The organism is Streptomyces sp. NBC_01429 (genome assembly GCF_036231945.1).
GTDB lineage: Bacteria > Actinomycetota > Actinomycetes > Streptomycetales > Streptomycetaceae > Streptomyces.
This window is the reverse complement of sequence record NZ_CP109599.1, coordinates 3,036,679-3,950,890: the sequence shown is the minus strand read 5'-3', so window position 1 is coordinate 3,950,890 and position 914,212 is coordinate 3,036,679. Positions and strand designations below refer to the sequence as shown.

The 914,212-nt window shown below is 70.7% G+C and carries 821 protein-coding genes, 12 tRNA genes, 1 other RNA gene, 27 pseudogenes and 1 riboswitch (2 of these 862 running past the window's edge); of the genes and pseudogenes, 442 read left to right on the top strand and 419 right to left on the bottom strand.

From position 1 onward, the window contains the following. The 5 genes from OG627_RS17135 to OG627_RS17115 all read right to left on the bottom strand — a co-directional run. Positions 1–585 carry the 5' portion of an ABC transporter permease gene (locus OG627_RS17135; protein WP_329066008.1) on the bottom strand. 2,256 nt of this gene lie to the left of the window's left edge, so only the first 585 of its 2,841 coding nucleotides appear in the window; its start codon is at positions 583–585; its stop codon lies beyond the left edge, outside the window. After that, on the bottom strand, positions 582–1,376 hold the full coding sequence (locus OG627_RS17130) for an ABC transporter ATP-binding protein (protein WP_329066007.1): 795 nt from the start codon (positions 1,374–1,376) through the stop codon (positions 582–584). The genes OG627_RS17135 and OG627_RS17130 overlap by 4 nt, the downstream gene beginning before the upstream one ends. Before the next feature lie 308 nt (positions 1,377–1,684). Continuing rightward, complete coding sequence (locus OG627_RS17125; RefSeq protein WP_329066005.1) at positions 1,685–2,284, bottom strand: PadR family transcriptional regulator; 600 nt, start codon at positions 2,282–2,284, stop codon at positions 1,685–1,687. A 199-nt stretch (positions 2,285–2,483) separates the two neighbouring features. Further along, positions 2,484–3,236 carry a hypothetical protein gene (locus tag OG627_RS17120; protein ID WP_329066003.1) on the bottom strand — a complete coding sequence of 251 codons (753 nt, stop codon included), beginning with the start codon at positions 3,234–3,236 and terminating at the stop codon, positions 2,484–2,486. 185 nt (positions 3,237–3,421) lie between these two features. Further along, positions 3,422–5,104 carry a protein kinase domain-containing protein gene (locus tag OG627_RS17115; protein WP_329066001.1) on the bottom strand — a complete coding sequence of 561 codons (1,683 nt, stop codon included), beginning with the start codon at positions 5,102–5,104 and terminating at the stop codon, positions 3,422–3,424. Positions 5,105–5,484: 380 nt separating this feature from the next. On the opposite strand from OG627_RS17115, the gene OG627_RS17110 reads away from it, so the two are divergent. Next, on the top strand, positions 5,485–7,122 hold the full coding sequence (locus OG627_RS17110; RefSeq protein WP_329065999.1) for a protein kinase domain-containing protein: 1,638 nt from the start codon (positions 5,485–5,487) through the stop codon (positions 7,120–7,122). Between the two features lie 179 nt (positions 7,123–7,301). On the opposite strand, the gene OG627_RS17105 is transcribed toward OG627_RS17110, so the two are convergent. The 3 genes from OG627_RS17105 to OG627_RS17095 all read right to left on the bottom strand — a co-directional run bounded on the left by OG627_RS17105 (position 7,302) and on the right by OG627_RS17095 (position 9,744). Continuing rightward, positions 7,302–8,291: a phosphotransferase gene (locus tag OG627_RS17105; RefSeq protein WP_329065997.1), complete on the bottom strand. Its 990-nt coding sequence runs from the start codon at positions 8,289–8,291 to the stop codon at positions 7,302–7,304. 177 nt (positions 8,292–8,468) lie between these two features. Then, entirely contained in the window at positions 8,469–8,885 is a 417-nt protein-coding gene (locus OG627_RS17100; protein WP_329065995.1) for a pyridoxamine 5'-phosphate oxidase family protein, read from the bottom strand. A gap of 199 nt (positions 8,886–9,084) precedes the next feature. After that, the gene (locus OG627_RS17095; protein WP_329072730.1) at positions 9,085–9,744 is read right to left on the bottom strand and encodes a response regulator transcription factor; all 660 of its coding nucleotides are present in this window, start codon (positions 9,742–9,744) and stop codon (positions 9,085–9,087) included. Positions 9,745–10,070: 326 nt separating this feature from the next. Between OG627_RS17095 and pdhA the strand changes: the two genes are divergently transcribed. Genes pdhA through OG627_RS17080 form a run of 3 tightly spaced genes read left to right on the top strand, consistent with a single transcriptional unit; the run spans position 10,071 to position 13,800 of the window. After that, positions 10,071–11,270, top strand: a complete 1,200-nt coding sequence (pdhA, locus tag OG627_RS17090; RefSeq protein ID WP_329065993.1) for a pyruvate dehydrogenase (acetyl-transferring) E1 component subunit alpha — start codon at positions 10,071–10,073, stop codon at positions 11,268–11,270. Between the two features lie 2 nt (positions 11,271–11,272). Then, positions 11,273–12,253 (top strand): alpha-ketoacid dehydrogenase subunit beta, encoded by a 981-nt coding sequence (locus OG627_RS17085; protein ID WP_329065991.1) that lies wholly within the window; start codon positions 11,273–11,275, stop codon positions 12,251–12,253. 14 nt (positions 12,254–12,267) lie between these two features. Then, positions 12,268–13,800, top strand: coding sequence for a dihydrolipoamide acetyltransferase family protein (locus OG627_RS17080; RefSeq protein ID WP_329065988.1), 1,533 nt, complete (start codon positions 12,268–12,270; stop codon positions 13,798–13,800). Positions 13,801–14,328: 528 nt separating this feature from the next. Here OG627_RS17080 and OG627_RS17075 read toward each other — a convergent pair. The 9 genes from OG627_RS17075 to OG627_RS17035 all read right to left on the bottom strand — a co-directional run bounded on the left by OG627_RS17075 (position 14,329) and on the right by OG627_RS17035 (position 20,856). Continuing rightward, complete coding sequence (locus OG627_RS17075; protein WP_329065986.1) at positions 14,329–14,862, bottom strand: hypothetical protein; 534 nt, start codon at positions 14,860–14,862, stop codon at positions 14,329–14,331. Positions 14,863–15,034: 172 nt separating this feature from the next. Continuing rightward, on the bottom strand, positions 15,035–15,541 hold the full coding sequence (locus tag OG627_RS17070) for a hypothetical protein (RefSeq protein ID WP_329065984.1): 507 nt from the start codon (positions 15,539–15,541) through the stop codon (positions 15,035–15,037). A gap of 32 nt (positions 15,542–15,573) precedes the next feature. Next, a complete protein-coding gene (locus OG627_RS17065; RefSeq protein WP_329065982.1) occupies positions 15,574–16,005 on the bottom strand; it encodes a hypothetical protein in 432 nt (143 codons plus the stop codon). A 40-nt stretch (positions 16,006–16,045) separates the two neighbouring features. Continuing rightward, on the bottom strand, positions 16,046–16,297 hold the full coding sequence (locus OG627_RS17060) for a hypothetical protein (protein ID WP_443073493.1): 252 nt from the start codon (positions 16,295–16,297) through the stop codon (positions 16,046–16,048). Between the two features lie 153 nt (positions 16,298–16,450). Beyond that, complete coding sequence (locus tag OG627_RS17055; protein ID WP_329065980.1) at positions 16,451–17,029, bottom strand: hypothetical protein; 579 nt, start codon at positions 17,027–17,029, stop codon at positions 16,451–16,453. Further along, positions 17,026–18,306 carry a DUF7224 domain-containing protein gene (locus tag OG627_RS17050; protein WP_329065978.1) on the bottom strand — a complete coding sequence of 427 codons (1,281 nt, stop codon included), beginning with the start codon at positions 18,304–18,306 and terminating at the stop codon, positions 17,026–17,028. Before OG627_RS17050 ends, OG627_RS17055 begins: the two co-directional genes overlap by 4 nt. Beyond that, positions 18,294–19,049, bottom strand: a complete 756-nt coding sequence (locus tag OG627_RS17045; protein ID WP_329065976.1) for an ATP-binding cassette domain-containing protein — start codon at positions 19,047–19,049, stop codon at positions 18,294–18,296. The genes OG627_RS17050 and OG627_RS17045 overlap by 13 nt, the downstream gene beginning before the upstream one ends. 99 nt (positions 19,050–19,148) lie before the next feature. After that, positions 19,149–19,670 (bottom strand): hypothetical protein, encoded by a 522-nt coding sequence (locus OG627_RS17040; protein WP_329065973.1) that lies wholly within the window; start codon positions 19,668–19,670, stop codon positions 19,149–19,151. 229 nt (positions 19,671–19,899) lie between these two features. Continuing rightward, entirely contained in the window at positions 19,900–20,856 is a 957-nt protein-coding gene (locus OG627_RS17035; RefSeq protein WP_329065970.1) for a D-alanyl-D-alanine carboxypeptidase family protein, read from the bottom strand. Between the two features lie 487 nt (positions 20,857–21,343). Between OG627_RS17035 and OG627_RS17030 the strand changes: the two genes are divergently transcribed. The 3 genes from OG627_RS17030 to OG627_RS17020 all read left to right on the top strand — a co-directional run bounded on the left by OG627_RS17030 (position 21,344) and on the right by OG627_RS17020 (position 24,346). After that, complete coding sequence (locus tag OG627_RS17030) at positions 21,344–21,661, top strand: hypothetical protein (RefSeq protein WP_329065968.1); 318 nt, start codon at positions 21,344–21,346, stop codon at positions 21,659–21,661. Positions 21,662–21,932: 271 nt separating this feature from the next. Then, positions 21,933–22,550, top strand: a complete 618-nt coding sequence (locus OG627_RS17025; RefSeq protein WP_329065966.1) for a SigE family RNA polymerase sigma factor — start codon at positions 21,933–21,935, stop codon at positions 22,548–22,550. 140 nt (positions 22,551–22,690) lie between these two features. Then, positions 22,691–24,346 carry a long-chain fatty acid--CoA ligase gene (locus OG627_RS17020; protein WP_329065964.1) on the top strand — a complete coding sequence of 552 codons (1,656 nt, stop codon included), beginning with the start codon at positions 22,691–22,693 and terminating at the stop codon, positions 24,344–24,346. 144 nt (positions 24,347–24,490) lie between these two features. On the opposite strand, the gene OG627_RS17015 is transcribed toward OG627_RS17020, so the two are convergent. Next, on the bottom strand, positions 24,491–24,898 hold the full coding sequence (locus OG627_RS17015) for a RidA family protein (protein WP_329065962.1): 408 nt from the start codon (positions 24,896–24,898) through the stop codon (positions 24,491–24,493). A 180-nt stretch (positions 24,899–25,078) separates the two neighbouring features. On the opposite strand from OG627_RS17015, the gene OG627_RS17010 reads away from it, so the two are divergent. Then, entirely contained in the window at positions 25,079–25,477 is a 399-nt protein-coding gene (locus OG627_RS17010; protein ID WP_329065961.1) for a winged helix-turn-helix transcriptional regulator, read from the top strand. A gap of 31 nt (positions 25,478–25,508) precedes the next feature. Here the strand turns inward: OG627_RS17010 and OG627_RS17005 are convergent, their stop codons facing one another. Further along, entirely contained in the window at positions 25,509–30,191 is a 4,683-nt protein-coding gene (locus tag OG627_RS17005; RefSeq protein ID WP_329065959.1) for a PAS domain-containing protein, read from the bottom strand. 227 nt (positions 30,192–30,418) lie between these two features. Then, complete coding sequence (locus OG627_RS17000) at positions 30,419–30,973, bottom strand: SSI family serine proteinase inhibitor (RefSeq protein ID WP_329065957.1); 555 nt, start codon at positions 30,971–30,973, stop codon at positions 30,419–30,421. Positions 30,974–31,180: 207 nt separating this feature from the next. On the opposite strand from OG627_RS17000, the gene OG627_RS16995 reads away from it, so the two are divergent. Both OG627_RS16995 and OG627_RS16990 read left to right on the top strand, forming a co-directional pair. Further along, positions 31,181–31,271: transfer RNA gene (locus tag OG627_RS16995), tRNA-Ser, on the top strand. 193 nt (positions 31,272–31,464) lie between these two features. Beyond that, positions 31,465–31,537 (top strand) — tRNA-Arg (locus OG627_RS16990). A 190-nt stretch (positions 31,538–31,727) separates the two neighbouring features. Here the strand turns inward: OG627_RS16990 and OG627_RS16985 are convergent. After that, positions 31,728–32,135, bottom strand: coding sequence for a hypothetical protein (locus OG627_RS16985; protein ID WP_329072728.1), 408 nt, complete (start codon positions 32,133–32,135; stop codon positions 31,728–31,730). A gap of 132 nt (positions 32,136–32,267) precedes the next feature. On the opposite strand from OG627_RS16985, the gene OG627_RS16980 reads away from it, so the two are divergent. From OG627_RS16980 to OG627_RS16950, 7 genes are all read left to right on the top strand, one after another. Then, positions 32,268–33,203 carry a DUF2797 domain-containing protein gene (locus tag OG627_RS16980; RefSeq protein WP_329065955.1) on the top strand — a complete coding sequence of 312 codons (936 nt, stop codon included), beginning with the start codon at positions 32,268–32,270 and terminating at the stop codon, positions 33,201–33,203. Between the two features lie 98 nt (positions 33,204–33,301). Beyond that, the gene (locus OG627_RS16975) at positions 33,302–34,060 is read left to right on the top strand and encodes a response regulator transcription factor (protein WP_329065954.1); all 759 of its coding nucleotides are present in this window, start codon (positions 33,302–33,304) and stop codon (positions 34,058–34,060) included. Continuing rightward, complete coding sequence (locus OG627_RS16970) at positions 34,057–35,931, top strand: sensor histidine kinase (protein WP_329065952.1); 1,875 nt, start codon at positions 34,057–34,059, stop codon at positions 35,929–35,931. Before OG627_RS16975 ends, OG627_RS16970 begins: the two co-directional genes overlap by 4 nt. Positions 35,932–36,085: 154 nt before the next feature. After that, positions 36,086–37,462 carry a bifunctional glycosyltransferase family 2/GtrA family protein gene (locus OG627_RS16965; RefSeq protein ID WP_329065950.1) on the top strand — a complete coding sequence of 459 codons (1,377 nt, stop codon included), beginning with the start codon at positions 36,086–36,088 and terminating at the stop codon, positions 37,460–37,462. Beyond that, entirely contained in the window at positions 37,459–39,738 is a 2,280-nt protein-coding gene (locus OG627_RS16960; protein ID WP_329065947.1) for an ArnT family glycosyltransferase, read from the top strand. The genes OG627_RS16965 and OG627_RS16960 overlap by 4 nt, the downstream gene beginning before the upstream one ends. A 159-nt stretch (positions 39,739–39,897) precedes the next feature. Next, positions 39,898–41,433, top strand: coding sequence for an MFS transporter (locus OG627_RS16955; RefSeq protein WP_329065946.1), 1,536 nt, complete (start codon positions 39,898–39,900; stop codon positions 41,431–41,433). Between the two features lie 129 nt (positions 41,434–41,562). Then, on the top strand, positions 41,563–42,534 hold the full coding sequence (locus OG627_RS16950) for a TetR/AcrR family transcriptional regulator (protein ID WP_329072726.1): 972 nt from the start codon (positions 41,563–41,565) through the stop codon (positions 42,532–42,534). A gap of 123 nt (positions 42,535–42,657) precedes the next feature. Here OG627_RS16950 and OG627_RS16945 read toward each other — a convergent pair whose 3' ends face one another. The 4 genes from OG627_RS16945 to OG627_RS16930 all read right to left on the bottom strand — a co-directional run bounded on the left by OG627_RS16945 (position 42,658) and on the right by OG627_RS16930 (position 47,287). Next, complete coding sequence (locus tag OG627_RS16945; RefSeq protein ID WP_114626809.1) at positions 42,658–43,122, bottom strand: PPOX class F420-dependent oxidoreductase; 465 nt, start codon at positions 43,120–43,122, stop codon at positions 42,658–42,660. 83 nt (positions 43,123–43,205) lie between these two features. Next, a complete protein-coding gene (locus OG627_RS16940; protein WP_329065944.1) occupies positions 43,206–44,033 on the bottom strand; it encodes a YceI family protein in 828 nt (275 codons plus the stop codon). Between the two features lie 141 nt (positions 44,034–44,174). Next, a complete protein-coding gene (locus OG627_RS16935) occupies positions 44,175–46,787 on the bottom strand; it encodes an MFS transporter (RefSeq protein WP_329065942.1) in 2,613 nt (870 codons plus the stop codon). A 14-nt stretch (positions 46,788–46,801) separates the two neighbouring features. Beyond that, positions 46,802–47,287, bottom strand: a complete 486-nt coding sequence (locus OG627_RS16930; RefSeq protein WP_329065940.1) for a MarR family winged helix-turn-helix transcriptional regulator — start codon at positions 47,285–47,287, stop codon at positions 46,802–46,804. 231 nt (positions 47,288–47,518) lie between these two features. Between OG627_RS16930 and OG627_RS16925 the strand changes: the two genes are divergently transcribed. After that, positions 47,519–47,725, top strand: a complete 207-nt coding sequence (locus OG627_RS16925) for a hypothetical protein (RefSeq protein WP_329065938.1) — start codon at positions 47,519–47,521, stop codon at positions 47,723–47,725. A gap of 205 nt (positions 47,726–47,930) precedes the next feature. Here the strand turns inward: OG627_RS16925 and OG627_RS16920 are convergent, their stop codons facing one another. From OG627_RS16920 to OG627_RS16900, 5 genes are all read right to left on the bottom strand, one after another. Next, positions 47,931–48,806, bottom strand: a complete 876-nt coding sequence (locus OG627_RS16920) for an RNA polymerase sigma factor SigF (RefSeq protein WP_329065936.1) — start codon at positions 48,804–48,806, stop codon at positions 47,931–47,933. Positions 48,807–49,038: 232 nt separating this feature from the next. Further along, positions 49,039–49,893 carry an RNA polymerase sigma factor SigF gene (locus tag OG627_RS16915; RefSeq protein ID WP_443073492.1) on the bottom strand — a complete coding sequence of 285 codons (855 nt, stop codon included), beginning with the start codon at positions 49,891–49,893 and terminating at the stop codon, positions 49,039–49,041. 176 nt (positions 49,894–50,069) lie between these two features. Beyond that, entirely contained in the window at positions 50,070–50,363 is a 294-nt protein-coding gene (locus OG627_RS16910; protein WP_329065934.1) for a Dabb family protein, read from the bottom strand. 70 nt (positions 50,364–50,433) lie between these two features. Continuing rightward, on the bottom strand, positions 50,434–50,598 hold the full coding sequence (locus tag OG627_RS16905; RefSeq protein ID WP_329065931.1) for a hypothetical protein: 165 nt from the start codon (positions 50,596–50,598) through the stop codon (positions 50,434–50,436). A gap of 219 nt (positions 50,599–50,817) precedes the next feature. Further along, positions 50,818–51,291 (bottom strand): ester cyclase, encoded by a 474-nt coding sequence (locus tag OG627_RS16900; protein ID WP_329065929.1) that lies wholly within the window; start codon positions 51,289–51,291, stop codon positions 50,818–50,820. A gap of 142 nt (positions 51,292–51,433) precedes the next feature. Between OG627_RS16900 and OG627_RS16895 the strand changes: the two genes are divergently transcribed. After that, on the top strand, positions 51,434–52,072 hold the full coding sequence (locus OG627_RS16895; RefSeq protein ID WP_329065927.1) for a TetR/AcrR family transcriptional regulator: 639 nt from the start codon (positions 51,434–51,436) through the stop codon (positions 52,070–52,072). A 37-nt stretch (positions 52,073–52,109) separates the two neighbouring features. On the opposite strand, the gene OG627_RS16890 is transcribed toward OG627_RS16895, so the two are convergent. The 6 genes from OG627_RS16890 to OG627_RS16865 all read right to left on the bottom strand — a co-directional run bounded on the left by OG627_RS16890 (position 52,110) and on the right by OG627_RS16865 (position 57,211). Then, positions 52,110–53,420, bottom strand: a complete 1,311-nt coding sequence (locus tag OG627_RS16890) for a PP2C family protein-serine/threonine phosphatase (protein ID WP_329065925.1) — start codon at positions 53,418–53,420, stop codon at positions 52,110–52,112. Next, positions 53,417–54,490, bottom strand: coding sequence for a SpoIIE family protein phosphatase (locus tag OG627_RS16885; RefSeq protein ID WP_329065923.1), 1,074 nt, complete (start codon positions 54,488–54,490; stop codon positions 53,417–53,419). Before OG627_RS16885 ends, OG627_RS16890 begins: the two co-directional genes overlap by 4 nt. Then, positions 54,475–55,005, bottom strand: coding sequence for an ATP-binding protein (locus OG627_RS16880; RefSeq protein WP_329065922.1), 531 nt, complete (start codon positions 55,003–55,005; stop codon positions 54,475–54,477). The genes OG627_RS16885 and OG627_RS16880 overlap by 16 nt, the downstream gene beginning before the upstream one ends. Continuing rightward, on the bottom strand, positions 55,002–55,400 hold the full coding sequence (locus OG627_RS16875) for an STAS domain-containing protein (protein WP_329065920.1): 399 nt from the start codon (positions 55,398–55,400) through the stop codon (positions 55,002–55,004). Before OG627_RS16875 ends, OG627_RS16880 begins: the two co-directional genes overlap by 4 nt. Next, positions 55,397–56,338: an STAS domain-containing protein gene (locus OG627_RS16870; RefSeq protein WP_443073491.1), complete on the bottom strand. Its 942-nt coding sequence runs from the start codon at positions 56,336–56,338 to the stop codon at positions 55,397–55,399. The genes OG627_RS16875 and OG627_RS16870 overlap by 4 nt, the downstream gene beginning before the upstream one ends. 366 nt (positions 56,339–56,704) lie before the next feature. After that, positions 56,705–57,211, bottom strand: a complete 507-nt coding sequence (locus tag OG627_RS16865) for a MarR family winged helix-turn-helix transcriptional regulator (RefSeq protein ID WP_329065918.1) — start codon at positions 57,209–57,211, stop codon at positions 56,705–56,707. A gap of 90 nt (positions 57,212–57,301) precedes the next feature. Here OG627_RS16865 and OG627_RS16860 point away from each other — a divergent pair, with 90 nt between their 5' ends. Then, positions 57,302–58,474: a PP2C family protein-serine/threonine phosphatase gene (locus OG627_RS16860; protein ID WP_329065915.1), complete on the top strand. Its 1,173-nt coding sequence runs from the start codon at positions 57,302–57,304 to the stop codon at positions 58,472–58,474. A gap of 156 nt (positions 58,475–58,630) precedes the next feature. Here OG627_RS16860 and OG627_RS16855 read toward each other — a convergent pair whose 3' ends face one another. Beyond that, the gene (locus tag OG627_RS16855; RefSeq protein ID WP_329065913.1) at positions 58,631–59,062 is read right to left on the bottom strand and encodes a hypothetical protein; all 432 of its coding nucleotides are present in this window, start codon (positions 59,060–59,062) and stop codon (positions 58,631–58,633) included. A 317-nt stretch (positions 59,063–59,379) separates the two neighbouring features. Between OG627_RS16855 and OG627_RS16850 the strand changes: the two genes are divergently transcribed. Then, entirely contained in the window at positions 59,380–59,811 is a 432-nt protein-coding gene (locus tag OG627_RS16850; RefSeq protein ID WP_329065911.1) for a hypothetical protein, read from the top strand. 21 nt (positions 59,812–59,832) lie between these two features. Here OG627_RS16850 and OG627_RS16845 read toward each other — a convergent pair whose 3' ends face one another. Next, positions 59,833–61,227: a PP2C family protein-serine/threonine phosphatase gene (locus tag OG627_RS16845; RefSeq protein ID WP_329065909.1), complete on the bottom strand. Its 1,395-nt coding sequence runs from the start codon at positions 61,225–61,227 to the stop codon at positions 59,833–59,835. A gap of 267 nt (positions 61,228–61,494) precedes the next feature. On the opposite strand from OG627_RS16845, the gene OG627_RS16840 reads away from it, so the two are divergent. Both OG627_RS16840 and OG627_RS16835 read left to right on the top strand, forming a co-directional pair. Continuing rightward, positions 61,495–61,830 (top strand): SCO0607 family lipoprotein, encoded by a 336-nt coding sequence (locus OG627_RS16840; RefSeq protein WP_329065907.1) that lies wholly within the window; start codon positions 61,495–61,497, stop codon positions 61,828–61,830. Positions 61,831–62,004: 174 nt separating this feature from the next. Beyond that, positions 62,005–62,280, top strand: coding sequence for a hypothetical protein (locus OG627_RS16835; RefSeq protein ID WP_329065905.1), 276 nt, complete (start codon positions 62,005–62,007; stop codon positions 62,278–62,280). A gap of 77 nt (positions 62,281–62,357) precedes the next feature. Here the strand turns inward: OG627_RS16835 and OG627_RS16830 are convergent. The 4 genes and pseudogenes from OG627_RS16830 to OG627_RS16820 all read right to left on the bottom strand — a co-directional run. Beyond that, positions 62,358–63,036, bottom strand: a pseudogene (locus OG627_RS16830) (LLM class flavin-dependent oxidoreductase); the annotation flags it as partial. A gap of 276 nt (positions 63,037–63,312) precedes the next feature. Next, the gene (locus tag OG627_RS16825; protein WP_329065903.1) at positions 63,313–63,780 is read right to left on the bottom strand and encodes a MarR family winged helix-turn-helix transcriptional regulator; all 468 of its coding nucleotides are present in this window, start codon (positions 63,778–63,780) and stop codon (positions 63,313–63,315) included. Between the two features lie 394 nt (positions 63,781–64,174). After that, positions 64,175–64,258, bottom strand: a pseudogene (locus OG627_RS35525) (gluconokinase); the annotation flags it as partial. Between the two features lie 14 nt (positions 64,259–64,272). Beyond that, positions 64,273–64,572 (bottom strand): annotated as a pseudogene (locus tag OG627_RS16820) (IS5/IS1182 family transposase); the annotation flags it as partial. 449 nt (positions 64,573–65,021) lie between these two features. Here OG627_RS16820 and OG627_RS16815 point away from each other — a divergent pair. From OG627_RS16815 to OG627_RS16795, 6 genes and pseudogenes are all read left to right on the top strand, one after another. After that, positions 65,022–65,678 (top strand): hydrolase, encoded by a 657-nt coding sequence (locus OG627_RS16815; protein ID WP_329065901.1) that lies wholly within the window; start codon positions 65,022–65,024, stop codon positions 65,676–65,678. Continuing rightward, complete coding sequence (locus tag OG627_RS16810; RefSeq protein WP_329065900.1) at positions 65,620–66,873, top strand: amino acid ABC transporter substrate-binding protein; 1,254 nt, start codon at positions 65,620–65,622, stop codon at positions 66,871–66,873. Before OG627_RS16815 ends, OG627_RS16810 begins: the two co-directional genes overlap by 59 nt. Positions 66,874–67,443: 570 nt before the next feature. Then, complete coding sequence (locus OG627_RS16805; protein WP_329065898.1) at positions 67,444–67,752, top strand: GNAT family N-acetyltransferase; 309 nt, start codon at positions 67,444–67,446, stop codon at positions 67,750–67,752. Between the two features lie 31 nt (positions 67,753–67,783). After that, complete coding sequence (locus tag OG627_RS16800; protein WP_329065896.1) at positions 67,784–68,065, top strand: (4Fe-4S)-binding protein; 282 nt, start codon at positions 67,784–67,786, stop codon at positions 68,063–68,065. Positions 68,066–68,389: 324 nt separating this feature from the next. Next, a pseudogene (locus OG627_RS35520) lies at positions 68,390–68,479 on the top strand (alpha/beta hydrolase); the annotation flags it as partial. 323 nt (positions 68,480–68,802) lie between these two features. Further along, positions 68,803–68,931 carry a hypothetical protein gene (locus tag OG627_RS16795; RefSeq protein WP_329065894.1) on the top strand — a complete coding sequence of 43 codons (129 nt, stop codon included), beginning with the start codon at positions 68,803–68,805 and terminating at the stop codon, positions 68,929–68,931. A gap of 338 nt (positions 68,932–69,269) precedes the next feature. On the opposite strand, the gene OG627_RS16790 is transcribed toward OG627_RS16795, so the two are convergent. From OG627_RS16790 to OG627_RS16775, 4 genes are all read right to left on the bottom strand, one after another. Continuing rightward, positions 69,270–69,354 (bottom strand) — tRNA-Ser (locus OG627_RS16790). 81 nt (positions 69,355–69,435) lie between these two features. Then, positions 69,436–69,864 carry a tRNA adenosine(34) deaminase TadA gene (tadA, locus tag OG627_RS16785; RefSeq protein ID WP_329065892.1) on the bottom strand — a complete coding sequence of 143 codons (429 nt, stop codon included), beginning with the start codon at positions 69,862–69,864 and terminating at the stop codon, positions 69,436–69,438. Positions 69,865–70,017: 153 nt separating this feature from the next. Beyond that, positions 70,018–70,581: a tRNA adenosine deaminase-associated protein gene (locus tag OG627_RS16780; RefSeq protein WP_329065890.1), complete on the bottom strand. Its 564-nt coding sequence runs from the start codon at positions 70,579–70,581 to the stop codon at positions 70,018–70,020. A 235-nt stretch (positions 70,582–70,816) separates the two neighbouring features. After that, the gene (locus OG627_RS16775) at positions 70,817–71,047 is read right to left on the bottom strand and encodes a hypothetical protein (protein WP_329065888.1); all 231 of its coding nucleotides are present in this window, start codon (positions 71,045–71,047) and stop codon (positions 70,817–70,819) included. A 125-nt stretch (positions 71,048–71,172) separates the two neighbouring features. Between OG627_RS16775 and upp the strand changes: the two genes are divergently transcribed. Continuing rightward, on the top strand, positions 71,173–71,808 hold the full coding sequence (gene upp / locus OG627_RS16770) for a uracil phosphoribosyltransferase (protein ID WP_329065886.1): 636 nt from the start codon (positions 71,173–71,175) through the stop codon (positions 71,806–71,808). 55 nt (positions 71,809–71,863) lie between these two features. Here the strand turns inward: upp and OG627_RS16765 are convergent, their stop codons facing one another. The 4 genes from OG627_RS16765 to OG627_RS16750 form a co-directional block, all read right to left on the bottom strand. After that, positions 71,864–72,526 (bottom strand): LytR C-terminal domain-containing protein, encoded by a 663-nt coding sequence (locus OG627_RS16765; protein ID WP_329065884.1) that lies wholly within the window; start codon positions 72,524–72,526, stop codon positions 71,864–71,866. Positions 72,527–72,675: 149 nt separating this feature from the next. Continuing rightward, a complete protein-coding gene (locus OG627_RS16760; protein WP_023540426.1) occupies positions 72,676–72,978 on the bottom strand; it encodes a type II toxin-antitoxin system VapB family antitoxin in 303 nt (100 codons plus the stop codon). A 259-nt stretch (positions 72,979–73,237) separates the two neighbouring features. Further along, on the bottom strand, positions 73,238–74,782 hold the full coding sequence (locus OG627_RS16755; RefSeq protein WP_329065881.1) for a M28 family metallopeptidase: 1,545 nt from the start codon (positions 74,780–74,782) through the stop codon (positions 73,238–73,240). Positions 74,783–74,944: 162 nt separating this feature from the next. Next, positions 74,945–75,538 carry an HhH-GPD-type base excision DNA repair protein gene (locus tag OG627_RS16750; protein WP_329065879.1) on the bottom strand — a complete coding sequence of 198 codons (594 nt, stop codon included), beginning with the start codon at positions 75,536–75,538 and terminating at the stop codon, positions 74,945–74,947. Positions 75,539–75,707: 169 nt separating this feature from the next. On the opposite strand from OG627_RS16750, the gene OG627_RS16745 reads away from it, so the two are divergent. The 8 genes from OG627_RS16745 to OG627_RS16710 all read left to right on the top strand — a co-directional run bounded on the left by OG627_RS16745 (position 75,708) and on the right by OG627_RS16710 (position 87,510). Beyond that, the gene (locus OG627_RS16745) at positions 75,708–77,984 is read left to right on the top strand and encodes a family 2 encapsulin nanocompartment cargo protein terpene cyclase (protein ID WP_329065877.1); all 2,277 of its coding nucleotides are present in this window, start codon (positions 75,708–75,710) and stop codon (positions 77,982–77,984) included. Positions 77,985–78,049: 65 nt separating this feature from the next. Continuing rightward, positions 78,050–78,694, top strand: a complete 645-nt coding sequence (locus OG627_RS16740; protein ID WP_329065875.1) for a 3-oxoacyl-[acyl-carrier-protein] synthase III C-terminal domain-containing protein — start codon at positions 78,050–78,052, stop codon at positions 78,692–78,694. Between the two features lie 176 nt (positions 78,695–78,870). Beyond that, positions 78,871–80,187, top strand: coding sequence for a beta-ketoacyl-[acyl-carrier-protein] synthase family protein (locus tag OG627_RS16735; protein ID WP_329065873.1), 1,317 nt, complete (start codon positions 78,871–78,873; stop codon positions 80,185–80,187). A gap of 193 nt (positions 80,188–80,380) precedes the next feature. Then, positions 80,381–82,411 carry an acyl-CoA dehydrogenase family protein gene (locus OG627_RS16730; RefSeq protein ID WP_329065871.1) on the top strand — a complete coding sequence of 677 codons (2,031 nt, stop codon included), beginning with the start codon at positions 80,381–80,383 and terminating at the stop codon, positions 82,409–82,411. Between the two features lie 256 nt (positions 82,412–82,667). Beyond that, positions 82,668–82,913 (top strand): acyl carrier protein, encoded by a 246-nt coding sequence (locus tag OG627_RS16725; protein WP_329065869.1) that lies wholly within the window; start codon positions 82,668–82,670, stop codon positions 82,911–82,913. Beyond that, positions 82,910–84,139 (top strand): beta-ketoacyl-[acyl-carrier-protein] synthase family protein, encoded by a 1,230-nt coding sequence (locus tag OG627_RS16720; protein ID WP_329065868.1) that lies wholly within the window; start codon positions 82,910–82,912, stop codon positions 84,137–84,139. The genes OG627_RS16725 and OG627_RS16720 overlap by 4 nt, the downstream gene beginning before the upstream one ends. Positions 84,140–84,320: 181 nt before the next feature. After that, entirely contained in the window at positions 84,321–85,238 is a 918-nt protein-coding gene (locus OG627_RS16715; protein ID WP_329065866.1) for an SDR family oxidoreductase, read from the top strand. Positions 85,239–85,371: 133 nt separating this feature from the next. Next, positions 85,372–87,510 carry a TerD family protein gene (locus OG627_RS16710; RefSeq protein WP_329065864.1) on the top strand — a complete coding sequence of 713 codons (2,139 nt, stop codon included), beginning with the start codon at positions 85,372–85,374 and terminating at the stop codon, positions 87,508–87,510. Here the strand turns inward: OG627_RS16710 and OG627_RS16705 are convergent. Both OG627_RS16705 and OG627_RS16700 read right to left on the bottom strand, forming a co-directional pair. Then, a complete protein-coding gene (locus OG627_RS16705) occupies positions 87,497–88,033 on the bottom strand; it encodes a hypothetical protein (RefSeq protein WP_329065862.1) in 537 nt (178 codons plus the stop codon). The two genes, OG627_RS16710 and OG627_RS16705, sit on opposite strands and share 14 nt — an antisense overlap. Before the next feature lie 122 nt (positions 88,034–88,155). Then, a pseudogene (locus OG627_RS16700) lies at positions 88,156–89,049 on the bottom strand (LysR family transcriptional regulator); the annotation flags it as partial. A 187-nt stretch (positions 89,050–89,236) separates the two neighbouring features. On the opposite strand from OG627_RS16700, the gene OG627_RS35515 reads away from it, so the two are divergent. The 9 genes from OG627_RS35515 to OG627_RS16660 all read left to right on the top strand — a co-directional run bounded on the left by OG627_RS35515 (position 89,237) and on the right by OG627_RS16660 (position 98,299). After that, on the top strand, positions 89,237–89,371 hold the full coding sequence (locus tag OG627_RS35515) for a putative leader peptide (protein WP_443073490.1): 135 nt from the start codon (positions 89,237–89,239) through the stop codon (positions 89,369–89,371). Between the two features lie 271 nt (positions 89,372–89,642). Then, positions 89,643–90,815 (top strand): dimethylsulfone monooxygenase SfnG, encoded by a 1,173-nt coding sequence (gene sfnG / locus OG627_RS16695; RefSeq protein ID WP_329065860.1) that lies wholly within the window; start codon positions 89,643–89,645, stop codon positions 90,813–90,815. Between the two features lie 129 nt (positions 90,816–90,944). Next, positions 90,945–92,162, top strand: coding sequence for an acyl-CoA dehydrogenase family protein (locus OG627_RS16690; RefSeq protein ID WP_329065858.1), 1,218 nt, complete (start codon positions 90,945–90,947; stop codon positions 92,160–92,162). Between the two features lie 209 nt (positions 92,163–92,371). Further along, positions 92,372–92,968, top strand: coding sequence for an NADPH-dependent FMN reductase (gene ssuE, locus OG627_RS16685; RefSeq protein ID WP_329065856.1), 597 nt, complete (start codon positions 92,372–92,374; stop codon positions 92,966–92,968). A gap of 19 nt (positions 92,969–92,987) precedes the next feature. Beyond that, on the top strand, positions 92,988–94,274 hold the full coding sequence (locus OG627_RS16680) for an acyl-CoA dehydrogenase family protein (RefSeq protein WP_443073632.1): 1,287 nt from the start codon (positions 92,988–92,990) through the stop codon (positions 94,272–94,274). 152 nt (positions 94,275–94,426) lie between these two features. After that, positions 94,427–95,599, top strand: a complete 1,173-nt coding sequence (locus OG627_RS16675) for an LLM class flavin-dependent oxidoreductase (RefSeq protein ID WP_329065852.1) — start codon at positions 94,427–94,429, stop codon at positions 95,597–95,599. Positions 95,600–95,619: 20 nt separating this feature from the next. After that, the gene (locus OG627_RS16670) at positions 95,620–96,099 is read left to right on the top strand and encodes an MFS transporter (RefSeq protein ID WP_443073489.1); all 480 of its coding nucleotides are present in this window, start codon (positions 95,620–95,622) and stop codon (positions 96,097–96,099) included. A gap of 135 nt (positions 96,100–96,234) precedes the next feature. Next, positions 96,235–97,080, top strand: coding sequence for a PP2C family protein-serine/threonine phosphatase (locus OG627_RS16665; RefSeq protein ID WP_329065850.1), 846 nt, complete (start codon positions 96,235–96,237; stop codon positions 97,078–97,080). A 250-nt stretch (positions 97,081–97,330) separates the two neighbouring features. Next, positions 97,331–98,299, top strand: coding sequence for an MASE1 domain-containing protein (locus tag OG627_RS16660; protein ID WP_329072719.1), 969 nt, complete (start codon positions 97,331–97,333; stop codon positions 98,297–98,299). A gap of 26 nt (positions 98,300–98,325) precedes the next feature. On the opposite strand, the gene OG627_RS16655 is transcribed toward OG627_RS16660, so the two are convergent. From OG627_RS16655 to OG627_RS16645, 3 genes are all read right to left on the bottom strand, one after another. Next, complete coding sequence (locus OG627_RS16655; protein WP_329065848.1) at positions 98,326–99,237, bottom strand: triphosphoribosyl-dephospho-CoA synthase; 912 nt, start codon at positions 99,235–99,237, stop codon at positions 98,326–98,328. A 73-nt stretch (positions 99,238–99,310) separates the two neighbouring features. After that, positions 99,311–100,264, bottom strand: a complete 954-nt coding sequence (locus tag OG627_RS16650) for an intradiol ring-cleavage dioxygenase (protein ID WP_329065846.1) — start codon at positions 100,262–100,264, stop codon at positions 99,311–99,313. A 176-nt stretch (positions 100,265–100,440) separates the two neighbouring features. Beyond that, positions 100,441–103,731, bottom strand: a complete 3,291-nt coding sequence (locus OG627_RS16645) for a glycoside hydrolase family 2 TIM barrel-domain containing protein (protein ID WP_329065843.1) — start codon at positions 103,729–103,731, stop codon at positions 100,441–100,443. Positions 103,732–104,059: 328 nt separating this feature from the next. Here OG627_RS16645 and OG627_RS16640 point away from each other — a divergent pair, with 328 nt between their 5' ends. Together OG627_RS16640 and OG627_RS16635 are read left to right on the top strand one after the other, a co-directional pair. Then, a complete protein-coding gene (locus tag OG627_RS16640) occupies positions 104,060–104,695 on the top strand; it encodes a restriction endonuclease (RefSeq protein ID WP_329065841.1) in 636 nt (211 codons plus the stop codon). Positions 104,696–104,841: 146 nt separating this feature from the next. Next, the gene (locus OG627_RS16635) at positions 104,842–105,075 is read left to right on the top strand and encodes a hypothetical protein (RefSeq protein ID WP_329065839.1); all 234 of its coding nucleotides are present in this window, start codon (positions 104,842–104,844) and stop codon (positions 105,073–105,075) included. Between the two features lie 25 nt (positions 105,076–105,100). Here the strand turns inward: OG627_RS16635 and OG627_RS16630 are convergent, their stop codons facing one another. Together OG627_RS16630 and OG627_RS35510 are read right to left on the bottom strand one after the other, a co-directional pair. After that, positions 105,101–108,226, bottom strand: coding sequence for an AfsR/SARP family transcriptional regulator (locus tag OG627_RS16630; RefSeq protein WP_329065837.1), 3,126 nt, complete (start codon positions 108,224–108,226; stop codon positions 105,101–105,103). A 135-nt stretch (positions 108,227–108,361) separates the two neighbouring features. Continuing rightward, complete coding sequence (locus OG627_RS35510) at positions 108,362–108,784, bottom strand: hypothetical protein (protein ID WP_443073488.1); 423 nt, start codon at positions 108,782–108,784, stop codon at positions 108,362–108,364. On the opposite strand from OG627_RS35510, the gene OG627_RS16625 reads away from it, so the two are divergent. After that, entirely contained in the window at positions 108,756–110,987 is a 2,232-nt protein-coding gene (locus tag OG627_RS16625) for a tetratricopeptide repeat protein (protein WP_443073487.1), read from the top strand. The genes OG627_RS35510 and OG627_RS16625 overlap by 29 nt on opposite strands. 288 nt (positions 110,988–111,275) lie before the next feature. On the opposite strand, the gene OG627_RS16620 is transcribed toward OG627_RS16625, so the two are convergent. After that, the gene (locus tag OG627_RS16620; protein WP_329065833.1) at positions 111,276–112,562 is read right to left on the bottom strand and encodes a hypothetical protein; all 1,287 of its coding nucleotides are present in this window, start codon (positions 112,560–112,562) and stop codon (positions 111,276–111,278) included. A gap of 152 nt (positions 112,563–112,714) precedes the next feature. Then, positions 112,715–113,032 (bottom strand): winged helix-turn-helix transcriptional regulator, encoded by a 318-nt coding sequence (locus tag OG627_RS16615; protein WP_329072717.1) that lies wholly within the window; start codon positions 113,030–113,032, stop codon positions 112,715–112,717. A 302-nt stretch (positions 113,033–113,334) separates the two neighbouring features. Between OG627_RS16615 and OG627_RS16610 the strand changes: the two genes are divergently transcribed. The 8 genes and pseudogenes from OG627_RS16610 to OG627_RS16580 all read left to right on the top strand — a co-directional run bounded on the left by OG627_RS16610 (position 113,335) and on the right by OG627_RS16580 (position 121,719). After that, positions 113,335–114,168, top strand: coding sequence for an enoyl-CoA hydratase/isomerase family protein (locus tag OG627_RS16610; protein ID WP_329065831.1), 834 nt, complete (start codon positions 113,335–113,337; stop codon positions 114,166–114,168). A 318-nt stretch (positions 114,169–114,486) separates the two neighbouring features. Beyond that, on the top strand, positions 114,487–115,686 hold the full coding sequence (locus tag OG627_RS16605) for an alpha/beta hydrolase (protein WP_329065830.1): 1,200 nt from the start codon (positions 114,487–114,489) through the stop codon (positions 115,684–115,686). 176 nt (positions 115,687–115,862) lie between these two features. Further along, positions 115,863–118,076 carry an NACHT domain-containing protein gene (locus OG627_RS16600; protein ID WP_329065828.1) on the top strand — a complete coding sequence of 738 codons (2,214 nt, stop codon included), beginning with the start codon at positions 115,863–115,865 and terminating at the stop codon, positions 118,074–118,076. A gap of 292 nt (positions 118,077–118,368) precedes the next feature. Then, a pseudogene (locus tag OG627_RS35505) lies at positions 118,369–118,539 on the top strand (glycoside hydrolase family 78 protein); the annotation flags it as partial. A gap of 19 nt (positions 118,540–118,558) precedes the next feature. Then, positions 118,559–119,083 carry a hypothetical protein gene (locus tag OG627_RS16595; RefSeq protein WP_329065826.1) on the top strand — a complete coding sequence of 175 codons (525 nt, stop codon included), beginning with the start codon at positions 118,559–118,561 and terminating at the stop codon, positions 119,081–119,083. Positions 119,084–119,087: 4 nt separating this feature from the next. Next, positions 119,088–120,230 (top strand): alpha/beta hydrolase, encoded by a 1,143-nt coding sequence (locus OG627_RS16590; RefSeq protein ID WP_329065824.1) that lies wholly within the window; start codon positions 119,088–119,090, stop codon positions 120,228–120,230. 83 nt (positions 120,231–120,313) lie between these two features. Further along, positions 120,314–120,580, top strand: a pseudogene (locus OG627_RS16585) (transposase); the annotation flags it as partial. 89 nt (positions 120,581–120,669) lie between these two features. Beyond that, positions 120,670–121,719 (top strand): tyrosine-type recombinase/integrase, encoded by a 1,050-nt coding sequence (locus OG627_RS16580; protein WP_329065822.1) that lies wholly within the window; start codon positions 120,670–120,672, stop codon positions 121,717–121,719. A gap of 1,091 nt (positions 121,720–122,810) precedes the next feature. Here the strand turns inward: OG627_RS16580 and OG627_RS16575 are convergent. From OG627_RS16575 to OG627_RS16565, 3 genes are all read right to left on the bottom strand, one after another. Further along, positions 122,811–123,428, bottom strand: a complete 618-nt coding sequence (locus OG627_RS16575) for a serine hydrolase (RefSeq protein ID WP_329065820.1) — start codon at positions 123,426–123,428, stop codon at positions 122,811–122,813. A 52-nt stretch (positions 123,429–123,480) separates the two neighbouring features. Next, positions 123,481–124,688 (bottom strand): IS3 family transposase gene (locus OG627_RS16570; RefSeq protein ID WP_329065818.1). Its coding sequence is split into 2 segments (ribosomal slippage): positions 123,481–124,442 and positions 124,442–124,688, totalling 1,209 coding nucleotides; the frame shifts between segments, so codons are not numbered across the junction. Between the two features lie 22 nt (positions 124,689–124,710). Then, complete coding sequence (locus OG627_RS16565) at positions 124,711–125,307, bottom strand: hypothetical protein (RefSeq protein ID WP_329065816.1); 597 nt, start codon at positions 125,305–125,307, stop codon at positions 124,711–124,713. Positions 125,308–126,429: 1,122 nt separating this feature from the next. Here OG627_RS16565 and OG627_RS16560 point away from each other — a divergent pair. Then, positions 126,430–129,144 carry an AfsR/SARP family transcriptional regulator gene (locus OG627_RS16560; protein WP_329065814.1) on the top strand — a complete coding sequence of 905 codons (2,715 nt, stop codon included), beginning with the start codon at positions 126,430–126,432 and terminating at the stop codon, positions 129,142–129,144. Positions 129,145–129,177: 33 nt separating this feature from the next. Here the strand turns inward: OG627_RS16560 and OG627_RS16555 are convergent, their stop codons facing one another. Beyond that, positions 129,178–130,068 carry a serine/threonine protein kinase gene (locus OG627_RS16555; RefSeq protein ID WP_266855379.1) on the bottom strand — a complete coding sequence of 297 codons (891 nt, stop codon included), beginning with the start codon at positions 130,066–130,068 and terminating at the stop codon, positions 129,178–129,180. 79 nt (positions 130,069–130,147) lie between these two features. On the opposite strand from OG627_RS16555, the gene OG627_RS16550 reads away from it, so the two are divergent. Genes OG627_RS16550 through OG627_RS16535 form a run of 4 tightly spaced genes read left to right on the top strand, consistent with a single transcriptional unit; the run spans position 130,148 to position 139,062 of the window. Next, entirely contained in the window at positions 130,148–131,737 is a 1,590-nt protein-coding gene (locus OG627_RS16550) for a PD-(D/E)XK nuclease family protein (RefSeq protein ID WP_329065811.1), read from the top strand. After that, complete coding sequence (locus OG627_RS16545; RefSeq protein WP_329065810.1) at positions 131,734–132,792, top strand: hypothetical protein; 1,059 nt, start codon at positions 131,734–131,736, stop codon at positions 132,790–132,792. The genes OG627_RS16550 and OG627_RS16545 overlap by 4 nt, the downstream gene beginning before the upstream one ends. Next, entirely contained in the window at positions 132,785–136,348 is a 3,564-nt protein-coding gene (locus OG627_RS16540) for a hypothetical protein (RefSeq protein WP_329065807.1), read from the top strand. Before OG627_RS16545 ends, OG627_RS16540 begins: the two co-directional genes overlap by 8 nt. Next, on the top strand, positions 136,336–139,062 hold the full coding sequence (locus tag OG627_RS16535) for a pPIWI_RE module domain-containing protein (RefSeq protein ID WP_329065806.1): 2,727 nt from the start codon (positions 136,336–136,338) through the stop codon (positions 139,060–139,062). The genes OG627_RS16540 and OG627_RS16535 overlap by 13 nt, the downstream gene beginning before the upstream one ends. Before the next feature lie 52 nt (positions 139,063–139,114). Here OG627_RS16535 and OG627_RS16530 read toward each other — a convergent pair whose 3' ends face one another. Both OG627_RS16530 and OG627_RS16525 read right to left on the bottom strand, forming a co-directional pair. Continuing rightward, positions 139,115–139,414 (bottom strand): hypothetical protein, encoded by a 300-nt coding sequence (locus OG627_RS16530; RefSeq protein WP_329065804.1) that lies wholly within the window; start codon positions 139,412–139,414, stop codon positions 139,115–139,117. A 50-nt stretch (positions 139,415–139,464) separates the two neighbouring features. Beyond that, positions 139,465–140,339, bottom strand: a protein-coding gene (locus tag OG627_RS16525) for an IS5 family transposase (protein WP_443073486.1) whose coding sequence is annotated in 2 segments (ribosomal slippage) — positions 139,465–139,946 and positions 139,946–140,339 — 876 coding nt in all. Because the reading frame shifts where the segments join, the coding sequence is not laid out codon by codon here. An 81-nt stretch (positions 140,340–140,420) separates the two neighbouring features. Between OG627_RS16525 and OG627_RS16520 the strand changes: the two genes are divergently transcribed. From OG627_RS16520 to OG627_RS16485, 8 genes are all read left to right on the top strand, one after another. Next, entirely contained in the window at positions 140,421–141,674 is a 1,254-nt protein-coding gene (locus OG627_RS16520) for a helix-turn-helix domain-containing protein (RefSeq protein WP_329065801.1), read from the top strand. Further along, positions 141,671–142,198, top strand: a complete 528-nt coding sequence (locus OG627_RS16515) for a GNAT family N-acetyltransferase (protein ID WP_329065798.1) — start codon at positions 141,671–141,673, stop codon at positions 142,196–142,198. The genes OG627_RS16520 and OG627_RS16515 overlap by 4 nt, the downstream gene beginning before the upstream one ends. 235 nt (positions 142,199–142,433) lie before the next feature. Then, positions 142,434–143,477 carry a hypothetical protein gene (locus OG627_RS16510; RefSeq protein WP_329065796.1) on the top strand — a complete coding sequence of 348 codons (1,044 nt, stop codon included), beginning with the start codon at positions 142,434–142,436 and terminating at the stop codon, positions 143,475–143,477. A gap of 486 nt (positions 143,478–143,963) precedes the next feature. Then, positions 143,964–144,686, top strand: a complete 723-nt coding sequence (locus tag OG627_RS16505) for an HAD hydrolase-like protein (RefSeq protein WP_329065794.1) — start codon at positions 143,964–143,966, stop codon at positions 144,684–144,686. A 121-nt stretch (positions 144,687–144,807) separates the two neighbouring features. Beyond that, positions 144,808–145,710, top strand: coding sequence for a radical SAM protein (locus tag OG627_RS16500; RefSeq protein WP_329065793.1), 903 nt, complete (start codon positions 144,808–144,810; stop codon positions 145,708–145,710). Beyond that, positions 145,703–146,326: an AAA family ATPase gene (locus OG627_RS16495; RefSeq protein ID WP_329065791.1), complete on the top strand. Its 624-nt coding sequence runs from the start codon at positions 145,703–145,705 to the stop codon at positions 146,324–146,326. Before OG627_RS16500 ends, OG627_RS16495 begins: the two co-directional genes overlap by 8 nt. After that, complete coding sequence (locus OG627_RS16490; protein WP_329065789.1) at positions 146,262–146,939, top strand: class I SAM-dependent methyltransferase; 678 nt, start codon at positions 146,262–146,264, stop codon at positions 146,937–146,939. Before OG627_RS16495 ends, OG627_RS16490 begins: the two co-directional genes overlap by 65 nt. Further along, on the top strand, positions 146,936–147,508 hold the full coding sequence (locus OG627_RS16485) for a class IV adenylate cyclase (protein ID WP_329065787.1): 573 nt from the start codon (positions 146,936–146,938) through the stop codon (positions 147,506–147,508). The genes OG627_RS16490 and OG627_RS16485 overlap by 4 nt, the downstream gene beginning before the upstream one ends. A 90-nt stretch (positions 147,509–147,598) precedes the next feature. Here the strand turns inward: OG627_RS16485 and OG627_RS16480 are convergent. After that, positions 147,599–147,686: transfer RNA gene (locus tag OG627_RS16480), tRNA-Ser, on the bottom strand. A 71-nt stretch (positions 147,687–147,757) separates the two neighbouring features. On the opposite strand from OG627_RS16480, the gene ffs reads away from it, so the two are divergent. The 6 genes from ffs (at position 147,758) to OG627_RS16450 (ending at position 156,920) form a co-directional block, all read left to right on the top strand. Next, positions 147,758–147,856, top strand: an RNA gene (ffs, locus tag OG627_RS16475) — signal recognition particle sRNA small type. Between the two features lie 62 nt (positions 147,857–147,918). Beyond that, positions 147,919–150,351 carry a DNA polymerase III subunit gamma and tau gene (locus tag OG627_RS16470; RefSeq protein ID WP_329065785.1) on the top strand — a complete coding sequence of 811 codons (2,433 nt, stop codon included), beginning with the start codon at positions 147,919–147,921 and terminating at the stop codon, positions 150,349–150,351. Between the two features lie 72 nt (positions 150,352–150,423). Continuing rightward, positions 150,424–151,683: a phosphoribosylamine--glycine ligase gene (gene purD / locus OG627_RS16465; RefSeq protein WP_329065783.1), complete on the top strand. Its 1,260-nt coding sequence runs from the start codon at positions 150,424–150,426 to the stop codon at positions 151,681–151,683. Between the two features lie 461 nt (positions 151,684–152,144). Continuing rightward, entirely contained in the window at positions 152,145–153,989 is a 1,845-nt protein-coding gene (locus OG627_RS16460) for a hypothetical protein (RefSeq protein WP_329065781.1), read from the top strand. Positions 153,990–154,323: 334 nt separating this feature from the next. Then, entirely contained in the window at positions 154,324–155,844 is a 1,521-nt protein-coding gene (locus OG627_RS16455; RefSeq protein WP_329065779.1) for a N,N-dimethylformamidase beta subunit family domain-containing protein, read from the top strand. Positions 155,845–156,005: 161 nt separating this feature from the next. Further along, positions 156,006–156,920 (top strand): phosphoribosylaminoimidazolesuccinocarboxamide synthase, encoded by a 915-nt coding sequence (locus tag OG627_RS16450; protein WP_329065777.1) that lies wholly within the window; start codon positions 156,006–156,008, stop codon positions 156,918–156,920. 70 nt (positions 156,921–156,990) lie between these two features. Here the strand turns inward: OG627_RS16450 and OG627_RS16445 are convergent. The 8 genes from OG627_RS16445 to OG627_RS16410 all read right to left on the bottom strand — a co-directional run bounded on the left by OG627_RS16445 (position 156,991) and on the right by OG627_RS16410 (position 161,790). Further along, positions 156,991–157,063: transfer RNA gene (locus OG627_RS16445), tRNA-Gly, on the bottom strand. 22 nt (positions 157,064–157,085) lie between these two features. Next, entirely contained in the window at positions 157,086–157,724 is a 639-nt protein-coding gene (locus OG627_RS16440) for a response regulator transcription factor (RefSeq protein WP_329065775.1), read from the bottom strand. Next, entirely contained in the window at positions 157,721–159,073 is a 1,353-nt protein-coding gene (locus OG627_RS16435; protein ID WP_329065773.1) for a sensor histidine kinase, read from the bottom strand. Before OG627_RS16435 ends, OG627_RS16440 begins: the two co-directional genes overlap by 4 nt. A 56-nt stretch (positions 159,074–159,129) precedes the next feature. After that, positions 159,130–159,945, bottom strand: a complete 816-nt coding sequence (locus OG627_RS16430) for an ABC transporter permease (protein ID WP_329065772.1) — start codon at positions 159,943–159,945, stop codon at positions 159,130–159,132. Continuing rightward, a complete protein-coding gene (locus tag OG627_RS16425) occupies positions 159,942–160,874 on the bottom strand; it encodes an ABC transporter ATP-binding protein (protein ID WP_329065770.1) in 933 nt (310 codons plus the stop codon). Before OG627_RS16425 ends, OG627_RS16430 begins: the two co-directional genes overlap by 4 nt. Before the next feature lie 185 nt (positions 160,875–161,059). Next, positions 161,060–161,132 (bottom strand) — tRNA-Gly (locus tag OG627_RS16420). Between the two features lie 64 nt (positions 161,133–161,196). Continuing rightward, positions 161,197–161,268 (bottom strand) — tRNA-Gly (locus tag OG627_RS16415). A gap of 186 nt (positions 161,269–161,454) precedes the next feature. Next, complete coding sequence (locus OG627_RS16410) at positions 161,455–161,790, bottom strand: histone-like nucleoid-structuring protein Lsr2 (RefSeq protein ID WP_329065769.1); 336 nt, start codon at positions 161,788–161,790, stop codon at positions 161,455–161,457. Positions 161,791–162,229: 439 nt separating this feature from the next. Between OG627_RS16410 and purS the strand changes: the two genes are divergently transcribed. From purS to purL, 3 genes are read left to right on the top strand one after another with little or no spacing between them, the layout of a single operon-like run. Next, positions 162,230–162,481 (top strand): phosphoribosylformylglycinamidine synthase subunit PurS, encoded by a 252-nt coding sequence (gene purS, locus OG627_RS16405; protein ID WP_329065767.1) that lies wholly within the window; start codon positions 162,230–162,232, stop codon positions 162,479–162,481. Beyond that, on the top strand, positions 162,478–163,161 hold the full coding sequence (gene purQ, locus OG627_RS16400; RefSeq protein ID WP_329065765.1) for a phosphoribosylformylglycinamidine synthase subunit PurQ: 684 nt from the start codon (positions 162,478–162,480) through the stop codon (positions 163,159–163,161). Before purS ends, purQ begins: the two co-directional genes overlap by 4 nt. Continuing rightward, a complete protein-coding gene (gene purL / locus OG627_RS16395; RefSeq protein WP_329065762.1) occupies positions 163,158–165,416 on the top strand; it encodes a phosphoribosylformylglycinamidine synthase subunit PurL in 2,259 nt (752 codons plus the stop codon). Before purQ ends, purL begins: the two co-directional genes overlap by 4 nt. Positions 165,417–165,636: 220 nt before the next feature. Here the strand turns inward: purL and OG627_RS16390 are convergent, their stop codons facing one another. Further along, positions 165,637–166,566, bottom strand: a complete 930-nt coding sequence (locus tag OG627_RS16390) for an NADP-dependent oxidoreductase (protein ID WP_329072715.1) — start codon at positions 166,564–166,566, stop codon at positions 165,637–165,639. A 187-nt stretch (positions 166,567–166,753) separates the two neighbouring features. On the opposite strand from OG627_RS16390, the gene OG627_RS16385 reads away from it, so the two are divergent. Further along, positions 166,754–167,935 carry a GlxA family transcriptional regulator gene (locus tag OG627_RS16385; RefSeq protein ID WP_329065760.1) on the top strand — a complete coding sequence of 394 codons (1,182 nt, stop codon included), beginning with the start codon at positions 166,754–166,756 and terminating at the stop codon, positions 167,933–167,935. Positions 167,936–168,078: 143 nt separating this feature from the next. On the opposite strand, the gene OG627_RS16380 is transcribed toward OG627_RS16385, so the two are convergent. Further along, positions 168,079–168,585: an ATP-binding protein gene (locus OG627_RS16380; protein ID WP_329065758.1), complete on the bottom strand. Its 507-nt coding sequence runs from the start codon at positions 168,583–168,585 to the stop codon at positions 168,079–168,081. 350 nt (positions 168,586–168,935) lie between these two features. On the opposite strand from OG627_RS16380, the gene OG627_RS16375 reads away from it, so the two are divergent. Together OG627_RS16375 and OG627_RS16370 are read left to right on the top strand one after the other, a co-directional pair. Then, a complete protein-coding gene (locus OG627_RS16375; RefSeq protein WP_329065756.1) occupies positions 168,936–169,778 on the top strand; it encodes a helix-turn-helix domain-containing protein in 843 nt (280 codons plus the stop codon). Continuing rightward, on the top strand, positions 169,778–169,960 hold the full coding sequence (locus OG627_RS16370) for a DUF397 domain-containing protein (RefSeq protein WP_443073485.1): 183 nt from the start codon (positions 169,778–169,780) through the stop codon (positions 169,958–169,960). Before OG627_RS16375 ends, OG627_RS16370 begins: the two co-directional genes overlap by 1 nt. 94 nt (positions 169,961–170,054) lie before the next feature. Here OG627_RS16370 and OG627_RS16365 read toward each other — a convergent pair whose 3' ends face one another. Then, a complete protein-coding gene (locus tag OG627_RS16365) occupies positions 170,055–170,420 on the bottom strand; it encodes a DoxX family protein (RefSeq protein ID WP_329065753.1) in 366 nt (121 codons plus the stop codon). Between the two features lie 107 nt (positions 170,421–170,527). Between OG627_RS16365 and OG627_RS16360 the strand changes: the two genes are divergently transcribed. After that, positions 170,528–170,917, top strand: coding sequence for a winged helix-turn-helix transcriptional regulator (locus tag OG627_RS16360; protein ID WP_329065752.1), 390 nt, complete (start codon positions 170,528–170,530; stop codon positions 170,915–170,917). A 43-nt stretch (positions 170,918–170,960) separates the two neighbouring features. Further along, entirely contained in the window at positions 170,961–171,593 is a 633-nt protein-coding gene (locus tag OG627_RS16355; protein ID WP_443073484.1) for a GyrI-like domain-containing protein, read from the top strand. 35 nt (positions 171,594–171,628) lie between these two features. Here OG627_RS16355 and OG627_RS16350 read toward each other — a convergent pair whose 3' ends face one another. After that, on the bottom strand, positions 171,629–172,021 hold the full coding sequence (locus OG627_RS16350) for a VOC family protein (protein WP_329065749.1): 393 nt from the start codon (positions 172,019–172,021) through the stop codon (positions 171,629–171,631). Further along, a complete protein-coding gene (locus OG627_RS16345; protein WP_329065747.1) occupies positions 172,018–172,320 on the bottom strand; it encodes an ArsR/SmtB family transcription factor in 303 nt (100 codons plus the stop codon). The genes OG627_RS16350 and OG627_RS16345 overlap by 4 nt, the downstream gene beginning before the upstream one ends. Before the next feature lie 154 nt (positions 172,321–172,474). On the opposite strand from OG627_RS16345, the gene OG627_RS16340 reads away from it, so the two are divergent. After that, the gene (locus OG627_RS16340; RefSeq protein WP_329065744.1) at positions 172,475–173,311 is read left to right on the top strand and encodes a M23 family metallopeptidase; all 837 of its coding nucleotides are present in this window, start codon (positions 172,475–172,477) and stop codon (positions 173,309–173,311) included. Positions 173,312–173,364: 53 nt separating this feature from the next. Here OG627_RS16340 and OG627_RS16335 read toward each other — a convergent pair whose 3' ends face one another. Both OG627_RS16335 and OG627_RS16330 read right to left on the bottom strand, forming a co-directional pair. Continuing rightward, the gene (locus OG627_RS16335) at positions 173,365–174,018 is read right to left on the bottom strand and encodes an ester cyclase (RefSeq protein WP_329065742.1); all 654 of its coding nucleotides are present in this window, start codon (positions 174,016–174,018) and stop codon (positions 173,365–173,367) included. A 110-nt stretch (positions 174,019–174,128) separates the two neighbouring features. Beyond that, entirely contained in the window at positions 174,129–175,160 is a 1,032-nt protein-coding gene (locus OG627_RS16330; protein ID WP_329065740.1) for a medium chain dehydrogenase/reductase family protein, read from the bottom strand. Positions 175,161–175,316: 156 nt separating this feature from the next. On the opposite strand from OG627_RS16330, the gene OG627_RS16325 reads away from it, so the two are divergent. Further along, on the top strand, positions 175,317–176,000 hold the full coding sequence (locus OG627_RS16325; RefSeq protein ID WP_329065738.1) for a TetR/AcrR family transcriptional regulator: 684 nt from the start codon (positions 175,317–175,319) through the stop codon (positions 175,998–176,000). 120 nt (positions 176,001–176,120) lie between these two features. On the opposite strand, the gene OG627_RS16320 is transcribed toward OG627_RS16325, so the two are convergent. Further along, positions 176,121–176,960: a glycosyltransferase family 2 protein gene (locus tag OG627_RS16320; protein WP_329072714.1), complete on the bottom strand. Its 840-nt coding sequence runs from the start codon at positions 176,958–176,960 to the stop codon at positions 176,121–176,123. Positions 176,961–177,376: 416 nt separating this feature from the next. Between OG627_RS16320 and OG627_RS16315 the strand changes: the two genes are divergently transcribed. Then, positions 177,377–178,237 carry a helix-turn-helix domain-containing protein gene (locus tag OG627_RS16315; protein WP_329065736.1) on the top strand — a complete coding sequence of 287 codons (861 nt, stop codon included), beginning with the start codon at positions 177,377–177,379 and terminating at the stop codon, positions 178,235–178,237. Between the two features lie 157 nt (positions 178,238–178,394). Next, positions 178,395–179,183, top strand: a complete 789-nt coding sequence (locus tag OG627_RS16310) for an SAM-dependent methyltransferase (RefSeq protein ID WP_329065733.1) — start codon at positions 178,395–178,397, stop codon at positions 179,181–179,183. 39 nt (positions 179,184–179,222) lie between these two features. Here the strand turns inward: OG627_RS16310 and OG627_RS16305 are convergent, their stop codons facing one another. Next, complete coding sequence (locus tag OG627_RS16305) at positions 179,223–179,414, bottom strand: hypothetical protein (RefSeq protein ID WP_329065731.1); 192 nt, start codon at positions 179,412–179,414, stop codon at positions 179,223–179,225. A 236-nt stretch (positions 179,415–179,650) separates the two neighbouring features. On the opposite strand from OG627_RS16305, the gene OG627_RS16300 reads away from it, so the two are divergent. Then, positions 179,651–179,830: a CsbD family protein gene (locus OG627_RS16300; protein ID WP_329065728.1), complete on the top strand. Its 180-nt coding sequence runs from the start codon at positions 179,651–179,653 to the stop codon at positions 179,828–179,830. A gap of 167 nt (positions 179,831–179,997) precedes the next feature. Here the strand turns inward: OG627_RS16300 and OG627_RS16295 are convergent, their stop codons facing one another. The 6 genes from OG627_RS16295 to OG627_RS16270 form a co-directional block, all read right to left on the bottom strand. Continuing rightward, positions 179,998–180,504: a molybdopterin-dependent oxidoreductase gene (locus tag OG627_RS16295; RefSeq protein ID WP_329065726.1), complete on the bottom strand. Its 507-nt coding sequence runs from the start codon at positions 180,502–180,504 to the stop codon at positions 179,998–180,000. 346 nt (positions 180,505–180,850) lie between these two features. After that, on the bottom strand, positions 180,851–182,341 hold the full coding sequence (locus OG627_RS16290) for a flotillin family protein (protein ID WP_329065724.1): 1,491 nt from the start codon (positions 182,339–182,341) through the stop codon (positions 180,851–180,853). 104 nt (positions 182,342–182,445) lie between these two features. Then, positions 182,446–182,961 carry a hypothetical protein gene (locus OG627_RS16285; protein WP_329065722.1) on the bottom strand — a complete coding sequence of 172 codons (516 nt, stop codon included), beginning with the start codon at positions 182,959–182,961 and terminating at the stop codon, positions 182,446–182,448. Between the two features lie 174 nt (positions 182,962–183,135). Continuing rightward, positions 183,136–184,137 carry a PucR family transcriptional regulator gene (locus OG627_RS16280; protein ID WP_329072712.1) on the bottom strand — a complete coding sequence of 334 codons (1,002 nt, stop codon included), beginning with the start codon at positions 184,135–184,137 and terminating at the stop codon, positions 183,136–183,138. 454 nt (positions 184,138–184,591) lie between these two features. Further along, complete coding sequence (locus OG627_RS16275) at positions 184,592–185,269, bottom strand: HAD family hydrolase (RefSeq protein ID WP_329065719.1); 678 nt, start codon at positions 185,267–185,269, stop codon at positions 184,592–184,594. Continuing rightward, positions 185,266–187,302 carry a transketolase family protein gene (locus tag OG627_RS16270; protein ID WP_443073631.1) on the bottom strand — a complete coding sequence of 679 codons (2,037 nt, stop codon included), beginning with the start codon at positions 187,300–187,302 and terminating at the stop codon, positions 185,266–185,268. The genes OG627_RS16275 and OG627_RS16270 overlap by 4 nt, the downstream gene beginning before the upstream one ends. 330 nt (positions 187,303–187,632) lie before the next feature. Here OG627_RS16270 and OG627_RS16265 point away from each other — a divergent pair, with 330 nt between their 5' ends. The 6 genes from OG627_RS16265 to OG627_RS16240 all read left to right on the top strand — a co-directional run bounded on the left by OG627_RS16265 (position 187,633) and on the right by OG627_RS16240 (position 195,012). Beyond that, on the top strand, positions 187,633–188,361 hold the full coding sequence (locus OG627_RS16265) for a GntR family transcriptional regulator (RefSeq protein ID WP_329065718.1): 729 nt from the start codon (positions 187,633–187,635) through the stop codon (positions 188,359–188,361). Between the two features lie 98 nt (positions 188,362–188,459). Then, positions 188,460–188,918 carry a PTS sugar transporter subunit IIA gene (locus OG627_RS16260; protein ID WP_329065716.1) on the top strand — a complete coding sequence of 153 codons (459 nt, stop codon included), beginning with the start codon at positions 188,460–188,462 and terminating at the stop codon, positions 188,916–188,918. Then, the gene (locus OG627_RS16255; RefSeq protein WP_329065714.1) at positions 188,915–189,196 is read left to right on the top strand and encodes a PTS sugar transporter subunit IIB; all 282 of its coding nucleotides are present in this window, start codon (positions 188,915–188,917) and stop codon (positions 189,194–189,196) included. The genes OG627_RS16260 and OG627_RS16255 overlap by 4 nt, the downstream gene beginning before the upstream one ends. A gap of 266 nt (positions 189,197–189,462) precedes the next feature. After that, positions 189,463–190,866: a PTS ascorbate transporter subunit IIC gene (locus OG627_RS16250; RefSeq protein ID WP_329065712.1), complete on the top strand. Its 1,404-nt coding sequence runs from the start codon at positions 189,463–189,465 to the stop codon at positions 190,864–190,866. A 379-nt stretch (positions 190,867–191,245) separates the two neighbouring features. Beyond that, entirely contained in the window at positions 191,246–194,194 is a 2,949-nt protein-coding gene (locus OG627_RS16245) for a scabin-related ADP-ribosyltransferase (protein ID WP_329065710.1), read from the top strand. 191 nt (positions 194,195–194,385) lie between these two features. Continuing rightward, positions 194,386–195,012 (top strand): class I SAM-dependent methyltransferase, encoded by a 627-nt coding sequence (locus tag OG627_RS16240; RefSeq protein WP_443073483.1) that lies wholly within the window; start codon positions 194,386–194,388, stop codon positions 195,010–195,012. 52 nt (positions 195,013–195,064) lie between these two features. On the opposite strand, the gene OG627_RS16235 is transcribed toward OG627_RS16240, so the two are convergent. Beyond that, a complete protein-coding gene (locus tag OG627_RS16235) occupies positions 195,065–195,607 on the bottom strand; it encodes a GNAT family N-acetyltransferase (RefSeq protein ID WP_329065706.1) in 543 nt (180 codons plus the stop codon). A 239-nt stretch (positions 195,608–195,846) separates the two neighbouring features. Between OG627_RS16235 and OG627_RS16230 the strand changes: the two genes are divergently transcribed. Next, a complete protein-coding gene (locus OG627_RS16230; protein ID WP_329065704.1) occupies positions 195,847–196,566 on the top strand; it encodes a DUF2238 domain-containing protein in 720 nt (239 codons plus the stop codon). 117 nt (positions 196,567–196,683) lie between these two features. Here OG627_RS16230 and OG627_RS16225 read toward each other — a convergent pair whose 3' ends face one another. From OG627_RS16225 to OG627_RS16210, 4 genes are all read right to left on the bottom strand, one after another. After that, positions 196,684–197,883 carry a Gfo/Idh/MocA family protein gene (locus OG627_RS16225; protein ID WP_329065702.1) on the bottom strand — a complete coding sequence of 400 codons (1,200 nt, stop codon included), beginning with the start codon at positions 197,881–197,883 and terminating at the stop codon, positions 196,684–196,686. Between the two features lie 78 nt (positions 197,884–197,961). After that, positions 197,962–199,326: an ABC transporter substrate-binding protein gene (locus OG627_RS16220; RefSeq protein WP_329065701.1), complete on the bottom strand. Its 1,365-nt coding sequence runs from the start codon at positions 199,324–199,326 to the stop codon at positions 197,962–197,964. A 32-nt stretch (positions 199,327–199,358) separates the two neighbouring features. Beyond that, positions 199,359–200,327 (bottom strand): carbohydrate ABC transporter permease, encoded by a 969-nt coding sequence (locus OG627_RS16215; RefSeq protein WP_329065699.1) that lies wholly within the window; start codon positions 200,325–200,327, stop codon positions 199,359–199,361. Between the two features lie 49 nt (positions 200,328–200,376). Then, positions 200,377–201,420, bottom strand: a complete 1,044-nt coding sequence (locus OG627_RS16210) for a carbohydrate ABC transporter permease (RefSeq protein WP_443073482.1) — start codon at positions 201,418–201,420, stop codon at positions 200,377–200,379. A 316-nt stretch (positions 201,421–201,736) separates the two neighbouring features. Between OG627_RS16210 and OG627_RS16205 the strand changes: the two genes are divergently transcribed. From OG627_RS16205 to OG627_RS16180, 6 genes are all read left to right on the top strand, one after another. Beyond that, the gene (locus tag OG627_RS16205) at positions 201,737–202,888 is read left to right on the top strand and encodes an ROK family transcriptional regulator (protein WP_329065695.1); all 1,152 of its coding nucleotides are present in this window, start codon (positions 201,737–201,739) and stop codon (positions 202,886–202,888) included. Positions 202,889–203,100: 212 nt separating this feature from the next. Beyond that, positions 203,101–204,936, top strand: a complete 1,836-nt coding sequence (locus OG627_RS16200; RefSeq protein ID WP_329065693.1) for a glycoside hydrolase family 9 protein — start codon at positions 203,101–203,103, stop codon at positions 204,934–204,936. Positions 204,937–205,357: 421 nt separating this feature from the next. Then, positions 205,358–205,915, top strand: coding sequence for a hypothetical protein (locus OG627_RS16195; RefSeq protein WP_329065691.1), 558 nt, complete (start codon positions 205,358–205,360; stop codon positions 205,913–205,915). Positions 205,916–205,998: 83 nt separating this feature from the next. Next, a complete protein-coding gene (locus OG627_RS16190; RefSeq protein ID WP_329065689.1) occupies positions 205,999–206,619 on the top strand; it encodes a toxin in 621 nt (206 codons plus the stop codon). A gap of 88 nt (positions 206,620–206,707) precedes the next feature. After that, positions 206,708–207,970 (top strand): MAB_1171c family putative transporter, encoded by a 1,263-nt coding sequence (locus tag OG627_RS16185; RefSeq protein ID WP_329065687.1) that lies wholly within the window; start codon positions 206,708–206,710, stop codon positions 207,968–207,970. Continuing rightward, entirely contained in the window at positions 207,967–208,635 is a 669-nt protein-coding gene (locus OG627_RS16180; RefSeq protein ID WP_329065686.1) for a hypothetical protein, read from the top strand. The genes OG627_RS16185 and OG627_RS16180 overlap by 4 nt, the downstream gene beginning before the upstream one ends. Positions 208,636–208,699: 64 nt before the next feature. Here the strand turns inward: OG627_RS16180 and OG627_RS16175 are convergent, their stop codons facing one another. Both OG627_RS16175 and OG627_RS16170 read right to left on the bottom strand, forming a co-directional pair. Further along, positions 208,700–210,316, bottom strand: a complete 1,617-nt coding sequence (locus tag OG627_RS16175) for an alginate lyase family protein (RefSeq protein WP_329065683.1) — start codon at positions 210,314–210,316, stop codon at positions 208,700–208,702. 142 nt (positions 210,317–210,458) lie between these two features. Further along, positions 210,459–212,435, bottom strand: a complete 1,977-nt coding sequence (locus OG627_RS16170) for an ABC transporter ATP-binding protein (RefSeq protein WP_329065681.1) — start codon at positions 212,433–212,435, stop codon at positions 210,459–210,461. A 200-nt stretch (positions 212,436–212,635) separates the two neighbouring features. On the opposite strand from OG627_RS16170, the gene OG627_RS16165 reads away from it, so the two are divergent. Next, positions 212,636–213,163 carry an SSI family serine proteinase inhibitor gene (locus OG627_RS16165; protein WP_329065679.1) on the top strand — a complete coding sequence of 176 codons (528 nt, stop codon included), beginning with the start codon at positions 212,636–212,638 and terminating at the stop codon, positions 213,161–213,163. On the opposite strand, the gene OG627_RS16160 is transcribed toward OG627_RS16165, so the two are convergent. Both OG627_RS16160 and OG627_RS16155 read right to left on the bottom strand, forming a co-directional pair. Next, a complete protein-coding gene (locus OG627_RS16160; RefSeq protein ID WP_329065677.1) occupies positions 213,083–214,177 on the bottom strand; it encodes an L-idonate 5-dehydrogenase in 1,095 nt (364 codons plus the stop codon). The genes OG627_RS16165 and OG627_RS16160 overlap by 81 nt on opposite strands. 125 nt (positions 214,178–214,302) lie before the next feature. Next, complete coding sequence (locus OG627_RS16155; protein ID WP_329065675.1) at positions 214,303–215,163, bottom strand: SDR family oxidoreductase; 861 nt, start codon at positions 215,161–215,163, stop codon at positions 214,303–214,305. A 106-nt stretch (positions 215,164–215,269) separates the two neighbouring features. Between OG627_RS16155 and OG627_RS16150 the strand changes: the two genes are divergently transcribed. After that, positions 215,270–216,055 (top strand): IclR family transcriptional regulator, encoded by a 786-nt coding sequence (locus OG627_RS16150; RefSeq protein WP_329065673.1) that lies wholly within the window; start codon positions 215,270–215,272, stop codon positions 216,053–216,055. Between the two features lie 60 nt (positions 216,056–216,115). Here OG627_RS16150 and OG627_RS16145 read toward each other — a convergent pair whose 3' ends face one another. Next, on the bottom strand, positions 216,116–217,516 hold the full coding sequence (locus tag OG627_RS16145; protein ID WP_329065671.1) for an AbfB domain-containing protein: 1,401 nt from the start codon (positions 217,514–217,516) through the stop codon (positions 216,116–216,118). 305 nt (positions 217,517–217,821) lie between these two features. Here OG627_RS16145 and OG627_RS16140 point away from each other — a divergent pair, with 305 nt between their 5' ends. After that, a complete protein-coding gene (locus OG627_RS16140) occupies positions 217,822–218,424 on the top strand; it encodes a flavoprotein (protein ID WP_329065668.1) in 603 nt (200 codons plus the stop codon). 99 nt (positions 218,425–218,523) lie between these two features. Then, on the top strand, positions 218,524–219,939 hold the full coding sequence (locus OG627_RS16135; protein ID WP_329065666.1) for a S1 family peptidase: 1,416 nt from the start codon (positions 218,524–218,526) through the stop codon (positions 219,937–219,939). Between the two features lie 45 nt (positions 219,940–219,984). On the opposite strand, the gene ribA (OG627_RS16130) is transcribed toward OG627_RS16135, so the two are convergent. Continuing rightward, a complete protein-coding gene (gene ribA, locus OG627_RS16130) occupies positions 219,985–220,650 on the bottom strand; it encodes a GTP cyclohydrolase II (protein WP_329065664.1) in 666 nt (221 codons plus the stop codon). Positions 220,651–220,845: 195 nt separating this feature from the next. On the opposite strand from ribA (OG627_RS16130), the gene OG627_RS16125 reads away from it, so the two are divergent. Then, complete coding sequence (locus tag OG627_RS16125; protein ID WP_329065662.1) at positions 220,846–221,601, top strand: creatininase family protein; 756 nt, start codon at positions 220,846–220,848, stop codon at positions 221,599–221,601. Continuing rightward, positions 221,598–222,653, top strand: a complete 1,056-nt coding sequence (locus tag OG627_RS16120) for a RibD family protein (RefSeq protein ID WP_329072707.1) — start codon at positions 221,598–221,600, stop codon at positions 222,651–222,653. The genes OG627_RS16125 and OG627_RS16120 overlap by 4 nt, the downstream gene beginning before the upstream one ends. Here OG627_RS16120 and OG627_RS16115 read toward each other — a convergent pair. From OG627_RS16115 to OG627_RS16095, 5 genes and pseudogenes are all read right to left on the bottom strand, one after another. Continuing rightward, a pseudogene (locus tag OG627_RS16115) lies at positions 222,585–223,430 on the bottom strand (lysylphosphatidylglycerol synthase transmembrane domain-containing protein); the annotation flags it as partial. The gene OG627_RS16120 and the pseudogene OG627_RS16115 sit on opposite strands and share 69 nt — an antisense overlap. A gap of 29 nt (positions 223,431–223,459) precedes the next feature. Continuing rightward, positions 223,460–224,341, bottom strand: a complete 882-nt coding sequence (locus OG627_RS16110) for an SAM-dependent methyltransferase (RefSeq protein ID WP_329072706.1) — start codon at positions 224,339–224,341, stop codon at positions 223,460–223,462. Positions 224,342–224,442: 101 nt separating this feature from the next. After that, positions 224,443–225,549, bottom strand: coding sequence for a glycosyltransferase family 4 protein (locus OG627_RS16105; protein ID WP_329072704.1), 1,107 nt, complete (start codon positions 225,547–225,549; stop codon positions 224,443–224,445). Between the two features lie 164 nt (positions 225,550–225,713). Further along, complete coding sequence (locus OG627_RS16100) at positions 225,714–226,112, bottom strand: 6-pyruvoyl trahydropterin synthase family protein (protein WP_329065660.1); 399 nt, start codon at positions 226,110–226,112, stop codon at positions 225,714–225,716. Between the two features lie 125 nt (positions 226,113–226,237). Then, the gene (locus OG627_RS16095; protein WP_329065658.1) at positions 226,238–227,227 is read right to left on the bottom strand and encodes a zinc-dependent alcohol dehydrogenase; all 990 of its coding nucleotides are present in this window, start codon (positions 227,225–227,227) and stop codon (positions 226,238–226,240) included. A gap of 108 nt (positions 227,228–227,335) precedes the next feature. Here OG627_RS16095 and OG627_RS16090 point away from each other — a divergent pair, with 108 nt between their 5' ends. Continuing rightward, on the top strand, positions 227,336–228,154 hold the full coding sequence (locus OG627_RS16090; RefSeq protein WP_329065656.1) for a CDP-alcohol phosphatidyltransferase family protein: 819 nt from the start codon (positions 227,336–227,338) through the stop codon (positions 228,152–228,154). Positions 228,155–228,212: 58 nt separating this feature from the next. On the opposite strand, the gene OG627_RS16085 is transcribed toward OG627_RS16090, so the two are convergent. Both OG627_RS16085 and OG627_RS16080 read right to left on the bottom strand, forming a co-directional pair. Beyond that, positions 228,213–229,160: a hypothetical protein gene (locus OG627_RS16085; RefSeq protein WP_329065654.1), complete on the bottom strand. Its 948-nt coding sequence runs from the start codon at positions 229,158–229,160 to the stop codon at positions 228,213–228,215. A 510-nt stretch (positions 229,161–229,670) separates the two neighbouring features. Beyond that, a complete protein-coding gene (locus OG627_RS16080; protein ID WP_329065652.1) occupies positions 229,671–231,485 on the bottom strand; it encodes a sulfatase in 1,815 nt (604 codons plus the stop codon). A 494-nt stretch (positions 231,486–231,979) separates the two neighbouring features. Here OG627_RS16080 and OG627_RS16075 point away from each other — a divergent pair, with 494 nt between their 5' ends. The 4 genes from OG627_RS16075 (at position 231,980) to OG627_RS16060 (ending at position 235,260) form a co-directional block, all read left to right on the top strand. After that, on the top strand, positions 231,980–232,552 hold the full coding sequence (locus tag OG627_RS16075) for a helix-turn-helix domain-containing protein (protein WP_329065650.1): 573 nt from the start codon (positions 231,980–231,982) through the stop codon (positions 232,550–232,552). Positions 232,553–232,620: 68 nt separating this feature from the next. Further along, complete coding sequence (locus OG627_RS16070) at positions 232,621–233,127, top strand: hypothetical protein (RefSeq protein WP_329065648.1); 507 nt, start codon at positions 232,621–232,623, stop codon at positions 233,125–233,127. Next, positions 233,120–234,379, top strand: a complete 1,260-nt coding sequence (locus tag OG627_RS16065; protein ID WP_329065646.1) for an MAB_1171c family putative transporter — start codon at positions 233,120–233,122, stop codon at positions 234,377–234,379. The genes OG627_RS16070 and OG627_RS16065 overlap by 8 nt, the downstream gene beginning before the upstream one ends. After that, positions 234,376–235,260 (top strand): oxygenase MpaB family protein, encoded by an 885-nt coding sequence (locus tag OG627_RS16060; protein WP_329065644.1) that lies wholly within the window; start codon positions 234,376–234,378, stop codon positions 235,258–235,260. The genes OG627_RS16065 and OG627_RS16060 overlap by 4 nt, the downstream gene beginning before the upstream one ends. Before the next feature lie 42 nt (positions 235,261–235,302). On the opposite strand, the gene OG627_RS16055 is transcribed toward OG627_RS16060, so the two are convergent. The 3 genes from OG627_RS16055 to OG627_RS16045 all read right to left on the bottom strand — a co-directional run bounded on the left by OG627_RS16055 (position 235,303) and on the right by OG627_RS16045 (position 237,942). Continuing rightward, positions 235,303–236,439, bottom strand: a complete 1,137-nt coding sequence (locus tag OG627_RS16055) for a polyprenyl synthetase family protein (protein ID WP_329065642.1) — start codon at positions 236,437–236,439, stop codon at positions 235,303–235,305. Next, positions 236,436–237,602 (bottom strand): tetratricopeptide repeat protein, encoded by a 1,167-nt coding sequence (locus OG627_RS16050; protein WP_329065641.1) that lies wholly within the window; start codon positions 237,600–237,602, stop codon positions 236,436–236,438. Before OG627_RS16050 ends, OG627_RS16055 begins: the two co-directional genes overlap by 4 nt. Before the next feature lie 172 nt (positions 237,603–237,774). After that, entirely contained in the window at positions 237,775–237,942 is a 168-nt protein-coding gene (locus tag OG627_RS16045) for a hypothetical protein (protein ID WP_443073481.1), read from the bottom strand. 154 nt (positions 237,943–238,096) lie between these two features. Between OG627_RS16045 and OG627_RS16040 the strand changes: the two genes are divergently transcribed. The 5 genes from OG627_RS16040 (at position 238,097) to OG627_RS16020 (ending at position 243,929) form a co-directional block, all read left to right on the top strand. After that, positions 238,097–238,924 (top strand): response regulator transcription factor, encoded by an 828-nt coding sequence (locus tag OG627_RS16040; protein WP_329072702.1) that lies wholly within the window; start codon positions 238,097–238,099, stop codon positions 238,922–238,924. Further along, on the top strand, positions 238,905–240,977 hold the full coding sequence (locus OG627_RS16035) for a sensor histidine kinase (protein ID WP_329065639.1): 2,073 nt from the start codon (positions 238,905–238,907) through the stop codon (positions 240,975–240,977). Before OG627_RS16040 ends, OG627_RS16035 begins: the two co-directional genes overlap by 20 nt. 271 nt (positions 240,978–241,248) lie before the next feature. Next, on the top strand, positions 241,249–241,668 hold the full coding sequence (locus OG627_RS16030) for a hypothetical protein (RefSeq protein ID WP_329065637.1): 420 nt from the start codon (positions 241,249–241,251) through the stop codon (positions 241,666–241,668). 126 nt (positions 241,669–241,794) lie between these two features. Continuing rightward, positions 241,795–242,505: a class F sortase gene (locus tag OG627_RS16025; RefSeq protein WP_443073480.1), complete on the top strand. Its 711-nt coding sequence runs from the start codon at positions 241,795–241,797 to the stop codon at positions 242,503–242,505. A gap of 71 nt (positions 242,506–242,576) precedes the next feature. Continuing rightward, positions 242,577–243,929, top strand: coding sequence for a serine hydrolase domain-containing protein (locus OG627_RS16020; protein WP_329065635.1), 1,353 nt, complete (start codon positions 242,577–242,579; stop codon positions 243,927–243,929). A 51-nt stretch (positions 243,930–243,980) separates the two neighbouring features. Here the strand turns inward: OG627_RS16020 and OG627_RS16015 are convergent, their stop codons facing one another. The 3 genes from OG627_RS16015 to OG627_RS16005 are packed head-to-tail and all read right to left on the bottom strand — an operon-like array spanning position 243,981 to position 247,113. Then, positions 243,981–244,721, bottom strand: coding sequence for a DAK2 domain-containing protein (locus OG627_RS16015; RefSeq protein ID WP_329065633.1), 741 nt, complete (start codon positions 244,719–244,721; stop codon positions 243,981–243,983). Continuing rightward, positions 244,718–245,770, bottom strand: a complete 1,053-nt coding sequence (locus OG627_RS16010) for a dihydroxyacetone kinase subunit DhaK (RefSeq protein ID WP_329065631.1) — start codon at positions 245,768–245,770, stop codon at positions 244,718–244,720. The genes OG627_RS16015 and OG627_RS16010 overlap by 4 nt, the downstream gene beginning before the upstream one ends. Next, positions 245,767–247,113: an MFS transporter gene (locus tag OG627_RS16005; protein ID WP_329065629.1), complete on the bottom strand. Its 1,347-nt coding sequence runs from the start codon at positions 247,111–247,113 to the stop codon at positions 245,767–245,769. The genes OG627_RS16010 and OG627_RS16005 overlap by 4 nt, the downstream gene beginning before the upstream one ends. A 312-nt stretch (positions 247,114–247,425) precedes the next feature. Here OG627_RS16005 and OG627_RS16000 point away from each other — a divergent pair, with 312 nt between their 5' ends. The 10 genes from OG627_RS16000 (at position 247,426) to OG627_RS15955 (ending at position 257,943) form a co-directional block, all read left to right on the top strand. Beyond that, entirely contained in the window at positions 247,426–248,313 is an 888-nt protein-coding gene (locus tag OG627_RS16000; protein ID WP_329065627.1) for a dihydrodipicolinate synthase family protein, read from the top strand. 113 nt (positions 248,314–248,426) lie between these two features. After that, positions 248,427–249,125 (top strand): GntR family transcriptional regulator, encoded by a 699-nt coding sequence (locus OG627_RS15995; RefSeq protein ID WP_329065624.1) that lies wholly within the window; start codon positions 248,427–248,429, stop codon positions 249,123–249,125. A 388-nt stretch (positions 249,126–249,513) separates the two neighbouring features. Beyond that, positions 249,514–249,999 (top strand): hypothetical protein, encoded by a 486-nt coding sequence (locus OG627_RS15990; RefSeq protein ID WP_329065622.1) that lies wholly within the window; start codon positions 249,514–249,516, stop codon positions 249,997–249,999. Positions 250,000–250,280: 281 nt separating this feature from the next. Continuing rightward, a complete protein-coding gene (locus OG627_RS15985; protein WP_329065620.1) occupies positions 250,281–252,272 on the top strand; it encodes a WD40 repeat domain-containing protein in 1,992 nt (663 codons plus the stop codon). Positions 252,273–252,282: 10 nt separating this feature from the next. Then, the gene (locus tag OG627_RS15980) at positions 252,283–254,259 is read left to right on the top strand and encodes a WD40 repeat domain-containing protein (RefSeq protein WP_329065618.1); all 1,977 of its coding nucleotides are present in this window, start codon (positions 252,283–252,285) and stop codon (positions 254,257–254,259) included. A gap of 47 nt (positions 254,260–254,306) precedes the next feature. Beyond that, complete coding sequence (gene ribA, locus OG627_RS15975; RefSeq protein ID WP_443073630.1) at positions 254,307–255,011, top strand: GTP cyclohydrolase II RibA; 705 nt, start codon at positions 254,307–254,309, stop codon at positions 255,009–255,011. Next, positions 255,008–256,045, top strand: coding sequence for a formylglycine-generating enzyme family protein (locus tag OG627_RS15970; protein WP_329065616.1), 1,038 nt, complete (start codon positions 255,008–255,010; stop codon positions 256,043–256,045). Before ribA (OG627_RS15975) ends, OG627_RS15970 begins: the two co-directional genes overlap by 4 nt. A 70-nt stretch (positions 256,046–256,115) precedes the next feature. Next, on the top strand, positions 256,116–257,036 hold the full coding sequence (locus OG627_RS15965; RefSeq protein WP_329065614.1) for a flavin reductase family protein: 921 nt from the start codon (positions 256,116–256,118) through the stop codon (positions 257,034–257,036). Beyond that, positions 257,033–257,479, top strand: coding sequence for a nitrilase-related carbon-nitrogen hydrolase (locus OG627_RS15960; protein ID WP_329065612.1), 447 nt, complete (start codon positions 257,033–257,035; stop codon positions 257,477–257,479). Before OG627_RS15965 ends, OG627_RS15960 begins: the two co-directional genes overlap by 4 nt. Beyond that, on the top strand, positions 257,452–257,943 hold the full coding sequence (locus OG627_RS15955; protein WP_329065611.1) for a carbon-nitrogen hydrolase family protein: 492 nt from the start codon (positions 257,452–257,454) through the stop codon (positions 257,941–257,943). Before OG627_RS15960 ends, OG627_RS15955 begins: the two co-directional genes overlap by 28 nt. A gap of 51 nt (positions 257,944–257,994) precedes the next feature. Here the strand turns inward: OG627_RS15955 and OG627_RS15950 are convergent, their stop codons facing one another. Continuing rightward, positions 257,995–258,756: a response regulator transcription factor gene (locus OG627_RS15950; RefSeq protein WP_329065609.1), complete on the bottom strand. Its 762-nt coding sequence runs from the start codon at positions 258,754–258,756 to the stop codon at positions 257,995–257,997. A 532-nt stretch (positions 258,757–259,288) separates the two neighbouring features. Here OG627_RS15950 and OG627_RS15945 point away from each other — a divergent pair. The 5 genes from OG627_RS15945 to OG627_RS15925 all read left to right on the top strand — a co-directional run bounded on the left by OG627_RS15945 (position 259,289) and on the right by OG627_RS15925 (position 262,767). After that, positions 259,289–259,888 carry a hypothetical protein gene (locus OG627_RS15945; RefSeq protein ID WP_329065607.1) on the top strand — a complete coding sequence of 200 codons (600 nt, stop codon included), beginning with the start codon at positions 259,289–259,291 and terminating at the stop codon, positions 259,886–259,888. Between the two features lie 329 nt (positions 259,889–260,217). Continuing rightward, a complete protein-coding gene (locus OG627_RS15940; protein WP_329065606.1) occupies positions 260,218–260,997 on the top strand; it encodes a polysaccharide deacetylase family protein in 780 nt (259 codons plus the stop codon). 236 nt (positions 260,998–261,233) lie between these two features. Then, the gene (locus OG627_RS15935) at positions 261,234–261,869 is read left to right on the top strand and encodes a hypothetical protein (protein WP_329065603.1); all 636 of its coding nucleotides are present in this window, start codon (positions 261,234–261,236) and stop codon (positions 261,867–261,869) included. A 38-nt stretch (positions 261,870–261,907) separates the two neighbouring features. Beyond that, positions 261,908–262,447, top strand: coding sequence for a Shedu anti-phage system protein SduA domain-containing protein (locus OG627_RS15930; protein ID WP_329065601.1), 540 nt, complete (start codon positions 261,908–261,910; stop codon positions 262,445–262,447). Next, positions 262,444–262,767 carry a hypothetical protein gene (locus OG627_RS15925; protein WP_329065599.1) on the top strand — a complete coding sequence of 108 codons (324 nt, stop codon included), beginning with the start codon at positions 262,444–262,446 and terminating at the stop codon, positions 262,765–262,767. The genes OG627_RS15930 and OG627_RS15925 overlap by 4 nt, the downstream gene beginning before the upstream one ends. Positions 262,768–262,915: 148 nt before the next feature. Here the strand turns inward: OG627_RS15925 and OG627_RS15920 are convergent, their stop codons facing one another. From OG627_RS15920 to OG627_RS15905, 4 genes are all read right to left on the bottom strand, one after another. Further along, entirely contained in the window at positions 262,916–263,749 is an 834-nt protein-coding gene (locus tag OG627_RS15920) for a PIG-L family deacetylase (protein WP_329065597.1), read from the bottom strand. Between the two features lie 906 nt (positions 263,750–264,655). Beyond that, positions 264,656–264,907: a DUF6243 family protein gene (locus tag OG627_RS15915; RefSeq protein ID WP_329065595.1), complete on the bottom strand. Its 252-nt coding sequence runs from the start codon at positions 264,905–264,907 to the stop codon at positions 264,656–264,658. A gap of 213 nt (positions 264,908–265,120) precedes the next feature. Next, positions 265,121–265,522 carry a PIN domain-containing protein gene (locus tag OG627_RS15910; RefSeq protein WP_329065593.1) on the bottom strand — a complete coding sequence of 134 codons (402 nt, stop codon included), beginning with the start codon at positions 265,520–265,522 and terminating at the stop codon, positions 265,121–265,123. A 319-nt stretch (positions 265,523–265,841) separates the two neighbouring features. Further along, complete coding sequence (locus OG627_RS15905) at positions 265,842–266,639, bottom strand: DUF6193 family natural product biosynthesis protein (RefSeq protein WP_329065591.1); 798 nt, start codon at positions 266,637–266,639, stop codon at positions 265,842–265,844. 271 nt (positions 266,640–266,910) lie between these two features. Between OG627_RS15905 and OG627_RS15900 the strand changes: the two genes are divergently transcribed. From OG627_RS15900 to OG627_RS15890, 3 genes are all read left to right on the top strand, one after another. Continuing rightward, entirely contained in the window at positions 266,911–268,329 is a 1,419-nt protein-coding gene (locus OG627_RS15900) for a DEAD/DEAH box helicase (protein WP_329065589.1), read from the top strand. Between the two features lie 81 nt (positions 268,330–268,410). After that, on the top strand, positions 268,411–268,749 hold the full coding sequence (locus tag OG627_RS15895; RefSeq protein WP_329065587.1) for a thioredoxin family protein: 339 nt from the start codon (positions 268,411–268,413) through the stop codon (positions 268,747–268,749). Positions 268,750–268,758: 9 nt separating this feature from the next. Continuing rightward, the gene (locus tag OG627_RS15890; protein ID WP_329065585.1) at positions 268,759–269,142 is read left to right on the top strand and encodes a hypothetical protein; all 384 of its coding nucleotides are present in this window, start codon (positions 268,759–268,761) and stop codon (positions 269,140–269,142) included. Positions 269,143–269,613: 471 nt separating this feature from the next. Here the strand turns inward: OG627_RS15890 and OG627_RS15885 are convergent. The 5 genes and pseudogenes from OG627_RS15885 to pglX all read right to left on the bottom strand — a co-directional run bounded on the left by OG627_RS15885 (position 269,614) and on the right by pglX (position 275,669). Further along, positions 269,614–270,286 (bottom strand): annotated as a pseudogene (locus OG627_RS15885) (nucleotidyl transferase AbiEii/AbiGii toxin family protein). Then, positions 270,283–270,630, bottom strand: coding sequence for a transcriptional regulator (locus OG627_RS15880; RefSeq protein ID WP_329065583.1), 348 nt, complete (start codon positions 270,628–270,630; stop codon positions 270,283–270,285). The pseudogene OG627_RS15885 and the gene OG627_RS15880 overlap by 4 nt, the downstream one beginning before the upstream one ends. Positions 270,631–270,974: 344 nt before the next feature. Then, positions 270,975–271,381 (bottom strand): annotated as a pseudogene (locus tag OG627_RS15875) (DNA-binding protein). Beyond that, positions 271,378–271,626, bottom strand: coding sequence for a type II toxin-antitoxin system CcdA family antitoxin (locus OG627_RS15870; protein WP_319679026.1), 249 nt, complete (start codon positions 271,624–271,626; stop codon positions 271,378–271,380). Before OG627_RS15870 ends, OG627_RS15875 begins: the two are co-directional and overlap by 4 nt. A 461-nt stretch (positions 271,627–272,087) precedes the next feature. Next, positions 272,088–275,669 carry a BREX-2 system adenine-specific DNA-methyltransferase PglX gene (pglX, locus tag OG627_RS15865; protein WP_329065578.1) on the bottom strand — a complete coding sequence of 1,194 codons (3,582 nt, stop codon included), beginning with the start codon at positions 275,667–275,669 and terminating at the stop codon, positions 272,088–272,090. Between the two features lie 487 nt (positions 275,670–276,156). Between pglX and OG627_RS15860 the strand changes: the two genes are divergently transcribed. Continuing rightward, entirely contained in the window at positions 276,157–277,680 is a 1,524-nt protein-coding gene (locus OG627_RS15860; RefSeq protein WP_329065576.1) for an AAA family ATPase, read from the top strand. 301 nt (positions 277,681–277,981) lie between these two features. Here OG627_RS15860 and OG627_RS15855 read toward each other — a convergent pair whose 3' ends face one another. The 7 genes from OG627_RS15855 to OG627_RS15825 all read right to left on the bottom strand — a co-directional run bounded on the left by OG627_RS15855 (position 277,982) and on the right by OG627_RS15825 (position 282,295). Further along, positions 277,982–278,383 carry a DNA-binding protein gene (locus tag OG627_RS15855; protein ID WP_329065574.1) on the bottom strand — a complete coding sequence of 134 codons (402 nt, stop codon included), beginning with the start codon at positions 278,381–278,383 and terminating at the stop codon, positions 277,982–277,984. Further along, complete coding sequence (locus OG627_RS15850) at positions 278,380–278,628, bottom strand: type II toxin-antitoxin system CcdA family antitoxin (RefSeq protein WP_329065572.1); 249 nt, start codon at positions 278,626–278,628, stop codon at positions 278,380–278,382. The genes OG627_RS15855 and OG627_RS15850 overlap by 4 nt, the downstream gene beginning before the upstream one ends. Positions 278,629–278,760: 132 nt before the next feature. Next, positions 278,761–279,012, bottom strand: a complete 252-nt coding sequence (locus OG627_RS15845) for a hypothetical protein (RefSeq protein ID WP_329065570.1) — start codon at positions 279,010–279,012, stop codon at positions 278,761–278,763. Between the two features lie 82 nt (positions 279,013–279,094). Beyond that, positions 279,095–279,727 (bottom strand): hypothetical protein, encoded by a 633-nt coding sequence (locus OG627_RS15840; protein ID WP_329065568.1) that lies wholly within the window; start codon positions 279,725–279,727, stop codon positions 279,095–279,097. After that, positions 279,724–280,161 carry a hypothetical protein gene (locus OG627_RS15835; protein WP_329065566.1) on the bottom strand — a complete coding sequence of 146 codons (438 nt, stop codon included), beginning with the start codon at positions 280,159–280,161 and terminating at the stop codon, positions 279,724–279,726. The genes OG627_RS15840 and OG627_RS15835 overlap by 4 nt, the downstream gene beginning before the upstream one ends. Before the next feature lie 948 nt (positions 280,162–281,109). Continuing rightward, a complete protein-coding gene (locus tag OG627_RS15830) occupies positions 281,110–281,646 on the bottom strand; it encodes a hypothetical protein (RefSeq protein WP_329065564.1) in 537 nt (178 codons plus the stop codon). Further along, positions 281,633–282,295, bottom strand: coding sequence for a DUF5343 domain-containing protein (locus tag OG627_RS15825; protein ID WP_329065562.1), 663 nt, complete (start codon positions 282,293–282,295; stop codon positions 281,633–281,635). The genes OG627_RS15830 and OG627_RS15825 overlap by 14 nt, the downstream gene beginning before the upstream one ends. A gap of 233 nt (positions 282,296–282,528) precedes the next feature. Between OG627_RS15825 and OG627_RS15820 the strand changes: the two are divergent. Next, positions 282,529–282,861 (top strand): annotated as a pseudogene (locus OG627_RS15820) (hypothetical protein); the annotation flags it as partial. Between the two features lie 46 nt (positions 282,862–282,907). Continuing rightward, positions 282,908–284,298: pseudogene (locus tag OG627_RS15815) on the top strand (IS1380 family transposase). A 139-nt stretch (positions 284,299–284,437) separates the two neighbouring features. Here OG627_RS15815 and OG627_RS35500 read toward each other — a convergent pair. The 3 genes from OG627_RS35500 to OG627_RS15800 form a co-directional block, all read right to left on the bottom strand. Then, positions 284,438–284,623, bottom strand: coding sequence for a zinc finger domain-containing protein (locus tag OG627_RS35500; RefSeq protein WP_443073629.1), 186 nt, complete (start codon positions 284,621–284,623; stop codon positions 284,438–284,440). A 358-nt stretch (positions 284,624–284,981) separates the two neighbouring features. Further along, positions 284,982–285,722, bottom strand: coding sequence for a hypothetical protein (locus OG627_RS15805; protein ID WP_329065559.1), 741 nt, complete (start codon positions 285,720–285,722; stop codon positions 284,982–284,984). A 316-nt stretch (positions 285,723–286,038) separates the two neighbouring features. Beyond that, positions 286,039–286,109, bottom strand: a tRNA-Gly gene (locus tag OG627_RS15800). A gap of 234 nt (positions 286,110–286,343) precedes the next feature. Between OG627_RS15800 and OG627_RS15795 the strand changes: the two genes are divergently transcribed. The 3 genes from OG627_RS15795 (at position 286,344) to OG627_RS15785 (ending at position 287,728) form a co-directional block, all read left to right on the top strand. Continuing rightward, a complete protein-coding gene (locus OG627_RS15795) occupies positions 286,344–286,574 on the top strand; it encodes a hypothetical protein (protein ID WP_329065557.1) in 231 nt (76 codons plus the stop codon). Between the two features lie 73 nt (positions 286,575–286,647). Further along, positions 286,648–287,223, top strand: coding sequence for a dCTP deaminase (dcd, locus tag OG627_RS15790; protein WP_329065555.1), 576 nt, complete (start codon positions 286,648–286,650; stop codon positions 287,221–287,223). 7 nt (positions 287,224–287,230) lie between these two features. Further along, positions 287,231–287,728 (top strand): phosphoribosyltransferase, encoded by a 498-nt coding sequence (locus OG627_RS15785; protein WP_329065553.1) that lies wholly within the window; start codon positions 287,231–287,233, stop codon positions 287,726–287,728. 117 nt (positions 287,729–287,845) lie between these two features. Here the strand turns inward: OG627_RS15785 and OG627_RS15780 are convergent, their stop codons facing one another. The 4 genes from OG627_RS15780 to OG627_RS15765 form a co-directional block, all read right to left on the bottom strand. Continuing rightward, entirely contained in the window at positions 287,846–288,919 is a 1,074-nt protein-coding gene (locus tag OG627_RS15780; protein ID WP_329065551.1) for a Yip1 family protein, read from the bottom strand. Between the two features lie 114 nt (positions 288,920–289,033). Then, the gene (locus OG627_RS15775; RefSeq protein WP_443073628.1) at positions 289,034–290,224 is read right to left on the bottom strand and encodes an FG-GAP repeat domain-containing protein; all 1,191 of its coding nucleotides are present in this window, start codon (positions 290,222–290,224) and stop codon (positions 289,034–289,036) included. A 242-nt stretch (positions 290,225–290,466) separates the two neighbouring features. Then, positions 290,467–292,731 carry a (Fe-S)-binding protein gene (locus OG627_RS15770; RefSeq protein ID WP_329065548.1) on the bottom strand — a complete coding sequence of 755 codons (2,265 nt, stop codon included), beginning with the start codon at positions 292,729–292,731 and terminating at the stop codon, positions 290,467–290,469. A 107-nt stretch (positions 292,732–292,838) separates the two neighbouring features. Next, entirely contained in the window at positions 292,839–293,708 is an 870-nt protein-coding gene (locus tag OG627_RS15765) for a sugar transferase (RefSeq protein ID WP_329065546.1), read from the bottom strand. A 214-nt stretch (positions 293,709–293,922) separates the two neighbouring features. On the opposite strand from OG627_RS15765, the gene dnaK reads away from it, so the two are divergent. The 4 genes from dnaK to OG627_RS15745 are packed head-to-tail and all read left to right on the top strand — an operon-like array spanning position 293,923 to position 298,155. Beyond that, positions 293,923–295,791 (top strand): molecular chaperone DnaK, encoded by a 1,869-nt coding sequence (gene dnaK, locus OG627_RS15760; protein WP_329065544.1) that lies wholly within the window; start codon positions 293,923–293,925, stop codon positions 295,789–295,791. After that, the gene (gene grpE / locus OG627_RS15755) at positions 295,788–296,450 is read left to right on the top strand and encodes a nucleotide exchange factor GrpE (RefSeq protein ID WP_329065543.1); all 663 of its coding nucleotides are present in this window, start codon (positions 295,788–295,790) and stop codon (positions 296,448–296,450) included. The genes dnaK and grpE overlap by 4 nt, the downstream gene beginning before the upstream one ends. Before the next feature lie 42 nt (positions 296,451–296,492). Further along, positions 296,493–297,686, top strand: a complete 1,194-nt coding sequence (gene dnaJ / locus OG627_RS15750; protein WP_329065542.1) for a molecular chaperone DnaJ — start codon at positions 296,493–296,495, stop codon at positions 297,684–297,686. Between the two features lie 4 nt (positions 297,687–297,690). Then, a complete protein-coding gene (locus tag OG627_RS15745) occupies positions 297,691–298,155 on the top strand; it encodes a heat shock protein transcriptional repressor HspR (RefSeq protein ID WP_329065541.1) in 465 nt (154 codons plus the stop codon). A 139-nt stretch (positions 298,156–298,294) separates the two neighbouring features. Here the strand turns inward: OG627_RS15745 and OG627_RS15740 are convergent, their stop codons facing one another. Together OG627_RS15740 and OG627_RS15735 are read right to left on the bottom strand one after the other, a co-directional pair. Next, positions 298,295–299,287: a LuxR C-terminal-related transcriptional regulator gene (locus tag OG627_RS15740; RefSeq protein ID WP_329065540.1), complete on the bottom strand. Its 993-nt coding sequence runs from the start codon at positions 299,285–299,287 to the stop codon at positions 298,295–298,297. Positions 299,288–299,538: 251 nt separating this feature from the next. Continuing rightward, positions 299,539–300,483 (bottom strand): helix-turn-helix transcriptional regulator, encoded by a 945-nt coding sequence (locus OG627_RS15735; protein ID WP_329065539.1) that lies wholly within the window; start codon positions 300,481–300,483, stop codon positions 299,539–299,541. A gap of 375 nt (positions 300,484–300,858) precedes the next feature. Between OG627_RS15735 and OG627_RS15730 the strand changes: the two genes are divergently transcribed. After that, complete coding sequence (locus OG627_RS15730) at positions 300,859–301,179, top strand: (2Fe-2S)-binding protein (protein ID WP_329072696.1); 321 nt, start codon at positions 300,859–300,861, stop codon at positions 301,177–301,179. A gap of 205 nt (positions 301,180–301,384) precedes the next feature. Here OG627_RS15730 and OG627_RS15725 read toward each other — a convergent pair whose 3' ends face one another. After that, positions 301,385–301,789, bottom strand: a complete 405-nt coding sequence (locus tag OG627_RS15725; RefSeq protein WP_329065537.1) for a pyridoxamine 5'-phosphate oxidase family protein — start codon at positions 301,787–301,789, stop codon at positions 301,385–301,387. Positions 301,790–302,157: 368 nt separating this feature from the next. Between OG627_RS15725 and clpB the strand changes: the two genes are divergently transcribed. The 6 genes from clpB to OG627_RS15695 all read left to right on the top strand — a co-directional run bounded on the left by clpB (position 302,158) and on the right by OG627_RS15695 (position 309,566). Continuing rightward, the gene (gene clpB / locus OG627_RS15720) at positions 302,158–304,803 is read left to right on the top strand and encodes an ATP-dependent chaperone ClpB (RefSeq protein WP_329065536.1); all 2,646 of its coding nucleotides are present in this window, start codon (positions 302,158–302,160) and stop codon (positions 304,801–304,803) included. A 54-nt stretch (positions 304,804–304,857) separates the two neighbouring features. Beyond that, positions 304,858–305,598: an SDR family oxidoreductase gene (locus OG627_RS15715; protein ID WP_329065535.1), complete on the top strand. Its 741-nt coding sequence runs from the start codon at positions 304,858–304,860 to the stop codon at positions 305,596–305,598. 63 nt (positions 305,599–305,661) lie between these two features. Next, positions 305,662–306,981 carry an alpha/beta fold hydrolase gene (locus OG627_RS15710; RefSeq protein WP_329065534.1) on the top strand — a complete coding sequence of 440 codons (1,320 nt, stop codon included), beginning with the start codon at positions 305,662–305,664 and terminating at the stop codon, positions 306,979–306,981. Positions 306,982–307,102: 121 nt separating this feature from the next. After that, positions 307,103–308,389, top strand: coding sequence for an AAA family ATPase (locus tag OG627_RS15705; RefSeq protein WP_329065533.1), 1,287 nt, complete (start codon positions 307,103–307,105; stop codon positions 308,387–308,389). Continuing rightward, the gene (locus tag OG627_RS15700; RefSeq protein WP_329065531.1) at positions 308,367–308,954 is read left to right on the top strand and encodes an RloB family protein; all 588 of its coding nucleotides are present in this window, start codon (positions 308,367–308,369) and stop codon (positions 308,952–308,954) included. The genes OG627_RS15705 and OG627_RS15700 overlap by 23 nt, the downstream gene beginning before the upstream one ends. Before the next feature lie 81 nt (positions 308,955–309,035). Continuing rightward, positions 309,036–309,566 carry a YbjN domain-containing protein gene (locus tag OG627_RS15695; protein ID WP_329065530.1) on the top strand — a complete coding sequence of 177 codons (531 nt, stop codon included), beginning with the start codon at positions 309,036–309,038 and terminating at the stop codon, positions 309,564–309,566. Between the two features lie 201 nt (positions 309,567–309,767). Here OG627_RS15695 and OG627_RS15690 read toward each other — a convergent pair. From OG627_RS15690 to OG627_RS15680, 3 genes and pseudogenes are all read right to left on the bottom strand, one after another. Then, a pseudogene (locus tag OG627_RS15690) lies at positions 309,768–310,034 on the bottom strand (LysR family transcriptional regulator); the annotation flags it as partial. Between the two features lie 150 nt (positions 310,035–310,184). Then, positions 310,185–310,394 (bottom strand): DUF397 domain-containing protein, encoded by a 210-nt coding sequence (locus OG627_RS15685; RefSeq protein ID WP_329065529.1) that lies wholly within the window; start codon positions 310,392–310,394, stop codon positions 310,185–310,187. After that, entirely contained in the window at positions 310,391–311,227 is an 837-nt protein-coding gene (locus OG627_RS15680; RefSeq protein WP_329065528.1) for a helix-turn-helix domain-containing protein, read from the bottom strand. The genes OG627_RS15685 and OG627_RS15680 overlap by 4 nt, the downstream gene beginning before the upstream one ends. A gap of 984 nt (positions 311,228–312,211) precedes the next feature. On the opposite strand from OG627_RS15680, the gene OG627_RS15675 reads away from it, so the two are divergent. Then, positions 312,212–312,529, top strand: coding sequence for a hypothetical protein (locus OG627_RS15675; RefSeq protein ID WP_329065526.1), 318 nt, complete (start codon positions 312,212–312,214; stop codon positions 312,527–312,529). Positions 312,530–312,668: 139 nt separating this feature from the next. On the opposite strand, the gene tpx is transcribed toward OG627_RS15675, so the two are convergent. Both tpx and OG627_RS15665 read right to left on the bottom strand, forming a co-directional pair. Beyond that, the gene (gene tpx, locus OG627_RS15670; RefSeq protein WP_329065524.1) at positions 312,669–313,172 is read right to left on the bottom strand and encodes a thiol peroxidase; all 504 of its coding nucleotides are present in this window, start codon (positions 313,170–313,172) and stop codon (positions 312,669–312,671) included. A 56-nt stretch (positions 313,173–313,228) separates the two neighbouring features. Next, positions 313,229–314,383, bottom strand: coding sequence for a pyridoxal phosphate-dependent aminotransferase (locus OG627_RS15665; RefSeq protein WP_329065522.1), 1,155 nt, complete (start codon positions 314,381–314,383; stop codon positions 313,229–313,231). Positions 314,384–314,551: 168 nt separating this feature from the next. Here OG627_RS15665 and OG627_RS15660 point away from each other — a divergent pair, with 168 nt between their 5' ends. The 11 genes and pseudogenes from OG627_RS15660 (at position 314,552) to OG627_RS15610 (ending at position 324,631) form a co-directional block, all read left to right on the top strand. Next, positions 314,552–314,998, top strand: coding sequence for a hypothetical protein (locus OG627_RS15660; protein ID WP_329065521.1), 447 nt, complete (start codon positions 314,552–314,554; stop codon positions 314,996–314,998). 437 nt (positions 314,999–315,435) lie between these two features. Further along, the gene (locus tag OG627_RS15655; RefSeq protein WP_329065520.1) at positions 315,436–315,954 is read left to right on the top strand and encodes a DUF2617 family protein; all 519 of its coding nucleotides are present in this window, start codon (positions 315,436–315,438) and stop codon (positions 315,952–315,954) included. A gap of 54 nt (positions 315,955–316,008) precedes the next feature. Then, positions 316,009–317,658 carry a polyamine aminopropyltransferase gene (locus OG627_RS15650; protein ID WP_329065519.1) on the top strand — a complete coding sequence of 550 codons (1,650 nt, stop codon included), beginning with the start codon at positions 316,009–316,011 and terminating at the stop codon, positions 317,656–317,658. Between the two features lie 166 nt (positions 317,659–317,824). Continuing rightward, entirely contained in the window at positions 317,825–318,745 is a 921-nt protein-coding gene (locus tag OG627_RS15645) for an SRPBCC domain-containing protein (protein WP_329065518.1), read from the top strand. A 9-nt stretch (positions 318,746–318,754) separates the two neighbouring features. After that, on the top strand, positions 318,755–319,549 hold the full coding sequence (locus OG627_RS15640; RefSeq protein ID WP_329065517.1) for an aldose epimerase family protein: 795 nt from the start codon (positions 318,755–318,757) through the stop codon (positions 319,547–319,549). Between the two features lie 46 nt (positions 319,550–319,595). Beyond that, positions 319,596–320,135 carry an orotate phosphoribosyltransferase gene (gene pyrE, locus OG627_RS15635; RefSeq protein ID WP_329065515.1) on the top strand — a complete coding sequence of 180 codons (540 nt, stop codon included), beginning with the start codon at positions 319,596–319,598 and terminating at the stop codon, positions 320,133–320,135. A gap of 191 nt (positions 320,136–320,326) precedes the next feature. After that, complete coding sequence (gene fbaA / locus OG627_RS15630; RefSeq protein ID WP_329065512.1) at positions 320,327–321,358, top strand: class II fructose-bisphosphate aldolase; 1,032 nt, start codon at positions 320,327–320,329, stop codon at positions 321,356–321,358. A 346-nt stretch (positions 321,359–321,704) separates the two neighbouring features. Beyond that, positions 321,705–321,893 (top strand): annotated as a pseudogene (locus tag OG627_RS35495) (AAA family ATPase); the annotation flags it as partial. Between the two features lie 419 nt (positions 321,894–322,312). Then, positions 322,313–322,432, top strand: a pseudogene (locus tag OG627_RS15620) (hypothetical protein); the annotation flags it as partial. A gap of 419 nt (positions 322,433–322,851) precedes the next feature. Further along, on the top strand, positions 322,852–322,986 hold the full coding sequence (locus OG627_RS15615) for a hypothetical protein (RefSeq protein WP_329065510.1): 135 nt from the start codon (positions 322,852–322,854) through the stop codon (positions 322,984–322,986). A 76-nt stretch (positions 322,987–323,062) separates the two neighbouring features. Then, positions 323,063–324,631, top strand: a complete 1,569-nt coding sequence (locus OG627_RS15610) for an MFS transporter (protein WP_329065508.1) — start codon at positions 323,063–323,065, stop codon at positions 324,629–324,631. 113 nt (positions 324,632–324,744) lie between these two features. Here the strand turns inward: OG627_RS15610 and OG627_RS15605 are convergent, their stop codons facing one another. Further along, positions 324,745–325,164 carry a DUF3151 domain-containing protein gene (locus tag OG627_RS15605; RefSeq protein ID WP_329065507.1) on the bottom strand — a complete coding sequence of 140 codons (420 nt, stop codon included), beginning with the start codon at positions 325,162–325,164 and terminating at the stop codon, positions 324,745–324,747. Positions 325,165–325,351: 187 nt separating this feature from the next. Here OG627_RS15605 and OG627_RS15600 point away from each other — a divergent pair, with 187 nt between their 5' ends. Next, positions 325,352–326,695: a hypothetical protein gene (locus OG627_RS15600; RefSeq protein ID WP_329065505.1), complete on the top strand. Its 1,344-nt coding sequence runs from the start codon at positions 325,352–325,354 to the stop codon at positions 326,693–326,695. A 67-nt stretch (positions 326,696–326,762) separates the two neighbouring features. Here the strand turns inward: OG627_RS15600 and OG627_RS15595 are convergent, their stop codons facing one another. After that, entirely contained in the window at positions 326,763–328,181 is a 1,419-nt protein-coding gene (locus tag OG627_RS15595; RefSeq protein WP_329065503.1) for a DUF2252 domain-containing protein, read from the bottom strand. A gap of 55 nt (positions 328,182–328,236) precedes the next feature. Continuing rightward, a complete protein-coding gene (locus OG627_RS15590) occupies positions 328,237–328,644 on the bottom strand; it encodes an SHOCT domain-containing protein (RefSeq protein ID WP_329065501.1) in 408 nt (135 codons plus the stop codon). A 383-nt stretch (positions 328,645–329,027) separates the two neighbouring features. On the opposite strand from OG627_RS15590, the gene OG627_RS15585 reads away from it, so the two are divergent. The 6 genes from OG627_RS15585 to OG627_RS15560 all read left to right on the top strand — a co-directional run bounded on the left by OG627_RS15585 (position 329,028) and on the right by OG627_RS15560 (position 335,301). Beyond that, on the top strand, positions 329,028–329,900 hold the full coding sequence (locus tag OG627_RS15585; protein WP_329065499.1) for a DUF3152 domain-containing protein: 873 nt from the start codon (positions 329,028–329,030) through the stop codon (positions 329,898–329,900). 104 nt (positions 329,901–330,004) lie between these two features. After that, a complete protein-coding gene (locus OG627_RS15580) occupies positions 330,005–330,850 on the top strand; it encodes a tryptophan 2,3-dioxygenase family protein (RefSeq protein WP_329065497.1) in 846 nt (281 codons plus the stop codon). 121 nt (positions 330,851–330,971) lie between these two features. Beyond that, entirely contained in the window at positions 330,972–332,180 is a 1,209-nt protein-coding gene (gene kynU, locus OG627_RS15575; RefSeq protein ID WP_329072694.1) for a kynureninase, read from the top strand. A 155-nt stretch (positions 332,181–332,335) separates the two neighbouring features. Beyond that, a complete protein-coding gene (locus OG627_RS15570) occupies positions 332,336–333,235 on the top strand; it encodes an alpha/beta hydrolase family protein (RefSeq protein WP_329065495.1) in 900 nt (299 codons plus the stop codon). Positions 333,236–333,349: 114 nt separating this feature from the next. Further along, a complete protein-coding gene (locus tag OG627_RS15565; RefSeq protein WP_329065492.1) occupies positions 333,350–334,645 on the top strand; it encodes a sensor histidine kinase in 1,296 nt (431 codons plus the stop codon). Further along, positions 334,642–335,301 carry a response regulator transcription factor gene (locus OG627_RS15560; RefSeq protein WP_329065490.1) on the top strand — a complete coding sequence of 220 codons (660 nt, stop codon included), beginning with the start codon at positions 334,642–334,644 and terminating at the stop codon, positions 335,299–335,301. Before OG627_RS15565 ends, OG627_RS15560 begins: the two co-directional genes overlap by 4 nt. A gap of 252 nt (positions 335,302–335,553) precedes the next feature. On the opposite strand, the gene OG627_RS15555 is transcribed toward OG627_RS15560, so the two are convergent. Both OG627_RS15555 and OG627_RS15550 read right to left on the bottom strand, forming a co-directional pair. Further along, on the bottom strand, positions 335,554–336,543 hold the full coding sequence (locus OG627_RS15555; protein ID WP_329065488.1) for an AraC family transcriptional regulator: 990 nt from the start codon (positions 336,541–336,543) through the stop codon (positions 335,554–335,556). A gap of 147 nt (positions 336,544–336,690) precedes the next feature. Beyond that, entirely contained in the window at positions 336,691–337,644 is a 954-nt protein-coding gene (locus OG627_RS15550) for a diacylglycerol kinase (protein WP_329065487.1), read from the bottom strand. A 166-nt stretch (positions 337,645–337,810) separates the two neighbouring features. On the opposite strand from OG627_RS15550, the gene OG627_RS15545 reads away from it, so the two are divergent. After that, positions 337,811–339,094, top strand: coding sequence for an adenylosuccinate synthase (locus OG627_RS15545; protein ID WP_329065485.1), 1,284 nt, complete (start codon positions 337,811–337,813; stop codon positions 339,092–339,094). A gap of 182 nt (positions 339,095–339,276) precedes the next feature. Here OG627_RS15545 and OG627_RS15540 read toward each other — a convergent pair whose 3' ends face one another. The 4 genes from OG627_RS15540 to OG627_RS15525 form a co-directional block, all read right to left on the bottom strand. Then, entirely contained in the window at positions 339,277–339,615 is a 339-nt protein-coding gene (locus OG627_RS15540; RefSeq protein ID WP_329065483.1) for an SCO4225 family membrane protein, read from the bottom strand. 232 nt (positions 339,616–339,847) lie between these two features. Then, positions 339,848–341,023: an RNA-guided endonuclease InsQ/TnpB family protein gene (locus OG627_RS15535; RefSeq protein WP_329072692.1), complete on the bottom strand. Its 1,176-nt coding sequence runs from the start codon at positions 341,021–341,023 to the stop codon at positions 339,848–339,850. A 293-nt stretch (positions 341,024–341,316) separates the two neighbouring features. Beyond that, a complete protein-coding gene (locus tag OG627_RS15530; protein WP_329065482.1) occupies positions 341,317–341,493 on the bottom strand; it encodes a hypothetical protein in 177 nt (58 codons plus the stop codon). A 38-nt stretch (positions 341,494–341,531) separates the two neighbouring features. Then, complete coding sequence (locus tag OG627_RS15525) at positions 341,532–342,011, bottom strand: ATP-binding protein (RefSeq protein WP_329065480.1); 480 nt, start codon at positions 342,009–342,011, stop codon at positions 341,532–341,534. Between the two features lie 246 nt (positions 342,012–342,257). Between OG627_RS15525 and OG627_RS15520 the strand changes: the two genes are divergently transcribed. Together OG627_RS15520 and OG627_RS15515 are read left to right on the top strand one after the other, a co-directional pair. Beyond that, a complete protein-coding gene (locus tag OG627_RS15520; protein ID WP_329065478.1) occupies positions 342,258–343,109 on the top strand; it encodes a Scr1 family TA system antitoxin-like transcriptional regulator in 852 nt (283 codons plus the stop codon). Positions 343,110–343,122: 13 nt separating this feature from the next. After that, complete coding sequence (locus OG627_RS15515) at positions 343,123–343,317, top strand: DUF397 domain-containing protein (RefSeq protein WP_114623501.1); 195 nt, start codon at positions 343,123–343,125, stop codon at positions 343,315–343,317. Positions 343,318–343,605: 288 nt separating this feature from the next. Here OG627_RS15515 and OG627_RS15510 read toward each other — a convergent pair whose 3' ends face one another. Next, positions 343,606–344,016, bottom strand: a complete 411-nt coding sequence (locus tag OG627_RS15510; RefSeq protein ID WP_329065475.1) for a hypothetical protein — start codon at positions 344,014–344,016, stop codon at positions 343,606–343,608. Between the two features lie 400 nt (positions 344,017–344,416). Then, positions 344,417–344,614, bottom strand: a complete 198-nt coding sequence (locus tag OG627_RS15505) for a hypothetical protein (RefSeq protein ID WP_329065473.1) — start codon at positions 344,612–344,614, stop codon at positions 344,417–344,419. 384 nt (positions 344,615–344,998) lie between these two features. Between OG627_RS15505 and OG627_RS15500 the strand changes: the two genes are divergently transcribed. Beyond that, positions 344,999–345,193: a hypothetical protein gene (locus OG627_RS15500; protein WP_329065471.1), complete on the top strand. Its 195-nt coding sequence runs from the start codon at positions 344,999–345,001 to the stop codon at positions 345,191–345,193. Continuing rightward, complete coding sequence (locus OG627_RS15495; RefSeq protein WP_329065467.1) at positions 345,190–345,468, top strand: hypothetical protein; 279 nt, start codon at positions 345,190–345,192, stop codon at positions 345,466–345,468. The genes OG627_RS15500 and OG627_RS15495 overlap by 4 nt, the downstream gene beginning before the upstream one ends. Before the next feature lie 194 nt (positions 345,469–345,662). Here the strand turns inward: OG627_RS15495 and OG627_RS15485 are convergent, their stop codons facing one another. Continuing rightward, positions 345,663–348,464 carry an MMPL family transporter gene (locus tag OG627_RS15485; RefSeq protein WP_329065465.1) on the bottom strand — a complete coding sequence of 934 codons (2,802 nt, stop codon included), beginning with the start codon at positions 348,462–348,464 and terminating at the stop codon, positions 345,663–345,665. Positions 348,465–348,790: 326 nt separating this feature from the next. Between OG627_RS15485 and OG627_RS15480 the strand changes: the two genes are divergently transcribed. Then, positions 348,791–349,741: a phosphatidylinositol-specific phospholipase C gene (locus OG627_RS15480; protein WP_329065463.1), complete on the top strand. Its 951-nt coding sequence runs from the start codon at positions 348,791–348,793 to the stop codon at positions 349,739–349,741. A gap of 99 nt (positions 349,742–349,840) precedes the next feature. On the opposite strand, the gene OG627_RS15475 is transcribed toward OG627_RS15480, so the two are convergent. Beyond that, the gene (locus tag OG627_RS15475; RefSeq protein WP_329065461.1) at positions 349,841–350,128 is read right to left on the bottom strand and encodes a hypothetical protein; all 288 of its coding nucleotides are present in this window, start codon (positions 350,126–350,128) and stop codon (positions 349,841–349,843) included. Positions 350,129–350,349: 221 nt separating this feature from the next. Here OG627_RS15475 and OG627_RS15470 point away from each other — a divergent pair, with 221 nt between their 5' ends. Continuing rightward, on the top strand, positions 350,350–351,729 hold the full coding sequence (locus tag OG627_RS15470; protein ID WP_329065459.1) for an LmeA family phospholipid-binding protein: 1,380 nt from the start codon (positions 350,350–350,352) through the stop codon (positions 351,727–351,729). A 33-nt stretch (positions 351,730–351,762) separates the two neighbouring features. On the opposite strand, the gene OG627_RS15465 is transcribed toward OG627_RS15470, so the two are convergent. The 6 genes from OG627_RS15465 to OG627_RS15440 form a co-directional block, all read right to left on the bottom strand. Beyond that, a complete protein-coding gene (locus OG627_RS15465) occupies positions 351,763–353,169 on the bottom strand; it encodes a sensor histidine kinase (protein ID WP_329065457.1) in 1,407 nt (468 codons plus the stop codon). Next, the gene (locus tag OG627_RS15460) at positions 353,166–353,972 is read right to left on the bottom strand and encodes a response regulator transcription factor (RefSeq protein WP_329065455.1); all 807 of its coding nucleotides are present in this window, start codon (positions 353,970–353,972) and stop codon (positions 353,166–353,168) included. The genes OG627_RS15465 and OG627_RS15460 overlap by 4 nt, the downstream gene beginning before the upstream one ends. A 49-nt stretch (positions 353,973–354,021) precedes the next feature. Next, on the bottom strand, positions 354,022–354,246 hold the full coding sequence (locus tag OG627_RS15455; protein ID WP_329065453.1) for a hypothetical protein: 225 nt from the start codon (positions 354,244–354,246) through the stop codon (positions 354,022–354,024). 96 nt (positions 354,247–354,342) lie between these two features. Then, on the bottom strand, positions 354,343–355,410 hold the full coding sequence (locus OG627_RS15450) for a S1C family serine protease (RefSeq protein WP_329065451.1): 1,068 nt from the start codon (positions 355,408–355,410) through the stop codon (positions 354,343–354,345). Between the two features lie 385 nt (positions 355,411–355,795). Further along, entirely contained in the window at positions 355,796–356,698 is a 903-nt protein-coding gene (locus tag OG627_RS15445) for an amidohydrolase family protein (protein ID WP_329065449.1), read from the bottom strand. 45 nt (positions 356,699–356,743) lie between these two features. Then, positions 356,744–357,487 carry an SDR family oxidoreductase gene (locus OG627_RS15440; protein WP_329072689.1) on the bottom strand — a complete coding sequence of 248 codons (744 nt, stop codon included), beginning with the start codon at positions 357,485–357,487 and terminating at the stop codon, positions 356,744–356,746. 201 nt (positions 357,488–357,688) lie between these two features. On the opposite strand from OG627_RS15440, the gene OG627_RS15435 reads away from it, so the two are divergent. Then, the gene (locus OG627_RS15435; protein WP_329065447.1) at positions 357,689–358,633 is read left to right on the top strand and encodes a LysR family transcriptional regulator; all 945 of its coding nucleotides are present in this window, start codon (positions 357,689–357,691) and stop codon (positions 358,631–358,633) included. A gap of 33 nt (positions 358,634–358,666) precedes the next feature. Here OG627_RS15435 and OG627_RS15430 read toward each other — a convergent pair. From OG627_RS15430 to OG627_RS15420, 3 genes and pseudogenes are all read right to left on the bottom strand, one after another. Next, positions 358,667–358,915, bottom strand: a pseudogene (locus tag OG627_RS15430) (transposase); the annotation flags it as partial. 79 nt (positions 358,916–358,994) lie between these two features. Further along, positions 358,995–360,017 carry a LacI family DNA-binding transcriptional regulator gene (locus OG627_RS15425; RefSeq protein WP_329065445.1) on the bottom strand — a complete coding sequence of 341 codons (1,023 nt, stop codon included), beginning with the start codon at positions 360,015–360,017 and terminating at the stop codon, positions 358,995–358,997. Positions 360,018–360,041: 24 nt separating this feature from the next. Continuing rightward, the gene (locus OG627_RS15420) at positions 360,042–360,860 is read right to left on the bottom strand and encodes a response regulator transcription factor (RefSeq protein ID WP_329065443.1); all 819 of its coding nucleotides are present in this window, start codon (positions 360,858–360,860) and stop codon (positions 360,042–360,044) included. 621 nt (positions 360,861–361,481) lie between these two features. Between OG627_RS15420 and OG627_RS15415 the strand changes: the two genes are divergently transcribed. The 7 genes from OG627_RS15415 (at position 361,482) to OG627_RS15390 (ending at position 366,122) form a co-directional block, all read left to right on the top strand. After that, positions 361,482–361,736, top strand: coding sequence for a MoaD/ThiS family protein (locus tag OG627_RS15415; protein WP_329065441.1), 255 nt, complete (start codon positions 361,482–361,484; stop codon positions 361,734–361,736). A 10-nt stretch (positions 361,737–361,746) separates the two neighbouring features. Next, positions 361,747–363,006 (top strand): hypothetical protein, encoded by a 1,260-nt coding sequence (locus OG627_RS15410; RefSeq protein ID WP_329065439.1) that lies wholly within the window; start codon positions 361,747–361,749, stop codon positions 363,004–363,006. Between the two features lie 266 nt (positions 363,007–363,272). After that, positions 363,273–364,022: an LmeA family phospholipid-binding protein gene (locus OG627_RS15405; protein ID WP_329065437.1), complete on the top strand. Its 750-nt coding sequence runs from the start codon at positions 363,273–363,275 to the stop codon at positions 364,020–364,022. Positions 364,023–364,252: 230 nt separating this feature from the next. Further along, entirely contained in the window at positions 364,253–364,333 is an 81-nt protein-coding gene (locus tag OG627_RS35490) for a putative leader peptide (RefSeq protein ID WP_365390186.1), read from the top strand. 203 nt (positions 364,334–364,536) lie between these two features. Continuing rightward, the gene (locus OG627_RS15400; protein WP_329065435.1) at positions 364,537–365,376 is read left to right on the top strand and encodes a sulfurtransferase; all 840 of its coding nucleotides are present in this window, start codon (positions 364,537–364,539) and stop codon (positions 365,374–365,376) included. 34 nt (positions 365,377–365,410) lie between these two features. Beyond that, entirely contained in the window at positions 365,411–365,698 is a 288-nt protein-coding gene (locus tag OG627_RS15395) for a DUF1416 domain-containing protein (protein ID WP_030590573.1), read from the top strand. Between the two features lie 148 nt (positions 365,699–365,846). Then, the gene (locus OG627_RS15390) at positions 365,847–366,122 is read left to right on the top strand and encodes a DUF3099 domain-containing protein (protein WP_329065433.1); all 276 of its coding nucleotides are present in this window, start codon (positions 365,847–365,849) and stop codon (positions 366,120–366,122) included. A 78-nt stretch (positions 366,123–366,200) separates the two neighbouring features. Here OG627_RS15390 and OG627_RS15385 read toward each other — a convergent pair whose 3' ends face one another. Continuing rightward, complete coding sequence (locus tag OG627_RS15385; protein ID WP_329065431.1) at positions 366,201–366,569, bottom strand: DsrE family protein; 369 nt, start codon at positions 366,567–366,569, stop codon at positions 366,201–366,203. A gap of 133 nt (positions 366,570–366,702) precedes the next feature. Between OG627_RS15385 and OG627_RS15380 the strand changes: the two genes are divergently transcribed. The 6 genes from OG627_RS15380 (at position 366,703) to ygfZ (ending at position 371,679) form a co-directional block, all read left to right on the top strand. Beyond that, positions 366,703–367,440 (top strand): hypothetical protein, encoded by a 738-nt coding sequence (locus tag OG627_RS15380; protein WP_329065429.1) that lies wholly within the window; start codon positions 366,703–366,705, stop codon positions 367,438–367,440. Then, complete coding sequence (locus tag OG627_RS15375; protein ID WP_329065427.1) at positions 367,437–368,369, top strand: hypothetical protein; 933 nt, start codon at positions 367,437–367,439, stop codon at positions 368,367–368,369. Before OG627_RS15380 ends, OG627_RS15375 begins: the two co-directional genes overlap by 4 nt. Continuing rightward, positions 368,366–369,262, top strand: coding sequence for a hypothetical protein (locus tag OG627_RS15370; RefSeq protein ID WP_329065425.1), 897 nt, complete (start codon positions 368,366–368,368; stop codon positions 369,260–369,262). Before OG627_RS15375 ends, OG627_RS15370 begins: the two co-directional genes overlap by 4 nt. Before the next feature lie 309 nt (positions 369,263–369,571). Continuing rightward, positions 369,572–370,144: an FABP family protein gene (locus OG627_RS15365; protein WP_329065423.1), complete on the top strand. Its 573-nt coding sequence runs from the start codon at positions 369,572–369,574 to the stop codon at positions 370,142–370,144. Positions 370,145–370,209: 65 nt separating this feature from the next. After that, positions 370,210–370,647, top strand: a complete 438-nt coding sequence (locus tag OG627_RS15360; RefSeq protein ID WP_329065420.1) for a Fur family transcriptional regulator — start codon at positions 370,210–370,212, stop codon at positions 370,645–370,647. 57 nt (positions 370,648–370,704) lie between these two features. Next, positions 370,705–371,679, top strand: coding sequence for a CAF17-like 4Fe-4S cluster assembly/insertion protein YgfZ (gene ygfZ / locus OG627_RS15355; RefSeq protein ID WP_329065418.1), 975 nt, complete (start codon positions 370,705–370,707; stop codon positions 371,677–371,679). Between the two features lie 88 nt (positions 371,680–371,767). On the opposite strand, the gene dtd is transcribed toward ygfZ, so the two are convergent. Further along, positions 371,768–372,205, bottom strand: a complete 438-nt coding sequence (gene dtd, locus OG627_RS15350; protein ID WP_329065416.1) for a D-aminoacyl-tRNA deacylase — start codon at positions 372,203–372,205, stop codon at positions 371,768–371,770. A 199-nt stretch (positions 372,206–372,404) separates the two neighbouring features. On the opposite strand from dtd, the gene OG627_RS15345 reads away from it, so the two are divergent. From OG627_RS15345 to OG627_RS15335, 3 genes are all read left to right on the top strand, one after another. Further along, a complete protein-coding gene (locus OG627_RS15345) occupies positions 372,405–373,151 on the top strand; it encodes an RsiG family protein (protein WP_329065414.1) in 747 nt (248 codons plus the stop codon). Positions 373,152–373,282: 131 nt separating this feature from the next. Continuing rightward, the gene (locus OG627_RS15340) at positions 373,283–374,281 is read left to right on the top strand and encodes an asparaginase (protein WP_329065412.1); all 999 of its coding nucleotides are present in this window, start codon (positions 373,283–373,285) and stop codon (positions 374,279–374,281) included. Between the two features lie 162 nt (positions 374,282–374,443). Next, positions 374,444–375,685: a GNAT family N-acetyltransferase gene (locus OG627_RS15335; RefSeq protein ID WP_329065410.1), complete on the top strand. Its 1,242-nt coding sequence runs from the start codon at positions 374,444–374,446 to the stop codon at positions 375,683–375,685. Positions 375,686–375,727: 42 nt separating this feature from the next. On the opposite strand, the gene OG627_RS15330 is transcribed toward OG627_RS15335, so the two are convergent. Beyond that, positions 375,728–376,735: a zinc-binding dehydrogenase gene (locus tag OG627_RS15330; protein WP_329065408.1), complete on the bottom strand. Its 1,008-nt coding sequence runs from the start codon at positions 376,733–376,735 to the stop codon at positions 375,728–375,730. A gap of 111 nt (positions 376,736–376,846) precedes the next feature. Between OG627_RS15330 and OG627_RS15325 the strand changes: the two genes are divergently transcribed. The 5 genes from OG627_RS15325 to OG627_RS15305 all read left to right on the top strand — a co-directional run bounded on the left by OG627_RS15325 (position 376,847) and on the right by OG627_RS15305 (position 382,878). After that, entirely contained in the window at positions 376,847–377,518 is a 672-nt protein-coding gene (locus OG627_RS15325) for a TetR family transcriptional regulator (RefSeq protein WP_329065406.1), read from the top strand. A gap of 66 nt (positions 377,519–377,584) precedes the next feature. Beyond that, the gene (locus OG627_RS15320; RefSeq protein WP_329065404.1) at positions 377,585–379,849 is read left to right on the top strand and encodes a HelD family protein; all 2,265 of its coding nucleotides are present in this window, start codon (positions 377,585–377,587) and stop codon (positions 379,847–379,849) included. A gap of 330 nt (positions 379,850–380,179) precedes the next feature. Beyond that, a complete protein-coding gene (gene erm / locus OG627_RS15315; RefSeq protein WP_329065403.1) occupies positions 380,180–381,052 on the top strand; it encodes a 23S ribosomal RNA methyltransferase Erm in 873 nt (290 codons plus the stop codon). Between the two features lie 123 nt (positions 381,053–381,175). Continuing rightward, on the top strand, positions 381,176–381,778 hold the full coding sequence (locus tag OG627_RS15310; protein WP_329065401.1) for a dihydrofolate reductase family protein: 603 nt from the start codon (positions 381,176–381,178) through the stop codon (positions 381,776–381,778). A gap of 128 nt (positions 381,779–381,906) precedes the next feature. Beyond that, positions 381,907–382,878, top strand: coding sequence for a class I SAM-dependent methyltransferase (locus OG627_RS15305; RefSeq protein ID WP_329065399.1), 972 nt, complete (start codon positions 381,907–381,909; stop codon positions 382,876–382,878). A gap of 40 nt (positions 382,879–382,918) precedes the next feature. Here the strand turns inward: OG627_RS15305 and OG627_RS15300 are convergent, their stop codons facing one another. Next, positions 382,919–383,815, bottom strand: a complete 897-nt coding sequence (locus OG627_RS15300) for an NAD(P)-dependent oxidoreductase (RefSeq protein WP_329065397.1) — start codon at positions 383,813–383,815, stop codon at positions 382,919–382,921. 56 nt (positions 383,816–383,871) lie between these two features. Between OG627_RS15300 and OG627_RS15295 the strand changes: the two genes are divergently transcribed. Continuing rightward, positions 383,872–384,222, top strand: a complete 351-nt coding sequence (locus tag OG627_RS15295) for a winged helix-turn-helix transcriptional regulator (RefSeq protein ID WP_329065395.1) — start codon at positions 383,872–383,874, stop codon at positions 384,220–384,222. Between the two features lie 335 nt (positions 384,223–384,557). Here OG627_RS15295 and OG627_RS15290 read toward each other — a convergent pair whose 3' ends face one another. Continuing rightward, positions 384,558–385,964 (bottom strand): helix-turn-helix domain-containing protein, encoded by a 1,407-nt coding sequence (locus OG627_RS15290; RefSeq protein WP_329065394.1) that lies wholly within the window; start codon positions 385,962–385,964, stop codon positions 384,558–384,560. Positions 385,965–386,152: 188 nt separating this feature from the next. On the opposite strand from OG627_RS15290, the gene OG627_RS15285 reads away from it, so the two are divergent. Further along, positions 386,153–386,941, top strand: coding sequence for a DUF4232 domain-containing protein (locus tag OG627_RS15285; RefSeq protein ID WP_329065393.1), 789 nt, complete (start codon positions 386,153–386,155; stop codon positions 386,939–386,941). Between the two features lie 231 nt (positions 386,942–387,172). Here the strand turns inward: OG627_RS15285 and OG627_RS15280 are convergent, their stop codons facing one another. Then, entirely contained in the window at positions 387,173–388,063 is an 891-nt protein-coding gene (locus OG627_RS15280; protein ID WP_329065392.1) for a GNAT family N-acetyltransferase, read from the bottom strand. Between the two features lie 168 nt (positions 388,064–388,231). Here OG627_RS15280 and OG627_RS15275 point away from each other — a divergent pair, with 168 nt between their 5' ends. Next, positions 388,232–389,080: an oxidoreductase gene (locus tag OG627_RS15275; protein ID WP_329065390.1), complete on the top strand. Its 849-nt coding sequence runs from the start codon at positions 388,232–388,234 to the stop codon at positions 389,078–389,080. Continuing rightward, entirely contained in the window at positions 389,080–389,694 is a 615-nt protein-coding gene (locus tag OG627_RS15270; protein WP_329065388.1) for a TetR/AcrR family transcriptional regulator, read from the top strand. The genes OG627_RS15275 and OG627_RS15270 overlap by 1 nt, the downstream gene beginning before the upstream one ends. 74 nt (positions 389,695–389,768) lie before the next feature. On the opposite strand, the gene OG627_RS15265 is transcribed toward OG627_RS15270, so the two are convergent. Then, complete coding sequence (locus tag OG627_RS15265; protein WP_329065386.1) at positions 389,769–390,461, bottom strand: TetR/AcrR family transcriptional regulator; 693 nt, start codon at positions 390,459–390,461, stop codon at positions 389,769–389,771. 54 nt (positions 390,462–390,515) lie between these two features. On the opposite strand from OG627_RS15265, the gene OG627_RS15260 reads away from it, so the two are divergent. The 4 genes from OG627_RS15260 (at position 390,516) to OG627_RS15245 (ending at position 393,428) form a co-directional block, all read left to right on the top strand. After that, positions 390,516–391,655 (top strand): FAD-dependent oxidoreductase, encoded by a 1,140-nt coding sequence (locus tag OG627_RS15260; RefSeq protein WP_329065385.1) that lies wholly within the window; start codon positions 390,516–390,518, stop codon positions 391,653–391,655. Positions 391,656–391,810: 155 nt separating this feature from the next. After that, on the top strand, positions 391,811–392,272 hold the full coding sequence (locus tag OG627_RS15255; protein WP_329065383.1) for a helix-turn-helix domain-containing protein: 462 nt from the start codon (positions 391,811–391,813) through the stop codon (positions 392,270–392,272). A gap of 17 nt (positions 392,273–392,289) precedes the next feature. Beyond that, entirely contained in the window at positions 392,290–392,877 is a 588-nt protein-coding gene (locus OG627_RS15250; RefSeq protein WP_329065381.1) for a hypothetical protein, read from the top strand. A gap of 212 nt (positions 392,878–393,089) precedes the next feature. After that, positions 393,090–393,428 (top strand): DUF2516 family protein, encoded by a 339-nt coding sequence (locus OG627_RS15245; RefSeq protein ID WP_329065379.1) that lies wholly within the window; start codon positions 393,090–393,092, stop codon positions 393,426–393,428. 122 nt (positions 393,429–393,550) lie between these two features. Here the strand turns inward: OG627_RS15245 and OG627_RS15240 are convergent, their stop codons facing one another. The 3 genes from OG627_RS15240 to OG627_RS15230 form a co-directional block, all read right to left on the bottom strand. Then, positions 393,551–394,915: a PP2C family protein-serine/threonine phosphatase gene (locus OG627_RS15240; RefSeq protein ID WP_329065377.1), complete on the bottom strand. Its 1,365-nt coding sequence runs from the start codon at positions 394,913–394,915 to the stop codon at positions 393,551–393,553. Positions 394,916–395,236: 321 nt separating this feature from the next. Then, positions 395,237–396,406, bottom strand: a complete 1,170-nt coding sequence (locus OG627_RS15235; protein ID WP_329065375.1) for a C40 family peptidase — start codon at positions 396,404–396,406, stop codon at positions 395,237–395,239. Positions 396,407–396,726: 320 nt separating this feature from the next. Next, on the bottom strand, positions 396,727–397,509 hold the full coding sequence (locus tag OG627_RS15230; protein WP_443073627.1) for a class I SAM-dependent methyltransferase: 783 nt from the start codon (positions 397,507–397,509) through the stop codon (positions 396,727–396,729). 317 nt (positions 397,510–397,826) lie between these two features. Between OG627_RS15230 and mshA the strand changes: the two genes are divergently transcribed. The 3 genes from mshA (at position 397,827) to OG627_RS15215 (ending at position 401,428) form a co-directional block, all read left to right on the top strand. Then, complete coding sequence (gene mshA, locus OG627_RS15225) at positions 397,827–399,167, top strand: D-inositol-3-phosphate glycosyltransferase (RefSeq protein ID WP_329065373.1); 1,341 nt, start codon at positions 397,827–397,829, stop codon at positions 399,165–399,167. Positions 399,168–399,242: 75 nt separating this feature from the next. Next, on the top strand, positions 399,243–399,746 hold the full coding sequence (locus tag OG627_RS15220) for a YbjN domain-containing protein (RefSeq protein ID WP_329065371.1): 504 nt from the start codon (positions 399,243–399,245) through the stop codon (positions 399,744–399,746). Between the two features lie 71 nt (positions 399,747–399,817). Then, positions 399,818–401,428, top strand: coding sequence for a N,N-dimethylformamidase beta subunit family domain-containing protein (locus tag OG627_RS15215; RefSeq protein ID WP_329065369.1), 1,611 nt, complete (start codon positions 399,818–399,820; stop codon positions 401,426–401,428). Positions 401,429–401,437: 9 nt separating this feature from the next. Here OG627_RS15215 and OG627_RS15210 read toward each other — a convergent pair whose 3' ends face one another. Further along, on the bottom strand, positions 401,438–402,787 hold the full coding sequence (locus OG627_RS15210) for an MDR family MFS transporter (protein ID WP_329065368.1): 1,350 nt from the start codon (positions 402,785–402,787) through the stop codon (positions 401,438–401,440). Positions 402,788–402,984: 197 nt separating this feature from the next. Between OG627_RS15210 and OG627_RS15205 the strand changes: the two genes are divergently transcribed. Beyond that, positions 402,985–403,743 carry a phosphoglyceromutase gene (locus OG627_RS15205; protein WP_329065366.1) on the top strand — a complete coding sequence of 253 codons (759 nt, stop codon included), beginning with the start codon at positions 402,985–402,987 and terminating at the stop codon, positions 403,741–403,743. Between the two features lie 135 nt (positions 403,744–403,878). On the opposite strand, the gene OG627_RS15200 is transcribed toward OG627_RS15205, so the two are convergent. Both OG627_RS15200 and phoU read right to left on the bottom strand, forming a co-directional pair. Continuing rightward, positions 403,879–404,028, bottom strand: coding sequence for a hypothetical protein (locus OG627_RS15200; protein WP_329065364.1), 150 nt, complete (start codon positions 404,026–404,028; stop codon positions 403,879–403,881). 126 nt (positions 404,029–404,154) lie between these two features. Next, a complete protein-coding gene (gene phoU / locus OG627_RS15195; protein ID WP_329065362.1) occupies positions 404,155–404,835 on the bottom strand; it encodes a phosphate signaling complex protein PhoU in 681 nt (226 codons plus the stop codon). A gap of 195 nt (positions 404,836–405,030) precedes the next feature. Between phoU and OG627_RS15190 the strand changes: the two genes are divergently transcribed. Together OG627_RS15190 and OG627_RS15185 are read left to right on the top strand one after the other, a co-directional pair. Next, the gene (locus OG627_RS15190; RefSeq protein ID WP_329065360.1) at positions 405,031–406,314 is read left to right on the top strand and encodes a sensor histidine kinase; all 1,284 of its coding nucleotides are present in this window, start codon (positions 405,031–405,033) and stop codon (positions 406,312–406,314) included. Continuing rightward, entirely contained in the window at positions 406,311–406,991 is a 681-nt protein-coding gene (locus OG627_RS15185) for a response regulator transcription factor (RefSeq protein ID WP_030353388.1), read from the top strand. Before OG627_RS15190 ends, OG627_RS15185 begins: the two co-directional genes overlap by 4 nt. 142 nt (positions 406,992–407,133) lie before the next feature. Here the strand turns inward: OG627_RS15185 and OG627_RS15180 are convergent, their stop codons facing one another. After that, complete coding sequence (locus OG627_RS15180; RefSeq protein WP_329065358.1) at positions 407,134–407,775, bottom strand: DUF461 domain-containing protein; 642 nt, start codon at positions 407,773–407,775, stop codon at positions 407,134–407,136. Between the two features lie 646 nt (positions 407,776–408,421). Between OG627_RS15180 and OG627_RS15175 the strand changes: the two genes are divergently transcribed. The 7 genes from OG627_RS15175 (at position 408,422) to OG627_RS15145 (ending at position 415,808) form a co-directional block, all read left to right on the top strand. Beyond that, positions 408,422–408,904: a CarD family transcriptional regulator gene (locus OG627_RS15175; protein ID WP_003953493.1), complete on the top strand. Its 483-nt coding sequence runs from the start codon at positions 408,422–408,424 to the stop codon at positions 408,902–408,904. Positions 408,905–409,155: 251 nt separating this feature from the next. Beyond that, entirely contained in the window at positions 409,156–409,902 is a 747-nt protein-coding gene (gene ispD, locus OG627_RS15170) for a 2-C-methyl-D-erythritol 4-phosphate cytidylyltransferase (RefSeq protein WP_329065356.1), read from the top strand. Then, the gene (gene ispF / locus OG627_RS15165) at positions 409,892–410,431 is read left to right on the top strand and encodes a 2-C-methyl-D-erythritol 2,4-cyclodiphosphate synthase (RefSeq protein ID WP_329065354.1); all 540 of its coding nucleotides are present in this window, start codon (positions 409,892–409,894) and stop codon (positions 410,429–410,431) included. Before ispD ends, ispF begins: the two co-directional genes overlap by 11 nt. Positions 410,432–410,687: 256 nt before the next feature. Beyond that, on the top strand, positions 410,688–411,092 hold the full coding sequence (locus OG627_RS15160) for a PPOX class F420-dependent oxidoreductase (protein WP_329065352.1): 405 nt from the start codon (positions 410,688–410,690) through the stop codon (positions 411,090–411,092). A 165-nt stretch (positions 411,093–411,257) separates the two neighbouring features. Further along, complete coding sequence (cysS, locus tag OG627_RS15155; protein WP_329065350.1) at positions 411,258–412,658, top strand: cysteine--tRNA ligase; 1,401 nt, start codon at positions 411,258–411,260, stop codon at positions 412,656–412,658. A gap of 139 nt (positions 412,659–412,797) precedes the next feature. After that, positions 412,798–413,748 carry a 23S rRNA (guanosine(2251)-2'-O)-methyltransferase RlmB gene (gene rlmB, locus OG627_RS15150; RefSeq protein ID WP_329065348.1) on the top strand — a complete coding sequence of 317 codons (951 nt, stop codon included), beginning with the start codon at positions 412,798–412,800 and terminating at the stop codon, positions 413,746–413,748. Positions 413,749–414,014: 266 nt separating this feature from the next. Beyond that, complete coding sequence (locus OG627_RS15145) at positions 414,015–415,808, top strand: DoxX family membrane protein (RefSeq protein WP_329065346.1); 1,794 nt, start codon at positions 414,015–414,017, stop codon at positions 415,806–415,808. Between the two features lie 261 nt (positions 415,809–416,069). On the opposite strand, the gene OG627_RS15140 is transcribed toward OG627_RS15145, so the two are convergent. The 3 genes from OG627_RS15140 to OG627_RS15130 form a co-directional block, all read right to left on the bottom strand. Then, positions 416,070–416,789, bottom strand: a complete 720-nt coding sequence (locus tag OG627_RS15140; protein WP_329065344.1) for a nucleotidyltransferase family protein — start codon at positions 416,787–416,789, stop codon at positions 416,070–416,072. Positions 416,790–416,935: 146 nt separating this feature from the next. Then, positions 416,936–417,358 (bottom strand): hypothetical protein, encoded by a 423-nt coding sequence (locus OG627_RS15135; RefSeq protein ID WP_329065342.1) that lies wholly within the window; start codon positions 417,356–417,358, stop codon positions 416,936–416,938. 252 nt (positions 417,359–417,610) lie between these two features. Beyond that, positions 417,611–418,735 carry an ABC transporter ATP-binding protein gene (locus OG627_RS15130; RefSeq protein WP_329065340.1) on the bottom strand — a complete coding sequence of 375 codons (1,125 nt, stop codon included), beginning with the start codon at positions 418,733–418,735 and terminating at the stop codon, positions 417,611–417,613. A gap of 204 nt (positions 418,736–418,939) precedes the next feature. On the opposite strand from OG627_RS15130, the gene OG627_RS15125 reads away from it, so the two are divergent. Next, positions 418,940–419,013, top strand: a tRNA-Thr gene (locus OG627_RS15125). 439 nt (positions 419,014–419,452) lie between these two features. Here the strand turns inward: OG627_RS15125 and OG627_RS15120 are convergent. From OG627_RS15120 to OG627_RS15015, 22 genes are all read right to left on the bottom strand, one after another. Next, positions 419,453–419,695 carry a hypothetical protein gene (locus OG627_RS15120; protein WP_329065338.1) on the bottom strand — a complete coding sequence of 81 codons (243 nt, stop codon included), beginning with the start codon at positions 419,693–419,695 and terminating at the stop codon, positions 419,453–419,455. 51 nt (positions 419,696–419,746) lie between these two features. Continuing rightward, positions 419,747–419,911 (bottom strand): hypothetical protein, encoded by a 165-nt coding sequence (locus tag OG627_RS15115; protein WP_329065337.1) that lies wholly within the window; start codon positions 419,909–419,911, stop codon positions 419,747–419,749. 71 nt (positions 419,912–419,982) lie between these two features. Further along, positions 419,983–420,786: an ABC transporter ATP-binding protein gene (locus OG627_RS15110; RefSeq protein ID WP_329065335.1), complete on the bottom strand. Its 804-nt coding sequence runs from the start codon at positions 420,784–420,786 to the stop codon at positions 419,983–419,985. Continuing rightward, on the bottom strand, positions 420,783–421,751 hold the full coding sequence (locus tag OG627_RS15105; protein WP_329065333.1) for a FecCD family ABC transporter permease: 969 nt from the start codon (positions 421,749–421,751) through the stop codon (positions 420,783–420,785). Before OG627_RS15105 ends, OG627_RS15110 begins: the two co-directional genes overlap by 4 nt. A gap of 56 nt (positions 421,752–421,807) precedes the next feature. Beyond that, entirely contained in the window at positions 421,808–422,848 is a 1,041-nt protein-coding gene (locus OG627_RS15100) for an ABC transporter substrate-binding protein (protein ID WP_329065331.1), read from the bottom strand. A gap of 80 nt (positions 422,849–422,928) precedes the next feature. Beyond that, the gene (locus tag OG627_RS15095; RefSeq protein ID WP_329065329.1) at positions 422,929–427,248 is read right to left on the bottom strand and encodes an amino acid adenylation domain-containing protein; all 4,320 of its coding nucleotides are present in this window, start codon (positions 427,246–427,248) and stop codon (positions 422,929–422,931) included. Further along, positions 427,235–427,492 (bottom strand): phosphopantetheine-binding protein, encoded by a 258-nt coding sequence (locus OG627_RS15090; RefSeq protein ID WP_329065327.1) that lies wholly within the window; start codon positions 427,490–427,492, stop codon positions 427,235–427,237. Before OG627_RS15090 ends, OG627_RS15095 begins: the two co-directional genes overlap by 14 nt. A 35-nt stretch (positions 427,493–427,527) precedes the next feature. Continuing rightward, positions 427,528–429,144, bottom strand: coding sequence for a long-chain-fatty-acid--CoA ligase (locus tag OG627_RS15085; protein ID WP_329065325.1), 1,617 nt, complete (start codon positions 429,142–429,144; stop codon positions 427,528–427,530). Positions 429,145–429,182: 38 nt separating this feature from the next. Further along, complete coding sequence (gene scoD, locus OG627_RS15080) at positions 429,183–429,746, bottom strand: (2E)-enoyl-ACP glycyltransferase (RefSeq protein WP_329065323.1); 564 nt, start codon at positions 429,744–429,746, stop codon at positions 429,183–429,185. Beyond that, complete coding sequence (gene scoE / locus OG627_RS15075) at positions 429,743–430,633, bottom strand: (3R)-3-[(carboxymethyl)amino]fatty acid oxygenase/decarboxylase (protein WP_329065321.1); 891 nt, start codon at positions 430,631–430,633, stop codon at positions 429,743–429,745. The genes scoD and scoE overlap by 4 nt, the downstream gene beginning before the upstream one ends. 64 nt (positions 430,634–430,697) lie before the next feature. Beyond that, complete coding sequence (locus tag OG627_RS15070; RefSeq protein ID WP_329065319.1) at positions 430,698–430,934, bottom strand: acyl carrier protein; 237 nt, start codon at positions 430,932–430,934, stop codon at positions 430,698–430,700. After that, a complete protein-coding gene (locus OG627_RS15065; protein ID WP_329072685.1) occupies positions 430,931–431,965 on the bottom strand; it encodes a beta-ketoacyl-ACP synthase III in 1,035 nt (344 codons plus the stop codon). Before OG627_RS15065 ends, OG627_RS15070 begins: the two co-directional genes overlap by 4 nt. Positions 431,966–432,082: 117 nt before the next feature. Then, positions 432,083–433,489, bottom strand: a complete 1,407-nt coding sequence (locus OG627_RS15060) for an MFS transporter (protein WP_329065317.1) — start codon at positions 433,487–433,489, stop codon at positions 432,083–432,085. Between the two features lie 53 nt (positions 433,490–433,542). Then, the gene (locus tag OG627_RS15055) at positions 433,543–434,295 is read right to left on the bottom strand and encodes an aspartyl/asparaginyl beta-hydroxylase domain-containing protein (RefSeq protein WP_329065315.1); all 753 of its coding nucleotides are present in this window, start codon (positions 434,293–434,295) and stop codon (positions 433,543–433,545) included. Next, a complete protein-coding gene (locus OG627_RS15050; RefSeq protein WP_443073479.1) occupies positions 434,292–435,005 on the bottom strand; it encodes a sigma-70 family RNA polymerase sigma factor in 714 nt (237 codons plus the stop codon). The genes OG627_RS15055 and OG627_RS15050 overlap by 4 nt, the downstream gene beginning before the upstream one ends. Positions 435,006–435,140: 135 nt before the next feature. Beyond that, complete coding sequence (locus tag OG627_RS15045; RefSeq protein ID WP_329065311.1) at positions 435,141–435,791, bottom strand: hypothetical protein; 651 nt, start codon at positions 435,789–435,791, stop codon at positions 435,141–435,143. Between the two features lie 461 nt (positions 435,792–436,252). Further along, a complete protein-coding gene (locus OG627_RS15040) occupies positions 436,253–436,897 on the bottom strand; it encodes a sigma-70 family RNA polymerase sigma factor (protein WP_329065308.1) in 645 nt (214 codons plus the stop codon). Between the two features lie 138 nt (positions 436,898–437,035). Next, the gene (locus OG627_RS15035; RefSeq protein ID WP_329065306.1) at positions 437,036–437,818 is read right to left on the bottom strand and encodes a hypothetical protein; all 783 of its coding nucleotides are present in this window, start codon (positions 437,816–437,818) and stop codon (positions 437,036–437,038) included. A gap of 91 nt (positions 437,819–437,909) precedes the next feature. Then, the gene (locus OG627_RS15030; protein ID WP_329065305.1) at positions 437,910–438,113 is read right to left on the bottom strand and encodes a heavy-metal-associated domain-containing protein; all 204 of its coding nucleotides are present in this window, start codon (positions 438,111–438,113) and stop codon (positions 437,910–437,912) included. Between the two features lie 47 nt (positions 438,114–438,160). After that, positions 438,161–438,685: a copper chaperone PCu(A)C gene (locus OG627_RS15025; RefSeq protein WP_329065302.1), complete on the bottom strand. Its 525-nt coding sequence runs from the start codon at positions 438,683–438,685 to the stop codon at positions 438,161–438,163. Further along, positions 438,682–440,979 carry a heavy metal translocating P-type ATPase gene (locus OG627_RS15020; protein WP_329065300.1) on the bottom strand — a complete coding sequence of 766 codons (2,298 nt, stop codon included), beginning with the start codon at positions 440,977–440,979 and terminating at the stop codon, positions 438,682–438,684. Before OG627_RS15020 ends, OG627_RS15025 begins: the two co-directional genes overlap by 4 nt. Further along, entirely contained in the window at positions 440,976–441,221 is a 246-nt protein-coding gene (locus tag OG627_RS15015; RefSeq protein WP_329065298.1) for a hypothetical protein, read from the bottom strand. Before OG627_RS15015 ends, OG627_RS15020 begins: the two co-directional genes overlap by 4 nt. Before the next feature lie 495 nt (positions 441,222–441,716). Between OG627_RS15015 and OG627_RS15010 the strand changes: the two genes are divergently transcribed. From OG627_RS15010 to OG627_RS14990, 5 genes are all read left to right on the top strand, one after another. Next, complete coding sequence (locus OG627_RS15010) at positions 441,717–443,303, top strand: ABC transporter substrate-binding protein (RefSeq protein WP_329065296.1); 1,587 nt, start codon at positions 441,717–441,719, stop codon at positions 443,301–443,303. A 26-nt stretch (positions 443,304–443,329) separates the two neighbouring features. Beyond that, the gene (locus OG627_RS15005) at positions 443,330–444,298 is read left to right on the top strand and encodes an ABC transporter permease (RefSeq protein WP_329072683.1); all 969 of its coding nucleotides are present in this window, start codon (positions 443,330–443,332) and stop codon (positions 444,296–444,298) included. A 6-nt stretch (positions 444,299–444,304) separates the two neighbouring features. After that, positions 444,305–445,201 carry an ABC transporter permease gene (locus tag OG627_RS15000; protein ID WP_329065294.1) on the top strand — a complete coding sequence of 299 codons (897 nt, stop codon included), beginning with the start codon at positions 444,305–444,307 and terminating at the stop codon, positions 445,199–445,201. A 62-nt stretch (positions 445,202–445,263) separates the two neighbouring features. Further along, the gene (locus OG627_RS14995; protein ID WP_329072681.1) at positions 445,264–446,175 is read left to right on the top strand and encodes an ABC transporter ATP-binding protein; all 912 of its coding nucleotides are present in this window, start codon (positions 445,264–445,266) and stop codon (positions 446,173–446,175) included. Then, a complete protein-coding gene (locus tag OG627_RS14990) occupies positions 446,168–446,821 on the top strand; it encodes an ABC transporter ATP-binding protein (RefSeq protein ID WP_329065292.1) in 654 nt (217 codons plus the stop codon). The genes OG627_RS14995 and OG627_RS14990 overlap by 8 nt, the downstream gene beginning before the upstream one ends. Before the next feature lie 181 nt (positions 446,822–447,002). On the opposite strand, the pseudogene OG627_RS14985 reads toward OG627_RS14990, so the two are convergent. After that, positions 447,003–447,211: pseudogene (locus OG627_RS14985) on the bottom strand (short-chain fatty acyl-CoA regulator family protein); the annotation flags it as partial. Between the two features lie 254 nt (positions 447,212–447,465). Here OG627_RS14985 and OG627_RS14980 point away from each other — a divergent pair. Together OG627_RS14980 and OG627_RS14975 are read left to right on the top strand one after the other, a co-directional pair. Next, positions 447,466–448,194 (top strand): DJ-1/PfpI family protein, encoded by a 729-nt coding sequence (locus OG627_RS14980; protein ID WP_329065290.1) that lies wholly within the window; start codon positions 447,466–447,468, stop codon positions 448,192–448,194. A 205-nt stretch (positions 448,195–448,399) separates the two neighbouring features. Further along, a complete protein-coding gene (locus tag OG627_RS14975; protein WP_329065288.1) occupies positions 448,400–449,629 on the top strand; it encodes an alpha/beta hydrolase family protein in 1,230 nt (409 codons plus the stop codon). A 1,628-nt stretch (positions 449,630–451,257) separates the two neighbouring features. Here the strand turns inward: OG627_RS14975 and OG627_RS14970 are convergent. Both OG627_RS14970 and OG627_RS14965 read right to left on the bottom strand, forming a co-directional pair. Beyond that, positions 451,258–451,677: a PIN domain nuclease gene (locus OG627_RS14970; protein WP_329065286.1), complete on the bottom strand. Its 420-nt coding sequence runs from the start codon at positions 451,675–451,677 to the stop codon at positions 451,258–451,260. Further along, a complete protein-coding gene (locus OG627_RS14965) occupies positions 451,677–451,919 on the bottom strand; it encodes a type II toxin-antitoxin system VapB family antitoxin (protein WP_329065284.1) in 243 nt (80 codons plus the stop codon). Before OG627_RS14965 ends, OG627_RS14970 begins: the two co-directional genes overlap by 1 nt. A gap of 254 nt (positions 451,920–452,173) precedes the next feature. Here OG627_RS14965 and OG627_RS14960 point away from each other — a divergent pair, with 254 nt between their 5' ends. Together OG627_RS14960 and OG627_RS14955 are read left to right on the top strand one after the other, a co-directional pair. Next, positions 452,174–452,605, top strand: coding sequence for a hypothetical protein (locus OG627_RS14960; RefSeq protein WP_329065281.1), 432 nt, complete (start codon positions 452,174–452,176; stop codon positions 452,603–452,605). A gap of 211 nt (positions 452,606–452,816) precedes the next feature. Further along, a complete protein-coding gene (locus OG627_RS14955) occupies positions 452,817–453,179 on the top strand; it encodes a hypothetical protein (protein WP_443073478.1) in 363 nt (120 codons plus the stop codon). Positions 453,180–453,217: 38 nt separating this feature from the next. Here OG627_RS14955 and OG627_RS14950 read toward each other — a convergent pair whose 3' ends face one another. Beyond that, positions 453,218–453,940, bottom strand: a complete 723-nt coding sequence (locus OG627_RS14950; RefSeq protein WP_329065279.1) for a class I SAM-dependent methyltransferase — start codon at positions 453,938–453,940, stop codon at positions 453,218–453,220. Beyond that, positions 453,937–454,569 carry a TIGR04282 family arsenosugar biosynthesis glycosyltransferase gene (locus tag OG627_RS14945; protein ID WP_329065278.1) on the bottom strand — a complete coding sequence of 211 codons (633 nt, stop codon included), beginning with the start codon at positions 454,567–454,569 and terminating at the stop codon, positions 453,937–453,939. Before OG627_RS14945 ends, OG627_RS14950 begins: the two co-directional genes overlap by 4 nt. Positions 454,570–454,910: 341 nt before the next feature. On the opposite strand from OG627_RS14945, the gene OG627_RS14940 reads away from it, so the two are divergent. Then, positions 454,911–456,392 carry a hypothetical protein gene (locus OG627_RS14940; protein ID WP_443073477.1) on the top strand — a complete coding sequence of 494 codons (1,482 nt, stop codon included), beginning with the start codon at positions 454,911–454,913 and terminating at the stop codon, positions 456,390–456,392. Here OG627_RS14940 and eno read toward each other — a convergent pair. Further along, a complete protein-coding gene (gene eno, locus OG627_RS14935; protein WP_329065276.1) occupies positions 456,383–457,687 on the bottom strand; it encodes a phosphopyruvate hydratase in 1,305 nt (434 codons plus the stop codon). The two genes, OG627_RS14940 and eno, sit on opposite strands and share 10 nt — an antisense overlap. An 89-nt stretch (positions 457,688–457,776) precedes the next feature. Between eno and OG627_RS14930 the strand changes: the two genes are divergently transcribed. Continuing rightward, a complete protein-coding gene (locus tag OG627_RS14930; protein WP_329065274.1) occupies positions 457,777–458,649 on the top strand; it encodes a winged helix-turn-helix transcriptional regulator in 873 nt (290 codons plus the stop codon). Here OG627_RS14930 and OG627_RS14925 read toward each other — a convergent pair. Further along, positions 458,604–459,227 carry a nucleoside deaminase gene (locus OG627_RS14925; protein WP_329065273.1) on the bottom strand — a complete coding sequence of 208 codons (624 nt, stop codon included), beginning with the start codon at positions 459,225–459,227 and terminating at the stop codon, positions 458,604–458,606. The two genes, OG627_RS14930 and OG627_RS14925, sit on opposite strands and share 46 nt — an antisense overlap. A 134-nt stretch (positions 459,228–459,361) precedes the next feature. Continuing rightward, positions 459,362–460,522 (bottom strand): aromatic ring-hydroxylating dioxygenase subunit alpha, encoded by a 1,161-nt coding sequence (locus OG627_RS14920; RefSeq protein ID WP_329065271.1) that lies wholly within the window; start codon positions 460,520–460,522, stop codon positions 459,362–459,364. Between the two features lie 503 nt (positions 460,523–461,025). Between OG627_RS14920 and OG627_RS14915 the strand changes: the two genes are divergently transcribed. Beyond that, positions 461,026–461,679 carry a pyridoxal 5'-phosphate synthase gene (locus tag OG627_RS14915; RefSeq protein WP_329065269.1) on the top strand — a complete coding sequence of 218 codons (654 nt, stop codon included), beginning with the start codon at positions 461,026–461,028 and terminating at the stop codon, positions 461,677–461,679. On the opposite strand, the gene OG627_RS14910 is transcribed toward OG627_RS14915, so the two are convergent. Further along, positions 461,670–461,870 carry a hypothetical protein gene (locus OG627_RS14910; RefSeq protein ID WP_443073476.1) on the bottom strand — a complete coding sequence of 67 codons (201 nt, stop codon included), beginning with the start codon at positions 461,868–461,870 and terminating at the stop codon, positions 461,670–461,672. The genes OG627_RS14915 and OG627_RS14910 overlap by 10 nt on opposite strands. Positions 461,871–462,068: 198 nt before the next feature. Between OG627_RS14910 and OG627_RS14905 the strand changes: the two genes are divergently transcribed. From OG627_RS14905 to OG627_RS14890, 4 genes are all read left to right on the top strand, one after another. After that, positions 462,069–462,299: a hypothetical protein gene (locus tag OG627_RS14905; RefSeq protein WP_329065268.1), complete on the top strand. Its 231-nt coding sequence runs from the start codon at positions 462,069–462,071 to the stop codon at positions 462,297–462,299. Further along, on the top strand, positions 462,280–462,807 hold the full coding sequence (locus OG627_RS14900) for a DUF6879 family protein (RefSeq protein ID WP_329065266.1): 528 nt from the start codon (positions 462,280–462,282) through the stop codon (positions 462,805–462,807). Before OG627_RS14905 ends, OG627_RS14900 begins: the two co-directional genes overlap by 20 nt. A 19-nt stretch (positions 462,808–462,826) precedes the next feature. After that, on the top strand, positions 462,827–463,669 hold the full coding sequence (locus OG627_RS14895; protein ID WP_329065264.1) for a helix-turn-helix domain-containing protein: 843 nt from the start codon (positions 462,827–462,829) through the stop codon (positions 463,667–463,669). Between the two features lie 206 nt (positions 463,670–463,875). Further along, positions 463,876–464,982, top strand: coding sequence for a methyltransferase domain-containing protein (locus tag OG627_RS14890; RefSeq protein WP_329065262.1), 1,107 nt, complete (start codon positions 463,876–463,878; stop codon positions 464,980–464,982). A gap of 276 nt (positions 464,983–465,258) precedes the next feature. Here OG627_RS14890 and OG627_RS14885 read toward each other — a convergent pair whose 3' ends face one another. Together OG627_RS14885 and OG627_RS14880 are read right to left on the bottom strand one after the other, a co-directional pair. Then, positions 465,259–465,459: a hypothetical protein gene (locus OG627_RS14885; RefSeq protein WP_329065260.1), complete on the bottom strand. Its 201-nt coding sequence runs from the start codon at positions 465,457–465,459 to the stop codon at positions 465,259–465,261. Beyond that, a complete protein-coding gene (locus OG627_RS14880; RefSeq protein ID WP_329072675.1) occupies positions 465,456–465,659 on the bottom strand; it encodes a hypothetical protein in 204 nt (67 codons plus the stop codon). The genes OG627_RS14885 and OG627_RS14880 overlap by 4 nt, the downstream gene beginning before the upstream one ends. A 403-nt stretch (positions 465,660–466,062) precedes the next feature. On the opposite strand from OG627_RS14880, the gene OG627_RS14875 reads away from it, so the two are divergent. From OG627_RS14875 to OG627_RS14850, 6 genes are all read left to right on the top strand, one after another. Further along, positions 466,063–466,902 (top strand): helix-turn-helix domain-containing protein, encoded by an 840-nt coding sequence (locus OG627_RS14875; protein ID WP_329065259.1) that lies wholly within the window; start codon positions 466,063–466,065, stop codon positions 466,900–466,902. Then, on the top strand, positions 466,899–467,108 hold the full coding sequence (locus tag OG627_RS14870; protein WP_329065257.1) for a DUF397 domain-containing protein: 210 nt from the start codon (positions 466,899–466,901) through the stop codon (positions 467,106–467,108). Before OG627_RS14875 ends, OG627_RS14870 begins: the two co-directional genes overlap by 4 nt. 1,558 nt (positions 467,109–468,666) lie before the next feature. Next, positions 468,667–469,908 (top strand): cytochrome P450, encoded by a 1,242-nt coding sequence (locus OG627_RS14865; protein WP_329065255.1) that lies wholly within the window; start codon positions 468,667–468,669, stop codon positions 469,906–469,908. 36 nt (positions 469,909–469,944) lie between these two features. Then, on the top strand, positions 469,945–470,142 hold the full coding sequence (locus tag OG627_RS14860) for a ferredoxin (protein WP_329065254.1): 198 nt from the start codon (positions 469,945–469,947) through the stop codon (positions 470,140–470,142). Then, on the top strand, positions 470,139–471,335 hold the full coding sequence (locus OG627_RS14855) for an NAD(P)/FAD-dependent oxidoreductase (RefSeq protein WP_329065252.1): 1,197 nt from the start codon (positions 470,139–470,141) through the stop codon (positions 471,333–471,335). The genes OG627_RS14860 and OG627_RS14855 overlap by 4 nt, the downstream gene beginning before the upstream one ends. Positions 471,336–471,489: 154 nt before the next feature. After that, entirely contained in the window at positions 471,490–472,347 is an 858-nt protein-coding gene (locus OG627_RS14850; protein WP_329065250.1) for an SDR family oxidoreductase, read from the top strand. A gap of 156 nt (positions 472,348–472,503) precedes the next feature. Here OG627_RS14850 and OG627_RS14845 read toward each other — a convergent pair whose 3' ends face one another. Continuing rightward, positions 472,504–473,253, bottom strand: a complete 750-nt coding sequence (locus tag OG627_RS14845) for a response regulator transcription factor (RefSeq protein ID WP_329065248.1) — start codon at positions 473,251–473,253, stop codon at positions 472,504–472,506. A gap of 126 nt (positions 473,254–473,379) precedes the next feature. Between OG627_RS14845 and OG627_RS14840 the strand changes: the two genes are divergently transcribed. The 9 genes from OG627_RS14840 (at position 473,380) to OG627_RS14800 (ending at position 482,361) form a co-directional block, all read left to right on the top strand. After that, on the top strand, positions 473,380–474,870 hold the full coding sequence (locus OG627_RS14840) for an MFS transporter (RefSeq protein ID WP_329065246.1): 1,491 nt from the start codon (positions 473,380–473,382) through the stop codon (positions 474,868–474,870). A gap of 194 nt (positions 474,871–475,064) precedes the next feature. Next, entirely contained in the window at positions 475,065–476,294 is a 1,230-nt protein-coding gene (locus tag OG627_RS14835) for a cytochrome P450 (protein WP_329065243.1), read from the top strand. Between the two features lie 205 nt (positions 476,295–476,499). Then, positions 476,500–477,174, top strand: a complete 675-nt coding sequence (locus OG627_RS14830; protein WP_329065241.1) for a TetR/AcrR family transcriptional regulator — start codon at positions 476,500–476,502, stop codon at positions 477,172–477,174. Between the two features lie 138 nt (positions 477,175–477,312). After that, positions 477,313–477,864, top strand: a complete 552-nt coding sequence (locus OG627_RS14825) for a MarR family winged helix-turn-helix transcriptional regulator (protein WP_329065239.1) — start codon at positions 477,313–477,315, stop codon at positions 477,862–477,864. 53 nt (positions 477,865–477,917) lie between these two features. Beyond that, complete coding sequence (locus tag OG627_RS14820; RefSeq protein ID WP_329065237.1) at positions 477,918–478,655, top strand: response regulator transcription factor; 738 nt, start codon at positions 477,918–477,920, stop codon at positions 478,653–478,655. Between the two features lie 214 nt (positions 478,656–478,869). Further along, positions 478,870–479,067, top strand: a complete 198-nt coding sequence (locus OG627_RS14815; RefSeq protein WP_329072673.1) for a ferredoxin — start codon at positions 478,870–478,872, stop codon at positions 479,065–479,067. A 109-nt stretch (positions 479,068–479,176) separates the two neighbouring features. Then, positions 479,177–480,340, top strand: coding sequence for a sensor histidine kinase (locus OG627_RS14810; RefSeq protein ID WP_329065235.1), 1,164 nt, complete (start codon positions 479,177–479,179; stop codon positions 480,338–480,340). After that, positions 480,328–480,996 (top strand): response regulator transcription factor, encoded by a 669-nt coding sequence (locus tag OG627_RS14805; RefSeq protein ID WP_329065234.1) that lies wholly within the window; start codon positions 480,328–480,330, stop codon positions 480,994–480,996. The genes OG627_RS14810 and OG627_RS14805 overlap by 13 nt, the downstream gene beginning before the upstream one ends. A gap of 309 nt (positions 480,997–481,305) precedes the next feature. Beyond that, positions 481,306–482,361 carry a glycosyltransferase family 39 protein gene (locus OG627_RS14800; RefSeq protein WP_329065232.1) on the top strand — a complete coding sequence of 352 codons (1,056 nt, stop codon included), beginning with the start codon at positions 481,306–481,308 and terminating at the stop codon, positions 482,359–482,361. A 100-nt stretch (positions 482,362–482,461) separates the two neighbouring features. Here the strand turns inward: OG627_RS14800 and OG627_RS14795 are convergent, their stop codons facing one another. The 3 genes from OG627_RS14795 to OG627_RS14785 all read right to left on the bottom strand — a co-directional run bounded on the left by OG627_RS14795 (position 482,462) and on the right by OG627_RS14785 (position 485,441). Continuing rightward, positions 482,462–483,466, bottom strand: coding sequence for an NADP-dependent oxidoreductase (locus tag OG627_RS14795; protein WP_329065230.1), 1,005 nt, complete (start codon positions 483,464–483,466; stop codon positions 482,462–482,464). A gap of 146 nt (positions 483,467–483,612) precedes the next feature. After that, positions 483,613–484,668: an aldo/keto reductase gene (locus tag OG627_RS14790; RefSeq protein WP_329065229.1), complete on the bottom strand. Its 1,056-nt coding sequence runs from the start codon at positions 484,666–484,668 to the stop codon at positions 483,613–483,615. Positions 484,669–484,754: 86 nt separating this feature from the next. Further along, positions 484,755–485,441: an SDR family oxidoreductase gene (locus OG627_RS14785; protein ID WP_329065227.1), complete on the bottom strand. Its 687-nt coding sequence runs from the start codon at positions 485,439–485,441 to the stop codon at positions 484,755–484,757. 119 nt (positions 485,442–485,560) lie between these two features. Between OG627_RS14785 and OG627_RS14780 the strand changes: the two genes are divergently transcribed. Together OG627_RS14780 and OG627_RS14775 are read left to right on the top strand one after the other, a co-directional pair. Next, positions 485,561–486,151, top strand: coding sequence for a TetR/AcrR family transcriptional regulator (locus tag OG627_RS14780; RefSeq protein ID WP_329065225.1), 591 nt, complete (start codon positions 485,561–485,563; stop codon positions 486,149–486,151). Positions 486,152–486,318: 167 nt separating this feature from the next. Beyond that, positions 486,319–486,783, top strand: a complete 465-nt coding sequence (locus tag OG627_RS14775) for a hypothetical protein (RefSeq protein WP_329065223.1) — start codon at positions 486,319–486,321, stop codon at positions 486,781–486,783. A gap of 31 nt (positions 486,784–486,814) precedes the next feature. Here OG627_RS14775 and OG627_RS14770 read toward each other — a convergent pair whose 3' ends face one another. Further along, complete coding sequence (locus tag OG627_RS14770; RefSeq protein ID WP_329065221.1) at positions 486,815–487,534, bottom strand: rhomboid-like protein; 720 nt, start codon at positions 487,532–487,534, stop codon at positions 486,815–486,817. A gap of 25 nt (positions 487,535–487,559) precedes the next feature. Here OG627_RS14770 and OG627_RS14765 point away from each other — a divergent pair, with 25 nt between their 5' ends. Both OG627_RS14765 and OG627_RS14760 read left to right on the top strand, forming a co-directional pair. Beyond that, entirely contained in the window at positions 487,560–488,465 is a 906-nt protein-coding gene (locus tag OG627_RS14765; protein ID WP_443073626.1) for an aminoglycoside phosphotransferase family protein, read from the top strand. 25 nt (positions 488,466–488,490) lie between these two features. Beyond that, a complete protein-coding gene (locus OG627_RS14760) occupies positions 488,491–489,006 on the top strand; it encodes a GNAT family N-acetyltransferase (RefSeq protein ID WP_329065217.1) in 516 nt (171 codons plus the stop codon). 3 nt (positions 489,007–489,009) lie between these two features. On the opposite strand, the gene OG627_RS14755 is transcribed toward OG627_RS14760, so the two are convergent. Continuing rightward, positions 489,010–489,549 (bottom strand): TetR/AcrR family transcriptional regulator, encoded by a 540-nt coding sequence (locus OG627_RS14755; protein WP_329065215.1) that lies wholly within the window; start codon positions 489,547–489,549, stop codon positions 489,010–489,012. Between the two features lie 98 nt (positions 489,550–489,647). On the opposite strand from OG627_RS14755, the gene OG627_RS14750 reads away from it, so the two are divergent. After that, the gene (locus OG627_RS14750) at positions 489,648–490,397 is read left to right on the top strand and encodes an alpha/beta fold hydrolase (protein WP_329065213.1); all 750 of its coding nucleotides are present in this window, start codon (positions 489,648–489,650) and stop codon (positions 490,395–490,397) included. An 86-nt stretch (positions 490,398–490,483) separates the two neighbouring features. On the opposite strand, the gene OG627_RS14745 is transcribed toward OG627_RS14750, so the two are convergent. The 4 genes from OG627_RS14745 to OG627_RS14730 form a co-directional block, all read right to left on the bottom strand. Beyond that, on the bottom strand, positions 490,484–491,353 hold the full coding sequence (locus OG627_RS14745; protein WP_329065211.1) for a hypothetical protein: 870 nt from the start codon (positions 491,351–491,353) through the stop codon (positions 490,484–490,486). 120 nt (positions 491,354–491,473) lie between these two features. Next, positions 491,474–493,048 (bottom strand): MFS transporter, encoded by a 1,575-nt coding sequence (locus tag OG627_RS14740; RefSeq protein WP_443073475.1) that lies wholly within the window; start codon positions 493,046–493,048, stop codon positions 491,474–491,476. A 161-nt stretch (positions 493,049–493,209) separates the two neighbouring features. Next, positions 493,210–494,220: a zinc-binding dehydrogenase gene (locus OG627_RS14735; RefSeq protein WP_329065209.1), complete on the bottom strand. Its 1,011-nt coding sequence runs from the start codon at positions 494,218–494,220 to the stop codon at positions 493,210–493,212. Between the two features lie 149 nt (positions 494,221–494,369). Continuing rightward, the gene (locus OG627_RS14730) at positions 494,370–495,617 is read right to left on the bottom strand and encodes an FAD-dependent oxidoreductase (RefSeq protein WP_329065207.1); all 1,248 of its coding nucleotides are present in this window, start codon (positions 495,615–495,617) and stop codon (positions 494,370–494,372) included. A gap of 156 nt (positions 495,618–495,773) precedes the next feature. On the opposite strand from OG627_RS14730, the gene OG627_RS14725 reads away from it, so the two are divergent. Continuing rightward, entirely contained in the window at positions 495,774–496,445 is a 672-nt protein-coding gene (locus OG627_RS14725; protein ID WP_329065205.1) for a pentapeptide repeat-containing protein, read from the top strand. Between the two features lie 263 nt (positions 496,446–496,708). Here the strand turns inward: OG627_RS14725 and OG627_RS14720 are convergent, their stop codons facing one another. Next, complete coding sequence (locus OG627_RS14720) at positions 496,709–497,206, bottom strand: hypothetical protein (protein ID WP_329072669.1); 498 nt, start codon at positions 497,204–497,206, stop codon at positions 496,709–496,711. 321 nt (positions 497,207–497,527) lie between these two features. Between OG627_RS14720 and OG627_RS14715 the strand changes: the two genes are divergently transcribed. Together OG627_RS14715 and OG627_RS14710 are read left to right on the top strand one after the other, a co-directional pair. Further along, a complete protein-coding gene (locus OG627_RS14715; protein WP_329072667.1) occupies positions 497,528–498,067 on the top strand; it encodes a Uma2 family endonuclease in 540 nt (179 codons plus the stop codon). 45 nt (positions 498,068–498,112) lie between these two features. Continuing rightward, on the top strand, positions 498,113–499,579 hold the full coding sequence (locus OG627_RS14710) for a M1 family metallopeptidase (protein ID WP_329065204.1): 1,467 nt from the start codon (positions 498,113–498,115) through the stop codon (positions 499,577–499,579). A gap of 123 nt (positions 499,580–499,702) precedes the next feature. On the opposite strand, the gene OG627_RS14705 is transcribed toward OG627_RS14710, so the two are convergent. After that, on the bottom strand, positions 499,703–500,278 hold the full coding sequence (locus tag OG627_RS14705) for a TerD family protein (protein WP_329065203.1): 576 nt from the start codon (positions 500,276–500,278) through the stop codon (positions 499,703–499,705). Positions 500,279–500,539: 261 nt separating this feature from the next. Here OG627_RS14705 and arfB point away from each other — a divergent pair, with 261 nt between their 5' ends. Beyond that, positions 500,540–500,971, top strand: a complete 432-nt coding sequence (gene arfB, locus OG627_RS14700; protein ID WP_329065202.1) for an alternative ribosome rescue aminoacyl-tRNA hydrolase ArfB — start codon at positions 500,540–500,542, stop codon at positions 500,969–500,971. Positions 500,972–501,108: 137 nt separating this feature from the next. Here arfB and OG627_RS14695 read toward each other — a convergent pair whose 3' ends face one another. After that, positions 501,109–501,684: a flavin reductase family protein gene (locus tag OG627_RS14695; RefSeq protein WP_329072665.1), complete on the bottom strand. Its 576-nt coding sequence runs from the start codon at positions 501,682–501,684 to the stop codon at positions 501,109–501,111. A gap of 437 nt (positions 501,685–502,121) precedes the next feature. Between OG627_RS14695 and cdgB the strand changes: the two genes are divergently transcribed. Further along, a complete protein-coding gene (cdgB, locus tag OG627_RS14690) occupies positions 502,122–503,873 on the top strand; it encodes a diguanylate cyclase CdgB (RefSeq protein WP_329065200.1) in 1,752 nt (583 codons plus the stop codon). A 211-nt stretch (positions 503,874–504,084) separates the two neighbouring features. Further along, positions 504,085–505,071, top strand: a complete 987-nt coding sequence (locus OG627_RS14685; protein ID WP_329065198.1) for a carbohydrate-binding protein — start codon at positions 504,085–504,087, stop codon at positions 505,069–505,071. A 60-nt stretch (positions 505,072–505,131) separates the two neighbouring features. Here the strand turns inward: OG627_RS14685 and OG627_RS14680 are convergent, their stop codons facing one another. From OG627_RS14680 to OG627_RS14670, 3 genes and pseudogenes are all read right to left on the bottom strand, one after another. Further along, the gene (locus OG627_RS14680; RefSeq protein WP_329065197.1) at positions 505,132–506,112 is read right to left on the bottom strand and encodes a 1-phosphofructokinase family hexose kinase; all 981 of its coding nucleotides are present in this window, start codon (positions 506,110–506,112) and stop codon (positions 505,132–505,134) included. A gap of 300 nt (positions 506,113–506,412) precedes the next feature. Beyond that, positions 506,413–507,567, bottom strand: a complete 1,155-nt coding sequence (gene nagA / locus OG627_RS14675; RefSeq protein ID WP_329065195.1) for an N-acetylglucosamine-6-phosphate deacetylase — start codon at positions 507,565–507,567, stop codon at positions 506,413–506,415. A 173-nt stretch (positions 507,568–507,740) separates the two neighbouring features. Continuing rightward, positions 507,741–508,616 (bottom strand): annotated as a pseudogene (locus OG627_RS14670) (ROK family protein); the annotation flags it as partial. Positions 508,617–508,964: 348 nt separating this feature from the next. Here OG627_RS14670 and OG627_RS14665 point away from each other — a divergent pair. From OG627_RS14665 to otsB, 3 genes are all read left to right on the top strand, one after another. Continuing rightward, positions 508,965–510,212 carry an extracellular solute-binding protein gene (locus tag OG627_RS14665; RefSeq protein ID WP_329072661.1) on the top strand — a complete coding sequence of 416 codons (1,248 nt, stop codon included), beginning with the start codon at positions 508,965–508,967 and terminating at the stop codon, positions 510,210–510,212. Between the two features lie 12 nt (positions 510,213–510,224). Next, a complete protein-coding gene (locus OG627_RS14660; RefSeq protein WP_329065193.1) occupies positions 510,225–510,539 on the top strand; it encodes a DUF3263 domain-containing protein in 315 nt (104 codons plus the stop codon). 107 nt (positions 510,540–510,646) lie between these two features. After that, positions 510,647–511,492 (top strand): trehalose-phosphatase, encoded by an 846-nt coding sequence (gene otsB, locus OG627_RS14655; RefSeq protein WP_329065191.1) that lies wholly within the window; start codon positions 510,647–510,649, stop codon positions 511,490–511,492. A 58-nt stretch (positions 511,493–511,550) separates the two neighbouring features. On the opposite strand, the gene OG627_RS14650 is transcribed toward otsB, so the two are convergent. From OG627_RS14650 to OG627_RS14640, 3 genes are all read right to left on the bottom strand, one after another. Next, positions 511,551–512,987, bottom strand: a complete 1,437-nt coding sequence (locus OG627_RS14650; protein WP_329065189.1) for an alpha,alpha-trehalose-phosphate synthase (UDP-forming) — start codon at positions 512,985–512,987, stop codon at positions 511,551–511,553. 99 nt (positions 512,988–513,086) lie between these two features. Next, a complete protein-coding gene (locus tag OG627_RS14645) occupies positions 513,087–513,305 on the bottom strand; it encodes a hypothetical protein (protein WP_329065187.1) in 219 nt (72 codons plus the stop codon). Positions 513,306–513,343: 38 nt separating this feature from the next. Beyond that, a complete protein-coding gene (locus OG627_RS14640; RefSeq protein WP_329065185.1) occupies positions 513,344–514,354 on the bottom strand; it encodes a glucosyl-3-phosphoglycerate synthase in 1,011 nt (336 codons plus the stop codon). 204 nt (positions 514,355–514,558) lie between these two features. Beyond that, a riboswitch (SAM riboswitch) is annotated at positions 514,559–514,686 on the top strand. A gap of 17 nt (positions 514,687–514,703) precedes the next feature. Between OG627_RS14640 and thrC the strand changes: the two genes are divergently transcribed. From thrC to groL, 4 genes are all read left to right on the top strand, one after another. Further along, positions 514,704–515,993 (top strand): threonine synthase, encoded by a 1,290-nt coding sequence (gene thrC / locus OG627_RS14635; protein ID WP_329065183.1) that lies wholly within the window; start codon positions 514,704–514,706, stop codon positions 515,991–515,993. 74 nt (positions 515,994–516,067) lie between these two features. Further along, complete coding sequence (locus OG627_RS14630) at positions 516,068–516,343, top strand: ubiquitin-like small modifier protein 1 (protein WP_329065181.1); 276 nt, start codon at positions 516,068–516,070, stop codon at positions 516,341–516,343. A gap of 383 nt (positions 516,344–516,726) precedes the next feature. Next, complete coding sequence (locus tag OG627_RS14625; protein WP_005315736.1) at positions 516,727–516,930, top strand: cold-shock protein; 204 nt, start codon at positions 516,727–516,729, stop codon at positions 516,928–516,930. A 378-nt stretch (positions 516,931–517,308) separates the two neighbouring features. Next, positions 517,309–518,934: a chaperonin GroEL gene (groL, locus tag OG627_RS14620; RefSeq protein ID WP_114623076.1), complete on the top strand. Its 1,626-nt coding sequence runs from the start codon at positions 517,309–517,311 to the stop codon at positions 518,932–518,934. A gap of 27 nt (positions 518,935–518,961) precedes the next feature. Here the strand turns inward: groL and OG627_RS14615 are convergent, their stop codons facing one another. From OG627_RS14615 to OG627_RS14605, 3 genes are read right to left on the bottom strand one after another with little or no spacing between them, the layout of a single operon-like run. Beyond that, complete coding sequence (locus OG627_RS14615) at positions 518,962–519,834, bottom strand: 2OG-Fe(II) oxygenase (RefSeq protein WP_329065178.1); 873 nt, start codon at positions 519,832–519,834, stop codon at positions 518,962–518,964. Further along, positions 519,831–520,232 carry a tail fiber domain-containing protein gene (locus OG627_RS14610; RefSeq protein WP_329065176.1) on the bottom strand — a complete coding sequence of 134 codons (402 nt, stop codon included), beginning with the start codon at positions 520,230–520,232 and terminating at the stop codon, positions 519,831–519,833. Before OG627_RS14610 ends, OG627_RS14615 begins: the two co-directional genes overlap by 4 nt. Positions 520,233–520,234: 2 nt before the next feature. After that, on the bottom strand, positions 520,235–520,783 hold the full coding sequence (locus OG627_RS14605; RefSeq protein WP_329065174.1) for a hypothetical protein: 549 nt from the start codon (positions 520,781–520,783) through the stop codon (positions 520,235–520,237). A gap of 448 nt (positions 520,784–521,231) precedes the next feature. Here OG627_RS14605 and OG627_RS14600 point away from each other — a divergent pair, with 448 nt between their 5' ends. Beyond that, positions 521,232–522,305, top strand: a complete 1,074-nt coding sequence (locus OG627_RS14600) for an aldo/keto reductase (RefSeq protein ID WP_329065172.1) — start codon at positions 521,232–521,234, stop codon at positions 522,303–522,305. A 41-nt stretch (positions 522,306–522,346) separates the two neighbouring features. Here the strand turns inward: OG627_RS14600 and OG627_RS14595 are convergent, their stop codons facing one another. Further along, entirely contained in the window at positions 522,347–523,174 is an 828-nt protein-coding gene (locus OG627_RS14595; RefSeq protein ID WP_329065170.1) for a hypothetical protein, read from the bottom strand. Between the two features lie 233 nt (positions 523,175–523,407). On the opposite strand from OG627_RS14595, the gene OG627_RS14590 reads away from it, so the two are divergent. Genes OG627_RS14590 through OG627_RS14580 form a run of 3 tightly spaced genes read left to right on the top strand, consistent with a single transcriptional unit; the run spans position 523,408 to position 526,847 of the window. After that, positions 523,408–524,436 (top strand): polyphosphate polymerase domain-containing protein, encoded by a 1,029-nt coding sequence (locus OG627_RS14590; RefSeq protein ID WP_329065168.1) that lies wholly within the window; start codon positions 523,408–523,410, stop codon positions 524,434–524,436. Between the two features lie 6 nt (positions 524,437–524,442). Continuing rightward, the gene (locus tag OG627_RS14585) at positions 524,443–525,120 is read left to right on the top strand and encodes a DUF4956 domain-containing protein (RefSeq protein ID WP_329065166.1); all 678 of its coding nucleotides are present in this window, start codon (positions 524,443–524,445) and stop codon (positions 525,118–525,120) included. Further along, positions 525,120–526,847 carry a CotH kinase family protein gene (locus tag OG627_RS14580; RefSeq protein WP_329065164.1) on the top strand — a complete coding sequence of 576 codons (1,728 nt, stop codon included), beginning with the start codon at positions 525,120–525,122 and terminating at the stop codon, positions 526,845–526,847. Before OG627_RS14585 ends, OG627_RS14580 begins: the two co-directional genes overlap by 1 nt. Before the next feature lie 85 nt (positions 526,848–526,932). Here OG627_RS14580 and OG627_RS14575 read toward each other — a convergent pair whose 3' ends face one another. The 3 genes and pseudogenes from OG627_RS14575 to OG627_RS14565 form a co-directional block, all read right to left on the bottom strand. Continuing rightward, on the bottom strand, positions 526,933–527,373 hold the full coding sequence (locus OG627_RS14575) for a PH domain-containing protein (protein WP_329065162.1): 441 nt from the start codon (positions 527,371–527,373) through the stop codon (positions 526,933–526,935). 326 nt (positions 527,374–527,699) lie between these two features. After that, positions 527,700–527,921: a DUF397 domain-containing protein gene (locus OG627_RS14570; RefSeq protein ID WP_329065160.1), complete on the bottom strand. Its 222-nt coding sequence runs from the start codon at positions 527,919–527,921 to the stop codon at positions 527,700–527,702. Continuing rightward, positions 527,902–528,743: pseudogene (locus OG627_RS14565) on the bottom strand (helix-turn-helix domain-containing protein). Before OG627_RS14565 ends, OG627_RS14570 begins: the two are co-directional and overlap by 20 nt. 114 nt (positions 528,744–528,857) lie before the next feature. Here OG627_RS14565 and OG627_RS14560 point away from each other — a divergent pair. Next, on the top strand, positions 528,858–529,301 hold the full coding sequence (locus tag OG627_RS14560) for an amidase (RefSeq protein ID WP_329065158.1): 444 nt from the start codon (positions 528,858–528,860) through the stop codon (positions 529,299–529,301). A gap of 34 nt (positions 529,302–529,335) precedes the next feature. Here the strand turns inward: OG627_RS14560 and OG627_RS14555 are convergent, their stop codons facing one another. From OG627_RS14555 to OG627_RS14545, 3 genes are all read right to left on the bottom strand, one after another. Then, complete coding sequence (locus tag OG627_RS14555) at positions 529,336–530,958, bottom strand: PTS transporter subunit EIIC (RefSeq protein ID WP_329065156.1); 1,623 nt, start codon at positions 530,956–530,958, stop codon at positions 529,336–529,338. 32 nt (positions 530,959–530,990) lie between these two features. Then, complete coding sequence (gene murQ, locus OG627_RS14550) at positions 530,991–532,007, bottom strand: N-acetylmuramic acid 6-phosphate etherase (RefSeq protein ID WP_329065153.1); 1,017 nt, start codon at positions 532,005–532,007, stop codon at positions 530,991–530,993. A 154-nt stretch (positions 532,008–532,161) separates the two neighbouring features. Beyond that, positions 532,162–533,085, bottom strand: a complete 924-nt coding sequence (locus tag OG627_RS14545) for a MurR/RpiR family transcriptional regulator (protein ID WP_329065151.1) — start codon at positions 533,083–533,085, stop codon at positions 532,162–532,164. A 63-nt stretch (positions 533,086–533,148) separates the two neighbouring features. Here OG627_RS14545 and OG627_RS14540 point away from each other — a divergent pair, with 63 nt between their 5' ends. After that, a complete protein-coding gene (locus tag OG627_RS14540; RefSeq protein WP_329065149.1) occupies positions 533,149–533,565 on the top strand; it encodes a hypothetical protein in 417 nt (138 codons plus the stop codon). Between the two features lie 151 nt (positions 533,566–533,716). Further along, positions 533,717–534,307, top strand: a complete 591-nt coding sequence (locus OG627_RS14535) for a DUF3455 domain-containing protein (RefSeq protein ID WP_329065147.1) — start codon at positions 533,717–533,719, stop codon at positions 534,305–534,307. A 142-nt stretch (positions 534,308–534,449) separates the two neighbouring features. Here OG627_RS14535 and OG627_RS14530 read toward each other — a convergent pair whose 3' ends face one another. From OG627_RS14530 to OG627_RS14520, 3 genes are all read right to left on the bottom strand, one after another. Then, positions 534,450–535,679 (bottom strand): Cmx/CmrA family chloramphenicol efflux MFS transporter, encoded by a 1,230-nt coding sequence (locus tag OG627_RS14530; RefSeq protein WP_329072659.1) that lies wholly within the window; start codon positions 535,677–535,679, stop codon positions 534,450–534,452. A 237-nt stretch (positions 535,680–535,916) separates the two neighbouring features. Then, positions 535,917–536,618 carry an HD domain-containing protein gene (locus OG627_RS14525; RefSeq protein ID WP_329065145.1) on the bottom strand — a complete coding sequence of 234 codons (702 nt, stop codon included), beginning with the start codon at positions 536,616–536,618 and terminating at the stop codon, positions 535,917–535,919. A gap of 98 nt (positions 536,619–536,716) precedes the next feature. Further along, on the bottom strand, positions 536,717–539,002 hold the full coding sequence (locus OG627_RS14520) for a heavy metal translocating P-type ATPase (protein WP_443073625.1): 2,286 nt from the start codon (positions 539,000–539,002) through the stop codon (positions 536,717–536,719). Between the two features lie 336 nt (positions 539,003–539,338). On the opposite strand from OG627_RS14520, the gene OG627_RS14515 reads away from it, so the two are divergent. Then, positions 539,339–540,049, top strand: a complete 711-nt coding sequence (locus OG627_RS14515) for a copper homeostasis protein CutC (RefSeq protein ID WP_329065142.1) — start codon at positions 539,339–539,341, stop codon at positions 540,047–540,049. A gap of 419 nt (positions 540,050–540,468) precedes the next feature. On the opposite strand, the gene OG627_RS14510 is transcribed toward OG627_RS14515, so the two are convergent. Beyond that, on the bottom strand, positions 540,469–542,616 hold the full coding sequence (locus OG627_RS14510) for a HelD family protein (RefSeq protein ID WP_329065141.1): 2,148 nt from the start codon (positions 542,614–542,616) through the stop codon (positions 540,469–540,471). A 383-nt stretch (positions 542,617–542,999) separates the two neighbouring features. Here OG627_RS14510 and OG627_RS14505 point away from each other — a divergent pair, with 383 nt between their 5' ends. Both OG627_RS14505 and OG627_RS14500 read left to right on the top strand, forming a co-directional pair. Beyond that, a complete protein-coding gene (locus OG627_RS14505) occupies positions 543,000–543,185 on the top strand; it encodes a hypothetical protein (protein WP_329065139.1) in 186 nt (61 codons plus the stop codon). A 187-nt stretch (positions 543,186–543,372) separates the two neighbouring features. Next, positions 543,373–544,770: a glycosyltransferase 87 family protein gene (locus tag OG627_RS14500; RefSeq protein ID WP_329072656.1), complete on the top strand. Its 1,398-nt coding sequence runs from the start codon at positions 543,373–543,375 to the stop codon at positions 544,768–544,770. Positions 544,771–544,877: 107 nt separating this feature from the next. On the opposite strand, the gene OG627_RS14495 is transcribed toward OG627_RS14500, so the two are convergent. Beyond that, complete coding sequence (locus OG627_RS14495) at positions 544,878–546,539, bottom strand: DNA repair helicase XPB (protein WP_329065137.1); 1,662 nt, start codon at positions 546,537–546,539, stop codon at positions 544,878–544,880. A gap of 448 nt (positions 546,540–546,987) precedes the next feature. On the opposite strand from OG627_RS14495, the gene OG627_RS14490 reads away from it, so the two are divergent. Beyond that, the gene (locus tag OG627_RS14490) at positions 546,988–547,824 is read left to right on the top strand and encodes a VanZ family protein (protein WP_329065135.1); all 837 of its coding nucleotides are present in this window, start codon (positions 546,988–546,990) and stop codon (positions 547,822–547,824) included. 27 nt (positions 547,825–547,851) lie between these two features. On the opposite strand, the gene OG627_RS14485 is transcribed toward OG627_RS14490, so the two are convergent. Then, a complete protein-coding gene (locus OG627_RS14485) occupies positions 547,852–550,566 on the bottom strand; it encodes a helicase C-terminal domain-containing protein (protein WP_329065132.1) in 2,715 nt (904 codons plus the stop codon). Positions 550,567–550,850: 284 nt separating this feature from the next. On the opposite strand from OG627_RS14485, the gene OG627_RS14480 reads away from it, so the two are divergent. Further along, a complete protein-coding gene (locus OG627_RS14480) occupies positions 550,851–552,332 on the top strand; it encodes a hypothetical protein (RefSeq protein WP_329065130.1) in 1,482 nt (493 codons plus the stop codon). 182 nt (positions 552,333–552,514) lie between these two features. Here the strand turns inward: OG627_RS14480 and OG627_RS14475 are convergent, their stop codons facing one another. From OG627_RS14475 to OG627_RS14460, 4 genes are all read right to left on the bottom strand, one after another. Then, positions 552,515–552,919, bottom strand: coding sequence for a DUF4190 domain-containing protein (locus OG627_RS14475; RefSeq protein WP_329065128.1), 405 nt, complete (start codon positions 552,917–552,919; stop codon positions 552,515–552,517). Between the two features lie 76 nt (positions 552,920–552,995). Then, positions 552,996–553,856, bottom strand: a complete 861-nt coding sequence (locus OG627_RS14470) for an ABC transporter ATP-binding protein (protein ID WP_329065126.1) — start codon at positions 553,854–553,856, stop codon at positions 552,996–552,998. Further along, positions 553,853–554,977, bottom strand: coding sequence for a FecCD family ABC transporter permease (locus OG627_RS14465; RefSeq protein ID WP_329065124.1), 1,125 nt, complete (start codon positions 554,975–554,977; stop codon positions 553,853–553,855). Before OG627_RS14465 ends, OG627_RS14470 begins: the two co-directional genes overlap by 4 nt. Further along, complete coding sequence (locus tag OG627_RS14460) at positions 554,974–556,020, bottom strand: FecCD family ABC transporter permease (protein ID WP_329065122.1); 1,047 nt, start codon at positions 556,018–556,020, stop codon at positions 554,974–554,976. Before OG627_RS14460 ends, OG627_RS14465 begins: the two co-directional genes overlap by 4 nt. Positions 556,021–556,168: 148 nt before the next feature. Here OG627_RS14460 and OG627_RS14455 point away from each other — a divergent pair, with 148 nt between their 5' ends. Further along, a complete protein-coding gene (locus OG627_RS14455; protein WP_329065121.1) occupies positions 556,169–556,807 on the top strand; it encodes an HAD family hydrolase in 639 nt (212 codons plus the stop codon). 92 nt (positions 556,808–556,899) lie between these two features. Here OG627_RS14455 and OG627_RS14450 read toward each other — a convergent pair whose 3' ends face one another. From OG627_RS14450 to OG627_RS14440, 3 genes are read right to left on the bottom strand one after another with little or no spacing between them, the layout of a single operon-like run. After that, a complete protein-coding gene (locus tag OG627_RS14450) occupies positions 556,900–557,340 on the bottom strand; it encodes an NUDIX domain-containing protein (protein ID WP_329065119.1) in 441 nt (146 codons plus the stop codon). Beyond that, positions 557,337–558,590 carry a DegT/DnrJ/EryC1/StrS family aminotransferase gene (locus tag OG627_RS14445; RefSeq protein WP_329065118.1) on the bottom strand — a complete coding sequence of 418 codons (1,254 nt, stop codon included), beginning with the start codon at positions 558,588–558,590 and terminating at the stop codon, positions 557,337–557,339. The genes OG627_RS14450 and OG627_RS14445 overlap by 4 nt, the downstream gene beginning before the upstream one ends. Beyond that, positions 558,587–559,579: a Gfo/Idh/MocA family protein gene (locus OG627_RS14440; RefSeq protein ID WP_329065116.1), complete on the bottom strand. Its 993-nt coding sequence runs from the start codon at positions 559,577–559,579 to the stop codon at positions 558,587–558,589. Before OG627_RS14440 ends, OG627_RS14445 begins: the two co-directional genes overlap by 4 nt. A gap of 154 nt (positions 559,580–559,733) precedes the next feature. Here OG627_RS14440 and OG627_RS14435 point away from each other — a divergent pair, with 154 nt between their 5' ends. Next, the gene (locus tag OG627_RS14435) at positions 559,734–561,050 is read left to right on the top strand and encodes a helix-turn-helix transcriptional regulator (protein ID WP_329065115.1); all 1,317 of its coding nucleotides are present in this window, start codon (positions 559,734–559,736) and stop codon (positions 561,048–561,050) included. Positions 561,051–561,096: 46 nt separating this feature from the next. On the opposite strand, the gene OG627_RS14430 is transcribed toward OG627_RS14435, so the two are convergent. The 4 genes from OG627_RS14430 to OG627_RS14415 all read right to left on the bottom strand — a co-directional run bounded on the left by OG627_RS14430 (position 561,097) and on the right by OG627_RS14415 (position 566,382). Then, the gene (locus OG627_RS14430) at positions 561,097–562,578 is read right to left on the bottom strand and encodes a condensation domain-containing protein (RefSeq protein WP_329065113.1); all 1,482 of its coding nucleotides are present in this window, start codon (positions 562,576–562,578) and stop codon (positions 561,097–561,099) included. A gap of 8 nt (positions 562,579–562,586) precedes the next feature. Beyond that, complete coding sequence (locus OG627_RS14425; RefSeq protein WP_329065111.1) at positions 562,587–564,107, bottom strand: condensation domain-containing protein; 1,521 nt, start codon at positions 564,105–564,107, stop codon at positions 562,587–562,589. Continuing rightward, positions 564,101–565,645 (bottom strand): condensation domain-containing protein, encoded by a 1,545-nt coding sequence (locus OG627_RS14420; protein ID WP_329065109.1) that lies wholly within the window; start codon positions 565,643–565,645, stop codon positions 564,101–564,103. The genes OG627_RS14425 and OG627_RS14420 overlap by 7 nt, the downstream gene beginning before the upstream one ends. Before the next feature lie 470 nt (positions 565,646–566,115). Then, positions 566,116–566,382, bottom strand: a complete 267-nt coding sequence (locus OG627_RS14415) for a hypothetical protein (RefSeq protein WP_329065106.1) — start codon at positions 566,380–566,382, stop codon at positions 566,116–566,118. 176 nt (positions 566,383–566,558) lie between these two features. Between OG627_RS14415 and OG627_RS14410 the strand changes: the two genes are divergently transcribed. After that, a complete protein-coding gene (locus OG627_RS14410) occupies positions 566,559–566,942 on the top strand; it encodes a cold-shock protein (protein WP_114622617.1) in 384 nt (127 codons plus the stop codon). Between the two features lie 117 nt (positions 566,943–567,059). On the opposite strand, the gene OG627_RS14405 is transcribed toward OG627_RS14410, so the two are convergent. Beyond that, complete coding sequence (locus tag OG627_RS14405) at positions 567,060–567,695, bottom strand: TetR/AcrR family transcriptional regulator (protein WP_329065101.1); 636 nt, start codon at positions 567,693–567,695, stop codon at positions 567,060–567,062. Between the two features lie 91 nt (positions 567,696–567,786). On the opposite strand from OG627_RS14405, the gene OG627_RS14400 reads away from it, so the two are divergent. After that, positions 567,787–568,749, top strand: a complete 963-nt coding sequence (locus OG627_RS14400) for a zinc-dependent alcohol dehydrogenase family protein (protein WP_329065098.1) — start codon at positions 567,787–567,789, stop codon at positions 568,747–568,749. Positions 568,750–568,841: 92 nt separating this feature from the next. Here OG627_RS14400 and OG627_RS14395 read toward each other — a convergent pair whose 3' ends face one another. The 4 genes from OG627_RS14395 to OG627_RS14380 all read right to left on the bottom strand — a co-directional run bounded on the left by OG627_RS14395 (position 568,842) and on the right by OG627_RS14380 (position 572,569). Continuing rightward, a complete protein-coding gene (locus tag OG627_RS14395; protein ID WP_329065096.1) occupies positions 568,842–569,708 on the bottom strand; it encodes a 1,4-dihydroxy-6-naphthoate synthase in 867 nt (288 codons plus the stop codon). Then, a complete protein-coding gene (locus tag OG627_RS14390; RefSeq protein ID WP_329065094.1) occupies positions 569,705–570,457 on the bottom strand; it encodes a futalosine hydrolase in 753 nt (250 codons plus the stop codon). Before OG627_RS14390 ends, OG627_RS14395 begins: the two co-directional genes overlap by 4 nt. Positions 570,458–570,547: 90 nt before the next feature. Next, complete coding sequence (locus tag OG627_RS14385; RefSeq protein WP_329065093.1) at positions 570,548–571,042, bottom strand: DUF2771 domain-containing protein; 495 nt, start codon at positions 571,040–571,042, stop codon at positions 570,548–570,550. Positions 571,043–571,135: 93 nt separating this feature from the next. Then, complete coding sequence (locus OG627_RS14380; protein WP_329065091.1) at positions 571,136–572,569, bottom strand: MFS transporter; 1,434 nt, start codon at positions 572,567–572,569, stop codon at positions 571,136–571,138. 534 nt (positions 572,570–573,103) lie between these two features. On the opposite strand from OG627_RS14380, the gene OG627_RS14375 reads away from it, so the two are divergent. Both OG627_RS14375 and OG627_RS14370 read left to right on the top strand, forming a co-directional pair. Continuing rightward, entirely contained in the window at positions 573,104–574,120 is a 1,017-nt protein-coding gene (locus tag OG627_RS14375; protein WP_329065089.1) for a DUF3027 domain-containing protein, read from the top strand. A 38-nt stretch (positions 574,121–574,158) separates the two neighbouring features. Then, entirely contained in the window at positions 574,159–574,620 is a 462-nt protein-coding gene (locus tag OG627_RS14370; protein WP_329065087.1) for a hypothetical protein, read from the top strand. A gap of 32 nt (positions 574,621–574,652) precedes the next feature. Here OG627_RS14370 and OG627_RS14365 read toward each other — a convergent pair whose 3' ends face one another. Together OG627_RS14365 and OG627_RS14360 are read right to left on the bottom strand one after the other, a co-directional pair. Then, the gene (locus tag OG627_RS14365) at positions 574,653–575,150 is read right to left on the bottom strand and encodes a hypothetical protein (protein WP_329065085.1); all 498 of its coding nucleotides are present in this window, start codon (positions 575,148–575,150) and stop codon (positions 574,653–574,655) included. Then, positions 575,147–575,797, bottom strand: coding sequence for a hypothetical protein (locus tag OG627_RS14360; RefSeq protein ID WP_329065083.1), 651 nt, complete (start codon positions 575,795–575,797; stop codon positions 575,147–575,149). Before OG627_RS14360 ends, OG627_RS14365 begins: the two co-directional genes overlap by 4 nt. A gap of 500 nt (positions 575,798–576,297) precedes the next feature. Between OG627_RS14360 and OG627_RS14355 the strand changes: the two genes are divergently transcribed. After that, on the top strand, positions 576,298–579,534 hold the full coding sequence (locus OG627_RS14355) for a sacsin N-terminal ATP-binding-like domain-containing protein (protein ID WP_329072654.1): 3,237 nt from the start codon (positions 576,298–576,300) through the stop codon (positions 579,532–579,534). Between the two features lie 106 nt (positions 579,535–579,640). On the opposite strand, the gene OG627_RS14350 is transcribed toward OG627_RS14355, so the two are convergent. Continuing rightward, a complete protein-coding gene (locus OG627_RS14350; protein WP_329065081.1) occupies positions 579,641–582,535 on the bottom strand; it encodes an ADP-ribosyltransferase in 2,895 nt (964 codons plus the stop codon). A 311-nt stretch (positions 582,536–582,846) separates the two neighbouring features. Between OG627_RS14350 and OG627_RS14345 the strand changes: the two genes are divergently transcribed. Then, a complete protein-coding gene (locus OG627_RS14345; protein ID WP_329065079.1) occupies positions 582,847–583,731 on the top strand; it encodes a DUF5707 domain-containing protein in 885 nt (294 codons plus the stop codon). A gap of 141 nt (positions 583,732–583,872) precedes the next feature. Here the strand turns inward: OG627_RS14345 and OG627_RS14340 are convergent, their stop codons facing one another. After that, positions 583,873–586,359: a cation-translocating P-type ATPase gene (locus tag OG627_RS14340; protein WP_329065076.1), complete on the bottom strand. Its 2,487-nt coding sequence runs from the start codon at positions 586,357–586,359 to the stop codon at positions 583,873–583,875. Positions 586,360–586,552: 193 nt separating this feature from the next. Beyond that, positions 586,553–586,864 (bottom strand): DUF2530 domain-containing protein, encoded by a 312-nt coding sequence (locus OG627_RS14335; protein WP_329065074.1) that lies wholly within the window; start codon positions 586,862–586,864, stop codon positions 586,553–586,555. 308 nt (positions 586,865–587,172) lie between these two features. Here OG627_RS14335 and OG627_RS14330 point away from each other — a divergent pair, with 308 nt between their 5' ends. Then, positions 587,173–588,633, top strand: a complete 1,461-nt coding sequence (locus tag OG627_RS14330) for an NCS2 family permease (protein ID WP_329065072.1) — start codon at positions 587,173–587,175, stop codon at positions 588,631–588,633. Positions 588,634–588,688: 55 nt separating this feature from the next. Here OG627_RS14330 and OG627_RS14325 read toward each other — a convergent pair whose 3' ends face one another. Beyond that, entirely contained in the window at positions 588,689–588,871 is a 183-nt protein-coding gene (locus tag OG627_RS14325; RefSeq protein WP_329065070.1) for a ribbon-helix-helix protein, CopG family, read from the bottom strand. Between the two features lie 155 nt (positions 588,872–589,026). Between OG627_RS14325 and OG627_RS14320 the strand changes: the two genes are divergently transcribed. The 4 genes from OG627_RS14320 to OG627_RS14305 all read left to right on the top strand — a co-directional run bounded on the left by OG627_RS14320 (position 589,027) and on the right by OG627_RS14305 (position 592,382). Continuing rightward, positions 589,027–589,473, top strand: coding sequence for a MarR family winged helix-turn-helix transcriptional regulator (locus OG627_RS14320; RefSeq protein WP_329065068.1), 447 nt, complete (start codon positions 589,027–589,029; stop codon positions 589,471–589,473). 29 nt (positions 589,474–589,502) lie between these two features. Continuing rightward, positions 589,503–591,032, top strand: coding sequence for an MFS transporter (locus OG627_RS14315; RefSeq protein ID WP_329065066.1), 1,530 nt, complete (start codon positions 589,503–589,505; stop codon positions 591,030–591,032). A gap of 106 nt (positions 591,033–591,138) precedes the next feature. Further along, the gene (locus OG627_RS14310) at positions 591,139–591,297 is read left to right on the top strand and encodes a hypothetical protein (RefSeq protein WP_329065064.1); all 159 of its coding nucleotides are present in this window, start codon (positions 591,139–591,141) and stop codon (positions 591,295–591,297) included. A gap of 404 nt (positions 591,298–591,701) precedes the next feature. After that, a complete protein-coding gene (locus OG627_RS14305) occupies positions 591,702–592,382 on the top strand; it encodes a GntR family transcriptional regulator (protein WP_329065061.1) in 681 nt (226 codons plus the stop codon). Positions 592,383–592,741: 359 nt separating this feature from the next. Here OG627_RS14305 and OG627_RS14300 read toward each other — a convergent pair whose 3' ends face one another. Beyond that, positions 592,742–593,284: a VOC family protein gene (locus OG627_RS14300; protein ID WP_329065060.1), complete on the bottom strand. Its 543-nt coding sequence runs from the start codon at positions 593,282–593,284 to the stop codon at positions 592,742–592,744. A 379-nt stretch (positions 593,285–593,663) separates the two neighbouring features. After that, complete coding sequence (locus OG627_RS14295; RefSeq protein ID WP_329065058.1) at positions 593,664–594,650, bottom strand: aldo/keto reductase; 987 nt, start codon at positions 594,648–594,650, stop codon at positions 593,664–593,666. A 267-nt stretch (positions 594,651–594,917) separates the two neighbouring features. On the opposite strand from OG627_RS14295, the gene OG627_RS14290 reads away from it, so the two are divergent. Continuing rightward, complete coding sequence (locus OG627_RS14290) at positions 594,918–595,292, top strand: hypothetical protein (protein ID WP_329065056.1); 375 nt, start codon at positions 594,918–594,920, stop codon at positions 595,290–595,292. A gap of 130 nt (positions 595,293–595,422) precedes the next feature. Here the strand turns inward: OG627_RS14290 and pip are convergent, their stop codons facing one another. The 6 genes from pip to OG627_RS14260 form a co-directional block, all read right to left on the bottom strand. Continuing rightward, the gene (gene pip, locus OG627_RS14285; RefSeq protein WP_443073624.1) at positions 595,423–596,385 is read right to left on the bottom strand and encodes a prolyl aminopeptidase; all 963 of its coding nucleotides are present in this window, start codon (positions 596,383–596,385) and stop codon (positions 595,423–595,425) included. A 175-nt stretch (positions 596,386–596,560) separates the two neighbouring features. After that, positions 596,561–596,698, bottom strand: coding sequence for a hypothetical protein (locus OG627_RS14280; protein ID WP_329065052.1), 138 nt, complete (start codon positions 596,696–596,698; stop codon positions 596,561–596,563). Positions 596,699–597,995: 1,297 nt separating this feature from the next. Beyond that, on the bottom strand, positions 597,996–598,217 hold the full coding sequence (locus OG627_RS14275) for a DUF397 domain-containing protein (RefSeq protein ID WP_329065050.1): 222 nt from the start codon (positions 598,215–598,217) through the stop codon (positions 597,996–597,998). Between the two features lie 15 nt (positions 598,218–598,232). After that, positions 598,233–598,442, bottom strand: coding sequence for a DUF397 domain-containing protein (locus tag OG627_RS14270; RefSeq protein WP_329065048.1), 210 nt, complete (start codon positions 598,440–598,442; stop codon positions 598,233–598,235). A 15-nt stretch (positions 598,443–598,457) separates the two neighbouring features. After that, the gene (locus OG627_RS14265) at positions 598,458–598,667 is read right to left on the bottom strand and encodes a DUF397 domain-containing protein (RefSeq protein WP_329065046.1); all 210 of its coding nucleotides are present in this window, start codon (positions 598,665–598,667) and stop codon (positions 598,458–598,460) included. Further along, entirely contained in the window at positions 598,664–599,503 is an 840-nt protein-coding gene (locus OG627_RS14260) for a helix-turn-helix domain-containing protein (RefSeq protein WP_329065044.1), read from the bottom strand. The genes OG627_RS14265 and OG627_RS14260 overlap by 4 nt, the downstream gene beginning before the upstream one ends. 419 nt (positions 599,504–599,922) lie before the next feature. Here OG627_RS14260 and OG627_RS14255 point away from each other — a divergent pair, with 419 nt between their 5' ends. The 3 genes from OG627_RS14255 (at position 599,923) to OG627_RS14245 (ending at position 600,552) form a co-directional block, all read left to right on the top strand. Further along, a complete protein-coding gene (locus tag OG627_RS14255; protein ID WP_329072653.1) occupies positions 599,923–600,126 on the top strand; it encodes a hypothetical protein in 204 nt (67 codons plus the stop codon). Next, entirely contained in the window at positions 600,123–600,323 is a 201-nt protein-coding gene (locus OG627_RS14250) for a hypothetical protein (protein ID WP_329065043.1), read from the top strand. The genes OG627_RS14255 and OG627_RS14250 overlap by 4 nt, the downstream gene beginning before the upstream one ends. A gap of 103 nt (positions 600,324–600,426) precedes the next feature. Next, positions 600,427–600,552, top strand: coding sequence for a hypothetical protein (locus OG627_RS14245; protein ID WP_329065040.1), 126 nt, complete (start codon positions 600,427–600,429; stop codon positions 600,550–600,552). A 31-nt stretch (positions 600,553–600,583) separates the two neighbouring features. Here the strand turns inward: OG627_RS14245 and OG627_RS14240 are convergent, their stop codons facing one another. Next, the gene (locus tag OG627_RS14240; RefSeq protein WP_329065039.1) at positions 600,584–601,081 is read right to left on the bottom strand and encodes a winged helix-turn-helix transcriptional regulator; all 498 of its coding nucleotides are present in this window, start codon (positions 601,079–601,081) and stop codon (positions 600,584–600,586) included. A gap of 86 nt (positions 601,082–601,167) precedes the next feature. Here OG627_RS14240 and OG627_RS14235 point away from each other — a divergent pair, with 86 nt between their 5' ends. After that, positions 601,168–601,812, top strand: a complete 645-nt coding sequence (locus OG627_RS14235; protein WP_329065037.1) for a dihydrofolate reductase family protein — start codon at positions 601,168–601,170, stop codon at positions 601,810–601,812. A 24-nt stretch (positions 601,813–601,836) separates the two neighbouring features. On the opposite strand, the gene OG627_RS14230 is transcribed toward OG627_RS14235, so the two are convergent. Then, the gene (locus OG627_RS14230) at positions 601,837–602,709 is read right to left on the bottom strand and encodes a ketopantoate reductase family protein (protein ID WP_329065035.1); all 873 of its coding nucleotides are present in this window, start codon (positions 602,707–602,709) and stop codon (positions 601,837–601,839) included. Positions 602,710–602,778: 69 nt separating this feature from the next. Between OG627_RS14230 and OG627_RS14225 the strand changes: the two genes are divergently transcribed. Continuing rightward, complete coding sequence (locus OG627_RS14225; protein ID WP_329065033.1) at positions 602,779–603,408, top strand: TetR/AcrR family transcriptional regulator; 630 nt, start codon at positions 602,779–602,781, stop codon at positions 603,406–603,408. A 105-nt stretch (positions 603,409–603,513) separates the two neighbouring features. Here OG627_RS14225 and OG627_RS14220 read toward each other — a convergent pair whose 3' ends face one another. After that, a complete protein-coding gene (locus tag OG627_RS14220) occupies positions 603,514–604,422 on the bottom strand; it encodes a LysR family transcriptional regulator (protein ID WP_329065031.1) in 909 nt (302 codons plus the stop codon). Positions 604,423–604,553: 131 nt separating this feature from the next. On the opposite strand from OG627_RS14220, the gene OG627_RS14215 reads away from it, so the two are divergent. Further along, positions 604,554–605,303, top strand: a complete 750-nt coding sequence (locus OG627_RS14215) for an SDR family NAD(P)-dependent oxidoreductase (RefSeq protein ID WP_329065029.1) — start codon at positions 604,554–604,556, stop codon at positions 605,301–605,303. 72 nt (positions 605,304–605,375) lie between these two features. Here OG627_RS14215 and OG627_RS14210 read toward each other — a convergent pair whose 3' ends face one another. Further along, entirely contained in the window at positions 605,376–606,092 is a 717-nt protein-coding gene (locus OG627_RS14210; protein WP_329065027.1) for a GDSL-type esterase/lipase family protein, read from the bottom strand. Between the two features lie 51 nt (positions 606,093–606,143). On the opposite strand from OG627_RS14210, the gene OG627_RS14205 reads away from it, so the two are divergent. After that, a complete protein-coding gene (locus tag OG627_RS14205) occupies positions 606,144–607,184 on the top strand; it encodes a WD40 repeat domain-containing protein (RefSeq protein ID WP_329065025.1) in 1,041 nt (346 codons plus the stop codon). Between the two features lie 65 nt (positions 607,185–607,249). On the opposite strand, the gene serC is transcribed toward OG627_RS14205, so the two are convergent. The 7 genes from serC to OG627_RS14170 all read right to left on the bottom strand — a co-directional run bounded on the left by serC (position 607,250) and on the right by OG627_RS14170 (position 614,160). Further along, positions 607,250–608,368, bottom strand: a complete 1,119-nt coding sequence (gene serC, locus OG627_RS14200) for a phosphoserine transaminase (RefSeq protein ID WP_329065023.1) — start codon at positions 608,366–608,368, stop codon at positions 607,250–607,252. Between the two features lie 199 nt (positions 608,369–608,567). Further along, complete coding sequence (locus tag OG627_RS14195; protein ID WP_329065020.1) at positions 608,568–609,842, bottom strand: cytochrome P450 family protein; 1,275 nt, start codon at positions 609,840–609,842, stop codon at positions 608,568–608,570. A gap of 72 nt (positions 609,843–609,914) precedes the next feature. Next, positions 609,915–611,249, bottom strand: coding sequence for a cytochrome P450 (locus tag OG627_RS14190; RefSeq protein ID WP_443073474.1), 1,335 nt, complete (start codon positions 611,247–611,249; stop codon positions 609,915–609,917). Further along, a complete protein-coding gene (locus tag OG627_RS14185) occupies positions 611,246–611,914 on the bottom strand; it encodes a GTP-binding protein (protein WP_443073473.1) in 669 nt (222 codons plus the stop codon). Before OG627_RS14185 ends, OG627_RS14190 begins: the two co-directional genes overlap by 4 nt. After that, positions 611,895–612,251 (bottom strand): DUF742 domain-containing protein, encoded by a 357-nt coding sequence (locus tag OG627_RS14180; protein ID WP_329065018.1) that lies wholly within the window; start codon positions 612,249–612,251, stop codon positions 611,895–611,897. Before OG627_RS14180 ends, OG627_RS14185 begins: the two co-directional genes overlap by 20 nt. Beyond that, complete coding sequence (locus OG627_RS14175) at positions 612,248–612,694, bottom strand: roadblock/LC7 domain-containing protein (RefSeq protein WP_329065016.1); 447 nt, start codon at positions 612,692–612,694, stop codon at positions 612,248–612,250. Before OG627_RS14175 ends, OG627_RS14180 begins: the two co-directional genes overlap by 4 nt. After that, a complete protein-coding gene (locus OG627_RS14170; RefSeq protein ID WP_329065014.1) occupies positions 612,691–614,160 on the bottom strand; it encodes an ATP-binding protein in 1,470 nt (489 codons plus the stop codon). The genes OG627_RS14175 and OG627_RS14170 overlap by 4 nt, the downstream gene beginning before the upstream one ends. A gap of 277 nt (positions 614,161–614,437) precedes the next feature. Here OG627_RS14170 and OG627_RS14165 point away from each other — a divergent pair, with 277 nt between their 5' ends. From OG627_RS14165 to OG627_RS14150, 4 genes are all read left to right on the top strand, one after another. Further along, positions 614,438–617,383, top strand: a complete 2,946-nt coding sequence (locus tag OG627_RS14165; protein WP_329065013.1) for an FAD-binding and (Fe-S)-binding domain-containing protein — start codon at positions 614,438–614,440, stop codon at positions 617,381–617,383. A 470-nt stretch (positions 617,384–617,853) separates the two neighbouring features. Continuing rightward, positions 617,854–619,002: a type III polyketide synthase gene (locus OG627_RS14160; RefSeq protein ID WP_329065010.1), complete on the top strand. Its 1,149-nt coding sequence runs from the start codon at positions 617,854–617,856 to the stop codon at positions 619,000–619,002. A gap of 194 nt (positions 619,003–619,196) precedes the next feature. Next, positions 619,197–620,135 (top strand): helix-turn-helix domain-containing protein, encoded by a 939-nt coding sequence (locus tag OG627_RS14155; protein WP_329065008.1) that lies wholly within the window; start codon positions 619,197–619,199, stop codon positions 620,133–620,135. 158 nt (positions 620,136–620,293) lie between these two features. Next, positions 620,294–620,671, top strand: coding sequence for a nuclear transport factor 2 family protein (locus OG627_RS14150; RefSeq protein WP_329065006.1), 378 nt, complete (start codon positions 620,294–620,296; stop codon positions 620,669–620,671). Positions 620,672–620,814: 143 nt separating this feature from the next. Here the strand turns inward: OG627_RS14150 and OG627_RS14145 are convergent, their stop codons facing one another. Continuing rightward, positions 620,815–622,521, bottom strand: a complete 1,707-nt coding sequence (locus OG627_RS14145) for a hypothetical protein (protein WP_329065004.1) — start codon at positions 622,519–622,521, stop codon at positions 620,815–620,817. A 203-nt stretch (positions 622,522–622,724) separates the two neighbouring features. Between OG627_RS14145 and OG627_RS14140 the strand changes: the two genes are divergently transcribed. Continuing rightward, entirely contained in the window at positions 622,725–623,660 is a 936-nt protein-coding gene (locus OG627_RS14140; RefSeq protein WP_329065002.1) for a helix-turn-helix domain-containing protein, read from the top strand. A 376-nt stretch (positions 623,661–624,036) separates the two neighbouring features. Here OG627_RS14140 and OG627_RS14135 read toward each other — a convergent pair whose 3' ends face one another. Together OG627_RS14135 and OG627_RS35485 are read right to left on the bottom strand one after the other, a co-directional pair. Beyond that, a complete protein-coding gene (locus OG627_RS14135) occupies positions 624,037–624,891 on the bottom strand; it encodes an alpha/beta hydrolase (RefSeq protein WP_329064999.1) in 855 nt (284 codons plus the stop codon). Continuing rightward, positions 624,888–625,031 carry a hypothetical protein gene (locus OG627_RS35485; protein WP_443073472.1) on the bottom strand — a complete coding sequence of 48 codons (144 nt, stop codon included), beginning with the start codon at positions 625,029–625,031 and terminating at the stop codon, positions 624,888–624,890. The genes OG627_RS14135 and OG627_RS35485 overlap by 4 nt, the downstream gene beginning before the upstream one ends. A 504-nt stretch (positions 625,032–625,535) precedes the next feature. On the opposite strand from OG627_RS35485, the gene OG627_RS14130 reads away from it, so the two are divergent. Next, a complete protein-coding gene (locus OG627_RS14130) occupies positions 625,536–626,132 on the top strand; it encodes a TetR/AcrR family transcriptional regulator (protein WP_329064998.1) in 597 nt (198 codons plus the stop codon). Here the strand turns inward: OG627_RS14130 and OG627_RS14125 are convergent. The 9 genes from OG627_RS14125 to OG627_RS14085 form a co-directional block, all read right to left on the bottom strand. After that, complete coding sequence (locus OG627_RS14125; RefSeq protein ID WP_329064996.1) at positions 626,115–626,348, bottom strand: hypothetical protein; 234 nt, start codon at positions 626,346–626,348, stop codon at positions 626,115–626,117. The two genes, OG627_RS14130 and OG627_RS14125, sit on opposite strands and share 18 nt — an antisense overlap. Further along, complete coding sequence (locus tag OG627_RS14120) at positions 626,332–626,583, bottom strand: DUF6400 family protein (protein ID WP_329064994.1); 252 nt, start codon at positions 626,581–626,583, stop codon at positions 626,332–626,334. The genes OG627_RS14125 and OG627_RS14120 overlap by 17 nt, the downstream gene beginning before the upstream one ends. 72 nt (positions 626,584–626,655) lie before the next feature. After that, positions 626,656–627,237, bottom strand: coding sequence for a hypothetical protein (locus OG627_RS14115; RefSeq protein WP_329064992.1), 582 nt, complete (start codon positions 627,235–627,237; stop codon positions 626,656–626,658). Positions 627,238–627,301: 64 nt separating this feature from the next. After that, positions 627,302–627,874, bottom strand: a complete 573-nt coding sequence (locus OG627_RS14110) for a DUF1203 domain-containing protein (RefSeq protein WP_329064990.1) — start codon at positions 627,872–627,874, stop codon at positions 627,302–627,304. An 87-nt stretch (positions 627,875–627,961) separates the two neighbouring features. After that, complete coding sequence (locus tag OG627_RS14105; protein WP_329064988.1) at positions 627,962–628,165, bottom strand: hypothetical protein; 204 nt, start codon at positions 628,163–628,165, stop codon at positions 627,962–627,964. Continuing rightward, positions 628,162–628,344 (bottom strand): hypothetical protein, encoded by a 183-nt coding sequence (locus tag OG627_RS14100; RefSeq protein WP_329064986.1) that lies wholly within the window; start codon positions 628,342–628,344, stop codon positions 628,162–628,164. Before OG627_RS14100 ends, OG627_RS14105 begins: the two co-directional genes overlap by 4 nt. Before the next feature lie 310 nt (positions 628,345–628,654). Next, the gene (locus OG627_RS14095) at positions 628,655–628,852 is read right to left on the bottom strand and encodes a DUF397 domain-containing protein (RefSeq protein WP_329064984.1); all 198 of its coding nucleotides are present in this window, start codon (positions 628,850–628,852) and stop codon (positions 628,655–628,657) included. 28 nt (positions 628,853–628,880) lie between these two features. Continuing rightward, on the bottom strand, positions 628,881–629,078 hold the full coding sequence (locus OG627_RS14090; protein ID WP_329064982.1) for a DUF397 domain-containing protein: 198 nt from the start codon (positions 629,076–629,078) through the stop codon (positions 628,881–628,883). 11 nt (positions 629,079–629,089) lie between these two features. Beyond that, on the bottom strand, positions 629,090–629,911 hold the full coding sequence (locus tag OG627_RS14085) for a helix-turn-helix domain-containing protein (protein ID WP_329072647.1): 822 nt from the start codon (positions 629,909–629,911) through the stop codon (positions 629,090–629,092). A 285-nt stretch (positions 629,912–630,196) separates the two neighbouring features. Between OG627_RS14085 and OG627_RS14080 the strand changes: the two genes are divergently transcribed. The 3 genes from OG627_RS14080 (at position 630,197) to OG627_RS14070 (ending at position 631,846) form a co-directional block, all read left to right on the top strand. Continuing rightward, positions 630,197–630,679, top strand: coding sequence for an ATP-binding protein (locus tag OG627_RS14080; protein WP_329064981.1), 483 nt, complete (start codon positions 630,197–630,199; stop codon positions 630,677–630,679). After that, positions 630,676–630,852: a hypothetical protein gene (locus tag OG627_RS14075; protein ID WP_329064979.1), complete on the top strand. Its 177-nt coding sequence runs from the start codon at positions 630,676–630,678 to the stop codon at positions 630,850–630,852. The genes OG627_RS14080 and OG627_RS14075 overlap by 4 nt, the downstream gene beginning before the upstream one ends. A 103-nt stretch (positions 630,853–630,955) precedes the next feature. After that, positions 630,956–631,846 (top strand): AraC family transcriptional regulator, encoded by an 891-nt coding sequence (locus OG627_RS14070; RefSeq protein ID WP_329064977.1) that lies wholly within the window; start codon positions 630,956–630,958, stop codon positions 631,844–631,846. Positions 631,847–631,935: 89 nt separating this feature from the next. Here OG627_RS14070 and OG627_RS14065 read toward each other — a convergent pair. Beyond that, positions 631,936–632,265 (bottom strand): annotated as a pseudogene (locus OG627_RS14065) (hypothetical protein); the annotation flags it as partial. Between the two features lie 141 nt (positions 632,266–632,406). Here OG627_RS14065 and OG627_RS14060 point away from each other — a divergent pair. Both OG627_RS14060 and OG627_RS14055 read left to right on the top strand, forming a co-directional pair. Next, positions 632,407–633,006, top strand: a complete 600-nt coding sequence (locus OG627_RS14060; RefSeq protein WP_329064974.1) for an isochorismatase family protein — start codon at positions 632,407–632,409, stop codon at positions 633,004–633,006. Positions 633,007–633,078: 72 nt separating this feature from the next. After that, entirely contained in the window at positions 633,079–634,029 is a 951-nt protein-coding gene (locus OG627_RS14055) for a GlxA family transcriptional regulator (protein WP_329064973.1), read from the top strand. On the opposite strand, the gene OG627_RS14050 is transcribed toward OG627_RS14055, so the two are convergent. From OG627_RS14050 to OG627_RS14040, 3 genes are all read right to left on the bottom strand, one after another. Next, positions 634,017–634,889 carry a hypothetical protein gene (locus tag OG627_RS14050; RefSeq protein WP_329064971.1) on the bottom strand — a complete coding sequence of 291 codons (873 nt, stop codon included), beginning with the start codon at positions 634,887–634,889 and terminating at the stop codon, positions 634,017–634,019. The two genes, OG627_RS14055 and OG627_RS14050, sit on opposite strands and share 13 nt — an antisense overlap. Before the next feature lie 116 nt (positions 634,890–635,005). After that, positions 635,006–636,907 carry a murein biosynthesis integral membrane protein MurJ gene (murJ, locus tag OG627_RS14045; protein WP_329064970.1) on the bottom strand — a complete coding sequence of 634 codons (1,902 nt, stop codon included), beginning with the start codon at positions 636,905–636,907 and terminating at the stop codon, positions 635,006–635,008. A gap of 114 nt (positions 636,908–637,021) precedes the next feature. After that, a complete protein-coding gene (locus tag OG627_RS14040; RefSeq protein WP_329064968.1) occupies positions 637,022–637,879 on the bottom strand; it encodes a LysR family transcriptional regulator in 858 nt (285 codons plus the stop codon). Between the two features lie 197 nt (positions 637,880–638,076). Between OG627_RS14040 and OG627_RS14035 the strand changes: the two genes are divergently transcribed. Beyond that, on the top strand, positions 638,077–639,042 hold the full coding sequence (locus OG627_RS14035; protein ID WP_329064967.1) for an EamA family transporter: 966 nt from the start codon (positions 638,077–638,079) through the stop codon (positions 639,040–639,042). Positions 639,043–639,122: 80 nt separating this feature from the next. Here OG627_RS14035 and OG627_RS14030 read toward each other — a convergent pair whose 3' ends face one another. Next, a complete protein-coding gene (locus OG627_RS14030; RefSeq protein ID WP_329064966.1) occupies positions 639,123–640,223 on the bottom strand; it encodes a citrate synthase 2 in 1,101 nt (366 codons plus the stop codon). 278 nt (positions 640,224–640,501) lie between these two features. Between OG627_RS14030 and pdxH the strand changes: the two genes are divergently transcribed. Both pdxH and OG627_RS14020 read left to right on the top strand, forming a co-directional pair. Next, a complete protein-coding gene (gene pdxH / locus OG627_RS14025; RefSeq protein ID WP_329072645.1) occupies positions 640,502–641,140 on the top strand; it encodes a pyridoxamine 5'-phosphate oxidase in 639 nt (212 codons plus the stop codon). Positions 641,141–641,558: 418 nt separating this feature from the next. Then, positions 641,559–643,046, top strand: coding sequence for a PAS domain-containing protein (locus tag OG627_RS14020; protein ID WP_329064964.1), 1,488 nt, complete (start codon positions 641,559–641,561; stop codon positions 643,044–643,046). 56 nt (positions 643,047–643,102) lie between these two features. Here the strand turns inward: OG627_RS14020 and OG627_RS14015 are convergent, their stop codons facing one another. From OG627_RS14015 to OG627_RS14005, 3 genes are all read right to left on the bottom strand, one after another. Further along, positions 643,103–644,602 (bottom strand): SulP family inorganic anion transporter, encoded by a 1,500-nt coding sequence (locus tag OG627_RS14015; RefSeq protein WP_329064961.1) that lies wholly within the window; start codon positions 644,600–644,602, stop codon positions 643,103–643,105. Between the two features lie 75 nt (positions 644,603–644,677). Then, positions 644,678–645,265 (bottom strand): carbonic anhydrase, encoded by a 588-nt coding sequence (locus tag OG627_RS14010; protein ID WP_329064960.1) that lies wholly within the window; start codon positions 645,263–645,265, stop codon positions 644,678–644,680. Between the two features lie 604 nt (positions 645,266–645,869). Continuing rightward, positions 645,870–646,625 (bottom strand): SIS domain-containing protein, encoded by a 756-nt coding sequence (locus OG627_RS14005; protein ID WP_329064958.1) that lies wholly within the window; start codon positions 646,623–646,625, stop codon positions 645,870–645,872. Positions 646,626–646,832: 207 nt separating this feature from the next. On the opposite strand from OG627_RS14005, the gene OG627_RS14000 reads away from it, so the two are divergent. Then, the gene (locus OG627_RS14000) at positions 646,833–647,525 is read left to right on the top strand and encodes a metal-dependent transcriptional regulator (RefSeq protein ID WP_329064957.1); all 693 of its coding nucleotides are present in this window, start codon (positions 646,833–646,835) and stop codon (positions 647,523–647,525) included. Positions 647,526–647,911: 386 nt separating this feature from the next. Continuing rightward, positions 647,912–648,790: an alpha/beta fold hydrolase gene (locus OG627_RS13995; protein ID WP_329064956.1), complete on the top strand. Its 879-nt coding sequence runs from the start codon at positions 647,912–647,914 to the stop codon at positions 648,788–648,790. Between the two features lie 102 nt (positions 648,791–648,892). On the opposite strand, the gene OG627_RS13990 is transcribed toward OG627_RS13995, so the two are convergent. From OG627_RS13990 to OG627_RS13980, 3 genes are all read right to left on the bottom strand, one after another. After that, positions 648,893–650,569: a transporter gene (locus OG627_RS13990; RefSeq protein ID WP_329064954.1), complete on the bottom strand. Its 1,677-nt coding sequence runs from the start codon at positions 650,567–650,569 to the stop codon at positions 648,893–648,895. Continuing rightward, positions 650,566–651,441: an ABC transporter ATP-binding protein gene (locus OG627_RS13985; protein ID WP_443073623.1), complete on the bottom strand. Its 876-nt coding sequence runs from the start codon at positions 651,439–651,441 to the stop codon at positions 650,566–650,568. Before OG627_RS13985 ends, OG627_RS13990 begins: the two co-directional genes overlap by 4 nt. A gap of 82 nt (positions 651,442–651,523) precedes the next feature. Further along, complete coding sequence (locus tag OG627_RS13980; protein ID WP_329072643.1) at positions 651,524–652,216, bottom strand: bifunctional DNA primase/polymerase; 693 nt, start codon at positions 652,214–652,216, stop codon at positions 651,524–651,526. A 297-nt stretch (positions 652,217–652,513) separates the two neighbouring features. Between OG627_RS13980 and OG627_RS13975 the strand changes: the two genes are divergently transcribed. Beyond that, on the top strand, positions 652,514–653,896 hold the full coding sequence (locus OG627_RS13975; protein ID WP_329064950.1) for a transcriptional regulator: 1,383 nt from the start codon (positions 652,514–652,516) through the stop codon (positions 653,894–653,896). Between the two features lie 332 nt (positions 653,897–654,228). Beyond that, positions 654,229–655,902, top strand: a complete 1,674-nt coding sequence (locus tag OG627_RS13970; RefSeq protein ID WP_329064948.1) for a hypothetical protein — start codon at positions 654,229–654,231, stop codon at positions 655,900–655,902. 33 nt (positions 655,903–655,935) lie between these two features. Here OG627_RS13970 and OG627_RS13965 read toward each other — a convergent pair whose 3' ends face one another. Next, positions 655,936–657,237 carry an ABC transporter substrate-binding protein gene (locus tag OG627_RS13965; RefSeq protein WP_329064946.1) on the bottom strand — a complete coding sequence of 434 codons (1,302 nt, stop codon included), beginning with the start codon at positions 657,235–657,237 and terminating at the stop codon, positions 655,936–655,938. A gap of 174 nt (positions 657,238–657,411) precedes the next feature. Between OG627_RS13965 and OG627_RS13960 the strand changes: the two genes are divergently transcribed. Beyond that, positions 657,412–657,858, top strand: a complete 447-nt coding sequence (locus tag OG627_RS13960) for an SCO4402 family protein (protein ID WP_329072641.1) — start codon at positions 657,412–657,414, stop codon at positions 657,856–657,858. Between the two features lie 111 nt (positions 657,859–657,969). Further along, positions 657,970–658,863 carry a formyltetrahydrofolate deformylase gene (gene purU, locus OG627_RS13955; RefSeq protein ID WP_329064944.1) on the top strand — a complete coding sequence of 298 codons (894 nt, stop codon included), beginning with the start codon at positions 657,970–657,972 and terminating at the stop codon, positions 658,861–658,863. A gap of 101 nt (positions 658,864–658,964) precedes the next feature. On the opposite strand, the gene OG627_RS13950 is transcribed toward purU, so the two are convergent. Both OG627_RS13950 and OG627_RS13945 read right to left on the bottom strand, forming a co-directional pair. Continuing rightward, positions 658,965–660,407 (bottom strand): maleylpyruvate isomerase N-terminal domain-containing protein, encoded by a 1,443-nt coding sequence (locus OG627_RS13950; RefSeq protein WP_443073471.1) that lies wholly within the window; start codon positions 660,405–660,407, stop codon positions 658,965–658,967. Next, the gene (locus OG627_RS13945; protein ID WP_329064940.1) at positions 660,404–661,003 is read right to left on the bottom strand and encodes an RNA polymerase sigma factor; all 600 of its coding nucleotides are present in this window, start codon (positions 661,001–661,003) and stop codon (positions 660,404–660,406) included. Before OG627_RS13945 ends, OG627_RS13950 begins: the two co-directional genes overlap by 4 nt. A 408-nt stretch (positions 661,004–661,411) precedes the next feature. Here OG627_RS13945 and OG627_RS13940 point away from each other — a divergent pair, with 408 nt between their 5' ends. The 3 genes from OG627_RS13940 to OG627_RS13930 all read left to right on the top strand — a co-directional run bounded on the left by OG627_RS13940 (position 661,412) and on the right by OG627_RS13930 (position 663,411). Beyond that, positions 661,412–661,786, top strand: a complete 375-nt coding sequence (locus OG627_RS13940; RefSeq protein ID WP_329064938.1) for an STAS domain-containing protein — start codon at positions 661,412–661,414, stop codon at positions 661,784–661,786. A gap of 58 nt (positions 661,787–661,844) precedes the next feature. Next, entirely contained in the window at positions 661,845–662,357 is a 513-nt protein-coding gene (locus OG627_RS13935; RefSeq protein WP_329064936.1) for an EF-hand domain-containing protein, read from the top strand. 556 nt (positions 662,358–662,913) lie between these two features. Further along, positions 662,914–663,411 carry an ATP-binding protein gene (locus OG627_RS13930; protein WP_329064935.1) on the top strand — a complete coding sequence of 166 codons (498 nt, stop codon included), beginning with the start codon at positions 662,914–662,916 and terminating at the stop codon, positions 663,409–663,411. Positions 663,412–663,525: 114 nt separating this feature from the next. Here the strand turns inward: OG627_RS13930 and OG627_RS13925 are convergent, their stop codons facing one another. From OG627_RS13925 to OG627_RS13905, 5 genes and pseudogenes are all read right to left on the bottom strand, one after another. After that, positions 663,526–664,659, bottom strand: a complete 1,134-nt coding sequence (locus tag OG627_RS13925) for a hypothetical protein (protein ID WP_329064933.1) — start codon at positions 664,657–664,659, stop codon at positions 663,526–663,528. Between the two features lie 157 nt (positions 664,660–664,816). Next, positions 664,817–666,460: a M48 family metallopeptidase gene (locus tag OG627_RS13920; protein WP_329064931.1), complete on the bottom strand. Its 1,644-nt coding sequence runs from the start codon at positions 666,458–666,460 to the stop codon at positions 664,817–664,819. 42 nt (positions 666,461–666,502) lie between these two features. Beyond that, a pseudogene (locus tag OG627_RS13915) lies at positions 666,503–666,913 on the bottom strand (helix-turn-helix domain-containing protein); the annotation flags it as partial. A 55-nt stretch (positions 666,914–666,968) separates the two neighbouring features. Beyond that, positions 666,969–667,523, bottom strand: coding sequence for a TetR/AcrR family transcriptional regulator (locus OG627_RS13910; protein WP_329064929.1), 555 nt, complete (start codon positions 667,521–667,523; stop codon positions 666,969–666,971). Further along, a complete protein-coding gene (locus tag OG627_RS13905; RefSeq protein ID WP_329064926.1) occupies positions 667,516–668,376 on the bottom strand; it encodes an alpha/beta fold hydrolase in 861 nt (286 codons plus the stop codon). Before OG627_RS13905 ends, OG627_RS13910 begins: the two co-directional genes overlap by 8 nt. A 166-nt stretch (positions 668,377–668,542) precedes the next feature. Here OG627_RS13905 and OG627_RS13900 point away from each other — a divergent pair. Then, positions 668,543–668,883, top strand: a pseudogene (locus OG627_RS13900) (hypothetical protein); the annotation flags it as partial. A gap of 58 nt (positions 668,884–668,941) precedes the next feature. On the opposite strand, the gene OG627_RS13895 reads toward OG627_RS13900, so the two are convergent. The 3 genes from OG627_RS13895 to OG627_RS13885 form a co-directional block, all read right to left on the bottom strand. After that, positions 668,942–670,111, bottom strand: a complete 1,170-nt coding sequence (locus OG627_RS13895) for a flavin-containing monooxygenase (RefSeq protein ID WP_329064925.1) — start codon at positions 670,109–670,111, stop codon at positions 668,942–668,944. A gap of 151 nt (positions 670,112–670,262) precedes the next feature. After that, positions 670,263–670,976, bottom strand: a complete 714-nt coding sequence (locus OG627_RS13890; RefSeq protein ID WP_329064923.1) for a pyridoxine/pyridoxamine 5'-phosphate oxidase — start codon at positions 670,974–670,976, stop codon at positions 670,263–670,265. Between the two features lie 173 nt (positions 670,977–671,149). Then, on the bottom strand, positions 671,150–671,797 hold the full coding sequence (locus tag OG627_RS13885; RefSeq protein ID WP_329064921.1) for a TetR family transcriptional regulator: 648 nt from the start codon (positions 671,795–671,797) through the stop codon (positions 671,150–671,152). A 409-nt stretch (positions 671,798–672,206) separates the two neighbouring features. Between OG627_RS13885 and OG627_RS13880 the strand changes: the two genes are divergently transcribed. Both OG627_RS13880 and OG627_RS13875 read left to right on the top strand, forming a co-directional pair. Beyond that, positions 672,207–673,043 (top strand): VOC family protein, encoded by an 837-nt coding sequence (locus tag OG627_RS13880; protein ID WP_329064919.1) that lies wholly within the window; start codon positions 672,207–672,209, stop codon positions 673,041–673,043. Positions 673,044–673,168: 125 nt separating this feature from the next. Next, positions 673,169–675,628: an outer membrane protein assembly factor BamB family protein gene (locus tag OG627_RS13875; protein WP_329064917.1), complete on the top strand. Its 2,460-nt coding sequence runs from the start codon at positions 673,169–673,171 to the stop codon at positions 675,626–675,628. A 29-nt stretch (positions 675,629–675,657) separates the two neighbouring features. Here the strand turns inward: OG627_RS13875 and OG627_RS13870 are convergent, their stop codons facing one another. Further along, positions 675,658–676,392, bottom strand: a complete 735-nt coding sequence (locus tag OG627_RS13870) for a hypothetical protein (RefSeq protein WP_329064915.1) — start codon at positions 676,390–676,392, stop codon at positions 675,658–675,660. Between the two features lie 212 nt (positions 676,393–676,604). Between OG627_RS13870 and OG627_RS13865 the strand changes: the two genes are divergently transcribed. After that, the gene (locus OG627_RS13865; RefSeq protein ID WP_329064913.1) at positions 676,605–677,141 is read left to right on the top strand and encodes a hypothetical protein; all 537 of its coding nucleotides are present in this window, start codon (positions 676,605–676,607) and stop codon (positions 677,139–677,141) included. 84 nt (positions 677,142–677,225) lie between these two features. Here the strand turns inward: OG627_RS13865 and OG627_RS13860 are convergent, their stop codons facing one another. From OG627_RS13860 to OG627_RS13845, 4 genes are all read right to left on the bottom strand, one after another. Continuing rightward, a complete protein-coding gene (locus OG627_RS13860) occupies positions 677,226–677,405 on the bottom strand; it encodes a hypothetical protein (protein WP_329064911.1) in 180 nt (59 codons plus the stop codon). Positions 677,406–677,542: 137 nt separating this feature from the next. Then, the gene (locus tag OG627_RS13855) at positions 677,543–677,704 is read right to left on the bottom strand and encodes a hypothetical protein (protein WP_329064909.1); all 162 of its coding nucleotides are present in this window, start codon (positions 677,702–677,704) and stop codon (positions 677,543–677,545) included. Positions 677,705–677,928: 224 nt separating this feature from the next. Next, positions 677,929–680,883 (bottom strand): AfsR/SARP family transcriptional regulator, encoded by a 2,955-nt coding sequence (locus OG627_RS13850; RefSeq protein WP_329064907.1) that lies wholly within the window; start codon positions 680,881–680,883, stop codon positions 677,929–677,931. Positions 680,884–681,260: 377 nt separating this feature from the next. Beyond that, complete coding sequence (locus OG627_RS13845) at positions 681,261–682,856, bottom strand: CehA/McbA family metallohydrolase (protein WP_329064905.1); 1,596 nt, start codon at positions 682,854–682,856, stop codon at positions 681,261–681,263. A 232-nt stretch (positions 682,857–683,088) separates the two neighbouring features. Here OG627_RS13845 and OG627_RS13840 point away from each other — a divergent pair, with 232 nt between their 5' ends. From OG627_RS13840 to OG627_RS13820, 5 genes are all read left to right on the top strand, one after another. Further along, on the top strand, positions 683,089–683,916 hold the full coding sequence (locus OG627_RS13840; RefSeq protein WP_329064903.1) for an LLM class F420-dependent oxidoreductase: 828 nt from the start codon (positions 683,089–683,091) through the stop codon (positions 683,914–683,916). 125 nt (positions 683,917–684,041) lie between these two features. Continuing rightward, positions 684,042–684,941, top strand: a complete 900-nt coding sequence (locus OG627_RS13835; RefSeq protein ID WP_329064901.1) for an SGNH/GDSL hydrolase family protein — start codon at positions 684,042–684,044, stop codon at positions 684,939–684,941. Positions 684,942–685,049: 108 nt separating this feature from the next. Next, positions 685,050–687,662, top strand: coding sequence for a bifunctional FO biosynthesis protein CofGH (locus OG627_RS13830; protein WP_329064899.1), 2,613 nt, complete (start codon positions 685,050–685,052; stop codon positions 687,660–687,662). A gap of 129 nt (positions 687,663–687,791) precedes the next feature. Then, positions 687,792–689,051, top strand: a complete 1,260-nt coding sequence (locus OG627_RS13825) for a DUF418 domain-containing protein (RefSeq protein ID WP_329064897.1) — start codon at positions 687,792–687,794, stop codon at positions 689,049–689,051. A gap of 281 nt (positions 689,052–689,332) precedes the next feature. Continuing rightward, on the top strand, positions 689,333–690,448 hold the full coding sequence (locus OG627_RS13820) for an ADP-ribosylglycohydrolase family protein (RefSeq protein ID WP_329064894.1): 1,116 nt from the start codon (positions 689,333–689,335) through the stop codon (positions 690,446–690,448). A gap of 71 nt (positions 690,449–690,519) precedes the next feature. On the opposite strand, the gene OG627_RS13815 is transcribed toward OG627_RS13820, so the two are convergent. From OG627_RS13815 to OG627_RS13800, 4 genes are all read right to left on the bottom strand, one after another. Further along, positions 690,520–692,124 (bottom strand): sodium:solute symporter family protein, encoded by a 1,605-nt coding sequence (locus OG627_RS13815; protein ID WP_329064892.1) that lies wholly within the window; start codon positions 692,122–692,124, stop codon positions 690,520–690,522. Positions 692,125–692,412: 288 nt separating this feature from the next. Then, positions 692,413–692,622, bottom strand: a complete 210-nt coding sequence (locus tag OG627_RS13810; RefSeq protein WP_329064890.1) for a DUF397 domain-containing protein — start codon at positions 692,620–692,622, stop codon at positions 692,413–692,415. 273 nt (positions 692,623–692,895) lie between these two features. Continuing rightward, positions 692,896–693,753, bottom strand: coding sequence for a helix-turn-helix domain-containing protein (locus OG627_RS13805; protein ID WP_329072639.1), 858 nt, complete (start codon positions 693,751–693,753; stop codon positions 692,896–692,898). Between the two features lie 520 nt (positions 693,754–694,273). Beyond that, positions 694,274–695,017 (bottom strand): GOLPH3/VPS74 family protein, encoded by a 744-nt coding sequence (locus OG627_RS13800; protein WP_329064888.1) that lies wholly within the window; start codon positions 695,015–695,017, stop codon positions 694,274–694,276. A gap of 171 nt (positions 695,018–695,188) precedes the next feature. Between OG627_RS13800 and OG627_RS13795 the strand changes: the two genes are divergently transcribed. From OG627_RS13795 to OG627_RS13785, 3 genes are all read left to right on the top strand, one after another. Beyond that, positions 695,189–697,579: a D-alanyl-D-alanine carboxypeptidase gene (locus tag OG627_RS13795; protein ID WP_329064886.1), complete on the top strand. Its 2,391-nt coding sequence runs from the start codon at positions 695,189–695,191 to the stop codon at positions 697,577–697,579. Positions 697,580–697,835: 256 nt separating this feature from the next. Next, the gene (locus OG627_RS13790; protein ID WP_443073470.1) at positions 697,836–699,755 is read left to right on the top strand and encodes an MFS transporter; all 1,920 of its coding nucleotides are present in this window, start codon (positions 697,836–697,838) and stop codon (positions 699,753–699,755) included. A gap of 208 nt (positions 699,756–699,963) precedes the next feature. After that, a complete protein-coding gene (locus OG627_RS13785) occupies positions 699,964–701,367 on the top strand; it encodes a hypothetical protein (protein ID WP_329064884.1) in 1,404 nt (467 codons plus the stop codon). 85 nt (positions 701,368–701,452) lie between these two features. Here OG627_RS13785 and OG627_RS13780 read toward each other — a convergent pair whose 3' ends face one another. The 8 genes and pseudogenes from OG627_RS13780 to OG627_RS13745 form a co-directional block, all read right to left on the bottom strand. Further along, positions 701,453–702,454 carry a polysaccharide deacetylase family protein gene (locus OG627_RS13780; RefSeq protein ID WP_329064882.1) on the bottom strand — a complete coding sequence of 334 codons (1,002 nt, stop codon included), beginning with the start codon at positions 702,452–702,454 and terminating at the stop codon, positions 701,453–701,455. A 63-nt stretch (positions 702,455–702,517) separates the two neighbouring features. Continuing rightward, the gene (locus OG627_RS13775; RefSeq protein ID WP_443073622.1) at positions 702,518–703,468 is read right to left on the bottom strand and encodes a glycoside hydrolase family 11 protein; all 951 of its coding nucleotides are present in this window, start codon (positions 703,466–703,468) and stop codon (positions 702,518–702,520) included. 471 nt (positions 703,469–703,939) lie between these two features. Beyond that, a pseudogene (locus tag OG627_RS13770) lies at positions 703,940–705,033 on the bottom strand (hypothetical protein). Between the two features lie 276 nt (positions 705,034–705,309). Further along, positions 705,310–706,118 (bottom strand): IS5 family transposase gene (locus OG627_RS13765; RefSeq protein ID WP_329064881.1). Its coding sequence is split into 2 segments (ribosomal slippage): positions 705,310–705,770 and positions 705,770–706,118, totalling 810 coding nucleotides; the frame shifts between segments, so codons are not numbered across the junction. A gap of 179 nt (positions 706,119–706,297) precedes the next feature. After that, positions 706,298–707,392 (bottom strand): hypothetical protein, encoded by a 1,095-nt coding sequence (locus OG627_RS13760; RefSeq protein ID WP_329064877.1) that lies wholly within the window; start codon positions 707,390–707,392, stop codon positions 706,298–706,300. Between the two features lie 954 nt (positions 707,393–708,346). Continuing rightward, positions 708,347–708,419, bottom strand: a tRNA-Arg gene (locus tag OG627_RS13755). A 355-nt stretch (positions 708,420–708,774) separates the two neighbouring features. After that, positions 708,775–709,851: an alpha/beta hydrolase gene (locus OG627_RS13750; RefSeq protein WP_329064875.1), complete on the bottom strand. Its 1,077-nt coding sequence runs from the start codon at positions 709,849–709,851 to the stop codon at positions 708,775–708,777. Positions 709,852–710,186: 335 nt separating this feature from the next. Next, complete coding sequence (locus tag OG627_RS13745) at positions 710,187–711,512, bottom strand: M6 family metalloprotease domain-containing protein (protein WP_329064873.1); 1,326 nt, start codon at positions 711,510–711,512, stop codon at positions 710,187–710,189. 281 nt (positions 711,513–711,793) lie between these two features. On the opposite strand from OG627_RS13745, the gene OG627_RS13740 reads away from it, so the two are divergent. Beyond that, entirely contained in the window at positions 711,794–712,474 is a 681-nt protein-coding gene (locus tag OG627_RS13740) for a TetR/AcrR family transcriptional regulator (protein ID WP_329064871.1), read from the top strand. A gap of 116 nt (positions 712,475–712,590) precedes the next feature. Next, on the top strand, positions 712,591–714,132 hold the full coding sequence (locus OG627_RS13735) for an MFS transporter (RefSeq protein WP_329064869.1): 1,542 nt from the start codon (positions 712,591–712,593) through the stop codon (positions 714,130–714,132). Between the two features lie 191 nt (positions 714,133–714,323). Here OG627_RS13735 and OG627_RS13730 read toward each other — a convergent pair whose 3' ends face one another. Continuing rightward, positions 714,324–714,764 (bottom strand): MarR family winged helix-turn-helix transcriptional regulator, encoded by a 441-nt coding sequence (locus OG627_RS13730; RefSeq protein WP_329072633.1) that lies wholly within the window; start codon positions 714,762–714,764, stop codon positions 714,324–714,326. Positions 714,765–715,059: 295 nt separating this feature from the next. Here OG627_RS13730 and OG627_RS13725 point away from each other — a divergent pair, with 295 nt between their 5' ends. Beyond that, a complete protein-coding gene (locus tag OG627_RS13725) occupies positions 715,060–715,842 on the top strand; it encodes a dioxygenase family protein (protein WP_329064867.1) in 783 nt (260 codons plus the stop codon). 37 nt (positions 715,843–715,879) lie between these two features. Here OG627_RS13725 and OG627_RS13720 read toward each other — a convergent pair whose 3' ends face one another. Next, positions 715,880–716,473: a GNAT family N-acetyltransferase gene (locus tag OG627_RS13720; RefSeq protein ID WP_329064865.1), complete on the bottom strand. Its 594-nt coding sequence runs from the start codon at positions 716,471–716,473 to the stop codon at positions 715,880–715,882. Between the two features lie 148 nt (positions 716,474–716,621). Here OG627_RS13720 and OG627_RS13715 point away from each other — a divergent pair, with 148 nt between their 5' ends. Continuing rightward, complete coding sequence (locus OG627_RS13715; RefSeq protein WP_329064863.1) at positions 716,622–717,629, top strand: sigma-70 family RNA polymerase sigma factor; 1,008 nt, start codon at positions 716,622–716,624, stop codon at positions 717,627–717,629. A gap of 175 nt (positions 717,630–717,804) precedes the next feature. Here the strand turns inward: OG627_RS13715 and OG627_RS13710 are convergent, their stop codons facing one another. Further along, the gene (locus OG627_RS13710; protein WP_329064861.1) at positions 717,805–718,836 is read right to left on the bottom strand and encodes a helix-turn-helix transcriptional regulator; all 1,032 of its coding nucleotides are present in this window, start codon (positions 718,834–718,836) and stop codon (positions 717,805–717,807) included. Between the two features lie 298 nt (positions 718,837–719,134). Between OG627_RS13710 and OG627_RS13705 the strand changes: the two genes are divergently transcribed. Beyond that, on the top strand, positions 719,135–720,589 hold the full coding sequence (locus tag OG627_RS13705) for an MFS transporter (RefSeq protein ID WP_443073621.1): 1,455 nt from the start codon (positions 719,135–719,137) through the stop codon (positions 720,587–720,589). Positions 720,590–720,664: 75 nt separating this feature from the next. Here the strand turns inward: OG627_RS13705 and OG627_RS13700 are convergent, their stop codons facing one another. Then, on the bottom strand, positions 720,665–720,964 hold the full coding sequence (locus OG627_RS13700; protein ID WP_329064857.1) for a hypothetical protein: 300 nt from the start codon (positions 720,962–720,964) through the stop codon (positions 720,665–720,667). A gap of 222 nt (positions 720,965–721,186) precedes the next feature. On the opposite strand from OG627_RS13700, the gene OG627_RS13695 reads away from it, so the two are divergent. From OG627_RS13695 to OG627_RS13685, 3 genes are all read left to right on the top strand, one after another. Beyond that, positions 721,187–721,948: a DeoR/GlpR family DNA-binding transcription regulator gene (locus OG627_RS13695; RefSeq protein WP_329064855.1), complete on the top strand. Its 762-nt coding sequence runs from the start codon at positions 721,187–721,189 to the stop codon at positions 721,946–721,948. A 10-nt stretch (positions 721,949–721,958) separates the two neighbouring features. After that, positions 721,959–723,008, top strand: coding sequence for a 1-phosphofructokinase family hexose kinase (locus OG627_RS13690; RefSeq protein WP_329064853.1), 1,050 nt, complete (start codon positions 721,959–721,961; stop codon positions 723,006–723,008). Positions 723,009–723,144: 136 nt separating this feature from the next. After that, positions 723,145–725,271 carry a PTS fructose transporter subunit IIABC gene (locus OG627_RS13685; protein WP_329064852.1) on the top strand — a complete coding sequence of 709 codons (2,127 nt, stop codon included), beginning with the start codon at positions 723,145–723,147 and terminating at the stop codon, positions 725,269–725,271. Between the two features lie 94 nt (positions 725,272–725,365). Here the strand turns inward: OG627_RS13685 and OG627_RS13680 are convergent, their stop codons facing one another. Further along, positions 725,366–726,253 carry a DUF6227 family protein gene (locus tag OG627_RS13680; RefSeq protein WP_329064850.1) on the bottom strand — a complete coding sequence of 296 codons (888 nt, stop codon included), beginning with the start codon at positions 726,251–726,253 and terminating at the stop codon, positions 725,366–725,368. A 146-nt stretch (positions 726,254–726,399) separates the two neighbouring features. Continuing rightward, entirely contained in the window at positions 726,400–727,428 is a 1,029-nt protein-coding gene (locus OG627_RS13675) for a P1 family peptidase (protein WP_329064848.1), read from the bottom strand. A gap of 113 nt (positions 727,429–727,541) precedes the next feature. Here OG627_RS13675 and OG627_RS13670 point away from each other — a divergent pair, with 113 nt between their 5' ends. Further along, positions 727,542–727,724 (top strand): hypothetical protein, encoded by a 183-nt coding sequence (locus OG627_RS13670; RefSeq protein WP_329064846.1) that lies wholly within the window; start codon positions 727,542–727,544, stop codon positions 727,722–727,724. 52 nt (positions 727,725–727,776) lie between these two features. Here the strand turns inward: OG627_RS13670 and mscL are convergent, their stop codons facing one another. The 6 genes from mscL to OG627_RS13640 all read right to left on the bottom strand — a co-directional run bounded on the left by mscL (position 727,777) and on the right by OG627_RS13640 (position 733,855). Beyond that, positions 727,777–728,286 (bottom strand): large conductance mechanosensitive channel protein MscL, encoded by a 510-nt coding sequence (mscL, locus tag OG627_RS13665; protein ID WP_329064844.1) that lies wholly within the window; start codon positions 728,284–728,286, stop codon positions 727,777–727,779. A gap of 168 nt (positions 728,287–728,454) precedes the next feature. Beyond that, positions 728,455–729,090, bottom strand: coding sequence for a hypothetical protein (locus OG627_RS13660; protein ID WP_443073469.1), 636 nt, complete (start codon positions 729,088–729,090; stop codon positions 728,455–728,457). 194 nt (positions 729,091–729,284) lie between these two features. Further along, a complete protein-coding gene (locus tag OG627_RS13655) occupies positions 729,285–730,118 on the bottom strand; it encodes an S-methyl-5'-thioadenosine phosphorylase (protein ID WP_329064840.1) in 834 nt (277 codons plus the stop codon). A 127-nt stretch (positions 730,119–730,245) separates the two neighbouring features. Then, positions 730,246–730,620, bottom strand: coding sequence for an FmdB family zinc ribbon protein (locus OG627_RS13650; protein WP_329064838.1), 375 nt, complete (start codon positions 730,618–730,620; stop codon positions 730,246–730,248). 66 nt (positions 730,621–730,686) lie between these two features. Then, a complete protein-coding gene (locus tag OG627_RS13645) occupies positions 730,687–731,982 on the bottom strand; it encodes an MFS transporter (protein WP_329072632.1) in 1,296 nt (431 codons plus the stop codon). Positions 731,983–732,268: 286 nt separating this feature from the next. After that, positions 732,269–733,855, bottom strand: a complete 1,587-nt coding sequence (locus OG627_RS13640) for a potassium/proton antiporter (RefSeq protein WP_329072631.1) — start codon at positions 733,853–733,855, stop codon at positions 732,269–732,271. A gap of 331 nt (positions 733,856–734,186) precedes the next feature. Here OG627_RS13640 and OG627_RS13635 point away from each other — a divergent pair, with 331 nt between their 5' ends. Then, the gene (locus tag OG627_RS13635; protein WP_329064836.1) at positions 734,187–737,102 is read left to right on the top strand and encodes a penicillin acylase family protein; all 2,916 of its coding nucleotides are present in this window, start codon (positions 734,187–734,189) and stop codon (positions 737,100–737,102) included. 128 nt (positions 737,103–737,230) lie between these two features. Here OG627_RS13635 and OG627_RS13630 read toward each other — a convergent pair whose 3' ends face one another. Then, positions 737,231–737,794, bottom strand: coding sequence for a 5-formyltetrahydrofolate cyclo-ligase (locus OG627_RS13630; protein WP_329072629.1), 564 nt, complete (start codon positions 737,792–737,794; stop codon positions 737,231–737,233). A 147-nt stretch (positions 737,795–737,941) separates the two neighbouring features. Here OG627_RS13630 and galU point away from each other — a divergent pair, with 147 nt between their 5' ends. The 7 genes from galU (at position 737,942) to OG627_RS13595 (ending at position 743,420) form a co-directional block, all read left to right on the top strand. Beyond that, complete coding sequence (gene galU / locus OG627_RS13625) at positions 737,942–738,844, top strand: UTP--glucose-1-phosphate uridylyltransferase GalU (RefSeq protein WP_329064834.1); 903 nt, start codon at positions 737,942–737,944, stop codon at positions 738,842–738,844. Between the two features lie 3 nt (positions 738,845–738,847). After that, positions 738,848–740,182 (top strand): molybdotransferase-like divisome protein Glp, encoded by a 1,335-nt coding sequence (gene glp, locus OG627_RS13620; RefSeq protein WP_329064832.1) that lies wholly within the window; start codon positions 738,848–738,850, stop codon positions 740,180–740,182. 73 nt (positions 740,183–740,255) lie between these two features. Next, positions 740,256–740,816 carry a cyclic pyranopterin monophosphate synthase MoaC gene (gene moaC / locus OG627_RS13615; RefSeq protein WP_329064830.1) on the top strand — a complete coding sequence of 187 codons (561 nt, stop codon included), beginning with the start codon at positions 740,256–740,258 and terminating at the stop codon, positions 740,814–740,816. Beyond that, positions 740,813–741,334: a MogA/MoaB family molybdenum cofactor biosynthesis protein gene (locus OG627_RS13610; RefSeq protein ID WP_329064828.1), complete on the top strand. Its 522-nt coding sequence runs from the start codon at positions 740,813–740,815 to the stop codon at positions 741,332–741,334. Before moaC ends, OG627_RS13610 begins: the two co-directional genes overlap by 4 nt. After that, positions 741,331–741,960: a GNAT family N-acetyltransferase gene (locus tag OG627_RS13605; RefSeq protein WP_329064826.1), complete on the top strand. Its 630-nt coding sequence runs from the start codon at positions 741,331–741,333 to the stop codon at positions 741,958–741,960. The genes OG627_RS13610 and OG627_RS13605 overlap by 4 nt, the downstream gene beginning before the upstream one ends. A 137-nt stretch (positions 741,961–742,097) precedes the next feature. Next, a complete protein-coding gene (sepX, locus tag OG627_RS13600) occupies positions 742,098–743,243 on the top strand; it encodes a divisome protein SepX/GlpR (RefSeq protein ID WP_329064824.1) in 1,146 nt (381 codons plus the stop codon). Between the two features lie 103 nt (positions 743,244–743,346). Beyond that, positions 743,347–743,420, top strand: a tRNA-Ala gene (locus OG627_RS13595). A gap of 253 nt (positions 743,421–743,673) precedes the next feature. On the opposite strand, the gene OG627_RS13590 is transcribed toward OG627_RS13595, so the two are convergent. Together OG627_RS13590 and OG627_RS13585 are read right to left on the bottom strand one after the other, a co-directional pair. Continuing rightward, the gene (locus OG627_RS13590) at positions 743,674–745,437 is read right to left on the bottom strand and encodes a hypothetical protein (RefSeq protein ID WP_329064823.1); all 1,764 of its coding nucleotides are present in this window, start codon (positions 745,435–745,437) and stop codon (positions 743,674–743,676) included. Continuing rightward, complete coding sequence (locus OG627_RS13585) at positions 745,434–746,345, bottom strand: hypothetical protein (protein ID WP_189846351.1); 912 nt, start codon at positions 746,343–746,345, stop codon at positions 745,434–745,436. Before OG627_RS13585 ends, OG627_RS13590 begins: the two co-directional genes overlap by 4 nt. Before the next feature lie 51 nt (positions 746,346–746,396). Between OG627_RS13585 and OG627_RS13580 the strand changes: the two genes are divergently transcribed. Then, entirely contained in the window at positions 746,397–746,759 is a 363-nt protein-coding gene (locus OG627_RS13580; protein ID WP_229823724.1) for a helix-turn-helix domain-containing protein, read from the top strand. A gap of 212 nt (positions 746,760–746,971) precedes the next feature. Here the strand turns inward: OG627_RS13580 and OG627_RS13575 are convergent, their stop codons facing one another. From OG627_RS13575 to OG627_RS13545, 6 genes and pseudogenes are all read right to left on the bottom strand, one after another. Next, positions 746,972–747,550, bottom strand: a complete 579-nt coding sequence (locus tag OG627_RS13575; protein WP_189431689.1) for a hypothetical protein — start codon at positions 747,548–747,550, stop codon at positions 746,972–746,974. Positions 747,551–748,128: 578 nt separating this feature from the next. Next, positions 748,129–748,859: pseudogene (locus OG627_RS13565) on the bottom strand (transposase family protein). A 339-nt stretch (positions 748,860–749,198) separates the two neighbouring features. Continuing rightward, positions 749,199–750,035, bottom strand: coding sequence for a phosphoadenosine phosphosulfate reductase family protein (locus tag OG627_RS13560; RefSeq protein ID WP_031082430.1), 837 nt, complete (start codon positions 750,033–750,035; stop codon positions 749,199–749,201). Beyond that, positions 750,032–753,709, bottom strand: coding sequence for an ATP-binding protein (locus OG627_RS13555; RefSeq protein ID WP_329064808.1), 3,678 nt, complete (start codon positions 753,707–753,709; stop codon positions 750,032–750,034). The genes OG627_RS13560 and OG627_RS13555 overlap by 4 nt, the downstream gene beginning before the upstream one ends. After that, positions 753,706–754,830, bottom strand: a complete 1,125-nt coding sequence (locus tag OG627_RS13550; RefSeq protein WP_329064806.1) for a DUF4007 family protein — start codon at positions 754,828–754,830, stop codon at positions 753,706–753,708. The genes OG627_RS13555 and OG627_RS13550 overlap by 4 nt, the downstream gene beginning before the upstream one ends. Before the next feature lie 35 nt (positions 754,831–754,865). Then, a complete protein-coding gene (locus OG627_RS13545; RefSeq protein WP_329064804.1) occupies positions 754,866–756,041 on the bottom strand; it encodes a cysteine desulfurase family protein in 1,176 nt (391 codons plus the stop codon). 419 nt (positions 756,042–756,460) lie between these two features. On the opposite strand from OG627_RS13545, the gene OG627_RS13540 reads away from it, so the two are divergent. The 4 genes from OG627_RS13540 to OG627_RS13525 all read left to right on the top strand — a co-directional run bounded on the left by OG627_RS13540 (position 756,461) and on the right by OG627_RS13525 (position 761,952). Continuing rightward, positions 756,461–758,077: a DEAD/DEAH box helicase gene (locus OG627_RS13540; RefSeq protein WP_329064802.1), complete on the top strand. Its 1,617-nt coding sequence runs from the start codon at positions 756,461–756,463 to the stop codon at positions 758,075–758,077. After that, positions 758,062–759,945, top strand: a complete 1,884-nt coding sequence (locus tag OG627_RS13535) for an ATP-binding protein (protein WP_329064800.1) — start codon at positions 758,062–758,064, stop codon at positions 759,943–759,945. Before OG627_RS13540 ends, OG627_RS13535 begins: the two co-directional genes overlap by 16 nt. Next, complete coding sequence (locus OG627_RS13530; RefSeq protein WP_329064799.1) at positions 759,942–760,859, top strand: phospholipase D family protein; 918 nt, start codon at positions 759,942–759,944, stop codon at positions 760,857–760,859. Before OG627_RS13535 ends, OG627_RS13530 begins: the two co-directional genes overlap by 4 nt. Before the next feature lie 601 nt (positions 760,860–761,460). Further along, complete coding sequence (locus OG627_RS13525) at positions 761,461–761,952, top strand: IS3 family transposase (RefSeq protein WP_329064797.1); 492 nt, start codon at positions 761,461–761,463, stop codon at positions 761,950–761,952. On the opposite strand, the gene OG627_RS13520 is transcribed toward OG627_RS13525, so the two are convergent. Further along, the gene (locus tag OG627_RS13520; protein WP_329064795.1) at positions 761,949–762,398 is read right to left on the bottom strand and encodes a hypothetical protein; all 450 of its coding nucleotides are present in this window, start codon (positions 762,396–762,398) and stop codon (positions 761,949–761,951) included. The two genes, OG627_RS13525 and OG627_RS13520, sit on opposite strands and share 4 nt — an antisense overlap. A 430-nt stretch (positions 762,399–762,828) precedes the next feature. Next, positions 762,829–763,839, bottom strand: a complete 1,011-nt coding sequence (locus OG627_RS13515) for a ketopantoate reductase family protein (RefSeq protein ID WP_329064794.1) — start codon at positions 763,837–763,839, stop codon at positions 762,829–762,831. A 181-nt stretch (positions 763,840–764,020) separates the two neighbouring features. Between OG627_RS13515 and OG627_RS13510 the strand changes: the two genes are divergently transcribed. Next, complete coding sequence (locus tag OG627_RS13510; protein ID WP_329064793.1) at positions 764,021–764,527, top strand: DUF5949 family protein; 507 nt, start codon at positions 764,021–764,023, stop codon at positions 764,525–764,527. A gap of 87 nt (positions 764,528–764,614) precedes the next feature. Beyond that, positions 764,615–765,238, top strand: coding sequence for a vitamin K epoxide reductase family protein (locus tag OG627_RS13505; RefSeq protein ID WP_329072627.1), 624 nt, complete (start codon positions 764,615–764,617; stop codon positions 765,236–765,238). A 141-nt stretch (positions 765,239–765,379) separates the two neighbouring features. Here OG627_RS13505 and OG627_RS13500 read toward each other — a convergent pair whose 3' ends face one another. The 3 genes from OG627_RS13500 to OG627_RS13490 form a co-directional block, all read right to left on the bottom strand. Beyond that, on the bottom strand, positions 765,380–765,700 hold the full coding sequence (locus OG627_RS13500) for a hypothetical protein (protein WP_329064792.1): 321 nt from the start codon (positions 765,698–765,700) through the stop codon (positions 765,380–765,382). 395 nt (positions 765,701–766,095) lie between these two features. Next, positions 766,096–767,517, bottom strand: coding sequence for an IS1380 family transposase (locus OG627_RS13495; RefSeq protein WP_443073424.1), 1,422 nt, complete (start codon positions 767,515–767,517; stop codon positions 766,096–766,098). Between the two features lie 111 nt (positions 767,518–767,628). Then, on the bottom strand, positions 767,629–767,868 hold the full coding sequence (locus tag OG627_RS13490) for a chaplin (protein ID WP_329064790.1): 240 nt from the start codon (positions 767,866–767,868) through the stop codon (positions 767,629–767,631). Between the two features lie 394 nt (positions 767,869–768,262). Between OG627_RS13490 and OG627_RS13485 the strand changes: the two genes are divergently transcribed. The 9 genes from OG627_RS13485 to OG627_RS13445 all read left to right on the top strand — a co-directional run bounded on the left by OG627_RS13485 (position 768,263) and on the right by OG627_RS13445 (position 779,546). After that, positions 768,263–769,411: a DUF3344 domain-containing protein gene (locus OG627_RS13485; protein ID WP_443073468.1), complete on the top strand. Its 1,149-nt coding sequence runs from the start codon at positions 768,263–768,265 to the stop codon at positions 769,409–769,411. A gap of 78 nt (positions 769,412–769,489) precedes the next feature. After that, positions 769,490–770,710 carry a glycosyltransferase gene (locus tag OG627_RS13480; RefSeq protein ID WP_329064785.1) on the top strand — a complete coding sequence of 407 codons (1,221 nt, stop codon included), beginning with the start codon at positions 769,490–769,492 and terminating at the stop codon, positions 770,708–770,710. Continuing rightward, on the top strand, positions 770,707–772,407 hold the full coding sequence (locus OG627_RS13475; protein ID WP_329064783.1) for a sugar transferase: 1,701 nt from the start codon (positions 770,707–770,709) through the stop codon (positions 772,405–772,407). Before OG627_RS13480 ends, OG627_RS13475 begins: the two co-directional genes overlap by 4 nt. Next, positions 772,407–773,819 carry an O-antigen ligase family protein gene (locus tag OG627_RS13470; RefSeq protein ID WP_329064781.1) on the top strand — a complete coding sequence of 471 codons (1,413 nt, stop codon included), beginning with the start codon at positions 772,407–772,409 and terminating at the stop codon, positions 773,817–773,819. Before OG627_RS13475 ends, OG627_RS13470 begins: the two co-directional genes overlap by 1 nt. Next, complete coding sequence (gene murJ, locus OG627_RS13465) at positions 773,816–775,582, top strand: murein biosynthesis integral membrane protein MurJ (RefSeq protein WP_329064779.1); 1,767 nt, start codon at positions 773,816–773,818, stop codon at positions 775,580–775,582. The genes OG627_RS13470 and murJ (OG627_RS13465) overlap by 4 nt, the downstream gene beginning before the upstream one ends. Next, a complete protein-coding gene (locus OG627_RS13460; RefSeq protein WP_329064776.1) occupies positions 775,572–776,363 on the top strand; it encodes a polysaccharide deacetylase family protein in 792 nt (263 codons plus the stop codon). Before murJ (OG627_RS13465) ends, OG627_RS13460 begins: the two co-directional genes overlap by 11 nt. Beyond that, on the top strand, positions 776,360–777,598 hold the full coding sequence (locus OG627_RS13455) for a glycosyltransferase (RefSeq protein ID WP_329064774.1): 1,239 nt from the start codon (positions 776,360–776,362) through the stop codon (positions 777,596–777,598). The genes OG627_RS13460 and OG627_RS13455 overlap by 4 nt, the downstream gene beginning before the upstream one ends. Beyond that, a complete protein-coding gene (locus tag OG627_RS13450) occupies positions 777,595–778,290 on the top strand; it encodes a lipopolysaccharide biosynthesis protein (protein WP_329064772.1) in 696 nt (231 codons plus the stop codon). Before OG627_RS13455 ends, OG627_RS13450 begins: the two co-directional genes overlap by 4 nt. Continuing rightward, positions 778,290–779,546, top strand: a complete 1,257-nt coding sequence (locus OG627_RS13445; RefSeq protein WP_329064770.1) for a GNAT family N-acetyltransferase — start codon at positions 778,290–778,292, stop codon at positions 779,544–779,546. Before OG627_RS13450 ends, OG627_RS13445 begins: the two co-directional genes overlap by 1 nt. A gap of 48 nt (positions 779,547–779,594) precedes the next feature. Here the strand turns inward: OG627_RS13445 and OG627_RS13440 are convergent, their stop codons facing one another. After that, positions 779,595–780,923 carry a glycoside hydrolase family 26 protein gene (locus OG627_RS13440; protein WP_329064768.1) on the bottom strand — a complete coding sequence of 443 codons (1,329 nt, stop codon included), beginning with the start codon at positions 780,921–780,923 and terminating at the stop codon, positions 779,595–779,597. A gap of 165 nt (positions 780,924–781,088) precedes the next feature. On the opposite strand from OG627_RS13440, the gene OG627_RS13435 reads away from it, so the two are divergent. Continuing rightward, positions 781,089–782,531: a carboxylate--amine ligase gene (locus tag OG627_RS13435; RefSeq protein WP_329064766.1), complete on the top strand. Its 1,443-nt coding sequence runs from the start codon at positions 781,089–781,091 to the stop codon at positions 782,529–782,531. Positions 782,532–782,637: 106 nt separating this feature from the next. Further along, positions 782,638–783,900 (top strand): NAD(P)-binding domain-containing protein, encoded by a 1,263-nt coding sequence (locus OG627_RS13430; protein WP_329064764.1) that lies wholly within the window; start codon positions 782,638–782,640, stop codon positions 783,898–783,900. Between the two features lie 94 nt (positions 783,901–783,994). Here OG627_RS13430 and OG627_RS13425 read toward each other — a convergent pair whose 3' ends face one another. The 3 genes from OG627_RS13425 to OG627_RS13415 all read right to left on the bottom strand — a co-directional run bounded on the left by OG627_RS13425 (position 783,995) and on the right by OG627_RS13415 (position 785,839). After that, the gene (locus OG627_RS13425; protein ID WP_329064762.1) at positions 783,995–784,864 is read right to left on the bottom strand and encodes a chaplin; all 870 of its coding nucleotides are present in this window, start codon (positions 784,862–784,864) and stop codon (positions 783,995–783,997) included. A 106-nt stretch (positions 784,865–784,970) separates the two neighbouring features. Next, complete coding sequence (locus OG627_RS13420; RefSeq protein WP_329064760.1) at positions 784,971–785,204, bottom strand: chaplin; 234 nt, start codon at positions 785,202–785,204, stop codon at positions 784,971–784,973. A gap of 224 nt (positions 785,205–785,428) precedes the next feature. Next, on the bottom strand, positions 785,429–785,839 hold the full coding sequence (locus OG627_RS13415; protein ID WP_329072625.1) for a rodlin: 411 nt from the start codon (positions 785,837–785,839) through the stop codon (positions 785,429–785,431). A gap of 232 nt (positions 785,840–786,071) precedes the next feature. On the opposite strand from OG627_RS13415, the gene OG627_RS13410 reads away from it, so the two are divergent. From OG627_RS13410 to OG627_RS13365, 10 genes are all read left to right on the top strand, one after another. Beyond that, entirely contained in the window at positions 786,072–786,482 is a 411-nt protein-coding gene (locus tag OG627_RS13410) for a rodlin (protein WP_329064758.1), read from the top strand. Between the two features lie 167 nt (positions 786,483–786,649). After that, a complete protein-coding gene (locus tag OG627_RS13405) occupies positions 786,650–787,057 on the top strand; it encodes a rodlin (RefSeq protein ID WP_329064756.1) in 408 nt (135 codons plus the stop codon). A 203-nt stretch (positions 787,058–787,260) separates the two neighbouring features. Continuing rightward, positions 787,261–787,821, top strand: coding sequence for a hypothetical protein (locus OG627_RS13400; protein ID WP_329072623.1), 561 nt, complete (start codon positions 787,261–787,263; stop codon positions 787,819–787,821). Between the two features lie 70 nt (positions 787,822–787,891). Continuing rightward, positions 787,892–788,689 (top strand): exodeoxyribonuclease III, encoded by a 798-nt coding sequence (locus tag OG627_RS13395; RefSeq protein ID WP_329064754.1) that lies wholly within the window; start codon positions 787,892–787,894, stop codon positions 788,687–788,689. Between the two features lie 166 nt (positions 788,690–788,855). Beyond that, the gene (locus OG627_RS13390) at positions 788,856–789,599 is read left to right on the top strand and encodes a DUF1684 domain-containing protein (RefSeq protein WP_329064752.1); all 744 of its coding nucleotides are present in this window, start codon (positions 788,856–788,858) and stop codon (positions 789,597–789,599) included. 48 nt (positions 789,600–789,647) lie between these two features. Further along, positions 789,648–791,177, top strand: a complete 1,530-nt coding sequence (locus OG627_RS13385) for an ABC transporter substrate-binding protein (RefSeq protein WP_329064750.1) — start codon at positions 789,648–789,650, stop codon at positions 791,175–791,177. A gap of 128 nt (positions 791,178–791,305) precedes the next feature. Next, positions 791,306–792,271, top strand: coding sequence for an ABC transporter permease (locus OG627_RS13380; protein ID WP_329064748.1), 966 nt, complete (start codon positions 791,306–791,308; stop codon positions 792,269–792,271). Between the two features lie 12 nt (positions 792,272–792,283). Next, complete coding sequence (locus tag OG627_RS13375; protein ID WP_329064746.1) at positions 792,284–793,189, top strand: ABC transporter permease; 906 nt, start codon at positions 792,284–792,286, stop codon at positions 793,187–793,189. A 19-nt stretch (positions 793,190–793,208) separates the two neighbouring features. Further along, positions 793,209–794,027 carry an ABC transporter ATP-binding protein gene (locus tag OG627_RS13370; protein ID WP_329064744.1) on the top strand — a complete coding sequence of 273 codons (819 nt, stop codon included), beginning with the start codon at positions 793,209–793,211 and terminating at the stop codon, positions 794,025–794,027. Further along, positions 794,024–794,905, top strand: a complete 882-nt coding sequence (locus OG627_RS13365; RefSeq protein ID WP_329064742.1) for an ABC transporter ATP-binding protein — start codon at positions 794,024–794,026, stop codon at positions 794,903–794,905. Before OG627_RS13370 ends, OG627_RS13365 begins: the two co-directional genes overlap by 4 nt. A 64-nt stretch (positions 794,906–794,969) precedes the next feature. Here OG627_RS13365 and OG627_RS13360 read toward each other — a convergent pair whose 3' ends face one another. Further along, complete coding sequence (locus tag OG627_RS13360; RefSeq protein ID WP_329064740.1) at positions 794,970–795,641, bottom strand: MerR family transcriptional regulator; 672 nt, start codon at positions 795,639–795,641, stop codon at positions 794,970–794,972. Between the two features lie 134 nt (positions 795,642–795,775). On the opposite strand from OG627_RS13360, the gene OG627_RS13355 reads away from it, so the two are divergent. The 4 genes from OG627_RS13355 to OG627_RS13340 all read left to right on the top strand — a co-directional run bounded on the left by OG627_RS13355 (position 795,776) and on the right by OG627_RS13340 (position 799,522). Next, the gene (locus tag OG627_RS13355) at positions 795,776–797,350 is read left to right on the top strand and encodes a flavin-containing monooxygenase (RefSeq protein ID WP_329064739.1); all 1,575 of its coding nucleotides are present in this window, start codon (positions 795,776–795,778) and stop codon (positions 797,348–797,350) included. After that, positions 797,347–798,273, top strand: a complete 927-nt coding sequence (locus OG627_RS13350; protein ID WP_329064737.1) for an alpha/beta fold hydrolase — start codon at positions 797,347–797,349, stop codon at positions 798,271–798,273. Before OG627_RS13355 ends, OG627_RS13350 begins: the two co-directional genes overlap by 4 nt. Continuing rightward, the gene (locus OG627_RS13345) at positions 798,270–799,250 is read left to right on the top strand and encodes an SDR family oxidoreductase (RefSeq protein WP_329064735.1); all 981 of its coding nucleotides are present in this window, start codon (positions 798,270–798,272) and stop codon (positions 799,248–799,250) included. Before OG627_RS13350 ends, OG627_RS13345 begins: the two co-directional genes overlap by 4 nt. A gap of 92 nt (positions 799,251–799,342) precedes the next feature. Then, a complete protein-coding gene (locus tag OG627_RS13340) occupies positions 799,343–799,522 on the top strand; it encodes a hypothetical protein (protein WP_329064733.1) in 180 nt (59 codons plus the stop codon). A gap of 290 nt (positions 799,523–799,812) precedes the next feature. On the opposite strand, the gene OG627_RS13335 is transcribed toward OG627_RS13340, so the two are convergent. The 3 genes from OG627_RS13335 to OG627_RS13325 all read right to left on the bottom strand — a co-directional run bounded on the left by OG627_RS13335 (position 799,813) and on the right by OG627_RS13325 (position 806,468). Further along, the gene (locus OG627_RS13335; RefSeq protein WP_329064731.1) at positions 799,813–801,414 is read right to left on the bottom strand and encodes an eCIS core domain-containing protein; all 1,602 of its coding nucleotides are present in this window, start codon (positions 801,412–801,414) and stop codon (positions 799,813–799,815) included. Between the two features lie 523 nt (positions 801,415–801,937). Then, on the bottom strand, positions 801,938–805,324 hold the full coding sequence (locus tag OG627_RS13330; protein WP_329064729.1) for a S41 family peptidase: 3,387 nt from the start codon (positions 805,322–805,324) through the stop codon (positions 801,938–801,940). A gap of 136 nt (positions 805,325–805,460) precedes the next feature. Beyond that, on the bottom strand, positions 805,461–806,468 hold the full coding sequence (locus OG627_RS13325) for a helix-turn-helix transcriptional regulator (RefSeq protein ID WP_329064727.1): 1,008 nt from the start codon (positions 806,466–806,468) through the stop codon (positions 805,461–805,463). Between the two features lie 172 nt (positions 806,469–806,640). Here OG627_RS13325 and OG627_RS13320 point away from each other — a divergent pair, with 172 nt between their 5' ends. The 3 genes from OG627_RS13320 to OG627_RS13310 all read left to right on the top strand — a co-directional run bounded on the left by OG627_RS13320 (position 806,641) and on the right by OG627_RS13310 (position 809,351). Beyond that, on the top strand, positions 806,641–807,063 hold the full coding sequence (locus tag OG627_RS13320; RefSeq protein ID WP_329064725.1) for a VOC family protein: 423 nt from the start codon (positions 806,641–806,643) through the stop codon (positions 807,061–807,063). Between the two features lie 153 nt (positions 807,064–807,216). Next, a complete protein-coding gene (locus tag OG627_RS13315) occupies positions 807,217–808,248 on the top strand; it encodes an aldo/keto reductase (protein WP_329064723.1) in 1,032 nt (343 codons plus the stop codon). 8 nt (positions 808,249–808,256) lie between these two features. Next, positions 808,257–809,351: a winged helix DNA-binding domain-containing protein gene (locus OG627_RS13310; protein WP_329064721.1), complete on the top strand. Its 1,095-nt coding sequence runs from the start codon at positions 808,257–808,259 to the stop codon at positions 809,349–809,351. A 393-nt stretch (positions 809,352–809,744) separates the two neighbouring features. On the opposite strand, the gene OG627_RS13305 is transcribed toward OG627_RS13310, so the two are convergent. The 5 genes from OG627_RS13305 to OG627_RS13285 all read right to left on the bottom strand — a co-directional run bounded on the left by OG627_RS13305 (position 809,745) and on the right by OG627_RS13285 (position 813,873). After that, positions 809,745–810,551, bottom strand: coding sequence for an aminoglycoside phosphotransferase (locus OG627_RS13305; protein WP_329064719.1), 807 nt, complete (start codon positions 810,549–810,551; stop codon positions 809,745–809,747). Positions 810,552–810,627: 76 nt separating this feature from the next. Beyond that, positions 810,628–810,816: a hypothetical protein gene (locus OG627_RS13300; RefSeq protein ID WP_329064718.1), complete on the bottom strand. Its 189-nt coding sequence runs from the start codon at positions 810,814–810,816 to the stop codon at positions 810,628–810,630. A gap of 5 nt (positions 810,817–810,821) precedes the next feature. Next, positions 810,822–811,967, bottom strand: coding sequence for a radical SAM protein (locus tag OG627_RS13295; RefSeq protein ID WP_329064716.1), 1,146 nt, complete (start codon positions 811,965–811,967; stop codon positions 810,822–810,824). A 180-nt stretch (positions 811,968–812,147) separates the two neighbouring features. Continuing rightward, complete coding sequence (locus OG627_RS13290) at positions 812,148–812,588, bottom strand: hypothetical protein (RefSeq protein ID WP_329064714.1); 441 nt, start codon at positions 812,586–812,588, stop codon at positions 812,148–812,150. Between the two features lie 55 nt (positions 812,589–812,643). Beyond that, the gene (locus OG627_RS13285; protein ID WP_329064712.1) at positions 812,644–813,873 is read right to left on the bottom strand and encodes a helix-turn-helix domain-containing protein; all 1,230 of its coding nucleotides are present in this window, start codon (positions 813,871–813,873) and stop codon (positions 812,644–812,646) included. A 299-nt stretch (positions 813,874–814,172) separates the two neighbouring features. Between OG627_RS13285 and OG627_RS13280 the strand changes: the two genes are divergently transcribed. Beyond that, on the top strand, positions 814,173–814,745 hold the full coding sequence (locus OG627_RS13280) for a TetR/AcrR family transcriptional regulator (protein ID WP_329064710.1): 573 nt from the start codon (positions 814,173–814,175) through the stop codon (positions 814,743–814,745). A 124-nt stretch (positions 814,746–814,869) separates the two neighbouring features. Next, on the top strand, positions 814,870–817,128 hold the full coding sequence (locus OG627_RS13275; RefSeq protein WP_329064708.1) for an MMPL family transporter: 2,259 nt from the start codon (positions 814,870–814,872) through the stop codon (positions 817,126–817,128). A 236-nt stretch (positions 817,129–817,364) separates the two neighbouring features. Here OG627_RS13275 and OG627_RS13270 read toward each other — a convergent pair whose 3' ends face one another. Then, on the bottom strand, positions 817,365–817,784 hold the full coding sequence (locus tag OG627_RS13270) for an SsgA family sporulation/cell division regulator (protein ID WP_329064705.1): 420 nt from the start codon (positions 817,782–817,784) through the stop codon (positions 817,365–817,367). Between the two features lie 230 nt (positions 817,785–818,014). Between OG627_RS13270 and OG627_RS13265 the strand changes: the two genes are divergently transcribed. The 3 genes from OG627_RS13265 to OG627_RS13255 are packed head-to-tail and all read left to right on the top strand — an operon-like array spanning position 818,015 to position 820,636. After that, a complete protein-coding gene (locus OG627_RS13265) occupies positions 818,015–819,097 on the top strand; it encodes an energy-coupling factor ABC transporter permease (protein ID WP_329064703.1) in 1,083 nt (360 codons plus the stop codon). Between the two features lies 1 nt (position 819,098). Further along, a complete protein-coding gene (cbiQ, locus tag OG627_RS13260) occupies positions 819,099–819,860 on the top strand; it encodes a cobalt ECF transporter T component CbiQ (protein WP_329064701.1) in 762 nt (253 codons plus the stop codon). Beyond that, entirely contained in the window at positions 819,857–820,636 is a 780-nt protein-coding gene (locus tag OG627_RS13255) for an energy-coupling factor ABC transporter ATP-binding protein (RefSeq protein WP_329064699.1), read from the top strand. The genes cbiQ and OG627_RS13255 overlap by 4 nt, the downstream gene beginning before the upstream one ends. Positions 820,637–820,685: 49 nt before the next feature. Here OG627_RS13255 and OG627_RS13250 read toward each other — a convergent pair whose 3' ends face one another. Continuing rightward, positions 820,686–821,213 (bottom strand): hypothetical protein, encoded by a 528-nt coding sequence (locus tag OG627_RS13250; protein WP_329064697.1) that lies wholly within the window; start codon positions 821,211–821,213, stop codon positions 820,686–820,688. A 903-nt stretch (positions 821,214–822,116) separates the two neighbouring features. Here OG627_RS13250 and OG627_RS13245 point away from each other — a divergent pair. Beyond that, positions 822,117–822,863 (top strand): hypothetical protein, encoded by a 747-nt coding sequence (locus OG627_RS13245; protein ID WP_329064695.1) that lies wholly within the window; start codon positions 822,117–822,119, stop codon positions 822,861–822,863. 58 nt (positions 822,864–822,921) lie between these two features. Here the strand turns inward: OG627_RS13245 and OG627_RS13240 are convergent, their stop codons facing one another. After that, complete coding sequence (locus OG627_RS13240) at positions 822,922–824,286, bottom strand: M14 family metallopeptidase (RefSeq protein WP_329064694.1); 1,365 nt, start codon at positions 824,284–824,286, stop codon at positions 822,922–822,924. 180 nt (positions 824,287–824,466) lie between these two features. Here OG627_RS13240 and OG627_RS13235 point away from each other — a divergent pair, with 180 nt between their 5' ends. Beyond that, positions 824,467–825,687 carry a serine hydrolase domain-containing protein gene (locus tag OG627_RS13235; protein ID WP_329072621.1) on the top strand — a complete coding sequence of 407 codons (1,221 nt, stop codon included), beginning with the start codon at positions 824,467–824,469 and terminating at the stop codon, positions 825,685–825,687. After that, the gene (locus OG627_RS13230; RefSeq protein WP_329064692.1) at positions 825,674–826,486 is read left to right on the top strand and encodes an SDR family NAD(P)-dependent oxidoreductase; all 813 of its coding nucleotides are present in this window, start codon (positions 825,674–825,676) and stop codon (positions 826,484–826,486) included. The genes OG627_RS13235 and OG627_RS13230 overlap by 14 nt, the downstream gene beginning before the upstream one ends. Positions 826,487–826,539: 53 nt before the next feature. On the opposite strand, the gene OG627_RS13225 is transcribed toward OG627_RS13230, so the two are convergent. The 4 genes from OG627_RS13225 to OG627_RS13210 form a co-directional block, all read right to left on the bottom strand. After that, entirely contained in the window at positions 826,540–827,751 is a 1,212-nt protein-coding gene (locus OG627_RS13225) for a DUF1259 domain-containing protein (RefSeq protein ID WP_329064690.1), read from the bottom strand. Between the two features lie 76 nt (positions 827,752–827,827). Next, positions 827,828–828,679, bottom strand: a complete 852-nt coding sequence (locus tag OG627_RS13220; RefSeq protein ID WP_329064688.1) for an EamA family transporter — start codon at positions 828,677–828,679, stop codon at positions 827,828–827,830. Positions 828,680–828,888: 209 nt separating this feature from the next. Further along, a complete protein-coding gene (locus tag OG627_RS13215; protein WP_329064685.1) occupies positions 828,889–830,535 on the bottom strand; it encodes a penicillin-binding transpeptidase domain-containing protein in 1,647 nt (548 codons plus the stop codon). 193 nt (positions 830,536–830,728) lie between these two features. Next, entirely contained in the window at positions 830,729–832,450 is a 1,722-nt protein-coding gene (locus OG627_RS13210) for a dolichyl-phosphate-mannose--protein mannosyltransferase (protein ID WP_329064683.1), read from the bottom strand. Positions 832,451–832,515: 65 nt separating this feature from the next. Here OG627_RS13210 and rsmI point away from each other — a divergent pair, with 65 nt between their 5' ends. From rsmI to OG627_RS13175, 7 genes are all read left to right on the top strand, one after another. Beyond that, complete coding sequence (gene rsmI / locus OG627_RS13205) at positions 832,516–833,466, top strand: 16S rRNA (cytidine(1402)-2'-O)-methyltransferase (protein ID WP_329064681.1); 951 nt, start codon at positions 832,516–832,518, stop codon at positions 833,464–833,466. A gap of 139 nt (positions 833,467–833,605) precedes the next feature. Next, complete coding sequence (locus OG627_RS13200; protein WP_329064679.1) at positions 833,606–834,049, top strand: hypothetical protein; 444 nt, start codon at positions 833,606–833,608, stop codon at positions 834,047–834,049. A gap of 67 nt (positions 834,050–834,116) precedes the next feature. After that, positions 834,117–834,986, top strand: a complete 870-nt coding sequence (locus OG627_RS13195) for a TatD family hydrolase (RefSeq protein ID WP_329064677.1) — start codon at positions 834,117–834,119, stop codon at positions 834,984–834,986. Between the two features lie 274 nt (positions 834,987–835,260). After that, positions 835,261–836,106, top strand: coding sequence for a 16S rRNA (adenine(1518)-N(6)/adenine(1519)-N(6))-dimethyltransferase RsmA (rsmA, locus tag OG627_RS13190; RefSeq protein WP_329072619.1), 846 nt, complete (start codon positions 835,261–835,263; stop codon positions 836,104–836,106). Next, positions 836,103–837,020: a 4-(cytidine 5'-diphospho)-2-C-methyl-D-erythritol kinase gene (locus OG627_RS13185; protein WP_329064675.1), complete on the top strand. Its 918-nt coding sequence runs from the start codon at positions 836,103–836,105 to the stop codon at positions 837,018–837,020. Before rsmA ends, OG627_RS13185 begins: the two co-directional genes overlap by 4 nt. A gap of 171 nt (positions 837,021–837,191) precedes the next feature. After that, the gene (locus tag OG627_RS13180) at positions 837,192–838,010 is read left to right on the top strand and encodes a phytanoyl-CoA dioxygenase family protein (protein WP_329064672.1); all 819 of its coding nucleotides are present in this window, start codon (positions 837,192–837,194) and stop codon (positions 838,008–838,010) included. Further along, positions 838,007–838,642 (top strand): DUF6309 family protein, encoded by a 636-nt coding sequence (locus tag OG627_RS13175; RefSeq protein ID WP_329064670.1) that lies wholly within the window; start codon positions 838,007–838,009, stop codon positions 838,640–838,642. The genes OG627_RS13180 and OG627_RS13175 overlap by 4 nt, the downstream gene beginning before the upstream one ends. Here OG627_RS13175 and OG627_RS13170 read toward each other — a convergent pair. Next, positions 838,571–839,320: an SDR family oxidoreductase gene (locus OG627_RS13170; protein WP_329064668.1), complete on the bottom strand. Its 750-nt coding sequence runs from the start codon at positions 839,318–839,320 to the stop codon at positions 838,571–838,573. The genes OG627_RS13175 and OG627_RS13170 overlap by 72 nt on opposite strands. A 99-nt stretch (positions 839,321–839,419) precedes the next feature. Between OG627_RS13170 and OG627_RS13165 the strand changes: the two genes are divergently transcribed. From OG627_RS13165 to OG627_RS13125, 9 genes are all read left to right on the top strand, one after another. Then, positions 839,420–840,751: an aspartate aminotransferase family protein gene (locus tag OG627_RS13165; RefSeq protein WP_329064666.1), complete on the top strand. Its 1,332-nt coding sequence runs from the start codon at positions 839,420–839,422 to the stop codon at positions 840,749–840,751. Between the two features lie 76 nt (positions 840,752–840,827). Further along, positions 840,828–842,645 carry an ABC-F family ATP-binding cassette domain-containing protein gene (locus OG627_RS13160; protein WP_329064664.1) on the top strand — a complete coding sequence of 606 codons (1,818 nt, stop codon included), beginning with the start codon at positions 840,828–840,830 and terminating at the stop codon, positions 842,643–842,645. A 234-nt stretch (positions 842,646–842,879) separates the two neighbouring features. Beyond that, a complete protein-coding gene (locus OG627_RS13155) occupies positions 842,880–844,781 on the top strand; it encodes an outer membrane protein assembly factor BamB family protein (RefSeq protein WP_329064662.1) in 1,902 nt (633 codons plus the stop codon). Positions 844,782–844,797: 16 nt separating this feature from the next. After that, entirely contained in the window at positions 844,798–846,588 is a 1,791-nt protein-coding gene (locus tag OG627_RS13150) for an outer membrane protein assembly factor BamB family protein (protein ID WP_329064660.1), read from the top strand. Positions 846,589–846,848: 260 nt separating this feature from the next. Further along, positions 846,849–847,592, top strand: coding sequence for a response regulator transcription factor (locus tag OG627_RS13145; RefSeq protein WP_329064658.1), 744 nt, complete (start codon positions 846,849–846,851; stop codon positions 847,590–847,592). 200 nt (positions 847,593–847,792) lie between these two features. Next, positions 847,793–848,836 (top strand): galactose-1-phosphate uridylyltransferase, encoded by a 1,044-nt coding sequence (galT, locus tag OG627_RS13140; RefSeq protein ID WP_329064656.1) that lies wholly within the window; start codon positions 847,793–847,795, stop codon positions 848,834–848,836. Positions 848,837–848,847: 11 nt separating this feature from the next. Next, positions 848,848–849,816 carry a UDP-glucose 4-epimerase GalE gene (galE, locus tag OG627_RS13135; protein WP_329072617.1) on the top strand — a complete coding sequence of 323 codons (969 nt, stop codon included), beginning with the start codon at positions 848,848–848,850 and terminating at the stop codon, positions 849,814–849,816. Then, positions 849,813–851,024: a galactokinase gene (gene galK / locus OG627_RS13130; protein WP_329064654.1), complete on the top strand. Its 1,212-nt coding sequence runs from the start codon at positions 849,813–849,815 to the stop codon at positions 851,022–851,024. The genes galE and galK overlap by 4 nt, the downstream gene beginning before the upstream one ends. Before the next feature lie 315 nt (positions 851,025–851,339). Continuing rightward, a complete protein-coding gene (locus OG627_RS13125) occupies positions 851,340–852,122 on the top strand; it encodes a response regulator transcription factor (RefSeq protein WP_329064652.1) in 783 nt (260 codons plus the stop codon). Positions 852,123–852,174: 52 nt separating this feature from the next. Here the strand turns inward: OG627_RS13125 and OG627_RS13120 are convergent, their stop codons facing one another. Next, complete coding sequence (locus tag OG627_RS13120) at positions 852,175–852,672, bottom strand: MarR family winged helix-turn-helix transcriptional regulator (RefSeq protein ID WP_329064650.1); 498 nt, start codon at positions 852,670–852,672, stop codon at positions 852,175–852,177. A gap of 119 nt (positions 852,673–852,791) precedes the next feature. On the opposite strand from OG627_RS13120, the gene OG627_RS13115 reads away from it, so the two are divergent. Further along, positions 852,792–853,676: a trans-aconitate 2-methyltransferase gene (locus OG627_RS13115; protein ID WP_329064648.1), complete on the top strand. Its 885-nt coding sequence runs from the start codon at positions 852,792–852,794 to the stop codon at positions 853,674–853,676. A gap of 193 nt (positions 853,677–853,869) precedes the next feature. Here OG627_RS13115 and OG627_RS13110 read toward each other — a convergent pair whose 3' ends face one another. From OG627_RS13110 to OG627_RS13100, 4 genes are read right to left on the bottom strand one after another with little or no spacing between them, the layout of a single operon-like run. Continuing rightward, positions 853,870–854,262 (bottom strand): DUF6879 family protein, encoded by a 393-nt coding sequence (locus tag OG627_RS13110; RefSeq protein WP_443073467.1) that lies wholly within the window; start codon positions 854,260–854,262, stop codon positions 853,870–853,872. 24 nt (positions 854,263–854,286) lie between these two features. Continuing rightward, entirely contained in the window at positions 854,287–854,430 is a 144-nt protein-coding gene (locus tag OG627_RS35480) for a hypothetical protein (protein WP_443073466.1), read from the bottom strand. A gap of 1 nt (position 854,431) precedes the next feature. Further along, positions 854,432–855,271 (bottom strand): helix-turn-helix domain-containing protein, encoded by an 840-nt coding sequence (locus tag OG627_RS13105; RefSeq protein WP_329064646.1) that lies wholly within the window; start codon positions 855,269–855,271, stop codon positions 854,432–854,434. Between the two features lie 13 nt (positions 855,272–855,284). Continuing rightward, a complete protein-coding gene (locus tag OG627_RS13100; RefSeq protein ID WP_329064643.1) occupies positions 855,285–856,034 on the bottom strand; it encodes a DUF6879 family protein in 750 nt (249 codons plus the stop codon). Between the two features lie 175 nt (positions 856,035–856,209). On the opposite strand from OG627_RS13100, the gene OG627_RS13095 reads away from it, so the two are divergent. From OG627_RS13095 to fxlM, 5 genes are all read left to right on the top strand, one after another. After that, positions 856,210–856,362: a hypothetical protein gene (locus OG627_RS13095; RefSeq protein ID WP_329064641.1), complete on the top strand. Its 153-nt coding sequence runs from the start codon at positions 856,210–856,212 to the stop codon at positions 856,360–856,362. 176 nt (positions 856,363–856,538) lie between these two features. Beyond that, a complete protein-coding gene (gene fxlA / locus OG627_RS13090; protein ID WP_329064639.1) occupies positions 856,539–856,697 on the top strand; it encodes an FxLD family lanthipeptide in 159 nt (52 codons plus the stop codon). 98 nt (positions 856,698–856,795) lie between these two features. Further along, positions 856,796–859,864 carry a lantibiotic dehydratase gene (locus tag OG627_RS13085; RefSeq protein WP_329064637.1) on the top strand — a complete coding sequence of 1,023 codons (3,069 nt, stop codon included), beginning with the start codon at positions 856,796–856,798 and terminating at the stop codon, positions 859,862–859,864. Next, a complete protein-coding gene (locus OG627_RS13080; RefSeq protein WP_329064635.1) occupies positions 859,861–861,123 on the top strand; it encodes a lanthionine synthetase C family protein in 1,263 nt (420 codons plus the stop codon). Before OG627_RS13085 ends, OG627_RS13080 begins: the two co-directional genes overlap by 4 nt. 30 nt (positions 861,124–861,153) lie before the next feature. Further along, on the top strand, positions 861,154–863,232 hold the full coding sequence (gene fxlM / locus OG627_RS13075) for a methyltransferase, FxLD system (RefSeq protein WP_329064633.1): 2,079 nt from the start codon (positions 861,154–861,156) through the stop codon (positions 863,230–863,232). 111 nt (positions 863,233–863,343) lie between these two features. Here fxlM and OG627_RS13070 read toward each other — a convergent pair. The 6 genes and pseudogenes from OG627_RS13070 to OG627_RS13045 form a co-directional block, all read right to left on the bottom strand. Continuing rightward, positions 863,344–863,577: pseudogene (locus OG627_RS13070) on the bottom strand (Uma2 family endonuclease); the annotation flags it as partial. Positions 863,578–863,695: 118 nt separating this feature from the next. After that, positions 863,696–866,278, bottom strand: coding sequence for an ABC transporter permease (locus OG627_RS13065; protein ID WP_329064631.1), 2,583 nt, complete (start codon positions 866,276–866,278; stop codon positions 863,696–863,698). Further along, entirely contained in the window at positions 866,275–867,063 is a 789-nt protein-coding gene (locus OG627_RS13060) for an ABC transporter ATP-binding protein (protein WP_329064630.1), read from the bottom strand. Before OG627_RS13060 ends, OG627_RS13065 begins: the two co-directional genes overlap by 4 nt. A gap of 453 nt (positions 867,064–867,516) precedes the next feature. Further along, complete coding sequence (locus OG627_RS13055) at positions 867,517–868,407, bottom strand: cellulose-binding protein (RefSeq protein ID WP_329064628.1); 891 nt, start codon at positions 868,405–868,407, stop codon at positions 867,517–867,519. A gap of 279 nt (positions 868,408–868,686) precedes the next feature. After that, positions 868,687–871,326 (bottom strand): SUKH-4 family immunity protein, encoded by a 2,640-nt coding sequence (locus OG627_RS13050; RefSeq protein ID WP_443073620.1) that lies wholly within the window; start codon positions 871,324–871,326, stop codon positions 868,687–868,689. A gap of 5 nt (positions 871,327–871,331) precedes the next feature. Continuing rightward, positions 871,332–872,309, bottom strand: a complete 978-nt coding sequence (locus tag OG627_RS13045; RefSeq protein WP_329064623.1) for an SMI1/KNR4 family protein — start codon at positions 872,307–872,309, stop codon at positions 871,332–871,334. Between the two features lie 444 nt (positions 872,310–872,753). Between OG627_RS13045 and OG627_RS13040 the strand changes: the two genes are divergently transcribed. Next, the gene (locus tag OG627_RS13040) at positions 872,754–873,254 is read left to right on the top strand and encodes a YwqJ-related putative deaminase (RefSeq protein ID WP_329064621.1); all 501 of its coding nucleotides are present in this window, start codon (positions 872,754–872,756) and stop codon (positions 873,252–873,254) included. Positions 873,255–873,256: 2 nt separating this feature from the next. Further along, positions 873,257–873,745, top strand: coding sequence for an SUKH-3 domain-containing protein (locus OG627_RS13035; protein ID WP_329064619.1), 489 nt, complete (start codon positions 873,257–873,259; stop codon positions 873,743–873,745). A 71-nt stretch (positions 873,746–873,816) separates the two neighbouring features. Here OG627_RS13035 and OG627_RS13030 read toward each other — a convergent pair whose 3' ends face one another. Next, positions 873,817–875,157 (bottom strand): sensor histidine kinase, encoded by a 1,341-nt coding sequence (locus tag OG627_RS13030; RefSeq protein ID WP_329064617.1) that lies wholly within the window; start codon positions 875,155–875,157, stop codon positions 873,817–873,819. Positions 875,158–875,346: 189 nt separating this feature from the next. Here OG627_RS13030 and OG627_RS13025 point away from each other — a divergent pair, with 189 nt between their 5' ends. The 7 genes from OG627_RS13025 to OG627_RS12995 all read left to right on the top strand — a co-directional run bounded on the left by OG627_RS13025 (position 875,347) and on the right by OG627_RS12995 (position 881,228). After that, positions 875,347–876,204 carry a hypothetical protein gene (locus OG627_RS13025; RefSeq protein ID WP_329064615.1) on the top strand — a complete coding sequence of 286 codons (858 nt, stop codon included), beginning with the start codon at positions 875,347–875,349 and terminating at the stop codon, positions 876,202–876,204. A 27-nt stretch (positions 876,205–876,231) separates the two neighbouring features. After that, positions 876,232–876,303: transfer RNA gene (locus OG627_RS13020), tRNA-Gln, on the top strand. Between the two features lie 116 nt (positions 876,304–876,419). After that, complete coding sequence (glmU, locus tag OG627_RS13015) at positions 876,420–877,868, top strand: bifunctional UDP-N-acetylglucosamine diphosphorylase/glucosamine-1-phosphate N-acetyltransferase GlmU (RefSeq protein ID WP_329064613.1); 1,449 nt, start codon at positions 876,420–876,422, stop codon at positions 877,866–877,868. Positions 877,869–878,009: 141 nt separating this feature from the next. Continuing rightward, the gene (locus OG627_RS13010) at positions 878,010–878,993 is read left to right on the top strand and encodes a ribose-phosphate diphosphokinase (RefSeq protein WP_329064610.1); all 984 of its coding nucleotides are present in this window, start codon (positions 878,010–878,012) and stop codon (positions 878,991–878,993) included. A 289-nt stretch (positions 878,994–879,282) separates the two neighbouring features. Continuing rightward, a complete protein-coding gene (locus OG627_RS13005; protein ID WP_329064608.1) occupies positions 879,283–879,870 on the top strand; it encodes a 50S ribosomal protein L25/general stress protein Ctc in 588 nt (195 codons plus the stop codon). A gap of 94 nt (positions 879,871–879,964) precedes the next feature. Then, entirely contained in the window at positions 879,965–880,561 is a 597-nt protein-coding gene (gene pth / locus OG627_RS13000; RefSeq protein ID WP_329064607.1) for an aminoacyl-tRNA hydrolase, read from the top strand. 157 nt (positions 880,562–880,718) lie between these two features. After that, on the top strand, positions 880,719–881,228 hold the full coding sequence (locus OG627_RS12995; RefSeq protein ID WP_443073465.1) for a hypothetical protein: 510 nt from the start codon (positions 880,719–880,721) through the stop codon (positions 881,226–881,228). 140 nt (positions 881,229–881,368) lie between these two features. On the opposite strand, the gene ppc is transcribed toward OG627_RS12995, so the two are convergent. Then, positions 881,369–884,098, bottom strand: a complete 2,730-nt coding sequence (gene ppc / locus OG627_RS12990) for a phosphoenolpyruvate carboxylase (protein WP_329064606.1) — start codon at positions 884,096–884,098, stop codon at positions 881,369–881,371. 243 nt (positions 884,099–884,341) lie between these two features. Here ppc and OG627_RS12985 point away from each other — a divergent pair, with 243 nt between their 5' ends. The 3 genes from OG627_RS12985 (at position 884,342) to OG627_RS12975 (ending at position 886,745) form a co-directional block, all read left to right on the top strand. After that, positions 884,342–885,331, top strand: a complete 990-nt coding sequence (locus OG627_RS12985) for an acyl-CoA desaturase (RefSeq protein ID WP_329064604.1) — start codon at positions 884,342–884,344, stop codon at positions 885,329–885,331. Further along, the gene (locus tag OG627_RS12980) at positions 885,328–886,026 is read left to right on the top strand and encodes a TetR/AcrR family transcriptional regulator (RefSeq protein ID WP_329064602.1); all 699 of its coding nucleotides are present in this window, start codon (positions 885,328–885,330) and stop codon (positions 886,024–886,026) included. The genes OG627_RS12985 and OG627_RS12980 overlap by 4 nt, the downstream gene beginning before the upstream one ends. 119 nt (positions 886,027–886,145) lie before the next feature. Next, a complete protein-coding gene (locus OG627_RS12975) occupies positions 886,146–886,745 on the top strand; it encodes a TetR/AcrR family transcriptional regulator (protein ID WP_329064600.1) in 600 nt (199 codons plus the stop codon). A 34-nt stretch (positions 886,746–886,779) separates the two neighbouring features. Here OG627_RS12975 and OG627_RS12970 read toward each other — a convergent pair. Beyond that, positions 886,780–886,981, bottom strand: a pseudogene (locus tag OG627_RS12970) (helix-turn-helix domain-containing protein); the annotation flags it as partial. Between the two features lie 242 nt (positions 886,982–887,223). On the opposite strand from OG627_RS12970, the pseudogene OG627_RS12965 reads away from it, so the two are divergent. Then, positions 887,224–889,365 (top strand): annotated as a pseudogene (locus OG627_RS12965) (MMPL family transporter). A gap of 69 nt (positions 889,366–889,434) precedes the next feature. Here OG627_RS12965 and OG627_RS12960 read toward each other — a convergent pair. The 5 genes from OG627_RS12960 to OG627_RS12940 all read right to left on the bottom strand — a co-directional run bounded on the left by OG627_RS12960 (position 889,435) and on the right by OG627_RS12940 (position 892,741). Then, positions 889,435–890,106: a class I SAM-dependent methyltransferase gene (locus OG627_RS12960; RefSeq protein ID WP_329064597.1), complete on the bottom strand. Its 672-nt coding sequence runs from the start codon at positions 890,104–890,106 to the stop codon at positions 889,435–889,437. A 40-nt stretch (positions 890,107–890,146) separates the two neighbouring features. Continuing rightward, the gene (locus OG627_RS12955; RefSeq protein WP_329064595.1) at positions 890,147–891,298 is read right to left on the bottom strand and encodes a methyltransferase domain-containing protein; all 1,152 of its coding nucleotides are present in this window, start codon (positions 891,296–891,298) and stop codon (positions 890,147–890,149) included. Beyond that, the gene (locus OG627_RS12950; RefSeq protein WP_329064592.1) at positions 891,295–891,420 is read right to left on the bottom strand and encodes a hypothetical protein; all 126 of its coding nucleotides are present in this window, start codon (positions 891,418–891,420) and stop codon (positions 891,295–891,297) included. The genes OG627_RS12955 and OG627_RS12950 overlap by 4 nt, the downstream gene beginning before the upstream one ends. Positions 891,421–891,653: 233 nt before the next feature. Continuing rightward, positions 891,654–891,872 (bottom strand): DUF397 domain-containing protein, encoded by a 219-nt coding sequence (locus OG627_RS12945; RefSeq protein ID WP_329064590.1) that lies wholly within the window; start codon positions 891,870–891,872, stop codon positions 891,654–891,656. A gap of 14 nt (positions 891,873–891,886) precedes the next feature. Then, positions 891,887–892,741: a helix-turn-helix domain-containing protein gene (locus OG627_RS12940; RefSeq protein ID WP_329064587.1), complete on the bottom strand. Its 855-nt coding sequence runs from the start codon at positions 892,739–892,741 to the stop codon at positions 891,887–891,889. A 194-nt stretch (positions 892,742–892,935) separates the two neighbouring features. Here OG627_RS12940 and OG627_RS12935 point away from each other — a divergent pair, with 194 nt between their 5' ends. After that, positions 892,936–893,244, top strand: coding sequence for a hypothetical protein (locus OG627_RS12935; protein ID WP_329064585.1), 309 nt, complete (start codon positions 892,936–892,938; stop codon positions 893,242–893,244). Between the two features lie 104 nt (positions 893,245–893,348). Here the strand turns inward: OG627_RS12935 and OG627_RS12930 are convergent, their stop codons facing one another. The 4 genes from OG627_RS12930 to OG627_RS12915 all read right to left on the bottom strand — a co-directional run bounded on the left by OG627_RS12930 (position 893,349) and on the right by OG627_RS12915 (position 897,236). Continuing rightward, a complete protein-coding gene (locus OG627_RS12930; RefSeq protein ID WP_329064584.1) occupies positions 893,349–893,795 on the bottom strand; it encodes a nitroreductase family deazaflavin-dependent oxidoreductase in 447 nt (148 codons plus the stop codon). 98 nt (positions 893,796–893,893) lie between these two features. Beyond that, positions 893,894–896,116, bottom strand: a complete 2,223-nt coding sequence (locus tag OG627_RS12925; protein WP_329064582.1) for an ATP-binding protein — start codon at positions 896,114–896,116, stop codon at positions 893,894–893,896. Between the two features lie 195 nt (positions 896,117–896,311). Then, entirely contained in the window at positions 896,312–896,974 is a 663-nt protein-coding gene (locus tag OG627_RS12920; protein WP_329064580.1) for a DUF6879 family protein, read from the bottom strand. Further along, entirely contained in the window at positions 896,967–897,236 is a 270-nt protein-coding gene (locus tag OG627_RS12915) for a hypothetical protein (protein WP_329064578.1), read from the bottom strand. Before OG627_RS12915 ends, OG627_RS12920 begins: the two co-directional genes overlap by 8 nt. Positions 897,237–897,579: 343 nt before the next feature. Between OG627_RS12915 and mfd the strand changes: the two genes are divergently transcribed. Further along, positions 897,580–901,128, top strand: coding sequence for a transcription-repair coupling factor (gene mfd, locus OG627_RS12910; RefSeq protein WP_329064577.1), 3,549 nt, complete (start codon positions 897,580–897,582; stop codon positions 901,126–901,128). Positions 901,129–901,287: 159 nt separating this feature from the next. Here mfd and OG627_RS12905 read toward each other — a convergent pair whose 3' ends face one another. The 4 genes from OG627_RS12905 to OG627_RS12890 form a co-directional block, all read right to left on the bottom strand. Next, entirely contained in the window at positions 901,288–901,692 is a 405-nt protein-coding gene (locus tag OG627_RS12905; protein WP_329064575.1) for an XRE family transcriptional regulator, read from the bottom strand. A 399-nt stretch (positions 901,693–902,091) separates the two neighbouring features. Continuing rightward, positions 902,092–902,880, bottom strand: a complete 789-nt coding sequence (locus OG627_RS12900; protein ID WP_329064573.1) for an RES domain-containing protein — start codon at positions 902,878–902,880, stop codon at positions 902,092–902,094. Positions 902,881–903,154: 274 nt separating this feature from the next. Continuing rightward, positions 903,155–905,512, bottom strand: a complete 2,358-nt coding sequence (locus OG627_RS12895; protein ID WP_329064572.1) for a WD40 repeat domain-containing protein — start codon at positions 905,510–905,512, stop codon at positions 903,155–903,157. After that, positions 905,509–907,665, bottom strand: a complete 2,157-nt coding sequence (locus OG627_RS12890; protein WP_329064570.1) for a hypothetical protein — start codon at positions 907,663–907,665, stop codon at positions 905,509–905,511. Before OG627_RS12890 ends, OG627_RS12895 begins: the two co-directional genes overlap by 4 nt. Positions 907,666–907,765: 100 nt before the next feature. Here OG627_RS12890 and OG627_RS12885 point away from each other — a divergent pair, with 100 nt between their 5' ends. After that, positions 907,766–909,235, top strand: a complete 1,470-nt coding sequence (locus OG627_RS12885; protein ID WP_329064568.1) for a lipase/acyltransferase domain-containing protein — start codon at positions 907,766–907,768, stop codon at positions 909,233–909,235. A 106-nt stretch (positions 909,236–909,341) separates the two neighbouring features. After that, positions 909,342–910,163: an HNH endonuclease family protein gene (locus tag OG627_RS12880; protein WP_329064567.1), complete on the top strand. Its 822-nt coding sequence runs from the start codon at positions 909,342–909,344 to the stop codon at positions 910,161–910,163. A gap of 126 nt (positions 910,164–910,289) precedes the next feature. Here the strand turns inward: OG627_RS12880 and OG627_RS12875 are convergent, their stop codons facing one another. Continuing rightward, positions 910,290–911,078, bottom strand: a complete 789-nt coding sequence (locus OG627_RS12875) for a hypothetical protein (protein ID WP_329064565.1) — start codon at positions 911,076–911,078, stop codon at positions 910,290–910,292. A gap of 257 nt (positions 911,079–911,335) precedes the next feature. Here OG627_RS12875 and OG627_RS12870 point away from each other — a divergent pair, with 257 nt between their 5' ends. Further along, the gene (locus OG627_RS12870; RefSeq protein WP_329064563.1) at positions 911,336–913,405 is read left to right on the top strand and encodes an N-6 DNA methylase; all 2,070 of its coding nucleotides are present in this window, start codon (positions 911,336–911,338) and stop codon (positions 913,403–913,405) included. Positions 913,406–913,580: 175 nt separating this feature from the next. Further along, a protein-coding gene (locus tag OG627_RS12865; RefSeq protein ID WP_329064561.1) for a hypothetical protein crosses the window boundary here: on the top strand, positions 913,581–914,212 show its 5' portion. The gene runs 100 nt beyond the window's last position; the window shows 632 of its 732 coding nt (coding positions 1–632); it begins with the start codon at positions 913,581–913,583; its stop codon lies beyond the right edge, outside the window.

The following is a 914,212-nucleotide window of genomic DNA, read 5'->3' as shown; positions in this document are numbered from 1 at the left end:
GACGATCCGGTAGTCCGCGTCGAGGCCGCGCGCCGTGAGCTTCGAGCCCACCGAGAGACCGCTGCTCTTCAGGAAGTGCGTGGTCGCGGCGACCTCGCCGCCCTTCTCGGGGAAGCGCCCGCTCTTGAGCGTCATCATGCCCCGGGTCATGGGATCCGCGGCCTTCAGCTCGCGGACCTCGGTGTTCAGCAGCCCGTGCGTGGTGCGGAGCTTCGCGTTCGCCGTGGTGTCCTTCAGGACGCCCGCGCCCGTGGGGACGGCGCCGGCGAGGTCCGTGGGGCCGTCGGGCCACGGTTTGTCGTCGAAATTGCCCTTCGGCCGGTATTCGAGGCCGTCCGGCGCCTGGAAGATCGCCTCTCCGCCGTACGAGGGGTCGGTCAACCGGGCGTCCGCGGCGCCCATCGTCCGGTTGAGCTTCTCCTCTGTCGACAGCTCCGCGCTGCGCAGGGTCAGATCCATGGCGCTCACGCCGACGATGGGCAGGGCGATCATCGCGAGGACGAGGAAGCTGCGCCCCTTGAAGCGCCAGGCGTCGCGGCGGGCGATGCGTACGGCGGCGCGCCAGGCGTTGAACCAGGTCTTCACAGCTCGGCCGCCTGCCCGCTCAGCAGGGAGTCCGCGTCGCTGCGCAGCGTCTGGTCGACGACGGCGCCGTCACGCAGGAAGACCACCCGGTCCGCCCAGGCCGCGAAGCGCGGTTCGTGGGTGACCAGGATGCCGGCCGCGCCCGCGTCGCAGCGGTTGCGGAGCAGCGCGAGGACGGACTCACCCGTCTCGGAGTCCAGCGCGCCGGTCGGCTCGTCCGCGAGGACCAGCCGACGGTCACCGACGAGTGCGCGGCAGATGGCCACGCGCTGCTGCTGGCCGCCGGACATCTCGTCGGGGAACCGGTCGGCGAGCTGTTCGAGGCCCATCTCCGTCAGCGCGGCCACGGCCTCGACGCGCGCCTTGCGCGCGGAGGTCCCGTCGAGTTCGCGCGGCAGTGCGATGTTCTCGGCGGCGGTGAGGGCGGGGATCAGGTTGTAGTCCTGGAAGACGTAGCCGATGCTGCGGCGGCGCATGGCCGCGAGCTGCTTCGGGCTCGCGCTGGTGATGTCGGTGTCCTCGACCATCACGCGGCCCGAGGTCGGAGTGTCGAGGCCGCCCGCGATCGTGAGCAGCGTGGACTTGCCGGAGCCGGACGGGCCCATGACGGCGACGAGTTCGCCGGGAAACACGCTGAGGTTGATACCGCGCAGGGCGTGCACCTCGGTGGCCCCGCTGCCGTGCACGCGGGTCAGCTCCTGGAGCTGGAGGACGGGCGACTGCCCACCCGGCGGGCGAGGCGATGGGTGGGGCTGCTGAGACTGGTGGGGCTGCTGAGACTTGCCGGACATGAGGGTCCCCCTTGGGACGTACGCGCTGATACGTGCACATATGAGCTGACATGTGCGGAGAGAGTGGGATGCGACAAAGTGGTGCGAGGAGCGTGGTGCGAGAAGTGGGGTGCCGTGAGGCACGCCGAGCCGGCCCGTGTCCCTCTGGCCGCGTCTGGTCGCGTCGAGGGGCCGGATGTGCTGTGGCCTTGGCTGTGTCGGCGGGGGCCTGGTCCCGCGCCGTACGGGGCGCGTGAGTCGTGCGGTGGGTTACGGGCGGAGAGCCGGGCCGTGGGGCGCGCTACGGAGCGCCGCCCCGGCGGGCCCCGCTACGGGGCCTGCTCGGCGGTCTGCCGCGCGACCCGCTTGCCCGGGAGGTCGTCGGCCTGATTCTGGAGCAGCGAGAGCCGGATCAGCCGGGCCTCGCAGTGGTCGAGCCAGCGAGCCTCCGCCTCGGTCTGGAAGATGAGCTGTTCGAGGACCAGCAGCCAGGCGACCTCGTCACGGTCGGTCGGCACCGCTTCCAGGGCCTGCGCCTTGAGCCGCGTGTAGTCCTGCATCGCCTTGATCGTGTGGCGCCGCTGCGACTGGATGACCTCCCTGATGTCGACCCCGGACGCGCCCACGGCCATCGCGAGCTTGATCGCCAGCTCGTCGCGCGGCGGACTGGTCCGGTCCACGGGGGTGCGGTACCAGGACTGCAACTCCACGCGACCGGCGTGCGTGATCAGGTAGAGCGAGTGTCCCGCGTCGTCCTCGCCGTCCTGGGCGACCAGGCCGTCGCGCTCCAGCCGGTTGAGTGTCGTGTACACCTGACCGACGTTGAGCGGCCAGGTGGACCCCGTGCGGGACTCGAACTCCGTACGGAGCTGAGAGCCGTAGCGCGGGCCACGTTCCAGGAGGGCGAGAAGCCCGTGGCGAATCGACATACTCAGTATGTTGGCCGATGGGGGCGTCCCGGAGCAAGCGACCTGAGTCGGAGGTTGGTAAGTACGCCGTAAGGATGACGAGCGTCTGCGACGACCCCCGGAGGTGGCTCCCCCGGCCGTCCCTCAATGGTTCTCCAGTGGTTCTTCGGCCGTCCCTCAGCGCTCCTCAGCGGTTCTTCGGCCGGTCCTCGGCGGATCCTCAGCGGCGCCTGAGCCGCAGGCCGAGGAAGCCGAGCCCGAGGCCGATCAGCGTGAGTCCGGCCCCCAGGGTCAGTACGGGAACGGGCCGCGCCGCCGTCTGGGTCATCGCACGCGCGCGCTGCCGCGCGGCCGCTTCGGGCGGGCGGGTCCCGGTCGCGGCGTCCGCGTCCGCCGCCTCGGTCTCGGTGTCGTCCGCCGACTCCTCGTCGGCCCGCCCCTGTGTCCGCGTCGTACCCCGTTCCCGGTGCCGGCCCGCCGGGTCCGTACCGTCCGCCGCGTCCGTACCCCGGCTCCGCGAGGCGGAGGCGGCGGGGGAGGGCGCCTTGCGCGACGGCGCCGGAGCCGATGAGGAGGCCGGGGCGGAAGGGGCCGTGGTCGGAGCCGGTGGCCGGCCCGGACGCGATGCGGGCGGCGAGTCGTCGTCGCCGCCCGTACCCGTACCCGTGCCCGTAATCGACTCCGTTCCCGCCCCGTCCGCCGACTCCGCGTCCGAATCCACCGCCTCGGCCTCGGCCTCGCCGTCCTGCGGTCGCACGGTCTCGGGCCCCGTAGGCCGCCCCGGCCTGGGCCGCCCCTCGCCGGCCGGCCGCCCTGCCAGAGAGGGCGCCGGATCGGGCGGAGGTGCTGCGGCGCCCGGCTGTACGGAGGCCACCGAGAACGGCGCGGCGGATTCGTCGGCGCTCGCGACGGGCGCGGCCAGCAGCAGGGACGCGACCGCGATCGCGCAAGGAGTGCGGAGCCGTGGGGTCACCGGTCCAGCGTCACACGGGGCGACAACTCCGGCATCTCGGATGCCGGGCGGGGACGGGAGGCCCGCAACAACGAGGCCCGCAACAACGAGGCCCGCAACAACGAGAAGGGGGGTGTCCTACTGAAGTACTACAAGCAGGACCGCCCGCCCGTACAGGCCCGTCGCTCGCCCGTACCCGTCCCGTCCTACTCCGGGTTCCCCGTGGAGACCGTCAGCTCGAACTCCTGGTCCTTGGGCAGCACCGCGCTCCCCGGACTCGGGTACTGCTCGATGACCGTGTCCTCGGCCCACTGGCCGCTGTCCACTTCCTTGACCGGCGATTTCCACGTCCAGCCGGCCGCGCGCAGACAGTTCTTCACCGATATGAGGTCCTTGTAGCGCAGCTCGGGCGCCGTGACCTTGGCCGGGTCGAGCCCGTCGTTCGAGGGATCCGTGCACTTCGTCGTCTTGATGGTCCGGTTCCGCTCCGGATCGCGGTGGCCCGCCACCGCGGACGTCGAGGCGCCCGGATCCGCCTTGGCGTCGTCGCCCGTGTCGTCCTTCTGGGTCAGCACCGTGATCAGCCCGCCGATCGCCAGCAGCGCCACCACGATCGACCCCACGACGACCGGCATGTTCCGCCTGCGGCCGGGGCCGCCACCGCCGGGGCCGCCCTGGCCCTGACCGCCGCCGGGACCGGAACCCGACATGTTCGTCGAGGGCATGGAGGACATGGGAGACATGGGGGACATCGTGTACGGCTGCGGGGCCTGGTAGCCCTGGGCCGTCTGCGGATATCCGTAGCCCTGCGCGGGCATCTGCGGGGGCGGCGTCTGGTACGGGGTGGGTATCTGGCTCGGGGGGCCGTACGGGCCGGGCTGGTAAGGCGCCTGCACACCGCTCTGCGGCGGCGGCGTGCCCTGCTCCACCGGCGGGAAGACGGACGAGCCCACACCCGCGCCGCTGTTCTGCGGCGTCCCCGGCACGATCACGGGGGCGCTCGCCGACTGCCCGGCGGAGAGCACGCGCAGGCACTCGTCGCGCATGGCCTCCGCGCTCGGGAAGCGCTCGTTCGGGTTCTTCTTGAGGGCGCGCGTGATCAGCGCGTCCATCGCCGGGGTGATCGCGCGGTTGATGCTGGACGCCGCGACCGGCTCCTCCTGGACGTGCGCGTACGCGATCGCCAGCGCCGAGTCCGCGTCGAACGGCAGCCGGCCCGTCAGCAGCTGGAAGAGCATGATCCCGACCGAGTACAGGTCGGAACGGGCGTCGACCCCCCGCCCCAGCGCCTGTTCGGGCGAGAGGTACTGCGGTGTGCCGACGACCATGCCCGTCTGCGTCATCGAGGTGACGCCCGACTGCATCGCGCGCGCGATGCCGAAGTCCATCACCTTGACGACGCCGCGCTTGGTCATCATCACGTTGCCCGGCTTGATGTCCCGGTGGACCAGGCCCATCTCGTGGCTGGTCTCCAGCGCGGCCAGCACATCGGCCGTCACCTTGAGCGCCTTGTCGGCCGGCATCGCGCCCTGTCGCTCGACGTCGGCCCGGAGCACGGAGCCGAGCGGCTGCCCCTCGACGTACTCCATGACGATGTACGGCATCAGCGCGCCGTCGAGGGAGTCCTCGCCCGTGTCGAAGACGGAGACGATGTTCGTGTGCGACAGCTTCGCGACGGCCTGCGCCTCGCGCCGGAAGCGCTCGCGGAAGGACTGCTCGCGCCCCAGCTCCGTATGCAGGGTCTTGATCGCCACCTGCCGGTCGAGCGCCGCGTCGTACGCCAGATATACGGACGCCATTCCGCCTTCGCCGAGAAGGTCACGGAGCTGGTACCGGCCGCCCGCGACCGAACCTCCCGCGTAGCGGCCCTGTGCGCCGTTCTGGCTCATGACTTTCGCTTCCCCCTTGGCGCCATGACGTGGTTGTCCCGTCAATCCTGGCCAAGTCTGCCCCAGGGCACCGACACGTCAAGCTCGGTGCCCGTTCCGTGACCGTAACCACAGCAAGCGTCCCGGAAGCGTCACAGGAAAATCATCGAACTTGCACGGTGGCCCGCGCAGCGGGTTTCATGGCCGGTCCGTACTGCCTCGGCGCCCCTGGACCGGTAACTGGACCGGCGTGTCTCACAGAGGCTGTAGCGTGATGTGACACAGCCACCCCCTGATATATCCCCCCTGATTCATCCCCTGATTCATCCCCTGAGAATCACAGACCCAACCGCGGACCGCGCGCGCGGTCATCAAGCGGACAGAAACGACGGCGAGGACTGATGGCACCCGAACCCGAAGCAGGCGGCGGAGTGTCGGATGCTGCGGACTCCTGGGGCGACAACGGACTGGTCGGCGGGACCGTCGGCGACGGCCGTTACCGCATGACCCACCGCCTCGGCCGCGGCGGCATGGCCGAGGTGTTCGCGGCCGAGGACGTACGGCTGGGACGCATCGTCGCGGTGAAGCTGCTGCGCGGGGATCTCGCGGAAGACCCCATCTCCAAGGCGCGTTTCACGCGCGAGGCGCAGTCGGTCGCGGGGCTCAACCACCACGCGGTGGTGGCCGTGTACGACTCGGGCGAGGACACCCTCAACGGGCAGACCGTCCCGTACATCGTGATGGAGCTGGTCGAGGGCCGCACCATCCGCGATCTGCTGATCAGCGCGGAGCCGCCGCCGCCCGAGCAGGCGCTGATCATCGTCTCCGGTGTGCTGGAGGCGCTCGCCTACTCGCACCAGCACGGCATCGTGCACCGCGACATCAAGCCGGCGAACGTGATCATCACGGACACGGGCGCGGTCAAGGTGATGGACTTCGGCATCGCGCGCGCCCTGCACGGCGCGCAGTCGACGATGACCCAGACCGGCATGGTCATGGGCACGCCGCAGTACCTCTCCCCCGAGCAGGCGCTCGGCAAGGCCGTCGACCACCGCAGCGACCTGTACGCCACGGGGTGTCTGCTCTACGAACTCCTGGCGCTGCGGCCCCCGTTCACCGGTGAGACCCCGCTCTCCGTGGTCTACCAGCACGTTCAGGACATTCCGGTGCCGCCGTCCGAAGCCTCGGACGTGGCCCCGCCGGAGCTGGACGGCCTGGTCATGCGCTCGCTCGCGAAGGAACCGGACGACCGGTTCCAGAGCGCCGAGGAGATGCGCGGGCTCGTCCAGTACGGCATGCAGATGCTCCAGCAGCAGGGTGGTTACACCGGCACCTGGAACACCGGCCCGGTCGACGCGCACGCCGTCGGCAACACCCCGGCGATGGGCATGGCAGCGACGACCGCGATGGGTCACCACCCGTCGCACGGCGAGACGTCGCAGGGCCCGATACTGCCGCCGATGAACCCGAACGACGGCGGATACGACGGTGGCCACCAGGGCGGCGGTGGCGGCCGGGGCAAGATGATCCTCTTCGCCGCGCTCGCGCTGATCGCCATCGTGGCCGGCGTCGCGTTCGCGGTGAACGGCATGGGCAGTCCGGACACGGACAACAAGAAGCCCGACACGTCCACCAGCCCGTCGCCGACGAAGTCGAACGAGAGCCCGTCGCCCAGCGCGTCGGAGTCCTCGGAGGAGGCCGAGCCCGACACCTCCACCGGCGGCAACCAGAACGGCAACTGGACCCCCCGCTACACGCCTCCCATCACGCCGAACTACCCCGAGCAGCCGTCGGACACCCCGTCCACGCCGGAGGAGACGGACTCGGGGGACGACGGCGGCGGTACGACCGAGGGTACGGACGCGGGCACCTCGACCGGCAACACCAACGCCGGTACGGACGCGGGCGCCAACGCCGGTACGGACGCGGGCAACGCCAACGCGGGTACGGACGCGGGCAACGCCAACGCGGGTACGGACGCGGGCGCCAACGCCGGCACGGACGCGGGCGTCGGCGACCCCGCCGGTACGACCGGCTGACGCGCGCCCCACGGCGGTAAGAGCGCCGGGGGTGACGGGCAACGAGCCCGTCACCCCCGGCGCCGTCGTTCCGGGCCGGGCACCCCAGCCTCCCGGGCACACCTGTCGCCCGGTTGCCCCGGTGAGCCTGTGGTCCCCGGTGACCCCGTGGCCCCCGTGCCCCCGTGGTCCCGCGCTCCTCACCCCGCGAATGCCTCGCACACCGCGTCGTACTCCCGTGTCCACCACACGGCCAGGGCCGACACCGCCGCGAACAGCGGGTCGGCTCTGCGGTCGTTCAGCTGGTAGCGCCAGCGCAGTATCCAGAAGTCGTTGAGGCGCTCCCACCACACCCGGTGCACCGCCGCGACCAGTTCGGAGGCACAGGTCCCGGCAGCGGCCCGGTAGGCGCGCGCGTAGGCCCGTACCTTCGGTAACTCCAGCTCTCCGGTGGGCCGTACGAAGAAGATCGCCGCCGCCCGCACGGCCTCCTCCGCGCGCGGCTGCACGCCGAGCCGGTCCCAGTCGACGATCGCGGCCGGTTCCGCGCCCCGGTAGAGCAGATTCAGCGGGTGGAAGTCGCCGTGCACCCACCCCGTGGCGGGTTCGGCGCCGGGCGGCGGGCGGCGGTGGGCGTGACGTTCCAGCAGGCCGCGCCGTTCCACGAGGCGGTGTTCGGCCAGCCGGTCGAAGACGTCGGCGCGGGCGCGGCCCCGGGCCAGGGCGAGCAGTTCGTCGATGAGCGCGAAGGTGTCGGCGGGGTCGGGGCTGAGGTAGCCGAGGTACTGGAGCGGATCGGGATCCGGCTCCATCACCTGGTCGAGACAGGTGTGTACGAGTCCGAGGAGCCCGCCGAGCCGCCAGGAAGCGGCGGTCGTCAGCTGGGCGCCGTCGCGGTGGCGCCCCTCGATCCAGGGATGCAGGGCGTAGCACCGGCCGCCGATGACCGCGACGGTGTCGCCGTCGGCGCTCTCCACGGGCGGGGCGACGGGCACCCCGAGCGCCTGGAGGCGCTGGGTGGCGCGGTGCTGGCGGGTGATGGCCTCGTGGTCGCCGTCCAGATGGTGCTTGAGGAAGTAGGCGCCCCGGGTGGTGCGCAGCCGGTACCCCCGGTTGAGGAGCCCTTGGGCGACGGGTTCGCAGGAGACGGGGTCGCCCGCGTCGCGGTAGCGGCGGAGCAGCGTGCGCACGGGGGGAGCCGTACGGTCGGGTGGGGCCGAACCGTGGGGCGTGTGAGGTACGTGCGACGAGTGGGTCGCGTGGGAGATGTGTGAGGTCCGCTGGGTGGCGGAGGCGGGCGGAGGAATGACGGCTGTCGCGGCAGGCGCAGCGATTTCATATGAGCGCAGCACTTGCCAGATGTTAGATCACGCAGCGTGTTGGCTCTGTCGCTCGTCGGCGTATTCGATCATATGTACGGCGACAAATTGGGGCGCGAGCCGCATAAAGACGGGCTCGAAAGGTTCGCCGTCGACGAGAACTGGATCAGAATCAAACAGTTCGATTTCTTGTTCGGTTGGTTCAACCAATTCGGCGGTGCCGGTGAACTGTACCGACCAGAGGCTCTCGTCGCCGCTGCCGAAGTTGTCCGCGCCGTACGCCACCACACCGCCGCCGCACGCGCGGTGGTAGCCGAGCCCCGCGTGCATCCGCAGCAGCACCGAGCCGTCCGTCACCACGTGGCGGGCGGGCGCCATGATCGGCATGGCGCGCATGCTTGTCGCCACGTGTCCGTGCGACACGCGGTTGAGCAGCTCGATGGCACGGAGTTCCTCGGTGGACATGATGTCCACTCTCCGTCACCGGTGAGGGGTCCCACCAGGGGAGGCGGCCCCTCAACCGCGGGACGTTGGTCCCGATTGGGACGGGTACGGACGCGGTACTGATGCGGTTTGGACGCGGTACGGACGCGGTACGGACGGCTTCGGCTGCCCTCGGCTGCCCCCTCGGCTGCCTTCGGTCGTCTTCGGCCCTCCGCGACTCTCAGCGTTTCTCCGCCTGGATCCGCGCCACGAACGCGGCGGCCTGCGACCGCCGTTCCATCCCCAGCTTGGAGAGCAGGCTGGAGACGTAGTTCTTGATCGTCTTCTCCGCGAGGTGCAACTGCTCCCCGATCGCCCGGTTCGTCATGCCCTCGCCGATCAGATCCAGGATCCTGCGCTCCTGGTCGGTGAGGTCGGCCAGCCGCTCGTCGCCCTTGGGATCCTTGCCATTGCGCAGCCGCTCCAGCACCCGGGCCGTGGCCACCGGGTCCAGCAGCGAACGGCCCGCCGCCACGTCCCGTACCGCCGTCAGCAGCTCATTGCCGCGGATCGCCTTCAGCACGTATCCCGAGGCCCCGGCCATGATCGCGTCGAACAGCGCCTCGTCGTCCGCGAAGGAGGTGAGCATCAGACACTTGATGTTCTCGTCCCGCGAACGGATCTCCCGGCAGACCTCGACCCCGCTCCCGTCCGGCAGTCGTACGTCCAGGACGGCCACGTCGGGACGGGTCGCCGGGATCCTGACCATCGCGTCGGCCGCCGTGCCCGCCTCCCCGACCACCTCGATGTCGTCCTCGACCGAGAGCAGCTCGAAGACGCCCCTGCGGACGACTTCATGGTCATCAAGCAGAAATACCGTGATTTTTCCGTCTCCTCGCACGGAATTCAGTCTCACACACTCACCCCTTCCCTGCCGCAGATCAGCGGGATAACGTGCCGTTGTTCCGGCGGCCTGCAAGGCTGTGACCAGTGGTTGTTCCAGACTTTGCCGATTTACTTGGAAATCCAAGCAAAATTGCAGGTCAAGTGGGGTTTCGCAGTAATGCGGACTACTGGGTAACGTGCTTGTGACAGAGCGTCCGCCGGGGCAACCTGTCACGCCTGTCCCGGCCGGGTCGCACACACCCCGTGCACACGGACGGACCAGGCGGAGCCGCACTGGTTCCCGGCGGATCCCGGGGGCCGGACAGACGGAGGAGCACGCACGTGACCGTGGAGAGCACTGCCGCTCGCAAACCGCGACGCACCAGCGGTACCAAGCGCGCGAGCGCGAAGAAGGCGCCGCAGCCGAAGAGTTCCGAGCCCCCGCTCGTACAGCTGCTGACCCCGGAAGGCGAGCGGGTCGAGCACCCGGACTACGCGGTCGACCTGACGCCCGAGGAGCTGCGCGGGCTGTACCGGGACATGGTCCTCACCCGCCGCTTCGACGCCGAGGCCACCGCGCTCCAGCGCCAGGGCGAGCTGGGCCTGTGGGCCTCGCTGCTCGGCCAGGAGGCCGCCCAGATCGGCTCGGGCCGCGCGCTGCGCGACGACGACTACGTCTTCCCGACCTACCGCGAGCACGGCGTGGCCTGGTGCCGGGGGGTCGACCCGACCAATCTGCTGGGCATGTTCCGGGGGGTGAACCACGGCGGCTGGGACCCCAGCACCAACAACTTCCACCTCTACACCATCGTCATCGGCTCGCAGACCCTGCACGCGACGGGCTACGCGATGGGCGTGGCCAAGGACGGCGCGGACTCCGCCGTGATCGCGTACTTCGGGGACGGGGCCTCCAGCCAGGGCGATGTCGCCGAGTCGTTCACCTTCTCGGCCGTCTACAACGCCCCGGTCGTCTTCTTCTGCCAGAACAACCAGTGGGCGATCTCCGAGCCGACCGAGAAGCAGACCCGGGTGCCGCTCTACCAGCGCGCGCAGGGATACGGCTTCCCCGGTGTGCGGGTGGACGGCAACGACGTACTCGCCTGTCTGGCCGTGACCCGTTCCGCGCTGGAGCGGGCGCGCCGGGGCGAGGGCCCGACGCTGGTCGAGGCGTTCACGTACCGCATGGGCGCCCACACCACCTCAGACGACCCGACGAAGTACCGCGCCGACGAGGAGACGGAGTCCTGGCAGGCCAAGGACCCGATCCTGCGGCTGCGCAGATATCTGGAGCGGCAGGGCCTGGCCGACGACGCGTTCTTCGTCGCGCTGGAGGAGGAGAGCGAGACGCTCGGCAAGCGGGTACGGGAGGTGGTGCGCGCGATGCCGCAGCCGGACAGCCTGGCGATCTTCGACCATGTCTACGCCGACGGGCACGCGCTCGTCGACGAGGAGCGCGCGCAGTTCACCGCGTACCAGGCGTCGTTCGAGGACGCGGACGCCGCCGACGGCTCCGAGGGCAACGGCTCCGAGGGGGGCAACTGATCATGTCCGTACAGAAGCTGCCCATCGCGAAGGCGATCAACGAGTCGCTGCGCAAGGCTCTCGAAACCGACCCCAAGGTCCTGATCATGGGAGAGGACGTCGGCAAGCTCGGCGGCGTCTTCCGCGTCACGGACGGTCTCCAGAAGGACTTCGGCGAGGGCCGGGTCATCGACACCCCGCTCGCCGAGTCCGGCATCGTGGGCACGGCCATCGGGCTGGCGCTGCGCGGTTACCGGCCGGTGGTGGAGATCCAGTTCGACGGCTTCGTCTTCCCGGCGTACGACCAGATCGTCACGCAGCTCGCGAAGATGCACGCCCGCGCGCTGGGCAAGATCAAGATGCCGGTCGTCATCCGGATCCCGTACGGCGGCGGCATCGGCGCGGTCGAGCATCACAGCGAGTCGCCCGAGGCGCTGTTCGCGCACGTGGCGGGGTTGAAGGTCGTCTCGCCCTCGACGGCGTCGGACGCCTACTGGATGATGCAGCAGGCCATCCAGAGCGACGACCCGGTGATCTTCTTCGAGCCGAAGCGGCGCTACTGGGACAAGGGCGAGGTAAACACCGAGGCGATTCCGGGGCCGCTGCACCGCGCGCGGGTCGCGCGGGAGGGCACGGACCTCACGCTGGCTGCGTACGGACCGATGGTGAAGGTCTGTCTGGAGGCCGCCACCGCCGCCGAGGAGGAGGGCCGGTCGCTGGAGGTCCTCGATCTGCGGTCGATGTCCCCGATCGACTTCGACACCCTCCAGACCTCGGTCGAGAAGACGCGCCGGCTGGTGGTCGTGCACGAGGCGCCGGTCTTCTACGGCTCGGGCGCGGAGATCGCCGCCCGGATCACGGAGCGGTGCTTCTACCATCTGGAGGCGCCCGTGCTGCGGGTCGGCGGCTACCACGCGCCGTATCCGCCCGCCCGGCTGGAGGACGATTACCTCCCGGGCCTGGATCGGGTGCTCGACGCCGTCGACCGCTCGCTCGCGTACTGAGGAGTGCCGTGACCATGACTGCTGAGACTTCCACCGGCGCGGACACCGGCTCCTCGGCCCGCTACCGCGAGTTCAAGATGCCCGACGTGGGCGAGGGGCTCACCGAGGCCGAGATCCTCAAGTGGTACGTGAAGCCGGGCGACTCGGTGACGGACGGCCAGGTGGTGTGCGAGGTCGAGACGGCGAAGGCGGCCGTCGAACTGCCCATCCCGTACGACGGGGTGGTGCACGCGCTGCGCTTCGAGGAGGGCACGACGGTCGACGTCGGGGCGTCCATCATCACGGTGGACGTGGCGCCGGGGAGCGGTGAGGGGACGGCCGAGCCGGTCGCCCCGGCCGCTGGACCGGCCGCCGCGGCTTCTCCTCCGGCCGAGGCCAAGGCGCCGGCCCGTACGCCGGTCCTCGTCGGATACGGAGTGGCCGAGGCGTCCACGAAGCGCCGGCCGCGCAGGGGGGCCCCGGTCCCGGTCCCGGAGCAGCAGGCGCCGGCGCTGAACGGCCATACGGCGGCGGCCGCTGCCCCGGCGCCTGCCGCCCAGGCGTCCGCCTCGGCGGCCCCGGCGGCCCCTCCGGCCCCTCCGGCCCCTCCGGCTCCGGCGGCGACCGCGCCTTCGGCGAGCGGGCGCCCGCTCGCCAAGCCGCCCGTACGCAAACTCGCCAAGGACCTCGGCGTGGACCTGGCGACGGTCACCCCGACCGGCCCGAACGGGGTCATCACCCGCGAGGACGTCCACGCGGCGACGGCCCCGGCCCCGGCACCCGCGCCGGTGACCGAACCGGCCTCCGCCCCTGCCTCGGCCCCCGCCGCACCGGAACAGCCGCGGACGGTCGACGTCGCGGCCGCGGGTCGGGAGACCCGTACCCCCATCAAGGGCGTACGGAAGGCCACGGCGGCGGCCATGGTGGGCAGCGCCTTCACCGCGCCGCACGTCACGGAGTTCGTCACCGTCGACGTGACGCGCACGATGAAGCTGGTCGAGGAGTTGAAGTCCGACCGTGAGATGGAGGGGCTGAGGGTCAACCCGCTGCTCCTCATCGCCAAGGCGCTGCTGGTCGCGATCAGGCGCAACCCCGAGGTCAACGCCGCCTGGGACGAGGCCAATCAGGAGATCGTGGTCAAGCACTACGTCAACCTGGGCATCGCGGCGGCGACCCCGCGCGGTCTGATCGTCCCGAACATCAAGGACGCGCACGACAAGCCGCTCCCCCGACTCGCCGCCGAACTGGGCGAACTGGTCGCCACGGCCCGCGAGGGCCGCACGACCCCGGCGGCCATGCAGGGCGGCACGGTGACCATCACCAACGTCGGCGTCTTCGGCGTCGACACCGGCACGCCCATCCTCAACCCGGGCGAGTCCGCGATCCTCGCGGTCGGCGCGATCAAGCTCCAGCCCTGGGTCCACAAGGGCAAGGTCAAGCCCCGCCAGGTCACCACCCTGGCGCTCTCCTTCGACCACCGCCTGATCGACGGAGCCCTCGGCTCCAGGTTCCTGGCGGACATCGCCGCGATCCTGGAACAGCCGAAGCGCCTGATCACCTGGGCGTAGCCCGCCCCGGCCTCCGGTTGTCCCGTACGGACTCGCGTACGGGACGACCGGAGGCCGGTACGCGGCACAAAGCGATCCCGTTTGTTCCGGGACCAATGTTCTTTTGAATAGGTCACGAGGTAAGCGGCCGTGAGCAGGACGCCCAGGCCGCCGATCGCGAACAGCCCCAGAACGGACAGCGTCCCGGCCCCGTCCGCCACCCCACGCACCGCCCCCGCCAGCCCTCCGACCGCCGCGCAGATCCCGAGGACCAGGGTGCGGGCGCCGCGCGGCTTGAACCAGTGCCAGGGACGAAGGCGCCGGCGCCCCGGGTCGGGGGTCTCTCTCATGTGCGTCACCGGTACTTCACCGTCCCCGGCTCCTCGGGGGCCACCAAACGGGTGCCGTCCGGTTCTCTGTTCGTCCCGGGTGGCGTGCAGGAGAAGCCGACGAATGTGGCGACGATTCCAGAGATCATTTTAAGCCGGTCAGGGATTCCGGAAGAATTGTTGTGGCGGCTGCGGCGGTTGCGATTTCAGCAGAGTTGTTTTACTTGTCGAGGCATCCTATGTGTTTCATTCCGGTGGGGAGATACGATTTAGCGAAACTTTCAAGCTCCGTGCGCTGATCCTCTCCTGGTGTATCGATGCCCATGTCGAGTATGTATTTTTTGGTTGCACTTCGCGCCGGGCAGGCGTTCAAGGATATGAGTGACCGGTCTGATATAACCGCATTTTCGCTGATGTCCGACTTGTTTGGGTTGTGGAAATTTCTTGGATTATTCTTCGCGTATTCCATGGCGTTGAAGGATTTTTGATCACGATATTCGGTGATGCTGAAGGAGTTTTTTCCGTCGATGTACACCATGCACAATGATTGACCTTCTTCGGGGAAACTCTGTTCCGCCTCGAACTTCTCCCCCTTGGGGAGGAGCGGTCGTAGTAGGTCTTGCTCGATCTTTCGATCACATATTTTCTCCGGGACGGAGTACGCAAGAGATTCTCCGCATCCGGTGACCGTGATGAGCAGAAGTGCCGCAAGCGAAGCGTGCGCTGCGGCACTGACTGACTTTTCGAAGATCATGTACCGGGGGTATCCGTAAGGAGAGAAGGGTGTCTTTCTAGGGAGCGCACGAATACCTATTTTTGGCACTCTCCGTGAACTTGATGATGAATTTTTGGAGGTCTTGGTGACGTTCCGAAACGGGGAGATTCGAGCCGGAATTCCTGGACAGTTCTGCATGGCACAGTCGTGGTTAGCATTCCATGGCCTTCAGCCCCGTGGGTAGATAGGATGCTGCGAACCTGTCGAGGTTTTCGCGCTGCTCCTTGGATGACTTCGAGTCTGTTAGCGTGATGTCTAGAATGTAGTAGCTCTTCGCTCCGCGTCGTGGGCACGCGTTCATCGACAGCAATTTTCCATCTGCAATGACTGTGTCATCACCGGTCTTCGACTTCTCCAGGTGAATAAATCTATTGCGGCTTTCGGCAAAGCTCATGACGTCGAATTTTTTCTGATCGCGATATTCGTTGATATACAGGGTGACTGATTTGTCTATGGAGATGACGCATCTTGAATCCTCCTTCTCTGCCGACCTCTGGCTGGCTTCAAAGTTCTTCCCCGAGGGCAACAGTGGCTTCAAGGAATTTGGATCGATGAAGCGGTCGCAGATACCTGTGGGTATGGTGTAATCATCCGGACTGCCGCACCCGGAGACGGTCATCAACAAGATGACTGTGACGCATATTTTCTTAGATTTCATGCGCTTCCATTTCCAGGGATGCTCTGTCGGAGTCATTCGGGATCGCCAACTTTCCGGTTCGCGGTACTGTTTCCGTTGAATGCCGAGTTTCCGATTGAGTCCTGGCACAGGTAATGTGACTCTCCCTGAGAGAGTCGGTGCTCCGGGTTAACCGTCGACTGCATGGTGCCGTCGCCCTTGCCGAAGGGGTCGTCCTTGTCGTAGAAGTCGCGGTCGGTGAGGAGGTAGTCGGCCACGTCGCCGCGGTTGAACAGTTCCGTCGCGAAGTCGGGGTTGTGGGAGACGGCCTTGAGGTAGCCGGTCATCGGGTCGCTGCCGGACGCGCCGTCCTTGCCCGAGTAGTCGAGCTGGGCCGAGATGCCGGGGTTTCCCCAGAGCGCTGCCGGATCGAACGGCTTGTTGGTGGCATTCACACCGCTCCAGTTGGCGCTCCGCGCCTTCTTCGCCAGGCCAGCGGCGTTCACGTCCCCATCCGTACCGGAGGCGATCGAATGGATCAGTGGATCAATGGAAGTACTGGTTGAGACGAGAGACCGTCATCGGGTCGCCCCCGATTTTTTTCATGCTCGTCTCGACGTAGGCATTGTCCTTGGCGCGCTGAGCGCGCGTGTAGTCCAGATGGTTCGATATGTGGGCGCAGGCCTCTTTGAGTGCTCCGACCTGTGAGTTCCACGCGTCGTGCAGTTCGGTGAGCGCGGATCCCGTGTCCAGGCCGTCATTGAAGAGTTCAATGGATGCGTCTTCGTCCCATGCCATGGGCCGGCTCCTTCCCCCGTCCGACCGTCGCACTCCGACCGTCGTCAACCACCATTCGATCACGTTGACTTGTCGGATTTCCAGATGGGAACGCCGCAACCCACCCCGCACGCCGCCGGCCGCCTCGTCGGCCACCCCGCCGTTCGCCGTCCGCTAAGCCCGTCGCCGTCCCATCGCCACCACCCCCGCCACCAGCACCATCCCCGTCGCGCAGGCCGCCAGGGGGTCGGTCATCGGTTGGGGGACGACGGCCCACAGGCGGGGGGACTGGGCGTTGCGGAAGCCGGCCACGAGGACGAGGCCGACCCAGCCCGCCGCCGCCGCGCCCGCCGCCGTCGTGCCTCCCCAGGCGCGGACGAGGAGGGCGAGGCCGGTGAGGAAGAGGGCGTTGCGGCCCGCCGCCAGCGCCGAGGGGGCGTCGGACAGCTCCGCGATCAGGGCTCCCGCGCCGAGCGAGGCCACGGCCGTGGCCAGGACCAGGAGCCGGTCGGCGCTCACCACGGGCCGTACGCCGGTCAGTTCGGCCTTCGGGAGCCGCCGGTCGAGGCAGACCAGGAGCGCCACGCAGACCGTGAGCGGGGCGAACAGCATCAGCCGGATGCCCGCGGTGCCGTTCGGGGTCAGCGACGGCACATGGACCGTCGTCTCGCTGGCCAGGGCCATCGCACCCGCGAACGCCGCCAGTCCGGCCAGCGGGTACAGGGGGCGCCGTACCGTCGCCCAGGCGGTCACCGCCGGGCCGCCGATCCCGCGAGCAGCCCCTGGGTGTCGGGTTCACAGCTGTCGAGGAGCCGGGTGGCGTCGTGGAACCAGGTGTTCTGTTTCTCCCGGCTCCAGCCGCGTACGGTACGAGCCACCCGCAGGGATTCCTCGTCCGTCTGTTCGTCCACCTCGGTGGCGGGCAGCCCGGCCGCGAGTCTGAGCCACGCCGACACCGGTCCCTCGTCGCGCCACCCGTCCTCGGGCAGGCTCGGGCAGTCGTGCCACACGGGCAGCGGGCCGAGCGCCACCACGGTTCTGGCCTCGGCCGCGGAGAGACCGTCGGAGGGGGCGATCCGCCAGGTCCCGGGGGGCAGCGACGTGTCGTCGGAGACGTACGCGAGTGACGCCGGCCCCCGGATCCCGGCCGCCTCCATGCGCGGCAGCACCTCCCGCAGCGCCGCCCGCAGCCGGGGCACCTCGGGGCGCAGTTCCTCGGGTACGCAGATGCGGGGCGCCGCCGTGTCGCACACCGACGCGGCGGCCCCCGTACGCGGGACGGTCGGCACCCGGGTGTCGGCGTCGGCCACCAGCGCGTAGGCCGAGGCCGCCCCAGTGACCGCGCAGCACACGCCGAGCGCCGCGCGCAGGCTCCGCCGCCGCAGCGGGGAGCAGCAGACCAGCACCGCGAGGGCCAGTCCGCCGGCCAGCAGTACGGGGGCGATCAGGGCCGAGGGGGCGATGTCGTCGGTGACGGTGGCGCTGTCGACCAGCAGTCCGTTCAGATGCCGGACCCACATGGCCTCCATCGTGGCGGGCACGCCCATCCAGAGGAAGACACCCACCAGCATGAGCGGGCACGCGATGACCCGGGGGAGTACGGAGCCCACCGCGAAGCCCAGGACGATGTGCGCGGCGACGACGGAGAACAGCATGCCGAACGTGGGCAGATCGGCGAGCCGGGGCGCAGCGCCGACCACCAGGGCCGCCGTCACGCAGGCGGGCACCGTCGCGGCCACCGCAACCACCGCCACCGGGAGCAGCGCGTTCCCGGCGATCGCGCAGCGCCCCCGTACCGGAGCGAAGGACCAGATCCGCGCCGCCCGCAGCCGTCCGGCCTCCCAGGCGGCGAGGGCCGCGCAGCCCGCGGCGGTCGCGAAGACCGTATAGCCCGTCACATGCGTGGTGAAGCCGCCGTACGTGGTGGAGGCGGAGTGGGCGAAGGTGTACACGTACCAGCAGTTGAGGGCGGTGAGCGGCCCCGCGGCCCACAGCGCCGCGGGCCTGCCGGGGACGCTCAGGAGTCCCATCGGCCGGTCCTCTCGGTGAGCGCCTCGTACGCGGCCTCCGCCTGCCGGCCCGCCGCCGTGCCGGCGGGCGCGTGGTACAGGAACTCCCGTACGGGGCCGCCGAACACGATCTCTCCCGAGACCAGGACGAGGACGTTGTCGTAGGCCGTGTCGAGGTCCGCGGTGTCGTGCGTGGAGAGCACGACGTGTACGGAGGCGGGCAGGGTGCCGAGCACATCGTGGAAGACGCGCCGCTGGCGCGGGTCCATCCCCGCGGTGGGCTCGTCGAGCAGCAGCACCTCGGCGCCGTGGACGAGGGACTGCGCGACCCCGACCCTGCGTCGCTGGCCGCCGGACAACCGGTCGACCGGGGTGCGCGACTGCCGCCCGAGCTCCACCTTCTGGAGGGCGCGCAGGGATTCGTCCCACGCCGCCGCGCGCGACATACCCTTCAGCCACCCCACGTAGGCGACCTGCTGACGTGCCGTCAGGCCCGGTACGGATTCGACGTCCTGGGGCAGCCACGCGACGCGTTTGCGGTACTTCTTGAGCGACCGGGGGTCGGTGGAGTCGATCCCCCGGTACGAGACGGTCCCCGACCTGGGGCGTAACGCGGAGGCCGCGAGCCCGAGCACCGTGCTCTTGCCCGCTCCGTTGGGGCCGAGGAAGACCGTACGTCCTTTGGGCACAAGGCAGTCGAGGGCGTGCAGGATCCGCCGTCTCCTGTTGTATCCGAAGGAACATCCGGTGAATTGAAGAGGCATGGGATGCGGCTCTCCTGGCATGAGGGAGCGCGGTGGCGGGGAGAATGTGTCGTGGTGCGATGAGCCGTGGCCGCCACCGCGCTCGGCGATGGGGCTGTTCTAGTACGTGACCTTCACGGCGTTGACGTCCATCCGCAGATTCCCGCCGCCGCCATTGATCTTCTTGATGGTGAAGTAGTAGCGGGAATTGCGCTCCCTGGCTCCCCAGTTACCCTTCGACGTCCCGCCGTTCTTGCACGCGCTGAACGTCTTCTGTCCCTGGTTGATATCGGGAAGCATCGGACGCGCGCGGGTGAGTTCGACCGTGGTGTCCTTGAAGGTGGCGCCGGGCAGGGAGCAGCCCGTGAAGTGGATGACGGTGGAGGCTTTTCCGGTGTGTTCCCAACTGCTGGACTCGAATCCGACCATGACCTCCTTCAGATAGCTGTTGAGCGTCCCCGCCCACGCCTGGCTGGTGAGTGACAGGGCAAGCCCCGTGGCCGCGAGGACCGCTCCGGTGCGCCGCGCGATGCGGGAGGCCGGGTGTGCGGTGCGGGGGGCCGAGTCGTTGCGCAAGACATCTCCCTCGTTGACGCCGATGCAGACCGACCGGGCACCGAGGTGCCCGGTTTGCCAGATCATGGTGGGGATGTCCTGCCGCTTTCAGGGCTTAATGACCTTTGTAGCCTGATCGTGACTGACGAGGCATTTCATATTATTTTCGACGTTCAATTTCCCGGCTCAATTTCCCTTGGCATAGTCACGGGCAGGCGGGCAGGCAGGCGGATGGACGGGCGGACGGGCACGGAAGCGGGGGCCGCCCGGAGCTGTCGCGCTCCGGGGCGGCCCCCGTCCCTCTCTCGTCCCAGGATCAGTCGCGCTGGGCGTCCGTCGGCAGGGAGCGCAGCTGCATCGTCTTGGCCGTGGTCGAGCCGAAGCCGTAGTCGAGCATCTTCGCCGCGTCCTTGTAGCGGTCGGAACCGTTCAGGACGACGCCGACCAGGGTCTTGCTGCCCCGGGTCGCGGCGAAGACCAGGCAGGGGCCGGCGCTCGTGCCGGTGCCGGTCTTGATCCCGATGGCGCCCTTGTAGGAGCCGAGGAGCTTGTTCGTGTTGTACCAGGTGTACGTGCGCTTGCCGCCCGTGCTGGTCGGCGCCGTGCCCTTGTAGGACGTGGCCTTGACGACCGTGCGGAAGTTGGCGTTCTTCATGGCGTACTGGGCGATCTTCGCCAGGTCGCGCGGGGTCGTGTAGTTCTTCCCCGCGCTCGATATGCCGTCGAACGAGTCGAAGCTGGTGTTCTTGAGCTTCAGCTCCTTCGCCTTCGCGTTCATCTTCGCGATGAACGACTTGGTGCGGGCCGCGTTGGTGGAGCCGGTCCCGTACGTGTCCGCGAGCGCGTACGCCGCGTCGCAGCCGGAGGGCAGCATCGTGCCGTACAGCAGCTGGCGGACGGTGACCTTGTCGCCGGTGCGCAGATCGGCGGTGGAGCCGCCCTGCTTGGTGACGTAGTCACGGTAGGCCTTCTTGATCGTCACCTTGCGGTTGAGATCGACGCCCTTGGTGCTGAGCACCACGGCGGCCGTCATGATCTTCGTCGTGCTGGCCATCTGGCGGCGCGTGTCGGGGGTCTTGCTGAAGACGGTTGCGCTGGAGGCGTTGTTCAGCAGGAACGCGCCCTTGCCGCCGACCGACGGCTTGGTGGCCGCCTGGGCCGGTGCGGCCAGGGCGGAGACGGAGAGGAGCGCGCCGGAGGTGAGGGCGACCACGGCGGCTCTGCGCACGCCCGGGTGGCTGGATATCAAAGGAAACACTCCGAGTTCACACATGCATGGAAATGCGACGAAGTCGGACCGCAGACAGAAAAGGGTCCCGATACGAGACTCGTGAGCGCCTCGAAGGGATGTACGGAATTCCTGGCCGCGATTCCTGGTCGCGATTCCTGGTCGCGATCCCTGGTCGGGCTCGACTCCGTTCCAGGGGGCCGATGCGCGCTTCTTGGCTCGAACGTCTGAGCGATGAAGGGGGAGGGGGCTCGCGGTGTTCGGGGCCCGGGGCGGTGCGGGTCGCCACCCCGGAAGGGCTCGCGGCGGTGCGAGGAAGGGCTTGTCGGTGCGCGGCGGCCGAGCTGGGGTTTTGGGGGCGCATAAGGGGTTTATCTACTTGTCCTCACGCTTGCGAGGGAATAAGGGCCTCCCGACTGGTTCGAGCGGTATGCGGTGGGCAAGTCTGTGACCGCGACGTCGTCACCACGACCGAGGCGGTCGGCCAACTGCCCCGGATCAAGCCGTACTTCTGGTTCCTGGAGGAATTGACATGGCAAGCTTCCGTACCGCCCGTGCCATCGCTGTGGTCGCCGCCCTGCCTCTCGCCGCCGCGCTCTTCACCGGGGTCGCCCAGGCTGATGACCACGCCTTCGCCGACGACGGTGCGAACGCGTCGGCGGCCACCATTGCCGGCAGCGGGGTGCGGGGTGACAACTTCGGCAACTCGACCACCACCCAGCAGGTGGCGACCGGCGCCGGGGCGTCCAATCAGAACAACACCGCGAATGTGATCGGTTCGGGCCTGACGGCGATCGACCAGTCGAACCACAACATCTCCGTCGCCTACAACGTGCCTTTCTGGTGGTAGGACCTCGGCCCGACGGGGGGCGTGACTGAGGGGTGAGTGACAGAGGGCGTCCCGCGTGACGGCACTTCCGTGCCGGAACGCGGGACGCCTTCGCGCGGGTCCCCGCGGGGGGTACGGGGGAAGCCGCCGCCGCGCCCGACCCTGACGGTTCCGTCCGGCTGCCTCCACCTTCAGGAGGTGGAGGCAGCCCCACCCCTACACCCAGAGGCGGACATCGCTTCGGGACCTGGGGGCGATCCCCCGGAGTACGCATCGCTCCTAGCGTGGAGCCATGACCACGCCTGTCTGCACGAGCGCCTCACAAGCCGCCAAGCCGGCCGCGCACTCGTCGTACCCGACCTCCTCGCCGTACGCGCCACACGTGTCGCACATGTCCCACGTGTCCCACGTACCGCCCTACGCGTCGTTCTCCTCGTACGTACGGGCGCGGGGGCCCGTGCTGCTGCGAACGGCGCGCTCGCTGACCGCCAACCCGTGCGACGCCGAGGACCTGCTCCAGACGGCGCTCACCAAGACCTATGTCGCCTGGGAGCGGATCGAGGACCACCGCGCCCTGGACGGCTATGTCCGCCGGGCCCTGCTGAACACCCGTACCTCGCAGTGGCGCAAGCGCAAGGTCGACGAGTTCGCCTGCGACGAGCTGCCCGAGCCGGCGGGCGTCCCCGAGCCCGACCCCGCCGAGCGCCAGGTGCTGCACGACTCGATGTGGCGCGCGGTGATGAAGCTGCCCGACCGGCAGCGGGCCATGGTCGTCCTGCGGTACTACGAGGATCTCAGCGAGGTCCAGACGGCTGAGGTGCTCGGGGTCTCGGTCGGTACGGTCAAGAGCGCGGTGTCGCGCGCGCTCGGCAAACTCCGGGAGGACCCGGAACTTTCCCCGGTGCGGTGACCTTGGCCGACCCTGGTCCGACCCGCACTTCCGGTCCCGGGTAGTGACATACCGCACGGTACGTGAGAAGAATCTTCACAGCGCAGCACCTTCTGCGCCCTTCTCCGCCACGCAGCGCCAGCGCCCACCGGGAGGACGCCGTGCTCAGCACGATGCAGGACGTACCGCTGACCGTGACCCGCATCCTGCTCCACGGGATGACCATCCACGGGTCCTCCCAGGTCACGACCTGGACCGGCGAGAGCGAGCCGCGGCGCCGCTCCTTCGCCGAGATCGGCGAGCGCGCGACCCGGCTGGCCGCCGCCCTGCGCGACGGCCTCGGCGTCACCGGCGACGAGCGCGTCGCCACGCTGATGTGGAACAACTCGGAGCACGTCGAGGCGTATTTCGCGATCCCCTCGATGGGCGCCGTCCTCCACACCCTCAATCTGCGTCTGCCCGCCGAGCAGCTCGTCTGGATCGTCAAGCACGCCGCCGACCGCGTGCTCCTCGTGAACGGCTCCCTGCTGCCACTGCTCGTCCCGCTCCTGCCGCACCTGCCGACCGTCGAGCACGTCGTCGTTTCCGGTGTCGGCGACCGGGGCCCGCTGGACGAGGCGGCGGGTACGGCCGTACAGGTGCACGAGTACGAGGAGCTGATCGCGGACCGTCCGGCCGTCTTCGACTGGCCCGAGCTGGACGAGCGGGCCGCGGCGGCCATGTGCTACACCTCCGGGACCACCGGCGACCCCAAGGGCGTCGTCTACTCGCACCGCTCGATCTATCTGCACTCCATGCAGGTCAACATGGCCGAGTCGATGGGGCTGACGGACAAGGACACGTCGCTCGTCGTCGTCCCGCAGTTCCATGTGAACGCCTGGGGGCTGCCCCACGCCACGTTCATGACCGGCGTGAACATGCTGATGCCCGACCGCTTCCTCCAGGCCGCCCCGCTCGCCGAGATGATCGAGCGCGAGCGCCCCACCCACGCCGCCGCCGTCCCCACCATCTGGCAGGGACTGCTCGCCGAGGTCACGGCCCACCCGCGCGATCTGTCCTCGATGGCCCGCGTGACCATCGGCGGCGCCGCCTGCCCTCCGGCGCTCATGGAGGCGTACGACAAGCTCGGGGTGCGGCTCTGCGCCGCCTGGGGCATGACGGAGACCTCGCCGCTCGGCACGATGTCCAACCCGCCCGCCGGCCTCACCGCCGAGGAGGAGTGGCCGTACCGCGTCACCCAGGGCCGCTTCCCGGCCGGGGTCGAGGCGCGGCTCGCCGGGCCCGCGGGCGACATCCTGCCGTGGGACGGAGAGTCGGCCGGTGAGCTGGAGGTACGCGGCCCGTGGATAGCCGGGGCGTACTTCGGGGGCGTGGACGCCGAACCGGTCAGGCCGGCGGACAAGTTCAGCGACGACGGCTGGCTGCGGACCGGGGACGTCGGGGTCGTCAGCCCGGACGGCTATCTCACCCTCACCGACCGGGCGAAGGACGTGATCAAGTCCGGCGGCGAGTGGATCTCCAGCGTGGCCCTGGAGAACGCGCTGATGGCCCACCCGGAGGTGGCCGAGGCGGCGGTGGTGGCCGTGCCGGACGACCGGTGGGGCGAGCGGCCCCTCGCTACGGTCGTCCTCAAGGAGGGCGCCACGGCGGATTACGCGTCGCTCCGGGAGTTCCTCGCCGGGAAGATCGCGAAATGGCAGCTGCCGGAGCGGTGGGCGGTGGTGGAGGCGGTGCCGAAGACGAGCGTGGGGAAGTTCGACAAGAAGGTGATCCGGCGGTGGTACGCGGACGGCGAGCTGGACGTCACCGAGCTGTAGGAGCTGTAGGAGCTGTAGGAGCTGCGGGAGCTGCGGGAACCGACCCGGTGTTGGCGCGGAGGGGGCCCGGTGTCGGTGGTGTCGGTGGTGTCGGCGCGAAGGGGATCCTTCGCACCAACACCGCCGAGGAGTGGCAGCGGCTGCTCAGTCGATGACCGCGGTGGCCTCGATCTCCACCAGATGGTCGGGCACGTCCAGCGCCGCGACGACCAGCAGCGTGCCCGGCGGCACGGGGGTGACCCCCAGCTTCGCGGTAGCCCGCGCGACCCCCTCCAGGAACAGCGGCATCTTGTCGGGGGTCCAGTCGACGACGTAGACGGTCAGCTTCGCCACGTCGTCGAAGGAGGCGCCGACCCCCGCCAGGGCGGTGCCGATGTTGAGGTAGCACTGCTCGACCTGTGCGGCGAGGTCGCCCTCGCCGACCGTGACCCCCTCGGCGTCCCAGGCGACCTGCCCGGCGATGAAGACCAGCTTCGAGCCGGTCGCGACCGACACCTGCCGGTAGGCGTCGATCTCCGGCAGTCCTTCGGGGTTGACGAGGGTGATGGCCATGGCGCGCGTCTCCTTGCCGTACGGGGCCGGTGGTCGCCGGTACCCGTGAGCTGTGGTCCGAGGTCCGAGGTCCGAGGTCTGCGGTCTGCGGTCTGCGGTCTCTTGTGGTTACTGAGGAACCGTAGGAGAGTCTGCGTTGACATGGAAGAACGCACTTTTCAGTGACTGGGGAACCCGAAGGTGACCAAGCAGTTCAAGGGCCTGGCCGAGGACGCGGATCTGCGGCGCGCGGACTCCCTGGCGCGGGAGATCTTCTCGGACATCGCCAATAAATGGGCTCTCCTGATCATCGAGGCCCTGGGCGAACGCACCCTGCGCTTCAGCGAGGTCCGGCAAGGCGTCGAGGGCATCAGCCACAAGATGCTCACCCAGAATCTGCGCCTGCTGGAGCGCAACGGCATGGTCGAGCGGACCGTGTACCCCACCGTGCCGCCACGGGTCGAGTACACGCTCACCGAGGCGGGGCAGGCTCTGCGGGCGACCGTCGACGCCATGTGCGACTGGACTCAGCGGTACCTCGGCCATATCGAGGCGTCCCGCGACCGCTTCGAGGCCGGACGCCTGACGCCTGACGCCTGACGCCGGACGCCTGAAGCCGGACGCCGAGAGGTCAGTTCGTGCCGATCTTCGCGAGCAGATCGACGATCCGGTCCTGCACCTCGGACGTGGTCGACCGCTCGGCGAGGAACAGCACGGTCTCGCCCGAGGTGAGCAGGTGCAGCTCCTCCTCGTTGATGCCGGTCGAGGTGTATATCACCAGCGGAGTCCGGTTCAACTGGCCGTTCGCGCGCAGCCAGTCGATGATGCCGGCGCGTCGGCGCCGTACCTGCATCAGATCCATGACCACCAGGTTCGGCCGCATCTGGGCGGCGAGATTGACCGCCTCGTTGTCGGTGGCCGCCCGCGCGACCTGCATCGCGCGCCGCTCCAGCGTCGCCGTCAGGGCGAGCGCGATCTCGTCGTGCTGCTCTATCAACAGCACACGCGGCGGGTGCTGTTCGCTGTCGCGCGGTGCGAGGGCCTTGAGGAGTACGGCCGGATCGGCTCCGTACGCCTCCTCCCGCGTCGCCTGGCTGAGGCCGGCCGTCACCAGTACGGGGACCTCGGCGGCGACGGCCGCCTGGCGCAGCGACTGGAGCGCGGTACGGGTGATCGGCCCGGTGAGCGGGTCGACGAACAGCGCCGCGGGGAACGCGGCGATCTGGGCCGCGACCTCGTCGCGGGAGTGCACGACGACCGGGCGGTAGCCGCGGTCGCTCAGCGCCTGCTCGGTGGCGACGTCCGGCGCGGGCCAGACCAGCAGCCGACGCGGGTTGTCGAGTGGCTCCGGGGGGAGTTCGTCGTCGACGGGCTGCGGCTGGGGCCGGTTGGCGACCTCGACCGCGCCGCCGGGACCGTCCAGCGGCTCGGGGCCCTCGGCGCCCTCGTCAGGGGCTCCTATCGCGTACGAGCGGCCCTCCGGGCGCGCGGCGGGCAGGCGCAGGCCGCCGCCCTGGGTGGCGCCGGGAGGGGCGGCGGCGGGAGGTGCCTGGGGCGCTGCCTGGGGCTGCGTCGCGGCCGGTGCCTGGGCGGCGGCCGGATCGGGGCGGAGCGTGCCGTCGGGCGGGGTGCCCAGCTTGCGCCGTCGCCCGGAGCCGAGGGACTGCGGCTGGCCCTGGCCCTGGCCCTGAGGCTGGCCCTGGCCTTGAGGCTGGCCTTGGGGCTGTTGGCCCTGCGGCTGACCCTGCTGCGGGAGGTACTGCGTGAACGGCACGCCCTGGCCGAGCGTGCGCACGCTGAAAGCGCGCCCCTGGGTGGAGTCCGCCGGGATCGCGGCCTCCGGGATCTGAGCCTCCGGGGCCTGGGTCTCCTCCGGGAGCGGCTGGGCGGGAGGCATCGGCTGGTGAGCGCCGCGCCGGGGGTTCGGAACGGAGGACTCCACCGAGGACTCCGAGGTGGCCACCGACGCGAGGGACGCCGCCGCTGGAGCCGTGGGAACGGGCGGAACCGGCGCAATGGGCGGAACCGGCGGAACGGGCCCTTCCGGAACGGGATCCGGGGCGAGGGCGGGAACGTGGGTTGGAGCCTGGGCAGGGGCCGGCGCCTGGGGCGCGGGCGTCGGCGCCGGGTCGTCGGGCCAGCCGGGCGGTCCCGACATCATCCCGAAGGCCGAGGACGTCCCGGTCTCCTGGCCGCCGGTGCCCGGCTGCGGGGGCGGGCTTCCCCAGGCGTTCGGATCGTCCACGTACGGCCCGACGGGTACGGGCCCGGACGGCGCGGGTGCGGGCATGGACGGCACAGGCCCGGACGGTACGGGCCCGGACGGCACGGGTCCCGAGTGCGCCGTGTCCCCCGACACCCGGCGCCGTCCCTGGGGCAGCGGGTGCGGCTGCGGCGGGGTGTGGTCGGCGTCGGGATCCGTCCGTACGGCGTCGTGACGGCCCGGCAGCGACGCGTCCGAAGCGGCCCGCGCGTCCCGCACGGGCGCCGACGCCGGGGCCGGGGCCGCGGGGCGATCGGCGGCGGCGGGCGGCAGGGCGAACGGACTGCGGGCGGTCTCCGGCTCGGGCGGCACCGGGATGTGCCGCTCCTGCGCCGGAGCGAGCGCCCGCCGGGCCCGGCGCCCCCCGTGCTGGCCCGGGGCGGGCTGCGGTTGCGGCTGCGCGGCAGGCATCGCCGCGGCGTTGGCGGCCGGCGCCGGTTCGGGCATCGGAGCGGGTGCGGGTACGGGGGCGTGCTGTGCCGCAGCGGGCTGCCCCGGCGCCGAGGAACCCGGCGCGGAGGGATGGTGGGACGAGGGTCCCTGGGCCGGGGGAGCCTGAGCCGAAGGCCCCGCCGACAGCGCAGGAAGCGCCCGCTGCTCGGGCCGCCGTGCCCGGCGCCCGGTCCCGCCGGGACCGGCCTCCACCGGTACTCCCTGCGGCGGTACGGCCTGACCGAGCGCCGCGCGCCCGGTCGGATGCGCCCCTTCGGCGGCCGTGACGACCGCCCCCTCGGAGGGCGCGGGCTGCGCGGGAGCGGGCACGGCGAGGCCGGAACCGGGACCCGCGCCGGCCGCCGCGTCCTCCGCCGGGCTCGGCCGGCCGCGCCGGCGCCCGGTGCCGCCGTTCGCGCCGTTCGTACCTCCGGTGTCCTGCGCCGGGATCATCTCCGCCGCGCTCGCGGCCGGAGCCGGGGCGCCCGCGTCGGCGTTGCGGGCCCTGCGCCGTCCCGTGGGCGCGGACGCGGACTGCTCCGGCTGCGCCTGGACGGGCGCCGGCGCGTGAGACTGCATCTGAGCGTGAGACTGCATCTGGGGGTGGGACTGCGCCTGCTGGTGGGCCTGCGGCTGCGCCGGGGCCTGCTGTTCGGGCAGCTCCCGCTCGCCGGTGTCCTCCATCGGGGAGTCCAGGAACGCGTCCGTGGACGCCCGCCGCGCGCGGCGCCTGCCGCCGCCCGACGTGCCGGGACCGCGCTGCGCCCCCGGGCCCGTACGCGGCCCCGCGCCTCCGCCCGTATCCGTATCCGTACCCATACCCGGGTCGTCCGGGTGCGGCGACGGCGGCGCGGGCAGGGCGGGCTGGCCGCCGGGCGGCATCGCGGTGGGCGGCGGAACCGTCCCCGCGCCCTGGCCCAGCGGCAGTTCCAGCACATAGGCGCTGCCGCTCATGCCCGGCACCTCGTGCGTCTGGAGCACCCCGCCGTGCGCCCGTACGATCCCGCTCACGATCGGCTCGTGCACCGGATCGCCGCCGCCGAACGGGCCGCGCACCTCGATCCGTACGACATCACCGCGCTGCGCGGCGGCCACCACGATCGTCGAGTCGACATATCCGCCGCCTGGCATCAGCCGGGCCCGGCCCGTCGAGTCGACCCCGGCCACATCAGCGATCAGATGCGCGAGGGCCGTCGCCAGCCGTCCCGCGTCCACCTCGGCCTCGATCGGCGGCGCGTGGACGGCGAACTGAGCCCGACCGGGACCGATCAGCTCGACGGCGCCCTCGACCCCGGCGGCCACCACGCCGTCGAGCAGGACATTGGTCTTGGCGAGCTGTTCGGCGCCGACGTCGAGCCGCTGGTAGCCGAGCACGTTGTCGACGAGCGTCGTCATCCGCGCGTAACCGGCGGACAGGTGGTGCAGGATCTGGTTGGCCTCGGGCCACAGCTGCCCGGCCGGATCGGCGGCGAGCGTGGTCAGTTCGTCGCGCAGCTCGATCAGCGGGCCGCGCAGCGACTCGCCCAGCACGGCGGTCAGCTGGGAGTGGCGCCCGGCCACGTCCCCGTACCGCTCGGTGAGCTTCTCGATCTCGGCCGCGTACCGGTCGCTGCGGTCCGCCAGCTCCGCCGCGTGCGCCTCCGACGCCTCGGCCAGCTCGGAGTTGAGCCGCTGCGTCGTCTCCTTCAGCTCGCCGGCGAGGCGCTCGCCGGTCTCCTCCAGCTCGTTTTCGAGCCGCTCACGCGTCTCCTTCAGCTCCGCCGCGTGCCGCTCCTCGGCGCTGGCCAGCTCGGCGGCGTGCTGCTTGGTGAGATCGTCGTACGGACGCCGGTCGGTGAACGTCATCACGGCGCCGACGAGCTGGTCACCGTCCCGTACGGGCGAGGTCGTCAGATCGACCGGCACCTGCTTGCCGTTCTTCGCCCACAGCACCTGCCCGCGCACCCGGTGCTTGCGGCCCGACCTGAGCGTGTCGGCGAGCGGCGAGTCGGAGTACGGGAAGGTCTCCCCGTCGGCGCGCGAGTGCATGACAAGCGTATGCAGCTCACGGCCGCCCAGATCGCCGGCGCGGAAGCCCAGGATCTGCGCGGCGGCGGGGTTGACGAGGACGACCCGGCCGTCCGTGTCCGTGCCGACGACCCCCTCGGAGGCGGCGCGCAGGATCATCTCGGTCTGCCGCTGCGAACGCGCCAGCTCGGCCTCGGTGTCCATCGTCCCCGACAGATCCCGGACGACCAGCATCAGCAGCTCGTCGCCGGTGTAGCTGTGCGAGTCGTTGTACGCGTCGCGGCCGTCCTCCAGGCTCGCGCTGGTGACCTCGGCGGGGAACTCGCCGCCGTCCGTGCGCCGGGCGACCATCCGCGTCGGCTTCGTACGGCCGCGGGCGTCCGCCGACGCGGGCCGGCGCATCGAACCGGGGATCAGCTTGGAGTCGAACTCGGGGAGCAGGTCGAGCAGCCCGCGCCCGACGAGCGCCGTGCCGGGGGTCTCGAACATCTCCAGCGCGATGGTGTTCGCGTTGACGACCGTGCCGTTGGCGTTGACGAGCACCAGGCCGTCGGGGAGTGCGTCGAGTATCGCCGCGAGGCGAGCAGCGCCCCGGGATGGCCTGCTGCTCACGACGACGCTTCCTCCCTGACCTACTGCACCTTGCGGACGGCCCGAGCCATCTTGCCTCTCGGGTTCCGGCCTGTCACGGAAGGGAGTCTAAAGGCTGGGACGGTACCCGTGACGGCGGATGAGACGGAGTTCCCCCTCGGGAGCGGGCACGAGGGGGCGCGCGGCGGGCCACCGACCGCCCCCTCGCCGCCGATCCGCTTTTGATCTTTTGATCTTTTGACCGATGCTCAGGCGGTGGTGGCCGGAAGCACGGGTTCCAACGCCCGCCAGCGGGAGATCTCGCAGCCGTTGGCCTTGCTGAAGGACGCGTCGACCCTCCGGCCCTGCCAGGTCCCGGTGATCCGGGCGGTGGCCGGGCCGCCGTACATCATGGTGCACATCGTGTCCTTCGACACGGGCGCGAACGGGTCCTGCCCGCCGACGGCCACCTCCCCGCCGACCTTCTCCAGCCGGTCGCACGCGGCCCGCGCCCGCTGGTGCGTCCCCCCGGCCGGCCGGCAGCTCAACCGGAACGTCCCGTCGGCCCCGGCGACCCCGCTGTCGGCGACGGTGACGGTCAACACATCGGCGGCCGGGGTCTCCGCCTCCGCCCCGGCCTCGGCTCCGGCCCCGTTGATGGGCAGCAGCGGTACGGGGAAGCTCCCCGCCCCGGCGAAGGCGACGGGCGCCCCGGCCCCCAGGACGGCGAGGGAGGCGACGGCGGCGAGGACGAGACGACGCAGCGGCCTGGCGGGCATCGCAGGCAACGCAGGCATGACGGGCGTGACGGGCGTGACGGGCATGACGGCTCCTTGTGCTCCGTGACGGACGGGACGCGAACCGCCCCATGTGGTGTCACCCCTCTAACGCGCACCGGGCCCCGGCGTTGCGCACCGGCAATGTGCTTTGCCCTCGGGGCCACCCTCCTAGTACCGTGAGCAGCGATTGGTGGCACCCCACCCGGCTGTGTCATCATCTGCACGCACCATCCGCGCCCGCGCGGATGTGCTGGAGGCGTCGCCTAGTCCGGTCTATGGCGCCGCACTGCTAATGCGGTTTGGGTCTTAAAGCCCATCGAGGGTTCAAATCCCTCCGCCTCCGCGCACCACCCGAAGCCCCGGCCCACCAGCCGGGGCTTCGCCCGTTCTCCTGCTTTTCGGGCCGTTTCCGCAGCTCAGGGCGGGTGTGGCCAATGGATTTCACCTGGCGCCGCAGGTCATGTAATGTTGTTCTCGCAACGCGGACGGGGCAGAAAAGCCCGGGAAGCAACACTAACGGTCAACACCGCGAGTGAGCACTCGTAGCTTAACGGATAGAGCATCTGACTACGGATCAGAAGGTTGCAGGTTCGAATCCTGCCGAGTGCACAGCAGCTCAGAGGCCCGATCGGGAAACCGATCGGGCCTCTGGCGTTTCCCGTACGGCAGCGGAGTACGGCAACGTCCTTCGCGGCGTCGCGCGTCCGCCACGGCCCGGCGAGGGGGCGGCAGTTGTCCGGGTGGGTGCCGGTCGGCGTCCTCGCGATCCTCGCCGTGACGGCCCTGCGCGGCCCTGTCGTCAATGATCGTGCGTGCCGTGCGGGACCACGACGATCTGGTACTCGTCCTCGTAGACGATCCGGCCCGGGTCCGGTGAGCGCAGTGTGCGGCACTCGATGCCGTGGGCCGTGAGGATCTCCAGGTAGCCGTCCACCCGCTTGATCAGTTCCCCGGCCGAGGGCTTGAACCAGGCGACCGCGCCCGGGTTGAGGTCCTGGTCGTAGGCGGTCGGGTCGACCGTGGACGGGTTGGTGTAGTTGGCGTCGTACCAGTCGTTGTTGGCGCGCCAGAAGCGCCACTGTTCGTCGGTGAGGGCGCCTGTGCGCTCCAGGGTGTTGGTCAGGGCGAAGACGCCGGGGAAGTGGCCCCGGGGGCTGCGGACCGTACCTTGGAAGCGGACGTACGAGGCGTCGTCCTCCCCCTTGATCGGCTGCGGTGCGTGCGGTTGCGGGGGTGAGGGCTGGGTGGCTGAGTCGGTCACGGGGGTCATGGTGCCATCGGGGCCCCGGGCGCGTCCGGTCGATCGGGGAACGGGACACGAGGGAGCGGTGGTACGGCGGTGGGCTGGCGTTGCGGCGGGATCCGGTGGGCGGGCGGGGTGCCCGCGCTGGGGTGGCGGCGGGGCGTCGAGCGTCGGGAGAGCGCCCTGGTGTACGGGCGAGAGCTGGCGTTTCGCGCTGTCGGGGCCCGCGAGTGCGTCGGCGCGCGGGGCAACGTCTGTCCCGTACGCGCGGCGGTTCCCGGGCGTTCCACGGGCGGGCGGTGCGCCGAGTGCGCGCGGCTGGAGCGGGCGCACTCCGTGGCGGCGGACACCGTGGCCGATGATCCGCGTGTCTACCGCGTCTACCTCGCCTGGTTCGGGCCCGGGATGGTGAAGGTCGGCATCACCGCCGAGGAACGCGGCTCCGCGCGGCTGCTGGAGCAGGGCGCGGTGGCGTTCAGCTGGCTGGGCCGGGGGCCGCTGATGGCCGCGCGCCGTACCGAGGAGCTGCTGCGTACGGCGCTGGGCGTGCCGGACCGGGTCCCGTACGCCCGGAAGCGGGCCGTACGGTCCGCGCTGCCGGAGCCGGACCTGCGGGCGGCGGAGATCCTGCGGATGTACGAGTCGGCCGCGGCCCTGGAGGGGTGGCCGCCGTCGCTGGAGCGGATCGCGTTCGCGGCGGCGGACCACGCCGGGGCGTTCGGTCTCGCCGGGCTGCCGCCCGCCACGGGGGTGGTCGGCGAGCTGGTCGACGGCGGGTGCGTCGCCGGCCGGCTGATCGCCGCCGCCGGGCCCGATCTGCACCTCGCCACGGCCGGAGGCCCTTCTGCCGAAGGTTCCGCTGCCGATGGTTCCCCTTCCGGCGGCGGCGTGACCGTGCTGGACACCCGGCTCATGACCGGGTGGGAGCTGACCGGCTGCCCGGGGGGCGGTACGGGCAGCGCCGCCGTCACCGTGCCCGTCATCCCCGTCCACGACCCCCGGCGTGACGGCGTGCAGGACGGGCTCTTCTGACTGCTCCCGGGTACGGGACGGGACCGCTCACAGTTTTCTCAGGGAATTCACAGGAAGAGGAAAGCCCGCTCTCAGCCCGCTTGCCCAGGGTGAGCACCATGACCATCACCTCGCCCCGCGGGCGTTCCGAAATGCTCAGGCCGGACGGGAGCCCCGTCCGGGTGCTCGTCGTCGACGACGAGGCGTCACTCACGGAGTTGCTGTCCATGGCCCTGCGCTACGAGGGCTGGGAGGTGCGCAGCGCCGGGGACGGCGCCGGTGCCACCCGTACCGCGCGGGAGTTCCGGCCCGACGCCGTGGTGCTGGACGTGATGCTGCCCGACATGGACGGTCTGGCGGTGCTGGGCCGGCTGCGGCGCGATCTGCCGCAGGTGCCGGTGCTGTTCCTCACGGCGAAGGACTCGGTGGAGGACCGCATCGCCGGGCTGACGGCGGGCGGCGACGACTACGTCACCAAGCCGTTCAGCCTGGAGGAGGTCGTGGCCCGGCTGCGCGGGCTGATCCGGCGCTCCGGCGCGGCGGACGTACGGAGCGAGTCGCTGCTGGTCGTCGGGGATCTCACGCTCGACGAGGACAGCCACGACGTGACGCGCGCCGGGCAGTCCATCCATCTGACCGCGACCGAGTTCGAGCTGCTGCGCTACCTCATGCGCAATCCGCGCCGGGTGCTCAGCAAGGCGCAGATCCTGGACCGGGTGTGGTCGTACGACTTCGGCGGCCAGGCCAACGTCGTGGAGCTGTACATCTCCTATCTGCGCCGGAAGATCGACGCGGGACGCCCGCCGATGATCCACACCCGGCGGGGCGCGGGCTATCTGATCAAGCCGGGCGAGCAGCCGGGTGACGCCCCGCGATGAGTGGGACCAGAGGCACGGACACGGGCATCGGCGGGGCGGGCCGGCGGTGGTCGCTGCGGACCCGGCTGGTGGTCTCGGCGGTCCTGCTGATCGCCGTGGTGGCGTCCGTGATCGGGGCGGTCACCACGATCGCGTTCCGCTCGAAGCTGTACGACCAGCTCGACACCCAGGTGCACGCCGTCGCCAAGCGGGCGGCCGGTCCGCCGACCGGCGAGGCCACGCCCGGCAGGCCGTTCGGCGGGCCGCAGAACGGCGAGGACCCGCTGAGGATAGTGACGGGCGGTGGCGCGCCGGTCGGTACGGTCGGCGGCCAGGTCGGGACGGACAACACCGTCAGCCGCGGACTGCGCCTCGCGACGACCGAGAACGACAGCACGGGCCCGAAGATCACCGAGAAGGTGCTCACGACGGCCCAGAAGAACGCCCTCAACAGCGTCTCCCACGACGGGGACACCCACACCGTGACCCTGCCGGGTCTCGGCGATTACCGCGTCGAGTACATCAGCGCGTCCAACGGCTCCTTTCTCGTGGGCGTGCCCCTCACCGAGGTGCAGGACAATCTCAACACCCTGGTGATCGTGGAGATCTGTGTCACCGTGGCCGGGCTGATCGCCGCCGGGATCGCGGGCAGCGCCCTGGTCAGCGTCGCGCTGCGGCCGCTGCGGCGGGTGGCCAACACCGCCACCCGGGTCTCCGAACTCCCCCTGCACAGCGGGGAGGTGGCTCCGCTCGTACGGGTCCCGGACTCCGAGGCCGACCCCCGTACGGAGGTGGGCCAGGTCGGTGCCGCGCTCAACCGGATGCTGGGGCATGTCGGGTCCGCGCTCGCCGCCCGGCAGGAGAGCGAGACGCGGGTACGGCAGTTCGTCGCCGACGCCAGCCACGAGCTGCGCACGCCGCTCGCCTCGATCCGCGGGTACGCCGAACTCACCCGGCGCGGGCGCGAGGAGACCGGTCCCGACACCCGGCACGCGCTCGGGCGCATCGAGGCCGAGGCGGAGCGGATGACGGGTCTCGTCGAGAACCTGCTGCTGCTGGCACGGCTCGACGCCGGACGCCCGCTCTCGTACGAGAGCACCGACCTCTCCCCGCTGGTCGTGGACGCGGTCAGCGACGCGCACGCGGCGGGACAGAGCCATCACTGGCGCCTCGAACTGCCCGAACCCGACGAGCCCGAGGCCGCCGTACAGGGTGACGCGCCACGCCTCCAGCAGGTGCTCGTCAACCTCCTGGCCAACGCCCGTACGCACACCCCGCCCGGCACCACCGTGACCGCGCGCGTCCGCAGGGTCGGCGCCCCCGCCAGGGCCGCGGGCGCCGTGAACGGCTGGTCCCGCGCCGGGCGGCCCGCCGGGCAGCCCGCCCGGCAGCCCGCCGGGGCGTGGGTCGTGCTCGACATCGAGGACGACGGTCCCGGTATTCCTCCCGCGCTCCTTCCCCATGTCTTCGAACGCTTCGCGCGCGGCGACGCCTCGCGCTCCCGCGCGGCCGGCTCCACCGGTCTCGGTCTCGCGATCGTCCAGGCGGTCGTCACGGCCCACAGCGGCACCGTGAGCGTCGAGAGTGTGCCCGGCCGGACGGTCTTCTCCGTACGACTCCCGGCCGCCCCCGCACCGGGGACGACTGCACCGGGGACGACTGTCTGGGGGACGGCTCCCGCACTGGGGACGACTGCACTGGGGACGATTCCCGCACTGGGGACGACTGTCCCGGGGACGGCTCCCGTGCCCGGGACAGCTCCCCGTACGGGTTCCGGTGGCGGTGGACGTGCCGGTGGCGGTATGCCCATGGCTCCTCCTCCGCCCACAGGCCCGCCCATGGCCTCCCCTCCCTCTCCTCCCTCTCCTCCGTCCCCTCCCTCGTCCTCTTAGCCCTACCAGCGCCCGCGCTCCCAGCCGCTGCCCCCGGCCCAGCCGTACCCGCAGCCGTAACACCGGCCCCACCTGCCGGTATCCGGGCGCGACTCACAGACAGCGCACAGGCTCACCACACGGCCATGACAGCGCGGATCGCGAATCTCGAATCATGCGAACCGACACTTCATGGGGCACCCTCCCGGCCCGGGAGCATCTCCCGGTCGAGGTGACCGATGCCCCCGTGCTTGACGTGACGATCCCCGTCTACAACGAGGAGCAGGACCTCGAACCATGTGTGCGGCGCCTGCACGACCATCTCGCCCGCACCTTCCCCTACAGCTTCCGCATCACGATCGCCGACAACGCGAGCACCGACCGCACCGCCGACGTGGCGGCCTGGCTCGACTCGTCGATCCCCGAGGTGCGGTCGTACCGCCTGGAGGAGAAGGGCCGCGGCCGGGCGCTCCGCACGGTCTGGTCGCATTCCGACTCGCCCGTCCTTGCCTACATGGACGTGGACCTGTCCACCGACCTCAACGCGCTGCTGCCGCTGGTGGCCCCGCTGATCTCGGGCCACTCCGATCTGGCGATCGGCTCGCGGCTGGCCCGCTCGTCGCGGGTGGTGCGCGGTCCGAAGCGCGAGTTCATCTCGCGGGCCTACAACCTCATCCTCAAGTCCTCTCTGTCGGCTCGGTTCAGCGATGCCCAGTGCGGCTTCAAGGCCATACGGGGTGATGTGGCGCAGCGGCTGCTGCCGATGGTCGAGGACACCGGCTGGTTCTTCGACACGGAGATGCTCGTGCTCGCCGAGCGCGCCGGACTGCGGATCCATGAAGTGCCGGTGGACTGGGTCGACGACCCCGACAGCACGGTGCACATCGTGAAGACGGCGACGGAGGATCTCAAGGGCGTCTGGCGGGTGGGGCGGGCACTGGCGGTGGGCGCCCTGCCTCTGGACCGGCTGTCGAGGCCCTTCGGGGAGGACCCGAGGGACCGCCGGATCAATGGGGTGCCGGGCGGGCTCGCACGGCAACTGGTCGGCTTCTGCGTCGTGGGCGCCCTGTCCACGCTCTTCTATCTTCTGCTCTACTCCCTCTTCCGCACAATGGCGGGTCCACAACTCGCCAACGCCGGCGCGCTGCTCGTCTCCGCGATCGCCAACACCGCCGCCAACCGGAGGCTCACGTTCGGCGTACAGGGCCGGGCCGGGGCCGTACGCCACCAGGCGCAGGGCCTGGCCGTCTTCGCCGTCGGACTGGCGCTGACCAGCGGTTCCCTCGCGGCCCTCGACGCGGCGACGAGCACGCCCTCGCACTCCACCGAGCTGGCCGTGCTGATCGCCGCCAACCTCGCCTCGACCGTGCTGCGCTTCCTGCTGCTGCGCGCCTGGGTCTTCCCGGAGCGGCGTACGGACGGCTCGGGTACGCACGCGGCGGGCCCGGACGCGACGGGATCCGACTTCACCGCGGACGCTGCCGCCACCGCCACCGCCACCGCCACCGCCACCGACGACACCGCTGTCCTCTACTCAAGGAACGCCCGATGACCATGACCCTTCAGCCCGACGGGGCCCCGCCGGCGGCGGACAGCCAGGCCCGCCGCCCCGTCGGCCGCGCCGCGCGCTTCTGGCGGGGCAGGCCCGAGGACGAGCGCTGGGTGCGCCCGGCCCTCCTCGGTCTCCTGCTGGCCACCGCGCTGCTCCAGCTCTGGAACCTGAGCGCCTCCGGTTACGCCAACTCCTTCTACTCCGCCGCCGTACAGGCCGGCAGCGAGAGCTGGAAGGCGTTCTTCTTCGGCTCCTCCGACGCGGCGAACTCCATCACCGTCGACAAGCCCCCGGCCGCGCTCTGGCCGATGGCCCTGTCCGTACGCCTCTTCGGCCTCGGTTCCTGGCAGATCCTGGTGCCCGAGGTGCTGATGGGGCTCGGTACGGTGGCGGTGCTGTACGCGGCCGTACGCCGCCGGTTCAGCGCCGTCGCCGGGCTGACCGCCGGGCTGGTGCTGGCGCTCACGCCGGTCGCCGCGCTGATGTTCCGCTTCAACAACCCGGACGCGCTGCTCGCGCTGCTGATGACGGTCACCGTCTACTGCGTGCTCCGCGCGCTGGAGGCCGGCCGTACCAAGTGGCTGGTGTGGGCGGGGGTCGCGGTCGGCTTCGCCTTCCTGACGAAGACCCTCCAGGCGTTCCTGATCCTGCCGCCGCTGGCGCTGGTGTACGCGGTGTGCGCGCCGACCTCCGTACGGCGCAGGCTCGGCCAGCTCGCCCTGTCCGCCGTGGCGATGGTGGTCGCTGGCGGCTGGTGGGTCGCGATCGTGGAGCTGTGGCCCGCGTCCTCGCGCCCCTACATCGGCGGCTCGCAGAACAACTCCTTCCTTGAACTGACCTTCGGCTACAACGGCCTCGGCCGCATCAACGGCGACGAGACCGGCAGCGTCGGGGGCGGCGGAGGCGGCGGTGGCGGTGGTGGCGGTGGCGGTGGCACCGGCCAGTGGGGCGAGACCGGCATCGGCCGGATGTTCAACTCGGAGATCGGCGGCCAGATCTCCTGGCTGCTGCCCGCCGCGCTGATCCTGCTCGTCGCCGGGCTCGTCGTCACCCGCAGGGCCGCGCGCACGGACACGGCACGCTCGGCGTTCCTCGTGTGGGGCAGCGCGATGCTGATGACGCTGGGCGTCTTCAGCTTCATGGCCGGGATCTTCCACCAGTACTACACGGTGGCGCTGGCGCCGTACATCGCGGCCGTCGTCGGTATGGGCGTCGCGGTGCTGTGGGAGGAGCGCGCGCACCTCCTGGCCTCCGCCGCGCTGGCGGTGACGGCCGCGGGGACGGCGGTCTGGGCGTACGTCCTGCTCGGCCGTACCCCGGACTATCTGCCCTGGCTGCGCTGGGCGGTGCTGATCGGCGGCCTGGTCGCCGCCGCTGGGCTGCTGCTCGCGGGACGTCTCGGCCGCAGGCTCGCGCTCGCCGCCGCGGGACTGGGGGTCGCGGCCTCGCTGGCGGGACCGTTCGCGTACACGCTCTCCACGGTCAACAGCGCGCACACGGGCTCGATCGTGACGGCGGGACCCGCCTCCATGGGCGGCCCCGGCGGCGGCTTCGGCGGTGGCGGCGGTGGCCGCGGGGGCGGCGGCGGGATGCGTCCCCCGGGCCAGATGGGCACCGGGAACGGCACGGGTACGGGTACGGGCACAGGTACGGGCAACGGAACCGGCACCGGTACGGGCCAGGGCCAGGGCCAGGGCCAGGGCCAGGGCCAGGGCCAGGGCATGGGCCAGCCTCCCACCGGCGGCAACGGCAACGGTATGGGCCAGCCCCCGACCGGCGGCAACGGCCAGACCGGCCAGAACAACCAGACCGGCCAGAACAATCAGAACGGCCAGACCGGCACCACGCCCGGCGGCCAGAACGGCATGGGCGAGCGCGGCGGCATGGGCGGCGGCGGCATGGGCGGCCTCCTCAACGGCCAGACCGTCAGCTCCAAGGTCGGGACCGCCCTCAAGAAGAACGCCTCCGACTACACCTGGGTCATGGCCGCCATCGGCTCCCAGAACGCCGCCAGCTACCAGCTCGCCACGGAGAAGCCCGTCATGGCGATCGGCGGCTTCAACGGAAGCGACCCGTCACCGACCCTCGCGCAGTTCAAGCAGTACGTCACCGACGGGAAGATCCACTACTTCCTGTCGAGCAGCGGCGGCGGCCCCGGCGGCAGCTCCGGCACCAGCTCCACCATCACCACCTGGGTGGAGGCCACCTTCAAGAAGGTCACCGTGGACGGCACGACCCTCTACGACCTGACCCAGAAGGCGTCCACCACGAGCTGAGCACAGCCGGCCCCGTCCGAACCGCGGCGGGCAGAGCACCCGCCGCACGCGATAACCAGCCATCAGCCAGCAGCCGCCAGTTAACAGCTATACGGCGTAAGAGACTCCTTGTACGGTGTATGACGACGAACGTCCCATACACCGTACGAGGAGTCCGCCATGTCGGCGACTGCCGCCGAGAACACCGCCTCCCCCGCCCGGCACCCCCAACGCTGGCTGATCCTCGGCGTCATCGTTCTCGCCCAGCTCACCGTGATGCTCGACAACACCGTCCTCAGCGTCGCCATCCCCTCCCTCACCCGCGAACTGCACGCGTCGACCGCCGACATCCAGTGGATGATCAACGCGTACTCCCTGGTCCAGTCGGGTCTGCTGCTCACCGCCGGAAACGCCGCCGACCGCTACGGCCGCAAGAAGCTCCTCATCGCCGGGCTCGCGCTCTTCGGGATCGGCTCCCTGGTCGCCGGGCTCGCGCAGTCCAGCGGCCAGTTGATCGCCGCACGCGCCGGAATGGGCATCGGCGGGGCGCTGCTGATCACCACCACCCTCGCGGTCGTCGTCCAGATCTTCGACGACACCGAGCGCGTCAAGGCCATCGGCATCTGGTCGACCGTCAACTCCCTCGGCTTCGCCGCCGGACCGCTGATCGGCGGGGCCGTGCTCAACCACTTCTGGTGGGGCGCGATCTTCCTGATCAACATCCCGGTCGCGGTCATGGCGCTGATCGCGGTCGCCACGCTCGTACCGGAGTCGAAGAGCAAGCAGGGCGAACGCCCCGATCTGCTCGGCGCGTTGCTCTCCACCATCGGGATGACCGCCGTCGTCTACGCGATCATCTCCGGCCCCGACCACGGCTGGACCTCCGGCCAGGTCCTGCTGCCCGCCTCGGTCGGACTGATCGTCCTGGGGCTGTTCGTGGGCTGGGAGCTGCGGATCCCGTACCCCATGCTGGACATGCACTTCTTCCGCAACCAGCGCTTCGTCGGGGCGGTCGCGGGCGTCATCCTGGTCGCGTTCGGCATGAGCGGTTCGCTCTTCCTGCTGACCCAGCACCTTCAGTTCGTGCTCGGGTACGGGCCGCTGGACGCCGGGCTGCGGACGGCCCCGCTCGCCGTCGCTGTCGTCGTCCTCAACCTCTCGGGCGTCGGCCCCCGGCTGATCGGGAAGCTCGGCACGCCGGGCGCCATCGCCACCGGAATGACCCTGGTGGCCGCCGGGCTCGGCGCGATCGCGGTGCTCGGGGCGCACGGGTACGGCGGGATGCTGATCGGGCTGGTCGTGATGGGGTCGGGCATCGCGCTCTCCATGCCCGCCATGGCCAACGCCATCATGAGCGCGATCCCGCCGGAGAAGGCGGGGGTGGGCGCGGGCATCAACGGCACGCTCGCCGAGTTCGGCAACGGCCTCGGCGTCGCCGTCCTGGGCGCCGTGCTCAACTCCCGCTTCGCCGCGCTCGTCCCGGCCGCCGTGGGCGCGGCGTCGCTGCCCGCCGCCCTCGCGGCGGCGGAGAGCGAGGCGGAACGGCTGCGGATCTCCGACGCGTTCGCCTCCGGTCTGGAGACGAGCCAGCTGGTTGGCGCGGTGGCCGTCCTGGTGGGCGGGCTGCTGGCCGCGCTGCTGCTGCGCAGGGCGGACCGGTTGGGCCGGGTGGAGCGGCCGGACTCCCCGTCGGCGGCTCCGAGGGGAGCGGCATAGCATCGGGACCGGCCGGACCACCGGAATCCGGTGGATGCTCGAAGACATGCGCGGTGGCTCGGGGGCGCCACGCCGGGGCCGGGCGGCGCGCGGAAGCGGCGCCCGGCCGGACGGAACCGAGGAGGCTCACTGATGGCGTCGGACCCCGACAGCGGACGTGGCGGCGTGAGTGACGGCACGGGCCACGACGACCAGGCCGCCAACCACCCTGACGGCCAGGCCGCCAACCACCCTGACGGTCACGCCGCCGACCACGCCGCCGACCAGGCGTCGGAGGCCGCCGCCGAGCTGCCGGCGGCCCGAACCAGCGTGTGGCTGGACGGCAAGCCCCCCGCGCGTGGCCGCCGCGGCGACCGTACGGACCAACCCTCCGGGCTCGACCGCGACCGCATCACCACCGTCTCCGTACGGCTGCTCGACACGGAGGGCCCGGCGAAGTTCTCCATGCGCCGGCTCGCCGCCGAGCTGGGGGTGACGGCCATGTCCCTCTACTGGTACGTCGACACCAAGGACGACCTGCTCGAACTGGCCCTGGACTCCGTCTACGCGGAGATCACCGGGATCCGGGCGCCCGCCACCGATCGCACAGCGGCTCCCGACTGGCGCGAGCGGCTGCGCGAACTCGCCGCTCAGCACCGGGCCTTGCTGGTACGGCATCCCTGGGTCTCACCGCTCGTCGGCAAGTACCTGAACATCGGGCCGCGTTCGATGGAGTTCTCGGCGGCCGTCCAGGAGGCCATGCGCGGTACGGGCCTGTCGCCGCAGGGGCAGGCGGGCGCGATCGCGGCGGTCTTCCAGTTCGTGTACGGATTCGGCACGGTCGAGGGCCACTTCGTCCAGCGCTGCGCCGACGCCGGGCTGAGCCAGGACGCGTACTTCCGGCGGGCGATGGGCGCCATCCGCGAACAGCCCGGCCTGGAGTCGGCGTTCGCGAACGCCGAGGAGATGACGGCCTCGCGCGGCAGCGGCACGGTGGAGGAGCTGCGCGAACGGGACTTCGCCTTCGCGCTCGAACTCCTGGTGGCGGGCATCGAGACGATGCGCGGGCGGGAACGGGGGAGCGGGCGCCCCGCCCGGGACGCCCGCGAACAAAGCGCGTAACGCGTACGGATCACGCCGTATGGATCACGCCGCACGGATCACGCCGTACGGTACGGATCCGTACCGTACGGGTCTCCCCGTACGGAACCGCTCCTACGCTCCTACGCCCCCTACGCCCTTCCCCTACGGAGCCAGGTGCGCCGGGAAGCCCCCCGTGGCCAGCGGGCTCCAGCGCTCCGGGGTGACGCGGATGATCGACTTGCCCTGCTTCACCATCGCCGCGCGGTACTCGTCCCAGTCCGGGTGCTCGCCCGCGATGTTCCGGTAGTACTCCACCAGCGGTTCGACCGACTCGGGGGAGTCGATCACCTCGGCCGTGCCGTCGACCTGCACCCACGGGCCGTTCCAGTCGTCCGACAGGACGATCACGCTCACCCGCTCGTCCCGCTTCGCGTTGCGCGTCTTGGCGCGCTCGGGGTACGTGGAGACGACGATCCGGCCGGAGTCGTCCACCCCGCAGGAGAGCGGGGAGCCCTGGGGGCGGCCGTCGGCGCGGGTGGTGAGCAGGATGGCGCGGTGCCGGGGGCGTACGAACTCCAGCAGCCCGGCGAGGTCCACGGTCGTGTTTGTCGCGATGTTCGGTGCCATGGGCCGCAGCCTATGACGTCGGGGACGGCCGGCGGGTCACCGTGTGCGGGCGATCCACCGGCCGTTTTCGTTCCCCGGGCGCACTACGCCCCCGGCAGGTTCTCCCCCTGGACCGCCTGGATGTCCAGCTCCACCCGCAGCGTCGTCCCGATGGCGGCGATGCCCGCCTGCACCACCTGGTTGTAGTTGATGGCGAAGTCCTCGCGGGGCAGCTCGGCCGTCGCGTGGAAGGCCGCGCGCACGCCGCCCCACGGGTCGGGTCCCGTGCCCAGGTAGCTCAGGTCGAGGTCGATGTCCCGCACGATGCCGTGCAGCGACAGCCTGCCGTGCACCTTCCAGCGGTCCGGGCCCGCCGGGGTCACGCCCGTACTGCTGTACCTGATCTCCGGGAAGCGCTCGACGTCCAGGAAGTCCGGCGACTTGAGGTGCTTGTCGCGCAGCCCGTTGCCCGTGTCGATGGTCGCCGCGCTGATGACGGCGTCGACCCGGCCCTGCACGCTGTCCGACCCCGCTTCGCCGATCTCGATCCGGCCGCTGAACTCGGTGAACCGCCCGCGCACGCTGGAGATTCCCAGGTGCTGGGCCACCGCGCCCACCGTCGAGTGCGCCGGGTCGATGCTCCACACCCCCGGCGGTGGCAGCTCCACGCCGCCCTGTCTGGCCAGAGTCACCTTGCCCAGGTCCGCCCGGCCGGTTCTGGTGACCAGCGCGGTGGAGGCGACGGGCGCGTATCCGACGGCCGTCACCACGACGGTGTACGGGCCCGGCACCAGCGGCGAGTCGTCCTGTACGGCGCCCGTCTCGTCGGTGCCCGTACGCAGTACCTGACTGCCCGTCATATCGGTCATGGTCACGATCGCGTGCTGAACCGCCCAGCCGTCCCGGGTCCGTACCTGTCCGCGAAGTCCCATCCCACTCATCTCCTCGATCTCACCCAAGAATCCGGTCCCACGCAGGAGCCCGGGCCCCGGCCCGGGGACGGCGGACACACGCCCCGCTCGGGCGTCCGTCCACTCGTCCCCGTGATCGGGGCCCGGTCCGCGCGGACGGAACTACTCGCCGGGGTGGGCGAGTTCGATGTCGTGCCCGTCGACTCCACGGCCCGCGACCGTCAGCGCACCGGCCACCGGAGGGTATCCGGTCGCGATGACCGTGTACTCGCCAGAGTCCAGGTCGGTGAAGGCGTACGCCCCGTCCTCCCCGGTCGTCGCGGTGGCCACGACGTTGCCCGCCGCGTCGACCAGCGTCACCCGGGCGTCGGGCGCGGGGCGCCGGGCGGTGCCCGCCCTGACCGTGCCCTGGAGCAGCGCGCCGGCCCGGAGGGCGACCTCGATCCGGGTGGCGCCCTGGCCGCCGATGTCCACCGGCAGGGCCAGCGGACGGAAGCCGGTGGCGTTCACCGCGACGGTCACCGAGCCGGGGACCAGCTCGCCGAAGGCGAACTCGCCCTGCGGGGACGCCTTGCCGGTGGCCAGCACATCGCCCCGTACATCGGTCACGATCACCATCGCGCCCTCGACGGGCAGCCCGCCCTCGGCCGCGCGCACGGTCCCGGTGAGCCCGCTCGTACCGGCGAGCCGGATGTCGTACGGGAGCGGTTCGTCGCCGACGACCACCGTGGACGCCTGCGGCTGGAAGCCGTCGGCGGAGGCGATCAGGACGTACGAACCGGCGCCGGGGGCGTCCAGCGCGTAGCCGCCGTCGGGCCGGGCGACCGCGCGGGCCAGCTGGCGGCCCGCCAGCGAGATCAGGGTGACGGCGGCGCGGGGCACCGGGGCGCCCTCGACGCCGAGCACCGTGCCGTGCACGGAGGTGCCGGAGATGCCGGAGGCGCCTGCCGTGTCGGACGTGGCTGCGGTCATGAGTTCCACCGTTCCGGTCTGTGCCCCCCCGGTCTGGGTGATTCCGGTCTGCGCGGCCCCCGCGTACCGGTCCGAGTCGTACGGACCCGGGCCGAACGGAACCGATTCCCGCGACGCGAGCGCCTGGGCCGGTATCGGCGCCTGCGCCGCCCCGGCCGGAGCGAGCACCGCCGCTGTCGCCGCCGTCTCCACGGCTTCCGGCGACTCGTCGGCGGAGTCACCCGCCGTCTCATCGGCCGTCTCACCTGCTGACCGCGACCGCAGCGCGACCTCCTTGATGAACAGCGTCAGCAGGAAGGCGATGAACGCGGCCGGGGCCGAGAAGAGGAAGACGTCGCCGACACCGTGCCCGTACGCGCTCTCCACGATCTGCCGCATCGGGGCGGGCAGCGCCGCCAGGTCGGGGATGCCTCCGCCGCCGGTGCCCGCGTGGTGGGGGACCTGCTGCTCGACGTAGTGCGTGACCCGGTTGCCGAGCACCGCGCCCAGCGCCGAGACGCCCACCGCACCGCCCAGCGAGCGGAAGAAGGTGACGACGGAGCTGGCGGAGCCGAGGTCGGCGGGGGCGACCTGGTTCTGGGTGGCCAGCACCAGGTTCTGCATCATCATGCCCACGCCGAGACCGAGCAGCGCCATGAAGACCCCGACGTGCCAGTACGGGGTGTCGTACCGGATGGAGCCCAGCAGCCCGAGCCCGGCGGTCAGCAGCGCGCCACCGCTGACCAGCCAGATCTTCCACCGGCCGGTCTTGGTGATGATCATGCCGGAGACGGTGGACGAGATGAACAGGCCACCGATCATCGGGATGGTCATGACGCCCGACATCGTGGGCGACTTCCCGCGCGCCAGCTGGAAGTACTGGCTGAAGAAGACCGTGCCGGCGAACATCGCGATACCGACGAAGAGCGAGGCGAGCGAGGCCAGGGTGATCGTGCGGTTGCGGAAGAGGCGCAGCGGGATGATCGGCTCGCTGGCCTTGCTCTCGATGAGGACGAAGAGCGCGCCGAGCAGGATCGAGCCGCCGACCATGGCGCCCGACTGCCAGGAGACCCAGTCGTACTTGTCGCCCGCGAAGGTGACCCACAGGAGCAGCAGCGAGACGGCGGCACTGATGAAGAAGGCGCCGCCCCAGTCGACCTTGACCTCGCGCTTGACGACCGGCAGCTTCAGGGTCTTCTGGAGGACGATCAGCGCGATGATCGCGAACGGCACGCCGACGTAGAAGCACCAGCGCCAGCCGAGCCACGAGGTGTCGGTGATGACACCGCCGAGCAGCGGGCCCCCGACGGTGGCGACGGCGAAGGTCGCGCCGAGGTAGCCGCTGTACCGGCCGCGCTCGCGCGGGGAGATCATGGCGGCCATCACGATCTGGGCGAGGGCGGAGAGCCCGCCGACGCCGACGCCCTGGACGACGCGGCAGGCGATCAGCATCCCGGCGTTCTGGGAGAGACCGGCCACGACGGAGCCGAGGACGTAGATGGTCAGGGCTATCTGGACCAGGAGCTTCTTGCTGAAGAGGTCGGAGAGCTTGCCCCAGAGCGGGGTGGTCGCCGTCATCGACAGCAGCGCGGCGGTGACCACCCAGGTGTAGGCGCTCTGTCCGCCGCCGAGGTCGGAGATGATGTGGGGGAGTGCGTTGGAGACGATCGTCGAGGAGAGGATCGCGACGAACATGCCCAGGAGGAGCCCGGACAGCGCCTCCATGATCTGACGGTGTGTCATCGGCGCGCCGGCCGCGGAGGCGGGATCGCCGCCGTGCTTGGCGTGGCCGCCCCGCACACCCGTTGGTGTGGTCGTAGCCATTGAATTCCTTTGTCTCACGTCTCTTGCCGCACGGGTGTACGGGTGTGCGAATCCTGGTAGTGCCAGTCCCGGCAGTCGCCGAAGCTGCTGCGCAGCCGGGCCAGCAGGGTGTTGAGCTGCCCGACCTCGTCGTCGGTCCAGTCGTCGAGCGTGCGCGCGAACATGTCGGTCGTCCGCCGGGCCAGCTCGTCGAGGAGTTCCCGGCCCGCGGGGGTGAGCCGCAGGATGCGCGAGCGCTTGTCCGCCGGGTCGGGCATGCGCTCGATCCAGCCACGTTCCGCGGTGTGCGCGACGTGCCGGCTGGTGACCGACATGTCCACGGAGAGGAGTTCCGCGAGCCGGCTCATCCGCATCTCGCCGTGCCGTTCCAGCAGGGTCAGTACGGCGGCGGAGCCCGCCGGGCACTCGGCGGGCAGGATGCGGCCGAGGCCGCGTTTGACGGCTCCCACCGCACTGAGCTGTCGGGACAGTTCCGCGTACTGGCTCTGCGATGCGGACATGTCTTCTCCCCAGCCTTTCGTTGCTTAGGGCAACCATGGAACCATAGAAGAAGTTGGTTGCCGCAGGCAAACTAAATCGGGCCTACTGGAGTAAAGGAACCCAAAAAGCTTCGCATGGTCGAGGTCAATGCCCGGCGCGGGGAGTGCGCGACCTCATAAAGGGGACGAGAGGGGGCCGACGGCGGGCCCGGGGTTGGGTGGGGCGGTCCGGGTTCGCTAGGGTCCTGGCCCATGGCACACAACCCCCATGCCCCGCAGGGACCCGAGGGAAATCCCGACCCGGCGGGCAGCACCCAGATGTTCCGCGCGTTTGTCGACGACGGTGAGCCGGAGCGCCGGCAGGCACCTCAGCAGCAGGGCGGACCGAAGGTCGGCGTGATCGTCGGCGTGATCGTGGCCGTCGCCGTTCTGGCCGTGGTGGCCTGGATGGCCATCTGACGGCCGGACAGTCCTGATCTGACGGCCAGTCGGTACCGGTCGGTTGGAACCGGTCGGGTCGGAACCGGTCGGTCGGTCGGCAGGCCAACGGACTGGTCAACGGCGGTCGGCCCGCGTCCCGCGTCGGCCGACGGCTCGTCATGTCCGAACCCCGCCCGGGAGTTCGCCCGCAGACGCGCGGACGAAGGGGCGGGGTTCGCGTACCTCAGTCCGAGATCAGACCTTCCCGCAGCTGCGCGAGCGTACGGGTCAGCAGGCGCGAGACGTGCATCTGCGAGATGCCGACCTCCTCGCCGATCTGCGACTGGGTCATGTTCGCGAAGAACCGGAGCATGATGATCTGCCGCTCACGGGGCGGCAGTTTGGCCAGCAGCGGCTTGAGGGACTCGCGGTACTCCACGCCCTCCAGCGCCATGTCCTCGTAGCCCAGCCGGTCCGCGAGCGAGCCCTCGCCGCCGTCGTCCTCGGGGGAGGGCGAGTCCAGCGAGGACGCCGTGTACGCGTTGCCGACCGCGAGGCCGTCGACCACATCTTCCTCGGACACGCCCAGGACAGCGGCGAGTTCGGGAACGGTCGGGGACCGGTCGAGCTTCTGCGCCAGCTCGTCGCTGGCCTTGGTCAGCGCGAGGCGCAGCTCCTGGAGCCGGCGCGGCACCCGCACCGACCACGAGGTGTCGCGGAAGAAGCGCTTGATCTCCCCGACGACGGTCGGCATCGCGAACGTCGGGAATTCCACGCCGCGTTCGCAGTCGAACCGGTCGATCGCCTTGATCAGGCCGATGGTGCCGACCTGGACGATGTCCTCCATCGGCTCGTTGCGGCTGCGGAAGCGGGCCGCCGCGTACCGCACCAGCGGCAGATTCAGCTCGATGAGGGTGTCACGTACGTAGGCGCGCTCCGGGCTGTCCTGTTCCAGTACGGCGAGCCGCAGGAACAGGGAGCGGGACAGAGTGCGGGTGTCGATGGCTTCCGGCTGTGACGCGCGTGGCCGCACTGGCTGGACCACGTGGTCGAGCGCATTCGGCGCTGGCACGCTCTTTGTGAGCGTGAGCACCTTCGAGCTGCCCTGTTCTACGGACATGCCACCCCCTTGAGGTCGCGGACGGTCGCGGCGGCGCTCCCGTCGGAGGAACGCAGCCTCCACCTGAATACCGGCGGCGGGACTGCGGCAAACGCGGTTCCAGCAGAATGTCACATGTCGGCAACACGCTGTAGTGACTTGTCGACAAGTAGCGCTGCGCTACGCCCGGCTGTGTGGGGGTTTATGGCTTTTCGCGCGGTGGGCTGAGCTGACGGGTTTTTACCTGTGAGGATTACGCCTCGATCCGATTTGCGGATCGCAACCGCGCGAAACTGCGCGCCAGAAGTCTTGACACGTGCATCTGTGAAACGCCCAGTTCCTGACTGATCTGCGACTGCGTCAGGTTGTTGTAGTAGCGCAGCATCAGGATGCGCTGCTCGCGCTCGGGCAGTTGCACCAGCAGATGGCGAACCAGATCGCGGTGCTCCACACCGGCCAGCGCGGGGTCCTCGTAGCCCAGCCGGTCCAGCAGCCCCGGCAGCCCGTCGCCCTCCTGTGCGGCCTCCAGGGAGGTGGCGTGGTAGGAGCGCCCGGCCTCGATGCAGGCCAGTACCTCCTCCTCGGAGATCCGCAGCCGCTCGGCGATCTCGGCGGTGGTCGGCGAGCGGCCGTGGGCGGTCGTCAGGTCCTCGGTCGCCCCGGTCACCTGGACCCACAGCTCGTGCAGCCGGCGTGGTACGTGCACGGTCCGTACGTTGTCTCGAAAGTAACGTTTGATCTCCCCGACGACCGTGGGCATCGCGAACGTGGGGAACTGGACTCCCCGCTCGGGATCGAACCGGTCAATGGCGTTGATCAGACCGATCGTGCCGACCTGGACGACGTCCTCCATCGGCTCGTTGCGGCTGCGGAAGCGGGCGGCGGCGTAGCGCACGAGAGGCAGGTTGGCCTCGATGAGCGCTCCCCGTACCCGTGCGTGCGCGGCGCAGCCCGGCTCCAGCCCCTTCAGCTCGGCGAAGAGGACCTGGGTCAGTGCCCGGGTGTCGGCGCCGCGGCTCTGTGCGGTGGGGCGCGTGTCGGTCTCGACGAGGGTCGGGGCCGCGGGCTCCGCCTGGGGCAGCACTTGAGGTGTCGTACTGGCCGGCACGATTACGCCCACCCCTTTGCGGTCGACTACGTCAACTCATCCGTCAAAAGCGGTCATAGCATCACAAGACATGTCCACTGTGTGCAAGCACCCGAAAGAACCGTGTTGACGGCAGAATGGGGTAATAAACCCAAAAACCCCGCACCGAATGGGTGCGGGGTGGGGAGGGCGGCGGCTCAGAACTCGTAGTCGGCGATCACCCAGGTGGCGAATTCGCGCCACTGCGCGACGGCGGCCCGGTGGACCGGGTGGTCCAGGTAGCGCTGGAGCGCCGCGCGATCGGCGACGGCCGAGTTGATGGCGAAGTCGTACGCGATGGGCCGGTCGGAGATGTTCCAGGCGCACTCCCAGAACTCCACCTCGGGGACCTGGCCGCCCAGCTCCTCGAAGGCCTTGGCCCCGGCGATCACCCGGGCCTCTTCACGGGTGACGCCCTCGTTGAGTTTGAAAAGGACCAAGTGGCGGATCAACGGGTACTCCTTGGGGGCCGGGCCCGGCGGGCGCGACCGGCACCAGGCGTACCGCCGGTCACCGGTCGTACTAATTGACGAGCGACGACATGAACTGGCCGACGCCCTGAGCGGCGCTCGAAATGCCCTCGAACCCTACTCCCACGAGTTCGGCGGCCCGGTCGGGAGAGGTGATGATCGTGTAGAGCACGAACACGGCGAGCCCGTACAGCACGATCTTTTTTGCTTGCCCCATCTGCCGCGGCCTTCCCGTGCGCTCCCCTGTGCGGTCGCGAGAGTCTAACCGTATGAACGCCGATGGCCAGAGGTCGCGCGGGGAGTGACAGGGGAGGGCTTCTGTGAGGACCACTGTGCGAGCCGCCCTGCGAGCCGCCGCGACGACCTTCATGACGACCTCGGTGAGGGGTCGTCATGAAGGTTGGTCATGAGGGTTCGCCATCAGGGAACGAACGCGTTACGACGGGCTCGGCTGAGCCTCCGTCGAAGGGGCGACGATGCCGAGCTGCGTGGCGATGGTGGCGGTGTCGAAGTAGACCCGCTCGCAGACGATGCGTTCTCCCTTGTCCCCGTCGAAGAAGAAGAACGCGACCACGGGGCAGCGGAAGGTGCGGCCGGTGGCCGGAACGCCGTACAGCGGGCCGAGGTGGGTGCCCAGGAGGTCGAACTCGGCCACGACGGAGTCGTCGGTGTGGCGCAGCCGTACGTTGTCGTGCCGCTGGTCGGGGAACGCCTCGCGGGTGACGGTGTAGTACCCCATCACCTCGGCGGCGCCCTCGAAGACCTGGCCGGTGGCCATGATCTCGTAACGGGGGTGGTCGAAGGTGTCCAGCGTGACGTCGAAGTCCTGGCTGGCCTCGGACTCGAAGTGCTCACGGACCAGGGCTTCCCGGATCTGCCGCAGGTCGGACTGCTGGGCCGATATGTCCATGGGGGGAGGCTCCTTGCTCTGGGGGGTGGCGATGCGACCGGCGCGAAGCGGCGTGCGCGTACCGCGCCCCGTGCGTCGGCGCCGCGTAAACTCGATACAGCCGTGTATTGAGTACGCGTGAGTATCCAATTGGAGCAGTCCCATGTCAACGCCCGAGCCGCCCGTCGCCCGCACCCGCCGGCCTCCCCGCGCCGACACCCGGGCCGCCCTGCTGCGCGCCGCCGTCCGCACCTTCGGCGAGAAGGGCTTCGCGCAGAGTTCCCTGGAGGAGGTGGCGGCCGCCGCCGGGCTCTCGCGCGGAGCGATCTACTCCAACTTCACCGGCAAGGACGACCTGTTCCTGGCGCTCCTGCGCGAGACCGTGGACGAACGCCTGCGCCAGCTCCACGCCGCGGTCCGCCCCGCGCCGAGCGCCCACGAACAGACCCTGCACGCCGGCCGGGCGATGACCCGGGCGCTGCGCGAGAGCCCGGAACTGCACCTGCTGACAATGGAGTTCTGGCTCCGCGCGGCCCGCGACCCGGCGGTACGCGACCACTTCGTCACGCACCGCCGCGAGATCCGGGCCGCGCTCGTCGAACTCCTGGAGGAACACGCCACCGCGAGGGGCGCCGCCCTCCCCCTGCCGGCCGACCAACTGGCCCTCGGCATCATCGCCTTGTTCAACGGATTCGGCCTGGAGCACCTGATCGACCCGGCCGCCGCGTCCCCCGAGCTCTTCGCCCAACTGCTCGCCGGCCTGCTCCGGGCGCGGCCGGAGGGCGGGGCGGTGAGCCAGTAGCAGCTCTTGCTCCCGGTGGTCATGGACCGCCGGTCGGCTACCTCGACGGCGTGCGGCGGACGGCCAGGGCGAGGGTGTCGTCGGCGTGCAGGACGACGGTGAGCATGTCGGCCGCCAGGGCGCCGGGGATGTCGTGGAGGGCGCGGTGCCGGTGTCGGCGTGCGCTCTGGATGAGGCGCCGTTCGCCTTCCTGCGGATCTCTGCGGCTCTCGACCAGGCCGTCGGTGTAGAGGACGAGCAGGTCGCCTTCGTCCAGCCGCGCGTGCAGCAGCCGTTCGCTGCCCGGCAGCGGATAGCCGACGCCCCGGCCCCGCACCTCCAGGTAAGCGGCGGTGCCGTCGGCCCGTACGACCAGGGCGGGTGGATGGCTGCCGTTGGCCAGCCGCAGTTCGCCGGTGGCGGGGTCGAGCCGGGCCAGCAGGACGGTCGCCATGAGTTCGGGGTCGAAAGGGGCGAGGATTTCGTGGGTGCGCGCCACGATGGACTGGAGCGGGTGGCCTTCGAGGGCCAGGGTGCGCACCGCGTGGGTGACGTTCAGCGCGCTGCGGGTGCTGCGTACGCCGTGGCCCAGGGCGTCGACCACGGTGATGTGGATGGTGCCGTCGGGCAGGGTGAACCAGTCGTAGTGGTCGCCGCCGGTGGGCGCGTCGGTGCCCGCCGGGGCGTAGTGGACGGCGAGTTCCAGGCCGTCGACGGCGATGGGCACGGGACGCAGGGCGTCCTCCAGTTCGCGGAGCATCTGGCCGTGCGCCGTACGGAGCCGCTCGTCGCGCTCTTCGAGCTGGACGTAGAGGGCCAGAACACCGCTGTTGGTCTCGGCGAGTTCGTGCTTGAGACGGCGGTGTTCCGCGGTGAGGGCGTCCACATGCGCGAGAGCGGCACGCAACTCCTTCTCCAGCGAGGTCGTTTCGTCGGGTACGGAGGCGACGGCGCGCCCGTGCGGGGGAAGCGGGGTGGACGGGGCTTCGGCCGGCGGCGGTGGGGTGGGGATGTGCCAGACGGTGGCGCCGTCCGGCATCGTGCGCGCGGGCAGCGGCAGTTCGGTCGTACGGCTCGGGCGAGGCGTACGGAGGGTGACGGACAGCAGCGAGCCGTCCCGGGTGGAGTCGTGGTCCCGACCGGGGCCGTGGTCCAGGGCGGACTCCAGCACGACGGAGCCGCCGTCGCCGAAGTAGGGGGCGGCCAGGGCGGCGACGGACAGCACCAGCCGGGCCCTGGTCTCGGCGGGCAGCCGGTGCGCCTCGCCGATCCCGCGCACGGCTCGGCGCAGCTGCGGCAGCGAGTGGAGGGTATGGCGGGTGTGGCGAGCGGGGCGAGCAGGGCGGGCGGGGCGGTTGGACGCGGTCACGGGAGCCTCTGCGGAGGGGTGGTGGCGAGGACGGTCGCGTCGTCGCGGCTGAGGCGGTGGCCGTGGGCGAGGGCGGCCGGGAGCAGGGTGGGAGGCAGGCGCAGCAGGAAGGGCGAGGGGGCGTGGGCCCATCGCTGGTCGATGCCGTCGGTGTGCAGGACGGCCGTACTGCCCGGCTCCAGCGGAATCCGGTGGACCCGCGCGCTCCTTACGTTGAGTCCGGCGACGCCCGGCTGACCGGTCAGCCGGTGATGGACGCTGTCGTGGCCGAGGGCGAGCGCGCGTACGTTGCCGACGCCGCAGTACTCGGCCCGGCCGGGGTGCAGCCGCAGCAGACCGAGGGCCGTGCCCCGGGTGTGGCGCAGGGCGCGGTGAACGGCGGTCAGGATCTCGGGCAGCGGGCTGTCCGGCGTACGGCCGAAGGCGCGCAGGGCGGCGTGGGCGGGCTCGGCGGCCCCCGGTCCGTGGCCCAGACCGTCGACGACGATGGCGGTGCGGACGCCGTCGGTGTCGATGACGGCGTAGGCGTCGCCGCTGGTCCGTTCGCCCTCGGCCGCGAGGCAGACCGCGCCGACGTCCGGCCCGGCGGGCGGCTGGCCGGGCGGCGGGTCCCGCGGATCCGGCGGGACGAGCCGGGCGCAGGCGAGGGTGCCGACGCCCGTCCGGCTGCGGATGGTGAACGACGTGGAGATGCGCCGGACCGCCCCGAGGCCGGTACCGAGGGTGTTGGTCGTCGTGTAGCCGTCGGTGAGGGACCGGCTCAGGTCGGGGATGCCGGGTCCCCGGTCGGCGGCGAGGATCTCCACGCCCGCGCCGAGGGGCAGGGGGTGGAGGAAGAGGGCGCCGTTGGTGGCGTGTTTGGCGAGGTTGCTGGCCAGCTCCGAGGCGACGACCGCGGCCTGGTCGGGCATCGATCCGGGCAGTCGGCACGCGCGCGCGACCGACCGGGCCGTCTCGGCGGCGAGGTGGACCGCGCTGTAGTGGTCGATCCGGATGTGCGCGGTCTGTCGGGGGTCGCTCTGCCGGGGGTCGGACGGCCGGGGGACGGGCGCGGTCAACGGCCGGCCCATCGCGTGACGGTGACGGTGGTGCCCCGGCCCGCGGCCGTACGGATCTCGAACTCGTCCATGAGCCGCCGCGCGCCGCCGAGCCCGTGGCCCAGCCCCGCGCCCGTGGTGAAGCCGTCGGCGAGGGCCGCCTCGACATCGGCGATGCCGGGGCCCTCGTCCCGTATCGTCAGCCGGATTCCACCGCCGCCGGGGCGGGTCGGGCTCTCGATCGTGAGGGTGCCGCCCCCGCCGTGGATGTAGGCGTTGCGGGCGAGTTCGCTGGCCGCGGTGACCACGCGGGTCTGGTCGACGATGCTGAATCCCTCGCGGAGGGTGGCCGCCCGTACGGCGTGACGGATCGCCAGCAGATCCTCCTCGGTGCGCACGTCGTGCTGCTGCTGCGTAGTGGCGGCGGTTGCTTCTGCCGCTGTTGCCGCTGCTGCCGATGTCGCCGCCTGCGGCGCCGGGGCCGCCGCGGTGTCGCCGCGGCTGCCCGTATGGAGGAGGGTGGTGCCGGCTTCGCCGGTGCGTGTCACGCAAGTGCCCCTTCGGGAGGTGGTGAACTCTGCCGCCAGCCGAGCGCGGCCATGCCGCGTTCGGCGTTGAGCGCGGTTTCCACCCCGGTGAGTTGGAGCCCCAGTTCGACCAGGGTGATGGCGACAGGGGGGCGCATACCGGAAACGATCACGCGGGCTCCCAGCAGCCTCGCCATGGTGGTGAGTTCCATCAGGGTGCGGGCCACGAAGGAGTCGATGATCTCCAGCCGGGATATGTCGATCAGCACGCCGCGTGCTCCGTCGCTGGTGATGCGCGCGGTCAGCTCCTCGCTGAACGCGACGGCGGACTTGTCGTCGAGTTCGTTGAGCAGGCCCGTGACCAGGACGTCCCCCAGGCGCAGGATCGGCACGCCGGCCGAGGAAGGGCCGTTCACAGATCCGCCAGTGGGCCGGGCCGCGCGGAGACACCGGAGTAGCCAGAGGCACCCGAGGTACTGGACGCACCGGAGGAACCGGAAGTCAGCCTGACCGCCGCGGACAGCGCGTCGGCGAGCGTCGCCCGGGTGAGGATGGTCGACAGGTCGATCCCCAACTGGGCGATCGTCTGGGCGATCGGCGGCCGGATACCGCTGATGAGGCAGTCCGCGCCCATCAGCCGCACCGCGTTGACGGTCTGCATCAGATGCTGCGCGACCGCCGTGTCCACGGTCGGGACGCCCGTGATGTCGATGATCGCGACCTGCGCCTCGTGCTCCTGGATGGCCTGGAGCAGATTCTCCATCACGACCTGGGTGCGCGCCGTGTCCAGCGTGCCGATGAGCGGCACCGCCAGCACATGCCGCCACAGCCGGACCACGGGGGTGGACACCTCCAGCAGCTGCCGGCTCTGCCGGCGGATGATCTCCTCCCGGCCCTCCACATAGGTCTCGAAGGAGAGCGCGCCGGCGCTGTCCAGCAGCCGGTTGACCAGCAGGGCGGAGCCGAACAGCTCGCCGCTGTCGCCCGGTCTGCGCTGTACGGCCTCCAGCAGCGCCTCCTTCAGCGCCAGCACCGCGAGCGAGGTGGCCGTGGGGCTCACCCCCTCGCGGGCCCGGCGCAGGGACAGCTCGGTCACCGCCCGGTGCAGCTCGCGGTGTCCGCCGACCACGTGCTCCACCGGCATGCCGCTGTCCAGCGCGGTCGCCAGCGCGCCGATCAGGGCGTCGGCCTCCTCGCGCAGCTCGGTCTCGCTCACCCCGTTGCCCCAGGTGGGCTGCGCCAGCTGGAGCCGCACCCAGCGGTCCGCGATGGCGTCCGCGTCCGTACGCAGCGCGTCGGCGACGCGCTCGCGTGCCACGATCCCGGCCCCGGCCCCGGCTTCGGCAGTACTCAAGCCGCTGTCCTTCCGTCCGTACTCGGTGACGTGTGTGCGAGGAACGCGTCGGCGGGTGGATCGCGCCGGTCGGCGGCTCTCCGTCACACCCGCTTTGTTGTCGCTCGACAAATGTTATCGACCGCAGTCAAGCACGAGAAGCGCCGATATGGACAGGGCCCACCGGTCGTACGGACGCGGCGGAGCGGGAGCGGTCGGGCGGACGAGGGTGCCGAGCCGCCAAGTCCTCAGGCGGGCAATACGGTCAAAGCGGGCGAATCGGCCGAGCGATCGGGCGGTCAGGCGGTCGGGCGGTCGGGCGGTCGGGCGGTCGGGCGGTCGGGCGGTCACGCCGACTATGGCGGTGTCAAACACGCCACGACGACGTCAAGCAGGCCGCGCGGTGTCGTCCAGTCGCGTCGGGCCGGGCATCGGGGACACGGCGTCCACCGCTCCCCGGAATCCGGTCAGCCCTTCCGTCAGCGCCCTGCGCGTCGTCGGGGGCAGCGTCGCGATGGCCGACAGCAGGGCCTCCTCGCGGCGTACGCGCAGATCGAGCAGGTAGGACTCGCCCCGGCTGGTCAGCCGCAACTGCCGCTCCCTGCGGTTCACTTCACTCGGCGCCCGCTCGATGAAGCCCAGCGCCTGGAGCCGGTCGCACAGTCGGCTGGCCGAGGACGGCGCCGCGCCCAGCGCCTCGCCCAGCGTGCGCAGATTGATGCCGTCGCCGCGCTCCAGCACGTACAGAACGCGCAGCTGGGACGTCGAGACGGGGGCGGGGGAGACGGCGTCCCGGCCCCGCTCCCACAGTATCTCCAGCAACTCGATGACCTCACGCGCCGCCTGTGCGGCCTCGTGAGATTCTCTGTGCGAGGCAGAGAGATCCACACCCATACCGTGACACTCCGAACGGCCTTGGCGGCCCGGATGGTCCGGACGGCGCCCTGCTCCCTTATTCCAGTTCCCCGAGAAAGCGGTCGTGACATGGCGGACAGATTCACGGCCGTGGAACGCGCCATGCGCGGCGCGGCCCCCCACGAACTCCTCGACTCCGTCCGTACGGCACTGACGGGACATTTCGGCGCGAGCGCCGTCAACCTGCTGATGGCCGACTACGCCATGACCATACTCCAGCCGGTCGACGTCCTTCCATACACCGCACAGCCCCTCTCCGTGCACACCAGTCCCCCGGGGAGAGCCTTCGGCGCGCAGAGCCCCCACGTCGTGACCGGCGACGGGCCGCCCACCGTGACCGCGTACCTCCCCGTCACCGTACGCGGGGACCGGCTGGGCGTGCTGTCCGTCACGCTGCCCGCCGACCGGTACTCCCCACCGGTCCTGGACGAGCTGGCGGAGATCGCCGATGTCCTCGGCCGGGAGATCCTCGTCGCCGAACGCGACACCGACCTCTACCTCCAGGCGCGGCGCGCGGACCGCCTCACCCTCGCCGCCGAGATGCAGTGGCAGCTCCTCCCCGGGCGGGCCTGCTCCCGGTCCGAGTACTCCCTCGGCGGACAGCTGGAACCCGCCTACGCCATCCACGGCGACAACTTCGACTGGTCCGCCTCCGCCGACCACCTCACGCTCACCGTCACCAACGGCATGGGGGAGGGCATCGAGGCGGCCCTGCTCACCAACCTCGCCGTCAACGCCCTGCGCAACGCCCGCCGGGCCGGACTCGACCTGATCGGTCAGGCGAGCCTCGCCGACCAGGCGCTGTACGGGCACTACGAGGGCGCGGCGCACCTTTCGACGCTTCTGCTGCGCTTCCATCTGGCCACCGGCAGGGTGGACATCATCGACGCGGGCTCGCCCAAGATCTGGCGGCTGCGCGCGGGTACGGTCGAACCGATCGAGCCGGAGGCGCAGCTCCCGCTCGGCATGTTCGAGGACACCGCCTACACCGAGCAGCGCTTCGACGTCCTGCCCGGCGACCGCCTGCTGTTCATCAGCGACGGCGTCTACGACGTAGCCTCCCCGGGCGGCGAGCGCTACCGGGAGCGCTCGCTGGCCCGTGTCATGCGGGACACCCGGCTCCTTCCCCCCTCGCACGTACCGCGCACGATGCTCGAAGAACTCGCGGGCCACCGGGGTCCGTCGCAGGCCGACGACGACGCGATGATCGTCTGCCTGGACTGGTACGGCCGTACTTCCTGAGACGTCCTGAGACGTCCTGAGACGTCCTGAGACGTCCTGAGACGTCCTGAGACGTCCTGAGACGTCCTGAGACGTCCTGAGACGTCCTGAGACGTCCTGAGGCGTTCTGAGGCGTCCTGACTCGGCGGTGGCCGCCACGTACCGCCGTCCGCCGTGTCAGAGCCCGCGGCCGGCGGCGTGCCGCGGTGCGCGTCGGGTGCCGCGCAGGAGGAAGCAGGTCACCGACAGGATGAGCAGGGCGCCTTCGAAGGCGAGACTGACCAGTCCCAGCGGGTCGCTCCAGTTGCCCACGTCACCGTGGTCGTCGGGCAGCCCGGGGCCGCGCGTGAGGACGTAACCGACGAGGGGCCCGGCGGCCACGCCCATCGCGAGGAACCAGCCCGGCCCGATGACACCGGCCAGGAGCAGCAGCGCGGTGAGGACGGCGACGATCTCCAGCGCCCAGAACAGAGAGGCGATGTACGGGGGCGACTGGGAGCCGGGGATTCCGCCCTGGTCCCTGACGTGGATCGCGGCGACGCCGAGGCACAGCAGAGCCCCCACGACGCGGGTGACCAGGTGCGCGGCGATTCCTCGGCGCTCTCTCACCGGACCGACTCCTCTCTGGACCTTTCCCGTCCGCTCCACCCCGTGGAGCAGTCCACGCGGTCGGCGGGCGGACCGCACGTGGGCAGGGCCAAGTGGCAGAGCGCCGCGTCCGCCGGGCCCCTGCCCGGATACCCGGGGCGGGTTCGCGCGCGGGTATGGCAAGGTGTGCCGACGACTCACGCCGGCCGGGCCTCGCGAGGTGGTCCGGCCCGCGGCTGTGCGACGGGTGGCGGGCTGCCCGCGGCGATGCCCGGGAAGTCGAATGCCGTACGGGGGCGTGCCGTTCGGTTCAGCCCGATGTCTCAGGAGTATCAGCCGTGAACGGAAAGCGCCGCCGCCTGCTGTTGGCCGCCCTCGACCCCATGCTCGAACCGGAGGAGCGGGTGGAGGTGGCGACCATCGTGAACCTCAGCTCCGTCTCCGTACGCAGGACGGCGGCCTTCGCGGCGGCCTCGGCGGTGGTGAGCGGCGGGATGGCCGTGATCCCGGTGCCGGCCCCCATGTACCTGGCGATGACCGACCGTCGCGTCTTCGTCTTCCGCGCCAACCCGACGTTCGCGCGGCCGGAGGAGCACCTGATGACGATTCCGCGCGCGGGTCTGGTCCGTACGGAGATCAAGGAGCGCGTGCTCAACTCGTCCTTCGTCGTCTCGTCGCCGGACAACGAGCAGGGCCTGAAGATCGTCTTCCCGCTGGCCGCCCGCAAGGACCGCAACGCGATAGCCGCCGTCCTGCCGGTGGCCGGCTGACCGCTCCGCGCGGGCGGGGTGTCAGGGCAGCGCCGGGGTGACGCGCACGAGCATCAGGGCGGTGTCGTCGGCGGCCTGCCCGCCGGAGTGCTCGGACGCCCGCCGCCACAGCATGCTGAGCGTGGTGGCGGCGTCGGCGCCGTGGGTGGCGGCCAGCGCGTCGGCGAGGCGCTCCTCGCCGAAGAGCGGGCCGCGGCCGTCGCGGGCCTCGGTGATGCCGTCGGTGTAGAGGAGCAGCGCGTCCCCGGGGCGCAGGTGGAAGACGGTGTCCTCCAAGTGGTCGTGGGCGGGCGGCAGCAGGGGGCTGAGCAGCATCCCGGCGGCGTTGAGCTCCTCCACGGCGCCGTCCGCGCGGCGGATGAGCGCCGGGGGGTGGCCGGCGCTGGCGTAACGGCCGACGATTCCGTTCCCGTCCCCGTCTCCGTTCCCATGCCCGTCCCCGTCCCCGCTCCTGCTCCCGTCCTCCGCCCCGTCCGGGCCGAACGCGGCCAGGGCGACGGTCAGGAACCGCTCGCTGACCCGCTGCCCGGTGACCGCCTCGTGCAGCCGGTGCAGGACGGTGGCGGGCCGCGCGTGCTGGGTGGCCTCGGCGCGCAGCGTGTAGCGGGCCAGGGCGGTGACCTTGGCGGCGTCGATGCCCTTGCCGCAGACGTCGCCCATCACCGCGCACCAGCTTTCGCCCCGGGTGCGGAAGAGGTCGTAGAAGTCCCCGACGACCTCGGTCCCGGCCGCTTCGGTCGCGTCGGCGGGCAGATGTACGGCGGCCACGTCGAGCCCCGGCGCGTTCGGCAGCCGGGGCGGCAGCAGACTGTCCTGGAGGGTACGGGCCAGCGCCGCTGAGGCGTCCCCCGAGGCGCGGGCCTGGCGCAGGGCCTGCCGCAGGGCGATCTCGGAGGACACCGACCGGGCCAGTGTCCGCAGCGCGTGGGACTGCTCCCCGGTGAAGGGACGCGGGTCCTTGTCCACCACGCAGAACCCGCCGAGCACGTGCCCGTCGGGCGAGACCACCGGAAAGCCGGCCCATGCCCCGATGCCCAGGGCGTCGACCGCGGCCAGGTCCCTGACGCGTGGGTCGGTGGCCGCGTTCTCGGCGATCAGTTCTTTTCCGGTGCCGATCAGGACGTGGCAGGGGCTGTCGCGGATGTCGTTCTCACGCGCGCCGCCCGGCTCGATGCCGAGCGCGGCCTTCCAGAACGAGCGGCGCCCGTCGGCCACGGTGAAGAACGCCTTCTGCGCGCCCGTGATCACCAGCGCGAGCTGGGCGAGATCGTCGAAGGCTCCCTCCGGAGCGGTGTCCAGCAGCCCGGAGGCGGCCACCGCGGCCAGCCTGGCGGGATCGAACACGGCGTTCGGCAGCTCGCCAGCGGGCACTCCCGCGGGCACTGCGGTGGGCAGAACCGCTTTTCTCGTCGTCACGTCCGGTCTCCTGCCCTCGTCACGGTCCCTCTCACGCCCGGACCAATGCGCCCGGACGTCCAGTGCCGCGAATCGGAGCCTAGACGAGTGAGCGGAAATGAGCACCGGCCGCGATCCCGCCCCGGCCGGGCCCGTTTCCACCGCGCGTCGCGGCCTCCCGGCGGCCTCTGAGTCAAGTCACGTCCGAACATGAGTACTTGTACTCACGCCTGTCTTCGAGCCGTCTCGCAGGATGGCCCGCACAGACCCGATTTCGAGGAGCCGGCCATGCGTAACACCGACGGACCCCGTACCCCCGCCCGCCCGCGCGGCAGACGCACGATCCGGTCGGCCGCGGGCCTCGCCCTGGCCTGCGCGGCCGTCGCGGCACTGACCGGCTGCTCGATCGAGGACGCGAGCTGCGGTGGCGACGAATACGGGGTGATCGCGGTGGGCAGCACCGGCAGCGCGTGCGTCCCCAAGGACGAAGAGCCCCCGAAGGGATACGCCCGCTACCCGGAGGGCAAGGAGCCCAAGCGCGTCGGCGACAAGTGGGACGTCTACTGGGAGACCCACACCGTTGACGAGAAGGGCGCCATCATCAAGGCCCCCGACGACAAGTGACGACGCGACGACCGCCGGGCCAGGCCGGGGACCCGCGTTACGGTGTGTAACTGATATCTGGGCTGGCTTGGAGCCGGTGTTCGGAGTGGCCCATCTGGGTTCGCCGTGCCGAGTTCGACCAGACCTTGCGGAGCCGTGGCCCGATCGAGGTACTTAGGTTTCGAGGTGATGGTGATGACTACGGCTGCGAAGCCAGCTCGGCAGGCACCGCTCAAGGTGGACCTGGATACGGACAAGCTCATCAGTCAGGGCGCGCACTTCTTGGGACTGACCAAGAAGGATCTTGTCGCTGAGGCGGTACGTGTCTATCTGGCGCAGCGTCGTGAGGACCTGCGGGTCGGCATGGTCGAAGCGCTTCAGGTACTGGACGGATCGCTGAAGTCGGACGTGATGCTGCTGACCGGGCTGACCGCGGAGGAGATCGATGCGGTCGGCGGGATCGACGAGTGACGTGCCGCTGGCCCAGCTACTGCCCGCGGACCACCGCGCCTTCGCATTAGTCATGGGCGGGCGGGCCTTGATCGGTCACTGCCCGGTGAAAAGCGGTCAGATCGCTCACGATAGAGACTGATGAGCTTCTGGAAGTGTTCCATGGGCCAGAAGATGTGGTTGGCGAAGAATCCGTCGCCGTAGTAGGCGGCCTGCTCGGCGATCTCGGGCGAGCGGATGGAGCCGTGCCACACGAAGGGCGGTACGCCGTCCAGCGGCCGGGGCGTGGCGGTGAACGACTGTAGCGGTGTACGGAACTTGCCCTCCCGGTTCACGACGTCCTCGCGCCACACGCGGTGCAGGAGCGTCGTTCTCGATGGTGAGGTTGATGCCCTGGCGGATGTCCTTGCCGAACCAGGGATAGACGGGGCCTGTGTTGCCGCGGCCCGTCATCAGGTCCACCCGGCCGTTGGCCAGGTGCTGGAGCATCGCGTAGTCCTCGGCGATCTTCACCGGGTCGTTGGTGGTCATCAGTGTGGTGGACGTGGACAGGATGACGCGTTCGGTGCGTGCGGCGATCCAGCCCGGCATGGTGGTGGGAGAGGAGGGCACGAACGGCGGGTTGTGGTGCTCACCGGTCGCGAGCACATCGAGCCCGACCTCCTCGGCTTTCAGCGCGATGGCGACCATGGCCTTGATCCGCTCGCGCTCGGTCGGTGTCCGCCCGGTGATGGGGTCCTGTGTTACGTCGCCGACGGTGAAGATCCCGAACTGCACGGCACCCACCCCTGTATGGTTGATGTATCAACTCTCGGGGTACGTGATACTGGGCACGGGTATTCCTGCCGCGACGCCACCGTGAAGCCGGCGGTGGACGAGTCGGCGATATTGCCCTACGGTGTATGTTGATCAATCAACTAATTCTGCGCCCTCCCCGTGCGGGCGTGGGTAGCGTGAGGAAACTTGGCTGGCGGCTGGCACATCAGAACGCCCTCACCGAGCCGGCGTGAGACCGACTTCGCCCGGCCGTGAACTGGTCGAAATTCGGATCGGTCAGTCAGGCTGCTTCTTCATATGTTCGAGGACGCGGTTCGAGATCCGGGCGAGCGTATCGAGTTCTTCCTGCGTGAGGGCATCGATGAACAGTCGGCGGACGTGTGCAACGTGCACGGGCGCGGCGTCTTCGATCGCCTTGCAGCCGGCCGGGGTGGCGATGATGAACGCTCCGCGTCCGTCGTCGGGACATTCTTCCCTGGCCAAGAGCCCGCGCTTCGTCATCCGCCTGACCTGGTGGGACATGCGGCTCTTCTCCCACTCCACCAGATTGGCCAGGTCCAGGAAGCGCATCCGTCCGCCGCCCCTTTCGGTGAGACTCGCCAACACGATGTAGTCGGAGGCGGACATGCCGGAGTCGGCCTGGACCAGGCGGGAGAGTCGTCCGATGAGCGTCTCCTGCATGCGGATGAAACTGTCCCAGGCGGCCTTCTGCTCCGAGGTCAGCCAGCGAGGCGTTGCGTTCATTGAGGGAGTGTAACGAAAACGTTGACAGCTCATCTATCCCGTTGACGTGGCCGATTCCGTCAGATGCCCGGAATGTCCGGGGGTGCGGGCGTCGGCATTCTTGACGCCTCGCGGAAGGTGTACGTGGTCGGGGACTCGCCCTTCGGACGCCGGGGTAGAAGGACGTCTGGTTGTGAAACTTCTCGACCTTGGTCCGGCTGCTGGGGGCAGGCGGCTCCTTGATTGCAAGCCTCATCTGACGTGCCGGTGACGGCCAGGCTCCTCGCGGCCTGTCCCTGGTCGTTCGGGGGCTCAATTGGGGCCGTTGCGTGGTGGCTTGCACGGAACCGGCGGTGGAGTGGCGGACGACCGGTGTCGGTCTCGGTGCGACACGTTCGTACTGGTGTGGCCCGGTTTCTGGGCCGCCTGCCACGTCGACGGCCACGCCCGCCTCGTCGGTCTCCAGCGGTTGAAGCGTGGCTGACTGGGACTCCAGGCAGCGCGGTGGGTACTGGGGACACGGATCTTGGCCATGATCGCCTCGAACGCGGATGCGGGACCGGCCTGGCCCGCTGTGAAGTGGAGAGTCAGAGGTCGTGCCTGATTGTCGCTGACCGGGTGGACCTCTCGTGCTCAAGTCGCCGCGAGAGCGCCCGAGTGCGCGATCGCCGTGCTCGGATCGACCTGGATCACCCTATTCCGTGCCCGGCCACATGTGGTGAGCCCGGCCGATGGTGGAGTCGACTGAAACTGTCCAGCCCCCCAAATGCCGTCCATGGCCCATCTGGTGAGGCGTTTGTGGGCGGTCTGGAACTGACAAACCCATCAAGGAGGCACGCTCTGGCCGGGCGGCAGGCAGGGGGCCGATTGCGGTCCTGCCGGTCCCCGGCGCACCCATCGCGGCGACCAGTGATGTGCCGGTGCCTCGCATTCCTTGCGGGCGCCCGGACCTCGCAGCTGTGGATGTGTCTTCCAGGAGTAGATGATGCATCAACTTCTGGCTCCCACGTCACCCTCGCGGCTCGAACGCACGCGGGCTGGCGTTTAGTTGACGCATCAAGTGGTCAGCATTAATGTAGGTGATGCGTCATCTAGTTCGGAGGTTGCGCCCGGTAGTAGGGCTGCGTCGACCGATTTAGCGTGATGCTCGGCCGACTCGGTCTCAGGGGCGTCGGCGAGAACACGTGCGGCGGTATCGCCGGCGTCGAGATCGACGGTGTCCCGTCTGAACCCGCAGACACGAACACCCGGAGAGAGGTCCCATGAGCATGGAAGCCAAGACCGGACTTCAGGCACTGCTGACGCCCGAGGAGAGCGTTGTCGTACTGATCGACCACCAGCCGTTTCAGGTCGCCAACCTGCACAGCCACGAACCGACGATGGTTGTCAACAACGTCATCGGACTCGCCAAGGCCGCCAAGGCGTTCGACGTCCCGACCATTCTGACGACCGTTCTGGAGGAGCGCGGCGGCCTTCTCCTCCAGGGGGTGCAGGATGTGTTCCCGGAGCAGAAGCCGATCAACAGGACCTTCATCAACACCTGGGAGGACCAGCGCGTTGTGGACGCCGTCAAGGCGACCGGACGCAAGAAGCTGATCATCGCCGGTCTCTGGACGGAGATCTGTGTCGCGATGCCGGCTATACAGGCAGCGGGCGAGGGCTTCGAGGTCTTCGTCGTCACCGATGCCTCGGGCGGTGTCTCGAAGGAAGCCCACGACATGGCCGTGCGGCGCATGGTCCAGGCCGGCGTGGTTCCGATCACCTGGATGGCCGTGCTGGGCGAGTGGCAGCGCGACTGGGCCCGTGAGAAGACCGTGCCGGGCGCCGTCGAGGTCCAGGCGCAGCACGGCGGTGCCAGCGGTGTGGCCTTCGCCTGGGAGATGCAACTCCTGGCCACGCCCACCGGAAGCGAGGCCTGACATCGCTACCGCCCCGGCACCGATCCGTATCGGGTACTGCCTGTCGCTGACCGGTCCGCTCGCGGACAACAGCCGGTCGGCCCGTCTCGCTCATGAGATCTGGCGGGAAGGGATCAACAGCCGGGGCGGCCTGCTCGGCCGCCCGGTCGAACTCGTCTGCTACGACGATCAGGCGAACGCCGATCTCGTCCTCGGCCTCTACCAGCGGCTGATCGACGAAGACAAGGTGGATCTCGTCATTGGTGGATACGGCACCAACACCCTGCTGCCGGCCATGCCGTTGATCGTGGAGCGGGAGCGGTTCTTCGTCGGGCTGATGGGTCTCGGCGTCAACAACGCGCTGCTCTGTCCGCACTACTTCGCCATGACCCCCACCGGGCCGGACCCGAACGCCGCACTCACGGAAGGGTTCTTCGCTCTCGCTGCGGAGCAGAAGCCCCGTCTTGAGACCGTGGCGCTCGTGTCCGCCGATGCCGAGTTCTCGCGCAATCCCGTTCTCGGTGCCAAGGCGAATGCCGAGAAGTACGGCATCAAGGTCGTCCACGAAACCACCTATCCGCTGTCGACCGAGGATTTCACGCCTGTCATCGACGCCGTCGCCGAAAGTGGCAGCGACCTGCTGTTTCTGTGCTCCTACCTGGCCGACTCGATCGGCCTGGCGCGAACCATCCGGTCTCACCACTTCCAGCCGAAGATGGTCGGCGGCGCCATGATCGGTCCGCAGAACACAGCGGTGAAGACGAGGCTCGGCCCGTTGCTCAACGGCTTCGTGAACTACGAGTACTGGGCGCCGGTGCCAAAAATGATGTTCCCGGGTGTTCAGGAACTGTTGAACACCTACCAGGAACGGGCCGGCGAGGCCGGTGTCGACCTCCTGGGGCACTACATGGTGCCGCTCGCCTACGCCCAGATGCAGGTGGTCGCGCAGGCTGTCGAAGCGACCGGTGGTTTCGACGACGCGAGCCTCTCGGCGTACGCAAGGGAGGAGACCTTCCCGACCGTCATGGGCGATGTCAGGTTCGGCGTCAAGGGCGAGTGGTCGGAGCCGCATGTCCTGCAGGTCCAGTTCCAGGGAATTTCCGGCCATGAGGTCGGTCAGTTCCAGAACGGCTCGAGACAAGTCGTGGTGTCCCCGCCGGAATCCTCTTCTGGAGAGCTCGTCTTCTCCTACGCGGAAGCTCTCGCTGCCGAGTGACGGAGGCCAACCGTAGCTTTTCGGGACAGGCCGCCGGACATTCCGGCGACCCGTTTCGATTCGCTTGGGCCTTGACGACGGCCGTGACGGAGTCCGCGATCGGCATGCTCGGCCTGGCGATCAGCTGGACCATGTCGCTGGTGATGACCGCCGGTGGACGCGAAGAGGGCGACCCCGGCCGCTGCGGCTGTCGCCGAGGCCCTCATTGCCGGAGATGGGGAGCGCCTTGTCGCCGGCGGAGGAGACGTCGGCGAAGGTCCAGGGGATGGTGTAGTCGGCGAGAGCGGTGATCCGGTCGGCCGGAACCTTGTCCAGCAGACCCTCGATGACGAGGCGGCCGGTGGCTCCGGTGGCTCCGGTGGCAATGATGCGCAGGGGTGAGGTCTCCTTGTTGTTGATCTGTCATCAACCGTAGGGGTGCACCGGCTTTTCGTGAGTACCCACTTCAAGGTGGGGTGCTGAGGTTGCGGTAAGTGGACGTCGCCCCGTCTGGCGCATGAGCAAGTTGATGCATCAACCAAATGAGGCTAATGTGGAACGAGGCCCACGCAGAGGACGCATGGAGGACACATGGCAGTGGAAGTGAGTGACGTTCCCGAGGCCAGGCGGTACGAGGCCCGGGTCGACGGAGAGTCCAAGGTCGCGGGCGTCGCGGAGTACATCCGTACGGCGGAACTCGTCGCGTTCGTACACACCGAGGTCTCGCCGGAGTACGAGGGCCGGGGAGTCGGATCAGCGCTGGCCCGCATCGCCCTCGACGAGGCGCGTGCCGCGAACCTGCGGGTGCTCGCCACCTGCCCGTTCTTCGCGGGGTGGATCGCCCGGCACCCCGAGTACCAGGACCTGCTGTACCAGTCCCGCAGCAAGGTCAGCGACTGAACAGCCGGGCACAGAAGCGACGGAGGCCGGTATGAGCGGCGGAACCGAGAAGAAGGCGTACGAGGGCCGGTCGATCACCGTGACCTTCGAGGCCAGGCGCTGCTTGCACGCCGCCGAATGCGTCGACGGCCTGCCGGAGGTCTTCGACACGGCCAAGCGCCCGTGGATCCGGCCCGACGCTGCCGAGGCCGAGCGCCTGGCCGAAGTGGTGCGGCGCTGTCCTTCGGGTGCGCTGCGGTACGAACTCGTGGACGGCGGGTCGGAGACCCCGGACCGGCCCACGCAACTGCGCGCAACTCCACCGGACAGCTGATCGTGCGCGGCGAGTTGAGCGTGGACGCGCCGGAAGGCCCGCGTGCCGAGATCAGAGCCGTCTTCGGCCGTGCCGCGACCACGCAAGGGCCCTGCGCTCAGACACCGCCTGGCTGCCCGCCCCTCACACGTAAATGCCCCAGAAGAGCCAGGAGTCGAGCAGATGTCCCTCGCAGTGCAGTTCTCCGAGTACGGCACCACCGAGGCGCTGCGTGTCGTCGATCGATCGGCGCTAGGGCGCGAGGGAGTGTCTTGCCGATCATGGCCGAGCCAGATGAGTGTGCTGGCGAGATGCGCATGAGCTGTGCTGCTGGACCGCGATCTGGAGATGGTGGGTATTGAGGGCGCCCCACACGGGTTGCTCTGGACGCACGCAGATGAGGTTGATTCAGCCCTGCGCTCCTTCCTCGGCTAGATCCGCGACGAGACCGGAAAACATTCGTCATCGGCCGTTCGCTACTGAGGTGCGGTTCTTCCAGTAGTTCTGCCGCGCGGTCGGTGATGATCTCAGTTGCGGGGATGACGGTGAGTCGGGAGCGGAGCCGGCGCAGGTGGTTCGCGGCCTGTCCGGTGCGGCGGACTTCGGCGACCTTGAGTATCAGTGCCATTCTGCGGTCCTGGTCGGCCAGGAGGGACAGTGGCTGTGCGTCGACGACGAGGAGGGCGCGGGGGAACGACGGGGCTACGCGCCGTGCCATGTCCGGCGGGCCTCCTCGATCTCCTCGGGAGCGAGGAGCCGTGCTCGTCTTCGTACGCCTCGACGATCTCCCTGGTTTTGGTCAGGGCGAGGGCGTGTTCAACGGGGTCGGAGACGAAGCGCGAGAAACCCCGGGCGCCGGTGCGGGCTTCTACCTCGCGGGCAAGTGATCTGGGGACAGTGACGGACTTCTTGACGGTGGTCTCGTCCGGAGGTGCGTGATCGATAGCCATGACCACATATCCCACCAGGAGTAGGTTTTCCGTCCAGCCGGGTTCCTCGTGGGCGGCTCGGCCGCATCCGAGTGGGCTCATCGTGATGGCGGACTTGCTCGTCGGCGACGGTGCCGGCGGTGGGCATCACCTCGGAGGGACCGCAGGTGGCGGATCCCTCCGAGGGAAGGTGCAACGGGGCCAGGGCACAGGGCCAGTTGCGCTCCTGCCGGCTCCCGTTCCGCACGCAAAACACCCTCCCGATCGCGTTTCCGCGGTTCAGGAGGGTGTGAGAGCGGTAGCGGAGGGATTTGAACCCTCGGTGAGTTTCCCCACACTCGCTTTCGAGGCGAGCTCCTTCGGCCGCTCGGACACGCTACCGAGAGAGAGCTTAGCCCAAGGTGGGCCGTGGTTTGAAATCGGTATGCGGCGGTGGTCGCCGGGGTGGGGCGGGGGCGGTGGTCAGCGGTCGCGGAAGAAGGTCGTCAGGAGGGCGGCGCACTCCTCGGCGAGTACTCCGTGGATCACTTCGGGCCGGTGGTTGAGCCGGCGGTCGCGTACGACGTCCCAGAGCGAGCCGGCCGCGCCGGCCTTCTCGTCCAGGGCGCCGAAGACCACGCGGTCCACCCGGGACTGCACGAGGGCGCCGGCGCACATCGTGCAGGGTTCCAGGGTGACCACCAGGGTGCAGCCCGTGAGGCGCCATTCGCCGAGCTTTTCGGCGGCGCGGCGGAGGGCGAGGACCTCGGCGTGGGCGGTGGGGTCGCCGGTGGCCTCGCGTTCGTTGTGGGCCGAAGCGAGGACCGTGCCGTGCGGGGACAGCACGACGGCGCCGACCGGTACGTCGCCTGTCCGGGCCGCCCGCGCGGCCTGGTCCAGGGCAAGGCGCATCGACGCCCGCCATGGTTCACGTACCGGGTCGGGCGCGGGGTCGTGCCGGGGCGTCACTGGGGCCTCTCGTTCGGATCCGGCCGGACCGGGGAGCGCCCGCCGCGAGGCGTGGCACCTCGGCACGCGGGCCCGGCCCGGTCCGGACGCACGACCCTAACGGACCGTTTCCAGCACCTCGGCGGCGCCCAGGGCCTCCGCGATCTCGGCCATCGCGTCGGACCGCAGAGCCAGCAGGTCCGCCTCGGAGAGTCCGAGATCGGTGAGGATGCCACGGTCCCCGACGGGTCCCGCGGGCGCGGTCTCGCCGTCCGTCACGCCGTTGTCGTCGTCGTTGTCGTCGCTGTTGTCGTTGTCATAGGTCTCGTCTCGCTCGTCCGGTTCGCCGTCCTCCGTACCGTCGAGGTCCAGCGCGTCCAGGTCGTCGGCCGGGTCGTCCTCGTCCCCGCCGAGCAGTTCGTCAATGAGGATCTCCCCGTACGAGGAGCGGGCGGCCGAGGCCGCGTCGGAGACGTAGATCCGGGGGTCCTCCTCACCCTCCACACGGAGGATGCCGAACCAGGAGTCCTCCTGCTCGATGAAGACGAGAACCGTTTCCTCGTCCACCGAGGCTTCGCGGGCCAGGTCGGTCAGGTCCGACAAGGTCTCCACGTCGTCGAGATCTGTATCGCTCGCTTCCCATCCGTCTTCGGTGCGCGCGAGCAGTGCGGCGAAGTACACCGTGACTCTCCCACTGGTCTGAGGTGTGACGATTCAGAGATGCAGAGATGTGCTGTGACGATTCCGCGGGTACGGGACGGTGCTCCGCCCCGCCCAATCGGCATCGTGGCAGAAACGAGCGCTTCGCGAGAGGTCTTCCGCCGTTGCGTCGTCGGGGCATTTTATTAGGCCCCTGTTCGGCCCTCGTCGCAGGATGCCCGCGATGCCTCCGATACGCCCGTCACCGGCGGGCCGGTCACCAGCGGAAGGTGCGCATCCGCATCTGCTGGCGCATCCGCGCGGCGCGGGCGCGGCGCGGCTTCACCCGCTCGCGCAGCGCCTTGGCCTCGTGCAGCTCCCGCAGGAACTGCGCGCGCCGCCGACGGCGCGCGGCCTCGGCCTCCGGGGCCGCCTCGCCCTCCGGGGCGCCCTCGGCCTCAGGTGCGGGCTCGGCGGGGTCCCGCGTCCGCTTGTTCACGTCCTTCATCGACGCCTCATCACTCCAGGAGACTCCTCCACCACCTTCCCCCGCCATCCGGTCCTGATGCCGGCCGGCGATTGAACGGCTGGTGGCAGCGCGTACAGCCATGGCCCCCGGTTACTGTGGACGCCATGCGGATTCATGTCGTCGACCACCCGCTGGTGGCGCACAAACTCACCACGCTGCGCGATCGGCGCACCGACTCCCCGACCTTCCGGCGCCTCGCCGACGAGCTGGTCACCCTGCTCGCGTACGAGGCCACCCGGGACGTACGGACCGAACAGGTCGACATCCAGACCCCTGTGCAGGGTACGACGGGGGTGAAGCTCTCCCACCCGCGCCCGCTGGTCGTCCCGATCCTCCGGGCCGGCCTGGGCATGCTGGACGGCATGGTGCGGCTGCTGCCCACCGCCGAGGTGGGCTTCCTGGGGATGATCCGTAACGAGGAGACGCTCCAGGCGTCCACGTACGCCACCCGGATGCCCGAGGACCTCTCGGGACGCCAGGTGTACGTCCTCGACCCGATGCTGGCGACCGGCGGCACGCTGGTCGCGGCGATCCGCGAGCTGATCAAGCGCGGCGCGGACGATGTGACCGCCGTCGTGCTGCTCGCGGCGCCCGAGGGCGTCGAGGTGATGGAACGTGAGCTGGCGGGCACCCCGGTGACCGTCGTCACGGCCGCGGTGGACGAGCGGCTCAACGAGAGCGGCTACATCGTCCCGGGGCTGGGTGACGCCGGAGACCGTATGTACGGGACCGTCGACTAGGCCCTGTCCGACGGCGTTGCCGGTCAGGGCCTGGCCATCAGCAGGGCCTGACCGGTCAGCGCTGGGCCGTACGGTGCTGCTTGTCCCCGCACGTCGAGGACGGCTTCGCGGGCGCGCTGAGGGTGGCCAGCGCCTGATCGGCGTCCTTCTGTACGTTCAGCGCCTTGAAGGCCGTACCGATGATCAGATCGACATCCTTGGACTTGCGGGTGTCGGTCTTCGGCGTGGCCCCCTTCAGCTGGGTGCCGAGGACGGTCAGCGCGCTGTCCGACGCCGTCGGGGCGCCCAGCAGGATCCCGGAGCCGGGGACCTTCTTGTCGTAGGTCTCCGGCGCGTTGCCCACCTTGCCGATGACGAAGCCGCGCTTCTCCAGCTCGTCGGCCGTGGTCTTGGCCAGCCCGCCCCGCGTCGTCGCGTTGTAGACGTTGACGGTGATCTGGCCGGGCCTGGGCAGCGCCTTGACGGGTGTCGCCGGGGAGGCCGAGGCGGTCGGCTCGCAGCCGGGCTCGTGACCCGCGGTCGTCGTGCTCTTTCCGCCGTCGCCCGAGAAGACGTCGATGAGCTGCGCCGTTCCCCAGCCCGCCAGGCCGAGTGCGGCGACCGCGGTGACAGCCGCGAGCACGATCCTGCGGCGATTACGGGGGCGGCGCATCTTCGGGTACTTGGAACCCGTGATGCGGTACTTTCCGCCCATGCCGGGGGGAGTCAGCATGCTCATGGCCGCAGCGTAGTGCGCCCCGGTGATGATTCCTACTAAATGATCAACCGGTTGGGTGGTCCTGGACGGTATTGGGCCCGAAAGGCGTAGCCGTTCGAGTCGTCCGGTTGCCCGGGCCGACGATTGCCCCTATGGCGTCAGGGAGCGGCTCAGCCCAGGTCCAGTTCCAGCACGCGCGCGTGCAGCACCTGACGCTGCTGGAGCGCGGCGCGGACCGCGCGGTGCAGACCGTCCTCCAGATAGAGATCGCCCTGCCACTTCACGACGTGCGCGAAGAGGTCGCCGTAGAACGTGGAGTCCTCGGCGAGCAGCGTCTCCAGGTCCAGCTGACCCTTCGTCGTCACCAACTGATCGAGGCGGACCGGGCGGGGCGCGACATCCGCCCACTGTCGGGTGGATTCCCGGCCGTGGTCGGGATAGGGCCGCCCGTTACCGATGCGCTTGAAGATCACACGGAAAGCCTACCGGGCGAGCGGCTCCGGCCGCAGCAGTGGAGCCGGAGAGTGCGGGAGAGTACCGGCGGGTAGTGGGTGTATTCCGGAGGAAAAGGGGCGGACGGATCAAACGACTTCGCCACCTCGGCCGCCCGCTTCTCCGCCGAGCCCGCCCGCTCCTCCACCGTGACCGGCCGATCGCGGTGGAGGAGCGGGTGCCGGTGCGCCGGTGCCGGGGCCCTGGTGTCGGGGCCCCGGTGTCGGAGTACCGCAGCCGCTACGACGCCGGCGTGTGGCCCTCGGCGTGCGTGGCGGCGTCCGTCTTCGCGAGCGAGCGCACCGACGGCCGGGCGGCCGGGAGACTCAGCGGACGGAGGTCGTGTGCGTAGGTGCCCACGGCGTTCGCGATGACGCCGATGTTGATGTCGAACGCCTTCATGCTGATGTTGGACAGGTCGTCACAGGCCGAGTGGTAGCACTTGTCGTACGCCACCCCCGCCTCGCCGCCGTACCGCTTCGCCTGCTCCTCGGTCTTGACGCCCTCGGCCCCGGTGAAGGTGCCGCCCGCCGGGATGCCGATCTCGATGAAGGGGCCGTAGTCGGAGCGGCCGTCGAAGGCGGTGCCCTCGTGCGGGATCCTCTTGCCGCCGAGGAAGTCGCTGATGCCCTTCTCCAGTTGGGCCGAGCCCGCCGGACCCGGCTCCGCGTCCTCGCTGTCCGAACCGTCGCCGTCGTAGACGAACTGGGCGTAGTTGGGGGAGGCGATCATGTCGAAGTTCAAGTACAGCGCGATGTCGGAGCGCTGCTTGTCGGTCAGCCCGTTGACGTAGTCCTCGGCGCCGAGCAGGCCCAGCTCCTCCGCCGACCACCAGGCGAAGCGCACCTTGTTCGCCGGCTTCTCGTGCGTCCTGGCCAGCTTGAGGGCGACTTCGAGCAGTCCGGCCGAGCCCGAGCCGTTGTCGTTGATGCCGGGGCCCTCGGTGACCGAGTCGAGGTGGGCGCCGAGCATGACCGTACGGTCGGACCTGCCGCCCTTCGTCTCCGCCACCACGTTGCGTGTCGGGCGCTGCTCCTGGAACTGGCGGATCTCCAGGTCGACCGTGACCGGCCCCTCGGCGGCTTCGGCGGCGAGCGCCTGGCCGTCCTCCTGGCTGAGGGCGCCGGTCGGTACGACGCCGGCGGCCGGGTCGCCGAGGGTGCCGCCGAGCGGGCCGGGGACGTTGTTGTAGACGAGGGCGCCGACCGCGCCCGCCGCGCCGGCCTCCTTCTGCTTCTCGGCGAAGGTGCAGCCGCCGCGCTGGATGAGCGCGATCCGGCCCGTGTAGTCGCCGGATGCGTAGTCGGTCGCCTCGCATCCCGTGGTCGCGTCGACCGGGACGGTGGCGATATCGGCCGTGATGCCGCCCTCCGGGGTGGACGCGGTGTACGACATCGCGGAGATCCCGACCTCGCGCGGCGTCGGCGAGGTGACCGCGAGCTTCTCAGCGAGCGTCTCGATGTAGGTGATGTCGAAGGTCTCGTACGAGACCTTGTAACCGGCCTTCTTGAGGAGGCCGTAGACGTACGAGGCGCTCTGATCGTGGCCCGGCGTGCCCGCGGCGCGGTTGCCGTCGTTCGCCTCCGCGATGGCCTGGAACTTCTTCAGGTGCTGGTGGGCGCTCTTCGCGGACGAGTCGCGTACCAGCTCCTTCGCGAGCCTCGCCGCGTCCCTGGCCGGGTCGTGCGGGCGCGCGGAGGCCGGGGAGGAGGCGGAGAGCAGCAGGGGGGCGGCGAGCGCGGTCGCGGCGGCGACTGCCACGAATCCGCGGGACGTTGCGGTCACAAGGGTCCTCTCGATGCGAACGAATGTGAGCGAAGTTCCAGGAAAACTAGCTACCGAGGCGTTGCTTGTGAACACATGTGGCACAGCTCACGGAACGTTTCGGCGGATCAGGACGCGCATCGGTCACGGGCCGGGCCGGTACGGGTGCGCCCCGTCGCGTACTCAGTCCTTCCTCGGCTTCGCCGCCTTCGCCGCGCGCTTCGCCTCCTGCTTGAACGCCCGTACCTTGGCGAGCGATTCGGGCCCCGTGATGTCCGCCGCCGAGCGGTACGAGCCCTCGTCCCCGTACGGGCCCGCCGCCTTCCGCCAGCCCTCCGGGCGTACCCCGAACCGCTTGCCGAGCAGTGCCAGGAAGATCTGCGACTTCTGCCGGCCGAAGCCGGGCAGCTCGCCCAGCCGGTCGCGCACCTCGGTGCCGGTGGCGACATCACGCCAGATCGCGGTGGGGTCGCCGTCGTAGTGCTCGACCAGGTACTGGCAGAGCTGCTGCACGCGCTTGGCCATGGAGCCCGGATAGCGGTGTACGGCGGGCTTGCGCGTGAACAGTTCGGTGAAGGTGTCGGGGTCGTGGCCGGCGATCTCGTGGGCGTCCAGATCGTCGCGTCCCATGCGTACGGCCAGCGTCCAGGGGCCGCTGAAGGCCCATTCCATCGGGACCTGCTGGTCCAGCAGCATGCCGACGAGCGCGGCCAGTGGACTGCGGCCGAGCAGGGCGTCGGCCTCGGGCTGTTGTGCGAGATGGATGGTGGTGCTCATCGCACGATGATCACCCGGCCCCGGCCGCCGGGCGAGAAGCCACGCGCGCTCTGTCCTTTTATATGACTTATATGTGGTCCGGATGGGGGATGCCGGCGAGGGGTAGACCGGGGCCCAAAGGACAACTTCCGGAACGAACCCCGGGACCTTCGGGAAAGGCCGCTCGCCCGTGACGCAACCCTTCGAACTGCCGGATTTCTACCTGGCCTATCCGGCTCGGCTCAATCCCCACCTGGAGGAGGCCAGGGAGCATTCCAAGCAGTGGGCCAGGGACATGGGAATGCTGGAGGGATCGGGCGTCTGGGAGGAGTCCGACCTCGACTCCCACGACTACGCCCTGCTCTGCGCCTACACCCACCCCGACTGCGACGGACCGGCGTTGTCGCTGGTCACCGACTGGTACGTGTGGGTCTTCTTCTTCGACGACCACTTCCTTGAGGTCTACAAGCGGCCCCAGGACCGCGAGGGCGGCAAGGCGTACCTCGACCGGCTCGCCGCCTTCATGCCGATGGATCTGTCCGCCGGATTCCCCGAGCCGACCAACCCGGTCGAGGCCGGACTCGCCGACCTCTGGGCGCGTACGGTCCCGAGCATGTCGCTGGGGTGGCGCCGGCGGTTCGCCGAGTCGACCGAGAATCTGCTCAACGAGTCCGACTGGGAACTGGCCAACATCAACGCGGAGCGGGTGTCCAACCCCGTCGAGTACATCGAGATGCGCCGCAAGGTCGGCGGCGCGCCCTGGTCGGCCGGGCTCATCGAGTACGCGACGGGCGCCGAGATCCCGGCGGCCCTCGCCGACTCCAGGCCGCTGCGGGTGCTGAAGGACACGTTCTCGGACGGCGTCCACCTCCGCAACGACCTGTTCTCGTACCAGCGGGAGATCGAGGAGGAGGGCGAGCTGAGCAATGGCGTGCTCGTCCTGGAGACCTTCCTCGGCTGCACGACCCAGGAGGCGGCCGACGCCGTCAACGACCTGATCACCTCCCGTATCCACCAGTTCGAGAACACCGCGCTGACGGAGCTGGGCCCCCTCTTCGCGGAGAAGGGCGTCGACCCCCAGGGCGCCGCCGACACCCTCGCCTATGTGAAGGGGCTCCAGGACTGGCAGTCCGGCGGCCATGAGTGGCACATGCGTTCCAGCCGCTACATGAACGGCGCCGGGGACGGGACGGGCGGGGGCGGTGCGCTGTTCTCCATGACGCCCGTCGGGCTCGGCACGTCGGCCTCCGACCTGGTGCGCTCCATCGGCGTGGGCGCGCCGGCGCGGGCCCGCAGCCACAGCCACATCCCGTTCCAGCGGGTCGGGCCCTCGCGGCTGCCCGACTTCGAGATGCCGTTCGCGCTGAGCCTCAGCCCGCATCTGGAGCACTCACGGGACCATGTCGCCGAGTGGGCCCACCGCATGGGCATCCTGGAGGCGCAGCCGGGCATGCCCGGCTCCGACGTCTGGGACGAGGAGCGGCTGCGCCGGATCGATCTGCCGCTCTGCTCCGCCGGTATCCATCCGGACGCCACGGCGGAGGGGCTCGATCTGACCTCCGACTGGCTCGCCTGGGGGACGTACGGGGACGACTACTTCCCGGTCGTGTACGGAAACGCGCGCGACCTGGCGGGCGCCAAGGCGTGCAACGAGCGGCTGTCGCTGTTCATGCCGCTGGACGACGTCACCGCGACCCCGCCGCCGGCCACCGGTCTTGAGCGCGGGCTGGCCGACCTGTGGGCGCGTACGGCGGGTCCGATGGAGCCGGAAGGGCGGCGTACGTTCCGCAAGGCCGTCGAGGACATGACCGCCAGCTGGCTGTGGGAACTGGCCAACCAGGCGCAGAATCGTATCCCCGATCCCGTCGACTACATCGAGATGCGCCGCCAGACCTTCGGCTCCGACATGACGATGAGTCTGTCCCGGCTGAGCCACGGCAGGCAGGTGCCGCCCGAGATCTACCGGACGGGTCCGATGCGCTCCCTGGAGAACGCGGCGCAGGACTACGCCTGTCTGCTGAACGACGTCTTCTCGTACCAGAAGGAGATCGAGTTCGAGGGCGAGGTGCACAACGGGCTGCTCGTCGTGCAGAACTTCTTCAACTGCGACTATCCGACGGCCCTGCGGATCATCGACGATCTGATGAAGTCGCGCATGCGCCAGTTCCAGCATGTCGCTGCCAACGAACTTCCGGTGCTGTACGACGACTTCGACCTCGACCAGGACGCGCGCGCGGTGCTGGACGGCTATGTGAAGGAGCTGGAGAACTGGCTCTCCGGCATCCTCAACTGGCACCACGGCTGCAAGCGTTACAAGGAGCCCGAGCTGTTGGAGGACCGGGCGGGCATCACCCGCTGGCTGCCGCCCGTCCCCAGCGGCCTCGGCGTGTCGGCGACGCGGATCCAGCTGCCCGGGTGGGAGCCGACCCGGCTTTCGGCGGGGCCGGTGCCTCATATGGCGTCGTAACCCGGCGACCGTTCCCGGCGTTTGGCATCCGGTCGATGTGATGTTCACCGGACGGGGGCCGTGGGTTGGCGAGCGGAGACGCGCTGTACGGGCGGGTGGGGGCGGTGCCGTCCCCGCCCGCCCGGTCGGCTGTCCTGACGGCCGTCGCGGGACGGGTGCCGGGGGACCGCTCGACCGGCGTGGTGTCCGGCGACGGCGCCGGAGCCGCGCTCATCGGCGCGGGCGGCCCCGGGGACCCGGGCGGGCTGCCCGCCTTCGACCTGGGCAGCGACGGTACGGGCTACGGCCAGGTGACCGTGGAGGGCGGCGGGTCGCGGGCGCGGTCGCTGCCCGGTCCGGCGGCCGAGGGGGACCAGTACGTCCGGATGCGCGGCCAGACTGTTTATCAGCACGCGGTTGAGCGAATGACCGGTTCATGCCGCTCCCTGCCGCGCACGGTCGGCTGGAACGCCGACCAGGTCGACCACTTCGTACCGCACCAGGCCAACGGCCGGATCCCGCGCTCCGTCGCCGAGCGGCCGGGGATCGCCGAGGAGCGCTGCGTCGTCCCTCTCGACCGGGTGGGCAACACGGGCGCGGCCTCCCTCCCGCCGGCCCTGGCGGACGGGACGGCGCGCGAGCGGTTCCGCGCGGGTGACCGGATGCTGCTGACCGCCTTCGGCGGCGGCCTGACCTGGGGTACGGCGGCGCCGCGCCGGCCGCGGACGTGAGGCGGACGGACGTGCGGCGGACGTGCGGGCGGCGGACGTGCGGGCGGGCCGCGGGCCCGGGTGGACTCGACGGAAGGGAACGGAAGGGATGGGACGTCATGACGCGGACGGCTGAGCGGACGGTTGAACGGGGACACGGCCGACGCGGGTGGAGCGGTGGCGCGGCGGAGGTCGCGGTGACCGGGCTCGGGGTGGTCACGCCCGCCGGCGCCGACGAGCGGGCGTTCTGGGCGGGGCTGTGCGCCGGGCGCTCGGCGGCCAGGCGGCAGCCGGAACTGGCCGGTATGCCGGTCGACTTCGCCTGCGCGGTCGACGGTCCGGCGCCTGTGCCCGCGGGTGCGCCCGCGCCGGGTACGGACCGGGGCGGCACCGGGGATACGGATCGGGGCCCGGCCGGGGGCGCGGGCGACGGCGCGCCCCCCTGGCCGGGGCTCGACCTCGACGCCGTCGTGGGCGGGCGCTCGGTGTGGCGGATGGCGCGCTTCGTGAAGCTGGCGCTGATCGCGGCGCGGCAGGCGGTGGCGGACGCCGGGCTCGACCCGGCGACCTGGCAGGCGGGCCGGGTGGGCGTGGTGCTCGGGGTGGGGGTCGGCGGGGTCTCCGTACTCGCGGACAACGTGCTGCGGCTGCGGGACCGGGGGCCGGAGGCGGTCTCGCCGCTGCTGGTGCCGATGATGATGCCGAACGCGGCGGCCGGTGAGGTCGCGATCGCGCTGCGGGCCCAGGGCCCCAGCCTCTCCCCGGCGACGGCCTGCGCCTCGGGGGCCACCGCGATCTCCCTGGCGCGTGATCTGCTGCTCAGCGGGGAGTGCGACGTGGTGGTGGCGGGCGGCGCCGAGTCCGTACTGACGCCCCTGGTGGTGACGGCGTTCGCGCGGATGGGCGCGCTGTCGACCCGCACGGGCGCCCCCGCGGAGGCGTCACGGCCGTTCGCGGCGGACCGGGACGGGTTCGTCCTCGGCGAGGGCGCGGCCATGGTCGTGCTGGAGCGGGAGACGGACGCGCGGGCCAGGGGCCGGTCGCCGCGCGCGCTGCTGAGCGGCGCGGGCGCCAGCACGGACGCGCACCACCCGACGGCGCCCGAGCCGCAGGGGCGGGTGGCGCAGGCGGCGGTGGAGACGGCGTTGCGGCAGGCGGGCTGGAGCCCGTACGACGTCGAGCACGTCAACGCGCACGGCACCTCCACGCCGCTCAACGACGCCATGGAGGCCCGGCTGATCGAGCGGCTCTTCCCGCACCGCCCGCCGGTCACGGCGGTGAAGGGGGTGCTGGGGCACACGCTCGCTGCGGCCGGGGCGATCGAGGCGGTGGCGACGGTGCTGACCCTGGAGCACGGCATCATTCCGCCGATCGCCAACCTGGACGCGCCCGCGGTCGAGTTCGACCTGGACTGCGTGACGAAGGAGCCGCGGCGGCAGTGGGTGGAGACGGCGGTCAGTCACTCGTTCGGATTCGGCGGACACAATGTCGCGCTGGCGTTCAGGAAGGCGTGACGGCGTGACGGCGTGACGGAGGGCGAGGCGGTGGCCTGACCAAGTCCCCCGAATGGGCGGCGCGTTGGGGGCGCGTTCAGGGAGGCGCGCGAGTGGCGTCACTGTGCGCCCGTCGAATGGATGTTTTACGGTCCCGACGGGCCACAGAGTCGTTTCTTCGTGATCGCTTGATCGTTCTACTTCCGTGACCGTAATGATCAACAGCGTTGCCGTGTCCCCTGCCGTTCCGACGGAGGGGGCCGCGTCGGCGGATCCGGCCACGGATCGGCTGACGCGCGTGCTGTTCGGTACGGACTTCACCCGTGAGCACGGGCCATGGCGCGCGATCGCCGCGTCGGGGCCGTTCCGGCACAGGCAGGGCGGCACGGCCGGGGAGCGGCTCGCGTGGGCGTATGAGCGGTTGCGCACCGTCAACGACTCGCTCGCGGACCCGGCGGCCCTGGCCGCCGACCCGCGCGCGCTGGCGGCGCTGCACGAGTGGCTCGGCCCGATCGACCCCAGCTTCGTCACGGTCGCCGGGATTCACTACAACCTGTTTCTCGGCAGCCTGATCGACCACGACTCCACCGGCCCCGGCACCGGTCCCGACGCTGTCGCTGCTCCGGGCGGCGGGCGGGACCTGTCGGACTTTCTGGCGGCGCGCCGCGTGGGGACGTTCCTCTGCACGGAGGTGGCCCACGGCAACGACGCCGTCGCCGTGGAGACGACCGCGGCCTACGACCGCGACCGGGACGGCTTCGTCCTGCGCACGCCGCACGCCGGGGCGCAGAAGTTCATGCCCAACACCAGCCCGGTGGGCGGCCCCAAGAGCGGGGTCGTCGCGGCCCGGCTGCTGGTGGACGGCGAGGACCACGGCGTCTTCCTCTTCCTGACCCCGCTGACCGACGCCGTACGCCCGCTGCCCGGAGTGCGGGTGCGCCGGCTGCCCGAGCGGTTCGGCAGCTCGGTGGACCACTGCCTGACCTCGTTCGACGGTGTCTTCGTCGGCCGGGACGCGCTGCTGGCGGGCGCGCAGGGCCGGCTCGGCGCGGACGGTGTCTTCCGCAGCGAGAACGCCAACCGCCGGCGGCGCCTGCTGCTCTCCATCGGCCGGGTCACCCCGGGCAAGCTCTCGATGAGCGCGAGCGCCGTCGGCTCGGCGCGGTTCGCGCTGGCGCTCGCCGTACGGTACGGCGGCCACCGGCTGATCTCCGGCCCCCGGGGCACCGGTCAGGTGCCGGTCTTCGCCCACCGCAGCCACCACGGCCCGCTGGTCGCGGCGCTGGCCACGGTCTTCGCGATGAGCCTGCTGCACCGCACGGCGCTCGACGCCTGGCAGTCGCGCACGGACGCGAACACCGATGAGGCCGAACGGCTCGTCGCCGTCGCCAAGGGCTGGATCACCTGGCGGGCGCGCGAGGTGATCGTGGAGTGCCGGGAGCGGTGCGGGGCGCAGGGGCTGCTGGAGAACAACGGCATGGCCGAACTGCTGGCGGGCATCGAGGGCGTGATCACGGCGGAGGGCGACAACGTCGCGATCCACGCCAAGGCGGCGGCGGAGCTGATCTTCGCGCCCGACCCGGCGCCCGCACCTGCTTCGGCGGCCGCTTCGGGGGCTGCCCCGGGGGCCGCTGCGGAGGTTGCTCCCGAGGAGCGCGAGCTGTCCGACCCGGCCTTCCTCGACGAACTGATCGCGGACGTCGAACGACTGTGGCTCACCCGCGCCCGCCACCGGATGAGCCACGCCCCCCGGGGCGACGCCCTCGCCCGCTGGAACGCCGCGTCGGGCGCCGCGCTGCGCGCCGTGGAGGCGCACGCGTACCGGCGGGCGGCGCGGGAGTACGCCGTGGCGGTGGACGGCCTCGTCGCCGAAGAGGCCGACGAGGCCGTCCTCGGCGCGCTCTCCGCCGGGTCCACCGCGTCCGTCGTGTCCGCCGCGTCCGCCGCCGATCTGCTCCAGGCCCTGCGCAGCCTCTTCGCACTCCGGTGGATCGACCGCAACAGCGGTGAACTGCTGGCGTCCGGGCGGCTGGCGGCGAGACACGTCGGCGAACTGGCCGAGACGGTCGAGGCGCTGATCGGGCGCCTCGCCGCCCATGCCCCCACCCTGGTCGGCGCGTTCGCGCTGCCCGAGGAGGTGCTCGCGGACCGGCCGATCGCCGGGCCCGGGTACGCCGGGACGTACGACGACCCGAACGGCGCGTGGCATGGCGGGGCCGGGGACGGCGCGCCGGGCTCCGGCTGACGGGCGGACGCGGGGCCTCGGCGGGTCCGCTCCGCCGGTCACGGCTCCGGTCGCGGCGCGGGCTACGGCGCACGCCACGGCACGCGCCCCCCACCGGGACCGTCCCGGGCGCACCAACCCCGTACACCCCGCGTCCGACCGGCCACCGCCCACTCACCCGACCATGTACGACCCGCGCGTCCCACCGGGGCGCGCTTCGGCGCGTGTCCGGCGTTCGGACGCGCGGCCAACCACCCCCCTGGGAAAGGAACATGCCATGAACCGGATTCACCCGAAGATCACCGAAGTCCTCACCGAGACCTTCAAGGTGCCGGCGGCCGAGATCGTCCCCGAGGCGACGATGGACACCCTGGAGATGGACTCCCTCGCCGTCGCGGAACTCGCGGTCATCATCAAGGAGACGCTGGACGTCCGCGCCGACTCCGACACCCTGCTCAAGGGCGCCTCGCTGGCCGCGCTCACCGCGTACCTCGACGAGGCGACCGTGGGAGTCGGCCGATGAGCGGACCCACTGTCGCCATCACCGGCCTCGGCATGATCACCCCGGCCGGCCATGACACAGCCTCCACCTGGGACGGCGTGTGCGCGGGGGTCTCGCGCGCCCGTACCGTCCCCGAACTGCACGGCTGTGCGGTCGACTTCGCCTGCATGGTCGACGGTATCGATCTCGACGCGGCGATCGGCGGGCGTACGTCCTTCCGGATGGGCCGGTACGTGAAGCTCGCGCTCCTCGCCGCGCGCGAGGCGGTCGCCGACGCCGGGCTCGACCCCAGGACCTGGGACGGCACCCGGGTCGCCGTCGTGGTCGGGACCAGCAGCGGGGGTACGGCGGGCCTGACGGAGCAGGCCGTGGTGCTCGACCGGCGCGGCCACGAGGCGACCTCGCCCTCGGCGATCCTGCTGACGATCCCCAACATGCCGGCCGCCGAGATCGCCATCAGCATGCGGGCCACCGGCCCCAGCATGGCGCCGTGCACGGCCTGTTCCTCCGGAGTCACCGCGCTGCACGCGGCGCGCGACCTGCTCGCCACCGGCCAGTGCGACATCGCGGTGGCGGGGGCGACGGAGTCGGTCGTCTACCCGGTCGCGATGGCCGGGTTCGCCCGCTCGGGCGCGGCGGCACAGGCGGGGCCCGGGGACGATCCCTCGCTGCTCTCCCGGCCGTTCGCGGGGGACCGCTCGGGCCTGGTCGTCGGCGAGGGCGCCGCGATCATGGTGCTGGAGCGGGAGAGCGACGCGCGGGCGCGCGGAGCCGCGCCCCGGGCGCTGCTCGCGGGCGCCGGCGCCACCACCGACGCGTACCACCCCACGAGCCCGCACCCCTCGGGCGCCGTGGCCCAGCGCGCGGTGGAGGCGGCCCTGCGGGACGCGGGCTGGAGCCCGTACGACGTCGAACACGTCAACGCGCACGGCACCTCCACCCAGCTCAACGACGCGACCGAGGCCGCGCTGATCAGCCGGGTCTTTCCGCAGCGTCCCTCGGTCACGGCGCCCAAGGGCGTGCTGGGGCACTGCATGGGGGCGGCCGGAGCGATCGAGGCGGGGCTGACCGTGCTCACCCTTCAGCACGGAGTCGTACCGCCGATCGCCAATCTGGACGCGCCTGCCGTCGAGTTCGACATCGACTGCGTGACCAAGCAGCCGCTGCGCATGCGCACCGACCGCGCGGTCACCCACTCGTTCGGCTTCGGCGGGCACAACGCGGTCCTCGCCCTGGAGCGTGCCTGACGCCCATGCCCACCCGGCAGGCGCTCACGGACGCATCGCCGTCCCCTGCTCACGACCACAACTCGTGCGGGGGGACGGCCCCTTCGACCTCCACCGGCGTATCACCCCCCTCCACCCCCCTCCCCTCTCATTCCCCCTCATTCCCTCGACCCCGCACGCTTTCCCTCTTGGAGATCCACCCATGTACAGGCGTCTCTCACTCCGAGGACGTACCGTCGTCATCACCGGCGCCGCCCGGGGTGTCGGCGAACAGCTGGCCCGCACGCTCTCCGCACGCGGCGCCCGACTGGCGCTCGTCGGTCTGGAGCGGACCGAACTCGCCGCTGTGGCACGCTCGTTGGCCAGTGAAGCGGACTACTGGTACGCGGATGTCACGGACGCGTGCGCGATGTCCTTCACGGCGCGGTCCATCGCACGGCGCTTCGGCCGGGTCGACGTCGTCGTCGCCAACGCGGGCGTCGCGGCGGGCGGGCCCTTCCTCGGCTCGGACCCGGCCGCGTGGCGGCGGGTCATCGAGGTCAACCTCGTCGGCGGCGCCAACACCGCCCGCGCCTTTCTGCCCGCCCTGCTCAACTCCCGTGGCTACTACCTCCAGATCGCCTCCCTGGCGGCGCTCGCGCCGACCCCGATGATGACGGCGTACTGCGCCTCGAAGGCAGGCGTCGAGGCGTTCGCGCACGCCCTCCAGGCGGAGGTCGCGCACCACGGCGTACGGGTCGGCGTCGGCTATCTGAGCTGGACCGACACGGACATGGTGCGCGGTGCGGAGCGCGAGCCCGTGCTGCGCGAACTGCGCTCCCGGATGCCCTGGCCGGCTGCCCGTACGTATCCGCTGGCCCCGGCGGTCGACCGGATCGCGGACGGCATCGAGCGCCGCGCCCGGCACGTCTACGCCCAACGCTGGGTGCGGGCGGCCCAGTTCGTACGCGGCGCACTCCCGGCGGCGGCGGCCCACGGCGGCCCGAACCTCATGCCCGCGCTGGAGGCACTCGCCCTGCTGCCCTCCGCCGCCCCCGCCGCCTCACTGATGGGCGCGGGCGGAGCCGCCGACGTCGCGGCCCGCGCCGCCCACCAGCCGCCCGTTCGCTCCGGGAGCTGACGGAGGGGGGCGCGCCGGGGTTCGTTCCTCTAGGGTTCACTTCTGACACCGCTTGTGTGCGGTGTGTCACCAGATGTGTTGGTGCGGGCCGCCCGTGGGGACGCGCGGCCCGCGTGCTTGGGGGGTATTCAGCATGCGCGAGATGACCAAGGGTGCCAATGTCGGGCTCACGGCCCTGAGCGAGAACGCCGCTTCGGTGCGCGTGGGGCTGGGCTGGAGCAGCGAGACGGGCGACGGGGACGCCGATGTCTCCGTACTGCTCCTCGACGAGAACGGGAAGGTGCGCGGCGACGCCGACTTCTTCTTCTACAACAACCCGACCGCCGACGACGGCAGTGTGCAGCTCCTGGGCAAGACGCCGACGGACAGCGGCAGCGAGGACCGGATCAGCCTGGATCTGGCGGCGGTGGCCCCGGACGTGGCGCAGATCATCGTCGCGGCCAGCCGTGACGAGGGCGAGCGGTTCGGCGATCTCAACGGCCTGCGGCTGACCGTCTGCGACGGCGTGGGCGAGGACCTGCTCGGGTTCTCCATCGATGACGCGGGGGCCGAGAGCGCCTTCGTCTTCGGCGAGTTCTACCGGCGGAACAACGAGTGGAAGTTCCGGGCGATCGGACAGGGGTACGAGACCGGACTCGCCGGACTGGCCACGGACTTCGGCATCAATGTGGACGACGCGGCGGAGGAAGAGGACGAGGAGGCGGCGGCAGAGTCGGCGGCGGCGGGGACGGCAGAGTCGGCGGGGACTGCGGGGACGGCGGGGACGGCGGGGACGGCGACGGGTCCGGGAACGGGAACGGGCCCGGAGCCGGGAACCGGGCCCTCCGCCCCTGACTCCGCCCCCGTCGCGGCGGCGGTGGCCGCGACCATTCCCGCGCAGGCCACGCGGGAGCCGGTCGCGAAGGCGGGCGCCGCGCCGGAGCAGGCCCCGCCGACGGTGCGTCGCCCCCGTACCGTCAGGAAGAAGGTGACCCTGCCCAAGGTCGCCAAGAAGTCCCTCGCCGACAACGACACCTGGCGGCAGGCCAGGCTCTTCCCGGTGCCCTCGCTCAAGAGCGACCGCGAGCGCGAGACGCGGGCTACCTCCGTCCTGCTGTCGGTGATGGCGCAGGTCCCCGAGTTCGGGCGGCGGCTCATGGCCGGATTCGGGGCGCCGGCCGGCCGGATGGAGACGTTCACCGAGGTCTCGCTGCCGCACGGCGAGGTGCGCAAGCGCCCGGACGGCGTGATCCGGGTGGAGCGGGCGGGCAAGCTGTGGACCGCTCTCGTGGAGACGAAGACGAACGGCAACGCGTTCAAGGAGCAGCAGGTCCAGGACTACATGGACATAGCGGCCAGGCGCGGTTACGAAGCGGTCATCACCCTGGGCAACGACGTCGCCCTCGAAGGCACTCCGCTGGTCGACGTCAAGGTGGACGGACGGCGCAAGCACAAGGTGGTCCTGCGGCATCTGTCCTGGGCCGAGGTGGCGCACCAGGCGCAGTTGCTCATCCGCCACGAGGGCGTCGGGAACGCGGCGCACGCGTGGCTGCTCCAGGAGCTGCTGCACTACCTCCAGCACGAGAACTCCGGCTGCCACGGCTTCCAGAACATGGGCCCCGCCTGGGTTCCCGTCCGCAAGGGCATCGACGAGGAGACCCTCTGCCAGGGGGACGCCCGCGCCGTCGAGGTCGTGGAGAGCTGGGAGCGCCTCGTCCGGCAGGTGTGTCTGCGGCTGGGCGGTGAGCTGGGGCAGAAGGTGCTGCCCGTGCAGCGGGTCAGACGCAGCGCCGACTCCCGGGCCCGCCGCGAGGCGCAGGCCGACGTGCTCTGCCGCGAGGGGCGGCTCGACGCCGAGCTGCGCATCGAGGGCACGCCGGGCACGCAGGGCATTCTGGCGATCAGCGCCGACCTGCGGACCGGCAAGCTCCGTACGTCGGTGGAGATCCCGGCGCCCGAGCAGGGCTATCCCTTGTCCTGGGCGAAGCGGCTGATCAGGCAGCTCGCCGACGCCCCGGCCGATCTGCACGTCCAGACCCTGCTGGTGGGGGAGGGCGACGGGCCGCGCGGCACTCTGGAGCGGCTGCGCCCGGAGCCCGCGGATCTGCTGCCCAGGGGCGACGGCGAGATCAGCGGCTTCCGGCTGTCCCTCTTCAAGGGCATGGGCAGCACCCGGGGGAACGCGGAGACGGGCTTCATCCGCAGCGTGGACGATGTGGTGGACCGCTTCTACGCGGCGGTCGTCGTGCCGCTGGGCCGGTCGGCGCCGGGACGGGCCGTCAGCTCGCCGTGAGCTTGCGGCACATCCTCTCCACGTCGTCGAGCAGCGCGAGCGCGATGCCGTAGCCGGCCGGGAAGAACAGGGCGGAGCTGAAGATCCGGTCCGGCTTCACCGCCGGGAGCCGCCCGAAGATCCGCTGGGCCCGGAGCGAGGGCATGGCCTGGGTGGACGCGACCAGGACGTCGGCGCCGTCCAGCACGTCCGTCATCCGCTCGTACGAGTAGTCGACGAAGCCCTTGGACTGCCGGGCCCCGGCGTGGAGGCGGGCCCCGGCGTGGAGGCGGGCCCCGGCGTCGATGAGCACCTTGCCGTGGGACGAGGACGCCCCGTAGAGCTGCCAGTTCGTGTCGGCGCCGTCGACCGCTGTCGGGGCTGCCGCCCTGGCCTTGGTGTAGGCGGCGGAGTCGGGCATGTAACCGGGCCCGCCGACATAGGTCAGGCCGAGGTCGAGCAGCGCGCAGGCCCCGGGGAAGTTGAGGACGACGATGCGCTTGGGGTCGGCCGGGACCCGTACGGAGCCGTGGTTGGTGGACACTCGGTGGGCGGGTTGGTGGGCCGGTTGGCGGGCAGATCGGTGGGCCGGTCGGTGGGCCGGGCGGCTGACTCGCAGAGCCGGTCGGCCGACTGCGCCGCCGCGCGCGCGGCAGCCTCGCGTACGTAGGTCTCCGCGCTGCGGACGAACATCGCGTGGAGGTCCCGGGCGGCCTGGGTCATCGTGGTGGAGAGCGGGTGCTGGATCACCATCAGGACGGCCGGGGTGTCGCCCGCCAGCGGCCGGCTGGTGATCATGCCGGAGCGCTCCAGGGGGTCGCCGCTGACGCTGAAGTCGGGCAGGACCGTGGCGCCCAGCCCCTCCGCGACCATCAGCTTGCCCATCTCCGCGCCGTCCGTGGAGTACGAGAAGGTCGGGCTGCGGCCCTCCAGGAGGCGGTGCACATAGCGGTGCATGACGTATCCGGAGCGCATCACGATGAGCGGCTCGCCCAGCAGGTCGGCGACCGTGACCGTACGCAGCGCCGCGAGGCGGCTGTCGGAGCGTACGCACACCACCGGGCGGCCCCGCAGGAGTTCGGTGGTGTGGAAGCCGGGCGGCTTGTCGTCGCCCTGGAGATAGTTGACCAGCCCCAGATCGAGCCCGCCCTCCAGCAACGACCGGTGGATGTCGGCCTGTTGGGCGCCGGTCACCTCGACCTGGGTCTCCGGGTGGGCGGAGCGGAACGCCTGGATGGTCGGTACGAGCAGGGGCACCGTCGCCGCGTTGACCGTCCCCAGCCGGATCATGCGGGTGGTGCGGTGCTGGTCGTCGGCCGCCTTGCGCAGGGTGTCGACGGCGTCGAGTACGCCGATGATGTGCGGCAGCAGTTCGCGCCCGGCGGCGCTGATCCTGGCCCCGGAGCGGCGCCGGTCCAGGATGTCCACGCCGAGCTCGCGCTCCAGATTGCGGACGGTCTCGCTCAGCGCGGGCTGGGACACATGAAGCGCCTCGGCGGCGCGGCGCAGGGACCCGAGCCTGGTCACGGCCGCGATGTATTCGAGCTGCTCTATTCGCATGCGCGTGATCGCCTTTCCGCCTCGCCCTTTTCGGCCTCGCCCTTTGGGCTTTGGGCTTAGGGTCTCGGTCCCGCTCTTCGGGTTCGCCCTCGGGCCGTACCTGGTTTCCGGGTGAAAGGGAAACCCTATCACCGGGTCGTATATACCGAATCGACCGTGAGTGTGCCCGGGGGTACGCTCATGGTTCATGGAGCTGTCGAATAGCCGGAAAGGTGGTGGCGCGGCGATGCGGGATCCGATGAACGATCTTCGGGAACTCACCCGGCGGCGTCACGTCGACCTTGTCCGTGTCTCCAGCGCCCTGTGTCGGCGTACGGGCTGAGCAGCGCGCACGCTGTCGCACCGGCCTTCTCCGTCCGGGCCGTTCGCGGGGATCTTTCCCGCCTCCTTTCGCGTCCGGGGACTGCCGTAATGGATCTCCCGCTCCGCGACCGGTGCGCGCCGCCGATTTAACGAATTGTTCACGTTTCCCGATTGCCGCCCGTGGTCTTCCGCGGTCTTTCGCGGCCTTCCGTGGTCTTCCGCGGTCTTTGCCGTGCCCCGGACCGCCGGGTCCGTTTCCCCTGCCCGCTTTCGTACGCCGGGAGTTCCCGATGTCCCTTCCGCCCGCTGCCGCCGCAGCCGCCGAACCACTTCGCTTCGCCTATTGGGTGCCCAATGTCAGTGGCGGTCTTGTCACCAGCAAGATCGAACAGCGCACCGACTGGGGATACGACTACAACCGCGAGCTGGCCGTGCTCGCCGAGAACAACGGCTTCGACTACGCCCTGAGCCAGGTGCGCTACATGGCCAGTTACGGCGCCGAGTACCAGCACGAGTCGACCAGCTTCAGCCTCGCCCTGCTGCTCGCCACCGAGCGGCTCAAGGTCATCGCCGCCGTCCACCCCGGGCTCTGGCACCCGGGCGTGCTCGCCAAGCTGGGCGCCACCGCCGACCAGCTGTCCCACGGGCGGTTCGCGGTGAACGTGGTCAGCGGCTGGTTCAAGGACGAGTTCACCGCGCTCGGGGAACCCTGGCTGGAGCACGACGAGCGCTACCGGCGCTCGGAGGAGTTCATCCGCGCGCTGCGCGCGGTGTGGACCGAGGACCACGCCGAACTGGCCGGGGACTTCTACCGGATCAGGGACTTCTCGCTGAAGCCCAAGCCGCTCAACACCCCCGAGCGTCCGCACCCGGAGATCTTCCAGGGCGGCAACTCGACGGCCGCCCGCGCCATGGCCGGCCGGGTCTCCGACTGGTACTTCTCCAACGGCAAGGACTTCGACGGGGTCACCGAGCAGATCCGGGACGTACGGGCGTCGGCGGCCGAGGCGGGCCGCCGGGTGAAGTTCGGGCTCAACGGCTTCCTCATCGCCCGGGACACCGAGGCGGAGGCGCGCGAGGTGCTGCGGGAGATCGTCGCGAAGGCGGACACCGAGGCGGTGCACGGCTTCGGCGCTGCGGTGAAGCAGGCGGGGCGGTCGGCGGCCGACGGCAAGGGGATGTGGCAGGACTCGTCGTTCGAGGACCTCGTCCAGTACAACGACGGCTTCAGGACCGGCCTGATCGGTACGCCGGAACAGATCGCCGAGCGCATCGTCGCGTACAAGCGGCGCGGGGTGGATCTGCTGCTGCTCGGCTTCCTGCACTACCTGGAGGAGGTCGAGTACTTCGGCAAGCGGGTGCTGCCGCTGGTGCGCGAGCTGGAGGCTGAGCTGCCGGAGAGCGAACCGGAGTACGGCCCGGAGAGCGAACCGGAGGCCGGGCCGGTGGCTTTGAGCGCCTGACGCCGTACCCAACGTTCCCGCCGTACGTCATACGTCATACGTCACCCGTCACCCGTCACCCGTCACACGTCACACGTCACCCGTCACATGTCACCCGTCACCCGTCACACTTCGAGGAGACCCGCCCGCATGAGCACCCTCGCCACCGCCGACTGGACCACCCTCCCCACCCCCACCGACGCCCCCGGCTGGATCGCCCGCGCCACCGAGGTGGCCGCCGTCCTCGCCACCGACGCCGCCGCCCGCGACAAGGCGGGCGAAACCCCTTATGCCGAGGTCAGGTTGCTCAAGGACGCCGGCCTCGTCACCCTGCTCGGACCGGCCGCGCACGGGGGCGGCGGCCAGGACTGGACGACCGCGTACCGGGTCGTCCGCGAAGTGGCCAAGGCCGACGGATCGATCGGCCAGCTGCTGGGCTACCACTATCTGTGGAACTGGGCCGCCCGGCTCGTCGGCACCCGTGAGCAGTGGGAGGCCGTCGAGGCGGAAGCCGCCCGTCACCGCTGGTTCTTCGGCGGCGCGGTCAACCCCCGGGACAGCGACGTGGTCGTACGGGAGGACGGCGACACCCTCGTCTTCACCGGCCGCAAGACCTTCTCCACCGGGAGCAAGGTCTCCGACGTCACCGTCCTGGAAGGCGTCCTGGAGGGCACCGACCACCACGTCTTCGCCATCGTCCCCTCCGACAGCGAGGGCCTGGCCTTCCACGACGACTGGGACAACATCGGCCAGCGCCTGACCGAGAGCGGCGGGGTGACGATCGACGGGGTACGGGTGCCGTGGGCGTCGGCCGCCGGGTACGTGGACAAGGTGTTCCGGCCCCGGATCTACAACACCCTCAACGTCCCCACCATCCAGCTCGTCTTCATCAACTTCTATCTCGGGACAGCCGCGGGCGCGCTGGAGACCGCCGCCACCTACACCACCACCAAGACCCGTCCCTGGCTGCACGGCGGCCACGAGCGCGCGGTGGACGAGCCGTACGTCATCGACGTGTACGGCGATCTCACCGCCAAGCTCTGGGCGGCCGAGGCGCTGGCGGACCGGGTGGCCGAGGAGGGCCAGCGGCTGCACGGGGACCCCTACGCGGTCACGGCGGAGGACCGGGGCGCGTTCGAGGTACGGGTGGCGGCGGCGAAGGCCGTCGCGACGGAGGTGGCGCTGGAGGTCACCGGCCGGATCTTCGAGGTCACCGGCGCGCGGTCCACGGCGAGGGCGGAGGGCCTCGACCGGTTCTGGCGCAACGTCCGTACGCACACGCTGCACGATCCGGTGGCGTACAAGCGGCGCGAGGTGGGGCGCTCGGTGCTGACCGGGGAACTGCCCGAACCGACCTGGTACTCCTGACCGGTTCCGCGCTCGGGGCTCGGGGCTCGGGGCTCGGGGCTCGGTGGCGCCGCGCTCGGGGCTCGGGGCGCAGGGCTCCGGCTCCGGGCTCCGGCTCCCGGCCCGCGCTCGGGGCTCCGGCTCCCGGGCCGCGCTCGGGGCTCCGGTCGGCTCCGGTCCCCCCGGCCTTCCTTCCATCCGTATCTTCCGTCACCCGAGGTGATCTCCGTATGGCCACCATCCTTTCCGTCTCCGGCAGCCCGTCCCCCACCTCCCGTACGGCCCGGCTGCTCCGCCACCTGGACGGCCGGCTCACGGCCCAGGGCCACCGGGTGACCCCGCTCGACGTCCGTACGCTGCCCGCCGAGGCCCTGCTCGGGGCCGACTTCGGCCATCCCGCGATCGTCGGGGCGCGGCGGCTGTTCGAGGAGGCCGACGCGGTCGTCATCGGTACGCCGGTCTACAAGGCCGCCTACTCGGGGCTGTTGAAGTCCCTGCTGGACCTGCTGCCGCAGTACGCGCTGGAGGGCAAGACCGTGCTGCCGCTCGCCACCGGCGGGTCCACCGCGCACGTACTGGCCATCGACTACGCGCTGCGGCCGGTGCTCTCGTCGATGGGCGCGGCGCACGTGGTCCAGGGCTGGTTCGTGCTGGACCGGCACATCTCCGTACGGGAGGACGGCTCGGTCGCGGTCGATCCGGAGGCGCGGGAGGCGCTGGACCGGGTGGTCGACCAGTTCTCGCTGGCGCTCGCGCCGGAGCGGCTCGCGCCCGCGCGAGCGGCGGCGGCGCCGACCGCGGCCGGTGTGTCCGCCGTGGCGGCCTGACGTGGCCGACCAGGAGGCCGTGGGCGCGCATGTGATCGCCGACGACGCCGAGGCCCTCGCCGTCGCCGCCGGGCTGGCCGTCGCGTTCCGGGCCGGCGCTGCGGCGCGGGACGCGGAGCGTGCGCTGCCGCGTGCCGAGGTCGACCGGCTCTCGGCCTCCGGGCTGCTCGCGGTCTCGGTGCCGCGCGCGTACGGCGGCGCCGAGGTGTCCGCCCGTACCCTCGCGGAGATCTTCCGGCTGCTGGCGGCGGCGGATCCGAGCCTGGCGCAGATCCCGCAGAGCCACTTCGTCTATGTGAACGTGCTGCTCCGTCAGGGCACCGAGGAGCAGCGGAAGTTCTTCCTCGGAGAGGTGCTGGCGGGGCGGCGGTTCGGCAACGCGCAGTCGGAGAAGGGCACCAGGCACGTCCAGGACATCCGGACCCGGCTGACCCCGGGGCCGGCCGGTTCGTATGTGCTGACCGGCGAGAAGCACTACGCGACGGGCGCGCTGTTCGCCGACTGGATCCCGGTGCTGGCGCGCGTGGGTACGGGGGAGGGACCGGCGGTGGGCCCGGCGTCGGATTCGACGCCCGGTTCGACGCCCGGTTCGGCGTCGGGTTCGGTCGAGAGCGCGGGAGTGGACGGTCCGCTCCACGTCGCGTACGTACGGAGGGACGCGCCCGGTGTGACCGTCGTGGACGACTGGGACGGGATGGGGCAGCGCACCACGGCCAGCGGGACGGTGCGCCTCGCGGAGGTGGCGGTGGCCGCCGATCGGGTCGTACCGCACCATCTGACCTTCGAGGGCCCGCAACTGCACGGCGCCGTAGCGCAGTTGCTGCACGCGGCCATCGACGTGGGGATCGCGTCGGGGGCGCTGGAGGAGGCCGCCGCGTTCGTCCGCACCAGCAGCCGGCCGTGGTTCGAGGCGGTGGGCGAGGGCTACGGGACGGCGGCCGAGGACCCGCTGCTCGTCCAGCGCTTCGGCGAACTCGCCGTACAGGTACGGGCGTCGGCCGCGCTGCTCGCCGCGGCGGCGGACGCCGTGGACGCCGCCCGCGCCGACCTGACGGACGCGACGGCCGCCGAGGCGTCGATCGCCGTGGCGGCGGCCAAGGTCCACGCGGCCGGGACGGCGGTGGAGACGGGCAGCGCGCTGTTCGAGGTGGCGGGGACGCGGGCGGCCCAGGACGGGCTCAACCTGCACCGGTACTGGCGCGACGCCCGCACCCACACCCTGCACGACCCGGTGCGCTGGAAGGCGTGGCACATCGGCCGGTACGCGCTGACCGGGACGCGACCGCCGCGCCACGGCCTGCTCTGACCCGACGCCCTTGGCCGGAAACACCGTTCGACACGACGCCCATGACGACGCCCATGCCACCCGTACCACTCACGCCCCCGCACCACCCCCGCCCCCGTACCACTCACACCCCCGCACCACCCACGCCGTTCCACACGCCGACTGGAGAGACCATGAGCCTCACCTTCCACTGGTTCCTGCCCACCTACGGCGACAGCCGCCATGTCGTCGGCGGCGGCCACGGCGTGCCCACCGGCGTGCCGGGCGCGGCCGGGGGCCGCCGCCCCGCCGACCTCGGCTATCTGACCCAGATCGCGCGCGCGGCCGAACAGCTCGGCTTCGAGGGCGTGCTCACCCCCACCGGCGCCTGGTGCGAGGACGCCTGGCTGACCACCGCGATGCTGGCGCGCGAGACGGAGCGGCTGAAGTTCCTGGTCGCCTTCCGGCCCGGTTTCGTGGCGCCGACGCTCGCCGCCCAGATGGCGGCCACCTTCCAGCGGTACGCGCCCGGCCGGCTGCTGCTCAATGTGGTGACGGGCGGGGAGAGCCACGAGCAGCGCGCGTACGGCGACTTCCTCGGCAAGGAGGAGCGTTACGCGCGCACCGGCGAGTTCCTGGACATCGTCCGGTCGCTGTGGCGCGGCGAGACGGTGACCCGGCACGGCACGCACCTGCGGGTGGAGGAGGCCCGGCTGACCCGGCTGCCCGACCCGGTGCCCCCGGTCTACTTCGGCGGCTCCTCCGAGGCGGCGGGCGAGGTCGCGGCCCGGCACAGCGACGTCTATCTGACCTGGGGCGAACCGCCGGCCCAGGTCGCCGGGAAGATCGCCTGGATCCGCGCGCTCGCGGCGAAGGAGGGCAGGACCGTACGGTTCGGCATCCGGCTCCACGTGATCGCCCGCGACACCGCCGACGAGGCGTGGGCCGAGGCCCGCCGCCAGCTGGACGGCTTCTCCGAGGAGGCGATCAGCGCCGTACAGGCCGGGCTCTCCCGCAGCGAGTCCGAGGGCCAGCGCCGGATGCTGGCGCTGCACGGCGGTTCCACGGACGGCCTGGAGATCTCCCCGAACCTGTGGGCCGGCATCGGCCTCGTACGCGGTGGCGCGGGGACGGCGCTGGTGGGCTCGCACACGGAGGTGGCGGACCGGATCGCGGAGTACCACCGCCTGGGCATCGACGAGTTCATCATGTCCGGCCATCCGCACGTGGAGGAGGCGTACTGGTTCGGGGAGGGCGTCCTGCCCGTACTCGCGCACGCCGGACTGTGGACCCACCCGGCGGGCCCGGGGACCCCCGGGGAGACGGGGCTCGACGCGGTGCCGTTCGCGGCGGGGGCAGGGCGCTGAGGGGGACGACGGCCCATCGGGTGGCGCACCCGGCACCGCTGGTCGACCTGCGTAGCAGCGCCCGCCGACCCATCCTGATGACCAACCTCTCCTCCATCGCGATCGGCTTCGCGATGTACGCGATGTCGCCGGCCGCCCCGCAGCTGCTCCAGCTGCCCGAGGCCACCGGTTACGGTCCCGGCCAGTCGATGCTGTCGGCCGGTCTGTGGATGGCGCCCGCCGGGCTCGGCATGATGGCCGTCGCGCCGCTGGCCGCCAAGCTCTCCGCCGCGTACGGTCCCAAGATCTCCCTGCTCGTCGGCGCCCTGATCATCGCCTGCGGTTACGGGGTGGCGCTGGGCCTGATGGGCAGCGCCCTGGGCGTGCTCGGCTTCGCGCTGATCATCAGTGTGGGGATCGGCTTCGCCTTCGCGGCGATGCCCGCCCTGATCATGGAGATGGTGCCGACTCCTCGCTCAGCGGACTCCCCGCTCAGCGGAAACTCGCTCAGCGGAAAGTAAAAGTCGGAAATATGATGGGTGGGGGCCCCTTCCGGGCGCCCGCATCCATTCGCCGTCGCGGGCCGCACACCGTCGTGAGGCAGGCCGAGAGGCAGACCGCGCGGCGGTCCACGACCACGTACCCCGGAGCGGTGCATGACCCGGCGTCGCCCCCATCCGTCCGCGAGCGCCGACGACCTGCTGACCACCCTCGGGCAGCTCACCGCCCAGGCACGGCAGGGGGCCGAGCGGCAGCACGCCAGGGTGGAGCTGGCCGAGGCGTTGCAGCGGGAGATGCTTCCCGCCGTACTTCCCGCCCTGCCCGGACTGCACGCGGCGGCGCGATACGCGCCCGCGAGGGACGGCCTCGACATCGGCGGCGACTGGTACGACGGCTTCCGGCTGCCGGACGGCGCGCTCGCTTTCTGCGTCGGCGATGTGCAGGGCCACGACGTGGAGGCCGCCGCGATCATGGGCCAGGTACGGATCGGGCTGCGCGCCGTGGCCGCGACCGCCACCGACCCGGGCGAGGTGCTGAGCCGGGCCAACGACCTGCTGCTGTCGGTGAACTCCAGCCTCTTCGCGACCTGTAGTTTTCTCCGCTTCGACCCGGTCACCCGCGAACTGGAGAGCGCGCGGGCCGGGCACGTCCCCGGTGTCTGGGCCCAGTCCGACGGCCGGTGGGGCATCGCCGAGGACGCGGGCGGGCCGCCGCTGGGGGTGCAGCCGGGGGAGGTGTATCCGGTGACGCGGCGCCGCCTCACCGGTTCCGGGGTGGTCGTCCTGCTCACGGACGGGGTGATCGAGGGGCCGTCGTTCCCGCTCGACGAGGGGCTCGCGCGGGTGGCGGCCCTGGCCGCGGCGGCGGCCGCGGGCGTTCCCGGCGGCGCGGCAGGCCCCGGGGAGCTGGCCGCCCAGGTGATGAGGGTGGCCGAGCTGACGGGCCACTCGGACGACGCGGCCGTGCTTGCCCTGTGGCACGACGAGGCGTACGAGGCGTAGAGGACCGTGCGCGAGGACGTGTACGACGGGGCGTACGGGGAGCGGGCCGGGTAGCGGGGGCGCGGCGGGCGGGCAGCGTGTCACAGCCGAGTCGGGCGGCGCGCGTTGTCTCATGGCCGGTGTGGAGCGCACCGAGGAACCCCGAGATCCGTCGTCCCGACCGCCTCATGCCCGTGGTGACGGCAGAGACGGCAGAGACGGAAGCGACGGCAGTGGCGGCCGTGGCGGCAGGGACCGTCGCGTCCGCCGTATCCGCGCGGACGCGGTACGGATCCTCGCCGTCGCCGCCGCCTACTGGGCGGTCGGACAACTGGGACTGCTGAGACAGGTGGTCATCGAGGGGACGGTCATCACCCCGCTCTGGCCGCCCACGGGCGTCGCGCTGAGCAGTCTGCTCCTGCTGGGCATCCGCGTCTGGCCGGGGATCGCGCTCGGAGTGCTGCTCTCCATCGCGACGATCGGCCCGCTCCGCCTCACCGACCTCGGCATCATCGCTGGGAACACGCTCGCCCCCGTCTGCGCCTACCTCCTGCTCCGGATGGTCGGCTTCCGGATCGCCCTCGACCGGCTGCGGGACGGGGTGGCGCTGGTGTTCCTGGGGGCGCTGGCCGGGATGCTGATCAGCGCGACGATCGGTACGGCCGTGATGGTGCTCAGCGGCCGACTGCCGCCGAACGGGCTCTGGCCGACCTGGTCGGCGTGGTGGGCGGGCGACGCGATGGGCGTCCTGGTCGTCACCCCGCTGATCCTCGTCCTGCGCAGGGCCCGTCTCCCGCTGCCCCGCGAGCCGCGCCGCTGGGCCGAGGCGGCGGCCCTGACGGTCGCGGCCGCCGCCGTCATCCCGTGGGCCACCAGAACCCACCTCTGCCTGCTCTTCCTCGTCTTCCCGCTGCTCATCTGGGCCGCCCTGCGCTTCCAGCTGGCCGGCGCGGCGCCGTGCGCGCTGCTCGTCTCCGTCCTGGCCATCACGGCGGCGATCGACCGCGTCGGCCCCTTCGCGCACCACAGCCTCGTCGAAGTCATGATCAGCCTCCAGGCCCTGAACGGCTCCGCCGCCCTGACGGCCCTGCTCCTCGCGGCGATCGTCACCGAGCAGCGCAACATCCGGCGCAAGATCGAGCAGGCGTGCCTGGAGCTGGCGGAGGTGGTGGCGCACCTCTCCCCGTCCCCGCCCACGCCCCCGCCGGGCTCCGCCGACCCGCGCTCCGGGGGCGGCTGAGCCGTGGCGGGTCCCGGCGGTGGTGATCAGCGCGCGGGCTGGGCCACCGGCGTACGGGCGGACGGCCGGCTCACCCGCGTACGGCCGGACGTCACCCGCGTACGGCCGGACGTCACCTGCGTACGACCGGACGGCAGCGCGTCCACGAAGAGCGTCGCCGCCAGCAGATGGGCGCTGCCCCTCGGGCGCAGGCCGCGCTCGCGCAGCCGTACGTCCAGGTCGCGCAGGGCGGCGCCGCCCCGCGCGCTGCCCGCGCCGCCCGCGTCGAGCACCTCGCGGGCGCCGTTCTGCGCCTCGCGCAGCCCGTGCGGCCCGGCGGCGTGCAGCAGGCCGGTGTCCTGGAGGGTGCTCATGACGGTGAGCAGCGCGTCGAGGCGGGCCTCGGGTTCGCGGGCGCCCGCGGCTCTGGCCGTACGCAGCGCCGTCAACGCCCGTCGTACGTGCGGGAATCCGGCGCGCGCCTCGCCCCGCGCGCCGGCCGCTCCGTAACGGGACGCCGCCGCGGATCCGGGGGAAGGGATCCGCGGCGCCGCCCCGTCGGGGATGGCGGCGAGCCGCCTGGCTGTGGTGGTGAGCCGGTCGGGAGCGAGCGCGGGGTCGAGGGCGGGGGCGAGCGCGGCGGCGGACACCAGCAGGCCGAGCGGCCAGACGGCGCCGTGGTGCAGCGCGGCGCCGGCGTTCGCCCGCGCCATGGAGCGCTCGGTGCAGCGGCCGATCGCGCCGAGTTCCCCGCGCAGTCCGCGGCCGGGCTCGCCGCCCGCGCGGCGGGCCGCCGCCGCCATCGCCGTGAGGCCGGGTGCCAGCGAGAGCGCCGACCAGCGCAGGGCGCCGAAGTCCGCCTCGCGGGTGTCCGGGAGGCCGGGCTTGGGGGTCAGCTCGGCCTCGGCCAGCAGGGCGTCGACCGCCGTCTGCGCGAGCACGTCGTCCGCGCGGCTCATTCAAGTCCCCTTCCAGCGTGCGGAGTTACGAGCCAGGAATCGCGCGCCACCGCGCCGCGCGCCGCGTGCCGCGTTACGACGAGGCGGACGCCGACGGAGACGGCGCGTCGGTCGGCGGCTCCCCGGTGGGCGGCGTACCGGTCGGGGGCTCACCGCCCTCGCCGCCGCCACCGCCGCCCGCGCCGTCGTTCTCGGCGTCCGGGTCGATGCCGAGGACGATCGTGCCCTTGTACCCCTTCGACGGGTCCTTCTTGTGGACGGGCGTGAGCGTCAGCAGGCCGCCCGCCGCGCCGCCGCCCTCGTACACCATGTCGTCGTCGAGCTTGGTGTAGCTGCCGGAGTGCTTCGCGTACGGGTCCAGCGTGAAGATCTGCTCGGCGATGTCGTCGTCGAAGAAGAGCTGACCGGTGAAGTTGACCTTGCCGCCCTCGTACGTCCCGTCCGCCTTCTGGCCGCCGGTGTGCACCTTCACGTGGATGTGGCAGGTGCGCGGGGTGTACCAGCCGGGGATGATCGTCGTGAACTTGACGACGCCGTCGGCGTTGGCGACCTGGTAGCCGCGCAGATAGGTCTGGTCGTCGGCGGTGGAACCGTCCTCGTCCTCGGCGGGCGCGCTGCCGCCGGGGTTGGCGGTGGTGTAGCCGGAGTAGTAGCCCCAGGCGTCGCAGTGCCAGATCTCGACGGCGGCGCCGGCGACCGGGCCGCAGGACTCGGTGGTGTCCTGGACGGTGATCCGCAGGCTGAGCGGGACGCCCGACTTGCCCTCGGTGATGTCCTTGCGCACCAGCGCGCCGTCCAGGTAGTACGGCCCCTCGGTGACGCTCGACATCAGGACGCACTGCCCGGTCGAGGCGGTGGTGGAGCCCGAGGCGGTGGTGGCGGCGCCGGTGCCGGCGCTGTCCGTCTCCTCCGAGGCGAAGGCGTTGAAGCCGACCACGGCCACCGCGCCCGCACCGGCCACGGCGCCGCCGCCGAGGGCCAGGGCGCGCCTTCTGCTGACCGTCTTGTCCACGTGTTTCGCTGTCATGTACTGGACGGTAGGGGGCGAGCCTGGGAGGAACCCCGCCCTGGGCTGTGCGCTTCCTGTGAGGCCGGGCGGGGTTCCTCCGGGGCCGCGTGCTCCCGGCCTCACAGCCGACGCGCGGAGATCGCCGGGACGGCGGAGATCGCGGAGACGGTGGAGACCGTGGAGACTGCCGAGATCTACGCCGGCCGCAGCCGGTATCCGTACGTATAGGTGCGGCCCGCGTGCAGCAGGTACGCCTCCAGCGGAGCCGCGCCCCACGAGTTGATGCCCCCGACCCCCATCTGCCGGTGGTTGACGCCGAGTACGGTCTCGTCCCGGCGCTTCAGGTCGTGCGGATGCCGTGGCCCGTCGAGGTCGAAGGGCGAGTAGTGCAGAGCGCTGGTCTCCAACAGCTCCTCAGCAGCCGGGGGTTGGCCCTCCGCCGCCGGATCGGCCCACACGGCCAGCCCGTCACCGAGCCGGTCGGTGAGGGACAGCCGCCGTACGTCCGTCATATTGCCCGTCTGCTGCGGCTTGATGTACGGCGCGACCTGGGCGTCCACCGTGGAGCGGTAACGGCCCACGAGGGCACCGGTGTTGCGGTCCCAGTAGTTCTCGTGCGGCCCGCGTCCGTACCAGTCGATCCGTTCGAACCCCGCAGGTACGGTCAGCAGCGCCCCCACCACGGGCAGGTCCGGCAGACCGGCCGCCGCCTTGAGCGTGTGGCGTATCCGCACGTCACCGTCGCCGAGCACCCGGAAGACGGTGTGCCACTCGGAGGGAGCCGGTGCGGTGGGCAGGGTCGCGGTCACCTCGATCACGACCTCGCCCGGCCGGGGCCGCGTGGTCTTCACCGAGGTCACGGTCCGGTCGGCGCCCGCGTCCCGCCAGGTGCGGGCGGTCTTCTCGAAGCCCCGGCCGATGTCGTTGTCCGTCGGCGCGCGCCAGAAGTTGGGTACGGGGCCGCCCGCCAGCAGCACCCGCCCCCGGTAGCGGTACGAGTCGAGCGTGCCGGTCCGCTTGTCGAGGACCACCTCGACGTTCCGCCCGGTGACGCGTACCCGCGTACCGGACTCGGTGAGTGTGAGGGCGGGCGGCTCGGCGGGAGCGGCGGGAGCTGCGGCGGGTGCCCGGCCCGGTGCCGGGGCGTGCCAGTCCAGGGCGAACTGCTCGGCGGCGACGGTGTGTCCGGCGTCGGCCCAGCGCGTCTTCGCGCGCAGGACGAAGGCGACGCTCAGCCCGTACTCCGCGCCCGGCGTGAGCGTGCCGGGCCTGCGGCAGGGGATCCGTACGGTGGCCTCCCCGCCCGGCGCGGCCTTCGGCGGGGGCAGGGTGCCGTGCTGCACGGGGTCGCCGTCGCGGGTGAGCGTCCAGCGCAGTTCGTACGCCTCAAGACCGCTGAACAGGTGTTTGTTGCGTACGGTGAGGACCGGCTCCCCGGCGGTCGCCTCCCGCACGGCGACGGCCAGCGGTTCGTACACCTTCTTGAGTTCGAGGAGCCCGGGGTGCACGCGCCGGTCGGCGGCGACCAGGCCGTTGGCGCAGAAGTTGCCGTCCGAAGGCAGCCCGGGATGCCAGTCGCCGCCGTACGACAGATAGGTGCGCCGGGGATCGCCGGGCACCGGGAGGCGGACCGACTGGTCGGCCCAGTCCCACACGAAGGCGCCGTGCAGGTTCGGATAGCGCTCGAAGGCGTCCCAGTACTCGCGCAGATTGCCGCCGCTGTTGCCCATGGAGTGGGTGTACTCGCACAGCAGATACGGCTTCGGATTGCCGGACCTGCCGTACGCCTCGACGCCCGAAGGGCTGGTGTACATCTCGCTGTGGACGTCGGTGACGGCGTTCATGCCCTCGTAGTGGACGGGGCGTGAGTCGTCGCGCGCGTGCGTCCAGTCGGCCATGGCACGGAAGTTGTCGCCCTGGCCCGCCTCGTTGCCGAGCGACCAGGCGACGACGCACGGATGGTTCTTGTCGCGCTCGACGAGCGAGCGCATCCGGTCCACGCAGGCGTCGGTCCACTCGGGCAGCGAGGCGGGGACGCGGTCGCGCACCCCGTGGGTTTCGAGGTTGGCCTCGTCGATGACGTACAGGCCGTACTCGTCGCAGAGTTCCATCCAGCGGGGGTGGTTGGGGTAGTGGGAGGTGCGTACGGCGTTGATGTTGTGCCGCTTCATCAGCTGGATGTCCTCGACCATCCGCTCCTCGCGGACCGCCTGGCCGTGGTCGGGGTCGCTCTCGTGGCGGTTGGTGCCGCGCAGCATGATCGGCCGGCCGTTGATGGTGTACGTACCGGGGCCGTACGCGATCTCGCGGAAGCCGAACCGGGCCCGCTGGATGTCGACGGCCCGGCCGGAGCCGTCGGTGAGGGTGACGACGAGGGTGTAGAGGTTCGGGTCCTCGGCCGACCAGAGGGCCGGGGCGGGTACGTCGGCGGTGAGGGTGAGGCCGGCGTCGCCGGACGCCGGGAAGGTGACCTGGCCGGAGAGCGGACGCTTCAGGACGCGCCGCCCGTCCGCGTCGTACAGGACGGCCTCGATCCGGTGGCCGCGCGGTGCCGCACCACCCCGGTCGCGGACGTCGAGCGTGACGCTGAGCACGGCGTCGCGGTAGGCGGAGTCCAACTCCGTTCGTACGAAGAGGTCCTGGAGGTGCACCGGCGCGAGCGCGTACAGATACACGTCCCGGAAGATCCCCGCCAGGTCGATCAGGTCCTGGTCCTCCAGCCAGCTCCCGTCGGACCAGCGGAACACCTCGACGGCCAGGGTGTTGCGCCCCGGGCGGACATAGTCGGTGAGGTCGAACTCGGCCGGTGTGTAGCTGTCCTCGCTGTAGCCGACGCGCTCGCCGTTCACCCACACGAAGAACGCGGACTTCACGCCCTGGAACGAGATCAGCGTGCGCCGCCCCTGCCAGTCCCGGGGCAGGGTGAAGTCGCGGCGGTAGGAGCCGACGGGGTTGAACGTGTGCGGTACGTCCGGGGGTTCGGGCGTCTCGTAACCGACCCACGGGTACTTGATGTTGAGGTAGATCGGCTCCGGGTAGCCCAGCATCTCCCAGTTCGAGGGCACGGAGATCCGGTCCCAGCCGCTGTCGTCGTAGTCCTCCGCATGGAAACCGACGGGCCGCCGCTCCGGATTCTCCGACCAGTGGAAGCGCCAACTGCCATTGAGGGAAAGGTAGTACGGCGACTTCTCCAGCCGCCCGCGCAGCGCCTCGCCCGCGCTCGCGTACGGAACGAGCCGGGTCCGCGCCTCCTCCCGGTTGACCTGGAACACCTGGGGCCGGCCGTCCCACTCGGGGCGCTCGGCGGCGCTCCCGGGGTCCCCGGCCGGGGCGACGCCTTTGTCTGAGGCGGCGCCCGCGCCCGCGTCCGCCGCGAAGGCGTTCTTCTGCCCGACGAAGGCCGCCCATCCCGCGAGGGCGGCCCCGGAGACGAGAAGCGAACGACGGCGTGGCTGTGGGTTGTTGCTCGGACTTTCTCCACTCATGCGGCGACTCCGAACCGAAGGCAACAAGAACAACCAGCATCAGACGTAACCGCGCACCACACAAGACTCCCGACGCCCGTGCCGTGCTCGTGCGCCCCGGGAGAGGCCATGGCCAACGGGCGCTCTTTCGCGCCGCCGCCGGGCTGGACACACTGCTGTCAGGGGTGGCGGGGGAGAGGGCGGAGGGAGCCGGGTGCGCGGAGGACGCAAGGGAAACAAGGGGCGCAAGGGGCTCGGGAGGCCAGGGGGACACAAGGGGCTCAGGAGGAGCCGCGGACGTGGTGCGGCGGCGCGGAAGCGGCGGGCGGCGCGGATGAAGGCGGCCGTCATGGCCGGCGGCACGGCGCTGCTGCTGGTGGCCGCCTTCTGGTCGCTGATCTGGCCGTACCTGGCGGCAGCCGCGGCGCTGGGCCTGGTGGGCGGCGCGGGGTGGTGGCTGTGGCGCACCGACCGGCTCGTACGCACCCGGGACCGGGCGTGGCGCACCGCCGATGCCCTCGACGCCGGCCGCCGGACGCTGGCCGAGGTGGACGCGATGAGCGGAACGGAGTTCGAGGAACTGGTCGCCGACCTCTGCCGCCGCGACGGCTGCACGGAGGTCCGCCGCGTCGGCGGCTCCCACGACAACGGCGCGGACGTGGTCGGCCGGCTGCCGGACGGGCGCTCGATGGTGGTCCAGTGCAAGCGGTACGCGCCGACCAGGACCATCGCCAGCCGCGAACTGAGGGACCTGCTCGGCGCCCAGGTCCATTTCCGCGCCCAGGTCGCCATCTTCGTGGCCACCACCCGCTTCAGCCGCCCCTCGGAGACCTTCGCCGCCCAGCACGGCATCCTCGCCGTACACCGCGACCACTTCGGCCTCTGGAACAACGGCACCCCCCTGCACTCCCTCACCCCCCTCAACGGCCGGGGCCAGGGCGACACGGCCCACCGAGCGCGCTGGCGGGACACGTACGGGAAGTGAAGAGGGCCCGAACCGTTTCCGCGGTCCGGGCCCACTGATGGTGCTTTGCTTACGAGACGGAGTGGTCGTGGGGATTCAGCTGGTCAAGTAATGGTGACGCCTATATCAATGACGGCGTGCACTGTTCAATACGGGTGGGTACGGGTATGGACTTCGAAAATTCCGGAAGGGATGCCGGGCTTGCGTTGAAAGTCTCTGGGGTGGCCTCGGAGGCGATTTCCGTTTCCTCTGGTGCGACGACGGCCGACAGCGTAATCAGTTCCAGCAAGGAGCACTCCTGTGTGCTGCGATCCCGCATGGGGATCACTCGAACGAATATCTCATTCGATCATGAAGAGGCTGGTTCCGTCAAATCGCACGATCGTGCCGGAATGGTCTGAACCTTTAGCTTCACTTCGGGGTTGTCTATTCGCGTAGACCGGTCCCGCGGATTCTGCTCAGCTCGGCTTCGATGCGCTCCGACTCGAATTTATTGAGCCGCTGGAAGATGGCAAGCGCTTTCTCCAGGTGGGTCAGCGCCTCCGTGGTCCGTCCGGTCGTCGCGAGCCGCAGCTCGGCCAGGCTGGTGCGCGAACGGGCCTCCTCCTCGGCCGCGTTGATGCGCTGCGCGAGCGCCAGGGCCGCCGTCAGGTGTGCGGAGGCGGCCGACCGGTGACCGGACCGGAATTCGGCCATGCCCAGTCCTCGCAGTGCCTGGATTTGCTCCAGTGCCGTCCCGATTCCTTGGGCGAGGTTCAGGGCCGCTGTGTGATGGGCCGACGCCTCCATGTACTGCCCCGCCTTGTACAGGGCGGTTCCGATGGCATTCAGCGTGATGGTCTCGTTTCTTTTGTCGCTGATGCCGCGAAATGTGTGCAGGGCGGTCCGGTGCAGCGTGAGAGCTTGATTCAGCTTCTCCGGTATCGGGAGAGTGTTTCCCACGTTCAGCTGGGTAATGGCCTGCTCCGAGCGGCTGCCCACTTCCAGGAATATTTCGAGGGCGCGCACGAATGACCTGTGGGCCGAATCTGTCTCACCCATGTGGAGGTGCAGATCGCCCCGGTTGTTCAATGCCTGTGCTTTCCCTCTCTCGTCCTTCGCCGATGCGAATCCCGAAAAGGCGGCCTGGAACATCTTCATGGCGCCTTCGTGGTCGCCCACGTGCAGGAGTGAGATTCCCAGGTTGTTCTGGCCCCGGGCGATCTGCCAGAGATCGCCGTTCTTCATCCTGAGGCTCAAGGCCTCTTGCTGGAGAGTGAGGGATTCGTTGAGGCGCCCGTGATTCCAGCACAGCAGTCCCAGAGCCCTCAGTGATTCGGCTTCCGTCGCGGTGTCGCCCACGGCCCTGGCTATCGCCAGGGCGCGGCGTCCGATCTCTTCGGCCTGCTCGTACCGGCCCATCTGCGAGCGCACGACGGCCAGGTCGATCAGTGACCGGGCCTCCCGGGCCTGGTCACCTGCGGAGTGCCAGTGGCGAGCGGCGTGCGAGTGGATCTCCTCCGCCTCTTCCCAGTAGCCCTCCGAGTCGAGGAACCCGGCGAGCGCGTCGGCGAGATGGGCCGCGCGGCCGGGACGGGCCCGGCTCCGCAGGTGGCGCTCGGCGGCCGTGAGCGCGGCGTGTTCCGAGGTCAGCCATGCCCTGGCCGCTTGCGGGTCCGGCCATAGGGGCAGTGGCGGGGCCGGTGGCTCGGACACCTGCGAGGGCTGCGGGCGGCGTGGGTTGAGGAGGCGGTTGGCCTCGGTGGCGGCGTGCAGATAGAAGAGGGCGAGACGGCCGAGCGCGGCTTCACGGTCCGCCTCGGGATCCTGGGCGGTGGTCAGGCTGAGGGCGTACTCGGCTATCAGATCGTGGCACTTGTACCGTTCGGGAGTGATTTCCTGGAGCAGGTGGGAATCCAGGAGTGCTTCGAGGATCCGTTCGGCCGCCTCCAGCGGGAGATCGACGAGCGCGGCCGTGGCGTGTGGCCCGAATTCCGGCGCCAGATGAAGGCTGAGCAGGCGGAACGCTTTCTGCTGATCGCCGGGCAGTGTGTTGTACGAGAGCGCGAACGCGGACTGGATCTCCGCGTGCCCGTCACGGATCTCGGCGAGTCTGCCGGGGTCGCGGGACATCCGCTGAATGAGATGGGAGACGGTCCACGCCGGGCGGGAGATCAGCCGGCCCGCGGTGAGTTCGAGGGCCAGCGGGAGGTGGTCGCACATGCGGGCGAGCACAGCGACCTCCGCCGGATCCGCGGCGCGTTCGGGACCCACGAGTCCGGTGAACAGCGCGACCGCGTCGTGTGTCGACAGGACATCGAGAAAGAGATGCCGGATGCCGGGAAGCCCAGAGAGCCGTCGTCGGCTGGTGACGAGAATCAGCGACGGGGAACCACCGGGGAGGAGAGGTCCGATCTGCGCGGCGTCGACGGCGTCGTCGAGAACGATGATCGCCCGGCGGGTGCTGAGCGTGGTGCGCCAGAGCGCGGCGAGTTCTTCCGCGTCGTGTGGAATCGCGGCGGCGGGGATACCGAAGTGGCGCAGCAGGATGGTGAGGGCGGTGTGGGACGGGAGGGGGTGCTGGCCCGGGGCATGGGCGCGCAGGTTGAGATAGAACTGGCCGGCGGGATAGTGCCTGGCCAGGCGTCTGGCGGTGTGGAGGGCCAGCAGGCTCTTGCCCACGCCCGCCATGCCGGAGATCGCCTGAAGCGCGACGACTCCGGACAGCGGATACTGGAGAGCGCGCAACTCCTTTGTCCGGCCGACCAGTTCACCGTGGGCCGGGAGGTTGTTCGGGGCGACGGGCCTGGTGCCGGGCACCCGGTCGGTGAGCAGGTCGTCCAACGGGGCCCGGTCCAGGATGCGGCCGTGCGTACGGGACAGCGCCTCGCCCGGCTCCGTACCCTGGTCGCGCAGCAGGCGGCGGATGGATTCGTACGCGCGTAACGCGTCGGCCTGACGGCCGCAGCCGTAGGCGGCCGTCATGAAGTGACGGACGACGGTCTCGTCCGTCGGGTACTGCTCGACCAGCGAGGACAGCTCTCCCGCCAGCTCCGTGAACCGGCCCAGGCGCAGCTCGATACCGATGCGCAGGAGCGCCGCCGCGAGCCGTCGTTCGGCGAGGCCGCGGCGGATGCGTTCGGCCCACAGACTGGTGAAGCCGGTGAGCGGTTCCCCGCGCCAGAGCGCCTCCGCCCGGTGCAGGAGGGCCAGCGCCTGGGTGTCGTCGCCGCTGGAGACCAGCGAGCGGGCCTGGGCGATCAGCCGCTGGAAACGAAGGTAGTCCACCGTGTCCGGATCGATGTCCAGTACGTAGGCGTGCGCCTGCTGGGGCAGCCGGCCGGCGCCCAGTTTGCGGCGGATGCGCGCGGCGTAGGAATGGAGCGACGCGCGTGGTTTACCGGGGGGAGCGTCGTCCCACAGGCGTTGCGCGAGGGTGTCCAACGGCACGGCTTTACCGGCGTTGAGGGCGAGCACGGCCAGCATCTGGGAGTCCTTGGCGGAGCCGTACATCTCCCGGTGCCCGTTCACTCTCAGTTCCACGGGCCCCAGGATGAGAATGTCGAAGTTCACCAGCAGTCCCCCGTCACCGCCCGCCCCGCATCTTCCCAGGGTGACATGGGGACAATTGGTTCGGTAGAGCGCTCGCGCGCACGCCTTTTGGTTGGCTGAAACGCCGCTTACTTCGCCGGTGGCGGCCTTTCAAGGTCATGTAAGGAGCATGTGGTGCGAGGGGCGTGACACAGCGGGGGACCAGGTCCGCCGAGCCGGTGTGACTTTAGGTGTGAGTGCCCGTGCGAGTTCCCGTGTGGTTCCGGTGTGAGCGAGGTACAGGGAGGGCGACGGAATGGATCCGGTAACGGTCCCCGAATTGGCGGCCGCTCTCCATCGAGCGGACGAGGCCGCCTGGCGCGCACTCGCCGAGTTGTTTCCCGGGGAATTCCCCTCGGTCCGGGTGACCGGGGACGCCTCCGCGCTGACCGCGCTCGCCGAGCGACTGGCCGCCGATGCCGCCGCCCGGCCGGGACTCCTGGCGGCCCTCCGGCGGTGGCTGACGGCTGAGCCGGTCACTGAGCCGACGACTGAGCCGGTCACTGAACCGATGGCTGAGCCGACGACTGAGCCGGTCACTGAACCGATGGCTGAGCCGACGACTGAGCCGACGGTCAACACGATCGCGGGTGACACCAGGATCTCCGGGCCCGCGGTTCAGGCCCGCGACATCCACGGGGGCATCCACGTGCACGAACACGTCCAGCGGTCCGCACGGCCCACCGTCCCCCGGCAACTCATCACCGGCGCCGCCCACTTCACCGACCGTACCGCCGACCTGGCCGCCCTCGACGCGCTGCGTGCCGCGCGCTCCGGCGCCGGGCCGCTGACCGTCGTCGTCACCGGGACCGCGGGGGTCGGCAAGACCGCGCTGACGATCCGGTGGCTGCGCGGCTTGACCGGTGAGTACCCCGACGGGCAGCTGTACGCCGACCTGCGGGGGCACGCGAAGGACGGTCCGGTACAACCGGGCGCGGTACTCGGCCAGTTCCTGCGAGCGTTCGGCCTCGACCATGTGCCCGCCGACCTGGCCGAGCAGGCGGCCCTGTGGCGTACGGTCACCGCCGAGCTGCGGATCGCCGTCATGCTGGACAACGCCCTCAGCGCGGCACAGGTCCGGCCACTGCTGCCCGCCGCCCCCGCCGCCCTGGTCGCGGTGACCAGCAGAAGGAGACTGCCCGGCCTGGGCGTCGACGGGGCCGTCTTCCACCGGCTGCACGCTCTCGATCCCGGAGCGTCGGTCGAGCTGCTGAGCCGGCGGCTGGGCGGTGAACGGGTGGCCAGGGAACACGAGGCGGCGTCCTCCCTGGCGGACCTGTGCGCCGGGCTGCCGCTCGCCGTCTGCGTGGTCGCCGCACGCATGGCGGCCCGCCCCCTCCAGCCGCTGGCCGCGCTGGTCGGAGCGATGAACCGGGAGGGGGGCCGCCTCACCGCGCTGCACGTGGGTGGTGGCGAGGAGGCGGTGGAGACCGCGCTCGACGAGTCCTACGAGGCGCTGCCGCCGGCGTCGGTCGGCGGCTACAGACGGCTGGGGCTGCTGCCCGTCGCCGAGTTCGGGGCCGATGTCACCGCCGCCGCCTGCGCCTGCACCCCCGAGGCGGCCGAACGCCTCCTCGACGAACTGGTCGAAGCCAGCCTCCTGGAGGAACTGGGCGCTGACCGCTACCGCTTCCACGACCTCGTCTCCCTGCATGCCGCGCGGCGCGCCGACGAGGAGGAGCTGCCCGGTGTGCGTGAGGAGACCGTACGCCGCGTCCTGGACTGGTACTTGTCCACCGCCACCGCCGCCAGAGCGCTGTTGTCCCCCTCTCATCGCAGACTTCACCGCGACTACGTCCACGCGCCCCCAGGGCCACCGCCGTTCGGGGACAGCACCACCGCACTGGGCTGGCTGGACGCCGAGCGGCTGCGCCTCATGGGCGCCGTGCGCACGGCCGTCGAATGGGGCTGGGACGCCACCGCCTGGCAGCTGGTCGACAGCATGCAACCGCTCTTCCTGCGCCTGCGGCCCTACGACTTGTGGATCGAGGCCCACGCGACGGGCCTGGCCGCCGCGGACCGGGCCGGTGACGCGCGCGCGGTGAGCCGCATGCTCACCACCGGTGGCAGCGGGCTCTACAACGCGGGCCGCTACGACGAGGCCATCGACTGGTTCGGCCGTGCGCTGCGCGACGCCCGGACGGAGGGAGACCGCCGCGCCGAGGCCCAGGCGCTGCACGGCCTCGGCCAGTCCCATCGGCTGGCCGGACGACTGGAGCAGGCGACCTCCCTCTTCACCGAGGCGCTCACGCTGCGGGAGGAGATCGGCTACGACCGAGGTGTGGCCCTGACCCGGCTCTGTCTGGGCGACATCGCCCTCGCATCCGGTTCTCCGCATACGGCTGTCGCCCTGCTGAGCCGGGCCAGGGAGGGGCTGCTCGCCGTGCCGGACCCGTACGACGCCGCGCGGGCGCTCGCATTCCTCGGCCGGGCCCATGCCGCCGACGGAATCGGGGACTTCGCTACCGCCGAGCGGCAACTGCGCCAGGCGCACGACGAGTTCGTGGCGACGGGGTCGGTGCACTGGCAAGGGCGGGTGCTCGAAATGCTCGGCCGGACGGCGCAGGACCGTGGCGACCGCCGGAAGGCCAGGGACTGCTACGAACAGTCCCTGGCCCGCTATTCCCCCGTCAGCCCGGTGGACGCGGCACGCCTGAGGGAACGGCTGCGGGCCCTCGGGCACCGGGACCCTCTCGGGAATCCCCCCGAGAATCCTCCCGGGGACCCTCTCGGGGACTGCTGAGTTCCGCGAGGTACCGATGGAGTGCGGAGCAGAGCAGCGCGTGCTCCCGGCCGGTCCGTACCCGGCCGGCCGTGATCCGGGCACCGCCGCGCAGGACGGCGACGCAATTCCCGTCGACGGCGCTGCGTACGCTGACCAGCAGGCACCCGGGATAGCGGTGCAACAGCCCTACGGCCAGGTCCGGTTCACCGGTGCCGTAGAGCACATCGGCGCAGCTCCGCCAGGTCTCGTCGGCACCGCTGTCGAGGTCCACCCGGACGTGGTCCGGCCACACCGTCACCGCGGCGCTCACGCCGACACCTGGCCGTCGAACAGGGATGCGGGCAGGGGCACGGTTTCGGTGGCCGGCGGGAACGCGGGCTGTCCCAGCCCGAGCAGCCGGTACATCACCCGCCGCATGTTGGAGCCGAACCGGCCGGGTTCGGAGGAGATTCTGGCCGAGATCGCGGCGTACTCCAGCCTTGGGTACTCCGCCGCCGCGTAACGGAGCTGTTCGGCGAGCGAACGGGTGGGGCAGAGCGCCGGTGTGGCGAGCGCCATCGCGACGCCGGGCGAGGCGGGGTTGGCGTCGCCGTGCGGGTAGCGGGCCAGCAGGACCGCGGCGCCGGTCATGGTGGCGTAGAGCGTGACGGAACCATAGTCTCCGATGACCGAGTCGGCGGCGACGAGCGGCGCCCGCCAGTCCATGTCCGGCGGGAGCACGATGACGCCGGCCCGTCGGCAGTCCGCCAGCCAGGCCCGCACCTGCCAGTGGCCGTGCTGCGACCAGACGTTGGGGTGCACCAGGAGGGCCTTGCGGTAGCGCCGGGCCGGCAGTTCGGTCAACAGCCGGGGCAGCAGGGCGTCCAGCCGGTTGAACGACGACCGCCGGCCCCAGGTCGAGGTCACCAGTACCAGATGCTCGTCGAGGCGCAGCCCCAGCGCCGCGCGGTACCGCTCCCGTAACGGCAGGCTCGCCGCGATCCTGTCGTAGGAGGGATCGCCGACGACCTCGGCGACCGGCAGCGCCTCCGGGCACCAGCGTTTCAGGGCGCGCAGATCGTCGCTGTGCGGAAGCGCGACGGCTCGCGGAACCACCGCACCGTTCCATGTCAGATACCCAGGGCCGGTGATGCCCCCGGGCCCGCGCACACGGCCGACTGCTGTCCCACTGGCCCCTGTCGCGCCTGCCCAGCCGGTCCCGCCGGTCCCGTCGCCCGGCACCCGTTCCAGCGACATGTGGCCCGCCCCGTGGGAAATCCGGACGATCGGCGCCCGCACCTGCTCCATGCCCCGTGAGCCGGCGGTGAGCGCCAGGTCGAACTCCGTTCGCACCGCCTCCTGCCAGGGCAGCACCGTCGCCCCCAGGTCGCGCAGGAACCGGGCGGCGCCCTCGTTGAACGCGTGGGGCGCGATGGTGAACACCACCTCGACCCGCAGGTCGGACTCCAGCAGCGGCAGTACGTCTTGCAGGCGCTTGCCGTACACCTCGGTGTGGACCAGGACGAGCACCTTCTTGCGGCCGGACAGTGTGCTCCACTGTCCGTCGCCGGACTCTTCTGTTGTGCGCCTTCGCTCGATGTGCTTCACGGACATGCGTCGTTCCCCCGCAGACCTTGAGCTGTGGCGGATCCCCCTCGGATCGCCTGAGCGACGGAGTACCCGGGGGGCGGCGCGGAAGCCTTGGCCGACCCTTGACGAAACCTTGCTGTGCACGACAGGGGAGGGTGGCGGGGGAGGGCGTCCGCTCAGCTCCGTACGCGTAGGTCGTAGTCGTTCTGGCGCGCGCGGATCTCGTCCGCGTTGTCGACCGTCCAGTCGTACAGCCGGCCGAACGGTTCGCGCAGGGAATCGCCGAGGGGGGTGAGGGAGTACTCGACACCGACCGGCGAGGTGGGCAGCACACGGCGCACGATCATCCCGTTGCGCTCCAGACGGCGCAGGGTCTGGGTCAGGACCCGCTGGGTCACGCCCTCCAGGCGACGCTTGAGCTCGTTGAAGCGGCGGGGCTCGTCGAGGACCGCCATCACCATCATCGACCACTTGTCGGCGATCTGGTCGAGGATCGGGCGGCTGGGGCAGTCGGACCGGTAGACGACGACGGTGCCGGCGCTTGTCCCGGCGCTTGTCCCGGCGCTTGTCCCGACGTTTGCCTGGGCGTTTGCCTGGGCGTTTGTCCCGACGTTTGCCTGGGAGGTTGGCTCGACGCCGGTGTCAGCGCCGGCGCGGGTTTCAGAAGCGGTCATGTCGGTATCCTCCGCGATCCTTGCGATGCCCAAAGTGCGTTCTTGACGCCGGTCGCCCACCGTCGCACTGTAAGTATGCATCGGGAACCTAGGTGCGTATCGGGTACGGATCGGAGATCTTCATGAACCACGACGCCTACGCGACCCTGCGGGTGAGCCGCGAGTCCGGCATCGCCCGCGTCACCCTCGACAACCCGCCCGTCAACGTCCTGGACGTCGCGCTGATGGCCGACCTCCGGCACCTGCTGACCGCGCTGCGGGACGACGACTCGGTCCGGGTGATCGTGTTCGACAGCGCCGACCCGGAGTTCTTCATCGCCCACGTCGACATGTCGCTCGTCGACGCGCCGGACGCCTTCGACGCGTTCGCGGCCGACCTGCCGGACGGCGTCAACGTCTTCCAGGCCCTGGGGGAGCTGCTCCGGCACCAGCCCCAGGTGACCATCGTCAAGCTCGCCGGGACGGCGCGCGGCGGAGGGGCGGAGTTCGTGGCGGCCGCGGACATGACGTTCGCCGCGATCGGCCGCGCCGGGATCGGCCAGATCGAAGCGCTCATGGGCATCGTCCCCGGTGGAGGGGGCACGCAGTACCTCGCAGGGAGGATCGGCCGCCATCGCGCGCTGGAGGCGGTGCTGAGTGCCGACCTGTACGACGCCGAGACCGCGGAGCGCTACGGCTGGATCAACCGGGCCGTCCCCGCCGACGAACTCGACGACGTCGTCGACCGCCTCGCCCGCGACATCGCCGCCCTGCCCGAGGGCGTGATCGCGGCGGCCAAGCGCGCCATCGTCCCCGCGGACCTGGCCGAGGGCCTCCTGCGGGAGCACGACGCCTGGGCGGGCCAGATCGTCCGCCCCGCGGCCGAGCGCCTGATCCGCGGCGGACTGGCCCACGGAGCCCAGACCCGCGACGGCGAGCGCGACCTGGAGGGCCTGCTCCGGGGACTGGCAGAGTAGGCACCGCCGCCTTCATCGAGGCGTACGGGACGGAACTTCTCGTCGCTGATCTGCTGCTTGTGTCCCGCGCGGCTCGGGCGGAGGACCCGCCCCGCCGGCCAGCCGCACCACACCCTCACCATGCCTCAACTCCCTCCTTACATATACGTGTTGACAACACGAAACCGGTCGCTTCACCATCGGAGATCAGGACTGGCCGGCACCGCGGAACCGAGTGATGTCGCACCGCGCAACCGGTGTGGGCGCGCGGGGCCGTACTCGTTCGATCGGACCAATGCGGGTCGGAAGTCGAACACAAGCGACATCGGGGGAAGTTGCATGAAGATCCTTTCCAAGGCCGCGTTACGCGGCAGGGCCGCCGCGCTCGTCGGCCCTGCCGCCCTGCTCGGAACATTCGGACTGGCCGCGCCCGCCGCGCAAGCCGCTGATGCCGCGCCCACCGCGCAAGCCGCGCCCACCGCGCAAGCCGCACAAACCGCGCCCGCCGCTCCCGCTGCTCATGCCGGGCCAGCGCTCGCGTCTGCGCCCGCGCCCGAGCCGCCGCGTTTCGCGGACGGCTTCGGCCTCACCGTCGTCAGCCAGCCGAACTGGGCGGACGACAAAGGACGCACCTTCGTCTTCACCGTGAAGTCCGCCGAGGTCCCGGTCTACGACGCGATGCGGGACCAGGTCCCGGGCGAGCACGTCGTCATGGTCACCCTGCCGGCCGGGTACGACGGCGCCGCCGACTCCCGCTACCCGGTGCTCTACAACCTCCATGGTCGCGGGGACCTGCCGAACGCGACCTGGAACCAGACCATCCCCGAGCGGGCGACCGACGGCGTACCGCTGATCACCGTCACGCCGAACGGCGGCGGCCACGGCTGGTACACGAACTGGGTGAATCCCGGCTCGCGAGGCCGCCAGAACTGGGAGACCTTCCACCTCGACCAGGTGATCCCGTTCATCGACGCCAACCTGAAGACCGTCCCCGCCAAGGAGGGCCGGGCCATCGCCGGCCACTCGATGGGCGGCTTCGGCGCGTTCCGTTACGCCGAGGCCCGGCCGGACCTGTTCAGCTACGTGGGCAGCTTCTCCGGCGGCCTCGACCTCCAGGATCCGGCGCAGCGCGCCGCCGTGGTCGGCAGCGGGTTCCTGCCGGACTCCGGTACGCCGCTGGTCGAGCCCGACGCGATCTTCGGGCCGCCGGTATGGCCCCTCGACCAGGTCTGGAACGAGAGGAGCCCCGCCCAGAACGTCGGCGCGCTGCGCGGCATGGGCATCGCGATGTACAGCGGCGACGGGGGCGACCTGACGGACAATCCGATCCAGGCCGTGTTCGAGAAGGGAGCCAGGGGGACCGCCGTGACGACCGCGGCCAACCTGGCGAAGGCAGGCATCCCGTACCGCTTCGCCGACTACGGTGACGGCAGCACGTGGGCCGAGGGCTGCACGGGCAAACACGCCCAGGAGCCCTGCCTACAGGCCGACATGAACGACTTCGTGAAGCTGATCGCGAAGCGCCTCACCCGCTCGTGACCCTCGCGGCAGAGGAACCGGCGCCGCTCGACGGCCGTGGCCGTGGCCGTGGCCGTGGCTACGGGTACGGGTACGGCCGCGGCCATGGCTACGGCCATTGAGCCGGCAACGGCGGTTGTCGTCAGCGGAGTCCGCCGCACCATCACGAGGGTCTGATGCACAACGACCAGGGCCCCATGCCTGACCACCAGGGCCCCACGCCCGACCACCGAGGCCCCACGCCCGGCCACCACAGCCCGGCGCACAACCACCAGGGCCCCACGCGCAACACGGACAACGCGGTCAGCGAGACGCGCAACGCGGTCAGCGAGACCACCGTGCACGGCCCGCTGATCCAGGCCCACACCATCAACGGGCCAGTGACCATCGGCGACCCTCCGCGCGGGCGTGCCGAGCCCGAGAGACCGCTCGACCATGACGCGGACCTGCTCGCGAAGTCGCTCCGCACGCAGTGGCGGGCGGAGGAGGAGCAGCGGAAGATCCGGGACATCCCGCTGCCGGTCCGCTGGCGAGCGGCGCCCGACGACGTCATGGACCACTGGTCCAACATCTGCCGTTCGCCGGCCGGGGCCGTCCCCCGCGCACCGGCCCTGGCCGGTCAGCTGGACGAGATCGTGGAGGTCCATCGCCGGATCCCGTCCCGGCGGCTGGTGGTGCTGGGCCGGGCGGGATCGGGCAAGACGATCCTGACCATACGGTTCGCCCTGGATCTGCTGGCGGCCCGGACCGATCCCGCCGCCCCCGTACCGGTGATCTTCAGCCTCGTGTCGTGGAACCCCACCACCACGACACTGCGCCGATGGCTGACCGGCCAACTGGAGCGTGACTACCCCCGCTTGGCCGAGAGACGCGACCTCCCCGGCTGGGCCGAGAGCGGTCCCGGCGCGTCGACACGGGCTGCCGTGCTGGTCGACAACGACCGTATCCTCCCCGTCCTGGACGGCTTCGACGAGATCGCCCAGGGTCTGCACCGTCCCGCGCTGCAAGCGCTCAACGACACGGACATGCCGCTGCTGCTGACCAGCCGCCGCACCGAGTACGTCGCCGCCGTGCGGGACACCAAGGCCCTGACCTCCGCCGCGGCCGTCGAGCTGACCGACCTCTCCCTGACCGACCTGGACAACTACCTGCCGCGCACCACCCGCAAGGCGACACCCACCGCCACCGCGTGGGATCCCGTGCTGCGCCACCTGCGCGACCAGCCTCAGCACCCGGCCAGCGTCCGTCTCGCCGCGGTGCTGTCGACTCCGTTGATGGTCGGGCTCGCCCGCACCATCTACAGCGACACTCCGGACCGCGACCCGTCCGCGCTGCTCGACACCGATCGCTTCGGCACTCCCGAGGCGCTCGAAGAGCATCTCCTGGACGACTTCATCCCCACGGTCTACCGCGACCGGCCTCTCGCGCACCGCGAACGTGTCCCGCACTGGCTCGGCCACCTCGCCCGGCACCTGGACCGGCTCGGCACCCGCGACCTCGCCTGGTGGCAGCTGGGCGGCGCGATGCGCCGCTCGTCGCGCATGTGCGTGATCGGGCTCGTGGCCGGACTGGCCTTCGGGCTCGTGGACGTGCTGGTGATGTGGTTCGCCTTCTGGCAGCAGGGATACGGAGTCGCGACGGGACTCGGCAAGGCGCTCCTGAACGGGTTCTCGTTCGGGTCCGTGGCCGGTCTGGCCTTCGGCCTCGTGTACGGGCTCAGATACCGGAACGGGGCGCGGGAGCCGTCGCGCGTACGGGTGCGGCTCCGCGGCGGTACGAAGGAGACGCGCGGGGAGGTCGTGCCCAGGCTGGCGATCGGACTCGTGGGAGGGTTCGGCTTCGGATTCTCGGCCTGGCTGCTGGACACGCTCGTCCTCGGGCTGGCGGAATGGCCGACGTACGGACTCATGACCCTGCTCGCCCACGGAGCGGAAATAGGGCTCAGCGCCGGGCTCCCGTACGGTCTCGCCGTCGGCCTCGCGTTCGCGCTCACGGCCGCGGTCGAGACCCCCGTCGACCTCGACACCGCCGTCGGCCCCCATGACCTGTTGCGCACCAACCGTGTGACCGTGCTCTTCCAGCTCCTCGTGCTCGGGCTCTTCACCGGGATCGCGGGCGGAATCCTTTACTGGCTGGGGGAGTTCAGGATCATCGACTGGGCCCTGTTCGGGATGGTGGGAGGGCTGGGCGGCGCGCTCGCCTACGGACTCAGTCTGACGGCATGGGGCCAGTGGGTGACTCTGTCGCGCATCTGGCTGCCACTGACCGGGCGGCTGCCCTGGGCCGTGAGCGCCTTCCTGCGGGACGCCCACCGGCGAGGCGTGCTGCGCCAGACCGGCGCGGTCTACCAGTTCCGCCACGACCGGCTCCGGGACCGCCTGACCAACTCCGCCTCTCGGCCGCCCCGTTGAGGTGGGCCGTAGCCCTGTGGAGGCGACTCCGTGCCGGGCCGCTCGCGACCGGGCTCACCCCTGCCCGTACGCATCAGCTGCGCCCCTGGCTGAAGACGTCTTGGCGAAGCGGAGGAGACGCGGTGATCCTGCGCGTGATGACGGCGGCGCTGACTCTGCTGATGCTGGGGACAGCGCCCGCCGGAGCGGATAACGGAGCCAACGGGGCCGCCGGAGCCAATGGAGACGCCGGGGCCGCTCGGGCCGGCGGCGGTCAGGTGGACGGTCTGACGGTCGAGCATCAGGCGACCCGCTGGGCGTCGACGAGGCCAGGCCGCGGTTCGGCTGGTCCCTGAGCAGCCGCACGCGCGGCGGCAGGCAGTCGGCGTACGAGATCGAGGTGTCCACGGCGCGCAATGGACGGCCGGATGTGTGGGACAGCGGCAGGGTGCGCTCCTCGCGGTCCTTCGACATCGACTACGCGGGCCCCGGCCTGTGTTCGCGTGCGCGCTACTTCTGGCGGGTACGGGTACGGGTACGGGGACGGGTCTGGGTACGGGTCTGGGACGGCGCTCGGCGGGCCCGCGGACACGGCACCCGCCGGGACCCGTTACTTCCGGCGGGCGTTCGACCTGCCCGCCGACGAACCGTTCACCGCCGCCCAGTTCGAGCTGACCGCCGACGACAGCTTCACGCTCCACCTCAACGGGAAGGAGATCGCCCGCTCGCCGAACGTGAGCGACTCCTGGAGCACGGCGGCCCTCATCGACGTCTCGGCCGACCTGCGGCCCGGCCGCGACGTGATCGCGGTCGAGGCGACGAACGCCTTCGCGGGACCGGCCGGACTGATCGGCAGGCTGCGGGTCCGGGGCTCGTCCGGTGGCGACCCGTTCGACCTCGTCACCTACGACGGCTGGGGTGGGCAGCTACCTCAAGTACACCTCCGCAGCGTGCACTTCACCCTCCTTCGTCCCTCCAGCCGTGATACCACAGAAGGGGTTTGTCAGGTCGAGTGTCGAACGGGGTGATGTGGTGGCTGTGGGCTATCTGGTGACCGTGGTGTTGGCCGTACTGATCGTGGTGTTCTGTCTGGCTCGCATACGCGGGCCGAAACCGCTCTTCTACTTCAGCTACCGGCTCGGCCTGGTCTTCAACGAGATTCCGCACGTCGCTCTCTACGCGTTGGTGGCCTCGACGGCACTGGCCCTCTCTGAGGGCGACATCACCACGACCTCCGACTGGGTGAACGTCGGGGTGGCAGGGGCCGCGGCTGCCGGGCTTGTGGTGGTCACCCTGCGCGGAATGCGGGCGGCGTCCGTGGTGCGTGTCGCCTTGGACGACGCGCTCGGCGCCGGGACGGGGACGCACCGCCGGCCGCCGCTGGCACGCATCCTGCTCATGCCCGTCTTTCGCCGCCGCCGTGACGTCAAGCGGGTGAGCAACCTCAGCTACGGGGACGCGGGCCGTCGCAACCTCCTCGACGTCTACCACGGCCGCTCACGCCCCCAGGGCGGCTCCGTAATGATCCACTTCCATGGTGGCCACTACGACCAGGGTCGGAAGAGCACTCAGTCGCTGCCCCTGCTCTACCGGCTCGCCAGCCAGGGCTGGGTCTGCATCAGCGCCAATTACCGGCTGCGCCCCGACTTCCCGCATCCCGCCCATCTGATCGACGCGAAGAAGGTCATCTCGTGGGCGCGCGAACACGCAGCGGAGTACGGCGCGGCGCCTGCGGCGGCCGTGTTCGTGGCGGGGAGTTCCGCGGGTGGGCACATGGCGGCTCAGGCAGCACTCACCCCCAATGAACCGGCCTACCAGCCCGGGTTCGAGGAGGCGGACACCTCCGTGACCGCCGCCGTCGTGCTCAACGGTTTTCTCGCGGAGTACTTCGACGGCGACCCAGCGACCTCGCCGGTGAACCTCGTCCGGGCGGATGCACCACCATTCCTCATCGCGCACGGGGACCTGGACGAGCTGGTGGACACGGAGAACCCCAGGGCTCTTGTCACCGCTCTGGGATCGGTCTCCACCTCGCCGGTCGTGTACATCGAACTACCGGGTGCCCACCACGCTTTCGACCTCTTCCACTCCTTCCGGTTCGAGGGGCTCATCGGCGGCGTCGAGGACTTCGCCGCATGGGTGACGGCCCGGAAGAACCGGCCTAAGAGCTCGTAACACGATCTTGTTGAAGTGTGCTGGTTGGCCGTGACCAGTGTGAGGATTCGGCCGTTCGTGATGGCGTGAGCACTCGGCCGTGGATCGTGGACGACGACGTGTGGGCGCTGATCGAGCCGTTGCTGCCGCCTTGGCCGGACCGGTCTCCAGGGCCTCGGCCGGTGTCGGACCGGCTCTGTCTGCAGGGCATCCTGTTCGTCCTCTACAACGACATAGCCCGGCAACACCTGCCGCTGGAGCTGGGCTTCGGCTCGGGGCAGACGTGCTGGCGCCGACTGGACCGGTGGCAGGAGGCAGGAGTCTTCGACCAGCCGCACCGGATCCTGCTCGCCGAGCTGAACGCGGCCGGCGCGACACCGGCACCGTCGGCAAGGCCGGCCAGACCTGGACCGTCACAACCTGGCTGACCCATTGGGCCGAGAACATCGCCGCACCACACGTGGGCGAGAACACCATCGACGGCTACCGCGTCGCCGTCTACCACCACCTCATCCCCGGTCTCGGCGTGCACCGCCTGTCCAAGCTGGAGCCCGAGCACGTGGAGCGCTTCTACGCCAAGATGCAGAAGGCCGGCAGCGCAGCCGGCACCGCGCACCAGGTCCACCGGACCGTGCGCACGGCCCTCAACGAGGCGGTGCGCCGTGGCCACCTCGCCGTCAACCCCGCCTCCGTCGCCAAGGCGCCGCGACTGGAAGAGGAAGAGGTCGAGCCCTGCACGGTCGAGGAAGTGCACAAGCTCCTCGACCTGGCCAACAAGACCCGGCACCCGGCGCGCTGGGTCGTAGCCCTTGCCCTCGGGCTGCGTCAGGGTGAGGTCCTCGGTCTCAAGTGGACGGACGTCGACTTCGAACTGCGGGTCATGACGGTCCACCGCAACCGGCTACGGCCCCGGTACGACCACGGCTGCGGCAACCGCTGCGGGCGCAAGCCCGGTTACTGCCCTCAGAAGGTCAACATCCGCCATGAGACGAAGGACACCAAGTCCCGCGCCGGACGCCGTCCCATCGGCATCCCCGAACCTCTGGTGCGGCTGCTGCTCCAGCACCGGCGAGAGCAGGAGCGGGACCGCCGACTGGCCGGCGACCTCTGGACGGAGAAGGGGCCCGTCTTCGCTTCCCCGACCGGCGAGCCCCTCACCCCGAACACCGACCACCACGAGTGGAAGGACCTCCTCAAGGCGGCCGGTCTGCGCGCGGGCCGCCTCCACGACGCCCGCCACACGGCCGCGACCGTGCTGCTGATCCTTGGCGTTCCCGACACGGTCGTTGACGCGATCATGGGCTGGGCGCCCGGCAAGTCCGCCCGGATGCGCCGCCGCTACCAACACCTCACCAACCGGGTGCTCACGGACACCGCCGACAAGATCGGCGGGCTCCTTTGGCCGCTGCCTGAGGAGCCGCCTGTCGCTCGACCGGCCCTGGTCTCAGCCCGGCCAGGGGTCGGCCCGAACGCACCTGAGTTCGGGCCGGCCCCTTCGAGCTGGCTGTAGACACCCCCCGGAGTCCTACCCTTCGGCGGGCTGCTCTTCGCCTTGCTCGGTGGTGTAGGGCCGACCGGCCTGATCTGTGACGACGGCGACTGATGTGGGCAGAACCTCGACCCGGAACGCCAGACTCGCCTTGATCATGTTCCATAGAGGGTTGCCCCGCGTGATCAGCGCCAACGCCCTGGGCTGAGGGAAAGCCGGGTCGGGAACGAGCCTCACGCCGCCTGAGGCATTGTCGTCCAGTGAGCGCCTGACCCAAGCGGCATGCCGCTCCTTGATCCCCCGGAGTCGCTCAACCGTGAAATGGGTGGGTTGGTCATCTATCTGCTTGTGGTGCCTACTGCACAGCAGCAGATTGGTATGGCTGTCCCTGGAGACGTCGTCCAGGTCTTCCGCCTCGGGCCGCCTTTGGAACGAGCCACGATGTGTGCCTCGTCGCCGAAGACCGACGGATCATCACAGTCCGTCTCTGGGGTGATCACCTCCCCACGGCAGATTGCACACCTCCCGCCGGCTTCAGCCCACACGGTCTTGCGCGTCTTCTCGGAGACCCCCATGCGTGGCACCTTGGTCAGAAGAGCTCAGGTGTGCGCAGAAGAACCAGACCGGGCTCTTGCGCGTGCAGGGAGCCGTCGCGGCCTGATCGAAGCAACCGCAACCCCAAACTGCAACCCTCAACGTCGAAGGGCCCCACCGCAAGCGGTGGGGCCCTTCGACGTATTGCCCGGTGAGAGCAATGGCGGAGGATACGAGATTCGAACTCGTGAGGGGTTTCCCCCAACACGCTTTCCAAATGTTCGTGTGGAGGTTCGGCGGGAGCCATAGGTGTCCTGAACTGCGGAGGAGCTTTCGGCCCGATCTCGCCTGGACGGATCCGGACGGGGACGAATGAGACCAGAACTGAGACCGACCGGGGCGTTCGAGCGGTGCAACGTCGGCGGTACAGCCGTGATGATGCGCTTGCCGAGAGACTTCCCCCCGCCCTCGAACACCAGTCAGTTGCCCAGCCACGCCTTGGCCATGAGGTGCGAGGTCGCCCCGGCAGACTTCACTTGCGTACGTTGGCGACCTCGACAAGGTTCATGGATGGCTGCTCAGTGTTGCTCACCGGGGCGGTTCTGGGTTTGACTTTCTGCAGGGTGGTCGGGGGCGGTCTGCTGCAAGAGTTTGATGGCCAGTTCGTCGGTGGCGTCTGCTTGTCCGGTGAGGCGATGGACTAGTACCCATCTGCCCCCCGGCATAGCGCCGGCGAACACGGAGGCGTCACCAGTGGCGCCGTTGTGCCAGAGCACGGCGCCGGCTTTCTGCCAGGACATGGCAGGTTCTCCGAGTTTGCGGTCGACGAGGAGTGCGGTTACCAGGCGAGCGGTGGCCCGGGGGGTGGCCCAGAGGCCACCTGCGGGCTGGATGGCGCCGGTCATGGTCCAGGGACGGCGTGGGCGACCGAACAGACCGCGGCTGTGCAGGCATTTGTCCGGCGGGGGAGTGGTGGTTACCTCGTTGATGTCCAGAGGAGCAAGGACGTGATGATTCAGGAGGTCCTGGTAGGTCATCTCTGCCGCTGAGGTAAGCGCGGCGCCGAGGATGGCGTACCCGAGATTGGAGTACTCCTCGGTGTGGCCCGGCTCCGTGGTGGTGAGGGTGTCCAGTCGCTGGAGTACCGCGTGTAGGGCGGTGGTGTCGAAGGCAGCGTAGGGGTCGCGCCGTCTCAAGCCTGGGGGCAGCCGTGGAATGAGGTTGATCCCGGGGAGTGGACACCGGATTTCATGCGGCGAGTGAAAGCGTACGTGATGTGATCAGTTGCTGTTCGAACTCGGCTGGTGTGAGGTATCCGAGGGCGGAGTGCCGCCGGCGCCGGTTGTAGTACGACAGCCAGCGGAACACCTCAAGCCGTGTCTGTGCCTTCGAGGTCCAGCGTCTTCCGTGAAGCAGTTCTCGTTTGAGGCCCTGGAAGAACGACTCGGCCAGGGCATTGTCGTAGCTCGAGCCGATCCGGCCCATGCTGCGGCGGATGCCGTGCCGGCGGCAGACGTCGGCGAAGGAGGCCGCGTTGTACTGGGCACCCCTGTCGGTGTGGAAGACGACGCCGTCCACCCGGCCGCAGCGGGCAGCCACGGCCATCTCGATCGCGTCGGTGACCAGCGAGGTCCGCATGTGATCGGCGATTGACCAGCCCACCACGCGCCTCGAGCAGATGTCGATCACCGTGGCGAGATAGAGCCAGGTCGTGCCGACGGCTATGTAGGTGATGTCGCCGCACCACCTGGTGTTGAGGGTGTCGGCTGTGAAGTCGCGCATCACCAGGTCCGGCACGGGCGGCGCGGCCTTGTTCGCGATCGTCGTCCGCTTCTTCTTCCGCAGGTGCCGGCCGACGATGTGGTTGACCCGCATCAGCCGGGTCACGCGTTTGTGGTTGATCCGCCGTCCTCTCGCCCGCAGCTCGGCATGGACGCGCGGGGCACCATAGGCACCATCGTGCTCGGCGTGGATGGCGCGGATCTCGGCCACGGTCCGCTTCTCCTCTGCCTGGCGCTCGGCGCGGGCCTGCCCGGTGGCCAGATGGCGGTAGAAGCCGGCGCGGGACACCCCGAGCACCCGGCAGATCCGCTTGACGCCGAAGTCGGCGCGGTTGTCGGAGATGAAGTCCCAGCGGCGAGGGCTCACTTCACCTCCCGAGCGAAATACGCGGCCGCCCGGCGAAGGATCTCGCGCTCGAGGTGCCACTCTTTCTCGGCCTTCAGCAGCCGGGCGTTCTCCGCCCGCAGCCGGGCCAGCTCCTCCGCCTCGCCACCCGTGTCACGGCGTCCGGGCACGGCCTGGGCCTCGTCCTTGCGCACCCACGTCCGCAGCGACTCCGCGGTGATGCCGAGATCCGCGGCCACCGCCGCGTAGGTCCTCTTCCCGGCGGCGGCACGGTAGAGCGCGACCGCGTCCTTCCTGAACTCCTCCGGATACGGAGACCTGCGTCCCACCTGGACATCCCTCCCTGGACCATCAAGATCCATTGTCAGGGTGTCCACTCCAAAGGATCAGCCTCACCTCCGCAGTGGCCCTCCCGAAGAAACGGACTACCAGGTCAGGAAAGCCCCTTAGAATGTTCGATAGTTGCCCCTGGTCCCACAGTTCGATCTTCAGGTTGTGGTGGGATTTGCGAAGTTCCGCCAATGTCTCGACGACCTTTACGTCCGAGGCGTCCGCAGTCGTGATCACGACCAGGCGCTGGGCCGCGAAGGGGCGTGTACCTTCCATATAGCGCTTTACCGCGTCCCTCAGATCGGCTGCGGTAAAGCGCTCGTAGCGCTTGGCCTGATACACCGAAGTCGGCCCCGAATCAAGGAACGCGACGACGTCGATACCCTGCTGTGGCTGCCCACGGCGTCCGAACAGCCGGGCTTCGCGGGCTTGGTCGACCTTCAAGGCGAGAGCAGCCACCAGGTGCTCGACGGCTTCCCACGTGAGGTCGCCGGTGTTAAGCAGGAGTGGGGCCGTGTATGTCAGTGGCGGTGCGTGGGGGAACTCAGAGCACACCAACGGATGATCCGGCCCGAGGACCTCTCCGTGCGGCTCACTTCCGGTAGCGACTTCGCTCACGGCGCCCTCCCCGCCGGTGATTGTAGACGCACGAGCTACGGCCGCTGTCCTCGGTGAGTTGGTCGTCCAAGTGGCATCGCGCTCTCCTCTCCTTGTGCGGTTCTCTGCACGGCCTAGATGGCTAGCTGCTCCGCAGTATGGTCCCTCGCGATCAAGGATCGAACCATGGGATTTGCAACCCTCAACGTCGAAGGCCCCCGCAGCGAGCTGCGGGGGCCTTCGACATATTGCCCGGTGAGAGCAATGGCGGAGGATACGAGATTCGAACTCGTGAGGGGTTGCCCCCAACACGCTTTCTAACTGTTCGTCCGGGGGGTTCAGGCAGATCAGTCAGTGTCCTGACCAGCAGCGTAATCCTCAGGTGGAAGCAGGCTGATCGTACCGGCACAGGAGTGAATGCAACGCATACTGCAACCCGCGGGTGGGCTCACCGACGCGTGTTTCGCCCTCAGCTTTCCAAAGCTCTATACCCCTCTTACCAGCATGAATAGATCGGGATGCGGCTACTGATGGTTCTCCGGCCGGGAGGCAGGCCGGTTCTTCCGGGCCTGCCTCCCAAAGTGCCTCCGTGTCGGCCGTGTAGCTCGGCAAGGTCGCTGTGCCGCCTCGGGACCTACTCGAGGTCGGAGAACAGCTCGGCCTCGTAGATCCGTTGGGCCGTCGGACGGACCGGTCGGCGAAGAGCGGCGCGGTGTGCAGCTGAGGGCGGCTGCGGCGCGGGCGGGCGGGGCCTACGCCGACGCCTGGGGGGCACCGTGGCCTTGGGCCGTCGGTACCGTGCCGGTCGGCTTGCGTCACGCCGAAGGTTCTTACGTTGTACGGGTTTCATGAATCTCTCCCTGTTCAAGTGGCCTGTTTCCCACCATCCGAATTCGTACATTCGGTCTCTGTGGCGTGGTGTGCCCCCTTCGCCATGGCGGGGCATCCGTATGCCCTTCTCCGATGATCCGCTGGAGCGGTCGGGGTGGGATGTTCGAAGCGTTGCAGATCAGCATAGGAAGTTCAAAACTGCTTTCGTTAGGCGAACGTTAATGGGTGCCCCGCTCGCCATGCCATGCTTCTCCAGTGCCTGCCGGTAAAGCCAACGCGGTGCGAGGCCGCATGCGACTAGAGGTGATGATCATGGAATTTCGCGTCCTGGGCCCAGTGTTTGCTGTGGCAAATGAACAGTCGGCCCCGATGAAGCCGACGAAGACCCTCGAACTTCTCGCTGTTCTGCTAATGGCGCCTGGGTATCGTGCCTCGCACGCCACTATCGCCAACTTCTTATGGCCGGGCGAGGAGTCGAACGCGAATCGAATTCGCCAATATTCTCATCAGTTACGGATGGAAATCCCGGGCATCGTCCAGCCGAACGATCGGGGATTCTGCCGGATCCAGGTGGACCCACAGAGTGTCGACTACGTGCGCTTCCAAACCTTCCAGCGCCTCGCGAACGTCGCCGATGATCCCCGGCGCCGGCTCAGCGCGCTCCGGTCCGCACTCGGCGAGTGGCGGGGAACGGCTCTGGAGGGCATGGCTGGCGCGGGCTTCTCTCGGAAGAGAATCGAACTCACCACCGAATTACGGAACGTGACAATTGCCTGTGCACTGACCGAGCTCGAGTGCGGGGAAGCGCACGCCGCGTTGCAGCGGGCTGACTCGGCGATGGCCCATTGGCCGGACGACGAGACGTTGCTGGAAGCGCGGATGCGTGCCCTGCGCGCTCTCGGCAGGTCGGAACGAATCGAGCCGTTGCTTGCTCGCTGGGGGCGTCAATTCGCTCGGCCCACCATGCACCTGTTGCTGGCAGGAGAGACGGACACTTCTGCTCCTACCGCTGACAGTGCCGAACCTGTCCGAGTCCGCCAGATCCCCAGGCAGCTGCCCTCCCCACCCATCGGTTTGGTCGGCAGACAAGCTCAGCTCGACCGGATAGCGGAGACCCTTGCCGGCCGGACACCTGGCAGGAGCCGAGTCGCGGCGCTCACAGGCATGCCTGGTGTAGGAAAAACCTTCATCGCCATGGAGGCGGCCGCCCTGGCCGAACGGAGCTTCTCGGACGGAATTCTCTACGTCGACCTCGGTGGCTTTTCGTCAGGTGAACCGGAACGGCACGGCGCTGTCCTGGCCAGGTTCCTGAACGATCTCGGAGTACGTCCAGCGACTCCGACGATGGACGGCATGGTCTCCGCTTACCGAACTGCTCTCGCAGATCGCTCGCTGCTGCTGGTCCTGGACAACGCGCGCGACGAGGACCATGTCCGCCCGTTGCTTCCTGGCCCGGGGGCAAGCGCGGCGATCGTTACGAGCCGTCGTCAGTTGCACGGGCTGGCGATCCGTGAGGGTGCCGAGCTTGTCGACCTCGCTCCGCTGAACTCGCACGATGCCGTTGAGCTGCTGCGAATCCGGTTGGGCGAGGATCGGATGGGTGCGGCCGTCCCCTTCGTTGACGACTTGGTTGAACACTGTGGAGGCTTGCCCTTGGCGCTGGGGATCATGGCCGCGCGGATCAAAGAACGCCCGTCCCAGGCGCTGGCAGGCATGGTTCGCCAACTGCGGCAGGAGAGAACCCGGCTGCGTTCTCTCGACCTGGGCTCGGAGAGCCTGAGCGTCCGCCTGCAGCTGGAAACTTCCTACAAGTTGCTGCCGATACCGGCGGCGAACCTCCTCTGGCAGTTGACGGTCCATCCGGGGCCGACGATCAGCTGGGTGGCACTGCGCGCACTCGAAACTCACGGTATCGACAGCGTCAGCGACGCAGTCGACGAGCTGATGCGGATGAGCCTGGTGACTGAGCCGGTATTCGAGCGCTACTCCCTGCATGATCTCGTCCGCGTTTACACCGCTGAACTGTCGGACCGGCAGGACGAAGACGAGCGAGAGCGGGTCGTGGAGCGGGTGCTCCGCTTCCTGTTGCACAACGCCTGGGCGTGCGACCGGAGGCTGGATCCGGCCCGGCGACTGCCTATCGGCGAAGCCCCCGATGTCGAGGTGGTTACACCGACCCATGCGGCGGACGCGATGTCCTGGTTCGAGGCCGAGTACTCAACCCTCACGGCTGCCGTCGGTCTGGCGGAGAAGCGTGGGCTCGACCACTACACGTGGCTGCTCCCGATGGTCCTGGTGACTTTCCAATGGAGATCCGGGCGCCACCTGGACGCGCTCAAGTACCTGAACAGTGCGCTTGAGGCCGCAGGTCGGGAGGCCGGTCCGGCCGACGTGGCCATGGTGCACCGGATGCTTGCCGGCACCTACCGGAGCCTCGCGGACCTTCCGCGTGCCACGGGTGAACTACGACGCGCAGTGCGAGTGAGCGAGGACGACGGGGATGTCCTAGGCGCTGCCCTCGGGAGGCACATCCTGGGCGTTCTACTCCGTGAGAGCGGAGCCCCGGGTGAAGCGTTGGAGCATTTCATCGCTGCTCTGTCCGCCTTCGAGCAACTTGGTGACCTCCTCGGCCAAGGAGCCGCGCTGAACGGCATCGGAAGTGCCCGCTACGACCTCGGTGATTACGACGCGGCTCTGGAGTACTGCCGGCGTTCGCTGACGCTGTTGGAAAGAACGGACGATCTCAACGGCCTGGCGCATCTGCTGTTCAGCATGGGCCGAGTTCGGCTCGTATTGAGAGATCACGAGGCCGCCATTGCCGACTTCGAGCGCGCTCGTAATCTGTACCGCTCCTTGACCTACGGCAGTAGAGAGGCCCGGACGCTGGTCTGGATTGCGGCCGCCCTCCGCGGAGCCGGTCGGCCTCTGGAAGCCGAGGAGGCGATTCAGCAAGCCCAGGCACTATTACGAGAACTGGGTGAGAGCGACCTGGACGCGGCTGTCGAGCGTATGAGGTGCCTCCCGTGACGGCCGTTCGACAGGGTGCTGGCTCCGTCCCGGTTACGGCAACGATAAGCCAAGCCGGTAAGGGGTGGTCGGGTCCGGCCGGGTGGCCTTCGGGGAGGCGGGGCAGCGGGGGGTGGGCAGCATTGGCCGCAGGTAGTTCCGCAGCGCAGCCAGATCCGGGCGTTCCCCCGGGTCGATGGAGACCATGGCGAGCGCGAGGCTCTGAAGCGTATTGGACATATGGGCACGAAACCCGTTCGGGAAGGCTGGGGTGGTGGCATCTGGTGGGCCTTCCAGGCCGCTGTAAGGCAACTCGGCGCCGACCATGGCGAACAGCATGGTGCCGAGGGAGAAGACATCGACCTGCGGAGTCAGTAGTGCTTTATTGTCGTACTGCTCCGGAGGCGCATAACCCGGAGTGCCGCGAGGATCTGAGTTGATTTCCCCGATCGGCCCGGAAATGCCTACGTCTAGCAGTCTGACCTTCCCATTTGGCTGCATCATGGCATTCTTCGCGGAGACATCCCGATGTACGTAGCCCTCCTTATGTACGCCGTGCAGAATATCGCAGAGCTGCGCGACAACTGAGACCGCCGCAGCCGCTGGAACTGGATGGTGGTCGCTGATCCAGGACGCAATCGTATCGCCTTGGACCAGTTCCATCACAATGTACCGACCCCGGTGCCGCCCATAATAACCGTCTCCCAGTACCTCAGGAATTCCTGGTACATGCCGCATGAATGTGAGCCGTTCAAGCTCGTCTTCCAAAGCGAAGGCGGCAGAGGCATAGGTCTTCGTTGATTCGAAGGTGCGGGGGAATTGAGCTTTGACCGCCACTTCGCAACGGTCCAACTCGTCCCGGGCGACGAAGAGCTCACCCTCGCCGCCGTGGCCGAGCTTCCGCAGCACCCGGTAACGCCCATCGAGAAAAGTCCCGGGAAGCACTTCATTCGCTCCGTAGTCAAAAGAAGATCACCCAGCAGGTTCGACAACCTGTTCCGGGGCCTAGAGAAACGAGAGGATTATGACAGAGACCTGGCCACCCGACGGACTGATCGGGGGATCCACCACCGTCACCCTGCGGCTAAGCATGTTCGGCCCGGAGCGGTACCGGTGCCCGGCGTCCGACGTGCTGAAGGCACGCGGGATGCGGCCTCGCGTACGGCCCGCCTGGAAACCTGAGGTGCTGGATCCGTTCCCCAACGGCCCGTTCATGGCTGCGGCCGACGAGCTCGATCGGCCAGCGGACGAATCGTCGTCGAACCCGCCGAGCGGAGGTCGACAGCGTCCGCTGCACGATGGGGTGCGCCAATGGACCGAGCATGCGCTACTGATGTACCGGAAGGCTTTTCCCACCGACTCGGAACCGAATTCGGCCCTGCGCCTCGCTCCCAGCCCCTGGGTCTACAAGCATCAGCGAGCGGCCGGCGACGGTCAGGCCGCCGTGGAATACCGGATCACGGCTTGGGGTCGCTGCTTGGAATCCCCCGACGGTCGCCGGCGAGAGCTGCGCCTGCCGGTGGTCAAGCGCCTCCGTACGCGCAGCGACACAGAGCGCGCGCTAGCCGCCCTTGTCGCGGCCGAAGGGAACCCTGATCCACGACTGGAAGAAGTCAGGGTCGTTCAGTTCGCCTTGTCCGACGGTCACACGGCTCCGATCTTCGAAGGCAGCCGGGCCGAGGCACTGACCTTGTACCGGAAGGACGGGGCGCCCGCTGTCCGCGCTCTGCTCGGCAGCCAGGAATACCGCCCTGGTACCGCCTGCGTCTCGTGTGCTATCGCGCCAGTGTGCCCGACGCTTCCGAAGACCGCGGGCTTACTGGGGACGGCCGACCGAAGTCAGCCGCGGCGCAGTTGGTCCTCGACCACCGGGCGTGGCCACCAGAGTTGCCCGGCCCGCGGCTACCTGCGCGGTCTGCGGCTCCCGGCTGATGACACCGTGGAGCGGGGCGCCGCTGCCGAGCGTGGGCGGGCGTTGCACGCCTTCCTCGCCGAGCGGCACGACCGGCAGTCGCGCACGCCCTGCACACCTGAGATCCCGACGGACTGGGTGCCCGAGGGGTACCGGCTCCCCGATGAGGAGCGGCAGCTTGGTGCCGATCTGCTGCGGCACCATGCTGAGGTCTGCCCGCTGCACACGGCCGAACCGAAGTCGGAGATCCGGATCGAGCCCAGGATGGCCTTCGACGACACCGCAGCCGACCTGCTCGTCCTGGCGGAACCCGACCTGCTCTACAGAAGCGAGGGTTCGTGGGTCTGGCGGGAGACTAAAACTTCTGCCAGTGACCGGCCTCGCCGCGACCTCATGGCTGCCTACCCTCAGCTGGCCCTGGCCGTGAAGATCATTGGCAGCGGCGTACTTTCCGGCCCGCAGGCCCGGGGGCGGGTCGAACTGGAGCTGCTGCGCCCCGCCGGAGCCGATCTGCGCACCATCGATCCCTTCGCACCCGCGACCCTTGCCGTCGCCGAAGCGGTGCTGCGCGAACAGGTTGAAGGCTGGCATACGGAGACGCTGTTCGAGGCAGTGCCCGGCCCGGAGTGTGCCCACTGCGAGGTGGCGAGGTGGTGCTCGGTGCGGCAGTCGCAGCAAGTGGGCTCAGAGGAGGGCCAGTGACCGAGGACAGACAGGCCATTGCTCTGCTGGCCGCAGTGGCCCGTGGCGTGCTCGAACTGACCTCGATCAACCGGGCCGCGGCACTCCGGCTCCCTTACCCACCAGGAGTTCAACTTGTCTTGGATCAAATGGTGTTGTCGGGAATGACCCGCAGTCATCCGATTCCCGCCGGAGTACCGGACCTGATGCGTTGGTGTCGAGAACGAGGGCCGGAAGAATGGGTGCCAGGGTTACCGGACGAATTCCTGACCGTTGGCACCCGCCTGATTGACCCCGAGGCGGGTGAGCCTACGCGGACCTGCGTCGAGCTGGCCTCCCTCGGCCCGTACGGTGTGCCGGAGCGGGAAACCGAAACACTGCTCGCCGAACTCGCCGCTGCCTGCGGCACCGTGGAGCGATTCGTGGTGTGCCGAGACTTCCTCATCGACCGGCCGGTCATGCTCCGTCCTGATCCGATGCAGCTGATGCAGCCGGCCGTGGCTCAGGTCTGGAATCTGGTGAAGGGACTCTACGGTCCTGTGCCCGACCGCTTCTCGGACGCCGGGCTGGTGCACTGCTGTCGCGATTGTGGGCTGCTCGCCAAGTACGCCGCGGTCGGGCGCCCTTGGTGTGAGGGTGGCTGTTCATCCGGAGACCGTGAACTCGAAACGTCCCAGGATTCCCAGTCGGCCCTTGCTCTTCCCTTCGCGCTCCGGCTTTTCCTGGCACTTCCCGGGCGCACCGAGCAGACAGTCCGCTCCCGGCTCACAGATCAGGTCCAGCTGCTCCCACTGGGTCTGGGCGTCCATCGCGTCACCAGCCCGGACGGAACTCTCCGGGTCTTCCAGGTTTATGACCGAGAACAGCCGGGCCTGGCCGCTCTGCGGGCGGCGGAGGTCGCCACGCTGCTCGACGGACCCCTGGACATCGTGATGCCGGACGCCATGGCAGGGCGCCCCGGATGTCGCCGACGCTTCAACCTTGCCCTACCGGTGGGAGCTCAGGTGCGCCTTGTGGCCGCGAGCGATTTCACAACACCGGGACCAGCCCATCGATCGAGGGGGAACCGTGCGTAGTACTTCCCAGTCCCTGCGCGAGGTGGTCGTCCCACTGTCGGATGCCGCCCCGAAGATGAAGACTGCCCGGCTCGTCTCCTTGTGCGAGATCGAGGTGGGGCTCCTCCTCCAAGAGACATTCGCGGCAGAAGCGCCGGCAGAAGACGCCTGGACACTGTTCAGCGGGTACCCGTTCGCACGGGCTTGGCGAGCCGTCGATGCTGTTGGCGAGCGGACTCTCCGCACAGCCCGGCACACGGTGTGGACCTGGGGTCGGCGTAGGGCGTGGACCGAGGCACTCCAGGATTACCAACTGCTCGACCGGCAGCTCAGAGGCTATGAGGTCGCCGACCTGAGTCTTCCAGCCGTCCGTCGGCGTTCGCTATCGGTGGCGCCGGACCGCTGGGACGCCTACGAACGGTTGCTGCGCGAGGCACCTGCTTTCGCCGGACGGCCCATGGTGATCGCGGCGGCCGGGCGGCACACCTTCCCGATCGGACGGCATCAGGCCACCGTTCAGCTGCCCGAGTCAGCCCTTCCCTCACCGGTCGAACATGATTTCGCGACACTGCCGGCGAACGGCGGTAAGCCACTGTCCTTCCTGTGGGGCGACCTGCTGGAGACAGCGGCGTTCATGGATTCCGTGAAGTCCGAGAACTGGGCAGGGCGGCTTGGGGCGGTCCACCTCTTCACCCGCCAGGCGGACGAGTTCCGGTGCGCGGACCGCTTTGAGGTGCGACGGATCCAGCACCTGCTGGGCATCGTCGGCGCCGGTAAGAGCACCCTGCGAGACGTGCTGGCGGTGCACATGGCCCAGCAGGGCATGCGGGCGACCATCGTCGTCGGGGACGTCGCGGAACAGCTCAAGATGGTGGAGCGGTACAACACATACGTGCCCCGGTCTGCCGCGCCGGTTCTTGGTGCTTCGGGCCGCCAGCGGCACGCTGAGCGACTGCACCGGCGGTTGGCTGGCCGTGGCAGACGCAACCTGCTCGCGCACGACGATCCGGCGTTCGCATACCTGAGCACGTCCTGCGCTCTGAATGCACTCCGATACGCAGAGGGGCAGCTCGCCGACGATCTGCTGGGATTCGGGGAGGCGCCTTGCGCCCGATTGCAGAAGCCCAGCCGCCGCGATCCCGCCGGTGACCTCTGGGAACGGCGGCAGTTGGCCTGTCCTTTCTGGTCCGCCTGTCCCCGCCACCACGGAGCCCGAGAGCTGGTCGGCGCGGCCCTATGGGTTGCCACACCGTCCAGCCTGGTGGATTCCAAGGTGCCGCACCCGCAGAACCCGGAACGCGTCCGGTACCTCGAACTCGCCTGTCGGCGCAGTGACCTGGTGATCATCGATGAGGCGGACCGGGTCCAGATGCAGTTGGACCGGATGTTCGCGCCGGCCATCCCGCTGATCGGCGGTGGCTCCGACACACGGTCCTTCCTGCACGATGTCAACCAGCACCGTATCCGTGAGTTGGCCGGTGCCGGCGGGATCCAGTTGTCCGACCGCGACGTGGAGAACTGGTCGGCGGCCGTCAACACCACGCAGACCGCCGCCGACCGCCTGGTGGCCATGCTCGTCCGCGATGTGGAACTGCGGAACTGGGTCAGAACTGGGTACTTCAGCGCGTGGACGCTCCAACTCCGCTTGATGGAGGAGCGGTATCCGCTCCCGGAAGATCGTGAGGGGACGCCGGCCGAGGCATTGGGACCCGCGGTCGGACATCGGCACCGGGCTCCGCGGCTTCGACTCACCGAGATCCTCGACGCCTTCCGGGAGAATCCGTTCGGCGACCGGCAGCGATACACCGAGGATGGCGTGGAACTCACCGCCTTGCTGGGCGAACTCCTGCACACCAACCGGCGCGAAACAACCCGCGAGCGGCTGGAGGGGATGGTATGCCGCCTTTTCGCCCTCGATCCGCTGCTGGAGCCCACGGCCGAAGCCTCTGAGCAGTACGAGGAGCTGCGCCACCTCGCGGCCGCCGAGCGGCCCCGGCCGCCGCAGCCTCCTGGAAAGAGCCGCAAGAAGGCCAGGCGGCTGAAGAAGGAACCCCTTCCGGAGAACTCTGACGACTGGCTCAAGCTGCTCGTGACCCGCTTCGAGTTCACCATGCTCCTCAGCGCCCTGGAGCCCAGACTTGCCCTGATCAACGCCATGTGGCCGCGTGTCGCGTCAGCGCTCAACCTGGGTTTCAACGAGATGTACCGCAGGCCGCTCGACTACGGACCCATGGTGCCCGAGGCACCGATGGGCAATGTGATCGGCTTCCAGTTCCTGATGGACAGCCCGGATCACGGTGGAGTGCGCACCGGGGAACTGAGGTTCTTCCGGTGCAGCGGGGTCGGCCGGGAACTACTTCGGGAGATGCCCGACCTGCCGACGGTGGATGGTCGCCCCGGTACCAACGTCCTGTTGATGTCGGGTAGCAGTTGGGCAGGCAAGTCCAGCCGCTATCACATTCCGGTGGACATAGGCGTGATCATCGAGCCAGGCCCGGAGGACCTGGACCGGATCGCCGAACAGAGTCAGTTTCGCTTCGAGTTCATCCGCAGCGGCTGCGGATGCCGCGCGGGCTGTACCTGCGATGGACAGTACGAGGCGCAGCGACTCTCCGGCGAGCCACTAGATCAACGGCAGGAGATCCTGCGCCGGATGACCGTCGCCCTCGGCGACGAAGACGCCGGAATCAGCCGTCTCCGGGAGGAGTTACAGCGCCTTCCGGAGAGCCGCCGCCACATCCTGCTGCTCGTCGGCAGCTATGAGGAATCCAAAGTCGTGGCGGACACCCTGCACACCCTCAATAGGCGGTGGAAGGACAGGGTCCGCCGGCTGGTGTCGGACGACGATCTCGAGGCCGGCGTTTTGGGGGAGGGCGACGAGCACCACGCGCCCATCCTGCGCCGTGGCGACGTCGAGACGCTGGCCAGTACCCGCGCCGAGATCCTGGTGGCGCCGCTACTAGCTGTCGAGCGCGGACACAACATCCTCGACCTAGACCGCGAGCACGCCGCGATCGGGTCGATCTACTTCCTCGCCCGACCCAACCCGCGCCCCGACGACCTCGGCCTCGCGGTACACGCGATCAACGACTGGATTGTGCGGGCCATGAGGGGCGGGGCGTTCGACGAATGGGTACGAAGTGAGCCCAGCCTCGGTCTCGGTGCCCGCAAGGTCAGGGATCTCGCTCGATCTCAGTGGTACCGGGTGCTCGCCCGGAGCATGGCATGGAGTTCCCTCGGAGATGACCGGGAAGCGATCACCTGGGACCTGCTCGTACTGATCTGGCAGGTGATCGGCCGTTCCGTGCGTGGTGCGGTGCCTACCAGGGTCGCCTTTGTCGACGCCGCATTCTCCCCTCATCTGGCCGCTGGAGGGGCGTCCCAGGAACCGGACACTCCCAAGAGCAGCCTCCTGCACAGCATCCACTCCGTCCTTGAGCCCTACTTCACCCCCGGGGCCGACGTGCCTGCCGACGATCGTCACATCGTCCGGGCGCTCTACCGCCCGATGTGGACAGCCCTCGACCGCTGCCTCCATCCATCCCTCAATGAAAGGAACACCGCGTGTATCACCTGATCAGTACCACAGCCTATGAACCGGATGTGGACAGGGAACCCTGGGCTGAGCAGTACCGGGTCATCAGCTTCCCCGAAGAGTGGCGGGCCGAGTTCATGGATCTCTACCGGCGACGATGGCGCCGCCGGGAACAGCCGGCGGCCTTGCCGATCAGCAAGCTCAACGACCTACTCCGAGCCACCGCTCCGGGCCTGGTGGCCACGGGCAGGGGGGCCGGCAGCAACGCCGAGGTCCCGTGGTTCTATGCGTCCGAGGAGATGCCCGCGGAGCTGATCTCTCCGCTGCTGGCCTCCTGGGTGATGACCCTGCCGCCCGGCACCGATCCCGACCCTGAGCGCATGGCCGACCACCGGGCAGCCCTCGACCGGGCCCTTGCACTGATCGACGACCACACCCCGCAGTGGCGCACTGAGTCGGTGGACCTCACGGCTGCGGATCACTCTCCGGGCGGCACCGCCCAACCCGACCGCAGGCTCTATCAACTGCTGCCCGAGCGGATCGGTGCCAGGCTTGCCTCCTCCCCACTTCGCCTCAACGGCGTCGACCTGTCCTTCCGGCTGGTCACCCGCGACCAAGGAGTTGAGCTGGTCAGCTGGCCACCACGGTCGTACGCGAAGGGAAAACGCACATGGTTCTACTCAGGACTGGTGACCGTCACCGTTCAGACGGTGCCCTTCGCCCCACGGTTCCGCGTGCATGTCTCATACGGGACCCGTCGCTGGGCCACAGGATCGCCCGTATGGCTGCCGGAAGGGCATGGTGCGACCGTACTGCTCGACGCGCCGCTGCCGTGGCCAGGTGTCCACGGCCCGCGCCGACGGCTCACAGCCAATTCCCTTGCCTACGACCGCAGCCTCGGGATGCTCGCCTGGAGTCGGCAGAGTCTGGTCGGCCTGCTGCCCGAACTGGACGTGACGCGCGCCTACCCCAAGCCGTCTGATCTGGTTGCCGAACCGGTCGGGTGGATCGAAGGACAGAACGGGGTTGCGGCCGGCATCCTGCACAGCACCGCGATGGGGCGGCATGGTGTCGGCGCCGGGCTCATGCCGTTGGAACGCTCGCTGCTCGACCACTGGGTCGAGGAAGGCATCGGCCCCTTCCTGCGCCGGGTACCTGAGCTTGAACGCGTGCACCGGAAGTCCAAGCCCGTCCTGCTGCCCACCTCCCCGACTAAAGACCAGGCGGAGCAGGAGAAGCGGGCCCGGAACCGAATCCAAGCCCGCCGGGACGCGGTGCGCGCGACCCTCGACGGGCGTCCGCTGTTGGTGGACGTACTCTGGCAGACCGAGGAGACCCGGGACGCTTTGGTCGCGGCGCTTCGTGAGTGGCTGGGCCTCTCTGCCGGATCCTGCGGAGTGGATGGTGAACACGAGTGGCAGGACGGCGAACTGCGAGTCAGGTTGCGTACCCGTCCGCTCGGGACCCTGGGCGCCCCACTCGAGGTCATCCGGAAGTCCGGCCACAAACGAGCGCAGGCGCTCGCTCAGGCTGTACGGGAGCGCGCTGCACGGACGACTGGCCACTTCGTCCCCCCACCGGCCTCGGAAGGGCTGGTGATCGTGGAGACGCTCGGTCCCGAGCGCTTCCCAGTCCGGGACTCCGATCCCAAGTCTGCACTCCGGCTCGGTTGCGCCGTGGCCCGTCGAGTCAGCCAGTTCATCGTGGTTCCGGAAGACTCTGACGGGGCCGTGGCCCATCGTGCAAAGTCCGCCGTAGCCGACGGGATGCGCCAACTCGGTGCTGTGGTCCCGCCGGACCAACGGCTGGACGACAAGCTGGCGGATGGCCTTCAGTACCTGGCGCTCTGGTACGTCCGGTGCCAGGCAGACGGTCCGACCCGACAGGCGGGACAGCGCTTGGTTGCTCTCCGCATCCGGCCACGCGATCCTGTACATCCGGTGTGTGGCTGGGACGACACCCGCAAAAAGTGGCTCCCATACGCCCAACTATTGCTTGCCCTCGCTGCCGACGAGTTCACGTCGGACCACCCGACGCAGACCCGATCAGCCCGGGCCTTCTCCACCCAGGATGAGCGGCGTGACGAGGTCGAGCGCCAGGTCAGGTCACTGCTCTACCAAGTACGCGATCGGCCGACCCTGCTCCTGGTAAACAGCGGCAACCTACGCGGGGTATGGCCCGGCCTGAACAACGGACAACTGGTCAGGGACATGGTGACTTTGCACGGGGAACAGCTGACGCGGCTCGCGCTCTATGGGGGCGGCTTGCGTGCGGTGTTGATTCGGGACGCCAACAGTCGCGGCGAGACGCCCGAGTGGTATGCGCCCGGCGAGACCGACGAGGAGCCGCCAGGGTTCTCCGCTGGCCTCTGGGCCGCCCGCGAGGCGAGCCCGGACAACCGTGTGTTCGTCAGCACCGTCGGTAAACCGCCGACGGCAGGCACGGTGCGGCGCGACCTACGCAAACTGGTACCCGACAAGGACTGGCCCCACGGCCCTGCGGCTACGGCCTGGAATCCACAGGCATTGGAACTCACCGTGCTGGGATGTCTGTCGGAGGCAGCTCTGGCTGCGGAGGGAAGCCCCGGCGCGACGCCAGAACGACCCGCAGTAATTGCGGCAGCCGTCCACCAGCTGCGCTTCCACGACGAGTACCACCCGCTTGCCCGGCCGCTCCCGCTGCACCTGGCGAAACTCGCCGAGGAGTACTTCCTACCACTGGCTCCAGCCCCGGCAACCGAGCAGGTCGACGAATAGACGTTGCTGAGCCGGAGGTGCCGCGCTAGGGCCTGTTGCGAAAGTGGCGTCGTCAGTCGCCGTTGAAGACGAGATACCGGTGGGCCTTGCGGTTGACTTGAGCGGTCAGCGCAAGGATCTCGTGCACCGCCTCGACTTCTTCGGCGGCTGAGCCGTTCGCCAGGGCCCGGAGTTCCACGATGAGGACTCTGAGCTGCGATCGGTTGAACACGGTGTCGTCGCGGGGATCGACGTATCCGAGCATGGGCAGGTTCTGGCTCGCCGCTCGTCTGCACAGGTCAGCGATGGATGGATGTACGCACGTGGCTTCGACCGCGCCTGTGAATGTCCGAACCTGAACGCTGATCCCCATGAGGGCACGCTACTGCTCGACAGTTGGCGCCACAGAAGCATTTACGGAGGTCAGAGCCATTCGTTGATAGCTGCGACCAGCACCGTCGCTTCGTAGCGGACGGCGAGTTTGTCGTACCTCGTCGCGACGGCCCGGTGGCGCTTGAGGCGGTTGATCCCGCACTCGACCGCGTGCCGCTGTTTGTAGTCGTCCTTGTCGAACGTCGGCGGCCGTCCGCCGCGCGATCCGCGCTTGAGGCGGTTACGGACCCGGTCCGCCGGAACCGGGATGGTGGCCTTGATCCCGCGTCTGCGCAGGTAGGAGCGATTGCGACGGGAGTCGTACGCCTTGTCGGCGCGGACTCGGTCCGGGCGCTTGCGTGGCCTGCCCAGCCCCAGCCGGGGGACCCGGATGGCTTCCAGGACCGGCTCGAACTGCGGGGAGTCGCCCCGCTGCCCGGCCGTGATCACGACGGACAGGGGCTTCTGCCCCTGCTCGACCGCGAGATGGATCTTGCTGGTCAGTCCGCCGCGGGAGCGTCCGAGGCCGTGGTCGGCCGGCTCGACGAAGATCCCGCCGGGCGGTTCCTTCTGGAGAGCCCTTTTTTCGCCGCACCGGCGGCGTGCTGATGGGCCCGGCAGACGGTCGAGTCGACGTTTACGTCCCAGGTGATCAGACCCTTCGCGTCGGCCTCGGCCTGGAGCTGGGTCAGGATGCCGGCCCAGGTGCCGTCCCGTTGCCAGCGCCGGAACAGGTCATAGACCCGATCCCACGGCCCGTAGCGTTCGGGCACGTCCCGCCAGGGAGCACCGGTCCGGGTCCGCCACCGTATGCCGTCTATCAGCTGCCGTCGCGTCCATACTTGTGGCCGACCCGGCTTGATGCCCCTCGGCAGCAGAGGCTCCAGCCGGGCCCACTGGCCGTTCGTCAGATTCCCACGTCTCACAGGACGTGATCATCAACGAACAAGATCCACTTTCGCAACAGACCCGAGGTGCGAGCGTGACGGTGGTACTACGTTCGGTGCATGGGAGGTAATCTCGTTCTTCAGGCCCGACTTGATCAACTCGGTCTGACGCAGGAGGAGTTGGCGGCACGCCTGAACGCCGCGCTTCAGGAGATCACCGGTCGGCCTGGCGACATCTCCTCCCGGACGGTGCGCAACCTGCTCAACGGATCAAGCCGACGCCCAATCGGACGCACTTGCGCCGCACTTGAGCGTGTGTTCGGCTGCCCCGTGGCGGACTTAGGGTTCAGCGCACCCAGCTCCATGCAACACCCCCCGGAGGGCCCCGTGCGGCGTCGCGACTTCATCGCTTTCACCACCGGGACGGCAGCCGCAGTCGTTCCCGTGGTCAAGCAACGTCGGTCGGTCGGCATGACGGACGTGGCCCGAGCATCGGCCGGCATGAACCAGCTCGTGGAGGCCGATGACCGCCAAGGCGGGCACGCCTCCCTGGCGACCGCAGCCCTCGAAGCTCGCGCAAAGGTGCTGGAGCTTCAGCAGCGGAACGCCAGCGAACGTGTACGCCGTGCCCTGTACGCCCTCGCGGCCGAGTTCACTACCGTCGCCGCCTGGTCGTGCATCGACCTACGTGACCTGGACAAGGCCCGGACGTACCTGCACGAGTCGTCCACGTTCGCCGGCCTCTCCCAGGACCCGCCCACGGCCATGCGCGTGTGGGTCAACATGGCCATGCTTGCCTATCAGCGGAAGAACTGGCCGGAACAGCTCGCGGCAGCTCAGGCGGCCAACGCCTCCCCAGCCGCCCGCAGAGACCCGTTCTTCGGCTCCATGGGCCGCGTCCGTCTCGCGCTCGCCCACTCGTCGCTGGGAGACCTGCGGGCCGCTCGCCGGTCCCTGGGCGCAGCGCAGGAGAACTACCGGAAGGCGGCCGAGGACGAGCGTCCTCGATGGACCGCGTTCTACGGGCCGGCGGAACTCAACCACCTCGCGGCGATCATCCTCAACCACAACGGGGAGCCCGCCGAAGCCGAGGCGATGGCTCACCGGTCCCTGGCCAAGATCCCGGCGGAGTTCCAGCGCAACCGCGCGCTGGCCACCTGCCAGCTCGCCCTGGCGCAACTCCGCCAGGGCGAGCCCGAGCAGGCTACGGCGACCGCGGGCACCGTCTTCACGATCATGGAGGGAGCTCCGCTGCCGGGGCGCATGCGCACCCTGATCGGAGACTTCCACCGAGACCTGTTCCGGCTGGCGCCGTCCACGACGTACGCCCGCGACTGGGCAGACCGCATGCGAGATGAATGGAGCCGAACGTGACCAGGGTGATCGACCTGCGGCACTACGGAAAGGGAAGCCTCCCCGAGGGCTTCAAGCAGCTGCTGATCGATGTGCATGCCGACGCCTACGCGGATGCGATGGACTACGAGTTCAACCAGCGGTTCCCATGGTTCGTCGATCACTGGTCAGGAATGGACGGCTTCACCTGCGTCGTCGCCTTCGACGGTGACGAGCCGACCGGCTTCGCGTACGGCGCCCCGCTCCAGCCGGGCCGTGAGTGGTGGCGTTCCACGGCGTTCGCGCCGAGCAACGGCTACACCGCGACCTACGCAGTCTCCGAGGTCATGGTGCGCCCGCAGTGGCGGAGGCAAGGGATCTCGGAGCGGCTCCACGAAGCCCTGCTGAAGGAACGCGGCGAAGACCTTGCGGTGCTCTTGGTCGACGTGACGCACCCGAAGGTTCAGGACCTGTACGAGACGTGGGGCTACGAGAAGGCGGGTGAGCAGCAGCCCTTCGCTGACTCCCCGGTGTACGCGGTCATGGTGAAGAGGTTGCACCCGTGAGCAGCTTCGCTGCCGAGTCGCCCACGTATGACGTCATTTGCCTTACCAGCTCATGATTGCTGCGGGCAGGGGCAAGCATCGTCGGTGAGTTCGGATTAGCCAATGGAGAGGCGACCGTGTAATGGCCGTATACGTAAGCCGGAACCGGACGGATGCATCGCCAAAGCGAGCTGCGGAGCCGGACAGTGAGTTCTTCGAGAGAATTGCCGGGCCTTTTTGGGATCAGGTAAGGGATGTGATCAACGAGTGGTGGTCGCACTTTCCGGCCCAGTCTCGCCCCGGCATGCGTAGTAGGCTGCTGGACCGTAACTCTGGCACGAACGTCTTCTCGGCGTTGTGGGAGCTCTACCTGCACGAAATGCTGATCGGCTCCGGCTGCAAGGTGGCGATCGAGCATAGTGTCGGAACTACGGGTAAGAACCCCGATTTCCTTATTAGTCGAGAGGGTGAACGATTCGTCGTCGAGGCGATCTGGTCGGCCCAGCGCCTGGCTGACATGGGTGAACAAATCCCACCCCCGTTGATCGACGCCATCGATAATGTGCCCAGTCCCAACTTCTTCCTGTCGTACTCCATTCACGCGATGGGTGCGGCAGCGCCTTCGCAGAGGCGGTTGAAGAACGGCTTGGCGCAGTGGCTCAGCAGCCTGGACCCCGACCAAGTCATCGCAGACTGCGAGCGTAAAGTGCCACTGCCGAGGCATACCTGGCAGGAAGCCGGTTGGAGCCTGTCATTCGAGGCGATACCCCGAAGTCCTGGAAGACGAGACGACCCGGCAGCCAGGGCAATTGGGGTTTACCCCGCGATTAGCTGGCTCGATGCCGGGTCGGATCGGGTGCTCGACGCGGTCAAGAAGAAGGGGAGCAGGTATGGTGACTTGGGGATGCCATTCATCGTGGCGGTGGGCCACGCGGCTTTCTTTCCTGAGAACCGAGATGTCGAGACAGTGCTATATGGGGCCTCGGTCGAGTATGTCCACACCGGAACTCCGGTCGTCGGCCGTCTATCCAACGGCTATTGGAACTCCACCTATGATCACGCCCACGGAAAAGTCAGCGGCGTTCTCACCGTCGACAACCCAGCACCGTGGACCTGGGCAAAGAACACCCCCGTTCTCTGGCACAGCTCGGATCCAGCCTCGCTTCCGGCCCCCGTCCTGCCCTCCTGGGCTACTGCACAGCTCGACGACGCCCAGGTCGAAAGGCACATGCCAACCTGTCCCATCCAGGATGTGCTCGGCCTTCCCCAGCTTTGGCCAGTCGGTGATGCCTTTCCCTGACGGCTGCCGGGGCAGCACAGCAACCGATCTCGCCAGCTCCTTCGGCCGCCGGATCCCGAGCCCGTCCGGCTGACGAGTAGAAGGGCGCTCGTGAAGATCCGCCTCACGAGCGCCTTTCGTAGTTCGTGAAGGTTGAGAAGACGCTGTTCTGGGACGGGGAAGTGCACGTCAGTGACCTGGACGCAGGCGTTTCACGTCCGTCGGCTGGGGTTGAACGGCCGGAACGGAAGGTGCGCCCGTCTCCGTCGTCAGACGGTTGTTGCGAGCACTACGGGTTGCCGCGCTCCGAGCTCGCTGGCTGACTCGCTCGGCGGTGGCGGTCCGCAAGTGCCAGACCAGGACTTCTGCCGGTCGGTCCGCAGTGTCGAGTTCCCGTTGCCGGGACAGGTCGGCCAAGGTCTGGCGGGGCGGCGTGCCAGCAGACTCAGCCCGGGCGAGGGCGGTGGACAGCGCGGGCCAAGCCGGGTCAGCGAGGATACGGTACGCGTGCTCGGGGATCATGGCTCGGACGGCTGCGGCGAGCCGATCCCGTGCCTGGGGACTCGGGGCGCGTGCGGCGAGCTGGGCGAGGGCCGGCCGGGCGGCATGCTGTTGGGCGGCTCGAAGGTGGACGAGGGACTGCTGGGCGGCTGCCGCCTGCTGCTCGTGACCGCGCTGGGCGTGCCACTCGCTGAGGGCGATGAGCAGGAAGACGGCGGAGGCGAGCGCCGCGGCGACGAAGTCGCCGTCCCTGCCGGTGGGCGCGGTCAGCAGCGTCCTTCCGGCCTGACGCAGGGCGTCGGCGGCTCGGTGCTCGGCTCGGATGGCGGAGCGGTTGGCGCGGTTGAAGGCGATGGCTGCCGCTTGCAGTTCTGGAATATCGCGGCCAACGCCTGTGTGAAGGTGTCCGCCTTCGGCCTCGACCCCCTGCTGGATCTGTCTGTCGGCGCCTACGGTGCTGATGCTCTCCAGCGGCCGGACCTGGTGGCTGTCGCCCGCGAACGAGCCCACCGCCTGCGAGGCGTTCACCACGACGTTCCTGCCGTACTCGTCGGGGATACGCCGCGTGATGTCGAGGCGGCCCTGGCCGCGGGCTCTGGAATCATCGCGGTCGCTTCGGGCCTCCACAGCCCGGAAGAGCTGGCCTCCGCCGGCGCATCCGAAGTGCTGACGGATCTGACGGACACCACGAGTCTCCTCCGGATCCTGGAGTCCTTCGCAGCACGCTGAGAACGACCCAGGGAAAACGTCCCAGGACGTCCTGGACGCGTCCGCATACGCGGTGACGCGGTCCCCGTGAGCTCCGCCACCATCGGGTCTCCCACCAGGCAACTGGCCGAAGGAGGACCACGTGATCGGGGAAATCACCGGGATCCGCAGGATCCGGATGCTGTACCTGCAACTGCTCTACCGCTGCAACTTCGAGTGCCTGCACTGCTTCCACGGCAAGCGACTTCAGCACGCGGACGCGTTCACCGCCGATGAGGCGATCAACCTCATCACCCTCATGCGCGACCAGTACGGCGCTGGGGCCGTCACCCTGCTCGGCGGCGAACCGTTCGTGTACAGGGACCTCGCCCAGGTCGTCCGGCACGTCAAGCAGGAGCTCGGCCTGGGGGTCGAGATCTGCACCAACGGCTACCGGATCGAGCGCCGGCTGACGGAGATCGCGCCGTACCTCGATCTGCTGCGGGTCTCGCTGGAGGGCATCGGCTCGACCAACGACCACATCCGCAAGGCAGGTAGCTACCAGAGCGCGCTGAGCGCGCTCGACCTCGCCAGACGGCTCGGGGTCCGTACGGGCGCGACCATGACGGTCACATCCCGCAACGTCGACGAGGTGCTGCCGCTGGCACGCACCCTGGAGCACTTCGACGTACGGCAGCTGAAGCTCCACTGCCTCCGGCCCGTCGGCAACGCCGCCGCCCATCCGGACCTCCTGGTCACCGACGCCGCCGCCTACGCCCGCCTCCGCGAAGAGCTCCAGGCGGCCGAGCTGGTCGTCGAGGTGATCGTGGACGAGGATCTGTCCGAGCACGGTGCCCCCGAGATCTGTGCCCCCGCCGGTGGCCCGGTCGAGATCGAGCGGATCGAGGCCGACCCGCGCGGTGCGCTCACCATGTCCTGCAAGGCCGTCGGCAAGGACTCGCACGCCTTCTGGTACGACAAGGCCGCCGACCACATCGTCCACCGGCCGTCGGCCACCGACGAACTCACCCTCGCGGTGCCGAACGTGGTCTACAGCCGTGCCTGACGCTCCGCTGTTCGAGAGCCTCGAAGGGCTTCGTGGCACGGGAAAGTCGACCGTCGCACCGCTGCTGGCGGCATCCTGCGGCGCCCGCCTGGTCCCGACCGTGCCGCCCTTCTACGAACCCCTGCGACGAGAGATGGACGTACGGGCGAACTCGGAAGCCCGTATGTGCTTCTACCTCTCCGCGCTACTGACGGCGGTCGACGAGATACGAAGCAATCTCCTCGCGGGCAATCCGGTCGTCGTGGAAAGCTACTTCGCCCGCTGTCTCGCCAACCACCGAGCCTTCGGCGTCGACCTCGACGTCACGCTGCCCTCCGACCTGCCGCAGCCCGTCCAGTACCTCTTGGTCTGTACAGAGGACGAGCGTCGGCGTCGCCTCGCTCACCGGGACAAGCCGGTCTCCCGCTGGGACGTCCTCGCGGAGAACGCCGTAGACAGGATCACCCACGCCTACGACCGGTTCCCGACGCACCACGTCGACACCACGGGGCTCGTACCCGACGAAGTCTGTCGCGCGATCCTCGCCACCGACACGCAAGGAGCTCACCACCGTGCGGACGCAGAGCCTCTGGGAACACACCCTCACGTTCTTTCCCCAGTTCCTCGCGGCCGTTGAGGAACGAGCCGCTCCCGGAGCCACCATCGCGATCATCGGTGCGAGCGACGGCAGATTCGTCCTGCCGCTCGCAGCCGCCGGCTACCGCGTCATCGCCGTAGAACGCGACCCGCTCGCCCTGCACGGTGGTAGCGTCCACCTTCCGGGTGACGAGAACGCCCACACGACGGGACTCATCGACCGCCTCAAGCTCCAAGCGCTCCACGACCGTGTGCAGGTCGTGGAGGAGGACTTCCTCCAGGCCGAGCCCCTGGGCGTACTCTGCGACGCCGTCTGGACGAGCTGCTCCTGGCATTACAGTGCCAACCACCATAGTCCACTGGGGGAGTTCGTCAGCCGCATGCAGGCGATGGTGCGGCCGGGCGGCCTGTTCGGCGCGGAGTTCATGATGCCCGTCACGCAGCGCCACTACCTGATCGAGCACTACACGTCGCCGGAGAGGCTGAGACGCCACTTCATCGGCGACTGGGACGTTCTGCTGACCCTGCGGACCAACGAATTCACCGAGCGGGCACACGTCGGCCAGCTCCACGACCACACCCACCGTATGGGCCTGCTCCTCGCGGCTCACACAACCGACTCCGCCCATCGCCAGGAGAAGAAGGACTCATGAAGCACGAGTACGAGGCCAAGTTCCTTGCCGTCGACGTAGCCGACCTCCAGGCCCGGCTGACCGCGCTCGGTGCGGTTCAGGCATTCCCTCGCACCCTCCTCACCCGCAAGATCTTCGAGAACGACGCTCTCGACGGAGGTGCCTGGGTACGCCTGCGTGACGAGGGCACGCGCTCGACGCTCACGCTCAAGCAGGTCACCGATGCCACCACGATCGACGGCACCACGGAGATCGAGACCGAGGTCACGGACCTGCACGCCATGGCCGAGATTCTCCGGAACGTCGGCATGCGCGAGGTCCGCTACCAGGAGAACTACCGCGAGGAGTGGCGCCTGGGCGAGGTCGCCTTCGACTTCGACACCTGGCCGGACCTCCCGACGTTCGTCGAGATCGAGGGCCCCGACGAGGCATCCGTCCGGCAGGCCGCCGCGCTGGTCGGACTCGACTACTCCGAGGCACGGTTCGGCAGCGTCGACGAGATCTACAAGAGCGAGGCCGGCCGCGACATCCTGGCCGAACCCACCCTCCTCTTCGCCGACGGCGGAAAAGGTGGATTCGCCCCGGTTTGAGCCAAATCTGGAATTCTGTACCGTTCCAATACGTCGAAGGCCCCCGCAGCAAGCTGCGGGGGCCTTCGACGTATTGCCCGGTGAGAGCAATGGCGGAGGATACGAGATTCGAACTCGTGAGGGGTTGCCCCCAACACGCTTTCCAAGCGTGCGCCCTAGGCCACTAGGCGAATCCTCCGGGGCAAACAATACAAGACGTGGGGGAGTGCTCGCGAACTCGTTCCCCGGGTGGGGATCGGGTACTGTGTGCGGAGCCCCTCACGTGGCGCTATCTGACTGAACTCCCCCAGGGCCGGAAGGCAGCAAGGGTAGGTTGGCTCTGGCGGGTGCGTGGGGGGCGCTTGCGTTGTGGGGTGGTCCGGGGTGGTCTTACGGGCGCGATGTCCGAGGGGGCCGATATCGTCGTAGGTGTGTCGTCCCTTGCGCTGTACCGCCGTTATCGCCCCGAGTCATTCGCCGAGGTCATCGGGCAGGAGCATGTCACTGACCCGTTGCAGCAGGCCCTGCGGAACAACCGGGTCAATCACGCGTACCTGTTCAGCGGGCCGCGTGGCTGTGGGAAGACGACCAGCGCGCGCATCCTCGCGCGCTGTCTGAACTGCGAGCAGGGGCCCACGCCGACGCCGTGCGGGGAGTGCCAGTCCTGTCAGGACCTCGCCAGGAACGGGCCGGGGTCGATCGATGTCATCGAGATCGACGCGGCCTCGCACGGTGGCGTGGACGACGCCCGTGATCTGCGGGAGAAGGCGTTCTTCGGGCCGGCCAGCAGTCGTTACAAGATCTACATCATCGACGAGGCGCACATGGTCACCTCGGCGGGGTTCAACGCCCTGCTGAAGGTGGTCGAGGAGCCGCCGGAGCACCTCAAGTTCATCTTCGCGACGACCGAGCCGGAGAAGGTCATCGGCACGATCCGGTCGCGCACGCACCACTATCCTTTCCGGCTCGTTCCGCCGGGGACGCTGCGCGACTATCTCGCCGAGGTCTGCGAGAAGGAGGGCACGGCGATCGCGGAAGGGGTGCTGCCGCTGGTCGTCCGGGCCGGCGCGGGGTCCGTGCGTGACTCGATGTCCGTGATGGACCAGTTGCTCGCCAGTACGGCCGGTGACGGTGTGACGTACGCCATGGCGACGGCGCTGCTCGGTTATACGGACGGCTCGCTGCTGGACGCGGTCGTGGACGCGTTCGCGGCGGGGGACGGGGCCGCGGCGTTCGAGATCGTGGATCAGGTGATCGAGGGCGGGAACGATCCGCGGCGCTTCGTCGCCGATCTCCTGGAGCGGCTGCGCGACCTGGTCATCCTGGCCGCCGTGCCGGACGCGGGGGAGAAGGGGCTGATCGACGCCCCCGCCGACGTGGTCGAGCGGATGAGCGCCCAGGCCTCGGTGTTCGGCGCGGCCGAGCTGAGCCGGGCGGCCGATCTCGTCAACACCGGGCTGACGGAGATGCGCGGCGCCACCTCGCCCCGGCTTCAGCTGGAGCTGATCTGCGCGCGCGTGCTGCTGCCCGCCGCCTTCGACGACGAGCGCTCCGTCCAGGCGCGCCTCGATCGCCTGGAGCGGGGTGCGGCGGCGACCGCGGCGACCGCCGGGGCCGCGTTCTCGGCCGGGGCGCCCGCCCCCGCCATGGGATACGTACCGGAGCCCGGTGCGCACGCTTCCGCGGCGCCGCCCGCGCCCTCCATGGCGGGACCGGCCGAGGCGGCGCGGGCGGCTCAGGCCGCGCAGGCCGCCGCTCAGGCAGCACAGGCCCCCGTCGCAGCTCCTCCCGCTTCCGTTCCGCAGGCCCCCGCCCCCGCCCCCGCCCCCGAGCCCGCGCCCGCCTCCGCCCCCGCCCCGTCCGCCGAGCCCCAGCGGCCCGGCGCGTGGCCCGGTGCCACGGCGCCGGGGGAGGCCGGCCGGCGGCCCGGTGGCTGGCCCACCGCTTCGACCCCCGGGCAGGGACCGGCCCCGGCGCCCAGCGGGCCGCCCGCCGCCGCCCCGGCCCCCGGGCCGGCCACCCCGCCGCCGGGGGCAGCTCCCGGCCCCGCCGCCGCGAGTCCCGGAATGGCGCAGGGCGCGGGCCAGGTACGGAACATGTGGCCCGACATCCTGGAAGCCGTGAAGAACCGCCGCCGCTTCACCTGGATCCTGCTCAGCCAGAACGCGCAGGTCGCGGGGTTCGACGGGACGACGCTGCAAGTCGGCTTCATCAACGCCGGCGCCCGGGACAACTTCACGAGCAGCGGCAGCGAGGCGGTGCTCAAGCAGGCCCTCTCCGAGCAGTTCCACGTGCAGTGGAAGATCGAGGCCATCGTCGACCCGTCGGGCGGCACCGCACCGCCCCCGGGCGCCGGTGGCGGCGGCGCCCCCGGAGGCGGCGGTTACGGCGGCGGGTACGGAGCCCCTGCCGGCGCCGGAGGCGCAGGGGGCGGCAACGGCGGCTACGGCGGCGGCGCCCCCGGCGGAGCGGCCGGCAGCACCGGAGGCGGAGGCGGCGGCGGTGGCGGTTACGGCGGCGGCCGTCCTTCCGCCCCCCAGCCGGGCCAGGGACCGGGTGCGGGCTCCGGCCAGCATTTCGCGCCCTCCGGCGCCGCTTCCGGCCAGGGCTCCCCGGCCTCCGGGCCCGGCGGCTCCGGAGCGCCCGCCGGGGCCGGGGGCCACGGCCCGGCGGCGGGACGCTCGGAAGGGGCGCGGTCGGACCACGGATCGAATCCGTCCGGCCCGCAGCACCACTCGGTGGCGCCGGAGGACGACACCCCGGAAGAGGACGATCCGGACCTCGTGGACTCCGCGCTCTCCGGCCACGACCTCATCGTGCGCGAACTGGGAGCGACCGTGGTGGAGGAATATACGAACGAGTGACGGGGTGCGTTTCGGCGTCCCCTCCAAGGCCCGTAGCCGGAGCGCCGCCCCGTCCGGGCTAGGCTGCCTCCCGTGAAGGTCCTTGTCATCGGCGGCGGCGCCCGCGAACACGCCCTGTGCCGCTCTCTGTCCCTCGACCCCCAGGTCACCGCTCTGCACTGCGCCCCCGGCAACGCCGGGATCGCCGAGGTGGCCGAGCTGCACCCGGTGGACGCGCTGGACGGCGCGGCCGTGGCGCGCCTCGCCACCGAGCTGGCGGCCGGTCTCGTCATCGTCGGCCCGGAGGCGCCGTTGGTGGCCGGGGTCGCCGACGCCGTACGCGACGCGGGCATCCCCTGCTTCGGCCCGTCCCGGGAGGCGGCCGAGCTGGAGGGCTCCAAGGCGTTCGCCAAGGACGTGATGGCGGCGGCCAACGTCCCGACGGCCCGCAGCTACGTCTGCACCACCCCCGAGCAGATCGACGACGCCCTCGACGCCTTCGGCCCGCCCTACGTCGTCAAGGACGACGGGCTCGCCGCCGGCAAGGGCGTCGTCGTGACCCCCGACCTCGCCGCCGCCCGCGCGCACGCCCTCGCCTGCGGCCGCGTCGTCATCGAGGAGTTCCTCGACGGCCCCGAGGTCTCCCTCTTCGCCATCACCGACGGCGAGACCGTCGTCCCGCTCCAGCCCGCGCAGGACTTCAAGCGCGCGCTCGACGGCGACGAGGGCCCCAACACCGGCGGCATGGGCGCGTACTCCCCGCTCCCGTGGGCCGACCCCAAGCTGGTCGACGAGGTCATGGACAGCGTCCTCCAGCCCACCGTCGACGAACTGCGCCGCCGCGGCACGCCCTTCTCCGGGCTGCTGTACGCGGGCCTCGCGATCACCGGCCGGGGCGTACGGGTCATCGAGTTCAACGCCCGCTTCGGAGACCCGGAGACCCAGGTGGTCCTGGCCCGGCTCAGGACCCCGCTGGCCGGTGTCCTGCTGGCCGCCGCCCAGGGCGATCTCGCCGCCCTGCCCCCGCTGAACTGGCGCGACGACGCCGCGGTCACCGTGGTCGTCGCCTCGCACAACTACCCGGACACCCCCCGTACCGGCGACCCCATCGAGGGGCTGGCGGATGTCGCGGCGCAGGATGCCCCCGACGCGTACGTCCTGCACGCCGGCACCCGGCTGGACGGCGACACCGTCGTCAGCGCGGGCGGCCGGGTGCTGTCGGTGACGGCGACGGGTACGGACCTGACGCGGGCCCGCGAGCGCGCGTACGCGGCGCTGGGCCGGATCCGCCTGGCGGGCTCCCAGCACCGTACGGACATCGCCCGCGCGGCGGCGGAGGCCGCGCGCGACTGACCCCGGGCAGCGGCAGCGGCGACAGCGGCGGCAACCGCAACGGCAACGGCAACCGCAGCCGCAACCGCAACGAACCGGTCGAACACGGCTGTACCCCGGCCGAATCGACCCACCAAGAGGATCTGGCTCCGGGCCGGGCGGTCACCGCCCGGCCCGGATTCGTATGTCCGGCCCCTCCAGCGGCCGTCGCCGCAGTCCCCGCCGTCGCCGCCATCTCCGCGCGCCCCGGATACGGAGCCATCGAATTCGGATCGCCCGAGCGCCGTCGCGTCAGCAGCTTTGACCAGAGCCATTCCATCGAGTGACGGATAGGCCATCCGGATGACGGGTCTCCGGGGCCCAACTAGGGTGCGGCGCAGGCGTTCCGGCACTTGGCCCACCGGCATTGCGATGTCAGTGACGGGTGCCACAGTGGGGGAGTGAGCAAACGCAGCCGCACGGCAGAGGGGGTGAGGTCCACCATGTCCGATTCCGGAATGGGTGAGGGTATGGGCGCGCAGGGCGCCCGTGTCCGGGCGCTCGCTGTGCTGCGCGTGCGCAGCAGGGCGCTGGCTCTGGCGCTGCTGCCCACGGCCGCCGCCGTGGTGCTGCTCGTCGGCGGGGGTACGGGGCATCTGCGGGGCCCGGGGTGGGACGCGGCGCGCTGGGGCGTGACGGCCCTCGCGGTGGCCGTGCTGCTGCTGACCGCCGCCGTGGCCGCCGTGATCGCCCGGGCCCGGCCCGCGCTCAGTCCCACCGTCCCGGTGACCGAGAAGGCCGCCCCCGATCTCTACCGGCTGGTCCGCGATCTCGCGGAGCGGCTCGATGTGCCCGTGCCCTCCGCGATAGCCCTGACGCCGGACTGCGACAGCTGGCTGGAGGACCGTACGCATCCGGGGCACTCGAAGCCGCGCTCCGTATCGGCACCGGCCCGCGGCCGGGACGGGCGCCGGGGCAAGGGCCCTGGCCGGGGCAAGGGGGCGGGCCGGGGCGTCGCCGCCGCTCCCGTCCTCGTCATCGGTTCGCCGTTCCTGTGGTGGATGCGCGTCGCCGAGCTGCGCGCCGTGCTCGCCCCGGTCGTCGCCGGCACGGGGCCGGCCGCGCACCCGGACATAGCCGCGGCCCGTCGCTTCGTGCGCGGCCTCGACGCGGCGGTCGCGGTCACGGCACGTCCCGGCGCCGGGCCGATACGCCGCGCGGTGCTCGCCCTGCCCGAGCTTCTCGCCCGGGTCCTGCTGCGCGCGTGCGGCGAGCACGCCGCGCTGATGGAGCGCGGGGTCGCGACCGCCGCTTCCGAGCGCGCCCAGGAGGTGGACTACGGCCTGCGGATCGTCGCCCAGGAGCAGGTGGGCCTGGCCTACGCGGGATGGGACCGGCTGCTGACCCGGGTCGCGCTGCCCGCCTGGCGTATGGGCCGCTGGCCCTCCCGGCTGGACGCCGGCGTGGTCTCCGCTCTCACCGAGCTGTCGCGCCGCGACCGCCTGGCCGAGGGCTTCGCCTCCCGGCTCGGCGAGCGCCCCGCCTGCGATCTCCTCGAAGAACCCGGCGCGGTCGACGAGGCGGCCTCGCTGCTCGCCGCCCGCCTCTTCCACGGCGGCCCGGCCGAGGCCGGGCCCGACTGGTCCCCGGTGGACTGGCAGCAGTATCCGGAAGAGGTGGTCGACCGAAAGTGGCGTACGGAAGCGGCCAGGCTGCACCGCGTCCTGGACGGGATGGAGGTACGACCCTCCACCCGGTCCGCCAGGTCCGCCAGGTCCGCCAGGTCCGCCCGCTCCGGAGCGTCCGCCGACTCCGTCGGCCCCGCCGCACACGCCGGCTCCCTGGATTCCCTGGAGTTCCTGGAACCCGCCCCCGCCCCGGGCCCCAACCTGGCCCGCGTCATGGACCATCTCGCCCGACCCGGATCCGGGTCGGGACCCGGGGGCGGCGGCGGTGAGGTCGGCGACGCGCTGGCCGCCGGCATCAGCGCCGAGCTGGCCCGGGAGGAGGCGTCGGCCCCGCCGACCCCGGCCGAGGCCGCGGGCGACTCCCTCGCGCTCTGGGGCGCCGACCCGCTGCCCCTCTTCCCCCTCCAGCCGCCCCGTACCGGCCGCGAGCTGCTCGCCGACCATGTGACGGCCATGGTCTGCTGCTCCGCCGTCGACACGGCCGGGGCCGCCCCCGGCCTCGACTGGCTGGACGGCCCGGCCCTGCTGATCGACGGCGAACGCCGCGCGGAGCTGCCCGCCCGGGTCCTCAGCCTGGTCGAGGACGGCGACGCCGAGCCGCTGCGCGCCTGGCTGGCGTCGCTGGGAGTCCGGCCGGAGAAGCCCGTACGGCTCGTCTGACCCCGCCCCGCCCTCCCGCCTCGCCCTCCCGCCCCCCGCCCCCCCAAGATGTGAATCCCGCCACACCCAGCGGCACTTGCCCGCGCCTCCCGGCTGCCCCACCGCCCGAAATCCCACCCCGCATCCGGATCATCGCCTTCCATTTACTTCAATTCGCGACGAACGGTGACGGATCACGTGCGTTGTGTGATGTGCTGGAGTTCCGCGCAGCCATCAGGACGCGTCGGCGGTCGGCCAAACGATCGTCGGACCGGCGCACCCGCGCGCGGAACGACGCTTGTATCGAACCATCCGTGCCACCTGCGGGCGCGCGGGCTCGGAGGAGGGGCGCACCATGGGGGCGGACCAGATCCGGCGGTGGGAATCGGGCGCTCTCGCGCACGCGGTGAGCGACCCCTTCGGCCAGGGCCCGCTGCCCTGGCTGCGGGGCAGCGAGAACTACTTCGACGACACGGGCAAACTCGTGCCCTGGTACGCGGATCCGACCCTGAGCGCCGGACGCAGCGGTGGCCCCCGTACCGCCGATGACGTGCGCCGTCAGATCAAGGGCTTCTCCTCCAGCGGCGCCGTCGCGCCCGGCGAGGCGATCGACTTCCACATCACCGTCGATCCGCCCCAGGAGTTCTCCGTCGACATCTACCGGATCGGCCACTACGGCGGCGAGGGCGCCCGCAAGATCAGCACAGGCCCCCGGATCTCCGGCATCGTCCAGCCCCCGCCGCTCTCCGCCGACCGTACGGTCTCGTGCCACAACTGGTGGCAGTCCTGGCGCCTCCAGATCCCGGACCACTGGGCGCTCGGCGCGCACGTGGCCGTCCTCACCACGGCCGACGGCTACCGCTCCCACGTCCCCTTCACCATCCGCGACGGCCGCCCCGCCGATCTGCTTCTGCTGCTCCCCGACATCACCTGGCAGGCGTACAACCTCTACCCCGAGGACGGCCACACCGGCGCCAGCCTCTACCACGCCTGGGACGAGCAGGGCCGGCTCCTCGGCGAGCAGGACGCCGCGACGACGGTTTCCTTCGACCGTCCTTACGCGGGCGCGGGCCTGCCCCTCCACGTCGGCCACGCCTACGACTTCATCCGCTGGGCCGAGCGCTACGGGTACGACCTGGCCTACGCCGACGCCCGCGACCTGCACGCGGGCCGCGTCGACCCCACCCGCTACCGCGGCCTGATCTTCCCCGGCCACGACGAGTACTGGTCCGTCCCCATGCGCCGTACGGTCGAGCAGGCGCGCGACCACGGCACCTCCCTGGTCTTCCTCTCCGCCAACACCATGTACTGGCAAGTGGAGTTGGCGCCCTCGGCCTCCGGCGTCCCCGACCGGCTCCTCACCTGCCGCAAACACCGCGCTCCGGCCCGCGCGCCGGGGCGTACGGGAGGACGTGGCGCGGGGCGCGGCTCCGGTCGCGCCTCCTCGCGCCCCGCCCTCTGGCGCGAGGTGGACCGGCCCGAGCAGCAGCTCCTCGGCATCCAGTACGCGGGCCGGGTCCCCCAGCCGTACCCGATGGTCGTACGGAACGTGGACCACTGGCTCTGGGAGGCCGCCGGCGTCGCCGAGGGCGACGAGATCGAAGGGCTGGTCGCGGGGGAGGCGGACCGTTACTTCCCGCGTACCGCGCTGCCCGAGCACCAGGACCGGATCCTGCTCGCGCACTCCCCCTACCGCGACAGCGAGAACGTCCGGCGCCACCAGGAGACCTCCCTCTACCGCGCCCCCTCCGGCGCCCTCGTCTTCGCCTCGGGCACCTTCGCCTGGTCACCGGCGCTGGACCGCCCCGGCCACGTCGACCCCCGTATCCAGCGCGCGACCGCCAACCTGCTGGACCGGATCTGCAAACGCGACTGACCCAGCGCCCCCGCGCCTTAGGAGCCCCTGGCCCGAGCAGCCACCCAGCCCTCGGGGAGCCCCGCACAACGAGTCACGCCCCACCCCTGCGAGCTGGGACTTCCGGCATACGGGAGAATCGACGCGATCTCTCAGATCGGACAGAACCACGGGGAGGAACCGTGTCCGGATTCGTAGAAAAGCCCGAGCCCCTTCAGGTGCCGGGTCTGGTGCACATCCACACCGGCAAGGTGCGCGATCTGTACCGCAACGAGGCGGGCGACCTCGTGATGGTCGCCAGCGACCGCATGTCCGCGTACGACTGGGTGCTGCCCAGCGAAATCCCCGACAAGGGCCGGGTCCTCACCCAGCTCTCGCTCTGGTGGTTCGACCAGCTCACCGACCTCGTACCGCACCATGTCATCTCCACCGACGTCCCGGCCGGCGCTCCCGCCGACTGGGCGGGCCGCACCCTCGTCTGCCGCTCGCTGCGGATGGTCCCGGTCGAGTGCGTGGCCCGCGGCTACCTCACGGGCTCGGGGCTCGTGGAGTACGAGCAGTCCCGCACCGTCTGCGGTCTCGCGCTGCCCGAAGGGCTCACGGACGGCTCCGAGCTGCCCGCCCCGATCTTCACCCCCGCCACCAAGGCGGACGTCGGCGACCACGACGAGAACGTGTCGTACGAGGTGGTGGCCCACCAGGTCGGCACGGAGGAGGCCGCCCTGCTGCGCCGGACGACCCTCGACGTGTACGGCAGGGCCCGGGACATCGCGCGCGAGCGGGGGATCATCCTCGCCGACACGAAGTTCGAGTTCGGCTTCGACCGCGACGCCGATGGCAACGACCGGCTGGTGATCGCCGACGAGGTGCTGACCCCCGACTCGTCGCGCTTCTGGCCCGCCGCGAGCTGGGAGCCGGGTCACGCGCAGCCGTCGTACGACAAGCAGTACGTACGCGACTGGCTGACCTCGCCCGCCTCCGGCTGGGACCGCCGGAGCGAGCAGCCGCCGCCCCCGCTGCCGCGGGAGATCGTGGACGCGACGCGCGCGAAGTACGTGGAGGCGTACGAACTCCTCACCGGCACTCCCTGGCACTAGAGACACGAGGGTCACTGGAGACAGACACGAAGAAGCCCCCGGTCCACTGGACCGGGGGCTTCTTTCTCTGAGCGGACGACCAGGTTCGAACTGGCGACCTCAACCTTGGCAAGGTTGCGCTCTACCAACTGAGCTACGTCCGCATGCGCCGTGGCGCGACGCCAACTATACCCAACCCCGGCGCTGTGCGAGACGCACCGCCGTGTGCCGGTTCTCGGCGCCCAGCTTGGAGGCGGCGGACGACAAGTAGTTCCGTACGGTCCCCTGCGACAGCGAGGCGCGTTCCGCGATCTCCGCGATCGGCGCGCCGTCAGCCGCCAGCTCCAGCACCTCGGCCTCGCGCGCGGTCAGCGGCGAGTCCCCGGCGGAGATCGCGTCCGCCGCCAACTCCGGGTCGATGAAACGGCTTCCGGCGTGCACCGCGCGGATGATCTCGGCGAGCCGCCGCGCGCTGACCGTCTTGGGCACGAACCCCCGCACGCCCGCCGCCAGCGCCCGTTTCAGATGGCCGGGTCTGCCGTGGCTCGTCACGATCATCGTCCGGCAGCCGGGCAGTTCGGTACGGAGCGATGTGGCGACTTTCACACCGTCCGCCCCCGGCATCTGGAGATCCAGTACGGCCACATCGGGGCGGTGCGCCAGCGCCATCGCGAGCGCCTCGGGCCCGGAGGCCGCCTCGGCGACCACCAGAAGATCGTCTTCGAGGGCGAGCAGCGCGGCGAGCGCGCCCCGGATCAGGTGCTCGTCGTCGGCGAGGAGAACCCGTACAGGTGATGGCGACGATGGTGATGGTGATGTGGTCATGGCGTCATCTCGTCGTTGAGAGCGGATACGGACCGATGCGCCGTCGCTGATGCCTTCGCTGATGCCGTCGCCGTCGCCGACACGGACCGAGGCGTGGACGCAGTGCGGCCGGTCGTCGGTGCGGCCCGGGGCAGCGGCACCCGTGCCGTCAGCCGGAAGCAGCCGTCCTCCGCCACCCCCGCCTCCAGCGTCCCGTCCAGCGCCGCCAGCCGCTCCCGCAGCCCGGCGAGCCCGGAGCCGTGCCGGGAAGGTGCGCCGTCGGCCGGGTCCGGCACCCCGTCGTTCTCCACTGTCAGCACCGCCCCGCCGCCGCCCTCCGGCGCCGACAGCCGTACGGTGCAGCGCCGCGCGTCCCCGTGCCGCAGTACGTTCGTCGTCGCCTCCCGCACGACCCAGCCCAGGGCCGACTGCACCTCGGCGGGCAGGGGAGCGGCGGTCTCCTCCTCGATCCGGCAGTCGATGCCGGCCGCCGCCAGGACCCCGCGGGCGCCGTCCAGTTCGGTGTGGAGGTCCGCCTCCCGGTAGCCGCGCACGACGTCCCGCACCTCCCGCTGTGACTCCCGCGCGATCCGCTGCACCTCGGTCATCTGGGCGATGGCCTCCGGCCTGCCGCGCTCGGCGAGCTGGACCGCCAGTTCGCTCTTGAGCGCGATCACCGCGAGGTTCCTGCCCATGACGTCGTGCATGTCGCGGCCGAACCGGAGGCGTTCTTCGGCGACCGCGAGGCGGGTCTGTAGTTCACGCGCCGTGTCGAGGTCCCAGACGGCTTTGAGCAGCCAGACCGAGAAGCCGTACGCGAAGATGAAGAACGCTCCGGTGATGAGGATGCCCACCGCGTTGGCGATGATCTCGGGCGTCGCCAGCCCGAGCAGCAGCCCGGCCGCCGACACGACCGCCGTCACCCCGAGCAGGGCGTATCGCGTGTGCGCCGCTCTGGGCAGGACCAGGGAAGCCGTCGCGGTGCCGAACCCCGCGAGGCCGGTCACCAGGTAGATGGCGCCGCCGTCGAACAGGACGGTGCCGGTCGAGCGCAGCGCGAGGAAGGCGAAGAGACCCGCCAGGGTCAGCGCCGCCACGGCCACGACCAGCCGTACGGGCTGCTCGCCCCGGCCGAGCCGCCAGTCCAGGGCTCGCGACGACATGACACCGCAGAGTGCCGCGTGCGCGCAGACCAGCAGGAACAGGCAGAGGCCGGTCGGCCACTCGCCGTTCAGCACGGCCGAGCGGAGCATGGGAATGCCGGACAGCGCGATCTCCATGGCCACGAAGGAGTGGAACGACCAGCGGGTGTACAGCTCGACCTTCACCGGCTTGCTCTTCCGGTGCCACCAGTCCGTCAGTCCGGACATCTCACTCCTTCCTTCCACGCGCCGTTTGCCGTGCCGTTGCCGTGCCGCTCGCCTGCCTACCGCCTGGGCTCCCAGCGGAACCACTTCCGTACAGCAAACAGGGCGAGCGCGATCCAGACCAGGGCCGTCAGACCCGCCCGCAGCACCTCGAGCCCCTCGATCCCGCCCAGCCAGCCCGCCCTGATCAGGGTCATGACCCCGGTCATCGGCAGCAGCTCGCAGACCGCCGCCACCCGGTCGGGGAAGATGTCCAGCGGGACGAAGAGCCCCGATCCCATCACCGACAGCAGGAACAGCGGCATGGTGGTGAGCTGGGCGCTCTCCACGGTACGGGTGAAGGCCGAGGTCACCGCCCCCAGCATGGCCAGCAGCACCAGACCGGCCAGCAGCCCGGCGACCAGCAGCAGCGGCTGCCGGGGCGCCCGTACGTCGAGGAGCGCGACCCCGCCCGCGATCATCACGGCGGCCTGTACGAAGGCGAGCGCGACGGCGGGCAGCGCGGTACCGGCGAGGATCTCGTGGTCGGCGGCCTCGACCGTACGGAGCCGCTTGAGCACCAGGTCCTCGCGCCGGGACGTGTACGCGGAGGCGAGGTTGGCGTAGACGGCCATGACCAGCACCATGCCGATGCTGCCGACCATCGCCACCTCGATGGTGCTGAGCCCGGTCCCGCCGAGGTCGACCTGCCCGATCGACGTCTTGATGGCGCCGATCATCGCGACGGGCACGAGCAGCCCGGCGAACAGCGCCGTCCTGTTCCTGATGAGCAGCGTGTACTCGGCCTGCCCGAGCGCCTTCAGCCGGCCGAGCGGGGTGCTGGCTCCGCCGTCGGTCCTGGCGGTCCCGCCGACGCGGGCCTCTGTCGTACTCATCGGGCTCCCACCGTCTCTCCGCTCCGTGCCGCGATGTCGAGGAACGCCTCTTCGAGCGTCGCCGACCGCGCGTCCAGCGCCTCCAGTTCCACCCCGGACTCCGCGGCCCACCGCAGGAGTTCACCCAGATCCCGCTGGACCTGATGGGTACGGATCTCGACCCGCCTGCCGTCCGCCCCCGCCCGCAGCGAGAGCGGCAGCCGCCCGGCGGGGACATCCTCGGGAAGCGCGAAGCGGATGCGGCCCGGTCGGCTCGCGGTCACCTCCGACGGCGTCCCGGACGCCACGATCCGGCCCTGGTCCATGATCGCCAGCCGGTCGGCGAGCGACTCGGCCTCTTCCAGGTAGTGCGTGGTCAGCAGCACGGTGGTCCCCTCGTTCCGTAGTTCGCGCACCAACTCCCAGGTGTCGCGGCGGCCTTCGGCGTCCAGACCCGTCGTCGGCTCGTCGAGGAAGAGCACCTCGGGCCGGCCGAGGAGCGCGAGCGCCAGGTCGAGGCGCCGCCGTTCGCCCCCGGAGAGCTGCTTGACCCGTACTCCGGCCCGCTTGGTGAGCCCGACCAGGCCGAGCGCCTCGTCGGTCGGCCGGGCGCCGCTGGTGCACCCCGCGCACATCCGTACGGTCTCGGCGACCGTCAGATCGGAGGGGAAGCCGCCCTCCTGGAGCATCACGCCCACCCGGGGGCGTACGACGGCCCGCTCGCGGTACGGGTCGTGGCCCAGCACCCGTACCGCGCCGCCGTCGGGACTGGCGAGGCCCTCCAGCACTTCGACGGTGGAGGTCTTGCCCGCGCCGTTCGTGCCGAGGAGCGCGAACAGCTCGCCGCGCGCCACGGAGAACGAGATGCCGTCCACCGCCGTGTAGCCACCGGCGTAGCCGCGCCGCAGCCCGTCGACATCGATTACCTGGCCGCCCGTTGTCTGAGTCATGCCTCCAGCCTTCCGGCGGGAGGGGCGGTGAGGCAGTGCGGGCTGTCATCGCCCGCGATGACATTTGTCATCGGGAGTGTCGCGTCTTGGGAGTGATCTGCCTCGTAACACCGCACCGAGGACCGAGCACGAAGACCGAGCACGAAGAAGGCCCCGGTCCAGTGGACCGGGGCCTTCTCTCTCTGAGCGGACGACCAGGTTCGAACTGGCGACCTCAACCTTGGCAAGGTTGCGCTCTACCAACTGAGCTACGTCCGCACTGCATCGTCTGAACGATGCGGCACCACTCTACCTGATCCATTCGGACCGGAGAGCGATGTAGAGCGGGTGACAGGAATTGCACACTGCGCCTCCCCCTTGGAAAGGGGGCGTTCTACTACTGAACTACACCCGCACGCTGCCCGGGTTTTGGCTTTTCGGCCTTGCCCCTCGGCGTGTTCCAAACTCTAGCGGATCAATGGGGGTGGTTGGCAACTCGGCTGCGGACCGCGTCGCTCGACCACCCCCGACCGCCTCCGGCCGCCGTCCCGGCTGCCCGGCCCGACCGCCCCCCGACCGTCTCCCGGAGCCCTCCATCGGCTCAACTGGCCTCGCGGAACGCCTCGTAGACCCGCTTGGGGATCCGGCCCCTGGCCGGCACCTCCAGCTTGTGCGCCTGCGCCCAGGCGCGGACCGCCGCCGCGTCGGGGGCGAGGGCGGTGTGCCGGTAGGTTGTGCGGATCTTGCCGTGCTTGCTGGCATTTGTCTGCTTTCGGCCTGCCGCCATGAACGGGGCGAGGGCCTTCCGCAGTTTCTTCGCGTTGACGGGATTGAGGTCGATCTCGTACGAGTTCCCGTCCAGTCCGAAGGTGACCGTTTCCGACGCTTCTCCACCCTCGATGTCGTCGGAGAGTGTGACCACAACACGCTGCGCCACGGATATCGGTCCTTTCTTGCGGTACCGCCGTGCCCGACATGTGCCGGATCCGAGATGTACGAGGACGTACGGGATCCGCGCTGACGTGCGGCGATACCGGCCTTCCGGCTGTTATGGGGCAATACTGTTTTCCGCTGTATTCCTTTGTACAGCGGTGGACGTCATATTGTGAAGCCCAGCCAATTGCATCAGCGTGTCACGCGGCAATGGGGTGCGCGAGTTTTTTTCCTGGATTTTTCCTGGTGTCCGCCGGAACATATCTACTCGCGTAGATTTTTCGGGCGGGTACGCTGAGGTACCTCGGGGGGTCTGCGGGATTCCCCGCGGAACGCAGCAAGTACGCAGCAGCAAACGCAGCAAGCACGCCGCAGCAGCCGCACCTGCAACGCCGCAGAGCGCAGCAGCGAGAACCAGCCGCACCACACCACCGGGAGTGCCAGTGGCACGCGTCGTAGTCGACGTCATGCTCAAGCCGGAGATCCTCGACCCGCAGGGACAGGCCGTGCAGCGCGCACTGCCTCGCCTGGGCTTCGAGTCCATCGCCGACGTCCGTCAGGGGAAGCGCTTCGAGCTGGAGGTGGCGGGGCCGGTCGACGAGGCCGCTCTCGCCCGTATCCACGAGATGGCCGAAACCTTTCTCGCCAACACCGTGATCGAGGACTTCGTCGTGAAGGTCGAGGAGTCGAAGTGACTTCTCGTATCGGAGTCGTCACTTTCCCCGGCACCCTGGACGACCAGGACAGCCTGCGCGCCGCCCGGATCGCCGGGGCCGAGCCCGTACAGCTGTGGCACCGCGACAAGGATCTCAAGCAGGTCGACGCCGTGGTCCTGGCCGGCGGTTTCAGTTACGGCGATTATCTGCGGGCGGGCGCCATCTCCCGCTTCTCGCCGGTGATGGAAACGATCATCGAGCAGGCGAAGGCCGGTATGCCGGTCCTCGGGATCTGCAACGGTTTCCAGATCCTCACCGAGTCGCATCTCCTCCCCGGCGCGATGCTGCGGAACAACCATCTGCACTTCATCTGCCGCGATCAGAAACTTCGCGTGGAGAACGCGGACACCGCCTGGACCGCCGATTACGCGGCGGGCCAGGAAATCTCCGTACCCCTCAAGAACATCGACGGCCGGTACGTGGCCGACGCGCGCACCCTCGACGAGCTGGAGGCCGAGGGCCGCGTCGCCTTCCGCTACCTGGACGGCAACCCCAACGGCTCGCTGCGCGACATCGCCGGTGTCACCAACGCGGCGGGCAATGTCGTCGGCCTGATGCCGCACCCCGAACACGCCGTGGAGCCGCTGATCGGTACGGGCCGTACCGACGGCCTCGGATTCTTCACCTCGATCCTGAAGAAGCTGGTAAGCGCCTCATGACCATCAAGAACCTCGACACGGTCAAGCACGCGACCGGCACCCCGGACACCGAGCAGCCCTGGAAGGAACTCGGCCTCAAGGAGGACGAGTACGCGCGCGTCCGCGAGATCCTGGGCCGCCGTCCCACCGGCGCCGAGCTGGCCATGTACTCGGTCATGTGGTCCGAGCACTGCTCGTACAAGAGCAGCAAGGTGCATCTGCGGCAGTTCGGCGAGAAGGTGCCGGCCAACGACGCCATGCTCGTCGGCATCGGCGAGAACGCGGGCGTCGTGGACGTCGGCCAGGGGTACGCGGTGACCTTCAAGGTCGAGTCGCACAACCACCCCTCCTACATCGAGCCCTACCAGGGCGCGGCCACCGGCGTCGGCGGCATCGTCCGCGACATCCTCGCCATGGGCGCCCGCCCGGTCGCCGTCGTGGACCCGCTGCGCTTCGGCGCGGCCGACCACCCCGACACCCGGCGCGTGCTGCCGGGCGTCGTCGCGGGCGTCGGCGGCTACGGCAACTGCCTGGGCCTGCCGAACATCGGCGGCGAGGTCGTCTTCGACCCCTGTTACCAGGGCAACCCGCTGGTCAACGCGGGCTGTATCGGCGTCATGCGGCACGAGGACATCCACCTCGCGCAGGCGTCCGGCCCCGGCAACAAGGTGATCCTGTACGGCGCCCGCACGGGCGGCGACGGCATCGGCGGCGTCTCGGTCCTGGCGTCCGAGACCTTCGAGTCGACCGGTCCGGCCAAGCGCCCCGCCGTCCAGGTCGGCGACCCGTTCCAGGAGAAGCTCCTCATCGAGTGCACCCTGGAGATCTTCGCGGAGAAGCTCGTCGCGGGCATCCAGGACCTCGGCGGCGCCGGGCTGTCCTGCGCCACCAGCGAGCTGGCGAGCGCCGGTTCGGGCGGTATGCGGGTCGAGCTGGACACCGTACCGCTGCGCGACGCGACCCTCTCGCCCGAGGAAATCCTCATGAGCGAGTCGCAGGAGCGCATGTGCGCCGTCGTGGAGCCGGGGAACGTCGACCGCTTCATGGAGATCTGCGAGAAGTGGGACGTCATCGCCACCGTCATCGGTGAGGTGACCGAGGGCGAGCGGCTGGAGATCTTCTGGCACGGCGAGCAGATCGTGGACGTACCGCCGCGCTCGGTCGCCCACGACGGCCCGGTGTACGAGCGTCCCTACGCGCGCCCGGAGTGGCAGGACGCCCTCCAGGCCGATGACGCCAACAAGCTGCCCCGCCCGGCCACTTCGGCCGAGCTGCGGGAACAGGTGCTGGCGCTGGTGTCCTCCCCGAACCAGGCGTCGAAGGCGTGGATCACCGACCAGTACGACCGCTTCGTGCAGGGCAACACGGTGCTCGCGCAGCCCGAGGACGCCGGCATGGTCCGCATCGACGAGGAGACCAACCTCGGCGTGGCCATGGCGACCGACGGCAACGGCCGGTACGCGAAGCTCGACCCGTACACGGGCGCGCAGCTCGCGCTGGCCGAGGCGTACCGCAACGTCGCCGCCTCCGGCGCCAAGCCGCTCGCCATCTCCGACTGCCTCAACTTCGGCTCGCCCGAGGACCCGGCGGTCATGTGGCAGTTCGCCGAGGCGACGCGCGGCCTGGCCGACGGCTGCCTCCAGCTCGGCACCCCGGTGACCGGCGGCAACGTGTCCCTGTACAACCAGACCGGCGAGACGGCGATCCACCCGACGCCGGTCGTGGCCGTGCTCGGCGTGATCGACGACGTCAACCGCCGTACGCCGATCGCCTTCGCGGAGGAGGGCCAGCTGCTGTACCTGCTGGGCGAGACGCGCGAGGAGTTCGGCGGCTCGGCCTGGTCCCAGGTCGTCCACGACCACCTCGGCGGGCTGCCCCCGGCGGTGGACCTGGACCGCGAGAAGCTGCTCGCCGAGATCCTCATCTCCGCCTCCCGCGACGGCATGATCGACGCGGCGCACGACCTGAGCGACGGCGGCCTCGTCCAGGCGGTGACGGAGTCCTGCCTGCGCGGCGGGCACGGCGCGCGGCTGGTCGTCCCGGACGGGCTGGACGCGTTCACCTTCCTGCTGAGCGAGTCGGCGGGCCGCGCGGTCGTCGCGGTGCCGAGGAGCGAGGAGCTGCGCTTCACGGACATGTGCGGCGCGCGTGGTCTGCCGGTGGCGCGGATCGGTGTGGTGGACGGCGAAACGGTCGAGGTGCAGGGCGAGTTCTCGATCCCGCTGAGCGAGCTGAAGGACGCGCACGAGGGAACGATCCCGGCGCTGCTGGCGTAGCGGCTGGCTCAGCGGTCGCGGTCGCGAGAGCCGTCGATAGCGAGAGCTGTCGCTGTCGCGGTCGCGGCCGCGGGAGCCTGGCGGTTACGAGTGTGAAGGTGCGGGTCCCCGGTGGTTCGGGGGCCCGCACTTTCGCGTCTCTCAGGCGTTCGGACCGGGGCCGGGCCCCTGAGCCATCTCGTGAGTCACCCCGTGAGTCACCCCGCCTCAGCGCACGGACTCAGCGCACGGTGATGACCAGCTTGCCCGTGGTACGCCCCGTCTCCCCCTGGACGTGGGCCCGAGCGCCTTCGGCGAGGGGGAAGGTACCGGAGACGTGGGCGCGGAGCCTGCCCCGCTCGACGAGGTCGGCGATGGCGCGCATCCCGGCCTGGTCGTGCTCGACGAGCAGGCCGACCGCGCGGACCTGGGCCTTCTCCGCCGCGGCCGGGGTGTCCGCCGCGGCCGCCAGCAGGGAGACGACGATGCCGCCGGGGCGGAGCACGCTCACGGAACGGGTGGCGGTTTCCCCACCGAGGGCGTCGAGGACGACGTCGTAACGCTCGTCGGTGTCGGTGAAGTCCTCGGAGCGGTGGTCGACGCAGACATCGGCGCCCAGCTCGCGCAGGAAGTCGTGCTTGGGGGCGCTCGCCGTCCCGGTGACGTGCGCGCCTAGCTCCTTGGCGATCTGTACGGCGAGATGACCGACACCGCCGGCCGCGGCGTGGATCAGCACCCGCTGCCCGGACCGGAGGCCCGCGGTGTCGACGAGGGCCTGCCAGGCGGTGAGCGCGGCCAGCGGCAGGGCGGCCGCCTCGACGTGGTCGATCCCGGCGGGCTTGGCGGCGAAGGCGCGGGCGGGGCCGGTCACGTACTCGGCGTGGGAACCGGCCCCGTACGGGTAGGGCAGCATGCCGAACACCTCGTCACCGGGCTGGAAGAGGGTGACGCCCATGCCGGTCTCCACCACGGTGCCGGAGACGTCCCAGCCGAGGGTGAGCGGCGGGGGCGGCAGGAAGAGGCTCAGGGCGCGGTGCTTGAAGTCCGTGGGGTTGAGCCCGGCGGCGTGTACGGCGACGAGGATCTGGCCGGGGCCGGGCGCGGGCCGGGGAAGCTCGGTGAGCCGCAGGACCTCGGGGCCGCCGAGGGCCGTCTGGTGCAGGGCGAGCATGACGGGGGCTGCGGGACTCGGGGAGTTGCGGCTGTCGGGGGTGATGTCAGGGGTGGTGTCAGGAGTGGCGTCAGGGGTGGCGTCAGGGTCGGTGTCAGGGGTGTCCGTTGAAGTCATGCCTTGATCCTGGTCGTACGGTCCCGTCCGGAGCTATGGCAAGAAGGTCATCCTCCGATACATTCTTGCCATGCCCGTTGACCCTGTCACCCGCCGCGCGGCCGAACCGGACGACCACCTGCTGTGCCCGGCCCCGCGGCCCGGCGCCCACAAGGTCGTCGTCCTCGCCCTCGACGGCGTCTATGCCTTCGAACTCGGCATCCCCAACCGGGTCCTGGGGTCCGCGGACGGCCGCTACGAGGTGCTGTCCGCGAGCGTGGACGGGCAGCCCGTGCGTACCGACTCGGACCTGATCGTCACCCCCGGGCACGGTCCCGAGGTGCTGGCCGAGGCGGACACCGTGGTCATTCCGCCGTACGGGATCTCCCGGGCCTCGGCCGCCGCCCCGGACCCGCGGGTCCTCGCCGCTCTGGCGCGGGTCCGCCCCGGCACCCGTCTGGTGTCCATCTGCACCGGCGCCTTTCTGCTGGCCGCCGCCGGTCTCCTGGACGGGCGCCGGGCCACCACGCACTGGGCGCTCACCGACTACTTCCAGGAACTGTTCCCCCGGGTCGACCTCGACGCCGACGTGCTCTTCGTCGACCACGGCGACGTGCTGACGTCCGCGGGCGGGGCGAGCGGTGTCGACGTCTGCCTGCACCTGGTGCGCCGGGACCACGGCAGCGAGGTGGCCAATCAGGTCGCCCGCCGCTGCGTCGTGCCGCCGTACCGGGACGGCGGGCAGGCGCAGTACATCGAACGGCCGGTGCCACCGACGAGCGGCACCGGCACCGGCCCGACCCGCGACTGGGCGTTGCGGCGGCTGGAACTGCCGCTTTCGCTGGACGAGTTGGCCGCGCACGCGGCGATGAGCACCCGTACTTTCGCCCGGCGCTTCGGCGAGGAGACCGGTCTGAGCCCCGGCCGCTGGCTGACCCAGCAGCGGCTGCGGCGGGCGCGGCACCTGCTGGAGTCCAGCGACCTGCCGGTGGAACGGGTCGCCCACGAGGTCGGCTTCGCCACCGCCACCTCGCTGCGACGGCACCTGGCGGCGGAGGCGGGGGTCGCCCCGTCCGCGTACCGGCGCACGTTCCGTGCCTCGGGCCCGGCGACGGCGACTGTGACGGCGGCGACTGTGACGGCGGCGACGTCAGGGCAGCCACTTTCCGCGTCCGCATATACGGGGAATCCGGTGGGCCGGGACGGTGACGTGGACGGGGTTGCGGTGGCAGTGGCAGGTATAGGAGTACGTGACCTCCGGCGCCACGGGTAGCGGCGGCAGCGGGGCGGCGGACTCCTCCTCTCTCCGGTGTCCGGAGCGCCAGTTGGCGGCGTAGAGGATGCCGGTCACGAGGGCGGTGAAGCTGATGCTGAGCGCGACGATGCCCCAGAACCTCTCGTCGACCACGATGCCGGTCAACGTGGGGGACGGGTGGTGGGCTTGGGCTTGGGCTCCGGATGTTGCTGGGGCTGCGGACGGGGGTGGAGGTCGATCTCCGCGTAGACGGTCTTCCCGATGCTCCGTGGCTCGGCGCCCCACCGGTCGGTGACCTCCACGACCAGGGGCAGCCCCCGGCCGAAACACTCCGCGTCCTCGGCGGCCCGCAGGGTCGGCCACCGCTCGCCGCGCGGATCGCTGACCTCGATACGGAAGAGGGCCGGCCGCAGCACGATCGCGACCTGGAAGAGCCGGTCGCGCAGGCATCCGTGCAGCAGGGCGTTGGTGCCGAGTTCGCTGACGACGAGCGCGGTGGTCCAGGCGAGTTCGGGATGCCCCCACTCGGCGATGAGCCGCGCCGTCCGGTGCCGCGCCAGCGACACGCTGCCGCTGACGGGCGTGTAGTTGAACCGGTCCTCGCGCAGGGGCGGTTCCTGCGGCTGGGGGGGGAGGGGGTTTGCCGGGCTGAGGTCATGGACGCGCACCTCCGTGTGCGGTCGGGGAACGGCGGTCGGTCGGGACGGCGGTTGGGAACCGGTGCCGGTAGTGGCCTTGCCCGTACGGGGTGCGCGTGGCGGTGGCGATGCCGTGCGTACGACTGCGCTGGGCGCAGGGCAGGACGGTGCACTTCCACCAAGTGGCGCCGCTGTGCGAGCGGTTGCGTACTGAACGTAGCCGTCGATATGCTCGAAACTCAAGGATTCGGGGAATTTATTCCCCGTAAGGGTGATGGCGCCTCATGTCGGCCGAGGCGCTGACACACTGTGAGCGAGGCGAAGAGGAGGGTGACATGAGGGCAGCCCCTGGATGGACGGGCGGAAGCCGAGTTTCCACCGTGCTGGGCCGCAAGTTGGGCGGAGAGCTGTACAAGCTGCGCGTCGCGGCGGGCAAGAAGCAGCAGGAGGCTTCCGATGCTCTGAGCGCGACTCAGACGAAGGTCGTCAAGATGGAGAGCGGTTCGGTGCCCATGCGGGACCCGGACATCAAGGCGTTGTGCGAGCTGTACGACGCGGACGCCGAAACTGCCGGTCATCTGCTGGAGTTGGCAAGGAAAGACCGGGAGCGGCGCAAAGTGAAGGGGTGGTGGGACGGCACCCAAACCCTTGCCACACAGGTCGAATTCATTGCTACCGAGGACGCCGCGCTCAGTATCAGACAGTGGCAAATGGCCCTCATCCCGGGCCTGTTCCAGACACCCGAATACGTCAGAGCCATGGGAGTTGCCGACCTGTCCTGGGATGACATGGACCGGATCGAGGACGTCGTCGCAACGCGCTTGAAGCGTCAGGCCCGGCTGCACAGCGACGAACCGTTGCAGATCCATGCTGTGATCTGGGAGGCAGCGCTGCGGCAACTCATGGGTGGGCCAAAAGTGATGAGCCGCCAGCTCAACCATCTGTGTGAGCTGGCGCAACTCCCCAATGTGCAGATTCAGGTGCTGCCCTTCCGGGCGGGCGCGCACCCTTGCGTAGGTGGTCCGTTCAGCATCCTCTCTTTTGGAGAGGATGGTGCGGTGGACGTGGTGCACCAGGACACTGCGCGGTCTAGCATCTGGTACGAGGACGCGGCGGAAGGCGCCGACTACGCGGCTCTCTTCGCCCGGGTTGCCGGGTCGAGTCTCTCGCCCTACGACTCAGTCCATTTCATCGACAGCGTCAGCAAGGGATTGAGCGAGTGATGTCGTTCCAGTTCAACAAGTCCAGCTACAGCACAGGTACCAGCGACTGCGTCGAGGTCGCCCGGAACATACCCGGCACCGTCGCTGTCCGCGATTCCAAGAACCGGACCGGCGGCCCGGTCCTCCGCCTCACCCCCGCCGCGTGGCGCGCCTTCCGGGACGGCTTCGGCGTCAACCCGTAGCGCTCGTGACCGGTCAAGACGCTCGCGTGCGCCCCGGGACTGACCGCGCGGCCTGACGGGCTGAAGCGTCGGCGACCGGGGGGAGCCAACGCGGTCAGAGCCAGGCGGTGGCCAGCCACGCCGCCGCCACGGCGGCCACGAGAAGACCGATGTTCAGCCCGATCACCCCCGCCTCGCCCCGGGACAGGTGCAGGACCGTACCGCCGATCTGCACCAGGGCCAGGCCGATGGCCGCCGCGATGGCGAGCCCGACCGCGATCCCGGTGAGGGGCGGGAGGAGGAGGCCGAGCGCGCCGAGCACCTCCAGGCCACCGATGAGCCTGACCTGTGGCATGGGCACGCGATCCACCCAGCCCATCATGGGCTGGAGCTGCTCCTGGCTCTGGACGAGCTTCTTGCCTCCCGCGTAGACGTAGAACAGGGCGAGGAGCGAGGCGACGATCCAGTACGCGACATGCATGAAAGACCCCTCCGTCTCGGTTACGAAATGTAAGTGGCCACATCATGAGTCACTATCGGAACGCCTACAAAAGGCACACGGATGTGAGCAAGGCACAAGGAGCTGTCATGTCGCAGTACGAGCGCACCTGCATGATCCGGGGAGACGGCGGCCGGACGATCCGCGCGGTGCTGGACCGGATCTGCGACAAGTGGACGCTGCTGATCGTGGCCACGCTCGAAGAGGGCCGCATGCGCTTCACCGAGCTGCACCGGCACGTCCCCGGTATCTCACAGCGGATGCTGACGCTGACGTTGCGCAATCTGCAACGGGACGGGCTCGTCTCCCGTACCGCCTACGCGGAGGTCCCGCCGCGCGTCGAGTACGAGCTGACGCCCATGGGGCAGAGCCTCATCCCGCCCGCACTGGCCCTCGCGAGCTGGGCCATCGAACACAACGGGCAGATCCAGGCCAGCAGGGCGGCGTACGGCCCGCAGGGCGAGCCGGCTCAGGAGTGAGTGTGCTGCCGCGGCAGCCGTGCTCGGCTTCAGCCTTCAGCAGGTGCGGAGCATCCTGGACGAGCGGGTGGGTTCCGGGGAGCTGCGCGGGATGCCGAGGCTGCGGCGGACGGATCTCGCGGCGGCGATGGCGGCGGATGCCGTGCGGCTGGCGCAGGTCGAGGCGAGGCTCCGGACGATCGAGAGTGAGGGACTCATGTCTTCCAGCGACGTGGTGGTCAAGCGCATTGCGCCGGTACGGGTGGCGGAGCTGACGGGCACCGCGATGCCCTTCGCGCCGGAGGGGATCGGGCCGGTGATCGGGCCGCTGTACGACGAGTTGGACCGGAGGCTCTCGGCCGCGGGCGTCGCCGCGACGGGCCCGGGGGTCGCGTACTACGAGGTCTCACCGGACGCGGAGGACACGGCCATCGTGCACGCGGGGATGACGATCGCGGCGGAACCCCGGGCCGGCCTCGACTTCGCGGTCGTGGACCTGCCGGAGATCGAGAACGCCGCCACCATCGTGCACCGGGGGTCGGTGGACGAGATCATGTCGAGCCTCCAGGCCCTGGCCCGGTGGATCGAGGCCAACGGCTACCGCTCCACCGGGCATGCGCGGGAGCTGTACCTGGAGTGCCCGGACGACCGCGACCAGTGGGTGACGGAGCTCCAGGAGCCAGTGACGCGGGCCTGACCGCGCGGGGGTGGGGGCGGGTGCGCCCCCACCGGCTACTGCGGCTGTGTCGCGATCTGGATCAGGTTGCCGCAGGTGTCGTCGAAGACGGCGGTGGTGACGGGGCCCATCTCCAGGGGCTCCTGGGTGAAGCGGACGCCGAGGCCGCGCAGGCGCTCGTACTCCGCGTTCACGTCGTCGACGGCGAACTGGGCGAGCGGAATGCCGTCCTTGGTGAGCGCGTCGCGGTAGGGCTTGACGGCCGGGTGGCCGGCGGGCTCCAGGAGGAGTTCGGTGCCGCCGGGCCCGTCGGGCGAGACGACGGTCAGCCACCGGGCCTCCCCGCCCAGCGGGACGTCGTGCTTCTTCACGAAGCCGAGGATCTCGGTGTAGAAGTGCAGGGCCTTCGCCTGGTCCTCGACGAAAACACTGACCAGATGGATCTTCATGGGGTCCTCTCCTCCGGTTCGGATGTGTGGGGCGCGGGCCATCGCTCGGCTATCTGCCGCAGTGGGGCGGTGTTCAGGTCGTGGAACTTGTAGCGCCCCTCCCGCCTGGTCTCGACGAGCCCGGCGGCCTCCAGCACGGCGAGATGCTGGGAGACCGCCTGGCGTGACATGCCGAGCTGATGCTTCATGCTCAGCCGCGAGCAGATCTCGAACAGTGTCTGTCCTGACTTCTCCGCCAGCTCGTCGAGGATGGTGCGGCGGGTCGGGTCGGCCAGGGCTTTGAAAAGGTCGTCGGCCACCACCACAGCATAGGCAAGTGTACGCTTGCCTATCAAGTCGGGGGGCGGCACGTCCCGAGCCGGTTCGCCGTCGGCGGGCGCCGGCCCAGTCGTACCGTTGCCGGTGATGCTCAGCGCGGCACGTTCGTCACGACAACGGGGGAAGGCAGCGACGATGTCCGTTCGCAAACTGATGATGGTGGCTCTCCGGCTGACCTTGGTGGTCTACGCCGCTCTGATCGTCGGGCGGTTGGCCGGTCTGCCGATCGCCTGGTGGGTGGTCCTCGCTCCCCTGGGCGTTCTGCTCGCCCTGAGCCTCGGCCAGGGCGGCCTGGGCCGCAGGAGCCGGGCCGCGCGGGCGAATCCGCCTCCGGCGGTGGAGGTGGCCGTGCCGGTGGCCGGGCGCTGGTCGGTGCTCAACAGCCCGGCGGACAAGGTGCCCAGCCACGGCACCCACGGCTACGGCCAGACGTACGCCATCGACATCGTCGCCGAACCGGCCCCCGGCGCCCGCCCGCACTTCTCCCGGCTGTGGCCGGTCGCCCGCCGCAACGAGGACTTCCCCGCCTTCGGCGAACCGCTCCTCGCCGTGGCCGACGCCACCGTCGTCCACGCGACCGACCGCCGGCGCGACCACCTCAGCCGCAACTCCCTTCCCGCCGTGGCCTATCTGCTCCTCCTGGAGAGTGCCGCACGCGAGATGGGCGGGGCCGGTTTCATCGTCGGCAACCATCTCGTACTCGACCTCGGCGGCGGTACGTACGCGATGTACGCCCACCTCCAGCGCGGCTCCCTCCAGGTGCGGGCGGGGGACCGGGTGCGGGAGGGGCAGGTCCTGGCCCGCTGCGGGAACTCGGGCAACTCCTCCGAACCCCATCTCCACTTCCAGCTGATGGACCACCCCGACCTGGACGTGGCGCACGGCATCCCCTTCCGCTGGCGCGACATCGGTGTCCCGGCGAACGGCGAGGTCTTCCGGACCGATGAGCCCGCCGCGCGGGAGGCAACGTGACCCGCTGGGGAACGTGACCCGCTGAAGAACGTGCCCCGCCGCTGGTGTGCCGGTCAGCCCACCTGGAGCTGGCCGAGCAGCTCCAGGGTGTCGCTGTTGAGCCAGTACTCCACGAACTTGCCGTCCTTCATCCGCAGGGTGTCGGTGCCGGTGAAGGTCACCACGGTCCCGGGCTCGGCCTTGGCGCCGGGGAAGCCGCCCGCGTAGGTGCCGGTGACCGTCCACCGGACGGACGCGTACTTGCCGTCGACCAGCGGGCGCACCTCCTCACTGAAGTACAGGTCGGGGAAGGCCGCGCGGATCTGGCCGATCCACGCCACCACGCCTTCGGCGCCACGGATGGAGCCGCTGTCGCTGCCGTCCATGAGGGCGGCGTGGACCCGGAAGTCGGGGGAGATGATGCGCGGCGCCTGGGAGGAGTCGCCGTTCCAGAGCCGGATCCACGCGTCGAGCATCGCCTTCGGGTTCTTCGCGTCTCCGTGGTGCGCCTGCCCGACGGCCGTGTGCTGGATCGTGGTCGTCTGCGCGGCCTTCGGCGAGGTGTTCGCGGCGGCGACGGCCGAGACGGAGGCCGTGGCGGTCAGGGCCAGGACTGCGAGCGCGGCGGGGACCAGCAGCCGTGCCCGGCGGCGCCCGGTGGTGGTGCGGGCCGAGGTCGCGGCGGTCGAGGCAGTGGTGGCGGCGTTGGTCGTCGTGTGGTCGGTCATGGCGGTTCCTCGCGTTTCGGGCAGGTGAGATGAGGTGAGCGGGATGGAGCGGGTGGAGCGGCTGGAGAACCTGGAGCGAGCGGAGAGTTGGAGCGGGAGGAGCGACCGCGCTACGGGTGCAGGACGACCTTTCCGGCGACCGTGCCGGACTCGGCCAGCTTCATGGCCTCGGCTACGCGGCTGAGCGGCAGTTGGGCGGCTATCCGGGCGATGACGTCACCACGCTGGACGGCCGCGAAGACCTGGGTCAGGTCGGAGCGCAGCTGGGTCCTGAAGCGGTTCTTGCCCAGGGCGCGGCCGGCCCAGATGTTGTAGAAGTAGGCCCGCCGGCCGTTGGGCAGCGTGTTCCACAGCCACACCCGGCCGAGCAGCTTCATCACGGGCCACTGCTTCGAGCCCTCGTCGTCCCGGGTGGACGCGCTGCCGTACGAGACGAGCGTGCCGCCGGGCGCGAGGAGGTGCCAGGAGTCGATGAGGCCCCGGCCCCCCACGTGGTCGAAGACGGCGTCCACCCCTCCGGGCGCCAGTTCGCGGACCCGCGCGGCGACGTCCTCGGTGCGGTAGTCGACGGGGGCGACGCCTTGGTCGCGCAGGGCGTCGTGGTGGCGGGCGGACGCCGTGCCGATCACCTTGACGCCCGCGGCGCGGGCGAGCTGGACCAGGACCGAGCCGACACCGCCGTTGGCCCCGTGCACCAGGACCGTCTGCCCGGTGCGGATCCGTGCCTTGCGGTGCAGCATCTGCCAGGCGGTGATGCCGTTGACCACCATGGTCTCCGCCTCGGCCGCGCCGATCCCGTCCGGCACCCGCACCGCGTCCGCCGCGTCGACGAGCACGTGGCTGGCCCAGCCGCCGACCTTGACCATCGCGGCCACTCGGGTGCCGGTCAGGCCGGGCTCGACGCCCGCGCCGGTCGCCGCCACCCTGCCGACCAGGTCGTAGCCGGGCACGAAGGGGAACGCCGGCTGGTCGTAGTACCGGCCGCGGCGCATCTGCTGTTCCGCGAACGAGACCCCGGTCGCCTCCATCCGGATCACGATCTGCCCCGGACCCGGGGCAGGGACGGATCCGTGCCGGAGCTGAAGTCCTTCCGGCGCCACCTTGCCCGGCAGGACGACCTCGACGAGTCCCTCGGCGTTCATGACGACCTCCACAGCGTTCCGCGTTCGGTTCGGTTAGTTGCTCTCTCGTTCGTTATAAGTTGTAACGCACGGATCCGGAGAGTGTCAAGAAGCTTCGTGATAGCTTCTAACTATGCCTTGATGGTGTAGTCACGAAGATGTCGAAAGGAGCTGGTCATGGCGGCACCGAGTACGAAGACCCCGCGTGAGCGCTACCGCGCGCAGGTACGCGCTGAGGTCAAGGAACGCGCGTGGGAGCAGATCGCCACGGCGGGGGCGTCCGCGCTCTCGCTCAACGCGATCGCCAAACTGATGGGCATGAGCGGACCCGCGCTCTACCGGTACTTCGCCAGCCGGGACGAGCTGATCACCGAGCTGATCAGGGACGCGTACCGAAGCCTCGCCGACACCATCCGGGCGGCCTCGGAGCCCGACCCCGGTCTGGCCGCGCTGGCGCGCGCGCTGCGCGGATGGGCGCTGGCGGATCCGCAGCGGTACTTCCTCATGTACGGGACCCCGGTGCCCGGCTACCACGCGCCCGACGACACCACCGTGATCGCGTCCGAGATCATGGCGGGCCTGCTCGCCGCCTGCGAGGCGTCGGCCCAGGACGCCGCCCCCGCGACGCCGGTTTCCGACAGTCCCGGGACGGCGCTGGAGACGCACCTCGAAGAGCAGCTCGAAGGCCACCGGCCATGGGCGGCGGACCGGCAGGCCGCGCCCGAGGTTCTGCACCGGGCCCTGACCGTCTGGACCCGGCTGCACGGTGCGCTGTCCCTGGAACTCTCGGGGCACTTCAACGGGATGGGATTCGACCCGGAGCTGCTCTTCGAGGCCGAGCTGGCCGACCTGATTCCGTAGCCGCACATGCCGCTTACGCGAGCCGCACATGCCGCGCACGCGTTACGCGGCCGCGTAACGCGTCACCGGCCGGATGGGTCGGTCAGATGGATCGGTTGGATGGACTGGTCGGACGGTCGTTCAGATGACCGGCGGCCGGCCCAGCGCCGTCATCCGCCGTACCGTCCGCCAGCGCATCGGCCGCCGCGTTCCGCACGGTGTCCGCACGCCCTCGAAGAAGCCGCCGAACCACGCCTTCAGTCCGCTCACCGACCTCGTACGGGCCAGCGTGAGCAGGATCCACGTACCGAGGTAGGCCGGTACGAGGAGCGCGGGCAGATGCCTGCGGGCCAGCCACACCCGGTTGCGGGCGGTCATCCGGTAGTACTCGGCGTGCCGCGCCGGTGAGGTCCTCGGGTGCTGGAGGACCAGCTCCGGCGCGTAGAGGATCGTCCAGCCCGCGTCCAGCGCGCGCCACGCGAGGTCGGTCTCCTCGTGCGTGAAGAAGAACGCGTCGGGCCAGCCGCCCGTCCCCTCCAGCATCGGCATGGACAGCGCGTGCCCGCCGCCGAGGAACGTGGTCACCTCGCCGCCGCGCATCGGGTCGTCCACGCGCAGCCGCGGCACGTGCCGCCGCTGGGTGAGGCCGGTCTCGTCGGCGATACGGAAGCTGACGATGCCGAGCCGGGGGTCGGCCTCGTACAGATCGGCGACGCGGGTGATCACATCGGCCTCGATGAGCAGGCCGTCGTCGTCCAGATTGACGAGTACGTCCACGTCACCGGCCGCGCGGAGCTTCTCCATGGCGACGTTGCGCCCGCCGGAGACGCCGAGGTTCTCGGGCAGCTCCACCCCGGTGACGCCCTCGGGCAGCTCGGGCAGCGGCGCGCCGTTGCCGACCACCACGATCCGGGTGGCCGCCTCCTGCTGCTTGGCCACGGAATCCAGCAGGGCCCGCAGCTCGACGGGCCGGTTGCCCATGGTCAGCACGGCCACACCCACACGCGGTCGGGACACGTCCAGATCACTCCAGCATTCAGTAGGGCGTCGGGCTCCGGCCGAGGCACCGTACGGCAGAGGACCGATGCTAACCGGCAGCCGTCGTTCAGCGGTCATCGGAAGGTGCGCGGACCGACGCTCCCGGTTCATCTTCGTGGCGTAATGAGGGCGTCATGAGCGGCGTAATGAGCCGGCGTGAGCCTCCCGGACCTCGGTGGACATGGGCGCTGATAGCTGCGCTGATGTCGGCGCGGGCGTCGGCAAGTACGACCTTTCGGGCATCGGGGCCGGGCTTTGCCAACAGCTCACGATCCCGCAATCCGCCCGTGATCCAGCGTCGTGTCCCTGGTCACGCCGCTGTGGCAAACTGCCCGCATGGTGGTGCCCGGGGGTCTGGTGTGAGCGAGCCGCGGCCTGCCCCGACCATCGGCCAACTGGTCCTCGGCAAACAGCTTCAGACACTTCGCGAGCGGGCCGGCCTGGACCGGAGCCAGGCGGCGGGGCTGTTGCGCGTCGCCGCCGCCACCGTACGCCGGATGGAGACCGCCGAGGTCGGTTTCAAGATCCCGTACATAGAGATACTGCTCCGGGCGTACGGCCTTCCCGAGGACGAGGTGACCACCTTCCTCCGGCTCGCCGACGAGGCCAACAAGCCCGGCTGGTGGCAGCGGTTCCACGATGTCCTGCCGGACTGGTTCGGCGGCCACGTCAGCCTCGAAGAGGCCGCCAAGACCATCAGGGGATACGAGCCGCACTACGTGCCCGGACTGCTCCAGACCGAGGACTACGCCCGCGCGGTCCTGACGTACGGCGAGGTCGGCCGCAGCGACCGCGCGCGGATCGAGCGCCATGTCGCCCTGCGCATGCAGCGTCAGTCGCTGCTCACCCGGCCCGGTGCCCCGCATTTCTGGGCCGTGCTGGACGAAACGGTCCTGCACCGCCGGGTCGGCTCGGCGGACGTCATGCGGGCGCAGTACGACCGGCTGCTGGCGGCGGCCGAACTGCCGAACGTGACGCTCCAGATCGCCGAGTTCGCGGCCGGGCACCACCCGGGGACGTACAGCCCGTTCGTGCTGTTCCGTTTCGCCGTTCCCGAACTGCCCGACATGGTCTACGTCGAGTATCTGACGGGCGCGCTCTATCTCGACAACCCCGCCGAAGTCTCGGAGCACGTCGAGGCGATGGACCGCATGGTGGCCCACGCGGAATCCGCGCGCAGGACCCGGCAGATCCTCGCTGATTTCCGTAAGGAACTGTGATGGCGGACCCGGCGTGTTCCGAGGGTTCCCATCGCACCGCACCTCACGGCACCGCACCTCACGGCACCGCATCGCACCTCGCCCCACCACAGCGAACGAGCCACCGCACCAGGTACCTCGTCGAATTTCACGTCGGACATCGCAACGGAGTTTCCTCATGACGGCACGCACCCCGAAGCCCCAGGTCGACACCAGCAAGCCGCATCCGGCGCGTGTCTACGACTACCTGCTCGGCGGCAAGGACAACTACGTCGTCGACCAGGAGGTGGGCAAGCAACTGCCCGAGGCGTCGCGGCGCGACTCCCGGCTGAACCGGGAGTTCATGCACCGCGCCGTCGCGTGGGTGGCCCGTGAGGGGATCGACCAGTTCCTCGACATCGGTACGGGCATCCCCACCGAGCCGAATCTGCACCAGATCGTCCAGGGGATCGCCCCGAAGTCCAGGGTCGTGTACACCGACAACGACCCGATCGTCCTGCGCCACGCGGAAGCCCTGCTGATCAGCACGCCGGAGGGCGCCACCGACTACATCGAGGCCGATGTGCGCCGGCCGCAGGAGATCCTCGACCACGCGCGGGGGATCCTGGACTTCAGCCGCCCCGTCGCGCTGTCGCTCATCGCGCTGATGCACTTCGTCCCGGACGAGGACGACCCGTACGGGATCACCCGGACCCTGGTGGACGCGCTGCCGTCCGGCAGCGTCCTGGTCTTTTCGCAGGGCACCGCCGACTTCCAGCCGCAGAGCCTGGTGGGGCGGGTCACCAATACGTACGGGAAGGGCGGCATCTCCCTGCGGCTGCGTACGCACGCCGAGGTCCTGCGCTTCTTCGACGGGCTCGACCTGGTGGAACCGGGACTGGTGACGGCCCCGCACTGGTACCGGGACACCCCGGCCCCCGCGGACGAGCAGAGCTCCTTCTACGTGGGAGTCGCGCGCGTCCGCTGAGACCGTTTGGCGGGGTCCTGGGGTCCTGGGGCCGTCGGGTCAGAAGGAAGTGTGGTGGTGCGGCGCGCGCTGCGCCGGCGGCTTCTGGAGGCGGCGGCGGTGGCGGTTGTGCGAGCCGCCCCGTCGCCTGGGCAGGGCGTCGGTGTTGTTCGCCTTGACCGGTCGGGCGAGCAGCAGCGCGGTGATGATGGCCACCGCAACTCCCAGGATGGCGAGCGTGATCACAGACATGGGTCCCGCCTTTCGCATCGCGTGTCTCGTCTGTCGTCTGTTCTGTGTCTGTCGTCTGTCGTCGTTCGCTACAGCGTGTTACCTGTCCTCGATCATGTAAACGCGCTGTGTGACCGATTGAGGGTGAACTCACCCGTGCGGACGTATCGCCAAGGGGCGGTGTTTGCGTGCGGAGTTGCCGGGCACCTGGTCTGTCGTCAGGGATTGAGCCTCACTCAAGAAGGAGAGCGGCCGGCATGAGCGACAGCAACGAGAAGAAGACTTCCGCCAAGGTCGACCAGGTCAAGGGCGCCATCAAGGAGAACGTCGGCCGCGCGGTCGGTAACGAGCGCCTGACCGCCGAGGGCCGCGCCGAGCGCGCCAAGGGTGACGTTCGTCAGGCCGGCGAGAAGGTGAAGGACGCGTTCAAGCGATGAGCGCGGCGTACAGAGTCTTCGGCCGGGGAAGTCCGCGAGGTGACTGTACGTGCAGAGCGTGTGGGTGATGGCCCGGCGGATGAGCTTCCTGCCGGGCCATCGCCCTGTCCGGCGGCCCGCACCCGCACCGCACCGCAGCGCATTGCACCGCACCTGGCGTGCGCGTCTCAGTGCGGCGCGGCGTACGCGCCCACCCACACCCGCGTGATCGCGCTGACATAGCGCGCCCCGCAGCGGTCCGAGGGCACCACCAGCTGGCTGCCCGCGCACTCCAGACTCCGCCCGTCCATGGCCGTGGCCAGCAGGATCGGTACGTTGCCGAAGTCCGCGTCGATCTCCGCCCAGGACAGCACCGTATGGTGTCCGTCCCCGCCGGTGACGGCGAGCAGGAAGCGCGAGCGGTCCTTGCGGCGTCGGGCGTCGAAGACCGGCATCGCGTCGTCCACCACCTCCCGGAGCAGCGGCCCTTCGAAGGTGTGGTGGCGCGGCCCGCTGGTGGCGCAGTCGAAGACGACCTCGGCCCGCCGCTGGTCCCATCGCTCGCGCAGATCGGCGACGGTCAGCGCGGCCGGATGTCTCACCTCTCCCCGGAGGAGGAGCGGACCGGCGACGCGGGACGGTGGGCCGAGCCCTACGGGTTGGCCCTGAGGGCTCGGTCTGCTCGGTCTGCTCATCAGAATCCCCCTCGGGAGGTCCGCTGAGAGGTCCGCGTGGCGGCTGCGTCCAGGTGATGCCCAGTGGCCGGCCCGCGGAACCGCGGACGGCTCGGATACGAGCCAACGGTGCCTTCGGGCCTCGCTCTTGTGAGGCGAAACCGGTCGATCAGCTGGCATCTGAGCATGGGCCGGGATCTCGGCATCGGTCGGTATCCGAGCATCGGCCGGGATCCGAGCAAAGGGGCCCGGCCGGCTTTCCCGCCGACCGGGCCCCACCGTTCCGCTGTCGCGTAACGCCTACCGCTGACTGCCTACTGTTCTACTGCTGACTGATCACTGCTTACCGCCAACCGCGTGCGGCTGGTCAGTCCGTGACCTCGACCCGGCCGTTGTTGGCCGACTTGTCGCCGCCACCGGCGCCCGTGTCCGCGGCGCCGTTGGTCTCGCTCGCCGCCGGGGCGGACGCCGACGGGATCAGCGCCGTGCCCTTGCCCGCGGTGATGCCCTTCAGCAGCTCCGCGAGGTCGACTCCCGTGGTGGCGCTGAGCAGTTCGACGCCCTGCGCCACGTTGTCCGCGACCGTACGGGCCAGCTGGCCCGCGCCGTCCGTGGAGATCACCGTCATCTTGTCGACGGCGCTCAGCGGCTCGGACGCCTTCGCCACGACGGTCGGCAGCACCTCGACGAGCATCTGGAGGACAGCCGCGTCGCCGTACCGCGCGAACGCGTCCGCCTTCTTGTGCATGGCCTCGGCCTCGGCCGCGCCCTTGGCGCCGATCGCGGCGGCTTCCGCCTCACCCTCGATCTGCACGGCGGCGGCGAGCGCGGCGCGGTGCGCCTTCTCGCCCTCACCGGTGAGACGGGAGCGCTCGGCGTCGGCCTCGGCCTGCTTGACCAGGCCGACCCTGCGGGCCTCGGCCTCCTGCTCGGCCTGGTAGCGCGCGGCGTCGGCGGGCTTACGGACCTTCGTGTCCAGCTCGCGGTCGGTCAGCGCGGCCTGGCGCTCGGCGACCTTCTCGCGCTCCATGAGCACGTCCTGCTCACGGGCGGCCTGCGCCAGCGGACCCGCGGCGGCGGCACGCGCCGACGCCTCGTCCGTCTCGGCCTTGATCTCGGCCTGCTTCAGCTGGAAGGTCCGCTGGGCGATCGCGATCTCTTCCTCGGCCTTGAGCCGCGCCTGCTCGGCGGCGCGCCGGGAGACCGCCTCGGCGATGTCGGCTTCCTGCTTGGCCCGCGCGGCCTCGGGACGGCCGAGGTCCTCCAGGTAGGAACCCTCGGTGGTGATGTCCTGGATCTGGAAGGCGTCGAGCACCAGGCCCTGGCCGGAGAGGCTGGCCTCGGCCTCCTCCGCGACCTGTCCGGCGAACGCGGCCCGGTCACGGATGATGTCCTCGACCGACATGCGGCCGACGATGGAGCGCAGCGCGCCCGACAGGACTTCCTGGGTGAAGCCGACGATGCCGCCCTGCTGCTGGAGGAAGCGCTGGGCCGCGGCCCGGATCGAGTCGTCCGTGCCACCGACCTTGACGATCGCCACGCCTTCGAGGTTGGCCTTCACCCCGCGCAGGGTGACGGCGCCGCGTACGGAGATCGGGATGTGCCGGCTGGACAGGTCCAGCGTGAACTTCTGCTGGACGAACGGGACGACGAAGACGCCGCCGCCGACGACGACCTTCTGGCCGCTGTTGTCGACGGAGATCTGGCCGGTGTTCGGGTCGGTCGACTTCTTGCCGCGCCGGCCGGTGACGATGAACGCCTCGCTGGGCCCGGCGACCTTGTAGCGCGTGATGACGACAAGAGCCAGCAGGACGACGAGTACGACGACCCCCAGCACTGCGATGACGACTGGACTCATGTATCTCTCCCTTGCCTCCCGCGGGACGGCAGTTGTGAACGGTGCGCGCGGGACCTCCCGCGCGACATGCGGGCCGAGCGTGCGTGCGCTCGTGGGTGCTCCGGTCAGCGTTCGACAGGGCGTACCGAGACGGAACTGGCCGACAGGGTCTCCTCGACCCAGACCTCCGTGCCGTACGCCACCGGCTGTGCGCTCTTCGCGGAGAACTTCATCGGCTGACCGCCGAGCCGCAGCAGCACCTCTCCGTATCCCGTGGCCGGAATCGCCGTGACCACCGTCCCCGAGCTGCCCACCAGGTGGCTGCCGCTCGGTGTGACGGACGTCTGGTCACGCATGAGTGCTTTGCTGAACTTCCAGGTCAGCCACCCGGCACCGACACCTGCCGCCACCCCCGCGGCGGTGGCCGGTACGGTACCGAGATTCGTGGTGCCGAGGACTATCGCGCCGCCGAAGCCGAGCATCGATACGAAGCCGGCGATCACCGGCAGCGACAGAAGGCCGTCGAAGAGTCCGTCCAGCACGCCGACTCCGTCGAAGAGCCCTTCGAGCACCCCGTCGAAAATCAGTGACAGGACGAGCAGAACAATCCCCGCGATGCCGATTCCCAGAAACAAGGTCATCGGATCCACCTCCCCCTCTGCCGCAGTTTCCTCGGTCAGGACTCCATAGTCGCATCCCGCACTGACATTCGGCACTGCCGTATTCCGGCAGTCTTAACGCGTTCTTGATGCCGAGTGGTACCGACCGGAGCGGGACCGGGCCGAGGCCGGGGCGAGAACCGGGCGACGCAGGGGTCAGGGCGACGTTTCCGGCCAGCCCATCAGCCTGGCCCCGATCACGGCCGTCTGCAAGGTGTAGCGATGCGTGGGATCGGCCGGGTCGGCGCCGGTGAGCCTGTGGATCCTCTCCAGGCGGTACGTCAGGGCCCGTACGCTCAGTGACAGCCGCCGCGCCGCCTCCGCCGCCACACACCCCGCGTCGAAATAGGTCGTGAGCGTGTCGATCAGCGGCTGGGCCCCGCCCCGCGCCGCCTCCAGCGGGCCGAGCGTCCCCACGACCAGCTCGGTCATGGCGTGCCGGTCCCTGGTCAGCACCGGATAGACCAGCAGATCGGCCGCGCGCAGGAGGGGTTCGTCCATGCCGAGCCGCTCGGCCAGGTCAAGGACGTTCAGCGCCTCCTCGTACGACTGCACCACCCCGCCCACCCCCGGCTGCGGGCGGCCGACCGCGACCCGGCCGCCGTCCGTGGCCGCGAACGCCTGCTTGGCGAAGTAGGTGAGCATCTCTCCCTGGTCGCCGGGGGCTATGCACACCATCCGGCCCGCCTTGGTGGTCAGCAGCACACTGCGGTCACCGAACCGGCCGAGCAGCGCCTGCTCCACGGCGCGCGGTACGGCGTCCTCCTCGTCGTACGCGACGAACCCCTCGGCGACCGCCACGGCGTGCTCGTACGAGAGGCGCAGCCCGAACCGTTCGGCGCGCTCCGCCAGCCGGCCCAGGTCGCTGCGCCCGTACAGCAGGTCGTCGATGAACTCGCGGCGCGCCGCCGTCTCCTGCCGTACGGCCAGCCGCTGCGCCCGTTCGTACCCCTCGGCGAACGCGTCGACCGCCTGCTCGACGGCGGCGAGCACGCTCTCGGGCGACCCGGTGTCGGGCCAGTGGACGCGGGCGGCGGCGAGGTGCGCGCCGACCAGCGCCCGCAGCTGGAAACCGGCCTCGGCGGCCTGCTCGCCCAGCGCCCGCCGGGAGAGCAGCTCGGCGCGCGTGAGCCTGCGGCCGGTCAGCGAGGCCGCCATGAGGATCGGGGCGTACCCCTCCAGGAAGTCCTCGGGAACCCCTCGTCCGCCCGGCCCGCCCTGCCCGCTTCCGCCGGTCGCGCCACCCGGGTCACCCGCGCCGCTCCCGCCGTTGCCGCCGGTTTCGACTGTCACGCCTGCCCCCGGTCCTTTGATGAACGGTTTCTCTTGAACCGATCTTGTCAAACGGACTGCCGGTGCCCGACGGCCGCTGCCTCGGTGCCCGATGACGGATCGGGGATGACGCCTGCCCCCCATGGTGCGCCGATGCCGCTGAGGAGTGCGACACCTCGGGGGCAAACGGCGTCCCATGGGCCGCTCCATGGCCGGTTCCGCTCCCCGCGTACGGCCGACTCGGGGGAGTCGTGAACCGGAGTCGTGAACCGGAGTCGTGAACCGGAGTCGTGAACCGGAGGTGTGAACCGGGGGTGTGAACCGGGAGCGTGAACCCGCGTCAGGACGGCGGAAGACCGAGCCGGGCGTGGAGTTCGGCGAAGTCCTCGATCACGCCCTGACCGGCGTCGGCCAGGGCCGTCCGTGGGGTGGGGCCGCCCGCGTAGCCGATGACCGGCATGCCCGCCGCGAGCGCGGCGGCGACCCCGGCGGGGCTGTCCTCGATGACGAGGCAGCGGTCCGCGGGGACGCCCAGGGTGCGGGCGGCGTGCAGGAAGAGGTCCGGGGCGGGTTTGCCGTGTTCGACGTCGTCGGCGCTGAAGACGCGGCCGGCGAAGCGTGCCCAGAGGCCGGTGACGGTCAGGGAGTGCTCGATCCGTTCGTGCCCTCCACTGGAGGCGACGCAGTAGGGGACGCCGCCGCCGTCGAGCGCGTCCAGCAGTTCCCGTACCCCGGGCATGGTGTGGGGACGGGCGGTGAACGCGTCGCGCACGCGGACCCGGTAGGCGTCGAGCCAGTCGGGGCCGACCGGGGCCGTGGCGTGGGCCCTTATCTCCGTATGGAGGTACGACTCGGGGCGGCCGAGGAACCGTTCCCGCACCTCGTCCGCCGTCAGCGGCCAGCCCGCCTCGGTGGCCATCTCGGCGACGACGGCGGGGCCGATCCGTTCGGTGTCGACCAGCACGCCGTCGCAGTCGAAGACGACGAGATCCACGCTCCCGTCCACGGAAGTGCTCACCGGGATCCGGCGGCGTCGACCGACTCCAGCGCCGCCGCGACCACCGCGTCCCGGGTCATGCCCATGGCCGTCAGCGCGTCGGACGCCGAGGCCGAGAGACCGAAGCCGTCGATCGTCACGGCGCGGCCCGCGTCACCGATCAGGTCGTGCCAGCCGAAGACGGACGCCGCCTCGACCACCACGCGGGCGCGGACGGACGGCGGCAGCACCGCGTCGCGGTACGCCGCGTCCTGCTCGGCGAACCAGTCCTTGCACGGTACGGAGACGACCCGCGCCGCGATCCCGCGCTCGGCGAGCGCCGTGCGCCCGGCCAGCGCGAGCGCCACCTCGCTGCCGCTGGCCAGCAGGACGACATCGGCCGTCTCACCGGCCCCGGCCACCACGTATGCCCCGCGCGCCACACCCTCGCGTACGGCCTCGGTCGGGGTCGGCAGCACCGGCAGCGCCTGGCGCGCCAGCACCAGCCCGACCGGCCCGGGACGGCCCGCGCCCGGCCGGGCCAGCGCGCTCAGCCAGGCGGCGGCGGTCTCGGCCGCGTCGGCCGGGCGGACCACCGACAGCCCCGGCATCGCGCGCAGCGAAGCGAGGTGTTCGACCGGCTGGTGGGTCGGGCCGTCGGCGCCGAGCGCCACCGAGTCGTGCGACCAGACGTGCACGACGGGCAGCCCCATCAGGGACGCGAGCCGCAGCGAAGGACGCTCGTAGTCGCTGAAGACGAGGAACGTACCGGCGAAGGGGGAGTCGTAGCCGACGATGGCGATGCCGTTCAGCGCGGCGGCCATCGCGTGCTCCCGAACACCCCAGTGGATGTTGCGGCCAGCGAGCCCCGCCTCGTCCGCCGGGAGGAAGGAGCCGCCCGCCTTGATCGTCGTACGGTTGGAGTCGCCCAGGTCGGCGCTGCCGCCCCACAGTCGCGGCAGCCGCTCGGCCAGCGCCTGGATGACCTGGCCCGACGCGTCGCGCGGCGCGATCCCGGCGCCCGGCTCGAAGACCGGCAGCGCGTCGGCGGCCTCGGCCGCGTCGACCGGGCGGATCGCCCGCTCCCGCGCGGCGGCGCGCCCGGGGTGGGCGGCGGTCCACTCGGCCAGCGCCTTGTCCCAGGCCCGGTGCAGTTCGGCGCCCCGGCCCAGCGCGCGACGCGTGTGCTCCAGGACATCGGCCGGTACGGTGAACGGCTCGTCCGGCACGCCCAACAGCGCCTTGGTGGCGGCGACTTCGGCCGCGCCCAGCGGCGCGCCGTGCGAGGCGGGCGTGTTGACGGCGTTCGGCGCGGGCCAGGCGATCTGCGACTTCAGCACGATCAGGCTGGGCCGGCCCTCGTGCGCGCGGGCGGTGGACAGCGCGCCGTCGAGGGCGTCGGTGTCGATGTCGCCGTCGGCGCCCAGACCCACGGTCTGCACGAACCAGCCCTGCGCGGTGAAGCGCGCGGCCGTGTCCTCACGCGTCGTCAGATCGGTGGAGCCCTCGATCTGGATGCTGTTGTCGTCCCAGACGACGACGAGGTTGTCCAGGCGGTGCCGCCCGGCCAGCGCTCCGGCCTCGTAGGAGATGCCTTCCTGGAGGTCGCCGTCGGAGCAGACGACCCAGACGGTGCGGGCGGGGATGCCGGTGGTCGCGTTGTCGCCGCCGTCCGTGACGTCACCGCCGTTCGTGACACCGCCGCCCGTGAACCGCCCCTCGTCCCGCTTGAGCGCCATGGCCATGCCGACGGCGGTGGCGACGCCCTGGCCGAGCGGCCCGGTCGTCATCTCGACGCCGGTGGTGTGGCCGAGTTCGGGGTGACCCGGCGTCAGGGAGCCGAGCTGCCGGAAGCGGCGCAGGTCGTCCACCTCCAGCCCGTACCCGGTGAGGTGGAGCTGCGTGTACTGGAGGATGCTCGCGTGCCCGCAGGAGAGGACGAACCGGTCGCGCCCCTCCCACGCCGCGTCCGCCGGGTCGTGCCGGATGTGCCGCTGGAACAGCAGATGCGCGACGGGCGCGAGTGCCAGCGCCGTACCGGGGTGACCGGAGCCCGCCGACTCGACGGCGTCCATCGCGAGCGCGCGGGCCACGGCGATGGCGCGGTGGTCGGCCGCGCCCAGCACGGACCGGTCGCTCGAACTCGAAGAGGACGAGGACGAGGACGGCGACTGCGACGGCGGCTGTGTCGGTATGGCGGCGGTCACGGCAGCTCCTTGGGGATCATGTCGTCTTAGAGATCATGTCGTCATGATGACTTTGGACAACGTAACCCATCACCGAAAACCCGATCCGGGCCAGTTGAGGCGTCCGGAGTGTTACGCGGAAATTGCCTATTGACGTCTTCTGGGGTTCTGGTCATTATGACGTCTTGATGACGCAAGGACTCGATGAGGAGACCACGGATGGCCGAGCACAAGTACGCCAAGGTGCGCGACCATCTGCTGCGCCGGGTGAGCGGTCTTCCCGTGGGCGGACAACTCCCTCCGGAGGCGGCGCTCTGCGAGGAATACGCAGTGAGCCGCATCACACTGCGCCGCGCGGTGGAGGAGCTGGTCAATGACGGCCACCTCATCCGCGAGCACGGCCGCGGCACCTTCGTCACCCGGCCCCGCTACGCGCTGAAGCACCGTGAGCGGTTCGTCAGCGAGGTCACCGGCTTCTTCACCCAGATGAGCCGGCAGGGGCACAGCGTCACCTCCGAGGTGCTCACCCAGAAGCGGATGCGGGCGGGCGCGCGGCTCGGCGCCGCGCTCGACATCAGCCCGGCCGCCTCCGTCATACGGCTGGAGCGGCTGCGCCGGGTGAACGGCGCGGTGCACCACCTCGCCGAGTCGTACGTGGAGGAGGAGCGGTTCGAGGACGTCCTGACCGCGGACTTCTCCTCCACCTCCCTCTACGCCTACCTGCGGGCGCACCACGATGTGCTGCTCGCGCGGAACGAGATCGTCGTCGGGCTGCACGAGTGCGACCGGCGGGAAGCGGAGCTGCTGGGGGTGGAGGGCGGATCACCCCTGCTGCTGGCGACATCGCGGGTGTTCGACCTCAACCGAAAACCCGTGATCCACGGGACGTCGAAGTTCCTGCCGGCGACGGCCGAGCTGTCCTTCGACATCATCGCGGACGCCGAGTAGCGGGAGCACGGGTCCGCCCACGGCTCCCTCTCTCGCCCCTCCCACGCCCCCTCCACTCGACTCCCTCCCGGCACTCTTCTCATACGTACGGAGATCACATGCTCAGCGAACTGCTGACCGAGGAGAAGATACGTTTCTCCAGCGACAGCCTGACCTGGCGGCAGGCCGTGACCCAGGTCGCCGAACCGCTCCTCGCGGCCGGTGACATCACCCCCGGCTACGTGGACGCGATGATCGACTCGATCGCGGCCGGCGGTACGTACATCGACCTCGGTTACGGGATCGCGCTCGCCCACGCCCGCCCCGAGAGCGGCGCCGTCCGTACGGCCATCTCGATGCTGCGGCTCACCGACGGCCCCGCTCCGCTGCTCGACCAGCCGGAACACGCCGTCGACCTCTACTTCTGCTTCGCGGCGGTCGACGCCGCGGCGCACACCCAGGCGATGTCCTCACTCGCCCGCATTCTGTCGGACACGGAGACCCGCGACGCCCTGCGCGCCGCGGCCTCCGCGGCCGATGTCACCAAGTTGATCACTCGATTCGAGGAGGACCGATGAAGTTCCTGGCCATGTGCAGCACCGGACTCGGCAGCAGTTTCATGGTGCGGATGAACATCGAGGACATCGTGCGTGAGCTTCAGCTCGCTGATGTCACGGTGGAGCACTGCGACATCAGCTCGGCCGGTCCGGAGAGCGCGGACGTCTTCTTCGTCGCCAAGGACCTGGAGGAGGCGACGACCGGACTCGGTGACGTCGTCGTCCTCAACAGCATCATCGACAAGGACGAGCTGCGCGAAGCGGTCAAGGCCGCCGCCGTACGGCACGGAGCGCTCTGATCCGGTGCCAGGCGCGAGGAGCACTCGCGAGTCCCCGCTTATTACCACCCCTCACACCGCACCACCCTCAAGGAACGTCCTGACCCGCCCCAGCGTCCGACCCTCTCTCCAGCCCTGTTGCCCCTCCCGGCACCAGCTGTGCGAGGCCGACCGAGACGCCGGCGGGGGCCGCGGATCCCCCTGCCCGCCGACGTCCTGCCCGCAGTCGTGCCCGTAGACACACGCCCGCGCATTCGCGCCGTCGTGCCCGCAGAGAGGCGTATCCCGTGAACAGCGTTCTGAACACCTTCGTGGACATCTTCCGCGAGCCATCCGTGATCATCGGACTGATCGCGCTGCTGGGGCTCGTACTCCAGCGCAAGTCCCTCTCCGACACGCTCAAGGGGACGATCAAGGCGTTCGTCGGCTTCCTGGTGCTGGCCGCGGGCGCGGGGGTCGTGTCCGACGCGCTGACCCCGTTCGGCGACATGTTCCAGCACGCCTTCGGGGTGCAGGGCGTCGTACCGAACAACGAGGCGATCGTCGGCAAGGTGCTGACGGACTACGGTTCGCAGGCCGCGCTGATCTTCTTCTTCGGGATGGTCGTCAACGTCCTGCTGGCGCGCTTCACCCGCTTCAAGTTCATCTACATGTCCGGCCATGTGGCGCTCTACCTCTCCGCGATGATCGCCGTGATCCTCATCGCCAACGGCTTCAGCACCTGGCAGGCCATCCTCTGGGGCGCGCTCGCCCAGGGCCTCATCACCACGATCTCCCCGGCGCTGGTGCAGCCCTGGATGCGCAGGGTCACCAAGCAGGACAACGTGGCGCTCGGCCACACGGGCAACTTCGGCATCGCGACCAGTGGTCTGGTCGGCAAGCTCGTCGGTGACACCAAGAAGTCCACCGAGGACCTGAAGATCCCCAAGAACCTCGGCTTCCTGCGCGACACCACGGTCGTGATCGCCGTGTCGATGGGCATCATCTACCTGCTCGTGACGCTGGTGGCCGGTCCCGGTTACGTGGAGGACAAGCTCAGCGGCGGCCAGTGGTACCTGCTCTGGGCGGTCATGCAGGCCGGTAAGTTCTCCGCCGGTGTGTTCATCATCCTGGCCGGTGTGCGGGTCGTCCTCGCCGAGATCATCCCCGCCTTCAAGGGCATCTCCGAGAAGCTCGTCCCCAACGCCAAGCCCGCCCTCGACGTCCCGATCGTCTTCACCTTCGCCCCGAACGCGGTCCTGATCGGCTTCCTCGCCAGCTTCGTCGGCGGTCTGATCGGTATGGGCATCCTCGTCGCGGTCGGCGGCACGATCATCATCCCCGGCATCGTCGCCCACTTCATGACGGGCGCCGCCTCCGGCGTCATCGGCAACGCGACCGGCGGCCGGCGCGGCGCGGTCCTCGGCGCCATGACCAACGGCCTGATGATCACCTTCCTCCCGCTGCTGGTGCTCCCCTTCCTGGGTGACGTCGGCCTCGCCAACTCCACGTTCTCCGACGCCGACTTCGGTGTCTCCGGCTTCCTCCTGGGCAGCGCGGTCCGCTGGGGCCACGCCGCGGTGATCGTCCTGATCGTCGCCTCCCTGGTGGCCCTCTTCGCGGGCTCCGCGATCGCCACGCGCCGCGAGGCGGCCAAGGCGGCGGCAGAGCCGGCCGACGAGCCGGAGGCGACGCAGCAGCCGGTGGCCTGAGAACCGCTGCTGCCTCGGCTGTCGAGTGGTGATCCAGTAGTCCAGTAGTCCAGTAGTCGAGCAGGGGCCGGACGCGCACGCGTCCGGCCCCTGCTTCGTGTGTCGGGGCAGTCTCCGCGACCGGCGGTGACCGGACCCATGACCGGGGCGGCTCGGCTCGGCGATTGGGCCCACGCTTAGGCCCACGGGCCCTGTCTCCGGGGCCGGGGCGGACTCTAGGGTGCCGGAGTACGCGCGGGGGACACGCGAACGGCACGAGCGGTCGAGAGAGCGGTGCGGCGGTCTTGGCGACTGGAATCCCAGGACTGCCCCCTGAGACGTCTGTGTCGTGTGTGCGCTGATCAATTCAGTTGCAGACCAGCAACGTTGGGTGAGGCACTTGTCCGGACTCGATCTTCACGCGCACACGGGCGTCGCCGCGCACACCGGTGGCCACGCGCCGTACACGGGTGATCGGCGCGCGCTGCCGACGCCGCTCAAGGCTGCCCGCGTCCTGCTGCACGTGCTGTTCGCGCTCACCTGCGTGGGCGGCCTCGGGGCCATCGGCGCGGCCGTCTCCACCGGGGTGATGAATCCGGGCCTCCTCGGCATCGCGCTGTACGCCGCCGGGCCGGGTGTGCTGGCCTGGCTGCTCACGTGGCGCATCCCCCAGCGCGGCAGGCGGGTCTGGGGCGGTCTGGCCGCCCTCCAGATATGGCTGATCGTCAGCAGCCTGCTCAATCTCGCGGCCGGATCGTACCTGGGGCTCAGCCAACTGCTGTTGCCCGTAATGATCCTGACGTTCCTCAGCCGGCCCGAGAGCCGCCAGTGGTTCGGCGTGCCGGTGCGGCCGCAGAGCCCGCGTGAGGTGTTCTCCCGGCTCTCCCGCTCCTCGGTACGCCTCTGGCGACGCGAGCGGGGACAGGCGGCCGTGGAGTACGTGGGGCTGATCGTGCTCGTCGCGCTGATCATCGCGGCCCTGGTGACCGGTGGCGTGTCGAACCGCGTCGGCGACGGCCTCAAGACGGTGGTCTGCAACATCGTCGACTCCTCGTGCGGAACGGTCGGCGGCGGGGCAGGTGGCGGCGGCGGTACGGGCGGTGCGAGCGGTGGGGGCGACGGAGGCACCGGCGGTAACGGGGGTACGGGCGGTACCGGGGGTACGGGCGGTACCGGAGGTACGGGCGGTACGGGCGGCGGGGACGACGGCGGCAGTGACGGTGGCGCGGCCTCCGGAGGGACGAGCACTGGGGGGACGAACTCCGGTGGAGGAGACTCCGGCGGCGCGAACTCTGGTGGCGCGAACTCTGGTGGGGCTGCTTCGGGCGGCTCCGCTTCCGGCGGATCAAGTTCAGGCGGCTCCAGCTCCGGTGGGTCCAACTCCGGTGGCTCCAGTTCGGGCGGTTCCAGCTCCGGCGGTAGCAGCAGCGGCGGCGCATCCGGGGGCGCGTCGGGCGGTTCCAGCTCCGGTGGTAACTCCGGTGGCAACACGGGCGGAAGCAGCGGCGGCAGCACCGGCGGAAACGATGATGATGACGACGGCGGCGCGGCGGCGGTAGGCGGTGCCGCTTCGGGCGGCTCCAGCTCCGGTGGGTCGAACTCCGGTGGTTCGAACTCGGGTGGTTCCAGTTCAGGTGGCTCCAACTCCGGTGGCTCCAGCTCTGGTGGGAACAGCTCTGGTGGGAACAGCTCCAGCGGAGGCAGCTCCGGTGGAAACGATGACGACGACGGCGGTGCGGCGGCGGTAGGCGGCTCCAGCTCCGGTGGCTCCAGTTCGGGCGGCTCCAGCTCCGGCGGCAGCAGCAGCGGCGGCGCATCCGGAGGCGCGTCGGGCGGGTCCAGCTCCGGGGGTTCCTCCTCCGGCGGCAGCAGCGGAGGCGCGTCGGGCGGATCATCGGGCGGCTCGTCCGGTGGCTCCAGTTCTGGCGGTTCAAGCAGCGGCGGCTCCAGCTCCGGTGGGTCCAGCGGCGGCAGTAGCGGTGGCTCGTCCGGCGGTTCGAGTTCGGGCGGTTCGAGTTCCGGCGGCTCGTCCGGCGGATCCAGCTCGGGCGGCTCGTCGGGCGGCAGCAGTGGCGGTTCGTCGGGCGGTTCCAGCTCCGGGGGTTCCAGCTCGGGAGGCTCAAGCAGCAGCGGTGGTTCGTCCGGCGGTTCCTCGGGTGGTTCGGTGGGCGGCGCCGTGGGAGGCATAGGCGGTGTGATCGGGGGCGTGATCGGCGGCGCCTCGGGTGGCGCCTCGGGCGGCTCCAGTTCAGGCGGCTCCAGTTCGGGTGGCAGCAGCGGCGGTTCCTCGGGCGGTTCCTCCGGCGCGGCTTCCGGCGGTTCCAGCGCCAGTGGCAACACTGACGGGGATCCCGACCCGGACGACAACGACGACGATCCGGACGACCCGGACGACGAGAAGGACGACTGCGGCCGCAAAATCGGGAGCAACTCCGTCGGCCTCCCTTCGTCCGTGCCGGACTCCCACGGTCGGGTGACCCTGGCCGCCGGCCCCGGTGGGGGTGTCGGCTCCACCACGCAGGATATGGAGTCCGCGCTGAAGGCCGCCGCCGAGGCCGCCCTGGCCGCCAGCGGCGCCGCGGTCCCCGGCTACGACACGTACCAGGAGGCCGAACAGGCCGCCAGGGACGCCCTCTCGAAGGCCACGTCCGACGCGGACGCGGGCGGTAACTGCGACAAGGAAAAAGAGGGCCAGGAGCAGCTCGACAAGGCGACCAAGGACAAGGAAGCCAAGGAAAAAGAGGGCCAGGAGCAGCTCGACAAGGCGACCAAGGACAAGGAAGCCAAGGAAAAAGAGGCCCAGGAGCAGCTCGACAAGGCGACCAAGGACAAGGAAGCCAAGGAAAAGGACGAGAAGGACGACAAGGAGAAGGGGCCGAAGCCCAACCCGCACCCCGAGGTCGCGACCGATCCGGACGCGGATACGTCGGGCATCCCGGACGAGGTGGTGTGGCGCGACTCGAACGAGCCTCTGTACCGCTTCGATGACCGGCCCCCGGAGGAAATCTTCCTGGAAGGCTTCGAGCCCAGAAATCCGAACTACTCGAACCTGTACGACTACGTCGTGTCGAACACGCCCTCGACGTACGTCTCGACATCGATCCACCCCGAACCGGATCTGCTCTACGAACACGCTCAATACCGCTACGACATCGATGTGCCGGGTGGAATTGACATCAACGCGACCTTCGGGAACGACAGTCGCTGGGCCAGCGAGGGCGAGATCTCCTTTCCCGGTGGCATCGACTCGATGTACATCAAGGGCGTCTGGAAGCTCCAGCCGGACGGTACGTGGGGCGAGTACCAAGCGAACACGGAGTGGTACATAGAGCCCGGCGAGAGGGACTGACCGTAAGCGGGAGCGGGAGCGGGAGCGGGAGCCGGGGCGCGGAGCCCCGGCTCCCGCTCCCGTTTCCGCCTCGGCACGGAAACCTCCCCGCCGCCCTCAACGCTGGTCCGTACGGGCCGATCGCCTTCTGCCACCGGGTCGAGGAATTCCGCGACCCGGTGGGTGGCGCGGGTGTTAGTTTCCTTCCCGTGATGACGCACCAGGACGAGACCAGAGCGGCCTACGACGGGGTCGTCGAGCTGTACGCGTCGCTGTTCGCCGATCAGTTGGAGACGCAGCCGTTCTCGCGGAACATGATCGGCACCTTCGCCGAGCTGGTGCGTGGGACGGGTAACGCGCGGGCGGCCGATGTCGGGTGCGGGCCCGGACATCTGACGTCCATGCTGAACGACTTGGGGCTGGACGCCTTCGGGCTCGACCTCTCCCCGGCCATGGTCGACCACGCCCGGCGGACCCGTCCGGCGCTGCGCTTCGACGAAGCGCGGATGGAGGCCCTGCCGGTCGAGGACGGCGCGCTAGGCGGCGTGCTGGCGCACTACTCGATGATCCATACCCCGCCCGGGGAACTGCCCGCGCTGCTCGCCGAGCAGGTGCGTGTCCTGGCATCAGGGGGCCTGCTCCTGGCGTCGTTCTTCGGGACCGAGGGACCGGAGCCGGTCCGTTTCGATCACAAGGTGGCGCCCGCCTACAGCTGGCCGGTGGACCGGTTCGCAGAGTTGCTGGCCGGGGCCGGGCTCGTCACGGTCGCTCGGCTGCTCCACGACCCGGCCTCCGAACGGGGCTTCCTCGACGCCCACGTGCTGGCCCGCCGCCCGTAGCCGACGGAGTCCAGCCGCCGGGAGCGCCAACCCGGCTGACGCGCCACCTGGTTCACGGCCGCCAGGTGTCGCCCCACTCCTCCGCGAGCAGCCCGAGCACGACCTCATCGACGAACTCCCCGCTGACCCAGGCATTGCGCCGCAGCGTCCCCTCCCGGGTGAACCCCACGCGGCCGGCGGCCCGGATCATCGGGGTGTTGTCGGCGAGGGTTTCGAGCTGAAGCCGGTGCAGCCCTCGCACCACGAACCCGTACCCGCACAGGACCCGCACGGCGTCCACGCCCAGCCCGCGCCCCCGGAAGGCCGGGCGCAGGGACAGACCGAGATGGGCGCTCCGGTTGTGGGTGTCGATCCCCCACAGCACGGCCGCCCCCGCCAACTCTTCGCTCGCGAGCTCCACCACGGAGAAGCTGACGGCCCCGTCCCCGGGATCGCCCACCGAGAACGGCCCCTCCGCCGACGCTGCCGGAATCGGCAGCCACGGCCCGGAATCCACCCGCGCCCGCCCGGCGACATCCCCGTACAGCTCGGCGTGCAGGACAGGCACGTCCGCTTCCTGTCGAGCCCGCAGCCCGACCGACTCTCCTCGCAGCATGTCGCTGTTCCTATCCGACCTGTCCGCCGCGATCAACTCGGTTGTTCTGCGGCTTTGACCTCCACGGCTCTCGCTCCGGGGCGTCCTGCGCGCCGTTCAGGAGCCGGTTGCCGTGCCGCGTGGGGGCGATCTCGACGTCGTGGCCGGCCGGCGACAACAAGCTGAGTACAGGTACTCATGAGGGCGCCCGCCGGCAAGGTCGAGACTGGAGGCCCGACTTGGAACACGAGGAGCAGGCGATGACCGCCAACGACCCGTTCGCCGCCCCGTCGCCGGACGGGAGGCTGTCGCCGAGTCGCCTGCTGCCGACCGCCCTCGCCGTCGCGGTGACCGCAGCGCTCGTCGCGTCGAGGTTCGGCGCCGCCGATCCCACCACCTGGCTGCTGGAGACGGTGTGGGTGATGGTCGGCCTGCCCCTGGTAGTCCTGTCGCGCGGCCGCTTCCCACTGAGCGGCCTGCTGTGCGGGCTGCTGGCGGCGCATGCCCTGGTCCTCATCGTGGGCGGCCACTACACCTACGCCGAGGTTCCCGTCGGAGACTGGGTGCGCGACTGGCTTGGATGGGACCGCAACCCCTACGACCGCTTCGGCCACCTCATGCAGGGCTTCGTCCCGGCCATTCTGGTACGCGAACTGCTCGTCCGTACCTCCCCGCTGCGCGGCAGTCGCTGGCTCGCCGTGCTCACCGTCTGCGCCTGCCTGGCCTTCAGCGCTGTCTTCGAGATGCTGGAATGGCTGGCGGCCGTCACCGGCGGCGCGGCCGCGGACGCGTTCCTGGGCACTCAGGGAGACGTGTGGGACACCCAGTGGGACATGTTCTGCGCTCTGATCGGTGCCGTCTGCGCCGTGCTGTTCCTCAGCCGCGTCCACGACCGTGCCCTCACTCGCCCGGGTCTGGAGAGGCCGGTGCGCAGTTGCCGCGCTGGAGAGTGGACGTCGGCTGTGCGGGTCGGTCCTTGATGTCCATGAACACCTGATTCGCCTTCGGTGGTGAAGTCGTACGCAGGGTTGGTGGCGCCGTCGGCCTGATCGGGCCGACGGCGCCTTACGTGGTTGCGGTGGAAACGGACGGGGCGGTTACCGCGGTGCGTCTCCGAAGTCCGGGATCGGGAGGCGTTCGCCGTTCTTGAGGGCGGATTCGTGGGCGATGATGCCCGGGAGGGTGTAGCGGGCGGCGACCCAGGCGTTGACCGGGGGGAGCGTGCCCGTGTTGACGGCCGTGACGAAGTCGTCGGCGAGGAAGTGGTGGCTTCCCTCGTGGCCGTTGGAGACGTTCGCGAATTCGGCGGGCAGCCGGGACCGGTCGTGGACCGGGGCCGAGCCGGAGGTGAAGGCGTCGCGCAGGGCGGGGGCGACGTGCTCCAGGGAGGGGTCGTCGGCGGAGAGGGTGGGCTTGGGCTGGAGGTGGTCGGTGACGTCCTCGACGCCCTTCTTGTCCTGCCACAGGCTCACGGTGGCGAGCTGTTCGAGGCTCCCCTCCGTACCGAAGAACCGGAAGCGCGACTCACGGATGTGCGAGGGGTAGCCGACCCGGCGGAACTCGTTCGTACGGAACGATCCGCCGCCCGCGACCTCGAACAGCGCCGTCGCGTTCGAGAAGTCGTTGTCGAACTGGCTGACGTCCTTGTCGAAGACCCCGTCCCCGCGGTCGTCCTTCACGCCGATCGCCGACACGCTCACCGCGTGGGTCTGCCACGCGCCCAGCACCCCGCCCACCGAGTGCGTCGGGTAGAGGAGGGGCGGGTAGCTGGCGGTGGACTTCCACTGCTCGCCGCCGCTGTACTGGTACGCCTCGTAGAAGCCCAGGTCCATGTCGTGGACGTAGTCGCCCTCGGCGTGGAAGAGCCGGCCGAAGGAGCCCGCGGCGATCTGGTCGCGGGCGTAGACGGTGGCCGGGTTGTACTGGCTGGTCTCGCCCATCATGTACGTCAGCCCGGTCTCCCGTACGGCTTCGATGATGGCCGCGATCTCCTCCTCGGAGATCGCCATCGGCACCGCCGAGTACACGTGCTTTCCGGCGCGCAGGGCCTTGACGACGAGCGGACCGTGGGTCCAGCGCTGGGTGAAGATCGCGATCGCGTCGATGTCCGGTGACTCGATCGCCGCCTCGAAGGACGGGAGTGTGCCGGCCAGGTCGTAATCGGCGACGAGCCTCTCGGCGCGCTCGGGCAGGAGGTCGGTGGCGTAGATGTCACCGACGCCGGGGTGGAGCCGCCAGAGCTTGGCGAACTGGCCGGCGAACTGGCCGGCGCCGACGATGCCCAGGGTGAAGATCATGGTGTGTCTCTTCCTCAGTGGTAAGCGGTAGGGGTGGGTTCTGTGGGTCTTGGGGTGGTGATCCGGGCTCTCTCCGTCTCAATTGCCCTGCGACAGAATCAGGTTGATCTGACTGTTCGTCTTCGTGAGACTGCCCACCGGCACGCCGTTCGCGTACACGTCCTGCATCGCCGGTTTCATCAGCGCCGCCACATCCGCCGCGTAGTCCGTGATCGGGAACGAGAACGTCGTCCTGTCGGCGACCGGCTTCGTGAAGGCCGTGACGTCGATGCCCTTCTTCTCGTACGCGGCGATCGCCACGTCCGTCCCCGCCTTGGTGGCGGGGAAGACGATCCCGTACGTCCCGACCACCTTCTGGCACGCGTCGGAGCCGAGGTACGCCACCCACTTCTGGGCGGCCGGCTTGTTCCCGGCGCGTTTGGTGAGGGAGTCGGCGAGGCCGTTGAGCATGGTGGCGCGCTTGCCGGACGGGCCGACGGGGGTCAGGGCGGTGCCGGCCTCGATGCCCTTGAAGCCGTAGAACGCCTTGGTCATCCACGACCCGTGCAGTGCGATCGCCGCCCGGCCCGAGCCGAGCTGGATGTCGGGGCCGTTGGACGGGGAGAAGTCCGTGAAGGGGGCGAGATAGCCCTTCTCGGCCAGGCCGAAGTACCACTCGATCGTGGACTGGAAGGCCGGGTCGTCGTAGTTGTAGTGGGTCCCCCAGGCCTTCTTGTCGGTGTAGTTCCAGCCGGCGGAGCCCGCGAAGGCGCTCCACTGGGTCTGGCCGTCGGCGTCGCCCGCGTTGTTGGTGGCCAGCCCGTACGTCTTGACGTTGTGCTTGTCGAAGCCGGGCTCGTCGCCCCGCCGTCCCTTCTTGTCGACGGTGAGGTGGGCGATGGTCTTCTCGAAGGTGCCGCCGTCGGTCGGGTTCCAGGCGAGGCTGTTGAGAGTGCCGGCGGAGATCCCGGCGTCCTCGGTCAGCTTCTTGTTGTAGAACATCGCTATCGTGTCCCAGTCCTTCGGGGAGCCGTAGCGGTGACCGTCCTGGCCGACCCAGGCGGCGGCGAGGCCCGGCTGGTAGTCGGATTCCTTGATGGACCCGGTCGCGGGCAGCTCGTCCAGCGGCGCCAGCACGTCCAGGTCGATGAACTGCGCGAACTTGGTGATGTGGTCGGTGAAGACGTCCGGTTCCGTACCCGCGATCATGCTGGCCGTGAGTTTGGTCCAGTAGTCGTCCCAGCCGATCTGCGAGATGTCGACCTTGAGGCCGGGGTTCTGCTTCGCGAACCCCTTGGCGCACTCCTGGTAGCCGGGGAGCTGGTCGGCGTTCCAGAGCCAGTACGAGACGGTGTGCGACGACTCGGTGGACGTCGAACTCTGCGAGCCGCAGCCCACGGCGAGGAGGGAGAGCGAGGCGGCACCGGCGAGTGCGGTGAGACCACGGGAAGACCTGCGTAGCACTGAAGCCTCCTTGGCTTGAGTCCGGTGGAGCCTTACTTGAGTCCGGTGAAACCGATGGAGTTGACGATCCGCCGCGCGAACACACCGAACAGCACCAGCATCGGCAGCGCGGCGACCAGCGTCGCGGCCATCAGCCCGGCCCAGTCCGTGCCGGACTGCGGGGTCTGGGAGCGGAAGATGCTCAGGGCGACGGTGAGCACGCGTGAGCTGTCGCTGTACGACACCATCAGCGGCCAGAAGTAGTCGTTCCACGCCGTGATGTACGTGAGGACGCCGAGCGTCGTCATCGGCGCGGCGGCCGTGGGCAGCAGCAGCCGGAAGAAGATGCGGACCTTGCCCGCGCCGTCCAGCAGCGCGGCCTCCTCCAGTTCCTTGGGCAGGTTCATGAAGAACTGGCGGAGGAAGAAGACCGCGAACGGGGTCATGAACATGGTGGGCAGCGCGATCCCCGTCAGGGTGTCCACCAGCCCGAGTTCCTTGATGAGGATGAAGTTCGGCAGCAGGGTGAAGATGGCCGGCACCATCAGGCCGGCGAGGAAGAGTCCGAACACCCGGTCCCGGCCGCGCCAGCGCAGCCGCGCGAAGGCGTAGGCGGCCATGGCCGAGAACATGGTCTGACAGACCGTCACCATGGTCGCGACGATCGTGGAGTTGAGCAGATAGCGCCAGAAGTTGATCGAGCCGCCCGCGCCTCCCTGGGCGAGTGCCTCCTCCGTGCTCTGGAGTCCGAGGACCCGCTCGAATCCGCCCCAGCTGAAGTCGACGGGCAGCGGGGAGGCGGGGTCGGCGGTCAGCGCGGTGTTGGAGGAGAGGGCGGTACGTACGATCCAGTAGAACGGCAGCAGGGTCATGAGGACGACCAGGGCCATCAGCGCCCAGGCCGCCATCCGGCCGAAGGAGGGCCGGGGCCGCACGGCGGGTGCGGCGGTCGGCGCGGGTGCCGGTGCGGGGGAGGGCGCTGATGCGGAGGCCGGTGCCGATGGTGGGGTCAGTGCGGACATGACATCACTCCTTGCTCCTCTTCCTTCGTGCTCGTGGTCATGTCCGCGCTCAGCCGAGGTCGGTCTGGCCGGCCCGGGTGAGCCGGTACTGGACGATCGTGATCACGCTCAGCACGGCGAGCAGCGCGACGGACATCGCGGAGGCGTAGCCGAACTGGAAGCGCCCGAACGCCGTGCTGTAGATGTAGAGCTGGAGCACATTGCTCGCGTTCGCCGGACCGCCGGGGCCGGAAGTGGCCACCGCCACGGTGTCGAAGACCTGGAACGACCCGATGACCGTCATGATCAGTACGACGGCGAGCACCGGCCGCAGCAGCGGCAGCGAGATCTTCCAGAACGTCCGCACCTCGCCGGAGCCGTCGACCTTCGCCGCCTCGTACACGTCGGCGGGTATCGCCTGGAGCCCGGCGAAGAGGAGCAGCGCGGTGTAGCCGACGTGCCGCCACACGTTGATCAGCGCGATGCTGGGGATGACCCACTCGTTGCTGGCGAGGAACGCGACGTGGTCGAAGCCGAGCGCGCCCAGGATCTGGTTGCCGATGCCGAGCTGGGTGTCCAGGATCCACAGCCACACCACCCCCGCGACGACGTTCGAGACGAGGTACGGGGTGAGCACGACGCCGCGCAGCAGGGAGGACTTGGTGAGCCGCTGCATGAGTACCGCGATGCAGAGCGCGGCGACGGTCTGCACACCGATGTTGATGAAGACGTACTCGACGGTCACGCGCAACGAGCCCCAGAAGATGGGGTCCTGGACCATGCGCCGGTAGTTGTCGAGGCCGACCCACTCGGCGGGGGTGAGCAGGTTGTAGCGGGTGAAGCTGAGGTAGACGCCGCGCAGGGTGGGCCAGAGCAGGAACACCAGGAAGCCGAGCATGGCGGGGGCGATGAAGAGCGCCGCCAGGACGCCGTCTCCACGGGGGGTGTCGGCACGGTGCGGTGTGCCGCCGCCCGCTCCGGCGCCGGTGCCCGCGCCGCTGGTGCGGTGGCCGGTGCGGCGCCGGTCGTCGGCCTTCGTTCTTGTCATCACCTTGGTGCGGGCCGCCGCCGGAAGGCGTGGCGACCCGGGCGCACCGTTTGAGGCGACAGTCATCAGAGACTCCCTTGTCCATGACTCGTCCTCGGGAGGTTTACTTTTGACTTGAAAGAATCGTCGCGTCAAGGGGCGTGCGTGAACTGGTTCGCTGTCGAGCGATTATCGCTTTTGGTGCGGTTGATGGGCCTTTGTGGTGCGATCGGTTGCCGCCTGGTATGGCTGGATGCGGGATGGTATTAATTCCGTTCTGGAATAAAATCCGGGCCGGTGAGGCCGGGCCCTGGATACGATGAGCCGCAGGGCGCGGACACCGGGTGCGGACACCGGGTGCGGAACCGGGTACGGATACGTACGGGACTCAGGGGAATCGAGCATGCTTGCAGCCAGTTGGGCGCCACTGAGCCCCGCCGAACGCGCCGTGGCGATCGAGGTGCTGACCCACGGCCCGGTCTCGCGCACCGAGATCGCCAGAAAGCTGAGCCTGTCCGCCGGCAGTCTCACCCGGCTGACGAAGCCGCTGATCGAATCCGGTCTGCTGATCGAGGAGCCGGCGCCGGTGTCGGCCACCACGCGCCAGGGGCGCCCCTCGCAGCCGCTGGACATCGTGGCGGACTCCCGCTATTTCGCGGGGTTCAAGGTCACGGCCGATACGCTCTACGGGGTCGTCACCACGCTCAAGAGCGACATCGTGGCCGACCGCGCCGTACCCCTCCGTACCCGCGACCCGGAGCACGTCGCAAACCTCGTGCAGGCGATGACCACGGAGTTCGTCGCCGAGTTCCCCCGGCTCGCGGGGATCGGCGTGGGGATCGGCGGTCAGATCAAGGGCTTCTCGCGCGCGGTCGCCTCGGCCTTCCTGGACTGGCAGGACGTGCCCTTCGGGGACATGGTGGAGCAGCGCACCGGGCTGCCCGTCGTGGTCGAGAACGATGTCGCCGCCCTGATCGAGTCCGAGGCCTGGTTCGGCGCGGGACGCGGTCTCGACCGCTTCGCGGTCCTCACCATCGGGGCGGGGATCGGGTACGGCCTGATCCTCGGCGGCCAGTTGGTCCGCGCCGCCAACGACGGCCGGGGCATCGGCCGCCGCTGGATCATCAACCCCAACGGCCCGCTGACGCCCGACGGCGCCCGGGGCAGCGCCGTGTCGCTGCTGACCATCCCGAGCATCCGCTACCAGGTGCGGGCGGCGACGGGCCAGGACCACACGTACGAGGAGATCCTCGCGCTGGCCGCCGCGGGCGACCCGCCGGCCGCGCGGGTGGTGGACGAGGCGGCGCGGGCGCTCGGCACGGTGGTCGCGCAGATCGCCAACTTCGCGATGCCGCAGAAGATCCTTCTCGCGGGCGAGGGCGTCGGCCTGATGGACATCGCCGGCGCGGCGGTCCAGTCGGCCATCCTCGCCAACCGCGACCCGCTGGCCGATCCCTTCGTCCTGGAGACCAAGATCTCCGACTTCAACGACTGGGCCCGGGGTGCGGCGGTCCTGGCGATCCAGATCCTGGTCCTGGGCAGACCGAAGGACTGACCCTCCCCGGCGAGTCCCGGCGAGTCCCGGCGAATCCCATCGAATCCAGCGAGTTCGCACCGATTTCCCGCCGAGTCCCCACCGCGCGCGTTTCCCGTTGCCGGGTTCATTGACCATGTGACGTGTGCATGCAATTCTCCCCATTGATGGGAGCGCTCCCATTCGATGCGCTCCCCTACGTTGAGGCATCACGACCGCGAAAGGCACCCCACATGCCCGCACCCGCACTCGTCTCCGCCTTGTCGGCCGCCCTGCTGATCGCCGGGCTGGCCACCGCCCCCGCGGCCCCTGCGGCCTCCGCGGCCCCCACCGCGACGACCGCCACCGCGACGGCCGGGACCGTCGCCGCCGTCACCGCCGTACGGGCCAATCAGCTCGGCTATCTCCCCGACGGCCCCAAGCGCGCCACCGTCGTCAGCGCCGACACCGTGCCGCTGCCCTGGCAGCTGAAGAACGCGTCCGGCGCCGTGGTGGCCGCCGGGGCGACCGCCGTTCGCGGCGCCGACGCCGCGTCCGGGGACACGACGCACCAGGTCGACTTCTCCTCGTACAGCGGCTCCGGTTCCGGCTTCACGGTCGTCGTCGGCGGACGCGGCAGCCATCCCTTCTCGATAGGAGCCGGGCTGTACGCCGGGCTGCGGTCGGACACCATGTCGTTCTTCTACCAGCAGCGCAGCGGGATCCCGATCGAGGCGTCGCTCGCGGGCGCCGCCTACGCGCGGCCCGCCGGCCACCTCGGGGTGGCGCCGAACAAGGGCGACACGAGCGTGCCCTGCCAGAGCGGGGTCTGCGACTACAGCCGTGACGCACGGGGCGGTTGGTACGACGCGGGAGACCACGGCAAGTACGTCGTCAACGGCGGCGTCTCCACCTGGCTGCTGGTCAATTCGTTCGAGCGGGCCAAGGCGAAGGGCACGGACGCCGCGCTCGGCGACTCCACCCTGCGCGTCCCCGAGCGCGGCAACGGCGTGCCCGACGTGCTGGACGAGGCGCGCTGGGAGCTGGAGTTCCTGATGCGGATGCAGGTCCCGCAGGGCAGGCCGCTGGCCGGGACCGCCTTCCACAAGATGCACGACGCGAACTGGACCGCGCTGCCCACCCGCCCCGAGCAGGACGCCGAGCGGCGCGAACTGCACCGGCCCTCGACCGCCGCGACCCTCAACCTCGCCGCCGCCGCCGCCCAGTGCGCCCGCGTCTACGCCCGCTACGACGCCGCGTTCGCCGCCCGCTGCCTGGACTCCGCCCGGCGCGCCTGGACCGCCGCGAAGGCCAACCCCGGTCTGATCGCCCCGGATTCGGACGGCACCGGCGGCGGCGCCTACGGGGATCCCACGGTCAGCGACGAGTTCTACTGGGCGGCGGCCGAGCTGTACGCCACCACCGGCGAGAGCGCGTACCGCGAGGCCGTCACCGGCTCCCCCTGGCACACCTCCGCCGGCGCCTTCAACGCCTTCGGCTTCAACTGGGCCGAGACGGCCGCCCTCGGCCGGCTCACCCTCGCCACCGTCCCCACCGGCCTGCCCGCCGCCGACACCGCCCGGCTGCGGACCTCGGTGACCACGGCGGCGGACGGGTATCTGAACGCCATGTCCGGCCAGGGGTACGCCGTACCCCTCCCCGCCTCCGCGTACGTCTGGGGCTCCAACGGCCAGGTGGCCAACAACGCCGTCGTGATGGCCACGGCCTACCAGCTGACGAACCAACAGCGCTACCGGGCGGGGGCGGTCGAGTCCCTGGACTATCTGCTCGGCCGCAACACCCTGGGCCAGTCCTACATCAGCGGCTACGGCGTCCAGGCGTCCCACAACCAGCACCACCGCTTCTGGGCGCACCAGGCCGACGCCACGCTCCCCACCCCGCCGGCCGGCTCCCTCGCCGGCGGGCCCAACTCCGGTCTCCAGGACCCGGTGGCGGCGGAGAAGCTGGCCGGCTGCGCGCCCGCCGCCTGCTACATCGACGACATCGAGTCGTACTCGACCAACGAAGTGGCCATCAACTGGAACGCGCCACTCGCGTGGCTGGCCCAGTTCGCCGCCGAGCCGGCGTAGGGCAGCGGGCGCGAAGTCCCTTCTGCCCGGGGGTGTCCCGGCTGTCCCGCGCGCCGTCACCGCCCTGCGCGGGGGTCCTGTTGTTCGAACTTTTCTGGCCACCCGGGACGAGCAAATTCGACCGAAGAGGGAACTTGGCTTTCGAGCACCGCTGACAAGGTGTCATAATGCAGGGGTAGCCCTTCGTGCATCCCCCGTCGCGAAGGGCTACACCCCTTTGCCAAAGCCGCTTCCCGCGTCATTTCCGCGTGGCTCCGCCGCGGGCAAGGGACTCCCCTCGTGGCCCCTTGCCCGCGTTTTTTCGAGTTAACAGTGACGCAGAGTGCGGGCGCAAGTTCAGTAGTTCGACTGAGACCGTTCCAAGGCGGGTCCGTTACAGTACGGCGGACGTGAACGTGGTGGGGCGTGGTGGGGGCTTTGGATGGACAACGGTGAAGAGTGTGCGCCACAGCTGAAGACGTTGCGGCAGAAGGTCGAGTACATGGTCGAGAAGACCTTCCCCGGCCAGAAGGTGTCGGGGCGGTTCTTCTCCGACCTGGTCAAGGAGCGCGGCGGCTCCCTTTCCCACAGCTACTTCTCCAACATCCTCGCCGGGAAGGTCACCCAGCCCTCCGAGGACATCCTCCGAGCCCTCGGCCTGGGATTCGGCGTGGACTGGCGCTTCTTCAAGGACGAGTCGGAAGTCGTGGACGATGTCGTCGCCGGTCTCCAATTCCTCGCCAAGCGCCGCACCGGGGAAATCAGCGGGGTGGCGGGCCGCGGTATGGACGAGAGCGGGCTTCCGCCGGAGCTGCTCCGGTTCGCGCTCTCGCTGCTGGAGGACACCAAGACCAAAGCCGATACCCGAGCCGGCACCCCAACTGATACCCGGGCCGATACCCGAGCCGATACCGAGGCGGGTGCCCGGGGCGACAACAGCCGCGCCAACGGCGACTCCACCGCCACCACCACCGACGGCGCGCCGGAACCGCGGCCGTGACGTCTGCGTGTTCGTGACCGTTGGCCGGAAAACACCGACCGACGTCACCGCGCCCCGCGCACCCGACCAAGAGGCCCCCACCCATGTCCCTGCGCGAGCTGCGAAGAGAGTGCGAAGCCGGACTGGCCGATCTGCCCCTCCCCACGCCCTTCAGCATCGCCGGGCTGGTGGCGAACATGGAGAAGGCCGGCGGCCGTACGATCGCGCTGCACGAACTGCCCGACCAGCTCGCCCGCGTCAACGCCGCCTGCGGTCTGCGCCTGAAGTCCGGCGACACCAGCTTCGTGCTCTACCGCCGCCGCCCGACGGCCTACCAGACCCAGCACGTCATCCTGCACGAGCTGTGCCACGAGTGGTTCGACCACGGGACGACGCTCGACGCGGAGCAACTCGGGCGACTGCTGCCCGTCTTCGACACCTCGCTGATCGGCCGGGTGCTCGCGGCGGACGACCCGGCCGCGCCCCGAGCGGCGGAGCACGTACGGGAGAGCGTCCCGCCGGCCGTCACCGAGGCGCTGCGCTCCGGCGGGCCGATCCAGGCACGCGCGCAGTACGACACCCACGACGAACGGGTGGCCGAGTTCGGTGCCTCGCTCATCCCCCGTATGGCCAGGGACATGACGAGCGATGACATGGTGGGACGCCTGGCCAACTCGCTCTCCCGTCCCGTCGCCCGCAGGCGCGGCGGCTTCTTCCGCCCGTAGACCCGGCGGACCCGTGGGCGCGTAACCTCGTGGCCCGTGGATCCGCGACCCCGTGGACCGCCCCCCACCCCCCCCAAGGACTCCCCACGTGACCGCGCTCGACCTCGCCGGCTACCTCATAGCCGCCCTGATGACAGCCGTCGCCCTGTGGCGCATGCCGGCCGCCCTGTGGGGCGACGAAGAGGACCGACGGCGCCGGGCCCTGTGGGGCTGCTACGCCGGATTCGCCGTCGCCCTGTGGACCAAGACCAGCGCCGTGCGCACCGGGCTCAACAACAGCCCCGTCACCGATCTGGCCGTCCTGATCAAGCACTTCACGGCCACCATCGCGATCCTCGCCATCCTCAGCTACATCGTGGCGATCTACGGCCGGTACCCGGACAACGGGGACGTCCCGCGCCATGTCCGGTTCGCCCGGCTGGTCCAGCGGCTGGCGGCCAGGACCTCCGTCGCCACCCTGATCCTGCTGACGGTGCTGTTCTTCACCGTCGTCGACCGCTCCGTACCCTCGGACCGCTTCGTCTCCGACCACGCGGGCGAGTGGGGCGCGACCCTCTACATGAGCGTCTTCTACCTCTATCTGGGCGCAGCCTCCGCCGTGTGCGCGTACCAGTGGGCGCTGGCCACCGCCGGGGCCACGCGCCGCCATCTGCGGGTGGGGCTGGCCATGATGACCTTCGCGATGTTCATCGGGGTCGGATACACCGTCAGCCGGACCCTGTTCCTGTGGATCAGTGTCGTCGACACCCCGAGCGCCAGCTTCGCGCTGCGCTTCGACAAGGTCACCGAGGCCGCGCAGCTCGTGCTCTTCGCCTTCTTCGCCCTGGGCGCCTCCGTCCCCGCCTTCAGCACGGGCTGGCGCCACGCGAGGCTGCGCCGGGCCCTGGCGCGGCTGCACCCGCTGTGGCGCGAGCTGATGACGGCCTTCCCCGACCAGCCCTTCGAGCCGCCGTCCTCGCTGCCCCGCGAACTCGCCCGCTTCGACACCCCGGTGGACCTGCGGATCGACCGGTGGGCCGCCGATATCGCGGACGCGGTGGAGAAGCTGCGGCACTACGTACCGGACGGCCTGGTCGCCGCGGCCAAGGAGGCCGCGGCGGCCGACGGCCGCGAACCGGCGCGGACCGGGCCGCTCGCCGACGCGTACTGGATCAAGTCCGCCCTCGCCGCGAAGGCGGACGGCGCGCCGGCGGGCGGCGCCGCGGCCATCGAGCCGAACCACGCCACCGACCAGGACGGCGAGGTCGCCTGGCTGGTGCGGGTGGCCACCGCGTACAGGACCATCACCGATGACCGGATCCGGCGCGTTCTGGACGCCCTGGAGGCCGGGGACAGGGAGCGGACAGCATGAGCGGCACCACCACCGGCGCGCCGGAAGCGACGCCGGGTGCGACGCCGGAGACAACGCCGGAGGCAGCGACGGACGTGGACGCGGAGGCCGGGAGCCGCTATCTCGCCACCGCCCGTACGGTCACCAACGTCTTCCAGCCGCGCAATCTCCTGCTCGTGGGCATGGTCGCCATCGGCCTGGCGGCGGCGGGCGACTGGACCGGGCTTCCGTGGGGCCTGCTCGCCGCGCTGTGCGCCGGGATCGTCCCGGCCGGCTACATCGAGTGGGAGCGCAAGCGCGGCACGTGGGGCGACCGCCATGTCGTCGACCGGACGAAGCGCGCGCCGATCTTCTTCGTCATCCTCGGCTCCATCGGAGTCGGCTCCCTGGCCATGGTCCTCGGCGGCGCCCCGGCCGGCATCCTCGTCGCGATGCTCGGGCTGTGGGCGATGACCGTCGTCATCCTGGCCGTCAACACCGTGTGGAAGATCTCGGTGGACGCCGCCGTCGCCTCGGCGGTCGTGGCGCTGCTGGCCCCGGCGCACTCGCCGTGGTGGCTGCTGGGGTACGGGATGACGCTGGCCGTGTGCTGGTCGCGCGTGGCGCTGAGGTACCACACGGTCGCGCAGACGGTCGCGGGAACGGGCCTGGGGGCGGCGACGGCGCTGGCGTTCCTGCTGGTGTGACGCCGCGTTCCGGGGCTTGCTTCCCCGGTCCGCCCCCGCGGGACCGGGGAAGCACCGGCCGCTGTTACGCGCTGCCGCCACCCGTGCGGCGCCTGCGCATCAGCACGAAGCCGCCCGCGAGGGCCGCCACGGCGGTGCCGACCATCGCCGCGATGCCGCCGGCGCCGGTGGCGGCGAGGTCGCCCGCGCCGCCCTGGGGCTCGGCGCCGCCCTCGGCGGGCGCGTCGGCCGCGCCCGTCGCCGTACTCGTGCCGGGACTTGGTGACGTGGAGGCCGTACCCGTACCCGAGCCGGACCCCGATCCCACGCCCGCCGCTGCCGCTGCCGCCGCCGTCGGCTCGCTCTCCGCGCGCTGGGCCGGGGCGCTCTGCTTCGCCACCGGGGACGCGTCCCGGGTGAACGCCAGCGTGCCGAAGCCCAGGTGGTCGAAGCCGCCGCCGCTGCCGTAGTCCCCGCCGCCGCCCTCGGGCCGTACCTGCTTGGTGATGGCGGTGACGTACGGCGCGGCCAGGCCCCGGCGCTTCACGTAGTGGTTGTAGACGCTCTCCCAGATCGGCCGTATCTGCCCCCGGCCGCCCTCGGCCGCCTCGGTGAACGTCTCCGTACCCGACCAGGCGCCGGGCGCGCCCTTCTCCCAGGTGTACGGGGTGTACGGGACGTCCTCGCCCAGGTTCCACTTGGCGACGTACTCGGCGCCCTTGAGGAAGCGGTTGTCGTCGTACCCGTACAGGTCGATGCCCTGGTTCCAGGCCATCTCGCAGATGGTCGCCATCAGGCCGAGCGAGAGCAGCGCGTGCCCCTGGTCGCGGCCCACCTCGGTCCACTGGCCGAGGTTGCCGGGGTGGATCTCGGTGATGACGTGCCTGATGGAGCCGTTGCCCGCGCCGGTCTTGAAGTACGTGACGGCCTGGTCGACCTTGGCCCGGTCGTCGCACAGGACGCCGATGGCGAGGACGGACGCGACGGTCAGCAGGTCCCAGCTGGACCAGTAGTTGGTGATGAAGGCGCCGTTGTGGTCCTTCAGGAACGAGTCGTTCATCGGGTAGAAGACGGCGAGCATCATCTTCTGGAAGCGGGCGAGGTCGAAGCCCTCGTAACCGCGCATGATCTCGGCGGCGTTGGCGAACTGGTAGCCGTGGATGCCCGCCGCGATGAACCGGTCGGCGTTGCCGCCCAGCGTGGTGAACGTTTCCGACCAGGCGTTGAGGATGTCCCGGGCGGTGTCCCCGTGGGCCTTGTCGCCGGTGACCTTCCAGCGCAGGGCGTTCTGGTACGCGGCGTGGACGTCGTTGGCGAGGGTGCCGACGTTCTCGCCGTCGCCGCCGCGGATGACGGTCTCCAGCGGGTTGGGCTTGTAGGTGCTCCGGGCGTGGCCGTTGGCGGCCAGCTTGGCGTACCCCTCCTTGTAGAGCGCCTCGCCCGCCGCGACCTTGGCCGCCATCCGGTCGAAGTCGGCCTGGGTGTGCAGGAGTCCGGGGTGCGCGAAGGCACCCTCGGCGGGCGCGGCCGGGGCCGCCGGAGCCGCCTGGGCGGCGAACGCCGAGGTGGCCGTGGACCCGAGCACCACCACTCCCGCGCCCGCGACGCCCGCCGCACCGGCGACGCGCAGCACGGTGCGCCGGCTGATGGTCCCCGCGCTGTTCTTCTGACCCGCTTGACCCGCTTGACCCGCTTGACTCACTGAATCGCTCCTGTCGGAATCCGCCTGGACACGCAGGAGACGGAGCGGCGGGGCACCGATAACAGAAACCGGTGCCTATCTTTTTTCCAGCAGGGTTTCGCGGCTTCTCCTCAGCGGTGGTCCGTGGCAGTCGGCGCGGGCCTCACCCTCGCTGACCAGGGATGTCCATCGCGTACTGCGCCGCCTGGATCCCGTACAGGTCCCGGAAGACCTTCGGGCCCTCGCCCCCGTCAGCGAGCAGCTCCGTGAACGTGCCGCTCTCCACCACCCGCCCGCGGTCGAGGACATGGATCAGATCCGCCGCCCGTACGGAGCCGAGCCGGTGGGTGATGAGGATGACGGTCTGACCCGCGTCGGCGAGGCTGCGGATCTGCTCGAAGAGCCGCTGCTCGGCCTTGGCGTCGAGCGCGGACGTCGGCTCGTCGACGATGAGGATCTCGCCCGCCCGGTAGTGCGCGCGGGCGAGGCCCAGGCGCTGCCACTGGCCGCCGGAGAGCTGGTGCCCGCCCTTGTACCCCCGGGTCAGCAGCGTCCGCCAGCCGCGCGGCAGCTCCTTGATCAGCTCCTCGGCGCCCGCGTACCGTACGGCCTCGTCCAGCCGCTCCTGGCCCACCGGCACGTCCGAGCGGCCGATGCTCACGTTCACGGTGGCGGTGAACGGCCAGCGGTAGAAGTCCTGCCCGACCATCGCGACGCGCGAGACCAGAGCGCGGCGGTCGGCGTGGGCCGCGTCCACGCCGTCCCACAGGACACGTCCCGAGTCCGGCCGGTAGAGGCCGCACAGGAGCTTGACGAGGGTGGACTTGCCGCTGCCGTTCTCCCCGACCAGCGCGACGATCCTGCCGGTCGGGATGGTCAGGCTGACTCCGTCGAGGGCGCGCTTGCCGTCCTCGCCCCGGTAGGTGAAGACGACGTCCTCGAACGTGATCGCGGCGGGCTTCGCGGGCAGCGGCGCCCCGCCGACCGGGATGGCGCGCCCGGCCGCCTCCTCGCACAGCCGGTGCAGGTCCCCGACGAACAGGCTCTCCTCGTGCATGGAGTTCACCTGGAGGACCAGGTTTTCGAGGCTCGCGGAGCCGCTGCGCAGCGCGAGCACCGCCGTACCGCCCACGGACAGAGCCATCGCCCCCGTCCACAGCAGCCCGCCCAGCGTCGCGTACGCGGCGGCCGCGGCGAGCCCCGTCCAGCCGGCCGCGATCAGTCCCGTACGGGCGGCGAGGCGGGCGAGTCTGCGCTGCTCGCCCTCCTGGGACTCCGACATGGCGCGGAAGTGGTGCAGCAGGAACGGCCCGATGTCATGGGCCCGGATCTCGGCCGCCGCGTCGGTGGAGATCAGCAGGTTCTGGATGAGGTGCCCGGCCCGTGAGTGCTGCACCCAGGTCTGGAAGGAGAGGTACTGGCGGCGCGCGTTCGTCAGGGCCGCCCACGCGCTGGGCAGCGTCATCGCGACGAGCAGCGGCAGCAGCACCGGGTGCAGTACGGCGAGCACCCCGGCGGCGGCGACCAGCGACAGCAGGGCGGCCACGACGTTCTGGCAGTAGCGCATCATGCGGCGGGCGGATGCGGCGCCGTACTGCGCGCTGTCGAGGAGCTTGTGGAACTCGTCGTCCTCCACCGCCTCCAGCTCGACCCGCGCGGTGTGCGTCAGATACCGCTCGGTGGCGACGCGCTCGACCTTCGGCTCCAGCCGTCCCGTACCCGCCGTGGACAGCGCGCGCAGCACCGCGCCCAGCATGGCCGCCGCACCGGCGACGGCGAGCGCGGGGGCGGCCTCGGCGAGCCGCTCGGCGGTCGTGCCGTCGCCGAGGAGATGGCCGAGGACGCGGTTGACGGCGATCAGCCCGACGGCCTGGCCGATGCCCTGCCCCAGCTCGGCGAGGGTCACCAGCCGCAGGGCGTTCCTGTCGGCCTCCCAGGCGAGGCGCGCGGTGGTGCCGACGAGGGCGGGGAGCCTGGTGACCATGGAGCGCAGGCCGAGCTGGAGGAAGGCGTCGTCGTGCTTGTTCCAGCCCATGTCGTAGCGGAGGGGGCCGCCGAACATGAGCTGTTCGGAGTCGGAGACGGCGGCATCGGGGTCCGGGGGAGTGGTCTTCGCGGTACGGGGTTTCCGGAAGGGCATGGGTAGTTGGATGCCCGGAGTGGGGAGCGCTCACGGCTGCGCGGGCGGGGCGAACGGAGTACGCCCGGCGCCCGCCGGGCGGTGGTGTGCGCCCTCGTTCGGGTGAAGCGGGCGGTCGTGGGAGGCGAGGGGGCGGGGGTGGGGGTGGGATGGGCCGTACGCGTCGCCCACGGCACGTACCGCGTCATCCAGGAGGCACCATGCCCGTCCGAACAGCGCTCGTCGCCGCCCTGCTGCTGACCGTCACCGCACCGGTGACGGCGGCCTCGGCCACGTCCCCCGCCCCGGTGGACCACCTCACCGTGACCGTCGCCCACTCCGGCTCCGCCCGTACGGACGGGACCTTCGAGCTGTACTGCCATCCGGGCGGCGGCGACCACCGGGCCGTCCAGGACGCGTGCGACGCCCTGGACGGGATGACGAAGTGGGGGCAGGACACCTTCGCGCCCCCGCCGGGCCGCGCCAAGTGCACCGCCCAGGACGGCGGTCCGGCCACCGCGCGGGTGACGGGGGTCTGGGCGGCGCGCGCCGTGGACGCGCGCTTCCGGCGCACCAACGGCTGCGAGGTCTCCCGCTGGGACCGGTTCAAGCCCCTGCTGCCCACCCCGTTCTCCCGGCCGGGAGCCCCGGCGGGCAGCGGCTGGCGGCTACTCGGCGGGGCCACCTCCGGGGGCGCCGGTTCCGACGGGGCTGGTTCCGGCAGTGCCGCCTCCGGGGGCGTCGAGTAGGTCGAGCAGCACCTTGGAGGCGCGGGAGCGGTCGCCCGCCAGCTCGAACGCCTCGCCCGCCCGCGCCAGCGGGAAGGTGTGGGTGATGACGGGCTCGACGTCGATGCCGTCGGCCAGCAGCGCGAGGGCGTCGTCGAAGTCCGCGTCGAAGCGGAAGGAACCGCGCAGGGTGATCTCGCGGGTGACCACGACGTTCCCCAGGAACCCGGTCTCCCCGGGCGGCAGCAGCCCCAGCAGCACCACGGTGCCCGCGCGCCGTACCCGCTCCACGCAGGTACGGAGCCCGGCCGGGGCGCCGGACGCCTCGATGGCGACGTCGGCGTCCAGCGCCCGCGTCCCCTCCTCGGGGCGGTCGGCCCGTACGGTCGCGGTGGCGCCGACGCGGGTGGCCAGCGCCAGCGGCTCGTCCAGGAGATCGCTGACGATGATCTCGGCGGCGCCGAAGTGCCGCAGGACCGCCACGACCAGCAGCCCGATGGGCCCGGCGCCGGTGACCAGCGCCCGCTTGCCCGCGACGTCCCCGGCCCGGCGGACGGCGTGCAGGGCGACGGACAGCGGCTCGGCGAGGACGGCCCGGTGCTCGCTCAGCCCGTCCGGCAGCGCGCGCACCTGCCCGGCGGGCACGACGACGCGCTGGGCGAAGCCGCCCTGGACGTGCGGCATCCGGGCCGCGCTGCCCAGATAGCGCGCGTGGGCGCAGACGTTGCGGTGCCCCTCCGCGCACTCGCGGCAGCTGTCGCACGGGGTGGCGGGGTGGAGGGCGACGGGGGTGCCGACGGCGGGCCCGGCCGCCTCCGTACCGAGCGCGGCGACCCGGCCGACGACCTCGTGGCCGAGCACCATGGGCTCCTGGAGCCGGAAGTCCCCGACCGCGCCCCGGTGGTAGTAGTGCAGGTCGGAGCCGCACACCCCGCCGAGCGAGATGGCGACGGCGATCTCGCCGGGGCCGGGGGCGCCGGGGTCGCGGTCCTCGACCCGCAGGTCCTTGGGGCCGTGGGCGACGCATGCGCGCATGGGGGAAACCTCCTGGGCTGCGGGAGTGGGGGCGGGGGCTGAGACGGGGGTGCGGGTGGGGACGGGGGTGCGGGTGGAGACGGGGGTGCCGGTGGGGACGGTGGGGACGGGGGTGGCTCGGGCGGTCACAGGACCGACGTCATGCCGCCGTCGACGTACAGGATCTGTCCGTTGACGAAGTCCGACGCGGCCGAGGAGAGGAAGACCAGCGCCCCGACCAGATCCCCGACCTCGCCCCAGCGCCCGGCGGGGGTGCGGCCGCGTACCCAGGAGCTGAAGTCCTCGTCCGCGACGAGAGCGGAGGTCAACTCCGTACGGAAGTAGCCGGGACCGATGGCGTTGACCTGGATGCCGGACGGGCCGAGGTTCGCGCACATGCCCTTGGTGAGCATCTTCAGGCCGCCCTTGGTCGCGGCGTACGGGGCGATTCCCGGGCGCACGACCTCGCTCTGGAGCGAGCAGACGTTGATGATCTTGCCGTGGCCGCGCGGCGTCATCCGGCGGGCGACTTCGCGGCCGACCAGGAAGGCGCTGGTCAGGTTGGTGTCGAGCAGGCGGTACCAGTCGGCGTCGGCGAACTCGGTGAGCGGGGCGCGGTGCTGGGCGCCGGTGTTGTTGACCAGGATGTCGATGGGGCCGACGCGCTCCTCGATCCGCGCGATGCCCTCGGCCACGGCGGCGGGGGCCGTCACGTCGAAGGATTCCGCGAGGACGGTGCCCGCTGTGCCTCCGCTGCCGCCGTTCCCGCCGTTCCCGCCGTTCCCGCCGTTCCCGCTGTTCCCGCTGTTCTCGGCGTTCTCGGTGTTTTCGGTGGTGAGCGCGGCCAGTTCGCTCCGGGTGCGTTCGAGTGCCTCCGCGTCGCGGCCGTTGAGCACGACGGTGCACCCGGCTTCCAGCAGCCCCTGGGCCAGTGCGCGCCCGATGCCCCGGCTGGAGCCGGTGACGAGGGCGACGCGACCGCCGATGTCGAAGAGCGGGTGACTCATGCTCGGCCTTCCGATCTTTCCACTGAGTGGAAATGCAATCCATCCAACGGAAACCATCGTCCGCATCGAGGGCCATTGATGTCAACCACTGAGGTAATTTGTCGGTGTGCACACCAACGACGACGCCCCAGCCGATGCCGTCCCCGCGGACGTGGTCGGGCGGGCCATGCGGCTGCTGGTCCTGGTCGGCGAGCACCCGCACGGCATCACACTGTCCGAGCTGGCCCGCGAGAGCGGTGTCCCCGTCAGCACGTCACACCGGCTGGTCAACTCGCTCTGCCGCGAGGGCCTGGTCGAGTTCGAACCGTCCGGCAAGCGCTACCGCCCCGGTCTGCGCCTGTTCCAGCTCGGCCAACGGGCCGGCCAGGCATACGGGTTCACCGGAACCGCCCTCCCGGTCATGCGGCGGGTGACACGGCAGACCGAGGAAGCCACACTGATGTCCGTCCTCGACGGGACGCGCCATCTGTACGTGCATTACGTGGACGGTCCCCTGCCCGTGGGCGTACGCAGCGAACCCGGCCGGCACGGGCCCCTGCACTGCACGTCGATGGGCAAGGTCCTGATGGCGTTCGCGCCGCGCGACGTACGCGCCGACCTCCTGGACCGCGTCGACCTCACCCCGTACGGCCCGAACAGCATCACGGACCGCGCCGTGCTGCGCGAGGCCGTCGACCTGGCCCGCGAACGCGGCTATGCCACGGCCGACGAGGAACACCACGCGGGCCTGCGCGCCGTGGCCGTCCCGGTCCTCCGGCCCGACGGCACCCTTCACGCCGCCCTCTCCACCGCCGCCCCGGCCTTCCGCCGCAGCGTGGACGACCTCGTCGCCATGGTCCCCGTGCTCGGAGCGGCGGCGGCTGAGCTGGGCGCCCGGCTGCCCGCGCGGTAGCGCGCGGCGTCGGGCCTTCTCAGCCCTCGGCCATCAGTCCCCGGCCTCGGCCCTCGGCCCTCAGCCCTTGACCATGCGGAAGGTCGTGTCGGCCTGGTAGAGGGGCGAGTGCTGGTAGGGGTCCAGCCACAGCTGGAAGTCGCGGTGCCGGATGAACCGGCCCGGGTAGTTGTAGGACTCCAGCGCCAAGGTGTCGCCGCGCGGGGTCTTCCGGGGGCAGAAGGTGGCGTCCCGCTTGAAGGCGGTGCTGCCGTCGTTGGCGTCGGAGCGCAGCCGGAAGGAGGAGTGGCGCAGATAGCGCCCGCCGCCGAGGGCGAAGGAGTAGCAGTCGGACTTCGCGAGGCCGTCGACGATCGTGAGCGTCGCCGAGTCACGGCTGACGGTGTCGAGGAAGCCCAGGTTGCCGCGTATGTTCCAGTAGCGGTCCGGGTAGTTGACGGACTGCATGGCGCGCTTGCGGGAGGAGGCCGCCGGAGGGGTCGCGGAGGAGCCCCCGCCGGAACCGCTGCCGCCGGTGCCCGATCCGGTGCCCGGTCCCGAGGAGGCACCGGATCCGGACCCCGAGCCCGAGCCGGAGTCGCTCCCGCTCCCGCCGCCTTCCTTGCCGCTTCCCTTGGCGTCGTCGCTTCCGCCGGCCGCGCCGCCCGAGGATCCGCCCGTCGCCGCTGCCGCCGCGCTGGGGTGGAGGCGGGCCGGGGCGTCGGCCGGTGACAGCTCGGAGAAGGCGCCGTCGGTGCCGGACGGGGTGTCGTCGCTCGCGTCCGTCACATCGCCCGGTTCGGTGTCAGTGCCCTGGGCGGGGAAGGCCGGCAGGGGAGGCTGCGGCAGTGTGGACTTGGGCGCGGCGGCCTGGTCGGCGTTGTGCTGCGCCGGACCGGCGATCATGGCCAGGACGATCCCGAACGCGAGCGTGCCGACGCCGAGCAGCACCGTGTTCCGTATGAGACCCCCCTTCTTGGGGAGCGGGGGAGGCTCCTGGTCCCACGGCTCCTCGGCCCAGCTCGGCCCCCGTCCGCCCGGTCCCGAGCCGCCGGGGCCCCCGGGGCCGCCCGAGTTGCCCGGACCCGTGCCCGGACCCGTGCCCGGACCCGTGCCCGGACCCGTGCCCGGACCGGGGCCCGTGCCCGCAGCCGCGCCCGAACCGTTCTGCTGGCGCCAGGCCGCCGAGGCGGTCATGCCCGAGAACAGCAGCAGATCCGACGGGTTGGGGCTGCGGCGGTGCGCTCCGGTGGGCGGGACCGGTGTGAGTTCCTTCCGGCGGCTCGCCCCCGTGCTCGCCCCCATGCCCGCGCCCATTCTCGCTCCCGCGCCCTTGCGCGGGCGTTTCACCGGCACCGGCAGGTTGTCCGAGGGCGCGGCCGGGGGTGCGGCTGACGGTGCGGGCGGGGGCGCGGCCGGGGGTACGGGCGGGTGTTCGTGCTCCGTGGGCCGAGTGGGGTCGGCACCGCTCATCTCTGGCATGCGCAGTCTGCCTCCAGCGTCGCCGACAGGCGTACGCGGATCCGTGATCGGGACCGGGGATCTGTGAATGTCTTGAGCACAAAGGGAAGCTGGGGGCCGCGGGGGATCATGGGCGTGGACGGGCAACTGATGCCGTTACGCCGGGCGTTGCGACTGAGTAGAGAGTAGTGGACCACGTGGGCATGAAGTGAAGGTTTCAACGTTCAATCGGTGAGATTCGATCAAGCGAAGACCGGCATCACCTGCTGTTTTCCGGACGAAACCGGCGAACATCCATGCTGATGCCCGGCGGCGGGAGACTCCGTATGACTGACCAGACCGAGAACCGGACCGGAGACCAGGCCGGGAAACCGTTCCTTTACGTCGTCGTGTGCGCCTCCGGCATCGCCCCGGACGTCGGCACCCTCATCTCCGCCGCCCACGCGCAAGGCCGGGACGTCGGCGTCGTCGCCACCCCGCAGGCCCTCGGCTTCATCGACCGCGCCGCCGTCGAGTCGCTGACCGGCTACCCCGTCCGGTCGGCCTGGCGGCTGCCCGGCGAACCCCGCCCGCTGCCGCCGCCGGACGCGATCGCGGTCGCCCCGGCGACCTTCAACACCCTCAACAAATGGGCGGCCGGGATCTCGGACACCCTCGCGCTCGGTGTCCTCTGCGAGGCGTACGGGCTCGGCGTCCCCACCGCCGTACTGCCGTATCTGAACGCGGCCCAGGCCGCCCATCCCGCGTACCGCCAGAGCCTCGACAGGCTGCGCGGGATGGGGGTGCGGATCGGCTCGCGCGAACCTCATCCGGCCGGTACGAACGGCGGCGCGGACCGGTTCCGTTGGGAAGAGGCGCTGGAGCTGCTGCCGGTGGACGGTGCGATCGGCCGAGGAGGCCCGCCGGGATCCGCTCGGGGGGATCGCTGAACCGCACGGCCCGTCCGTACGTACTCAAGGGGGGTGCTCCACCGATCCAGGGGCCCCGCGGCTGGTGACGTCGTATCGGTACGACCTTGGGGGCCATGCATGAGGCACGCACGACGCACCTTCCGGCGGATCGCGCGACTCGCGGCCGTCGGCGGGCTGATCTGCGGTGGCCTGATGGTCTCGAACGCCGTCGCCGGTGAGCCGGACGGCCGGGAGGCGGGCGGGGCCGGCGGTGACGCCGTCTCCGCCGAGCTGGGCGCGAGCCTCGTCTCGCGGCTCGGTGTCTCCCGTACGGCGGGCACCTGGATCGCCGCCGACGGTGAGCCCGTTGTCGCGGTGACCGACGAGGAAGCGGCGGACGAGGTACGGCGGGCCGGGGCGCGGGCCGAGGTCATGCGCTACAGCATGGGCGACTTACGCGCGGCGACCGAGACACTGGGCGGGGCCCCCCGCGTGCCGGGCACCGCGTGGGCCGTGGACTACGCGACCAACCAGGTCGTGGTGCACGCCGACAGCTCCGTCTCCGCCGCCGACTGGTCCCGGCTGTCCGCGGTCGCCGAGGGCGTCGGCGGCTCGGTCCGGATGGAGCGCACCGAGGGCTCCTTCACCACGCGGCTGGACGGCGCGTCCCCGATCTTCAACGGCGGCGGCCGCTGCTCCGCCGGGTTCAACGTGACCGATGGCCGGGAGAACTTCATCCTCACCGCAGGACACTGCGGCCCCGTCGGCACCACCTGGTTCCAGGACGAGCAGCGCGGCGGCGAGGTCGGCACCACGGTCGAACGCAGCTTCCCCGGGAACGACTACTCCCTCGTGCGGTACGGGGCCACCGGCGGCGGGTCCGGCACGGGCGACGCCGGCCGCTCCGGCGTGGTGGACATCGGCGGCGGCCAGGGCGTGCGGATCACCGGGGTGGCCGACCCCGTCGTCGGGCAGCAGGTCTTCCGCAGCGGCAGTACGACGGGACTGCGCACCGGGCGCGTCACCGCGCTGAACGCGACCGTCAACTACCGCGAGGGCCCGGTCACCGGGCTGATCCAGACCACGGTCTGCGCCGAACCCGGCGACAGCGGCGGCCCGTTGCTCGCGCAGGGGATCGCGCTGGGGGTGACCTCGGGAGGGACCGGCGACTGCACGTCCGGCGGGGTCACGTTCTTCCAGCCGATGACCACGGCGCTCTCGGCGCTCGGGGTGAGCCTCGTCGTGGACGACGACGCCGCCGGCGGGGGCGGCGGCGGGGGCGACGGCTCCGAAGCCGCCAGCACCCCCGCCTCCAGCCCGGCCACCACGGATCCGGGCGACGCGCAGGCCGTACTCCCGCCCGCCGACGGGGCGGCCACCCCGGGCGGTCCCGGCGGGACGACGGTCACGGGGATCGTGGACTTCAAGTCCCTCGAACCCGGCCTGGGAATCATCGCCGCCAGCCTGCTCCTGCTGATGACCGCCCACTGGATCCTGTCCGAGCGGGCGGGCCGCAGCCGCTACCGCAGCCAGTACTCGCAGAGTTGGGGCTGAGGGACTTCGGCCGCCGTCGGCGCCGCCGTCCGCCGTCGGCCGTTGTCAGCTGCCGTCAGTCGTGTCGGGCGCGCGGTCCAGGTGCGGCAGGTGGTGGCCGAGGCGCTCGCGCTTGGTGCGCAGGTAGGAGATGTTCTCCTCGCGCGGCGGTATCAGCAGCGGCACCTGCGCGGTGATCTTGATGCCGTACCGCAGCAGCGCCTCACGCTTGAGCGGGTTGTTGGACAGCAGCCGTACGGAGCGCACCCCGAGATCGTGCAGCATCTCCGCCGCCACCCGGTAGTCGCGGGCGTCGGCCGGCAGCCCGAGCGCGAGATTGGCCTCCACCGTGTCCAGCCCCTCCGACTGGAGCCGCATCGCCCGGAGTTTGGCGAGCAGACCGATGCCCCGCCCCTCGTGGCCCTGGAGGTAGACCAGAACGCCGCGCCCCTCGCTCACGATGGCGCGCAGCGCGGCGGAGAGCTGGTCGCCGCATTCGCAGTGCCTGGAGCCGAACGCGTCGCCGGTCAGGCACTCGGAATGAACCCGGGTCAGTGCGCCGTCCCCCTCGACATCGCCGTACACCAGGGCTATTTGCTCATCCCCGCGATCGAGGTCCAAGTAGCCGACGGCTCGAAATTCCCCGTATTCGGTGGACAGCTGGACCTCCGCCGCCCTTTCGATCCCAGACGTATGTGCGCTGTCACGGTGTGCGCCATCACTATCTGTCATGTTCAGCATGATATCCGGTACCCCCGGCCCTTGCGGTAGAAATTGGTGAAGGAATGTCAACTGATGCCCCGGCCGATGCGCCGGACGAGGTGTCAACCGGCCTGTAAAGATTGATCACTTTCGGCTGCTGGGCATGCTTTTTCCACGTAACCTGCTCCGGTGGACGTGTACGGAGATGAGGAAGGGCCGGAAAACATGAGTGGTTCGCGGACGAGGGCGGCGGGATCCGGCCTGCTGCCGTACGAGACGACGGAGGACGTACGGGCCGGCCGCGCCGAGGTCGCCGTCCTGCCCATCGGCAGCTTCGAGCAGCACGGACCGTTTCTTCCGCTGGTCACCGACACGGTCATCGCCGCCGTCATAGCCAGGGAGGTGGCCGCCGCGCATCCGGTGCGGCTGCTTCCTCCGCTGACGGTCTCCTGCTCGCACGAACACGAGCACACCGACTGGCCGGGAACGGTCAGCATTTCCGCCGCCACGCTCCACGCCGTGGTGCGCGACATCGCCGCTTCGCTGCGCCGCACCGGAATCGACCGGCTTGTTCTGGTCAATGGCCACGGCGGTAACTATGTGCTGCGCAACGTGGTTCAGGAGTCCGCGGGAACCGGTACGCGCATGGCGCTCTTTCCCGGATCCGCGGACTGGGACGCGGCGCGTGAACGGGCCGGAGTGCTGACCTCTTCGCGCAGCGATATGCACGCGGGCGAAGTGGAGACATCCATTCTGCTGCACGATTCTCCGGACCTGGTGCGCCCCGGTTACGAGACCTCCGACTTCCTCGCCGACGACCGTGAGCATTTGCTGACGCTCGGCATGCGCGGCTATACGGAATCGGGCGTGATCGGCCGCCCCTCGCTGGCATCCGCCGCGAAAGGAAAAGAATTGCTGGCCGGTCTGGTGGATTCCTTCGCCGGGTATCTCTCGCTGCTGACGCGGCCGGGTGCGCGATGACCGGCCGCGCGGTGGAGCACCGTACCGGCCCGCTCGACGCGTCGACCGCCTGGGACCTGCTGCGCTCCGTCCGGTCGGCGGCCGACGCCGAAGCCGCCGGGCTGGCGCGCGGCGCGGACGGCCGGTGGCGGTGGCGGGACGCCTCGCCCGGCGCGGACGCGCTCGCCGACCGCTATCTGTCGCTGTGCCTGGCCGGTCCACTGTTCACCTTCGCGCAGTTGGGGCAGAGTCTGGACGGGTTCATCGCGAGCCGTACGGGGGACGCCGACTACGTCACCGGCGAGGAGGACCGCGAACACCTGCACCGGCTGCGCGCGCTCGCGGACGCGGTGGTCGTCGGAGCCGGCACCGCCGTGGCCGACGATCCCCGGCTGACGGTCCGTGCCTGTACGGGGGACCATCCGGTGCGGGTCGTCATCGATCCGTACCGTCGGGTGCCGCGAAGCCACCAGGTGTTCACGGACGGATCAGCGCCGACGCTGTGGGTGGTGGGCGCCGAGGGTGCCGGTGCCGCTGACGGTGCCCGTGCCGCCGACGAGCGCGAGCCGGGGCCTTTGGGGGACGGCGGCTGCGGTGTCGAGGTGCTGACTCTGCCGGACCGGGCCGCGTTCGCCCCCCGCCGGCTGGTGCGCGAGCTGGCGCGGCGCGGTCTCGGCCGGGTGCTGGTCGAGGGCGGCGGCGTGACCGTGTCCCGCTTCCTGCACGAGCGGGCACTGCACCGGCTGTACGTGACCGTGGCGCCGGTCCTGCTCGGGGACGGCGTCCCCGGGCTGCGCTTCACCGGACCCGAGCGGATGCGCGACGCCCTCCGGCCGCCGACGCGCCGCGTCGTCCTCGGCGAGGACACCCTCTTCGAACTCGACCTGCGGACGCCGGAGCCGGGCGAACCAGGGGGCGACGAGCACACCGGCGCCGGGCAGGGCGGCGGCGAGGGCGAGGACCCCGTACACCACGGCGACGCTCAGCCCCTGGGCGGCGCCGAGTCCGGCCGCCCCGAAGGCCCAGGCGGTGACGCCCTCCCGGGGGCCCCAGCCGCCGATGTTCAGCGGTAGCGCCATCGCCAGCAGCGCCAGCACCATCAGGGGCAGCAGGTCGGAGGCGGGGGCGGTCGATCCGGCCGCCCTGGCCGCGAGCAGGAACATGCCCAGATGACCGGCCAGCACGACGACGGACGACAGCGCCACCCCGGGCCAGCTCGCGCGCGCGAACAGCCCGAGACGCGCCTCCGCGCGTACGGTGCCGAGCGCGCGCCGCAGGCGTGCGGCGCCGGTGGTGGTTCCGCTGCCGGTTCCGGCGCCGGTACGGGGCCGTACGGCGGCGGTGATCGCCGACGCGCCCACTACGACGAGTAGGGCGGATACGGCGAGTACGGTCGCGGTGCCCGGCCCGGGTACGAGGCGACGGAGCAGCCCCCTCGCCTCCGCCAGGGCCGGTGCGGGGTGCGCGAACAGGAGCGTGACCCCGACCGCGATCAACACCGCCTGGCCCGCGACCCGTTCGAGGACCACGGCGCGGACGCCACGGCCGACGTCACCGGCGCTCTGCCCGTGCCGTACCGCGCGGTGCACATCACCGAGCACACCGCCGGGCAGCGCCGCGTTGAGGAAGAGCGCACGGTAGTAGTCGGAGACGGCCCGGCCCAGCGGCAGCCGGATGGACAGCCCCCGGGCCACCAGGCACCAGCGCCAGGCGCTGAACACGGTGGTCAGCAGCCCGATACCGAGGGCGGCGAGCAGCGTGGGGACGTCGATGCCGCGCAGCCCGTCCAGGAACGCGCCGGTGCCCAGGCGCCACACCACCACCGCGAGGATGGCCGCGCCCGCGAGCATGCCGACCCGCCCCCGCACCGCCCGCCGGATCACCACGCGCCGCCTGCCGGGCCCGCGTCCGTCCCGCTGGACAGGGCCGTTTCACCCGGCAGGGCCGTCCCACCGGGCAGAGCCGTTCCACCGGGCAGCGCGAGGAGGTCGCTGTGGTGGACGACGGCCGTCAAACCGCCGTCCGGACAGTCGGTCAGACGGCGCGTCAGATACGCCTCGGCCTGCGGCGCGAGGTCCGGGCGCTGCTCGACGGCGGCGCCGACCCAGCCCCGTAGCCACTGCGCCGTCAGCGCCGCGTCCCCCGGCCCGAGCCGCCACGGGCTCGCCCGCACCCGTACCTCCATGCCGTGCCGGGCGAAGGCGTCCGAGGCCGCCTCGACGGCGTCGGGGCCGAGGAGCCGGCGGCCGTGCTCGACCCGGCGCTGGTGCGCGTTGAACGCCTCGGCGAGTTCGGTGTCCAGCTGTTCCGCCGGGGTGAGTTCGACGCGGCCCGCCACGGAGAGCGCCAGCAGCGCCGGGCAGCCGGCGCCCGCGCAGGCGGCGGCGAGCGCGTCCAGTTCGTCCCGCGTGAGCAGGTCGAGCAGGGCGGAGGCGGTCACCAGCGACGTACCGGCGAGACCGGCCGAGGTCAGCTTCGCGATGTCGCCGCGCTCCGTCGTGGCGGTGACGTGGCTGCCGTCGTCCGCCGTGCGGGGCATCGACGCGGCGGCCCGCACGAGGAGATCCGGGTCGTGGTCGTGCAGGATCCAGTGCTGGGGGCCGGGCAGCCGGGGGGCGAGCCAGCGGCCCATCGAACCGGTGCCGCAGCCGAGGTCCCGGATCACCAACTCCGTTGTCCCGCCCGGCTGATCCGCCCAGTGGGCGCGCAGCGGGCCGAGCAGGCCGGGCGCGCGGGCGGCGGCGTCCGCGCCTTCCCGCAGGGCGAGCCACTCGGGGGCGTAACGCGGTGTGTCGGTGTCGGGGTCGGTGCCCGTGTCGGTGTCGGTGTCGGTGTTGGTGGCGGTGTGTGCGCCGGTGTTGCTCACGCTGTCCTCCTGGGTTCGGGCTGTGCGCGCCCCGCACGCTGTTCGTGCCGGAGCAGCTCCAGCGCCTCGGCCAGACTCCGTGAGGTCGTCTCCCAGCCGGCCAGCGCGGTGCGCCGGCCGAGGGCGGCCTCGCGCGTCCGGCCGCGTACACCGGGCTCGCGGAGCCAGTCCCGCAGCGCGCCGGTGAGCGCGACCGGGTCGGCCGGCGGTACGAGAATGCCCGGCACACCGCCCCCGGGCGCCTGCCCGACCGCCTCCGGGACACCGCCGACGGCCGTCGCCAGCACGGGGATCGCGCGGGCGAGCGCCTCGGTGACGGCCATGCCGTACGTCTCGGCGCAGGAGGGGAGCACCAGCAGATCGGCGTCCCGGTAGATCGCGTCCATCTCGTCGGCGCGGCGGGTTCCCGCGAGGCCGATCCGGTCACCGAGACCGTGGTGTGCGATCAACTCCCTTACCCGCGCCACATATGCGGGGTCCTGGACGAGTCCGCCGACGCACACACAGCTCCACGGCAGACCGGCGACGCCCGCGAGGGCCTCCACCAGCAGGTGCTGCGCCTTGCGCGGCGTCACCGAGGCGACGCACAGCAGCCGGGGACCCCGGTCTCCCTCGCCCGCTCCGGTGGCCAGGGCGGCGGGGTCGGCTCCCGGGGTGGCCACATGGACCCGCTCGGGAGCGAGCCCGTGGTGTTCCACGAGCCTGCGGGCGGCCCATCGGCTGGTCGCCACGACCGCCGGGACGGCCCGCAGGGTACGGCGTTCCCCGGCGTCCAGCTCCGCCGCCCGCTCCGGGGCGAGCCCGGTCTCGTCACCGAGCGGCAGATGGACGAGGACGGCCAGCCGCAGCCGTTCGGCCTCGCGCACGACGACGTCGGGGGCCGCGCAGGCGACCAGCCCGTCGAGGAGGACGACGCCGTCGTCCGGGAACGTGCCCAGCACCCGCGCCAGTTCCGCCCGCGCGGCGGGCTCCGGCCAGGGCCAGGCGCCCGCGACGGCGTACTCCGCGACCTGCCAGCCCGCGCCCGGCAGATCCCGGCACACCCGGCGGTCGTATGTGTTGCCACCGCTCGGCGCGGCCTGGTCGTCGACTCCGCCGGGCATCACGAACCGTACGACACGGGGCGAGCGGACGGCAGCGCGCGCGGGGCCGGTCTGGGACGCGGCGTCGTGCTGGGACGCGGCGTCGTGCTGGGGCTCGGACACGGCCTCGGACACCGGCACGGCTTCCGACACCGGCACGTATTCCGCGCGGGCCTGCGCCCGGTTCACAACGTTCGCTCGTAACTCGCCCACGCGATATGGGATTCGTGCAGTGTGACCGAGACACCGCTCAGGCCGCGCGCGCCCTCGCCCAGCGAACCGGCGTGCACCCGGTCCACGAGCCGGTCGGCGATGACCTTGGCCAGGAACTCCGTCGAGGTGTTGATCCCGGCGAACTCCGGCTCGTCGTCCAGGTTGCGGTAGGTGAGTTCACCCACCACGAGACCCAGCTCCTTGGTGGCCAGCCCGATGTCGACCACGATGTTGTCGTCGTCCAGCTCGGGACGCCGGAAGGTGGCGTCGACGAGGAACGTCGCCCCGTGCAGTCGCTGCGCGGGCCCGAAGACCTCGCCGTGAAAGCTGTGAGCGATCATGAGGTGCTCGCGAACGGTGACGCTGAACAACGGTTGACCTCCAGGTCCGGCTTCGGCTGGCCTCCGCCGGGCCACGTCATTCAGTACGGCGGTGGCGCGCCCGTTGTTCAAGAATCAGGAAAGATCCCCCCGTGGTGGGCGGAGCGGGGGGCCGGTCAGGCCGCCGTGTCCGCTCCGTACACCACGCGGTGGCACATCCCGGGCAGTGCGCCGCCCGCGATCCCGCTCAGCACCTCCGGCAGCTCCTCGAAGGCGCACTCGCCGGTGATCAGCGCGTCGAAGACCGGGTCGGCGAGCAGGTCGAGCGAGAGCGCGAGCCGGTCCGCGTACGTCCGGCTGGAGCGCCTGGCCGGGGACACCGACCCGACCTGGCTGCCGCGCAGCACCAGCCGGCCCGAGTGGAACGCCTCGCCCAGCGGCAGGCTGATCCGCCGGTCGCCGTACCAGCTCAGCTCCAGGACGGTGCCCTCCGGCCCGAGGAGTTCCAGCGAGCGCGCGAGCCCGGCCTCGGTGGCGCTGGCGTGCACGGCGAGATCGCAGCCGCCGAGGGCGTCCTCGGGGAGCGCGAAGCCGACGCCCAGCGCCTCGGCGACGGCCGCGCGGCGCGGGTCGGCGTCGACCAACTGCACGCGTACGGACGGATAGCGGGCGAGCAGCGCGGCCACCGAGCAGCCGATCATCCCGGCGCCGACGACGGCGATCCGGTCCCCGATCAGCGGCGCGGCGTCCCACAGGGCGTTCACCGCCGTCTCCACGGTCCCGGCCAGCACGGCCCGCCCGGCGGGCACCGAGTCCGGTACGGGCGTCACGGCGCTCGCCGGGACGACGTAGCGGCTCTGGTGCGGGTAGAGGCAGAAGACCGTACGGCCGAGGAGGTCCCGGGGGCCCTCCTCGACGACGCCGACGTTGAGATAGCCGTACTTGACCGGGCCGGGGAAGTCGCCGTCCTGGAACGGCGCCCGCATCAGCGCGTGCTGGCTCTGCGGCACACCGCCGCGGAACACCAGGCTCTCCGTGCCGCGGCTCACACCGGAACACAACGTCCGCACCACGACGTCGTCCGCGCCCGGTTCGGGGAGGGTGACATCGCGTATCTCGCCGTGGCCGGGGGAGCGGAGCCAGAAGGCGCGAGCGGGGCGCTTCATCGGCGTCCTCCTGAACGCTGGGGTGACGGTTCACGTTCTGATAATCACGAGGCCGCGCACACGGTACGCGGCCCTCATCGACTCTGTCACACACCCGGAGGGTGCACGGTGGCCGCCCTGAACGACACATACGACACGTACAACACCTACAGCTCAAGGGTGTTGCGCCAGGACACGGCCGTGGGGGCGGGCGCGCAGATCCTGCTGCTCGCCCTGCTCGGCACGGCGACCGGACTGGGGCCGCTGGGATGGCTCACGGGCCTGGCGTTCACGGTCGCGACCTGGGCCCTGCTCACCCGCGCGCTGGACCGGTCCTGGCCACGGACGAGGTCCTTCGGACCCGCCAACGGGGTCACACTGGCGCGGACCACACTGGTCGGTGGTGTGACCGCGCTGGTCGCCGACTCCTTCGTCAGGCCGCCCGCCGTCACGGCCCTGGTCGCGCTCACCACGGTGGCGCTGATCCTCGACGCGGTGGACGGCCAGGTGGCCCGGCGCACCGGCACGGTCTCCGCGCTGGGAGCGCGCTTCGACATGGAGGCCGACGCCTTCCTGATCATGGTGCTGAGCGTGTACGTCTCCCAGTCGCTGGGCGCGTGGGTGCTGCTGATCGGCGCGATGCGCTACGTCTTCGTCGCGGCGGCACGGGCCATGCCGTGGCTGAACGGGGCGCTCCCGCCGAGCATGGCGCGCAAGACGGTGGCCGCGCTCCAGGGCGTCGCCCTGCTCGTGGCCGCGTCGGGACTCCTGCCGCGCCCGGCCGCTCTTGTGCTCGTCCTCGGCGCGCTGGCGCTGCTGACCTGGTCCTTCGGCCGCGACATCGGGGGGCTGTGGCGGGGCCGGGCGCGGGTTCCCGTATCCGTACCCGTATCCCTGCCCGTATCCGTACCGGCCCCGGTATGGCGGGAACGCCGAGTGAGCCATTAGGGCCGTGCCACCTGCGTGTCGCCGACCGCGTGCCGTCTCCGCGCGCGCGTCTGCGGGGTCACCGCTTGCGCTTTCCCTTGCCCCTGCGGGACTTGAGACCGGCGGCGGCGCGGATCTCGGCGGCGCGGCGGGCCGTGTCGACGAGGGTGCGGGTGGCGTCGCCGGGGCCGGGCCCGGTGTCGGTACCGTCCTTCGTGTCCATGCCCGTGTCCATGCCGGATTCCTTGCGGCAGTCGACGCAGACGCCGCTGATGATCGTGGAGTTCGTCTCGTCGTTCTCGCAGGTGATGCACATGACGATGGTGCGGAGGACGCGGCCGGGCCGCGCGGCGGCTTCTGTGGCGGTCTGTGCGCTGACGGGCTCGGGCGGCATTTTGGTCTCCAGTCGTTTACGGGCGATCGCGGCCGGGCTGTGCAGGGGGTGCGGCAGTCCGGCGGTGAGGGAAACGGTCAGGTGGTCGGGGGTCGCGCCCCGGGCCAGCCACTCGGCGGCGAGGACCTCCAGGGCGGCGCAGTCGGCGGCGGAGAGGGTCATGCGGGGTTCGGTGCGGCCGAGTTGGGCGAGGGTGCGGTAGGCCAGGGAGCATGCGGGCTGGGCGGTTGCGGGGGGAACGGTCTCGCCGGCCTCCGGGTCTTCCCGGTCTGCCGGGTCTTCTCCGTCTTCCCGGTCCTCCCCGCCCGGGTCGTCCGGGGACCCCGGGGCGTCCGCTGCCTCCTGGCGCTGCCTGCGCTCCAGTTCGGTGAGGTCGACCCCGTGGAGGCCGGCCACGAAGGCTTTCCACCAGGCGTCGTCCCTGGCCGTACGCGAGAAGTGCGTCCGTGTCACCCAGCGGAAGCCGCCGCCCGTCAGCACCAGGTGTTCCTTGATCAGCCGCAGATGTCCGGTGTGGGAGAGGGAACGGAGCGACGTGGCGCATGCCTGCTGGCCGTACGCGGCGATGTGCGCGGCGAGGGCCTTGTATCCGATGGCGGAGCCTTCGGGCAGGCGGTCGATGTACGCGGCCACAGCCGCTTCCCTCGGGCACAGGTGTGCGAAATCAGCATCTCCGCGCGGGAGCTGACCGGGGGCGGAGCGCTTCCCGTACCCCGGATTGGCCAAGGGGTGTGCGGGTGCGGGCGGGGCGGAGTTAAAGTCGGTGACAGCCACGTTCATGTGCTTCCTGTTTGCTTTGGCAGCCGCACATGACCCGTAGGTCAGGCCCTGGTTCGGTGCGTCTAACACCGGCCGGGGCCGCTTCATGCGGCGGATGCCGCGAACGCTAGACCTTCACCACGTTATGTTGCAAGCTGATCACTGCTTGTCATATTGCCTGACTGTGGCGGTGTCCGGAGGGGCGTGGAGGAGGGCTGGAGGGTCTGGAAGAGGTGGGAGGTAGGGAGGTTCCCTCCCCCCAAAGACCCACCCAGGGTGGTGGGGCTCGAAGCCCGGGGCCTGGAGCCCGAGCCCCGGAACCCGGGGCCCAAGCTCCGGGACGACCTGCGACAACGGCCCGGAGAATCCCGCCACGTTGGTCGCCTAACGGGCGCCGCCGGTCGGACCGTACGCCGTCAGGAAGCGGTCGCGGAAGCGGTCCATCCGCCACACCGGCGCGTCCTTGCCCGGCATCAGGCCGTCGTCCCAGTTCCAGCCGTCGATCCGGTCCAGCACGGCCGGGTCGCGGGCGACGATCGAGATCGGTACGTCACGGCCCGCGTCGGTGCCGGTGACCGTGGTGTTGGGCTGGTGGTCGCCGAGGAAGACGAGCACCGTGTCGTCGTCGCCGTACTTCTCCAAGTACGACACCAGGCTGTGCACCGAGTACTCGATGGCATGCCGGTACTCGTTGCGCACCTTGGCGCTGTCCGTCCACACCTCCTTGGGGTCCTTGCCCGCCTTCTTGATGTCGTGGTAGATCGAGCCGTCGCCGATCTCGTCCCAGTCGACCATCTCGGGAAGGGGCGCCCACGGGTTGTGACTGGTCGCGAGGATGATCTCCGCCATCAGCGGCTCGTGGTCCGGCTTGCCGTGCTCCAGCCGCTGGAAGGCCTCCAAGCTGAACTGGTCGGGGACCGGTGACCAGCTGAACTTCGGTCCCTGGTAGCCCATTTGGCGCGAGTCGTAGATGTGGTCGAGGCCGAAGAACTTCCCCTCCGGCCAGGACCGGGTGACGCCCGGCATGATGCCGACCGTGCGCCAGTCGCCGGTGCGCCGGAACGCGTCGGTGAGGGTGAGCCGGTCGCTCGACGTCACACTGCGGTAGCGCTGCTGGTTCTTGACCCACATGCCCGACATGAAGGTGGTGTGCGCCAGCCAGCTCCCGGCGCCCGAGACGGGCGAGGTGAGGTAGCCGCTGCGCGCGGAGAAGCCCGCCCGGTCCAGCTGCCGCGTGCCGCGTTCGAGTACGGCCTCGATCTGCGGCGCCATCGTGGGGTCGTCGATCGCGCTGCGGCCGTAGCTCTCGATGAACGCGAAGATGACGTCCTTGCCGCGCAGCCCGGTGAGGAGTTGGCCGGGCGGCTTGCCGGAGAACGCGTCGACGCGCGCCTCCTCGGCGAAGACGCGCCGGTCCTTGATGCCGTCCGCCACCAGCGTGGCGCTGGTGTCGATGTGGTCCGCCGCACTGCTCGAAGCGAGCGGTACGCCGGCGACCTGCGCGCCGAGCGATGCGCAGACGAGCCAGACGGTGCCGAGTACGAGTGTGCTCCGCGTCGCCACCGCGCTGTGGCGCGCCGTGATCCGGCCCAGCCGGACGACGGCCAGCGTGAGGAGGGCGGGCAGGGCGAGGGCGAGCACGATGACCCCGATGGTCACGCCCATCGCGCCGACCCGGCCGATCGAGTCGTCCAGGAACGACTTGGCGTCGCCGAACAGAATCCAGTCGAGTACCGGGTCGAACGGCCGGTCGAGGAACGTATAGAACCCCATGTCGAGCAGGCTCATGAGCGTCAGCACCCCGAGCACCAGCCCGCCCGCCACCGAGGCGATCAGCCGGGGCCTCGGCGGCAGGACCAGCAGCAGCGCAGCGCCGAAGATCGCTTCCACGGGGATCCGCGCGAACGCGCCGGGCGTCAGCAGATCCGTCCGGTTGGGCAGGAGCAGCGCGCAGAGCACGAGCGCGGCGGCCAGCGCGGTGACGGTGTACGCCAGGATCTGTACGGCGCCGGGTCGGGCGGGGGCGCTGGTGTCGGATTCCGTGCCGGTGCCGGTGCCGGTGCCGGATTCCGTACCGGTGTCGTCCGGTGGCGGGTCCTGCTCCTGCTCCTGCTTCTGCTTCTGCTTCTGGAGGGGGGCCTCCGTATCCGTATCCGGATCTTTGTGCGGCAGTTGATGAGAACGCGTCCAGAGCGACAACCCGAAGGCCCTTCCGTGCGAAGCCCGGTGATGGCACGGCGCCCCAGGCCCGGGGGTCGGAGTCGCCGTACTCTCGTACGGGCGCCCGTCGGCTTCAGTTCAATGACCGTGGTCACGGGCGGGGGAGGGCCCGCAGGCGTGGAAAAACGGCGTGGGAAAGACCCGGTGCTGCCGGCCCTCGGCGAGGGCAGGGGCGGGCCCGGGTCTGTCGGGGGCCGACCCGGCCGATCGCCGCAGCCCCGTCGTACCCCGCCGACTCCTGGGCACCGTTGCCCACCCCCGTGGGGCAGCCGTGCCCAGCGTCCGCGCGGTCGATCCTGTACCTGGCGTTGGATGTAAGTCAACTACAGTGGATCGGCCATGAGATGAGGATCGGCGATTCCCTGCTTACTGTGGCTTTTGGGTGATTTATTCACAACGATCGTTCACATCAGTCCGGTTATGGGATCCATGCTGCCGACCGCAGTCGGCCGAAGAGTTCTATGATCCGGGCCATGGCCACCGATTCTCCCCGCGCAGAGGCGTCGGCTCCCCGACCCGACGACGACGGGGACTTCTCCGACTCCCCGGATTCCTTGGATTCCCCGGACTCCCCGGACTCCCCGGACTTCGCGGGACGCTTCCGGCGCGTGATCTCGGTGATCTACCCGAAGGACCTGGGCCGGCCCTGGCGGGACTCGGAGATCGCCGAGGGCACCGGCCTGAGCGGGACGTACATCGGGAACCTCCGCAAGGGCACCCAGAAGCCCAGCCTGGAGAACGCGGTGAAGATCGCGAAGTTCTTCGGCGTTCCGCTCGACTACTTCAGCGACTCCGCCACCGCGCAGGCGGTCGAGCGCGACCTGCGGAAGATCGAGGCGCTCCGGGACGCCCGGGTGGAGCGCATCGCGATGCGGGCTGCCGGGCTGCCCCCGGAGATGCAGGACGCCGCGCTGACCGTGGTGGAGCAGCTGCGCAAGGCGGTGGGGCTGCCGGAGGGGCAGGGCGACGACCGATTCGACGGCCGGTCCGACGGGCGAGCGGAGGGCCGGCCCGACGGGCAGGCGGAGGGCCGGTCCCGGGAGTGACCGGCCACTGTCCGGACCGGCTCACTCCGCTGGGACACTGGCGGTCCACCGACGCCGAGAGGGATGACGTGCGAGACCTGGGGCGTACCCGCCGCCGGATGCGGGCCATGGTCAGACAGCTCGATCTGCCGCGCGTGAGCACGGTGGAGGAGCTGTGCGCGGCGGTCGCGGAACGGCAGGGGCGCCCCGTGGAGCTGGTCCCCCGGCGGATGCGGGTGGGCGAGCCTTCGGGCTTCGTCGAACGCCGCGCCGACGTCGACGTCATCCACTTCGAGCAGGAGACCTCCGGACTGCACCGGGCCCACATCATCTGCCACGAACTCGCGCACCTGCTGTGCGGACACCTGGCCGAGCCGCCTGACCCGGACGAGGAGGCGGTCCAGGTCGAACTGCCCACCATCGACGCCGACATGCTCCGGCTGGTCCTCGGCCGCTCGCACTACGACGGCGCGGCGGAGGAGGAGGCGGAGATCCTGGGCGCCGAGCTGACGCGCGGCCTCGTGCTGGCTCCCGGGGCCGGGACCACGTCCCAGCTGGCGCCCGCGCTGGAACACCGTAAGGGACAGCATGTCTGACGTCGCGACCGCACCGCCCGAGGCGCTGTTCAACACCGTCTACCTCACCATCGGCACGATCGCCTGGCTCGTGGCGGCCCTGAAGTTCCGCGCCTGGCGCCGGGATCCGTCACCCGGTCTGCTCGTCGTCGCGCTGACCATCGCGGCGCCCGCCACCGCGTTCCTGGTGGCCGCGCCGGTGCTGTACCGGATGATCGACCGGGTCGCGCATCGGGGCAATCTGGCGACGCTGTTCGTCTATCTGGGCATCACCGGTTTCTCCGCCGCTGCCGTGGTGCTGGCGCGCATGTGGACCCCGCCGAAGGAGCGCTCCGGGGTGCGGGTGTGGGAAGTGGCCGGTGCGCAGACCTGGCGCCAGGTACGGCGGCGGCTCGCGGCGTTCGCCGTGCTGGTGCCCGTGATGATCGTCCTGTTCCTCGCGGGGGGAGCCGGCGGCCCGGAGACGCCCCTCACGTTCGACACCACCTTCGCGACGCGGCCGGGCATCGCGCTCTTCCTCGTCCTCTACCAGGGGCTGTTCGGCTTCGCGCTGATCGATATCAGCCGGGTGTGCCGCGGCCACGCCGCGCGGCTGCCCGCCGGGCCGCTGCGGCGGGGCATCCGGCTGATCGCGCTCGGCGGGCTGGTCGCGTGCGGCTACGTCCTGTGCAAACTCGTCGCGATCGGCGCGGCGTTCGCCGAGGTCACGGGTACGGAGTGGCTGAGCACGGCCGTCGGCCCCGTCTTCGCCGCGCTCGGCGCCGTCCTCATCACCGCCGGATTCGGCGGACCGGCCGTCGCCGCCTGGACCCGGCGGCGCCGCGACTACCAGGCGCTGCGCCCGCTCTGGGACCTGGCCTACCGCGCCGACGAGCGGCTGGCCCTGGAGGAGCCCGCGTCGGCCTGGACCGAGCGGCTCGCCTTCCAGGACCTGGAGTGGCGCACCGCCCGGCGCGGACTGGAGATACGGGACGGTCAGCTGACCCTGCGCCCATGGGTCGACCCCGCGGTGGTCGCCGCCGCCACGGAAGTCGCCGACCGGGCCGGTCTGGACGACGACGAACGGGTGGCGCTGACCGTGGCCGCCGCGCTGCGCGGCGCGGCGGCGGCCCTGCGGGCCGGAATCCCGCCCCGCCCGCGCGAGGACCAGGTTCCGCTGCCGGGCCTGGACACGGAACCGGCGCAGGAGCGTACGCACTTGGTCCGGGTCGCGCGCTGTCTGTACGCGCCCCTGACCGGGGAGGCGCTGGCCGTGGTGGAGGGGGCGCGATGAGCGACGGGACGCGGGGACCAGGGCCGGGGCCGGAGCTGCGGCCGGGGCCGGAGAGCGTGGTGGGTTCGGCCGGATCACCGCCCGAGAACGCCGAGAACGCCGAGAACACCGTGAACGCCGAGAGCACTGAGAACGCCGAGAGCACTGAGAACGCCGAGAACACGCCCAGCGCCTTCGCGCGGCTCGTTCTGGAGACGATGCCCGAGGAGTCCCGCGTCGGGCTCACCCTCGGCTTCGTCCGCACCTACGGCATCCCCGAGATCGCCCGCGTCCTGCACGGCACGGGCCGGATGCTCAACGAGCCGCGCGGCCGGGCCAAGGCGACCGGCGTGGCCATGTTCGGCCTGATCGGGCGCGGGCTGGACAGCGCCGAGGGGCGGCGGATCGTGGACGGGCTGCGCCGGGTGCACGACCGGCCGGACATCACACCGGAGCTGATGGCGTACGTGCTGGCCTGTTTCACCGTGTGCCCGCTGCGGTTCATCGACGCCCACGGACACCGCGCGGTCACCGGCGCGGAACGTGCCGACGCCGACGCCTTCCACCGAGGGCTCTCGGACGCCCTCGGGCTGCCCGAACCGCCGGGCGGCGGGCACGCGGGCGACGGGCTGGCGGGCGTCGAGGGCTGGATGCGCGACTTCGAGAGCCGCCGGTTCGCCCCGAGCGACGCGGGCCGCGCGCTCTGGCGGGCCACCAGCGACGGCCTGCTGGCCGCCAGGCTGCCCGCGCCGCTCGCCCCGCTGGCCCCGGCGGTGGCGGCGGCGCTGCTGGACCCGCCGCTGCGTACGGCGCTGGGGGTACGGCGTGCTCCCGCACCGGTCCGCGCCCTCGTGACGTACGCGCTGCGGCGGCGCGCCCGCTCCCGGCGCGGCGGTTCCTGACCGAGCGGGGAGCGGGCGGGGAGCGGGCGGCCCGCGCGGCGGTCAGACCGTACGGTGCGGCAGGAAGTCGAGCAGCGCGTGCAGGTCGCGTCGCGCGTACGGGGCGAGCGCCGCGCCGTCCAGGCAGGCGCGGGCGGCGTCGAGGTGGCGCCGGGCCTCGTGGAGCGTGGCGGCCCGGCCGCCGGCCTCCTCGACGAGCGCGGCGGCGCGAGCCGTGACGCCGTCGTCTCCGGTGCCGTCCTGTCCGGTGCTGTCCTGGCCGATGCCGTACGCCGTTCCGTGGCCGGTGTCGCCCGGCGGGCGGCCGGAGTCGAGCAGTACGGCCAGCTCACGGGCGGCCGGTCCGTCCCCGGCGAGGGCGGCGAGCACGGGGTAGGTCTTCTTCCGCTTCCGCAGATCGCCGTGCACGGGTTTTCCGGTCACCGCCGGGTCGCCCCAGATGCCGAGCAGGTCGTCCACGGCCTGGAAGGCCACGCCGAGATGGCGTCCGGCCCGGTCCAGCGCCGTGACGGTCGGTGCGGGCGCCCCGCCGAGCAGCCCGCCGAGCGCGGCGGCGCAGCCGAGGAGGGCGCCGGTCTTCTGCTCCGCCATGGACCGGTACTCGTCGGGCCGTACGGCCCGGGGCCCCGTCCACGGGCGCGCCTCGAAGAGCAGGTCCTCGGCCTGTCCCCGGACCAGCTCGGTCAGCGTCCCGCTCAGCCGCCGCACGGCGGCCGCCGTGTGCGCCCCCGGGGTCCCGGCGAGCGTCTCCACGGCGAGCGCGAAGAGCGCGTCACCGGCGAGTACGGCGGGCCCGGTGCCGTACGCCTTCCATACGGTCTCCCGCTTCCGGCGCATCGCGTCGCCGTCCATGATGTCGTCGTGCAGCAGCGAGAAGGCGTGGATCAGCTCGACGGCGACCGCCCCCGCGACCGCGTCCGCGCTGTCCGCCCCGACGGCCTCGGCGCTCAGTACGGCGAGGGCCTGGCGCAGCCCCTTGCCCTCGGACGCCCCGGAGGCAGGGGTGCCGCCGGTGTCGCGCCAGCCGAACGAGAAGGCGGCCATCTCCGCCGTCCACGGGTGCAGCCGCCCGATGGCGGCCGCCAGCCCGGGGCGTACCAACTCGCGGCAGCGGTGGAGGGTTTCGGGCGCGGTGAGGGCGGCGGGGGCAGCGGGAGCGGAGGTCACCGGAGAGGTCATCGCCGCGCCCCCTCGAAGCCGGAGCCCGATCCGGAGCCCGATCCGGCGCCCGAGCCCGAGCCCGACAGCGCGCCCCCGGCCCCCTCCCCGTCCGACGGCAGCGGCCCCACGCCCAGCTCCGCCACCGCCTTGTCCACCATGTCCCGCGCGTGCCGCAGCCCGATCCGGTCCAGGGTGTGCCGCAGTTCGGCCAGCTCGGCGGCGGTCTCCGCGCCGTCCCGGCCCAGCCGGGCGAGGGACTTGGCGAGCCCGAGCCGGGACAGGGCCGTACCGCGCGACTCGTTCATCTCGCGGAACTCATCCAGCGAGACAAGGTAGTTGTCCCGGGCCTCCGCGTAACGTCCGGCGCGGTAGAGCACGTTGCCGCGCATCTTGTGGTTGTACGCCAGCGCGCTCGACAACCGCATGGCACGGCAGGTGACTTCGGCCTCGGAGAGCAGCGCCAGCGCCCGCTCCACATCCCCGTCGCGTATCGACACCACATCGGCTATCCCGCGCAGCGCCCAGGCACGCCCGCGCTGGTCGTCGGCGCTGCCCGCCGTCTGCGCGGCCTCCTCGAAGAGGGCGAGCGCGGTGTCGTACGAACCGGTGTTGCGGTGCATCTGCGCGATGCCCTCCAGCGCCCACACCGTGTGCCGTGCCTCGCCGCGCCGCCGGGCCTCGGCGAGCAGCTGTTCGTGCAGTTTCCCGACGGCCTGGTAGTCGCCCTGGATCCGTCCCGTCTCCGCCAGTCCGGCGAGCGAATAGCCGCGTACCACCACATCGCCGCCGCGTTCCCCCAGCTCGGCCGCGAGCCGCAGCAGCCGGTACGCGAGCGGCAGCGACCCGCGCTGCCGGGCGAGTGTGCCCCCGCTCCACAACGCCCACGCCATCGCCCCCACGTCCCGCACGGTACGGGCCGATCGGTAACTGGCCTTCCACGCCGCGTCGGCCTCCGGCACCATCCCCAGCCGCCGGTACGCCTCCGCCACGGCGAGCCCGCACTTGGCCATCTCGCGCCGCTCCCCGGCGGCCTCCGCCGCCCGCAGCTCCTCGATGCCTCTGACCAGCACATCGGTCAGGGAGGAGTTCACCGACAGCGAGCCGAGGGCGCCCTGGTACTCCGGCGCGAACGCCTTGCCCCGTACCGCGTCGTCCCGCACCGGTTCCTGCTGCTGCGTCATCCGTGCCACCTGACCCACCGTTGTCGCTTCTCGGTCGTCCCCCCTGCTGGGCTAGACGCTACGAGTGGGTGGATGCCGGGCGAATCCCTCTGTCCGGTGATCACCCCGTCATCCCTGGGTGCCACGGAACACCGCGCCCTAGCCAGTGAGATGTACGACGGCCGGGCGGAACCTACTTGAGTCCGGAGGAGGAGACTCCCCGGACGAATCCGCGCCGCATGACCAGGAAGAGGAGCAGTACGGGCACGACGTACCTGACCGCGCCCGCCGCGACGAGGTTGTTGAGCGGCAGGCCCTGCGGGTTGGTGTACCCGTTGGTCGGCGCGGACGGCGGACGCACCCGCGATACCGGAGGTGGCGCCGAAGGGGAGAGAGCCCGCCGCCGGTGGCGGCCCGGCGGCCCGGCGGCGGTCGGCCGGGCCACCGGGCCACCGGGCCGCCGCCCCCGGCCCGGACCCGCGCTCGCTACGATCGTCCGCGTGTGCGCAGACATCATGGTCGCCGAAGACGACGCGAAGCAGGCCGAACTCGTGCGCCGCTATCTGGAGCACGAGGGACACACGGTCACCGTCGTCGCGGACGGCCGCGCCGCCCTCGACGGGGTGCGGCACCGGGAACCCGACCTGCTGGTGCTCGATGTGATGATGCCCCGGGCCGACGGCCTCGACGTGGTGCGGATCCTGCGCGCCGAGTCCCGGGAGGTGCCGGTGCTGATGCTCACGGCCCGCAGTACCGAGGACGATCTGCTGCTCGGTCTCGACCTCGGCGCCGACGACTACATGACCAAGCCGTTCAGTCCGCGTGAACTGATGGCCCGCGTAAGGACGTTACTGCGCCGCAACCGGCGTCCCACCGGACCGGCCGCCGCTCCCGGCCCCGTCGTGGTGGACGACGAGACGCTGTCGGTGGGCGCGCTCAGGGTCGATCCGGTACGGCACGAGGTGTCGGTCGGGGGAACGCCGGTCGTGTGCACGCCCGGTGAGTTCCGTATCCTCGCCGCGATGGCGACGGAGCCGGACCGGGTCTTCTCCCGGCAGCGGCTTCTGGAGGAGCTGCACGGCTTCGACAAGTACATCAGCAACCGCACCGTCGATGTGCACATCATGCATCTGCGCAAGAAGATCGAGCGCGCCCCGAGACGGCCGGCCCGGCTGATCACCGTGTTCGGCGTCGGCTACAAACTGACGGACCCGGCGAAGACGGACCCGGCGAAGGCAGACCCGGCGAAGGCAGACCCGGCGAAGACGGGCTCGGCGAAGACAGACCCCACGAGGACACACCCCACCAGAGAGAAGGCGCGCGATGCGTCGTCGTCGACCTGACGGGCCGCGCACCCGGCTGCCGCTCCGCAAGAGCCTGCTCGGCCGGCTGCTGACCGTGTCGGCGCTGGTGGCCTCGTGCTCGGTCGCCGCCACCGCCTGGATCGCCGTGCAGACGACCTCCGGCGCGATCCGCCAGGAGCAGGGGCAGAACCTCAGCGCCGATGCCAAGATCTACAACAGCCTGCTGGGGTACGCGGCCACCCATCCCGGCTGGGACGGCGTCGACGGCATGGCGCGCGAGCTGGCCCGGCGGTCCGAGCGCCGGATCGTGCTGACCACCCAGGACCGGCATCCGCTCTTCGACTCCGCCGTCAACTCCCCGTCCGGGAAGACCGATCCGTCCGCCGCGCCGCTGGCGCCACAGGCTTCGGCGGTCGTCGACCCGCTCTCCGTCGACACCGTACTGGTGCCCGACTCCGCCTCCGCCGACGCGGACCGCGTCGACCCGCGCGCGGTGGGCCCGTTCCTGCTGACCGAGGAGGAACGCACCCGGCTGCGGCGGACCGCCGCGGCGAATGTGGAGTGCCTCGGCAGCATGGGCATCGCCGCCGACGTCGTCGAGAGCCCGAGCGGGCGGCCCCGCATCCAGTTGGTGAGCAACGACACCGACCCCATGGAACGGAAGTGCCTGGACGATGTGCCGGCCGTTCCCACCGCGACCGAGAAGAAGGCCCTCCAGGAACTCAACCAGCTGTCCGACGCCTGCCTGGAGCGCCAGGACCGCAAGGGCGTCAGACTCAACCTCGACCTGTCCTGGGGCCGGGAGGCCGTGCCCTCACTCGTGGCGACCCGGCCCGATGAGGCCCCCAGCTCCATGCCCGCCACCGGCGCCGAGGAGGAGCTGGCGGCGCGGCAGGACCGCGCGCGGAAGGCCGAGGCGGCCCGCATGCCGCCCGTCGGCCGGCCGGGGCCCCTCAACAGCCGGTACGACCGGGCCGTCGCCGCCTGCGTCGCCAGCGCCCGCCGCGAACAGCTCACGTCCTATGTCGCCGCGCCCGCGCTGCTGTTCATCGACACCCCCGGTGGCGCGGTCAGTGTGCCGGGGCTCGACCTCTCCCCGGCCAACACCGCACGCATCGCCGGGGTCACGGCCCTCGTCCTCGCGCTCACCGTCGGCGCCTCGGTCATCGCCGGAACCCGCCTCGTACGCCCCCTGCACGCGCTCACCGGCGCCGCGCAGCGGATGCGGGACGGCCTGGACTCCGAGCCCGTGCCGGTCGGTCTCGACAACGAGATCGGACGGCTGGCCGCGGCGTTCAACGACATGGCGGCCCACCGCGCCCGGCTGGAGGAACAGCGCAAGGCGATGGTCAGCGACGTCGCCCACGAACTGCGCACCCCGCTGAGCAACATCCGCGGCTGGCTGGAGGCGGCGCAGGACGGTCTGGCCGAGCCGGACCCGGCGTTCGTCTCCTCGCTGCTGGAGGAGGCGGTGCAGCTCCAGCACATCATCGACGACCTCCAGGACCTCGGGGCGGCCGACGCGGGCGCGCTGCGGCTGCACCCGGAGCCGGTACGGGCCGACGAGCTGCTCGTCCAGGTCGCCGCGGCACACCAGGGTCTGGCCGAGACCGCGGACATCGCCCTGACGGTCTCCACGCCGCCGCCCGGCACCCCCCGGCCCCCGCTGCTGCACGCCGACCCGGTCCGGCTCCGGCAGGCCGTCAGCAACCTGGTCTCCAACGCGGTACGCCACACCCCGGCCGGCGGCCGGGTGAGCCTGCGCGCATACGTCAACGCCGCCGGGGACGAAGTGGCCCTGGAGGTGGCCGACACCGGCAGCGGTATCCCGCCGGCGGACGTCCCCCATGTGTTCGACCGCTTCTGGCGGGCGGAGAAGTCCCGCAACCGGAGCACCGGCGGCAGCGGTCTCGGCCTGGCGATCGTCCTCAAGCTGGCCGAGGCCCACGGCGGTACGGCGACGGTGATGAGCACCGAGGGACTGGGCTCGGTCTTCACCGTACGGCTGCCGGTCGCGCCGGGCGGTGCGGCGGATGACCTGCCCGGCGGCGGGGGAGCGGGGAAGGCCGAGGAGACCGCGGCGCGGCCCTGACGACGGCGAAGTGATGACGGTGACGACTGCGACGAGGCGACCGCGACGTGTCCGCCTCGGCGCGGCGACCGCGATGTGACCACCGCGACGTGACGACCGTGACCACCGCGACGTGACGACCGTGACGACCGCGACGCGATGACCATGACGCCCTGACAGCGTCTTCCTGACAGCTTCTTCATAAGTGCTCGCCATGGTGGAGCCATGCCCGGAACCTGGTGCGACTCGGCATCCAGGTACCACCAAGGCCGGGCTGGAACTGGAGCCCCACATGTCCCGTCACCTCGGCCTGCGTGCCGCCGTCCTGAGCGCCGTCGCGGCCGGTGCCCTGCTCGTCCCGACCTCCGCCGCCTTCGCCTCCTCCGACCCGACCCCGGTCCCGGCCGACCAGGCGCCCTCCACGGCCCCGGCCGGCAAGAGGGCCGAGGACGCGGCCGCCGCCGACAAGAAGGCCGAGGACGCGGCCGCCGCCAAGGCCGGGATCTCCCGGGAGGAATACAAGAAGATGCAGGACCTGAAGACCGGCCGGGCCGCCCAGCCCGCGCCGCGCGGCGGTGTCGCCGCCGGTGAAGCCCCGGCCGCGGACTCCGGCTTCGCCGCTCTCGCCGGTACGGCCGCCGGCGGGCTGCTGCTCGCGGGCGCAGGCACCTTCGTACTGCGCCGCCGCTCCGCCGAGCGCCACACCGCCTGACAAGGGACCACCCCGCCGGATCCGGCACACCCTCCGCTCCCGGCACCACAGTGGCGCCGCCCCCTCGCAGGGGCGGCGCCACCGCGTCTTCCCCGTCCTGCCCGCAGCCCTGCTCTGGAGCCCATCGTGTCCTCCGTACACCCGCCGGTACGGCGCCCCGGCGCCCGGCCGCCCCTCGTGCCCGCGCGCCGTGCCCGGCTCGCCCGCCTCGCTCCCGTCGTACCGCTGGTCCTCGCCGTGCTCACCGGCTGCTCGGCCACCGCCGCCCCGGCCGCCCGTACCGACTCGTCCGCCGCCGCCTCGGCCTCGGCCTCCGCTTCGGCGGATGTGCCGGGCCCGGGACCGGATTCGGATTCAGGGTCAGGGGCGGGGTCGGGGCAGGGGGCCGAGGGAGCGCTGCCGCCCACCAAGGTCGACATCCCCTCGGTCGGGATCACCAGTTCCCTGATGGTGCTCGGGCTCAACACGGACGGCACCGTCGAGGTACCGCCGGCCGAGAAGGGGATGACCGCGGGCTGGTACGCCGGTGGTCCCGTGCCCGGAGAGGCCGGTCCCGCCGTCATCATCGGCCACAACGACACCCGTTTCGGCAAGGCCGTCTTCCACGACCTCAAGAAGATCGCCAAGGGCGCGGCCATCACCGTCACCAACAACGCCGGAGAGTCCTCGCACTTCACCGTCACCGGCACCGAGAGCGTCGGCAAGGGCACCTTCCCCACCGAGAAGGTCTACGGCGCGACGAAGGACCGCGCCCTGCGTCTGATCACCTGCGACGGCGCCTTCGACGCCCAGGGCCACCCGGTGAACAACCTCATCGTCTACGCGACGCTGGACTGAGGCTCCCGCTCTCGCTCCCGCGCCCGAAGTTAGGGTGACGGGACCGACAGGACCGACAGGAAGGCGCCGCGATGCACGGACTGGAAGGTCTTGAAGGTCTGGAGGAGTTCTGCACGGGGGTGCTTCAGCGGCACGGCTGCGCCTCGGTCTCCGTGGCGGTGGCCGAGCGCGACGAGGTGATGCTGGCCGAGGCGTACGGTCTGGCGGACCGCGCAGCCGGGCGGGCCGCCACGGCGGACACCGTGTACGGACTGGCCTCGATCACCAAGCCGCTCACCGCCACCGCCGTCTGCGCCGCCGCCGACGAAGGCGAACTGGACCTGGACGCGCCGCTGCCCGGCGAGTACGGCGGGGCGACGCCGCCGTCGATCCGGCAGACCCTCCAGCACCGGGGCGGGTTCGGCGCCCACTACGACTGGCGCTACGGAGACGGCGACGGGGACGACGACAGCGCCCCCGCCCCGGCGATCCCGACGAGCTGGTACGCGGGACGTCTCTACCGCGAGCCCGGCACCGGCTTCGAATACGCCAACCTCGGCTACCGGGCGCTCGGTTCACTGCTGGGCGACCTCGACGAACAGATCGGCGCCCGGATCGCGCGCCCGCTCGGCCTGACCAGTCTCCGGGTCGGTCACACCCACCCGGGCCCCGGACCGACCGCCGTGCGCTACACCGCCGACGGCCGCGCGTACCCCGTCTGCCGCTCCGGCCACCCGGCTGCCGGAGCCGCCTGGGCGACCGCCTCGGACGTCGCGCTCTTCGCCCAGAACTGCGCCCGGCTGCTCACGCCCCGGACGGCGGCGGCCGTGTACGACGCCGTGCCGGTCGGCCCGGCCCAGGGGTACGGACTCGGCTGGAGCGTATCGAGCGGCGCCGGACCGCTCCTGTACAGCCACAGCGGCGGCATGGGCGGGGTCGGCAACATGGTCGTCCGGATACCCGAACACGACCGCGCCGTGGCCGTGCTCACCAACAGCACCGACAAGACGGCCCGCGACGCGATCCTGCGCCACGTCCTCGCCCGCGTCGCACCGGGCTTCGACCTCGCGGGACTGTCCGCCATCCCCGCCACCGGCCGCGCGGCGACCCTCCCGGAAGGGGGCTGGACCGGCCGGATCACGACCCGCGAGGGCGACCTCCCACTGACGGTCGACGTGCTGGCCGACCGACGCATCGAGGTACGCCTCGACGACGCGGGCACCGCCACCGTCCCCTTCGAGGCGTCGGCGGACTGGGACCTCCGGGCACTGCTGCCGCTCCAGATCCCCACCGCCGACGCCCGGATCGACAGCCCGCTGCTGGTCCTGGAACTCGCCCTCCGCCAGGACCGGCTGACCGGCGCGGCACGCGCGATGAAGAGCGGCGAGGGGACCGGCTGGCTCGGCAACTACCTCAGCCATCCGTGCGAGCTGACAAGAAACTGAGAGCCAACCCCGTCCACGACCGAGGCGCGCGCCACAGCGCCGCGCCGGAGTTCACCGTCCGCCGCCCGCCGGAGCCGCCGGCCCGCTCGTCACGGTGCCGAGCGCCGTCGTCAGGTGGTCGGTCAGTTCGCCGGCCGGCCGGTCCGCCGCCAGGGCGGCGGACCAGAACAGCAGCGCGATGCCCAGGGCGCCGGGGTCGGGTGAGCCGAGGGCGCGCTCGCCGACGTAGGAGGCGCGGCCGCGGCGGGCGCGCAGGGCGGCGGTCGACTGCGCGCCCTCCAGGGCGGCCAGGGCCACGTCCCGTACGTCCGCGCCCGCGTCCAGGGCGGTCAGGGCCGGGACCAGGGCGTCCACCAGGGTGCGGTCCCCGGGCTCCGCCTCGCCGACGCGCTGGATCGCGGCGAGGCCCTCGCGGACGCCGGAGCGCCAGGCCGCGCCGTTGTTGTCTCCGGCTTCGTGGTCTCCGGCGTCGTCATGCCCGGAGCCATGGTGTCCGGCGTCATGCTCTCCGGCTACCGGGGCGAAGGCGCGGGCGATCTCCTGGAACAGCAGTCCGATGAGCGGGCCGCTGGTCCCGCCCACCTCGTCCAGGAAGACCCGGGCGGCGACGGCGAAGGGCGGTTCGTCGGGGCACGCGTCCAGCGCCGTGGTGACGCGGTCGAGCCCCTCGCACAGGTTGTCGCCGAAGTCGCCGTCGCCGGAGAGCTGGTCGAGTGCGGTGAGGGTGTCCTGGGCGGTGTGCGCGGTCCGCGCGTAGAGGCGCAGGACGAGCCGCTGGTCGGTGGTCGTCATCGAACGGGCTCCTGTGCGGCGAGGGCAGGGAAGGCGGGGAGGTCGGGGAAGGCGGAGGGCGCGGGGAAGGCGGGGGTACGGGCCGGGGCGTGCCAGAAGGGCGCCCAGTCGTCGCGCAGCGCGGTGAGGGTGAGGGAGAAGCCGCTCATGTCCAGCGCGGGGACGAACGTCCCGACGAGCCGGCCGGCCACGGTCACCCCGCGTTCGTCCAGCAGCTCCGACACCCGCGCGTGGACCGCGTACAGCTCCAGCAGTGTGGTCGAGCCGAGGCCGTTGACCAGGAGGACGACCGAACGGGCCGCCTCCGAAAGCGAGTTGACCACCTGCTCGGTCATCCGGTCGATCAGCGCCTCGAATCCGGGGTGTTCCAGGGTCGAGGCGGCGCGCTCGCCGTGGATGCCGACGCCGTATTCGAGCGTCCCGTCCGGGAGTTCGAACGCCTCGCCGCCCCGAGACGGGGTCGTATGGGCGCGCGCGGCGACCGCGACGCTGCGCGAGGCGGCGGCGAAGTCCGCGCCCAAGGAGGCGAGTTCGTCCAGTCCGAGGCCGGAGTCGGCGGCCCCGCCGAGGAGTTTCTCCACGAGGACGGTGGCGCCGGTGCCGCGTCGGCCCGTCGCGGTCTCGGCGCTCTCGCTGGCGAGGTCGTCGTCGACGAGGACCCGGCGGACGGGCACGCCGTCGGCGCGCAGCCGTTCGGCCGCTATGCCGAAGTTGATGCGGTCGCCGGTGTAGTTCTTGACCACGTGCAGGACGCCGTCCGGGCCCGCGACGGCCCGGGACGCCTCGTACACCTGCCGGTTGTGCGGGGAGGCGAAGACGCGGCCGGGGACGGCGGCGTCCAGCATCCCCGGGCCGACGAATCCGGTGTGCAGGGGCTCGTGGCCGGATCCGCCGCCGGAGACGATGCCCACGCGCCGGGCGGGATGCCGCTGCCGTGCGGTGACGTACAGCGGGTCCTCGTGGAGTTCGAGCAGGCCGGGATGGGCCAGGGCCAGGCCGCGCAGAGCCTGCTCCACGGGGGTGTGGGCGGGCAGGAACAGACGGTTCACGGAACCTGGGTCCTTTCGGTGGGGTGCGGCGCCGCCGGGGCGGCCGTCGCGGTGGGGACCTCGCCCGCGCGCAGCCGGGTGGCGGCCAGACCGGAGACGACGGCCACACCGACGCAGTAGACGATCAGCCAGGACCAGTGGCCGCCGCCGACGGACAGCAGGGCCGTGCCGATGAGCGGGGAGAGGCCGCCGCCGAGCGTGGCGCCGATCTGCTGGGTGACGGACAGGCCGGTGTAACGGACGCTGACCGGATAGAGGTTGGAGAACAGGGCGCCCTGCGCGCCGTACATCGCGGCGTGCCCGACACCGAGGCCGAGGGTCATGCCCACGACGTACGCCCAGAACTGGCCGGTCTGGATCAGCAGGAAGAACGGTACGGCGAGGACGGCCTGGAACAGGGCCCCGGCCACGTACACCCGGCGTCTGCCGATGCGGTCGGAGAGGGCCCCGAAGAAGGGGAGCGTGCAGCACTCGACGGCACACGCGATCAGTACGGCGAGGAGCACCGGCCCCTTGGGCAGGTCGAGTTCGGTGGTGACGTACGTGATGGCCACCACGTAGTAGATGTTGAACAGGCCGCTCTCGGCGATCTTGGCGAGGACGGAGAGCACGACCGTGCCGGGCTGCCGGGTGAAGACCTCCCGTACGGGCAGGCTCTGCACCTCGCGCTTCTCGCGCATCCTGACGAACTCGGGGCTCTCGGTGATGTTCAGCCGCATCCAGATGCCGACTCCGACCAGCAGGATGCTGGCCAGGAAGGGCAGCCGCCAGGCCCAGGAGTCGTAGGCGCCCGAGGGCAGTACGCCGTCCAGGACGGAGACCAGACCCACCGGGATCAGGACGCCGGCGGGGGTGCCGATGTGCACGAGAGAGGTGAAGAAGCCCTGGCGGGAGGGGGGACTGTACTCCAGGGCCATGAGCACACCGCCCCCGTACTCGCCGCCCATGCCGAGTCCCTGGACGAGGCGGATGACGACGAGCAGGATCGGCGCGGCGATGCCGATGCTGTCGTACGAGGGCAGCAGGCCGATCGCGAAGGTGCCGAGGCCCATCATGAGCATCGTGATGACGAGGATGTTCTTGCGCCCGAGGCGGTCGCCGAAGTGGCCGAAAAGGACGCCGCCGAGCGGCCGGGCCGCGTAGCCGACGAAGTAGGTGGCGAACGCGGCGAGGGTGCCCACCAGGGGCGAGGCGTCGGGGAAGAAGACCTTGTCGAAGACCAGCGCCGCGGTGGTCGCGTAAAGGGTGAAGTCGTAGTACTCGACGGTGGTGCCCAGAGCGCTGGCGGTGACGACCTTGCGCAGGGAGGACCCTGAGTCGGAAGGCGGGGCCGGTACGGGCATGCTCGCTCCATTGCGATAGCGGCTCGAAGGACGCGGACGGTGGGTCGGAGATCGCGGACGGTGGGGTCGAAGGACGCAGTCGGTGGCTCGAAGGACGCGGACGGTGGTGCCCCGCGCGGTGTCGGTGTTCCGCCGCGCAGTCGGTGTGTTTCGTTGTGGCGTTCCCTCGCGGCCGGTGTGGTCCCTCCATGCTGCGGGGACGCCGACCGTGTCCGGAAAGTGGCGGTTCTCCTGACGAGGACGCCGTGCTAGCATCTGATGCATCAGACATTACATCCGCACTGTGCTTGCGGCAATACCCGGGAGATGCGCGTGAAGGACATCCAGCTCGGCGGGATGATTTCCACCGTCGTCACACCGTTCGACGCGAACGACGAGGTCGATCTCGATCTGCTGCGCGGCGAGGTCGCGTACCTCCTCGACCAGGGCGTGACGGCGATCTGCGCCTGTGGCAGCACGGGCGAGGGCCAGACCCTCTCCCTGGAGGAGAGCGCCGCGATCTGCGCCGTCGTCGTGGACGAGGTCGCCGGGCGCGTCCCGGTGATCGGCGGCGTCATCCAGAACTCCACGGCCCAGGCCAAGCGCTACTCGCTCGCGCTGAAGGAGGCCGGCGTCGACGCCCTCCAGGTCACCCCCGTGCACTACGTCTTCGCGCCCGCGCCGGAGGAGACCGTCGCGCACTACCGCGAGATCGGTGAGGCCACGGACCTGCCGATCGTGCTGTACAACGTGGTGCCGTGGGCACTGGTCCCGGTGGACACCATCGAGCTGCTGCGCGAGGTGCCCCAGGTCGTCGCGATCAAGCAGTCCGGCGGTGACATCCACCTGCTCGCCGACCTGCTGCACCGCATGCGCGACCGGTTCACCGTGCTCGCCGCCCTGGACGACCTGCACTACCCGGCCTTCGTCATGGGCGCGCACGGCGCGCTGGCCGCCATCCCCACCGTCACGCCGCAGCTCAGTGTCGAGCTGTGGGACGCCGTCCAGGCCGGCGACCACAAGAAGGCGCTCGAACTGCACGAGCGGATCCTCACGGTCTGGCGCGCCATCGACGCACCCAACCTGCCCGCCACGCTGAAGGCCGCGCTGGAGCTCCTGGGCCGCTCTCCCGGACTGCCGCGCCGCCCCTTCCGGCCCGCGAGCGAAGCCGAGCGGGAGCGCATCGCGACCGCCCTGCGAGCGGCTAATCTCATCGATTAGATGCTGTGTCCACGGCGCCGGTCCCGGTGCCGTGGACAGACGCCGGTCCCGGTGCCGGTGCCGGAAACGGTGCCGCAGCCGACCGTAGCGACCGTTGGAGAAGAAGGGCTCTCATGGCCACCCCGTCCGTCCGTAGCCGTCGCGGCACCACCTCCCTGGTCGTGGAGCCCATCTCCGAGCAGCTCTACTCGATCCTGTGCGAGCGGATCACCACCGGTGCGTACGCGCCCGGTTCCCGGCTCGATCCGCAGGCCATCGCCAACGAGTTCGGCGTGTCACGCACCCCGGTGCGCGACACGCTGGTGCGCCTGGAACACGACCGGCTCGTCGAGACGCGTCCGCGCTCCGGTACGTTCGTCACCCGGCCGACCCGGCAGGACGTCCACGAGGTGTGCCAGCTGCGCAAGGGCCTGGAGTGGCTCGCCACCGGGGTCGCGGCCGAGGTGATGCCGCTGGAGCAGATCGCCGACCTGCGGGACGAGGCCGTCACGGCGCTGCGCTCGGCCGAACAGGGCGACTACGAACCGTTCTTCGCGAGCGACACCCGTATCCACCACGAGATCACCACCAGCACCGGCAACAGCCGGCTGATCACGGCCCGCGAGTCGGTCGAGCCCTTCGTCTACTGGCTGCGCGTCCTCGGCGCCACCGGCCCGCACCGGCTCGCGGGCTCCACCCAGCGGCACCTCGAAATCCTGGACGCCATGGCGGCCCGCGACATCGCCGGCGCGCAGGAGGCCGCCGCCGTCCACCTCGCCGAGGTCGAGGAGTGGACGCTGGCAGACATGGCCTCCCACGACATCGTCACCTGAGCTTCCGCTTTTCCGTTTCCTCAGAGCCTCCGTTCCCCAGAGCCTCCGCTCCTCCGGGGCCCCGAGGGCCGGGCCCGCTGCCGCCCCGATGGGCCCCCGGCCCCGCTCCCGCCTCGATCGATCGCCGGGTACCGGCGCCGAGCCGCGTCACGAACTCCGAGGCCCGAACGGCCACCCCCGCACCTGCTCCGTACCCGTCCCCGTCCCGTTCCTGTGCCCGCCGTCGCGCTCCGTCCCGGCGGCAGGTTCAGGTAAGCCACGGGCGGACCAAGGTGAAGTCACGGACAGGAGTCGCACAGCAGCCGGACAAGGTTCGGACAATGCCCTGGTGACCCGCGTGCCGCGCCTCCTATACCGATCTGGAGCACTCGACCAACAGGAGGCACTCATGCGGAAATCCTTGCTGGCAGTCATCGCCGTCGGCGGCCTCGCGATCGGCGGAACGGGACTGGCCAAGGCGGGCGAGGGCACGGCCCCGGAGAGCGTGTCCGGAGCCAGTGTCCTGAGCGACGCGAACGGCGGAAGCGGACAGGCCGCCGCGCCTCAGGTGACCAACGCCGCGCAGGCCGCGGACCTGGTGCTGCGTCAGTCCGGCGGCGGCCGGGTCACCGGGGTGGGGCTGGCGGAGGAGGGCGGCCGCGCGGTCTGGAAGGTGGTGTTCGTCCTCGGCTCCGATCAGCGGGGGGCCACGGTGGACGCCCTCACCAAGGCCGTACAGAACACCGCCGCGGATCCTGCCGTCGCCGGGGCGGGCAGTGGCACCTTCGACGACGACTCGTCCTGCGACGACGACGATGACGACGACTTCGACGACGACGACGATGACGATGATGACGACGACGGTGACCGTCAGGGCGTCGAGGGCAGCAAGTAGCCACGGGACGGCAACCCGCCACGTCCACAGGCCCGTTACGCGGCCCGATACCCGGCCCGCTCCCCGGCCTGTTCCAGGGCCCCTCCTGCGGCCCGTCCCGTGGCGTGTCCCACGGTAAGCACCCGGCCGGCGATCTCCCCCACTGTTCGCCGGTCGGGGTCCGAAGCCGCTCGACGAAGCCGCCCCCGGCCCCGAACCAATCCGCCCCCCCAACCAGCCGCCCCCACCTCAATCCCGCCCCAACCCCACCCCACCCCACCCGAGGTCAGGACACCGTCATCGTGGAGCCGGCAGACCGCATCATCAGGATCGTGTACGCGGACGGCACGGGGCTCCTGGCCTCGGACGCCACCGGGCGCATCCACCTTCTCGACACCCGGCTCAGGGTCGTCAGGTCGTCCCCCTCCGTGCGGCAGGGCCGGCCGCTGTACGGTCTCGCCGTCGCGGCCGACGAGGGCTGGGTCATCGGCAAGGACCGGATGGGCGCCGTGTTCCGGTGGTCGCTGGACACACTGGAGCTGGTCGACCGGCTGGATCCCGCCACCGTGTGCGACCCCGCGATGCTCATCCCCAACGAGCATCCCTCTCCGGTGAGTTCACGCGGGATCGGCATCTGGGACGGCCGGGTGTATGTCACCAGCGGCTACCACCACCAGATGCTCGTACTCGACCTTCACACCTTCGAAGTCCTGGAGATACGGCCGAACATCTGCGGCGCGAGCCCCATGGAGTGGGCCTGCACCGAACACCCGACCCTGCACGCGGTCTCCGACAAGAAGGGCAACCTGCGGTTCGGTTCCTTCACCGACTGCGAGTTCCCCGATCTCGTGAAGCTGGACGACGGCAATATCCACCGGGTCAGATACGACGCCCGGCACGACCGTTTCTGGGCCACCCAGGACTTCGGCGCGGGCGAGAACGCCGACATCGCCAACGGGATCGTGATCGTCGGCGCGGACGGCGAGAAGCAGGACGAGTGCCTCTTCGCCCGCGACGACGTCGAGTTCGTCACCTTCTCCCCGGACCATCTGCGGGCCTACACGGGCGGGTTCGACGGCGAGCTGCACATCTTCGACAACACCGACCGCGCACTGCGGATCACCCGCACGGTGACCGGATTTCCGCACCAGCTCTCCGATCTGACCATCGGCGCCGACGCCGAGGTGTATGTGCTGTGCCAGGACGGCGAGATCGTCCAACTGGACGCGGACGGCGGCTTCGTACGCGCCATGGGCTTCCGGCGCCAGGCCGTGTGGGACATCCAGCCGTCGCCCGAGGACCCCACGACGCTGTACTGCGCCACCGACACCGGCGTGGCCGTCGTACAGGTACGGGACTCGGCCGCCGGGCCGATGCTGTGCGTCGAGGCGGAACACACCACCGGCTTCGGCTTCACCCGGCGGGTGGCGCCCGTACGCTCCGGCTGGCTGGGCATCACCCGTGACCACCGGGCCTTCCGCGCCGAGCGCGACGGCACCGTCCGGTGGAGCCGCGAACTGCCCGCCCTGCCGCACACGGTCGCGGTCAGCGAGGACGGCCGGCGCGCACTGGTCGCGACCAACGCGGGCGCGATCGAGCTGGACGCCTCGGACGGACGGCCGCTCGACGAGTTCGGCGTGGACGGACTGCCCATCTGGGCCGCCACCTACCTACCGGACGGCGACCGCCTGCTGATCACCAGAAACGGCGTGATCGTCGTGCTGGACCGCGCGGACGCGACCGTACGGTGGCGCTTCGACCAGGGCGAATACCCCAAGCGGCTGTGGATCCAGAGCGGCCGCGCCTATCTCACCGGAGACGGCGGGGTGAAGGAACTGGTCATCGGCCAGGGCGTGGTGGCCCGCTGGTCGAAGCTGTTGTCCAACACCATCGAGAACGCGGTGGTGAGCGACGGACTCGTCTGCGCGAGCTCGTACGGGATGCAGCTCGCCGGTTACGACTACACGACCGGGAAGTTCCTCGGCCTGGTCGAGGACCTGCCCGACTACCCCAAGGCCCTGTCGATGGTGCACGGCGCCGACGGCACGCCGTACCTCCTCGTCGGCTGCCGTACGGGAATGCTGTCGCTGCTCCGGCTCGAACGGACCCCGAAGAAGCTGCGGTTCGCCAAGCTGCGCGACCACTGGCTGTCCCGGCACCCGGCCGAGTTCACCCTGACCCACCACGACCACCCGCACACCGTTGATCAGGACCACGACCGCGACCACGGGCACACCGTCGACCCGGACCACAACTACTCCGCCGACCACGACCATGACCATGACCACGTGTGAGGGAAGCACCATGCGCACGATAGATCTGCGGCCCGACGAGACCGGCCATGCCGCCCCGATCACCCATGTCGCATTCCGGCCGGACGGCGAACGGCTCGCCAGCTGCTCGTACGACGGGACCGTGCTGGTGTGGGACACCACGGACCCGGCCCAGCCCCTGCCGCTGACCCGGCTGCGTCACCGCCGTCTCGTCAACGCCGCCGCGTGGAACCCCACCCGGCCGGCCCTGCTGGCCACGGCCTCGGCTGACAAGACCGTGGCGGTGTGGCGGATCCCCGACCACGGCCCGCACGAACTCGTGCAGGCGCTGGCCAGACACACCGACGACATCAACTCGGTGGCCTGGATGCCCGACGGCCGACGTCTGATCTGTGTCTCCGAGGACGGCCGGGCGACCCTGTGGGACACCGCTTCCGGCGCCTTTCTCGCCGAGATCAGCGCCCACGCGGCCCACTGCATGATGGTCTCGGTGAGCCGGGACGGACTGATCGCCACCGTGGGCGAGGACGGCATGGTCGCCGTGGGCGAACCGGGGCGTCCCGCCGAGGTGTTGACGCGTCACTACACCTCGTCCGTCGAAGGCTGCGCCTGGTCCCACTCCGGGAAGGTGCTGGCCGTCGCGCGCGACGACGGTGTGGTCATTCTGCTGACACCGGAGCTGGAGTGCCTGCGCACGGTGACGGTCTCCAGCTCGGCGGCCCGCTCGGTCGCGTGGGCGGACGACGACTCCTCCTTCGTCGTGGGCGCCTACGACGGCTCACTGCACTTCTTCGGTGTCGACGGGGAACGGATCCGGCGGGTGGACGACGCCCGGATGTGGCCCCGGTCGGTCGCCACGGCCCGGGGCCTGGTCGCTGCGGGCAGCTTCTGGAGCGGCCCTCATCTGCTGGACCTCGCCACCGGTACCCCACTCTCCGCCCCCGAACGGCCGGGGCACGGCGCGAACGCGCTGGCGGTCCTCGGGGACGAGCTGCTCATCGGGTGCGACTCGGGCAGCGTCCTCGCCATCGACATGGGTATGGAGGAAGCGGACGGTGAAGCGGACGGGACGGGCGGGACGGGCCACCCGCCGCCCTCGTCCCGGCCCCCGCGTCTGCTGGAGATCTCCGACAGCCCGGTCCTGTCGCTCGCCACCCGGGACGGCTCCGTCTACGCGGGTACGTACGCGGGGCACGTCGTCCGCCACGACGGCGAAGGCAACGACGGCGCACGACTCGACGGCGCACGCTATGACCGTCCCCACCACCGTGGCACACGCCTGGTCGGCGAGAGCCTCGGCGCCCCGGTGCCCTCCCTCTGCTTCGACGGCGGCCGGCTCGTCGCGGGCACCTACAACGGGGAGTTGATCGCCCTCGACCCGGCGACCCTCACCGAGACGGACCGGGGCGCGCCGCACGGCGGTTCGGTCAAGTCGCTGTCCGCGTTCGGCGGCGGCTTCCTCTCGGCGGCCACGGACCGTACGGTCGCGGCCGGGTCCCTGCACCACCGCGAAACGCTCTGGCAGCACGGGAATCTGGTCAACGCCGTGGCCGGGCTGAAGGGGCGCGTGGTCGCCTCCGCCTCCCGGGACCACACCGTCAAGGTCGGCCTGCTGACGGCGGGGGACGAGGGGCGGCGGGTGGAGCGTACGCAGACCCTGCTGGGGCCCGACGAATCCGTCAAGTGCGTTGCCCTGCTGGGTGATCCGAGCAGTCCGGTCGTGCTGGCCGGGTCGTACGACTTCGGCCTCTACGCCTGGCAGGTCGACTGGGACGACAGCGCGGGCACACTGGCCTCCGGCCGGCTGCTCGCCGAGTTCCGGCAGGGGCTGTCCTGCATGATCCGGCTGGACGACCGGCGCGTCGCGGTCGCGGGCTGGGACGGGCGGCTGCTGATCGTGGGGCAGGACCGGCGCGGCGGGGTCCGGGAACTGCGGTCGTGGGACATCGGCGAGCTGGTCGCGCTGGCCGATCTCTCCGCCGACGTCGGGGAGCGGGTGGCGAGTTGAGCACGAGCGAGGAAGTCCCCACCGACCGGGCACAGGCGGAGCCGCCGATACAGACGCAGCCGCAGACAAAGGTACGGGCACAGGTACGGGCACAGGTACGGGTACGCGCACGCGTCCCCGTCACCCTGGACCGCGCGCGCGGGCGGCGCGCCGAACTCGTCACCTTCCACGGGCTGCCCGACCCGGGGGAGCACCTGGCCTGCCTCGTACCACCACGCGATCCCGACGCCCCGCCCCTCACCCCGGACCTCGCCCCGCTCGGCCACCCGCCCGACGCCCCGCTCGTCCGGCTGCACAGCGAGTGCCTCACCGGGGACGTCCTCGGTTCCACCCGCTGCGACTGCGGTCCCCAGCTCGACGAGGCCCTGTGCCGGATCGCCGAGGACGGCGGGGCGGTGCTCTATCTGCGACAGGAGGGGCGCGGCATCGGCCTCTACAACAAGCTGGACACCTACCTGCTCCAGAACCGGCACACCGACACCTTCGAGGCCAACCGCCTGATCGGCCGGGGAGCCGACGAACGGGACTACGGTGTGGCCGCCGCCATGCTGCGCGCGCTGGACCTGAACCGGATCCGGCTGCTCACCAACAACCCTGAAAAGGTGCGTCAGTTGCGCGCCCATGGCATCGAGGTGACGGCCACCGTGGCGACCGGGCTGTATCTGACCGACGACAACGCCGGCTATCTGGCGGCCAAGGCGCACACGACGGGCCACACACTGGCTGTCGGCCCGCTCCGGGTACGGGCATGACGGCGCCCCGGGCCGCGACCGCGCCCCACTTCCGCGAGCAGGCCGCTCTGGCCGACCCGCGAGCACTGCGCCCCCGCCCCGAGGACGCGGCCAGGATCGCCGCGCTCACCCCGGCGGAACTGGCGGTCACCGTCGAGAATCCCGCCGAGCCCCTCGCCGTACGCCTCGCGGCGGGCGGCCTGCTGGCGCTGGTCGGGGACCCCCGTACCGAGGGCGCGCTGCCCGTCACCCGGGCGGTGCCCGGTGGCACCGTACGGATCGGGCTGGAGCCCGGGCACCTCGACGCCGTGACCGACGCGTGGGCCCGGGTGGGGGTGGAGCGGGAGTGGATCGAGAAGGAGACCCCGGCCCACACCGTGGAGCTGGCCGACTACTGGATCGGCGCCTATCCGGTCACCAACGCGGAGTACCGCGCCTTCCTGGCCGCCACGGACCGCCTCAGTTTCCGTGACCGGCTCGACCGCCACGACCGGCCCACGACCTGGTATTTGGGCGCCTATCCGTACGACCGTGCCAACCACCCCGTCGCGGGGGTACGCCCCGAGGACGCCGACGCCTACGTCTCCTGGCTGTCCGAGCGCACGGGGCACCCCTGGCGGCTGCCCGGCGAGGCGGAGTGGGAGTACGCGGCGGGCGGGCCGCTCGGGCTGGAGTTCCCGTGGGGCGACGCCTTCGACCCGGCCGCCGCCAACACCAGGGAGGCGGGTGTCCACACCACCACTCCGGTGGGTGCGTTCCCGGCGGGCCGGTCGCCGTTCGGCGTCTTCGACCTGGGCGGAAACGTGGAGGAGTTCGTGGCGGACACCTACCGCCCGTACCGGGGCGGCCGGTTCGTGGCGGACGATCTGGCCGTGGCCCCGCTGCCCGACGGCACGGCCCGGGAGTACCGGGTGGCGCGTGGCGGCAGCTTCTCCCGCTTCGGCGACCTGGCCCGTACCCGGCGCCGCCACGGCGCGTTCCCCAGCCCTCTCTACCCGGTCGGCTTCCGGCTCGCGACCGGCACGAGGCCGCCGCACCAACCGAAGGAACAGTGAACCCGTGCCCGTACCCGTGCCCGTACCCCTGCCCGTGCCCGCTACGCCCCCCGAACCGTCCACACCGCCCATGTCGGACACACCTCTGGCACCGACCGCGCCCCGTCTCCCGGAGAACCTCTGGAAGAAGCTCACGAGCACCGTGGGCCTGGTCTCCGTACGGCACGGCTCCGCCACGAACGTGATGGCGGCCGAGTGGTCGTACTTCGTCAACAAGGACCCGCTCTACGTCGCCGTCGTCCTCGGCCCACGGGCCGCCACCCGTGGACTGCTCACCGAGGCCGGGGAGTTCTCGCTGACCCTGTGCGCGGAGGACCAGGCCGAACTCGCCGATTTCGCGGGCAGTTTCTCCGTGGCCGACATCGACAAGAGCGCCAGCGAGCTGATCGGCTTCGGCGCCCCGGAAGCCACCGGCACCCCCTGGGTGACCGGGGGAGTGCTGGCCGTCGAGTGTGTGCTCCGCGAGACCGTCCGCTTTCCCGTGCACACTCTGTACGCGGGTGAGGTCGTCGCGGCACATCTGCCCCCGGGCACGCCCCGGCCGCTGGTCAAGCACGGCGCGATGCACACGCTCGGCGCCCCGGTCCGGCGCACGGCGATCGTCGCCACCGCGCAGTGGCTGCCCGGCGGTCTGCTGCGGGTCGCGGCGACGGGCCCGTCGGGTGCCCCCGCCGGCGCTCCCTGGCGGGTGAGCCTGCTGACACCGGACGGGGGGTCCGTACCGCTGGGTGAGTATCCGCCGTCCCGTTACGGGGACTTCCTCGCCGAACTGCCGGTCCCGGACCGTGCGGCGGGGGACCGGCGGCGGGGCTGCCGGGTGAGGGTGGAGCGGGGTGACGCGAAGCCGGGCTACGCGACGCTGGGACACGAGGAGCCGGGGCAAGAGGAGCCGGGGCAAGAGGAGCCGAGGTACGAGGAGCCGGGGTACGAGAAGCAGCGCCACGAGGACATCGCGCGCGGCACCGGCAACGGAGCCGGAACGCCCGGATGAGCCTCCCGGACGACCCCCACCTCCCCGACGACCCCCACCTCACGGACCTCCCCCACCTCCCGGACGACCCCCACCTCCCCCACCTCGCCCTCCCCTCGTCCCCACTGCGGGTGGCGGCGGCTCAGGCCACCGCCGTGCCCGGGGACATCGCGGCCAACGCACGCGGCGCCGCCGCGCTGGCGGCGCGTGCCGCCGGGGAGGGCGCCCGGGTGGTCGTACTCCCCGAACTACACCTCTGCGGTTATGACTTGACGACCCTGGCCACCCACCCCGACCGCTGCGAGGTGTCCGCCGACGAGCGCGGAACGGTGGCCGACCCCCGTCTCGACGCGCTGGCCGGGGCGGCGGTGAGCCATGGCGTGACCGTACTGGCCGGGGCCCCGGTACGCCGGGCCGACGGCACCCGTACTCCGTCGTGGCGTTCGACCCGACGGGCACGGTGACCGTGGTCTACGACAAGCGCCACCTGTGGCACGCCGACGAGCGCGGACTGTTCACCCCGGGCGGGCGCGACGCCGTCGTGCTGGCGGTCGGCGGGTGGAGACTCGGGCTCGGGATCTGTTACGACATCTCCTTCCCCGAACACGGCCGGGCCGCCGCGCTCGCCGGGGCCCATGTCTATGTGTGCCCGAGCGCGTTCGCGGCGGGCAACGAGCACCGGGCGGAGATCTACCTCGCGGCGCGGGCGCTGGAGAACACGGTGTACGCGTTGTTCGTCAACCCCGTGGGCGGCCCGCCGCACCGGCTGTGCGGCGGACGCACCGCTGTCCACGGCCCGGACGGCCGGGCGATCGGCCGGGCCGGCACCAGCCGTGAGGAGATCCTCCTCGCCGACCTCAGGCCGGGGGCTCTCGCGGAGGTACGCGGCTTCCTCCGCATGCTGGAGGAGCACCGGACCGGCACCTGACAGCCCCTGGCCGCACCGGCCCGGACCGCTCACCCCACCTACCCCCGCAGCTCACCGAGCGTGCCGGGCCCCGACCGAGAGCCGGAACCCCACACCGCGCAGTGTCTCGATCCGGCGGGGATCGCCCAGCTTGCGGCGCAGCGCGGCGATATGCACGTCCAGGGTCTTGGTCGGCCCGAAGAAGTGCGGATCCCACACCGCGCCGAGGATCCGCTGCCGCGAACACACCGCGCCCGGATCCTCGGCGAGCAGTGCGAGCAGGTCGAACTCCTTCGGCGCGAGCATCACCGGTTGCCCCGCCACCGTCACCTGCCGGGTCCGCCGGTCGATGGACAGATTCCCCACCCGCTGCACCGAGCCCGTGGCGACCACTGAGCCTGCGCCCACCACCGTGCCTGCGCCAACCACCGTGCCTGTGGCCACCACCGCGCCCCCGGCGGGCGCGAGCGGTTCAGGAGGCGCCATGCTCGTACGCCTGGTCACCGCGCGGATCCGCGCGACCAACTCCCGCATGCTGAAAGGCTTCGCCAGATAGTCGTCCGCCCCGATTTCGAGCCCGACCACCCGATCGGTCTCGGCTCCCCGGGCCGTGAGCATGATGATCGGCACCGCCGAACGCTGCCGCAGCTGCCGGCACACATCGATACCGTCCATGTCCGGCAGCCCCAGATCGAGCAGCACCATCTCACCGCACGGAGCGTCGAGCGCGTCCGCACCGGTACGCACCCACCGCATCGCGAACCCGTACCGCGCGAGGCCGTCCACCAACGGTTCGGCGATGGAGGCGTCGTCCTCGACGAGCAGCACCTGCATACGTGATCTCCCCTTACCCCGGCTCCACAACGTGAGCGCTTCTCCAGGAAGTACGTACGAGAGGCACTCAAGTGCGGGTCCCCGGCGGATTCGACTGGGGAACCCTGGCGACCAGGAGACCCTGGCGGACGGGGGGCAAGGGGATGAGGGGCTCCCGAGCCTCCCCCGGCCCTTGGGCTCGGCCGACGCGAACAGAAGGGCGGACCCGGAAGCAGTGCGTCACGTGTGTGCGGCACGTGTAAGCGCCGCGACTTGCGTGAGCCGCGACCCCTGACGCCGGAAATAATGTCGCCGTCGAACACCGAGATCGGCTGTCCGCCGCCGGGTTGCGATTCGAAATGACCGTTTATCTACGGGTGCTCCGTTTCACCGGCGATGCGAGATGATTCGTCTTCCATTCCGCTGGATAATTTAACCGGAGAGTTTGACGGACTGTCGCGAGCGCGCAGGAGCGCGTAAAGGGAACTGGCTGTTCGTCTTCGTGGTAGAGTCTTAATGAATTCACAGGACGCCACGAAAAAAGGGGAATGGCGTGAATACCGAGAAGGTTACGGCTCGACGTCTTACGGCCGGCGAGGTTTCGGAGTTGGGCCTCCAGGACGGCATCTTCGTCTCGGCAGGGATGGATGGCCTTCCTCTCGACTGCTACGCCCCGGCTTCCCTTACGGAGCCGGGTAAGAATTTCGAGGGAGGGTCCTTCACCGCGAGGACGGTCTTCGGTGAGGAAATCCACATTCTCCCGGACAATGCCGAAGAGGGCGGGATCTGGGTTGCCGACAAGACGGGAGAGGAAATCGAGGTTCTCCAGAGTGCCGGCGTCCTCCTGAACCTCGCCCTCTTCGTTCCCAATGGGAACAAGGAATCCCTGGATTCGCTCTACACCGCCGCCCGGGACGCCTTCGGCGCGGGGATTGTTCAGCGCTGGAGCGAGGAATCCGTCGCGGTGCCGGACGTCAAGGTCGACCTGTACGAGGAGCCGGCCCGGGGGCGGAAGAACACGAACAGCCAGAACCGCGACCGCCGCGCCCTGGACATCTACCCGACCCGAGTGCGGTTCCTGGAGCCCAGCGATGGCTGGAGGTTCGTTGTCGAGCCGCACAAAGAGATCGTTGACGAAACACCGACGATCTGACTGACCTGACAGCAGGTCAGCCTCGATCTTTCGCGGGAGCCCGTCAGCTTGCTGACGGGCTCTTCTTCGTTTGTGGTGGCGGGCATCGGGGCGCGTGGGCGGGCCCGGTGGCCCGGTGGCTGGGTGGCTGGGTGACGGAGCCGCGGACGGCGAGGCCGCGGAAGGCGTGTCCGTAGCGCCCCGCCCCCTCGTCTGTCGCGGAACTCCCGCGTTTGTCGCCGGCCCCCTGCGGATTCGTCCGTGATCGGTAACAGAGGGAGCTTGTAGGGGCGTTCGTATGTCTTCATGGGTGCACGGCATCGGCGGAGACAGCAAAGGGGCGGGCGGGCATGGCAAGGCACCAGGGAAGGGGATGGCACGGCAAGCTTCTCGCGGCGGCGCTCGGGGTGACGGTGGTGGCCGCCGCCACCTCGGTGTGGACCGCGCAGGCCGACCCCGCCGGAGGACGGCAGCCACAGGCGGGTATCTCGGCGCCGGACGCCAGGTCCCAGGACCGGACAGCCAAGGTGGCGGCGGACATCGCGCACGCCTCGGACCATGGCGACCGGGGCGTCAACATCACCATCGACGACGGACCGGACCCGGTCTGGACGCCGCAGGTGCTGCAACTGCTCAAGGACAACGGCGTGAAGGCCACGTTCTGCATGGTGGGCACGCAGGCCCAGGCGTACCCGGACCTGGTCAAGGCGGTCGTGGCGGCCGGGCACCGGCTGTGCGACCACACGATCTCGCACGACACCGCCATGGACACGAAGTCCGAGACCTACCAGTCCCAGCAGATCCTGGATGCCGAACGCATGATCACCAAGGCATCCGGAGGCGTCCGCCCGCAGTACTACCGTGCCCCGGGCGGCGCTTTCACCCCGTACAGCCGGAAGCTCGCCGCGTCCCGGGGGATGCGGCCGCTGGGCTGGAACGTCGACTCCAAAGACTTCGAGCGTCCCGGCGTGGACACCATGGTCGCCACCGTCAAGCGCGAGATCTCCAACGGGCCGACCGTCCTCTTCCACGACGCGGGAGGCGACCGCTCCCAGACCCTGGCCGCTCTGCGCGAGGTGCTGCCCTGGCTGAAGCAGCAGGGATACTCCTTCGGCTTCCCCGTGCGGTGAGCGACGCTCACCCACACCGACACCGACACCGACACCGACACCGACACCGACACCGACACCGACACCCAGCCCCGCCCAACCGGCCATCAGCGAGCGACAGTTCGCAAGCTGAGACATGCAGAGGGCACACCACACCACACCACACCTCGCCGGTCCGGATGACGGTGGCACCCGCCTTCCGCTGTCTCGGATCCTGCGAGCCGTGATTGTCCGTGCCCACTTCTAGGGTTACCCGCATGGCGATATTCCGATCCAGCCGCTCGCTCCGGCTCATGGTCGAAGAAGCACGAAAGCTCACCGAGCACGCGAGCGTGCGGGAGCGCGTTGACGTGGTGCTGCGCGTCATGGGGGGTGGCGCCCGCGGGACGTACGGCCAGGGCAAACCGCTGGTGGATGCCCTGGAGGATGTCGCTCAAGAGTCCCTTCTGCACGAGGACTTCGGGCTCGCCCAGCGCTTCCAGCGGTTCGCCGGCTATGCCGGCGGCAAGCTCTACCTCGACACCGTGGAGAACTACTACGACGAGCGGGCGCGGCAGCGAAGCGAGGAGTACATGCGGCGGCTGGCTGCCATGGGCGCCGAGCGAGCGGTGGCCGTCCTGGACGTCCTGTGTGCCGAGAACCCAGACGCAAGCGCCGCCGACGCCCATGCCCTCTTCCGCGGCATCGCCCGGTCCACGGACCACCTGGGCATCGGAAGCGGAGAGGGCGGAATCCAACTGCCCGCCAAGTACCTGAAGTACCTCCAGGAGTACGGACACATGGAGCTGGTCCTGCGGAACCTGCCCCGACCGGCCTCCGCCGAGGCCGCCCGGATGATGAGCGACGTCCTGGCGGACGCCGACGCGGGAATGCTGGCTCAACTGCCGAACTGAAGGCCAGGCGCGCCGGTCTCGCGTCCCTGCGCGCTGCGGTGGACCACCCCGACAGCTCCGAGGGTGCCCTCCACGCCTGTCTGAAGAACCAGGAGTGGATCTTCGGTGGCGCCTACGTGGCCGAGCTTGCCCGCCGCCAGTACACCCCGGACACTATTCTCGACATTCCGCTGCTGCGTGGTGATGGATCCCTGCACGTGGTGGAACTCAAGCGTGCCAACATCGAGAAATTGGTCATCCGGCCCAGCGGCCACCTGATGCTGGGCGCACCAGCCCACCACGCGGTCTCCCAGGCACAGAACTACCTCCGGACCATGGACGAGAGCCGCCGGACCATCCTCGCGCGGTACGGCATCGACACGCGCAGAGCCTCGGCGACGGTCGTGATCGGGCACCTGCAGTACGTGGGCGGGAGCATCACCCCTCAGGAGGTCGCGGAGACGCTGCGGACCTACAACACGCACATGGCACGCATAGAAGTGATCACGTACGAGACCCTGCTGGAGTCGGCGGCGCGGATGCTGGCGCTCTCGTCGGCGGGGGAGGACCCCGACCCGACGGAGGAATCCACGGCATGAACGACAACTCTCGTGCGATCGAACCGCTCCTGGCGCGGCTCTGCGGTGGTGCCATCACCGGCAAGGACTACGTCGGCTACTTCATGAACGAGCACGGCGAGGAACTCGTGTTCGCCCAGCGCCGGGGTGACAAGACCGCCCGGCTCTGGCACAGCGACGCGGACTGGGAGATGTTCCGTGTCGGTGATCACTCGATACGGGTCGACGGAGCTATGGACGGGATGATCACCGCCGGCGAACTGATCGTTGACCGATCGGAGGCGACATGGCTGTCCTCCTGCCTGGCGGCCTCCCGCCACCTGCGCCCGGGGCGGGACTGACCCTGACCGGGCCCACAACGTATATCGACCTATGACGTATGGCACTGATCCTCGCGCCGCCGGCAGATGCTGCGGTTCCTCGGAGTGCGGCGGGGAGGGCGGGGCCGTTGAGGCCGATGAGCTGTGGGGCCCGGACCGGGCGGGCGGATCAGCGCAGTCCGGCGAAGAGATCGTTCTCGGGTACGGCCGCGCCGGTGGCGTCCTTGACGCGTACGAAGGTCTCCATGCCCATCAGCTCGCCGAACCTCTCCTTGCCCATCTTGAGGAAGAAGATGTTCTCGCCCTGACTCGCGTGCGCGGCCAGAGCATCGAACTTCTGACCGCTGAACGCGGTGGTGTCCACCCACGTGGTGACCTCGTCGTCGGGGAGGCCGATCTCGGCCATCGCGGCGACCTCGGCAGGATCCGGCTCCGGCATGTCCTCCTGGAACTCGCGCATGGTCTCCCCGAACCGTTGCACCACCGAACGGGGCATCGTCGTCCAGTACACCTTCGGTGTCAGCGTGGTCATCTCCAGCGCGGCCATCGTGATGCGGTGGGCCTGGATGTGGTCGGGGTGGCCGTAGAAGCCGTTCTCGTCGTAGGTGACGACCACATCGGGCCGGTAGTGCCGCATGAGTTCCGCGAGCCGGGCGGCGCCTTCCTCCACGGGGGTCTGCCAGAAGGATCCGGGGGCGTCGTTGCTCGGCCAGCCCGTCATCCCGGAGTCGGCGTAGTCCAGCAGCTCCAGATCGCTGATCTTCAGGACGTCGCGGCTCGCCTCGAGTTCGTGACGGCGCATGGCGGCGACGGCCGCCGGATCGTGGCCGGGATCGCCCGGCTTGACACCCCCCGGTCCGTCACCGCAACCGCCGTCGGTACATGTCACGAGAACCGTGCGGATGCCTTCCGCCGCGTACCGCGCGAGGACCCCACCGGTTCCGGTGGCCTCGTCGTCGGGGTGGGCGTGTACTGCCATGAGCGTCAAAGGCCGGTCGGTCATGAAAAACAGTCCTCCTGCAAGAGTTACGTCTTGATCCGGGTGCGCGGCGGTCCTATCGCGACCCGGAGGCCCGGAACCTGGTGGGCCGGACGACCTTGTGGTCTCCGTGTTCCCCGCCCGCGCGGCGCCGGCCCCTCGGTTGCAACCGCGCCGGCCGGACCAACTGTTCCCGGCACGGCCGCTCGGCCTTCCGGGCGTCGGGGAGTTTCCACGCGAACCGGGGTACGGTCGCGCGCGACCCGCACGTCCCAGCGCCACGCCGGATCCGGCGTCCGTCCGGCACCAGCCGCTGAGATTCCGCCCCGAAAATCGAAACCCTACAGCGGTCCCGGAGCCCAGATCGCCGGGGGCGGACAGGAAAGACCCACGAAGAAACATCAGCACAGGCTCACCGACGCCGCCGCAGTGGTCGTCCGCCGCCGACGCATGTCAGTAGCACCGGGGATCCGGAATCGACCCGATCGTCGCCGCCCACCGGCTCGTGTCCCCGCTCCCGGCACCCGAGGCGCTGCCCGGTGGCCAACCCGGCGCGCCGTCAGGGCACTTGCGGCACGCGAATGTCACGCGGGCCATAAGAGGTCTGGACAACAAACAACCCCCGGCCGCTGGCCTGGGGCTTTCGTACGGAGCGGGTGACGAGAACCGGACTCGCGCGCTGAGCTTGGGAATCACCCGGTGTCGCGTAGGCTCGCCCGCCTCTGACCTGGTGAAACGCGCCCCTGGGGGGCGGTCAGCAGCGGCTCCGTCCGGGCCTCTGCTGACGCCGTTCACCGTCCTGACCGGCACGTAGTGGCACGCCCACTCCGGGTGGTCGGCTGAGACGCGGGTGGTCGGCCGAGAGCTGGGCCGGGACCGGCCGCGCCCTGCCCCGGTGATGCCTGCCTGCCGCCCTGCGGCTGCGGTGCGTCAGCTCTGTGCGGTGTCGTTGCCCGTCTGCTCGGCGCCCTCGGCTGTGTCCTCGGCTGTGTCCTCGGCTGCGCCCTCGGCCGAGCCTGTCTTCTCGCGCATCTTGCGTACCAGCTCTGCCTTCTGGTCGGCGGCGCCCTTGCGGTCGAGGTTGCGGTGCGGACCGTTGTTCTGCCGTTCGGCGCGGGACAGCCTCTTGCGCTGGCCGCCCCCCATGCCCACGGGGTTGTTGATGTTCTTGCTCACGGTCATGAGTTCTCCGGGATGTTCTGAAGTGATCTACGGATTCACCGGCGGGGACGGGTGGGGCGACGTGAGGGGCGTCAGCCGGGGCCCGTCACGCACTCACTCGCAAATCGGCGTCTGGAAGAATATGACAAAGACGTTACCGGGGTTTCCTTCCGGAAATCACACCGCCCGCCAGTGGCCGCCGTATGCCGCAGGTGTTCGAAGCGAGCGGGTGGTTCAGAGGGGAATGATGCGCACCTGGCTGCCGCAGAGCTTGCTCATGCCGTCGCTGTCGGCCGTCAGCAGGGCGACCGGTTTCGGCTGGCGCAGCGCTACCTCGGCCACCGTGGCGTCGATGGCGTACTTGTGCCCGTGCAGTCCGGCGCTTTTGAGGAGTTCCGCTGCCGCTTTGGCCGCTTGTTCGGTGACTGGCTCCACCTTGATGCGGGACAGTGCCCGGTTCAGGCGGGGGATGTTGGTACGGGAGTGGCCGACTTCCACGATGGTGTTCGCTCCGATCGCGAGGTCGGCCCCCATGCCGTGGAACACCTGCAACATCGCGAGGACTTTGCGGTCCTGCGCGATCCAGGCGGAGAGCCCTTCCGAGTCCAGGACGACGGTCTCGATGCGCGCGCTCACGCGGCGTTCGCGTCCTTGGAGGAGCCGGTGGCGCCGAAGATCTTCGAGTGGGCTTCGGCGCTCCAGGAAAGGTCGCGTGATCGGGAGGATGTGCGGCCTACGGCGCTCCGGCCGGGCTCTGTGCCGATGAGGGGGAGATCCTCAGTGATCTGCGAGATGGGAGCCGTCCTGCTGTGGTGGCGTGTCCGGGACCGACAGTTTCGTGCGGCCGTCGGCATCCAGTCCAGTTTCCTTTTTCACTGTTGCCGAGAGAATGAGGACTTTGCCGGGTACAGCAGCGGCGGTCCTCCTGGCCAGCCAGTGATCGAGGCCGTCTTCGTCAGCCGTCGGTGTCACCGATCTCTGCGGTCCTGATGGCCGGCGGTTGCGGCCAGCCTCCTTCGATGGCCGGGCCGCTACCCGCAGGAATGTTCGCGGCTATCAGCGCTGCGGCCTCGCGAGCGCCGAGGCGGGATCCGAGCACACGTGTCGGAATGTGCGGCGACCACAGCGAGCGACGGAGAACCACGTTCCACCGTCCGTCTCCGCTCGGCACTGCACGGGGAAGCTCTGCATAGAACGGATCAGCCGTACTGCTGAGGAGGCTGAACTCCCCGTGCGACGGAAACGGGAAGAACACGCGCAGGGCCGGCTGCGCGTACAGGGCCTCGGCCAGTTCGGCATCGCCCAGCCTGATCACCGGTGAGCGTTCCAGGGTCAGCCGCCATGCGGTCGAGACCACCCTCCCCGGCGGTGCCGCTTCCAGCGGGCTGGCCGCGAGCAATCCCCACTCGCGCCGCAGTTGACCGATCGACGCCCCTTCACGCCAGGCGTACAGGATGGCGTCGACCACCGCGAGGTCACCGGTACTGCCGAAGGCTCCCCATGGCCATCCGGAGTCCGTGGAGATCTCGATGCGGAACTCGCGTTCGTCAGCGTTGGTCGCGTATACGGCGAACCGTGCCTGGCCACGTGTGCAGCATGCGGCGACCGCGGGATCGTACCCCTCAACGGGATCCAGCGGTTCGGCACAGCGCCCGCGCCGAACCGCCTCGCGAGCCAGCGCTTCTCGCAGGCCGCCTGGCGCGGCCAGCTCTGGATAGAGCTCGGGCAATGCTTCGCTTGAGTGTTCGAACATGTGCACACTTTAGGCCGTGAGAGCGAGGCCAGGCGGGTCGATCGCACCGAACCGTGAACGGGTACGGGCGACATGTCAGCAGGGGCCCATCACGCTCCCACTCGTAAATCCCCGTGACGATCCCCCGGGGCGGGCGCCCGGCAGGGCCGCGCGGGACGGCTGGCGCGAGGCCCGCGCTGATAAGGTTGGGTCACGCTTGCAGAGAGCCTGGGCCCGTGCCGGACAAGGTACGGGCCCAGGTCCGTTCAGGGCGCCGAAACGAGGAACCCCCATGAAAGCGAAGCAGCCTGCCTCCGGCCGCTCCGGACCCGGCAGGTCCGACCAGGGGAGGGCCCCGCGGGGCGAGCTCTCGGTGCCGGAGACAGTGGCGCCCGGCCTCCCGCCGGCCAGGTCCTTCGCGGAGCTGGACATGCCGGTCGAGCTGATGGGGGTGCTTGCGGGGCTCGGGGTACGGGAGCCATTCCCGATTCAGGCGGCCACCCTGCCGAGCGCGCTGGCCGGCCGGGACGTTCTCGGCCGCGCGCGGACCGGCTCGGGGAAGACCCTCGCCTTCGGGCTTGCGCTCCTCGCACGTACGGCGGGCCGCCGCGCCGAACCGAAGCGCCCTCTCGCGCTGGTCCTGGTGCCGACAAGGGAACTCGCGCAGCAGGTGAGCGAGGCGCTGGTTCCCTACGCGGAGGCCCTCGGGCTGCGCTCGGTGACTGTGGTCGGCGGGCTGGCGATCAGCGGGCAGGTGGCGGCGCTCCGGGCGGGTGCCGAGGTCGTGGTGGCGACGCCGGGACGGCTGGCCGATCTCGTCGCCCGGCGGGACTGCCACCTGGACCGGGTGCGGATCGCGGTGCTGGACGAGGCGGACCAGATGTGCGACATGGGTTTCCTGCCGCAGGTCTCGGAGACCCTGGACCTGATGCCCCCCGGCGGGCAGCGGATGCTGTTCTCCGCGACGCTCGACCGCAACGTCGATCAACTGGTCAGGCAATATCTGAGTGAGCCGGTGTTCGCCACGGTCGACCGGGCGGAGGGCTCGGTAGCGACGATGGAGCACCACGTACTGAACGTCCATCCCGCCGACAAGTACGTGACAGCCACCGAGATCGCGGCCCGGGACGGGCGGGTGCTGATGTTCCTGGACACCAAGCACGGTGTGGACCAGTTCACCCGCCATCTGCGGAGCAGCGGCATACAGGCGGGTGCTCTGCACAGCGGGAAGTCGCAGCCGCAGCGCACGCACACGCTGGCCCAGTTCAGGGACGGCGAGATCACGGTGCTGGTGGCCACCAACGTCGCTGCCCGTGGCATCCACGTCGAGCACCTGGACCTCGTCGTCAACGTGGATCCCCCCTCCGACCCCAAGGACTACCTCCACCGCGGCGGGCGCACCGCGCGTGCCGGGGAGTCCGGCAGCGTGGTCACGCTGGTCACGCCAGGCCAGCGCCGGGACGTGAACCGGATGATGTCGGAAGCCGGGATCCGGCCCACGGTCGCTCAGGTTCGCTCCGGCGAGGAGAGGCTGACCAGCATCACAGGCGCGAAGCGTCCGCCGGTGCAGGACAGGGCGAAGACCGGCAACGCCGCGTTCCGGGGTCTGGGCACCCGCGCGGGCCGCCCGCCGAAGGAATCCCGCAAGGCCGCGGAGGCGCGCACGATGGCCGAGGCCCGCAAGGCCGCCCGAGCGCGCAAGGCCCACTGACGGGCGGTACGTGCCGCCGCGGTCGGGAGACACAAGGAGGCACCCGCTGCCTCGCATCGAGTGGAGCGTCAAGGAGTGCCGATGGCGAACAGGGTCCAACGACCGCAGGAGGACGCCGAGTTCGAGTTCATCCTGGCGAGGGCGGACGTGCCGGTGCTCGCGTACTTCCACGGGGTGTGGCCCAAGGCCGCGGCAGCGTGCAAGGAAATGGATCCCCTGGTGCGGGAGGTCGCCGACGCCTACCAGGGCCGACTGATCGTCGTGCGGGCCGACATCGCAAGGTGCCCCAGCCCCGTACAGCGGTACGGCGTCACCGGCGCGCCCTCCTTCGTGCTGATCGATCGGGGCGAGGCGATGGCGGCCGGGAGCGGTCCGATGTCCAGGGCCGCGCTCGGGGAGTTCCTGGACGCCCACCTGTGAGCGGGCCGCATGCCGGCCGGCGAGGTTGTGCCCGCGGCGACCGGCCCGGGCACCATCGTGGCCGCGGATGTACAACTCCTCACCGAAACCGGCGAGTGCCCTGGTGAGGACTTGGTGCTCGCGCACGGCGGCTACCCAAAGTGGCTGGAAGCCCGCTCGTCGAACGACGAGATCGAAGTGAACCCGGGTGCCGCGCGTCGTGGCTCAGCCACCGAGTTCAAGTTCAATAGCGGGGGCCTGAGTGACCGCAATTCCCGGATGCTGATTGTCGGCGCCGGTATTTGGCGCGGGGAGCATCCGCATCTGTACCCGCAGGGGAACGGCGATTTCAGGCGTCCGAGCCGCTGCGCGTTGAGGCTCAAGACCTCGTCACACAGTCGGGCGGCACGTTGAAGGACGCCATGGTCCGCGCCGGCCAGTCCTAGGAGAAGGCGGCCCTGACCTACCAGCAATCGACGCTGGAGCGGCAGAAGAAAGCCGCGGCCGGGCTGGCCGCCCGCGTGCGCGCGGAACGGCATGACGTGGCCGACGACGAGGCAAGTGGTGCGGAAGTGATGGGCGGTCCTTGAATTGGACCAGACAGTAAACAACCCCCAGGTCGCTGACCTGGAGGTTCTTGTGGAGCGGGTGACGAGAATCGAACTCGCGTTCTGAGCTTGGGAATCACCGGTGCTTGCGTGGTTGAAGGGTCTATGACCTGCATGTTTGGCCCGGCGGTACGAGGCTGGCGTGGTTTCTGGGAGCCGTGCATGACCGCTGTTGTCCGCTCCGAAGGGCACGGATGGGGCACGGCAGCCGAGGGCCGACGGCCTGCCGCGCTTCGCGTTCCTGTCGAGCGGTCGGCATCGTGAGGCAATCAACCATTCAGTCGTCGTGCGGCGCCGCAAGCTCCTGAAGTCGTTCCCCGATGTCGTCCGCCCATGTCTGCGCCCACCGGCGCAGCCCGGTGATCGTTTGCTCGTCGATTCCGTAGGCGGCGAACTCCGTGTCGTCGATCCAGTCGGCTCCGCCCAGCCGTGTCTGAAGCTCGCTGAGATCGAAGGAATCGCGGGCATGGCGTCGGCCGAGCTCTTCGAGTTCGACGTGGCTCCAGCGGTTCGCGGCGGCTTGTACGTCGATCAGGTCCCGGGCGAGTCCGCGGTCCGCCAGCGCGCGGACCTTGGTTCCGACGACATCCTCCAGAGACAGCACCAAGCCGTGCTCGGTGTGCACGGGCGGCTTCCAGAGCGCTTCCTTGAGGATGTCTACCTCGCACTCCTCACGGCTGGTGGGATCTGTGACGATCAGACGCGCGGACAAGGGGTCTGTCTCCAGAGCACGGACGTCCCATCCACGCTGCTCCAGGCCGGTGCGCACGGCAGTGGCGATGTCCTCCATGTGTTGTGGGTTCTCGGCCGCGACGTCGAGGTCCTGGCTGAGCCGGTCGACCAGGCCCGTGTGCCTGTACCGCGTAGCCGCCGGTAAGCGCCAGAGGGTAAGCGCCGCCCACGGCGAGTACATCCGCCAGTAGGCGGCGGTGCAGGTCGGTGAGGTTCACGCAGCAGCCTGGGCGCTGTGAGCCAGCTCGTCGAAGGAGTGTTCCCAGACTTCACGGACATCACGGCTGATCAATGTGCGCAGTGTGGGCCACAAACTGACGAGGAGGCCGCGATTGAGGAACCGGACCAGATCGTCGTGCTGGCCCTCGGCCAACACGATGCGGTAATAGCTCATCCGCAGCCGGGGCTGGTCGAGGTCGAACGTGGTCAGCCCCGACCACGCCAGGTGAAGTGGCAGGCGCACCGTGCCGTGCTCGGGGCCGACAAGCTCAGAGAGTGCTGCGGGCGTTCGCCGGGCGAACTTGGCACGGCGGAGATCAGAAAGACTGGGCTGTGATGCCATACGTCGATTATCCCGGAAGAGGGCGCGGCACGCCGCCAGGATCAGGCGTGCACAGGCGCTACAGAAACGATGGCTGAGCATGAGGAAGCCCCAGGTCGCTGACCTGGGGCTTAAGTATGGAGCGGGTGACGAGAATCGAACTCGCGCTCTGAGCTTGGGAATCAACGGCTTTTGGGCTGCCGGAGGGGCTATGACCTGCGCTTTCCCGTGAGGAAGCTTGGATTGCCATGGTCTCTGGAAGCTGTACCTGACCGCTGTTGTCCGCTCTGCTGGGCACGGATGGGACACGAGGGTAGTGGTGCGGCGGACCCTGCCAGGGGGTGTGCTCGGGGTGGGCCGGCGGGTCAGAGAGGGATGATGCGGACCTGGTTTCCGCAGAGTTTGGTCATGTCGTCGCTGTTGGAGGTCAGGAGAGCGACGGGTTTCGGCTGGCGCAGGGCGACTTCGGCGACCGTGGCGTCGATGGCGTACTTGTGTCCGTGCAGCCCGGCGCTTTTGAGGAGTTCCGCTGCTGCTTTCGCCGCTTGTTCGGTGACCGGTTCCACCTTGACGCGGGACAGAGCCCAGTTCAGGCGAGGCATGTTGGTACGGGAGTGGCTGACTTCCACGATGGTGTTCGCACCGATCACCAGGTCGGCTCCCATGTCGTGGAAGACCTGAAGCATCGCGAGAAGCTTGCGGTCCTGCGCGATCCAGGCGGAGAGCCCCCCCCCCCGGAGTCCAGGACGACGGTTTCGACGCGCTCGCTCACGCGGCGTCCGCGCCCTTGGAGGTGCCGGCGGAGCCGAAGATCTTCGCGCGGGCCTCGGCGAGCTCCTCGTCGCTGAAGGGTCCGTGCTCTTCCTCATGTCGGCGGAGGTCCTCGCCCAGAAGCTGGTGCCGGATCTGGCGGGCTACGGCCTCCGCCACATAGCCGGAGACGTTGTCCGTGAGCTTGCGAAGCTCCGCCACTTGGTCGCTGGGGAGCGTGACGGTGATACGAGTCGTTGAGGACATGCGGCAAGCATACTGGAGTATGCGGGTGCTGGCGTGTGCTTCTGGTGCGATCCTGCGGGCTCCGTGCGGTGAAACGGGGCGTCGTGGTCGGGCTGACCGTTCCTCGCCGTAGACGCAGCCGGTGAAGCGATGTCGTCCTCCACGACGGCGCGTTCACCGACAGCCAGGCCGACGCAGGGCGAGCTGCCGACTGCCCCGATACCTTTTCTGTGGCCCCGGAATGGGGCACCTGGCCCCCGGGTCCGGTATGGCTGTGTGCCCCCTGTCGAAGTGGATGACCTGGGGGTGTTGCCGCCGGGCTTCGGGGCACCTCAGGCCTGCCCATCAGCCACCCGACCCGCCGGGAACATCCCGCTTCGCGGGACGTTCCCGAAAACCAGGATCAACCCTCACGAACCACCCCCACCAAGGTTGGCAAAACAGATAGGGGCACCCCGTATGCCCGAAACGTGGCCTCGTCGTCACGATTCTCTTCGCGGTCGTCCCCTTCTTGGGGCGGGGGGCCTCCAGCCGGTGATCTCTGCTTGCGAGGTTCCGAGGCGTACCACGTGTCGACGGAAGGCTTCTTCGTACTCCTGGGAGGAGCCCGATGGCTCGGTGGGGCCGAGGTCTGGTTCGGTCCGCTGTACTCGGCGCAAGACATCTTGCAGAGCTGCGAGAAGCGGAAACACTTCGAATCCACCGGCATCGGCATGTGCGCCGGATTCGACCAGATCGAGCAGCACTCGGGCGGTTTCATGGGCGTCCCATCCCGCCCACCCCAGGACTGTGGTCGAGGACAGAGAGGAGGAGGTCGGTAGGTAGGACATGAAACGTTCATTGGGTACGTCGTACTTGCCGCGTTGTTGCCAGTAGGAGGGTTTGACGAAGTCCGCAGACGTGTAGCGAGGCGGTACGACGAGGGTGTCGTCGATCTGTTCCTGCCGGTCGGCTGTCCCGTCTTGTCCCTGTTCCGACGCCCATTGGCGCTCCCACGCAGCTTCCCAGCCGCTCCGCTTCACCAGGCCGGACTCCTTGTACCGCAGGGGAGGTGCCGCAGGCACGTGTGTGTCACTGAGCAGGCCCTGCAGTACGTCCAAAACCCGCGTGCCGGGTGAGAAACGTGCTGCGAGCCTGACGAACTCCGTATCGTCTGCTAGCAACTTGGCCAACTGATCCACGGTGCGGGCGACTGGGTGGCGCACTCCGTCCTTCGTCTCGAACCATAGGTCTGACTCCTCGCAACGATCGAGCATCCGGCTCCGCAGTCCGGCTTGGAGGAGTTGGTGCCAACCGGGAGTCCACCAACGGCGTTTGTGCTCCGGTTGTTCCAACAGCCGCAGGGAAGCGTGCTGTTCGATGGCTTCGATGCGGGCTTGTACGAGGTCCCGATACGCGGTCGGCCAATGCTGGGGGACTTCGGTGATAGGAATCGCTCCGTGACGGTCGAACCACGTCGTGGACACCAGGCCCTCCTGGGCCTTACGGGCCAGAACGATCTCGAACGCTCGCTCGCCCACCATGAGCGGCGGTGGTCCGTCCAGCGGAGAGACCAATTCGCAGTCATCGGGGAGCAATCTGTACGCCTTGTACACCTGCCAGTCGAGCTCCTCCTGTACGGCCACCATCCGAGAACGGGTCGAGGCCCAGCGGCATTCGGCGGAGTCGAGGAATTCTTGGTCGAGGGGTATGCGCGTATCGGCGATCGATGATGACAGCTCTGTGAGGCTGGTCGCCATCGCGTCGAGGGACGCGGCCCGTTCGAGGGGGAGGTGAGCGGGCAGAGGCAGGTCATGCAGACGCGTCGAGGTGAACTCAAAGATCTTTTCCCACGCCTCGCCGCCCCGGAGCTGGCCGATTCTCGACTCTCCCTTGCTTTGGCTCATTTGCTTGAGCCAAAAGCAAGCGGCCGAGCTGTTGAGCACACTGAGCAATCGGAGGTGGTCGACTTCCGAAGCTACGGGCGAAAGCTTCAGTACGGGCGCCGAGTTCAGCGGGACCAGAGGCTCTCTGAGCAGACTGAAATGAGGGTGGGTCGCTACCCAGGGGAAGGCGATCGACCAAGAATGTACGTTTCGGTTCGAGGCGACCTGGTGCCAGTCGTACCAGGGCGCGGTGGAGTCCTTGATGCCGGGGCGCTCGACCAGCACCGACCAATAGGGTCGCAAACGTCGGTGATGACCGGGGAAATGCGACAGATCAACGGCCTTGGGCCGGTCGGAGTTCTCATCCCACGCGCGGGGGAAGAACGCCGCGTATTCGCTGCGTACGGACCAGTCGCGAATGCCGGACCCGGTCAGGACCTGCACACAGGCTCCCTGCTCGGCCCGGGATCGTTGGAACGACTGGCGCGGAGCGCAGAAAATGTCATCGGAGCCCGTAGCGGCTTGATAGCCGATCCGGGCAACGCGTTCACCGAGCCGTTCCCCCTGCTCCATTCGACGTAGCAAATCTACACTGGTCGGGTCTGTCAGGCTCCAGGGAAAACGGGTCAGCTCGCTTCGCTGCTGGAAGAAGGACTGGGCCCAGCGATCTTCGGCGGCAACGGACCTGTCTGACATGGCGCGCAGAGATTGCCATACGAGGCCGTCGCGCGCCGCCGTCGGAACCGCGGGCTCTCCCTCCTTGCCGACCACCAAGTACACAGGCTGCTGCGGGTCCGGTTCGTGATTGCGCCCGGTGAGCACGACGGTCGGTGTGCCGTGCCCGGGGATATAGGCGCCAGAGGTGTCGATGATCCGGGAGACTTCGACTCTCGACAGCACCTGCTCGATGAGGGGGCGGCCGAACTCTCTTTTCATGAAGGAGTTGGCCGTCAGCAGACCCACGTACCCGCTGTTCCTGCCTTCCGCCGCGAGTCCGAACGCCCGCTCGATGAAGGGCGCGGTGAGCGCGTACTTGCCTCTGCAACTCACGTAGGCATCGTGGTACACAGTGGAGAGCGACTTGTCCTTGACCGTGAGGTACGAGGGATTCGACACCACAGCGTGATAGGAAGCGCGGCCGAGCAGGTCGTGCCGGCGCGAGTAGTCGGAGAACTCCCTCCTCGGGGGCATCGCGGAGGGTTCCTCCACTGCGAGTTCCCCCGCATGCGGAGCCCCCCGACCACGGAGCAGGGAGTCCCCCACCGCAACGACCACGGGTACGTCGGGGACCGCGCTCAGGCGTCGTTCACCGGTGGCGTTCATGGCCGCTACCAGCAGGCGGAAGCGCGCGATGCTCACCGCACACGGGTTGATGTCCACGCCGTGGACGGACCGTAGTGCTCGGGCAGCCCGCTGCCAGGGGCTCATGCCGGGCTCGGCGTCGGTCCACAGTCGGAAGAGACGGCTGAAGAGGCCCAGCAGGAAGGTGCCTGATCCGCAGGCGGGGTCGACGGCCCGGAACCCTGGCAGACCGGACTCCGCGACCGCCGGTTCGACTGTGAGATCAAGGATCATGTCGGCCACGAAGTCTGGCGTCGCGACCAGTCCGTACGACTTCGTCGCCTGCTCGTCGAGGGCGTAGTAAAGGTCCCGCAGGAATCGTGTGTCGCGCGCCGCATCCGTGAAGTCGTGCTCAAGGGAGCCTTCAGGGGACCTGCGGAGCCAGAACGTCCGGAGCGTTCGAAGAACCTGACCGCTGGGCGTGATCTTCCACATGGGGTTGCTGTGTGGGCTGAGCACCTGCCCCATGACGGGCAGAGAGCGAACCCGGGCGAGCACGTCGAACACAGCCTCCCGGGAACGTTCATCCGAGAGGGGCGAACCGTCCTGCGGTTCCTCAACGGCCAGAAGACCGGAAGCGTCGAGCATTCCGTTGTCCTCGCAGAACCTGGTCATCGTCAGGGCCAGGAGCCAGGAGGCAGCTGCTCGGCCGATCTGCTCGTCCCTCCATGAGCCCCAGGTCGCAGACGTCGTCCGTTCTTCCCTGGCATGTGCGTAGTCGCTCTCAAGGACAGCGGCGGCGGCGCTCTCCTGCGCGCGTTCCCGCAGATCACTCCTCAGGCCCACCATCAGCCCTCGCAGGTCTCGGCAGAGGAGCTCGCTGGAGATCACTGTCAGCTTCCCATTCAGTCGGCCCATGGCCGCTTCCCCTGGGGGCCGACCTGTTGCGGCGAGATTACCAGCGAGAGGTCACCCTAAATACTTGAGAGTGTTAGACGGAGCTTCTAGGCTCATGGTGCGGTGGTCGACCGGTTGCCGCGCTGGACTGAGTGATGCGTGGCGAGCGGGCGGGTGTGCCCGGGGCGGGCGGTGCGCCGACGGGCGCACCGCTTCCCCCTCCTGCCGGGTCGACTTTGAGGGAGAGATACTTCCATGAGTGGTGAGAGTTCGGGCATGAGGCGTCATTGGCTTGCGTTAGTCGGCCTGTGTGCCGCCCTCGGTGCCGTCGTCGCGTTCGCGGTCTTCCGGGAGCTGAAGGTGGGGGCGGCGGATTCACTGGCGGCCGGGGGTGGGGCCTTCGTCGGGGTCGGGACTCTGGGCCTGGCGGTGTGCATGTACCTCTCCGTGCGAGAAGACAAAACTTAGGAGTACAGTACATAGGAGTTAATTCCTAAGGAGCGCCTTCGTGTCCAGTCCCACGCGCCCGAACAAGCCGACCCATGTCTTCGACCGGAGCGTCGAGTGGGACGCTCTCGCCGCCTTTGTGAGCCGGCCGCTGCCACACGCCATGCTCGGGATCGTCAGCGGCAGGCGGCGGATGGGCAAGACCTACTTGCTGCGCGCTCTGGTCGAGCAGCAGGGGGGCTTCTATTTTGGAGCAACGGCGGCGACGGAGACGGAATCCCTGCGTCAGTTCGCTGCGGCTCTTGCCGATCATGTGGGGTCGCCGGTTCCCTTCTCCTTTGCCACCTGGGACGACGCGATCTCCTACCTGTTCGGGCTGGCCTCGCCGCGAAGTTCTCAGGCGCCACTACTTGTGGTCATTGATGAATTTCCGTACTTGGCGAAGACCGCTCCGGAGCTGCCGTCGATAATCCAGCGGGAGGTCGACCGGTTCCAGGTTGAGCAGAGCCGGATGCGGCTTCTCCTGTGCGGGTCGGCGATGTCCGTCATGGGCGGACTGTTGGCGAGTACTGCGCCCTTGCGGGGGCGGGCTCAACTGGAGCTTGTCGTAAGGCCCTTCGGGTACCGGGCGGCGGCTGAATTCTGGGGGGTCGCTGACGACTCCGCGCTCGCTGCCCGTCTCCATGCCGTGGTCGGAGGCACACCTGCGTACCGTCGGCAGTTCCTTGCGGACGACGTCCCCACCGGGCTGGAGGAGTTCGACGACTGGATCTGCCGTACGGTCCTCTCGCCCTTCAGTCCCCTCTTCCGGGAAGCCCGGTACCTGCTTGCCGAGGAAGCGGACATCCGGGACACGGCCTTGTACCACTCGGTCCTTGCCGCGGTGGCCCAGGGGAATTCCACCCGGGGAGGGATCGCGGGGTACATCGGCCGTAAGTCGGTGGACATCTCTCACCCCCTTCACGTCCTGGAGGACAGTCACCTCCTGGTGCGGGAAGCGGACGTCTTTCGGGCCGGGAAGTCCCAATACAGAATCACCGAGCCGCTGATCAATTTCTACGAGGCGGTCATGCGGCCCGCTTGGGCACGGCTGGAAAGCGGACAGGCGCGAGAGGTGTGGGCGCAGTCTGCGGAACGCTTCGCGGCGCAGGTGGCCGGACCGCACTTCGAGACGGTGTGCCGTGAGTACATCCTCGGGCCGGGCCGGGCCCTGCTCCGCTCCTCCCTGGGAGAGGTGGGCGGTGGCGTGGTGACGGACCCCGTGGCGCGGCGGCAGACGCAGATCGACGTAGCCGTGGTGGAACCCGGGTCCGGGGGCAGCAAGCAGGCGGTCCACCTGCTCGGAGAGGCGAAATGGGGCACCGTCATGGGGCTGAGCCACCTGGAGCGGCTGGCTCGGGCACGGGAAGTACTCACCGCACGAGGCATGGACACCAGCCGATGTCAGCTGGCCTGCTTCAGCGCAGCCGGCTTCAGTGACTCGTTGCGACGTGAGATGTCACGCGGAGCACAGGGTGAGGACGGCGTGCTGCTCCTTGGTCTCGACGAGCTTTACGGAGGGGCGTTCCGTGCACGGCTCCATTGACCGAGTGTCAGGCACAGAGTGGGCATGCGATGCCTGATCCGGTCCAGACAACAACGAAGCCCCAGGTCGCTGACCTGGGACTTTTGTGTGGAGCGGGTGACGAGAATCGAACTCGCGCTCTGAGCTTGGGAATCAACGGTTCTTACGCTGTTTGAGAGGCTCTGACCTGCGATTTCGGATTGGGCAGGTGGATGGCTCCCGGTCTCTGGGAGCCGTATCTGACCGCTGTTGTCCGCTCTGCTGGGCACGGATGGGGCACGAGAGCTGGCAGTGCGACGCGTGCTCCGGGCGGGCGGGCTGGTCAGAGGGGAATGATGCGGACTTCGTTGCCGCAGAGCTTGGCCATGTCATCGCTGTCGGACGTCAGCAGGGCGACGGGTCTCGGCTGGCGGAGCGCGACCTCGGCGACCGTGGCGTCAAGGGCGTACTTGTGCCCGTGCAGCCCGGCGCCTTTGAGGAGCTCAGCCGCCGCTTTCGCCGCCTGCTCGGTGACGGGCTCCACCTTGATGCGGGAGAGGGCCCAGTTCAGGCGAGGCATGCTGGTGCGGGAGTGGGTGGCTTCCACGATGGTGTTGGCCCCGATCACGAGGTCGGTTCCCATGTCGTGGAAGACCTGCAGCATCGCGAGGAGCTTGCGGTCCTGCGCGATCCAGGCGGAGAGCCCTTCCGAGTCCAGGACGACGGTTTCGATGCGCTCGCTCACGCGGCGTCCGCGCCCTTGGAAGAGCCGGCGGAACCGAAGATCTTCGCGTGGGCCTCGGCGAGTTCCTCGTCGGTGAAGCGTCCGTGCTCTTCTTCATGCCGACGAAGGTCGTCGCCCAGGAGTTGGTGCCGGATCTGGCGGGCTACGGCTTCCGCTACATAGCCGGAGACGTTGTCCGTGAGCTTGCGGAGCTCCGCCACCTGGTCGCTGGGGAGCGTGACGGTGATGCGAGTCGTTGAGGACATACGCCAAGCATACTGGAGTATGCGCGACGGGGCTTGGGTTTGCGGCACCGATCCTTCCGGTCAAGGTTTCGCGACCGAAGGGTGTGGTTTCCGGCACTGGGAGTACGAGCCCGCCGACCATGCGCGTATCGGTCAGAAGGGCGGTTCGAGATAGCTGCGGCCATCACTGTGTGGCCCCCAGGCCCAGGACTCCTCCAGCAAAGGCTCGGAGTCGGGGGCGTCGTGGCCCCACGCTTCGAGCGCCCTCCGGGCAACACGCCGGTTGGGGTCGTCGCCGCTGGTGTCCAGGATGGCGCGCGCGTGCACGGCGAGGTGATCGTGGTGTCCGGCGAGCGCGTGGTGCTCGGCAAGGATGAGCCCGGCGACAACGGCTGCTTCGCGCACGTCCAATGCGGTTGCTCTGATGGGCTGGCTGCAGACGCGGCATGCCGGCTCTCTGGGCGCCCTGGTGCGGTGTGGCCAGTCGCTACCACGTGGTCAAGTCGACTACGTGGACACAGTGGGGGTCGGATGTGTCTGTCGCCCAGCGTTCCTCTTCGCCGATGAGTGAGGGCAGGGCGGCCAGCAGGGCGGTCAACGCGCCGGTGAGCTGTACGTCGGCCGCGATCAGGCCGTCGGCTTTCTCGACTGCGAGGTAGAGACGCATGCTGTCCTGTCCGGTGATGAGGAACCCGCAGAGTGCTGGGCTGGGCGGGGTCTCGACGAACGGCCAGGCCAGCGTGCGCAGTACGCGCAGCGCTTGATCCGTACTGGTTGAGTCGGCGGGTTCGAGGACGGTGGTGTCCACCGGGACCAGGGGCATGCCCATCACGGTCGCGTCCGTGTGGGGGAGGGGGCCGGATGTGAGCGTGCGTGTCCAGCCAAGCACCTGGTGGGCGGTCACCGGCTCATCGTCCTCGTCCGACAACGGGACTTCATAGGAAACCAGTTCGTGTGGCGCCACCGTGTTGGCGGCTCCGGTCACGACCCGGACCACATCCCGCGCCGGCAGCACACCGCGCAGGAAGGTCCCCCCGGCAAGGGGCACCGCTGTGTAGTCGAGGAGGAAGCGCGTGATGTACGCCTGCTGCTCGACCGTTTCCCCGCCGGGGTCGTTCACTCGTTGATCCAGTCCGGGCACCTGTTCATGCCCTTGCAGTAGGCCGTGATGACACCGATCTTCTTGCCCCTGCCCGAGTCGTACTCACCATCGGCCGTACGGCGGGCGTACTGCACGATGACCACGATCTTGACCAGCTTGGTCTGGTTGCGGGCGACCCCGTAGTACTCGAGTCTGCCTCCGTTCTTCTTGTCGACCCTCCCGGCCAGGGCCGCGTCGACCACCCGGCACTTCTTGATGTTGTGCTTGCCGGAGAAGTGGCTCCAGCCGAGATCGGCGTTGCCGTAACGCGTAGGGATCACCCGTCCCTCGGGGTCGGTCTCCTCACACTTCACGCTCTTGTTCCAGTGCGGCGCCGCAGACGCCTCGCCCACAGGGGCTGCTGCGACGCAGGCGCTCGCGACAACTGCGGTCAGCATCTCGATCATCTTCATGACCGGACCGTGCCACCCCACCGCACGGTCTAGTCCTTCCCCGCGGCCAGAATCGTTTCTCTTGCCCTGGACGGATGAGGTCCGATGGGTAGCCGAGTGAACATATCCGGGCCTGTCTCAGTGTCGTCAGCTGCCTCGCGCTGCTGACGGACAGGTCACCAAGGACGGCAGTGGTTGGTACCTCCCGGACACCGAGACCCGGACGCGGGGCCACACCAGAGGCGTCCCGACTGTCCGACTGTCAGGTTCCGGCGCGGCGCGGCGCGGCACAGCGAGGAGAGCGACGTGCGTGAGAGGCATCTGTCCATCCCGGACAGTGGCTGAGCTCCTGGGTACGGCCGAGTGCTTCCCTCGGCGGCTTGTAAAGGTCTCTGAGCGGCCGAAAGAGGGTCAAGGTGGTGCGCAGGTGGTGGGTGATGCCTTAGACCGGTCTAGACAACAAGAAAGCCCCCGGCCGCTGGCCTGGGGCTTTTCATGGAGCGGGTGACGAGAATCGAACTCGCGCTCTGAGCTTGGGAATCGCAGGTACGTGGACAAACATCGGGCCACTGAGCTGCTTGTCCGTCCCGGGCGGGTGATACTGGCCCGGTCCATGGGCACCGCACTTGACCGCTGTTGTCCAGCCTAAAGGGGCATGGATAGGGCACGTGGAGATTTGATGGGCCGGAGAGCGGAGAGACGGGGATAGGAAGCGGCTGCACGGCCCCTGGAACTTGGCAGTTCTCTGCGGCAGCGTGGCGGCCACGCTACCGTTTCGTGTTGCCATGGAGATGGCCGACAGTAAACTCCGCGCCTGTGCTGTTCACGCTCTTCGGTTACTGCAGCACGAATCTCCGAACGTACCGGTAGTTGCGCTGCAGATCGAAGCAGTTTGGGAGCCAGGTCTGAGTCGACGTGGAGCTTAGCCGGGCGCTGAGGACACCTGCAGTGTGCTGGCACTAATCGCATCTACATCTTCTGGAGTACCCCAATTCGTTTCATGATCTCATCGAGGTACCCGAGGGTATCGTTGATGCCCGGCTCATAATCTTCAGGATGCGCACACTCGTTCCTTTTGGCGAGCAGCCCTTGTAGCGCCTTCATCGCTCCGTTGGTGATGAAGGACTGTTTCTTCATGACTTCGAAGAGTGTGTGATCTTTTTGCTCGCGAAAGTCCGCAGCTTGCTTAATATTCCAAACTGGATAGCTCGACTGGATTACCGAAAGGCGCGTCGGTTCGTTGGCTATCCACTCATGGATAAAGTCCATGAGTGCGGCGAACGATGTGACGTGCGCGGATCGGTATAGCCCGTGCTCGGCACATTGGAGTGATTCACGGAACAATCTGTCTTGCTTGATGTTGAGCTTCGCCAACTTGTCGTACGACTCGGTCACGGTCATCACGCGATGCGTCGAGGTCTCGCTTTTGGCGAGGATCCTGCGGAGGTCTCCTTGCGTGTTGGCCGCCCAGTCGGCGACTTCTCGCAGAGTCCTAGGCGTCGCCATCTACCAGACCCTTAAGGTGCTTCCCCATTGCAGCGAAAAAAGCATCGTATACTGCAGCGTCACTGGTCGCATCAACGGAGAGCGCGATATTCACGTTGATGACCACGGAGCTGGCCCCGTTGCTGCCATGCTGGCGCGAATGGCCGCTCTTGATCTGACTTGTCTGGTCGTTGGATTCCCCTTCGCTGCCCTGGTCAACACTGCCTACGCTGCCAGTTGCTGAGTTGAAGTCGCCGAATTTGCATACAGCTTTGAAGGTCTTGACCGCGAGGCTAACCTTCTTGTCATCCAAGTCCGAGTGGCTCTTGAAAAAGACTGCCAGATCGCTTTCAGGTCGATCTGGTGCGTCGCTGTAGACCTGGAATAGATTCTCATATCCAGCCCGAATGCCAGTCGCAACCAAGGTGCGACCTGCCTCTCCGCCTCGGAGACCTCTGGTGTAAAAATCGGTCGGCTTTCCGGATGGATCGATTAGCTGCGCTTTTTTCATGACCGGGATGAAGGGGCGACTGCTTGACGATGTAAACCCCACTGCACCAAGGTACTTCTGGTCGATCTTCGGCGGCACACCCACGCTTTGAAGCTTCTTGAGGAACTCCTCCAGCTTCCCGGGGGTCGGCGTGTACGGGAACGAGGTGTCAGATGCCATGTGGCACATGGTAAGTGAACTCGGTCAGTTGGGGTACTGAGATAGTGCAGATCTTGCGTTAGGTGGTGGCGAGCATCCCTCGTAACGGATCATGGAATGCGTGACCTTTGATCGAATGTAAATTCAATTAACTGTCAGTTGTCGTGCCGATCTGAATAGCGGAGCAGTGGTCGATTGCCTGAGTTCGAGGCAGCCCAGGTGCGGTCGTTTCTGCAGGTGGTTAGGCCCAAAGGCGCAGGGCTCGCGTGCTCGTCGAGATGCCGGACGGCTTCCGCTCCTACGATCTTCGTCACACCGGTCACACCCTGGCCACCCGGTCCGGGGCCACTCTCAAGGACACGATGGTCCGCGCCGGCCAGTCGTCGGAGAAGGCCGCCCTGATCTACCAGCACTCGGACCTTGAGCGACAGCAGGAAGTGGCCAGCGGTCTGGACGACCTCGTGCGGTCCGCACGCAAGAAGGCTGATCGGGGGCCTTCTGGTGCGGATCTAGCCTCGGGTTTTCACTTGGGGTCCGTCCGAATCATGGGCGGTAACGCGAAAGTGCCTTCTGCGCTGGGACGATGAACCTTGTCGAGGGGTTCTGTCGGTCCAGGTGGAAGGCACTTTCTGCGTGCAGGGTATCGGTTCTCGTCCCAGGCTTCATGTCTCGGCGGACGGCGCCGGGATGGTCGGGCATGCCGGGGCACGGTTGCTGGCTGATCTCGCCGATGTCACCGGACTGACCAGCGCGTACTCCACCGCGCTGAGACCGCTCCGGCCACGAGGCACCGGTCATGACCCGGGCCGGATCGCCACCGACCTCGCCGTGACAGTGGCTGACGGCGGTCAGACCATCACGGATCTGGCCGTGCTGCGCGACCAGGGCGAGGTGTTCGGCCCGGTCGCCTCGACACCGACTGCCTGGCGGCTGCTGGCCGCCGTCGACGAACACGTACTGGACCGCCTGCGCTCGGCACGCGCCCAGGCCCGGGAAGTGGCCTGGCTGCAAACATCCGAGACCCGCGGCGGCATACCGGCGGCGACAGCCGGCGGACGGGAACTGCCCGGCCTGGTCCTGGACATCGACGCCACGCTGATCACCTGCCACTCGGACAAGGACCAGGCCGCACCCACCTACAAAGGCGGCTTCGGGTTCCACCCTCTGCTGTGTTTCCTGGCCAACACCGGCGAGGCGATGTCCGGGCGCCTTCGGCCCGGGAACGCCGGAGCCAACACCGCCGCAGACCACATCGCGGTCCTGAACGACGCTCTCGCACAGATCCCCGACGCCCACCGGCACGGCACCGACATCCTCGTCCGCACCGACAGCGCCGGATCCGCAAAGTCCTTCCTCACTCACGTTCGCAACCTGCGAACACGCGGAATCCGCACCTTCTTCTCGGTCGGATACGCCGTTGCCGAGCCGGTCCGCCGCGCGATCCGATCCCTGCCCGACCATGTCTGGCACCCCGCTCTGAACCAGGACGGCACCCTCCGCGAGTCCGCCGAGGTCGCCGAACTGACCGGCATGACCGACCTGAACGGTTATCCGGCCGGCACCCGCATCATCGTCCGCCGCGAACGCCCCCACCCCGGAGCCCAGCTCTCACTCTTCGACCAGGACGAGGGCATGCGGCATCAGGTCTTCCTCACCGATACCCCATTCGCCTCCGGCTCGGCCCAGTTCCTGGAGGTCCGTCACCGAGGACACGCCACCGTCGAGGATCACATCCGGTGCGGCAAGACCACCGGTTTCGGCCGCTTCCCCTCCCGCCGCTTCGGCGTCAACGCCGCCTGGCTCGAACTCAGCCTCGCGGCGCCTGGACCCGCGTCCTCCTGCTGGACGGCGAACTCGCGACTGCCGAACCCAAGAAACTCCGCTACCGGATCCTGCACGTCGCCGCCCGGATCACCCGGGGCGGCCGCCGCCTCCGCCTACGGATATCGGCAACCTGGCCCTGGCGACATGAACTCGCGGCCGCATTCCACCGACTGGCCGCACTACCCCGCCCCGCCAGCTGACTCGCCGTCCCCGCCCACCCGCGACTCAAAGGACCTTGGAGAACCCGACCCCGCATCGGGCCCTCACCATGCCCACCGGCCGACACGGGCTCAAACAACCTCGCTCAGCAGCTCAGCAGCCCCAACTGAAACGGCGAGGCTAGCGCAGACCGTACGCGTGGTTGTAAGGCGCTTCGGCGTCGGTGGCCCGGAGGAAATGAGGCTGCTTCTTGGGCCTGCCGCCGCCCGTACGGCAAGCGACTCCAACCGGGGCACCGCAGTGGCGGCACTCCCAGCCAAGGGCCTCCTTCACCCCCTGCGCCTTGATCTCGTCGAGCACGGCCATGCGCTGCTTCCGCCAGGCTTCCCTCTCGGGCCCTGTTGCAGGCAGCTCCGAGTCTTGAAGCTGACGGAACGCTTGCTGGCGCTCGGAATCGGCGAGGGGGCCAGACAGCGGTTTGGTGACGACGGCGACCTGGGCGGCCTTCTCATCCGTCTCAAGTTCCGCCTCCAAGACGTCGACCTGCAGACGCAAGTGGTGCTCGAAGTCAGCCAGCGTCGCGTCAGGATGCATTGCGGAGAATTTCAAGGTCTCCAGGTGGAAAGCGCGCAGGATGCCGAGCGTGTGCTGCGCCTTATGGTTGGTGAACTTGCGCATCGCGGTACCGGTGGTCCTCTCGTTTGCCGGCCGGGTGGGTGAGAGCTCAGAGGTACCGGCCGAAGGCCGTCTCCAAGCGCTCGATGGCATCGTCGTGGGCGCTCAAATGCGGCTGTATAACCCACAGGTCCTCGCGAAAGGGCTCGAACCCCAAGGACTGCCAGGTGCGTTGGATTACCGCCTTCTCCCGCGCCTCCCGTGTCCTGTCGTCCCGTTCGTCGACAGGGATGTCGATCGGATACGGATGCGTCGCTACGAGCGCCGCCTGGCTGGTCACCCAGCGGAGCATGCGTCCGATCAACAGCCGGCCGACGCCGCCCAGGCCACGCCAGGCCGGCGCGATCCGTGCCCGATCGATGATGACGACGTGGGTGCCGTTAACCAGGCAGTCCTCCAGGTCGCCATGAAGGCCGAGATCGCCGGACTTGTCGAAGAGGGGGGCGAAGTGCTCGTAGTCGGCGTCGCGCGAGTCCAGCGACGCGTAGATGTGGCCGATGCGCCACAGGTCCAGCGTGAGCCCGGACATGGAGAGGATCGTCAACTCCTGTCGCTGGCCCTGAAACGCCTGGGCCAGCGACATGCCCTGGCCGAGAAGGCGGGCGTTGTCTGCCCGGGCCTCCTCGTCGTCCGGCTCCCACAGAGGCAGAACGGCACGGCAGCCCCATTCCAGTGTCGCGGGATCGTCGTGGGCGTCCGATGCGACAAGAGATGCGGCGGAATCGAAACGCAACTCCAGACGATTCAGGCACGTCTGAAGCTCCACCCCTGCGGGTGCGGCACCAGTCATGTGGTCAAACGCTAGCCACTGGTCCCGCTGCCTGTGGGGCGTTTCCTAATACCAGCGACGTCCCTCTGCCCAATGGGGAGAGCCTTGGCCTTTCCCGCAGCAATGAGCGGGCCGGGAGGCGGGCAAGTGGCCCGGATCACGGACCATGCGTCCCGCCGTCGGACCCGGGTGCCGCCCGAGGTGGTGCAGGGTGGTGCGCCGCGTGCGCTCCGGGCTGGGTATTTCCGGGAGATAGGGCACGTGGAGGGCACGGCAGGGCGTGAGAGGTCTAGACAACGACGAACCCCCAGGTTGATGACCTGGGGGTTCGTGAAAGAGCGGGTGACGAGAATCGAACTCGCGCTCTGAGCTTGGGAAGCTCATGTTCTACCATTAAACTACACCCGCGCCGCCGAGCCAGTCGTTGGCTCCGCGTCGTCGGACACTCTACCTCATGGCGGGCCCCGGGCGATTTGTGTCGCGGGGTCTGTTTGGTTTGCGGGGTGGGGGGATCGCGGGGGATGTGGGCCGTGGGGGGCCGGAGTTGGGGGCGTAGGGTCGCCGTGCGGAGTGCCGGTGAGTGGTGAGGGTGGGGCATCCCCTAGTGTGGCCTTTGTCCGCGTTTGTTGGGGAAAGGACCTGATGGACTTGATGGAGCGCACCGTCGTCCGCTGTGCCGAAGGGCATGTGTTCAGCACCGCCACGTTTCCTATGCAGCAGCTCGACGCGGCTCGGATCGGGCCCGGGCGGCTCATCCGGTGTCCGCGTTGTGCGCGATTGCGGCATGCCGTGATCGTGAAGCCTGCGGAGCACGAGGCGGGGGCAGGCGGGACGGCCGGCTCGGCGGTTGTGGCCGGGGCTGAGTCGGGCTGATCGGAAACGTCCGCGTGGGCGCGCGGGGCTGCCCGATTGGGGTGGGCTCGCGCGCTCTGCGTATCCTCGGGGCGTGCTTCTCTCAGACAAGGACATCCGGGCCGAGCTGGAATCCGGACGCGTACGCCTCGATCCGTACGACGAATCGATGGTGCAGCCCTCCAGTATCGACGTGCGGCTCGACCGGTACTTCCGGGTGTTCGAGAACCACCGCTATCCGCATATCGACCCCGCCGTCGAACAGGCCGATCTGACGCGCACGGTCGAGCCGGAGGGCGACGACCCGTTCATTCTGCATCCCGGTGAGTTCGTGCTCGCCTCGACGTACGAGGTCATCTCGCTCCCCGACAACATCGCCTCCCGCCTGGAGGGGAAGTCCAGCCTCGGCCGGCTCGGGCTGGTGACGCATTCGACCGCCGGGTTCATCGACCCCGGGTTCTCCGGGCACGTCACGCTCGAACTGTCGAACATGGCGACGCTGCCCATAAAGCTCTGGCCGGGGATGAAGATCGGGCAGCTGTGTCTGTTCCAGCTCAGTTCGGCGGCCGAGTTCCCTTACGGATCCGAGCGGTACGGTTCGCGCTATCAGGGGCAGCGGGGGCCGACGGCGTCCCGTTCCTATCTCAATTTCCACCGGACGCAGGTGTGACGCAGCCATGACCGAGACCCGAGAGAACCTCACGTACGAGAAGTTCGGGCGTGCCGTCCGGGAACTCGCGCAGATAGTCGCCGACGACGGTTACGAGCCCGACGTCGTGCTGAGCATCGCGCGCGGGGGCGTCTTCGTGGCCGGCGGGCTCGCCTACGCGCTGGACTGCAAGAACATCCACCTCGTGAACGTCGAGTTCTACACCGGGGTGGGCACGACGCTGGCCATGCCCGTCATGCTCGCGCCCGTTCCCAACGCCATCGACTTCTCCAACAAGAAGGTCCTGATCGCGGACGACGTCGCCGACACCGGCAAGACGCTCAAGCTCGTGCACGACTTCTGTGTCGACCACGTCGCCGAGGTCCGCAGCGCCGTCATCTACGAGAAGGCGCAGTCCCTCGTGAAGTGCGAGTACGTCTGGAAGCGCACCGACGACTGGATCAACTTCCCCTGGAGCGTGGAGCCGCCCGTGGTCCGGCGCCGCGGTCAGGTTCTCGACGCCTGACGCCTGACGCCTGACGCCCGACGCCTGACGCCCGCGCCCGACGCCTCAACGGAGAGGCCCCCGTGGCGCAGTCCTCGTAGGGACTGCGCCACGGGGGCCTCCCGCGTCCCGCGTCTCTCAGATCGTGCCCAGCTTCAGCAGCGACAGCAGCGCGATCAGCTGAATCGCCGACGCGCCCAGCGCCTTCGGCCACGGCAGGTCGTGCGACTTGCTCACCATCACCGTGAAGAGCGCGCCCGCGCCGACCCAGGTGATCCAGCCCAGCGTCTGCACGAGCGAGTTGTCGCCGCCCAGGAAGAGGGCGAAGAGCAGACGCGGCGCGTCCGTGATCGACATGATCAGCATGGAGAGGCCGACCGTCGGCTGCCAGGCACCGTTGCCGCCCAGCTGGCGGGCGAGGGTGTGGGTCACCGCGCCGAGCATCAGGCTGCCGATGACGAGGGCGACCGCCGTCGTCAGGACGTACGGGACGGCCGTGGAGAGCTTGGCGTTGATCACTTCTTCGCGGGCCGTGTCGAGCCCGAAGAGGGCCAGCAGACCGTAGATGAACGTCACGACCAGGGCCGGACCCCAGACCGGGTAGTCCCGCATCTGGTAGAACGTCGTCGCCGGGCGCATCACGAGCCCGCTCAGCAGTTCCTTCCAGTGCAGCCGGGGACCCGAGGGGCCCATCGGCGCGGCGGGCCCGGCGCCGGCGCCCGCCTGGTAGGCCGTGCCGTCGCCGTACGGGTCCTCGTTGATGCTGAACGCCTGGGTGTGGCCCGGGCTGTTGGCGTACGGGTCGCCCTGCGGAGCGCCGCGCCCGGCCTGACCGCCGTATCCACCCGGCCCGCCCTGACCGCCGTATCCGCCCGGACCGCCGGGGCCGTTCGGACCACCCGCGCCGCCAGGCCCGCGCTGCCCGCCGTATCCGCCCGGCTGTTGCTGCTGCGGTTGCTGCCGCTGGCCGTACGTGTCGCCGCCGAAGTACTCCGGTTCGCCGTGTCCGCCACCCGCTGGAGGCCAGTGCTGCTGCCCCTGCTGCTGCCCGTACGGAGGCGCGGCCTGCTGGCCGCCTCCGTAGTTCGGGGGCGGCGCCTGCCGTCCGTACGGCTGTTGCTGCTGCGGTTGTTGCCGCTGCTGCTGTTGCCGTTGCGGTTGTTGTTGCGGGGTGCGGTTGTCCCGGCCGCGTCCGATCCTGAATCCAGCCACGCGATCGAACGTACCCGCTCCGGAGGGACTCGGTGGCTGCGCGGGGGAACGGGCGGGCCATTGCTGCTGAGCTGTGACATCCCCTAGGGGAATACCGGAGGAACCCAGGGGGGATTACCCCAGGAAGATCGACGTACTGAAAGTGATCACCGGGCGGGCCGCCACGCCGCCGCCCCCGCCTTCGCCCACGCCCCCGCCGGAATCCTGCTTCGCGGCCTTCCCCGACCCGTACAGCGCGATCAGGTCCGCCTTCTCCCCCCTGTGCGTGCGCGTCACCAGGTCCGGGCGCCCGTCCCCGTCGAAGTCGGCCGTCCGGAGCACCTCGGTCGCGGTACGGCCCGCCCCCGGCGGCAGCTTCGGCGGCGGGGGCGGCGTGACGGTCTTGAAGCGGTACGCGCCCCCCGCCGCCCCCGGGCCCCGCGGGCCGCCCAGCAGCAGCGTGCCCGTACCCGCCGTGCCGGGCGCGTGGGCGCGGCGGGTGAGGACGAGGTCGTCGTAGCCGTCGCCGTTCGCGTCCGCCTTCGGCTCGGGCGCCGCCAGGGCGGCGCCACCGCCCGGGAGCGGTACGGAGGCGGAGCGCGGCGCGCCGGTACGGCTGAAGGGGCCGCGCAGATAGCTGACCTGGCCGGCGCTCGCGGTCACCGCCAGGTCCGTCGCGCCGTCGCCGTCGAAGTCGCCGCAGACGGGGTGGTCGGGCCACTCGTTGCCCGCCCGCGCCTTCGCGGGGATCTTGAGGACGACCGCGCGCCCGCTCAGCCCGTCGGGGCCGCCGAAGAGGATCTGGAGCGGTACGGGCGGCATGCCGATGCCGTTGTACGGCGGGTCCGTGGCGATGATCAGATCGCCGTACCCGTCCCCGTCCAGATCGCAGGCCGCCTCCGCGTCGAACCCCGCCGGGAGCACCCCGCCGACCTTGGCGGCCCGCGCGCGCGGCGTGAGCAGATGCCGTACGGCCGGATCGAGGCGGCGGCCGGCCGCCGAGCCGTACACGATGCCGATGCCCGCGTCGTCGCCGAACGTATCGCCCTCCGCCTTGACCAGGTCGTTCAGCACGAGGTCGCGGTAGCCGTCGCCGTTGAAGTCGTCCGGGAGGCCGCTGCCCCTGCCGCGCGGCACGGGGCGGCGCGCCGGGCCCGTATCGCCGTTCTTCGCCTGGAGGGAGCGCCGGCTCGCGGCCTCGCCCGACGAGTCGGAGCCCGCCGCCGTACAGCCCGTCAGCAGCAGCGCCGTACACAGGCCGAGAGCGAGAGCGAGGGCGCGGACGCGGGGGCGGGGGCGGGAACGGGCACAGGCGCGGGCGCGAATCGGCACGCCTCGTCGTCCCCCTCGCCCTCGTCCCCGTCCTTCGTCCGCGACTTCGACTCCGTCCGCGAACCCGGCTCCGTCCGCGCATCCGATCCCGGTACGCACGACTCACCCCCACCCCATCCGTACTCCTGGTCCCCGTGGCCACATCGTGCACCAGCGGGCCCCCACACAGAAGCGGTCGGATCCGTCCGTCCGGATCCGACCGCTCCCGCGAAAGAACTTCCCGCCGCTTTGCCCGCCTACTTCGCCGGCTCGGGCTCCTGCTCCGGCTCGCTCCGCGCCGGCGTGCGCACCGAATCCAGCAGCAGCTGCGCCACGTCCACCACCTGGAGCGACTCCTTCGCCTGCCCGTCGCCCTTCTTCCCGTTGACGGAGTCCGTGAGCATCACCAGGCAGAACGGGCACGCCGTCGACACGATGTCCGGATTCAGCGAAAGCGCCTCGTCCACGCGCTCGTTGTTGACGCGCTTGCCGATCCGCTCCTCCATCCACATCCGCGCCCCGCCCGCGCCACAGCAGAAGCCGCGCTCCTTGTGACGGTGCATCTCCTCGTTCCGCAGCCCCGGAACCTTCGCGATGATCTCGCGCGGCGGTGTGTAGACCTTGTTGTGCCGGCCCAGGTAGCACGGGTCGTGGTACGTGATCAGGCCCTCGACCGGGGTGACGGGGACGAGCTTGCCCTCGTCCACCAGGTGCTGGAGCAGCTGCGTGTGGTGGATGACCTCGTACTCGCCGCCGAGCTGCGGGTACTCGTTCGCGATCGTGTTGAAGCAGTGCGGGCAGGTCGCGACGATCTTCTTCGAGCCCTTCGGCTTCTTCGTCGAGGCGTCCGCGTTGCCCTCCTCGTCGAGGGACTCGCCGTACGCCATGTTCAGCATCGCGACGTTCTCCTGGCCGAGCTGCTGGAACAGCGGCTCGTTGCCGAGGCGCCGGGCCGAGTCACCCGTGCACTTCTCGTCGCCGCCCATGATCGCGAACTTCACGCCCGCGATGTGCAGCAGCTCGGCGAACGCCTTCGTGGTCTTCTTCGCCCGGTCCTCCAGGGCGCCCGCGCAGCCGACCCAGTACAGGTAGTCGACCTCGGTCAGGTCCTCGATGTCCTTGCCGACGACCGGGACCTCGAAGTCGACCTCCTTGGTCCACTCGACGCGCTGCTTCTTGGCCAGCCCCCAGGGGTTGCCCTTCTTCTCCAGGTTCTTGAGCATCGTGCCCGCCTCGGACGGGAACGCGGACTCGATCATCACCTGGTAGCGGCGCATGTCGACGATGTGGTCGATGTGCTCGATGTCGACCGGGCACTGCTCCACGCACGCGCCGCAGGTGGTGCAGGACCACAGCACGTCCGGATCGATGACGCCGTTCTCCTCCAGCGTCCCGATCAGCGGGCGCTCGGCCTCCGCCAGGGCCGCCGCGGGGACGTCCTTCAGCGCCTCGGCCGACGCCTGCTCCTCGCCCTCCATGTTCTTCCCGCCACCGGCGAGCAGGTAGGGCGCCTTGGCGTGCGCGTGGTCGCGCAGGGACATGATCAGCAGCTTGGGCGACAGCGGCTTGCCGGTGTTCCAGGCGGGGCACTGCGACTGGCAGCGACCGCACTCGGTGCAGGTGGAGAAGTCCAGCAGGCCCTTCCAGGAGAACTGCTCGACCTGGCTGACGCCGAACACCGCGTCCTCCGCCGGGTCCTCCCAGTCGATCTCCTGGCCGCCGCTGGTCATCGGCGGCAGCGCGCCGAGGGCCGTCCCGCCGTCCGCCTCGCGCTTGAACCAGATGTTGGGGAAGGCGAGGAAGCGGTGCCAGGCCACGCCCATGTCGGTCTTGAGCGCCACGGTGATCATCCAGATCAGCGAGGTGGCGATCTTGATCATGGCGACCAGGTAGACCAGGTTCTGGAGGGTGGCGAGGCTCAGCCCCTTGAAGGCCACGACCAGGGGGTACGAGACGACGTAGGCCGCCTGGTAGGAGTCCGCGTGGTGCAGCGCGCCCTCCAGCCCGCGCAGGATGAGGATCGCGATCCCGATGGTCAGGATGACGGCCTCGACGAAGTACGCCTGGCCGAAGTTGGAGCCCGCGAAGCGGGACTTGCGGCCGGCCCGGCTGGGCAGCGACAGCTGGCGGACGACGATCAGCGTCAGGATGCCGAGCGTGGTCAGCAGGCCGATCAGCTCGACGAAGACCTCGTACGGGACCCAGCCGCCGATCACCGGGAGCAGCCAGTCGGCCTTGAACAGCTGGCCGAAGGCGTTCACCAGGGTCAGGACGAGCGAGAAGAACCCGACCGCGACGAACCAGTGCGCGACGCCGACCACGCCCCAGGCGTTCATCCGGGTGTGGCCGAGGAACTCCTTGGCCACCGTCACGGTGCGTCGGACGGGTTCGTCGGTACGCGTCCCGGCGGGGACGGGCTGGCCGAGCCGTACGAAGCGGTAGATCTGCCCGATGGCTCGGGCGAACAGCGCGACACCTACGACGGCGAGTACCAGCGACACGATGATCGCGGCGAGTTGCATTTCGGGGGCTCCTCGGGCCTGCGAGGGTGGGAAATCCGCACTCAGGCCGAAATTCGGCCTGATCTTGCTGAGCGGTATCTATTAAGAGGTACTTACTAAGCGGTAACTTAATCAGCTCGTGCTGAGGGTACCCACTTATTCCGTCGCAATGTAGCCGGGCGCCCGGTGATCTGTGTCGCCCAGGGGGCCCTGCCCCGGAGGGCGGGTACGCGGCGGACCGGGATCCGGCGTGCGGGGACCCGGCGCGCGGGCGGGGCGAGCAGCGCGGCGGCGGGGGTGCGGGCGAGGATCGCCAGGTCGAGACCGATCCAGTGGTGTTCCACGTAGTGCTGGTCGAGCAGCGCGGCCTCGTCCCACGGCAGCGCCGACCCCCGCCGCACCTGCGCCAGGCCGGTCAGTCCGGGCCGTACGAGCTGACGCCAGGGCGCGGCGGCGGCCGGGGCGCCGAACTTCAGGGGCGCCGGGCCGACCAGTGACAGGTCGCCGCGTACGACATGCGGCAGCCGGGAGAGCAGGTCGAGCCGCAGTCGCCGGGTGCGCAGGGAACTCAGCAGGAAGGGGTGTCCGTTGAGTCCAGTGCGGTAGTCGCGCACGCGGACGCCGTCGGCCGGGCGGGAGAGCGCCAGGGCGAGCGCGGCGACGGCGAGGACGGGCGAGGCCAGCAGGAGCAGGGCCGAGCCGAGGGTCAGGTCCAGCAGGCGCTTGGGTTCGAGAAGCCCGCCGGGGCGCCGCTCGGAGATCCGCGCCAGGACCCGGGCGAAGGGCCGGGTGAGGGCTCGTCCGAGGGCTTGGCTGAGGGCTCGGGCGAAGGGTCGGCCGAAGGGCCGGGCGAGGATCCGGCCCGAGGCGCGTCGCGGTACGCCCGAACGTCCCCGGGGCCGGTTCGGGAGGCGGTTCGGGAGCCGGGTGAGGGGGCGGCCGGTCCGGTCGGGGGGCCGTCTGGGGTGCGGTGGCTTCCGGGGTGCGGGTCGCTGCATGGTCACATCTGACCGTTCTCTGAGCGATTTGTGGCATTTGCTCGGAAACGATCGCATGCTGGAGCGGTGTGCGTGCGGCAGGCGCCCCGGGGGAGCCGTCGGCTGCGAGACGGGCGCACCTTAGTTGAGTCTCATCGACTCAGGTCCTTTGACTCCCTGGGATCTGTGATGCATCCTTGAGTCTGTTCCACTCAAGTCAGCTGGAGGAATTGAAATGGCACGTGCGGTCGGCATCGACCTGGGCACGACTAACTCCGTCGTCAGCGTTCTCGAAGGCGGCGAGCCCACCGTCATCACCAACGCAGAGGGCGCCAGGACCACGCCGTCCGTCGTCGCCTTCGCCAAGAACGGCGAGGTGCTCGTCGGAGAGGTCGCCAAGCGCCAGGCGGTTACGAACGTCGACAGGACCATCCGGTCGGTCAAGCGCCACATGGGCACCGACTGGAAGATCAACCTCGACGGCAAGGACTTCAACCCGCAGCAGATGTCGGCCTTCGTGCTGCAGAAGCTGAAGCGGGACGCCGAGGCGTACCTGGGCGAGAAGGTCACCGACGCGGTGATCACCGTCCCGGCGTACTTCAACGACTCGGAGCGCCAGGCCACCAAGGAGGCCGGCGAGATCGCGGGCCTGAACGTCCTGCGTATCGTCAACGAGCCGACGGCCGCCGCGCTGGCGTACGGGCTCGACAAGGACGACCAGACGATCCTCGTCTTCGACCTCGGTGGCGGCACCTTCGACGTGTCGCTGCTGGAGATCGGTGACGGCGTCGTCGAGGTGAAGGCCACCAACGGTGACAACCACCTCGGTGGTGACGACTGGGACCAGCGTCTCGTCGACTACCTGGTGAAGCAGTTCGCCAACGGTCACGGCGTGGACCTGGCCAAGGACAAGATGGCTCTCCAGCGTCTCCGCGAGGCCGCGGAGAAGGCGAAGATCGAGCTGTCGTCGTCCACCGAGACCACGATCAACCTGCCGTACATCACGGCGTCCGCCGAGGGCCCGCTGCACCTGGACGAGAAGGTCACCCGCTCGCAGTTCCAGCAGCTGACCTCGGACCTCCTGGACCGCTGCAAGACCCCGTTCCACAACGTCATCAAGGACGCCGGCATCCAGCTGTCCGAGATCGACCACGTGGTCCTCGTCGGCGGTTCGACCCGTATGCCCGCCGTGGCGGAGCTGGTCAAGGAGCTGACCGGCGGCCGTGACGCCAACAAGGGCGTCAACCCGGACGAGGTCGTCGCCATCGGCGCCGTCCTCCAGGCCGGTGTCCTGAAGGGTGAGGTCAAGGACGTCCTGCTCCTCGACGTCACCCCGCTGTCCCTCGGTATCGAGACCAAGGGCGGCATCATGACCAAGCTGATCGAGCGCAACACGACGATCCCGACGAAGCGCTCCGAGATCTTCACGACGGCCGAGGACAACCAGCCGTCCGTGCAGATCCAGGTCTACCAGGGCGAGCGCGAGATCGCGGCGTACAACAAGAAGCTCGGTATGTTCGAGCTGACCGGTCTGCCGCCCGCGCCGCGCGGTGTGCCGCAGATCGAGGTCGCCTTCGACATCGACGCCAACGGCATCATGCACGTGGCCGCGAAGGACCTCGGCACCGGCAAGGAGCAGAAGATGACCGTCACCGGTGGCTCCTCGCTGCCGAAGGACGAGGTCAACCGGATGCGCGAAGAGGCCGAGCAGTACGCGGACGAGGACCACCGCCGCCGCGAGGCCGCCGAGACCCGCAACCAGGCCGAACAGCTCGTCTACCAGACGGAGAAGTTCCTCAAGGACAACGAGGACAAGGTCCCCGGCGACGTCAAGACCGAGGTCGAGACGGCGATCGGCGAGCTGAAGGAGAAGCTCAAGGGCGAGGACACCGCCGAGATCCGTACCGCCACGGAGAAGGTCGCGGCCGTCTCCCAGAAGCTCGGACAGGCGATGTACGCGGACGCCCAGGCGTCCGGTGCCGCCGCCGGCGGTCCCGAGGGCGCGGCCGGCGCCGGTCAGGCGCAGGGCGCCCAGGCCGACGACGATGTCGTGGACGCCGAGATCGTCGACGACGAGAAGCCCAAGAAGGACGGTGCGGCGTGACGGAGGAGACCCCGGGCTTCGAGGAGAAGCCCGACGTCCCCTCCGGCGCTCACCCCGAAGACGCCACGCCGAAGGCCGCCGAGCCGGACTCCGCCAAGGAGTCCGGGCCGGCGGCCCCGGCCGGGGACGTACAGGACGTAGCCCTGACCGCCCAGCTGGACCAGGTCCGTACCGCGCTCAACGAGCGCACGGCAGACCTCCAGCGGCTTCAGGCCGAGTACCAGAACTACCGCCGCAGGGTGGAGCGGGACCGCGTCACGGTCAAGGAGATCGCCGTCGCGAGCCTGCTGACCGAGCTGCTGCCCGTGCTCGACGACATCGGCCGGGCGCGCGACCACGAGGAGCTGGTCGGCGGGTTCAAGTCGGTCGCCGAGTCGCTGGAAGCGGTCACGGTCAAGCTGGGACTCCAGCAGTTCGGCGAGGAGGGCGAGCCCTTCGACCCGACGATCCACGAGGCCCTGATGCACTCGTACGCGCCGGACGTCACGGAAACGACGTGCGTCGCGATCCTCCAGCCGGGGTACCGGTTCGGCGAGCGCACCATCAGGCCCGCCCGGGTCGCGGTCGCCGAGCCCCAGCCCGGGGCCCAGCCCAAGTCCGCGGACGAGCAGGCCGGGTCCGCCAAGGACGAGGAGAGCGGTGGCCCCGAGGAGGGCTGACGCGGTGTCATGCAGTGAAGGCGGAGAGGAGGGACGTCGGGAATGAGCACCAAGGACTTCGTGGAGAAGGACTACTACAAGGTTCTCGGCGTCCCCAAGGACGCCACCGAGGCCGAGATCAAGAAGGCGTACCGGAAGCTCGCCCGCGAGTTCCACCCGGACGCCAACAAGGGCGACGCCAAGGCTGAGGAGCGCTTCAAGGAGATCTCCGAGGCGAACGACGTCCTCGGCGACCCCAAGCGGCGCAAGGAGTACGACGAGGCGCGCTCGCTCTTCGGCAACGGCGGATTCCGCCCGGGGCCCGGAGCGGGCGGCAACGGCAACTTCAACTTCGACCTGGGCGACCTCTTCGGCGGCGCCCAGGGCGGCGGCCCACAGGGCGCCCCCGGCGCCGGCGGCTTCGGTGGGGGGCTCGGGGACGTCTTCGGCGGGCTGTTCAACCGGGGCGGCGGTCCCGGCACCCGTACACAGCCGCGCCGTGGACAGGACATCGAGTCGGAGGTCACGCTCAGCTTCAGCGAGGCGGTCGACGGGGCCACGGTCCCGCTGCGGATGTCCAGCCAGGCGCCCTGCAAGGCGTGTTCGGGCACGGGCGACAAGAACGGCACCCCGAGGGTCTGCCCGACCTGCGTGGGCACCGGACAGGTCTCGCGCGGCTCGGGCGGCGGCTTCTCGCTGACCGACCCCTGTGTGGACTGCAAGGGCCGCGGGCTGATCGCCCAGGACCCGTGCGAGGTCTGCAAGGGCAGCGGGCGCGCCAGGTCCTCGCGGACCATGCAGGTCAGGATCCCGGCGGGCGTCAGCGACGGCCAGCGGATCCGGCTGCGCGGCAAGGGCGCGCCGGGCGAGCGCGGCGGTCCGGGCGGCGACCTGTATGTCGTCGTCCACGTCGACGCCCACCCGGTCTTCGGCCGCAGGGACGACAACCTCACCGTCACCGTGCCCGTCACCTTCACGGAGGCGGCGCTCGGCGGCGAGGTGAAGGTGCCGACGCTGGGCGGTCCGCCGGTCACGCTGAAGCTGCCTCCCGGGACGCCCAACGGCCGTACGATGCGGGCCCGTGGGAAGGGTGCCGTACGCAAGGACGGCAGCCGGGGCGACCTGCTGGTCACCGTCGAGGTCGTCGTGCCCAAGGACCTCGGCGCCCAGGCGCGCGACGCGCTGGAGGCGTACCGGAAGGCGACCGCGGACGAGGATCCGCGGGCGGAGCTGTTCCAGGCGGCGAAGGGAGCATGACCCGATGGACAGGGACGGGCGGGCGCGGTCCGGATTCGGCAGGGCGTACCAGCTGACCGAGGAGACGCCGGTGTACGTCATCTCGGTGGCGGCCCAGCTCTCCGGACTGCATCCGCAGACGCTCAGGCAGTACGACCGGCTCGGGCTGGTCTCCCCGGACCGTACGGCGGGGCGCGGGCGCCGCTACTCGGCCCGTGACATCGAGCTGCTCCGGCAGGTGCAGCAGCTGTCGCAGGACGAGGGCATCAACCTCGCCGGCATCAAGCGGATCATCGAGCTGGAGAACCAGGTCGCCGCGCTCCAGGCCCGTATCGCCGAGCTGTCCACGGCGGTCGACGGAGCGGCGGCGGCGATGCGCCAGCGCGAGGCACAGGTGCACGCCTCGTACCGCCGGGACCTGGTGCCGTACCAGGACGTGCAGCAGACGAGCGCCCTGGTGGTGTGGCGGCCGAAGCGGCCGACGGACTGAAGCGGGTAACGGGAGCGGGGTCCGGGAGACCGGGCCCCGCTTTCGTGTGCTCCGGGGGACCGGGTCCTGTTTTCGTGTGCTCCGGGCGACCGGCCCCGCTTTCGTGTGCTCCGGGAGCCCCCCGCTGTGCCGCCGCTCCTCAGCCCAGTTTCCGTTCCTTCGCCGCCGCCTCCGAACTCCACCACGCGCCGAGCGCGAACATCGTGTCGACGCCCACGGCCTCGTACAGCTTGTTCAGGTCGTTGTTGACGGTCCGCAGGCTGACCCCCAGCTCGCTGGCGATCTGCTTGAGCGTACGGCCCTCCCTGAGCTTGTTGAGGATGCGCCGTGACCTGCTCGTCGTGAGCGTCTCCTCGCGCCGCCTGAACCGGCCTCCCGTCCACGGCTCGGCGCGTTCCCACTGCTGGTCGTAGACGTGGTGGAGGAATGCCACCATGCCGGGGTGTGTGACGACGAAGGCGGTCCAGCTGTCCGACTCGTCGCGGTGGTCGGAGACCACGGCGAAGTTGTTGTCGACCAGGATCATCCGCTCGAAGCCGGTGGCGAGGGTCCGTATCTCCGCGCCGTGCTTGCTCATCTCCACGGCCAGCTCCTGCTCGGCGTACCGGGCGCGGGCGGTGTCCGGGTAGATGGTGCGCAGGGCGATGCCCCCCTGGAGCAGCTTCACTTGGGACGGGCTGACCGCCCGCAGCGTCTCGCGGTCCCTGTCCAGCGGCTGCGCCGTGAGGACCTGCGACCGCGCGGAGTTCACCGCCTGCATGATGGCGGCGTTGACACGTTCGTGCTGGCCGAGGAATTCGATGCCGTTGCCGGTCGGCGGCTCGGCGTCCCGCATCTCCCGGTGCAGCTCGGAGAAGTGCATCATGCGGTCGAGATGGTGGGCGATGGCGGCGCGCTCGGCGGCCAGCGCCGACTGCTCGGCGTGGTGCATGTCCGGCACGCTCCACAGATCGAACTGCGGGTTGTGCACGGCGAGACCGAGAGCGGCCAGCTCGGCGCGTCCGGGTTCGCCCGCCTCGACCTGTTCGCCCTGGACCAGCCGGCGCAGCAACGCGCGTGCCCCGTCCGACAGGACGGCGAGCGCGGTCGCCGCGGGCGCGCCGCCCCGCAGGCTTATGTCCCCTTCTTTCATTTGCTCCCTCTGCGCGATGCCGCAGCGCACATCAGTGCAGCAGCCCGATGCTTGATCCCCGAGCGCGGGACGCGCAGGCTGGAGAGCGCGACGGGGGGCAGGACCGCGGGCGAGGAGGGCGCATGACGGGGGGTGCGTGCCTCGCCCGCGGCAGCCGTCGGCTCCGCCGATTCCGTCTGCTGCGTGGTTCCCGTCTGCTCCGTGGTCCGCGTCGGCTCCGTCCGCCTCGGCTCCGTGGTCCGCATGTGCTCTCAGTTCTCCTGGTCGAGGATCCGCGAGTGTGCGATGAGGTAGCCGAGCTGGGCGCGGCTGCCGCTGCCGAGGGTGGTCGCCAGCCTGGCGATGTGCGCGCGGCAGGTCCGTACGTTCATCCCGAGCCGCCGTGCGATGGCCTCGTCCACATAGCCCTCGACGAGGAGCTTGGCGATGGTCCGCTGGACGCCCGTGACGCCGGCCGGGGTCGGCTCGTACGCGACCTGCTCGGTGAGCGGGGTCGCGCGTGCCCAGAGCTGTTCGAAGACCTTGACGAGGTAGGTGACCAGACCCGGGTGGCGCAGTTCCAGCGCGACCTGCCGGTCGTCGGTCGCGGGGATGAAGGCCACCGTGTTGTCACAGATGATGAGCCGCTCGATCAGCTCCTCCAGCGTCCGTATCTCCACCTTTCCGCTGGCCATGCGGTCCACATAGGCCATGGTGCCCTGGCTGTGCCTGACGGTGTGCTGGTAGAGCGTGCGCATGCTGACGCCGCGGTCGATCAGAGGTCTGTCCCGCTCCAGGGCCTGGCTGAGCGCGTCCTGCGGCCTGCCGCCTCCGGGCTGAACGGTCAGCATCTCGGTGTGGCACTCGGCGGTGGCGACGTTGAGGGCGGCGTTGATCCGGTTGGAGCCCTCCAGCACGGTGATGGCGTGAGTGGGGGCCGGATTCAGCGCGCTGATGGCCATGAACGGCTCAAAGGACTCTGTCAGATCGTTGGAGAGTCGTCTGCGGTCCAGGATCTCTCGTTCGATGGGATGGAGCATCTGAGCGAGAGCGACGGAAGGCGGAACGGGCCGTAGCCACTGCGGGTCGTCGGGATCGGGGTGCAGAAGAGCGAACTCCAGCAGGCACGGAGCGTCTTCGGCCTCCGCCCGGGAGATGCGTCCCGCGCTCAGCGCGCTGGCATAGAGCCGCGTGCCTTCCTCGCACAGCTCGGTCACTGCATGGGGATGTGTCGGGTCTGTTCTATTTTGCGGCAAATCTCCACCCCCCAGGGTCCTGAACCTACAGGAACATGATGCATCGTCCCTGTGGCATTGACGTGCCTGAATGAGCCATCGTCTTGTGACGCGGGGGAGAGGAATCCATCAAGTGAGGACGAAGCCGACTATGTACAAGAGATTGCTTCGCTCGGTGCTTGCCACTGCTTTCACCGCGGTCGTGGCTTTCGGAGTTCTCGGTGGTGGTGGGGACAGTGGCTGGAGCACCTCGGCGACAACCACCTCGGGGGACAGCGGGTGGACGAGCCCGGCATCGGATGTGACGGCTGCGCCGGTGGACAGTGGCTGGACCAGTTCGTCGGCCGACATCAGCGCATGACCGTCCCGCTGGACGACCGGGTCTTCCGGCGCGAGATGGCCACGGCCTACCGGTCGGGGTGGCACTTCATCGACTTGGTCACCGCCATTCCGCACCGGGGTGACTCGTTGATGGTCACCCTCTTCGGGGAGCCGGTCGTCGTCGTACGCGAAGAGGACGAGGATGTCCGCGCCTACCGTTGCCTTCGGCGGCCACGCGGGGCTCCGCGCCCCGTCAGATGCACCATCAGGTACGACATGATCTTCGTCAACCTCGACCAGCGTGACCATCAGCTGGTCGGACCACAAACCAACATCGCCACCCCCCGCAGCGCCTGAACGGTTCCCCCGTCGTTGTAAATCGTTCGGGCGCTTCCCCCACACAACGGCGCCATCGTGGACCTGAAACACGATGGCGCCGTTGTGCTGCCCGGGTACGGTGCGCGGCGCTCCCCCCTCGCGCCGCCCGCCGTACCCGGGCCTTTGCGTACCGGGCCCGGGTGCTTGCGGGCCGTACCGGGGTGCTCGCGTGCCGTGCCGGCTCTCAGTAGCGGCCCATCGCCCGCTCCAGCGCGATCTCGATCACCACGCGCTCCGGGTTGGGCCTCGGGGCGTGTCCGTACCGCTCCGCGTAGCGGTTCTCCGCGTCCGCGACGGCCTCGGGCTCCCTGCGGATCGTGGCGCGGCCCTCCAGCGTGGACCAGCGGCCCCTCTCGAACTGGCAGACGGCGACCCTGGCGCCCTCCGGGCCCGCCGCGAGCACATGGGCTACCTTCCGGCTGCCGCCGCTGCTGATGACGCGGGCCAGTCCGGCCGCCGGATCGTAGGTCACCCCCACCGGGACCACGTGCGGGCCGCCGTCCGGGCGCGGGGTCGTCAGGGTGCAGATGTGGCGCGCCCGCCAGAACGCGAGAAGATCGGCGCTGGGGTTCCGTACGTCTTCGGCCATGGAGGGAAGCCTATGGTCGGCGGTTTTCCGCCCGGCACCCCGGTCCACCCCGGTCGCGCCCCGTACCGCTTTCCCGCCCCCGTACCGTCCCGTTTCAAGCTTGAGTGGAATAGACTCAACTTTACGCATGCTGTGAGAGTCAGGTGTGGCGGCTGTGCGTCGGTGGAGAGGTGAGTCCCGGACCGGGAATCTCCGTAAGGAACCACGAGGAACCACAGAGGAACCACAAGAGCCGCACAGGGCCGCACAGGGATCCATGGGGCCCGTGGCGCCGGACGGGGCCGTTCGGCGCCGTGCGGGGCCGCACAAGGCCGTACGAGGCCGTACGGCGGGCACATTCGCATACGTGTACGTGAGGAGAGAGCGCAGTGGACGCCGAGCTGACGAACAAGAGCCGGGACGCGATCAACGCGGCCACCAGCCGCGCCGTGGCGGCCGGACACCCCGATCTGACCCCGGCGCACCTGCTGCTCGCGCTGCTGGAGGGCCAGGACAACGAGAACGTCACCGACCTGCTGGCTGCCGTCGAGGCAGACCAGGTGGCGGTACGGGCGGGCGCCGAGCGGCTGCTCGCCGCCGAGCCCAGCGTGACGGGATCCACCGTCGCGCCCCCGCAGCCCAACCGTGAGCTGCTCGCCGTCATCGGCGACGCGGCGCGGCGCGCCAAGGAGCTGGGCGACGAGTACGTGTCCACCGAGCATTTGCTCATCGGAATCGCCGCCAAGGGCGGCCAGGCGGGGGCGGTGCTCGCGGAGCGCGGCGCCGCCGCCGAGAAGCTGCTCGACGCGTTCGAGGCGGCCAGGGGAGGGCGCAGGGTGACCACAGCGGATCCGGAGGGCCAGTACAAGGCCCTGGAGAAGTTCGGCACCGATTTCACCGCCGCGGCCCGTGAGGGCAAGCTCGACCCGGTGATCGGCCGGGACCAGGAGATCCGGCGCGTCGTACAGGTGCTGTCGCGCCGTACGAAGAACAACCCGGTGCTGATCGGTGAGCCCGGCGTCGGCAAGACCGCCGTGGTCGAGGGGCTCGCACAGCGCATTGTCAAGGGCGACGTGCCGGAGTCGCTGCGGAACAAGCGGCTGGTTTCGCTGGACCTCGGCGCGATGGTCGCCGGCGCGAAGTACCGGGGCGAGTTCGAGGAGCGGCTGAAGACCGTCCTGTCCGAGATCAAGGGCAGCGACGGACAGATCATCACTTTCATCGACGAACTGCACACGGTCGTCGGCGCGGGCGCCGGCGGCGACTCCGCCATGGACGCGGGCAACATGCTCAAGCCGATGCTGGCCCGGGGCGAGCTGCGCATGGTCGGCGCGACCACCCTGGACGAGTACCGCGAGCGGATCGAGAAGGACGCCGCGCTGGAGCGCCGCTTCCAGCAGGTGCTGGTCGCCGAACCGTCCGTCGAGGACACCATCGCGATCCTGCGCGGGCTCAAGGGACGGTACGAGGCGCACCACAAAGTGCAGATCGCGGACGCGGCCCTGGTCGCCGCCGCCACCCTCTCCGACCGCTACATCACCTCGCGCTTCCTGCCCGACAAGGCCATCGACCTCGTCGACGAGGCCGCGTCCCGGCTCCGGATGGAGATCGACTCCTCGCCCGTCGAGATCGACGAACTCCAGCGCTCCGTCGACCGCCTCCGTATGGAGGAGCTGGCGCTGAAGAACGAGTCGGACCCCGCCTCCAAGCAGCGCCTGGAGAAGCTCCGCCGCGACCTCGCCGACCGGGACGAGGAACTGCGCGGCCTCAACGCGCGCTGGCAGAAGGAGAAGCAGGGGCTGAACAGGGTCGGTGAGCTGAAGGAGCGCCTGGACGAGCTGCGCGGCCAGGCCGAGCGCGCGCAGCGCGACGGCGACTTCGACACCGCCTCCAAGCTGCTGTACGGCGAGATCCCCGGCCTGGAACGCGAGCTGGAGGCCGCCTCCGAGGCCGAGCAGGAGGCCGCCAAGGACACGATGGTCAAGGAGGAGGTCGGCCCGGACGACATCGCCGACGTGGTCGGCTCCTGGACCGGTATCCCGGCGGGCCGGCTGCTGGAGGGCGAGACCCAGAAGCTGCTGCGCATGGAACAGGAGCTGGGCCGGCGCCTGATCGGCCAGCGCGAGGCCGTGGAGGCCGTCTCCGACGCCGTACGCCGCACCCGCGCGGGTATCGCGGACCCGGACCGCCCCACCGGCTCCTTCCTCTTCCTCGGCCCGACCGGAGTCGGCAAGACCGAGCTGGCCAAGGCCCTCGCGGACTTCCTCTTCGACGACGAGCGCGCCATGATCCGGATCGACATGAGCGAGTACGGCGAGAAGCACTCCGTCGCCCGCCTGGTCGGCGCCCCGCCCGGATACGTCGGTTACGAGGAGGGCGGCCAGCTGACGGAGGCGGTGCGCCGGCGCCCGTACAGCGTGGTGCTGCTGGACGAGGTGGAGAAGGCCCACCCGGAGGTCTTCGACGTCCTGCTCCAGGTGCTGGACGACGGCAGGCTCACGGACGGCCAGGGGCGGACGGTCGACTTCCGCAACACCATCCTGGTACTGACGTCCAACCTCGGCAGCCAGTACCTGGTGGATCCGCTGACGAGTCCCGAGCGGAAGAAGGAGCAGGTCCTCCAGACCGTACGGTCCTCCTTCAAGCCGGAGTTCCTCAACCGCCTGGACGACCTGGTGGTCTTCTCCGCCCTGTCGCGCGACGAACTCGCCCACATCGCCGGCCTCCAGATCGGCCGGCTGGCCAAGCGCCTCGCTGAGCGCCGCCTCACGCTGGACGTCACACCGGCGGCCCTGGAGTGGCTCGCTGACGAGGGCAACGACCCGGCGTACGGGGCGCGGCCGCTGCGGCGGCTGGTGCAGACGGCGATCGGGGACCAGCTGGCGAAGGAGATCCTGGCGGGGGAGGTCACGGACGGGGACACGGTACGGGTGGACCGGTTCGAGGACGGGCTGATCGTGGGGGCGGCGCCGGAGTCGACGGAGCCGCCTGAGCAGGGTGGGCCCGCGCCCACGTCGCTGGAGAAGAAGCCCTAGGGTTCTCGACCGAGAACCATTGTCGAGCCGTTCGAGCGAGGGTCAGGGGTCACCATGAGCGGGCAGCCGGTGCCGGTCACCGTCGTCACGGGCGGCAGCCGAGGCATCGGCGCCGCCGTCTGCGCGCGCCTCGCCGCGGACGGGCACCATGTCGCGCTCGCGTACCACTCCGACGAGGCGGCGGCCGTGGCCGTCGCCTCGTCCGTACGGGAGACGGGCCGGCGATGCGTGGCCGTACGGGCCGACACCTCCGACGAGGCCGACGTCGACCGTCTCTTCGAGACGGCGGCGGCCGAACTCGGCCCGGTCACAGGGCTGGTCAACAACGCCGGGGTCAGCGGCCCCGTCGGCCCGCTCGCCGAAGCGGACGCGGCCGGTATCCGGCGCGCGCTGGACGTGAACGTCGTCGGCTACCTGCTCTGCGCGCGCCGGGCGGTGCGCGACATGACCCGGACCGGGGGCGGCGCCATCGTGAACGTCTCCTCGGCCGCCGCCACCCTCGGCAGCCCGGGGGAGTACGTGCACTACGCGGCGGCCAAGGGCGCCGTGGACACGATGACCGTCGGGCTGTCGAAGGAGGTCGCGCGGCTGGGCATCCGGGTCAACGCGGTGGCCCCCGGCGTCATCAGGACCGAGTTCCACGAGGACCCCGCCCGCCCGGACAAGCTCGCGGACGGCATCCCCATGGGGCGGCCCGGAGAGCCGGAGGAGATCGCGGGCGCCGTCTCCTGGCTGCTCTCGGCGGACGCCTCGTACGCCACGGGAACGATTCTGCGGGTGGCGGGCGGGCGCTGAGCGGGCGCTGACAGCGGTCGACGGCAGCGGGGACTGTCAGTGGTGGGTGGCAGGCTGAACGTCATGACACCGAGGGACGACATCGACATCCCGAAGGCCACGGCGAGGGCCACGACGAAGGCCGCGACGAAGGTCACGGCGAAAGCCGCGACGCCGTGGGTTCTCACCGACATCGAGCAGGCGCTGCGGGCGAGCTGGGCGGCCGACACCTGCTCGCCCGACGACGTGGAGCGCGCCCCCTGGACCGGGGAGAACCCGGCGTGGGGGCAGTGCGACATCACGGCGCTGGTCGTGCACGACATATTCGGTGGAGACCTGCTCTTCGCGGAGGTCCGGCTCGGTGCGGAACAGCACGGCTACCACTGGTGGAACCGGCTGCCGGGCGGCGTCGAGATCGACCTCACCCACGACCAGTTCCGGCGCGGCCAGCAGGTCGGCGAGCCCCGGGCTGTCCGGCGCCCGCCGGGACGGCTGCCCCGCAGGGCGGAGGAGTACGAGCTGCTGAGGAGCCGGGTGGCGGAGCGCCTGGGGCCGCTGTCGCTGTCGCCGTCGCTGTCGCAGCCGGCGTACGGGACGGATACGGACCGGGCGCGCGAGCCGGAGCGGGGTTCCGACGCCGAAGCGGTCCGGGGAGCCTTCGAGATCGTCGGGCGGAGGCTGTCGTACCTGGACTTCGGCGGCCCGGGGCAGCCCCTGCTCGCCCTGCACGGCCACTTCGGCCAGGCCCGCACCTTCACGAGGCTGGCGCGCGACCTCGCCCCGAAGTGGCGGGTGATAGCGCTCGACCAGCGAGGACACGGCTACTCCGACCGCCCGGCCGACTTCTCGCGCGAGGGGTACATCGAGGACGCCGCCGGGCTCCTCGGCCACCTCGGACTGCGCGACGTGGTGGTGCTCGGCCACTCCCTCGGCGGCCTCAACGCGTACCAACTGGCGGCCCGGCGTCCGGACTTGGTCCGCGCCCTGATCATCGAGGACATGGGGACGGAGATCGCCGGTGACCTCTCGTTCTGCCTGTCCTGGCCCCACCGCGCACCCACCAGGGCCGCCCTGCTCGAAGGGCTCGGGGACGCCGGGCCGTATCTGACGGACGGGCTGAGCGAGTACGCCGACGGCTGGGGGCTCACCGTCCACCCGGAGGACATGGTGATGTCCAACGAGCAGCACAAGGGGGACCACTGGGCGGACTGGCTGGCCCGCGACTGCCCGGCCCTGCTGGTGCACGGAACGCGGAGCGACATCCTCGCCGCCGACCACGCGAAGGCCATGGCATCCCGCCGCCCCCACACCCGCCTCGTCCAGCTCCCCACCGGCCACATGGTCCACGAGAGCGCCCCGGCGGGCTTCGCGGCGGTGGTCGGGGCCTTCCTGGAGACGATCTGACGGCCCGGCGCCGCGTGGCGACGTTCGGTAGCCGTGTCCCCTGGAGAGAACTACCATCTATGTGAATCACGTAATGCGCGATTCACTTGTTCACAAGATGGTGTGGGGAGGGTGACAATCCATGCTGCTGAGCTTTCGTGTCGCCAACCACGGCTCCCTGCGCGAGCCACAGGAACTGAACCTCGTGCCCGCGTACGGGGACGACCGGCCGGCCGTGCCGGTGGTGGCGCTCTTCGGCGCGAACGCGTCGGGGAAGTCGACGGTCGTGGACGCCTACCGATTCTTCGCCGAGGCGGTACGCGAATCCCAGGCCCGATGGCTGCCGGGCGCTCCCCTGCCGCGCCGTCGCCCGTTCCTTCTCGATCACACGAGTCAGGGCGAACCGTCTTCGTATGGCGTCGACGTTCTGCTGGACGGCGTGCGGTACGTGTACGGGTTCAGCGTCACGGACACCGAGGTGGCCGAAGAGTGGCTGTACGCGTACCCCAAGGGCCGGAAGCGGGTCCTCTTCGAGCGCGACCGCATGCGGATGACGTACGGCGCGACGCTGACCGGGGAGCGGGTGGCGGCGGAGCGGCTGATGCGGCCGAACAGCCTGTATCTGTCGGCTGCCGCGCAGACATCGCACAAGCAGCTGAGTGAGCTCTGGCGTGATCTGCATTTGGTCACACTCGGTGATGGCTCGCGGCATCTCGCCTCTGCTATCGGCGCGTATCTCGTGCAGACGTATGAGGTCTTCGCCGCAGCGGGGCTGCCGATCGGAAGCGATGTCCTGGCGGTAGCTGATCTGGGCGTGCACGGCATCCGCGGCGGCGAGGCGAAGAACAAGGCATTCGAGATGCTTCTGCGGAATCCCGATGGCCGGGCACAGGGGATGCCGGACGACGTCAAAGCGGCCGCGTCGCAGGCATTGGAGTTCGTCCATCGGGTCGGTGGCGAGGAGTTCGTCCTTCCGGAGGAAGCCGAATCGGCCGGTACGAAGACCTGGCTGACCATGGCGACCACTGCCCTCCTCTCCCTTCTCAACGGGGATGTGATGTGGGTCGACGAGATCGACATCAGCCTCCACCCCCTCCTCACCGCCAAGCTCCTCACCCTCTTCCAGGACCCGGAGCTGAACCAGCGCAACGCCCAACTCATCTTCACCACCCACGACGCCTCCCTTCTCGGCACGATGCTCGGTGACCAGGTGCTGCGTCGCGACCAGGTCTGGTTCGTGGAGAAGGACGCGAAGACCGGGGCCTCCGAGCTGTATCCGCTCACAGACTTCAAGCCCCGCAAGGGCGAGAACTTCGAGCGGCGTTACCTCGCCGGCAGCTACGGAGCCGTACCGCTCCTGCCGGAAACGGCCTTTGAAGACATGCTCAAGAAGTACTGGGGGGCTCGTGGCCAGGTCGTTCCCACGTGAGGGCTCGGGCCGCAGGCGCGGCCCCGTGCGGCGGTCCGCGCGGACGATGCTGATCGTCTGCGGCAGCAAGGAGACCGAGCGGCAGTACCTCCAGGGCTTACGTGATCACTTACGCAACCCCGCCGTGTCCGTGGTCGTACGCGGCAAGGCATGCTCCCCGACGCAGCTGGTCGCGTACGCGCGCGGGCAGCGGGATCTCAATCCGGGCGGGTACGACGAGGTGTGGTGCGTCTTCGACGTGGACGACTACATAGACGTGGCCGACGCCGCGCTGGCCGCCCGGCGGCAGGGCATCAGGATCGCCGTCTCCAACCCCTGCTTCGAGCTGTGGCTGCTGCTCCACTTCACCGATCACCGCGCGCACATCGGCACGAAAAAGCTGCTGCCGCTCATGGAGAAGCACGTCCCGGGCTACGACAAGACGCGGATCGACTTCCGTAAATACCGGGACGAGATGGTCCGGGCGGCGGAGCGGGCCCAGGGGCTGGAGCCGACCGGGGAGGAGCACGGGCGGAATCCCTCGACCGGCGTATGGCGGCTCACGGACCGGATGGCGAATCCGTGACCCGTTGAGACGCGGATGGGGTTGCCACCCCCGGGCCGGGATGGGAGAGGATGGCAGGAACCGTACGAAGGGAAATACACGGTGAGCATCGACCCGTCCTCGATTCCGAATTTCGGGGGCAGCCAGCCCCAACCGCAGGGTGCGGGACCGGCGGGCCCCGTCGTCCCTGACCAGGATCTGGTCAAGCAGCTCCTCGAACAGATGGAGCTGAAGTACGTCGTCGACGACGAGGGCGACCTCGCGGCGCCGTGGGAGGAGTTCCGGACGTACTTCATGTTCCGCGGCGAGGACGACCAGCAGGTCTTCTCGGTGCGGACCTTCTACGACCGCCCGCACCCCGTGACGGACAAGTCCAAGATCCTGGACGCGATCGACGACTGGAACCGCCGGACGCTGTGGCCCAAGGTCTACACGCACGTCCACGAGGAGGGCGACGGTCCGCCGACCGTCCGGCTCATCGGTGAGGCCCAGATGCTGATCGGCATGGGCGTCAACCTTGAGCACTTCGTGTCGTCCACGGTCAGCTGGGTCCGTGCCTCGATCGAGTTCGACAAGTGGCTCGTCGAGCAGTTCGGCCTGGAGCCCGGGGACGAGAAGCCCGAGGACGCCTGAGTCCGGGCTGACTCCGAGGCCGCGGCCTCACCGTCCGGGCGCCCCGCCCCCGGCCCGGGATCGTGATCCACTCGATCGCGGTCCCGGGCCGGGGTCTTTCGCTGCCGCGCGCTCAGTCCCGGTCCCCGTCCCGGTTCCAGTCCTGGTCCTGGTCCCCGTCCCGGTAGGCAGCCGTCGCGATCTGCGCGAAGGAGCTGATCAGAGGGTTAGTGTCGCCCTCGTTCCCGCGGCGACGCGTACCCGGACCCGGTCGGCCTGGCCGAGCAGCGTACGCGCCTCGTCCAGCAGTGTGATCCCGGGCCGGGTGAGGGTGACGCCGGCGGGGGAGCGGTGCAGCAGAACGGCCCCGACGTCCGTCTCCAGCTGCTTGATCGCCCGGCTCAGCGGCGGCTGGCTCATGTGCAGCCGGGCGGCGGCCCGGCCGAAGCCGGAGGGGTGACCCCGTCTGGTGAGTGCTCGTGTGCGGATGGTCCCCCGGGACGCACCCGCTGACACATGACCCACTGTTGTCCGCTCCCCTCTGCGGGCCTCTCCCCCTCTGCCTGCTGTCCTCTCCCCCTCTGCGGGCCACGCATGTCGTGTGTCCCGCTTTGGTGTGCGCCCAATGAGCCTTCCGGCTCAGGGGTGTTGTGACTTGGCCAGGTCCAGGAGACCGGCCCAGGCGGTGGGGGTGAGCAGGAGTACGGAGCCGTGGGGGCGCTTGGAGTCGCGTACGGGGACGGTGCTGTGGGTGGTGGCGTGGGTGGGGGACCACTCGACGCAGTTGCCACCGTCCTGGTTGCTGTAGCTGGACCTGACCCAGCTGCGCAGGGGGACATCTTGGGTCACAGTGCCTCCATTTGCCCACGGATCACTTGGGCCGATGCGGTCGGCGGAAGAGCCGTAGCCGTGAGGACATCGTAGGCACGTGACATTGCTCGAACCGTAGCGGGATCATCGTTGATAACCGCCGCGTTGAGCGACTCCGTGTAGATAACGCGGGTGCCGTCGGGGGCGGTAAGGATGCTCATGGAGCCGTCCATGAGCAGGTGTGATCCGGTGCTGAACGGCAGCACCTGCACGATGGTGGTGTAACGAGTGCCTTGAGCCAGCAGGGATGCCAACTGGCCGCGCATCACCTCTGATCCGCCCACGGACCGTCTGATCACCGCCTCGCAGATCACGATCGACAGATCGGGTGGAGACCCCCTGTGCAGTACTTCCTGCCGTGCGATCCGCGCATCCGCTCGTGTTGTGATCTCGTGGTCGGTCGCCCGGGGGTTGCCCGCTCTGAACAGTGCGCGCGCGTACGCGGTTGTCTGGAGAAGCCCGGGGACCAGGTTCGGTGACCACTCCGCGATGGCGATGGCCCGCGCTTCCAGTTTCATGCGGCGCCGGTACCGCGACGGGAAGTCGTTCACACGTGTTTCGTCATACAGTCGCTTAAAAATGCCGTCGGTTTTGAAGATTTGGTCGAAGATGACGGGAAGATGGCTCGGAATGGGCGGGACCGCGTTTTCGATTCGGGAGATCGTGGACTTGGACGTGCGGGCGAGCTTGGCCAGGGCCGTCTGTGACAGCTTTCCGTCCTGCCGTAACTCCCTCGCATCCTTGAGGGCTTCCCCGAATTTCGCGCGCGGGCTGTTCGTGTCGTCGGCGAAGTCATGATGCTGATCGGTCATCGAATACCCCTTGACCAAGCGTCTGGGAATACGGCTCAGCGGTCGCGTTTATGCAGGTAGCAGCGGTTTCGCGCGCTGTGCATCGACCATTGCGCAGGTTGGGCCGCTGGCGCCTTCCCAATCTAGCGCCCGCCATTGCACTCTGAACACCCCCGCTCACAATCCGTAGTAAGGGTGCAGGCATTGGTGGATCGCGACGCAGGTGAAACAGTTATTCGAGAGCTGCGGGCATTGGTCGGGAACGGCGGCTTCTGGCGCTTGACGCCGTCTTGGGTCCCGCGTGAATTCGCCCCGCCCACACCGGAGTTGGTGAGGCGGGTCGAACGTGGACTCCGGGAGTTGAAGGTTGATGACGAACAGCGGGGCCCGCTGGGTGCTGTCCCGGCTGACCGAGGCTTTCGGGGCGAACGGAGCGCTGGTGGTGAGAAAGGTGCCGGAATCGAGCGGGCCGGAGGGGCAGGGCGGGCCGGACCGGTCGCGGGACCCGGACAGGCCGGGGGGTTCCGGGAACGCGGACGGGGGCGACGGGCCGGACGGGGCCGGTCGTGCGGACGGCGCGGATCTCGTGCCCGGGTCCGCCCTGCGCCGATCGCCGTGCGAGTGCGGTGGCCCCGAGTGTCCGGACAGCGCGCCCGCCGGGACGGTGAATCAGGCGGTCGCCGAGCGGAACGGACGCGGCCGAAGGGGCGGGCGGTGCCCCCTTCGCGCGCCGGGGCCCTGGACCGGCTCGGGCGGACGGCGTTCGGGCCGGTTATGTGGCGGGCGCGGTACGGGCAGTTCTCTTTGCCCGTAAGGCCGTTCAGCCCGCCTCGGCCGCGTGCCTATCATCACGCCCGTACACCCGCGCAGTTGGTTCTGTTCAGGGAGCGCATCTACGAGCGTCAGCGTGGGGAGACGTTACTTTTCACACTGATGAGGGCGGACGAAGGCGCCTTGCACGCAAGGGCTTTCGGATCCGCTCCGCAGGGAAAAGGACGTCAGAGGATGACAAGAACGGCTGTTCTGCTGTCGGCCACGGACTGCCGCTACTGCGAGTCGTGCTGGGTCAGCCCCGTCGCGCGGGCGCGGCTGGTCGGTGACGAGGCGCGGGACCTTCTGTGCGGAGGGTGCGCGGAGGAGAATTTCCCTCGGCGGGTGGATCTCTTTCCGCCGTTCGGGATCTACCGGCTCACGTGCCGGATGGTGCCGTTGTACGACGCCAAGCACGCGAAGCCCGGTCCGCCGAAGATGCCGCCGGATCAGGGGCCCGCGCTTCCGCCCGGCCCGAAGCCGCAGAGCCCGCCGGGCACGCCGCCCGTGTAGCCGCCGTGGGCCCTGGGCTCCCGTCGCCCCCGTACCCTCCCGTAGCCCCGGCGCCCTCGCCCCCTGCGTCCCGTACCCGCCGTACCCGCCGTACCCGCCGTACCCGCCGGGACCCCGGCGGGTACGGCGGCGCTCATGCCTACTTCAGGGCGGCGAGCGCGGCCTCGTAGTTGGGCTCCTGGGTGATCTCCTCGACCAGCTCGGTGTAGATCACCTTGTCGTTCTCGTCCAGGACGACCACGGCGCGGGCCGCGAGGCCGGCGAGGGGGCCGTCGGCGAGGTCTACGCCGTAGTTCTCCACGAACGCGCGGCTGCGGAAGGTGGAGAGGGTCTTGACGTTCTCCAGGCCCTCGGAACCGCAGAACCGGCCCTGCGCGAACGGCAGGTCCGCCGAGACGCAGAGCACCGCGGTGTTCGCCAGGCCGGCCGCCACCTCGTTGAACTTACGGACCGACGCGGCGCAGGTGCCGGTGTCGACGCTCGGGAAGATGTTGAGGACCTTCCGCTGCCCGGCGAAGGTCTTCAGCGTGGCCGTCGAGAGGTCGCCCGCCACCAGCTCGAAGGCGGGGGCCTCGGCGCCGACCTTGGGGAAGTCGCCGTTGACGTTGACGGGGTTGCTCTTGAAATTGACGGTGCTCGGCATGCGATCCTCCGGATTACGGGAAACAGACTCTCTCCCGACGCTACCGCCTCCGGATTTCACCCCGCGCCGAGGCTCCCGAGCCGTGCCGCCGCCTCGCGCAGCACCTCCTCCTTTTTGCAGAAGGCGAACCGTACGAACGGCGCGCCCTCCTTCTGGTGGTCGTAGAAGACCGCGTTCGGTACGGCCACCACCCCGCAGCGCTCCGGCAGGGCGCGGCAGAAGGCGAAGCCGTCCGTCTCGCCCAGCGGGCGGATGTCGGTGGTGATGAAGTACGTGCCCGCCGGGCGGTAGACGTCGAAGCCGGCCGCGCCGAGGCCGTCCGCGAGGATGTCGCGCTTGGCGCGCAGGTCGGCGCGCAGGGTGTCGAAGTAGCTGTCGGGGAGGCGCAGGGCCTCGGCGATGGCGTACTGGAACGGGCCCGAGGCCACGTACGTCAGGAACTGCTTCGCCGAGCGGACCGCCGTGACCAGCGCGGGGACGCCGGTGACCCAGCCGACCTTCCAGCCGGTGAACGAGAAGGTCTTGCCTCCGCTGCTGATCGTCAGCGTGCGCTCGCGCATGCCGGGGAAGGCCGCGAGGGGGAGGTGTTCGCCCTCGAAGACCAGGTGTTCGTAGACCTCGTCGGTGACGACGAGCAGGTCGCGTTCGACGGCGATTTCCGCGACGGCGGCGAGTTCGGCGCGGGTGAGGACCGTACCGGTGGGGTTGTGGGGGGTGTTGAGGAGGATGAGACGGGTGCGGTCGGTGACGGCGTCGCGCAGTTCGTCCAGGTCCAGGTGGTACGCGCCGTCGCGGGGGCGGAGCGTGACCGGTACGCGTACCCCGCCCGCCATGCCGATGCAGGCGGCGTACGAGTCGTAGTACGGCTCCAGGGCGATGACCTCGTCGCCGGGTTCGACCAGCGCGAGCAGCGTGGCGGCGATCGCCTCGGTGGCGCCCGCGGTGACGAGGACCTCGGTGTCGGGGTCGTACGTCAGGCCGTACCGCCGCAGCTGGTGGTCCACGACGGCGGAGCGCAGTTCGGGGACGCCGGGGCCCGGCGGGTACTGGTTGCCGCGGCCGTCGCGCAGGGCGCGTACCGCCGCCTCCCGTACGGACTCCGGGCCGTCGGTGTCGGGAAAGCCCTGGCCGAGGTTGATCGCGCCGGTGCGCAGGGCGAGGGCCGACATCTCCGCGAAGATCGTGGTGCCACCGAGCCATTCTTTGGTCATGGCCGCCATCCTGTGCCGAACCTCTGGGGTTGCTCAAGTCGGCTTTGGGCCGGGGGCGCCGGGGGGACAACTCCACTCACGCACGTGAAGAAGCGGGATTTCCCCCTCGGGGGGCGCTTCGGAGACGTTCGGGGGACGTTTCGGGGGACGGAAGGACGGGTGAGGACGATGGTGGGCACGAGTGCTGTGGTGGCCGTGCTGATCGGGGTCGCGTTCGCGGGAGTCGTCGCGAGTGTGGGCAGCCGGGACAGGCGCGGGGCGCGACGCCGTCGCGACGCGGCGAAGGGCGGTGCGGCGGACGCCACGCTCAACAGGCTCAACACGAGCGGCTCGAAGCGCGGTTTGAGGAGCGGGACGAAGAGCGGCTCGAAGAGCGGCTCGAAGAGCGGCCGTTCGAGCGAGCGCAGCTGGTGGGCCGGTGGGGGCGGCGCGGTGGCCGGGGGCGGTTCGTCCTGCGGGAGCGGCGGTTCGTCCTCGGGGGGCGGTCATTCCGGTGGTGGCCATCACTCCTGCGGGGGCGGCGGCCACTCCTCCTGTGGAGGGGGCGGATCCTCCTCCTGTGGAGGCGGCGGTTCGTCCTGCGGTGGCGGCGGGGGATGCGGCGGAGGCAGCTGACACGGGGCAGCTGATCCGTGCTGAGGAAGGCGGTGCCCGGCGGGAGTCATTTCCGCCGGGCACCGCTGCGTTGATGGCCCCGGCGGTGGCTGTGGAAATGGCTCCGGCTGCGGCTGCGGAAGTGGCTGCGACAACGGCTTCGCCCGTGACGTGCGCCCGACAAATGCGCCCCGCGTACGCCGGATTCTTGTGAACAGTTGAACTCTTGGGCCCCCGAGGGGATGGAAACCCCGTCAAGTTGGGTAAAAACACTGCGAGCGTCGCGTACCTCGTGATTCCCTCGTTGTTGAGAGCTTCCAGCCCTCGGACCCCCTAGGACCTCCTATGGCGCCGAGCCGGCGATCTCACCCTTCAAGTTCCCTCGCTCATGTGCCCATTCGCTCATTGTCCGGGACGTCCCCGGCCCACCCGTCAAGCGTGTTCTGCGGAGCCGATCCATGCTCACCACCCTCAATACCGCCTACTCCGACACCCGTGCCGCCGATCTGGCCTGGACGTTGGGCCGAGGCCCCGTCCCGGCTCTGGCCGTACTCGATCTCGATCTCGCCGGCGCCGGGCTTCAGCTGCGGCTGCTCGGCGCCTCCCATCAGGTGATTCTGGAGGAGGAGGGAGGCACCTGCTCCGAGACCGTCGCCTGTATCCCGGGCAGCAGCACACCGCTGCCGCTCGGGGTCTCCAAGCGGCTCGGTGAGTGGGAGTACGAATTCGCCGCGCGTGTCGAGACGCTCTCGCACAGCTCGTTCGCCGGGAGGGCGCAGGAGCTGCTCGCGCTGGTCGCGGACCACCCGAACGGATTAGCCGGTACCTTTCCCGGCTCGCCCAACGCGTTCACCGCGATGCTGGCGCAGCGCGACGAGGGCCAGGTCCGTTGGCGTACCTGGCATGCCTACCCGCAGGAGGGCCGCCTCGTCGCGACGCGGACCCGGGTCGGGGTACGTATGCCTGCCGTGGCCTGATTACACCCTTCCGGGTGACAAATGGAAATCAATCCGTGACGTAGCGTTACAGGTGTGATCGAGCAGCAGTCCGTGTCGTCTTCGCCCCCGGGTGGGGCGCGGCTGCCCGATCGCGCCGACGCCGCGCGCTATCTGATCCTCACCGTGGTCTTCATCTGCTCGGCGTGCGGACTGGTGTACGAGCTGGAGCTGGTCGCGCTCGCCTCGTATCTGATCGGGGACTCCGTCACCCAGGCGTCGGTCGTCCTCTCCGTGATGGTCTTCGCCATGGGACTCGGCTCGCTGGCCGCGAAGCGGCTGCGGTTGCGGGCGGCGTTCGGCTTCGGGCTGCTGGAGGCGGGGCTCGCCCTGCTGGGCGGCTGTTCGGCGCTGGTGCTGTACGCGGCCTTCGCGTGGATCGGCGAGGCGCGGTACGCGCTGGTGGGGTTCTCCCTGGCGATCGGCATGCTCATCGGCGCGGAGATCCCGCTGCTGATGACCCTCATCCAGCGGTTCTCCCGGCAGGAGGCCGACGGGACCGTCGCGGATCTCTTCGCCGCCGACTATGTGGGCGCGCTGATCGGCGGGCTGGCCTTCCCGTTCCTGCTGCTGCCCTGGCTGGGGCAGTTGACGGGAGCGCTGTTGACGGGAGCGGTCAACGCGGTGGCGGGTGGCGCCCTCGTCCTGACGCTGTTCGGGCGCGATCTGACGCCGCGTTCGCGGTGGGTGCTGCTGACCGTCAATGTCCTGGTGCTCAGTGTGCTGGCCACGGCCGCCGTGCTGGTGGACGACTTCGAGCGGGCGGCGCGGCGGGCGGTGTACGGGGACGGGGTGCGGGTCGCCGTCCATACCGACGTACAGGAAGTCGTGCTGACCGGCGGGCGCGACGGGCCGCTGGAGCTGTATCTGGACGGGCGGCTGCGGGTCAGCGGGCGCGACGAGTTCCGCTACCACGAGGCGCTGGTGCACCCGGCGATGCGCGGGCCGCACGCGCGCGTGCTGATTCTGGGCGGCGGCGACGGACTGGCCGCGCGCGAGGTCCTGCGGTACGGGGACGTGCGCGCGGTCACCCTGGTCGAGCTGGACCCGGGCGTGGTCCGGCTGGCCGGTACGGACCCCGCGCTGTCGGCGCTGAACGGGCACGCCTACGACGATCCCCGGCTGCGGGTGGTCCACGCGGACGCGTTCAGCTGGCTGCGGGGGCAGGGCGCGGGGGCCGGGCCGGGGGGCGCGGGCGGAGGCGTGGCCGGAGCCGAGGGCGGGCTCTACGACGTGGTGATCTCCGATCTGCCCAACCCCGGGATCACGCCCAGCACCAAGCTGTACTCCGAGGAGTTCTACGGGCTGACCGCGCGCGTGCTCGCGGCCGGCGGGCGGCTCGCCGTGCACGCGGGATCGCCCACGGCCCAGCCGCGTACGTACTGGACGGTCGACGCGACGCTGCGCGCGGCCGGGTTCGGCACCAGCCCGTACCGGGCGGCGGGCCGGCCGTCGGGCTTCACCGCCGGGCCGGACCGGTCGAAGAGCGGTGGCCCGGCCGCGAGCGACTGGGGCTTCGAGCTGGCCGGGATGGGCGCCCCTCCGCCGCTCTCCCTCCCGGCGGACGTACCGCCGCTGCGGTCGCTGGCGGAGCCGATACTGAGCGCGGGCGCGCGCGACACGGAGGAGACACGGCTGCCGGGGCTGCCGCCGTCGACGCTGCTGCATCCGCGATATGTGGAGTGAGGGCCGCCGAGGGGATCGGTGCGAGGGGGATCGGCGAAGGGAGGACCGGTGGAGGGAGGACCGGTGGAGGGAGGACCGGTGGAGTGAGGGCCGGTGGCCGGACGGGGCGAGGCAGCTGTGTCAAGAAGCCCCCTGCTTCCGCCCGACGGCACTACGCTCGGGTTCCATGGAGCATGAGGTGTTCGTTCCGGTTTCGGCAGAGGCTCTACGGCAGACGTTGCGGGACCCCGCCCGGGTCGCCCGCTGTGTGCCGGGGCTCCAACAGGACGCGGAGGAGACGGCGGGGCCGCTCGCCGGGCGCATGAAGGTGCGGATCGGCGGCCATACGATCACCTACCGGGGCGCGCTGACACTCGCCGAGCGGGACGGGGTCTTCGCGGCGGAGGGCGAGGGCGCGGAAGTCCGGGGTACGGGCTCCGCCAAGTTGACGCTCACGGTCCGGCTGACGGAAACACCCGCGCCTGGTGCGACCGGTGACGGCGGCGCGCACGGCGGCGCGGGCGTCGGCGGCGGTGCGGGGACGACGGTCGCCTTCACCGGCGGGACGCGCGCCGAAGGCCGGCTGGCGGAGCTTCCCCCCGAGGCGCTGACGGCCGCGGCGCGCCGGCTGCTGGAACGGTTCGCCGCGGCGCTGGCCGAGGAATCCGCGGAATCCGTGGAATCCGTACCGGACGAACGCGCGGCGGGCGGCGTTGTCTCCTCGACCTCCGAAGCCTCCGAAGCCTCCGAAGCCTCCGAGGCTTCCGACGGGTTCGAAGGACTTGAGGACATCGAGATCCCCGATGTCCCGGATGTCCCGGACATCCCCGAAGCCCCGGAGAGCGGAACCGTCTACAGCACCGGGGACTTCCACCTCCTCGGCGGCCCCCTCGACGAGCCGCCCGCCGAGGCCGCACACGCCCGGCGCACCATGATCGGGCGCAGCGCCGAGGAGGTCGACCACGCGCCGCCGCGCGGTCGCTACGCGCCGGTGCCCGCGCCCGACGCCGTCGGCGGCGGCGCCACGCTGCGCTGGATCGCGCCCGCCGCCGCACTCGCGCTCGCCTCTGCCGTGGTGGTCGGACGGGTCCTGCGACGGCGCAAGTAGTGTCGGGGTGTGAGTGACAGCGAAGAGAGCATCCGACTGGCGGCGGGCGACGCCGAGTTGACCATCACCCCCGGGAACGGCTGCCGGATCGGCAGTCTGCGCATCGGCGGGACCGAACTGCTGCGTCAGGGGGAGCGGTACGGCTGCTTCCCGATGGTGCCCTGGTGCGGACGGATCGAGGACGGGCAGTTCAGGAACGGCGCGGTGTCGCACCAGATGCCGCTCAACTCCCCGCCGCACGCCATCCACGGCACGGGCCGCGACACGGCCTGGCACACGGTGAGCGCGGGCGACAGCACGGCGTCGTTCTCCTACGAGCTGGTCGAGCCCTGGCCGTACAGCGGTCTGGTCACCCAGACCTTCGAGCTGACCGAGGACTCCCTGACGCTCGGGCTGGGCGTGGAGACGTACGAGACGTCCTTCCCCGCGCAGGCCGGCTGGCATCCGTGGTTCCTGCGCAACCTCGGCGGGAGCGACGCGGAGATCGACTTCACCGCCGAGTGGCAGGAGGCGCGCGGCGCCGATCATCTGCCGACCGGCCGGCGTATTCCGCCGCTCCCCGGACCGTGGGACGACTGTTTCGGGATGCCCGACGGGGTGGATGTGACCGTCACCTGGCCGGGGCAGCTGGAGCTGAGGGTCGCGAGCCGTGCCGAGTGGGTGGTGGTCTACGACGAGCAGGACGAGGCGGTCTGTGTGGAACCGCAGTCGGGGCCGCCGAACGGGCTCAACACCGCGCCCCGGCTGGTCACCCCGCTGGAGCCGCTGGAGATGGCCGCGACCTGGAGCTGGCGGCGGCTCTGAGGAGAGCCGGTCCGGGCCGGACGCACCGGGTCGTAAGCTCATGGCCATGACTGACGTACGGGCTGAGCTGCTCCAGCTGATCAAGGACAAGGCCGTGGTGCACGGCAAGGTGACCCTCTCCTCGGGGCTTGAGGCCGACTGGTACATCGACCTGCGCCGGATCACCCTGGACGGCCACGCCGCGCCGCTGGTCGGTCAGGTCATGCTCGACGCCACCGCCGACCTGGACTTCGACTGCGTCGGCGGTCTCACCCTCGGCGCCGACCCGGTCGCGACCTCGATGCTGCACGCCTCCGCCGCGCGCGGGAAGCGGCTCGACGCGTTCGTCGTCCGCAAGGCGCAGAAGGCGCACGGCCTCCAGCGCCGGATCGAGGGCACGGACGTCAAGGGCCGCCGCTGCCTGGTGGTCGAGGACACCTCGACCACGGGCGGCTCGCCGCTGACCGCCGTCGAGGCGGTACGGGAGGCGGGCGGCGAGGTCGTCGCCGTCGCGGTCATCGTCGAGCGGGGCGCCGCCCCGGCCATCGCCGAGGCGGGGCTGCCGTACCTCAACGTCTACGCGCTCGACGAGCTGGGCCTCGGCTGAACGCCCCCGTCGCGGCCTCTGAGCTGCGGCTACTTCCATGACGAGGGCCGTTTCACGTGAAACAGCCAGGACCACCGTGGGGCCCGCGGAGGAGTCTGGAAAGATGGGGGCGACGATGACGTCGCCCCCAGGGGACGCCCCCTAGGTCAGGGACAAGCACCTCACACCCGCACATCACAAGGAGCGGCTCGATGCCCATCGCAACCCCAGATGTCTACAACGAGATGCTTGACCGGGCCAAGGCGGGCAAGTTCGCCTACCCGGCCATCAATGTCACCTCGTCCCAGACCCTGCACGCCGCGCTGCGCGGCTTCGCGGAGGCCGAGAGCGACGGCATCATCCAGATGTCCACCGGTGGTGCGGAGTTCCTGGGCGGTCAGTACAGCAAGGACATGGTCACCGGCGCGGTCGCCCTGGCCGAGTTCGCGCACATCGTCGCGGCCAAGTACGACATCACCGTCGCGCTGCACACCGACCACTGTCCCAAGGACAAGCTCGACGGCTACGTCCGTCCGCTGCTCGACGTCTCCGCCGAGCGCGTGAAGGCCGGCCGCAACCCGCTCTTCCAGTCGCACATGTGGGACGGTTCCGCCGAGACCCTGGCCGACAACCTCGCCATCGGTGAGGAGCTGCTCGCCAAGGCCGCCGCCGCGAAGATCATCCTTGAGGTCGAGATCACCCCGACCGGCGGCGAGGAGGACGGCGTCACGCACGAGATCAACGACGAGCTGTACACCACCGTCGACGACGCGCTGCGTACCGCCGAGGCGCTCGGCCTGGGCGAGAAGGGCCGCTACCTGCTGGCCGCCTCCTTCGGCAACGTGCACGGCGTCTACAAGCCGGGCAACGTCGTGCTCCGCCCCGAGCTGCTCAAGGACCTCCAGGAGGGCGTCGGCTCGAAGTACGGCAAGCCCGCCGGCAGCCAGCCCTTCGACTTCGTCTTCCACGGCGGCTCGGGCTCGACGGCCGAGGAGATCGCCACCGCGCTGGAGAACGGCGTCGTGAAGATGAACCTCGACACCGACACCCAGTACGCCTTCACCCGGCCCGTCGTGGACCACGTGTTCCGCAACTACGACGGCGTCCTGAAGGTCGACGGCGAGGTCGGCTCGAAGAAGACGTACGACCCGCGCACCTGGGGCAAGCTGGCCGAGGCGGGCATGGCCAAGCGCGTCACCGAGGCGTGCGCCGCCCTGCGCTCCACCGGCACCAAGATCAAGTAATCCGTCGTCGGGCCTTTCGGGGGCCCGCTCGGCGTGTGCGCCGGTCCGCTGATGAGCGGACCGGCGCTTTTCTTTGGCGTGATAACCCTCGTATCCGGTTGTCAGCAGTCGATGTGCGCGATTCACATGCACAAAGGCGTGGAACATCCGTGAAGGGAGGGATCAGGTGCTGCTCAACTTCGGAGCGGCGAACCACCGCTCGCTCCGGGAAGAGCAGGCTCTCCAGCTCCAGCCGGTGTACGAGGCCGATCGGCCGGCCGGGACGCACTGGGAGGCCGTCCCCGTCGTGGGGATCTTCGGTGCGAACGCGGCGGGAAAGTCCAATCTGCTCGATGCGCTGGAATACATGGCTCGGATGGTCGTGCACTCGCACCGCGACGCGGAACCGGATGGCGGAGTCCTGAGGCACCCCTTTCGGCTGGACGAGGCCGCGCTGAGTGAGCCCTCGTGGTTCGTGGTCGATCTCCTGCTGGAGGGAGTCCGCTACACGTACGGCTTCAGCGTCGATGACGAGCAGGTGATCGACGAGTGGCTGCACAGCTATCCGCAGGGCAAGAAGCGGAAGATCTTCGAGCGGTCCGCAGCGGATGTGGAGCCGGGGGACTCGCAGTCCCGACGCGAACTGAAGCTGGTCGAGAGCATCACCGAGCCCAATGTGCTGTTCATGTCGATGGCGGCACGGTCCGGACAGCCGGACTTCCGGCCGGTCTATGACTGGTTCGCGCAGGGGCTGCGGTTTCGCAAGCTGTCATTTCCTGGCCGAGCGGGGCTGTTCGGGCCGGCTCTGATGCGCGTGCTGGACGCCCCCGCTCCGGAACTCATGTCCCTGCTGCGCGCGGCGGATCTCGGAATCGAGGACTGCGGCACGGAGCGGACCCTGCTGAACGAGGAAGAGCTGCGGGAGAGGGGCTTGAGCGGTTTGCACGGGAACGGCCCGTATGAGCTGAAGCGACCCTGGATCGGCCACCGAGGACGCTCTCCGTCCTCAGTGAGGGCGGCACCTTCGCCGTCGATGAACTCGACGCCAGCCCGCATCCCCTCCTCACCGCACAGCTCATCGGGCTCTTCCAGGACCCCGCCACCAATCCGCACGGCGCCCAGTTGCTCTTCACCACTCACGACGCGAGCCTGCTCGGCCGTATGGGCGGGGAGGACATTCTCAAGCGCGATCAGGTCTGGTTCGTGGACAAGAACCAGTACGGAGAGACAGAACTGTTCTCTCTCTCCGAGTTCAAGCCACGCCAGGAGGAGAACCGCGAGCGCCGCTACCTCGGCGGCAGTTACGGCGGCGTGCCGTTCATCGACGACAGCTTCGCCAAGGCTCTGGCGACGCGGGGCGATCACCAGGATGGCGAGAACACCGAAGGCGCGAAAGTGACCGAGCGGGACTACGTGCGGGGCCTGCGGTCCCGAGCCAAGAACGGGGCCGTTTCGGTCCAGGTGGTCGAGCACCCCAGGTCGCCGTCGCAGCTCGCCTCTCCTGCCGGCAGCTCGTGCGTCACCTCGACAGCCAGGTGCCCGGCGGCTACAGCAAGACGGACCTTGACTTCCGCCGTTACGAGGACACCTGGCAGGACGCCGTGCGCCGGGCGAAGCGGCTGGCTCTCGCCGTCGGGAAGCCTGCCTGAGCGAGAGCGCGAAAAAGGTGACGGCCGGCCGCTTTGCCCACTCGCCGCCTTGCCGTGCGGCGGGGATGATCCCCTTATGGACATCAGGCTGTCCTCGGCCAGGGGGCGGTGGGTCATTCTGACGACGGTTCTCGGTTCGAGCATGGCCTTGCTCGACTCCACCGTCGTCAATGTCGCGCTGCCCCATATCGGGGCGTCCCTCCACGCGGATCTGGCGGTCCTCCAGTGGACCGTCAACGCCTACATGCTCACGCTCGCCGGGCTGATCCTGCTCGGCGGTTCGCTCGGTGACCGGTACGGGCGGCGGCGGGTCTTCGTGCTCGGGGTGGTGTGGTTCGCGCTCGGTTCGCTGCTGTGCGGGATCGCGCCCGACGCGGGGGTGCTGATCATCGCCCGCGCGTTGCAGGGGGTGGGCGGGGCGCTGCTGGTGCCCGGCTCGCTCGCGATCATCCAGGCGAGCTTCCATCCGGAGGACCGGGCGCGGGCCGTCGGGGTCTGGTCGGGGCTCGGCGGGGTCGGGGCGGCGATCGGGCCGTTCCTGGGCGGCTGGCTGGTGGACGGGCCCGGCTGGCGCTGGGTCTTCCTGATCAACGTGCCGCTGGCGGCGGTGTGCGTGCCGGTGGCGCTGCGCCACGTACCGGAGACCAGGGACCCGGCGGCGCACGGCCGGTTCGACATCCTGGGGGCCGGGCTCGGCGCGGCGACGCTGGCGCTGGTCACGTACGCGCTGATCGGCAGGGTGATCTGGGCGGGTCCCGCGGGTGTGCTGGTCGCCGTGGCGTTCGTACAGGTGGAACGGCGGCGGTCCGATCCGATGCTGCCGCTGTCCATCTTCCGGTCCCGGCTGTTCACGGCGGTCAACGCGGTGACGCTGTGCGTGTACGCGGCGTTCGGCGGATTCTTCTTCCTCACCACGCTCCAACTCCAGGTGGTGACCGGATATTCGGCGCTGCGCGCGGGCGCCGCCCTGCTGCCGACCACGGTGCTGATGCTGCTGTTCTCCGCCCGCTCCGGCGCGCTGGCGGAGCGGATCGGGCCGCGTATCCCGCTGACCGTGGGGCCTCTGCTCTGCGCGGGCGGCATGCTGCTGATGCTGCGGGTGGGGGAGCACGCCGCGTACCTCACGGACGTGCTTCCCGCGCTGGTGGTGATGGGGACGGGCATGGTCTGCCTGGTCGCGCCGCTGACGGCGACGGTGCTGGGCTCCGTGGACACCGCGCGTGCCGGGCTGGCCAGTGGCATCAACAACGCCGCCGCCCGCGCGGCCGGTCTGCTCGCGGTGGCCGCGCTGCCGCTGCTGGCGGGCATGGGCCCGGAGGCGTACCGCTCGGCGACGGAGTTCGGCCACACCTTCCGGCGCGCGATGCCGATGTGTGCGGGGGTGCTGGTGCTGGGGGCGCTGATCGCCTGGTCGACGGTGCGTACGCCGAGGCCGACGAAGGTGGCCGAGGGGGCGGCGGAGGGGGTTGAGGGGGCGGACGGGCTGGTCGAGGGGGCTACGGAGACGCCGGCCGGGCGGCCCGAGTGCCGCGTCCACTGCGGGCTGACCGCGCCGCCACTGGAGCCGCGAACCGCCGGAGACGCGAGATCCGAGGAGGACCGGGGATCAGACGCGGGCGGAGGAGAAGGCTCCAGCGGTGGCTGAGCGGGCACGGAGCCGGGGCGGGGCGCACCGCGCACCCACCCGGCCGGCCCCGGTGGGGGTGCCGTGACCGGCGATGTTCGCCGTTACGGGGCAAAGCCTGGGTGTCAATACACCTAGCGCTTCAGCTTGGTGTACGCCTCGGCGCTGCTGTCCTGGAGGAACTGCCAGCAGCGCTCGGCCTCGTCCTTCTCCTCGATCGCGTCCGCGGCACGAGCGAGGGCCGCGAGGCAACGCAGGAAACCGCGGTTGGCCCGGTGGTCCCAAGGGATGGGGCCGTGCCCCTTCCATCCGGCCCGGCGCAACGAGTCCAGACCGCGGTGGTAGCCGGTACGCGCGTAGGCATAGGACTCGATCACTCGTCCCGCCTCGAACGCGTCGTCCGCGAGCATCGCCCACGCGAGCGAGAACGTCGGATGCTTCGCCGTGACCTCGGCCGGTGTCAGTGAATCCTCGCCCAGCATGCGGTACGCATCTTCGTTCTCCAGCAGGTACGTCGGCTCCGGACCGCCGAGCAGGTTTTTGTAGGTCGTCATGGAAGCAGTTTGCCACTCGCGGAAGGGCATTCGGGATGGCCGCGAGGAGATGGGCCGCGGCCCGGACGGAAGCGCCGTCCCTCGTTCCCCCTCGTACCACCGGCCTGGGCCTTTCGCACCTCGTCGCGTTCACCCGGCTGCTCCGCCCGGGTCGCGGTTCTTCCGTCGCGGCTATGCCCTTGAGGGTATGAGCGACAACAGCGATTCCCCGCCCTCCGAGGGGGAGCGCAGCGAGCCGGCCGCACCGCGACGCCGGGCGGGCGGCCTGGAGGAGGCCGGGCGGCCACGGGCGGCGGACCATCACTGGTTCCGCTCACTCGGCTCGGTTCTGCTGATCCTTTTCGCCGCTCTGCTGGCGCTGCTGTCCGTCGTCGCGGTGTGGGCGAACAGCATCGTGCGGGACACCGACCGCTACGTCGCCACCGTCGGGCCTCTTGCCGGTGACCCCGATGTGCAGAAGGCGGTCACCCATCGGGTCACCTCCGTGGTGCTGGCACAGATCGACGTGAAGGCGCTGGTCAAGGAGGTCAGCGACGCGGCTTCGCAGAAGGGCGTACCGCCGCGGGCGGCACAGCTGCTCAAAAGCCTGGACAAGCCGATCGAGAACGGTCTGAAGCAGCTGATCGGCAACACAGTGGAGCGGGTGGTCACCAGCAGTGCCTTCAAGACGGTCTGGGTGAAAGGCAACCGCAGGGCGCACAGTGCGCTCGACAAGGCCCTCACGGGGAAGGCCAACGGCGCGGTCTCGCTGAAGGACAACGAGGTCGCCATCGACGTGGCTCCGGTCGTCGCCCGAGTGAAGGACCGGTTGGTCGGCGTTGGCCTCGCTGCCGCTGCCAAGATCCCGGACGTCCATACGGACTTCGTGGTGTTCGCGTCGAAGGATGTCGGCAAGGTCAAGAACGCTCTGCGAGTCCTTCAGATCATGGGCGTCTGGCTGCCCCTCGTCGCCCTGCTGATCGCCGCCGCCGGGGTGTACGTGGCGTTCAACCGTCGGCACGCGCTGATCGGGGCCGCACTGGCGGTGTTCGTCGCCATGCTGGGCCTCGGTATCGCCCTCACCGTCGCGCGCGACGTCTACCTCGGCCATCTGCCTCCCGGAACGTCCCAGGCAGCCGCCGGAACCGTGTACGACGCGCTGGTCACGTTCCTCCGTGCCGGCGTGCGGGAACTCGCCGCAGTCGCCCTCTTCACCGCCGTCGCCGCGTTTCTCGCCGGCCCCAGCCGTATCGCTCTCCTCATCCGTGCGGGATGCCGACGGACCGTCGCCGCTCTGCGCGACGCGGCGGTGTCGGCCGGGCTTCGCCTGGGAGCGGCCGGACGGTTCGTGCACCGCTTCAAGCGCGGGATCGGGGCCGCCATCCTGGTGGTCGCCGCGATCGTCCTGTTCACCTGGACCTACCCGACCGTGATGGTCGTGGTGTGGATCGCGGTGCTCACGCTGGTCGGCTTCGCGATCCGCGAATTCCTGGACGCCGACGCCGACGCCGCGCCGCCTTCCGGCTCCCGTCCCCGTGTCGCCGCTCGCTGAAGCGCTGCCCGGCCGACGCGCGTCCGCGCCCCACGGGACGGTCTCGAACCCGCGCCTCCGGAGACCGTCAGGCGGCTTCGGCGGACAGCCGTCCGGCGTGGACGGCATCGACGAGTGCCTGATGGTCGCGCTCGTTCTGGTCGGCGTAGCTCTCGGCGAAGGTCACCAGCGCCCGGTCGAAGGAGTCGCCCGCGCCCAGATAGGCGGCGATGGCGATGCGGTCGCCGGACCTGGCGTGGGCCCGGGCCAGGGTCGCGCCGCACAGCGCGCCGAAGGCACGCATGCCGCGGGGCACCATGTCCTCGGCCACGGCGACCCCCTTCCAGTCCCGCAACTGTCGTACGTAGAAGTCCCGCGGTCGGCCGTCGAAGCCCTCGACCCGTTCCCAGCCGAGGAAGATGTCGCTGGTGGCCTGCATCAGCCGCTGTCCGGCGACCACCCTCTCGCCCTGCGTCCGGTACGCGCTGGCCCCTACGTGGGGCGCCAGTACCGACTCGGCGGCCTCCTTGGCCTGGAGGAACAGTGGATCCTTGTCGTCCTTGCCGAGCAGGAGCACGATCCAGCAGCGGGTGCCCACGCTGCCGACTCCGACGACCTTGCGCGCCATGTCGGCCACCCGGTACTGCTCCAGCAGGAACCGCCGGTCCGACTGGAGGGTTTGGCCGTAGCGCTCGATCAGCCGGCGGATCTCCTGTTCCACATCACCGTGCCGGTCCTCCGGCCGCAGATCCTCGAGAAGGGTGATGAACGGTGGATCGGGTGCGATGCGGCGCCTGCCGTCGATGACGTGGGTGAGCTTGTCGAAGGCCTGAAGGGTGTCGCGCGAGCGCGCCTTGGCCACGGTCCACGCCCACCGGTCGCGTCCTCGCGTGGACAGGTCTGCCGTGAACCGGTCACGTACCCGGTCGACATCGAACTGGGTGTACCAGACCGCCAGATTGCCGAGCCCGGCGAAGGACCGCATGTTCTCGCGGTAGGACCGCACGGTGGCCTCCACGATGGCGGCCCGTTCCTTGGCGCTGAAGCCGTTCGCGCGGCCCGCGATGGCGAGGCTGGCGGCTAGGCGCTTGACGTCCCATTCCCAGGGGCCCGGCAGGGTCTCGTCGAAGTCGTTGATGTCGAACATGAGCCGACGTTCGGGTGAGGCCAGCAGCCGGAAGTTCAACATGTGCGCGTCCCCGCACAGCTGAGTACGCAGCCCCGTCGTCGGAGTGTCCGCGAGATCCGACGCCATGACGGCGGCGGCCCCCCGGTAGAAGCGGAACGGTGACTCGGACATCCTGCCGTAGCGGATCGGCACGAGTTCGGGCAGCCGCGCCGCCGACTGCCTCGTGATGATCCCCAACGGGTCCGGCCGCTGGGGCCCCGGCGCGAACTCGGCGTGGCTGGAGCGGGGTACGGAGGCCCGCGCGGCCTTGCCGAGCGCGACCCGTTCGCGCGGGGTGTGGTGCCGTGTGGCGTATCCGTGCGGGTGGCTGTCGGTCATGGCGGCGGCTCCGCGAGGTGGTCTCTTTCGCGCCCCCGTGTACCGGGGCGCGCGCTCAGTGGAGGATCTTTTCCTTGGCCCGCTGGAACTCCTCGTCGGTGATGTCTCCCCTGGAGCGGATGTCGGAGAGTCTGGCGAGCTGCTCCGTTTCGTTCGGGGGCCCCGCGCCTTGACCCGCGGTGGTGCGGATGTAGTCGTCGAGGGCCTTCTGTTGCGCCCGTGCGTGCCGTGTCTCGCGCCGGCCCATGCCCCTGCCTCGGGCCACGACGTAGATGAACACGCCGAGGAAGGGGAGCACGATCACGAAGATCAGCCATCCGGTCTTGGCTATTCCACTGAGGGTGTCATCCCGGAACACGTCACCGATCACCCGGAAGAGCAGGACGAACCACAGGATCCAGAGGAAGATCCACATGGTGGTCCAGAAGGCTCCGAGGACCGGATAGTCGTAGGCCAGGTTCATATCGTCTCCACCTTCTTCCCGGCCTCCGTCGAGCGGAGGCCGCCAGAAGGCCTCACCGGTGCCGCCGACGGCGGACATCGAGTGAAGTCGTACGACACGGTCGCGGGGAACCCGCGAGTGCGTGGGGCTCTACGGTCTCAATTTTGACAGAAATGTCCGAAGAGTCGAATCGAGTGAGCGGTGCCGCGCCGCCGCCCCGGCGAGCGGCCGGGTCGACGGCCGGGCGAGCGGCCGTCCGTCGCTCTGGGACTGTCGGCGCTCAAGACCGGGTTGTCCACGGTCCGGCCCGCGAGGGAACCTTTCGAAGGCCCCGCCCGTCTTGACCAGGGCGCGGGCCTTCGTTTGTTCGATCGCACGCTTATTCGAGCAAGGAGATTTCCGCTGTGGGCAAGCGTGCCTTCGTCCGCCGAGTCCGTCGATCGCGTCGCGTACGGTCGCCCGCGCCCCTGGTCCTGGCCGGGCTCGTCCTGGCCGGTGCCATCGTCGGCGGCGGCGCGGCCATAGCCTCCTGGCGGGGCGGCGGCGCGGGCGCCGACACCGGCGGATCGGCGGTGGCCACCCCGGAGACATCCCCCGCGACGCCCGCCGCGTCCGCGTCAACGGACCCCAAGGCCCCGGACTCCGAGGACTCGGATCCCGAGGACTCGGCCCCCGCCAAGGCCCCGTCCCCCTCCGCGTCGCCCCGCGTCCCGGACTCGGGACCCGGCACCTTCACCACCGCGCAGGCCAACGGCAAGAAGACCGGCTCGGGACCGCTGCGCCGCTACAGCGTGCAGGTCGAGGACGGGATCGACCTGTCCGCCGCCGGTGCCGCCGCCGAGATCCAGGAGATCCTGGCCCACCCGCGCGGCTGGGCCGCCCACGGCCGGGGCTCCTTCCAGCTGGTCTCCGAGGGCAAGGGCGCGGACTTCGTCATCCGCATCGCCACCCCCACGACCGCCGACAAGCTCTGTCTGGCCCAGGGGCTCGACACCCACGGTGAGTTGAACTGCGAGACCACCGAAGGCGTCGTGGTCAATCTGCGCCGCTGGGTGCAGGGGTCGCCGACCTTCGACGGGCCGCCTTCCGAGTACCGGCACCTGATCATCAACCACGAGGTCGGGCACGAGATAGGCATCCGCCAACACATGGGCTGCGGCGGCCCCGGCCGGCTCGCGCCGGTGATGATGCAGCAGATCAAGGGTCTCGACGGATGCCGGTCCAACGCGTGGCCGTACGAAGAGGACGGCACGTACATCGAGGGCCCGCTGATCTGACCGTCCCCGTACGGTCGTCCTATGATGCGAGGAGGGGACCGGGGCTCCGTAGCCACACGGAAAGGGGCGGACCGCTACCCGGCAGCAATATCGAGGAGACAGAGATGTCGCACGCCCCCGATGTTCCCGGAGCCGGTTCGGACGCCCCGAACCTCGACTTCGCCGGAACCACCCCGTACGAGGATTACGTCCAGGCCGACGTCCTCACCCATTTGCAGCAGTTGCGCTCCGACGACCCCGGCGAGATGGTCTTCCTCGTCACCACCCAGGTCATGGAGCTGTGGTTCACGGTCATCGTCCACGAGTGGGAGACCGCGGCCCGCGCGCTGCGCGAGGACCGGATCCCCCGGGCGATGGACGCCCTCAAGCGCTCGGCGGGCGAGCTGGAGGCGCTCAACGCCTCCTGGAAGCCGCTGGGCCGGCTGACCCCAGGGCAGTTCAACGCGTACCGCGGTGCCCTCGGTGAGGGCTCGGGCTTCCAGTCCGCGATGTACCGGCGGATGGAGTTCCTGCTCGGCGACAAGTCCGCCTCGATGCTCGTACCGCACCGGGGCGCGCCGCGCGTCCACGCCGAGCTGGAGAAGGCGCTGCACGAGCCGAGCCTGTACGACGAGACGCTGCGGCTGCTCGCCCGGCGCGGGCTGCCGGTGCCGCGGGCGGTCCTCGACCGTGACCTGGGGCAGCGGTACGAGCCGTCGCCCGAGGTGGAGGAGGTCTGGGCCGGGATCTACGCCGACCCCGACCGGCACGCCGAACTCGTGCGTCTGGGCGAGGCGTTGACGGACGTCGGCGAGCTGGTGTGGCGATGGCGCAACGACCATCTGGTGGCGACCAGGCGCGCGATGGGCTCCAAGACCGGTACGGGCGGCTCCGCCGGAGTCGCGTGGCTGGAGAAGCGCGCCACGAAGAACGTGTTCCCCGAGCTGTGGACGGCGCGCAGCCATGTCTGAGCAGCCTGTGGAGACCGAGGCTGTAGGCACCGGCACCGCGACCGTGGAGACCGGGCCTGTGGATACCGCGACTGTGGATGTGGACACCGACAACGTGGAGGCCGGGACCGTGGACCGTGTGATGGCCGAGCGCGCCGCCGCCCTCGACGCCGCCGACGAACTGGCCGCGCTGCGCGGTCTGTTCGCCCTCGACGACGAAACCACCTATCTGGACGGCAATTCACTGGGCGCGCTGCCCCGCCATGTGCCGGACCGGGTCCGGGATGTGATCAGCCGTCAGTGGGGTGAACTCCGGATCCGCTCCTGGACGGAGAGCGGCTGGTGGACCGCGCCCGAGCGGATCGGCGACCGGATCGCGCCCGTCGTCGGCGCCGGGCCCGGCCGGATCGTGGTGGGCGACTCCACCAGCGTCAACATCTTCAAGGCGGTGGTGGGCGCCGTACGGCTGCTCGATCCGGCGGATCCGGCGCGGGACGAGATCCTGGTGGACGCCACCACCTTCCCCACGGACGGCTACATCGCCGCCTCGGCGGCCAGGATGACCGGGATGCCGGTCGTCCCCGTCGACCCGGAGCGCCTGCTCGGGTCGCTCGGGCCGCGTACCGCCGTGGTGCTCCTCAACCACGTCGACTTCCGTACGGGACGCCTCCACGACCTGCCCGCCATCACCGCGGCCGTGCACGAGGCCGGCGCGCTCGTCGTCTGGGACCTGTGCCACAGCGCGGGCGCCCTGCCGGTCGGTCTGGACGCGCACGGCGTGGACCTCGCGGTGGGCTGCACGTACAAGTACCTGAACGGCGGGCCGGGTTCGCCCGCCTTCCTCTACGTCGCCGAACGCCACCAGCCGCGCTTCGACTCCCCGCTGCCGGGCTGGAACTCGCACGCCGACCCGTTCGCGATGGACGGGGAGTACGCGGCGGCGGACGGCGCGGTACGCGGCCGGGTCGGCACCCCCGACATCCTCTCCATGCTGGCGCTGGAGGCGGCCCTCGACGTCTGGGACGGCGTACGGCTCGACGCGGTACGGGCGAAGAGCCTCGCCCTCACCGACTTCTTCCTGGAGTGCGTCGAGGCGTACGCGCCGAAGGGGCGCGTCGGCTCGCTGACGCCCGCCGCGCACGCCGAGCGCGGCAGCCAGGTCGCGCTGCGCTGCGCGGAGGCGCCGGCCGTGATGGAGGCGCTCATCGCGCGCGGCATCGTCGGGGACCTGCGCAGGCCGGATGTGCTGCGCTTCGGATTCACCCCCCTGTACACGGGGTTCGCCGACGCGGAACGGGCGGCGCGGGTGCTCGCGGAGGTACTGGAGGAGGTGCCCGCGGGGCGCGTGTGACGCGGGTGGCACGAGGTGCGGAGCGCGGGCGGCCGGGCCCCGGAGCGAGGGGCGGGGCCCGGCCCGGCCGCCGACGGGTGAGCGACCCCCGCCAGGGCTGATAGCGTCCCGCTGATCAGGTCAATTCGGCCCCCGCACCGAAAGGTTGGAGCAAGATGCCGGACCCCGCCGCGCACGATGCCGTTGCTCGTGACGCCGCAGAGACCGAATCGGTCTTCGCCCATCCGGCCGTCCGGCCCGACGCGACCGCCGCGTACGGCGAACACCCTGATCAGGTGATCGACTTCTACGCTCCCCGGGGCAACCAGGAGCGCGTACCGCTCGTGGTCGTCCTGCACGGCGGAGCCTGGCGCGCCCCGTACGACCGCGCGCACATCACGCCGTTCGCCGACTTCCTGGCGCGGCGCGGTTTCGCCGTCGCCAACGTCGAATACCGGCGGGGTCCGGCGATCCCGCAGCAGGGCGCCGGTGACGACGGGGCCCCGGCTCCGGTGGCGGGGCGCTGGCCCGAGACGTTCGACGACGTCGCCGCGGCGATGGACGCGCTCCCCGGGCTCGTCGCCGACGCGCTCCCGCAGGCCGACTCCCGGCGGACCGTCGTGACCGGCCACTCCGCCGGCGGCCACCTCGCCCTCTGGGCGGCGGCCCGCCATGTGCTGCCCCTGGGCTCGCCCTGGCGGCTGGACCGGCCGCCTGAGCTGCGCGGGGTCGTCGCGCTCGCGCCGATCGCGGATCTGGCGCGCGCCGTCGAGCTGGGGGTGTGCGGCGGGGCCGTCCTGGAGCTGCTGGGCGGCCAGGAGCGGTTCAAGGAGCGCAGGGAGAGCGCGGACCCGGCCGCGCTGCTGCCGACGGGAATCGCGACGGCCGTGGTCCAGGGCCGTACGGACCTCACCATGCCGTACGAGGTCGCCGACGCGTTCGTGGACGCGGCGGGCCGGGCCGGCGAGATGGTGGGGCTGACGCTGCTGGAGGAGGTCGGCCATTTCCCGCTGATCGACCCGGCGGCGGACGCGTGCGCGGTGGTGGCGGAGGAGATCGCCCAGCTGGCGTGGTGATCCGGCGGGGGGCTTGCGTCGTGCCTGGTGGGGCCGCGTAGTACCTGGGACGGACCCGGAACTATCCGCTTCCGTGCTGACGACCCCGCTCGGCCCTACCTCTACCTTGAGAGAGTGACCGAAACCGAAACCGGGGAGTCCCGGAACAATGAGTTCCGCCTGGCCACGGGCGCGCTCAGCGGCCTGCGCCAGGACCTCTTCCACGACGCCTTCGCCTACCGCCCGCTCCGGCCCGTGCGGACGGACGGTCGCTTCACCCGTCGGCTGCCCGGACAGATACGCCAGTTCGTGGCCTGGACGCCGCACGCCATGATCGTCGGCCTGGCGCTGATCATGTTCGTCTACAGCATCGGGAACCGTGATCTGCTCGACCTCTCGCCGATCATCCCGCTCCTGCTGACGCTGTTCAGGCCCGTCGCCGCCTGGTGGCTGGCGCTGTGGGTCTCCGGCTTCACCAACCTCTTCAGCTTCCACGACTGGCCGTGGACACCCACCTCCTTCGTCGGCTACTTCGCCGTGATGACGGTGGTGGCCATCCGGACGGGCCCGCGCACCGCCGCCTGGATGTGGGTGGTGACCGCCGGATACGCGATGTTCTCCGAGATCTTCCTCAACCGCGGCTACGGTTACGGCGTCTCCACCTCCCTCCCGATGCTCTTCGGCTCGGCGCTCGTCCTGCTGACCGTGAGCACCCTGCACGTCCGTCGCAGGGCGGACCAGGAGGTCGCCGCGCAGCAGAGCGTCACCGCCGTCGAACGCGGCCGGCGCACGCTGCTGGAGGAGCGCACGACCATCGCCCGCGAGCTGCACGACGTCGTCGCCCACCACATGTCCGTCGTCGCGATCCAGGCCGAGGCCGCGCCGTACCGGGTGGAGAATCCGCCGCCCGAGCTGGAGCAGGCGTTCGTCACGATCCGCGAGAACGCCGTCGCCGCGCTGACCGAGCTGCGCCGCATCCTCGGTGTCGTACGGGCGGACGACTACGAGGCCCCCGACGCCCCGCAGCCGACCCTCGCCGAACTCGACGGGCTGCTCGACAACGTCCGCGACGCCGGGCTGACCGTTCAGAAGACGATCACCGGCGCGGTCCGCGAGCTGCCGCAGGGCGTCGAGCTGTCGGCGTACCGCATCGTGCAGGAGGCGCTGAGCAACGCGATGCGGCACGCGCCGGGATCGACCGCGAGCGTCGAGATCGGCTACGTACTGGGCGGGCTGGGCCTGCGCATCGTCAATACGGCGCCGAGCCGCATGGCCAAGCCGTCGCCGGGCGCGGGGCACGGTGTCACCGGTATGCGGGAGCGTGTCACGATGCTGAACGGTGAGATGACCGCCGGTCCGACCGAGGACGGCGGCTACGAGATCGCGGCCTTCATTCCGGTGGCCGTGGTGAAGGACGGGGACGCTTCATGACCATCCGGGTACTGATCGTGGACGATCAGGTGATGGTCCGCGAGGGTTTCTCCGTGCTGCTGAACGCGATGCCGGACATCGAGGTGGTGGGCGAGGCGGTGAACGGCCGCGAGGCCGTGGGCCAGGTCGCGGCGCTCCACCCCGACGTGGTGCTGATGGACATCCGTATGCCGGAGCTGAACGGCATCGAGGCGACCCGGGAGATCGTCGCGGCGAACGCCGACGCGAAGGTGCTGGTCCTGACCACCTTCGACCTGGACGAGTACGTCTACCAGGCGCTGCGCGCCGGCGCCTCCGGCTTCCTGCTGAAGGACGCCTCGGCCCGGCAGCTGGCGGACGGGGTACGCGTGGTTGCCTCCGGCGAGGCGCTGCTCGCCCCGACTGTCACACGCCGCCTGATCACCGAGTTCTCCAAACTCGCGGACACTCCGCGCGCCCCCGCGATGGCCCGGATCGGCGATCTCACGGAGCGCGAGACGGAGGTCCTGGTGCTGATAGCGCAGGGCCTGTCGAACGCGGAGATCGCCGAGCACCTGGTCGTCGCGGAGTCCACGATCAAGACGCATGTGAGCCGCATCCTGGTGAAGCTGGGGCTGCGCGACCGGACACAGGCGGCGGTCTTCGCGTACGAGGCGCGGCTGGTGACGCCGGGCTGAGACGGCGGCCGGGGCCGGTCATGCGACAACCCGCGGCGGGCTGGAAGCCCGAACGGCCCGTCCGCGGAGCGACGGGCCGTTCGGGGAGTCGTTCGCCGCACCCCCGTGCCGGCGATTGACCGGTGAGCACAGATGGCGTGGGAGCACGCCATCACGATCGCCGTTGTTTCACCGCGACCGTTTTTGTCTCATGGGTTCACTTTAATTACCCAGAGCCCCCGCGTCGTTGACTCTGCGTGTACTCCGTGTTGATCAGGCGTCCACAGTTGTCGTGAGCGGTGTCGCGCCGCCGGACATGTGGCGGTAGTCCCGGGGCGCGACCCCGTACGCGGCGCGGAAGGCCCGGCAGAAGACGGTGTAGTGCGTGAAGCCCCACCGGGCGGCGATGTGGCTGATGGGGAGCGAGAGCAGCGAGGGGTCGGACAGGTCCTGGCGGATGTGGTCGAGCCGCAGCTGCCTGATCCAGGCCGAGACGGTCTTCTCCTCGCCGCGGAACATGCCGTGCAGATAGCTGTTCGAGATGTGGTGCGAAGCCGCCACCGCGCTCGCGGTGAGGTTCGGGTCGCCCAGGTTCTCGCGGATGAACGCCTTGACGGACAGGGCGAGCGACTGTCTGCGCGCCGCGGGCGACAGCTCCTCCTCGACGTCCAGGCTGTGCGCCAGCGTCGCGTTCAGCAGGTCGGTCAGGATGCCGCCCATCCGGACCGCGTCCGCCGGGCGGGGGCTCGGGCTCTCGGCGACCCGGGTGAGGAAGTCGGCGAGGTACGCCCCGATGCCCTCCCGCCCCGAGATCTGGTGCGCCAGCAGCCGGGAGACCGTGTCCGGGGGCAGCTCGATCAGATCCTTGGGTATCTCCAGGCCGACACCGAGGGTGGCGTTACCGGAATTCCGGCATTCGAAGGGCTGGTAGGTGTCGACGATGTACATCTGGCGCCGGTAGTGGACGGTGCGGTGATCATGCTGCGCGATATCCACCCGCCCGCTCAGGGGGAGCGTCAAATGGTAGTAATCCGGGTCAGTGCTCCGGATCATATGGGGCGATCTGGTCCATTTCAGTGCGGCGAGCGAGGTCGGCCACACCACCAGGCGGCCGAGCTGCACGATCCGCATCTCCGCCTGGAAATCGGCGGCGGCGGGGCTCTTGATCTCCATGGGGCACACGGTGTTGACCATCAGGTCGTGCCAGTATTCGAAGCGTTCCCCGGTAGGAATGTCGTCCGTGCGGAACACTGTTTCCGTCATCGCTCTCCACGCCCAGAATCGCTCGACTTGTTCTTCGCTCGACTGCGCCGTGCGTGAGATTATCTTGATATCGGCCTCAGGCGCCCGCATGAGTAGGGATACTCACGGCGCCCGAGGCGTACGGCCTCCACCGCTCACCGCTCACCGTTACCCGGCGAGCGGCCCCGTTCCCGCACCCGCACCCGCGCCCGACGGGAGCATCAGCCCCCACGCCCCCGGCCGCAGCGTCCAGGTCCTGGTCCGCACCGGGCCGGTGACCCGGGCGTCCGCGCGGTAGCGGAAGTCCGCGCCCGACACCGTCACGGACAGCGCGCTCGCCGTCACCGGCTCAGCCGAGGCGCACCTGCGGATCACGACCTCGGCGCGGCCGGCGCGCGAGCGCACCGTCACGCCCTCGACCGGCTCGTCCAGATCGCTCAGCAGCACCCCGTCCGCCTCCACCCGCAGCCGGTGCGTGTGCGCGGCGAGGGCCTGCGGGACGGGCCGTACCAACGTACGGACCAGGGAACGGCAGGTGTGCCACATGAGCGCGGCGGCGGGCACGACGCCCGCGCCGGTCTCCGTGCCGCCACTGCCACTGCCACTGCCACCGTCGGCGCGGTCCGTACGGTCAATCCGGTCCATCCGGTCCGTACCCCCGGAGCCCCGCGCGGGCAGGGCCGGGATACGGAGGTCGCCCAGCACCACGCCGTCGCTGTCGTCCACCAGCAGATCGAGCCGGCGCACCGCCCCGTCCAGCACGGCCCGCGCCGCCGCCACCGCGCCCGCCGGAACGCCCAGCGAGCACGCCAGCTCCACCGAGGCGCCGATCGGCACCAGCGAGAGCGCCCCGGAGGCCAGCTCCCGTTCCCGGTGGAGCAGGGCGACCATCCGCAGCAGCGCCCGGTCGTCGCCGACCAGCACCGGCCGCCGGTTTCCCCGCCGGGCCAGCGCCCGCGCCAGCTCCTCAGGGCCTTCGGGGAAACAGAGTTTCACCGAAGCGCTGCCGCTCAGCACATCTCTCGCGATCCGCACGGATTCGCCGTCGGTCCGGCCGGCGACCGGGTCGATGACCACCAGAAGCTGCTGCGCGCCGTTCTCGGCGGGCTCTGGAGCCGACACCTCGGTCCTTCCTCGGGTAGCATCTTTGTGCAAGAGCCCCTTGCGCTATTGCGCCAGGGGCTTCGTCTATTCCGGGGCATCCGGTCCGACGGTCAGAGCTGGTCTCGTACGACGTTTGTGCGCCCCCTGACCTTGGACATGCCCCGCCCGGAAGGGGTGTACGCCTGTGCCCGCACTTGTGCTGCTCGGTGCTCAGTGGGGTGACGAAGGCAAGGGAAAGGCCACCGACCTGCTCGGTGGGTCCGTGGACTATGTCGTGCGCTATCAGGGCGGCAACAACGCCGGCCACACGGTCGTCGTGGGCGACCAGAAGTACGCACTGCATCTTCTCCCTTCCGGAATCCTCTCCCCTGGGTGTACCCCGGTGATCGGTAATGGAGTGGTTGTCGACCCGGCCGTCCTGCTCTCCGAGCTGAGCGGGCTCAACGAGCGCGGTGTCGACACATCCAAGTTGCTGATCAGCGGAAACGCCCATTTGATCACGCCGTACAACGTCACGGTCGACAAGGTGACGGAACGCTTCCTCGGTAAGCGGAAGATCGGTACGACCGGCCGTGGCATCGGCCCGACCTACGCCGACAAGATCAACCGCACCGGCATCCGCGTCCAGGACCTCTACGACGAGTCGATCCTGGAGCAGAAGGTCGAAGCGGCGCTGGAGTCCAAGAACCAGCTCCTCGCCAAGGTCTTCAACCGGCGCGCCATAGAGGCCGACAAGATCGTCGAAGAGCTGCTGACCTTCGCGGACCAGCTCAAGCCGTACGTCTGTGACACGACGCTGATCCTGAACAACGCGATCGACGAGGGCAAGGTCGTCCTCTTCGAGGGCGGCCAGGGCACGCTGCTCGACGTGGATCACGGTACGTATCCCTTCGTCACCTCGTCCAACCCCACGGCGGGCGGCGCCTGCACGGGTGCGGGCGTCGGGCCGACGAAGATCAGTCGCGTCATCGGCATCCTCAAGGCCTATACGACGCGCGTCGGCGCCGGTCCGTTCCCGACCGAGCTGCTCGACGAGGACGGCGAGGCGCTGCGCCGCATCGGCGGCGAGCGCGGTGTCACGACGGGCCGCGACCGCCGCTGCGGCTGGTTCGACGCGGTGATCGCGCGGTACGCGACGCGGGTCAACGGCCTGACGGACTTCTTCCTCACCAAGCTGGACGTCCTCACCGGCTGGGAGCAGATCCCGGTGTGCGTGGCGTACGAGATCGACGGCAAGCGCGTCGAGGAACTCCCGTACAGCCAGACCGACTTCCACCACGCGAAGCCGATCTACGAGTACCTGCCCGGCTGGTCGGAGGACATCACGAAGGCGAAGACCTTCTCCGACCTGCCGAAGAACGCGCAGGCGTACGTGAAGGCGCTGGAGGAGATGTCGGGGGCGCCGATCTCGGCGATCGGTGTGGGCCCCGGCCGTACGGAGACGATCGAGATCAACTCGTTCCTGTAAGCGTGTACGCAGCGCGTATCCAGGTCGCGTAACTGAGCGCCTATGTAAGCACGTACAGACGTACGCACCGCGCCCCGGAGGCTGTTTTCCGCCTCCGGGGCGCGGTGCGTACGCCTTCGGGTGGTTCAGGGAGAGTGGTTCGGGGAGAGCGGTCCGGGAGAGCGGTCCGGGGAATGGCCCCGTCAGGCGGCGCTGGTGCCGGCGCGGTGCGCGGCGCGTCCGGTCAGGCCGCGGTAGACGGCGCCGAGGGCGAATGCCTGGACGAAGGCGCCGACGGGGATGCCGACGAGGGGCACCCACTCGGGCAGCCGGTCGGTGAAGCCGACGAACAGGAAGGAGGTCGGGGCGGTGACGAAGAAGGCCCACACTCCGGCGAAGCTGGCGTCGTCGTGCTCGACGAAGAGGGTGACCCCGGCGACCCAGGCGCAGACAGCGGCCACGACGGCCAGATAACCGAGGGCCGCGGGGTTCACCAGGTAGTGGCGGAGGTTCTGGGTCACGGAACGCGATGAGTCGGTCATGGCTGCTGCTCTCCTGGACGCTGTGGTCGTGCCGGGTCGTCCCGGTCTCTGCTGACCTCCACATTGCCCTCGTCGGGCGGCGGCCGCCTGAGTAGCCGTACTCACGTTCGTCTCCGCGAACGTACGCATGGATGAACGGTCCGGCCCGTATGGCCGGTTGGCCGGGGCGCGGCCCGTGGCGAACAGATCCGACTTGAATCCTCCCCTTCAGGGTTGATCGGGGATTTCTGGCTCACGCTGCCAGAGGGGGCTGCGCCCCGCCTGGTCTTCCGCGATCAGCACCAGCCGGGTTGAGACCTGCCCGGACCAGCATCACGTGTGCGGAGTTCTTGTCCCGGGGGGACACGGCTCCGCACGCGGTGCAGGTATAGGTACGTTCCGAGAGAGGGAGTGCGTGCTTGGTTCTCGCTCCGCACTGTGCGCAGTCCATGGTGGTGTGCGCGGGGTGGACCAGGTGCACGATCCGGCCGTGCTTGCGGCCCATCTCGATCAGGGCCCGCTTCGTGGCGCCGATCGCCGCGTCGGCGGCCTTGCGGGCCATCGTCGACCTTGCGAGGAACTTCGGGCGGAAGTCCTCCACCGCGAGGGCGCCGTGATCGCGGACCACGGACTTGGCCCACTTGCGGCCGGTGTCCTGACGCTGCCGGGCAACCTTCTTATGCAGCTTCGCCGTCTGCCGCCTCGCGGACCGGTAGCTCTTCGACCCGGCCTGCCCGCGCGCGGGCTTACGCCTCGCCATCATCCGCTGGTACCGGGCGAGCTTCGCAGCCGACTTCTTGCCATGCTCGGCGTGCGGGAGGTCGTGGGCGTCGCTGGTGGTGGTCGCGGTCTCTCTCACGCCCCAGTCGATACCGATCACGCGGCCGGTTTCGGGCAGCGGCTCGACTACGGCCGGCACGACGAAACTCGCGTACCAGTGCCCGACACTGTCCTGATGGACACGCACGCTGGACGGATCGGCGGGCAGGTCCCGCGACCACACCACCGTCACCACGATCCCGCCCGCCAGGTGCAGTTTTCCGTCCTTCAACCGGAAGCCGCGCCTGGTGTAGTTCAGGCTCGGCCGGGCCTCGCGCTTCTTCTTGTACGTCGGCATCCCGGCCCGCCGCCCCATCGGCAGCCCTTCTTTGATGTCCTTCTGGGCCTTGGTACGGGATTTTCCGAAGTCCCGGATGATCTGCTGCTGAGGGACGGTGGAGCCCTCGCGCAGCCACACGTTCGCAGCGCGGGCCCCGGTCAGCATCTTGTCGAGCCGCGCCGGACCACACGTGGCCTTGTCCGCGCCCTCGGGCCGGTGCCTGTTCCACAGGTGCGTCTGCCTCGACTTGGCACAGCACTCGTTCCACACCCACCGGCACCGGTCCCACTCACCCAGCAACCCCGCGAGCGCGGACGACGACACCCGCAGACGGAAAGCTCACCGGGCGAACCCGGCGCCCTCCACTACCCGCGATCTCGTCACGAACCAACATTTAGCAGCCCGTATCCATCTCGCTCTCACGTTCCCTGACAGACCACACGATCGACTGGACACCCAAACACACGAACGATCCCGTGGCCCCCCAACCCCGACACCCCACACCACCTGGAGGCCACCCTCGGCACTCCCCCGGCGGACGCCAATCATCCAGCGGCGATTCCGCTACCCCACTCTTTCCACGCGCACTTCACCGAGCGGCGCCGGGCGCGCTGAGGGCGTGCTTATGTGCCGGTGCCGGTGCCGGTGCCGGTGTCCGCCTTGGCATCGGCACGGGCATCCGCGTTGGCATCCGTGTTGACATCGGGTTTCGTTCCGGCCGGTGTGGAGGTGCCTCTCCCGGCCGGTATCGACGCGTAGAGCACCCCCACCGCCACGACGGCGACACTGATCGCCGTCACGACAAATCCCCACGGTGCGTGAGAGGTCGCGGCCTCCATCACCCGGGCGACTCCAGAGTGAACCAGATGGCTTTGCGCCCGGTGGGATCGGAGGCGTAGATGGTCGTCCCCCAGGCGTGCGCGAGGTTCGCCACGAGGGCGATACCCCGTCCATCCTCGAACTCGGCCTGGTCCGCGCCGCCTTCCGCGCCGCATTTCGTGCGGGCGGCGGCCGTCGGGACCGGCAGGAGCCAGGGCCTGTCGTCGGTCACGGCCACGGTCACCTGGCTGACACCGACGATCACGGCCACGCGGATCAGCGGCGTCCCGGTGTGGCGGTGGGCATTGGTGACGACTTCGGTCACGCAGATCCGTGCGTCGTCCACGAGGGCGCCGTGTTCGCTGATGGTCAGCAGTGAACTGACGAAACTACGTGCGATTCGCGGGGCGGTTGGCGTGTTCGGCAGTGCCAGCCGGTACGTCTCCCCGGGCTGAGGGGGCGGAGGTGCGGGGGGTGCGGCGGCGGTCACGGGGGTCATGTCGTTCTCCCAACGCTGCGGTCTGAGCTGGTGCGTTGTCCGCCCGCCGTGGCAATGGCCATGCCTGTGGCCCTGGTTCGGGGCGCACGGGAGTGGCTGCACTTCGGTCTCGTCGGCGGACGACGCGGTGCTGGGATGACCATAGCGCAACGTATAAAGCTTGTGACTCGATCGGCGCATGGAGGTGACGAGTGGAATACCATCAGGGCCTGAGTGATGTTGATACGTGATCACAAGGAGGGGTCGATGCCGCCGAGGAAATCGCCCACGGCACGGCAGCGCCGATTGGGTTCCGAGTTGCGCAAGATCCGGGAGCACGCCGGCCTGTCGCTGACCCATGCCGCGTCGTTGCTCGGCGCCGATCGCACCGCGTTGAGTAACACCGAGTCGGGCCGGTTCGGCGTGAGTGCCGATCGCGTACGCACCTGGGCAGGTCACTACGAGTGCCCGGATGCCGCGTACGTGGAGGCCCTTGCGGCGATGGCCGCGGAGCGCATAAACGGCTGGTGGGAGGATTACCGTCGTGACCTCACCAGTGATGCGCTCGATCTCGCGGAGTTGGAGCATCACGCCACGGGCATCCGGTCGGTCCAGATTATGTACATGCCTGGTTTGCTTCAGACGGAGGACTATGTCCGCGCCGTGTTCTCGGAGAGTGTTCCCCCGCCGAGCCCGGCACGTCAGCGGCGGCAGGTGTCGCACCGCCTGAAGCGTCGTGATGTGCTCGATCGGGCGCACGCGCCTGCCTGCACGTTCTTGATTCATGAGGCTGCGCTGCGGATGACGTATGGAGGTTCGGCGGTTGCCCGGGCGCAGCTCGGCAACTTGTTGGAGCAGTCGGATCGGGACAACGTCACCATCCGTGCCATCCCGTTCGCGGCAGGCGGTTTCCCGTATGCCAGCAGTTCGGCACACTACGTCTACGGCGCTGTCCCGCAGCTTGACACCGTCCAGACGGACACCGCGACCGGATCAGGTTTTCTGGATGCCGAGACCAGTCTTGAAAACTGGCGGGTCGCGCTGGATCGGACGGAAGAGAAGTCTCTTGATCCAACGAGTTCAAGGGACTTCATTCGCAAGATCGCAAAAATGGTATGAAGGCGTGATAATCATGGAAATTCAGTGGCGTAAGTCTTCGAAGTCCTCCAATGCTGAAGGCTCCGACTGTCTGGAACTTGCCGAGCAGGGAGGCGAGATCCTGATGCGCGAGAGCGACAACCCAGACGTCGTCATCCGCACCACTCGCGCCAAGCTTCGCGCGTTCCTGGGCGGCGCCAAGGAGGGCGAGTTCGACGACCTGGCGTGAGTTCGCCATGTCGCGGCTGCGGGCGGTTTCCCTTTGGCGCAGAGGGGAGGCCGTCCGTTTGCTGTCCGGGCTCACGAGGTGACGAGCCTGCGCCGTCCGAGTGCCGTCAGCACAGTGGCGCAGCGCGTCATCCAGCCGATGAACGTGCCGCTGCCGTACTGCACCGCACCAGCTGCCGGCGCCCCGGTATCAGGCGAAAATACCCCCGCCGCCAGCGCTACCAGCAGCGACGATACAAGGAGGGTCGCCCGTAAACGACTCTCAGTCGGGTGAGGGCGCGATCGGCGGTCAGGCGCCGACGATGGCGCGTGCCTGGGTGACGCGCCGTCGGGTGCGGGTGACGTCGGCGTCGGTGCAGCAGTGGCCGTGACGTACCAGTTCCTGGAAGGTGCGCACGGCTGCTTCGCCGATCCGTTCGACTGCTTCGGAGACGTCGGTGATCCCACCGAGCGCGCCGCCACCAATGTCCACGCGCAGTGCCTGAGACCCGAACTCCCTTACCAAGCCCGCGCTGAGCAGGACGTAGCGCGACCTGGCGTCGGCGCTCAGGGCGATCCGTTCCTCCGCCAGGGGCGTGCTTGCGCCCGTGAGGCAGGAGGCTACGGCGGTGGGCCGGGCGGCCGAGGGGTCCAGCGGGCCGTACACCTGGCAGGCTTGGAGCGCGGACAGCCAGCCCATCGAGACGTTGCCGGTCTTCACGTGGAGTTCGGCCAGGTTGTAGAAAACTGAGCCCAGTACCGCCTGGTCCTGGTCGCCTTGCCCGGCCTGGGCGACCCTGACCGCATGGCTGTTGGCCTTCTGGTACTGGCGCAGGGCAAAGGCCCACTGGCCGCAAGCGATTGCGTGATCACCGCGTTGGAGGGCGTTGGCGACTGCCCGCCGTTCGCCGTTGAGTGAATCGCCACCCCACCGCTCCTCCTTGAGGCGTACAGCTCGAATGGTGATCGCGGGGCCCGGGTCACACGGTGTGCGCCTGACGGTATCTCCCGCATCCGTGTGGCGGAAGGCTGCTGAGCAGGGTGAGCGCCTCGGCTGTCGGCTCCCCAGGACCGTAACCGGTTTTCTCGGGGAGCCGACACCGGCCCGGCCGAGCGGTCAGCTACTTGGAGCCGCCGCTGCCACCCTGGTCGCCGCCGGGCTCACGCGGCGCCTCCGGGGGCTTCGGGCCTCCGTCGTGCTTGCCGCCGTCGGCCTCGGCCATGTGGTCCGGAAGGTCGGGCAGCCGGAACGGCACGCCGCGCCACCCCTCCGGGGCGGATACCGGAGTCTCGTGCGTATCGGCCATCTGAACGCCCATCGTGTCCTCCTATTTTTCTCGCGCACAGGTGCGCTTCTTCCTGGTGGATGCCGCTGGTCGGCCTGTTCGTTCACAGGCCGTGTCCAACGGTTGATGGGACGCTAATCCGCGCGACGTTGTAGCACTAGCTAAAGAAGCCCGTATCACTCGTTAGGAGTCAAACTATTGATACGGAGTGGCGGCGAGCGCTAGCGTCGTGGGTGTCGCCGCTTCGGGCTGATCCCTCGGCAGGGCTATGCCCAGAGCTGCACAACTCCCTTCAACCCTGCGCCTGTTGGGGGAGTGTCCCGGCAGGGCTCGCCCCCGTGCCCGACGCTCGTCACGCCGGCCAAGGGCGCCGGGGGCGAGCCCTGTTCTTCCTGTCTCTCTGTCCGAGGGGATGGCATGACGCTCAATACGCTGTCTACGACACAACAACTCGCCCTCGATCAAGCGGATCTGCCGATGGCCGAGGGGCCCGAACGGCCGGCCGGTGACCGCTGGGGCCTGGTACCCGCCTCCGTGCCCCGCGAATTCGCCGCGCCGACGCCGGAGTTGCTCTGCCGGGTGGCGCGTGGGCTGCGGGGGTGGGCGGCGTGAAGGGGAGCTACGCGCGGCAGCGGCTGTCCTTGCTGATCGCCACGTTCGGGATGAACGGCTCGCTCCTCGTGCCCCGGGACATCCCGCCGACGCCCGCGCCCGCGTCCGCTGTGCCCGCGTCCGTACCCCCGGACCCGGACCCGGACCCGGACCCGGACCCGGACCCGGACCCGGAACCGGACGCCAGTACCCCCGAACCGTCGTCCCCCACCGCCGAGCAGTTGAGCACGCGCGTCGCCGAGCGCAACAAGCGCAGCAGCCGGGGCGGGGTCTGAGCGGCGTGACCGCCGGTCGTCCCGGGGGTTACCGCACGTACTCCTACTCCTGTGCGCGAGGCTGCCAGGTGTAGCGGACGTCCGGTCCGTACTCCTCGTTGTGCGAGCCGTCGATGTACTCGACCGCGACGAAGCCATGCCGCTTGGACAGGGCCCGGGTGTCTCGTCGCGAACCCGGGCCGCCGTCACCGCCGTCAGGCTTTCCGGCGGTCCAGGTTGGTCTTGCGGACCTGGCCCGGCAGTGTGAAGGGATCGACCAGCCAGCCGAGTCCCAGGAGGCCGGCCGTGCACAGGTAGAGCACGCCCCGGCCGGTCCTCCCCAGGTAGAAGTGGTGCGCGCCGAAGAGGCCGAGGGGGAACCACCACAGGTAGGCGATGGCGACCGACGCGCGCTTGCGGCGTACCGGCGTCTCCGCTGGTGCTTCGGTCTGTACGGCGGTGTCCGCCTGCTCCGCCGTCTCTGTTCGTACGGGCGTCTCCGCCTGTACCGCCGTCTCCGTGCGTACCGCCGTCTCCGTCCGTACCGCCGTCTCCGTCTCCACCTGCGGTTTGGTCAGGAGCTGGGTGGTCGAACGGCGCGGCGGCTCGGTCCGGACCGGCTCCGGACGCCGCACCGGCTCCGGACGCCGCACCGGCTCCGGACGCCGCACCGGCTCCGGCTGCCACTCCGGCTGCCGTACGGGTGCCGGAGCCGGTACGGCAGCCGGTACTGCGGCCGGAGCCGTCGCCGGGAGCACCGTCTCGTGCAGGCCGATGTGGCGGTGGAGCCGCTTGAGCGGGGCCGGGGCCCACCAGTTGGCGGGGCCCAGCAGGGTCATGACGGCGGGCACGAGCACACACCGTACGAGCGTGGCGTCGATGGCCACGGCCGTGGCCAGGCCGAGGCCGAGCTGCTGGATCGCGCCCATGCTGCCGGTGACGAAGCAGGCGAAGACGATGACCATCAGCAGCCCGGCCGAGGTGATGATCCGGCCCGAGTGCTGGAGGCCGCGCCGTACCGCGACGTCGGTTTCGAGGCCCTCGGCCACGTACTCCTTGATGCGGCCGAGCAGGAACACCTCGTAGTCCATCGACAGGCCGAACGCGAAGGCGAAGACGCACACCACGGTGAACGGGCTGAAGCCGTCGACGGTCAGCAGGTCGAGCGGGCCGGAGAGGAAGCCGTGCTGGAAGACCAGGCTCATCAGGCCGAACGTCGCCCCGAGCGAGAGGGTGTTCATGGCGACGGCGGTGAGGGGGACGACGACGGAGCCGGTCATCGCGAACAGCAGAAGCACCATCGCGAAGAGCGTGACCGCGATCGCGAGCGGGAGCCGGTCGACGATCTGCTGAAGTATGTCGTCGAGGACCGCGGCGTCGCCGGTGACCCACGACTCGCCGCCGCCGGGGCGGTCGGCGCGGATCTCGTGCACCAGGTCCCGTGCCGTGGCGCCCTCGGGGTCGCCCGTGGTGTCGATGCCGATGGTCGCCAGCCCCGGGCCGGACTCCTGCGCCGGGTAGACGCGGGTGACTTCTGGCTTGTCCGTCCAGCGCCGCGCCCAGTCGTCCAGGGCCGCGGCGTCGGTGCGGGCGACGACCGTGAGGGTCGGGACCGTCGGCAGGTCGAAGCGGTCGGCGAGCTGATCGGTGACCCGTACGGACTCCAGGGACCTGGGGCGCGCTCCGGGGTCGCTGAGATGCATCGACATCGACAGCACGGGAAGGCTCGCTGCGACCAGGGCCACGCCTGTGACCAGCATGGTGGTCAGCGGCCGGCGCTGGACACGGCGGGCGAGCCCGGCGAAGAAGCCGGTCTCGGCGGGGTCCACCGGCGCTGCCGGCACCGCGCCGTGCCGCTGTGAGGGCTGAGAGGACTGCGAGGGCTTCGGGAACTGCGAAGACTGCGAGAACGTCGGGGACTTCGAGGGCTTCGGGGACTTCGGGGGCCGCGCGGGCTTGATCCGGTGACGGGCGAAGCCGACCAGCGCCGCCGTCAGCGTCAGCGCCACCAGCATCGCCGCCAGCGCGATCGCGACACCGGCCGCGCCGAGCGCCGCCAGCTCGGGGATGTCGAACATGAGCAGTCCGGTCAGTGCCGCGGCCACCGTGAGGGCGCTGAAGGCGATGGTGCGCCCCGCCGTCGCCCACGCCCGGCCCAGCGCCTCCTCCGGCGCGTAACCGGCCCCCAGCTCCTCGCGGTAGCGGGCGACGAGCAGCAGCCCGTAGTCGATGGACAGGCCCATCCCGAGGAGTGTCACCACCGTCACCGCGTCCGAAGTGATCGACGTGAACTGGGTGATGAGCAGCAGAATCGCCATCGAGAACGCGATCGACACGACCGCGCCGAGCACCGGCAGCCCCGCCGCGATCACACCGCCGAAGATGAACACCAGCACCACCAGTGTGATCGGCAGCGACAGCGTCTCCGCGCCGGACAGGTCCGTGGACGCCTGCTCCGTGAACTGCTTCTCCATGACCGGTTCGCCGCCGACGGTCACCCGGGCGTCGCCCTGGCCGCTGTCCGCGAGGGTCGCGGCGAAACCGTGCAGGGTGTCGCCGAGTGCGTCGATCGCGGTGGCCTCCGCGTCGTCGTCCAGCTTGGACAGGGTGACCTGTACGAGCAGACCGCGCTTGTCCTCGGCCGTCAGCATCGCGGTATCGGCCGCAGCCAAGCCCGTGTCGTACGGGGTGACCACCGCGGCCACCCCGTCGACCCGCTTGAGCGTGCCCGCGAGGGACCGTACGTCTTCCCGTACCTCCGGCGCCGCCGTGTCGACGCCGTCGATGACACCGATGACGACCCCGCCGCGATCGCTTCCCTTGTCGAGTACGGCACCGGCCTGGATCGACTCCATGGACGACGGGCCGCTCCCGCTCGACAGCGACCCGAACACCGGCCCCGCGCTCAGGACGCCGACGGCGACCGCGGCCGCCCAGATCAGCAGCACCTGCCAGCGGTGCCGGAAACACCAGTGCCCTGTGCGGGCGATAAGTCCCTCAGCGAGTCCCTCAGACATGATGGTTTCGACCGTCTCTCATTCACTCTTCGCGGGGTGACCGGCGGTCTGCTGACCTTGAGTCGGGTGAGAGTTCGATCCTGCTCCGGGCCGGGGTGCCGGACCATGGGAGCACCAGCAGAAAGCGGGGTGGGGGTATCCCCCAGGCGGTTCCGGGGTCAGCCCCCGGGGCGGCTCCCGGTCGGGGCCCGCCATCTGCTCCTCAGGGGCCGCACCGCGTTGACTCGGCTTCCCGGAAGGGCTGTTCCTGCGTGATGTGCACCGGTCATACTCCGAGGGCTCACTCGATAAGACATCTCGATTCACGGCTTACGGAGGTCCCCCACATGGCCACGTACCACCGCGCCACCCCCACCCACACGCCCACCTACGCCTCAACGTCCGCTCTCGGCAGCGGACTTGCCCGGCGCGGCTTCCTCACCGGCGCGCTCGCCGCCTCCGCCGCCGCCCTCGTGGGCGTCGGGGCCGGCACCGCCGCCGCCGACGAGGCGCGGGTCTTCGCCACACAGGACTGGATGGGCGGCTTCGCCGACTCCACCCCCGTACAGCGGCTGACCATCCCCGGCACACACAACGCCGGGGCGCGCTCGGGCGGGCTCTATGTGGCGTGCCAGAGCACCACCATCGCCGAGCAACTCGACAGCGGTGTGCGGTTCCTGGACGTCCGGTGCCGGGCGTTCGAGAACGCGTTCACGATTCACCACGCCGCCTATTACCAGAACCTCAACTTCGACGACGTCCTCGGCGCCTGCCGCGGCTTCCTCCAGGCCCACCCCTCCGAGACCGTGCTGATGCGCGTCAAGCAGGAGTACTCGACCGAGAGCGATGCCGAGTTCCGGCGGATCTTCGACACGTACCTGGACGGCAAGGGCTGGCGCTCCCTCTTCCGGCTCGACGGCAATCTGCCGACGCTCGGCGAGGCGCGCGGCCGGGTCGTGCTGCTCGCGGACAACGGCGGACTGCCCGGGGTGCGGTACGGGGACGGCGGCCTGTTCGACATCCAGGACGACTACCAGGCGGAGCCCGGGGCCAAGTACCCCAAGATCGAGGCGCAGTTCCGCAAGGCGGTGCGGGAACCCGGCAAGATGTACATCAACTACGTCAGCACGGCTGCCCTGTTGCCGCCGCGCTGGAACTCGGACCGGCTCAACCCGCAGGTCCACACCCTCCTGGACGGGTCCGAGGGGAGCGGGTGGCGCGGGCTGGGAATCGTGCCGCTGGACTTCCCCGCGACCCGGGCCGGGCTGGTCGAGTCGCTGATCCGGCACAACGGCTGAGCTGTTCTCCCTGGTCCGACTTCGAACGATGCCGCGCACGTTGACGGACCGCGCGGCATCGTTCGGGGGCGACTGTTACCAGCTCGGTGTGACCGGCGGTCAGTCGGGGATGATGCACCAGATGCGGTAGCGGGCCGCGCCGAAGCCCTGGACGGAAACGGTGCCCGGAGCGCAGTCCTGATAGACCCACTCACCGCCGGGGACACAGGTGTCGAATCCCGTCCCGTTCACCCGCTGGGCTCCGACGAAGGGGCCGCATTCTTCGGATTCCTCGGCCGCGATGCGCTGGGAGGCCAGGTCGACGGGGGCGGCGGCCGAGGCCGTGCCGAGGTGGGCGAACGAGGCGGCGGCGAGCAGTGCCGAGACGGCAAGGGCGCGGAATCGCACGGGTACTCCTTCGTGTGGGCGGAACAGCGGAACAGCGGAACAGCGGAACAGCGGAATATGCGGCACCAGCATCCCGAGCGGCGTGGGGTGAGAGGGCCAGTCGGCCGTTCGTGGGCGCGGCGTGGGCCAGAAGCATCTGCGCGCCCGGTTCGCGAGTGAATAAGCCCACATGACGCCCTCGAACTTGCGTGCGTGCAGGGCGTGCGTGTTGGGATGAGTCGATGCGACCCCCCACACGCATGCCCGACCACGTACCTCCGTCCCCGCCGCCAGCCTCGCCCCTGTCCCCGCCGCCATCCGCACCGCGGGCCCCAGAACTGCCGCCCAACCCGTACGACGAACTCGGCCAACTCGCCACCCCCGAGGAAGAGTTCGCCTACGACCCGCGCGACCCGCGCGACCCGCTGGATCTGGGGCTCGCCCCGGACCCCGCCAGCCCTGCCGACCCTGCCGACCCCGCCGACTCCGACGACGAGTGGTCCCCGCCCAACCACCGGGCCGGCCGCCGGGGCCTCTTCGGCGGCCGTGACCGCCGTGACAGCCCCGGCCGCCGTGACCGCCGGGCCCGGCGGCGGTTCGGGTCCTTGCCCGCCGCGCTCAAGGCGACCGTCGCCGTCCTCGTCTGCGCGGCCTTCCTGCTGCTCGCGGACCGTACCGCCGTGCTGTACGCGCAGGACAGGGCCGAGTCGCAGCTTCAGCGGTCGCTCGGCCTGGTCACCCGCCCCGCGGTCGACATCCACGGCTTTCCGTTCCTCACCCAGGTCGTGAGCAAGCGGCTCGACCGCGTGGACGTCGCCGTCCCGCACGTCGCCGCCGACCGGGTCTCGCTCGCCGAGGTGCGGGCGGGCGCCGAGGACATCCGTATCGAAGGCGGGCTGCCCACCTCCCTCACCGGCGCGGTCATCGGCAAGCTGGACGGGCGGGTGCTGCTGACCTTCGACGACCTCGGCCGTGAACTGGGTGCATCCCAGGTCAAGTTCACCGACAACGGCGCCGGTTCCGTACGTATCGACGGATCGCTCCCGCTCGCCGGCACCGATCTGCGGCTGCGCGCGGTGGCCCACATCAGACGGGACGGCGACCGGGCCGTGTCCACCGTCGTGGACGGGATACGGCTCGACATCCCCGGCGTCGCCACCTACCGCCCCGGCAAGGACCGCGCGCACTCCGGACTGCGGCTGGCACCCGAGGCCGCCACCCGCATCGCCGAGGAGAAGGACCGGGCCCGCGCGCTGCTCGAAGTGCCCGCCGTCGTCGAGCGGCTCGGCGTGCCGCAGGCGCGGGTACGGGAGGCGCTGCGCGGCGAGGACGAGCTGGCGCGCCTCACCGGCACCCCGCACTTCGCGCGGAAACTGATGGGGCTCAACCTGATCGACGTGGTGGCGGACCACCCCGAGCTGCTCCGCGAGGCGGGACTCGAACCCGGTCTCGTCGAGGCGCTGCTCGACCTGCGGCCCCCGGAGCTGTCCGACAGCCTCTCGCTCTCCTTCACCCTCCCGAAGACCCCCGGTGACCTGCGGCTGCGCCACATCACGGTGGAACGGGACGGCATCCACGCGCGGCTGGTGGGCTCGGAGCTGCGCGTGGGGCGGACTCCGTAACCGCGCCGCCGTAACCGCGCTCCCGGGACTCGCTCAGTACGTCTCCGGCGGCGGCATCGGCGCCCCCGGGATACGGATCGCCGCGACCGTCCCGCCGCCCGCCGCCTGGCGCAGGGCGATCTCGCCGCCCGTCTGCTGCACCGTACGGGCCACGATGGACAGCCCGAGCCCGGAGCCCGGCAGCGCGCGGGCCGAGGACGAGCGCCAGAACCGCTCGAAGACGTGCGGCAGTTCCTCGGCCGGGATGCCGGGGCCGTGGTCCCGTACGGTCAGTTCGCCGCCGGTGCTCAGCGCGACCTCGATCACACCGCCGGACGGGCTGAACTTCACCGCGTTGTCCAGGACGTTGATCAACGCCCTTTCCAGCGCTGCCGGTTCGGCCCGGACGTACCAGGGGTTGAGGTCGGTCTCGATCGTCAGGTCGGGGCCGCGCAGCCGGGCCCGCTCCAGCGCGTTCGTCATGGCGGTGTGGAGCCCGACGATCTGGAGCGGGCCGGGATCGGCGGCGTCCGGGCGGGACAGCTCCTGAAGGTCCCCGATGAGCGAGGCGAGTTCGGTCATCTGCGCCTTGACGGACGCCATGAGCGCCTTGCGGTCGTCGGGCGGGATCGCGCGGCCGGTCTCCTCGCTGCGGGCGAGCAGCTCGATGTTGGTACGGAGCGAGGTGAGCGGGGTCCGCAGCTCGTGCCCGGCGTCGGCGATCAGCTGCGACTGGCGGTCGCGGGAGGAGGCGAGCGCGGCGGTCATCGAGTTGAAGGACCGGGAGAGCCGGGCGACCTCGTCCTCGCCCTCGACGGGGATCCGCACGGTGAGGTCCTCGGTACGGGCGACATGCTCGACCGCGCGCGTCAGCCCGTCGACCGGGCGCAGTCCCGCCCTGGCGATCCAGAGCCCGGCCGCGCCCGCCCCGAGGATGCCGACGCCGGTGACGGCCGCGAGCAGCAGGGCGAGCTGGTTGAGCGACGAGTCGATCTCGGCGAGGGGCCGCGACACCGAGACGGCGGCCTGCACGCCGGGCCGGTTGGAGAGCCGGACGGTGAAGACGCGGACCTTGGCACCGTTGGCGGTCGTGCTGTTGTGCAGCGAGCTGCTCTCGGAGCCGCGCGCGACGTCGACGTCCCGCTGCTCGACCTTCACCGGCTCGGAGTACGAGGTGACGCAGCGCGTACCGTCGGTCAGGACCACCTGGATGTAGGCGAACGCGGCCCGGTTGTCGGTGCCGCTGGTGGCACCGCAATTGTCGAGGGCGTCGCGTACGGCGTCCGGCGGTGCCGAGAGGTTCTGGAGAGAGGTGTCCAGCTCGCTCTCCAGCTGATTGCGCGTCAGGAGCCAGCAGGCGACGGCCGCCACCGCGACCGCGACCGCGACGGCGGAGGCGACCAGCAGGGCGAGGCGCGAGCGCAGCGGGAGCGTACGGAGCCGGCGTACGAGCGAGGTCACGCGGGGCCGCCGAATCCGCCGAATCCGCCGGTGCCCGCCGGGCCCGCCGGGGCCCCCGGGCCGCCCACGCCGCCCGGCCCGCTCGCGGCGTCCGCGCGCAGCGCGTACCCGACGCCGCGCACCGTGTGCACCAGACGCGGTTCGCCGCCGCTCTCCGTCTTGCGGCGCAGGTACATCACGTACACGTCCAGGGAGTTGCTGCTCGGCTCGAAGTCGAAGCCCCACACGGCCTTGAGGATCTGCTCCCTGGTCAGCACCTGCCGGGGATGCGCCATGAACATCTCCAACAGGGTGAACTCCGTACGGGTCAGCTCCACCCGCCGGTTGCCGCGCACGACCTCGCGCGTCGTCAGGTCCATCCGCAGATCGGCGAAGACGAGGATGTCGTCCGCCTGTACGTCCCCGGAGTCCGTCGCGTACGAGCTGCGCCGCAGCAGCGCGCGGATCCGGGCGAACAGCTCGTCCAGCTCGAAGGGCTTGACGAGGTAGTCGTCGGCGCCCGCGTCCAGGCCGGTGACCCGGTCGCCGACCGTGTCGCGGGCCGTCAGCATCAGGATCGGCACCTTCGAGCCGCCCGCCCGCAGCCGGCGGGCCGCCGTCAGCCCGTCCATCCGGGGCATCTGGATGTCCAGGACGATCAGGTCCGGCCCGTAGGCGGCGGCCTTGGTGAGGGCGTCGAGACCGTCGACGGCGACCTCGGTCCCGTAACCGTCGAAGGCGAGGCTGCGCTGAAGGGCCTCTCGTACGGCGGGCTCGTCGTCGACGATCAGGATTCTCTGGGGATCGCCTTCGGCGGGACTCATGTCGCTGCTACCTCGTCAGTCGGTCGGCGGAACGCTTACACGATGCCTCTCAGCCTCGCACGGCCGTCCGGCGGCGGCGGGCTCCGCGCGCCCTGGGGGCGGTACGGACCTCGTCCGCGCGGCGCGCCGGCGCGGCGGCCCGGGGCTGGGCCTTGGCCGGAGCCTTGGCGTGAGCCTGGGCCTCGGCCTGAGCGAGATCATGGACGAGGGCGAGCGGAAGCGCCAGGTCACTGGGGCCCGCCGGGCGGACAAGGCCGGTTTCGGTACTGGTCATGACGTATCTCCTCGGGGGTGTGTACGTGGCTGGGGGCGCGGGGCGCGGGGCGCGGGGCGCGTGGTCCGCCCGCCACCCGCTGCCCGCCACCTGCCGTCAGCTCGTACCGCCGGCGCGCAGGGTGGCGAGGTCCGCCTTGACGGTGTTGACGGGGATGGCGAAGCCGAGACCGACGCTGCCCGCGCTGGAGCCGGTGTCGGCGGACGACGAACTCGGGGCGTACATGGCCGAGTTGATGCCGACGATCTCGCCGTTCATGTTGATCAGCGCGCCACCGGAGTTGCCCGGGTTGAGCGAGGCGTCCGTCTGGAGCGCCTTGTACGTGGTCTTCGAGGACCCGGTGTCGCCGTTGAACTGCTGACCGCCGAACTCGAACGGCCAGTTCCCGTTGCCGCCCTGCTGTTGCTGTTGCTGCTGCTGGCTCTGGTCCTGGTCCTTGGCGACGGTGACGTCGCGGTTCAGGGCCGAGATGATGCCGCTGGTGACGGTGCCGGTCAGGCCCTCGGGGGAGCCGATCGCCACCACCTCGTCGCCCACCCGCACCTGGTCGGAGTCGCCGAGCGTGGCCGTCTTCAGACCGCCGGCGCCCTCCAGCTTGATCAGCGCGAGGTCCTTGTCGGCGTCGGTGCCCACGACCTTGGCCGTGTAGGTCTTGCCCGTGCTGAGCTGGACCTTCACCGTGGAGGCACCGGCGATGACGTGGTTGTTGGTGACGATCTCGCCGTCCGACGTGATGATCACGCCGGAGCCCGTCGCGTCACCGCTGGTGGAGGTCGCGTTGATCTCCACGATGGCCGGGGACAGCGCCTGCGCGACCCCGGCGACCGTTCCCTTGCTGCTCTGCGCGACGGGCGTACCGCTGATCACCGACGACGCGCCGGTCGTCCCGCTGTCCGTCCACCGCCCCACCAGCGCGGCCGACCCCCCGCCGACGATCGCCGCGGCCAGCGCGACAGCGGCGAGCAGCGCCACCGGCTTCTTGGCACGGTGCGTGGGAGCCGGTGCGGTGGCGGTGGTGCCGGGGGCGGTCGCCGTCGCCGGGTCGCCGTGAACCGTAGGACCGTACGAAGGCGGCGGCGGCCACGCCTGCCCACCCGGTGCCCCCATGGAGGGCTGCTGCTGCGTGCTGTCCGCGTCGCCGCTGCTGCGGTAGTTGTCGGTCATGGGAATGACTCTCGGCGCCGAACATGAGAGCCGGCTGAGGACCCGTTGAGAAGGGCAACAAAACCGCGTATGCCCTATATAAAGGCCCGCGGGACCGGCGCTCCGCGCCGAGGATCCGGGAGCGGGCGTCAGGCGGGTCGGCATGCCCGGCAGTGGCCGGGGCCGACAGCGGCGTCGGTGGGCCGGATCTCGTGGTGCGACTGGTGATAGTCCCAGATCAGTTCTGCTTCGCGGGTAGCCGTGCCGGAAACAGGATGTGACCGTGTGCCGTGTTCAGTCGCACACACAGCGGCCTGGGGGCGGTGCGCTGGAGATCTCGCCGCTGCGGTCGCACGGCGAGGACGTGACGCTCGCGGCGGACGAGTCGAGTGGACGCCGCGTTACGTCAGTTTGCCAGGCGACGGGATTCGGCAGCAGGAGACTGTGCGGGTGGCCATCCCATGATCCGGCGTGTGGTGCCGCCGAACAGCGCGGTCCTCTCCGACTTGGACAGCTCGGGCTGGTCGAGCAGGTAGTGCAGACCTTGGGCGTAGGAGTGGTAGCCCGGGTACCTCGGTACGGGATCGAAGCCGTGCAGCCGACCGAAGACCCGGTGCTGATCGGTCGCCCACATGCATCGGTCGGTGCCGAACGCGTCGAGGATCTGCAGCAGATGGGGCCAGACGTCCGGATACGGGTACGTCCGGGTGGACAGTGTCGGGGCGCCCGAGAGTTTGACGAAGACGTTCGGTAGTTCGGCGAGGGACAGTAGCTGGCCGAGGTCACGCCACGGTGGCTCGTCGGCCGGTGCGAAGGGCGGCTGGTTCAGCCCCATGTGGTCGATCACCAAAGGGAGTTCAGGGTGTGCGTGTGCCACTGGCGCAACGTCGGACAGAACACCCGAGGCCAGGAAGCAGACCGGCATCCGGTGCTGTTCGGCGGCGGTCAGCAGCTTCTCGTAGGCCCCGGCTCGCAGGCGCTCAACGGCAGCGGGGGGGAAAGCGATGTTGACCCGAAGTCCCAGAACGCCCGGTTCCTCTCGTGCGCGGGCCACCTGCCCGGCGATGTCGGGCGAGGTCTCGTCGAGCGTCAGCACGGTGGCGAGACGATCGGGGTGCCGGGCAACCGCGGCCTTGCACCACTCGACGGGAGCGACGTCCGGGTGGCTGACGAGGACGGCCGCGTCCACGCCTGCCGCGTCCATCTGTGCGAGGACGACCTCGGACAGCAGGTGCGGGTACGACTCGTCGCCGTGTGCCCACTGCGACCAGGGCCGTGGCAGATGCAATTGTGCGTCGATGATGTCCATGGGTGACTTTCTCCTGTGCTGCCGAACGGGTGGGTGGAGGGATGTTCAGGCCGCGATTCCGCTGCCTCCGCCGACGGTGATGTTCTGGCCAGTCACATAGCCGGAGGCGTCGGAGGCGAGAAATGCCACGGTTTCGGCGACCTCGCGGGCTGAACCCATACGTCCGAAGGGGATGCGGACGGCCATGTTTTCGGCGACCGCCGAGAGTTCCTCCGGAGAGAGGCCCGACTTCGACCAGATCGGGGTTTCGATGGCTCCCGGGCTCACCGCGTTGACGCGTATGCGCCGGGGAGCCAGTTCGATGGCCAATGAGGGGACCATCGTCAGCAGGGCCCCTCTGCTGGCGGCGGTGAGGCTCCCGCCGGGGATACCACGGATCGCGCCGATACCCACGGTGAAGATCACCGAGGCACCGTCACGGAGCAACGGCAGTGTCCGCTGGAGCGTGAAGAACTGCCCTTTCGTATTGATCGCGAACACGTCGTCGTAGGTTGCCTCGTCGACCGCCTCCAGCGGCGCGGCACGATTGATCCCGGCATTGAGGAAAAGGGCGTCGAGTGAGCCGAAGCGCGTGCGGACCTCGGACGCGAGGCGGTCGGTGTCGGACACTGAGCGCGAGTCCGCCCGGAGTACGACGACATCTTCGGGCAGCTCCTTCCTCGCGGCCGCGAGGGTGTCCGGGTTCTGTCCGGTGACCATCACCCGGTACCCCCGCTGATGCAGCAGTTCGGCCGTCGCCTTGCCGATTCCGCTGGTACCTCCGGTGATCAGGACGGCAGGTGAGGACATGGTGCGACTCCGATCGGACGGTGAGTCGAAAAAGGAAGCAGTGCGGTACCGGGGGCCGGCCGGGCCGCTGATCCTCAGTCTGCGTCCACCGCCTGCCCACCGGCCAATGAATGTTCCGCACCGAGCGATACTCGTCACGTATCGCCCCAGCTCACAGGCGTGCGCGGCATGCTTTCGCCCCGCCCGGAGGTAGGCTCAGGCATGCCCGACGTGCCACCGACATTCCCCGACCTGGATCTGAGACTGGTCCGCTGTTTCACCGTCGTCGCCGAGCACCGTCACTTCGGTCGCGCCGCCGACGCCCTGCACACCACTCAGCCCTCACTGAGCCGCCAGATCCGGCGTCTTGAGCGGCAGATGAGCGCCTGCTTGCTCGACCGTTCCCCGCGAGGCACCGAGCTGACCGAGGCCGGTGAGGCCTTCCTCCCGCTTGCCCGGACCCTGCTGGAATCCGCCGCCCGGGCTATGACACACGCCTGGGCCGCCGCCCAGCCCAAGCGCATCACCGTCGGCTACACCACCAACCTCATCGTCACTCCGGCCGTCGTCGAACTGCGTCGCCGCAACCCGGACACGGAGGTACGCGCCGTGCACCTGCCGTGGAACCAACCGCGCGAGGCACTGCTCGACGGCCGGGCGGACGTGGTGGTGACCCGGCTGCCACTGCGCACCGAGGGCCTCCAGGTCACTGTCCTGCGCGAGGAGTCCCGGATCCTCGTGGTTCCCCTCGGCCACCCCCTGGCCGACCGGGACTTCGTGACTCTCGACGACATAGCCGACGAACCCATGCCCCGGGTGCCCGACCCGGGCTGGAACGCCTTCTGGCGCATCGATCCTCGGCCCGGCGGACGTCCCGCACCTGACGGTCCGCTCGTCGAGGACGTCGAGGACAAGATCGAGCACATCGCCGCCGGGCAGGCCGTCGCGATCGTCCCCGCCGGCGAGTACCTCAACCGCCTGCGCCCCGGGCTCACCACTGTTCCCCTGAAGGGCGTCACGCCCAGTCACGTTGTCCTGGTTACCCGCGCCGGCGACCACAACCAGTTGGTGAGGGCATTTCGGGAACTCGCAGGACACCACCTGGCCCTACCACCAGGGGACCGGCCGACGGTGAGCGGATCGACCCCGACCAGATCTCCTTTGTGATGGTCCTCAAGCACGTCCGCCGCGGCGTGCTCACCAGGTCCTGGCCTTCGTCCACTCGGCGAAACGTCGGTGGGCCGTCGCCCCGGACGGCCCGAACGACGCCGCGGGCAGCCGCTGCCACGTGCAGCCCGACGTGGCCACGAACACGATCGCCGCCAGGACCTCCCGGTCACCGTGGCGACGCCGACCGCCACCCTGAGGCCGCGACGGCGCCTCCGCCACCACCCGCTGGAACAGCTCCCACAACTCGTCCGGCACCAGCCGCTCAACAGTCCCCGCCACGGCCAACAGCCCACCCAACCAAGCGAGATGACGTCTTCGGGCGTGGGACGGGGCGGGCCACAGCCGCTGAGCGCAGCGGTTACGCGCAGCCGCAGGAGCGGCGGAGGATCAGGGCCGAGGGGAACTGCTTCACGCGTTCCCTGCGGGAGCCCGCGATGCGCAGGCCCTCGTCCAGGACCAGGTCCACCGCGGCGCGGGCCATCGCGGGGCGGTCGGAGGAGATCGTCGTCAGTGGCGGGTCGGTGAGACCGGCCTCCTTGACGTCGTCGAAGCCGGCGACCGCCAGCTCGCCCGGCACGTCGATGCGCAGCTCGCGGGCGGCGCGCAGGACGCCGATGGCCTGGTCGTCGGTGGAGCAGAAGATGGCCGGGGGGCGGTCGGGGCCCGCGAGCAGTTCGAGCGCGATGAGGTAGGCGTCGTAACGGTTGTACGGGGCCTGGAAGAGGCGGCCCTCCACCGAACGCCCGGACTCCAGCATCGCCCGCCGCCAGCCCTCGACGTGGTCGGCCACCGGGTCGCCGACGGCCGGGGTCGACTCGACGCCGCCGAGGCAGGCCACATAGGGATGGCCGTGCTCCAGCAGATGGCGGGTGGCGAGCTGGGCGCCGCCGATGTCGTCCGTGATGACGGCGACGTCGTCGATGTTCTCCGGCCGCTCGTGCAGCAGCACCACCCGGGCGTCCCAGGCGTCGATCTCGGCGGCCGCGCGCTCGCTCGGACCCTGGCTGACCAGGATCAGCCCGGAGACCCGCATGCCGAGGAAGGCACGCAGATAGTGGACCTCGCGCTCGTCCCGGTAGTCGGAGTTCCCGACGAGGACCATTTTCCCGCGCTCGGCCGCGGCCTGCTCCACGGCGTGCGCCATCTCCGCGAAGAAGGGCTGCCGGGCGTCGGGCACGACCATCCCTATGAGGTCGGTCCGCCGCGAGGCCATCGCCTGGGCGACCCGGTCCGGGCGGTAGCCCAGCTCCTTGATCGCGGCGACCACCCGCTCGCGCGTGGCCGGGGCGACCGGCCGGGGTCCGTTGTTGATGACGTAGCTGACGACCGCAGTCGACGTACCCGCCAGTCGTGCCACATCATCCCGCGTCACCTTGGCCACGCGCGGCAGTCTACGCGGGGTGACCTACCTCTTGGCAGGGCGTACGGAAGCTTCTTCCACCGCTTCTTCCACGGCTGCCACCACCGCGTCATCGCGGTCCTCGGGCGAGGAGGCCCCGGCGCCGCTGCGCTGCTCGGGCTTCTCGGCGGCGGCGCGCTCGGCCTTCTCCGGCTTCTCCGGGGTGACGAAGCGGTATCCCACGTTCCGTACGGTGCCGATCAGCGACTCGTGCTCGACGCCGAGCTTGGCGCGCAGCCGCCGTACGTGGACGTCGACCGTTCGCGTACCGCCGAAGTAGTCGTAGCCCCAGACCTCTTGGAGCAGCTGGGCCCGGGTGAAGACCCGGCCGGGGTGCTGCGCGAGGTACTTGAGCAGCTCGAACTCCTTGAAGGTCAGGTCCAGGACCCGGCCCTTGAGCTTCGCGCTGTACGTCGCCTCGTCGACCGAGAGGTCGCCGTTGCGGATCTCCATCGGGGAGTCGTCGGTCGAGATCTGCTGGCGGCCCATCGCGAGCCGCAGCCGCGCCTCGACCTCGGCCGGGCCCGCCGTGTCCAGCAGGACGTCGTCGATGCCCCAGTCGGCGGTGACGGCCGCGAGGCCGCCCTCGGTGACGACGAGGATCAGCGGGCAGCCGGGTCCGGTGGACCGCAGCAGCTGGCAGAGCGAGCGCACCTGCGGAAGGTCGCGGCGGCCGTCGATCAGAATGACATCGGCACCAGGGGTGTCGACGAGGGCGGGCCCCTCGGCGGGGGCCACCCGCACATTGTGGAGCAGAAGTCCGAGAGCGGGCAGCACCTCCGTGGAGGGCTGGAGTGCGTTGGTCAGAAGCAGCAGAGAACTCATCGCCGCCCACCTGCCTCGGTCGGACTGTTGTCGTTCACGGTTCGCTTGCCCATTACGTCGGTTCCTCCTCGGTCCCTGCGAGGACGTATGCGGCACTGCTGGGTACTGCCGGTCCTGCGTGCGGGCCCCGCGCCCCGGGGGTCCGCGTTCTCGAACCTGTTCGTCCGAGCTGTTCCTTGTGTCTGCGAATTCCGTCTGTGTCATCTGTCTGTAACAACAGGCGGGAAACACAAAAGGACCCGGGGGCTACATTGCCCGGATCCTCTGCACAGGAGAATAACCCACTTGTGTTCCGGTGGAGAGGGGCAATCTCGCAGATCACGTGTTTGGCCGGGCGCGCGCGGCGTCGGGCGCGGGGTGTTCGGGGCCGCGTCCCGAGGGTCGAAAGAGCCACGTTTGCCCTGCGTGTGCCTGGTGTAAGCGCCGCATCGGGGCGGTGTACGAGCCATGTACGGAAGGTTTCGCGTGATGCGGGGCACAGGGGGCGCACAGAGGCGCGGAACTTCTCCGTCATCATGGGGAGGAGAGGGGTACGTACGGGCGTACGGGTGACACGGGCCGCCCACGTGTACGGGCCGGTGCCGGTGCCGGCGGCGGTGCGCGGGGAGGAGAGGAACGGACATGGCGTCGGGCACGATCCGCTACTGGGCTGCGGCCAAGGCCGCCGCGGGAGTCGCGGAGGAGCCGTACACGGCGGAGAATCTCGCCGAGGCGCTGGACGCCGCCCGGGTGAGGCACCCCGGCGAGCTGGTCCGGGTACTCCGCAGATCCTCGTTCCTTGTCGACGGCGACCCCGTGGGTACCCGTGGGCATGAGACCGTACGCCTTGCCGAGGGCGGCACGGTCGAGGTGCTCCCGCCGTTCGCAGGAGGGTGAACCGCAGCATATGAGCAACGATCAGCAGTATCCGTACGGCCAGGGGCAGGGCCAGGGCCAGGGTGCGCGTTCCGGGCCGCAGGGCTGGGCGGAGCCCCAGCAGCCGGGACAGGGGCAGGGGCCGGGACAGGGACAGCCGGAGGTCCCCGCCGCGCAGACGTGGGAGGGGCAGACCTGGGACACCCAGTACCAGCCGCAGATCCGGCCGCAGGCGTCGGGACCGGTGCCGGACCAGGGGGCCGGGCAGGCTCCGGGGCAGGCGTACCAGCAGGCTCAGCAGGCCCAGCAGGCCCAGCAGGCTCCGCGGGCCGCCGCGGCGGCTGACACCGCGTATCTGCCCCCGCAGGCCCCGGCTCCGGCTCCGGCCCATGCCCCGGCCCATGCCCCTGCTCCGGCTTCGGCTTCGGCTTCGGGGCAGGCTCCGACGACGCCGCCCCCGCCGCCCGGCGCGGGCGGGTCCGTCGACACCAGCGGGTACAGCACGCCCACCACCCTGGGCAGCGCCCGGATGACCGACGCCCAGCGCGCCCGTGCCGAGGGCCGCTCGCCGATCATTCCGCCCGGCATCCAGCCGGCCGGGCTGACCGCGCTGCTCGGGCTGCTGCTGGCCGGGGGCGCGGCCCTCGGGTCGTACGGCTTGCTCGTGCCCCTCGTACTGCTCCAGGCCGTCACGGCCGCCGGCTGGTTCCGGCTGAACGGCATGTGGCCGGCCCGGCAGGGCATCGCGCTCGCGTTCCTCGGCGGCGTCGTCGCCGATGTCGCGCTGCTCGCCGCGGGCCGGGAGAGCGGCGCCGCCGCGATCCTCGGCACGCTCGGGGTGTGGGTGCTGCTCGTCGTCGTCCTCCAGCTGCGCAGTCCCGCGACCGGCGACGAGCGGATGGCCGGCCTGATGGCCGCCGTCGCCTCCGCCGCGCTCGCCATCCTCGCCGCCGGGCACCTGGCGGCACCGCCGGCCGCCGTGGTCGTCGGGGCGATCGCCGTCGCGGTGGCCACCGTGGTCCGCGCGCTGCCGCTGCCGGGGCCCGTCTCCCTCGTGGCCGCTCCGCTGGCCGGCATGGTCGCGGGTCTCGTGGTCGGCGGGATGACGGACGACCTGACCAGCGGCCGGGGCGCGGTGCTGGGACTGGTCGCCGGGGTCTGCGCGCTGATCGGGCTGCGGGCGGCGAGCTACGACTACCCGTCGCGCTTCGTGCACATGACCGCCGGGGTGGCCCTGCCGCTCACGGCCGCCGCACCGGCCGTCTACCTGCTGGGTCGCGCACTGGTCTGACGGTGGAAGCCGGTGTGGGCCGGAAGCGGCCGGCGGGAACCGTTTGCCTCCGCCGGACGTCGATCACTGGGATCGACGGGACCGACGGGATCGATCACTCCGGCGGGCGGTATCCGAATCCGGGTACCGCCCGCCGGAGTTACGCTCACGGTCATGGTCGCGGGCGGGGCCGGCGCCAGGACCACGTACGTACGTGCACCCACACGTACGTGTACGCACATGACCGGCCGAGGTCATGACCGACCAGGGTGGGGGAACACCGAGCAATGCGCGCACTGCGAATACTGCTGATACTCGTCGTGATCTTCGGCGGGCTCTTCGTCGCCGCCGACCGGGCGGCCGTGTACTTCGCCGAGGGCCAGGTCGCCGAGAAGATCAAGTCGAGCCAGGGCCTCAGCTCCGACCCCGAGGTCTCCATCAAGGGCTTCCCCTTCCTCACCCAGGTCCTGAACTCCTCCCTGGACGAGATCGAGATCGGCCTCGGCGGCGTCAACGCCACCGTGGACGGCCGCACGATCCAGGTGACCGAGGTCAAGGCGGTCCTCAAGGACGTCAGGGTCGACAGCAGTTTCTCCTCCGCGACGGCGGGACAGGCCGACGGCTCGGCCCGGATCTCGTACGCGGACCTCCAGCAGTCGGCGCCGAAGGGCGTGAGCGTCGGGTACGCGGGCGCCGACCGGGCGGCCAAGAGCCAGGTCAAGCTGTCGGGCTCGCTGGCCGATGTGGCGGAGGGCGCGGGCGTCACCATCCCCGCCCCGTTCAAGTCGCTGCTGGACGGCGAGAAGCTCAGCGTCTACAGCACGGTCTCGCTGGTGAACGGCCACACCGTCCGGCTGAAGGCCGCCACCCTGCCCACGCTGCCGATTCCGGGCTTCGACAGCCAGCTGCGCGACCTGGTGGACTACGACATGAAGATCGACGGGCTGCCGTCGACGGTCAAGCTCGACAAGGTGGACGCGGCGGAGACCGGGCTGCGGTTCTCGGGCACGGGGACGAACGTCTCGCTGACGGGCTGACGGGCTGACCGGCTGACGGGCCCCGCCGGAACAGGCGGCCGGATCGTGAGACGAGGTGTCCGTTCCGCAGATGCGGGCAGGATGAGGGAGGCGGTACGGGCGGCGGCGGCCGTTCGGACCATCGTCCCGTACCGCGTTCGGTCCGTCTTCGTCTCGACATGTGGATGATCGCGTCTCAGAATGCGACACGGCGGTGACATGGCCCTCGTGACGTACCTACGATCGGTCATATGAAGCTTCAGGCGGACCTCACGAAGCGGCGGGCAGTAGACCTGTGCCGCGTCGCCGCCATGCTCTGTCGCACTCTCTGAGCGGGACGTTCGCGTTCCCCCCCCCGCCCCTTCCCCGGGCCCTTCGAGCCGCAGCTCAGGACCCCGCCCAGCCGCCCCAGGGCCGTCACCGGCCCGAACGCGCCGGGCCGGTGCCCGGAGAGCACGGGCCGCAACCGCGTCCGATCCCCGAAGCCACCGCACACAGCACCATCTCGCCGCACACTGCCCCGGAGGAGAACAGCATGAGCCGCAGTGACGTCCTGGTAGACGCCGACTGGGTCGAGGCCCACATCGACGACCCGAAGGTAGTCATCGTCGAGGTCGACGAGGACACCTCGGCCTACGACAAGAACCACATCAAGAACGCGGTCAGGATCGACTGGAAGAGCGACCTCCAGGACCCGGTCCGCCGCGACTTCGTCGACCAGGAGGGCTTCGAGAAGCTCCTGTCCGCCAAGGGCATCGGCAACGACGACACGGTCGTGCTCTACGGCGGCAACAACAACTGGTTCGCCTCCTACGCCTACTGGTACTTCAAGCTGTACGGCCACGACTCCGTCAAGCTCCTCGACGGCGGCCGCAAGAAGTGGGAGCTGGACTCCCGCGACCTGGTCGAAGCCGTCCCGACCCGCGCCACCACCGCGTACAAGGCCAAGGCGCAGGACACCTCGATCCGCGCCTTCCGTGACGACGCGGTCGCCGCGATCGGCACGCAGAACCTGGTCGACGTGCGCTCGCCCGACGAGTTCAGCGGCAAGCTGCTCGCCCCGGCGCACCTCCCGCAGGAGCAGTCGCAGCGTCCGGGCCACATCCCGTCCGCCCGCAACATCCCGTGGTCGAAGAACGCCAACGACGACGGCACGTTCAAGTCGGACGACGAGCTGAAGCAGCTCTACGTGGACGAGCGGATCGACCTGGCCAAGGACACCGTCGCGTACTGCCGCATCGGTGAGCGCTCGGCGCTCACCTGGTTCGTGCTGCACGAGCTGCTCGGCGTGGACAACGTCAAGAACTACGACGGCTCGTGGACCGAGTACGGCTCCCTCGTCGGCGTGCCGATCGAGCTCGGCGCCAACAAGTAATCCCGCCCGACCTGCGACAGAAGGACTGAACAGTATGTGTGGAGCACAGGCCGGCGGCCCGGACGCTTCGACGATCAAGCCCGGCGAGACCACCATCCAGGGCTCCGTGACGCGTGACGGCGAGCCCGTCACCGGCTACGTACGCCTGCTGGACTCGACCGGCGAGTTCACCGCCGAGGTCCCGACCTCGGCGACCGGCCAGTTCCGCTTCTACGCGGCCGAGGGCACGTGGACGGTACGCGCCCTCGTCCCGGGTGGCTCGGCGGACCGTACGGTCGTCGCGCAGACCGGTGGCCTCTCCGAGGTCGCGATCGCGGTCTGAGTTCCACGCCGCTGATTCACGTACTACCGGCCGGAGGGCCGTGCCCCAGGGGGTTGGACGCTTCCACTGACGGGGCACGGTCCTTCGCGCCGTTTTCCGTGCCGTTTTTTCCTGCCGTCCCGGCGGCCTCCGGTCGTACGCTGGAGGTATGTACACGCGGCGCCGTCGCGGCTACTTCCTGATCATGGGCGGATGCCTGGTCCTCTTCGTCTCCGCCTGGACCTTCGTGCGCATCTGGTCGGTCCCGGCCGCCATCGCGCTGTGCGTGGTGGCGCTGCTGCTCCCGCCGATCGCCGCCATCGTGGGCAATACGCGCGACAAGGACGACCGGTGGTGGGACGAGCCGCCGGAGGACCCGGAGACCCGCGAGACGCGGAAGTCTGAGCGCTGGCTGGACGAGCTGGAACGCAGGAAGCGCCGCTAGGGATCAGGGGTTCCGGGGCCCAGGAGCGCCGGGGCGCCGGGGCGCCCGTTGGGACGCCCCGCGCCCGCGCCCGCTGCCTCAGTAGACGAGCGCCTGGACGCCGTCCGCCATGATCTCGCTGACGAAGACCTGCGCCCCGGCGATCCGCACCCCCGCCAGCACGTCCTTCTCCTCGATCCCGCGCCGAGCCGCGCACTGTGTGCACAGGGTGATCCGCCCGCCTGCCTGGATGGACTCGATCAGCTCCGGCAGCGGCGCCGCGTGCGGCAGCTCGAACTCCGCCGCCCGCCCCGGCAGCGCGAACCACGCCGACTCGCCCGTCAGCCACAACGACACCTCGACCCCGCTGGCCACGGCGACCGCCGCCACCGTGAAGGCCTGGGAGCAGCGCTCGGGGGCGTCGGCTCCGGCGGTCACTTTGATCACGAGCTTCTTCGCGGATTGCATATGCGGAATCGTAATCCGCCGCCGCGCAACCCCCGCCCGTCGCCGTCGGTCTGCGCTGGGGCGCGCGGGTAACCCGCCCGCGCCGCAGAACCGATGACGGTCCGACGGCCGTTGCGTGGGGGGAACAGCGAACGTGCAATCCAAGAACCGAAGACGCGGCCGTACGGCCCTGCTGATCGCCACCGCCGCCGTACTCGGCCTCGTCGCCGGCACGGCCACCGGATACGCGATACAGGCCGACCGCGCGCCGACGCCCCTGCCGGCGCTGGGGCAGCCGGGGCTGGCCCATCCGGCGAAGCCGCTGCCCGCGGGGAAGGCGGCGAAGGCGCTGGGCGCGGCGCGGGACAGCCAGGTCAGAGTCGAAGGCGATCTGCGGAAGCTGCTGATCAGCGCGCCCCCGGGGAGCCGTGCGGGATTCGCGGACTGGGACAACGACGGCTGGTTGTCGCCCTCCGCGTACGCCGCCTACTTCGGTGTGGGTGAGCCGACATTCGACTGGCTGGTGGCGAGCGACGTGCGCCGGATCGCCGCCCGCTCCTGGGAGCGGGGGGAGGGGGAGGGCAATGTGGTCCTGATGCAGTTCCGGCCCGGTATGACGGACTTGGGCGCGGCCGCGTGGGTGGAGAGCACGACGTACTTCAACCAGGAAGAGGCCGGATACGCCGGTGACCCCGTCAAGGGCAGTGTCACGGGTCGCTACTTCACCTACGAGGCGGGGGACGACTCCGAGTTCGAGGCGCCGTACCCGTATCAGGCGGTCGGTGCCGCGCGGCGGGGGGACGTGGTGGCGATCGTCAACCTCTTCGATGCCGAGCCCATCCCCAAGAAGGACATCGCGACCCTGATCGAGCGGCAGTTGGAGCGCCTGTGAACGACGACGGCAAGCGCGCGGCCGACGCCGCGCCCGAGCAGGTGGCCGAGGACGGGCCAGTGGCCGAGCCCGTGACCGAGCCCGTGCCCGAGGACGTACCAGTGGCCGAGCACGTGGCCGGAGCCGGAGCCGGAGCCGGAGCCGCAGCCGAAGACGCAGCCGCGGCGGAGAACCCTGCCGAGCCCGTGCCCGCAACGCGCCTCCGGCGGTTCTTCGGGACCGTGCTGCCCGCCCTCCTCGTCGTGGGCGCCCTCGGCGGCGGCATCGCGTTCATCGGGATCACGGTGGACGGAGCCGACCGGACCGTACCCACGGTCGTCTGGGACAAGACCGACGCCGAGCCGGGCACGGACCCGGCCGACCCCGTGGGCAAGGGCCGTACGGACGGCGCCCTCACCCAAAAGCTGCTGCCGGTCCCGCGCGGCTACGTTCTCGGCCCGGACGCGGGGGAGTACGGCAATGACAGTGAACTGACCGCCAGGCAGGCGAAGGCCCAATTGAAGAAGATCTTCGGCGCATACCTCCCGTCCTCGCGCGGCGAGATCGACGAGGAGATCGACAAGGCGGGCATTCAGGGGCTCGCCTTCCGCACGTACCGCGCGCGGCAGTCGGGAACGATCGTGCAGATCACCCTCACCCGCATGACGGACCGGGCGACCGTACGCGACTGGTACTCGGCGCGGTCGCAGGCACTGTGGATGCGCAAGGGGCCCGTCGTCGGCGCAGGTGACAAGGCCAAGTGCTTTCTGCCGCCCAAGGATGTCGATGAGCTCATGGGCGGCATCAAGTCGATGAGCTGTGTGGCCTACGACGGTGAACTGGGCCTGACGGTCAATGCGGAGGGCACGAAGAAGTTCGACAAGCAGGCCGTCGCCGAACTGGTGAACAAGCAGCTCCGCCACATCGAATCCCCGGGGAACTACATATGAGCGAGCAGAAGACTTCCCCTTCTTCCTCTCCGGATTCCTCTCCGGAAGAGCCCGCGGCCTCCCCGGAGGGTTCGCCGGACGTTCCCTCCCCGGCGGAAGCCGACGCCGACGCCGGCCCCCGGCCGCCCGAGCCGCCCCGTCGCGTTCTGCGCGCGGTCACCCGCTGGGCCGTCGTCCTCGCCGTCTTCGCCGGTCTCGGCAGCGGCGTGGCGTACGGCATCAGCGGGATGGAGCGCGATGACGTGCCCGGGCTCGGAACCGTGAGCGACGGCCGCTGGGACTACCCCGAGCTGTCCCTGCCCGCGCTGCCCGCCGGCTCGCCGCGCCCCTTCAACGACGACAACCCCGCCTCTATCCACTACGCGGACCCCCGCGATCTGCTGCTTCCGGCCCCGGCCGGGGCCACCGCCGACAAGGAACTGTCCGGTGGCTGGGTGAGCACCGAGCGGTTCACGGCCGAATACGAGAAGGAACGGCGGACCGGCCTGCGCACGGCGCTGCGCGAGGCTTCCGTACGGAACATCGCGGCCCGCGGCTGGACCATGCCCGACGGCACCGAGGCGCGGATCTACCTGCTGCACTTCCAGGGGAACGCGCACACGTTCGATTTCTTCTACGAGCAGATCGACCCGGCGAACGACGCCGGAGTCCCGTTGACGGCTGCGCGGGAGACGGAGCTGGACGAGGACTGGCCCGAGGCGGCGGCGGACGCCGTTCAGGGCACCGACGCGTACGTGTTCCAGGAGCCGGAACCGTACGGCGCCACCCAGGTCAGGCAGGCGTACGTCGTCGCGGGGGACACCCTCGCGCTGATCGTGCACGAGAAGAAGGGCGGCACGCCCGCCGTCCCCTTCCATCAGACGGTGATCCTCCAGAACCAGCTGCTCGGCTGAGACCGCGGGGGCGGCCCGGCGCCGCGGTCTCGGCCGAGCAGCCCCGTACCACCTCGGAGTACCTCGACGAGAGGGCCGGGCGCCCACCCATTAGGCTGGGCCCCGGCCCCTACCGCTCGTACCGCTCGTCCGAGGAGCACCCGTGCTTGAGATCTTCTTCTCCACCCTGCTGGTCCTCGTCTGTGTCGGCGTGCTCGCCTTCACCGGACTGGCCGTGAAGAAGCTGTACCAGGGCCAGCGCTGATCTCCTGACCGCTGGTGACCGCTGGTCCGCCCACCTCACCCCTACAGATCGCCTGAGCTGCTCTCATGATCGAGATTCCGTCCGACCTGCACCCGGACCTCGTCCCCCTCGTCTTCCTCCTCGGTGACTGGGAGGGGGTCGGCGTCTTCGACTTCCCCGGTGACGAGAAGGCCAACTTCGGCCAGGAAGTCAGCTTCAGCCACGACGGCCGGGACTTCATCGAGTACGTCTCGCACACCTGGGCGCTGGACGGCGAGGGCAAGAAGATCAGGCCGATCGAGTCCGAGTCGGGCTACTGGCGCATCGACAAGGACCGCAAGGTCGAGGTCGTGATGGTCCGCGACCAGGGCGTCGTGGAGATCTGGTACGGCGAGCTGGCCGACCAGAAGCCGCAGATCGATCTGGTCACCGACGCGGTGGCGCGCACGGCGGCCTCCGGCCCGTACAGCGGGGGCAAGCGGCTGTACGGCTATGTGAACAGCGACCTGATGTGGGTCGGCGAGAAGGCGACCCCCGAGGTCCCGCTGCGCCCCTACATGTCGGCGCACCTGAAGAAGATCGTCACCCCGGACCAGGTCGCCGCGTGGGCCAAGGACCTCGGCGACCTCCCGGACGACGGCATCGCCTTCTTCAAGTAGTCCGGCTCCAGACAGTCCGGCTTCAGGCAGTCGGGACCGCCGCCGCGCCTGCCTACACTGGAGGCGTGGTGAGCACCGACTGGAAGACCGACCTGCGGCAGCGCGGCTACCGGCTGACCCCACAGCGCCAGCTTGTCCTGGAAGCCGTCGACGTCCTCGAACACGCGACGCCGGACGACATCCTCGGCGAGGTGCGCAGAACCGCCTCCGGGGTGAACATCTCCACCGTCTACCGGACGCTGGAGCTGCTGGAGGAGCTGGGGCTCGTCTCGCACGCCCATCTGGGCCACGGCGCTCCGACGTACCACCTGGCCGACCGGCACCACCACATCCATATGGTCTGCCGGGACTGTACGAGCGTGATCGAGGCGGACATCTCGGTCGCGGCCGAGTTCACCGCCAAGCTGCGCGAGGACTTCGGCTTCACGACGGACATGAAGCACTTCGCGATCTTCGGCAGCTGCCGGGAGTGCACCGCACGGGCGGCGGACGACGCGTCCTAGCCGACGGCACCACCGGGCGAGCCCGGTCGTGGGCCGCCGGGTCGTACGCTGAAGGACATGCAGCCTCATTCAAGCCCCTTGCTCGCTCTCCCCGGAGCCGTCGCCGCCGAAGGCCAGGACGAGGGTGTCGCCGCGCACTACGGCGACCTGTTCCGTGAACAACGCGCCCTCGCCGAAGGCGGCGGGCTGGTCGACCTCTCCCATCGCGGTGTCGTCACCGTCACCGGCGACGACCGGCTGAGCTGGCTGCATCTGCTGCTCACCCAGCACGTGAGCGAGCTGCCGACCGGACAGGCCACCGAGGCGCTGGTCCTCACCGCGAACGGCCACGTCGAGCACGCGCTGTACCTCGTGGACGACGGCACGACGACCTGGGCGCATGTGGAGCCGGGGACGGCGGAGGCGCTCGTCGGCTATCTGGAGTCGATGAAGTTCTTCTACCGGGTCGAGGCCGCGGACCGTACGGACGACTTCGCCGTCGTCCATCTGCCCGCCGGATCCATCGCCGAGGTCCCCGAGGGCGCGGCCGTGCGCGAGACCCCGTACGGCAGGGACGTCTTCCTGCCGCGCGCCGAGCTGGAGCCGTACGCCGCCGCGCACGGCCCGGTGGCCGGGATCCTCGCGTACGAGGCGCTGCGCATCGAGGGCCACCGGCCGCGCCTCGGCTTCGAGACCGACCACCGGACCATCCCGCACGAGGTGGGCTGGATCGGCGGCGCTGTCCACCTCCAGAAGGGCTGCTACCGGGGCCAGGAGACCGTGGCCCGCGTCCAGAACCTCGGAAAGCCGCCGCGCCGGCTGGTCTTCCTGCATCTGGACGGCAGCGATGTCCACCTGCCCGGCCACGGCACCCCGGTCCGGCTCGCGGCGGACGGCGCCGAGGGGCGGCAGCTGGGCTTCATCACGTCCTCGGGGCGCCACCACGAGCTGGGGCCGATCGCGCTGGCCCTGATCAAGCGCAATGTCCCGATGGACGCGCAGCTGCTGGCCGGGGACACGGCGGCGGCCCAGGAAGTGGTCGTGGAGGCGTAGCGGCCGACGCACGCCCGGTGGTGCCGGAGGGTGTCTGTCCGGCCGTTGACTGCTGTCCGCTGCCTGTCCGCCGGCCCCTCCGGTCGGCTCACATCTCCAGCACCACCGTGAACGGGCCGTGATTCGTGAGCGAGACGCGCATGTCCGCTCCGAACCGGCCCGTCTCCACCTTCGCGCCCAGCGCGCGCAGCCGCGCCACCACCTCGTCGACCAGTGGTTCGGCCACCGCGCCCGGCGCGGCGGCGTTCCAGGTGGGGCGGCGTCCCTTGCGGGCGTCCCCGTAGAGAGTGAACTGCGAAATCACCAGGAGCGGGGCGTTCACCTCCGAACAGGACTTCTCGCCCTCCAGTATCCGTATCGACCAGAGCTTGCGGGCGAGCCGCTCCGCCTGCTCCGGAGTGTCCTCGTGAGTTACTCCCACCAGCACACACAGGCCCTCGCCGACGATCTCACCGACGGTTTCCGTCCCCGACTCGGTCACGACGGCGACGCTCGCGCCGTCCACTCTCTGCACCACCGCACGCATACGAACCAACCTATCGGGGGCCGAACGGGTGCAGAGCGCCCGCATGGGCGGCGGCAGGAGTGGCACGATGCACGGGAGGCGGTGCGGGGCGTGGCGCGCACCGGTCGAGGGATGGGGTTCCCGCGGTTCCCGGCGGAGCGATGCCCCTTCCGGCACTGGGGGCGGGGAGCCCCCAGCGGAGCGAGGGGAAGTACGCGTGATGAGCACGAATGGTGCCGGGCAGCCGCTCGGTTCCGGTCCCGGTCCCGGTCCCGTACCTGTACCGGTACCGGCGACCCGTACGACCAGCGGGACGGGCATCGGCCCCGGCGCCGGGACCGGGGTCGGGGTCGGGGCCGATGGCCGCCCTGGTCCCGGTCCCGGTCCCGGTCCTGGTCCCGGTCCTGGTCCTGGTTCCGGTCCTGGGTCCGGTCATGAGGGGCCGCCCGTCCAGCGGGCCGCGGGCGGGGAGACCTGGCCCGCGCCGCTGCCGTACGACTTCACCGTGCTGCGGCTGGCCGAACTGCGCGCGCTGCGCCGGGAGTCGCAGCGCGACGAGGCCGATCTCAGCTATCTGCGCCGGCTGTTCCAGGGCCGTATCGACATCCTGCGGGCCGAGTTGGCGTGCCGTACCGCGCCCGAGACGCCGGTCGTCGACCGGCTCTCCGAGATCCTCACGGACACCCCGTCGCGGCACCGTTCGTCCGCACGCCACGTCACGCTCTCCACGCCGCGCGGCGAGGAGTTCCGGACGCTGGCCGCCGAGACGCTCGCCGAGGTGGAGCTGTCGGACCTGGAGGCGCGTACGGACGAGGAGTTGCACGCGGCGATGGGGCGACTGATCCGTAACGAGCAGCAGTTGTCGCGCCGCCGCCATCAGTTGCAGCGGACGGCGGACGATTGCAGCGCGGAGATCGCGCGCAGGTACCGTGAAGGTGAAGCACAGGTGGACGACCTGCTGACGTAGACGGGGAAGTGGCCGACTGCCGTCCGCTCGTTTGCTCGTCCGCCGCACGGTTCGTTTCGCCGCACGGCTGCGCTCCGCACGCCACCTGTCCTGCCCTGCCCTGCTCCGGAAGGCCGAGGATGACCTCCAGCATGTCCAGTACCTCCAGCAGCACCACCGTCTCCGCCGGCGCGCACGCCATCGCGCGCGTGGAACCGCCGGTGCTCGCTGAGGTCGTACGGTCCGGCTTCGTGGAGGGCCGCCACCGCGGCTCGCTGGTGCTGCTCGCGGCGGACGGCAGCGTGGAGCTGGAGCTGGGCGACTCCGAGGCGCCGGTCTTCCCGCGCTCCAGCAACAAGCCGATGCAGGCGGCGGCCGTACTGCGCGCGGGGCTCGACCTGGCGGACGAGCGGCTGGCGCTGGCGGCGGCGAGCCATTCGGGCGAGGCGTTCCACCTCGAACTCGTCCGCACGATGCTCGCGGAGCACGGACTGACGGCCGACGACCTTCGGACGCCGCCGGACCTGCCGCTCGACCAGGTGGAGGCGGAGGTGTATCTCGCTGCCGGTGGTGTGCGCGAGCGGATCACCATGAACTGCTCGGGCAAGCACACCGCGATGCTGGCGGCCTGCGACATCAACGGCTGGCCCAGGGACAGCTATCTGGACCCCGCGCATCCGATGCAGAAGCTCGTCAGGATGGTGGTCGAGGAGACGGCCGGGGAGCGCGTCCCGGTGGTCGGTACGGACGGCTGCGGTGCCCCGCTGATGGCGCTCAGCCTCACCGGCCTCGCCCGCGCCTTCCGGCACTTCGTACTCGCCGCGCCCGGGACGGCCGAGCGGCGGGTGGCGGACGCGATGCGCGCGCACCCCGAGTACGTCGCGGGCACCCGCCGTACCGACACCTGGCTGATGCGGGAGGTGCCGGGCACCCTCTCGAAGATGGGCGCGGAGGCCGTGCAGGCGGTGGCGCTCGCGGACGGCCGGGCGCTGGCCTTCAAGATCGAGGACGGCGGGATACGGGCGCTCGGCCCGGTGCTCGCCCGCGCGCTCCAACTGCTGGGCGTGGAGGCCGAGGTGCTGGCCCGGATCGGCCGGGCGCCGCTGCTGGGCGGCGCGGACGTGGTGGGCGCGGTGCGGGCCGCGTTCTGACCGTACGTAGGGGCCGTACGTAGGGGCTGCCGTGCGTACGGGCGCCGTGCGCGTATGGGCGCCGTGCGTACGGGGTGACGGCGCGGGCCCTGCCGGGGCGGCCCGCCACCGCGGTCGAAAACCGGATGCGGTCGCTCGTGACCCGCGCATACCGTGCGGACCATGAGTCTTGAGGTCCGTACCGTCGCCGAGTCCGAGTACCCCAACTGGGCGCGGGCCCTGGAAACCGGGTTTCTGCGCCCGCCGGTCGTCTCGGAAGAGGTGACGGCCCGGCGGCTGGCCAACAGTGACCCGGCACGGGTGCGCGGGGCGTTCGACGACGGGCGCTGCGTCGCCACGTTCCGCTCCTTCTCCCAGGAGCTGACGGTGGTCGGCGGGGCCGTGCTGTCCTCCGACGCGGTCACCAACGTCTCGGTGTCGCCGACCCACCGCAGGCGCGGCCTGCTCACCCGCATGATGGGCGCGGATCTCGCGGAGGCCAAGGAGCGCGGCGACGCCGTCGCCACGCTGATCGCCGCCGAGTACCCGATCTACGGCCGGTACGGCTTCGGCCCCGCCGCCTGGACCACCGAGTGGTCGGTCGACGTGGCCCGCACCGGGCTGGACCCGAGGTGGTCGGGGCCGCAGGACGGCGGCCGGGTCGATCTGGTCGACGGCGCCGACGTACGGGAGTTCGGCCCCGCGCTGCACGAGCGCGTCCGGGCCGCGCAGCCGGGCGCGGTCGGCCGCGACGCGCGCTGGTGGGAGGTCCACACCGGCGTCGTGGACAACGGCAACCCGTGGACGGAGCCGTTCTACGCGGTCTACCGCTCGGCCGCCGGCGAGATCGAGGGGCTGATGACGTACAGCTCCGACGACCACTGGGGCGACGCCAAGCAGCCGCTGAACACCGCGTCCGTACGCAAGCTGATCGCTGTGACCCCGGCGGCCGAGCGCGCGCTGTGGCGCTTCGTCTGCTCGATCGACTGGGTCTCGACGGTACGGACGGGGCTCCGCGCCCCGGACGACCTCCTGCCGTACTTCCTGCCCGACCCCCGCGCCGCCCGGATCGTCACGCAGGCCGACTTCCTGTGGCTGCGGATCCTCGACACCGTACGGGCCCTGGAGGCGCGTACGTACACCGCCACGGCCACGCTGGTGCTGGAGGTACGGGACAAGGCGGGCCTGGCGGGCGGCCGGTTCCGGCTGGACGCCGGTCCGTCGGGCGCGAGCTGCGCGCCGACCACGGAGTCCGCCGAACTCACCCTGGACGTAAGGGAGCTGGGCGCGCTGTATCTGGGCGACGAGTCGGCCCTGCGGCTCGCGGCGCTGGGCGCGCTGACCGAGGAAACGCCGGGCGCGGCGGCGGTCGCGGAGTCGCTGTTCCGCACGCCGGGGCGGCCCTGGTGCCCGGACGTCTTCTGATCCGTTCTCCCGTCCTCCGTTCTCCCGTTCTCTGTTCTCCGATCAGACCGTCAGCAGGACCTTTCCCACCAGGTCCCGCCCCTCGATCGCGCGGTGGGCGTCGGCCGCCCGCTCCAGGGGGTAGGTCGCGCCGATCACCGGGCGGAGCCGGCCCGCCGCCGCCTCCGCCAGGGCCCGCGCGGCCAGCCGTACCCGTACCTCCTCGGAGATCTGCGCGTCGGCGATGGTCAGCAGCCGGATCCCGCGATCGGCCGCCTCCTGCGGGGTGACGGCCGCGAAGCCGCCCGTCGGCGCGCCGTGGGCCGAGAAGCGGCCGCCGTCGGCCGTCAGGGGGAGGGCGGCGGCGCCCATGGCGCCGCCGACCCCGTCGAGGACTACCTCGGCGCCCGCCGCGCCTCCCTGCGGTCCGCCTGCCGGACCGCCCGCCGCTCCGAGTGCCTCGCGGGCACGGCCCGGCCAGCCGCTGTCCGTACCGTCGATGACGGCGTCCGCGCCCAGCTTCCGTACGAGAGCGGTCTTGCGGGCGCCGCGCGCGACTCCGGCCACATACGCGCCCTGGGCCTTCGCGAGCTGCGTCAGCAGGGTGCCCATGCCGCCCGAGGCGCCGAGGATCAGCACGCGCGTCCCCGCCGCGACCGCCGTGGCGTCCAGGAGGGCGAGGGCGGTGACGCCGTCCTGGAATACGGCGGCGGCGGTCGTGAGCGGCAGGCCGTCCGGTACGGGCGTCAGCGCCTCCACCGAGGCCACCGCACGCTGCACCGCGCCGCAGGTGATGCCCATGGAGGCCACGACGCGGCGGCCGGTCCAGCCGCCGTCCACGCCCGCGCCGACCGCACGGACCGTACCGGCGATGCCGCCGCCCAGGGTGTACGGGGGCCGCACCGGGAAGTACTCCAGGCCCCAGCCCGCCCTGACCTGCGTCTCCACGAACATCGTGTCCACGGCGGCGACCTCGACCACCACCTCGCCCGCGCCCGGCACCGGGTCGGGAGCCTCCTGCGTCCGCAGGACGTCTGGGCCGCCGAAGGCCGTCACCCTTACTACGCGCATGCCGATCGCACCCTTTCGGTCCGTCCGTTCGGTCCGTCTTCCGTCTGTCGCTCACGTCAACTCTCGAACGTGAAGTTCGGTTGAGGTCAAGCGCTGCGTAGGCTCGTCGTCATGAGCGGCGACGACGACAACCGCGGCAGCGACAGCGGCGATGGCAGCGACGGTCCCACCGGCAGCGATCCCGGTCTGCGGGAGCGCAAGAAGCGGCGGCGGTATCAGGAGATCTCCGACGCCGCCGTCGCCCTCTTCCTGGCCAAGGGCTTCGACGGTGTCTCGGTCGCGGAGGTCGCCGCGGCGGCCGAGATCTCCAAACCGACCCTCTTCCGGTACTTCCCGGCCAAGGAAGACCTGGCCCTGCACCGCTTCGCCGACCACGAGGACGAGGCCGCCCGGGTGGTCGCCGGGCGGCCCGACGGGGTGCGCCCGCTCGACGCGCTGCGCCACCACTTCCTGGACGGGCTGCGGCGGCGCGACCCGGTGACCGGGCTCAGCGACGACGAGACGGTGTTCGCGTTCCACCGGCTGCTGTACGGGACACCGAGCCTGGTCGCCCGCTTGCACGGGTACCAGCGCCGCTCGGAGGGGGCGCTCGCGACGGCGCTCGGCGGCGGGATCGCGGGGGCGCTCGGCGCCGGGCAGATCATCGCCGTCCAGCGCGTCCTCGCGGAGGAGAACTGGCGGCGGATCAGGGAGGGGGAGCGCGCCGAGGAGGTGTATCCCGGGGCGGTGGAGCAGGCGGAACTGGCCTTCGGGCAGCTGCGCACCGGGCTCGGTCTCTGGTGAGCGCAGCATGCGGGAAGATTTAGTTACTGGGTAATATTTGAGACTCGGTTACGTTATTCTGACGGGATGACGGCACCCGACTCGCGCCCGCCCGGCCCCGGCCCTTATCCCGACCGCGCTCCTGATCCCGGCCACGCCCTGGCGAGCGACCTCGGCCGTGAACGCGCCCACCACGAGCGCTGCCGCGCCGCCCTGGCCGGCATGGTCTCCGACGCCCACGAGCAGGTCGTCACCGGCGAGAACGCCTTCGCCTCCGGAGCCGACGCCGAGGTTCTCGGCCGCCATCTGCGCGGCCAAGCGCGGGAGTTGCGGCTCGAACCGGACGGTCCGCTCTTCTTCGGCCGCCTCGACTTCGGCCCGGCGGACGGCGAACACGGCGGTCAGAGCTACCACATCGGCCGCCGCCGGGTCGGCGAACACCCGGCCGCCCCGCCGCTGGTCGTCGACTGGCGCGCGCCCGTCTCGCGCGCCTTCTACCGCGCGAGCGTCCGCGACCCGCAGGGCGTCGCCGTCCGCCGCCGGTTCGGGTGGGCGGCCGGGAGCACGGGGGAGCCGCACGAGCTGACCGGCCTGGAGGACGAGCGCCTGGAGGACGAGCGCCTGACGGACGAGCACCTGGCGGACGGGCGCCTGGCGGACGAGCACCTGGCGGACGAGGAGCGTTCAACCGGGCCCGGGGAGCGGGGCGGTGCCATCCTCAACAGGGAGATCGAGCGCCCCCGCGTCGGCCCGATGCGCGACATCGCCGCCACCATCCAGCCGGAGCAGGACGAACTCGTACGGTCCGAACTCGGCCGTTCCCTCTGCGTCCAGGGCGCCCCCGGCACCGGCAAGACCGCCGTCGGGCTGCACCGGGCCGCGTATCTCCTCTACACCTACCCGCGCCGTATCCAGCGCGGCGGGCTGCTGATCCTCGGCCCCAACCGCGCCTTCCTCGGCTACATCGCCGAGGTGCTGCCGTCGCTCGGCGAGAACGGCGTCCGTCAGTCGACGGTCGGTGACGAGATCGCGTGCCACCCGGTCCGCGCGGTGGACGACGAGGCCGCCGCCGCCGTCAAGCACGACGCCCGCATGGCCGAGGTGCTGCGCCGCGCGCTGTACGGGCGGATCCGCCCGCCCGCCGAGCCGCTGACCGTGCCCGACGGCTCGTACCGCCTGCGGCTCGGGCTGGACGAACTGGCCGGGATCGTGGCCGCCGTACGGGCCGAGGCGCCCCCGTACGCCGTCGGCCGCGAGCGCGTCCGCGGCCGGACCGTACGGGCGCTCCAGCTCCGGGCGGAACGGCGGGCGGGGCCGAGGCCGGCGACATGGGCGCGGCGGGTGGAGCGGTCGCGGGCGGTCACCGCGTACCTGGATGCGGTCTGGCCGCGTACGGGGCCGGAGGAGGTGCTGGCGGAGCTGCTCGCCGACCCGGATCCCTGGGCCGAGGGGATTCTCACGGCGGAGGAGCGGCGCGCGATCCACCGCCCGTGGCGGGAGGGGGTCTCCGCTTCCCCCTCTGCCTCGGTGTCCGCGCGGGTGGCACGGAATCTGGCCTGGTCGGCGGCCGATCTGGTCCTCCTCGACGAACTGGCCGGGCTGATCGAACGCCCCCGGGGCTACGGCCACATCGTCATCGACGAGGCGCAGGACCTCTCCCCGATGGAGTGCCGCGCGATCGCCCGGCGCGCCGGGTCCGGTTCGCTGACGGTGCTCGGGGACCTCGCTCAGGGCACCACCGCGTGGGCCGCCCGGTCCTGGCCCGAACTCCTCGGCCACCTGGGCAGGCCGGACGCCGCCGTGATCCCGCTGACCGCCGGGTTCCGGGTGCCGGGCGCGGTGGTACGGATCGCCAACCGGCTGCTGGCCTCGCTGGACGTCGGCGTACCACCGGCCCGTTCGCTGCGCGGGGAGGGCGAGTTGACGACCCGTCGGACCGACGACCTGGCGGCGGCCGTGACCGGGGCGGTACGGGAGGCGCTGGCGCGCGAGGGCTCGGTCGGCGTCATCGCGGCGGGCCCGGCGGCCGGCCGGCTCCGGCACGCGCTCACCGCGGCGGGGATCGCCACGGCGGCGGCCGACGAGCCCGGCGCGGCGGCGGCGCGGGTGACGGTGCTGCCCGCGACGGCGGCGAAGGGCCTGGAGTACGACCATGTCGTCCTGGTGGAGCCCGCGGACATCGAGGCGGCGGAGGCCCGGGGCCGCCACCGGCTGTACGTGGCCCTCACCCGGGCCGTGTCGCGCCTGGACGTCGTGCACAGCCGGCCGCTTCCCGAGGAGTTCGCCGGGGCCACGGCAGCGACGCCGACGGCCGCCGATAATTCCGAGCGCCCACCCGGCCCCCGTCGATAGGGTGCCGGACATGAACTGCACGTGCTTCGTAAGGATGCGCCGCTCCTAGTGCCCCTCGGCAAGCTTTGCCCCGTCGCGCCGCCCAGCACGCACGCTCGCCGCGTTGGCCAAAAGCCCTGGTAGCTCCGCTACAAGGACTTCCGGCCGCCTTGCGATCGCACGCACCGGACGGCGCTCCTTCGGGGCAAACATTGCCGGTCGCGGCACTAGCGGCCGGCTCGTCCTTCTCGTTCTTCGCGTTCGACCAGCTCCGCCGCATATCGGGTCATCGCCGGTGTGGCGCTCTCCGCTGCCCGGCTCCGGACATCCCCTCGCGGAGCACGTACGCACATGTCGCATTCCTCTTCACGCCCCCGTCGCCATGCCCAGCCCGCCACCCAGGCCCACGCCCAGGCCCCTCAGGGCGGACGGCACGAACTCGGCCAGAACTTCCTGGTCGACCGCTCAGTGATCGACGACATCGACGGACTCGTCGCCCGGACCAGCGGCCCCATCGTGGAGATCGGCGCCGGGGAAGGCGCCCTCACGCTGCCGCTGAGCCGCCACGGCCGCCCGCTGACCGCCGTCGAGATCGACCCGAAACGGGCCCGGCGCCTGGACGGCCGTACGCCCGGCAACGTCACCGTCGTCTGCGCCGACATCCTCCGGCACCGGCTGCCCCAGCACCCGCACGTGGTCGTCGGGAACATCCCGTTCCACGTGACCACCCCCATCGTCAAGCGCCTGCTCGCCGCCGACCACTGGCACACCGCCGTACTGCTGGTGCAGTGGGAGGTGGCCCGGCGCCGGGCGGGTGTCGGGGGCGCCAGCATGCTGACCGCCGCCTGGTGGCCGTGGTACGAGTTCGAGCTGCGCTCGCGCGTCCCCGCCCGGTCGTTCCGCCCCGTCCCCTCGGTCGACGGCGGGCTGCTCACGATGCGGCGCAGAACGGACCCGCCGGCCGTCGAGCGCGGGCCGTACCAGGACTTCGTCAAGCAGGTCTTCACCGGCAGGGGCAACGGCCTGCGCCAGATCCTGGAGCGCACCGGCCGCTTCGACCGGGACGCCCTCCGGGCCTGGCTGCGCCACCACCCCGCCGCACACCGCGCTCTGCCCAAGGACCTCACCGCCCACCAGTGGGTTTCGCTGTGGCAGCACAGCGGGGGAAGGCACAGCGGGGGAAGGCACAGCGGGGGACGGCATGGCGGGGGAAGTCTGAGGTGACCTGCGGCCGGGCGGCCGGGCGGCCGGGCGGCCGGACGCGATGACTTTCGGGTGGCGCGCCGGTCTTCCTTGCCGTACACCCGAAATGCCGTACACCCGAACTGAGGAAGTGGAGCGAGTCCCATGCGCATCGTGGTCAGTGAGTTCATCAGCCTGGACGGCGTCGTGCAGGCACCGGGCGGACCGGACGAGGACACCGACGGCGGCTTCGTCCACGGCGGCTGGACGCACCCGTACTTCGACCCCGAGGCCGTGGGCAGCGCCGTCACCGACGCGCTCACCGGGGCCGGGGCCCTGCTGTTCGGCCGCCGTACCTGGCAGACCATGGCGGCGGCCTGGCCGGACCGCGCCGGTGACCCGTTCGCCGACCGGATGAACACCGTCAAGAAGTACGTCGTCTCCGCCACCCTGAACGACGACCCCGCCCCGACCTGGCACAACACCACCCTCATCCCCGGTCAGGACGCCGTCGCCCGCATCCGCGAACTCCACGCGGCCGACGGCGGCGACCTCCTGATCATGGGCAGCCCCACCCTCGTACGGACCCTCCTCCACGAGGGCCTGGTCGACGAGCTGCGCCTCATGCTCATGCCCGTCATCCTCGGCGGCGGCAAGAAGATCTTCCCCGAGGACGGCACCCTCCGCCCGCTGGAACTGGTCTCCACGGTCACCGGGACCACCGGCGTACAGGTGCTGACCTACCGCCCGGCCAGTGCGGGGCTCTGAGGCCGCGCCGACCCCGCGTCCACCGGCCGCGGGCGCGCCGGCCCGCCGCGCTCCGGCATGATCGGACTCTTCAGCCAGGAGTACCGGCGCGCGGGGCGGCGGTCCGCGCGGAGAGGTGGTCGGCGGGTATGCCCGAGGGGTGGGAGTGGGACGACACGCTGTTCCTGGGGGCGGCCCCCTATTACGCGCGCGGGAGGCTCCCGTACGCGGCCGGGCTCGCTGACGTGCTCGCCGAGGTACTGGCGCTGGACGGCCGGGGCCGGCTCCTCGACGTGGGGTGCGGGCCCGGCACGCTCGCGCTCGGCCTGGCGCACCTGTTCGGCGAGGTGGTCGGGGTCGACCCGGACAGCGGGATGATCGCCGAGGCCGGACGCCGGGCCGCCGAGGCGGGGGTGGCGGGCAAGGCGCGATGGGTACGGGCCCGCGCCGAGGAGCTGCCCGGGGGCCGGGCCGAGGAGCTGCCCGGGGGCCGGGCCGAGGAGCTGCCCGGGGACGAGCCCCAGGACCTGCCCGGGGATCTGTCCGGTGGCCTCGGCACGTTCACCGTCGCGGCCTTCGGGCAGTCCTTCCACTGGATGGACCGCGATCTGGTGGCGGCGACCGTCAAGGACATGCTCCGGCCGGGCGGCGTCCTGCTGCACATCGCGGACCTGAAGACGGAGACGCGCTCCGTCGCCGGGCTCCCGCACCCGCCGGTGCCCTATGCCGCCATCGACGAGCTGATCAGGCGGTACCTGGGCCCGGTCCGACGAGCCGGCCACGGGGTACTGCCGTACGGAACGCCCAGCGGCGAGAACGCCGTACTCGGCCGAGCGGGCTTCGCCGGCCCCGAGCGCCATGTCGTGCCCGGGGGACAGGCGCTGGAACGCGGCCGGGACGATGTCCGCGCGTGGGTCTTCTCGATGTCCTCCTCCGCCCCGCACCTCTTCGGCGCCCGGCAGGAGGACTTCGACGCGGACCTCGACCGGCTCCTGCGGACGGCCTCGCCCTCCTCGGGCCTCTTCTCCGAACGCCGGCCGAGCACCGATGTCCTCGTCTGGCGCAAGAGGCCCGGGAGGCCCGGGAGGACCGGGAGGCCCGGGAGGGCCGGGTCCGGCTGAGCGCCTTGCTCACTGAGGGAGCGACACCCGGAGTTTCGCCTCAGCGGCGGCCCAGGACCTCGGCGACCCGGATGAACCCGTCCGCGCCGTGCCCGAGTCCGACGGTGCGGCGGGCCACGCCCTCGGCCGCGCGCATGACGCCCGCGTCGATGCCATGGGCCTCGGACGCCTGGACGACATGGGCCATGGACGACACCGCCGAGGTGAGCGGGTTGCCCTCGCCGGAGAAGCCGCCGCTCTCCATGTCCGCCGCGCTCTGTGCGAAGACCGGCGGGAGGATCGCGGCGATCCCCTGGGCGAACGGCGCCAGTTCCCGCACGGTGACGCCCTCCGCCGCCGCCAGCGCCACGGCGTGCGCGTACCCCGCCATGGCGGTCCAGAAGATGTCGAGCAGCGCGACGTCGTACGCGGCGGCCCGGCCGATCTCCTCGCCGAGGTGGGTGTGGCTGCCGCCCAGCGCGTCCAGTACGGGCCGGTGCTCGCGGTAGAGGTCCTCCGGGCCGCTGTGGATGAACACGGCGTCCGGCGTTCCCACGGTCGTGTTCGGCGTCATGATCGCGCCGTCCAGGTACCGGATGCCGTGCCCGGCCGCCCAGGCCGCGCTGTCCCGGGCCCGGTCGGGGGTGTCGGCGGTCAGGTTCACCACCGTGCGCCCCTTGAGCGCGGCGGTGACCGCGTCCTGTCGCAGTACGGCGTCCGCCGCGTCGTAGTTGACCACGCAGACCACGGTCAGAGCGCTCGCGCCGACCGCCTCGGCGGCCGATCGTGCGCCTACCGCGCCCCGTTCGACCAGCTCGCGGTCCCTGCCCGGCGTCCGGTTCCAGACCGTGGTCCGCAGACCGGAGTCCAGGAACGTACCCGCCAGGGCCCGGCCCATCGGCCCGAGACCGAGCACGGTGACGGCGGTGGCGGCAGACTGTTCATGGGGATGAGACATACTCCAACTCCCTTTGAGAATCGGTAAATCGACACATGAAAACGAATGGGGCGAGGATGACGCGCAGCCGGGCCCGGGACACGGATGTCTGCGGAGTGACCGCCGCGATCGCCGTGATCGACGGCAAGTGGAAGACCGTCCTGCTCTGGCTGCTGGAGTCCGGTCCGCGCCGCCCCGGCGAACTGCGCCGCGAGGTGCCGGGCCTCAGCGAGAAGGTGCTGACTCAGGCGCTGCGCGAGATGGAGGCCGACGGACTGGTGCACCGGGAGGTGCACGAGGGGCTGCCGCTCAGGACGGTGTACTCCCTGACCGCGTTCGGCCGCGAACTCTCCGAGGCGCTGGCCCCCGTGTCCGACTGGGGCCACCGCCGCCTGGAGAAGCTCGCCGAGGCCGCACCGGCCTCCTGACCCGCGACCGCCTCGGCCACTCCGTAACCCCCGTCGCACCCGGATCCGGCGGCCGTCCGACCGCCCACCACCAGGCTCTCCCCGTCGGCACCCACCGACAAGTACCCACAAAAAAGTGGCCGGGGCCCCGGACCGGGGCCCCGGTCCCGTGTCACCTTCCCGATGTCACCCGCGCGGGCCCGGCGGTGTCTTCACGCCGAACAGGCGAACGTCCGAGGAGGACACCATGGCACTACGCGTTACGGGCTTAACGGGCTTATGGGCAGCCGTACAGCCCGAACGGGCCCGTACAGCCCGCACGGCCCGTACAGCCCGCACGGCCCGCGCGAGTCCGGTCAGTTCCCCGGTTTGATCCACTCGCTGCCGCCCAACGGGTAGACGTACTCCGGTCGGCCGACGCGGGCGCTCGTGCGGAACGGGGTGCCGGCGTTGTTGATCTGCACCGTGCCGTGGCGGCTGCCGCTGGTCCAGTCCAGGCTGAGATCCCAGCGGACGTCGTGCGCCTTGACGTGCGCGGTGACGTAGAAGACCTCCGGGTCGGACTCGCTGACCTTGTACGGGAAGTCGCGCTGGCCGTTCTTGACGGTGACCGTGGGGCTGCCGTTGTCGAGGTCGATGTCGAACGACTTGGTGTCGACGCCACCGCCGCAGCCGTTGCCCATCTCGTAGTCGTTCCAGGCGAGCGGCGCGCCCTTGGCGACGACGCGTACGTGCAGCGCCTGTAGGACGACCGTGTCCCGCCCGGCGCCCTGGACGGTCAGGGCGACCCGCTGCTCCCCCGAGGAGACCGCGCCGTAGGCGGCGGCCCAGCGCGGCGCGTCCTGCTCGTTCGCGGGCGGGCCGACCTGCTCGGGTTCGCTGTCGACGAGGAAGTGCTGGCTGCACGGGTTGTCGTAGACGTAGGGGCGGGTGGCGACGTTCAGCGGTACGGCCACGCCGCCGCTGCCGGGCTCGGCCCCGCTGCCGTCGGTGGGCCCGGCCGCGCTCCGCTTGCCGCCGCCCTGCGAGGCGCTGGGCTCGACCCTGCCGGATTCGACGGGGGAGACGGACGGGCCGGGGCTCTTTCCGCTCGGGGAGGGGGAAGGGGAAGGGGCGGCGGTGTCCTTCGCTGACGGCTCTCCGGCGTCCGCCGTGCCGGTGGCACCGGCCGCCCGGGGGTCCGTCGCGTCGCTCCCGCTCCCGCCCCCGCCTCCGCCGAAGGGCAGATTGACGGCGAGCACCACGGCACCCAGCACGGCGGCCACCGCGACGGAGGCGACCAGCGCGTTACGGCGACGCCGTGGCGGGGCGGGTTCGTGCGGTACGTCAACGACAATCGGCTCGTCGTTCCCGTCCGCCTCGTCCCCCTCGTCCTCCTCGTGTGTTGACGCTGCGACGGCCGAGTCGGGGGCAGGTGCTGCGTCCGTGACTGCGTCCGTGGCCGCGGCGGGGCTCGGTGCCGGCGCGGCCCCCTGCTCCGCCGCGGCCTGGTCCGGCCTGGTCCTTCGTGCCGCGTCTGCCAGGATCCAGCGCCGGTGCAGCTCCACCAGCTCCTGCGGCGTCGCCCGGCACACCCGCGCGAGGCGCTCCGCCGGTGCGTACTCGCCGGGCAGCGCGGTGCCGTTGCAGTAGCGGTGCAGCGTCGATGTGCTCATGTGGAGCCGCTTGGCCAGCGCCCCGTAGCTCAGCCCCGAGCGGTCCTTCAGCTCCCGCAGCAGCGCCGCGAACCCGTCCGTCGCCATGCCCCCTGTCGCCTCCGACACTCGTTCCACCGTCCTTCACGTCCCATCCACGCGTTCCAGGGGTGCCGCGGTTCCCCTGGTCAGAGCCCGTTCCAGCGTTCCAGCGTCCCGAACTCCCCGCTGCGCGTGGCGGCTGGGACAGATCACCCCACAAGCTTCGGTCATCCAAGCACCGCAACCACCCGAACACCGAAGGGGCCCACAGCCACATGTCCAGCATCCGGAACTCCCGCACCCGCCTTCTGACCGCCGCCGCGACCGTCGCGCTCGCCACGCTCTCCCTGACCGCCTGTGGTGACGGAATGGGCGTGGCCGACGCGGGAGCGTCGGTGGGCGCCTCTTCCGTCACGACGGAGTCAAAGGAGTCCAAGGAGTCCAAGGAGTCCACGGATTCCGCCAAGTCCGCGGAGTCCACCTCCGGATCCTCCGGCAGCGGCTCTTCCTCCGACGACGCGAAGCAGGCCGCCGTCACCTCGAAGCCGGCCGCGCACGCCGCCGCCTCGAATACCTCCGCCGCGCACGCCGCTGCCACGAAGGCCCCTGCCTCGAAGGCCCCCGCCTCCTCCGACAAGGTGGTCACCTGCGAGGGCTCCAACACCAAGACCGTCGCGGCCCCGCTGAACCGCCCGGTCAACCACATGCTCCTCACCGTCACCAACACGGGCAGCGACACCTGCTACCTGTACTACTACCCGGCCGTCCGCTTCGGCGAGGCCCAGGCGGTGCCGCCGGTCATCGAGGAGTCCCAGCCGCAGGCCGTCGTCACGCTGGAGCCGGGCGAGTCCGGCTACGCCTCCGTGAACCTGTCCGCCGCCGACGGCAGCGGCGCGCACGGTCGTACGGAGAAGGACCTGGCCGTCTACTTCTACGGTCGCTCCGGCTCGGAGAGCGTCGGCAAGGGCGCCCGCCCCTCGCTGCCCGCCAAGGGCGTCTACATCGACGACTCGCTCACGGTCACGTACTGGCAGCAGTCGATGGACGACGCCATCAGCTGGTGATCTTCCCAACCTGCCCGCCGTCAGGGGTGACCAGCGGCCGTCGCCCCGGCGGCGGCCCCGGGGTCGGCCCCGGGGTCGGCCCCGGGTGCGGCCCCAGGGGCGGCCCCGGGCGCGGCCGGCTCCCCGGGAGTTTTCCCCCCGGGGCGATTCACCCGAGCGGCTCCGGGCGCGGGCGGGGAGGGCCGCCGGTCCCCGCGACGCTCGCCGCGGCCGTCATGGGAGCCTCCGGAGCTACTGACCGACGTCCGGCGTGTCCGGCGTGGCGTACGAGAAGTTGTACGTGGCCCAGTCGGTCAGCAGGACGTATCCGATGCGCTGGTAGAGCGCGTTGCTGGTGGGGTTGTTCGGGTCCGCGTAGAGCACGACGTCCGTGGCGCCCGCGGCCAGCGCGGCCCTGGTCACCTCGACCGTCACGGCGCCCGCGTAGCCCCGGCCCCGGAGATGGGCCGGGGTGTAGACGGGGTCCACCCGGACCATGTCGGCGACCATCGTGGTGGCGGCCGCCATGGAGACGGGAGCGCCGTCCGGGGTCTCCCAGAACGTGAAGTGCCGGTCGGCGAAGCGCGAGCCGGCCCAGGATTCGGCGTCCACGGAGGGGACCTCCCCGACGGCGGCGCAGAACTCCCCGCACCAGCGCACGCGTTGCTCATGGTCCCGCTCGCCCACGAGCCGCCCCCGGCCCTCCGGGAGCGGCTCCGGTGGGGTGAGCGTGCCGAGACGGTACAGGTTGATCCGTACGCCGACTGCCGACGTCGCGCCGGTGTGCCGCTGCCAGGCCCCGGCGAAAGCGGCGGCGGTGCCGCGCTCCGCGCTGACGTACGGGAAGGAGTGCCCGAGGGCGGCCAAGTGGGCGGCGAGGGCGTCGGCCTGCTCGGCGGTGAGACGGGTGAGTCCGATGCCGCGGGACGGAAGGCGGTAGAAGACGGCGCGGACCTCGCCCTCCTCCTCCAGCCGGCCGAACACGGTGGCTCCGGCGCCGTAGGCGTCCGGCCCGAGTGTGCGCAGCCTCTCCATCACCGTCAGCGGCGTGTTGTGCAGGGCGGGGCGCGAGCGCAGGAAGTCTCCGGCCCGGGCGAGAAAGTCGTCGAGATCTTCGGTGAGGTGCCAGCCATCCGGGTGCATGCTTCATCGTTTCGCAAGGTGGTAGGCGCGTGCCACGGGTTTCCGGGAGGGGGTCGGCGCACGCCTCCGCGCTTGCCACTGTCTACATCATGATGAAAAAAATCGACGTGGTGTAGATTTTGAGACGAGGGAGCATCCGGCTCCATGCGAGTCCTCATTGGAGGAGCAATGCAGCAGCAGAACTGGCTCATCACCGGTGTCAGCACGGGCCTCGGGCGTGCCTTCGCCCAGGCCGCCCTGGCCGCCGGGCACACCGTCGTCGGCACGGTCCGCTCGGAGAAGGACCTGCGGGCCTTCGAGGAGATCGAACCCGGGTACGCGCACGGCCGCATCCTGGACGTGACCGACGACGACGCCGTCTCGCATGTGGTCGCGGAGGCAGAGCGGAGCGTCGGTCCTTTGGACGTCGTCGTCGCCAATGCCGGTTACGGCCTGGAGGGCACCTTCGAGGAGACTCCGCTGGCCGAGGTGCGGCGGCAGTTCGAGGTCAACGTATTCGGCGCGGTGGCCACCCTCCGGGCGGCCCTGCCCCACATGCGCGCACGCCGCCGCGGACACCTGATGGCCGTCACTTCCATGGGCGGGCTCATGGCCGTGCCCGGCCTGTCCGCCTACTGCGGCAGCAAGTTCGCCCTGGAAGGCATGCTTGAGGCACTGGGCAAGGAGGTCGCGCAGTTCGGGATCCACGTGACGGCGATCGAGCCCGGCTCCTTCCGTACCGACTGGTCCGGACGGTCCATGACGCGCGCCGCGCAGTCCATCGACGACTACGACGAGCTGTTCGTCCCCATCCGTGAAGCGCGGCAGAGGGCCAGCGGGAACCAGTTGGGCAATCCGGCCAAGGCCGGGGACGCACTCGTGCACATCACGTCGGTCGACCGGCCGCCGGCCCACCTCGTCCTGGGCTCGGACGCGCTGCGACTGGTCGCCGCCGCGCGCACGGCCGTGGACGAGGACATCCGCGCATGGGAGACGCTCTCCCGTACGACCGACTTCGCCGAGGGCGCACAGCTCTGATGCCCGGCCACGAACCCGCGCGGAGCCGACGCACCACCGAACGCAAGGGCGATGTCCGGGAGCGGGCCATTCTGGACACCTGCGAAGCCCTGCTGTCGCAAAAGGGCTACGACGCCATGACCGTCGGCGACATCGCCCAGGGCGCGGGCATCACCCGCGGCGCCCTGTACTTCTACTTCGGCTCCAAGCAAGAAGTGGTCACAGCACTCGTGGCCCGGACCGTCGAACACCTGTGGGAGCGGTCCCGGGTCACCGCGGAGACCGACGAGCCGCGCCGGGCCGTCGCGGCGGCCATGAGGCGCACGGTCGAGCTGTGGAACGAGCACGGCCTGGTCATGCGCACGGCGATCGACCTGTCGTTGACCGTGCCGGAGATCGGTGAACTGTGGAGCCGTACGGCCGACTTGTTCAGTACGGCCATCACCGCCGTCCTGGAACGAGCCGGCGTGCAGGCCGGCTCCGGACCGGAACAGGCGTCGGCGATGGCGCGCGCCCTGTGCTGGATGATCGAGCGGACCTTCTACCACGCCTCGCAGGAGTCCCGCGAGGAGTTGCGGAAGGCGTCTTCGACCTGCGAACACATCTGGCTGATCAGCGCCGGCCTGACCGCCTGACGCACATGTCCCGAAGCGCTGATCGCGCAACGGGTCGGGTCCTCGCGCGGCGGGGGACGCGGACGAGTTGAGCGTTACCCAGACGGCCGGGTGAGTTTGGCGGCCACGGCGTCGAGGACCCAGTCCAGGCCGGTCGCGAAGGACGCCTCGGCGTCCACGTCCGTACCGTCGTACACGGCCTTGGCCAGCGCCGGGAAACGGCCGGTGGCCAGCATGTTCGTCACATGCGGGCCGTGGGCGCGCTGCCAGTCGTGCTTGGACAGGCCCGTGGCGCGCTCGGCCCGCAGGTTCGCGATCTCGCGCCTGATCGCGCCGGTGAAGTAGGCGCTGACGGTCTCGACAGCGCGCATGACGGTGTCGACATCGGCGAGGCCGTCGAGGGCGGCCAGCGTGGCCTCGGTCACGGCGAGGCCGTTCGGGCCCAGGGCCGGGCGGCCGCCGAGCAGGTCGGCCAGCCATTCGTGGCGGAGAGCGGCCTGCCTGGTGCGGTGGGCGAGGACGCGCAGCGCCTCCCGCCAGTCACCGCGCTGCTCCACCGGGAGAATCTCGGCCTGGACCTCGTCCACCATGAGGTCGAACAGCTCCTGCTTGGTGGAGATGTATCCGTACAGCCGCATCGGTCCGGCGTTCAGCCGGGCGGCGACCTTGCGCAAGGACACGGCCTCCAGCCCGCCCTCGTCGGCCAGCGCGATGGCGGCGGCGACGATCCGCTCCCGGTCGAGCGGTACGGGTTGAGTCGGCGGCTCCGGCCGGTCCCACACAGTCATGGCCACAACCGTACCGTTGCGATACGCTGCATATTGGCAATACAGTGTATCGACATGAGACAACGCATCGCCGTGGTCGGGGGCGGTCCCGCCGGCCTTACGTTCGCCCGCGTCCTGCACCGCCATGGCTGCCCCGTCGCCGTCCTCGAACGCGATCGCGCCCCCGAAGCCCGCCCCCCGGGCGGCACGCTTGACCTGCACGAAGGGCTGGGCCAGCTCGCGCTGGACAAGGCGGGGCTGCTGGCGGAGTTCCAGGTGCTGTCCCGCCCCGAGGGGCAGGCCATGCGCATCCTGGACGCGGACGGGACCGTCCTGCGCGACTGGCGACCTCGTCCGGATGACCGGGCCAATCCCGAGATCGACCGCGGGCAACTCCGTGACCTGCTGCTCGGCCCTCTCGACGTCCAGTGGGGCCGGGGCGTGACGGAGGTGGTGCCGGGGACCCGGGATGGCGTACGGGTCCATTTCGCGGACGGGCGACAGGAGACGTTCGACCTCGTGGTCGGCGCGGACGGCGCCTGGTCCCGGATCCGCCCGGCGGTCTCGCCGGTGACGCCGCACTACACCGGCGTCACTCTGGTCGAGACCTCCCTCGACGACGTCGACATCCGCCACCCCGACCTCGCCCGCCTGGTCGGAGACGGTTCCGTGGCTGTGTACGGCGTGAACCGGGCTCTCGTCGCCCAGCGCAATGGCGGCGGCCACGTCAAGGTGTACGCCCAGTTCCGCGCGCCGCTGGAACGGCACACGAACGTGGACCTGGCCGACGTCGAGGCCGTGCGATCGAGCCTGTTGGCTCTGTTCGACGGCTGGGCCGCCCCCGTCCTCGACCTCCTCCGCCACGGCACCGCTTTCGTCCACCGCCCCCTCTACGTCCTACCCGTGTCCCACACCTGGACCCACGTCCCCGGGGTGACGCTACTGGGCGACGCCGCCCACCTGATGCCCCCCTTGGGGGCGGGCGCGAACCTCGCGATGCTGGAAGGCGCCGAACTCGCCGAGTCCATCGCCACCGGCCCCGGAGACATCGCCACCGGCCCCGGAGACCTGGACGAGGCCGTCCGCGCCTTCGAGGAACGGATGTGGGCACGGGCCGGCAGGTGGGCGAAGATCACGACGGCCGGTCTGGAACGCCTCGTGAGCCCGGACCCGGCCGAAGCCCTCGCCCTCTTCGACCAAGTCCAGCCATCCTGAACGCCGAGCGCGTGAGCACCCGTGCGATCCCCCCTGCGGGACGGTAAGGGCGGCTCGCTGTGTGACAGAGGCAGGCGGGGCGACGTGAGGTGGCATGGAACACTTTTGCAAGCGCGTGCTTGCAAAAGTTAGCAAGCGGGCGCAGGATGGTGGGCATGGCATCACTCAACGTCGGCAATCTCGGCGAGTACCTGCGCGAGCAGCGGCGCACCGCGCAGTTGTCGTTGCGCCAGCTCGCCGATGCCGCCGGGGTGTCGAATCCGTATCTGAGCCAGATCGAGCGCGGGCTGCGCAAGCCCAGCGCCGACATCCTCCAGCAGTTGGCCAAGGCGCTGCGGATCTCCGCGGAGACGCTGTATGTGCAGGCCGGGATGTTGGACGAGCGGGAGAGGGAGGAGCTGGAGACACGTGCGGTCATCCTGGCCGATCCCTCGATCAACGAGCGGCAGAAGCAGGTGCTCCTGCAGATCTACGACTCGTTCCGCAAGGAGAACGCGATCGATGCCGAACCGGCGCCGGCCGCCGACGGTGACGACGGCGGTGACGGCGGGGCCGTCGGCCGTACGGGTCCCGACGCGCCGCCCGCCGGACCAGCAGCCACACCACCCTCACAGTGATCCGGGAGGACACAGTCATGGCCATCACCGATGACCTGCGCAAGACCCTCACCGACCCGAGGCCCCTCTACTTCGCCGCCGGTACGGCCGAGCTGGCCGTCGAGCAGGCGAAGAAGGTGCCCGGGCTGATCGAGCAGTTGCGGGCCGAGGCGCCCGGACGGATCGAGGCGGTACGGAACTCCGACCCCAAGGCCGTGCAGGACAAGGTCAGCGGTCAGGCCAAGGAGGCCCAGGCGACCGTGCAGGCCAAGTTCACCGAGGTGATCGGCACGATCGACACCGACCTGAAGAAGCTCGGCGAGACCGCCCAGGATCTGGCGCTGCGCGGCGTGGGCGTGGCCGCCGAGTGCGCGGTCAGGGCCCGCGAGACGTACGAGAAGGTCGCCGAGCGCGGCGAGCAGACCGTACGGTCCTGGCGGGGCGAGGCGGCGGACGAGATCACCGAGATCGCCGTCGCCGTCGAGCCCGAGCCCGCCACGGCGCCCGCCCCCGCGCCGAAGGCCGACGCGGAGGTCAAGGCCGAGGCGGAGCCCAAGCCCGCCACCGCCAAGAAGGCCACCCCGCGCAAGCCCGCCGCGAAGAAGGCCGCCACCGAGACCGAGTAGGTCAGGTGGGCCGGGGTCGGTCCGGCAGGCCGAGCAAGGCCGAGCAAGGCCGAGCAACGCCGAACAGCGGTTCCCGGTCGCGGCTCTCCGTAGCCGTTCCTGCCCCGTGAGTGTTCGTAAGTGTTCACGCGGGCCGGGCACCTCCACGGTGTCCGGCCCGTTGTCCAGGTACCTTGGCTGTTCGGTCCGGACTATTCAGGAGGTGCTTCAGCATGTTGATGGCGGGATTCAGCTCGATCCTCGGCCTGCTCAGCCTGGCCATGGTCGTCCTGGCCATCGTCGCGCTCTTCTTCGCCGCGACGGCCCGGGAGGACGCGTACCGAGCGGCCGACAAGCAGACGAAGATGTTCTGGCTGATCATTCTCGGTCTCACGGTCGTCGTGGACCTGCTCATCCCGGGAATGATGTTCCTGCGGATCGCCGGCCTCGTCGCCACGATCGTCTTCATGGTCGACGTACGGCCCGCCATCAAGGCGGTCTCCGGCGGCGGACGTCCCAGCGGCGGCTCCAGCAGCGACGGCCCGTACGGCCCCTACAACGGCGGGCGCTGAGGCAGCGGACCGGTCCGCGGTCTTTTACGCGGCGCCGCAGCTCATGTGCCGCGGTCTCACGCCCCGCGGTCTCACGCCCCGCGCTCTCACGCCCCGCGGTTTTCTCACGCGCCGCCGCAGTGTCACGCGCCGCGGCCCAGCAGGAGCACCGCCACGTCGTCGGTCAGCTCCCCGCCGTTCAGCTCGCGCGCCCGTGCCACCGCCGCCTCCAGCAGGTCGTCGCCGCTCAGCCCGCTCGCCAGCTGGTCGTTGATCATCTCGACCATGCCCTCCTGGCCCAGCCGCTGCTTCGAGCCGACCCCGACCCTGCCCTCGATCAGCCCGTCCGTGTACATCATCAGGCTCCACACCCCGCCCAGCTCCACCTGCCTGCGCGGCCAGCGGGCGCGCGGCAGCAGCCCCAGGGCCGGGCCGCCCTCCTCGTACGGGAGCAGCTGCGCCGCCCGGCCCTTGCGCGTGACCAGCGGTGACGGGTGGCCCGCCAGGCAGAGGCCGGCCCGCCGCCCGTCGGGCGTGATGTCGACCGTGCAGAGCGTCGCGAAGATCTCCTCGCTCTCCCGCTCGTACTCCAGCACCTGCTGGAGCGTCGACAGGAGGCGGTCGCCGCACAGCCCCGCCAGCGTCAGCGCCCGCCACGCGATCCGCAGCTCCACGCCGAGCGCGGCCTCGTCCGGGCCGTGGCCGCAGACGTCGCCGATCATCGCGTGGACCGTACCGTCCGGCGTGCGGACCGTGTCGTAGAAGTCGCCGCCCAGCAGCGCCCTGGACCGCCCCGGCCGGTAGTGGGAAGCGAACCGCAGGTCCGAGCCCTGGAGCAGGGGAGTGGGCAGCAGGCCGCGCTCCAGCCGGGCGTTCTCCTGGGCGCGCAGCCGCGACTCGGTCAGCTGGCGCTGCGCGATGTCCGCGCGCTTGCGCTCGACGGCGTACCGGATGGCGCGGCTCAGCAGCCGCCCGTCCAGCTCGTCGCGGAAGAGATAGTCCTGCGCGCCGACCCGTACGGCCGCCGCCGCGCGCTCGGCGTCGCCCTCCGCCGCCAGCGCGAGTACGGCATGGCGGGGCGCGAGCCGCAGGACGTGCTTCAGCGGTGCCAGCCCGTCGCTCGCGTCCATCCCCGGAATGCCCGGCAGCGCCAGATCCACCAGGATGCAGTGGATGTCGTCCGTGAGCAGCCGTTCCGCCTCGATGAGGTTACGGGCGGTACGGATCCGCAGCCGCGTACCGCTGCCCTCCCGCTGGTCGGACTGGTCCGGCGGCTCGGGCGCGGTGAAGTCGCCCGCCGGGTCGTCCTCGATCACCAGGAGCGTGAGTTCGCCGCCCTTGGCGGGGGCCGCGGCGGTGCCCCTTTCGGGTGTCGGCCGGGTCCCGGATGACTGAGCCCCGGATGGCTGAGCCCCGGACGGCTGCGTCTCGGTCGGTCGCGTCTCGGCCGGTCGCCCGTCGGCCGCCGGTCCTGTGCGCTGCCGCGGTACGGGTACGGGTGCGGGCATCGGTCTGGGTTTCCTTCCCTCCCCCCGAGGGCACGGCGGGAGCGACGGTCGACGCCCCACCAGACGGGGACCATAGCGGTAGCCGCCGCCCCAGCGGAATGGTCTGCGGGCGAAGCGCCGCCGTCATATGCCGTATCCCGTCAGGCATCGCGCGCTATTCGGGCACCGGTGCCCATGACAAACATCACGTGCGTTGGTGCGGGTGCGGGTGCGGGTGCGGCACGGCGACGCGCCGTATGTCTGTGGCGTCGCTTCCATGTGCTTTTGGGTGGATTGCCGGCCGGTCGGAATGTCTGTCGTCCGGATCGCCTGCCGTCCCGGTTATCTGTCGGGGCGTACGACCCCGAGGATGACCATCGATCCCGCGCCCGCCAACGTCACATTCCGTCCCGGCCTCGGCGCGTGCACGATCTGGCCGTCACCGACGTACATACCGACATGGCTCGCGTCCGAGTGGTAAATGATCAGATCGCCCGGCCGCATGTTCTTGATGTCCACGCGCGGCAGCAGGCGCCACTGCTCCTGCGAGGTACGCGGTATGGGCCGGCCGGCCGCCAGCCACGCCTGCGAGGTCAGCCCGGAACAGTCGTACGAGTACGGTCCCGCCCCGCCCCAGACGTACGGCTTGCCTATCTGCGCCATCGCGAACTCGATGGCCTTCCCGCCCTGTTCGCTCGCGCCCCCGCCCACAGACCCGGCCGACCCGGCGGACCCGGCCGACCCGGACAGTGGGACGGCCCCCGAGTCCAGCCATGCCGTCTGGGCCCGCTGAGCCGCCGCGCGATCCAGCGCCGCGAGCCGCTTGCGGTCCTTCTCGGCGAGGCTCGCTTCGAGCTTCTTCGCGGCGGAGATCCGCTTCTTGATCTCCTTCTTCGCCTTCTCCTTCTTCGCCCTGGCGGCCTTGAGCTGCTGCCAGTGCGTGCTGGAGTCGGCGGCGTACGTCTTCAAGTCCTCCTGCTGCCGGGTCAGTTCGAGGAGGAGATCGCTGGTGGCCTTCTGGCCCTGCTTGATCCGTCCCATGCCGTCGAGGAACAGCTGGGGGTCGCCGGTGAGTATCAGCCGGGCGTCGGGCGGCAGTCCGGCGTCCCGGTACTGGGCGCGGGCGGCGGCGCCCGCGCTTGCCTTGAGGGCGTCGATGCGCCGCTGGATGCCGACCAGGTCCCCGGCCAGATCGACGACCTCGGCGGACTGCTTCTTCACCAGCTCGTCGGCGAGGTTGTAGGCGTCGGTCGCCGAGGCGGCCTTCTGGTACAGCTCCTCGATCTCCTCGCGTACGTCTTCGAGGGACTTCGTGCCGGACTTCGTACCGGAGGGTGACGGGGCAGACATCCCCGGCGGCAGCTCGACCGGCGGCGGGGCCACGGGCGAAGGGGAGCCGACGGGCGCGGGCGGGGGCGCGGCGTATGCCCGGAGCGTCAGGTCCGGCGATGCCAGTACGGCCAGCGCGCAGGCCAGGCTGGTCGCGGCAGCGGCACAGCGACGTCGGTTCACAGACTCCCCCTCCGGACCAAGCCCCGCCTCGCGCACCAGGGCTTCAACTGACTCACTGTCAGTAACGCGTTCCCCTGTGGTGATCGTGCCATGTTCCTGTTCAAAGAGACAGAGCCGAGGAGGCAGAGGCAACGAGGCGGGGTCGGCGGAGGCAACGAGACAGGGTCGGCGGAGGCAGGGGCGCGGAGTCAAAGGGGCAGCTTCGACAGGGCAGATGGGGAAAGAGCGGCGCGGGTTGCCTCTCATGGCACGTCGGGGTCGCGTCGGGGCTGCGTCCGGGGCTCCGCCGTCCGGGGCTGTGTCCGGGACTCCGCCCCGGGTCAGGAACCGGGCGCCAGCGCCGCCCAGTTCACCGTCACCTCGCCCTGCCGCCACCGCCGCGCGTCGTCCGTCAGCGGCCAGTCGGCGGACAGGTCCCGTACGGCCCGGATCCAGCGCTGCCGCGCGCCCAGCGACGCGTACGGAGCCGCAGCGGCCCACGCCCGGTCGAAGTCGCGCAGGAACGCGTGGACCGGTTCGCCCGGCACGTTGCGGTGGATCAGCGCCTTGGGCAGCCGTTCCGCCAGGTCGGAGGGGCGGCCGAGCGAGCCGAGCCGGGTCGCGAACGTGACCGTACGCGGCCCCTCCGGACCGAGCGCCACCCACACATGGCGCCGGCCGATCTCGTCGCAGGTGCCCTCCACCAGCAGCCCGCCCGGCGCGAGCCGCGCGCACAGCCGGGTCCAGACGGCGGCGACCTCGTCCTCGTCGTACTGCCGCAGCACGTTCGCCGCCCGGATCAGCACCGGGCGCCGGCCGTCGGGCAGCGGGACCTCGAAGCCGCCGTGCCGGAAACGGAGCCCGTCCCTCTCGTACGGCAGCGCGGCGGCGACCCTGGCGGGTTCGATCTCGACGCCGACGACCTCCGTACGCGGCTCGGCCGCCCGCAGCCGCCGCAGCAGTTCGACGGCGGTCCAGGGGGCGGCCCCGTACCCGAGATCCACCACCACGGGGTCGGCGGCGCGGCGCAGCGCGGGGCCGTGGACGGCGGCGATCCAGCGGTCCATGCGGCGCAGCCGGTTCTGGTGGGTGGTGCCACGGGTCACCGCGCCGACCGGACGCACCGCACGCGCCGCGCGCTCCGGGGCCCGCGCCGCGCGCTCCGGGGCAGCCGAGCGGGGAGGGCGGGACGGGGACACCATGGAAGCGAGCCTAGCGACCGGGCCCCGACGACCGGGCGGAGGGCGTCGGCACCGGAGGCGTCGGGTACCGGCTGCCCGGGGTGATGGTTGAGGCACCAAGGGTAACGATTTGGCAAAGCGGAAATGAAGGGGTGCGTTCCGCTGTTCACGCCCTTCGGAGAGGGCGTGACAACCCTCCCGTCGTCGTGCTCCCGGATCAGTCGGTCTGCTCCCGGGTCCCCAGCGAGAGGACAGCGGACGTGAGCCAGTACGTGTCCCGCATCGCCGGCACGTTCGTGGGGCCGCCCCGTCTCCGGCGCCCCGGCCAGCACCGCAAGCCGCGCCGCATCGCCATGCTCAGCGTCCACACCTCCCCGCTGCACCAGCCGGGGACGGGCGACGCGGGCGGCATGAACGTCTACATCGTCGAACTGGCGAAACGTCTCGCCGCCATCGACATCGAGGTGGAGATCTTCACCCGGGCCACCACCGGCGGCCTGGCCCCCGTGGTGGACCTGGCCCCCGGAGTGCTCGTACGGCATGTCGACGCCGGGCCCTACGAGGGCCTGAACAAGGAGGAGCTGCCCGCGCAGCTGTGCGCCTTCACCCACGGGGTGATGCAGGCGTGGGCCGGCCAGCGCCCCGACTACTACGACCTGGTCCACTCCCACTACTGGCTCTCCGGCCACGTCGGCTGGCTCGCCTCCGAGCGGTGGGGCGTCCCGCTCGTGCACGCCATGCACACGATGGCCAAGGTCAAGAACGCCGCGCTGGCGACGGACGACAAGCCCGAGCCCGCGGCCCGGGTCATCGGCGAGACCCAGATCGTGCGCGCCGCCGACCGGCTGATCGCCAACACGGCGGAGGAGGCCGACGAACTCGTCCGCTTCTACGACGCCGACCCCGCGAAGCCCGCCGTCGTCCACCCCGGGGTGAACCTGGAGTGTTTCCGGCCCGGTGACGGCCGGGCCGCCGCCCGCGCCCGGCTGGGGCTGCCGCAGGACGCCTTCGTCCCCCTCTTCGCGGGCCGGATCCAGCCGCTGAAGGCGCCCGACATCCTGCTGCGCGCCGTGGCCGTACTCCTCGAAGAGGACCCCTCGCTGCGGACGAAGCTGGTCGTGCCGGTCGTCGGCGGGCCGAGCGGCAGCGGTCTCGCGAAACCGGAGGGGCTCCAGAAGCTGGCGGCGCGCCTCGGGATCGCGGATGTCGTACGGTTCCGGCCGCCGGTCGGCCAGGAGCTGCTGGCCGACTGGTTCCGGGCGGCCTCCGTGCTGGTGATGCCGTCGTACAGCGAGTCCTTCGGGCTGGTCGCCATAGAGGCCCAGGCGGCGGGCACCCCGGTGGTCGCGGCGGCGGTGGGCGGGCTGCCGGTGGCGGTGCGGGACGGGGTGACGGGCTTCCTCGTACCCGGCCACGAACCGGCGGCGTACGCGCGGGCGCTGCGCGGCTTCATCGACAACCCGGAGCTGGTCGACCGGATGGGCGCGGCGGCCTCGCACCACGCGCACGGCTTCGGCTGGGCGACGGCGGCGGCGGCCACGGCGGACGTCTACCAGGCGGCGCTGTACGACCACCGGCGCCGCGGCCGTACGACGCGCTGAACGGGCGGGGGAGGCGGGACGGCGGCGGCACCCGCCCTGCCGTACGCTCGCGCCGCCCTGCCGTACGCTCGCACCATGGCTGACGTCGACGTCGTACAGCGGACCGCGCGGATCATCGAGGAGACGCTGAAGAGCGCCGAACTGGCGTGGGAGAGCCCCGAGCCCGGCGCGTACGTGGTCACCCTCCCCGGCATCCGCAAGCTCGCCACGACCTGCTCCCTGCGCGTCGGCCGGCACGCGCTCTCCCTCAACGCCTTCGTCATCCGCCACCCCGACGAGAACGCCGAGGGCGTGCACCGCTGGCTGCTGGAGCGCAACCTCAAGCTGTACGGGGTGGGTTACGCGGTCGACCGGCTCGGCGACATCTATCTCACCGGCAAGCTCCCGCTGACGGCCGTCACGGAGGACGAGATCGACCGGCTGCTGGGATCGGTGCTCGAAGCGGCGGACGGTTCCTTCAACACGCTGCTGGAGCTGGGGTTCGCGAGCGCGATCCGCAAGGAGTACGCGTGGCGGGTGTCGCGCGGCGAGTCCACCCGGAACCTGGACGCGTTCGCGCACCTGACGCGCCCGGCGTAGGGCGCCCCGGCCGAGGCGGCACCGGCCGCGCACGACATGCGCGCGCACCGGCCCCGGGCGAGGATGCGGGCATGAACAGCGCGGACCCGAGCGGCCGGCACGGCCGGCACGGACCGGGCGGCCTCGACCGGCGGCACTTCCTCGGAGTGGCCGCCGCCGGGGCCGCCGGTATCGCGGTGGGTACGGTGGCCGGCTGCGACACGGCGGGCGAGGACCCCGCCGCCGCGCACCCCGACCGTACGGACGCCACCGCCACAGCCCCCCGGTCGTCCGGCGCTTCCGACGCCGAGGAACGGGCCCGGCCCGGCAGCCCCGACTGGCGCATCCGCTCGAAGGGCCCGCCCGACGCGGTCCTCGGCTACACCGACCGGGTCAGCGTCCTGCCGGGCGAGGAGTTCGGGCTGTACGTGTCGACCACCGCGCCCGGCTTCCGCGTCTCGGCCTACCGCGTCGGCTGGTACGGCGGCGCGCAGGCCCGGCTGGTGTGGCGGTCGGGCCGGATACGGGGCCGGGCCCAGCGCGGCCCGAGCCTTGAGCGGGCCACCCGGACGGTTCGGGCCGGGTGGCGGCGCACCATGGCCGTGGACACCGACGGCTGGCCCGAGGGCGCGTATCTGCTCCGGCTGGACGCGGAGAACGGGCACCAGCGCTACGTCCCGCTCATCGTCCGCTCGGCGAGCGGCGCGGGCAGGACCGTGCTGACGCACGCGCCCGCGACCTGGCAGGCGTACAACCTGTGGGGCGGTCGCAGCCTCTACGAGGGCCGGGGCGGGGCGTACGCGACCCGTTCGCTGGCCGTCGGCTTCGACCGGCCCTACGACAAGAACGGCGCCGAGAAGTTCCTGGTCTACGAACGGGCGGCGGTGGTCCTCGCCGACCGGCTCGGTATCCCGCTCGCGTACACCACGGGCATCGACGTCCACCGCGGCCCCGAGGTGCTGCGCGGCGCGGCGGCGGCGGTGTCGCTCGGCCACGACGAGTACTGGACGCCGGAGCAGCGGCGGCACTTCACCGAGGCGCGCGACGCGGGTACGAATCTGGCGTTCCTCGGCGCCAACACCTGCTTCCGCCGGGTCAGACTGGAGGGCGGTGACGGGCCCGTCCGCACGGTGGTCTGCTACAAGACGGACTACGCGCTGGACCCGTACCTCGCCGGGCACAGCTCCACGGCGACCACTGACTTCCGCCAACCGCCCGCCGCCGACCCGGAGTCGTCCCTGACCGGCGTCCTCTACGAGGGCTTCCCGGTGGACGCCCCCTACGTCGTGCACCGACCCGACCACTGGGTCTTCGCCGGCGCCGGGGCGCGCCGGGGCGCGTCCTTCGCCCATCTGGTCGGAGTGGAGTACGACCGGGTCACCCCGGACGCGCCGACGCCGTCGCCGCTGGAGATCGTCGCCCATTCCCCGCTGGTGTGCGCCGGCCGCAGGAGCCATGCCGACTCCGCGTACTACACGACGCCCGGCGGAGCGGGGGTCTTCTCGTGCGGAACGATGCGCTGGGTGGAGGCGCTCATGGCGGGCACCCGCGACAACGGCCGCAACCACGGCCTGGACACCCGCACCGGCGCCTTCGTCACCCGGACCACCGAGAACGTCCTGCGCGCCTTCGCCCAGGGCCCGGCGGCACGGCACAGACCGGCACCGAGGGACAACGTGCGGGAGGTGTACGGGCGGAGCTGACGCCTCCGCTCACGCGGGCGGCGCCGTCCGCGCCGCACTAGGAACCTCCGCCGTCCCTGGAACCTCCCCCGGAACCGGAACCGGAACCTCCGCCGCCCCCGGAACCGGACTCCCCGCGAGCGGCGCCTCCTCCTCATCCTCCTCCGAAAGCCCCCGCATCAGCAGCCAGTACCCCAGCGCCGCCGCCGTCCCCAGCACCGCGCACGCGCCCCACAGCCAGTCCGCGCCGTAGTGGTCGATGACGAAGCCCGACATCAGCGGGGCGACCAGGGCCGCCACCGACCAGGACATCGTGTACATGCCCTGGTAGCGGCCCCGGCCGTGCACCGGGGAGAGACGTACGACCAGCCCTGTCTGGGTGGGGGCGTTGACGATCTCGGCCAGGGTCCAGACGCAGACGGTCAGCGCGTATACGGCGATCGACCCGGCGAAGATCGTCAGCCCGAAGCCGTACCCCGCGAACAGCGAGGAGACGATCAGCAGCCGGCGCGGGTCGCGGTGCTGGATGAGGCGGGTGACCGGGATCTGCATGACCACGATCAGTACGCCGTTGACGGCGATGGCCAGACCGTAGTCGGCGCTGGTGAACCCGTCCGCGCCCATCGCCACCGGCAGTCCCATGTACCCCTGCTGGAAGATCAGCGCGACGACGAAGGACAGCCCGACGACGCTCATGAAGCGGCCGTCGCGCACGACCGTGCCCATCCCGATCGCCGCCTCCGCCGGCTTGCCCGCCGTGACCGGCGCCCGCTCCGGCCGGGACTCCGGCAGCTTCAGGAAGACCAGGACCGCGCAGGCCAGCGTCATGACGGCCTCGCCGAGGAAGCCCGCCAGATAGCTGTACTGCGCGAGGAAACCCGCGCCCGCCGACGACACCGCGAAGCCCAGGTTGATCGCCCAGTAGTTGAGCGAGAAGGCCCGCACCCGGTCCTCCGGCTTCACGATGTCGGCCATCATCGCCTGCACGGCGGGCCGCGACGCGCTGGACGCCATCCCCACCAGGAACGCCACCGCCGCGATCGCCACCGGCTCCCGCATGAAGCCCAGCAGCGCGACCGAAGCGGCCGTCGAGGACTGCGCGATCAGCAGCGTGGGCCGCCGCCCGAGCCGGTCCGTCAGCACCCCCGCGCCCAGCGACGAGATCACCCCGCCGAGCCCGTGGAGCGAGGCCACCAGCCCGGCGTACGAGGCGGAGTAGCCCTGGTCGAGGGTGAGGTAGAGCGCCATGAAGGTGGCGACGAACGCCCCGAGCCGGTTGACGAGCGTGCTGACCCACAGCCACCAGAACGCCCGGGGCAGCCCCGACACGCTCTCCCGCACCGCACGCCTCGCGACGAGGACGGACGAGCCGACCGACATAGGCGAATCCCCCTGGAACGGACAGCGCGCGGCTGCGGTGAGTGGCCGGATGGCTGCTCGAAAGCTACGTACGGGCGACCGGCCGCCGCTACTCAATTGACGGCGGCGGTCAAGGGTCCGGGCGGGCGGAGAGCAGGCCGGACGGGAAGACGGACGGGCCCGCGGGCCCCTTGGGCGCTTCCATTAGGCTCGGGGCCATGGCCGACGCACCGTACAAGCTGATCCTCCTCCGCCACGGCGAGAGCGAATGGAACGCGAAGAACCTGTTCACCGGCTGGGTGGACGTCAACCTCACGGACAAGGGCGAGAAGGAGGCAGTACGCGGCGGTGAGCTGCTCAAGGACGCCGGTCTGCTGCCCGACGTCCTCCACACCTCCCTCCAGAAGCGCGCCATCCGCACGGCGCAGCTCGCGCTGGAGTCCGCCGACCGCCACTGGATCCCCGTCCAGCGCTCCTGGCGCCTGAACGAGCGTCACTACGGCGCGCTCCAGGGCAAGGACAAGGCCCAGACGCTCGCGGAGTTCGGCGAGGAGCAGTTCATGCTCTGGCGCCGTTCCTACGACACCCCGCCGCCCGCGCTGGAGGACGGCACCGAGTTCTCGCAGAGCGACGACCCGCGCTACGCCGCGATCCCGAGCGACATCCGCCCGAGGACCGAGTGCCTCAAGGACGTCGTCGACCGCATGCTGCCGTACTGGTACGACTCGATCGTCCCGGACCTGCTCGCCGGCCGTACGGTCCTGATCGCCGCCCACGGCAACAGCCTGCGCGCGCTGGTCAAGCACCTCGACGGGATCTCCGACGCGGACATCGCCGGTCTGAACATCCCGACCGGCATCCCGCTCGTCTACGAGCTCGACGCCGACTTCCGCCCGGTCACGCCCGGCGGCACCTACCTGGACGCGGACGCGGCGGCCGCCGCCATCGAGGCCGTGAAGAACCAGGGCAAGAAGTAGCCGATCGCCCAAGGGCCTCGTCCGCGGGAACACGAACGTTCCCGCGGACGAGGCCCTTCGCATACGCGTACGTCGCATCGACGTGCGTTCCTGACGCGCCGACGCCGGCGCCCGCCGCTCGCGCCCGGAGTGCGGCTAGCCGCAGCCGCCGCCGCACTGGCAGGAGCCGCCGGACTGGCAGCCGCAGCCGCAGCCCGAGCCGCAGCCGCAGGCGCCGAGGACGGGCAGGTGCACCGGGGAGCCGGGGGTGTCCTGCCGGGGGTCGGTCGTGGGGGAATCGGCCATGGGATGATCCTCCTCAAAGGCGTGCACGGATGTCGCCTCTGCCCATTGCATGCCCACCCGGCCGGGCGCATCAACGGCGCATACGCGCAGGCACCGCCGTACGCCCCCGGCGCCCGATCCCCGTCGCTACGCGCCCTCGACCGGCGTTTCCGCCTGCTGGATCTCGTCCGCGTGCTCGCCCGTCACCAGATAGACGACCCGCTTGGCGACCGACACCGCGTGGTCAGCGAACCGCTCGTAGTAGCGGCCCAGCAGCGTCACGTCCACGGCCGTCTCGATGCCGTGCTTCCAGCGGTCGTCCATCAGGTGCTGGAAGAGCGTGCGGTGCAGCAGGTCCATCTCGTCGTCGTCCTGCTCCAGCTGGAGCGCCAGCTCGACGTCCTTGGTGATGATGACCTCGGCGGCCTTCGCCATCAGACGCTGCGCCAGCTGGCCCATCTCCAGCAGCGTCGTGTGCAGGTCGTGCGGCACGGGCGAGTGCGGGAAGCGGAGCCTGGCCTGCTTGGCGACGTGCTGGGCGAGGTCGCCCGCGCGCTCCAGGTCGGCGCTCATCCGCAGCGACGTGACCACGATCCGCAGATCCGTCGCCACCGGCTGCTGGCGGGCCAGCAGGGCGATCGCCCTGGCCTCCAGGTCGTGCTGGAGGTCATCGACCTTCTGGTCACCGGCGATCACGGTCTCGGCCAGCTTCAGGTCGGCGTCGAGCATGGCCGTGGTGGCGCGGCCGATGGCGGAACCGACCAGCCGGGCCATCTCGACCAGGTCCTCGCCTATCGAGTCCAGTTCCTCGTGGTACGCGTCCCGCATGGGATTTACCCTCTCTTGTCACTTTCCTGCCAGGGGGCCGGGAGCCCCACGCTCTCACGTTGGGCCCGTCACAAGTCCGGATGCTCCACCCCAAGTGAACCGGCACTTTCTCCTCGGTGAACTCTGGGCGACGAGTGTTCGAGGAGGTACCCGGATGGCTGGGAGAGTGTCGGTGGACGCGCATAACCTGGACACATGGACGTGAACGCGGCGGTCGCCGCATTGGCAGCGATCGCCGGGGTGTGCACCGGCGTGATCGCCATGCTGGCGTTTCGCTGGAGCGAACGCGACCAGGCGAGGCCCACCCGCACCTCGCTGCACACGGATGCCGTACTGCCCCCCGGCGTGGACACCGTGCTGTCGGTGCTCCGCTCCTCCGCGGTCGTCCTCGACGAGAGCGACTCCGTGGTCAAGGCCAGCTCGGCGGCGTACGCCCTGGGCCTGGTCAGGGGCGGGAAGCTGGCCGTGGAGGCGATGCTCCACATGGCCCGCGACACCCGCAGGGACGGCGAGATACGGCAGGTGGAGCTGGATCTGCCCCGGCGCGGTACGGGCAGGGGCGAGGCCCTCGCCGTCTCGGCCCGGGTCGCCCCGCTCGGCTCCCGCCTGGTCCTGCTCCTGGTCGAGGACCTCACGGAGGCCCGCCGTATCGAAGCGGTACGGCGGGATTTCGTGGCCAATGTCAGCCATGAGCTGAAGACCCCCACCGGGGCGCTCTCCCTGCTCTCCGAGGCGGTCATGGACGCCTCGGACGACCCCGAGGCGGTCACCCGCTTCGCCGGCCGGATGCAGATCGAGGCGACCCGGCTGACCAACCTCGTACAGGAGCTGATCGACCTCTCCCGGGTGCAGAACGACGACCCGCTGGAGGACTCCGAGTCCGTCCGGGTGGACGAGCTGGTCGCCGAGGCCATCGACCGCTCCCGGCAGCCCGCGTCCACCAAACAGATCAACATGGCCTCCGGCGGCACCCCCGGCCTCCACGTATGGGGCAACCGCAGCCAGCTCGCCGGAGCCCTCGGCAATCTCGTCGAGAACGCCGTCAACTACTCCCCGGCCCGTACGCGCGTGGGTATCGCCGTACACCGTGTCTCCGCCTCCGGCGGGGACCTGATCGAGATAGCCGTGACCGACCAGGGCATAGGTATCTCGGAGAAGGACCGCGAGCGGATCTTCGAACGGTTCTACCGGGTGGACCCGGCCCGCTCCCGGGCCACCGGTGGTACGGGGCTGGGCCTCGCCATCGTCAAGCACGTGGCCGCCTCGCACGGCGGGGAGGTCACCGTATGGAGTTCTGAGGGCCAGGGCTCCACCTTCACCCTGCGGCTGCCCGAAGCGGGCGCCGCACGGGAGCGCACAGCCACCGGCCAGGACGAAGACGACCGCGGCCCCGACCCCGACGCCGATCCCGATCCGACAGACCCCAGCCTTCGGCTGGCTCCCCCGACTGTGATTCCTGCCCCGGAGGTCCTTCCGTGACCAGAGTGCTTGTCGTCGAGGATGAGGAATCCTTCAGCGACGCCCTGTCCTACATGCTCCGCAAGGAAGGCTTCGAGGTCGCCATCGCGACCACCGGGCCCGCGGGGCTCGACGAGTTCGAACGCAATGGCGCCGATCTCGTCCTGCTCGACCTGATGCTGCCCGGCCTGCCGGGCACCGAGGTCTGCCGCCAGCTGCGCGGCAAGTCCAATGTCCCGGTGATCATGGTGACCGCCAAGGACAGCGAGATCGACAAGGTCGTCGGCCTGGAGATAGGGGCCGACGACTATGTGACGAAGCCCTTCTCCTCGCGTGAGCTGGTCGCGCGGATCCGCGCGGTCCTGCGCCGCAGGGGCGAGCCGGAGGAGGTCACGCCCGCCGCCCTGGAGGCCGGTCCGGTCCGGATGGACGTGGACCGCCATGTCGTCACGGTCTCCGGCGGCAAGGTCGATCTGCCCCTGAAGGAGTTCGACCTGCTGGAGATGCTCCTGCGCAACGCGGGCCGGGTGCTGACCCGGATGCAGCTGATCGACCGCGTCTGGGGCGCGGACTACGTGGGGGACACCAAGACCCTCGACGTCCACGTCAAGCGCCTGCGCGCCAAGATCGAACCGGACCCGGGCGCGCCGAGGTATCTGGTGACGGTGCGGGGCCTGGGCTACAAGTTCGAGCCGTAAACCGCTGCTGGGACCCGGTCGCAAGCCGAGCCGTAGCCGTACGGACCGAGGAGCCGTACGGAGTGAGCCGCAGAGACGCAGCGCAGGGCGGGAACCGGTTTCGGGTTCCCGCCCCAGAAGCGTGCGTGCGTATGCGCGGGTGTCAGTGGGCCGTGTCGCCCGCGGTGTCGCCCGACTCGGACGGGCTGCCGACCGCGTCACCGGCCGCGGGGTCCGACGAGTTGTCCGCCGCGCCGGGCTTCGCCGAGGTGCTGGGGGAGGCGGACGGCAGGGTGCTCGGGCCGACGTCCTTGAAGTAGCTGTCCGACGGGAAGACCAGGGCCCGCAGGCCGACCTCGCCCGTCTCGCTGAACGAGAACACGACCTGCTGCGCGTCGCCGTCCTTCGCCGCCTCGCGGCCCTTGTCGATCACGGCGGAGGCGTTCCCCTGGCCGCCGAGCTGGACCGAGCCGAGCGACGGGATCTCGATGGGCCCCGATCCCTTGGCGGGCACGAGCTTCACCGTGGCGGTGGTGCCCGGCAGCTTGACCGAGTCGAGGGTCTGCGCGGTCTTGCCGTTGTTGAAGACGGTGCCGGTGAGGACGGCCGGACCCTGGGAAGCGGCCTGCGGCTGGGTGACCACCGTCGCGTTCTGGATGGTGATGTCGCCAACGGAAGTGGCGGCGCTGTCCGGCTTGACGCCGAGCGTCTGCGCGTTGTTGCCGGCGCCGCACGCGGTGAGCGAGGCAAGCGAGAACACGAGGGCAGAAGCGGCGAGGGCGCCGCGTCGAAGGCTGCGGCTCACGGCGGCGGCAACTCCTAGGACGTACGGACGGAGGGGCTCAGGACACGCTGCGAACCTCGGAACGGACTTAAAGGTGCCGTCAGCGGCCTTCAGGTTACCGAGCCGCCCCCGCCGTCCCGCACCCGACCCGCCCCCTGGCCCCGTTCACCCGCCGTTCCCGCGCGTGATCACATACGGCGGGCTCCCCTACCGGCTCCCGTACCGCCTCCGTCCTGCTCCGTTTCACAAGCCGGTTACATAAAGCCGGTGATCAATTCCGTCGGCCGTCGTGGATTCCTTACGAATACCGTGGCGGGTGCCCGTAGTGATCAAATTCGGAATCCCTCACACTTCTGCTGTACTTCCGTCACCCTGCCGTTCGTACGAGTGAGCTACATCCGAACGGAGTACGGGATCTTCGGGGCCCAGAAACCGGCAAATCGGGACGTTCACCCTCTCTGGAGGGGTTCTCGTGCTCCGTAACGCGCGCGTTTCTCTGCCCCCGCGTAGTGGCTCCGACCTGCGAATACCTCGTTCCGGAAGCCGCTCGAAGCACGTTCCCGGCTCTGTTGTCAAGCCCCGAGATGCGGCCTGACCTGCGAAAACGCCATTCAGAAGCGGTCATTCTCGTGTTATCCTGGATAGCCACGGAAGGGGTACCTGTCACATGACGTTCAAGGTTGGCGACACCGTGGTCTATCCCCATCACGGGGCCGCGCTGATCGAGGCCATCGAAACTCGCCAGATCAAAGGCGTGGACAAGACCTACTTGGTGCTCAAGGTCGCCCAGGGCGACTTGACGGTGCGTGTACCGGCGGACAATGCGGAGTTCGTCGGCGTGCGCGATGTGGTTGGTCAGGACGGACTCGACCGGGTCTTCGAGGTGCTCAGGGCGCCGTACGCCGAAGAGCCGACGAACTGGTCCCGTCGCTACAAGGCAAATCTCGAAAAGCTCGCCTCCGGCGACGTCATCAAGGTCGCTGAAGTGGTGCGTGACCTCTGGCGCCGGGAGCGCGAGCGCGGACTCTCCGCAGGTGAGAAGCGCATGCTCGCCAAGGCGCGGCAGATTCTTGTCAGCGAGCTGGCTCTCGCGGAGAACACGAATGAAGACAAGGCCGAGGCTCTGCTCGACGAGGTCCTCGCGTCCTGAATCATGACCGCTGCCCCTCCAGCAGCGCGTAGGTCGCAGTGCAGCAGCAAAGCGCAGTGCAGCAGTGAATGCCGCGGTGCCCGCTGACCAGCTACCAGGAAAGAGCTGCGTCGCCGGGCGCTGCGGCATGTCCGTATGCCCACACCCCGCCCTCGACCATCACGGAAGGGTCCGGTCAAGGCGTCGCGCCCGGCACGCTTGAGGCCATACCCACGTCGGCCGAGGAAACAAACCTGCCGGAGTACAAAGCGATGTCAGAGGAAGCCAGCCCCCACCGCACCGCCGCGGTGATCCCGGCCGCGGGCAGGGGCGTACGGCTCGGTCCAGGCGCTCCCAAAGCCCTCCGCGCCCTGGGTGGCACCCCGATACTGATCCACGCCGTCCGCGCCATGGCGGCCTCGCGCGCCGTCTCGCTGGTCGTCGTGGTCGCCCCGCCCGACGGAGCGCCGGGGGTGAAGAACCTCCTGGACGACCACGCGCTGCCCGAGCGCACCGACTATCTCGTCGTCCCGGGCGGCGACACCCGCCAGGAGTCCGTACGGCTCGGCGTCGAGGCCCTTCCCGAGGACATCACGGCCGTCCTCGTCCATGACGCGGCCCGCCCGCTGGTGCCCGTCGAGACCGTGGACGCGGTCGTCGAAGCCGTACACGCCGGCGCGCCCGCGGTCGTGCCGGCGCTGCCGCTCGCCGACACCGTCAAGCAGGTCGAGCCCCGGGAGAAGGGCGAGCCCGAGCCGGTCGTCGCCACCCCCGAGCGCGCCCTGCTGCGCGCCGTGCAGACGCCGCAGGGCTTCGACCGCGCGACGCTCCAGCGCGCGCACCGGACGGTCCCGGGCGTGGGCGAGGGCGCGACGGACTGCGCCGGGATGGTCGAGCGGCTCGGCGCGCCCGTCGTGATCGTGCCGGGCCACGAGGAGGCGTTCAAGGTGACCAGGCCGCTGGATCTGGTGCTGGCCGAGGCAGTGCTCGCCCGAAGGAGGGCCAACGATGGCTTCTGACGTAACCCCGCCCGTGACCCCGCCCGTGACTCCGGCCGCGACTCCGTTCGTGGTGCTGCCGCAGGTCGGTATCGGGACCGACATCCACGCCTTCGAGGAGGGCCGCGAGCTGTGGTGCGCGGGGCTGCTCTGGGAGGGCGAGGGATCCGGCCTCGCCGGGCACTCCGACGCCGACGTGGTCGCGCACGCGGCCTGCAACGCGCTGTTCTCCGCCGCCGGGCTCGGTGACCTCGGCGCCCACTTCGGCACCGGCCGCCCCCAGTGGTCCGGCGCCTCCGGCATCACCCTCCTTACGGAGGCGGCGCGGATCGTACGGGAGGCGGGCTTCACGATCGGGAATGTCGCCGTCCAGGTCGTCGGCGTCCGGCCCAAGATCGGCAAGCGCAGGGAAGAGGCGCAGAAGGTGCTCTCCGAGGCGGTCGGCGCGCCCGTAGCCGTCTCCGCCGCCACCTCCGACGGGCTCGGGTTCACCGGGCGCGGCGAGGGACTGGCGGCGACGGCTACGGCGCTGGTGGTACGGACGGGCTGAGCGGTGGTGGCGGTGGCACGGGACGGGCTGAGCGGTGGTGGCGGTCGCACGGACCGGCTGAGCGGCGGTACGGACCGGCTGAGCGCCCCTCGTACCCCCGGCGCGCCCCCGCGCGGAACGGAGTGAACCGGCGGCCGACCGGAGTGAAATACCGGCGGGAGCATCCGGGTTGAGAGACCATCGTCGGGTAGGCCCCACGGCAGTGATCCACCGGCTCGGCCGCCCCCGCCGGCCCAGGCACCAGGAAGGCACCCCCATGGCAGTCGCTCTCTCCGACGCACTCAAGAACGTGCTCGACCAGCCCGTCTTCGTCAGCATCGCCACCATCCAGCCCGACGGGAGCCCCCAGGTTTCACCCGTGTGGGTGAAGCGGGACGGAGACGATCTGCTGATCTCCACCACGGTCGACCGCCGCAAGGAGAAGAACCTGCGCCGCGACCCCCGGGTGACCGTCGTGGTGCAGCCCGCCGACAACCCGTACGCGTACGCGGAGATCCGCGGCACCGCGACCCTCACCACGGAGGGCGGCCAGGAGCTGATCGACGACCTGTCCCGCAAGTACACGGGCAAGGGGTACGCGGAGTTCAACCCGGACTCCGGCCAGGACGCCGAGCGCGTGGTCGTCCGGATCTCCGCCCGTAAGGTCGTCGGCCGCCTCTGACGGCCGGGTCGTACGCACCGGCCGTCGTACCGGCCGTCGCACCCGGCCGCCCGCCCCGGCGGACGACGCCGACGGCCGGTGCTTAGGTCACGCTTCGGTGTCCCCGCGGCCCCGGGCGACCGAAAGTCGCCCGGGGCACTGCCTCGGGCGCACTACCCTGGTTCCGTGACTATTCGGCTGTACGACACCGGCGCCCGGCAGATCCGTGACTTCACCCCGCTCGTCCCGGGCTGTGTCTCGATCTACCTGTGTGGCGCCACCGTGCAGGCCGCTCCGCACATCGGCCACATCAGGTCGGGGCTGAACTTCGACATCATGCGCCGCTGGTTCGCCTACCGCGGCTACGACGTGACGTTCATCCGCAACGTCACGGACATCGACGACAAGATCATCGCGAAGTCCGCCGACCAGGGCCGCCCGTGGTGGTCCATCGGTTACGAGAACGAGCGCGCCTTCCACTCCGGCTACGACGTGCTGGGCTGCCTGCCGCCCTCCTACGAGCCGCGCGCCACCGGCCACATCCCCGAGATGATCGAGATGATGCGCGTTCTGATCGAACGCGGTCACGCCTACGCGGCCGACGGCAACGTCTACTTCGACGTCCGCTCGTTCCCCGGCTACCTGGAGCTGTCCAACCAGGAGCTGGACGATCTGCGCCAGCCCTCGGGCGAGGGCGAGACCGGCAAGCGCGACCAGCGCGACTTCGCGATGTGGAAGACGGCCAAGCCCGGCGAGCCGTCGTGGGAGACGCCGTGGGGACGCGGCCGGCCCGGCTGGCACCTGGAGTGCTCGGCGATGGCCCACAAGTACCTGGGCTCCGCCTTCGACATCCACGGCGGCGGGCTCGACCTGATCTTCCCGCACCACGAGAACGAGATCGCGCAGGCCAAGGCGTACGGGGACGAGTTCGCGAAGTACTGGGTGCACAACGCCTGGGTCACCATGAGCGGCGAGAAGATGTCCAAGTCGCTGGGCAACTCGGTGCTGGTCTCCGAGATGGTCAAGCAGTGGCGGCCGGTCGTGCTGCGCTACTACCTGGGAACCCCGCACTACCGCTCGATGATCGAGTACAGCGAGGAGGCCCTGCGCGAGGCCGAGTCCGCGTTCGCGCGGATCGAGGGCTTCGTGCAGCGCGTGGTGGAGAAGGCCGGCGGTGTGGTCGAGCCGGCCGACGAGGTGCCGCCCGCCTTCGCCGAGGCGATGGACGACGACCTGGGCGTCCCGCACGCGCTCGCGATCGTGCACACCACCGTGCGCCAGGGGAATTCCGCGCTCGCCGCCGACGACAAGGAAGCGGCCGTCGCCCGGCTCGCCGAGGTACGCGCCATGCTCGGCGTCCTCGGCCTGGACCCGCTGGACCCGCAGTGGTCGGGCGACAGCGACCGCGGCGACGATCTGCACGGGGTGGTCGACACCCTCGTACGGCTCGTGCTCGAACAGCGCGAGGCGGCGCGCGGCCGCAAGGACTGGGCCACGGCGGACGCCATCAGGGATCAGCTCCAGCAGACCGGACTGGTCATCGAGGACGGTCCCGCCGGTCCCCGCTGGACGCTCGGACCCCGCTGAGCTGGGATGATGTGCCGCCCGGTGGACCGGGCGGCACACTTGCGTACGCTGACACATAAAACGTGACGTCACGTACGCACGTACGACTCATGTACGCACGACTGATGCACTTCTGAAGCAAACGAAACAGGTATAGGTCATGGCCGGGAACAGCCAGCGCAGGAACCGCCGCACGTCCAACAAGAAGGGCGCGCAGGTCGGCAGCGGTGGCAAGCGACGCCGCGCGCTGGAGGGCAAGGGCCCGACGCCGCCCGCCGCCGCGCGCAAGGGCCATGTCCAGAACCGCGTCGCCAACTCCAAGGCCAAGCAGACCGCGCGGCGCCAGGTCGCCCGGCGCGGCGGCAAGGGCACGAGCGAGATGGTCGTCGGCCGCAACCCCGTCTTCGAGGCGCTGCGCGACGGCGTGCCCGCCTCGACCCTCTACGTACAGCAGTTCATCGACAACGACGAGCGCGTGCGCGAGGCGCTCCAGCTCGCGGCCGACCGCGGCGGCATCCACCTGATGGAGGCCCCCAAGCCCGAGCTGGACCGGATGACGAACGGCCTGAACCACCAGGGCCTCGTCCTCCAGGTCCCGGCGTACGAGTACGCGCACCCCGACGACCTCGCCGCCGCGGCCTTCGACGAGGGCCAGGACCCGCTGATCGTCGCGCTGGACGGCGTCACCGACCCGCGCAACCTCGGCGCGGTCGTGCGCTCCGTCTCGGCCTTCGGCGGCCACGGCGTCGTCGTACCGGAGCGGCGCGCCGCCGGGATGACGGCCGGTGCCTGGAAGTCCTCGGCGGGCGCGGCGGCCCGCACCCCGGTCGCCCGCTGCACGAACCTCACGCGCATGCTGGAGGCGTACAAGAAGGCCGGTCTCACCGTGGTCGGCCTCGCGGCGGACGGCGAGAGCGAGGTCGGCGAGCTGGCGGAGCTCGGCGGCCCGGTCGTGATCGTGGTCGGCAGCGAGGGCAAGGGCCTGTCCCGGCTGGTCGGGGAGACCTGCGACTTCCGGGTGCGCATCCCGATGCCGGGCGGCGCGGAGTCGCTGAACGCCGGTGTCGCGGCGGGCGTGGTGCTGTACGAGGCGTCGCGCCGGCGCGTCTGAGTCGTACGGAGCAGGAGCCGGAGCCGGAGCCGGTTCCGGCGCGTCCGAGCCGTACGCGTACGCATCCCGACGCGTACGCATCCCGGGCGTACGCATACGCGTCCGATACGTGCGGGAACGAAGCCGGACCGTCCGAGAACGAAGCCGTCGCGCTGGGCCCCGGGGGCCCCGAAGGTTCCCCCGAACGGCCCTGCCCGACGATCTTGACGGGTCTCGGACATCCGCCCGCGTCAAGGCAGTGTCCTAAAGACAAGTCACTCGGTTAGATGAGTGTGGACACCAGAACGCCCCGGCCCGGGTTCGACGATCAGCCCCCGCTGAGCATGCTCAAGGTGGACTGCGATCCCGCGCAGGTCATCGTGAACCACGCCAGCTTCCGGGTGAAGCTCGCATCGCCCCAGCGCCTCAGCTCCGTACGCGGCGCGGTGGACCCCGCACGCATCCCCGCCATGAGCGGCGCCGGCGGCGGCAGGCCCGCGCGCCGCCGGGCGCCCGTCGTCTGGAGCGGCAGGTCCGAGCCGGGGGACCCCGGAGCGACCGGGCTCCTCCAGGCCGTACGGAACTCCGCCCTGGTACCGGCCGCCGGCGCGCTGCGCGGCCACTCCAGAGCGCCTGGCGCACTCGACGTATCCGGAAGGGGATACGAAACCGGCTCCACCCAGGTCATTCCCCAGGTCGGCCCGCAGGGCGGCCCCCGGCCCAACCCGCTGGCCGCCCCCGACGACGAGAGCACCCAGCCGACGCCCGTCGTCGGCGCGCAGGGCACGGGCCCCGACGGCCCGCGCACCACGGGCACCCCGCTGCTGCCGCCGATGCGCAAGGCCGTCGGCGCGTACGACGACCTGCCCGCGCACGAGCGGTACGACGACGAACTCGACGACGTCGAGATCGGCGAGGACGACCGGCCCCGGGCGCAGCGGCACGGCAACGACTCCGTGCGGCACGCCTACTACCCCGGCCGCCGGATGAACCTCGGCGTGGTGCTGCTGCCGCTCCGGATCTTCCTCGGCTTCATCTCGATCTACGCCGGCATGGGCAAGCTCTGCGACCCCGTCTACTTCGACGGTGGCGAGCGCGGCTCCATGGTCAAGTGGCTGACCTCGCTGCACCCTTGGGCGCTGGCGGAGCCGCTCAGGGAGTTCGCGCTCTCGCACCCGGTGGGCGCGGGGCTCAGCGTCGCGTTCCTCCAGATCGTCGTCGGCGTGCTGACCGTCTTCGGGCTCTGGCAGCGGCTCGCGGCCTCGTTCGGCGCGCTGCTGTCGGCGGCGCTGCTGCTCACCGTGAGCTGGCGGACCGTTCCGGTGTACGACGCGCCGGACATCATCTACCTCGCCGCCTGGTCCCCGCTGATCATCGCGGGCGCCCCCGTCTACTCGGTGGACGGCCGGCTCGCGGGCGAGGCGTGGCGCACGCTCGGACCGCGCTCCGAGATCTGGGACCTGCGGCGGCGGGTGCTGCGGCGCGGCGCGATCGTCGCGTCGGTCGTCATCGGGCTCACGCTGCTGATCGGCTCGGTCCTGGGCGGCGCCGTACGCTCCTCGGACATGGTGACGGTGCCGGGTCCGGGCGTCGACCCGGTCAACCAGCTGCCCGGTATGCCGCTGCCCCAGCGGCCCGGCAGCAGCGGCAGCGCCTCCGGCTCGCCCGCGAGCGGCGGCCCCACCGGGGGCACCCGCTCCGAGCCGTCAGCGACCCGCTCGGGCAGCCCTTCGACGCAGCAGTCGGCGCCGGGCGGCACGTCGTCCCCCGAGACCGGCGGCGCGAGCACGGGCGCCAGTACGGGCGCGAGCACGGGCCAGACGCAGCAGCAGCCCAGCCAGACGCAGGGCACGGTCCAGCAGCCCCCGCAGACGGCCGAGCAGGCCCCGCCGCCGGCCGGCGGCAGCCAGGGCCCGTCCTCGACGGGCGGCGGCGGTGGCAGCACGGGCGGCGGCGGTGCGGGCGACACCGGTGGCGGCGGCGCGGGCAGCGGCGCCGTCGACAACGGGGGCTCAGCGACCGGCGGTTCGTCCTCGGGCGGCGGCGGCAACCGGAACCCGATCGGCGGCCTGCTGGGCTGAGGCCCGTCCGCGGTAGGCGGAGAGAGGTGAGGGGCGGCCACCCGGGGTACGGGTGGCCGCCCCTCACGCGTCGGTACGCGGTACGCGGGGCGTGGGCGGTGGGCGGTGGGCCGTGAGGCCGCCCGGGGACGGGCCTCGGCGGCGTCCCGGCGGGGCGGTGGGCTGGGCGCGTCCCGGTGCGTCCTGGCGGCGGGCGGTGGCCTCGGCGCGTCCTGGCGTCGGCGGTGGACCGTCAGCCCGTCCCGGCGTCGGCGGTGGGCCTCAGCGCGCTCCGCCGCCGGACAGCTCCTTGGCCGCCTCCGTGAGGTCCTTCGCGGTGTCGATGGCCCGCCAGTACGCCCCGTGCGGCAGCGGGAAGCCCGCCAGGCGGCGCTCACGCGCCAGCCGGGGGAAAGTGGTCCGCTCATGGTCGCCCCGGTCCGGCAGCAGCCCCACGAAGTCGGGGGAGAACACGTACACCCCGGCGTTGATCAGATATGGCGAGGGGGGCGACTCGATGAAGTCGAGGACATGGCCGAACTCGTCCGTCTCGACCGCCCCCCACGGAATGCGCGGCCGGGCGAGGGCGAGCGTCGCGGTGGCGTCGCGCTCGAAGTGGAAGGCGGCCATCTCGCGCAGCGAGAAGCGCGTCCAGATGTCGCCGTTCGTGGCGTACCAGGGCTGTTCGGGATCCGGCAGCGCGGTGGCGGCGTGCTTGAGGCCCCCGCCGCGTCCCAGTGGCTCGGACTCCACCACGGTGGTGACGCGCAGCGGAAGATCCGCCGACTCCAGCCACTTCTGGAGGACTTCGGCGAGATGGCCGCACGAGACGACGGCGTCCGTCACGCCCTCGGCGGCGAGCCAGGCGAGCTGATGGCCGATGATCGGGGTTCCCGTGCCGGGAATCTCGACCATCGGCTTGGGACGGTCATCGGTGTACGGGCGCAGCCGCGACCCCTGGCCACCCGCGAGGACCACGGCCTGTGTCGGAAACGTATGCATGAAGGGAACGATAGGCGCGACGGCCGCGGGGCCGACGGCCGGGAAGCACGGCGCGGGCGCACCCGGCCCGCGGGAAGCACAGCGAGGGCGCACCCGGCCCGCGGGGAACCCGGCGCGGGCGCACCCGGCCCGCCGAGGAACGCCGGTCAGCTCCCCATGGCCTGCTGGGAGACGCCGTACGCGAACGAGGTGTCGCACACGGGACGCGAGAAGGACTGCGCCCGCGTCGGCCCGTACGTGGCGACGGCGGCACGGCCCAGGGCCCGCGCGATCGACATGCAGTGCTGGGCGAGCGAGGGGCGTTCCTCGATCTCGCGCTGGAGGTGGGTCAGGGCGATGCCCGGGTCCTTCTCCTGAAGCTCCACGAGGAGCTTGTCGCGCAGAACGTCCTGCGGGGCGCGGGACTTGGCCTGCACCGAGGCGGTGTCCGAGGAAGCGGTCAGGATCTGCGACTCCGCGTTGCTGGTCGCCCACGGAACACGGGCGACCGCGAGGGTCCCGGAGAGCACCAGGACGACGGGCAGGACGAAGGCGAGAGTTCGGCCGATACGGCGGGCTGTGTGGGTCACGCAGGCGAGCGTAGCGGCCGGTAATGATTTGGCGACATTTAGTCACCCGCGCGAGGGACGGGTTCGAGGTTTCTTTTCGAATAGGGCGTTGACGGCCGCCATGCGAAATGGCCTGCCCGCCGGGGTATTTGCCGGCACACGCGCACGGCCCCGCACCGGAGTGCGGGGCCGTGCGGAGGAATTCGGACCTGGACGCGCCACGGGCGCGTCAGTGGTGCGACGGTACGAACCTCCGGGTGTCGGGTCGGTCGGTCAGTCGGTGAGGCGCTCGCCGGTCGAGGTCGAGAAGACGTGCGTCTCGCCCGCGCGCGGCACGACGTGCAGCTTGGAGCCCTTGTCGGGAACGGCGCGGCCGTTGACGCGGACCACGATCTCCTTCTGCTCCTTGTCCAGCTCGGCGGTGCCGTAGACGTAACCGTCGGCACCCAGCTCCTCGACGACGTTCACGGTCACGGCGAGGCCGGCCGGCGCGTCCTTGGAGAGCGCACCGGCGGTGCCGCCCTCCTCCACGAGGTCGAAGTGCTCGGGGCGGACGCCGACCGTCACGGTCTTGTCGCCCTTCTCCGCGGCGGCGGCGAGCGCCTCACGGGAGACCGGCACGACGCTGTTGCCGAACTTCACACCGCCGTCCGTGATCGGCACCTCGACCAGGTTCATGGCCGGGGAGCCGATGAATCCGGCGACGAAGAGGTTCTTCGGGCGGTCGTACATGTTGCGCGGGGAGTCGACCTGCTGGAGGAGCCCGTCCTTGAGGACCGCCACCCGGTCGCCCATGGTCATGGCCTCGACCTGGTCGTGGGTCACGTACACCGTCGTGATGCCCAGCCGGCGCTGGAGCGAGGCGATCTGCGTACGGGTGGACACACGGAGCTTGGCGTCGAGGTTCGACAGCGGCTCGTCCATGAGGAACACCTGCGGCTCACGCACGATGGCGCGTCCCATCGCGACACGCTGCCGCTGACCACCGGAGAGGGCCTTCGGCTTGCGGTCCAGATACTCGGTGAGGTCGAGGATCTTCCCGGCCTCCTCGACCTTCTTGCGGATGTCCGCCTTGTTCACACCGGCGATCTTGAGCGCGAAGCCCATGTTGTCGGCGACGGTCATGTGCGGGTACAGCGCGTAGTTCTGGAACACCATCGCGATGTCGCGGTCCTTCGGCGGCAGGTGCGTGACATCCCGCTCACCGATACGGATGGCGCCACCATTGACGTCCTCGAGCCCCGCGAGCATGCGCAGGGAGGTCGACTTTCCACAGCCGGAGGGGCCGACGAGGACGAGGAACTCACCGTCCGCGACATCGAGCTCAAGCTGGTCGACAGCGGGCTTCGTGGAACCCGGGTAGACGCGGGTTGCCTTGTCGAACGAGACAGTTGCCATGGCGATGTGTCCCCTCACCGGCAGGAACGTGCCGGACGATCCGAGTAAAGGAATGGGTCTTCCGCCGTGGAGCGGAAGACGGGTCTAGTCCACCTGGGTGAACTGGAGGTGACGTTACCTCCCGTTCACAGATCTGTCAGTACTCCTGCCACCACGAAATTCCCGGTGGGACGCCGTCCGGAGCCGGTTACACTGCTCGGGCACGCCTCCTTAGCTCAGTTGGCCAGAGCAACGCACTTGTAATGCGTAGGTCGTCGGTTCGAATCCGACAGGGGGCTCCGTGAAAGCCCAGGCCAGACACCCTCTGACCTGGGCTTTTTTGCATTCTGTGACCTTTCTTCTGTTGTCGTGTCAGCTCCCAGGCTCCGCCACGCGGCTCCTGGTGGCCGACCGGTGGCCAAACGTGCAGGCGGCGTGCGACGGGGGTGGCCAAGAGTGCCGTTGGGTGCGTGCGGACAGCGGCTCGGTTGTTGTTCCATCCCTACAAGTCGTCGCTGGGTAGCGCCGCCTGGAAGGACTTGGGCCGGGCCGGTAGTCCTGAAGTTCCTTCGGCTGTGGCGAGAGCGTACGGAGCCCGAAGCGGCAGCTCCGTAACCAGGGCTCCATGCGCTGGGTGCTTTGGGCTGCCCGTTACGGAGGAGGGCAGCCACGCTGCGCGAACACTGCTGGTCCGCGATGTCTCGACTGGTGACGTTCACCACATGCTGGAGCCCCCGGTCAGATTCCCGCTGACCGGGGGTTCCTTCTCGCCTGAATCAGGCGGAGCGTACTTCCTTGGGAGAAGCCGGCCGCGATGCGGACCATCCGCGGGCGACGCCAGTCGATCGACTCGGCAGCCTCCGCGCCCAGCACCTTCCGCACGAGCGCCTCGAACTCGTGGTGAGCCGACTCCAGCCAGGACAGGTAGGAGACGGCCTGCGACAGCACCCCGCTGTCGGAGCCCTTTTTGAACTCGATCACGACCGGGGCGTTGTTCTCGTCGAGCCCCAGCGTGTCGATCCGGCCCCGGTGTCACGGCCCCGTCGGGTACTCCGACGCGAGGAAGCGGATACCGAGCATCGGCTCCGTCCCCGCCTCAATCCGACGCTCCACCTCCACCTCCAGCGCCACCGTCGAACCACGCAGCTCGACGTCCCGGCCATCCGCCTCCTGCCGGAACAGCATCAGGTCGGCCACCAGAATCCCCTCCCGCGATCACCACATGGGATGCAATCGAAGCCGACCTGCGGAAGTTCCGGCGGTCACAGTCAGCGATCGGCGGCCTCGGTTGCTCCGTGGAGGTCGAGGGGCTGGGCGGCGTAGGTGATGCGTATGACGCCGTCGGCGTGGCGCTCCGTACTGGCTCGCACGCCGAAGACGTCGCGCAGGGTGTCGGGGGTGAGGACGTCGAGGACCGGTCCTGCCGTGACGACGGTGCCTTCGTTGAGGACGACGAGGTGGTCGCAGAGGCGGGCGGCCAGGTCGAGGTCGTGCAGGACGGCGAGGGTGGTGATGCCGGTGGCGCGGATCAGGCCCAGGAGTTCGAAGCGGGCGCGGATGTCCAGGTGGTTGGTGAGTTCGTCGAGGACGAGGAGCTGGGGCTGTTGCGCGAGTGCGCGGGCGAGGAGGACGCGTTGGCGTTCGCCGCCGGAGAGGGAGGCGTAGTCCCGTTCGGCCAGGGGGCGTACGCCGCAGCGGTCGATCGCGTCGTCGACGGCCCGGCGGTCGTCGGTGCCGTCGCGGCCGAGGAGGCCGTGGTGTGGTGTGCGGCCCAGTGTGACGATCTCGGCGACGGACAGGCCGGTGGTGTTGCCGGTGGCGTCTTGGAGTACGGCGGCGGTGCGGCGGGCGGCGGTACGGGCGGAGAGCGTCCATACGTCGTCGTCGCCGACGCGGACGACTCCGTCGGCCGGGCGCAGTGAGCGGTAGACGGCGCGCAGCAGGGTTGATTTTCCGCTGCCGTTGGGGCCGATGAGCCCGACGATGTCGCCTTTGCGGGCCGCCAGGCTCACGTCGTGCAGGATCGGTGTGCGGTCCAGGGTGATGTGGAGCCGGTCCACGGTCAGTTTCATGCGGTGTCCAGGCCCTTGTTGCGGCGCAGCAGCCAGATGAAGAACGGTGCGCCGAGGAGGGCGGTGAGGATGCCCAGCGGCAGTTCGTTGGGACGGTTGAGCGTGCGGGAGAGCAGGTCGACGACGACGAGGTAGACGGCTCCCAACAGGGCGGTCAGCGGGAGGAGTCTGCGGTGGTCGGCGCCGATGGTGAGGCGGACGAGGTGGGGGATCATCAGGCCGACGAATCCGATGCCGCCGGCGACGGCGATCGTCGTTCCGGTGAGGAGCGAGGAGAGCACCAGCAGTACGGCACGGAGTCGGTTGACGTCCACACCGAGCGCGGTGGCGGATTCGTCGCCGGCCAGCAGGACGTTGAGCCGTCGGCCGAACAGGGCCAGCAGGACGGTGGTGGCGATGACCACGGCTGTGACGGTGGGCAGTTGGCTCCACTGGGCCCCGGCGACACTGCCCAGCATCCAGAACATGACCGTGCGCAGTTCGGTGGGTGTCGCTTGGAGTTGCAGGAAGCTCGTCGCGGAGAGGAAGACATAGCCGACCGCGACCCCGGCCAGGACCAGCCGGGTGGGTGCCATCCGTCCGCCCCGCCGCCCCAGGGCGAAGACCAGCAACCCGGCCGCGAGGGCGCCCACGAAGGCCGCCGCCGACACTCCGAGGCCGCCGAGTGTGGCGCCTCCGGCCAGGACGATGACCACGACGGCGCCGAGGGAGGCGCCGGAGGAGAAGCCCAGGACGGTGGGGTCCGCCAGTGGGTTGGAGACCAGGGCCTGGAGTACCGCGCCGGAGACCGCCAGACCCGCGCCGACCAGGGCGGCCAGCACCACTCGGGGAGCCCGGAAGCTCCACACGATCTGGTCCAGCACCGGATCACCGGTCGCCCCGCGACCGCTCACGTGGTGCAGGACGATCCGCCACACGTCGCCCAGCGGGATGGTGACTGCGCCGATGCTGACCGCCACCATCATGGTGCCGAGCAGTACGGCGAAGAGTCCGAGCAGGGCGAACGGGAGTCCCAGCCGCTTCAGAACGCGTCGGGGTGCAGCATCCTGGCGATCCTGTCGACGGCCAGGTCGTTGCTGGGGCCCAGGTAGATCGAGTCGGACAGCACTGTGTACGTGTTGTTCTTGGCGGCCGGCCACTGGGGGAACTCCTTGAGCAGTTGCTTGGCGTACGCCGTCGGGTCGTCCGCGTTGTAGCTGATGACGACGAGGACGTCGACGTCGGTGGCCGCCACTTCCTCCTTGCTCAGGTCGGCGAAGGACGTCTTGGAGGCGTTCTCGAAGGCGTTGACGCCGCCGGCCTTGTCGATGATGTCGTTGTAGATGCCCTTGGCGACGACCGAGCTGAATTCGTTGCCTCCCATGGCCATGTTGGCGAAGAGCAACATGACCTTGGGCTTCTTCTCGCCCTTCACCTTCGCGGATACCGCCGCGATCGACTTCTCGGAGTCGGCGATCAGCTTCTCGGCGCGGTCGCTCACGTTGAAGACCTTGCCCATGTCACGCAGGAAGGTGTAGCTGTCGGCGATGGTCATCCCGGAGTTTTCCTGGTCGCAGCCCTGCGGGGAGACGAAGCTGTTCGCCTTCACACCCTTGAGCTGCTCGCGGGTGGCGAAGCCGTTCTTCGCCTCGAACCCGTACGAGGTGGTGGACAGGACGAGGTCCGGACGCAGGCCGAACATCGCCTCACGGGGGATGTCGAAGGCGTCGTTGGGTGTGACGTCACCGGTCGGCAGGGCCTTGATGGCCTTGGCACGCCCCGGTACCTCGGACATGCCGTAGGACTGCTGGTTGGAGACGATGCGGTCGCCGAGGCCGAGCGCGAGCAGGGTGGAGACCTCCCCGACGGAGGCGCCGTTCATGACGACGACTCTGCTGGGGGCCTTGGTGAAGGTCTCGGTCTGCCCGCAGTTCTCGATGGTCACCGGGTAGCCGGACTCGGACGTTGATGTGGACGCGGATGCCTTGCTGCTCGCCGTTTCCGTCGAGGACTCGGCGCATCCCGCCGTGACCAGACACAGTGCTCCGGCCAGGACTATGGCGAGGGGCCGTTTCTTCGGCATACGTGCTCCTTGGCGCAAGGTGAACAGGCTTCGACTCAGTAGTCGGGGCGCGGTGCGGCCGAGTTCCACGGAATGGCCCACTACTTCGCCGAGGGCGACAGACGGGGCCGTCGGTCGGCCGGGGCGGGTAGTGAGCCGGCGGATACGCAGTGGTCGAGGTAGCGGAACATGAGGTCGCGGTCGAGCGGGGGACAGGAGATGCCGGTACCTCGCAGGCCGGTTCGGACGTTGTCCGCGCGTACGTGTCCCAGGCGCAGTTCGGGACCGTCCGAGTTGTCGGTGTCGTCGGTACTCCAGGAGTCGAAGAAGGCGAGAGTGGTCGCGGCGACATCGGCGGAGCGTGGCAGTTCGCTCCGCCAGCGGGCCAACGGCATGTGCTGGACGGCGTAGCCGTAAGCGCGCACCCAGGCGTAGACATCGGCCAGTCGCACCGGCGGCCGGGGGGCGTGGTTGAAGACGGTGCTGCCGGGGCGGCGCGGGCCCAGGCTGAGGCGTACGACGGCTTGGGCCACGTGGTCGACCGGTGTCCAGGTCTCGGCCTCGAAGAGGTCGTCGGGGAGGATGCCTGCCGGGATGCCCGCCCGGAGCACGCTCCACAGGAAGTCCTGTTCGTTCACGTAGCCGGTGCCGGCCGGGCCGACGACCCGGCCCAGCCGGTGCACGGTGACGGGCAGTCCGCGCTCGGCGGCCTGCTCCACCAGACGTTCGGAGGCCCATTTCGACTGCTGGTAGCCGGAGCGCAGTCCGGGGTGGGACGGCAGGAAGGTTTCGGGTACCTCGGTGTTGTGGCTGAGCGGTGGGGCGACCGACAGGGTGGAGACCAGATGCAGTGGCGTCGAACTTACGGCTGCCATGCGGAGCAGCTGCCGGGTGGATTCGGTGTTGGCGGCGCGGAGGCTGGCGTAGTCGCGCAGGATGCTGACGGTGGCGGCGTTGTGGAAGATCGCGTCGCAGGTTTCGGCGAGTTCGGTGAACAGGGCCGGTTCCAGGCCGAGACGGCGGTGGGTCAGGTCGGCGGGGACCGCGGTGACCCGTTTCCAGGCCGGTTCGCTGACTCGTATCCGCTGGGTGTCGAGAGCCTGTCGGACGCGGGTGGCGGCCTCGGCAGGGTCGGCCGCGCGGACGAGGCAGACGATTTCGGCGCTGGTGGTGGCCAGGAGTTCGGCCAGCAGATGTGTGCCGAGGAAGCCGGTGGCACCTGTGAGCAGGATCTTCCGCGGCTCGGTGGTCGCCCGGGGAGCGGTGCGGGGGCGGATGTTGTCGTCGAGAACGGTGTCGGTCAGGAGGGCTGTCGGGAGCCCGGGGGCGAGCGCCGACGTCTGTGACTGATGCTCAAGGAACTCCGCCAGTCCGGTCGCGGTCGGGTGCTGGAAGAGCCAGGCGACCCGGATCTCGCGTTCCAGTTCGATGCCGAGCCGGTTGGCGGCCTGGATGGCCTGGAGCGACCGGGCGCCCAGATCGAAGATGTCGTCGGACGCGGAGACCTGGTCGGCGCCGAGGATCTGCTGCCAGATGCCGGTGATGGTCCGTTCCACGGGGCCTGCGGCCGAGGGAGCCGCGACTGCCGGTGCCGCTGGCGCGGTCGGGGCGCTGAGCGCGGTTCGGTCGATCTTTCCGGAGCCCGTACGGGGCAGCCGTTCATGGAACTCGATGGCGGACGGGATCACCGCGGCGGGCAGCCTCTCGCGTGCGTGGTCCCTGATCTCCGCCGCGGACGGTGGCGGGTCCTCCGTGACGAGGTGGGCCACCAGGCGCCGGGTCCCGTCCGGCAGCAGTTGTCCCACGACGGCGGCTTCCCGGATCCGGGGGTGGGTGAGGAGTACGGTCTCGATCTCGGCGGGGTGGACACGGTGTCCGCTGATCTTGAATTCCGTGTCCGCCCGGCCGACGAAGCGCAGCTGTCCGTCGTTGCCGAACCGCACCAGATCGCCGGTGCGGTAGGCGCGCGGGCTTCCGGGCAGGCGGCCGAGCGGGGCGAAGCGGGACTGGTCGGGCGCCCGGCCGCCCCGGTAGCCGAGAGCCAGGTTCTCGCCCAGGAGGTACAGCTCCCCGTCGACGACAGCGGCACGGGTGCCGGGCAACGGCAGCCCGATCGGGACGTCCCCAGGTGCCAGAGCCGTGTCGTGGAGCGAGGCGACGGTGGCCACCACGGTGGCCTCGGTCGGTCCGTAGGTGTTGAAGAGGGCGACCGATGTGCCGACGGCCTCGCGCCAGCGGTCGGCTCGCTCGGGCAGGGCGGCCTCGCCGCCGATGATCACGGTCCGTACCCCCGGCGGAAGGACGACGGCATCGGTAGAGAGGGCGTAGGCCAGTTCGTGCCAGTAGGCGGTGGGCAGGTCGAGGACGCTGATACGCAGCCGGTCGCAGGCGTCCATGAGCCGGGGCACCGACTCGGTCATGTCGTCGGTGCGGACCACGAGGGTGGCGCCCGCGCACAGGGTGAGGAAGATTTCCTCGACGCTGGCGTCGAAGTGCGGGGGCGCGAATTGCAGGACACGGTCGTTCGCGCCCAGTCCGTAGCGGTGGGTGGCACCGCTGACGAAGCCGGCCAGCGCCGCGTGACTGATCTCCACTCCCTTGGGCCGTCCCGTGGAGCCGGAGGTGTAGATGACGTAGGCCGGGTCGGCGGGGGACGGTGCCGCGGGTTGTGGGCCGCGCGCCTCGGTTTCCGGCAGGTCGAGCCGGAGTACGGCGTGGTCGCCGAAGCCGCCCGTACTGGTTCCGGAGGTGAGGACGAGGGCGGGCTCGGCGTCGTCGAGCAGGGCGGCCGTACGGGAGGCCGGCGCGCCCGGGTCGAGGGGGCAGTAGGCGGCACCGGACAGCAGGATGCCGAGGATCGCGGTGACGACCTCGATCCCCCGTGGCAGCACCACGGCGACCAGAGCGCCAGGACCGATGTCCCGGGCGGCGAGCCTGCGGGCCAAGTCCCTTGCCGAGCAGAACAGCTCCGCGTAGGTGACCGCGCGCCCGTCGTGTTCGACGGCGACGGCCCGACCGCGCCGGGCCGCGTGGTCGGCGATCAGACTGAGTACGGGGCGGACGGGCCCGGGGAGCGGCCCTCCGTCGAGCACCGTGACGGGCGCCCGGCCGCCGGACTCGTACAGTGCCCGGTCGGGAGCCGCGACGGCCGCACGGAGCAGGGAGAGCAGCCCTTGCTGATGGGCGGCGAGTTCCGCTTGGTCGTAGAGGTCGGGGTTGGCGTCGAAGGCGATTCGCAGCCCCGCGCCTTCGGCACGGTCGTAGACGTTGACCGCCAGGTCGTCGACGGGGCCGGCGGAGACGTTGTGGACGCTGCTGCGGTGTCCGGCGAAGCGCAGGTCGTACTCGAAGGGCATGATGTTGACACCGGGCCCGGACAACCTGCGCTGCCCGCCGACCAGTTTGAGGTCGCGGCGCAACTGTTCGTAGCGGTAGCGCTGGTGCGGCAGCCCGGCCCGGAGTTCAGCGGAGACCCCCGTCACCAGTGTGCGCAGGCTGTCCTCTCCGGTGACGGCGATACGCAGCGGAATGATGTTGCGCACCATGGCCGGGACACGCAAGGAGACCGAACCGAGGCGGCCCATCACCGGCAGGCTGAGCACGGTCTCGGCAGCTCCGGTCGCCCGGCTCAGATACGCGGCGGTGACGGCCAGGACGACTTCGGACCAGGTAACCGACAGCTCGCGCGCCACGGCACGCATCGTTTCGGTCTCCTCGGCCCCGAGGTCCGTGACGCTCCGGAGGAAGGTGGCGGCGGGCAGGGCCGTCAGCCCGGCCGGGGAGGCGACGGGCGGACGGTCCGCGAAGCGCGTCGTCCAGTAGTCCCGGTCCTTGGCCCAGCGGGGCGACGCCCGGTAGGCGCGCTCCTCGGCCCGGACCGATTCCAGCGGGCCGAAGCCGGCGGCCTCGACGGGTACGCCGTCCATCAGGGCCGTGTAGACCTGGGCGACCCTGCGGGCCACCAGGGAGAGTCCGAATCCGTCGAGCGCGATGTGGTGGACGCGGTGGTACCAGAGGTGGGTGCCGGGCGCGGTCCGCAGCAGGGCGTGGCCGAAGACGGGGCCCTTCTTGAGGTCGACGGGGTGGGCCATGTCCCGCGCCATCCACGCCATGGCCGCCGCGTGCGGGTCCGGCTCGGCGCTGAGGTCCAGGATGTGCGGCTGCCAGTCGACGGCCGGGACGTCGATCTGCCAGGGCCGCCCCAGGTCGTCGGCGACGAAGGCCACGTTGAGGGCCTCCGTCTCGGCGACCACCTGGTGCAGGGCCCGGTCCAGGGCCCCGGCATCCACCGGGCCGTCTATCCGCACGTATTCAGCCGTGTTGTAGGCGGGGCTGCCCCGGTCGAGCTGCTGGCCGGTCCAGATTCCCTCCTGGGCGGCCAGCAGCGGGTGGCGCTCCCCGGTTCCCTCAGGTGTCGCCACGGGTGGCTCCCGTCGTGTGTCCGGACAGCAGCTGCCACCACTGGGCGAAGGAGGTGCACTCGGCGAGCTCGATGAAGCTCACCTCCACGCCGGTGGCCCGCCAGCGTTCGGCGAGGGTGACGATGCGCAAGGAGTCGAGGCCCGCGTAGAGGGGGTTCTCCTCAAGGTCGACTTCCTCGGGCCGCTGGTGCAGGAACTCCGCCAGGTCCGCGCGGAAGCCCGCCAGAGTGAGGGGATCAGACATGTTGCTCTCTCTTGGTGGTTCGACGGCGGGCGGCATCAGTTGACCTTGCGTTCGGTGCCGCTCCAGAAGCGGTCGCGCAGCTCCCGGCGCAGGATCTTCCCGCTGGGGTTGCGCGGCACCTGGTCGATGAACTCGTACCGGGCCGGCAGTTTGAAGCTCGCGAGGCGGCTGACGAGGAAGGTGTGCAGTTCGCGGGGGGTGGGCGGAGGTCCGGGTACGGCTACGACGAAGGCGTGGACGCTCTCGCCCCAGCGCTCGTCGGGGGCCCCGACGACCACCGCCTCGGCCACACCGGGGTGGGACTCCAGGGCGTTCTCGATCTCGGCGGGATAGACGTTCTCCCCCGCGACGAGGATGGCGTCCTTGATGCGGTCGCGGATGAAGACGTAGCCGTCCTCGTCGATGTATCCCGCGTCCCCGGTGTGGATCCAGCCGGCGACCAGCGTTTCGGCTGTCTTGTCGGGCAGCCCCCAGTACTCCACCATCCGGGCCGGGGTGGCCAGGCAGACTTCTCCGACGGCTCCCGGCGGTAGTTCACGGCCCCGGTCGTCGATGACCTTGCCGCGTACCCCGGGATACGGGCGGCCGGCGGCCTGCATGAGCGGGCTGCCGGGGACGTGATCGGCCGGCGGGAGGCAGACGGCGGTGTTGCCGGTCTCGGTCAGTCCGTAGATCTGCGCGAACTCGCAGTCCAGGACGGCCAGGCTCTCCTCCAGCAGCGCCTCGGAGATCGGCGACCCGCCGTACACCGTCTTGCGCAGGGTGACGAAGTCCTCGGTGCTCAGGCCGGGTTCGGCCAGCATCATGCGGAGCATGGCGGGCACCACACAGGCCGTGGTGACGCCGAGACCGCGGATGAGGTCGACGGCATCACGGGCGGCGAAGGCGCGCATCGCCACGACCGTGACGCCGGCGTTGAAGTTCTGGGTGGCCCACCACAGGCCGCCCACGTGGAAGCCGGGTATGCCGATCAGGGCGATGTCGCCCGCCCGCCAGTCGATCCAGTCCAGCTCCTCGCGCGCCAGAGCGTCGCGGATCGCGAAGAAACTGCGATGTGCGAGGACAACGCCCTTGGGAAGACCGGTGGTTCCGCTCGTGTAGAGCTGAGCGACCGGGGTGTCCGGGGTCGGCTGTGAGGGCAGGTCGGTGGCGGGTCGGCACGCTTTCCAGGAGGCGAACCCGTCCGGCGCCCCCAGCCGTACCACCGTCTTCGGCGGAGCGGTCGGCAGACGCTCGACGACCGGGGCGAAGTCCTCCTCCAGGAAAAGGAGTTCTGTGTCGGAGTCCTGGAGGATATGGCTCACCTCGGGTGCGGTGAGCCGCCAGTTGACCGGTACCAGAACGGTTTCGCTCTTCGCGCAGCCGAAGAGGATCTCGTAGTAGTGCTCGGACTCCTTTCCCAGGTACGCGACCCGCGCCCCCGGACCGAGCCCGGCGGCCCGAATGGCGTGGGCGATCCGATTGCTCTCCTGGTGCAGTTGCCCGTAGGTCAGGCCGCGTCCTTCGCAGAGCACCGCGGGCGTCTGCGGCCGGTGCTCCGCGTGGAATCGCGCGGTCTGGACGAGCGTCCGCAGCTGTGGATAGTGCAGTCTCTGCCGGGATGCCGCTGTCGGCGTCCCGCCCGACGTCTCCGGTGCCGAAGTCGCTTCCATGCAGAACCCTCCACTCTCTTTCGTGACGAGATCGTTTTTCAGGGGATATTGACGAAAGCGAGTGTTGACTGGCCGTCGCAGCGCCCGCCGTCGGTGTCCCAGTAGCGGAAGGACGTATCGGCGTGGAGAAAGGGAGCGCCGCTGCCCGGAGTGCGCCGGGTGACGGACCGGAATTCCATCTCCCCGGAGAAGGAACGGGGGGTGACGGGACGCCGGAAGTTGCTGCTGAAACGGGCTATGAGAATGTCGGGAAGCTGGTGCTTCCAGAAGTCGTCCAGCGTCCAGGATTCGAACCCGGCCAGAAGCCCTTCCTGCACCGACTTGGCAACCAGGTAATACATCATCTGGTTGTAACAGATGTTGACCTCGACGGAATTCAGATGGCCGGTGTCATCGATGTAGCACGACTCGGGAATGGAGAATTCGCACTGGGCGGAGGCTTTTCCGTCGCGTGAGGTGACGGCGGCGGCGCGCAGGTACAGGCAGTGCTTCTTGTAGGGCGCAAGCACGCGCGCCAGCAGGTCTTCGTCGGTGGCGTACGTCCGCTGAGGCCGCTGCCGCGACGGTTCGGCCAGGGTGGCCTGTGCGGCGTGTGCGGTCATGCGGCGGCATCCGCGTCGTAGAGCTTCTTCTCGTCGTGCACAGTCACTCGGTAGGAGACCGTCGGCTCGGGGGTGCTGGTGTGCCGGGCCCGGTGGATGAGGCTGCGGTTGTCCCAGACCAGCAGGTCGCCCTTCTCGAAGGTCTGCAGGTGGATGTTGTCGTGGGTGAACGTCTCGTCGAGCTGACCGGTGGCCTCGAAGAGCCGGCGCAGCAGGTCGTCGTCCAGCGGCTTGCCCTCCTCGTCCTCGATGCCGACCGTGAAGCCCTCGCTGAGGTACAGGACTCTTTCGCCGGTCATGGGGTGGAGGAAGGTGGTCGGCTGGACAACGGGCGGTGTCTTCTGCTCGACCTCGTCCAGGATTTCCGAGAGGGGGCGGTAGACATCGTGCGGTCGGACCTTGAAGTACTTGCGCACGGAGTGTCGGCAGTACATGCCGCCGATCTCGCTCTTCAGCTCCTCGGAGAGCTTCTCGTAGGCGCTGCCCATGTCGATGAAGTACGTGCCGCGGTTCTTCTCCGGGACGACCTGCGGGTAGATCAGGGTGAGACCGAAGGGGTCGGGCATGAACTGGTAGTCGGCGTGCCAGAACTTCCCCGTCTTCGGTACACCGATCTGCCGGCCGTCCTCGGGAACGTTGGAGGATACGAATATCTCCTCCACTTCGGGGTGCTTGTACATCGGCTCGTAGTAGACCTCCGGACGCCCCAGCCGCTTTCCGAGTTCGAGGAACTGGTGCGGTGACAGGTCCTGGTCCTTGAGGACGGCGATCTTCTTGGTGTAGACGGTCTGCTTGAGTGCCTCGATGTCCGCCACCGACGCGGTGGCGTAGTCGAATTCCTCGACCGTCGCGCCGATCGCCTGGCCGGGCCGCTCCGTGATCTTCATGTGTTCTGTCTTCCGTGTGGAGTGTGGTGATGGTGAAACCGGCCTGGTCGGCCCGGTGGGTGGATTAAGCGGCCTGTTTTGCGTCGATCAGCGCGGTGGCGGCGCCGAGAGTGAGGTCCGGCCGCAGCTCGTTGTCGTCGATGGCGACGCCGAGGTCGCGCTCGACGCGCATGCTGATCTCGACCATCGTCAGCGAGTCGATATCCAGCTCGGCGAAGGTCACGTGAGGAGTGATCCGTTCGGGCGGGGTGTCGTGCAGTTTCGCGAGGATCGCGGCCAACTGCTCGTACGTGGTGCTCATGACGCGGTTTCGTCTCCTTGGTCGTACGGATGGCTCGGGGCGGGAATCATGGGCCAGGTCAGGAGGCAGGACCCCCAGGTGAGGCCGCCCCCGAAGGCGGTGAGCAGGACACGGTCGCCGGGGGCGATCGCCTGCCGGGCGGCGGCGTCGGCCAGGGCGAGCGGGATGGACGCGGCGCCGGTGTTGCCGACCGACTCGACATGGGACAGACAGCGCTCCGGCGGGAGTCCGAGGTCTTCGGCCACGGACCGGAGGATCCGCAGGTTGGCCTGGTGGGGTACGAAGTGGTCGATGTCTTCGACTTTTCGGCCGGCCAGGGAGAGGGCGGAGCGGGCGGACTCGGCCATGCGGGTCACCGCGTGCCGGTAGACCTCCCTGCCGCGCATGGTGAAGTGCCGCTCCTCGCGGCTCACTTCACCCAGCGCTGAACGCTGCCGTGAGCCGCCGGCCGCGACCATGATCATGTCCTCGTGGTCGCCGTCGCTGCCGAGGTCGAAGTGGCCGACAGCGCCGGGTTCGCCGGGGTGCCCGGCTCGTAGCACGACGGCTCCGGCGCCGTCTCCGAAAATGATCGCGTTGGCCCGGTCCGTGGGATCGACGATCGTCGAGTAGGCGTCGGCGCCGATGAGCAGGACCCGTTCGGCCACTCCGGCCGCGATGAGGCCCGCCGCGGTCGCCAGCCCGTACACGAACCCGGTGCAGACAGCGCCGACATCGAACGCCGCGACTCCGCTCAGCCCCAGCCGGGCGGCGACGGCCGGTGCCGTCGCCGGGCAGGAGCGGTCCGGGGTCGTCGTGGCGACGACGACCGCGTCGGCGGTCCGGACGCCGGAGGAGCGCAGGGCGCGCCGGCCGGCTTCCACCGCCAGATCGGAGGTCGCCTGGCCGGGCTCGATGATGTGCCGGCGCCCGATTCCGGTCCGGGCGCGGATCCACGCGTCGTCCGTGTCGAGCCGCTGGGAGAGCTCGTCGTTGGTCACCACACGAGGCGGTACCCAGCCGGCCAGACCGCACAGGACAGCGGCGGGCATGGGCGCTGACGGCACAACACGGGACACGGCGGTTCTCCTTGTACGACGGGCTTCCGGGGGCAGTGGACGGCGGCCGGGCGCCGAGGGCTACGGACTCGAAGGACGAACGTCCACGGTTTAAGGGGTTGCTGACCTGCGGAGGCCCAGAGCCACCGGCACACCGCAACAGATGCCGCCCGCGATCACGAACAGGGCGGTACGGATTCCATCGAGAAGGCCGTCACCGGACAGGCCCGGACCGCCCACCCGCGTCACGGCGATCAGCGCGGCCAGCCCCACCGCGCCCCCCACCTGGAGTGTTGTCGACGCCATTCCGGAAGCGATGCCCTGATCGCCCGGAGCGATCCCGGAGGACGCGGCGATCCACATGCCCGTCCACGCTGCGCCCTGTCCCAGACCCAGCAGCACGATCCCCGGCAGCAGCATCGGATACGGACCGTCGTGGGTGAGCGCGAGGCCGAGTGCGGCGGCGCCGACGGCACCCAGCACCATCCCGCCGACCAGTATCCGGCGCGTTCCGAAAGACGAGACGGCTCGTCCCCCCACCTGGGTCCCAGCGGCGACCACCACGGCGGGCACCAGGAAGGCGAGGCCGGTGGCGAACGCGCTGTAGCCGTGCACCGACTGGAAGTAGAGGGTCAGGAAGTACGCCACCGAACTGAACGTGGCGCTGTAGAGGGCGGTCACTCCCATCGCCATGACGAGACCGCGGTGCGCGAACAGCCGGGCCGGTACCAGCGGATCACGGGAGCGTTTCTCGACAACGGCGAAGAGAGTCAGCAGCACCAGCGACAGCGCCGCACCCCCGAGGACGGACCCACTGCCCCAGCCCGCCTCGGGCCCACTCACCAGGACGAACACCATGAGGGTGATGCCACCCGTGGCGGTGAGCGCACCCGCCAGATCGACCTGCCGCTTCCCGGCCCGGGGACCGTCGGCCGGGAAGAGTACGCGTCCTGCCAGCGCGATGGCTCCCGCCAACGGGACGTTGACGAAGAACACCGACGGCCAGCCGAAGGCTTCCACCAGCACTCCGCCGAGCAGCGACCCGAAGCACAGTCCGCCCGCTCCCGCCGCTCCCCACACGGCGAGAGCCCGGTTCCGGCTGGGCCCCTCGGCGTACACCGTGTTGATCAGGGACAGCGTCGCGGGAAACAGCAGGGCTCCGCCGATGCCCTGTACCGCCCGGACCGTGACAAGGACCCCGGCCGACTCCGACAATCCGCCGATCAGTGAGGATCCCGCGTACAGCAGCGCTCCCAGCACGAACATCCGCCGCCGTCCGAACAGATCCGTGGCCCGCCCGCCCAGCAGCAGAAAACCTCCGTTGGCCACGACATAGGCGCTCACCACCCATTGCAGGTCCTGGCCGGAGAAACCCACCCCCGCCCCAATGCTGGGGAGAGCCACATACACGATGTTGTAGTCGAGGGAGATCACCAACTGGGCCATCGCCAGGATGAACAGGGCAAGCCCGAGAAATTGTCGGTGCGGAACGGGTGGCTTTTTTGTCGCGGTCAACATCGAGATCACTCCTGGGAATTCGCCTGCCGAATTACTCCGGATCCCGCCGGGGCTTACTCCTCACCCATCAGCGCGCGGATCTCGGTGATGAGAGCGACCAGTGCCTTCCGTTCGGGAAGGGTGGTCTCCGGATGCCAGAGGTCGACGAGCAGGCAGGTGCGGGGGCGGCTTCCTTCATTGCGGGCTGCGTGCTCGAAGGAGTAGTCGAAGAGCAGACACTTCCCTTCCTCCCATGAGCGTGTCTCTTCCGCGACCGTGATACTGCATCCCTCGGGTATGTCCACGGCGAGATGCAGGTTGATGCTGAAATTCCAGAGGTCGCAGTGGGGAGCGACAACGGCGCCCGGCAGCAGCGTCGAGAAGTGGCTTTCCAGGAGCGGGCAGATCTTCTCCGTGTCGACAGCATGCTCTTTGAGCACCCTGTACGCGGTCGGTGCGGTATCCGCCGAACTCTCGACGAGCGCTCCCTTGCGGAACAGGTAGAGGGCCTGCCAGTTCTCCTGCCGCGTCAAATAGTGCTCGTAGTCCGAGAATTCGTCCCGCCGCGCCGTCCACGCAGCCTCCAGCTCCGCCTTGATCGTCGCGTGATTGCTCTCCAGAGCCTTCACCACGGGACTCATCTCGGCGTACCCGTAAGGCTCGTGCCAGGGACGCTGGGAGAGTCCGGGCATAACCCACTTCGCGGCCTTCTGGAGTGGATGGCGATCAGCTCTTCCCGGCTTCAGCATCTGCTCGACGCGCGTGATCGATTCCGGGCCGGACTCGCTCCTGATCGCCGCGAATATTCTCTCTATCTCAGGTGTCACGCACATCTCCTGTTCTGGACGGAGGCCGTGGTCGGGGAGAGATCCGACACGGAGTCAGTGACGGTCCGAACAGTTAGTCGATCACTGGAGGCGATGAGTTCCCGCCAATCCGATCGCGTGGCCGGCGCGTCCGCCTCGGCGAGCAGGCCGAGGAGTGTGCTCCGGGCGCGGGCCACGCGGGAGCGGACCGTACCGATGGGGCAGCCGCCGATCTCGGCCGCCTCCTCGTAGGTCAGTCCCACCATCTGGGTGAGGACGAATGCTGCACGACGGTCGTCCGGCAGTGTCTCCAGCAGATCGAGGAGCGCGATGCCGTCGTCGAAGCCGGGCATGCTACGCGGCTGCGCCAGCTCGACCGCCGTCTGCCAGTCCGGGGTGTCGCTGGGCATCGGTCTGGTGGCGGCGTACCGGAAGCTGTCGATCACCGTGCGGCGTGCGATGGACAGCAGCCAGGTCCGGGCCGAGGACCGCCCCGCGAAGCGGTGCAGGCTGCCGAGCGCCCGCAGAAACGTCTCCTGGGCCAGGTCGTCGGCGGCCTGGGGGTCCGCGGACAGGTGGGTGACGTAGCGAACCACGTCACGGTGCAGAGCGCGGACGAAATGGTCGACGGCCTGCGGGTCACCACTGGCGGCGGCCAGCGCCCAGGCGGTTGCCGACTCATCGGCCGACATCGTGTCGTCACGCGAAACGGGCAGGGCAGAAGTCATCACAAGGCGTCCTTCTCCGGTTATCCGTGATCCGGACCCCGTGCGAGAGGCAGCGGTCCGGTAAGAGGTACAGCCGTACGGGGAGGTACGACCGATGCCCGAAGCACGCACAGAGGTGCTCCGGGAGAACAGCTGCCGTCAGACGGCAGCGGTCCCCTCCGGTGGTCCCCGGGAAGTGATCGCGTGAACGAGAAGGAGCAGTCGTGGCGCGCGGTCCGAGAGGTCACGCCCTACGCCGACGCGCGGACGGTGCGTGGGAGTCGGCAGGGCGAGCAGCAACCGCACCGGCGCGGTCAGCCGCCATGCGAGGGCCCGCAGGACGCGGAAAGCGGCGCGCTCGCCGTACGCGAGCCACACCCCGCACAACAGCGCTGCCAGCAGGTGGGCGACGAACATCCCGGACGACGATGTGCTGCCGCCCATCTCGTGTCCCGAATGCGTCAGATGGCCCGCGCTCATCCGCAACATGTCCGCGGAGTCCATGTGCATGGCTCCCGCGTCGTGCCCTGTCGAGCCCGGTGCCGACGGCCGAACGGCCGACTGCGCCAGCGAGAACGAGGAGTGGAGCGCGCCCTGGACGACGACCACCACGGACACGATCAGTGGCAGCCCCCGCTCGCGGCCGGCGAGGCACCAGCCCGCGCCGCCCGTCGCCAGGGCCGCGGCGGTCATCGCCCACCAGGGCACCGGGGAGCCGGACATGACCACATGGCCCAGGGCGGCGAGCAGCACACAGACGGCCGCGAACATCGCGGCCCGCACCGTGCGCAGACACCACCCAGCGGTCATCAGGGGCCTCATCCTCGTATGCGGGAACTTGAGCCTCATGATGAGTAACGCGCGGAGACCTGGTCCCTTACTCAACGCCCGGCGGGTGACCTGGAACACGGCAACCGCCGGGAACCAGACTGACACTCAAGACGACTTCTGGAAAGGCTTGTTAGGCGACTCCCGGGTCCGCGTCAGACCCGGCGCGTGGGCTGCCCCGGTCCTGGACGTCCTCCCCGGATTCCGCTGCTCGGCCTTCCGCCGACATCTCGTCACTCCTCGCGCTGCGGTGTTCCGGCGCTTTTCGGCCAGCGTTCCTCACAGTCGTCGGCCGGTCCGGGGAAGTAGTTCCCTTCTGGGTGCTGTGTGTCCTGTGACACACCGCGCGGGAGAGACCGATGGCCGTGGCGAATGTGACGGACCGGAGACCGCGGCCCGGACGGCAGGTCACGCCGTCCGGGCCGCGGTCTCGGGGCCCGTTGTCAGGCTGACGCCCCGCGGGCTTCGAGATCGCCGGTCCTGTCTTCGGCGGAGTCGAGCAGCTGCCACAAGGCGATACGGGCGCGTGCGACGCGGGAGCGCACCGTGCCCACGGGGCAGCGGCACAGCACCGCGGCCTCGGCATAGGGCATACCGAGCAGCTGGGTGAGTACGAATGCCTCGCGGCGCTCGCGCCGGAGCAGTGACAGCAGCTCGGTCAGCGCCACTCCCTCCTCGAACCCCGGCAGATCCCTCTCCTGGGTGCGTTCAACGGTCAGTTGCCAGTCCTCGCCGTCCGCCTGCCGGGGGCGGGCGGACGCGCTGCGGCGGCTGTCGATCACTGTTCTGCGGGCGATGGTCAGCAGCCAGGTGCGGGCGGAGGACCTGCCTTCGAATCCGTGCAGACTGCTCAGGGCCCGCAGAAAGGTGTCCTGGGTCAGGTCGTCGGCGGATTGCGGGTCCGCGCTCAAGTGGGCCACGAAGCGCCACACATCGAGGTGGAGTGCGCGGATGAACCGGTCGGCGGCCTGGCGGTCGCCCTCCCGGGCGGCAAGAGCCCAGAAAGTCGCCGCTTCATCACCGGTCCGGCTGTGGTGTTCGGACCGGGCACGGTCGTGCCCGGCAGGTGCGTACAGGGCAGGAGACATCGGCTGTCGTCCCTCTCGGAGAATCCGGAAAACCGGTGCGCCGTGGCGGACCGGTACGTCGTTCGGTCACGCGTCATGGCGCGACCGATGACCCGTACGGCGGGCCGAGTGCGGCCTGCGGTACGGGGATGCCGGCTGTCAGATGACAGCGGTGACGACGGGTGGACCCCGCGAGATGAGCGAGTAGGCCGGCAGGAACCGGCGCGGGCGGCGATGGGTCCTGGTCCCGCGGCGGCCGGTCCGGGGAGGCCCGAAGCGTGCTGGGCGAGCGAGCAGGATCCGCAGAGGGGCGAACATCCAGCCGGCGAACGCGCGCAGAAGGCGGAACGCCGCTCGCTCACCGTGAGCCAGCCACACGCCGCACAGCAGAGCCGCCACCAGGTGCGCCAGAATCATCCAGGACGGGGACATTCCGGCCATGTCGTGTGTCATGGAGGCGGTGCCGTCGGCGCCCGCGGACATCAGATGACCCGCGTGGCCCATGCCCTCCATCGCACCGTGCGACATGGCGGGCGGCGGGCCCTGGAGTCTGCTGCCCAGACCGGCCGCGTTGACGAGGCTTTCGGCGTCGCCGGACGACATTCCGGTCGGACCGGTCGCCCCGCAGGTCAGATAGCTCGCCCACTGCTGAGCGAAGGAGATGTCTCCGGAGCTGTCCGGTCCGGACACCGTCTGTGCCAGGGAGAAGCCGGTGTGGAGCGCGGCCTGTACCGCGACCACCGCCCCGGTGACTACGGCAGGCCCGCGCTCCCCGCGTGCGAAGGCCCAAGCGGCCGAGGCCGTCAGCATGAAAGCGGCAGACATGGCCCACCACGGGAGCGCCGAGCCCGACATCACGACGTGGCCGAGCGCGGCGAGCAGCACGCAGAGGGCCGCGAACATCGCAGCCCTCAGCATCCGCGTCACAGGCCCTGCCGTCATAGCGGCCTCATCCTTTCACCGAGGTCCAGTCCCTCTCGGGGCGGGTCCGGAACCCGGTGAAAAGGGGCCGGGGCGGCTGGGCGCCGGGGCGTCACACCGTGACGGTGTAGCCCGCCTCGGCGATCGCGGCGCGTACCTGGGCGTCGTCGAGTTCCGTACCGCTGACCGTTACTGAATTCGCTTCGAGGTCGACGTGTACGTGGCTCACTCCGGGGACCTGTGTGACCTCCTCGGTGATGTGGTTGACGCAGTGGCCGCAGGTCATGCCCGCGACGTGGTAGCGCTGCTCGGTCATGGAGACTCCTTGGTGCGTGGGTGCTGGGTGGGGCGGAGAACACGGCCTCAGTCGGTACTGGGGGTGATCACGACCGCGACGCTCTTCTGGGGTCCGCTGTGGCGGAAGTGCAGGGTGAAGGGGACGGTGTCGCCGAGCTGCCAGTGTGGTTTCGTTCTGGCTCGCACCATGACATTGAGGCCGTACGGGGACATGGTCAGCGCCGAGCCGCCCGGGACGGTGGCCTTGTCCACCATGGACATGATGGCGCCCCCCTTGCCGTTGTCCCGGTCGACGCTGAGCATGGCCTCGGCCATCTCCGGGGAGGTGACGGAGAGCAGCTCGTCGTCGGCGTCGCCGGTGTTGGCTATCCGGAAGTACGCCGAGGTGTACTGGCCGTCGCCGTACGGCAGGAAGATACGGGCGTTGCTGATGGCGAGTCGCGGCCGGCTGCCGGCGGCCCCGGAGTTGACCCAGGTCGTGAGGCCGCCGAGGGCCACCACGCAGGCGATCACCGGGGCTGCTGCGGCGATGAGTGTGTCGCGCAGACGGCCGCGTGTGGGCTGCCACCCGGTGGCGGTGGGATTCGTCATCGTCGGCTCCCTTTGCGTGATGTGCGGGACGTACGGGACGGGGTGGGCTGCCAGGCGCGCAGGCGCAGGCTGTTGCCGACGACCAGCAGGGAGCTGACCGACATCGCGGCGGCGGCCACCATCGGGTTGAGCCAGCCGACGGCGGCCAGTGGCACCGTGACGGCGTTGTAGCCGAAGGCCCATACGAGGTTGACGCGGATCGTGCCCAGGGTGCGCCGGGCGAGCCGGACCGCGTCGGCGACGGCCTCGATGTCACCGCGTACCAGCGTCACATCGGCGGCCCCGATGGCCACATCCGTACCACTGCCCATCGCGATCCCCAGATCGGCACCGGCCAGGGCCGCCGCGTCGTTCACCCCGTCACCGATCACCGCGACCCGCCGGCCCTCGTCCTTCAGCCGGCGCACCAGCCGCGCCTTGTCCTCGGGGGTGCAGCGGGCGTGGACGTCGGTGATACCGAGTTCGGCGGCGACCGCGTCGGCGGTGGCGGCGCGGTCACCGGTCGCGAGGAGCGGCTCCACGCCGAGGCGCCGCAGCCGCTCCACGGCCCGGTAACTGCCGGGCCGCAGGATGTCTCCCACGGCGATGAGCGCGGCGTCGGCTCCGTCCACCCGTACCAGGACCGGTGTCCGGACGGCGGCTTCCGCGTCGGCGAGCGCCTGGGCCAGCGGTCCGGGCAGACCGGCTCCGGGGGCGCACACCTCGACCCGGTGGCCCTCGACGCGACCGGCGACCCCGAAGCCCGGAGTGGCACGGAACTTGGTGACCTCGGGCAGGGGCGCTCCGGGCAGTGCCCGCTGCGCGTACGTGGTGATCGCGCGGCCCAGGGGGTGTTCGGAGCCCGTCTCCACGGCGCCCGCCAGCCGCAGCACCGTGTCGTGATCGAGGCCACCGGGCGACGGCGTGACCTTGGTGACGGTCATATGGCCGGTGGTCAGTGTGCCCGTCTTGTCCAGGACGATCGTGTCGACATGGCGGAGTGTCTCCAGCGCCTGGGGCCCGCTGACCAGGACGCCGAGCTGGGCGCCCCGGCCGGTGGCCGCCAGCAGGGCGGTGGGCGTGGCCAGACCGAGCGCGCAGGGGCAGGCGACGACCAGGATGGCGACACAGGCGGTCACGGCCGTCTGCGGGTCCGCGCCCGCGCCGAGCCAGAAACCGAGGACGGTGACGGCGAGGGCCAGCACCACCGGTACGAAGAAGCCCGCCACGGTGTCGGCCAGCCGCTGCGCCCTGGCCTTGCCCGCCTGGGCCTCGGTGACCAGGCGGGTGATCCGCGCGAGCTGGGTGTCCGCACCGATCGCGGTCGCCCGTACCCGCAGCAGACCGCCCACGTTCACGGCGGCGCCGATCACCGCCTTGCCGGGGGAGATCTCGACGGGCTCGCTCTCCCCGGTCACCAGCGACAGGTCCAGCGCCGAACTGCCGCTCATCACCAGCCCGTCGGTGCCGATCCGTTCCCCCGGGCGGACGATGAACTCCTGGCCGACCCGCAACTGCGCTACAGGGATACGGCGTTCCTTCCCGTTCTCCCTGATGGTCACTTCCTTGGCGGCCAGTTCGGCCAGCGAGCGCAGCGCCTCGCCGGTGCCGCGCTTGGCGCGGGCCTCCAGGTGACGACCCGTCAGGACGAAGAGCGGTACGGCGACCGCCGCCTCCAGATAGACATGCGCGACATCCCCGGCGGCGGACGGGAGCAGGCTGAACGGCATCTCCATCCCGGGTTCGCCGGCGCCGCCGAGGAAGAGAGCGTACGTGGACCAGGCGAACGACGCCGCGACGCCGAGGGAGACCAGGGTGTCCATGGTCGCCGCCGAGTGCCGCAGCCCGAGCAGCGCGCGCCGGTGGAACGGCCAGGCGCCCCATACGGCCACCGGTGCGGCGAGCATGAAGCACAGCCACTGCCAGTTGCGGAACTGGAGAGCGGGAACCATCGACAGCGCGATCACCGGCACCGACAGGAGTGCGGTGATCAGCAGCCGGTCGCGCTCCTCCTTCTTGGCCCGGCTGTCGGCCGTCCTGTCCGGCTCCGTCGGCCGCGGCGCGTCCTCCACCGGCTCGGGAGGCGGCGGGAGTTCGGCCGTGTATCCGGCGCGTTCGACCGCAGCGACCAGGTCCTCCCCGGCGATCCCGGCGGGGTGGGTCACCCTGGCCCGCCCGGTGGCGAGATTGACCGTGGCGGTCACCCCGTCGAGCTTCGCCAGCCGCTTCTCCACCCGGCTGACACACGCCGCGCAGGTCATGCCGCCGACGACCAGGTCGGTGGTCGCGAGAGTCCCCGCCGGGTCCGCCGTCATCGCCCACCGCCCGAGTGCATGTCGTCCATCCCGCCGCCGCCCTGCCGCTCTGTGCCCGGATCCGTGCCGGAAACCGAACCGGGGTGCATCCCGGGTGCGACCGGCCCGACGGACGATCCGATCCCGTACGAGAGGCCGAACACCGCGACGAGCAGCACCAGAAACCCGGTGAGCGCGGGCGGCGGCACCCACCGCACCAGCACATCGGAGAGTTGGGGAACTTGTTGCCGTTGATCTGCCATCACCACTCCAGAGGCGGAGGCCCGCGGTTACACGGGGAGAGTGTGGGGAGGAGTACGAAGGTCCGGCGGGTGCTGTTCAACGAGGCCCGCGCGGACCATGCTGGCACGGTCGGCATCCTTGAATGCCCTCCTGAGCGGTCTACCCACACGTGACGATTCTCCCGGCGCCGCACGGGAACCGGAGCGGTCAGCGATCCGACGTTCCGCATACGGGCGGCTTCAGTTCTGGCCCCCGGAACCATCAGGATCCTCGCCACCGGCAAAGGCAGGCTGCGGCGGCTGCTGGTCGAACACGGCATCCCGGTCCGGCCCGCCGGGCAGAACCCGCCGCGGGCCGAGGCCACCGGCCGCGGCGTCCCGTGGGTGGTGTCCCGGATGGGCGCGGCCCGGATAACCGGTGGCCGGGGAACGGACTGTTGCGCGACAGTCCTGGGTAACGCTGCTATCGCACATCAATAGCAACAGCAGGCTGTATGCAGTAAGGGCGTGAGGCTGATGAGGACCCGTCGGATACGAGGTGCCGCCGTCGCGGCGGCGGTGGTCACCGGGCTCACCGCCTGCTCCGCACCCGGCAGTGGCGATGACCAAGGCCGGTCCACCGACTCCGTCGTGATCGGGGTCGCGTCCGAACCGGACACCCTCAGCCCGCTGCTCGGCTACGGCAAGGACGGAAACTCCAAGATCTTCGACGGACTCCTCGCCCGCGACGCGGACCTGAAGCTGACTCCCGCGCTGGCCACGGCGCTGCCCAAGGTCGGCGACGGCGGCCTCACCTACACGTACACCCTGCGCGACGGCGTGACGTTCAGCGACGGCGAGCCGCTGACCGCCGACGACGTGGTCTTCACCTATCGGACCGTCCTGGACGCGAAGACCAACAACACCGCCCGGAGCGAGCTGGACGCCATCGAGAAGGTCCGGGCAAGCGGTGACGGCAAGGTCGTCTTCACCCTGAAGTACCCGTACGCGCCGTTCGCGGGGCGCACGGTGCTGCCCATCGTTCCCGAGCACATAGCGGGCGGGCAGGATCCCAACACGGGCTCGTTCAACACCCGGCCGGTCGGCACCGGCCCCTATGTCCTCTCCGCCTGGAGCAAGGGCGAGAAGCTCACCTTCAAGGCCAACCCGAACTACTGGGGCGGCCGGCCGAAGGTGAGTACGTTCACCATGGCGGTCATCCCGGACGACGACGTGCGCGCCACCCGGGTGCGCTCCGGTGATCTGGACGGCGCGATCCTCCCGCCCAATCTCGCCGCTACCTTCAAGAACACCGACGGGGTGAAGACCTATGACGCGAAGTCCTACGACTTCCGTACCGTCACCCTCCCCACCGCCAACAAGGTGACCGGAGACCGTGCCATCCGGCAGGCGCTGGACGCCGCCGTCGACCGCGACGCCATGGTGGACAAGATCCTCGACGGCGCGGGCCGGCCCGCGTACGGGCCACTGCCCGTCGACGACACCTGGTTCGCCAAGGGCATCGAGCGCACCCGGGACCTGGACAAGGCCGTACGGATCCTCGACGCAGCGGGCTGGAAGGCCGGCGACGGCGGCCTCCGTACCAAGGACGGCAGACGGGCCGCGTTCACCCTCCTCTACCGATCGGGCGACAAGGTCCGCCAGGACCACGCCCTCGCCTATGCCTCCGATGCCAAGAAGGCAGGCATCGATGTGACGGTGGAGAGCGCGACCTGGGAGGTCATCAAACCGCGCATGGGCGGCGACGCGGTCCTCGCGGGCGGCGGCAGCACCGGAGACCCCGACTTCGGTCTCTACACCCTGCTGCACTCCTCCCTCGCGGGCAACGGCTTCAACAACATGGCCCGCTACGACAACCCGGCCGTCGACCAGGCCCTCGTCACCGGCCGGCGCAGCCAGGACCCGGCCGTGCGCGGCGCCGCGTACGACACGCTCCAACGCGAACTCGTCAAGGACCCCGGCTACACCTTCCTCACCCACATCGACCACCTCTATGTACTCGCCGCCCGCTGGGACGGGCTGACCACCCAGCTCGAACCGCACGAACACGGCTTCTCCAGCGGCCCCTGGTGGAACATCGAGACCTGGCAGCCGAAGAAGTGACCCCCGCCTCCCTGCCCTGGGGGGAGATGGCGCGTCTGGCGGGACGGCGGACCGTGCTCGCCGTCCCCGTCCTCCTCGTGGTCACCTTCGGTATGTTCGCCATCGCCGCCGCCTCCCCCTTCGATCCCGTCGAGGCGTACATGGGTACGGCGGCCCTCGGCGCCGACCAGCAGACCCTGGACCGGCTGCGGGACAACCTCGGTGTGGACCAGCCCTTCACCACACGCTGGTGGCACTGGCTGACCTCGGCCTTCAGCGGCGACCTGGGCCATTCCAGCGTGCTGCGCCAGCCGGTGGCCCAAGTGATCGGCGAGCGCCTGGTGTGGTCCTCGCTGCTGTGCGCCGTGGCGTTCGTCGTCGCCGTGCTGGCCGGCACCGTGCTGGGGACGCTGGCCGCCCGCCGTCCCGGGTCGTGGCTCGACCGGATCGTGAGCTCCCTCGCCTACATCCTGGAGGCGGCTCCGGTCTTCTGGATCGCGCTGCTCGCCATCTGGCTGTTCGCCCTCCAATGGGGTGTGCTCCCGGCGGGCGGGCTGACGGACACCGCCAGCGAGCAGATCACCCCGGCACAGGTGACAAGCCACCTGGTCCTGCCCGCCGGAGTGCTCGCCGCCTCCCAACTGCCCTGGTTCACGCTCTACGTACGGCAAGGGGTCGGCGCGGCCCTGGCGGAGGACCCGGTGCGCGGGGCCCGCGCCCGGGGACTGGGCGAAGGCACCGTTCTGTTCGGTCACGCGCTGCGCTCCGGTCTCCTGCCGGTCCTCACCCTGATCGGCACGCGCGTTCCCGAACTCATCACGGGCGCCCTGCTGGTGGAGTCCGTCTTCAGCTGGCCGGGCATCGCGGCGGCCACCGTCGAGGCGGCCACCGCCGTCGACTTCCCCCTGCTCGCCGCGCTCGCGACGCTGGCAACCGGCGCCGTCCTCGCCGGGAACCTCCTCGCCGACCTCCTCTACGGACTCTTCGACCCGAGGGTGAAGCTCAGTGAAATGTGAACGCCGATGACGGAAACCGTGGTGGAGACCGAGGAGCGGACCGGGGCCGTATGGCGCTCCTCCCGGACCAACCGCCGTTCCACCCGCACGCTGCGGGTGCGCACCTCGGTGGTTCTGGTGACGGTGGCCGTGCTCGCCGTACTGCTCGTGCCGCCTTTCGCCCAGCTCGACCAGCAGGCGGTCGACCTGGCGGCCAAACTGCGACCGCCCTCCTGGTCACACCCCTTCGGCACCGACGATGTCGGCCGGGACCTGCTGCTGCGCTGCGTCTACGGGCTTCGGGTCTCGCTGCTCGTCGGTGTGACCGCCGCGTTCACCGCGACCCTGATCGGTACGGCCGTCGGAGCCACCGCCGGAGCCCTCGGCGGCTGGGCCGACCGCGGGCTCATGCGGATCATCGACACCGTCTCCGCCGTACCCCACCTGCTTCTGGGCATCTTCATCGTCGCGCTGTTCCGGCCGGGTATCTGGCCGGTAGTGGTCTCGGTCGCCCTCACCCACTGGCCGTCGACCGCGCGGATCGTCCGCGCCGAGATTCTCTCCCTGCGCTCGCGCACGTACATCGACGCCGCCGTCTCCGGCGGCGCGTCCCGGTGGCGGGTCGCCGTACGGCATCTGCTGCCCGCGGTGCTGCCCCAGGCCGCACTCGCCGCCACGCTGATGGTGCCGCACGCCATGTGGCACGAGTCGGCCCTGTCCTTCCTCGGACTCGGACTGCCCACCCACACAGCCAGCCTCGGCACCCTCATCCAGGGCGCACGGGGCACCCTGCTCGCCGGCCAGTGGTGGCCGACTCTCTTCCCCGGTCTCTTCCTCATCATCCCCACCCTCGCCATCGCCGGCCTCGCCGGAGCCTGGCGTGAGCGGATCAATCCCCGTCGCCGATCGGAGCTGATGCTGTGACCGAGGGACCGCCTCAGCGACCTCCCGTACTGTCGGTGCGTGGACTCTCGGTGCGCTTCCTGATGCCGGGCGGGCGGCGGATCGCCGCCGTCACCGAGGCCCGCTTCGACGTGGCACCCGGCGAGTGCCTCGCCCTGATCGGCGAGAGCGGCTGCGGCAAATCCGTCCTGGCCTCCGCTCTCCTGGGCCTGCTCCCCGCCAACGCCCAGACCACAGGGGAGGCCCGCCTCGGCGGCCTCGACCTGCTCGCCGCCGACGAACGTACCCTCGCCCGCACCGTACGGGGCCGCCGTATCGGCCTCGTACCGCAGAGCCCGGCCGCGCATCTGACCCCCGTCCGCACCATCCGCTCCCAGGTGCAGGAGACGGTCTCCGCCCTGACCGGAATACGGGGGCGTACGGCCGTGCGCGCAGCCGCCGAGACGGCCGTCGCACGCACGGCGTTCCCCGAGGACCACCTCGACCGCTACCCGCACGAGCTCTCCGGCGGCCTCGCCCAGCGCGCCGCGACCGCCCTGGCCCTGGTCGGCGACGCGCCTCTGCTGCTCGCCGACGAGCCGACCACCGGACTCGACCGCGATCTCGTGGAACACACCGTCGACGAACTACGGCGCCATATCGACGACGCCGACCGGGCCCTGCTGATGATCACCCACGACCTGTCGGCCGCCGAGCGCATCGCCGACCGTGTCGCCGTGATGTACGCGGGCCGCATCGTCGAGATCTCCGACGCGGCAGTCTTCTTCGGCACCCCGGGCCCCCGCCACCCCTACAGCCGCGGCCTCCTCCACGCCCTCCCGGACCGCGCCTTCACCGCCATCCCCGGCATGCCTCCGGAACTCGGCGACCTGCCCGACGGCTGCGCCTTCGCACCGCGCTGCGCCCGGGCCGACGACGCCTGCGTGACACTGCCGAACCTCACCGAGACGGCCGCCTGCCACCACCCGCACATACCGGAGAACTCCCGTGCTTGAACTGCGCGCCATTACCGCCGGATACGGCAGAAACACTCCTGTCGTACGGAACGCCTCCCTGTCCGTCGAGCCGGGCGAAGCCGTCGGCCTGCTCGGCCCCAGCGGCTGCGGCAAGTCGACGCTGGCCCGCGTCGCCGCTCTTCTGCACCGCCCCGATTCCGGCACCCTCACCCTCGACGGAACCCCCGTACGCCACTGGCGCCACCGTGCCCCACGTGAACTGCGCACGGCCTTCGGCGTCGTCTTCCAGCAGCCCAGACTCTCCGCGGATCCCCGACTGCGACTCACCGACCTGATCGCCGAGCCCCTGCGAGCCACCGGCCGCCGCGACGCCTCGACCGAGCGGGTGACCGAACTCGCCGCCACCATCGGCCTGACCCCGGACCTGCTCGGCAGACGCCCCCACGAAGTAAGCGACGGCCAACTCCAACGCGCCTGCCTCGCCCGCGCCCTCGTGCTGCGCCCGCGCTGGCTGATCTGTGACGAGATGACCGCCATGCTCGACGCCTCCACCACCGCCGCACTCGTCGCGGTCGTCGAGGACTACCGCCGCACCACCGGCGCCGGGCTGATCGCCGTCGGCCACGACCGCGCCCTCCTGAACCGCTGGTGCGACCGCACAGTCCACTGGGACGAACTCGGGTAGTCCACACTTCACGATGGCTCGGTCAGGCCCTGAACGACGGGGAGGACCCGACGCGGTTCCTCCTCGGGCGATTCGCACAGCGTCGGGGCGAGTCGACTCACCGTGCGGCGGCCGAGGCGGGGCTCTGGACGGTGATCCGAAGCCTGGATGACCTGTCACCGACGTTCGTCCCGGTGACGTATCACGGTGTGCGGGTCTCGACCGGACAGGGCACGTAGGCCCGCCGGTCGGGGGCGACGGCGAGCCGGCCGGAGACCGGGCGCGCTGGGCGCAGTCGCGGCGTTCGCGGATCCGGCAGCCGAACCCGCCCCGGGTGACGGTCCGCGCGATCCAGAAGTACCGCCAGCCGTAGGGCATTTCGGCGACCTGGGTGAGTATCCGGCCCGGCGCCCTGTGCTATCTGAGACACCGTCAAAACGCGCCCACACGGGTCGTGTCAGCTGCACCGGAAAAACTTCGTGGGAACTTGGTCGGCGCGGGAAGCGACTACTACTTCACCAGCATGAGCCGAACGTATGCGCAACAGGAGGTCGTCCACCGGCGGCCGGTCACTGTGAGCCCGGTCGGCCGTCCTGGTGCTGTTTTGAACGCACATGCCACGTCACTGCCCGGTCGGACGCTCGACAGACACAGGAGACACAGTCATGGAGCGCAGACGATTTCTTCACGGAACGACGGCGGCGGGCGCGGCAGTCGTGGCCGGTGGCGCGCTGACCGCCACAGCTGTCAGCGGCGCCCCGGCCTCGGCCGCACCACGGCGTACGGCGCCGCTGCGCGTCGACATCGTGATGTTCGACGGGGTCGAGGAGCTGGATTGCGTCGCTCCGCACTCGGTCTTCGTGAACGGCCAGGGCCGGGCGGAGGTCCGCTACGTCACCGTGGGACGCCCCGGACCGATCCGTTCCGCGCACGGCGTCGGTTTCCAGGTCGAGCATCGGTGGTCCCCGGAGAAGGCGGACGTGATCGTGGTGCCGGGAGGGGGGTACGTACGCCCGGAAGGGGCCGGCGTCTGGGCGGAGATCAAGCGCGGTGTCCTGCCGCGGGCGCTCGCCGCCGCGTCCCGGGAGGGGCTGACGATCAGTTCGGTCTGTACGGGGGCGATGCTGCTGTCGGCGGCGGGTCTGACCAAGGACCGTCCCTGTACTACTCATCAGCTGGCCAAGGCGGAACTCGAAGCGCAGGGCGGCCTCGTCAAGAACGCCCGCGTCGTCGACGACGGAGATCTCGTCACCGCCGGAGGCGTCTCCTCGGGGCTGGAGTTGGGCCTGTGGCTGTTCAAGCGCGAAATCGGCTCGGATGCCGTGCTGCAGGTGGAAGAAATACTGGAGTACGAGCCTCGCGGGACCGTCTGGACAGCGCATTCATCATCCTAGGCACCCTTCCCGGACCGCCGGCCTGGCGAGCGGTCCGGGAAGCTGCCCCAGTATGCGGACGGTCGGCCGGGAGCTCTCTGTGCAGCACCCGTCGTCGTGCACACCGCACCCAGCCGATAAGCGCGAAGAAAATGGAGAAATGCGAGAAATGCGAGCACGGGTGACCGGTCCCGGAATGAAGAAGAGCCACAGGACCGCGACCTCAATGCGGCGCGTCCTGGTACTTGTCGCCGCCCTGACGCTGTCAGGGACGTTGGCGGGTCCCGCCGCCGCGACGGTGGACGACTGCGACCGGCAGTGCGTGATCGACCGCGCGCGGGCGGTGGAGCAGGCCAACGCGCTGCCCAGGACGTCCTTCTACGATGTGCCGTCCAACCTGCCTCCGGCACCGGCCGGGACCCTTGTCCGGGCCGAGGCGGCCCAGGGTTACCAGCTCGATCCCGGCATACGCGCGACGCGCATCCTCTACCACTCACGGAGTTCGAAGGACCGGGACGTCGCAGCCTCGGGTGTGGTCCTGACCCCCGCGGGCGATCCGCCGCGCGGCGGCTGGCGGGTGGTTGCCTACGCGCACGGCGCGAGCGGGGCCGGGCGAGGCTGCGCGCCGTCGCTGATGAAGGATCTCCAGTACGGGGAGCACCTGCGGTCCATCGTCCGGGGCGGCTATGCCGTCGTCGCCATCGACTACGTCGGGCTCGGAACCGACGGCCGGCACGAGTTCCTCTCGAAGCGGGCCGCGGCCCACGACGTCGTCAACTCACTGCCCGCCGCCCGCGCGGCTGTGCGTGGGCTCGGGAGCGAATGGGTCGCGCTGGGCCATTCGCAGGGCGGGCACGCGGCATTGGCGGCCGGCGAGCTGATGACCGAACGCGCACGCCAGGGCAGGCCCGATCGCGGCTACCGGGGGCTCGTCGCCCTCGCGCCCGCCTCCGACCTCACCAAGCTCTTCGCCCGAACGGCACAGATGCCCGGTGCGTCGGGGGTCGTACCGCTGATCGTGGCCGGGGCGGCGGCGACAGACGCGCCGGGGTTCCACCCGTCGCAAGTACTGACCCCTGCGGCGACGGCCCGTCTGCACACGCTGAGAACTGACTGCATCAACGTGGTCCAGGCGAGCTACGGCGATCTGACCGGCGACGCGCTCATCCGCAGTGGCGCCGAGCACAGAATCGAGCCGTACCTGCGGCGGAACGAATCGGGAACTCTCCCCATCTCCGGACCGGTCCTCATTCAGCAGGGGACCGCTGACGCGCTCACCACACCAACGGATACGGCGGAACTCGTGGCCCGACTCTGCCGCAAGGGCGCGACTGTTGAGTACCGGACCTACGAGGGCCTCGACCACGACGTAGTCATGCCGGTGCAGCCCGACACGATGTCGTGGATCGGTGCCCGGTTCGCCGGCCATGCCGCCCCCCGTACGTGTGTCCGTTAGCTGTCTGGGCGAGCCTCCGAGGCTGAGGCGGCGGGGGCTGGAACAGGGCGTCCTTCTATCCCGGCTGGCCGTGCGGCGAAAGGTGGCGCGTAGCGCCCACACTGCCAAACGCACATTGATCTTGAGTCCGATTCGCGTTGTGGCCGTAGGGCGACGCCGGGCTCAAGTCGCTGCGGCCGTCCACCACGGCTTCAAGCTGCCAATCACACAGATGGCAGGGTTGTTGGAGGCCAACAACCCTGCCATCGATTGCGCTTCTTGTCGCCAGCGCTACCCATCCCGGTGGCCAGCCGGTGGCCGGACACCTTTGGACGACGTATTACGAGGTAGCACGGACCAACCAGACGCACGTGCTCTGATCGGGCACAACGTTACTCAGCGGCACGATCGGTCACGACGCAACACGAACGCTGACGTCCGACAGGGGGCTCGGCGAAACCCCAGGTCGGATGGGTTCTGACCTGGGGTTTCTCAGGTGTGGTCTATGCGTCGCAATGCGTAGGTCTGGGGTCTGCGGCCGTGGTGATTCTGCCCCGCGCGCCTGTGAACTGGTCTTTTGGCCCTGGCTGTCGATCTCCCTCGGGCTGTTCGGATTGGTGTGGTGGCCATGTGGTGGCCGAAGGCGCAGCCACCGTGCAGACCGGCTCCCAATCGACCGCGAAATCGGTGGTACACACAGGAGCGAGGGTTGTGGCTTCCCGACGATCCACTACTCGGAGGCGGGGAACAGACGGGAGGGTTCGTCGGCGTCCAGCACCCGCAGCCCGGCCGTGGCCCGCTCCAGAGCAACGTCGTCGCGTATCTCGATGCCCTGCGTCGCCTCGTCCACCGAAGCCCGATGCTTGGCGGCCCAGTCGTTGCCCTTGTCGTGGGGGAGATCCTCAACAGCGGATAGCTGTCGCCCGACTCGCCCTTGAGGACGACGCCGCGCCAGAAGGAGGTGATGCGGATCGTCCGCAGGCGTGGATCTTTCTGGTGAGTCAGCTTCTCCAAGTGCAGCCCGGAGTACGTGGCCGCCGCGAACTTCTCGAATCACTTCGAAAACCCGCTTCTGGACGGGTTTCTCCAGCGCCGCGAACTCCATCAGGAAGTCCCGGTGCATTCCCACGACGACGGAGCCCGGCCCTCCGGCGGAGAGGCTCTCGCGTATCAGGTCGATGACGTAGTCCCAGCCGGTGCCGCGGGTACCGATCCACCCATCCCTGGAACCGTCGGCTGGCCCCCATGGCGTCCTCAAGGGTGATGAGCGGCAGCGGAATCCGGAGGTGCGGTGAAGTCACGGGCGAGCAGGGCGCGTTCGTGGGTGCCCGACCGTCTGCCCGGGAAGACGCTGCCTACCCCGATGATCCTGCGCTGCTCATCGCGGGTGCGACGGTCCGTGAAGAAGGCGAGAACCAGACGCGCGGCTTTCTCCAGTCCTTGTACGGGTACGCGACGGTCCGCTCACCACGGGTCAGCCATGCCGGAGGTTTCTCGGGGAGCCGCTCCGTCATCAGCGCGGTGCTGTGGACCAGAGAGACGGCGACCATCTGTGACCGCCTGCATCTGGTGAAACTGGAGGCTCAATTATTGGCCAGATTCCAGCCGTCAGGGCGCAGTTCGGCGGGCAGGGGGCTGGGCCGGCGTGGTCACTGGTCGGCGCTGCCGGGTGGGGCGACCCATTGGGCGGGTTGGCCGGTGAGGGAGGCGATCATGTCGAAGTCGCCGTCGTAGTGGAGGATGGTGACCCGATTCTGCTCGGCCGTGGCGGCGATGAGGAGGTCGGGGAGCGACAAGGCCCGGTGGAAGCCTGCATTGAGGGCGTGCCGCTGGACCTCCATGGCGCGGGTGAAACTGTCGTCGTTGGTGCGCAGGTAGTCGAAGGCGTGTAGCCAGGTGCTGATGCGCGTCGCTTCCGCGCTGTCCCGTGCCGAGTGGATCATCTCGTACTCGGTGGGTTGACAGACGGCGAGCAGGTAGCGCTCGTGGAGTGGTTTCAGCACCTCTCGGACGCGCGGTTTCGTCCAGCGAGCGAGGGCGGACTTGTCGATCAGGTAGCGGTCTTGCATCAGGCGGCCTGGCCGCCGTGGCGCTTGAGGGTTCCGTCGGCGTTGCGCGGGCCGGTGTTCTCGATGATCTCGCTGAAGTCGAGCTCGCCGGCGTCCATGGCGTCGAAGCCCTCCTGCCGCAGGTGCCGTTTGACGGCGTCTTCCATGGCCAGGCGGACGGCTTTGGCCTTGGTCTTGGTGCCGAAGATGCGCATGGCCTCGGTGACCATGTCTTCGTCGAGGTCGATCACAGTACGAGCCACGAAGGCACCTCTCAGATAGTTGCAGCGACCTGCTAAACGATATCATTTCATCGAGCTTGATGATGTCGTTTCACTGCGGACTGTTCTCTGGCCCGGGTGCCCGGCTCGGCGGCGGTGGCCCGGATGTCCAGTGGGCGGGGGCTTTGTCTGAACCCGACAACCTCAATGATTCGGGCTCTTGCTTCGGCAGTAACAGAATCCGGTGGCCACCCGGTGGCCACCCGGTGGCCGGACGCCTTCGGATGGGGCGGCATGTGGTAGCAGGGGCAACCTGCCACAAGCGCTTCGATCAGGCACTGCATCACTCGACGGCATCACGCGGCATCCGGCAATATGATCGCGACGCTGCTGGCCTCGCTCCGGCGGACGCCCGTGCGCTGGAGGTACGGGCCCAGTACGAGGAGCTTGAGCGGCGCCTGCTGGGCTGGACGTGGACGCTGCCGGAGCCGGCCCTCGGATTCGCCAACGACGCCGCCTACGTAGGCCGGTTGGTGCTGGCCGCCGAGCGTACGTGGGACATCGAGGGCGATGTGGACGCCGAGCTGCGGCACAAGCTGGCCGAGCGCCTCTGGTGGGTCCTCGTGCTCGCCGACCAGCTCGGTGTCGACGCGCCGCGGGCCTACGCGGACACGATGGACCGCATCGACGCCGGCCTCACGCGGACGCTGCGCGGCGCCGGCGCCTGAGCCTGAGCATCCGGAAGGCGGCCGGCGCCCCCGTTCGGGCTCGGACCGGACACACCGGGGGCCACCGGCGCAGTGCCCCGATGGCGCCCGGTGTCCTCGGTGTCCTTCCGGTGTCCTCCCGGAACGGCCTCTCGGCGCGCTGGCCGGGTCCGGGATCCCGGATTAGCTTGGTCCTACTCGACCAGGTCGGTTCCGACGGGATGGTGGTCCCGTGCGCAGAGCAGGATTCCGCGGATCCGGCCGCCCCGCGGGTACGCGCGAGGGCCTGCCGGTCTCGCGCTCGGCCCTCTCGACTGGCACCTGGTGTTCGCCCGTCGGCGTGCTGTTCGCCGCGCTCCTGGGATACAACCCGGTGCGGACCCTGCTCGGCCCGGAGGCGCTGGCCCATCTGCCGAGCGGGCACGCCGACTACCTCACCGGACGGGCGTTCTTCCCCAAACTGATCTCCGAACCGTTCGCGGGGGGCCTCTCCATCGCCTTCGACTTCGCCATCGCTGCCTGCCTGGTCGCGGCTTTCGCCTCCCTGCTGCGCGGGGGCCGCTACGTCCACGGCGAGCGGACGGGGGAGGCATGAGGCGGGGGGTGCGGGCGGGGGAGGTGTGAGGCGGCGGCTCAGCCGGTCGTCGGCGCGGCGCTCCGGCGCAGGACGGCGAAGTGGCGCCCGGCCTCCGTCCAGTGTTCGGCGACCGTCCAGCCGGTGGTGGTGCCGTAGCGGGTCAGCGCGTGGCAGCTGAGTCGCGCCCAGGTGAACGCCGCGCCCGACGCGCCCCTGCCGTCGTCGACCCGCGCCTGGAACCGTTCGTCCAGCTCGATGTTCCCGGCCGCGAGGGCGGTTTCCACCATCAGTGAGCCCGACGGGCTGAGGATGCGGGCCGCACGGTCGAGCAGCGCGGAGGGATCGCCGCCGATGCCGATGTTGCCGTCGAGGAGAAGGCCGGTGTCCCAGCCGCCCTCGTCGGGGACCGGGTCGAAGACCGACTGCTCCCGCGCCCGGCCGCCCGCTCGTACCGTACGGGTGACGGCCGCGGGGCTGACGTCGATGCCCAGCGTCCGGTGTCCGGCGCGGGTGAGCGCCCGTACGAGGCGGCCGGGGCCGCAGCCGATGTCCAGTACGGTCCCCCGGCAGCGCGCCAGCACGGAGCGGTCCGCAGCGTCCGGCTCGGCGCACCAGCGCTCCACGTCCAGCGGGAGCAGCCCGCCGTCCGCGCGGCGCAGGAACAGCGGCCCGCGGCCGGTGCGCAGCGCGTCGCTGTAGGGGTCGGCGTGCCACGGAAGCGTCTGCCGCCCGCGCACCGGGGCACTGTTGCCCGCTGTCCGCTGCGGCGCTGAGGTCATGGCGCGGCCACCGTGGTCAGCCGGGCGAGGGCGGCGGCGAAGCGGCTGCGCGGGGCCTCGGCGGCGACCACCTGGGCGTCGTGCGCGGTGTCGACGTCCCGGAGAACCGGCAGGTTCCGTACGGTCAGACCGGCGTCGGTCAGCCGGGCACGCTGCACCGCCCCGGTCTCGGGCAGCGACATCGGTACGCCGAGGAGGAGCGCCGGATCGGGTACGGCGAGGCCGAGCGCCCAGAAGCCGCCGTCGACCGCCGGGCCGAACCACGCGTCGGCCGTCCGCCAGGCGGACGGCTCCAGAGCGGGCGCCAGTTCGGCGGCGGTGATCTGGGGCGTGTCCATGCCCACCAGTACGGTGGGGCCCTCGCACGCCCCGAAGGCGGCGGCGAGACGTTCGTCGAGCCGGCCGGCGGACTGCGGCAGCACCTCGAAGCCGGGCGGGAGCCACGCTCCCGGGCTGCCGTCGAGCACCAGCACGCGGCGGCTCGCGGGCAGGGTACGGACGGTGTCGAGCGTGTCGGCGAGCGCGGCCTCGGCCAGTTCGGCCGCTTCCCCGGGGCTGAAGGGCGGCGTGAGCCGGGTCTTCACCCGGCCGGGGAGCGGCTCCTTGGCGATCACGAGCAGCGTGGTCATCGCACCCCCACGGGATTCACGGGTCCGGCGCCCGCGTCCATCGGCCCGGCGCCCGCGTCAACCGGTGCGGCACCCGTGACGCGGTCCGACGAAGCGCGCGAAGGGGCGGAAAACGGCTGAATAACTACTTCTTTCGCTAATACGAACATTCTTGGACGATAGAGGGGCCGGACTCCCGCGCCACGGTCCCGCGCCGTGAACGCCACGGAGTTCCCCGGCTCGGTCGGCGGAACGTTCCACCGCGCCGCGCCGTGGAACTCGGTGGCGCCGCTGCGCCCCCTCCGGCGACGCGGGTCGTGGCCTTCCCCGGCCGACGGGGCCGCCGCGCATAACGTGACCGCGTGACCCTGCACTCGCCCCCGCGCCGCTCCCCTTCCCCCGAGGCCGGTCCGGCCACGACGTCCCCCCACCGCCTCGACCTGATCACCGCGGCCGGGGGAGTGCTGCTGTTCGCCGTCGCCGCCCTCGCCGGTACGGCCATCGAGAACACCACCGGCTCGCTGCGGGCCCCCTGGCCTCCGCTGCTGGCCCGCTGGATGCCCCATGCAGGTCCGGGCACGCCCACCGCGCTGCTCGTCGCGGCGCTGGTCGTGCTGTACGGCCCGGCGGTGGCGGCCCGTCTGCCGTGGCGCCGTCTGACCTGGGCGGCCTGGCTCTCGGCGATGGCCTGGACCTGGTCACTCGCCCTGGTGGACGGCTGGCGGACGGGGGTAGCCGACCGGCTGACCACCCGTTACGAGTACCTGCGCGGAGTGCCCCGGTTCACCGACATCCCGGCCACCATCCGCGAGTTCACCCAGCACATCCCGGGCGGTGTGCCGGGCAGCTGGCAGCCGCACATCGCCGGACATCCGCCCGGCGCCGTACTGACCTTCGTCGGCCTCGACCGGATCGGGCTCGGGGGCGGCGGCTGGGCGGGGGCCTTCTGCATCGTCACCGGCAGCTCCGTCGCGGCGGCGGTGCTGGTCACCCTGCGCGCCCTGGGCGCGGAGCGCACCGCCAGGACCGCCGCTCCGTTCCTGGTCCTCGCGCCCGCCGCCGTATGGGTGGGCACCTCGGCGGACGGCTACTTCGCTGCGGTCGCCGCCTGGGCCCTCGCGCTCCTCGCCGTGGCGGCGGGCCGGGGCGGCCGGGGCGCCGGGGCGTCGGCGGCCGCGCTGGGCAGCGGACTCCTCTTCGGGGCGACCCTGTACGTCTCCTACGGGCTCGCCCTGATGGCCCTTCCCGCCCTGGCGGTTCTGGTGTGCGCCCGTACGGCACGCCCCGTACCCCTGGCGGCGCTGGGCATCGCGGCGGTCGCCGCCACCTTCACCGCACTGGGCTTCCGCTGGTGGGAGGCGTACCCGCTGCTCGTGGAGCGCTACTACCAGGGGTCCGGCGGGCTGCGCTCCTACGGGTACTGGGTGTGGGGCAACCTCGCCTGCGTGGTGCTCTGTTCGGGCCTCGCGGCGGTGGCGGGAGCGCGCCGCGTCCTGGCCGCCGTCCCGTACGTCGTCCGGCAGCGGTGGCGGTGGCGGACGGAGTCCGGGACGGCGGCAGGGGACCGGAGCGAGCCGCCGTCCGGGCCGGTGAACTCCGTATCCCTCCTGCCCGTTACGGGCCTCACGCCGCTCGTCCTCATCACGTGCGCCGTCCTGGCGGCGCTGCTGGCGGCGGACCTCTCCGGCATGAGCAAGGCCGAGACCGAGCGGATCTGGCTGCCCTTCACCCTCTGGCTCCCGGCCGCCGCCGCGCTGCTGCCCTCCGCCGGCCGGCGCGGCTGGCTGGCCGCGCAGGCCGCCGCCGCGCTGCTCACCAACCACCTGCTGCTGACCTACTGGTGACGCTCCCCGCGCAGGCCGAGGGCGGCGCCGCCCGCGTACCTGGCCTGGGTGCCGAGTTCCTCCTCGATACGGATGAGCTGGTTGTACTTGGCCGTACGGTCCGAGCGCGAGAGCGAACCGGTCTTGATCTGGCCGCAGCCGGTGGCCACGGCGAGGTCGGCGATGGTGGTGTCCTCGGTCTCGCCCGAGCGGTGCGACATGACCACGGTGTACCCGGCGCGGTGGGCGGTGGCGACGGTGGCCAGGGTCTCGGTGAGGGTGCCGATCTGATTGACCTTGACCAGGATCGAGTTGGCGACGCCGTCGCGGATCCCGGCCCGGAGCAGGGTCTCGTTGGTGCAGAAGACGTCGTCGCCGGTGAGCTGGCAGCGGTCCCCGAGCCGGGCCGTGAGCAGCCGCCATCCCTCGTGGTCGTCCTCGGCCATCGGGTCCTCGACGGAGGCGACGGGATAGCGGTCCACGAGGGAGGCGAGGTAGTCGGCGTGCTCGCCGGGGGCGCGGCGCACGCCCTCGCCGGTGTAGTCGTAGACACCGTCGCGGAAGAACTCGGAGGACGCGGGGTCCATCACGACGGTGATGTCCGTACCGGGCTTGTAGCCGGTCCGCTCGACGGCGCGTACGACGAAGTCCAGCGCCTCCTCGGCGGTCCGCAGGTCCGGGGCGAAGCCGCCCTCGTCGCCCACGCCGGTGCTGTGTCCGGCGGCGACGAGGTCGCGGCGCAGGGTGTGGAAGACCTCGGAGCCCATCCGTACGGCCTCGGTGAAGGTGGCGGCGCCGATCGGCGCGATCATGAACTCCTGGTAGTCCAACGGGTTGTCGGCGTGCGCGCCCCCGTTGATGATGTTCATCATCGGCACCGGCAGCAGCCGCGCGTCCACCCCGCCGAGGTAGCGGTAGAGGGGCAGCCGGTGGGCCCTGGCGGCGGCCTTGGCGGTGGCGAGGGAGACGCCGAGGATCGCGTTCGCCCCCAGTCTCGCCTTGTCCGGGGTGCCGTCCAGCTCGATCATGGCCGCGTCCACAGCGGCCTGGTGGTCCGCGTCGAGACCCACCACGGTGTCAGCGATGGACTCGTTGACGGCGTCGACCGCGCGCCGGACGCCCTTGCCGTGGAAGCGGGCCGGGTCCTCGTCGCGCAGTTCCACGGCCTCCTTGGCGCCGGTGGAGGCTCCGGAGGGCACGGCCGCGCGCCCGGTGGAACCGTCCGCCAGCTCGACGTCCACCTCGACGGTCGGGTTGCCCCGGCTGTCGATGATCTCGCGAGCGGCGATACGGGTGATGGTGGTCGGCGTGGGCATGGTGCTGCTCCTCACGTACGGTCCGGCGATGGAGAGTATGTTCCCATCGAAAACAAAGTGAGTTCCGAAAGGGAACGTACTATGGGCGCATGAGGATGCACAACACCGACGAGAACTGCGGGATCGCTCGGGCCGCCGTCATCACGGGCGACTGGTGGAACGTGCTGGTCCTGCGGGAGATCGCGCGCGGCCACGTCCGCTTCGACGTGCTCGCCGCCGAACTCGGTCTGTCCCGAAAGGTCCTGACGGAACGTCTGGGCGGGCTCGTCGCCCGTGGCGTACTGCGCCGCAGCCTCTACCAGCGCCGCCCCGTCCGTTACGAGTACCTGCTCACCGACTCCGGGCTGGCCCTGCTCCCGCTGCTCGTGGCGATGCAGGACTGGGGCGACCGCTGGATGCTCGGCGACGGCAGTGCCACCGCGACGGCCGAGCCGGACGGCGCGGAGCACGCCCGCGTCCACGCCCTCGTCGGCACCCGGCTGCCGCCGGATCTCGAACTGCCCGCCACCGACGGCGCCGACCGTCCGGTCGTCGACCCGGACGCCGCCGCCACCGTCCTGTTCGTCTACCCCGGCACCGGACTGGACTGGGGGGACGAGCCGCCCAGGGGCGCCCCCGGATGCACCCTGGAGAACCGCCTCGTCCGCGACGCCTGGCCCGGATTCCGGGACGCCGGGGTGACGGTGTACGGGGTGAGCGCGCAACTCCCTTATGAGCAGGCGGAGTTCGCTCGCACGGAGGCCCTGCCCCACCCGCTGCTCTCCGACGCGGGGCACCGGCTGACCGCCGCCCTGCGGCTGCCGTCCTTCCGGGGCGCGGGGCGGCTGTGCCTCAGGCGCCTGGTGCTCGTCCTGGACCGGGAGCGGACCGTACGGGACGTGATCTTCCCGGTCGACGACATTCCCGGAGCGGTGGATCAGGCGCTGCGGCTGGCCTCCGCAGCGGCGCCACGGGCGTTGTAGACGACGGCGTCGTCGCGTTCGCCGTACGCGCGGAAGACCTCGACCGCCTCGTCGCGCAGCACACCGCGCACGATCTCGATGCCGCGCTCGTCGAACTGCTCGACCCAGTCCTCGCGCATGGGGCCCTCGTCGAAGCCGGTGAGGGCCTCGACCTCGGGGCCGTCCCCGGCGAGGAGCAGCCGCCGCACCCCCGACCACATGGCGGCGCCGTAACACATCACGCACGGACGCCAGTTGACGACCAGTTCGAGGTCGGGGCCGCCCGGGGCGCCGAGGTCCCAGGCGCCCAGCCGGGTCTGGGCGAGGCTGAGCGCGACGACCTCGGCGTGGGTGGAGGAGAGCCCGGAGAAAAGGACGAGGTTGACACCGGCGGAGAGAAGCCGTCCGGTCCCGCTCTCGACCACCAGGGCCGCGAACGGGCCGCCGGTGTTCTCGCGGTGGTTGCGTTCGGCGAGCCGGTTGACCAGCCGTATCCGGTCCTCGTCGGTGGGCAGGATCTCGGGTACGCCGACGAGTTCGGCCGGTACCCAGTCGGGCAGCCGGGCGCCGAAGGAGGTGGCGAGGGCGGACGTGTCCATGGGGATCTCCGGTCGGTTCGGTGAAGTGGTCCGGGCGGGGAGCGGCGGGGTGGGTGGGGCGGTGTGGTGTGGTGTTGCGTGGTGCTGTGCGGCGGGGTGCTGTGCTGTGCTGTTGTGTGCGCCACGGTGCCCGCCTACGCCGTGAAGAAGTGGCTCAGGCCCAGGTCGCGCAGGCCGCGCCGGTAGGCGATGGAGCTGCGGTCGGCCGGGATGTGGACTTCGAGCCGGGGGTCCAGGGGGAGGTTCTCGGGCTTCTGGACCTCGACGATGGCCCGGTCCTCCTCGAAGACGGTCCGGTTGAAGTCGTATACACCCTGGACGGGCTGGTCGGTGTCGAAGTCGCGCGCGATCGGGGCGAACATCCGGGTTGTCAGGGCCGACACGGGCGAGGCCGCGTTCATGATGTTCAGCCTTCCTCCGCCGGGGAAGTGCACGACCAGGGTCGCGGTGAAGGGCAGGTGCACGTCGAAGTGGCGCAGCCACTTGAAGCCGGGCGGGGCCACTTTGCCGCTGCCGTGCCCGTAGTTGGAGGCGGTGCTCCAGTAGTCGACGGAGAAGCCGCGCTCGTGGCGGACGGGCTGGTAGTCGGGGACCTCGGTGTTGTCGGGGTCGCCGAACGAGTCGAGGTGGACGAAGCCGAAGTGGGCGACGTCCAGGAAGCCTTCGAGCTGACGTCCGGCGAAGGCGGCGATGTCGATGCTGGGGCAGGTGATCTGCTGGAAGCCGTCGTCGTCCCAGTGCGCCATGGCCGGGATCGCGGGGGAGCCGAGTGCCTCCCGCGCCTCCTCCGACGGGCGCAGACAGGTCCACACCAGCCCGTACCGCTCGACCACCGGATAGTCGCGCAGGTTGAGCCGGGCGGGGATCTTCGCGGCGGGGTGCGCGGGCACGTCCGTGCAGAGCCCGCCCTCGCCGAAGCGCAGTCCGTGGTACGCGCACCGGATGCCGCCGCCGTCACCGGCGGAGAAGCCCCTGCTCAGCGGCACCCCGCGGTGCGGGCAGATGTCGTTGGCCACGACGACCCGGCCGTTCGCCCGGTAGACCACGAGCGGCTCGTCGAGGAGGCGTACGGAGACGGGGGAGTCGCCGATCTCGCGGGAGAGCGCGACCGGGTACCAGTGCTGGGCGAGGATCGCCCAGTCGCCGGGGTCGAAGGTGCACTCGCGGGCAGGGAATCGCGCGGCGGGGGAGGGGTGGATTGGGCGGCCTGGGCGGGCCGGGACACGGCAGTGGTCATGAGGGGTCCTTGTACGGAACGCGGCCGGGGCGGCCGGGCGCGGCCGGTGTCGGAACACGGGCCGGGCGCGGCCGGGCCTCGGGGCACGGCGGGAATACGCGGATACCGGCGGGAGGGCCGGCGCGGGACACGCTGGGTGGGGCGGCCTGACGGCGGCAGCGGTTGGAGTGACCGGAGTGACCGGAGCGGCCGGAGCGACGGAGCGGCTGGGCGCTCAGGCGCGTGCGCGGTGCACGCCGTGCGCCACCCGCCCGCGCGTCCACGCCGACCGGTGGACGCGGGCCCGGAGGTCGGCCAGATGTCCGCGTACGGAACGCATCGGGCCACCTCCTTCGTCGCCGAACCCTGGTACGTGTGTGCCTGCGGTGTGTTTCCGTTCCGGTGCGCGTTCCCCGCCGGGCGTTCCCGCTCCGCGAGCACTCCGCAAGTGCGCTGAAATCCGACAGTGACCCACCGGGGTGTCGCGGCCGTTCCGTGATCGTTAACTCTTGATGTCGCGTTCGGCCCCGCGTGGGTAAGGTCGGGCCCGTACGGATCCGGTCCGCAGACGGGAGATCCCGGATGGTCACGCATGAGCCCGAGACCCTGAGCGGCGACGCCTCGCTGGTCCTGCCCGAGTTCGATGCCCCGCCGCCCGATCCGCTGGTCCTGCTCCGGGAATGGCTGGACAGCGCGGTCCCGCGGGGGGTCCGCGAGCCGTACGCGGCGGTGCTGGCCACCGTCGGCGGTGACGGGAATCCGTCGACCAGAGTGCTGCTGACCAAGGAGTTCGACGGGCGCGGTCTTGTCTTCGGCAGCTCCCGGGACAGCCGTAAGGGTGTCGAACTCGCCGCCAGGCCCTGGGCGTCGATGACGTACTACTGGCGCGAGACGCTGCAACAGCTCACCGTCGCCGGACCGGTCGAGACCCTCGTGCCCGAGGAGTCCGACCGGCTGTTCGCCGCGCGCCCCGCCGCCGCCCGTGCCGCCTCCGCCGCCTCGGAGCAGAGCCGGCCGCTGACGGACGAGGCCGCGCTGAGGGACCGGGCGGCCGGTGCTCTCGCGGCGGACGCGCCCGCGATCCGGCGCCCGGAGGGCTGGACGGGTTACCGGCTGCTGCCGGAGACCGTGGAGTTCTGGTACGGCAGCCCCGACCGTCTGCACCGGCGCCTGCGCTACGACCGTACGGATGCCACGGAGCGGACGCGCTGGACCTGGCAGCGCCTTCAGCCCTGAAGCGCGAACCGCTCCCGTGCCATCGCCCCGAAGCCCCGAAGCCCCGAAGCCCCGAAGCCCCGCAGGCTCCAGCGCTCCGGCCGGGACCGGGGCACAGGACCGTAGTGGGAGACGGGCCGGCCCCGCACCAGATGCTGGCCCGGCGGGATACGGCGGGCGGTGGTGTGCGTACCGGACAGGTCGGCGGCCATGTCCCGGTCCCCGTTCGTCCATCGTCTGCCGTCATCAGCTGGGAAGAGGCGGACGACTCGCTGGAGCGCGATGTGCTCTGACTCCGGCCGACGGGGCAGCCCCCACTCGCCGCACCCTGCTCCCGTCCCCTTGACCGGGCCCTTCCGGCAGTGTGACGCTCTGCAACGCAGCGTGACACTCGCAGGAGGAGGCGCACTATGGGATACACCTTCATCGGTAAAGACCCCGAGTCCGATGTGAACGGGTGCCCGGCGGTCTGGGTGGATGACGACCGACGGTTACTCATCCAGGGGCGGCGGGCAGAGCATGGCGCCCAGGTTTGTACGCTGGCGGACTCTCCACGATCCGAGGATGAGACGCTGATCGTTCTGGAACCAAGGATGATCCCGCTTCTGAAGGAGGCTATTCGTGTCGCAGAGTCTGGCTGAATTCGCCGCCCTGCTCCGGCAGTGTGAGAGCTCAGCAGTGCACCTTGAGACCCGCGACGCATACGCCGTCCCAGGGGAGCACCCTGGCTTCGACGCCTGGCTGGCTGGAGAGCGGAAGACCTGGGAGAACCGTTCGTCGTGGTGGCGCGATGACTGGCACGGTCTCATTCAGGATGTGACAGCGCAGGGGGTCGCAATACGCCGTGCGCGGGTGGTCAGTGAGCCTGTCTCGGACTACATCAGGTGGGAGCACCACGTTACGTACGGCAACGTCACCTGTGGGGAACAAGTGCGGTGGCTCCCGCGCCGTCAGGCGTCCGACCTGGCGTTGCCCGGTAACGACATCTGGCTCTTCGACGACTGGCTCGTCCAGTTCAACGTCTTCGACGGTTACGGACGTTGGGTGCACACGGACTTCTCGGAAGACGCGGGTGTGGCGGCGCGGTGTGCCGACATGTTCGAGGCGGTCTGGGAGCGAGCCATTCCGCACGACAAGTACAGCGTCTGATCAGAACAGCGGCCAGTCCATGACCTCACCCCTGTCCACTGCCGAAGAGGCCCATAAGGCAGTTGCCGACCGGCTCATGCGCATGATGGAAGACGCCGGCCTTTCGGGGGCCCGGCTGGCCGCTCTGTGCGACTGGGACCGTTCCAAGACGCACCGGATCATCCATCGGAAGACCATCCCGAAGCCCGCTGACATCCGCGCTTGGTGCGCGGCATGCGGCCGGCCCGAAGAAGCCGAAGCGCTGATCGAGGCCACTCGTACGGCCAAGACCCTGTATGTCCAGTGGACGCAGTACCTCAAAGACGGGCTCGGCAAGGCCCAGCGCAGCAGCGTCTACCGGGAGACACGTTCCTTCCGCGTCTACAGCTGTGGTGTGCTCCCCGGGATGCTTCAGACAGAGCCGTACGCCCGTGGCATTCTCCGGACGATCCGCCGTTTCAGGAACCTGCCGGATGATGTCGAAGACGCCGTACAGGCCCGCATGGAGCGCTCCGACGACGTGGTCCGGGGCAATCATCAGGTCGCGATCCTCATGGAGGAGTCGGCCCTGTACATGCCGATGACCGAACTTCCGCAGCACGCGCAGCAACTGGAGCGCTTTCTGTCAGTCATCGGGCGCCCGAACCTTTCCTTCGGGATCATCCCTCACATGTCCCGCCGCCCGGTGTGGCCCATCGAGACCTTCTACGCGTTCGATGATCGCGAAGTTCAGGTGGAGACCCTGACCGCCATGGTCCGGGTGACGAACCGGTCCGAGGTCGACGCGTACCTGTGCGCTTTTGCCCAGATGGCACGCGCGGCTCTGTACGGCTCGCAGGCCAAAGCGCTGATCAGGAAGGCGCTCGACGCCTGCGAGGCATGAGGGCGTGCAACGTGGTGCAACATTTGCCCCGCTTGTGTGGGCGGCTGCTCAGACTGGTTTCACCACAACAGCGGGAGAGTGAGGACATCATGGGCAAGAAGGGCGGAGACCACTCCGGGAAGCCGGATACCTCCGACAGCGACGGCCACCGCGACAAGCCGCCGGGGCCGACCAAGCCGTACGAGCCGCCGAAGAAGTGAGGGCACATGACCGGCCGACAACAGCTCGTCGAGTCCCTGGTGAGCAAAGACGCCCTGCCCGGTGCATGGCGGCACACGGTGGCCTCGGTGGACCGGGCCCTGTTCATCCCCGACGTATTCGAGGGCGGCGACTTCACCGTCGACCCCGAAGCCTGGGCGCAGAGGGTCTACGGCGACCTGCCGGTCGTCACGCAGGTCAATGACGGACAGGACACCCCGGAGGGGGCGTTCCGGCTGTCCACGTCTTCCTCGTCCATGCCGTCGATCATGCTCGAAATGCTCAGCCTGCTCGAAGTGCGCGACGGCGACACCGTGCTGGAAGTCGGCACGGGAACCGGATACAACGCGGCCTGGCTCGCGCACCGGTTGGGTGAACGCAACGTGTTCAGCGTGGAAGTGGACGCGGCAGTGGCAGCACTCGCACGACAGAACCTGAAACACGCCGGGTTCGGCCCGACGGTCGTGATCGGCGACGGCCGCGACGGCCACCCCGGAGGCGCCCCGTACCAGCGGATCATCTGTACCTGCACCATGCGCGCGATCCCACGCACCTGGCTGGAGCAGTGCCCTGCGGGCCGGATCGTCACCCCGTGGGGCAGCAGCTTCTTCAGCGGCTCCTACGCCACGCTCGACGTGGTGGACGGGGAGGCGCGGGGCGGGTTCTCCGGCTCTCCCGCCTTCATGTGGGACCGCTCGCACCGGGCCGGATCGGGCCGGATCGCGGAGCTGTACCACCACGAGGAGGGGGAGAAGAGTACGACCGATATCGCTCCGCAGAACGTCATCCAAGACGATCCGGCGTTCTTCACCGGCCTGAACATCACTGATGCCTGGTACCGATGGTGCGAGGCGGACGACGACAGCGGGGAGGCCACCTTGTGGTTCTTCTCCGACGACCGGAAGTCGTGGGCGACCGTCGAATACGCCCCCGACGCGGAGACGTACGAGGTGGAGCAGTACGGCCCCCGCGCCCTCTGGGACGAAGTACGAACGGCGTTCCTCGCCTGGTACGAGCTGGGGAAGCCGGAGCGCTCCCGGTTCGGCCTGTCGGTCGATGGCGACGGGCAGCGGGTGTGGCTGGACGATCCGCGTCACGCCGTTGGTCGCAGGTAGCCCCTCATCGGCGATACGCCCCCCGCCAAGTCGGGGGCGTATCGGCTTGTTCTTGTCCGAAGAATTCCGAGCAGCGTCCGGAACGGGCTGACGGTGAGGCGTCCTGCCGTCCCGGACGCGGCCGGTTCCCGCCTCCCCCCACTCACACGGCCCGCAGCGCCAGCGCGACGACGAGGGCCGCCAGCGCGGCGGAGCACGCGAGGATCGTGAGCCCGGCGGTGAGCAGCGCGACCATGACGCGCTTCCGCATGTCGTATGGTCGCCTCGGCGCTCGGTTCACGAGGCTCGCCGTACGTGTTCGGGCGGAACCAGCCACTCCGTGCCGCCGCCCTCGGCGCGGATGAACGCCGTGGGCCGCTTGCAGCGCTCGCCGGGGGCCTCGGCCGGGTCCTCGTAGTCCCGGATCACGGCCCGCAGGATCCCGACGCGCCCTTCCGGGTCCTCCACCTGGCAGCCGATGTCCTCCGCCGTGATCACTGGTGCCCCTCGGGGTGCCGCCGCATATAGACGTTGCAGTCGGACACCGTGGTCATGTCGCCCACGACCCGTGCTCGCGCCCGTACGTTGGCGAGTTCGGCGCAGCCGAGGCACCCCTCGACCGGCGCCGGATCCGCCTGCGCGGGCGAGGGGAGCGGCAGCTCAACGGGCTCCGTCTGGTACCTGGTCGGCTCGGTCACTTCCTGCCTCCGTCCTCGGCCGGCGCCCACCGACCGGTCGTCCGTGTTGGCGGCTTCGGCCGCCGCCCTCCGCCGCAATCCGGCCTCGACGGCGGCCAGCACGTCGGCCGTCGGCCTGGCGTACGGCCCCCGCCGCACACCGGCCGGAAGCGGCGCCGACGTGGAGAACCACGTCTCGTCGGGGGTCGCCTCCCAACGCGCCCGCCGGCGGTCGGCGACTTCCTGCGGGGTGAGGGTGGACCGGCGGAACTCACGCGCCTGGATGGGCGTGTTGGGCTGGGGCGCGTGTCTGTGACTCACGTCCACTCCTCTCCGTAGCTATTCGACTACCGGGAGCGCTCAGCGTGGCGTAGGGTCGAGAAGCGTTCAACGTGTCAGCAGTGGAAGAAAGATCGGTGACGGCATGGTCAACCGCAAGGAGTTACAGCCGGACAGCAGCCCACAAGCAGCCTTCGGTGCACGCGTCCGCAGTTCACGGGAGGCGCACGGGTGGAAGCAACAGGATCTTGCCGAACGGACTGGCTACAGCAGTACGCATATCTCAGCCGTGGAAACTGGCCGCAAGATGCCAACTCTTCGCTTCTCGCGCAGTGCTGACCTCGCCTTCGGCACCGGCGACACGGCCGACACCTTCGAGCGTCAGTGGCGCGAGATCCGCAACGGCAGCTTGCTGGAGGGCTTTCCCGAGTTCGTCGGGCACGAGGGCCGGGCAGCGGAAATCAGGCTGTACGAAGTGGGAGTTATCCCGGGGCTGTTGCAGACCCCGGAGTACGCGTCGGTACTCGCCGAGAGTGCCGTCAAGCGGGGAGCGATCACACCTGAGCAGGCAAGCGAACGAGTCGCGCTCGTCGCCGAGCGACAAGCCGCGCTTGTACGGCCGCGCCCGCCGTTGGTTCTGGCCGTGTTGGACGAAAGCTGTGTCCGTCGGCCTGTCGGAAAAACAGCGGTAATGGAAGCGCAGCTGGCGCATCTGATCGAGTTCGCCGAGTTACCAACCACCGTATTTCAGGTCGCCCCGCACGACATGGGAGCACGCCGTCCGTTCGATCTGCCGATAACGATGCTGACGCTGACGGACCGATCGCTCATCGCGTACGCCGAGTCCGCACTACGCGGACATCTTGAACGGGAAAGCACTGCCGTCCTGCCGATGCTGACGGCCTACCATCAACTACAGGCAGAAGCGCTCTCCCAGGCAGCATCCGTGGCCATGGTCGAACAGTTACGAAAGGGCACCCCGTGACGACCGAATCCCCGCAGTGGTTCAAGTCCTCCTACAGCAACAACGGCGGTCAGTGCATCGAGGTCGCCGCCAACCTCGCCGCCACGCACGGCACCGTCCCCGTCCGTGACTCCAAGAACCCCCAAGGGCCGGCGCTCCTCTTCCCTACCCCGGCGTTCACCACGTTCATCGAGGCCGTTCAGGCGGACGGCCTCGCCGCCCGCTGAAGCCCGCCCGCACCCGGCAGTTTCTGGGGTGCGGGCCGGTGGGCCCTGCGGGGCGCACACTTTGTGTGGGGTGGCCCGGCTCCGGTTTGGCGGCTGACGGTTCGTTGTGTGCTGGGATTCATGCCCCGCTGGTCACTGTGCGCTGCGTTCTGCGGGTCAGTACCAAGAGGTAAGCGAGCTGAACGGGAGCAGATCATGGCGGGTGGGGGCCGCCCCTCCTCGGTTTGAGTTTCGCGCCTCCGGGCCGGGTGTAAAGGGCGCTCCTTCGTCGCGTCGGCTTCGCCGATTGCGCTGCGCTCCACCCTTGACACCCGTCCCTGCGGCGCAAGTGCAGGTTCTCGGGAGGGGCGGCCCGGGGGAAGGGTTCCCAGGGAAGGAAGGATCGTTGCCCGGCCCGGCCCCTGACCGCCGGGCCGGTTCGCCCTGCGGGGCACGCGGCAGTGGTGTGGGGTGGCCCGGCCCCGGCTCAGCGACTGACCGTCCGCTGCTGGTGGGGATTCATGCCCCGCTGGTCACTGTCCGCTGCTGAGTGCCACACGAGCACCGGGCAGTCGAAAGACAGGCGGGGGAAAGGCCCGTTGGGGCTCGGGATGGGGTTCATGTGTCGGGAAGTGCCTTTCGCGGAGCTACCGACACACAAGGACTCCAGGAGGTGCCCCATCCACCTCACATGTCACACCTGCCCCACCCGCAGGCACAGTTCCGACAGTCCGGCCGCTGGACCACTGCCCCCGGCCACTGCCCCTCACCCAGAGACAGCCATAGGGGGCTTTGGCCCTCTCCAAAGCCCCTCCTGTGCCAACCAGCCCCCTTATCGGTCCTCAGGACACAAGACCTCCCCCTGCATGCCCACAGAGCACCTCCCCCGTCACACCCGCCCCACCCCACCCACTCCGAGCGACCAGCGGGGCATGAATCCCAGCAAGCATCCGGTCGGCAGACGCTTGACGAAACACGCCACCACCCCATGCAGAGACCGCGCGCCCCGCAGGGCAAGCCGACCCGGCAGCCAGCAGCCGGACCGGGCAACGATCCTGGCTTCCCTGGGAACCCTTCCCCCGGGCCGCCCCTCCCGAGTACCTGCACTTGCGCCGCAGGGACGGGTGTCAAGGGTGACCGAAGGTCATCGCGCAGCGACGCGACGAAGGAGCGCCCTTTACACCCGGCCCGGAGGCGCGAAACTCAAAGCGAGAGGGGCGGCCCCCACCCGCCATGATCTGCTCCCGTTCAGCTCGCTTACCTCTTGGTACTGACCCGCAGAACGCAGCGAGTGGTGACCAGCGGGGCATGAATCCCCACCAGCAGCAGACCGTCAGCCGCCGAACCGGAGCCGGGCCACCCCACACAAAGTGTGCGCACCCACCCACACGTCGGTCCCACCGGTCCCCCCGGCCCCCCTCGGCGCCGAGAGGCCATAGCGCCCGATACCGCCATCCCTCTCTGTGGTGTGCGTCACGTCCGGGAGATGTCAGCGAACCGGCCGGAAGGCGTCAGCCCGCTCCGCTTCCCTGGTGCGCAGTCGAGTCCTTCGACCCCCCCACAGCATCGAGGAGACGCCATGACCGACACGCTGACCTGTCCCGCGGGCGGTACGGGCGGATCACTGCCCCCGTATCCGATGGAGCGGGCGGCGCAGTGCCCGCTGGCTCCGGCCCCGGCGGCGCAGCGGCTGCGCGCCGAGCAGCCGATCTCCCGGGTGCGGATCTGGAACGGCGCCACGCCCTGGCTGATCACCCGCCACGCCGACCAGCGGGCGCTGATGACCGACCCGAGGATCAGCGACGACGACCTCGACCCCGGTTTCCCGTACGTCAACGAGCACCGCGCGCAGATCGCGCCGGTGTCGCCGCGCATGATCACGAACACCGACGCGCCGGAGCACACGCGGCTGCGGCGCACGGTCAACGGGCCGTTCGTGGTCAAGCGGATCGAGAAGATGCGCGAGCCGATCCAGAAGATCGTCGACGGTCTGATCGACGACATGCTGGACGGACCGAACCCGGTGGACCTGCTGAAGGCGTTCGCGCTGCCGGTGCCGTCCCTGGTGATCGCGCAGCTGCTCGGTGTGCCGTACAAGGACCACGACTTCTTCCAGCGGAGCAGCAGCACCGTACTGGACAGCACCGTGCCGCCGGACGAGGCCCGGCGGGTCAGCGGCGCGCTCGCCGCGTACCTGGACGACCTGCTCGGGGAGAAGCTGGCCAACCCCGGCGACGACATCCTCTCCGAGATGGGCGGGCGCGTCACGGCCGGTGAGATGACCAGGACCGAGGCCGTCCACATGGGCGTGGCGATGCTGATCGCCGGGCACGAGACCACCGCCACCATGATCAGCCTGGGGACCCTGGCGCTGCTCCAGCACCCCGACCAGTTCGCGCTCGTGCGGGACACCGACGACCCGAAGCTGATCGCCAACGCGGTCGACGAGCTGCTGCGCTACCTGTCGATCGTGCAGACCGGCGTACGGCGGGTCGCCAAGGCGGACATCGAGATCGGCGGCGTCGTCATCAAGGCCGGCGACGGGATGATCTTCGACCTGCACGCCGCGAACTGGGACCCCGAGGCGTTCTCCGAGTCGCAGCGGCTCGACGTCACCCGCCCGGCGCGCCAGCACCAGGCGTTCGGGTACGGGCCGCACCAGTGCCTCGGCCAGAACCTGGCCCGGCTGGAACTCCAGGTCGTCTACAGCACCCTCTACCGCCGCATCCCCACGATGCGGCTGGCCGCGGACCTCGCGGACCTGGAGTTCGACCACGTCGGGACGACCTACGGCGTCCACAGCCTGCCGGTCTCCTGGTGACCCGGCCCGCACGGACGAAGTGAAGTGGAGACACCCATGCGTGTGGAACTGGACGAGCCGAAGTGCGTCGCCGCGGGGCAGTGTGTGATGGCCTCGCCCGAGGTGTTCGACCAGCGGGACGACGACGGCGTCGCGATCGTGCTGGAGGAGCACCCTGACGACAGCCTCCTCGACGGGGTGAGGGAAGCCGTGGCGATCTGCCCGGCCGCCGCCCTCAGGCTGGTGGAACAGTGAAGCGGATCGTCGTGGTGGGCGCCTCGGCGGCCGGGCTCGCCGCCGCCGAGACCCTGCGCCGGGAGGGGTACGGGGGGACGATCAGCCTCGTCGGCGACGAGCCGCACGCCCCGTACGACCGGCCCCCGCTGTCCAAGCAGATCCTGTCGGGCGAGTGGAGCCCCAAGCGGCTGCCGCTGCGCCCCTACGCCGACCTCGACGCCCTCGGCCTCGATCTGCGGCTGGGCGCGGCGGCGACCGGGCTGGACACGGCGGACCGTACGGTCCTGCTGGCGGACGGGTCGCGGCTGGCGTACGACGGTCTGATCGTCGCCACCGGGGTACGGCCGCGCCGGCTGCCGGGCGAGGGCGCGCAGCACGTGCTGCGCACCGTGGACGACGCGCTGGCGCTGCGGCTCCGGCTGGGCCCGGGGCGGCGGCTGGCCGTGGTGGGCGCCGGATTCCTCGGCGCTGAGGCCGCCGCCGTGGCGGCCGGCCTGGGCGCGCGGGTGACGCTGATCGAGCCCGCCCCCGTACCGCTGGCCCACGCGGTCGGCGCCGAGGTCGGGCAGGTGCTGTCCCGGGCCCATCTGGAGCACGGGGTGGACCTGCGCACCGGGGCCGCGGTGGCGGAGGTGACCGAGCACGGGGTGCGTCTCGCGGACGGCACTCTGATCGAGGCCGACGACGTCCTGGTCGCCGTCGGGTCGCACCCCAACACCGAGTGGCTGGCGGACAGCGGGCTCAGCGTGGGGGACGGCCTGGTCTGCGACGAGTACAGCGCCGCGGGACCGGGGGTGTACGGCGCGGGCGACGTGGCCCGCTGGTACAACCCGCTGTTCGGGGTGGAGATGCGGATCGAGCACCGCACGCACGCGGCGGAGCAGGGGATGGCCGCCGCCCGCAACCTCCTCAACCCGGCGGCGGGCAAGCCGTTCGCACCGGTGCCGTACTTCTGGTCGGACCAGTACGACATGAAGATCCAGGCGTACGGCTATCTGCGCGGCCACGACGAAGTGGCCGTTGTGGCGGGGGAGTTGGCGCAGCGCCGGTTCGTGGCCGTGTACCGCACGGGCGACCGGGTGACCGGAGTCCTGGCGGTCGGGATGCCGCCCAAGGAGATCCGGCGGTGGCGCCAGGCCATCGCGCTCCGCGCCCTGTGGGCCGACGCGGTACCGGCGGCGGAGCCGGTCGACGCGGCAGAGGTGGCCTGACGCCCTCGGGCTCGGCCGTCTCGCCCCTGACCGTCTCGCCCTTGCCCGTCTCGCCCTCGGTGGGAGCGGCCCCGGTGGGGACCCGGGCCGCTCCCACCGTTCGCCGGTCCGCTTCAGGGCCGGCGAACTCCACTGAACAACAAGGAGGTTGCTCATGCAGGACCGTACGGACCGTACGCAGGACGGTACGACCGACGCGCGTGACGTGGTGGTGGTCACCGGCGCCGGCGGTATGGGGACGTCCGTCGCCCGGCGGCTCGGCAGCGGGCGGACCCTGATCCTCGCCGACGCCTCCCAGCGGCAACTCGACCGCGCCGTCGAGGCGTTGGGCGTCGAGGGATATGCCGTACGGGGTGTGGTCACCGATGTGTCCGACCGCGCGTCCGTCGAGGCCCTCGCGGAGACGGCCGCCGCCGCCGGCCGGCTGACCGCCGTCGTCCACACCGCGGGTGTCGCGGCGGCCACGGCGTCGGCGCGCAAGATCTTCGATGTCGACCTGCTCGGCACGGTCCATGTCATCGAGGCGTTCGAGAAGGTCGCCGTCCGGGGCACGTCGCTGGTCTGCGTCGCCAGCATGGCGGGCCACTACGCGACGCTGAGCCGCCAGGACGAGGCGGCCCTCGCGACGGCCCCGGCCGCGGAGCTGCTCGCGCTGGACGCGGTCGCCGCCGTCGGGGACGACCCGACGTCCGCGTACATCCTGGCCAAGCGCGCCAACCACGTACGGGTGCAGGCGGCGGCGCTCGCGTGGAACCTGCGCGGCGCCCGGATCAACACCGTCAGCCCGGGAGTCGTCTCCACGGCGATGTCGAAGGCCGAGGCCGACTCGGACCCCGAGGGGCACATGATGAAGATGCTCGACGCGTGCGGCGCGGGCCGTACCGGAACGCCCGGCGAGATCGCCGACGCCGTGGCGTTCCTGGCCGGTCCGCGGTCGCTCTACATCACCGGGACCGATCTGCTCGTCGACGGCGGGCAGGCGGGCTGGATCCGCTGGCACCGGCAGGGCTGAGCGGGGAGCGGGTGAGGCGCCGAACCCGTGGTGCGCTCCGTGGTCCGGTCGCCGCGCCACGGGCTCGGCCTCACGTTCCCGGCGGTACGTTCCCGGCCGTACGTTCCCGGCGGTCGGCCGCGTCGGCCACGTCGCCCCTGCGGTCGGTCGTGTTCCTCAGCGGTCGGAGCCGCCGAGCCGGTATCCGAAGCCCCGGTGCGTGTGGATCAGCACGGGCTCGGCCCGGCCCGCGTCCGGGTCCACCTTGTGCCGCAGCCGGCCCACGAGCTTCTCGATCGAGTGCTGGGCCCGGAACTCGCCCCAGACATGCCTGCTGATCTGCTCCTTCGACAGCACGCGCCCCGCGTTGGCCATCAGATGGCGCAGCAGCCGGTACTCGGCCGGGGTGAGGCCGAGCGCCCTGTCCCCACGCCGCGCCCGGCAGGCGGCGTCGTCCAGCACCAGATCGCCGTAGCGCGGCACGCCCTCGTCCCGCTCCGGGGTCCGGTCGCGCAGCAGGACCCTGGTCCTGGCCAGGACTTCGGCGATCCGTACGGGCTTGGTGACGTAGTCCTCGGTGCCGGGGTGCAGCTCGGGGGCGAGGCGCTGGAGGCTGTCCCATTCGGCGAGGAACAGCAGCGGGGGCCGGTCGGCGGGGGCGCCGCGGCGGCCCCGGGCGAAGGCCGCCAGGTCCGGCAGGGTGGCGTCCCAGATCACCAGGTCGAAGTGGTTCTGGCTGAGCCGCAGCATCCCGTCGGCGCCGCTCCGCTCCGCGGTGACCCGGTAGCCCGACCACTCCAGCGTGCGGGCGAGCAGTTCGGTGATGCCGGGATCGGCGGTGACGGCCAGGATGCGCGGCCTGTCCCCGGTCGGCTCCGGGGGGCCGGACGACGCGGACGACGCTGCTGCGGCTGGCCGTGTGGGCATGCGGTCAGCCTAGAGCCGGCCGGGTCCGGGAGCGGGTTACGGGGAGGTAAAGTTGCTTAAGTCAATCAATCGGAATATGGTTGCGTGAGTCAAGCACGTCTGATGCCCCTCACGGAGGAATTTTCCATGTCCGACACTCTTGCCCGGCCCGTTCCGGGGGGATCCGCCCCGCCGAGGTCGAACGCCGTGGTGGCGGTCCTGGCCTTCGCCGGGATCGTCGTGTCGTTGATGCAGACCCTGGTGATCCCGATCGTCCCGGAGCTGCCCAAGTACCTCAACGCCTCTCCGTCGAACGCGATCTGGGCCGTCACCGCCACCCTGCTCGCCGCCGCCGTCGCCACCCCGGTCGCCGGGCGCCTCGGCGACATGTACGGCAAGCGCCGGGTGCTGCTGGTCAGCGTCGTCCTGCTGGTGACCGGCTCGATCGTGTGTGCGCTGAGCGAGTCCCTGGTCCCGATGATCGTCGGGCGGGTCCTCCAGGGCCTGGCCGCCGCCGTCGTCCCGCTCGGCATCAGCATCATGCGTGACGTGCTGCCCGCCGAGCGTCTCGCCGGGTCGACCGCGCTGATGAGCGCCTCGCTCGGAGTCGGCGGCGCCCTCGGCCTGCCCTCCGCCGCCTTCATCGCGGACAACTTCAACTGGCACGTACTGTTCTGGGTCTCGGCCGCCCTCGGCGCCGTCGCCGGCGTGCTCATCATGGTGCTCGTGCCCGAGTCCAAGGTCCGTACGGGTGGACGCTTCGACCTGGTCGGCTCCCTCGGCCTGGCCGTCGGGCTCGTCTCCCTGCTGCTGGCCATCTCCAAGGGCGGCGACTGGGGCTGGACGAGCGGCACCGTACTCGGCCTGCTCGTCGCGGCCGTCGTCGTCCTCGTCGCCTGGGGCTACTACGAACTGCGCACCGCCCAGCCGCTGGTGGACCTGCGCACCACCGCCCGACGGCAGGTGCTCTTCACCAACCTCGCCTCGATCGCGCTCGGCTTCTCGATGTTCGCCATGTCCCTGGTCCTCCCGCAGCTGCTCCAGCTGCCCGAGCTGACCGGCTACGGCCTGGGCAAGTCGATGATGACCGTCGGCCTGGTCCTCGCGCCGCAGGGCCTGGTGATGATGGCCATGGCCCCGATCTCGGCCGGTATCACCAAGACCAAGGGGCCGAAGACCACCCTGATGACCGGCGCCCTCATCGTCGCCGCCGGCTACAGCCTCAGCATCCTGCTGATGTCCCAGGTCTGGCACCTCGTCCTGGTCTCCTGCGTCATCGGCGCGGGCGTCGGCTTCGCCTACGGTGCCATGCCCGCGCTCATCATGGGCGCCGTGCCCGCGTCCGAGACGGCCGCCGCCAACAGCCTCAACGCGCTGATGCGGTCCATCGGTACGTCGTTCGCCAGCGCGATCGCCGGGGTCGTCCTCGCCCAGATGACCACCACCTTCGGCGCTGTCTCCATGCCCTCCGAGAACGGCTTCAAGACGGTCATGGCCATCGGCGCCGGTGCCGCCCTTCTCTCCTTCTTCCTCTGCACCTTCATCCCGCGCCACCGCCCGGCGGCGGCAGCGGGACAGGCCGCGCCGGCCGCCGCAGGCGAGGCCGAGGCGGCGGAGGTCTCCGGGGCCAGGCCGTAACACCCGCCCGGGTCCGCCCCCCGTACCGCGTCGTTCCGGCTCCGCCCGGCCTCCTCGGAGGCCGGGCGGAGCCTCCGGTTGGCTGGTTCGGGTCGGCCGCGTGGGCGAATTTAAATCACATGCTTGACTTAATTAATGGAATGGGATTGCCTGACCGCGCCGGAAGGACCGGCTCCGAGGAGAGCGAGGCATCCATGGCCAGCACGTTGAACCCGGCGGACGAACTCGGTTCCGCACTGCCCGAGTTCCCGATGGCCAGGGCGGCGAAATGCCCCTTCGACCCGCCGCCCGAGCTGCGCGACAAGCAGCGCGAGGGGCCGCTCGGGAAGGTGCGCCTGTGGGACGGCACCACGCCGTGGGTGGTGACCCGGCACGCCGATCAGCGGACCCTGCTGGGCGACCCGAGGGTCAGCGCCGATCTGCACCGGCCCGGCTACCCCAGCTCGGTGCCGATCGCCCCCGGCAGCGGATCCGTCAGCTTCATCCTCATGGACGATCCCGAGCACGGGCGGCTGCGGCGGATGGTGACGGCGCCATTCGCCTTCAAGCGGGTGGAGGCCATGCGTCCGGCCGTACAGAAGATCACGGACGATCTGATCGACGCCATGCTGGCCGGTCCCCAACAGGTCGACCTGGTCCAGGCGTTCGCCCTGCCGCTGCCCTCGCTGGTGATCTGCGAACTGCTCGGGGTGCCCTACGGCGACCACGACTTCTTCCAGGAGAACAGCAAGGTCCTCATCAACCGCGAGGTGACCCCCGAGGAGCGGCTGGCCGCCTCGCGGCGGCTGGCGGCCTATCTGGAGGACCTGGTGGGCCAGAAGATCGCCCACCCCGCCGACGACCTGCTGTCCGGTCTTGTCGGGCGGGTCGAGGCCGGTGAGCTGACCCGTAACGACGTCGCCCAGATGGGCGTGCTGCTGCTGATCGCCGGGCACGAGACGACCGCGAACATGATCGCGCTCGGCACTCTCGCCCTGCTGGAGAACCCCGACCAGCTCGCCCTGCTGCGCGACAGCGACGATCCGAAGCTGGTCGCCTCGGCGGTGGACGAGCTGCTGCGCTACCTCAACATCACGCACAGCGGGCGGCGCAGGGTGGCGCTGGAGGACATCGAGATCGCCGGGGAGGTCATCCGCGCGGGCGAGGGCATCATCGTGCCCAACGACATCGGCAACCGCGACCCCGACGTCTTCCCCGACCCGGACCGGCTCGACATCCGCCGCGACGCCCGCCGCCATGTGGCCTTCGGCTTCGGGGTGCACCAGTGCCTGGGGCAGACGCTGGCCCGGATGGAGCTCCAGGTCGCGTACAGCACCCTTTACCGGCGCGTACCCGGTCTGCGGCTGGCCGGGGAGCTGGCGGACATCCCGTTCAAGCACGACGGGTCGGTCTACGGGGTGTACGAGCTGCCCGTGGCCTGGTGACGACCGTGCTCCGCGGTGGAGGAGGTGCGGCGGCTCGACGCCGATCCGGGCCTGGGTATGCCGCGCGATAGATTTGGGGAGGGCGCCGAGGTCGCCGGAGTCGTGCCGCCGCACGGCACCACCGAGATGTGCGGCATGGGCTCGGCCGATCGGGACGAGAGGGCCGGACGAGAGGGCCTTCGACGGTCCCGGTGGGATGGTGGGCATGGCAGGCGGGACTGTACGGGCCGAACAGGTCAGCGCGACGCGGGAGCTGATCCTGACCGCGGCGGAGCGGCTGTTCGCTGAGCGCGGGGTGTACGCGGTGTCCAACCGCCAGGTCAGCGAGGCGGCCGGGCAGGGCAACAACGCGGCGGTCGGCTACCACTTCGGCACCAAGGCCGATCTGGTGCGGGCCATCGCCCGTAAGTACGCCGAGCAGATCGAACAGGCACGGGAACGGCGGCTGGCCGAGGCCGGCGACTCCACCGACGTGCGGGTCTGGGTGTCGTGTCTGGTGCACCCGATCACGGACCACTTGGAGGCGCTGGGCAGCCCCACCTGGTACGGCCGGTTCTGCGCGCAGGCGATGACCGATCCCGCGCTGCGCGACAGCATGGTCGAGGAGTCACTCACGTCCCCCGCGCTCCAGCGGATCGTGGACGGCTTCAACCGCGCCCTGCCGGAGCTGCCGGCCGAGGCGCAGGCCGAGCGCGGGATGATGTCGCGCCAGCTGATCCTGCACATGTGCGCCGAGCGGGAAGCCGCGCTGGCCGACGGTACGGGCACGGTCCGCCCTTCCTGGCGGCAGGCGGCCGACGGCCTGGTCGACGCGCTGGTCGGGCTCTGGCTGGCGCCCATCACCGGCGGCGCCGCGGCCGGGGCACGCCCCAGGTCCTGAGCGGTCCGGTCCCGGCCCGAGCGCCCGGCCTGAGCGGTCCGGTCCCGGCCGCCGAGCAGCCGTACGCCGACCCGACCGCGTGGCTTCGGCAAACACGTGACTTACTTGAGTCAAGCAAGTAGATGATAAAGTGGCCTCATGCCCACCTCGCCACACCCCACCGCCCCCGGCGTTCCCGGCGTTCCCGCGCCCGTCCCGGCCGACATCATCACGATCGAGCGCTCCCTCACCCATATCTCCTACCTCACCAACCGGGTCCGCCAGCACGAGCGCCTGATGGCCCTGGCCGGCGTCCCGCTGGACCGCGCGGCCGTGGCGCTCCTGCGGGCGGTCGCCGACTCCGACGCGCTGCGCCCCAGCGAACTGGCCGGCCGGCTGGGCGTGGAGGCGTCCCACATCACCCGGCAGGTGCAGCAGCTCCAGAAGGCCGGATACGTCACCCGCGTCCCCGACCCCGACGACCGCCGCGCCCAGCACATCCGGCTCACCCCCACCGGCCAGGACGCCGTCGACCGCGTCCGTGAAGCCGGCCGCCGGGGCATGCAGAGCGCCCTCGGTGACTGGTCGCCCGAAGAACTCCACCAACTCGCCACCCTCTTCCGCCGCATGGTCGACGACTTCCTCAGCGGCGCGGAGGACGACACCCCCAACGGCACGGGCGGCCACGCCGGGACACCGGACCCCGTCTGAGCACACGGGAACCCCCGATGGCGGAGTGCCAGCCCTATACGAACGGTCCTTCCATGTACGGGAAAATCAGCGAGAAACCCAGGTACGGGAACGCCGACGAGAAGCCCGCCCCGCCCCGTGGCGACGGGCGGCGCGTCCTGATCGTCGGCGACGACCCCCCCACCGTCGAACTCCTCTCCACCACCATGGAACTGGCCGGTTACCGCATCGCCACCGCCGGCTCCGGCCCCGAGGCGCTCACCCGCCTCGTCGAGCACCCGGCCGATCTCGTCGTCGTCGACATGGCGATGAGCGACCTCAGACACTTCTCCGGCTACCCCCGGCTCCCCGTCGCCGACCGGCCGCCCCTGCTCTTCCTCACCGCCTGCGAATCCCTCGACAGCCTCGTCCCGGGACTCGGCCCCGGCGCCGCCGACTACGTCGTCAAACCCTTTCGCGTCGCCGAGGTCCTCGCCCGGGCCCAGACGCTCCTGCGCGCCCGCCAGTACGAGGACCGGCGCACCTCGGCCCCCCGCTTCGGCGATCTCACCCTGGACGACCACACCTGCCGCGCGCGTCGCGGCGGCCGCACCCTCGACCTCACCCCCGCCGAGTACCGCCTCCTGCGCCATCTGCTGCTCAACGCCGAACAGGTCCTCTCCAAGGAGCAGATCTGCCGGCACGTCTGGGGCGAGGACCGTGCCGACAACGCGATCGAGAAGCTCGTCTCCCGCCTGCGCCGCAAGGTCAACCAGGAGGACCCGCCCCTGATCCACACCCGCAAGGGCTTCGGCTACTGGCTCGGACTCTGACCGCCGTCGACAGCGCCCCCGGGGTGTGGCCTCCGTCACGTCCGCTTCCTGTCAGGTAACCGGCCGGATGGCGTCAGCCCGGTCCGGTTGCATGGATCCGGGTCCTGTCCGGCCGCGAGGCCGCCGACGGCCCACGGCCCTGTCACCCTCACGGCTCCACCGCGGTCCGTCGCGGGAGCCACCCCCCACCGAGGAGAGCATCATGAGCGTGGACATGCGTGTGGAACTGGACGAGCCGAAATGCGTGGCGGCGGGACAGTGCGTCATGGCCGCCCCCGACGTCTTCGACCAGCGCGACGAGGACGGTGTCGCCATCGTGCTGAACGAGCACCCCGGCGCCGAACTGCACGAGGAAGTACGTGAGGCCGCGGCCATCTGTCCGGCGGCGGCGATCCGGCTGGTCGAGAAGTAGGACGGACCCGGGCGCGCGCCCCGTGACCCGCCACCGCGCCGGCCACGCCACCGGCCACCGCACCGGGCCGCCGCACCGAACCGGGCGAGACCTACCTAAAATGATCGGCATGGGGAAGACGGTGCGGCGGGCGGGGCGGGCCACGGCCCAGCTCGCCATGGCCGCGGCGCTGGCCTTCGGCTCGTACCTCTTCATCACCGTGCTGCTGTTCACGGCCGTCGCCACGCTCGCCGTGGTCGGCGCCGGGCTGCTGCCCGAGACGGTGCTGCTGATCCGGCGCATGGCCGGGGCCAAGCGGCGCCGCGTCGCCGGGTGGACGGGACGGGAGATCCCGGAGGCGTATCTGCCGGTCACGGGCTCGCTCCGGGCGCGGCTGCGCACGGTCACCCACGACCCCGGCACCTACGCCGACCTGCGCTGGATGGTCGCCCACTACGGCTACGGCGTCCTCGTCTGCCTGCCGCTCCTGCTGCTGTGGCCCCTGGGGCTGCTGGTCGACGGCGCGTGGTGCGGGCTGCTGCGCCGGCGGGCCGTCGTGCTCCCGCTGATCAGCCGGCTCGCCGACCTCGACGCCGCCTGGTCGACCGCCCTGCTCAAGCCCTCGCCCAAGGCCCGGCTCGTCGAGCGCGTCGAGGAGCTGACCGAGACCCGGGCGGGCGCGATCGCCGCGCACGGCGCCGAACTGCGCCGTATCGAACGGGACCTGCACGACGGTACGCAGGCCAGGCTGGTGTCGCTCTCCATGCGGATCGGGCTGGCGAAGCGCGCGTACGACCGCGACCCGGCCGCCGCGCGCCAACTGCTCGACGACGCGCAGGACCAGGCCGAGGAGGCGCTGACCGAGCTGCGGCACGTCGTGCGCGGCATCCATCCGCCGATCCTCACCGACCGGGGTCTCGCCGGAGCCGTACGGGCCCTCGCCGCGAGCAGCGGGCTCGACGTGACCGTGAGCGCGGAAGGGCTGAGCGACTCGGGGCACGGCCCGCGCGCCCCGGCGGCCGTCGAGGCCGCCGCGTACTTCGTCGTCGCCGAGACCCTCACGAACGCCGCGAAGCACAGCGGATCCGACCGCGCCGAGGTCCGGCTCGCGCGTACGGACACGGCGTTGCGCGTGCGGGTGCGCGACGAGGGCCGGGGCGGCGCCGACGAGACCGGCGGCACCGGTCTGGTGGGCCTGCGCCGCCGGGTCGCCGCGCTCGACGGCACCGTCGCCGTCACCAGCCCCGCCGGGGGACCTACCGTCATCGAAGTGGAGCTGCCGTGCGTGTGGTGATCGCCGAGGACCATGCCCTGCTGCGGGAAGGGCTCGTCCTGCTGCTCTCCTCCGCGGGACACGAGGTGGTGGCCGTCGTGAGCAGCGGCCCCGAGGTGCTGCCCGCGCTGCTCACCCACCGCCCGGACGTCGCCGTACTCGATGTCCGGATGCCGCCGGGCTTCCGTGACGAGGGGCTGCGCGCCGCGCTCGCCGCGCGCGCGGAGATCCCCGGGCTGCCGGTGCTCGTCCTCTCGCAGTACGTCGAGGAGTCGTACGCCGCCGAGCTGCTGGGCGGCGGCGCGCGGGGCGTCGGCTATCTGCTGAAGGACCGGGTGGGCCGCGTCGACGAGTTCCTCGACGCGCTGGACCGGGTCACGGCCGGCGGTACGGCGCTGGACCCGGAGGTGGTGACCGAACTCCTCACCCGGCGCGGGGACTCGCCCCTGGACTCACTGACCCCGCGTGAGGGCGAGGTGCTCAAGCTGATGGCCGAGGGGCATGACAACACCACGATCGCCAGGACCCTGGTCATCACGGAACGGGCCGTCAGCAAGCACATCGGCAATGTCTTCCTGAAGCTGGATCTGCCCCCGAGCGACAGCGGCCACCGGAGGGTCCAGGCGGTGCTGACGTATCTGAACAACGTCTGGGGCGGGTCCGGGCCGCCGAGGTAGGGTATTTCGGTCGGGGCCCCAAATCGGTACGCACAACCGGAACTTGGGGCCCCGTCACTGCGTCGCGCCAGGGACGCGGCGCGGTGGGGGTGCGGGGGGTGACGGCACAGCCGGCCTTGAGGAAATGAGGCTGGATCGGGTGCGCACGTGAACAGGGACACGCGGATCGCGCGCCTGCGCGGCCCACGCGCACGCCCAAGCGCACGCGCGCGCGGGAGCAGCAGCGTCCCTTTACCGCGAGGAGCCGCGCCACTGCGAAGAGCCGCGCCGGCCCTCGCGTGCTTCGTCGCCATCCGGCTGCTGGGCGTCGTGGTGCTGGCCCTGTGGTCCGACGCCCGCGGCAAAAGCGCGCACACGCTGCTGTCCGCCCGCTGGGACGCGCTCTGGTACGTACGGATCGTCGAACACGGTTACGGGTTCGAAGTCGCGGCGAACGACGGCCGCACACTGTCGAGCAAGGCGTTCTTCCCGCTGTTCCCCTGGCTGGAGCGCGCCGTGGCGGCCGTCCTCCCGGTGGACCACGCCGACGCCGGACTGATCATCAGCGCGGTCTGTTCGGTACTGGCCGCCGCCGGGATGTTCTTCCTGGTCGACGACGTGTACGGGCCGCGCGCCGCCCTTCTCACCGTGACCCTCTGGGCGGCCCTGCCCGTCGGCATCGTCCAGTCCATGGCGTACAGCGAGTCCCTCTTCACGGCGCTGGCCGTATGGGCGCTCCATCTCACCCGCGCGCGATGGTGGCCCGCCGCCGGTGCGCTGGCCCTGCTCGCCGGGCTCGCCCGGCCCGTCGGACTGGCCGTCGCCGTCGCCCTGTGGGTCGCGGTGGGATACGGGTGCTCCGTGGAGCGCAGGCGCCCGCGCGGCTCCGAGGTGGTGGGCGCGCTGCTGGCCCCGCTGGGATTTCTCTCCTTCTTCCTCTGGGTGGGCTTCACCACCGGAAGCCCGTGGGGCTATTTCCGTGTCCAAGGGGGCTGGGGCAACGGATTCGACGGTGGCATCGCCTTCGCGCGGTTCATCGGCGGCCTGCTGACGGGACCCGCCTTCGCCGCCGGGGTGCTGCTGCTGATCGGAATCGGGCTGCTCGGCCGCGTCTACTGGCAGGGGTTCAAGGAGTTCGACGGCCGGCCCGCCATTCCGCTGCCGGTTCAGGTCTACACCGGCGGCATCGTGCTGCTCGCGCTCTGCTCGTCCGGCTATTTCGGCTCGAAGCCCCGGCTTCTGCTGCCGGCCTTCGCCCTGCTCATCCCGGGCGCGGCCTGGCTCGCGAAACGCCCGCCCGCGCTGTCCGCCGCCGCCGTCACCCTCCTCGCGGTCTCCTCCGCGCTGTACGGCGCCTACTGGCTCAACGGCTCGGGGCCGCCGTGAGCGGGTAGGCCCGGCCGTATCCGGAGCGGCCCGGCCCGGTCTGCCCTGCCTGACTACCGTTCGAGGAATTCGAGCGCTTGTGGCACGTAAGCGGCCTTCCTCACGTCATCGCGATGACGACCTTGCCCGCCTTCGCGCGGCCCTCCTCAACGTACCGCAGGGCCTCCGGGGTCCGGTCGAAGGGGAAGACGCGGTCGACGACGGGACGGATCTTCCCGGCGTCGATGAGCGGGGCGAGCCGGCGCAGCTGGTCGCCGTCGGCCTTCATGAACAGGAACGAGTACGTCACGGCGCGGCGCCCGGCGCGGCGCCGGGTGGTGAAGCTCAGCGCGCTCATCGCCAGCCGGAGGATCGCGTGCGCGCCCAGCTCGCGGGCGAAGGCCGCGTCGGGCGGGCCCGCGATGCTGATGATCTTCCCGCCGGGCTTGAGCACCCGCGGGGACTTCTTGAGCGTCTCGCCGCCGACGGTGTCCAGGACGACGTCGTAGCCGTCGAGGACCGTCTCGAAATCCTGCCGCTTGTAGTCGATGACGACGTCAGCGCCGAGCCCCTTCACCAGGTCGGCCTTTGCGGTGCTCGCGGTGGCGGCCACGTACGCGCCCAGCTGCTTGGCCAGCTGGACGGCGATCGTGCCGACGCCGCCTGCGCCCGCGTGGACGAGGACCTTCTGCCCCGGCCGCACCTGTGCCCGTTCGACCAGCGCCTGCCACGCGGTCAGGGCGACCAGGGGGAGGGACGCGGCCTCCTCCATGGTGAGCGTGGCCGGTTTGACCGCCACGTCGTCCTGGTGGACGGCGATGAGTTCGGCGAAGGTGCCGATGCGGTCCTTGCCGGGCCGCGCGTAGACCTCGTCGCCCACCGCGAACCGGGTGACGGCCGGTCCCACCCGGATCACCACCCCGGCGAGGTCATTGCCGAGGACGAGCGGGAGACGGTACGGAAGGATCGCCTTGAAGTCCCCGTCGCGGAGCTTGAGGTCCAGCGGATTGACGCTCGCCGCGTGGATCCGGACCAGGACGTCGTCGGGGCCCACCCGCGGGTCGGGCACCTGGCCGGCGCGCACGCCGGCCTGGTCGCCGTACCGCTCGATCATGAAGGCCTTCATCGTCGTCGTCTCCGTTTCTTGTCCGTGAGGGGACTGGTTCCGCGTTCATCGAGGTGCGTCCACATTCATCGAGGAGCGTCCGCGTTCATCAAGGCGCATCAGGAGCGGCGCCGCCACCGGGACACCGGCCGCGCTGCCGCCGGGCGTCAGGCCACCGGTGCGGCCGGGGTGATGAAGCGGCTGGAGTCGCCGCCCTGGAGGCCGTCCAGGGAGCGGGCGATCGCCTCGTGGGGAACTCCGAGCGGCACCTCGCTGACTTCGGACAGGCGGGTGAACTGCTCGGGCGCCAGCCGGACGTCGAGAGCGCCCAGGTAGCTGTCGAGCTGGGTGAGGCTGCGCGGCCCGATGATCGGGACGAGCGAGGCCGCGGACCGGGCGGCCCGCTCCCGTACCCAGGCCACCGACACCTGGGCGGGCGTCACGCCGGTCTCCTCGGCGACGGCCAGAACGGTGTCGACGGCGGCGGTCTTCTGGTCGGTGCTCTCGGTGTGGATGACGGCGCCCAGGTCGGTCAGCCGGCCTTCGGCGCCGCGACGGTACTTTCCGGTGAGCAGTCCGCCGCCGAGCGGGGACCACAGGGCGGCGCCGAGTCCGAGGCTCTCGGCCATCGGCAGCAGCTCGCGGTCGGCGGTCCGCTCGACGAGGCTGTACTCGTTCTGGATGCCCACGACGGGAGCCCAGTTCCGCAGCTCCGCGACGGCCACGGCCCGGGAGACGCGCCAGGCGGGGAAGTTGGACAGGCCGGCGTGGTGGATCTTGCCGGAACTCACCAGGTCGTCGAGTCCGCGCAGGATCTCCTCGATGGGGGTGAGCTGGTCGGGGAAGTGCACCCAGAGCAGGTCGATGTAGTCGGTGCCCAGGCGCTTCAGGCTGGCCTCGACGGAGGCGACCAGGTTCTTGCGGCTGTTGCCCGTCCTGGAGACGCTCGGCTGCGGCGCGGCCCCGAGGGTGAACTTGGTGGCCAGGACGAAGTGGTCCCGGTCGGCGGAGACGAATTTCCCCGTCAGCTCCTCCGACTCGCCGAACTGGTAGGAGTCCGCGGTGTCGAGGAAGGTGCCGCCCGCTTCGGCGAACCGGTCGAAGATACGGCGGGCCTCGTCCGGCTCGGCGCCCGCGCCCCAGCCGGTACCGAAGTTGGCGGTGCCGAGCGCGTACTCGGACACGCGCAGCCCGGTGCGGTGTCCGAAGGTCGTGTAACGCATGAGGTGTCCTTGCTTTCACTGATCGACGGGACTCTTGATGAGGTGGGACGAGGTGACGGGGGAGGTGCCGGGGGAGGTGCTGCGCCTCACGTCGCGTTCGGCGAGGCGGCCAGGCTCTGCCTGACGTACCGGGTGGTCTCGTCGGCGAGGATCTCGGGCAGGCCCGTCTCGATGCCGTACAGGGCCTGTGCGGCGACATCGGCCGGGTCGGCCTTCTGGTCGGCGGGGACGCCCGCGGCCATGTCGGTGTCCATGTATCCGACGTGCAGCGCCGAGACGGTGATGCCGCGGGGCGCCAGCTCCTCCCGGGCCGCGTCGGTCAGCGCCCATGCCGCGGCCTTGGCCGCCGCGTAGGACCCGAGGCCGGCCGGGTGCAGCCAGGACAGGACGGACAGGACGTTGAGCACGGCGCCGCCGCCGTTGCCCTCGATGACGGGGGCGAAGGCCCGTGTCACGGCGAGCGGGCCGAAGAAGTTCGTCTCCATCTCCTGGCGCACGGCGGCTGTTTCGCCCGCGATCAGCGGCGTGGCGGTGGAGATGCCCGCGTTGTTCACCAGCAGCGTCGCGTCGGAGGCCGTGCGGACCGCGGCCCGGATCGACTCCTCGTCCGTTATGTCCAGCCGCAGCGGGGTGACGCCCGGCAGGTCCACCGTCTCGGGACGGCGGGCCGCCGCGTAGACCTTCGCCCCGCGCTCCACGAGCTGGGTGGCCAGATGCCGCCCGAGCCCCCGGTTGGCTCCGGTGACCACCGCTACCGCGTCCTTCAGTTCCATGACCACTCCCGGCGTCGTGGGCACCGTCCGTCCGGAGCCCGCGTGAATTAGATTATGACTACAATCTAAAACATGGTCTAGCATAGATGTCAAACGACATCCAATAGAGGAGGTGGCTGATGGGCCGCGTATCGCGGGCGCAGGCGGAGGAGAACCGCCAACGGGTCGTGGCAACCGCCTCCCGCCTCTTCCGGGAGCAGGGCACCCACGTCAGCGTCGCCGACCTGATGAAGGCGTCCGGTCTGACCCACGGCGGCTTCTACAAGCAGTTCGCCTCCAAAGAGGCGCTCGTCGACGAGGCCACCGCCCACGCGTTCGGCGAACTCGCCCAGCGCCACAAGGACGGACTGGAGCGGCATGCCGGACAGGGCCCCGCCGCCCAGCGGGCTGTGATCGACGCCTACCTCTCCGTCGAGCACCGCGACGGCGCGGCGGACGGCTGCCCCGTCGCCGCGCTCGTCACCGACATGGCGCGCGAACCGGGAGACCGCGAGGCCCGCCGCGTCTACACCGAGGGAGTGGGCGACTTCGCCGGGTGGCTCGCCACCGAGGGCGAGGGCGAGGGCGGGGACGGCATCACCCGGCTGTGCACCATGCTCGGCGCGCTCGTCCTGGCCCGCGCCACCACGGGCTCCCCGCTCTCCGAGGAGATCCTCGCCGCCGCGCGCGCGGCCCTGACGGCGGGGACCTCTCCGGAGGGGGACGCGTAGGCGTCTTCCCGTTCCCGAAGCTCCGCACCGGGGGCGAATCCCCGCGCTACTTTCCGTACCCGTCTACTCACGCTCGCGAAAACTCTCTACGGTGGAGCGGGCGACCGGGCGGCCGGGCGGCCGGAGCGTCCGGGCGGCCGGAGCGTCCGAGCGGCAAGGGGGGTTCAATGGAAGCCGAGTTGGCGGCATTGGCGGCGTCGGGGGCCACGACACTGGTCGGTCTCATGGTCTCGGACGCCTGGGCCCAGGGGCGGGAGCGGCTGGCGCGCTTCCTCGCCCGGGGCGGTGACGAGCGCGCGGAGAGCGCGGCCGACGAGGAACTCCGGATCTCCCGCCGGGAACTGACCACGGCCCGCGCGGAGGACGACGAGACGGCCGCCGCCGATGTGGAGGCCCTCTGGCGGACGAGGCTGCGCCGCGTACTCCGGGCGGACCCCGCCGCGGCGGCGGAGCTGCGGCTCCTGCTGGACGAGCTGGCGCCGCCGCCGGACGACCGGCCGGTCAGCGTCGTACACAACAGCGTCAGCGGCGGCGTGCAGCACGGATCCGTCATCCAGGGGCGGGACTTCTACGGGCTGACGCTCGGCGACCCGGCCGACCGCCGCGACCCGGCCGACCGCCGTACCGACTAGGGCCTTTCCGTCGCCTGTGAGGGCAGCATGGCTAGCCGGCAGGTCGTGTCCGCGAAGTCCCCCTCGGCCGGTCCCACGCCGCCCCACGCGCACGCTTCCGCGCCGACCCCCGGCCCGGGCCTCGCCCCCGCCCTCGTCCCCGTCCCCGGCCCCGGCCCCGGGCGATCGGGTAGCACGCGAGCCCGATGAGGACGGCGCTGAAGTGGCCGAGATCGGTGAAGGTGCGCCCGGCGATCAAGGGGATGCCGAAGAAGATGAGGACAGCGGCGAGATACGGCAGGTGCCAGGGCCGGGGCACCCGGTAGGCCAGGACGGCGATCACCCCCGCGAGCGCGTAACTGACCCCGATGTCCAGCGTGTTGACCGCCGACTGCGGGGCATGGCCGTGGTGCACGGCCCAGCTCAGCACCCCCTCGCTGACCAGTGTCGCGCCGATGTGCGCCAGCGCGGCGACCGCGAGCCAGCGCAGGGTGCCGAGCCAGTGCTCGGCCGGCGCGTGGAAGACCGTGTAGAGCACGGCGTACGGGAGCCAGCTGCCGCCGTCGATCCAGAAGGCGCTGGAGATGAGCACCCGCAGGGGGCTCGTCGACAGCTCGTGGATGTTGGTGGAGCGCTGACGCAGGAAGTCCTCCTCGAAATCCGGTGACATCCGGTGCAGGGCGACGGTGGTGACGAAGAGGGCCGCCAGCCAGAGATAGGTGCCGGGGGCGCTCGTGATCCAGACGCGGACCGTGTGGAGGAAGCGGCGCATGGGGTGATTCACCCATGGCTCTAGCATCGAATCCGTGATTGACATTCCGGTGGCGCTGGCGGAAACACAGTCGAAGTACAACGGCGAGGCGGGCCGCGCGTTCATCGCGGAGCTGCCGGGGCTGGCGGCGGACTTCCTGGACCGTTGGGAACTACGGCTCACCGGCCCCTCGATGTACGGCGTGTGCGCGCTGGTGCTCCCCGTGGAACGCCCGGACGGTACGGACGCCGTGCTGAAGCTCCAGCTCCTGGACGACGAGTCGGTCGGCGAGCCCGTGGCGCTGCGCGCGTGGGACGTGGCCGGCGGCGGTTCCGTACGGCTGCTCCGGCACGACGAGGCCACCGGCACGATGCTGCTGGAGCGCCTGAGCCCCCGCGACCTGGGGGAAGTGGAGGCGCGGGAGGCGGTCCGTGTCATCGCCGAACTGCTCGCCCGGCTCACGGCGGTACGGGCCCCCGCCGGGGTGCGCGGGCTCGGCTCCATCGCGGCCCGGATGCTGGACGACGTACCCCGGCTGTCCCGGCTCCTCCCGGACGAGGACGAACGCCGGCTGCTGCGCGACTGCGCGGCGGCGGTGCGCGAGGTCGCGGCCGAGCCGGGGGACCGGCTGCTGCACTGGGACCTGCACTACGCGAACGTCCTCGCGACCCCCGACGGCGACCCGCGCGGCCCCTGGCTCGCCATCGACCCGAAGCCGCTGGCCGGCGACCCCGGGTTCGAGCTGCTGCCCGCGCTCGGCAACCGCTTCGACGCGGCGGAGACCGACCGGCGCTTCGACCTGATGACGGAGGTGCTCGGGCTGGACCGGGAGCGCGCGGGCGCATGGACGCTGGGGCGCGTCCTCCAGAACAGCCTGTGGCACATCGAGGACGGCGAGCGCGCGCTCGATCCGGTACAGGTGTCCATCGGCCGGGCGCTGCTGGCGCGCTGACCGGAGAAAGAGAGAGGCTGGGCCCATGATTCGTACCGCGACCGCCGCCGACGTCCCCGTGATCCACGCGATGATCCGGGAGCTGGCGGAGTACGAGAGGGTTCCCGACGAGGCACGCGCGACCGAGTCCCAGCTCCACGAGGCGCTCTTCGGCGAACGCCCCGCCGCGTACGCGCACCTCGCGGAGACGGCGGACGGTGAGCCGGTCGGCTTCGCGCTCTGGTTCCTGAACTTCTCGACGTGGCGCGGGGTCCACGGCATCTACCTGGAAGACCTGTACGTACGCCCCGACCGCCGGGGCGGCGGCCACGGCAGGGCACTGCTGACCGAGCTGGCCCGCATCTGCGTGGAGCGCGGCTACGAGCGCCTGGAGTGGTCCGTACTGGACTGGAACGAACCGTCGATCGCCTTCTACCGCTCCCTGGGCGCGCTGCCGCAGGACGAGTGGACGGTCTTCCGCCTGACGGACGAGGCGCTGGGCGCACTGGGCGCGCCGGGGACATCGGGAACGTCGGTGACGTCGGGCGGTGGCGGGCGGTAGTCCTCAGCTGGGTGTGAGGCCGGCCCGGAGGATGTGGAGGTAGGCATCGGTCGCGGCGGGCTGCCGTTCCGCCGGGTGTTCGTTGACGGCGTGGATCAGTCCGCACAGTAGTTTCAGCAGGTTCTCGCCGGTGAGCACGGGGGCCGGACGGATGCGGTCGAGCAGGCGGGAGGCGGCTGCGGCCAGTTCGCCCTTTGCCTGGCGCAAGGAATCCGTCTCGTCGGTCGCGGTGATCAGGACGTCGATGAGGCCGGGCTGCGCGAGGGCGGCCGACAGTGCCGTGTGGAGGAACTCGACGAGGGCCTGGACGGGCTCCGGGCGGCGCTCCGCCTCGGCGGCCGCGCCGATGAGGTCGCGTACCGAGGTCTCCAGGACTGCTTCGAGCATGGCCCGTTGGGTCGGGAACAGGCGGTAGACCGTCCCGACCCCTACGTCGGACCGGCGGGCGAGTTCGTTGAGGGTGAGCGTGATCTCCCCGGCGGTGATGGCCCGGTGGGCTTCGTCGAAGATCCTCTGCCTGTTCCGTGCGGCGTCGGCCCGCATGCTCTTCCTCCCTCACGGTGCTAGGTGGATAGGTTATCAGCTTGATGCTACGGTGCGTGAAGTTGATAGCTCATCCACTTATCTGCTGGGGAGTAGCCATGACCGTCGTATTCGTGCACGGAGTGCCCGAAACGCCCACCATCTGGAACGACATCCGGGAACGGACCGAGCGGGCGACCGTGGCCCTGCGGCTGCCCGGCTTCGGCAGCCCTCGCCCGGCCCGCCTGCGGGACAAGGACGCGTACGCGGACTGGCTCGCCGACGAACTGCGCGCCATCGGCGGGCCGGTCGACGTCGTCGGCCACGACTGGGGCGGCCACCTCACGATGCGGGTCGTCTCCGCCTACGACGTGCCCGTACGCAGCTGGGTGTCCGACGTCGCCCACGGCTGGCACCCCGACTACCAGTGGCACGAAGCGGCCACCTTGTGGCAGAAGAGCCCGGAGGGCGAGGAGTCGCTCGCCGGACTGCGCGAGTCGCCCTCCGGCAGCGGCCACACCTTCGGCGACTTCCTCCAGCCCCGGGGCATGAGCCCCGAACTGGCGAAGGAGGTCGACGACACCCACGACGCGGAGATGAGCGCGGCCATCCTGGCGCTCTACCGCTCGGCCTGGCCCAACTTCCACGCCGACTGGGGCAAGGAATTCGACCGTCCCGCCGCTGCTCCGGGGCTGATCCTGGCCCCGACCGGCGACCCCATGGCGCAGCCCGCGCAGGACCGGGACATGGCCGAGCGGCTCGGGGCCCAGCTGACGGAGTTCGACGGCCTCACCCACTACTGGATGCTTCAGGACCCCGACCGGGGCGCGGACGTGTTGCGCCGCTTCTGGGCGTCACTCCCCAGCTGAGACCGCAGCGGCCCCGGGTGGCGACGCGCCTGCTTCCGTCGGTGCGAACTTCCCCGCCGCCCCGGCGCCCCGCCGCCCCGCTGGGCTCAGCCTCTCATCGGGTGGATCGTCGAGGCGGGCGGTTCGAGGTCCGTGCAGCCGCGCCGCTCGGCCTGGTCCTCGGCGAAGGCGTCCAGGAGCGGGCGCAGTTGACGTCCGGTGAGGTACCGGTCCTCGGCGTCGGTGCCGCGCGCGTTGCCGTAGGCGAGGTGGTTGACCGCCTCGGCGTCACAACGCGCGGTGGCCCGGCCGTAGTTCTCGCTCATCATCGGCCGACGGGAGTCGCGGCCGTCCGAGTAGGAGACGTTGTGCGGGAGCAGCCGCACGAAGGGCTGGTCCGTCCAGTCGCCGTACCAGCCGGAGGACTCCACCGCCGCCTCGCCGCTCGCCGTGTCCGTGAGCGAGCAGCCGGTGACCGGGGCGTCGGTGTCGGTGTGGGGCACGACGCCCCAAGGTGCGCCGGAGGGATTCTTCGGCAGGGTGATCCCGGCCAGCCAGCCGCACACCGTGTCCTTCGCCTCGGCCGGCGGCACCGCGCGCGGTGGCTCGTACGGGTCGCTCCCGGCGGATGGCGTCGGCAGCGGTTCGGCTCCGCAACCGAGGCGCTGGGAGGCGCCGTTGGCCATGGAGACGGCGATCCGTATCCGGCCCGGGGAGATGTCGTCGCCCTTGCTGAGCACGGTGGTGACCAGCCTGCGCTTCCGTCCCTGGGCATCCCGTTCCAGATCCGGGCAGTCCTGGATGATGACCGGGCCGAACGCGTTGGCGAGGCCCGGTATCCCGGCGGGGAGCGCGAATCGCGCCCCGAAGGGGCGGGTGAATCCGAGGTCGAGTTCCCGCCGTACATCCGCCGTGTTGGTGTAGGCGTCCACGGCCAGGACGGCGTGGCGGTCGTCGCGGTTGATGTGGCACCTCATCCGTCCCCGGCCGGGGTCGGCCTCGTCCGTACCGGCCTGGAGCCGCTCGTCCGGCAGGACGTCGGCGAGGTCGGCGGCGCGGGCCGGTCGTAGCCGCTCACACGTGATCGGGCCGGGCGGTCACGCCTCGCGCTGTTGCGGGGAGCGCGCCGTGACCATGACCATCGCCAGCACCGCCGCGAACAGCAGGATGCCCGCCGCCCAGGCGATGGCGACCGTGAAGCCGTGGACCGTGGCGGTGTTGGCGAGGGCGGTCTTCTGCGCGGAGGTCAGGCCGCCCCGTTGGGCCGCCTGTTCGGCCGCCTTCGCGAGGTGGCTCGTCGCGTACGCGGTCGCGCTGGTGATGGCGATGGTGTTGAGGAGCGACGTACCGATGGAGCCGCCGATCTGCTGCGCCGTGTTGACGGTCGCCGAGGTGACGCCGGCGTCCTTCGGGGCGACACCTGAGGTGGCGACGGACATCACGGGGAGGAAGGTGAGGCCCATGCCGAGGCCGAGCAGCAGGGTGCCGGGCATGATGTGGGAGACGTAGCTGGAGTGGGTGTCGATGAAGGTGAGGCTGAAGAGGCCGCCGGAGGCGATCAGCAGGCCGGGGCCCATCAGCAGGCGCGGCTGTACGTAGTGCATCAGGCGGGCCGCGATCTGGGTCGAGCCGATGATGATCATGGCGCTCATCGGCATGAAGGCGAGGCCGGTCCTGAGCGGTGAGTAGCCGAGGATGTTCTGCAGGAAGAACGTCATGAACAGGAACAGCCCGAACATGCCGATCGTCGTCAGGCACATGGTCAGCACCGAGCCCGCCCGGCTGCGGTCCTTGATGATGTGCGGCGGCAGCAGCGGGCTCGGCGCGCGCGTCTGCCACCACGCGAAGCAGGCGAGGAGCACCACGGAGCCGCACAGCAGCCCCAGGACCAGCGCGGACGACCAGCCGCGCGACTCGGCCTCGCTGAACCCGTAGACGAGGGCGACCAGACCGCCGCAGCCGAGGATGACGCCCGGGATGTCGAGGCGCGACTCCTTGTGGCCCTCCCGGTCGTGCAGCAGCCCGAACGCGCCGAAGACGGCGATCACGGCGATCGGCACGTTCACGTACAGGCACCACCGCCAGGACAGGAACTCGGTGAGTACGCCGCCGAGCAGCAGCCCGATCGCCGCGCCGCCGCCCGCGATGGCGCTGTAGATCCCGAACGCCTTCGCGCGCTCCCTGCCGTCCCGGAAGGTCGTGGTGAGCAGGGAGAGCGCGGAGGGGGCCAGGATCGCGGCGAACATGCCCTGGAGCGCGCGGGACGCGAAGAGCATCCCCGGGCTCTGGGCGGCCCCGCCGAGCGCGGAGGCTGCGGCGAAGCCGATGAGGCCGATGATGAAGGTGCGCTTGCGGCCGACGAGGTCGGCGATCCGGCCGCCGAGCAGCAGCAGTCCGCCGAACGCGAGGGTGTAGGCGGTGATGACCCACTGCCGGTTGCCGTTGGTGAGGCCCAGTTCGCGCTGGGCGGACGGCAGGGCGATGTTCACGATGGTGGCGTCGAGCACGACCATCAGCTGGGCCATCGCGATGACGGCCAGCCCCCACCACCGGTGGGTCTCGGGGTCGGTGTCCGAGGTGCCGGACGGGCCGGACGGGCCGGAGGCGGGTCCGTCAGCGCTGCCGAGGGCACCAGGGTTGTCGGGGTCGCCGGAATTCACCGAGTCGCTCATCGGGATCTTCCCTCACCGTGGATCTCTGCGGATCTGCGGAATCGCGCATACATCTGCACAGAACACCACGAATCGGCCACGCCCGCTTCCCGCGCCGCCCCGGCGTGACGGCTCCGGGTTCACGGCTTCACGGCTGCGGATCTGCGGCTGCGGCTCCGTGGCTACGGCTCCAGGACCACCTTGCCCATCGTGCCCCGCGTCTCCAGCGCGCGGTGGGCCTGTGCCGCCTGGGCGAGAGGGAAGCGCTGTACGGCGGGACGGAGGCGGCCGGACTCCGCCTCGGCCAGGGAACGTTCTTCGAGGGCGCGAAGGCTGCCGCCCGCCTTCTCGATCATGGCCGGGCCGAGGACGGACCCGGAGGTGATGCCGCGCTCCGCCAGTTCCTCGGCGGTGAAGGTCAGCGGCGCCCCGTCGTGCGGGCCCTTCCCCGACCAGCCGAAGACGAGGTGCTTGCCGCCCTTGGCGAGGAGGTCGACGGCCGCCAGCCCGGTCGCCCCGCCGACGGAGTCGAAGACGACGGTCGCGCCCCGGTCGCCGTGCCGGTCGCGCAGGAAGCGGCGTACGCGGTCGGGCCAGTCGGGGAGGGTGTAGTCCACGGCGAGGTCGGCGCCGTTCTCGGCCACCCGGGTGACCTTGGCCGGGCCGCCCGCGAGGCCGATGACGGTGGCGTCGACGTTCTTCCCGTACTGCACGAGGAGGGTGCCGATACCGCCGGCGGCGGCCGGTACGAGCGCGATGTCACCGGCGCCGAGGTCCGCGAACAGGAGGATGCCCATGGCCGTACGGCCCGTTCCGATCATGGCGACGGCCTCGGCCTCGTCGAGGTCGTCCGGGATCTCGTGGAGCCGGCCGGTATCGGTGACGGCGAGTTCGGCGTAACCGCCAGGGACCATCCCCAGGTGTGCCACGACGCGCTTGCCGAGCAGGTCGGCGGCCACGCCCTCGCCGAGCGACTCGACCGTACCGGCGACCTCGCGGCCGGGGACGGTGGGCAGCTCGGCGGGGGCGGGGTACGGGCCGGTCATGCCCTGGCGCAGCGCGGTGTCCAGGAGGTGGACCCCGGCGGCGGTGACGGCGATCCGCACCTGGCCGGGACCGGGGACGGGGTCGTCGGCGCGCTCGTACCGGAGGTTCTCGGCGGGACCGAAGGCGTGGAGGCGGACGGCATGCATGACGGGGCTCCCTGATGTGGGCCGACGGGCGGAGTGGGCCGACGGGCGGGTGCGGGTCGACGGACGGATGCGAGTCGGCGGACGGTGTGCGGCGGCGGGCGCGGGGCGTGGATACGGCGGTGTGCCGCCCGCCGGATCAGCCTCCGACCTCAAGCGCCCTTGAGGTCAAGCCCCTGCCGTTCCCGCCGTCCCAGCCGCCGCACCGCCAGCGTCGCCGCCTCGATGCCGCTGTTGAAGGACACCTCGCTGAGCACTCCCGGCGCCGCCACCTGGTCGCCCGCGAGATAGACGCCGTCGCCCCGGTCGATACGGGGCCGGTCCCGCCAAGTGGTGCCCGGCGGGTCGACCGCGCCCGTACGGCCGGTCGCGAGGGACTCGCACCGCCATACGACGCGCTCGCGCCAGCCGGGGAACCCCAGGTCGAGCAGGTGCTCGCCGCGCGCGACGCCGTCGGCGCGCGACTGGCCGGGGCCGATGGGGAACTGCCCCTGGAGCAGTTGCTCCCCGGCCGGGGCCAGGGTCGGATCGTGCGCGGTGAAGCGTTCGAGCCAGCCCGGGGCGTCGAGGTCCGAGACGAAGAGCGGACCGTGCTCGTCCGTACGCTCGCGCTTGCGGACCGTACGGTTCCGGCGACCCGCACGGTCCGCGCGCAGCGCCAGATCCAGCAGCGCCGTCCGGCCGCCGGTCCAGGACAGGCCGTCGTCCTTGAGGAGGCGGCGGGCCGCTTCCAGCGAGGTCGCGACGATCACCGGCGCGTCCTGGGCGCTGTGCCCGGGGAGGGCGTCGATCCGGGCGGCCGTCTCGATCCGTACGCCCAGCTCCGTGGCGCGCCCGGCCATCCGGTCGACCAGCCGGCCCCAGCCGCCGACCGGGAAACGCGCCTCGGGCGGGAACGCGGCGGCCCGGCGCAGCCGCTCCTGGACGAAGGCGGCGGACAGCGCGCCCGGATCGTGGTGGAAGAGCGCGACGGCGACGTAATGCGCGGCGGCGCGGGCGGTCTCGCGCCCCGCCGTCGCGGTCGCCCACGTCATGAAGTCGATGTCGGCCGGCGCCCGCCCCACCCCGCGACGGCTGAGGGCGATCAGCCCCGGGGGCGGGGTCCTGCGCAGGACCCCGCCCCGGTGGAAGCGGATCCGGGGCACCTCGCGCGGCGGCGAGCTTGCCATGGGGTCGAGCAGCCCGCGGTGCCGCAGCCAGGCCCAGTGCGGACCGTGGCGGTAGAGGGCGTGCGGCCCCTCGTTGGTGAGGTACGGGCCCTCGGACGTACGGGCCCGGCCGCCGAGGGTGCGGTGGCCCTCGTACAGGGTGACGGGTACGCCCGACTCGGCGGCGGTGATGGCGGCGGCGAGCCCCGCGAGGCCGCCTCCGACGACAGTGACGCGCTGACTGGAATCCATGGTCCGTGTCTCTCCTCCGTCGTGTGCACCGGCTCTGTGTATCTGCGTCGGCCCTGTGCGTGGGCCCTGTGCATCGGTCCGTCTCCGCTGTGACGTGAACCGGTCGTCCGCATGTGACATGGGCGTGTTGTCAGAGGTGTACGTCACCATGGGGACATGGCACGTAAGACGACCAAGAGCGGGGCTCCTGCGGCGAAGCGCGCGGAGGTGCGGCTGCCACCACTCAGCCCGTACGGCGGCGGACTGGAGCCGGACGGCGACTATGACGGACTGGAGTTCAAGGACCTCGACCTGGGAGGACAGGAGGGGCCGGGGGCGCGGTTCATCGACTGCGCGCTGCGCGACTGCGGGCTGGACGAGACGGCGCTCGGCCGGGCGCGCTTCGTCGATTCCGTGCTGAGCGGAGTCCGGGGCGTGGGCACGGACCTGTCGGGGGCGTCGCTGCGCGACGTCGAGGTGGTGGACGCGCGGCTGGGCGGCGTGCAGTTGCACGGCGCGGTGCTGGAGCGGGTGCTCATCAAGGGCGGGAAGATCGACTACCTGAATCTGCGCAAGTCCCGCCTCAGGGACGTGGTGTTCGAGGGCGTCGTCCTGTCGGAGCCGGACTTCGGGGGCGCGGAGCTGGAGCGGGTCGAGTTCCGCGACTGCGTGATCAGGCGCGCGGACCTGAGCGGGGTGCGGATGAAGGACGTCGATCTGCGGACGGTCGCCGAGCTGGACATCGCCCGTGGGCTCGACCGGCTGGCGGGCGCGGTGATCAGCTCGGCGCAACTGCTCCAGCTGGCCCCGGCGTTCGCGGCGCAGATCGGCGTGCGGGTGGAGGACTGAGGGCGGCGGGCCGCGGGGGCCTGCGTACGGCCCGGGGCCGGGAATGACCGGAGGCCCCGATCCGGGGGGAGAGATCGGGGCCTCGGCGGTGCTGTGGGGGTACGCCTTCTGTGGGGGGAGGAAGCGGTCGCCCGGTTCCCGGCGGTACCCCCGCAATCAAGCGTGTGCCCGGTGGTGCGGGATGTACGCGGGGCAACGCGGAAAACGATGAGTGGACTGTGTGTCCACTGTGTGTTCGCTGAGTGAGGGGGGCGGTGAGGGGGTCAGTTGCGAGGGAAGCGGGACTGAAGGTCCCAGATGATCGGGTTGTCGGCCAGACCCTCGTGCATGTCGGCCAGATCCGCGATCAGATCGTGCAGGAAGTCGCGCGCCTCGCGCCGCAGCAGCCGGTGGCCGAAGGTGAGCGGCGGCTCGTCGCCGTGCATCCAGTCGGCCTCGACATCGACCCAGCCGAAGCGCCGCTGGAAGAGCATCCGGTCCGCCGACTCGGTGAAGTCCAGCTCGGCGTACTGGGGTCTGGCGGCCCGGCTGCCGCGCGGGTCGCGGTCGAGCTGCTCGACGATGTCGCACAGCGCCCAGGCGAAGTCGAGCACCGGCACCCATCCCCAGGCCGTGGACACCTCGCGGTCCGCGACGGTGTCCGCGAGATAGACGTCCCCGCAGAACAGGTCGTGACGCAGCGCCCGTACGTCCGCCTGGCGGTAGTCGGTCTGCGGAGGGTCGGGGAAGCGGCGGGAGAGGGAGTAGCCGATGTCGAGCACGGGCTTGATGGTGTCATGGCCGAACGGGTGACCGGGCCACGGAGTCATTCGCGTGACCCGTACCGCGCTGGCCAGCAGAAACGTCACCGCTCGCACGTTCGAGTGAACGCTGACGGCTGGCTCCCCGGTGGTGCGGCCTAGGCTGGCAGTGTCGCTCTGTGTGCGAAGGAGTCCGCCGTGGCACTGCCTGTTCCGGAACACGAGCCGTACGAGTCGAACGAGCCGTACAAGTCGAACGAACCGTACGAGCGATACGAAGGCGAGGACGACGAACTCGCCTACAAGCGTCTGCTCGGAAAGCTCAAGGGAAGGGTCCCGGCCATGGCGGTAGAAGCAGCCTTCGACGTATTCAGTGCGGCTGCCCCTGAGGGGTGGCGCGTGGAATTGATCGAAGGGGAGATCCACGTGGTGCCTCCGGCCAACGGCGAACACGAAGAATTCGTTTCTGAGATGACGATTCAGGTCGCGCGACGCAGTAAAGATCTTCAGCTCCGGACATACACGGGCATCGGCCTCATCGTCCCAGGCGCCTCGGCCAGCGGCAGGGTCATCCCCGACCTCGTGATCGCATCGAAGGGGAGTTTCGCGGACGAGTTTGAATACCATGATCCGGCCCCCGCGCTGCTGGTCGCCGAGGTGACCTCGCGCTCGACGGGGGCGAACGACCGGGGCGTGAAGATCCGCGGCTACGCCCGCGCCGGGATCCCCGTCTACTTGCTCATCGACAGGGAAGCGGATCAGGCCGTCCTGTGCACCGTCCCCGTCGGTGATGCCTACCGGCGCAAGGAGTCGTACAAGCTGTCCGAGGCGGTTCCGCTGCCCGAGCCGTTCGGATTCGAGCTGGACACCGGCGCGTTCTGAGTCCGGCCGGGGCGTGACAGGGGCGGTCGCCTCTACGATCGCCGGGTGCTCCGACGCCCGACGACTCCTCTCCTACTCCTGCTCGTCCTCACGGGCTGCACCGGCGACGGCGCCCCCGTCAGCGGTGCTCCCGTCAGCGGTGCCCCGGCCGGTGCCGACGGTCTCGGCGATCCGTACTTTCCCCGGCTCGGCAACGGCGGCTACGACGTCCGGCACTACGGGCTGACCCTCGACTACACCCCCGCCACCGGCCGGCTCAGCGGCACCGCCGAGATCACCGCCCGCGCCACCCAGGACCTCGGCTCGTTCCGTCTCGACTTCGCCGGGATGACGGTCGACTCGGCGACCGTCGACGGCACGGAGGCCGCCGTCCACCGCGCCGGTACGGAGCTGACGCTGCGCCCCCGCGAGAGCCTCGGCCGGGGCGACACCTTCCGTACGGTCGTCCGCTACTCCGGCGTCCCGCGCCGGATCACCGACCCCGACGGGTCGGAGGAGGGCTGGCTCCGGTCGGACGGGAGAGCGGTCGCGCTGGGGGAGCCGACGGGGTCGATGGCCTGGTTCCCGGGCAATCACCACCCGAGCGACAAGGCGTCGTACGACATCCGGATCACTGTCCCGGCGGGTCTGAAGGCCATCTCCAACGGCGAGTTGAGGAGCGAGCGCACGAAGGCCGGGCGCACCGCCTTCGTCTGGCACGCGCCGGAGCCGATGGCGAGCTATCTCGCCACGGTGGCCATCGGCCCGTACAAGACCCGGGAGACGAAAGGAGCCGGGGGAGCCGAGGGAGCCGGGAGAGCCGAGGGAGCCGGGGGAGCAAGCGGCGCGAAGGGCGCGGTTCCCAGCTACACCGCCGTCGATCAGGCCGTCGCCGACGACCCGGCCACCGCCGACGACAGCGCGAAGCTGCTCGCCGCGATCCCCGGGATCATGAAGTGGGGCGAGAAGAACTTCGGCGCCTACCCCTTCTCCTCCACCGGCCTGATCATCGGGAGGCCCGGCCAGGCGGGATACGCCCTGGAGACCCAGACCAGGCCCTTCCTGCCGGGCCCGACCGACACCGGGACGCTGGTCCACGAGCTGGCCCACCAGTGGTTCGGCGACTCGGTGACGCCCAAGTCCTGGCGGGACATGTGGCTCAGCGAGGGCTTCGCCACCTACGCGGAGTGGCTCTGGCTGGCGGACACCGGGGACGTGCCGGTCCTGGACAGCTTCGCGCAGGCGTACGGCGACGAGGCGAACTGGGCCTTCCCGCCGGCCGTCCCGCCCTCGGCGGCGGACCTCTCGGAGCCGCCCGTGTACGGGCGGGGCGCCATGGTGCTCCAGCGGGTACGCGAGGCCGTCGGCGACGCCGCCTTCTTCCGCATCGTGCGCGGCTGGGCCCGGACGCACCGCCATGGCAACGCCGACACGGCCGACTTCACGGCGTACGTCGAGCGGCAGTCCGGCAAGGACCTCGGCGCCCTCTGGAAGGCGTGGCTGTACGGGCAGGACAAGCCGCCCCGCGACTGAGCACCGGTGCGGCGCGGACGAGAGTGGGGCCGGTGTACGGACGGGCGGGGGTACGGGCGGACAGCACCGGGCCTCCGCCGCCGGACGCGCGGCGGCGGAGGCCCGGTAGGGACTACGGGGACGTCAGAGGTTCACGCCGAAGTCCGTGGCGATGCCGACGAGGCCCGAGGCGTAGCCCTGGCCGACCGCGCGGAACTTCCACTCCGCGCCGTTGCGGTACAGCTCGCCGAAGACCATGGCGGTCTCGGTGGCGGCGTCCTCGCTCAGGTCGTAGCGGGCGATCTCCACGTCACCGGCCTGGTTGATGATGCGGATGAACGCGTTCCGGACCTGGCCGAAGTTCTGGCTGCGGGTCTCGGCGTCGTAGATGGAGACCGGGAAGACGATCTTGTCGACCTCGGCCGGCAGGCCCGCCAGGTTGACCTTGATCGACTCGTCGTCGCCCTCGCCCTCGCCGGTGGTGTTGTCACCGGTGTGGACGATCGTCTGGTCCGGCGTCGACTTGTTGTTGAAGAAGACGAAGTGGCCGTCGGAGACGACCTTCCCGGCCGCGTCCACCGCGATCGCCGAGGCGTCGAGGTCGAAGTCGGTGCCGGTGGTGGTGCGGACGTCCCAGCCGAGGCCGACCGTGACGGCCGTGAGGCCCGGCGCCTCCTTGGTGAGGGAGACGTTGCCACCCTTGGACAGGCTTACAGCCATGGGATGTCCCTTTCGTTGTCGTGTGCGGACTTCGAGCGGTCCCGAAGTTACCGTCACCCGCCATAACGCGGGCAGAGGACCAGGAGGTTCCAGCCTCTTTACTTTCTTTACCCGAGGCAGGCGATTGGCCCGAAGTCGGCTCTCCCCGGCCGGTCACCGCCGGTTACCGCCGGTCCCCGGGCGCGGGCGTGGCGAAGCCCCCGAACGGGTGCTCGGGAAAAGATGGTGACGGGAACGGCCCGGACACGGGACCATGGACACATGTCCGGGCCCACTCATGTCATCCGAGGTTCGGTCTCCCTGCCGGAGGCCGAGCTGACCTGGCGTTTCTCGCGCTCGTCGGGGCCCGGCGGCCAGCACGTCAACACCAGCGACTCGCAGGTGGAGCTGAGCTTCGACCTCGCGAAGACGCAGGCGCTGCCGCCGGTCTGGAAGGAGCGGGCCCTGGAGCGGCTCGCGAGCAGGCTGGTGGGCGGCGTGATCACCGTACGCGCGTCGGAGCACCGCTCCCAGTGGCGCAACCGCGAAGCGGCGTCCGTACGGCTCGCCGCCCTGCTGGCGGAGGCCACCGCGCCGCCGCCGCGAACGCGCCGGAAGACGAAGATCCCGCGCGGCATCAATGAGCGCAGGCTGCGGGAGAAGAAGCAGCGCGCCGACACGAAGCGGGGCAGGACCGGGCGCGACTGGTCGTAGGAGCCAGGAGCCAGAGGCGAGGAGCCAGCAGGCAGCGGCTACGGGCCGCCTGCCCGGCTCCTCGCCACTGCGTCCGGTGCCACTCCGTCCGGCCGTACACTCCGTCCGGCCGTACACCCCGTCCGGCCGTACACCCCCTACTGCCCCAACTGCCGGTAGCGCCCCTTGAAGTACATCAGCGGGTCCCCGTTGCCGCCCGGCAGCTCCGCCGCCAGCACCCTGCCGATCACCAGCGTGTGGTCACCCGCCTCGACGCGCTGCTCCGTACGGCACTCCAGCGTCGCCAGCGCGCCCTCGATCAGCGGCGCCCCGCTCAGCTCGCCCCTCCGGTAGGACGTGTCCGCGAAGAGCAGCCGGTCGCTGATCCGCCCCTTCATCGAGAACCGGCCCGCGATCTGCCGCTGGTTCTCGGTGAGCAAGGAGGCGGCCCACAGCGGCTGTTCGAGGAGCAGGTCGTCCATCCGGGAGCCGTTGCGCACGCTGACCAGCACCAGGGGCGGGTCCAGCGAGACCGACATGAAGGCGGTCGCCGTCATCCCGGCGTCCTCGCCGCGCGGTCCGTCCGCGCTCAGGGCGGGTTCGTGCGCCGTCACCAGCACCACACCCGCCGCCAGCCGGGCGAGGGCGGCGCGGAACTCGTCGTTGCTCACCCCCTCAGCATGGGGGATGGCTTCCCCGGCCTGGGGGACGGCCGGAGGAACGGCCCGGGAGATGGCCTGCGGCACCGCTTGCGGGGCGGCCTCCCCGGCGCGGGAAATACCCTCCTCGGCATGGGCGGTGGCTTCGGTACGGGGGGCGGGACTCGTCTGGGACACGCAGGAGACGCTAGTCTCGACGGTCCCCCGGCCGCATCGGGCCAGGGGACCAGCCTGGTCCTAGGACCAGGGCTCCGGAAGCCCGACCGGTGACCGGAAACAGCGCGGAACGCAAGCCCGCCACCACCCGAGTTTGCGTTCAAAAACACCATTGGCATGCTCCCACCTGGGGATCCACCCACGTGTGGCCGATGTGACTTGACTCACAGAGGCGGGTATTTGTTGACCCTGTGTACCGGGCGCACAGCACCCTGTGATTCAGTGGCGAAGACCCTGCAACACGAGAGCCGATGCGAATCCTGGAGTTGTTGTCGAGGTCTCGGGGAGAGCGAGCAATGGAGACCGAGTCGGAGCCTTACGTCCGCCTTGCGACCATGCGGCAGCTGCATGCGGCCATCGGCGAACTCAACACGGCGCGCAGCCTGGCGGACACCTTGCAGACCGTCGCCGACGGCGTCATCAGCGGACTCGGCTACCAACTCGCCTGCGTCAACGTCGTTCAGGCGGACGGTGATCTCGTCGTCGCCGCCTTCGCCGGCAGCGCCGCCGCCGAATCCCTGATCACCGGCCGTGTCGGCTCCCGGGGCTCCTGGGAGCGGCGGCTCACGATGGGCGAGCGCTGGGGCGATCTGCGGTTCATACCGCACACCGAGGGCTGGGTGCTGTCGGAGGACGACGTCCCCCAGTGGTTCACCGAGGGTCCCTACCCCCGCTTCGAGGACGAGTGGCATCCGCAGGACCGCCTGTACGCCCCCATGTACGCCGCCGCCCGCAAGGACCCCCCGGCGCACGCCATGGGCGGCGGGGGCGAGCTGCTCGGCGTCATATCCGTCGACCGGCCGCGCGGCGGCCGCCGGCCCGGGCCCTGGGGGCAGGAAGCGCTCCAGATGTACGCGTCCCAGGCGGCCATTGCGATCAGCAACGCCCGGCTCCGAGCAAACATGCAGCGCGCCCTCGTCCGGCTGGAGCGCGAGCAGCAGGCGCTGCGCGCCAGTGAGGAATCCTTCCGGCAGGCATTCGAGTACGCGCCCAGCGGCATGGCCATCGCCGAGATGGGCGGCGACCAGCACGGCCGGCTGCTCCGCACCAACGACGCGCTCTGCCGGCTGCTGGGCCGCCCGGCCTCCGCGATGCGCCGTTACTCCTTCGCCGACCTCGTCCACCCCGAGGACATCGGCACGCTGCTGCGCACCTCGGCCGAGGGCGGCCGCGCCGAGCTGCGCCTCGCCCGCCGCGACAACACGTACGTCTGGGTCTCGCTGCGCAACTCGGTCGTGGCGGACACCACGGACGGCCCCCGGCTGCTGCTCACCCACGTCGAGGACATCGAGGAGCGCAAGGGCCGCGAACTCCAGCTGGCCCACCGCGCCTCGCACGACTCGCTCACCGGCCTGCCGAACAGCGCCGAACTGCGCTCCCGCCTCAGCGCCCGGCTCTGTTCGCGCCCCCACGCCATGCGCGAGACCGCCGTCGAGGCCCTGGACGCCGCGTACGGGGGGTACGACGGCACGGTGCTCCACGAGCCCGGCTACGACCCGTACGACGGCTATGACGGGTACGGCGGCTACGAGAGTTACGACGGGTACGAGGAGAAGGCGGGCCCGCGCGGCGGAATGCGCGGCGGCCCCTTCGAGCACCATGTGCATCTGACCGCGCCCGGCGAGGGCGAGGGCGAGGGCGACGACGGCACGAAGGGCCTCGCGGTCCTCTTCTGCGACCTCGACGGCTTCAAGTCGATCAACGACCGGTTCGGCCACAACACCGGCGACGAGGTGCTGATCGAGGTCGCGCGCCGGCTCACCACGGGCGTACGGGACGGGGACACCGTCGCCCGGCTCGGCGGCGACGAGTTCGTCGTGCTCGCTGACGGTCTCGGCGCGGCGGACGCCGCCGATCTCGCCGTACGGCTGCGCAACGCGATCATCCCGCCGATCAGGGTCGACGGCCGGGCGGTGCGGGTCGGGGCGAGCTTCGGTATCAGCTGGGCGAGTTGTGGAATGTCGGTGGAGGAAGTGCTGCAATCGGCCGACCAGCGGATGTACGTGGAGAAACGCTCGCGGAGCAAGGTGCACCGGCGGGCGGGATAACGGAACGGCCGGGCCCTCGCGCCTGACGCGACGGCCTCGGCGGAAGCGGTTCCGCGAAGTTCGGGACAGGGCTGGGACATGTCCGCTATCCGTTCTTCACCCGGAGATCGCAGACTGGCTGCCACCCGTCAAGATCCGTCCGTAGTCTTACCCGCACGAGGTAGGCTCGGCCGGTCGGCGACGCTGGCGAGATGGTAAGGAGTGACCAGGGATGACGGCCGGGAACAACGGCGCGAGCAAGCCCGAGGACGACGATCCGTTCGGCTACCTGTACGAGGACGGCCAGGCCGCGGCGGCCGGTCAGCGGCGCCAGGGCGGTTACGGCTACCCGGGTCCCGCCGTGCAGCCCGGCGTGCCCAGGACTTCGTACAACCAGGTCAGGGCGGTAGGCGAGCGCCAGTACGGCCAGCAGCAGGCCGCCCCGCCGCAGCAGGCGGCGTACGGCCAGCAGCAGGCGTACGGCCAGAGCCCCTACGGGCAGCAGGCCCCCTCCGCCCAGCACTCCGGCGCGGCCCCCACCCAGCAGGTGCCGGGCCAGCGCGGCGGTGGCGGACGCGGCAGCGGCGGCGGCCCCAACACGAAGGGGCTGCTGATCGCGGCGGTCGCCGTGGTCGCGATCGTGGTGATCGGCATCACGGTCGCGCTGCTCTCCAAGACCGGCGACAGCGAGAAGAACAACGACGCCGCGCCCACGGACGGCCCCGCGCCCAGCGGCGACCCGTCGCAGGAGCCGAGCGCCGACGCGTCCGACGACAGCGGCGACGCGTCGGGCGAGCTGCCCAAGGGCGACGCGGCGGTCATGAAGCTGACCGCGCCCGCCGCGATGTCGTCCGACATCAAGGGCGCCAAGGGCACGAACGGCGCGTACGTCTCACTCAACGGCGTCGGCGCCTCGGCCAGTTGGACGTTCGACGCCCCCGAGGCCGGCGAGTACACCGTCTTCGTGACGTACGGCGTGCCCGGGAAGGACGCCGAGACGACGCTGAGCATCAACGGCAAGTCCCATGGCGGCGGGCTCAATATGGAGAACTTCGCGAAGGCGCCGGAGGGCGACTGGGAGAAGGGCTGGACGGTCACCTACGCCTGGATCAACCTCGAAAAGGGATCGAACACGATCAAGATCTCGTGCGAGGACGGCAACCAGTGCGAGACCGTGCTCGACCAGTTCACTCTCAAAGAGGGCCACGTGAAGCGCTGACCCGCCACCGAGAACTCCGTCCGCGCCCCGGCCTCGCCCAGCGAGCCGGGGCGCGGCCTTTCACGCCTCCGGATACTCCGTCACCGTGACGCGCGGCAGCAGGTCCTCGTACACCGACGCGTCGAACTCGCCCGCCACCGGGGCCAGTACGGTCGCCGTCGACAGCGCCACCGCGCGGCTCAGCCGGGCCGGCCACGGGAGGCGTTCGACCAGGCCGGAGAGCAGCCCGGCCACGGCGGAGTCGCCCGCGCCCGTCGGGTTGCCCTTCACCGGGGCGGGCGGGGCCGCGCGCCAGACGCCGTCCGGGGTGGCGGCCAGGATGCCGCCGGGACCGAGGGAGGCGACGACGGCGTGGGCGCCGCGGCGGCGGGCGTCGCGCGCGGCGACCAGCGGCTCGCGGGAGCCGGTGAGCAGGGCGAGTTCGTCGGCGTTCGGCTTCACCAGATCGGGGCGCGCGGCGATGCCCCTGCGCAGCGGCTCGCCGCTGGTGTCGAGCAGTACGGGCACCCCCGCGCCGCGCGCCCGCCGGATCAGCTCCGCGTACGCCCCGACGTGCACCCCGGGCGGCAGGCTGCCGCACAGGGCCACGGCGTCGGCGCCGGTGACCAGCCGGTCGTAACAGCTGAGGAAGGCGGTCCACTCGGCGGCCGAGACCGTCGGTCCCGGTTCGTTGAGCTGGGTCGTGTCGCCGGTGGCCGCGTCCACGACGGCTATGGTGCGGCGCGTCGACCCGGAGATCGGCAGGAGCGCGTCCACCGGCCGCGCGTACGGGGTGCCGGACGGCCGCCGCGCCCCGGCGCCCCGAGGGCCCATCGGCCCGCAGCCGCCCAGCAGTTCACGCAGCACATCGCCGGTACGTCCGCCCGCGAACCCCGTCACCACCGTCTCGTGCCCGAGCGCCGCCAGCACCCGCGCGACGTTCAGCCCCTTGCCGCCGGGCCGTTCGACGACCGCGTCGACGCGGTGGGTGGTGTGCGGGACCAGGGCGGGGGTCCGGTACGTGATGTCCAGGGCGGTGTTGAGCGTGACCGTCAGGATCATCCGTCGTCACGCCTCGTCATCCGTCACGCCTCCGGGAACGTACTCGCCCGGCCGGCGGCCTGCCGGCCATCGGTCGATCGGGCCATGGGAGCCGATCATTCCAAAAAGTCGGCGGTCGGCCCAGACCCCCGGCCGTACGAGCCGCGGACCGCGTCGGCCCGTCACCGAGCCGGATCTGCGGCCGTCCACCGAGACACCCCCGCGCCACGGGCACCTGCCGGACGCTGACCGCCGAGCCCCTCACCCGCACCGACTGCGTGGACCGTGCCGCCGCGCCGGGTACCACCCACCGTACGGGGCTCACCCCACGCGCGGGTCCAGCACCCAATCACCCTTGTGCAGCACGCCCTTGAGCCCGAAGTCCGCGTCGAGCACCACCGCGTCCGCGTCCTTGCCCGGCTCCAGGGAGCCGACACGGTCGTACACGCCCAGCAGCTTCGCCGGGTTGGCGGAGATGGCGCGGACGATGTCCTCCACCGGGAGGCGGTCCACGGTGGCGGCGCGCCGGAAGGCGGTGTCCAGGGTGAGGGTGGACCCGGCGATCGAGCCGCCCTCCGTCAGCCGCGCCACCCCGTCCTTGACGTCCACGGCGAGCGGGCCGAGTTGGTAGCGGCCGTCGCCGAACCCCGCCGCGTCCATCGCGTCGGTGATGAAGGCGACGCGGTCGGCGCCCGCGCGGTGGAAGGCGAGTTCCAGGGCGGCGGGGTGCAGATGCGTACCGTCGTTGATCAGCTCGACGGTGACCCGGTCGTCCTCCAGCAGCGCGGCGATCGGTCCCGGCGTCCGGTGGCCGAGCGGGGGCATCGCGTTGAACAGGTGCGTCGCGACGCTCGCACCGGCGTCGATGGCCTCGACGGTCTGCTCGTACGTCGCGTCCGTATGGCCGATCGCGGCGATCACGCCGTGCTCCACCAGCAGCCGTACGGAGTCGATGCCGCCGGGCAGTTCGGTGGCGAGCGTCATCATCCTGGCCGTACCGCGCGCCGCGTCGACCAGCTTGCGCACCTCGGCCGGGTCGGGGTCGCGCAGCAGGGCCTCGCTGTGCGCGCCCTTGCGGCAGGGGGAGATGAACGGGCCCTCGAAGTGGATCCCGGCCAGATCGCCCTGCTCGACGAGTTCGGAGAGGATCCCGGCGCGCTGGGCCAGGAAGTCCATCTCGCCGGTGACCGCCGAGGCGACGAGGGTGGTGGTGCCGTGCGCGCGGTGCGTACGGATGCCGTGGAGCACGTCGTCCACCGAGCCGGAGGTGAACGAGGCACCGCCTCCGCCGTGGTTGTGCAGGTCCACGAAGCCGGGGACGAGCCAGTGGCCCGTCAGATCGATCCTGACGGCGTCGTCCGGGGCGGCGCCGGCGATCCGGCCGCCCGCCACGATGACCCGGCCGCCGTCCACGGTCCCGGTGGGGAGCACCACGCGGGCGCCGGTGAGAACGGTGCTTTCGGCGCGTGCGGCCATCAGGCGGTTACCTCCGTGGCGAGTGGATCGGCCGGGTCGGCCGGGTCGGCCGATCCGGTGTCGTCTTCGGGCCGGTGTCCGGCACGGGCGGCGGCGGACTCGGCCTGGGAACCGGCGGATCCGGCGGACTCGGCGGACTCGGCGGACTCGGCGGACTCGGCCTGGGATCCGGCGGCCACCAGGTCCCAGGCCAGCAGCCCCGCGCCCAGGCAGCCGGCCGTGTCCCCGAGCGCCGCCGGGACGATCTCGGGCAGCGTCTGGAACGTGACGCGCGCCTCGACCGCCGCCCGCAGCGGGGTGAACAGGGTGTCGCCCGCCTCGGCGAGGCCGCCGCCGATGATCAGCGTGCGCGGGTCCAGCAGGGTGAGCGCGGTGACCAGCCCGGCGGCCAGCGCGTCGACCGCCGCCCGCCAGACCCGTACGGCCGCCGGGTCGCCGGACTCCACGGCCTTCGCGCAGTCGGCGGCGTCCGCCGTCGGGTCGCCGCTCGCCGCCGCCCAGGCGCGGGTCACGGCGGCGGCGGAGGCCAGCGTCTCCAGACAGCCCCGCTGTCCGCAGCCGCACTCGGGGCCGTCGGGCCGGACCACCACATGGCCGATCTCGCCCGCCGAGCCGTGGGCGCCCGCCTCGATGACGCCGTTGATGCCGATGGCCCCGGCGATCCCGGTGCCCAGCGGCACGAACAGGAAGCGGTCGGCCCCCCGCCCCGCGCCGAGCCGCCCCTCGGCCAGCCCGCCGGTGCGTACGTCGTGCCCCAGCGCCACCGGCACACCGCCGAGCCGGGCAGCGAGCAGGTCGCGCAGCGGTACGTCGCGCCAGCCGAGGTTCGCCGCGTAGAGCGCGATGCCGCGCTCGGCGTCGACGATTCCGGGCACGGCGACCCCGGCGGCGACGGCGCTCGCGCCGAAGTGCTCCGTACCGTAGGCGCGCAGCTCGGCGGCGAAGCCGAGGATGCCCTCCACGACGGCCTCGGGCCCGCGCTCCCTGCCGGTCGCCCGCCGCGCCTCGTGGAGCAGCGTGCCGTCCGCCCCTACCAGGGCGGCTTTCATGCCGGTGCCGCCCACATCGAGGGCGATGACGTGTCTCACGGGAACAGTCTCGCGCGTAGAACCATAAAAGGTCTAGTCCACTGCCCGGCGGAGATCACTGCTTTTCACCCGGTCGCCGGTCAGGCGCGGCCCCGCGCGGCCGAGTTGCCTCTGGGACAGGTGTTGCCGAAGCGAAACCACCCTTGGGTAGACCTCAAACCATCTGATAGGAGAAAATCATGTGCCTCATCACATTGCGTCACCTCGGCCGGTTCGGTTGAGCACGACGCGCGTGCCCCACGTACGTGCGTATCGAGACGCGAGAACCAAAAGGGCGGGAACACAGCTGTGCGACAGCGCTACTCCGGAATGACCGCGGCGATAGCCGCACTGGGCATGACCATGGCGCTGGCCGGTTGCGGCGGTACGGGAGGGGCCGGAGACGTCACCCTCAAACTCGTGGCGGCGGATTACGGCACCAACGCGCAGACCAGTTCGGAGAAGTACTGGAAAGCGCTGGCCTCGGAGTTCGAGACCAAGAACCCCGGTATCAAGATCGATGTCAATATCCGCCCCTGGAAGACCATCGACGCGGATGTCGCCGAGATGGTCGAGGGCGGCAAGGCGCCGGACATCGCGCAGATCGGCTCGTACTCCCACTACGCCAGGCAGGACAAGCTCTACACCGCCGACGAACTGCTCTCCGTCCCCACCCAGGCGAACTTCCTCACCCAGCTCTCCGAGGCCGGCAAGGTGCACCGCGTCCAGTACGGACTGCCGTTCGTCGCCTCCACCCGGCTGCTCTTCTACAACCAGGACCTCTTCACCGAGGCCGGTATCAGCGCCCCGAAGACCTGGGCGGACATCAAGTCCGACGCCGAGGCGCTCAAGGAGAAGGGCGTGACGACGCCGATCGCGGTGCCGCTCGGCTCGGAGGAGGCGCAGGGCGAGACCCTGATGTGGCTGCTGAGCGGTGGGGGCGGCTACACGGACACGGCCGACGGCTCGTACAACATCGACTCGCAGCAGAACATCGAGACCTTCCAGTGGCTCCAGAAGGACCTGGTGGGCGCCGGGCTGACCGGCCCGGTCGCCCCCGCGGAACTGGACCGCGCCACCGCCTTCAAGGCGTTCACCAGCGGCCAGGTCGGCATGCTCAACGGCCACCCCACGCTGATGCAGGACGCCAAGAAGAGCGGCATCAAGGTCGGCATGGTGCCGCTGCCCGGTATCGACGGCAAGGCCAAGTCGACCATGGGCGTCGCCGACTGGATGATGGCCTTCAAGCAGAACAACCACCGCCGCGAGGTCGGCCGCTTCCTGGATTACGCGTACGAGGACAAGAACGTCCTGAACTTCGCGGGCCAGTACGATCTGCTGCCCGTCACCTACAGCGCGAACGAAACCATGGTGGCGGACGACTCCCATGCCGACCTGCGCAAATTCCTGGAGGCGCTGCCGACGTCGGAGCTGCTTCCGTACGGCAAGAACTCCTGGGGCACGGTGAGCGACAGCCTGAAGAAGAACATCGGCAAGGCGGTCGAGCAGGGCGCGAGCCCGTCCAATGTCCTCGGGCAGATCGCGCGCGACGCGTCCGCCGCCGAGGCGGCCGAGTAGCGTGTAGGTCATATGACCGTCGCCGAAACCCCTGATACGCCGGAGCCGGAGAGCCCCGGGGAGCCCGGGGAGGCCGCAGAGCCCGCGGAGGCCGCGCGGCTCTCCGGGCTCTCCGACCGCGACCGCGCCGTTCTCGCCGTCGAGCGGCGCGGCTGGCCCGGTCCCGGTGCCAAGGAGCGGGCGATCAGGGAGCGGCTCGGGCTGTCCCCGACCCGCTACTACCAACTGCTCGGCGCGCTGCTGGACGACCCGCGCGCCGCCGAGCACGACCCGGTGACGGTGAACAGGCTGCGCCGGGTGCGCGACGCGAGGCGCGAGCGCCGGTAGACGGGACGAGCATCCCCTGGCCTCCACCTCTCCACCTCTCCCGCCGCTCTGCCACCGGACCGGCCGAAAACGCTGAAAGTGCTGATGGGCGCGGATAGGCTCGGGTCATGGGCAGCCATCCGCACCCCCTCCTGCCGGATCCGACGACCCCCGCCGGCGCCGACGGCCTGGCCGCGCTTCTCGCCCGGCCAGGGAAAGCCGTCGTCGCCCTCGACTTCGACGGCACCCTCGCCGATATCGTCCCCGACCCCGAACAGGCCCGCGCCCATCCGCGCGCCGTCCCCGCCCTGGCCGCCCTCGCGCCGCGCGTCGCCTCGGTCGCCGTCGTCACCGGCCGCCCGGCCGGGGTCGCGGTGCGGTACGGCGGCTTCGCCGGAGTGCCGGGCCTGGACCATCTCGTGGTCCTCGGCCACTACGGCGCCGAGCGCTGGGACGCGGTCTCCGGCACGGTCCACGCCCCCGCCCCGCACGAGGGCGTCGCTGCGGTCCGCGCCGAACTCCCCGGCTTCCTGGACCGGTTCGGTGCCTGGCACGGCACCTGGATCGAGGAGAAGGGCCAGGCCGTCGCCGTCCACACCCGCCGCGCCACCGACCCCACGGCCGCCTTCGAGGCCCTGCGCGACCCCCTGAACGAACTGGCCGCGCGCCACGGCCTCATCGTCGAACCCGGCCGCATGGTCCTGGAACTGCGCCCGCCCGGCATGGACAAGGGCGTCGCCCTGCTGGAGTACGTACGCGAGGTCGGCGCCGAGACCGTCCTCTACGCGGGCGACGACCTGGGCGACCTCCCGGCCTACGCGGCCGTGGAGAAACTGCGCTCCGACGGCCACCCCGGTCTGCTGGTGTGCAGCGGCCGCGAAGTGCCCGAACTGGCCGAACGCGCCGACCTCGTGCTCCCGGGCCCGGCGGCGGTCGCGGACTTCCTGGCTGCCGTCGCCGAGGCGACCGCCTGACGCGGGCCGTAGGTGTCGGCCGTACCTACGGCCGACACCTGCCGGTGCGCGCGTACGGTCAGCTGTCGCGCAGCGCGTCCAGCTGGTCCAGGAACCAGCGCTGCGGCGGCAGCGCGGTCGCAGCGGCCGCCAGGCGCTTGCCGCGTTCCGCGCGGTCGCCGTCCGGGAGGGAGAGCGCCTCGTGGAGGGCGGCCGAAGTGGCGCTGATGTCGTACGGGTTGATCACCAGCGCGTCCTCGCCCAGCTCCTCGTAGGCGCCCGCCTCCCGGGAGAGGACCAGCGCGCAGCCGCGCTCGGAGACGACGGGGATCTCCTTCGCGACCAGGTTCATCCCGTCGCGGATCGGGTTGACCAGCGCCACGTCGGCCAGCCGGTAGGCGGCCAGGGAGCGGGCGAAGTCGTCCTTGACGTGCAGCACGACCGGGGTCCAGCCGTCCGTGGAGAACTCGGCGTTGATCCCGTCGGCGACCCGCCGCACCTCGGCGGTGTAGTCGCGGTAGACCGCCAGGTCCTGCCGGGAGGGGTAGGCGAAGGCGACATGGACGACGCGCTCGCGCCATTCGGGGTGGTCCGTCAGGAGCTGCCGGTAGGCGAGCAGGCCGCGGACGATGTTCTTCGACAGCTCCGTACGGTCGACCCGGACGATGGTCTTCCGGTCCGTACCGTCCGGGGCGCTGCCGATCTGCCCGCGCAGGGTCACGATGCGCTCGTCCACGTCCGGCCGGTGCGCGCGCTCGCGCAGGAAGTCGGCGTCGGCGCCCAGCCCGTGCACGCCGACGCGCGTCTTGCCCGTACCGCCCAGCAGCTCCGCGCAGCACGCGGTGAAGGCGTCGGCCCAGCGCCGGGTCAGGAAGGCGGCGCGGTCGGCGCCCAGGATGCCGCGCAGGAGCTGGCGCGCGATGTCGTCGGGGAGCAGCCGGAAGTAGTCGACCGGCGCCCACGGGGTGTGCGAGAAGTGCCCGATCGACAGGTCGGGGCGCAGCGCGCGCAGCATTCCGGGGACCAGCGCCAGGTGGTAGTCCTGCACGAGGACGGCCGCGCCGTCGGCGGCCTCGTCGGCCAGGGCCTCGGCGAAGGCGCGGTTGTACGCCTCGTACGAAGCCCACTGGGCGCGGAACTCCGGGCCGAAGGACGGCTCCAGCGGGGTCTGGTAGAGCAGGTGGTGGACGAACCAGAGCGTCGAGTTCGCCACGCCGTTGTACGCGTCCGCGTACACCTCGGGCGGGATGCCGAGCATGCGGACGCGCTGCCCGCCGGTGTCCGCCGGGTCGAGCCTGCCGTCCAGCCGCCGCACGGCCTCGCGGTCGCCCTCGCCGAGCGCCGCGCACACCCACACCGCGTCCGTGTCCGGGCCGATGGCCGAGAGCCCCGACACCAGCCCGCCGCCGCCCCTCTTGGCCACCAGGGCGCCGTCGTCGCGCAGGGTGTACGAGACGGGGCCGCGGTTGGACGCGACGAGGACGCGGGCGGGCGGGGCGGGGTGCTCGGAGACCATGTGCCGAAACCTAGCCCGTACGGGAAACGCTCAAACGTACGGACGGTGGCGCACTGACGCCACCGGCCCTCGCCCCCGGCTGCCTCGCCGGCTCGTCGGTCAGTCGCGCCGGCCGCGCGTGGCGGCCACTGCCACCACCCCGGCTCCGGTCAGCGCGAGCGCCACTCCGCCCAGCAGCCACAGCCGCTCGGCGGAGGTCCCGGTCTGGGCCAGGGCGCTCACCGCCCACTGCTTCATGTCCATGAAGCGCGGGTCCATGAAGCGAGGGTCCAAGAGGTTCGGGGCGAAGAGGTTCGGGGTCAGGAGGTCGCTGCTCATGGAGCGAAAATCTAGACATTAGATATGAAAATCTACCGTTACGCCGCGCGTCCGGCCGGGTACTCCGCGATCTCCCGCACCGGCGGCCGCTCCTCCGTGTCCACCGCGTGCGTGCGCGGCGTGAACCCGTCCGAGCCCCGCTCGAACTGCGTCAGCCTCGGCCGCACCAGATGGCCCCGGGAGAGCCGCAGCTGCGCCGTACGGTAGATCGCGGCGGCCATCCGCCCCAGCGCCCGGTCGTCCTGGTGGCGGTGGCGCCGTACCCCGACGTCGACCTGGGCCAGCGCGTCGAGCCCCACCGTGTGCAGCGCGTCCACCAGGAGCCCCAGCTCCACCCCGTACCCCACCGGGAACGGCAGCCGCTCCAGCAGCGAGCGCCGCGCCGCGTACTCCCCGCCCAGCGGCTGTACGAAGCCGGCCAGCAGGGGCCAGTGCAGGTTGAGCAGCGGGCGCGCCACCAGCTCCGTCACCCGGCCGCCCTGACTGACCTGGCCCCCGGTCTGGGCGCCGGTCTGGCCGCCGGTCTGCCCGCCGAGTTGCCCGTCCTGCCCGGCGGGCAGCGCCAGCGGGCGGTCGTACATCGCCTTCACGAACTGCACATCGGGCTCGGTCAGCAGCGGGCCGACGATCCCGGAGACGAAATCCGCCGAGAAATCCCGCAGATCCGCGTCCACGAAGCACACGATGTCTCCGCGCGTCACCAGCAGCGACCGCCACAGGACCTCGCCCTTGCCGGGCAGGGCGGGCAGCCGCGGCAGTATCGCGTCCCGGTGCACCACCCGCGCCCCGGCCGCGGCTGCCACCTCGGACGTACGGTCGGTGGAGCCGGAGTCGATCACCACCAGCTCGTCGACCAGCCGGTTCTCCACCATCAGCTCGCGGCGGATCACGGAGACGATCTCCCCGACCGTCTCCTCCTCGTCCAGTGCCGGAAGCACCACACTCACGGTGGCGCCCCGGGCGGCTTTCGCCGCCAGCAACTGGTCGAGCGTACGGTCGGCGGCGGACCAGGAACGCCTGGTCAGCCAGCGTTCCACCTCTTCCAGCACGTTCGGTACTCCCTGCGCTGATCCATAAAACGTGATCCATCTCGCGGTGCGGACGACTATCTCAACCGTCCACTCCTTCGGTTACAGTCTTGAACAACACCGCTGACCACCGCATGCCGGGGTCAATAGGTGAAACACCTGATACATCCGAAACAGATGAAACAGGTGTCACAAACGCACCGGGCCCCGGGTCCGGCGCCATAGCGCTCATCCAGAGGGACTGAGGGAACGGCCCGTTGAAGTCCCGGCAACCCTCCCGCCGACCGCGAGGTCACGGTGGGGAAGGTGCCAATTCCGTCTTGTGGCGAAGTACGTCGCGAGGAAGATGAGGAGAAAGGGCCTCGCCATCATGGCTGTGCAGACCGTCCGGAGCACCAGCACCACCGTCGACCTCGGACCCGCCGCCGCACTCTCGTGCCGCGAATGCGGAGAGCGCTTCGACCTCGGCCCCATTTTCGCCTGTGCGAGCTGTTTCGGGCCGCTCGAAGTCGCCTACGACCTGCCGAGCGGCGGCCCCGACGAGCTGAAGAAGCGCATCGCCGAGGGACCCGACAACATCTGGCGTTACGCGCCGCTGCTGCCCGTCCCCGCCGACGTGGCCTCGAAGCCGAACATCAACCCCGGCTTCACCAAGCTCGTCAAGGCCGACAACCTCGCCCGTGAGCTGGGCATCACCGGCTCGCTGCACGTCAAGGACGACTCCGGCAACCCGACGCACTCCTTCAAGGACCGCGTCGTCGCCATCGCCGTCGAGGCCGCCCGCGTCTTCGGCTTCACCACGCTCTCCTGCTCCTCCACCGGCAACCTCGCCGGCGCCGTCGGCGCCGCCGCCGCCCGCGCCGGCTTCCGCTCCTGCGTGTTCATCCCGCACGACCTGGAGCAGGGCAAGGTCGTCATGGCCGCGGTGTACGGCGGCGACCTGGTCGGCATCGAGGGCAACTACGACGATGTGAACCGCTTCTGCTCCGAGCTGATCGGCGACCCGCTCGGCGAGGGCTGGGGCTTCGTCAACGTCAACCTCCGTCCGTACTACGGCGAGGGCTCCAAGACCCTCGCGTACGAGATCTGCGAGCAGCTCGGCTGGCGCCTGCCCGACCAGCTCGTCATCCCGATCGCCTCGGGATCTCAGCTCACGAAGATCGACAAGGGTCTTCAGGAGCTGATCAAGCTGGGCCTGGTCGAGGACAGGCCGTACAAGATCTTCGGCGCCCAGGCCGAGGGCTGCTCGCCGGTCTCCACCGCCTTCAAGGCGGGCCACGACGTCGTACGGCCGCAGAAGCCCGACACCATCGCCAAGTCCCTGGCGATCGGCAACCCGGCCGACGGACCGTACGTCCTGGACATCGCCCGCCGCACCGGCGGCGCCGTCGAGGACGTCAACGACGAGCAGATCGTCGACGCGATCAAGCTGCTGGCGCGTACCGAGGGGATCTTCGCCGAGACGGCGGGCGGGGTCACCGTGGGCGTCACGAAGAAGCTCATCGAGGCAGGGCTCCTCGACCCGACCCTCACCACCGTCGTCCTGAACACCGGCGACGGGCTGAAGACCCTCGACGCCGTGGCGCCGACGACCGGACCCACCGCGACCATCCGCCCGAGCCTCGACGCGTTCCGCGACGCGGGCCTCGCGGTCGGCTGACGCGACGCCCCGGGACCTGCGACCCGCAGGGACCCACGACTCCGAAACTTCCGCAGAAAGGCTGGGCATCCGTCATGAGCGTCAAGGTCCGCATCCCCACCATCCTCCGTACCTACACCGGCGGACAGGCCGAGGTCCCGGCGGAGGGCGCCACCCTCTCCGAGGTCATCCAGTCCCTGGAGAGCAGCCACCCGGGCATCGCCGCCCGCGTCCTGGACGACCAGGGCAAGCTGCGCCGCTTCGTGAACGTGTACGTGAACGACGACGACGTCCGTTTCGAGCAGGGCCTGGAGACCGCGACCCCCGCGGGCGCCGGCATCTCGATCATCCCGGCCGTCGCGGGAGGCTGACCCTCCGTACGCACGCCGTGCGCGACGCGTACTCCCCGTAACCGGCATGGCCCTCTCCGCACGAGAAGCGGAGGGGGCCATTCTGCATGGTTGAGCAGGATAGAGTGAGGGAAGGGCCCCCCGCCGATCGGAATCGGCGCACGCGAGAACGCGACAACATGGGGCCGAACTCCAGGTGGCCTTTGCGTGATAGGTGCGCTTTGCCCGGCCCGACTTGCCCTGGATCGCAGCGAATTCAACGCTATGCGAGTTCGGCCATGCCCAGATTTCCCCGCCGATTGCCCTGTTGCAGAGGGCAGTTGGGCAGATACATTCAGCCGCGGTCGACGCGTTCCGGCGCGAAGTGTGGCCCCGTGCAAGGGCCAGTAATAGGGGAGTTAGGCATGGCTCAGGGCACCGTCAAGTGGTTCAACGCGGAGAAGGGCTACGGCTTCATCGCGGTAGACGGTGGTGCGGATGTTTTCGTCCACTACAGCGCGATTCAGATGGACGGCTACCGCACCCTTGAAGAAGGTCAGCGAGTGGAGTTCGAGATCTCGCAGGGCCAGAAGGGTCCGCAGGCGGACATGGTCAAGCTCGCCGTCTGATCCCGGCGCGATCGGCCACCGACGCACTCACGACGTACTCACCACGCACCGCACGTCACTCACGCACGTGGGGCCCGCATCCAGAACATGGATGCGGGCCCCACGTGCGTGACCCGTGCGTGACCGCTCCGGAGGCGCTCGCGCCCTCCCGTCACCCGGCCGCCACCCTTCATCGATGCTCTGTGGGCGCTTGCACTCTCGGGGGTCGAGTGCTAATTATTGGCGTTAGCACTCTGCAAGTGAGAGTGACAACTTAGGACCGGGTCGGTGAGGCCCGCAGAGCCGGTGGGGCAAGGAACCACACGACTCTCAGGCCGTCCGTCGCGGGCGCCAGCGCGGTCCGGAGAAATCCACCCCAGTCCGGGAGGACCACTTCACATGGCCAAGATCATCGCGTTCGACGAGGAGGCACGGCGCGGTCTCGAGCGCGGGATGAACCAGCTCGCCGACGCCGTCAAGGTCACCCTTGGTCCCAAGGGTCGCAACGTCGTCCTCGAGAAGAAGTGGGGCGCCCCCACGATCACCAACGATGGTGTGTCCATCGCCAAGGAGATCGAGCTCGAGGACCCGTACGAGAAGATCGGCGCCGAGCTGGTCAAGGAAGTCGCCAAGAAGACGGACGACGTCGCCGGTGACGGAACGACCACCGCGACCGTCCTCGCCCAGGCGCTCGTCCGCGAGGGCCTGCGCAACGTGGCCGCCGGCGCCAACCCGATGGCCCTCAAGCGCGGTATCGAGAAGGCCGTCGAGGCCGTCTCCGGTGCCCTGCTGGAGCAGGCCAAGGACGTGGAGACCAAGGAGCAGATCGCTTCGACGGCCTCCATCTCCGCCGCCGACACCCAGATCGGCGAGCTGATCGCCGAGGCCATGGACAAGGTCGGCAAGGAAGGCGTCATCACCGTCGAGGAGTCGCAGACCTTCGGTCTGGAGCTCGAACTGACGGAGGGCATGCGCTTCGACAAGGGCTACATCTCGGCGTACTTCGCCACGGACATGGAGCGTATGGAGGCGTCGCTCGACGACCCGTACCTCCTGATCGTCAACTCCAAGATCGGCAACGTGAAGGACCTCCTTCCGCTGCTGGAGAAGGTCATGCAGTCGGGCAAGCCCCTGCTGATCATCGCGGAGGACGTCGAGGGCGAGGCGCTGTCGACCCTGGTCGTCAACAAGATCCGCGGCACCTTCAAGTCCGTCGCCGTCAAGGCCCCGGGCTTCGGTGACCGCCGCAAGGCCATGCTCAACGACATCGCCATCCTCACCGGCGGTACGGTCATCTCCGAGGAGGTCGGCCTCAAGCTGGAGAACGCCGGTCTCGACCTGCTGGGCCGTGCCCGCAAGGTCGTCATCACCAAGGACGAGACCACCATCGTCGACGGTGCCGGTGACAGCGACCAGGTCGCCGGCCGGGTCAACCAGATCCGCGCCGAGATCGAGAACAGCGACTCGGACTACGACCGCGAGAAGCTCCAGGAGCGCCTCGCGAAGCTGGCCGGCGGCGTGGCCGTCATCAAGGCCGGCGCCGCGACCGAGGTCGAGCTGAAGGAGCGCAAGCACCGCATCGAGGACGCGGTGCGCAACGCCAAGGCCGCCGTCGAGGAGGGCATCGTCGCCGGTGGTGGCGTGGCTCTGCTCCAGGCTTCCTCGGTCTTCGAGAAGCTTGAGCTGACGGGCGACGAGGCGACCGGCGCCAACGCCGTGAAGCTCGCGCTGGAGGCTCCCCTCAAGCAGATCGCCGTCAACGGTGGTCTTGAGGGCGGCGTCGTCGTCGAGAAGGTCCGCAACCTGACGGTCGGCCACGGCCTGAACGCCGCGACCGGCGAGTACGTCGACATGATCGCCGAGGGCATCATCGACCCGGCGAAGGTCACGCGCTCCGCTCTGCAGAACGCCGCGTCCATCGCCGCGCTGTTCCTGACGACCGAGGCCGTCATCGCCGACAAGCCCGAGAAGGCCGGCGCCGCCCCCGCGGGCGGCGGCATGCCGGGCGGTGACATGGACTTCTGATCCGACCGGGGCTCCGGCCCCAGTGGATCAAGCGTCCTGACCGAGGGCGGCATTCCTTCCAGCAGTCTGTGGAAGGGGTGCCGCCCTCGGCTTTTCCGTTGTACGGCCTTGCCGGGCCGGCTGGGGTGGCTCGTCGTCACCGCGCGGAACCTGCTCGGCAACCACTACCGCTCGGTGGCCCGCCTCGTGCCGCTTGCTGGGGCAACTGACCGGCCGTACCTCGTGCCAGGCGGTGGGGCGGAAGAAGACGATGCTGTCGTGCTCGGGCTCCCAGTCCCGCCAGGTGCGCTCCTGCCACTTTCCGGTGGTCCCGGTGTGCAGCGGAAGGGCCGCGTCGAACATCCGCAGCTCGCCCCCGTCGAAGGGCCGGGGCGTGCGGTGCAGGTAGTACACGAACGTGAGCAGACGCCGGGGGGAGAACTCGGCGGTGGAGTCCTGGTGCGCCCGGTAGAAGTCGCCGTCGTTGTGGACGTTGAGGGTGTAGTCGGGTTCGGTGTACTGGCAGGAGACGCCCAGGGTGTGCTCGACCGCCTCCACCACCTCGTCGATGGCCGAGATCAACTCGGGCGCGGCGAAGTCCTGGTGAGACCGGGACCGGCGGAAGTCGGGGACCACCTCGTGGTCCCGGATCATGGAGGGCCGCAACGTGTCGCCGGTGGAGGCGATGGCGCGCTCCAGCAAGGCGCCGGCCGTCCGGTCGCCCAGGAACTGGGTGATACGGCAGACCGTCACCGGAAGCCGCCAGATCGCGTCCGTGCACACCGGCGACGGCTGACCCGTCGCCTCGGACGGTCCGGTTGCTTCCGTTGCTTCCGTTGCCTCCGTCGCGTTCGTCAGTCCCGTCGGTCCCGTCATGGTGTCCTGCCTTGTCGTGGTGTCCAGCGTGTCCGGCGTCGTCACGCGGGTTCGGTCGTGCTCGCGCCCGCGCCCGCGTCCGCTGCCTCGCGGAGGCGTTCCACTTCGGCCGTGAGTTCCTCCACGCGGCGGTGCAGGGCCTGGATGCACACCAGGGAGACGCCGAGGCCGTCGACGACGGGGATGGTGGTGTCGTCCTGGTTGAAGCCGAAGGCGGCGTGCCAGTCCTGGGCCATCGGCCCGAGGTGGCGTACGTCCTCGGGCTCCCAGAGGTAGCGCCAGGTGCTGACGGGCAGCGCGACCACGGTCTCCAGGACCCTGTGTCCGTTGACCGCACCCGCCGAGGCGACGGGTGCGACAGGTGCGGCCGGTACGACCGGGGCGGCCGGGGTGGCCGGGGCGGCGCCGGCGGCCGCCCGGGACCGCCGGTGGAAGAACCGCATCCCTACCGGCTCCAGTCGACCGGGACCACGTCCCGCTTGAGCCCGCGGTCGCTACAGACGCTGCACGGCGCTCCCGGGACACCGGGGCCCTGGTCGATGCCGATGGTGATCGCTCCGTGCGCCCCGGCCGGAGCGTGGACGCCGTCGCCGACCATCGCGGCTTCGTAGCCGCCCAGCAGCTCCTGGACGGTTCCGACGCCCAGGTTCTCCGGGGCGGTGATCGCGGCCACGCCGTCGTAGTCGGTGTAGGCCGCCCCCAGGGTCCGGCCGCCGATGGTGGCGAACACGATCCGGGCGCCGCGGATGGGCTCCCCGGTCACCGCGTCGGCCGCCATCGCGTGGATGTTCTCCAGCTGCATCTGGGTGACGTTCAGGCTGGCCTGGCTGGCCGTGAGCCTGGTCGGCTTCAGGCTCGGGCATTCCGCCCCGCTGCACGGCGCGGCCGTCGGCGTGGCCGGGGCGGCCGCGGACGCGGCGGCACCGCTCCCCGCGCCCAGCGACGCCAGCGCCGCGGCCATCACCGCGATGGTCTTGCGACCCGCAAAACTCATGTCCACTCCCAGGAGAACAGGGAACTGCCCGAGCGTGCGTATCCGTACCGGCGCGCGGGACGGCCAGGACAGGCCGGAAGGCCGGAGCGAGCCGGAACGGCCGGAGCCAGCAGGAACGGCCAAGGGCGAGCCTGGACGGGACCGGGGCGCGTACGGCACACGACGGGTGCCGCCCCCTCGGACGGCGCACCGACCGTATCCACGCCCATCCGGCCCAACCAGCCGACCATCGCGAGTTAGCGCGATCTGATGAACGGTCGGCAGGACGGTGACGAACGCGAGCGACGCGGACAAACCAATGAGCGACCGCCGAAGGGCCGACCTCCTTATGCGGGCCGATCCCTTGCTAACCGGAACGTCGTTCCGTATGTTGGTAACGGAACAAGGTTCCGCTTGCGTGTCCGCCGCAACGGCGTCGCGGCGGACATCCCACCCCATGAGGAGCACCATGAAGTACCGCACGCTGGGCCGAACCGGCATCAAGGTCAGCCCCTACTGCCTGGGCGCGATGATGTTCGGCGCCGTCGGCAACCCCGACCACGACGACTCCGTCCGCATCATCCACAAGGCGCTCGACGCGGGCGTCAACTTCATCGACACCGCCGACGCCTATTCGCGCGGCGAGTCCGAGGAGATCGTCGGCAAGGCCCTCAAGGGCCGCCGGGACAACGTCGTACTCGCCACCAAGGCCCACCTCCCGATGGGGGACGACCCCAACCAGCAGGGCAACTCGCGGCGTTGGCTGGTACGCGCCCTGGACGACTCGCTGCGCCGGCTGGGCACCGATCACGTCGACCTGTTCCAACTGCACCGGCCCGCACCGGACACCGACGTCGAGGAGACCCTCTCGGCCCTCACCGACCTGATGCGCGCGGGCAAGATCCGGGCCATCGGCGCCTCGTCCTTCCCCGCGTCCGACATCGTCGAGGCACAGTGGGTCGCCGAGCGGCGCGGCCTGCAACGCTTCCGTACCGAGCAGCCGCCGTACTCGATCCTCACCCGTGGCATCGAGCGCGAGGTGCTGCCCGTCTGCGAGCGCTACGGCATGGGCACCCTGGTGTGGAGCCCCCTCGCGGGCGGCCTGCTCACCGGCCGTTACCGCAAGGGCGAGCAGGCCGAAACCCACCGCGCCCGCTACGGCTTCAAGCACCTGACCGACGAGCGCAGGCTCGACGTCGTCGAGCAGCTCATCCCCCTCGTCGAAGAGGCCGGAATGCCGCTGACGCACCTGGCGATGGCCTTCGCCATCACCCACCCCGGCGTGACCTCCGCGATCATCGGACCGCGCACCATGGAGCACCTCGACAACCTTCTCGCCGGTGCCGAGATCACGCTGAGCGACGAGATCCTGGACCGCATCGACGCCATCGTGCCGCCCGGCACCGACATCGGGACCCTCGACATGGCCTACGCCCCGCCCGCCATCCAGCGGACCGCGCTGCGCCGCCGGCCGGCCGAGGAGCGTTCGGCCGTGGACGCGGGCGCGGCGGCAGCGGCAGCGGCGGCAACCGCCGCCGCCTGACCGCGCCCGTCACTCCGTACCGGTTCTCAGGTTCCGGGCGCTCAGGCTCCGGTGGTGCCGTCCGTCAGGCGGACCGTGCTGAGGATCTTGCGGACCGTCGCGTCCGGGACCTCGTCCGCGACGCCCTTCGCGCCCCGGAAGGTCCAGGAGACGTAGTCGCCCTTGGAGTTCTCGAAGGCGAACGCGGTGGCCTTGCCGTCCGTGTCGCACTTGCCGGGCTGCTCGACGCCCGAGGACTCGGACGTCGCCAGGCTGCCCGTGACGCCGGACGCGGTGGTGTACGACTCGACCGGCCCGTTGGAGATCTTCGTCCTGTCGGGCTGGGCATACGCGCCGTACACCCACAGTTCGGCGTTCTTCCGGGCCGCGTCCGCCACGCTCTTGGAGCTGTTCTCGGTCCTGGAGCCGGCCTCGGCGAGCGCGGTGTCCTCGGCGGTGCCGTCCTTGTCCTCGTCGGACCGGCACCACTTCTCCTTGAGCGCCCCGGGTGCGGAGAAGCCGACGAGGATCTTTTCCTCCTCGGCGTCGTCGCTGTTCTCGGCGACGTAACTCACCCAGCTCGTCTCCTTGCGGTCCCACTCGCCGGGCACGTCGAAGACGATGCCGGTCTTCGGGTTGACCACGGTTTTCCAGCCCGCGATCACCGGCTGCGGTGCTCCCTCCGCTCCGGAGGAGGAGGACGAGGAGGACGAAGGCGACGGCGGGCCGGAGGGCGACACGTTGGCCTCGTCCTTCTTGGCGCCGTCCACGCCGTCCTTGCCGCCGTCACGGCCGAGGACCAGCCACCCGGTGACAGCGGCGGTCATCAGGACGGCGGCGACCGCGACCATGGCGACCACCGTGGTCTTCCGCTGTTGTCCTTGCGACATAAGGCTGTTCCTGATCCATCGGTCGGTCCATCGGTCGAACAGAGCAGCGACCAGGATAAGTGGCGGAGGGGAGGGAACGGAGGGGACGAGAGAAGACAGACCGGGACAGCGGATTCGTTCACCTGAAGTTCAGCTCAGAAATTCATCCCGTTCATATTCAACTCATAACTCACGCACAGGCTTGACCGATTCCTTACTCAGGGACGCACCAACGACCTTGAGTAAGGGGAGCCATGTTCCGCCTGCGGAAGACCCCCGCGCCCCGCGACGGCGACGCCGCGCGGGCCGACCCGCACGAAACACCACCGCACGAATCATCACCGGACGTAGCGGCCGCACAGGAGGCGCCCGCACAGGAGGCGGCGGCACAGGAAGCAGCCGCACAGGAAGCGCTGCACGTCGCCAGCCGCCTGCACTCCTTCAACCGGTACGAGTTGAAGTACCTCGTGCCGGTGGACCGGGCCGCCGCCATCCGTGACGAGCTGGCCGAGCGCATGGACAGCGATCCGCACAGCCCCGTCGGCGGTTACGGCGTGTGGAGCCTGTACTACGACACCCCTCAACTCCGTTTCTACTGGGAGAAGATCGAGGGGCTGAAGTTCCGCCGCAAGCTCCGCATCCGGCACTACGGAGACCTCGCCGGGGTCACCGACGAGTCGCCCGTCTGCGTGGAGATCAAGCAGCGCGTCAACCGCGTCACGCAGAAGCGCCGCATCACCCTCCCGTACGGCACCGCGCGCCAACTGTGCGACGGGCGGCAGCTGATCGACCACGCGGCGAAGGAACGCGCCTTCGTCGAGGAGGTGCTCGAACTGGCCGTACGGCTCGATCTGCGCCCCATGGTCATCACCGGCTATCAGCGCGAGGCGCTGGTCGGCCGCGACCAGGACACCGGGCTGCGGGTCACCTTCGACCGGCGGGTGCGCGGCCGGGACCGCGACTTCGACTTCACCGTGGAGGGCGCGGAGAACCGTTACACCCTGCCGCCGCACCTCACGGTGATGGAGGTCAAGGTCAACGAACGCACCCCGTACTGGATCACCGACCTGGCCGCCCGCCGCGATCTGAACCTCGTGCGGGTCTCCAAGTACGTGCAGTCCGTCGAGGCGTTCGGTATGGCGCCCCGGTCCGTCTTCCACGTACGCGAGGAGGACCACCCTCGCCCCGGCGCCTCTCCCGCACCGCTTTCCGCGTCTTTCCCCCCACCCACGCCGTCGACGCCCCACAGCCCGTCGCCGGCCGTTCTGCCCGTGGAGGCATGAGCAACCGTGAATTTCGACCTTCAGGACCTGAGCGGGACGTTCAGCGTCACCGACATCGTGATCGCGATGTCCCTCTCGTTCATCCTCAGCACGATGATCGGGTACGTCTACCGGGCCACGCACCGGAACGTCTCGTACAGCCAGTCGTACGTACAGACCCTGGTCATCGTCGGCATGATCGTCGCCCTGATCATGCTGGTCGTCGGATCCAACCTGGCCCGCGCCTTCTCGCTGGTGGGCGCCCTGTCCGTGGTCCGCTTCCGTAACGCGATCAAGGAAACCAGGGATGTCGGCTTCATCTTCCTGGTGATGGGCATCGGCATGGCGGCGGGCGCGCGCTTCTACACGCTGGCCAGCGTCGCGGGTGTGGCGATCTGCCTGATCATCTACGTGATGTACAAGTTCAACTGGTTCCACCTCGATGTCCAGCGCCAGGTGGTCAAGGTCCAGGTGCCGGCCGGGGAGGACTACAGCGAGGGCATCCGCGACGTTCTCATCCGCTACACCACCGAATTCGAGCTGGTCAGTACGGAGACGATCCGGGGCGGCGCGCTGACCGAGGTCTTCTACACCGTGCGGATGAAGAAGGGCACCGAGCCGGGCGAGCTGGTCGCGGCGCTCCAGGAACGCACGTCCGGGCAGCGCGTCACCGTGCTGACCGGATACGACCAGACCGACCTGTGATGAGCGCGCCGAGCGGGGACGGGGCCGTGGCCGCGTCCGGGGCTGGGTCCGGTGCCGGGCGTCGTCCCGGGCGCAGTCTCAAGCACCGCATTCCGGTACGTCTGCGGCACCACTGGAAGCCCGTCGTGGCGCTGGGTCTGGGGCTGACCGTACTGCTGGTCTTCTTCGGCGACGCGCGGGTCACGCCCTGGGTGACCAGCGCGTCGGCGGCGGACAGCGACGAGATCACGGAGAACGTGGCGGGGTCGGTCGACCTGTACGACGCGACGAAGTCGCACCGTATTCAACTCACTTACGACGAGCCCGAGTTCACCAAGATGATGAAGGACTTCAAGGACGACGGGACGAAGGACTACATCCGCGCCGACCTGACGATCGACGGGGTCTACCTCCAGGACGTCGGCATCCGCCTCAAGGGCAACTCGACGCTCCAGGGCCTGCGCGGCAACCGACGGGGAGGCGGCGCCGGACCGGGCGGCGCGCAAGGCGGCGGAGGCCAAGGCCAAGGCCAGGGGCAGGGGCAGGGGCAGGGACAGGGACAGGGACAGGGCAACGGGCAAGCGCAGCGTCCGGACCAGACCCAAGGCCGGCCCCAGGGGCAGGGCGCTGCCGCTGGGGCCGGTGGCGGCGCCGGTGGCGGGATGGCGAACTACGAGCTGTCCGCGTCCAAGCCCGAGGAGCTGCCCTGGCTCATCAGCATCGACGAGTACGTCGAGGGCCGCGCCTACCAGGGCCACCGCGAGATCTCCGTCCGTCCCGGAGCGGACGCCGAAGTGCCGTTCAACGAGGCGCTGTCGCTCTCGCTGATGGACGCGTCCGACCAGACGGCGGAGGGATTCGCCTTCTCCTCCGTGCAGGTCAACAACGGTCCTGCGGTCGCGCGGCTGCTGGTCGAGAACCCGAGCATGGACTACGCCGACGCCTCGTACGACACCGACGGTGTGATGTACAAGGCGCGGGCCAACGGCAGCTTCGCCTACAAGGGAGACGATCCGACCGACTACAAGACGTCCTTCAAGCAGCTCAACAAGAAGGGCAGCCAGGACCTCGCCCCGGTGATGAAGCTCATGAAGTGGGCGAACGAGGCGTCGGACAAGGAGTTCGCGGCAGAGCTGGCCGACCACGTCGATGTGAAGTCCTTCGCGGAGTACGTGGCCACACAGAACCTGCTGATGAACTTCGACGACATGGCGGGTCCCGGCAACAACTACGTGCTCTGGTACGACCTGGGCACCAAGAAGTTCTCCATCCTCGGCTGGGACTTCAACCTCACCTTCAGCGGCTCCACGGACACGGGCCCGGACGACGAGACGGGCATGGGCGGCATGGGCCGGGCAGCCATGCCCGCCGGGGACGCGGCCGGAGACGACAACACGGACGGCCCACCGGCCGACGGCTTCCCGGAGGGCGGTTTCCCCGAGGGCGGCTTCCCTGGCGGCGCTCCCGGCGGCGGTGGCCCCAGGGGTGGTCACATCCTCAAGGAACGCTTCCTGAAGCTCGACGCCTTCGACTCGGTCTACAAGACCGCCTACCGCGAGCTGTACGAGAAGTTCTTCAGCTCCGGCACCGCGTCCAAGACGCTGACCGCGCTGGCTGCGGGCGCGAAGGCGAACGGCGCCGACGCCGACGGCGTCGACAAGGCCGTCAAAACCCTCCGCGCCACGGTCACCGCCCGCACCAAGGCGCTGGCCAAGAACAAGGAGGTGGTGGTGCCGGAGGCATCCTGACTTCCGGGACCCAGGACGCACCCCGCACCCCCGTGTGGCTTATCGCCGTGCGCGGGTGCGGGGCGCAGCCCGTGCGCACCCCGGATCAGCCGGTTTGGCGGAGGGCGGTGCGCAGGAGCCGGATCTCTTGATCGACGTCCACGTGCCGGTCGTCCACGTACGGGAGCAGGACCCGACGGCCGTCGTGGGTATGGGCGTAGGTGACGGTGTTGGGGGCGTCGCTCTGGCCCGGGGCGCGGTTGCTGGGGGCGGAGCGGAAGTCCTGGACGTCCGACCAGGACAGGTGGCGCGTGCGGCTGAGGGTGCGGATGTGGATGCCGTCGGCGTCGATGACCGTAACGGAGCGGCCGGCGCGGACGGAGAGGATGAGGAAGAGGGCAAGCAGCACCACGGTGACCAGCCACTTGGTCGCTTCTGTGCTGCCGGTGGCGGACCACAACGGCAGCAGAGGGGCCATCGTCACGAACGCGATGACCACCACCAGCCCGAAGACGCGGCCGGACCGCACGCGGTAATCCCGGTTCATGATCCTCCTACGGCTTGGCCCCCAGTAGATCGTAGGACAGTTCGTACTGGTGGACCGTGGTGTGATTCTCCGGATTCGCGCTACCCGTGAGATCGGAGGTGGACATGTCCGAGCACGATGACATCAGGGCGGCATTCATCTTTCACCCGCCCGTTGACCACGCGACCGCCTGGCACATGACCGTCCCCGTCCAACGAGGCGGCCGAGGTCGAAGCCGCCTTTCTGGAGCACCTGGAGTCCGTCCAGTAGGCGCTGTGCCGGTGGACGCGGGATGGTTGGGCCCCGCGCCCACCTGATGGTTGCGAGTGCTGGCTGCTGCGCTGCGCCTACGGCTGGGGCTGGGGCTTGACCTCGTTGTCGATGAAGGTCGCCCACGTCCCGGCTTGGAAAACCAGGGCGGGGGCGGTCGGAGTCTTGGAGTCGCGTACGGGGACGATGCCGGTGAGGCCGGTGGCCACTTCGAGGCAGTCGCCGCCGTCCCCGCCGCTGTATGTGGACTTGTGCCACGTCGCCGTGCTCAGGTCGTACTCATGGCTTCTGCTCTTCATGCGCGTAATCCTCCGCCACTGACTCCAGCAGGGCCAAGGATGCTTCCGGTGAGAGTGCGGTGGCCCTGAGCAGATCGTAGGTCAGTTCGTGTCGGGTCACGGACGCTGGATCGTCCATCAAATGTCCCGCGCTGAGCGCTTCGAGATATGCGAGTGCTGGCGCGTCCTCGAACGCCATGAGTTTGAGCGCGCCATTCAGCGCCGCGTGTGCCCCCTCGCCGAACGGAATCACTTGCACGATGATTCGCCGTTTACGCACCAGCCGCGCCACATGACGCAGCGCCTCCGCCATCACCGCAGGTCCGCCCACCGGACGCCGCAGCACTGCCTCGTCAAGCACCGTCCAAACCATCGGCTTTGTTGGATGTTTGAGGAGGTCGGCTCGTTCCAGCCTCGCCGCGATCCGCTCCTCTATGGCGTCCTCCACCGCCGTCGGGTTGTACGCACGGAACACCGCCCGCGCGTACCCCTCCGTCTGCAACAACCCCGGGATCAGCAGCGGCGCGTACTGCCTGATCACCGTAGCGATCGCCTCGGCCTCCGCCGCCTCCGCGAAGTGGTCCGGGTACTTCGACTTCTTCAGCGCCTCGCAGTTGCGCGCGAAGAACCCGTTCGTCTTGAACGCTCGTCGAAGTACGTCGCGTACTCCGGCTGCATCCTGCGCGTCCCCGACTCCAGCTGGCCGATGAAGGACCCGCTCACGAAGAGCGGCCTCCCCAACTCGCCCTGCGTGAGTTGTGCTTGCACGCGCTGATGTCGTAGCTCCGCGCCGAGCATGGCGCGTGGGGAGGAGGACGGGTCGAGTGGTTTGGCTCCGGGCATGACGGTCTCCCTGTTCATCACCTGTCGGTGTTGGGGCGAACTGTCTATTCAGGCTAGCCACATTCGGCCACTCTGTGTGGTGCGAATCAATACACAGAGTGCTGGAGTGCGTTTATGGCAACGCAGGACACAAAAGAATGCGACGAGACAGTAGACGAGGCGGTAGAGGGGGTTAACCGTTACGAATTCAATCTTCTGCACTGCCTGGCCGAAGGGCTCCCGGATCTCGACGACCCCCGCTATGCCCCCGTCAAGGCCGCCCCTCCGCCCGGGTGTTCGGCGGGGCGGTACGGGGACTTCTTCTGCCTCCGCTGTGAGCGTCAGGGCCAGAACCTGCTCGACGCCGTCGCACCCGTCTGCGCCGAGGTCAGAGCCGCGTCCGGGGTGCTGATGACGGACCTGGGGGTCGAGGGGCTCTGGGAGTGGAAGGCCGACGGGCGCGACGGGCACGGGGCCACCGTCGTGGCGCAGTTGCTGCTCATGGCGGCCGAGCGGGCGTCGCTGATCGGGTACGGCGTGGACGACCTGGTGCGGTTCCTCCGTACGGCGGCGGGCTGAGGCGCCACCCGCCGCCGTGGCGGGAGGTCCTCGCTCAGAGGCGGGCCGGCTGCGTCGCCGCCTCCGGGGGCGGCTGGGTGTCCGGGGTGGCGGTCGGAGTGCCGGGGGCGCCTGTGGGTGCTGCACCAGCGGTCGTCCCGGTCGCTTCGGTATCTGCGTTCAGCTCGCGCAGCATCGTCTTCGTGAAGCCGAAGTAGTACGTGGCGACGAAGCCCACCGCATAGCCCACCAGCAGCCCGCCCGCGTACACGGCGATCATCTCGCCCAGGCCCCTGTTGCCCGCGAGCAGTGGGAAGAGGGCCCAGCCGGAGGGGCCGATCGCCGTCGAACCGACCGCCGCGCCGAGCTGGTTGAACAGGCCCACGAAGCCGCCGCCGAAGGCGCCGCCCACGCAGGCGGTGATGAAGGGGCGGCCCAGGGGGAGGGAGACGCCGTAGATGAGGGGCTCACCCACGCCGAGGAAACCGGCCGGGAGGGCGGACCTGATGGTGCGGCGGATCGAGGTGTTGTGCGGGAGCCGCAGGTACACCGCCGCCGCCGCGCCGACCTGGCCCGCGCCCGCCATGGCGAGGATGGGCAGCAGGACGGTATAGCCCTGCTGCTCGATGAGGGTGGTGTGGATGGGGATGAGCGCCTGGTGCAGCCCCAGCATCACCAGCGGCAGGAACAGGCCGCCCAGGACGAACCCGGCACCGGAACCGCCGTGCGAGAGAAGCCAGTTGGCGAAGGTGCCGGTGGCGGTCGAGATCTCACCGGCCACGTACATCAGGCCGAAGAGCGTGACCAGGCCCGAAATCAGGACTGTCAGGGTCGGGGTGACCAGGACGTCGAGCGCCTCCGGTACCCACCTCCTGCACCACTTCTCGACGTACACCGCCAGCACCGCCGCGCCCAGCGCGCCCAGCACGCCGCCCTGGCCCGGGGAGAGCTTCTGGCCGAACGCGTCGATGTTGGCGACGCCCGGGAAGACGATGATCGCGGCGACCGCCCCGCCCAGGATGGGCGTACCGCCGAACTCCTTCGCCGTGTTGTAGCCGACGAATACCGCGATCAGCGACATGAAGCCGGACGCCATGGCCGCCAGGGCCGGGACGATGGCGGGCAGCCAGTGCAGGTTTGTCAGCAGACCGTTGAGCCCCGCGATGATGCCGCAGCCGATCAGCGCGGGGATCAGCGGGACGAAGATGTTGGCGATCCGGCGCAGGAAGAGCTTGAAGGGCGTGGCGTTGCGCGCCTTCCGGGCCGCCCGGATCTCCTCACCCCGCGCCGCCAGCTCGTCCGCCGTGGCGGAGGCGGAGGCGGAGGCGGAGGAGAGGGAGGGGGCGGGGGCCGCGGCGGGCGCCTGGTCGGCCTCCGCCACCAGCCGCTCGAACTCCGGCGTCACCCGCGCCACCGTCCCCGGGCCCAGCACGATCTGGTACGTCTCGTCCTCGACCACCCCCAGCACCGCGGGCAGTGCCCTGAGCGCCTCGTCCCGCACGAGAGAACGGTCGTGCAGACCGAGCCGCAGCCGGGTCATGCAGTGGGCGACGGACGCGACGTTCCCCGCGCCCCCGACGAGCGGGAGAATCGCTTCGGCCGTGGCGCGGTTCTTGTCGGGCGTCTTGTCCGGTGTCCTGTCTGGTGTCTGGTCTGCTGCTGATCCTGTGGTTGCCATGGTGCTTCGTGCCTTGCTGTGCGAAGGGATGATCAGGGAGTACGGGGTGGTGTGGGGGCGGCCCGCAGCGCCGCGCGCAAATGGCCGTCGTTCGCGGCGAGGAGCGCGGCGGCGGTGGGGCCGTCCACCGAGCCGAGGATGGCGAGGACGGCGTTCTTCACCTCGCCGTCGGTGTCGTGCAGCGCCTTCTCGATCTCTTCGTCCGAGGCGCCGGTGGCGAGGGAGACGATCCGGCGCGAGCGGGCGCGCAGCTTCTCGTTGGAGGCGCGCACGTCGACCATCAGGTTTCCGTACGTCTTGCCGCGCCGGATCATGGTGATCGTCGAGAGCATGTTGAGGACGAGCTTCTGCGCTGTCCCCGCTTTGAGGCGGGTGGAGCCGGTGAGCAGCTCGGGGCCGACGACCACCTCGATGCCGTGCTCGGCCGCCGCCGCCAGCGCGCTGCCCGCGTTGCAGGAGAGGCCGACGGTGAGCGCGCCGAGGCTGCGGGCGTGCTCGACGGCTCCTATCGCGTACGGGGTGCGCCCGGAGGCGGAGATGCCGACGACGGTGTCGGCCGCGGTGAGCTTCACCGCCGTCAGATCGGCGGCGGCCAGCTCCTTGGAGTCCTCGGCGCCCTCGACGGACGTCACCAGGGCGCCGGGGCCGCCCGCGATGAGGCCGAGGACCTCTTCGGGGTCGGTGTTGAAGGTCGGCGGGCACTCGCTGGCGTCCAGCACACCGAGCCGCCCGGCCGTACCGGCGCCCGCGTAGATCAGCCGGCCGCCGTGGGCCGCGCGCTCGGCGATGGCGTCGATGGCGGCGGCGATTCGGGGGAGCTGGGCGGCGACGGCCGCGGGGACGGTCGCGTCCTCGCCGTTCATGATCCGGGCGATCTCCAGCGTGGGCAACTGATCGATCTCGGCCAGCTCGGGGCGGAACGCCTCGGTGGTGAGGGAGTCGAGCTGCGCGCGGAGTGCGCCGTATGAGGTGGACGGGGAAGGCGAGGAGGACGGGGTGGCTGACGAGGCCGATGAGGCTGATGAGGCTGATGAGGCCGGGGTGGTCATGGAGAAGCGGCTCTTTCTTCTGGGGGTGCGGCGGGTGCGGGTGCCGGTGCTGGTGGGACGTGGCTGCCGGTGTCGGCGCCTTGCCGGTGTCGGCGCGGCCACCGGTGCGGGTGCCCCGGATGCCGGGGGCCGGCACCGGGGATGCCCTATCGGGTCAGCGCGCGCCGCCGCGCGGGCTGTGGCGGTGCGCGAGCGCCTCGTACGAAGCGGACAGGGCCGGGGCCGCCGTCCCGTACGTGCGCTGGGCGACGCCTATGAACAGGCAGTCGACGACGAGGAGCTGGCTCGTCCGGCTCGACATGGCCGCCGGGCGCAGCTCGCTCTCGCGGGCGGTGGACGTGGTCAGCACATGGTCGGCGTACTGCGACACGGGGCCGTCGGGGCGGCCGGTGATCGCCACCGTCGTCGCGCCCCGGTCGAACGCGACGCGGAGCGGCTCGATGACGTCGCCGGTGGAGCCCGAATGCGTTATCGCGATGGCGACATCGCCCGTGCGCAGCTGCACGGCGTTGGTGACGGCGAGGTGCGGGTCGCTGTGGGCGTGTGCGATCAGACCGATGCGCAGCAGCTTCTGGGCGAGGTCCATGCCCACGAGGGACGAGGCGCCGACACCGTAGATGTCGATCCGCCGGGCCGCCACGGCGGCGGTGACCACCGCGCCGAGCTGCACGGTGTCGAGTCCGGCGGCGGTGTCGGCGAGCGTCTGCTGCTCGTCGTAGGCGAGCTTGGCGACGACATCGGCTATCGGATCGTCCACCGCGATGTCCGCGGTGACGGCGGGCGCGCGGCCCGACTGCTGCTGCGCCGCCAGCCCGGCGAGGGCGAGGCGCAGATCGCGGTAGCCCGGGTAGCCCAGGAGACGGGCCGTGCGGACGACGGTCGCCTCGCTCGTGCCCGTCAGCTCGGCGAGCCCGGTGACGGTGAGCGCGGCGCAGCCCGCCGGATCCCCGGCGACCGCTTCGGCGACGAGCTGCATGGATCGGGTCATGGTCGGCGCGAGGGTCCGCACCTTGGCGGCCAGGGCGGCGGGCGCGGGTGGGGCGGCTCCGCTGAAACTTTCCTTCACGACTTGGGTCACACCTGAAAGATATTTTCGAGTATCGGCGTCGGTCAACCCTTGGATCTCCCTGACAATGGCTGAATGGACGACGCGAACCCTGAGAAGCACACCCCCGGAACACCCTCGCTGGAACCGGCGCTGCACGCCGCCCGCGCCCTGGTCCTGGCCGATCTCGCGGCGGCCGACGTCGCGCGCGCCGATGTGGTGTCGCTGGTGGAGGACGCGGTGTCGCACCGCCGCTGGTGGGTCGAGCAGTGGCCCGAGGGGGTCGCGTACGTGACGGGCCTGGTCGCCCAGGACGTCCAGGACGCGCTGCTGGAACGGTACGGACGCTGGCCGCTCTGCCCGGTCTGTGCCGACGGCCACGACGCCGACCCGCACGCGCTGGAGGTGGAGCCCGAGCTGGGGTCCGACCCTTACTGGGTGTGTGCGAAGAAGGCCGTGATCGTCGCGCCGGTGGGCTCCCTCGCCCCCGGTGCGGGCCGGGACGCTCCGTGATCCGCCGCGTCCCGTAACCCGTCCCGTGGCCCTCCGCCGCGCGCGGCAAAACTCGAACAACAGTCCCGCGCGACGCCGTGAGCCAATAGGATCACCGTCGCGGACAGCTGGTGAAGTCCGCCTTGCAGCAAGCCAGTTGGAGACTTCTTCGATGAAAAGCGCCAAAGATGTCAGACGCCTCACCGCTGTTACCGGATGCCTCGTCGCCGCCGGTGTGACCCTGCTCGCCGGAGCGAGCGTGGGACCGGCCGCCGCGCAGCCCCGGCCGGTGAAGACGCCCGCGGCCACCGATCTCGTCATACCGGCGGAGCTGGCGGTTCCGGCCGGCAACGAGCGGGTCGCCGTGCTCGACGCGCAGGGCGTCCAGACCTATACGTGCACGGACGGCGCGTGGACCCTCCTGGAGCCCGCCGCCACGCTCTGGAAGAAGAGCGACAGCCGGCGGCGTGCCATCGCCCTGCACTCGCGGGGTCCCGTCTGGGTGTCGACGGTCGACGGCAGCGCCGTCAACGCCGCCGCGGTGGCCAACGCCCCGAAGGCGGAAACGATTCCGCAGCTGCTGCTGAAGGCCAACGCCCACCGGGGCACCGGCGTCTTCGCCGAGGTGTCCTACATCCAGCGCCTCGACACGAAGGGCGGGGTCGCCCCCGCCGGGTCGTGCGCGAGCGACGCGACGGAGCAGGTCAGCGTCCCGTACTCGGCGACGTACGTGTTCTACGAGGCCACGGCGGCGGCCTCGTAGACGCGCCACCGGGCCCGGAAACGGCCCGGTGGCGTGTCGGCGGGCGGGCGGCCTCGATCGCGCGCCCGCCGTTGTCCCCTGCGGCCGTCGTTGTCCCCTGCGCCCGCCGTTATCCGGCTGCTTTACCTGCTTTTGCTCGCTTTTATCCCGGCTGCTCCGCGCACTCGGCCTTCTCCGGCCGCAACGCCCGGACTGCCCCGGCAGAGCCCGCCACCACGCGGCTCGTGCCCGCGCGGTGGAACCGCAGTGCCAGCAGCGTCAGCCCGATCGCGACGACCGTCATGGCGGCGCCCGCCCAGGCCGTGGCCGCGTAGCCGAAGTCCGCGTCGATGACCGTACCGCCGAGCCAGGGCCCGCCGGTGTTGCCGAGGTTGAACGCGGCCGTCGCGGTGGCGCCCGCGAGAGTGGGGGCAGCGGCGGCGATGTTGAACATACGGGCGTTGAGAGCCGGAGCGGTGTAGAAGGCCGAGACGCCGAGGAGGAAGGTCAGGACGATGACCGCGACGGGGTTCGAGGCGGTCAGCGCCAGCAGGACGAGCAGCACCGTCGACGCCGTGACGCCGCTGATCAGGACGCCGAAAAGATGCGCGTCCGCGTACCGTCCGCCCAGCGCCGTACCGACCAGCGCGCCGACTCCGAACAGCGCCAGTACGGTCGGGACCCAGCCGCTGTCCAGGCCCGCCACGTCCGTGAGCAGCGGGGCGAGATACGAGAACGCGCAGAAGACGCCGCCCGCCGCGAGCGCGGTGACGGCGATGGCGATCCAGACCTGACGGTCGCGGTAGATGGCCAGCTCGCGCTTGAGCCGCGGCTTCTCGGCCGGTACGGGGATGGCCGGGATCAGCGTCGCGCACCCGATCAGCGCGACCGCCGAAGCGGCGCCGACCGCCCAGAACGCCGAGCGCCAGCCCAGGTGTTCGCCGAGGAAGGCGCCCACCGGGACGCCGAGCACGTTCGCGATGGACAGACCGCCGATCATCACCGCCATGGCGCGGGCGCGCGCGTTCAGGGGAGCCATCGCGATCGCGACGGCCGCGCCCACCGCCCAGAAGCCGGCGCACGCGAACGCGCTGACCACCCGGGACACGAACAGCACCTCGTACGTCGGCGCGAGCGCCCCCGCGACCTGGCCGAGGCCGAAGACCGAGATCAGGGCGATGAGGGTCGTACGGCGCGGCAGGCGCAGGGTGGCCACGGCGAGCAGCGGGGCGCCGACCACCATGCCTATCGCGAACGCGGAGATGAGCAGCCCGGCCGTCGGGATCGACACGTTCATGTCTTCAGCGAGCGGCGGCAGCAGCCCGGAGAGCATGAACTCGCTCGTACCGAGCGCGAAGACGGACAGCCCGAGCATGTAGACGGCGAGCGGCATCCGGGGGCGGGCGGTGCCCGATCCGGGTGCGGGGGAAGCTGGGGAAACGGGCGGTGCGGCGTGATCGGGGACGGTGGGGAGAGCGGGATCGGCGGAGTCTGGCATGACAGGTGCCAACGGCCGCGCGGGCCGTCGCATTCCGCGCGCGGTGCTACCTCCCAGTTACTGAGACGACAGTCACTGTGACGACAGTTACTGTGACGACAGCCGCTGTGACGGCGACTGCCGTGCCGACCGTCACCGTGACGGGCATCGCCCCGTCAGCGTCCGCAGCTCCTCCGTCACGTTCCCGCGCGCCCGCGCCTCCCACTCCCGTACTCCGTACTGGGTACGGAACAGACCCGGCAGCGCGAGCAGCCGCTCCAGCACGTCCGCGCGCCCCGCGCGGAAGGTCTCGTCCGGCAGGAAGCCGTACTCCGCCCGCACGGCTGCCGCGTAGGCGGCGTACGCGGCGGGCCCGGTGGCCAGGATCGCGAGGTCCGCGTCGCACAGGACGGCGCCGTCGCGGTCGTCGGGGGCGGTGCTGTGGCTGGCGGTGAGCCGGACGAGCCGGGCGACCTCGGCCGTACGGTCCTCGCTCAGCCCGGCCTCGGTCAGGGCGCGTTCGGCGAGCCGGGCCGAGCGCTCCTCGTTCTCCGAACGGTCGGGACGGTGGACGGCGTCGTGGAACCAGGCGGCGAGCCGTACGAGATCGGGGGCGTCCGCGTACCCGGCCAGGGTGTCGACGTGCTCCAGGACGGCGGTCAGATGGGCCGCGGTGTGGTAACGCCGCCAGGGCTCGGCCCAGCGGGCGAGCAGGGCGTCCGCGTACGGGGCCGGGTCGGGGCCCCCGGCCGGGCCGCGCGCGGCGTGGAGCGCGGCGGCGAAGCGGTGGCGGAGGCCGGCGTCGGAGGGCTGGGGCTGGGGCTGGGACTGCGGATCCGGTGTCTGGTCGGGCATGGCCTCGACGATAGGGCCGGGCCCTCGGCGCATCCGCCTCCGGCCCGGCCCGTGAGTGACGTACGTACTACGTACGTACGTCGGCTACGACGTACGCGTCACGACGCCTTGAAGCCCCTCAGCCGCTGGCTGTTCCCGACCACGAACACCGACGAGAAGGCCATCGCCGCGCCCGCGATCATCGGGTTGAGGAACCCCGCGGCCGCCAGGGGCAGCGCCGCGACGTTGTACGCGAACGCCCAGAACAGATTGGTGCGGATCGTGCCCAGCGTGCGGCGTGCCAGCCGGATGGCGTCGGCCGCGACGCGCAGATCACCCCGTACGAGCGTGAGGTCGCCCGCCTCTATGGCCGCGTCCGTGCCCGTCCCCATGGCCAGGCCCAGATCGGCCTGGGCGAGGGCGGCGGCGTCGTTCACCCCGTCGCCGACCATGGCGACGGACGCGCCCTCCGCCTGGAGCTTCTTGACGACGTCCACCTTGTCCTCGGGCATGACCTCAGCGATGACGTTCCCGCTGTCGATGCCGACCTCGGCGGCCACCGACCGGGCGACGGCGCTGTTGTCGCCGGTGAGCAGGATCGGCGTCAGGCCGAGGGCGCGCAGCCGGCTGACGGCCTCCGGGCTGGTCTCCTTCACCGCGTCGGCCACTTCGAGCACGCCCCGCGCCTCGCCGTCCCAGGCCACCGCGATCGCCGTACGGCCCGCCGTCTCGGCCTCCGTCCGCGCCCGCTCCAGCTCCTCCGGGAGGCGGATCTCCCACTCCGCGAGCAGCGCGGCCCGGCCGACGAGCACCGCATGGCCCTCGACCACGCCCCGCACCCCGAGGCCCGGGACGTTGGCGAAGTCCTCGGGGACCGGCAGCGTACCGACGCGCTCCGCCGCCCCCTCGGCGACGGCGCGCGCGATGGGGTGCTCGGAGGCGTGCTCCAGGGCGCCAGCCAGCCGCAGGAGGTCGCTCTCGTCCGTACCGGTGGCGGTACGGGCCTCCAGGAGCGTCATCTTCCCGGTGGTGACCGTGCCCGTCTTGTCCAGCACGATCGTGTCCACGCGACGGGTGGACTCCAGCACCTCGGGCCCCTTGATCAGAATGCCGAGCTGCGCGCCCCGCCCCGTACCGACCATCAGCGCGGTCGGAGTGGCCAGGCCGAGGGCGCACGGGCAGGCGATGATCAGTACGGCGACGGCGGCGGTGAACGCGGCGGTCGCGCCGGCGCCGATCGCCAGCCAGACGCCGAAGGTGCCGAGCGCGAGGAGGATCACCACCGGTACGAAGACGGCGGAGATCCGGTCGGCGAGGCGCTGGACCGCCGCCTTGCCGTTCTGCGCGTCCTCCACCAGGCGCGCCATGCGGGCCAGTTGCGTGTCGGCGCCGATCCGGGTCGCCCGTACGACGAGCCGGCCGCCCGCGTTGAGCGTGGCGCCGGCGACGGTGTCACCCACGGCGACCTCGGCGGGCACGGACTCGCCCGTCAGCATCGAGGCGTCGACGGCCGACGAGCCCTCCACGACCGTGCCGTCCGTGGCGATCTTCTCGCCGGGACGCACCAGGAACACGTCCCCGACCTGGAGTTCCGCCGTCGGGACGCGCTCCTCGCGCCCGTCCCGTACGACGGTGACCTCCTTCGCGCCCAGCTCCAGCAGCGCGCGCAGCGCCGCCCCCGCCCGGCGCTTGGCGCGCACCTCGAAGTAGCGGCCCGCCAGGATGAACATGGTCACCCCGGCCGCGGCTTCGAGGTAGATGTTCCCGGCGCCGTCGCCCCGGCTGATGGTCAGCTCGAAGGGGTGCGACATGCCCGGCATGCCCGCCGTACCGAAGAACAGCGCCCACAGCGACCACAGGAACGCGGCCGAGGTGCCGACGGAGATGAGGGTGTCCATCGTGGCCGCGCCGTGCCGGGCGTTGGTCCAGGCGGCGCGGTGGAAGGGCCAGCCCGCGTAGACGACCACGGGGGCGGCGAGGGTGAGGGAGAGCCACTGCCAGTTGTCGAACTGGAGGGCCGGGATCATGGCCATCGCGATGACGGGCACGGAGAGGACGACGGCGGTCAGCAGGCGCTCGCGCAGGGTCTTGAGTTCGCGCTCGCGGGCGACCTCGGCGTCTGTCGTACCGTCCGGTGCGCCGCCTGGTGTGTTGCCCGGTGTGCCGTCCGCTGTGCTGTCCGCTGTGCTGTGCGTCGCGCCCCGCGTGGGCGACGGGTGTACGGGGGCGGGCTCGGTGGCCGTGTAGCCGGTCGCCTCTACGGTGGCGATCAGGTCCTGGACGCCGACGTCCTCGCCCCTATAGCTGACCTTGGCCTTCTCGGTGGCGTAGTTGACGGTGGCCTCGACCCCGTCCATACGGTTGAGCTTCTTCTCGACGCGCGCCGCGCAGGAGGCGCAGGTCATGCCGCCGATGATCAGCTCGACGTCGGCGGTGGTGCCCGCGGCACCGTCCGTGCCCTGGCCGGGCGCGGCGCCGGAGGTCCGGGTGGTGCTCATGGCTGGCGCTCCTTCTCATCGAACGGATCCATCGTACCCCCGAGGGGTATCTCGCTCCTTCATGTATACCCCTCGGGGGTATGAAGGGCAAGGGTGGGGTGGGCGACGGGCGGGGGTGGGATGGAGTGGGGGAGCGAGAGGTGCCTGTGTCTCGATGCGCTGATGCGCACGGGCGGGGTTGACCTTTAGGCTGGGCATTGGACTAGACCTGTACCGGTCGGTGCCCCCTACGAATGAGGTCTCATGAGCAAGCGTGCAGTTCTGGAGGTGATCGCTCTCGACGCGGAGGACGCCGTCGCGGCCCAGGGCGGAGGCGCCGACCGCCTCGAACTCGTCACCGACATGGCGGCGGACGGGCTGACCCCGCCGCGCGAGACCTTCGCGAAGATCCGGGCCGCCGTGGACATCCCCCTACGGGTGATGCTGCGGCTCACGGACGGCTTCGCCGTCGACCGCCCCGCGCCGCTCGGCGCGGACAGCCTGGTGGAGGCCGCGCGCGGGCTGCGCGCGGAGGGCGCGGACGAATTCGTCTTCGGCTTCCTCGACGCGGACGGCTCCCCCGACCTCGTCACGGCGGAACGGCTGATCGCCGAACTGGACGGCTGCCGCTGGACGTTCCACCGGGCGATCGACCACGCGGCCGACCGCGACGCGCTGCGCAAGCGGCTCGCGGACCTGCCGGGGCTCGACACGTACCTCACGGCGGGGTCCCCGGCGGGCGTCGACAGCGGCCTGCCGGTGCTGCTGGCCGAGGCGGCGGACGGGGAGCGCGGCGAGCCCGGGTACGGGCAGCGCCTCATGGTGGGCGGCGGGCTCCGCCTCGAACACCTGCCGGTGCTGCGGGCGGCGGGGGTGACCGCGTTCCACATCGGCGGCGCGGCGCGCCCGGCGGGGTGGGAGGGGCCGGTGGACGCGGGGGCGGTACGGGGGTGGCGGGTGGCGCTGGACGGGTGAGGGGGCGCGCTTGTGGGGGCGGGGCCGCCTGGTGGCGGCGGGGTTCGGGGTGCGGCGGGGTGGGGGTGCGCGGTGCGGGGTGGTGCGGGGCTGTTCGTCGTGGTGCGGGGGCTGGCGCCTCCGGAGGCGCATGTCCGGACGGCATGATTTACGCCGCGTGCGGCCCGGTTCTTCAGGTGCGGGCCGCGAGCGGCACAAATCACGCTTTATTGTCCGGACACGCACCTCCTGCGGCCCCGGCCCCCTCCCGCCGGTGGGCCCGCCCCCGCACCGCTGGTGGGGGTGGGGGTGGGGTTGGGGTGGGGGCGGCTGGGCCCGCTCCCGCACCGCTGGTGGGTGGTGATGGGGGTGGGTGGGTGCCGGGTGGTGGGCCCGGCATCGCGCCGTCGGTGGTGATGGGGCGCATGTGCGGGTTGGTTTTATTCGTTCCCCAGCGCTTCCGGCAGCGCGTCCGCGTGCAGGACGATCAGGCCAGAGACCGCTCGGGTCAGGGCCACGTACAGCCTCCGCAGGCCCGTGCGTTCGTCCGGTTCGCCCGCCACTACCGCCGCCGGTTCGTCCAGGACGACGTAGTCGTACTCCAGGCCCTTCGCCAGCGAGGCCGGCACCAGCGTCAGGCGCGCCTCCGCCGTCGTCTCCTCGCCCGGGGAGAGGTACGGCAGACCCGCCGCCGTCAGGGCCTCCGCCAGTACCGGAATCCGGGCGTCCGCCGCGATCAGGCCGGTGGAGCCCTCGTGGGTGAGGGACTCCACGCAGGCCGCCACCAGCGCCGCGTCCAGAGCCTCGGGATCAGGGATCTCCCGTACGGAGAGGGAGCCGGGCGACTCACGTACGGATGCCACCTCCGCCAGCCCCGGCGAGATGACCGGCAGCAGCCGTGAGGCGTACGCGATGACCTCGCGCGGCACGCGGAAGCCCGCCGTCAGCTCCTCCACCACCGCCTCCGACTTGCCGAGATGCCGCAGCGCCTCCGCCCAGCTCCCGGTCGCCCAGGGGGTGGTGCCCTGCGCCAGGTCGCCCAGGACCGTCGCCGAACCGGTCGAGCAGCGGCGGCCCACCGCGCGGTACTGCATGGGGGACAGATCCTGCGCCTCGTCCAGGACGACGTGCCCCAACGAGTGCGTACGCGCGATCAGATCGCCCGCCTCGTCGATCAGGACCGCGTCCGCCGACGACCACTTCGCCGACTTCACGCTGCGCGCCGGCTTCGTCCACAGGATGCTGTGCTGCTCGTCGGCGGTCAGCAGACCGTCCGCGTGCGCGGCCAGGAACTCCGGGTCGGAGAGCAGCCGCAGCACCAGCTTCTCCGGGTCGACCGGCGGCCATACGGCCTTCACGGCCGCCTTCACGGCCGGGTTGCGGGCGACCGCGTCCTGCACCCGGTCGTCCGGCGACTCGCCCGCCTCCTCCATCCGTACGAGCACGGCGTGCGCGATGCGCCGGGGCAGCGCCTCGCGCGCGGCTCCGTACCGCATGTCGCGGGCCAGCAGCTGCTGGACGATCTCCTCGACCTCGTACGCCGGGACCCGCCACCGCCGCGAGCCGCGCACGACCACGACCGGCTCGGTGGGCGCGGTGACATGGGACCGTACGGCCCGCCGCAGCACCTCCGCCATCCGGGCGTCGCCCTTGACGACGGCTGCGGACGCGGGATCCGTGCCGCGCACCTCGACGGCGGCGGTCACCAGACCGTCCACCGTGGACTGCTTCACGTGCATCTCGCCGAGCGCGGGCAGCACTTGCTCGATGTAGTGCAGGAAGGACGCGTTCGGTCCGATGATCAGCGTTCCGGTGCGGGCCAGCCGCTCGCGGTACGCGTACAGCAGATACGCGACCCGGTGCAGGCCGACGGCGGTCTTCCCGGTGCCGGGACCGCCCTGGACGCAGATGGTGCCGCCCAGCTCGCCTCGTACGATCTCGTCCTGCTCGGGCTGGATCGTGGCGACGATGTCGCGCATGGGGCCGACGCGCGGCCGTTCGATCTCCGCCTGGAGCAGCTTGCTGGAGGTGGCCGCCTCCGACGGGTCGGAGAGATGCTCGTCCTCGTACGCGGTGAGGTCGCCGGCGGTGTAGCCGAAGCGGCGGCGCAGCCCGACGTCCTGCGGGTCCTGCTTCGAGGCGCGGTAGAAGGGCTGGGAGACGGGCGCGCGCCAGTCGACCACCATCGGGTCGCCGCCGGCGTCGTGGACATGGCGCCGCCCGATGTAGAAGCGGTCTCCGTCCGTGTCCCCGGTCTCCGCCTCGGCCGCGCCGACGCGGTGCAGGTAGTCGAGCCGGCCGAAGAAGAGCGGGGTGTGGGCGAGATCGGCGAGCGCCTTGACGCGCGCCTCGATCTGGGACTCCAGGACGGCGGCGTTCACCCAGTTCGCCGTGACATCGCGGATGTCGAGGGACTGGACGTCCTCGCGCATGGCGCGCAGCGCGGAGCGGGAGGCGCTGAGGTGGGCGCGTTCCTGGGCGAGGGGATCGGCGGGGTCTACCGGGGCTGCGGGGTCGAGGGGGGCGGCGGGGTCTACGTCTGCGGGGTCGACCGGGTCGGAGGTGCGGGCGGGGGGTGGCGCGGACACGGTAGGGCCTCCGGGGCTGGCTGTACGCACGCCGAGGCGCCGCGCTTCGTCCGGGGACGGGTCGCGGGTGAGCCGTACGGCGTGGATCACGTCATGGCGGTGGCCGTCCGGTTTCCGTCCGGACGACGGCGCTCCCAGGGGAGGCGGGCAAGGTGGGAGATTGTAGCCATCGGGTGGCGGGCAGGCGAATGCTTTTCCGCGCCGTACGCGCTCCCCCTCCGCGTTCCGCTCCGTTCCCTCCGCTCCGATCCCCTCCGTCCGGCGGACGGTACCCGCGCTCCTTCCCGTAGGGGATCCCCTCGGCCCGGAGACGGACACGGCCTCATATGAGGTTCCCACCCCAGGGCGATGCCTCGCACAGCTGCGGAAACCACCATGGAGACATGACCACAGCGACTTTCACCCCAGCGTCCGCCGCCCCCGCCACCGCTGCCGCCACGGACTCCGCCGCGCACCCGGCCCACCCCGTCGGCAACGCGCTGCGCGCCGTCCGGGTCTTCCTGTCCACCGCTTTCAGCGTGGCCGTCATGGGGGAGTTCCGGGAGGAGGCGGGTATCAAGCGCCGTTGACGGTCCCCGGTCCGTCGCCTCCTCCGGATTCCCCGGTCTGTCGGCCTTTCCCGGCCTCATTGGCCCCATTGGCCTTCTTGACAGGGGTGATTGACCTCTGACGCGTCCGGGTGGCATCTCCGGATCCACTAGGGTCGCGGCCGTGACCTACCGGACTGTGACGCTTCGCTCACTCGCCGCAGTGGGCCTGCTCGCCCTGTCGCTGGCCGCACTCGTCGTGCTCTGCCTCGCCGGGCACGTCCCCATGGCCGACGCACTCGTCTACCGGGCCGAGGGCGCGGCCGTCGTCGGCGGCACGGACATCTACGGTGCGGACGCCTCCCGTACAGACGCCTCCCGTACGGACGGACAGGGGCCCGACCTGTACGGACCCGCCCCTTACGGGACCGGCCACTACGGATCCCACCCCTACGGGACCGGCCTGCACGGCGCCGCCGGCTGGCAGTTGTCCGCCGGATATCCGCCGTTCGCCGCGATCCTCTTCGTCCCCACCACCTGGCTGCCCGTCGGCGCCCTCAAGATCGTCCTCCTCGTCGGGAACGCCGCGCTGTTCGCCCTGCTCGTCCGGCTGTCGTGGCGCTTCGCCGCGCTGTCGTCCCGGATGCCGCTCGCCCGCGTACCGCGACCCGCGCCCGTCGCCGGTACCTTCGCCGCTTTCACCGTCGCCGTCGCAGGCGGCCTCTGGCTCGAACCCGTCCTCCGGACCATGCTGTTCGGGCAGATCAGCCTCGCCCTCGCCTGCCTCGTCCTGTGGGACCTGTCCCGGCCCGAGCACGCGCTCGGCAAGGGCTTCGCCCTGGGCATCGCGGCGGGGATCATCCTGACCCCGGCCGTCTTCCTCGGCTATCTGCTGCTGACCGGGCGCGTACGGGCCGGGCTGACCGCCCTCGCGGCCCTGACCGGCACCGTACTGCTCGGCATGCTCGTGCTCCCGCAGGCCAGTGGCGAGTTCTGGACGCGGCATGTCTTCGAGACAGGAATCGGGACGGGAGCCGGGGCGGGAATCGGAACAGGGCTCGGGACGGGCTCTGGCAGCGACGGGGCGTGGGCCGGCGGGTCGCCCGGCAACCAGTCGCTGTACGGGCTGCTCGCGCACGTTCCCTACGCCCCCGAGCCCGGCGCCTGGTGGGTGGCGGCCGGCGGGCTCACGGCCGTCGGCGGGCTGTGGATCGCGCGCCGGGCCGTCGTCAGGGCCCGGTCGGAGACCTGGGGCGTGCTCACCGCAGCGCTGACCGCGCTGCTCGTCGCGCCGGTCAGCTGGACCCACCACTGGGTGTGGTGCGTACCGCTGCTCGCCGTCCTGATCGCGGAGCGCCGCTTCCGGGTCGCGGCGGCGGCCGGGGTGGTCTGGACGGCGGGCGGCCATCTGGGCGTGGTCCCGCGCGCCGGGGAACCGGACCTCCGACTGCCCTGGTGGCAGCAGCCGTTGACCTCGCTCTACGCCCTGTCCGCGCTGGGCCTGCTGGTGTACGTGGCATGGCGCACGCGGATCCGGACCTCGGCGGGGGCGGTCGAGAGGCAGCCGACGGCCGTGGGGCTGCTTCCGGCGCCGCGTACGGACGCCGAGACGGTTTCCTCGCCGTAGGCCGGTGGGCTCGGTGGGCCGATGCGCCGGTGGGCGGGTGAGCAGGGGCGCGGGTGAGCAGGGGCGCGGGCGCCGAGCGCGTATCCGGACCCCACCGCCCCCCTTCGTCAGGCCCCGCCCTCCGGGTCCCGGTCCCCGGCCAGCAGCTCGTCCGCGTCCACGATCCGGTACGCGTACCCCTGCTCCGCCAGGAACCGCTGGCGGTGCGCGGCGAAGTCCTGGTCGATGGTGTCGCGCGCGACGACCGAGTAGAAGCGCGCCTCGTGACCGTCCGCCTTCGGGCGCAGCACGCGCCCCAGGCGCTGGGCCTCCTCCTGGCGGGAGCCGAACGTACCCGATACCTGGATCGCGACCGTCGCCTCCGGCAGGTCGATCGAGAAGTTCGCGACCTTCGAGACGACGAGGACGGAGATCTCGCCCTGCCGGAACGCGTCGAAGAGCTTCTCGCGCTGCGCGTTGCTGGTCTCGCCCTTGATGACGGGGGCGTCCAGATGCTCGCCCAGTTCGTCCAGCTGGTCGATGTACTGGCCGATGACCAGGGTCTGTTCGCCCTGATGCTTGCGCACCAGCGCCTCCGTCACCTTCCGCTTCGTGGCGGTCGTCGCGCAGAAGCGGTACTTCTCCTCCGTCTCGGCGGTCGCGTACGCGAGACGCTCGCTGTCCGTGAGGTTGACCCGCACCTCGACGCAGTCGGCGGGCGCGATGTAGCCCTGCGCCTCGATCTCCTTCCACGGCGCGTCGAACCGCTTCGGCCCGATGAGCGAGAAGACGTCCGACTCGCGGCCGTCCTCCCGTACGAGCGTCGCCGTCAGCCCGAGCCGACGGCGGGCCTGGAGGTCGGCGGTGAACTTGAAGACGGGCGCGGGCAGCAGATGCACCTCGTCGTACACGATCAGCCCCCAGTCACGGGAGTCGAACAGCTCCAGGTGCGGATAGACGCCTTTGCGGCGCGTCGTGAGGACCTGGTACGTGGCGATGGTGACCGGACGGATCTCCTTCTTCGTACCGCTGTACTCCCCGATCTCCTCCTCGGTCAGCGAGGTCCGCTTCACCAGCTCGTGCTTCCACTGCCGGGCGGAGACGGTATTGGTCACCAGAATCAGCGTGGTCGCCTTGGCCTGCGCCATCGCACCCGCCCCGACCAGCGTCTTCCCCGCCCCACAAGGCAGTACGACGACCCCGGAGCCGCCGTGCCAGAACCCCTCGACGGCCTGCTTCTGGTACGGGCGCAGCGCCCAGCCGTCCTCCGCCAGCTCGATGGCGTGGGCCTCGCCGTCCACGTAACCCGCGAGGTCCTCGGCGGGCCAGCCCAGCTTGAGGAGCGTCTGCTTGATCTGGCCGCGCTCGGACGGGTGCACGGCGACGGTGTCGGGGTCGATCCGGTTGCCCACCAGCGGCTGGACCTTCTTGGACCGGAGGATCTCCTCCAGCACGGGCCGGTCGGTGGAGGTCAGCACGAGACCGTGGGTGGGGTGCTTGGAGAGGGTGAGCCGGCCGTAGCGGGCCATCGTCTCGGCGACATCGACGAGCAGCGCGTGCGGCACCGGATAGCGAGAGAACTCCACCAGCGCGTCGACCACCTGCTCGGCGTCGTGCCCGGCGGCCCTGGCGTTCCACAGACCGAGCGGGGTGAGCCGGTAGGTATGGATGTGCTCGGGCGCGCGCTCCAACTCGGCGAAGGGCGCGATGGCACGGCGGCAGGCGTCGGCCTGCTCGTGGTCGACTTCGAGGAGCAACGTTTTGTCGCTCTGGACGATTAGGCAGGACACACATTCCTCCAGATAGGGTCGTCTTGTGACAGAAACAACACCTGCCACCGCACGGGCCATGCCCCGTACTCGACACCGGAAGGGTGTCCCGGCCAGCGCACCGGGTATGCGCGCCGCCCTCTATGTTCGCCTATCGCGCGACACGGAGGAGAGCGCATCCCTGGCGCTTGAGATTTAGCGGCACTGTTCGAACGCGAGTGCGACGTTAGATCGGGGCGGTTGACGCTTCCCTGGCCCTGTGTCGCGATGCCGCCGAACTCGACGAGGGCCACGGGCTCGTGCGCCGGCGTGCGTCTGAAGGGTCAGGAATCCCCTTCCCTTCAGGGAGGGGAGGTTTCAAGTGCCTACATCCCTTTCGCGCACCGCACCCCACCCGCACCGCACCCGGAGCGCCGATCCGGCCCCGGATGCGCGGCGTATCCGGGCGGGGGCGGGGCACCAGGGGGCTATGACCGCTGAGACGGAACGGACCGGGCCGACGAAGGCCGCGCCCGGGGGTATTTCGTGGGGCAGGACCGTACTGCGGATCCTGATCATGACGGTGGCGTTTGTCGCTCTGATGGCATTCGCCGCTGTGCTGGCCGAGCTGACGTTGACGCCCTCGCCGGCGTCCGTCGAGATGGCGGGCTCCAACCTTCAGGTGGGGCACTCGCTGCGGCAGTACGCGGAGGACTACACGTTTCTCTCGGCCTGCAAGCAGATCGGCGGCAATCTGCTGATGGGGGCGCCCTTCGGGGTGCTTCTTCCGCTGCTCATGCCGCGCAGGCTGCGGATGCTGCGGGTGGTGCTGCTCACCGCGATGGTGATGATGCTGGTGGAGCTGGCCCAGGGCGCGATGATCGAGGGCCGGGCCTTCGACGTCGACGACGTCATCCTGAACACGAGCGGCGCGCTGATCGCGTACCTGCTGGTGGGGCGGCGGGTGTCGCGCCGGTTCCACATGCTGGCCGTGCCCAGGGAGGCGGGTGCGACTGGAGGGGCGCCGGAGGGGGAGACGGCTACGGCGGAGCCCAAGCAGAAGGCCGCGCCCAAGCCGAAGGCCGCGCCCAAGCCCAAGGCCGTGCCCAAGCCGAAGGCCACGGCCAAGCCCAAGGCCGCGCCCAAGCCGAAAACCTTGTCCAAGCCGAAGCCCGCGCGGAAGGCCAAGCCGAAGCCCGCGACGAAGACCGAGCCGAAGACCGAGCCGAAGGCCACGGCCTCGGCCGCAGCCTCCGGCTCCTCCCCGGACCGCACCGAGTCCTGGTCCCAGCGCATGGCGCGGCTCGGGCGCGTGCGGGACCGGTGAGGTCCGTGGTGTGACGCCGTGCTGTCGTCAGGCCGGGTCGTCGGCCAGTTCCGCCACGCCCGTGATGCGGTGCAGGGGGTACGTGCGGACTTCGTCCGCCGTGTGGTCGTACGCCGTGACGTAGCCGCCCTCCACCCGTACCGGCGCGATGACGCGCTGGCTGGCCGCGCCGTCCGCGTTGACGTAGCCGATCCAGACCGCCGAGCCCGTCATGGCGGCGGCCTGGACGGTCGCGAGGGTCTCGCCCGGGGTGGTGCGGGGGAGCGCGCCGTTCACGGCCGCCACCCTGGGGGAGGCGGCGCCCGACGCGGGCGCCGGGACGGTGGCCTCCGGCATCGGCTTGCGGACGACGGTGGCGGCCATGTCCCCGGCCCTGATCGCCCGCACCGCCGCGCTCAGCAGCGTCCCGTCCGGCGTGGGCGGGCCGTCCGGTACGGGGACGGGGGCCGCCCGGGGCGGGGTGCGGTGGGCGAGCGCGCGGGTGATCATGACATCGCCCTCGGTGGACTCCGCCGCCGGCGCGAACCCCATGGTGCGCAACCCGTCGAGCAGCGCCGCCGCCTCCGCGTGGGCGGCCAGGACGGTCGGCGCCAGCCGGCGCAGCCGCATGCCCTGGGACCGCTTGTCCGCCAGGATCTCGTCGAGGACCGCCTCGTCGTCGCAGCGCACGTAAGCGGAGGCCGAACCGACCCGCAGATGGCCGTGTTTGCGCGCCACGTCGTCGATCAGATAGGCGAGCGGCTGCGGCACCGGCGTACGGCTGTGGGCCTTGAGGAAGTCGTGCAGGTCGGACGCCGACTGCCCGGCGTCGAGAGCGCGTCGTACGGAACCGGGCGTGAAGCGGTAGACGGTCGCCCCGCCCTTCGACTCGACGTCCGCCGCGATCGCGAGCAGCTCCGCGAGCGGACGCAGGAGCGGACCGGGGGCGACGGCGGTCAGGTCGGCCTGGAGCAGTACGTGATCGAGCGGCGCGGGCAGCAGCGGCGCGAGGACGCGCGCCGCGCGGGCCCCGGCGGCGGCGAGTTCGGCGGCGGTGCCGACGCTCGTACCCGTAGGGGTGGGGCCACCCGTAGGGGTGGGGCCAGTGGGGGCCGGGCCACCCGTAGAGGCAGGGGCACCCGTAGGGGAAGCACCGGCCGCACGTCCCTCCGCTGCTGCCTGCGCGTCCGGGCGGCCCTGCGGGGGCGGGGAGAGCAGCGCGCGGGCGTGGGACGAGAGCGCGCCCCGGCCCGTGAAGCCCAGCATCTCCGCCTCGTTCATCGTCCACGCCGCGAGCCGCGAGCGCAGGTCGTCGGGGCGCCCGCCCGCCGACGCGCCGCGCAGCGGGCGCTCCCAGCGCAGCCGGGCGAGCAACGACTCGGGGTCGGGGGCCAGGCCCTCGGGCAGCGTGGCGAGGAGTTCCAGGATCCGGCGCCGTACCTCGGGCGCCGGGCCCCGGTCCAGGTCGGGGCCGAGCACGGCGAGCGTGCGGCCCTTGCTGTCCTGGCTGCCGACCAGCCCGGCCGTACGGGTCGCCGTCAGCCAGGCGGTGGCGAGCCGGGCCCATCGCTCGGGGGCGGGCAGCTCCTGCCAGTCGTCGTACGCCGGTGTCGGCGCGTACCGCTCGTCGGTCTGACCGTCCGGCGCCAACAGCCCTGCCGCATAGGCCAGTTCGACCCAGAAGGCGGCCACGGGCTCGGTGACGTCCAGCGCGGTGGCGGTCCGCTTCAGATCGCGCACGGACAGCCCGCCGGCCCGCAGGACGTTCGGGCCGCCCTCGTTCCAGTCCTTGGCCAGCTCCTCGATGGTGGCGAGCGCCGTGTACGCCTGCCCGGCCGCCGTACTGTCCACCATCTGTGGACGGTTCGACGGCGCCGACCCGGCGGAGCCCATCGAACCCATCGAACCCGCCGTCCCCGCCGCGTCGGCGCGCGGCGCCACCTCCGGCGCCACCGGCTCCGGCTTGCGGTGCGCGCGCCCCGCGCGCAGATGCAGCGCGGCCTCGCGCGGCAGGACGACGGTGCGGGCGGTCGCGGGCAGCAGCAGCCCCCGGTCGCGCAGCCAGCGCACCGGCGGGGTGGGACTCGCCGTCACCTCTCCGTACGGCGGCCCCCACACCAGCCGGTCCAGCACCGACAGCGCCTCCATCGGCGCGGTGTCCAGCAGCGCCGCCATCCGGGTCCTGTCGTTGAACAGCGCGGTGACCGAAGCGACCGCCGAGACCGGGTCGTGGGTGGAGGGCAGCCCGGCCGAGATCAGGATCTCCTGGAGCCGGCCCGGCGACATGCCCGCCGTGGCCTCAGCGACGGTCGGGCCGAGACCGGTGGGCGAGGGGTGCGTGGGGGAGGGCGCGAGGAGTTCACGGGCGGTACGGACCAGCCGCAGCCGGTCGTTCTCGCCCCAGATCAGCGCCTGGTCGCGCAGGGTCTCCACGGCGACCGGCAGCGCCGCCTCGATCCGCGGATCGCCCTCGTCGCCGGTCAGCAGCGCGCGCAGCGTGTCGTACGGCGCGGGCTCCGGCGCGACGGCCAGCGCCTCCGCCGTCTGGAGCGTGAACCGGTCGAGCCGCTCCAGCGCCCGGACGACCGAGGCGCGGGTGCCGGCCCTGGTCGCGAGCTGGGAGAGATCGTTCGGTACCGGGCTGAGCAGCTCGGGGCGGGCGCGCAGGAGGGCGGTCAGCGAACGGTCACCCCGGGTGCGCAGCGCCTCCGCGAGCGTGCGCGGTGGCGTACTGCCGGTCCCCTCTGGAACTCCTTCAGGCACGTGCGCCTCCTGCTCGGGCTTCGCGGATCCCCATCCGTTCCACGTTAGCCCGTCCGTCGATCGGGGAGTGGGAGAAGGAGCGTGCGAGGCGACGGGTCGGAAACCCGCCCCGCCCGGCCCGCCCCGGTGCGACCGGCCACGTACGGCACGTATGTACTGCACGTATGTACTGGACGTACGGGGACGACTCCGCGAGCATCGCGTGCGAGTGGCCGTCGTGACGGCGGGCACACGGGTGGCGGTACGGCATTGCCGCAGGTGCGCGCTGGTGCGGGGAGGACTGTGTGGGGATCGAGAGCGATCAGCTCGTGTACGACTATCTGAGCCGGGTCGGGGACGCGGCTCAGCAGCATCATCTGCCCTCCGGGGACCGGATGCGGCTGGTCTCGACGCTGCGGAACGAGATCGACCGTCAGCGCGGCAAGTACGCGACCGACAACCCGGCGGCCGTGCGCCGCATTCTGGGGCGGCTGGGGGACCCGGCGGCGCTGGTACGGGCGGCGGTCGAGCACGGCGGCGGGACCGAGGGGGCTGCGGCGGCGGTACGGGCGGTACCGGAGCAGCGGGCGCGGCCGATGGGGATAAAGGGGCTCATGGGCGCCATGGGTGCCAAGGGCGGCAAGGGGAGCAAGGGGGGTAAGGGGGATACGGAGGCGCCCGGGGAGGGCGGGACGGTCATGGAGCCGGCCGGTCCCATGGTTCCCGTACCGCCCGACGAGCCGTGGGAGCCTCCTGCGCCCGCTCCGGCTCCCGCGCCTGCACCCGCACCGCTGGCGGAGCCGGAGAAGCCCGAGGCGCCGTCGGCTGAGGAGCCGCAGCCGGAGGCCGAGAAGCCACCGGAGGCATCGGGGCCACCGGAGACATCGGGGCCGCCAGGGCTACAGGGACCACGGGAGTCGCTGGAGGCGCTGACGTCATTTCTGTCGTCCCGGACGCCGAGTCTGGACAAGCCGGAACGGCCCGCCGGAACCGAACGCCCCGTCAGGCCCCCGGCCCCGGCCGCGCCCACGAACCCTGCCCCGGACCCCGGACAGGCCCCCGACTGGTGGCGGATCGAGGCGGGACCCCTGGGTGAGCCGCCGCGCGGCGCTGGACACGGCACCGGGTTCGTGGGCGGCATCGAGATTCCCGAGATCCTCAAGGCGCCGCCGAAGAAGGACGCGGAGAACGGCGACGGGACCGGCGCCGGGAACGGTGCCGAAACCGGTGAAGGGACCGGTACCGAGAAGGGCCCGGCCGCGCGGACCCGGACCGCGAACGCGAACGGGCGCGGCACGGATACCGCCGTGACGGCCGAGGCCGTCGAAGCCGTCGAAACCGTGGCGGGCAAGGGTACGGGGCCGGACGCGGCGGGCGAAGGCCGTCGCCGTCGGCGGTGGCCGCGCGTGGTGCCGGGCCGCCGCGCGGAGAAGCGCGCCATGGGACTGTCCAACCCGCTCCTCATGCTGGCGGCCGCGCTTCTCGTCGCGGGCGCCTTTCTCGGGTCGTGGCTCGCGCTGGGCGGCGGCTGGCTCCTCGCGTACGCCTCCCGCACCCTCTCGCGCGCCGAGGCCAAGTGGGCGGTCTTCGGCCTGCCGGGTGTCTCGGCGGCGGGCGGTCTGCTCTGGATCTGGGGCCGCCTGGACGAGCGTTGGGGCGAGGCGATCCCCAAGGACGGTATGGCGGACGCCCTCACCGGCGTCTGGCCGGTGGTGCTGCGTACGGCGGCGGTGTCGTCGGCGCTGTATCTGGTGTGGCGGGCCCGGCGGAAGCGGGTGCCCAGGTAGCGAAGCCCCGCGGAAGCGGCAGGCGGGAAGCAGGAAGGGGTGCCCGGACAGCCACCCCCGGGCACCCGGTCATCCCGATCATCCCGGGCACCCGGGCACCCGGGCACCCGGGCACCCGGTCACCCCGGCACCCGGGCAGCTCTCCCCGGGCAGCCCCCGGCACCCGCTTCCGCGCAGGGTGCTCAGTTCACGGTGTCCTTGAAGTCGTCCTGGCACTTCTGCTGCTGCGCCTGCGTGTCCGCGCTCTGGAGGCAGTCCCGCAGATTGCCGAACTCCTCGCTCTTCAGGAACGACACACCCACCGCGATGAGCAGCCCGGACGCGACGAGCGCGAGCGCGCCGATGATGGCGCCGATCAGCGACATCGTGCCGTTCGTCGCCTCCCCGCGCCTGCCGCGCAGGAAGCCGATGATGCCGAAGACGATCGCCAGCAGACCGAGCACGATCCCGCCGACGACCGTCCAGAAGAACACCAGCCCGATCAGACCCACCACCAGCGCGGCGATGCCGAGGCCGTTGCGGGGAGCCGGACCACCGTACGGGTCGGCCCCCGGATAGCCGTAGTTCTGTCCATGCGCCGATGCCATGCCGGTGTCCCCGCCCTCTGAGTCAATGGTTGCCCCGACGATAACCGGGGCAGGGGCAGTCGCCCCCTGGCCCCTCCTACCCAGCCGGCGGAACCGAACGCCCGGACGGAGCGACCGAAAACCCCTTACGGGTCCGCGTGCCCGTGCCCTCCGGGCTGTACGGCGCCCCCGGCACCACCAGCGGCGACCCCGTCACCGGGTCGGGGATCACCACCGACTCCAGGCCGAAGACGTCCCGTACCAGCTCCTCCGTCACCACCTCGGCCGGCGCGCCCTCCGCCACGATGCGGCCCGCCTTCATCGCGACGAGGTGATCCGCGTACCGGGCCGCCTGGTTGAGGTCGTGCAGGACGATCACGACCGTACGGCCCTGCTCGTGGTTGAGGCGGCGGACCAGATCGAGCACCTCCACCTGGTGGGAGATGTCGAGGAACGTCGTCGGCTCGTCCAGGAGCAGCAGCTCCGTCTCCTGCGCGAGCGCCATCGCGATCCACACGCGCTGGCGCTGGCCGCCCGACAGCTCGTCCACCGAGCGGTCGGCGAGCGCGGCCACATCCGTACGCGCCATCGCCTCCGTCACCGCGCGCTCGTCCTCGTCCGACCACTGCTGCCACCAGTGCTGGTGCGGCTGGCGGCCGCGCGAGACCAGATCGGCGACCGTGATCGCCTCCGGTGCCACGGGCGACTGCGGCAGCAGGCCGATCGACTGGGCGATCCGCCGCGTGGGGATCCTCGCCAGCTCCGTACCGTCCAGCAGTACGGAACCGCCCTTCGGCCTGAGCAGCCGCCCCAGCGCGCGCAGGGTGGTCGACTTGCCGCAGGCGTTCGGGCCGACGATCACCGACACCCGGCCGTCGGGGACGCTCAGGTCCAGTTCGTGGACGACCGTACGGTCCTCGTACGCGAGCGTCAGCCCACGGGCCACCAGTTTGCTCACGCCTTGCCTCCTGTGCCGGTGCCTGCGGTGTGGCCGCGGATACGCCGGCCCCTCACCAGAAGCCAGATCAGATACGGGGCGCCCACCGCCGCCGTCAGCACGCCCACCGGCAGCTCCGTCGGCGACAGCAGCCGCCGCGCCAGCAGATCCGCGAGTACGACGATCACCGCGCCCAGCAACGCCGAGCACAGCAGCGGGATCTGCGCGGTACGGGTCAGCCGCCGGGCGACCTGCGGGGCGAGCAGCGCCACGAAGTCCACCGGCCCCGCCGCGCCCGTCGCGACCGAGGCCAGCACCACCCCCAGCAGCACCAGACCGAGCCGCACCCGGCCGAGCCGTACCCCGAGCGCGGTCGCGGTGTCGTCGTCCATCGAGACGGTGCGCTGCGCGTACGCGGCCCACGCCACCGCCGGTGCCAGCGCCAGCAGCACCCAGCCGAGCGGCGCGGCCGAGTCCCAGCCCCGGCCGTTGAGCGAGCCGGTCATCCACACCTGGGCCTGCTGGGCGACGAGATAGTCGCCCTTGGTGAGGAAGAGGGTGGTGACCGAGCGCAGCGCGATCGCGAACCCGATGCCGATGAGCACGAAGCGCGTGGCGTGCAGCCCGCCGCGCCAGGCGAAGAGGTACACGAGCGCCGCCGCAGCGATCCCTCCGGCGACGGACACGTACGGCAGTACGGAGAAGGACGTGATCCCGAACGTCATCGCGCCGACCGTGAGCGCGCTCGCGCCCTGGCTGATGCCGATGATGTCCGGGCTGGCCAGCGGGTTGCGGGCGACGGTCTGGATCAGCCCGCCCGCGACCCCGAACGCGAGGCCGACGAGCAGCCCGACGACCATGCGCGGCAGCCGCAGCGTGCCCACGACGAGTTCCTGGGACGACTCCCGCCCCAGCAGCACCCGCAGCACCTCGGAGGGCGGTACGAAGCTCTCGCCGACGCTCAGATACGCGACGCAGACCAGGCCGAGCGCGACGGTGAGCCCGGCGGCCACGACCGCCGCCCGCCGGTGCAGCAGGAACGTAGCGCGCCCGCCGCCGATCCGGACGCGCGTGTAACCGGCCGGACGGACGCCGGCGGCGGGGCCCGTAGCCGTGGAGGCCGTGGCTGTGGGGGCGCTCACGCCGGGACCGCCTTCCGCCGTACGAGAGTGACGAGGAACGGCACGCCCAGCAGCGCCGTCATCACGCCCGCCGGAACCTCGCCCGGTGGGAAGACGATCCGGCCGATGACATCGGAGACGAGCAGCATCACGGGCCCGATCAGCGCGGCCATCGGCAGCACCCAGCGGTGGTCGGTGCCGACGATCGCGCGGGCGATGTGCGGTACGGCCAGCCCGATGAAGGCGATCGGCCCGGCGGCGGCGACCCCCACACCCGTCAGCACGGTCGCGCCGAGACCGCCCAGCACGCGGACGGCCGCGACGTTCTGGCCCAGGCCCTTCGCCACGTCCTCGCCGAGGGCGAGGGCGTCGAGGCCCCGGGCCACGGATATCACCAGGGCCGTGCCGATCAGCAGGAACGGCCAGACCTGGTGGGCCACTTCGGCGTCCCGGCCCGCGATCGAGCCGACCTGCCAGAAGCGGAACTCGTCCATCGTCGCCGCGTTCGTCGTCAGCACGCCCGTGGTCACCGACACCAGCAGCGCGTTGATCGCGGCGCCGCCGAGGGCGAGTTTGACGGGCGTCGCGCCGCCGCGCCCGCTGGAGGCGATCGCGTACACCGCGACCGAGGCGATGCCCGCGCCCACGAACGCGTACCAGACGTAACCGGTCAGGGTGTGCACCCCGGCGAACGTGATGGCCAGCACCACCCCCACCGAGGCGCCCTGGCTGACGCCGAGGATGCCGGGGTCGGCGATCGGGTTGCGGGTGACGCCCTGGAGGGCGGTGCCCGCGAGCGCGAGCGCCGCCCCCACCATCAGTCCGATCAGCGTGCGCGGCAGCCGCAGCTGGCGTATCACCTCGGCGTCGTCGCTGTGCCCGCCGCGCAGCAGGGCGTCCAGGACGGCGGAGGGTGCGACGGCGCGGGCCCCGACGGCGAGGCTCAGCAGGACCGCGAGCAGTACGGCGACGACGGCCGCCACGGTCCAGCCGGCCCGGCGGGCGACGACGCCGCGTCGGGTGGTCTGTCCCGTGGAGCGGGTCGTCGGGGCGGCGGCTGACATCGGAACCAATCGGAGGAGTCGGAATGGAGGTGCAGGACGGCCGGGGCAGGACGGCGGGGCGCTCGGGCCGGGCCGAGTCCCGGCTCAGTGTAAGCACCCTGATCCAGCCACCGGAGTGGGCATATCGCGCCTGGGCACAATGGGTTCCATGGCCCTTCTCACCACCCGTTCCGCGCCCACGGTCGGCTTCGACCTCGACATGACCCTGATCGACTCCCGTCCCGGCATCCACGCCGCGTACAGCGCGCTCTCCGCCGAGACCGGCGTCCCGATCGACGCGGACCTCGCGGTCACCCGGCTCGGGCCGCCGCTGGAGGTGGAGCTGGCGTACTGGTTCCCCGAGGAGCGGATCCCGGAGATACGTGACCGCTACCGCGAGATCTACCTCACACTCGCCATCGCCCCGACCCTCGCCATGCCCGGCGCCCACGAGGCCGTCGCCGCCGTCCGGGAGCTGGGCGGCCGCGCCATCGTCGTCACCGCCAAGCACGGCACGAGCGCCGCGCTCCACCTCGACCACCTCGGCATCGAGCCGGACGCCGTCGTCGGCCAGCTGTGGGCCGAGCAGAAGGCGCGTGCGCTGCGCGAGCACGCCGCGACGGTATACGTGGGCGACCACACCGGAGACGTACGCGGCGCCCGCACGGCGGGGGCGCTCTCCGTGGCCGTACCGACCGGCCCGTGCGACGCGCCGGAACTGCGCGCGGCGGGCGCGGACGTGATCCTCAACGACCTGACGGAGTTCCCGGCATGGCTGGAGACCCACATCGAGGGCCGCGCGGCCTGACCGACGGGCACACGCGCGACGGGCCACACGGGCGACGGGTCATGTGACTGCGTGGGGTTCCGTGCCCGCCCGCCCTCGTTCCCGGCTGCCGGTCAGCGGGTGATCAGTTGCCGGACCGCGTCGCTGACACCGGGGAGCGCGCGACGGTCGGCCCAGGTGTGGTCGTCGTGCTCGGTGAGGGCGATCGGCGCGGTCTTCTCGACAGTGACCTCGAAGGTGAGCTGACGGGTCAGGGCGCCGCTCCCGGAGAGGTAGTCGAACTGACCCAGATAGGCACCGACCTGGTGGATTCTCAGGCCGGTCTCCTCCTCCGCCTCCCGTCGCAGGGCCTCCTCGAAACCCTCGCCCGCCTCGACCTTTCCGGACGGCAGCTCCCACAGGCCCGGCATGAAGTCGCCGGCCGGCCGCCGGAGCAGGAGAACCCGGTCGCCGTCCGTGATGACAGCGGCGACGACGAAACGGGTGACCTCGGCCTTCTGAGCATTGGAGAGCAGTCGCGGAGCGAACGAGGGATCGGCAAAGGGGGACGTCACAGCAACTCCTTGTAGTGCTCACTCACTTTGACGGCCGCGAGGACGTACTGCTCGGCCAGCGGACGATCCTGTTCACGATGCCAGACCGGCAGCTTGAGCGTGTGCGCGTGGGCGTGCTCGGCAACTGGGAAATCCCCGTTCCCGTACCGCCGGTGGGAGCCCGGATGGCCGGGGAACAGCACGGCCGGGCTCTGGTAGAGCGGCAGCTGATTCATGGGGCACGTGGAGCCGGGCCGGTCGAACTCGATGGCGCCCTCGGCGATCAGGGCCTGGTGAAAGCGCTTGAGTCCGAGGCCCCCGAGCTGTTCGGGGTGGTACGTGAGTGTCAGCCCGTACCAGGACGGGATCACTCCATCGGGCATCGGCGTGACCGCGAGGCCGGGAATGCGCGCGAACGCGGTGGTGAGGTGGTCGGCGATCTCGGCCCGGCCGATGAGGTAACCGTCGAGGCGGCCGAGTTGGTCGTGCGCGAGAGCTGCGGCCAGCGGGTGGATGCGGAGCTTGAGGCCGGACCCGGTGACCGCGTAGGCGGCCAGCGGGTGCCCGGCCGGGATCTCGGACTTGGCCCGCTTGCTGTAGTGGGCGAAGTTCACCAGCCGGTAGTACGTGTCGTCGTCATCGGTGAGGACGAAGCCGCCCTCACCGCCGGAGAGCGGCTTGGGGCCGTTGAGGGAGAAGGCCCCGGCAAGGCCGAACGTGCCGACTTTCTGCCCGCCGTACGACGCGCCGTGGGCGTGCGAACCGTCCTCCAGCAGGGCCAGGCCGTGCGCCTCGGCGATCGACCGCAGGGCCGGCATGTCGGCCGGCCTGCCCCACAGATGAGTCACCATGATCGCCCGGGTGCTCGGGGTGATCAGCTCCTCGACGCGAGCCGGGTCGATGTTGCCGTCCGGGCCGGTCTCGCAGAGAACCGGAACCGCGCGGAGGTGGAACAGCGGGGAGGCGGTGGCATGGAAAGTCCAGGCCGGCACGATCACCTCGTCCCCCGCCTGGATCCGCGCGGCCGAGTAGACAGCGTGCAGGGCGGCGGTTCCGGAGCTGGTGGTGACCGCGTGGCGGACGCCGAAGTATTCCTGGAGAGCGTCCTCCAACTGGGCCACGATGCCGGTCCGGCCGGGGATGGAGACCGCTGTGTCGAGTTGGGCGGCGACCTTGGCACGGGTGGTTTCGTCGATCGGCGGCCAGTCGAAGTGCGGTCCGTGGGCGGTCACCGCAGGCTGACCGCCGAGCAGAGCGGGAGACTTGGTCACATCATTCCTCTCGGGTCGACATAGCGCCCGGCCGTCTTCGACCGGTAGCAGGAGGCGATGAAGGCGGCATGGGCGAGGTGTTGCTCGGGGCCGGACACGTTGGGCCGTTCACCGTCCAGGACCCGGCAGAAGTGGTCGATCTGGGCGGTGGCCGCGCCGGCAGGGGCGTACGGTCGGGTCAGCTCCTCGACGACCGTGCCGTCCAGGGCGAGGCGCCGGACCTGCCCCTTGGTCAGCAGCACCGAGCCACGCGTGCCCACAACATGCAGCCTTTCCGACTTGGGCGCCATCCAGCGCGACAGCAGCACCGTGCCGTAAAGCCCGGATTCGTAGCCCAGTTGGATGACAGCGGTGTCCTCGGCGTCGTAGCCGCCGTCGGGCAGTGCGGCCGTGGAGAAGTCGGCCATGACACGGCTGGGCATGCCGAAGTACCACAGGAGCAGATCGACCAGGTGGTAGCCCATGTCGATGATGCAGCCGCCGCCGGCCCGGCTCACGTCTCCGCGCCACCCGGCGCCGGGGTCGTCGGTATGGAACGTGTACTGGGCGTCGATCAGGAACGGGGTACCGATCTGGTCGAGTAACTGCACCACCGAGTGATAGATCGGGTCGAAGCGCCTCTGGAGCGTGACCATCAGCTCCACCGACTGCCGCCGGCATATCGCCGCCAACTCGCGGGCCTCCTCCGGGGAGGTGGCGAACGGCTTTTCCTTGAGTACGTGCACGCCCCTTGAAGCGCACTCCTCGATCACGGCCCGGCCCGCGTGGTGCGGGACCGCGACGATCACGAAGTCCGGCTTCACCGTGTCCAGCAGATCGGCGGCGCGGGCGAACGCCGGAACCTGGCGGGCTTCCCGCTCGCTGCGAAGGGCGCCAGGATCGCTGTCGCAGACCGCGACCAGCTCGGCCCTGCTGGAGCCGAGCAGGCCGGGCAGGTGGTCTTCGAGCGCCTGGCGGCCGAGGCCGATGACCGCCGCACGTCGTTTCATGAGCAGACTCCTTCCGCTTCATGAGGGAACTTGTCGATGCATGTTGAGTACAGCCCAACTGCACCGAGCGGGACAGGCATTGTCCGTAGTCCCGGGGTAGTCCCACCTGCGCGCGCAGTAGCCTTTCGGTCACGCTGAATGATGGGATTGGCCTGTGGACGACCCGATCCGGCACCCTCTCGCGTACGCCCGCCAACTGCGCGGCGGCCTCTCGCAGTCAGGACTGGCCGCCCGCATGGATCAGGCCGCTCGTCGGCAGGGGCTTCGCTCGGGCGCGGACAAGCAGGCCGTCAGCAAGTGGGAGAACTGGATCAAGGAGCCCAACCGGGACTCCCAGTTCCTCATCGCCGAGGCCCTCAAGGTTCCGATCGGCCATGTTGAGCTGCTGGGTTGGCCCTACTGGCTTCCGGGCTACGACTCCCCGTCGCCCCTGGGCTCCGCGCACACCGTCCGAGCACTCCGAGAGGCCCAGAGGACAGCGATGGATCGCCGCAACTTCATGACCTTCGGCGCTGTCGCGCTGGCCGGCCTCTCGGCCCAGTGGGCCACGGTCGAACCCGACCGGCTCAGCACTGCCCTTGACGGCAAGCGCGTCGACCCGGAACTGGTCGACTGGTTGGAGAGAACCACGGCGAGACTCACGTCCCTGCCGACCGAACAGCGCCAGCACACAGCGAAGCTGATGGACGCACACCTCGCCACCGTCACCGACCTCATCGCACCCGGCAACTACTCCGAGGCCACCGGCAGGCGGCTGCACCTCCTGGCCGCGTCACTGGCCGGCACCTGCGGCTGGCATCGCTTCGACCAGGGGCGGCACTATGCGGCGGGCAAACACTGGAACGCCGCTCTGACAAGCGCGCACGCCGCTCGTGATCGTGACCTCGGCGCCGGGGTGCTGTCCGACTTCGCATACCAGTCCATCTGGCTGAGCGACCCGGCTGCGGCCGTCGAACCGCTCAGCCAGGCTCTGATCCACACCGGGCACCCCACCGCCCGGTCCCTGCTCCACCTCCGCCGAGCCCGGGCTCACGCCGCGCTCGGGGCGAGTTCGGACTGCCACCGCGACCTGGCCGCCGCCGAGACCGCGCTGCTGACCGACGCCGTGGACCCGGCGCCCCGCTGGTGCTCGTGGATGAGCACGGCGGACCTGGCCGTGGATTCCGGCCGGTGCATGCTGGATCTCGGCCGCACCGACGAGGCGCATGCCCGGATCGGCGAGGGCATGCGCCAGCTGCCCCGGTCCCGCGACAAGACGCGCGGGATCTTTCTCACCTACGAGGCCCGCAGCCTTTTGCGGGCGCGCGAGGTGGAACAGGCGCTGGCCGCCACCAACGAATCCCTCGATCTCGCCACCCGTGTCGGAGCTGATCGGTGTGTCGGCCTCGTCCGTGAGCTTGCCCCGGCGTTCCAGCGGTATCGGGAGGTCGACGGAGTGCCGGAGTTCCTGGAACGCATGCGGGAAGCCTGACGACGATCACGCCCAACGGCCATAGCCCGGCCGCGCCGTTGGCCGCTCACTGCCGGGATGCCTCCCGAAGCTCCCCCCGCCTGGCGGCCCGGCCCTCCGGCCACGCCGGTGTCGCCAGGTGGACCGCGACCGCGGCGGTGAAGGCGCGCAGGGTTCGCTCGGCGGTGGGGGTGGCCGGGTAGCGGGAGCGCAGGAAGAGGCCCTCGTGGGTGCGGGAGAACCAGAACTGCGCGTCGTCGGTGGCGGTCACGCCGCTGATGTGGTGCGCGTTCGACCCGGTGTGGTGCTCGGCGCCGGGAAGCCGGCGGTAGTCCACGTACGACACCATGAACACGTCGTCCCGGTCGCGGCGGAAGGCCGCGCCGAGTGCGGGCAGTGCGGGGAGTACGCGGGCGACGGGCAGCGTGGCCAGTTCGCGGGCCCGCCGGAACGCGGTACGGGTGGCCCGGATGCCCTCGATGACGCCCGGCACGTCCGAGACGTCCACGGTGAGCGGCGCGATGGTGGTGAACCAGCCGATCGCGTGCGTCCACCGCTCCTCGTACCGGGTGTGGAGGGGGGTGCAGAGCCTGAGCGTGCTGTCCGATCCCAGGCCGCGCGCGGCGAGCGCCACGGCGGTGAGCACTCCGGTGAAGGCGCTGCCCCCGGCCGTACGGCACGCGCGCTCGAACGCGTCCGCGCCGTCCGGGCCCAGCAGCCGGCGGCTGGCGGTGCCCTGCGCGGCCCGCTGCCCGGCCGGCAGCCCCAGGGGGAGCGGGAACGAGGGGGTGGTGCCGCCGCAGGCGGCGAAGAACTCGGCCCAGCCGCGCAGCAGTTCGACGTCGACCTCGCCCCCGCTCGTCCCCTCCCGCGCGCAGTGGTCCACGAAGCTGCCCACCGGGGGGAGGGACGCGGCGGTCCCCGCGTACAGCTCCCGCAGTTCGTGTACGGCGATGGCCAGCGAATACGCGTCCGCGTTGCTGTGGTCGAAGCCGCAGAGGACCGTGAAGGTCTCCGAGTCCTGGCCCTCGTTTTGCCGTTCGCCCGGCCGTTCGCTGTTCCGCTCGATCGCCGCGAAGACGTACGACGGCCAGCCCAGCGGCCGGCACGCCTCCCCGAGCCGCCGCGTCAGCCAGGCGCGGGTCGCGTCCGTACTCGGGCAGGAGCCCGCGTCGCGGGCCACCAGCGCGTAGTCGGCCGAGGCCACCATGAACCGCTCAGGACCGCCGGACGGGCCGGACGCGCCGGAGGTGCCGGACGGTCCGGCCCGGAAGCCGCTCCTCAGCGTCCCGTGCCGCTTCCCCCACGCCTCGAACGCCGCCCGCAACGCCTCCGCGTCGAGCGGCCCCGGCAGGTCGAAGGCGCAGGCCAGCCAGTGTCCGGGAGCGCCGGGAGGACGCTCCGTCGCCAGATGGAAGCGCTGGTTGAACGACGGCGGTACGGGCGAGACCGGAGCCCCGTCCGCCGCCGCCAGGGTCGCGGCGGACGGCACGAACTCCACGATCCGGCCGGGCGCCGGCTCGTAGCGGTCCATGGTGGTGACGCGCATGGAACCGGTCAGCCCCTGTCGCTTCGGTGCTCGCCCCGGTACTCGCCCCGGTACTCGCCGGTCCGCGCGATCTCCCGCAGCACGGCCCGCAGATGCTCCAGGAACAGCGGAACGTTGCGCCGCGCCTCGGCCGTGTCCGGGTACGTGACCTTGACGTACGTCCGGTCCCACAGGCGGTTGATCCAGATCGGCACGTCCGTGCTCGTCCCGGGACCGGCCAGCCCGTCGCACTTCGCCGCCGTCCAGTCCTGGGAGCCGGGCGCGTGCCGCAGGTCGATGAACGACACCATCGGCAGGACGGCCCCGGCGCCCGGCTGCACGGACACGCCCGGGATCAGCTCCATGACCCGCAGCGGCGAGACCCCGCTCATCTTCTGCGCCTCGATGAAGGCGAGTTGGGCTGCCGAGAGGATGTCGCCGAAGCCCCGTGCGGCGCTTCCCGGCTCCCCGCCCGGCTCCCCGCCCTGTTCCCCGCCCGGCTCTCCGACCGCGAACTCGACCGGCACCAGATTGATGAACCAGCCCTGCGCCCGCATCCACCGCCGCTCGTCCCGCGTGTGCACGACGGACAGGCCGCGGTACGAGGCGTGCCCGGCCAGTTCGTACCCGCTGACGCCGAGCGCCGCGAGGAACCCGGCCGACTGACCGCCGCCCAGCGCCTTGCACGCCTTCGCGAAGGCGTCGGTCTCGGCGGCGTCGAGCAGGTCCATGGAGAGCGAGATCTTGGGGTAGGTCCGGCCGGGTTCCGTACCGAGCGGGAGCGGGAAGCTCGTGGCCGGGCCGCCGGCGAGGAACTCCAGCCAGCGCCGCACCTCGGGGGAGTCCGCCCCGATGGCCGCCGACCGCTCGCGCTCCAGGGCGCAGAAGTCGACATAGCTACCGGTCTCGGGCAGCTCGGCGGCCACCCCGGTCACCTCCGCCTCGTACAGCGCCCGCAGCTCGCTGAAGACGAGGAGCGACGAGAGGCCGTCGCTGTGGCAGTGGTCGACCGCGTAGTAGACGGTCGAGGAGTCCTCGCGCAGGACGGCGCCCGTGACGAGGGGCGGCCAGCTCAGCGGGTTCGTACCGGAGTCGAAGAGATCGACCAGCCGCGCGCGGATCGCGGCGGGGGAGTCGTGCGGGCCGAGCGACTCGGGCGTGATGGCAACGGTCTCGGCGGCGAGCGCGTGGCGCTGGATCCGCGTGGCGCCGTTCCCAGTGCCCTCCGTACCGCCCTCCGTACCCCCGTTCGTACCGTCCTCCTCGACGGAGAACCAGGTCAGCAGGGTCGGATGGCGCCTGGTCCACACCTTCAGCGCCGCCGCCATGGCCGCGGTGTCCAGCCGGCCCGGCACGTCGAACACGACGCCCACCCACGCCGACTGCGCCACACCGGCCGCCTGGTTGGTCAGCAGCCGGCGGATGTGGTTCTCCTGCACGTACGAGGGCGGCGCGGGATGCGTCGCGCCCTCGGGGGTGTCGCTCGTGAGGCTGAACCGGACCAGCTCGCCGCCGTCCGGGGCGTACTCGTCGATCGGGGTCATCAACATGCGGCGGCTTCCTTCACACGGGTGGCTGCGGGCGCGGATACGGGTACGGGCGTGGGTGTGGACGCTTCCACCGACGCGGCCGCGGACGCGGCCGGGGGCGCGGCCGGGGGCGTCGGCGCGGCGATCGCGTTCATCAGCCGCCCGGTGTCCGCGATGAAACGGGAGACGGCGAGCCGCGCGCGCTCGGTGTTGGGGTGACGGTAGCTCACGTACACACCCTCGTAGGACCGGTTGATCCACAGATAGACCTCGTCGGGATGGCTGCGCCGGCTGCGCAGCGCGGCGGCCTTCCACTCGCCCCACCGCCGCGCGCCCGGGGTCCTGCGCATGTCCATGTACGAGACGACGAACCGCGGTTCCAGCGGCGTCCCGAGCAGCTCGGCGATCCGGGGGAACGGTACGGCGGCGACGGCGCCCGCCCCGTCCAGCGCGGCCACCGCGTTGCGCATGACCTCGGCGAAGGCGTCCGTGCCGCGCACCGCGAACCGGATGGGCGCGAGCCCCACGTACCAGCCGAGCGAGCCCGTCCACGCGGCCTCCTGGCCGCGCGTGTGGAACGGGGTGAGGGCGCGGAACTCCTCGTGGCCGGTGCTCTCGTGGCCCACGACGGCCAGGGAGGCGAGCAGCCCGGAGAGGAAGTTCCCGCCGTCGGCGCGGCACGCGGTCTGGAAGGAGCGCGCCCGGTCGGAGTCGAGGAGCCAGACGCAGCCGCCGAGCTGATCGGGGTGGGGGTGGGTCCTGTGTGCGGGGCCGGTCTCGTGTGCGGCGTCGGTCTCGTCCCCGACGGGGAGCGGAAAGGCGGGCAGCGCGCCGCCGTTCGCCGTGACGAAGTCGCGCCAGCGCACGACGGACTCGTGCTCGCTGTGCACGAGCGCCGTCCGCTCGCGCTCCTGCCCGGCGAAGTCCAGATAGCTGCCGACCTGCCCGAGCCCGGCCGGGGTGCCGGTGACGGCGGCGGTGTACAGCTCACGGATCTCGTGCGCGACGAGGAGGATGGAGTACCCGTCGACGTTCAGGTGGTCGAAGGCGAGATGGAGCGTCGTGGAGTCGGCGTGCCGGACGGTGGCGAACACACAGGACGGCCAGTCGAGCGGATCGGTCTCGGCGTCGAACAACTCCTCCAGTTGTCGGGCGAGTTGGCCGCCGGTCGAGAATTCGCCCGTGGTGCCGCGCCGGATCGCGACGGCCCCGGGGGCAAGGGTGACCCGCTCGAACCGCGCGTCGGCGGTCGCCACCAGCCGGCTGCGCAGCGCCTCGTGCCGGTCGATCCAGCCGAGCAGCGCGGTCTCCAACGCGCCCTCGTCCAGCTCGCCGGGCAGTTCGAAGGCGGTGCCGAGCCACGAGGGGGAGCCCCGGCGTCCGCCGTCTCTCCTGCCATCCGTCCCGGGATCCGTCCCGGGATCCGTTCCGTTACCCGTCCCGGCACCGGCCAGTGCGCCGACGAGATGGGCCTCCTGCGCGTACGAAGCGGGCCGCGCGTCCGGTATCCAGCATTCGGAACCCGGATTTCTGGGTATTGCGCGCCAAATGGTAAGCACTCCCGGGCGTATGTCCAGTTCGTCAATATCCGTGAACTTCACTTCTCTGCCTTGCGCTCGATGCACGTGAGTGGGGGAATTGTTCACGCGGGAACACGCGGGAAAACGATCGCACCGAGAAACGTTGAATCAGCTACTACCGCCGCTGATCAGGGGAAACGTGTCCGGCTGCGAGGGATGCTACGCAGCCGTCAACGCGAGTCGCAACAGCGGTAATTGCGCGTTGTTCACACGATGCCGCCGTCCGGTCACATCTCTTTCACATCTATTGTTTCCCCGGTTTTGCCGGGCCGTGGAACGGGGCGCTAACCGTGTCGGCGGGGAAACGGAACCGTGAACGGAGTGGGACGGCCGAATGGGTCGGCCGGAAGAAGTGAAGATACGCGTCAGGGGCGTTCCCAGCACTCGGGAACGCCCCTGACGCGCTAGGGGAACGTGTGGAACCTCCGGGGCCCAGGAACCTCCGGGGCTCAGGAACCTCCGGCCGATGCCTTGGCCAGCCGCCGCTGCGCGCCGACCGACCGCAGCACCCCCGCCCCGGAGATCGCGAAGCCGACGCCCATCAGCATGCAGACGAGGTAGGCGACGGGCGGAAAGGGATCGGAGCCGAGGAACAGCGGCGCCACGGTGATCAGCGTGGCGACCGCGCCCACGATGAAGACGATCGCGCCGATACGGACCAGCCCGTCGCCGGGTCCGGTCTCGTCCGTCGTGCGGGGTGCAGGAGTAGCAGTCACGCCACCAGGGTAGTTCCCTGCCGACAACAGCGGAAAGGAACCGGCCGGCGACGTCTTGTCACCAGCCCCTGGACCATTAGCCTTGGTACTGGCGGGTCGGTGGACCCGCTGTAGCGCTATTCAGAGCCGATTTCGCGCGCGCCAGCGCCCCAACGAGTACGAGGACGAGGACAGACGTGCCTACCGGCAAGGTCAAATGGTTCAACAGTGAGAAGGGCTTCGGCTTTCTCTCCCGTGACGGCGGCGGCGACGTCTTCGTGCACTCGTCGGTCCTGCCCACCGGAGTCGACGCGCTCAAGCCGGGCCAGCGTGTCGAGTTCGGCGTCGTGGCGGGCCAACGCGGGGACCAGGCCCTTTCGGTGACGGTCCTCGACCCGGCGCCCTCGGTCGCCGCCGCCCAGCGCCGCAAGCCCGACGAGCTGGCCTCGATCGTCCAGGACCTGACGACGCTGCTGGAGAACATCACACCGATGCTGGAGCGCGGCCGCTACCCGGACAAGGTCCACGGCGCCAAGATCGCGGGCCTGCTGCGCGCGGTGGCCGACCAACTGGACGTCTGACGCCCGGCGCCCGCCAGCGCCTGTCCGCCTGTCCGTCCGCTCCGAAGCCTCTGGACCCCGTCGAACCCGGTTCGGCGGGGTTTTCCCCTGCCCGTACCTGCCCGTACCTGCCCGCCCTCAGCTGCCCTTGTGCACTGCCGCTGCCGCCATCCGTGCCGCCGGTGGCAGCGGCGCGTGCTCCGGGGAAGCCCGGAACGCCTGGACCGCGAGCGCGGCGAAGCGCCGGGAAGCCGCGACCCCGGCGGGCGTCGGCGTGGTGTGGAGGCCCCTGTTGGCCATGATCACGAGGATCAGGTCGTCCAGGACGAAGTCGGGGCGCAGACGGCCGGTGGCCTTGGCGCGGCGTGCCAGCTCGGCGACCGACCTCAGCGTGTACTCACGGCTCGCCGCGAAGTCCATCGCGCCGGGGAAGGCCGACATGAAGGCATCGGTGAAGCCCCGGTTGCGGGCGTGCAGCTCACAGGTCCTGTCGATCACGAGGCAGAAGCCGCGCCACGGATCCGGATCGGCGAGCCCCTCGTCGACGATCGAGCGACACGCGAGCAGCTGATCCGCGAAGGCTTCGGTGGCCAGCGCCTGCTTGGTCGGGAAACGCCGGTACAGGGTGGCGGGGCCGACCCCGGCGTGCCGGGCGATCTCCCGCATCGGTACGTCCAGGCCCTCGGCCGCGAACAGCGCGCGGGCCGCGTCGAGGATGCGCTCGCGGTTGTCCAGGGCGTCGGAGCGCAGGGTGTGAGGCAAACGGTCGGTCACTCTCTCACTTTAGCCAAACGGACGGGGGCGTCCGTTAGCGTTCGAACGCACGGAGTCCACACGCAACGGAAGCCTCACGCGGGAGACGACAATGAAGGCAGTCACGATCCGGACGTTCGGAGGCCCCGAGGGCCTGGCGGTCACCGACCTCCCCACCCCGGTGCCCGCCGAGGGAGAGGTGCTGATCGCCACCGAGGCGATCGGCGTCGGCGGCGTCGACGCCGTGATCAGGAGCGGCGCTCTCGCCGCCTACGGCTTCGAGGAGGGCCTCGTCCCCGGCAGTGAGGTGGCGGGCGTCGTGACGGCGGTCGGCGCCGGCGTCGACCCCTCATGGGCCGGCCGGTCCGTATGGGCGTTCACCGGCACGGGTGGCGGCTACGTCGAGCAGGCGGTCGCCCCGGCCGAGGAGATCCTCCCCCTCCCCGCAGGGCTGTCCGCCGCGGACGCGGTGACGCTCGGCGGCTCCGGCGTCGTGGCCCACTTCGGCCTCGCCCACGCCCGCTTCGCTCCCGGCGAGTCGGTGCTGGTGCGCGGCGCGGCCGGCAGCATCGGGATCATGACGGTCCAGCTCGCGGCGCGGGGCGGTGCCGGTGCGGTGGCGGTCACGACATCGTCGGCCGAGCGCGGCGAGCGCCTGCGCGAGCTGGGCGCGACCCATGTGCTGGACCGCTCGGGCGGGGGAGGCGAGGACGCTCCCTCGGGTTACGACGTGATCATCGACATCGTCGCCGGTGCGGGCCTGCCGTCCTTCTTCGACAGGCTCAACCCGAACGGTCGCATGGTGGCCGTCGGCGCGGTCGGAGGCCCGCCGCCGGCCGACTTCGGTACGAAGATGATGGCGGCGTTCCAGAAGTCGATGTCGTTCGCCACGTTCAGCTCCGCCACCGTGGCCGCATCCGCTCGACGCGCCGTGCGGACCGAGCAGTTCGCCGCCGCGTCCCGCGGCGAGCTGCACACGGTGGTGCATGAGGTGCTGCCGCTGGAGCGGGCCGTACTGGCGCACCGGAAGATGGACGCGGGCGAGGTGTTCGGCCGGATCGTGCTGACACCGTAGCCGCGCGGATCACGCAGCCCGTACGCAGACGCCAGACCATGGCCCGCACCCGCACCCGCACCCCGCTGCCCGCGAGCCGCACCCCGCAGCCCTCAGACGAACCGCAGCGCGTCCCGGTCGAGGGGCGGTACCAGTCCCTCGGCCGCCGCCCGGGTGAGCAGCCCGCGCACGGCCGCGTAACCGTCGGTGCCCAGGTCCGCGGTGAACTCGTTCACGTACAGACCGATGTGCTGGTCAGCGACCGCCGGGTCCATCTCCTGGGAGTGCTCCAGGACATACGGACGCGAGGTCTCCGGGTCGTCCCAGGCCATCCGGACCGACCGGCGGATCGACTCGGCCAGCAGCTGGAGCACCTCGCCGCCCAGCGAACGCTTCGCGATGATCGCGCCCAGCGGGATCGGCAGGCCCGTGGTGGACTCCCAGTGCTCGCCCATGTCGGCGAGGCAGTGCAGCCCGTAGTTCCGGTAGGTGAAGCGCGCCTCGTGGATGACGAGCCCCGCGTCCACCTTGCCGTCCCGTACGGCGGGCATGATCTCGTGGAACGGCATCACGACCACCTCGCCGACCCCGCCGGGGACGACGTCCGCCGCCCAGAGGCGGAAGAGCAGGTACGCCGTGGAGCGCTCGCTCGGTACGGCGACGGTCCTGCCCGTCAGATCCGCACCCGGCTCCTTGGTCAGGACGAGCGGCCCGCAGCCCCGGCCCAGCGCGCCGCCGCAGGGCAGCAGGGTGTACTCGTCCAGCACCCAGGGCAGCACCGCGTACGAGACCTTCAGCACGTCGAACTCGCCGCGCTCCGCCATGCCGTTGGTGATGTCGATGTCCGCGAACGTGACGTCGAGATCCGGCGCGCCCGTCACCCGGCCGTGGGCCCAGGCGTCGAAGGTGAAGGTGTCGTTCGGGCAGGGCGAGTACGCGATCCGCAGAGCGGAGGAGGGGGACGCGGTCGGCGAGGTCATGACGGCTCCTCGAATACGGGGGTGAGCAGCGTGAAGGCGTACCGCAGCGCGTCCAGCGCCCGGCCGATCTGCCAGGAGTCGCGGTCGCGCGGACCGACGGCGTTGGAGACGGCGCGGATCTCGGCGCACGGTACGGAGTGGGCGGCGGCGGCCTCGGCGACGCCGAAACCCTCCATCGCCTCGGCGGCGGCCCGGGGGTGACGGGTCGTCAGTTCGGTGGTGCGGGCGGCGGTGCCGGTCACGGTGGAGACGGTGAGGACGGGCGCGAGGACCGCCCGGATCCGCGGGTCCGCGTCCAGGACCTCTGCCAGCCGGGCGGAGAGCCCCGCCGCGGGCTGGTGTGTCCCGCGCCCGAAGCCCAGCTCCTCGACCGGGACATAGCCCTCGGGGCTCTGCGCGCCGAGGTCCGCCGCGACGATCGAGTCCGCCACCACGAGCGAGCCGACGGGCGCGTGGGGTTGGAAGCCGCCGCCGATACCGGCCGAGATCACCAGGTGGTACGGAGGGTCGTACGGCGAGGAGGCCAGCGCCGTCGCCGTCGCGACGGCCGCGGCGACCGGGCCGACCCCGCCGGCGAGGACGTCCACCACCGGTATCTGCACGGATCCGGGCCGGGGCGTGTACTGGGCGTGGCCCGAGATCTCGTACCCGCCCGTCAGCTCCCGTACCCCGGAGGCGGCGTAGCTGCCGAGCCCGGCGACGACGGAGTCGGCCTCCGCCGCCACGGCGGTCACCACAAGCACACGCATGGCGGGCCTCTCAGGGCGGATTCCAGTAGCGGGTCCGGACTTCTCGGGTCCGGGTCAGGACTTCTCGGGTCCGGACTTTCCGGGTCCGGGTCAGGACTTCTTGAGCTCGAAGTGCCAGATCCCGGTCAGGGACTTGCCCGTGGTCTCGACGATGCTGATCTGGACGCTGTCCGGGGCGGGCTCGGTCTGGCCGGTCTGGCTCTGGCCGGCGGACAGGAAGGCGCTGGCCGAGATGGACCGGTACGTCTTCTTGTACGGCTCCTGCTCGGCCTGCTGGCCGTTGACGAAGATCGTCCAGCCGTGGTCGGCGATCTCCGGGTCCACCCCGAAGCGGAGCCTGTCGTCCATCGAGGCCTTGATGGTCTTCGTGGCCTTCTTGTTGAGGCAGGGCTGGATGTCGGCTTCCTTGATCGCCTTGCCGTCGTTGTAGCAGGTCGCCTCCGTGTTGACCGAGTCGCCGCCGACCGTCATGGTCGCGATCGGCGTCGGCTTGTCACAGGCGGCGAGGACGAGGAGCCCGGCGGACACCGCGCCGAGGGCGGCGCCGGCGCGGCGGGACCTACCAGAGAAGAACGCAACGGTCATGGGCCGAAGGCTATCGGTCGCCGGCTCCGGCGCGGAGAGGGGGTACGGCGAGCCGTGTCAGGGCGGCCCGTACGGCCCGCCGTACGGGGCCCCTCACGCCACGCGCGGGTACCCGGTGGGGCGTTTGGCGGCGCGCACCAGCCCCCGTACCGCAGCGAGGGAGCCGAGAGTGACGAGCCCGGCGGCCACCGACATCCCCAGCACCCCGTTGAGCGGCAGCGCGATCCCGATCGCCCCGCCGACCACCCACGCCATCTGGAGCAGCGTCTCGGAGCGGGCGAAGGCGGAGGTCCGCACCTGCTCCGGGACATCGCGCTGGATCACCGCGTCCAGGGACAGCTTCGACAGCGCCTGGGAGAAGCCCGCGACCGCGCACAGCACGGCCATCATCACGCCGCCGAAGAACAGCGCCGCCAGGACCGCCGCCGTCAGGGCGATCCCCAGCATCGTGGCGATGATCACCTCGGGGCCGCGCGCCTTGAGCCAGGCGCCCACCGCCGTCCCCAGCGCGTTGCCCGCACCGGCCGCCACGCCCACGATGCCGAGGGAGACGGCCTCGCTCTGGCCGGTGAGCGGGTGCTCGCGCAGGAGGAAGGCGAGGAAGAAGATGAGGAAGCCGGAGAGGGCCCGGTGGGTGGCGTTCGCCTGGAGGCCGTGCAGGACGGACGGGCCGACGCTGCGCAGCGTCGGCCGCCGCTCCTTGCCGGTCCGGTCCTTGCCGGTCCGCTCCTTGTCCGTCCGGCTCTTCGTCCTGCTCCGCACCCGGTCGCTGACGGCGGCCGGCACCGGGACCAGCCGCGCCCTGCGCTCGCCCTTCGCCGAGTCCACCTTGTGCGGCAGCGTGAAGGCCAGGAACGTACCGGCGAGGAAGATCACACAGGCGCCGTAGAGCGGCAGCCTGGGGCCGAGGTGATGCAGCCCCGCGCCGATCGGGGCCGCGATGCCGGTGGCCAGCAGCCCGGCGAGGGTGACCCGGGAGTTCGCCCGGACCAGTGAGAAGCGCGGCGGCAGCAGGCGCGGTACGACCGCGCTGCGGACCACCCCGTACGCCTTCGACGCGACCAGCACGCCGAGCGCCGCCGGATACAGCTCCAGGCCCCCCGTGATGACGGCCGTGGACATCAGGACCGCGAGCACCGCCCGGGTCAGCATGGCCCCGGCCATCGCGGCGCGGCGGCCGTGCGGGAGGCGGTCGAGCAGGGGGCCGATGACGGGCGCGAGGAGCGTGAAGGGGGCCATGGTGATGGCGAGATAGAGCGCGACGCGCCCGCGCGCCTCGTCCGTCGGCACGGAGAAGAAGACGGTCGACGCCAGCGCGACCGTGATCATGACGTCGCCCGCGCCGTTCACTGCGTGCAGCTCGATCAGCTTCCCGAGCCCCGACTCGCCCGCGCCGTGCGCGTTGGTCGCCTTCCGGATTCCCCGCGCGGCGGCGGTGAACGGCAGGCGGACGGCACGACTGAGGGCCCGTCCGGTCCTCCGGAGCGGGCCCGCTGCGTTTCGGTCGGACGACCTCACGGCTGCCACTCCGCCATAGTGCCCCAACCCCGCGTGGCGCGAACCGATCCCGGCCATCACGTGATGGCGCGTCTCCGGCACGCCGGGGCGGGGCGCGGGGTCCCTACGGGTACCGACCGGGCCCGTACGGACCTGACCGGTACCCGTAGGGACCCCGATCGGAGCCCGTACGGATACCGATCCGGGCCCGTACGGGATGACGCGCCCGGAAACTGTCCTGAGCGGGTCCGAGCGGGTCCGAATCGTCCCCTGCCCCCTGACCACAGGGTTACGGCCTGGTTGCGGAGTGCCCCGAAGTACCGGAAAGGCGGCGTGCAGGTGGGCGGGGGGCGGCGGAGAGGGTAGCGTGCGTAGCGCGCCACCGGCGGTTGTTCTCGGCCGCGCGCCTCTTCGCCATCCCGCAGAATGGATGATGAGAGGTGTGCCCGAGAAGACTTTCGGGCGTGGACGTCGATGCGGCCCCCTGGTCCGCTCCGCCCTCGGCCCGTACATCGCGACTCGGCCGGCGCACCCGTGAGACGGCGTAGGAGAGAAGCGAGACCTGTGAGTGCTGCGACGACGCGAAGCCGAACCCCCGACCGTCTGTGCGCCGAGGCGGTAGACCTCGCCCGGTCGGCTGCCGAAGAGGCGGCCGCGCCCGGGGTCGTCGGGGAACATGTCTCGGCGGTGGCGGACGGGGACCGGGTCGTCACCCACTTCTTCGAGTGCAAGGACATGGGCTACCGGGGCTGGCGCTGGGCGGTGACGGTCGCGCGGGCATCCCGCGCGAAGGTCGTCACCCTCGACGAGACGGTCCTGCTGCCCGGCCCCGACTCCCTGCTGGCCCCCGAATGGGTGCCGTGGAGCGAACGGCTCCGCCCCGGCGACATGGGCCCCGGCGATCTGCTGCCGACCGAGGCGGACGATCTGCGCCTGGAGCCCGGCTACGCGGGCGGTGACGACGAGGACGGCGCACCGGCGGACACGGCGGGTGCCACGGGCGGCGCCTCGGCGCCGCTGGCGTACCCCGAACTGACCGAGGACGCCGAGCCGGTCGACCTGACGGACACGCAGACGGCCCCGGGGACTCCGGGGACTCCGGGTGCTCCGGAGGCGCTCTCCGGGCCTTCGGCGCCGACCGCCCCGGCGGTCCCCGCGCGGGGCACGATCGCGGCCGTCGCCGAGGAACTCGGCATGCGCCGGGCACGCGTCCTGTCGCGCTACGGCCTGCACATCGCGGCCGACCGCTGGGACGAGTCGTTCGGCGCGAAGACCCCCATGGCCCAGGCGGCCCCCGCCCCCTGCGTCTCCTGCGGCTTCCTGCTGCCCCTGGCGGGCTCACTGCGCCAGGCGTTCGGCGTCTGCGCGAACGAGTTCTCCCCGGCCGACGGCCGCGTCGTCTCGCTCGCGTACGGCTGCGGCGGCCACTCCGAGGCCGCCGTCATGCCCAAGCCGCTGCGCCCGCCGCCCCCGGTCCTGGACTCGATCGGAACGGACGCCTTCCCCCTGCGCCCGTCCCCGGACAGCGGTTCGGTGCTGACGGCGGAGGACGCGACGTCGGAGGACCTGGGCCACTCGTAGGCGCACGGCCGGGCATCGGGAGCGGAGAGGCCGGACCCATGGCAGAGGTGCGGCTGGGCGCCGGGGTGAACCCGGACGACCCGGAAGCGGTGGTGCTCGTGGTCGCCGTGGACGAGGACGGCCCACCGGCCGAGCGCGCGGTGGCCAGGCTGGGCCTGCGGGGCTACGAGAGCGACGGCTGCCTCTGCTTCGTCCGCACGGACGGCTGGGCCGAGCGCCGCCTGGACGGCGAGGAGCTGACCGTCGACATCGTCGCCTACCCGGCGGTCCTCGACTCGCTGGAGATCGACCGCGTGGCGTTCCCCGAACGGTCCGCCGCCGACCCGGACGCGATCCGGCTGCTCCGCGTACGCGCCCAAGTCGCCCCGGAAGCATACGAACAGGCCCTCGCCTTGACCGCCGTCCTCACGCTCCCCGCCGCCACTCCGCTGGAACAGGGCCTGGCGGCCCTCCGGTCGGGCGAGGACTGGCCCCTCATCCTGACCCCGCCGCCCGAGTAGCCTCCTCGGCGCGGGAGGCGGGTCGCGGGACGTCAGATCTTGCTGATCCTCCAGGCGATCATTCCCGACGCCCCTCCCTTGCCCGTGATGTCGAGGCGTACCGACCCAGGAGCGACGAACCGCTCGGACACGACGGACCTGTCGCAGGGAAGGGACTTCGTAGCGATACCGACCGCGGGGGTGAAGGTGATCCTCGCGTCTCCGTCGCCCGCGCATGCCACCGTCAGCCGGTACTCGTCCTTCTCGTGAAGGAACGGCTCCGAATGAACTCCGTCCGGCACACGCTCCACCCCTGATTCGACCAGCTTCTCCGCCGCCGCTGTGCCGTCAACCGCGGTGCGCGCCTCGGCGGCCAGCTTCTTCTCGGTTCGCTGCTGGGACGGCGCGTGCGCGCTGCTCGAAGCCGACGAGGCGGCCCCCTCGGGCCGATTGTCCTGGCCGGACGTGCAGGAGACCAGGAGAAGAGAGCAGAGCGCGGTGCATCCCAGTAGCATCGTCCGCTGACGCAGACGCGGTTGAGACGTACTCATGACGAAGTCTCCCAGTACTTCCATCCGACTTCCTTGGTGGGAAGGGTGGCTTTTCCGCTCGCGATCACGGTCCCCGCGCCGCAGCCATTTCCTTGCGCACGGTACTTCTTCCACGAGACCTTGTAGCCCCATGATCCGTACTGGAGGTGTCCGTACTTCTTCTTGCCGATGTCGTGCGAGTAGGTGTGGCCGGTGGTGATCCCGACACTCGCGCCGATCTTGCCGCTGACGGAGACCTTGGCCTTCGCGATCACCGCGTTCATCTCAGCCTCGGATCCGACTGTCATCTCGGCCGAGATGGTGCCCGACTTGGTCACACTGACCGACATCGTGCCCCCGGGTCCGTCCTTGTATTTGGTGCCGTTCCACCAAGCGGGTACGTGGTAAGCGGACTTATTGGTGATGCTGATCCAGGTCTGCGGACCGTCACACCTGTTCGGGCTCTTTTCGGATACCGGGGTTTCGACTCCCTCGATGTAGTCAGCAGGGTCGTTGATGTCCGCGTCTTCGTTCACCAACGGATCCGGTGAGGTCGCATCCGCGGTCTTTCCCCATTGACTGGATTCCGCGACAGCGGTTCCCGTCATCCCGATACACAACAGCATTGAGGCCGCGGAAGCGATGACAACTTTCTGTGCGAGGCCCATTGGTCGCCTTTCCTCGAACCGCCCCCGTGGCGGCCAACGGACTGGACGCTATGCAGGGAGTATGCACACGTCAAGCAGAAAATAAGCACCTGAGCGTAACTTGAGGAATGCGCCGGGCAACGTAAATCTTGTGCAATATCGAGCGCCTTCCGGGCAACCGGATCCCATGGAATCGACTCAGGTGTGCGGACGCTCCCACCGGCTCCTGGTCGCCGAGTGGTTGGGGTGGGCCCACCGGCGGGAGGGGGCCGGGGGTGTCCCCCGGAAAAGCACAGCATGCCGTCCGGACATGCGCCTCCGGAGTGCCCCGGGCCCCGGCACCGTACGCACCGGGCCCGGCCCATCGCGACCACGGACCCGCGCCGGAGGCGAGCCCGCGCCGGAGGCGAGCCCGCGCCCCCGCCGGACGGCGCCTCGCGGTACGTTCGGGCCCGCACGCACGACCGGCGGGCGGACAGCAGCGGACAGAGCGGAGCCACAGGGTGAGCGGCGTGGGCGGCGTGAGCGTCAGGACGACCGAGGGGGCCGACCCGTTCGGGACGGCGCGGCTGCGGCGAGGGGTGCTGGACGCGTGGGGGGCCAGTCCCGCGCGGTTCCGGGAGGACGCCAACGCCGAGGAGGACCTCGCGCTCGGCGGCTACCGCGACCGCCTCGTCGTCGAGCTGGCGCAGAACGCCGCCGACGCCGCCGCCCGCGCCGACGTGACCGGCCGGCTGCGGCTCACCCTGCGCCCGGCGACCGCCGACGGCCCCGCCGTCCTCGCCGCCGCCAACACCGGCGCCCCCCTCGACGCGACCGGCGTCGAGTCGCTCTCCACGTTGCGCGCCTCCGCCAAGCGGGAGGGGCACGAGGCGGCCGTCGGACGGTTCGGCGTCGGGTTCGCCGCCGTGCTCTCCGTCAGCGACGAACCCGCCGTCATCGGGCGGCACGGCGGCGTCCGCTGGTCGCTCGCCGAGGCCCGCGAGCTGGCCGCCGGTCCCGCCCAGGCGAGCCCCGGCCTCGGCGACGAACTGCGGCGCAGGGACGGCCACGTACCGCTGCTGCGGCTGCCGCTGCCCGCCGAGGGCACCGCTCCGGACGGGTATGACACGGTCGTCGTCCTGCCGCTGCGTGACGCCGCCGCCACGGATCTGGTCGAGCGGCTGCTCGACGGCGTGGACGACGCGCTGCTGCTGACCCTCCCCGGACTCGCCGAGATCGCGATCGAGACCCCCGAGGGCGAGCGGACGCTGCGCAGCTCGCAGGACGGCCCCTACGTCCACGTCGAGGACTCCACGACGGCGACCAACGCGGCGACCGCCACGGCGACCAACGCGGCCACCACCCCAGCCACCACCCGCCGCTGGCGCGTCGTCAGCCACAGCGGCCCCACCGACCCCGCCCTCCTCGAAGGCCGGCCCGTCGAGGAACGCCTGCGCCCCCACTGGTCCGTGACCTGGGCCGTACCCGTGGACGGGGCGGGCGCCCCCGACCGGCCGCGTACCGCCCCCGTCGTGCACGCCCCGACGCCCACGGACGAGCCCCTCGGCGTGCCCGCCCTGCTGATCGCCTCGCTGCCGCTGGACACCACCCGGCGCCACCCCGCGCCCGGACCGCTCACGGACTTCCTGGTCGGGAAGGCCGCCGACGCGTACGCGGAACTGCTCGGCGGCTGGGAACCCCGCTCCACCGGCACGCTCGACCTCGTACCCGGCCCGCTCGGCAGGGGCGAGCTGGACGGACGGCTGCGGGCCGCGATCCTGGAACGGCTGCCCCGCGTCGCCTTCCTCGTCCCGGCCGCGCCCGCCGTCGGCGCGGACAGCGGCGAGGACCGTGGCGAGGACCGTGGCGAGGAGAACAGCGAAGGGAACGGCGACGTACCCACCGCCCTGCGCCCCTTCGAGGCCGAGGTCGTCGAGGGCGCCGGCGCCGAGACCGTACGCGTACTCGCCGAGGTGCTCCCCACGCTGCTGCCCGCCGGGCTCGAACGCCGTACGGAGCTGCGCACCCTGGGAGTCGGCCGGCTGCCGCTCGGCGACGCCATCGAGCGCATCGCCGGGGCCGAACGCCCGCCCGCCTGGTGGCGGCGGCTGTACGAGTCCCTCGCGGGCGTCGACCCCGAGCGGCTGTCCGGGCTGCCGGTGCCGCTCGCCAACGGGCGTACGACGATCGGCCCGCGCCACATCCTGCTGCCGCTGCCGGGCGCGGAGGCGGCCACGGACCTCGCCCGCCTCGGCCTCAAGGTCGCGCACCCCGACGCCGCCCACCCCCTCCTGGAGAAGCTGGGCGCGCTGCCCGCCACCCCGCGCGCCGTACTGACCACTCCGCAGGTGCGCGCGGCGGTCGCGGCCTCGCTGGACGCGGAGGAGGCGTGGGACGACGGCCTGGACGAGTCCGCCGCGCCGGACGCCGAGGAGCTGGCCGAACTCGTCCTGACCCTCGTACGGGACGCGGGCCTCGAACCCGGCGACGAGCCGTGGCTCGGCGCGCTCGCGCTGCCGGACGAGGACGGCGAGCAGGCGCCCGCCGGTGAACTCGTCCTGCCGGGCAGCGCGTTCGCCTCCGTGCTGCGCGCCGACGAACTCGCCTTCTGTGATGCCGAGCTGGCCGAACGCTGGGGCGAACAGCCCCTCGCCGCCTGTGGGGTCCTGGCCGGTTTCGCGCTCGTACGGGCCACGGACGTCGTCCTCGACCCGGACGAACTGGAGCCACGCGACAGCGACTTCGCCGAACCGGACGACGCCGGACTCCTCGACGCGGTCGACGTCTGGTGCGAGGACGCGCTCGACCGGCTGCCCGAAGGACCCGTACCGCCGGTGGCCACGGAGATCGTGGCCGTACGGGACCTGGACCTGGTGGACGACGACGCGTGGCCGAGGGCGCTGGCGCTGCTGGCCCGGCCGCCGCTGCGGGACGCGCTGATCCAGCCCGTACGGGTGCTGCTGCCGGACGGTACGACGGAGAGCGTCCGTTCGTACACCGCGTGGTGGCTGCGCGACCATCCCGTACTCGGCGGCCGGCGCCCGGCCGGACTGCGGGCCGAGGGCGGCGACCCGCTGCTGGCGGGGCTGTACGACTCCGTGGACGCGACCGGGTTCGAGGACACGCAGGTGCTGCGCGCCCTCGGCGTACGGACCTCCGTCGCCGCGCTCCTGGACGAGCCGGGCGGCGCGGCGGAGCTGCTCGGACGGCTCGCCGACCCGGAACGCGAGGTGACGTCCGGGCAGTTGCACGCGCTCTACACGGCGCTCGCCGACCTCGACCCGGACGAGGTGACGCTCCCGGACGAACTGCGCGTCGTCGTGGACGGCGTCGTACGGGTGGTCGACGCGGCGGACGCCGTCATCGCGGACGCCCCCGACCTGCTGCCTCTGGCGGCCGGGGTGCCGCTGCTGCCGGTGTCCCCGACGCGGTACGCGGAGCTGGCGGAGCTGCTCCAGGTACGGCGGCTGAGCGAGACGGTCACCGCCGAGGTGACGACGGACGGCGAGGAGCACACCGTCCCTGAGCCGGTACGCGCACTGCTGGGCGCGGAGACCCCCGGGACGTACGTCGAGCACGAGGAACTCCGCGCGGGAGACGCCGAGCTGGACTGGCGCAGGACGCCGGACGGGGTGCTGCACGCGGCGACCCTGGAGGGCGTCGCTGCCGGTCTCGCCTGGGCGGCGGGCCAGTGGCCGAGGCGCTTCGAGGCGGCGGCGCTGCTGGAGGACCTGTCGCGGACGGAGGAGCTCGCGCGGGACCGCTGGTTCGACTGACGGCGGAGGCGGTCGGCCCCGCGATAAGGAGGCCCTGTGCGACGCGACCTTCCGGTCCACGCCGCACAGGGCCTGCGTAGGGCCTACGCAGGCCCTGTGCCGGGGCTCAGCCGGTCTGCTTGACCTTGACGACCTTGACTTCCTTGCCGTCGATGACGCGTGTCTCGACGCTGGTCATCTCGAACTTTCCGTCGCGCGGGATGAGTACTTCCGATTCCTTGCCGCGGTAGCGGGAGAGCGGGTCGACGTTGCGGCCGTTGCTGGTCTCGATTTCGAGCAGCACCTTCTCGCCCTTCATGCCGCCGCCGTTGGCCCGGCCCAGGGCGGTTTCCGCCTTGCCGAGGTCGGTGGACGTGCTCAGGTACTCGGGGAAGGTGACCGGGTCACCGCCCAGGAGTTGATTGAGGACGTCTTCCGGCATGAACGTTCCCCGGTAGACGGTGAGATCGGGGACCGGAGGAAGATGGCTCAGCGCATCGTCCATCAGATCCACCTTGGCGGACGGGTCGTGGAACGATCCGGGCACCTTGCCGCCGCGCAGGTACTTGTTGAGGTCGGCGGCCCAGCTGCCGGTGTACTTGGCGATGACCCAGGCGTCCTCGGCCGTGAGGTTCTCGGTCAGGGGGTTCTTCTTGGCGATCTCCTCGACCTCCCTCGCCCAGTCCTTGCTCTCCTGGATGCCCGGCCTGTAGTCCGGAACGTCGTCCAGAGCGCGCATGGGGTCGTTCTCGGCGTCGGAGCAACTCCCGCCCTTGCCGCCATCCTTGGCGCCGTTGCCAGGCCCGTCCTCGGGGTCGTCCTTGGGGGCGTCCTTAGGGTCATCCCCCTTGTCCTTGTCGTCGTCGTTGTCGTCGTCCTTGGGCTTGGGCCTGGGCTCCGGCGGCGGCTTCGGCTCGTCGGTGAGACCGAGAGCGTTGCTGAGCTTGTCCTCGATGCTCTGGTAGGTGTCGACGCCGGCGATGGAGGCTGCGGACACCACCGCCATCACGTCCATCGGAGAGGGCCCGGGGCCGGCCGCGTACGTGACACCACGGCCGTCGATCCGCCCGGCGACCACGCGGTTACGGGCTCCGGCCGAGGCGGCGAGTGTGTAGCGGCCACTGCCTGCCGCGCCCGTGACCACGCTGCCGGAGAACGCGACGTTGGTGCCGTTCAGACAGTCGTTCTTGTCATCCTTATTGTCATCCTTGTCCTTGTCTTTGTCTTTGTCGTCGTTCCCGCCGGACGATCCGCCACTGGATCCGCCGCTGCTGCCGGTGTCCCGGCAGTTCTGCGTCATGCCCCAGGGCGCCATGACCGGCCAGCAGTCGACGCCGCCGGTCGACCCGCCGGAGCTGGAGCCGCCGCTGCTGCTGCTCCCGCCGGAGGAGCCACCGGAACTCGACCCGCCGGACGAGCCACCGCTGCTGCCGCCGCTCGAACCGCCCGAACTCGAACCGCCGGAACTCGAACCGCCGGACGAGCCACCGCTGCTGCCGCCGCTCGAACCGCCCGAACTCGAACCGCCGGACGAGCCGCCGCTGCTGCCGCCGGATGAGCCGCCGCTGCTGCCGCCCGAGGAACCGCCACTGGATCCGCCGGAGCTTGAACCACCGGAAGAGCTGCCGCCGGAAGAGCTGCCACCGGAAGAGCTGCCGCCGGAAGAGCTGCCACCGGAGGAGCTGCCGCCGGAGGATCCGCCGTTGCTCGATCCGCCTGAACTGGACCCGCCGGAGGATCCTCCCGACGAGCCCCCGGACGAGCCCCCGGAGCTTGAGCCGCCCGAACTCGATCCGCCGGACGAGCCACCGCTGCTGCTGCCGCCGGAGCTGGAGCCGCCCGAGGCACCGCCCGCCGCCGCGCCGCCGCCGTTGTCGTTACCGCCGTCGCTCCCACCGGAGTTCGACCCGCCGGAGTTCGAGCCCCCGGAGTTCGACCCACCGGAGCTGGAGCCGCCCGAACTGGAACCGCCCGAGGCACCACCTACGACGGCGCCCCCGTCGTCGTCATCGTCTTCTCCACCACTGCTGCCACCGGAGTTGTTCCCGCCGGAGTTGCTGCCACCGGAGTTGCTGCCACCGGAGTTGGACCCGCCCGAGTTGGACCCACCCGAGTTGTTTCCCCCGGAGTCGGAGCCGCCGGACGAGCCGCCGGAGGCGACGCCGCCCGAGCTTCCACCGGAACTTCCCCCAGAGACACCCCCGGAATCGCCACCCGAAGCACCTCCCGAAGCACCGCCGGAGCTTCCGCCCGAGTCACCGCCGCCGGAAGCGCCCCCCGAGGCGCCGCCTGCCGAGTCGCCACCACCGTTACCGCCGCCTGCTGAGTCACCGCCACCGTTACCGCCGCCCCCGGCCGCGTCGTTGGAGCAGTCGCCGCCGAGGATGTTGCAGACCGCGGTCTGGAGACCGCCCGAGATCTGGTTGCCCACGCCGCTGAAGACCAGCGTTCCGATGATCAGGGCGACCAGGGAGACCAGGCCCACGTACTCCACGGTCGACTGACCGCGATTCCGGCGCCACCCGATCAGATGCGGAATCGACGGGACCAGGTCCCGACGTAGTCGCTCAGGCGTCCAGCGTGGCCGTACGGCCCGCCGTTCCGGGGGCAGTTCGAACCAGTCGCGGCTGGCGCCGACGCTGACCAGCGCGAGCAGAGCGCCCGGCAGGAGCAGCTGGCTGAGGCCGCGCGTGGACCCCCCGTACAGATTGGCGATGCCGCCGATCAGCAGCCACGCCTGGAGAGCGGTCAGCGCGTACCTGACCGCCGCGCCACCGGTCCACAGGAGCCGCGCCAGGATCACGGCGGCGATTCCCGGCGTCATCGCGTACAGCGCGGCCAGAGTGAGCGTCGGTGTGACGCGGCTGCCCAGTTCCAGCAGTGAGTTCAGCACGCCCACGCCGCCCAGCAGCGTGAGAACGAACATCAGATACAGCAGGACCCGCGTCATGACGAGGGAGCGCGGCAACTCCCAGCGATGCGCGGGTATGCCGGCCTGGAGAGCCAGGCTCTTCGAGTTCAACAACGGAGACCTTTCCGCCACACCACCGACGATGTCGGCCCAGCCCCCCGACCACGGCACGTATATATCCGCACACTAGAGAGGCGTGCCCCGCAGTCGAAGGGCCCGTGGGCCCACCTCGGGGCCCAAGCGGGGCCCAGACGTCCGGCCGAATAAACGATCTTCGCAATTACTTCATATTTTTGTACAACCATTCGTGTGTGTCTCCGGTCTGGTCAGTCGGATCGGCAGCTCCGCGGATCCGATTGACACATGGGCCCCGCCGCGGCGGACAACGCGCCGCGAGGCCCCGTCTCCACTGGGGGAAACACATGCGTACGCGCGCCACTGTTGCCGTTGTCTCCGGCGCCCTGGCCCTGTCCGCTCTCGCCGTGCCGGCCTCGCAGGCCGCGCAGTCCGGCGACCGCGTGCCCGCCCCGCTCGCCGGCTGGTCGTGGCAGGGCGGCTCCGCCACCGCGCACACGCCGAAGGCGCAGGGTTTCGCGGCGAAGGCCGCCGAGGCGCCGGTGATCAGCAAGACCGTGGTGAACGGTGGCAAGCCGATCATCGTCGGCACCACGGCCGCCAAGAAGGTGTCGATCGCGATCACCGCGTCGCACCCCTCGGGCATCGCCGACGCCGCCACCATCCTGTGGATCGGCTCCGATCTCCAGGACGAGAACGCCGACGACCTCTTCTGGTTCGAGCAGAACGAGGACAAGGCGTCGTGCAAGGCGGCCAACGCCACCACCTCGACCTGCACGCTCTCCATCACGGTCGACCCGGCCTGGCTGATCAACACGGACGCCACGAACTGGAAGGTCGGCGCGCTCGCGATCGCCAAGGACGACTCGTACGTCCAGAAGGACAACTACACCAAGATCCGGCTCCAGCGGCTGTCCAAGCTGACGGTCGCCGCGACCCCGAAGCCGGTCAAGAAGGGCAAGACCCTCACGGTCACGGGGAAGCTGTCGCGTGCCAACTGGGACACGGCGAAGTACGCGGGGTACGCGGGGCAGTCCGTGAAGCTCCAGTTCCGTAAGAAGAACAGCTCCACCTACACGACCATCAAGACGGTCAAGGGTTCCAACACCGGTGCGCTGAAGACCACCACCACGAAGACGACGGCCGAGGGTTACTGGCGCTGGAGCTTCGCCGGTACGACGACCACTCCGGCGGTCAACGCGGCGGGCACCCTCGTCAAGATCAAGAAGTAGGACGCATCACCCGCGTATCACCCGCATAACCAAGCAGGAGGGGCCCGGCATTGTCTGCCGGGCCCCTCCTCCGTGACGTCCACTTTCACGCGGGCACCCTCATGCGGACATCGTCACGCGGACACCCTCATGCGGACATCGTCACGCGGGCATCTTCCGCCCCACCAGCCGCCAGCAGTACTCCAGCGCCGCCGACGCCACCACCGCGATCGCCACCGCCGTCCACGGCATCACCGCGCCCACCAGCTTCAGCGCGAAGAAGTGCTGAAGCGCGGGCACCGCCAGTACCACCAGGAACGCCACCCCCATCGAGACCACCAGCGCCACCCGCCACCACGTGTACGGGCGGGCCACGATCGCCAGCACCCAGATGGAGACCAGGAACAGCGTGAGCGTGGCCGCGCTGGTCTCCGCCTCCAGGGAGTCGGGACCGGTGTAGTAGCTGCGGGCGATCAGGTACGTGACGAACGTGGCGATGCCCGCGATCAGGCCCGAGGGAATCGCGTAACGCATCACCCGGCGCACGAAGTTCGGCTGCGCGCGCTCCGTGTTCGGCGCCAGCGCCAGGAAGAACGCCGGGATGCCGATCGTCAGCGTCGACAGCAGCGTCAGATGGCGCGGCAGGAACGGGTACTCCACCTGGAAGCAGGCCACCAGGATCGCCAGCAGCACCGAGTAGACCGTCTTCGTGAGGAAGAGGGTCGCCACCCGGGTGATGTTGCCGATGACCCGGCGGCCCTCGGCCACCACGGACGGCAGCGTCGCGAAGCTGTTGTTCATCAGGACGATCTGCGCGACCGCCCGCGTCGCCTCCGACCCCGAGCCCATCGACACGCCGATGTCCGCGTCCTTGAGCGCGAGGACGTCGTTGACGCCGTCCCCGGTCATCGCGACCGTATGGCCGCGCGATTGCAGCGCGCCGACCATGTCGCGCTTCTGCTGCGGGGTGACCCGGCCGAAGACCGCGCCCGATTCGAGCGCCCCGGCCATCTCCTCCTGACCGGCCGGCAGCCGCCGCGCGTCGACGGTGTGCTCCGCGCCCGCCAGCCCCAGCTTCGCGGCGACCGCGCCGACCGAGACCGCGTTGTCGCCCGAGATGACCTTGGCGGCGACGTTCTGGTCGGCGAAGTACGCGAGGGTCTCGGCCGCGTCGGGCCGCAGCCGCTGCTCCAGGACCACCAGCGCGGTCGGCTCCGCGCCCGCCGCAGCTTCGGGGGAGTCCAGTTCGGCATGGGCGCGGGCGAGCAGCAGGACGCGCAGGCCCTGCTGGTTGAGGTGGTCGACCTCGGTGAGGGCCGGGTCGTCCTCGCCGAGCAGCACATCGGGCGCGCCGAGCAGCCAGCGCGCCGGCCGGCCGGCCGCCTCCTCGAACGCCGCGCCGCTGTACTTGCGTACGGAAGAGAAGGGCAGCGCCGCCGTCACCGGCCACTCGCCCCGGTCCCCGCGATAGGCGTCGTTGATCGCCGTGAGGCTGGCGTTGGGGCGCGGATCGGAGGCGCCGATCGCGCCGAGCACCTGCCGTACGTACGCCTCGTCCGCGCCGCCCAGCGGTCGCAGCTCGCTGACGTCCATCCCGCCCTCGGTGAGCGTGCCCGTCTTGTCGAGGCAGACGACATTGACGCGCGCCAGCCCCTCGATGGCGGGCAGTTCCTGGACGAGGACCTTCATCCGGCCGAGCCGGATGACGCCGATCGCGAAGGCGACGGAGGTGAGCAGCACCAGCCCCTCGGGGATCATCGGGACGATGCCGCCGACGGTCCTGGCGATCGAGTTCTTGAAGTCGTTCTGCTTGACGACGAGCTGGCTGAGGATGAGCCCGAGCGCGGTCGGGATCATCATCCAGGTGACGTACTTGAGGATGGTGCTGATGCCGTTGCGCAGCTCGGAGTCGACCAGCGTGAACCGGGACGCCTCCTCGGCGAGCTGCGCGGCGTAGGCGTCGCGGCCGACCTTCGTCGCGTGGAACGCGCCGCCGCCCACGACCACGAAGCTGCCGGACATCACCGTGTCGCCGGGGCGCTTCAGTACGGGGTCGGCCTCGCCGGTGAGGAGCGACTCGTCGATTTCGAGGCTGTCGGCCTCCGCCACCACGCCGTCGACCACGACCTTGTCGCCCGGCCCCAGCTCGATGAGGTCCCCGAGGACGATCTCGGAGGTGGAGATCTCGGCCGCGACGCCGTCCCGCCGTACGGTCGGCTTCGCCTCGCCGATGACCGCGAGACCGTCGAGGGTCTTCTTGGCGCGCAGCTCCTGGATGATGCCGATACCGGTGTTGGCGATGATCACGAACCCGAAGAGGGTGTCCTGGATCGGCGCGACGAAGAACATGATCACCCAGAGCACGCCGATGATCGCGTTGAAGCGGGTGAAGACGTTGCCCCGGACGATCTCGGCGGTGGAGCGGCTGCTGCGGACCGGTACGTCGTTGATCTCGCCCCGCGCGACGTGTTCCGCCACCTCGGCCGCTGTCAGACCGGTGTGCCGGCCTGCGGGCTCGGGCGGCTGCATGGGGTGCACGGGGTCGAGTTCGGCGCCCGCGTCGATGGCCGGGCCATGCGATCCACGGCCGTGCGGCTCGGGGCCATGGGGCTCGGGGCCGTCGGTGTCGATCTTCGCCCGCTGCGTCATGGTAATGACGGTAAGGCCGGAGGGGCGGCTTCACCCGCCGACCAGGCAGAAGATCAGACTCCGGGACGACGAGGATCGTACCCAGGCAGGAGGGCCCGGCCGCCGGAACGGCACTTTGGGCAGGGTGCGGGCACGGTCTTCTGGTGTGACTGACGTGACGGGTGTGACTGGCGGGACCGGTACGACCAGGGCCTCAGCCGTCGGTTCCTTCCGGGTCCGGCCCGGCCCCTGCCCCTGCCCCGGAGTCTTCGGCGGCCGCCGCGCGCTTGAGGGCCGCGTCCCGGCCGCGTACGTACCAGATGCCGATGAGGCCGAGTCCGGTGCCGGCGAGACAGGTCCAGATCAGCCAGACGTGCCCGTGGTCGCTGTACCAGCCGTAGAACGGGAGCTGGAGGAGGAAGAGCGCGAACCAGATGATCGTGCCGCCCGTGACGGTGCCGACGACCGGCCCCTCCAGGGGCTCGGGTGCCGGGTGCCGGGGGTTTCCCGTCAGAAAGCCGCTCATGGAGGTCAGTCTATGCGGGGGTGTGCGCGGGGGTGCCGCCGTGCCGGTCCGTGGGGTGGGCGGGGGTGCGGGCGGGTGCGAGCGGGGTGGAACGGAGCAGATGACACAAGGGTCTACGCGCGGAGATAGCGATCTTGGGTTCCCATATTCATACTGATGTATTCATACTGAAACCGTTTGCTGGCTGACTTGTTTTGTTCGTTCGACCATCCAGAATCGGTCAGCCCTGTTGTCTGTTGCCCGCTGTCAGCCGCGTCACCGTCGCCGCGCGTCCCCCCATCCCTCCCGTATGACGACTGAGGTCCCGCATGCCATCCTCGGCCACCGCTCCGGTCGGTTCCGACGCCCAGCCCCCGGCTTCCGGCTCCGGACAGCCGTCCGGCGGACTCGACCGCTACTTCAGGATCTCGGAGCGCGGCTCCACCGTCGGTCGTGAGGTACGCGGCGGATTCGCCACCTTCTTCGCGATGGCCTACATCATCGTGCTGAACCCGATCATCCTCGGCAGCGCGAAGGACATGTACGGGCATCAGCTCGACAACGGCCAGCTGGTCACCGCGACCGTGCTGACCGCCGCCTTCTCCACCCTCCTCATGGGCGTCATCGGCAATGTGCCGATCGCGCTCGCGGCCGGTCTCGGCGTCAACACGATCGTCGCCCTCCAGCTCGCCCCCCGGATGAGCTGGCCCGACGCCATGGGCATGGTCGTCCTCGCCGGGTTCGTGGTGATGCTGCTGGTGGCGACCGGGCTGCGCGAGCGCGTGATGAGCGCGGTGCCCACCGGACTGCGCAAGGGCATCGCGATCGGCATCGGCCTGTTCATCATGCTGATCGGCCTGGTCGACTCCGGCTTCGTCTCCCGCATCCCGGACGTCGCGCAGACCACCGTCCCGCTCCAGCTCGGCGGCAACGGCCATCTGCACGGCTGGCCGGTCCTGGTCTTCGCCCTCGGGGTGCTGCTCACGATCGTCCTGATCATCCGCAAGGTGCGGGGCGCGATCCTGATCTCCATCGTCGCGATGACCGTGCTCGCGATGATCATCGACTCGCTCGTGAAGGTGCCCAGCTGGGGCCTGACCACCCCGAAGTGGCCCGGCAACCCGGTCTCCAGCCCCGACTTCGGCCTCTTCTGGCACTTCAGCCCCTTCGGCGGCTTCGAGAAGGTCGGCGTGCTCACCGGCCTGCTGTTCGTCTTCACCGTGCTGCTGTCCTGCTTCTTCGACGCGATGGGCACGATCCTCGGCGTCGGCGACGAGGCCAAGCTGATGGACGAGAAGGGCAACCTCCCCGGGATCAACAAGGTCCTCTTCGTCGACGGCATCGCGGTCGCGGCCGGCGGCGCCGGCTCCGCCTCGGCGAACACCTGCTTCGTGGAATCCACGGCCGGGGTCGGCGAGGGCGCCAGGACGGGCCTGGCATCCGTCGTGACCGGCGCGCTCTTCGCGGTGGCGCTGTTCCTCACGCCGCTGGCGACGATGGTCCCGTCCCAGGCGGCGACGCCCGCCCTGGTGGCGGTCGGCTTCCTGATCCTCGCCGGGTCCGTACGGGACATCGACTGGGGCGACTTCACCATCGCCGTACCGGCCTTCCTGGCCATGGTGATGATGCCGTTCACCTACTCGATCACCAACGGCATCGGCATCGGCTTCATCACCTTCAGCGTGCTGCGCCTGGCGACCGGGCGGGGCCGCGAGGTGCCGGTGGCGATGTACGCCGTGTCGGCGGTGTTCGTCTTCTACTACGCGATGCCGGCGCTGGGGCTGACGTGACCGGGTCGGGGTCGGGGGCGGGGTCTGCCGCTGTCCGTTCCGCTTCGTTCCGGCGTCACGTCACGCCGTAGAACTTCTCCGTCTCGTCGACCGCCACTTTGAAGCGTTCGTCGAAATCATCGCGAATGAGCGTCTGGGCCACATAGTCCTGGACGCTCATTCCGCGTCTGGCGGCATGCTGCCGGAGCCGGTCGAGCAGCTCACCATCTATCCGCAGGCTGAGCACTGTCGATCCCATACGGACCAGGTTCAGGGTTGATTGCGGCTCGTCGCGACACTTTCCGGAGCAAGCTCACTCGTACGAGTGACTGCCCGGTCACGGTACGAGGTGCCGTGAGAGGGTGTCGTCTTCCCGGTGGTATTTAGCATGGGTAATGAGTTAACCTAACAAACATGTCTGACCTGCCCCACGGCGACGACAACGAGAACGACGCCGCCGTGAACGCTCTCCGCTCCGCCGTCATGCGGCTGGGCCGGCGTCTGAAGCACCAGCGTGTGGACGAATCGCTGAGCCCGACCGAGATGTCGGTGCTGGGCACCCTCGCCCGCTGTGGCTCGGCCACCCCGGGCGAGCTGGCCCGCAAGGAGCACGTGCAGCCGCCGTCGATGACCCGCATCGTGGCGCTGCTCGAAGCGAAGGGTCTCGTCAGGCTGGAGCCGCACCCCGACGACCGTCGGCAGAAGGTGGTCAGCCAGACCGAGCAGGCCGAGGCGATGCTCGAAGAGAGCCGCCGCAAGCGCAACGTCTGGCTGGCGTCCCTCGCCGAGGGCCTGGACGAGGACGAGTGGGCGAAGCTGCGCGCTGCCGCCCCCGTGCTGGAGAAGCTCGCCCATTTGTAATCCGCGCGCCGTCAGGAGGCGAACCCCCATTGAGTACGGGATCCGGAGCAGACTCCGCCCCCGCACCGAAATCCACCCACGACAGCAGGACGCACGACAGCACCACGCATGACAGCCCGGCCCCCGGAAGCCCGATACGGGACGGCCGGACCGGGCCCGAGGCCACCACACCCGAGGGCACCGCGCCCGACGCCACCGCACGTGACGTCGTCACACCCGATGTCACCACCTCCGAGGCACCGGCCGAGACGGCCGAGACGCGCGAGGCCGGAACCGGCGGCAGCGGCGGCACCTTCTCGTCGCTGAAGATCCGCAACTACCGTCTGTTCGCGACGGGCGCCGTCGTCTCCAACATCGGTACGTGGATGTCCCGCATCACCCAGGACTGGCTGGTCCTCAGCCTCACCGGGTCATCGGCGGCCGTCGGCATCACGACAGCCCTCCAGTTCCTGCCGATGCTGCTCTTCGGCCTGTACGGCGGAGTCATCGCCGACCGCTACCCCAAGCGTCAGCTCCTGCTCTTCACCCAGAGCGCGATGGCGCTGTGCGGGATCTCCCTCGCCGTACTGACCCTCTCCGGGCACGTCCAGGTCTGGCACGTCTATCTGATCGCCTTCATGCTCGGCATGGTCACGGTCATCGACAACCCCACCCGGCAGTCCTTCGTCTCCGAGATGGTCGGCCCCGACCAACTGCGCAACGCGGTCAGCCTCAACTCGGCCAACTTCCAGTCCGCCCGGCTCATCGGCCCGGCGGTGGCGGGCGTACTGATCACCACGGTCGGCAGTGGCTGGGCCTTCATGCTGAACGGCCTGTCCTTCATCGCCCCGCTGGCCGGACTCCTCCTGATGCGCCAGCACGAGCTGCACAAGTCCGTCCTCGTCCCACGCGGAAAGGGCCAGCTCAGGGAGGGGCTGCGCTATGTGCGCGGACGTCCCGAACTGATCTGGCCCATCGTCCTGGTCGGTTTCGTCGGCACGTTCGGCTTCAACTTCCCGATCTGGCTGACGGCCTTCGCCCACGAGATCTTCCACGGCGGCGCCGGCATGTACGCCTTCTTCAACATCCTGATGGCGGCGGGCTCTCTCGCGGGCGCCCTGCTCTCCGCCCGCCGCCGCTCCAGCCGGATCCTGATGCTGGTCCTCGCGGCGATGGGGTTCGGCCTGCTGGAGATCCTGGTCTCCGTCTCGCCGTCCGTCTGGCTGTTCTCGCTGCTGCTCCTGCCGATCGGCATGATCGGCCTGACGGTCAACGTCAGCGCCAACACGAGCGTCCAGATGGCCTCCGACCCGGAGATGCGCGGCCGGGTGATGAGCCTCTACATGATGGTCTTCGTCGGCGGGACCCCCATAGGCGGCCCGCTCCTCGGCTGGGTCACCGATACCTACGGCGCCCGCATCGGCTTTGCTGCGGGCGGCGTGGTCTCCCTGATCGCGGCGGCGGCCGTCGGTCTGGTGCTGACCCGGGTGGCGGGGGTACGGCTGAAGGTCGACCTGCGCGGCGGACGCCCGCACATGGCGTTCGTACCGAAGGAACGCGAGCTGGCGACGGCCGCGTGAGCGTGCGGCGGCCCCGACCGGGCGGGTTCCGGTCGGGGCCGCCGCTTTTCCGGGCTCAGCCGCGAGGGAACCTGTCGGAATCGTTTCCATGAGCGTGAGGAGCCCCATGCCTCGGGAGGTGCGCGAGCTGGCTCTCGTCCACAGCCGGCTGCCGGTCTCCGGGGAGCCGGGGGAGCGGCCCTCGTACGAAACGATCGCGCGCTGCCGCCTGGGCAGGGCCGCGCGGGGGCACCCGGGCGACGGTGCTGCCACCTGCGGCCGTTAGGCTCGACGCGTGGACCCCAAAACCCGTAACCGCATCATGGCCGGCGTGCTTGTGCTGATGTTCGCGATCATCGCCGTGGCGGCCGCTGTCGGCTAGGCCGTGTCCGGCACATGGCGCCGTCCGCCCGGAGGGCGGGGTTCGCGACGTCCGGTGCGCCGCACTCGCTTCGCCTCGGCGCTTCGACCCTCCCCCGGTCGGGCCGGAGCCGGTCCGACCAGCAAGACTCACCTGGCCTGCGACGGACTCGGCCGTCAGCTCGCCTTTGCCCGAGCCCTGGGAAGCAGCCATCGCCCTCGCATCACTCCCGCCGTGGGCGTGACGTCTGACGACAGGTCCTGGAAGTGACGAACCAGACCAGTATCACGAGATAGTTCCCCATTCCCGGTGCCAGATAGAATCAGCCCATGCCCAGCCGAACCTCGACCACCCGGTCCGAGCTTGTCTACGAGAGAGTCCGCGGGGAGATCCTGCGCGGCACGCTCCCGCCGGGTTCCCGCCTGCGTTTCGTCGATCTGGCCAACCGCTTCACCGTCAGTCAGTCGGTCGTCCGCGAGGCTCTCGTACGTTTGGCTGAGCAGGGCCTGGCCGTGGCCCTCCCGCAACAGGGCTTCCGCGTTCGCACGCTGACCCTGGTCGAGTTCCGAGAGATCACCGAGGCCAGGATCGAGATCGAGGGCGTTCTCATTCGCCATGCGATCGCGCGTGGCGACCTGGAATGGGAATCCTCGGTGATCGCCGCTCACCACACTCTCGTCCAGACGCCCAGGGTGACGAAGGCCGGGAAGCTGAACGAAGCCTGGGCGGACGCGCACGAGGCGTTCCACGCCGCGACTCTGCAAGGCTGCCGGAATGGAACGCTCCTGTCCGTCGCCACGTCCCTGCGGGAGTCCGCTTCGCTCTACCGGTGGGCGCCCGGGGCGACCTCCTTGGACACCGACCGCGACGCCGCCCTCGAACACCGCCAGATCCTCGACGCAGTGGTGGCTCGCGACGAGTTGACCGCAGCGTGCCTGACCGCTCAACACATTCAGCGCACCACTGACGCATTGAGCGAAGTGATCGCCCCGGTGGAAGCACACAACTGATCTTCCCCCCCGCGTTCACACGGCACCGGCCGGCCTGCTTGAGGCGCGGAGAATTCCACCAGACGTCGCCGGCAGCCATACGTGTCGGCCCCTGGGACCGGCCGGCACGATCGTTTCTTCCCTCCCCTTCGGGAGGAAGCGCCGATGGACGCGCACTGAGCAGGGGATGGTCCGGTCGACCTGGCAGGGCATCCCCGTGTTCAGCTCGGGTGGTTGCCTCGCGTTGCTGCCCTCGGGCCGAGCCCACCCCGTCAGCTCGCTCGTGAGGTCTGCGGAAGTCCGAGAGGCAAGCTGCCGCGATGAGGAGGCTCGCTCGCGCGGTCGCCGGTCAACAGCGTGTGACAGAACTCGTCCGGCCTTCAGGGCGCCTGGGTGCGCCACGCGTTGTTGCTGCTGTGGTCACCGTCGAGCCAGCGGGCAAGATCGGCGTGCGCCGTGCGAAGCCGCTCGGCGTTGATGCGTTCCACGTCGGGATGGTCGACAGTGAACTCGAGTTGCAACCCGTTCGGATCCACTGTGTAGAGCGAGACGCAGTAGCCGTGATCCACCACGAACGTGCTGGGCTCTGCGTAGCCGGCCCCAGCGAGGCGCTCTCGAATGGCGTCCTGGGTCTCCCGCTCGACCTTCAGGGCGACGTGGCGCATCGGGGTGGGGCCGAACTCGGGCTTGAACTGCTGCTGGGCCTGAGGGTCACCCATCTGGAAGAAGGCCAGGGCGCTTCCGTCAGCCAAACCGTAGAAGGTGTGGGACAGCGCGTACTCGGACCCGTTGATCGCCTCGATCTCGGTCCAGGTGGCGAGCAGAGGCAGACCTATGACGTCCTCATAGAACTGCCGGTTGACTTCTTGATCGTCGACTATCCAGCCGTAGTGGTGCAGGCGAAGCGGCAGTCGTGCGCTCATGGAATGACCTCCGTCGGCCGGATGGAGAGGAAGCGCCGTGGCTCGTTCTGCCGAGTCACGCGAGAGCAGCGGGAGTCCACTGGGCCCTGACGCCGACTGTGCTCGCCCCTGGGCAGCCGTCACCCGCTCAGGGCCGCCTGAAGTCTGCGACTCTCCCCAACCCTAAGAGGGAATCACGAGAAGTCAATTGATTCTCTAGATTCTGCTGACGCTCCCACTGGCCGTTCGGCAGACCGCCACGTCGCACGGACCGCTCGATCTACGACCTGGATCCACTTTCGCGACAGACCCTGGCCGGGGCCTTTCGTCCGGATCGGGCGCGGCACCGGAGCCCGCGAGCCCGGCAAGATCCAGACGAGAGGCCCCAGCCGGCCGCCTGCTACCAGGCGAACGCCTCGGGCGACGGCCCCGGGCCCGGGAAGATCTCGTCCAGCGAGGACAGGACCTCCTCGGACAGCTCCAGCTCGACCGCCCGCAGCGCCGACTCCAACTGCTCCGCCGTGCGCGGCCCGACGATCGGGCCCGTCACGCCGGGGCGGGTCAGCAGCCAGGCCAGAGCGGCCTCGCCCGGGTCGATGCCGTGCTTGTCGAGCAGGTCCTCGTACGCCTGGACCTGCGCGCGCAGCGGCGAATCGGCCAGCTTGTCGGCCGACCGGCTGCTCGATCCGCCCTCGCGCTCCTTGCGGATCGCGCCGCCCAGCAGCCCGCCGCCCAGCGGCGACCACGGGATGACCCCGAGGCCGTACTCCTGCGCGGCGGGGATCACCTCCATCTCGGCGCGGCGCTCGACGAGGTTGTACAGGCACTGCTCGCTGACGAGGCCGTACGAGCCGAGGCGGCGGGCCGTCTCGTTGGTCTGGGCGATCTTCCAGCCGGGGAAGTTGGAGGAGCCCGCGTAGAGGATCTTGCCCTGCTGGATCAGGGTGTCGATGGCCTGCCAGATCTCCTCGACCGGGGTGGCGCGGTCGATGTGGTGGAACTGGTAAAGGTCGATGTGGTCGGTCTGGAGCCGCTTGAGGCTGGCGTCGACCGCGCGGCGGATGTTGAGGGCCGAGAGCTTGTCGTGGTTGGGCCACGCCTCGCCGTCCGACTTGCTCATGTTCCCGTAGACCTTGGTGGCGAGCACGACCTTGTCGCGGCGGTCGCCGCCCTTGGCGAACCAGGTGCCGAGGATCTCCTCCGTACGGCCCCTGTTCTCGCCCCACCCGTAGACATTGGCGGTGTCGAAGAAATTGATACCCGCGTCGAGAGCGGCGTCCATGATCGCGTGGCTGTCGGCCTCATTGGTGAGAGGGCCGAAGTTCATCGTCCCGAGGACGAGTCGGCTGACCTTGAGTCCGGTGCGTCCGAGCTGCGTGTACTTCATGACTCCACAGCCAACTCGTTCGAGCGCACTCAAGGCAAGACCGACTACGCCTTGTGGCGGCCTGCGTGGCGGCCCGCGAGCGCTGTCATAAATCGGTCGATTGCATGCTTTCAAGCCATTGTTCACAGGTCAGGCATGGCGACCCCTCTCTGTGATCAACCTCAACCCTGAGTGACCGAACGGCCGAGTCGAGTGGCTGAGTGGCTGAGTGGCTGGGCGCGTCGGTCCCTCGTGTCCCGTCATCACACCGGAACACCGGAGGTTTCCTTGATTTCTCGTGCACGACGCACCATCGCCGCCATCGGCGCGACGCTGGCCCTTGGCGCGGGCGGGCTGCTGATCACGGCGGCGCCGGCGACGGCCGCGCCGGAGTTCCCCGCTGCCTCCAGTGCCCCCACCGCGCTCACCGCCCCCTCCGCCCCCACCGCGCTCACCTGTACCCACCGGCTTCAGACCGGCAGCGGCGGCCACAAGGGGGCGGCCATCACCTGCAACGGGTCCACCTTCACGGGCATCATCGACTGCAAGAAGGGCGATCTCGTCTACCGGCACTTCGGCAATCGTGCCGCGTCGGGTGGTACGTCCACGGTCTGGTGCGACCTGGGGGCCCAGGTGATCTTTGCGGGCGGAACCCCCTCGTGAGGTAGCGGGCGGGCGGCTCGTTCCGGCTGTCCCCGTCCCGACGGTCGGCGGGCCGTCAGGACGGGGACATCGGGGGGATCGGGGGCGCCGGGGGCATTGGGGGCGTCGGGGGTCTTTGGGGGCCTTTGGGTCAGCTCGCGAACGCGTCGAGCGCGGCGCGCACTTCGCCGCGCTGGGCCTCGCTGCCCTTGTGGCCCGCGTCCTGGACGACGGCCAGCCGCGCGCCGGGCCAGGCGCGGGCCAGCTCCCAGGCGGTGCCGAGCGGCCCGGCCAGATCGTGCCGGCCGTGCACGAGCACACCGGGGATGCCCGCCAGCCGTCCCGCGTCCCGCAGGAGCGCGCCCTCCTCCAGCCAGGCGCCGTGCGAGAAGTAGTGCGCGCAGATCCGTACGAACGCCTTGAGGTCGGCCGTGGGACGGTCGGCGTAGATGGTGGGGGAGCCGTTCGGCTCCTGGGAGAGCACGGCGTCCTCCCAGGCGGCCCAGTCGGCGGTGGCCCGGTCCCGCACGGCGGGGTCGGGGTCCTCCGTGAGGCGGGCGTACGCGCGCAGAGTCTCCTGGACCACGCCGGTCCGGTCGGCGGCGGGCCCCGACCAGCCGGTCCTGCTGTCGTCCGCCGGGAGGCCGGCGCCGGTACGGAAACGGTGCCACTCGGCCGGGAAGACCGCCCCCGCGCCGCCGTACAGCCACTCGATCTCGGAGCGGCGGGTGGTGGTGACGGACGGGATGACGATCTCCGAGACGCGTTCGGGATGGCGTTCGGCGTACGCGAGGATCAGCGTCGAGCCCCAGGAGCCGCCGTACAGAAGCCAGCGTTCGATCCCGAGGCGGGTGCGCAGCCGCTCCATGTCGGCGATGAGGTGGTCGGTGGTGTTGTGGCGCATGTCGACGGCGGGATCGCTCGCGTGCGGTGTGCTGCGCCCGCAGTTGCGCTGGTCGAACAGGACGACGCGGTAGCGCTCCGGGTCGAAGAACCGCCGGGCGTACGGGGTGCAACCGGACCCGGGACCGCCATGGACGACGAGCGCGGGTTTGCCCTGCGGATTGCCGCAGACCTCCCAGTGGACGAGGTTGCCGTCACCGACGTCGAGCATGCCGTGGTCGTAGGGGTCGATGGGCGGGTAGAGGGTGTGGAGGGGGTGGGGGGCGAGGGGTTGGGGGGCGAGGGAGTCGGTGGTGCTCGGGGTGCTCGGGGTGCTCGCGGTGTGTGCAGGGCTCATGGGCGCCTTCCGGGTCGGGCGGTCGGAACGGGGCTTGCTTCCAGGCCCGCTAGGCAGAGTCGACCAGGAATACGAACAGGATGATGAACCCTGCGGTGAGCAGGGCCAGTCCGACGCCGACGTGTGCCCGGGCCGCAGTCTCGATCAGGCTCAGGTGGGTGACGCACAGCGCACCCAGCGCCGCCATCACCGCGAGTACGACGAGGTACGTGCTGGTGCGGGGGCGGCGTGCGGGGCTTGGCGTGGGCGGCGTGGGCGGCGTGGGCGGCGTGGGCGGTGCGGGCGGGGCGGGCGGCGTGGGCGGTGCGTGCGGGGCGCACACTTTGTGTGGGGTGGCCCGGGTGGTCTTGGCGGCTGACGGCCGGATGTTTGCTGGGTTTCATGCCCCGCTGGTCACTGTTGCGTTGCGTGCTGCGGGTTCGGACCGAGGGGTAAGCGTGGTGGACGGGGGCGTTGATGGCGGGTGGGGGCCGCCCCTCTCGGTTTGAGTTTCGCGCCGCAGGGCCGGGTGTAAAGGGCGCTCCTGCGTCGCGTCGCTGCGCGATGACCTTCGGTCACCCTTGACACCCGGCCCTGCGGCGCAAGTGCAGGTACTTGGGAGGGGCGGCCCCGGGGGGAGGGTTCCCCAGGGAAGGCAGGATCGTTGTGCGGGCCGGTCCCTGGCTGTCGGGCTGGTTCGCCCTGCGGGGCTGCGCGGCAGTGGTGTGGGGTGGCCCGGCCCCGGCTTAGCGGCGCTCCGTCTGCTGTGTGCTGGGATGCATGCCCCGCTGGTCACTGTGTGGTGGGAGGGGTGGGGCAGCTGAGGTTTGTGTGGCACCGAGTGGGCTCCTGAAGGGAGTCGGTGTGCTGTAGAGCGCGGTTTGTGCAGCCGGGGACACATGACGGGTTGGAGGGGAGCCTCAACGCCCTGCCAAGTTAGGGCATATGGGGCATCTTGGTGAGGGTGGGTGCCGAGATCCCGTGGAGTGTGACGTTGCGGTGCCCAGACGGCCTCGCAGTGGCTCTCACGTCGCACTCGACGGACCTCGGCCCCCGAGCGGGCGGGAGATCTCTGTCAGATTCCGGGCACCCCCCACCACGGTGACCAGCGGGGCATGAGTCCCAGCAAGCATCCGGTCGACGGACGCTTGACGGAACGCGCCACCACCCCATCCAACTACCGCGCAGCCCCGCAGGGCGAACCGGCCCGACAGCCAGGGACCGGCCCGCGCAGCGATCCTGCCTTCCCTGGGAACCCTTCCCCCCGGGCCGCCCCTCCCGAGTACCTGCACTTGCGCCGCAGGGACGGGTGTCAAGGGTGGAGCGCAGCGCAATCGGCGCAGCCGACGCGACGAAGGAGCGCCCTTTACACCCGGCCCGGAGGCGCGAAACTCAAACCGAGAGGGGCGGCCCCCACCCGCCATAACCCGTACCGGCCCACCACGACCGCCTCGGCGCCGAGCCGGACGGCGGACATTTGGTGAAGCCCGTTGCTCTTCGCGCCGCTACTGCGGGCGCCTCGCGGTGGGGAACGCTCCGGCCTTGACGCCCGTGACGAAGGTGGCGAACGCGGTGGCGGGGAAGCCGAGTGCGGGGCCGCTCTTGGTCTTGGAGTCGCGTACGGGGACGGTGCCGTGTGTGAAGGCGAGGTTGGTGGCGACCTCGATGCACTGGCCGCCGTTGCCGCTGTAGGAGGACTTGAACCAACGCGGGATCTTGGTCGTCACGGGGTGCCCTTCGTGTCAGAGGGTGGGGAACTCTCCGGTCTTGACGCCCGCGATGAAGGTGGTGAACGCGGTGGCGGGGAAGTCCAGTACCGGGCCGCTCGGGTCCTTGGAGTCACGTACGGGGACGGTGCCGTGCGTGGTGGTGAGGTTGGTGGCGACTTCGATGCACTGGCCGCCGTGCTCGCTGTAGGAGGACTTGAACCAACGGGGGGATTGGGTCGTCACGGGGTGCCCTTCCTGTCAGAGGGTGGGGAACTCTCCGGTCTTGATGCCCGCGATGAAGGTGGTGAACGCGGTGGCGGGGAAGCCGAGTTCGGGGCCGCTCTTGGTCTTGGAGTCGCGGACGGGGACGATGCCGCGCGGGGCGGTGAGGTTGGTGGCGACCTCGACGCACGCGCCGCCGTTGTTGCTGTAGGAGGACTTGAACCAACGCGGGGTCTCGGTCGTCACGGGGTGCCCTTTCGTAACTGTTCGATCATGGCTACTGATGTCGCCTGGGAGAGCGCTTCGGCCTGCAACTGATGGTAGGCCGTCAGCATCGGGAGTGCCGAGGTGCTTTCTCGGTCGAGATGGCCCCGTTGGGCCGACTCCGCGTACGACATGAGCGAGCGGTCCGACATCGTCAGGATGTAGATCGGCAGATCGAACGTACGGCGGGCGCCCATGGTGAACGGGGCGACCTGGAGCACCGTGTTCGGCAGCTCGGCGAACTTGGCCAGATAGGCCAACTGTTCCTCCATGACCGCTGGTTCCCCGATGGGCCGACGGATGCAGCTTTCGTCCAGCACGACGAAGACCAGCGGCGGGCGCGGACGGACGAGCGCGGCTTTCCGCTCCGCGACCATCTGTACTCGCTCGCTCGCCTGCTCGGGTGTGATCGCTCCCCGCTTGACGGCACTTTCGGCCAGTACCGACGCGTACTCCGGTGTCTGCAACAGCCCAGGGATGATCCCGATTTCAAACAGCCTTATCTCCGCTGCCCGGCCCTCGTGGCCGACGTACTCGGGAAAGCCCTCCAGCAAGCTGCCGTTGCGGATCTCGCGCCACTGGCGCTCGAAAGTGTCGGCTGTGTCGCTGGTTCCGAAAGCCAGGTCAGCGCTACGCGAGAAGCGAAGAGTTGGCACCTTGCGGCCAGTTTCCACGGCTGAGATATGCGTACTGCTGTAGCCCGTCCGTTCGGCAAGATCCTCTTGCTTCCATCCGTGCGCCTCTCGTGAACTGCGGACGCGTGCGCCAAAGGCTGCCTGTGGGCTGCTGTCCGGTTGCAACTCCTTGCGGTTGACCATGCCGCCACCAATTTTTCTTCCGTTGCTGACACGTTGAATGGTTCCGGACTCTACGCCACGCTGAACGCCCCCGGTAGTCAAGCGACTACAGAGAGGAGCGGATCGTGAATCGCAAACACATTCCCCCCGACACCCCCCAGCCCCGCAGGTCCCCCCTCACCCCGCAAGAGGTGGCCGAGCGGCGGCGGGCGCGCTGGGAGGGCACCCCCGACGAGACGTGGTTCTCCGCGTGGGCGCCGCTTCCGGACGGTGCGCCGCGTGGGCCGTACGTCAGGCCGACGGCGGAGGTGCTGGCCGCTGTGGAGGCCGGGTTGCGGCGGGGGTCGGCGGGTGGAGCCGCCACTACCGGGGCGGAACCGGAGCACGTGCGCGCGGACGGTCGGTCGGTGGTACCGGCCGGGGACGACGGAGGTACGGAGATGACCGAGCCGACCAGGTATCAGACGGAGCCCCTTGAGCTGCCGCTCCCCGAGCCCGCGCAGGCGGATCCAGCGCCCGTCGAGGGGTGCCTCGGCTGCGTCGAACTCGCCGGCGTCCGGGCACGGGCGCGGGTCGTGGGGGATATGACCACGGTGTCCGACTGCAACGTCTTCCTGCGGCGGCACCCCGAGGGGCACCAGTGATCACGGCGGCGGATGTCGGCCGCCGGGTGGAGGACGAGGAGGGGCGCGTCGGCGTCCTGCGGGACGTGATCCTGGACTACGAGGACCCCGCCGACCTCCCCCGCGAGCGCCGTAAGCGGCCCACGGCGTTCCTCCGGCCCGAGGACGGCGGTACGGAGTGGCTGGTCGCGCCGGAACACGTGCGGTGGGCCCGGTGAACCGCGCGGCGAGACGAACGGCCGGCCGGATCGCGTGGGGGCTGGCGGTCCTGGGCTGCTGGGGGCTCATCGCGCTCGGGCTCGTCCTGACGGTCCGCACCGAATGACCGACGAACCCGATCTGCGAAAGCGCGTGATGGTCATGGTGATCGCCGGGGGACTCACGATCCTCGCGTGCTCCGCCGCGCTCGCGGCCCTCGTCATCGCGCTTGTCGCACAGGCCACTTGAGCGGGGCGCCGGCCCGTCTCACCTGGTCGCGTCAGTGAGCCTGTGACCGAGCGGCTTCGTACGCCTGTCGCAACCGCTCCGAAGCAGTGGGGCTCTTGGGGGTTTCGGGCGTGACGCCGAGGTGGATCTCGCGCAGTTCGTCCATGAGCTCGCTCACGAGGTGCGGCGAACCCTCCGCGAGGATGCGGGCACGTGCCGCGAGCTGCGGGGTCGTGGGCCGGTGCCGCAGCCCCCACGTGCCGAGGGCGACCATCACGGGGAGAGTCTGGATGCCGGCTTCGGTGAGGGTGTAGGTCGCTCTCCGGCCACGCGTGGCGTCGTCGCGGCTGAGCAGGCCCGCCTCGACGAGCTTGCGCAGGCGGCCGGCGAGGATATTGGACGCGATGCCTTCGTCGTTATGGGTCATCAGATCGCGGAAGTGGCGACGTCCACCGAAGATCACGTCACGAAGCACGATCAGAGTCCACGGGTCTCCCAGGACCTCCACTGCGGCGTTGATCGCGCATCCCGAACGCGGCTGCTCACGCATCGCGCACCTCCTGACTTATCGCGACTCGCAACTGTAGGGTTCGTCAACCAGTTGCAGATTGCAATCACTCGCTGAAGGTGCATCACATGGCCAAGGTCCGCGTGCAGAACTTCCATGTCTCCCTCGACGGCTACAGCGCAGGCGAGACGATCACGATCGACACACCCATCGGCGGCGCCGAGAGGCTGTTCGCGCGGTTCGACGGGCGGGTCATCCACGGTGTGGACGCCGTGGACGACCCGATCACCCTCGATCGCGCTCTCACCAGCACCTGGGGCCAGGGCATCGGGGCCGAGATCATGGGCCGGGGCAAATTCGGTCCGCAGACCGGCGAGTGGGCCGACGACGAGTGGCGGGGCTGGTGGGGCGACGAGCCTCCCTTCCGTACGCCCGTGGTCGTGCTCACCCACCACCGGCGTGAACCCCTCCACTTCGGCAACGGAACGAGTTTCCACTTCCTCGACGCCGCACCCGAGGACGCACTCGCCTACGCCCAGGACCTCGCGGACGGCCGGGACGTTCGCATCGGCGGCGGCCCCTCCACCGTCCGGCAGTTCCTGGCGGCCGACCTCATCGACTTCATGCACCTGGTCACCGTGCCCATCACCCTCGGCGCCGGGGTCTCGATGTGGGACGGGCTGGCCGGGGTTCAGGACCGCTTCACCATCGAGTCGGCCTCCTCGGTGAGCGGCCTTACGCACCACTTCTGGAATCGGATCACCGCCGACTAGTCGCCGTCCGTGGTGTGCGTGGTCTCAGCGGGCTCCCGCAGGGGTACGGAGCTGTTCGGCCAGCCGGTCGAGTTCGGCCGCCGTGGCGGGCGAGGAGTCGTTGAGTCCGCTGTGCACGGCCGTCGGGCTCTTCAGGAAGCGCCGGAGCAGGGCCACGAGGAGCCCTCGCGGCAGAACCCGCAACGCGGTGAACGCGCGAGGTACCGGCGGCGTCTCCAGCGCGGCGAGGTTCTGCCGCATGAGGTGGAGCATGCCGCGGACCGCGTCCGGGTCGTCGGCCAGCGCGACCGGGCCGCCCGCCGCGTGTACCGCCTGCCCGAGCGGGACCTCGAAGGCGGCGTGCGTCCTGAGCCAGGCGGCCATCCGCGGCTGGGCCTTGGCGTTGATCCCGGCGGTACGGAACGTCTCCACGATCCGTTCCAGTCGTGGGGTCGTACGGCCGTCGGGCTCACCGATCGGCATCGCGACCCGGCGGGTGACGAAACTGCTCCTGCGGTAGCGGACCACGTCGCCGTCCATCGTGCCGCCGGTCGCGGGGAAGCCGAGCAGCACCCGCTCGTGGCCGAGCAACGCACCCAGCGTCTCCGGACCGGCTGCCCAGTTGAGCAGGAACAGCACGTCCCCTTGGACACCGGCGAGTGATTCCAGCACCGCGTCCACCTGGTGGGTGCGGACGAAGACGGTGATCAGGTCGTACCCGCCGTCCGGGTGCTCGACCACCGGTACCGGCACCCGCTCGACAGCCGGGCCGTCCTCCTCGGCGAGTCGCACTCCGTGCCGGCGCAGGGCGGTCAGGCGCTCGCCCCGGGCGAGGAGCGAGACGTCGTGGCCGGCCTCGTGCATGTGGGCGGCGAACAGGCTGCCGCAGACCCCGGCGCCGTACACGAGCAGCTTCATGGGAGCCTCTCTCACACGTTCGTTTGATTCATACGTTCGTTTCATTCAAGCATATGTAGAGTCCCTCGTGTGGCGACCCCAGACACCCGCACCCAGATCCTCGACGCGGCCGAGTACCTCTTCGCCGAGCACGGATACCGCGGCACCTCGGTCCGCGCGATCACCACACTCGCCGGGGCGAACCTGGCGGCCGTCGGCTACCACTTCGGCTCGAAGGCGGAGCTGATGGCCGCGGTGGTCCGCCGCGTGGTCGAGCCCATCAACGCCGCCCAGTGCGCCGGGCTGGACAGGCTGCTCGCCCGGACCCCCGACCCGCCGGTCGGCGAACTGGTGGAGGCATTCGTGGGGCCGCTGTTCGACGAGACGCCGGCCGGGGACGAGGGCGGCGCCCGGACGTCCCGGCTGATCGTGACGATCCTCAGCGACCCGGCCGAGGAGGCGCGCAGCTGGACCGGCCCGGCCGAGGGCTCCGTCCGCGAGCGCTACCTCGCGGCCTTCGCGCGCGTACTGCCCGGCCTTTCCCCGGAGGAGCTGTGGTTCCGGATGCGGGGGATCCTCGCCGTGACGGCCGTCGACCGCCTTGAGGCTCACCAGCGGCCCTCCCCCGGCTGCGTGTCCCCGGTGGCGGGCGAGGCGGCCCGGCGATGGGCGGTCACGTTCCTGACGGCGGCGGTGAGTGCGCCACCGACCCGGACCTGACGACCCGGGACAGACGCCGGCGGCGTCCTTGTTCCAGGGCGGCATCGTGAATGGCTTCGGGGCCCGAGGCCGTTCCCTGGTCGGTTCAACGTGGAAAGCGAACGCTCAGACAGTCGCGGGCTGACCGAGGAGTTCTCCACCGCACCAGTTCTGCCGGCTGAGATGGTCGAGCATGGCCGTCTCCGCCGAACCCGGATTGCGCCGCACGCCGACGAGGACGGGCTCGGTCAGGGAGGGCAGGAGCGGGCAGGCCAGTTCTTCGAAGCCCTCGGGGATGGCCGAGGCCGGGACCACGGTGACGCCCAGGCCCTGTGCCACGAGCCGCACCGCGGTGGAGATCTGTGACGCTCGGGCCACCGTGTGCGGGCTGAGGCCCGCGTCGGCGAGCAGGCGGGCGAGGTACTCGTCGAGCAGGCTGGCGCGCCGGAACCGGATCCACCCCTCCGACGCCAGGTCTTCCAGGTGCGGGGCGGCACCGTCCGAGAGAAGCGGGTGCCCCTTCGGCAGGATGGCGACGTAGGCTTCCTCGCCCAGAGGGTGAACGTCGAAGGTGCACCCGGCGGGGATGCGGTGCACGAGGACCATGTCGAGGGTTCCCTCGCGGACCAGTCGTTCCATGTCCGCGGGATCGGGCTCCTCGTGGAGAGTCACCTGTAGCTTCGGGTGGCGACTTCGCAACTGCCCCAATACCTCGGGCAGTTGGCGTGCTCCCAGGCCCATATGGACAGCCATGATGAGTTCGCCCGCCAGTTCCCCGTTGGCGGCGCGGGCGGCCGTGACGGCACGCCGGGACGCGGTCGTCGCGATCTTCGCCTCCGCGAGGAAGGCCCGCCCCGCCACCGTCACCGTCACCCCGCTCGGGTTGCGGGTGAACAGCTGCACCCCGAGGTGCTTCTCCAGGGCGCCGATCTGCTGCGACAGGGAGGGCTGAGTGACCCGCAGACGTTCTGCCGCCGCTGTCATGGAGCCCTCGTCGGCGACGGCCAGGGCGTATTCGTACTGGCGCAGGTTCATTCGAATCCAACCTTCGACATGACATAGAAGATGTCAATGCAGAGTATACGTTGACATTATTTGCCTCTATGTGAGACCCGGTCCTACCGTGGTGCACGCCCAGCGCAGCCATCACCACTCAAGGAGAATGCATGCGTCTCGCGAACAAGGTAGCCCTCGTCACTGGCGGGAGCGCGGGCCTTGGTCTGGCGATTGCCCAGAGATTCGGAAGTGAAGGCGCCCACGTCTACATAACGGGGCGACGGAAGGAGGCGCTCGAATCCGCGAAGGCTTCCATTGACGGACATGTCACGGCGGTCACCGCGGACGTTACGGTGTCGGGTGATCTCGACCATGTGGTCGAGGCCATCCGTCAGGAGAGCGGGCACCTCGATGTGATCGTCGCGAACGCTGGAAGCATTGAGCGGATGAACTTCGGGGACGTGACCGAGAAGCACTTCGACCGCACATTCGACGTCAATGCCCGCGGCGCACTGTTCACCGTCCAGAAGGCGCTGCCGCTTCTGCGAACGGGCGGCTCGATCGTTCTGCTGGGCTCGATCACGGCAGTCAAGGGGGATCCCGGGGCAGGGACTTACAGCGCGGCGAAGGCCGCCGTGCGCTCCTACGCGCGCACATGGGCGGCGGAGTTCGGCGACCGGGGTCTTCGGGTCAACGTGCTGAGTCCGGGGCCGATCGACACACTCATCATCGACGGACAGGCCGAGTACTTCGGTCAGGATCCAGTAGCTCTCCGAGCCCACATGAGCGCCCTTGTCCCGATGGGCCGCCTCGGGCTTCCCGAGGAGATCGCCAATGGCGCGCTGTTTCTCGCCTCGGACGAGAGCAGTTTCATGACAGGTGCGGAACTCTGCATCGACGGCGGTATGGCTCAGGTATAGCCCGCTGCGGCCGGAGCGGAACCGGGCATGGGCCTGTCCCACGGTCGTGGCGCGGGATCACTCCGCTCACGGTCACCACCGACCCGGCGCCCCGGCGCGCGATCCGCTGTGCCGCGCGTACGGCGCGCCCAGGCCCCAGGCCCGGTGCATCGTGTCCGTGAAGGCGGCGGCGAGCTTGTGTTCGCCGGCGGAGTTGGGGTGGGTGCCGTCGTACGTGTCCCGGTGGACGGAGTACGACGGCGGGCGCGGGGCGAGGAGCAGGGGGGATTGCGGGCGGTCCAGGTCGGCCACCGCCCTGGCCAGCAGCCCGTTGAAGCGGTCGACCTCGGCGGCGAAGGCGGCGTCCGACTCGGCGCGGATGTTGGGTATCACCGGCAGGAGTACGGCGCGCACGCGCGGGTTCGCCGCGCGGGCGGCGGCGACGAAGGCGCGCACGAGACGTTCGGTCTGGGCACTGTCCGTGTAGAAGCCCAGGTCGATCAGGCCGAGGGAGACGAGCAGGACGTCCGCCCTCTGTGTGCCGACCGCCTCCCGCGCCAGCGGCGCCATGTGCCGCCAGCCCTCGCCCCAGCCCGCCAGATGCCCCCGCGCTTCGGCGGGGAAGTCGGGGGCGGCGTAGTCGGCCGAGACGGGCGCGTCCGCCGTGCTGTCGTACAGCCCGGTACGGGGGCCGACCAGCCGGAACGGTCCGCCGAAGGAGGCGCTGAGGTGCTGCCACACCCGGTAGCGCCAGGTGAAGTCGCCCGCGCGGCCGATCGTCATGGAGTCGCCCACGCACATGAATCGCATCCGGCCATCCTTGCCGATGGGCCCCCGTGCCCGGGGTGGCAGGCTGGGGGGATGCGTTCGCTTCCGCTCCCGCGCCGTTCCGGTCCGCGTGCTCCTCGCGCCCACCGTACGGCCGCCGTTCTCGCCACCGCCGTCCTCCTGCTGAGCGGTTCTCCGGCCGTGGCCGCGGCGGAGGCGTCACCCGATCGGGACTTCACCGTCAAGGATCCGCGGATCACCGAATCGAGCGGGCTGGCCGCCAGCCGTATCCACCCGGGCATCTACTGGACGCACAACGACAGCGCCCACCCGCCCTACGTCTACGCCGTCGACTCCCGGACCGGCGAGACCGTCGCGACGGTCACGCTGGAGGGCATCGGTGAGATCAGGGACGCGGAGGCCATCTCCCTCGGCCCGGACGGGAATCTGTACGTCGGTGACATCGGCGACAACCTCAACGGCTCCTGGGACCACGTGTGGATCTACCGCTTTCCCGAGCCCGCGGAACTCAAGGACGTCACCGTCCGCCCCACGCAGTTCACCGTGCGGTACGCGGACGGGCCGCGCGACGCCGAGTCGATGATGGTCCACCCGAAGACCGGGCGGGTCTACATCGCGTCGAAGAACCAGAGCGGCGGCGGGCTGTACGAAGGTCCCGAGAAGCTGACGGCGTCCGGTACGAACACCTTCCGGCGGATCGGGGAGGTGCCCTGGGTGACGGACGGCGCCTTCTCCCCGGACGGCGATGAGCTGACGTTCCGCTCGTACTTCAGCGCGCGTACATACGAGTGGAAGGACGGCCGGCTCGGTGAACACCGCGCGGTGCGCGCCCCGTTCCAGCGGCAGGCCGAGTCGGTGACGTACACGGCGGACGGGCGCGCGCTGATGTTCGGGACGGAGGGCAAGGACAGCGGCGTGGTACGGGTGGACATCGCCAAGGACGCCGATTCCGACGCGGGCGCGGACGCCGAGGGTGACGCGGGCAAGGGCTCCGGCGGTACGGACGACGCCGACGGCGGCCAGGGGAACGCCACCCTCGGCGCGTTCGTCCTCGCCGCTGCCGCCGCGCTGTTCTTCGGCTTCAGGTGGCTGCGCGGGCGCTCCAAGGGCTGAGCACACAGCAAGGGGCCCCGGCCGCGGGAGTACCGCCGCCGGGGCCCTCTTGCCGGGCTTCGAGGTCAGAGGCGCTCGATCACGTAGTCCACGCAGGCCGTCAGGGCCGCGACATCCGCCGGGTCGACCGCCGGGAACATCGCCACGCGCAGCTGGTTGCGGCCCAGCTTGCGGTAGGGCTCCGTGTCGACGATGCCGTTGGCGCGCAGGGCCTTGGCGACCGCCGTCGCGTCGATCTCGTCCGCGAAGTCGATCGTGCCGATGACCTGCGAGCGCTTCGCCGGGTCGACCACGAACGGGGTGGCGTACTTGGAGGCTTCGGCCCAGCCGTACAGGTTACGGGCGGACGCGGCCGTGCGGCCGGTCGCGAAGTCCAGACCGCCCTGGGAGTTGAGCCAGTTCAGCTGCTCGTTGAGCAGGAAGAGCGTGGCCAGCGCCGGGGTGTTGTACGTCTGGTTCTTCAGCGAGTTGTCGATCGCCGTCGGCAGCGAGAAGAACTCGGGGACGTGACGACCCGAGCCGTGCACGCGGGCGGCGCGCTCCAGCGCGGCCGGCGAGAAGGCGGCGATCCACAGGCCGCCGTCCGCGGCGAAGGACTTCTGCGGGGCGAAGTAGTAGACGTCCGTCTCGGCGATGTCCACCGGCAGACCACCCGCGCCGGACGTCGCGTCGACCACCACGAGCGCGCCCTCGTCGGCTCCGGCGACCCGCTTGACGGGGGCCGCGACACCGGTGGAGGTCTCGTTGTGGGTGAGCGCGTAGACGTCGACGCCCGCTTCCGCCGCCGGGTCCGGGTGCGAGCCGGGGTCGGCGGAGATGACGGTCGGCTCGGCGAGCCAGGGCGCGAGCTTGGCCGCCTTGGCGAACTTCGAGGAGAACTCACCGAACGAGAGGTGCTGGGACTTGTTCTCGATCAGACCGTGCGTCGCGACGTCCCAGAAGGCGGTGGAGCCGCCGTTGCCCAGGATCACCTCGTACCCCTCGGGGAGGTCGAAGAGGCTCCGCACGCCGTCCCGCACCGCGCCGACCAGGTTCTTCACCGGGGCCTGGCGGTGGGACGTGCCGAGCAGGGACGCGCCGGTCGCGGCGAGCGCGTCCACCGCCTCCGTCCGTACCTTGGAGGGGCCGGCGCCGAAACGTCCGTCGGCGGGCTTGATGTCAGCGGGAATCTGGATATCGGCCACGGCTCGGAGCGTAGTCGTTCCCGGCGCGTCACCGTAATCCGTGTCCGTCGGGTGAGACGTGTCAAGAGGTTGATCAAGACATACGAATCGACGGCGCCCGGGGCCTCCGGGGGCCGCCGGGTTTCGTGCGTATGCACAGGAACCCGGGGTGCGGGCTCCTGTGCACACGTACGGAAGACGCCTCGCGGAGGCGGTCGGCTCAGGCGCGCAGCCGCACCGGCAGGTCGAACAGGTCGTTCTGCGTCACCACCGGCTTGTTGCGCAGCTCGGCGGCCGGAACCGCCAGGTCGAGGTCGGGGAAGCGGGCGAACAGCGCGGGCAGCGCCACCGACGCCTCCAGCCGGGAGAGCGCGGCTCCCGGGCAGACGTGCGGGCCGTGGCCGAAGGAGATGTGGCGGTTGGGGGTGCGGGTGGCGTCGAAGTCGCCCGCCGTCGGTCCGTGCTGCCGCTCGTCCCGGCCGATCGCGCCGAACGAGACGATCAGCGCTTCACCCCGGGGGAGGACGTCGCCGTCGTCCCCCACCGCGATGTCCTCGGTCGCGAACCGGATCAGGACGTGCGAGGTGGGGGTCGACCAGCGCAGGGTCTCCTCGATCACGTTCTCCCACGGGATCGTCCCCTTCAGCACCTGTGCGCGCTGCTCGGGGTGGGTGCTCAGGGCGACGACCGCGTTGACGATCAGGCTGATGGTCGTCTCGTGACCGGCCGCGATCATCAGCTGGAGCGTGTTGACGATCTCCTGGGAGGTGAGCCGGTCGCCCTCCTCCGACGCCGCGATCAGCGCGCTGGTCAGATCGTCGCCGGGGTTCGCCCGCTTCGCGTCCACGACGCCGGTGAACAGCGCGCCGAGGTCCGCCATCATCCCCGGCACCTCCTCCGGCGGCGTCTGGGTGGAGAAGAACTTCTCGAAGAGCGCCTTGAGCCTCGGGTGGTCGGCCGCCTCCACGCCCATCAGCTCGCTGACGACGCTCATCGGGAGCGGATAGGCGAACTCCGCCTTCAGGTCGACGGGCCCGGTGCCGGCCGCCCGCCGCTCCAGGCCGTCCAGCAGGTCGTTGGTCAGCTTCTCGATGCCCTCGCGCAGCCGTTCCACCCGGCGCACGGTCAGCGCCTGCGCGACCAGCGTGCGCAGCCTGCGGTGCTCCTCGCCGTCCACGGTCAGCATGGAACGGCCGGGGTTGGCCAGCCCGATCAGCGGCCAGTCCAGCGGTATCTCGCCGCGCTGCCAGGCGCCCCAGACGTCGATGTCCTTCACCAGCCTGGCGTCGGTCAGCAGCTGCCTGGCCTCGGCGTGGCGGGTCACCGCGTAACACCGCACCCCGCCGGGGAGTTCCACGCGCGCGAGCGGGCCGGCGTCGCGCAGGGCGGCGCTCTCCGCGTCCAGGTCGGTGACGAGGGGGTCGAGGACGATGACGCCGCCGGGTTCGCCGGGGGCGTCGTCGCCCGCTGTCCGGTGGGCGTGGGGACAGGTCATGTCAATGCCTCCGAGAGCGGGTTCGGGTGGGATACGGGACGTACGGGTACGCGGGCTACGGGTACGGGCGGGTCAGGCGCCCAGTACGGGCGTGGGCGTGAAGGCCACCGGCAGCTCGGTGAGACCGCGCAGCCACGGCGAGGGGCGCGGGGTGAGCGTCCCGGCCGGGACGGCGAGGTCGATGTCGGGGAGCCGGTCGAGCAGCACCTCGATACCGGTGCGGGCGACGACCTCGGCGATCTCCTGGGCGGGGAACGGGCAGCGGTGCTCGCCGTGGCCGAAGGAGAAGAAGGCGTTGTTGCCGCCGGTGAGCGCCGAGCCGTCCGTACGGATCTGGGGGTCGTAGTTGGCGGCGGCGAGGCCGAGCAGCAGCATGTCACCGGCCTGGATACGGCGGTTGCCGAGGCGCGTGTCGCGGGTGGCCCAGCGTCCGGCGACGTTCTGCGTCGGGGTGTCCTCCCAGAGGACCTCGTTCATGGCCTCGGCCACGCTGTGCCGGCCGCCGGACAGGGACGCGGCGAACCGGTCGTCGGTCAGCATCAGCCGCAGCGAGTTGCCGATCCAGTCGGCGGTGGGCTGGTGGCCCGCCGCCATCATCACCATCATGTCCTCGGCGACCTCCTCGACCGTGAAGCCCGCGGTGTTCGCGAGCATCAGGGACGCGGCGTCCTGGCCGGGCTCCGTGCCCTTCGCCGCGAGCAGTTCCCGCATGGAGGCGGCGAGGTGACGCTGTCCTTCGAGGGCGCGCTCGCGGCCGTCGATCATGTCGTTGAGCGCGGTGACCAGGCCGGGGCCCTGCTCGTCGGGGAAGCCGTAGATCTTGGCGAGAACCCGTACCGGCAGGAGCATCGCGTACCGGCCGATGATGTCCGTACGGCCTTCCGTGCAGAAGCCGTCGATCAGCTCGTCGGCGAACTGCTCGGCGTGCCTCCGCAGCGTGAACGGGTCGACCGCCTCCAGCGCGTCGCTGATCATCGCGGCGCGCTCGCGGTGGCGGGCGCCGACCGTGTAGAGGATGGACGGCTGCTTGCGGCCGATCATCGGCCGCAGCGGCCAGTCGGCGGGGATGGCGTCCCACTGGTTCCACAGGTCCGAGTCGCGGCTGAACAGGCCCGGGTCGCCGGTGACCTGGTGCAGCTCGCGGTAGCCGAGGACCAGCCAGGCGGGGATGTCCCCGTCGAGGACGACGGGGGCGACGGCTCCGTGGTCCCGGCGTATCTCCCGGTAGAGCCGGGTGGGTTCGGTCTGGAAGCGGGGGCCGCTCAGGGGTACGGAGGCGGTGCCCGCGTGGGCCGGGCAGCCCGGGGGCGGGGCGGACGCGGTTCCTCCGGTCCCCGCCTCCGGTATGTCCGACGCACCGGAGGCGTCTGCCGCGTCCGCCGCGGCCGGGGTGCTGGGCGTGGTCACGACGCTGTCTCCGGGGTCGGCTCGGCCGCGCTGCTCGTCGAGGACAGGCTCTTCGAGGACAGGGCGTGGAGGTGTTCGAGGAGCGTGATCAGCACGTACTTGCTGGACGAACGGTCCCGCGCGTCGCACTCCACCATCGGCACGTCGGGCCCCAGATCCAGCGCCTCCCGGATCTGCTCCTCCGTGTGCAGGGGCCCGCCGAAGTCGTTGCAGGCCACGATGAAGGGCGTGTTGTGGTGCTCCAGGCGGTCGATCGCGTACCAGGAGTCGGACAGCCGTCTGGTGTCCACGAGGACGACGGCGCCGAGCGTCCCGGAGAACAGCCGGTCCCAGAGGAACCAGAAACGCTCCTGCCCCGGCGCCCCGAACAGATAGAGCACCGAGCGCGCGTCCAGGGAGATCCGGCCGAAGTCGAAGGCGACGGTGGTCGAGTTCTTCCTGCTCAGCCCGTCGAGATCGGCGAGTTCGTCGATTCCCTCACCGGCGCGGGTCATCATCTCCTCGGTGTTGAGGGGACGGATCTCACTGACGGAACGGACCATGGTCGTCTTGCCGACACCGAAGCCGCCGACGATGACGATCTTCAGGCCGTTGTCGGCCGTGCCGGCCAGGGACGGCCGGGCCGAGGACGGACCGGTGGGCCGTTCAAAGGTTGCGGAGTCCAACGAGCACCTGCTCCAGGATGTCGGGATCGGGAAGGCGGTCGGCCGCCCTCGCCGTACGGGGGTGACGGGCGCTGATCCGGCCGGTGTCGAGCAGATCGGCGAGCATGATCCGGACGATGCTGCCGGGCAGACCGAGTTCGGCGGCGATCTCCACGACCGCCACCGGGCTCTGGCACATCCGCAGGATCGCGACGTGCTCCGACTGCATGCCGGGCGCCGGATCGCTCTCCGCGACCACCAGCGTCACCAGGTCGAACGTGTCCGAGTCCGAATGGCTGCGCCCTCCGGTGAGGGTGTAGAGCCGGTCGGGGGACTCGTCCCGGCCCGGCCGGCTCATACCCGCACGCCGCTTTGTCCTTGTGTGTTCTGTCCTTGCGCGGTGGTGCGCGGCGGCGCGCTGAGGTGTTCCCCGAGCTGCTCGACGAGTTCGCTCATGTTGTGCCCGACCAGGCCGACATCGGCGTCCTCGGTGGCGACGACGGCGAGATGGGCGCCGTCCCCGGCCTCCACGATCAGCAGGAGGCCGCCGTAGAACTCGGTCATGGCGGACCGCACGCCGCCCTGGCCGTTGCCGAACTCGACGGACGCGCCGTGCGACAGGCTCTGTATGCCGGCCGCGATGGCGGCGAGCTGGTCGGCCTGGTCGACGGAGAGTTCGGGGGTCCGGCACAGCTTGAGGCCGTCCCGGGACAGGACGAGCGCGTGGCGGGCGCCGCTGGTGCGCTGGAGCAGGTTCTCCAGCAGCCAGTTGAGCTTCTCGTCGGTGGTGGTGCCGGTCATCGGGAATCGCCTTCCGGGGATGTGGAGGTGGCCGGTCGCGCTGGACCGGGTGTGGGGGTGGGGGCCGGGGCGGAAGCGGTGGTGGGGGTGGGCGCGGAGGAGGATCGTACGGTCACGGCTCTGCGGAAGCTGCTGAACCGGGCCGCCTGCGCGGCGGGCGTGGCGGGTCCGTCCGCGGCGGGCCGCGCCTCGTTGCGGGCGCGGACCTTGGCCTCGCCCGTACGGAGCAGGGCGGCGGCGAGCGTACGGCCGCGCCGGCGCTTGGGCAGGCCGCTCTCGCCCAGTTCGGCTTCCGGTGTGCCGGGTGTCCCTGGTGTCCCGGCTTCTTCCGTGTCCTCCGGTGCGTGGTCCCGTGCGTGTTCCGGCGTCTGCGGCACAGAAGCGGCCGCACGCGCCGCCACCCGTACGGGGGGAGCGGGCGGCGGCGCGATGCCCAGCACCGGTTCCGGAGCAGGGGAGCCGGGACGCAGCTGGGTGATCAGCTCCTGCGGCAGCATCATCAGCGCGCCCGTGCCGCCGCGAGCCGACGGCCTGAAGGAGACCGTCAGTCCGTGCTTGCGGGCCAGCCTGCCGACCACCGCGAGCCCGAGCCGGGTGCCGGACAACGCGCTGAGGTCGGACTTCTCGGCCGCCACGGCCCGCTCCGCGCGGCTCAGCTGGATGTCGCTCATCACCAGGCCGCTGTCCTCGACGGTGATGACGATGCCGGCCGGCACCTCCTCCACGTACACGTGGACCTCGGCCGTGGGCGGCGAGAAGTTGGCCGCGTTGTCGAGGAGTTCGGCCAGCGCGTGCATGACGCCCTCGGCCGCGTGGCCGGCGACGGCGACCTGGCTGGTCGAGTGCAGCCGTATGCGCTGATAGCCGCTGATCCGGCCCATCGCGCCGCGCAGGATGGACTCCATGACGATGGGCTTCGCCCAGCGCCTGCCGGAACGCGCCCCGGTCAGCACGGCGATGGAGTCGGCGATACGGCCCGCCTGGGCCGCGCGGTGGTCGAGGTGGAGCAGATCGCCGAGGACGTCCTCGTCCGTGTGCCGGTGCTCCATCGCGCGCAGGTCGGCGAGGACGCTGGTCGCGATGGCCTGGACCCGGCCCGCCGCGTTGGCGCAGGCGGCCACGGTGGCGGTGCGCACGGCCTCGCTGCGGGCCGCGTCCTGGGCGGCGCGCCGGGCGTCCGCGACGGTACGGCGCACGTCCTCCTCGGCCCGTCTCGCCTTGGCGGCGAGCTGCTCGGCGCGGGCGGTGAGCGCGGCGTCACGGTCGCGCAACCGCTCGACGAGGGACCGGAAGTGGGCGGCGGCGGTGACGGCGGCGGTCAGTGCCGCGGCGCCCGCGCCCGCGCCCCACGCCAGCGGGGTCTGGACGGAGGCGGGCGCGGCCAAGACCGCCCAGACGCACAGCAGGCCGGTGACGGCCGCCGAGATCAGCGCGGCCGGGGCGGTCGACCGGAGTGAGGGGCGCACAATCGGCTACCTCGGAGACGGGTGAGTCGGACATTCCAGGGACGCTCGGACCGCCACGCGGGGCGGGCACCGGAGCACAGGCAGTTATTGAACTTTGCTCAAACGGTGGCCACTATATGAGAATTGACGATCAGTTTGGGAGCTTCCTGCTCGCTTTCTTCTGTGGACCTGCTGTGCGGATCCGCTCGGTGGATCCGCTCCGCTGATCGTTCCCCGGCCGGGCGCGGCGGTGCGGGAAGTGCCGGGTTCCGGCGGGCCACCGATGCATGCTGGACGTATGGCTGAGCAGCGGGACACATCATCGGCGACGGCCACCGCGCTCGCGCGGGCGCTCGCCCGGGCCGTGGACGGCGAAGTGGAGTTCGGGTCGGCGGCGCGCGCACTGGCCACCATGGACGCCTCCAACTACCGCCGCGTGCCCGTGGGAGTCGTCGCGCCACGCGACGCCGCGGACGTGGCGGCGGCGCTCGCGGTCTGCCGGGAGCACGGCGTGCCCGTGGTCCCGCGCGGCGCCGGCACCTCCATCGCCGGGCAGGCCACGGGCGTGGGCGTGGTCCTCGACCTCACCCGCCATCTGCGGTCGATCGTGTCGGTGGACCCGGGCGCCCGTACGGCGGTGGTCCAGCCCGGCGTCGTCCTGGACGACCTGCGGGACGCCGTAAGGCCGTACGGTCTGACCTTCGGCCCCGACCCCTCCACCCACAACCGCTGCACGCTCGGCGGGATGATCGGCAACAACTCGTGCGGATCGCACTCGGTGGCCTGGGGGACGACCGCCGACAACGTGCGCGGGCTGTCCGTCACGACGTACGGCGGCGAGGAACTGCGCCTGGGCCGGGGCTGGGAGGGGATGTCCGCGGGGATGTCCGGTGGTGTCTCCGGCGGCGCGTCCGGCGGCGCGTCCGGAGGCCGGTCCGCCGGAGCGGGTGCCGGTGTGGGCGCTGGCGCGGGAGCCGGGGTGCGCGCCGGGTTGCGGGCGCTGGTCGACGCCAACCTCGCGCCCCTGCGCACCGGTTTCCCCACCGGGCTGCCCCGCCGCATCTCCGGATACGCCCTGGACGCGCTGCTCCCCGAGAACGGCGCCGACCTCGCCCGCGCCTTCTGCGGCAGCGAGGGCACCCTCGGCGTGGTCACCGAGGCGTCGCTGCGGCTGGTCGAGGCGCCCGCGGCACGCGCCCTCGCCGTCCTCGGCTACCCCGACGAGAGCGCGGCGGCGGAGGCCGCCGCCGGGCTCCTCCCGTACGGTCCGCTCACCGTCGAGGGCATGGCCGAGGACCTCGTCACCGGCGGCCACGACCTGCCGCGCGGCGGGGCCTGGCTGTTCGTGGAGACCGGCGGCGCGAGCCCCGCCGAGGCGCGCGCCGCCGCCGGGACGATCCTGCGCGCGGCCGACGCCCTGGACGCGGCGGTCGTCACCGACCCGGCCGGGCAGCGGGCGCTGTGGCGGGTACGGGAGGACGCGGCCGGCACGGCCACCCGGATGCCCGACGGCAGCGAGGCGTGGCCCGGCTGGGAGGACTGCGCGGTGCCGCCCGCCCGGCTCGGCCCGTACCTGCGCGACTTCCGCGCCCTGCTGGCCGAACACGGCCTGCGCGGCACGCCGTACGGGCACTTCGGCGACGGCTGCATCCACGTCCGGATCGACTTCGACCTGCTGACCGACGACGGCGTACGGCGCTTCCGGCGCTTCTCCGAGGAGACGGCGACGCTGGTCGTCGCGCACGGCGGTTCGCTCTCCGGTGAGCACGGCGACGGGCTGGCGCGCGCCGAGCTGCTGCCGAGGATGTACGGGGACGAACTGGTCGCCCTCTTCGGCCGCTTCAAGGACATCTGGGACCCGGCGGGCGGCATGAACCCGGGTGTGCTGGCCCGGCCCGACCGCCTCGACGACCAGCTGCGCTTCGCGGTGCTGCCGCGCGAGCCGGTCGCGGTGGCCTTCGGCTACCCGCACGACGGGCCGGACGGCGGGGACTTCGCGCGGGCCGTCAGCAGATGCGTGGGCGTGGCCAAGTGCCGCGTCGCCGGGCCGGGTTCGGGTACGCAGGTGATGTGCCCCTCCTTCCGCGCCACCGGCGAGGAGCGGCACTCCACGCGCGGGCGGGCCCGGCTGCTGCACGAGATGCTCGCGGGCGAGGTGGTCACCGACGGCTGGCGCTCGACGGAGGTGCGGGACGCGCTCGACCTGTGCCTGTCCTGCAAGGGCTGCCGCAGCGACTGCCCGGTGGGCGTGGACATGGCCACGTACAAGGCGGAGTTCCTGCACCACCACTACGCGGGCCGGATCAGACCGGCCGCGCACTACACGATGGGCCTGCTGCCGGTGTGGCTCAGGGCGGCGGCGCCGTTCGCCCGCGCCCTGAACGCGGCGGCGCGGGTGCGTCCGCTGGCGGCCGTCGCGAAGCGGCTGGGCGGCATCGCCCCGGAACGTACGATTCCGCCGCTGGCGACGGAGACGTTCGGGCGGTGGCTGCGGGGGCGGGGGCGGCAGCCGGGGGGGACGGGGGGCCCGACCGTGGTGCTCTGGCCCGACACCTTCACTGAGCACCTCTCCCCGCAGGTGGGGAAGGCCGCGGTACGAGTCATGGAGGCGGCCGGGCTGCGCGTCGTCGTGCCGCCGAGCGCCCGCGTCTGCTGCGGACTGACCCATGTCTCGACCGGACAGCTCGACCGGGCGCGTACGGTCATGCGCCGCACGCTCGACGTCCTGGAACCGGCCCTGGACAAGGGGCTGCCCGTCGTCGTCCTCGAACCGAGCTGCGCCGCCGCCCTCACCACCGACCTGCCCGAACTCCTCGGCGACGACCCGCGCTCCGCCCGGCTGGCCGCCTCCGTACGCACCTTCGCGCGGGCCCTGGAGGAGTACGCGCCGGGGTGGACGCCACCCCGCGTCGACCGCCCGGTCACCGGCCAGACGCACTGCCACCAGCACGCGGTTCTGGGCGACGACGCGGAGCGGCGCCTGCGCGAACGGGCCGGGCTGACGGGGGAGCTGAGCGGCGGCTGCTGCGGACTCGCGGGCAACTTCGGCTTCGAACGCGGCCACTACGAGGTGTCGGTGGCCTGCGCGGAGGACCAGCTGCTGCCCGCGGTGCGGGAGGGGGCCGGCGCGAACGCCGAGGTGCTGGCGGATGGTTACTCCTGCCGTACGCAGCTGGAGCAGCTGGGCGGCCACCGGGCCCGGCACCTGGCGGAGGTCCTGGCGGAGGCGCTGGGGGAGGCGTAGTGGCACCTCCGGTCGAGGGGCCGGGGGCGCGGATGGGTGCGGTGTAGCCCATTGGGACCACGCTCAGTGTCGGTGTGGTCGCGTAGCGTGGTGATGAAGCCTTTCTGCGGCCGGGCGTCCGGACCGGATGAGCTGGCCAGGGATGACCTGGCCCGGATGACCTGGCCCGAATGAACTGGCCCGGATCCAGGTCGGGTTGGCGGGACCCCGAACGGGTGGTCTTTGGTTTTTCTCGCATGAATCATGAGTTATCGCGGAATTGACTGATAAATGGTGTTCTCTTGCCCATCCGGGCAGGACCACGTGTACAGGGGGATCGCGATGACCGCTTCAGAATTCGTGCCGGCCCGTCCCGTGCGGGGCCCGGTGCCGTCCGGGCTCCCGTCCGGGGTGCCGGCTCCTCCGGGCGGCCGGGCGTTACCCGCTCGCTCCGCCGCCGCTGCCGCCGACTGCCGGGTGGGGAGCTGATCATGGCGACTCTGTGCAGACCGGCCATCGCCGTCCCCGAGCATGTCATCACCAGGGAAGAGACGCTGGAGCTGGCACGGCAGTTGCATGCCGGCCATCCTCAACTGGGGCTCGCCCTGCGCCTCATCGGCAATACGGGCGTCCAGACCAGGCGCCTGGTGCGGCCCATCGAGGAGACCCTCGAACACCCCGGCTTCACCGCGCGCAACGCGGTGTACGAGGAGGAGGCCAAGGCGCGGGTGCCCGACGTGGTGCGGCGCGCGCTGGACCTCGCGCAACTCGCGCCGCCCGACATCGACATGATCGTCTACGTGTCGTGCACGGGCTTCATGATGCCGTCGATGACCGCCTGGATCATCAACAACCTGGGCTTCCGCCCGGAGACCCGCCAGCTCCCCATCGCCCAGCTCGGCTGCGCCGCCGGCGGAGCCGCCATCAACCGCGCGCACGACTTCTGCACCGCCTACCCGGGCGCGAACGTGCTGATCGTCGCCTGCGAGTTCTGCTCCCTGTGCTACCAGCCGGCCGACCTCGCGGTGGGCAACCTGCTCTCCAACGGCCTCTTCGGCGACGCTCTCGCGGCGGCGGTGGTGCGCGGCGAGGGCGGTACGGGGGTCAGGCTGGAGCGCAACGGATCCCATCTGGTGCCCGGCACCGAGGACTGGATCTCCTACGCCGTCCGCGACACCGGATTCCACTTCCTGCTGGACAAGCGGGTCCCCAAGACCATGGCCATGCTGGCGCCCGCCATGCGCGACATGGCCGCACCCCACGACTGGGACGTCTCCGGCCTCGACTTCTACGTCGTCCACGCGGGCGGCCCCAGGATCCTGGACGACCTGAGCCACTATCTGGGACTGCCAGCGGAGATGTTCCGTTACAGCAGGGCGACCCTCACCGAGCGGGGCAACATCGCGAGCGCCGTCATCTTCGACGCCCTGGAGCGCCTCTTCGAGGAGGGCGGCGCCCACCACGGAGCGCGGGGAGTCATCGCCGGGTTCGGCCCCGGCATCACGGCGGAGATCACCCTGGGCACCTGGTCGGACGCGGGCCGGGAGCCGACGAGCGCGGCGGGGACGCCCGAGGCGCGGGCACCGGGCGCCGAGCTGCCCACCCAGACGCCCGCGCTACAGGGAGGTGTCCGGGGCTGACGCCGGTCAACGGGGGCGGAGAGCGCGTCAGCGGGTGCGGAGGGGGCGAGTGGCTCCTCCGCACCCTGACCACGAACCCCGGGACTGACCGCAGACCCCTGACCGCTGACCCCTGACCGCTGACCGACCGGATCCGGGCCCGGTCGGTGAATGGCCTTGAGTCTCCACTGACTGGAGACAGCAGAGTGGGGGCCATGGACGCGACGACCCTCTACTCGATCGGGGAGCTCTCCCGGCGGACCGGCCTGCCCGTGCGGACCATCCGGTTCTACTCCGATGCGGGGGTGGTGGCGCCGACCACTCGAAGTCCCGCCGGCTACCGGCTCTACGACCTCGACGCGCTGCTACGTCTGGAGCTGCTGCGCACCCTGCGCGAGCTGGGAATGGACCTGGCCACGATCCAACGGGTACTGGACCGCGAGCTGTCGGTGGCCGAGGTCGCCGAGGCGCACGCCGACGCCGTGGACGTCCAGATCCGGGTGCTGCGACTGCGTCGAAGCGTTCTGCGAGCCGTGGCCGCACGCGGGTCCGATCCCGAGGAGATCACACTCATGCACCGGCTCACGCGGTTGTCCGGCGAGGAACGCCGACGTCTGATCGACGATTTCGTGGAGGGCACCTTCGGCACAACGCATGCCGACCCCGCCGCGGTGGCCATGGTGCGCGCCGCCACCCCCGACCTCCCCGATGATCCGTCCAGCGAGCAGGTCGCCGCGTGGGCGGAACTCGCCGAGCTGGTCGGCGACGAGGATTTCCGGGCCCGGATGCGCCGGACGGCCGTGTTCCGGGCCGCCGGACGCCCGCTCGCCATCGAGAGCGAGGCCGGCGAGGAACTGATGCGGGTCACCCGCCAGATGGTGGCCGGGGCCATGGAGTCGGGCGTCGACCCGCTGAGCGACCGGGCCGCACCTGTCATCGACGATCTTGTGCACCGCTTCGCCGCGGTGTTCGCACGCACCCCGGACGCGGACTTCCGGGACTGGATGGCCCGGCAGTTCGAAGAGGCGCACGATCCCCGGGTGGACCGGTACTGGCGGCTCGTGTGGATCGTCAACGGCTGGCAGGTGGTGCCGAGTCTGATCCCCGTGTACCCCTGGCTCATCCAGGCCCTGCGCAAGGACAGCGACGCGTAGTCACGGCAGTGCAGACCGCCGCCCCGGCCCGCGAGGGCGAACCCGCACGAGCCGGAGCCGGGGCGCAGTGCCAGTGCCGTGACCGGGATGGTTCACCGTGGCCGGGAGACGGCTCACGGGACGAGCGCGGCCCGCGAGGCGACTGGTATTACTGGTGCATGCAGGTAGAAACCGCGCGTTCCGCGATCGACACGTTCATCTCCGCGTTCAACGCCTCGGACGACAGCTATGTGACTGAGCTGCTCTCCCAGGCCCTCACCTCGGACGTGGTCTTCTGGGGACCGTTGGGCCGCAGTGAGGGGATCGAGGCGGTCGAGCGGTTCGTGCTGGACATCCGGCGCCACCCGGCGGGGACCGGCACGATGGTGCGCTGTTCGGCGGTGGACATGCCGGACGAGTGGGCCCGGTACCAGTGGGTCTTCACGACACCGTACGGAGGCCCCCGCCTGGCGGGAACGGACGTCGTCCATCTGCGGCGGAGCCTCATCGACCAGGTCATCGTCTTCGCGGGGGAGATCGAGCCGTCCGCCTCCTGAGCCGTTCTCCTCCGGCGCCGCGGCCGTGGAAGTACCGGACCCGGCCCAGCCCGAGCCCGCGGTGGGCCGGATCCCGAGTGGGCCGAACGCGTCGAACGCGAAGACCCGGTCGGGGAAACGGTCCAGGACGGTCGCAACACGCCCTAGATGGGCGTGGTCCGGGTGCAGTTCTTCCACTCGACCCAGGGGCGTCCGCCGCCCTTGCTCGGGCCCGTCGCGTAGGTGGGATCCCCGGTGATGGTCTGCTTCTTCTCCTCGTGCGTGATGTCGATGCCGAAGAGCTTGAAGCCGAGGGTGACCTGTCCCGCCGAGACGCCGAAGCCGATGCCGAGCGAGGCGTTCCACCAGTCGGTGTTGGCCTCGTAGTCGAGCCGGGAGAGCTTGGCCTTGTCGTGAAGGAGTGTTTCGAGCGGGCCCGCGTCGTTGCCGAGGGGCTCGGCCGAGTCCGAGGGGTTGGGCAGGGCGTCGCTGGCGGGGAAGTCGCCGCGGCCGCGCAGCCAGTCCTCGACCAGAGTGCTGTCGCCGTCGTTGTCGAGGGTCACGTCGGCGGTCTCGGTGTGGATGGTCGAGTGAATGGTCCCGCCGCCGCCACCGACGTCGATGGTGACCGGCACGGGACCGGCGTTCACCCCGGCGCCCACCTTCACGCCGCCGCCGTCCCCGGCCTCCTGGCTCGTCGTGATGGTCATCTTCTGGGGGTGGTGCGGGTCGCCGTTCTTCTCTTCCTCGTCGTACGCCGCCGCGTCGTAGGTGACGGCGACCTGCTGCATCTTGCTGCCCTTGCCCTGGACTCCCTCGCCCGCCTGACCGCCGACGGAGAAGGTGTAGACGAAGGTGACCTTGCCCGCGTCGGGACCGGTCTTGGTCCGCATGACGACGACCTCCTCGGTCATCGACGCGGAGAGGATGTCGGTGGATATGGAGCCGAGGTCCTTCTTGTCGTCGCCCTTGCCCTTGCTGAAGGACTTGCCGAAGCTCAGCCCGCCGGCCAGCTCCGTGGTCGACTTGGTGATGTCGATGTCAGGAGCCCGGTCCGGGTCCAGGTCGCCCTTCTTCGCGTTGGCGCCCATGCTGCATTCCCGGTACGTGTCGAACGGGTCCCCCGTCGGGCCCTTGCCGCACTTCTGCGCCGCCTTGAGGTACTCGGCGAACTGCTTGGCGTCCGAGAGGTTGGCCTCCAGGTCGGCCTGCGGGTCGGTCGTCCTGTTGCCGTTGAAGACCCACTGCCCGCCGCTGCCGCTGCCCTTGGAGTAGCTGCCGCTGAGGGAGGCGCTGCCGCCCCACTCCTTGAGGCCCGGAATCCCGGCCGAGATGCTGGCGGTGACCCCGACACTGCTGTCGGTCACGCGCTCCAGGGTGACGGTGCCGTCCGACCACTGCTGGACCTTGACCGACTCCGAACTGCTGATCTTGATGAAGAGGATCTGGACGACGACGGTGGTCTTCGTCTGGTCCTCCGACAGCAGGCACTTCGCCGGTTCGAACGGGTCGTCCTCGGGCGGTACGACCGGGGCATCGGGGTCGTCGGGATCGCCGCCCGGATTGTCGCCCGGGTTGTCGCCCCCACCGGGATCGCCCTCGCCGGGCGCGTCGGGATCCTGGAACTCACCGCCCGTGCACGCCTCGGAGCCGCTCAGGGGGTGGATGACCCGGCAGACGGCGGCCTTCAGCCCGGTCGCCTCGTCCTGCGGGACCGAGAGTCCCACGATCGCGGCGGAGATCATGGCGACGACCAGGATCATCGCCACGTACTCGGTACCCGCCACACCCCGGTCCCGGGCGGTACGTCTGCCGGTACGTCTGCCGCCGGGTGGCGGCGAGGGCGCTCGGAGGTCCTCGACCCGCTTCATCCGCACTCCTCGTTGCCGCAGATCGCCAACTCCCCCGAGCCGCGAGCAGCGTAGAGAGGGGACCGGGCCCATCAGCAGGGCCCCCGGGCCCAGTTCCGGGCCCACGGCACCCGGCGTGTCGGGTATGTGCGCCCGGATCCCGTAGCCCGGCCGCGATAAAGAGGCTTGACTCTCCATCCGCTGGAGGGATGAGAGTTGACCCCGTGAGCGACTTGAGCGACGTGAGCGACTGCACCGGGACGCTGACCATCGGCGAACTCGCCCGGCGCACCGGGCTCTCCGTGCGCACGATTCGCTTCTGGTCCGACAGCGGCGTCGTGGCGCCGTCCGGCCGCACGGCAGGCGGCTTCCGGCTCTACGACGCCGGTGCCGCCGCCCGCGTCGACCTGGTCCGCACCCTGCGCGAGCTGGGACTGCCCCTGGAAACCGTACGCCGGGTGCTGGACAGACAAGTGACGGTGCGCGACGTGGCCGGGGCGCACGTGCGGGCCCTGGACGCGGAGATCCGCACGCTGATGGTCCGGCGCGCGGTGCTGGACCGGGTCGCACGACATGGCGGTACGACAGAGGAGATGAGAGTGATGCATGAACTGGCCCGGATGTCCGTCGACGAGCGGCAGCGGATCATCGACGACTTTGTCCGCGAGAGCTTCGACGGTATCGGCCCCAACGCCCCTGGCGCCCAACTCGCCCAAGCCATGCGCACCATGCCGGGGGCCCTGCCGGCCAACCCGACTCCCGAGCAGGTGGACGCCTGGGTGGAGCTGGCCGAGCTGGTCAGCGACGAGCCGTTCCGGAGGCGCGTACGCGAAATGGCCCTGGCGGGGGCACGAGGGGAGCGGCAGCCGGAGGGGCCCGATCCTGCGAAGGTCATGGAGCACGCCGGCCGGGCGGTACACGAGCACATCGCCCCCGAATCGGCCGCGGGCAAGGAGATCCTGTACCGGATCGTCGACCCCGGCCTGACGGCGGCCGAACACGCCCTGCTGGCCGATCGGCTGGCCACCTTCACCGACCGCAGGGTGGAGCGGTACTGGCAGTTGCTGGGCGCGCTCAACGGGTGGCCGCAGGCTCCCTCGGGGGTGCCTGCGTTCGAATGGCTGATCGCCGCACTGCGCGCACACGTCCCGGGTGGGTGATCCTGGTGGAGTACGTGTGGGGGAGCCGACCCGTGCCGCGCGGGGGCTGCCCGGCCCGCGCGCGGCACGCCCCCACCGAGCGCCGACCCGGGGGTGTGCTCGCCGTGTTGCTGTGCCCCATAGGGTGCAACAGGTGGTCCTGTCGGCCCTGCGTCGCTGCGGCCGTCCGCTGTGCGCGTACGCGGGACACGGCATGTTCCAGGCACGCTCGGGTCCGCCATGTGGTGGCTCAACCGGGCCACCACTTCGGCTCCACCGGCGCTGCGGCCCGTCACCTTGTCGTCCTGCTCCCTGACGCCAGGCACTCGGGACGGCGGCGCCGGCCGGGAGCGCCGCCGTCCACCGCGGCGGTCAGACAGAGCCGCGGCGTTCCGGCTTACCGGGCCCGGCAGGTCCTGAGGTAGCTGAGGAACGATGCCTGTAGCCCGGTCACGTGCGTTTCGTGCATGATCGCGCTGGTGACGGACCCGCCGGGTGAGGTCAGGCGGTGGAAGAACGTGGCCGCGTTCTTCGCGAGATTCTGGTAGACCGCCATGTCTCCGAGGATTTCGCGGTCGTTGAGGGTCAGGTGAAGCTTGGTGGCAGGCCGGCTGTCACCCATTGCTTGAAGATGAGCGAAGACCTGGCTGTCTTCACTGATAACGCCGGGGCTGCCCGCACCGATGCTCTCGAAGAACGTGCCGCCGGTGAGCCAGGCGTAGAGACTGAAGAGTCCGCCGTAGGAATAGCCGAAGAGACCATGACCACTCGGGGCTGTGCCGTAGTCGCGTTCGATCCGCGGGTGCAGTTCGGCGGTGAGGAAGTTCAGGAACACATCCGCGCGGCTGTCGCTCAATTCGGCTACGTAGGCGTCGGCTTGCTCGCGCGTCTTCGTGCCCGCCCGGACCGCCATCTCCACCGCGTCGATGAACTCCTTCGCGATGGGTTCGCCGGCGGGCACGAGGTCTCGGTTGCGCAACCGCTCCCAGTGGTCTGCTTCCTCGCCCGCGTAACCCACGCTGACTTGGACGTAGGGCTGAATCGGCTGCAAGGGGTCCAGTTGGGTGACGATGAGCGGGGCGGTCATGCCCACGGTCCAGTTGCCGTCGAGCACGTACACGACAGGCGCTTGCGCGGTGGCGGGGTCGTAGTCCGGCGGCGTGGTGACCCAGACGCCGTAGTCGTGCCCACCGCTGGAGCGCATCTCGAAGTAGTCGGTGTTGGCGAGGCATCCCTGCCACATGGTGCTCATCTGAGGTCCTTCACAATTGGCCGGCCTGGATGACGAGGACGGCGTCGGTCGGTGGGTTCGGAGAACAGTTCTGGGTCTTCGAGCGGGTTGGGGTTCCACAGAACGAGGTCTGCCTGTGCGCCGGGAGTGATGACACCCACCTGGCTGGACAGGCCGAGGATCTCGGCGTTGGTCCGGGTCGCGGGTCGGGGGTCGACTCGCCGAAACCGGCTCCGGCGGTGTCGGGCGGCAGCTGCTCGACGACAGCGAACGTGGGCACGAGGGCGACCTCGCGAGCGGCCATCAGGGTCGCTGTGGATGCGTCGAGGTTGGTGCCGTGCTCCACACAGCGCACCCGGGCCCCGACCGCATGTCGAATGCCCTCGTTGTTGTCGGCGTGAACGTTCCGCGTCGCGACTCGCCGTGCTCGGCGAGGTCGACGAGACGCTCGCCGTGCGCGCTGGAGGCACCGAGTCGGGTGATGCGGTCGATTACGACAGTGATACCGACGTTGCCGGGATCGCGCCCCGATCCGTCGACGACCCTCGCGCCGACTGGATGAGCAGGTCCCACGGTTGATCCTCCGCCGTTGCGAGCTGACTGCGACCATGTGTGAAGCAACACGGAACCAGCAATCTTTCTTATCCAATGGATAAACTGCGGGAGTGATCCTGTCAACCTCGGAACGCAAGGGCAGCGCGCGCGAGCGACTCCTGGCACGGCTTCTCGACGCCTTCGGCGAGGCCCTTCCCCCGTCGGAGATGTCGCTCCGTGAGGTCGCCGCCCGGATCGAGACCGGCCACGCCCTGCTGCGATACCACTTCGGGTCGCTCTCGGGAGTCCTGGCCGCCATGCTCAAGGCGCAGCGATCCCGTGACAACGAAGCACTTCTGGAGGCAGCCCAGCAGGGCACTTTCGACGACTTCGTCGTGGCGATCTGGCGTACCTACACCCGGCCGGAGCAGCTGTCGCGTGTCCGCGGCTTCTTTTACGTCGCCGGACTGGCCGCGTACGGCCCCGAGGACCTCGGTGAGTTCGTGGAGTCGATCGGCGACCTGACCGTGATGCTGGCCTCACTCGCGGAACGCGAAGGACTCGACACCAAGGAAGCGTGGGATGTGGCCACCGTCACCACTGCCGCGATGCGTGGCCTCCTCCTGCAGGAAGTCCTGACTCCCGGAACTCGCTCGGAGGAAGCGGTCACCTTGGTCCTGCGCATGCGACAGGGCAAGTCCGTTCCGCGATCACGTCCGGAGCGTTGAGCAGGCACCGGGTCGGGTGTTCAGCGACCACGTGTGCGTGCATCGCGGGCACTGGAGGTGGACGACCGGCCCGCTGTTGGAGATCAGATAGCGCCAGTGTTCGTCACAGTTGCGGCGGCCCGCGCAGGTCGCGCAGTGGCGGGCGTCGTCGCAGACGGGGCAGGCCACCCAGGCGCGGCGGGCCGGATCCGCCTGCGGATCAATGGGCAGCCGCACGGCCCCGCTCCCCGCCCGGCAGGACTCCCGCCGCCACGAGCATGTCGTACGTGCGCTGCTGCTCGGCGTCCAGGCCCGAATAGAGGAGCGCGTACGCCTCGTCCTCGCCCCGGAGCGCCGCCACCGGGTCCCAGTCGGGCCCGAGCGCGGCCACGACCTCGGTCCTTCGGCGGGCCTCTTCGAAGGTCAGGTCGATGTCGAAAGATATGTGATCGGGGTTTTTGTCCTGGTTCATTCTGATTCTTTCGGTGTACTGGTGTTATCCCACCATCTCTACCAGGCATCGAGGGCGACAGGGAAGGGTTACCTAACTGATCGTTTCGGTGGCTCCTTGCCAAGCCGCGGCCTGAAGGACCTGCGCGGCGATGTCCTGCACCGACCGGCCGTCCGTCGGGATGCGTACGGTGCCGACGGGGGCCGTCTCCTCCAGATGCCGTGCCATGTGCAGGCTCCGCTCGATGTGGGCGGACAACTGCGATCCGATCTCCCGCCGACCGAGCCGCTGCCGCACGGTGGTCTCCTCGGCCGTGAGCAGAACGCGGGTCGCCCGCACCTTGCCGCCGCCGCCCATGGCCCGGCTGACCATCGGCTCTTCCAGGATGCTCACCGTGTTCGTATAGATCAGCCGATGCTGACCGAGAGCGGCGTAGTTCGACCAGACCGAGGCGATGTTCCGTTCGGTGATCGCGGTGCGATGGGGGTCGTCGGCGGGGGCGGGATGGATCTGGTCCATGAAGTCGCCCTCGATGAGGCAGTGCGCTGTGCTCGCTTCCCGCAACAGCGCGGACGCCTCCCACCCGACGGTCGTCTTCCCGACACCGGCACCACCACCGATGAGCAACAGTTCGTGAGCGGTCGCAGTTGTAGTCGTGGCCACAGTCGCAGTCATGGCGGGTCAGCCTCGCAGGCCACGCGGGCACCCGGCACCCGGTTTTCGGCCGGGCGACGGTCCGTTACGGGGTGACGGGGGCCGGGCGGCGTACCTCGAACTGGAAGCAGCCGTACTCCACGGCCCGTACATGTACGAGCGCCACGTCCGGCTGCGCGAACGCCTCGCCGATGACCCGGTCGAAACCCGCCGTACCGTCCCCGGGCGAACCCTCGGGGATCTCGAACAGCCGTCCCCCGACGATGTGGCCCCCGGCGTCGTACCGGCGCACGGTACGCAGCGCCCCCGGCCGCGCGAACGGATAGCCGGGGGTGGCCGCCGACGGCCCCTCGCACTCCTCGGCGTGGATGAACACCGGCCCCGACTCGTCGTACGCCCCCGGCTCGGCCCCGGCCGCCGCCGCCCACCGCCTCAGCGGCGCGTACGAGACGAGCGCGATGCGCTCACCGGGCTCGATGGCGCGCAGGCAGCAGCGCAACGGACTGCCCGCGCTGCCGAGTTGGGCGCCGTCCTCCTGGGCGGTGTACGGGCGGATCGGCCGACCGGCGTCGTCGGTGACGCGGAGTTCCCTCAGAGCGGCGGTGGGGATGGGGAGCGGTGTGTACGCGGGCGCGGGCAGGGTCATGGTCGTGGTCATGGGGCCAAGTCTTGGCGGCCGTGCCCCGGTGTGCTGGCGGAAATCGGACGCGGAGTTCGCGGCTCGCGTCAGCCGTGCCGTCCCGTGTCAGGTTCCGCCCCTGCTGCTGCGCCTGTTGCGCTCGGCGACCCGAGAGCTGAGGTTCCGGGCGGGGGAGTCGGCGGCGGGGGAGCCGGAGGCCGAGGCGTCACCGCTACCGGTCGGGTCGTCCTTGGGGACGACGAGGGTGCCGTTCATCCCGAACGTCGCGATCAGCAGCGACAGATGCTGCCGCGCGCTCAGCCCGTTCACGCGGTCCACCTCCGCAGCCCGCGCCGTACGCGGAGCATCAGCTCGATGTCCGGCTCGGCGAACTGGTCGGCGGCCGGAACCCCGGCCGGGAGAGGGAGAGTCCACGCGGGGGGATCCGTGGCGGGTGACGGGTCGTCGGTCTCCGGCCCGGACGGAACGGTTGCGGTCGGCGTTGCCATGTCTGTCGTGCCCTCTCCTCGACGCGTGATGCAGGGGGAACAGGGTTGCCCCCTGCCTGCGCGCCGGCATGAGGAAACGGCAGGCGTCGGGGGCAACCCCTAGCTCTCCCCAATGGGGCGCGGGACGGGGAGAGTTGCGCCGGTCAGGGCAGGAACCTGCCGAGGAACGCACCCGGATGGCGACGCGTAGTGACGGTAGCGTCACGGACGGGTGGGACGCAACAGTGCCCCGTGGCATTCATGTCGCCAGGTGAACGCCTAGAGCCCCCCGCCATGCTGAGCGGGGGGCTCTAGTGCAGGTCAGGCGGATTCAGTAGATGAAGTGATCGAACTCGCCTGCTTTGATGCCAGAGATGAACGAACTGAACTTGCTGGAACTGACTGTCGCGAAGATGTTCGGATCGTCGCTCTCGCGCATCAGGATGACGCCTTCGCGCTTGGCGATCTCGATGCACTGCCCTCCTTGATCAGAGAATGACGACTTCTGCCAGCTGATCTCGGAGTCCATGTTTCCGCCCCTCCTGCTGCGTGGATGGCTAGTTGGCGAAGTGGTCGAACTCGCCTGCCTTGACGCCCGCGATGAACGCGGCGAACTTGGTACGGCTTGTGGCCGTAATCGTGTTCGGATCGTCGCTCTCGCGCATCAGGATGGCGCCAGCGTGCTCGGCGACCTCGACGCATTGCGGTCCGTTGCCGGAGAGTGAGGATTTCTGCCAGTGGATCTCTTCGCTCATGCCTTGATCTCTCACAGTTCTCGCGCGATGTGATGAATGAAGCTGCGCGACTCAACAGGCCCCAAGGAGGCCTGCTCGGCAAAGTCGAGCAGCGTTCGATTGTTCTCCAGTTCGGTGGCGCCGCCGAGGAAGCGGCCGCCGTAGAGGTTGTCGATGTGGACGGTATCGAACTGTGGGACGAGTCCGCTCGCATATAGCACGGTGTGGGTGAGGTCGATGAAGTCCTCGTTGGTGAACGGAATGACCCGAAGTGTTATGCCTGCCTGTTCCGACATCTCGATGAGGTGCTCAAGCTGTCTGCGTGCGACCTGTCGTCCGCCGACTCGCATGCGCAGCGCGGCTTCGTGCACGGTGGCCGTAAGGTCCGGCGGATTTTCCCGGTCGAAAATCTCCTTCCGCTTCATCCGATGGTCGACCCGAGCTTCCACCTCGTTGGCTGGTAGCGGCGGAAGCGATCTGCCGAACAGGGCTCGGGCGTGGTCCTCCGTCTGCAAGACGCCGGGAAATGTCACCGGTTGGAGGTAGCGCAGTCGTGCCGCGTGGTGCTCCAGCTCTGCGATGTCCAGGAAGCCCGGCGGGAGAACGCCACGGTAGTCGTCCCACCAGAACTGTCCGCGCTGTTCATGCGTGATGGAACACATGGCTTCGATCAAGGCGGTGTCGTTGCACTCGTAGAAGACCGCAAGCTTGCGAACCCGCTCCTCGCTGATTCCGATCTTGCCCGCCTCTATGTGGCTGATCTTCGCCTGATCGGTTGCGAGGAGGCCGGCCGCTTCACGGGCCGCTCTGTTCGCGCTGTTGCGTAGCTTCTTCAGCTCGTCGCCGAGGCGCATCTGGCGCACCGTCGGGTTACTCCTTGCGGGCATGTCACCTTCCCCTGTCTGCGATCAGTGTCGCGCGCATCTGTGTTGTGGGTCCACCCGTATCACCATTTCGAGTGGCTATATTGCGTCGTGGCAATTATGCGCCCTATGGTTCCTCGTGGCGCAACCCCCGCACGTCAGTAAGCCCGAAGTGCAGCCCGCCCCCGCCGCCCTGACCCGGTGCCAGGGAACGGCCATTGCCACGCATGGCGAGCAACGCGCCAGTTCGGATCCGTCTCGCGTTGGGAGAACGACATGACCACCGTCAACGCCACCGCACACCCCGTACCCCCGCCCCCGCCACGCGGGGACACGTACCGGCTCGCCCTGCCCAACACCGCCGCCGCACCGAAAGTGGCGCGGGAGTTCGTCAGTTCGCTGCTGGGCATCAACCGGCACACCTCGCTGGTCGAGGACGCGCGGCTGTGCGTCACCGAGATCGTCACCAACGCGCACCGGCACACCGCGACGCCGTTCATCCGCGTGCACGTGACCGTGGACCGTAAGCGGGTCACCGTCTGTGTGGCGGACGACGCGCCCTGGGCGCTGCCCGTGACCGCGTCCGTACCCGTACCCGCATCCGGCGCGGACTCGTACGGTGGCGTGGGCGGACGGGGGTTGCTGCTGGTCGAGAGCTTGGCGTGGGCGTGGGGCGCGGTGGTGCACGGGGGATGCGTACCCCGGCACAAGGCCGTGTGGTTCACCCTCGCCAAGCCCACTCTCCTGGGGGCCGCGTGACGCGGCCCGGAGCCGGGGGGCCGGTCTGGGACTTCATCGTGACGGCGATCTGCCTGGGCGCGCTCGCCGGTGCGCTGATGTTCACGGGGACGCCCGAGCGCATGCCCCCGCCGGAGGACGCGGAAGCCTGTGCGGACGGTGCCGAGGAGGGACCGGCGGCCGGTCGGCGGTGACCGAGCGGCCGTGCGCACCCGACTTGATCGGGCACAGGATGTCGGGTCCGGCAGGGGGTGCGGTTCCTAACTTGGTGATGTCAGAAGGGGAAGGAGACCGGGCGTGCTGGAGCGGCTCAACCAGGTCATGGAACACATCGAGCACCATCTCGACCAGCCCATGGACGTGGCCGGGCTGGCGCGCACCGCGGCCACCTCGGAGTACCACCTGCGCCGGATGTTCTCCGCGTTGGCGGGCGTGCCGCTGTCGGAGTACGTCCGGCGCAGGCGGCTCACCGTCGCGGGCGCCGAGGTGCTCGTAGGGCGTGACTCGCTGCTGGAGATCGCGGTGCGTTACGGCTACGGCTCGGGGGAGGCGTTCGCGCGTGCGTTCCGCGCCATGCACGGTGTCGGGCCCGGCGAGGCCCGGCGCACCGGTTGTGCGCTCGTCTCTCAGCCCCGGTTGACCTTCCGTCTCACCGTTGAAGGGAACAGCAGCATGCGCTATCGCGTAGTGGACCGGCCGGCCTTTTCCGTCGTCGGCCTCAAGGCCCGGGTGCCACTGGTGCACGCGGGGCCGAACCAGGCGATCATCGACTTCGTCCGCGCCATGGAACCGGCGACTCTGGAGCGCCTGGAGAAGCTGTCGGACCAGCAGCCGCGGGGCATCGTCGCGGTCTGCGACGATCTGGACCCGAGCCGCGCCGAGGGCACCGAACTCGACTACTACCACGGGGTGATCACGTCCGGGGCCGTGCCTGAGGCCGAGTCCAGCACCCTGCCCGAGGGCACGACCGCCCTGGCTGTCCCGGCCGGTACCTGGGCGGTCTTCACCACCTCCGGGCCCGCGCCGCAGGCCATCCAGGAGCTGTGGCGGGACGTGTTCACGGAGTGGTTCCCGTCGAACCCGTACCGCGGCCGACCCGGCCCGGAGATCCTGCGCACACAGCTGTCGCCGGACAAGACCGAAGCGGAGGCCGAGTTGTGGCTCCCGGTGGAGCGGGAGCAGGGGTGACCATGGCGTCCGACCTCGTAGGGCGCCGGGCCGGGTGAGCGCACGAAGCCATCGTGGGCGCACGAAGCCATCGTGAGCGCACGAAGCTATTACGAAGACGGCGAGCCGAGGGCGGAGGGTGGTGAGAGCGCGAGCACGGGCCGGATGGTGCAGTCCTCGAAGGCGGCGTCCTCATCATCCGTGCCGTACACGAACTCGGCCGTGGCGGGGTTGCGGTTGGCGGTGGCCAGCGGCAGCCACGCCAGGGTGTGTCCGTACCCGCCGCACACCGACTCACCGCCGTCGCCGGTCAGCTCCATGTCGTAGGTGTCGTGGGCGATGTGGAGGCCGAAGGCGCTCAGCTCGTTCCGCGGCCCGGTGTGAGGCCTGACACCGGCCCGACACCGGCCCGGCTCCGGCCCGGTGTCAGGCCCGGCTCCCGTGCGGGGCGTCGCCCGCACGGGAGCCCCACTGTCCGTCCCACCGCCTGACCCGCCGCGGCCCACCGCTGACCGGATCGGTCCGCCGCCCGACCCGATGCGGCCTGTCCCGTACCGCCCCCGCCGCTCAGGCTTGGGGGCATGACCCGCGCACTGATCGTCATCGATGTCCAGGAGTCCTTCCGCGCCCGCCCGCTGTGGGAGACCACCTCCGACCTGAAGATCGCCGACAAGGTGAACCGGCTGGTCCGGCTCGCCCGCCGGAACGGGGACCTCGTGGTGTGGGTCCTGCACACCGAGCCCGGCAGCGGCGACGTCTTCGACCCGGCCCTCGGCCATGTCCGGCTGATGGAGGAGCTGGAGCGGGCGGACGGGGAGCCGCTGATCCACAAGACCTCGCACAACGCCTTCACCACTACCCACCTCCAGCAGCTCCTCACCGAGCGCGGTATCCGCGAACTCACCGTCTGCGGCATCCGCACCGAGCAGTGCGTGGAGACCACCACCCGCGTCGCCTCCGACCTCGGCCACCAGGTCACCTTCGTCATCGACGCGACCGCGACCAATCCCATCCCGCACCGCGACGCTCCCGCCGACCGGAGCGTCGCCGAGCTGCTCGCCGACCCCCGCACGCTCTCCGCGGAAGAGGTCGTCCGGCGCACCGAGTACGCCCTCGCCGGACGCTTCGCCACCATCGCGACGGTCGACCAGCTGGAGGCCGCGGCGGCACACCAGGCATGACGACCGAACGCTCGGCATGACGACCGACACGTCAGGCACGACGACCGTGACGTCAGGCATGATGACCGAATCGTGAGCCACATCGTCTTCTTCCTGGTGCCCGGAGTCCATCTGCTGGACCTGGCGGGACCCGCCCAGGTCTTTTCCACCGCGGCCGACTTCGGGTACCCGTACACGCTCGCCTACGTCGCCGAGCAGCCGCAGGTCCCCACCGCCCAGGGGCTGCCGCTGGTGGCCGGGGTCGACTGGCCCGACCTGGGGCCCGAGGATCTGATCGTGGTGCCCGGCTGGCGGGCCGGCACCCTGGCCGACAGCCCCGCCATCGGCGCCGCCTCCCTCCAGGTCCTGCGGGAGCACCACGCCGGGGGCGGGACGGTGGCCAGTGTCTGCGCCGGAGCGGACGCGCTCGGCCGGGCCGGGCTGCTCGACGGCCGCCACTGCACCACCCACCACGGCGTGCAGGACGAGCTGGCCAGGCGCCACCCCGGGGCGGTGGTCGTCCGCGACGTCCTGTTCACCGCCGACGACCGGGTGATCACCTCGGCCGGGATCGCCAGCGGCGTCGATCTGGCGCTGTACCTGGTCGCGGCCCGGCACGGCCCGGCCGTCGCCGCCCGGGTGGCCCGGGAGATGGTCGTCTACGCCCGCCGCAACGGCCATGAGCCGCAGTCCAGCGCGATGCTCCGGCACCGGTCCCACGTGGACGACACCGTGCACCGCGCCCAGGACCTCATCGACGCCCGCTTCGACCGTCCCCTCCCCCTCCCCGCCCTGGCCTCGGCCGTCGGCGTGAGCGAACGCACCCTCACCCGCCTCTTCGGCCGCGCCACCGGGCTCACCCCACTGCGCTACCAGCAGACCCTGCGGCTCGAACGCGCCCAGCACCTCATCAGCCACGGGGCGACGGTCGACGCCGCCGCCCGTTCCGTCGGCTTCGAGGACGCGCGCATGCTGCGCCGCCTGCGCGCCCGTCGTGCGGCGTCCGCCGTATCAGGTGGTGGAGGCGCCGGTCAGAGGCCGTAGCGGCTCTTCAGGTGGCGCCAGAAGTCGCGGTACATCCACTGGTCGAACTCGGTGATACGGGTCGCGCTGCCCGCCTGCATGAGGAAGCCGCCCACGCCGGTCGGGGTCCAGTCGTAGAAGTCGTCGAGCCCGTAGGTGTGGCCCATCTCGTGCTCCAGGATGTGGATGTCCTCCTGGCCGCGCGCCCCGACCATGTACTCGCTGCCGATCCGCTGTCCCCAGTCACCGCCGGCCCCGCCCTGGAAGCCCTTCGTCAGCCACAGCGACTGGTCGTAGTGCCGGGCCGCGCCACCGGGGCACTTCGCGTAGTCGCCGTTCTGGTGGAAGAAGCGCCCGCAGTCGGGCGCGCACTGGGGCGCGCCGCCGCCGTCGAGCACGTTGGTGTAGATGTCGACGGAGTTGTCCGTCCACTGGAGTGTGGAGCGGTCCTTGACCGCCCAGCCGACGATGTCGACCGGGACCTCCGCGTACGGGAAGCCGTCGAAGCCCGCGACGCTGTCGATCCACTTCTTCGACTGGCGCTTGAGCGCGGTGTGGATCTCGTCGCGCAGCTGCGCGGTGACCGGCTGGTCGGATTCCCAGCGGACGCAGTAGCTGACGCGGCCCTTGTTGGCCATCAGCTGGTCCCAGCCGTAGTTCTTGAAGCCGTACAGGTCGGGATAGGTGGACTCGACGTGCCGCCACACCTCGTCCAGCGGCCGCACCAGCGCGGCCGGCGGGTTCCACGGCTCGGCGACGGCCGCAACTCTCGTATCGGTAGCGGGAGTTGCGGCCGCGTTCGCGGGGGCGGTGAGGCCGACGACCGAGAGGGCGCCGGCGGCGAGCGATATCAGGGTGGTACGGAGCAAGCGGGAGAACATGCCGGCTCTGCCTTCCTTCGGGAACGGTGGGGGGTTGTGGGCGTCAGTCGGCCCACCCCTCTGGTCGCCGCCGGGGACCGGAAGGTTGCCGTCCCCTTGCGTAACCGTTCCCGCCGTCAGCGCCCCACGCGCCCCCGGACCATCCCCAGCAGGGCGTTCAGCTCCGGCAGACGAAGGAAGCGGGCGATCGTCAGGAAGGAGAGGAGCAGGACGATCCCGCCGACCAGCAGGGCCACCAGCGAGCCGAGGGCGCCGGAGCCCAGGACGCTGGTCAGCCCGTACGCCGCGCCCCCGCCGGCCGCAGCCGCCGGAGTGGCGGCGACGATCAGCCGGACGTAGGTGCGCAGCACGCGCGCGCCGTCCAGCTCGCCGCCGAGCCGCTTGCGCAGCCGGCGCCACGCGATGCCGACCCCCACCGCGAAGGCCAGCCCGTACGAGGCGCCCATGCCGGCGACGGCCCAGCGCGCGGGGAGGAACGCGAAGCACAGCCCGGAGGCCGTCGCGTTGACCAGGGCGACGACGACGGTGTTGTAGAAGGGAGTCCGGGTGTCCTCGTACGCGTAGAAACCGCGCAGCACGACGTACTGCACCGAGTACGGGATGAGCCCCAGGCCGAAAGCCATCAGCACGTAACCGATGCCCCTGGCGCCCTCGGCGCCCGAGCCCGCGTACAGCAGTGTGGCCATGGGCATGCCGAGCGCCAGGAACGCGAAGGCGCAGGGCACGATGGCGACGGCCGAGGTCCGCAGGCCGTAGGAGAGGTCGGCGCGGACGGCGGCCATGTCGTTGTCCTGGGCCGCGCGGGAGATCCGGGGGAGCGCGGCGGTCATCACCGACACGGTGATGATGGCCTGCGGCATCTGCCACAGCAGCAGCGCGTAGTTGTACGCGGTGATGCCGGAGCCGGTGAACCCGGACCGTTCGGCGGCGGAGCCCGCCTTGGTGGCGAGCTGGGTGACGACGACCATGCCGAGCTGGTTGACCAGAACGAAGAGGAGGCTCCACTTGGCCAGGCCCATGGCCTTGCCGAGGCCGTGGCCCCGGAAGTCGAAGCGCGGGCGCAGCCGGAACCCGGCGCCGCGCAGGTACGGCAGCATGGCCAGCGCCTGCACGGTGAGGCCGAGCAGAGTGCCGACGCCGAGCAGCCGTACGCCCTCCGGGGTGATGGTCGAGGGGGTGACGCCGGAGCCGGTGAAGCCGCCGAAGGCGTGGATGAAGCCGCCGAACGCGGCGATGATCACGATGTTGTTGAGGACCGGGGTCCACATCATGGCGCCGAACCGGCCCCGGGCGTTGAGGATCTGGCCGAGTACGACGTGCGCGCCCATGAAGAAGAGGGTGGGCAGGCAGTACTGGGCGAAGGCGACGGTCACGGCCATGCGCCGGGGGTCCGAGGCGATGTCCGGCGACATCATCTGTACGAGGAGCGGCGCCGCCAGCACACAGAGCCCGGTGACGCCGGCGAGGGCGACCACGACCAGGGTGAGCAGCCGGTTGGCGTACGCCTCGCCGCCGTCGTCGTCCCTCTTCATGGCCCGGACGAGCTGGGGCACGAACACCGCGTTCAGGGCGCCGCCGCCGACCAGCACGTAGATCATGGTGGGCAGGACGTTGGCCACCTGGTACGAGTCGTTGAGCGTGCCGACGCCGATCGCCGCGGCCATCACGAGGGTGCGCAGGAAGCCGGTGACGCGCGAGACGATCGTGCCCGCCGCCATCAGGGCGCTCGACTTCGCCAGGCTCGGTGCGCCGCCCGGCGGCTTCGGGCTCGGCTTCTGGCTCTGGTTCTGCTTCTGGCTCTGGTTCGGAATCGGGCTCGGAATCTGGCTCGGCTTCGGGCTCGGACCCAGGTTCGGATTCAGGTTCGACGCCGGAGGGGGTGTGAGGGCCGGGCGTGGGGTGCGGTGCGGTGTGGCCGCACCGTACCGCCGCTCGGGCGGGCGCAGTTGGACGGTGTCGTCCGTCAGGTACCCGCCCGTCTGTTCCCGCGTTCCGCTCCGGCTGTCCGGCGCACTCATCTTGCCTGCCCCACCTCGTCAGCCCCGGCGCGCCGGGGCCCGTCGTCGATCAAGGGCACACTCTTTCACCCGGTCCCCGGACTGCCCAACTTCACCGCAGCTGAAGGCTGTTGATCAGCCGTCAGAAGCCAACTCCCTGGCCAGGGCGATCAGGTGGGGAAGCGCCGGGTGCGGGGCCTCGCGGCGCCAGGCGAGATGGACGGGGACGGGCGGAGCGTCGGTGAGGGGCCGGTAGGCGATGCCCGGGTGCGGGTGCATGGCGGCCGTGGAGGTGCTGGTGACGCCGACGCCCCGGGCGGCGGCGATGGCGGCGAGCCAGTCGTCGGTGTTGGCGACGGTACGGGTGGTGAGCGGCCCGGCGTCGGCGGGCCACAGCGCGGGCCCGGTGGTGCCGGAGATGGTGTTGACCATGAGCGGCCGGGCCGTCAGGTCCGCGAGGCTCAGCGCGTCGCGCGCGGCCAGCGGGTCGTCGGCCGGGACCGCCGCGACCCGGGCTTCGGTCAGCAGCTCCACGGCGACCAGGCCGGGCGTGTCCACCGGGCCGCGCAGCAGCGCCGCGTCGACCTGGCCCCGGGCGAGTCCGGCCGTACGGTCGTCGATCCGCAGCAGCTCCAGCGGCGTCCCGGGGTGCTCCCGCTGCCAGCGGCGCAGCAGCGGTGTGGTGTACGGGCCGAAGGCCGACCAGGCGTGCCCGAGCCGGAGCGGGCGGCGGCGCGGCGCGCCCGTGTCGAGGGCGGCGTCGAACGCGGCGACGGCGGCCGCCGCCCGGTCCCGGAAGGCGCGCCCCTCGGCGGTGAGCGCGAGATGGTGGGTGGAGCGGTCCGCGAGCCGTACTCCGAGGTGTTTCTCCAGCCCGGCGAGGGTGCGCGAGACGGTCGGCTGGGTGAGGTGGAGGCGGGCCGCGGCGCCGGTGACGCTGGACTCTTCGGCGATGGCGAGGAAGCAGCGGAGGTGACGCAGCTCGATGCTCATGCGTCCGGAGCATAACCGCACCACGATCGGTAATTCCCAGGCGTGGCCCCGGGGTCGTACCGTCCCTGGTGAGGGCCGCTCCGGCAGTGCAGTATCTTGGACTGTTAGTTGATTCGACTGTACTTTCAGCGGTACTTACGACTGCGCTTTCAACTCTGCTATCAACTCTGCTTTCAACTGTGCTGGAGGGTTTTACGGTGGAAGAGCCGAGCGCCACTGCCGCCACTGCCGCCGCCGCTGTCTCGCTGCCCGAGGCGGCGGGCGGCGCCGAGGCGCGGGGCAGCGCCGGTGCCCCGGGCGGTGACGGCCCCGCGCGGCGCTCGCTCGGGCCGGTCTCCCTCGTCGTCGCGGGCGGTCTGTCCGTGCAGTTCGGCGCGGCCGTCGCCGTCCTGCTGATGCCGCGCGCCGGGGCCCTCGGGGTGGTCTCGCTGCGGCTCGCGCTCGCCGCCGTGGTCATGCTTGCCTTCTGCCGCCCCAAGGTGCGCGGTTACTCGCGCGCGGACTGGGGCACCGTCGTCGCCTTCGGCACCGCCATGGCCGCCATGAACTGCCTCTTCTACCAGGCCGTCGACCGGATCCCGCTGGGTGTGGCCGTCACCCTGGAGGTCCTCGGGCCGCTGGCGCTCTCCGTCATCGTCTCCCGCAGGCTGGTCAACGTCCTGTGGGCGGGGCTCGCGCTCGGCGGTGTGGTGCTGCTCGGCGGCGGGTTCGACCGGCTGGACCCGGTGGGCGCGGTGTACGCGCTCGCGGCCGGCGGCATGTGGGCCGCGTACATCATGTTCAGCGCGCGCACCGGGCGGCGCTTCCCGCAGGCCGACGGGCTGGCGCTGGCGATGGGGGTGGGCGCGCTGCTCGCGCTGCCGCTCGGCATCGTCGAGTCCGGGCCGAAGCTCGTGGTGCCCTCCACGCTCGCGCTGGGGCTCGCGGTGGCGCTGATGTCCTCCGTGCTCCCGTACACCCTCGAACTGCTCGCGCTGCGCCGGCTGCCCGCCCCCACCTTCGCGGTGCTGATGAGTCTGGAGCCCGCCATCGCCGCGACCGCCGGATTCCTCGTCCTGCACCAGGCGCTGTCCGCCACCGACGCGCTCGCGATCGCGCTGGTCATCGCGGCGAGCATGGGCGCGGTCCGGACGCAGACGGCGCGGCGCGGTACGAAAAGGTAGGCGGGCGGGGGCAGGGGGCGGAGGCGGGGAGCGGGCACGCCGCCCTCCCCGCCCCGGCGCCGCCCTCCCCGCCCCTGCGCTCAGCCGACGAGCGTGTCGAATCCCGCGATCTCCCGCGGGTCACGCGTCCCCGGTCCCACATAGCGGGCCGACGGACGCACGAGACGCCCCGTCCGCTTCTGCTCCAGGATGTGCGCCGACCAGCCCGCCGTACGGGCACAGGTGAACATCGAGGTGAACATGTGCGCCGGGACCTCCGCGAAGTCCAGCACGATCGCCGCCCAGAACTCCACGTTCGTCGCCAGCACCCGGTCCGGCCTGCGCGCGTGCAGCTCCTCCAGCGCGGCCTTCTCCAGCGCCTCCGCCACCTCGAAGCGCGGCGCCGCCAGCTCCCGCGCCGTCCGCCGCAGCACCCGGGCGCGCGGGTCCTCGGCCCGGTAGACCCGGTGGCCGAAGCCCATCAGCCGCTCGCCCCTGTCCAGCGCCTGCTTGACGTACGCCGTCGCGTCGCCCGTGCGCTCGATCTCCTCGATCATGCCCAGGACGCGCGAGGGCGCCCCGCCGTGCAGCGGCCCGGACATCGCGCCCACCGCCCCCGAGAGCGCCGCCGCCACGTCCGCGCCGGTGGAGGCGATGACGCGGGCGGTGAAGGTCGACGCGTTCATGCCGTGCTCGGCGGCGGACGTCCAGTACGCGTCCACGGCCTTCACATGGCGCGGGTCCGGCTCGCCGCGCCAGCGGATCATGAAGCGCTCCACGACGGAGTGCGCCTTGTCGATCTCCCGCTGCGGCACCATCGGCAGCCCCTGCCCCCGCGCCGACTGCGCCACGTACGACAGCGCCATCACGGCGGCCCGCGCCAGATTGTCGCGGGCGGTGCGCTCGTCGATGTCGAGGAGCGGCTTCAGCCCCCATACGGGAGCGAGCATCGCCAGCGCCGACTGCACGTCCACGCGGATGTCCCCGGAGTGCACCGGGATCGGGAACGGCTCGGCGGGCGGCAGCCCCGGGTCGAACGCCCCGTCGACCAGCAGCCCCCACACATTGCCGAAGGACACCTGCCCGACCAGATCCTCGATGTCGACGCCCCGGTAGCGGAGCGAGCCGCCTTCCTTGTCCGGTTCGGCGATCTCCGTCTCGAAGGCGACGACCCCTTCGAGGCCGGGTACGAAGTCGGACATCAGCTGGCTCCTCGGGTTGTGAATGCTCCGGCGGGGACTGCTTGCGACCGGAAACCACGGGCTCTGGCGGAGTGGGGAACGATAGCCGCTGCCGTCCGGAGGGCACAGGGCCCGCTCCAGGATTCCGCACCCGATTCCGCGCCCGACTCCGGGATGGGCACCACTCGGTGCGGGCGACGGCGGGCCTGCGGCAGGATGACCCCGTGCCTCACGACACCCCGGACGATCCCGCCGATTCCCCCGATCCCGCTGTCACACGGTCCCCCGATCCCGCGACCATGCGCGAGCAGTACCGCTCCGTCCCGCTGCGGGAGGCCGATCTCGCCGTCACCCCGATGGAGCAGTTCGCCCGCTGGTTCGCGGAGGCCGTCGCCCACGGCTTCCCCGAACCGAACGCGATGATCGTCTCCACGGCCACCCCCGAGGGCCGGCCGTCCTCGCGCACCGTGCTGCTCAAGCGGTACGACGAGCACGGCTTCGTCTTCTTCACGAACTACACCTCCCGCAAGGGACGCGAGCTGGCGGCCAACCCCCATGTCTCGCTGCTCTTCCCCTGGCATCCGCTGACCCGGCAGGTCATCGTGACGGGTACGGCGGCCAGGATCGGCCGCGACGAGACCGCCGCGTACTTCAGGACCCGCCCGCACGGCTCCCAGCTCGGCGCCTGGGCCAGCGACCAGTCCGCCACCGTCGGCTCCCGCGAGGTGCTGCTGCGCCGCTACGAGGACCTCGCGGCCCGCTACCCGGAGGGCGAGCAGGTCCCGGTGCCGCCGCACTGGGGCGGCTTCCGGGTCACCCCTGACATGGCCGAGTTCTGGCAGGGCCACGAGAACCGGCTGCACGACCGGCTGCGGTACGTGCGCGGCGAGGGCCCGCACGGGCGGCCCGGCTGGCGGGTGGAGCGGCTCTGCCCGTAGGGCCCGTGGGGCCCGTGGGGCCTGCCGGTCCATGAGCAGACGCAGACGACCCGCGGACCATGGTCCCTCCGGAGAGGGAGCCGGCCGGACATACCGGCGGTCCGCGGGTCGGGTGACTGCTGGGGATTTCGGCCTTCGACCGGCCGAGTACCACTGGAGATACGACGGCGAGCCGTTAGCCCGCAGCCACCTCACTTGTCCGGACTGAATACATCTGCCGGATCACCTCCTTTCGGTGTGCGTGCCACGTTAGGCGCGGTCCCCGGAGGGCTCAAGTGAATTATTGAGATTTGTTGAACACACTGATTTCGGGGAACCTTGTGTGTGCTGGGTCACGTTCGAGTTGAATGATCGTACGGACACCGGCCGCTCGTCGTGCGTCCGTACAGGCGAAGACGTCCCGCAGGGGGTGCCAGGCATGAGTGCTTCTCGGAGCGAGACCACCAACGCTCCCGGACCGGACGAGCCGATACCCGGAAAGCCGGAGTCCGGCCAGGGCCCGGCCGCCGGGCGCGGCGGCCCGGACGGTCCCGGGTCCGACCTGCTCGCGGCCCTGCTCGACGGCATGGACGCGGCGCTCTGCGCCTTCGACGCGGGCGGGGTCATCACGCACTGGAACCGCGAGGCCGAGCGGATACTCGGCTGGAGCGCCGCGGAGGCCGTCGGGCGGCACGGCTTCGCCGGCTGGGCCGCGCGCTCCGCCGACGCGGACGCGGTACGGGCGCGGCTGATGTCCGCGATGGACACGCCGGGACGCCAGGTCGACGAGTTCGCGCTGCTGCGCAAGGACGGCGGCCGGGTGCTCATCAGGACCCAGTCCAGCGGGATGCGCGGCGCGGACGGCAAGCCCGCCGGGGTGTACAGCGCCTTCAGCGAGGTCCACGACCAGATCGACCTGGAGCGCTCCATCGCGCTCAGCGAGGCCCTCTTCGAGGACGCCGCCTGGGGCGTCGTGCTGGTGGACGTCGATCTGCGGCCGACCGTCGTCAACGGGCACGCGGCGCGCGCGTTCGGCGCCGAGCGCACCGACGGCCCCGGCCGGGCCTCCGTCCTGGGGCGCCCGCTGGGCGACCTGCTCGCCCAGGGCGTGGAGGAGCTGGAGGCGGCCCTCCACCACGTGCTCTCCGAAGGCGCGCCCAGCGCGCTCGCCGAGCTGTGGGTGACGGTCCGTACGCCGGGCGGCGAGCAGCGGCGCTGCTGGCGCTCGGGATTCCTGCGGCTCGCGTCCCCGCTGGCGGAGGAGCCCGTACCGCTCGGCGTGGGCTGGATGTTCCAGGACATCACCGAAGCGAAGCTCGCCGCGCAGGGCGCCGACCGGCTGCGGTTCCGCTCCAGCCAGCTGCACCGGGCGGGCCGGGCCGCCGCCGAGTGCGAGGACCCGGCCGAGGCGGCGACGGTCTATCTGGACTTCGCGCTCGCGGGCTTCGCCGACCACGCGCTGGTCGATCTGGTGGCGGGGGAGCGGTCCCCGGGCGCGCCCGCGCCCGGCCCCGACGCGCCCGTACGGCTGATCCGCACGCTGGCGACCCCGGCGGGTGGGGAGGCGGGGCCCAGCACGGCGGTGGAGGCGGGCGGCATACCGGTGCGGTACGCGGCCTCGCATCCGGCGCTCCAGGCGATGGACCGCACGGGCTCGGTCCGCGCCAGCGCCCCGGCCGGGGCGGGCTCCGGCTCCGTACCCGTGCCGTCCCCGGCGTGGGCGGGCGCGCGCCAGTGGCCGCAGGACTCGGTGCACGCGCTGTGCACGGTGCTGCGTAGCCGGGGCAGGTCCCTGGGGGTGGTGACGTTCCTCAGGGGCGCGAGCCGGCCGCCCTTCGAGCGGCCGGACGCGGTGTACGCGGAGGACGTGACGATCCGCATGGCGGCGTGCCTGGATCTCGCCGCGCTGCTGGCCGAGGACGCCTGACCGCGGCGCCGGGCGGCACGCTCGCCGCCCGGCGCCCGGCACCTGAACCCGTACGGTCAGGAGGCCGTCGTGCTCCGGCCGCTCTCGGCCACCGGCGGGTTCATCCTGACCGGCTCCGTCCCCCCGTCGTGGTGGCGCAGCGCCCAGTTCTCCAGGGCGACGCGGCACGCGTGGTCGACATGGTGGAGACCGGACAGGTCCAGCTCGATCGGCCGGTCCTTCGGCAGCTCCTCCAGCTGCTCCATGGTCCTGGGCAGCCGCAGGAACGTCGCGTTGCCGGTGATCGTCACCACCAGCCGCCCGCCGGTGAGTTCGCGGACGTCGACGTTGAGGTGCGAGATCTCCCACGCGGTCTTGACCACCGCGAGCAGCAGCCCCAGCACCACGCCCTCGAAGAGGTTGGTGACCAGGATCGCGGTCGCGGTGACGACCAGGATCACGGCCTCGCCCCGGTGCTCACGCCAGAGCGGTGCCAGGTCCCGTACGGGAATCAGCTTGCAGCCGGCGTGCACCAGGACGCCCGCGAGGGCCGCGAGGGGGATGACGCCGATCGCGGCGGGAAGCAGCGCGGCGAACAGCAGCAGCCACAGCCCGTGCAGGATGCGGGAGAGCGAAGTCCGCGCGCCCGCCTGGACGTTGGCGGCGCTGCGGACGATGACCGCGGTCATCGGCAGCGCGCCGAGCGCCCCGCAGATGGTGTTTCCGACGCCCTGAGCCATCAGCTCCTTGTTGTAGTCGGTGCGCGGACCGTCGTGCATGCGGTCGACGGCGGCGGCGCTGAACAGGCTCTCCGCCGAGGCGATCAGGGTGAAGGCGAGCACGGTGCCGAGGACGGCGATCGAGCCCAGCTCCCCGAAGGCGCTCAGCCCCGGCGGGCTGATCGACTCCAGCAGCCCGCGCACCTCGACCTTGGCGATGGGCAGATCCAGCAGGAAGACGATGCCGGTGGCGAGCCCCACGGCGGCCAGCGGTCCCGGCACCACCCGGAACCGGGCCGGGAGCCGGGGCCAGAGCACCAGTACGGCGATGGTGCCCGCGCCGATGAGGAACGCGGTCAGGGCCGTGGTGTCCGTGACGATTCCGACGAGCAGCTCGACCAGCCCGCCGATCTTGGCGAGCCCGCCGGACGGCTGCGCGGTGTCGGCCATCGCGTACACCTGGCCGAGGACGAGCACCAGGCCGATGCCCGCCAGCATGCCCTGCACCACGGCGACCGAGATGGCCCGGAACCAGCGGCCGAAACCGAAGGCCCCGAGGGCGAGTTGCAACAGTCCGGATACGAGGACGATCGCGCCGAGCGTGCCGAGCCCGAACTCCTTGACCGCTTCGTATACGAGGACGGTCAGCCCGGCGGCCGGACCGCTGACCTGGAGGGAGCTGCCGGGCAGGCAGCCGACGACGAGCCCGCCGACGATCCCGGTGACCAGACCGAGTTCGGCGGGGACCCCGGAGGCGACGGCCACCCCGACACAGAGGGGCAGAGCGACGAGGAACACGACGAGGGACGCGAGGATGTCGCGCCGAAGGACCGTGCGGTCCTTCAGGAGAGAGAACATGACGGAGGCCGTCCTAGCTGTGTGGTCCGTGGACACGGACGGGAGAGACGGGGAGTCGGCGCTGGTGAGGTGGTCTCACAGCGGTCTGAACTCGCCGCCCAGCTCGGGCCGGTGGACGCTGACGGAGCCGGTGTCCACTTCGTAGTACCAGGCGTGCAGGGCGAGCCGCCCCTCGGCGAGGCGCTCCCGTACGGCGGGGTAGCCGCGCAACGTGTCGAGCTGCGCCGCCGCGTGGTGCCGTACGGCGAGGGCGAGGTCGTCGCCCTCCGGCAGGGACGGGTCGCAGTCGTCGAGCCAGCCGCGCACGGCCGGCACGCCGGACAGATCCTCGCCGCGCACCAGGGCGCCCACGGCGCCGCAGTGGGAATGGCCGCATACGACCAGGTCGCGGACTTGGAGCACACGCAGGGCGTACTCGATGGTGGCGGCCTCGCCGCTGGGGCGCCGCTCGTTGTAGCGGGGGACGATATTGCCCGCAGTGCGCAGCTCGAACAGCTCGCCAGGACGGGCGCCGGTGATGAGGGACGGGATGACGCGCGAGTCGGAGCAGGTGATGAACAGGACCTCGGGGGTCTGCCCGGCCGCGAGTTCGCGGAATTCCTCGGGACTTTCCGCCACCTGTATCGAGAAGGAACGGGCGTTGTCGATGAGTGATGACTTCATGATGGCCTGCCTCCTGCACTCCCGGTTTCGCCGGGGCGCGGTGTGGTCGGGTCAGTGGGGGGTGGAACGGAGATGCGGGAAAAGCGGGAAAGGGGAACAGCCGAGAGGGCGGAGCCGAACGGGCATCGCGCTCTGCCGGGTTACGGCAGTCGCGGAAGGCCCGCGGGAGGTCGTCCGGGAGATCCGGGTCAGGTCGCGGTGGTGCCGCGCCTGCCGGTGAGCTCGCGGTCCGCCACGGGTCTCACTGGTCGCCCTTTCCGTTTTCCGGGGTCGTTCGGTAGCTCCGATGATGCAGCACCGCAGCTTCCGGTACTTTACCCGAACATTACCTTCAAGTGAAAGATCAAAATTCCGCCACGTAGACCTTTGGTGACGCAAAGTACCGCACCGGGGGCGTGCAGACGTTCGAGGCCCGCGGGAAGTGTTCCCGCAGGCCCCGGCCGTGCACTGGAGTGGTATCGGTTTCTGCTGTCCCGCCGGTGACTTCCGTTGCTTTGGTTATGGCGGAGGCGACTCGGCGGTGACCGCGCGGTGTTTCCCGCGCGGGTCGCGCGCGTTCCACCGGGGCCCGGCGGCCGATCGGCGGCCGGGCCGTCGGACGGTCTCAGCGGCGGTAGAAAATCCGGTCGCGGTACTCGTTCATCACACGGCTGTTCCATTCGGGGCCGCCGTCGACATTGCCCGACCGCAGCAATGGCGGCTCGATACCGCGTTCGACGAGTTCTCCCGCTGCCGTCGCCATCATCGCCTGCATCAGCGCGCTGGTGACCACGGTGGAGGCGGGGGCGAACGGCGCCTCGATGCCGTTGGCCGTCAACTCCGCGTCCCCCACCGCGATGCGGCTGTCGAGAACGATGTCGCAGTGATCCTTGAGGAAGGTCCCCGAGTGGTGCCGGGAGGCGGTCCGTTCCGTATACGCGACGGAGGTCACCCCGATGACCTTCAGCCCCAGCGCCCGCGCGGCGAGGGCCATCTCGACGGGCAGCGCGTTGCGCCCCGACAGCGAGATGATCACCAGCACGTCCCCCGCCCGGGCCGGGGAGGAGTCGAGTACGGCGGTGGCCAGCCCGTCGACCCGCTCCAGCGCGGAGCCCAGGGTGGCCGGCATGACATCGACGCCCACCACCCCGGGCACGGAGAGCAGGTTCATGACGGCGAAGCCGCCCGCCCGGTAGACGACGTCCTGGGCGGCGAGCGAGGAGTGCCCGGCGCCGAACGCGAAGAGGCGGCCCCCGGCGGCGACGGTGTCGGCGATCGCCGCACCGGCGGCGGCGATGCTCGCGGACTCCTCGTCCCGTACCCGCTGGAGCAGTTCGATCGCGGCGTCGAAGAACTGACCGGCCAGCTTGCTCTCGCTCATGGAGGAGGCCCTTCCGGGGGGTGTCCAGGGGTGGGGGAATGCCTGTGCCGCGGATCACGTTGAGGTCTGGACCATTACTCTGTCAATACGGCTACGCGACGCGTCCGACGGCCGTGACCGCCCCGGCATCTTCCGGCCCGGCACGGTTGTCGGTGGTATGCGTCAGAATTGGTTCAGGGCCAGCGCACGATTTATCGAGGGGCACGTATGTCCGGACTGATCGACACCACGGAGATGTACCTCCGCACCATCCTCGAACTGGAAGAGGAAGGTGTGGTCCCGATGCGCGCCCGGATCGCGGAGCGGCTCGATCAGAGCGGCCCGACGGTCAGCCAGACCGTGGCCCGCATGGAGCGGGACGGGCTGGTGCAGGTCGCGGGCGACCGGCATCTGGAGCTGACGGAAGAAGGACGACGGCTGGCGACGCGCGTCATGCGCAAGCACCGGCTCGCCGAATGCCTGCTGGTCGATGTCATCGGCCTGGAGTGGGAGCAGGTCCACGCCGAGGCGTGCCGCTGGGAGCACGTGATGAGCGAGGCGGTGGAGCGGCGGGTGCTGGAGCTGCTGCGCCACCCGACGGAGTCGCCGTACGGGAACCCGATCCCGGGTCTTGAGGAGCTGGGCGAGAAGACCGAGGCCGACCCGTTCCTCGACGCGGGCATGGTGAGCCTGGCCGAGCTGGACCCGGGTGCCGAGGGCAAGACGGTGGTGGTGCGGCGGATCGGCGAGCCGATCCAGACCGACGCCCAGCTGATGTACTCGCTGCGGCGCGCGGGCGTGCAGCCCGGCTCCGTGGTGAGTGTGACGGAGTCGCCCGGTGGGGTGCTGGTGGGCAGCAGCGGGGAGGCCGCGGAGCTGGTGTCCGAGGTGGCCTCGCACGTCTTCGTCGCCAAGCGCTAGAACCGGCGGAAAGAGTCGGCAGGAAGAGCCGGCGGAAGAAGCCGGCGGAAGCGGACCCCCCTGGTCCCTCGCGGCCATGGCATGGACGGGCTCCGGTGCCTCGCGGCACCGGAGCCCGTCCTTCCCCCCCGTTCCGACCCGGAGCCCCGAGCTCCCGGGGTCGTCCCCGCAGGCCCTCGTCCCCGAGCGGCCCGCCTCCCGGAGAAGATCTCCCCCCGGCGGCGCCCGGCAATCCTGGCGTGTGGTCACTCGAACGAGCGGTGTACGAGGCGAAGACGCTATTTTCGAATAAATGTTCGGTACGCTGCCCATGGCTGGACGCAGCGGAACCGGAACCCGGCGGGATCCGGCTCCGACCACTCAGGACCGAAGGGGGTGCCGGACTCATGGTGCAGCGCGTCGATGTGACCGGAGCGGACGGGGTGCGCCTCGCTGCCTGGGAATTCGCCGAACCGCCCAAGCGGGTCGAGGAGGACGCGCGGAGCACGGAGACCGGATTGGGCGGGGTGCTGCTCCTGCACGGACTGATGGGCCGCGCCTCGCACTGGGCGTCCACCGCCCGCTGGCTCTCCGGCCGGCACCGGGCGGTCGCGCTCGACCAGCGGGGCCACGGCCGCAGCGACAAGCCCGAGCTGGGCCCGTACACCCGCGAGGCGTACGTGGCGGACGCGGAGGCCGCCATCGAGCAGCTCGGGCTGGCGCCGGTGACGCTCGTCGGCCACTCCATGGGCGCCCTCACCGCCTGGCAGCTCGCCGCCAGGCGCCCCGACCTGGTCCGGGCCCTGATCATCAGCGACATGCGGGCGTCCGCGCTGGGAGCCACCTCCCAGCGGGAGTGGAGCGACTGGTTCCGCGCCTGGCCCGTCCCGTTCGCGACGCTCGCCGACGTACGGAAGTGGTTCGGCGAGGACGACCCCTGGGTGGAGCGCCCCGCACCCGCGCGCGGCGAGTTCTTCGCCGAGGTCATGGCCGAGCGCGCGGACGGCTGGCGCCCGGTCTTCTCGCGCGGCCAGATGCTGACGTCCCGCGAGACGTGGGTCCACGACGCGCACTGGGAGGAGCTGGCCCAGGTGCGCTGCCCGACCCTGGTGGTCCGCGGCCTCGACGGCGACCTGGGCCGCGCGGAGGCCCAGGAGATGGTCAGGGTCCTGCCCCAGGGGCAGTACGCGGAGGTGGCGGACGCGGGCCATCTCGCCCACTACGACCGGCCGGACGCCTGGAGGGCCGCGATAGAACCGTTCCTCGACGGGATCTCACGGTCCTGAGCGGTCGACGACGGCCGACCGCGGTCGACCGCGGCCCACGGCGGTCAACGGCGGTCAACGGCGGCCGAGCGGAGGGACGTTGCCCGCGCGCGCCGCCCTCCCCTACCCCTTGCTCACCGCCGAGAGGATCTCCGGCAGCCGCGAGGCCGTCTGGGGCGCCGCGAGGCGCAGCCCGCCCACCGCCGCCAGCGCGCCGTAGACCGCGCCCAGGGGCAGCAGCAGCCAGGACCAGTGCTCCGCGTCCGAGGCATGGATCCAGAGGGTCAGCGCGAGCATCGGCGCGCAGATCAGCGCGCCGCCCAGCATGCCGCCGAAGATGGAGATCCAGGCGAGCCCCGCCTGCCCGGGGGCGACGTTCTTGTACCCGCTGTCCTGCGGAATCGAGTACGGGAAGCGGGCCGAGGCCACCGCGCCCGTCGCCAGCATCGCCCCCAGCAGCGCGAGGGAGAGCCCGAGCGCCTCCGGCAGCGCCCGCCAGTCGCCCAGCAGCGCCGCCGTGGCCACGGTGACCAGCACCGAGTACGGCAGCGTGATCACCAGCATCGCCAGCGCGCGGGCGCGCAGCTCCAGATAGGCGTCGCGCGTCGAGGAGATCGTCAGGGCCACCATCCAGAAGGCCGAGGTGTCCTGGCCGAACTGGTTGTACATCTGGATGCCGAGCATGCCCGCGGCGAAGCACGCGAAGTAGATCGTGCCCGCGCCCTGGAGCGCGTTGAACAGCGGCACGATCAGCCCGATGGCCAGCGAGGTCGCCCACGCGGCCTTCGTCTTCGGGTCGCGCCACACATAGCGCAGGGTGCGCCGCATCGCCGCGCCCGTGCGTCCGTCGGGCAGCAGCCGCGCCAGCCCCGCACCCGCCGCCGACTCCTGGCGGGCCGGGCCCGACGCCCCGATGGTGGAGCTGTCCGGGACCGTCATCAGCTTCACCAGCGAGCGCTGCCACGCGTACAGCAGCGCCGCCAGCGCGCCCGCCGCCAGCAGCAGTTGGGCCGCCGCCCGGCCGTACGCGCCCTCGCTCACCGAGCCCACGGCGCCGATCGCGGACGCGGGCGGCAGCCACCGTACGATCCGCGCCGCCGGGGCGAGCGCCGAGAGGCCGCCCGCGTCGCTGAGGCGCTGCACGCCGAAGTTGACGACCTGGAAGCCCACCGCGATCACCAGACCGCTCAGTACGGCCAGATCGCGGCCCTTGCGCGAGGTCAGCAGCCGGACATTGGCCGTCGCGACGGCCCGCGCGAGTGCCACGCACACGAGCAGCGTCAGCGGTACGGCGACGACCGAGACCGCTACCGCCGCCGCCCCGTGCGCCGTCGCCACCGCCGAACCGGCCACCAGGCAGAGCGTGAACAGCGGCCCGATCCCGACCAGCGACGCCACCAGCAGCGCGCCGATCAGCGGTCGCGGGCGCAGCGGCAGCATCACCAGCCGGGTCGGATCGAGCGTCTCGTCGCCGCTCGGGAAGAACAGCGGCATCACCGCCCAGCCGAGGGCCAGTACGGCGGTCGCCAGCACGACCAGCGTGCCCGCGTGATCGTTTCCGCGCAGCAGCACCAGGCCGAGGAACAGCGCCGCCGCGAAGAGCAGCGCGAACACCGCGCTGGTCACGTACGCGACCGTGCGCCCCGACGACTGCCGCAGCCCGTTGCGCAGCAGGGAGAGCTTCAGCCGTACGAGGACGGGCGTCAGCGAGGGCCCGCCCGAGCGGCCCGAGCCGCCCGAGGAGCCGCCCGAGCCGCTCGCCGGGGCGGCGGCCGGGCCGGGCGCGCTCACCGCGCTCATCGCGCGCCCCCCAGCCAGTCCAGATGCTCCCCGGCCTCGTGCCCCCGGGCGCCCACCAGCTCCAGGAACGCGCTCTGGAGGGACGGGGCGTCACCCCGGACCTCCGCCAGCGTCCCCTGGGCCCTGATCCGGCCCCCCGCCATCACCGCGACCCAGTCGCACAGCGACTCGACCAGCTCCATGACGTGGCTGGAGAAGACGACGGTCGCGCCCGAGCCCGTGTACCGCTCCAGGACGCCCCTGATCGTCTGCGCGGAGACCGGGTCGACGCCCTCGAACGGCTCGTCCAGGAAGAGGACTTCGGGGTTGTGCAGCAGCGCGGCCGCCAGCCCGATCTTCTTCCGCATACCGGTCGAGTAGTCGACGACGAGCTTGTGCTGCGCCCCCGCCAGGTCCAGTACGTCGAGGAGCTGGGTGGCCCGCTTGTCGACCTCGGCACCGGGCAGCCCCCGCAGCCGCCCGGTGTAGCCGAGGAGTTCCCGCCCCGAGAGCCGCTCGAACAGCCGCAGCCCCTCCGGCAGCACCCCTATGCGTCCCTTGACCGCGACGGGGTCGCTCCACACGTCGTGCCCAGCGACCTGGATCCGGCCCTGGTCGGGCCGGAGCAGCCCGGTCACCATCGAGAGCGTGGTGGTCTTGCCGGCGCCGTTGGGACCGACCAGACCGATGAACTGGCCCGCGGGCAGGTCGAGATCGATTCCGGCGACGGCGATCTGCTCGCCGAACCGCTTCCACAGCCCCTCGACCCGTACGGCGGGAGCGGTGGAAGTGGCGGGCGCGGCGGAAGTGGTGGGCGCGGTGGGAGTGGCGGGCGCGCCCGGTGCGGTGGGCGCGGCGGATGCCACCGCCGGATCTCGTTCCTGGTCCCGCATCACGACGCCCTGCCTTTCGGTCGCCCGCACGGGAGACCCGTACGGATGTCCCGCCTGTCTACGGGACGACTGAAGGACCACCCTATGTACGACGTGCCCGTTCCGAGGAGCCCTCCTGCCCGCACGCGTAGGCCAGCGGACCGATCAGCTCGGCCACGTCCGGCAGCCAGCGGTCGGCGGGCATGGGCTCGCGCGCCCACTGGACCGCCGCGCCGCCCACACGGGTCGGCGGGGCCGCCACGTACTGCCCCTCACCGCGCACCACGAGGTCCATCCCCGACGGCGTCCAGCCCAACTCCCGCACCAGCCGGTCCACATCGGACGCCGCGCCCGGCAGGACGAAGAACAGCATCCGCCGGCCGGGGGTTCGGATCACGGGCCCGAGCGTCACCTTCAGCCGCTCCATCCTGGCCAGCGCGAGGAACCCGGCGGTCTCCGGCACCTCCAGCGCGTCGAAGGCGCGTCCCGTGGGCAGCAGGACCGAGGCGTGCGGCCGCTCCGTCCACATCGCGCGCACCGAGACCGCGCTGCCCGTCGCCAGCGCCGCCCAGTCGGAACCGGCCGCGTGCGCCCCCGGCGCCGCGCAGTCCGGCAGGCCGCACGAGCACCGCTCGCCGCTCCCCGCCGGCTCCAGCCAGGTGCCGGGGAACACGTCCCAGCGCCGCTCCCGCGCGTACCGCAGCGCGCTGTCCAGCAGCAGCGCGCCCCGCTGCCCGGGGATCGCTGCGGCGTCCACGACGTCCATGACTCCGATGGTCTCTTCCACGCACAGCACAACTCCCGCCGTCACCCCGGGTTACGGGCGCGGAACGGCGCACCGCGCCGCCGCGCGCCCGCATACGGGGCGCATAGAGGCATGTAAGGGGGCGCTCGGGAAGGAGTGGAGCGGTACGCGGGTAACCACCCCCGGGGGTCCGACAACATAAGGGCAGCGCAAGGCCAACCGGCCGTGTTTAAGTGAAGTTTCAGGAAAGTCATCGAATTCTTCCGTTATTGCCGAACATGCGCATCCTTCGCGTACTTGCCGGGCAGTGTCGTTGAGTCGATCACTGCGGCCACAGGGGGTATCCAATTGGCAGCCAGGCCACTCGTCGCCCGTCAGCCCAACGAACGGCTCCAGGCGCTCATCCAGGAAGCCGGGTGCTCCAACGCCGGGCTAGCCCGGCGCGTCAACATGGTGGGAGCGGAGCGCGGGCTGGACCTGCGCTACGACAAGACCTCGGTCGCGCGCTGGTTACGCGGGCAGCAGCCCAGGGGCCGCGCCCCCGGCGTCATCGCCGAGGCGCTCGGCCGGAAGCTCGGCCGTACGGTCACGATCGACGAGATCGGGATGGCCAACGGCAAGAACCTGGCCTCGGGCGTCGGTCTCCAGTTCTCGCCGACCGTGATGGGCGCCATCGAGCAGGTCTGCGAGCTGTGGCGCAGCGATGTGGGCCGCCGTGACTTCCTCTCCGGTTCGGCGGTGGCGTCCTCGGCGCTCGTCGAGCCCAGCCGGGACTGGCTGATCACCGGCGCCGACGCGGCCGTCGCGCGCAACACCGGCGCACGGGTGGGGGATTCGGACGTCGAGGCGGTACGGGCCATGACCCGGGCCCTGATCGAGCTGGACCACCGCTTCGGCAGCGGTCATGTCCGGCCCGTCGTCGTGCACTATCTGAACAGCGTGGTGGCGGGGCTGCTCTCCGGCTCGTACCGGGAGCCGGTCGGCCGCCGGCTGTTCGCCGCCGTCTCCCGCCTCACCGAGCTGGCCGGATACATGGCGGTCGACACCGGACAGCCCGGTCTCGCCCAGCGCTACTACATCCAGGCGCTGCGGCTGGCCCAGGCCGCGGGCGACCGGGGGTACGGGGGGTACGTGCTGGCCGCGTCGATGAGCCATCTCGCGGCCCAGCTCGGCAATCCGCGCGAGATCGCCCAACTGGCGCGCGCCGCGCAGGAGGGCGCGCGCGGACAGGTCACGCCGCGCGCGCAGGCCATGTTCCACGCGGCCGAGGCCCGGGGGCACGCGCTGATGGGGGACGCGCACACCTGCGAGGCGGCGGCGGGCCGGGCGGTCACCGCCCTGGAGCACGCGGGCGACGGTCCGGGCGACGACCCCGACTGGATCGCCCACTTCGACCACGCCTATCTCGCCGACGAACTGGCGCACTGCTACCGCGATCTGGGCCGCCCCGAGGAGTCGGCCCGCCATGCCGGGGAAGCGCTGGAGGGCCACCCGGAATCCCGGGCCAGGCGGCGTGCGATCGGGCTGGTCCTGCTGGCCACCGCGCAGGTCCAGCAGCGCGAGGTGGAGGAGGCGTGCCGGACGGGGACGCGCGCGGTGGAGCTGCTGGGGACGCTGCGTTCGAGCCGGGGCGCGGAGTACCTCGACGACTTCCAGCAGCGGCTGGAGCCGTACGGGGAGGAGTCGGCGGTGCGCGAGTTCGGCGCGCGGCTGGAGATCCAGGCGGCGTGAGCGGGTCATGAACGAGGGGTGAGCGAGAGGGAGAAAGAGGGGGGAGGCGCGGCGCGCGTGAGTGCGCCGCGACCGCCGTGTCGTGGGTGCGGTGTGCGGGGACCGTGCGTGCGGCCGGTGGGTGTGGGGGGTCAGCGAAAATGCGGTGGCGGCGGTGTGCCGAAGATCAACTCCGGTGCTCGGCGGTGCGATTCGTCCCCGACCACGGTGTTTCGCGGGGGAGAGTCGGCACAGAACACATGTGCGTCACGGAGGCCCCGATTCACCCGGTAGCGTGAGCCGGTGATTCGGTAGGTCCAGACGTTCCCACACGTTCACACGTAGGAGTCCCGGTGACGCACAGCGGACAAGGGGATGAGCGCGATCCCGCCGCTCGGCCCGCGCACGAAGGCGTCGTGCTGCCCAGCGACGGCAGCGGGCCCTGGATCCCCGGCTCGGCCGCGGACCAGAACCAGGCGGCCGCGCCGTCGTACGGTCCGCCGCGGAACGCGCCGTACGGTGCCCCGGCGCCGGACGGGTACGGGGGCGCGCAGCCGCTGCCGTACCAGCAGCCGGAGCAGGCCGATCCGTACGGGCAGCCGTACCCGCCGTATCAGCAGCAGCACCCGCAGTCGCCTCAGCAGCCCTACCAGCAGCAGGGCGGGCTGCCGGAGCCCTACCAGCAGCCGGGAGCGCAGGCCCAGCCGTACCAGCAGCAGCCGCCGCAGCACCAGCCGCAGCAGTACGAGCCGCAGCAGTACGAGCTGCCCGGGCAGCAGCCCCAGCCGTACCAGCAGCCCGGACAGCCGCCGATGCAGCCGCCGATGCAGCAGCCGGGCTACGGCACCCCGTACCCGCCCGCGTCCCTGCCGCCCGAGGCGCCCGCGCCGGGCGGCGCTGACGCGACGCAGTTCCTGCCGCCCGTGCCGGCGATGCCCGCCATGGGCGACGCGGACGCCACTCAGTTCATCGCCCCGGTCCCGGCGGGGCCAGGACCGCTCGCGGGCCCCGGTCCCGGCATGCTGCCGCCCGAGAGTTCCGCCGAGGCCACCCAGTTCCTGCCGCCCACCGCCGCGCACGGCTCCGACGCGGACGCGACGCAGTTCATCGCGCCCGTCCCCGCGACGGGCCCCGCCCCGTACGACATCAGGCCCGGCACCCCCGGCGAGCGCCCGCCGCCCGCCGAGTTCGACAACCTCTTCCGCGCGGACGGCGGCGCGGGCCAGGGCGGCGGGGGCGCGGAGTCGACCCAGCAGATGCCCCAGTTCGACGCCTCGGCCCCCGCGGCCCAGCCGTACGCCCAGCCGTCGGGCGCGCAGCCGTACCCGTCCGCCCGGCCGACGTCCAGGCGGGACGACGGCGGGTTCGAGCCGCAGGGGCGCGGCGCCGGGCGCCGCAAGTCCTCGCGCGCGCCGGTGATCGCGGCCGCCGCCATCGGGATCGTCGTCCTCGGTCTGGGCGCCGGCGCGCTGATGAGCGGCGGCGACGACACGAAGCAGGACGACAGCAAGACCGTCGCCTCCGCGTCCACCCCCACCCCGGAGGCGTCCCCCTCCGAGCCCGCCGAGGACCCGGTCAAGACCCAGGCGGTGGAGCTGGACAAGCTCCTCGCGGACAGCAGCAGCAGCCGCGAGTCCGTCATCAAGGCCGTCGACAACATCAAGTCCTGCCAGAACCTGGACCAGGCGGCCACCGATCTGCACGACGCCGCCGAGCAGCGGCGCGGTCTGGTCACCCGGCTGGAGGCGCTGACCGTCGACAAGCTGCCCGGCCACGCCGAGCTGACCTCCTCGCTCACCGACGCGTGGCAGGCGTCCGCCTCCGCCGACGACCACTACGCGGCCTGGGCCGACCAGGTGGGCGGCAAGAAGGGCTGCAAGGGCGGCCACGCGCGGGTCACGGGCCAGGCGGCGAAGGGCAACAAGGCGAGCGGCGAGGCCACGGTCGCCAAGCAGAAGGCGTCCGGCCTGTGGAACGGCATCGCCAAGGAGTACGAGCTGACGGAGCGGGCGCCCACGCAGCTGTAGCCGGTGCCGGTGTTCTCGCCGGGCGGGGCCCGTCTACCGCGACGTCCCGCCCAGCGCCCCGCCCAGCGTTCCGCCCACGTCCACGAACCCCTCGCGCTGCGCGACCAGCCGACCCCGCCGCACCACCTGGAACGTCACGTCCCCGTTGACGATCCGGGGGAAGCCCGGGGTGCCGAGCATGTCCTCGTAGCGCCAGCGCAGCGGTGGCGTGAGGCCGCCGGTGTCGACCTGCGCGCCCCGGTCCAGGGCGTCCGCCAGGCCGCCCGCCGTGATCCGGTCGGCGTCCATGGACCCGATGACGGACCTGAGCGCGGTGTAGGCGATCCACGTCGTCTGCGCGCCCGGGTCCGCCGGGTCGATGTCGTCGTCCCCGAAGGCGTACTCGCTGATCACGTCCCGCATCGGCTGCCAGGCCGGATCGCTCGCGACCGGGTACCAGCCGGTGAGGTAGGCCCCCTCGAACGGGCCGTTCCTGCCGCCCGTGCGGTCGACGAGGGACTGGCCGACGCTGCCGAGCACCGAGGAGACCCGGACGGTCCTGCCGTCCTCGGGGAGCCTGCGGTACGAGTCGAAGAAGGTCTCCGTACGGTCGCCCAGCACGGCCGTGACGCAGCCGCCGTCCCCCGCCCGCTCGCGGGCCTGCCGGGCCCGCTCCGTGTAGTCGGTGGCGTTCTCCGCCGCGCGGATGTCGGCGGCCGGGCCCCTGCGCCCCGCCGCCAGGCCGGAGCCGATCAGGTCGGGGAGGTCGTCCCCGGCGGTGGTGTCCGGCCGGACGAGCGCGGTCCGCGGGCAGTCGCGGGCCAGCTGGCGGCCGTTGCCCGCGAGCAGCGTGGCCTGGCCGCCGTTGACCGGGTAGGACACGTAGCTGCTGAACTCCTCCTCGGTGATGCCGTATCCGCCGAGGTACGGGATGGACGCGGCCTCCAGGGGCGCCATGAACTCCCGGCCGTGCTGGCTGTACGAGCCGACGACCGCGACGGCCTTCGCCGTCACCGCGCGCCGCGCGCACCGGGCGGCGCTCGCCGCGTCGTTGCGCTCGTTGCAGGTCAGGACGCGCAGCTCGTGGCCGTCGATCCCGCCGGACGCGTTGACCCAGCGCGCGTACGCCTTCGCCAGGGCCGGCATGCCGGGCCGGTTGGTGGCGTCGGTGCCGATCGGCGCCCAGGTCATGACCGTCACCGGCTCCCTGGCGCCACCGGAACCGCCGAGGGGCCCGACGCCGCAGCCGGTGAGGGCGGGCAGCAGCAGCGACGCGCCCGCGACGGCCGTGCACAGGACGCGCGCCGCACCGGGTCGAAAGGGGCTGGGGGAGGAGGAGCGTCGCCAACCGGTCATAGCACCGCACCCTCCCGCCCCCCGGGTAACGCGGAGGTGGGCGGTGTTCAACGCCCGGTGACGGAGAGGTGAATTGCGGGGGCGTGCCGGTGCGCCCCGGAGCGGACCGTAGAGTCGTGGACTGTGCAGCAAGGTTCCGAGAACTCTTCCCGTCCGGCCCGTCGCTCCCCCACCATGGGCGGCATGCCGCTCAACGACATGCCGTGGTGGCGCTGGCGCAGCAACGTGCGCTCGGCGCTGCACATGCTTTCCGATCCCGTCTTCCACCAGGAGTGCTGGCTGGCCGGCCTGGAAGGGTACGGCGACGTCACCGACGCCGTGTACCGGCTGGTCGAGGACACCTGGCTGGACAACTGGTCCGCCGAGAAGTACGTCGGCACGATCTTCCGCGACTCCGGCGAGGCCGCCCTCGTCGACGTCGCCGTGCTGCGGGTGCTGCGCATCATGCACCAGGTCGGCGCTGACGCGCCGGTCTCCGCGTATCTGGAGCACCACGGCTGGCCGGAGGCGGTACGCGCGGCCCGCGAGGCGCATGTACGGCTGGCGGTGAGCGACGGCGACGACCCGGACACGGTGCCGCAGTCGCTGGACGTGCTGCGGCTCGTCACGCGGTCGGCCTGAGGGGCCGGCCCGAGGGACCGGCCCGAGGGACCGGTGTCGCGCGACCGGCGCGCGTGACCGGCGCGACCGGCGTGCGGGACCCGGGGGAGAGATATGGGATCCTCTGAGGTCATGAGTACCGCCTCGCAGTCACCGGCCGCGGCCCCCGCGGATCTGTCCGACCAGTACGTCCTGACGCTGTCCTGCCCGGACAAGCAGGGCATCGTGCACGCCGTGTCGAGCTATCTCTTCATGACCGGCTGCAATATCGAGGACAGCCAGCAGTTCGGGGACCACGACACGGGTCTCTTCTTCATGCGGGTGCACTTCTCGGCGGACGCCCCGGTGACCGTGGAGAAGCTGCGGGCGAGCTTCGCCGCCATCGGCGACTCGTTCCGGATGGAGTGGCAGATCCACCGCGCCGAGGAGCGCATGCGGGTCGTGCTCATGGTCAGCAAGTTCGGCCACTGCCTGAACGATCTGCTCTTCCGCGCCGGCATCGGCGCGCTGCCGGTGGACATCGTCGCGGTCGTCTCGAACCACCCCGACTTCGCCGAACTGGCCGCCTCGTACGACATCCCGTTCCGCCACATCCCGGTGACCAGGGACAACAAGGCCGCCGCCGAGGCCGAGCTGTTGGCGCTGGTGCGGGAGGAGCGGGTGGAGCTGGTGGTGCTGGCGCGCTACATGCAGGTCATCTCGGACGATCTGTGCAAGCAGCTCAACGGCCGGATCATCAACATCCACCACTCCTTCCTGCCGAGCTTCAAGGGCGCGCGGCCCTACCACCAGGCGCACGCGCGCGGGGTGAAGCTGATCGGCGCGACGGCGCACTATGTGACGGCCGACCTCGACGAGGGCCCGATCATCGAGCAGGAGGTCGAGCGCGTCGGTCACCAGGTGACGCCCGAGCAGCTCGTGGCGATCGGCCGGGACGTGGAGTGCCGGGCGCTGGCGCGCGCGGTGAAGTGGCACGCGGAGCACCGGATCCTGCTCAACGGGCACCGTACGGTCATCTTCGGCTGAGAGCCCGACCGCCCGGAGCGGCGGGCGGGGGACGCGCGGAGAACAGGGGAAGCGGGGTTGTGCGGCCGGGGAACCTCCGGAGGTTCCCCCGCCGCCGCGCCTCAGAGGCGGCTCATCGCCGCCGCCGCGAACAGCACGTCCCTGATCGCCTCCCGGTCGCCCTCCTGGCCCGCCGCCGCGTCCTCCGGCGGCACCCGGCCCGCCACCAACTGGCAGAACTCGACGGCGTCCAGCGCCACCGAGCCCACCGAGCGCTCGGGCGAGCCGATCGCCGCCGGCGAGTCCAGCGCGATGTGCCAGTCACCGCCGCCCGGCCCCTCCACCACCAGCCGCAGCGATCTGCCGGGGGCGCCCGCCGCCACCAGATCCTTCGCCGGACCCGCGAGCCCGCTGCGGCGGCGCAGGGCGAGGGCGGCGGGCAGCAGCCGGGCCGCCAGATCGACCATCTCGAACAGGTGGGCGCCGCTGGGCGGCTCGTACGGATAGTCCACCGCCTCCGCGATGTCAGCGCCGTGCACCCAGCACTCGAAGGCCCGGTCGAGCAGCGCGTCCCGCAGCGGGAGCGCGAAGTCGCCGTACGAGACGGACAGGTCGGCCACGCCGCGGCCGGCGAAGGACACCGTGCGGATGAGCGTGTGGCTCTGCTCGCGCCACGGTTCGTGGAGCGAGCGGGTGGGCGGCCGGGTGCGGCCGCGCCAGAACAGCTCGGTACGGGCGGCGGGCGCCACCGGGGCGTCCGGGCCGAGCGGGTCCTCCAGCCCGAGCGCGCCGGCGACCAGGCCGTCCACGGACAGGAGATGGCCGAGAACCCCGGCGACGGTGGTCCGCCGGACGGCGCTGCGCTCGCCCTCGAACCACTTGAGCCGGACGGGCGCGTGCCACTCCGCGTCGGGTATGTCCCGGAGCAGCGCGTCGAGCCGGGCGGTCTCGGCGTCGTACGGGGCGGCCCAGTCCGGCACGGGTATCCGGGCGGGACGCAGGCCGAGGCAGTTCTCCAGGACGCGCGAGCGCAGCAGCGGGTCGAGGTCCAGATTGCTCTCCGGGTGCAGCAGCCCCACCGCGTCGCGCAGCCGGAGCGCCTCGTCGGCGCAGGACGCGCACTCGGTGAGGTGCTCCTCGACGAGGGTGGTCTCCTCGGCCGAGCAGACGGAGAGCGCCCAGGCGCCGAGCAGCGACGTGAGCACGTGGTGCGCCACCTCGGGCTTCGGCTCGGTCGTCACGTCGGGTGCCGCCTCGCGCGTCGGCTCAGGATCGGGATCGGGCGCCGGCTCGGGATCGGGATCGGGCGCCGGCTCGGGATCGGGCGCCGGCTCGGGATCGGGCATGGTGAGATCCGGGTCCGGCGGCTCCGGTTCCGTTTTCCGGGCCGGACTCGGCGGTGTCTTCGGAGTCGGTGGCGACGGCGGTGACGGCGGTGACGGCGGGGGTGTCCGGCCGAGCGGCAGATCGTCGGCGGCGGGCCGCGGGCCCGGTATGCGCGGCACGGCCGCGGGCTCCTCCGGCTCACCGCCGCCCCGGTAGCCGCCGTCCAGCGGGCCGGTCACCGGGCGCGCCCGGTTCCGGGAGTGCCGGGCGGTGAGAAGCCCTCGCCGGCCCGGGTGTTGGCCGTCGAGAGCAGCTGGAGACCGAGCCGCAGCCTGCGCCGCGCCTCCTCCTCCGTGACCCCGAGGTCGGCCGCGGCCTGGTGGTAGTCCCGGCGCTGGAAGTACGCCAGCTTCAGCGCGTCCCACAGCGGCGCGGGCATCGAGCTGACGATGTAGTCCGCGCGGGCCGCGGCCGAGACCCTGCGTATCTTCTCCTCCAGCTCCGCGAGCTGCTCCTCCGAGGCCGCGCCGCTCGCCTCGTACGCCGCGGCCTCCGTCTGCCTCAGCCGCTGTATGGCCAACTCCTGTGTGACATTCGCCACCCAGGACCTGATCGAGCCCTGCCGGGGGTCGTACGTATCCGGGTTCTCCCAGAGATGTCCGAAAACCTCGCGTGTGACGCGGTCGGCCGCCGCGTCGTCGTCGAGCACGCGGTGGGCGAGGTTGTGCACCAGCGGCGCGTACCGGTCGTACAGCTCACCGAGCGCCGCCGCCTCGCCCCGGGCCATCCGCTGCTGCATCCTGCGGTCCCAGCGGGGTGGACAGTCCTTCGCCATACGACCCCCTGCTCTGTTCCTCTGCGCGACCCGCCCGCCCACCATGATGTCGAAGTCCACCGTTCCCCCGAATGTAGTGGGCCGTGCCGAAAACGCACGCCCCTTTCAGGCAAGTGCGCCCCCAGGGGCGTCAGGCAGGGTAGGCGGCGGCGCGGATGGGTATTGAGGTGGGTACTCATGACCGAGGTGCTGCCCGGGTGAGGCGCCGGCCCGGGGAGGCCGCGATCGCGACGTTTCGAGGGAGCGGGGCGGGGCAGTCGCCGCATGAGGAAGGACATCTTCCGGATCACTCCTACGCGGTCCGGAGCCAGCGCCGCGACCGGCAGTGCCTGCCGGGCGGGGCACCCGTATCCCGACGCGGTATCCGGAGCATCTCTCCCGGATCGGCCAGAGGAAAGGTCCAGGCGCGTGACGCTCAAGGTGGACGAGTCCCGGCAGGGTGAGTGGACCGTGCTGCACATCACCGGGGAACTGGATCTCATGACCTCGCCGGAAGTGCGCCAGCGCGTCCACGACGCGGTCGCGGCGGGCCGGCACGAACTGGTGCTCGACCTCTCGCAGGTGTTCTTCTGCGACTCCAGCGGGGTCGGTGTGCTGATCGCCTCCCGCAGACTGCTCCACTCCTGCCGGGGGCGGCTCCATCTCATCCTGCCCGCCCTGGGCATGGAGGCGGGGTCGCACGTCAACCGGGTGCTCGCGGCGCTCGGGGTACGTCGTCTCTTCGAGGTGTACCCGGATGTGCCCTCCGCCGTGGACGAATCCACCCAGCCGCTCTCCGCGTAGCCCCCCCGTCGGGGGGAACCGGGCACACGCGGCCCCACCGCCGTCGTACGCTCCGGGCATGGACAGCGCAGAGTACGAGGCCAAGATCGCCTCCCGGTTCGCGGCATTCGACCAGGACGGCAGCGGCTACATCGACCGCGAGGACTTCAGCGGCGCCGCGGCGGCACTCCTCGCCGAGTTCGGTACGACCGCCCGCTCCGACAAGGGGCAGGCGCTGTACAGCGGTGCGGAGGCGTTCTGGCAGGGCATGGCCGGGATCGCGGACGTGGACGGCGACCAGCGGGTCAGCCGCCAGGAGTTCGTGACGGGCGCGGTCAAGCGGCTGCGCGACAACCCCGAGCGCTTCGCCGAGATCGCCCGCCCGTTCCTGCACGCCGCGATCGCCGTGGCCGACGAGGACGGCGGCGGGGTGACCCCGGCGGCGGCCCGGCGCGCGCTGCGGGTGCTGGGCGTCGAGGAGGAGGCGGCGCGGCGGGTGGCGCTGGACCTGGACGTGGACGGTGACGGCAGGATCCAGGAGGCGGAGATCCTCACGGGCCTCGCCGGGTACTACGTGACGCCGGAGCCCTGACGGGACCGGGCCGGGTACGGCCCCGCCCCTCCCTCGCGTCTTCCCTTCTTCCCTCGCGCCCCTTTCGTCTCCGTGCGTCACGCACACCCCTGTACGCCACGTACATACGTACGGAGGTCGTGAAGCCTTGGCCATGGCACTGCCGTACGTCACTGTGCGTGGCGGAGCGCGGCGGCCGAGGTCGATACCGGGTTGTGTCCTTACGGGGGTCCGTCACAGGCCGGAGTCGCGTCCGCGCTCCGGTACGCTCCGTGGGGTGCGAGAGCTAGTGGGGCGCGGCGGTCGCGGTGTTGCCGGTACGGCGGCGCCGGGGGCGCGAATGTGCGCCGCTCGCGCGCCGGAAGGGCGCCGTGCGCGCCCGCGTTCGACTCGCCGCAATGTGCGTCGCACAGTATGCACTACGCGTACTCCTTCGCGCTGGAATATGCCCGAAGCGCTTGTTGCGGTGACTGTACGTCAACCATGCTGTCTCGCAGGGAAATCACGTTCCGTGATCCTTTTGCAGACCTTGTCGAGGCGCGAGGCGATGTGTCCGCCGGTTCGGATGGTGTGAGCGGTGCAGGTGCTTCAGGTGCAGTTGGAGGTCGGGCCCGACCCCGCGGAGGTGGGGCGAGCCCGTAGATGGGCCCGTTCGCGGCTCGTCGGTTCCGGGATGGAGGACGACGAGCCGGTTGCCGAGGCGCTCATCCTGCTCATCTCCGAGCTGGTCACCAACGCCGTGGTGCACACCGGCTGCCCGGCCGTGCTGCGGATGCTCTTCGGCGCGGGCCGGGCCGAGGCGGGCACCGTACGGGTCGAGGTCGCCGACGCCAGCGCCGCCCCGCCGCGTCCGCGCCACGCCGAGGGCGACGACACCAACGGCCGGGGGCTGGAGCTGGTCGAGGGGCTCGCCGACCGGTGGGGCTGGCAGCCGGAGGGCGCGGGCAAGCGCATCTGGTGCGAGGTGGACCGGGGCGGCAAGTGCGACGGCGCCGACGCGGCCGAGGACGAGGTGCCCGCGGGCGCGTTCGCCCCGGTGGTGCGCGAGCCGTCGTGGGCCGTACCGCCGTGGTGAACACGCCACCGCGCTGGTGAACACGCCACCGACCTGGTGAACACGGATCGGGCCCTGTCCGCGGGGCCTGTCCTCGGGCCCTTTCCCCCGGGCCCTGCGCCCTGAGCGGTGCGCTCAGCCGGCCACCGCCGCCACGCTCAGGTCCCGCAGGCGGCAGAACTCCTCCGCCTTGTCCGTGCGGTAGCGCCACGGCAGGGCGTCGATATACCCGTCCACCTGCCGGAACATCTCCACGGCCGCCTCGTCCCGGTCCTGTACGCACAGGTAGTACGCCAGCAGGTGCCGTACCTCCGGCAGCCGCGGATGGGCCGGATCGGCCGCCGCCGCGTCGGGCAGCGCGGCGTTCACCAGGGCGCGCGCCTCCTCGCCGCGCTCCGGCCCGTAGTCCTCGGTGTCCAGGCGGTGCTCGTAGTGGGCGATCAGCGGGAGGATCCGCAGCAGACTGCCCAGCGGCGCGTCGGCCGCCGCCCGCGCCGCGAAGTCGCGGGCCAGCTCCTGCGAGCCGCGCCACTTCTCGCACCAGTACTGGAGCGCCGAGAAGTGCGCCTCGTAGTGGTGCGGCGCCCGCTGGACGATCTCCTTCCAGAGCCGGTCCATCCGGGCGTGCGGATAGCCGAGGCCGAGCGCGGTCCACGTCTCGACGATGTACGGGGTCGGGTCGTCCGGCGCCAGCTCGGCGGCCCTGGCGCACTCCTCGACGGAACGCTTCAGCACCCGGTGGAACCCGGCGAACTGCTCACCGCTGGTGTACTGGGCGCGTTTCGCCCCCCGGATGTCCCAGGCGAGGGTGACCGTGGACCGGGCGCGCAGCACGGCGGCGTCCGGGTCGTCGGGGCGCTCCGCCTCCCACTCCGCCAGCCAGCCGTCGTCCTTGGCGGCGAGGCCGCCGAAGATGCCGACGTACATGCTGCGGTGCTCCCAGTCGGGGCCGGTGCCGGTGGCCGTGCTGCTCCGGGTGGCGGCCAGCAGTTCGGCCAACGGGCGCCAGTCGCCGGCCTCCACGGCGCGCTGGGCGGCGGTCAGTCCGGCCGAAGGGGGCGCGACGCGGTCGGTGTTCTGCCGCTCGGGCGGCAGGAATCCCAGCTCCGCGCTCTCCGGGGACAGCCCGGACGCGGAGCCGTCGGACTCGCCCCGCATCTCCTTGCGGAACTCCTGGACGAACGTCACCACGTACACGTCCCAGGCCAGCAGCTTCACGAGCAGGAAGAGGCAGCCGAGGGACAGCAGGATGATCAGGGCGACGAGCATGACGCGGGTTCCTTCGTCGATACGGGTTCGGGGGATACTGGGGCCACCGGGGACACGGCTGCCGGTGGGGCCGGTGGGGCCGGTGAGGCGGGTGGCGGGGGACGCAGGCGTACGGAGCGGGGGACGGCGAGCAGCCGCCGCCCCCGTCGCGCCCGGCTCACCGCGCCGGGTCCAGCAGGAGCCGCTTGAGCGGTTCGGTGTCCGGCCGGTCGGCCAGCGCCGCGGCGACCGCGGCCTCCGGATCGTGCTCGGCACCCTCGGGCGCCAGCCGTACCTCCGCCGCCTCGGACCAGGAGAACGTCCAGCTCAGCCGGGACCGTCCGGCCAGTTCGGCCAGGACCATCCCCGTGACGCCGTTCGCCAGGGCCGGGCGGACCAGCTCCTGGAAGGCCCGGCCGGTGACCTCGGCCGTCCGGTCGGAGAGCGGCAGCCTTCTGGCGAGCTGCCACAGCTGGCCGTCGTCGATCACCCTGAGCAGCACCGCCATGGTCGGCAGGTCCCCGGTGTAGTCGGCCAGCGCCCGGTGCAACGGCGAGTCCAGGGCGCCGAGCCGGGCACGCGAGGACTCCGTCAGCAGCTCCGGCCAGTCGGCCGCGCGGCGCATGGCCCGCGCGTCCGGCGTCAGCACCGCCTCCTCCAGCTCCGCCAGCGTGCGCGCGGGACCGGTCAGGAGATCCAGCGCGGATCCCTTGCCACCGCCCGCCCCGGCGGTCCCGCCCGTCCCGGCGGCCGGGGACTCCACCGGTGACGGCGGCAGCTCCTCGATCCGCCGTACCCGGTCGGCGACCGGCGGGTGCGAGTCGTACGGGGAAACCTGCTCGTCCGGCAACTCGTCCCGCAGCGGCAGCAGTTGCAGCGCGCGGGCGCTGAGCAGCTCCCCGAAGCCGCCGAACACCGCGCCGCGCGGCGGGAGCAGCCCGGAGTCCGTGCCCATCAGCGCGTACGACCGGAGGTAGAAACCGTGCGCGGAGTCCAGCACCGGAATCTCGCGCAGCGCCGCCGCGGTGGCGTCCCGGCCGGCGATCCGGGCGGCCGTCGCGTCGGCCGCGTACTCCTGCCGCCGGGCATCGGCCAGCGTGGCGCGCAGGGAGAGCTTCGCGTAGCCGGTGTAGAGCCGGGCCAGCGCGCGGTACGTGAAGCCCGCGCCGCCCGGGTCGACCTCGCGGGCCGAGCGGCCCTTGGCGGCCCGCTTCTCGTTGCGGCGCTCCTGACGCGCCCGCTCCTTGTCCCGCGTACGGTCCGCGCGCGCCTCGAAGTCCCTTATGGTGCCGAGCATCTGATCGCGCCCGCGCCGGATCGCCGGGCCGAGCCGGGTGTCGGAGTTCGAGTAGTGGCCCAGCTCATGGGCGACGACCGAGCGCAGCTGCGCCTGGTCGAGCCCCTGGAGCAGCGGTACGCCCAGGAACAGCAGCCGGCGGCCCGGGAGCAGGCCCAGCAGCCGGGCCTCCTCGGTGACCGCCGCGTTCACCTCGGCGGTGAGCACGATCGCATCCGGCGCCCTGGTGCCGACCTGCTCGGCCAACTCCCTTACGGTGCGCCAGAGTTCCGGCTCGGTGTCCGGGTCGGCCGGCAGCCCGGACGGATAGTCGTCCGGGCCCCGTCCGCCCAGCATGAACATGCCCCGCACCACGGGTATCGCGAGCAGCAGCGACACCACGGTCAGCTTGACCGCGAGCGAGGCCGGTGCCCAGCGGAAGAGCGCGTAGTCCGCGCCCGCGAGCGTGGCCAGCACGACGAAGCCCAGCAGATGGAATCCGGCCAGCAGCGCGAGCGCGCGCAGCGCCCGGAGAGACGCCCCCATAGTGAATTTCCCCCCTCTTGGAAAAGACTGAGGGAGTATGCATCAGACGCCTGACCGGCCACTCTCCGGGGTCCGGGCGCGGAACGTGCGCCGGTAGACGGTCGGCGGCACGCCCAGCGCCGACTGGAGGTGCTGGCGCATCGACTGCGCCGTACCGAACCCCGCGTCCCGCGCCACCTGGTCGACCGACCTGTCCGTCAATTCCAGCAACTGCCGCGCCCGTTCGATGCGTTGCCGCACCAGCCACTGGCCGGGGCTGATCCCGGCCTCCTCGCGGAAGCGGCGCGTGAACGTCCGTACGGACATCGACTCCCGCTCCGCCAGGTCGCGCAGCTGGATCGGCAGATGCAGCCGGTCCAGCGCCCAGGCCCTGGCGGCGGCGGTGGTCGCCACCCGCGTCTCGGGCAGCGGGCGTGGGATGTACTGCGCCTGGCCGCCGTCCCGGTGCGACGGCTACGGCGGGGCCTGCCGGTCTACCGGTCGACGGCGTCGGCGCCGCACGCGCTGATCAACGCGGCGCCCGCAGACCTGCGATCATCACATGGATCAACAGGTCGTAGCTGTCGTCCAGGTTCTCGGGGAGGCCGAAGCCGCCCTGAGCCTCCAGGACCGCGAAGCCGTGGACGGCCGCACGCAGGCACCGGGCCGCGTGGATCGCGGCGGAGTCCTCCATTCCGTAGGCGCGGAGGGCGGCGGTGATGATGTCGATCAGCCGCGCCCCGGCCTCGGCCGTCTGCGGGTCGGGGCTCTGGATCAGCGCCGAGTAGCGGTGGGGATGGTGGCGCGCGTAGCTCCGCCACGCCGTCATGAACGCGCGAATCGCCTCGTCGGCGGAGCGCCCGAGTACCGCGTGCCCGGCCTGGTCCGCGAGGTCGTTCATGATGCGGGCCGACACGAGCGCGCGCAGCTCGGCGAGGTTGCGCACGTGCTTGTACAGGGACGGGGTGCTGACGCCCGCCCGGCCGGACACCGCCGACAGGGTCAGCGCGCCGGGGCCGTCCTCGTCCAGGACCCGCAGCGCGATCCCGACCACCGCGTCCGTGGACAGCGCCGCTCTAGCCATGCGCGCCGCTCCTGACGAAGTCCACGACGGCCGTGGCGACTTCGGCGGGAAACTGGACATGGGCGTAGTGCCCCGCCCCCTCGATCATTTCGAGCCGGCCGAGTCCGGCGGGCAGACCCGCCACGATGCCCTCGCCCTCCACCGCGGGGTCGGGCCAGTCGGGATCGAGCGTGCCCATGAGGATCAGGGCCGGGCACCGGACGTCGGCGAGCCGGGCACCGGCGTCGGTCGGGGCGGTCATGGCCAGCTTGCCGACCACGGCCATCCGGCCGGGACGGCGCAGGTTCGCGTCCAGGGCGGCGACGTAGTCGCCGAAACCGGCGGGCCTGGCACCCGGGCAGGCGTAGTCGACGTAGCGCTTCCAGAGCCGGACGCTGCGCAGCAGGACGGCGCCCATGAGCAGGGCCGTGCCGTTGCGGTAGCGGGCGTGGGTGGCCATCGCGCGCAAGCTCATCCGCTGGGCGCGGGTGAACGGGCCGATCTCGACGATCGCGCTGACCAGCTCCGGCTCCTGGGCCGCGGCGATGGTGGCGGCGCCCCCGCTGAAGGAGTGGCCCACGATGACGGCGGGGCCGCCGAGGTGCCTGATCAGGGCGAGGATGTCGCCGGCCGAATCGGTACGGGTGTACGACGCCCAGCCCGTGCTGGATTCTCCGTGGCCGCGCGTGTCCATCCTCGCGACCCGGAAGCCGGCCGCCGAGAGCCGGGCGGCCACCTCGCGGTAGGCCGCCCGGCTCTCGCCCATGCCGTGCGCGAGAACGATCAGGGGGCCCTCGCCGGTCACGTCGTACGCCAGCAGCCCGCCGTCGACCTTCAGGACTTCGGTCTCGCCGGTGTCGCGGTTAATGTCCATAGCCCAAAAGCTAACACCTTTATTCGGCTCGGGTGAACTCTCGGGTGAAGTCTCGGGTGAACCTCGGATGAGGCGTTGGCCCGATCGTGTTGAATGCTGTCCGCCGGGCCACTCGTCCGGTCTTCGGGCCCGGCCGATGCTGTCTGACGTGACAACGACGAACGAACTGCTGTCCTGGCTGTTGGAGCGGCACGGCTGGCGCCCGGCCGCGATCACGGTCGCGCCGGCCGCGCTCGCCGTCGTCCCGCTCGTCCGGCTGCTGCTGCGGGACATCCGGCGGACGTGGGGCTGCCGCCGTACGGCGCGCCCGCCTTCGTACCCAAGCCGGCGCCGGTGCCCGGTGCCGCGCGCCGGGCGCTCACGGTGATGGTCTTTTTCATCGTCTTCTACGGCCTGGACTGGGTGGCCACGGTCCCGCCGACGATCGCCCTGTGCCGTGAGCACTACGGGGACGACAGCGCCATCGTCTTCGGCTGGGTCCTCGCCTCCCACCAGCTCGGCGCGGCCTGAACCGGCGCGCGCCGAGGGGCCCGCAGGACGCCCTGCCGGGCGCTTCGCCCGCGGGTCAGCCGCGCTTCCGGCGGCTCAGCGCCCTGGCTATGCGGCGGGCGTCGATCGCCAGTTCGCGGAACATGCCGCTGATCGGGTTGGTGAAGCCGGTGAAGTAGAGGCCGGGGGCCTGTTCGGGGGTGCGGCCGCCGTGGACGGTCGGGCGGCCGCGGGTGTCCAGGACGTCCAGATGGCCCACCAGGCCCTCCAGGGCGCGGTGGTAGCCGGTGGCCGCGATGACGACCTCGGGGGTGATCCGGGAGCCGTCGGCGAGGACGACCTCGTTCCCCTCGAAGGAGTCGACCGCTGCGACCGGCTCGACGCGGCCCCCGCGTACCGCCTTGATCAGCCCCACGTCCTGCACCGGGATCGCGCCCTCGCGGGCCCGGGAGTACAGGCCGGTGTCCGGGCGCGGCAGGCCCTTGGCGGAGAGGTCGGGGACGGCGACGCGGGCCTGTACCGCGGCCACGCGGTCGACCAGCCGGGCCGGCAGCCGGCGGATCAGGATCGCGCTCGACTGGGCCGGCCACCCCAGCGTGGAGCGCCGCACGATGTGCGGAGCGGTCCTGACGGCGAGCCGGACCCGCGCCGCGCCGCCCTCGGCGAGGTCGACGGCTATCTCGGCGCCGGTGTTGCCGACGCCGACGACCAGGACGTCCTTGCCCGCGTAGGGCTCGGCGTTGCGGTATCCGCCCGCGTGCAGCAGCTCGCCGCCGGACGACTCGTACGCCTCGCGCCCCGGCCAGGACGGCAGCTTCGGGGTGTGGTTGAAGCCGGTGGCCACGACCACCGCGTGCGCGGTCAGCTCCCGGCCGCCCGTCGCCCGCAGCAGCCAGCCGGAGCCGTCGGGGGAGCGCTCGATCCGGGTGACCTCGACACCGGTGACGATCTCCAGCCCGTGGTGCTCCGCGTACTTCTCCAGGTACCGGACGACGTTCGCGCGGGCCGCCCAGCGGCCGAAGGAGCGCGGCATCCTGAGCCCCGGCAGCGCCGACTTGGCGCGGGTGGTGTGCAGCCGCAGCCGGTCGTAGTGGCCGCGCCAGGAGGCGCCGACGGCGTCGGACTTCTCCAGCACGACGGCCCGTACTCCGCGTTCGCGCAGTACGGCGGCGACCGCGAGCCCCCCTGGCCCGCCGCCGATGACGTACACGGGGCGGTCGTGGGTGAGGTCGAAATCGGCACACATGAGGTCTGAGCGTAATCGTCTCCCCACTTGTTGGGTCTCGGTCAAGAAGGGAATCGGTTGCGAATCGGTCACGCCCGGCGGGCTGGGGGAGGGGAGGGGGCCGGAAGGCTTGGGCCGGGCGGGAGTTGAGGCGCCCGCCCGGCGGCCGGTGTCACGGCCAGAGCAGCTCCCGTACCCAGCCGTCCCCCGCGCGCCGGTAGCGCAGCCGCACGTGCTCTCTGCGCTCGTCCCCCTGGAAGAACTCCACCTCGTCCGGCACGAGGACATACGCCGTCCACGAAACCGCCTCCGCGTCCGGCTCGCGGCGCGCGCGTTCCCGGGCCGCCGCGCTCGCGCGGGCCAAGTCCGCCGCCGAGTCGAGGACTTCGCTCTGCCGGCCCACCAGGGCGGCGGCGAGCGCGCCCGTCGAGCGGGCGTGCAGATCCGCGCCGCTCGCCTCGGCGCTCGCGGTGCGCACCGGGCCCCTGACCCGTACGGCGCGGCCCTGCGCCGCCCAGTAGAAGCCCAGCGCGGCCTCGGGGCGTGCGGCCAGCTGGCGGCCCTTGCGGCTGGTCGCGTGGGAGGCGAAGTGCCAGCCGTGCGCGTCGGCGTCGTGCAGCATCAGGGTGCGTACGTCGGGACGGCCGTCTTCGCCGGCGGTCGCGAGCGTCATCGTGTGCGGTTCCGGCTGGCCGGCCGCGACCGCCTCGGTGAACCAGCGGCGGAACAGCGGGAGCGGATCGGCCGGAGCCGAGGCCGGATCGAAGGCGGGCAGTGTGGTGTCCCAGACGCGCTGGGCGCGCAGGAGCGCGCGGAAGGTCTCCTGCTCGTCGCTGGGTTCGTCGCCGGGCGGGGCGTCGCGTGCGTCGTCGTTCGTACGGGTCATACGGGTCATTCAACCCGTGGCCGTACGGGGGTGCTCGCCTCGAAGAGTGGTGCGCGGGGGTGCGGCGTGCTGTACCGGGTGGGGGACCGGGGGCTGCTGAAGGGGCTGCTCGGGGGGTGCGCCGTGCGCTCGGGCGCGCTGCGCGGGGGTCGCTTCGCTGGCTGCTTCGCGGATTACTTGGCGGGCTTCTTGCCGGTGATGCCGAGATGGACCAACAGAGCCAGGTTCGGCTTCAGTTCGGCCTGCTTCACGCCCCAGCTCTGGAAATTCTTCTGGTGCGAGGCCACCGCCGAGAGCATCACGACGAGCGAGCCGGCCAGCGCGGCGGGACTCACGTCCTTGTCGATCCTGCCCTTGGCCTGCAACTCCTTGACCGAGTCCGTAAGGGAGTTCGTCACGGAGTTGAGGATCTTGAGCCGGATCTTGTTGAACCGCTTGTCACCCTCGGCGGCGCCCAGATCGACCACCCGGAGGATCGCGTCGTGTTTGCGCCAGAAGTCGAGGAATCCGTCGACCAGGTCCTCCGACGTCTGCCAGCCGGCCTTGCCGACCCAGGAGCGGCCGGAGACCAGTCCGGTCAACCCGGCACCTTCCTTGGCCATTTCCTCGGCGATTTCGAGGACGGCACCTTCGACGTCCGGGAAATACTGATAGAAGGTCGCGGGTGAAGTGCCCGCCTTCCGGGCGACGTCGATGACTTTGACGTCCCGGTACGGCGAGGAGCTGAGCATCTCGCTGAGGCAGTCGAGCAGCTTCTGCCGCGTCGCCTGTCCGCGCCGACCAGCCACGCGGCCGTCGACGGTGCGCACTTGTCCTGTCATGCCGTCAGCTTACCGAGGGGTGATCCCCGCGCGATTTGGCCGACTGCAAATGGGGAACCGGCCCGCTCGCACAGGGGCTCCGAGGCGCCGCCCGGAGGCCCCGGGCGAGGGGGTCCGAGGGGGATCCCGATGGGCCGGGCGGCCGGAGTCGGTGTGAATAGTGTTATCAACAGCCTGTGGACAACTTCGGTGGATAACCCGGGGTGGCGGACGGTTCACCCTGCGATAATGAATCAATTGTTCTATTTCTCCCGCTGCGCGCCCGCCCGTGGCGCATTAGCTTGGCTGTGACGGGCGCCAGGTATCCACAAGCCCGGGTATCCACCGGGCCAGGTATCCACAAAGGCCGGGTATCCACCGGGCCAGGTGTCCACCAGGCCGGCGAGGTCCACAGGGAAGGTCCGGGTCTATGGCCGCATTCGCGGAAGGCACACCGTGCTGGGTGGATGTGTCACTCCCCGATCTGGAGGCGGGAAAGCGCTTCTACGGGGAGCTGTTCGGGTGGACCTTCGGGGAGACCGCCGACTCGGGGGCCGGGCGCGGCGCGGAGGCGTTCAGCGACGGGAAGCGGGTCGCGGGGCTCGTCGCCAAGAAGGACGGCAGGATGCCCACCGTGTGGGGTGTCTATTTCGCCACCGCCGACGCCGTCGGGCTCAGCCGGCGCATCACGGCGGCCGGCGGCACTCTGGTGCGCGGCCCGGCGGCCCTCGGGCGGTCCGGGGTGATCGCCCAGGCGGCCGATCCCGCCGGGACGGTCTTCGGGATCCGGCAGCCGGGCGACGACCCGGGATTCGAGCGGACCGGCCTGCCGGGATCCTTCTGCTGGACGGAGCTGTACACCAGGGACAAGGAGCGCGTGGACCCCTTCTACGAGTCGGTCCTCGGCTTCCGGGGCACGGATCTCCCCGGCGCCTCCGTCGACTTCCGCATGTGGTCCCCGGCCGGTGCCGAGCCCGGGGAGGCGAGCGCGATCGGCGGGCGCAGCGTGATCACGGACGCCTTCCCCGCCGAGATGCCCGGCCACTTCCTCAGCTACTTCTCGGTCGCGGACTGCGACGCGACGGCGGCGACGGCGGTCCGGCTCGGCGGCCGGGTCACCGCGCCGCCCTTCGACATCCCGCACGGGCGCATGTCCGTGCTTCTCGACAACCAGGGCGCGTCCTTCGCCGTACTGTCAGGGGCGGCGGATCCGGTCGGACCTCAGGGAGCGCCGGGAGCGCGGCCGGATCCGAACGAAAGGCCCTAGGGTGTCCGGATCGGGATGAGACACCCCGATCCGCCCCCCGGTTCGCAACCGCCGCCTCCGACAGGAAGAATCAGGGGCCACACGGGGCCGTACCTTTGTGGCCCGTACGGGGAGGTGGCAGGCAAGTGGAGCAGCTGACGCAGCACGACCCGAGGCGTATCGGCCCTTTCGAGGTGCTGATGAGGCTCGGAGCCGGCGGCATGGGGCTGGTCTATCTCGCGCGCTCGGCGTCGGGCCGCCGGGTGGCGATCAAGACGGTACGTACCGAGCTTGCCGAGGACCAGCTGTTCCGGGTCCGCTTCACGCGTGAGGTGGAGGCCGCCCGCGCCGTCAGCGGGTTCTACACCGCCGCCGTGGTGGACGCCGACCCCCGGGCCGCCGTGCCCTGGCTCGCCACGGCCTATGTGCCCGCTCCCTCGCTGGAGGAGATAGTGAGTGAGTGCGGGCCCATGCCCACCCAGGCCGTGCGCTGGCTGGCGGCGGGGATCGCCGAGGCCCTCCAGTCGATCCACGGCGCCAATCTCGTCCACCGCGACCTGAAGCCGTCGAACGTCCTGGTGGTCGAGGACGGGCCGCGCGTCATCGACTTCGGTATCGCCTCCGGGGTCTCCAACACCCGGCTGACCATGACCAACGTCGCCGTCGGCACCCCCGCCTACATGTCCCCCGAGCAGGCGCGCGACTCGCGCAGCGTGACCGGCGCGAGCGACATCTTCTCGCTCGGCTCCACCCTGGTCTTCGCCGCGACCGGACACGCGCCGTTCCACGGGGCGAACCCGGTCGAGACGGTCTTCATGCTGCTGCGCGAGGGCCCGGACCTCGAAGGGCTGCCGGACGAGCTCAGACCACTGATCGAGTCGTGCATGCAGATGGACGCCACGCTGCGGCCCACCCCGGCCGATCTCCAGGCGCAGCTGGCCCCGCACCTGTTCGCCTCGGGCAGTGACGACAGCGGTACGGCGTCGGCCTGGCTGCCCGATGTGGCCACCGAGATGATCGAGCGCCGCCGGGCCGGTGGCCGGGCGCCCGCTCCCGTGCGTCCGGCGGAGCCGCCCGCCGCGCCGCCCCAGCCGCCGCACCGGCCGCCGGTGCCCGCGCAGGCGCCCGACTGGGAGTCCGCGTGGCGGCCGGAGGGCGGCCGCCGGGTGAGCCCCGGCCGGGCGACGGAGGCGCACCCGCCGCCCACCCCGCCGCACGCCAGGACCGCCCCGCCGTCGGCGCCCCCGGACGGACCGGTCAGGCTGCCCGGCGCGCCGGTGCCGATCGGGCCCGGCCCCCGGGCCGCGGACGCGCACGGCGCGGTCGCCGCCGAGGCGGGACCGGCCACCGGCTGGATCCGCCCGCCCGCCGGGCTCACCGGCCTGGACGCGGCCCCGGGCCCCGTACCGTCCCCGGTCGCCCCGCCGGTGCCCGCGCCCACCCGGCCGCCCGACGCCGCGCCCGCCCCCGGCCACTGGCGCCCCTGGCGGTTCCGGATGTCGAACGACGTCTGGGGCACGCCGGTCGTCGACGGCGATCTCCTCTACGTCACCTCCTTCGAGGTGCACGCCCTGGACGTGGGCAGCGGCCGCCGCCAGTTCAAGACGCGCGACGTGGCGTGGGCGATGGCCGTCGCCGGAGGCCGTATCCACGCCTCCGACGGACCGACGCTGTACGCGCTCGACGGCAAGGACGGCTCGGAGCGCTGGCGGCTCCAGACGGACGCCTGGGTGTACTCCCTCAAGGTCGACCGGGGCACGGTCGTCACCGGCACGCGCGGCGGCGGGATCCAGGCGTGGGAGGCGGCGAACGGCGAGAAGCTCTGGGAGACCTCCGGCGCCCAGACGGACTTCGAGACGCCCGAGGCGGGGCCCGCGGTCCACGACGGCACGGTGTACGCGTGGAAGGACGCCAGGCTGCTGGCGCTGGACGCGCGCACGGGCGCCGAGCGCTGGTCGTACCCCGTGGGGGACGCCGCGTCCTGCGGCGGAGTCCCCGTTCGGGTGAGTCCGGCCTCCGACGGCCAGCTGTACGTCTCGGCCGGGCCGCGCGTGCTGTCCGTCGACATCGCGAGCGGCCATGTGCGCTGGCACTTCGAGGCGCCCGCGGTCTTCCTCTCACCGCCCGCCTTCGCCCCGGGACCCGCCGTGGCGGGCGGCGGCGTCTATCTCGCCGACTACCTCGGCACGGTGTACGCGCTGGACGCCACCACCGGCAAGGACCGCTGGCGGATCGCCACCGAGTCCCGCCAGTCGATCGAGCCGGTGCTCGTCGCCGACGGCGACGTCCATGTCGGCAGCGGCAGCGCCCTCTACACGCTGGACGCGGTGACGGGCACCCCCAAGTGGCGCTTCGCCGCGGGCGGTGAGGTCATCGGCGCCCCGGTCGTCGCCGACGGACGGCTGCACTTCGGCTCGGCCGACCACGTGCTGTACACACTGGACGCGAGCGGCGGCCAGCTGCGCTGGAAGCTGGCGACGGGCGGTGAGATCACCGGCTCGCCGGTGGCGCGCCGGGGCGTGGTGTACGCGTGCAGCAGGGACCGGTGCGTGTACGCGCTGGACGCGGTGAAGGGCACGGCCACCGGGCGCGGAGCGGCCCGGTAACAACAGCGGGGGCCGGGGCCGGTGGTGTGTCAGGAGCGCCGGGTGTCCCGGCCGTGCGGCGGCCGCTGGACGACGGGCAGGGACTGGGTGTCGCCGTCGTGGGACCAGCCGTCGTGCGGCCCGTCGGACCACTCGTCGCCGCGCGGGGGCGGGTAGGTCTCGGGTGCGTACGGCTGGGGCGATGGGGGCGATTGAGGTGCGTGGGGCTGGGGCGCGTACGGCTCCGGGTCGTACGCGTCGGGCGCGAACCGCCCCTCGGCGCGCGGGTCGTACCCGTATCCGTGGGTCCCGTAGGGCTCCTGCGCGGGAGCGGGCTCGTACGGCCGGTCCGCGGCGGACGGCGGTACGCGGCGGCGCCGCCCGCTCATCGCCAGCGCGCCCAGCAGCAGCACGACCCCGCCACCGAGGGCGTACGCGACGCCGACACCGAGCCCCGAGCCGTCACCGGCGAGCGTGAGGCTGCCCGTCGACTGGCCCTGACGCACCATCCACAGCACGGTGAAACCGAGCACGACCAGCCCGGCGAGCATTACCAGCGGCCGCGAGCGCGCGGCCACCGCGATCAGGGTGAGCAGGGCGGCGAAGGCGAAGGGCAGCAGCAGCGACACGAGGACGCCCGACCCGTTGCCGGAGATGCCGTCGAACAGATCGGTGATCCGGTAGTCGCGCCCCTGTCTGCCGTCGTACCAGGCCCGGAACGGGCTGAGGACGGCGGCGGCCGCTCCGGCGAGAGCGAGGAGCGAACCGATGACGTTGCGGACCATCGCCGGCCTCCCTGGGCGGTACGGAATCCTGCTCCGGGTGCCGACGCTACGCCGGGTCACCGGCGTACGCCATGCGGCGGCGGGGGCGCGGGAGCGCGCTGGTAGGTTGTCGCGCGCGATTGACAGGTTCATGGGTGACAGGCCCATGGGCGCGCACGGGGGAGTGGATCGTTTTGACACGGCAGACATATCGACGGCTCAAAATCACGGCCGTGCTGGTCACGGTGGTACTGGCGCTGACGGGCTTCTCGTCGTCGAGCAAGTCCAGGTCCAGGGGATCGAGCCACGGCGGCAGCGGCAGCGGTGGCGGCAGCGGCTGTTCCAGTCCGGAGAGGGGCAACGGTTCGTCCTCGTCCTCCTCCTCGGGCTCCTCGGGATCGGGCTCCGGGTACCACTCGGGCTCCGGCACGCGCCACGACTCGGACGACGACCACGACGACACGTCGTCCAGCGGCTCCACGTCCACGGCGGACGGCGTCGAGGCACGGATCGTCACCTGCGTGCGCAAGGCGCGCGGCAAGCGCAAGGCCGTCACCTACGCGACGGTACGGGTGGAGGCCGGCCGGGCGTCGACCGAGACCTACGACATCGACGTGACGTTCACGGACGCCGCCGGTTCGTACGTCGACTTCGGCGACGCCGAGGTCACCCTGGACAGCGGCGAGACCCGTACGGTCCGGGTGCCCATGGACACCCCCCGGGAAGTGACCCGCGTCCGGAAGTGCGAGGTCGACGCCACGGTCGCCTGAAGCCGCGCGCGGCGGGACGCACAGGAGCGGGGCCGGGGCCTTGCGAGCCCCGGCCCCGCCGTGGTGCGACGTCACCCGCGGTTCTCAGGTGACGTGGCCGTCCTGCGGGGTGGCGATGACGTCGGTGACGTGGCCGTCGCCCGAGGTGGTGAGGCGGCTGTCGACCGAGGTGACGTGGCCGTCGGCGAGCGCCGGCGATGCCGCGCCCCCGGCCGCCGCGGCCACCACGGCCGCGGTGATCAGTATTCGCCTGGTGAGAGTCATCCATGCCTTTCCGGTCGGCTCCTGGGCAGAGCCGGCCTGATCTCCGAGGGGGTCCGGACATGCCACGACCGCGGCGGCTCCCCCTCCGCGCCGCCGCGGTCGTCCCACCCCCGTCGAAGAGGTGTGGTCCAGCAGTTCTAGGCAGGGTTCCCCGTGACGTGCGAGTCTTCCGGCGTGGCCGTCGGGGCGTCCGTGACGTGCGAATCGCCCTGCGTCTTGGCCGTCGTGGCCTCGCTGCCGCCGGTGACGTGGGAGTCGTCCTGGGGCTTGGTGATCGTGTCGGTCTTCTTGTCGCTCATGGTTTCGAACTCCCTTGGGTGGATCTCTGTGAAGTGGGGCATGAGGCCCGTCCGGCCGTTCCCCCGAATGACCGGACGGGCGTCTCAAGGCCGCTCACCCTAGGGGTTCGGCCTCACATCGATCCGTCCGCCCCCCGAAGCAACGGCTCGACAGGTAAGACCCTGCCGTGTGCCGCTAAATGAATGATGAACGCCCAGCCCAGGCCGGGTTCGGCGAAAGGGGACTACGCGGCGGCGGCCGAGACGAGGAGGGCACGCACCTCCTCCGCCTCCGGTGCTTTCAACCCCTCGAAGACCGCCAGTGCTTCCTGCCAGCAGACCTGTGCCCGCCCGGTCTGGCCTATGCCGTCCAAGGCCCGTCCGAGCACGGTGAGCACGTTCCCCCGCCGCCACTCCCCGCCGATGCCGCGCAGGACCGTCAGGGCCATCTCCGCGTGGGACGCGGCCTGGGCCGAGCGCCTGCCCGTGAGATCGACCTCGGCGAGGCGGAACAGCGTCATCCCCTCCCACAGCCGCTGCCTGCTGTCACGGAAGACTTCCAGGGCCTCGGCCAGCCGCTTGACCGCGTCGGAGCGGTGGCCACCCTGGGCGAGGGCCATTCCCAGCGCGTAGCGGGCGTTCGCGCCGCGGAAGGTGCTCCCGACGCTGTCGTAGAGACGCATGCCCTCTTCGGCGAGCGAGATCGCGCCGGTCGTACGGCCCATGGCGAGCCTGGTACGCGACAGATTGCACAGCGCGGACGCCGTGCCGGGCAGGTTGTCCCCGGTGCGGAACCCCTCGATCGCGCGCGTGAGATGCGTCTCCGCGTCCGCATAGCGGTTCTGGTAGATCGCCATGATGCCCAGGTGGTTGTCCGCCCAGCAGACCGCGAGCGTGTCATCGGTGCCCCGCGCCAGCTCCGTGGCCCGGTGGGCCTCCTGGTTGGCCTGGTCGAACCGGCCCATCAGATGATGGGTGTTGCCCAGGACCACCAGCACACGGCCCTCGGCCCGCGCGTCGCCGAGAGAGCGCGCCGCGCTCAGCACACCGGCCGCCGTCGACTCGTACTCCTTGGAGTTGGCCCCCGACTCGCCCAGGTCCAGCGCCGCCCACAGCAGGTCCACCGCCCGGCGCAGCCGGTCCGCGCGGACGGCGGACTGGCGGATGCAGGCGAGCAGGGTGAGGGCCTCCTCGTACAGCCAGTCCTGCGCCTTGCCGGGGTCGGGGAACGAGAGACCGACGGACGACGTGGGCTCCAGGTGCTCCACCAGCCGGTCGCCCGGCCGTCCCAGCGCGTACGCGTTCGCCGCCGTCGCCAGATAGAAGTCCAGCAGCCGGGAGAGCGCGGCGGCCCGCTCGGACGCGGGCTGTTCGTCGCGTTCCGCGCAGGCACGCGCGTAGAGCCGTACGAGGTCGTGGTAGCGGTAGCGGCCCGGCGCGGCGGATTCCAGCAGCGAGGTGTCGACGAGCGACTCCAGCAGGTCCTCGGCGTCCCGGCCCGGCAGATCGAGGAGCGCCGCAGCGGCGGCGAGGGAGATGTCCGGGCCGTCGGCGAGACCGAGCAGCCGGAAGGCGCGGGCCTGGGACGGTTCGAGGGCGCCGTATCCCAGCTCGAAGGTCGCCTTGACCGCGAGGTCGCCCGCCTGGAGCTCGTCCAGCCTGCGCCGCTCGTCCGCGAGCTTCGCGGCGAGTACGGAGACGGTCCAGGTACGGCGGGAGGCGAGCCGGGACGCGGCGATCCGGATCGCCAGCGGCAGGAAGCCGCACGCGGCGACGACGTCGAGCGCCGCCTCGCGCTCGGAACTGACGCGCTCCAGGCCGACGATGCGGGTGAACAGCTGGAGGGCCTCCTCCGGGGACATCACGTCCAGGTCGACCAGATGCGCCCCGGCCAGGTCGACCATCCGGCCCCGGCTGGTCACCAGCGCCGCGCAGCCCGCCGTGCCCGGCAGCAGCGGGCGCAGCTGGGCGGCGTCGCGCGCGTTGTCCAGCAGGACGAGGACGCGGCGGCCGGCCAGCGTGGAGCGGTAGAGCGCCGAGCGGTCCTCGACCGAGTCGGGGATCGCGGTGCCGGGCAGGCCGAGCGCCCGCAGGAACGAGCCCAGTACGGCCTCCGGCTCGGCGGGGCGGGTGCCGGCGCCCTGGAGGTCCACGTACAACTGCCCGTCGGGGAAGTACTCCCGGGCCGCGTGCGCGACATGGACGGCGAGGGTCGTCTTGCCGACGCCGCCGATCCCGGCGAGCGCGGAGACCGCCATCACCGATCCCTCGGCGGTGGCCAGCCGGTCGCCCAGCTCCTGGACGAAGGAGACGCGCCCGGTGAAGTCCGGCACGGTCGCCGGGAGTTGGGCGGGCCGCAGCACGGCGTGCGCGGGGGCGGGCTCCTCCCTGGGGCGGGCCAGCCCGGCGTCGGCCCGCAGGATGCGCTCCTGGAGCAGCGACAGCTCGGGCCGCGGGTCGACCCCCAGCTCGTCGGCGAGCAGCCGGCGGGTGTCGGCGTAGACGGCGAGGGCCTCGGCCTGCCGGCCGCTGCGGTAGAGGGCGAGCATCAGCAGCTCCCGCAGCCGCTCGCGCAGCGGGTGCGCGGCGGTCAGCGAGGTCAGCTCGGAGACGGCCTCCGCGTGGCAGCCGGCCTCCAGGTCCATGTCGAGCCGCGCCTCCGTGAGCTGGAGCCGCCACTCCTCCAGCCGGGCGCGCTGCGTCTCGGCGTACGGGCCGGGTACGGAGGCCAGCGCCTCGCCGTCCCACAGGTCCAGCGATTTGTTGATCAGCGTCCTGGCCTGGCAGCGGTCCCCGGCCGCCCGCGCCCGGTCCGCGTCCCCGGCCAGTTCCTCGGCCACGTTGAGGTCGAGGGCCTCGGGCGTCGTCCGCAGGGCGTACCCGCCCGACTCGCTCACCAGCACACCGGGGTTGAGCACCTTGCGCAGCCGGGACGCGTACGTCCGTACGGCGGCCAGCGCCTGCGACGGCGGCGCGTCGCCCCACAGCGCGTCGATCAGCTCGCCGGCGGTCGCCGTGCGCCCGTCGCGCAGCAGCAGGGCGGCCAGCAGCGCGCGTTGCTGCGGCGATCCGGACGACAGCGTCTCGGCGCCACGCCAGGCGCGTACGGGTCCGAGCACGCTGAAGCGCAGTTCGTCACGCTCGGCCGCCGCGGCCGGAGCCCGCTGCTCCGGCACCCGAGGCCCGCCGTCCCGTTCCATAGCTCCCCCTGCCCCCGCTCATGCCGGTATCGCCTTCGACAGTCTGCCTTGTCGGCGCCCATGAGTCAGCAGTGAGTCGCGGTCTGCACAAGGCCACGACAGGATCGAGACGCCTTGTGGCTGAAGGGGCATCAGATGGGGGCGGGGTCGGGGGTGGATTGCGCGTGGAGCATGGTGAGTTCGTGGGGTGTCCGTGGATTCTGTGGGGTTCGTGGGGTTCGCGGGGCGCATGAGGGATACGTGGGTGTACGGGAGGCGCCCCGGGCGTGTGCGCGGGTACGCCCCGGGTCGCGTGCGCCGGTCCGCCGGGGGTGCGTGGGCGGGACGCGCGGGGGTCGCGTGGGCGGGACGCGCGGGGCGGACCCGCCCCCGCCCCGTCACTCGCCGAGGAACACCGGGTTGGTGAAGGCCGCCAGGGCTCCCGGGAGGGGCGGCGCGGCCGGGGCGTGGCGCACCTCGGCCCGTACGTAGGTGGCGTAGGAGGCGGTGGTGTGCCACTCGGCCGTCCCGGTCCCCGTGTCGGGGAGGGTGACCGTGTGCAGGGTGCCCTGGTCGGTGACGAAGTGGGCGGTGCGGCCGGGGGCTCCGGTGACCTCCAGCCGTACGGTGACCGGGGCGTCGGGGGCCACGCGCAGACGCTCGCCGATGCCCGCGTGGCCGCCCCTGCCGCCGGTCGCGCCGAAGGAGAGGGAGACCTTCGCCGACTCGGCGACGTAGCTGCGGCCCGCGCGCAGACCGGCGAGGACGGCCTCGCGGCTGAGGTCGTCCGCCAGCACCACCGTCTGCGGGGTGCCGATCGCGTCGGGGTCGCGGTGGGCGTCGCTGCTGCCCATCGCCGGGGTCCAGCGTCCGCCCGAACGGGCAGCGGCGACCAGCAGGTTGTCCCACTCGGCGAGGGAGACCTCGTCGTCGGGCGTGTACGGGCCGTTCCAGACCTCCACCGCGTCGGCGTCGGCGAAGCCGAACTTCCAGTTGCAGCCCAGGCAGGTGCCGTGCGGATGCGCCGGGACCACCAGGCCGCCGGCCCGGCGGATCTCCCGGGCGAAGTGGCCGAAGCGGTTGTCGCGGGCGCGGTAGCGCCAGTCGATGAACGTACCGGCGTCCATGCCGAGGGCCACGACGTGGCCGTTGCGGGTGGTGACCTCCTCGCCCGTCAGGATCAGCAGGTCGTCGCCCCACAGGCCCTCCCAGGCGCGGTGCGCGGAGCTGGTGTTGTGCTCGCTGGTGTTGATGAAGTCGAGCCCGGCGGCGCGGGCCAGCGCGGCGATCTCGGCGGGGGTGCGCCTCCCGTCGGAGTGCACGGAGTGGATGTGGCAGTCACCCCGGTACCAGGCCCGCCCGCGCCCCTTCGCGCGCCGGGGCGGGTACGCGGGCGCGGGCGTTCCGCCCGGGGCCGGCGGACCGAACCGGAGCGTGATCGTCACCTCGTACGCCAGCCCCTCGGGGGCGACGGTGTACGGGCCGAGCGCGATGTGCCAGGTGCCCGCGCGCACCGGGCCCGGGAGGTAGCCGGGGGTGGCCGCGTCCTCGCGCAGGAAGAACTCGGTGCGCGCGCCGCCCGACCAGCCCCGGAACCCCGGGCCGCCCAGCCGTGTGCCGCGCTCGTCGAAGATCCCGATGTCGAGGGCGTTGCCCTGGGTGCCTGCCGGGACGGCCGGGCGTTCGTAGGTGTAGGCGACGTGGATCTCGTTGACGCCGGAGGGCACCTCGACGGGCAGATGGACGAAGTCGGGCGCGCCGGGCGGCAGTGTGCCGCGCACGGTCCTGGTGCTGGTCCGGCCGCCGGTGCCGGTGCCGGTGCCGGCGGCCGTGTCGCTTCCGGTACCTCCGGTGCCTTCGGTGCCGTCTGCCGATGCCGATGCGGCGTTCGCGAAGCTCACAGGACTCAACGTAAGCACGGCGGCGGCTCCCGTCACCAGGAGCGCTCGTCTGCCGGGCCCCGGGGGAACGAGGTCGGTGCGGTCCTTGTCCATGACGGCGGCTCCCGGGGGGTGGGCGTGGGTGCGTCCGGGCGTTCGCACGCGCCGCCCGGACGCATATGTCTGCCGTGCACTCTGCTCGTGCCCGGTGAACCGTGGCGCACGGCAAGGGGGTTGCCGCATGACCGAAACACGGCCGGGGCACCCCGCGCACCCCTACCTGCGAGTAACCAGGAGCTGTACGGTGACAGCCGCCCCACCGACGCCCACGACGGAGGCTCCACCCATGCGGATCGCGACCACCATCTTCCTCACCGACGAGACGATCACGCCCGTACGGCTGGCCCGTGAGCTGGAGGAGCGCGGCTTCGCGGGGCTCTACCTCCCCGAGCACACCCACATCCCCGTCGAGCGGACCAGCCCGTACCCGGCCGGCGGCGAGCTGCCGCGTGAGTACGGCCGGACGCTCGACCCCTTCGTCGCCCTCGGCCAGGCCGCCGCCGTGACCGAGCGGCTGGGGCTCGGCACCGGCATCACGCTCGTCGCGCAGCACGACCCGATCGATCTGGCCAAGCAGGTCGCCACCCTCGACCATCTCTCCGGCGAGCGCTTCACGCTCGGCGTCGGCTTCGGCTGGAACAAGGAAGAGGCCGCCGACCACGGAGTGGAGTGGACGTCGCGGCGCGCGCTCACCCAGGAGCGGCTGGCGCTGATGCGGGCCCTGTGGGCGGCCGAACCGACCGCGTACAAGGGCGAGTTCGGCGCGGTACGGGCCAGCCACGCGTACCCGAAGCCGGTACGGGGCAAGCCCCGCGTCCTCATCGGCGGCGCGGCCGGACCGAAGCTCTTCGCGGGGATCGCCGAGGGCGCTGACGGCTGGCTGCCGATCGGCGGCCGGGGTCTCACGGAGGCGCTCCCGGCGCTGCGCGCGGTCTGGGCGGCGGCGGGCCGGGACCCGGGCGACCTCCAGGTCGTGCCGTACGCGGTGGTCCCGAGCGAGGGGAAGCTGGCGCACTACGCGGAGCTGGGCATCGAGGAGGTCGTCCTCCAGCTGCCGTCGGCGGGCGAGGGCGAGGTGCTGCGCGCGCTGGACGCGTACACGCCGTACGTCTGAGGCCGGAGCGGCAATCGTGACGTGTTCTTGACAGGTTTGGCCGGCCGGGCGAAGGTGTGCCCGGCCGAACAACTTGGCCCGCTCAGCTCATGGTTCTTCCGGACTCCGTCGAGAGGCGAGAAGCTGTGTCCAGGGCAAAGTCACCGTTCAGAACCGCACCCTCCGTCCCCCTCGTACTCCTGCTGCCGCTGCTCCTGCTCGCGCTGCTGGCGGCGGCGTTCCTCCGTCCCACGGCCGCGGGGGCCGCCTCCGCCGGTCCGCGCTATGTGGCGCTGGGCAGCTCCTTCGCCGCCGGGCCCGGGATTCCGCCCGCCAAGACGGGCATCGGCGACGCCGTGTGCACGCGGTCCGGGAACAACTACGCGAGCCAGGTCGCCCGCACGTGGGGCCTGGACCTGGCCGACGCCACCTGCGGCGGCGCCACCACCGCCGACGTCCTCACCCGGAGCCAGGCGGGCCAACCCCCGCAGATCGAGGCGGTGACGGCGGACGCCCGGCTCGTCACCGTCACCATCGGCGGCAACGACGTCAACTACCTGGGCAGTCTCGGTACGTACTCCTGCCAGACGAGCGGCACGTCCACCAGCTGCGGAACCGTCGACCGGAATGCCGTCAACCAGAACCTCGACCGCGTCTCCGGCCTCATCAAGGACGTCGTGGACGCCGTCCACGCCAGGGCCCCGCAGGCGCGCGTCCTCCTGGTCAACTACCAGACCATCCTGCCCGCGGCCGGGGGCGGCCCCGGTGCCTGGCCCTGCCCCGGAGTCCCGCTCACCGACGACCAGCTGGCGTTCGAGCGCGGGGTCGCCGACCGGCTCGCGGCGGCGACCGCCACCGCCGCGAACACCGCCGGCGCGACGCTGATCGACATCGCCGCCGAGAGCCGGGGCCACGACGCGTGCGCGGGCGACCCCTGGATCGAGGGATACACGGTGGCCGCCGGGAGGGTGGGGTACCACCCCAACGAGGCGGGGATGACGGCGATCGCCGGGCTGATCGGCACGGAACTCGCGCGTACGGGGTGACGTCCGACGGCGGCGGGAACCCTCTCCCGTCATTCCTGACAGGAGAGAGAGCTTTGCCACCCCCCTGCGTGCCCCCAAGATCCCCGGACGCGCTCGTATGCTCGATTCATGACGAATCAGCAGCCCGGAGGACCGACCGCCAACTCCATGCGCCGTGCTCTCAAGCGCGCCCGTGACGGTGTCGCCCTGGACGTCGCCGAGGCCGCCGTACTCCTCCAGGCGCGCGGTGACGACCTCGGCGATCTCGCCGCGTCCGCCGCCCGCGTCCGGGACGCGGGGCTGGCGGCGGCGGGCCGGCCGGGGATCATCACGTACTCCCGCAAGGTCTTCATCCCGCTGACGCGACTGTGCCGGGACAAGTGCCACTACTGCACGTTCGTCACCGTGCCCGGCAAGCTGCGCCGGGCCGGGCACGGCATGTTCCTCTCGCCCGACGAAGTGCTGGAGATCGCCCGCAGGGGCGCGGAAATGGGCTGCAAGGAAGCGCTGTTCACGCTCGGCGACCGGCCCGAGGACCGATGGCCCGAGGCCAGGCAGTGGCTGGAGGCCGAGGGATACGACGACACCCTGGCGTATGTACGGGCCATGGCGATCCGGGTGCTGGAGGAGACCGGGCTGCTGCCCCACCTCAACCCGGGAGTGATGTCCTGGACCGACCTCCAGCGGCTGAAGCCGGTCGCGCCGAGCATGGGCATGATGCTGGAGACCACCGCCACCCGCCTCTGGTCCGAGCCCGGCGGCCCGCACCACGGATCGCCCGACAAGGAGCCCGCCGTCCGGCTGCGGGTGCTGGAGGACGCGGGCCGCTCCAACGTCCCGTTCACCACGGGCGTGCTGATCGGCATCGGGGAGTCGTACGAGGAGCGCGCCGACGCCCTCTTCGAGCTGCGGCGGGTGCAGCGGGCGTACCACGGCCTCCAGGAGATCATCGTCCAGAACTTCCGCGCCAAGCCGGACACCGCGATGCGCGGCATGCCGGACGCGGAGCTGGAGGAACTGGCGGCGGCCATCGCCGTGACCCGGCACGTCCTCGGCCCCTCCGCCCGGATCCAGGCACCGCCCAATCTGGTCACGGCGTCCATCAGCGGCCCTGCCGCGGGGGAGTACGCGCTGCTCATCGGCGCGGGCATCGACGACTGGGGCGGGGTCTCGCCGCTCACCCCCGACCACGTCAACCCCGAGCGCCCCTGGCCGCACATCGACGAACTGGCCGCGAAGACCGCCGAGTCCGGCTTCGCGCTGCGCGAGCGGCTCACCATCTACCCGGAGTTCATCCAGCGCGGCGAGCCCTGGCTCGACCCGAGGCTGCTGCCGCACGTACGGGCACTGGCCGATCCGGAGACCGGCCTCGCCCGCGAGGGCGTCAACCCCTCCGGCCTGCCCTGGCAGGAGCCCGACGAGGGCTTCACCGCCACCGGCCGCACGGATCTGCACCGCACGATCGACACCGAGGGCCGCACGGGGGACCGGCGCGACGACTTCGACGTGGTGTACGGCGACTGGGAGGCGCTGCGCGAGGCGGCGGCCCCCGGCATGGTGCCGTCCCGGATCGACACGGACGTACGGGGGGCCCTCGCCCAGGCCGCCGACGACCCGACGAAGCTCACCGACGACCAGGCCCTGGCCCTGCTCCACGCGGACGGCCCGGCGCTCGACGCGCTGACCCGGATCGCCGACGAGCTGCGCCGGGACATGGTCGGCGACGACGTCACGTACATCGTCACGCGCAACATCAACTTCACCAACGTCTGCTACACCGGCTGCCGCTTCTGCGCCTTCGCCCAGCGCCGCACCGACGCCGACGCGTACACCCTCTCCCTCAGCCAGGTCGCCGACCGTGCCGAACAGGCGTGGGAGGTCGGCGCCACCGAGGTCTGCATGCAGGGCGGCATCCACCCGGACCTGCCCGGTACGGCGTACTTCGACATCGCGCGGGCGGTGAAGGAGCGCGTCCCCGGCATGCACGTGCACGCCTTCTCCCCGATGGAGGTCGTCAACGGCGCCTCGCGCACGGGCCTGTCGATCCGCGAGTGGCTGACGGCCGCCAAGGAGGCCGGACTCGACTCGATCCCCGGCACGGCGGCGGAGATCCTGGACGACGAGGTCCGCTGGATCCTCACCAAGGGCAAGCTGCCCACGGCGACCTGGATCGAGGTCATCAAGACGGCCCACGAGCTGGGCATCCGCTCCAGCTCCACGATGATGTACGGCCATGTCGACCAGCCGCGCCACTGGCTCGGCCACTTCCGTACGCTCTCCCGCATCCAGCAGGAGACGGGCGGCTTCACCGAGTTCGTCACGCTCCCCTTCATCCACACCAACGCCCCCGTCTACCTCGCCGGCATCGCCCGCCCCGGCCCGACCGACCGCGACAACCGCGCGGTGATGGCCATGGCCCGGCTCCTCCTGCACCCGCACATCCCCAACATCCAGACCAGCTGGGTCAAGCTGGGCACCGAGGGCGCCGCCGAGATGCTCCGCTCCGGCGCGAACGACCTGGGCGGCACGCTGATGGAGGAGACCATCTCCCGCATGGCGGGCTCCAGTTACGGCTCGTACCGCTCCGTCAAGGACCTCATCGCCATCGCCGACACGGCCGGCCGCCCGGCGAAGCCGCGCACGACGCTGTACGGCGAGGTCCCGGAGGAGCGGGTGCGCGCGGCCTCGGCCTCGGACGGCCATCTTCCGGAGCTGCTGCCGGTGCTGAGCAACGAGGGGTGAGGCGCGGGACGAGTACGTCCGAAGTCTCGTCCCCGACTTCGGACGTACTCGTCCAGGGGCCGATGGTTGCCCCGGGCGATACTTTCGTCGGGTACCCGCGCCCCCAGGCCCGTTCGTAGGGTCGTCCGTATGACAACACCAGCTCAGAGCGGGCCCGTGCGGTCGTCCGGTGCCGGGCCCGGTCGGCTGATGGATGTCGACGCCCTGCGCGGCGTCGCGCTGTTCGGCATTCTGATGGTCAACATCGGCTTCTTCGCCAGCGGTTACACCCTGGCGGAGGTGCCCGATCCGGCCCGGGGTGCCTGGCACGACGCGCTGGCCACGGGGGTGATCCAGTTCCTCTTCGAAGCGAAGTCCTACCTGCTGTTCTCGTTCCTCTTCGGCTACAGCTTCACCCTCCAGGTCGACTCCGCCGGCGCGCGTGGCCGCGACTTCCGGCCCCTGTTCCTGCGGCGGCTCGGCGGGCTGTTCCTGCTGGGTGTCGTCAACGGGGTCCTGCTGTTCCACGGCGACATCCTCGTCACGTACGCCGTGCTCGGGCTCATGCTCTTCCTGCTGCGGGGGCTCGCGCCGCGCCGGGCGCTGTGGGTGGCGGGGATCATCACCGGGTCGATCGCGCTGGGGCTGCTGCTGATCGCGGTGCTCGCGACGCTGTTCGACGGCGCCGCAGCCTCCGCCACCGCCTCCGAACACGCCGCGTCCCTCGCCGAAGGGCGGGCCGCCACCGAGGCGATGCGGGGCGGCGTCGGGTCGGTGATCGGTGAGCGGGTGTCGGCGCTGGGGGCCACCCTGCCGCTCGTCCTCTTCTTCCAGGGGCCGCTGGCCTTCTCCGCCTTCCTGGTGGGGCTGGCCGCCGGCAAGCGGCGGCTGTTCGCCGACGCGGGGCTCCACGACGGGAAGCTGAAGCTCGCGCAGCTCATCGGATTCCCGGTGGGACTGGCGGGCTCGGCGTTCCTCACTTTCGCCGGGGGCGACAACCTGTTCGCCGGGGCCGTGCACCTCGTCACCGCGCCCTGCCTCACCGCCGCGTATGTCGCCACACTTCTGCGCGTCTTCCGTACCGGGCGCGGCGCGCGGCTGGCCGGGGTGCTCGCCCGGCCCGGGAGGATGGCGCTGACCAACTACCTGAGTCAGTCGCTGCTCTGCGTGCTGATCTTCACGGGGATCGGGCTCGGCCTCGTCGGCCGGGTGCCTTACGTCGGAGTCATGGGCATCGCGCTGGCGATCTACGGCGTACAACTGGCCTGGAGCGCGTGGTGGTTGCGGCGGTTCCGGATGGGGCCGGCCGAGTGGCTGCTGCGCGCCGCCACGCACCTGGAGCGGCCCGCCCTGCGCGTACGACGCGACACCACTGCCCAGCACGCGCCCGTGCCCGCGCTGTCGGACTGACCGATGCCGCCCCCGTCTTCACCCGCCTTCACTCGCCTCCGCCCGTCTCGCCGCCGCGCGGGACGGGCGGAGGCCGCTCGCTGGGCGTGACGGCCCCGTCACCCGTTCATCACCGAACCTTTGCACTCCGTCCCGGCGCCCCAAATGCGACCTCCCGGACGACGGGCCCCCATACCGGCTCCGTGATCCTCGGGCCCGCCCAAGACCGCGCTCAACGCCCTGTTCCCCTTCGATTACAGTGCTGCGCAGCCGCTGCGAGGCACAGGGTGAGGGAGGGGCGCGTGAGCACACCGTCCGGTGCCATCTGGGGCCGTGTGGAGCAGCAGGACTTCCGTAGCCGGGTACGGGGCTGTCTGCTCGGCGGCGCCGTGGGCGACGCGCTGGGCGCGGGGGTCTCCACGCTCACGCTCGACGAGATGCGGGCCGCGTACGGCACCGACGGCGTGGTGGACTTCGTACCCGCCTACGGCCGCAGGGGCGGGGTCACCGCCGCCACGCAGCTGACGCTGTTCACCGTGGACGGGCTGATACGCGCGCAGATCCGCCGGGACACCGGCGCCTGGCATCCGCCCACCGACGTCTACCGCGCCCATGTGCGCTGGGCCGCCACGCAGCGCGACTGGGGCCCCGATCTGCGCCGCAAGGACATCGGCTGGCTCGCGCAGGAGGAGTGGCTGTACGCGCGCAGGGACCCGACGATCTCCACCCTCACCGGGCTCGGCGACGACGTCATGGGCTCCCTCGACCGGCCCAAGAACCCCATCGCCCGGGACCCGGGCGCGCTGGTGCGGTCCGCGCCGTTCGGGCTGCTGGTCGGCTGGGAGCCGCAGTTGGTGGGCCAGCTGGCCCTGGAGTGCGCGGTGCAGACGCACGGCTCCCCGGGCGCGTACCAGGGGCCCGGCGCCTTCGCCGTGATCGTGCACGCGCTGGCGCGCGGCGAGACGCTGGAGACGGGCGTACGGCGCGCCCTCGCCCTGCTCGCCCCGCAGCCGGGGAACCAGCCCGTCTCGGAGGCGCTTCAGCAGGCGCTGGCCGTCGTGCGGCAGGGCATTCCGGGACCGGAGACGATCGCGTCGCTGGGGGAGGGCCGCACCGCGGAATCCGCGCTCGCGGTGGCCGTCTACTGCGCGCTGGTCGCCGAGGACGTACGCCACGGGCTGCGCCTCGCCGTCAATCACGACGGTCCCTCCGCCGCCACCGGCACCCTGTGCGGGGCGCTGCTCGGCGCCCTGCACGGCGAGACGGCCCTCCCGCCCGCCTGGGTGGCGGAGCTGGAGGGCCGGTCGACGGTGCTGGAGATCGCCGACGACTTCGCGATGGAGATGACCCAGGGCCGCGCCCTGCACGGCCCGGAGGACACCGTGTCGGGCTGGCTGACGCGCTACCCGCGCGGCTGAGTCCGTCCCCCGGTCACCTCCCGTCCCCCGGTCGACCCGTACCCCGGCCGCGCGAGCGCGCGCGTACGCCGTCAGGCGCCCTGGTCCCGGCCCTCACCCGCGTCCCGCGCCTTCGCGCCGTCGCCCGGCTCCGCCTGCGCCGGCACCCGCAGCGAGGCCGCCGTCAGGCCCGAACCGTCCCCGTCGCCCTGCCCGTTGATCCGCGCCAGCAGCACGTCGCGATCCGGGGTGTCCTCCGGCTTGAGGAAGCCGATCACGACGTACAGCACCAGCGACACCGCGAGCGGCACCGAGACCTGGTACTGGAGCGGCACCCCGCCGTCCACGGCCCAGTTGACCGGATAGTTGACCAGCCAGAAGGCCAGCAGCCCCAGCGCCCAGCTGGTGAGCGCGGCGGTCGGTCCCGACCTGCGGAACGTCTTGAGCAGACCGAGCATGAACGGGATCGCGATCGGTCCCATCAGCCCCGCCACCCACTTGATCACGACCGTGATGATGTCCTTGAACGTCGGCGAGTTGACCTGCGTCGCGATCGCCATCGACAGCGCCAGGAACGAGATGGTCGACAGCCGCGCCGCCAGCAGCGCGGCCCGCGCGGTCCAGCCGCGCGCCGCCTTGGACAGCGTGGGCGCGATGTCCCGGGTGAAGACGGCGGAGATGGCGTTCGCGTCCGAGGAGCACATCGCCATCGTGTGCGAGAAGAAGCCGACGATGACCAGCCCCAGCAGCCCGTGCGGCAGCAACTGTTCGGTCATCAGGGCGTACGAGTCCGACGCGTCCGGCTTCTGCGCCGTCACCAGCAGCGGCGCGCACCACATCGGGAAGAACAGCACCAGCGGCCAGACGAGCCACAGGATCGCCGAGAGCCGGGCCGAGCGGGTGGCCTCGCGGGCGCTGGAGGTCGCCATGTAGCGCTGCGCCTGGTTCCACATGCCGCCGTTGTACTCGAAGGTCTTGATGAAGAGGAACGCCAGCAGGAACGTGACGGTGTACGGGCCCGCCGTCGGCTCCGCGTGACCGTCGGGGAGCTTGTCCCAGACCGTCCACAGGGCGCTGAAGCCGCCGAGCTTGCCCATGACGGCGATGAGCATGGCGACGCCGGCGAAGAGCTGGATGACGAACTGCCCCAGTTCTGTGAGCGCGTCGGCCCACAGCCCGCCGACCGTGCAGTAAATGCCGGTGATCACACCGGTGATGAGGATGCCCTGATTGAGGGAGATTCCGGTGAAGACGGAGAGCAGGGTGGCGATGGCGGCCCATTTGGCGCCCACGTCCACGATCTTGAGTAACAGCCCCGACCAGGCGAGGGCCTGCTGCGTCTTCAGGTCGTACCGGTTCTTGAGATATTCGAGCGGCGACGCGACGTGCAGCCGCGAACGCAGCCGGTTGAGCCGGGGCGCGAAGAGCTTCGCGCCGATCCCGATACCGATCGCGATGGGCAGGGACCAGGTGACGAACGAGGTAATGCCGTAGAGATAGGCGATGCCCGCGTAACCGGTGAACATCACCGCGCTGTAGCCGGACATATGATGCGAGATACCCGACAACCACCAGGGCATCCTGCCGCCCGCGGTGAAGAAGTCGCTGACATTGTCCACACGCTTGTGCGACCACAGGCCGATCGCGATCATCACGCCGAAGTACGCGATGAGCACGGTCCAGTCCAGGCTGTTCATATCCCCTCCTGGGGTTCCGCCTTATGAACATGGAGCGCTTCGTCAGTGCTTCATCTATCGCCTGGTTCGGCGGTGGGTCAAGGGTTCGCGCAGCGATGGCCGGTCATGGACCTGAACTCGGGTCACAAAGCAGAACCGCTTTGCCTGTTCTTGGCCTGTCCGGGTCTTGCTCGCGGTCGGTGCGCGCGGCCATGCTCGCGGGCATGGCTGAGCCCCCTCGGCCAGGACGGCGGACCGGTCGAGAGGGCTCTTCTGTGGTGCGGGTGCGGGTGTTGGGGCGGTACGGCCTCAGCCGAGGTCGGAGGCGCCCTTGCCCATTTCCTGGACGAACGCGTTCCACGAGGTGGGGACGAAGGAGATCGACGGCCCTTCGGGGGCCTTCGAATCCCGGACGGCAATGGCCTGGACGATGGGGGACTTGACCTCTACGCATGCGCCGTTTCCGCCGGAATACGAGGACTTCGTCCACGTGTCCGTAGCGCCCTGAAGAATTGCCATGTTCGCTCCGGTTCAGCAAGTGATGTGAAATAGCGCCAACTTCTCGCTGGCATGATCGACGCTACTCGCCTCACTCGATGGGCGGGGCGGTCGTTCACTCGTACTGATGGCTTGTTCCGGCAGAGCCTTCCCTGAGGGTGTGTTGAGGTGTACATTGCCTCCGCTGTTCGGACCGAAGAGGGATGAATTCGGCATTACGGTCCAAAGGGGTGGAGGTGTGCCTCGTCGTTCCCCCGGCCGGTACCGCCTCAGGTGCGGACGTCGGCGGCGGCCTCAGCGGGCGTAATCCTTGACGATATCCTCGATGAAAGTACGCGTTTGATCGACATTCAGCGCCTGGGCGCGCAAATGTTCGTACATCACGCTGTACCGCTGCACGTCATTCGCCTTCTCCAGATAGAGATCGCTCGTCACGCCCTCGATGTAGACCACGCTGGAGTCGGCGGCGTCCGGGAATTCCAGAATCGCGTAGTGCCCGGTGATCCCGGGGTGCGCGCCCATGTCGAAGGGCAGCACCTGCACGGTCACGTGCGGCAGCTGCGACTGCTCGATGAGGTGCTCCAACTGCTCCCGCATCAGCTGCTTGTTGCCGACGACCCGGCGCAGCGCCGCCTCGTCGACCACGGCCCAGAGCCGGAGCGGGTTGTCGGGCGTGTTGACGCGGTCCTGGCGGCGCAGCCGCACCCCGACGCGCTTCTCGACGTCCGGGACCGCCGACTCGGGCAGCGCGCCGTTGATCAGCGCCTCCGCGTACGCCCGGGTCTGGAGCAGCCCCGGGACGACCTGCGGCTCGTACACGCGCAGCGAGGCCGCGTCCGTCTCCAGGCCGATGTAGACGCTGTACGGGATGTCGCCGAAGGCGTGCCACCAGCCCTGCTGGCGCGAGTCCTTGGCCATTTGCATGAGCGAGTCGACGATGCGGGAGTCCTCGACCTCGTACACCCCGCAGAGGTCGCGCACATCGCGCTGGCTGATGGAACGGCGACCGTTCTCCAGCCGGCTGATCTTCGACTGGGAGACCAGCAGGCGCTCCGCCACCTCTTCGGCAGTCATGCCTTTGAGTTCGCGAAGCCGCCGCAACTCCTGGCCCAATCGGCGTCGCCTGACGGTGGGATTGACGTTGGACGCCACGGGAAACTGCACCTCCGGCTGCGTAGCTGTACGTATCTACTGCTCAGCAGACTGCCACCAAAGGTCCCAACTGCGCTGGGAAATGACCACAGAGGTGAATGCGCCGGTCTGTGCCGTTCGTCGCACGCCGGTTCACGCGCCCCGGCGCCGGTTCGGGCGCGGTCCGGGCGCCCCTGCCGTCCCGTCCACCCTCCTGCCCGTCCTCCCGGGCCCCTCCGAGCGCCTGGAGCGCCTGAGAGGGCTGGGGGCCCCACGCGCAACGCGCGGGGCGGCCGGACGGATGCCCGGCCGCCCCGCGCGTCTTGTGCGGCTCCCGGACCGGGTCTGGGGACTGCGAGTGCGGCGGAACGCTGTACTGCGGTCGTTCGATGGTGCGGTCGTGCTGTGAAGCGGTCCTGCTGTTCCTGCGTTGAAACGGTCCTGCGTTGAAAAGGTCCTGCTGTGAAACGGTTCTGCTGCGAAACGGTCCTGCCGTGAAGCGGTTGTTCGTTCGCGCGGTGAAGCGCCGGCGCACGGTCGGTCAGTGCGCCGCCACGCGATCCATGCCGCCGCGCTGCGGCTGCATCGGCACGCCTCCCGGCGGCCTGGCGCCGCCCGGAGCGCCGGTGGCGCCCTGGGCGGGGTTACGGCGTTGCTGTGCGCCCGCGCCGTTCTGGACGTCCATCACGGCATGCGCCACGAGACCGCCCATCGGGTCGTGCCTGATCAGGTCCCGGAGCCTGGAGCGCGATGAGCGCCCCTCGTTCCCGGGGTACAGATGCTTGCCGAGTCCGACCGCGTGGGCCAGCGCGGCGAGCGCCGCGGTCCGCGGGTCCGGCGGTACGCCGGTGCGGATCGCGTTGTCCAGCCGGGACCTGATTTCCCGGCTGATCGCCGTCTCGGTCGCCTGGTAGCGAGTCGTCGGCAGCACTCCGCACATCTGGCCCGCCACAGCATGCACCATGCCGCACCGCTCCAGATGCGAGAGATAGGTCTGGCGCAGCCCCAGTCGGGGCCCGCCAATCCAATGGACGGCCCGGACCGGGCTGCCGCGTCTGCGCAGCAGTTCCAGTGCGGAGTCCAGAGTCGGATCTCCGGTCGGCCGTGGCATCACCACGGCGATACGATCCCCATCAGGGGCTATCCGTCCTGCCAGAGCCAGCTCCACTAGCTGTGCTCCGGCCAGGCCGAGGTCGAGCGACTGCGGCTGCGCTGTGGTACCCGTGGCCGGGTCCAGAGCGAGCAACAGAAGCTCCTCCGGAATTGTTCTGCGGCTCCTGCCCATCCATGCCTCCCCGCGTGGATGAATGACAGGGTGACCCCTCTCACAATGGTCTGTCGAGGGTGCCTGGGTGCTTTGTGTGGGAACCGTTATGTATGTCGTTCTCGTCTAGCACGTGGGCCGAGGTCTCAGAGCAGGACACTGATAGATGCTTCGGACAGTGCGGTACGTCGGATGAGACATGAAGGAGACACGGTGGCGGGCGAGTCCCCCGGTAAGTCGGATCAGCGGAAGTCGTCGGGGGAGACGGCCCCGGGAGAACGCGATCCCCGGCTCGCAGTCTTCCGCGAATCGGGGACGGAGAGGGCCGGAACGGCCGAGAAGGCCGAATCCGGTTCGGGCTCGGGCTCCCCTTCCGGCTCCGGTTCCGCGGTGTCGACGAAGGTCGCGATCGCAAATCGTACGGAGGGCTCCGCGGCGGAATCCACCGAATCCGCTGAGCCCGCCGAGTCCGCGGAGGACACCGGAGAGCCGGAGGGCGGTCCGATAGCGGAGCCCGCGAAGGCTTCGGCGAGCGGCGGGAGCGGCGAGGACGACAGGAGCGCGGCGGCGCCGAGCGGAGCCGGAACGGCCGGAAAGTCCCTTACGGGTGAGGACGCCGGACGCGCGGAGGCCGACGAGGACGCCAAGTCGGGCGACGCCAAGTCGGGCGACGCCGAGAAGGGCGACGCCAAGACCGGCGACGCGAAGAAGGACACCGGGCCTTCGTCGTCCCCGTCCTGGGCGAGGCCCTCCTCCGAGGCCCCGAAGACCCCCGAGACCTCTGCGGCCCCGAAGACCCCCGAGGCCCCGAAGGCCCCGGAAAGCTCCGGGAAGGGCTCCTCCAAGGGCTCTGAAGGCTCTCAGGGCGCCGACGGGGGCAAGCCGAGCGCGGACACCCCCGACCAGCCCACCGCGGTCTTCAAGGCCCTTCCGAGGCCCGCCGTCGACCAGCCCACCACCGCGCTGAAGATCCCGTCCAACCTCAAGTCCAACCTCGCTGAAGGCAAGGGCGCCAAGGACGGCAGGGACGCCAAGGACGACAGGGACGGCAAGGCCGAGGACCCGGCGGAGCGGACCAGCACCTTCGTACCCCTGCGCAGGGACGACAAGCCGGAGCCCCGGTCGTCCGCCGCGGCGGGCCCCGACACCGCCGCCGGGCCGGACACGGCCGCGGCCCCCGGCGCCGTGCAGGCGTCCGGCCAGGCCGCCCCGTCCGGACCGGCCGGTCCCGTGTCGCCCGTACCGACACCGCCCTCGGCGGCGGGCCCGATCCCCGAGGCCGAGCGCACCCGGCAGCAGCCCATGCCGCCGATGCCGCCGCTCGATCTGCTGGCCGAGCTGACGAACACCCCCGAGACCCCGGTCCGCACGGCCGTGCGGCGGGTCAAGATCTGGACCCCGCTGGTCCTGCTCGTGGTGATCATCTTCGTCGTGGTCCAGGCCATGCGTCCGCTGCCCGAACCGGATCTCACGCTCACCGCCGACTCCTCGTACTCCTTCGAGGGCGACAAGCCGTCGCTGCCGTGGCCCGATCACGGGCAGGGCGCCGTGTCGGTGGCGGGGCTGGGGTCCGTGGGCGCGTTCGGTGAGCAGAAGCCGGTGCCGATCGCCTCCGTGACCAAGTCGATGACCGCGTACATCATCATGCGCGACCACCCCATGAAGGTGGACGAGGACGGCGCCCGGATCCCGGTCGACGCCCTGGCCGAGAAGGAGGGCGGCTACGACGAGTCGGGCAACGAGTCGACGCTCAACACGATCAAGGAGGGCGACAAGCTCTCCCAGAAGGACGCCCTCAGCGCCCTGATGATCCCGTCGGCCAACAACGTGGCGCGGCTGCTGGCGCGCTGGGACTCCGGTTCGCAGGACAAGTTCGTCGACAAGATGAACGAGGCCGCCAAGCAGCTCGGGATGAACGACACCACGTACACCGACCCGTCGGGGCTCGACGCGACGACGGTCTCCACCGCGGCCGATCAGGTCAAGCTGGGCCTTGAACTGGTGAAGATGCGGGCGCTGATGGTGATCACCCAGCTGCCGTCGTGGACCGACCCGTCCGGCAAGATCTGGCCCAACTGGAACACCCTGGTGCCCTACGACGGCGCCATCGGGATAAAGACCGGCACCACCACCAAGGCCGGCGGAAACCTGCTCTTCGCCGCGACCAAGGACGTCGGCGGTACGAAGCAGTACGTCGTGGGCGCGGTCCTGGGACAGCAGGGGCCCTCGATCATCGACGCCGTCAACGCGGCCAGCAAGAAGGTCATGCTCGCGACGCGTGAGCTTCTCGTGTCGAAGACCGTGATCAAGAAGGGCGACACGGTCGGTTACGTGGACGACGGGCTGGGCGGACAGGTCCCCGTCGTCGCCACGAAGGACCTCAAGGCGGTCGGCTGGCCGGGGCTGAAGACCCCCGTGAAGCTGACGGAGAGCGGCGAGCGGATCCCGCACGAGGCGGAGGCGGGCACGGTCGTCGGGAAGCTGACCGTGGGATCCGGGCTCGGACGGGTGACCGCGCCGGTCGCGCTCCAGGGCGACCTGGCCGAGCCGGGCTTCGGCGCGAAGCTGACGCGCGTCAGCTGACGTCCCCGGTCGGTTCTGTCGGCCCTGACGACCCGAGGAGGGCACCGGTATCGGTGCCCTCCTCGGTCGCTTCCTCGATGACTTCCTCGGTCGGTCCCACGTGTCGGCGCCACGTGCTAGCGTCGCGAAACGGACATCTGCCCGGTGCGGTCGGAGCGGACCGGGCAACCGCCGGACGCGGGACGGCGTCCCAGAAGTCGCCGAGGTGTCGGCACGCCGGGCAGACGACGGTGAGACGGGGAGACGGAGAGCCGCAGTGACCACCGCTGAGCCGAGGCGCGCCGACAGCACCGCCGTCCCCGGGGAGACGCCGCGGGAGCGGACCGTCGTCGAGCCGCGAATAGACCCGCCGGACCCGCCCGCGCCACCTGTCGAGGACAGCGCGGGGGCAGGGGCAGAGGCCGCGACAGGGGCCGGGGCCTCCGGCCTCCGTAACCGCTTTCTCGCCCTCCGCGGCCGAGGGCCGTGGGGGGAGTGGGCTGAGCGGGTGCGGCGGCACCCCGTCCTGTTCACCACCGCCGTCGCCGCCGCCGTCCACGTGCTGTGGTTCTTCTTCTTCGCCAACAGCGGCGGCGACATCGCGGCCCAGGACGCGTGGGCCGAGTTCGTCGGACGGCACCCGGACTCCGCGTACAACCTCGCCTGGTACGGCGGGATGCATCCCGTCTCGTACAGCGTGGTCTCGCCGTATCTGATGTCGGTCCTCGGTGTGCGGACCACGATGATGATCGCCGGGACCGTCGGCGCCGCCCTGACCTCGCTGATCCTGGTGCGGGTCCGTGCCGTCCGCAACCCGGTGGCCTGTTCCATGGCCGCGGTGTTCGCGTACCTGTGCAACGCCCTGTCGGGGCGTGTGACCTTCGGGCTCGGCGTGATGTTCGCGGTCGGCGCGGTCGCCGCGGTGTTCTGCTGGCCGTACCGCTGGCGCGAGAAGCGCTGGCTCAAGGGCGTCGCCGCGGCTCCGCTGGCCGCTCTCGCGACGGCGGCGAGCCCGGTGGCCGGGCTGTTCCTCGGAGTCGTCGCCGCCGCGCTCTTCCTCAACAAGAGGCGCCCCGGGGCGTACGCGCTCGGCCTCGCGCCCGCGGCCGTCGTGGCGCTCTCGGCCTGGCTGTTCCCCTTCTCCGGGACGCAGCCGATGTCGGTGGGGACGGCCTCGCTGCCGTTCATCACCGCGGTGGTCACGTTCGTGCTCGTCCCCGGGGAGTGGCGTACGGTCCGGGTCGCCGCGGCCGTCTACGGCACTGGGGTGCTGCTCACGTACGTGGTCGACTCGCAGATCGGCTCCAACGTCTCCCGGTTCGCGATGATCATCGGGGGTGTGGTGCTGCTCGCGGCCCTGCCGTACACCGCGCCCCGTTCCCGCCGCTGGTACGCCCTGGTCCTCGCCTTCGTCGGACTCAACTTCTGGATCGGCTTCAAGGGCGTCGACGACATCGTCCGTACCGCGCCCGCCGCCTCCTGGACGCGCGAGCTGGCGCCGCTGGTCAACCAGTTGCAGCGGGTGGGGGCGGAGAAGGGCCGGGTCGAGGTCGTCCCGGCCAGCAGCCACCGCGAGGCGTCGGCGCTCGCTCCGTACGTCAATCTCGCCCGGGGCTGGAACCGGCAGGCGGACATGGAGCGCAACCCCCTCTTCTACGACGACACCCTGACCTCCGACAGCTACCGGGGCTGGCTCGACCGCTGGGCCGTGCACTACGTGGTGCTGCCCCAGGGCCGGCCCGACGCGGGCGCGGGACTTGAGGCGCAGCTCGTGGAGGAGGGCCAGCCGTATCTGGAGCGCCTCTGGGGGGACTCCAACTGGCAGCTGTTCGCCGTGAAGGACCCGATGCCGCTGGCCGACCCGCCCGCGACGGTGGACCGGGCGGGCGCGGGCGAGCTGACCATCCATGTGAAGTCGGCGGGCCGGGTGCTGATCCGGATCCCGTACTCGCCGTGGCTGGGACTGGTCGACCAGGACGGCAAGAGCGTGCTGCCGCCGAAGGAGACGGCGGCGTCGAAGGCGGACCCGGACAGCCCGAAGGTCTTCGTCAACCCCAACGGCTGCCTGATGAAGGCCGAGGCGAACGTGGAGGGCGACGAGTGGACGGAGCTGCTGGCGCCCCGCCCGGGGGTGTACCGGCTGGCCGCCCCGTACCAACTGCCGCGCGGCACCGGGTGCCCGGAGGAACTGCGCTGACAACTGCCGCCGGATCGGGGAGATTCGGCGCGAGCGCGTGAGAGAAGCAAGAATTGACGAGATGAAGAGTCAAAAGAGAGAAAGGTCAAGCTGTCAATCAGGCACTTCCGCTGTCGGGTGACCGCGCGATCCCTCATAGTGAAGCGATATGAGGTGTGAACGGTGCGGGAGTGGCCGGGGAGATACGCCGCCGGGGACGGATTGCCAGGTGTGCGGCGCCGGGGACTCGCAGCCCTGGGACGACGCCGACGACACGCGGTCCTGGAACGACGCCGGTGCCACGCAGGCGGCTTGGACCGGTCTGGAGGCGCGGACGGGCGCTGCGCCCGGCATGGTGCCGGGTGCGTTCCCGAGCACCGCGCCGCTGGGCGCGGCGGTCGGATCCGTGCGCCACGAGCACGAGATACCCGAGGAGATGCCGGGCCGGCCGATGGGCAGGGCCTTCGACGAGATGCCTCCCGACGTGCCGGAGGCGCCCGGGGCGGGGTTCGGCGGGGCCGGGGCCGGGGCCGGAGCTGATTTCGACAGGTCGGGGGCGGGGTCCGGAGTGGGGCCGGGGGCCGGGACCGGACTCGGTGTGGGCTTCGGGGCGGACGGGTTCGATGCCGGTCGGGAGCGCGGTCGGGAGCGCGGCGAGGAGACCGGCAGGGACGGCGCCTTCTCCCAGGAGGCGGCCGGTTCCTCCCGGGAGGCGGGCTTTTCCCGCGAGGCCGGCTTTTCCCGGGGGCGCGAGTACGGGGCGAAGCGCTCGCGCAAGCGCCTGGTCGTCACGGTCGCGGTCCTGGCCCTCGGCTGTCTCGGAGCGACGTTCGCGGTGGTCGGCGGCCCGGGCGGCGGCTCCACGGAGAACAACGCGGGGCCGGGCGTGCCGACCGGGCCCAGTGTGCCCCAACTCCCGGGCCTGGGAGGCGCTGGAGGCGCGCAGGAGAGCCAGGACCCGGGCGTCGGTGCCGGTACGGGCGCCAACACGGGACCGGGTACGGGCGTCCCCTCCGACGACCCGTCCGGCGCACCCGGCGCGGGCGCGGACCCGGACCCGGGCAAGGACCCGGGCGCGGGCAAGGACCCGGACACGGGGGCGGGCGGTTCCGACCCGTCGGGGGCGGCGTACACGGGCTGGGCCGGTCCGGGCTGCACCACCGGCAAGTACCGCGAACACGGCCGGGTGGAGAACGGCGACGCCGCCTGGTACACCGTCAAATCCGGTGGCTACAAGGGCAGTTCGTGTGACGGCCGGTTCTCCGCCGTCCCGATGTCCGGCAGCGCCGACCGGGACGGCTCCTCCACGGCGACCTGGTCCTGGCCGCTCGACAAGTCGTACGAGAAGTGCGCGCTGGCCGTCTACGTACCGGACAGCGGCCGCCCCCGCGACGTGGCGGGCGACCCGACCGTCTACCGCGTGCTCAAGGACCCCTCGGACAGCACGACGGGCTACGGCGGCTTCGCCGTACGCCAGACCGAGCACCGGGGCAGCCTGGTGAGTGTGGGCAGCTACAAGGTCCACGGCGACACGTTCGCCGTCCAAATGGTCGACAGGGGAGTGGACTTCGGCAGCGAGGAACGCTTCGGGGCCCACCACGCGGCGGCGCAGATGAAGATCGACTGTAGCTGAGAAGCGTGGCGCGGCGGCCATGACCGCCGCGCCACAGGTGCGGTGCCGCCTTCCAGGCGCTCCGTGCGCTGCGATTGTGCCTGGATCAGCTGGGGTTGCAGGAGACGGTGGGCCAGGTCCAGGTGCCGTTGGATTGGATGGTGACGCCGAAGTTGTTGCCGTTGCCGTTGGGTTTGGCGGTGAGCACTTGGGCGCTCGGGTAGGTGGCGTTGGTGTTCCAGGTGGAGAGGATTTTTTCGGGGGCGGGGATGTTCATGGTGACGGTCCAGGTGCTGGATCCGGTGACGGCGACGTTGAGGTTGTAGCGGTCGCTCCACTGCTGTCCGGCGGAGAGAGTGGCCGTACAACTGCCGCCACCGCCACCGTTGTCGCCACCACCGCCGTTGCCGCTGCCGTCGGGTGCCACGGCGCGGCCGGTCTGCGGGGAGATCATGCCGGCGCACAGGCCGCGGCTGGCCAGGCCCTGCGCGATGCGCGGGATCGCGGCGAGGGTGTTGGCGGGCCAGTCGTGCATGAGAATGATCTGCCCGTCGGTGAGCCGGGCGTTGGCCTGCACGATCGCGTCGGTGCTGGCGCCGTTCCAGTCCTGCGAGTCGACGTCCCAGATGATCTCGGTCAGGCCGTACTTGCTCGCGACCGACTTCACCGTCGAGTTGGTCTCCCCGTACGGCGGCCGGAACAGTTTCGGTGTGCCGCCGCCCCCGTTCGCGATGGCCTGCTGGGTCCGGGACAGCTCCGAGTCGATCTGTGACTGGCTGAGCTGGGTCAGGTGCGGATGGGTGTAGCTGTGGTTCGCGACCCACATGCCCGCGTCGACCTGGGCCCTGACCTGGGACGGGAGGGCGGCGGCGTACTGGCCCTGATTGAACATCGTGGCCCGCAGCCCGTTCTGCTTGAGCGCGTTGAGCAGCCCCGGCGTGCTGGTGGCGGGGCCGTCGTCGAAGGTGAGCCCGACGTACCCGTTGCAGGCGGCGGCGTGCGACGGGGTGGCGTCGGCGAGGGAGGTGACGGTGCCGGCCGCGGTCATCGCGGCGATGGCCAGTCCCGTGACCAGGGAACGTAACGGCGGTTTCGGTGTGGTGCGCATGAGGTGGGGTCTCCTTGTGCCGGGGGTACGACCGTGGTCGGCTGACGTCGGGGCGGTCCGGGATCAGCTGGGGTTGCAGGAGACGGTGGGCCAGGTCCAGGTGCCGTTGGATTGGATGGTGACGCCGAAGTTGTTGCCGTTGCCGTTGGGTTTGGCGGTGAGTGTCTGGGCGCTCGGGTAGGTGGCGTTGGTGTTCCAGGTGGAGAGGATTTTTTCGGGGGCGGGGATGTTCATGGTGACGGTCCAGGTGCTGGATCCGGTGACGGCGACGTTGAGGTTGTAGCGGTCGCTCCACTGCTGTCCGGCGGAGAGAGTGGCCGTACAACCGCCGCCGCCACCACCGCCGCCGCCACCGCCACCGCCGCCGCCGTTGTCGCCACCACCCCCGGAGGAAGTGCCCAGCGTGATGCTGGAGTTGCCGCTGCTCTGGTAACCCTCCGTGGCGAGGATCATGTAGTTGAAGGCGCCCATGTTCATACCGCGGCCCGCCCACGCGTCGAAGTGGTTGCCGGTGGTGATGGTCCCGCCCGTCCGCTTCGACTGCCGGACGCTCCAGTACTGGTCGAACGTCTTGATGCCCTCGATGGAGGGGGCGTTGTACCGCGTCGTCTTGTAGATGTCGTACGTACCGCCGTCGCTGGTGACCGTGCCCTGGAACGTACCCGTGGGCCGGTAGGTGCCCCAGTTGTCGACGACGTAGTACTCGACGAGCGGGTTCGTCGTCCACCCGTAGAGGGCCAGGTACGCGTTGCCGGACGGGTTGAAGGTGCCGGAGTAGGCCACGCTGCGCCGTGAACCGGTGCTCCAGCCCTTGCCGGCGACGAAGTTGCCGGTGTTGCTCCACGACGTGCTGTAGTTGCCGCCCGACCCCAGGGTCATCGAGGTCGATCCGCCGCCGTCCGTCCAGAACGAGTAGAAGTAGCCGTTGTCGGTGCCGGTCTGGTTCGTGGAGATGACCGTGTCGGCGTGCGCCGTCCCGGCCAGCGCCACCGAGGCCGCGGCGACCATGACCATGGCGCAGGCGGCGCTGATGAGCAGCCGGAAGCGGCTGAACAACCGTAAGCGGTCGGGCCTTTGGCCTGTTGTCGGGTATGCGGGTGCGTCGTTCATGTGCGTGTTTCCTCCTCGTCCTCGTGAGGCGGATCGCGGTGGGGACCCGGTCGGCGGTGGCTGGCTGAGCCTGCCGACGGCGACAGTGTTGATCTGACCCCGTCAAGTGTCAATAGTTTCGGTATTGATCGCGAAACATTCTCCGGATCCGCGATCTTCAGGAAAGGCGAAAAGCCTGACCAATGGCCACCTGAGGTCAATCCAACCGAAGTTGACTGCCGAATGCTCGAACGAAAGATCAAATTCGACGAAGGAACGTGATGGAGAGTTTCGTAAAGTTTTCGCAAGTGTGCGGCTCATGGGCGGGCGTCCGAAGAGGGGCGGAGGCGCACCACCCCGCCGCCCGAAGAGCCGCCTCAGGGCGAAACCGCGCTGTCACGACCGTGCGGCGGACCCGCACACGGCGTCGCCGGCGGCCTTCATGCGCGCGTCCATCGACGCGCTCCGGTCGTACGGGTCGACCACGGGGCCGTCTCCCGGGGCCCTGGCCGCGCGCTCGGCGCCGAACCCGGGGGTGAGGTAACCGGTGAAGGTGCCACAGCCGCCGTTGGTGCTGTCCGAGCTGTAGGAGACGGGGGAGAACGTCCCCGGCTCGATGATCACCTTCTCCGGGTCGTCCCGGTTCATCACCACCTCGCGGCGCACGATGGTGCGCACGACTTCGTCGCTTCCCGGCGAGGCGCTGACGACCGGATAGACGTACGTGACGTCGGTGGTCACCTCGACCGCCCCGCGCTCACCTTCCCCGTGACCCGTCCTCGTGCCTTGACCACGTCCCCGACGGGCCGCACCCTCGCTTTCTCGAAGCGGCTGAACAGCAGCAGAGGATCGTTCTTCCGGCTGGGCGCGCGGAACGCGGTCGCCAGATAGTCCTGGACGTCCTGCTGATGCGGATTGATCAACGCCATGGCCTTCTTCGGCCGCTCCCCGCGCAGCACGCCAGGATCCAGACTGGACGCGGCGAGGAAATCCCGGGTCCGATCGAGCGTCCGCGCGACCTCTTCCTTGCTCATCCAGCCGGTCGCCCGTGCCGCGGGCAGACTGATCCCGGCCGTCCCGTCGCCCCACTGAGCGGCGGGCGAACCCCTGAATGGCGCGTCCAATGTGGGTAGTTGGGGCGCCGCTTCGGTCGCGGGCGGCTGATCGGGACGCTCCGACTCCGCGGCGAGCGGTGCGCTCTCGCCGCCCCGGAACCATCCGGTCACCCGCCCCGGATCCACAGCAACGACCAACAGCCCGAGCACGGCCACCAGACCGACCACGTACCAGCCCCTACCCCGCCGCCGGGCGGGCCGGAAAGTCCGCCACCCCTCCGGCGGACCGGTCTCCTCCCGCAGCCGCCGCGTCACCACCCGAGCCCGAGCCGAGGGCTCCTCGGGCGCACCCCGCCCCCCCCCGCCCCCGTCCTCGGCCTCCCGCACGAAGCGCTCCCACCCCTCGTCCGGTATGGATCCCCCGCCGTTACCCACGTTGTACTCCCGCCCCGTCTGACACACACGGCCCCTCCCCAAGGCCGCTTTTCCGTGCGTCATCACACGGCGCGGCCCGGCGCCGTGATCCGCGCCAGCGAGGAGAGACGCCCAGGTCAAGGGCAATGCCATCCCCCGTCGCAGGCGGCGGAACGTGAGTGGCAGGGCCTCGAACCAAGACGAAGGGCCGGTTGGGAGGTAACCCTCCTGAACCGGCCCTTCAAGTCTGTGCCCCCGGCAGGATTCGAACCTGCGACACCCGCTTTAGGAGTCATCTCATTTGGCGAGTCGGCGGTAGCAGATGAGTGTGCAGGCGATGCTGGTGAAGGCGAGAAAGTGGTCGGCTTTGCGTTCGTAGCGTCGGTGGAGGCGGCGGCAGCCGGCGAGCCAGGACATGGTGCGTTCCACGGTCCAGCGGTGGCGGCCCAGCCGTTGCGAGGACTCGACTCCCTTGCGGGCGATGCGGTGGGTGATGCCGCGCTCGCGTAACCATCGCCGCAGGTGGGCGTAGTCGTAGCCCTTGTCGGCGTGGAGTTTGCCGGGCTTGCGCCGTCGGCGTCCGCGGCGTGAGCGGATGGGCGGTATGCCCTTCACGAGCGGGATGAGGGCCTGGCTGTCGTGGAGGTTGGCGCCGGAGATGCCGACGGATATGGGCAGACCTGATCGTTCCGTGATCAGGTGGATCTTCGAGCCGTACTTGCCCCGGTCGACAGGATTCGGACCTGTCAGGTCCCCCTTTTCAGGGCCCGCATGTTCACCGAGTCGATCGCGCACCGCGACCAGTCCAACTCGCCACGGGCACCGAGTTCGTCGAGGACCAGGCGGTGGAGCTTGGCCCACACCCTGGCCTTCGACCACTCCGAGAACCGCCGGTGGGCGGTCGCTCCGGACGGGCCGAACGACGCCGAAGGCAGTTGCTGCCAGGTACAACCCGACGTGGCCACGAAGACGATCGCGGCCAGCACTTCCCGGTCGCCGTACCGACGCCGACCACCACCCTGCGGCCGCGACGGCGCCTCCGGCACCACCCGCTGGAACAGCACCCACAACTCGTCTGGCACCAGCCGTTCAACGGTCCCCACCATGACTCACAGAATACCGAGTCACCCAAATGAGATGATCTCTAAGACTTCTACCACCCACGCTCTTTGTTGGCCATAGAGACGGTGGCGCGGAGCGGTGTATGCCTTCGAGAGAGCTCGAAGACCGCTCTCTCGCTGTTGACGTTGCCGTCAGCGAGGCCGTGAGACTGACCTCTGAGGTTTTACAGAGGGTCGATTCGGGCGTTTGTGAGCGGGATGCAATAGTTGATTTCCCCGTTGGAAAGCTCCATGAGAAGCGATGCGGTGATGCGTACGTCGTAGAGTGTGTGACCATTCATTTGAACCTCTCCGTCGCCATCGATCTCGTAGGTTGAGACATCAACGTCGGCACGGAATTTGACGAGCACTTTAAAAGTGGCGTCATTAATGGCTCCTGCACCTTCCTCTGGCTCATCTCCCTCCTGCTCAGATTCCCTGCCAACGTCCGATACTTCCAACACCTCGTGAACGTGACGGAGTGTAACGGCGTGGACCTGGTGATCCGATCCTCGAAAATCACCAAGCAGGAAACTTGAATCCGATTCAAAATCTCCGAGGTTGAAGTCGGGCTCAATCCATCCGTCGTACACGTTCGCCTGCGACTCGGAAATGAGATTGGTGAAGTGTACTATTACTCGGCGTGCGAGTCCTTCGGACTCGTTCACGAAGCGGAACAGGTATCTGTTCAGATTGTAGAGGCTGAGCATGTAGGGAGGGCTCACCCGTAGGGTCTTGCATGCTTCTCTAATATCACGGTCTTTGCTTAGTAGTGCAATCCGGGTAAAGTCACCGCCAGCCTTGGCTAAAATATCTCGGAGCCAGGCCGAGTCGGATCCGCCGGTCTTCACCCCGTCCTTTCGGCGCCCTGGTCCCGTCTGTAATATCTGGTCACGCAGCCCATTGATCGCCGACTCGCCTGTCAGGTAGACGACCGTGACGCCGGGCAAACTGGAAAGCTGAAACAAGAACTCGTCGATGATCTCTCTATCTCCGCTGGCGGGCAGAGTTGGGGGCTCCCCTTTGAGGCCCCCGCGCTTCATGGTGCGAAAAATGGGGGAAACGGACCTGCGGAACAGCTCGACCTCTCTGTCGAGGTGCTCGGCCCATTCCCAAGCAACAGGTTCCGGTACCCATATTTCAATTCCGATACGTGCGGTCAATTCGGAAAGTTTGCGCAGGTGCTCCAGGTCGGGTAGGCCCTTCCCGAAAGCGTTGGTGTCGAGAGCGATGGCTTGCAGCGATCCCAGATTTATTGCATCATCGGGCAGGTTTTCCATGCGGTTATTATTGCAGGGCTACGTCTGGCTGGGTAGCGGTTATCCGAATTTGCTAATTTTCGAATGTGGCAGCTAGTGGCGCTTCCGGGAACTGACGTGAAGGCCGTTCGCGCGGTAGCCTGATTTGTTGCCAAGGGCCAGGGAGTCGACTCCGCCGTGCGTGACAGCGATCCAGCAGTGACCATCACCGGACACCAGAGCTAGAGGGAGCGGAAGGTTCCTACCCTTCAACCAGATTGGCCGTGTCCAGCAAGGATGGCTGCCTGTTGTGAAGACCGATGTTCATCACGGCGTTGAGCGGAACGTGATTCCGGCTCTACGAAGCCGGCACACAGGTGGGGATGCGTTCTACACCTCTGTTACTGCTCCGCTGTTTTGGCCCGCAGGATCTCCAGCAATGAAACCGGTAGACGGACACCGGGTCCGACGGTCGGCATCCGAGCAACTACGTCAGTCAACGGCGGCTGAACCCCGTACCGGCCCCCGTCATAGACACCGCCTTGGCCTCATCAAAACGTGCCACACACGCATCCCACGGACCTCAGTCGCGAACTTGACGATCTATCGAAGCTTCAACATCGCCTCATCCCGGTACATCATGGTTTGCTACGTACCGCCCGACTCAATGTGATGGGGCTGTGCTGGCCGTACGGTCTGTGGACGTTGGTGACAGGCGACCCGCCTGTCGCGGTCCAGATGAGGCCCAGTTCGCATCACCTCCTCCTGCCACCCCACGGGGTGCCGCCCCTCCGACCCGCAACCTCAGCTCTCACGCTGGTACGAAAACCGCCCCGAGTCCGTGCCGGGTGATGCTGGTCCGTCGGGGGCCGTTTGGGAGATCAACTCTCCGTCCGCTCACGCACCGCTCACGCAAACGGCCTCGGACGAGGAGTCCGAGGCCGAATAGAACGCCTTCCTGGGGGAGAAATCCCAGGTCAGCGGCTTAACGCGTTGTGCCCCCGGCAGGATTCGAACCTGCGACACCCGCTTTAGGAGAGCGGTGCTCTATCCCCTGAGCTACGAAGGCGGGGATCTGTCGACAAACGTGTCTAAAACGGAATCGCGGACGCGGCTGCATTTTTGGCATGTTTTGGACAGGTTGGCGATCAACCGATGAGGGTTTGATTGCCGCCGCCAGTGTAGCGGGTGGCGTGCTCGAGGTACGGGGTGATGCCGCTTGCTGGGGATCCTGCGCAGGGTGCTGAGGTGGCCGAGAGGGGGTGACCTGCTGTGGTCGTCAGGGGGTGATCGTGTTGAGGGCGGGGGAGGGCGACCTCGCGCCCGGCACCGGCACCGCGGCCCTGGCCCGCTTCGCCGCGACCCTCAACCAGGGCCTGGCCGTCCACGCCGCGGGCGTGCGGAACCGGTGGGAGCGAAAGGGCCTAGGCTCGCTGCGTCGGCAGGGGCTCGGTGTGTTCTTCCCGGCGCCCGAGCACGCGGGAGCGCTCAACTATGCGGCGCAGCCACTGCGTCCGGGCGTGACGGGCTTCGCGCGTGAGGGACGCTGTGGGGGCGACCGAGTCGAAGCCGTGGAAGGCGCCGGGCCAGACATGCAGCTCGGCGTCGCCGCCGGCCCGCCATATCGCCTGGGCGTAGGCGACGTTCTCGTCCCGGAACGTCTCCGCCGAGCCGACGTCGATGTAGGCGGGCGGCAGCCCGCTCAGGTCGGTGGCGCGGGCGGGGGCGGCGTAGGGCGGCAGGTCCGGTGCGCCGTAACGCTCGCCCAGGTAGGCCCGCCAGGCGACGGCGGTCGAAGCCCTGTCCCAGAGGCCGATGCCGGCCATCTGGAGGGCGGAGGGCGTAGTGAGGCGGTCGTCGAGCATCGGGCACTGAAGGAGCTGCCCGATGGGTACGGGTCCGTCGCCACGGTCCCGGTTGAGCAGGGTCAGGGCCGCGGCGAGCCCGCCGCCGGCGCTCTTGCCCCCGATGATCACGCGCTCGCCGTCGCTGCCCAGCTCGTCCGCGTGGCCGACGGTCCACAGAAGTCCCGCGAGGCAGTCCTCCAGCGGACCCGGATAAGGCGCCTCCGGCGCCAGCCGGTACTCCACGGACACGACGGCCAGGCCGAGCGGAGCGCACCAGTCGCGGAGGATCTTCGGCAGCACGGACCAGGCGTTCCCCATGATCATCCCGCCGCCGTGCAGGTAGTACAGCGTCGGCAGCGGACCGGTGGCGTCGGCGGGCCGCGCGTACACCAGCGTGACGTTCGGACCTCCCTCGGCGCCGGGCACGCTCAGTTCCTCGACGGCGAAGCGGCCGCCGGCACGCAACTCGGCCGCCGTGGGCAGGGGGCGGCTCGCTGCGTCTCGTTGCCGGTGGGCGGCGAGGTTCCCAGGAGTGAGCCGGTGCTTCGACAGGTCGCCCAGGGCCACCAAGGCGGCGCCCAGTTCCGGGTCGAACGGCGGAGCCGTCCGCACACCGGCCGCTTCGGAGGCCGGAGAGCCCCGGCGCCCGGTCATGAAGCGCCGCTCCCGCAGGCGAGATGACAGCCCGGGGCCACGCCGAGCCGTCTGCCCCCGGCGGGAACGGCTGAGACGCCAGGTATCGATGTCGTCGAGGTCATGGCCCCAGCCAACCACGGACAGCGCCGGTCATGACCGACGGCCGTCATGACCGACGTCAGACATGACCGACTGCCGTCATGACCGACGGCAGACATGACCGATGGTCGTCATGACCGATGACCGTCATGACCGATGGTCGAGCGGATCGCGGGCGGATCAGCCGATGACGACAACCGGCTTGACGACGGTCTGGTCGCGGCTGCGCATCAGTTCGAGGCTCTGCCAGCGGCTCAGGACTTCGTCACCCGCACCATGAAGTTGTCGTCCGGTTCCTGCGACAGCACCGAGATCCGGATGCCGTTTTCCTTGTCCACGAAGGTCTGGCCCGGACCGTACGGCGCGTCCGACAGCTCCGCGTGCACATTGGGCCGCCGCGTACAGCCCCCGCTGTTCTCCTTGCTGTCCGAGACCGTCACGGGACCGCGTCCGGTGTCCACGCCCGCGTCCACGCGGTAGATCAGCACGCCCGGCCGGCAGACGGCCTCGTCGTTGCCCGCCCGGGTCCGTACCTCCACCGCGTACCCCGACTCCTTGGAGATCGGTACGAAGGCGATCTTCGGGCCGCCCGGTGTGGCCAGCGGGGCCAGCAGGAAGTCGCTGCTGCCGTGCGCGGAGGCGCAGCCGATCTGCTCGTCGTCCAGCCAGCCGAGCTTCCACTTGTGCCAGCCCAGCAGATCGTTGTTGGCGCCCCAGTCCTCCGACATGATGTCCCAGTGCCCGACGGCGCCGCCGCCCTCCGCCGTATAGAGGTCGGGGAGGCCGAAGACATGGCCGTTCTCGTGCGGCAGCACCCGGTAGCCCGTCTGGGCGTACGAACCCGACCCGTCGTCCTGGCGGCTGTAGACGAACGACGTGTTGGAGAGCGGGACGCCGTCCGCGTGCGGGGCGTCCGCGTTGCCGGAGAAGGTGACGGACAGGACGGTGTCCAGCGCCGAGGGCCCGGCGTTCGGCGTGACCAGGATGTTGACCAGGTCGTACGCGCTGAAGTCCACGTCCGCGTCGGCGGCGGCGACGATGTCCTCGACGAGCCTGCGGTAGCCCGGTTCGTAAGGGGACCCGCGGTCGATGCCGTACTCCGAGAACGGCATCGGCATCCGCAGCCAGTCCGGGACCGGGGCCTCGGCGCGGTAGTCCAGCCGGCCGTAGGAGCTGGTCCTGAACCACTCGGACGTCTGCGGGAAGAACTCGGCCAGCCGGTCCTTCGCCTTGCCGGGGCCGGGTGCGTCCGGGAAATCGATCATGAGGTTGAGGGCGCGGATCCGGCCGGTCGAGCGGGAGTAGCCGGCCGGGGTGGGCAGCCCCTCCGACATCTGTACGGCGACACCCGAGGCGATACGGCACGGTCCGAGCGCCGATCCCGAGGCGCTTCCGGGTCCGGCCGTGGCGCGGGTGGGGGCAGTCAGGGTGCCGCTCGCCGAGGTCAGGGCGGTGAGGGCGAGTGCCGTGAGGCCTGCGAGCGCGCCGAGCCTGCCGGTTCTTCTGTTCCACTTGAATCCGGTGTTCCACCTGAATCCGGCTCTCTCGCCGGCTCGGCCTATCCGTCGCCTCTGCTGCATTCGGCCGCCTTCGGTCGCGCGGCAGTCGGCGGTTCTGACTGCGCTCCGTTCGATCACCCTCCGTCCGGCGGCGTGTCGGCGCCCGCTGGGTGCGCCGATCGTGGGTTTTCCGGTTTTATCCGTCCGATTCACCCTTGTGAGTCAGGTCACATGCATGGGTGAAATAACCGGGGACGTCTTCCCCGTTTGCACCTGTGTCCTCGTAAGCGGGGAGCGTGTCCCCGCTTAGCTGACGTTCCATCGGAACAACCCAAGACCGAACGACCGAAAGAAGGCCGGACGTGACCGCCCCCGCCAGCGCCACCGAATGCGCACTCACGCGTCGTATCCCGCGTCCGCGCGCGGACGCGCTGCGCAACCGGGAGCGGATCGTGGCGGCGGCCCGGGAGCTGTTCGTGGAGTACGGCTCCGAAGCCCCGCTCGACGAGATCGCCCGTCGCGCCGGGATCGGCAACGCCACGCTCTACCGGCACTTCCCCGACCGCGCGGCCCTCATCCACGACGTCGTGCTCTCCGTCATGGTCCGCGTAGCGGAATGCGCGGAGCGGATCGCGGCCGAGGATCTGGCCGCCGAACACTCCGACCCGTTCGCCGCGCTGCGCGACTTCGTGCACGCGGCGGCCGACGAGCGGATCGGAGCGCTCTGCCCGATGCTCTCCGACGCGTTCGGCCGGGCCTGCCCCGAGCTTGAAGCCGAGCGTGTGCGCCTCGAAGGCGCCGTCGAAGGGCTGATGGAGCGGGCGAGGAACGCCGGGCGGCTGCGTACGGATGTCGCCGCCGGCGATCTGATGATGGTGCTGTCCCAGCTCACCCGTCAGCTGCCCGACACCGGCTGCCTGAACCTGGACCGCTTCACCCACCGGCACCTCCAGCTGTTCCTCGACGGCCTGGAGGCCCCGGCCCGGTCCACCCTGTGCGGCTCGGCCGCCACCCTGGAGGAACTGCGCCGCGCCGCCCCGTGACGCGCCTCCGTGACTTCATCACCCCGCAATAGCCCCGCAATGACTTCGTAAGTCCCGCAGCGTCGCCTGTACTTACGTACGTTTCCGTCCTTCTGTACCAATAGGTGGATACCTCCATGTCAAAAACAGCCGAGAAGAGGCTCCCCGACACGGGAGCCGCGCTTCCCGATCCGAACCGCTGGAAAGCGCTGGTGTTCATCGCCCTCGCCCAGCTGATGGTCGTGCTCGACGCGACCATCGTGAACATCGCCCTGCCCTCCGCCCAGCAGGACCTGGGCATATCCGACGGCAACAAGCAGTGGGTCATCACGGCCTACGCGCTCGCCTTCGGCGGTCTGCTGCTCTTCGGCGGACGTATCGCCGACCTGTGGGGCCGTAAGCGCACCTTCACCACCGGCCTGATCGGTTTCGCCGCGGCTTCCGCCATCGGCGGCGCCGCCAACAGCGAGGCGATGCTGCTCGGGGCCCGCGCGCTCCAGGGTGTCTTCGGCGCGCTGCTCGCGCCCGCCGCCCTGTCGCTCCTCGCGGTGACCTTCACCAGCCCCAAGGAGCGGGCCAAGGCGTTCGGCATCTTCGGTGCGATCGCCGGTGGCGGTGGCGCCGTGGGCCTGATCCTCGGCGGCTTCCTCACCGAGTACCTGGACTGGCGCTGGACGTTCTTCGTCAACATCCCGTTCGCCATCGTGGCCGCGCTGGGCGCGTACTTCGTGATCCGCGAGCCCGCGGGCGGACGCAACCGTTCCGCGCTCGACATCCCCGGAGTCGTCCTGTCGACGCTGGGTCTGGTCTCCCTGGTGTACGGCTTCACGCGCGCCGAGTCCAACGGCTGGGGCGACACCTCGACGATCTCCCTCTTCGTCGCCTCCGTCGTCCTGCTGGGCCTGTTCGTCCGCGTCGAGGGCAAGGTCAAGGCCCCGCTGCTGCCGCTGCGCGTGGTGACCAACCGGAACCGTGCCGGTGTCTACCTCTCGCTGGGCCTCGCCATCATCGGCATGTTCGGCCTCTTCCTCTTCCTGACGTACTACCTCCAGGTCGTGGAGGGGTACTCGCCGGTCAAGACGGGCTTCGCCTTCATGCCGATGATCGTCGGCATGGTCACGGGCTCGACCCAGATCGGCGCCCGGCTGATGACCAGGGTCCCGCCGCGGCTGCTGATGGGCCCCGGCTTCCTGCTCGCGGCCGTCGGCATGCTGCTGCTGACGCAGCTGGAGATCGGCTCCTCGTACACCGGGCTCATCCTGCCTGCGGAGCTGCTGCTCGGCCTCGGCATGGGTACGGCGTTCATGCCGGCCATGTCGCTCGCCACGCACGGCATCGAGCCGCGTGACGCAGGCGTCGCCTCGGCGATGGTGAACACCTCGCAGCAGGTCGGCGGCGCGATCGGCACCGCTCTGCTCAACACGATCGCCGCCTCCGCGACGACCTCGTACATCGCCTCGCACGCTGCGGGGGCCAGTGACCCGCAGCTGCTCCAGCTCCAGGCCCTGGTGTCCGGCTTCTCCAGCGCCATCTGGTGGGCGGTCGGCATCCTGGTCGTCGCCGCGACGATCGCGCTGACCTTCATCAACACGGGCCGCCCCGGCACCTCGCCGTCCGCTTCCGGCGGCGCCGGTGAGGGTGCGGAGGACGAGGTCCAGATGCCGGTGGCGATGCACTGACGGTCACCGCCGACGGACTACGTACGGAAGGCACGTACGGAAGGCACGTACGGAAGACGCGTACGGAAGACGCGTACAGAAGGCTCCGGCCGGTACATACGTACGGACGTATGGACGGGACGCACGTACGGACGGACGGGGCCGACGCACTTACGGAGCACGCACAGGATCTGCCCTGGCGCCGCCGCGACTCAGCGGCGCCAGGGCAGATCCGCGCCCGTGCCCTCCGGCTGGAGCCCCTCGGCCATCACCCGCATGATCTCCCCGAGCTGTCCCACCTGTTCCGGGGACAGCCGGTCGAAGATCGCCTGGCGTACGGCGGTCACATGGCCCGGCGCCGACCGCTTCAGCACCTCGTTGCCCTCGTCCGTGAGGAACGCGTTCTGGCCCCGCTTGTCGGAGTCGCACTCCTCGCGCCGCACCCAGCCGTACTCTTCGAGCCGGGCGATCGCGTGCGAGAGCCGGGATCTGGTGATCTTGACGTCCATGGCCAGCTGGGTCATCCGCTGCCGCCGCCTGGGCGCCTGCGCGAGCCGCACCAGCAGCGCGTAGTAGATGTGCGGCATCCCGGCGTCGCGCTGGAGCTGGCGGTCGAGATGATCCTCCAGAAGCGTGGTGGCCGCGAGGTACATCCGCCAGACGCCTTGTTCGTCGTCGCTGAGCCAGCGCGGCGCACCGTCGTCACCGCCACCCCGGACGTCGCCCTTGACGTCGTCCTTGACGTCGCCGCTGTCGCTGCCGTCGCTGATTCCGGTGTCGTCGCTGTCCGCAGCGCCGTCGCTGTCGGTGGGTGCCATGGTCATGTGGACCACTCTACTCATTCTTGAATCTTAAAATAGATATGCGTAAGCTTGACGGCGTTGAGTGCTTGAGCTTTCAAGTAGAGGGCTTCGAGCAGAGCGTGAAGTGCCTGGACCGGGAGTTGTCATGAATGGTGTCGCTGAGCGCATGCCGGCCCTCTACCTCTCCCACGGCGCCCCGCCGCTCGCGGACGACCCGGTCTGGCCCGGCGAGCTGGCGGCCTGGTCCGCGACGCTGCCGCGCCCCACGGCGATCCTGATGGTCTCCGCGCACTGGGAAGAGGCCCCGCTCGCGCTCGGCGCCACCGAACCCGTACCGCTCGTCCACGACTTCTGGGGCTTCCCCGAGCACTACTACCAGGTGCGGTACGGAGCCCCCGGCGCCCCCGCGCTCGCCGAATCCGTACGCAAGCTGCTGCGCGGCGCGGGAACGCCCGTGCGGGACGTACCGGACCGGGGGCTCGACCACGGCGCGTACGTACCGCTCGTGGAGATGTTCCCGGACGCCGACATCCCGGTCCTCCAGATCTCCCTGCCCACGCTCGAACCGCGGAAGCTGCTGGAGATCGGGCGCAAGCTGGCGCCGCTGCGGGACGAGGGCGTGCTGATCGTCGGCAGCGGGTTCTTCACCCACAACCTCGCCGCGCTGCGCCACCCCGGCGGCGGGGTGCCCGGCTGGTCGGCGGAGTTCGACGACTGGGGGACGCGGGCGCTCCAGGCCCAGGACATCGACGCGCTGCTCGACTTCGAGCACAAGGCGCCGGCGGGCCGGCTGGCCCATCCGCGCACGGAGCACTTCGCACCGCTCTTCGTCACGCTCGGCGCCTCGGAGGGCGAGCTGGACAGCGGCCGGAGCGTGATCGACGGGTTCTGGCTGGGGCTCGCGAAGAGGTCCTTGCAGTTCGGCTGACCAGGGCGGTTCCGTCGGCCCGGTGCCGTGCCGCGTTTCAGGCGGTCCCAGCGGTCCCAGCGGCCTCGACGGTCCCAACAGTCCCGGCGGCCCCGGCGGCCCCGGCGGTCTCCCCGAGGTGCTTCTCGTACCAGGCCACGTCCCAGTACCTGCCGAACTTCCGCCCGACCTCCTGGTACGTCCCCAGGTGGCGGAAGCCGAACCTTGCGTGCAGCCGGTCCGACGCCTCGTTGGGCCGGGCGATGCCCGCGTACGCGCGATGGACGTCCTCGCCCGCGAGAGCCTCGAAGAGTGCCTGGTAGAGCAGCGTGCCGATGCCGCGCCGCCCGGCCGGCGGCGCGCAGTAGACGGACACCTCGACCGAGGTCGAGTACGCGGGCTTCGGGCGGAACGGGCTGCTGGTCGCGTATCCCAGAATGCGGGCAGACGGGACATCCTGAGCAACCAAAAGGCGGTGCGGGCCGTCTTTGGGATGAGAACGCAGCCATGGAAGCCGCTGTTCGGGGGTGAACGCCACGGTGTCGAAGGTGATGGCCGTCTCTCGGACGTAGTGGTTGTAGATGTCCGTCAGGGCCGCGAGATCAGCCTCTGTTCCGGCTCTGACCTGCACTTCTGTGCATACGTACGACATCTGTCCTCCCCGGATTCGCGGCACAGGGTACTGCACGATCAGAAAATCCCCGCACCGCATGGGAATTCTGTCCGGATTCCAGTCGTTGTTTCCAACGGATGCAGGGCACCCGGGAGGGTGTCGCGACCTACTCAGTAAGGGAGCTCGCATGGCAACCCGTGCCGTCGCCCGTCGTTCCGCCACCGCCTCCGGCTCCGGTGGGACGAAAGCGGCAAGCAGTGTTCGCGCTGTAGGCGGGGAGATCGCCGACCGCGACCTGGTCGGCATGTACCTCGATGAGATCGCGCGCACACCGCTGCTCGACGCCGCAAAGGAAGTCGAGCTGTCCCAGACCATCGAAGCGGGTGTCTACGCCCGGAAGATACTCGACGGCGAGATCGAGAGCGGGGCCGCAGGCGCCTCGCCCGAGGAGCTGGAGGCGCTGTACGCGGCGGGGGAGCGCGCGAAGGATGTGTTCATCCGCTCCAACCTCCGCCTCGTGGTGGCCGTCGCCCGCCGCTATCCGCGCAGCGGCCTGCCCCTGCTGGACCTGATCCAGGAGGGGAACGCGGGCCTCGTGCGCGCGGTGGAGAAGTTCGACTACGCCAAGGGCTTCAAGTTCTCGACGTACGCGACCTGGTGGATCCGCCAGGCCATCACCCGCTCCATAGCGGACCAGTCCCGTACGATCCGGCTCCCCGTCCACCTGGTGGAGGAGCTGGGCAGGATCCGCCGCGTGCAGCGCGAGTTCAACCGGGAGCACGGGCGCGACCCCGAGCCCGCCGAGGTGGCCGCCGAGCTGGACTCCAACCCGGCGCGCGTCATCGACGTGCTGGACTGGGCCCGTGACCCGGTCAGCCTGAACATGTCGGTGGACGACGACGGGGACACGCAATTCGGCGACCTGCTGGAGGACACCTCCGCCGTCTCGCCCGAGCAGTCGGTGCTCACGCTGCTGCGCAGCGAGGAGCTGGAGGACCTGATCGGCAGGCTCGATCAGCGCACCGCCTCGATCATCAAGATGCGGTACGGCATCGAGGACGGCCGCGAGCGCACGCTGACCGAGGTCGGCAAGCAGCACGGCCTGACGCGCGAGCGGATCCGGCAGATCGAGAAGCACGCTCTGATAGAGCTGAAAAAGATGGCCAGGGACACAGGTTTCGACGCGGCGGCGTGACGTCACCGTTCTGTGGCCGTAGTGTCTCTCCTGACTCGTACCGCACCGGAACCGCTGTTCCGCGTGGTACGGGACGGCCGACGCGTCGGCCGCCGAAGACGAGCCCCGGCACCAACCCCCCCCAGGTGCCGGGGCTCACCTCTGCCCGGAGGCCGGGACATCCGGGTCGGCCGGATCAGCCGGGTGAGCCGGGTGAGCCGGGTGAGCCGGGTGAGCCGCTGGGACCGGTGGCGGTGCCCGCCGCCCGCGTCAGCCGCGCCCCCAGCTCGCGCAGATGGTCGGTCAGCGGCTCCGGCGCGTGGACGGTGAACGCGCAGTCCACCAGCGCCAGCCGCAGCGCCAGCCACTCCAGCGAGTCCGTCACCGTGCCGCGCAGCCGGCACGCGTCCGGGCCGGTCGCCTCGGGTGCGCCGAGATGGCCAGGCAGCCGGGCTACCACGAACTCCACCGGCGCCAGGAAGGTCACGTCCAGCGTCAGCTCCCGCTCCGGCGTCGGCTTCATCCTCGCTATGGACCGGCTCAGATACTCCGCCTCGTCCCCGCCGCTCGGCAGCTCCCGCGGGGTGAACCGGGCACCGGTGGCGAACGGATCGCTGACCCGGTCGACCCGGAACGTACGCCAGTCGGCCCGCCCGAGGTCGTAGGCGACCAGGTACCAGCGCCGGCCGGTGGAGACGAGGCGGTACGGCTCGACCTGCCGCTTCGTCTCCGTACCGTCCCCGGAGCGGTAGCCGAAGCGCAGCCGCTCCAGGCCCGTGACGGCGGCGGCCATCACCGTCAGGGTGCGTGGATCGACGGTCGCGCCGTCGCCGCGCGTGAGCGGGACGGTCGCGGCCTGGAGCGTCGAAACGCGGTGCCGCAGGCGGGACGGCAGCACTTGCTCCAGCTTGGCGAGGGCCCGTACGGAAGCCTCGTCCACACCCTCGATGGCGTGGCCCGCACCGGCCCGCAGCCCGACGGCGATGGCCACGGCCTCCTCGTCGTCCAGGAGCAGCGGAGGCATCGCCGTGCCCGCGACCAGCCGGTAGCCGCCGACCGCGCCCATCGTGGCCTCGACGGGGTAGCCGAGGGCGCGCAGCCGGTCGATGTCGCGGCGGATGGTGCGCGGGCTGACACCGAGGCGCTCGGCCAGCTCACTGCCGGGCCACTCGCGCGGGGTCTGGAGGAGGGAGAGCAGGCTGAGCAGCCGGGCCGGGGTGTCGGTCATGAGGTCGCCGGGGTCTCGGTGGTCTCTGTGGTCTCGGTCTCGGTCATGAGTTCATCGTGCGCGCCATCTAGGACACGCATTGGCCTAGATGGCGCCTAGCTTCTGCCGCATGAGTTCTTCCACCACGTCCACGGGAACCCCTGTTCCCGTGGATTCTCCGCTTTCCGGCGCTCCAGGCGCTTCCGGGACTTCCGGTGCCTCCGGGGCCTCCCGGGTTCCCGGGCCTCCCCCGGCGTCCGCTGTTCCGCCGTCCGTGCCCGGCGGTGACCGGCGCCGCTGGCTGGCGCTGGCCGTCGTCATGACCGCCGCCTTCATGGATCTCGTCGACGTCACCATCGTCAATATCGCCGTCCCGAGCATGGAACGGGATCTGGGGGCCTCGTTCGGGGCGATCCAGTGGATCACCGCCGGGTACGCGCTGGCGTTTGCCGCCGGTCTGATCACTGGTGGGCGACTGGGTGACATTTACGGCCGAAAGCGGCTTTTTCTGATCGGTATCACCGGCTTCACGATCGCCTCGGCCCTGTGCGGCTTCGCCGTCAACGCGGAGATGCTCGTCGGATCCCGGCTGCTCCAGGGCGCGATGGCCGCGATGATGGTGCCGCAGGTGCTGGCGATCATCCATGTCACCTTTCCGGCACACGAACGCGGCAAGGTCTTCGGGATGTTCGGCGCCATCGTCGGCCTGGGCGCCGTATCGGGGCCGCTGCTCGGCGCACTGCTCACGCAGTGGAATCTCTTCGGCCTCGAATGGCGCCCGATCTTCCTCATCAACCTGCCGGTCGGCGTGGCGGGGGTGCTGCTCGGCCGCAGATTCATCACCGAGTCCAGAGCTCCCAAGGCGCTCCGGCTCGATCTGGTCGGTGTGGCGCTGGTGACGGCCGCGCTGCTGATGCTGATCTATCCGCTCACCCGGGGCCGTGAACTGGGCTGGCCGCTGTGGGGCCATGTGTGCATGATCGCCGGCGTCGGTGTGCTGGGGGTCCTGGTGGTGTTCGAGCGGAGGAAGGCGTCCAGGGACGGCTCACCGCTGATCGAACTGTCGCTGTTCCGGATCAAGAGTTTCGCCGCGGGCATCGCGGTCCAGCTCACTTTCGGGATAGCGCTGGGCATCTTCTTCCTGGTCTGGACGCTCTACATGCAACTGGGACTCGGCTGGAGCCCGTTGCGCGCGGGGCTGACCGGGGTGCCGTTCTCGGTCGCGGTGTCGGTCGCGGCAGGTCTCTCCGTACAGAAGCTCGTGCCGCGCTTCGGCAGGAAGGTGCTCCAGGCGGGCGCGCTCACGATGATCGCGGGGCTGCTGCTCTACATCTGGGCGGCCGGAAGGTACGGGCAGGAGATCCACTCCTGGCAGATGATCCTGCCCCTGACGGTCATGGGTCTGGGCATGGGGCTGATCGTGGCCCCGCTGACGGACGCGGTGCTGTCCGGGGTGCCCCGCGAGCACTCGGGGTCCGCGTCCGGCCTGATCAACACGGTGCAGCAGATGGGCAACGCGCTCGGTCTCGGGCTGGTGTCGGTGGTGTTCTTCGGCGTGGTCGACGACCGCCTGGCGGGCGGAGCGGCGGCGGCCGGAGCGGCGGCGACGGGCGCGGTGGCAGCCGGGCCCGGCATGGTCGGCGCGGCCTTCGCGGACGGGTTCCAGAACGCGCTGTGGTGGGTCGTGGCGGTGCTCGCCGTGATCTTCGCGGTGATGTTCGCGCTGCCGGCCCGGGCGAAGGCGCACGTGGAGGACGTCGCGGAGACTCCGTAGAGCCCGTTGTTCTTTGACGCCGTTGTCCTTTGGCGTCGGGTGTCCTTTGGCCCCATGGTGCGCGGCCGTCGTGGTTCAGCGGTCGCGCACCGGTTGCTGGGCGAACGTGATCATTCCGAGGGCGACCACCAGGCCGACCATTCCCGGTGCGTCGAAGAACCGGAGCCGGGCGTCCGGATCGTCGACGAACAGGCCGCCGACCAGCTGGAGAACGAAGGCCGCCGCCATGACCAGCAGCGCGCCGCCGAACAGCCCCGGCCGGAACAGCCGCCCGCGCAGCCACGGGAACAGCCATCCCGTCCTGATGGCCGCGGTTCCGGTCATCGCCGTGCACACCGCCATGACCGCGCACGGCACCAAGGTGTACCAGCTCATGGTCCGTCCCCCTCCCCGTTCCACACCCCCCCCGGGGGATGGATGGACGCCGATGATGCCACAGTTCCGGTTTCGTAACCCTCTCCATCAGTATCCGCCGATCTCTGTCGATCGATGCCCGATCGTGTCCGCGCTACGTCCGTATCTGTTTACTTTGTAGAAATGTGCGCGTAGCCTTCCGTCGAAACCACAGGTTCGGGCACGGAACGGACGTAAAACCACATGTACGCACCGGAGCGTCAGCAGGAGATCCTGCGCCTGGCCCGCGAGAGCGGCCGGGTCGATGTGCTGTCGCTGGCCGAGGAGTTCCAGGTCACCGCCGAGACCGTACGGCGTGATCTCAAGGCCCTGGACCGGGCCGGACTTGTACGGCGCGTGCACGGTGGGGCCATCCCGGCCGGGCGGCTGGAGTTCGAGCCGGACCTCGCGGAGCGCGAGTCCACGGCGGCCGACGAGAAGGACCGCATCGCCCACGCGGCGCTCGCCGAGCTGCCGGCGGACGGCAGCGTGATCCTGGACGCCGGTTCGACCGTGGCGCGGCTGGCGGCGGCCCTGCCGCTGGAGTGCGGACTCACCGTCGTCACGCACGCGCTGCCCGTCGCCGCCCGGCTCGCCGACCACCCGGGGATCGATCTGCATCTGGTCGGCGGCCGGGTACGGCACCGCACCCGGGCCGCGGTCGACGCCTGGGCGCTGCGTGCGTACGGCGAGATCAACGCCGATGTCGTCTTCCTCGGCACCAACGGTTTCTCCCCCGATGGCGGGCTGACCACGCCGGACCTTGCCGAGGCCGCCGTGAAGCGCGCGCTCGTCGGCGCCGCCCGGCGGGTGGTGCTGCTCGCCGACTCGGCCAAGCACGGCCAGGAGCACTTCGCGCGCTTCGGCACGCTCGCCGATGTCGATCTGCTCATCACCGACAGCGGGCTCAGCCCTTCGGACGTCGCCGCGGTCGAGGCCGCCGGCACCGAAGTGCTGAGCGTTTAGGAGCGCCCGCATGATCCTCACCGTCACCCCCAACCCCAGCCTGGACCGTACGTACGAGGTCCCGGCGCTCGACCGGGGCGAAGTACTGCGGGCCACGGCCGAGCGCATGGACCCGGGCGGCAAGGGCGTCAACGTCTCGCGGGCCGTCGCGGCGGCCGGGCGGCGCACGGTCGCCGTTCTGCCCCTCGGCGGCGCTCCGGGCGCGCTCGTCGCTGAGCTGCTCGCGGAGCAGGGCATCGAGGTCGTGCCGGTGCCGGTCGCGGGCGCGACCCGCTCCAACATCGCGCTGGCCGAACCCGACGGCACCCTGACCAAGATCAACGCGCCCGGACCGGAGCTGACCGCCGCCGAGTCGGAGGCGCTGCTCTCCACGATCCGTGAGCGGATCCACGCGACGGGCACCCGGGCCGACGGGCCGGGAGGCGCGTCCGGAGAAGACGCGTCCGGGGACGCGTTTTCTCCGGACGCGCCTTCTCCGGACGCCGAGCCGTCCACGCCGACCTGGATCGCCTGCTGCGGCAGCCTGCCGCGCGGCCTCGCCCCCGAGTGGTACGCCGAGCTGGTCGCCCGCGCCCACCGCGCCGGGGCGAGGATCGCGCTCGACACCTCGGGGCCCTCGCTGCTGGCGGCGCTGCGCGAGCGCCCGGACGTCGTCAAGCCGAACGCCGAGGAACTGGCCGAGGCCGTCGGCCGCCCCCTCACCACGGTGGGGGACGCGGTCAAGGCCGCGGAGGAGCTGCGGACGTACGGCGCCGGATCCGTCCTCGCCAGTCTCGGGGCGGACGGCCAGCTGCTGGTCTCGGCGGAGGGGACGTACTTCGGCTCCGCCACGGTCGCCTCGGTCCGCAGTAATGTCGGTGCGGGCGATGCCTCGCTCGCCGGCTTCCTGGCGGCGGGCGGCGAGGGCCCGGCGGCGCTCGCGTCCGCCGTCGCGCACGGCGCGGCGGCCGTACAGCTGCCCGGCAGCGTGATGCCGTCGCCGGGGGATCTGGATCTGTCGGCGGTCACGGTGACCGCGGATGTACCGCTGGACCGCCTTCTCACGGAGCCCGCCCCATGAGCCTTCCCCTCCCGCACCCCCATTCCTGCTCCCAATCCTCCTCTTCTCCTTCTTCCTCCTCTTTCTCTTCCTGTTCCTCTCCTGCTGTCCCCACCACCCCTCTGACCTGCGCGATAAGCGAGCAAAGGAGCCCGCGATGAGCGAGATGATCACCGCGGACCTGGTCGACCTCGACCTGGCCGCCGAGACCAAGGAAGCAGCGGCCCGCTCGCTGGCCGAACGGATGGTGACCCTGGGCCGGGTCACCGACCTGGACGGCTTCCTGGCCGATGTGGCGGCGCGCGAGGCGCAGATGCCGACCGGCCTGGACGGTGGCATCGGCATCCCGCACTGCCGCAGCGCGCACGTCAGCGAGCCGACGCTCGCTTTCGGCCGCTCGGCGCGGGGCATCGACTTCGGCGCTCCCGACGGCCCGGCGGACCTGATCTTCCTGATCGCCGCGCCGGCCGGGGCGGACGACGCGCATCTGACGATCCTCTCGGCGCTGGCCCGTCGGCTGATGAACGAGGAGTTCACGACGGCGCTGCGGTCGGCGACGGACGCCTCGGCGGCCGCCGCGCTGATCCGTGGCGAGGAGGCCACCCAGGAGAGCCCTCGGACGGCCCCGGAGACGCCCTCCGAGGCGGCTCCGAAGGCCGCTGCCGCTCCGGAGGCCGCTGAGGCCGGGGGAGCCGCCCCGGAGGGCGCTGCGGCGGCCGTGGCGGCCACGGCGGCCGTGGTGGACTCCCCGGCGCCCGAGCCCGTGTCCGCGTCAGCGTCCGAGGTCTTCCGTATCGTCGCCGTCACCTCCTGCCCCACGGGCATCGCCCACACCTACATGGCCGCCGAGGCGCTGGAGCAGGCCGGGCAGCAGGCGGGCGTCGAGCTGGTCGTCGAGCCGCAGGGATCCTCCGGTTTCAACCGGCTCGACCCGGCCGTGATCGCCGCCGCCGACGCCGTGATCTTCGCCCACGACGTGCCCGTACGGGAGAAGGAACGCTTCGCCGGAAAGCCCACCGTCGACGTCGGCGTCAAGGCCGGCATCAACCGGCCCGCCGAACTGATCGCCGAAGTGCGCGGCAAGGCCGCACGCGGCGAGGTGACCGGCACCGCGGGCGCCCACACCACGCCGGTCGAGGGCGCCGGGGAGCCCGGTGAGGGCTATGGCACCAAGCTCCGCAAGTGGCTGATGTCCGGGGTCAGCTACATGGTTCCCTTCGTGGCCGCGGGCGGGCTCCTCATCGCCCTCGGCTTCGCCATCGGCGGCTACACCGTCGACAAGGCCCCCTCCGTGGCGGAGCACTTCGCCTGGGGCGACCACACCAGCTGGGCGGCGTTGCTGTTCCAGATCGGTGGACTGGCCTTCAGCTTCCTGGTGCCGGTCCTCGCTGGCTACATCGCCTACGGGATGGCCGACCGTCCGGGTCTGGTCCCCGGCTTCGTCGGCGGCTCCATCGCCCTCACCATCAACGCGGGCTTCCTCGGCGGGCTGGCCGCCGGTCTGATCGCCGGTGGCACGGTGATGGCCATCCAACGGGTCCGCGTGCCCGGGCCGTTGCGCGGAATCATGCCGGTGGTCGTGATTCCACTGATCTCCTCCATGGTCGTCGGCTTCCTGATGTTCCTGGTGGTCGGCAAGCCGATCGCCGAACTCCAGAAGGCCCTGACCGACTGGCTGTCCGGCCTCTCCGGCACCAACGCGATCATCCTCGGCGTCATTCTCGGCCTGATGATGTGCTTCGACCTGGGCGGCCCGCTGAACAAGGTGGCCTACGCCTTCGCGGTCGGCGGTCTCGCCAACCCCAACGACGGCAGTCTCAAGGTCATGGCCGCCGTGATGGCGGCGGGCATGGTCCCCCCGCTGGCCATGGCGCTCGCCACGACGGTGCGGGGCAAGCTGTTCACCCGTACCGAACGGGAGAACGGCAAGGCGGCCTGGGTCCTCGGCGCCTCCTTCATCACCGAGGGCGCGATCCCGTTCGCCGCGGCCGACCCGCTGCGCGTCATCCCGTCGGCCATGGCGGGCGGCGCGGTCACCGGCGCGCTCTCGATGCTCTTCGAGTGCACCCTGCGGGCTCCGCACGGCGGCATCTTCGTGATCCCCCTCATCGGCCACCCCTTCCTCTACCTGATCGCGATCGCGGCGGGTACGGCGGTCAGCGCCGGACTGGTCATCCTGCTCAAGGGCGCCCGCAAGACCGGCCGTCCCGACCAGGCCGGGGAATCCGAGGCCGCCACCGAAGGCGGAGCCACGACGGAGGCCAAGGTGCCGGTGGCCGCCTGAGCGCGTCCACCCCGGGTCGTACGGCCGGCCACCCCTGGCGGCCGTACGACCCGTCGCACTCCCTCACCACCACCCCGCTCGCCCGTTCACCCGCTCATCTCACCTGCGCGCGAAGCTCCATGGCTTCGCGCGCGGCGCTTTCCGTCTCGTACACCTCGCACATATGACGGCCGTCCCGTGTCGCCGTGTGCTCGACCTCCCAGAGGCTCGTCTCGCTGCCGTCGATCAGCAGGAACGCGTGCTCGTAGAGCATGAACCCGGCGTCCTTGCCCTCGACCTGGCACTGCCGGCCGAAGACCTGGGTGATGTGGTGCGCGAAAGCCGTCTTCAGCAGCAGCCCGGTCTCCTCTCCCGGCCGGTCGTCGTTCTCCGCCCGGCGCAGCACCCGGCGGGCGTGGTCGGGGGAGTTGTCCGGGGAGTACATCCGGTGCCGGGGAGCCGGTGCCGGCGCGGGCAGGGCCCGCAGCGCGCGGAGCAGCGCGAGGTGGGCGTCGATCTCCGCCGTGCGCTCCGACTCCAGCTCCGAGAGCAGCCCGGCCGCGAGGTCGTCCATGGACGGCTCCCCGTCCGGGGACACGGCTTCCGGACCGGCCGGGTCCACCGGTAACGCCCGGTTCTCCCCGGACTCGGCGTCGAAGCCGGACAGCCTCGGCGCCTCGGGGCTGCCGGGACGGCAGAGGCGGGCCGCCGCGAGCTGAGCCCCGGACTCCTCGGCGTACAGCTCGTGCAGCCGCGCGCCGTCCCGGCCGGTGTTGTGCACCAGCTCCCAGAGGCTGAGCGCGCTGCCATCAGCGAGCAGATAGGTGTGCCGGTACGTCTCGCGGTGCAGCCCCGCACTGTGGTGCGCGGAACACAGCGAGCTGGCGTGCGCCAGCGCACGGTCGAGTCGGTCGACCACTGCGTCGGGCAGGTCGAAGGAGTTGAGTGCCCGACCCAGGAGTCGCTCGAGGTGCGTCTCGGTTGTCTCGTAGGGATCGTTCAAGATGGGTCTCCAGGCCGTCGCCACATGTCACTTGGTGATTGCATAACGTAGCGCCTAGGGCTGACATCGCGTCCCAAGTTTGGGAAAACGAAGGGGGCGTACATGAAGTTCCCCCACGCCCCCGGTCAACTCGCCCGGCGCGCCCCTCAGTCGAGCCCATACAAATCACGGTACGAAGGGAACGTACCGCCCGGCCCGTCCACGCTCTGCGCCGCGCACATGGCCGAGACAATTGCCCTGGTCACCACGTCGGCACCGGCCGCCAGCACCTCGTTGAGGGCGAGTTGCCCCTTCTCGTCGAGCGGGTGCAGGCCGGTCGACAGCGCGAAAACAGTGTCGCCGTCGTTGAGCAGATGCACCGGACGGACGGCGCGCGCGATACCGTCGTGCGCCGTGCCCGCGAGCTTCTGCGCCTGGGCACGGGACAGTTCGGCGTCGGTGGCGACCACGGCGAGCGTGGTGTTGAGCGGCGCCGGACCGTTCAGCTCGCGCAACTCGGCCAGGCGTCTGCCGGCCGCCTCGTGGACCTCGGCCGCCGGATACTCCGGACGGCCGCTGAAGTAGCGTCCGTACAGTACGCCCGTCAGCGGATCGACTGCCGAGCCCGCCGCGTTGACCACGACCAGGGCGGCCACGGTCACCCCGCTGTCCAGCAGGGCACTCGCCGTGCCGACCCCGCCCTTGAGCTGTCCGGCGAGAGCGCCCGTCCCGGCGCCCACCGCGCCCCGCACGACCGGTGCCCCGCTCGCCGTCGCGGCGGCGGCCTCCACAGCCGCCCGCCCGGTCGTCGCGTCCGGCCGGGCCCGCCAGTCGCCACCGCGCCCCAGATCGAAGAGGCCCGCAGCCGGAACCACCGGCACGACCTGGCCGGGAGCGGTACCGACCCGTATCCCGCGCCCGCGCTCCTCCAGCCACGCCGCCACACCCGAGGCGGAGTCCAGCCCGAACGAACTGCCGCCCGTAAGGACGACGGCCTCGACCCGCTGGACGATGTTGCGCGGATCCAGAGCGTCGGTCTCCCGCGTCGCCGGCCCACCGCCCCGGACATCCACGGCGGCGACCACTCCGCCCTCCGGCGCGAGGACGACGGTGGTCCCGGTCAGTGCCCCGGGCCCGGCCACCCGCGCGTGTCCGACCCGCAGTCCCGCAACATCGGTCAGTGCGTCATTGCTCATGACGCCCATCCGTACCACGCGCACCCGAGCCCGACGCCTGGCGGACCCGGCCCGGTCAGGGACCGCGGGCCCTGACCGGATCGCCATGAAGCGCGCGCCCGTACTCTGGAGGTATGAGCACCGCCTCCGAACCCCAGCCGCCGCGTCCCGTTCCGGCGCTGATCTTCGACGACCCGCTGGACCAGCCGTCCTCGGACGACACGGACCGGGGCTGGGGAGAGCGGCCGGCCGCGAGCGGCGACAGCGCCGCCGATCTCGCCCGCTTCCTCGACGAGAAGCCGCCCCACCACATCTGACCCCACCGCCACCCGGCGAACCATCGGCCGAGCGGCCGAGCGGGGCCCGGAATCAGGTCGCGTTCGGACCCGGGCCGTTCTGTCCGGGGCCGTTCTGCCCCGGACCGGTGGCGCCGCGCTGAGCCACGAGGGCGTCCCTGATCTCCTTCAGGACCTCCAACTCGCTGACCTCCATGACCTCCTGCACCTCTTCCTTGGCGGCCTGGAGCCTGGCCCGCCTGGCGAGGTACTTGGACATCGGCAGCACCATCAGGAAGTAGACGACGGCCGCGGTGATCAGGAACGTGAGGACGGAGCTGAGCACCGATCCCCACATGATCGGGATGCCGTCGGCCACCTCGCCGTTCTTCGTCTTGCACGGCGCCTGGAGGCACGAACTGTACTGATTCAGGTCCTGCGTACCGAAGGCGCCGACCAGCGGGTTGATCACGCCCTTGACGAGCGAGTTCACGACATTGGTGAACGCCGCGCCGATGACAACCGCGACCGCGAGGTCGATCACGTTGCCGCGCATCAGGAAGGCCTTGAAGCCCGCCAGCACGCTCTCCTTCTCCTTGCTCACGAGTGAGCCTTTCTTCACATGTGCCGTAGGAATGACAATCCGCTGCGCAACCTACGGCAGCGTGTCCCCACGCTGTCCAATCCGTGTACGCGATCAGGCGATGCCATAGATCGCCTGTTCGGATGGACCGGATCACGTTCAGCACGGAGCGCCCGCGCGCGGAACGGCTCAACACACCGTCACCGCCAACCGTGTTGAGGCACTCGCGCCCGCCAGCGCCGCCGCGGTGTCGCGCGGCACGGACAGCACGATCAGCGCCCCACCGCCGGGCACCGATTCCTGGGCCGCGGGGATCTCGTCCACTCGCGCGCACGAGGCCACCACGCGCGCCTCGGTCTCTCCTCCCACCCCCGCGATGACATCGACCCGGTCTCCCCGGCGCAGCAGCCGCACCGTCGCCGCGTCCGCGATGCGTACGGGGGCGGACACCATGCCCGCGGGGCGCTGCGCCCGGCGCCGTCCGGCCGGCGGGCCGGCCGCCACGGCGCCAGCGGCGGCCTCCGCCCGGACATCGCCACCGGCCCCGGCCGCGCCGACGGCGCCGCCCGCTCCGGTGGCGGCCAGCGCCGCCGCCGTCATCGCCAGCCCAGCAGCCGTAGCCCGCCGTCGCCTGAGCAGCGCCCGGCGCAACCGCCGCTTGGATCCCCGCAGGCGCAGCGGGCCGAACGGCGGCACCCCGAGCGGCTCCGGCGCGGACGGAGGGGGAAGGGGCGGAAACGGCGGCAACGGGGGCGGCGGAGACGCGGAAGGAGAAGGGAGCGGAGGGGGAGGAGAGGACGGATCATGGGCGAAGGCATGGGACATGACGACCACCACCTGACGTGAGGAGCTGTTGCGATCGCTCCTCACGATCCACGGTCCGCCCCGATCCTGCCGCGGCCTGTGGATCAGCTCCCGGTTGTGGACAACTCCCTCACCCTCGCGAGTGGTTCACGGCCGTACCGGCGGAATTCCGGATCTCCGGCGCATGGCTCGCGAGGGCAGGGGGCAACTCGTGATCAGGGCAGTCGAAGCCCGGTATCGATCCCGTCCAGCGCATGCGAGCACAGACAGTCCCGCGTCTCGCTCGGCTGCAATCCGCCCACCGCGTCGAAGAGCACGGTGCGCAGCCGGTCGACATTGGAGGCGAAGACCTTGAGGACCTCCTCGTGGGAGACCCCCTCGCCGGTCTCGGCCCCCGCGTCCAGATCCGTCACGAGATTCATGGAGGTGTAGCAGAGACCGAGTTCACGAGCGAGGACGGCCTCGGGGTGCCCGGTCATCCCGACCACCGACCATCCCATCGCGGCGTGCCACCGCGACTCCGCCCGCGTCGAGAACCGGGGGCCCTCGATGACCACCAGCGTTCCACCGTCCACCGGCTCCCAGCCCTGCCCGCGCGCGGCGGCGAGAGCCGTCTTCCGCCCCTCGGGGCAGTACGGATCTGCGAGCGAGATATGCACGACGTTGGAGGTGCTTCCGTCCGGCAGCGGCAAGCCGTCGTAGTAGGTCTGGGTGCGCGTCTTCGTACGGTCCACGAGCTGGTCGGGGACGAGCAGCGTGCCCGGTCCGTACTCAGCCCGCAGTCCGCCCACGGCACACGGCCCCAGGACCTGCTTCACCCCGACGGAACGCAGTGCCCACAGGTTGGCGCGGTAGTTGATGCGATGCGGGGCGACACCGTGCGCGCGTCCGTGCCGGGGCAGGAACGCCACACGACGACCTGCGATCTCGCCGAGGAAGAGGGAGTCGCTGGGCGGCCCGTACGGGGTCTCCACCTTGACCTCGGTCACGTCCTCCAGGAAGGAGTAGAAGCCCGAGCCACCGATCACGCCGATCTCTGCGTTTGCCATCCGATCACACTAGCCGCCGTCGCACCGAGACACGCCAAGGACCCCGACCGTGGATACGACGGGGTCCCTGGCGAAGAAAGGCGTACAGATGAGGCAGGAAGAACTTCGGGATGTACCGAGCGTCCGGTCAGGCAGCCGAAGGGCCGCTGGAGCCGCTCGACGAGCCGGAGCCGGAACTCGACCCGGTGCTCGAACCACCCGAGGAAGACCCGGAGCCCGAAGCCGAAGCCGAGGACGAGGCGGACACGCCGGCCTTGGACTCGGACGACGAGGACGGCTTCGCACTCGAAGAGCTCGTCGTGGCGGGGGCACTGCTCGACGACGAGCCACGGCTGTCGTTGCGGTAGAACCCGGAGCCCTTGAAGACGACACCGACCGCGGAGAACACCTTCTTCAGGCGCCCCTCGCAACTCGGGCACACAGTGAGGGCGTCATCGGTGAACTTCTGCACCGCTTCTAGGCCCTCGCCGCACTCGGTGCACTTGTACTGGTAGGTCGGCACTTGCTCCTCCTGGCACTCTCACTCAATGAGTGCTAACGACGCTCTATAGTGACGTATTCCGCGCGATCAGTCCACTGCCACCGGCACGCGGTGACTCATCCCACGTGCGGCGACCCGCCCCAGAGCCTTCGGGGACAGCCGCGAACGCAGCGCCACCAGGACGATCAACGCCAGTGCCGTGCCCGCGAGGGGCACCACGAATCCGGCGCGCGAGCCGAAGGCGTCGGCCAGCTGCCCGGCGACGGTGACCGCCGCGGCCTGTCCGAGCGCGACCGCGCCGGTCAGCCAGGTGAACGCCTCGGTGCGGGCCGACGCGGGCACCAGCGAGTCGACCAGGGTGTAGCCCGTGATCAGCGCGGGCGCGATGCAGAGGCCGACCAGCAGCCCGAGACCGGCGAGCAGCGGCACCGAGTGCACCGCCCAGAGGGCGGAGGCGGTCAGTGTCAGCGCGGAGTAGCCGATCAGCAGCCTGCGCCTGGGCCCGATCTTCCAGGCGAGCGCTCCGCACACGATCCCGGCGAGCATGTTGCCCGCCGCGAAGATCCCGTACAGCAGACCGTTCACGCCGGGGTTGCCCATCTCCTCGGCGAACGCAGTGAGGGAGACCTGCATGCCCCCGAAGACCGAACCGATCCCCAGGAAGGCCACGGCGAGCACCCGCACCCCCGGCACGGACAGCGCCGATGTACGCGGCTCCGCCGAGGCGCCCTCGCCGTCCCGTCCCGGCCGCGGCTGGCTGCTCCGACGCGCGGCGAAGAGCAGCCCGCCGGTCAGCGTCAGCGCGCCCTCGGCGATCAGACCGGCCGCCGGATGCACGCCCGTGCACAGCGCGGTCGCCAGCACCGGCCCGATGACGAAGGTGAACTCGTCCGTCACGGATTCGAAGGCAGCGGCCGTCGGCAGCAGAGCCGCTCTGGCACCGGACCGGTCGCCGCCCAGTACCGCGGCCCAGCGGGAGCGGACCATGGGGCCGATCTGCGGGACGGAGGCACCCGTCGGGACAGCGGCCACGAACAGGGCCCACAGTGGCGCGCCGGCCAGGGCGAGCGTGATCAGGGCGGCCACGGACGCGGTGTGCAGCAGCACGCCGGGTACCAGGACCGCGCGCTGTCCGAACCGGTCCGCGAGCTTTCCGCCCTGCGGGGCGAAGAGCGCCATGGACACGCCGGTGACCGCGGCGACGGCGCCGGCGCTGCCGTACGAGCCGGTGGTGTGCTGGACCAGGAGCACGATCCCGATCGTCAGCATCGCGAAGGGCTGTCTGGCGGCGAAGCCGGGGATCAGGAAGGACCAGACGCCGGGCGTACGCAGAAGCCGCCCGTATCCGGGGCGGGGCTCCTGGGGCGCCGAGGGGTTCTCGATGGTGCCGGCCGTGTCGGCCCGGCTGACCGTGTTGCGGGACACGGTCCTTGCCTTTCTGCCGCCTGGTAGCGCGCGTCCCGGAAGGCCGGGCGTGGCCGAGAGCTGTCCTCTTGCGCGTAACTGCGGTAGATGCCAGGGCCCACCAGGGGAACGCCACGGCCGCCATACGGGTCGCGCCAGCACTGCGTCAGGCAGAGTTGGTTCGATCAGGTGCGCCTTTATCGTACAGGCACGGACCGCCGCTCCGCCTGGGAAAGGTCCGAGTCCTTCCCGCCCTCGCCTCCGATTACGAGAGCTTTCCGGCGACCCCCGAGCCTCTTCCCGAACCCGAACCGGCCCCCGAACCCGATCCGCTGCCCCCGCCCGTACCCCTGCCGCCCCTGCCGCGGCCCGTTCCGAGCCAGCCGGCCAGCTTTCCGCCCTGGGCGACGGCGCGCAGCCGCTGCTCCGCCGCGTCCCGCACTGGATCCGTCGCCACTACCAGCAGCTCGTCGCCGCGGCGCAGCACCGTCGCCGGCAGCGGCACGAAGCTCTTGTCGTCCCGGACGACCAGGGTCACCGCGGATCCCGACGGAAGCCGCAGTTCCCCGACCTCCACGCCGTGCATCTTCGACCCTTCGGGGATCGCCACGGAGAGGAGATGCCCGCGCAGCCGCTCCAGGGGCGCCGATTCGATGCCCAGATCCGCGGTGTCGGTGGACGAGCCGAGCCGCAGGGCCTTCGCCAGCCAGGGCAGTGTCGGTCCCTGGATCAGCGTGTAGACGACGACCAGGAGGAAGACGATATTGAAGATCCGCAGACTGCCCTCGATGCCCGACACCATCGGGATGGTCGCCAGAATGATGGGTACCGCACCGCGCAGCCCCGCCCAGGACATCAGCGCCTGTTCCTGCCAGGGGATGCGGAAGGGCAGCAGGCTGACCAGCACCGCCAGCGGCCTGGCCACCACGGTCAGCACGAGGCCGACGATCAGCGCGGGCATGAAGTCGTCGCCCAGCTGGTGCGGTGTCACCAGCAGTCCGAGCAGGACGAACATGCCGATCTGGGCGATCCAGCCGAGACCTTCCGCGAAACCGCGGTTCGCCGGGGCGTGCGGCAGTTTGGAGTTCCCCAGGACCATCGAGGCCAGATAGACGGCGAGGAAGCCACTGCCGTGGGCCGCGGCGCCGATGGCGTACGCCGCCACGGCGATGGCCATCACGGCGATCGGATAGAGCCCGGAGGCGGGCAGCGCCACTCGCCGCAGCCCGAAGGCGCCGGCCCAGCCGACCGCGAGCCCGATACAGGCGCCGATCGCCAGTTCCAGCGTGATCTCGCCGAGCAGGACGTACCAGTGCTCGACCGGCCCGGCGGCGGAGAGCGCGACCACCATGATCACCACGGGGGCGTCATTGAACCCGGACTCGGCCTCCAGCGCCCCGGTCACCCGGGACGGCAGCGGCACCTTGCGCAGGACGGAGAAGACCGCGGCGGCGTCCGTCGAGGAGACGACCGCGCCGATGATCAGTGCCTGCCGCCACTCCAGGCCGATCAGATAGTGCGCGGCCGTGGCCGTCACGCCCACGCTGATCCCGACCCCCACGGTCGACAGCGCGGCGGCCGCGGGCAGCGCGGGTTTCACTTCTTTCCACTTGGTGCCCAGACCGCCTTCGGCCAGGATCACCACGAGAGCCGCGTAGCCGATCACCTGAGTCAGCTCGACGTTGTCGAACTTCACGTGGAACAGGCCGTCCTGCCCTATGACGACCCCGATGCCGAGGTACAGGAGCAGGCTGGGAAGCCCGCTCCGCGAGGAGATCCGCACGGCGGCGACCGCGATCAGCAGGACGAGGGAGCTGATCAGCAGAAGTTCATTGAGATGGTGGACAGTCAGCGGCCGATCCTTCCCCTCGCGCACACCGGATCGTTTCTCCGGCAGCCGGTACTTCGTTACCTTACCTAATCTTTAACGATTTCTTGACGCTTTCGAGCGCCAGTACGAGGAGATCGCCATCGTCGCCGCGACGCCGCAGCGCTGCTGGGGCGGACACCCTGTGTGATTTCCGTCGCGATCACGGAGTGAATCAACCGATAAACCCCTGTGTGAATGAGGAAGTGATCGTCGGATGAGTCGCACTAGATGACACCGCGTCCGGCGCGGTGAAGCGCTGCGCCTATGGTTGCTCCAGCATTTCCAGGACCACCCTGCCCCTCGAAGGACAGCGATGCCCGCCAACACAGCTCCCCCTTCCGGCAAAAAGAAGGGGCGACGCGCCCGTCTGATCGTGATCGTCCTGGTGCTGGCGCTTGTCGCGGGTGTCGGGTACGGCGCGTACTGGGGCGTCAGTACGGTCCGTGCCTCCCTCCCCCAGACCACGGGGACGGTCAAACTCCAGGGCCTGTCCGGCTCCGTGGAGGTCAGACGCGATAGCTACGGCGTCCCGCAGATCTACGCGGACAGCGACCAGGACCTGTTCCGCGCCCAGGGCTTCGTCCAGGCGCAGGACCGCTTCTGGGAGATGGACGTCCGCCGTCATCTCACCGCCGGCCGCCTCTCCGAGATGTTCGGGAAGGGCCAGGTCAAGACCGACACCTTCCTGCGCACCCTGGACTGGCACGGAGTCGCGCAGCGGGAGTACGACACCAAGCTCTCCGCGGAGACCAAGAAGAACCTCCAGGCGTACGCGGACGGGGTGAACTCCTACCTCAAGGGCCGCTCGGGCAAGGACATCTCGGTCGAGTACGCCGCGCTGAGCTTCACGAACAACTACAAGCCCCAGAAGTGGACCCCGGTCGACTCGGTGGCCTGGCTCAAGGCGATGGCCTGGGACCTGCGCGGCAACATGCAGGACGAGATCGACCGCTCGCTGATGACGAGCCGGCTGAGTGAGAAGCAGATCGACGAGCTGTACCCGTCGTATCCGTACAGCCGTAACAAGCCGATCGTCACCGAGGGCGGGATAGACCCGGTCACCGGGAAGTACGACCCCAAGGCCCAGCCCAGCGGCGACGCGACGGGCGACGCTACGGGCACGGGTACGGGTACCGGCCTGGGGACCGGCTCCGCGGACACCGGCACCGGCCTCGGGACCGGCACCGGCACCAGCGGCACCGAAACCGACGCGGGCACCGACGCGGGCACCGGCACGGGCACGGCTACCGGTGACCAGACCGGAACAGGCACCGGCACGGGCACCGGCAGCAACGTCAGTTACAGCGCCTCCGAGGCCACCCAGGGCCTGGAGTCCCAGCTCGGCGCCCTCGCCGGCACCCTGGACGAGATCCCCGCGCTGCTCGGCCCGAGCGGCAGCGGCATCGGCTCCAACTCCTGGGTCGTCTCCGGCCGGTACACGACGACGGACAAGCCCCTCCTCGCCAACGACCCGCACCTCGCGCCCCAGCTGCCCTCGCTCTGGTACCAGATGGGCCTGCACTGCCGCAGAGTCTCCGCGAGCTGCCAGTACGACGTCGCGGGCTACACCTTCGCCGGAATGCCGGGTGTGATCATCGGTCACAACCAGGACATCTCCTGGGGCTTCACCAACCTCGGTGCCGACGTGACCGACCTCTTCCTGGAGAAGGTCAGCGGCGACTCGTACCTGTACGGCGGCAAGGAGAAGCCGTTCAAGACCCGCGAGGAGACGATCAAGGTCGCGGGCGGCTCCAGCAAGAAGATCACCGTCCGCTCCACCGACCACGGCCCGGTGGTCTCCGACCGCAACAGCGAGCTGAAGAAGGTCGGCGAGAAGGCCCCGGTCGGCAATGTCGCGCCCGACCGCGGCGACGGTTACGCGGTCTCCCTCCAGTGGACCGCGCTCGAACCGGGCAACTCCATGGACGCGGTTTTCGAGATCAACAAGGCCAAGGACTTCACCCAGTTCCGCAAGGCCGCCGAGCACTTCGAGGTCCCCTCGCAGAACCTCATCTACGCCGACACCAAGGGCAACATCGGCTACCAGGCACCGGGCAGGATCCCCGTCCGCTCCAGCGGCTTCGACGGCAGGACGCCGGCGCCGGGCTGGGACCCGAAGTACAAGTGGGAGGGGTACGTCCCCTTCGAGAAGCTGCCGTACGAGTACAACCCGAAGCGCGGCTACATCGTCACCGCCAACCAGGCGGTCATCGACGCCGGGAAGTACCCGTACACGCTGACCGAGGACTGGGGCTACGGCGCCCGCAGCCAGCGCATCACCGACCTGATCGAGTCGAAGATCAAGGACGGCGGCAAGATCTCGACCGACGACATGCAGAGCATGCAGCTGGACAACAGCAGCCAGATCGCCAAGCTGCTGATGCCCTTCCTGCTGAAGATCGATGTCTCCGACCCGGCCATCCGCGAGGCGCAGAAGCTCCTCGAAGGCTGGGACTACACCCAGGAAGCCGACTCCGGCGCCGCCGCCTACTTCAACGCGGTCTGGCGCAACGTCCTCAAGCTCGCCTTCGGGAACAAGCTTCCCAAGGAGCTGAGGGTCCAGGGCGAGTGCCTCAACGTGCGCCCCGCCAACGGCTCGGGCCCGGTGGACGACGCCCAGCGGCTGGTGCGCGAGTGCGGCCAGCGCAGCCCCGACCAGGCCCAGCCCGACGGCGGCGACCGCTGGTACGAGGTCGTACGGAACATCATCAAGGACGAGGACAACGACTGGTGGAGTTCGCCCGCCACCCGTAAGGACTCCGCCACCAAGACCCGTGACCAGCTGCTCGACCGCGCCATGAAGGACGCGCGCTGGGAGCTGACCGCGAAGCTCGGCAAGGACGTCTCCAGCTGGAGCTGGGGCCGCCTCCACCAGCTGGAGCTGAAGAACCAGACCCTGGGCACCAGCGGCCCCGGCATCCTGAAGCAGATGCTCAACCGGGGGCCGTGGAACCTCGGCGGCGGTGAGGCCGCGGTCAACGCGACGGGCTGGAACGCGGCGGGCGGTTACGAGGTCCTCTGGGTCCCCTCGATGCGCATGGTCGTCAACGTCGGCGACTGGGACAAGTCCCGCTGGATCAACCTCACGGGCGCCTCGGGACACGCGTACAGCGCGCACTACACCGACCAGACCGACAAGTGGTCCAGAGGCGAGCTGCTCGACTGGTCCTACTCCTCCGACGCGGTCGAACGCGCCACGCGGGACACGCTGACCCTGACCAAGGAGTAGGCGCCAGGAGCGGCAAGCAGCAGGACCAGCAAGCAGCAGGCAGGACCAGCAATCAGGACGCCGCTCGTCAAGGGCGGCCTTCGGAAGAGGTAGCTCCCGGAGGCCGCCGGAACCGGAAGAGGTGGCGCTCAGCGGCCGAAGCGCCTGACACCCTCCGGTGTCACCACGGCCTGTACGGGGTGGTCGTGCGGTTCCTCCGGGACCCGCGCGACCACCTCGTTCCCGTACAGCAGCACCAGCAGCGCGGGGCCCGCCCCGGCCCGTACCAGCCGCTCCAGGACCCGGTCGTACGAGCCGCCGCCGCGCCCCAGCCGCACCCCGCGCCCGTCCACCGCGAGGCCGGGCAGCAGGACCACCTCCGCCGCCAGGACGGCCCCGGGCCCCAGCCGCGTGCCGCCTGGCTCCAACAGGCCGCGTCCGGCGCGCATCAGGTGGCCGGCGCCCTCGTACACCGCCCAGTCCAGGTCGTTGTCCGCCATCAGCACCGGCAGCAGGACACGTACGCCCCGCGAACGCAGCGCGTCGAGCAGCACGCGCGTGCCGGGCTCCCGGCCGACCGAGACGTACGCGGCGACCGTACGGGCCCCGGCGAGTTCCGGCAGATCCAGCGCCCGTTCCGCGAGAACCGATGCGGCCCTCCGCGCGTCTTCACTGGACAGCAGGGCTCTCGCCGCGAGGAGTTCGCCGCGCATGACCGCCTTTTCGGACGTGTCCTCGCTCACTTCACGGCCCACTTTCCGGCTCAAAAGCCATCACAAACCTCGTATATGAGAGCGTATGAGCCGAAAGTTAACCGGAGTATCATCTTCCGCCCATACTGGCCGGATAGGGTTCGCCGTATGACTCACTCGCCCTCCAGGATCACCAAGGCTGTCATCCCCGCCGCCGGCCTCGGCACCCGCTTCCTGCCCGCCACCAAGGCCACTCCCAAGGAGATGCTGCCGGTCGTCGACAAGCCGGCGATCCAGTACGTGGTGGAGGAGGCGGTGGCCGCCGGGCTCTCCGACGTCCTCATGGTCACCGGCCGCAACAAGCGCCCTCTTGAGGACCACTTCGACCGGAACTACGAGCTGGAGCAGGCGCTCACGCTCAAGGGCGACACCGAACGCCTCGCCAAGGTCCAGGAGTCCAGCGACCTCGCCACCATGCACTACGTGCGCCAGGGCGACCCCAGGGGCCTCGGCCACGCCGTGCTGTGCGCCGCTCCGCACGTCGGCGACGAGCCCTTCGCGGTCCTGCTCGGTGACGACCTGATCGATCCGCGCGACCCGCTGCTGGCCCGGATGGTCGAGATCCAGGAGCGGGAGGGCGGCAGCGTCGTCGCCCTCATGGAGGTCGACCCGGCGCAGATCCATCTGTACGGATGCGCCGCGGTCGAGGCCACGGACGACCCGGACGTCGTCAAGGTCCACGACCTGGTCGAGAAGCCCGACGCCGCCGACGCCCCCAGCAACTACGCCATCATCGGCCGCTACGTGCTGGACCCGGCCGTCTTCGAGATACTGCGCAAGACCGAGCCGGGCCGCGGAGGTGAGATCCAGCTCACCGACGCCCTCCAGCAGCTCTCCGCCGACGAGAAGGTGGGCGGACCGGTCCACGGCGTCGTTTTCCAGGGCCGCCGCTATGACACCGGTGACCGGGGCGACTATCTGCGTGCCATTGTCAGACTCGCATGCGAACGTGAAGACCTGGGACCGGACTTCCGGACCTGGCTCCGCAGTTACGTCAGCGAGGAGATGTAGCACTTGAGCAGCACGGCAGACCCGGCACCCGCGCCCGTCCGCGATCAGCTCTGGTCGGTGGAGGAGCATCTGGCGGACATCCTGGCGACGGTCCGCCCGCTCGACCCCATCGAGCTGCAACTGCCCGACGCGCAGGGCTGCGTTCTCGTCGAGGACGTCATGGTGCCGGTGGCCCTGCCGCCGTTCGACAACAGTTCCATGGACGGCTACGCGGTCCGCACGGCCGATCTCGTGGGAGCCACCGAGGAGTTCCCGGCCGTACTGACCGTCATCGGCGATGTCGCGGCGGGCAGCGGCTCCTTGCCCGAGGTCGGCCCGGGGCAGGCCGCCCGCATCATGACCGGCGCCCCGCTGCCGCCCGGCGCCGAGGCCGTCGTGCCGGTGGAGTGGACCGACGGCGGCGCGGGCGGCGGAGCGGTCACCTCGATGCGCCCGGCGGGCGCGTCCCGCGACGGCGCGAGCGGCGAGGTGCGGGTCCACCGCCCGGCCGAGCCCCGCGCCCATGTCCGCGCGAGCGGCAGCGATGTGCGCGCCGGTGACCTCGCCCTGGAGGCCGGTACGGTGCTTGGCCCGCCCCAGATCGGACTGCTCGCCGCCATCGGCCGGGGCAGGGTCCTGGTCCACCCGCGCCCGCGCGTGGTCGTGCTCTCCACCGGCAGCGAGCTGATCCAGCCGGGCGAGACGCTCGGCGAGGGCCAGATCTACGACTCCAACAGCTTCGCCCTCACCGCCGCGGCCCGGGACGCGGGCGCCATCGCCTACCGCGTGGGCGCCGTCACCGACGACGCGGACGAACTGCGCGCCGCCATCGAGGACCAGCTGATCCGTGCCGACCTCGTCATCACCACGGGCGGTGTCAGCGTCGGGGCGTACGACGTCGTCAAGGAGGCCCTCTCCTCGGTCGGGGACGAGGACGAGGCGGGCAGCGGGGTCGACTTCCGCAAGCTCGCGATGCAGCCCGGCAAGCCCCAGGGCTTCGGCTCGATCGGCCCCGAGCACACCCCGCTGCTCGCCCTCCCCGGCAACCCGGTGTCGTCGTACGTCTCGTTCGAACTGTTCGCGCGCCCCGCGATCCGCGCCCTGATGGGGCTCCAGGATGTCCACCGCCCGGTGGTCCGCGCGACACTCGCGACCGAAGGGGCGGTGTCGTCACCGGCGGGCCGCCGCCAGTTCCTGCGCGGTACGTACGACGCCGAGGCGGGCACGATCGCCCCCGTCGGCGGTGCGGGCTCGCATCTTGTCGCCGCTCTCGCCCATGCCGACGCGCTGATCGTGGTGCCCGAGGAGACCGTCTCCGTGGAGCCCGGCACGGAGGTTGACGTGATCCTGATCGGCTGAGCACCGCGCGGTGGCGGTACCGTGTCTGCCCACACAGGCCCTGTCGGGCCCGGACCGGGAGCGCCAGCAGCGAATGACCGTGTTTTCCCGGGGGGAGACCCCCGGACCCCATCAGCAGGACAGCGACGGCAGTGACGGTATCGACGGCCTGACGCACATCGACGAGTCGGGCGCGGCCCGCATGGTCGATGTCTCGGAGAAGGAGATCACGGCGCGCACGGCGCGTGCCAGTGGCCGGGTGCGCGTCTCGCCGCGCGTCGTGGAGCTTCTCAGGGGCGGGGGAGTGCCCAAGGGCGACGCCCTCGCCACGGCCCGTATCGCCGGCATCATGGGCGCCAAACGGACCCCCGACCTGATCCCGCTCTGCCACCCGCTGGCCGTCTCGGGCGTCACGCTCGACCTCAGCGTCGCCGACGACGCCGTCGAGATCCTGGCGACGGTCAGGACCACCGACCGCACGGGCGTCGAGATGGAGGCCCTGACAGCGGTGTCGGTGGCCGCGCTGACCGTGGTCGACATGGTGAAGGCGGTCGACAAGGGCGCGGTCATCACGGACGTACGGGTCGAGGAGAAGACCGGGGGCAGGTCCGGCACCTGGACCCGCCCCGAGCGCGCCGGGGGTGGTACGGCATGAGCGGACCGGCGAGACACGAGACGGCGGTGGCGCCGTACCGGGCCCTGGTCGTCACGGCCTCCAACCGCGCCTCGGCAGGCGTCTACGCCGACCGAGGGGGCCCGATCCTGGCCGACGGCCTGGCCGCGCTCGGCTTCGCGGTCGACGGACCGCGGGTCGTTCCCGACGGTGATCCGGTCGAGCGGGCGCTGCGCGACGGCGTGGCCGCCGCGTACGACGTGATCCTCACGACCGGCGGCACCGGCCTCTCGCCGACGGACCGCACCCCGGACGTCACCCGGCGCGTCGTCGACTACGAGATCCCGGGCATCCCCGAGGCGATCCGCGCCGAGGGCGTCCTCAAGGTCCCCACCGCCGCGCTCTCCCGGGGCGTGGCGGGCGTGGCGGGAGGAACGCTGATCGTGAACCTGCCGGGCTCGACCGGCGGTGTGCGCGACGGCCTCGCCGTGCTCGAACGGCTGCTCGTCCATGCCGTGGAGCAGATCCACGGCGGCGATCACACCCGTACGTCCGGATGAACCCGGCCTGGCCCGTGACCCTGGCGAACGGCGATGTCGTCCTGCGCCCGATAAAGCTGCGCGACCAGGCCGCCTGGCGCGAGGTGAACCGGCGCAACCGCGACTGGCTGCGTCCCTGGGAAGCGACGATTCCGCCGCCGCCCCCCGGCGCCCCCGGAGCCCGGCGGCCCACGTACCGCCAGATGGTCCGCCATCTGCGCGCCGAGGCCGCCGCCGGCCGGATGCTGCCGTTCGTCATCGAGTACCAGGGGCGGCTGGTCGGGCAGTTGACGGTCGCCGGGATCACCTGGGGCTCGATGTGCTCGGGACATGTCGGCTACTGGGTGGACCGCGAGGTCGCGGGGCGTGGTGTCATGCCGACGGCCGTCGCCCTCGCCGTCGACCACTGCTTCCGGTCGGTGGGGCTGCACCGCGTCGAGGTCTGCATCCGGCCGGAGAACGGGCCGAGCCGCAGGGTGGTCGACAAGCTCGGATTCCGCGAGGAGGGGCTGCGTCCGCGCTATCTCCACATCGACGGCGCGTGGCGGGATCATCTCGTCTATGTGCTCACGGCGGAGGAGGTGCCGGAGGGGCTGCTCCACCGGTGGCGGCAGAGACGCCCGGAGAACAATCAGAAAATGAAATAAGTGTTCGATATTGGTTTCGATATGATCGTAAATCGATCCGAAACATCATAAAAAAAGTCCGTGATATCAGCCAGATCGTGCGACACACCGGCTCAATTGGCGGATGCCGCCGTGCGAACCCCTCTACGGTGTGAAACGTGAGCAGCAGCGGCCTCATCTACGCAGTCATCGTCGGGGCTTGGGCCGCCTACTTGGTGCCGATGTGGCTCCGCAGGCAGGACGAGCTGAATGAGGCGCGTCCGACGGAACGCTTCAGCACCGCCATCCGGCTGCTGTCCGGAAGGGCGGCCATGGAGCGCCGTTACGCCAAGGAGCTTCAGGGACGTGCCGAGGAGGCGGGGACCGACGGGGAACCGGACAGTCGTACGGAATCGATCAGCTCCGTGGACGTCCGGTCCTTCTCCGCGCCCCGGGACCACACCGAGGTACGGATGGAGATCCACCCGCCCTCGCGTACGGTGCCCCGACCCGCGCCCGAACCCTCTCCGCTCCGCCCCGAGCGCCCCGCTCCGCCCGAGCCGTCGCAGGAACGACGAGCCCGGCGCGAGCGGCGGGCTCGCCCCTCGGGTACGGCGGCGGAGCGAGCCCGGCGCGCGCAGCGCTCGCAGGTCCTCGCGCGCCGGCGCCGTACCACCGTCGTCCTCTTCTTCACCTTCACGCTCGGCGCGGTCGTCGCCGCGGTCGGCGGACTGGGCCTCCTGTGGGCGCCGGCGGTTCCGGCCGTCCTGCTGAGCACGTACATCGTGCATCTGCGCGGCCAGGAACGGCGCCGCTTCGCGTTCACGATGGACCGGCGCAGGGCCGAGGCCGCCGCCCAGCGCCTCCGCGAGAACCGCCCGCGCCGCCACCAGCCCGCCTCGGCCGCCACCGGCGAGCCCGAACAGGAGCCCGAACCTCGCCCCGAGCCCGAACCCGAGCCCGTTCCCGCGGTCTCACCCCAGGAGGCGGGCCGCCGCGCCCTGGTCGAGCAGACCGACCACGCGGAATGGGTCGACCAGCAGCGTGAACGCGGTCCCGCCCGGGGCGACAGCTGGGAGCCGGTCCCGGTCCCGCTGCCCACCTACGTCACCGCCCCGGTCGCCCCCCGGGCCTCCGGTGGCGTGGACGTGACCGACCCGGAGACCTGGAGCGCGGCCCGCTCCTCCACGGCCGAGCCCACCCCCACCCCCGACGCGGTCCCGGCCCCGTCCCCTCCGGCCCCGCGCCGCGGCCGCGACCGAGGCAGGACCCCCCTCTTCGACCAGTACGACGAAGACACCCGCCCCCGCGCCGCCAACGAGTGACACCCGAGCCCGGAGGCCCCGAGCGGCACGGCCGCGCCCGTGACCAGCCACTGACGGATTTCCGAGCACGGCCCCAGGGGTGCTAAAGTTTCACTCGTTGCAAGGGCCTGTGGCGCAGACTGGTAGCGCACCTCGTTCGCATCGAGGGGGTCAGGGGTTCAAATCCCCTCAGGTCCACCGCGGGCCGTTCACGAGTTAGCTCGTGAAGGGTTCACGAGATCCCGTCCAGTTACTTCAACTGGGCGGGATTTCGTGGTTATCAGGCTTGGTACGACGCGGATGCCGCTCGGGGAAGCCCGGTCCGGCGCCGTGGGCACGGTGAGCGGAGCTGGCTGTGGTTGTGCGGGCATGGCGAAGCGGCCGCAGGACTCGGGTGGTCCTGCGGCGCGCTGACAGCTGTGTGGTTGCGCCTGCTCCGACGAAGCCGCTTCTACGATTCGGGCGGCGGGACGGAGTTGTCTCCTCCCGCTTCCTCGACAGGGTCCTCGTACGGGTCCGGGGTCTCGGGAATGTGGCCGAGGGTGTAGTTCTCTTCTTTCCACAGGCGCTGGTCGCGCAGGAAGGACTCGATGGTCCTCAGGTTCTCGACCATGAGCTGAATGGCGCTGAGCAGTGTCTGGGCGACGCGGCCCCGGCTCTGCCGCTTTTCGCGGGAGTGCAGAAAGGTGTCGACGTTCTTGGCGCGGCCGTTGAGTCCTTCGACGTGGCTGCGCAGGCTGCGGTAGGCACGCTGCCAGGCCTCTCGACCCCAGGGCAGGTCCTGGCGGAGCTTGGGCATGATGTCGACCGGCACGGTGATCGTGGACTGCTGGCAGATGGCCGGACGCTGGTGGGCGGGGCGTTCCGGTGGGCGCACGGTCGGTTTCGCGTCCGGATGGGCCTGTCTGGCGCGGCGGTTGGTCAGATCGATCGTGTGGGGCCGGCCTCGGACAGGGCGGCGTGCTGTGTGGCCTCGGCGCCGGTGGGCGCCGGAGGCGTCGCGTTCCTGGGCCCAGGGGCAGGTGACGCGGGGGCTGGTGCCGGCGGCGGGGCACTGGCGGCGTTCCAGACCGCGGTGGTCGGCGGCCTGTTTCAGCGGGAGGACGTAGGAGTCTGCCTCCAGCATCTCGGGCAGGAGTTCCTCGCGGGTCTTGCTCTGCTTGGCGGCGGCCATGCGGTGATAGGTATCGATGATCCGTTGGGGGGTGTGGGGACAGAGGAGGTCGCCCGCGATGGCGAGGGTGCCTTCGACGGCGTTCTTGTCCTTGCGGACCATGGTGGTCTTGTAGTCGAGAACGGGTTTGTAGCCGACGGCACGTACGGGGTCGTGAAAGTTTTCGACCTTGGCGCCGGAGTAGGCGAGGTCCCCGGCCAGGTACCCCTGGATGGGCCACAGACGCTTGACGATCTGGAGCAGGCGTACGGCCTGGGGGCCGATCTGCTTGCCGGGTGTGTGCACGGACATGCCCATGCACAGCTGGGGATAGCGGCCGGCGCGGGACGCATCGGCATGACCGGCGACCAGCAGCGTGGCGCTGTAGCCGAAGGTCTTGTGGCCGCCGCCGGAAACGTGCACGCCCGCACTCACTTCGAGCGAGGCGCGGCGCTTCGTGCTGTGGCGGGCCCAGGTGGGAAGGGCGGTGGCGTCCACCGACAGGTCGCCGGCCCAGTCGTCCATCAGCCCGCGGGCAACCGCGGTGCGTACGGGTGTGAGCACCAACTTGTTGGCGATCCGCGACAGGGCCGGCGTCGAGTCGTGGTGTGTCCGGTGCAGCCAGGCGCGCCGATAGGTGACGGCCTGATTGCGTGGCATACGGGTCCGGCGGTCGTAGCGGGCCGGGTCAAGCACCGTCGTGATGCGCGACCAGGCATCGTAGAAGCGCTTGGCCGACGCACGCGTCGCCTCGACGTCCGTACGGTCGACTTCCGTCAGCCCGAAGTACTTGAGCCAGGGCTTGCGCAGGCGGAACTGCACGCACTCCCAGGCGTCGTCCACGTTGGTGCTACGCAACTCCCGTGCCGCCAGCACCATACCGACCAGTACGGTCTCCGACCGGAGGCCGCGAGGGCCGGGGCGGCGGGCCTCCAGCACCGTGAGTTCGTCCAGGACTCCGCTGGCCCGGACGAGATCGACGACCTGCCGCACGAGGCGGTCGTTCAGCTGGGAAGGGTGCGGTGAGGGGGCGGGCCGGTGCTGCCCGCTGCGGGCCCTCATGCCCAGCCGCGCAGCATACGTACGGCGGCGTCGTGCGAGATCGCCGGTACCCAGGCCATGTAGGGGGCGAGCGCGGCGGTCGTCTTCATTCCTGCCGCGCGGGCCACCAGGTCGGCCGGGACACGGTCTCGCAACAGCGACACGATCCACGTGGCGCGCAGGCGCCGGGTGTCCAGGGCTGGGACCTTCGGATCGCCGGGCTTGGTGCGTTTGACCCAGTTGCTGATGGCGTTCTTTGGGTAAAGGACTTGGCGGTCGGGCGCGTACAGGTAGTTGTCCCCGGCGGCCTGGGCGAGGTTGGCGAGGGTCTTCTCCCACAGCGAGCGGCACACGATGAGCCGGTCGGTCTCCGGGACGTGGACGACGACGGCGTCGCTGGGCAAAACGTGGATGTCGGTGCCGCGCACGGTGAGCATCTCCTTGGGCGGCAGGCCGCAGCCGGCGCCGAGCGCCAGCAGTGCCTTGCCATTGCCCTGGCCGGTGGGGGTCGGCGGAAGGTTGTTGGACCAGACGTCCAGACGGGTCAGGTCGCTGGTGCCGTAGGGCTCGGCGCGGGAGCGGTCACCACTCAGGTGAGGACGGGGCGCTTCGCCGCGCTCGACCCAGATGAGGGTCTCCCGGACGCGGGCCAGGATCGAGGCGTAGGTCTGCGTGCTGTTTGGGGCGATGTCTGTATTCAGCAGGAGCGAGCGGGTGATGGTGCCTTGTTCCAGCCAGACAGCCGGATCGCGTGCCAGTCCTGCGCGCTCGGCGCTGACGGCAAGGGTCGCCATGACGCCCAGCACCGTGGTGAGCCGGTAGGGAACGTGGTCGGCGACGGTGGCGACGACCATACGCACCCCGTCGGCCACCGCCTCCCACTCGGGAGGAGCGTCCTTGGGGCGGTACCGCAGGATTGCCTGACTCATCTCGGTCTCCAGCGCGATGCACCACGAATACCGGCTGAACAAATAGCCGCTTTGTTCGACATAGTGCACATCAACCTGGAGGAGCGCATCTCGATGCCCGGTGGCACCCAGCGCAGTACGACGCCGAGGGACCTTGCCGAGGACCCGGACGCGTGGCCCCACGCGATCATGACCGGTCACCCTCAAGCTCGGGTCGTCCAGGCGCTCGCGCGCGCCCTCGGGGAGAGGCTGAAGGAGCGAGGGCTGAGCCTGCGGCAGGCCGCCACCCTTACCGGGGTCAACCGGCAGGCGATCGTCAATCTGCTCAACGGGATCAGCTGGCCCGACGTGGTCACCGTGAGCCTGCTGGAGGACGGTCTCGACGTCGCATTGTGGCCGGGGGCTGCGAGCCCTGCCTCGGAGAAATGCGGATGAGTTCGGTGGATAAACCGGCACGAAAGCCTACTTTCCATGCCATCGATGAGCGGAATGGCATACAGAACTAGGCCACGCGCCTCCCAGCGGACGTGCCGTCGACTAGGCTGGGATGCACGTGAACCATGATCAGGGGCACGTATCGGTGCCGCCGGATTGCCCTCCGGCGGCACCACCCCTCTCACACAACTGATCAGAGGCGCATATCTAGGTCAGGCAGCCTCAGCTTTCTGCGCTGTCGGTAGGTCCCGGGCCACGGCGTAGGTGGCGGCGGCGACCTTCTCCACACGCCCCTTGCCGACCAGCCGGTTGAGCGCGGTGCGCACGTCTTCGCTGGGGCGTTTGGAGTTCCCGAGCTTCTCCGTGCGCCCCCTGGCCCGCAGAATGACGATGGCTTCGACCACCTCATCGACATGCATGGCGCGATCGGAGGTGGCGAGAATCGTCATGACGAAGTCCTGCAGGCTGTTGGACTCGTCGTCCTGGAGCTCGTCCAGAGAAGCCGTGGCAGAACTCTGCGGCGGCATGGGCGGCTCTTCCTCTGAGCTCTCCGGCGCGTCCGCCCCGGGCGCAGGAATGCGGTCCTCGACGAACTGGTACATCGTCTCCGCCTGCTCCAAGCCTTGTTCCTCGCCCGCGAGCCGGTCCTGAAGTTCGCTGACGCGGTTGAGGGCCTGAGAGAGCTCGTCGCGCAGTGCCGCACAGTCAGCACGCCGTTCGTCCCGGTCCTGGCGGATCAGAGCCAGTGCGTCAAGGAGCAGGTCGGAGCGCCTACTCGCTCCGTGCGCCATGTGGCCTCCCGTGTCTGACGTTGCCTACAGGCACACCCTACGGGTCTGACAAGCAGAGCGTAATGTGGTCTTCCAATCTTGTGGGTTATGAGGGTCCGTTGGCGGGGGCGTGCTCTCGTGCGGCTTGCAGACCAAGACAGCTGAACCTACTTCGGTGCAGCAGGCGCATCATCAGGCTCTGTCCATGTATCGCCAGTTGGCGTAGAGGGCGCTGCTTGAAGTCATCGATGCGGCATGGCCCACCGGGACTGCTGGCGCGGACTGCGTACTGGCTACGGTGCAGACGCCCGTCGAGGCGCTGCGCGAGCGCTATGAAAGAGCCCAGCAATTGCTTTCCGGCAGGAGGAGTCACGACGCAGCGAGTTCACCGACGACCTGCTGTACGGACGTGGCGACTTGGGACGTCTGGTGGAGCGGGCCGAGCAGTTCGGGCTGAAGCTTTCCCACACAGTCGCCGTCGCCGAAGGCCCGCCCCCTACATCGAGGGCGAAGTCGTGCCCCGCCTCGTGGAGCGGGCCGTGAACGTGCGCTTCGGCGATCGCAACACCATGCTCACCATCAAGGAGCCTTCTCCAACCTCACGCTGATGCGTGGTGAAGGGCGAGGACTGCCTTCACCAGGTCGGTGATGCGCTCGGTGCTGCAGTGGAGCTTCTGCAGGAGCCGCCAACCTTTGAAGGTGGCCATGGCCTGCTCGCCGAGGCAGGAGATCTGGGCGTGGGTGCTGTTGTGCCTGCGCGGCCACCGCTTGAGGCGACGGCCTCAGGAGGGCACCCGGATGGAACCGCTGGCGCCCTGATAAGCCTTGCTGGCCCAGCACTTCAGTCCGGCCTCGGCGAGTGCGGCGACGATGTCGTGGGTACGGGCGGCGGTCAGGTCGCGAGTGGAGCCGGGGAGCGCGGGTGAAGCCCACAGCAGCCGTCCACATAGGTCGGTGAGGACTTGGACGTTCATGCCGTGCGCTTGTGCTTGCCGGGAGTGGTACGGGGTGTCGGCGGCGATTCGGTCGAGGATGACGAAGGCCAGCTGGCGTGCGGTCCGCATCGCCTAGGCCAGGCTTGGAGCGAGTGCGGCCAGGACCTTTATCGCTTCGCTGACGTAACGGTAGACGGTCCCGATCCCGATGCCGAACGCAGCGGCTGGCTGAGCGTAGGTGTCGCCGCGGCGCAGGTGAGCCAGGACCACAAGCGCCTGCCTGTTCGGCGTGATGCGGCGCGGGTGCCGATCATGCAGCGATGAGCGGCCAGGCACCGGGCAAGGTGACGAAGGTGCGCGCTGGACAGATCGATCGCCGATGGGTAAACAAGCACGCGAAGCTCCCCGCGACATGGGTGATCTTGGTCGTGAACCCTGCTAGGAGCTTCGTCATTCACCTCACGCAGCGTGCCCCAACCTGCCAGCCACGCCCGAAGGTTGGAAAAGGCTCAGTATCCTGCCCGCCCCCACACCAGGCCCATGACCTACGAGCTTCATGATGTACAGGTCTCAATCGACCGACCGTCAATGAGCGTTTCAGAGAGGGGGATCTGTGGTGCGTAAGTGGTGGGTTACAGTCTGGCATCCAGGGCCGACGCTCCGGCGGAAGACGCGAAGACCCGCCTGCCCTGTGCTTGTGAGCACAGGGCAGGCGGGTTCGGGTGGGAGTCGGATCAGAGGTGGCAGACCGCGCAAGCCGCCGAGTCGTCATCCTCGTCGAGCGCATCGGAGAGGATCTCCAACAGCGGCCGGTTCGGCTTCACACGCTTGGCTGCGCGCTCAAGGGCAGCCTCGTGCTTGGCCTCGATCTCGTCGCGGCGTTCTATCAGTTCACCCAAGGACTCGCCCTGAGACCAGGTGTACTTGCGACCCTGCATGGCCGTGTCCTGGTGCTTGAGCTTGTCTTCGTAGGCGACGGCCTTCTCGTATAGCTCTGGGTGTCGGTCCTTGAGGCCCACCCACTCGTGCTTCCGCTGGAAGAAGCAGAAGTAGCAGCCGGAGCGGGTACGCCACTCGTAGTAGCCAGGCAGGCCAATGCCGGCCTCTTCGAGGATGCGGTCGACGCCCGCGCGGTCGATCCCGTCTTCACGGAAGGGGAAGACCGCCGTGATGTTTGGCTTGGTGCTGACGTAGCCCAGCCGATTCTCGTCGGCACGGATTGCGACGTATGAGATGGCTTCGTCGTCGCCGATCCACTCTTCGAGCGGCCGGATCTTCAGGTTCTTCGTGCACCAGCGCATCTGAGGGCTGGGCAGCGTCCCCTGGTAGACCTCCAGCCAGTGATCGAAGTCGCGGGAGGAGTTGAGCCGCTCAATGGGCTTGCCGAGCGCGCCTTCGAGGCGATTCAGGTACTCGTAGGTCTCGGGCAGCTCGGCCCCGGTGTCGCAGAAGAAGTACTCCATCTCCGGCACCCGGTCGCGCATGTAGATCGCGAGGGATGAGGAGTCCTTACCCCCTGAGATCCCGAGTACGTGGCGCTTCTTGCTGCTCGTGCCGTCGGCGTCTGTCACGGCTGCTCCTTCCTTTCGGATGTGGCGCTGTCCTGCTGAGACAGGCGCTCGGCCAGCGCGGCGAGGAGGATGCGTGCGCCGTCCGGGCCCAGTGCTTCCTCAGCTTGCCTGATGACACTGACAACGAGCTTGTTCGCGGCATTCCGCGACTTCTTGGGTACGTGGATGAGCGTGCGCTCTTCAGCACCCTGGGGGGTGGTGAGTGTCAGGAGGTGAGTGTCGATCTGTCGCGGCTTCGGCTTGGCCCGCTTTGTGGCTGCGGAGCGAACCGTGACAGGTGAATCCTTGGCCTCGGCCTCCTCTAGGTCCTCGACTTCCTCGGCCTCCGTGACACTGTAGAGGTGGCTGACCCGGTCGAGGGCGCGAGCCCTGTCCTGTACGACACGAGGGAAACGATCCATATCGCGGTCGGTCCAGTCCCCGAGGGCCTGGTTGACCAGCTGGACCACGACCGTGCCGAGCCAGTCGTCATCGGGGAGCATCTCGTTCGTCACGCGGGACACGAAGCCGTGAAGGCTGACCTCAAGAGAAGCGTCCGCGAAGCCCTGGAGCCGCTCGGCGAGACCTGCACGGAGTTCCGTGATGCTGGCGGCAGGAAGCCTGAACTCCCTGGCCAGGGTGTCCACAACGTACCGCTGGAGGCTCTCACTAGCGCCTGTGAGTTCGTTGAGCGCGGAGGTGACCCGCTCGATGAACGACTCGGCCGCTTCCGGGTCCTTCTTGGCTCCAGGAGTGATCTCCTCGAAGCCAAGAGCTTCCGGCAGTTCCTCGAAGACGAGATTGTCCGGGTCGGTGGCCCTGGACAGCACGTCGCGAACTGCGAGGGTGTCCTCACTGAGCCGCTGAGTCTTGCGGGAGTACTGATCCAGGACCAGGATGCGGTCCAGCATCCCGCGGGTGACAGCCAGCAGCGCCGGGTTGCGGTTTGCGCGGCTGCGAGGAATGTCGACGTCGAGCGACTTCACCAGGCCATCGAGCACGAGCCTGCGCTGTCCCCGGTCCACAGGGGTCGACTTCACGGTGAAGCGTTCCGGGTAGGGAACGTTGAGGCGCTCCACAATGGCTGCGGTGAGGCGCGGGCAGTAGTTGCCCTCCTCGAACAGCGCTACGTCGTTGCCCCGCAGGATGAGTCCCGCGACTACCAGGATCGGGACCACACCGGCCTTCACACCGTACGGCGCGGCCATGAGGCGCTCGTAGATGTCGACGATGGGGGTCGGCTCGGTGGCCTCGCTCAGGGCCTCCTCGAGGGCTTCCCAGACGGGCATGATGCTGGCGTTCTTCTCAGCGTTGGGGCGAGCCATGCCATGGGTGTGGAGGGTGCCGCCAGAGCTCGCGCCGCCGCTGACCTCGCCGGTGGCGCGGTGTAGACCGAGGTGCTCGACGACGCCGTCGTAAAGGGCGCGTTCCGCGGGGAACTTGTCCTCGGGCCAGCCGAGCCGTGCCAGGCCGGTCTTCTCGATCATCGCCGTGAGGACTTCACGGCGAGTGCGAGCCGCATTGCTGGTGAGCTGGTGGCGGCCCACCATTTCGTTCCTGACATGCGGGGTCTGGTGGTAGACCACGTTGCACGCCTCGGAGACGAGCCCTGCGTAACTGCGGGCGCTTAGCTCCTGGGCGGGATCCCCGTCGGTGTCCTCGCCGCTGGCCCAGAGGTACCAGCTCGACTCGTCACTGCCAGGGCGGAACGCCTCCGCGAGCAACGCCGTGATCTTCTGGGAGAACTCCCCGGCTCGTTCGCTGATCTCTCGCCGGGCGACATGGTCGAGCTTCTCGTCGCCCATGAGGTCCTGAAGAGCTACGAGAGTGGTGCCCGCGGCCAGCACTGCCTGCGGGTTCCGGGTGAGCCCGACCACGACGGGAAGGGGAGAGTCCACCCGCGGGCTGTTCTTCAGTTCACCGAGATGGAAGACCAGCATGCCGTCTGCCGCGTCCTGCACGATCTTCGGGCCGCGCAGCTTCTCGGTCTTGTGGCTGACAGCGGTGACGAAGTGGCGCTGCATGCCGGTGAGCTGGCTGTGGGCGCCGGCAGCGACCGCGTTCGGGAGAACGTTGGTGCCGAGGTGCTTGTTGAAATAGCGGATGACGTCATCAGGCTGGAGCTGTGAGGCGATCTCGTTGACCCGAGCGTCGATATCGACGTCGGTGCCCTGCCAGATCCGGTACTCGTCGCTGTACTCGCGGTGGACGACAAGCCCGTCCTTCACCAGCTTGTCCAGCCGCTTCTTCAGCTGCTCGAAGCGGTTGACGTCGGTAGCGTCGATAGGGTCGTTCAGCGCGAACTGAATCATCGCCGGCGTCGCGCGGAGCATGCCGTCCGCGTCGATGAGGTTCAGGACGCCGATGGCCTTGAGGAGCGCCTGGTCTTCTTCCGGGAGGCCGTGAGCCTCTTCGAGTCGGGTGTTGATCTCCAGCCAGCGGCTCGCCTTGGAGGAGGCGAGAATCGTGGTCCGCCCGGCAGAGAAGAAGAAGTCGTACAGCTGCGGAATGCGCAGCGTTGAGGCTCGTTCCGGAGAACTGGCCGCAAGGGTGTCCAAGCTGCGCCGCACGGTGAACGGTTCGTCGTTGACGAGGAAACCGCTGAGGCTGCGGTCGTTCTGGCCGATCTGAGATGCCATGAGCGGCGCGGCAACTGCAGTGAGCGGGTGCAGCGGGTACAGGTTGGCGAATGACTCTACGGAGACGTCGACCACCGAGTGCAGCGACTGCTGACGCCAGATTCCGTGGGCGGCCTGAGCCTGGGCCTCGATCAACTTGTGGCTCTGCTGCGGCAGGCCGGAGTGGTCCAACTTCCGCTGAAGAAGGTAGACCGCGTCACCGAGGTTCGGGGCGAAGGTGACGTCCTCGAAACGGCCTTGGATCTTGGCCCATTCCTGGGTCTGGACCGAGTTCGACCGAGAGGTGTAGTCGCTAAACGCTAGGTGCTGCAGGGTGAAGATGTAGAGCGGGAGGCCCTTGGCTCCGGCACCCTTCTCCGCGAGGAGCTGGAGCAGGAAGACGTCGCTGCCGGCGTTCTTGTTCTCTTCGGCGGACACCAGGTGCTCAAGCGTCTTGCCGAACTCATCGATGATCAGCAGCAGCGGTGCCTTGCCGCACAGTGCGGTGACGGCATCCAGCAGGCTGTCCGTCGTCGGGACGTCCGTCTCAGCGCAGACAGCCATGACGGACGCGATGTCCTTCGGAACACGCTTCTTCCACTTACGTTCCACCGCAGTCTGGAGTGCCCGGTGGACGGTAACCGCCAGCGGCTCACGACGAGCCGTGGTGACTGCGCCCAGGAAGCCGTCGCCAGGGTGGGTATCCCGGTTCTCGGCGATCTCCTGCGCGAGCGCCGGGTGCGTTGCCGAAACGGCCTCGTGAGCAGCGGCTCTGCGCTTCGTGTCGTGACCGAGCAGAGCGTCGATCAAGTTGGAGAGCGTCGACTTGCCGGACCCATACGGCCCGGTGAAGGACCAGGCGCGGGAGCGTTTGAGGTCGCCCAGAGCGTTTCCCACACGGTCGAGAACGTCGAACGCGCGTACACCGACGTACGGGGAATGCAGGTCCGCGTCGTGTACGTCGCGTTCGAGGTTGGTGGAGCGGAACTCCGTGCCAACGAAGCTGATCCCGGCGGGGATCTGGGCACCAGTGTGCTTCGCCCTGGTGCGAGCGGAAGGCTGGGTGGCCGTGGTCACGCGAGCTCCTCGTTCATGTCAGCCTGCAGGGGGAACAGCTCCTGCGCGGTCTCAGCGTCATCCGTGACCTTCTTCAGTCCCGGCTTCTCCCGCATCCACTCCTCCGGGGTCGGGAAGCCGTCGCGGTCACGTACGCGGCCGTACTGCTCGTCGAGAATGTCCCAGGCGAGAGTCTCGGGGTTGTCCGCAAAACGCAGACTCCGCTGGCCGAGAGATTCGACGATCTCCAGCTGCGGATGCTTCTCGACGAGCGCTTCGATCGACCGCGCGAGCTCCGGTTCACGCATTCGGAAGGCGAGCCCGGGTGCTCCAGGCTCGTTGGCGAGCCGGGCCAGCGAGATGGAAGCTGGCCTGCGCGAGAAGCGCGCGGCATAGTCAAGGCAGGCGTACAAGAGGACGCGAGGCGGGAGGCTGGGGCGGATGCCGCTGGTGAAGCGGTAGGTGCGCTCCTTGCCGCGCCCTCCTTGGTACTCCAGCAAGCCGAGCTCGCGGAAGGGGCAGAGGAGCGAGTCCTCGAAGCTGCCCGGGGACAGGGGGTTCGCGTCGGGGTCGGGCGCGTACATCTTGATGAAGCACTCGGCGTCGCGGGTGACGGACTCAGCCGCCGGCCACTGCTCGCGCTCGAAGCTGTTGTGCACCTCGCGCGTAATGAGCGCGGTCATCTCGTCGATCGTGACGCGGGCAAGCGGAGCGAGGTGGAACATCGTGTACCAGCTAGGGACGAGGCAGGGAGCTTCCTTGCTGCCCGAGACGAGCCACCAGTGCAGCAGCCAAAGGCTGCCGGTGTCCTCGAGGTAGGGATCGGCCCCGTCCTCGTCCAGAAGCCACCGGGCACGCCAGGTTGGTGCGGCTGCGAGGGAACGTGACTGATTCTCGGCACTGCGGTATTCATGGGTCAGCTTGAAAGCCTGTGACCAGTAACGCATCGAATAGACCATGTTCTTACCCACGCCGAGACGCACAAGAGCATCTGGAGTATGGAAGAGCATCTCGTCCTGCTTGACTTGAAGGTATGCCTTGTGCAGCCAGCCGAAGCGCGGGGGGAAGCTCTCGTGGCGGTTGAATTTGAGTCCGACGACGTCGGAGAGGCGACCTTCTGGCATTACAGTCGAGCCCTTCATTGCAAAGTGTGGATAAGAAGATTTGGAAAGTCCAGTCAAGGGCCGGCGGTGGCACTCATGAGCGCTTGGACATGTGTGACGGCCTGCACTGTGGAGGCAACGGCCCGACGGACCTCTTGTTCCGTTGTGGAATAGCCCAGCGAAAAGCGGATCGTGGCATCGGCGTCTTCGCGGCTGAGGCCCATGGCGATAAGAACATGACTTGGGCTTGGAGCGCCCGCAGCGCAGGCGCTCCCGTCAGAGGCGGCCACATCCGGCATGGAAGAAAGTACCGCGTCGGCGGGAGCGCCGGGGAAAGTGATGCTTGTTACGCCGGGTAGCCGGGGCGCTCCGGCGCCGTTGACGTAGCTACCAGGAAGCCGGGAAAGTAGTTCGCCTTCCAGGAGGTCCCGCAGCTTGGTGCTGCGGGAGGCATCCTCAAGGAGATTTCGCTTGGCGGCCTCGGCGGCAGCCCCCAGGCTGGCGATGCCGGGAACGTTGAGAGTGCCGGCACGCCAGCCACGCTCGTGTCCGCCGCCGAAGGTCAGAGGGCGCTGTGGCAACCGGATACCACGCCGGATGAACAGTGCGCCGACGCCTTGCGGGCCCCCGAATTTGTGTGCGGAGAGCGACATCAGGTCGACGTCGAGTTCCCCCAGGTCGAGGGGGAGCTTGCCGACGTACTGTGTCGCGTCCGTGTGAACCAGGGCTCCAGCCGAGTGGGCGGCCTCGATCATCGGGCTGAGGTCGGTGATCACGCCGGTCTCGTTGTTCGCGAGCATCAGTGAGACTAGGGATACGTCTCGCCCCAGGAACGAGGCATTGAGCGCCTCTGTGTCGAGTTGGCCATACCGATCTACAGGCAAGATGGTGAGGGAGTCCGGGGTGCCGCAAGTGAGAGCTCGTGCGGTCTCCAGTACGGCCGGGTGTTCGACGGCGGAGGTGACGATTAGCTGCTGCCCGGCGTAAGCGGCGTGCAAGGCAAGGTTGTTGGCCTCGGTGGCGCCAGAGGTGAAGATGATCTCACCAGGGGAGCAACCCAGTAGCTCTGCGAGGCTTCGGCGTGCTCGGTCGACCCTGCCTGCGGCACTGCGGCCGTGGTGGTGGACGCTAGAGGCATTGCCTACGGCGCTGAGCGCTTCATGCATCGCTGTGAGTGCTGCCGGGCGCATGGGGGCTGTGGCGTTGTAGTCGAGATACGCCGACTGCGACTCGATCGCATCAAGTTCCATGAAATGCCCCCACTCGTCGTGATTCGCTCCTTATGCCGCTCGTCCTGGTGGGCGTTCTCGACCGGTAGCTCAGGTTCCACCAGGAGCGTTCTGCGATCCTAACGAACCTTCGGGGCTAGTGGGACCGGCACGCCGCAGGTAGTGCAGGCGCTAGCGCTGCGTGAGCATCTCCCATCGAAGAGTGTTCTCTTTTGCTCGTGAGCTTCTGATCAGGGCGGATGTGCGCCCGGTGAAGCCTGAACCGGCGATCTTCGGCCCGTTGTCAGTGGTGGCCTCTACTGTGGATCGCACGTCGTGACCCGAGTCACGGCGGCAACAAGGATCGGACAGCATGGCGTGGTGGAGAGTCGGCAAGTGCAAGGTGGGGACGCGAGAGGCGTGGAAGCGCCTCGGTTGAGGCGCGAGGGAGCTGAAGCGGGATGAGTTCACCCGGCATCGCATTCGCGCGCGTCCTAGATGCGGCCTCCCTTGATTACGTACGCGGCCTCCTCGGGGAAGAGGCGTGCACGCTCCTTGACCTCCTGAGCGGGGGGTATGCCGACGAAGCCATGCTTCGGTCTGTAGCGGCGGCTGCTGTACCCCCTGAGCGGATTTTGTCCGATGTCGATAAGCGGCAAGAATTTCTGGAAATTTTGCCGGGTGACAAAACGGATGAGCTTGCAGAAAGGCTGGGGTGGAAGAAGTCTGGTCGAGCTGCGACATTCCTGCGGAAGTGCGATTGGACGGCGGAACAGCGGAGAACCCTTTTGGGTTTTCTGGGCTTGATTGTCGAACGAGCGCCGAAGGGCCCTCCTGCAGTGCGGGGTACGGCAGAGGCGGGCTACGCGCTCTTCTCGCATCAGCGTCGCGCGGCGGCACGAGCTAGCGAGCGGTTGTACGCGGATGAGCGACGGGTCGTCCTCCACCTACCGACTGGGGTAGGGAAGACCCGGACGGCGATGAACATGATCAGTGATCATTTGCGATCACACGAACCGACACTCGTTGTGTGGCTGGCGCGCGGGAACGAGCTTCTAGAGCAAGCCGCTTCGGAATTCGAGCGAGCGTGGGCAACCCTCGGGAACAGGGATGTGCACGTGGCCCGGATGTGGGGGGACGCGGCAGCCGATCTGACGGGGGTCACCGACGGCATCGTGGTCCTGGGGCTCGACAAGGCAGTCGCGGCAATCAAGAGGGATAGAGACTTCCTCGACCGCTTGGCGCTGAAGACGACCTTGACGGTCTTCGATGAGGCGCATCAAGCCATCGCGCCAACGTACAGCAGGGTTACGGATGCTCTGACGCTTCGCCGGGACTCAAGCCTGCTGGGACTGACCGCGACTCCTGGGCGGACCTGGGCGAACATCGAGGAGGACAAGCGACTGTCGGAGTTCTTCGCTCAACACAAGGTCATGCTGGAGGTCGAAGGGCACGACAACCCGGTCAGCGCCTTGATTGAGGACGGCTACCTTGCCCGCCCAATCTTCCGGACTGTCGCTGCCGACTCTGGCATGAAGCTGAGCAGGAGTGACTGGCACGCGCTAGTGGATGCGTTCGACATCCCTGAAAAGTTGATGGCTCAGCTGTCGACGAGCGCGCAGTGGAACCTGCAAGTGGTGCGCACGGTGCTCGAACTGTCGAAGGAGCACTCGAGGATCTTGCTCTTCGCGGCCTCGGTGGAGCACAGTCGGCTACTGGTGTCCACACTGTCTGCGCTCGGCGTCGATGCGGAGCAAGTGACCGCCGACTCCTCAAAGCAGCACAGGGCGAAGGTAATCGCTCGTTTCAAGGGGAAGTCGAACCGCCCCATGGTGCTATCGAACTTTGGTGTACTGACGACCGGATTTGATGCTCCGGCAGCCAGTGCCGCCGTAATCGCACGGCCTACAACCTCCCTGGTGTTGTATAGCCAGATGGTGGGGAGGGTGATCCGCGGGCCGAAGGCTGGCGGCACCTCGACGTGCGAAGTTGTGACCGTAATTGACCCCGAGCTTCCGGGGTTTGGTGATGTGGCAGATGCGTTTACCAACTGGGAGGACGTGTGGAGCAGCAGATGATCGATGTCGATAGCTACCCGATTGTCAGCGCGGACATGACGGTCAAGGCGATGCGTGACAGTGGGTACAAGTCCACCGCGCACGCCATCGCCGAGCTCATCGACAACGGCATCGAGGCGCAGGCGGACGTCGTTGAGCTCTTCGCCGTCGAGGCGACGGAGAGGCGCACCGAGCGGTCGCGTTACCCGATCGTCAAGATCGCGGTGATGGATAACGGCACCGGGATGGACCGGGAGACGCTCCGCAAGTCCCTCCGGTTCGGGGTGGGGAGCCGCCAGGATCGTAAGGGCATAGGGCGCTTTGGGGTCGGCCTGCCCAACTCCAGCATGTCCCAGTGCACCCGTGTGGACGTTTGGTCGTGGCAGAACGGCCCCGAAAACGCCCTCCACACGTACCTCGATCTGAACCGGATCGACGGCACTGACGCACAGGTTCCGGAGCCGGAGTTGAAGGCGGTCCCGCAGGAGTGGCAGAACCTGAGCCAAGGGCTCGGAACGTCCGGAACCTTGGTTCTGTGGACTGATCTCGATCGTGTGCAGTGGATCAGCACTGCCACCACCCTTAAGCACACCGAGTGGATCATCGGCCGTATCTATCGCAGGTACATCACGGATGGGCGATGCAGGATTCGCCTCGTTCCGGTCCACGGCTGGGAGGAGCTCTCCGGGGCCGCCGACGCTCTTCCTAACGATCCGCTGTACCTGACGCCAAAATCGTCTACCCCTGCACCGTTCGATACGAAGCCGATGTTCAGGCCCATCGGAGCGGGTTCGACGGGGGAGATCGGTGTCGAAGAGTTCATGGTTCGAGGAATGGACGGGAAGATGTATCCGGTCCAGGTCCGCGCGTCAGTCGCCGTAGATGCCGCACGACGCTCGGACGTTGAGGGCGAGCCCTGGCCGAACGACGTTACTCCGACTCTGGATCCCGGCAAGACCCCTTGGGGTAAGCACGCGAAGGGCAATCTCGGGATCTCGCTCATGCGGGCGGATCGCGAACTGGACCTAGATCTCGGCTGGACCAGCATGTACGACCCGATCGAGCGGTTCTGGGGGATCGAGATCGACTTCCCGCCTCAGCTCGATGAGGTCTTCGGTGTGACGAACAATAAGCAGTCAGCCACGAAGTTCACGGCCCTTGCACACTTCGACTGGAGGGAAGAAGCTGAAGGGCTAACTCAGCTGGAGTTTAAGGAGCTGATGAAGGAGGAGGGTGACGGGCGTGCACCGCTGATGGAGATTGTCTCCCACGTACGAGACAAGCTCCTGAAGCTCCTGCGGGATGAGCTGAAGCAGCAGACTCGCGGCACGCGCAAGGCCCGCAGCCGACATGAGCCGGCTGAGCAGCAGGCAGAGCAGGCGGTGAGGCGTCGACGCGAGGAGGCGAGCCCCAGCGAGACGGACTTGCTGGAGACGCAGAAGACGGCTGAGGAGAGCCGGCAGGAGCAGATCGCCGACTTGGTCAAAGAGCATGAGTACACGCCGCGTGACGCAGAGCGCATGGTCGCCGAGACCATGGCTCAAAATCGGCATGTTCGTCTGATCACCAGCCGTTCCCCCGACTCGCCAGCGTTCTTCAACATCAAGTATTACGGTGGTGTGCTCCAAGTCTCGTTGAACATGGATCACCCGGTCTACGACGACCTAGTGGCAGTCCTGGACGACGAGAATCAAGACGCCAGTCCAAGCGAGCTCAAGGATCGGCTGGACCGCGCGTCGAGTGCCTTCAAACTGCTGCTTTTCTCCTGGGCGCGCTTTGAGGACGAGACAACGCAGCCGCGCACGAAGGACCGCATCAAGGGCTTCCGGCAGGACTGGGGTCGTATGGCCAGGGAGTTCTTCACGGTCGATGAAGAGGACGATGAGTGAGACCGGATCACGTCTGGGGGCAGCTTCACGAGCTGTTGAGCTCGGCGAGCGAACGTGTCTTGCTGGTGGCGCCCTTCATCAAGAAGGAAGTGTTCGCTGCGGCAGTTGCTGCCCTCGGTGATCGAGATGTCGAGCTGCTCTGTGTGACCCGCTGGGCAGTCATGGAGATTGCGGCCGGTGTCTCCGATCCGGAAATCGCGGAGATCGCAGAGCGGGACTCTCGTGTCTCCATCGTGCTCTGCCATGACCTCCACGCGAAGGTGTACGTGGCGGATGATCGCTGCCTCGTGGGGTCGGCCAACCTGACGGGGCGGGCGACCGGGCGGAGGATTCCGAAGAACCTCGAAGTGCTCGTCGAGGTACCCGCCGATCATCCGGAGGTGAGGTTGGTCCTTGACCAGGTTCAGCGGACAGCCGTGCCGGCAGATGCAGAGATGGGGCGGCGCCTTCGAGAGCAGGCGAACCTCCTCGCTAACGATGAGGACCGGCCGGATCTTGTGGTCGTCGTGGACGAGGTGGATTCGACCCCCACACGGTGGCGTCCGGAAACGCGCATGCCGGCTCGCCTCTCCAGGGTCTATCGCGGGCTGAAGTGCGATTTCCCGCATGAGATTCTTGCTGGCGTTGTACGGGACCTGGCGCATCTGGACATCTCGCCCGGCTTGGACGAGACAGCCTTTTCCTCGGCTGTACGGACCCGTCTCTACGAGCTCGCCGAAGTCGCCGCGCTCGCGAGGACGGGGAGCCTCAACCAGGTGGACCTTCAGCGGTCGATCATGGAGGCGGATGGCTGCGAGGAGGAGGTCGCGCAGCGCGCGGCTGAGAACATTGCTGAGTGGCTCAAGTACTTCGACGAGGTCAGGATCGTCCAGACCGGGCCCTGGGAGCTGATGCAGGGGCGGGAGATTCGATGATCTTGAAAGGGTGTTCCTGATGAGGGCGGGCGGGAAGCTCGTACGGGACCGGATCCCGGAGATCATCCGCAGGAACGGCGAAGAGCCGGTTTCGTACGTCGCCGATGCGTCGGAGTATCGGCAACGGCTGCGTGACAAGCTGAGCGAGGAGACTGACGAGTTCCTTCAGGCAGACGGCGAGGTTGCCAAGGAAGAGCTCGCCGATGTACTTGAAGTAGTTCAAAGCGCTTGCGCGCAATCTAGGCATGACTCTGGACGATCTGGAACGCCTTCGCGCGAGCAAGGCCGCCGAGCGGGGTGGTTTCGAGAACCGCATCATCTGGATGAACAAGGTGGGCGGTGAGGGTCGCGAGTAGCTGAGCTTGGCCTCTCTACCAAGGGTTGGGGGTGCCTGTGAGGCGGATGAGCCACCGACGGGAAGCGCGGCGACCACGCAAGTAGACGATCTCCGCCTCTGGGGCGAGGCGTGAGATCGCCGCTTCGTGGCGTGCCGCGGCCGAGTCGTGGCGGAGGCGCCGGATGAGTGCGCGGAGCGGATGAAGGGCGCGGTGCGGCTTCAGGATGACGACTATGTCGCAGGCTGACAGGTGACTGTCGGTAGGTGGCGGTGATCGGTTTCGCGTACCTAGGGTGCCACGGGCGGGACCTGGCTGGTGCGCTCGGTGCGGCGGCGGAGGCGGCGCTGACCGAGCAGATCCGCAGTATTTACACCGAGACCAAGGGCGCCTACGGCGTTCCTCGGATCACGCGTGAGCTGCGGGAATCCAGTCCGGTGGTGAACCACAAGCGGTTGGCGAGGCTGATGCGGGCCGCCGGGATCACCGGCCGCCACCTGCGGAAAGGCAAGCGCACCACCGTCCAGTACGCACGGGCGCCGAAGGCCCCGGGCCTGGTGGGCCGGGACTTCACCGCGCCGAGGACGGATGTCCGCTGGTTCGGAGACATCACGTACTTGCCGGTCGGGAACGACTGGTTGTACCTGGCCACGGTCATCGATATGCATTCAAGGCGCGTGGTCGGCTGGTCGATGGCCGAGCACATGCGGGGCAAGTCACTGTCACCTGAAGGTGCAGCAGACCCGATGACATGTTAGTCCAAAGTGATCGGTCCGTCTGGAAGCCAGCCGTCAAGGTAGCCGTCGGTGAGGACCTTCACGGTCTCGACCTCGGGGTGGTCCAGCCAGAGGCCGAGGGCGGCTCGGGGAGTCCAGAAGATGTTCCTGCCCGAGATCTCATCAGCTGACCCCGCAGCGACTCGGACGATGTGAAAGCGCTCCTCCCTCCGCAAGGTGGCGCGTTCGGGGGCGGAAGCCCAGCGGTGGCCAGTGACTGTGCCGATTCTCATCGGACGCACGGGGAAGAGGTCGCGACAGAGTCGGGATGCGGTGTCTGTGTAGTTGTCGCCCAGCAGGGCCGGGCGCTGAGGGAGAGTCCACTTCGGGTGACCGGCCTCTGGGGGCAGCAGGGCGATGCGGTGAGTGAGGTCGATCGCGATGACCTTCGCGATGCGGTGCAATCGTGGAGCTGGCAGGTATCCCATGTTCGAAGGCTTTCTTGTGGCTAATCAAATAGCCAACTTGGTGCGGCGTGCGGGTGATGCGTTTGTTGTGGACATGGCGATTCGGGAAGTGGTCATGCGGTTCGCGGGAAAGAGGGTGTGAAGACCTGGCATCGCCGCAGGTCAGACCTACTCGTGAACGCCCCACCGCAGCTCAAAGCCCCTACCGGGGAGACCCGGTAGGGGCTTTTTGGTGCCGTACGGCGGTGAAGTGCGGCAGCTGCGTCTGATCTTGAGCGTCGAGGTGCCGGTGGCCCTTACCGGGGCATGTTCTCGGTGCCGAGGACGGACAGCAGCCGGATCTTGTCGGCCGCTTCGGTGCCGGTTGGCGCTGTGTGGACAACAACGCGCTGGTCCGCGCCGCACACTGGGGCCGGTGTGCGGCGGCGCCAGTCCGCGCTCAGGGCCCGGCTCACGGCTTGAGCGCGCCGCGCAGCTCCTTCAGGGCCGACACCGGCAGCCCTCGCGAGGCGCCCTCGGTGATCCACGCGTCGAGCATCTCCCGTGTCTGCGGGCCCACTTTGCCGAAGTGCGCCCGCAGATAGCGCGGCAGATCGAACGGCGCCAGCACGGGCAGCGCCCGCAGAACGAGCCAGGCCGCCCACGCGGGTACGGGGAGACGGGGCGGCGCGCGGTGCAGCAGCGCGGCCGTCACCGCCGTCGCCTCGTGGGCGGCCGCGGTCGGCGCGGTCAGACCGGAGCGCAGCGCGGGCAGGGACCAGCCGGCGATCTCCAGGGCCGCCATGTACGGAATCATCCGGGCCGCCCCCAGCTCGGCGGTGCCCGCCCGGCCGGCCCCTCTCGTCCGTACGCCCGCCGCGCGCAGCGCCGCGACGACCGGGCGGGCCCGGTCCCGTGTGCCCCACACCGTGTGCGCCGTGCCGGGCGGCTGCCAGTACGCGATGCCCGCCGACGGGACCTCGTCCGTCCGCGGCGCCGGGTGGGCGAGGACGGAGGGCACCACCTGGACGATCCGCTCCCGGGGCCAGATCCGGGCCAGCGCCGGGAGGTCGCGCGGATCCTGGCCGATGGTCACGATCGTCGCCCCGCCGTCGCTCCGTCCGTGCGCGTCGTCCCCGCCGCCCCCGCCGTCGGGCTCGCGCGGGGCCGTCCGGTCGCGCAGCGCCCGTACCCAGGGCTCGTGGAGGGCCGGGGACGGCACGCACAGCCAGATCGCGTCCCACTCCGCATCGCCCGGGGCCCCGGGCGCCTCCGCGCACACCGTCTCCGTACGCACCGCATCCGGCCGCAGCCGCCCGGCCACCGGCCGTCCGAGGCGGCGCAGCCGGAACAGCGTCCTGCCGTCCTCGCCCCACTCCTCCCGCCCCGGTCTCACCAGATACGTGACGGACGCGCCGCCCCGGGTGAGCCAGAGGCCGAAGACCTGTCCGAGCGCACCGGCGCCCACCATCAAGACCTTCATGTCCGTGCTTTCCCCCGTCTCCCTCCGCTGTGAATTCACGCCGAATCATGCGGATGCCTGAATAAGTCTCGCACTGAGAAGCGAAGATGCGGGAGTCGTGGCGAGAAGTGGCCATCGCCATAACCCGGTCGAGTGAAGCGGGCTCACGGATATTCTCCACCGGCCACTACTGTGCCAAAACATGACCACTACCAACACCGCGTCGAACAGCGCCCAGTACGCATCCCAGTTGGGCACTCTCTCGGTGATTCCCTGGACCAGTGACCCGACCGACAGCGAACGCGGCGCGCCCTATCTGCTGGCCTATTCGCTCGGTGACGGACGGGGCGGGCCCGGGGTCGTCGAGGACACCATGCGCGCGGTTCTCGCCGAGGTCGGGCTGGAGCCCGGCACCGAGCTGGTCGACGCCGCGGAGACGCCCGGCGTATCGATCAAGCTGCTGGTGGAGGCGGGCCGCGCCGTTCTCACGATGCCGTATTTGAACGCGCAGTGCCCCGTGCCCCCGGAGTGGGAGCAGGACGCCAGGGACACCGGCAAGGTCTACTTCCTGGTCGCCACCCGGCCGTGGGCCGAGGCGACGCCGGGCAAGCCGGTCACCGAGGACCAGCTGCGCGCCTTCGCCGGCGACCCGGAGGTGCTCGCCTCCGCCGCGCACTGCCTGCTGCCGGTCCGCAGCCTGCGCGGCTGAGGCTCGACAGGCACAGGCACCGCCACAGACACAGGCACGGGCAGAGAGAACGAGCGAGCGAGAGGAGCGGACGTCGTGGCAACGACCCTGGTCGAGGACGCGTCAACCGAGGAGACCGCGGACAGCGTCGGCGGTGTACGGGGCGGCAGCCGGGCGTTCGCGCTGTTGCTGATCATCACGGGCGCGGCGGGGGTGCTGGCCGCCTGGGTGATCACCATCGACAAGTTCAAGCTGCTGGAGGATCCGAACTTCACGCCGGGGTGCAGTCTGAACCCGGTGGTGTCCTGCGGGAACATCATGAAGAGCGAGCAGGCGTCGGTCTTCGGTTTCCCGAATCCGATGCTGGGGCTCGTCACCTATTCCGTGGTGGTCTTCATCGGGATCGGGCTGCTGGCCGGGGCGCGCTACCGGGGCTGGTTCTGGCGCGGGCTGAACGCGGGGACGCTCTTCGGCGTCGGGTTCTGCACCTGGCTCCAGTACCAGTCGCTCTACAACATCAACTCACTGTGCCTGTGGTGCAGTCTGGCGTGGGTCGCCACGATCACCATGTTCTGGTACGTCACGTCCCACAACATCCGAGCCGGTCTGCTGCCCGCGCCCGACTCCGTGCGCGGGTTCCTGGACGAGTTCACCTGGACGCTGCCGGTGCTGCACGTCGGGGTCATCGGGATGCTGATCCTGACCCGCTGGTGGGACTTCTGGATCAGCTGAACCGGATCAGCTGAACCGGATCAGCTGACGAGGCGGGTCCGGCCCGTCGTCCAGCCGCCCGCCCCTCAAGGTCCCGACAGGAGACCGCGAGGGGCGGCGGCGGTTCGCATCCCGGAGTCCGGCAGCCCGGGAACGCGTGGGCTACTGGCCGACCGGGAGGCCGCCGAGGAGCTGGCCGCCACCGCCCTGCTGCGGCTTGTTCAGCTGGTTGGCGACCTCGTTCACCGAGTGGAGGACCGAGCCCTTGCGCTCGGTGTCCAGCATGTTGCTGTCCAGCGGCTTGGGGTCGCGCAGGCCCTCGCTCAGCAGCTGGTCCACACCGTTGTTCAGGTTGATCGAGGTCTGGGGCGGCTGGCCGGCCGGGGCGGGCGCGGCGGCGAGCGCCGGGGCGGCGGCGGCCCCCAGGGCCAGCACGGAACCGGCGGCGGCGACGACGGTGGCGGCAACCTTCGTGGGCTTCATCGGTGAATCCTTCTCTCGGATGTCTCTCGGACATCCCTCGGCGTTCCGGATGCGCGGGACCGGCACAACTCCGCTCCCGCACAGGCTTTTTGGCGGCGTTTCCCTCCGCCCTGCCTCGTTATCTGTAACGATTCCCCGGCGGGGCGGAAACTCCGTACCGAGGGAATTCTGGGCAGGCCACCCGAATGAGCGGACGCGGAAAAGCCGCCCCGCCCCGGAGGGCAGGACGGCTTTTCCGTGTGAAGCCGACGGCTAACCTCGCCGTTTCAGTTGGGGCTGCTGAGCTGCTGAGCGAGGTTGTTTGAGCCCGTGTCGGCCGGTGGGCATGGTGAGGGCCCGATGCGGGGTCGGGTTCTCCAAGGTCCTTTGAGTCGAGGGTGGGCGGGGACGGCGAGTCAGCTGGCGGGGCGGGGTAGTGCGGCCAGTCGGTGGAATGCGGCCGCGAGTTCATGTCGCCAGGGCCAGGTTGCCGATATCCGTAGGCGGAGGCGGCGGCCGCCCCGGGTGATCCGGGCGGCGACGTGCAGGATCCGGTAGCGGAGTTTCTTGGGTTCGGCAGTCGCGAGTTCGCCGTCCAGCAGGAGGACGCGGGTCCAGGCGAGGAGGTCGATCGCCGCGAGGCTGAGTTCGAGCCAGGCGGCGTTGACGCCGAAGCGGCGGGAGGGGAAGCGGCCGAAACCGGTGGTCTTGCCGCACCGGATGTGATCCTCGACGGTGGCGTGTCCTCGGTGACGGACCTCCAGGAACTGGGCCGAGCCGGAGGCGAATGGGGTATCGGTGAGGAAGACCTGATGCCGCATGCCCTCGTCCTGGTCGAAGAGTGAGAGCTGGGCTCCGGGGTGGGGGCGTTCGCGGCGGACGATGATGCGGGTGCCGGCCGGATAACCGTTCAGGTCGGTCATGCCGGTCAGTTCGGCGACCTCGGCGGACTCGCGGAGGGTGCCGTCCTGGTTCAGAGCGGGGTGCCAGACATGGTCGGGCAGGGATCGGATCGCGCGGCGGACCGGCTCGGCAACGGCGTATCCGACCGAGAAGAAGGTGCGGATTCCGCGTGTTCGCAGGTTGCGAACGTGAGTGAGGAAGGACTTTGCGGATCCGGCGCTGTCGGTGCGGACGAGGATGTCGGTGCCGTGCCGGTGGGCGTCGGGGATCTGTGCGAGAGCGTCGTTCAGGACCGCGATGTGGTCTGCGGCGGTGTTGGCTCCGGCGTTCCCGGGCCGAAGGCGCCCGGACATCGCCTCGCCGGTGTTGGCCAGGAAACACAGCAGAGGGTGGAACCCGAAGCCGCCTTTGTAGGTGGGTGCGGCCTGGTCCTTGTCCGAGTGGCAGGTGATCAGCGTGGCGTCGATGTCCAGGACCAGGCCGGGCAGTTCCCGTCCGCCGGCTGTCGCCGCCGGTATGCCGCCGCGGGTCTCGGATGTTTGCAGCCAGGCCACTTCCCGGGCCTGGGCGCGTGCAGAGCGCAGGCGGTCCAGTACGTGTTCGTCGACGGCGGCCAGCAGCCGCCAGGCAGTCGGTGTCGAGGCGACCGGGCCGAACACCTCGCCCTGGTCGCGCAGCACGGCCAGATCCGTGATGGTCTGACCGCCGTCAGCCACTGTCACGGCGAGGTCGGTGGCGATCCGGCCCGGGTCATGACCGGTGCCTCGTGGCCGGAGCGGTCTCAGCGCGGTGGAGTACGCGCTGGTCAGTCCGGTGACATCGGCGAGATCAGCCAGCAACCGTGCCCCGGCATGCCCGACCATCCCGGCGCCGTCCGCCGAGACATGAAGCCTGGGACGAGAACCGATACCCTGCACGCAGAAAGTGCCTTCCACCTGGACCGACAGAACCCCTCGACAAGGTTCATCGTCCCAGCGCAGAAGGCACTTTCGCGTTACCGCCCATGATTCGGACGGACCCCAAGTGAAAACCCGAGGCTAATGACGTCAGTTGTTGACGCAGACGTTGCCGAAGGAGGGGTTCAGGACGCCGATGACGTCGATGGTGTTGCCGCACAGGTTGATCGGGACGTGCAGCGGGACCTGGACGACGTTGCCGGACAGGACACCCGGGGAACCGACAGCCGCGGCCTCCGCGCCGGAGTCGGCGAAGGCGGCGCCGGAGGCACCGGCGACGGCGGCGGCGGCCGCGGCGGAGAGAACGACGGCCTTGGCGATACGCGACATGGGGAAGGGCTCCTCGGTCGTATGAAAACAGCATGTGCGCCGGGCGCGATTGCCCGACTCATGCATTAACGGCGAACACACCCGGAGGTTGCGGGCCCGAACGGGTGAATCCGCGCTCCGCGTACCCCTGATGGATAAGTCCCGGCCACGGCCCGGGAGTCCGGGCGGCCCCGCGACGGCCGGGCGATCGGGCGCGCCCGGCCGTTCCGCGCGGTTGGCGGCGATTCCCGGTGACGCGCGGCGGGATTGCGTGTAATCGGGTCAATGTTTACCGGGCAGCCCGTCATATACGTGCAACTGTACGTTCAGCAGGTTTCAGCGCGTCTGGCGTGATTTTCACTCCGCGCTCTGTAATGGTGCCTTCTGGTTTCGGTCTTGGAGGCGGAGAGCCCGTATGCGGAATTCAGCGTTTCGTGCTGTGGGTCGCGGTGTGCTGTGCGTTCTGGCCGCACTCGCGCTGTCCGCCGCCGTATACCCACCGCCGTACCCACCGCCGTACCCGCCGGCCCCTTCGCGGGCCGGCGCCGACGGGAAACCCCGGGCCGGCGCCGAGGAGAAAACCCGTATCCCCTTCACCCGCCGCTTCGACGCCGTGCAGCACGGCGGCATCGTACGGGCGGCCAACGCGGCCGTCAGCTGCCGCGCCGAGGGGACGGGCCGCGACCCGGCGTGTGCGAAGGCGCGGGCGGGCGGGAACGCGGTCAATCAGCGATTCGACATGTTCTATTCGGATGTCGACGACGACCCCCGCACCTACAACTCGACCCGGGCCGAACTCCGGCTCCCCGGTCGTGCCCGCGTCAACTACGCGCGCCTCTACTGGGGCGGGAACCTGCGCGTCGGCGAGCAGAAACCGCCGGGCGACAGCGGCCGGGTGCTGTTCGCCGAACCGGGCGGCCGGTACAAGGAAGTGCTGGCCGACACCGTGATCGGACACCGGGCGGGCGGTGGCGCGGACGCCTTCCAGGCGTCGGCGGACGTGACGTCGCTCGTGCGCGACAGCGGTCCCGGGATGTACACGGTGGCCCAGATCAATGTCGCGATGGGGCGGTCCGCCGTGGGCGCCTGGGGCGGCTGGACCCTGGTCGTCGCGTACAAGAAGGACGACGCCCCGCTGCGTCGCCTTTCGGTCTGGGACGGTTTCGAGGTGCTCGACGCGCGCCGTCCGGAGGTACGCGTCGAGCTGGGCGGACCGCGCGTTCCGGCGCGCGCCACCGGCCGGCTGGGAGTGGTCGCGTACAACGGGGACCGCGGTGTCGCCGGTGACTCGCTCGCGGTGGAGACCGGTAACGGGAAAGGCGTCCTGCTCAGCAACAAGGACAACCCTTCGGCCGATGTGATGAATTCCAGCATCACGGATTTCGAGTCCGAACCGCTGAAGCGGCAGCCCGCGTACCCGAACACCCTCGGCTACGACTCCGACGTATTCGACCTGCGCGGTGCGCTGGCCACCGGCGCCCACCGGCTCAGCGTTCGAATCGGTGCGGAGAAGAGCCCGCTCTGGGTGGGCGTGCTTTTCGCGGAGGCGGACGCGCGGTACTGAACGCGCGGGCCTCATATACCCCCGTACCTGATTTCCTTGCCTCGATTTCCTTATGTCCACGAGTGGAAAGAGTCGCGCGTGCAGCCACCATGGGACCGGTCCGGGACCGGCTTCACCGCGCTCCACCTCGTCCAGCCGGTCGATGGCGGAGTGGCCCAAGTGGTCCTTGACCTCGTCGGGGCACAAGTGGCCGCGGGGATAAGGGTCGTTGTGGGCTGTCCCGAAGAGGGACCGCTCGCCCCGGCCGCGGCCCGCCGGGGAGCCGAGGTCCACGGCTGGCGCGCGACGCGCGCCCCCGGTCCCGCCCTGGTGCGGGAGGTGCGGCAGGCCGCCCGCCTGGTCCGGCTGGTACGGCCCGATCTGGTCCACGCCCACAGCGCCAAGGCCGGACTCGCCGGCCGGCTGGCGGTACGCGGCCGGGTCCCGACCGTGTTCCAGCCGCACGCCTGGTCGTTCGAGGCGGTCGGCGGCGTGACCGGATGGCTGGCCCGGCAGTGGGAGCGACGGGCGGTCCGCTGGACCGACCGGGTGATCTGCGTCAGCGACGCCGAGCGGCGCACCGGCGAGCGGGCCGGGATCGACGCCCGCTGGTCGGTCGTCCGCAACGGCGTCGACGTGGAGAGGTTCGCCCCCGGGGCCGCCGCCGGCGCCGGCCGGCGCGAGGGCGCGGGGGAGCGGCTCGCCGACACCGCGCGGGCCCGCGCCGCACTCGCGCCGCGGGCCGCGCTCCCGCCCGCCGCCCCCGTCGTGGTGTGCGTCGGCCGGCTGTGCCGGCAGAAGGGACAGGACGTCCTGCTGCGGGCCTGGCCGGACGTCGTACGGCAGTCGCCGCAGGCGCGGCTGGTCCTCGTCGGCGACGGTCCCGACGCCGAGGCGCTGCGCTGCGCGGCGCCGCCCTCGGTGCTCTTCGCGGGCGCCGTGGCGGACACCGCGCCCTGGTACCGGGCGGCCGACCTGGTGGTCCTGCCGTCCCGTTGGGAGGGCATGGCGGTGGCGCCGCTGGAGGCCATGGCCAGCGGCCGGGCCGTCGTCCTCAGCGATGTGGACGGCGCGCGGGAGTCCCTGCCGCCCGGCCGCGAGAACGTCTGCCTCACCCCGCCCGAGGACCCGTCCGCGCTGGCCGCCGCGTTGAGCGCCCTGCTCAGCGACGCGCCGCTGCGCGAAGCGATCGGCCGCCAGGGCCAGCACCACGTACTCAGCACCTACGACGTGCGGCAGACCGCGCGGGCCGTCGCCGACGTGTACCGCGAGGTGGCCGACGGGCCGCGTACCGAGCGCAGGGAGCCGATTCTCCAGTGACCACGGAAAGCACCAGCGTCCCTCCGCCGTCCGGGCGCGCGAGGACGGCGCGACACATCCCGGGACACCCGGGGCACGGGGCCGAGGGGCAGACGGCCCTGGACCAGGCGGTACGGGGAAGGGCCGCCGCCGGGCGCGTCGCGATCGCGCCTCCCCGCGACACCCGGGACGTCCCCGACCGCGTCGCCCTGCCCGCCCGGCGGCGCCCGGCGGCCGGCGCCGCGCGCTTCGGGCTGCCGCTGATCGCGGCGGACGCGCTGGCCGTCCCGGCGGCCGCCACCGTCCTCACCGGCGAGCAGCGCGTGGCCGTCCTGCTGGTCCCGCTCGTCGTCGGTGTCGTCGCCCTGAACGCGCTCGGCGGGCTCTACCGCCCCGGCGCCGTCCTGTCGGGGCTCGGCCAACTGCCCGCCCTCGCCGCCCGGATCGCGGCGGCCTGGTGCGCGGTGGCGGCGGCCCTCGCCGCGCTGTTCCCGGCGAACGCCCTCGGCTTCCCCGCCCTGTTGAGCGCGGTCGCCGTACAGCTCGCCGTCTCCTGCGGCTGCCGCTCGCTCCTGCACGCCCGCCGCCGCGCTTCGGCCCGCAACCGGCTGCGCTCCGCCCTGGTCGTCGGTACGGGGGCGGCCGCGCGGCGGCTGACGGCGCTGCTCGCCCAGCACCCCGAGTACGGCCTGCGGCCCGTCGGTGTCGCCTCACCGGCGGCGCTCGCTCGGGACGGCGCGACGACCGGCCGCGCGGCGGACCGTACGGCGGACCCGCAGGGCGCCGAGACCGCCGCGGGCGTGCGCCTGGCCAAGGAAGGGACCAGGGACGGCGGCAGCGGTACGGAGGCGCCCGCCCTGCCCGTACTGACCACCACCGAGGAGATCCACCGCGCCGTCATCCAGAACGGCGTCCAGGACGCGCTGTTCATCGACTGCGGCGGCGACGCGAACACGCGCTCCGACCGGTCGGGCCCGACCGACCTCGTCTCGCTGTTCCACGAGTACGGCTGCGCCACCTGGTTCGTCTCCACCGGCCGCCGGGCCACGCACCTCGCCACCGTGCCCGCCCCCATGGAGCGCCATCTGTGGGGGTTCGGCTACCACCGGGTGGCGCCGCCCGCCGCCGGTGGGCGCCGCCGGGGCGCTCTCGCCAAGCGGCTGCTCGACCTGCTGATCGCGGCACCGGTCCTGCTGGCCGTCTCGCCCGTACTGCTGCTCTGCGCGCTCGCGGTCCGGCTCTGCGACGGACCGGGCGTGCTGTTCCGCCAGGAGCGCGTCGGGCAGCACGGCCGTCCCTTCACCCTGCTGAAGTTCCGCACCCTGCGCCCGTCCGACGAGAACGAGTCGGCCACCCGCTGGAACATCGCCAACGACTTCCGGATGAGCGCGGCCGGCAACCTCCTGCGCCGTACCTCGCTGGACGAGCTGCCGCAGCTGTGGAACGTCCTGCGCGGCGACATGAGCCTGGTCGGCCCCCGGCCGGAACGGCCCTTCTTCGTCGCGAACTTCAGCAAGACCCACCCCGGCTACGCGGCCAGGCACCGGATGCCCGTCGGTATCACGGGTCTCGCGCAGGTCCACGGGCTGCGCGGCGACACCTCCATCGAGGAGAGGTCCCGCTTCGACAATCACTACATCGACCACTGGTCGTTGTGGCAGGACGTGTGCATTCTGGTACGAACCGCCGTCTCCCTCGTCCGCCCGGCGGGCAGCTGATGGCCACGGCCGAGGCCCTCGGCGTCCGGCCGCCGCACCCGGTCCCGCTGCCGCGCCGGGTGCCGGTCCCGCTGCTGCCCGGCGACCCGCGCGCCGTGCTGCGCCGGGCCGCGCCGCTGCTGCCCGCCGTGGCGGTCGTCGCGCTGCTGGCGGTGCCGTCCGCGCCGGCCGGGGACGGCTCGGCCGGGTCCGGGAGCGTGGCCGACGCGGCGTCCGCGCTGCTCGTCCTGTACTGCCTCGTACGCGTACTGCGCCAGCGGGCCCGCCCGTTGACCCGTACCGCCGCGCTCGTGCTCGGCATGCCGGTGCTCGGCGTGACCGTCGCCGCGCTCACCTCGGACGACACGCCGGCCGGACTGCCCGGGGTGGCGCGCTACCTCCAGATCTTCGTCCTGGTCCCGGCCGCGCTGCTGCTGCTCGTACGGGACCGGTGGGACTTCCGCTTCCTCGGCGGGTCCGTGGTGGCCCTCGCGCTGGCCCAGGGGGCGATCGGCGTCGTCCAGTACCTGACCGGGACCGGCGCCTCGTACCGGGGCGAGGACATCCGCGCGGTGGGCACCTTCGGGCCCACCGATGTGATGGGCATGGCCACCGTCGTGGCGTACGGCCTGGTCATCGCCGTCGGATTCGCGCTGGGCGCCACCGACGGGTCGCCACGCGGACAGCGCGCGGCGGCCCTGGTCTGCGCCGGGCTGCTGACCGTACCCCTGGTGCTCTCCTTCAGCCGGGGCGCGTGGATCGCCACGGCGGTGGCGGTCGGACTGCAACTGCTCCTCTCGGGACCGCGCAGGGCCGCCGTGGCCGTGCTCACCGCCGGGGCGCTCGGCGTCGTACTCGTCGGCGGCCTCGGCCTCGGCTCGCAGCTGGTCACCGACCGGCTCGGCTCGATCGCCGAAGTCGCCGACGCGCCCGACCAGTCCGTCACCGACCGGTACACGATGTGGGCCGCCGCCACCGACATGTGGCGCACGCGGCCGGTCACCGGCGTCGGGCTGAAGGGCTTCCCCGCCCACCGCGACAGCCACGCCTCGCTGGCGCTGTCCTCGGGCAGCGACACGGCGGGCGCGGGACTCGGCTTCCAGCGCCAGCCGCTGCTCTCCCCGCACAACATGTACCTGCTCGTGCTCAGCGAGCAAGGTCTGCTCGGTGTCCTCACGCTGGTGGGCAGCTGGGCCGCGCTGCTCGTGCTCACACTGCGCCGCCTGCGCGCGGCACGCGGCCCGCGCCCCGCGCGCGGTACCGGCGCGGACTGCGGGCTGGTCGTCACCGGGCTGCTGGTCTGGCAGCTGGTGGACTTCGGGTACGCGGACATCGGCGGCCCGTCCACCGTACTGACGGCCGTGATGCTCGGGCTGGCGGCCTGGTGGGCGCTGGCGCCCGGCCGCGCCCGGAGCGGGGCTGTCGGCACATGACCGATACCAGGCAGTCGCAGCCCCCTCAACCGCCGCCGCGGTCCACACCGCCGACGGCGGCCGCGTCCGCGCTCCCCGTGGTGCCTCCGCCGACACCGGCGCCCCCGGTGGAGGCCGCGCCTCCGGTGGAGGCCGCGCCCGGGGCGGGCGGGGCCTCCACCGGCGGGGCCGCGGCCCTTGTTCCGGGGCCGTCCGGGCGCTTCCTCGCCCGCGCGGCGTTCCTCACCGCCCTGCTGACCGCCGCCGGTGCGGTCCTCGGGCTGCTGCGGGACCAGACCATCGCGCACTTCTACGGCGCCGGGCCCGACACCGACGCCTTCCTCGTCGCCTGGACCGTCCCCGAGGTCTCCGCCACGCTCCTCATCGAGGACGCCATGGCGCTCATCCTCGTACCGGCGTTCAGCCTGGCCCTGGCGCGCCGGGCCGTGCGGCCCGTCTCGGAGCCCGACCCCGTACGGCAGTTGACCCGATCGACGCTGCCCCGGCTGTTCCTCGCGCTCAGCGCCGCCGCCGCCCTGCTGGCGCTGGCCGCGCCCTGGGCGGTGGCCGTCCTGGCCCCCGGGCTGCCGGAGACCCGGCTCGCCGTCGACTGCACCCGGCTGACGGCCACCTCGGTCTTCACCTACGGGCTGGCCGGGTACTTCAGTGCCGCGCTGCGGGCGCACGGCAACTTCGTGGCGCCCGCCGCGATCTACGTCGCGTCCAACGTCGGCATCATCGGCACGATGCTGGTCGTACGCGACCGGGGCGGCGTGGAGGTGGCGGCGGCCGGGGTCGGTGTCGGCGGCGTCCTCATGGTGCTGATCCAGCTGCCGTCCCTGTGGCGCAGGCTGCGGGAACACCGCGCGGGCCCGAGCGCGACACCGGAGCCGGGGCCGGCCGTCTCCCGGACGGCCACCGTCGCCCCCGTGGCCCTCGGGCTGCTCGCGCCCGTCATCGCCTTCGCGCTCAGCCGCCAGTCCCAGGTCCTCATCGAACGCTTCCTCGCCGCGCCGCTGCCCGCCGGGGCCATCTCGCACCTCAACTACGCGCAGAAGGTCGCGCAGATCCCGATGACGCTCTCGCTGATGCTCTGCACGGTCACCTTTCCCGTCGTCGCCCGCGCCATGGCGGCCGGTGAGACCGACCGGGCGCGGCGGCGCGTCGAGCGGGATCTCGCGCTGGCCGCGATGATCGTGCTGGTGGGGGCCGCCACGATCATCGCGTGCGCCCCCCAGTTCATCGAAATCCTCTTCCAGCGCGGTGAGTTCACCGCCGCCGACACGGCCGCGACCGCCGCCGTGATGCGGGTGTACGCGCTCGGGCTGCTGGGTCACACCCTGGTCGGGGCGCTCGTGCGCTGCTACTTCTCGGCCGCGCGCCCCCTGTGGTTCCCGGCGCTCGCCATGGTCCTCGGGCTGGTGCTGACCACCGTCGCGGGCGCCCTCCTGGTGCAGGTGTGGGGGGTGCTCGGGATCGCCGCCGCCAACGCCCTCGGCATCACCGCCGCCGCCGCGCTCATACTGCACGGCCTGTCCCGCCACAGCATGGCCCTCGATGCCCGGTTCATGCTCGGCGGACTGGCCAAACTCACCGCCGCCGCCGCGGCCTCCACCGGCGCCGGGTGGCTCGTCGGAACCCTCGTCGACTCACCCGTGGCGGGCGCCGTCTGCGCCTGCGAGGTGATCGCCGCGGTCTTCCTCGTCATCGCCCGCGCCCTGCGGGCGCCCGAGATCGACACCGTCCTCCGCCCCGTCTCACGAAAGCTCACCCATGTCCGCTGACACGGTCCCGCCCGGCCCCCTGTGGGCCCTCATGTACCACTCGGTGGCCGACCCCACCGACGACCCCTACCGGGTGACCGTCTCGCCCGGCCGGCTCGAACGGCAGCTGCGCTGGCTGCGCCGCCGGGGCCTCACCGGCGTCTCCATGGACGAGCTGCTGCGCGCCCGCGCCGCCGGCCGGGGCGCCGGGCTGGTGGGGCTGACCTTCGACGACGGCTACGCCGACTTCGTGGAGAGCGCCGTACCGCTGCTCCACCGGTTCGGGTTCACCGCGACGGTCTTCGTGCTGCCCGGCCGGCTCGGCGGTACGAACGAATGGGACGGCCTCGGCCCCCGCAAGCCCCTCCTCACGGAGGACGGCGTCCGGGCCGCCGCCGACGCCGGGATGGAGATCGGCTCCCACGGGCTGTGCCACACCGACCTCACCGCCGCCGACGACGAAGTGCTGGCCAGGGACACCGCGCACAGCCGCGCGCTGCTGCGCGACCTCACCGGCCACGAGGTGGCGGGCTACTGCTATCCGTACGGGACGGTCGACGCGCGCGCCATCGAGGCCGTACGGGCCGCCGGATACGCGTACGCCTGCGCGATCAGCCCCGGCCCGCTCACCGGCGTTCTCGCGCTGCCCCGTATCCACGTCGGCGAGCAGGACACCGGGGCGCGGCTCCAGCTCAAACGACGGCTGCACCGCTGGCGCCGCGAGCCCGTACCGGCCGCCGACTACGCCGCGTACGCCGCGCACATGGCCGCCGTGGCGGGCAGCGGGGCCGGCGCTCCGTGAAGGTCCTCCATGTCATCACCGGCCTGGGCATCGGCGGCGCCGAGCAGCAACTGCGCCTCCTGCTGCGTCAGTTGCCGGTCGACAGCGACGTCATCACGCTCACCAACCCGGGCGCCGTCGCCGAGGGCATCGTCGCCGACGGCGGCTCCGTCCGGAACCTCGCCATGACCGGCAACCGCGACCTCGGCGCGCTGCCCCGGCTCACCCGGCTCGTCCGGCAGGGGCGGTACGACCTGGTGCACACGCATCTCTACCGGGCCTGTCTGTACGGGCGGTTCGCGGCCAGGTTCGCGGGCGTACGCTCCATCGTCGCCACCGAGCACTCCCTCGGCGCCGTCCAGATCGAGGGAAGGCCGCTGACCGCCGGTGCCCGCGGTCTCTATCTCGCGGGCGAACGCATGGGCACCGCGACCGTCGCCGTCTCCGCCACCGTCGCGCGGCGGCTGGAGCGCTGGGGGGTACGGCCCGACCGCATCCACGTCGTCCCCAACGGCATCGAGGCCGGGCGCTTCGCCTTCGACCCGGCCGCGCGCCGCGCCGCCCGCGCGCGGCTCGGGCTGCCGCAGGACGCCTTCGTGGCCGGTGCGGTGGGCCGGCTGACCAGCGGCAAGCGCTTCGACCGGCTGGTACGGGCCGTCGCGGAACTGCCCGGGGCCCGTCTGCTCCTGGTCGGCGACGGGCCGGAGCGCGCGCGGCTGCTGCGGCTCGCCGAGGAGCGCGGCGCTGCCGGGCGGGTGCTGCTGCCGGGCGCGTGCCAGGACCCGCCGCCAGTGTCCCGTACGGGAGTGACGGGAGTGACGGGAGCGGGCGCCGACCCGGACACGGCCCCCGACCCCGACCTGCCCGCGCTGCTCGCGGCCATGGACGTCTCCGTCTCCACCTCCCACGACGAGGCGTTCGGGCTGGCCTCGCTCGAAGCCCTCGCGGCCGGGCTGCCGGTCCTGTACGTCACCTGCCCCGCGCTCCAGGACCTGCCGCCGTCGGCCGCGCCCGGCGCGCGCCGGATCAGCGGATCCGTGCCCGGACTCGTCGACGAGCTGCGGCAGTTCCAGGAGAGACATCAGGAGAGACACCGGGAGCCGGACCGGGAGCCGGACCAGGAGCGGGCCCGGCTGCCGGTGCCGCCCGCCGTGCGCCACTACGACATCTCCCACAGCGCCGAACAGCTGATGGCCGTGTACGAGCGGGCCGCCCGAGGCCGGGCGGCCTCCATCCGAGAAGTGAGTTGCCCATGACCCAGCAGAGTCGGCGGAACCGGTCGGCCCGGTTCCCGAAGTTCACCCCGAAAGCCCTGCCCGTCCGGTGGATCGTGCCGGTGGCCGTCGCGATCGGCGCGCTGAGCGGCGGTGCGTACGGCCTGCTCCGTACCCCCGAGTACGCGGCGACCAGCTATGTCGTCGTCGTACCGCTGGACACCTCGGAGCCGGCCGCCGCGCTGGGGTTCGCCACGGCGTACGGCCGCGTCGCCCCGCAGCTCGCGCTGATCGGCGACGCGCCGACCTGGGCCGGAGTGCCGGCCGCCACGCTCAAGAAGAACGTGCGCACGGAGACCTCGCCCGACGCTCCGATGATCTCCGTGACCGCGACAGCGCCCGAGGCGTCGACCGCCGTCAACATGGCGAACGGCGTCGCGCGCGCACTCGTCGTCAACGGCTCGCAGCTGCAAGGCAGTACGAACGTACGGGTGCTCCAGTTCTCCCGGGCGATCGAGCCGACCGCCCCCGTCACCCCCTCCGCCTCGCTCGCCGCCCTCGTCGGCGGCAGCGCGGGCGGACTGCTGGGCGGACTCGGACTGCTGGTGCGCCCGAAGCGCCGGCGCGAGGACGCGGGGCCGGGACCGGCCGCCGCGACCGGCACCGTACCCGGGCCCGCCACGGCCACCACCTCAGCGGCCTCCGCCGCCCAACCGCGGTCGGAAAAGGTCTGATGGCGTCCCCCACGCGAGCCGGAACCGGCCGGGCCCTGCGCGCCCCGGTGTCCTCCGTACCGGTGTCGGCCCTGCTCACCGCGTCCAGATCCACGTCCGCACCGGCCTTCACGACGGAGGTGTGCACGGACACCGCGCGCTTCGCGGAGATCGCCCCGGAGTGGAACGCCCTCTACCGCGCCTCCCGTACGGCCACCCCCTTCCAGAGCCACGCGTGGCTGTACTCCTGGTGGCTGTCGTACGGCACGGGCGGACGCGGAAGCGGACGTGCGCGGGCCCGGGGGCCGAGGCACGGGCGGCTGCGGGTCGTGCTCGTGCGCAGACGGGGGGAGCTGGTCGCGGCGGCGGCCCTCATGCGGGTCCACCGGCCCCTCCCCGTCCTCGTGCCGCTCGGCGGCACCATCTCCGACTTCTCCGACGTCCTGCTGGACGACAGCCGCGGCGAGGAGGAGACCGCGGCCTGCGCCGACGCGCTGACCGGCGCTCTCGCGGAGCTGGCCCGCACGGCGGTCATCGACCTGCGCGAGGTACGCCCCGGAGCCGCCGCCGAACGCGTCCGCGCCCGCTGGACCGGGCCGCAGCGGCTGCTGGCCGACTCGACCTGCCTCGAACTGCCCGCCGTGCCGATGGAAGGGCTGCTCGCCAGGCTTCCCGCCGCACGCGCCCAGCGCTTCCGCGCGAAGCTGCGCAAGCTCGACGCCCTCGGCATCGAGGAACGGGCGGTGCCCGCGGCCGAGGTGCCCGCCGCCGTCGGCCGCATGCTGGAGTTGCACCGGCGCCAGTGGGAAGGGCGCGGGGTCACCCCCGAGCATCTCAGCGCGCGCTTCGCCGAGCATCTGACCCGGTCCGCGCGGTCCATGGTGGCGAGCGGCGACGCCCGGCTGACCGAGTTCCGGCTCGCGGGCGCGGTGGTCGCCGCTGACCTCACCCTGATGTCCGGCGGACTGGCGGGCGGCTATCTGTACGGGGCCGATCCGGCGCTGCGCGCGCGCAAGGTGGACGTGGCCACCATGCTGCTGCGCGGCGGGGCGCGGGAGAGCGGCGGGGACGGGCGTACGACGCTGAGCATGCTGCGGGGGAACGAGCCGTACAAGCACCACTGGCGGCCGGAGACCCTCTGCAACCAGCGGCTGCTGCTCGCCACGCCCCCGCTGGCGCCCTCCCTGTTGCTGCTGCTCGCGCGGGCGGCGGGACGGGAGCGGGGGGCGGCGCTCGTCAAGCGGCTGCGCGGGAGGAAGGGCGGCGACAAGCGATGACGTGCCGCCGCCCGCGCCGCCTTCCTCGCCGTGCTCAGTGACGTGGCCTCACTTCGACCGGTGCCCGAACCAGTCGAGGCGGACGCAGATCCTGCCGCCCAGCCACTTCTCGATCCACTGGCCGAGCGGGACCGGGGTGCAGTCCTGCGGGCGCGTGGGCGTGGTCGGAACGGGCTTGGTCGGAGCGGGCGTCGGATCCGGCTTCGGCTCCTGGGTGGGAGGCGTGGGAGGCGTGGGGGGCGTGGTCGGGGTGGTCGGGACGGGAGTCGGAGTGGGGGGTGTCGGGGTCGGAGTGGGGGGTGTCGGGGTCGGGGTGGGCGTCGGTTCCGGCTCGGGCTGGCGCCCGTACAGCGTGGAGCGGAACACCTTCGACGACTCGGGATTCTTGTCGCACTGCCAGATGCCGTGCGGGCAGTAGTCGGTGACGGTGTTGTACACCGGCTTGTACGTGTCCATCCACCGGAGCATGCGCCGCATGTATTCGGGATTGTCACCGTTGCGGAAGAGGCCCCACTCCGGATAGGAGATAACCTTTCCGTGTGCAGCGGCGAAGTCCACGTGTTCCTGAAGCCCGTAGGGCTCATTCACCTGTTCGTCAAAAGTCCGGCCGGGCGGTTGATCGTAGGAATCCATGCCGATGATGTTCACGACGTCGTCGCCGGGATAGCACGTGGTCCAGGGAACGGCGTCCCGTCCGCGATTCGGGGCGAAGTCGAAACGGAACTTCTGCCCGGGCACGGCGCGCATCGCGGTGACGATGCGGGCCCAGTATTTCTTCCACGCCTGCGGGTCGGGCCCGCAACGATGGGTGTACGTGGTGCCGTTCATCTCCCAGCCGAGGACGATCACGGTGTCGGGGACACCGAGATCCACCAGCCGGCGCGCGAGCGTCGTGAAGTGGCCGTCGTACCGTCCGGCCGCGCCTTTGCGCAGCTCACGGCGGACGACCTGGTCGGGGACCCGCCCCTCGGTGCGCTCCAGCATGGGCACGTTGAGGACGAACATCCGGTCGTCCTCGGCCTTGCGCCACGCGGCCCAGCTCTCCAGGAAGTCCGGGCTGCCCTCGATGTTGGACCACACGTCCCCGGGGAGATAGGTGTGGCCGACGCGCAGCTCCGTACCCCCCAGCCATTTCTCCATGGCCGCGATGCGCTCGACGCCTTTCGGGCCGTAATCCAGATACGCGCCGAGTGCGGGCGCGGCGGCCCCCGGCGGTTTCGGCTTCTCCGTCGCGCCGTCGGGACCCTGCGCGGGTTCCGGAGAGGATTTCCGGACGGTCGCGAGATTCGGAACGGGCGGCACCGCACCGGAAGCAAGGAGACCGGCCGTGACCACACCCAGGCAGGTGGTCGTCAGCCGTCGACGTCTAGGGGACATGTCAGCTCCTCGTGATTCGAACCCGTTTCCGTGGTCGCGACTGGGAGTCACGCTTGAGCGTAAAAGTATTTCTAATAAGCCGATCGGGAACCTGGCCCGGTGTTCCAGTAGTCCATCCGTGAATTTCATCCCCCGCATGGGTTATCGATCTGAAGGACCCTCACCGTGCCGAGCTATGACACCCGCGTCCCCGCCGTCCTCATGCGGCTCGACCGGAACCCGTTCCACCACGGCACGCTGGGCGCCGTCCGATCCCTCGGCCGGGCCGGGATCGAGGTGCACGCGGTGATCGAGGCGGAGCGCAGCCCCGTCGTGCGCTCGCGCTATCTGCGCCGGGCGCATCTACGGCCGGGCGGGGAGCGCGATCTGACGGGTTCTCCGGATCTGACGGCTTCTCCGTATCTGACGGGGCTTCCGGATCTCGCGGAGACCGGGCGGCTGCTGCTCGACATCGCGGGCACCCTGCACGCTCCGGCCGTCCTCGTACCGATGGACGATCTGAGCGCGATCGCGGTGGACCGGCTCGGGGACCGGCTCGCCGGGCGCTATCTGCTGCCTGAACAGCCGTCAGGGCTGCCCGAGCGGGTCGCGGACAAGGCGGAGCTGGCGAGGATCTGCGCGGAGCTGGGCATCGCGCATCCGCGCACGGTGGTCCCCGGCTGTGCGAAGGAGGCCGCCGCGGCTGCCTGGTCGCTCGGGCTGCCCGTGGTGGCGAAGTGGAGCAGGCCGTGGCTGCTGCCGGAGGGCTCGGGGCTGCGCAGTACGCGGGTGGTGCGCTCCCCGCAGGAGGCGCGCGAGCTGTACGCGCGGGGCGCGGAGGCGGGCAGCGCGCTGCTGCTCCAGGAGTTCCTGCCGTACGGCCGCGACCTGGACTGGTTCTTCCACGGCTACAGCGGCGGTCCCGGCGGCACGTGCCTGGTCGGGGCGGCCGGACGCAAGGAGCGGGCCTGGCCGGTGGGCGCCGGGCTGACCGCCGTCGGCAGCTGGCTGCCGAACGAGGAGGTGGAGCGGACGGCGCGTCAGATCGTCGCCGCGCTCGGCTACCGGGGGATCCTGGATCTCGACTTCCGCCGCGACGCCGCGACCGGCGCTTACCATCTGCTCGACTTCAACCCCCGGCCGGGCGCGCAGTTCCGGCTGTTCGCGGACCGGGCGGGGGTCGATGTCGTACGGGCGCTCCACCTGGACCTCACGGGCCGGGCCGTACCGGCGCAGGTCGCGGCGCACGGACGGCGGTTCGTGGTGGAGAACTACGCGCTGCTCTCCGTCCTGTCCTCGGCCCGGTCGTCCTCCCCGGACGCTCCGGCCTCCCCGGACTCCCCGGACGACGACCGCCACCCGGGGAGGCGGCGGCCTCTGGGGGCCGGGCCGCGCTCCACGGAGGCCGCGTGGTTCGCGCTGGACGACCCGCTGCCCGCCTGCGCGATGGCCGTCGCCTGGGTGCTGCACGCGGCACGCCGGGGATGGCGCGGGCTCCGGCGCGCGCTGCCGTCCCGGCGGCGTCCGGGCCACGCCGGGCGCTCGCGCACCCCGCCGGTACGACAGCGGCGGGGCAGCCGGAACGGCGCGGCGCCGGGCGCCGCCCCCGTACCGAGGCGGACCCGATGAGCCCGGTCCGCGTACCCACACCCACACCCGTACTCGTATTCACCCTGAGCCCCACCCCCACCCTCATCCTCACCCCCACCCCCACACGCAGAGAGCGGGATACCCGATGCACGACCTGGTAGTTGTGGGCGCCGGCCCCTACGGACTGTCCGTCGCCGCGCACGCCTCGGCGGCCGGACTCGATCTGCGCGTGTTCGGCAGGCCGATGGCCTCGTGGCGCGACCACATGCCGCCCGGGATGTTCCTCAAGTCCGAGCCCTGGGCGTCGAACCTCTCCGATCCGAAGGGCGACTTCGGCCTCGCGGCCTACGCGACCACCCGGGGAACGGAGGCCCGCCACGGAGTGCCGCTGCCCGTCGACTTCTTCGCCTCGTACGGGCTGTGGTTCGCGGAGCGGGCCGCGCCGCCGGTCGACGAACGTACGATCACCGCCGTCCGGCCCTGCCCCGGCGGATTCCGGCTCACCACCGAGGACGGCGAGAGCGTCCTCGCCCGTACGGTCGCCCTCGCGGTCGGCGTGATGCCGTTCATCGACATCCCCGCCCCGCTGCGTGGACTCGCCCCCGAACACGTGACGCACAGCAGCCACCACGCGGATCTCAGCCGCTTCACCGGCCAGGACGTGACCGTCATCGGAGCCGGTCAGGCGGCGCTGGAGACGGCCGCGCTCCTCTCCGAACAGGGCACCACCGTCAGGGTGGTGGCCCGGTCGTCCCGGCTCGTCTGGAACACCCTGCCGCCCGCGAAGCAGCGCCCCCTCGGCGAATCGCTGCGCGCTCCGCACACCGGTCTGGGCTGCGGCTGGAAGAACTGGCTCTACGCCGAGACCCCGGGGATCTTCCGCCGGCTGCCCGAGTCGACCCGGGCCCGGATCTTCACCTCCGCCCTGGGCCCGGCGGGCGCGTGGTGGCTGCGCGAGCGCTTCGAGCCCGCCGTCGAGGTGCGGCTCGGCGAGAGCGTGGCCGCGGCGGCCCCCGCCGACGGCAGGGTACGGCTGGAGCTGATCGCCACCACCGGCCGGGTGGAGACCGTCGAGACGGACCACGTCATCGCCGCCACCGGCTTCACCCCCGGCCTCGAACGGCTCGGCCTGCTCGACGACGGACTGCGCGGCGCCCTGCGGACGGTGGGGTCGAGCAGCGCGCCGGAGGCGAACGCCGTCTTCGAGTCCTCGTACCCGGGACTGTTCCTGGCGGGCCTGCTGAGCGCGCCGTCCTTCGGGCCGTCGATGCGCTTCGTGTACGGGGCGTCGTACACGGCGGAGCGGCTGGTGGCGGGGGTACGGCGGCGGGTCGGCGCCCGGGGCGGGCCGCTCGCGAAGGTGCGTCAGCGCCAGGGCGCCGACAGCGAGCGGACCACGGTCGGTTAGCGGCAGAGCGGTCACTTCACAGACGCGCGGCTCTGTGAAGTGACTCTTCTGTGTGCGGATATACGGATGTACGGACGATGTCCGGAGCGTTCGGTCAGCGGCGGGCCGCGACGCGGGACCGCCGGTACAGCAGCGCGCCGCCGAGGATCAGGCCGGCGCTCGACGCGGCGGCGGCGAGGAGATGCGGATCGCCACCGGTCGCCGCGAGCCGGCTCTCGGCGGCGGGCCTCGCGGCGGGCAGCACCGCCGGGGTGACCGGGCGCGGCGTGTTCTCGGTGTGCGGGACGTGGTGCGGGGGAGCGGCCGGCGGGACTACGGAACGGTCCTCCGGCGGCGTGGTCTCCTCGGGCACCTCGTCCGGGGTGTCCGGGGTCTCGGGGGCGTCCGGCCGCTCCGGGGGAGCCGTGGGCGTGCCGTTGACGCACTCGTTGCCGAACACCGGGTTGAGGATGCCCACCAGGTCCACGGAGTTGCCGCAGGCGTTCACCGGGATGTCGACGGGCACCTGAACGCCGCCGCCCGAGAGGACACCGGGCGATCCGGTCACCAGGGCGGTGGAGCTGGCGCCCTCGTCGTGCGAGCCGTATCCGCCGCCGGAGTGGCCCGGTCCGGCCTGCGGCCCGGCCTCCGCTTCGGACCCGTAGCCGCCACCGGTCTCGTAGCCGCCACCGGACCCGTAGCCGCCACCCGGCCCGTGCTCCGTGTGGTGCGCCTTCGGGGTGCTCGACGTGTTGGCGCAGGCGTTGCCGAAGGCGGGGTTGAGCAACCCGATCGGGTTCACGGTGTTGCCGCAGACGTTGACGGGGATGTCGAGGGGCAGCTGAAGGCTGTTGCCCGATGCCACGCCGGGTGATCCGGCGACCGCAGCCTCCGCGTCGGCCGCCTGGGCGGAGCCGCCGCTCAGGGAGAGCACACTCGACGCCGCGGCGGCGGTGAGCAGTCCCTTGCTGATGAGGTCTCGCACGTGGTTCTCCTGAGTGAGAGTGATGCCAAATGAGGCCGGTCCCGAAGCGCAGGTCGACTCGCGCTTCGGGACCGGCCGGGAACACCCCGCGGCGTGGCTTACGACGTCACTTGTTGACGCAGGTGTTGCCGAGGGTGGGGTTCAGCAGACCGATGATGTTGACGCTGTTGCCGCAGATGTTGACCGGCACGTGGACCGGGATCTGCACGACGTTGCCCGACAGGACGCCGGGGGACCCGACCGCGATGCCCTCGGCACCGGCGTCGGCCATGGCCGGGGCCGCGGCGCCCAGCGCCAGGACCATTCCCGCGACGATCGTCGCGGCCTTCTTGCACTTCATCTTGTTAGCCCTTTCCGCAGCGGCGAATGCGTCCGCACGACGGTCGTGGCACGCGAGCATCAGCCATCTCAGCTCTCAACGTCCGCTGCTGAAGGTCCAACGATTATGTCGTTATGAGGAAACTGCCCGATTTGGGCGGGTTGGTCGGTTCACTCGACTGCCGTACCGGACAAAGGCGAACCGGCCCGGGGCATCGTCGCGCCGGGCCGGTTCTGCGGCCTTGGTCAGCGGTTGGCCACACCGTTGCCCGAGAGCACCGGGATGTTGTTGATGAGGTGCGACAGCGGCTCGTCGCCCTTGGCCTGCGTCGAGTTCTCGGCGCACTGCTGGTTCTGCGGGTTCGACAGGACCTGGACGTCCTGGACGGCGACCGGCACGAGGACGCCGACGAGGGCGCCGACGTTGGCCTTGACCGGGGCACCGATGCAGAGGTCGTTCAGCGAGCCCTGGATCAGCTCGGCCTGGGGGCTCAGGTCGCCCTTGGTGGCGGCGTTGCCGAAGGCGCTCTTGGCGCCGTTGCCGCTGAACGACGTCGGGCCGCTGTCATTGCCGATGGCGAGAGCGGGGGCCGCGGCGGCAGCGGAAACGCCGACTACGGAGGCGGCCACGGCCGCGCCGGCCATAATCTTCTTGATCACGGTGTTTTCCTTTTCCTAAGAAATGCAGATGCAGCGACCTGAACAACCGGGCGTGGGCGGTTTGGTTCTCCTGCTTCACCCGATCGGCTTGCGGACGGGCGCCGTATTGCCACGGGGTAATCGCCGGTACTAGGCCGTTGGAGTGAACGGCCAGAACCAAAGCGCGGGAGGGGAGTTGCTCAGGGGGCTCCGGGAACTTTGGGGCATCCTTCAGAAGGGGACTCAGATCGTGATCAAGAAGGTTATGGCCGGCGCGGCCGTCGCCGCCTCCGTCGTCGGCGTCTCGGCCGCCGCCGCGGCCCCGGCGCTCGCCATCGGCAACGACAGCGGGCCCACGTCCGCGAGCGGCAACTTCGCCACCCAGCAGTACGGGAACATGTCGACGTACGGCGACATGAGCCCGCAGATCGCGCTCATCCAGGGCTCTTTCAACAAGCCCTGCATCGCGCTGCCGGCCAAGGCGAACCTCGGCTCCCTCGTGGGCCTCGTGCCGATCGCCGTCCAGGACATCAACGTCCTGTCGTCGCCGCAGAACCAGCAGTGCGTCGAGAACTCGACGCAGACCAAGGGCGACGAGCCGCTGTCGCACATCCTCGACAACATCCCGATCCTCTCCGGGAACGGTGTGGCCAACCGCTGAGTATCGGCCGACCGGCCGGCCCGCCGCTGAAATCCGCGGCGGGCCGGCCTTTTTCTCGGTAATGCGACTACTCCATTCGGGGGAACGCCCGAAACCAATCCGGTTTCAGGTGAGTTGAACAGCTCGGATTCCACCGGTGGAATCCGACTTTCTGGAAAGGCATTAAAATGAAGAAGCTGTGGGCAACCGCTGCTGTAGCGGCGTCCATCGTCGGAGCCACGGCCGCCGCGGCGTCGCCGGCGCTGGCCATCGGTAACGACGGCGGCCCGACGTCGTTCAGCGGCAACGGTGCCGAGCAGGCCTTCGGCAACGCGGTGACCAAGGGCGACATGAGCCCCCAGCTGGGCCTGGTCCAGGGGTCGCTGAACAAGCCCTGCGTCGGTCTCCCGCTCAAGGCGAACGTCGGCTCCCTCGTGGGCCTCGTGCCGATCGCGGTCCAGGACGTCAACGTCCTGTCCTCCCCGCAGAACCAGCAGTGCGTCGAGAACTCGACGCAGGCGAAGGGCGACGAGGCCCTGTCGCACATCCTGGACAACATCCCGATCCTCTCCGGGAACGGCGCGGGCAACCGCTGATCTCCCCCAGAGGCCCGGCCCGGCGTGCGAACGCCGGGCCGGGCCTCTGGCGTGTCCGGCCCCGGGAAGCCCGGTCCGGGACGCCGGACCCGTGAAGAGTGACGAACTTCATGGGGGCAGCAAGAGGTGCGACTCGGCCAGCGGCTACATTGTCGTTGCTGGTAGGAGAGTTGAGGAGATCCGCACCTGTGCATGGCCGCCGACTGCCCTCGTGGGCCTGGGTTACCGCTCTGACCGCTGGCGCTCTCGCGGCCGTCACCGTACTCGCCGTGCAGGCCGGAAGCGGTCCCCGGCCGCCCGCCGTACCCACCGCACAGGCCAGACCCACCTCGACGCCGAGCCCCAACGCGACGGTGGCCCCCGCCCCCAGCGAGACGGCGAAGCACGAGATACCCACCGCGTCGGGAGAGGGCCGCCGGATCGTCTACTCGCTGGGCGAGCGACGGGTCTGGCTGGTCGACCCCGACAACAACTTCGACGACTCCTTCGCCGTGTGGCCCGGCAGCATCAGCCCGGAGAAGGGCCCGTACGCGGTCTCCTTCCGGCGCGAGGAAGCGGCCGGGTCCGACGGGGTCGACATCGAGCACGTCGTCTACTTCGCGGTGAAGGAGGGGCTCTCCATAGCCTTCTCCAACGCGGTCGACGGCGCCTCGCCCCAGCCCGCGCCCGGCACGAGCACGGGCGGCATCCGCGTCGGTATCGATGCCGGAAGCGCGATCTGGAAGTTCGCCGCGCTCGGCACGAAGATATCCGTGGTCGACTAGCGGCATACGCGGTCGATTGGCGACATAACCGAACTTCTCGCCCGCCGAGGGGTGCCGGTACTGTGCCTGGATGCTCACCGTGACATCCGTGAATGTGAATGGACTCCGCGCCGCCGCCAAGAAGGGGTTCGTGGAGTGGCTCGACGGCACCTCGGCCGAGGTGGTCTGCCTCCAGGAGGTACGGGCCGAGCCGCACCAGCTGCCCGACGAGGTCCGTGCCCCGGAAGGCTGGCACGTGCTGTACGCGCCCGCCGAGGCCAAGGGGCGCGCGGGGGTCGCGCTGCTCTCGCGGCGGGAGCCGGAGCGTACTCGGATCGGGTTCGGGAGCGCGGAGTTCGACGCGAGCGGCCGGTATGTGGAGATCGACCTGCCGGGCGTCACGGTCGCCAGCCTCTATCTGCCCTCCGGCGAGGTCGGCACGGAGCGGCAGGACGAGAAGATCCGCTTCATGGACGAGTTCCTCCCGTATCTGGAGGGGCTGAAGGCGAGCGCGGCGGCCGACGGCCGCGAGGTCCTGGTCTGTGGCGACTGGAACATCGCCCACAGCGAGGCCGACCTCAAGAACTGGAAGGCCAACCGCAAGTCCTCCGGCTTCCTCCCCGAGGAGCGCGCGTGGCTGAGCCGGGTCTTCGACGAGACCGGCTATGTCGATGTCGTACGGGCCCAGCACCCGGACCAGGACGGCCCCTACTCGTGGTGGTCCTACCGTGGCCGGGCCTTCGACAACGACGCGGGCTGGCGCATCGACTACCAGGTGGCCACGGAGGGTCTCGCCGGGCGAGCGGTGAAGTCCTGGGTCGAGCGCGCGGCCACCCACGGCGAGCGGTGGAGCGACCACGCGCCGGTGACGGCGGTCTACGACCTGTAGGGGACGCCGACGGGAGGCCCGCGCGGTCGGTTTTGAGACGGGCGTCTCGGAGTGTGAACTTTCGTGGCTTGAAATGGTCCTATGTAGGTACGATTCAGCGGTTCCAGACCTGGCTGCGAGGGTGCGCCGGATCGAGCCCGTCCGCACCGACCGAAGCGAGCCCCGCATGTCCGTACCGTCTTCGCTCCGCGCCTCCGCGACCGTTGTCGCCGCCGCGCGGGCGGGTTTCGAGGAGTGGCGGGGGGCGCGGCGGGAGGCCGTCGTGGCGCCTCTCGGGAATCTGGCGCTCGTCGAGACGCGGTGGCTGCCGGCCCGGGTCGATGCCGAAGCGGCCGGGAAGCAGGCGCGCGCCGAGGCGGGCGACGGTGTGACGGTGACCACGGTGGCGCGGACGAATCTGTACACCGGGGAGCCCGAGCACGGGCTGCGGTTCTGGGACGCCGGGGCTCCGGCCGTACGGAACTTCGCGGACATCGACGCCTTCCCGTTCCACCCCGAGTGGGTCGTCGAGGCGGCCTTCACCCCGGTCGCCACCGACCGGCGGGTGCCGTTCGAGCACATACGGGACAGCGGGGGCAGCCGGGAACTGGTCGTTCCGGGCGACATAGCGGTGACTCTGGACGGCGTCGACTACGTGCTGTCCGCGTTCGACGACGACGGAACGCTTCTGCTGGTCTTCGGCGACCCGACCAACGGCGCGGACACCTACGGGGCCGGGCGGTTTCTCTTCGTTCCGCACGAGGCGGGCAACTCGACCGTCGTGCTGGACTTCAACCGGGCGTTCGTGCCGCCGTGCGGTTTCTCCGCCCAGTACAACTGTCCGTTGCCGCCGCGGCAGAACCGGATCCACCTGCCCGTCGAGGCGGGCGAGAAGCTTCCGGTCTTCCACGGCGGCTACGCGGTGCACTGAGCGGACAAGCTCACCCAAGGCCCTGCCCCGGCGCAACAGGAGAAACCCATGAAGAGAACGAAGTCCGTACCGCTGCTCGGCGGCGCTCTGGTGGTCAGTCTGTCCCTCGCCCTCACCGCCTGCGGTGGCGGCAGCGGCGGCGGCACGTCCTCCTCGGGCGGCTCCGGCTCGTACGACAAGGACGCGACCATCGGCGTCGGGTCGCTCTACGAGCCGCAGAACCTGGACAACACCGGGGGCGGCGGCCAGGGCGTGACCGAGGCGCTCAACGGGAACGTCTACGAGGGGCTGTTCAAGCTCACCGACGCCGGCAAGGTCGAGAACCTGCTCGCCACCGACCACAAGGTCAGCCCGGACGGGCTCACGTACACCTTCACCCTGCGCAAGGGCGTGAAGTTCCACTCGGGCAAGACCCTCACCTCGGCCGATGTGAAGTACAGCATCGACAAGGTCCGGGCCAAGGACTCCCAGTCGGCGCGCAAGAGCAGCTTCGACGTGGTGAAGTCGATCGAGACCCCGGACGCCGACACCGTCAAGGTGACGCTGTCGTCCAAGTCGATCTCGTTCGTCTACAACCTCAGCTACGTCTGGATCATCAACGCCGACGCCAAGAACCTCAAGACGTCGGAAGACGGCACCGGCCCCTACAAGCTCGACAAGTGGACCCGCGGCTCCGCGCTGAGCCTGGTGCGCTTCCCCGGCTACTGGGGCACCCCCGCGACCAACGAGAAGGTCGTCTTCCACTACTACAAGGACGCCACCGCGCTCAACAACGCCCTGCTCACCAACGCCGTCGACGTGGTGACCAGCGAGCAGAGCCCGGACGCCCTCGACCAGTTCAAGAACAACTCGAACTACAAGGTCAACGACGGCAATTCGACCACCAAGCTGCTGCTGGCCTTCAACGACCGGGTCAAGCCGTTCAACAACGTCCAGGTGCGCAAGGCCGTCACCTCGGCCATCGACAACAAGAAGCTGCTCCAGTCGGTCTGGGGCGACCACGGCACGCTGATCGGCTCGATGGTCCCGCCGACCGACCCCTGGTACGAGGACCTGACCAAGGTCAACCCGTACGACGTGGCGCTGGCCAAGAAGGAGCTGGCCGAGGCGGGCTACGCCAAGGGCTTCAGTTTCACGCTCGACACCCCGAACTACGACCCGCACCCGACGGCCGCCACCTTCATCAAGTCGGAGCTGGCCAAGGTCGGCATCGACGTCAAGATCAACGTCATCACGCCGGACGAGTGGTACACGAAGGTCTACAAGAACCACGACTTCAGCGCGACGCTCCAGGAGCACGTCAACGACCGCGACATCGTCTGGTACGGAAACCCCGACTTCTACTGGGGCTACGACAACAAGCAGGTCACCGAGTGGGTGAAGCAGGCCGAGGAGTCGGACACCACCGCGCAGCAGACGGCCCTGCTGAAGAAGGTCAACACGAAGATCGCGGAGGACGCGGCCAGTGACTGGCTCTACCTCTATCCGCAGATCGTGGTGGCCGGCACCAAGCTCTCCGGTTACCCGCTGAACGGGCTGAACTCGCAGTTCTACGCCTACGGGATCAAGAAGAGCTGACGCCCGGCGAAGGTGAGGGGGCGGGTGGGGCGGCCGGGGTCCGGTTCGATGCCGGACGCGGACCCGGACCCGGCCCCTCTCCCGGTCCCCGTCGGAATATTCGTTCTCGTTGATCGGTTCCGTGTCTGATGCTCTCGTACCTCCTGCGCCGGCTGGTCTTCCTGGCCGGCTCGCTGTTCCTGGCCAGCGTGGTGCTCTTCCTGCTGCTGCGGCTGCTGCCCGGTGACCCCGCGAACTCCCTGCTCTCGGTCGGCGCGACCCCGGAGCAGGTCGCCGCCGCCCGCCACGCGATCGGGTCCGACCGTCCGCTGCCTGAGCAGTTCGCGCACTGGCTGCATCAGCTCGTCACCTTCGATCTGGGCAACTCCTTCGTCAGTACGCTGCCGGTCGGCCCGGAGATCACCTCCCGGCTGAACGTCACCGTGCCGCTGACGCTGCTGGCCTTCCTGCTGGCCGTCGTGGTCGCGGTGCCCGTCGGCTATGCGGCGGCGCTGCGGGCGAACACCCGGTTCGGGACGCTCATCAGCGGCGTCTCCCAGCTCGGGATCGCCGTACCGGTCTTCTGGGTCGGCATGATCCTGATCACCGTCTTCGCCCTGCGCCTCGGGGTGCTGCCCGCCGGTGGCTTCCCGCAGGACGGGTGGGAGCGTCCCGGCGAGGCGCTCAACTCGCTCGCCCTGCCGGTGATCACGGTCGCGCTCGTGATGTCGGCGTCGCTCATCCGGTACGTGCGCTCCGCCGCGCTGGACGTCCTGGGCAGCGACTACCTCCGTACGGCGCGCGCTCTGGGCTCCTCCTTCACCCGCGCGATGTGGCGGCACGGGCTGCGCAACGGGGCCGTGCCGGTGATCTCGGTCCTCGGGATCGAGCTGGCCACGACGCTGCTCGGCGCGGTCGTCGTCGAGACGGTGTTCGCGCTGCCCGGGCTGGGCAGCATGCTCGCCCAGGCGGTCGCGCAGCACGACTACCCGGTGGTGCAGGGCGTGCTGTTCGTCTCCACCTTCGCCGTCCTGGTCATCGGGTTCCTCAGCGACCTCGCCCAGCGGCTGATCGATCCCCGGTTGCGCGGGCGGCTGTCGGGAGGCACACGATGAGTGGGGTGCGCGATGAGTGAGGTACGTGAGATCAGTGGGGTGGACGAGGCAGGGAAGGGGGCGGCAGGGAAGGCGGCGGCGCCCGCTGCCCGCGAGCCCTCGCGCCGCCGGCGCTCGCCCGCGCTCGTCACCGGCTGCGTACTCGTCGGGTTCATCGTCCTGGTCGCGCTGGTCTCCCTGGTCTGGCTGCCGTACGCCCCCGACGACACCTCGGGCGGCCGGCTCGCCGCCCCCGGGGGCGCGCATCTGCTCGGCACGGACAAGCTGGGCCGCGATCTGCTGACCCAGCTGATGACGGGTGCCTGGATCGCGCTGCGCGCCGGACTCGGCGCGACCGCGCTCGGCGCCGCGCTCGGCGTCTGCGCCGGGCTCGCGGCGGGGTTCGCGACCCGCTGGCTCGACGACACCCTCTCGACGCTGCTGGATGTGCTGATCGCCTTCCCGACGCTCCTGCTCGCCATGCTCATGGTCGCCGCCCGGTCCGCCTCGCTCGGCTCGGCGGTGCTGGCGATCGGGCTCGCGATGACGGCGGTGGTCGCCCGGCTGACCAGAGTGCTGGTCAAGCGGGTGCTGGCGCAGGACTACATCACCGCGGCCCGCACCTCCGGCACCTCCTGGCCCCGGATCGTCACCGGCCATGTGCTGCCCAACATCTGGCCGACCCTCGTGGTGAACCTCGCCCTCCAGTTCGGTCTGGCGGTCATGGCCGAGGCGAGCCTGTCGTTCCTCGGGCTCGGCGCCCCGCCGCCGAACGCCTCGTGGGGGCGGATGCTCCAGGAGGCGCAGGCCACCGTGTTCACCGCTCCCACCGGGGTGATCGCCCCCGGAGTGCTGCTGGTCATGCTGGTCGTCGGCGTCAATCTGGTCGCCGACGGACTGCGCGACACGCTGGACCCCACCCGGCGCAGGACCCGATGAACGCCCGCCGGAGGACCCGATGAACGTGCTCGACGTCAGGGGACTGACGATCCGTACGGACGAGGGACGCGACCTCGTCTCCGACGTCTCCTTCTCGATCGGCGCGGGCTCCCGGCTCGGCCTGGTCGGCGAGTCGGGGTCGGGCAAGTCGCTGACCGCGCTCGCCGTCATGGGCCTGCTGCCGCCCGGCATGACCGCGTCGGGATCCATCTCCCTGACCGCCCACGGCGCGCCGCCCGCCGAGATCGTCGGCGCCACCGAGCGGCGGCTGAACGGGCTGCGCGGCCGCGCGGCCACCGTCGTCTTCCAGGAACCCCTCACCGCCCTCGACCCGCTGATGCGGCTGGGCGCCCAGCTCGCCGAGCCGCTGCGGCTCCGGCACGGCCGGGGGCTGCGCGGCCCGGCGCTGCGCCGCGCGGTGGAGGAGGCCCTCGACCGGGTGCGGCTGCCCGAGCCCGACCGGATCGCCCGCGCGTATCCGCACGAGATCTCCGGCGGCCAGCGCCAGCGGGTCGCCCTCGCCATGGCCCTGGCCTGCGAACCCGCGCTGCTGATCGCGGACGAGCCGACGACCGCGCTGGACGTCACGGTGCAGGCGGAAGTGCTCGCGTTGCTGGACGGGCTGGTGGCGGGGCGGGACATGGCGCTGCTGTTCATCAGCCACGACCTGGCGGTCGTCTCCGCCGTCACCGACCATGTGCTGGTGCTCAAGGACGGTACCGCCGTGGAGTCCGGCACCGTGGGCGACATCGTGAGCCGCCCCGTCCACCCGTACACCCGGGACCTGGTGGGAAGTGCCCGCCATCTCGAAAGCGCTCTGGAACGGATCGTCCGATGACTGTGCCGCGCGAGCCGGGTGAGCTGAGTGGGCCGAGCGGTCCGAGCGGGCCGAGTGAGCCGGGCGAGCCGATTCTGGCCGCCGACGACGCCGGGTTCGCCTACCGGGGCGCGCCGCCCGTACTGCACGGCGTCTCGCTGGGCATCACGGCGGGACGCAGCGTCGGTCTGGTCGGCGAGTCGGGGGCCGGCAAGACCACGCTGCTCCGGCTGCTGCTCGGCCTCACCCGCCCCACCAGCGGGCGGATCCTCTTCGAGGGCGGCGAACTCCGGCCGCGCGACCGGGAGCAGATGCGCCGCTTCCGGCGCGGTGTGCAGAGCGTGTTCCAGGACCCGTACTCCTCGCTCGACCCCCGTCAGCGGGTCGGCCGGATCGTCTCGGAGCCGCTGCGCTCGCTGGGGCCGGCGGCGGAGCCGGGGGTACGGGGGTACGGGGTGCTCGGGCGCGGGGCACGGCGGGACGATCCGCGCGTCGGCGCCGCGCTCGAAGCGGTCGGGCTCCCGGCGGACGCGGCGGAGCGCTACCCGCACGAATTCTCCGGCGGTCAGCGCCAGCGCGTCGCGATCGCCCGCGCCACGGTCTGCGATCCGCGCGTGCTGCTCGCCGACGAGCCGGTCAGCGCCCTCGACGTGACCACCCGGGTCAGGATCGTCGATCTGCTGCTGGAGCTGAAGGAGACCCGTGGACTGACCATCGCGATGGTCTCGCACGACCTGTCGGTGGTGGCCGCGCTCTGCGAGTGGACGGCGGTGCTGGAGTACGGGCGGGTGGTGGAGCAGGGTGACACCGCCTCCGTACTGGGCTCGCCGTCCCACCCGTACACCCGGCGGCTGATCGCGAGCGTGCCGAGGCTTCCGGCGGCGGACAGCAGCCGGTAGGTGTAGGCAGGGGGCAGTTCCCGGTGGTGCCGGAGGTCCTGGCGGTTCTCCTGGCGGTGCCGGGTTACGTGTCGGCCGGTGGGCCGGGGCGCAGCTTGCGGTCCAGCGCCATCGACAGCTCCGCCGCCACCACGCTCTGCGCCAGCGGGCGCAGTCCGGCCGGGTCCATGGCGGCGGTCCCGTCGTGGGACCGCAGGATGCCGACGAAGATCTCGGCGAGCGCGTCCGCGTGGATCCGGACGTGGCGGCCCGCGTCCAGGACCGCCGCGAGCGGGACGCCGTCCCGTACCAGGCCCGCCGATACGTCCAGCAGCCGGCGGCTGATGTGGACGATGTCCGTGCCGTCCGTGGCGAGATAGCCGAGGTCGAGCGCGGCCCGCAGATTCTCGGGGGTGACCTCGCCCTCGAAGTAGTCGGCGAGTTCCTCGGGGGAGAGCCGTACGGGCGTCTCCTCGGAGGGTTCGCCGAGGCCGAGGACCTCGCCGACGTCCCGGCCGGTCTCGATCGCGGCGGCGAGGTCGGCGATGCCGTTCAGGGTGTGGCCGCGCTCCAGCAGGGCGGCGATCGTCCGCAGCCTGGCCAGGTGACCGTCGTCGTACCAGGCGATCCGGCCCTCGCGGCGGGGTGGCTGGATCAGCCCGCGCTCGCGGTAGAAGCGCACGGTGCGGACCGTGATGCCCGCCTCCCGGGCCAGCTCCTCCATGCGGTACTCACGGTGCGCGCGACCTTCTGCCATGCCGGGAAGCCTATGTCCCCTCCCGGACACTTGGTCGGGTCCGCCCCCTACCCATGAGTACGGAGCTGCCCTAGTCTCCGCACTGTGCCAGTGATTGCTGGCATCGTTTTCCCGTTGGTGGGTCAGGAGGCGGTATGGGCCAGGACGAGCACGTACGCGAGGGCCGGCATGTGCGCGAGGGCCAGCACGTACGCGTGGCGGTGATCGGATCCGGATTCGGTGGTCTGGGAGCGGCCGTCCGGCTGCGCAGAGAGGGCGTCACCGACTTCGTCGTCCTGGAGCGGGCCGGTTCCGTCGGCGGGGCCTGGCGGGACAACAGCTACCCCGGCTGCGCCTGCGACGTGCCCTCGCACCTCTACTCGTTCTCCTTCGCCCCCAACCCCGACTGGCCGCGCACCTTCTCCGGGCAGCGGCACATCAGGGCGTATCTGGAGCATGTCGCCGACACCTTCGGGCTCCGGCCGCATCTGCGGCTCGACCACGAGGTGCGGCTGATGCGCTGGGACAACGACGCGCTGCGCTGGGAGATCGAGACCGCGCGCGGCACCCTCACCGCCGATGTGATCGTCTCGGCGACCGGCCCGCTCTCCGACCCGAAGATCCCGGACATCCCCGGGCTCGACGGCTTCCCCGGCAAGGTCTTCCACTCCGCGCGCTGGGACCACGGCTACGACCTGCGCGGCAAGCGCGTGGCGGTGATCGGTACCGGCGCCTCCGCCATCCAGATCGTCCCCGCGATCCAGCCCGAGGTGGCGCGGCTGACGCTCTTCCAGCGGACCCCGCCATGGGTGATGCCCCGGGTCGACCGGGCGATAAGCGCGGCGGAGCGCGGGCTGCACCGCGCACTGCCCTTCACCGGGCGAGTGCGGCGCGGACTGCTCTGGTCCATAAGGGAGTTGCAGATCCAGGCGTTCACCAAACGGCCGAACGAACTCGGGCTGGTCGAGTCCCTCGCCCGCGCCAACATGACGAAGTCGGTCAAGAACCCGGCGCTGCGGGCCAAGCTCACGCCCTCGTACCGCATCGGCTGCAAGCGCATCCTGCTCTCCAGCTCGTACTATCCGGCCCTGGCGCGCCCCAACGTCGACGTGGTCGCCTCCGGCCTCGCCGAGGTCCGCGGCTCGACGCTCGTCGCGGCGGACGGTACGCGCACCGAGGCGGACGCGATCGTCTTCGGCACCGGCTTCCATGTCACGGACACACCGATCACCGACCGGGTGGTGGGCGCTGACGGCATCACGCTCGCCGAGGCGTGGAAGGACGGCACGGAGTCGCTGCGCGGCGCGACCGCCGCCGGATTCCCCAACTGGATGACGATCATCGGGCCCAACACCGGGCTCGGGAACTCCTCGATGATCCTGATGATCGAGTCCCAGCTGAACTACATGGCCGACTATCTGCGGCAGCTGGACGGCCTCAGCGGCCGGGGTTCCGGCCGCGAATCCACGCCGGTCGCGCTCTCGCCGCGCGCCGCGGCCGTACGCGTCTGGAACCAGCGGGTGCAGCGCCGGATGGCCCGCACGGTCTGGAACACCGGCGGCTGCACCAGCTGGTACCTCGACGCGAACGGCCGCAACACCACCGTCTGGCCGGGCACCACGACCGAGTTCCGGCGGGCGACCCGGGAGGTGAACCTCGCGGAGTACGAGGTGATCCGCGCCGGGTCCCGCACCGGGAGCGGTATGAGCGGGAAGGAGGCCGTCCGATGAGGCAGCCGCCCAGGGAACGCGAAGTGTCCATACGCTCCGCCGACGGTTCCCGCATACACGCCGAGGTGTACGGCGAGGAGGGCCGGCCCGCCGTCGTCCTCGCGCACGGCTGGACCTGCTCCCTGCGCTTCTGGGCCGCGCAGCTCGCGGACCTCGCCGTCGACCACCGGGTGATCGCCTACGACCAGCGCGGACACGGCCGCACCCCCGCGCCCTCGGGGAGCGCGGGCCGCTCCGCGGGCCACTCCGCCGGCTACTCCACGGACGCGCTCGCCGACGACCTGGAGGCGGTGCTCGCGGCCACCCTGGAGCCCGGCGAGCGCGCCGTGCTCGCCGGGCACTCCATGGGCGGCATGACGATGATGGCCGCCGCGCGCCGGCCCGCCTTCCGGGAGCACGCCGCTGCCGTTCTGCTGTGCAGCACCGGCAGCTCGCGGCTGGACTTCCACACGCGCATCGTGCCGATGCGCGCCGGGCGCGTGCGGACCGCGCTCACCCGGCGGATCCTGGGGGCACCCCTCCCGCTGGGGCCGGTCACACCGGTCTCGAAGCGGCTGCTGCGGTACGGGACGATGGGCGCGGGCGCGGCCCCCGACCGGGTGGCGCAGTGCGCGCGTCTCGTGCACGCGTGCCCCAGGCCCGTCCGGGTCGGCTGGTCGCGCGTCCTCGGCGAGCTGGATCTCGACGCGGAGGTACGGGAGTTGACCGTACCCACCGCCGTGATCGCCGGCGGCGGTGACCGGCTGACCCCGCCGGGCGGGGCGCGGGCGCTGGCCGCCGCGCTGCCGAAGTGCGTATCGCTGACCGTACTGACCGGCGTCGGGCACATGACGCCGGTGGAGGCACCGGAGGTCGTCACCGGGGCGATCCGCGAGCTGAGCACCACGTATCTGACCACGGGCGCCGAGGAGGCGACGACATGAGCGGCGGTACGAGTGGGGGTACGGGTGGGGGTACGGGTGGCGCGGGCGGTACAAGCCGTCCGAGCGGCGCGGGCGGTACGGGTGGCGCGGGCCGGCGGAGCTTCCGGCAGCTCGAAGGGCAGGTCGCCGTCGTCACGGGCGCGGCGCGCGGCGTCGGGGAGCTGCTGGCGCGCAAACTCTCCGCGCGCGGCGCGAAGGTGGCGCTCGTCGGCCTGGAGGCGGCGGAGCTGAAGCGGGTCGCCGGGCGGCTGCACGCGGAGTGCGACCACTGGTACGCCGATGTCACCGACGCCACCGCCATGGCCCGGGTCGCCGCGGAGGTCGAACAGCGCTTCGGCCGGGTCGACATCGTGGTGGCCAACGCGGGGGTGGCCTCCGGCGGACCGTTCGAGCACTCCGACCCGGACGCGTGGCGCCGGGTCATCGAGGTCAATCTGATCGGCGGCGCGGTGACGGCGCGGGCCTTCCTCCCGGCGCTGCGGCGCAACCGCGGCTACTTCCTCCAGATAGCGTCGCTCGCCGCGATGACGCCCGCGCCGATGATGACCGCGTACTGCGCGTCCAAGTCCGGCGTCGAGGCGTTCGCGCACAGTCTGCGCGGCGAGGTCGCTCACCAGGGGGTACGGGTCGGCGTCGGCTATCTGTCCTGGACGGACACCGACATGGTGCGGGGCGCCGACCGGGACGCGGCGATGCGCGAGCTGCGGCGGCGGCTGCCCTGGCCCGCCAACCGTACGTATCCGCTCGGCCCGGCCGTGGACCGTCTCGTCGCCGGGATAGAGCGGCGCGCCCCGCACGTGTACGCGCAGTGGTGGCTGCGCGGCACCCAGGGCGTACGGGGATATCTGCCCGGGGTCATCGCCACGGTCGGGCGGCGCGAGATGCGGCGCCTCGAACCGCGGCTCGGGGACGTGACCAAGGGGCTCGTGGGCGCGGGCGGGGAGGCCGACGAACGGGACCGTACGCTGGGTAATTGATCGAAATGCGTGGAATGTCGGCTCGTGTCAGTCTGGTCGAGGCCCCACCCCTGAAGGTTCCCGGGCCCCCAAGATTCAGGAGCTGACATTCCATGGGCATTTCCGACCAGTTCAAGGACAAGGCACAGCAGCTCGCCGACCAGGCGAAGGCGAAGGCGGACGAGAAGAAGGACCCGTCGAAGAACAAGGACCGCGCGCAGGACGCCCGCGACCAGGGCCGGTCGAGGGCCCAGGACGCGCGCGACGAGATGGACGACCGCTTCGACCACTGACGCGGCGCCGCTCCGGTGCTTCGAGGAGAGCGCACCCGGCTCCCCGATCACCGACCCGGACCGGGCCGGCTTCAGCATCAACATCCGCAGCCGGGGTGGGAGATGCTGGCGGGACGAAAACGGCACCCGTGGACCTTGAAGCGTAGAGAGCTCCATGATCCACGGGTGCCTTGTTCACGTGCGTCGCAGGCCCGCCATCTGTACTGATCCGCTCAAGTTCGGACGATCCCGGCAAACGCCGGGGCCCTGTGGTGACCTCACATCCCTGCGGTCAGCTGAGCCGGACGGAGTCAGCTGAGCCGGACGGAGAGGATCGCGCCGAGGAAGCCCCCGGTGTCGACCTGCGCGGCGTGCCACCTCTGGGAACCGCGGGTTCCGTACATGCTGAAGAAATAGAGTGGATCGTCACGGGAAGCGGTTTTGGTAGAGACGTCCGGATCATGCCGGGCGTAGTTCTCCATAGTGATGTAATCTTCGCCGCTGACAGCGACGGGCGTTCCGAAGTGGTAGTCGAAATAGGTGCCTCTGTTGGCCGCCCGGTATTCTTCCTGCTCTGCGTTCCCGTAGCCGACGGTCGTGATCGGGACGCCGAGCTTTGGTACCAGGTACTCGCTGACGTCGAGCTTCTTGATCGCCTTCTTGACATCGTCGGGATAGCGCGCCTGGTATTCCTGGTAGGTACCGCTCAGCTCATGGGACCACTTCATGAATCCGGCCATATCGCCTTTGTCTGCCATCTTCTTCGCATTTCTCTGCGCCTTGGAATGCCGACTCGATTTCTCCACTCGGTCAAGGATTGCGACCAGGGTGTCCTCCCAGAGCTGGATTCCTGTAGTGGCTGCTCCGGAGAAGCCACTGACGAACTCGCCCATCTCGTTGCACCGCTGAGGTGTTCTGACGTCAGTGGCCATCTGCTTCTTTTTTGGCACCTCGGGGAAAACTTGGTGGAGGACGGTATCGGACTTTCCGGCCCGGGCGATCTTCAGTTGGCGACTGGTGGCGATGAGGCGGACCTTCCCCTTCTGCTTTTCCAGCTTTTTGTTCGCCGCCGAGACGTGTGCCAGGGTGGCGTAGAAGCACTTGGCTTCAGCTCCGTCCTCAACGGCGAGATCCGCTTTGTCCGAGATGCGCAGCGGTACGCTGCCGTTGTAGACGATGTTTGCCTGGAGTTCCTTGGTGTGCGCTTGGGGGTCGGCGAAGAAACTGCCGTTTCCGCCCCTTGTCTGGCTGCTGAAGAAGCCGGTGTCACCCGTCGCGTCCGTGGCCCGCTCGCCATCGGGTTGGTGGCGCATCTTGGGATAGTTCTCGGCGCCCGGTTGCACCACTTGATAGCGCTGGACGGGCGTCTGTGCGGGCGACGTGGCATGTCCGGCGGCGTCCGGCGTGGAGGTGCGCGCGGGGGCCTGCGGTGTTGTTGTGTCCACTGCCCGCCGCATGACGCGAGTCGCGTTCGCCTCGGCCTCGCGCTCGTATCGGTCGGAAGGGTCGGAGATCGACAAGCCATCGCCGCTGTCGGTACCGGAGACCGAGCCCTTGCGCTGCTGTATGACGTGGGTGAGCTCGTGGACCAGGGTGTGCTTGCTGTTCCCGCCCTTGCCGAGCACGATGTGGTGGCCCGAGGTGTAGGCGTGGGCGCCGACCTCGCTGGCGGACCTGCGGGCGGCGGCGTCGTCGTGCATGCGAACGTCGGAGAAGTCGTCGCCGAGCCGCTGCTCCATGTCCGAACGCGTCGCCTGGTCCAGGGGTCGGCCCGGGGTGCGGAGCACGTCGTGCACGGTCGAGCGCTGCACCGGTGCGGGCTCGGCGGCCGGCTCGGCGGCGGTGTGGCCGCAGCCGGCAGTGTGCTGATGCTGGGCCCAGGGATGCCCTGCCTGTTGCAGGACGCGTGCCATGGCGGCGTTCCCCGCGGTGCGTTGCAGAGCGAGGGCGCCTTGGAGGGGGCTCTGCCGCGCGGCGGGGTGGACGCGGCGGCCATTTTCGGACACCGGCCTGCCATTGTCTTTTTTGTGCACTGGTGGGAGCCTTTCCTGTGCTCGCTTTTGGCCGTTCTCCATGGGGTGGGCCCTTATGCGGCGATAGTTCTTGAGATTCACTCGGTGTTGCCCGGGTGGATCGGATTACCGGCGACACCCTGTGTGCGGCCTAAGCTAGCGTTCCTGTGATAGTTGTTCCAGGCTGGCCTCGGTGTTGCACCCCGAATTCCCAGGGTGGTGAAGTTTCGTCACAAACTGCAAAAGGTGCCCCGTGGCCTGCGATGATCCGGCTTGTCCAACCCGGATCGTGCACGGCCCGCGGATTGCGCCTCGGCGTCAGTGCCGCCGATATCGCGGCTCTCCAGGCCGGACTCGCGGACTGTCTCGGCCGGCAGTACCGACCCGGCCCGCGGGAGCACCCACGGTCGCCACCCCGCCACCGCTACCTCGCGCGCGGTGGCAGCGGCGGGCGGCGCAGGTCCGGGACCGCTCCGTAACCGGGCGGGGTCGACGCCGGGTGTCCGGCCAGCAGGTCGAGGGCCATCCACACCGCGTCGTCGAGCTGTGCGTGCCGGCCCTCCGCCCAGTCCAGGGGGGTACGCAGCGCCTCCACGTCCGGCGCCACGCCCCGGTTCTCGATGGACCAGCCGTACGCGTCGAACCAGGCCGCGTTCATCGGCACCGTGATCACCGTGCCGTCCGCCAGCCGGTGGCGTCCCGTCATGCCGACCACCCCGCCCCAGGTGCGCTGCCCGACCACCGGCCCCAGGTTCAGCAGCTTGAACGCCGCGGTGATCATGTCGCCGTCGGAGGCGGTCGCCTCGTCGGCCAGCGCGACCACCGGGCCGCGTGGGGCGTTGGAGGCGTACGAGACGGGCTGGGCGTCGCGGGTCAGGTCCCAGCCGACGATCCGGCGGCTGAGCTTCTCCACCACCAGCTCGCTGATGTGCCCGCCCGCGTTGCCCCGCACGTCCACGATCAGCGCGGGCCGGGAGACCTCAAGGCGCAGATCGCGGTTGAACTGCGCCCAGCCCGAGCCGCCCATGTCGGGGATGTGGAGGTAGCCGCACCGGCCGCCGCTGATCTCCCGTACGGCCTCCCGGCGTTTGGCCACCCAGTCCTGGTAGCGCAGCGGCCGCTCGTCGATCAGCGGCACCACAGCGACCCGCCGGTGCCGCTCGTCCTTGCTCTCGCGGCCCTCGCGCGCGGCCGGGCGGAAGGTGAGTTCGACCGTGGTGCCCCCGGCGGCGGAGAGCAGCGGGTACGGGCCGGTCACCGGGTCCACCGGGCGCCCGTCCACGTGGGTGAGCACCGCGCCCTCGCGGATCCCCGTACCCGCCAGCGGTGAGCGCGCCCGGGAGTCCGAGGAGTCGCCGGGCAGGATGCGCTTGACCGTCCAGTCCCCGTCCCTGCACACGAGGTTGGCGCCGAGCAGGCCCATCGCGCGCTGGTAGTGCGGCGGGCCCTCGTTGCGCCTGGCCGGGGTGACATAGGCGTGGGAGGTGCCCAGTTCGCCCATCACCTCGCGCAGCAGATCGGCGAACTCGTCGGGGGAGGCGACCCGTTCGAGCAGCGGACGGTACTGGTCGAGGACACCGTCCCAGTCGATGCCGCACATCTCCGGCTCCCAGAAGTACGCGCGGATGACGCGGCCCGCCTCCGCGTACGCCTGGCGCCACTCCGCCGCCGGGTCGACGTCGTGCAGGATGCGCCGGGGATCGAGGAAGACGGTCGTGTCGAGGTCGCCCAGCTCGGTGGCGGGTACGGCGCGCAGCTCGCCGTCGTCCACGACCACCAGCCTGCTGCCGTCGCCGCTGGTCGCGAACCAGTCGAGGTGGGAGACGAGTTCGCTCCTGCGCGCCTTGGCGATGTCGAAGTGTTCGAGGGTCGGCCGCCCCGACATGTCCGCCGGGTTGGCGAACGTCTCGCCGAGCGCCCCCGAGATCGGCCAGCGCAGCCAGACCAGCCCGCCCCCGGCGACCGGGCGGAGGGCCGAGTACTTGGACGCGGTGACGGGGAAGGGGGTGACCCGGTCGGCGAGGCCCTCGACCTCGACCGTGACCGTGCCGTCGCCCGAGTCGCTCAGCGCGGGATCGAGCCCGCCCGCCGCCGGACGGCCGTCGGGGGAGAGCGCGAAGGGGGAGGGGGTCGCGGAGGAGAGGGGGACGAGATAGGGGCGGCAGCCGAGCGGGAAGGAGAGGTCGCCGGTGTGCACGTCGTACACCGGGTCGAAGCCGCGCCAGGAGAGGAAGGCGAGGTAGCGGCCGTCGCTGGTGAAGACCGGGTTCTCGTCCTCGAACCGGCCGTTGGTGACATCGACGACGGTACGGGCGAAGCTGCCGGAGATCTTGGCGAGCTTGATCTGGCGCAGCGAGCGGCCGATGCCGGGGTGGGACCAGGTGAGCCAGCCGCCGTCGGGGGAGAAGGCGAGGTCGGTGACGGGGCCGTTGATGGAGCGGATGAGTTCGGTGACGGGGTCGGGGGGTGCGGGGGGCGTGGGGGGTGCTTCCGCTTCCGTGTCCGTCTTCGTATCCGTATCCGTGGGCTCGGTCGCGGTCGCCCCGTCCGTCTCGTCCGCCTCGTCCGCCACATCCACCAGCAGCAGCCGCCCGTCGTGCGAGGCGATCGCGATCCGTTTCCCCTCCGGGTCCGCGACCATCTCCAGGACGCGGCCCAGCCGCCCGGCGGCGAGCCGTCGCGGCTGCCGGTCGCCGCTCGCCCGGGGCAGATACGCGATCTCGACGGCGTCCTCGCCGTCCGCGTCCGTCACGTAGGCGACCTGGCCGCCGCTGCCGAGCATCACCGGGTTCCTGACCCGTACGCCCGGCGTGTCCGTGATGGTGCGGGCCGGGCCGTCGCGGTGGGTGAGCCAGTACAGGCTGCCGCGTACGGAGACGGCGCTCGCCCGGCCCGTCAGGTCCACGGAGAGCCCGTCGATGTGGCGGCCCGCCGGGACCTGGTAGCCGCGCCGTCCCGCGCGCGGCCCGCCGAGCCGTACGTCCAGCCTGCGCGGCACCGAGTCGGGGGTCAGCCCGTCCACCAGCCAGAGGTCGCCCGCGCACTGGTAGACCACCCGGCGCCCGTCGGACGAGGCGTGGCGGGCGTAGAAGGCGTCGTGGTCGGTGTGGCGGCGCAGATCGGTTCCGTCGGGCAGGCAGGAGTAGAGATTGCCGACGCCCTCGTGGTCGGAGAGGAAGGCGATGCGCCCGGCCACGAACATGGGCGAGTCGAGATGGCCGTCGATGTCCGCGAGCAGCCGCTCGCCGTGCAGCCAGAGCCGGCCGGTCGCCCCGCCCCGGTACCGCTTCCAGGCGGCGGGCTCGTGCGGCGGCTTCCCGGTGAGCAGGAGCGTACGGCGCTCGCCGTCGAGGTCGGCGACGGCGATGTCGGTCACCGGACCCCAGGGCAGCGCGCCGCCGGGGGAGCCGTCGGTGGGCAGGCTGTACGCCCAGGCGAAGTACGAGAAGGGCTGGCCGTGCGAGGAGACGGCGAGGATCTGCGCCTCGCCGTCCCGGTCGGGCGGGGTCCAGCCGCAGACCCGGGTGTCGGTGGCGCCCCAGTAGGTCAGCCGCCGGGAGGGGCCGCCCGCCACCGGGGCGAGATGGATCTCCGGATCGAGGCTGCGCCAGGTCGTGTAGGCGATGTGGCTGCCGTCGGGCGAGAACCGGGGGTGGCCGATCCTGGTGCGGTCCACGGTCACCCGCCAGGCCCGCTCGGGCCGCTGCCCGGCCGGGGCGAGGGGGGCGATCCAGAGGTCGTCCTCGGCGACGAAGCACAGGGAGTCGTCGTGCAGGTGCGGGAAGCGGAGATACGCGGTCTCGTCACTCACCTCCCCCATGCTGCACTTGTCGGGGGTGGCGCGCCTCCTGAACGCGGGTTCCGGAGCGTGCGGGCGGGTTGCGGCGCGGTTCGCCGGACATTCCTCGCCGGACACTCTTCACCGGAGACTCTCCGCCGGACACTGTTCACGGCGTCGGACCGGTCTCTTGCCCTGTGACGTGCCGCGCGGCGCGGGTGTAGCGGGCGCCGAGGTCGGCGAATGCCGTGGCCAGTCGGGGCGGGCCGATGACCTCGATGTCGGTGTCGAAGCGGCCGACGGTGGCGGCGAGTCCGGTCCATGACCAGGAGCCGAGGGTGAGCCGGCAGTGCCGGGGGCCGAGTTCCTCGACGATTCCGTCCTGCGCGAAGGGCGCGACGTCGGCGGCCGGTAGGTGGAGGACGACTTCGCCTCGGCACGGCCAGTCGGTGGTGGTGCCGTCGTTGCCGCGGAACCGGCTGGTGATGAAGGTGGAGACGTTGCCGCCGGGGAGTTCGCGCGGGGCGAAGCGGGGGCCGGTGGGCGTGCGGGGCCGGACGCGGTCGACGCGGAAGGTGCGCCAGTCCTCGCGGTGGAGGTCCCAGGCCACCAGGTACCAGCGATGACGCCAGGTGACCAGGTGGTGGGGTTGTACGCGGCGGGCGTCATCGGCCGAGGTGCCTGGCCGACCCGGGGCGTAGTCGAAGCGCAGTTCCTCGTGGGCGTGGATGGCGCGGCTCAGGTCCATCAGAACCTGAGCGTCGGCCTGGGGGGTGTCGCCGGCCGCCGCGGGCGGCTGGACGGCGGTGATCCGCAACAGGTCGACGCGGTGGCGCAGGCGGGGCGGCATGACCTGGCGGAGGGTGGCCAGCGCGCGGGAGGCGTCCTCGGCGACGGCGGTGCCGGTGGCCGCGGTCTGTAGCGCGACGGCCAGGGCGACGGCCTGCTCGTCGTCGAACAGCATGGGCGGCAGGTGAGCGCCGGCCGCCAGGCGGTAGCCGCCGGCCGGTCCTTTGACGGTGGTGATCGGGTAGTCGAGTTCGCGCAGGCGCTCGATGTCACGGCGCACGGTGCGCGAGGTGATGCCGAGACGCTCGGCGAGATCGTCGCCGGACCAGTCACGGGGCGTCTGGAGCAGCGAGAGCAGCGCGAGCAGCCGGGCGGACGTCTTATGCATGACACCCATACTCCCCGAAGTACCGGACACAACCTGTCCGGTACCTCTGCCATCGTGACGGACGAGCCGCACGGGAGGCAGCGCGACAGGCCCCCTGGTCACGGCAGTCGCCGCTCGGCATCGACGGCCCGGCGGCGGCGCGCATTCGTCACATCGAGGCAAGGAGCAGGTCATGTCCGTCACGACCACCACTCATCTGAACTTCCGGGGCACCGCACGTGAGGCGCTGGACTTCTACCAGTCCGTCTTCGGCGGACGTACGGTCGCGGTCACCTACAAGGACGCGGGCGCCGTGCAGAACGAGAGCGAGGCGGACTGGGTGATGTGGGGCGAGGTGGCCGGCGACGACGGCTTCCACGTCATGGCCTACGACGTGCCCTCGCGGCTGCCCTGGAACCAGGGCGAGAACGCGTTCTTCGTCTCCGTGCGCGGCGACGACGCCGAGGAGATCAGCGCCCTGTGGAGCAGGCTCGCCGAGGGCTCGACCATCGTGAGTCCGCTGGAGCCCGCGCAGTGGGCGCCGCTGTACGGCATGCTCACCGACCGCTTCGGCGTCACCTGGGTCCTGGACGTCACCGCTCCGTACAACGGCTGAACCCGCGGACCGGCCTGACCGGACCTGACATGCCTACGCCGTCCGGGCCGCCGCAGCCACAAGGGCGGCCCGGACGGCGCGGGCACCGGACACGTAGAGAAGTACAGAAGTAGAGAAGTACAGAAGCAGAGAAGCGGAAGGAAGCGGGTCACCGTGCGCATGCGGAAGCTGGGACGGACCGGCATCGAAGTCAGTGCCTACTGCCTGGGCACCATGATGTTCGGCAGGACGGGCAACCCGGATCACGACGACTGCGTGGCCATGATCCACCGGGCGCTGGACGCGGGCATCAATTTCATCGACACCGCCGACGTCTACGGCTACAGCGAGACCGAGCAGATCGTCGGAAGGGCTCTCAAGGGACGCCGCGACGACGTCGTGCTCGCGACCAAGTTCAACGGACCGATGGGCGAGGGCCCCAACCGCGGCGGCAGCTCCCGGCGCTGGGTCGTCCAGGCGGTCGAGGGCTCGCTGAAGCGGCTGCGGACCGACTACATCGACCTCTACCAGATCCACCACCCCGACCCGCACACCGACATCGAGGAGACCCTCTCCGCGCTCACCGACCTCGTACGGGCCGGGAAGATCCGCGCGATCGGCTCCTCCAACCTGCCGGCCTCGGAGATCGTCGAAGCCCAGTGGGTGTCCCAGCAGCGTGGACTGCACCGCCTGCGCACCGAGCAGCCCACCTACTCCCTCCTCAACCGCGGCATCGAGCGGGAGATCCTGCCCGCCTGCCACCGCTACGGCCTCGGCGTTCTGGTGTGGAGCCCGCTGGCCATGGGCCTGCTCACCGGCAACTACCGCAAGAACGCGCCGCGGCCCGACAACGCCCGTATGCACTGGGTCCCCCGGCACCTCACCGACGAGCGCAAGCTCGACGCGGTCGAGCGGCTGCTCGCCCTCGCCGAGGAAGCCGGACACTCCCTCACGCACCTGGCCATGGCCTTCGCCACCAGCCACCCCGACGTCACCTCCGCCATCATCGGCCCGCGCACCAGGGGCCAGCTGGACGACCTGCTCGCCGGCGCCACCCTCACCCTCGACGACGACATCCTCGACAAGATCGACGCGATCGTCCCGCCCGGCACCGACATCGGCCCGCTGGACGTCTCCCGCACCCCGCCCTCCCTCACCCACCCCGACCTGCGCCGACGCCCGTCCCACGAGCGAGCTGTCGCCTGAGAATGGCCATGACTGTCCTTGACGCCCGCGCCCTCAACCGCGCCACCCTCGCCCGTCAGCACCTGCTCCGGCGCAGCGGCACCTCCACGGCGGAGGCGGTGGCCCACCTGTGCGGCCTCCAGGCGCAGGAGCCGCAGGAACCCTTCGTCGGGCTGTGGTCCCGCCTGTCCGGCTTCGAGCCCGGTCAACTGGACGACGCGCTGACCGGCCGCACGGTGGTGCGCACCCACCTGATGCGCCGCACCGTCCACCTCGTCACCGCCGACGACGCGCTCGCCTGGCGGGCCCGCCACGACACGATGCTCCGTCAGCGGGTCGTCGGAACCTACCGGCGCGAACTGGCCGGCATCGACCTGGACGAGGTCGCCGCCGTCGGCCGCGCGGTCATGGCCGACCGGCAGCCCCGCACCATGAGCCAGCTCGTACAGGCCGTCGAAGACCGCTGGCCCGGCCCGCCGCGCCGCGTCCTGGGCGAGCTGCTCGTCGCCGCCCTCGTCCCCATGGTCCAACTTCCGCCGCGCGGCCTGTGGCACCGGAGCGCCGGCGTACGCAACCTGCCGTTGGCCACCTGGCTGGAGCGGGACATCGACCCCCTGCCCACCGGGGACGGCGATCCCGTCGGGCAGCAGCTGCTGCGCCGCTACCTGGCCGCCTACGGGCCCGCCGCCGGCGCGGACCTGCGCGCCTGGTGCGGCCTCGCCGGTCTCCCCGCCGCCGTCAAGGCCGCCCGGGAGGAACTCGTCGTCTTCCGCGACGAACGCGGCCGCGAGCTGTTCGATCTGCCCGACGCGCCCCGCCCCCACCCCGACACCCCGGCCCCCGTCCGGTTCCTCCCGGCCTTCGACAACGCCATCCTCGGCTACCACGACCGCGGCCGCGTCATCGACGTCCCCCACCTCGGCCTGTCCGTCGCGGGCCACCGCACGGTCCTCGTCGACGGCCGCGTCACCGCCACCTGGGCCGTACGCGACCACCGGCTTCGCATCAGCCCCCTGCGCGCCCTCACCGCCCCGGAACAGGAGGCCGTCCGCGCCGAGGCCCAGGACCTGGCCACCTTCCTGGACGAGGGCATCGAGCACGTCCAACTCGACACCGAGAGCTGACGTCACCGCGGTCGCGGGCGTGTGGCGCGGAACATCGGGGTTCATGGGCGGGTCGGTGAGCTGGTGACCGTGGGCGCCTCGGTGGAGGTCCGGGCCGTCGCGGGGAGCGCCCTCGGGGGTGCGGTTCGGGCAGCGCGGCCACTGGTGGATGGGGTGCGGCTGCCGATTCCCGCCCATACCGCCCAGATGTCCGCCGGGGGTGGAGGGCGCGAGGACGGGGGCGGATTCCCCAGTGGCCCTCTGTGTCAGAGTGCGCGCGGCAAATCGCTCCCTACGTCCATGACGGCGGCGATGTGCGCGGGCGTGAGCGGAACGCGCGCGCCGCAGGCGCGGCGCTCTCCGGCGCCGTAACCGGTGCACGGCGGTGCCCGGCCGTCTCGCCGGTTGACGGTCTCACCTGCCGGATTGCCAGTAGGTCAGCCAATGCTGGGCCAGGCGGGACATGTTCCTTTTCCACACCTGGGGATCGTTGCGCGCGATCTCGTTCCATGTTCGGGCGTTCGCCTCGGAGAAGATCCGCACCGATGCGTCCGTGGCCGCCGCCCACGAGGAGAACTGCTCGCGCGCCCACGCGTCCGCCACAGGGGCGGAGTGCCCTGCTTCCATGAGTCTCAGGATGAGCACAGCGGGGTCGATCCACGCTGCTCCCCGGGTCGGCCATGCCCAGTCGACGAGGTGCCCACGCGTCGTGATGAGCATGTTGTGCGGCGCGAGGTCTGTGTGCAGCAACGTGTTGCCGACGAGCACCTCGACGCCCGCGGGGCCGGTGTATCCGCTCCACCTGTCCTCGGCGCGCTTGAGTTCGATGTCAGGGCACGGGGTGTTCTGCAGCTCTACCAGGGCCCGGGCGACGAGCGGCAGATCGGAGGAACCGGGGACGTAGTCGGCGTGGCGGCCGATGAGGTGCTCGTAACCGATCAGGTCCCATCCGCCGGCCTGGACGTGCCACAGCAGCCGGGGACACGACGGCGGCAGATACGGGTTGATCGCGGCCTCGCGCCGCTGTGTCCGGACCTGCGGGTGATCGGCGGGCACGCCCTTGACGAACAGAGTCGCGTCGGCGGTGTGGATGGTGGCGGCGATACCGGAGTTGGCGCCGGCGTCGGCTGTTGCGGCGCGTACTACCGGGCCGGTGCGTTTCTCGACGGCGTCGCGCGCGGCGAGCGGTAGGTCGTCCCAGTGGAGGCGGTCTACGGGCATGTGCGGTTCCTGTGGTGGACGGGCGAGCCGCCCCGACCCTACGCGGGCGGGGGCGGCTTCGTGGTGCGTGCGGGGTTTAGTACGGCTGGTCGTCGTCGGCCTGGCACGAGCAGCCGAGGCTCTCGGAGAACGTGCCGATCTCCTTCGTGACGCGGAACTCGTCGTCAGCGATCGGTCGGGACGTGATCGCTACCGGTAGTGGGCCGGGGGGAGGCTTACGGGTCGCGGTTTCGTCCGTGGTGCGGGGCTCGACGCTGGTTGCCATGGATGTCACCTCACTGATTCGGGGTCGGGATGCTGGCAGTACATGCTGCGTGGTGCCTTCGCCTCCTGGTAGAGCTTGGCCATGGGGCGGCAGGTGGTGCAGCCGCCTGGATTGCCGTCGGCGGTTTTCTGGCCGAACGTGCAGTCGGCACAGCCTCCGGTGCGAAGCTGTAGGCCGTCGGCGATGTCTCCGAGGCGCTTGAGTCCCTCGATGCCTTCCCGCATCAACGGGATGTGAGGGTCGCGGCCGATCTTGCATATGGACGCGTGGCCGAACGGGTCGGCGTGGAAGAACGTGTGTCCGGCGTTGCAGCCGGTGAACGGCTTCCGCTCGCGGAGGTATTTGACGGCCTGTTCGGGGATCGGGGTCGCATCGCCCTGGATGGTGGGCGACATGTTGGTGAACACGAATACCTGGCCGTACTGCTCCGCGAGCCGTTCCATGGCGGCGAACTCGTCGGCGTTGTCCTTCGTGATGACGATGTTCAACTGCAAGCGCAGGCCGGCCTCGCTAGCGGCGTCGAGGCCACGCATGAAGCGGCTGAACGCGCCTCGGTTGCGGGTGAACCCATCGTATGTCTCCTCGGTCGCGCCGTAGACGCTGAGCGACAGGTGATGGGGTGGGCGTTCGGTGAGAGTCTCCAGGATCCTTGGTTTGTGGAGCTGTGACCCGTTGGTGGAGATCGTCAGCATGATGCCGAGGCCATAGGCGTACGAGTACGCCTCGGGGAACTCGCGGTCGATCAGTGGCTCACCACCCGTGATCTGAAGCCACAACACGCCGGCGTCGCGCATGATGTCGAGTAGCCGGACCTTGTCGGCCCAAGGCATTCCCTCGAATCGCTTTAACCCGAGGTAGCAGTGAGGACAGTCGTAGTCACAGCCCTTGTTGATCTCGTACGACGCGCGGGCCATGCCATACGGGGAGGGGGCGCGTACGAGGACGGTATCGCGCAAGGGCAGGTGCGCGGGGAGGTCAATCCCCCATGCCTGGCGCGCGCCGTCGACGAACCAGCGCGGAACCTCAGCGCCCGTGCTCGCAGCCTTGCTCAGGTCGAGGTATCGGGCGCGCGGGATCTGTATCCCGTTGTCGTCACCGGGGCGTAAGACGAGGTACTCGTCGAGGAACGGGCTGGCGATCAGTTCGGGCACGAGTCCTCCATCAGGAAGTGGGCCGGTGCGTCTCCGGACAGGAGCTGTGAGGCACTGGCCCCGCGCTGGGCAATCACGTCCAACACAGAGGCTCGGTATCGGGCGCCGTTTCGTGCCGTACGCCTGCGGTGGCGCGCCGCTTTCGACGAGGAGGGGAGGAATACGCGGCGGGAGATGGGCTCACCGCCCGTGCTCCTCGGCCTTTTCGCGACGCGCGATGAGCTGTCCGAATTGGATGCTGCACAACTCAACTTGCGTGGGCGTGAGGATGAGTACCGACTCGGACCTGCCGCCGTCCTCATGATGGACCCAAACCGGCAGCGCGGCTTGCCGTGCGCGGTGGTCGTAGAGCACATCCTGCTGCATGGGGCTGACGTGCGTGACCGGTACGGGGACGTGGCGCAGAGTGCTGCCGTCGGACCTGGCCGACCAGTTCTGTCCGCCTCCCGGCGGGCGCAGGTGGTAGGACGCCGAGGTTTCGCTCGGCAGGGTGACAACGACGCCGATGCGTCCTCCCTGCGCGAGGTCGGATGCGAGATCGCCGAGTCGCGGGTGGAACGGGACGCCTGCGCCTAACTCGACGTCCCGCACTGGTAGTTGTTTCGAGGGCTGTTCGGCCATGCACCGAAGCTAGGGGCAGGACGGCAGCCGAATATGAACTGGAGGAATATCACTCTCATTCGTCGAGGCGAAAGCGGTCTGACATGCGGCGCAGCTTCTCGCGGGTGGCCGCTCGTTCGGCGTAGACGATGCTCCGCAGGGTTGATCGCGCGATGGGATGGTTGCGGATGAGTTGAGGCGCGACGCGCTCGGCCGTTTCCAACTCGTTCAACGCCTTGTCCCGGTTGCCGTCCCAGAGCCACGCTCGGGCGAGGTCCATGTGATGGTGACCCTGCCGGGAGTTGGGGAGTGCCGCGACCAGCTCGGGGCTGGTGCGCCGATTTATGGCCAGAGCCTTGCGCTGCTCCCGCATCTCCAGGGTGACACTGATCGCGTGAATCTGGACGTTGCCCGGTGAGAATGTGAGCGAATGCCGGTCGTGGACCGGGGGTCCGGCGTAATCGCCCAGTCGATTGGCCGCGGCCTTCGCATGCTCGATGCGATCCTCGGCTTCCGCTCGGCGCCCGCCCCGTGCCGCTGATACAGCCGCGCGCAGTTGAAGTGATCCCCACGCGCGAACTGCGAGAGGTTCGCCCTGGTCGTAAGCTTGTTGGACGCTGTGAATCGCTTTGTCCGAGAGGGCGACGGCGTCCGCCCAATCCGCAGTTGCCCACATGTCCCATACGCGCATCCAGTCGGCCACAGCGGGCATGACGGAGTCGCCGGACATGCGGGCGGACCATGCGGCCCGCTCGCACGACATCGCGATCAACTCGGGGTGTCCGAGGGCGTGTGCGGCGGTATGCGCGAACTTGCAGCACACGGCGTAGATCGCGAACGCTTCCTCGTGCTCGTGGCCGGTGGATACCTCGGCAAGGGCGCGTGCTTCCCGGAACAGGTCGGGAAGGACTTGAATAATCGCTACGTTCGCCGCTGCGTCGCGGAGGCGGTGCAGGCGGGTGGTCTCCTGCCAGAGCTGACCGGCCGACCGTGGGGTACCGTCAAAGACGGGCGAGAGGTCGTACCGGCGCAGTTCGCGCAGGATGGACGACGCGGCGACCTGCCACTGATTCCCGTCGGGTGAGCTGTTGTAGGGGCGCCCGATCAGGTCATTGGGGTGCACGTGCAACTCGGTCGCGAGCAGGTTGAGCAGACCGACACGGTCGAGCTCGATCAGGCCGCGTTCCATCTTCGACACCCATCCTTGAGACTTCCCCAGGGCGGCGGCGAGGTCGGCCTGAGGCATCCCGAGACGGAGCCGCGCACGACGGGCGCGGCGGCCGATCTCCTCGGCTTCTTCCAACATCAGCGCGCCTCCCTGGCGATGAGGCACCGGCGGCGTTCAAGCGGTCGGTGAGGCATCCGTGCTCCATCCGTGGGGGCTCATACCGCAGAACGGTACCCATGGCGCACGGCGGGTGTGGAGGTCTGCCGGGAGGAGAAGCCTCGGAGCATCGGTAGAGCGGCCTCCGAGCCACGGCGCCGGTGCGGTGACGCGGGCGCCCTGTGGCGCAGGCCACAAGCGAAACGGTTTCGTTTCGCTGAGGCATGGGGTTATCTTCGTACTGTACGAAACCGTTTCGTTCGGATCGGGAAGGACCGGCCATGGCACGCAGCAGACTCACGCCCGAGCGCGAGGCCGAGCTGTACGCCGCCGTGCTGGACCTCCTGCGCGAGGTCGGTTACGACGCCCTCACCATGGACGCCGTCGCCGCCCGTACCCACTCCAGCAAGGCCACCCTCTACCGCCAGTGGGGGAGCAAGGCCGAGCTGGTCGTCCGGGCGATGCGGAGCAGCAAGCCGTTGCACATGGGCCGGATCGACACCGGTTCGCTGCGCGGGGACTTCCTCGCCATGGTGTCGCACGTCGACGACTGTCAGGTGGAGAAGGACGCCGCGCTGATGCGGGGTCTGTTCCACGCCGTGCACGACAATCCCGATCTGTACCAGGCGTTGCGGGAGCTGCTCGTCGAGCCCGAGATCGACGGGCTCCGGACGCTGCTCCGGCGTGCCGTGGACCGCGGGGAGATCCCCGCGGACAGTCCCGCGCTGAAATATGTCACCCACATGCTGGTCGGCGCCTTCGCCGCCCGGCAGCTGATCGAGGGACTGCCGCCGGACCAGGCGTTCCTCGCTCATTACGTCGACGCCGTCGTCTTCCCCGCCCTCGGCGTCTGATCTTCGGAAGCATCCGTACCACCCGTAGTGTCCCCAGCACTTCGCAGTACCTGACGCGTACCGCTCTGCCGTCGGGCCGGCTCCCCATGCCCTGTTCGTTCCTTAGACCCGGGAGTACGCCCTCGTGGCCACGTTCCTCTACAAGCTCGGCCGGCTCGCCTTCCGGCGCCGCCACTATGTCGCCCTGGTGTGGGTGGCGCTGCTGGCGCTCGCCGGAGTCGGCGCCGCCTCCGCGTCCACCGCCACCTCCAGCTCCTTCTCCATACCGGGGACGGAGGCGCAGAAAGCATTCGACCTCCTGGAACAGCGCTTCCCCGGAGCCAGCGCCGATGGCGCGACCGCCCGGGTCGTCTTCAAGGCGCCCGGCGACGAGAAGATGTCCGAAGCGGGCCACAAGGCCGAGGTCGGCAAGATCGTCAAGGAGCTGACGGACAGCTCGAAGCAGGTCGCCTCGGTGACCGACCCGTACAAGGCGGGCGGCCTGTCCGAGGACGGTACGACGGCCTACATCCAGGTCGCGTACAAGGTCAGCGGGATGGAGCTGACCGACGCGACCCGTACCGCGCTCGAAGAGGCCGGCACCGACGCCCGGGACCAGGGGCTGACGGTGGAGATCGGCGGTGACGCGCTCCAGGTCATGCCGGAGACCGGTGCCACCGAGATCATCGGGGTGGCGATCGCGGCCGTCGTGCTCGTGATCACCTTCGGCTCGCTGATCGCGGCCGGACTGCCGCTGCTGACCGCCCTCATCGGCGTCGGCGTCGGTATCGCCACCATCACCGCGCTCGCCAACGTGCTGGATCTGGGCTCGACCACCTCCACCCTCGCGATGATGATCGGGCTCGCGGTCGGGATCGACTACGCGCTGTTCATCGTCTCCCGCTACCGCAACGAACTGTCCGAGGGCCGCGACCGCGAGGAAGCGGCCGGACGGGCCGTCGGTACGGCGGGTTCCGCCGTGGTCTTCGCCGGGCTCACCGTCGTGATCGCGCTCGTCGGCCTCGCCGTCGTCAACATCCCGATGCTCACCAAGATGGGCTTCGCCGCCGCAGGTACGGTCGTGATCGCCGTCCTCATCGCGCTCACCCTCATCCCGGCCCTGCTCGGTTTCGCCGGCAAGCGGGTGCACGGACGCAAGCAGCGCGCGGCGCTGGAGAACAAGGCCGCCCGTACGGCCGGAGGCCAGGAGCAGGACGAGGAGAAGCCCAACATGGGCACCCGCTGGGCGCGTTTCGTCCTGCGCAAGCCGGTCACCGTCCTGGTCACGGCCGTCGTGGGGCTCGGCGTCATCGCCGTCCCGGCCGCCTCGCTGGAGCTGGGTCTGCCCGACGACGGCTCACAGCCGACCAGCACCACCCAGCGCAAGGCGTACGACCTGCTCTCCGACGGCTTCGGCCCCGGTTTCAACGGGCCGCTGATGGTCGTGGTCGACGGCAAGGCCGAGAACAACGCCAAGGCGGCGGCCACCAAGGTCTCCGACAGCATCAAGAAGATGGACGCCGCCGCGGTCGTCACCCCGCCCGCCCTCAACAAGGCGGGCGACACCGCGACCATCACGGTGATCCCCAAGGACCGTCCCTCCTCCGTCAAGACCGAGGACCTGGTCCACTCCATCCGTGACACCGGGTCCACGGTGCAGTCGGACGACGGGGCCGAAGTCCTGGTCACCGGCGCCACCGCGATGAACATCGACTTCTCGCAGAAGATGAACGACGCGCTCATCCCGTACCTCGCGCTCGTCGTCGGCCTCGCGTTCCTGCTGCTGATGCTCGTCTTCCGCTCGGTGCTGGTGCCCCTCAAGGCAGCGCTCGGCTTCCTGCTCTCCGTGGTCGCCGCGCTCGGCGCGGTCGTCGCGGTCTTCCAGTGGGGCTGGCTCGGGGGCCTGTTCGGGGTCGAGCAGACCGGTCCGATCATGTCGATGATGCCGATCTTCATGGTGGGCGTGGTCTTCGGTCTCGCCATGGACTACGAGGTCTTCCTCGTCACTCGGATGCGTGAGGCGTACGTCCACGGCGAGCAGCCGGGCGAGGCGGTCGTCACCGGCTTCCGGCACGGCGCCCGGGTGGTCGTCGCCGCCGCCGTCATCATGATCGCCGTCTTCGCGGGCTTCATCGGCTCCAGCGAGTCGATGATCAAGATGATCGGCTTCGGGCTCGCCATCGCCGTCTTCTTCGACGCCTTCGTGGTCCGGATGGCCATCGTGCCCGCCGTGCTCGCGCTGCTCGGGAAGCGGGCCTGGTGGCTGCCGCGCTGGCTGGACCGGCTGCTGCCCAACGTGGACGTGGAGGGCGAGGCGCTCCAGAAGACGCTGGCCGGCTCCTCCGGCGCCGGGGACGGCCCCGACGGCGGCCCGGGTGCCGCCCGCGAGCTGGTGCGCGCCTGATCCACCGATAGCTCCGGGGCCGCCGCCAGAGCGGTGCACGGCCCCGGACACGCACCGGCGCCGTGGGGACGGGAGCCGGAGCGGAACACGCGGCCCGGTCGCACACCTCGGTGGGGGGTGTGGACCGGGCCGCTGTCCTGTCCGGGGGCTGCCGCTCCGGGTGCTTCCAGCCGGGAGCTGTCCGTTCGCGCACGGCCGGGCGGGGCGCGGGCGGGGGCGCGGGCGGGGGCGCTGGCTCAGCTTCGGTGCAGCAGCTTGCTCAGCTCGTTCTCCACCTCGATGTCCTGCCGCTCCTCGCCGGCCGGGACCAGCGCGTACGAGTTCCTCAGGAACCGGCGCAGCGGCGCCGAGTCGAACTGCACCACCGCGACCCCGTCGGGCGAGTGGAACTCCATCACGGTCTGTGCCCGGCCGCAGGGCCACACCTGGACGTCGCCGTTGCCCGAGGGCAGCCGCAGGCCGGATTCGAGGAGGTCGCGGGCGAAGGCCCAGACCACTTCGCCGCGCTCGCGGTCCAGGGAGACCTCGGGCGGGAACACGATACGCATGGCCAGCGGATCCGCGCCGTCGTAGCGGAGAGTCACGGAGACGGTCCTGGGGTGGGGGGCGTCGGTGATGAGGCGGGCCTTGGCGGGCTGTTCGACGACGGGTGACATCGAATCGCTCCTCGGCGTATCGGTCTATCTCGGTTTATCGAGCATTTAGGACTTAATCCTACAAACTCTGTCAATTCGTACGGAATCTTGTGCGGAACCGCAACCGGTCCACTCGCATGTCACTCGCTCTTGCGAAGTGTTCGCAAGAGGGCTCTATTATCGGACGGTTCACCGCCGCACGGTCCTCGCGGCACCACCGTCCTCGCGGCAACAGGGAGCGGAGCCCCGACATGCATGTGCCCGACGGATTCATCAACGTCCCCGTCTCGGTCGCCACCGGCGCCGTCGCGGCGGGCGCCGTCGCCGTCAGCCTGCGCGGCGCCCGCCGCGAGCTGGACGAGCGCACCGCGCCCCTCGCCGGACTCGTCGCCGCCTTCGTCTTCGCCGTACAGATGCTGAACTTCCCGGTGGCCGCCGGGACGAGCGGGCATCTGCTGGGCGGGGCGCTCGCGGCGATACTCGTCGGCCCGTACACCGGCGTCCTCTGTATCTCGGTCGTCCTGCTCATGCAGGGCATCCTCTTCGCGGACGGTGGGCTCACCGCGCTCGGTGTGAACATCACCGACATGGCCGTGGTGACCACCGTCGTCGCGTACGCGCTCTTCCGGGGCCTGGTCAAGGTCCTGCCCCGCACCCGCCGCTCGGTCACCGCCGCGTCCTTCGTCGCCGCGCTGGTCTCCGTACCGGCCGCCGCGCTCGCCTTCACCGCGATGTACGCGCTCGGCGGGACCACGGACATCCCGATCGGCAAGGTGCTGACCGCGATGGTCGGCGTCCATGTGCTGATCGGCATTGGCGAGGCCGTGATCACGGCGCTGACCGTCGGCGCCGTCCTCGCCGTACGCCCCGACCTGGTGTACGGGGCGCGGGGGCTGACCGCGCCGCTCAAGCTGCGGGTGGGCGGGGAGCTGGTCGACGCGGCGCCGGAGCCCGCGGCCGTGCCTGTGCCCGCCGCCCCGGTGGCGGCGGGCCCGGTGGCCGCGCGCTCCACCCGCGCGTTCTGGGCCACCGGCCTGGTCACCGCGCTCGTCCTGGCCGGGTTCGTCTCCTTCTACGCGTCGTCCAGCCCAGACGGCCTGGAGAAGGTCGCCGCCGACCAGGGCATCGACAAGAAGACCGAGCCGCACCACACCGACGACTCCCCGCTGGCCGGCTACGGCGTCAAGGACATCGCCGACGGCCGGATCTCCGGCGGCCTCGCGGGGGTGATCGGCGTCGGCGCCACCGTCGCCGTCGGCAGCGGGATCTTCTGGGTGGTGCGCCGCAGGCGCGGCGCCCAGGAGGCCGGCCAGGTCCCCGCCGGGACCGTCTGACATGGGCGCGGGCCACGCCCACAAGCTCTACCGGCACGGCCACTCGCCGGTCCACGCGCTTCCCCCGCACTGCAAGCTCGCCGCCGTCTTCTGCTTCGTCGTGGTGGTGGTCTCCACCCCGCGCGAGGCCGTATGGGCGTTCGCGCTGTACGCCGTGCTGCTCGCGACGGTCGCCGCCGTGGCCCGGATCCCGGCCGGATTCCTGCTGCGGCGGCTGTTGATCGAGATCCCGTTCGTGGCCTTCGCCGTCCTGATGCCCTTCGTCGTCCCCGGCGAGCAGGTGACGTTCCTCGGCCTGTCGCTCAGCGTCCCCGGCCTCTGGGGCGCCTGGAACGTCCTGGCCAAGGGGACGCTGGGCGTGGCCGCCTCCGTGATCCTCGCCTCCACCACCGAGCTGCGCGCGCTGCTGCTCGGCCTCCAGCGGCTGCGGCTTCCGCCGCTGCTCGTGCAGATCGCGTCCTTCATGATCCGCTACGGCGATGTGATCACCGACGAGATGCGCCGGATGTCGATCGCCCGGCGCTCACGCGGCTTCGAGGCGAGCGGTCCGCGCCACTGGGGCGTGCTGGCGAAGTCGGCGGGCGCGCTGTTCATCCGCTCGTACGAGCGCGGTGAGCGCGTGCATCTGGCGATGGTGAGCCGGGGGTACAGGGGCACCATGCCGGTCATCGACGAGGTGACGGCCGACCGGACGCAGTGGGCGTACGCGGCGGCCCTCCCCGTATCGGCGCTCGCGGTCTGTCTGCTTGGCTGGACGCTATGACAGCTCCCACCGCGTCGCCGTCGCCGTCGCTGCCGCCGTCGCTGGAAGTGCGCGGGCTCGCGTACGCCTATCCCGACGGCCATCAGGCCCTGTTCGGCGTCGACCTGACCGTCGGCCGCGGCGAGCGGGTGGCGCTGCTCGGTCCCAACGGCGCCGGCAAGACCACGCTCGTCCTGCACCTCAACGGCATCCTCACGGCGGGCGCCGGTACGGTCGCGGTCGCCGGGCTGCCCGTCGCGAAGCGGAACCTGGCGGAGATCCGGCGCCGGGTCGGCATCGTCTTCCAGGACCCGGACGACCAGCTGTTCATGCCGACCGTACGGGAGGACGTGGCCTTCGGCCCGGCCGCCGCCGGGCTGCGCGGCGCCGAACTGGAGGCGCGGGTCGTCGCCGCGCTGAAACAGGTCGGGATGGCGCGGTACGCGGACCGCCCGCCGCACCACCTCTCCTTCGGCCAGCGCCGCCGGGTCGCGGTGGCGACCGTACTGGCGATGGAGCCGGAGATCCTCGTCCTGGACGAGCCCTCGTCCAACCTGGACCCGGCCTCCCGGCGTGAACTGGCCGACATCCTGCGGTCGTTGGACATCACCGTGCTGATGGTCACGCACGATCTGCCGTACGCGCTCGAACTCTGCCCGCGCGCGGTGATCCTCAGCGAGGGCACGATCACGGCTGACGGCCCGACGGGCGCGCTGCTGTCCGACGACCAACTGATGCGCGCACACCGCCTGGAGCTGCCGTTCGGCTTCGACCCGGGGGCGGTACGGGCCCATTGACGCCCCTGCCAGGGGCGTCGCCGGGCCCGTCGGTGGAAGATCGGTACGGTTACCGGCTCCAGTCGACCGGGACCACGTTCCGCTTGAGCGTACGGTCGCTGAAGAGCGTGCTCCCGAGCGGCACCCAGTCGGTTCCGACGGTGATCGCGCCGTGTGCGGTGGCCGGGGTGTGGATGCCGTCCCCGGGCAGTACGGCGTCGTAGCCGGACAGCAGTTCCTGGACGGTGCCGGGGCCGAGATTCTCCGGCGCGGCGACCCCGGCGATGCCGTTGTAGTTGGTGTGGGCGGCCCCGAGCAGCCGGCCGCCGGCGGTGTAGAACTGGACAAGCGCGCCCCGGACGGGCTGCCCGGTGACGGCGTCGACGACGAGCGCGCCGAGGTTCTCCAGCTGCATCTGTGTGACGTTCAACGTGCCCTGGGTGGCTGCGATGTTGACCGGCCGCAGGCTGGGGCACTCCACCCCGCCGCACTGCGCTGCCGGCGCGGGCGCCGCCGCCGCGACGGCGCCGCCTCCCATCCCCAGCGACGCCAGAGCCGCCGCCACCACTGTGACGGTCTTACGAACCGTAGATGCCATGTCCACTCCCCAAAGTGCGATGGGTACCGCCCTCGGTCGGTCAGTCGGTCAGTCGGGCGGGCGGTGCGATGGAGCGTATGGGCCCCGGACCGGACCGGCCGGGTGTCAAGCAGGAGTTCGCACCATCTGATGAACTGACGGCGGGACGGTGACGAACGCGTTCGAGGTGGCCCCGGGGTGGGTGGGTGGCGCGGGTTGTGGGGATGGGGGCCGCCCCTCCTGCTGTGAGTGTCGTGTCTCCGGGGCAGGTGTAAAGGGCGCTCCTGCGTCGCGTCGCCGCGCGATGGGCTGTGCCCACCCTTGGCACCTGTCCCGGAGTCGCAAGTGCAGGTGCGGGAGGGGCGGCCGGGGGGTGGGGGTTGCCCAAGAGACCGGCCGGGCTGCCACTCGGTTCAGGGTCTGGCGGGTGGGTGGGCCCTGCGGGGCTGCGCGGCAGTGGGATGGGGTGGTGGCGCGCCGTCTCGGCGGCTGACGGTCTGCTGTTTGCTGGGACACATGCCCCGCTGGGCGCCGTGGTGTGGGTTGTGGGGTTGGTGGGGTGCTTGTGGCGGTAAGTGGGCTTCCGGAGGCCGTCTTTGCGTCCGGATGGGCTCCTTATGCACCTCAGGACACATGTACCGTCCGGAGGGCCCTCCAGCCGCCCATCAAAACGCCCCAAAAGGGGCGTATGGACAGGGTTGGGCTCCATGATCCCGAAGACTGTGACGTCACGGCCGTCTGGCGGGTCCGAAGTGGCTCTAACGTCACACTTCTCGCTCCCGGGCGCCGCCCGGAGGCCCCCGGATCGGTCCGAGGTCCCGGCCGGACATCAACTCCCGCCCACCTTCCGGGTACCACAGCGCAACGGTGACCAGCGGGGCATGTACGGGCAACGCCCCCGACCGCGCATGGAGGTGCGCGTCCATGGCCTCAGTTCCCCAACCCCCCTGCCCCGAGCCCCCCTTCGGGCCCGTGCTGCACGAGGACCGGCTGAACTACGCCCCCGTCGCCGGCAGTGTCACCCTCGCCAGACACCGGGCCGTGCAGCTGGTGACCGAGTGGGGGTATCCCGAACTCGCCTGGTCCGTGGGGCTGGTGGTCTCCGAGTTGGGCACCAACGCCCTGATGCACGGCTGCATCCGAGGCAGGCTGTTTCAGGTGCGGAACGTCCTGCGGGCCGGCACTCTGCGCGTCGAGGTCGGTGATCCGCGTGGGGAGCGGCTGCCGTACGCGCGGTCCCGGCCGAGGGTGAGTGTTTCGGGCGGGGGCTCCGGATCGTCGCGGAGGTCGCGGACCGGTGGGGTACGGAGCCCCGGTGCGTGGGGAAGACCGTGTTCGCCGAGTTCGATGTCCGCGATGTCCGCAACGGCGGTGGGACGACCGGTGGTTGAGCCCGTCAGTGACGTGCGGCTCTGGGGGGTCGTCGCGCTCGGCCTGAGCTTTCTGGTGCTCGTGGTGACCGTCCTGTGGGCGGCCTGGTCGTCCTCCGACTCCGCCGATCCGGACGACGAGGCACGGGCGTTGCTCATGGCGGTCGAGACGGGCGTGACAGGTGCGTCGGGTGCGCTGGGCGCCGTCTACGCGTACACCTGCCACTGCCACCGCGCGCCGGTCCTCGTGACCGTACCGGCCGGTGAGCTGCCCCGGCCGCGTGGGTGGGGGCGGGTGTGACGCAGCCCTGTCGTGCCACCGGCCGCCGTGTGCCGGGGCCGGTGGCACGACCGTCACGTCAGCAGTACTGCGCCTGCTTGCCGATGGAGCGGTACATGCAGTCCGCGTTCTCCATCAGCTGGAGCACCGCGTCGCGGTTGCGGCTCGTTTCGCGGGTGATCACCGAGGCGGGCGGATAGAAGCCGCCGGACGAACTCGTCCTCGGGTACATCTCGAAGGTGTACGCGAAGATCTTGTGCGTGCCCCACAGCCAGTCGTCGATCGACCCGTCCGTGATGTAGAGGTCGCTGGACTGCTCGGGCGTGTAGCCGTTGCTCGCGGCCATCTTCTGGCCGACGGTCGCGAACGCGTTGCGGTCGTCGGCGGTCATTCCGGTGGTGGTGTCGGCGGTGGTGTAGCCGAACGGCCAGAGCACCAGCTCGCTGTAGGTGTGGAAGTCGATCGCGGCCTTGATCTGCTGGGTGCCGCCCACGACCCGGCTGCGCACGAAGTCCGCCACGACCTTCACCTCGGGCGCGGACTCGGCGGCGCTGCCCCGGTAGGTCTCCGAGGAGGCGGTGCCGGAGGAGCCGCCGCAGCAGCCCCAGCGGTAGGCCCAGTTGCGGTTGAGGTCCGTACCCACGGCGGTGGAGCCGGAGTTGGGCTGGCGGTTCTTGCGCCAGCTGCGGTAGGAGCCGGTGGCGATGTCGTACTCGCCGCCGTCCGGGTTGAGGTCCGGGATGATCCAGATCTCACGGGTATCGAGCAGCGTGGTGATCCGGGAATCGGTGCCGTAGCCGGAGGTCAGCTCCTTGAGCAGATACAGCGCCATCTCCACGGTGAGGTGCTCGCGCGCGTGCTGATGGTGGGTGAAGAGGATCTCGGGCTCGTTCTCGTCGACCGCCACATTGCGGCTGATCTTGAGGGCGACGATGTTCCGGCCCTGGTACGAGGTGCCGATGACGCGCTGGCTCGCGAGGGACGGATTGGCCGCGATGACGGAGCTGATCTCGGCCGTCATTTCGGCGTAGTTGTGATACGCCGAGTCGGCCGGCGGGAAGTCGTACGGCGTGACGACGTCACCCCCCGTACGGTCGGGGACCGCGCCCAGCGCCGTGGGCTCGTAGCCCAGCGCGCGCAACTCGGCCAGCTGGCCCGGGCCCGCGGAGACGACCACGCGCTCGTCGTCGGACTCGTCGATGCTCACGCCGGTCCTGGCGAGCGCGGTGCGCGTCGCTGACGTGGCGTGCAGCTGGATCTCGTACTGCCGGGTGTCCTGCCCGCCCGCGGCCGTGGTGGAGCCGGGCGGCCGGGGGCCGGCCGACGCGGTGGTGGCGGCGGTCGTGGCGGTGGCGGCGAGCCCGAGGGTCAGGAGCAGTGCCGCGGCCAGGGTCGCCGGCCGTCTGCGGCCGGTGCCGCCGATTCCGCGTAATCGCGTGCGCATGAAACCTCCAGGGGGTGTGGAGTGGCGGGGGTCATCCTGGAGGTGTGGCATGCCCCGGTCAAGAGGGCGCTTCCGGTCGGGGCGGCCCGGCCGGGAGGGGCCGGGCGGCCGGCGGGAATGCTGCACCATAGAGGGGGCCACGCCGCCGGGGCGGGGCGGGACGACGGCAGGGGTGCGGGCGTGGACGTCCAGGGCACGGTGGAGGCGGGCTTCGAGCCGGTCAGGGACGCTTTCGTACGGAACTTCGACCGGCTGGGCGAACAGGGCGCGGCGGTCGCCGTCTACCGGGACGGCCACAAGGTCGTGGACCTCTGGGCGGGCACCCGTGATGTCGCCCCGACAGCCGCTGACGCGGGGGCGGACGGGGCGGGGACCGGTGACCCGGCGCCCTGGGCGCTGGACACGGCGCAGGTCGTCCGGTCGGCCACCAAGGGCATCGCCGCCGCCGTACCGCTGCTCCTGCACCAGCGCGGCCAGATCGACCTGGACGCGCCGGTCGGCACGTACTGGCCCGAGTTCAAGGCCGCGGGCAAGGAACGGGTGCTCGTACGGCATCTGCTGTCGCACCGCGCGGGCGTGCCCGTACTGGACCGGCCGCTCACCCCGGCGCAGGCGCTCGACGGCGAGTCGGGTCCGGCTGCCCTGGCAGCGCAGAGCCCCGCTTGGGAGCCCGGCACCGACCACGGCTACCACGCGCACACCTACAGCTGGCTGATGTCCGAGCTGGTCAGACGGGTGACGGGCCGGTCCGTCGGCCGGTGGATCGCCGAGGAGATCGCCCGTCCGCTGGGGCTCGACTTCTGGGTCGGGCTGCCCGCCGAGGAGGCCCACCGGGTGGGCCGGATCGGCCCGGTGGAGGAGCCCACCGCCGTCGGGGGCGCGCTCAGGCTGCGGCCCAAGCGGTCCGTCTCGGCCGCGTACGGGGACGCCGGGTCGCTGACGCGGCGGGCCTTCGCCGTCATCGATCCGCTGCCGGACGAGAACGACCCGGCCTACCGCGCCGCCGAACTCCCGGCCTCCGGCGGCATCTCGACCGCCCGCGCGCTGGCCCGCTGCTACGCGGCGATGATCGGCCCGGTCGACGGCCACCGCCTCTTCGCGCCCGCGACGCTGACCCTGGCCCGTACGGAGGAGTCGGCGGGCCCCGACCGCGTCCTGGTCGTCAGCACCCGCTTCGGCCTCGGCTTCATGCTGCACGGACCGGCGGCGCCGCTGCTCGGGCCCGGCTCCTTCGGCCACCCGGGACGCGGCGGCTCGCTCGGCTTCGCCGACCCGGAGTCGGGGATCGCGCTGGGCTACGTGACGAACGGGATGCGCAAGGGCGTGACGGCGGATCCGCGCGCCCAGGCACTGGTGCGGGCGGTGAAGGTGGCGACATCATCGCCGGATGAAGCCAACTGACGAGCGGTCCGACGAGAGCACCGGCGCGCGCACGGGCCGCAGACTCGACGGTTACGGGGTACTGATCACCGGAGCCGGGCGCGGCATCGGGGCGGCGACCGCGCGTCGGCTGGCCGCCGAGGGCGCCCGCGTCCTGGTCACGGACCGGGACGCGGAGCGGGCGGCGGCCACGGCCGAAACCGTCCCGGGCGCACGGTCGTTCGGCTGCGACGTGGCCGACCGCCCCTCGGTCGAGGCGGCGGTGGCGTACGCCGTCGAGCACTTCGGCTCCCTCGACGTCCTCGTCAACAACGCCCACTCGTGCACACCGGACGCCCCGCTGTTCGAGGACCAGCCCGACGACGCCTGGGCGCTGGACCTCGACATCACCCTGACCGGCGCCTTCCGGTGCGCCCGCGCCGCCCTCCCGTACCTGGTCGCGTCGGGCCGGGGCTCGATCGTCATGATCGGCTCCGTCAACGGCGCGCAGGACTTCGGCAACCACGCCTACAGCGCCGCCAAGGCGGGCCTCGCCGGTCTCACCCGTACCCTCTCCGGCCACGCCGCCCCGCGCGGCGTCCGCGTCAACCTGATCGAGCCCGGCACCATCCACACCCCCGCCTGGGCGGGCCGCGAGGCGGTGCTGGAGCGCGCGGCGGACCACTACCCGCTGGGCCGGGTGGGCACGCCGGACGACATCGCGTCGGCGGTCGCCTTCCTGGCGTCGGCGGACGCCTCATGGATCACCGGCGTCACCCTGCCGGTGGACGGGGGCATCCTGTCGAGCAACCTGGGGCTGCGGCGGGCGTTCAGGGGCTGAGACCGACCTGTGGCATGGGAGCCACGGGGCGCGACGGGGCGGCGCCACGGGTGTCACGGGCTGACGCGTACGCTGCCGTCCGTCATCGAGACCGGCACCACATTGGTGGCGTCCACCGCGGGCCGGAGCGCCCGCGCCAGCCTGACCGCGTCGTCCACGCCCCAGAAGTGGGCGAAGAACAGGCGCGGTTCCTCCGTGAGGCCGTGGTTGTGGAGTTCCACGAGTTCGAGCCCGCCCCGCCGCAGCGTGCTCAGCACCTTCTGGACCTCGTCGGCGACCATGGCGAAGTCCCCGTTGACGGCGGCCCGTCCGCCGCCCAGCGGCTGGAAGTTGAAGGCCGAGGTCGCCGCCAGCCCCCGGGGCAGCGCCTTCCCCTCGTGGACCACGGTCTCGCGGCGGGCGAAGACGGCCTTGTGGATACCGCCGTCGTTGGAGCCCGCCACCCCGAGCGCGGCCTCCATCCCCGCCAGGTCCAGATCGAGGGGCCGCGGCGGTCCCGGTTCCGTGGCGGGCGGGCTCGCGGTGCGGCCGATGGCCGCGCGCAGCCCGCGGGCCAGCGGTACCGGGTCCGTGCCGTGGGCGTGGCCGTGGATGTGGAGCCACCAGACGTCGGGGGTGTGGGCGAGCAGATGCTTGTGGAGCGCGGTCACCTCGATGCCGTGCTGGAACAGCGAGTCGGTCACCCGCTGAAGCTCGCCCTCCGTGACGTTCAGATCGCCCATCACGGAGGTGGTGCCGTCGGCGTACCGGACGAAGGCCATGTGCGACCCGAGGGCGAGCCCCGGTGCCACGGTGACGCCCCGGGTGACCACGTGCAGGTCCCCGCGCGGGAAACGGGTGTGGTAGAACAGCCCGCGCACCAGGCTGCCGGGCCGCCCCAGCGCCTTCGCGACGCCCTTCCAGTCGGCTTCCGTGGTCGGCACCGGCTGGACCGGTCCGGCCGGCTCGCCGCCGCCCGCTCCCGTTCCTCCGGTCTCCGTTCCCGGTGTCACGGCCGACCTGGCGCGGGCGGAGCCCACCCCGACCCCGGTCAGCACCGGTGCCAGCAGGGGCGCGAGCGCGGCGGCGGCGAGCAGCCGTCTGCGCGGGGTGACCGTCCGTCTGCTCGTACGCCTGTCCGTCCGGTCAGCCGGCTCGGCCGGGTTGACCGGGCTGCCCTGACCGGTCTGACCGGTCTGACCGGTCTGGCTGGTCTGGCTGGTCTGGCTGGTCTGGCTGGTCTGAGGGGACGAATGGGGAGCGTTCTTTTGTGATTCTCGTTTCATCACACTTACACCTCCGGGCGGATGAAAGCACGCCCGACCGGCGCGAACGCGATCCACGGCCCCGCGCCGCGCCCGCTCAACTCGTGTGGAGCATCAGCCCGATCCCCACCACCATCAGCCCCGCCGCCGCGATCCTGGGCACCCCGAAGCGCTCCTTGAAGAACACGGTCCCTATCGCGGCGCCCACGATGATCGACGATTCGCGCAGCGCCGCGACCGGCGCGAGAGGCGCCCGGGTCTGCGCCCACAGGACCAGGCCGTACGCGAACATCGACAGAGCCGCGCCGAGCAGACCGAGCGTCATATGGGGGCGCAGCTGCGCGACCAGCCGACGGCGGCGGGAGTACAGGGCGTACACGGGAATCAGCACCCCCTCCAGGATCATCAGCCAGGCGATGTAGCCGAGCGTCGCGCCCGAGTTCCGTACCCCGACGCCGTCCACCACCGTGTACGCGGCGATCGAGAGCCCCGTCGCCACGGCCGCCAGTACGGCGGGCCCGCGCGGCGCCGTCGCCGCGCCCCTGATGCCCCACAGGGCCAGCGCCAGCAGCCCCGCCGAGGCCACGGCGACGCCCGCGCTCTGCCAGGCGTCGAGCGACTCCCCGATCAGGACGGCGGCCACGACGGTCACCACCAGGGGCGCCGTCCCCCGGGCGATCGGATACATCTGGCCGAAGTCGCCGAGGCTGAAGGAGCGCATCAGCAGCAGCTGGTAGCCCACGTGCAGCAGCCCCGAGACCGCCAGATACGGCCAGGCCGCCGCGGCCGGCAGCGGCGTGAAACAGGCGATGACCGCGCCGATCACCGCCGAGCCACCGCCGATCAGCGTGAACGCGACCAGTTTGTCGGGGATGTTGTGCGCGATCGCGTTCCAACTGGCGTGCGTCACGGCGGCGATGAGCACCGCGACGACCACGAGCGGGGTCACGCCCGCGGCTCGCGCGGGGCCTCAGCGGGACGGGAACGTACGGCGGGCGGGCAGACGACTGCCGGGTCTGAAGTGCTCATGACTCCGCACGCTAACGCGCCCCGCACCCCGCGTACCAGGGGCTTTCCGCCCGCCCGGCCCGCGCGAGCCACCCCGCCCGGCCCGCGCGCGGGCCCACCCACGAGGTGCCGCTGACGCTCGGTCCTCGCTCAGCCCGCGCCCAGCACCGCCGCGACCACCGGGCCCGCCGCGTCGCCGCCGTGTCCGCCGGACTGGACGACCGCCGCGGCCGCCAGGTCGTCGCGGTATCCCGCGAACCAGCTGTTCGAGGTCTCCTGACCGTCGACCTCGGCGGAGCCGGTCTTGGCGCCCTTGTCGCCGCCGAGACCCGACATCGCGTTGGCCCCCGTACCGCTGGTCGCCGTGATCGCCATCATCCGGCGCAGCTGCTGCGCCACACCGGGGGAGAGCGAGCGGGCGGCCGTGGCCACCTCGCGGTCGTCCAGGGAGGGCGCGACGAGCACGGGCTGCTTGAAGCTGCCGTTCTTGGCCGTGGCGGTGATCGACGCCATGTTGAGCACGTTCATCTGCACCGTGCCCTGCCCGATGTACTGGGCCGCGGCCTCGCCGCCCGCGGCGGCCGGCACGCTGCCGTCGAAGGTCGGGACCCCGGTCTTCCAGTTGTCGAGACCGATCCCGAAGACCTCCTCGGTCTCGGTCTTCAGCGCGGTGTCGTCGTCGACGTCGTCGATCTGCTTGATGAAGGCGGTGTTGCAGGAGCGCGCGAAGCTCTCCGAGAACGGCCTGTTGTCGAGCGAGAACTTGTCCAGGTTCTGGAAGGTACGGCCCATGTACATGGCGGTCGGCGGGCACTCGGCCGGCCGGTCCGCCGCCACCAGGCCCTTCTCCATCAGCATGGCGGCGGTCACGATCTTCATCGTGGAGCCGGGCGCCTGCTTGCCGAGCATCGCCGCGTTGAAGCCGTCCGAGCGGTTGTTGGCCACGGCCAGGATCTCGCCCGTACTCGGCTTGACGGCCGCGACCGACGCCTCGCTGAACTGCTTCACCGACCGCTCGGCGGCGCCCTGCACGTTCGCGTCCAGCGTGGTCGTCAGCTTGCCGGGGGTGCCCTTGGAGAGGACGAGCAGGGTCTCGGCGGCCGGGCCCGACGCCGCCTCGGCGCCGTTGTCGGCGCGCAGCGCCAGCTCGACGCCGGACGAGCCGCCCGCCTTCTCGCCGTACCGTTCCCGCAGTTCGTTCAGGATCGGCCCCAGCGACGGGTACTTCTCCTTCGTCAGCTCCACGCCGTTGCGGTCGACGGCCTCGATCTCCGGGGCCGAAGCCTCGCCCGTGACCAGATGACTGGTCTTCGTCAGCTTCGGATGGATCACGGAGGGGGCCCAGTCGACCAGCGGGCGTCCCGTGGTCTGCCCGCGCACCACCGTCAGCTCCGATTCGTACGACCAGGGCGCGCTCTTCCCGCCGAACTCGACCGTGGCCTTCACCTGGAAGGGGACCTTCGTACCGACGGCGGCGCCCGGAGTGATCACCGCGCTGGTGACATGGGCCTCGTCGCGGTAGCCGTCGATGACGCTCGCGGCGGCGGAGGCGTCGTTGGTCAGCTGGGCGAGGGTCGCGCCGTCGTCGCCCTTCGCCCACCCGGCGAGGAACTCCTTCGCGGCCGTGTCGATCTCCTCGGCGCTCAGCGGGCCGGTCTTCACCTCGCGGGTGGCGGAGACACTGCCGCTGCCGTCACCGGCGACGTCCCCGTACACGGCGTACGCGCCGTAGCCGACCCCACCAGCGACCACCAGGAAAACTCCGCCTATGACGGCGGTCTTCGCTCCACTGCGCATGAGTGCGGTACCCCTCCCCAGGAGCCTCCTTGATCATCTGAGCCATGTTCAAGGAACGGTCGAGCCGCACTCTACGGGACCACCGGGGCGACGGGGGCGAGAGTTGCCGGACCGTGAGGTGCCGGACCGGGAGTCGCCGGACGGGGAGTCGCCGGACGGGGAGTCGCCGTCCCGCGCCGACGCGGCGGGACCGTCAGACCCAGGTGTCCAGCCACATCCGCGAGCGCCACGAGTCCAGCGGGATCGCGGTCCCCGTGTACAGCGGCCAGAAGTAGATGAAGTTCCACACGATCAGCAGCACCAGCACCCCCGCGCCGACCGCGCCGATCGTCCTGCGCCGCTCGTCCGAGCCCGGTGGCCCCACGATCGCGCCGACCAGCATCGCCACCGCCAGACAGAGGAACGGTACGAAGACGACCGCGTAGAAGAGGAAGATCGTCCGCTCCTGGTACAGGAACCACGGCGCCCACCCCGCCGCCACCGCGCCCGCGATCGCGCCCGCGCGCCAGTCGCGGCGGAAGAACCAGCGCCACAGCACGTAACAGAGCGCGAACGCCGCCGTCCACCACAGCAGCGGTGTGCCGATCGCCAGCACCTCGCGGGCGCACTTGCCCGCCGTCGACGCCGGGCAGCCGTCCTTGCCGGCCGCCGGGTCCTCGTAGAAGTACGAGACCGGGCGGCCCAGGATGATCCAGCTCCACGGGTTCGACTGGTAGGTGTGGCCCGAGGTCAGATTGACGTGGAAGGAGTAGACCTCGGTCTCGTAGTGCCACAGGCTGCGCAGCCAGTCCGGCAGCCAGGTGAAGCCGCCGCCCTGCCCCGCCGTCGCCGCCCAGTTCCGGAAGTACCCCTTGTCGGTGACGATCCAGCCGGTCCAGGAGGCGAGGTACGTACCGATCGCGACCGGGACGGTCGAGACGAAGGCCGGCACCACGTCGCGCAGGATCACCGCCGAGTACGGCCGTACCGCGCCGGCCGTCCTGCGCGCGCCCACGTCCCACAGCACGGCCATGATCGCGAAGGCGGTGAGGATGTAGAGCCCGTTCCACTTCGTCGCGAAGGCCAGCCCCAGCATCACCCCGGCGGCCAGCCGCCAGGGGCGCCAGCCCAGCCGCAGCGTCCGCGCGACGGTGGCATCCGGGCGCAGCACGCCCTCCTCGTCCACCGGCAGCGCCGCCGCCAGTCCGCGCCTGGCCCAGTCGCGGTCGATCAGCAGACACCCGAACGCGGCCAGCACGAAGAACATCAGCACCAGGTCGAGCAGCGCGGTCCTGCTCATCACGAAGTGCAGCCCGTCCACGGCGAGCAGCGCGCCCGCCAGACAGCCCAGGAACGTCGAACGGAACAGCCGCCGCCCGATCCGGCACAGCATCAGCACGGACAGCGTGCCGAGCAGCGCCACCATGAAGCGCCAGCCGAAGGGGTTGAACCCGAAGACGTACTCGCCGAGTCCGATGACCCACTTGCCCACCGGCGGATGCACCACATAGCCGGGGTCGGTCGGAACGGGGACCGAGGACGGGTCCTTCAGGATCGACTTGTCGATGTCCTTGGGCCAGCTGCCCTCGTACCCCTGGTTGATGAGCGCCCAGGCGTCCTTCGCGTAATACGTCTCGTCGAATATCACCGCCTTGGGGCTGCCCAGGTGCCAGAACCGCAGCATCCCGGCGACCAGCGCCACGAGCAGCGGACCGCCCCACGCCGACCAGCGGACGATCCGTTCCGCGCGGGCCGGGGAGATCCCGAGGACGGCCCACAGCCGCTCCGAGGGCCGGGTGTACGGCGGTACGAGCCGCTCGCGCAGACCGGTCACCGGCCGTGGGGAATGGCCGAATCGGCGCAGCCGCTGCGGCCAGGAGGGCGGCTTGTCCTCGGCGTCGTGCCCCTGAAGGGCTGAGGGTGCGGTACTGGTCACCGCGCCATCGTAGGGAACGCCGCTGTGCGAGGGGCGCGTCGCGCCCTGCGAGGATGGCGGATGTGATGGAAACGCACGGAACGCACGGGACCCACCAGCCGCACGGGGCACACGGAACGCACGGCACGCTCGTCCTCGCCGGGACGCCGATCGGCGATGTCACCGACGCGCCGCCCCGGCTCTCCACCGAGCTGGAGACGGCCGATGTGATCGCCGCCGAGGACACCCGGCGGCTGCGTCGGCTCACCCAGGCGCTCGGGGTGCGGACCCGTGGCCGGATCGTGTCGTACTTCGAGGGCAACGAGACCGCCAGGACACCCGAGCTGGTCGAGGCGCTGGTGGACGGGGCGCGGGTGCTGCTCGTCACGGACGCGGGCATGCCCTCGGTCTCCGACCCCGGCTACCGGCTGGTGGCGGCGGCGGTCGAGCGGGACATCAGGGTGACGGCGGTGCCGGGGCCCTCCGCCGTGCTGACCGCGCTGGCGCTGTCCGGGCTGCCCGTGGACCGCTTCTGCTTCGAGGGCTTCCTGCCGCGCAAGGCGGGCGAGCGGCTGAGCAGGCTCCGCGAGGCCGCGGCCGAGCGGCGCACGCTCGTCTACTTCGAGGCGCCGCACCGGCTGGACGACACCCTCGCCGCGATGGCCGAGGTCTTCGGCGCGGACCGCAGGGCCGCCGTCTGCCGCGAGCTGACCAAGACGTACGAGGAGGTCAAGCGCGGCGGCCTGGGCGAGCTGGCCCGCTGGGCGGCGGAGGGCGTACGGGGGGAGATCACCGTCGTCGTCGAGGGCGCGCCCGAGCCCGACCCGGGCGAGCTGGACGCCGAGGAGCTGGTCCGGCGGGTACGGGACCGGGAGGAGGCGGGGGAGCGGCGCAAGGAGGCGATCGCCTCGGTCGCCGCCGAGACCGGTGTGCCCAAGCGCGAGGTGTTCGACGCCGTGGTGGCGGCGAAGAACGCGGCGCGTGCGGCGGGCGGCCCGTCGGCGGGCGGCCCCGCGGCGGGCAAAGGACTATCGTGAAATGTAAAGCGCAGACCGCGTGCCGGGGCTTCTCCCGGGCCTTTGTGGCATGAGAAGGCCAAGACCACTCCATTAATCGACAGCGATGATGCGCTCCCGCCTTCGAAGGCGTCCACTGGACCAGTGGAGAGGAGCTGGCATGAGTGAGATCACGGGCACCGCCGTCGCCCACGAGGCATATGCCTTTTGCTGCATGCGCTGTGGACACGGCTGGGAGCAGTCCTACGACATAGAGCACTATGTCGACGGCTCGGGCCAGAATGTTGTCGTATACAAGACGGACGGGATACGGGTTCCTTCCCCGCTGTCCAGCCCGACCTGTGTGAATTGCGGGGGCCATGTTGTCCGCATCATGAGGTCCGGCCAGGTGTCGTCCGTGCAGGCTCTGATGAGCGAGCACCACCACCCGGCGAAGACGTCCCGGGCGGCCAAGAAGGCGGCGGAGGCGAAGGCGGCGGAGGCCGAGGCGGCCGCGCGGCGGGACGGGGGGATATCCGACGGCCCCGACGACGCGGACCGCACGCACCACCACTGGCACCTCGCCGATCTGCTGCACCCGTTCCAGCACCATCACCGCACGTGAGCATGTGAGCGCATGAGGATGTGAGCGCATGGCCCCCGGTCCCGCGGCTCTCGTAGGATCGGCTCCCATGAGTTCGAAGCAAGCTCCGCCGCCGCTGCCCGAGCCACTTCGGGTGGCGGTCGCGGATGCGCACACCCACCTGGACATGCAGGACAGCACGGTCGCGGAGGCTCTGGAGAGCGCCGCCGCTGTCGGTGTGACGACGGTGGTCCAGGTGGGGTGCGACCTCAAGGGTTCGCGCTGGGCCGCCGAGACGGCCGAGGCGTACGAGAACGTGCACGCGGCGGTCGCCCTGCACCCCAACGAGGCCCCCCGCATCGTCCACGGCGACCCCGACGGCTGGTCGCGCCAGGGCGAGCGCGCGGCAGGCGGCGACGACGCGCTGGACGACGCGCTCGCCGAGATCGACCGGCTGGCCGCCCTGCCGCAGGTACGGGGCGTCGGCGAGACGGGGCTCGACTACTTCAGGACGGGGCCCGAGGGCGTGGCCGCCCAGGAGCGCTCCTTCCGCGCCCATATCGAGATCGCCAAGCGCCACGACAAGGCGCTCGTGATCCACGACCGCGAGGCGCACGCCGATGTGCTGCGTATTCTCACCGAAGAAGGCGCGCCGGAGCGTACGGTGTTCCATTGTTATTCCGGTGACGCGGAAATGGCCGGGATCTGTGCGGACGCCGGTTATTACATGTCGTTCGCCGGTAATGTCACCTTCAAGAATGCTCAACCGTTGCGTGATGCGCTCAAAATAGCGCCATTGGGGCTCATTCTCGTCGAGACGGATGCTCCTTTTCTCACGCCGGCGCCCTATCGGGGGCGGCCGAATGCGCCCTACCTCATTCCGGTCACGCTGCGTGCGATGGCGGAAGTGCGCGGAATCGGCGAGGACGCGATGGCGGAGGCGATCGCGCGGAACACGGCGCGCGCGTTCGGCTACTGACGTAGGCGCGCACCGACGTACGGCGCGCACCGACGTACGGCGCGCACCGACGTACGGCGCGCACCGACGTACGGCGCGCACCGACGTACGGCGCGTACCTATGCACGGCGCGTGTTCGAACGCCGGCGCGCGTACGGACACACGCGGCGGCATCCCCGGCTCGGTGTCCGGCGGCCGGGGGCCGCCGCCGTAGGCTGAGCGGGTGAGCACCACAGAGCCCGACGCCCCAGACGACACCACCCCCGCCGCCGCGCCCCCGGCCGCCTCCGACGCCCTGCTGGGCCCGGCGGACGTCCGCGAACTCGCGACGGCGCTGGGCGTGCGCCCCACGAAGCAGCGTGGCCAGAACTTCGTCATCGACGCCAACACCGTCCGCCGGATCGTCCGCACCGCCGAGGTGCGCCCCGACGACGTCGTCGTGGAGATCGGCCCCGGGCTCGGCTCGCTCACGCTGGCGCTGCTGGAGGCCGCCGACCGTGTGACGGCCGTCGAGATCGACGACACCCTGGCGGCCGCGCTGCCCGCCACGATCGAGGCGCGGATGCCGGACCGCGCCGGGCGCTTCTCGCTGGTGCACTCCGACGCCATGCGGGTGCGGGAGCTGCCGGGCCCGCCGCCGACCGCGCTGGTCGCGAACCTCCCGTACAACGTGGCCGTGCCCGTACTGCTGCACATGCTGGAGCACTTCCCGACCATCGAGCGGACCCTGATCATGGTCCAGGCCGAGGTCGCCGACCGGCTCGCCGCCGCCCCCGGCAACAAGGTCTACGGAGTGCCCTCGGTCAAGGCCAACTGGTACGCGGACGTCAAGCGCGCCGGCGCGATCGGCCGCACCGTCTTCTGGCCCGCGCCCAACGTGGACTCCGGGCTCGTCTCGCTGGTGCGCCGCGCCGAGCCGGTCCGGACGACGGCCGACAGGACCGAGGTCTTCGCCGTCATCGACGCGGCCTTCGCCCAGCGCCGCAAGACCCTGCGCGCGGCCCTCGCCGGCTGGGCGGGCTCCGCCCCGGCGGCGGAGGCGGCGCTCGTCGCCGCGGGCGTGTCGCCGCAGGCGCGCGGCGAGTCGCTGACGGTCGAGGAGTTCGCGCGGATCGCGGAGTCGAAGGGGGCGGGCGCGTGAGCGGGGAACAGGTACGGGTACGGGTTCCGGCCAAGGTCAACGTCCAGCTGGCGGTCGGCGCCGCCCGCCCCGACGGCTTCCACGACCTGGCCAATGTCTTCCTCGCCGTCGGTCTCCACGACGAGATCACGGTGACCCCCGCCGACGAACTGCGCGTCACCTGTGCCGGTCCCGACGCCGCTCAGGTCCCCCTGGACCGTACGAACCTCGCCGCCCGCGCCGCGATCGCGCTCGCCGAGCGGCACGGCATCGACCCGCGCGTGCACGTCCACATCGACAAGGACATCCCGGTCGCCGGCGGCATGGCGGGCGGCAGCGCGGACGGCGCGGGCGCCCTGCTCGCCTGCGACGCCCTCTGGTCGCTGAACTCCACCCGGGACGAACTCCTCGCGATCTGCGCGGAGCTGGGCAGCGACGTACCGTTCAGCCTGATCGGCGGCGCGGCGCTGGGCACCGGCCGGGGCGAGCTGCTCACCCCGCTCGACGTCGGCGGCGACTTCCACTGGGTCTTCGCGGTCGCGGACGGCGGGCTGTCCACCCCCACCGTCTTCCGGGAGTTCGACCGGCTCACCGCGCACACCGAGATCCCGGCCCCGGCCGCCGCCCCGGCGCTGCTCGACGCCCTGCGCACCGGCGACGCCACCGCCCTCGCGGCCACCCTCGCCAACGACCTCCAGCCCGCGGCCCTCGCCCTGCGCCCCGCCCTGTCCCGCACCCTCGCCGCGGGCACGGCCGCGGGCGCGCTCGCGGCCCTGGTCTCCGGCTCCGGCCCGACCACGGCGTTCCTGGCGAAGACCCCCGACGACGCCGAGCGCGTCGCCCACGCCCTCCTCGCCTCGGGCACCTGCCGTACGGCCCGCACCGCCACCTCCCCGGCGGCGGGCGCGACGGTGCTGGAGCGGACCACGGTCTGAGGGGCAGCACGGTCCCGCGGGCTGATTCTCGGCGAATCCGGCCAACGTGTTCACCTTTGGCCATTGTCGACCGGTCAGGCGTGCGCCGGGGGCCGACGGGATAGAGAAGGGCCGGACGCGTCCGAAGGTAATTCTGGTGACATCTCGGTGAATGCAGGGGGGTTTCATCGCGTGATCAGCTTTGCGGACCTCGATGTGCGGCTGAAGGACTTCGGCGAGAGCGGCTACCTCGTCCTCCCCGGCTTCCTGCCCCCCGGCCTGGTCGGCCGACTGGCGCCCGAAGCCGACCGGTGGGTCGACACCGGTCTGCGGCAGCGCTCCATAGACGCGTGCTTATCGCCGGGACGGACCCCTCCACCGGACGAGGTCGAGCTGGGGATGGCGGCCCACGGCGAGCTGGCCGCCCACGCCCCGCTGCTGGAACTGCTCGGCGACGAGCGCCTGCTGGGCCCGTCCTTCGTCTTCCACCATCTGCACAGCGACCGCCGCCCGCCCGGAGGCGGCGGCAAGAGCTGGCACCACGACTACGAGCAGCGCCCCCAGCGCGACCGTACGTACCCCATGGTCCACGCCCTGCACTACATAGGCGGCCTCCGGCCCGCGATGGGCGCACTGGCCGTGCTGCCCGGATCCCACCGGCAGGTCGCGGAGAAGGACGCGTGGAGCCACCTCGGGACGGCCGAGCAGCCCGGCGAGGCGGTCATCGACGACCTGCCGGCCGGCTCCACCGTGCTGCTGCACTCCGCGCTCTTCCACACCCGGCGCGCCGCCCCCGGTCCGTTACGGGGCGAGGGCCCCCGGTACATGATCGACGCGTCGTACTGCCGGACGGGCACGCGCTGGCCGCCCGTCAAGCCGTACTGGCGCACGGTGCTGGCCGTGGGACGGGAGCGCGGCCTCGGACAGGGACATCCGGAGCTGTTCGACGACCGTCATTTCGTCGAGTACGGACACGACTGCGGGCCCACGGACACGAGGACGCCGGCATGAGGCGACGGCACGAGAGCGCGGGGAACACGGGCATGAAGGTGCTGGAAGCCGTCACATTCGACACCGTCATGGGCCACTTCGCCCAAGCGCACCCCTACGACGGGCAGGACGAGGCCAACTCGAACGACGAGGCCGAGGCCCATATCCGCAACGCGCAGCAGCTCCTGGGCGGTCGCTGGCACCGCGTGCTGCTGGCGGACACCGAGGTGCTCGACGTCGTCCTGCCCTGGCACCTGGGCGAGGACGGTGAGGTCGAGCTGATCCCCCCGGCGGGTCTCACCGTGGGCGAGGCGGCGGCCCGGCTCGCCGCGCTGGGCGAGTCGTACGCCAGGACCAATCCGCTCTGCGCGCGCAAACTCGACCGCCAGACACACGCCCCGCCGACCCCCGTCTTCCTCGCCACCGCGGCGATGCCGGGGCCGGACTACGCACGGCTGACCGTCCGCGAGGGGCTGATCCACCTCGACGGACTGCACCGGCTGCTGGCCTGGCGGCGCGCCGGGCGGCCGGCGCCCGGCGACCGGATCGAGGCGTACGTGGCCGGATTGGGCCCGGCGGACCTATCCCCGGCCGACGTACGGCATGGCACTCGGCATGACCAGGAGGGACTGGATGTTCACCCCGGCCGGTAGCGCTGCCATGGCGCGGACCATGTCGACGACGTGCCGCACGTCCATGGTCGGCTCCACCCGGTGGGAGCCGTCGGCCTGGCGCACGGCGGGCTGCGGCCGGTCCGCCGGGGTCACATTGCCGATGTCGATCTGGCCGCAGGAGATGTCGTAGCGGCGGCCGTCGAGCGAGAGCGAACGGGTCAGTCCGGCCACGGCGTGCTTGGCCGCGGTGAAGGCGATCGAGTCGGGCCGGGGCGCCTGGGCGGAAGGGGCACCGTTGTTGATGATCCGGCCACCGCGCGGCGACTGCTCCCTCATCAGCCGGAACGCGGCCCTGGAGCAGAGGAAGGCACCGGTGGCGACGGAGTCCATCACCCGGTGCCAGTCCTCGACGCTCACGTCCTCGGTGGGGGTGTACGGCATGACGTCGGCGGCGTTGTTGAACAGCAGGTCCAGCCGGCCGAACCGGTCAGCCACCCCGGCGAACAGGCCGTCGACGGCCGCCTCGTCGGTGATGTCCGCACACAGCGCCACCGCGCGCTCACGGTCCCCCTCCGGCGCCAGCCGGGCCGTCTCCGCGAGGGGGTCCGCCCGGCGGCCCGTGAGCACGACCGTCCAGCCGTCGGCGAGCAGCCCCAGCGCACAGGCCCGCCCGATACCGCTCCCCGCCCCCGTGACGACAGCCGTCCTCACAGCCATGGCGCACCCACCCTTCCCCGTATGGGCTCAAGAGCCCGCTTACCGGCGTACGGCTCTCGGAGCGTGTCCCACGGTGATCTCATCCAAACAGGAGCAGCGATGAATGGCGTTATCCCCGCACTCGGCGGTACCGACCGCAGCCGATCCTGGTTCGAGCGGGCCCAGCGGTCCCTGGCCGGCGGGATCAGCTCCTCGTCCCGGCTGACCTCGACGGGACCCGACCCGTACCCCCTCTACATGGAGAGCGGCGCGGGCGCCCGCATCCGGGACGTCGACGGCAACGAGTACATCGACTACCTCATCTCCTACGGCAGCGCCGTCCTGGGCCATGCCTCCCCCCTGCTGACCGAGGCCCTCACCGAGGTCCTGCACACCGGCACCATGTTCGGCACCTGCAACGTCCCGGAGGTCGAGCTGGGCGAGCTGATCTGCCGGATGGTGCCCTGCGCCGAACTCGTCCGGTTCGCCAACTCGGGCAGCGAGGCGGTCCAGGGCGCGGTGCGCGCGGCACGCGGCTGCACCGGGCGGTCGCGCCTCCTGAAGTTCGAGGGGCACTACCACGGCTGGTCCGACACCCTGGCCGTCTCCAACCGCCCGACCGCCGCCCAGGCCGGACCGTACGAGGCACCGCGCTCCGTACCCCACTCGCCCGGCATCCCGCCGGGCGTCGTGGACGACGTGGTGGTCTGCCCCTGGAACGACCCGGCGGCCCTGCGCGCCGCCCTCGACGCCCACCGCGATCTGGCGGCCGTCATCTGCGAGCCCATCGTGGCGAACAACGCCTGCACCATGCCCGCCCCGGGCTTCCTGGACCTGCTGCGCGAGGAGTGCACGGCGCGCGGCATCGTGCTGATCTTCGACGAGGTCTGCACCGGATTCCGTACGGGTCCCGGCGGGGCCCAGGGACTCTTCGGGGTGGTCCCGGACCTGGCGGTCTTCTCCAAGGCGCTGGGCGGTGGCCTGCCGATCGCCGCGTTCGCCGGCCGGCGCGAGGTGATGGAACCGCTGGCGCGCGGAGAGGTCAAACACGGCGGTACCTACAACGCCTCCCCGCTGTGCGCCACGGCCGCCCTCGTCACCCTCCGCGCCCTCGACGACCCGGCCGTCACCAAGCGCGTCGACGAATCCGGCCGCCGGGTGATGGAGACCGTGCGCCGCGCGGCCCACGACCGGGGCGTGCCGTGCGCGGTGCAGGGCGTCGGGGCGATGTTCCAAGCGGTCTTCACCCCGGACGGCGCCCCCACCCGCCAGTACCGGGACCTGCTGAGCGTCGACGGGCGCCGGTACGACACCTTCAGGCACGAGCTGCTCAAACGCGGTGTACACGCCAACGCCTACGCCATGGCCTGCTGGTTCGTCCCGGCCGTGCTCTCGGACGACGACGTCAACGCGACGTGCGAGGCGGTGGAGGAGGCGTTCGGGGCGCTGTGAGCGGCCGGCCGGTCGGCGGCCCCCCGGTGGCGACTACCCTGGGATGTCGATCGTGTCCCCCCGCAGCAGGAGTGAAATGGCCGTCAATCTGGTCAATGTCGAGGCAGTCACCAAGGTGTACGGCACCCGTGCGCTGCTCGACGGTGTCTCTCTCGGCGTGTCCGAGGGGGACCGGATCGGTGTCGTGGGGCGCAACGGTGACGGGAAGACCACCCTCATCCGGATGCTGGCGAAGCTGGAGGAGGCCGACACCGGACGGGTCACCCACAACGGTGGGCTGCGGCTCGGCGTGCTGACGCAGCACGATTCGCTGGATCCCGCCGCCACCGTCCGGCACGAGGTGATCGGTGATCTCGCCGACCACGAGTGGGCGGGCAACGCCAAGATCCGCGACGTGCTGACCGGGCTGTTCGGCGGCCTCGACATGCCGGGCTTCCCGCAGGGGCTCGACACCGTGATCGCGCCGCTGTCCGGCGGTGAGCGGCGGCGGATCGCGCTCGCGAAGCTGCTGATCGGCGAGCCCGACCTGATCGTGCTGGACGAGCCCACCAACCACCTCGACGTCGAGGGCATCGCCTGGCTGGCGGAGCATCTGCGCGCGCGCCGGTCGGCGCTCGTCTGCGTGACCCACGACCGGTGGTTCCTCGACCAGGTCTGTACCCGGATGTGGGACGTCCAGGGCGGGACGGTCCACGAGTACGAGGGCGGTTACTCCGACTACGTCTTCGCCCGCGCCGAGCGCCAGCGCATCGCGGCGACCGAGGAGGTCAAGCGGAAGAACCTGGTCCGCAAGGAGCTGGCCTGGCTGCGGCGCGGCGCCCCCGCCCGTACGTCGAAGCCGCGCTTCCGGATCGAGGCGGCCAACGAGCTGATCGCCGACGTGCCGCCGCCGCGCGACACCTCCGAGCTGATGAAGTTCGCCAACGCCAGGCTCGGCAAGACCGTCTTCGACATGGAGGACGTGACCGTCCAGGCCGGCCCGAAGGTGCTGCTCACGCATCTCACCTGGCAGCTCGGCCCCGGCGACCGGATCGGTCTCGTCGGGGTGAACGGCGCGGGCAAGACCTCGCTGCTGCGCGCCCTCGCCGAGGCCGCCCGTACCCAGGGCGAGGCCCAGCCCGAGGCGGGCAAGGTCATCGTCGGCAGGACCGTCAAGCTGGCGTACCTCTCGCAGGAGGTCACCGAACTCAAGCCGACGCTGCGGGTGCTCGAAGCCGTCCAGCAGGTCCGGGACCGGGTCGACCTCGGCAAGGGCCGGGAGATGACGGCGGGGCAGCTCTGCGAGCAGTTCGGCTTCACGAAGGACAAGCAGTGGACGCCGGTCGGTGATCTCTCCGGTGGCGAGCGGCGCCGGCTCCAGCTGCTGCGGCTGCTGATGGACGAGCCGAACGTCCTCTTCCTCGACGAGCCCACCAACGACCTCGACATCGAGACGCTCAACCAGCTGGAGGACCTCCTCGACGGCTGGCCGGGATCGATGGTGGTCATCTCCCACGACCGGTTCTTCATCGAGCGGACCACCGACAAGGTGATGGCGCTGCTCGGGGACAAGTCGCTGCGGATGCTGCCGCGCGGGATCGACGAGTACCTGGAGCGCCGCCGCGCGCTGGTGGCGGCCTCCGTCCCGGCGTCCGCGCCCGGCGCGTCCCCGGTCTCCGGTGACTCCGGGGCGCCCGTGTCCGCGAAGGACGGACGGGCGGCGAAGAAGGAGCTCCAGAAGATCGAGCGTCAGGTCGGCAGGATGGACGACCGGGAGAGGACGCTCCATCAGCAGATCGCCGATAACGCCACAGACTTTGGCAAAGTGGCGAAACTGGACAGTGAGCTGCGTGAACTGAAGGCCGAACGCGAGGAGTTGGAAATTCGTTGGCTGGAGCTGGCGGAGGATGCGTAGAGACCGCGTGCAGAGCGCGTAACAACCCCATCACGGGCCGGTTCTCCCTTGGGAACAGGGGGTGACCGGCCCGTACCGTACAGCGGTCCGAGTGATACAAAGAAGCCCCGCTCGACTGATGTGACGATGCGGAATCCACGCCCGGATCGCTCTTTTCCGGTGGGCCGCGCCCACCGGAAACGCGGGGGAGTACGAACGGGTGGCGGACCCGCGCCAAACAGGGGGAAAGCGCTGATGACTCAGCCGCCCAGCCAGCAGCCGCCGCAGGGAGGCCACGGCGCTCCGCGGGATCCGCAGCAGGGGGCTCCGCAGCCGCCGGCCCAGCCGCCGCAGGCACCGCACACTCCGCCGCAGATACCGGCCCAGCCGCCGCAGCCGCCGCCCAGCGACGAGCCCGGGTACGGCTATCCGCAGACCGCGCCGGGCGTCCCGCCGGGTTACGGCTATCCGCAGGCGCCCGGCCAGGCGCCGGGCCCGTACGACCAGCAGCCCGGCCCCTACGGTCAGCAGCCCGGTCCCTACGGTTACCCCCAGCAGCCCGGCCCCTACGGCGCCCAGCCCGGCGCGGCCCCCGGCCCGTACGGCCAGCAGCCCGGCCCCTACGGCTATCCCCAGCAGCCCGGCGGCTACCCGCCCCCGCAGTTCGCCGGAGCGCCCACCATGCCTCCCGGCGGTCCGGGTGGTCCGGGCGGCCTCGGCGGCCCCGGCGGCAAGAAGCCGGGGAACAAGGCCGCCGTCATCGTCGCCGCGGCCGTCGCCGGACTGCTGGTCGTCGGCACCGGCGTCTGGCTGGCCGTCGGCAGCGGCGACGACGACGAGAAGCCCGCCGTCAGCAAGAGCGAGGACGCGTCACCCAGCGCGTCGGCCAGTGTCGACGAGGGCGACGGCAGCGGCGACGGCCGCCCGGTCGACGACGACCTCAACGCCGGGCGCAAGGACGGCGAGGCCAAGATCGACTTCCTGCTCACCAACGACGTCGACCTGCCGGGCGTCGGCGCGGACGTGTACGGCCCGTGGTTCGCCGGCGACACCGTCGTCAAGGCCATGTACAAGGAGGTCGTCGGCTACTCGGCCAGCGACGGCAAGAAGAAGTGGACCCTGCCGGTCTCCGCCCCGGTCTGCGGCGCGGCCGGCGCCCCCACGGCGGACGGCAAGATGGTCATCGCGTTCAAGGACGGCAACACCGAACGCAGCAACTGCACCCAGCTCCAGCTGGTCGACCTGAAGACGGGCAAGGGCGGCTGGAAGAAGCCGATCGAGAAGCAGGGCACCTTCGACTTCATCGACGAGCTGTCGATGGCGATCAGCGGCGACACCCTCGCCGTCGGCCGCGGCAGCAACTACGCCAACGCCTACCGCGTGAGCGACGGCAAGGACCTCTTCGCCAAGTCGCCCACCGACTGCCAGCCGTACGCCTTCGCCGGCGGTTCGAAGCTGATCTCGGCCTCCCGCTGCAAGACCGGCGACACCAGGGCGATCCAGGAGCTGAACCCGACCACCGGCGCGGCCAGGTGGACGTACAAGTTCAAGAAGGACTGGGAGCTGGACAAGGTCTACTCGGTCGATCCGCTGGTCGTCTCCGTGAAGAACAGCGAGAAGAAGAGCTGGAGCGTCCTCTCGCTCACCGCGAACGGCGCCGAGCGCGCCCAGCTCAAGGGCGGCGACGACCAGTTCTCGGTCTCCTGCACCGGCAGCATCGTCTTCGACGACAGCCTGGAGGGCTGTGTCGGCGTCGCGGTCGGTCCCGACACCGTCTATCTGTCGACGAAGGCGAAGGACATCCGCACCGCCAACGAGATCGTCGCCTTCAACCTGGCCACCGGGTCGCCCAAGTGGCGCTCCAAGGCGCCCTCCGGCCGCACCCTGACGCCGATCGGGATGGAGGGCGGGAACGTCGTCGCCTATCTGGACCCCACGTACGACAAGGGCGGCGCGGTCGCGAGCGTCGCGGCGACCGGTGGCGATCCCGAGATCCTGCTCCAGCACCCGGACTCCACGGCCCGGATCGAGAACTCCTTCTTCTCCAAGAAGTACGCCTATGAGAACGGGCGTTTCTATCTCCTCTCGGCCCGGATGAGCGCGTCCAAGGCCGCGGATGAGCAGAAGACCAAGACCATGATCGTTTTCGGTAAGTGACCGAGGTACGTACGCCATGACGCAGCCGCCCCAGCCGCCCCAGCCGCCCAACGAGCCGCCGCAGGGAGGATTCGGTCCGCCGCAGGAGCCCCCCGCCGGCGGGTTCGGCGCTCCGCAGGACCCGCCGCCCGGTGGGTACGGGTACCCGACCCAGCCCCCGCAGCCTCCGCAGCAGCCCGGGTACGGCTATCCCACGCAGCCGCCCGCCCAGCCGCCCACGCAACCCCCTTACCAGCAGCAGTACCAGCCGCCGTATCAGCAGCAGCCCTACCAGCAACAGCAGTACCAGCAGTTCCAGCAGCCCCAGCCGGCCACCGCGTTCGGTGTCCCGGGCGCCGGTGACGGCGGCGGCAAGAAGTCGAAGACCCAGCTCCAGATCATCATCGCCGCGGCCGTCGCCGTCGTACTGATCATCGGCACGGGCGTCTACTTCCTCACCTCCTCCGGCGACGGCGACAAGAACGAGGCCAAGGACGGCTCGTCCAGCTCCTCCGACGGCGGCAAGGACGGCGACAAGGGCGTCTCCGGCGGTGGCGGCAAGGAGCAGGCGCCGGTCAACACCAAGGCCAAGGTCGCCTTCCAGGTCCCGCTGCCCAAGGTCACCGATCTGACCTCCGTCTACGGCTCCTGGCTCTCCGACACCACCTACGTGAAGACCGGCATCAACCAGATCGTCGGCTACGACCTGGTCAAGGGCACCCAGCTCTGGACCATCCCGCTGCCGGGCGAGCCGTGCGCCAAGACCGACCACGTCAGCAAGGACTACAAGACCGCGATCGCCTTCGCGGCCGGCAAGCCCACCGCGGACAACAAGTACCCGCGGTGCACCAAGGTCGGCGTGATCGACCTGAAGGCCGGCGAACTGCTCTGGAGCAAGTCGGTCAAGGGCACCAACGCGGGCGACCGGGACGTCGGCTTCTCCGAGATCACCCTCAGCGGTGAGACCGTCGCGGGCGGCGGCTTCGACGGCGGCGCCGCCTTCGACCTGAACACCGGCGCCATCCGCTGGAAGCCGGACGTCAGCTCCGACGGCTGCTACGACTCGGGGTACGGCGGCGGCGACGGGCTCGTGGCGGTCCGCAGGTGCGGTTCGAGCAGCGACCCGCAGCTCTCCGTCCAGGCGCTGAACCCGCTCACGGGCGCGCCGATCTCCTCGTACAAGATGCCCGCCGGTGTGGACTACCCGCACATCGTCTCCAGCAAGCCGCTGGTCGTCGCCGCCGACGTCGGCGACACCGCGGGCGACGGCAGCGGCATCTCGGACTTCTTCTCGATCGACGAGAAGACCGGAAAGCTGCGGGCGAGGATCTCCGCCGCCGGCAAGTTCGAGGCGCGCTGCGGCTCGACGGACGTCGAGAAGTGCTCGCTCATCGTGGTGGGCAACGACAAGATCTATCTGCCGACCGCCGAGCACGAGGGCGAGGCGGAGTACGGGCGTACCAACGAGATCGTCTCCTACGACCTCGCCACCGGGAAGAGCACCACGGACCGGGCCGACGCGGGCGAGCGCTACAAGATGTACCCGCTGCGCATGGACGGCTCCAACCTCCTCGCCTACAAGACGCCCCCGTACGACAAGGGCGGCCAGATCGTCTCCCTCGACGGCTCCTCGTTCAAGGAGACGCTGCTGATGGAGAACCCGGGCGACAAGGCGATCCGGGACGCGGAGTCGGGCTTCGGCACGATCAGCGGGGTGGAGATCCGCTACCAGGACGGCCGGATGTTCATCGCCAGCCCGTTCCTCAGCAAGCCGAGCGAGTACGACTCGCGGCGCTATCTGGCGATGTCGTTCACCACGAAGAAGTAGCGGCGGACGCGCGGACGGACACGACGACGGCGGGGCCCCGGCCCGTGGACGACCTCCACGGACCGGGGCCCCGCCGCATCGCGTTCCGTGCCTGATCCGGATCGGTGAGGGGCGGTAAGTAGTCCTGAATGACAGGGAATTCGGCAATCCGAGGGGCTTCTGACGGGTAAGGGGCGCGCGATGTCGAACAAGCGTGTAGCTTGCCGGGTCAAGAGGCCGGGGGCCATGGATCAACGACCTGCGGGGATGGGGGCAGCTCGATGGGCGTGCGGCTCATGGTGGTCGACGATCACCGACTGCTGGCCGAGGCGCTCGCCTCGGCGCTGAAACTGCGCGGGCACCGGGTGCTCGCGGCGGCAGCGCCCACCGCGGGCGTCGCGGACCTGGTGGTGAGCAGGGCGCCCGAGGTGTGCCTGCTGGGCACGGCGGCGCCCGCCGAACCGGGGGCCTTCGACCCGATCGTACGGATCAAACGGGACCGCCCGCAGGTGGCCGTCGTGGTGCTCGGCCCGGTGCCCAGCCCGCGCGGCATCGCCGCCGCCTTCGCCGCCGGCGCGTCCGGCTACGTACGGCACGACGAGCGCATCGAGGGCGTCGAGCGCGCCATGGTCAAGGCGCGGGCGGGCGAGGCGGCGGTGGCGCCGCAGCTGCTCCAGGGCGCCTTCACCGAGCTGCTCAACCCGGTCGTGCAGCCGGACGACGAGGGCCAGCGGCTGCTGCGGATCCTGACGCCGCGCGAGGTCGAGGTGCTGGTGCGGGTCGCGGAGGGCGAGGACACCCGGCTGATCGCGGCCGGGATGGGCATCGCGCCCAGCACGGCCAGGACCCATGTGCAGCGGGTGCTGATGAAGCTCGGCGTGGGCTCCAGGCTGGAGGCGGCGGCCCTGGCGGCGCGCACGGGGCTGCTGGACCGGGCGGTGCTCGCCGGGTCCCGGGGCGGGGCGGCCGAGGGCGTCGCCGCCGAGGCGCTCGATCTCCAGGTCCCGGGCCCGCGCGACCGCTGACGGGCGGCAAGCGGCCCATCGGAGACCAGCAGCAGCCTCCCACCCGACCGTCACCTCGGAGCCGCGGAACACCCCCGCGCTCCGCCTCTTCGGCGGCCTGGTTTCGGCCATTGACTCGTCTGTTGGTTTATGATTTGTTGTGTTCGGTTCTGTTGAGTGTGACCATGTGCACGCGATCGTGTCGTCCCCGGAGGCAACCGATGAAGAAGACGGTGACGAAGCTCGCGGACGGCCGCGCGCTCACCTACTACGACTCCCGGGACGACGTCGTACGCGACGCCCCCGACCGCAGACCCCTCGACCCGATCTCCACCACCTCCGAGATCCGCCACGACGCGCTGCTCGGTGACGCGGTCGCCATCGCCTCGCACCGCCAGGGCCGTACGTACCACCCGCCCGCCGACGAGTGCCCGCTCTGCCCGTCCCGGGACGGCAGGCTCAGCGAGATCCCCGACTCCCACTACGACGTCGCCGTCTTCGAGAACCGCTTCCCCTCCCTCGCCGGCGACGCGGGCCGCTGCGAGGTCATCTGCTTCTCCTCCGACCACGACGCGTCGTTCGCCGACCTCACCGAGGAGCAGGCCGCGCTGGTGCTGGAGGCGTGGACCGACCGCACCGCCGAACTCGCCGAACTGCCCGAGGTCGAGCAGGTCTTCCCGTTCGAGAACCGGGGCGCCGAGATCGGCGTGACCCTCGGCCATCCGCACGGCCAGATCTACGCGTACCCCTTCGTCACCCCGCGCTCCGCGCTGATGCTCCGCTCCGTGGCCGAACACCGCGCCACGACCGGCCGCAACCTCTTCGACGACCTCGTGGAGAAGGAGGTCACGGCCGGCGAGCGGGTGGTGCTGGAGGGCGAGCACTGGGTGGCGTTCGTGCCGTACGCCGCGCACTGGCCGTACGAGGTGCACCTCTACCCCAGGCGCCGGGTGCCCGACCTGCGCGGGCTCGACGAGGCGGCCCGCACAGAGTTCCCACAGATGTATCTGGAACTCTTGAAGCGCTTCGACCGGATCTTCGGCGAAGGTGAACCGCTGACGCCGTACATCGCCGCCTGGCACCAGGCGCCGTTCCGGGCGGCCGGGCGCGCGGACTTCGCGCTCCACCTGGAGCTTTTCACCATTCGGCGGACAACCGGCAAGCTGAAATTCCTCGCGGGTTCCGAATCCGGCATGAGTGTGTTCATCAACGACGTGCCGCCGGAGGCCGCGGCCGAGCGACTGCGAGAGGTAGCGAGCGAGTGAGCAACAGGTACATGGTCACGGGTGGCGCGGGATACGTCGGAAGCGTGGTCACCGCCCACCTGCTGGAGGCCGGGCACGAGGTGACCGTCCTCGACGACCTCTCCACCGGATTCCGCGAGGCGGTCCCGGCGGGCGCCCGGTTCGTCGAAGGCCGTATCCAGGACGCCGCCGAGCACCTCACCGCCGACTACGACGCGGTGCTGCACTTCGCCGCCTCCTCACAGGTCGGCGAGTCCGTCGCCAAGCCCGAGAAGTACTGGGCCAACAACGTCGGCGGCTCCATGGAGCTGCTCTCCGCGATGCGCACGGCGGGCGTGCGCAAGCTGGTCTTCTCGTCCACCGCCGCGACCTACGGCGAGCCGGTCTCCAGCCCCATCACCGAGTCCGACCCCACCGCCCCGACCAGCCCGTACGGCGCGACGAAGCTCGCCGTCGACCACATGATCACCGGCGAGGCGGAGGCCCACGGCCTCGCCGCCGTCTCCCTGCGCTACTTCAACGTCGCCGGCGCGTACGCCGCCACCTCCGGCATCACCTTCGGCGAGCGGCACAGCCCCGAGTCGCACCTCATCCCGCTCGTCCTCCAGGTCGCCCTCGGCCAGCGCGAGTCCATCTCCGTGTACGGCGAGGACTACCCGACGCCGGACGGCACCTGCGTACGCGACTACATCCACGTCGCCGACCTGGCCGAGGCCCATCTGCGCGCGCTGGACGCGGCGACCGGCGGCGAGCACCTGATCTGCAACCTCGGCAACGGCAACGGGTTCTCGGTCCGCGAGGTCATCGACACCGTACGCAAGGTGACCGGCCACCCGGTCCCCGAGGTGGTGGCCCCGCGCCGCGGCGGCGACCCCGCCGTCCTGGTCGCATCCGCCGGCGCGGCACACCGCCGCCTCGGCTGGAGCCCGAGCCGCGCCGACCTGGCGGGCATCGTCGCGGACGCGTGGGCGTTCGCACGCAGTGAGGAGAGCCAAGGGTGAGCAGTACCGGCGACAGCACCGGAGGCCGCACCGCCTCCGACCTCGTCGAGGAGTTCAGGCAGCTCTACGGCACCGACCCCGAGGGCGTCTGGGCGGCCCCGGGCCGGGTCAACCTGATCGGTGAACACACCGACTACAACGACGGCTTCGCGCTGCCGCTGGCGCTCCCGCACCGCGCGCTCGCCGCCGTGGCCCGCCGCACGGACGGCGTCGTACGGGTGCACTCCGCCGACATCCCGCAGGGCGTGTACCAGCTCGGCGTCGCCGACCTCGTACCGCGCTCCGAGAACCCGGGCGCCGACAACGGCGGCTGGGCCGCCTACCCGGTCGGGGTCGTCTGGGCGCTGCGCGCGGCCGGACATCCGGTCACCGGCGCCGACATCCACCTGGCGTCGACCGTCCCCACGGGCGCCGGGCTCTCGTCCTCCGCCGCGCTGGAGGTCGTCACCGCGCTGGCCCTCAACGACCTGTACGAGCTGGGGCTCTCGGCGACCGAACTGGCCGTCGTCGCCCAGCACGCCGAGAACGACTTCGCGGGCGTGCCGTGCGGGGTCATGGACCAGACGGCGTCCGCCTGCTGCACCGAGGGCCACGCGCTGCTCCTGGACGCGCGGGACATGGCGCAGCGCCAGGTCCCGTTCGATCTGGCCGCCCACGGCCTGCGGCTGCTCGTGGTCGACACCCGCGTCAAGCACGAACTCGGCGACGGCGCCTACGCCGAGCGGCGGGCCGGCTGCGAGGCGGCCGCGGCGGCGCTCGGGGTACCCGCGCTGCGGGACGTGCCGTACGAGGAGCTGCCGGCCGCGCTGGAGCGGCTGGCCGAGGCGGGCCGGAGCGAGACGATACGGCGCTACACCCGCCATGTCGTGACCGAGGACCACCGCGTGGCGCAGGTCATCGCGCTCCTCGACGCGGACGACGTCCGCGCCGTCGGCCCGCTGCTGAACGAGGGACACGCCTCGCTCCGCGACGACTTCGAGGTCTCCTGCGCGGAACTCGACCTGGTCGTCACGGCGGCGAACGACGCGGGCGCGCTCGGCGCCCGGATGACGGGCGGCGGCTTCGGCGGCTCGGCGATCGTGCTGGTGGAGGAGGCGGACGCGGACGCCGTGGCGAAGTCGGTCACGGAGGCGTTCGCCGCGGCGGGGTACACGGCGCCGCGCGTCTTCCCGGCGATTCCGTCGCGGGGGGCGCACCGGGTGTCGTGACCGCTCGGCGGTGATCGTTTCTGACGCTTCGATCCGTCGGACTTTGTCGACTTCTGTCTCCTTGGGAAACATCCGTCTCACCTTGAACAGCGCGGTCCATGAGTTCTGTGAATTTCCTTCCGCTCGGGGCCCGCGCCCGTACGCTGATGCACAGCACCGGTGGGGGCCGGTGCTGATCAGGGGTGGAGACAAGCGGGTACGACGCCCGGGGTGGGGTATCTGTCAACACGCGGCGGCGGCCGTGCCATTGACACATGACCCGCACGCCGGGCGCCGTGCCTGTGCCGTCCGCTCCCCGCTTTGAGGGGGTGTCCATTGATACGTATCCGGGTCCTGGTGGTGGACGACCACCGCATCTTCGCCGAGTCGCTCGCGGCCGCGCTCGCGTCCGAGCCCGACATCGACGTCGCCGCCGCGGGCAGCGGTCCGGCGGCGCTGCGCTGTCTGGAACGGGCGGCGGCGGAGGGGCGCAGAATCGACGTGATGCTGGTCGACGCCGATCTCGGCGCGTCCGGCGCCGGGGGGATGCCCGGCGGACCGGTCCAGATGCCGGTCGCGCGCGCCGTGCCGGACAACGGCGAGGTGGCGCCGGTCGACGGCATCTCGCTGGTCGCCGGGGTGCGGGCCGGTCAGCCGTCCGTCCGTACGGTCGTCCTCGCCGAGAAGGACGACCCGGGCCGCGCGGCGCTGGCGCTCCAGGCGGGCGCCTCCGGCTGGGTCGCGAAGGACTGCTCGCTGCAACGGCTGCTCGCCGTGATGCGCGGCGTGCTGCGGGACGAGACGCATCTGCCGGCCGCCCTGCTCACGGGCGTCCTGCGGGAGCTGACGGCGGCGCGCAAGCACCGTACGGAGAGCGAACGGCTCGTCGAGTCGCTGACGCCGCGCGAGCGGGAGGTGCTGCGCTGCATGGTGGCGGGCCTCGGGCGCAAGGCCGTGGCCGAGCGTCTCTTCCTCTCGCCGCACACCGTCCGCACCCACATGCAGAACGTGCTGGGCAAGCTGGGCGTCCACTCCACGCTGGCGGCGGTCGCGCTGGCCCGCAGGGCCGGGGTGGGCCCGGTGGATCTGACGCCCCGGGCGATCACCTCGACGGGCTGAGCCGACGCGGGAATTCCGGGACCCGCTTCAGCCGGGACCCCCGGGACCCGTCTCAGCCGGGCACGTTGTCGAACGGGGCGGTCAACCGGCGCAACAGCGCGGCCAGTTCGCCCCGCTGGGCGCGGCTCAGCTCGGCGAGGATCGCGCGCTCCTGGGCCAGCAGCCCGGCGAGCGCCTGATCCGCGCGGTCCTGCCCCTCGACGGTGAGCCGGACCAGCACCCCGCGCCGGTCGCTGGGGTCGGGCAACCGCTCGACCAGGCTCTTCTTGGCCAGCCGGTCGATACGGTTCGTCATCGTGCCCGAGGTGACCAGGGTCTGGGTCAGCAGCTGTCCGGGCGAGAGCTGGTACGGCGCGCCCGCGCGCCGCAGCGAGGTCAGTACGTCGAACTCCCACGGCTCCAGGCCGTGCTCCGCGAACGCGATCCGGCGCGCCCGGTCGAGGTGGCGGGCCAGCCTGCTCACGCGGCTGAGCACCTCAAGTGGTTCCACGTCGAGGTCGGGGCGCTCGCGGCGCCATGCTGCGACCAGTCGGTCGACCTCATCCTCCATGACGATCAGTGTAGAGGGTCCCTCGACATGAAGTCTCTTGACGTCAAGATATGACCGGGTGCAGGGTGGGAATCGCCGGGCCCACCATCCGGCCGCGCCGACCAGCGAGGGACTCCGCCATGCCCGAAACGCCGTCCGAGCCCGAAGAGCCGTCCGCGCCTCCCGCACCCGCCACGCCCCCCGGCGCGCTCGCCGCCACCTGGGACCCGGGCCAGTACCTCCGGCACTCCGGCCATCGGAGCCGCCCGTTCCTGGACCTGCTGGCCCGCGTCCCCGAACCGCCCGGCCCGGACGGCGCGCCCCGGATCGCCGACCTCGGCTGCGGGCCCGGCAACGTCACCGCGCTCCTCGCCGACCGCTGGCCGGCCGCCCGGATCACCGGCTTCGACAACTCGCCCGAGATGCTCGACCGTGCCCGGAAGGAGTACGAGGGCCCCACGCCGGGCGGCGCCACGCTGGACTTCCGGGCGGCCGACGCCACGGACTGGACGCCCGACGAGCCGTACGGCCTGATCGTCTCCAACGCCGCCCTCCAGTGGGTACCGGGCCACCCCGGCTCCTTCCCGCGCTGGATCGACGCCCTCGCCCCCGGCGGCACCTTCGCCTTCCAGGTCCCCGGCAACTTCAGCGCCATCAGCCACACCCTCCTCGCCGACCTCTGCGACAACCCGCGCTGGCGCGACCGACTGGCCCACATCCGCCGCGTCGGCGGCGTCCTGGAGCCCGCGGAGTACTTCACGCGCCTGGCGGACCTCGGCTGCGCGGTGGACGCCTGGGAGACCACGTACCTCCAGATCCTCCCCGGCGAGGACCCCGTACTGGACTGGGTCAAGGGCACCGCCCTGCGCCCCGTCCTGACCGCGCTCGCCGACGACCCGGCCGCGACGGCGGAGTTCACCGCCCGCTACCGGGACCTGCTGCGCACCGCCTACCCCCGCGGCCCGCACGGCACGGTCTTCCCGTTCCGCCGGATCTTCGCGGTGGCCCGCAGACCCGCCGCCTGACGAGGCGGCCCTCGGCGTCACCCGTTCGGCTGATCGAACCTCTCTCAACCTGCCCGGCGAGCCGGGCGGGCACCTGTCGGCGCGGGTCGCGCCGCTGGACGCCACCTACGGATCCATGGCCGCTGGCCCGGACCCTACGGGCTGACGGGCCATGTCGAGCGCGCCCGGAGGCAGCGGCATGGCGGGGGGGGGGCTACCCCGTCGTCGCGAGGTGCGCGGCGAACTCGGCGCAGGGGACCGCGTGATGGCGGACGGCGTCACGGATCTGCGTGTAGCGCAGCACCGTGACCGGCTCACTGATCAGCTCGACGTCAGCCAAGTCGTCGTCAACGAAGTTGAGCAGGGCGACCTGGCGCGAGTCGAAGATCCAGAAATCCTCGGCGGGCAGCCGCAGCCGCTCGGCGTGGACGCGCCACAGGCTGTGGATTTCCTCGCCGACTGCACTGTTCCGTTTGGCGTTGTCGAGCAGCTGGAGCTGCCCGGTGGAGTGCGGGTCGTCGACGGTACGGACCCGCCCGAACCGCTTTCCGAGCGCGACCTGCTCGCGCACCATGAGGCAGTACGGCGCATCGAGGTCCCATGCCACCGCGCCCTCCTGAAGGAACTGCGCTTATGTGTCGGTGTGTTCGTCGGCTGCGTACCGGCTGCGGGACTCAAGCCTCCATGCCACGTGCTCGAAAGTCTCGAAGAGCCGCCCGAACTCGTCCAGGTCGATCATTTCGGGCACGTGGTCGATCCCCTTCTCTCTGGTCACGTCATGGCGCGTCGAGCATCCGGCCCGCCCGCGTGATGATGCGGTGCGCGTCGGCGCCGTACACCGCCGCTTCGTTCAGCATGTCCCACACCCGGAGATACGTGGCGACACCGGCGCGGTCCTCCACCCACAGCTCCGCGTGCCAGTCCTCGACGATGACGAGCCGGTCGTCGAAGATCCAGAAACCGTTGGCCGGCGGGATCCTCAACGGGGCGCTGAAGGGGATGATCCCCAGCTCCACGGTGTCCATGCCGATCACACCCGCCAGCCTGTTCAACTGCGCGGCAAGCACGGAGGGCGGGCAGACCAGCGAGTGAAGTGCTGCCTCCCACATGATGATGCGGTACTTGTTGCCCGCCTCGTACAGACCGGCCTGCCGCTTCATGCGGGCCCGGACCGCGTCCTCCGTATCGCGCGGAGACTGATGCAGGTCGGTGTAGCGGCTGAAGATGTGCCGTGCGTAGTCGGCCGTCTGGAGCGACCCCACGATCATCGATTCCTGCCAGGCACGGAAGGTTCTCGTCCGGTCGAACTCGGTGTTAATTGTCTCCTGTACGGCCTTGTGTCCGGAGGCAAGCTGGCGGCGCCATGAGCGCATATGGGATTCGAGCCCGGCAAGCCGCGAGGTCAGTTCCCCGCCCGCGTCGGGCCGCTCCACAGCCGCTGCCCATCGCTGGAGATCTTCCGCCGTGGCGGTCTGGCGGCCGTTCTCCAGCTTGCTGACCTTGGACTGTGTCCAGCCGAGTAGTTCCGCGAGCTGCGCACCGGTGAGCGACCTCGCTTTGCGCAGCTCTCGCAGCCTCATGCCAAGAGCCACGCGCGCTTGCTGGTAATCGCTCACCGGTTCACGGTACCTACTCCGGGGCCGGAAGACCTGCCTCGGTCTCCTGGTACGGGACGGCGTAGTGCCAGGCGGCGTCACGGGCTTGGGTGTAGCGCAGGACGGCGGAGGGCTCGGTGATCAGCTCGACATCAAGTAGCTGGTCGTCATCGTCGAAGCGGAGCAGAGCGACCAGCCGTGAATCGAAGAGCCAGAAGTCCTCCTCGGGCAGGCGCAGCCTCTCGGCCTCGGCGCGCGGCAGCGTGTGGATGATTTCGCCGACCGCGCTGTTGCGGCGCGCGTTGTTCAGGAGGTACCGCTGTCCCGTTGTCGGCGGGCTGTCCAGGATCCGTACCCGCTCGAAGCGCTTGCCGAGGGCGACTTGCTTGCGTCGTTCGGTGCACCATTCGGCGTCGACGCCGTCCCACTGGACGGGCTCGCCTCGCGTGAACTGCGCGTAGGTCTCGGCGGTTTCGTCCGACCCGTACCGGCGGCGGGACTCCAGCCGCCACGCGGTGTGCTTGAAGACGGTGAAGAGTCGGCCGAATTCGTCGAGGTCGATGATGTGGGGCGCACGATCCTTCGGTCCGAAGTCCACGAGAACCTCCCTCGGCACGACGATGGCGACTTCTCCCTCGGAGAGATGCTGTAACTGGGCGAGGTCGTCGGGCTCGGTCAACGGCCGCCCGTGAACAATGGCCTCCCCCGTGTCCAAGTCCTCGTGTACGGCGGGGCATCCGTCAGAGCCCGATCCGGTCCCGTTGAAACGCAGCCGTCGCGCCATGGCCTGTGTCCTCTCTCTTGCGGACTGTGATCACGCCAGCATGAGCGGGCGGTTGGTCCAGTGCCAGCGAATCCACTGCCGCGCATGAGAATGATGAGGAATATTTGAAACCAAGTTGCGAATAATCGAGAATATTCGCAGTAGTCCTGGTGGCTCTGCCCCTAACGTCCCGTTCATGGCCACTACGCGTGACGTCACGTCAGGAAGCCTCAGCGCCACGGACAACGACACTCCCGTGCCGTCCATCACCACCTGGGCGTTCGACGTCGGACGCGGCGCCGTCGGCGAGGTCATCGGGTACGTAGTGGCCCGCGTTCGGCTCAGGTAACCGCGCGGCGGGGGCGAGTGGGAGGCCGCCCCCGGGTGTCCCCGGCCGGCCACCCCCGCCGAGGAACCGCGGACGCCGCCCACAGGCCGTCGCCCGTGCCGAGCCGACGAACACGGCGGCTCAGGACTGTCAGCCCACCGATATGAGCAACATCGCTACGAGCAGGAGGACGTGCCATGAACATCCAGGCCATTGAGACCAAGGCGGCCATCCCGGCCACCGACGTGGTCGACCTCGATCTAAACGTCAGGATCGTCACCGCCGGTCCCGTGGCGGCGGCGCTGCTGAGCAGCACCGACGACGGTTGCGATACCCAGAAGAACGGCGACTGCTGACCTCAGAGCCGGGGGTGCCTGTGACGGGAACTCCTGCCGCAGGCACCCCCTCAGTACTGCGTCGCACCACGAGGGACCGGCCGTTCGGGAGGTGTGAGGTGAAGGCAGAGACACGGATGCCGTACTACCGGCTGACCGGGACGGCGATGCTGCGAGCGAGCGTGCGCCCGGGCGACGTGCCGCTGCCGCCCTGGCCCGGTGCGGATGCCGAGCGGTGGAGCGGGTGGCTCGCCACCGTATGGGCCAACCGCCAGGTGGTCGAGGCCGTCTGGATCGCAAGTCCGGTGCTCGTCGAGCAGGTCGACGCGGTACTCGCCGGGCAGCCGGCTGGTACCAGGCAGCTGCGGCGCATGGCGCTGACGCTGGCCCGCTACCTGGTGCGGATGAGGAGCCGTGCCACTCCGTTCGGGATCTTCGCAGGTGTGAGCACGGCGCGCTTCGGGCCGCGCACGTCGGTGCGGTGGACTGACTGCGACCACGTGAGGCCCCGGGCGGATGCGGTCTGGCTCGCCGAACTGGTCGCCCGTCTCGAAGGCTGCGCGGAGCTTCAGCCGCGGCTGCCGGTCGCGATGAACGACTTGGCCGTCGCACGCGGTGAGCGACTGGTCGTGTCCTGGGCTCCCCATGCCAGTGCGGACCGCCCGCAGGGCGAGGTGTCGGTGCGGCTCATCCCGGTCGTGCAGACGATCCGGGAAGCAGCCAGGTCACCCATCCGAGCCGGTGACCTCGTCGACAAGCTCGCCGCCGAATACCCCGGCGCACCGGCGGATGCGCTGGCGACGATGGTGGGCGAACTGATGGCGCGGGGCGTGCTGATCAGCAGCCTGCGTCCCCCTTCGACCGCCACCGACGCGCTCGCCCACCTCCTGGACCGGCTGGACGCGGTGGACGCGGTCGACGTGCCGGAGGTGGCCTCGCTGGTGGGTGAGCTGCGGGCGATCCACCACCAGTTAAAGGTCGCCGACCGCCACGACCTGGGGGATCAAGGGCAGAGTCGGCGCGAGATCGCCACGCGGATGCGTGCGCTCTCCAGCGCCGTCGCCCAGCCGCTCACCGCTGATCTGCGGATCGGCGTCACCACGGTGCTGCCGGAGGCGGTGGCGAGCGAAGCCGCAGCCGCAGCCGAAGCACTCATCCGGCTGAGCCCGGCCCCCCTGGGTAACGCGTCATGGCGTGAGTACCACGGCCGGTTCCTGGGCCAGTACGGGCCCGGCACGCCGATTCCGGTCGACCAGCTTGTCGACCCCACCATCGGGCTCGGCTTCCCGCGCCGCTTCGCCCCGGCCGGCTCCGGAGCCCGCGAGCTCTCGCTCCGGGACGAGGCCCTGCTCGGCCTGGCCCAGCAGGCCGCGCTGGACGGCGACATTGAGGTCGTCCTCGATGCGAAGCGCCTGGATGGGCTGACCGCCGAGGCTCAGATCCGGCCGGTGTCGCCGGTGGACCTGTGGGCCGACGTCCGCGCCACTACGACGGCCACGCTCGATGAAGGTGACTTCACCCTGGGTGTGTGCGGGTTCGGCCGGCTCGCCGCCAACACCGGCCGGTTCCTCGACCTGCTCGACGAGCCCGACCGGCAGCGGGTGAACGCCCTGTATACCGAGCTGCCGACCGGCGTACACGGGGCCATCGCAGCCCAGTTGTCGTTCCCGCCCCAGCAGGTGCGGCAGGAGAACGTCCAGCGAGTCCCGCCCATTCTGCCGGACGTGATCACTATGGCCGAGCACGGCGAACCAGCGGCCGGCCGCATCCCGGTGCGAGACCTCGCGGTCACCGCCGACCAGAACCGCCTGTACGTGATCTCGCTGTCGAGGCGGCGGGTGGTCGAGCCGATGCTGCCGCACACCGGTGCCCGGCACACGATGCCGCCCCTGGCGCGTCTGCTTTTCGAGATCCCCCGCTCCGCCTACCCCCAGGTCACGTCCTTCGACTGGGGCGCCGCCTCCCACCTGCCCTTCCTGCCCCGCCTGCGCTACGGCCGCAGCATCCTCGCCCCCGCTCAGTGGCGTCTTGATCCGGCCGCCCTTCCTGGCCTCAAGTCGCCCACGGGCGAGTGGAGTACGGCCCTGGACGCGATCCGCGAGCGGCGGAGCTTGCCCACCAGCATCGCGGTGGGCTCCGGTGACCAGCAGCTGCGGTTGAACCTGAACGAGGCAATGGACCGGGACCTGCTCCGCGCGCACTTGGACGTGTCCGCCGGGCCGGTCACCGTGTCCGAGGCGCCCACCGCCGCTGATCACGGATGGTTCGGCGGAAGGGCTCACGAGATCGTCGTCCCGCTCGCCGCGACTGCCCCGCCCGCCCAAGCGCCCGCGTTCCTGACCGGCTCGGCAGCGCTGCCACTGGCCGAGCGCGAGCCGGGGAAGGAGGTCGTTTACGTCAAGTTGTATGGGCACCCGGAGGTCTTCGACACGCTCGTCACCGAGGACGTGCCGGTGCTGGTGGCCCGCTGGGCGACGCCGCCGCAGTGGTGGTTCGTCCGCTATCGCCACCCCGAACCGCACCTCCGTATCCGACTGCATGATCCGGACAGCGCACGCGCCGTCGGCCGGGTGGCGTCCTGGGCTGATGGCCTGCGTCAGCGCGGCCTTATCGGCGAGATCGCCTTCGTCCCGTACCGCCCGGAGACCGGGCGGTACGGGAGCGGGGCGGCCATGACGGCGGCCGAGGACCTGTTCGCCGCCGACTCTGCCGCCGTGGCGGCCCAGTTAGCCGGGCTGTCCACCAGCGGCGGCCTGTATCCGCAGGCGCTGACCGCCGCGAGCCTCGTCAATCTGGCCGCCGCGATGACCGGCAGCGTGAGCGCGGGGATGCGCTGGCTCACCGACCATCCGGAACTCACCACGAACACCCCCATGCGGGACCGCGAGATTCGTCGGCAGACGCTGCGGATCGCCGACGGCCAAGCCCTGCACCAGGTCCCTGGAGGCGACGCGATCATCGCCGCCTGGGCGACCCGCACTCGGGCCGCCGCCCGGTACGCCGCCCGTCTCACTCCCGCGACCACCTGCGTGACGCCGGGCTCGGTCCTCACCTCGTTGCTGCACATGCACCACATCCGCATGCTCGGCATCGACGCCGAGAGTGAAGCGATGACGCACAAGCTCGCCCGCGCTGTCGCCCTGGCGTGGACTGCGCGCCACAGTACCGATGGAGGGGATGCCGAATGAGCGTGCTCAATGCCGGGCAGCGGGCCGCTGCTGCGGCCATGGCCGACGAACTCGCCGCCGCCCTGACCGCGCCTCCGCTCTTGAACTTCGGCGACGATTACAGCCCGAGCAGCCCCCGCTGGCGCGACCAGTCGTTGTCCAAGGGGGCCGCGGGCGTCGCTGTCCTCCATGGCCTGCGCGCCCAGAGCGGCTTGGCCGACGTGGAGCCGGTGCACGCGTGGCTGGCCCGTGCCACCCGCGATGACCTCACCGCCGGGCCGGGCGCCGGGCTGTGGTTCGGTGCCCCCGCCCTCGCCTTCACTCTCCACAACGCTGCCCCCAGCTCATATCCGAGCGCCATGGCCAGCCTCGATGCCGGTGTCACCCAGCTCGTCCAGACCCGACTTCAGACCGCCCACGCCCGCATCGACGCCGAACAGCGCCCCTCGCAGTACGAGTTCGACCTCACGCGAGGTCTTGTCGGACTCGGCGCCTACCTGCTGAACCGGGACCCCGGCAGGGATCTCGTCCGTCGCGTGTTGGCCTACTTGGTGCGGCTGACCGAGCCGGTTGACGCCGCCGACGAGGCGGGGGCGAGTGCGCCAGGCTGGTGGACCCACGACAGCTCCGCCTTCGATCGCGACCCGGCGTTCGCCGCCGGAGAGGCCAACTTCGGTATGGCGCACGGCTGCTCGGGCCCACTCGCGTTCCTGGCTGTGGCGACGCGAGCGGGAGTGGTCGTCGAGGGACAGTCCACTGCCATCGAACGTATCTGCCGTTGGTTGGAGGGCTGGAGGCAGGAGGATCCGGCAGGACCGTGGTGGCCCGAGCGGATCACCGTGGAGGAGCTCCGCACCGGCCGGCCGCATCAGGGCGGTCCCCTGCGTCCGTCCTGGTGCTACGGCACCCCCGGCCTGGCCCGCGCCCAGCAGCTGGCCGCGCTCGCGCTGGGCGACCGGGTACGGCAGCATGCGGCCGAGGCCGCCCTCGCCCGGTGTCTGGCCGACCCCGTCCAGCTCGCCCGCGTCACCGACCCGGCCCTCTGCCACGGCTGGGCCGGGCTGCTGGCGACCGCCTGGTACGCCGCTGACGACGCGGTCACCTCCGCGATCGCCGACCACCTGCCGCACCTGCTCGGCACGCTCCTCACGCACGCCCGCGACGCCCCGCCCGAAGCCCTGCCCGGCCTGATCGAAGGCCGTGCCGGCATCGCCCTGACCCTGCACACCCTCGCGACCGGAACGGCCGGCGGCTGGCCCGCCTGCCTCCTCCTCAACTGAACGCCGCCACAAGCTGATTGGACTTCCGAGTTGAGCGATCCAGCCACCCCCTGGTGGCAGGTCAACCTGTGGTGCGACACCTGGCAGGCCGCCGAACAGATGGCCGCCCTTCACCTGGGCCCGCTACTGACCGGAGCCGAAGAAGCGAGAGACATCTCCGCCTGGTGGTTCATCCGAAAGCGCGAATCATGGCGGCTGCGCGTCCTGCCCGCCGAAGACCGAGACGCCTCAGCTTTCCTCGCGCAGATGACCAAGACACTCACCGACCGCGCCGCGATCCGCCGCGCCGACGGTGTCATCTACGAGCCCGAGACCCGCCGTTTCGGCGGGGCGGAAGCGATGCGAATCGCCCACGACCTCTTCCACGCCGACAGCAGCCACATCCTTGCCCACCTCGCCCGGACGTACGAGGGAGACGATCACCGCCGTGAGCTCGGTGTACGGCTGGCGACCCGCATGATGACCGCGGCCGGCCAGGACTTTTACGAGCAGGGCGATATCTGGGCCCAGTTCGCCGAACATCGCGGCGACGACGGAGAGGCCGAGCCGTCCCCGGGAACGCTCGCTGCGGTGCAGTTGCTCGTCACCGCCGAAAGCGACAACCAGGACAGCCCTCTCACCCTGGAGCCGGACTGGCCGACCGCCTTCGAAGGCGCCGGACGCGCCCTCGCCGCCCTGGCCCACCACGGACGTCTCACCCGCGGTCTGCGAGCCGTCCTCACCGACCACCTGCTGTTCGCCTTCAACCGGCTCGGCATCTCCGCCCAACACCAGAACGTCCTCGCGACCGCCGCCAGCCGCGTGATCTTCCACCGCGAACCGATACCCGAAGCCACCTCGCGAAGCACCCGAACCGCCCCAGCCCACCTCACTACAGTCAGGCCAGTGACCATGCACCTCACCGACTCCCCGGCCACCGACGTGCACGCGCTCCGCGAGGCCCTCATCGCCAAAATCGACAGTCTCGGAAACTTCCACACCCCCCAGGTCAAGGCCGCTTTCAGGGCCGTTCCCCGGCACATCTTCCTGCCCGGCGTAGACCTGACGACCGCATACGCGCCCAAGCCCGTGGTGACCAAACGAGCCGAGGACGACACTGCCATCTCCTCGGCCTCCAGCCCCAGCCTCGTGGCCACCATGCTCGAGCAGCTCGACGTCCAGCCGAGCCACCGCGTACTGGAGATCGGCGCGGCCACCGGCATCAACGCCGCCCTCCTGTCAGAGCTGGTCGGCCCGACGGGCTCGGTCGTGACCGTCGAACTCGACGAAGACCTCGCGGACGGCGCCCGCAGCGGTCTCGCCGCCGCCGGATACGACCGGGTCGAGGTGATCTGCGGCGACGGCGCGCTCGGCGACCCCAGCGGCAAGACGTTCGACAGGATCATCGTCACCGCCGGCGCCTGGGACATCTCCGCCGCATGGTGGCAGCAACTCGCAGTCGGCGGACGCGTCGTCGTGCCGCTTCGTCTCCACGGCAGCGGCCTGACCCGCTCCCTCGCCTTCGACCGCACCGACGAGCACCGCATGGTCAGCGCTAACGCCAAGGTCTGCGGGTTCGTCCCGATGCGGGGCGCCTCCGAGAAGGGTGAGCGCCACGTCCGCCTCGCCGACGAGATCGTCCTCAAGGTCGACGCTGACGACCAGCCCGACGAGCCTGCCCTCGCCCAGGCCCTTAACCACCCCGCCCACACGCTGTGGACCGGGATCGAAGTGCGCCACGACGAACCCGCCGCCCACCTCGATCTGTGGCTCGCCACCATCACCGGCGACCTCCACCTCGGACGGCTCTCCGTCAGCGCCTCCGCCCGCACCGTCGGCCTGGCCGACCCCGCCCTACGGTGGGCCGGAGCGGGCCTGTACGACGGCGGCACTCTCGTCTACCTCGCTGCCCGGCCAGCCGGCGAAGACGCCAACGCACTCGGACTCATCGCGCACGGCCCGGACAGCGGCAAACTCATCGGCCAGGTCAACGACCTCCTGCGCCGCTGGAGCCAGGAGAGGCCCGCACAACCCGTTGTCACCGCCTACCCCGCCACCACGCCCGACGACCGTCTTGCCCCTGGTGTCCGCGTCACCCGCCCCGAAACCCGCCTGACCATCAGCTGGTGATCGATACGGACGTTCCGCTTAGTCGCCACCAGTCTGAGCGGAACGTCCGTATGTAGCGGCCCTTCAACAGGTCCCATCCCGCTGAGCACGTCGGTGGGGCTGCACGGCGCGTCAGAGCCGGCCCAGCGCGTCCAGGGTGATGTCGATGTCGACGGTGAAGGGGACGCCGGTCTTCAACTGGTCGTGGAAGATGCCGATCGGCAGGTAGGACGTGGACACCGGCTCCAGTTCGTACGTGTAGACGACGGCGTGCTTGTCGCTGCCGGCCACTTCCACCAGCCAGAAGTACGGAATCCCGGCCGCCGCGTACTTCAAGGGCTTGGCCGTGCGGTCGCGGGACTCGGAGAATGAGTGACCGCGTCCCCGTGTCTTGACCGGGAGACCCGGCAGGCCGGCACACGCACTCCGGCCCCGGTGGATGTTGGAGGACATCCACCGAGGCTGGAGAGGTAACCCTATCGTCCTATTCCGTGGCAATCGCATTCAGGACGTTCATCCGGCCCGCCCGGAACGCCGGGACCAGGGCCGCGAAGAGGCCGACGAAGGCGGAGGCGACGAAGACCGTGAGGATCGTCGGCCAGGGGATCTCCAGGATGCCGAGGCCCTCCAGCGCCAGCAGCTTCTGGGCCGCCGTGCCCCAGCCCATGCCCAGGCCGAGGCCGAGCAGCGCGCCGAAGAGGGCGATGACCACCGACTCCAGGCGGATCATGCGCCGCAGTTGGCGGCGGGAGAGGCCGATGGCGCGCAGGAGGCCGATCTCGCGGGTGCGTTCGACGACCGAGAGCGCCAGGGTGTTCACGACGCCCAGCACCGCGACGATGATCGCCAGCGCCAGCAGGCCGTAGACGATGTTGAGGAGCTGGCCGACCTGGTCGCGCAGTTGCTGCTTGTAGTCGGCCTGGTTCCGTACCTGGTACTGCGGGTACGGGGCGAGCGCGTCCTTCAGGGCCGCGTACGCCTGCTTCTCCTGCCCGTCCACCGCCGTGGCGAACATGATCATGTTCTCGGGCACCTTGTCGGCGGGCAGATACCGCTCGGCGGTCGTGACGTTGGTGTACATCGCGCCCTTGTCGATCACGATGTCGTCCGAGGTGATCGCCGCGACCTTCAGCTTCGCGGTCTCCCCGCCCTTGAACGCGACGGTCATCTCGTCGCCGACCTCGACGCCGTGGCTCTCGGCGTACGCGTCGCCGACCGACATCGCGTCCTTCCCGTACGCGGCGGACAGGTCGCCCGCGACGGTCTCGCGGCGCAGATCCCGGGCGTACGTGGGGTCCGCGGCGGCGAGGCCGACGCTCTCGGTCCTGCCGTCGGGGGCGGTCAGCCGGACCTCGACCCACTTGTACCGGGTGACATGGTCGAGGTCGGGCGACTTCTCCAGCGCGGCCCCGGCCTGCGGGACGATCGGGCTGCCGTTGTCCGACTGGACGATGAAGTCCGCGCCGACCGACCGGTCCAGCTCCTGGGTGGCCGAGGCCAGCATCGAGGAGCCGACCACCGACAGGCAGGCGACCAGCGCGAGGCCGATCATCAGGGCAGCGCCGGTGGCTCCCGTGCGGCGCGGGTTGCGCAGTGCGTTGCGCTCGGCCATCCGGCCGACCGGGCCGAACATCCGCAGGACGACGACGCTGAGCGCCCGTACGACCCCGCCGGCCAGCAGCGGGCCGATCACGACGAAGCCGAGGAGTGTGAGGACGACACCGAGGCCGAGGTAGAGCGCGCCCTCGCCCGCCTTGTCGGCCCGCGCCGCGCCCAGCAGGGCCGCGGTCCCCAGCCCGGTCAGCAGAAGCCCGGCGGTGGCCCTGATCCAGCCGGACCTGCCGTCGGCCGGCGTGCCCGCGTCGCGCAGCGCGGCCATCGGCGAGACCTTCCCGGCCCGCCTGGCGGGAACGTACGCGGCGAGGACGGTGACCACGACGCCGAGCACGATCCCGATCGCCGGGGTCGTCCACCTGACCGTCAGGTCGTCCACGGACAGCTCCATGCCGATCGCCGACATGACCTTCATCAGACCGACCGCGATCCCCACCCCGGCGGCGACGCCCGCCACCGAGCCGAAGATCCCGAGGAGCACCGCCTCCACCAGCACCGAGCGGTTGACCTGGCGCCTGCTGGAGCCGAGGGCCCGCATCAGGCCGATCTCGCGGGTGCGCTGGGCGACCAGCATCGAGAAGGTGTTGACGATCAGGAAGATGCCGACGAGGAAGGCGATCCCGGCGAAGCCGAGCATCGCGTACTTCAGCACGTCGAGGAACGAACCGACGCTCGCGCGGTTCGCGTCCGCCGCCTCCTTCTGCGTCTGGACCTTGTACGAGCCGGCCCCGAGCGCCGCCTCGACGTCCTTCTTCAGCCGGGTGTTGTCGACGCCGGGCTCGGCCGTGACATTGATGTGGGTGAACCGGCCGGTCGTGCCGAGCAGGGTGCGCTGCGCGGTGTCCCTGTCGAAGAAGAGGATGGTCGCACCGGGGTTGGTGACGGTGAACGCGGCGATGCCGGAGATCTTCGTCGTGATGTCGCCGGTGGCCGCGATGGTCCGCAGTTCGTCACCGAGCTTCAGACCGTGCTTCTTCGCCGCGTCGGCGTCGATCATCACCTCGGTGGGGCCGCGCGGCGCGTGCCCGGAGGTGATCTCCATCGAACGCAGGTCGTTGTGCGTCCAGTTGCTCGCGATCGTGGGGGCGCCGCTGGTGCTGCCCACGTTCTTGTCGTCCGTGGTGACGACGGTGACGCCCTGACTGTTGACCACCCCCTCGACGGACTCCACGCCGGTCGCCTTCTCGACCGTCCCGATCGCCGAGGCGGGCAGCGACACCGGCTTCCCGGTCTGCTCCGCCGTCCCGTCCGCGTCCGCGCCCGCCTCCTTCGGGGTGACGGTGACATCGGCGGACGTCGCGGCGAAGAGCTTGTCGAACGTCGTGTTCATCGTGTCCGTGAACACCAGCGTCCCGCTCACGAACGCCACCGACAGCAGGACAGCGACGGCGGAGAGCGCCATCCGCCCCTTGTGCGCCAAGAAGTTGCGCAGAGAGGTCTTGAAGACGGTCACGAGGTCCGCCCCCGCGCGTCGAAGTCCTTCATCCGGTCCAGTACGGCGTCGGCCGTCGGCCGGAGCATCTCGTCCACGATCCGCCCGTCGGCGAGATACAGCACCCGGTCCGCGTACGAGGCGGCCACCGGGTCGTGCGTGACCATCACGATGGTCTGCCCCAGCTCGTCCACCGACCTGCGCAGAAAGCCCAGCACCTCGGCGCCGGAGCGCGAGTCCAGGTTCCCGGTCGGCTCGTCACCGAAGATGATCTCGGGCCGGGCGGCGAGCGCCCGCGCGACCGCGACGCGCTGCTGCTGACCGCCCGACAGCTCGGTCGGCCGGTGCCGCAGCCGGTCGGCGAGGCCCACCGTGTCCACGACCTGCTGGAGCCACGCGGCGTCCGGCCGCCGGCCCGCGATGTCCATGGGGAGCGTGATGTTCTCCATGGCGTTGAGCGTCGGCAGCAGATTGAACGCCTGGAAGATGAAGCCGATCCGGTCCCGGCGCAGCCGCGTGAGGTGCTTGTCCTTGAGCTTCGTTATCTCGGTCTCGTCGAGATGGATCTCGCCCGCGGTCACGGTGTCCAGCCCGGCCAGGCAGTGCATCAGCGTCGACTTGCCCGAGCCGGACGGCCCCATGATCGCGGTGAACCGCCCGCGGTCGATGTCCACATCGACATGGTCGAGCGCCACGACCCGGGTCTCCCCGGCGCCGTACGCCTTCACCACCTGGCGCGCTCGCGCCGCGACGGCCGTACGCCCTCCAGTACCCCCGTGCCTGGGAATGGTCACAGCCGTTGTCACGGTATGTCTCCTATATCGCTTGACGCACCGCCCTGTTCGCCCGGTGCGCTCCGAGTCTGCTGGCCGAGGGGCACCCGGCACGATGGTGCCCGGCGCACTCTTCTCCTGGGGTTTTCCCCACCCCCGGGAGGCGGGGGAGCCCCGCCCCCGTCCGACGGCGAGGCCCTGCCGGGCCTCGCCGTACCCCCGTAAGACCAAGGTAAAGACGGGGTGGTGGCCTTCTCCTCCTTCGGCGGAACGACCGGCCCCTGGGCGGAAGTAAGGACTCCCCCTTAGGGGGAATCCACCCCAGGGCCGACCCCGGACCACCGGCACGGCGACGTACCCCGGCGCGGAGAAGGGCGGAGACAGCACGAAGGGCCCCTAGGGAGGAGACATCCTCCCCAGAGGCCCACCGACTGCCCAGAGGTCCACCGAACGGAGCGGCGCTTCGCGAGCGCTGTCGCGTGAGCGCTATCCCTCGGCCGGCGCCCGGCCCGTGAGCGCCGCCAGGCTGCTGCGCACATGCGCCATGTGCGCCCGCATCTCCTCGCGCGCCTCCTCCTGCTCCCGCACGACCCGCTCCGTGTCCCGCATGACCCGCTCCGCGCGCACCCGCGCCTGCGCCATCAGCTCCGCCGCCGTGTCCTGCGCGTCCTCCTGGCGGTGCCGCGCCCGCTCACCCGCCTCGGAGAACAGCCGCTGCGCCTCCACCAGCCGCACCTGGGCGTACGCGCTCAGCTCGTCGTGCTCGACCGTCATCGCCGCCCCGCGCTCGGCGAACTCCCGCTCGGTCTGCGCCAGTCGCTCGCCCTGCTTGTGCTCCATGTCGTCGATCACCCGCTGGGTCCGCCTGCGCACCTCCTTCAGCGCGTCCAGCGCCTCCGAACGCCGCGCCTTCACCTCGCGACGGGCCTCGATCCGCTCCTCGTCGGCCGTCTCCCGCGCCGCCCCCAGCACCTGCTCGGCGTACGCCTCGGCCTCCGCCCGAACCGCGTCGCCCTGCTCCCTGGCCAGCTCACGCAGCTGCCGCGCCGAAGCCTGCGCCGCGTCGACGACCGCCTGCGCCTCCTCGCGCACCTCGGTCCGCAGCGACTCGTCCTCCGCCGTCGCCAGCGCCAGGATCTGCTGGGCCCGCCCGCCGAGCGACTCGTACGTCTGCGGCTCCAGCGCCGCGACCTGCTCCGCGAGCCGGGCCGACTCGGCCTCCATCTCCTTCGCCAGGACGGTCAGCCGCGCCACCCGTTCCCAGGCGTCGTCGCGATCCCGCGACAGCGCCGTGAACTCCTCTTCCACCTGCTCGGGGCGGTAACCGCGGCCCCGTACGGACACGAAGCCATGAGCCGACAACGGTGCAGCACCCATCCTGAAGCCCCTCTCCGACACCCAATCCGACACACCCAACGCTATCCGCCGTAATACTCAGGGATCGAAGCGAAGCGGTCATAACGCGACACTCCGCTTAGCCGTCCGACCAAAACCGCAGCAACCCACTTGGACCGACCACACCAGCAACACCGGATACGACCGGGGCGCCCACCCGCGATCAGCGGCGGCGCCCCGGTCCTGCCTCGGTACTGCGACTCAACGAACGGTCACCGTGATCCGTTCTAGGAAATGAACAACGAAACGATCAACGAACGCTCACAGCAGTCCGTCCCACATCTGCTCCAGCAACACCGACCACCAGTTCTCCGGCGACGACAGCGCCGCCGGATCCAGCGCCGCCAACTGCGCCTGGAAGTCAACCGTCCAACGGCCCGCCTGCTCCGGATTCAGCCCGTACCGCAGCCGCCACATCCGGCCCAGCAACGCCAGCGAACGCGTGAACTCCGACAACCCCGTATTCACGAACTGCGGTGCCGCCGACTGGCCGTCAGGACCCGCCTCGACCGGTACGGCCATGATGTGCGCCGTACCGTACTGCACGCACAGCGCACGGCCGAAGTCGCTGCCCATCACCAGATACGACCCCGCGTCCGCCGCGGCCCGCACCTGCCGCTGCGCCGCCAGCTCCGCCAGCGTCGGCACCACCGGCTGCGGCGGCTGCGCCCAGAAGAACGGCCCGAAGTCGGCCGGCAGCCCCGCCCACACCAGCGTGCGCGCCACGATCTCCGGGACGCCCTGCCGGGACACCGCGCGCTGGTCGAACCGGCAGATGCCCTGCGGCCCGAAGGCCCCCAACAGCTCCTGCGCGATCCCCTCGGGCGGAATCGGCGGCGCGGGCGGCATCGGCGGCAGCGGCGCCCGCACCGGCGCGGGCCGCGCCGGGCCATCCGCGACCTGGTGCAACTCGCCCTGGTGCGTGAGCAGATGCTGCATGCCCTGCTGCCTGCTCGCGTGATCCTGACCGTACGGCGCGACACTCGTGATCCGTACCTGCGGCCAGGTCTCCCGGATCATGCGGGCGCAGTAACCGCCCGGCAGCTCGCAGGACTCCAGCTCGGTGTGGAGTTCGAGCACCTGCTGCGGCGGCACGTTCATCGCGCGCAGCTCGTGCAGGATCTGCCACTCGGGGTGCGGAGTACCGGGCGCGGAACGCCGGATCAGCTGCGCCTCGGAGCCGTCGGGCGCGCGGTAGCGCAGGACGGCCTGATAGCCGGGACCGACCGTCGGCATCCCGGAGGGCTGCGGCGGATAACCGTACGCGGGCGGCCGCGGCGGCCCACCCGGAACGGGACCGGAGCCCGGACCGGGGCCACCCGGTGGCATGCCGGGCGGACCGGGCGGACCGGGAGGCTGCGGTGCCACGGGCATACCGCCCTGCCCCGGCCCCGCGAGCATGGTCGCGGCGTGGTGCACACCGCCGGGAGGCGTACCGGGGGCCTGGGGGGCGCCGGGCGGACCAGGAGGTCCGGGGGGCTGCTGCGAGGCGCCCGGCGGCATGCCGGGAGCACCGGGAGCACCAGGGGTACCGGGCGGCCCGGGCGGACGCGGCGGCTGCGCGCCGCCGGGGCCGCCCTGGCTCGGGTCGGCGAACATGGTCGCGGCGTGGTGCACCCCGCCCGGAGGCGTACCGGGAGTACCGGGCGGACCGGGGGGCTGCGGGGCGCCGGGCGTACCGGGCGGGCCGGGAGGCAGCGGCGCGTTGGAACCGATGCTCGGCGCCATCTGGGTCGGCACGTAGCCGCCCGCCGGGGTGCCGGGCGCACCGGGACCGGACGACGGCGGACCCGGCGGCGTGGCGCCCGCCGGGCGCACGCCCGGCGTGCCGGGGGCGCCGGGCGGCGGCGGAGTCGTGGAACCGCCCCCGCGCCCACCGCGCGGCGGCACGGCGGCCTTGCTGGTCGCCGCGTCGGCTATGTCACCGTCGCCCGGCGCGGCGTCGCCCGCCTTCGCGCTCGCGGCGGAGTCCGGGGCGGCCGCGGAGCCCTCCGGGCCCTCCTGACCGCCGGCCTTCTTCGGGTCCAGCGCGGGCGCGACCGTCGTACGCGGCAGCTGGCTGCCCCCTGACATCAGCGCGGTCGGCGCCTCGGTGGCCACCGCGGGCGGCGGTACGTCATCGTCGTCCGCGCCCGAGAGGGGCGGCGCGAAGACCGTCGCTGGCAACGGCACGGAACCGCCCTCCGGCAGCGCGGACGAACCGCTGGTGTCGATCCCCGCCCACGGCGTCGACCCGGTCGGCGCCCCCGGGGTCGCGGCGGGCACCCCGTCGTTGGCCGTGGGCTCGTACGCCCCCGGCCACGCGGAGCTGCCCTGCGAGGCGTTACCGCCGAGGGAGTCGCCCGTATCCGTATCCGTATCCGTACCCGTACTTGCACCCGTACCCGAGGCCGCAGGTGCCTCGGGAGCGGAAGCCGCCCCGGACTCCCCGGACGCTCCAGCAGCCTCGGCCGCCGAGGCCGCCTTCGGTGCCGAAGCCGAAGCCGAAGCCGAAGCCGAAGCCGAAGCCGCGGCCGCCCGCCCGTCCGGGATCCCGATCCTGTCCGCCGCGTCCTGAAGCCACTCCGGCGGCGTCAGCAGGAACGACGTCTGATTCAGATCCACCCGCCGCGGCGGCTCCGGCGCGGGCGGCACCTCCTCGGGCACCCCGTACTCCTCCTCGTACCGCCGGATCACCTCACCCACCGGCAGCCCCGGCCACAGCGTGGCCTCACCGCTGTCCCTGGCGATCACCAGCCGCTGCCTGCCGCCGTCCGACGTCGGACCGTTCTCACGGTCCTCCGCCCACACCACGAAACCCAGCTCGAACTCCCGCACCCGCACCTCGCGGTGCTGATAACCGGGCAGATCGCCGTTGATCCAGTCTTCCGCGCGCTCCTGCGCCTGCGCGAAGGTCACCACCGCGCTCACCCCTCCACCGGGACGGCACGCGCGAAGCCGCCGTCCACCATCAGGTTCGCCACGGTCTCCAGCTCCGGCGGACTGCCCGCCAGCCGCAGCAGAAACGCGTCGAAGTCGTCGCCGCACGGCAGCAACAGCCGCTCCACCCGCTCCTGCACGCTCAGACCGTCCTGGTCACGGGCGTCGTCGTACGGGCAGAACCAGACAGAACCGGACCGCTCGCCCTTCACCTTCACCGCGAGAATCCCGCCCTGCACAAAAGCGACAGCCAGATAGTCCTTGGTCAGATGGTCCCGCAAGCACTTGTTCACATAGACCAGATCATTGACCGCGGCCTCGTCGCGCACCGTGAAGAACGGCTGATCCACCAGCAGCCCCAGCTCCGCGTCGAGCGCCGCGCCCACCGGCGCGCAGCCACCCGCCGCCTTGAGGAACGAGCGATAGGCCCCCGGCAGCCGATAGCCGAGATCCTCCTCCACGCCCAGCACCTGCTGCTCCCCGACAGGCCCCGACCCCTTCGGCAGCCCGAAGTGCACCGGCCTGGTCTCCTGGAGCGGGCGCGTGCCGCGCTTGGCGTGATCCACCGGCGCCGTCGCCAGACCGCCGTGATGTCTCAGCAGCGCCTTCACCTCGACCGGCACCAGCACCATCCGGCGCGAACCCGGCAGATGGTGCCAGGTCCAGCCGTGCGGCGTGGCCACGGCGGGGATCGTCCCCCACAGATCGTGGCCAGCGGCGTGCAGCGCCGCGTTCGCCGACACATAGTCCGTGAGCCGCAGCTCGTCCACGCCGAACCCCACCGGGGGCTCGGCGATCTCGGCGGCCGCGCGGGCGTACGGCGCGAAGTCCGGACGGCCGTCCCCGTCCACCCGTACACCTCTCGGGTGCCGGGAGGCCCGGACCGGGTCCGGGAAGTGCACGACCTGCCCGGCGTAGGCCGCGTTCGGTGGCGCGGCTTGCTGCCCGAGCCGACCTGTCGTCATGGCGGTTGCCCCCTGCTGCTTACGGCTGGTTCACCACAGCCCTGGTTCGGCACAGCCTATGCGGTGGGGCAAGGGGGACCAGGACGCTCCTCCCCTCCCCGGCACCCTCCCACGAACCCCGCCAACGGCCGTGACCATCAGCCACATTCGGAGCGTGACGGGCCCGACACAGCCCGGTCGTCGCCGTCCGCCACCACCCGCGAGGCCCGACCGAGTGAGATCGGGCACTTCGCCCCGGTCCACCCGCGTCGACCCGCGTCCACCCGGTGACCACCAGTCACACGCACGTGACCCAGTGCCGACGCCACGCCGAGAACCACCCGTAAACCGGCCGTTCCGCGCCCCAGCTTTCCCACTGTGCGTCACATTTGGCAGGCTGTCACAGCAACATGGGGGGCGTGACATCAGCGGCTACCGGCCGCGGGCACGGGGAGGGACAGCACCATGCACACCGCACCAACCGACGCATCCGGCGACCCACGCCTCAGCTGGAGCAGCACCGAGCCGCACCGCCCACCATCGCTCCGGCAGCGCAGGGACGGCATCCTGCCCGCCGTCGCGGCAGCGCTCTCCGTCCGCGGCGAGACACTGACCTGCACCGCGGGCAAGGCCGACCAGCCACCCACCCTGCACCCCCTCGTACAGGACTTCCTCGCCACGCTCACCAGCGGACAGCGGGAACGATTCACCGGGCGCTGCCCCGAAGCGATCCTGCTCTCCCGCCACCTCACCGCCGCCGAGGCCGCACGCTCCAAACGCGCCAGACGAAAACCCCTGACCCACAGCGAGGCCAGACGCTCCCTCAAACACGCGAAACTCACCGCCCGCCGCATCCGCGAGGCCGGCGACCCCCTGCACGGCAGCTACGCCCCGCCCTGCCGTTCCTGTACGGCGCTGCTCGCCCACTTCGGCGTACGGCCCGTCGACCTGACCGAGAACGGCTGAACATGCCCGACCTCAACACCACCCGGTTCCCCGTCCCCGTGGACGCCGCGCTGCGCGACGCGGGCTGGCGGCCGGGGCGCTGGGACATAAAGCAGGCCGAGGAGTGGGCCGACACCCTGCGCTCGCACACCACCCCGGCCGGCCACCGGCTGAACGTCTTCCCCGCCGCCGTCGAGGCATGGGCCGAGTTCGGCGGCCTGCGCATCACCGCGCCGGGCCCCGGCCGGCAGATAGCCCCCGCCGCCCTGCGGATCGACCCGACGGCGGGCATCCACCTCGCCCGTACGCTCGCGGACCTCGGCAGGTCGCTGGAGACGGAGATCAGCCCGCTGGGCGAGGAGGGCGAGGGGCAGGCGGTGCTGGCGATCGACAGCACCGGCCGGGTCTTCAGCATCGACCACACCGGCGACTGGTACCTGGGACCGGACATGGACCGGGCGCTGGGGACGCTGCTGACCGGTCTCGAACCCACGCGGCTGACACAGGGCTGAGGGCCCCGGAGGCGGGACAGGGCCGGGAACAAGGGACGGAAAAAGAGGGGGAGGAGGACCGGCGGCGCGGGTCAGGCGGCGCCCCGGTCCGGCAGCACCGCCGACACCCGGAAACCCCCCGCGTCCGTCTCGCCCGAGACGAACACCCCGCCCAGAGCCGTCACCCGCTCCCGCATCCCCACCAGACCGTTCCCGCCGCTCGGCAGCCCCGCGTCGTGCGCGCCGCTGTCCGAAGGACCGTTCTCCACCTGCATGGCGACCTCCGCGTCCCGGTGCGCGAGCCGGACCATCACCTTCGCGCCCGCCGCGTGCTTCAGGACATTGGTCAGCGCCTCCTGCACCACCCGGTAGGCGGTCTGCTCCACCTCCGGCGGATACGGACGCGACTCGCCCTGCACCGAAAGCTCCACGACCATCCCGGCGTCCAGGGACTCACCGACCAGAGCCTCGATGTCCGCCATCCCGGGACCGTCCTCGGCGGCCGCCGCGGCCGCAGCGGCCGCCGCCAGCCCCACGGCCGCCAGCGGCACGGCCTCGGGCGCCGTGGCCGACGTGAGGTTCCCCGCCCGCCGCGCCGCCACCTGCTCGCCCGACCGCAGCACCCCGAGCATCTCGCGCAGCTCAGTGAGCGCCTGCCGGCCCATGTCACCCACGAGCGCGGCGTTCTTCACCGCCTTCGCGGGATCCTTCAGCGCCACCGCCTGAAGGGCCGCCGCGTGCACCACCATCAGACTCACCCGGTGCGCCACCACGTCGTGCATCTCGCGCGCGATCCGCGTGCGCTCCTCGGTACGCGCCCACTCCGCCCGCTGCTCGGCCCGGTCGGCGAGCAGCGACAGCTCCTGCTCCAGACTGTCCGCGCGCTCCCGCAGGCTCTCCATCAGCCGCCGCCTGGCCCCCACGTACAGCCCCAGCAGTACGGGCGGGGCGGTCATCCCGACGGACATCAGGACCGCGACGAGCGGGACGTACCAGCTGTGCGTGTCGATCCCCGTGTCCGTCACGTTCTGCCGCGTCCGTACGAACGTCACGATCAACATGCCGACCAGCGACATCCCGGCGAGCGACCCTATGATCCGGCGCGGCGCCTCCGAGGCGGCGAGCGTGTAGAGCCCGACCAGCGCCATCAGATAGCCCATCTCGGCGGGCGTGACGGCGATGGACACCAGCACCACGGCGAACGGCCACCGCCGCCGCACCACCAGCACCGAACCCGCCAGCAGCCCGAAAATCACCCCGAGCGGCACGGGCAGCGACGCGTTCTGCGCGAAGTAGACCCCCTGCAACCCGCACTCCAGGGCCGACAACAACGCCAGCCCCACATCCAGCACGACACTCCGCCGCCGCTCCCACCACCCATAGCCACGGGCGGTCATGCCCGAACCGTCCTGGTGTGCCCCCGTCGTGGTCATGTCGTCCAGCGTACGGGCGCGCGCACCACGTTTTCCGGCGACCTGGACGACCTGCCCCCACCGACCGCCCGCGCCGGAGCCATCACGGACCGGGCCCGGACACGCCAGGAACGCACCGCGAACCCTCGAACTGGTGAATCGTCCTTGCATTCGAACCGGAAGCGAATATTCCGTACGACGATCCTCTGCATGACACGACTTCACAGTAAATACCCGGACTTCGAGGGCTTACGGGAACAGGCGGTCGCGCTGCGACAGGAGGGCTTGAGCCGCCGCCAGATCCGCGACCGGCTGCACGTCCACAACAACGACATCCTGAACCGCCTCCTGGAGGGCGTCCCGGTCCCGGAGTGGACGAAACGCCCGAGAGCCAAGGGCGACCTCCGCGAGAAGGCGCGCGAGCTGCGGCTGAAGGGGCTCACGTACGACCAGATCCAGCTGGAGCTGGGCTGCTCGAAGAGTTCGATCTCACTCTGGGTGCGGGACCTGCCGAAGCCGGACCGGCGGGAGGCGAAGGAGCAGGCGAAGCTGGCGGCGCGCATGCGCTGGGACCACGAGCTGGCGGTGCGGGACGAGAAGCGCCGGGCGACGAAGGCCGCCGCGACACGTGAGATCGGAGCGATGTCCAAGAGGGAGCTGTTCATGGCCGGAGTAACCCTGTACTGGGCCGAAGGCACCAAGGACAAGCCGTACGACCGCCGCGAGTCCCTCCTTTTCATCAACAGTGATCCCGACGTGATCAAGCTCTATCTCTGCTGGCTGGAACTGCTGGAGGTCCCGCGCGACCGGATGCGCTTCCGGGTCAGCATCCACGAGTCGGCGGAGGTGCCCGCTGCCGAGCGGTTCTGGGCCGGCCTGGCGGGCGTCGATCCGGCGGTCTTCCAGAAGGCGACACTCAAGAAGCACAACCCGAAGACCACACGGAAGAACATCACCGACACGTACAAAGGGTGTCTGATTGTCTACGTGGCCAAGAGTGCCGATCTTTACCGTCGCGTGGAGGGCGCCTGGTACGGCATAGTGTTAGGTGCTCATTCGGCGACCTGACCCAATGTCCGGTTTGGTCGTTTATTATCCCCCGTGGTGTAATTGGCAGCACTGTGGCTTTTGGTGCCATCTGTCTAGGTTCGAGTCCTGGCGGGGGAACTGGTCGCACCAGACTTCGGGCCCTGACCTCACCGGTCGGGGCCCGCCTTCGTTTACGCCCCTAAACCCCCCGGTATCCTGCGGATGTCCAGCACCCGAAGCCGAAGGGCATCCCCGTGAGCGCCAACCGCCCGGCAGCCGTCGTCGTTCTCGCAGCGGGTGAAGGAACCCGCATGAAGTCGAGAACCCCCAAGGTTCTGCACGAGGTCTGCGGGCGCTCGCTCGTCGGACATGTCGTGTCCGCCGCGCGTGAGCTGGAGCCGCGGCAGCTCGTCGTGGTCGTCGGGCATGCCCGCGCCGAGGTCGAGGGGCATCTGACCGCCGCGTACGAGGGCGTGCGCACCGCCTACCAGGCCACCCAGAACGGCACCGGGCACGCCGTCCGGACCGCGCTCCAGGAGCTGGGCGGGACGCCCGACGGGACCGTGGTCGTCGTCTGCGGCGACACCCCGCTGCTCTCCGGCGAGACCCTCAACGCGCTCGCCGCCACCCACGCCGCCGACGGCAACGCCGTGACCGTGCTGACCGCCGAGGTCCCGGACGCGACCGGGTACGGGCGGATCGTCCGGGAGGGTGCGCACGGCGCGGTCACCGCGATCGTCGAGCACAAGGACGCCTCCGACGCGCAGCGGGCGATCCGGGAGATCAACTCGGGGGTGTTCGCGTTCGACGGTCAGCTCCTCGCGGACGCGCTCGGCAAGGTCCGTACGGACAACAGCCAGGGCGAGGAGTACCTCACCGACGTGCTCGGCATCCTGCGCGAGGCCGGCCACCGGGTCGGGGCGTCCGTCGCCGCCGATCACCGGGAGATCCTGGGCATCAACAACCGCGTCCAGCTCGCGGAGGCCCGGCGGCTGCTGAATCAGCGGCTGCTGGAGCGCGCGATGCTGGCCGGCGTGACGGTCGTCGATCCGGCGTCGGTCCTCATCGACGTGTCGGTCACCTTCGAGCAGGACGCGGTCGTGCACCCGGGTACGCAGCTGCTCGGCGCCACGCATCTGGCCGAAGGCGCCGAGGTGGGGCCCAACACGCGGCTGAAGGACACGTCCGTGGGCGCGGGCGCCCGGGTGGACAACACGGTCGCCGACGGCGCCGAGGTGGGCGCGGGGGCGACGGTCGGCCCGTACGCCTACCTGCGGCCCGGTACGCGGCTGGGCGTGAAGGCCAAGGCGGGCGCGTACGTCGAGATGAAGAACGCGACGATCGGCGAGGGCACGAAGGTGCCGCACCTGTCGTACGTCGGGGACGCGACCATCGGCGAGTACACGAACATCGGCGCGGCCAGCGTCTTCGTGAACTACGACGGCGAGCGGAAGCATCACACGACGATCGGCTCGCATTGCCGGACCGGTTCGGACAACATGTTTGTGGCACCTGTCACGGTCGGGGACGGTGCGTACACCGCCGCCGGGTCGGTCATCACGAAGGACGTACCGGCCGGTTCGCTGGCTGTCGCCCGCGGCCAGCAAAGGAATATCGAGGGCTGGGTGGCCCGGAAGCGTCCGGGCAGTGCCGCCGCGGCGGCCGCCGCGACGGCGCCGGCGAGCACCGAGAGTGAAAGCTGACCGGAAAGAGCGGCGTCGATGTCGGCGTAACGTGATAACCGCATAAACCGTATGACCGCTCGATTGGCATCTGTACGATTCGGCTGGCTCGCAGGGACGCGCGGGCTCAGCGGCCATCAACACGTCTGAGGAGACAGTGCTGTGACCGGGATCAAGACGACCGGCGAGAAGAAGATGATGTTCTTCTCCGGCCGCGCCCACCCCGAGCTGGCCGAGGAGGTCGCGCAACAACTCGGTGTCGGGATTGTGCCGACCAAGGCATTCGATTTCGCCAACGGCGAGATCTATGTGCGCTATCAGGAGTCCGCGCGCGGCGCGGACTGCTTCCTGATCCAGAGCCACACCGCTCCGATCAATAAGTGGATCATGGAACAGCTGATCATGATCGATGCGCTGAAACGGGCCTCGGCCCGGAGCATCACCGTGATCGTGCCGTTCTACGGCTACGCCCGGCAGGACAAGAAGCACCGTGGCCGTGAGCCGATTTCGGCCCGGCTGGTGGCGGATCTGATGAAGACCGCGGGCGCGGACCGGATTCTGACGGTCGATCTGCACACGGACCAGATCCAGGGCTTCTTCGACGGTCCCGTGGACCATCTCTTCGCGCTGCCGATCCTGGCGGACTACGTGGCCGGGAAGGTGGACCGCTCGAAGCTGACGGTCGTCTCCCCGGACGCGGGCCGGGTCAGGGTCGCCGACCGCTGGTGCGACCGGCTGGGCGCTCCGCTGGCGATCGTGCACAAGCGGCGCGACAAGGACATCGCCAACAAGGTGACGGTCCACGAGGTCGTCGGCAATGTGGCGGGCCGGGTCTGTGTGCTGGTCGACGACATGATCGACACGGGTGGCACGATCTGTGCCGCCGCCGACGCGCTGTTCGCGCACGGCGCCGAGGACGTCATAGTGACGGCGACGCACGGTGTGCTGTCGGGTCCGGCGGCCGACCGGCTGAAGAACTCGAAGGTCAGTGAGTTCGTGTTCACGAATTCGCTGCCCGACCCGGGCAATCTCGACCTGGACAAGATCACGGTCCTGTCGATCGCGCCGACCATCGCGCGCGCGGTCCGTGAGGTCTTCGAGGACGGCTCGGTGACCAGCCTGTTCGAGGAGCAGGAAGAGGCGTAGGGCGGGCCGGGACGGGGGACGGCGGCGGCCCGCGGCAAGTGGCTGCGGCTGTGCTCGCGGCGCTGGTGCGCAGGGGTGCGAGGCCCCCGCCGAGGCCGCTGTCGCCGGAGTTCTAGATCGATTTCTGAGGCGGCCTTCCCGCCGGGTAGACTCATCGGGTTGCTCGGCGAGGGAGGCCGCACTCAGGTGCCGGTTCGTCCGTTATCGACGCGCTCTTCGTAGCAGGCCCGTTTGTGGCCGGGTGACCACCGTATGTCCGTCACCGTTTGCTTCTACGAGGAGTGCCACCATGGCCGATGTGAAGATCAGCGCCGAGGTCCGCAGCGAGTTCGGCAAGGGCGCCGCCCGCCGCGCGCGTCGTGAGAACAAGGTTCCCGGCGTCATCTACGGCCACGGCGCCGACACCGTCCACGTGACCCTGCCGGGCCACCCGCTGATGATGGCGCTGAAGACGGCGAACGCGCTGATCACGCTGGACATCGACGGCCGCACTGAGCTGGTCATCCCGAAGGCCGTGCAGCGCAACGCGATCAAGGGCGACATCGAGCACGTCGACCTCCTCGCGGTCAAGCGCGGCGAGAAGGTCACGGTCGAGGTCGCGGTCCACACCGAGGGCGAGCTGGCCCCGGGCGCGAACCTGCTGGAGAACGTCCTCAACACGCTGACCGTCGAGGCCGAGGCCACCCACATCCCGCAGTCCGTCACGGTCTCCATCGAGGGCCTGGACGCCGGTGACTCGATCGCCGCCAAGGACGTCCCGCTGCCCTCCGGCACCACCCTGGTCACCGACGAGGACGCCGTCGTCATCCAGGTCCTGGCCGCGCAGGCCGAGGAGCCGGCCGCGGACTCCGAGGGCGCCGAGAGCACCGAGGCCTGATCCTCGCTCTGTGCCACGGACGGGGTGGCGGGCCGTTGCCCGCCACCCCGTCCGCCCTTTGTGTGACCTACGGACGCGAGGAGAAGCAGCGCGCATGACCACGGATGCCAACGCCCCCTGGCTGATCGTGGGTCTGGGGAACCCCGGACCCGGGTACGCGGCCAATCGGCACAATGTCGGCTTCATGGTGGCCGACCTGCTGGCGGAACGCATCGGCGGTTCCTACAAGCGGGCGCAGAAGGCGCAGGCGCAGGTCATCGAGGGCAGGCTGGGGGCGCCGGGGCCGGCGAGCCGCCGGGTCGTGCTGGCCAAGCCGACCTCGTACATGAATCTTTCCGGTGGTCCCGTGGTGGGGCTGCGGGACTTCTACAAGGTGCCGACGGCGAACATCGTGGCCGTCCATGACGAGCTGGACATCGACTACGGCACCCTGCGGCTGAAGCTGGGCGGCGGGGACAACGGCCACAACGGTCTGAAGTCGATGACGAAGGCGATGGGCCCGGAGTACCACCGGGTGCGGTTCGGGATCGGGCGGCCGCCGGGCCGGATGCAGGTCGCGGATTTCGTGCTGAAGGACTTCTCGTCGGTGGAGCGCAAGGAGCTGGCGTACTTCGTGGACCGGGCGGCGGACGCGGTGGAGGCGTTGGTGACGGAGGGGCTGGAGCGCGCGCAGAGCGCGTACAACTCGTAGCGCCCGACTCGTGGCGCTCAAGTCGTGGCGCTCAGCTCATGGCGCCCGACTCGTGGCGCCCGATTCGCAGTGCCTCTGAGTACATCTCGCCACAAGCCCCCGCATTCACCGGCTGTGGTTTGACCCGGCGCATGGCCATGGCCAAGGATCCCGCCCTATGACGCGGACGAGGAAGCGGCCCAAGAAGCGGCCGAGGCGGAGTCGGCTCTCGTCGGCCGGTGTGGTGTCGTTCGGCCGTGAGGCGGCGATGGCGGGTGTGGCCGTGGTGCTCCTCGTGGCGGGCGTCTGGGCGTCCTGGGACGCGGCGCAGCACGTGATGCTCTCCAAGGGGCGTGAGCACGGCACGTTGACGGTGACCCGCTGTACGGGCGGGTCGTGCACGGGGGAGTACACGCCCGACGGACCGGAGCGCGCGCGGACCGGGATGACGATCGAGGAGTCCGTCGCGGTCAAGGCGGGTGAGCGGTTCCCCGTGGTGGTGAAGCCGGGGTCGAAGGAGCTGGTGCGCGCGGGTACGGCGGGGCTGCTGTACGCGTGGGTGCCGCTGGGCGGGGGGCTGTTGCTGGCCGCGCTGGTCATCGGCGGCGGGCTGGGGATGGCACGGCTGGGCTGGGGGGTGGCCGCGGCGGGCGGTGCGCTGTTGCTGGGGGCGTTCTTCGCGCTCTGAGCCCACGTAGCTCACGTAGCTCAGGTAGCTCACGTATGGGGCCGGGGCCCCGACCCCGTACGTGAGGCGGACAGGGGATTGCCCCGCACCGGATATCCGGTGCGGGGCAATCCTTTTGTACGTGGCGGGTACGTGCGTTCTCAGCCGGTGTTGCGCAGCCCGGCCGCGACTCCGTTGACGGTCAGCAGCAGCGCCCGCGAGAGCAGCGGGTCCGGTGCCTCCTCCCGGGCGGCCGCGGCGCGCTGGCGGGCGAGCAGGGAGACCTGGAGGTAGGAGATCGGGTCGAGGTAGGCGTCGCGGATGGCGAAGGTCTGCTGGAGCGCCTGGTTGGAGTCGAGGAGCTTCTCGCCGCCGGTGATGCGCAGTACTTCCTGGACGGTGAGGGCGTGCTCGGCCTCGATGGCGCCGAAGACGTGCTTCAGATGGTCCGGTACGAGGGTGTCCACGTAGTGCCGGGCGATCCGCAGGTCGGTCTTGGCGAGGGTCATCTCGACGTTGGAGAGGAAGTTCTGGAAGAAGTGCCAGTGCTCGTACATCTCGTCGAGCGCGGTGTCGGGTCCGGCCTCGCGCAGCGCCTTGAGGCCGGAGCCGACGCCGAACCAGCCCGGCACGATCTGCCGTGACTGCGTCCACCCGAAGACCCAGGGGATGGCGCGCAGCCCGTCGAGGCCGGCGCCGGAGTCGGGCCGCCGGGAGGGGCGGGAGCCGAGGTGGAGGTCGGCGAGCTGGTCGACGGGGGTGGCGGCGAAGAAGTACGCGGGCAGGTCGGGGTCCTCGACCAGCTCGCGGTAGGCGTGGTGCGCGGCGTCCGAGACGGTGTCCATGGCCGAGTCCCAGCGGGCGAGGGCCTCGTCGGACTGGCGCGGCGCGGTGTGCAGGGCGGATGCCTGGAGGGTGGCCGCGACGGTCAGTTCCAGGTTCTCCCTGGCGAGGGAGGGGATGAGGTACTTGTCGGAGATGACCTCGCCCTGCTCGGTCACCTTGATCTCGCCCTCCAGGGTGCCCCAGGGCTGCGCGAGGATCGCGTCGTGCGAGGGGCCGCCGCCGCGGCCGACGGTGCCGCCGCGGCCGTGGAAGAGGCGCAGGCGTACGCCGTGCCGGTGGGCGACGTCGCGCAGCCGGCGCTGGGCGCGGTGGATCTCCCACTGGGAGGTGGTGATGCCGCCGAACTTGGAGGAGTCGGAGTAGCCGAGCATGACCTCCTGGACGTCGCCGCGCAGGGAGACGAGCCTGCGGTAGGAGGGGTCGGCGAGCATCTCGTCGAGGATGACGTCGGCGGCGCGCAGCTCGTCGGTGGTCTCCAGCAGCGGCACGATGCCGATCTTGGCCCAGCCGCCGTGCAGGTCGAGGAGGCCGGCCTCGCGGGCGAGGACGGCGGCGGCGAAGACGTCGTCGGCGCCCTGGCACATGGAGATGATGTACGACTCGATGACCTCGGGGCCGAATCGTTCGAACGCCTGGCGGACGGTGTGGAAGACGCCGAGGGTCTTCTCGCCCGCCGCGTCGAGGGGCGCGGGGGTGGGGGCGAGGGGGCGGCGCGAGCGCAGCTCCTTGGCGAGGAGCTTCTGCCGGTATTCGCGCGGCATGTCGACGTAGCGCCAGGATTCCTCGCCGAGCCGGTCGAAGAGCTGACCGAGGGCGTGGTGGTGGGCGTCGGCGTGTTCCCGTACGTCCATGGTGGCGAGCTGGAGGCCGAAGGCGGCGAGGGTGCGGATCGTCCGGTCCATGCGGCCGTCGGCGAAGAGGCCGCCGCGGTGCTCGCGCAGGGAGGTCTGGATGAGGGTGAGGTCGTCGAGGAGTTCGGAGGTGCCGAGGTAGTCGCGGCCGGGCTCGTGCGGGGTGTTGCGGGCGAGGCGCTCGCGGGTGTTGACGAGCTTCTGGCGGATGCAGGTGGCCTTGAGCCGGTAGGGCTCCTCGGCGTTGAGGCGCTTGTAGCGGGGGCTGATCTCGGGGAGCTGCTCCAGGTCGGTACGGAGCGAGCCGAGGAGTTCCTCGGTGGCGCCCGCGTAGCGGATGGAGTTGGAGAGCTGGCCGCGCAGGTGGTCGACGAGTTCGAGGGCGTCGGTGATGCCGTGCTCGTGCTGGAGGATCAGTACCTGGCTGGTGACTTCGGGGGTGACGTTGGGGTTGCCGTCGCGGTCGCCGCCGATCCAGGTGCCGAAGCTGAGGGGGCGGGTGCCGGGGGGCAGCTCGACGCCGACGCGTTCCAGTTCGGCGGTGAGGTCTTCGAGGACGTCGCCGACGGCGCCGATGTGCAGTTCGTCCAGATAGTAAATGGCGTTGCGGGCCTCGTCGGCGGGCTCGGGCCGTACGACGCGCAGCTCGTCGGTCTGCCAGATGAGGTCGATGGACTCGGCGAGGCGCAGGTCGTGGCGGCGCCGGTCGGAGGCGATGACGGGCGCTTCGAGCAGCTCGGCGATGCGGCGGAGCTTGTTGAGTACGGAGCGGCGGGCGGCTTCGGTGGGGTGGGCGGTGAAGACGGGCCGGACGTTGAGGTTCTTGACGGTTTGGCGCAGGTGTTCGGGGTCGGCGTCCTTGAGCCGGTCGGCGGTGCGGGCGAGCAGGCCGCCTTCGGCGGCGCGGCGCTCGCGCATCTCGCGGCCCCGGTGGACCTGTTCCGCGACGTTGGCGAGGTGGAAATAGGTGGAGAAGGCCCGTACCAGCTTGGCTGCGGTTTCCAGGTCCGTGTCGCCGAGCAGCTCGGCGGCGGCTTCGCCGTTCTCGCGGGTGAGCGCGCGGACGCGTTCGACCAGCTCGAGCAGTTCGGGGCCTTCCTGGCGTACGAGGGTCTCGCCCAGCAGGTCACCGAGACGGCGGATGTCTGAACGCAGTTCCGTGTTGGCTGATGGGGTCTGGTCGGCACTGCTCACAGGTGCGGCTCCTTGCAGTGTTTTGGCACGTCTGGAGGGTTCTGGAGACTTCGCGGACCGCGCTGTCCGACGACATAAGGATAGGTGGCCTTCTTTCGGAGTTATCCACAGCCCTCTTGCCGCGCCCTTGGACGCTGCCATACTTACGTTGCCGTAGGTTACGCACCCGTATCTGACCTTCTGCCCGATTCCGATTCGGCTTTCTCGATTCCGCTTCGCTTCTCCTTACTCCAGGGGACCCACATGAGCACACCCCCCGATGTGATCGACGACTCTTCCGCACCCTCACCCTCCGGAGGCGATTCGCTACCCGCCGCGACGCTCGGCGCGGAACGCAAGGGCACTCTTGAGCAGATCGCGCTGATGCTGTTCATCATCGTGCCGTTCGCCGCCCTGCTGGCGGCGGTGCCGCTGGCCTGGGCGTGGGGCGGTGTGAGCTGGCTGGACCTGGGCCTGATGGTGGCGATGTACTACATCGGCTGCCACGGCGTCACGATCGGCTACCACCGCTACTTCACGCACGGCGCCTTCAAGGCGAGGCGTCCGCTGCGGATCGCGCTCGCCGTGGCGGGTTCGCTCGCCGTCGAGGGCCCGCTGGTGCGCTGGGTGGCGGACCACCGCAAGCATCACAAGTTCTCTGACGCGGAGGGGGACCCGCACTCCCCGTGGCGGTTCGGTGAGACGCTGCCGGCCCTGATGAAGGGCCTGTGGTGGGCGCACATCGGCTGGCTGTTCGACGAGGAGCAGACGCCGCAGCAGAAGTACGCGCCGGATCTGGTCAAGGACCCGGCGCTGCGCGCGGTGTCGCGCCAGTTCGCGCTGTGGACGACGGTGTCGCTGCTGCTCCCGCCGCTGGTGGGCGGCTTGGTGACGATGTCCTGGTGGGGGGCGTGCACGGCGTTCTTCTGGGGCTCGCTGGTCCGGGTGGCGCTGCTCCACCACGTCACGTGGTCGATCAATTCGATCTGCCACGCGGTGGGCAAGCGCCCCTTCAAGTCGCGCGACCGGTCGGGCAACGTCTGGTGGCTGGCTGTCCTCTCGTGCGGGGAGTCCTGGCACAACCTGCACCACGCGGATCCCACCAGCGCGCGGCACGGGGTGCTCAGGGGCCAGATCGACTCCAGCGCCCGGCTGATCCGCTGGTTCGAGCTGGCGGGCTGGGCCTCCGACGTCCGCTGGCCCGACGCCTCCCGAATTAACTCCCGCCGCAAGAGCGCACCCGCCAAGGCATGATGGGAACCGTGGCGATCGAGGGCAGTACGAGCAAGCAGGGCAGCACCGAGAAGAGCCGGACACCGGGGACCCGGCGGACCCGCAGGGTCAGGATGACCGGCGCGGAACGGCGCGAACAGCTGCTGGACATCGGTCGCACCCTCTTCGCGGAGAAGGGCTTCGAGGCGACGTCGGTCGAGGAGATCGCGGCGAAGGCCGGGGTCTCCAAGCCGGTGGTGTACGAGCACTTCGGCGGCAAGGAGGGGCTGTACGCGGTCGTGGTGGACCGCGAGATGCGCCAGCTCCTCGACATGGTCACGAGCGCGCTGACCGCCGGCCACCCGCGTGAGCTGCTCGAACAGGCCGCGTTCGCGCTTCTCGACTACATCGAGACGTACACGGACGGCTTCCGCATCCTGGTCCGCGACTCCCCGGTCGCCCAGTCCACGGGCACCTTCGCCTCTCTGATCAGCGATATCGCGACGCAGGTCGAGGACATCCTCGGCATGGAGTTCAAGGCCCGGGGCTTCGACCCGAAGCTGGCGCCGCTGTACGCGCAGGCGCTGGTGGGCATGGTGGCGCTGACGGGCCAGTGGTGGGTGGACGCCCGCCGCCCGAAGAAGTCCGAGGTGGCGGCCCACCTGGTCAATCTGGCCTGGCACGGCCTGGAGGGGCTGGAGCCGAAACCGCGTCTCATAGGGCACCGGAAGGTGTGAGGGGCGGGGCGGCTCCGGGGGGCGTACGGGGAGGCGTTCGTACGGGGAGGTGTGCATGGCGTCGGCGCCGGGGCGATGGAAATGGACAGAACCTGTCCACCTCTGGGTACGGTGGCGGCATGCCATCGTGGAATGCCACAGGTGACACCCCGGCGAAGGCGCCCCGCGCCGACGCGCGACGCAACGCCGAGCTGGTCCTGGCCGGGGCCCGGCGCGCTGTCGCCACCCATGGCCTCGACGCGAGCTACCACGAGATCGCCCGGCTGGCCGGTGTGGGCGTCGGTACCGTGTACCGGCGCTTTCCCCAGCGGGACGAGCTCATGGAGGCCGTGCTGCTCGACATCCTGGACGAGCTGATCCAGGAAGCCGAACGCGCCCTTGAACACCCCGACCCGTGGGAGGGCTTCACCGGCCTCTTCGCCGGCCTCGCGCTGCGCACCGGTGAGAACGCGGGCCTGTCGGGATCCCTCGACGAACGGGGCGGCCCCCGCGTCGCCGCCCGGCGCCGCCGCCTGCTGGACCTGCTGCACCGCACCACCGAGCGCGCTCAGCGGGCCGGGGCGCTGCGCGACGACGTGGGCCCGCAGGACATCCCGTACCTGGCCCGGGCCGCGACCTCGGCCGGGTGCGTCCTGGATCTGCCCGCCGGTCCTGAGCAGCCGAGGCGGGCCATCACGGTCATTCTCGACGGCCTGCGGACCCGTGGGGGCCGGGCCTGAGCGAGCCGGGCCGACGCCCTCATCGGCCGGTCGAGCGCGGCGTCCCGGTTCGGGAAGTAGTGGTAGAGCGCCTGCACGGTCATGCCGAGGTCGCGTGCGATCGCTCGCAGGGACAGGGCCGCGGGTCCGTGTCCGGTGATGTGGCGCTCGGCGGCGTCCACGATCTCCTGGGTGGCGACTGCCCTGCGCCGCTCGCGAAGTGAGAGCGGGGCCGTTCCGTGTGCGTCTGCGGTCATGCGGTGACCGTACGACCCCGGCGACGGCATGGCATCGAAAAACCGCGACCCGTGATGAAGATCTGACACTGTCAAGCAAATCTCATACTGCTAAATAATCCGCCGCCTGACTAACGTCGCTCTCGGCGACGAAGAGTGCGACACCGCGCGGCCCCTGACGGGGCGAAGGGTTCCGTGGGGCGCTGCGCCGACTCCCTTGCACACCTCGATTCTCGTCATGCCCATTTCATTACCTTTTCACCCTGTATGCCGCAAGGAGAACGCGCGCGTGTGAACGCCTGGCCGAACTGGCGATTCGCCGGTCGCAGTCCAGCCGGGCCGCGAAGGTCATCGACGAGAGGTTCGGCGGAGAGACGAACCTGGTCCTGCTGGTCCGGGCCACCGAAGGCCGCGTCGAAGACCCGGCGGCCGCGCGGGACGGCAACTCCCTGGTGGCCGACCTCAAGAAGGAGAAGACCCTCACCAACGTCGTCTCGTACTGGGAGACGAACAGCCCCGACCTGCGCTCCCGCGACGGCCGCGAGGCCATGGTGCCCGCCCATGTCACCGGCGACGAGACGGAGCGGCGGGACAACGCCAAGGAGCTCATCGCCGCTCACTCCGGCACGTACAAGGACGCGCTCGACGTCGAGGCCGGGGGTGGCGCCGCCGTGGGCAGCGATCTGGGCACGCAGGTGGTCGACGACCTGATCCTGGCCGAGGCCATCGCCATTCCGCTGACCCTCGTGCTGCTCCTGTTCCTCTTCGGCAGCGTGGTCGCTGCCCTGCTGCCGCTGGCCATCGCCACCATCGCCATCGTCGGCTCGTTCGCCGGACTCTTCGTCCTCGGCAGCATCACCGACGTCGCCGACACCGCCACCAACCTCACCACCGCCCTGGGCCTCGGACTGGGCATCGACTACGCCCTGCTGATGGTCAGCCGCTTCCGGGAGCAGCTCGCGGCGGGGTCGGGCGTGGACGACGCCGTGCGCCGTACGGTGAGCACCGCCGGCCGTACCGTCGCCGTTCTCCGCCGCCACGGTGGCCGCCGCGCTCGCGGCGCTCCTGGTGTTCCCGCAGTACTTCCTCCGCTCCTTCGGCTTCGCCGGTGTCGGTGTCGTCGTCATCGCGGCCGTCGGCACCCTGTTCGTGATGCCGGCCCTGCTGGCCGTACTGGGTCACCGGGTCAACAGCGGGCGGCTGCCGTGGGCGAAGAAGGACCGTTCCGCTGGCCGGGATCCGATGTGGGGCCGGCCGGCCCGTACCGTCATGCGCCGTCCCGGGGTCACCGCGCTGCCGGTGCTCGCGGTGCTGCTGCTCGCGGCGAGCCCGCTGCTGGGCATCACCTTCGGCACGCCGGACGAGCGCGTCCTGCCCGAGAACGCCGGGAGCCGTCAGGTCTCCACCGCGCTGCGGGAGAACTTCGACGGCAGCGAGGACATGGCCCTCAACATCGTCATCGACAAGTCCGTGGGCAAGGCCCCACTGGAGTCGTACGCGACCGAGCTGGCCGCGCTGAAGGGCGTCGCCCGCGTCGAGGCCAGCACGGGAACCTACGCCGACGGCGAGTCCGCGCCGCCCGGCCCCGCCAACGCCGCCTTCGCCCGCCCCGACGCGCAGCGGATCAGTGTGGTCAGCGGGCTGGAGCCGAAGTCGGGCGAGGCCCAGGACCTGGTCGAGAAGGTACGGGCGGTCACCCCGCCCGCCGACTCATATCCCCTGGTGGGCGGAGACGTCCCCCGGGCTGGTCGACTCCAAGGACTCCATCGGCAACCGGCTCCCCGATCGCCATCGCCCTGATCGCCCTCAGCACCTTCGTCCTGCTCTTCCTGTTCACCGGCAGCATCGTGCAGCCGCTGCGCGCGCTGGTCCTCAACGGGATCAGCCTGGCGGCGACCCTGGGCGTCATGACCTGGATCTTCCAGGACGGCAACTTCTCCTCTCTGCTCGGCTTCACGGCCCAGCCGATGGAGATGTCGATGACGGTGCTGATGTTCTGCATCGCCTTCGGTCTGTCCATGGACTACGAGGTGTTCGTGACCAGCCGGATCAAGGAACTCCACGACCTGGGCGCGGACAACGAGACCGCCGTGACCGACGGCCTCGGCCACACCGGACGCATCGTCAGCGCGGCGGCCTTCCTGCTCGCGGTGAGCTTCTTCGCCTTCGGCACGGCCAAGATCAGCTTCATGCAGATGTTCGGCCTGGGCAGCGGCCTGGCCATCCTCATCGACGCCATCGCCGTACGCGGCGTACTCGTCCCGGCCGCGATGCGCCTGCTCGGCGGCTCCGCGTGGTACGCGCCCGGCTTCCTGCGCAGGTTCCATGACCGGTTCGGCCTGAGCGAGGGCGGCCCGGAACCGGAGGCCGCCGCGGTGCCCGTGAAGGACGCGGCGCGCGTCTGACGGCACGGGACGACGACCTGTGTGTGCCCGCCTCCACCACCCGGAGGCGGGCACAGGCGTGTGGCGCCGTCAGCTACCGGGGGCGACGGTGGCGCGGGCGAGCAGGGTTCCGATGTGACCGGCGGTCGGCGCGTCGAGGATCTGGGCGCGGGCCTCGATGAATCCGGCGTCCAGGAGGAGCCGTTCCCAGTCTTCGGGGGTGTGGCTGTAGCGGTACGTGTAGCGCGCCGGACCCGCGAAGCCGCCCTTGTACATGCCCTGGGCGCCGTGGGCGCCGGGGATGGCGGGTGGGTGCGAGAAGACGAGAACCCCGCCCGGGTTGAGCCGTTGGGCGATCAGGGGGAGAAGCTCCTCCGGGTCGGTGAACCAGACGGCCCCGAAGATGGAGTAGACGGCGTCGTATGTCTGTGAGTCGGCGCGCAGGTGTTCCAGCACCTCCGCGCACACGAAGCGGGCGCCTTCCGGTCCCCATCGCTCGGTGGTGTACCCGACCATGACCGGAGACAGATCGACCCCGGTCGCCCTGACGCCTCGCCGGGCGAGATGGGCCAGCGCCCGCCCCGTACCGCAACCGATCTCCAGAGCGGTCGCGGGGGAGCCGAGCAGCTCACTCCCCGGCCCGTGGCCGGCGTACTGCGTCCAGCGGAAGACCGGTTCGGCCGCGAACACCTTGTCCTTGGTGCTCAGGGCGAAGGCGTCCCAGAGTTCGCGCTCGTGGTCGATGTTGTGCGGTACGGGCAACGTGATCCTTCGGACGGGGGCGGCCAGGACGGCGTGGAGCTCAGCCGACGACGTTCGACGGGTCGTCCAGCCATACGTGTTGGCCGGTGCGGGCGACGCTCAGTCCGGCGCGGTCGCGGCTCGGGCGGTCGTGGGACTCCCAGGAGCGGTAGGCGCGTTCGGCTTCGTCCCACAGTCGGCGCGGGCCGTACTGTCCGATGGTGTACGTACGGTCCGATCCGGCCTCCGTATCGCCGCCTGGGACGTACTCCGCCGCCGCCCACGACCTTCCGTCGTCCGCGAGCAGCCACCAGGTCGCCTCGCCGCTCGCGTCGTCCGCGTCCGCGAGCAGGTGCCACGCGTCGGGCACGCCCAGGCCGACGAAGAACTGCGCGTCGGCGTCACCGGTGATCGCCAGGGGCGACAGGGCCGTACGGGATGGAGTGTCCTCGTCCGTGTGGTGCAGGAAGTCCGACAGATAGCCGCGCGGCGGGCGTCCGGTGCGCGTCCGCATGAAGGCCGGATAGCCGCTGAACCGCCCGTGCGCCTCGCCGTCGGCAACGTCCAGCACGGCGAAGCTGTGCGAGAAGAACGAGCCGCCCCACGGCGCGACGATCCGCCCGGCCGGAGCCTGCTCCACCCACGCGTAAGGGATCTCCGGGACCGTGTACGTCGCGATCACTCGCTCGTACGGAGCCCCGCCCGGCCACCCCTCCTCGCCCTCGCCGCACACGACACGCGGGCGGAGACCGGCCGCCCGGAGGTTCGCCGCCGCTCGCTCCACCAGCACCGGATCGATGTCCACCGTGGTGACGTTGCCCGATCCGAGCCGGTGCGCGAGCAACCCCGCGTTGTACCCCGTGCCCGCGCCCAACTCCAGCACCCGGTGCCCCTCCGCCACGTCCAGCAGACCGAGCATCTCCAGCATGACGCTCGGCATCGAACTGGACGAGGTCGGCAACCGGTACGCACCGTCGGGCAACGCACGGCCGTCGTTGATCTGCGTCGTCAACGGCACATCGTCGTACACGGCCGCCAGCCAGCGCTCCGGGCTCCCGCTCCGCGAGATCACCTCGTCCCCGGCCTCCACGACATCCGGCAGGAACAACTCCCTCGGCACGACCGCGATCGCGTCCGCCCACTCCGCCGGCACGGCACCGCTGTCCGCGAGGATCTCCGCGAGGTGTCGCGGTGTGCTCGCGGGCGGTCTCACTTGTCCCTGTCCTTCTTGGGCGGGTCGCCGACCGGCTTGGTCCACTGGCCGTCCCCTTCACGCGGGGACTGCTTCCGGTCGCCCTCAGCCCCGCCCTTGCCGTCCCCGTGCCTGCCGCTCATCGCGTAACTCCTTGCCGCCTGTCCGCCCGGTCGCTTGCCGGTCCACGGTCGGCTACTCAACGCATTCTTCCGCGTGTGCAGCGTGATGGGCAGGGGGCGCACGGATCGGTCGGCGGACTCATCCGCACCCCTGTGCGCCTACGCGCCGGGGGCGAGGGCGGTACGAGTGGCCCACGCCGTACGGTGCCCCGCACGTCGCACTCGACGCGCTCTGCGCGGGGGCGGCCGGGCGGTCAGGCTTCGGGGGTGGGGGGTTCCTCGGCGAAGTGGTCGAACTCGCCTGCTTTGATGCCGAGGATGAACGCTTTGAGCTTCTCGGGGGTGGTGGTGACGATGACGTCGGGGCTGTCGCTCTCGACGAGCTTGATGGTGCCGTCGTCGGCTGCGGCGACGTTGATGCAGTTGGCCGCCTCGCCGCTGAACGAGGACTTCTGCCAGGTGAGGGCGGACACGCGGGTCCCCTTTCTCAGACGTCTTCCGCGACCCGGCGGATCAGATCCCGGGACGCTGCTGGCTTGAGGCTACAACTCTCCATGCGGTCGAGAACGATCCGGTACTTCACCAACTGGGGCTGAGTATCAAGGAATGCGGAGCCGTGGTCAGTGTCGAGTTGCACCGTGTCCAAGGTCGGGATCGGGCCTGCCAGGTAGTGGATGCCCTGCCCGGAACTTGGAAAGGTGCCCGTTCCGAACGGGATTGCCAGGATGGTGATGTGCTCCCGCTCGCTCATGGCGAGCAAATTGTTCAGTTGGGCTCGGGCCACATCCGGTCCGCCGAAGCCCATGCGCAGGGCCGCCTCATGGATGATCGCCGTCAGCGGCGTGGGGTTCTCGCCGTACAACACCGTCTGTCGTTTGATCCGGTACGAAACCCGGTGCTCCACCTCGGGCGGCGTGAGGGCAGGAACGACATCGCTGATGACGGCGTGGGCGTGGGCCCGGGTCTGGAGCAGACCCGGCAGATGAATCACTGCCGCGGTGCGCATCGCGGCAGTGTGGTGTTCGAGTTCGGCCAGATCAAGTGCGTCGGACGGAAAGATGTCCCGGTACTCGTCCCACCACCCACGGGTCCGCCCGCCGGTCATGCCGGCGAGCGTGTCGATGAGCGGTTGGTCCGCGCAGCCGTACAACCGAGCCAGCGTTCGCACGCGATCGGCGCTCACCGGATAGCCGCCGGATTCGATGTTGCTGATCCGCGACTGGGTCGCACCGTGCAAGCGGCCCGCGTCCGTGGCGGACATCTGCGCGAGTTCGCGCAAGCGGCGAAGCTCAGCGCCCAAGCGCCGCTGCCGGATCGTGGGCGGGAGCTTGCTCGGGGGCATCGCTGCCGTCCTTTCATGGTTCGCACGCATAACTAAGGCAGTACCCATACGAGTGAGATGGAGCGCTACTAACCACAAGATAGGTGGACTGGATACTACCTCCATGGCTACGGTGTGAAGCAGGCCACATCAACCGGCCCGCGCCACAAGGCGCCCTCAATCCGCCATGCCCATCTGCCCGTTAGGGGATCGTGATGACCGTATCGCCGCAGGACCCTGCCCCGGAGTCGTTCGATTTCGAGCAGGAGTTGTACGAACTCGTCCGCGACACCGCGCCCCGGTTCTTCGCTGTCGTCGTCGAGTACCGCGACGGCGAAGGGGAGTTGGGCCGGGACGCCGCCGTCGTCGCCTGGGGGATGGCGCACGAGGACGGTGCGGCCGACGTGACGCGGGTGGGCGGCGGCGGCCGGTTGCGGCTCGCCGCGCCGGAGAACGTGGCCCGGTACTTCGGGCGCGGGGACGGGTGCTCGCCCCGGGTGGTGTGGCTTCCGGCCGCCGCCTGACCGGCGCGTCGGCCCGTACGCGTACTCCGTGACCGCCACCCGTACGCAACGCGCCCCGGGCCGGTCCTCCGGTCCGGGGCGTGGTGCACGTGCGGGTGTGGTCGTCAGTGCGGGGTCGGGGACTCCTCCAGCACGAACAGGGGGATCTCGCGGTCCGTCTTCTTCTGGTAGTCGGCGTAATCCGGGAACGCCTCGACCGCGCGCGCCCACCACACCGCCTTCTCCTCGCCGGTCACCTCGCGCGCGATCATGTCCCAGCGCTCCGTGCCGTCGCGGAGTTCGACCCGGGGGTCGGCCACGATGTTGTGGTACCAGACCGGGTGCTTGGGGGCGCCGCCCAGGGAGGCGACCGCCGCGTACGCGCCCTCGTGTTCCACCCGCATCAGCGGGCTCTTGCGGATCTTGCCGCTCTTCGCCCCCAGCGTGGTGAGGATGATGACGGGCAAGCCGCGCATCGTCGTCCCCTCCGTGCCGCCGGAGCCCTCGTACTGCTCGACCTGGTCGCGTGCCATCGGAAAGGTGCTGGGCTCGTACTCGCCGTGCAGGGGCATGCTGCCATCCCATCGTCGGAGTCTCCGTCGGATCTGCCTGCTTCAATGATCCGACTCGACACGATCATTCCCGGCCCCACCACTGGACGCCCTCGGATTCACCCTTCCAGCCGCCCGCGCGCGGCCACGGCCCGGGGATCCTCGTAGGGGGCGAGCAGGCGCAGCGCCCGCGAGCGGTGCCGGCCGGCCGCGACGGGGTCGGTGCCGGCCAGCGAGGCGGCGAGCGACTCCAGGGCCAGCGCTTCGTGCCAGCCGTCCGTGAGTTCGCTGTGTACGGTCGCGGCCCGGAGGTGGAAGTGGGCAGCCTCTTCCGGTCTGCCGAGCTCCTGGTACGTCTCGCCCGCTCCTTGCCAGGACATCGCCTCGCGGCTGCGGTTGCCGAGGCGCCGGTGCAGGTCCGCCGAGCGCTGGTACGAGGCGAGCGCGTCGGTGGGGCGGCCCAGTGCACGCTGGGCCTCGCCGAGAGAGAGGAGCCAGTAGCCCTCCAGGATCTGGTCGCGCAGGGAGAGGGCGATGTCCAGAGCCTGTTCGGCCGAGCGAAGGGCTTCTTCCGGGTCCCCCTGCTCGCGCCGCAGCCGGCTCAGCGTGTGCAGCACGTTGCCCACACTGACCGCGTTCCCGAGGGCCTGATGAGCGGCCAGAGCCTCTTGCGCGCAGGCGGCGGCCTGCTCCAGGCGCCCGGCGTTGTAGTGGGTGGTGGCCAGGTTCGACAGGGCGGAGGCCGCCCACCGGTCGGAGCCGGCCGCCCGCCAGAGCGTCGCCGCCTCCTCGAAACGGGCGGCGGCGGAGCTGAGCTGACGGCGGCGCAGATGAATGATGCCGATCAGGTTCACCGAATCCGCTTCGCCCTCGCGGTCGTCGGCGGCACGGCGGATCGTCAGCGCCTGCTGGTGGCACTCCAGGCTCTCGGCCCATGCGCTGACTCGCTGATGCGCCAGGCCCAGACAGGTGAGGAGCCGGGCTTGGGCGGTGGCGTCGCGCACCCGGCGCGCTGCCGCCAGTCCCGTGGCACCCGCCGTCAGCCACTGGGCCATGGAGGCGGACGGTGGCTGCACGTCCCAGAGGACCACCGCGAGCCGCCAGGCCAGTTCGTCGTGGCCGGCGGTGGCAGCGGCGCCGACGGTACGCAGCAGGTTCGTGTGCTCGCGCTCCGCCCAGTCCATCGCCGCGTCGTGGTCCGCGAAGGACGGTGGCCGGGTGGCCTCGGACATGCCCGACGAGGGCGCGTCAGGAAGAGCTGTCCCCTCCCCGCCGGGGGCGAGGAGGGACCGTGCCGCGTCGGCGGTGCGCAGGTACCAGGTCAGCACGCGGTGAAGGGCGGCCTGCCCGTCGTCCGGTGGCACTTCCTGCTGGGCGAGCCCGGCGGCGTACGCGCGGAGCAGGTCGTGGAACTGGTAGCGGTCGGGGCCCGTCTGCTCCAGGAGATGGGCCCCCACCAGGGAGTCCAGGAGCTGCCGGGTCCTGACGGCGGGCAGATCGGCCAGAGCGGCGGCGGCCCGCAGCCCGAACTCGGGGCCGGGGTGCAGGCCCAACTGCCGGAAGAGCGTCGCGCCGTGTTCGGGCAGGGCGCGGTAGGACCACGCGAACACGGTCCGTACGGCCTCGGCCTCTTCCGCGTCCCCGACGCTGAGGGCGTCCCAGAGGGCGGACTCGTCGCGCAGCTCGGCGATCAGGTCGGCCAGCCGCAGATGCGGGTTGCTCGCGGCGCGCTCCCCGGCGATGCGCAGGGCCAGCGGCAGCGCGGCGCACAGCCCGGCCAGCTCCGCGAGCTCGCCCAGATCGTCCGCGGCACGGTAGCCGCTGGTCACGGCGCGGAGCAGCGCGACGGCCTCGGGTTCCGGCAGGGTGCCGAGCGTCAGCCGGCGCGCCCCGTCCCGTATGGCGAGTCCGGAGAGCCTGCTGCGGCTGGTGACCACGGTCAGGCAGTGGGGGCCGCCCGGGAGCAGGGGGCGGACCTGCGCGGCGGTGGCGGCGTTGTCCAGCACGACGAGCATCCTGCGGTCGGAGAGCAGGGAGCGGTAGTGCGCGGCGGCCGCGTCGGGATCCTGCGGTACGGAGTCGGCGGGTACGCCGAGAGCCGGCAGGAAGCCGCGGAGGGCCTCCTGCGCGCTCAGCGGCTGCCCGGGGTCGTAGCCGCGCAGATTGACGTACAGCTGCCCGTCGGGGAAGCGGTCGCGGATCTGATGGGCCCAGTGCAGTACGAGCGAGGTCTTGCCCGCACCCGCGGTGCCGGCGACGACGCAGACCGAGACGACGACCGGAGCGCCGTCCTCCGTCGGCAGCACCGCGTTCAGCTGACCCAGCTCGGCGGTGCGGTTCACGAAGCGCTGGACGTCCCCCGGTAACTGCCGGGGCACAGGGCTCTGCCCCGAGCGGCCGGTCCCGCCCTCCTCCGGTGTTCCGTGCTGGTGGAAGTGGACCCCGCCGGTGACGCTCCGGGCCTGGACGACGTCATGCGACGTTCCCGACAGGTCGTTGCGTGAGCTGTTGGGCGGGTCGCTGTGCGCGTTGATGATTCACTCCGGCTGCGGGACGGGGGAGGGGAAGGGGGAAGGAACGGGTGGCGGGGCGGGCAGAGGTGCGATTTCACGGGCGAAGTACGAGGCGATGTCCTCGCCGGCCTCGTAGAGCGACGTGATGTACCGCTCCCAGGGGTGAACCCGCAGCGGATCGGTGAAGCGGATCGATCCCATCGGCTGTCCGTTGTCCGTGTACAGGACGCGGTAAAGGGTCCGGCCGTCCAGGATCACGATTTCCGGGAGCTGCTGATTCTTTTCGGCGTCCGCCACTTGGTCCGCGGTGACGATGCGTACGCGGCTCGCGCCCAGTTCGGCATTCTGTTTCAGCCAGTGCAGTTCCCATTGCACGTATGGAGTGATGGGGTATTCGACGATGCGCACCCGGTGAAAGGTGTGACCCCGGCTCCGGTCTTCTCGCGCCATGGCCCGCACGATGTCCCGGTCCGCGGCGAAGAGACGGAGCACCTCTTGCCAGTCGCCACGAGTGAGAGCGTCCCTGCTGGGGTCGTTCCGCTCCTCGAAATACTGCCGGCGCTCCAGCTTCCACGAGGCACCGTCGCGGATCAGGGCTTGACGTTCCCGGAAGTCACGCTTGTAGTCCTTGCTGACGAGACGCTCACCCAACTCCGCGGTGAGCGCCGGTGTGTTCGGATCAGGCATCCGGGATGTCCTTCTTCGCCGCGCTGAGCATGTTGCCGGGGATCACGACGAGGCGTTCGTCCGCCGACAGGGAGACTCCGGTGGGAAGCCTTGCCGAATAGGCGGCCGTGAGATCGCGGCCGATGACGGCGATGTCTCCGTTGTCGAGCTGCCAGATATCGGGGCAGTCTTCTCTGTCCTTCGAATTCCCGAGTTCCTGTGCGCTGCTCCCGAGTCGCCGTTCGAATAACGCGGACGGATCCGCTTCCCACGGTCGAATCATTTCTACCCCCAGGCGCGTTCGAACGAATGCGTCAATTTGTGTACATCGATTTTACGGAGAGTGACGCTGCGGGGCAATGCCGCCCGGGGGCGAGTTCTCGCCATCATCCGGAGCGCCGCACCCGTAACCCCCCCATGGCCCCCCACGGACCCCGCCCGACCCCGTAACCGCCACCGTTCCGACAGCGGCTGTCGTACCGGCGTCGTACGCTGGAGAACCCCCGGCCCGTGCGACGTGTCGGGCCCTTCGCGTTGTTCCCGTTCCACCCCGCGTTCCCGCTCGTTCCACCCCGCGTTCCCGCTCCACCCCCTGCCCCACCCGTAACCGGACGGAAGCCCTCTCCATGAGCCTGCACGGTCTGCTCGACGCCGTCACCCAGGACCCGGCGCTCGCCGAAGCGGTGAAGGCCGCCTCCGACGGTCACCGCACCCATGTCGACCTGGTCGGACCGGCCGCCGCGCGCCCCTTCGCGATCGCCGCGCTGGCGCGCGAGGCCGGGCGGCCCGTGCTGGCCGTGACGGCGACCGGGCGGGAGGCGGAGGACCTGGCGGCGGCGCTGCGGTCGCTGCTGGATCCCGACACCGTGGTCGAGTACCCGTCGTGGGAGACGCTGCCGCACGAGCGGCTCTCGCCGCGCTCCGACACCGTGGGCCGCCGGATCGCCGTGCTGCGCCGGCTCGCGCACCCGGCCGGGGACGATCCGGCGGCCGGGCCGGTCAGCGTGGTGGTCTCGCCGGTACGGTCCGTGCTCCAGCCGCAGGTCAAGGGGCTCGGGGATCTGGAGCCGGTCTCCCTGCGCAGCGGCGCGAGCGCGGATCTGGGCCAGGTCACCGAGGCGCTCGCCGCCGCCGCCTACGCGCGCGTGGAGCTGGTCGAGAAGCGCGGCGAGTTCGCCGTGCGCGGCGGCATCCTGGACGTCTTCCCGCCCACCGAGGAGCACCCCCTGCGGGTGGAGTTCTGGGGCGACGACATCGAGGAGATCCGTTACTTCAAGGTCGCCGACCAGCGTTCCCTGGAGGTCGCCGAGCACGGCCTGTGGGCGCCGCCCTGCCGGGAGCTGCTGCTCACGGCGGAGGTGCGGGAGCGGGCGGCGGCCCTCGCCGAGGACCATCCGGAGCTGGGTGAGCTGCTCGGCAAGATCGCCGAGGGGATCGCCGTCGAGGGCATGGAGGCGCTGGCCCCGGTGCTCGTGGACGACATGGAGCTGCTGCTCGACGTGTTGCCGGCCGGTGCGATGGCGCTGGTCTGCGACCCCGAGCGGGTACGGACACGGGCCTCGGACCTCGTGGCGACCAGCCAGGAGTTCCTCCAGGCGTCCTGGGCGGCGAGCGCGGGCGGCGGCGAGGCGCCCATCGATGTCGGCGCGGCGTCGCTGTGGTCCATCGCGGATGTCCGGGAGCGGGCGCGCGAGCTGGGGATGATGTGGTGGTCCGTCTCGCCGTTCGCCGTCGACGAGGAGGTCTCCCCGGAGTCCATCACCCTCGGTATGCACGCCCCCGAGTCGTACCGGGGCGACACCGCCCGCGCGCTGGCCGACACCAAGGGCTGGCTCGCCGACGGCTGGCGCACGGTCTTCGTCACCGAGGGCCACGGCACGGCGGCCCGTACGGTCGAGGTGCTCGGCGGCGAGGGGATTCCGGCGCGGCTCGACACCCCCGGGGCCCGGACGAAGAGCGGGCTCGGCGAGATCACGGCGTCGCTCGTCCATGTGGCGTGCGGGTCGATCGACTACGGCTTCGTCGACCCCGGGCTGAAGCTGGCGGTCCTCACCGAGACCGACCTGTCCGGCCAGAAGGCCGCGGGCAAGGAAGGCGCCCGGCTCCCCGCCAAGCGCCGCAAGACCATCGACCCGCTCACCCTGGAGTCCGGCGACTACATCGTCCACGAGCAGCACGGCGTGGGGCGGTACGTGGAGATGGTGCAGCGCACGGTCCAGGGCGCCACCCGCGAGTACCTGCTCGTCGAGTACGCCCCCGCCAAGCGCGGCCAGCCCGGCGACCGCCTCTACATCCCCACCGACCAGCTGGAGCAGGTCACCAAGTACGTGGGCGGCGAGGCCCCCACCATGCACCGCCTCGGCGGCGCGGACTGGACGAAGACGAAGGCGCGCGCCAAGAAGGCCGTCAAGGAGATCGCCGCCGACCTGATCAAGCTCTACTCCGCGCGGATGGCGGCCCCCGGCCACGCCTTCGGACCCGACACCCCCTGGCAGCGCGAGCTGGAGGACGCCTTCCCGTACGTGGAGACGCCCGACCAGCTCTCCACCATCGCCGAGGTCAAGGAGGACATGGAGAAGACGGTCCCGATGGACCGGCTGATCTGCGGCGACGTCGGCTACGGCAAGACGGAGATCGCCGTACGGGCGGCCTTCAAGGCGGTCCAGGACGGCAAGCAGGTCGCCGTCCTCGTCCCCACGACCCTGCTCGTGCAGCAGCACTTCGGCACCTTCTCCGAGCGGTACGCGCAGTTCCCCGTCTCCGTGAAGGCGCTCTCGCGCTTCCAGCCGGACGCGGAGGCGAAGGCGACGCTCCAGGGACTGAAGGACGGCGCGGTCGACATCGTCATCGGCACGCACCGGCTGTTCTCGTCCGAGACGAAGTTCAAGGACCTGGGCCTGGTCATCGTGGACGAGGAGCAGCGCTTCGGCGTCGAGCACAAGGAGCAGCTGAAGAAGCTCCGCGCCAACGTCGATGTGCTGACGATGTCCGCGACGCCCATCCCGCGCACGCTGGAGATGGCCGTCACCGGCATCCGCGAGATGTCCACGATCACCACCCCGCCGGAGGAGCGCCACCCGGTGCTGACCTTCGTCGGGCCGTACGAGCAGAAGCAGATCGGCGCGGCCATCCGGCGTGAACTGCTGCGCGAGGGCCAGGTCTTCTACATCCACAACCGCGTCGAGTCGATCGACCGGGCGGCCGCCAAGCTGCGCGAGATCGTCCCCGAGGCGCGCATCGCGACGGCGCACGGCCAGATGTCGGAGGGCGCCCTGGAGAAGGTCGTCGTCGACTTCTGGGAGAAGAAGTTCGACGTGCTGGTCTCCACGACGATCGTGGAGTCCGGCATCGACATCTCCAACGCCAACACCCTCATCGTGGAGCGCGGCGACAACTTCGGCCTCTCGCAGCTGCACCAGCTGCGCGGCCGGGTGGGGCGCGGCCGCGACCGGGGGTACTCGTACTTCCTCTACCCGCCGGAGAAGCCGCTCACCGAGACCGCCCACGAGCGGCTCGCGACCATCGCGCAGCACACCGAGATGGGCGCCGGGATGTATGTCGCGATGAAGGACCTGGAGATCCGCGGCGCGGGCAATCTGCTCGGCGGCGAGCAGTCCGGGCACATCGCGGGCGTCGGCTTCGATCTGTACGTACGGATGGTGGGCGAGGCGGTCGCCGACTACCGCGCCGCCGTCGACGGGGGAGAGGTCGAGGAGGCCCCCCTCGAAGTCAAGATCGAGCTGCCGGTCGACGCGCACGTCCCGCACGACTACGCGCCGGGCGAGCGGCTGCGCCTCCAGGCGTACCGCGCGATCGCCTCGGCGAACACGGAGGCCGACATCACGGCCGTACGGGAGGAGCTGACCGACCGTTACGGCAAGCTCCCGGAGCCCGTGGAGAACCTGCTGCTGGTCGCCGGGCTGCGGATGCTGGCGCGGGCGTGCGGGGTGGGCGAGATCGTCCTCCAGGGGCCCAACATCCGGTTCGCCCCGGTGGAGCTGCGGGAGTCGCAGGAGCTGCGCCTGAAGCGGCTGCATCCCCGGACGGTCATCAAGCCGACCGCGCACCAGATCCTCGTCCCGCGCCCGACGGCGGGGAAGATCGGCGGCAAGCCGGTGGTGGGGCGCGAACTGCTCGCGTGGACGGGCGAGTTCCTCACGACGATCCTGGGCTGAGCGGGCTCCCTGCCCGGAAGCGTTCCGCTGCCGTAAGCGCCTCGGCCCGGATGCGCTTCGCTGCCCGGACGCGCTTCGGCCCGGCCCCGCTTCGGCGGGGCCGGGCCGGGTTCCGCGTCGCGCGCGAGGCCGCTCCGGCGGTCGCGCCCGCGGATATCCCTACAGATCCCCCTTGACGTACGAACGTGCCGCGGCCATCGCGTCCTTGACCCGTCCCTCCGCGATGACCTCAAGCGGCGAGTCGTCGTCGAGCTGCGGGTTCATGCCGATCATCCAGGCGCGTGCCGTGTGGGCGTTCTCCGCCCGCGTGATGAACTCGAATACCTGGAACGCGGCGCGCAGGCGCAGCTCCGAGTCGTAGCGCGGAGCGCTCTGTCCGGTGCACCAATTGCGGACGTGTTTCGCGTCGGCGATGCCGGCGATGTACGCGGTCAGCTTCTGACCGAAGGTGTCCTGAAGGCGGTGCGCGATCTCCGCGATCTGCCGCTGGGCGGTGGAGGAGTGTGCGGCAGCCGCGCTGGCTGCTTCCACACCGGCCTCAGTGGTGTTCTCTCTTGTGGGCATGGGGCCCTCCTGGCTCCTCGTGGTGTAGGCCGTCGTCCTACGAGACGAGGTGAAGCTGGCAGGGGACGGCCACGGCGCCGGTCGTGGTCACGGCGGGAAGGGCCTGTCTGCCGGGTGGGATGTTCCTTTCAGGTAAGACAAAAAGCCAATATGTCCGCATGGTTCCTCCTGTGATTCGTTGTGGAGAGGGTACCCGTTTACCCGCCTCATACTCTATGAATTGCCTACCTCGAATCCCCCCTGAATCCCGCCGGATAACCCCCATCATGTCGTTGACCAGCGAATTCCTCATGGTCATGGGGGAGTGGTGTCGCCTCAGTGCGATGAACTCGACACGATCGGGGTATCCGAACGGGTGATCGCTCCTGCGGGCGTCTGCGGCGTCCGGCCCGCGCCGCGTCAGCGGATGGTCAGTCCGTACTCCGTGGCGACGGACCTCAAGTCCACGTCCTCCGCCTTGATCGGGCACCTCTCGGCCTCCTTCAGGTCGACGTCGGACAGGACGGCCCAGCACCGGCGGCCCCCGTAGTCGGACCGGTAGGCGATCCCCTGGGCCAGCCGGTGGCCGTCCCGGTTGCGCTGGGCGACCATCCAGGCCGCGATCTGGCGCGCCACCCGGCGGTCACGGCCGTAGATGTGATCCTCGGTGAGCAGTCCGGAGACGCCCAAGTCCGCCAGCTCCACCTGGAGTTCCTTGGTGAGGTACTCGCGGGTGGACTCCGCGTCCACGTCGAGGAAGCGCGCGTCGTCGCCGGGCAGCAGCCGTACCAGGATGTGGTCCTCACGCCAGTCCGACGGCAGATGCCCGTTCCTCATGGCTCTGCGCCCGCTGACGTCCTCCTCCAGGAAGGGACGGAGCTTGGGCGACACCCGGAACTTGACGAGACCCTCCGCGTAGCAGCCCGCGTGATCGGTGGCGCAGTAGAGGGTGCCGTAGGTGAAGAGGCTGAAGCGGCCCGCCGCCGAGCCCAGCGCGGTCTCCGGCTCGACACGGTTGTACCGGACGGGACGGTCTCTTTTGCCCAGGCGCCAGACTCCCCGTCCGGGCGGGGGTACGAGGGCGACGGGCGGCTCCTGCGAGGCGCGGGCCGACGAGGCGGCGAAGGCGGAACCGGCGGCGGGTGAACCGGGGGCGGCGGGTGAACCGGGGGCGGCGGGTGAGCCGGGGGCGGCGGCGTCGGCTGTCATCTGTGCTCCCGGCGCGTGACGGAGGTGCGCGAGGTCCCTAAGGACTCACCGGAGGAGCGGGCCAGTAAGACAACAGAGGGCATCAGGGGTCCTCGCTACGGGATCTTCGACACGGGGTCGGGTCGTCGCTGTGATCCGGAGCCGAAGCGCGGGTGTGCACCGGCGTACTCGGACGGTCATTGTCCCGTACCGGCCACCGTGGCGTGAAGGTTTCTCCTTGGACCGACCGGCGCATGCGGGGAGTGCGGGGAGATGCGGACGGCGCACTCGCGCCTCAAGGCTGTTCCGGCGCGAGACGGAAGACCGAGATACCCGCCTCGCTGGTGGCGAGCAGGACGGGAGCCGTCGTTCCCGGGCGGTCCGCCCGGTGCGCCGAGAGCGCGCGCAGCGGCATCCCGGTCACGATCCGCAGCAGCGGTACCCCGGTGCACAGGTCCCACAGATGAACGGCGGTCCGCCCGGCCGCCGCGAGCAGCGCCCGGTCCGGGGCGGTACGGAAACAGACCAGCGCGGTCAGCGGGCCGTCGTCGGGGTCGAAGCGGGGCCGGTCCCGCGCAGGGCCCCGGGTGGCGAGGTCCCACAGCCGTACGGTGCCGTCCTCGCCCGACGAGGCGAGCAGCGGGGGAGCGCCCGGCGCGGCGGCGGACGTCGCTGGTACGGCGGCGACGGCGGTGACGGCGTGCTGATCGCACCGGATGGCCGCCCCGTCCGGCCGGAGACCGTCCACGTCCCAGAGCCGGACGGTGTCGTCGGTACCGGCGGAGGCGATCAGGGGCCCGCCGGGTGTGCCGAGGGCCAGCACGGAGCGGACACTCAGCCCGTGCCCCGGCCAGGTCGTCAGGAGGCGGCGCTCGCCCAGGTCCCAGAGGCATACGGTGCCGTCAGCGCCTCCGGTGGCGAGGAGCGACCGGTCGCCGTGCAGCAGCGGCGCCATGGACGTCACCGGCAGCGCGTGACCGGTGAGTTCGCCGGACGGCCGGGCCGGGACACCGGGCGGCCGGACGGGGCGCAGGACCACGCGGGCATCGCTCAGGGCGGTGAGCAGGACGGGCTGCGCACCGACGCTCGTCCACGCGAGCGCGGTGACGCCGTCCGCGTCCGGCACCTCGGTGGGGTCTCCCGCCTCGATGTCCCAGAGCCGGGTGCCGTCCTCGTCCGCGACCGCGAGCAGCAGCCGTCCGAGTACGCCGGGGGCGGGCAGCGCGGCGGCGCTGACGCGGCGCCAGGGTTCAGCCGGGGCCCGGGTGCTGTGACCGGTGAGCGGCCAGCCGCGCAGCGTCTTGTCGGCGCCGACGGTGACGAGGCGACCGCCGCCGCGCGGACGCCCGCCGTCACCCGCGGACGCCGCGGGCAGCGTGGTCAGCGCGGTGACGGGCCCGGTGTGCCCGTGCAGCGCGCCGCCGACCGGCCGTCCGGTCTCGGCGTGCCACAGCCGTACCGTACGGTCGCTGCCCGCGGACGCGACCGCGGGCAGGCCGTCCACGGTCACCGCCACGAGGGAGGTGACGGGCCCGGTGTGCAGGGCGTCGCAGACCGCGACGGGCTCGGCGGAGTCCACGTCGCAGATCCGGACGCCGCCGGTCTCGTCGCAGATCGCGTACCGGCCGGGCCGGTGGAGCGCCACGATGCCGCGCACCGCGCCCCGGTGGCCGGACGGCCCGGGGCGCGTACCGCTCCGCTCGTCCCACAGCCGTACGTCCGCGCCCTGGGCGATGGCCAGGACCGTACCGCCGCCGTCGGGCCGGCGGATGCCCGCGAGCACGGCCGGCCGCTCGCCGAGGGACGGCGGCCCGCCGGGGAACGGGTCGACGGGCCGGAAGTCCGCGCGGCTCAGCGCGGTGAGGTGCCCGTCGCTGTGGGCGGCGAGGACGAACCCGAGCCCTCGCGCGGAGGTGAACGCGGTCAGGGAACTCACCCAGGTGCCGGGCCGCCGGTACGCCGCGGCGGCCCGGCCGCCGCGCGCGCGGTCCGAGCGGTCCCACACGCGTACGGCGCCGTCCGTGCCGCCCGACACGAGCGTTCCGTCGCCGAGCGCGAGCAGATGCTGCACGGCCGCACCGTCCGTGTACAGCGGGGCGCCGGCCGGTGTGCCGTCCGCGTGCCAGATACGGATGACGCCCAGCTCGTCACCGCTGACGAACACCCCGGCGCTGTGCGCGACGGCTTCGACGCGCGCGGAGGAGACCGCCAGAACGTTGTCGGGCGACGCCCAGTCGCTCCACAGCGGAGTCACCTGCGAACCGGCCAGCCGGGCGCGCTCCCCGGGCCGTTCGGGAGAGGGCGGCCGTCGCCGCGCGGTGGCGGCGTGGTGGGCCAGGAAGAGGCTCGTCAGCCGCGAGCGCGGATCGGATCTGCGCAGGAACGGTTCCAGACCGGCCCAGGCCTTGAGCCACTCCTGGCTGCTCGGCGCGGCGTCCTCGCGGCGCAGCAGCCGGCGGATGGTCGCGCTGGACTCCCAGGGCAGCAGCGCGGGCGGCACATGGTCGTCGTCCAGGACGTTCCCGAGGGCGGCGTGTTCGGCGAGGTGTCTGCTGATGTAGGGGTGCGGCGGGATCGTCGGGTCGTCGGTGACGAGTTTGGCGAGGGCCCGCGCGATCAGCCGGTGGGTGACGTCGTCCCGGGCGTCGCTCATGACGCCTCGTCCCGGATATGGGCGAGGAGTTCGTCGCTCTTGTCCTTCAGCGTCGCCACGAGAGCCTCGTGGGCCGGACGGTAGACGCGCCGGTCGTCCTCCTGCGCGTGGGCCAGATAGCCGTCGAGTCTGCTGTTCAGCAGCTTCCCGATCGCCTCGTCCGGGTTCTCCAGCGGACGGTCCAGGAACACCTCCGCGATCGCGGGCCAGACATTGGCCCAGGGCACACCGGCTCCCTGGGCGTGCGCGCTGGCCCGCAGGAGCGCCAGCGCGACGTCCGACGGCAGTCCCTCGGCCGCGACGAGCCGCAGATCGCGCTGCAACAGACCGGTGGTTCCGGCCTTCAGCAGCTCCTGCCACTCCGGGTCGGCCACCGTGGCGAGCGGATCCGCCGCCGACCGTAACTGCTCACCCGCCAGTCTGGCGTCGAGGAACGAGGGCGCCACCAGCCGGGCGACGGTGCGGACGGCCTCCACCATGGCGTCCGGGGAACAGCTCCGGGGGCCGATCAGCGCGTGCAGGTACTCGACGATGTCCTGCTCGGCCGCCGCGTCGTCCGTACGCTCGACCCGTGCGGCCGGGAACGCGCCGCGCAGCGCGCCGAGCAGGCTCGGTTCGTGGTCCCGCGCGCCGGTGCCGTTGAGCGGCCGGCTGCTGCGGACCCCCACCAGCAGCCGCAGTTCTCTGGTCTGTCGTGTCCGCCGCGCGGGCCGAGGTCCCGGCACCCCGCCGGGCGCGGCTGCGGGCCCCGGGGCGCAGAACGCGCTCAGCGGCGCCAGCACGTCCCGGATGATTCCCGAGGGATCGGACGCCTCGTCCAGCCCGTCCACCACCAGCGTCACCCGTGGCCCCGGGGTCGCGAGATGGGCGGCCAGCTGGGCCGACCAGAGGGACACGGTGTCGTCCTCGGGGCCCGGCTGAACCGGTTCGATGTCCAGGCCGAGCAGCAGGTCGGCGACCAGCGCGGCCGTGCCGCGATGGCGCGCCAGAACGGCCGCGGTGACGGATTTCTCCGGCGGTACGGTCGCGGGCTCCGCCAGCTCCAGGGCCTGCTGGTAGGCGGGCGTGTGCCGGAATTCGGGATCGCTCAGGGTGACGGCCCGCGCCAGTACGGCCGACTTGCCCGAACCGGCCGTTCCGGTGATCAGCAGGACACCGTACGGGCTGCCCAGGAACGCCGCCGTGCGGGAGTTCAGACGCTCGCGGCCACGGAAGTACCAGCCCGCGTCCTGCTCGTTGGGCCGCCCGCTGGCCCGGGACAGCCAGGAGTCGACCTCGTCCGCCGAGGTCGCCACCTGACGCCGCGCCGCCGCGACCAGCTCCCGGACGGGCCGGTAGCCGGGGTTGGGCAGACACGGGGTGACGGCGGTCTGGCCGCCTCCGTCGACGACCCGGCGGAGCCGGTGTCTGACTCTGGCCGAGTCGCCGCCCAGCTCGTTCTCGAACTCCGCCAGCAGGTCGGCGACGCTCAGCCAGGGAGTCGTGATCTCCGCACTGGTCCTGAGCCTGTTCAGCACGGCGCGCAGGACGCCGGGAAACCGCCGTACGAGGACCCGGGAGTCGTGGTCGCATGTCACGATCACGTCGATGCGGCACTCGGTGCGCCTGCTGCGTCTGATGTCTTCGTAGAGGGACGCCAGTTCGGCCTGGATCCGGCCCGCGAAGCAGGTGTTGACGATGACCAGGACGTTCTCGGCGTGCGAGTCGAGCGCGGCGGTCACGATCTCGCTGGTGCGGATGGCCGTGGCCAGCAGCCGCTTCTCGTCGGTCTTGGGCAGCTCCAGGAAATGCGCGTTCGACGAGCCGGTGACGCCGTGCCCCGTGACGAACACGACCAGCGCCCGGCCGCGCAGCTCGCGGACTCCCGAGTCGTGCAGGAAGCGCTCGACGTCGTGGCGTTCGGTCAGCTCGGGGGAGGGAATGTGGCGGAAGGGGTCCGGAGTGTCGTGCGCGCCCCACCATTCGCGGACCACGGCGAGCTGTTCGTCGATGCCCTCGGTGAACTCCTCGTCGCCGTCGCCGTAATCCCGTACGGCGAGGGTGAGCAGCGTCCGCGACGGCGCGATGCCCCCCGGGGCGGCCCCGGTCCGTCCGCCGCCCCCGGCACTGTCGACGCTCTCGGTTCTCGCAAGTCCGCCCACCCGCTGCCCCATGCTCCCTATTCTTTCAGCCATGAACAAGCCGCCGCATGGACATCGCGCAGACGGTAGGGGCGAGTTGGAGGCTTCCCGCCCCCGGACGCGGTATCCCGGTGTGTCGCCCGACGTCACCCAGGACGCCGTGGTGATCGTGCCGGGCATCATGGGCAGCGAGCTGTACGACACCGTCGAGAAGAAGGTGGTGTGGGGGCTGGCGAACCCGGGCTGGCTGGTGAACGCCTGGACCGGAGCCCACGGTGCGCTCCGGCGGCTGCACCTCACACCGGACGAACAGGAGGGCCGGATCGGGCGGGTGGCGGCCCGGCGGCTGCTGACCGCCCCGGCGTGGGCCCCGGTCCTGAAGGGCCATGAGCCTTATTCGGACCTCGTGGCCACGGCCACGGCCGCCGTCGCCCACCCGGACGCGGTCCTCGAATTCGCGTACGACTGGCGGCTGCCCGTCGCCACCAACGGCCGGCTGCTGGCCGCGGCGGCCCGCCGGCACATCGAGCACTGGCGCGGGCACCAGGCGCACGCGTGGGCACGCGGACACCGGGTCGACGAGCGCGAGGGCCGGCTCGTCTTCGTCGCGCACTCCATGGGCGGCCTGGTCACCCTGGCCGCTCTGACCGGCGGCCACGACTACGACCTGGAGCGGGACACCCGGGGCGTCATGACGCTCGGCACCCCGTTCCTGGGAGCGGTGAACGCCGCCGTGATCCTCAACAGCGGCCAGGGCTCGCCCGTCCCCCTCCCGCACCGCAGACTGCGCGATCTCGCCGTGACCCTGCCCGGGGTCCATGACCTGCTGCCCCAATTCCCGTGCCTGGACGAGGGAGGCGACGTACGGGTCCCGGGCACCGCCGACATCGTCGCGCTCGGTGGGGACCCGTATCTGGCGGAGCGGTCACGGACGTTCCACGAGGGCCTGCGCGGCAAGCGGCTGCCGGGGCACCGCGCGGTCGTGGGGATCAACCAGAGCACGCTCCAGTCCATGACGCTGGACAGCGGTGTGGTCACCGGCGCCGAGCACTCCTTTCGCTTCAACGCCGACGGGACGGTCCTTCGCGACCGGACCACCCGGCTGCCCCACCGCTTTCCCGTCGGCGGCGACGGCACGGTCCACAAGGAATCCGCCTCACTCCGCAGGGAGATCGTGCCGGTCTCCCTCCAGCACGGCGCCCTCGCGCAGGGGCCGGGCGCCATGGACGCCGTCATGTCCTTCCTCAAGGAGGACGAGCACCTCGGCCCCAGCCAGGCCGGCGGCGGCCTGGGACTTCTGGTTCCGGACCTCGTCACTCCCGGGAGCCGCTGGGAGATCCGCGTCACGGGCGCCGACAGCCCCAAGGGCATCACCTGCACGGTCCAGGACGCCGACCCCACGCGCCGCGGGATCCGCCCGGTCCGGGCCCGCCTGTACGGCGACGACCACGACGGCCTCACAGCGTCCGTCACCGTCCCGGCGAGCGGCCTGTACCGGGTGACCGTCGACGCCGACGACGGTGAACCGCTCACCCAGCTCCTCCTGTCGGCCCCGGGTGACCAGGAGGACCGGCGCGAGGCGGCCGAGATCCCGGGGAAGTGAAGCTCCGGCACGAAGGTCTGACGGGCACTCCGGGTGGGCAGAGGTCCCCTCGCCGGATCCGATCGGTCCGGCACGGGCCGTTCGGCGTGAGACATAGGGTGCGGGTGTGCGCAGACTTGAAGATCGAATATGGCGAACGTTCCTCACCGGCGGGGCCCTTGTCCTCTCCGCCGTCCTGCTGACGGGGTGTGACGGGCAGTTCGACCCCGAGCTGGATCCGTCGGCTTCCGCCAGTGCGAGCGGTGACGGCGACGACGGCGGTGGCGGGAGCGGTGGCAGCAGCGGCAGCAGCGTGTACGGGGTGCTGCCGCTGGCCAACCCGGACGGGACGAAGCGCGGGCTGGCGCCGATAACGGCCGCGGCGGACGAGAAGGCCGCGCGGGAGCTGATAGAGACCCTCGAAACGGCCCGTGCCGGGTCCAGGGCGGGGTACGACCGGAAGAAGTTCGGGTACGCCTGGATGGACACCGCCGAGGGCGTGCCCCTCGCCGGCAACGGCTGCGACACCCGTAACGACCTGCTCGCCAGGGACGGGAAGGACCTGAAGTACCGCTCGGGGTCCGACTGCATCGTCATATCGATGACCTTGAACGACCCGTACACGGGCAAGGAGATCGAGTGGCGTAAGGAGGCGGCGGCCAAGGTGCAGATCGACCATGTCATGCCGCTCTCGTACGACTGGCAGATGGGCGCCTCGCGCTGGACCGCCTCCAAGCGCAAGCAGATCGCGAACGATCCGCTGAACCTGATCCCGGTGGACGGCTCGACCAACGGCTCCAAGAGCGACTCGGGCCCGGCGGACTGGCTGCCGCCCAACGAGCGGATCCACTGCGCGTACTCGGCGCGCTTCGCGCAGGTGGCGCTGAAGTACGAACTCCCCGTGACCACCGAGGACAAGAGCACCATGCTGGAGAAGTGCGGGGGCTGACGGACGCACGTCGGCGTCAGCCTCATGAGGGAGGGGAGGCCGCTCCCCCGTGGCGGCCTCCCCTCCCGGCTGTCGGAGAGGCCGCTCCCCCCAGCGGCGGCCTCTCCGGGTATGCGGGACGCCGGGTCAGTCGCCCAGGTCCACGATGTCCTTGTCGGCCGGCACCTTCGCGGGGACCGGCTTGCCGAAGTCCTTGAACGTCATCGTGAAGGGCTCGCTGCCGGTGCCGGTGAGCTTGAGCAGGTACGGCTTGCCCTCCGTGGCGACGTGCAGGGTGTACGTGTCCTTGCCGTCGGCCTCGGTGAGGGCGATGGACGGCCGGCCGTCCACCTCGCCGGTCTTCCCCTTGCGGGCGGCCGTGTCGTCGCTCAGATCACCCAGCAGTTCGTCGAGATCGCAGAAGCTGGTGAAGTCCTCGGCGTCCGGGTCCTTGGGGTCGGTCTTGATCCAGCGGCCGGCCAGCATCGCCACCACCGCGTCGGTCTCCTCCTTCGTCGAGTCGGCGTCCTCCTCGCCCTGGGCCCGCAGGAACGCCTCGTCGTACTTCAGGTAGAGCGCCGCGCCGACCTTGCTGATGGTCGCGGTTCCCTTCTCGTTCAACGACAGCGTGCCCGCGCAGTCGCCCCCCTTGCTGATCGCCATCTCGAAGACGGTGTGGCCGTCGGAGTCCCGCGTATCGGCGTTGACCGTGACCGAGGACGCGGCGCGGGTGGCCCTGCCCGCCTTTTCGGCGATCTCGGGGCCCGAGAGGTCCGCGTAGGGGGCCGGCTTCGCGGAGCTTTTCCCGCTCGTGCCGCTCGCCGTCTCCTTGGTCTCCTGACCGGTGGTGCCGCACGCCGAAAGGCTGAGCGCGGCCGCCGTGCAGAGGGCGGCGAGCGCGCCGCGGCGGACTCTGGGGGAGGCGAAGGCAGTCATGAGGGCTCTCCGGGAGACAAGGGGAGTGGACGCGACGCGGGGTGGGCCGGGGCTTCGGCACCGCCCCGTGCGGCGATGGGTTAATCAGACCAGAGCCTGTGAACGGAGTCAACACGGTCCAGAGGAATGGATGTCGGTTCACGCTGTGAATCCAGGTCGCGGGGTGTCCCCGTTATGCTCGACGCGAGACGGCCCACGGCGCGCGCATCAGCCGTGCGCGCGGCCACCCCGTACCGAGCGGTGAAGGAGACAGCCAGGTGCCCGAGAACGCGGCAGAGGTGACGGCCGCCGGAATCGCCCGCCTCGCGGGTGTGGGGCGGGCCGCCGTCAGCAACTGGCGGCGCCGGCACGCCGATTTCCCCAAGCCCGTCGGCGGCACCGAGACCAGCCCGTCCTTCGCGCTCGGCGAGGTCGAGCAGTGGCTCCGTGACCAGGGGAAACTCGCCGAAGTGCCGCTGCGTGAACGGGTCTGGCGCGACCTCTCGGCCGACCCGGCGGGCGCCGCCGACGCCCTGATCCGTACCGGCTGCGCCCTCCTGCTCGTACAGGAACGGCCTCTGGAGTGGCGGGAGCTGGCCGCCGCCTCCGACGCGCGCCTCGCGCAACTGCTGCCCGCCGTCCTGGAACAGGTGCTCGCGCCGCGCCTCGGGGAACCGGCCGACCGCGCCGTTCACACCCCGACCCCCCTGGAGCTGCTGCCCTCCGTCCCCCTGCTGCGCTCCGCCGCCGAACTCGCGGCGGAGCTGGGCGTCCGGGGGACCTTCGAGTTCCTGCTCGGCCGCTACCTCGACACCAACCCCCGGCAGTACAGCCTCACCCCGCCCGAGGCCGCCTCGCTGATGGCCGCGCTGGCCGACGCAGTCGGCGAGGACACGCGCGGTGCGGCCGTCCTCGACCCCGCCGCGGGCGCCGGCACCCTGCTGCGGGCCGTCGCGCGGCCCGCCCTCGCCCACGCGCAGGAGAGCGCGCCGGAACTCGCCGCGCTGACCGGACTGCGGCTCGCCCTGCACACGGACGCGCGGGTCATGGCGCGCGCCGGCGACTCCCTGCGCGCGGACGCCTACCCGCGCCTCGCCGCCGATGTCGTCCTGTGCCACCCGCCGTTCAACGAACGCAACTGGGGACACGACGCACTCGCCTACGACCCGCGCTGGGAGTACGGGTTCCCGGCCCGTACGGAATCGGAGCTGGCCTGGGTCCAGCACGCCCTGGCCCGGCTGCGCCCCGGCGGCACCGCCGTCCTCCTGATGCCGCCCGCCGCCGCGTCCCGCCGCTCCGGCCGCCGTATCCGCGCCGACCTGCTGCGCCGGGGCGCCCTGCGCGCCGTCGTCGCGCTGCCCGCGGGAGCCGCGCCGCCGTACGGCATCCCGCTCCATCTGTGGGTGCTGCGCAAGCCGGGGGGCGAGCAGGGGCCCTCACCGAGTCTCCTCTTCGTCGACACGTCGGAACTGTCGTCCGGCGGCGGCAGGGACAAGCTCGACTGGGCGGCCGTCAGCGCGACCGCCCTGGACGCCTGGCGCCCCTTCGACCGGCGGGGAACGGCCGAGGAGGTGCCGGGAGTCAGCCGCGCGGTCTCCGTCATCGAACTGCTCGACGACGACGTGGACCTGACGCCCGCCCGCCATCTGCCGCCCGCTGCCACCCGAGGCGGGCCGGCCGAACTGGCCCAGGTGCGCGAGCGGCTGGCGGACACCCTGCTGCGCACCGGCCGGCTCAGCCCGCGGGTCACCGTGCCCGCCGAGAGCGCGCCACCGGCGAGTCCGCTCACCACCACCGTCGCCGAACTCGCCCGCGCCGGAGCCCTCGTGCTGCACACGGGCGGTACGGGCGCCACCGCGGCGGGGCTCCCCGTACCCGTCCTCACCGAGCAGGACGTGTTCGCGGGACGCGGGCCCTCGGGCACGCTGCCCGAGGGCGCGGCCGAGGAGCCGGTACGGATCGAGGCGGGCGATGTCGTCCTCCCCGTGCTCGGCGGCGGCCGGGTCACCCGGGTCGCCGACGCCACCGTCGCGGGCGCGGCGCTGGGCCGCAACCTCCAGCTGCTGCGGCCCGATCCGGCCGCCCTCGACCCGTGGTTCCTGGCCGGATTCCTGCGCGGCACCGCCAACCACCGCCAGGCCAGCAGCTATGCCTCCACCGCGACCCGGCTCGACGTACGCCGCCTCCAACTGCCCAGGCTTTCCCTGGACGATCAGCGGCGCTACGGTGAACGCTTCCGCTCGCTGGCCGCGTTCGAGGACGCGCTCAGACTCGCGGGCCGGCTGGGGGAGCAGTTGGTGCAGGGCCTGTACGACGGTCTGACGGACGGCAGTGTGGCGCCGGAGTGAGGGCCGCGTGCGCGCGAGCCGTTCCCCGGCGCGCGGCACGCTCCCGGCACCGGCGGCCCGCCCGCAGCCGGTTACGCGCAACCCGGGGCGTGTGGTCGGTGCCGCTGGATACGCTCGACTCCGCACCACCGGGTCCGGCCCCGTCCACCTCGTCACCAGGTCTTCCAGGAGCAGCATGAACGGCTACGGTCCTCCGCCGCCGCAGGCCCCCCGCGGGGACCGCTCCCTCCAGATCGCGCTGCGCGTGTTCTTCGCCGCGCTGCCCCTGGTCAGCTGCGGGCTGCTCTGCTGGGTGACGATGCTCCGGCTCGCGTCCGTCACCGGGCGGCGGCTGCACTGGCTGTTGTGCGCGCTGACGACGGTCCTGGTGGCCGGCTGCTTCGGCGTGCTGATGACGGACTCCTCCGAAGACCTGAGCGCCACCAGGTCGAACGTCTCCATCGGTGTGCTCCTGCTGGCGGCCGTCGCGGTGCTCGCCTACTACCTGTACGCGGAGATCGCGCACTTCACCGGCCGGATCGCCCCGTCCCCCGGCTACGGCCCTCCGGCGCCGCCGGTCCAGCCCGGTTACGGCTACCCGGCCTGGACCAAGGCCCCGACGGTGCCCGCGTCTCCGCTCGCGGCGCCGCCGCCCCTGCCGCCGCACCAGCAGTACGAGCCGCACGAGTCGCACCCGCCGCACCAGCAGTACGAGTCGCAGCAGCCGCGCCAGCCGCACCCGTCGCAGCAGCCCCAGCCGCACAGCGGCTCCTCGTTCGGCCCGGCCGACCCGTTCGCCCCGCCCGCGTCCGCCGCGAGCACTCCGCC

Excerpts from the sequence above, each read along its gene's own strand:
- OG627_RS15335 (WP_329065410.1), top strand. The coding sequence starts at position 374,444 with ATGAGTCTTGAGGTCCGTACCGTCGCCGAGTCCGAGTACCCCAACTGG.
- OG627_RS13605 (WP_329064826.1), top strand. The coding sequence starts at position 741,331 with ATGAACCCGGCCTGGCCCGTGACCCTGGCGAACGGCGATGTCGTCCTG.
- OG627_RS13655 (WP_329064840.1), bottom strand. The coding sequence starts at position 730,118 with ATGGCAAACGCAGAGATCGGCGTGATCGGTGGCTCGGGCTTCTACTCC.
- OG627_RS14680 (WP_329065197.1), bottom strand. The coding sequence starts at position 506,112 with ATGATCCTGACGGTCACGCTCAACACCGCCCTGGACATCACGTACCGG.
- OG627_RS17035 (WP_329065970.1), bottom strand. The coding sequence starts at position 20,856 with ATGTGTGAACTCGGAGTGTTTCCTTTGATATCCAGCCACCCGGGCGTG.
- OG627_RS14060 (WP_329064974.1), top strand. The coding sequence starts at position 632,407 with ATGACCCGCGCACTGATCGTCATCGATGTCCAGGAGTCCTTCCGCGCC.
- OG627_RS13405 (WP_329064756.1), top strand. The coding sequence starts at position 786,650 with ATGAAGAAGCTGTGGGCAACCGCTGCTGTAGCGGCGTCCATCGTCGGA.
- OG627_RS16765 (WP_329065884.1), bottom strand. The coding sequence starts at position 72,526 with ATGAGCATGCTGACTCCCCCCGGCATGGGCGGAAAGTACCGCATCACG.
- OG627_RS14845 (WP_329065248.1), bottom strand. The coding sequence starts at position 473,253 with ATGCCCACACGGCCAGCCGCAGCAGCGTCGTCCGCGTCGTCCGGCCCC.
- OG627_RS35500 (WP_443073629.1), bottom strand. The coding sequence starts at position 284,623 with ATGGCCGTGCTCGACGAGATCAAGGCGCAGGGGGTGAAGGAGGCCCTT.
- OG627_RS16305 (WP_329065731.1), bottom strand. The coding sequence starts at position 179,414 with ATGTCTGTGATCACGCTCGCCATCCTGGGAGTTGCGGTGGCCATCATC.
- OG627_RS14540 (WP_329065149.1), top strand. The coding sequence starts at position 533,149 with ATGGACGACGCGAACCCTGAGAAGCACACCCCCGGAACACCCTCGCTG.
- otsB (WP_329065191.1), top strand. The coding sequence starts at position 510,647 with ATGGGCAGCCATCCGCACCCCCTCCTGCCGGATCCGACGACCCCCGCC.
- OG627_RS16430 (WP_329065772.1), bottom strand. The coding sequence starts at position 159,945 with ATGAGTACGACAGAGGCCCGCGTCGGCGGGACCGCCAGGACCGACGGC.
- OG627_RS13695 (WP_329064855.1), top strand. The coding sequence starts at position 721,187 with ATGTACGCACCGGAGCGTCAGCAGGAGATCCTGCGCCTGGCCCGCGAG.
- OG627_RS15040 (WP_329065308.1), bottom strand. The coding sequence starts at position 436,897 with ATGTCTCCTGCCCTGTACGCACCTGCCGGGCACGACCGTGCCCGGTCC.
- rsmI (WP_329064681.1), top strand. The coding sequence starts at position 832,516 with ATGGAAACGCACGGAACGCACGGGACCCACCAGCCGCACGGGGCACAC.
- OG627_RS15145 (WP_329065346.1), top strand. The coding sequence starts at position 414,015 with ATGAGTGTGGACACCAGAACGCCCCGGCCCGGGTTCGACGATCAGCCC.
- OG627_RS17110 (WP_329065999.1), top strand. The coding sequence starts at position 5,485 with ATGGCACCCGAACCCGAAGCAGGCGGCGGAGTGTCGGATGCTGCGGAC.
- OG627_RS16015 (WP_329065633.1), bottom strand. The coding sequence starts at position 244,721 with ATGACGACCACCGACCAGCGGCTCGTCCTGCGCCTCTACGCGCGGACC.
- OG627_RS14530 (WP_329072659.1), bottom strand. The coding sequence starts at position 535,679 with ATGCCGCTCGCCGTCTACATGCTCGGGCTGTCCGTCTTCGCGCTCGGT.
- OG627_RS16350 (WP_329065749.1), bottom strand. The coding sequence starts at position 172,021 with ATGAAGATCCATCTGGTCAGTGTTTTCGTCGAGGACCAGGCGAAGGCC.
- OG627_RS13040 (WP_329064621.1), top strand. The coding sequence starts at position 872,754 with ATGCACACCGCACCAACCGACGCATCCGGCGACCCACGCCTCAGCTGG.
- groL (WP_114623076.1), top strand. The coding sequence starts at position 517,309 with ATGGCCAAGATCATCGCGTTCGACGAGGAGGCACGGCGCGGTCTCGAG.
- OG627_RS15990 (WP_329065622.1), top strand. The coding sequence starts at position 249,514 with ATGCGGAAATCCTTGCTGGCAGTCATCGCCGTCGGCGGCCTCGCGATC.
- OG627_RS14650 (WP_329065189.1), bottom strand. The coding sequence starts at position 512,987 with ATGGTCTCCGAGCACCCCGCCCCGCCCGCCCGCGTCCTCGTCGCGTCC.
- OG627_RS15600 (WP_329065505.1), top strand. The coding sequence starts at position 325,352 with ATGAGCGACAACAGCGATTCCCCGCCCTCCGAGGGGGAGCGCAGCGAG.
- OG627_RS16155 (WP_329065675.1), bottom strand. The coding sequence starts at position 215,163 with ATGAGTCACCCGCTCTTCGACATCGGCGGTCGCGTCGCCCTCGTCACC.
- OG627_RS16645 (WP_329065843.1), bottom strand. The coding sequence starts at position 103,731 with ATGAGTGGAGAAAGTCCGAGCAACAACCCACAGCCACGCCGTCGTTCG.
- OG627_RS13215 (WP_329064685.1), bottom strand. The coding sequence starts at position 830,535 with ATGCGCAGTGGAGCGAAGACCGCCGTCATAGGCGGAGTTTTCCTGGTG.
- OG627_RS13035 (WP_329064619.1), top strand. The coding sequence starts at position 873,257 with ATGCCCGACCTCAACACCACCCGGTTCCCCGTCCCCGTGGACGCCGCG.
- OG627_RS13520 (WP_329064795.1), bottom strand. The coding sequence starts at position 762,398 with ATGGGATACCTGCCAGCTCCACGATTGCACCGCATCGCGAAGGTCATC.
- galE (WP_329072617.1), top strand. The coding sequence starts at position 848,848 with ATGGTCACGGGTGGCGCGGGATACGTCGGAAGCGTGGTCACCGCCCAC.
- OG627_RS16255 (WP_329065714.1), top strand. The coding sequence starts at position 188,915 with ATGAAGTTCCTGGCCATGTGCAGCACCGGACTCGGCAGCAGTTTCATG.
- OG627_RS15105 (WP_329065333.1), bottom strand. The coding sequence starts at position 421,751 with ATGATGGTGGCGGTCAGCATCGGCGCAGTCACCATCCCGCTGGGCGAC.
- OG627_RS15400 (WP_329065435.1), top strand. The coding sequence starts at position 364,537 with ATGAGCCGCAGTGACGTCCTGGTAGACGCCGACTGGGTCGAGGCCCAC.
- OG627_RS15210 (WP_329065368.1), bottom strand. The coding sequence starts at position 402,787 with ATGTCGGTCGGCTCGTCCGTCCTCGTCGCGAGGCGTGCGGTGCGGGAG.
- OG627_RS14980 (WP_329065290.1), top strand. The coding sequence starts at position 447,466 with ATGGAGCGCAGACGATTTCTTCACGGAACGACGGCGGCGGGCGCGGCA.
- OG627_RS13325 (WP_329064727.1), bottom strand. The coding sequence starts at position 806,468 with ATGCATAAGACGTCCGCCCGGCTGCTCGCGCTGCTCTCGCTGCTCCAG.
- OG627_RS14320 (WP_329065068.1), top strand. The coding sequence starts at position 589,027 with ATGTCTGACCTGCCCCACGGCGACGACAACGAGAACGACGCCGCCGTG.
- OG627_RS16945 (WP_114626809.1), bottom strand. The coding sequence starts at position 43,122 with ATGGCACCGAACATCGCGACAAACACGACCGTGGACCTCGCCGGGCTG.
- OG627_RS14240 (WP_329065039.1), bottom strand. The coding sequence starts at position 601,081 with ATGCGTGAGCAGCCGCGTTCGGGATGCGCGATCAACGCCGCAGTGGAG.
- OG627_RS13195 (WP_329064677.1), top strand. The coding sequence starts at position 834,117 with ATGAGTTCGAAGCAAGCTCCGCCGCCGCTGCCCGAGCCACTTCGGGTG.
- OG627_RS13870 (WP_329064915.1), bottom strand. The coding sequence starts at position 676,392 with ATGGTCCGCAACGTCATCGGTTCGCTCCTCGCTCTCGCCGGAGCGGCC.
- OG627_RS16340 (WP_329065744.1), top strand. The coding sequence starts at position 172,475 with ATGTCCGTTCGCAAACTGATGATGGTGGCTCTCCGGCTGACCTTGGTG.
- OG627_RS13660 (WP_443073469.1), bottom strand. The coding sequence starts at position 729,090 with ATGTCCCATGCCTTCGCCCATGATCCGTCCTCTCCTCCCCCTCCGCTC.
- OG627_RS15370 (WP_329065425.1), top strand. The coding sequence starts at position 368,366 with ATGAGCGAGCAGAAGACTTCCCCTTCTTCCTCTCCGGATTCCTCTCCG.
- OG627_RS15890 (WP_329065585.1), top strand. The coding sequence starts at position 268,759 with ATGCCGGCCGGCGAGGTTGTGCCCGCGGCGACCGGCCCGGGCACCATC.
- OG627_RS16335 (WP_329065742.1), bottom strand. The coding sequence starts at position 174,018 with ATGACCGACCACACGACGACCAACGCCGCCACCACTGCCTCGACCGCC.
- OG627_RS13030 (WP_329064617.1), bottom strand. The coding sequence starts at position 875,157 with ATGACCACGACGGGGGCACACCAGGACGGTTCGGGCATGACCGCCCGT.
- OG627_RS15710 (WP_329065534.1), top strand. The coding sequence starts at position 305,662 with ATGACACCGAGGGACGACATCGACATCCCGAAGGCCACGGCGAGGGCC.
- OG627_RS16180 (WP_329065686.1), top strand. The coding sequence starts at position 207,967 with ATGAGCGGCACCACCACCGGCGCGCCGGAAGCGACGCCGGGTGCGACG.
- OG627_RS13800 (WP_329064888.1), bottom strand. The coding sequence starts at position 695,017 with ATGGGCAGGAGCCGCAGAACAATTCCGGAGGAGCTTCTGTTGCTCGCT.
- OG627_RS16225 (WP_329065702.1), bottom strand. The coding sequence starts at position 197,883 with ATGATCTTCACCCTGGGCATCGTCGGCGCCGGCCAGTTCGCCGGCCAG.
- OG627_RS14995 (WP_329072681.1), top strand. The coding sequence starts at position 445,264 with ATGCCGGGCGGGCGGCGGATCGCCGCCGTCACCGAGGCCCGCTTCGAC.
- sfnG (WP_329065860.1), top strand. The coding sequence starts at position 89,643 with ATGTCCCTTCCGCCCGCTGCCGCCGCAGCCGCCGAACCACTTCGCTTC.
- OG627_RS15995 (WP_329065624.1), top strand. The coding sequence starts at position 248,427 with ATGGCCACCCCGTCCGTCCGTAGCCGTCGCGGCACCACCTCCCTGGTC.
- OG627_RS14645 (WP_329065187.1), bottom strand. The coding sequence starts at position 513,305 with ATGAGCAGCGACCTCCTGACCCCGAACCTCTTCGCCCCGAACCTCTTG.
- OG627_RS13575 (WP_189431689.1), bottom strand. The coding sequence starts at position 747,550 with ATGGCGCACGGAGCGAGTAGGCGCTCCGACCTGCTCCTTGACGCACTG.
- OG627_RS14100 (WP_329064986.1), bottom strand. The coding sequence starts at position 628,344 with ATGGCAACGCCGACCGCAACCGTTCCGTCCGGGCCGGAGACCGACGAC.
- OG627_RS16060 (WP_329065644.1), top strand. The coding sequence starts at position 234,376 with ATGAGCGACGGGACGCGGGGACCAGGGCCGGGGCCGGAGCTGCGGCCG.
- OG627_RS15935 (WP_329065603.1), top strand. The coding sequence starts at position 261,234 with ATGGCGATATTCCGATCCAGCCGCTCGCTCCGGCTCATGGTCGAAGAA.
- OG627_RS14605 (WP_329065174.1), bottom strand. The coding sequence starts at position 520,783 with ATGAGTTTTGCGGGTCGCAAGACCATCGCGGTGATGGCCGCGGCGCTG.
- OG627_RS15090 (WP_329065327.1), bottom strand. The coding sequence starts at position 427,492 with ATGTCTGATCCCCTCACTCTGGCGGGCTTCCGCGCGGACCTGGCGGAG.
- OG627_RS14535 (WP_329065147.1), top strand. The coding sequence starts at position 533,717 with ATGAAAAGCGCCAAAGATGTCAGACGCCTCACCGCTGTTACCGGATGC.
- OG627_RS13245 (WP_329064695.1), top strand. The coding sequence starts at position 822,117 with ATGGCCTCAGTTCCCCAACCCCCCTGCCCCGAGCCCCCCTTCGGGCCC.
- eno (WP_329065276.1), bottom strand. The coding sequence starts at position 457,687 with ATGCCCACGCCGACCACCATCACCCGTATCGCCGCTCGCGAGATCATC.
- pip (WP_443073624.1), bottom strand. The coding sequence starts at position 596,385 with ATGCTCGACGTCGGTGACGGCAACCTCGTCCACTGGGAGGTCTGCGGC.
- OG627_RS14230 (WP_329065035.1), bottom strand. The coding sequence starts at position 602,709 with ATGAAGCTGCTCGTGTACGGCGCCGGGGTCTGCGGCAGCCTGTTCGCC.
- OG627_RS14570 (WP_329065160.1), bottom strand. The coding sequence starts at position 527,921 with ATGAAGAGCAGAAGCCATGAGTACGACCTGAGCACGGCGACGTGGCAC.
- OG627_RS16285 (WP_329065722.1), bottom strand. The coding sequence starts at position 182,961 with ATGACCTTGTTTCTGGGAATCGGCATCGCGGGGATTGTTCTGCTCGTC.
- OG627_RS15410 (WP_329065439.1), top strand. The coding sequence starts at position 361,747 with ATGAGCAACGATCAGCAGTATCCGTACGGCCAGGGGCAGGGCCAGGGC.
- moaC (WP_329064830.1), top strand. The coding sequence starts at position 740,256 with ATGACCGTGTTTTCCCGGGGGGAGACCCCCGGACCCCATCAGCAGGAC.
- OG627_RS14145 (WP_329065004.1), bottom strand. The coding sequence starts at position 622,521 with ATGAAGCGGGTCGAGGACCTCCGAGCGCCCTCGCCGCCACCCGGCGGC.
- OG627_RS17015 (WP_329065962.1), bottom strand. The coding sequence starts at position 24,898 with ATGGCCATCACCCTCGTCAACCCCGAAGGACTGCCGGAGATCGACGCC.
- OG627_RS14370 (WP_329065087.1), top strand. The coding sequence starts at position 574,159 with ATGGCAGAGGTGCGGCTGGGCGCCGGGGTGAACCCGGACGACCCGGAA.
- OG627_RS15260 (WP_329065385.1), top strand. The coding sequence starts at position 390,516 with ATGAGACAACGCATCGCCGTGGTCGGGGGCGGTCCCGCCGGCCTTACG.
- OG627_RS13925 (WP_329064933.1), bottom strand. The coding sequence starts at position 664,659 with ATGCTCGTCGCCCTGATCATCCTGCTGTCCCTCGGCTGCCTCTTCCTG.
- OG627_RS13320 (WP_329064725.1), top strand. The coding sequence starts at position 806,641 with ATGTCCGTCACGACCACCACTCATCTGAACTTCCGGGGCACCGCACGT.
- galU (WP_329064834.1), top strand. The coding sequence starts at position 737,942 with ATGACTCACTCGCCCTCCAGGATCACCAAGGCTGTCATCCCCGCCGCC.
- OG627_RS15655 (WP_329065520.1), top strand. The coding sequence starts at position 315,436 with ATGCTCACCACCCTCAATACCGCCTACTCCGACACCCGTGCCGCCGAT.
- OG627_RS15035 (WP_329065306.1), bottom strand. The coding sequence starts at position 437,818 with ATGACGGCAGGGCCTGTGACGCGGATGCTGAGGGCTGCGATGTTCGCG.
- OG627_RS15310 (WP_329065401.1), top strand. The coding sequence starts at position 381,176 with ATGCGCATCGTGGTCAGTGAGTTCATCAGCCTGGACGGCGTCGTGCAG.
- OG627_RS15275 (WP_329065390.1), top strand. The coding sequence starts at position 388,232 with ATGCAGCAGCAGAACTGGCTCATCACCGGTGTCAGCACGGGCCTCGGG.
- OG627_RS16530 (WP_329065804.1), bottom strand. The coding sequence starts at position 139,414 with ATGGGGATCAGCGTTCAGGTTCGGACATTCACAGGCGCGGTCGAAGCC.
- OG627_RS14520 (WP_443073625.1), bottom strand. The coding sequence starts at position 539,002 with ATGACCTGCGCCTCCTGCGCGGCGCGCGTCGAGAAGAAGCTCAACCGT.
- OG627_RS15590 (WP_329065501.1), bottom strand. The coding sequence starts at position 328,644 with ATGAACCTGGCCTACGACTATCCGGTCCTCGGAGCCTTCTGGACCACC.
- OG627_RS16140 (WP_329065668.1), top strand. The coding sequence starts at position 217,822 with ATGACTGACCAGACCGAGAACCGGACCGGAGACCAGGCCGGGAAACCG.
- OG627_RS13270 (WP_329064705.1), bottom strand. The coding sequence starts at position 817,784 with ATGTCACCCGTCGTCGAACAGCCCGCCAAGGCCCGCCTCATCACCGAC.
- OG627_RS15450 (WP_329065451.1), bottom strand. The coding sequence starts at position 355,410 with ATGACCGACAACTACCGCAGCAGCGGCGACGCGGACAGCACGCAGCAG.
- pglX (WP_329065578.1), bottom strand. The coding sequence starts at position 275,669 with ATGGGCCGACTGAATGGGAAGCTGACAGTGATCTCCAGCGAGCTCCTC.
- OG627_RS13685 (WP_329064852.1), top strand. The coding sequence starts at position 723,145 with ATGAGCGAGATGATCACCGCGGACCTGGTCGACCTCGACCTGGCCGCC.
- OG627_RS13340 (WP_329064733.1), top strand. The coding sequence starts at position 799,343 with ATGGGCATTTCCGACCAGTTCAAGGACAAGGCACAGCAGCTCGCCGAC.
- OG627_RS15005 (WP_329072683.1), top strand. The coding sequence starts at position 443,330 with ATGGCGCGTCTGGCGGGACGGCGGACCGTGCTCGCCGTCCCCGTCCTC.
- OG627_RS13335 (WP_329064731.1), bottom strand. The coding sequence starts at position 801,414 with ATGGCACGCGTCCTGCAACAGGCAGGGCATCCCTGGGCCCAGCATCAG.
- OG627_RS13155 (WP_329064662.1), top strand. The coding sequence starts at position 842,880 with ATGACTCAGCCGCCCAGCCAGCAGCCGCCGCAGGGAGGCCACGGCGCT.
- OG627_RS14860 (WP_329065254.1), top strand. The coding sequence starts at position 469,945 with ATGCGTGTGGAACTGGACGAGCCGAAGTGCGTCGCCGCGGGGCAGTGT.
- OG627_RS14770 (WP_329065221.1), bottom strand. The coding sequence starts at position 487,534 with ATGCGCCGCTTCCTCCACACGGTCCGCGTCTGGATCACGAGCGCCCCC.
- OG627_RS14260 (WP_329065044.1), bottom strand. The coding sequence starts at position 599,503 with ATGGTCAACCGCAAGGAGTTGCAACCGGACAGCAGCCCACAGGCAGCC.
- OG627_RS16360 (WP_329065752.1), top strand. The coding sequence starts at position 170,528 with ATGTCGCAGTACGAGCGCACCTGCATGATCCGGGGAGACGGCGGCCGG.
- OG627_RS13545 (WP_329064804.1), bottom strand. The coding sequence starts at position 756,041 with ATGGAACTTGATGCGATCGAGTCGCAGTCGGCGTATCTCGACTACAAC.
- OG627_RS16520 (WP_329065801.1), top strand. The coding sequence starts at position 140,421 with ATGGGAGGTAATCTCGTTCTTCAGGCCCGACTTGATCAACTCGGTCTG.
- OG627_RS12915 (WP_329064578.1), bottom strand. The coding sequence starts at position 897,236 with ATGATTCGACCGTGGGAAGCGGATCCGTCCGCGTTATTCGAACGGCGA.
- fbaA (WP_329065512.1), top strand. The coding sequence starts at position 320,327 with ATGCCCATCGCAACCCCAGATGTCTACAACGAGATGCTTGACCGGGCC.
- OG627_RS15000 (WP_329065294.1), top strand. The coding sequence starts at position 444,305 with ATGACGGAAACCGTGGTGGAGACCGAGGAGCGGACCGGGGCCGTATGG.
- OG627_RS13990 (WP_329064954.1), bottom strand. The coding sequence starts at position 650,569 with ATGAGCGCGGTGAGCGCGCCCGGCCCGGCCGCCGCCCCGGCGAGCGGC.
- OG627_RS14255 (WP_329072653.1), top strand. The coding sequence starts at position 599,923 with ATGACCGAGCCGACCAGGTATCAGACGGAGCCCCTTGAGCTGCCGCTC.
- OG627_RS16710 (WP_329065864.1), top strand. The coding sequence starts at position 85,372 with ATGCGCGAGATGACCAAGGGTGCCAATGTCGGGCTCACGGCCCTGAGC.
- OG627_RS14085 (WP_329072647.1), bottom strand. The coding sequence starts at position 629,911 with ATGCGCCTCGGCGACGAGCTGAAGAAGCTACGCAACAGCGCGAACAGA.
- OG627_RS16720 (WP_329065868.1), top strand. The coding sequence starts at position 82,910 with ATGAGCGGACCCACTGTCGCCATCACCGGCCTCGGCATGATCACCCCG.
- OG627_RS13230 (WP_329064692.1), top strand. The coding sequence starts at position 825,674 with ATGAAGCCAACTGACGAGCGGTCCGACGAGAGCACCGGCGCGCGCACG.
- OG627_RS14890 (WP_329065262.1), top strand. The coding sequence starts at position 463,876 with ATGACCGGCCGACAACAGCTCGTCGAGTCCCTGGTGAGCAAAGACGCC.
- OG627_RS14750 (WP_329065213.1), top strand. The coding sequence starts at position 489,648 with ATGACCGTCGTATTCGTGCACGGAGTGCCCGAAACGCCCACCATCTGG.
- OG627_RS13175 (WP_329064670.1), top strand. The coding sequence starts at position 838,007 with ATGAGGCGACGGCACGAGAGCGCGGGGAACACGGGCATGAAGGTGCTG.
- OG627_RS16750 (WP_329065879.1), bottom strand. The coding sequence starts at position 75,538 with ATGAGCACCACCATCCATCTCGCACAACAGCCCGAGGCCGACGCCCTG.
- OG627_RS15070 (WP_329065319.1), bottom strand. The coding sequence starts at position 430,934 with ATGAGCACCACGTACGAGCAGTTGGCCGCGATCCTCGCGAAACTGCAC.
- OG627_RS13885 (WP_329064921.1), bottom strand. The coding sequence starts at position 671,797 with ATGACAGGACAAGTGCGCACCGTCGACGGCCGCGTGGCTGGTCGGCGC.
- OG627_RS15605 (WP_329065507.1), bottom strand. The coding sequence starts at position 325,164 with ATGACGACCTACAAAAACCTGCTCGGCGGTCCGGAGCCGACGTACCTG.
- OG627_RS13430 (WP_329064764.1), top strand. The coding sequence starts at position 782,638 with ATGCACGACCTGGTAGTTGTGGGCGCCGGCCCCTACGGACTGTCCGTC.
- OG627_RS15250 (WP_329065381.1), top strand. The coding sequence starts at position 392,290 with ATGGCCATCACCGATGACCTGCGCAAGACCCTCACCGACCCGAGGCCC.
- OG627_RS13850 (WP_329064907.1), bottom strand. The coding sequence starts at position 680,883 with ATGGAACGGGACGGCGGGCCTCGGGTGCCGGAGCAGCGGGCTCCGGCC.
- OG627_RS15240 (WP_329065377.1), bottom strand. The coding sequence starts at position 394,915 with ATGCCCGCACCCGTACCCGTACCGCGGCAGCGCACAGGACCGGCGGCC.
- OG627_RS15645 (WP_329065518.1), top strand. The coding sequence starts at position 317,825 with ATGGAGCATGAGGTGTTCGTTCCGGTTTCGGCAGAGGCTCTACGGCAG.
- OG627_RS15900 (WP_329065589.1), top strand. The coding sequence starts at position 266,911 with ATGAAAGCGAAGCAGCCTGCCTCCGGCCGCTCCGGACCCGGCAGGTCC.
- OG627_RS16190 (WP_329065689.1), top strand. The coding sequence starts at position 205,999 with ATGTCCCTGCGCGAGCTGCGAAGAGAGTGCGAAGCCGGACTGGCCGAT.
- OG627_RS16960 (WP_329065947.1), top strand. The coding sequence starts at position 37,459 with ATGACCATGACCCTTCAGCCCGACGGGGCCCCGCCGGCGGCGGACAGC.
- OG627_RS16265 (WP_329065718.1), top strand. The coding sequence starts at position 187,633 with ATGGCCGAGCACAAGTACGCCAAGGTGCGCGACCATCTGCTGCGCCGG.
- OG627_RS14975 (WP_329065288.1), top strand. The coding sequence starts at position 448,400 with ATGCGGCGCGTCCTGGTACTTGTCGCCGCCCTGACGCTGTCAGGGACG.
- OG627_RS14775 (WP_329065223.1), top strand. The coding sequence starts at position 486,319 with ATGGAAGCCGAGTTGGCGGCATTGGCGGCGTCGGGGGCCACGACACTG.
- ygfZ (WP_329065418.1), top strand. The coding sequence starts at position 370,705 with ATGCAGCCTCATTCAAGCCCCTTGCTCGCTCTCCCCGGAGCCGTCGCC.
- OG627_RS16690 (WP_329065858.1), top strand. The coding sequence starts at position 90,945 with ATGAGCACCCTCGCCACCGCCGACTGGACCACCCTCCCCACCCCCACC.
- OG627_RS15580 (WP_329065497.1), top strand. The coding sequence starts at position 330,005 with ATGTCGCACGCCCCCGATGTTCCCGGAGCCGGTTCGGACGCCCCGAAC.
- OG627_RS16065 (WP_329065646.1), top strand. The coding sequence starts at position 233,120 with ATGTCTGACGTCGCGACCGCACCGCCCGAGGCGCTGTTCAACACCGTC.
- OG627_RS13550 (WP_329064806.1), bottom strand. The coding sequence starts at position 754,830 with ATGAAGGGCTCGACTGTAATGCCAGAAGGTCGCCTCTCCGACGTCGTC.
- OG627_RS16330 (WP_329065740.1), bottom strand. The coding sequence starts at position 175,160 with ATGAACGCCGAGGGACTCGTCGAGGTCGTCCTGCCGGGCAAGGTGGCG.
- OG627_RS13630 (WP_329072629.1), bottom strand. The coding sequence starts at position 737,794 with ATGCGCGGCGAACTCCTCGCGGCGAGAGCCCTGCTGTCCAGTGAAGAC.
- OG627_RS14840 (WP_329065246.1), top strand. The coding sequence starts at position 473,380 with ATGTCCGACACTCTTGCCCGGCCCGTTCCGGGGGGATCCGCCCCGCCG.
- OG627_RS12935 (WP_329064585.1), top strand. The coding sequence starts at position 892,936 with ATGACCGTATCGCCGCAGGACCCTGCCCCGGAGTCGTTCGATTTCGAG.
- OG627_RS16055 (WP_329065642.1), bottom strand. The coding sequence starts at position 236,439 with ATGACCTCTCCGGTGACCTCCGCTCCCGCTGCCCCCGCCGCCCTCACC.
- OG627_RS15665 (WP_329065522.1), bottom strand. The coding sequence starts at position 314,383 with ATGACCAAAGAATGGCTCGGTGGCACCACGATCTTCGCGGAGATGTCG.
- OG627_RS15950 (WP_329065609.1), bottom strand. The coding sequence starts at position 258,756 with ATGCAGGTGCTGCTCGTCGAGGACGACGCCTCCATCGCCGAACCGTTG.
- OG627_RS13540 (WP_329064802.1), top strand. The coding sequence starts at position 756,461 with ATGAGTTCACCCGGCATCGCATTCGCGCGCGTCCTAGATGCGGCCTCC.
- OG627_RS15825 (WP_329065562.1), bottom strand. The coding sequence starts at position 282,295 with ATGGCATCTGACACCTCGTTCCCGTACACGCCGACCCCCGGGAAGCTG.
- OG627_RS12930 (WP_329064584.1), bottom strand. The coding sequence starts at position 893,795 with ATGCCCCTGCACGGCGAGTACGAGCCCAGCACCTTTCCGATGGCACGC.
- OG627_RS15295 (WP_329065395.1), top strand. The coding sequence starts at position 383,872 with ATGACGCGCAGCCGGGCCCGGGACACGGATGTCTGCGGAGTGACCGCC.
- OG627_RS14945 (WP_329065278.1), bottom strand. The coding sequence starts at position 454,569 with ATGACCACGCTGCTCGTGATCGCCAAGGAGCCGCTCCCCGGCCGGGTG.
- OG627_RS14440 (WP_329065116.1), bottom strand. The coding sequence starts at position 559,579 with ATGAAACGACGTGCGGCGGTCATCGGCCTCGGCCGCCAGGCGCTCGAA.
- OG627_RS13720 (WP_329064865.1), bottom strand. The coding sequence starts at position 716,473 with ATGTCGTACGTATGCACAGAAGTGCAGGTCAGAGCCGGAACAGAGGCT.
- OG627_RS16165 (WP_329065679.1), top strand. The coding sequence starts at position 212,636 with ATGCCCGTCCGAACAGCGCTCGTCGCCGCCCTGCTGCTGACCGTCACC.
- OG627_RS13290 (WP_329064714.1), bottom strand. The coding sequence starts at position 812,588 with ATGGCCGAACAGCCCTCGAAACAACTACCAGTGCGGGACGTCGAGTTA.
- OG627_RS16020 (WP_329065635.1), top strand. The coding sequence starts at position 242,577 with ATGCACGGACTGGAAGGTCTTGAAGGTCTGGAGGAGTTCTGCACGGGG.
- OG627_RS16050 (WP_329065641.1), bottom strand. The coding sequence starts at position 237,602 with ATGACGCAGCAGCAGGAACCGGTGCGGGACGACGCGGTACGGGGCAAG.
- OG627_RS13705 (WP_443073621.1), top strand. The coding sequence starts at position 719,135 with ATGACCGCCGCCTTCATGGATCTCGTCGACGTCACCATCGTCAATATC.
- OG627_RS14030 (WP_329064966.1), bottom strand. The coding sequence starts at position 640,223 with ATGTCCGACTTCGTACCCGGCCTCGAAGGGGTCGTCGCCTTCGAGACG.
- OG627_RS13745 (WP_329064873.1), bottom strand. The coding sequence starts at position 711,512 with ATGCAGCAGAGGCGACGGATAGGCCGAGCCGGCGAGAGAGCCGGATTC.
- OG627_RS13500 (WP_329064792.1), bottom strand. The coding sequence starts at position 765,700 with ATGAAGCCCACGAAGGTTGCCGCCACCGTCGTCGCCGCCGCCGGTTCC.
- OG627_RS16290 (WP_329065724.1), bottom strand. The coding sequence starts at position 182,341 with ATGAGTCCAGTCGTCATCGCAGTGCTGGGGGTCGTCGTACTCGTCGTC.
- OG627_RS13845 (WP_329064905.1), bottom strand. The coding sequence starts at position 682,856 with ATGGACAAGGACCGCACCGACCTCGTTCCCCCGGGGCCCGGCAGACGA.
- OG627_RS16905 (WP_329065931.1), bottom strand. The coding sequence starts at position 50,598 with ATGGGGCAAGCAAAAAAGATCGTGCTGTACGGGCTCGCCGTGTTCGTG.
- OG627_RS16775 (WP_329065888.1), bottom strand. The coding sequence starts at position 71,047 with ATGAAGGACGTGAACAAGCGGACGCGGGACCCCGCCGAGCCCGCACCT.
- OG627_RS16635 (WP_329065839.1), top strand. The coding sequence starts at position 104,842 with ATGGACTTCGAAAATTCCGGAAGGGATGCCGGGCTTGCGTTGAAAGTC.
- OG627_RS13825 (WP_329064897.1), top strand. The coding sequence starts at position 687,792 with ATGACAACACCAGCTCAGAGCGGGCCCGTGCGGTCGTCCGGTGCCGGG.
- OG627_RS13200 (WP_329064679.1), top strand. The coding sequence starts at position 833,606 with ATGAGTGAGATCACGGGCACCGCCGTCGCCCACGAGGCATATGCCTTT.
- OG627_RS13725 (WP_329064867.1), top strand. The coding sequence starts at position 715,060 with ATGAATGGTGTCGCTGAGCGCATGCCGGCCCTCTACCTCTCCCACGGC.
- OG627_RS15010 (WP_329065296.1), top strand. The coding sequence starts at position 441,717 with ATGAGGACCCGTCGGATACGAGGTGCCGCCGTCGCGGCGGCGGTGGTC.
- OG627_RS13890 (WP_329064923.1), bottom strand. The coding sequence starts at position 670,976 with ATGACCCGTACGAACGACGACGCACGCGACGCCCCGCCCGGCGACGAA.
- OG627_RS14740 (WP_443073475.1), bottom strand. The coding sequence starts at position 493,048 with ATGAGCGACTCGGTGAATTCCGGCGACCCCGACAACCCTGGTGCCCTC.
- OG627_RS14425 (WP_329065111.1), bottom strand. The coding sequence starts at position 564,107 with ATGTTGATGACCCCGATCGACGAGTACGCCCCGGACGGCGGCGAGCTG.
- OG627_RS14220 (WP_329065031.1), bottom strand. The coding sequence starts at position 604,422 with ATGAACCTGCGCCAGTACGAATACGCCCTGGCCGTCGCCGACGAGGGC.
- kynU (WP_329072694.1), top strand. The coding sequence starts at position 330,972 with ATGGCCGAGCGCGCCGCCGCCCTCGACGCCGCCGACGAACTGGCCGCG.
- OG627_RS16215 (WP_329065699.1), bottom strand. The coding sequence starts at position 200,327 with ATGTCCGCACTGACCCCACCATCGGCACCGGCCTCCGCATCAGCGCCC.
- OG627_RS17045 (WP_329065976.1), bottom strand. The coding sequence starts at position 19,049 with ATGCCTCTTCAATTCACCGGATGTTCCTTCGGATACAACAGGAGACGG.
- OG627_RS13965 (WP_329064946.1), bottom strand. The coding sequence starts at position 657,237 with ATGACCGGTTGGCGACGCTCCTCCTCCCCCAGCCCCTTTCGACCCGGT.
- OG627_RS14725 (WP_329065205.1), top strand. The coding sequence starts at position 495,774 with ATGGCACGTAAGACGACCAAGAGCGGGGCTCCTGCGGCGAAGCGCGCG.
- OG627_RS16610 (WP_329065831.1), top strand. The coding sequence starts at position 113,335 with ATGAACCACGACGCCTACGCGACCCTGCGGGTGAGCCGCGAGTCCGGC.
- OG627_RS13880 (WP_329064919.1), top strand. The coding sequence starts at position 672,207 with ATGGCCGCATTCGCGGAAGGCACACCGTGCTGGGTGGATGTGTCACTC.
- OG627_RS13225 (WP_329064690.1), bottom strand. The coding sequence starts at position 827,751 with ATGAAACGAGAATCACAAAAGAACGCTCCCCATTCGTCCCCTCAGACC.
- OG627_RS13795 (WP_329064886.1), top strand. The coding sequence starts at position 695,189 with ATGAGACATGAAGGAGACACGGTGGCGGGCGAGTCCCCCGGTAAGTCG.
- OG627_RS16970 (WP_329065952.1), top strand. The coding sequence starts at position 34,057 with ATGAGTGGGACCAGAGGCACGGACACGGGCATCGGCGGGGCGGGCCGG.
- OG627_RS15555 (WP_329065488.1), bottom strand. The coding sequence starts at position 336,543 with ATGACGGAAACAGTGTTCCGCACGGACGACATTCCTACCGGGGAACGC.
- OG627_RS16195 (WP_329065691.1), top strand. The coding sequence starts at position 205,358 with ATGGACAACGGTGAAGAGTGTGCGCCACAGCTGAAGACGTTGCGGCAG.
- OG627_RS15485 (WP_329065465.1), bottom strand. The coding sequence starts at position 348,464 with ATGTCTGAGGGACTCGCTGAGGGACTTATCGCCCGCACAGGGCACTGG.
- OG627_RS13360 (WP_329064740.1), bottom strand. The coding sequence starts at position 795,641 with ATGGCAGAAGGTCGCGCGCACCGTGAGTACCGCATGGAGGAGCTGGCC.
- OG627_RS15330 (WP_329065408.1), bottom strand. The coding sequence starts at position 376,735 with ATGCGCGTAGTAAGGGTGACGGCCTTCGGCGGCCCAGACGTCCTGCGG.
- OG627_RS14300 (WP_329065060.1), bottom strand. The coding sequence starts at position 593,284 with ATGAGCGCACGACTGCCGCTTCGCCTGCACCACTACGGCTGGATAGTC.
- OG627_RS13995 (WP_329064956.1), top strand. The coding sequence starts at position 647,912 with ATGGTGCAGCGCGTCGATGTGACCGGAGCGGACGGGGTGCGCCTCGCT.
- OG627_RS16435 (WP_329065773.1), bottom strand. The coding sequence starts at position 159,073 with ATGTCCGGACTGACGGACTGGTGGCACCGGAAGAGCAAGCCGGTGAAG.
- OG627_RS13450 (WP_329064772.1), top strand. The coding sequence starts at position 777,595 with ATGACCCAGCAGAGTCGGCGGAACCGGTCGGCCCGGTTCCCGAAGTTC.
- OG627_RS13515 (WP_329064794.1), bottom strand. The coding sequence starts at position 763,839 with ATGAAGGTCTTGATGGTGGGCGCCGGTGCGCTCGGACAGGTCTTCGGC.
- OG627_RS14080 (WP_329064981.1), top strand. The coding sequence starts at position 630,197 with ATGACCACCGTCAACGCCACCGCACACCCCGTACCCCCGCCCCCGCCA.
- OG627_RS15405 (WP_329065437.1), top strand. The coding sequence starts at position 363,273 with ATGCGCGCACTGCGAATACTGCTGATACTCGTCGTGATCTTCGGCGGG.
- OG627_RS14795 (WP_329065230.1), bottom strand. The coding sequence starts at position 483,466 with ATGAAGGCCTTCATGATCGAGCGGTACGGCGACCAGGCCGGCGTGCGC.
- OG627_RS13635 (WP_329064836.1), top strand. The coding sequence starts at position 734,187 with ATGCCCGCCAACACAGCTCCCCCTTCCGGCAAAAAGAAGGGGCGACGC.
- OG627_RS15970 (WP_329065616.1), top strand. The coding sequence starts at position 255,008 with ATGACGGCGCCCCGGGCCGCGACCGCGCCCCACTTCCGCGAGCAGGCC.
- dtd (WP_329065416.1), bottom strand. The coding sequence starts at position 372,205 with ATGCGTGCGGTGGTGCAGAGAGTGGACGGCGCGAGCGTCGCCGTCGTG.
- OG627_RS16935 (WP_329065942.1), bottom strand. The coding sequence starts at position 46,787 with ATGGCTACGACCACACCAACGGGTGTGCGGGGCGGCCACGCCAAGCAC.
- OG627_RS14310 (WP_329065064.1), top strand. The coding sequence starts at position 591,139 with ATGCCTCGGGAGGTGCGCGAGCTGGCTCTCGTCCACAGCCGGCTGCCG.
- OG627_RS14875 (WP_329065259.1), top strand. The coding sequence starts at position 466,063 with ATGGTCAACCGCAAGGAGTTACAGCCGGACAGCAGCCCACAAGCAGCC.
- OG627_RS15445 (WP_329065449.1), bottom strand. The coding sequence starts at position 356,698 with ATGGACATCATCGACGCACAATTGCATCTGCCACGGCCCTGGTCGCAG.
- OG627_RS17085 (WP_329065991.1), top strand. The coding sequence starts at position 11,273 with ATGTCCGTACAGAAGCTGCCCATCGCGAAGGCGATCAACGAGTCGCTG.
- OG627_RS16310 (WP_329065733.1), top strand. The coding sequence starts at position 178,395 with ATGACGGCACGCACCCCGAAGCCCCAGGTCGACACCAGCAAGCCGCAT.
- OG627_RS14575 (WP_329065162.1), bottom strand. The coding sequence starts at position 527,373 with ATGAACCGGGATTACCGCGTGCGGTCCGGCCGCGTCTTCGGGCTGGTG.
- OG627_RS14155 (WP_329065008.1), top strand. The coding sequence starts at position 619,197 with ATGGACGCGACGACCCTCTACTCGATCGGGGAGCTCTCCCGGCGGACC.
- OG627_RS16860 (WP_329065915.1), top strand. The coding sequence starts at position 57,302 with ATGGCGGACAGATTCACGGCCGTGGAACGCGCCATGCGCGGCGCGGCC.
- OG627_RS14280 (WP_329065052.1), bottom strand. The coding sequence starts at position 596,698 with ATGGCGGCGCTGGGTGCGCTGTGCGTCACCCACCTGAGCCTGATCGAG.
- OG627_RS13055 (WP_329064628.1), bottom strand. The coding sequence starts at position 868,407 with ATGGGTGCTGCACCGTTGTCGGCTCATGGCTTCGTGTCCGTACGGGGC.
- OG627_RS12875 (WP_329064565.1), bottom strand. The coding sequence starts at position 911,078 with ATGACTGCCTTCGCCTCCCCCAGAGTCCGCCGCGGCGCGCTCGCCGCC.
- OG627_RS15100 (WP_329065331.1), bottom strand. The coding sequence starts at position 422,848 with ATGCCGAAGAAACGGCCCCTCGCCATAGTCCTGGCCGGAGCACTGTGT.
- OG627_RS16365 (WP_329065753.1), bottom strand. The coding sequence starts at position 170,420 with ATGCATGTCGCGTACTGGATCGTCGCCTCGCTCCTCGCCCTGTTCTAC.
- OG627_RS15455 (WP_329065453.1), bottom strand. The coding sequence starts at position 354,246 with ATGACCAGTACCGAAACCGGCCTTGTCCGCCCGGCGGGCCCCAGTGAC.
- OG627_RS15610 (WP_329065508.1), top strand. The coding sequence starts at position 323,063 with ATGGACATCAGGCTGTCCTCGGCCAGGGGGCGGTGGGTCATTCTGACG.
- scoD (WP_329065323.1), bottom strand. The coding sequence starts at position 429,746 with ATGACCGCACACGCCGCACAGGCCACCCTGGCCGAACCGTCGCGGCAG.
- OG627_RS14015 (WP_329064961.1), bottom strand. The coding sequence starts at position 644,602 with ATGTTCTCTCTCCTGAAGGACCGCACGGTCCTTCGGCGCGACATCCTC.
- murJ (WP_329064779.1), top strand. The coding sequence starts at position 773,816 with ATGACCGATACCAGGCAGTCGCAGCCCCCTCAACCGCCGCCGCGGTCC.
- OG627_RS14815 (WP_329072673.1), top strand. The coding sequence starts at position 478,870 with ATGCGTGTGGAACTGGACGAGCCGAAATGCGTGGCGGCGGGACAGTGC.
- OG627_RS15085 (WP_329065325.1), bottom strand. The coding sequence starts at position 429,144 with ATGGAAGCGACTTCGGCACCGGAGACGTCGGGCGGGACGCCGACAGCG.
- OG627_RS13365 (WP_329064742.1), top strand. The coding sequence starts at position 794,024 with ATGACTGTGCCGCGCGAGCCGGGTGAGCTGAGTGGGCCGAGCGGTCCG.
- OG627_RS16280 (WP_329072712.1), bottom strand. The coding sequence starts at position 184,137 with ATGGCGGCCTCGCTGACCGGCCGCAGGCTCACGCGCGCCGAGCTGCTC.
- OG627_RS13960 (WP_329072641.1), top strand. The coding sequence starts at position 657,412 with ATGGGCGGCATGCCGCTCAACGACATGCCGTGGTGGCGCTGGCGCAGC.
- OG627_RS14135 (WP_329064999.1), bottom strand. The coding sequence starts at position 624,891 with ATGAGCACCATGTGGCAGGGATGCCTCGCCAACACCGACTACTTCGAG.
- OG627_RS16675 (WP_329065852.1), top strand. The coding sequence starts at position 94,427 with ATGAGCCTCACCTTCCACTGGTTCCTGCCCACCTACGGCGACAGCCGC.
- OG627_RS13385 (WP_329064750.1), top strand. The coding sequence starts at position 789,648 with ATGAAGAGAACGAAGTCCGTACCGCTGCTCGGCGGCGCTCTGGTGGTC.
- OG627_RS15805 (WP_329065559.1), bottom strand. The coding sequence starts at position 285,722 with ATGACTGGTGCCGCACCCGCAGGGGTGGAGCTTCAGACGTGCCTGAAT.
- OG627_RS16135 (WP_329065666.1), top strand. The coding sequence starts at position 218,524 with ATGAGGCACGCACGACGCACCTTCCGGCGGATCGCGCGACTCGCGGCC.
- OG627_RS16040 (WP_329072702.1), top strand. The coding sequence starts at position 238,097 with ATGGTCGCCGAAGACGACGCGAAGCAGGCCGAACTCGTGCGCCGCTAT.
- dnaK (WP_329065544.1), top strand. The coding sequence starts at position 293,923 with ATGGCACGTGCGGTCGGCATCGACCTGGGCACGACTAACTCCGTCGTC.
- OG627_RS16235 (WP_329065706.1), bottom strand. The coding sequence starts at position 195,607 with ATGCTGCGAGGAGAGTCGGTCGGGCTGCGGGCTCGACAGGAAGCGGAC.
- OG627_RS14115 (WP_329064992.1), bottom strand. The coding sequence starts at position 627,237 with ATGACTGCGACTGTGGCCACGACTACAACTGCGACCGCTCACGAACTG.
- OG627_RS13610 (WP_329064828.1), top strand. The coding sequence starts at position 740,813 with ATGAGCGGACCGGCGAGACACGAGACGGCGGTGGCGCCGTACCGGGCC.
- OG627_RS15660 (WP_329065521.1), top strand. The coding sequence starts at position 314,552 with ATGGTGGGCACGAGTGCTGTGGTGGCCGTGCTGATCGGGGTCGCGTTC.
- OG627_RS15460 (WP_329065455.1), bottom strand. The coding sequence starts at position 353,972 with ATGAGTCCCGCCGAAGGCGATCCCCAGAGAATCCTGATCGTCGACGAC.
- OG627_RS14660 (WP_329065193.1), top strand. The coding sequence starts at position 510,225 with ATGACCGTCGCCGAAACCCCTGATACGCCGGAGCCGGAGAGCCCCGGG.
- OG627_RS13470 (WP_329064781.1), top strand. The coding sequence starts at position 772,407 with ATGGCCACGGCCGAGGCCCTCGGCGTCCGGCCGCCGCACCCGGTCCCG.
- OG627_RS15540 (WP_329065483.1), bottom strand. The coding sequence starts at position 339,615 with ATGACCGACTCATCGCGTTCCGTGACCCAGAACCTCCGCCACTACCTG.
- OG627_RS16900 (WP_329065929.1), bottom strand. The coding sequence starts at position 51,291 with ATGGACATATCGGCCCAGCAGTCCGACCTGCGGCAGATCCGGGAAGCC.
- OG627_RS16230 (WP_329065704.1), top strand. The coding sequence starts at position 195,847 with ATGACCGCCAACGACCCGTTCGCCGCCCCGTCGCCGGACGGGAGGCTG.
- OG627_RS15835 (WP_329065566.1), bottom strand. The coding sequence starts at position 280,161 with ATGAAGATGATCGAGATGCTGACCGCAGTTGTCGCGAGCGCCTGCGTC.
- OG627_RS13160 (WP_329064664.1), top strand. The coding sequence starts at position 840,828 with ATGGCCGTCAATCTGGTCAATGTCGAGGCAGTCACCAAGGTGTACGGC.
- OG627_RS15680 (WP_329065528.1), bottom strand. The coding sequence starts at position 311,227 with ATGACCGATCAGCATCATGACTTCGCCGACGACACGAACAGCCCGCGC.
- OG627_RS16390 (WP_329072715.1), bottom strand. The coding sequence starts at position 166,566 with ATGCTCGCCCTGCACCAGACGGCCCTCGGCGGCCCCGAGGTCCTGCGG.
- OG627_RS16650 (WP_329065846.1), bottom strand. The coding sequence starts at position 100,264 with ATGACAGCGAAACACGTGGACAAGACGGTCAGCAGAAGGCGCGCCCTG.
- OG627_RS14330 (WP_329065072.1), top strand. The coding sequence starts at position 587,173 with ATGCCATCCTCGGCCACCGCTCCGGTCGGTTCCGACGCCCAGCCCCCG.
- OG627_RS16965 (WP_329065950.1), top strand. The coding sequence starts at position 36,086 with ATGCGAACCGACACTTCATGGGGCACCCTCCCGGCCCGGGAGCATCTC.
- OG627_RS16955 (WP_329065946.1), top strand. The coding sequence starts at position 39,898 with ATGTCGGCGACTGCCGCCGAGAACACCGCCTCCCCCGCCCGGCACCCC.
- OG627_RS14050 (WP_329064971.1), bottom strand. The coding sequence starts at position 634,889 with ATGTTCTCCCGCTTGCTCCGTACCACCCTGATATCGCTCGCCGCCGGC.
- OG627_RS14475 (WP_329065128.1), bottom strand. The coding sequence starts at position 552,919 with ATGGCATCGGCGCATGGACAGAACTACGGCTATCCGGGGGCCGACCCG.
- OG627_RS15420 (WP_329065443.1), bottom strand. The coding sequence starts at position 360,860 with ATGAGTTCTCTGCTGCTTCTGACCAACGCACTCCAGCCCTCCACGGAG.
- OG627_RS14150 (WP_329065006.1), top strand. The coding sequence starts at position 620,294 with ATGCAGGTAGAAACCGCGCGTTCCGCGATCGACACGTTCATCTCCGCG.
- OG627_RS14210 (WP_329065027.1), bottom strand. The coding sequence starts at position 606,092 with ATGCGATTCATGTGCGTGGGCGACTCCATGACGATCGGCCGCGCGGGC.
- OG627_RS16640 (WP_329065841.1), top strand. The coding sequence starts at position 104,060 with ATGGCCGGCGGCACGGCGCTGCTGCTGGTGGCCGCCTTCTGGTCGCTG.
- OG627_RS15740 (WP_329065540.1), bottom strand. The coding sequence starts at position 299,287 with ATGAAAGAAGGGGACATAAGCCTGCGGGGCGGCGCGCCCGCGGCGACC.
- OG627_RS12985 (WP_329064604.1), top strand. The coding sequence starts at position 884,342 with ATGAGCACACCCCCCGATGTGATCGACGACTCTTCCGCACCCTCACCC.
- OG627_RS15705 (WP_329065533.1), top strand. The coding sequence starts at position 307,103 with ATGCTGCTGAGCTTTCGTGTCGCCAACCACGGCTCCCTGCGCGAGCCA.
- OG627_RS13280 (WP_329064710.1), top strand. The coding sequence starts at position 814,173 with ATGGCACGCAGCAGACTCACGCCCGAGCGCGAGGCCGAGCTGTACGCC.
- OG627_RS15345 (WP_329065414.1), top strand. The coding sequence starts at position 372,405 with ATGAGCACGAATGGTGCCGGGCAGCCGCTCGGTTCCGGTCCCGGTCCC.
- OG627_RS14760 (WP_329065217.1), top strand. The coding sequence starts at position 488,491 with ATGATTCGTACCGCGACCGCCGCCGACGTCCCCGTGATCCACGCGATG.
- OG627_RS16005 (WP_329065629.1), bottom strand. The coding sequence starts at position 247,113 with ATGCCCGTACCGGCCCCGCCTTCCGACTCAGGGTCCTCCCTGCGCAAG.
- pth (WP_329064607.1), top strand. The coding sequence starts at position 879,965 with ATGACCACGGATGCCAACGCCCCCTGGCTGATCGTGGGTCTGGGGAAC.
- OG627_RS13045 (WP_329064623.1), bottom strand. The coding sequence starts at position 872,309 with ATGACGACAGGTCGGCTCGGGCAGCAAGCCGCGCCACCGAACGCGGCC.
- OG627_RS13165 (WP_329064666.1), top strand. The coding sequence starts at position 839,420 with ATGAATGGCGTTATCCCCGCACTCGGCGGTACCGACCGCAGCCGATCC.
- OG627_RS16095 (WP_329065658.1), bottom strand. The coding sequence starts at position 227,227 with ATGAAGCGCCCCGCTCGCGCCTTCTGGCTCCGCTCCCCCGGCCACGGC.
- OG627_RS13830 (WP_329064899.1), top strand. The coding sequence starts at position 685,050 with ATGACGAATCAGCAGCCCGGAGGACCGACCGCCAACTCCATGCGCCGT.
- OG627_RS15030 (WP_329065305.1), bottom strand. The coding sequence starts at position 438,113 with ATGACCGAGCAGCGCTACCACGTCGCGGGCATGACCTGCGGCCACTGC.
- pyrE (WP_329065515.1), top strand. The coding sequence starts at position 319,596 with ATGACTGACGTACGGGCTGAGCTGCTCCAGCTGATCAAGGACAAGGCC.
- OG627_RS16440 (WP_329065775.1), bottom strand. The coding sequence starts at position 157,724 with ATGACCACATCACCATCACCATCGTCGCCATCACCTGTACGGGTTCTC.
- OG627_RS14490 (WP_329065135.1), top strand. The coding sequence starts at position 546,988 with ATGACCGCTGAGACGGAACGGACCGGGCCGACGAAGGCCGCGCCCGGG.
- OG627_RS14175 (WP_329065016.1), bottom strand. The coding sequence starts at position 612,694 with ATGACCGGCACCACCACCGACGAGAAGCTCAACTGGCTGCTGGAGAAC.
- OG627_RS16455 (WP_329065779.1), top strand. The coding sequence starts at position 154,324 with ATGGGGGCGGACCAGATCCGGCGGTGGGAATCGGGCGCTCTCGCGCAC.
- OG627_RS13775 (WP_443073622.1), bottom strand. The coding sequence starts at position 703,468 with ATGGTCATGGTCGCCGCGGCCTCGGTGGCGCTGGCCGGGACGGCGCAC.
- OG627_RS15960 (WP_329065612.1), top strand. The coding sequence starts at position 257,033 with ATGAGCCTCCCGGACGACCCCCACCTCCCCGACGACCCCCACCTCACG.
- OG627_RS13895 (WP_329064925.1), bottom strand. The coding sequence starts at position 670,111 with ATGTGTGCCGATTTCGACCTCACCCACGACCGCCCCGTGTACGTCATC.
- OG627_RS13420 (WP_329064760.1), bottom strand. The coding sequence starts at position 785,204 with ATGAAGTGCAAGAAGGCCGCGACGATCGTCGCGGGAATGGTCCTGGCG.
- OG627_RS14905 (WP_329065268.1), top strand. The coding sequence starts at position 462,069 with ATGGGATACACCTTCATCGGTAAAGACCCCGAGTCCGATGTGAACGGG.
- OG627_RS15880 (WP_329065583.1), bottom strand. The coding sequence starts at position 270,630 with ATGGCATCACAGCCCAGTCTTTCTGATCTCCGCCGTGCCAAGTTCGCC.
- OG627_RS13115 (WP_329064648.1), top strand. The coding sequence starts at position 852,792 with ATGCCCGAAACGCCGTCCGAGCCCGAAGAGCCGTCCGCGCCTCCCGCA.
- OG627_RS14345 (WP_329065079.1), top strand. The coding sequence starts at position 582,847 with ATGCGTACGCGCGCCACTGTTGCCGTTGTCTCCGGCGCCCTGGCCCTG.
- ribA (WP_329065664.1), bottom strand. The coding sequence starts at position 220,650 with ATGACAGATAGTGATGGCGCACACCGTGACAGCGCACATACGTCTGGG.
- OG627_RS14160 (WP_329065010.1), top strand. The coding sequence starts at position 617,854 with ATGGCGACTCTGTGCAGACCGGCCATCGCCGTCCCCGAGCATGTCATC.
- OG627_RS15920 (WP_329065597.1), bottom strand. The coding sequence starts at position 263,749 with ATGACCGACCGGCCTTTGACGCTCATGGCAGTACACGCCCACCCCGAC.
- OG627_RS16925 (WP_329065938.1), top strand. The coding sequence starts at position 47,519 with ATGGCACACAACCCCCATGCCCCGCAGGGACCCGAGGGAAATCCCGAC.
- OG627_RS13395 (WP_329064754.1), top strand. The coding sequence starts at position 787,892 with ATGCTCACCGTGACATCCGTGAATGTGAATGGACTCCGCGCCGCCGCC.
- OG627_RS15130 (WP_329065340.1), bottom strand. The coding sequence starts at position 418,735 with ATGGCAACTGTCTCGTTCGACAAGGCAACCCGCGTCTACCCGGGTTCC.
- OG627_RS14915 (WP_329065269.1), top strand. The coding sequence starts at position 461,026 with ATGGTCACGCATGAGCCCGAGACCCTGAGCGGCGACGCCTCGCTGGTC.
- OG627_RS15320 (WP_329065404.1), top strand. The coding sequence starts at position 377,585 with ATGACGGCACCCGACTCGCGCCCGCCCGGCCCCGGCCCTTATCCCGAC.
- OG627_RS14010 (WP_329064960.1), bottom strand. The coding sequence starts at position 645,265 with ATGAAGTCATCACTCATCGACAACGCCCGTTCCTTCTCGATACAGGTG.
- OG627_RS17075 (WP_329065986.1), bottom strand. The coding sequence starts at position 14,862 with ATGATCTTCGAAAAGTCAGTCAGTGCCGCAGCGCACGCTTCGCTTGCG.
- OG627_RS14595 (WP_329065170.1), bottom strand. The coding sequence starts at position 523,174 with ATGTCGCAAGGACAACAGCGGAAGACCACGGTGGTCGCCATGGTCGCG.
- OG627_RS14180 (WP_329065018.1), bottom strand. The coding sequence starts at position 612,251 with ATGAGCCGGCCGGGCCGGGACGAGTCCCCCGACCGGCTCTACACCCTC.
- OG627_RS13375 (WP_329064746.1), top strand. The coding sequence starts at position 792,284 with ATGAGTGAGGTACGTGAGATCAGTGGGGTGGACGAGGCAGGGAAGGGG.
- OG627_RS15305 (WP_329065399.1), top strand. The coding sequence starts at position 381,907 with ATGCCCGAGGGGTGGGAGTGGGACGACACGCTGTTCCTGGGGGCGGCC.
- OG627_RS14865 (WP_329065255.1), top strand. The coding sequence starts at position 468,667 with ATGACCGACACGCTGACCTGTCCCGCGGGCGGTACGGGCGGATCACTG.
- galT (WP_329064656.1), top strand. The coding sequence starts at position 847,793 with ATGAAGAAGACGGTGACGAAGCTCGCGGACGGCCGCGCGCTCACCTAC.
- OG627_RS13670 (WP_329064846.1), top strand. The coding sequence starts at position 727,542 with ATGAGCACCGCCTCCGAACCCCAGCCGCCGCGTCCCGTTCCGGCGCTG.
- erm (WP_329065403.1), top strand. The coding sequence starts at position 380,180 with ATGTCGCATTCCTCTTCACGCCCCCGTCGCCATGCCCAGCCCGCCACC.
- OG627_RS17050 (WP_329065978.1), bottom strand. The coding sequence starts at position 18,306 with ATGGGACTCCTGAGCGTCCCCGGCAGGCCCGCGGCGCTGTGGGCCGCG.
- phoU (WP_329065362.1), bottom strand. The coding sequence starts at position 404,835 with ATGCGGGACGCGTACCACGAGGAACTGGACTCGATAGGCGAGGACCTG.
- OG627_RS13380 (WP_329064748.1), top strand. The coding sequence starts at position 791,306 with ATGCTCTCGTACCTCCTGCGCCGGCTGGTCTTCCTGGCCGGCTCGCTG.
- OG627_RS15725 (WP_329065537.1), bottom strand. The coding sequence starts at position 301,789 with ATGGCCGAAGACGTACGGAACCCCAGCGCCGATCTTCTCGCGTTCTGG.
- OG627_RS15515 (WP_114623501.1), top strand. The coding sequence starts at position 343,123 with ATGGAAATTCAGTGGCGTAAGTCTTCGAAGTCCTCCAATGCTGAAGGC.
- OG627_RS14305 (WP_329065061.1), top strand. The coding sequence starts at position 591,702 with ATGCCCAGCCGAACCTCGACCACCCGGTCCGAGCTTGTCTACGAGAGA.
- OG627_RS15895 (WP_329065587.1), top strand. The coding sequence starts at position 268,411 with ATGGCGAACAGGGTCCAACGACCGCAGGAGGACGCCGAGTTCGAGTTC.
- OG627_RS16240 (WP_443073483.1), top strand. The coding sequence starts at position 194,386 with ATGACGCACCAGGACGAGACCAGAGCGGCCTACGACGGGGTCGTCGAG.
- OG627_RS14590 (WP_329065168.1), top strand. The coding sequence starts at position 523,408 with ATGTTCCGCCTGCGGAAGACCCCCGCGCCCCGCGACGGCGACGCCGCG.
- OG627_RS16260 (WP_329065716.1), top strand. The coding sequence starts at position 188,460 with ATGCTCAGCGAACTGCTGACCGAGGAGAAGATACGTTTCTCCAGCGAC.
- OG627_RS14685 (WP_329065198.1), top strand. The coding sequence starts at position 504,085 with ATGACGGCCGGGAACAACGGCGCGAGCAAGCCCGAGGACGACGATCCG.
- ispF (WP_329065354.1), top strand. The coding sequence starts at position 409,892 with ATGGCTTCTGACGTAACCCCGCCCGTGACCCCGCCCGTGACTCCGGCC.
- OG627_RS16485 (WP_329065787.1), top strand. The coding sequence starts at position 146,936 with ATGAAGCACGAGTACGAGGCCAAGTTCCTTGCCGTCGACGTAGCCGAC.
- OG627_RS14005 (WP_329064958.1), bottom strand. The coding sequence starts at position 646,625 with ATGAGCGAGAGCAAGCTGGCCGGTCAGTTCTTCGACGCCGCGATCGAA.
- OG627_RS16425 (WP_329065770.1), bottom strand. The coding sequence starts at position 160,874 with ATGACTCAGACAACGGGCGGCCAGGTAATCGATGTCGACGGGCTGCGG.
- OG627_RS15440 (WP_329072689.1), bottom strand. The coding sequence starts at position 357,487 with ATGTCCTCACCTGCCGTCCTGATCACCGGAGGTACCAGCGGAATCGGC.
- OG627_RS16625 (WP_443073487.1), top strand. The coding sequence starts at position 108,756 with ATGGCTGAGCCGACGACTGAGCCGGTCACTGAACCGATGGCTGAGCCG.
- OG627_RS13005 (WP_329064608.1), top strand. The coding sequence starts at position 879,283 with ATGGCCGATGTGAAGATCAGCGCCGAGGTCCGCAGCGAGTTCGGCAAG.
- murJ (WP_329064970.1), bottom strand. The coding sequence starts at position 636,907 with ATGAGTGCGCCGGACAGCCGGAGCGGAACGCGGGAACAGACGGGCGGG.
- OG627_RS13170 (WP_329064668.1), bottom strand. The coding sequence starts at position 839,320 with ATGGCTGTGAGGACGGCTGTCGTCACGGGGGCGGGGAGCGGTATCGGG.
- OG627_RS15340 (WP_329065412.1), top strand. The coding sequence starts at position 373,283 with ATGTCCAGTACCTCCAGCAGCACCACCGTCTCCGCCGGCGCGCACGCC.
- OG627_RS15255 (WP_329065383.1), top strand. The coding sequence starts at position 391,811 with ATGGCATCACTCAACGTCGGCAATCTCGGCGAGTACCTGCGCGAGCAG.
- OG627_RS14785 (WP_329065227.1), bottom strand. The coding sequence starts at position 485,441 with ATGGAACTGAAGGACGCGGTAGCGGTGGTCACCGGAGCCAACCGGGGG.
- OG627_RS14400 (WP_329065098.1), top strand. The coding sequence starts at position 567,787 with ATGAAGGCAGTCACGATCCGGACGTTCGGAGGCCCCGAGGGCCTGGCG.
- OG627_RS14120 (WP_329064994.1), bottom strand. The coding sequence starts at position 626,583 with ATGAACCAGGACAAAAACCCCGATCACATATCTTTCGACATCGACCTG.
- purU (WP_329064944.1), top strand. The coding sequence starts at position 657,970 with ATGAGTACCGCCTCGCAGTCACCGGCCGCGGCCCCCGCGGATCTGTCC.
- OG627_RS14715 (WP_329072667.1), top strand. The coding sequence starts at position 497,528 with ATGGCGGTAGAAGCAGCCTTCGACGTATTCAGTGCGGCTGCCCCTGAG.
- OG627_RS15060 (WP_329065317.1), bottom strand. The coding sequence starts at position 433,489 with ATGTTGACCGCGACAAAAAAGCCACCCGTTCCGCACCGACAATTTCTC.
- OG627_RS15205 (WP_329065366.1), top strand. The coding sequence starts at position 402,985 with ATGGCCGACGCACCGTACAAGCTGATCCTCCTCCGCCACGGCGAGAGC.
- OG627_RS16300 (WP_329065728.1), top strand. The coding sequence starts at position 179,651 with ATGAGCGACAGCAACGAGAAGAAGACTTCCGCCAAGGTCGACCAGGTC.
- OG627_RS16600 (WP_329065828.1), top strand. The coding sequence starts at position 115,863 with ATGCCTGACCACCAGGGCCCCACGCCCGACCACCGAGGCCCCACGCCC.
- OG627_RS17125 (WP_329066005.1), bottom strand. The coding sequence starts at position 2,284 with ATGTCGATTCGCCACGGGCTTCTCGCCCTCCTGGAACGTGGCCCGCGC.
- OG627_RS15385 (WP_329065431.1), bottom strand. The coding sequence starts at position 366,569 with ATGCAATCCGCGAAGAAGCTCGTGATCAAAGTGACCGCCGGAGCCGAC.
- OG627_RS14630 (WP_329065181.1), top strand. The coding sequence starts at position 516,068 with ATGAGCGTCAAGGTCCGCATCCCCACCATCCTCCGTACCTACACCGGC.
- OG627_RS14895 (WP_329065264.1), top strand. The coding sequence starts at position 462,827 with ATGACCTCACCCCTGTCCACTGCCGAAGAGGCCCATAAGGCAGTTGCC.
- OG627_RS16385 (WP_329065760.1), top strand. The coding sequence starts at position 166,754 with ATGCCCGTTGACCCTGTCACCCGCCGCGCGGCCGAACCGGACGACCAC.
- OG627_RS14835 (WP_329065243.1), top strand. The coding sequence starts at position 475,065 with ATGGCCAGCACGTTGAACCCGGCGGACGAACTCGGTTCCGCACTGCCC.
- OG627_RS15245 (WP_329065379.1), top strand. The coding sequence starts at position 393,090 with ATGTTGATGGCGGGATTCAGCTCGATCCTCGGCCTGCTCAGCCTGGCC.
- OG627_RS16145 (WP_329065671.1), bottom strand. The coding sequence starts at position 217,516 with ATGCCAGAGATGAGCGGTGCCGACCCCACTCGGCCCACGGAGCACGAA.
- OG627_RS14810 (WP_329065235.1), top strand. The coding sequence starts at position 479,177 with ATGGGGAAGACGGTGCGGCGGGCGGGGCGGGCCACGGCCCAGCTCGCC.
- OG627_RS13150 (WP_329064660.1), top strand. The coding sequence starts at position 844,798 with ATGACGCAGCCGCCCCAGCCGCCCCAGCCGCCCAACGAGCCGCCGCAG.
- OG627_RS15765 (WP_329065546.1), bottom strand. The coding sequence starts at position 293,708 with ATGCAGCGACCCGCACCCCGGAAGCCACCGCACCCCAGACGGCCCCCC.
- OG627_RS12900 (WP_329064573.1), bottom strand. The coding sequence starts at position 902,880 with ATGACAGCCGACGCCGCCGCCCCCGGCTCACCCGCCGCCCCCGGTTCA.
- OG627_RS13675 (WP_329064848.1), bottom strand. The coding sequence starts at position 727,428 with ATGAGCAATGACGCACTGACCGATGTTGCGGGACTGCGGGTCGGACAC.
- OG627_RS14365 (WP_329065085.1), bottom strand. The coding sequence starts at position 575,150 with ATGAGTACGTCTCAACCGCGTCTGCGTCAGCGGACGATGCTACTGGGA.
- OG627_RS15045 (WP_329065311.1), bottom strand. The coding sequence starts at position 435,791 with ATGACCGCTGGGTGGTGTCTGCGCACGGTGCGGGCCGCGATGTTCGCG.
- OG627_RS13305 (WP_329064719.1), bottom strand. The coding sequence starts at position 810,551 with ATGCCCGTAGACCGCCTCCACTGGGACGACCTACCGCTCGCCGCGCGC.
- nagA (WP_329065195.1), bottom strand. The coding sequence starts at position 507,567 with ATGGCCGCACGCGCCGAAAGCACCGTTCTCACCGGCGCCCGCGTGGTG.
- OG627_RS13120 (WP_329064650.1), bottom strand. The coding sequence starts at position 852,672 with ATGGAGGATGAGGTCGACCGACTGGTCGCAGCATGGCGCCGCGAGCGC.
- OG627_RS16205 (WP_329065695.1), top strand. The coding sequence starts at position 201,737 with ATGCTTGCAGCCAGTTGGGCGCCACTGAGCCCCGCCGAACGCGCCGTG.
- OG627_RS16325 (WP_329065738.1), top strand. The coding sequence starts at position 175,317 with ATGGCGGCACCGAGTACGAAGACCCCGCGTGAGCGCTACCGCGCGCAG.
- OG627_RS13255 (WP_329064699.1), top strand. The coding sequence starts at position 819,857 with ATGACAGCTCCCACCGCGTCGCCGTCGCCGTCGCTGCCGCCGTCGCTG.
- OG627_RS15395 (WP_030590573.1), top strand. The coding sequence starts at position 365,411 with ATGTGTGGAGCACAGGCCGGCGGCCCGGACGCTTCGACGATCAAGCCC.
- OG627_RS17025 (WP_329065966.1), top strand. The coding sequence starts at position 21,933 with ATGACCACGCCTGTCTGCACGAGCGCCTCACAAGCCGCCAAGCCGGCC.
- OG627_RS14385 (WP_329065093.1), bottom strand. The coding sequence starts at position 571,042 with ATGACCGTTGCGTTCTTCTCTGGTAGGTCCCGCCGCGCCGGCGCCGCC.
- OG627_RS16295 (WP_329065726.1), bottom strand. The coding sequence starts at position 180,504 with ATGAGCAGACCGAGCAGACCGAGCCCTCAGGGCCAACCCGTAGGGCTC.
- OG627_RS13445 (WP_329064770.1), top strand. The coding sequence starts at position 778,290 with ATGGCGTCCCCCACGCGAGCCGGAACCGGCCGGGCCCTGCGCGCCCCG.
- OG627_RS14205 (WP_329065025.1), top strand. The coding sequence starts at position 606,144 with ATGCGTTCGCTTCCGCTCCCGCGCCGTTCCGGTCCGCGTGCTCCTCGC.
- OG627_RS16825 (WP_329065903.1), bottom strand. The coding sequence starts at position 63,780 with ATGAACGCAACGCCTCGCTGGCTGACCTCGGAGCAGAAGGCCGCCTGG.
- OG627_RS13750 (WP_329064875.1), bottom strand. The coding sequence starts at position 709,851 with ATGACCGGGCGCCGGGGCTCTCCGGCCTCCGAAGCGGCCGGTGTGCGG.
- OG627_RS13905 (WP_329064926.1), bottom strand. The coding sequence starts at position 668,376 with ATGGACATTAACCGCGACACCGGCGAGACCGAAGTCCTGAAGGTCGAC.
- OG627_RS14505 (WP_329065139.1), top strand. The coding sequence starts at position 543,000 with ATGACCACAGCGACTTTCACCCCAGCGTCCGCCGCCCCCGCCACCGCT.
- OG627_RS15365 (WP_329065423.1), top strand. The coding sequence starts at position 369,572 with ATGATCGAGATTCCGTCCGACCTGCACCCGGACCTCGTCCCCCTCGTC.
- OG627_RS14110 (WP_329064990.1), bottom strand. The coding sequence starts at position 627,874 with ATGACCACGACCATGACCCTGCCCGCGCCCGCGTACACACCGCTCCCC.
- OG627_RS16105 (WP_329072704.1), bottom strand. The coding sequence starts at position 225,549 with ATGCCCGGCGGAGTCGACGACCAGGCCGCGCCGAGCGGTGGCAACACA.
- OG627_RS14040 (WP_329064968.1), bottom strand. The coding sequence starts at position 637,879 with ATGAGCATCGAGCTGCGTCACCTCCGCTGCTTCCTCGCCATCGCCGAA.
- OG627_RS16835 (WP_329065905.1), top strand. The coding sequence starts at position 62,005 with ATGACTACGGCTGCGAAGCCAGCTCGGCAGGCACCGCTCAAGGTGGAC.
- OG627_RS16035 (WP_329065639.1), top strand. The coding sequence starts at position 238,905 with ATGCGTCGTCGTCGACCTGACGGGCCGCGCACCCGGCTGCCGCTCCGC.
- OG627_RS16620 (WP_329065833.1), bottom strand. The coding sequence starts at position 112,562 with ATGTCCGTGAAGCACATCGAGCGAAGGCGCACAACAGAAGAGTCCGGC.
- OG627_RS14095 (WP_329064984.1), bottom strand. The coding sequence starts at position 628,852 with ATGGACTCCGAGATCAGCTGGCAGAAGTCGTCATTCTCTGATCAAGGA.
- OG627_RS16655 (WP_329065848.1), bottom strand. The coding sequence starts at position 99,237 with ATGAGCCGCGCGGACGACGTGCTCGCGCAGACGGCGGTCGACGCCCTG.
- OG627_RS15280 (WP_329065392.1), bottom strand. The coding sequence starts at position 388,063 with ATGCACCCGGATGGCTGGCACCTCACCGAAGATCTCGACGACTTTCTC.
- OG627_RS15830 (WP_329065564.1), bottom strand. The coding sequence starts at position 281,646 with ATGGCGACGCCTAGGACTCTGCGAGAAGTCGCCGACTGGGCGGCCAAC.
- OG627_RS16210 (WP_443073482.1), bottom strand. The coding sequence starts at position 201,420 with ATGACTGTCGCCTCAAACGGTGCGCCCGGGTCGCCACGCCTTCCGGCG.
- OG627_RS16805 (WP_329065898.1), top strand. The coding sequence starts at position 67,444 with ATGGCAGTGGAAGTGAGTGACGTTCCCGAGGCCAGGCGGTACGAGGCC.
- fxlA (WP_329064639.1), top strand. The coding sequence starts at position 856,539 with ATGAACATCCAGGCCATTGAGACCAAGGCGGCCATCCCGGCCACCGAC.
- OG627_RS35490 (WP_365390186.1), top strand. The coding sequence starts at position 364,253 with ATGAAGCTTCAGGCGGACCTCACGAAGCGGCGGGCAGTAGACCTGTGC.
- OG627_RS16815 (WP_329065901.1), top strand. The coding sequence starts at position 65,022 with ATGAGCATGGAAGCCAAGACCGGACTTCAGGCACTGCTGACGCCCGAG.
- OG627_RS13100 (WP_329064643.1), bottom strand. The coding sequence starts at position 856,034 with ATGGCGCGACGGCTGCGTTTCAACGGGACCGGATCGGGCTCTGACGGA.
- OG627_RS14020 (WP_329064964.1), top strand. The coding sequence starts at position 641,559 with ATGAGTGCTTCTCGGAGCGAGACCACCAACGCTCCCGGACCGGACGAG.
- OG627_RS13490 (WP_329064790.1), bottom strand. The coding sequence starts at position 767,868 with ATGTCGCGTATCGCCAAGGCCGTCGTTCTCTCCGCCGCGGCCGCCGCC.
- OG627_RS17070 (WP_329065984.1), bottom strand. The coding sequence starts at position 15,541 with ATGAAATCTAAGAAAATATGCGTCACAGTCATCTTGTTGATGACCGTC.
- OG627_RS15270 (WP_329065388.1), top strand. The coding sequence starts at position 389,080 with ATGCCCGGCCACGAACCCGCGCGGAGCCGACGCACCACCGAACGCAAG.
- OG627_RS14745 (WP_329065211.1), bottom strand. The coding sequence starts at position 491,353 with ATGAGGTGCCACATCAACCGCGACGACCGCCACGCCGTCCTGGCCGTG.
- OG627_RS14665 (WP_329072661.1), top strand. The coding sequence starts at position 508,965 with ATGACCGCGGCGATAGCCGCACTGGGCATGACCATGGCGCTGGCCGGT.
- OG627_RS16550 (WP_329065811.1), top strand. The coding sequence starts at position 130,148 with ATGACAGAGACCTGGCCACCCGACGGACTGATCGGGGGATCCACCACC.
- OG627_RS15525 (WP_329065480.1), bottom strand. The coding sequence starts at position 342,011 with ATGACCCCCGTGACCGCCGCCGCACCCCCCGCACCTCCGCCCCCTCAG.
- OG627_RS16725 (WP_329065869.1), top strand. The coding sequence starts at position 82,668 with ATGAACCGGATTCACCCGAAGATCACCGAAGTCCTCACCGAGACCTTC.
- OG627_RS12980 (WP_329064602.1), top strand. The coding sequence starts at position 885,328 with ATGATGGGAACCGTGGCGATCGAGGGCAGTACGAGCAAGCAGGGCAGC.
- OG627_RS13265 (WP_329064703.1), top strand. The coding sequence starts at position 818,015 with ATGCATGTGCCCGACGGATTCATCAACGTCCCCGTCTCGGTCGCCACC.
- tpx (WP_329065524.1), bottom strand. The coding sequence starts at position 313,172 with ATGCCGAGCACCGTCAATTTCAAGAGCAACCCCGTCAACGTCAACGGC.
- OG627_RS15110 (WP_329065335.1), bottom strand. The coding sequence starts at position 420,786 with ATGAAACTGACCGTGGACCGGCTCCACATCACCCTGGACCGCACACCG.
- OG627_RS13440 (WP_329064768.1), bottom strand. The coding sequence starts at position 780,923 with ATGTCCCCTAGACGTCGACGGCTGACGACCACCTGCCTGGGTGTGGTC.
- OG627_RS16940 (WP_329065944.1), bottom strand. The coding sequence starts at position 44,033 with ATGGGACTTCGCGGACAGGTACGGACCCGGGACGGCTGGGCGGTTCAG.
- OG627_RS35515 (WP_443073490.1), top strand. The coding sequence starts at position 89,237 with ATGGAGCTGTCGAATAGCCGGAAAGGTGGTGGCGCGGCGATGCGGGAT.
- OG627_RS15215 (WP_329065369.1), top strand. The coding sequence starts at position 399,818 with ATGAACAGCGCGGACCCGAGCGGCCGGCACGGCCGGCACGGACCGGGC.
- OG627_RS15480 (WP_329065463.1), top strand. The coding sequence starts at position 348,791 with ATGGCCACGTACCACCGCGCCACCCCCACCCACACGCCCACCTACGCC.
- OG627_RS14515 (WP_329065142.1), top strand. The coding sequence starts at position 539,339 with ATGAGCAAGCGTGCAGTTCTGGAGGTGATCGCTCTCGACGCGGAGGAC.
- OG627_RS15190 (WP_329065360.1), top strand. The coding sequence starts at position 405,031 with ATGGACGTGAACGCGGCGGTCGCCGCATTGGCAGCGATCGCCGGGGTG.
- OG627_RS14850 (WP_329065250.1), top strand. The coding sequence starts at position 471,490 with ATGCAGGACCGTACGGACCGTACGCAGGACGGTACGACCGACGCGCGT.
- OG627_RS12905 (WP_329064575.1), bottom strand. The coding sequence starts at position 901,692 with ATGCCCACAAGAGAGAACACCACTGAGGCCGGTGTGGAAGCAGCCAGC.
- OG627_RS15785 (WP_329065553.1), top strand. The coding sequence starts at position 287,231 with ATGACCGAGACCCGAGAGAACCTCACGTACGAGAAGTTCGGGCGTGCC.
- OG627_RS12995 (WP_443073465.1), top strand. The coding sequence starts at position 880,719 with ATGACGCGGACGAGGAAGCGGCCCAAGAAGCGGCCGAGGCGGAGTCGG.
- OG627_RS14925 (WP_329065273.1), bottom strand. The coding sequence starts at position 459,227 with ATGGACACGTCCGCCCTCGCCACCTCCTTCGGCGCCCGGCTGCCCGAC.
- OG627_RS13025 (WP_329064615.1), top strand. The coding sequence starts at position 875,347 with ATGACACGACTTCACAGTAAATACCCGGACTTCGAGGGCTTACGGGAA.
- OG627_RS13920 (WP_329064931.1), bottom strand. The coding sequence starts at position 666,460 with ATGGGGGCGTCTCTCCGGGCGCTGCGCGCGCTCGCGCTGCTGGCCGGA.
- mfd (WP_329064577.1), top strand. The coding sequence starts at position 897,580 with ATGAGCCTGCACGGTCTGCTCGACGCCGTCACCCAGGACCCGGCGCTC.
- OG627_RS13780 (WP_329064882.1), bottom strand. The coding sequence starts at position 702,454 with ATGCGCACCACACCGAAACCGCCGTTACGTTCCCTGGTCACGGGACTG.
- OG627_RS16840 (WP_329065907.1), top strand. The coding sequence starts at position 61,495 with ATGCGTAACACCGACGGACCCCGTACCCCCGCCCGCCCGCGCGGCAGA.
- OG627_RS13730 (WP_329072633.1), bottom strand. The coding sequence starts at position 714,764 with ATGTACCTCGCGGCCACCACGCTTCTGGAGGATCATCTCGACCGCCAG.
- OG627_RS14560 (WP_329065158.1), top strand. The coding sequence starts at position 528,858 with ATGGCAACGCAGGACACAAAAGAATGCGACGAGACAGTAGACGAGGCG.
- OG627_RS15015 (WP_329065298.1), bottom strand. The coding sequence starts at position 441,221 with ATGGCAGATCAACGGCAACAAGTTCCCCAACTCTCCGATGTGCTGGTG.
- OG627_RS15220 (WP_329065371.1), top strand. The coding sequence starts at position 399,243 with ATGGCTGACGTCGACGTCGTACAGCGGACCGCGCGGATCATCGAGGAG.
- cdgB (WP_329065200.1), top strand. The coding sequence starts at position 502,122 with ATGGAGACCGAGTCGGAGCCTTACGTCCGCCTTGCGACCATGCGGCAG.
- OG627_RS14610 (WP_329065176.1), bottom strand. The coding sequence starts at position 520,232 with ATGCGGTTCTTCCACCGGCGGTCCCGGGCGGCCGCCGGCGCCGCCCCG.
- OG627_RS13710 (WP_329064861.1), bottom strand. The coding sequence starts at position 718,836 with ATGACCGACACCCCGGCCCGGCTGCTCAGCCTGCTCTCCCTCCTCCAG.
- OG627_RS13815 (WP_329064892.1), bottom strand. The coding sequence starts at position 692,124 with ATGAACAGCCTGGACTGGACCGTGCTCATCGCGTACTTCGGCGTGATG.
- OG627_RS14580 (WP_329065164.1), top strand. The coding sequence starts at position 525,120 with ATGAGCGCGCCGAGCGGGGACGGGGCCGTGGCCGCGTCCGGGGCTGGG.
- OG627_RS16885 (WP_329065923.1), bottom strand. The coding sequence starts at position 54,490 with ATGGGCCGGCCGTTGACCGCGCCCGTCCCCCGGCCGTCCGACCCCCGG.
- OG627_RS15160 (WP_329065352.1), top strand. The coding sequence starts at position 410,688 with ATGGCAGTCGCTCTCTCCGACGCACTCAAGAACGTGCTCGACCAGCCC.
- OG627_RS13700 (WP_329064857.1), bottom strand. The coding sequence starts at position 720,964 with ATGAGCTGGTACACCTTGGTGCCGTGCGCGGTCATGGCGGTGTGCACG.
- OG627_RS15520 (WP_329065478.1), top strand. The coding sequence starts at position 342,258 with ATGCCGCCGAGGAAATCGCCCACGGCACGGCAGCGCCGATTGGGTTCC.
- OG627_RS17080 (WP_329065988.1), top strand. The coding sequence starts at position 12,268 with ATGACTGCTGAGACTTCCACCGGCGCGGACACCGGCTCCTCGGCCCGC.
- OG627_RS17030 (WP_329065968.1), top strand. The coding sequence starts at position 21,344 with ATGGCAAGCTTCCGTACCGCCCGTGCCATCGCTGTGGTCGCCGCCCTG.
- OG627_RS15200 (WP_329065364.1), bottom strand. The coding sequence starts at position 404,028 with ATGGCCGATTCCCCCACGACCGACCCCCGGCAGGACACCCCCGGCTCC.
- OG627_RS14705 (WP_329065203.1), bottom strand. The coding sequence starts at position 500,278 with ATGGCTGTAAGCCTGTCCAAGGGTGGCAACGTCTCCCTCACCAAGGAG.
- OG627_RS14730 (WP_329065207.1), bottom strand. The coding sequence starts at position 495,617 with ATGGATTCCAGTCAGCGCGTCACTGTCGTCGGAGGCGGCCTCGCGGGG.
- OG627_RS17115 (WP_329066001.1), bottom strand. The coding sequence starts at position 5,104 with ATGAGCCAGAACGGCGCACAGGGCCGCTACGCGGGAGGTTCGGTCGCG.
- OG627_RS12950 (WP_329064592.1), bottom strand. The coding sequence starts at position 891,420 with ATGAGCGGCAGGCACGGGGACGGCAAGGGCGGGGCTGAGGGCGACCGG.
- OG627_RS14950 (WP_329065279.1), bottom strand. The coding sequence starts at position 453,940 with ATGACCTCAGCGCCGCAGCGGACAGCGGGCAACAGTGCCCCGGTGCGC.
- OG627_RS14195 (WP_329065020.1), bottom strand. The coding sequence starts at position 609,842 with ATGACCTGTCCCCACGCCCACCGGACAGCGGGCGACGACGCCCCCGGC.
- OG627_RS15595 (WP_329065503.1), bottom strand. The coding sequence starts at position 328,181 with ATGACCGACAGCCACCCGCACGGATACGCCACACGGCACCACACCCCG.
- thrC (WP_329065183.1), top strand. The coding sequence starts at position 514,704 with ATGGCTGTGCAGACCGTCCGGAGCACCAGCACCACCGTCGACCTCGGA.
- OG627_RS17130 (WP_329066007.1), bottom strand. The coding sequence starts at position 1,376 with ATGTCCGGCAAGTCTCAGCAGCCCCACCAGTCTCAGCAGCCCCACCCA.
- OG627_RS16975 (WP_329065954.1), top strand. The coding sequence starts at position 33,302 with ATGACCATCACCTCGCCCCGCGGGCGTTCCGAAATGCTCAGGCCGGAC.
- pdxH (WP_329072645.1), top strand. The coding sequence starts at position 640,502 with ATGCGCGAGCAGTACCGCTCCGTCCCGCTGCGGGAGGCCGATCTCGCC.
- OG627_RS14390 (WP_329065094.1), bottom strand. The coding sequence starts at position 570,457 with ATGCGTGTGCTTGTGGTGACCGCCGTGGCGGCGGAGGCCGACTCCGTC.
- OG627_RS14360 (WP_329065083.1), bottom strand. The coding sequence starts at position 575,797 with ATGGGCCTCGCACAGAAAGTTGTCATCGCTTCCGCGGCCTCAATGCTG.
- OG627_RS16075 (WP_329065650.1), top strand. The coding sequence starts at position 231,980 with ATGGCCACCGATTCTCCCCGCGCAGAGGCGTCGGCTCCCCGACCCGAC.
- OG627_RS15390 (WP_329065433.1), top strand. The coding sequence starts at position 365,847 with ATGTACACGCGGCGCCGTCGCGGCTACTTCCTGATCATGGGCGGATGC.
- OG627_RS13355 (WP_329064739.1), top strand. The coding sequence starts at position 795,776 with ATGGGCCAGGACGAGCACGTACGCGAGGGCCGGCATGTGCGCGAGGGC.
- OG627_RS16920 (WP_329065936.1), bottom strand. The coding sequence starts at position 48,806 with ATGTCCGTAGAACAGGGCAGCTCGAAGGTGCTCACGCTCACAAAGAGC.
- OG627_RS15560 (WP_329065490.1), top strand. The coding sequence starts at position 334,642 with ATGACCATCCGGGTACTGATCGTGGACGATCAGGTGATGGTCCGCGAG.
- OG627_RS14930 (WP_329065274.1), top strand. The coding sequence starts at position 457,777 with ATGAGGATGCACAACACCGACGAGAACTGCGGGATCGCTCGGGCCGCC.
- OG627_RS16320 (WP_329072714.1), bottom strand. The coding sequence starts at position 176,960 with ATGGGCAACCGGCCCGTCGAGCTGCGGGCCCTGCTGGATTCCGTGGCC.
- OG627_RS15915 (WP_329065595.1), bottom strand. The coding sequence starts at position 264,907 with ATGACCGTGAGCAAGAACATCAACAACCCCGTGGGCATGGGGGGCGGC.
- OG627_RS14820 (WP_329065237.1), top strand. The coding sequence starts at position 477,918 with ATGTACGGGAAAATCAGCGAGAAACCCAGGTACGGGAACGCCGACGAG.
- OG627_RS15505 (WP_329065473.1), bottom strand. The coding sequence starts at position 344,614 with ATGGGCGTTCAGATGGCCGATACGCACGAGACTCCGGTATCCGCCCCG.
- OG627_RS16865 (WP_329065918.1), bottom strand. The coding sequence starts at position 57,211 with ATGGGTGTGGATCTCTCTGCCTCGCACAGAGAATCTCACGAGGCCGCA.
- OG627_RS13510 (WP_329064793.1), top strand. The coding sequence starts at position 764,021 with ATGACCACTACCAACACCGCGTCGAACAGCGCCCAGTACGCATCCCAG.
- OG627_RS17000 (WP_329065957.1), bottom strand. The coding sequence starts at position 30,973 with ATGCCCGTCACGCCCGTCACGCCCGTCATGCCTGCGTTGCCTGCGATG.
- cbiQ (WP_329064701.1), top strand. The coding sequence starts at position 819,099 with ATGGGCGCGGGCCACGCCCACAAGCTCTACCGGCACGGCCACTCGCCG.
- OG627_RS17040 (WP_329065973.1), bottom strand. The coding sequence starts at position 19,670 with ATGATCTGGCAAACCGGGCACCTCGGTGCCCGGTCGGTCTGCATCGGC.
- OG627_RS12975 (WP_329064600.1), top strand. The coding sequence starts at position 886,146 with ATGCCATCGTGGAATGCCACAGGTGACACCCCGGCGAAGGCGCCCCGC.
- OG627_RS14825 (WP_329065239.1), top strand. The coding sequence starts at position 477,313 with ATGCCCACCTCGCCACACCCCACCGCCCCCGGCGTTCCCGGCGTTCCC.
- OG627_RS16125 (WP_329065662.1), top strand. The coding sequence starts at position 220,846 with ATGAGTGGTTCGCGGACGAGGGCGGCGGGATCCGGCCTGCTGCCGTAC.
- OG627_RS13910 (WP_329064929.1), bottom strand. The coding sequence starts at position 667,523 with ATGGCTAGAGCGGCGCTGTCCACGGACGCGGTGGTCGGGATCGCGCTG.
- OG627_RS12920 (WP_329064580.1), bottom strand. The coding sequence starts at position 896,974 with ATGCCTGATCCGAACACACCGGCGCTCACCGCGGAGTTGGGTGAGCGT.
- OG627_RS13350 (WP_329064737.1), top strand. The coding sequence starts at position 797,347 with ATGAGGCAGCCGCCCAGGGAACGCGAAGTGTCCATACGCTCCGCCGAC.
- OG627_RS13240 (WP_329064694.1), bottom strand. The coding sequence starts at position 824,286 with ATGCGCACGCGATTACGCGGAATCGGCGGCACCGGCCGCAGACGGCCG.
- OG627_RS13460 (WP_329064776.1), top strand. The coding sequence starts at position 775,572 with ATGTCCGCTGACACGGTCCCGCCCGGCCCCCTGTGGGCCCTCATGTAC.
- OG627_RS16370 (WP_443073485.1), top strand. The coding sequence starts at position 169,778 with ATGTCGTTCCAGTTCAACAAGTCCAGCTACAGCACAGGTACCAGCGAC.
- OG627_RS15285 (WP_329065393.1), top strand. The coding sequence starts at position 386,153 with ATGTCCAGCATCCGGAACTCCCGCACCCGCCTTCTGACCGCCGCCGCG.
- OG627_RS14970 (WP_329065286.1), bottom strand. The coding sequence starts at position 451,677 with ATGCAAGACCGCTACCTGATCGACAAGTCCGCCCTCGCTCGCTGGACG.
- OG627_RS13810 (WP_329064890.1), bottom strand. The coding sequence starts at position 692,622 with ATGGCAATTCTTCAGGGCGCTACGGACACGTGGACGAAGTCCTCGTAT.
- OG627_RS14735 (WP_329065209.1), bottom strand. The coding sequence starts at position 494,220 with ATGCATGCCGTCCGCCTCCACGCCTTCGGTCCCGCCGAGAACCTCCGG.
- OG627_RS14780 (WP_329065225.1), top strand. The coding sequence starts at position 485,561 with ATGGGCCGCGTATCGCGGGCGCAGGCGGAGGAGAACCGCCAACGGGTC.
- OG627_RS13370 (WP_329064744.1), top strand. The coding sequence starts at position 793,209 with ATGAACGTGCTCGACGTCAGGGGACTGACGATCCGTACGGACGAGGGA.
- OG627_RS15435 (WP_329065447.1), top strand. The coding sequence starts at position 357,689 with ATGCCCGACGTGCCACCGACATTCCCCGACCTGGATCTGAGACTGGTC.
- OG627_RS13310 (WP_329064721.1), top strand. The coding sequence starts at position 808,257 with ATGACTGTCCTTGACGCCCGCGCCCTCAACCGCGCCACCCTCGCCCGT.
- OG627_RS13390 (WP_329064752.1), top strand. The coding sequence starts at position 788,856 with ATGTCCGTACCGTCTTCGCTCCGCGCCTCCGCGACCGTTGTCGCCGCC.
- OG627_RS15025 (WP_329065302.1), bottom strand. The coding sequence starts at position 438,685 with ATGACGAATCCCACCGCCACCGGGTGGCAGCCCACACGCGGCCGTCTG.
- OG627_RS13145 (WP_329064658.1), top strand. The coding sequence starts at position 846,849 with ATGGGCGTGCGGCTCATGGTGGTCGACGATCACCGACTGCTGGCCGAG.
- OG627_RS15140 (WP_329065344.1), bottom strand. The coding sequence starts at position 416,789 with ATGCATACGTTTCCGACACAGGCCGTGGTCCTCGCGGGTGGCCAGGGG.
- tadA (WP_329065892.1), bottom strand. The coding sequence starts at position 69,864 with ATGCGCCTTGCCCTGGACCAGGCCGCGCGGGCGGCCCGGACAGGCGAC.
- OG627_RS14165 (WP_329065013.1), top strand. The coding sequence starts at position 614,438 with ATGGCTGAGCAGCGGGACACATCATCGGCGACGGCCACCGCGCTCGCG.
- OG627_RS14455 (WP_329065121.1), top strand. The coding sequence starts at position 556,169 with ATGGCCCTTCTCACCACCCGTTCCGCGCCCACGGTCGGCTTCGACCTC.
- OG627_RS15905 (WP_329065591.1), bottom strand. The coding sequence starts at position 266,639 with ATGTTCGAACACTCAAGCGAAGCATTGCCCGAGCTCTATCCAGAGCTG.
- OG627_RS15470 (WP_329065459.1), top strand. The coding sequence starts at position 350,350 with ATGCGACCCCCCACACGCATGCCCGACCACGTACCTCCGTCCCCGCCG.
- OG627_RS17100 (WP_329065995.1), bottom strand. The coding sequence starts at position 8,885 with ATGTCCACCGAGGAACTCCGTGCCATCGAGCTGCTCAACCGCGTGTCG.
- murQ (WP_329065153.1), bottom strand. The coding sequence starts at position 532,007 with ATGACCACCCCGGCCTCATCAGCCTCATCAGCCTCATCGGCCTCGTCA.
- OG627_RS15675 (WP_329065526.1), top strand. The coding sequence starts at position 312,212 with ATGACAAGAACGGCTGTTCTGCTGTCGGCCACGGACTGCCGCTACTGC.
- OG627_RS13285 (WP_329064712.1), bottom strand. The coding sequence starts at position 813,873 with ATGTTGGAAGAAGCCGAGGAGATCGGCCGCCGCGCCCGTCGTGCGCGG.
- OG627_RS15870 (WP_319679026.1), bottom strand. The coding sequence starts at position 271,626 with ATGTCCTCAACGACTCGTATCACCGTCACGCTCCCCAGCGACCAAGTG.
- OG627_RS14910 (WP_443073476.1), bottom strand. The coding sequence starts at position 461,870 with ATGGCCGCCGACCTGTCCGGTACGCACACCACCGCCCGCCGTATCCCG.
- OG627_RS14000 (WP_329064957.1), top strand. The coding sequence starts at position 646,833 with ATGTCCGGACTGATCGACACCACGGAGATGTACCTCCGCACCATCCTC.
- OG627_RS13345 (WP_329064735.1), top strand. The coding sequence starts at position 798,270 with ATGAGCGGCGGTACGAGTGGGGGTACGGGTGGGGGTACGGGTGGCGCG.
- OG627_RS14245 (WP_329065040.1), top strand. The coding sequence starts at position 600,427 with ATGACCGACGAACCCGATCTGCGAAAGCGCGTGATGGTCATGGTGATC.
- OG627_RS16895 (WP_329065927.1), top strand. The coding sequence starts at position 51,434 with ATGTCAACGCCCGAGCCGCCCGTCGCCCGCACCCGCCGGCCTCCCCGC.
- OG627_RS12940 (WP_329064587.1), bottom strand. The coding sequence starts at position 892,741 with ATGCCCCCGAGCAAGCTCCCGCCCACGATCCGGCAGCGGCGCTTGGGC.
- OG627_RS15850 (WP_329065572.1), bottom strand. The coding sequence starts at position 278,628 with ATGTCCTCAACGACTCGCATCACCGTCACGCTCCCCAGCGACCAGGTG.
- OG627_RS14215 (WP_329065029.1), top strand. The coding sequence starts at position 604,554 with ATGCGTCTCGCGAACAAGGTAGCCCTCGTCACTGGCGGGAGCGCGGGC.
- OG627_RS13715 (WP_329064863.1), top strand. The coding sequence starts at position 716,622 with ATGGCAACCCGTGCCGTCGCCCGTCGTTCCGCCACCGCCTCCGGCTCC.
- OG627_RS13300 (WP_329064718.1), bottom strand. The coding sequence starts at position 810,816 with ATGGCAACCAGCGTCGAGCCCCGCACCACGGACGAAACCGCGACCCGT.
- dnaJ (WP_329065542.1), top strand. The coding sequence starts at position 296,493 with ATGAGCACCAAGGACTTCGTGGAGAAGGACTACTACAAGGTTCTCGGC.
- OG627_RS13985 (WP_443073623.1), bottom strand. The coding sequence starts at position 651,441 with ATGCGGGACCAGGAACGAGATCCGGCGGTGGCATCCGCCGCGCCCACC.
- OG627_RS15745 (WP_329065541.1), top strand. The coding sequence starts at position 297,691 with ATGGACAGGGACGGGCGGGCGCGGTCCGGATTCGGCAGGGCGTACCAG.
- OG627_RS13735 (WP_329064869.1), top strand. The coding sequence starts at position 712,591 with ATGTCAAAAACAGCCGAGAAGAGGCTCCCCGACACGGGAGCCGCGCTT.
- OG627_RS15570 (WP_329065495.1), top strand. The coding sequence starts at position 332,336 with ATGCCGGACCCCGCCGCGCACGATGCCGTTGCTCGTGACGCCGCAGAG.
- scoE (WP_329065321.1), bottom strand. The coding sequence starts at position 430,633 with ATGAAGATCACGGAGCGGCCCGGCCAGGCGATCGGCGCGACGGTCGAG.
- OG627_RS15965 (WP_329065614.1), top strand. The coding sequence starts at position 256,116 with ATGTCGGACACACCTCTGGCACCGACCGCGCCCCGTCTCCCGGAGAAC.
- OG627_RS13840 (WP_329064903.1), top strand. The coding sequence starts at position 683,089 with ATGCGGATCGCGACCACCATCTTCCTCACCGACGAGACGATCACGCCC.
- OG627_RS13080 (WP_329064635.1), top strand. The coding sequence starts at position 859,861 with ATGAGCGTGCTCAATGCCGGGCAGCGGGCCGCTGCTGCGGCCATGGCC.
- OG627_RS15795 (WP_329065557.1), top strand. The coding sequence starts at position 286,344 with ATGGACTTGATGGAGCGCACCGTCGTCCGCTGTGCCGAAGGGCATGTG.
- OG627_RS14325 (WP_329065070.1), bottom strand. The coding sequence starts at position 588,871 with ATGGGATCGACAGTGCTCAGCCTGCGGATAGATGGTGAGCTGCTCGAC.
- OG627_RS16715 (WP_329065866.1), top strand. The coding sequence starts at position 84,321 with ATGTACAGGCGTCTCTCACTCCGAGGACGTACCGTCGTCATCACCGGC.
- OG627_RS14335 (WP_329065074.1), bottom strand. The coding sequence starts at position 586,864 with ATGAGCGGCTTTCTGACGGGAAACCCCCGGCACCCGGCACCCGAGCCC.
- OG627_RS14790 (WP_329065229.1), bottom strand. The coding sequence starts at position 484,668 with ATGCGTTACACGACCTTCGGACACCGCACCGGGCTGCGCGTGTCCGAG.
- OG627_RS15980 (WP_329065618.1), top strand. The coding sequence starts at position 252,283 with ATGCGCACGATAGATCTGCGGCCCGACGAGACCGGCCATGCCGCCCCG.
- OG627_RS14295 (WP_329065058.1), bottom strand. The coding sequence starts at position 594,650 with ATGAAGTACACGCAGCTCGGACGCACCGGACTCAAGGTCAGCCGACTC.
- OG627_RS15715 (WP_329065535.1), top strand. The coding sequence starts at position 304,858 with ATGAGCGGGCAGCCGGTGCCGGTCACCGTCGTCACGGGCGGCAGCCGA.
- arfB (WP_329065202.1), top strand. The coding sequence starts at position 500,540 with ATGTCCGGGCCCACTCATGTCATCCGAGGTTCGGTCTCCCTGCCGGAG.
- OG627_RS14525 (WP_329065145.1), bottom strand. The coding sequence starts at position 536,618 with ATGCCCGACCAGACACCGGATCCGCAGTCCCAGCCCCAGCCCCAGCCC.
- OG627_RS16800 (WP_329065896.1), top strand. The coding sequence starts at position 67,784 with ATGAGCGGCGGAACCGAGAAGAAGGCGTACGAGGGCCGGTCGATCACC.
- OG627_RS14600 (WP_329065172.1), top strand. The coding sequence starts at position 521,232 with ATGAAGTACCGCACGCTGGGCCGAACCGGCATCAAGGTCAGCCCCTAC.
- OG627_RS13250 (WP_329064697.1), bottom strand. The coding sequence starts at position 821,213 with ATGGCATCTACGGTTCGTAAGACCGTCACAGTGGTGGCGGCGGCTCTG.
- OG627_RS15925 (WP_329065599.1), top strand. The coding sequence starts at position 262,444 with ATGAACGACAACTCTCGTGCGATCGAACCGCTCCTGGCGCGGCTCTGC.
- OG627_RS13590 (WP_329064823.1), bottom strand. The coding sequence starts at position 745,437 with ATGAGGGCCCGCAGCGGGCAGCACCGGCCCGCCCCCTCACCGCACCCT.
- OG627_RS17060 (WP_443073493.1), bottom strand. The coding sequence starts at position 16,297 with ATGGCATGGGACGAAGACGCATCCATTGAACTCTTCAATGACGGCCTG.
- OG627_RS14625 (WP_005315736.1), top strand. The coding sequence starts at position 516,727 with ATGGCTCAGGGCACCGTCAAGTGGTTCAACGCGGAGAAGGGCTACGGC.
- OG627_RS13095 (WP_329064641.1), top strand. The coding sequence starts at position 856,210 with ATGGCCACTACGCGTGACGTCACGTCAGGAAGCCTCAGCGCCACGGAC.
- OG627_RS16160 (WP_329065677.1), bottom strand. The coding sequence starts at position 214,177 with ATGCGCGCATGCGTCGCCCACGGCCCCAAGGACCTGCGGGTCGAGGAC.
- OG627_RS16170 (WP_329065681.1), bottom strand. The coding sequence starts at position 212,435 with ATGCCCTTCCGGAAACCCCGTACCGCGAAGACCACTCCCCCGGACCCC.
- OG627_RS13935 (WP_329064936.1), top strand. The coding sequence starts at position 661,845 with ATGGACAGCGCAGAGTACGAGGCCAAGATCGCCTCCCGGTTCGCGGCA.
- OG627_RS12890 (WP_329064570.1), bottom strand. The coding sequence starts at position 907,665 with ATGGGGCAGCGGGTGGGCGGACTTGCGAGAACCGAGAGCGTCGACAGT.
- OG627_RS13860 (WP_329064911.1), bottom strand. The coding sequence starts at position 677,405 with ATGACTCTCACCAGGCGAATACTGATCACCGCGGCCGTGGTGGCCGCG.
- OG627_RS15020 (WP_329065300.1), bottom strand. The coding sequence starts at position 440,979 with ATGACGGCGGACCCGGCGGGGACTCTCGCGACCACCGACCTGGTCGTC.
- OG627_RS16665 (WP_329065850.1), top strand. The coding sequence starts at position 96,235 with ATGACCCGGCGTCGCCCCCATCCGTCCGCGAGCGCCGACGACCTGCTG.
- purL (WP_329065762.1), top strand. The coding sequence starts at position 163,158 with ATGACCATCAAGAACCTCGACACGGTCAAGCACGCGACCGGCACCCCG.
- OG627_RS16200 (WP_329065693.1), top strand. The coding sequence starts at position 203,101 with ATGCCCGCACCCGCACTCGTCTCCGCCTTGTCGGCCGCCCTGCTGATC.
- OG627_RS15175 (WP_003953493.1), top strand. The coding sequence starts at position 408,422 with ATGACGTTCAAGGTTGGCGACACCGTGGTCTATCCCCATCACGGGGCC.
- OG627_RS15300 (WP_329065397.1), bottom strand. The coding sequence starts at position 383,815 with ATGTCTCATCCCCATGAACAGTCTGCCGCCACCGCCGTCACCGTGCTC.
- OG627_RS14430 (WP_329065113.1), bottom strand. The coding sequence starts at position 562,578 with ATGCGCGTCACCACCATGGACCGCTACGAGCCGGCGCCCGGCCGGATC.
- OG627_RS14555 (WP_329065156.1), bottom strand. The coding sequence starts at position 530,958 with ATGGCAACCACAGGATCAGCAGCAGACCAGACACCAGACAGGACACCG.
- OG627_RS14340 (WP_329065076.1), bottom strand. The coding sequence starts at position 586,359 with ATGACGCAGCGGGCGAAGATCGACACCGACGGCCCCGAGCCCCATGGC.
- OG627_RS14830 (WP_329065241.1), top strand. The coding sequence starts at position 476,500 with ATGGCAGGCGGGACTGTACGGGCCGAACAGGTCAGCGCGACGCGGGAG.
- OG627_RS16030 (WP_329065637.1), top strand. The coding sequence starts at position 241,249 with ATGTCCCGTCACCTCGGCCTGCGTGCCGCCGTCCTGAGCGCCGTCGCG.
- OG627_RS16930 (WP_329065940.1), bottom strand. The coding sequence starts at position 47,287 with ATGTCCGCATCGCAGAGCCAGTACGCGGAACTGTCCCGACAGCTCAGT.
- OG627_RS16270 (WP_443073631.1), bottom strand. The coding sequence starts at position 187,302 with ATGGACGCCGTCGAGTCGGCGGGCTCCGGTCACCCCGGTACGGCGCTG.
- OG627_RS12895 (WP_329064572.1), bottom strand. The coding sequence starts at position 905,512 with ATGAGCGACGCCCGGGACGACGTCACCCACCGGCTGATCGCGCGGGCC.
- OG627_RS13485 (WP_443073468.1), top strand. The coding sequence starts at position 768,263 with ATGCGGAATTCAGCGTTTCGTGCTGTGGGTCGCGGTGTGCTGTGCGTT.
- OG627_RS14235 (WP_329065037.1), top strand. The coding sequence starts at position 601,168 with ATGGCCAAGGTCCGCGTGCAGAACTTCCATGTCTCCCTCGACGGCTAC.
- OG627_RS13585 (WP_189846351.1), bottom strand. The coding sequence starts at position 746,345 with ATGAGTCAGGCAATCCTGCGGTACCGCCCCAAGGACGCTCCTCCCGAG.
- OG627_RS13855 (WP_329064909.1), bottom strand. The coding sequence starts at position 677,704 with ATGAGCGACAAGAAGACCGACACGATCACCAAGCCCCAGGACGACTCC.
- ispD (WP_329065356.1), top strand. The coding sequence starts at position 409,156 with ATGTCAGAGGAAGCCAGCCCCCACCGCACCGCCGCGGTGATCCCGGCC.
- OG627_RS13760 (WP_329064877.1), bottom strand. The coding sequence starts at position 707,392 with ATGGAAAACCTGCCCGATGATGCAATAAATCTGGGATCGCTGCAAGCC.
- OG627_RS14755 (WP_329065215.1), bottom strand. The coding sequence starts at position 489,549 with ATGCGGGCCGACGCCGCACGGAACAGGCAGAGGATCTTCGACGAAGCC.
- OG627_RS16560 (WP_329065814.1), top strand. The coding sequence starts at position 126,430 with ATGGAATTTCGCGTCCTGGGCCCAGTGTTTGCTGTGGCAAATGAACAG.
- ssuE (WP_329065856.1), top strand. The coding sequence starts at position 92,372 with ATGGCCACCATCCTTTCCGTCTCCGGCAGCCCGTCCCCCACCTCCCGT.
- OG627_RS16605 (WP_329065830.1), top strand. The coding sequence starts at position 114,487 with ATGAAGATCCTTTCCAAGGCCGCGTTACGCGGCAGGGCCGCCGCGCTC.
- OG627_RS15415 (WP_329065441.1), top strand. The coding sequence starts at position 361,482 with ATGGCGTCGGGCACGATCCGCTACTGGGCTGCGGCCAAGGCCGCCGCG.
- OG627_RS13690 (WP_329064853.1), top strand. The coding sequence starts at position 721,959 with ATGATCCTCACCGTCACCCCCAACCCCAGCCTGGACCGTACGTACGAG.
- OG627_RS15500 (WP_329065471.1), top strand. The coding sequence starts at position 344,999 with ATGACGCTCAATACGCTGTCTACGACACAACAACTCGCCCTCGATCAA.
- OG627_RS15940 (WP_329065606.1), top strand. The coding sequence starts at position 260,218 with ATGGCAAGGCACCAGGGAAGGGGATGGCACGGCAAGCTTCTCGCGGCG.
- rlmB (WP_329065348.1), top strand. The coding sequence starts at position 412,798 with ATGGCCGGGAACAGCCAGCGCAGGAACCGCCGCACGTCCAACAAGAAG.
- OG627_RS15265 (WP_329065386.1), bottom strand. The coding sequence starts at position 390,461 with ATGACTGTGTGGGACCGGCCGGAGCCGCCGACTCAACCCGTACCGCTC.
- OG627_RS15325 (WP_329065406.1), top strand. The coding sequence starts at position 376,847 with ATGAGCGGCGACGACGACAACCGCGGCAGCGACAGCGGCGATGGCAGC.
- OG627_RS15730 (WP_329072696.1), top strand. The coding sequence starts at position 300,859 with ATGACCGTCCCGCTGGACGACCGGGTCTTCCGGCGCGAGATGGCCACG.
- OG627_RS13945 (WP_329064940.1), bottom strand. The coding sequence starts at position 661,003 with ATGGCGAAGGACTGTCCACCCCGCTGGGACCGCAGGATGCAGCAGCGG.
- OG627_RS16120 (WP_329072707.1), top strand. The coding sequence starts at position 221,598 with ATGACCGGCCGCGCGGTGGAGCACCGTACCGGCCCGCTCGACGCGTCG.
- OG627_RS14090 (WP_329064982.1), bottom strand. The coding sequence starts at position 629,078 with ATGAGCGAAGAGATCCACTGGCAGAAATCCTCACTCTCCGGCAACGGA.
- upp (WP_329065886.1), top strand. The coding sequence starts at position 71,173 with ATGCGGATTCATGTCGTCGACCACCCGCTGGTGGCGCACAAACTCACC.
- OG627_RS14460 (WP_329065122.1), bottom strand. The coding sequence starts at position 556,020 with ATGTCAGCCGCCGCCCCGACGACCCGCTCCACGGGACAGACCACCCGA.
- OG627_RS16460 (WP_329065781.1), top strand. The coding sequence starts at position 152,145 with ATGTCCGATTCCGGAATGGGTGAGGGTATGGGCGCGCAGGGCGCCCGT.
- OG627_RS15065 (WP_329072685.1), bottom strand. The coding sequence starts at position 431,965 with ATGCCCGCCGCTGTCCTGTGCGGTCTGGCCGGCTGGGTACCGCCTCGT.
- OG627_RS16730 (WP_329065871.1), top strand. The coding sequence starts at position 80,381 with ATGATCAACAGCGTTGCCGTGTCCCCTGCCGTTCCGACGGAGGGGGCC.
- OG627_RS15770 (WP_329065548.1), bottom strand. The coding sequence starts at position 292,731 with ATGCAACTCGCCGCGATCATCGTGTCGCTGGTACTCGCCGTCGTAGGT.
- OG627_RS14395 (WP_329065096.1), bottom strand. The coding sequence starts at position 569,708 with ATGACCTCGCCGACCGCGTCCCCCTCCTCCGCTCTGCGGATCGCGTAC.